This is a genomic window from Candidatus Tisiphia endosymbiont of Metellina segmentata, from assembly GCF_964030715.1.
In the GTDB taxonomy this organism is placed as follows: Bacteria; Pseudomonadota; Alphaproteobacteria; order Rickettsiales; family Rickettsiaceae; genus Tisiphia.
The window spans coordinates 344,380-1,267,125 of record NZ_OZ034919.1 but is presented as its reverse complement, the minus strand read 5'-3'; the positions used below and the strand labels follow the sequence as shown (position 1 = coordinate 1,267,125).

Here is a 922,746-nt window from a genome sequence, read left to right as displayed (position 1 = left end):
CTAAACACATAACTTTAATAGCTGTAAAGATAATATTATCAGAAGTTCTTTGCAGTTTATGCATCTTTTTGGATATAAGTCCACCTAAAGCTAAGGGAATACATATAAAGAATGTTATCATACCAAAAGATGAAGTTGAAATATTTAGTCCTGAGATAAAATAAAAAGGTGCTTCAGTAAAATAACCAAATAGCATACCATTCACTGCTCCAATTAAAAATGCTAAACCGAGCAATCTTGGATCTCTGATCATTTTAGCAAAACATTCTTTGTAAAGTGGAATAACCAAACGTTCAGTTCTAAGATTTAGGTTAGTTTCTGGAAGTCTAACTGATATTAACACTATGATAAATATTGCAATCACTATCAGAACAAGAAATACCGCCGACCAATGATAAAATTTTATAACAAAACCACCTATAACTCAATGATAGGTAAGCCACTAGTTTGACTAGTGAGACCATCAAGGCTTGGCCTTTAGATTTAGTATAAAATAAAAAGTTATCATATATAACTTCTTTGGCTTGACGGTCAAAGGAGAAAATATATGACAACATACGAAAGTTTAAATCATTCTAAATGGGATTGCAAATATCATATTGTGTTTATTCCAAAGTGTCGTAAAAAAGAATTGTACGGGAAGGTTAGAAAATATCTTGGGAACGTATTCCATGAGTTAGCTTTTCAACGTGGGAGAAAGATCATAGAGGGGCATATGGTACAAGATCATGTGCATATGCTCATCAAGATTCCTCCTAAATATTCTGTAGCTGAAGTAATAGGCTATATCAAGGGGAAAAGTGCTATAGCCGTTGCTAGGCAGTTTGGTGGACGAAAACGTAATTTTAATGGAGAAAAGTTGTGGGCTAGAGGTTATGCGGTCTCAACTGTAGGATTTGAAGAGAATCAGATCAAACACTACATTAAGAATCAAGAGCAACTTGATAGTTTAGGCTCTGACGAATCAGGAGAATTTTAATTAACAATGGCAGCCCTTTGGGCTGCTCATAACCGTCAAGCCCCTCGCTTTGCGAGGGCGTTCTGACTGGTCCTATATCAGGAGAAAACGCCGTGGCAATAGCTATCGTTGAGAACATTTTACCACGCTCTGCTGGTTTTACTACATCTCTTGCTATAGCAATGCCTAATACTGAGCCAACACTAGCTCCAAAAGCTTGTATAAATCTTGCAGCAAATAACATATTAATATTATCTGCTAGATAACAAATGAAGCATGATAAAGCATAAATCAAAAATCCTGTAAGTACGCAAGGCTTACGCCCATAACAATCAGATAAATTACCCCATATTAAAACACCAATAGCAAAACCGAACAAATAAATAGTAAGTGTGTATTCAGCTAAATTAGCACTAATTGCTAAATCCTTGGCTAAATCAGGAAGTGAGGGAGTATAAATAGTCTCGCTTAATACCGGTATGGTAACCATTAATATAATAATATATAGTGGTGCGACTATGATATTCTCAATTTTATCTAGTTTCATTAATAACTTCCATTGGTTGCAGATATTGTCCTTTATATACTCTAGCATGCTCACCATTCATTTCCAAATCCAATTTTCCAAATCATTTAAGTATACCCTGTCTATTCCAGTGATCTGACTTTTTTAAAAAATTCCTTCATTAAATTCTCAGAAATTTCTGCTGAAAAACCACTATATATTTCAGGATGGTAAAAACAAGATTTACTGTTAAAGAAACGCCCACCATTCTCAACTCCTCCCTGTTTTGGGTCGTTTGCTGCATAAAATAATCTACCTATCCTAGCAAAAGATATTGCAGCAGCACACATTGTACATGGTTCTAAAGTAACATACATATCACAGTCTGATAGATTCTTACTAGATAGAATTTGACAAGATTGATTTATCGCGACAATTTCAGCATGGAGTAGCGGATTCTTTGTTTGTTCAACAATATTATGAGCCTTTGAAATAACTTTGTTACTTATTCTATTAACTATAATAGCACCTACCGGAATTTCATTTTCATTAAAAGCAAATTGTGCTTGTTTTAAAGCCTCCTCCATGAAGAAATTGTTAAATTTGGTTGATGTTTTCACGGTAATTCACTTTTTCCTCATAACCATATGGATCTAGGTGAATAATTATTTCTGCACCTGGAAACTCTAATAACAATGCAATATAAATTTTATCACTAATATAATGAGAACTATACAATGACATATCTCCGTCCATTTCTATGTGACATTGTATAAACGGCTTACTTGCAGCATATCTAGTCTTCATTTCGTGTATACCTTTTACTTCTTTAAATCTAGTAATTATTGAGAGAATTTTTTTTCTATCTTCTTCAGGCATTTCTTCATCAATAAGATTTTTAAAAGCTTTTCTGAATAAAGCATAAGAGGCATATATTATATATATTGCAATACCAATGCCAAATAATGAATCTATGAACCAAAAACGAGTACTTAATTTTATAGAAACAATTACACCAACATTTGTTAGTAAATCTGTAAAATAATGTAATTTATCTACTTTGATTATTTCAGAACTAGTTTTTTTTATCACATAAGTTTGATAAGCCACCAAAATAACAGTTAGGATAATGCACAAATATAGTATATTAATGCCAGATTCTATATTGCTTGGAACTGATCCATCAACAAGAGACCTTAAAGAAGAAAAACCCATAAATAAACCCGAAACAACAAAGAATACTGCTTGTGAAAAAATTGCTAAATCTTGGATTTTTTCATGACCAAATCTATGGTGATAATCAGGTGGCTGCAGTGCAAAACGAATAGTAATCAAATTAAAAAGAGAGGATGAAATATCAAGCATAGTATCAATTAAAGACGCTAGAATAGACTGAGAATCAGTTACCAGCCACGCATAAGATTTAATAAATAAAATGAATACAGCTATACTAAAAGACAAATAAGATGAGGACTTGATTAAAATTTGATGTTCTGAATTAGTCATATAAAATTTTCGATTTTATAGTATAAAATGTATTAGTGTTAGTATATATTAGTGTATAGTATATACTAACCCTAGGGTGTGTCAACGTAACTCTTAAACATATGGTTTTTATGAATTTAACATGCAAAATTATAGCAATTATTTTAGCAGCAACAATGTTGCATGGCTGTACCGGTATGAATAAACAAGGTGGTGGAACGCTAATTGGCGGTGTAGCTGGTGGACTTTTAGGATCACAATTTGGTAAAGGGACCGGTCGTCTTGCCGCAACTGGTATAGGGGCTTTAGCTGGAGCATTTATCGGTGGTCAAATTGGTCAGACTATGGATGAACATGACAGGAAATTGCTAGAGCTAAGTTCGCAGAAAGCATTAGAGGCTGCTCCTAGTGGTCAGAGTGTAGAGTGGCGTAACCCAGATAGTGGTAATTACGGGTATGTAACACCAAGCAAAGCTTTCAAAGACGATAGTGGTCAGTATTGCCGTGAGTATACTCAGGTAGCTGTTGTGGGTGGTAAGCAAGAAAAAGTTTATGGGAAAGCTTGTCGTAGACCAGACGGTCAATGGGAAATTGTGCGTTAAGTTTTATCAAAACTTATCATCGGTTGACCTTTATATCCCGTTTAGAATATAACATCAGGTTAGCACTAGCCTGATGTTTCTATTGTAAGCCCTACCAACTTTTAAATTACCCTTAAGTAAATGGGATAACGTAACAAAATTAGAGAGTGAGAATGAAGCAATATAGTGATTTTTCGAAGATTATTCATCGTGAAGGCTACATATTTATCGTAAGCTTTGCAGTTGTGACTTTTTTACTTTCTACTGTTCATAATAGTTTTGGATATGTAGGATTAGTTATAACGATTTGGTGTATATATTTTTTTAGGAATCCGGATCGATTTACCCCTATTAGTGACGATCTAGTGGTCAGTCCAGCAGACGGAACAGTGCAAAAAATAACTGAGGCAGTTCCTCCTCTAGAACTTGGTCTTGGTAATCAGGAAATGATTAGAGTTAGTATTTTTTTGAATATTTTTAATGTTCATGTAAATCGTATTCCAGCTAATGGAAAGATTTTATCCCTACATTATAATCCAGGAAAATTTTTCAATGCCTCTCTTGATAAGGCAAGTATATATAACGAACGTCAGTCTGTTTTAATGGAAACAAATAGTGGTCATAAAATTGCTTTTGTTCAAATAGCAGGATTAATAGCAAGAAGAATATTATGTGATTTAGAAGAAGATACTGAGGTTAGAGTTGGTGATAGGTATGGTATCATCCGATTTGGTAGTAGAGCTGACGTCTATTTGCCACTTAAAACTACACTTTGTGTTACTGAGGGTCAGACTTCAGTTGGTGGAGAAACTATTATTGCTGATTTTAGGATCAAGAAAACATCTGAACTTAAGTTTGAAAAAAGGTAATATTCTTACTGCTTTAATATAAGTATATAGGTATAAATTGCTTAAAATACACAAAGTTAAAATAACAAAACCAATTCCGTTTATAAAATTGCTTCCTAATTTTATCACTTTATTGGGTCTTGTGGTTGGTGTTAGTGCTATTAAATTTGGATTAGATGGTAGATGGGAAAAGGCTGTATATTGTACTTTAGTTGCAGCTATAATAGATGGAATTGATGGTAGGATAGCAAGAATGCTAAATGCTACTAGTCCTTTTGGTGCTGAACTAGATTCCTTATGTGATTTTGCTAATTTTGGAGTAGTCCCAGCTTATCTTGTATATTTATGGTCTTTTCAACAATATGAATATCAAGTATTTTCATGGGGTTCTATATTATTGTTTATGGTATGCATGGTCTTAAGGCTTGCAAGGTTTAATACTACTATTTTTCAGGAGATACATAATAAGAAAATAAAATATTTTTTTACTGGCGTGCCTGCACCTTGTGGAGCTTTACTTGCTCTAATGCCAATGATTTTGGATTTTGAAGTAAGTAGCGTTTTAGGTATCAATATCCGTAAACATACTATTATGATAGATTTATATATTGTTGTAATTGCTTTTTTACTTGCCAGCAGCCTACCAACATTTTCAACAAAAAATATTAATATAAAACACGAATATTTATCATTAGCGATGATGGTATTTGCTGTTATCATTATAAGTCTTATTATATATCCATGGTATTTGTTACCATCCATTGCCTTTATATATATGTTATCTATACCAGTGTGCTATTTTATTAGTAGGAAATTCTATTAGATTTGTTGCATAATAACTAGGGACAAGTAAGTTAGTCAAGGAGAAGGACTTATTTTTTACAGTCTATGAGTATAACTTTTAATCATTTTTTTGCCAACTCTTCAGGTTAATTGAGTATATACAGTTATACAGAGAATGAATTACCACACCCACACTTATTTTTTGCAAGGGGGTTTCTAATTTCAAAATAGGAACTACCTAATTCTTCGATAAAATCTATTATACAATCAACCATAAGCTGCTGAGATATTTCATCGATAACTACTTTAATATTATCTTTTTCTATAATACAGTCATCTTTTGTTATGTCATTGCTTGAAACTAGAGCGTAATTATAAACAAATCCAGAACAGCCTCCACCATCAACAACTACTCTAAGAACCAAACTTGGATTACTTTCTAATTTTATTAGCTCATCTACTCTTTTAAAAGCATTATCAGTAACTTTTATTGACATGTTCTTATATTATAAAGACCATTAGAATAATCCTAAAAACCTAATTTTGCAAGAGTTTCATTTAAAAACCTTGAAAAGCTTGCTAGGTAATTCTATACTGGCTTTGTTATAAGGAAAAATGCACTCTTGAAGCGGTTGACGCGAGTGCATTTTAACTTTTTTCATCATTCGATGTAACTTGTTACATCGAATTCAGATTAAATAGGAGTTAATATATGCTTGCTTCATATGCAGTAGATCCAGCCAAGAGTAGGGGGAGATTGTTTAATGAATATCCTACATCTTATAGAAATGAATTTGAACGAGATCGGGATCGTATAATTCATTCAAAGGCTTTCAGACGTTTACAATATAAAACCCAGGTTTTTATTAATCATGAAGGGGATCATTATCGAAATCGCCTTACTCATTCGATTGAAGTTTCTACGGTTGCACGTTCTATTGCTAAAACCCTTAATTTATCAAGTGATTTAGCTGAAACTGTAGCTCTTGCTCATGATCTTGGGCATACTCCTTTTGGTCATGCAGGGGAGATCGCACTAAATAAATGTATGGAAGATTATGGTGGATTTTCCCATAATGCTCATTCATTAAAGATTCTTACTAAAGTAGAGAAAAGATATGCGGCTTATAATGGATTAAATTTGACATGGGAAGTGCTAGAAGGAATTGTTAAACATAATGGTCCTTTAATAAATAACATACCTAAATATATAGTAGAGTATGATTTACAACATGCTCTTGACTTATCTCACTATTCCTCAGCTGAAGCTCAAATTGCTTCATTAGCTGATGATATTAGTTATATTTCTCATGATTTGGAAGATAGTGTTGGTGCTAAGATTATTGATTTTAATCATCTAGCAGAAATTAAATTTATTGATCAATATGCTTTTGAAATTAAGTCCAAGTTTAAGGATATAACAACTTCTCGTCTTATTTATGAAATCGTACGTAAATTGATGAGTGATTTAATTACCGATCTATTGCTACAAACAAATGATAACTTACAAAAACAGAGAATAACTACAACAGCTGATATACGACATCTTGATTATCAGATTGTTGATTTTACTGACGAGACAAAAGAACATATAACGGCAATTAGACAATTCTTGTATAATAAAGTATATAAACATAATAAACTGACTTCTATAACTTTAAAGTGTCAAAATATTATACAAGGGTTATTTAGGGTATATATGGATAATATTGATTTATTACCATTTAGTTGGAAGGAATTAATTATACCAGGGGATGTAAAATCCAAAGCTGATATAGTAGCAGATTATATAGCTGGCATGACTGACCGCTTCGCTATTCAAGAATATCAAGATCTTTATTCCTTCAATTTTAATAATATTTGATTTATGAATATATTTAATAAATTACGTGAAGATATCATTAGTGCAGCTAGACAAATATGCGATAATGAAGATGTGTTAAAATTGGCGGCTATAGAAATTCCTAAAGATAATCTCAATGGTGATCTTTCAAGTAATATAGCTATGATTATCGCTGCAAAACAAAATATTAAACCTAAGGAACTAGCTATTAGATTTAAAGAACTATTAACGCCTCTTCCATATATCGCGTCTATAGAAGTTGCTGGTCCAGGATTTATTAACTTTACTATCAAAGCTGATATGTGGCATAACTCTATCAATGATATATTGCTGGATAAGGAGGATTTTTTTAAGATTAATTTTGGTAATAATCAAAAGGTTAATATTGAATATGTATCTGCAAATCCAACTGGTCCTATGCATATTGGTCATGCTAGAGGTGCTGTTTATGGTGATGCTTTAGCCAAAGTGTTAGATAGTACTGGCTATATTGTTACCAAAGAATATTACCTTAATGATGCCGGCTCTCAAGTGGATGACTTAGCTAGTTCAGTTATTTTACGTTATAAACAAGCATTAACAAAAGAAGAGATCGTAATACCAGAAGGGCTTTATCCTGGAGAATATTTGGTAGATATTGGACAAAAGTTGGTGGAAAAATTTGGTGATAAATTATTAACAATGACCGATAGGCAACGTCATGAACTCGTTAAGGATTTTGCAGTAGAAGAAATGTTAGCTATAATTAAGCAGGATTTAAAGGAGCTAGATATTGAACACGAGGTATTCTTCTCGGAAAAGTCACTGCATGATAGTGGTAAGATTGATGAAGTTGTACAAATGCTTACTAAAATAGGACTAATATATGAGGGGCAGTTGTCCCCTCCTAAAGGTAAAATAGATGAATCTTGGGATTCAAGAACTCAGAAATTGTTTAAATCTACGGCTTTTGGTGATAATCAAGATAGACCAATAGAAAAATCTGACGGTAGTTGGTCATATTTTGCCTCTGATTTAGCTTATGCTAAGGATAAAATAGATCGTGGTTTTGATCATCTAGTTTATATTCTAGGTGCAGATCATTGTGGCTACGTAAAAAGAATTGAGGCAATAGTTAAAGCTTTTGGTGGAGAAAAAGTTAAAGTTGATGTTAAGATTTGCCAGTTAGTAAATTTTGTTGAAAACGGTATCGCTATAAAAATGTCAAAACGTAGCGGTAATTTTACTAGTGTACGAGATGTAACAAATGAGGTAGGTAAAGATATAATAAGATTTATAATGCTAACCCGTAAGAATGATATTGCTCTTGACTTCGACCTAGTAAAAGTAAAAGAACAATCAAAAGACAATCCTGTATTTTACGTACAATATGCTCATGTTAGGACAATATCTATACTGGAAAAATCTAAAGAATCCATGCCAAAAGCATATGGTAAATTCTTAGAGAATGAGTATGACTTGTCGTTACTTTCCAGCGAAGAGGAAATAGAAATAATTAAACTTCTTGCTTCATGGTCAAAAGTTTTAGAAATTTCGGCAAAATATTTTGAACCCCACAGAGTAGCTTTTTATCTGATTAATTTAGCTTCAAAATTCCATGCTTTATGGAATTTTGGCAAGGAAAATAATGATTATCGGTTTCTAATTGAAGATAATATAGAGTTAACCACTGCTCGTCTTGCTTTAGCAAAGTCTATTCAAAAGATTATAAAAGTTGGTTTTGATGTTATAGGGGTAACACCTATGAATAAAATGTAATAAAGTATTGTAATTTATAAGTTGATGACTAACCGCACTTTACTCTTACTAATTATTCTCTCAATAATTAGTGGTATTACATATTTAGTTTATACTAATTATAGCCGAAATAGTGGTCAAGTAGTAATAATTTACCCTGATCCATTACCTACAAAAATTAAACCACAAGATAGTGGTGGGATAGTAATACCAAATGCGAATAATATAATTTATGAGAGTTTACAACAAAAAAAGACCAACAAACCTATAATATTACAACCTGAACCGGAAAAGCCATTAAATATTGCTAAACAAAAACTAGCAGAAAGTGATGAAGAACTTGACTCGATAGACACGATTTTATTTAGTATAGTAGAAACTGATCAAGCTAAGTATGAAAAACACAAACTAAGTAAAGATGAAGAAGGAACAGAAACAATTTTACCTAATATAGTAAGAAATGACTTGGTGCAAAAAGAGAATTTAATAGAGCAAAAATTTGTTCCAATAGTTCAACCATCTAATAATAAAGCTGGTTTAAATGTCATAAAAGTTACTGAATCACATCGCAAAATTGATGAAACACAGTTAAATAAGTCGAATCAAGGTGGTTATAAAATTCAACTAGCCTCAGTAAAATCTGAATCAGAAGCTAATCAAGAAGGAGAAAGAATCAAAAAAAAATATGCAAAAATTCTTAATAATACGGTAGTAAATATTAAGAAGATACAATCTAGTACAGGAAGTTTTTTCTATTTAGTATTAGTAGGTAACTACCAAAGTATAAGCCAAGCTAAAGCGATCTGTAAGAAACTATCTGACAATCAGCAAGGTTGTATAATTACTAACCGTTGATGTATTAAAGAAAATTGTAGAAATATAAGTAGTTCAGTGCTATAATTGTAAGATAAGTTAGTGTTCTATTTATTAATTTTTAGGGTAATGAATGTTTAGTAAATATATAGTTAATATTTTTCTTTTTATTATAATGCTAATTTTATCTAGCTGCTCTGTCTACAAAGCTGCTTCTAATGAAGGTATTTCAGTATCAGATATAACTAAATGCCAAACGAAAGGTTGTTTTCTATCTCATGGTATGGAAATTGTTGATCGTCATCAAGAAGAAAATGGAAAATATATGGAAACATATAGGGCTATGGCAAGAAAATCTGGTTTGAATTATTTAAGAGCTGCTGGGCATGGAGTACTTGATGTTATGACTCTTGGAGTATGGGAAGTGGCAGGTACTCCAGTTGAAGGGGCTATATCTAATAACCGAGGTTATATTACAGCTAGGGTTACTTATCCGTATAAAGAAGCAGATAAGTTTGAAAAGATCGAAATTTATGACGCTAATGGTAAGAAGGTTAAGTAAAGTTGGAGTCTAAGTAATCAAGCTGATCAATATCATATCAAAAAAAATATTATATTTATGAACATTAAAATTAAAAAATTAGAACATTCTGTAGATCTTTTGCCCAGTTATGCTACTGAGCATAGTGCTGGTATGGATCTAGTAGCAGCAAATATTGAACCAATCACTATAAAACCACAAGAAGTAAAGTTAGTACCCACGGGAATTTGTATAGCATTACCTAGTCATTTAGAAGCTCAAATCAGACCAAGATCAGGTTTGGCACTAAAACATGGTGTTACCGTGCTGAATTCACCTGGTACAATTGATGCTGATTATCGTGGTGAGATAAAGGTAATTTTAATTAATCATCATCCTAAAGAAGATTTTGTAATTGAGCGTGGCATGAAAATTGCTCAAATGGTTATTGCTAGATATGAGCAGATATTATGGGATGAGGTTAATTCGTTAGATGAAACCTCTAGAGGTTCTGGTGGATTTGGTTCGACTGGGAAATTCTAAATTAACCTGAATTCGATATAAGAATTAATAATTCTTATATCGAATTCAGATTAAATAGATAATTTTTTACTTTAATTCTAAGAATTTGGCAAATCAAGGCAATATCCTATAGCACGGATCGTTTTTATAAATACCTCAGATTCTTTATTTTTTAGAGATGTTCTTATTCTATTTATATGTACATCAATAGTACGTAGATCAATAGCTGTATCTCTGCCCCACACTTTGTCTACAATATCTTGACGGGAAAATATTACTTTAGGTGCTTTGATAAAAAGTTGTAAAATCTTAAATTCTGTTGGTCCTAAACGAATTATCCTGCCGTTATTAGTTACTTTATAGGTAGTAAGATCCATACTTACTTCCTTATATTTTATAACTTTATCTTGTAGAATTAAATTAGATCGTCGGAGTAATGATCTTATTGAAATCATTAGCTGATCTGAAGTGAATGGTTTAGTAAGAGAAACAACAAAGTTATTATCTTCCAAAGTATAATTAGACGGTGATTCTCCGGAATGTAGCAAAAAAATTATTGGTACTTTCTCTAAACCATTAATTTCTCTTAGTTTAGTTGCTATTTCTGTAGCAACTTTATCTTGTACCATCGAATCAACAATAATTATGTCAGGGTGATTTGCAATAGAGGAAGCTATAGCTTTTTCTATTGTGTTAGCCTTAACAAGATTAAACCATGCTCTCTCTATGACATTAGATAAAGAAACGTTAATGCTTTTAGTTGATTCTATAATAAGAACTCTAGGTGGTAATTTATCAAACATTTTAAATACTAATTAAATGAAGACTTTAGGCATGACTAAATTCTTCTCTGTATACCCAAATGATTGAGGGATTGGAGCATAAAACAAGGTATAAGCATGCTAGACATACATGTAAGTAATGTGAAGTACGCAAATCCTCAAAGTTTTTGCTGAGTCAATTTTTTAAAGTAAAAAGAGCATAGTTCAGTTATGCAAGAGTCTAATGTTACATATATTGTGAATTTATTGTAATGATATTAATTTGACTTTTTAAAGTGCAATATTATCGAATTAATTAATAAATTTCTACTAAATTTATTAATATAAGTCTACTAATTTAATTATTTATTTACAATCCGTGTAAAACGGTTATATTTTTGCAATCAAAAGGTATTAGTGATTTATTAATTATGCTCTATAATAAAGATAACACTTGAATTAAATGTTTTTTATTGTTATAAATGGCTTTATTTTATAGCTGGAGATTCTTATATATGGCTTTTTACGAATCAGTTTTTATCATACGCCAAGATATTTCGTCTGCTGATGTAGATAAAATTACCGATGACTTTACTAAAATTGTTAAAGATAGTAACGGTGAAGTTATTAAAACTGAATATTGGGGTTTAAGAAGTTTAGCCTATAAGATTGGTAATAATAAAAAAGGACATTATGTTTTTATGGGGCTTAAAACTGATTTTTCGGTAATAAATGAACTGGAAAGGAAAATGAAGCTAAGTGAAAATATTATTAGGTTTGTTAATATCAATGTTGATTCAATAAGTGCTGAACCTTCGCCGATTCTAAGAAGTAAAGGTTCAGATCATGAAGAAACAGTTGATGTAACAATTAATAAAGACTAAATAGTAATAAAATTGGAAAAGATTAAAATGTTTGAGAATGATGCTGTTGACTCTCAGTCAATGACTAGAATGGTTGATAGAAGTAATAAAAGAGTGTTTTTTAGAAAACGTAAGGGATGTCCTCTTTCTATTTCAAATGCTCCAGTAATTGATTACAAGAACCCTGATTTGTTAATAAAATTTGTATCAGAAGGTGGTAGAATGTTGCCTAGTAGGATTACCAATGTATGTGCCAAAAAGCAAAGAAAACTGAAGAATGCTATAAAAATTGCTAGAATCCTAGCGTTGTTGCCTTTTGTATTTCAAATTTGAGCAGAGGAATAAGATGGAAGTTATTTTGATTAAACCTGTAAGAAAACTTGGAAAGATTGCAGAGATTCTTAAGGTAAAAAAGGGGTTTGCTCGTAATTATCTTATCCCCAAAAAATTAGCAATTAGGGCAACAGAACCTAATAAACAGTTCATAGAAGCCCAAAAACATGATCTTGAAATGAAAGAGCTAAAAATAAGATCTGAGGCAGAAGCTATTAATAATGTTATAAGTGGTAAGGAATTAATATTTATTAAGCAGTCTGCTGATGATGGTCGGTTGTTTGGTTCAGTGAATAATAAAGAAATTGCTGAAAGTTTGTCTAAGGCTTCTTTGCACTTAATATCACATTTAAGTATAATTCTTGAGAACCCGATAAAATCAACAGGTGTATTCGTGGTAGAGGTTAGGTTGCACGCTGAGCTTAGTACAAATATAACGGTAATTGTTGCAAGGTCAGAATCTGAAGCACAAGATTACTCAAGGAACAATAAGCAAGATACTATTGACCTCCTTGAAAGTTCTGATCAACAAGAAACCTCTACTCCTAACGATGTGGAGCAGTTATAACATTTATCCATAGTTAAAGACGTCGATTAGCGAGGAGTCACTTTAGTGGCGACGAAACAACCCATAAAAATGATTATATTGGATTGTTTCGTTGACCTACAGTCTTTTCTCGCAAAAAGCATAAGATCTCATTGGGGAATTGAATCTATGCATTGGGTACTCGATGTGGTATTTAATGAAGATGCGAGCAGCATACGTCAAGGCAATGCTCCTGCAAATATGGTCAGTATCCGAGGGTTTGTATTGAATATTTTAAATAGAATAAAGACAAAAAGAAGAGACCAAACCAAAAATGATGCTTACTATGGGTTGGTCATCAAATAACTTCAAGCGTTTTATTAATGCCTTAATAAAATTTAACTAATTGTTCATCAGGTCGCCGTGGTTATGAAGCCAGATAAAATTAAAAACACCCTCATTATACATTATTATATTAATTATTGCAATACCTATATTAAGTGAAACCATTTATACTCCCTCACTTCCTAGCTTAGCCAAGGATTTGGCAATTAGTGCTAACTTATCTGAATACACACTTACTATTTATTTGTTTGGTTTTGCTGTTGGCGTGTTAATATGGGGTAACTTATCTGATTATTACGGACGTAAGCCTTGTCTACTTGCGGGATTTTTAGTTTACGCCTTATCATGCTGCATTTGTTATTTAGCAGATAATATAAATATGTTACTGGCTGCAAGATTTATGCAAGCTTTTGGTGCTAGTGTTGGTTCAGTATTAGGGACAGCCATAGCTAGAGAGGCAATACCACCAAAAGATCGTGGTAGGGTATTCTCAACTATAACTATTGCTATGGCCTTTGCTCCTGCTATAGGTCCAGTTATAGGTAGTTTTGTAATAAAATTTTATCATTGGTCAGCCGTATTTCTTGTACTAATCGTAATAGCAATATTCATTATGGTGTTAATATCAGCTAAACTTCCAGAAACTAACCAAAATCTAATGGTTAAACGCTCAGCTATTGGATTATATAAAGAATGTTTTAATAAAATGATCAGAGATCTAAGATTTCTCGGTTTTGTATTTTTAGTTGGAGCAGTAAATGGCATGTCATTTGGCTATTTTGCTGAAGCACCTTTCTATTTTATCTCAGGACTAAATATTACCACTTCATCATTTGGTATGATAGCATTATTTCCGTGTATTCCCTTAATTTTAGGTGGGCTTATATCTAAAAAGATGCACCAAATGCAAAGAACCTATGACTATATTATTTTTGCAGGCATTAAGCTTATGTGCTTAGGAGCTATGTTATTCTTTTTATCTAGTTATTTTAGTCTAATTAATAAAGATGATGTAACAGTATCGGTATTACAAACTTTATTATGGATGAGTATGGTTAATATTGGTGGTACGATGGTAACTCCTAACTGTTTAGGTCAGGCTTTGGAAAATTATGGTCAATTTGCTGGCACTGCTGCCTCACTCTCTGGTTTTATGTATTATGTAATTGCTGCAGGTTTTACAGTGTTAATAGGATATATGCATGACGGAACATTGGTACAATTACCATTATTCATGCTGATCATTTCAATTAGCATGATATTAGTGTTTTATATGGCTATTAATAAGCAGCAAATGGTGAAGAATAATTAATAGATTACCCCCAGTTCGATATAAGAACCTAGTATAATTTTCATCAAAACTAAGGATTATTTCTCCCATTTTTCTTAAAGCTTTGTTATAATCATTCTAGTTACAAACCTTTTTTATAGATGGTATACTGCTCGTAGGATCATTTGAGTATACCGCTAGACTTATATCTTAAGAATGTGTTATAAGTAATTAAAGAGGGTGACTTGAATAGACCTTGACTAAAATAGTCGCTAAGAGAATAAGTACCCTCTTTTTGGTAGTTTACCTTGAACAAATTGCAGAAGGCTGCTCTTTTTAAGACCACCTTCTGCAATTTGTTCAAGGTAAACTACCAAAAAGAGGGTACTTATTCTCTTAGCGACTATTTTAGTCAAGGTCTATTCAAGTCACCCTCTTTAATTACTTATAACACATTCTTAAGATATAAGGTCTATTCTATTCAGTTTTTAGGTTCATAACAACCTATTTTGACTATCCACGTTAGTAATACCTCCTCACGAAAGCAGGAACGTCCATATATGACATCCTAGGCTATTAAACCGATGTCTTACATCAAACTGAGGTTATATACCTACTTAAACTTGTACATTTGGTTAATTTATGAAGTCATATACTTTTAAAGAGCATTTTTTAGAGCTAAAGGCTAGGTTCTTACGAGTATTTGCTGCATTCATTATTGGTTTTATTATTTGTTATTGTTTCAGTAACGATATATATAACATTTTATTAGAGCCACTTGCAGAATTAGATCATGCTGATATAAGGAAAGTAATCTATACTGGTCTTACTGAAGCATTCTTTACTTATATAAAACTTGCAGCTTTTGTTTCTTTTGTCATGATTATGCCAATTATCGCTATAGAATGTTTTTTATTTATAAGACCTGGGTTATATTCAGGTGAGAAGAAATATGCAGCTTTTATTCTTTTTATGTCGCCTGTTTTGTTTTGGTGTGGGAGCATTTTTGTATTTTATTTTGTTATGCCGCGTGCATGGCAATTTTTTTTAAGCTTTGAAGATAATAATGCTATTATTCCACTAATTCTAGAAGCTAGAATTAGTGAATATTTAAACTTAGTAATTCAGTTAATTATTGCGTTTGGTATGGCTTTCCAATTACCAATTATTATGTTAATATTAAATTTATTAAAAATATTAACAGCAAAAGACTTAGTGGACAAAAGAAGATCGTCTATAGTAATTATTTTTATTATTGCTGGTATTTTAACTCCACCGGATGTACTTAGCCAATTTGCCCTTGCAATACCAATGCTTTTATTATATGAAACTTCAATTATTATGTGTAAATTTGTAGAAAATCGAGGAAGTTAAATGTTAGATATAAAGTGGATTAGGGAGAATAAGCAGGAATTTGATGATCTACTTATCAAAAGGGGAATTCCCCCAATGTCCGATAAAATTACTAAATTAGATGAAAGCAAACGCCAGCTAACTAATCTTATTCAGCAATTTCAGCATGCAAGAAGAAAGAAATCTAGGGATCTAGGCAACATGCCTAACAAATTTAGTAAGGAATTTGAAGAAATAAAGCGTGATGTGGATCACATAAATGAGAAACTGGAAGAACTGAATTTAAAATTAAATAGTAATCACCAGTTAAACGATATGTTGGAGGTATTGCCAAACCTTCCTGATCCCGACGTACCATATGGCACTGATGGCAGTATGAATAAACTGCTTAAAACAGTAGGAGACATTACAACAAAACTATCTCTTCCATTACCTAAGCAGCATTTTGAACTTGGTGAAAGTTTAGGAATGATGGATTTTGTACGTACTGCTAAAATGTCTGGTAGTAGGTTTGTGACTCTAAAGGGAGATTTAGCAAAGCTAGAACGTGCATTGATTAATTTTATGATTGATACACATACTCAAGAATTTGATTTTACTGAACTATCTCCTCCATCTTTGGTGCGACCAGCTGCTATGTATAATAGTGGTCAATTGCCAAAATTTGCAGAAGAGTCGTTTGAAACGGTGAATAATTACAGGTTAATTCCAACAGGTGAAGTACCTCTTGTTAATATGGTGGCCGATACCATAATAGCTAGGGAAGAATTGCCTATACGTTATGTTGCTTACACACCCTGTTACAGATCAGAATCTGGAAGTAGTGGTAGAGATACTAGAGGTATGATACGTATGCACCAGTTTGGTAAAGTTGAGTTGGTTACAATAACTACTGCAGAAGAATCTCAGCGTGAACATGAATATATAACTAATGCAGCTGAAACCATTCTAAAAAAACTTGATCTACCATATAGAGTTATGTTGCTTTGTACTGGAGATATGGGATTTACTGCCAAAAAGACCTATGATTTGGAAGTATGGTTGCCTGGTCAAAATCTATACCGTGAGATTTCAAGTTGTTCTAATTGTGGAGATTTTCAGGCTAGAAGGATGAAAGCTAGATATAAAGAATTTGGTAGCAACGAAACCACTCTTGCCCATACTTTGAATGGTTCTGGTTTACCAATTGGTAGGACAATAATCGCAATTCTAGAAAATTACCAAAATGCAGATGGTTCAATAACAGTTCCAGATGTTTTGGTGAGTTACATGGGTGGGTTGGAGCGAATTCATACCACTAAAGAGTATAAATAACATGTATTTGATAGGTATCATTGGTGTTCAAAATAGCTAGCAACTCAAGAAAAGTTGATAAGGATTTATATAATAATTCTGCAGAGGATTTCATTCCAATTGCTTGTCATTATAATGAGAATACTTTGTTAACTAAGAATGGCGAACTACTCCAAACTATCCAAATAAATGGTATCAATGCAGAAAATATTAGCACTAAGTTATTCAATTTACGAGAAGTAGTGCGTAATGCGATTAAGAAAAATGTTCATAATAAAAATTTTGCATTTTGGATACATACTGTACGACGTAAGACAAACTTAGATGACCCAACTCCTTACAATAAATTGTTACCAGCTAATATTCACAATTTATGGCAACAAAAAAATTACTGGGATGATAAATTTGTTAATACCTTATATATCTCAATAATTTATGATTCTGCTAAAATTAAAGTTAAAGATATCAACTCTTTAATAACTTCTTTGTCTTTCGATAAACTTGTCAATTACCAAAATAACTATTTAGATAGTGTTTTTAAAATGCTAAATAGTACTGTTGACAAAATACTTTTGGATTTACAAGATTTTGGTGCAGTAAAGTTAGGAATAAGATTTGAAGGGGAAGAATCTTACTCTGATTTGATGTTTTTATATCGTAGAATAATTCATCTCAACGAAGAATATTGCTTAGTACCGATTGCAAATCTATCTAATGCTTTAGCCTCTAATCAATATGCAGTTGGTAACGATAAGATTGAAGTAATAAGTAGGCATGATAAAAAGTTTGCATCCATTATTTCAATAAAGGAATATCAAGAAGTATCATCAGCTGCACTTGATGGATTCCTACAATTACCTGTGGAATTAATAGCAACAGAAATATTTTACTTCGTTGATAAAAAAGAAGTATCTAAAACATTTGAACAACAGGCATATATTTTACAAGTTAGTAAGGATACTAAACTTGCTGAAATTACAGGAATAGATAAGATAATGAACCTTGATGCTTCAATCCCGAACCAATTTTGTAAACAACAAATTTCTATTGCTATTATAGGGTCAGATTTGGAGAAATTGGATCAATCAATTGCCCAAGCATCTAAGGAACTTGCTAAAATTGGTATTGTCCATGTGCGGGAAGATATAAACTTAGAGCAAACATTTTGGGCACAGCTCCCAGGGAACTTTTCCTATGTTAGGAGGCTCGCTCCCACAATTATAGAAAATACCGCCGCTTTGGCCTCATTACATAATTTCCCGACCGGAAACCAAAATAACATATGGGGTAAAGCGGTGACTTTGCTTAGAACAGAAAAAGGAACTCCTTACTTTATGAATTTTCATGCTAAAAGTAATAATAGAGGAAATACTTGTATTTTTGGCACAGCTAATACTGGTAAGACTGTACTAACAAATTTTTTAATTTCTGAAGCAACTAAATACAAGCCAACAATATTATATCTTTCCAATAATAATAATTCAAAGATTTTTGTTGAATCAATTGAAGGGCAGTGGTTTGAAAAGGAGAAGAACCTAATAAATCCATTTCTACTAGATGATACTCTAGAGTCAAGGCATTTCGTTATCGAATTTCTTAAGATAATTTGCAATCATTCTTTTTACCCTCTAACCAAAGCAGAATTAGCTTTTCTAGAAAACTTCGCTGATAAAATTTGGACTTTAGATAATAAAGATCGTAATTTTTCCTCCATTTTAAAAACAATGGACTTTTCTATAGAAGATGGAGACTTAATTAAACTAAGGTTGACTGATTATACAAAAGGAGGATTATATGATGGTATATTTGATAGTGATAAATTCCCTTTATCTGAAGGCGGCATAATCGGATTTAATTTGTATCCTTTTTCTGGGAAGTCTTTTACTGAACGTTTTTATCCAACAGATAGAAAACTTCTAGAAGATTTTTCAATGAATTTGACTAAGCATAATAGTTTATGTGCAGGATTAATATATGCTTTTAATTATCACTTAACTATTATAGGGAAGAGTCCAAAAATATTAGCAATAGATAATCTAGATTCCTTGTATAGACCGGAAAATTTTGATAACATATCACAAATGATTTCTGATAGATTGCTGAGTAATAATGGAATAATGGTTAGTAATTTTAATTTTAGTTATCTACAGTCAACAAAAACAAAGGTGCTACAGAATTGGTTGGATTTAATAGACACTAAAATAATTTTACCATCAGAAATAAAATCACAGTATTTAGAACAAATTTTAGGGTTAAATGAATCAGAAATAAATAAATTATCGAAATTTACAATTGCTTCTAGAATGTTCTTAATAAATCAAAATAATCAATCTATTGCTTTAGAGTTAAGTATAGGAAGTTTAATTGGCATTATCAAGATTCTATCCTGTAGAACCGAGGAATTAAAAATATATCAAGAAATATTACAACAATATCCAGGACATCCTGATAATTGGATTAATCCTTTGTATATAGCATTAAATCATATTTAGTTGTGAGAGGAGTTTGGTGCTAAAAAAATATTATCTAGCATTTTTTTTGTTGATTTACTCTAGCAAGAGTTATTCTTCATTTTGGGATGGAGTTGCACAATGTCTAAGTGATCCTTGCAATTGCGGGTATAGTGAGATAAATGAAACATGGAATGGAAGTATAAAACGAACAATAAAGCCAAATCCTATATGCCCACCATGGAATAGGCGGGATGGACGTGATACAGATAATTGCTTGGTTCAATTTAACCCTCCTGAGATATTTATTGGATTTTATCTTCAGCACTGTGCGGAACGTACACCAGAAAGCTCTTATTTTTCACCAAAGATTCGTATAAGAACTCAAAGTTGTAATGCAGTTGCATGCTGGAATCAATCCACTACTTTGAATTGGGATGGTGAATGCATAATATGGCCTGGGGCTTATGCCCTACCCTTACTCAGAATTTGTGCTAGGGTTGCTGTTCCTGCAGTTGCACCAACAGCCTTGAATAGTAAAGGAACGCCAGCAGACCCTGGTTATACACCTGGAAAACATTTGAATGATGTTGGCTTTACAGAAGATGATAAACCGATTATTGGAAGTGATGGAAAACCGATCGTTGGAGATGATGGAAAACCGTTTAATAGACCAAAGCTATGTGCATATAGTGATCCTGGCTTGGTAAACCTCGTCTCAGCTACCGGAGTTCACTTAGATCCGATGGACTGGAATCCAATAAGACAACCTCTTCATAAAACAGATGAGTTACACCCTTTTGCAAAAATTCTAAAGTTTTTAATAGACATTAAGTCTAGTATGAGTATATCAGTACTATTAGGTAAGTTATTAGACATGATTGCTTCTGACAATACACCAGGTCTTGATGTTATAAAAGAAATAGTTAAATGGATAGGATATATTTTTGAACAACAATGGATGTATGAGGTGGCAAAACAAATAGTAGAAGCACTTGGTGCACTAAATCGTTCTGTTGATGACTACCAATTTGGTTGCGTTGAATTACCATTAGGTCCTTTTCCACCACCATATTGCCCTAAATTAAAACAGTTCATTATTACTCCTACGACAAAGCTTGTATGCAGTAAAAAGAAAGGTAATTTATTTGTTCAATCTTCAAATGCACCATGTGTGGTGTCTAAATTAAGAAATAATTTTATTCATAATGTCGTACGTGTTAGTTTAGACAATCTTGTCCCTCTTTGTAGAAATAAAGAAAATCCACAAGAAACCGATAAATGTGTAGTAATAGATAATCTTGGTCCATTTTCTTCAGCCAAAGGAATTCATATTGCTACCATTCAACGCGATGCAATAAAAAAATGTTCAGCTAATGATAAAGAACGTTGTGTTAACACAAAAATTCCCTTTGAATGTACTATTGAGGATGGTTGCAAAGATGGCTTTAGGATAGTTTACGCACAAAAAGTAGGTGATCATTCTGCACCAAGTAGTTACTATGTTGATGATTTACCTGATTGTAATAGCGAAGAAGCAAATGGTAAGATTACTTGTCAAGAAATATGGGGCATAAATATTGGTGAGTTTATTGATGTTAGTCTTGCATTTCCTCCTATACAAGGTCAAGATCCTACAAGTTTACTACCGCTCAAAAAAACCTTTAAGCTCAGAGATAATGTCAGTGACAGGACTTTTGTTGCTTCAATTACTAGGAATACTATATTGGATACTACCTTAAATCCTAATCTTCGTCGTGATCCAAAATCTATTTGTGTAGCGGAAGGAGATAACTTGGTTGGTTGTGAAGACAGAGTAACAGATGGTTACCAAATCCTAACCTATCCATGTGGAGGACTTCCTGGAGTTACTTGCCATAATAATAGCTATTATAACCCTCAATTTATTGCGTCAATAGTGTCAGACGATAAAGGGAATACTGTTGATTCAACTAGTACTGTTATTACACCATTGTCGGTTACTCAGTCAATAGCAGGCGAGACAGAAGCAATAATAAATTTAGCAGGATTTAATTTTACTTCCTTCATGGCATATATTTCTAATACCCCCCCCACTATATATACTGCTATGCCATTTTCTGGCAAAAAATCTATGAATCCTTTAACGATATATGGTAATTATAAAGACGACAAGATCCCCTATGATGCTAAGACAGGAATTCCTACTACAGATTCTGTATATTTAAAGGGTCTTGAATATATAAATGGTAAATATATTCAAGGTGCAACGCATGGTTGTTTACAATTAAAAGATATAGACAAATGTATTCCTGGAGTAAATAATACTAACTGTGTACTAGCAAGACTACTTGAATCAGATACAGTTGATTGCTCAAAATTTAAGACAAAAAGTATGCAATACCTAGGTCTGCAAATCTGTCAGGATACTCATACTGGTTGTAACTCTGCGGAGACTATAGACGATCTTAAGACAAAGGGTATTACGATTTATAAATGTGATAACTCTATGTATTGTTATAAAAATAATCGTAAGCCAAATGTTGAAGTATGTAAAGTGTCTGTAGATAGTAATAATAGAATCGATCCTTCCCTGTCACTAGGTCCTACAATAAACATTGATGGGCAGCATTATACTGCTAAGTTTAATGAGCAAGGTATTCTTGTCGATAAGGATGGTATTTCTCTTGACAAAACTGCTGCAATCCGAGATAAAACCCCACAAGAATTAGGTTTTTGTACTTCAGTTCTTGCCCCTAAATGTCAAGCAATTACCACCCCAACTAATGACAGTGGTAATGCAACATGGTCTAGCACAGAAACAGATGATCCTGACACAAAAATAGGTGATTTGGCACTAGGTACTTGTAAGCCTGGTTGGGTATTAATTGATCCGAATAAACCGCTACAACGTTATTGTCTATCAAATATCGATACTAAAACAGTGACCTTTGAAGCCTTACCGGACGGTGTTGGATGTAAAGAGAATACTGGTCTTAATTTCCAATATACAAGTGATAAAAAAGATTTCCCTGTTAACAATAACTACGATACTTTAACTAAGGTTGGAACCTTTATACTTGGTGGACCATACCGTTCTGCAGCACATACTTACGATACATTTTATTGCGTAAATTATGAGTTTGATATACCAAATACTAACATGCTAAACTCTTTCACCATAGGTGGTACTGGCTCATATTATGATGATTACATAATGATTAAAGTCAGAACGCCCTCGCAAAGCGAGGGGCTTGACGGTTATGAGCAGCCCAAAGGGCTGCCATTGTTAATTAAAATTCTCCTGATTCGTCAGAGCCTAAACTATCAAGTTGCTCTTGATTCTTAATGTAGTGTTTGATCTGATTCTCTTCAAATCCTACAGTTGAGACCGCATAACCTCTAGCCCACAACTTTTCTCCATTAAAATTACGTTTTCGTCCACCAAACTGCCTAGCAACGGCTATAGCACTTTTCCCCTTGATATAGCCTATTACTTCAGCTACAGAATATTTAGGAGGAATCTTGATGAGCATATGCACATGATCTTGTACCATATGCCCCTCTATGATCTTTCTCCCACGTTGAAAAGCTAACTCATGGAATACGTTCCCAAGATATTTTCTAACCTTCCCGTACAATTCTTTTTTACGACACTTTGGAATAAACACAATATGATATTTGCAATCCCATTTAGAATGATTTAAACTTTCGTATGTTGTCATATATTTTCTCCTTTGACCGTCAAGCCAAAGAAGTTATATATGATAACTTTTTATTTTATACTAAATCTAAAGGCCAAGCCTTGATGGTCTCACTAGTCAAACTAGTGGCTTACCTATCATTGAGTTAATAATCAGCTTATTCATACTGGTCCTGATAACTTTAACTCTATGGAATGTAGAAATTACAATGCTGACCGTACTCACTGTGATGTTTACATTTCTAGAAATGGCAAATTTGTAAAAGCATCCGACATAGGTAGAGCTAATAACCTAGCACAACTTAATCTTATGCCACATTTACAAAATGGTAAAAATAATATTAATACTTGTGTGGGAATAGTTGGTGGAGGAACTTTAAATGTTACTATTAAATATCAACTGAAATAACCTGAGTTTGATAAAGACATCAGGCTATCACCATTACTATTAGTCAACAGACCTCTTTCGAAACTCTACTTCTGCTGGTGATTTGGACAATGATGCGGTACTCGAATCCGTAACGGAATTAGAGTACGCTGCGGTTCGAGGTGAAGCGTCTCCTTCAAATCCCTCAGCATAAGCGAGTTTCGAAAGAGCAATTATCTTTTATCTAAATTTTATAAAAATAGATAAATATTATTTAATAACAAAAACACGTTTTTGTTGAATAAGTTTATGGCACACTTCAAGTAACTTACGCATACAAGCAACTATCGCAACTTTCTTAGGTTTAAAATTATTAACAAGCCTATCATATAAAATTTTTAAATATTGGAAACCATTCTTACCAGCTAATACTGCCATGTATAAAGCATCTCTAGGTATTTTCCTGCCTCCTCGAATAAATCTTCGTCCTTGCTTATTACCACTATCACGAGCATATGGAGCTATACCAACAATTGATGACAATTCATTGCTACTATAATTTTTATCCCCTAATTCAGGTACAAAACTAATTAGTTTTGTAGCTAAACATTTACCAATACCAGGTACAGTCTCTAATATTTTTACCTTCTCTTTTAACTCTTCTGACTCATCTATTGTTTTGTTTAACTCAATGATAGGTAAGCCACTAGTTTGACTAGTGAGACCATCAAGGCTTGGCCTTTAGATTTAGTATAAAATAAAAAGTTATCATATATAACTTCTTTGGCTTGACGGTCAAAGGAGAAAATATATGACAACATACGAAAATTTAAATCATTCTAAATGGGATTGCAAATATCATATTGTGTTTATTTCAAAGTGTCGTAAAAAAGAATTGTACGGGAAGGTTAGAAAATATCTTGGGAACGTATTCCATGAGTTAGCTTTTCAACGTGGGAGAAAGATCATAGAGGGGCATATGGTACAAGATCATGTGCATATGCTCATCAAGATTCCTCCTAAATATTCTGTAGCTGAAGTAATAGGCTATATCAAGGGGAAAAGTGCTATAGCCGTTGCTAGGCAGTTTGGTGGACGAAAACGTAATTTTAATGGAGAAAAGTTGTGGGCTAGAGGTTATGCGGTCTCAACTGTAGGATTTGAAGAGAATCAGATCAAACACTACATTAAGAATCAAGAGCAACTTGATAGTTTAGGCTCTGACGAATCAGGAGAATTTTAATTAACAATGGCAGCCCTTTGGGCTGCTCATAACCGTCAAGCCCCTCGCTTTGCGAGGGCGTTCTGACTTTTTATCAAGCTCAGCTATTTCATTCTGTAAAAATTTAATGAGCTTTTCTATACTCTCTTTATCAATACCATCAATGCTATGATGTAGTCTTTTCTTTTCATTGCTAAGCATTAATACTAAATCTTCTCGTCTTTGTTGACATCTCTTCAAAGTCTCTGTGATTCAACTTGATATATATAATTCGCTGAAAGCTGCATCTTATCCGCATAATATGCTAATTTAAATGCATCCTTCCTATCAGTTTTACACAAATTCACCGATTTACTAAAAGAATTAAAACTATATGTATTGACCTTATGTATTTGTTGGTTATTATTATCCAGCTTTTGACAAATCTCAGCTTCGTATCCTCCAGTAGGTTCACATATTATTAGCTTAATCTCTTGCTCTTTTGCTAATTTAATCATCTCTTCATGACCAGCTGCATCATTGGCAAAACGATGATATTTAGGTTTATCGCTTGTATTATATACACATATATCAAGCCAGTTTTTACTTACGTCTAGACCTATTATTTTATTCATGATATAATCTCCTTCTTCTTATTGTGCAAGGCTGCTCTTTTTAAGACCACCTTCTGCAATTTGTTCAAGGTAAACTACCAAAAAGAGGGTACTTATTCTCTTAGCGACTATTTTAGTCAAGGTCTATTCAAGTCACCCTCTTTAATTACTTATAACACATTCTTAAGATATAAGGTCTAATTTAGGAGGATTGGTTTAGTTGCAACGCAACTAGCTGTGAATAATTTAATTTGTGCTAGACATGTTGCTACAGCAGTTTCAGTTCGGAGGATATTTGACCCTAGACTTATTGATAAAGTATTAGGTCTTAATGAAAGCATTTGGAGTTCATTTTGTGAAAAACCACCTTCTGGACCAACAACAACTGAAAGATTTGCCGAAATATCTGATGAGTATATAGGCATGATTTTTAATAAAGTATTATTTTCATCTTCATTTTCATTGGCATATATTATAGAATTATCTAAAGTTTGTTCTAGGAAAAGACTAAGTGATACTACTGGCATAAGAATGCAGGGTATTAAACGCTCGGACTGCTCTGTAGATTCGATAATACATTTCATCAATCTTTGAGTATTAACAGTGCGAAATTGAGATCTTTCAGCGATTAGTGGAATAATTTTTGTTACCCCAAGCTGTACAGCCATATCTATGGCATCCAACATTCTATCACTTTTAATAATAGATATTCCTAAAGTAATACCAATTGCAATAATTAACGCAGTGGTGTAAAATGGGTTTTTAACTGATAAAGGTACTCAAATGGCTAGGTTAATATTACCGCAAGGTTTTCATGGTCATGATTTTATAAAAATGATGAAACATGAGCCGCATGGTCGAAATCGTATACGTTTATTGGCGATGTATTACCTTCAATTAGGCAAATCTTTTAAAGCCATATCTGAAATAGTGAAGTCACACTGGAAAACTGTGCAATCATGGCTCAGAAGATTTAGGAATCATGGTTTTGAAGGATTATTTGAATCACAAAGAAGCGGTGCCCCTAGGAAGATTAACACTATACAAGAGTCTACTCTTTTTGATAAAATCAATACGCTCAGTGAAAGTAAAACTGGTGGGTATATAACTGGAAAGGAGCTACATATCATGTTACTTGAGGAATATGGTGCTAAATGTACTTTAAAAACAGTCTACAATACTATGCACCGCCTTGGTTTTAGCTGGATTACTTCTCGTTCAATGCATCCAAAGTCAAATCAAGAGACTCAAAATACATATAAAAAAACTTCCCAGACATGCTAACAGAATTATTACCAAAAAATATCGATAGATGTAAAGTTGATATATGGTCTCAGGATGAAACTCGAGTTGGGCAACAAGGTAGCTTAACTCGTATATGGGCTAAGCGTGGCACTAGACCCCGTAAAGTTCGGCAACAGCAATTCATTTCAACATATATTTATGGAGCTGCTTGCCATGATACAGGAGAAGCTTTTGCATTAATTTTACCATATGCAAATACACAGGCAATGAATAAATTCTTAGAAGACCTTTCTCGCAGTATTCAAGGCAACCGACATATAGCTTTACTAACGGATAATGCAGGTTGGCACACAGCCAAAAAACTAACTGTGCCAAGCAATATCACTTTGATACCGCTTCCGCCCTATGCACCGGAACTTAATGCAATGGAACAAGTTTGGGAATGGATCAAAAATCATTTCTTGTCTAACCAATGTTATGGTGTATATGAAGATATCGTCACTATGGCTTGTTACGCTTGGAATCAATTTGCTCATAATGTAGATTTAGTAAAATCAATTATGTATAGAGACTGGATAAATACACCGTGTTAATTATTGCAATTGGTATAAGTTCAGGTTCAACTGTTGCTTTTCTTAAAATATTAGTAAGTCCAACATGTAAATTGTTTTTTGTAATACCAGTAATTTGTGCTATAAACTCACCATCTGTGCCGTTAAAAATTCTAAAATGATCGCCAACCTTTAGTCTTAATACTGTTTTAAGGTAGTGACTATGATCTTCTGCAAGATTTAACGAATAATTTTCAATTAGTTTGATATTGGTATATATTCTGTGAAGACGAGCATTTTTCATAATTTTAACTCCAACGATCAATTACTATGTTAACAAAAATTTTAGTTAACATAGTGGAGTAAAAAAGTTGCTATAATAAGAAATGATTGTATTACTTTACTAATGATTTACAATACACTTTGATAAAATCTCATATGCCTGTTTTGGCGTTAGACTTAATATTTTTGGTGATTTTTTTAAACATTGCATAAACATATTAGGGTTCTTTTTATAAAGTTCAACAAACTGATTATTGTTACGATCCATTGAGTTAAACATTTGCGGCGTTTTAGTGTAGAGCTTAAAAAGAATACATCCATCATTATAGTTCATAACTGCTAATAATTGTGCCATAGCCCCAGATGTTTGGAAATGTTGCCAATCTATAGGAGTGTTCCACTTTCCTCCCCAAACACTAAAACCATTCTTAGCAAAAAGATCGATTATTACTTCACTCATTCCGGGTCTAATATTGGTTCGATTGAGATAACTTGATCCTGCCGCAGGCTTCACAGCAACTGCCCCTGTCTGATTTATATCACTTGGAATAGAAAGGTAAGGATTTTGAATTGGATTAATGTCAATTGCAAGACCATATGAATGTATAGAAGGTAAGCCCCCTCCTGTAATTTCACGACAATTGAAACTGGAGCTATTATTATCTGCCATACTTTTGTCATCATCACCATCATAATTTTCAACAGTACGTGCTTTAGCGATAGGGTATTTTAAGGCATATATTCTTTTCAAAATGACGACAACATGCTCAGAAGCAGCATCAAAAACAACTAGTTCTCCATCATGATGTATTACAGAATTAAAATCATAATAAGGGAATTTAATAAGTCTCAATCGATTTAGATTAACTGGACATCCATCATGCCATACTTTCTTCTTAATCATTTCTTGTTTCGATACTTCAGATAACGGCTCTACTGTAAAATCAGCAGCTCCTACTTGTGATATATTTATAAAAAAAATATATAATAATATTATTATTAGCTTATACATAATAATAGCACCCAAAATATAGTAATATATTCTAAAAACCTCAATTCTGGATAAGAATTAGTTAATTCTTATCCAGAATTGGCTTTAATATAAGGAAAAATGCATTCTTAAAGCGGTTTTGCGAATGCATTTTAATTTATTAGCAAATGAAATATTTAACAATCAGGCGTCAAACCGCTTTAAGCCTGATTGTTTACATTCTCATTCCAATTTCGGATTAATTGCATTAATCCGAAATTGAGGTTAAAAAGTATCCTAAACCAGTAAAAGAGTCAATCATTTATTATTAGAGGGAGTTGGTAAACTAAATGTCATATAATTTCACCTTATGCGGAATATAGAAGAGATTGAAAAAACTGCAATATAGAATATACTAAATACAAAAATTGATTACAATGATACAACACTAGCATTACTCCGTCATTGCAAGGAGCCACTTTAGTGGCAACGAAGCAATCCAGAAAATTGACTAAAAATGGATTACTTCGTTGGTTCATATCACGTCTCCTCGCAATAACGCCAGTTTACTATGGTTAAATGCTAATAGGGCTAGCTATACAAATTAGTACATTTATGGATAACAAAAAAGACACTACCATAAAAGATGAAAAAGAAAAGCCAAAGGAAATAGGTGGTTTTAAAGGTCAAGAACCCACTACCCACGGAGATTGGCAGCATAAAGGTAGAGTAACTGATTTTTAAAGAATTTATGCCAAGTTTTCATCAAGCCAAAATCCTACCATATAATGTACAAGAATTATTTCACTTAGTTCTTGACGTAAAGTCATATCCCGAATTCTTACCATGGTGTAGGGCGGCTAGAATCATCTCAGAGAGTGAGAATCAAATTATAGCTGAATTAGTAATTCAGTTAAAAGGTTTTTCAGACAATTATCAATCAAGAATTATATACTCAAATGATTTGAATAAGCAAAGATATTCCATTGAAGTAGAGGCAATCTCCGGACCATTTAAATATTTAAAAAATTTATGGCAATTTTCTCAAGAAGATACTGGTAGTAAAATAGAGTTCTTTATTGATTTTAAGATGAAATTTGCAATAGTTGACAAGTTAGTTAATATATTTTTTACTGATGCTACTGAAAAAATGGTTGATGCATTTGAAAAAAGGGCAGATACTATGTTAACTAAAATAAACTTAGCAAACTACTCTTGAAATAGGGATCAAAATAGCCTAAAAGGCTATTAGATACTATAGATTTCTGCCTTCGTGGGAATGACATCATGCGAATTCGGGATAAGAATTAACTAATTCTTATCCCGAATTGGGATACATCGAGAGTGTATTTAGGGTTTACATAGAAAATTTATAAAACCAAGAGTTTAATTTATGTCCTCTTTGCAATATAAACGAGTCCTATTAAAAGTTTCTGGCGAAGCCTTAATGGGCAACAAACAATTTGGTCATGAGTACTCTATAATCTTAGGAATTGCTGAAGATATAAAGGAAGCAATTGATCTTGGAATAGAAGTATGTGTGGTCGTTGGCGGTGGCAATATTTATCGTGGCACTGATGTCTTATTTGGCATGGAAAGAGCTGCTGGTGATTATATTGGCATGCTTGGCACAGTAATAAACGCACTTACTCTACAAAATATTATGGAAAGTTTGGGTGTTCATACTAGAGTCCTTTCTGCAATCCCTATGATGAGCGTTTGTGAGCCTTATATACGTCGTAAAGCAAAAAAACATATAGAAAAAGGTAGAGTAGTAATTTTTGCCGGCGGTACTGGTAATCCATTTTGCACTACTGATAGTGCAGCTGTTTTAAGAGCAATTGAAATGAGCTGTGATTTATTACTAAAAGGTACTAAGGTTAATGGTGTATATAATGCAGATCCGACAAAGAACCTTAATGCAGTGAAATATTCTACTATAAGTTATACTAATCTTTTAAAAGATAATTTACAAGTTATGGATATTGCTGCTATTGCTGTGGCTAGAGAAAACAACTTGCCAATTAAGGTATTTTCTATTAAAGAGAAAGGTAATTTTGCAAAAGTACTGCAAGGAAAAGGTGAATATACAAAAATTCAAGAAGGTGAATAAAGTATGGTTAAAGCAACTATACGTAAAGAATTACAATCAAAAATGGATAGTTCGATAAGAGTATTAGATCACGAACTCAAGGGACTCAGAACTAGTCGAGCTTCAGTTAACTTAATTGACCCTGTATTGGTTGAAGCATATGGCGATAAAGTACCATTGTCGCAAGTAGCAAGTCTCTCAACTCCAGATGCACGAACTATTACTGTACAAGTGTGGGATAAATCTATAGTAAAATTTGTAGAAAAAGCTATTATAGATACAAATTTGGGTCTAAACCCATCATCAGATGGACAGCTAATAAGAATCACAATACCGTTACTTACTGAAGAACGCCGCAAAGAACTTGTTAAATTTGCTCACAAATATGGAGAAAATACTAAAATTGCCTTGCGTAATATAAGAAGGGATGGTAATGAAGATTTAAAAAAGTTAGAAAAAAACAGTATCATAACTGAAGATGAACAACATAACCTATCAGAAGAAATCCAAAAATTAACTGATGAGTATAGTAATAAAGTGGACTTGCATGTTAAACAAAAAGAACAAGAAATACTGACTATTTAAGTCTAAAAATAGGTGTCATTCCTCAAAGAGATGCCACCTAAATGACTTAGGTATATTTTTTCATAAATAGCCATAAACTATTAGTGCAAACATATTTCATGCTATAATGACTATAATATTTAAGGTATATAATGATTACAAATGAAGAAGTACAAAAAATAGTAAAACTTGCTAGGTTTAATTTTACCCAAAAAGAGATAAGCAGTTTTGCCCATCAATTAACTGAGATGATGAATATGATCAACATTTTAAACGATGTAGACTGTAGTAACGTTGAACCACTTACTTCTGTTTGTGATATGCACCAAAGAATGCGAAAAGACCAAGTATTGTATGGTGACATTTCTGATGAATTATTTGCTAATGTGCCTAATGATAAGGCAGAACTTGCCAAAGAAGTAAAATGTTTTGTTGTCCCAAAAGTAGTAGAGTAAAATATGTCGGAAATTATAAAATTAACCATCACACAAGCCCTTAAAGCCTTAAAGAATAAAGAATTTTCGTGTGTTGAGCTGACTAAAGCACATATTAAAGAAATGGACAAACATAAAGAGTTAAATGCTTATATTACTGAAACTACAGATATTGCTTTAGAGCAATCTAAAATTGCTGATCAAAATTATCATAATGGAATAGCAAGATCCTTAGAAGGAATTCCTATTGCTGTAAAAGATCTTTTTTGTACAAAAGGAGTACTAACTACTGCCGCCTCAAAAATACTCAGCAACTTTGTACCAACATATGAATCTACTGTAAGTAAAAATGTTCAAGATCACGGTACAATAATGCTTGGTAAGGCTAATATGGATGAATTTGCCATGGGATCGGCTAATATTACTAGCTATTTTGGTAACGTTATTAGTCCTTGGAAAGCGATAGATGCACCTACAACTCCGGTAGTCCCTGGTGGATCTTCTGGAGGCTCGTCAGCTGCTGTCAGTAGCTTTTTAGCTATGGCAGCTCTTGGAAGTGATACAGGAGGTTCTGTTCGCCAACCTGCCAGTTATACTGGGATTGTCGGATTCAAACCAACATATGGTCGTTGTTCTAGATATGGTATGATTGCTTTTGCCAGTTCGCTTGACCAAGCTGGAGTACTTACAAGAACTGTTGAAGATACTGCTTTAATGCTACAAGCCATGATTGGTTTTGATGAAAAGGATTCTACTTCTATAAACTCTGAAATACTAGAGCTAAGATCGGCATGTAATAGTAGTGCAAAAAACATGAAAATAGGTGTACCATTTGATATTATGAAACAAGATGGTATACAACCGGATATTATTAAGATGTGGCAGCATACTATTGATATTCTAAAAAACGATGGGGCAGAAATTATTGATATTTCATTACCCTATTCTAAATATGCTCTAGCTGCATATTACGTTATAGCACCTGCTGAAACCTCATCTAATTTATCTAGATATGATGGTATAAGATATGGAATCAGGGTAGGAAATGAGGGAATATCCATTGAGGAAATGTATGAAAAAACAAGAACTGCTGGCTTTGGTGCTGAAGTTAAAAGACGTATTATGATTGGTACTTATTTACTTTCATCTGCTTTTATGGATGCTTATTACTTAAAAGCCCAAAAAATAAGACGCTTGATTTCAGATGATTTCAAGAAAGCTTTTGCACAAGTTGAAGCAATAATTTTACCATCTGCACCATCCGAAGCTTTTAACTTAGGTGAGAAACAAGATAATCCTGTGACAATGTATTTAAACGATTTATTTACTATTCCAGCTAGTCTTGCCGGTCTTCCTTGTTGCTCTGTACCTGCTGCATTATCTTCTAGAGGTTTGCCTCTTGGCATGCAAGTAATAGGAAAAGCCCTTGATGAATATAATACTCTAAAGGTAGCAGCAGCAATTGAGCGTGGTTCAAGAGATATTAGTTTTGTATATTCTAATAAACGCTAAAGTTATCGGAGTTAATTTGATTATTAGAGCTTAAAATGTCCGGGTTACCGATCTTATCAATAAGTATTTTTTTGCCTTTAGTAAGTGCATTATATATTCTGCTATTTATCAACCAAAGTAGGTCAGTAAATAAGCAAGCCCAAAATAAACAAGTTTATGCGATGTATGTCGCAGTTTTAAGCTCTATCCTAACCCTAATATCTACTATTTATTTATTAGTTCAATTTGATAATACATCAAAACTTTATCAATTTGTAGAATGCTATAGTTGGATTCAATCTATAGGTCTTGAATTCCACATTGGAGTTGACGGAATTTCAATATTCTTTGTTGTTCTGACAAGCTTTTTAACCCTTATCTGTATTATAGCTAGCTTATTTACCGTCAAAAAATATATCAAAGAATTCTTATTTTGTTTTTTATTAATTGAGTCTTTTTGCATTGGGGCTTTCTGCTCAATGAATTTACTATTATTTTACTTATTTTTTGAAGTAATATTGATCCCTATGTATATAATTATAGGAATTTGGGGAGGCGAAAATAAAGTTTATGCTGCCGTAAAATTCTTCCTCTATACTTTTTTGGGGTCGGTATTTTTCTTATTATCACTCATATATATTTATAGCCAAGTTCATAGTTTTAATATGCTTGATCTAAATGAATTAGTCCCTTCATTAACATTACCGGTGCAGAGGGTTTTATGGTGGGCAATCTTTATAGCCTTCGCAGTGAAAGTTCCTATGCTGCCGTTCCATACGTGGCTTCCTGATGCACACGTACAAGCACCAACTGCTGGATCTGTCATTTTGGCTGGTATATTGTTAAAACTTGGAGCATATGGGTTTTTACGTGTATCATTACCAATGTTTCCAAATATATCAAAAGAATTTGCATTTTATGTATTAGTGCTGAGTATTTTTGCTGTAATATATGGTTCACTAGTAGCACTGGCTCAAAGAGACATGAAAAAGATGATAGCTTATTCATCGATAGCTCATATGGGCTATGTGACTGGAGGGATTTTTAGCTTAACAGAAGCTGGGATTAAGGGAGCCGTATATCAAATGATTAGTCATGGTACTGTGGCATCTGCTTTGTTTTTGATAATTGGTACTTTGTACGATAGATTGCATACTAAGGAGATAGACAAATATGGTGGAGTGGCAAATAAAATGCCAATACTTGCCACCTTTTTCATGATTGCCATGCTTGGCTCTATAGGTTTACCAGGCACTAGCGGTTTTATAGGAGAATTTTTAAGTTTGGTAGGTATTTATCAAGCTAATGTAGTAGCAGCTATTATAAGTAGTGTTGGCATTATTCTTGGAGCTGTTTATATGCTAAAACTTTATAAGGAAGTAATGCTAGGACAAATTACTAATAATCAGGTTATAAGTTTTAAAGATTTATATCTTTATGAGATACTTGCAATTATGCCGCTTTGTGTAGCAATAATTTATTTAGGTTTGTTACCAAATACAATTATGAACATACTGGATTTATCAACTCATAAAATCTTATCACAAATACCTTGTGTTGTAAAATAATTACTTAAATTAACTTAATTATTATTATTTTAATGATTTAACGATTTTTTTAGATATTTATAAATTAATTTTATATTATTACTTGTAAGACTCAAACAACTATGCTAGGGTTTATTAAAAGCTTTCTTAACTATAGAATTAATAGGTTATACAAATGTTAAAAGACAATTTAAATTCAGAAATTATTACTAACGAATTAAATGTTGAAACAGAAAAGATTGAAGAAACAGAAGAAGAAAGAGAAAACCGCTTAGATCGTGAAGAATCGGCTAGAAAATTAAAGGCAATTATATTTGTCGTTATCCCACTTTTGGTTGGGTTTCTAACGTTTACTTATTTCTTTCTTAATTCAATAGAGGAAAAAAGTAAGCTTTTGAAACAAGAACAGTCAAATCAACAGACTGATCAAAATACTCCAACAAAAACCAAGTAAACCCTAAGTTCAAATGCTTTGCTAAGTATAGGAGTATTATATCCTAGTTCAACATTCCATGTGGTGTAGGGGTGCCTCATAGTACCCTACATTTTTCTATAATCGTCATAGCAAGGCTCTTTAGATGCCGTGGCGATCTAGGTAAACAGCTAAGCTGTTTTTTTAGAGTAACGCTTCGCGTATCCTAGATTGCCGCGTTGCCGCTTTTTCGCGACTCCTCGCTAATAGACGATCAGTAGCCATTTTAATAGTGGTTATATAAAAAATGTAGGGTACTATGGGGCTGCCTTTGCAATCAAGGTTTTATTACGTGTATACTCGAATGATTTGGAGAAGTGTAACTTGTTACATCGAATTCAGGTGATTTGAAAATGCGGGGCGAGTGAGCTGAACGTATATTTAGTCACACTACTGGACAAAAAAGTTAGCTTGGTTACACAAAGTGTAACATATAAAATATGCAATATCATAAAATATTAAATTACTTTTAACTGTTTCTTAATTATATGAAGTGCGAAACTCCTGATATACTACATTCTCACTTTATGCAAGCAGTTATTTGAAAATTTTTGTAAACATTCATAATGGCATCGTCAAGTTAAGCTAAAAAATAATTTGGATTGCATAATAAATAGTATATATTTATAGAATGGTTTCATAATAATCACGTAATCTATTACTTATATTTATGTACATCAATAAACCTCCAAAGAGACATCAGTTTTCCAGTTAGTATTATCAGTCATGCAGTATGGTTATATCATAGGTTCAATAACAGTTATCGTGATATTCAGGAACATATGGTCTATCATGGGATTATACTAAGTCATGAAACAGTGAGGTTTTAGTGTTATAAGTTTGTACCTAATTTCCAATATGTAATAAGAAAAAGAGGTTTATGCAACAAACAAATAAGTTAATCTTTAATTACAAAAAAACATCTCATATACCATGCATATTTAATAATCAGTCATTTATTGTAATTCGGTCATTTAAAAGGAGTAATGAGGACTATTTTGTAATAGTTAATATTAATACTCTAGAAGTTAAGATAGTCGCTCAGAACTTATGTGCTTACCGTAAGAGTGATCAAGATGGCAGATATTTCTCATTAAAGGAACTTGAATCTTCTGTATATTATAGATCATTGTATTATTTTAATAATATAAAAGATAGTAGAGAGAATCAAGGGATCAAGAATATTCCAGGAGTCAAAGGATGTTTTTTATCCATAGATATGTGTCCATCAATAAAAATGTTAGAACATAATTTATTTGATGCAATTTTAAAAACTGCTAAAAGAAGTCAAGAAATAAACCTATTAATAGCTGTAAGTGGTTTATGGATAGCAACTCATCTAGAAGACTTTATGTGGTTACAAACTCTTCCAACCCACAATATAAAAATTACGTGGGTTAATCATAGTTTTAGTCATATTTTCTACCCTGATAAAGATTTTACAGACAATTTTTTATTACTACCAAATACTGATATAGAAAATGAAATATTACAAACCGAACACTTACTAATTGAAAGGGGCGAATTACCATCTCCATTTTTTAGATTTCCTGGGTTAGTAGCCAGTCAAGAAATATTAGATATATTAACTTCTTACGGGCTAATACAATTAGGTGCAAGTGCGTGGATACATAAGATTCCTGAACATGAGACAGTTAAAGATGGTGATATAGTATTAATCCATGGAAATGGTAATGAAGATAGAGTATCCCTAGATAAATTGATTAAATTAGTTCAATCAGATCAGTTTTTATGGAAAAATTTACAAAAAGAACTAAGTTTGAGTAATACACTGCTATGATTTCAAGAGATAAAGTAGCTTACTAGAATACTCCCGTTTGATATATTTGAAAAAACTACTACTAGTCTTGAATGGCTCCCCGGGCCGGACTCGAACCAGCGACCGAACGGTTAACAGCCGTTTGCTCTACCACTGAGCTACCGAGGAACATTTGCCTTTATATAGACTAGGTTTCTTATAACAAATCTTTTGACTATGGTCTAGTATTTTCTTGTTTTATCTATAAAAAATCAATAGAGCTTATATCTTAAGAATGTGTTATAAGTAATTAAAGAGGGTGACTTGAATAGACCTTGACTAAAATAGTCGCTAAGAGAATAAGTACCCTCTTTTTGGTAGTTTACCTTGAACAAATTGCAGAAGGTGGTCTTAAAAAGAGCAGCCTTGCACAATAAGAAGAAGGAGATTATATCATGAATAAAATAATAGGTCTAGACGTAAGTAAAAACTGGCTTGATATATGTGTATATAATACAAGAGATAAACCTAAATATCATCGTTTTGCCAATGATGCAGCTGGTCATGAAGAGATGATTAAATTAGCAAAAGAGCAAGAGATTAAGCTAATAATATGTGAACCTACTGGAGGATACGAAGCTGAGATTTGTCAAAAGCTGGATAATAATAACCAACAAATACATAAGGTCAATACATATAGTTTTAATTCTTTTAGTAAATCGGTGAATTTGTGTAAAACTGATAGGAAGGATGCATTTAAATTAGCATATTATGCGGATAAGATGCAGCTTTCAGCGAATTATATATATCAAGTTGAATCAGAGACTTTGAAGAGATGTCAACAAAGACGAGAAGATTTAGTATTAATGCTTAGCAATGAAAAGAAAAGACTACATCATAGCATTGATGGTATTGATAAAGAGAGTATAGAAAAGCTCATTAAATTTTTACAGAATGAAATAGCTGAGCTTGATAAAAAGTTAAACAAAACAATAGATGAGTCAGAAGAGTTAAAAGAGAAGGTAAAAATATTAGAGACTGTACCTGGTATTGGTAAATGTTTAGCTACAAAACTAATTAGTTTTGTACCTGAATTAGGGGGTCTGTCAGATTTTTTGTGTAAGTATGATTTCTCCATTTGCCCAATTTTGTAAATTAGTATCACAAAGGATTGCAAATTGATTTAAAGCCATCGCCCAATTCTTAATAGGCATTGTCCATTTTTTAGAGGCATTTGTCAACGCCAAAAAGATTATTTTCTGAATTGATTTGTCATCTGGAAACACTCCTTTATTTTTAATAATTTTACGAATTTGACGGTTAGTGGATTCAATAGCATTAGTAGTGTAAATCGCTTTTCTAATGTCTTCCGGAAAGCTAAAAAATGGAGCTATGCCAGACCAATTTCGTTGCCATATGTCAAAAATAACTGGATATTTTTCATCCCATTTTTTGGCAAAATTTTGTAATTCTCTTAATCCCTCTGCTTCATTTATTGCAGAATAAACTGCCTTTAAATCAGCTGTTACCGATTTTAAATCTTTATATGATACCAATTGCAATAATTAACGCAGTGGTGTAAAATGGGTTTTTACCTGATAAAGGTACTCAAATGGCTAGGTTAATATTACCGCAAGGTTTTCATGGTCATGATTTTATAAAAATGATGAAACATGAGCCGCATGGTCGAAATCGTATACGTTTATTGGCGATGTATTACCTTCAATTAGGCAAATCTTTTAAAGCCATATCTGAAATAGTGAAGTCACACTGGAAAACTGTGCAATCATGGCTCAGAAGATTTAGGAATCATGGTTTTGAAGGATTATTTGAATCACAAAGAAGCGGTGCCCCTAGGAAGATTAACACTATACAAGAGTCTGCTCTTTTTGATAAAATCAATACGCTCAGTGAAAGTAAAACTGGTGGGTATATAACTGGAAAGGAGCTACATATCATGTTACTTGAGGAATATGGTGCTAAATGTACTTTAAAAACAGTCTACAATACTATGCACCGCCTTGGTTTTAGCTGGATTACTTCTCGTTCAATGCATCCAAAGTCAAATCAAGAGACTCAAAATACATATAAAAAAACTTCCCAGACATGCTAACAGAATTATTACCAAAAAATATCGATAGATGTAAAGTTGATATATGGTCTCAGGATGAAACTCGAGTTGGGCAACAAGGTAGCTTAACTCGTATATGGGCTAAGCGTGGCACTAGACCCCGTAAAGTTCGGCAACAGCAATTCATTTCAACATATATTTATGGAGCTGCTTGCCATGATACAGGAGAAGCTTTTGCATTAATTTTACCATATGCAAATACACAGGCAATGAATAAATTCTTAGAAGACCTTTCTCGCAGTATTCAAGGCAACCGACATATAGCTTTACTAACGGATAATGCAGGTTGGCACACAGCCAAAAAACTAACTGTGCCAAGCAATATCACTTTGATACCGCTTCCGCCCTATGCACCGGAACTTAATGCAATGGAACAAGTTTGGGCATGGATCAAAAATCATTTCTTGTCTAACCAATGTTATGGTGTATATGAAGATATCGTCACTATGGCTTGTTACGCTTGGAATCAATTTGCTCATAATGTAGATTTAGTAAAATCAATTATGTATAGAGACTGGATAAATACACCGTGTTAATTATTGCAATTGGTATAACCTATATGAGATTCCATTTCTTTTTCTAAAATCTTATTTACTATCTGCTTTTTAATTTCCTGAAATATTCCTTCTTTGCCAAATATCTCAGATGGATCACTTTGTGATAGTATTTCTGATACTACTTTTTCTATAGTCGGATTTGATACTTTACTCTTATTCTTCATATTAGCCTCATGTAAGTTGTTTTAATTAATTTTATTCTTAACTATTTTTATAACTTACACAAACTTTCTGACACCCTCTAAAATTCTCCTGATTCGTCAGAGCCTAAACTATCAAGTTGCTCTTGATTCTTAATGTAGTGTTTGATCTGATTCTCTTCAAATCCTACAGTTGAGACCGCATAACCTCTAGCCCACAACTTTTCTCCATTAAAATTACGTTTTCGTCCACCAAACTGCCTAGCAACGGCTATAGCACTTTTCCCCTTGATATAGCCTATTACTTCAGCTACAGAATATTTAGGAGGAATCTTGATGAGCATATGCACATGATCTTGTACCATATGCCCCTCTATGATCTTTCTCCCACGTTGAAAAGCTAACTCATGGAATACGTTCCCAAGATATTTTCTAACCTTCCCGTACAATTCTTTTTTACGACACTTTGGAATAAACACAATATGATATTTGCAATCCCATTTAGAATGATTTAAACTTTCGTATGTTGTCATATATTTTCTCCTTTGACCGTCAAGCCAAAGAAGTTATATATGATAACTTTTTATTTTATACTAAATCTAAAGGCCAAGCCTTGATGGTCTCACTAGTCAAACTAGTGGCTTACCTATCATTGAGTTAAAGCTTATGAAGCAAAAGAGCAGGAATTTGCAGCACAAATAGTAGCTTTGACGGAAGATCAGAAACAATTTGTGGAAGATAAGAAGCAGTTAGATGCAAGAATTGCAGCTTTGACTGAGGTTCAGCAAGTAAAAGAGCAGGAGTATGAAGCAAAATTAGCAGAACTGAATAAAGAAAAAGAGCAGGCGGCTAAAGAGCAGAAAGTTCTAGAGGAAAAAATTGTAGCTTCTACTAAAGAAATTACTGATTTGAATGAAATTTTGGCTAAAGAAAAACAGGTGGCATTAGAAGAGAATGCTAAGTTGGCTGAAGCATTTGCAGCTCAGCAAGATGTGTTAGCAAAGAATCAACAGGAACTGCTAGGTTTGAATCAAGAAAGAGAGAAGATAGCTAAAGAGCTAGCAAATTTGACTAAAGCTCAAGCAAAGAAAGAACAGGAGTATGAAGCAAAAATAACAGCTTTAACTGAAGAAAAACAGCTAAAGGATGAAGAATTCAGAAAGGTAGAGGGTGACTATGAAGAAGCTCAGCAAAAATTAGTAGAAGAACAAAATAAATTTAAGGAAGAAAATAAGAATCTACAAGAAAAGATGATAGTCTTAGAGGAAGGTAAGAAGCGGTTGGATGAAAGCTTAGCAAATGCTGAAAAAAATGCACGAGAGTTGCAGGCAGCTCAAAACCAATCAGTGGTAGAGTTAAAGTCACTACAGGATAAATTTGCTGAAACTCTTGAAGCTCATGCAGCAAGAGAGCAAGAATTAAAAATAGCAAATGAGAAAGTTGCTAAAAAGCTAGAAGATTTAACTGCAGCTCATGAGGCAAAAGAGCAAGAACATAAAACACAAATTGAGGATTTGACTAAAATAAACGAACATGCATTAGAATTAGCTCAGAAAGAATTAATAGAAAAGGAGACCAAGCTTAAGGAGGAAAGTGAGAAGTTTGCTCAAGAAAAGAATCAGTTGGAAGAAAAGTTAGCAGTTGCTGAAAAAAATGCAGAAGCTTTGACTAAAGTAAACGATGAAGCATTAGCAGAGAAGGCTAAGTTAGCTGCAGCGGTTGAAGATTATAAAAAACAAATTGATGATTTGAATGTAGAAAAAGATGAGATGGTTAAAGCTCATAAAGTAAAAGAGCAAGAAGTTGCAGATTTAGCTGCAACTTTGGCTAAAGAAAAACAGGCAAAAGAGAAGGCTGATAAAGAGCTAGCAGCTTTGACTAAAACTCAGCAAGAAAAAGATCAGCAAATTGCAGCTTTGACTAAAGTACAACAGAACAAAGATGACGAATTAAAAGTGTTACAGGTCAAGTTAGCTGAGGATCTTAGAACTCATAAAGCAAAAGAGCAAGAAGAGGCAAATTTGGTTAAAGAAAAAGAGCAATTGGTTAAAGCCTATGAAGAAAAGATTGAAGCTGTGACTAAAGCTCAGGAAGAAAAAATTATAACTTTGATGAAACAAAAAGATGAAGTGGCTAAAGCTAAGGAGAAGTTGGAGAATAGTTTAAAAGTTGCTAATAATGAAAAAGATGCTATTCAAGTTAAATTTGCTAAAGCAGAAGAATCAGAAAGGATGGCACAGGCTGAGATAGCAAAGAATCAACAGGCATTAGAATTAGCTCAGAAAGAATTAGTAGAAAAGGAGAAGAAATTTGAGGAAGAAAGTAAGAAATTACAAGAAAAGATGGTAGCCTTAGAGGAAGGTAAGAAGCATTTAGAAAAGAACTTAGTAGATGCTAGAAATAATGCAGAAGCTTTTACTAAAGAGAAAGAGGAAAAAGATCAGCAAATTGCAGCTTTGACTACAGCTCAGGCAGAACAAGCTGCTCTAGCTAAAGCAAAAGAGGAGGAGTTAAATAAGTTGCAGGAAGCTCAAAACAAATCAGTGGTAGAGTTAAAGTCACTACAGGATAAATTTGCTGAAACTCTTGAAGCTCAGAAAATAAAAGAGCAAAAAGTTGAAGATTTAACTGCAGCTCATGAGGCAAAAGAGCAAGAACATAAAACACAAATTGAGGATTTGACTAAAGTAAACGAACATGCATTAGAATTAGCTAAGAAAGAATTTGAAGAAAATAAAAAGCAGTTGGATGAAAGAATTGTAGCTTTGACTGAGGTTCAGAAAGCAAGAGATGAAGATAAGTTACAGTTGGAGAAACAACTTACAGCCTTGAATCAAGAAAAAGATGAGGCATTAAAAGCACTACAGGCTAAACAGAATAAGTTGGATGAAGCGGTAAAGATCATGAAACAAAAGAGCAGGAATTTGCAGCACAAATGGCAGATTTGCTTAAAGAGAAACAGGCAAAAGATGACGCATTAAAAGTAGCACAGGATAAGTTAGATGAAACAGTTAAAGCTCATAAAGCAAAAGAGGAAGAAATAGCAAATTTGGTTAAAGAAAAAGAGCAATTGGTTAAAGTCCATGAAGAAAAGATTGAAGTTGTGACTAAAGAGATTGCAGATTTGAATCAAACTCTAGCAGAAAAAGATAAGAAAATAACAGATTTGAATGCAAAACAAGATGAGACGCTTAAAGCTCTAACAGATATGACTAAAGTAAACGATGAAGCATTAGCAGAGCAGGCTAAGTTAGCTGCAGTGGTTGAAGCTTATGAAAAACAAATTACGGTTTTGAATGCAGGAAAAGATGCTGTAGCTAAAGAGTTGGAAGCCCAACAGCAGAAAGTTATAGATTTGAATCAAACTCTAGCAGACGAAGAGCAGGAAATAGTAAATTTAACTCAAGCAAATGAGGAGATAGTTAAAGATCTAGAAGAAAAAAAGCAGGAACTAGTAGATCTGGTTGAAAATTATGAAGAGGCAATTGCAACAAATAATGAGATATTTGAAAAGCTAGAATTAATAGAACACGAAATGCAAGATTTAGCTGCAGAGAGTGAACTTTATAAACAGCAAATTGAAGAAAAAGAAGGGATACTTAAAGGTTTAGAAGAAAAAGAACGGGAGTTAGAAGTTGCACTGGAAAAGTTGAAGGACGATAAAGGGGACTTGACAAGTACAGATAGTGTTAAGAAATCTAAGACAATTACGCAACAACAGGAGCAAGTAAGAATGATGAAGACACAGATTACTCAAGAATTAACAAAAGCTAAAAGAGAGCTTGCAGCAGCTACTCTTTTTGCAGATAATAAGAGATTAGAGGCTCGTGGTCTACGAAGCAGTGCTAATAGAGCATTTGCAGCAGCTCAGGCTTACTTAGATGGTAGGAAGACAGAGGTTCGTGGTCTACGAAGAAGTGCTGATAAAGCACTTGTAGCAGCTCAAACTTATGCTAATGATAAGAGATTAGAGGTTCGTGGTCTACGAAGCGGTGCTAATAGAGCAGTTACAGTAGCTCAAAATCACGCAGATAATAAGAGATTATACCAATTGCAATAATTAACACGGTGTATTTATCCAGTCTCTATACATAATTGATTTTACTAAATCTACATTATGAGCAAATTGATTCCAAGCGTAACAAGCCATAGTGACGATATCTTCATATACACCATAACATTGGTTAGACAAGAAATGATTTTTGATCCATGCCCAAACTTGTTCCATTGCATTAAGTTCCGGTGCATAGGGCGGAAGCGGTATCAAAGTGATATTGCTTGGCACAGTTAGTTTTTTGGCTGTGTGCCAACCTGCATTATCCGTTAGTAAAGCTATATGTCGGTTGCCTTGAATACTGCGAGAAAGGTCTTCTAAGAATTTATTCATTGCCTGTGTATTTGCATATGGTAAAATTAATGCAAAAGCTTCTCCTGTATCATGGCAAGCAGCTCCATAAATATATGTTGAAATGAATTGCTGTTGCCGAACTTTACGGGGTCTAGTGCCACGCTTAGCCCATATACGAGTTAAGCTACCTTGTTGCCCAACTCGAGTTTCATCCTGAGACCATATATCAACTTTACATCTATCGATATTTTTTGGTAATAATTCTGTTAGCATGTCTGGGAAGTTTTTTTATATGTATTTTGAGTCTCTTGATTTGACTTTGGATGCATTGAACGAGAAGTAATCCAGCTAAAACCAAGGCGGTGCATAGTATTGTAGACTGTTTTTAAAGTACATTTAGCACCATATTCCTCAAGTAACATGATATGTAGCTCCTTTCCAGTTATATACCCACCAGTTTTACTTTCACTGAGCGTATTGATTTTATCAAAAAGAGCAGACTCTTGTATAGTGTTAATCTTCCTAGGGGCACCGCTTCTTTGTGATTCAAATAATCCTTCAAAACCATGATTCCTAAATCTTCTGAGCCATGATTGCACAGTTTTCCAGTGTGACTTCACTATTTCAGATATGGCTTTAAAAGATTTGCCTAATTGAAGGTAATACATCGCCAATAAACGTATACGATTTCGACCATGCGGCTCATGTTTCATCATTTTTATAAAATCATGACCATGAAAACCTTGCGGTAATATTAACCTAGCCATTTGAGTACCTTTATCAGTTAAAAACCCATTTTACACCACTGCGTTAATTATTGCAATTGGTATTACTTTATCATCAAATCCTTCAAATCTCCGTACTCCTTTTGGAATTAGTTGAGGTTCAAATTCTCCTTCCCGATCCCTTGGTACTTCTACTACCAATTTACGACCCTCAGGATCTATTAGAGTCTTTTCATAATTGCCATTACGTCTATTATCTGACTCCTTGATATTCTTAGAATGCTTCTCATAACCTATATGAGATTCCATTTCTTTTTCTAAAATCTTATTTACTATCTGCTTTTTAATTTCCTGAAATATTCCTTCTTTGCCAAATATCTCAGATGGATCACTTTGTGATAGTATTTCTGATACTACTTTTTCTATAGTCGGATTTGATACTTTACTCTTATTCTTCAGAATACTGCGAGAAAGGTCTTCTAAGAATTTATTCATTGCCTGTGTATTTGCATATGGTAAAATTAATGCAAAAGCTTCTCCTGTATCATGGCAAGCAGCTCCATAAATATATGTTGAAATGAATTGCTGTTGCCGAACTTTACGGGGTCTAGTGCCACGCTTAGCCCATATACGAGTTAAGCTACCTTGTTGCCCAACTCGAGTTTCATCCTGAGACCATATATCAACTTTACATCTATCGATATTTTTTGGTAATAATTCTGTTAGCATGTCTGGGAAGTTTTTTTATATGTATTTTGAGTCTCTTGATTTGACTTTGGATGCATTGAACGAGAAGTAATCCAGCTAAAACCAAGGCGGTGCATAGTATTGTAGACTGTTTTTAAAGTACATTTAGCACCATATTCCTCAAGTAACATGATATGTAGCTCCTTTCCAGTTATATACCCACCAGTTTTACTTTCACTGAGCGTATTGATTTTATCAAAAAGAGTAGACTCTTGTATAGTGTTAATCTTCCTAGGGGCACCGCTTCTTTGTGATTCAAATAATCCTTCAAAACCATGATTCCTAAATCTTCTGAGCCATGATTGCACAGTTTTCCAGTGTGACTTCACTATTTCAGATATGGCTTTAAAAGATTTGCCTAATTGAAGGTAATACATCGCCAATAAACGTATACGATTTCGACCATGCGGCTCATGTTTCATCATTTTTATAAAATCATGACCATGAAAACCTTGCGGTAATATTAACCTAGCCATTTGAGTACCTTTATCAGTTAAAAACCCATTTTACACCACTGCGTTAATTATTGCAATTGGTATAACTTCTTTGGCTTGACGGTCAAAGGAGAAAATATATGACAACATACGAAAGTTTAAATCATTCTAAATGGGATTGCAAATATCATATTGTGTTTATTCCAAAGTGTCGTAAAAAAGAATTGTACGGGAAGGTTAGAAAATATCTTGGGAACGTATTCCATGAGTTAGCTTTTCAACGTGGGAGAAAGATCATAGAGGGGCATATGGTACAAGATCATGTGCATATGCTCATCAAGATTCCTCCTAAATATTCTGTAGCTGAAGTAATAGGCTATATCAAGGGGAAAAGTGCTATAGCCGTTGCTAGGCAGTTTGGTGGACGAAAACGTAATTTTAATGGAGAAAAGTTGTGGGCTAGAGGTTATGCGGTCTCAACTGTAGGATTTGAAGAGAATCAGATCAAACACTACATTAAGAATCAAGAGCAACTTGATAGTTTAGGCTCTGACGAATCAGGAGAATTTTAATTAACAATGGCAGCCCTTTGGGCTGCTCATAACCGTCAAGCCCCTCGCTTTGCGAGGGCGTTCTGACTTAAGTCATAAAGACACTATTTTTAACTGGTTAAAAGAACCCCATGTTCAAGAATTTTGGGATAATAGCCAAGAACATAAAGATGATATTTTAAATTTCATCAACGGTCGTATAAAACCTTCAAGTTACGCAGATGGTCTATACACATATTGGATTGGGTGTATCTATAACGAACCTTATTGCTTGGTCATGACACTACAAGAAAAGCAGGAATATTCTATACCACTACTCAAAAAAGCTTATCTTTCAAAGCATGGTCACACCTATAGCATGGATTATACCATTGGTAATATAGCCTATTTTGGCAAAGGATTAGGGGCAAAGACTTTAGAAGTATTTATTGATTTTATTAGAAGTAGTTATGATAGCCAAGTTGATACTTTTTTTATCGATCCAGATGTCACAAATCCAAGGGCTAGACATGTTTATGAAAAGGCAGGATTTAAATATATCGATGATTTTATTATGGAAGGAGATGGTGTATTTGCTGGACGCAAAACACATTTTTTAGTAAAGCGATTGTAATCAATGGTACAAATTAATACCAAAATAAAGAATACAGTAAAGTTTCAGGAAAATATTTTAATCCGGCTTGCTGAAACTACTGACATCTCATCATTTGTCGCTCTGTCATATAAAAAGCGTCGTGCTTATGAAAAAGTTCAGCCACAGTTTTGGAAATATGCCGGTCCTGAAGCTGAGAAATCTCAAAAGCAATGGTTCGAAGAGTTATTGAGGTTAGACGATCACATTATGCTAGCTGCAGTTTACAAAGAAAAAATATTAGGTTTCATCATCGGTAGATTAATGTCAGCACCAAAAGTCTATAACCCGGGTGGACTAACGCTTATGATCGATGATTTTTGTGTGGAAAGTAAACACGATTGGAATTCTATTGGTCAGAAATTGATTAAGGAAATCAAGAAACTCGCAAAAACTAAAAATGCTACTCAGTTTCTTGTCGTTTGTGGTGCATATGACGAACCCAAACGTAATTTCCTTAAAAGTATGGGCTTAACTGTAGCTTCTGAATGGTATGTGGGAAGAATTATGTGATTACAGGAATGAATCATGTTACTTTAGCTGTAGTTTGATCAGTCTTGTGAGTTTTTTCGTAATACTCTGCTGCTTTAAATAATTATTTTTTTAATATCATGGATTCACGTATTAAATGGTAATACTTGCGTTCGCCCGCCTCTTGTTTGTTGTTTCCATTCTTCAAATCATTATGGGTATACTCCCCAAATCTAACTTAAAACAATGGAAATCAGTTGTGTTTATTGTGAATTTTATTATAATGAACTATTTAAAGCCTTTATTTTAACTCAAGGTTATCTTAAGGCACGAATATTACTGACTTTAAATTAACCTATACTGCTCGTAAATGAAGAGTTGGTAGACGATAGTATAACTTCAAGAAGAGCTAGGAGTGTCAAAGTCGAGCAGCGGAGCGTACATTAGTACGTGAGCAGCGGAGATCTTTGGTCGCGGGAACGCCAATTCTTGAAGTTCTACCTGAGTATACTCCAATTCGGGATAAGAATTAACTAATTCTTATCCCAAATTCGTGTGACTACGTGGGAATGACATCCTAGGTCATTAAACCGATGTCTTACATCGATATTTGAGGTTAAATTAGTAGATTTAAGGATGGTTATGTATAGAATTAACTTTATTATTATAATCTTATCTTTCATGCTTACAGGTTGTCTGCCAGCTGTTTTTACTGCAGCAACTACCTCTACTCTTGCAGTTGCAAAAGATCAATCAATTGCGGAGACAATTGATGACGTAAAAATAGCTACAAAAATCAAAGCTTCTTTTATAAAAAATAATTTCAGGGAATTATATACTAAGATTAAGGTTGAGGTAAATCAGGGTAGGGTACTACTGACTGGAATCATAGACAAAAAAGAAGATGCATTAAAAGCTGTAGAAATTGTGTGGGGTGAAAAAGGAGTTTGTGAAGTTATTAATGAACTAATAATAGATAAAAAAAGTGATCATTTTGACTTAGTGCAATATACTAAAGATGCTATGATTACTAGTCAGATCAAGGCTAGAACTTTTGTTAACCGAGATATAAAATGGGTAAATTATACCATTGTTACAGTGAATGATATAGTATATATATTTGGTATAGCAAGGTCTGAGGAAGAATTAGAAAAAGTTACTTCTATTGCTTCCCAGATTAATGGTGTGGCAAGGGTTGTCTGTCATGTTAAAATAAAAGAAACTGAAGAAAATGATAATAAATAATCTCAATTCGATATGACTTGTCATATCAAATTCAGGTTAAATATGATATAAATGAAAGTGAAACTTAGATATATTCTTTTGTTGCTAGTTTATTGTATAGGGCTTAGCTCTTGTTCTACTAAGCCTAGTCTATATCGTAAATTATCGCAGGAAGATCCTAAAAATGTTCATTATAAGGGGCATTATAAGATAGGTAAAAAATATACTATCAAAGGTAAGACTTATAAACCTAAGGAAGATATTAATTGCAACCAAGTAGGTATAGCATCTTGGTATGGTTCTAAGCATAAATTTCATGGAAAAAAAACAGCAAATGGTGATACATATAATAAACATATGCTAAGTGCAGCCCATCCTAGTTTGCCATTACCTAGTTTGGTTAAAGTGACTAACTTAAGTAATAATAAATCTCTTATTCTTATGGTTAATGATCGCGGTCCTTTTAAAAAGAACCGTATTATAGATGTTTCGGAAAAATCTGCTGAAATTTTAGGATTTAAAAAACAAGGTACAGCAAAGGTTAGAGTACAATATATGCATAAGGAGACTAAAGAATTTTTGAATAATATTGCTTTAAAGCCTAAGGAAAATTGTATTGCAAAAAAGAAAGTAGCCAATCCTAAATGTAGCGTTAATTGTCATATTAAATTAGTAAATCTAAAACATAAATTGGCAGTTAACCCTTGATGATTTTTGTATTATAGTGTATTCCCAAATTGGAAAACCAATTCTTCAAGCTTTTATAGGAGTATACATGATTGTTTTTGGGAAATATAAATTAAATAGTCCTCAGTATCTTGAGTCTTATAGGAAGATGTTGTTGCTTAGAAGATTCGAAGAAAAATGTGGGCAGTTTTATGGTATGGGTCTAATAGGTGGGTTTTGTCACTTATATATTGGACAAGAAGCGATAATTACTGGTGTGGATTTAGTAAAACAGCTTGGTGATAGTACTATTACCAGTTACAGGGATCATGCTCATATTATTTCAGCAGGGACTGAAGCAAAATACGTATTAGCAGAACTGATGGGTAAAGAGACTGGTTGCTCGAAAGGTAAGGGTGGTTCAATGCATCTGTTTGACGTAGAAAACAAATTTTACGGTGGACATGGTATTGTAGGCGCTCAAGTACCTATAGGTACAGGTCTAGCTTTTGCTGAGAAATATCGAAATACTAATAATATATGTTTTACTTTCTTGGGAGATGGGGCAGTTAATCAAGGTCAAGTATATGAAGCTTTTAATTTAGCGGCGTTATGGCACTTACCTGTAGTTTATATTATTGAAAATAATCAATATTCAATGGGTACTTCAGTAGCTCGTTCTACCTTTATGACTGACCTTTACAAGAAAGGGGAGTCATGTGGTATTACGGGATTTAGACTAAATGGTATGTCGTTAGAGTCAGTTTATGATTATGTTCGGCAGGCTGCGGAGTTTGTTAGAAATGATGGTGGACCAATAATATTAGAAATGGATGCTTATCGTTACAGAGGACATTCAATGTCTGATCCAGGTAAATACCGTAGTAAGGAAGAAGTGGAAAACTATAAGGAACAAGACCCATTATCACAAGTGAAAAATATAATTTTGGCTAATAAATATGCTAGCGAAGAGCAGTTAAAAGAAATTGAGAAAGAGGTTAAAGAGGTCATTGCAGAAGCAGTTGAGTTCTCAGAAAGATCGGCATTACCGGATGAAGAAGAGCTATATACGAATATTTACGTTGAATGAGTAGAAACATGTTACAAACGACAGTACGGGAAGCCTTACGTGCAGCAATGCAAGAAGAAATGTTAAGAGATGATAGTATCTTTATTATGGGAGAAGAAGTTGCTCAGTACCAAGGAGCGTATAAGATAACCCAAGGGTTATTAGAGCAGTTTGGTTCAAAAAGGGTAATTGATACGCCAATAACAGAACATGGTTTTACTGGTGTGGCTATTGGAGCGGCATTTGCGGGGCTTCGTCCCATTGTTGAATTCATGACATTTAATTTTGCTATGCAAGCAATGGATCAAATAGTTAACTCTGCAGCTAAAACTCATTATATGTCTGGTGGAACTATTAAATGTCCAATAGTATTTCGTGGACCAAATGGGGCAGCAAGTCGAGTTGCTGCCCAACATAGTCACAATTATACAGCTTGTTATAGTCATATTCCGGGGCTTAAGGTAGTAGCTCCCTATAGTGCAGAAGATCACAAAGGGCTTCTAATGACTGCTATTCGTGACGATAACCCGGTTGTTTTTCTAGAAAATGAAATTCTCTATGGCCATAGTTTTGAAGTCCCAGAAATAATAGAACCAATTCCATTTGGTCAGGCTAAGAAACTTATTGAAGGTGATGATGTCACAATAGTAACATTTTCTTTGCAAGTTAAGTTGGCTTTAGATGCAGCAAATAGCTTGTATGATAGTGGTATTAACTGTGAGGTAATCGACCTAAGAACTATCAAGCCCTTAGATATAGAAACTATATTAGAGTCGGTTAAAAAAACTAATCGGTTGGTTGTTATAGAGGAAGGCTGGTTTTTTGCAGGTGTTGGTGCAACTATAGCTAGTATGGTAATGAACCAAGCATTTGATTATCTAGATGCTCCTATAGAGATTATCTCGGGTAAGGATGTTCCTCTACCATATGCTATTAATCTAGAGAAATTAGCACTGCCAACTATAGAAGATGTTATTAGTGCTGTGAAGAAAGTATGTTATACTAGCTAGACTTCAAGAATTAAGGTCGTCAGTTTAACCACTACCGATATCGTTCCCGCGTGGATCACTAGTATGTTATTCCCTCGTAGGCGGAAATCCATAATATCTAATAGCCTTTGCAGGCTATTTTTTGGATTCCCGCTTTTAGCTAGGAATGGCATCTTTCTGCCATTTAATAGTTTGGTGATGTATTTAGTAATATACTAATAATTTGGTCGATAAGATCAGAGTTAGCATTAATGTAGTCTTCAGTTAACTTTAATAACGCAAGCAGATTGGCTTTAGAAGCATTATCCATAGCACTTGTCTTTTTATCAAGTTCAAATTGTAGGCGGCAGGAATTACCATAAATTTCCCCTAATTCAGCATTATACAAACCTTGAGCTTGCATCATTCCGCTAATTAAATTAGCTTTTAGTACCCAACCAATAACCCCTGATTTACATAAATCTTTTGACTCTATGCCTAGTTTTGTCAATCCTGTACCAAGTGATATGAGTACGATATCTTTTTGAGTTAGTGTATCATCTAGTTCATAAGCTAAATTAGCAGCTGTCAACTCAGGATTACTGGCAAACATACCCCCATCTACTTGATAACTGCTGTTATTATACGCATTAGTTAGAAGCTTTGGTGCAAAGAATATAGGGGCAGCACTGCTAGCTGCTGCAATATTACTTATCAAAAAATCATTATTAGGGTCTTTAAGTGCCTGCTTTCTAGTCCACACCTGTGGTAAATTAGTATCCAAATTATAGGAAGTAACAGCCGTAGGGTTTATTAGTTGGCTCATCCTAGTATTACCAAAAAGCCCTATTAATATCTTGTCATATTGACTCCGATCGTATTTTGGTCCCCAAAGACCAAAACCAGTATATATTTTTCTAAACATGGAAGCGTAAAAAATATCTTTAGACTTTTGCATATATAGATCTAAAATGTCAGAAGCTTTATATTTGGGCTGTCCTGATTCATTAGGTGTCGTGAGAGCTAACACCACAAGTCCGCCTGTAAGAAGTACCTACCATAAGGTCGAATAACTCACTGGCAGGTTTACCACTTCGATTTTCAAACTCTGCAACAATACGTGCTGGTATAATACCCTTAACCCCACCGCCATCTATTGATAGTATTCTAACAGCTTTCTTCTTATTTTTAAGAATAGATATATTTTTTGTTACTAAAGGACATAAGTTGGCAGAAATTAAAGGAGAGTCTTTTTTGCTATATTGCATCTGTTTTTTAGGAGTACAAGCAGTAAATACTACTAATATAAGTAAAAATATCATGACATTTTTCATAATAACCTAAGAACATTTAATTTATAAAAAGTTAAGACTTAATTTTATAGACACTATAAAATACATATTTTGTCATCAAGATAATTCAGGTTACCCCAGCATTCAGGATAAGAATTAACTAACTCTTATCCCAAATTCGCGTAGGTTATATTATTCTATATTTTTATTGCCCTGACCATCAAGGCCTTTAGTTCCATCCAGCTTTGCATTAACTAAAGATATTTTACTAACAAAGGCTTTAATGAAATTAACATTTGTTAAATCAGTATCATTAAAATTTGTATTGTAAAGTTTGGCAGATTCTAATTTGCTACCGATAAGCGATGATTTACTAAAATCTGTGTTATTTAGATTTGCCATAGTTAAGTCAGTATTTTGTAATATACAACTCTGAAGCTTAGAATTAGATAAATCTACCCTTTTAAGAACAGAACCTGAAAAAATAGTTTGATTAAATACAAGATCTAGTAAATTTAAATCTTGTAAATTCATATTTGATAAGTCTTTTACCTGCTCTAAATCTTTTACAGAATATATAATATTTGTTGACTTAAGCTTATCAAAGTCTTGACTATTTAATACAATATTTCTATTAAAATCTGAATTAACAAAATTACTATCTTTATATCTCACATTATTTAGTTGAGAATTTATAATTGATGAATTATCAAAGGTTACTTCTGACAACTCTGAATTTATGATAGCCATTTGATAAAAATTACTATCAACAAATTTGGTACTATTTAAAACAGTATTCTGCATAAGCACTTTAGTAAAATTCACCTTATTAAATTGAGTACTAGAGAAATTAGAGTTTATTAACTCACTATTAGTCAAATCAGAATTAATAATAGTTGCTTGTTTGACATAGCTATTATTCAGTAATATACCAGTAAGATTACTATTCTCAATATCGCTATTAACAATGTTAATTTTATTTAACTTAAGCAAAATGCTACTGCAATTCTTTATTGATAGATCCTTTATGCTAGTGTTATTAAAGTGAGTATTATCCATAATACTCTTTTGAATTTGCACTTGCTGCAATTGTGCATTATTAAAATTGGTATTTTCAAAATTACAACTTTCAATAATTGCGTTGGTAAAATTTACAGACTGGAAAGAAGAAAAAGAGAATAACGAGTTAGTAAGTTTTATATTTTTTAATTGAGCCTGATTAATAATACCATGAGTAAAATCTGAATTATTAATAATCGCTCCAGTAAAATCCACCCCTGTTAGATCTACAGATTCACAATAACAATTAGTGATACTAGCGTAATTAGCTAATATTTGCCGCAAATCTGTACCATAAAAAATAGAGTTTGATATAACTGCATTTTTGAAACTACTTTTTCCTAAATTGCTTTTCTGAAAATTAGATTTACTTATAATACTACCATCAAATACAACTTTAATAAGATTGGCATTTTCAAAATTAACATTTTCTAAATTAGCTTTGATAAAATCAGTGTCCTCAAAATTTGATTGAATAAAATTACTTTTTTCTAAATTGGCATTTTCAAATATAGATGCTTGAAAATCTGAGCCATAAGCTGATATATTTTTTAATCTAGTATTAGAGAGATCACTTTCTTGAATTACAGATTTTGTTAGAACTGCATTCTCAAAATTTGCTCCCGAGAAATCCACACGTGATATTTCACAGAAACTTAAATCAACACTAGAAAGGTCTTCATCTGTCAGTTTAACACCTAATAATTTTAATCCCCTTAAATTTGAACCAAATTTACTTTTAATATTTACTCGTACCTTATTTTTATTCTGCTCTATTATATAATTCCTAATAACAAGACTTTGACTATTAGATAATAAACCATCTGCATCTCTCGGAGAATCCGAACATCCGGTAAGGAATAAAAGTAAAGCTAGAATAAAGAATTTTAGTTTAAAATACTCGCCAACAAAAGAGATGTTACTCTTGCTTCCTTTAACGTCATTTCCGCCGTAGCTCGAATGACACCGAGGCTGCTTAAAGATATTACAGAACATTCTTTCTGTTTACACCTGTTATATAATGATATAAAGAAGAAAATATTAATATCTTCACTAAACCAGTTGGTATAAATACTATAAACCCACTATAAATAGCTTGTTTAATTCCTATAATTGTTGTCAACCAGCTAACTCCCAAAAAGTAAATTATAACGTGACCAATAAGACAGCTAAAAAACCCTGCTAAAAATCTCTTAGTAAATTTTTCAGACAACCTACTATTAATTATACCCATAACAGGAGCTGCCAATAACATTCCTATAAGATAACCACCTGTTGTACCAAGAAGAAAATATAAACCACTGGATAATTTTGTAAACATTGGCAGCCCTACTATTCCGGCTGTAAGATAAGTTAAAATCGTAGCAAAACTAAGTCGAGGGCTATAAGTAAAAGCAATAATACTAACCACCACAGTTTGCATAGATACTGGTACTGGCTGGGTAGGAATAATAATCTGAGCTCCAGCAAAGAGAGCTATTACCCCCATCATCACTTTAATAACAACTACAGCATGCTTATTAGCTATAAAATTTGCTAGAGTTTTCTTATTCGTAACTGTCATAAATTTCCTCTTCGTTAAATTTATTATTAGGAATATGTAAATTGAGCAATTTCAATTTACGATGTAAAGCCGAACGTTCCATACCTACAAAGGATGAGGTCTTAGAAATATTATTATTAAACCTATACATTTGAGCGGCTAAATATTGCCTTTCAAAAATCTCTCTTGCCTCTCGAAGTGGCATGGTCATCATATCAACATTATCTTCCTGCTTTGCAGAACTAGCACTATTAACTAGAATTTCTGGTGGTATCATAGATGGTTTTATTACTTCATTATTATTTGAAGATAGTGGATTCATAATTAAAGTCCATTCTATCACATTGCGTAATTGCCTTATATTACTTGGCCAATTATAAACTTGCAGAGCTGCAATAGTTTCATCAGAAAATTCACGTGCTTTTAAACCAGAAAACTTAGCAAGTTGTTTAACAAAATATTTGACTAATACAGACATGTCATCTTTTCTATCATATAAAGATGGTACTTTTAAGGAAATAACATTTAGGCGATGATATAAATCTTCCAATAGTTCACCTTTACTTATTTCTTCTTGTATAACCTTAGAAGTTGCAGCAATAATCCTTATATCTAATTTTATTGCTTTGCTTCCCCCCTTATGAAACATTTGATCTTGCACAAATTTAAGCAATTTTACTTGTACCGAAACTGGCAAACCACTAATTTCATCTATGTATAAAGTACCATTATTTACTATTTCTAATATCGAAGGACGTATAACGCCTTGGTTCTCTATTCCTTCAAATAATTCTTGATGGACTCGGTCAGGATTCATGCATACTGGACTAAAGATTACGAAAGGAGCATTAGCCCTTTTTGATTTTTTATGAATTAACCGAGCAGCTAGTTCTTTACCACTACCAATTTTACCTTGAATCAATACTCTACTAGTAGCTAAAGCAGCTTTTTCAATATCAGACTTAAGCTTAGCTGTAATGTGAGAGTTACCTATAAGCTCAGTTTTATCAATAACCTTTGATTTCAGATCAAGATTTTCACGCTTTAACTTAGCTGCTTCACAGGCTCTTTTTAATAAAATCACTAACTTATCATGACTAAATGGCTTTTCTAGATAGTCATATGCACCCATTTTGATAGCATTTACTGCAGTTTCAATAGTACCATGTCCACTAATAACTATCACGGGCATTAGTGGATAGCGTTTTTTTACTATTTCCAAAATCCCAAGTCCATCAAGTTCACTACCCTGGAGCCAAATATCTAGAATAATTGCCGAGGGGGTTCTTTCCTGGAGTATTTTAAAAGTTTGAATACTATTAGCAGCGGTCTTGGTAGTAAACCCTTCCTCTTTTAAAATATCTGAGACTAAATCTCTAATATCTGCTTCATCATCAACAACAAGAACATCTATAGACATTGATTTTTCCTAAAACTAATTATTGAAATTATACGTTAATAGCTTACATAAAAGAAATCAACTAATTTTTATAACATTTTTACCACATAATCAAAATTATACATATTAAGCCCACACCAAGGCATGCGAATTCGTGATAAGATATACTATTTAAGAACTTGTTTTATAAGAGGAACAGTAATAGCTCGTTTATGAACTAATGCAAAATGCGTTATTATCCCTAATAATTTTATCATTTGATCAAATTGCCTCGGTAAATTAATTAATAAATATTCAATTACACAGTCAGATACTTTAAGCGATTGATCAGAAAAATACTTAAAGATTAACTTGGTCATTAATTCATCATCAGGCTGGTTTATTTCTAATCTTACAACAGCATTAATTCTTGAGGATAAATCCTGTAACACAAAATTACTAGCTAAACTTCCTGTAGTCATCAACAAATATTTACGACACTCACTTATTAAATTAAAACAATGGAGAACTTTTCTTTCATCCCAAAATTCTATATCTTCCATAATAAAAGCATTATACTGCATTATATCTTCTGCACTAAGTATATCTAAATCTTTTTTTATAAAAAATGCATTCGACAAATTTTGCCATATTTTACTAAGATAGGTCTTACCAGAGGATGGTGGCCCGTAAATCAAAACTGTAAACTCATACGGTTTACTTCCCCAAGATACAGACCAGTTTTTGATTGAATTGTATGCAACTTGATTAGAAAGTGAATTAATAAAATTATCTAGAGCATATAGATTATTACTAAATAATGGTAATATATATTGCTGGGAGTTTGGCATAATTAATGTTTAAGTCTTATAAAACTTACTGGATTTATAAAAGTCGATAGCGGCTAAAAACAAAACTTTTATTATACTAGCAATTGGCACAGCAAAAAATATACCAATAAAGCCAAATAGGTTACCCAGTGCTAGAACCGCAAATATTATCCAAAGAGGATGTAATCCTATCTTATCACCTATGATTTTCGGTGATAAAATATACCCCTCAACTATTAGACCAATCAAATAGATAATTATTATATAAAATAATTTATTGACCATACCAAAAGTAAAATAACTAACAATCATGGTAAGAGAAAAGGATATAAAAACTCCAACGAATGGTATAATTATTGAGAAACCAGATAATATCCCTAATAATACACCTAGATCTACGCCAAGAATCGATAAAGAGATTCCATAGTAAACTGATAATAACAAACAAACATTTAGTTGCCCTCTTATATAAGCAGATAAGGAACAATTAATTGCTGATAATATTTCTTGAATTTTCTTTTTACCTTTTAAAGGTAGCAAGAGGTCTATATTCTTTGCCATTGTTAGCCAATCCCGTAAAAAATAAAACAATATAAGCGGTATTAATAAAATTAACATAAATAAATTGATTGTTATCTTTGTCACATGCCAAATATTATTAGCAAGACCTGTGATAAGCAAAAATATGCCATTAACAAAATTACTAATAGAATCTTTTATCTTATCGGCAATATTTGGATCTATTGAATAAACTTTTGCCGTAATAACCGGTATTAATTCAGTTTGTAAGTAATCTTTATAAGCAGGAATTTTACTAATAAGTAGAGTTGTTTGTTGATATATGATAGGCAACACTACCACAACTACTATAGCAAAAATACTAAAAAACAGCAAAGAAATTACTGAAACTATTATAGTTCTAGATAGTTTATATCGTAATGAGAGATTATCAATTATAGGATGTAATATATATGATATTACTCCAGATATAAGAAATGGCATCAATATATCAGAGATCAAAGTCAAAGTTACTATAACAGTTCCAATAACAATAACCCAAAAAATAACTTTATCCAAGATTATGCCTTTTCTTTATTCATGTTTTTTTCGATACTTGCACTATAGCAGGTCTAACTAACCTATCTTTTATCTTGTAGCCTGATTGCATAATACCTATAATACTATCTTGATCATATTCATCTGATACTACTTGTGAAATTGCGTGATGTATATTGTAATCAAACTTTTCCCCTAATAATGGCTCTATTGATTCTAAACCGTGCTTTTTTAGTATGCTAGTCAATTCACTTTTAGTCATTTCTACCCCGGTAATAATACTAGCTAGATCACCTTCCGTATTTTGTGGCTTATGCTCCAAAGCTCTAGCAAGATTGTCGTTAACACTGAGTAAATCTTTAGCAAAAGAAAAAATGGCATAATTTTTTGCCTCGTCAATTGATTTTTCTAAACGTTTCCTAGTATTATCAGATTCGGCTATTGTCCTTAGCAATTTATCCTGTAAAACTTCAATTTGATTTTTCAAACTAGCAATCTCTTGCAAACTATCTTGTAATGTTAGAGAATCGGAAGGTTGGTTTTCTACTGCATTTAGCAGTTGAGCGTCAGTGTCAATTTCCTGATTATTACTATTATTATCTTGTTGTTTTTCCATATTTACAGCCTTTTTTCTTGCAAAAATCTATTTTCTTAACATATAGTGTAAATCTTTGTATTTTCAAGTCAATTTTAATTAAGTAATAATCCATGAGAGCTTTTAATAGAAAGAATAATCAATTACGCAATATTTCAATTGAACCTTCAGTTCTGCTTAACGCTGATGGTTCGTGTCTTGTTAAGTTCGGCAATACCCATGTAATATGTAGTGCAACATATGAAACAAATGTTCCGCCATTCCTACGAGGGCAAAATCAAGGTTGGATAACTGCTGAGTATGGTATGTTACCTCGCTCAACCCACCAACGTATGAAGCGTGAATCAACGCAAGGAAAACAGTCTGGTAGGACACAAGAGATTCAAAGACTAATTGGCAGATCGATGCGTACGGCAATTGATCTAAAAGCCTTGGGAGAAAAGCAAATTATCATTGATTGTGATGTAATTAATGCCGATGGTGGAACTAGAACAGCGGCAATTACTGGTAGCTATATTGCACTTCATTTAGCGATTAGATCATTAATTGCTAGAAAAATACTTAAAACTAATCCTTTAATTAGCCAAGTAGCCGCTATTTCATGCGGTATATATAAAGGACAGCCCATAGTTGATCTTGATTATTTAGAGGATAGCAACGCGGAAGTAGATGCCAATTTTGTTTTCTCAGGCAATGGAAATATAATAGAAATTCAAAGCACAGCAGAAAAAACCTCCTTTTCCGAAGAGCAATTTTATGATATGCTAAAATTGGCGAGGTTTGCTTCCTCTGATCTATTCAAGCTACAAAACCAAATATTATTAAATAGCACAATTTAATATTTTTACATGGAATATTTATGACTATAAAAGAATTTTTTACTAGATATTCGGAATTAAATGTTGAAGATTTAAAAAATCTTTTAGTTGATCGTGTTAAGGGTCTTAACATAAATCCAGCAGACAGTAAAGAAAAACTTATACATAATATAATCAAAACACCTGAAAAATCTATAGATCCAAAGGGTAGCCTTGAAAAAGCTGGTGTAATAATAGATATAATGGAAAAAGTTGTATTGCAGCATGCGGGTGATTTTCTAAAAGGAGCTCATGTAATGGTTGAGGACAATGGAGATATGTATGATACCTTAAAAGATTTAGGATTAGTTAAAGAACGAATCTCTTCACATCATAGAGGTAATAAAGCTGAGCCAGATGCATCAGTGCAAGCTGGAGAAATATTTAGGGAATTTTTAGTTGGAAAAACGAAAGACGGGAAAACATGGTTTCAGCTAGAAGCTCATTCTATAGGAGGGCTTAGCAATTTTATAAAACATATGATAGATTATGTGACTTATGTATTAACCGGCAAGAATGTTGGGCAATATGGCCTTTCAGAACACGTGGACAGCAAACCTATTACACTTAAGACTAAAGAAGTTAAGGAAAAAACACAAAAGAAAACTCCTACTACAACTGCCAAATTTGTACAAAGAATAGGAGATGAAAAGAGAAAAACACAACTTATTGAACGTTAATATCATCGCTCGTAGTTAATATACTCGGTGAACTTCAAGAATTGGCGTTGTCGTGTCTAAAGATCTCCGCTGCTCACGTACTAATGTACGCTCCGCTGCTCGACTTTGCTACTGCCTAGCTCTTCTTGAAGTTATACTATCGCCTACCAACTCTTCATTTACGAGCAGTATACTTACTACATATTAACTATTGGCTGTGCAAATTTCCCTGTAAATATACATTTTAGCCTTGCTTAGCTTTAAATCTTTTGATTTTCTTGTTTATTACAAGGATTTTACCTTTTCTTTTTACAACCTGACAATCTTTATCTCTTTTCTTTAAAGATTTTAACGAACTTACAACTTTCATATAAAACTATCCTTGGTATTACTTACAAAAACCTAGAAAGTGATAAATCAACCTTCAAACTTTCACTAGCTTAAGTTTAAAAAAGTAATAATAATATTTTTTATCAATTCAGTCAACCTAAAAACTTCTTTAGAGTAATTTAAAAGTCGGGATGTACTGCGATGTAGAGAAATCTAGCTTGTATAAAAAAATTATTACGGTATTCTAACTCAATGATAGGTAAGCCACTAGTTTGACTAGTGAGACCATCAAGGCTTGGCCTTTAGATTTAGTATAAAATAAAAAGTTATCATATATAACTTCTTTGGCTTGACGGTCAAAGGAGAAAATATATGACAACATACGAAAGTTTAAATCATTCTAAATGGGATTGCAAATATCATATTGTGTTTATTCCAAAGTGTCGTAAAAAAGAATTGTACGGGAAGGTTAGAAAATATCTTGGGAACGTATTCCATGAGTTAGCTTTTCAACGTGGGAGAAAGATCATAGAGGGGCATATGGTACAAGATCATGTGCATATGCTCATCAAGATTCCTCCTAAATATTCTGTAGCTGAAGTAATAGGCTATATCAAGGGGAAAAGTGCTATAGCCGTTGCTAGGCAGTTTGGTGGACGAAAACGTAATTTTAATGGAGAAAAGTTGTGGGCTAGAGGTTATGCGGTCTCAACTGTAGGATTTGAAGAGAATCAGATCAAACACTACATTAAGAATCAAGAGCAACTTGATAGTTTAGGCTCTGACGAATCAGGAGAATTTTAATTAACAATGGCAGCCCTTTGGGCTGCTCATAACCGTCAAGCCCCTCGCTTTGCGAGGGCGTTCTGACTTTTTTCCAATATTAATTTTATGTTAACTCCTTTAAAATTATTCGTTATTTGGTTATTTGGACTAACTAGCGGGTTTACCTTAATGATTACAGGTAATACTTTAAACTACTGGTTGGCCAAGGAAAATATTGACTTACAATCTATTGGTATGTTTGCTTTTATCATAATGCCCTATTCTATTAACTTTTTATGGGCTCCTATTTTTGACACTATACATTTAGGTCAATTAAGAAAACTGCTTGGTCATAGATTATCTTGGATTTGTCTAATCCAGATTTTGTTGGCATTTACTATTTTTCTTTTAAGTACCATGAATCCTCACCACAGTCTAATATTGTTTGCACTAGTAGGCTTGATAATATCATTTTTAAGTTCAGCTAAAGATAGTATCCTAGGGGCTTTCAGAACCGAAATTATTGCAAAAGAATCTCAAGGAGCAGCTTCTGGAATTTATATTTTTGGCTACCGCATTGGTATGCTAATTTCAAGTTCTGGAGCTATCTATCTGTCAAGCTATTTAGGATGGAATAATATATATAAAATTTTTGCCATTTCTGTACTTGTTTGTTCTGCTATTTTGGTTACAAGTATCTTGCGGTTAGAACACGACTTAGCCTCAAAAACTTATCTAGATCATAAAATAAATATTTCAAACTTTGTACAAAATATCTTAAAACCTGTAGGGTCTTTTTCCTTAGTCTTTTTAATAGCAGTTTTCCTTATTTTATATAGATTACCAGATGATTTTATTACTATGATGATGAATCCCTTCTTAATACATCTTGGTTATAACGAATTTGAAATAGCCAGTGCAGGAAAATTTTTTGGTATAATATCTACAATAATTGGCGGACTAATAGCCAGCTTAGTGATGAAAAAAAAGAATATCTTAGATAGTTTGCTGATATTTGGCGTAATTCATGCAATCGCACATACCTTACTTATTGTGCATGAGATTTATGGCAAAAATCTACCATTATTCTTTATTACCACAGTCTGTGAAGGTATAACTTGCGGGATGGCTATGACAGCTTACATTGCTTTTATAGCTTCAATATGCACAGGCAAATTTCGTGCCACTCAGTATTCATTTTTTTCTTCTATGATGGGATTTTCAAGATCGATTTTTCCAGCTCTTTCAGGATATATTGTTGTACAATTTGGATGGAAAAGCTTTTTTACATTTATTATTATAATCACAATTCCTTCTCTACTTCTGCTACTAAAAATCAGCTCACTATTAAAAGCAAAAATGAAATATTAAATGTAACCATTAGTTCTATTACGTTGTTGCTGTCGGGATAATGTGTTTTGTGCTTTTGATACTGCTGTGTTTGTTTCAGGTGGAGTGTTGTTCACATGATGTTTTAAGCTACTCTGAATCTGCGTTAATTCACCTATAGAGTCGCTTGCCTCAAGGGGAATAATAGCTTGTGACATATTGATATTACATTCTTTATTTTTTGCTACTTCTTGTACCATTGCTTCATATTGCCCTTTGGTTACAGGGATAGTGTAGATATTATTCCCTCTTTGTATATATCCTATAGCATCTTTATCATCCCCAGCAAACTTTAGTGATAATGGGTTGGTTATTTCTACTAGTTTTCCTTGCTCGTTATAGTGAGCAGTAAAATAAAGTGCCTTCGAGCTTGCAATATTTTCACCTTTCTCGTTTTGTACCGGGAATGAAAGATGGACAGCTGTACTAGATGGCTTGATTGTTAATGGTAGATTAATATTTCGATAATTACTAATCTCTCTCTCTGTTACGCCATCTTCTAACATTACTTTCTTAGAGGTCTTTATATTAGTTTCTATTAATTTAAATAATTCTTCATCTTTGACTTTAATAGCCCTTGATCTAGTAGAGCTTGTGTTTGTTACTGTTTCTTGTTCGTTCCAAGTTAAAGGTTTAAAATGATTAGCCTGAAGGACTTTAGCATAACTTTGTACTTCATCATTCATGGCTTGTGCTATATTTGCTTTTACACTGGGGGCAGCCCAAGCCTTTTGTATTAATCCGTTGTTATTTTCTACAAACTCTTTAAATTCCTGAGAATTAGTAGCAAGACTTGCAATTGCAACTCCTTTATCCGTCTTAATATTTGCTTCAGCAAGGACGTGTTGTAATAGTGCTTGTTGTTTGGCAATAATTTCTTGTCTACAGGCTAATGTTATAGAATCCACTTTGGAGGTTGAGGATTGAACATTAGTAGTTGTTGTTTCGTGAGTCAGCATAACGTCTAGTGCTTTTCTAGATATTTGCATAGATGGTTCGAGATCGCTTGTTTTTTTGGTCAGTAGCTGTTTTTCTTCTTGTAATATTTTTGCTATTTCTTTAATTAATAATACTTCTCGAGCTTTATAGCCTAAAATATACTCTATTTTATTTTCTTTTCTTAATTTTAATTTTTTGGTTTGGTTGATTATATTGTTAAAATAATCGGGATGTTCTTGGACTAATTCTCGTAATTTTGGTGTGTTAATTTTTCCTTTTGTTACTAAAAGACCCAATTTAATTTGCAACCCATACTCTTTTAATGATTGTTGCCTCTTTTGCATAGTTTCCTTAAAGGCATCTTTAATATCGGCAATTTTTATGTGTTCTGGGGCTATATCCTTAAATTTCTGACACATTGCCATTTTCGCCCAATTTGCTAGTGCTTTATCACTATAATATTTTGATAATTCTGCAAAACTGTCATCGATAGTCTTATTTAAATCGACTTGTGCAGTATCAAGTAAACCTTTTACAAATGAATCATTATGACTTAATTTACTTGGGAATTCCCTAAAATGGTTAGTTGGGCCTAGTAATGGTAGATGTCTAGACCAAGAATATGGATGGATGTTATCCTCTAATTGGTCAAGACTTCCAGCAAAATCTATACGAACTAGTTTGGGAAGAATGGTAGAATCTTCGGGGTCTCTTATAACTCCTATGTTACCTGTATGAATATCAAAGTCACCTATTAATAAGCTAGTTGGAGCTATTTTATCAAAAGAACTATAATGAAGTTCTTCAAAAGCTTTGCTTAAAGTATTAGATAATAATTCTCTTGTTCCCATGAAAATCGGTCTTCCCCCATCTTTTCGAAGCCAACCACTTGGTTTAGTTTTTGTAGACATGTGTTTATCCATATCTACATACATATCACCACTATAATTCTTAAAAAATTCAGACCGTACATATACCTCAGAGCCATCACTTTGAAGTCCTCCTTTCTGATGTACTTTTTCGGTAAGATGATCAGGTACAGTGAGAGAAACTTTAGCTCCATGATTTGGATTTGTTGCTTGAAAAATTTGCGAACCCAAAAACTCTGATATATTTTTTCGAGAATCCCCTTCGCTTTTAATCATGGATAGAAGGTCATCAGAACTTTTGTATATTCCTCCTAATTCTCCACCATCATTAGCTCCAAGTGATTTCTTTGCCAAATAATTCCAACCGATAAATTTTGATATCAATGGTGTTGTCATATTATCCTCTTGGACTTTTTTGCTTCAGTTCGATATCGAACTAATGGTTATATTGATTATACACTCAAATAATTTCAAGAAAATTTAAGAAATCTCGTAATTCTTGTCGAGCAGCTACGTGAGATATACTAAGTGTTTTTCCATGATTAGCTGTTGTTAAGTCGAGTAATGTTAATCCTTGTAAAAATAATTCCCGAAAAATTACTCTTTCACTAAAGCCTGGGGCAATTTTAAAGCTAATTCTTTTTGCTAATTGTTCAAGAGAAGTAGCAACATTCCTTTTGTTTACTGCATCCAAGTTGCTTAATCTATTACGCATTACAATCCAATTAATTGTTTCGCCATTACGGTTAGCCTTCTGCATTTTTTGTTCCCAAACCATTTGGCTATAGATTGACGGAGTAATAATTGACAAATTGTTAGCATTAACTTTACCTAGTACATCAAAATCAAGGAAACTGTCATTAATTGGCGTAATTATAGTATCAGCATAAGAGTGAGCTAATCTTGATAAAAAAGAGTAGCTTCCTGGTGTATCGATTACTACATAATCTGCTTTTTTTGCCTGTTCAAATATTTGTTCAAACCTAGTTTTTTCGTCCTCTTCTTTAAGGTTAATGACTTGTTCTTGGCTTTCAGTTAAATGAACATGCTGAGGAACAGCAACCGTTTTATCCGGATTTTTTAGATTATAATCAGCCCTATTCTTTAAATAATTTGTTAAAGAACCCTGACGTGAATCAGTATCAATACTAGCTACCGTATGACCATTATACAATAAGCCAGTAATTAGATGCATGGAGCAGGTAGTTTTACCCGCTCCACCTTTTTCATTACCAACTACAAATATGCGATTTGCTTGATTATTTTTCATAGTGATCTTGGATAAATTGGTTAAGAAGCCTTACACCATAACCTACTGCTCCTTTGGGACCAAGAGGATTACCTGTTTTATTATAGGCAACACCAGCAATATCAAGATGAGCCCAAACCATACCTTCCTTAATAAAATTTCCTATAAATTGAGCTGCCGTACAACTACCAGCCGCTCCAGGGACATTACCAATATTGGCAAGATCAGCAATGTCAGACTTTATCATCTCATCAAAATCTTTATGCAGAGGCATACGCCATAATTTTTCATTAACTTTATTACCAACCTCTATTAGCTTATTAGCTAATTCATCATTATTAGCGAAGCATCCAGCATAAGTTTTGCCAAGAGCAACAACGATAGCTCCAGTAAGGGTAGCAAGATCGATGACACATTGAGGTTTAAATTTTTCTTGAGTATACCAAATTGCATCAGCCAGGACTAACCTACCTTCTGCATCAGTGTTATCCACCACCACTGTTTTTTTGGACATAGTGGTTACCACATCTCCTGGTCGTTGAGCATTACCTGATGGCATATTTTCCACAAGACCAACTACCCCAACCACGTTAACTTGGGCGTTACGACTAGCCAAAGCCATGATAGCTCCAACTACTGCGGCTGAGCCAGCCATATCATATTTCATATCTCCCATATTGGCTGCTGGTTTAAGAGAAATCCCGCCACTATCAAAAGTAACTCCTTTACCAACGAAAGCTACAGGCGGGGTATCATCATCCAAACCATTATATTGCATTACTACAAGTTTAGATTCATTTTGCGAACCTTGTCCAACACCAAGTAAAGCCCCCATGCCAAGATTTTTCATTTCTCTTTCACCGATAACGGTAATTTCAACTCCTAATGGTTCAAGATTCTCTAATATCTTTTCCGAGTAAGATGAAGGAGTTTTGATATTGGCTGGTTCATTAATTATATCTCTAGCAAAGAATACTGCCTCAGCCAATGATTTTTTATCATTAAATAATTCTTCTGCTTTAGACTTGTCATCTATAGAAATCTCCAGAGAATCTACAACAAATTTTTCTCCTTCACTTTGGGTAGTTCTGTATTTATCAAATCTATATGAAGCAAGCAAACAGCCGCTAGCTATAAGCATCGCTACAACAGCTGGCTCATATTGTCCAATATTATGAGAGATTTTTATACCAATAGTTCTAATTTTACAGCAAGTACTACTGAATAAAATTCTTCCCCCGATCTCCTCAATACAAGAGGTCTTTAGTTTTGTTTCATCACCAATGCCAACTATGATTAAATATTTTATTTCCCCATCCTTAGCAACAGAGTTAACAATTTTAATTTGTCCAAATTTCCCAGCAAATACTAATTTATTCTGAATAGTTTTAGAAATTAAACCATGATGTTGTTGGTCAAGTAGCAATAACTCATTGTCTAATTTTAGTTGTTCGTTAATAAAAACTACAGTTGCTTGATTATTTGATAATTCTTTACTTATAAAGTTAATGTTATTGAGCATAAATTCCTATTTTTGAGAGGCTAATTTTATATATTCTTTTTGTAAGCGTAATAATCTGAATAATGGAAGTATATAAAAAACCCACGGATTAATAAAGTAATTCTTTAAGTCTTTTAAATATTATATTCCAAAATTATTCCCCACTAAGTAGAAAAGTGATTAATTTCAATTATTTTTTTGTGTTAGAGTACATAGAATAAATATTACCAAGTGTGCAAGTTTAGGTAGGTATAATAGTCCTCGATGTTTTAAGGGTGATGGTACTGAGCTTACTATCAATTTATTACATCGATACTTGAGGTTAATTAGTTTCTTTTAAATTAGATTTAATTTTGTCTGAATATAATTTTACCTATAAACCTTAACCTAAAAATTTCTTTCTTGCTTTTCTACTTGGAAATAGTATTTTCAGGAAAATAGTGTTATCATCTTCTTTTATATAAGGTATAGCATATATTTCAGTTAGTATCCTTACATATAGAATTTGCTGATCAGGATATTGTTCTTGATTATGATGTTTAGTTATATCTAATAGATTCCCATCTGCTATAGATTGAATTATTTCTTCAAAACCTATTCCTCTTTCAAGCAACAATTTTGAATTCTTTTCATAATTATATCTAAATTTAATCAACTTAAACTACCTAACAACTACAATTTTGTGTCTTCTTTATGAATTAACATATTAATATATGTTTGATACCAATTGCAATAATTAACACGGTGTATTTATCCAGTCTCTATACATAATTGATTTTACTAAATCTACATTATGAGCAAATTGATTCCAAGCGTAACAAGCCATAGTGACGATATCTTCATATACACCATAACATTGGTTAGACAAGAAATGATTTTTGATCCATGCCCAAACTTGTTCCATTGCATTAAGTTCCGGTGCATAGGGCGGAAGCGGTATCAAAGTGATATTGCTTGGCACAGTTAGTTTTTTGGCTGTGTGCCAACCTGCATTATCCGTTAGTAAAGCTATATGTCGGTTGCCTTGAATACTGCGAGAAAGGTCTTCTAAGAATTTATTCATTGCCTGTGTATTTGCATATGGTAAAATTAATGCAAAAGCTTCTCCTGTATCATGGCAAGCAGCTCCATAAATATATGTTGAAATGAATTGCTGTTGCCGAACTTTACGGGGTCTAGTGCCACGCTTAGCCCATATACGAGTTAAGCTACCTTGTTGCCCAACTCGAGTTTCATCCTGAGACCATATATCAACTTTACATCTATCGATATTTTTTGGTAATAATTCTGTTAGCATGTCTGGGAAGTTTTTTTATATGTATTTTGAGTCTCTTGATTTGACTTTGGATGCATTGAACGAGAAGTAATCCAGCTAAAACCAAGGCGGTGCATAGTATTGTAGACTGTTTTTAAAGTACATTTAGCACCATATTCCTCAAGTAACATGATATGTAGCTCCTTTCCAGTTATATACCCACCAGTTTTACTTTCACTGAGCGTATTGATTTTATCAAAAAGAGCAGACTCTTGTATAGTGTTAATCTTCCTAGGGGCACCGCTTCTTTGTGATTCAAATAATCCTTCAAAACCATGATTCCTAAATCTTCTGAGCCATGATTGCACAGTTTTCCAGTGTGACTTCACTATTTCAGATATGGCTTTAAAAGATTTGCCTAATTGAAGGTAATACATCGCCAATAAACGTATACGATTTCGACCATGCGGCTCATGTTTCATCATTTTTATAAAATCATGACCATGAAAACCTTGCGGTAATATTAACCTAGCCATTTGAGTACCTTTATCAGTTAAAAACCCATTTTACACCACTGCGTTAATTATTGCAATTGGTATAACTCGTATATGGGCTAAGCGTGGCACTAGACCCCGTAAAGTTCGGCAACAGCAATTCATTTCAACATATATTTATGGAGCTGCTTGCCATGATACAGGAGAAGCTTTTGCATTAATTTTACCATATGCAAATACACAGGCAATGAATAAATTCTTAGAAGACCTTTCTCGCAGTATTCAAGGCAACCGACATATAGCTTTACTAACGGATAATGCAGGTTGGTACACAGCCAAAAAACTAACTGTGCCAAGCAATATCACTTTGATACCGCTTCCGCCCTATGCACCGGAACTTAATGCAATGGAACAAGTTTGGGAATGGATCAAAAATCATTTCTTGTCTAACCAATGTTATGGTGTATATGAAGATATCGTCACTATGGCTTGTTACGCTTGGAATCAATTTGCTCATAATGTAGATTTAGTAAAATCAATTATGTATAGAGACTGGATAAATACACCGTGTTAATTATTGCAATTGGTATGATATGCTAACCCAAGTTTTGAAGCCTTAATTTTTATAGCTTCAATATCCTGCTCAGCTACTCTTATAGTAATAGGATGCTTTCTCTTTAGGTGTGTTTTAGCTGCATTTTGAAATAGTTTAATATCATTTTGATTTTTAATACTAGGTTGTTCTTCAAAATTAATCTCTATATCCTGCTCATATTTATCTAATTTGTAGCTCATAGTTTCATATATTTTATTTAATATAATAATAAATAGTACATACTATGTCAATACATTATACGCGAATTCGATAAGCGAACAATAGTGTACTGCTCGTAAATGAAGAGTTGATAGACGATAGTATAACTTCAAGAAGAGCTAGGCAGTAGCAAAGTCGAGCGGCGTAGCGTACATGAGTAACTAGGCAGCTTCGATCTTTGGTCGCGGCGGGAAAGCCAATTCTTGAAGTTCTACCTGAGTATGCATAGTGAAGTAGGCTAGGCAATTTTTTTATACTCAAAGTATATTTTTCTTACCGAGTGAATCCATACAATACAAACAATGGTAAATACCACCATTAAAAATGGTGATATAGAGCTAAAAGTGGCTGTTGGTATTAATGTGAAAATAATTGACTGTATTAACCCGCTCGAAGATTTACCAACCTTCGAGCTAATGACGTCTACAGCTGCCTTACCTTTTGTCTTTAGCTCTTGGTCAAGAGGAATATATAACATTTCTCTTGAGGTATCCCAAATTGAATATTTACTACCTTTCACTAGAATGTTTTGTAAAGCACCAATTGACACCGCAAGAGCTAAGGGTGTCATGAGAATGCTACTATCAAATATCGATAATACTTGGTGGTCAAATACGATTAAGATAAAAAACAATATACCAGTAATCATCATGACAATTGGCGGAATTACTGCAGCAACAAACCAGCCATGGCTACGCATTATATTATTGCCTATTATAGTCATTACCATAATAGCAACTCCAGTCCAAAGAATGTAAAGACTATTGAATTCTGCATAACTATTAACAGTGGGGTATAATTCCTTAATTTTTGCTTTCCATACTGCTTCTACCAAATTCATTGATAAACCAAAGGCAGCAGAGCAAATTAGCATTAACCATAAATATTTTGATCTTGTTATATATTTAAAACTTTCAATTAAACCCATGCCTTCTTTAGTAGATCTACCACTTTTAGCATTTGCATAAAATGTTGGATTTGTAAAAACATTTTTGGTAATAAATTTTACAAGTAAACATGATATAACAGCAGAAACTACCACGAGACTTGTTGATATTTTTATAAGTGTAGTTTTGTTGTCCGATACGGTTAAAAAATATTTAGCAATACTGTTCTCAGATGATAAGTTCATCATCAAAAAGCCCACAAATATTAAAGAAGAATTGCCAAATAATGAAAAAAGCGTGTAAAACCTTTTTGCTTCTTCTGTTGTAGTAAGTTCATTAGCAAACTGCCAAAAAAGTAAAACATAAAAGATATTTGGCCAAAGTTCAGATAATGTATAGAAAACCATATAACTCCAATTACCAATTAAAGCTATATACCATTTAAGATGAGGATAAGTTCCCATAATTTGTTCTAGTGAATTTGGACTAATATGGAAAATATTGACATTTGGATAAATAATGAAAGCAAAAAGAATGAAGAATCCAACAAAAAAAGTGATTAAATAGCAAAAAATCTTTTCAAAACTAAAATGATTAAGCATCTTAGCATAGATTATAACGAATAAAGCTGCTGCAGGTGTTACACAATAAACTTTAGTAAAACTTACTACTTCAGCACTAATCTCTGAAATTAAAATACTATCTTTTAAAATTCTTAATATGTTTTGATTGAATAGGACACAGAACATCAGACCGCACATAGGTATGAATTTTCCAAGCTCATGATTATGGATAGGCCAAAATATAGTTCTGAATTTGCTTTTAAATAAGTTTGACTGTATACTAGTCATAATAAGGATTCCCTAAGACAAAAAAAAAACTTGAAGACATGTTCAAGAGTTTCTCTATAATGGCTTAAGGCTATTATGAAAACCAAAGAAAGTTAGGAACTTATATATTATTAGCCTCCCTATGTCAAGATATTTAAATTGATCCCTAGTAATTAGTAGTGTATAAAAATATGTTGGACAATGACAAATATCAAGAATATTTTGATCAATATAGTGATTATTCATCAAAATATTTATTGGGTAATAAGTATTGTTCCTTGGGTAAAAAAATAACTAAAACAAAATATTATCAAATTTTATATTATAAAACACTGGCATCGCAAGATTGCATTATTAGTAAAAAAAGAATATTCTTAGTTATTCCTTCGATCTTTAACTCCCCGGAAATTCTCTTCTTAGCTAAATCAAAAAGCTTTGTTGATAACTTAAGACATTGTGGTGAGGTGTTTCTAGTTGATTGGTTTGAAGTTGATGAAGCTGATTATTTGTTAGAAGACTACGTAAAGAGGGTAGTTGAAATTATTAGCAAAATTATTAGCAATTTAAGACAAAAAAAGTATCAAATAGACTTAGTGGGACACTGCATCGGTGGTATTATAGGAATGGCAGCCACTATAATAGTACCAAACATGATAAGAACATTAACATTACTTTCAACACCTTGGGATTTCTCCCATTTTGCTACAGCAAGGAATATATACCAATATCTTGGTCTAGATTATTATGTACGAAATTTGCCAATGATTCCTAAACTACATATTCAGATTCTTTTTTTCCTATTAATGCCAAATTATTTCAGTACAAAACTTGATAAATTTTTTACCATAACTGTACCAAAAATAAGAGATTTATCTTTTAGAGTAGAAAATTGGTTGATGTCTGGAACTGCTTTGTCTAGAAATACATATATACAAATTATGGATGATGTAGTAGGCAATAATATGCTTGCAAAACTTCAATGGAAAGTCAACAATATCACCATTGATCCGACATTAATAAATAAACCAGTATATCAAATAATTGCAAGTAATGACAAAATAGTACCAAAATCATCTATGTTATCCTTACACAAATTATTTAGAGAATCTATGATCTTCGAAGTACCAAGTGGTCATATTAGCTATTTGATTAATAACAATTTAGATATCTTATTTAAGGAGTATACTCGGTGAACTTCAAGAATTGGCTTCGTCGTGTCTAAAGATATTCGCTGCTCCGTTACTCATGTACGCTACGCCGCTCGACTTTGCTACTGCCTAGCTCTTCTTGAAGTTATATACTCTTCTGCTCTGAAGAGTTGTTTTTTGAAAATATCATGGATTCGCATGCGTGACTATACTATATGTACGCTCCGCTTGCTCACCATTCATTTTCAAATCCAATTCTTCAAATCATTTGAGTATACTATCGTCTACCAACTTATTAAAATCATAGAATGTGGAGTATACTCGATGAGTAAAAAGGCAGTTTATATAACTCATGCAAAAAGAACAGCAGTAGGATCTCTGCTAGGAAGCTTAGGATCAATTCCAGCAACTAAACTTGCAGCTATCATTATAGAATCAATTTTAAAAGATAGTAAACTAGATCCAGCTATTATTAATGAAGTAATAATGGGACAGGTAATCACTGGTGGCGTAGGACAAAATCCTGCTAGGCAAGCTCTAATCCAAGCTGGATTACCTAAAGAAGTTACAGGCTTCACAGTTAATAAAGTATGTGGTTCTGGGTTAAAAACGGTATGTTTAGCAGCAAGTAGCATTATTGCAGGTGATAATGATATTGTGATAGCTGGTGGGCAAGAAAATATGTCTTTGGGTTTACATGGATCGTATATTCGTGCTGGTCATAAGTTAGGTAGCACACAAATGGTAGATTTGATGCAGTATGACGGTTTGACCGATGTATTTTCTAATAATTTAATGGGAATTACCGCCGAAAATATATCTAAAAGATTTAATATTACTAGAGAAATGCAAGATGAGTTTGCACTAAAATCACACCAAAAAGCACGTGAAGCACAAGCAGAAGGTCGTTTTAAAGACGAGATCTTACCAGTAGAAGTTAAGATGCAAAAAGCTACATTAATATTTGATCAAGATGAGGGAATTAGAGCTGATATTAAATTAGAAGTTCTAGCTAAACTACGTCCAGCTTTTGACAAAGAAGGTACTGTAACAGCTGGTAATGCTTCTTCTATTAATGATGGAGCAGCTTGTTTAATGGTAGTATCTGAAGAAGCATTAAAGAGATATAATCTAAAACCTCTTGTTAGAATTGTATCATATGCTGAAGTAGGGGTAGAACCAAATATTATGGGAACAGGTCCAGTACCAGCATCGAAGAAGGCTTTGGACAAAGCTGGTTGGAAAGTAGAAGATTTGGATATAATAGAAGCTAATGAAGCTTTTGCCGCTCAAGCTATTTATGTAAATCAACAGATGAATTGGGATATTAATAAAGTCAATATGAACGGAGGGGCTATTGCTCTTGGTCATCCAATAGGAGCAAGTGGGGCAAGAATCTTGGTAACATTAATTCATCAAATGCAAAAAATTAACGCGAAAAAAGGGCTAGCAACACTTTGTATAGGTGGGGGGATGGGGATAGCTATGTGTATTGAAAAGGTAAATTAATAATGCAAAAATTTTCATTTGACTTAAAGTTTCAACATAAAAAAGCAAGAGCTGGTGTTATTACTACTAGGCACGGTCAGATACGTACCCCAGCTTTTATGCCAGTCGGTACTAAAGGTACGGTAAAAGCCATGTTACCCGAAGCCGTAGAGTCTACCGGAGCTGATATAGTACTTGGTAATACTTATCACTTAATGCTGCAGCCAACTGCTGAAAGAATTGCTAAGCTTGGGGGCTTGCGTAAATTTATGAACTGGTCAAAGCCTGTACTTACTGACTCAGGTGGTTTTCAGGTCATGTCCCTATCGAAATTACGTAAAATTACCGAAGAAGGTGTAATTTTTAACTCTCATATTGATGGTAGTAAGCATATGTTAACTCCCGAACGTGCAACTGAGATACAATATCTTCTTGATAGCACTATTACTATGGCGTTTGATGAATGTACCCCATATCCTGCAACATTTGAGCAAGCAAAATCATCTATGGAGTTGACATCTAGATGGGGAGAGAGGTCAAGAAAAGCCTTTGTTCAAAGAGAAGGTTATGGTCAATTTGGTATTGTACAGGGGAGTATATATCAGGAGTTACGTGTTCAGTCAGCACAAAATTTGGTAGAATTAGATTTTGAAGGGTATGCTATCGGAGGTCTAGCAGTAGGTGAGGGGCAAGAACTAATGTTCAATGTGTTAGACTATGCTCCGGATTTGTTACCTAAATATAAGCCAAGATATCTTATGGGGGTTGGTAAACCAGATGATATTATTGGTGCGGTTGCAAGGGGAGTAGATATGTTTGATTGCGTTATTCCAACCCGCTCGGGTCGGAATGGTCAAGCTTTTACCAAATATGGTATAGTAAATATTCGCAATAGTAAATATAGTAGCGATCATGAACCGCTAGAATATGATTGTCCATGCCCAGCATGTAAAAATTATAATAAAGCTTACTTACATCATTTGGTAAAGGTAAAAGAGATTCTAGGGGCGGTACTTATGACGTGGCATAATTTGGTGTATTTCCAAGAATTAATGTCAAGAATAAGACAATATATTCAACAAGGGAAAGACTTTGATTTTATCAATTAGTTCTGAGTTGGTAGACGAAGATCAAAATCAACAAGTGCTAGAAGTGTCCAAGCCGAGGAGCACAGCGTACATTAGTACGTGAGTACCGCAGGTCTTGGACAACGACAACGCAATTGTTGATTTTCATCGAGTATATTGTTATAAGCTCCTAAATGTCTATTAGCGAGTAGCTATCTAGAACCTTAACGGGTTAGCTATAGTATTGGTGCTTTGCTTTTTTAACAATATTTCTACTGTTCTTTTTGCAACTTATAGTACCGCTTCTGATGAATCTGCATCTCCTGACCTATTACCCATTAATTTGATGTCTTCTACACTAGGTACTGAAAAAACAAATGTAGGGTATGGTTCTTCTGTTTTACTACAATACTCCTGGCAAATAGCAGTACCTTTTTTGTAAATATAAGTAGCAATACCACCTACAGTAATTACTGCAATCGTAGCTGAACCTGCAGCTGTCAATATATCTTTCAGCGACCATCCTTGACCTTCAGTAGTTTGTTCGTGTGGTGCTGCTGTAGGAACAGAACCCCTATTAAATGGAGCATTATGAGGTTCTAGGTTGGGTGTGTTTTCTTCCATTATAGTGGTAGAGTTCGCTGTAGGAGTGGAATTTTCTGCAGAGCTAGGAGATGGCTCAATGGTAGTAAGTGCTGCTAGTAATTCTTCTAGAGCAGCTTTCTGTTCAAGGGCTTGTGTAAAATCTGGATCTACCTCAAGAGCCTTGTTGCATTCTGTTAGAGCTTCTTGATATTTACCAGCAGAACTCAATCTATTGCACTCATTTAAATGTTGATAACGTGGTGAAAGTGGCAAATTACATGTGTGATAAACTGGATAACTCTGCTTGTGGGTCCAAGAAGAAGTCAGATGTGAGAATTCTATCTCTGCCATTTGTCCGTTATTAACACTTCTTACCTCTAGATTTTTTAATACACGCCCCCAACTAAAGCTGGTTCCTTCATCGCTTGAAACAAATAATTGACCTTTGTGGCAAGGTTCATCCATCATAACACTTTTTATGTAACTCGCTCCATTCTATATGCCCGTTAGCGGGATGTATTTCCACTCCAACTGCAAAACAGTTCTGATTTGACAAAGTAATGGATTGTACTTCTGATATATCCCCCACACCACGTTTACCTCTATGATGAACTACATCGGAGTTATCTGTAGGTTCTGCAGATGGGTGGTTATGGTTATATCCAGTAGGGAGTGCACCAACAGCCTTTAATACTTCACTAGCGGCTAGTGTTAAGACAACCACTTTGGGGATAGTTGCAAGAACATCAGCAGCAGTAGTAAGCCAACTACCTGTATTAGAAGAAGGGGAAGGAGCAGTGATGACTCCAAGCTCTATAGCTGCGTCTTTCATGTTTTCTGATAGTAAGTCTTCACCGTATTTCTTTATAGTTCCTCTCAGATGAAACTTTTTATTTGTATCATTTAATTGGTCAAAATTTTTCGTATCATCAAAATACTTTGGGGTAAGGTCACCGTTGTTGTCACGATAAGGATTTGTCTGTAAATTTTTTTGTTTAGAATATCTATGATTTTTTGACATAAAAAATTGTTTCCTATTTAATAATATTGATTAATATTCAGTTTAACAAGATAGTTAATATAAACTATTTAAATTGATAAAATAGCTTTTTTATATAGAAGTCAAGGTTTAGTTGCAAAGCTACCCTGGCTAGCTGATAAAAATAACATAGTGATATTTTATACCAATTGCAATAATTAACACGGTGTATTTATCCAGTCTCTATACATAATTGATTTTACTAAATCTACATTATGAGCAAATTGATTCCAAGCGTAACAAGCCATAGTGACGATATCTTCATATACACCATAACATTGGTTAGACAAGAAATGATTTTTGATCCATTCCCAAACTTGTTCCATTGCATTAAGTTCCGGTGCATAGGGCGGAAGCGGTATCAAAGTGATATTGCTTGGCACAGTTAGTTTTTTGGCTGTGTGCCAACCTGCATTATCCGTTAGTAAAGCTATATGTCGGTTGCCTTGAATACTGCGAGAAAGGTCTTCTAAGAATTTATTCATTGCCTGTGTATTTGCATATGGTAAAATTAATGCAAAAGCTTCTCCTGTATCATGGCAAGCAGCTCCATAAATATATGTTGAAATGAATTGCTGTTGCCGAACTTTACGGGGTCTAGTGCCACGCTTAGCCCATATACGAGTTAAGCTACCTTGTTGCCCAACTCGAGTTTCATCCTGAGACCATATATCAACTTTACATCTATCGATATTTTTTGGTAATAATTCTGTTAGCATGTCTGGGAAGTTTTTTTATATGTATTTTGAGTCTCTTGATTTGACTTTGGATGCATTGAACGAGAAGTAATCCAGCTAAAACCAAGGCGGTGCATAGTATTGTAGACTGTTTTTAAAGTACATTTAGCACCATATTCCTCAAGTAACATGATATGTAGCTCCTTTCCAGTTATATACCCACCAGTTTTACTTTCACTGAGCGTATTGATTTTATCAAAAAGAGCAGACTCTTGTATAGTGTTAATCTTCCTAGGGGCACCGCTTCTTTGTGATTCAAATAATCCTTCAAAACCATGATTCCTAAATCTTCTGAGCCATGATTGCACAGTTTTCCAGTGTGACTTCACTATTTCAGATATGGCTTTAAAAGATTTGCCTAATTGAAGGTAATACATCGCCAATAAACGTATACGATTTCGACCATGCGGCTCATGTTTCATCATTTTTATAAAATCATGACCATGAAAACCTTGCGGTAATATTAACCTAGCCATTTGAGTACCTTTATCAGTTAAAAACCCATTTTACACCACTGCGTTAATTATTGCAATTGGTATTATAGTTACCCTGACTAGCATTACTCCGCTATTAGCGAGGAGGCATTTTAGGTGGCAACGAATGAGTTATATAGAACCTTAATGGGTTATAAAACAATAATTTTTTAAAGCAGAAGGTATAATTGTATTTTTTAACTTAGTGGATAGAAATTTTATAGTATACTACATGGATTTGGTAGATAATAGTACTGTGATAACTCATTCGAGTATACATATTTGAAAGACTATAAATGATTACAGAATGTTAATATATAAACGTTATATAATAAGAAATATTGTACCATCCTTGGTGATAATTATTTTCTCGATCACTAGCCTTGTATGGATTACTCAGATATTAAAGTTTTTGTACTTAATTGATAAAGGAATAAAAGCTCAGGATTTCTTAAATTTAATTATTTTAGTTATTCCATCTTTGCTATTTATTTTGCTACCTTTTGCAACTATTATCACTATTATTTATACTTATAATGCTTTAAGTGAGAGGCGTCAGATAATTATTCTGCAAAATTTGGGATTAAGTAATATACAACTAGCTAGTCCAGCATTGATTGTAGCTTTGACAGTTACGTTATTTGCTTATTATATTTCGATTAGTTTATTGCCATTATCTTATGCAAAGCTTAAATCAGATCTTAATTTCATGAAAAATAATTATGCATCCACTCTACTAGATGAGAAGACATTTAATACAATTTCTAAAGATATCACAGTTTATTTTGATAAAAAATTGGCTGATGGTACTATGAAAGATTTAATCCTTTTTGATAATCGTAAACATGATAATCATGCAATTTTATTTTCTAGATTGGGGATATTTAAAATATATAATAACTCTTCGTTTTTCCAACTAAAAGATGGAGCGAGGCAGGAATATGACTATAATGGTAATTTAACTAATTTATCATTTGATGTTCTAACAGTAGAATTAGTCAGTAATGATGCTAAAAGATTGGTAAAGGAAGAGTATAGTCGAGAAATCAATGAATATTATATTCATGAATTATTAAAACCCAACAATAATCTATCAAAGCAGAGACAGATTAAATTAGTTGCTGAGGGACACCAAAGATTGATTTGGCCAATGTATAATTTTGTACTTGTTTTTCTAACATTGTCGGTTTTTTTAAGACAGCCTTATAATAAAAAATCTAGTCTGAGGCAGATTCTAATTACAGCACTTTCTGCAATAATTATCACATATTTACACTTTGTATTACAAAATCTTGCTTCTAAAGATTCAAATTTTATCTTTGCTTGTTATGCTAACATTATTATTGCTATTATTTTAAGCCTGTATTTATATTTTCGTAAAATTATATGAGTTTTCAAGATTTACCACAATTCCTAAAAATTTTAGAGCAAAATGGTCTCCTAAATCGTATATCTTATCCTGTATCATCTAACCTTGAAATAACAGAAATCAGTAGAAGAGTTTTAAAAAAAGATGGTCCTGCTCTTTTGTTTGAAAATGTTATTAGAGATGATGGGACTAAGTCTGATATGCCAGTTTTAACTAATTTATATGCCAGCACGCGGCGGATTGCCTTAGGACTTGGTTTAAAAAATACAGAAGAGTTGAGGAAATTTGGTGAATTGCTAGCTTTTCTTAAAGCACCAGAACTACCTTCTTCCTTTAAAGAAACCTTTGCTATGTGGCCACTCGCCAAAAGAATATTGGCTATGTCACCCAAGATTTTGTCAAAAGCTCCTTGTCAAGAAGTGATAATTAATGATCCTGATGTTAATATATTGCCGATACAAACCTGCTGGCCTCTTGATATTTCGCCACTACTTACTTGGTCAATAGTTGTTACAAAAGGACCTAGCTTAGAAAAAATAGATAATTTTAACCTTGGTATATACCGAATGCAAGTAGTAGAGCGTAACAAACTTATTATGCGCTGGCTTAAAATGCGAGGTGGAGCTCAGCAACATAAGCGTTGGCAATCAGCAAAGATTGATCCTTTCCCTGCTGCAGTGGTTATTGGGGCAAGTCCTGCCGTGACTATGGCTGCTGTTATGCCGCTACCCGATAATATGTCTGAGTATAATTTTGCTGGATTATTAAGAGGTAAGTCAATTGAACTGGTAAATTGCGTCAGTATAGATATGAAAGTGCCAGCTCATAGTGAAATTGTTATTGAAGGGCATGTAAGTTTTGATGAGTATCTACCAGAAGGACCATTTGGCGATCATACAGGTTACTATAATGACGTTGAATATTTTCCAGTGTTTAATGTTAAGACTATTACCATGAAAAGACAACCTATATATTTAAGTACTTATACTGGTAAAGCCCCAGATGAGCCATCTATACTTGGTGAAGCATTAAATGCAATGTTTATTCCGATAATTCAACAGCAATTTCCAGAGATCGTTGATTTTTGGTTACCACCTGAAGGTTGTTCTTACAGAGTTGCTGTGGTATCTATTCGTAAGGCTTATGCAGGTCATGCAAAAAGAATAATGATGGGGATTTGGTCATTTTTAAGACAATTCATGTATACAAAATTTATTATTGTGGTAGATGATGATATAGATATTCGTGACTGGAAGGAAGTGGTTTGGGCAATATCTACTAGGGTAGATCCTTCTAGGGATACTACTTTTATCGATAATTCACCAATAGATTATCTTGATTTTGCCTCACCTGTGTCTAGCCTTGGTAGTAAAATGGGAATAGATGCAACTAATAAAATAGTCCCAGAAACTAATAGAGTTTGGGGTAAGAAAATAGAAATGACTAGTGAAGTCGTTGAAAAGATTGACAAAATTTGGGATATGCTTGGTATATCCGCAAAAACTTGAAATAATTTTTTCTTAAAACACTTAGTGTTAGAAATTTATAGTATATATTATATATACTGCTTGTAAATGAAGAGTTGGTAGACGATAGTATAACTTCAAGAAGAGCTAGGCAGTAGCAAAGTTGAGCGGCGTAGCGTACATGAGTAACTAGGCAGCTTCGATCTTTGGTCGCGGGAACGCCAATTCTTGAAGTTCTACCTGAGTATACTCAAATGACTTGAAGAATTGGAATTGGATATAGTGGATAATATTTCTAGTGATGAAATAATCAAAAATATAAAAAAAGTTAGTGATAAATACCAAGAGATAATACTTTGTCTTATGCAGGGCAGGGGGAACATGATTCCTGCATCTCTTATTGATATGGATAAAAATAGAGTTATATTATCAAGCTTAAGTGAACAATTTATAAAAAATCCTGAAAAATTTTGGCAACTAAATATTCAGTATGTTGAGAAATTTCAGAATCTTGTCATAAATTCAGTAGAGAAATTTGTAGGGAAATCAACCACTCCTCTTTTTTCACCAAATAGTAAAGATAGAAGGTTTAAGGATTTAGCTTGGCAGGATAATGCGTATTTTGATTTTGTTAAGCAGTTCTATTTAATGTCTTCAGAATGGTTACAGGATAATATCGAACAATATGAACTAGCACCTGACCTTAAACAACATTTGGCATTTATGACGCATCAATTTATTAATGCCTTCTCTCCGTCAAATTTTGCTTTTGGTAACCCGATAGTTCTTAGTAAAATTTTGGAAACAGGTGGTCAGAATCTTGTTCAAGGCTTAGAGAACTTTCTTGCAGATATAAGAAATTCTAGTGATATATTAAATATAAAAACTACCGATAATAATGCTTTTTTACTTGGCAAAAATATAGCTACTACTAAAGGAAAAATTGTTTTTCAGAATCAATTAATACAGTTAATATGTTATGAACCTAAGCAAAAAACACGGGCGATACCATTACTTATAATACCACCCTGTATTAATAAATACTATATACTTGATCTATCTGAACATAATTCAATGGTAGCATTTCTTGTCGAACATAATTTTCAAGTATATATGGTCTCTTGGGTTAATCCCGATGAAACTCTAGCTGATAAAAGTTTTGAGGACTATGTAAAAGAAGGAGTTTTAGAAGCTTGTGAATATATAATGCGGTTTGGATATAACCATATTAATGCTATTGGTTATTGTATTGGTGGAACTTTTCTTGCAACTGCTGTTGCTTATCTGAAGGCAAATAATTTAAATTATATTAATAGTGTCAGCTTTATTACTACCCTTTTAGACTTTAAAAATCCTGGGGAGGTAAGTATTTTTGTCAATGAGTCATCGATTGCCATGATCGAACAAGAAATGAATTCTAAAGGATATTTTGATGGTCGTTATTTGTCGAATAGCTTTAGTTTGCTAAGAGCTAATGATTTAGTATGGTCGTTTTTTGTTAATAACTATCTGCTTGGTCAAACTCCAATGCCATTTGACTTATTATATTGGAATGCTGATCCAACGAATTTACCAACTAATATGTATAGCTACTACTTACGTAATATGTATCTAAATAATTTATTAAAAGAACCGAGTAACTTATCATTATTTGGTACGCCAATTGATTTGAGCAAGATTGACTGTAATTCTTTTTTCCTTGCTGCAAATGACGATCATATAGCTCCGTGGCGATCGGTGTATGAAGGATTAAAACTATTAAAAGGTAACAAAACCTTTTGTCTTACAAGTTCTGGACATGTTGCAGGGGTGGTTAATCCTCCTGCAATGTCTAAATATAATTATAAAACTAATAAAGACTTAACCTTGACTAGTGAATCATGGTTTATTAATGCTGACGAGCATCAAGGATCATGGTGGTCTTACTGGCTTACTTGGTTAGAAGATAATAGTGGTGAGTTAATAAAATCGATAGATTATGATAGGTTAAAATCCATCGAACTTGCCCCCGGCAAATATGCTCATAAAAGAATAGTTACCTAATCTCAGATATAAGTATACTGCTATGATTTCAAGAGTTTCGCGTAAATTGTGTGTAATACCAATTGTAATAATTAACACGGTGTATTTATCCAGTCTCTATACATAATTGATTTTACTAAATCTACATTATGAGCAAATTGATTCCAAGCGTAACAAGCCATAGTGACGATATCTTCATATACACCATAACATTGGTTAGACAAGAAATGATTTTTGATCCATGCCCAAACTTGTTCCATTGCATTAAGTTCCGGTGCATAGGGCGGAAGCGGTATCAAAGTGATATTGCTTGGCACAGTTAGTTTTTTGGCTGTGTGCCAACCTGCATTATCCGTTAGTAAAGCTATATGTCGGTTGCCTTGAATACTGCGAGAAAGGTCTTCTAAGAATTTATTCATTGCCTGTGTATTTGCATATGGTAAAATTAATGCAAAAGCTTCTCCTGTATCATGGCAAGCAGCTCCATAAATATATGTTGAAATGAATTGCTGTTGCCGAACTTTACGGGGTCTAGTGCCACGCTTAGCCCATATACGAGTTAAGCTACCTTGTTGCCCAACTCGAGTTTCATCCTGAGACCATATATCAACTTTACATCTATCGATATTTTTTGGTAATAATTCTGTTAGCATGTCTGGGAAGTTTTTTTATATGTATTTTGAGTCTCTTGATTTGACTTTGGATGCATTGAACGAGAAGTAATCCAGCTAAAACCAAGGCGGTGCATAGTATTGTAGACTGTTTTTAAAGTACATTTAGCACCATATTCCTCAAGTAACATGATATGTAGCTCCTTTCCAGTTATATACCCACCAGTTTTACTTTCACTGAGCGTATTGATTTTATCAAAAAGAGCAGACTCTTGTATAGTGTTAATCTTCCTAGGGGCACCGCTTCTTTGTGATTCAAATAATCCTTCAAAACCATGATTCCTAAATCTTCTGAGCCATGATTGCACAGTTTTCCAGTGTGACTTCACTATTTCAGATATGGCTTTAAAAGATTTGCCTAATTGAAGGTAATACATCGCCAATAAACGTATACGATTTCGACCATGCGGCTCATGTTTCATCATTTTTATAAAATCATGACCATGAAAACCTTGCGGTAATATTAACCTAGCCATTTGAGTACCTTTATCAGTTAAAAACCCATTTTACACCACTGCGTTAATTATTGCAATTGGTATAATACCTTTTTTATCCTCGCATAAGTTTTTCTATTATTGACTTTATAGGAGTATGGTTTAGAATTAAAAATGAAGTAACTGTAAAGTTACTTTGGGGTGTAGTAACCCTTAACTTAAGATGGTAGTCATCAGCCAAAAATGATGTTCCTCGATCTCATGGTCGGGGAGATGCTAGCTATGTTCAGGGCTTAAGGTTTATACCTTAAGCCTAAAGGCTATCGTAACTGTTCTTAAGCGGTTTTACTAACTCCCCGATCGCCAAAGTAATCTATCAAGATTCTTTGGTGGTTAAAACTTAATAACTCAATGATAGGTAAGCCACTAGTTTGACTAGTGAGACCATCAAGGCTTGGCCTTTAGATTTAGTATAAAATAAAAAGTTATCATATATAACTTCTTTGGCTTGACGGTCAAAGGAGAAAATATATGACAACATACGAAAGTTTAAATCATTCTAAATGGGATTGCAAATATCATATTGTGTTTATTTCAAAGTGTCGTAAAAAAGAATTGTACGGGAAGGTTAGAAAATATCTTGGGAACGTATTCCATGAGTTAGCTTTTCAACGTGGGAGCAAGATCATAGAGGGGCATATGGTACAAGATCATGTGCATATGCCATCAAGATTCCTCCTAAATATTCTGTAGCTGAAGTAATAGGCTATATCAAGGGGAAAAGTGCTATAGCCGTTGCTAGGCAGTTTGGTGGACGAAAACGTAATTTTAATGGAGAAAAGTTGTGGGCTAGAGGTTATGCGGTCTCAACTGTAGGATTTGAAGAGAATCAGATCAAACACTACATTAAGAATCAAGAGCAACTTGATAGTTTAGGCTCTGACGAATCAGGAGAATTTTAATTAACAATGGCAGCCCTTTGGGCTGCTCATAACCGTCAAGCCCCTCGCTTTGCGAGGGCGTTCTGACTTTAAGTTTAATCATAAAGGGGATACTGCTATGACATACACAACAACTTTACCTTCTGAAGCAATCATCTTTTTTGATCCGGTTTATGACCATCCTAAGGATATAAAACTTAGAGATGATGTTAGTGCTACTAGTGAACAAGATGGATTAATAATAGTTGAAATTATCGAATCTAAAGGACCTTATGACCACAGTACTTTTGGTAAGTTAATCCGCCGGGTAATGAGATGCAATAATAAGCCTGTCACCATCCTCATTAACGAAGATATACGGCATACAACAATTAACACTCTACTTTGGTCTGTACTTGGTACTTTGTCATCTGCCGGTCTAATTACCGTTACTACTTACGAAAGATCCTATAAAAAAGTACTCTTGAAAAAAGTAAATATAGAGGATGATTATTTTTTATACGTGGCTGCTACTTATTGTAAAAACCATTATAAATTTGCTAATGAACAATTAAATATTTAATACAGATGAGTAATATACTTCTCGTAAATGAAGAGTTGGTAGACGATAGTATAACTTCAAGAAGAGCTAGGCAGTAGCAAAGTCGAGCTGCTAGGCGTAATTAGTACGTGAGCAGCGGATATCTTTAGACATGACGACGCCAATTCTTGAAGTTCACCGAGTATACTATGGTTACTTAGAAACTCTTGCTAGCCTGATAGTTATTAGGTCTGAATTTAATTCAATATTAGTCATATATTCTGGCGTGAAATCGCTAGCAAATTCACTTAAGGTTTGCTCAAGAATGAATGTACTATGTTGCTCAACTATTTGCATAAAATCCGGTTTGCCTATGATTTCCAGGAAGATTCTATCATTCATGGCAAAATTGGCATCTTTTCTCGCTTGTTGAATAAAGCGTACTAAATCTCTTGCAATACCTTCTTCGTATAGTTCTTTTGTTATTTCTAAATCCAGTAATATTAGTCCATGATTATTAGCTAAAGATTTAGTTGCATGTCTTGTACCTTTAACATTTTTAGGTTCTAAAACTAGAGAGAACTCGTCTTTATTCAGCTTCTCTCCTGATATTATTAGATGCTCAGAGGTAAGCTGCCACTGATGTTTTTTAGAAGCTATTATGATATCTTTGACTTTATGAGGTAGACGCTTACCTAAATTAGGAAAGTTAATCGATAATTTATGATCGGCATAATTTTCTACATCATCTCTATAAATTACTTTTTTAACATTGATCTCATCTTTAATCAATTCTTCAAATTTTATTAATAATTCATTATTGTTGCTAATGATTGTTAAACTACTCAGTGGTTGTCGAGTCCGAATATTTTCACTACTTCTAATGAATAAAGCATTACTACAAATATCTAATATTTGATCCATAGTGCTGACCAAATCATAATCGATTTCTATCGTATCAAGTATAGGAAAATCTGCTAAATGAACACTGCCTCCTTGCTTTTCTAGCCCTGTGAGTCCCAAATAAATTTCCTCAGAAATTAATGGCAATAAACTGGATTGAGCAATAGACATTATTTCAAGACAAGTATACAAGGTATTATAAGCGTTTTTCTTATCTTGATCTTTTTCACTTTTCCAGAAACGATTCCTACTTCTTCTAATATACCAATTATTTAATACTTCAAAAAAATCGGCAATGCTACTATAAGCTATTTGACTGTCAAAATTATCTAATCCATGCTGAATTTTTTGTACTGATATTTTTAGTTTTGATAAAATATAACGATCTAGCACATTTTGAGAATTAAAGTCCAGCTCAGCTTTGATCTGATCGCTATTAGCATACAAAGTAAAGAAGTGGTAGGCATTCCAAATGGGTTTGATAAATAAACGTAGGCTCTCATAAACCATTTTTCCATCTTTATCGATCAATAATTCCTGACCTTTAACTATATTGGTAGAGAGCATGGTGACTCTTAGAGCGTCAGAACCATATTTATCAAATAATTCTAGTGGATCAGCATAATTATTAAGACGCTTTGATAATTTTTGTCCGGTGCTATCTAATATAACTCCATGACAAATACAATTTAAAAAAGGTGGTTGGTCAAATAAAGCAGTTGACAATACCATTAGAGTATAGAACCAACCGCGTGTTTGTGCTGAATATTCCACTATAAAGTCAGCAGGAAAATGTCCCTCAAACCACTCTTTATTTTCAAATGGGTAATGTGCTTGTCCATAAGGCATAGAGCCGCTTTCAAACCAACAATCAAAAACATCTTCTACTCTAACCATCATTGATTTACCGGTTGGATCGTCTGGATTGTTTCTAGTTAGCTGATCAATAAAAGGTCTATGTAAATCAACGATTGTCACTCCAAAATCTTTCTCTAGCTCCTCTATTGACCCATATACATCAATTCTTGGATAAGCCGGATCATCCGACTTCCACACTGGTAGAGGCGTCCCCCAAAATCTATTGCGACTAATTGACCAATCTCTAGCATTTTCTAACCATTTGCCAAATAGATTATCCCTGATATGCAAGGGTATCCAGTTAATTTGTTGGTTTAATTCAACCATCCTGTCTTTAAATTCGGTAACTTTTACATACCAAGAAGGAACTGCTTTGTATATAAGAGGGGTATCAGTACGCCAACAATGCGGATAATTATGAATATATTGCTCGGTTTTAAGCCAATTACCCTGGTTTTTTAGCTTAATAATAATTTGATCATTAGCATCAAATACTTGTAAACCAACAAAATCATAAATTTCTTTGGTGTATTTTCCAGCATTATCTACAGGACAAACGAGTTCTATTCCTTGAGATTGACAAAGAATCTGATCGTCTTCACCAAAGCCGGGAGCCATATGTACGATACCGGTGCCATCTCCTTCAACTACAAAATCTCCGGAGAGAACTTTGAAGCTACCAGGATGGTTGGAAAAATAATCGAATAATGGTCGGTAAGTAAGATTCAGGTTTAATAGGCACTTACCTTCAATTATATCATAATTTGTGTCAGCACTAAGCCCTAATTCTTTGGAATATTTTTCCAAAGCAAATTTAGCCAAAATATAACAAACCTGACCATTTGGCACTAAAGCATATTCAATATTTTCTCCAATGGCTAATGCTAAATTAGCCGGCAAAGTCCATGGAGTCGTAGTCCATGCCAGCATTCTGTACTCATTATAGGGTACAGAACTTGGCAATTTCTCATTAAGTACAAAACTTACCGTAACCGCCTTATCAGTTCTTTCTCTATATGAATTATCTAGCCTAGTCTCAAAATTAGATAAAGGTGTCTCACATGCCCAAGAATAAGGCATTACCCTCATCGATTCATAGAGAAGTCCTTTTTTGTATAACTCTTTAAAAGCCCACAAAACAGATTCCATAAAGGCTTTATCCATGGTTTTATAGGAATTATTGAAATCTACCCATCTTGCTTGCCTATTGACATATTCCTGCCACTGATCAGCATATTTCATGACCGATGTTTTACAATGCTCGTTAAATTTATCAATACCAAAATTGATGATGGCAGTTCTACCAGAAATACCCAACTCCTTTTCTGCTTGCATCTCGGCAGGTAGTCCATGACAATCCCAACCAAAGCGTCGCTCAACTCTTTTGCCTTTACTGGTTTGATAACGTGCATACACATCTTTGATAAAGCCAGTTAGCAAATGTCCATAATGTGGTAATCCATTAGCAAAGGGCGGGCCATCATAAAAGATGAATTCGTTATTTTGTCCATTAGACCTCTTTCGAAACTCTACTTCTGCTGGTGATTTGTACGTCGATGCGGTACTCGAATCCTCACGTACACTTGAGTACGCTGTGGTTCTGCGTTCCGCGTCTCCTTCAAATCCCTCAGCACAAGCGAGTTTCGAAGTAGGTCTACTTTCTAATGATGGTCTAGCATCTATAGTTTTTTGGAAAATATTGTGCTTCAGCCAATAAGCTAGAATCTTTTTTTCAATTGCTGGAAAATCAACATTAGATTGAATATCAGGGTAGTATTTTTTAGTCATGTTTGTAATATTGATTATAAAAATAGTCGAATAATTGGTATATCGACAGGATTTGGTAATTTAAAAATATTCTTACATTTAGAGGTCATAGTTATAATATTGGATAAGGATTTAGTAATATATTGATCAGTATCTACATTATTTTCCGACTCATCTTGAATATAATAAAGTATTGAAGTTATATAAACACTGAGTAACAGACCTCTCTTAGTATAATAATTATAATCTATAGACTTATCACCTGCATAACGCCAAATTAAGTCACATGTACGAAAAGCTATTTTTGTTGCGAATATGCTGTTTGATGGTGTGGTAAAATAACTGCGATTCTTCAAATGTATAAGTTTAGGTGTACAATCTTTTATTCTAATTCTTAAAGCTAAATCAATTTTATCCCTTATTTTAATCGGAGTTTCTTGTTGAGATAGCAAATCAAGCATGTTCTGGTCTTGCCAATTTTCAAAGAAATCAACTATTTCCCTTATGCCACCCGGAAAGATTATATGACAATATCCTTTAACAAACCCACATTCTTCCTCGGTATCTGCCAATAATTTATTATTCCACTGATTAAAAGCTAGTAGCTTTGGTAAAGTTTGTACAAATTGTACTTTTAAACTATGATATTTCTCTTCAATAGTCATAAATGCATCTTTTAATCTTGACATATAAGCTTAGTATATAGATGATGTTACTATCATTCAATAGTCTAATATGCTAAAATTCATGCTAAAAAGGGGGAATTAAAAGTGATACTAGTAAACGTTCATGCTGGAAATGGTGAGCAAGCAATTAAAAATTTGAAAAGAAAAATGCAGAGAGAGCTTGTGTTTCGTTCAATGAAAATGTCCCGTTTTTATGAGCCTCCTTCAGTAAAACGTGTTCGTAAAGATCAAGAAACAGAACGAAGAAAAAGAAAAGTTGCTCGTAAACAACTAATGGAAGGCTGATGGTTCTTATTTTTTAGCCCCCTGCCTACGCAGGGGTTGTACTAGTAATTTACGTGGTAATGACATCGTGTTGCCGTGGTTACATCGTTTCTTTCCTGCAAGCAAGTCCAATGTTAATAGACTTACTGCATAAGTCAATCTAGTTGGTGATTTTGTCGTCGAAACTCGCCTCCGCTCCTCACGTACGTCTGTGTACGCTGCGGTGCTCGGCTTCGTTTCTCCTAAAAATCCCTCAACTATCTTTGATTTATGCAGCAAGTCTAATATTTGAGATATTATGATTATTAGAACATATTTTTGCTATATTTTTTTTATAGTTTTAATAATATCATCTTTTATGATGCATACTCACGCAGCTGAAACAAAGAGTGCTAATTTGTATATTATAAGCGATAAAGCTTTTGTTGGGGATCGTAGTCAATTGCTAGGAGTAGCAAGAGAAAGCGAGAAATACTTTAAAAGCAAATCTGTTATGCTGAATGTTGAGGAATACGATAAATCTCAATTAGAAACCGTTAAGGATCAAATTAGCAGTAACAAAAATCTTGCCATTATAGTTTCAGTTGGTTATTACGGCATAGAATCAATAACTAAATTAAAGTCAGATTCTGAACTGGCAAAAAAGATTATCGCAGTACATCTTTCTCACCAATTATTAGATAATGGCACTTTATCACACAAGCAACTTGTCCAAGAAAAACGTGATAATTTTTTTGGTGCAGACATAATAGCATTGCCTAACCATGCATTAGATAAGCAGAATACTAAGCTTACTGGCGTGAATACTATACTTCTTACTACTAATGGGGTAGCCCATAATATGCAACTATCTGATATTGAATCAGAATATGCTGCATTTAAATCAATGTTCTCTTCCTTTGATAAATATTTAGCAGTGATTTTAGCAGGGGATGTACCGGAAAATGGTACATATCATTGCTACACAAATAAAGAAGCCGAGAAGTTAGGCGAATATGTTAGTAATCTTGCATTAAAAAATAATTATTTCGTATTAGTATCCAATGGACCACGTACAGGAAAATATGATTGTCAAAACAATAAAGAACTTAGTGTACATGAAAAAGATAGTATAATGGACACGGTGACATCAAGTTTCCAAAGGGTTTTACAAGAGAATCGAGTGCCCTTTAAATTATTTGACTTTAAGAAAGGACAACCAAGTATGTATAAGGCTATTCTTGGAGCTGTTTTATATAACAAGCATAGTTTGATTATAATACCAGGTGAGTCTACTTCTATGATCTCGGAAACCTTAGATATGTTACCTGCTAAAACTGTTGCGGTGTATTATAACTCCACAATGAACGAAACCCATAAAAGACATATAAAAAACGAGTTTAATGAAGGAAGAGTGTCAATTATTGATGAGAATATGCATCTTCATTTACCTAATATACCTAATAATATGCGAGCTAAGTATTATTCTGCTAGTGAGAATATAGCTAAGGGGATATATACTTTGTGGCATACTCGTACAGTTACTATCCCAAAGGTTATTAAATAGACCTGTCCCATACTTATCATCCTACTCTTACTATAGTGAAACCTATTGAATTAGGTGATATACTCGGTGAACTTCAAGAATTGGCGTCGTCGTGTCTAAAGATCTCCGCTGCTCACGTACTAATGTACGCTCCGCTGCTCGACTTTGACACTCCTAGCTCTTCTTGAAGTTGACCTTCGTCTACCAACTCTTCATTTACGAGCAGTATACAAACTTTGTGTCATACCTGCGAAAGCAGGTATCTAGATTTCCGCTGCGGCTAGGAATTATACCAATTGCAATAATTAACGCAGTGGTGTAAAATGGGTTTTTAACTGATAAAGGTACTCAAATGGCTAGGTTAATATTACCGCAAGGTTTTCATGGTCATGATTTTATAAAAATGATGAAACATGAGCCGCATGGTCGAAATCGTATACGTTTATTGGCGATGTATTACCTTCAATTAGGCAAATCTTTTAAAGCCATATCTGAAATAGTGAAGTCACACTGGAAAACTGTGCAATCATGGCTCAGAAGATTTAGGAATCATGGTTTTGAAGTGTTTATAAAAATAAAAACTAATTGAATATCTGAATTTCAATTACACCATATTCATCATCTCTACTCTTATGTTATGCTTTTCTAGAGTTTCAATTAATAACTCTGATACTTTAGGGCTAATATCACCATTTTCAATACTTTTACGGTCTATTATTATTTCACTAATAATCTTATTAGCTTCTAGAATTCTCACTAGTTCTATCACCCCATTGTTACTAATATTGTTATAGCTAAGATTCATTTGGGTTATACTCCTATTGATTTCTAAAACCTTGAGAAGTAGCATAAGCCCATCATCACCAATAAAACTCAGCTTAAGATTTATTCGCTGTATAGTATTGTTATTTTCTAGAAATTGAGCGAGTAACATTGCCCCATAGTCACCAATATTGTTGTACTTGAGGTCTATAGTGGTCAAATATTACACCATATTACCCTTGCATACGTTTAAGCTCTCTTAACTGTTGCTCTAATTCCTCTATCCTATTACATAGTGCTTCAGTATTATTGTTAGCTCTTTCTGTTTCTATTTGAAAAGTTACTTTATTTTCTTTTGAAGACATTAGGTTTTTCATGGCTTTCTCTCTAAATGTTCTAACTCAATGATAGGTAAGCCACTAGTTTGACTAGTGAGACCATCAAGGCTTGGCCTTTAGATTTAGTATAAAATAAAAAGTTATCATATATAACTTCTTTGGCTTGACGGTCAAAGGAGAAAATATATGACAACATACGAAAGTTTAAATCATTCTAAATGGGATTGCAAATATCATATTGTGTTTATTTCAAAGTGTCGTAAAAAAGAATTGTACGGGAAGGTTAGAAAATATCTTGGGAACGTATTCCATGAGTTAGCTTTTCAACGTGGGAGCAAGATCATAGAGGGGTATATGGTACAAGATCATGTGCATATGCTCATCAAGATTCCTCCTAAATATTCTGTAGCTGAAGTAATAGGCTATATCAAGGGGAAAAGTGCTATAGCCGTTGCTAGGCAGTTTGGTGGACGAAAACGTAATTTTAATGGAGAAAAGTTGTGGGCTAGAGGTTATGCGGTCTCAACTGTAGGATTTGAAGAGAATCAGATCAAACACTACATTAAGAATCAAGAGCAACTTGATAGTTTAGGCTCTGACGAATCAGGAGAATTTTAATTAACAATGGCAGCCCTTTGGGCTGCTCATAACCGTCAAGCCCCTCGCTTTGCGAGGGCGTTCTGACTTGATCACTCTCTATAATATCATATATTTTTGTTGATTTTAGATCCTTATGACCTAACGCTTCACCTATTAACTCTCTATCAGCTCCAGCTTTACGCATCAAACAACCGTGCGTTCTTCTTAAATCATGAATCCTTAACTCATCAATATTAGCCAATTGACAAATTTTCTTCCACGCTCTCTTAGGTGATGTTAAATGACCACAGCGACTCCTATCGCTAGGAAATACCCATATTGATCCAGTTTTATTCTCCTCTTTCCTTCTTGCCAACATTGTTATGGCATCTTCTACTAAATGAATTGGGAGTGCTTTGCGATTCTTAGTTTGAACAGCTGGTATATACCATATTCTATCTTCATAATTAATATTATTCCATTTTATAGACAAAACATTACTTTTCCTTGCCCCAGTAAGTAATGATAGTAAAAATACATCTGCCATTTGCCTATTTGTACTTGTCTTAATTGCATCAATAAATCTTGACATTTCCTCTTTGGTGTTAATATATCTTTCTCTCGCTTGTTCTTCATGTTCTTCAATACCAATAGCCGGATTCTTCCCTAATAGCCCCAAGGCAATAGCTTTATTGAATACCGCCCTTAACAACTCAAAAAACCTGTTAGCACTATATTTGGCCCTATTACTAATAACATTAAATATTTTCTGAATATCTTCCCTCGTTATAGCCGATATCTTTTTATCATACAAATCATCACCATCTCGATTCATTGTATCAATAGCATCTTCCCAATTCGTATTCTTACGCTTACAGTGTTCTTCAATATATTTATCAAAAAAAAACTGTTTAAAGGTTAGCTCAGTTGCCTTAGTTGGTTGATGATTTATTTCATTGTTTAAAATAGGTGACTTGTTAAAAGGGTGAATGCCTTTGTTGATCTGACCCTTGATTTCAACTGCTTTTTCTCTAGCTTCTACAAGAGAAATATCATTAGGTAACTTCTCGAATCTATCATTATGGAAGTCACCTAATCTAATAAATCTTGAAGTTTGAGTAAATGAAGAAATCTTATAAGTATTAGGGTTTTAATGACTAAAAAGGAGGTATTAAATGTTAGATATAATAAGAAAGTGGTCGGAGCAGAGAGATTTGAACTCCCGACCCTTTGGTCCCAAACCAAATGCGCTACCAGGCTGCGCCATGCTCCGAAAAATAAATGATGAAGATTAACAATAAAGTGTTAGTGGATTCATATTGCCTAATTATATAAACTATAATATAAGTCAAATCAATTTTTTTATTTTAAAATTTCATCATATTTATTAAATGTCTTCATTACATGCATCAATATTAACCATATTTCCAGAAATGTTCCCTGGATTTTTGCAATATTCCCTTGCAGGGCAAGCCTTAGAAAAGGGTATTTGGTCTTATAATGTGGTTAATATAAAAGATTTTGGATTAACTCGGCATAAAAATGTTGATGATGAGCCTTATGGTGGTGGTAACGGACTGATAATGCGTCCAGATGTGGTGGGTAGTTGTATAGAGCATGTTTTGTCTTCAAATCCTAATGCCAAAATATATTATCCCTCACCAAGAGGAAAGCTATTTACCCAAAATATTGCTCGTGAAATTATACAAGAAAAGCAAATAATAATTTTATGTGGTCGCTTTGAAGGGGTTGACGAACGTGTAATTGAAGAGTATAATATGACGGAAATTAGTATAGGGGATTATATTTTATCTGGTGGTGAGGTGGCAGCTCTTGCTATTCTTGATTGCTTGATTAGATTACTTCCGAATGTATTACTGAATCAAGACACATTGCAATCAGAATCTTTTGAGGAAAATGGAGAGTTCGCTGGATTGCTTGAATGTCCTTTATATACGAGACCGGCAAAGTGGAAAAATAGAGAAGTTCCAAGTATTTTGTTGTCTGGTAATCATCAGTTAATTAGAGATTGGAAAAGCAAGCAATCTTTAGAGATTACTAAAAAACGTAGACCGGATTTATTAAATATTTATAGGAGTTTAAGGTAATGAATATTATTGAAGAGTTTGAACAACAGCAAATTCTAAAACTAACGGAAAATAAAAAGATTCCTGACTTTAAAGCAGGGGATACTGTAAAGGTTACTGTAAAAATAATTGATAGAGCAGTTGAAAAAGATGGTAAGGAAAAATTACTAGAAAGATTTCAAATGTATGAAGGTGTAGTAATTGCTAGAAGAAATAGTGGTGTTGCATCTTCTTTTGTAGTTCGTAAGGTCAGTCATGGTGAAGGTGTAGAAAGACGATTTATGATTTTCTCACCAATTGTACATTCGATTGAAGTTGTTAAATATGGTGTAGTACGTCGTGCTAAACTATATTATTTAAGAAATCTAAGTGGTAAAGCAGCTAGAATTAAAGAAAAACTTCAAGTAAATCCTAATAAAGTAATTAAGAAAAAGGTGGTTGCTTAAGGGGAAGGACGGCTAAGGATGTAGAAGCTCTTTAGCTGCCTTCAAGCTCGCATCGGTAATAGATTTGCCTGAGATCATACGAGCAAGTTCAGCTTGCCTCTCTTGAAGATTTAGATTTTTTATAGTAATTTTAGTACTTTCATTCAATTGTAGCTTGTTAACGACAATATGCTGATCTGCCTTACCTGCCACTTGCGGTTGGTGAGTAATTGCGATAACTTGGGCAATAGAGCTAAGCTTTTTTAGTTTTTCTCCTACTTTATCGGCTACGATACCACCAATTCCCGTATCTATTTCATCAAAAATAATAGTTTCCTTAAGTAGTTTATCAAAAAGACAAATTTTTAGTGCTAACATAAATCTTGATAATTCACCACCAGAAGCAATTTTATCAATAGGAGCAAGTTGCATACCAGGGTTAGTTGAGGCAACGAAACGCACATTATCGATACCATTATCTGATACCCTACATAACATTACTTGAGAAGTATCCCTGTCTTCCAAAAAATGTTTATTGTCAGTTTGGTTTGCAATATTATCCTTAGGTACTATTTCTACTTTAAAAATTGCCTTTTCCATTTTAAGTTGTTCAAGCTCTTTTTGCATAGCTAACTCTAGGTTTTTGGCTACTTTAGAACGCTGATTCGATAAAGCTTCAGCTAGTTCAAAATATTTTTTATGACCAGCTAGCTTATTAATATCTAGGATTTTAACGTTATTAATTTTATCCTTCAGGGCATTTAATTGTTGGGTAGAATTGTCAACAAATTCAGGTATTTTATCGCAAGAAATATTATATTTTCGTGCTATGTCACGAATTTTAAACAGCCTTTCTTCCACTTCATCTAAGTTAAATTCATTTGTATCGAAGTTATTAATAATGTTTTGTAATTTTATACGTGCTTCTTCTAGACTATTATAACAATCATCTAAATTTAATGAAATAGAGGCAAATTCTTCATTTTCCTGTAAGTTACGGGCTATTAAACGTTGAACATTAGTAATGGACTTATTAATTTCAGGAGTTTCAAGATGTGATAATATATCTTGAGTTACTTGTATTTCTTTATCACGATTTTGTAAACTGCGTCTTATAGTGGTAAGTTTTTCTTCTTCTCCTACTTGATAGTCAAGAGTTTTTAATTCCTTGGTTACAAAATTTAAATAATCTATCTCTCGTTCTATAGTATCTTTATCTTTTGTGACTTTATTGATTTCTTTAGTAGTTGCTTGTAAAATATTGAAATGCTCGGATAATTCAGCTCTTAAACCTAGAAGGTTTCCATAATCGTCTAGAATATTAATATGGGAGGAGGGGGTAAGAAGGGTAGTAGGGCTATTTTGTCCATGAAGTTCAAATAAATAATCTGCTACTTGTTGTAAGGTATTTACTGTCACCGCTTGATCATTTATAAGAAATTTTTTGCGGTTACCAGATTTTTGGATACGTTTTATCAGTAATTCTTGGTCACACTCAATATTAAATTGTTCCAAAAGCTTTTTAAAATCATTATTGAGAGTAAATGTTGTAGCAACCGTACAATAATCGCATCCATGTTTTATTACATTATCAGAGAATTTGTTACCTAAAGAGAACAAAATTGCATCTAGCAAAATAGACTTACCAGCTCCAGTTTCACCGGTAATCACACATAGTCCTTTTTCAAACTCTATGTCCAATTCATCTATCAGAATAAAATTCTTCACCGAAAGACTTTGTAACATTCTGCCTCTTGTATACTGCTCGTAAATGAAGAGTTGGTAGACGAAGGTCAACTTCAAGAAGAGCTAGGAGTGTCAAAATCGAGCAGCGGAGCGTACATTAGTACGTGAGCAGCTTCGATCTTTAGACACGACGACGCCAATTCTTGAAGTTCACCGAGTATATAACTCTACTTTTGTTGCTAATTTGGGCATCTAGGTCACTCGATACCGTCTAACGCTAATTCGGGATAAGAATTAACTAATTCTTATCCCGAATTCGCGTGTCTAATAAATTTAATCCTCTAAATTAGGAAGGTTAATTCCATAACCATTTTTACACTAATTTTGTACTTCTTTAAATTTTTTTGAAAAGTCTGCATTACGGACTTGAGTCCAAGAGTGACGTAAAATTTACCAGCAAAAGTAGAATTGTAAAAAAATTCTATTATTGCGATGGTGTTTTATTTGATCCCTTTGGAAAGTTGTTAATAAATGGTTGACAATATTTATACCAGTTACTATCCGGATAGTTGTGACCAAGTACTGCAGCATATTTCTTTGCTTCAATGTTAAGCCCCAACATTAAATAACTTTCTACTAAACGATAAAGTGCTTCTGGTATATGTGATGTAGTTTGGTAATTATCCACAATAAGCTGAAATCTATTGATAGCAGCTATCGGGTTATTTTTACTGAGATAATAACGACCTACATCCATTTCCTTACCGGCTAAATGATCATTTACTAAATCAATTTTTAAAGATGCATCAATTGAATATTTTGTTTTAGGGAAAAGTTTTATAACATCTTCAAAACTTTCTTTAGCTAAAAAGGTTCTTGATTGATCAAGCTGTACATTTGAGATTTGCATATAATACGATAATGCCTTTAGGTAATACGCATATGCAATATCTTCATGCATTGGATGAAGCTTAATAAAAGTATCAAGTACATCTACCGCTTCCTCATACTGACATGCTAAAAATAAAGAATAGGCTTGCATTAACTCAGCTTGAGGAGTCATTTTATTACCAGGATCTTGATAAAAAATTCTAGAAAATTCCTCGGCAGCTTTCAAATATTTTTGTTTTTCCAGTAAAACAATGCCATTATTGTATAATTCAGGAGCTGGAACAATTAAATCTTCATCTATCTTCTTAGTTTTACAGCTAGATAAAGCTAAGCAGGTAGTGATGGTATAAAATAATAATTTTGTTAATTTCATATAGAGCTTACAAGTTTTTTTAAATTTAATCTCTTAATTATATAGGATTTTACTATATTATATCGAACTCATGTTACAATATTAAAAATGTGTAGAAAACTTTAGATGGAAAAGTTGCTTTTCATCATAAGGTTTCTTTTTAATTGGCCAAGCCCAATCCATTCTGATAGGGGCAAAGCGAGTAACCCATATAAAACCCACCCCAACAGAAGCACGAAGTGACTTATCATTATAAAAACTATCAGATTTATAAATACTTTTAGAATTTAATCCTACACCCCAAAGACTACCAGCATCCATAAAAACAGCTCCAGTTAAATTAAAATCTTCTGGTAAACCAGTTGGAAAGTTGAGTTCTGTTGAAAATGTATAATATTTTTCTCCGCCAAGACCTTCATTTGTTGTTTTTTCTCTAGGACCTATTCCACTAGCAGCAAATCCTCTAAGGCTATAATCACCCAAATTAAACCGATCAGAAATTCTTACAGTTTTACCTCCTACACCCATAATATCACCGACACTACTTGAAAGTTTTAAAGTGAATTTATTATTGATAAAAGATTTAAAATATTTACCGTCTAGTTCATGTTTTAAATATTTATTATTACCCCCAACACCAGCAAATTCCTGAGTGCCGCTAATAACATAACCATTTTTAGGAATAATACTACTATCAAGCTGAGCATAAGTGATAGTATGTCCGATGGCTGATGTGATGAATTTTCCCATCTGTTCAGTTAAGAATATAGAACTTGAATTACCTGGAGAGCTTAATACATCTCTCTTAAGAGTATAGTCAATTTCATGTCTTAAGTCTTCCGCAATATCATAACCAAGAGAAGGTTTGAGTCCTATAGATTTTAACGTATAATTTTGATCTCCTTGTGAAAGAAATGAAGTCCCACGACCGCTATAATTATTGAAAACATTAAAACCTAGCGATACATCTTTATCAAGAAAATGAGGTTCGGTTATACCACCATAGTAACTAATACTCTTTTTTCCTACTTGTACTCCAGCATTTAACACTTTTCCAGTACCAATTAAATTACGTTCCAAAAATGATATACGTCCAAATGGTCCTCCCGCTGTGTTATAGCCAGCATCAAAACTAATTGAAGATGTTGATTTTTCCTCAACGTCAATATTAATATCATATTTGTCTTTTCGTGTTGTTGGTGTAACGCTAATAAGTACTTTTTCAAAATAATCCAAATTACGTAGATTCTGATGACCTTTTTCTATATAAGAACGGTTAAATATATCTCCTTCAGAAATTTTAAATTCTCGTCTAATAACTTTATCTTCAGTTTTTAGATTATTTGTAATATTAATTTGATTAATAAATACTTTTTCTGCCTTATCTATAACAAATTTAATATCAGCAGTATTATCAGGATTTTTACTACTTATATCAGGGTAAACATTAATTCCTGGATAACCTTTACTTGCAAAATGTGAAGAGATTTTATTTGCTATTTTATTTAAACTATTAATATTAAATGTATCACCCGACTTAACATTAATATATTTTTTAATTTCATTTATATCAATATTAGGTAATTTATTGTCAATAGTAATGTTGCCAAAATTATATTTTGCCCCTTCTTCAATAGAGTAAGTGATAGTAAAATATTCTTTGGTTGGATTGAGTTCTGCTGTAACAGAAATAACACGAAAATCGGCAAATCCTACTGACTGATAGAATTCCTTTAACAATTCTTTATCATACTCTAGGCGGTCTGGATCGTAGGTATCATTTGTTTCTAAAAAGTTAAACCATTTTGACTGTTTTGTTAGGATAACAGATTGTAGTTCTGTACTACGGTAATTATTATTTCCACTGAAATAGATTTTTTTAACAGTTGTTTTAGGTCCTTCTGCAATATCAAAAGTAACTTTTACTCTGTCGTTCTCAAGTCTCTCAATTTTTGGCGTTACGGTTGTAGAAAAACGACCTGAACGTTTGTATATCTCTTTAATTTTTTCCACATCTAATTGGATTTTAGCTGGACTCATTGATTCACCAGACATGGTAAGCAATTCTTTTGATAATGAGGATGTTTTGATTTTAGAATTACCTGTAAACACTACTTTAGTAATAAACGGAGTTTCTGATACAGTAACTATCAAATTACCACCATTGCCTAGTGTAATACTTATATTGTCAAACAAAGACGTTGAGTAAAGGTTTTTGATTGCTTCATCTCCTTTGGATGTATTATATTCTTCTCCTACTTGAAGCTTTAAGTAATTTTCAATAGTCGATTTTTCGATTATTTTATTACCTTGAATAGTTATTTTTTTAATATACTCAGCCGATAAAGCTGATGTATTATATAAAACAGTTGTTGCCAAAATAGCTAGTTTAATAGTTGATTTGACGTTTGTTTTCACAAGAACCTTCTTTTGTTTGGTTTTATAAGTCATACTGAAATTTAAAATACTAAGTTTTTTATATCATTTGACAAGGAAATTACAATAAGAAAAATAATTATCCCCATACCTAGTCTTAGTATAACATTTTTTATAGCTGCACTAAGTGTTTTTCCAAAAATTGTTTGATATATTATGAACATTAAATGTCCACCATCTAGAACTGGAATCGGTAGCAAATTAAGTAGACCTAGATTAATTGATATCATGGCAACAAATAGGGCAAAATTTGCTACCCCTTGTTCTAAAGATTTTCCTGATTCCTTGGCAATGGTAATTGGTCCACCAATTTCATTTAACGATCTTGTTCCCATTAGCATTTGTCCGAAGTGTCTTAAAATTAAACCTGAGATATAAACAACATCTACAGAACCTTGATATATACTTTGGAAAATATTCATTTTAATGTAAATAGGTTCATTCTTAGCAATAACTCCTATATAAGGTCTTTTTATCTCAGGTTGATTATCCAGTTTTTGACTAATCTCTTTTGGAGTTATAACAATATCAATAATCTCATCATGCCTTTCAACTAAAAGATTGATGGGTTTAGTTCCGCTCATGAATATATTTCTCTGTAAATCGACAAAACTATCAATTTTATTAGTGCCAATCATAATAACTTTATCATTTTCTCTAAGCCCAGCTAATTCAGCAGGTGAATTGACCGCTACTTCACCAATTATAGGAGGTATTTCTACTTGACCATGAGAAAAATAAATAGTTGTGAATATGAGAATGGCTAACAAGTAATTAGCTATAGGTCCAGCAGCTATAATTAAGAATTGAACCCAAAGAGGCTTGCTAAGAAAAGTGAGTGGTCTATTATCCTGAGTATTTTTAAGTGTTGCAGGGTCAAATCCATAAATTTTAACGTAACCACCGAAGGGTAGGGTGCAAATTTTCCATTTTACGCCATCTTTGTCTATTTTAGAGAAGAGTTCCTTACCAAAACCTATCGAGAATTCCTCAACCTTTACTCCAAATATTTTAGCTATGTAATAATGACCAAACTCATGAATAAAGACTAATAAGCTGATTGTTAGAATAAATCCGAATATTGATAACATACAACTCATTATTTTTTAAAGAGGTTTACTAAGTTATGCTTTTTTGCTATAGCTAATAGATTAAATACCAATACATCAAAATTTTTATGACCACCAAAATTAGTACCAAAACAATAGCACGTATTGCTGCAGTACAAGCAATTTATCAGTATAAACCGGAGAGTCCTGATCAAAACATAGATCGGATCATGCAACAAATTGTTCAATTCTATCAAGATGAACGAGTAGCTAATGATTTAAACAAACCAATAAAAGTGAAGTTAAGTATAAGTTATTTTGAATTGTTAGTAAAGTCTGTAGTTCTAAATTTATCTCAAATTGATAAGATGATATCAAGGCATTTGACATCGGAATGGCAAATTACTAGCTTACCTGTTCTGCTTCTTGCTCTTTTGCGTGTGGCAATTTGTGAATTACAATTTTTTCCAAATGTTCCAAGTAAAGTGGTAATTAATGAATTCACCGATATTACAAGTGATATGTTGAATGAAAACGAAGTTGGCTTTGTTAATTCTGTATTGGATAGAATTGCTAAAAAAACTAGCGAGAACATGTGTCATGACATCTAATATATTAGGATTTAGAGGTAAATTTGTTGCCGTTAAAACTGCAAAAAAGCGTAAAAATTCGTCAAAACAGTGGCTTGCGCGGCAATTAAATGATCCATATGTTTCTAAAGCAAAGCTTGATGGTTATAGATCTAGGTCAGCTTATAAGTTGCTGGAAATCCATGAAAAATTTAATCTGTTAAAACCAGGGATGAAATTAGTCGATTTAGGTGCTGCACCAGGTGGATGGAGTCAAGTGGCTAGCAGAATTATTAAATCTGATGAGTCACGTGGTAATAATAGCGTGATAATTGCAGTTGATTTACTTGGCATCGAACCAATTATTGGTGTGCATTGTTTGCAAAAAGACTTTTATGCTGAAGATACAAAAGAGATTATTATAAAGATGCTCGATGGTAGTGCTGATGTGGTAATGAGTGATATGGCTGCGAATACGACGGGTCATGCAACAACTGACCATATTCGGACTCTTGACTTATGTGAGCATGCGATTGACTTTGCCTTAAAAATTTTAAGACCGGGTGGGCATTTTATTGCTAAAATTTTTCGAGGTGGTACGGAGAATAATGTGCTAAACAGAGTTAAACTTAATTTTCATAAGGTCAAGCATTTTAAACCGTCTTCTAGTCGTAAAGAGTCAGTAGAGGTTTATTTAATTGCTTTAAATAAGAAATCTGAAGACAGTTAAGGAAAAACTTGATTATCGAGTAAAATGGATAAAATTTCATGACCATAAGTTTTTCATTTTATTAAAAAAACTAGCATCATCCTCATCTTTGTCGCTTGTAAATTCTTTATCCAGCAATTCTAGTAATTCTTTTTGTTTTTTATTAAGATTCTTTGGTATCTCAATATGTATGTGAGCAAACATATCACCTCTAATGCTTGATCTAACCTTAGACATACCTTTACCTTTTAACCTAAGTTGTTCGCCATTTTGTGTGCCAGCGGGTATTTGTAATTTTACCTTACCGCCTTCTATATCGGGAACTTCTACTTCTCCACCTAAAACAGCTTTAATAAAACTAATAGGTAGTCTACAATGCAAATTAATTCCATCAACTTTATAGAGGTCATGCGGTTTAATAGTAACAAAAATATACAAATCCCCGTTATTTCCTCCTCGCACTCCGGCATCTCCTTCACCAGTAAGCCTTATTCTAGTACCTTCTTCAATACCAGCTGGAATATTTACTAATAAATTTCTATGTTGTGAGTAACGTCCCTGACCATGACATTTTTTGCATGGATTTTTAATTATTTGTCCTGCACCTTGGCATTTTGCACAAGTTTGTTCTAATGTAAAGAAGCCTTGTTGTCTTCTAGTAACCCCTTGTCCTGCACAAGCGTCACATTTGGTCATTCCGGCATTACTTTCTGACCCGTTGCCGTTACATGTTTGGCATTTTACTTCACTGGTAAAACTAATATTTTTGTCGATACCACGAAATGCTTCTTGCAAAGTAACTGTGATATCATATTTTAGATCTGAACCTCTAATATTAGTTGATGGTCGTTGTCTTCTTGTCCCGCTGCCCATAAAATCATTAAAAAACTCACCAAATATATCATTTATATCAGGTCCACTATTGTTATGTCTTCCAGCTGATGATGCTGCACCTGAATTCTGAAAGGCATCATGTCCAAAACGATCATAGGCAGCTCTTTTTTGTTCATCTTTTAGGATATCATAAGCACTGCTTATTTCCTTGAACTTTTTTTCTGCTTGTTTATCCTGTGTATTACGGTCAGGATGATATTGCATCGCCAATTTATGATAAGCTTTTTTTAGCTCTTCCTGGGTAGCAGTTTTACTAACCCCAAGTATTTGGTAATAATCTTTTGTCGACATAATTAAGTATATCTTATTTTAAATTTTACTTTTAGCTAACTCGAATAGCGTTACTCGTCATTGCGAGGAGTCGCGAAAAAGCGGCTACGCGGCAATCCAGGGTACACGAAGCTTTACTCTAAAAAAACAGCTTCGCTGTTTACCTGGATCGCCACGGCATCTAAAGAGCCTTGCTATGACGATTATAGAAAAATGTAGGGTACTATGGTTGCCACTACACTCATGTGGTCTTGCAATGACGGAAGTATTTTCATCCATCGTCATTGCGAGGAGTCACTTTAGCGGCGACGAAGCAATCTACATTCATTAGTAATTACTTATTGCTTACATCCTCGTAATTAGCATCAACTACTTTATCGTCATTACTTGCTTCAGATTCCGCATTATTATCGTCGCCTGACGGAGATTTATACATAGCTTCTCCTATTTTCATACTACTAGCCATAAGAGCATCAGTTTTTGCTTTAATTTGCTCAAGATTATCAGACTCTAAAGCTGCTTTTAACTCTGTTATGCTATTTTCTACTTCTTGTTTATCACTAGCTGATATTTTACTATCGTGTTCTTTTAGAGTTTTTTCAGTTGAATAAATTAAGCTATCAGCACTATTTCTAGCCTCAATTAATTCACGACGCTTTTTATCATCCTCAGCGTTTTTTTCTGCATCTTTTACCATTTGTTCAATTTCTGTATCACTAAGACCTCCAGAAGCTTGAATAGTTACTTTTTGTTCCTTACCACTAGCTTTATCCTTGGCAGAAACATGAACTATACCATTAACGTCTATATCAAAAGTTACTTCAATTTGCGGTAATCCTCGTGGTGCAGGCGGAATGCCATCAAGATTAAATTGGCCAAGTATCTTATTATCAGATGCCATTTCCCGTTCACCTTGGAATACCCTAATCGTTACAGCATGCTGGTTATCATCAGCAGTAGAGAATACCTGACTCTTTTTAGTCGGTATAGTAGTATTACGATCAATCAGCCTAGTAAATACCCCACCAAGAGTTTCAATACCTAAAGATAAAGGGGTGACATCTAGCAATAATATATCAGTAACTTCTTTATTTAACACTCCTCCCTGAATAGCAGCACCTAGAGCTACGACTTCATCAGGGTTAACTCCTCTATGTGGGTCACGACCAAAGAATTCCTTTACTTTCTCAATAACTTTTGGCATTCTAGTCATACCACCAACAAGTACTACTTCTTGAATATCCGAAGCTTTTAGCCCAGCATCTTTTAAAGCTTTCTTACATGGCTCTATTGTATCATCAATTAACGTTGCCACTAAGGATTCTAATTTTGCCCTAGTAAATTTTATATTTAAATGTTTAGGACCTGAACTATCAGCCGTAATATATGGCAAATTAACATCAGTTTGAGGTACAGATGATAATTCTTTTTTAGCTTTTTCAGCAGCTTCTTTCAGACGTTGCAAAGCTAAAGGATCTTTGCGTAAATCTATACCACTTTCTTTCTTAAATTCATCAATTAAATAATCTAGAATTCTAGAATCAAAATCTTCGCCACCAAGGAAAGTATTGCCGTTGGTAGATTTAACTTCAAATACACCGTTACCTATCTCTAAAATTGATACATCGAACGTACCACCACCAAGATCATAAACTGCAATTATTTTGCTCTCAGCTTTATCAAAACCATATGCTAAAGCGGCCGCTGTTGGTTCATTGATTATCCTTAATACTTCCAAACCAGCAATTTTACCAGCATCTTTGGTTGCTTGACGTTGTGCATCATTAAAATATGCCGGTACAGTAATGACTGCTTGTGTTACCTTCTCACCAAGATAATTCTCGGCTGTTTCTTTCATTTTCTGTAGAATATAAGCACTAATCTGACTAGGAGAATATTTTTCTCCTTTAACTTCAACCCAAGCATCGTTATTAGCAGCTTTTACTATCTTGTATGGTACAAGATCTTGGTCTTTTTTTACCATAGGATCAGAGAAACCTCTACCTATCAATCTTTTAATACCATATAAAGTATTTTGTGGATTGGTTACAGCTTGACGTTTTGCTGGATCGCCAATTAATTTTTCACCGTCATTACCAAATCCTACCATTGAAGGAGTAGTCCTAACTCCTTCAGCATTTGCTATAACTCTTGGTTCTTTTCCTTCCATTACCGCGACGCAAGAATTTGTTGTTCCTAAATCTATACCTATGATCTTTGCCATATACACTCCTAATCCCAATTTAATAAATCAACTTGATAAGTTTTGATATAGTGTCTTCTCGTCAATTTTACAAGAGGTAGCTGTGAAAAAAAGTTATATCATGTCCTTATCGCCGGAGCAGAACATTTGGACGAGTCACCTATTTCACTTTGTACATTTCTACGATTTTGAATACCCCTAATTCTCTCTTTATTAGAATTTTCTCTTACCTCGATTAATCCTTGTATAAGATATTTTAATCTAGAACTTTCAGTATAAAGGATCATATGTTTAAAAAACTTGGTATATTTACCTACTAGCTTATTACCACCATTCCAATACATATCCTCAATCATCGACATCTCGTTAGGTTTTAACTTATCCCAAGACTTGCCATAAATATTTTTTAGCTCTAGGCGATTAACAGCACTCTTACAATCATATATCATTCGAGATTGTTGTATTGTAATAGCTTTATCGCCATTATAAACTTTGTCAAATGATAAAGAACCTTGGAATATTGTCTGCCACACAATTTTTGCTCTTGGATTATCCATGTTATACCAATTGCAATAATTAACACGGTGTATTTATCCAGTCTCTATACATAATTGATTTTACTAAATCTACATTATGAGCAAATTGATTCCAAGCGTAACAAGCCATAGTGACGATATCTTCATATACACCATAACATTGGTTAGACAAGAAATGATTTTTGATCCATTCCCAAACTTGTTCCATTGCATTAAGTTCCGGTGCATAGGGCGGAAGCGGTATCAAAGTGATATTGCTTGGCACAGTTAGTTTTTTGGCTGTGTGCCAACCTGCATTATCCGTTAGTAAAGCTATATGTCGGTTGCCTTGAATACTGCGAGAAAGGTCTTCTAAGAATTTATTCATTGCCTGTGTATTTGCATATGGTAAAATTAATGCAAAAGCTTCTCCTGTATCATGGCAAGCAGCTCCATAAATATATGTTGAAATGAATTGCTGTTGCCGAACTTTACGGGGTCTAGTGCCACGCTTAGCCCATATACGAGTTAAGCTACCTTGTTGCCCAACTCGAGTTTCATCCTGAGACCATATATCAACTTTACATCTATCGATATTTTTTGGTAATAATTCTGTTAGCATGTCTGGGAAGTTTTTTTATATGTATTTTGAGTCTCTTGATTTGACTTTGGATGCATTGAACGAGAAGTAATCCAGCTAAAACCAAGGCGGTGCATAGTATTGTAGACTGTTTTTAAAGTACATTTAGCACCATATTCCTCAAGTAACATGATATGTAGCTCCTTTCCAGTTATATACCCACCAGTTTTACTTTCACTGAGCGTATTGATTTTATCAAAAAGAGTAGACTCTTGTATAGTGTTAATCTTCCTAGGGGCACCGCTTCTTTGTGATTCAAATAATCCTTCAAAACCATGATTCCTAAATCTTCTGAGCCATGATTGCACAGTTTTCCAGTGTGACTTCACTATTTCAGATATGGCTTTAAAAGATTTGCCTAATTGAAGGTAATACATCGCCAATAAACGTATACGATTTCGACCATGCGGCTCATGTTTCATCATTTTTATAAAATCATGACCATGAAAACCTTGCGGTAATATTAACCTAGCCATTTGAGTACCTTTATCAGTTAAAAACCCATTTTACACCACTGCGTTAATTATTGCAATTGGTATTAAAGCCTATCCCTATAGTGTTGTATCCCTTAATGTCTTTATATACTTGTAATATTTCATTTTCATTACCTTTAATAAAAATAAATACCATTTCTTGGTAAAATTGTAGATGTTTTGGGTCAGAAAGATTTAATCCATATAATTTATCCCGTAATTCAGCGGCAAATTTTATACTCACTACCATAAATTTAACTATTATTATCTTGAAAAGATTATTAATAGCATGTTTTTAGCTAGCACTAAGTGTTCTAGTAAAAAAAATCATTGACGAGACAATTATATTAAAACATAATCATCTCGATGGTCGTGCAGTTGCGTAAAAATCTATACTAGAATTTACGAGGAAAGTCCGGACTCTACAGAGATATGGTGCTGGTTAACGTCCAGCGGAAGAGTAATCTTTTAGGGAAAGTGCCGCAGAAAATATACCGCCAAAATTTGTTATCAAATTTTGGTAAGGGTGAAATGGTGTGGTAAGAGCATACCGGTAGGTTGGTAACAAGCTACGCATGGTAAACCCCACCAAGAGCAAGATCAAATAGGCATTACAGAACTTACCTGTTCCTAGGCATCTCTGACTAGAAGTAATGTGGGTGGATCGCTTGAGATAAATGGTAATATTTATCCTAGATAAATAACTGCAGTAGATAATAGAAATATTATTTATACAAAATCCGGCTTATAGACCATCATATTTGAAACCTCAGTTTTGGATTAAAATTTTTAATTTTAATCCAAAACTGGCTGGAATATCAGAATAAATTGTGAACATGAATTGCTGTACAGAGTTTTTGCGTAAATATTCCCCTGTCATTTTGTGTTTATTCTTAATGTCTTTACATTTTGCCTCTACCTATCCTGGGGGTATGTCGTTTGATAGTTTTGATCAATATGGGCAGAGTATCAATAAAAACTATTTTTCACATCACCCACCGTTAATGTCAATGGTATGGTCCTTGTTTCATTATATTTACCAAGGTCCGCAGACGATGCTCTTGCTTAATTTAGGACTGTTGTGGGGTGGAGTATTGCTGCTTTTCTATGCTGATTCACAGAATAAATACAGATGGCTTTACTTATTAATACCATTTCTACCTAATATATTATCCCAATCTGGAACAATTTGGAAAGATGTAGCTTTTGCCTTTGGTAGTTTCTTTGTAGTAGCTACTTGTATTTTTCATACTTACCGTCAAAACCCTGCCCCTCTTTGGGTGATTACAGGATTACTATTAATTGTTTTTTATGTTGTTGGTGTTAAATTTCAAGCACAATTTATAGCTCCAATTTTGATTTTGTTTGTATTGTCAATTTATCTTAAAACTAGCTTGTTAATAAGAATAATACTAACCTGCATAATTTCGCTATTAATAATATATGGTAATGCTAAACTTACTAAGCATTTTTCCACTGAAAGTCATGCAGAGCAATTACGTCAATTATTTGATATTGCTGGAGTAAGTGTTGCTATCAATAATGATGATTTAGTGCCAAAATATGTTAAAGAAGACCAAGATTTATATAGTTTTGAGAAGCTTAAAGTTCATTACACTCCTAGATGGGTTGATCCATTAATTTTTGGTGATACTAGGATTTATGCCTCTACAGCAGATCCTATAAAGTTACAAGAAATGGAATCTGCTTATAAACAAGCCATTACTCACTATCCACTAGATTTTCTTAAACATCGTACAATGAATTTTGTTATGTTAATGAAAAACTGGGGATTCCATCATTACGCCTTTATTGAACTTAACGAAGCTCAAAAACATGGTATGGATATTAAAAAGAATTACTTAAAAAATTGGACAATTAAATATTTAAAATTATATCCAAAGATTTTAACAATAAATCTTATTAGTTTTATATTAATATTTGTGTATTTAATATCTATTCTAACAAATAAACAATCTAATAGTCCCGAGAAAGTTATTTTGGCATATATCGTAGCAATATCTATTGTTTTTTCAATAGTACTATTTTTTGCTACCATGGCATGTGATTACCGTTATTATTATGTTATAAGAATTTTAACATTATTTAGCCTGCCGATTTATTTGAAATTCAGGCAATCTAAAAAAAGATGTTATGTATAGCTAACCATAGTAAAATGGCGTCATTGCGAGGAGGCATGAGCCGACTAAGCAATCCATAAAAGTGATTAAAAATGGATTGCTTCGTCGCTGCATCGCAGCTCCTCGCAATGACGTCTCGAGCTTTTAAACTTGTCCCTATCTATTTAATTCCTTTTTTTTCCTCAACTGGGGAATCTGTTCTTCGGGTTATAGCTACACTTGGAAAAAAATAGCTTTTCCAGCTAGTCTACGCTCATTCAGCAATAGATTTTTTTCTGAATATGTAATATACTTAAACTATTCTAATATTACTTTAATAAATGTAGGTTCTAACTGTGACTAATTTAGATCGTCAAAACTTAATATCTATTAGCATTGAAGATGAGATGAAAGGCTCTTACTTAGATTATGCTATGAGTGTAATCGTCAGTAGAGCCATTCCAGATGTACGTGATGGTCTGAAGCCAGTGCATCGCAGAATCCTTTATGCAATGTATGAAGCATCTAATTACTTTAACAAACCTTATCGTAAGTCAGCAAGAACTGTCGGTGATGTGATGGGTAAATACCATCCGCATGGCGACGCTGCAATTTATGACTCATTAGTGAGAATGGCACAGGATTTCTCTTTAAGATTACCGCTCGTTGATGGGCAGGGTAATTTTGGTTCAAGAGATGGTGATGCTGCCGCTGCTATGAGGTATACAGAGTCAAGACTTGCTAAAGTTGCTCATACATTGCTTGAAGATATTGATAAAGAAACCATTGATTTTATGCCAAATTATGATGGTTCTGAAAAAGAACCATTGGTACTACCATCAATGTTTCCCAATCTCTTGGTGAACGGAACTAATGGTATTGCTGTTGGCATGGCTACCAATATTCCACCTCATAATCTTGGAGAAATAATAGATGCTTGTTGCCTATATGTTGATAATAATGATGTAGAAATATTAGAACTTATGTCAGTAGTTAAAGGACCTGACTTTCCTACTGCTGGCATCGTACTTGGTACAAGCGGTATTAGGTCAGCTTATTTAACAGGTAGGGGTAGTATTCTAACTAGAGGACGCAGCGAAATTGAAGAGATTGCTAATAATAGACAGGCTATTATTATTACAGAAATACCATATATGGTTAATAAAGCTAAATTGGTTAAGAAAATTGCCGAACTGGTCAAGGAAAAACGTATTGAAGGTATCAGTGATCTTAGAGATGAATCAAATAAAGATGGTATTCGAGTAGTAATTGAAATAAAGAAAGATGTTGTAGCAGAAGTGGTGCTAAATCAAATATATTCCTATACTCAGCTGCAAACTAGTTTTGGTGTGATTATGTTAGCTCTAAGAGATGGGCTACCAGAAGTTATGAACTTAAAAGAAGTGATAGCTGCTTTTGTCAATTTTAGAGAAATAGTAATAACTCGCAGGACGATATATTTGTTAAATAAGGCTCGTGATAAGGCACATATTTTATTGGGACTAATGATTGCTGTTAGTAGTATTGATGAGGTTATTAGAATAATTAAATCTTCAAATGATCCAGCAAGTGCTAAAGAGCAACTAATGCAAAGAACTTGGGATGCGTCATCTATAATAGATCTAGTAAAACTTGTTGATGATAGAGCAATGATAGCAGATGATGGTAAATGTTATTTTACTGAAACACAAACAAAAGCAATTCTTGAAATGCGATTGCAACGTTTAACTGCTATGGAGAAAAATAAATTAGAAAATGATCTTGCAGAACTAGCTACGGAGATTAGGGGGTATACTGACATTCTAGCATCACGTGAGAAACTTCTAGATATCCTAAAAAATGAGTTAATTAGAATCAAAGATGAATTCGCTACTCCCCGCCTTACTAGCATTGAATTAGGTGACTTTGATCAAGATATTGAGGATCTTATCCAAAGAGAAGAAATGGTTGTGACCGTGACATTGGGCGGTTATATTAAACGTGTACCTCTTGCTACCTATAGAGCACAGAAACGAGGAGGAAAGGGGAGGGCAGGGCTGTCAATGAGGGACGAAGATATTACCACTCAAATATTTGTTGGCAGTACTCACACACCGATGTTGTTTTTCTCAAATACCGGGCAGGTATACAGCTTAAAATTATATAAACTGCCACTTGGTAATCCTCAGAGTAAAGGAAGACCAATAGTCAACATTTTACCTTTAAAAGAAGGAGAACGTATAAATAATATTATGCCATTGCCTGAAAATCAGGATGAGTGGGATAATTTGAATATTATTTTTGCTACAAGCAAAGGTAACATTAGAAGGAATGATTTATCAGACTTTAAACGTATTCAATCAAATGGTAAAATTGCTATTAGGCTTGATGATAATGACCATTTAATAGATGTTAAAGTTTGTAAGGATGAAGACCATGTTTTGCTGGCAACCAAAGCTGGTAAAGCTATAAGATTCCCAGCTAGTTCAGTTAGGGTATTTAAAAGCCGTACTTCTGATGGTGTAAGAGGTATGAGGATTGCTGCTAGTGACTACGTTATCTCTATGACAATATTAAAAGGCATAGCATGTACAATGGAGGAAAGGGAAGCCTATTTATCAATTCCTATAGAAAATAGGTTGTTAATCGCTGATGGCAAGGAATTCACTCCGGAAGAATTTGGTGTACAGTTAAATAAAGAACAGATTTTAGAAATGGCTATTTCAGAAGAATTTATTCTTACTGTTAGTGAAAATGGTTTTGGAAAAAGAAGTTCCGCATACGAATATAGGATTACTAACCGTGGTGGTAGCGGTATTGTTAATATGGATGTGTCTGATAAAACTGGATTAGTTGTTGGAGTAATGCCGGTTGATATGTCTGATGAGTTGATGTTAATTACTAATAATGGCAAACTAATTAGGTGTAAACTTGAATCTGTACGTATAACTGGTCGTAATACTAGTGGTGTAATATTATTCAAAACCGAACAAGGAGAAAAAGTAGTTTCTACTGCATTGATTGCTGATAGCCCTGAGGAAAAGGTGGATGTGGATATACTCGAATGATAATATACTCGGTGAACTTCAAGAATTGGCGTTGTCGTGTCTAAAGATCTCCGCTGCTCACGTACTAATGTACGCTCCGCTGCTCGACTTTGACACTCCTAGCTCTTCTTGAAGTTGACCTTCGTCTACCAACTCTTCATTTACGAGCAGTATATATAATCTGAGTTTGGTTTAATAGTTGAGCCTAAAACGATAATTTTAATTTAAGTGAACCTTGATGGCTTGAATATTTATTATTAGACGCTAAATAGTTATATACTGCCATGATTTCTGTTGCTCCACGTTTTATAGTTATAGTTCCGCCAATTTTGTAGTTGTATTTAGCAGGTTTTTCAAGTAGCAATATTTCCTCTCTGCTGCTAGATGGATATGACATGACCTGCATATAAGACTTCTGCTGCTTATTATGCAAAAACTTTTCGACTTCCATATGCAATCCAGGAATCACTTGGGTAGTATCACTAATCTTCATTGGCATAATTACTTCAAATCCTATAAGCCCCGAAGATCTTCGGCTGTTAGTAGCAGCTACCGATAGACTTTGTCTTTCAAAGCTTGCCCCATATCCAGCAATATCCTGCCCCCCATATTTGAGTCCAATATAGGGGATAATTAAAGCTTTCCCAACCTTTGATTTGTAAGCAACTATTAGCTTGCTACTATATGAGCTATTAGCAAATTTAGCTTTAGCTAGCTGGTTTTGTACTGGTAATTTTGCAGAAACATTACCCGAAGCAAGGGAAAGGAATCCTTGTAATATTAGTTTCTTATACCAATTGCAATAATTAACGCAGTGGTGTAAAATGGGTTTTTAACTGATAAAGGTACTCAAATGGCTAGGTTAATATTACCGCAAGGTTTTCATGGTCATGATTTTATAAAAATGATGAAACATGAGCCGCATGGTCGAAATCGTATACGTTTATTGGCGATGTATTACCTTCAATTAGGCAAATCTTTTAAAGCCATATCTGAAATAGTGAAGTCACACTGGAAAACTGTGCAATCATGGCTCAGAAGATTTAGGAATCATGGTTTTGAAGGATTATTTGAATCACAAAGAAGCGGTGCCCCTAGGAAGATTAACACTATACAAGAGTCTGCTCTTTTTGATAAAATCAATACGCTCAGTGAAAGTAAAACTGGTGGGTATATAACTGGAAAGGAGCTACATATCATGTTACTTGAGGAATATGGTGCTAAATGTACTTTAAAAACAGTCTACAATACTATGCACCGCCTTGGTTTTAGCTGGATTACTTCTCGTTCAATGCATCCAAAGTCAAATCAAGAGACTCAAAATACATATAAAAAAACTTCCCAGACATGCTAACAGAATTATTACCAAAAAATATCGATAGATGTAAAGTTGATATATGGTCTCAGGATGAAACTCGAGTTGGGCAACAAGGTAGCTTAACTCGTATATGGGCTAAGCGTGGCACTAGACCCCGTAAAGTTCGGCAACAGCAATTCATTTCAACATATATTTATGGAGCTGCTTGCCATGATACAGGAGAAGCTTTTGCATTAATTTTACCATATGCAAATACACAGGCAATGAATAAATTCTTAGAAGACCTTTCTCGCAGTATTCAAGGCAACCGACATATAGCTTTACTAACGGATAATGCAGGTTGGCACACAGCCAAAAAACTAACTGTGCCAAGCAATATCACTTTGATACCGCTTCCGCCCTATGCACCGGAACTTAATGCAATGGAACAAGTTTGGGCATGGATCAAAAATCATTTCTTGTCTAACCAATGTTATGGTGTATATGAAGATATCGTCACTATGGCTTGTTACGCTTGGAATCAATTTGCTCATAATGTAGATTTAGTAAAATCAATTATGTATAGAGACTGGATAAATACACCGTGTTAATTATTGCAATTGGTATAAGTTGTTTTAATTAATTTTATTCTTAACTATTTTTATAACTTACACAAACTTTCTGACACCCTCTAAAATTCTCCTGATTCGTCAGAGCCTAAACTATCAAGTTGCTCTTGATTCTTAATGTAGTGTTTGATCTGATTCTCTTCAAATCCTACAGTTGAGACCGCATAACCTCTAGCCCACAACTTTTCTCCATTAAAATTACGTTTTCGTCCACCAAACTGCCTAGCAACGGCTATAGCACTTTTCCCCTTGATATAGCCTATTACTTCAGCTACAGAATATTTAGGAGGAATCTTGATGAGCATATGCACATGATCTTGTACCATATGCCCCTCTATGATCTTTCTCCCACGTTGAAAAGCTAACTCATGGAATACGTTCCCAAGATATTTTCTAACCTTCCCGTACAATTCTTTTTTACGACACTTTGGAATAAACACAATATGATATTTGCAATCCCATTTAGAATGATTTAAACTTTCGTATGTTGTCATATATTTTCTCCTTTGACCGTCAAGCCAAAGAAGTTATATATGATAACTTTTTATTTTATACTAAATCTAAAGGCCAAGCCTTGATGGTCTCACTAGTCAAACTAGTGGCTTACCTATCATTGAGTTATTGCAACTTTTGATGATTTTTCAGGCATGTTACATGATTTTTTTAGAAATTTGGAGAGGTTGAAATGATCAATCTTGAGCAGAAAGACTTTTTGTTATTAAAATCTATCCTAAAGAAATATCCGTATACATTTCAAGCATACGGTTCTCGTGTTAAAGGTAGTCACAGGAAATTTTCTGATCTTGACCTCTGTGTTATGGAACTAATAAGTGATGAAGAATTACTTAACTTGCAAGAGGAATTAGAAGAATCTAATTTGCCAATTAAAGTAGATGTTAAAAGATGGCTTGTTGATATGAATGAGGATTTTAGGTCGTTGATAGAAAAAGATTTGATACATTTATAACCTCAGTTTTGGATTAAAATTTTTAATTTTAATCCAAAACTGGCTAGAATATCAGAAAAATGCATTCTTGAAGCGGCTGGTACGAATGCATTTTAATCTATTATCGCTAATAATCTTATTTTTATTGGTATAAAAATAAGATTATTAGCAAATAAAATATTTAACAATCAGGCGTCAAACCGCTTTAAGCCTGATTGTTTACATTCTCATTCCAATTTCGGATTAATGAAATTAATCCAAAATATATGTTTGTTTTGCTAACTCTTGTAGGCATTTTGTTACTTATCGTTGCATCACTTATACTAAAAGAGATTTGGATTTTACTTTACGTTTAGAGCCAAATATAGATGTATATAATCAATCGTTACTGCAATCTTTTAGTAAGAATTGTCGTGCTAATTTTGGTGATTTAAAATGCAAAATAGATAAAACAGTTTATAGTCAGATATATAATATTAAGGAAATGTTTGGTAGAACTATGGTTATCTCAAACCTTGATAAAGAAAATGGTTATTTCAATTACGGGGATGCTATTTTAACTGATGGTCAAGCTGATGTCCAGTTTTATAGTAAAATCCTTAGTCATTCTGAGAATTTAATTACACTGGATAAAACAATTCCCGATAGTATGAAGCATAGTAAAATTGTTTTACTTACTGTAGGTTGTGATAAAAAATTTACAACTTGTTGCAATAAGTTCAACAATGCAGTAAATTTCAGAGGAGAGCCATTGATTCCTGATGATAACTTTATCAAAGTGATTTAGGAAACCGAATATACTCAGGTAGAACTTCAAGAATTGCCGTTCCCGCGACCAATAGTTAATGGCAATTACTAGAACCTTTACCCATCCCTACTGTAGTGTTATAGCCACAATCTACATAATGTATTTCACCAGTAACTCCTTCTGCTAAGTTACTCAGTAAATATAATGCAGCCCCTGCAACATCACGCTGAGAAGTGTTTCTGCGTAACGGCGATGCAGCTTCATGGAGAGCTAACATAGTTTTGAAATCATTAATACCACTAGATGCTAGAGTTTTTATAGGCCCAGCTGATATGGCATTTACTCGGATGTTATTTGAGCCCATATCAGTTGCAAGATATTTTACACTAGATTCTAACGCAGCTTTAGCAGGTCCCATGACATTATAATTAGGAACTACTTTTTGTGAGCCATAATAAGTTAGGGTAAGGATACTACCACCGTCTTTCATCAAAGGTTCTGCACGTTTTGCCAAGGCAATTAGAGAATAACATGATATATTCATGGTATTAAGAAAGTTAGACAATGAGGTATCTATATATCTGCCTTTTAATTCATTCCTGTCAGAGAAACCTATAGAATGAACCAAAAAATCGAGTTTGCCCCACTTTTGCTCAATAATTTTAAACAAATTATCAAGTGATTCTTCATCTGTTACATCACATGGAACAACGAAATCACACTTAATTTCTTCAGCAAGTGGTATAACGCGTTTCTCAAGCACTTCTCCTTGATAGGTAAGGGCTAAGTTTGCACCATGTTCTTTGGCAATTTGAGCAATAGCCCAAGATATTGATAAATTATTAGCGACACCTGTAATTAATCCTTTCTTACCATCAAGCAAAGCAGTGACTTTAACTTGCATACATATTCCTTATTTTTATTAAAACCTTGCCCAAACAATAGCATGATGTATATTTTTGTAAACAATTTTTATCAAAGTAACATTAATGTTCTCATCCAAAATATTCACCCTGATTTCAGGTATGATTAGTGGTTTAGTTTTTGCTCTAATTTTCTTTATACCTGGATTATTTGCCTTGGCACTGCTATGTTATCAAGTACAAATTGCTAATAGCTGGAAAGAAGCCTCTATATTAGGCTTTATATTTGGTTTTGGGCATTTTTTAGTCAATATGTACTGGATTAGTATAGGAGTTACTGTATATATTGATGAATTTTGGTGGGCAGTACCACTGGCATTATTTGGCTTTCCAATTATTCTTGCTTGTTTTATTTCTGTAACCTGCGGTCTAGGGTTTTTAGCAAAGAATCATGGTTTGTATCAGTTTATCTTTTGCCTTTATTGGGTATTTTTTGAATGGGTAAGATCATGGATATTTACCGGGTTACCATGGAATTTGCTTGGATACGCTTTTTCATTTTCTGATACTCTTATCCAGCCTTCTAGTATCATAGGAATATATGGTTTAAGTTTTATTGTAGTATATATATCAACAAGTTTTTATCACCTATTTACTAAACAGTATAATCTACTAAAAATATCATTAGCAAATTCATTGCTAATAATGTCTTTGATAACTTCCTATGGTTTATTAAGGCTGCATAACAACCCTACCAGTTTCTCAAATGTAAAAGTTCGATTAGTTCAGCCAAGTATTCCACAAACTGCTAAATGGGATGTTGAAGAATTTTGGAAAAATTTAAATCTTCATATCACATTGTCTAAAGAGCCGGGCGACGTAGACCTAATTATATGGTCAGAAGCCGCTATGGTAGTACCGTATGATTATAAACCGATCAAAGTGAAACTATCAAAAATGTTGGAAAGGAAAAAAGCAATTTTAATTACTGGCGGTATAACAAATAATGGTAAAAAAGGGGATGATTTTGAGATTTACACGAGCTTATACGCTTTAACAAAAGAAGGGGATAAATTATTTGAATATCATAAGTCTCATTTAGTACCATTTGGTGAATATATGCCTCTTAAATGGATATTACCCTTGAAGAAATTAACCCCTGGGTTGTTAGATTATACTGAAGGGAGCAGACAACTCGTTAGTCTTGATAAACCTAATATAATCATAAAACCGCTTATTTGTTATGAGGCAATCTTTCCAAACCTTGTTCAAACGAGTAATAAACTTTCAGATGTGATTATTAATGTCACTAACGATACATGGTATGGAAATTCCTCTGGCCCATACCAACATTTACAGATTAGTCGTATGCGTAGTATAGAGAATGGTCTTCCTATGCTTAGAACGGCTAATAATGGTATATCTGCCGTAATAGATCCAGTAGGCAGAATTATTCAACAACGAGCTCTCAATGAAGTAGGTTATATAGATAGTTTATTACCAAATAAGCTAGAATATGAAACTTTATACTCCCAATTTGGGGATATAAGTGCTTTATTAGCAATAATATTTATCCTAATTAGCGATATTTTAATAAAAAATCTTATCAATATCAATAAAAAATTACTTGATTAAGCTAGAATATTATACTATCATTAGTTGCAATAGGTAGAGAAATATTAAATTATTATAACAATGAATAAATATAATGAATCAAAAGAAAGAATAAATATAATTGTAGGTATGCGTTTAAAAAAGCGTCGTATAATGCTCGGCATAAGCCAACAAGAATTGAGTGAAGCTATTAATCTTAGTGTAAAACAGATACAAAAATATGAAGATGCTACTACCCCAATAGCTGGCAGTATATTGTATTTTTTTGCAAAAATATTAAATGTATCTATTGAATATTTTCTCGATATGACTAAAACTACTGAGGTATCAGAGGATTACCTATTTGGTACGCAAGACAACAATAGTCTTGTAAATAATATTATTGCTGAAGATAAAGCAGAGTATTTAGTACCTTTAAAATACGACACAGAAAAAGAAGTATCTTATCTTGTTGAAGGATTTACCGAGATTCAAAATCCACAGATTAGGCAGAAAATAGTTGAGCTGATTAAGTCAATAGTAGCCTCTCAAGGTAATCAAGTCTAAACCGTAGTAATTACCTAGCTTTACAAGTTGTTCAACTTTTTAAGTTAGTCAAGTCAGGAGAATTGGATAGCAGGAATGATGGAGCAAAGACTATAGATAATAGGCGAGCGATAGAAGACGACGTCACCAAATTCTCATCAATTGACCATAAAAATAAAATTGTACAGCTAGGGTTATTTTTTTGCTTTACTAGCATCAATACCATAAAAAGCCTTTGCTCTAGTAACTATCAGATCAAACTGTTCTTCATTGGGAGTTTGTGGTGTAGCTCCTTCAATAAATGTTCCACCAATAACCCCTATATCATCAGCACTACTGCTAGGTAAATGTTTTGGATGCATGTAAAAATACCAATTTACTGTTTGCCCAGAGCTAGTTTTACCGTTACCCAAATTAACTGAAATTAAATATTTCACATTTTCAGGATCTTGGTTTTTTAACATAATTAAATGTCCTTGACCAGGAGTCATTGCATTATCATTATCGAGTTCTTTAGCACCAAGACCAGTACAATCTACTATATACTTAGTTTTAATTTCTGCAAAATTTTGAATTTTATTTTTAATAAAAGGTACTTTCTTATTTTTTAAATAAGTTGTTAAACTTATCATCATTTTTGGTACATTGATCAGAATTCCATCATCATAAGCTACCATAAGCCTTGTTGTCCCATTACCAAAATCAAGTGCTACATCTTTAGCTGGTTGCATCACCCCGGCAGTTACATAAGGTTCTAAATCTGATTCTTCCCTAGTTGGAAAGTAAGCTGGCATTATAACAGCTCCATCTATAAAATTACTCTGTTGTTTTTTAGCAATAGCAGAATAAACTTTATAAGCATTAACAGCTATTTTATTCATCATAGGTCTTGCATTTGGTGGATAATCCATGAAAGAAGGCTTAAGCAATCCACCAGCATTATTAGAAGGTAGTCCATCAAATTGGTCAGCAATAATAGTGATGTTATTATATCCCCTTTCAATTAGATCATAAGCACTCCATAACCCCATAACACCAGCTCCGATAATAGTAATGGGAGTATCGGGTTTTAAATCAGTAGCATATTCTGATTTTTGCAATAATTCATTGACATAAGCAATAGCTCCTGGTGCTAATGTCCAACCACTACAACTATGACCATAATTATGGGCAATAACTTTATCACCTAGCTTAGTAACAGTCATATTTGGTATACCATGCCTTGTAGGGCGATAACATATAATTTTTTGACCAAGATTATCAGGAGCTAGTTTTAGTGGGACAATTTTCCGTATTTCAGGTTGAGCTTGTTGTTGAGCGTACACCGTTGGTAACATAAATACTAGAACCATAGCAAAAGATTTAACAGAATTAACCAATAGAGTAGGAGGTAGTAACTCAATGATAGGTAAGCCACTAGTTTGACTAGTGAGACCATCAAGGCTTGGCCTTTAGATTTAGTATAAAATAAAAAGTTATCATATATAACTTCTTTGGCTTGACGGTCAAAGGAGAAAATATATGACAACATACGAAAGTTTAAATCATTCTAAATGGGATTGCAAATATCATATTGTGTTTATTCCAAAGTGTCGTAAAAAAGAATTGTACGGGAAGGTTAGAAAATATCTTGGGAACGTATTCCATGAGTTAGCTTTTCAACGTGGGAGAAAGATCATAGAGGGGCATATGGTACAAGATCATGTGCATATGCTCATCAAGATTCCTCCTAAATATTCTGTAGCTGAAGTAATAGGCTATATCAAGGGGAAAAGTGCTATAGCCGTTGCTAGGCAGTTTGGTGGACGAAAACGTAATTTTAATGGAGAAAAGTTGTGGGCTAGAGGTTATGCGGTCTCAACTGTAGGATTTGAAGAGAATCAGATCAAACACTACATTAAGAATCAAGAGCAACTTGATAGTTTAGGCTCTGACGAATCAGGAGAATTTTAATTAACAATGGCAGCCCTTTGGGCTGCTCATAACCGTCAAGCCCCTCGCTTTGCGAGGGCGTTCTGACTTTAATAAGGTGACAAACATATTTAACTCATTAATTAAAATTTTTATTAGCAATATATGACCATTTCCTTTCAAACAGTAGTTGAATATATAAGATGTGTTTTAGTAAATAAAGATATAAAATTTTTGGAAGTGGCACTTGCTACTGTTTCTAGGTTTGTTTCCTTTATTTCAGCTATTTTTTCTGCTACATATTTAACAAAAGCTGGCTCATTTTGCTTTCCACGCATTGGAACAGGGGTTAAGTAAGGAGAATCTGTTTCAATTAATAATCTATCTAGTGGAATATAACGTACTATATCCTGTAAACTAGCTGCATTTTTAAAGGTTATAATTCCAGCAATTGAGATATACATACCAAGGTCAAGCATTTTCTTTGCCAAATGCTTTGAAGCAGTAAAGCAATGAATAAGACCGGTAAATGGTGCATTTTGCATTTCACTGCTTAAAATATCAATGGTGTCTTCTTCTGCTTCTCTTGTATGTACTATAATTGGTAATCCGGTACTTTGAGATGCTTGTATATGCTGCTCAAAAGAGCCAATCTGTTTATTTTTGTCAGATGTTTGGTAATAATAATCAAGACCAGTTTCACCAATACCGATAATTTTGGGGTGATTAGAATAATCCACAATAGTTTCACACATAGTGATTTCTTTAACTTCATTAGGATGTATGCCACATGAGGCAAATATATTGCCGTATTTTACGGTTATTTCTAAAATAGCTGGTAATTCCTCAAGGGTAGTACAGATAGTCTGCATGTACTGAACACCATTATCCTTAGCCCGAGCTATTATTGTTGATAAATCTTCTTTCAACATGTTTAAATGGCAATGAGAGTCAATTAATATCATGAGCGTATCCAATTTTTTGAGACTATTATATTAGCAATTTTTTCTACTTCATTAAGTGGGACATAATTATACTGTTCAAGCTGAGTTACAGATTCGTCTAATATTCTCGCTATTCCTAATTCTACCAATTTTTGAAAAAATGATAGATGTTTAGGTAATTTAAAATTATTAGGACAAAATATGTAAAGAGGCTTGCCAGTGGAGGCTGCCTCACTACACATTGAAATCGAATCAGCAGTGGAAATTATGTAATCTGCCTGTGATAACATACCAAAATAAGGGTTAGCTTTAGTGTTTTCCTCTGTTGGATCGTAAATAATAGCAGAGGAAGATACATTGTTTTTAATAATTTCTTTTGCTGAATTGGGGGTGCGTCTACTAAAACTAATAAACAAGCTATATTCTTTGCTTTTTTGTATAAGATTAAATAATATTGTTGCAATTTGGCAAGCATTATCATTGGTAAAAGTATAATTTTTACTATTACCACCAATAATTACTGAGATAAATTTCCCAAGTTTTGGATGATTTTTACGTAATTCAATGCCACCATCCTGTATTTTTTCTTGAACATTGTTTAAAGCCCCAGTAATTCTCAATATACTCAAATCACTTGAGTACATATTTAGTTCTTCCTTACTAACTTTATCATGGTGTGGTAAAATAATTAGATCAAATTGTTTAAACGGCAGGTTAGGGTGCATAATTTGAACAATTTTTATTCTACCATTAGACTTATGTTTTAAATAACTTGCTAAAGAAGCAGTTCTTCTTCCGGCAGAAATTATTAAGTCTGGGAATCCTTGCCTGTCTGTAATAATTTCCCACGATTGTAATAGTTCCTTTTTTACATGGATAGGGCTGAATCGGAGTAAGAAATTTGGTAAATTACCCCAAAAATTATATTCAATAGGTTTTAATTCATAACCAAGCTTGATATTTTCTGCTAGAGCTATGGCTTGATTAGCGTTACCTACGCAGCTGTCAGCCAGTACCCAAATTTTAGGTTTAGTAGTATCTATCATATTCTTTTCTATTTAGGCTACTTTATTAATAACTAGTTCACTACCAGTTGATTTGATGTTTACCGTATCACCGCTCATGATACTACTCGAAAGAATCATTTTGGCAAAATGATTCTGTAGTTCTCGTTGAATAACTCTTTTTAATGGTCTAGCACCAAACATTGAGTCATAGCCCTTATCAGCAAGGTAATTTATAGCTGATTCATCAAATTGCAATATAATATTTTGTTGCAAAAGAATTTTTTTCAGATTATCCAATTGTATTTTAACAATATCATGGATGTTGGCATGAGTTAGTTTATGGAATAGAATAATCTCATCTAGCCTATTTAAGAATTCAGGTTTAAATACGGCTCGTACATATTCCATTACTTGTTCTTTGATTTTATGTTGGTCATCTTCTTCTCGTTGATTAATAAGTATTTCAGCTCCAAGGTTAGAAGTAAGAACAATAATGGTATTTTTAAAATCAACGACTATCCCTTGACTATCGGTTAGTCGTCCTTCATCTAAAATCTGCAGCATGATGTTAAAAATATCTGAATGAGCCTTCTCCACTTCATCAAATAAAATGATTTGATAAGGTCTCCTACGTACTGCTTCGGTTAAGATACCTCCCTGCTCATAACCAACATACCCTGGAGGAGCTCCAATCAAACGTGATATAGAGTGTTTTTCCATATATTCAGACATATCAATTCTGAGTATGGCATTACGATCATCAAATAAAAAAAGTGCCAAAGCCTTGGTTAGTTCGGTTTTACCAACACCAGTGGGACCTAAGAATAAAAATGACCCAAGTGGTCTGTTAATATCTTGCAAACCAGCACGAGAACGACGTACAGCATCACTGACTCCTTTTATAGCTTCATCTTGACCAATCACCGATTGACGCAGTTTATCTTCCATTGCTAGTAGCTTTTCACGCTCGCTTGATAGCATTGTATCAATCGGTATACCAGTAATTCTAGATATGATTATAGCTATATCGTTTTCTGATACGACTTCTTTTGATAGTTTGTTATCTCCACCTTCCATTGCTTGTTGTAGTTTCTTAGTTAAATCAGGAATAATACCATATTTCAGCTCACTAGCTCGGGCAAGATCGCTACTTCTTTCTGCTCTTTCAAGTTCTGCTTTAGCTTTTTCTAGCTCTTCTTTTAATTTTTGTTCAATATGTATTTTGGATTTTTCAGCTTGCCAGCTAGCACTCATATCATAAGAAAGAGATTCAAGTTTTTCTAATTCATCGGTTAAGAGGATAATTTTCTTTTTTGAATGTTCATCATTTTCTTTTTTTAGAGCTGCTAATTCAATCTTTATTTGAATAATACGGCGATCAAGTTCATCCAATTCTTCTGGTTTACTAGATAATTCTATTTTTAACCGACTACATGCTTCATCAATTAAGTCAATGGCTTTATCTGGTAAGTAACGATCAGTAATATATCTATTAGATAAAGTGCTGGCAGCAACTATAGCACTATCAGCAATTCTTACACCATGATGTAATTCATATTTGTCCTTAATGCCACGTAGAATTGAAATAGTATCTTCTACTGTTGGCTGGCTAACATAAACTGGTTGAAATCTTCTAGCAAGAGCTGCATCTTTTTCAATATATTTACGGTATTCGTCTAAAGTGGTAGCACCAATACAATGGAGTTCCCCTCTAGCAAGCATGGGTTTTAGTAAGTTTGATGCATCCATAGCTCCGTCTGTCTTACCAGTTCCTACTAAAAGATGTAGTTCATCAATAAATAAAATAATTTCTCCACTAGAGTTTTTAATCTCATTTAATACAGCTTTTAGTCGTTCTTCAAATTCTCCACGATATTTAGCTCCAGCAATTAAGGCTCCCATATCAAGTTCAATGATACGACAATTTGCTAAAGTTTCAGGAATATCTTGGCTAAATATTCTTTGGGTTAACCCTTCTATTATGGCTGTTTTACCAACTCCTGGCTCTCCTATCAGTACGGGGTTATTTTTCATTCTTCTCGACAAAACTTGCACTGTTCTTCTAATTTCCTCATCTCTGCCAATTATTGGATCAAGTTTACCAAGTTCTGCCAGCTCGGTTACATCTCTACCGTATTTTTTTAGGGCATCGTAACTACTTTCAGAAGATTCGCTATCTGCTTTTTTACCTTTTCTTAACTGTAAAATTGCTGCATTTATTTTCTTATTAGTTATTGAATTATCCGATAAAATTTTACCAGCAGAGGTTTTGTCATATGATAAGCCTTCAAAAATTCGCTCAATAGTCACAAAACTATCAGCATTATTCTTGGCAAGCTCTGATGCTTTATCAAGTAATTTTAGTGCTTCTGATGATAGGTAAAGCTGTCCTCCTCCCTCAATTTGTACTTTTGGGATTTTGTTTAATTCTATAGTTAAAGCTCTATTTAAATCATCTAAACTACTACCCAAAATATTAATGAGATTAGTAATAACACCACTATCATCGTTTAATAAGCTTGCCAATATATGTAATGGCAATATTTGCTGATGATCATTCTTTGCTGCTAAGCTTTGAGCATTAGAGATAATAGATTTTGCATGTGTAGTAAATTTATTCATGTCCATTTCAATAACCTTATAAATTGTAAATTAGGTCAAACCTGATTGTTAAAATGTACTCGTGTCAGCCGCTCCAAAAGTGCATTTATCGAATTAATGATTAGAATATATCATAATATTTGACCCCACTAAGTATTTTATATAATTAAGGTTAATAATAATACAAGGGGCTATAGATAACCTAAAAATATTTGAGTCATGAAAACGATTTTAACAGATTGACAAATATATTAAATTTAGATATCCTCTAGTCCTTAAATTCTAGTAGGCGAAGAAATATTAAGGACTAGGTTTTAAGGGCTGAAAAAGAGAAATTAGGTGTCAAAATTACGACATCCTTGCTCACGAAAGGGTGGCAGTTCGAATCTGTCATTGTCCACTAATAATATTAAATAAGTAGAATTATGACAAATTGTATTAAAAAATCATTGTTTGTTACAGCTGGTCTTGCTGTAATGGGTTTGGGACTATTTTTGGGTAATCCTAGTAGAGTTGATGCTGCGGTTAAAGAGGGGCAAAAATTTTCAGATTGGGTAGTTAACTCAATGATAGGTAAGCCACTAGTTTGACTAGTGAGACCATCAAGGCTTGGCCTTTAGATTTAGTATAAAATAAAAAGTTATCATATATAACTTCTTTGGCTTGACGGTCAAAGGAGAAAATATATGACAACATACGAAAGTTTAAATCATTCTAAATGGGATTGCAAATATCATATTGTGTTTATTCCAAAGTGTCGTAAAAAAGAATTGTACGGGAAGGTTAGAAAATATCTTGGGAACGTATTCCATGAGTTAGCTTTTCAACGTGGGAGAAAGATCATAGAGGGGCATATGGTACAAGATCATGTGCATATGCTCATCAAGATTCCTCCTAAATATTCTGTAGCTGAAGTAATAGGCTATATCAAGGGGAAAAGTGCTATAGCCGTTGCTAGGCAGTTTGGTGGACGAAAACGTAATTTTAATGGAGAAAAGTTGTGGGCTAGAGGTTATGCGGTCTCAACTGTAGGATTTGAAGAGAATCAGATCAAACACTACATTAAGAATCAAGAGCAACTTGATAGTTTAGGCTCTGACGAATCAGGAGAATTTTAATTAACAATGGCAGCCCTTTGGGCTGCTCATAACCGTCAAGCCCCTCGCTTTGCGAGGGCGTTCTGACTGCACCACAGATGCTGAAAAAAAACAGGTCTGTTTTTTAAGTCAAGCAATTAACTCTACTAATAAAGATGGTAAACAACAAGTGTTAGCTGTGTATCAAATAGGTTATTTGGGTAGTGGTAAAGCAAGAAGTTTAAAAATGATACAAGTAGTTCCTGCTGATGTTTCTGTTGCTCCAGGTACGTCAATTATTAGTTCCCAAAAATTAGTTGCTCCAGGTAAGTACGTTACTTGTACAAAAGATTCTTGTCAGGCTGTTGCTGAAATATCAGATAAAGATCTTAAAGATATTTTATCAAAAGATGCTAATCCTATCGTGGGGATAATGAATTCAGCTGGTCAACAAGTAAATCTTCCACTCTCTACGAAAGGTCTTGAAGAAGGCTTGAAAGCGTTGAAGTAAATTAAGTTATAGCTAAACCGAAAAAGTTTTAGCCTAAAAACCGTCTATTAGCGAGAAGACCGTAGGTCGACGAAGCAATCTATATGACAAGCTTCATGGATTGCCACGCTCACATACGTTCGCTCGCTAATAGACATATACGTCTATAAGTTTAAAATGCATTTGCAAAGCCGCTTTAAGAATGCATTTTTTCTTATATTAAAGCCAATTCGGGATAAAAATTAGTTACTTCTTATAGGTTAGCTCAATGACTATTTGTCCTAATAAATTATCTGAAACAGATAATGAAATATACCAAATTATTAATGCTGAAAAAAAGCGTCAGCATGATTTTATCGAATTGATTGCTTCTGAAAATTTTGTAAGCCCGGCAGTATTAGAAGCACAAGGGTCAGTTCTTACCAATAAATATGCTGAAGGATATTTTGGAAAACGCTATTATAATGGTTGTGAAGAGGTTGATAAAGCTGAGCTTTTAGCGATAGAACGAGTAAAAAAACTATTTAATTGTAACTATGCTAACGTTCAGCCTCATTCCGGCTCTCAGGCTAATCAGGCAGTATTTTTAGCCCTATTAAAACCACATGACACCATACTTGGTATGTCGCTAGATACAGGGGGGCATTTGACTCATGGTGCTCCGCCTAACTTGTCTGGCAAATGGTTTAACTCTGTGTTCTATTCGGTAAATAAAGAAACTTATTTAATTGATTATCAGCAAATAGAGCAATTAGCAATGCAGCATAAACCTAAATTGATTATAGCTGGCTATTCTGCTTATTCACGTCAATTAGATTTTAGCAAATTTAGGGAGATTGCTGATAGAGTAGGGGCATATTTACTAGCGGACATTGCCCATATTGCAGGACTTGTTGCTACAAACGAACATCCAAGTCCCTTACCTTATGCTCATGCTGTTACCTCTACTACTCATAAAACTCTGCGTGGTCCACGTGGTGGTATTATTCTTTCAAACGATGAGGAATTGGGTAAAAAGATAAATTCTGCTTTATTTCCTGGGCTGCAAGGTGGACCGTTAATGCATATTGTTGCAGCAAAAGCAGTAGGCTTTTTGGAAGCCTTAAAACCAAATTATCATCTTTATATAAAACAGGTTATGAGTAATGCAAAAGCTCTTGCTAACAGTTTGATGGCAAGAGGCTATGATATTTTAACTAATGGTACTGATAATCATATAGTATTAGTGGACCTACGAAAATATGGTATAACTGGTAAGATGGCCGCAGATTCACTTGAAAGAGCAGGGATAACCTGTAATAAAAATTCTATACCTTTTGATACAACTTCACCGTTCATCACTTCTGGTATTAGGCTTGGTACTCCTGCATGCACCACTAGAGGATTTAAAGAAAAGGAGTTTATAGAAGTTGGCGAGATGATTTGCAACGTATTAGATGGGTTGAAAGCTACGCAAGATAACAGTGATTGTGAGCAAGAAACTCGCAAGCAAGTTAAAAAGTTAGTAGATAATTTCCTGATTTATGTTTAAACTAGAAGTTAACAAGCTAATGGTTTTTCATATAAATACGAAAGATTTGTTGAATTTCTAAGTAATTTATCTAATACTAAACTAACTTATAAAACTTTAATTTTCTAGAATATGGTACAAGAAGCAATTAGAATATCTGAAATACAGGAAAAGAATCATAGCTTTAGTGAAATTGTGAATAAGTTGTCTTATCAAAAACAAAAACATAATATCTTGAAAAATAGTTTTGATTTAAATAATCAAGCAACTCTATTCCAGTATTTTTTCAATGAAGGTAAGGCGGATGTAGGAATAGAAATAGTACTATGTCATAATTTACAACAACAAATGTCAACAGGTGTCTCTTATGGAGAACAACTTGTTTACGATATTGAACGATTAAAAAGACATTTTCCTGCTGTTCCTGTCTATGTAATTTTGGTTGATATAGAGGAATAAATATATAATCACCAAAAAATCCGTATCTTTTAACAATCTGCCTGTAATTAAAACAGTTAAATCAGGAACTGAAAGTGTTATGCAATAATTTTTATAATCTTCTTGACAAGCTATAGAAAGTCGCTATTATCCGTTTACAACGGTTTTAAAAAGGTAAAAATTATGACTTTTAAAGAGTTACTAGAAAAAATAAAAAATAATAAGCTTAGTAGCGGTCTTCTTGACTTAAGGGAATATGATATAAAAGATTATATTGTTGCGATGAAGAAGTTAAAAAATTAGGTGAAGTCCTTAAGTATAATGATAAAGTTTGGAATGTTAATTTAGCAAATAAACAGCATAATATCACCAATGAGGCATTTGAAAGTTTTGCAGAAAATATTAAGCTTAACGGAAGACCTATTGAGGTTGAATGTAATAACAAAGCCTGGAATTACTTATTTATGTTTATTAAACTCATTAACAGTAAAAAGACCTCTAATTTAAATTTAGACCAAAAAGTAAAAGATGAATGGTTTACAAGCATGGTAGTAGCAGGTCATAGTTATGACAGTATAGTTGAATATTTACTTAAACATACCGATGAGACCTATTCGTTTTCAATTAATGGACCTATTCAAGGACAGACTATTACTAACTCAATGATAGGTAAGCCACTAGTTTGACTAGTGAGACCATCAAGGCTTGGCCTTTAGATTTAGTATAAAATAAAAAGTTATCATATATAACTTCTTTGGCTTGACGGTCAAAGGAGAAAATATATGACAACATACGAAAGTTTAAATCATTCTAAATGGGATTGCAAATATCATATTGTGTTTATTCCAAAGTGTCGTAAAAAAGAATTGTACGGGAAGGTTAGAAAATATCTTGGGAACGTATTCCATGAGTTAGCTTTTCAACGTGGGAGAAAGATCATAGAGGGGCATATGGTACAAGATCATGTGCATATGCTCATCAAGATTCCTCCTAAATATTCTGTAGCTGAAGTAATAGGCTATATCAAGGGGAAAAGTGCTATAGCCGTTGCTAGGCAGTTTGGTGGACGAAAACGTAATTTTAATGGAGAAAAGTTGTGGGCTAGAGGTTATGCGGTCTCAACTGTAGGATTTGAAGAGAATCAGATCAAACACTACATTAAGAATCAAGAGCAACTTGATAGTTTAGGCTCTGACGAATCAAGAGAATTTTAATTAACAATGGCAGCCCTTTGGGCTGCTCATAACCGTCAAGCCCCTCGCTTTGCGAGGGCGTTCTGACTTTTTTGGCTGTTCCAACTTTTAGATCAGCTAGGTCACCTATCACCTGTTTTAAAGTAACTTTGTTTCCCAAAGGTTTAGGAAACTCAAATTTTTTGTTCAAAGATTTGTGATAGCCAATTATAAAAACACGCTCTCGATCTTGTGCCACACCATAGTCACTTGCTTTTAACAATTTCCAACTAACCTCATAGTTTTCTTTTTTGAACATATCTATGATATTCATAAAGGATTTAATATTTCTTGAATGGATTATTCCATGAACATTTTCCGCAACAAAAAACTTTGGTTGTACATGTCTAATAATCCTTATATATTCATGAAATAATTGACCTCTTAAATCGTCAATTCCACGCTTAGCACCAGCTTCTGACCATGATTGACATGGCGGTCCACCAATGACACCAGTTGCACCAAATGGAATATCTTCATTTGGAATATCCAAAATAGAACGCCCATCAAACTTTGATTCAGGAAAGTAGTTTTGATAAGAAGGAGCAATTGTTTTGTCATATTCGTTTGCCCAAATTGTCTTGAACCCAGCTTTTGCAAAACCAATATCCATACCACCTGCACCGGCAAATAAGGAAACAAGCGTACTGTCTAACGCAGATTCTTTTTGTTTCGGTGTATTTAACAGTAGCATCTTTTATTAACATTTCCTTTCATCCTTATTCATACCACGATATTTACTATTTTCGAGGGTATTATGATAATTCTTTTGGGTTCTTTGCCACTTAGGTATTTTTGCACCTCGGGTAATTGCATTACCATATTCTGAATCTCAATATTGCTCGTTACATTAGCAAATTCGTGCGTAGCCCTCAGTTTACCATTAACTTGGATAGCCATAGTATAAGATTCTAGCTCCAACAATGATTCATCGAAAGAAGGCCAAGAAGTTTGATATAATCTTTCCTTATTGCCTAATTTTTGCCAAATTTCCTCTGTAATATGTGGAATAAATGGGTTAAGTAACTTAATCAAGATACTAAAACTCTCTTTAACGCCAGTAATATTGGCTTCCTTGCCCTTAGATATTTCATCTGACAAAGCATTAAATAGTTCCCGCATCCTTGCTATAGCTTTATTTAGCTTAAAATCTCTTATTTCTTCGGTAACATGCTTAATAGTGTGATGAGTAAGCTTTGTTAGTTTATCCAGTCTATTTCTAGGAGTCTCTGTTATTTTATTATTAATTAGTATCTCAGCCATATTTTCTAACTTACTGATAAAACGGCTGCACCCTTCAAGACCATTTGCCGACCATTCACAATCTTTCTCTGGCGGACTATCGGAGAGAACAAATAGCCTAATAGCATCTGCACCATGGTTTGCTAATATTGATTCTAAATCCACGACATTCTTTTTGGATTTACTCATTTTTTCTATTCGTCCTTGAAATACTTCTTCCCCTGTATTTTTATGAACCCACTTATTAGATTGTTTTGTTACCTCATTTGGATACAACCAATTATTATTGGCGTCTTTATAGGTAGCATGTAACACCATACCTTGAGTCAGCAAACTAGTAAAGGGTTCTCGAATATTAAGATAGCCTTGTTCGTTCATTACTTTAGTGAAAAACCTTGCATAAAGAAGATGCATTACTGCATGTTCAATTCCACCAATATACTGATCAACAGGTAACCAATAATCACAGGCTTGTTTGTCAGTCATATCTTTTGCATCTACATTACAATAGCGGATGAAATACCAAGAAGACTCAAAGAATGTATCTAACGTGTCAGTTTCACGAATAGCTGGTTTCTGACATTTTGGGCAATTAGTATGTTTCCAAGTAGAGTGTGAATCAAGAGGATTGCCATGGCCATCAAATGTAACATCGTTTGGCAGGGTTATCGGCAATTGTTCTTTAGGTACTGGTGTGATTCCACAAGTCAAACAATATATTATCGGAATAGGGCAGCCCCAAAATCTTTGCCTAGACACTCCCCAGTCTTTTAGTCGGTAGTTAATGGTACGTTTGCCTAAACCACGTTTTTCAAGTTCTTCTATAGATTTTTGTTTAGCATCTTGGATAGCAAGATTATTCAAAAAATCTGAGTTGATCATGATACCATCACCAGTGTAAGATTCCGAGTGTACGTCTATTGGAACATCTTTATTAATTACTACTTGCTTTATTGGTAATCCCATTTTCTTGGCTAATGCATGATCTCTTTCATCATGGGCTGGGCATCCAAAGATCGCTCCAGTACCATAATCCATTAGTACAAAATTTGTTATTATCACAGGAATAATAATTGTAGGATCAAATGGGTGAATAGCAAAAAGGTCAGTAAATACCCCTTCTTTTTCAGCTTTATCTACTACAACATTAGTGTCTAATTGCGAACATTTTTCAATGAAAGATATTATAGCATCATTTTTATCTACTAATTGCTCAATTATTGGGTGATTATAGGCTATCGCAACAAAGCTTGCTCCAAAGATAGTTTCTAGTCTAGTAGAAAATACTTCAATACTAGCTTGATGATCTTTAATTTTAAAACTAAAATTTACTCCTTCCGATTTGCCTATCCATTTTTCCTGCATAGATTTAACAGAATCAGGCCAAGAGTCCAGTTTTGCAATTTCATTTAACAGTTCTTCAGCGTAATTAGTGATTTTTAAAAACCATTGTTTTAAATATTTCTTCTCAACTAAAGCACCTGAACGCCATCCACGACCATCTACTACTTGTTCGTTAGCTAACACAGTGTTATCTACAGGATCCCAATTGACTAAAGATTCTTTTTGGTATGCTAAACCTCTCTCATAAAGTTCTAAAAAGAATTTTTGTTCATGCTTATAATAATCCGGATCACAAGTTGTTATTTCTCGTGACCAATCATATGAAAAGCCAATGGATTTTAGCTGATCCCGCATAGTTGTGATATTTGAGTAAGTCCAGTCCTTAGGGTTAGAGTTATTATTGATGGCAGCATTCTCTGCTGGCAAGCCGAAAGCATCCCAACCCATAGGGTGTAATACGTTATAGCCTTGTGATTTCATAAAACGAGCTATGCAATCTCCGATAGAATAGTTACGTAAATGCCCGACATGAATCTTTCCAGAAGGGTAGGGTAACATTTCAAGTACGTAATATTTAGGCTTGTCGCTATCGTTTGTTGCAGCAAAAGCTTTTTCCTCAAGCCAAATTCTTTGCCATTTCTTTTCAATATCTCTCATAATTTGTATCGTAAACTATCCTTATTGTAGCAAGTATATCATTCTTTTCTTTCAGCACTAATATATAATTCTCTAGATTTTCTTAAAATTTTATCTTCTATGCTATTAGCTAGGTCCGAAGTAGTATGATTGTCTAGCCAATTACCATTTTTAAGTGTTTGTTCAAATATTTTTACTTGGATGGCATCCGGACTAATAACGTTATCTTTAATAAAAATATTTATTTTAAATCGAAAATTTGTTTGTCCTTTTGGACTATACCATTCAGTAATAATGACTCCACCGACTGAATCGGTTGAAGCAAGAGGCACAAAACTTAAAGTTTCTATAGAAGCTTGCCATAAATATTTATTAACGTTACAGCCTACAGTTTTGGTAGATTCATTTTTGATTCTACTTGGTCTAAACACCAAGCCTTCTCCTCCAACTATTGACCCCATTTCATCCATCTTTCTTTCTTGCACAGTTTTGGGATAGTCTCCATTCCTTGCAATTGTGGCAGATGGAAAAAGAAATAAAGCTAACATTGTGCCAATAATAGTTTGTTTTAAGTGTGTTTTCATAAATAATTTTATTTTTTTACTATTTCAAGTAGTTTAGCTTTAGTGTACCATAAGAACCACGTGATGTAAAGGATAGCCCTGTTCTTTAAATTAACAAAATAAATATAATGTAACCTCAACTTCGGATTAATTTCATTAATCCGAAATTGGAATGAGAATGTAAACAATCAGGCTTAAAGCGCTTTGACGCCTGATTGTTAAATATTTCATTTGCTAATAATCTTATTTTTATACCAATAAAAATAAGATTATTAGCGATAATAGATTAAAATGTATTTATAGTAAGTGCTTCAAGAATGTATTTTTCTGATATTATAGCCAGTTTTGGATTAAAATTTTTAATTTTAATCCAAAACTGAGGTTAATATAGTTGTAAAAGAATAAAGGATACGATAATTTAAATCTCTATAAGAAAATGTAGAATATCCATCTTCTAATAGAAGTTACGTGAATTTGGGATAAGAATTAACTAATTCTTATCCCAAATGGGGTAAGTTATTAAACATAAATGGTAAAAAATGAAAAATTTATTATTTTTAATCTGTTTGTATTCCACTATTGCTATAGCCAGTGAATCTAAGTTTTACCCTAATAAGCTTAATTGTTGTAAGAGCAGTAAGAGTGCAATGAATGATTACGAACCGGAAGAATTCCAATTATCCAATAACTTACTTAGAAAGACAGGACAACAAGCAGTCTATCGTGGTACAAAAATTATAGTAAAGGGTAGATTATTAGACCAAGATTGCGTTCCAGTAGCAGATGCAAAAATATATTTATGGCAGGTTGGAAGTGACGGAAAATATCCATACATACCACTTCGTACTCGTATCAATAAAAAGATGCTAAACCTTGTAAGTAAATCAAGTTTTACCGGATCTGGCATTGCTACTACTAATAATAAAGGAGAATTTTATTTTATTACTATATATCCTAGTGGAATTTTGCGTGAAACGCCTAATGTAAACATTAGAGTCGACCACCTAGTTCTTGGACAGCTACAAACAAAGCTATATTTATCTAATTCAAGGGTTAATTTAGAAAATTGCGGAGAAGTTAGTCATGCTTTGTCCACTGCACTAGATGGCATTAAAACGTATGAATTTGACGTAGTAATGTCGGGGCGAACTTTCAAAAGATATTAATGTTTTGAGTTTTCACACCCTCCGCAACAATCTTCTGCAACTGGATTTTCTGAAGGGGGGTTTTCTAATGGTTTTTTTAATCCACAAGAAGTTAAGATTAAGCAGCTTAATAATATTAGAGGTAAAAAAATATTATTTTTCATGATGATCAATAAATTAATTGGAAGTATATTTGTTATTTATATGCATATTAGAAAATATAGTAAACGATTTTTTTTGATTGTAACATATTTGTTGATCAGCACTAATAGTTTTGCATTAGATCAAATCAAATTAGGTGTTAAAATGCTTGATTTATCTAGTGTTCCTGATACGGTGGTTTTCTTTGATGATAAAGGAGAAAAATATTCTCTTGATAATTTTGAAGGAAAAACGATATTATTGGTATTTTGGGCAACATGGTGTGCATCTTGTATTAAAGAAATGCCGGATTTAGATGTATTGCAAAAAGATTTTAGAAAGTTGCCATTTGCAATAATCCCTGTATCACAAGACTATCAAGGAATAGAAATTATCCAAAAATATTATAAAGATTATGATATAAGATATCTGCCAATTTACCATGATTTTAAGAATCAACTATTTAAAGCTTTTTCAATAGTTGGTCTACCAACTGCTATTCTAATTAATCCAGATGGAAAAATGTTAGTAAGTTTTGTTGGTACTATTAATTGGTATGATGAAGAAATTCGCAATATTATTTTGTCAAATATTCCTGGAAACCACCCAGAACCTAAAAATAGTTACCGGGAACAAACGCTTAATCAACCGGTTAATAAACAGTTAAAGGCTGAAGAGCAGGAAAACAAAGATGAAAAACCAAAAATACAACAGAATAATGAGGAAAATAATGCTTCTAAAAACAATAATAAGTGAGTAACTAATGTACATAGAACATAATAAAAGTTTAATTGCTGAGGCAAAATTTGATCAGGTAATTACTAAACGTCAAATAGGTAAGTTAGAGCAATTACTTTCATTACTGCCTAGAATAGGTTCTAAGGCATCAAAGCCGGTAATTGCTGTTCTTCGCCTTAGTGGGGTTATAGGTAAAGTAAGCTCAGTAAAATCAGGGCTTAGCATAGAATCGCTACATGAGTTAATTGACAAAGCTTTTGAGATCAAAAATCTTAAAGCTTTGTGTTTAACTATCAATTCTCCGGGTGGTTCACCTGTACAATCTGAACTGATTAGTAAACGTATAAGGTCATTAGCTGAGGAAAAGAAAATACCAATTTATAGTTTTGTAGAAGATGTAGCAGCATCTGGTGGATATTGGCTTGCTTGTATTGGTGACCAAATATATGCATCTAAGAGTTCAATTATTGGTAGTATAGGGGTGGTTTCGGCTGGTTTTGGTTTTCCTGTGGCTATCAATAAGCTTGGAGTAGAAAGGAGGGTTTATGCAGAAGGTAAAAATAAATCTATTCTCGATCCATTTCAACCAGTGCAAGAAGAAGATATTGAAATTATTAAGCATATACAAAAACAGATTCACGAGCATTTTATAGATCATGTTAAGGAGCGTCGTATTGGTAAGTTAACGCAAGAAGATGATATTTTATTTAATGGAGCATTTTGGTCTGGGGAAACTGCTGTTGATTTTGGTTTAATTGATGGTATAGATGATATGTATAGTTTCATAAAACAGAAATATGGTGATGTAACTATTAAATATATATCTGCTAAACAATCGTGGCTTAAGAAGAGGTTGGGTATGGTAAGGCAAGATTTCGTGCAAGAATTCTCTGATACATTGATTGAATCGGTAGAGAATAAGATTACTTATGATAGGTTTAATATGCGGTAATTTACGCGAATTCGGGATAACTAGGTTCTTATATCTTAAAACATGTTATAAGTAGTCATAACATGTTTTAAGATATAAGAACCTAAAGATTTGTTATTTATACTCTTCTGTTTCTAGATTCTTCCAAATTCTATTTTTAGAGATATAGAAGAAAATTATAAAAATTACTAAGAACATCGTCACTTTCAAACCCATGGATTTACGGTTTTCCATTTCAGGTTCAGCAGCCCATTGTAAAAATATCGTAACATCCATAGCCATTTGTTCGACTGATGAGTTTGTTCCGTCTATATACTTTACTTGTCCATCTGACAAAGGAGCTGGCATGGCAATCTGACTATGTGGAAAATATGGGTTGTAATTTAATCCTGGCATTAGTTTAAAATTTTCAGGAGGATCACTATAACCAGTAAGTATAGAATATAAATAATTTGCTCCATCAGGTCTTGCTTTGATAATCAACGATAAATCAGGTGGGTCTGCTCCATTGTTAGCAGCTCTTGCTGCTTGTTCATTAGGGTAGGGACGAACAAATGGATCGGAGGGTAGGGCAGGTCTTTCAAACATTTCTCCTGCATCATTTGGACCATCTTGTACAGTATAATTTTTGGCTATTTCTTTAATTTCTTCATCTGAAAATCCTAGCTCTTTAAGATTACGGTAATATAAATTATAAAGACCATGACAGCTACTGCATACTTCTTTATATACTTGGAAGCCACGCTGTGCAGCTTTCCTATCAACGCTAGCAAAAACTCCATCAAATGGCCAAGCAATCTTTTTTGTAGGTAGTGCATCGTTATTGGCAGTGACAATATTTGATATTAACAAAATTAACAAACACAGGAAAAATTTGATACTTATGTCGTTGCGAGTAGGCATAAGCCAACGAAGCAATCCATTCCTAATCATTCCTTTGGATTGCTTCATCGCTACTAAAGTAGCTCCTCGCAATGACGGAGTAATGTTAATTGGGTTAGCCATAATTTTCTGATCTTTCATATAGAATCCGGTAATGGCAGAGTTTTTTCATATTTACTAATTAGAGGTACTGCAATTAAAAAATGAAAAAAATAGTAAGTAGCAGCAAATCGACTTAAGGTAATATAAGGTTCTTCTGCTGGTTGTCCTCCAAGATATCCAAGTACCAAACAATCAAATATGAACAGCCAAAAAGCTATGCGGAACATTGGTCTATAATTGCTACTCCTAACTTTTGAGCTATCAAGCCAAGGTAAGACAAATAATAGCAAAATACTAGAAAACATCAATATTACCCCGCCTAGCTTTGATGGTACTGCCCGTAAAATGGCATAAAATGGCAGAAAATACCATTCTGGAACTATATGAGCCGGAGTAACTAAAGGGTTAGCTGGTATGTAATTGTCAGGATGCCCTAGATAATTTGGTTGGTAAAAGACAAAAAAGGCAAATATTAAAAAGTAAACACCGAATCCAACGAAGTCCTTTACCGTATAATACGGATGAAAAGGAATAGTATCTTTAGATGACTTAACATCGATCCCTTTAGGGTTATTTGATCCATGAATATGTAGTGCTACTAAATGGAGTAGTACTAGAGCCACTATGATAAACGGCAATAAATAATGTAAAGCAAAGAATCTGTTAAGTGTAGGGTTATCAACTGAAAATCCTCCCCAAAGCCAAGTAACTATCGATTTGCCAATAATAGGTATAGCTGAAAATAAATTGGTGATTACAGTTGCTCCCCAGTAGCTCATTTGTCCCCAAGGTAGTACATATCCCATGAATGCAGTAGCCATCATAGTAAGAAAAATTATTATGCCTATATGCCACAACAACTCTCTAGGTTTTTTGTATGACCCATAATATAACCCTCTACAGATGTGTAGATAAACTGCAGCAAAAAACATTGATGCTCCAACTGAATGTATATAACGTATTAACCAGCCATAATTGACATTACGCATAATTTTTTCAACACTCTCAAAGGCGTAATCGACATGAGGAGTGTAATGCATAGCTAAAATAATGCCAGTGATTATCTGAATTACTAAAGCGATACCAGCTATTGACCCTAAGTTCCATAGGTAACTTAAATTTTTGGGTGTTTGGTATTCGCCTAAATGTTTAAGGAACGAGAAAACAGGTAGTCTATAGTCTATCCATTCTATAACGGGGTTTGATTTTTTAGGATCATTAGTTTCATTCATAAATAACTATCCGATTTTAATTTTTGTATCGGAAATAAACTCATATGGTGGGACAGCCAAATTTAAAGGAGCTGGTCCTTTACGAACACGACCAGATGAGTCGTATTGAGAGCCGTGGCATGGACAAAACCAACCATCATAATCTCCTTGGTTTGCAAGTGGTACACAACCTAAATGTGTACAAATGCCAATAGTTACTAACCATTTATCATGTCCAGCTTTAACTCGTACTTGATCAAGTTCGGGATCTATTAACTCGGAAAGGTTTACATTTCTTGCTTCAGCAATTTTTTCGGGAGTCCTGTTAGTAATAAAAACCGGTTTACCTTGCCATTTAACAGTAAGAGTTTGACCTGGTTGTATGTGAGATAAATCCACTTCTATTGAAGATAGGGCAAGAACATCCGCTGAAGGGTTGAATGAATCAACAAGAGGGTAGGTAGCACATGCAGCTCCAACCACAACCATACTGCTGGCAGTTAAGGTTATAAAATCCCTACGAGTTGCCTTATCATAATCATTAGTATTTGACATAAACTGACTAGTATACCTCTTCTACTTCAATAGTTGTTTTCACAACTACTTGAAGTAGGGAATTATTTTATAATGAGTGCAACTATAGAAGCTAGGTTCTATAGTAGTGGCTTTCACTTTTTGCACAAACTTGATATTTATTATTATATTTAATATAATAGACTACTGGAAAAGTAACAAAAAATCAAGGGTAGCTTCAACAATTCAACAATTAACAGTGAAGTATACTCAGGTAGAACTTCAAGAATTGGCGTTGTCGTGTCTAAAGGTCTCCGCTGCTCACGTACTAATGTACGCCTAGCAGCTCGACTTTGCTACTGCCTAGCTCTTCTTGAAGTTATACTATCGTCTACCAACTCTTCATTTACGAGCAGTATATGACCCTAATTTTGCTTATAAGGAAAAATGCATTCTTAAAGCGGCTAACACGAATGCATTTTAAACCTTTCTAAAGCTAAAAACATGATTTTAGCCAAATATTAATTTGGTTTATTTACCATCACTATCTGTAGAATCGCTAGGAGAATCATAAGGATTACGATAAGGAAGCATTTCCGGTACAGTTCCGTCTTTAGGTAGTAACTTATTTAATCCCTCCTCTAAAACTTTTTCACCTGTTTCTTTTTCTCTAATCTCGTATTTTGGCGGGCCTCCTAAACATTTCCAAAAATTGGTTAAGCTCTCAAAGTTGGGACCTAATTTTGTAGTACAGTTTTGTGCAATTGATTTAGATGTATCAAGAATTTCAATTGTAGCATTGGTCATATATTTTATAAATCCAATTTGTTCAAGACCCTTGGCTACCCAAAATAATACTATCAAAGAGGCAACTGCTATCATAAAGTACCATTTAGCTATGATACTCCATAAAAACACCCCCATAGGGTTAGCTGCTATTAGTCTTCTTAAAGCTTGCCACATATATAACTACCAAAAAATGGTTAAAAAACTACGACTAAATTACATGAATAATAAAAAAATAACAATTTTTTTATTAGTGCAGGGGGCAGTATGGTGTATAATAAAAATTAAATGTTGTAAATATTCTTAATTAGATACGATGAGAGATAAAATATGGTTGGTAAAAGAAGCATATTGATACCAATCATAACAAAAATTAGGCTTATATTCTCAAGATTTTGTAAAACAAGACCGGTAAGTATTATGTTGGGTATTAATAGTGGCATGATTAATATTGCTAGCAGGTTAGTATTTGACCTAAAATAGCTTTGAATAGATCCAATTAAAACTAGTAGGCTACTGGACAATGTTAATAGCAAAGTTAGAGTGATAAAAAGATAGGTTACTGTTATTAGATCAAGATCAAAAATAATATAAATTATCGGGATATTTAATAAAGAGCTAGTAAGCGAACTAAAAAATATAGCAAATAATTTAGATGTAACAATTTCACTCTCACTGAAACTGGATAATAGTAGCTCTAAACTTCCATCCTCCACATCTTGCTTTAATATTAGACTAGAGAAGCCAATTAGGGCTATTGGTAAAAAAATTACTGAAAAAATAACCCCAAATTTCTTAATATCTGCTTGGTCATTGATTAAAGCCGTGCTGAAAATACAAAATAAAAAAAATATAAATAGATATTTGCTAAGATTATTAATACGATTTTGAATTAAATATTCCCATTTTATTAGCTGTACTAGTTTATGCATATTTCATTATGGAATATATTAAACACATAACCGATGCAACGCAAAGTCCAACGCCAATTTCAATGATAAAAATACCAATATGTTGAGCTAATAATTTATCATTTGCAAGAGAATAGTAGTTTAAGTAATTATCATCAAATAATATTGATATCATACCGGTCATGGCATAGATAAGTACCCCGATAGTAGCCATACCAACTAGTAAATTAGTAGAAAAATATTGTTTTAATTTAAACTGACCATGAACTAAATCAAAACCAATTATCATAGAAGCAAATATAGCCCCAGCTTGGAATCCACCTCCTGGTGATGCATCACCATTAATTTGAATATATAGACAATATAAAAATATATAAGGTAAGATAAAAAGAGTAGAATGTTTTATAATGATAAAATCTTTAAGCATGTTCATTACTTTTTTGTGAAAATAGCAATAATACCGATATTCCAGCAATTAAAATGACTGCCGTTTCTCCAAGAGTATCATAACCTCTGTAACTAGCTAGTAGTGCTGCTACAAAAGAGGGAATACCAATATCACTTTTAGTATTTTCAATATAATATTTGGTTAAGTGACTTTGCATAGGAGAATCTATAGATCCATATTCTAGTAAATCAAGTCCTGCAAAGCTAAATGTTACTATGAACATTAAACATATAATTGATGAACTTATTACTCGTGTTGGTTTAAGATCACATTTCTGTATGTCTTGCAATCTAGTGAGAAAGCTTAGGAAAACACAGCTAGACAAACAGCTACCTAGAGCTACTTCAGTCATTGCCACGTCTGGAGCGTCCATAAGAAGATAAGATAAACCAATAAGTAAGCTAAAACTAGAATTTATTACTACTGTTTCTAATAAAGAATTACAAAATATAATCTTAATTGATACGATGGCAAGCATTATAAGGATTACCATAAGCAACCAGCTAGCTAGTTGAAAATTTATTATTTCTGGTATCATAAATAAACAATCAATTATTTTAGGTTAGTTTTTCCTAATAAAGCAGCCTTGCCAATTGCATGAGTAGATACCGGGTTTAATATTAAAATCAATATAGAGGCAAAAACTAATTTAAAAGAGCTAGTAAAATCATTCTGTAAAAAGGCAAGACCAACAAGTGATAAAGGTACGCCGCAACATTCAATTACACTAGCAGCATGAATCTTTGTATAGAAATCAGGAAATCTAAAAAGTCCAATAATTCCAGAAAATATTGCTATAATTCCGAGTAAGATTAATCCATAACCAATAACAAAAAACATAAATATTCTATTCTCCTTGAGCAAGCGAATAACCCGCCTTCCCATCAAATTCAAATAGATTCTCAATTTTAATAAAATCTATTTTTGCCTGGCTTAGCGATTCAAGTAAATGGACTATAGAGGAATGTGTTATTTTTTCTCCATCCTTCTTTGCCATAAAACGGCAACACCAATGATCTGATAATAATTCAAACCTTTCATTCCTAGGCCATAATTTAAGACCCATGGAAGATACAGTTTTTAATTCTAAGTCACCTAAACTGACAGTTTGAATTTTTTCTGCTACCTCATGAGCAGTCAACGCTGCCATCTGAATGAATACATCACTACCTACCAATTCTTTAACTTCTTTACTATTAATCGAATATATCTGCTCAGTAGTCTGTTGTTGAGCAGCTGGAGATGAATATTCGGTTGCTTTGAGGGTAGAAGGTTTTGAGCCTAGTCTTCTCACTACTTCATCAGCAAATTCCTTAGTACCAACTTTTTTGCTAGATATTTCTTCATTATAAATGTCTCCAGTATGGATTCCGTCCTCAATGGTTTTTTTCCAGGCATTTTCTATTAGTGTAGCAATATCATGTTGCCCGATATGAATTAGCATGATAATTGCTGCGTTAAGTAAACCAGAAGGATTAGCTAGGTTGCGACCAGCAATATCCGGGGCAGAGCCATGTACAGCTTCAAATAAAGCATAATTTTGACCTATATTAGCAGAGCCAGCGAGTCCTAGCGAACCAGAAATTTCTGCAGATACGTCCGATATAATATCACCATACAGATTTGAAGTTACAACGACGTCAAATAATTCCGGCTGAGCTGCTAGTCTTGCAGTGCCGATGTCTATAAGGTAATAATCACTTTGAATTTGCTTATATTCATTAGCAATTTCCTCAAAAACTTTATGAAAAATCCCATCAGACATTTTCATAATATTATCTTTACTGAAACATGTAACCTTTTTACGATTGTTCTTTATCGCATACTCAAAAGCATATCTAATAATTCTTTCACTACCAACCCGGCTAATTAGTTTAAGAGATTCATAGACATTGTGAGTCTGACGATATTCGATGCCTGCATATAAATCTTCAACATTTTCCCGTACTATAACCACGTTTAGATTTGGATGCAGTGTTTTAACAAAAGGAGCATAAGAAATAGCAGGGCGAATATTGGCATAAAGAGATAGGGCTTTTCTAAGAGTTACATTTAAGCTTTTATACCCACCACCTAGAGGAGTGGTAATAGGAGCTTTTAGAAGCACCTTAGTTCTTGCTAATGATTGCCAAGTATCTTCTGCTATCCCTGAGGTATAGTGCTTTTGGTATAATTTTTTTCCTACTTCCACTACCTCTATACGTATTCTTGCTTCAGCTTCTTTTAAAATATACAGTACTGCTTGCATTATTTCTGGACCTATACCATCACCATAAGCTACTGTAATAGGAGTAAATTCTGTCATTGATAAACCTCTATAACAAATTATTCGTATTTAATTGTAACATGTTTTAATTTATTATTTAGTTCTGCTATCACTTCTTGCGTAATATTTAGACTATTTTTAGCAAATAAAATTTGAGTACTAGGTATAACTAGATCAAGATTATACTTTTCTGCTAAAGTACTTATAATCTTTGTTATTGCTTCTTGTACTTTCCCTATACCCTCAGCATGGGCTTGCTCAAGTCGTACTTTTCTATCTCGTATTTCTTTTTGTGCTATATTTATTTTCTTTTCAAAAAGACTAAATTCTTGTTCAAAAGCTGATTCACTTAAAGAATTACGTTTTCCCATTAATAGATTTTCTATTTCTTTTAGTTCTCCATCCTTCTTTGATAGATCTTGTCGAATTTTTTCGCTTATTTGGTCTACAGATTTTCTTATAGACTGGATTGCTACAGAATGTTCTAGAATAGAGTGTATATCTACAATAGCAATCTTTGTTGCAAATCTATTTTCAATATTTGTATTGGAAGCATGAATAGTTGAATAGCTGTTAATTATTAAACAAAATATTATTGTTAACCAACTATGACATCGTTTTGACCACATAACTATCATACTAATGTTAGTGTTTTTGATCCACATAGAATTTTCTCTTCTAAATTCTTCAATTTTTTGCAGTATATACCAAAAATTTCTTCCACTAATATGTTTTTACAAAAATAATATCTTTTTTAACTTTCAACAGTTATGAACAACGGTCGTTCTATTTTTCCAATACAGCAATTCAATACCCTTCCTATTTAATTTTCGTCAAGTACAGTAGTTGTGTCCTCAGCCAAATTCTCACGTAGCACTTCTATTTCTTCTATGGATAGTTCTATTATTCTACTTATAGCTTCTATAGAAAAATTTTCTTTTAGCATTTTTTTTGCCATTGCTATTTTTTCTTCAGCTCTACCTTCAGTTCTAGCTGCAACTATATAATCACGTTCTTTTAGCGATTCATTGACATAATTCTGATAGTGCTGACGTTCTTCTGGAGTCATTTTTAGAACACTCAGACGTTCTGCTACTTTCTTCATATAAGGCGACTTAAAATCATCTTTAACCTCAGAATGTTTGGCAAAATATAACCACTCATCCAACTCATCTTTTATAATACCATCAAAAAGCGGTACGGAAATAACAAAATATTCAGGAAATACATTGTGAACATCAAAAAACCTACAACCCATATCAGCAAGATGTAAGTCTACTGGATGGTCCCTGTCCATTTTTCTAAATATAGTCTGACCGTGATATAATGGAGAGCTTATATCGCTCAACACAAAATATATTAAGTTGATATGAAATATTTTTTTGATATCACTATAATCCTAATTTAATGCTTGACTCTTAAGACAGTATCAGAATCATCATTGGAGTATACCTAGTTTCCTACAAATTTTGTTCCACGTTATTCTAAAACCATCTACACGTAGCGATCTAATTAACTTCACTACTATATTAGGGTTACGTTTCTCAGATGGCCAGTCATTAAATTTTATTAATTTATCTAATGGCAAGCTAGATATATTTGCTGCAGAAAATAGTAACAACTGAACTTGCTTATCAAATTGACTTAAATATTCATCGTTCATAACAAATGATGCAATATTGATTAATCCTATTATTGTTTTTTTAGTATTTAAGCATGTAGTAGTACTGTAATTAATTCTAACCTTCGATAATGCAATGTCAATCGCTCCTATCTCATATTTGCTTGCTATAGAGATCCATAAGCATACATCTTCACCAATTCCTATATTTTCAGGGAATTTGTTTGACATAAAAAGGGAGGTTTTTCCCATCACACTAGACATTGTTATTGGACATTTAGTAATAATGTTTGGAAAGACTTGCTTGCTAAAAGTACCAGAGCTTATATATTTTATCAAATTTCCAGCCCAATCTATCCTATGGTAAGAAGTATGCGAGAATAACAAACTATTATCCTCCATAAACTTCAATTGAACCTCAAGTTTATTGTCATAAAACAAATCATCAGAATCAATGAACGCTATGTACTGCCCAGATGCATGTTTAATACCTAGATTACGTGCCGCTGCTGGTCCTGCATTTTCCTTACGAATATATTTAATTCTACTATCTTTATTGCACTCCTCAATCAACCTAGATACATCATCTTCAGAACCATCATCTACTATAATCAATTCAAAACACTGATGAGTTTGTGCAATAACACTCTTTATAGACTCAATTGCTAAATCAATTCTATTATAAATTGGCATAATTACACTAATCTTAATGTCAGCTAAAAGAGCATTAGCCATTGATTCAGCTAGCTTAGATGGTTGTTGGTAATATGCAAGAAAAATACTAGTACGATGCAGAAATAAATAAGGTGATCCTTCCATTATAGTCATTTCTTCTAAAGTTAATCTTCTGAGAAACCTAGACCATAATTCACTACATTCATTCATATGGCTAGTAATTTTATGGGTTCCTTGGTCTAGATGAGTACGACTTTTAATTAAAATATGATCATCAAAATGAATAGGTGCTATCCGTAAAAACTCAAACCAAAGTGCATAATCCTGGGTAGTTAATAATGTTTCATCAAAAGTACCAATTTCACAAAAATATTTTATAGGTATTAAAAGAGCACATCCATGAATTAATCCTCGCATAAGAGGGAATAATGGGATATTACATTTTTTTGCTGATAATATTTTATCTGGTCTTATAAAAGACAGTGACTTAGAGTTATGATCTATAACCTCATACCCTCCGTAAATAATCGTATTACGGTTGGGAAGAGTGTTAAGTATATTAATTTGATGTTCAATTTTATTTGGATTGTAAACATCATCATGACTAAGCCACGAAAAATACTCTCCTTTCATTTCCTTAATTGCCAAATTTAAGGCTGAAGCTACCCCACCGTTTGGTTTGGAAAAATAACGAATCTTGTTACCATAAGATAAAGCTATACGTTCCGTTTCACCATTATCATTTGATCCATCATTAACAACTAAAATTTCTAAATTTTTATAAGTCTGAGCAACTGCACTATCTATTGCTTCACGCATATAATTAGCACCGTTGTAAACGGGGATAACAAGTGAAACCTTTGGGTATATATTTATTATTTTATTCACTATTTTCTCTTTATATATTTTCTAAATTGACAATAAGACTTATAGATTAAATGCAGTGATCTATAATATACAAATCTTACAACTAAACGAAACCATGATATTCGTTGGCTATGAAATGTATCCGCAATCTTCAAAAACTTTTTTCCGGTATCCTGAAATTGTTGAATGCTAATCAATGCATAACCGTAATATCTATACATTTTTGCTATGCCGTGCTTGCGTAACTCAAGATCAAATTCATTATCTTCATGAAAAATCTTCTCAGAATAATATTTTAGAGCAGATTCAATTACTTGCGGATCTTGATTTAACAATTCATTGTCTTTATGAGTTCTTAGATGACAGCTATATATTGGTATAGCATCTATTTCATAGATTTTTGATATACGACGCCACATATCAGTATCTTCAAACCTATGCATTTTTTCATCAAAGTATCCAACATGATCAAATACCTCTTTCCTAACCATGACGGTTGGTAAAGTTATGGTTAATGGTACAAAAAATACAATCTCTTGGTACAGGTAACCAGAAGAACTAGCATTATATCTGTGTTTTAAGAAATTCCCAACTTCATCAATACAATTAGCCGACGTGTATATCATGCTTACGTTTGGATGTGAATCTAGATAATTAACTTGCAACTCTAATTTACTTGATATGTAAAGATCGTCTGAATCAAGAAACGTTATATACTTACCTCTCGAAAGAAGTATAGCGTAGTTTCTTGCACTAGCTCTCCCCTTGTTTTCTTGGTAATAATAGTATACTCTAGGATCTTTAAATATTTTTATAACTTCTTTTGTATTATCCGAAGAACCATCATCAACTACTATAACTTCAAAATTTGTAAAACTTTGCCCAAGAACACTACGAATAGCTTCACCTATGAATTGCTCACGATTATACGTAGGTATAATCACACTAACTATAGGGTTATACTCTTGTTTTTGCGGTATATTAACATTCATAATAATTCCTTGTATAAAATATTTGATAAATTATATAACCAAATAAACACCCTCAAAATTGTATCTAGTAATTTACCATAACATAGACAATCACTCCCACTAAAAGTGGACGTTTGTCATATAATATAAACCGCTAAAAGCGGATTAATAGGCTTGTTTGTGTTAAACGATGAAATACATCTTTTATCAGTCCTAATACTATTAGTTTGTAGTTACTCACATTGGAATATAGTTGCTAGTCGTGCATAATTGTGAAATAATACGCTACTTTGATTTGCAAATTGCAACCCATGGATGATATTCATCTCCTTAACCGCCCCTCCAAAAGCATAAGTCAACAACCCCCTAATGCAGGTAAAATAAGCAATTATTGCTGCTAAGAAATATAATTATGTTTCAGGTAAAAATTTTGTGAATATCTAGTACCCTTTTGTTAAAAAAATCTGAAATTATATAAATAAAAAGACCATATCCTAGCAAAATAGTCAGTCCATAGTTATCTTCTTATTTAGCTATATCAAATAAATTTTTAAGCTTCCTATAAATTCTTACATATATATTTTTAGAGATAACAGCTTCACGAGTCGTAAGTAGCTCATCACGAACTCTTAATTCAGCTTCACGAGTCGTAAGTAGCTCATCACGAACCTTTAGTTCAGATTCTCGGAAATTAAAATCTAGAAATTGAGAAGCAAATTCTCGTATTTTTACATTATATTCTCGTGCTTCCTTCAAATAATTATCTGTTTTTTCAAGAGTTATTATATCAAAGATCTCATTTACCGATTTCGTAGCTTTTTGTTCAATAAATAATATCGTTGTTCGTTGACATGACTGAATAGCACATTTCATATTACTCCTTTCAATCTCACGAGAAACTACTTGATCTATAAACTGAGGGAAAATAGTCCGAATAGCATTTAAATTACTTGTGCTATCTAATAGAACTTCTTGAGAATATATTTCGTTGAAATAGTTTGTAGATTTGACTAAAGTCTTTATGGCGTAGAACCCACCGTATGGAGGGTTAATTGGCTGACCTTTAAAATCAGCGATATGTAAATGCTTGCATGCAAGCACATGCCAATCTAAAAAATCTTCTGGATACCACCCGGATTTATGATCCTGCCACGTTCCACCATGTAAATTCCACCCATCTAAACTACTAGCATGAGTTTCCTGAGGCATAAAACCTAACGGAGTGAATAACACTACTTGCTTACGTGCAACACGCTCAGATTCACTAATGACCTCTAGACCAATTTCCTTAGTCATATGTTCAATGACATCAATTAAAAATATCGAATCAACAGCATTATCAGGCAGTGCTGATAGTGCCTGTTTCGCATCAAGCGAAATAATAATTGAATTTGTTCCATCTAGGTTTTTCTTAAGTATCTCAACATATTCAAGATGAGGCTCAACACAAATGAGAAAGTCAGGTATTACAAACTGTTGCGGACGAATACCACAACCAATATCCATCACAATAGAAACAGTTTCAATTAGCTCAGAAGCCCGTTTAAAAAATGTTTGGCTATCACACCACTCCAGCATTTGATTGGTTTTTTTCACTTAAACCACACAACTCTATTAATATAATCCACGTAGCTCAAAACGATACGGAGTATTTTTTGAGATACTAAGCCAGCATTATAATCTGAAACGATTGTTTGTAAATGACTATATTTACTATGTTGTTTGGTTACAATGCGTACAGCATCTAGAACCTTTTCTACTTTAAGACCACTCATTATTAAAACACCTTCATCCATACCCTCAGGTCTTTCGTGAGTATTACGAATGGTAATTGCTGGTAATTTAAGAAGAGAAGCTTCCTCAGTAATTGTACCACTATCAGATAAAATGCAAAAAGCCTCCATTTGCAATTTTATGTAATCTAGAAAACCGAATGGTTTTAAAAAGTGAATTTGTTTATCCAAACCTTTAATACCTAATTTTTCTAACAGCTGACGTGTACGAGGATGTGTTGATACAACCACGGGCATATCATATTCTTTAACCAACATCTGTAAAGTATTAAGTAAGTCCTGTAAATTGGCTGACACATCTACATTCTCTTCACGATGAATACTGACTAAAAAATATTGATGGGCTTGAAGTTTTAGTTTATCTAGCACATTTGATAGACGCACTTTAGGCATAAAATAACCCAACACTTCTTGCATATGCGAACCAGACTTGATAATTCGCTCTGGCGATACTCCTTCGGCAATAAGATAACGACGAGCATGTTCAGTCAGAACTATATTGATATCACTTAAATGGTCAACTACTTTACGATTTAGCTCTTCTGGTACTCTTTGATCAAAACAACGGTTGCCGGCTTCCATATGAAAAACTGGTATCTTTCGCCTTTTGGCTGCGATAACCGAAAGGCAGGAGTTTGTATCACCATAAAGCAACAATGCATTTGGTTGTTCTTTTCCTAAAACTTCATCAGTTTTCTCAATAATGCGTGCAATGGTTTGTGTTGCATTACCACTAACAGCAGCTTCTAAAAAATAATCTGGCTTACGAATGTTAAGATCATCAAAGAAAATCTGATTCAGTTCATAATCAAAATTTTGCCCTGTATGAACCAAAATATGGTTCGTATACTCATCAAACTCAGAAATTACTCTAGACATTTTAATAAGTTCTGGGCGAGTACCAATAATGGTCATTACTTTAAGCATTAAGTTGCTCTTTAATGAAGTCAAGTGTTAATAAAAGCTTTTTAACTTGTTCTATATTTAATCTTTCTGTATTGGCTGATGTATAGTCACTTAGAGTAGCAACGTTTAGATCTCCTTCTACAAAAAACTTTGAATAATTGAGATCACGATTATCGGCAGGAATCCTGTAATAATTTCCTAAATCTTCAGCTTTGACCATCTCCTCACAAGAAATCAAAGATTCATAGATCTTTTCTCCATGACGTACACCAATTAAACGAATTTCATTATTAGCATTAAATAATTCTTTTATAGCATGAGCTAATACTTCAATTGTTGAAGCCGGAGCTTTTTGGACAAAAATATCACCTTGTTGCCCATGTTCAAAGGCATATAACACTAAGTTTACAGAATCTTCAAGTGACATTAAGAAACGTGTCATATTTGGGTCGGTAATAGTTAGAGGTTTTCCCTCTTTAATTTGATTAACAAAAAGAGGTATTACCGAGCCACGGGAAGCCATTACATTACCATAACGAGTACAACACAGAACGGTATCTCCTTTAGAACTCATTCGAGCTTTAGCTATCAACAGTTTTTCCATCATTGCTTTTGATAACCCCATGGCATTGATAGGATATACCGCCTTATCAGTACTGAGTACCACAATCCGCTCAACACCATTGGCAATAGCTGCATTCATCATATTTTCAGCTCCCAGTACATTAGTCCGCACTGCTTCCATCGGATAAAATTCACATGATGGAACTTGCTTCAAGGCTGCAGCATGGAACACATAATTAACATTTTTCATAGCATAGTAAATACTATCATAATTTCTTACGTCCCCAATATAAAACTTAAGCTTTGGGTTATTGAAAGCAATCCTCATATCTTCTTGTTTTTTTTCATCCCGACTGAATATGCGAATTTCTTTAATATCACTTTCTAGTAATCGTTTCATCACTGTGTTACCAAATGACCCCGTACCTCCAGTAATCATTAAAATTTTATTAACAAACATTCTTACCTTTTATTGAAATTTATACATACGTTGAATTAACTCTGACCACTCAGGCGGTGTATATCCCGTTGCCTTATTAAAAAGCTCGGCATTAAGTGAGCGATCAATGACCAGTTCATTAGATGGAATTATTTCGATTGTTTTTTTATAAGTACTAGCCACAAGTTTTAGCAAATCATATTTATTGATCGGTTTTGCTGCGACATGATAAAGTCCACACATATCGGGTCGCGGTATAACGATGTCACGAACTATTCTTGCTAATTCAATAGTTGGAAGTCCAGAGAACACGGCTTGAACAAATCCTCTAACTTGTTTTTTTTGTGCAAGAAACCAGCCTATGAGACTCTTACCTCCTGATAACTCATGCCCGATAATTGAAGTACGAAGTGTTATAGTGTTAGGATAACTTACTTCCCCTAAAAACTTTGAGCGACCATAGAGATCATTAGCATCTGCAAAATCACTCTCTGTATAGTTACCCTTAGACCCAGAAAATACACAATCTGTACTAACATGTATAAAACGAGAGCCTATAGCTTGACATATTATACTAAGTCTATGAGGAAGCAAAGCATTAATTGATAGTGCTTGTAGGTAATCATTTGCATCCTCTAGTTGTTTAATTAGCCCAATACAATTTACTACCACATCAGGTCGAATTGTTGCAAATAATTTAATAAGAGAATCATGATTTTCTATATTTACTGGGGCAATGAGTTGTTTAGATGACTCTTCAGAAAAATAACGGCAAGCACCATTATTCCTAGCTGTCCCGTAAACGTTAAGGTTATGATCTTCAGCCATAAACCTAAACATGGCATTGCCAAGCATACCTGTTATACCAAGGATTAATATTTTCATAGATTATTCTTCAAGCTTTTATTTAGTTTTTGCTAGGATTCATTAGGTTGCGTTATTATATCACCAAACTCATTCTTTAAAATAGATAACTTTTCCAAATCTTGTCATATTGTCGCCATTCGGTAATTTTAGTTGTCACTATACAAGCCATTGGAACAGTTGGAGAATGGATGAAGCAACGGTTATTGAGTAGTTAGATTTGTAATATAATGGAGTGAAAGAATTAGACAAAAAAAGATAAATTTGTTTCCTATTTTGCATTTTTATTAAGCAGCAATTTGCATGTAGTTTTGCATATAATTAAGATAGACATGCATAGGTTTTTTATAACCAATATCAACTTTTATATTTTCTATTTTTTCAAGTTCTCTTTTTACATTATTTTTTTTATCCTTGGTATTAAAGTTTTCAGGTAGTTTAAATTCCACAATAGCAATAACTTCTTTTTGTTTGGTAATAATGCCATCAACTCTTTTGTTCAACACATCCCCATAATCTATACTTCTTATTATATCAGCTTTTTTTAAAGCACTAATAGTTGTTGCACCAATATCATAAAAATTCCAAGTCCCTATTTTTTGGGGATTCTTGATTAAATCTCGTTGCAGAAGTTCTTCGCTCATAACTAAATCATACAATTATTCAATAACAAATCAAAAGTAGTATTATTGTCCCTTTAGTTATATCCAAAACAAAACTCATCGACAATAGATATTTAAGATATTTTTTACTAACCTTATGAAATTGTGCAATAACGCGAATTCGGGTAAACTGTAATTTATACAACAAGATTAGAAAATATTGCATCCTTTTAAAAATAAAAAGCAATAAATGCTTTAAATAGTCAAAATTTTAGTTTATTATAACTTTATAATTAAAATATCATGGTTTCTTATGGAAGATGTTAATAACTATTGGGATAATTCAAGATACCAGTTTTGTACATATGCTGAGAGGTTGGTTAATGAATTAATTTTGCTAAATACAAAAGTAAAGCAACCAATAGACATGTATGAAGTCAAAAAAGGCATCTACTATGCTAAAAAATATCATGGTAGCCAAATGAGGCAGTCCGGCGAGCCGTATTATTCCCATCCGATTGAAGTGGCGTATATGCTTGCCCAGTACACAGCCCTAGAAATTCCACGATTGTTTAGAACCGACATGATTGTGACTGCGTTACTACACGACACCATTGAGGATACACAACTGACCGAAAAGATGATTGCTTACATCTTTGGCAGTCAAGTGGATAGTCAAGTAGAAGACCTGACTAGGGTCAAGCCTCATGGCAAGATTAGCTCGGCAGAAACACTAGATTTATTAATTCAGCAAAAAAAACATGATGTAGCACTGATTAAACTTTTTGATCGGATTCATAATTTAGAAACTCTAGGAGCTAAATCGCTGGAAAAAGCTAAAAAGATAGTAGAAGAAACTGTAATACATTTTTTAACTTTATCTATGCATTTAAAAATACCAACAGTAACAAAACGAATTATTACATTATGTTGTCAACATTTATCTATACCTCTACATGAGGATTTTGTGGATAATTCCCAACCTTTTTCTCCAACTTTTCAAAATGAAATAGTCCGAATGCAAAACCTATGCAAACTGGAAGCAATATAATAATTATCCCCCAATGATGCCAATATTCAGTTAAGTAAACAACTGAAAAAGAGGTAACTACATACATTAAGGCACGAGATATGGCAAAGGTAAGACTAGCACAGCTAAACCGTTTAAAGACAGGAAAATGTTTATAATAGATTGCCACTGCTATGCCAGGAGGTAAACATAACTCAACTAATAATTGCATTAAAAATACATCAAATGAGCTATTAATATTATTTAATAAATAAGGACAAAGTAAAACAAATACACCAAATATTAATAACAAGGTTTTTACAATTTTTAACGGATATATTCTATAACTTAAATATGTTAATACCAAAGTGCCTAAGAAACCAAATATTGAAACAATAAAATTTTGATGAATGACTTGTTCAGCACTATAGCCACAAGAAGTTTGTAAAATATTCCCGCAATAAATATAAGTAAAATAAAAACATACGGGTCCCATACATTCCATTAAGAACAACGCTAAAATTGTTGTTTTATTAGCTCTTTCCTGCCATATTGGATTATTTTCTAGTTTCTTGAGATCTATGCTACCAACATTTGAAGGCTGCTCAAAAGTTTTTTTTAGTTGATGCTTGGCGTCAGCAAATTCCGGCGTTTCTCTAAGACTCCTTCGAGCTGCTGTGCCGATCAGTGCTACGCCTGCTCCCATCCAAAAGGCTATACGCCAATTAAATCCATAGGAGGTCACTAACGATGCTATCCCTAAAGCAGCGACTGCTCCTAAAGTACTAAAAACCGCAACTGACGAAACAGCTGGATATTGGATTGGTGGATTTATAGATTCAGTTAAATAAAGCTGTGCTCCTACTACCTCTCCCATAGAAGATATTCCTTGGAGTATACGGCATATGGTGATTAACCAAGAGGCTGTAATGCCTATTTGGGCATAAGTAGGGAGATTAGCCATAGTAATACATGATAAAGCCATGATAAAAGTTGTTATGATAACAGTAGTCTTACGCCCTATATTATCACCTAACCATCCAAATATTACTGCACCAACAGGTCTAAAAACAAAAGTAGCACAAAAAGCTGTAGCTGAATAAAGAGCGGTAGTATGAGGGTCAGATTTTGGAAAAAACAACTCATTTAACAATACCGCCATATGGACATAAAGCATCAGATCAAAATATTCTAAAAAAGTCCCAATCGATAATAACCCAACAGCTGATTTTTGCTCTTTAGTTAGGCTTCTTTGTTCCTGCTGATATCCTATCATTGTATTCACCTTAATATATTTATTAATACTAATAGATAGTATGATTTGGTTGAACGATAGCAAGAAAAAATAATATAGAAAATTGAAATAATAAATCTTGGTTGTAACAATATCACAATTCTATAAACAAATTAGAAGGGGGAAAAGAGAGAGTGGTAAAAATATAGGCTTAAGATCAAAGAATGTTAAATATCAGAACTAATATAGTTATGTAAGTAAAATATTGGATATTGTTTATATTATAAAAAATAATTAATTTTCATTAAAAATAAGTTGACTATTATTTTAGAATTGATTCTAATTAAATTATGGTAATATAAATAAACTTATTAATACAAATGAAAAATAACATGGTCAGTGATTTTGATGATGGGGATAATGGAAAAAAAGAAGAGGTGACAGGTTCAGCTCAACTTGAGAATATTATTAATAATATCAAATCCCAAATGCATTCCACTAACCCAGCTGAACTAGAGAGGCTCAGTCGTGATATAGATAGTTTTTTAACTGGTAACATCCCGGAAAAGATACTAGAGAGCTTGAAAACAATACAAGCTATTGTGAACGAAAGGAAAGAACGTGCTGAACAGTATATGCTTTACGGCCAAGAGGAAAAAAGCAGAGAAGCAGCAGAAGAAGCTAAGTTACAAGAATCCATAGCACGTTTAGAAGAAGCAGCAAACGAAAAACGAGAAGAGGAATTAAAACAACATATTGCTGAATATACATCTAAACCATTCCAAAAAAGGTTTGATGAACTATTAAAGGAAGAGAATGATCTTTTAGAGAAAGCAGTAAATGATCCTAAATCTTTAACTACTCAAGAAAAAGCCAACTTAATGGGGCAATATGCAAGTGAAAAAGAAAAAGAAGAGGCTGAAAAGAAACAACAAGAATTAAGCCAGTGTTGGAAAAAGCATTATGCTATTAAACATAAAGCTAATGAATCTATCAAGTATAGGCAAGGTCAAATTAAAGTTAACGAAGCAGTAATTAACCATCCTAGTACTCCTGAACATGTAAGAAGTCAAGCACATCAAGATAATGTAGTACATAATCAAAAGATCGAAGAACTTAAAGAAGATTTAAAGGTTCTTACACCAAAGGAACAAGAAAGAGAAAAACATAGAGAGACAATTCTTGCATTAGTCAAGAGTAGTCCTGCATTGGCTATAAAAAAATTAAAAGACCATCATAATCGTCATATAGACGAATATGATCAAGCACGGCAACAATATCCCAATCATCAAGGATATCATGAATTGCATTCAATGATCATGGAGTTAGGTGGTCATGAAAAATTAGGCTTACCTAAACCGAACTATCCAGTACAGGAACAACTAGTTGCAACTTCTCAAAATATAAAAGATTCTGCGGTGGAGAATAAGGCTGAACCTATCGAGCATCCCGTTGAGCAACTAGTTGCAACTCCTCAAAATATAAAAGATTCTTCGGTGGAGAGTAAGCCTGAACCTATCGAGCATCCCGTTGAGCAACTAGTTGCAACTCCTCAAAATATAAAAGATTCTTCGGTGGAGAGTAAGCCTAAACCTATCGAGCATCCCGTTGAGCAACTAGTTGCAACTGCTCAAAATATAAAAGATTCTTCGGTGGAGAGTAAGCCTGAACCTATCGAACATCCCGTTGAACAACTAGCTGCAGCTCCTCAAAATACAAAAGATTCTTCGATGGAGAATAAGCCTGAACCTATCGAGCATCCTGTTGCTAGAAATCCTAAAGAATATGCCCAAGCTATCCAAGAAAGTTTAAAACAAAACCAAGTATCAAAAGTTAGCTCAGTGGTAAATGAAGATCACGCACAAGGCAAAGGGGAAACCCAAAGTGCTAGTGCTAAGTTTGCACAACGACGAAAAGCCATGATGGCAGGACATGGTGGTAGATAATCACATAAATTAAATCTAGGAGGTTATTATGAAAACTAAAAGAGTAAATTTACCTGATAATGCAAGGGAAAAGAAGACAATAGATAATTATTTGACAGGTATCTATAATAAAAATGGGCGGTTCACTGATTTGCAAGAATCATATGATGTAAGTAGAAAAACAGAAAACACTGAAGCATATAATACTAATGCTAATGTCAGAGACTGCATAACAATGAGTAATTTAGATGAAGCATGGGAGTTCTTTTTATATTTATCAATAGGGGTAAAAGAATCAGCTTTTTATTTGGCATCAAGTTTTTGGGAGGGATTTGGTACAACAAAAGATGAATTCTTAGGTTACTTATCTATGGCGATAGGTGTTAAACTAGGTGACAAAAAATCAATTGAATTGGTTGGGGATGAGCCTATTCCGAAGGATGCTAAGGATTTAGCAGATAAGTGTATAACACAGATTAACAAAAACGCAAGAGAAGTAGGAAGTAAAAAAATTACCTATGAAGAAGCTATAGGCTACGGTAAACTATTTGATAAAATATTAAAATCTCATTCTAAACCAACATTTGAAGAAAATATTTTACCTGGGTCAATAAAAGGTTATGCTGACTTTGTAGAAGTAGTAGAATACTCCTTCTTATATCCTACACTTGACACATTTGAGGGGGCATCTTCTTCCCAGCTTAATGCTTCGTACGAAACTTGCCCTGATACGTCTGACTCGGAAGCAGATATTGTACTAGCTGGAAGTACTAAGCTTCATGTCTGTTGTGAAATTATGTAGTATCAATTCCATACCCCTATGCCAATTGGTATAGGGGTTTTTTAACACAATTATATACAACTCTAGACAATATAACTTAAGGGTTTAAACACTAATATGAGCAAATTTGTACGAGCAGATGGCAGGGTTATCTATCCCCAAACCAGGCTAACTAGAGAACAAAAACAAGTTATAGGGTTACTTTCTATAGGTACTTTCTTAGAGTATTTTGATCTGATGCTTTATGTTCATATGGCTGTATTGTTGAATGAGCTGTTTTTTCCTAAAACTGATCCTGATACGGCAGCGTTTGTATCTGCTGCTGCTTTTTGTTCTACCTATCTATTTAGACCTCTTGGTGCTTTTATTTTTGGTTGGCTGGGCGATCATATAGGGCGAAAATCTACGGTTATCATCACCACCGTGTTAATGTCACTCTCTTGTATAATTATGGCTAGTATACCAACTTATGAGGAAATTGGGATTAGGGCTGTTTGGATAGTTACAGCATGTAGAATATTGCAGGGTATTAGCTCAATGGGAGAGAAAGTAGGAGCTAGTATTTATGTTACTGAGATAACCAAACCACCAATACAATATCCAGCTGTAACCTTAATTGGGTGTTTATCTGCTGCAGGAGGAACTTTTGCTTTAGCTATTGCGTCATTGGTTACTTCACAAGGTTTTAATTGGCGTATAGCATTTTGGATCGGTGCTGGTATAGCAATTATTGGTGTTCTTGCAAGAACAGCTCTTCGAGAAACCCCAGAATTTGCGGATGCCAAACGTCAAATAAAATATATTTTAGAAAAAAATAAATTAGATGGTTCTTTAAAAACTAATACTCTTGTACAAGAAAAGGTTAAGGTGTTGACTACTCTTGCTAATTTTTTTACACTATGTGGATGGCCAATATGTTTTTATTTTTCTTATATACATTGTGGTAATATTTTAAAAAATTCTTTTCACTATAGTGCTGAACAAGTTATTCATCAAAATTTTATTGTTTCCATAATCGGATTAATTTGCTACTTTATATTAGTGTATTTAAGTTACATAATATATCCATTAATAATTCTTAGAGTTAAATTAATAATATTCTCTATAGCAATATTAATATCTCCTTATTTATTAGATAATATCACAAGTCCTTTCGTGCTACTATTAATTCAATTGATACCTATAGTATTTGGGCCTTCTCAAACACCAGCGATGGCAATATTTTTTAAACATTTTCCAGTCTTTAAACGCTTTACCTACGCCAACGTAACCTATGCTATAGCACATACTTCTATGTATATTGTTACATCTTTTGGCACTGTGTATCTTGTAAAGACTTTTGGTAATTATGGGTTATTAGTTATAATGATACCATTAATTGTAGGGTACACTTTTGGTCTGCATCATTTTGAAAAATTGGAAAAAGAGGCTGGAAATTATCTATAGACAACAACGAATATAAATCCAAAGTTGAAGGGTATGTAACTGTCGAGTATTTAGAACATAATTCCATAAGTTGATATTTTATTTCTGACAATCCTAAATATGTAGAGAGAACTAAGAATTCTTGTATGGTTTCCTCAATAATCTTCCTAGCTTTTTCAGGTGATTTAACTCCTAGAGTTTGTAAGTTGTGAATTCGGTCAAATAATTTAATCAAAGCCACATCATATTTTTCTTGTTGAAGTAATATATCTAATGTTTCTGCCGAACTAATCTTTCCATAAGGTTTTACCCTAGTCAAAGATTCTACTTGACTAGCAACCTGCTCCCCAAAAATATAAGCAATCATCTTTTCGGTAAGTTCTGTATCCTCAATGGTGTCATGCAGTATGCTGGTAACAATAATGTCAGTGCGATAAAGGTAATCAGAAACCATATATGCTACCTCTAGTGGATGGGAGTAATAAGGCTCACCAGACTGCCTCATTTGGCTGCCATGATATTTCTTGGCGTAATAAATAGCCTTTATAACCTCATCAATATCTATTGGTCGGTTTACTTCCTCATTCATCTTACGTAATTTGTCCAGTAACCTAGTAGCATATTGACAAGGTGCATACTTTGAGTTGTCCCAATAATTGATTTCTTCTTCCATAAAAAAACATACTCTATATTTTAAATATATAAGTTAAACTAAAAATTAGAATATTACTAGGAATTTATTATATTTTTTGAAAAAGATGAATATTTTTGCATTCTGTTGTTGTATAAATAGACAGCTACTTATCTTTATATTCACATATCCTATAAATCGTTGTGTAAACTATAAGTGACTAGACAAATATTATCAGCTTTTTAGGATAAACAAAAAAAATGTAGAAAACATTTTGAAAAATAATAATATTATACTATTATGTTATAGTACTAGGTAACTAATGCGATTTTTAGATTATAGAAATGTCAAAATTAAGGTGCATGATACCTGATGATCATTTATTAGTGAGAATTCATGAAAGCAAAGAATTAGACTTGTCTTTTATCTATGAAATAACTAAAAAATGTTCGTGCATCAATTGAGTCTGTATTATTTTTTAAGATGCAAATAATATGTTACTTATATGGTATAAGATCAAATAGACGATTATGTCTTATATCGAGCTGAGGTTACCGCATCATTAGATATTGGTGCAACACCTACTAATGATGCTATTTGTTTGCGGTTCAATGTACCAAGTTCAGGTAACAAAGCTATAAGCTCATTAGATACTACTGTGCCTATACCACTAATAGTTTGTGAGTCTCTTTCTTAGCCTGCAAGAGTTTATCTTTTGCTATTAAGTCATCTATTTCTTTAGTAATAGATGCAATTTGCTCTTCTAGTACTTCGATTATTTTAACACAACTAGACTTGATTAAATCAGCTCTTGGAGATTGAAACCTATTTTTTTCTGCAATCAACATTTGCTTGAGGTCGTTCTTACCTCCGACTAATTCATACAAGTTTAAAGCTTGCTTAGATTAGACTTCTTACTTACAATAGCTTACTTGTTAGTAATATTAAACTAACACAAAAAATAGATAATATGCAAACCATTCTAGGTATAGGTAAACTTACAGCTGTTGCTATATTGGCAGAATCTCCAGATTTAGATATTTTAATAGTGCTAGGGAGTTTGCTGCTTATGCAGGACTTACACCTAAACATAGAGTATCTGGTACATCAGTTAAGGGGAAAAGTGCTATATCAAAGATTGGTTCAGCTAAACTACGTAAAGCACTATACTTTCCTGCTATAGTAGCTAAAAATTATAACCCTATATTTAAACAATTTACCCAAAAGCTATCTAGTAAGGGTAAACCTACTAAGGTTATTATTGTTGCTATTATGCGTAAATTATTACATATTGTCTTTGGAGTAATTAAAAATAATTCTATCTTTAATCCTATTTTAATCCTTGACTCTTAAGACAGTATCAGAACCCTAGTATACACTATGTGCATCAACTATTGATTGTGATTTTTAATTACCCTATTGAACTTATATAAAATAATTATAGAAATATAAACGATTCAATGCTATAAGTGACTCATAATATAATCATGTTATGATTTGGAGAGGTGGCCGAGAGGCTGAAGGCGACGGTTTGCTAAACCGTTATACGGGTTAACCGTATCGAGGGTTCGAATCCCTCTCTCTCCGCCATTCGGTACAAGTTGTCGTTTTTTCAAAAATATCGAACGGGAAACGTAGGGAGGTCTCAAGTTTTTTGCCCCTTAGTTTGAGGTTCTGAAATACGAAATTTATCATTTTGCGTTTTTGAGGCATTTCAGAACCTTTGAAGGTTTCATAGGCTTCAGAAGCTAGAGTCAGAACGCCCTCGCAAAGCGAGGGGCTTGACGGTTATGAGCAGCCCAAAGGGCTGCCATTGTTAATTAAAATTCTCCTGATTCGTCAGAGCCTAAACTATCAAGTTGCTCTTGATTCTTAATGTAGTGTTTGATCTGATTCTCTTCAAATCCTACAGTTGAGACCGCATAACCTCTAGCCCACAACTTTTCTCCATTAAAATTACGTTTTCGTCCACCAAACTGCCTAGCAACGGCTATAGCACTTTTCCCCTTGATATAGCCTATTACTTCAGCTACAGAATATTTAGGAGGAATCTTGATGAGCATATGCACATGATCTTGTACCATATGCCCCTCTATGATCTTTCTCCCACGTTGAAAAGCTAACTCATGGAATACGTTCCCAAGATATTTTCTAACCTTCCCGTACAATTCTTTTTTACGACACTTTGGAATAAACACAATATGATATTTGCAATCCCATTTAGAATGATTTAAACTTTCGTATGTTGTCATATATTTTCTCCTTTGACCGTCAAGCCAAAGAAGTTATATATGATAACTTTTTATTTTATACTAAATCTAAAGGCCAAGCCTTGATGGTCTCACTAGTCAAACTAGTGGCTTACCTATCATTGAGTTATTAGCATTGTAGCCGTATCAGTAAATTTATCGTCTGCTTCCTCATAAACTTTAAGTAAACGAGCAATTTCATATTGACGATCTTTTAATTGTTGTTTCTTTGCTTGGAATTCTTCTTTGCTTAGTTCGCTGCTTAATCTTAAATCAATTAATGAATTTAGTTTATTTTCATTTTCTGTATGTTCTTTCTTTAAAGCAGCCGTCGCTTGCCCATGCTCATCTTTTTTTAGCTCATTTGTATTTTTTAAATAGGCAAGGGTCTCTTTTAGCATTTCCGGGTCTCTCTCTTAACCTATTCTTTTAAAAACCTCTTCTATTTGCTTTAAAACCTCATCTTCCCTTATATATATTTTCTTGTCTAGGTTATGTGGATCCCAAGTAGCTAAATATGTCCATTCATCCACTTTACCGTTTGGATATGTTTTACTATGAATTTCAGATGTTACCATTTTGCCAGTTACTGCACAGGTGATTAATCCTCTAAAGAGGAAATCTTTCCCACCATATTTGAATGGCTTCTTCTTCCAACCTAAACGTACATCTTTACATGCCATAAAAATCTCTCTTGTTATAATAGGTTGATAACCATGTGACCACATCTCTCCTTTTACTCTCATCTCACCGTAATAAAATGGTTGTTGTATTAAACGATGTATAACTGTTTTATTTAGGTGACAATTCTTTTTACTTCTTAAGCCTAATTCTTTAGCCATGTTTACCATAGACCTAAGAGTATACATTCCTGTTGCATATTCTTCAAAGAGTTTTTTTATGATAGAACCTCTTACAGGATCGAGAATTACTATACTGTTTCCTCTTTCATCTCGGCTATTTAGGTAACCAAGAGGGGCTGGTCCTATCCACTCTCCTTTACGCAATTTATGATCTAGGCTTCTTTTAACGTTATCACTTAAACTATCAACGTAAGATTGTGCCATCAATACGTTCATTCCCCACATTAGCTTTGCATGAGACTGAGAATCTTTATCTATTATGTAACCTTCTGTTCTAAAATGTAATTCTATCTTACCAGCTTTTATTGGTTCTTCTAGTAATGAAATTTCTGAGATTCTTCTTTGTACTCGATCTACTTTATCAGCAACTATAGCAATTGTTTCTCTATGGCTTTTAGCAAATTTGATCATCTCTTTAAATTGTTTGCGATCACCTCTGCTTGAAGATTCGATAATTTCAAAAGTTTCGATAACTTCAAGATTTTTACGTTGGCAATATTCTACTAATACCAATTGCAATAATTAACACGGTGTATTTATCCAGTCTCTATACATAATTGATTTTACTAAATCTACATTATGAGCAAATTGATTCCAAGCGTAACAAGCCATAGTGACGATATCTTCATATACACCATAACATTGGTTAGACAAGAAATGATTTTTGATCCATGCCCAAACTTGTTCCATTGCATTAAGTTCCGGTGCATAGGGCGGAAGCGGTATCAAAGTGATATTGCTTGGCACAGTTAGTTTTTTGGCTGTGTGCCAACCTGCATTATCCGTTAGTAAAGCTATATGTCGGTTGCCTTGAATACTGCGAGAAAGGTCTTCTAAGAATTTATTCATTGCCTGTGTATTTGCATATGGTAAAATTAATGCAAAAGCTTCTCCTGTATCATGGCAAGCAGCTCCATAAATATATGTTGAAATGAATTGCTGTTGCCGAACTTTACGGGGTCTAGTGCCACGCTTAGCCCATATACGAGTTAAGCTACCTTGTTGCCCAACTCGAGTTTCATCCTGAGACCATATATCAACTTTACATCTATCGATATTTTTTGATAATAATTCTGTTAGCATGTCTGGGAAGTTTTTTTATATGTATTTTGAGTCTCTTGATTTGACTTTGGATGCATTGAACGAGAAGTAATCCAGCTAAAACCAAGGCGGTGCATAGTATTGTAGACTGTTTTTAAAGTACATTTAGCACCATATTCCTCAAGTAACATGATATGTAGCTCCTTTCCAGTTATATACCCACCAGTTTTACTTTCACTGAGCGTATTGATTTTATCAAAAAGAGTAGACTCTTGTATAGTGTTAATCTTCCTAGGGGCACCGCTTCTTTGTGATTCAAATAATCCTTCAAAACCATGATTCCTAAATCTTCTGAGCCATGATTGCACAGTTTTCCAGTGTGACTTCACTATTTCAGATATGGCTTTAAAAGATTTGCCTAATTGAAGGTAATACATCGCCAATAAACGTATACGATTTCGACCATGCGGCTCATGTTTCATCATTTTTATAAAATCATGACCATGAAAACCTTGCGGTAATATTAACCTAGCCATTTGAGTACCTTTATCAGTTAAAAACCCATTTTACACCACTGCGTTAATTATTGCAATTAGTATTACAACAGAATGGCAACCAAGAATGAAAAAAATTTGGTTTACAGAATTTGGCTTTCCTTCCATTGATAAAGCAACTAATCAACCTAATATATTCTTTGATCCTTTATGTAGTGATGGTGGAGTACCGAGATATTCTACTGGTGAAGTTGATTTTTCTATTCAGCGTAAAGCTATTCGAAGTTTTATTGAATATTGGCAAACACAAGAATATATCGAACAAATGTTTTTATGGACTTGGGATGCTAGGCCTTACCCAGCTTGGCCACATAGTAATATTTGGCGAGATGGTAACTTATGGGCAAAAGGGCATTGGGTTAATAATAAGTTTGGGGCTTGTAGTTTAGCGGCAATAATTCTCGAATTGTCTTATAAATGCGGTATTCCATTAAAGCACATCGATATATCAACTCTTGATGAAGCTGTAGAAGGGTTGGTATTAAATAAAGCTTTGTCTTGTATTGATGTTATTAACCTTTTGCGTATTATATATTTCTTTGATATCATAGCTTATCAGGAACAAATTAAGTTCACTAAACGTGGATATTCTACCCCTAGTCATATTAGTCCCAAAATATTGGTTAAACTATCAAGCAATAGCTACTTAGAACAAATAGAAATTTCTAAAACTAGCATTATTAGTAAACTAGCACTAAACTTTATCGATCGGTATGATGATTATAATAATAGCTTTTGCCAAATAAATAGTGAGAATTTTTCACATAGACCTATTCCTAACTTAAAACTACCTATTATACTATCTTATCTTGAAGCTGAAAGATTAGGGCAGTCAGAACGCCCTCGCAAAGCGAGGGGCTTGACGGTTATGAGCAGCCCAAAGGGCTGCCATTGTTAATTAAAATTCTCCTGATTCGTCAGAGCCTAAACTATCAAGTTGCTCTTGATTCTTAATGTAGTGTTTGATCTGATTCTCTTCAAATCCTACAGTTGAGACCGCATAACCTCTAGCCCACAACTTTTCTCCATTAAAATTACGTTTTCGTCCACCAAACTGCCTAGCAACGGCTATAGCACTTTTCCCCTTGATATAGCCTATTACTTCAGCTACAGAATATTTAGGAGGAATCTTGATGAGCATATGCACATGATCTTGTACCATATGCCCCTCTATGATCTTTCTCCCACGTTGAAAAGCTAACTCATGGAATACGTTCCCAAGATATTTTCTAACCTTCCCGTACAATTCTTTTTTACGACACTTTGGAATAAACACAATATGATATTTGCAATCCCATTTAGAATGATTTAAACTTTCGTATGTTGTCATATATTTTCTCCTTTGACCGTCAAGCCAAAGAAGTTATATATGATAACTTTTTATTTTATACTAAATCTAAAGACCAAGCCTTGATGGTCTCACTAGTCAAACTAGTGGCTTACCTATCATTGAGTTAATCCTAAAAAATGCCGCTACTGAAACTAAAATTTTAAGATTTATCATGCCAGCAAATTTTATCAAATATCAACCGGGGGATTTTATCGTATTATATTATCGAAATTATCAATATCAAATTAGGATTATCTCCATGAGATTATTTCGCCTAACAACTGAAATTCACGGAATTATTGATGAAGTTGAGAGTTATATATTCAAGTGAATAGCAGTATATATAAGCAGCAAGAATTTATTTGGAATCTATCCAAGATATATTCCCATCCCGACGATAATAAACTACATTCATGCGATTAGTATGACTATTTTGAAACATTAAAGCAGGAAGGTTCTCAAGATCCATTTTCATCACTGCTCCACTTACTGATAGAGTTAATATTTCTACAGATTTTTCTGCTATAATTACAGGATTATCATATGCTGCCACATTATCTTCGTCTTCATGTTCATATTGATTGGGTGTTATAGTATATTTAACTGCTTTAGATGTTACTTCGGATATTTTAACTCTATCATGACGATCCTTGAGCTTAGATTTATACTTTCTAAGCTGCTTTTCAAGCCTAGCAAGAGCAATATCAAACGCTGAATATATGTCATCTGAAGCAGCGTTACCTTTCAATATCATATGTCTGCCTGTACCATCATTCACGACAATATCACAAACTAGTTGGAATCCTTGTTTAGAAAAATGCACGTTTGCACTAATTATTACATCACAAAAATACTTTTCTGACACCTGCATAGTACGGTTTCTTACATAATCTTGCAAAGAATTCCCAATAGAAATATGTTGACCTGATACTGATATTTGCATTAAATCCTCTTTAATTTAGTTAAGTCAAATATTATATATACTGCTCGTAAATGAAGAGTTGGTAGACGAAGGTCAACTTCAAGAAGAGCTAGGAGTGTCAAAGTCGAGCAGCGGAGCGTACATTAGTACGTGAGCAGCGGAGATCTTTAGACACGACAACGCCAATTCTTGAAGTTCACCGAGTATATAATAGAAAAGAGCTAGCATATACCCAACTACCTATCTATACAACTAATGCATAATCATGTGAATTTCAAGCCATTATTTTGAAATTTTCATAATGGCTTGATAATTGTGGCTTGATAATTGCGTTAAATAGAATGTAAGCTTATATATACTTACTTTAAATTGCTTTTTTAAAATATTGTTCAGTTAAAAAGCGATTCTTTGACCGTAATTTTACCTAAATTGTAACATTTTATAGCTAACTTAAATAAGGTTATAATTTTGTTATAAATAATGTTTTTTTGTTTTTACTATCTACTGAGTTTTGTTGTGATGACTTTCTAAGCCTAGATTTATTCTTATGTAGCTTTATAATTGCTTTGGTTACTCTTACTACAAAAGATGGCTCAATCCCACCTTCTAGACAAGTTTCTTTAAAAGATTCACTACCACCAAAAATCCATAATTTTGCTTCTTGTTCTAGCTTTTTTGCTGTGCGGAATTTTGATATATTGGTTGCGTCAATAATTGCCTGAGTAATAATACCAATTGCAATAATTAACGCAGTGGTGTAAAATGGGTTTTTAACTGATAAAGGTACTCAAATGGCTAGGTTAATATTACCGCAAGGTTTTCATGGTCATGATTTTATAAAAATGATGAAACATGAGCCGCATGGTCGAAATCGTATACGTTTATTGGCGATGTATTACCTTCAATTAGGCAAATCTTTTAAAGCCATATCTGAAATAGTGAAGTCACACTGGAAAACTGTGCAATCATGGCTCAGAAGATTTAGGAATCATGGTTTTGAAGGATTATTTGAATCACAAAGAAGCGGTGCCCCTAGGAAGATTAACACTATACAAGAGTCTGCTCTTTTTGATAAAATCAATACGCTCAGTGAAAGTAAAACTGGTGGGTATATAACTGGAAAGGAGCTACATATCATGTTACTTGAGGAATATGGTGCTAAATGTACTTTAAAAACAGTCTACAATACTATGCACCGCCTTGGTTTTAGCTGGATTACTTCTCGTTCAATGCATCCAAAGTCAAATCAAGAGACTCAAAATACATATAAAAAAACTTCCCAGACATGCTAACAGAATTATTACCAAAAAATATCGATAGATGTAAAGTTGATATATGGTCTCAGGATGAAACTCGAGTTGGGCAACAAGGTAGCTTAACTCGTATATGGGCTAAGCGTGGCACTAGACCCCGTAAAGTTCGGCAACAGCAATTCATTTCAACATATATTTATGGAGCTGCTTGCCATGATACAGGAGAAGCTTTTGCATTAATTTTACCATATGCAAATACACAGGCAATGAATAAATTCTTAGAAGACCTTTCTCGCAGTATTCAAGGCAACCGACATATAGCTTTACTAACGGATAATGCAGGTTGGCACACAGCCAAAAAACTAACTGTGCCAAGCAATATCACTTTGATACCGCTTCCGCCCTATGCACCGGAACTTAATGCAATGGAACAAGTTTGGGCATGGATCAAAAATCATTTCTTGTCTAACCAATGTTATGGTGTATATGAAGATATCGTCACTATGGCTTGTTACACTTGGAATCAATTTGCTCATAATGTAGATTTAGTAAAATCAATTATGTATAGAGACTGGATAAATACACCGTGTTAATTATTGCAATTGGTATGAAATACTTGGCAAAATTTTAGAACATAATAAGCTTATAACCGCAATACGTCTTTGCGACAACGATATTGATCTTGAGGGACTAAGTATGCTTATCGAACTGTTAGAGAATAATCATAGTTTGATTAATATAGATATTGAATATAATAATATCGGGGTTCAAGGACTAATCATACTAGATGAATTTCTAGAAAATAATAAAACCATAAAGCAAATAAGTCTTAGAGGCAATGATATTGGTGATGAGGGAGTGGATATACTGGCAGGAGTTCTAACAAATAATGAAATTGTAAAGCAAGTGGATATTGGTAGCAATAATATTACTGATAAAGGAGCAATCATATTAGCAAGACTCCTAAAAAATAATAACACTATAAAGAAAATATCTCTTAATAATAATGATATTGGTGATGTTGGGATTGTCCAACTTGTTAAAGCTTTGGAAACTAATAGAACCATCAGCCAAATAGACCTTAACTATAACAATATTACTGACAATGGAGCAATCATATTAGCAAGACTCCTAAAAAATAATAACACTATAAAGAAAATATCTCTTAATAATAATGATATTGGTGATGTTGGGATTGTCCAACTTGTTAAAGCTTTGGAAACTAATAGAACCATCAGCCAAATAGACCTTAGCTATAACAATATTACTGACAATGGAGCAATAACACTGGTGGGACTTCTAGAGTCTAATAATAAAATTACAAGCAAGATAATAATAGATTTCACAGATTTTGACAATGAAAATATTAGTTACCAAGTAGAAGAGCTGTTAATTGAGACTCTAGAAAGCCACAACAAAAAACTGGGGGTATAATTTTAAAAATATTCATCTGTATCATATCTGATACAGAATATCAATAAGGGGATTGATGTAAATAGTGGTATTCGGTTAAGTTTTTAACTTATCTATTTTAAAGCAAACTCATAATAAATCAAAAAGACCCATATTTAGACTTAGAGCGTAATAATTCAAAAACTAGTTCCTTACCATAATGATACTAAAAAGCTGTGTAATAGCCTTAAAATAGCTAAATAGGGGTATCTATGATAAAGCACTTGATAAAGTTACTCCTGCTACGAGTTAAAACAATTATTTTTACAATAACCAAAAATTATTAATGCTGAAAAAGAAATGTTACACTTTGCTTTAATACTGAAGAGGATCGGGTAATTTAATGCAAACTCAACTTGACTTGTCCAGTATTTGATCTATCTCTGAATGCATAATACTTATTAATTTAAACTCTAGTTTATTATTACTATTATCAAAGGAAAAAATATGACAGACAAAGCAACAAAATCAATAATTTTAGTTCGTGTTTCAACAAGGGAGCAAGAAGAAGGGTATTCAATTGAAGCTCAAAAATATAGATTATACCAATTGCAATAATTAACACGGTGTATTTATCCAGTCTCTATACATAATTGATTTTACTAAATCTACATTATGAGCAAATTGATTCCAAGCGTAACAAGCCATAGTGACGATATCTTCATATACACCATAACATTGGTTAGACAAGAAATGATTTTTGATCCATGCCCAAACTTGTTCCATTGCATTAAGTTCCGGTGCATAGGGCGGAAGCGGTATCAAAGTGATATTGCTTGGCACAGTTAGTTTTTTGGCTGTGTGCCAACCTGCATTATCCGTTAGTAAAGCTATATGTCGGTTGCCTTGAATACTGCGAGAAAGGTCTTCTAAGAATTTATTCATTGCCTGTGTATTTGCATATGGTAAAATTAATGCAAAAGCTTCTCCTGTATCATGGCAAGCAGCTCCATAAATATATGTTGAAATGAATTGCTGTTGCCGAACTTTACGGGGTCTAGTGCCACGCTTAGCCCATATACGAGTTAAGCTACCTTGTTGCCCAACTCGAGTTTCATCCTGAGACCATATATCAACTTTACATCTATCGATATTTTTTGGTAATAATTCTGTTAGCATGTCTGGGAAGTTTTTTTATATGTATTTTGAGTCTCTTGATTTGACTTTGGATGCATTGAACGAGAAGTAATCCAGCTAAAACCAAGGCGGTGCATAGTATTGTAGACTGTTTTTAAAGTACATTTAGCACCATATTCCTCAAGTAACATGATATGTAGCTCCTTTCCAGTTATATACCCACCAGTTTTACTTTCACTGAGCGTATTGATTTTATCAAAAAGAGCAGACTCTTGTATAGTGTTAATCTTCCTAGGGGCACCGCTTCTTTGTGATTCAAATAATCCTTCAAAACCATGATTCCTAAATCTTCTGAGCCATGATTGCACAGTTTTCCAGTGTGACTTCACTATTTCAGATATGGCTTTAAAAGATTTGCCTAATTGAAGGTAATACATCGCCAATAAACGTATACGATTTCGACCATGCGGCTCATGTTTCATCATTTTTATAAAATCATGACCATGAAAACCTTGCGGTAATATTAACCTAGCCATTTGAGTACCTTTATCAGGTAAAAACCCATTTTACACCACTGCGTTAATTATTGCAATTGGTATAAAAGTTGTTTTTAACAACTTTTGAAGTTATAGTTATACTCAAATAATTTTATAATATTAATTTAGATAATTTAAACTATGGGTAAAAAAATGTCATTACCAGAATCAGAAGAAATTTTATCCGCAATAAAACAACTTAAAGAAAAGGTGAAAACTGAACAGGGTATGTTTGAAGAAGCTGATAAAGACCTTAAAGGTTTACAAAAAGATATTCAAGACAAGCAAAAAGCATTAGATACTCTAAGAGAGAATTTGCAGCAAGAAGATAATGATGCATCAGAATTGTTGGGAAAACTTTGGAAACAGCAGGAAAAAATAAAAGGACACCTAGCTGCTCAATCAGCAGACGCAATAATACAAGCAGTTCAAGAACAAAATGAATTTATAGACTCAGAGTTAGAACTGATCAAGCAGCAATATGAAAACATTGTATCAAATCTTGAGCTATGCCGAGAGTTTGAGCAGTTTTTACATGAAGATAGACAAGATACTTCTCATAGGAGCATTGAAAACAAAAAGGCATTTGCTAAATTCCTTGAAGGAAGTGAATTACTTAAAGAAGATGACAAAAAAGAGTTACTTGAGAAAAATTTGCATCTTATGACCGAGCTTAATGCCAGTATGCAGAATTTAGAAAAAAGAGATAAAAATTTAATCGAGCAAAAAAAGGAGTTACAAAAGAAAGGTTTAGCTGATAATTTGACAGTTGATGCTCAGCCAATACTACAAGAATTGTTTAAGGAACGGCAAGCGGAGATAGAAAAAGATATAAAAGCTATTTCAGAACAAGAGCCTATACTAGCAGAACAATATGAAAATATAATACTCCAGGAAAAAGAAATAAAGACAATCCAAGACGAAATAGATGCAAAGACTAAAATCATTGAACAAAGCAAGCAAAAAGAAGAGCAGTTGTTTGAAGAATTAAAGCAATTGGAACAAAAATCTTACCCCCCTCTATCCAGTGCAAAACAACAAGAAGGTTCAGTTAGCCAGTATTCTATATTACAAGAAAGAGCTAATGATGCTGAGGCGTCAGTGAAACGTCAAATTGAGATTAATGAACTGATAAAACAGCAAAAAGAACTGACTAGTGTTGAAAAAGCAAGAGCAGATAATTTAGACCAGCAATTAACACAGCTACAATTGTCTACAAAGCAAGAAATACAAGCACATCAAAAATTAATAGATGACCTCCAAGACGAGATTATAGGTCTGAAAGGAGAAAAAGAGCAGAAACAATTTAGTATGCCTACTAATGAGAAAAATTGGGCAGATGAACTACAGGAGCTAAGTGAATCAGATGGATCTTTGTCAGATCAGATAGATAAGTTAACCAGTGAAAATGATAATTTAAGAGCTAAGTTAGAAGAGACAGAGAAAAATGCAAAAGAACAGCTATTAGAACTTAGTGGAGCAAAAGATTTAGAGTATAGTAAAGCAAAAGAAGATTATGCAGCAGAATTGCAAGAGATAAATAAGGAATTATTAAAACTAAAATTAGAGCGGCAAGAAAGACAGGCAGAGTTACAGAAGACGAAAGCAGAATTAACCGGTACTAATGAGAAATTGCTTGAAGTTGAAAGATTGCATGGAAAAGAAAGTAAGCAGGCTAAAGAATTACAAGAACAGGTAGAGGAATTAACCGAGGCTCAGCATCAATTAACGACTGAGTTTAAAAAAACAAGAGAGGAGAAGGAAAGTCAGATAAAGGCTCTTACTGAAGCAAAAGAAGCCGCCAATTCGGAATTACAGGTAGCAAAAGAAAATTATGCAGCAATGCTTAAAGAACAATCAGAGGCAGCTTCAGCAGAATTGCAAACAATAAACGAGGAATTATCACAACTAAAATCAGAGCAGCAAGAAAGTCGGAGTGAGCTAGAAAAGAAGCAACAAGAATTAATAACCGTTCAAGAAAGCCTAAAGGCAGTTGAGCAAGAATATGGTGTAGAAAGTGAGCAGGCTAAAGAATTACAAGATCAGCTAGGTGGGTTAACCAATGAGAATAATAGTTTAAAAACTCAGTTAGAAAAAATAGAAAATGAAAGAAAACAGTTAGAAACACTTAGTGGAAAAAAAGATTTAGAGTATAATTATTTAGAGGCAGAATACGAAAAACAACAGGCAGAGCTAAAGAAAATTCAAGAAGACCTAACGTTGGAGAAACTTATTTCTGATGAGCAATATGACCAAAATAAAAACTTTAAAACTCAGCTAAATAAAGTAACCGACGAGAATGAGGGGTTAAAATCTCAGTTAGAAAAAATAAAAAAAGATATAAAAAATCAGCTAGAAACACTTAGTGCAGCAGAAGAATTAAAGTATAATGCTTTAGTAACAAAACAAAAAGGGGATATAGATGAACTTTGGGGGAGGTTGGAGGTCGCTCAGGAACATGCCCAAAGAATCCAAAAAGATGGACAGGCTAGGGTAACAGAGCTTAGAGATAAGGATGTTAGGATATCTGTTCTTGAAAGACAAAATGCCGCACTTCTAAGTCAATTGGAAAAGTTACAAATTAAGCCAGAAGCATACGAAGTTGGGATTCAAACGGATAAGATAGCTGGTAAGTCAATAGGTACGGAAACAGAGACTATTACTAAAGAGTTTAGAGCAGTTGATAGCCAAACAGATAATAGGCAAAAGTTGTATCAATCAGTAGGTACAGAGTATAGACCAGTGATGGATAGTGGCGTGTCTGTAGATAAAGTATTAGTTCAGGATAAGACTAAGGGTAATGTTTATGACGATGATAAAATATTGCAAGCTTTTAAGGAATTGTCAAGAGAGCAAGTTCAGCCAATTGTTAATAAATTTTCTTTGCAATCTACAAGCAGTTTTGCTCAATTTGCCCAAGAAAATGTTGGTAAATTATCCGAAGCATTTCGGGACTCAAATGTACTACGAGAGATAGAAAATATTGAACAAAGAGGCTATACAGATATTCATAAAAAATTTGCAGCTGAGTATAAAGATATTGCATGGCAAGAAAATATTATATCCCCAGAATCAGGTAAAAGCTTTAACTTGAAGCAAAACGGTAAGGATGTTGTGACAATAAATGAAACAACATTGAGTTATGATGTAAGTCATGATGACAAAAATGCTAAATATAAAACTAGAGAGGGAGAAGAAATTAAAAATGCTCGTATGGTAAATATACCGTTATCTATAGATATGCAGGGGGCGTGCCATATGTCTTTTGCAGTACAAGATACAAATGGACGTAATATTAGTAAAGAAGATGCTGTATATTTGACTGCTCACTATAAGAATGGCAAGTTGGTGCATCTGACCAAACCTACAGAAATATTTTCTTGTTCTGATGACAATAAGTCACCTTTATATTTGAAACGTAAGGGTAAAACTTATACTTTACCAGTAGATAAAAGTACTCTTGAGCAACTTGAGCAAGAAGTCCTTAAAAACAAAGGAGAATATGTAGGAATAGTTAAAAATGCCCAGGGTAATATTAGGGTAAATTCAGCTGCTGTTCACGGGTTGCAACCTGATCGTGTAACAGCTGACCCTCTTTTTAAGGATGCGTCTCAGCTATTACATGATGCTAATGCCACCCCTGCTCTAGATGGTTCTCTAGATATGAAAGGACTTGCTCATAAAAAACCTAACCGAAATGTAGGTGGTAGTAGAAATCCTTAACGAAAGTTGTAATTATGTAATAATTAGCAACTTGTATTAAAATTTCACTGATCCATTAACATAGAAAGAGTGGGTAGTAAAACTTTTCTTTAAACTATAATCGTAACCAGCACCTAATTCAAGTGCTGATACAGATTGCATGTTTATACAACCTCCTAAAGTGTACATAACATTCTTTGGAGATGGTCTTAGAGATTTTGTGATAGCTACTGTTTGAGTATGGTGTTCTATGCTAGTAAAATTAATGATGTCGGTTGAATTATTTAGTAGAACAGTCTGATCTAGTTTAAAGTGTACCTTAGGAATAATTGAAATATTTCTTACTAAAATGCGTTTACTGAAATCAATTCCAGTTTCAAATGATACTCTTTTTCCTTTCCTAGTTGGTACATTAATATTAAAATCTTTCCTATATTCTGTAAAATTTTTGATTAGAAAACGATCAAATATTATTCCTACCATTGGTTTGAACAAAAATTTATCTAAATCAACTTTATAGTGAGTTTCAAGCTTCGCACGTCCTACATAACCGTTAGTCTTGCTATTAATTGATATAGTATCTCTTTTCCCTAGGTTCTTATATCTTAAGAATGTGTTATAAGTAATTAAAGAGGGTGACTTGAATAGACCTTGACTAAAATAGTCGCTAAGAGAATAAGTACCCTCTTTTTGGTAGTTTACCTTGAACAAATTGCAGAAGGTGGTCTTAAAAAGAGCAGCCTTGCACAATAAGAAGAAGGAGATTATATCATGAATAAAATAATAGGTCTAGACGTAAGTAAAAACTGGCTTGATATATGTGTATATAATACAAGAGATAAACCTAAATATCATCGTTTTGCCAATGATGCAGCTGGTCATGAAGAGATGATTAAATTAGCAAAAGAGCAAGAGATTAAGCTAATAATATGTGAACCTACTGGAGGATACGAAGCTGAGATTTGTCAAAAGCTGGATAATAATAACCAACAAATACATAAGGTCAATACATATAGTTTTAATTCTTTTAGTAAATCGGTGAATTTGTGTAAAACTGATAGGAAGGATGCATTTAAATTAGCATATTATGCGGATAAGATGCAGCTTTCAGCGAATTATATATATCAAGTTGAATCAGAGACTTTGAAGAGATGTCAACAAAGACGAGAAGATTTAGTATTAATGCTTAGCAATGAAAAGAAAAGACTACATCATAGCATTGATGGTATTGATAAAGAGAGTATAGAAAAGCTCATTAAATTTTTACAGAATGAAATAGCTGAGCTTGATAAAAAGTTAAACAAAACAATAGATGAGTCAGAAGAGTTAAAAGAGAAGGTAAAAATATTAGAGACTGTACCTGGTATTGGTAAATGTTTAGCTACAAAACTAATTAGTTTTGTACCTGAATTAGGGGATAAAAATTATAGTAGCAATGAATTGTCATCAATTGTTGGTATAGCTCCATATGCTCGTGATAGTGGTAATAAGCAAGGACGAAGATTTATTCGAGGAGGCAGGAAAATACCTAGAGATGCTTTGAAATTTAGTATATGAATTTGCATTAGCATATGCGATTCCTATAATAAGTTCATCAAGAGGCTGTGCATCAAAACCTAGAACGAAGCCTTGCTGATTATTTTTAAAGGGTAAAGAATTTCCTTTTTGTTTGCTAGTAGAGTTCATAACTTGAATCCACCCTCCTTTTTTAATATAATAATCATTATCCCCTGCCGCTACCATATTTACCGTATTAGGTTTTAATAGATTATTTCGAGTACTTAAAGCGTTTGAAGTTAAATCCAAGTAATCAAATTCTATATATGTAGTATATTTTGCTATATTTTGTTCGATATCAAAATTAATAGGTGAGATATAAGATTCTTTTTCAGCTAATATTGTAGTTTCTGCAGAAATTTGGGGTTCAGCTGCAGTTGCAATAGGTTGAACATCAGCTACAAGCTGTTCATCTGCAGGATGTTCAGGCTCAGGAAGTTGCTCATTAGCTACAAGATGTTCATCCTTCTGAGGTTGATCATTAGCTACAAGACGTTTATCTGCATCATGTTCAGCCTCTTGGGCTTGATCATTAGTTACTATTGGTACATCCTCTTCTTTAAACAATTCTTCTAACCCAAGATTATCTTCATCAAATATATCATGTTCATCCTTCTGAGGTTGATCATTAGGTATAAGATGCTGCTCATTAGCTGCAAGAGGTTGAACTGCAGGAGGATTATTTTCTACATGGACTACATTTGCAGGAGGTTGAGGTACAGCCTCAAGAGGTTGAACTGTAGGAGGATGATTTTCTACGAGGACTACATCTACAGGAGGTTGAGGTGCAGCTGCAAGAGGTTGAACTGCAGGAGGATTATTTTCTACATGGACTACATTTGCAGGAGGTTGAGGTACAGCCTCAAGAGGTTGAACTGCAGGAGGATGATTTCCTACATGGGCTACATTTGCAGGAGGTTGAGGTGCAGCTGCAAGAGGTTGAACTGCAGGAGGATGATTTTCTACATGGGCTACATTTGCAGGAGGTTGAGGTGCATCTGCAAAAGGTTGAACTGCAGGAGGATGATTTTCTACATGGACTACATTTGCAGGAGGTTGAGGTGCAGCTGCAAGAGGTTGAACTGCAGGAGGATTATTTTCTACGTGGACTACATCTGCAGGAGGTTGAGGTACAGCCTCAAGAGGTTGAACTGCAGGAGAATTATTTTCTACATGGACTACATTTGCAGGAGGTTGAGGTGCAGCTACGAGAGGTTGATGATCAGCTACAAGATGTTCATCTGCATCATGTTCAGCCTCAAGAAGTTGCTCATAAGCTACTATTGGCACAGCCTCTTCTTTAAATAATTCTTCTAATCCAAGATTATCTTCATCGAATATATCATGTACAGCTATACTCCTTTTCTGCCTTTTAGTTTTATAAAGTTTCGGTGGATTATAATATTCATGTAGCTCTAAGTTGTTTTCGTTTACCCCTTGTTTATTGTCCACATTGTATACTACAACTTGTTCAACTACTGCGTGCATTGTTGAAGATTGTTCTTGAGTTATTGGTAGGGGAAATGTTACTACTGCTACTTCAGTACTATTTTGAGAGGATGCAACATCTTGATCAGATGCTTCATTTTGAGTTCTATCTATTTCTAGAGCTTGAGATTGTAATATAGGAAGAGTTGAAGAATATCTTCTATATAATCTTGGCGGTTTAGATTCTTCGTCATCTAGTTTACTATCTAAGGATTCATCACTAGAATCAAGATTTGAGGTATCTGATGATCTTCTTGAATAATATTGTGGATCGAATGGTGCTAATGAAGATGACCGTGAAAACCTTTTGGGAGTATCTATGAGTGGTTCATCTTCAGAGTCGCTCCACTCTCCCTCTTCAGATTCTGGTGTGCTGCTGTGATAAGAAAAAAATCCTTCGTCTAGTGATTGGGGTCGGGGGAGTTCGAGGCTAAACGTACGAGTAATAGTTTTATTATCTTGATAATGTTTAGGTTGTTCTGTTTCGATGCTATGTCTGCGAGTAATAATCTCCTTACGTTGATTATTACCGTCATTTTCTGTTGCAAATTCTTGAAATTCGTTGTGTAAACTTTTAGTATTTACTAGTGGTATAGCTTTATCGGTTAGCGTTTCATTATTAGGCTGAGTGGTATCTGATATTATACCAATTGCAATAATTAACGCAGTGGTGTAAAATGGGTTTTTAACTGATAAAGGTACTCAAATGGCTAGGTTAATATTACCGCAAGGTTTTCATGGTCATGATTTTATAAAAATGATGAAACATGAGCCGCATGGTCGAAATCGTATACGTTTATTGGCGATGTATTACCTTCAATTAGGCAAATCTTTTAAAGCCATATCTGAAATAGTGAAGTCACACTGGAAAACTGTACAATCATGGCTCAGAAGATTTAGGAATCATGGTTTTGAAGGATTATTTGAATCACAAAGAAGCGGTGCCCCTAGGAAGATTAACACTATACAAGAGTCTGCTCTTTTTGATAAAATCAATACGCTCAGTGAAAGTAAAACTGGTGGGTATATAACTGGAAAGGAGCTACATATCATGTTACTTGAGGAATATGGTGCTAAATGTACTTTAAAAACAGTCTACAATACTATGCACCGCCTTGGTTTTAGCTGGATTATACCAATTGCAATAATTAACGCAGTGGTGTAAAATGGGTTTTTAACTGATAAAGGTACTCAAATGGCTAGGTTAATATTACCGCAAGGTTTTCATGGTCATGATTTTATAAAAATGATGAAACATGAGCCGCATGGTCGAAATCGTATACGTTTATTGGCGATGTATTACCTTCAATTAGGCAAATCTTTTAAAGCCATATCTGAAATAGTGAAGTCACACTGGAAAACTGTGCAATCATGGCTCAGAAGATTTAGGAATCATGGTTTTGAAGGATTATTTGAATCACAAAGAAGCGGTGCCCCTAGGAAGATTAACACTATACAAGAGTCTGCTCTTTTTGATAAAATCAATACGCTCAGTGAAAGTAAAACTGGTGGGTATATAACTGGAAAGGAGCTACATATCATGTTACTTGAGGAATATGGTGCTAAATGTACTTTAAAAACAGTCTACAATACTATGCACCGCCTTGGTTTTAGCTGGATTACTTCTCGTTCAATGCATCCAAAGTCAAATCAAGAGACTCAAAATACATATAAAAAAACTTCCCAGACATGCTAACAGAATTATTACCAAAAAATATCGATAGATGTAAAGTTGATATATGGTCTCAGGATGAAACTCGAGTTGGGCAACAAGGTAGCTTAACTCGTATATGGGCTAAGCGTGGCACTAGACCTCGTAAAGTTCGGCAACAGCAATTTCATTTCAACATATATTTATGGAGCTGCTTGCCATGATACAGGAGAAGCTTTTGCATTAATTTTACCATATGCAAATACACAGGCAATGAATAAATTCTTAGAAGACCTTTCTCGCAGTATTCAAGGCAACCGACATATAGCTTTACTAACGGATAATGCAGGTTGGCACACAGCCAAAAAACTAACTGTGCCAAGCAATATCACTTTGATACCGCTTCCGCCCTATGCACCGGAACTTAATGCAATGGAACAAGTTTGGGAATGGATCAAAAATCATTTCTTGTCTAACCAATGTTATGGTGTATATGAAGATATCGTCACTATGGCTTGTTACGCTTGGAATCAATTTGCTCATAATGTAGATTTAGTAAAATCAATTATGTATAGAGACTGGATAAATACACCGTGTTAATTATTGCAATTGGTATTAGATATATATCTATTAAATCTATTAATAAGAAAATTATTTTGTAACTTGTTAAATAAAACCATTTTATTACCTATCAGTTAATTTATTTATTAAAGATTAATTAATGTTAATGCAATTGTCATAGAGAGGGAAAGTAAAAACTGTATTTATAATTTTATTTTTAGAGAACGATTTACTAATATGTGATAAAAATCACGATTACAGATTAAGTATATTGTTATAAAGCATGACTTTAAATATGAGAGAGTCGCCAAGAAAGAGGTAAAGTAAGGAAAGAATATTAAGTGAAAATGTGATTTATCGACTTCGAATTATTGATCTTTAATTTTAATTCATCAAGGTTGAATGTTATGTTGACAATCGCTCCCCCCTCGTACTTGTTTGCTAACTCTAGTGTTGCACAATGATCTTGTGCTATTTTTTTGATAATGGCTAGTCCTAAACCAGTTCCTTTAGATCTAGTTGTTATATAGGGTTCTGTAGCCCTATCAATTAAATTTGCTTGGAATCCTACTCCATTGTCATTTACTGTAATAGTGATCTGATGGTTAGACTTGGTTATAGAAACAGCAATAACACCTTGTTGAAATCTAGTAAGTCCTATAGATTCTTCGGCATTTTTTAATAAATTAACCATAATCTGATTAATTTGAGTTGTATCACAGATAAAATCTATGTGTTGATCAGTTGTGATGAATTTATATAATATTTTATCATTAATTAATTTTCGTGATTCAACCATATTCTTTATAAGAATTACTAGATCACAATCCATAAATATTGGGGCTGGTAGTCTTGCAAAATTAACAAATTCAGAGACAATTTTCTTAATATCGTCAGTATGACGTACAATCATCTGTATGTATTTGTTGAACTCTGTCTTATCTTCAACTTGATTACTAAATTTCCTAAGTAATCTTTCGGAGGCAAGATGAATAGGTGTCAAAGGATTCTTAATCTCGTGAGCTACTTTCCTTGCTACGTCAGACCAAGCAAGTGCACGCTGAGCTATAACTAGATCTCTTTGTTGATGGTCAATTTGTTTAATCATCCTATTAAAAGCTGAGGATAAAACGCTTATTTCATCTTTATTAACAAGGTCTTCTGGTACTTGAATAGTTAAGTCACCATTTTTAACCTTTTCAGTAGCAATCACTAATTTCCGAATAGGCTTTACTATCTTTGTAGCAAAAATCATTCCCCAGCTTATTGCAGCTAATAGCAGTAATAAAGCAATAAAAATAAATACTATAGAAAATTTGATCTGCATACTGGATATATGTTTTTTAAGACGATAATATTCTTCAGCTGCACCGTTAGTTTTATCAATATGATCAATAATTTTAGCATCAATCAATCTACCTACCAACAAATATATATCATTATGATCTTTAAGTTTTGTAAGCATTCGAATCTTTTTAGGATCAGATTTTATCTCAACAATTTCTCCTAGCTCAGCTCTTTTCATTAAATGAGCTGGAATAGTAGCAAATGAAATTGCGAAACTTAAGAATGTATTAGCAATAACAGTATTAGTAGGTCTATGAAAAACTATAGCTTCATCAAGAGAACGCATCTCAACTTCAGTATTTAATGCTTCATTAAATGAAAGGGGATTATGTATTAGATTATAATACATCTCAGTTAAATCATCAGCGACAGATAATGCTGTTTCTCGTAACTGCAGTTTATGTTCGTCTATATAAGATTCTGCGACTATTATCGACTGATCAAGCACAGCAGAAATCTTTTTATCGAACCAAGATTGAATGCCAAAATTAAAAAAATATGCTGAAAACACTGAAACAATAATAGTTGGGATTGTAGCAATCAAACTAAAGGCAATAATGATACGATTTTGTAATTTCGAAGACGTCTCCCTTTCACCTTTATCAATAAAATCTCGTAAAAATTTACGAGCTAATAAAATGCCTAAAAGTAAGAATACAGCAAGATCTACTAATATAAGCCCTATAACTCTACTTGGGTCTGGACCAAGAGATTTCGACTCAATTGAAATCACATAATAAGTCAAGCAAGCCAATATAATGGCTACAATTATTAGAACAAATATTAATTTACCGCTACTACAATATTTTTTAAGATATCGATAAAAGTAATTCAACATTTTTATTATTCAAAATCATTTGAGTATGCTAGTTACAATTAATTTTCAAGCTATTATTAGATCTAGTTTAAACCTAAGCAAATTCAAGTAACACCTGCCCACTAACCACCTGATCTTTCTCATTAACTAAGATTTTAGCAATTTTCCCATTACGCTCAGCAACAAGTATATTCTCCATTTTCATGGCAGTTAAAACCATAATCTCTTGACCAATAACTACCGTACTACCTTCTTGAATCTTAATTGCAATAATTTGTCCTGCAAGCGGGGCATGCAGCTCTGTTTGCTCTTCTTGGATATTTTTTGTAATCATCAACGCTTCTAGTTCAGACATCCGTGGAGAACGGACATAAGCTTTAACAGTAATACCTGAATGTGATAACATATAACCTGTTAAGATATTGCCAATTTTTACATTGGCTTTTCTACCATTTACAATACAGGAAAAGAGTCTACTACCTAAGTTCCAGTTACTACGGATATAAATTCTATCATTTTCTTGTCTTATATTATAACCATAATCTACTGATTTAATTAAAACTGGAAATAGTTTATCATCAATTGATACAACCCATCTAGTACCGATTTTATTAGTTTGATCGACTATTTGACCAGAAATTAACGAAGCACGTTTTTGCTCCGCAATATAAACAAAAATGGCTGTAGCTAGGAATATTTTAGTGATTTCAGAAGTTAAGCTTGCTCCAGAAAACCCATCTGGATATTCTTCTTCTATAAATGCAGTATTTATATCACCTGCTATAAAACGAGGATGTGATATTACTGCTTCTAAGAAACTAATATTATGAGAAATACCTTGTATTATGTAAGCACTTAAAGCAGAACGCATAACCTCAATAGCTTGTTCTCTAGTCTCTCCGTAAGTACAAAGTTTTGCAATCATTGAATCATAAAACATACTAACTTCTCCACCAAGTCCAAGACCTGTATCCACACGTATATTAGCATTTTTTGGTGGTTCTACATATTCAGTAATTCTACCGCTAGACGACAGAAATCCACGCATGGGGTTTTCTGCACAAATTCTAGATTCAAACGCATGCCCTTTTAATTTTATATCTTCTTGAGAAAATGATAATTTTTCACCAGCAGCAATTTTTATCATCTCTTCTACTATGTCAATACCAGTGATCAGTTCAGTTACTGGATGCTCAACTTGTAACCTAGTATTCATCTCAAGGAAATAAAAATTCTTATCTAAATCAACTATAAATTCAACTGTCCCGGCTGAGTAATAACCTACCTTGCTAGATAAAGCTATGGTCTCTTTATACATTTTTTGCCGTATTTCCTCGGTAATAAAGGAGCTTGGGGCTTCTTCAATCACTTTTTGATGATAACGTTGAATTGAACATTCTCGCTCACCAAGACAAACACTGTTACCATACTGATCAGCTAATAATTGTATTTCAATATGCCTAGGGGACTGAATCAATTTTTCAATGAATAATCTACCATCGCTAAAATTATTTACTGCCTCAAGCTTAGCTGATTCAAAGGCATTAGCCATTTCTTCAGAGTTTTTTACCACTCTCATTCCACGACCACCACCACCAGCTGTTGCCTTAACTATAACAGGGAAACCTATTTTTTCTGCAATTTCTATGGCCTGATTTATGTTGCTGATAGTACCAATATAGCCAGGGACAGTGCTGACTCCTGCTTCCATAGCGATTTTTTTTGCTTCAATTTTATCACCCATTTTCTTAATAGCAGAAGCATTGGGACCTATTAAGGCAACTCCTTCCCTTTTTAAGATATTTGCAAAATTTGAATTTTCTGATAAAAATCCATATCCTGGATGTACTGCTGAAGCACCACTTGCTCTAATAGCATTTACAATATTTTTAATTGACAAATAGCTCTCAGTGGCAGGAGAATTGCCGATATAATAAGCTTCATCAGCATATTGTACATGCATTGAATGTGTATCTGCTTCAGAATATACGGCAACTGATTTAATACTCATCTTCTTTAGGGTTTGCATTATTCTCAAAGCTATTTCACCACGATTGGCGATTAAAATTTTATCAAATAATGGTTTAGTCATAAAATCTCGTGCTTAAGTATACTAAAGTGGTAAGTTATCATGCTTCTTCCATGGTAATTGTATTTTTTTGTTTTGAAGAAAGTTTAGTGCTTTACATATACGCCATCTAGTATTTTGAGGCTTTATAATATCGTCTAAGTATCCTCTAGATGCTGCAGTGAAAGGAGAAGTAACAGTATCTTTATACTCTTGGATTTTTCGTTTTTTTGATTCTGTATCTTTGCATTCTTCTTTAAATATTATTTCAGCAGCTCCTTCAGCACCAAGTACTGCAATTTCTGAGTTGAACCACGCGTAATTTACATCACCACGAAGATGTTTTGAATTCATCACTATATAAGCTCCACCATAAGCTTTCCTAGTAATTATGGTAATTTTTGGTACAGTTGCTTCAGCGTACGCATATAACAATTTTGCTCCATGTTTAATAATTCCGTTATGCTCTTGATCAGTGCCAGGTAAAAAACCTGGTACATCAACTAAAGTTACTATTGGGATATTAAACGCATCACAAAAACGAACAAACCTTGCTGCCTTTCTTGATGCGTTAATATCCAAACAGCCAGCTAAATGTAATGGTTGATTCGCAACAAATCCTATAGGTCTTCCTTCCATATAACCAAAGCCGATTATAATGTTTCTAGCAAAATCTGGTTGCAGCTCAAAAAATTCTCCTTCATCAACAATACGCTCAATTAATTCTTTCATGTCATAAGCTTTGTTCGGAATGCTTGGGACTAAGGTGTTTAGGGACATATCAACCCGATCAGCTGGGTCTTCGGTACGACGATGTGGTAGGGGACTACGATTTGATAGAGGTAAAAAATTAAAAAACCTTCTAGTTTCTAGAAGTAGCTCTATATCATTTTTAAAAGCAAGGTCAGCAACACCACTCTTTGTAGTATGCATTTTTGCTCCGCCAAGTTGTTCTTGGCTTACTTCTTCACCTGTAACAGTTTTAACTACGTCTGGTCCTGTTACAAACATATAAGAAGTATTTTTAACCATGAATATGAAATCTGTTAAGGCAGGAGAATAAACAGCACCACCAGCACAAGGTCCCATAATTAAGGTGATTTGTGGAATAATACCGGAAGCAATTACATTACGTTGAAATAATTCTCCATAACCACTAAGAGAGTCAACCCCTTCCTGAATTCTTGCCCCCCCCGAATCATTTATGCCAATAACTGGTGCTCCTACTGCCAAAGCAGAATCGAGTATAGTACAAATTTTTTTAGCGTGATATTCCCCAAGAGATCCACCTAACACGGTAAAATCTTGGCTATACACAAAAACCAACCTACCATTTATGGTACCATGTCCAGTTATTATACCGTCCCCAAGAAATTTTTTGTCGTTCATGCCAAAATTACTGCATCTATGTTCAACAAACATTCCTGTTTCTTCAAAACTCTCAGGATCTAGCAATACTTCTATTCTTTCTCTTGCAGTAAGCTTACCTTTTTTATGTTGTAAGGCGATTCTCTCTCCTCCCCCACCTTGACGGGCATTATTACGTTTTTCATCAAGTGATTCAGGAGAGTTTACAATATGTTGATTCATTATGGCTATACTAGTTCATTATAAAATCATAACCTGTAGTATAATAATAAAATGTCGAAAAGATAGTAGAAATTTATTTGAATAGTTATAGAATTTAACTTACTACTGAATTTGTCAGTTCTTTACTTGACAGATGAAATGGTTTAGATATAGACATTGTTCAGGAATAATATTTACTAAATAACTAAATCCAAAGGAAAAAAATGAACTATGCCGAAATCTCTAAGAACACAATGTCATGTATATATAAATCTTATAAAAGTCTTAATGAATCTCCTCTTGATAAGGGACTAAGATCCTTAATTGAACTGAGGGTATCACAAATAAATAGCTGCTTTTATTGTTGCAATTTACATCTTACAGATTCTAGAAAGAATAATGTGCCTCAAAAGAAGTTAGATTTATTACCAATTTGGTCCTCTAGTAAAGAGGTATTTAGTGAAAAAGAAGTTATAGCTCTAAGATGGTGTGAATTAATAACGCGGGGTTTCTTCGAGGAAATTGACGCAATGAAAGATGAAATATTACAGTATTTTTCTGAGAGAGAAATTGTAGATATTACTATTTGTATTTCAATTATGAATGCCTTAAATAGAATAGCTATAAGCTTAAAAACACTTTAACTGTGGGTATATATCTATAGTTTTTGGGTGGTATAACATAAGTGATATGTATTTTATAGAATGCAGTGAAAAACTTAAAAAAGTTTATAGGAAGGGTTTTATAACAAAGGAAAAGCAGCAGAAATTGCAAAATAGTGGGAGTAAATTTAGTGAGAGTAAATTTCAAAAACTGTCTAGTGCTTTAAAACAGAATATAGCAAGAAGAAAAAATAGCCAAAAAGTTCATATTGAGGATAAAAACAAAAGTGAAAATAATTAAGATCGCACCTTCGTTACTGTCAGCAGATTTTGCTAATTTGCAAAAAGAAATCAGTTCTTTGGAAGAAGCTGGTGCTGATATGATCCATATAGACGTTATGGATGGACATTTTGTACCTAACTTAACATTTGGACCTCCTATAATAAAAGCTTTAAGACCTCACACTACATTATCATTTGACGTACATTTAATGATTAATAACCCAGAATATTCGATTAAAGACTATGCTAGTAGTGGAGCGGATATTATCACTATCCATCCTGAAACCACTATCCATCTTGACAGAACTTTAAGTACTATTCAAAATTTAGGGTTAAAAGCTGGGGTGGCATTACTTCCCTCTACAAGTCCAAATTCTATAGATTATATTATTGATAAAGTAGATCTAATTCTAGCAATGACCGTAAACCCCGGTTTTTCTAGCCAAAAGTTTATAGAGAATCAGCTAGAGAAAGTCAAAATTATTTCAGAAAAAATCAAAAATTTTGGTAAACCTATAATGCTTTCTGTAGATGGAGGAATAAATGATGTTACTGGTAAGAACTGTATAAAAGCTGGAGCTGATATTTTAGTATCAGGTAATTTTATTTTCCAATCAAAAGATTATCAAAAACAAATAGACTTACTAAGACATTAAATATTGATGGAGAGTATTGCCATGTTCCTTAAGCCATAATCTAGCCAACTTATAGTCAGGATAAAGTCTTGCTACTAAATTCCAAAAACGAGGACTGTGATTCATTTCAATTATATGACATATTTCATGGGTCACTAAGTATTTTAATATTTTTTTTGGAGCAAAAATAAGACGCCAATTAAAAGCAAGTACAGCCTTACTAGAGCAGCTTCCCCATTTGCCCTTATTATTCATAATTTTAATTTTAGTAAAGTTTATATTATGTTCTTTCGCTAGAAGAGTAGCCAGTTTTGTGGTTTCTAGTAACAACATATCTTTTAAAAACCTTACTAAAGTACTTTTGTGTTGTGAGGGTAAAGAATATATCTGAATAACATCATCCGTGATTTGTACTTTTTCATAATCTGCATCAATATTTAATAACGAATATACTTCGTCAAAGACTGTTATTGTGTTATAATCAAAGGGAGGCTTGTTTAAGAATTTTTGCAGTTTTTGCCTAACCCAAGATTCTTTTTCTAACAAAAATTTATATCCTGTATTAAAATTTTTATTAGGTAAAACTAATTCAGCTCCTGTGTGGTTTATTCTAATGCTAATTCGTTTAGCTTTAGTACTATATCTTACTGGAATGTTAATATCAGACCCTAGTTTATCTAAAGTAATCTGCTGATGTTTCATGTTTGAAATCTAATATTATTTTATAGCCAATGATAGTATCATATGATACTATCATTTTATGAGTAAAAACCCACCTTTTCAAGTAAGTAATAAAATACTTACATTACTACAAGATATTGCATATGAGCTTGGTATTCTATCCGGAGCTAAGCTTTCTTTGCCTGCAGTAAAACTTAGAAAAAGTAACCAAATAAAGACTATCCATTCTTCTTTAGCAATTGAAGGCAATAGTTTAAGTTTAGACCAAATAACCGATATAATTGATGGAAAACCGGTGCTAGGTCCTAAAAATGATATTATTGAAGTTAACAATGCCATTAAATTATACAATAATTTACATAAATTAAATCCATTATCAATAGATTGTTTATTAGAGGCACATAGATTATTGATGCAAGAGTTAATAGTTGATAATGGCTATTTTCGAGCTAGCGGAGTTGGCATATTTAAAGGCAATCAAATAGCTCATATAGCTCCTAAAGCTAATCGTGTTCCATTATTAATTGATAAATTATTTCAGTTCATAAAAGAAAACAAGGATATTCCGTGGCTAATTAAAGCTTGCGTATTTCATTATGAGCTAGAATTTATCCATCCTTTCTCAGATGGTAATGGACGAATGGGTAGGTTATGGCAACAATTATTATTAATGAAAGCAAATCCAATTTTTAAATATATTTCGGTAGAGGTACTAATAAAAAACGAACAAAGTGAGTACTATGACGTTTTAGCTGAGTGTGATAAAGTAGGGGAGTCTACCTTGTTCATTGAATTTATGGCAACACAGATACTAAAAGCTCTGCAACTATATGTTAATAATGTAGTATCGCAAGTCAAAACTCCTAAGTCTAGGTTAGAATTTGCTAAAATAAAATTACCAAATAGTTGGTTTTCAAGGACAGATTATATTCTGTTACATAAGGATATTTCTTCTGCGTCGGCCAGTCGTGATCTAATCTTTGGGGTTAAGGAAGGTATCCTAACTCATAAAGGTATAAAAAATCAAACTTGTTATAAATTTCAATAATAGACTCTTCCGTTAAATTAAGTTATAAAAGAAATCTAGAAAGAATGAGTGGATATATTAATGGAAAATTATGATCTAGCGATTATTGGTGGTGGACCAGGTGGTTACGTGGCTGCAATTAGGGCCGCACAACTAAATAAAAAAGTTGTGTTGATTGAGAAGGAGCATTTAGGGGGAGTTTGCTTAAATTGGGGTTGTATACCAACAAAAGCATTGCTTAAATCAGCTGAATTATTTCAAAAAATTAGACATGCTAAAGATTATGGTATTATAGTAGGTGAAGCAAGTTTTGACCTAAAAAAAATAGTACAGCGTTCTAGAGATATATCGACGCAGTTAACATCTGGTATTAAATCTCTGCTAAAAAAAAATAAGGTTACGATAATTGATGGCACGGCTAGCCTAGGAACAGGCAAGGTAGTAGAGATCAATAATAATGGTCAAAAAATTTTGATTAAAGCAAAGGACATAATAATTGCAACAGGTGCAAGGTCTAGAATCTTAGATGGATTTGAGCCGGATGGCAAGCAAGTTATTACCTCCAAAGAGGCTATGGTTCTTGATAAATTACCAAAATCTATGATTATCGTTGGATCAGGAGCGATTGGTATAGAATTTGCTTCATTTTATAATGCTTTAGGAACAAATGTCACTGTAATTGAAGTGCAAAATAGGATATTACAGGCTGAAGATGAAGAAATTTCTTTAATGGCACGAAAAACTTTTGAAAAAAAGGGTATAAAAATTCATACTAATAGCAAATTGTTAAATCATAGCCAAACACAAGATCATATCACGATTGAAGTTGAGATAGAAGGCAAGAATCACAAGATACAAGCTGAAACTTTGCTGATGGCAGTTGGTATAGTTGGCAATACGGAAAATCTTAATCTAGAAAAAACTAATATCAAAATAGATAGAGGTCATATTATTACCAATCAGTTTATGCAAACTGATGAACAGGGAATTTATGCAATAGGCGATGTCACATCAGCACCATGGCTTGCCCACAAAGCAAGTCATGAAGGTATTATTGCTGTAGAAACTATTGCGGGGCTTAAAGCTCATCCTATAGAGAAACGTAATATTCCAGGCTGTACTTATTCCTCACCTCAGATTGCTAGTGTAGGGCTTACTGAAGAACAAGCGAAAAAAGCTGGTTACCAAGTGAAAATTGGCAGATTCCCGTCTATCGCTAATGGTAAAGCCTTGGTTGATGGTTGTACTGAAGGGATGATTAAAACGATTTTTGATGTAAAGACTGGTGAATTGTTAGGAGCCCATTTGATAGGCGAAGAGGTTACTGAACTAATTCAAGGTTATGTGATTGCTAGAACTATGGAAGGTACAGAGCTTGATTTAATCAATACTATTTTCCCTCATCCAACTTTATCTGAAATGATGGGTGAGTCAGTATTGCAGGCTTATGGTAGGGCTATTCATATATAATTAAAAAAATTCTTTTTGTTACTTAGTGGTAAGCATAAATTATGTTATAAATTGTCCTAGAATTAATATGAGGAAAAAAAATGAGTAAAATGAACCGTGAAGATTATGGAGTTTATCCACCAAGGAGGAGAATAAACATTGTTATGCAGCATGGCGTGTCATTTGGTGCGGCACTTGCTATGGCTATTTCATTTAATATAAACCATTCTGTATTATGGGCAATCGTGCATGGCTTGTTTTCTTGGCTGTATGTGGTTTATTATTGTTTGATTTAGTTTTAGCATAATAAAAACGGATCATATATATACTGCTCGTAAATGAAGAGTTGGTAGACGAAGGTCAACTTCAAGAAGAGCTAGGAGTGTCAAAGTCGAGCAGCGGAGCGTACATTAGTACGTGAGCAGCGGAGATCTTTAGACACGACGACGCCAATTCTTGAAGTTCACCGAGTATACTCTTCTGCTTTGAAGAATTGGTTCTTGCAAATACTTATGGGAGATTCGTGTGCTTACGTACTTCATATACTGCTTGCGTTCGTTCACTCCTTGTTTATTGTCTCCATTCTCCAAATCATTTGAGTATATAAGACGCTAAGATTATAGAATTTTATGGATATAAAAACATAATGATTAACAATAAATTAGTACGTAACTATACTTCTGCTTTATTTGATAATGCATTGGCAAGTAGCTTGGAAGATAAAATATTACAGCAGATTACCATTATTAATCAATTTATCGAGGATAATCCGCAAATCAAGGCTGTTATATTTTCTCCGATAGTAAAGGATATTGACAAATGTAAAATAATTGAGTTAATTACAGAAACCTTTAATATCGAATCTATAGTTAAGCGGTTTTTGTTAATATTACTAAGGCATTCACGTATGCCTATTTTATCAAACATAATAGTATTATACCAACAACTACTTAATAACAGCAGAAATATTAAAATGGTAAAAGTAACTTCTTCTAAATCTTTGCAAACTAGAGAGAAAGAATGGTTAACAAAATATTTAGCAGATGAGTTTCAGCAGAAGGTTGTCATAAATTTCCACCGAAATCAGTCAATTATTGGTGGTATTGTGGTGCAATATGATAGCATAGTTAGGGACTATTCTATTGTTGGAATGTTAGAAAAAATAACGAAAACCTTGAAAGCTACAAAGGTAGGTTAAATAAATTTTATATGAGGAATAACTATGGGGTCTACCCAACAATTAAAGGCTGTCGAACTTGCTGAAATATTAAAAAAAGAAATTGCTAACATTGATCAGCTTAGCGATTTACGAGAAGTAGGGCAGGTTGTAACAGTTGGTGATGGTATAGCTAGGGTATATGGTATCGATAATGTGGAAGCTGGCGAGGTAGTTGAGTTTGCGTCAGGAGTAAAAGGTCTAGCTCTTAATCTTGAAACAGACTCTGTAAGTATTGTATTAATTGCTAGTGATCGAGAAGTCAAACAAGGTGATACGGTAAAAAGAACTGGAAAGATTTTACAAGTACCAGTTGGTAAGTCGTTGCTTGGTAGGGTCGTTGATGGTATGGCAAATCCTATTGATGGTAAAGGCGAGATTATAACTGATACATATAGGAATATAGAGGAAAAAGCTCCGGGGATAATTGTTAGAAAAAGTGTTACAGAGCCGGTGCAAACGGGCATTAAAGTAATTGATGCCCTAATTCCTATTGGTAGAGGTCAGAGGGAGTTAATTATTGGTGACAGGCAAATAGGTAAAACCGCTATTGTTATCGATACTATTATTAACCAAAAACAAGCTCATCTTGACGGTGATGAAAAAAATAAAATTTATTGTATTTATGTAGCTATTGGTCAAAAAAGATCGACTATTGCACAGGTAGTAAAAAGATTAGAAGACTCAGGAGCAATGGAATATACCACAGTTGTGGCAGCTACTGCCTCTGATCCTGTTGCGTTACAATATGTTGCTCCTTACACTGGTTGTAGTATTGGTGAGTATTTTCGTGATAATGGTATGCATGCACTAGTTATTTACGATGATTTAAGTAAACATGCTGTTGCTTATAGACAAATCTCACTACTACTTAGAAGACCGCCGGGACGTGAAGCTTATCCAGGAGATGTATTTTATCTACATTCTAGGTTACTTGAACGAGCAGCAAAAATGTCAGATGAATCTGGTGGTGGCTCTCTTACGGCTTTGCCAATTATTGAAACCCAAGCAGGTGATGTTTCCGCATATATTCCAACCAATATTATATCAATTACTGATGGACAGATTTTTTTAGAAAATGAGTTGTTCTATAAAGGTATCAGACCAGCGGTAAATATTGGTATATCCGTGAGTAGGGTAGGATCAGCAGCACAAGTAAAATCTATGAAGCAAGTGGCAGGAAGTGTGAAACTTGAGTTAGCACAATTTAGGGAATTAGCAGCTTTTTCTCAGTTTAGTTCAGACTTAGACGTTTCAACTAAACAACTTATTTCACATGGTACAAAGCTTAGCGAAATATTGAAGCAGGATCAATATAGCCCTTTCCCTGTTGAGGAACAAGTGGTTAGTCTTTATGCTGGGGTAAAGAATTATCTTGATAGTATTCCTGTTGAACGAATAAAAGAATTTGAGCGTAGAATGCTACAAGAAATAAAACTGAGTGAAAACGATATTTTAGTATCTATTAGAGAGCAAGGACGAGTTACTGAAGAAATGGAACAAAAGTTAAAAATTTTCTTAGAAAATTTTGTGCAAAACTTTAACGCTTGTTCAGTAAGTTAAATCGACTTCAGGTTAAGATTAATTAGGTAGCTATGTCAGGTTTAAAACAGTTAAGATCTCGTATTAAGAGCATTACAACAACGCAAAAAATTACTAAGGCTATGCAGATAGTTTCGGCTACTAAGTTTACAAAAGCCAAAAACCAAGTTAAGGACTCAGAGGATTATATTGGGATTCTGCAGGATATAATGTCTAGTGTGGCATCTAGCAATAATTTACAGGATATGCCTCTCGAACAGAAAAAATTTTTTTCGGAAGAATTATTATACCAAGGTGACGTGAATAGACCTCTTGCAGAAGTAGAATTATGCAATAGGTCTAATATAAATAAGTTACATTTACTAATAGTAGTCACTTCCGAACGAGGTTTGTGCGGAGCTTTTAATTTTTTACTGTCCAAGCAGGTAAAATCTGATATTGCAAATTTGGAAAATGCTGGTAAACAAGTAAGGCTTATTATTATTGGCAAAAAGGGTTATGATGCATTTAAGGGGCAATATTCCCATTATATTGATAATTATTATGAGTTTCCAAAAGCTCATAATAATAATTTGTCATTTCAGGTCAAAGAAAAACTGATGGAGATGGTAGAGGATTCTAGAATTAGCAATTGTCAAATATATTTTAACAATTGTAAAAATGCTATGATACAGATTCCAACTAAAAAGCAAATATTGCCAATTGAAAAACAGCTATGTTCAAATGAGAAATATTTGAGCTATGAATATGAAGGTGAAGGACTTATTTTGCATATGATTAATCTTTATGTATCGGCTCAAATTAATTATGCTCTACTACAAAATAGAGCTAGCGAAGAAGGAGCTAGAATGACAGCAATGGATAATGCAACAAAAAATGCTAAGGAGCTTATTAATAAGTTAACACTAAAACTTAATAGATCTAGACAAGATCTGATTACTAAGGATTTGATAGAGATTATTGCAGGGGCAGAAGCCGTATAAAAAATAAATTAAGGTAAAATATGACAAAAACTATTGGCAAGATTGTGCAGATTATTTCAGCTGTAGTTGATGTGCAGTTTAGTAGTGATGGTAAATTGCCAAAAATTCTCAATGCACTTGAGTGCAATAATAATGGAGAGAAAGTGATACTAGAAGTATCACAGCATATAGGAGACGATATTGCTAGATGTATATCTATGGGACCAACAGAAGGGTTAGTAAGAGGGCAAGAAGTAATAGATACAGGTGAGACTATTAAGATACCTGTCGGTATTGGCACACTCGGACGCATAATAAATGTGGTTGGTGTACCAATTGATGAAAGAGGTAAGATTGATTCAACTGACTTTGCTTCAATTTACAAACCAGCTCCAAGTTTTGTTGAACAATCAACTGAAAGAAACATTTTGGTTACAGGGATTAAGGTCATTGATCTTTTAGCTCCTTATTCAAAAGGAGGAAAAATTGGGTTATTTGGTGGTGCTGGGGTAGGAAAGACAGTGTTAATTATGGAACTTATTAATAATATAGCAAAAGCACATGGGGGATATACGGTTTTTGCAGGAGTTGGGGAACGGACTAGAGAAGGTAACGACCTTTATCACGAAATGATTGACTCTGGGGTAATTGATTTAAAAAATCCCAAAAAATCTAAAGTAGCTCTTGTTTATGGGCAAATGAACGAACCACCCGGGGCAAGAGCTAGAGTTGCTTTAAGTGGTCTTACTATAGCCGAAAGTTTCAGGGATTTAGATGGAGGACAGGATGTCTTGTTTTTTGTCGATAACATTTTTCGCTTTACTCAAGCTGGTTCTGAGGTATCAGCCCTTTTAGGAAGAATACCTTCAGCAGTTGGTTATCAACCAACACTGGCAACAGATATGGGAGAGTTGCAAGAGCGTATTACTTCAACAAAGCTTGGATCAATTACCTCTGTGCAGGCTATTTATGTGCCAGCAGATGACCTAACTGATCCTGCTCCTGCTGCCTCTTTTACCCATTTGGATGCGACTACCGTACTTAGTCGACAAATTGCTGAGCTTGGTATTTACCCGGCAGTAGATCCACTTGATAGTAGTTCACAATTACTAAATCCGGCAATTGTTGGAGAGAAACATTATTCGGTTGCTCGTGAGGTACAAAAAGTTTTGCAGACATATAAGTCTCTGCAAGATATAATTGCCATTCTAGGAATGGATGAGTTATCGGAAGCAGATAAATTAACCGTTACTAGGGCAAGGAAAATTCAACGCTTTTTATCTCAACCTTTCCATGTTGCCGAAGTGTTTACAGGTATAGCTGGAAAATTTGTCAGTTTAGCTGATACTATTGAAGGGTTTCATGGGTTGGTTTCTGGCAAATATGACTATTTACCAGAAGCTGCTTTTTATATGGTTGGTAGCATTGATGAAGCAGTAGAGAAAGGTGAAACACTTAAAGAAAAAGTGGCATAATGAATAAAACAATTAGAGTTAAAATTGTAACACCAGTGAATGTTGTGTTTGACATGGAAGCTCGGATGATAACAATGCCGGGAGAATTAGGAGAATTTGAGGTTTTACCAGGTCATGAGTTATTGATTGCAAATTTAAAAGATGGATTGACAAAAATTACAGTAGATAATTCTGTATTTAAGTACTTTATCTACTCAGGGTTAGCTGAGGTCACGTGGACAAATGTAAATATAGTAACAGAGTTTGCTGTTGATACTAGCAGTTTGCAACTATATGACATAATTAGAAAAATAGACTCTTTAAAAAAAGAAATAGACGAAGAAATTGATGATACAAAAATTGATATTATTAAATTGGATATTGCTAGATATGAATCTTTGCTAGCTCATATTTAAAGAATTAAACAATTCTTCAAAGCAGAAGAGTATATAACATCATAGTACACATTTTTCTATAATCGTCATAGCAAGGCTCTTTAGATGCCGTGGCGATTCAGGTAAACAGCGAAGCTGTTTTTTTAGAGTAACGCTTCGCGTATCCTAGATTGCCGCGTCGCCGCTTTTTCGCGACTCCTCGCTAATAGACGATCAGCAGCCATTTTAATAGTGGTTATATAAAAGATGTAGATACTATAGATATAACATCCTTCTAGGCTATTTTCTTAGATACCAGCCGGGGCCTTACGCCTGAGATGATATCAAAAGTGCATGGATGATACCCTAGGCTATTAAACCGATGTCTTACATCTATACTTGAGGTTAATGATGATAAAGTGTACTCGTAAAATTGAATTTGATGCAGGTCATAGAGTTGTTGGACATGAGAATAAGTGTCAATTTCTACATGGTCATCGTTATGTCCTTGAAGTTACAGTGGAATCAAATGTTACTGATAATCTTGGTATGGTTATAGATTTTGGTTACATGAAGTCAATAATACAAAAGTGGATAGATGATAATTTTGATCATAATATTATATTACACCAAAATGATAGAGAAATGGGGGATAGAATATGTGACTGGACTGGTCAAAAAATATATTATATGCAGGAAAATCCAACTGCAGAAAATATAGCGCTATACTTAAAATTGAATATTTTACCAAAATTATTTACTAATAGTTCTTTTATTATTACAAAAGTCAAATTATTTGAAACACCTAATTGCTTTGTTGAGGTATAAGTGGTACAAAGATGTTGTGTGATTTTAACTACGACCAATGACCAGCAGGTGGTAGATAAAATAACAACTAGCTTATTGGAAGAAAATCTAGCTGCTTGTATACAAGTAGATAATATAGTCAGCTATTTTAAATGGGAAGGCAAGATATCTTCTGTGCTAGAATATCGTATTGTGATAAAGGCTAAGTCTGATAACTACAATACAATAGAAAAGGTGATTACTGATATACATAATTATGATCTTCCGCAAATAATAAAGCTCGACATTCAAGATGGGCTGTCTAGCTATTTAAATTGGGTAACTCAAAGTATCTAATTTTAAGAGAGTGTTTATTAGAGCTAAGATTTACTCAAACTATATAGTCCACTGCTTCCTGAGTTTAAGTCAGCGATGTTATATTCTTCTGCTTTGAAGAATTGTTTTTTGAAAATATCATGGATTCGCATGCGTAATTATACTATATGTACACCTAGCATGCTCACCATTCATTTTCAAATCCAATTCTTCAAATCATTTGAGTATATCTAGAATTCCAAAGTTGGTGTCATCCTGAACACAAGTGGATATTATCTTGAATTTATTTCAGGATGACGTCGGATCAAAACACTCTTTAAATTAATTAAGTAGAACAATGAAATTATGGAAAAAAGTTACCTTGGGATTAATCCTAGGTATAATGTTTGGTATATATTTTCCTGAATATGTATCTTATATAAAACCGGTAGGAGATATTTTTTTGCGTTTGATCAAAATGATTATTGCTCCTTTAATATTTTTTAGTTTAGTAGCAGGCATAACTAGTATGAGTGACCCTACTTCTCTTGGCAGAGTAGGAATAAAGGCTGTTACTGCTTTTTTAGGAACTACTTTTTTTGCCGTAGTTTTTGGTCTTACAGTTGCTCTTGTATTAAAGCCAGGTCATGGTGTTCATATTAACTTTGATGTTGCCTCAAATATTTCACAAGAGAAATCCTTTAATATGATTGATTTTTTTGTGAATATTGTGCCTGATAATGTCGTAGGAGCTTTTGCCAATTCTAATGTTTTACAAATTGTATTCTTTGCAATATTTTCTGGACTTATACTAAATAAAATGGGAACTAGTGCTGCACCTGTTAAAGATTTATTTCATAGATTATCAAAAATGGTATTAAAAATGATCTCAATGATCATTCAACTTTCTCCATATGGTGCATTTGCTTTAACGGCTTGGGTAGTCGGTACGCAAGGTTTTGATGTAATGATTAGTTTATCAAAATTAGTTGCTGCCGTAGTGATTGCCATGATATGTCAATATGGTATTTTTGGTGCGTTAATTTATGTATTTTGTCGAATGTCACCATTACCTTTTTATAAAAAGAGTTTGGAATACCAAATACTTGCCTTTTCTACTTCTAGTAGTAAGGCAACACTTGCCACCACTATGCAAGTTTGTCGTGAACGTCTAGGCATCTCTGAATCTAGCACTTCTTTTGTATTACCACTTGGTGCATCGATAAATATGGATGGGTTTGCAATAAATTTATCTCTTACTACCATATTTTTTGCCCAAATGATGGGTGTAGATTTAGCATTACATGATTATTTAGTCATTATTATTACCTCAACTCTTGGATCTATAGGTGGTGCTGGTATTCCAGGAGCCTCTTTAATAATGCTACCTATGGTTCTGTCTTCAATCCATTTACCGATTGAAGGTGTTGCTATAATTGCTGGAATTGATAGGATATTAGATATGTTACGTACCACCATTAATATTACAGGTGATGCAACAATTACCTTGATTATCGATAATAGTGAAGGTACTCTAGATAAAGATACATATAATTCGGTGTAAAATATTAGCATTTTGGTATTAGTGGGCAATAAAAATATGATATAGTAGTATAGTTAACCTAGACTATACATTACTCCTAATAGGGTTAGCTATATGATAAAATGAGGATATATGAAAGTAGAAGATGTTGAATTAAAAATAGGTGATAAGTCTTTTAATTTACCAATAAAAAAAGCATCGATTGGTCAAGATGTTATTGATGTTAGCGGTATATATTCATTAACAGGCTATTTCACTTATGACCCTGGTTTTATGTCTACAGCAGCTTGTAAATCTGCAATGACGTACATAGATGGGGATCAAGGGATATTAAGACATCGGGGATATGATATTAAAACGTTAGCAGAAAAAAGTAATTTCTTAGAAGTCGCCTATTTACTGTTAAATGGTGAATTACCAACCACTAATCAGTATAAATCTTTTTCTCAGAAAATTACTAATCACTCGCTGGTTAATGAGCAGCTTAGAAGTTTATTTATGGCTTTCCGTCACTCAGCTCATCCTATGGCAATTATGTTGGCTGTGGTAGGATCTTTATCTGCATTTTATCCAAGTTTTTTAAATGTAGAAGAAAATGAACGCGAGTTAGCTGCTATTAGAATGATTGCAAAAATGCCAACTATTGCAGCAATGGCATATAAATATTCAATAGGCCAGCCTTTTATATATCCTGATAATAGTTTAGATTTTACTGAAAATTTTCTCCATATGATGTTTGCGACGCCTTGTGAAAAATATAAGGTAAACCAAGTAGTAAAGAACGCCTTAGATAAAATATTTATTCTCCATGCTGACCATGAGCAAAATGCTTCCACTTCAACAGTACGTTTAGCCGGATCATCCGGTGCTAACCCGTTTGCCTGTATCAGTACTGGCATAGCGTCTTTATGGGGACCAGCACATGGCGGAGCAAATGAGGCAGTAATTAATATGCTGAAAGAGATTGGGACAATAGACCGTATTCCACAATATATTGCAAGAGCAAAAGATAAAAATGATTCTTTCCGCTTAATGGGCTTTGGTCACCGAGTCTATAAAAATCATGATCCAAGAGCAGTTGTACTTAGAGAGACCTGCAAAGAAGTATTAGATGAATTAGGAGAAAATAATAACCCATTACTCCAAATCGCTACTGAGCTTGAAAAAATTGCTCTCAATGACCAATATTTTATAGATCGTAAGCTTTATCCAAACGTTGATTTTTATTCTGGTATTATTTATCAAGCTATGGGGATACCATCACAGATGTTTACAGTGCTTTTTGCTATAGCAAGAACTGTTGGTTGGATGGGACAATGGAAAGAGATGCATGAAGATCCTGAACAAAAAATTAGCAGACCTCGGCAATTATATACTGGGTATGTACAAAGAGAATTTATTCCTTTTGATAAAAGATAATTATAGTAAAATCCTATATAGTCGATCCGTCAAAAAGGCTGTAGACATAAGAGATAATACATGTTCGTGGTCAAAAATCACATCAAAATCCATAAGATTTTCACCTTATTTTGTTCAAAACCTTATGGATTTTCAAAATTTTTAAGTCTACTCACTAACAATGCTTGTTATTCCTAGCTAAAGTCGGGAATCTAAAATGGTTTCCAAAAAGCCCTGAGGTACTATAGGTTCCGCACCGAAGCAGGAATGACACCTCTTGCGTTTAAATATAGTAGATGTTGTGTTTTTAGACTTTTGAAGGATTGACTATTTAACTATTATATTCTGCCAATAGATTAATTGACTCCTCTACACCTGCAAGAGCAACATCGCCGTTACTGTTTTGTCTGTCATTAGTATTTAGATTTTCAGGAGTACTGACGAGATTTGAAGCATCATGACAAGCTAAACTATAGTTTAGCTCAAAACCATTCAAATTTCTTAAAGAATCATATAACATTGAAAACGAATTTGCCTGTGCACAAGCACATAACCACTCTCTTGTGTCAACATCTGAATCACTGATGGCTTGCCCTAGGGTTTTAAGGAATTTATTGCAGTCATCAGATGTTTTATGCTGTAATAGACTTAATACCAACTCAAATACTGCACATTCATGCAAATTTTCATTTACTTGCTTTAAATTATAGTCATCGAAAGACCGTAAGATAAGACCGTAACACCTAGAAAAACTACCTGCGTTTATTGCATCCAGCAAATCACCACTAACAGCTGAAAACAACTTCTTTGAATTATTTTTTTTACTGGTTTTAAAATTTTCTAAGTCTAGTATTGTTAACATGATATCTTTTAAAATAAAATTATGAAACTAATTGCACCATTAACATGATTGGTAACATAATTAGTAAAAAGCAATTTTGCAAGTATTATCTCCCTGGAATATATGCTCAGGTAGAACTTCAAGAATTGGCGTTCCCGCGACCAAAGATCGAAGCTGATCCGTTACTCATGTACGCTACGCCGCTCGACTTTGCTACTGCCTAGCTCTTCTTGAAGTTATACTATCGTCTACCAACTCTTCATTTACGAGCAGTATACCATAATCAAGAAGGTAAATATGACAGTTATTTCACTTCGCCTTTTCATCTCCAGGTAATACATAACTTGGTCCTTGCCAACTTGATGAAAAATCAAATTCTCTATATGGTTGGTCGAGTTTCACTGGCTCATATACTACTTTTGCAAGATTCTCATCATATTTAACCTGCACGTAACCCGTTAATGGGAAGTCTTTTCTGAGAGGATGACCGACAAAATCATAATCTGTTAGAATACGACGATTATCATGACTACCACCAAAAATTACTCCAAACATATCATATGCTTCGCGTTCATACCAGCAAGCAGCACTAAATATTTTGGTAACTGAGGGGATTATGTCATGTTCTCCAGCCTCAATTTTTACTAATATACGTTTATTTAATTTAAGACTCAGTAAATTATACACTATCTCAAACCGATTAGAGCGGTTTAGGAAATCAGCAGCAAACAAATCTGTCAACACAGTAAAACGTAAATCCTCAGATTCCTTAATTGCCGATAGAAATGGTAGCAAACTTTCTATACCAGCTTTATAGCTGGTAAAATGTATATTCAAATCATTTTCAGGCAAAGCAGTTATTTCAAGATTCTGATTTTTTATTAAGTCGTCAATGATATTTTCCATTGTCACCTTCTCTAAATCTAGTAGTTCTTCTAATTTTCTTTTGTAACTGCATTAAACCATAAATCAAAGCTTCAGCAGTTGGAGGGCAGCCTGGCACGTATACGTCTACTGGAACAATCTGATCACAGCCACGTACTACTGAGTATGAATAGTGATAATAACCACCACCATTGGCACAACTTCCCATTGACAGAACCCATTTAGGTTCAGTCATTTGGTCATAAACTTTTCTAAGAGCTGGAGCCATCTTATTTGTTAATGTCCCTGCAACTATCATTAAATCAGATTGACGTGGGCTGGGTCTAAATAACATGCCAAAACGATCCATATCATAGCGGCTAGCAGCAGCTTGCATCATTTCTACTGCACAACATGCAAGACCAAAACTCATGGGCCAAAGTGAATTAGATCTAGCCCAACCTATCAAATCATCGAGTTTAGTTATAAGGAATCCTCGATTTGAAATTTCTTCTTCAAGGAGCTTATCTTGATCATATAGATCTATCTTTGCTTGCATGTCATTACTCCCAGTCTAAAGCTCCTTTTTTCCATTCATATACAAAACCGATGGTAAGTACCAATAAGAAAAACATCATTGAGAAGAAACCAAATTTACCAATTTGTCCAAGCGTAATAGCCCATGGCACCAAAAAAGTTATTTCTAGATCAAAAATAATAAATAAAATAGCTACTAGATAAAAACGTACATCAAATTTGCTTCTAGCATCACCAAAAGGTTCAAATCCGCATTCATAACTATCCAACTTAGCCTTATTATATTTTTGAGGAGCTAAAAGCCTTGGCAATGTAACTATTACCAATGACAAAACTGATGCTATACCAAAAAACACAGCTATAGGCAAGTATTCCTGTAAAATATTAGATGTTTCCAACATTAGTAATTGTACTCCTGTGATTTTGAAAGAAGTAACTTAAACAAAATCATCGCTCCAAAAGAGCTGCAAACCCACCATATTTGCCAAATGTTAAATGAAATCATACCTATTATGTAATAATTTATAAAGCAAGCATAGGCAACTGACTTGTAATTTAACGTATCTATACTCTTCTGCTTTGAAGAATTGGTTTCGTAAAACTGCGGGGTATTCGCGTACTCACGTACTTCATGTACGCCTAGTCCGCTCACCCCTTGTCTTGCGTTCCAATTCTCCAAATCATTTGAGTATACACCTATTTTTTTGTTATTTTCAGTCGTTCGATTCATCTTACCACTTTTAGAAGACTGCACTAAGGATATATTACTAATTTTTTGAATATATTTGTAAATTAAAGATAAAAATAATATCAAACCTATTAAGCCCGTTTCCAATAAAATTTGCATTATATTATTATGTGGGTGTAGAGGAAGGGGAGACCACGTCCACTGATTATAGCTAATCATTTGTTTCTCATCAATTTTAAAATTTCTTGATGAAGCAAATCCATGACCTAAAATTGGTTTCTTGATAATTTGCTTGGCAACAAAGTGCCAAATAAATACACGGTGCTTAGCAGAGTCTGGTAGAAACTTGGCATAGTGATCTGAGGCATAATGTGGTTGTATTTTATATGCAATTATCGGCATCAATATTGAACCAGATATCATAGCAAGGGTAAATAATTTCAAAAAAACAGATTGCAGTGATTTGGTTACTAACAGCCTATTTGTTAAAAATACTAATCCAGCTACGGTAAATGCTAAAAAGCTTGCAAGGCTATCTGAGATATAGAGCAAATAAAAAATTATCAGGTAATATATTAGTGCTAATAAATATCTATGATATGATATAATTATAGCTATAGCTACCCATGAAAGAACTGATAATAAAGAACACCCACGATCAAGAGTGAATAAAAAGAATTGATTTGAAGATTTTGGCTGAAAAACAGTACGGAAAGCCCTTGTTATAATACCGTGAGATGCGTATTCTATAAAAAACAAAGCAATTGCTGCTATTATTCCTATAATAAAGTATATTTTTATTTTACTTATATTTATGGATAATTTGTCAATATTGCTATTTACGATAAATCCTATTAGAACAATTAAACAAACCTGTAGATAGTTAAGTAAAGAGGAGGGGTAATTAGGTGAATAAAAATTTGTTATAAGACACCAAAGACAAAATAGTAATTCCAGTTTCCAATTGGATAACAAAGTTTTTTTAATAGTGGCGTATTTAAAATGAATAAAGATTTTATCTCGCAAAGCAATTAATATAGTTAATAACAACAGAGGAACTGTTACTGCAGCAGAAAAACCAGAAATCAATCCAACTACTGGAAATAGCATTACTAAAATGTAAAACAGGGATTGGATCATTCTTAAATATCCTATAAACAATTTTTAGCAAAGATTTCATAAATAGGATGTTCAAAGGTGGAGACTGAGATACTTGACGAGATAATCCATCCTTGGAAAATTAACATAGCATCCTCATCAATTTTATGCTCTGTAATGGTTAATAGCATGTAATTATCCTCATTGTAAGGATCAAGATTTTTAATACATTTATGAAGTTTAATTTGAATATTACCAAAATATTGTGGTTCATTAGGCTTTAATACCAGCTCCTTTGATGTTGCTGTGATTTTATTTAAAGCAATAACCTTACCAATACTGTAAGTTTTTAATTCTGAATGTTCAACATTATTTTGTATATTAGGTAAGTTATTAGAATCAGCAACATGCTCAGTAAAATTATGATTTTTTAATTCATTACTTTCATCTGTAGTATCAAGGAATTCCATATTTTGGGTAGTATCTTCAGCTTGTCCATAAGAAGAAAGAATACATAAAAACCCCATTATACTAGCAAATATAAGGTGCTTCATCAATTTCTGCAACATGCGAAAATAACAATTCTTTAAGTTATAATTTGCCCCAATTCGGGATAAGAATTAACTAATTCTTATCTCGAATGGGCTTTAATATTATGGATTGCCACACTCATGTTCGCTCGCTAATAGACATATACGTCTATTAGCGAGGAGACCGTAGGTCGACGAAGCAATCTATAATTTCACCGAATTTGGACTGTGCTGAATTATACTAGCATGCAGCAAAATTGTATATATAAAATTTTATGATAGTGTAATTCATCGCTAGTAGTTTAAAATAAGTAAAACTTTAGTAATATTTTTATTGTAATTTATTTTTCTATACTCCATATTGGTAGGATCACTACATAAAGATCAAATGAAAACTAAAAATATTTAAATTTTTGGTTAGTTATTTGTTTTCTTATGAATCAATATCACTAGAGTAAGCCTTAATGCAAGCTATTATCCGCCTTATATTAACAAACCCAAAAATTAACTCTAAATTTAGAACTGGTTTTTCGTACTTTTCTATATTCATTTTTATGGGGTTTGCTACTTTTGTATCTTTATCGATCAATAAGTTTGTTAGTGATACTATGTCAATGACCATAGCAGAGCCAGAGATACTTGAGTCTTCAGAAGAACTGTCAAATGAAATTTCCCAAATTATAACAGTCAAAAAAGGTGATACATTAAAGGCAATACTTTTGCATCAACAAATTCCAAATAAAGAAATAACCCAAATTATAAAAATAGCAAAAGATAAAAATATTGAATCTTCTCTGAAGATAGGGCAGCAACTGGTTTTCGATTACGAAATAAAGATTATTGAACAAGATGATGAAGACCTTGCTGCTGAATCACGTACATTAAATAAACTGACTATAGCGTATGATAAAGTCAAATCTTTAGAAATTATTAGAGAAGGTGAAGATTTCCTTGCAAGAGACGTAACCAAAGTTTTCAATAAGCTATTAACTAAATCGTCGGTAGTTATTAATTCAAACTTTATGTCAGCTTTAAAATCGTTAGGGTTATCGAGTAATAGTATAATTGAAATGATCAACTCATATAGTTATCAAATTGATTTTCAACGTCAAATTAAGAGTGGTGACACTGTAACTGTTATAACCGAAAAATTTGTTACCGAGGATGGTAAATTTTCTCATCATGGTAAGGTTTTATATGTATCACTTAATTTATCTGGTAAGGAATATAATATTTTTCGATATTCTCCAAATAATGCACAAAATAATCATGATTTCTTTTCTGAGGATGGTAAAAGTGTCAAAAGAAGTTTGCTTAGAACACCTGTTAAATTAGTTAGAGTTTCTTCTCATTATGGTAATAGACATCATCCTACTTTAGGCTATACTAAAATGCACAAAGGTGTTGATTTTGCTGCTCCAACTGGTACGCCGATTTATGCTGCAGGTAATGGGGTGATAACTGAAATAGGATGGAAATCTGGCTACGGAAAATTTATACAGATTAAACATAGTCAAAATCTATCAACTGCTTATGCTCATGCTTCTAATTTTTCTAAAAATCTTAAGCTAGGAAGTATAGTTAAACAAGGTCAAGTTATTGCGTATGTTGGTAGTACTGGTAGAACTACTGGACCACATTTACATTATGAAGTTAAAATAGGTGGTAAGAACATAAACCCTATGCACGTTAAATCTACTCCAGGCATAGAACTTGCTGGCAAGCAATTAGCAAAATTTAAACAATTTAAAAGTAATGTAAGGTCTTTAAGTAATGAGCTTGATAATAAGTCAGAGATTGCTGAAAATTCAGCAACAAAATTTTTGAAATCTTAAGGAGTTAATATACTTCTCGTAAATGAAGAGTTGGTAGACGAAGGTCAACTTCAAGAAGAGCTAGGAGTGTCAAAGTCGAGCAGCGGAGCGTACATTAGTACGTGAGCAGCGGAGATCTTTAGACACGACGACGCCAATTCTTGAAGTTCACCGAGTATACTTCTCGTTTCTTATTATTTCATCAAGTGTGATAAAGAAAAAACCCTTGATGAGTTTAGAAAAAATACAATCTTACTAAATTATTTGAGTAATTTTTAGTCAAAATGCAGCTCAGTAATGCAAATAGTAAACATAAGTAACAAGGTAAGCCTAAAAATTATGTCATCGTTTCTTTCACAAAAACATAAGAAGATAGGTATAGTTGGTTTGGGTAAGACTGGTATAGCCGCTTGGGAAGTACTGAATAAAGTAGCTAAAGTAATTTGCTATGATCAAGCAAAGAGTAGTCGGGATGCTTTTACCAAAATCTATGGGAGTGATAGTCTTGTTAGCTTATCTGATCTGCAGTGGCAAAATCTTGATAAGATTCTACTGAGTCCAGGTATTCCTTTGTCTCATGACATTGTTACAATGGCTAATTCTTATAATATACCGATAACTTCAGATATAGATCTGTTATTTGAGGAAGTTAGGTTAAGAGAGGCTGAGGCAGCTAATTTCATTGGCATAACTGGTACTAATGGTAAGAGTACTACCACTGCTTTAACCGGTCATATTTTACAATCTTGTGGTTTTGATTATCAAGTTGGAGGAAATATAGGTTTTCCTGTTTTGGCTATGAGGTTAGATAGTAAAGGATATGTATTGGAGCTATCCTCATTCCAATTAGATTTATTAAACAGTTTTAAAGCCAAAATTGTGGTGCTTCTTAATATCACGCAAGATCATTTAGACCGACATAATAATATGCAAGGCTATATTGCTGCTAAAAAAAAGATCTTTGATCGAATAGATAAAGATTCATTTGCTATAATTAGTGTTGATAATGAAATTACCAAGAATATTTCTCTAGAATTACAAAAGGAAAATAGAACAAATGTAGTACCAATCTCTACTTATGAAATTCTTAATAAAGGAGTATCAATTTGTAATAATATTATTTATGACAATATTTTTGAACCTATTACTATTAATTTCCATAATAATAACTATCTACAAGGTATACATAATCAAGAAAATATTGCCGCTAGCTATGCAGCTTGTCGAATTATAGGGGCAAGACCAGAACAAATAATTGCCGCTATCGGGCTATTTAAGGGGTTACCACATAGAATGCAATATGTTGGTACAATATACTCAAATGATTTGGAGAATGGGGACAATAAACAAGGGGTGAGCGGACTAGGCGTACATGAAGTACGTGAGTACGCGAATACCCCGCAGTTTTGCGAAACCAATTCTTCAAAGCAGGAGAGTATACAAGGAATAAATTTTTATAACGATAGTAAGGCTACCAATGGTATTGCTGCTTCTAAATCCATCTCATCGCTTGATAATATATATTGGTTAGCTGGGGGGATAGCAAAAGAAGGAGGAATAACAAATTTAGAGCCATGGTTTAATAAAATTCATAAGGCTTATCTTTTTGGTCAAGATAAAGAGCTTTTTGCATCGTCACTTAAGGGCAAGGTAGATTTCCAAATTTGTCAAGATTTAACAGAGGCTTTTAATTCTGCCTTTAGAGATGCAATGGAGGATATAGGGGGTATAAAGAATATTCTGCTAGCCCCAGCTTGTGCTTCCTACGATCAATTTAAAAATTTTGAAGAACGCGGAGAATTATTTATTAAATTATATAATATTATTGCTACCCATGATCAAAGATAATCATAATAATGAATTGTCTAACAACTATATAAAATGGTGGTGGCGTAGTATTGACCAGCAAATGATTATTGCTTTAGTAATCCTATTTGTGTTTAGTATAATGTTGGTTACTACATCAGGATCAGCAGTAGCAAATAGAATTGGACTTAATGAGTATTATTTTGCATCTAGACAATTATTCTACCTTGCTAGTGCTTTGTTACTAATCATTTTTTTTTCTTTTTTCTCAAGAAAATGGTTAAAGAGATTCTCAATTCTAGGGTTTATTGGTAGTATATTATTATTAATTTTAGTTAGATTTTATGGTTATGAGGTTAAGGGGGCTACTCGTTGGATTAATATTCTAGGTCTCTCTGTACAACCTTCAGAATTTGTAAAACCATTTTTTGCAGTGGTGGCAGGCTGGATATTATCGCTGAAATTTGAAGATGAATTTCCAAGTTTTTCTATTTGCATAAGTCTTTATAGTATCGTTGCTTTATTATTAATTATCCAGCCAGATTTTGGTATGTTAGTGATGGTGACTGCTGTTTTTGGTATTCAACTTTTTATTGCTGGTATGCCGATATTTTGGATTATACTTGCTGCTTTTATGTTGGTATTTGGGGTTACAGCAGCTTACTTTTGGCTTCCTCATGTAACAAAAAGGATTAATAGTTTCTTGGATCCTGATAGTAGTAGTAATTACCAAGTTGGTAAGTCAATCAGGGCGTTTGAGCATGGAGGTTTATACGGTCGTGGTCCTGGTGAAGGGGCGGTAAAACAAGTATTGCCGGATTCGCATACTGATTTTATCTTTGCTGTTGCTGGTGAAGAATTTGGGGCAATTATTTGCTTAATCATTGTAGGGATATTTGCTTTTATAGTTATTCGTAGTTTACTTAAACTTATTAATGAAGAAGATAAATTTATTCAATTAGCAGCAAGTGGTATTATTTCCCAAATAGGGTTACAAGCAATTATTAATATTGGTGTAACCTTGAATTTATTGCCAACCAAAGGTATGACGTTACCCTTTATTAGTTATGGTGGTTCTTCAACTCTTGCTATAGCCATTGCTACGGGGATGCTGCTTGGTTTTACCAAACATAAAACCTCTCTTAGTAAGTATAAAATTCAAGATATTGACATATGAAGAATAGACTTCTTGCAGAATTCGCTTCTGCTGAGGAATTTAAAGAAGCCACGGAACGCAGAACCGCAGCGTACTCTAGTGTACGTGAGGATTCGAGTACCGGAGCGACGAATAAATTACCAGCAGAAGTAGAATTATGCAAGAAGTCTAATATAATTGTTGCTGGGGGTGGTACAGCTGGTCATTTGTTTCCCGCTATTGCTTTAGGTGAAGAATTAATGCAGCGTGGGTATGAGTTGCACCTTATCACCGATGTTAGATGCCAAAAATATTTAACTGAAGATTTAAAGCTTATACCACATATAATAAATTTTAGATTAGCACCTAAAGGGTTAATTAATAGGTTTAAGTTATTGATTTCTTTGTTATTTGTAACTTTTAAGATGTTATTACTATTAGTGAAGATTAAACCATATGCTATAATTGGGTTTGGTGGCTATCCGACTTTTCCTCCATTGCTCGCTGCAGTATTTTTACGTATTCCTATCATAGTTTATGAACAAAATTGCTTTATTGGTAAAGCTAATAGATTTTTCTTAAAATATGCTAGGAAAGTTGCTCTTACATATGATGAAACTAAAAATTATAATATTCTTGATAAGAATAAGAAATTGGTTATAGGAAATATAGTACGGGAAAATGTTAAAAACCTGAAAGTTAGGGAAAATTTTAATAATGATACTTTCCGAATATTTATTTTTGGAGGAAGCCAAGGAGCAAAGGTTTTTTCTACTTTAATACCTGAAGCTATTCAGATATTAGTGCAATCAAATCCTGATATTAAATTGCATATTACCCAACAAGCTTCCTTAGAAGATCATGATAATATTGCGAAAATTTATGCTCAGTTGAAAATTCCATATAAATTAGCAGATTTTTTTTATGATATGGAACAGCAATATGCGAGTCAAGAATTAGTAATATCAAGAGCTGGGGCATCGACTATTTCTGAGCTTTGTTATGTAGGATTGCCGGCGATTTTTATTCCACTACCTTCAGCTAGCGAAAACCATCAATTCTATAATGCCAAGGCTCTAGAAGATAGTGGGGCAGGGTGGTGTTTTGAACAAAGTACAATCACAGCAGAAAAATTAGCCGATAAAATCTTAGTGCTGGTAAAAAATCGTGATATACTAAAAAAAACATCTATTGAGTTATTAAAAAGGAAGAATGATGGTAGTAAGGTTTTAGCTGATGCAGTAGAAGAAATAATAAGCTGACTTTTTAATTCAGTTGAGGGAATTGCTTCTTGCAACTTTAATAATTCTGTGTCATTAATTATGGCTTATTAAAAAATTATCGGATTGCTTTATGTTAAGGAAAACTATTATTACAGTTTTGGGATTGTTCCTACTTTCAGGTTGTACTGATGGTTTTAGAGGATATTTTAAAAAATCTGCTAATAATAAAATTATAGATACAAAAGGTTTTGAAGGTGGTAAGCGACCGCCTCTTTATAATAAGAAGTATATATCAATGGCAAAAAGGAACGTCACGGAAGAAAATTTTGATGACGATGAGGAAGATTTACTTAGTGAAGCTGATACGGAAACAATTAATCCAACTTTAAGAAATCGTCAGATGTATCTTAAGATGGTAAAACAGGATGCAGATCGCAAAAGAAGGCAGAAGTTAAATCAAGATAAAGATTATCCTTCATTGAACTTAGCAAGTGATAGGGTAAAAAAGCGAAATAGTGATGAGGAAAACAGTAAGTTGCACAAAGAGCTAGAGCAAATTAAAGCTATGCTGCATGAAACTAAAAAAGATTTAGAAAAGTATAGTTGTCCTGCGGGGAAAAATGTTAAAACACAAAGTGCTGATATGTTACCAATAGAAACAGATAGTCATAAAACAATTAAAAAGCTAGAAACTAATAAAACTAAGAGTGTGCTCAATAAATCAGAAATGAAAAGAAAATTTCTTAGTGAAGATTATGATGATATAAAGGTAAATGATCCTAATGGGGAAGTTGGTAAAAACGACACTAATAATAGAGTGAATAGTACTATTGTTAATGAACAAGAGAAATTTCAGTTACCGCCTCGTGCAATATAAATACAGATTATACTCGGTGAACTTCAAGAATTGGCAACTCGGGTTAATTATAGTTTAATTCTAGCCATTGTTGAATTTTATCACATACTCTTTGGTGTAAGAGTTGGTTTCTAACAATGCCACCATCCCCTACCTCGTTCTTTGCCACTTCAAATTGGGGCTTAATTAGAGCAACTAAACTACAATTATCTTTTGCCAAGCTAAATGCAGTGGGTAATATGGTGGTAAGGCTAATGAAACTAGCATCGCAAACGATCAGGTCTGGTGGTAAACTAATTTGCTCAATTGTTAAATACCGGGCATTAGTTCTTTCAATTACTGAAATTCTAGGATTATTACGTAGCTTATGATGTAGTTCACCATATCCTACATCTACTGCAAAAATCTTTTCAGCATTCCTACGGAGCAACACCTCAGTAAATCCACCAGTACTAGAGCCTATATCTAGACAGACTAGCCCTTGTGGGTCAATATTGAAATGGTCTAGAGCAGCAATTAACTTTAACGCCCCTCGTGATACATAATCATGTATCGGGCGTTTTATAATAATATCACGAGTATCAGTTGATATGCCAGTACCTGGTTTAGTATTTTGCTGCTGATTAACATATACTTTGCCTTGTATTATTAAGCTTCGTGCTACGTTAATATCATCAACTAATTGGCATTCTACCAAATGCTGGTCAAGTCTTATTTTTTTCATAAATCTTCATAGCAACTTAAACCTGAGTTCGATGTAATAGGTTTGATGTCATCCCCGTACAGGCTTTACCCGTGTGGATACTAGTATACTCGGTGAACTGCAAGAATTGGCGTTCTCGCGACCAAATATCTCCGCTCCTCATGTACTAGTTGTCACACTACTGGACAAAAAGGTTAGGTTGGTTGTACAAAGTGTAACTTAAACAATTTTATGATTAAGGAATCAAAAAATTGCTTAGAACGACTATAAGCTTGTTTAATTGATCTTATACCTAACTGTAGTACAGAATAACTCCTACATCCTAGCGTTTTCTTCATTTTTATCGGTTGCTCTTGCTCTCCAATTGCTCCTATTTTTATTGCCATTGCATATGCTATAAATAAACATTTTATAAAATACTCTATTTACTAGCTCTTGCAACCACGCCATCTCTTTTGTCCAGTAGTGTGACTAGTTGTACGCTCCAGTACTTGACACTGGTACTCCGAGTAGCAATTTAGTCTTGGGAAACTGTTTAGATTATACCCCTACCACCTGTACAATTTCCGTTTAAAAAAATACCAAGAATAATAAAGTACAAAAGTTCCAACAACGCTAAATGTAGAAAATAAAAAACCTTGTTCATCAGAAAGACCATAAGATATATATGAAGATAAAGCTCCAGAATACGCACCAATAGCACACATAGTTAAATATATTACAAGTGCGGTTCTAAAATCTTGTGTCTCAAATTTATTGGATAATATTAATATGTTACAAATAAAAATAGCACATAAACATACGCCAATTGTAGAAAGGAGATAGATATTACCTATTAAAGTTACCCCATAATTCGGTAAAAGAATAAAGCTGACTAAAAGGATAATTATCAATATTAAGTTAGCAAGATATTTATTGATTATTTTTAATAATAGAATAACAGGTGATATCAAGAAAAATATGCTTATAAGTGTAGAATGTGTAATAGATTCTATCTTTGATACAGGAAGATGTTTTTCCAATGCAAATTCTTCATAATACCACAATATATCGAAAGTAATGTAAGATACCATAAAGCCTGTTAGTATCTGTAATTCTATATTTTCTATTAAGAATGAAAACCTAGAAACTAAAGTTGTATTTTTATTAACACTCTCTCTTTGTAAGCAAGTTATAATAATGAAACTATAAAGTAATACGCATAATAATAACCCGTTTATGCCTGATACGAAAAAGTCGGTTAGTGAATTAACTGCAAAATACCCAGCTATCCATAACAAAGAAAAAATGATAAGAGAGAAATATTTGTAATTATTGGTAGATTCTATAATTTTTATGATAGTTATGGTTATATAAGTGTAGTATGCAGAGGCCATTACAATAAAATTGATTCTAAGGAGTGTGTAGTCCTGCATCATAATTATGTTTAATATACCTATTATAAGTATAACTAAACTAATAATGGTAGTTTTGTTATCACTGATTTTGTTAATTAATGGGGTTAAGAATAAACCAGCTATTATATAACCTAACATTTCGATTGATTCGATATGGTTTAGTTCCTCTCCAGATAAGCCTTTACTTAGCAGAAAACTTGGCATTATAATTGCATTGATGTAAGTGATACATGCAAAAAGAAATACGCTAAGAAACAATAGCAAAACTGTTTTGAAATGATTATTTTGGGTCATAAATAATTGTTTGCTAAACTAGATTACATCGTATATAAATTTTGTTAGTTGAGAGGCGTTTCAGAGGTTTTTATATAACCAAAAGTACATTATATCACTCATTATGATTTGTCTAATTAATTTGTTATTTTGACCATTAATAAAATATTATATAACCAAGTAGGTATAATAGTTCTCGATGTCATCCCCGCTTCACTGTAGAAGCCAAACAGCCTGAATAACTGTTAGGTATCATGGATTTCCGCTTTTAGCTAGGAATGATCAATGGCATAGTAATGTTATATCGAATTTAGGTTAAGTAGAGTTTTTTAGTTATTTGTTAGGTTAATGTACTTGTTAAATGTTTTCTCATTAAAACTTAATATTAAGTTTTAAATTTGTTATAATATTCTCTAATATTGCTAAATTTACAGAGCTTAGAGATATATACTCAAATGATTTGAAGAATTGGATTCGAAAATGAATGGTGAGTATGCTAGACGTACATATTAGTATAGTTACGCATGCAAACCATGATATTTTCAAAAAACAATTCGTAGGAGCAGAAGAGTATACCTAGAAATTTACGAGTAAAAAATTAATGAGTAAAAAAATTATAGTTGATGCTAACTTCCCTAATGAAACAAGGGTGGTTTTACTGAATCATAGTAACAATATCGAGGATATTGAATATGAAACAGCCATAAAACAACAAATCAAAGGTAATATATATCTTGCAAAAGTTATAAGAGTTGAACCAGCGTTGCAGGCTGCCTTTATAGATTATGGTCCGGACAAAAGCGGATTCTTGCCTTTCAATGAAATTCATCCATATTATTATAATGTACCAGTATCTGATCTTAAATCTTTGACTTCTATAAATAAATTACAAGAAATTTCTCTTTTAGATATTACCCAAGATGATTTTGTAGAATCTGAAACAAAGAGGGATTATAATCCGATAATAGATAGTGAAGAAATTGATTTAAATGCCATAGAAAGATTAGTGGACGAAAAAATTCAGGTCCAATTTAATTTGGATGTCTTAGATAATGATATTGAAACAATAAGTGTAGACAAAAGTGATAGAGAGGAAGACAATAAACAAAAGCAATACAAAATTCAAGAAGTAATAAAAAAAGGACAAGTTATGCTTGTTCAAGTTACAAAAGAGGAAAGAGCTAATAAAGGTGCATCATTTACAACCTTTATATCTCTTGCGGGAAAGTATTGCGTTCTGATGGCTAATACTCCATTGCAGAATGGTGTATCACGGAAGATATCCAATGCTGATGAGCGAAAAAGGCTTAAGAATATAGTCAGTAAAATAACTGCAAATAATAACAGTAGTGGGTCAAGTATCATAATTCGTACAGCTGGTGCTGGCTGTACTACTTTAGACATAAAAAGAGATTATGATTATTTAGCAAGATTATGGAATAAAATTAGGGAGAATACTCTTAAATCTGTAGCTCCCTGTTTTATACATGAAGAAGATGGTCTAATTCAAAAAGTCATAAGAGATATGTGTGATCCTACTGTTAAAGAGTTGATAATACAAGGTAGTGGGGCTTATCAAAATGCTGTGAAATTCATGAAGGATATATTACCTATTGATTTGGTTAAGCTCAAAGAATACAAAAATAAGGTGCCAATTTTTACAAAATTTGCTGTTGAGGAACAACTAGCAAAACTATACCAACCAGTTTTTGCTTTACCTTCTGGTGGTTATATAGTGATAAATCCAACAGAAGCACTTATTTCAATTGATGTTAATTCAGGAAAAGCAACTTCTGAAAAAAATATTGAAGAAACGGCATTAAAGACTAACTTAGAAGCTGCTAGAGAAATTGCTAGGCAAATTAAATTAAGAGATTTATCAGGCTTAGTGGTTATTGATTTTATCGATATGTATGAGGCTAGAAATCGTAGGATTGTCGAGAGGTCTTTTAAGGAATTTCTAAGTAGAGATCGTGCAAGAATTCAAACTGCTCATATTAGTCAATTTGGTTTGCTTGAGATGTCTCGTCAAAGATTAAGCCCCTCATTTTTGGAATCAAATTCATCGATTTGTTCATATTGTAACGGTAAGGGTCTTGTTAGGGCAGATGAGTCAAATGCTATGTTGATTCTACGTACAGTAGAAAATGAAATTTTTAATGAAAATATTGATTTAGTAAATATTTTTGCTAATATTCATTCAGTTATCTATTTACTGAATAATAAACGTTCAGAAATATCTCTAATTGAAGACAAATATAATTTAAAGTTAAAATTCCACGTTGATCCTTCTGCCACTTCTGATAATTATTCAATTGAAAAAATAAAATTGCCGAAGAAATCTAGCCATACAGAAACTGGTAATAAGCCATTAATTCAGAATCAGTCCTCTAATTATCAAGAAGAAAAGAGTATTAAAGAGACTCCTGTTCCTAACAAGAAGAAGCAAAAATGGAAAATACCTAATAAATTAGAAACTAGTAGTGAATCAAATAAGGATATAGAAAAAATTGATAAAGAGGTAATTGATTCTATTAAAGAAACTAATAAGCCAGTAGTGGTAAATGAATCGGATAACGGAGATAATGACCTTGACACCAATAAGTCAAGCCGTAAATATATTGAGAAAAAATCAAATTATTCTCGCCCCTCTAGAGTACGTAACTATAATAAACGTAAGGTAAATAACAATGATAGTGGACAATCTCAGGAGGTAGCTAATAGTTAAAAATGGTAAATATAATATGGTACGTTTAAATTTATTATTAGCTCTTGCTTACTTATTTTTATTTACCTCTTGTAGTTTAAAACCTGTATATAGTAATAAATATAGCACGCAGGAATTAAGCCAATTAAGTAGCATTGAAATTGAACCAATAGCATCTATTGAAGGTGCAGAATTTTGTTACTATTTATCGAGTATTTTACCAAGGTCTACAACAGCCACAACAAAGTATTTATTAAAGGTAAAATTTACCAACAAACGTTTACCACTTATTCTTCAAAAGAATTCTGATGTGTTAAGAGAAGCAATCAGTCAAACTGTTCAATATAGGTTAGTTGATATTGTTACTAATAGAGAAGTGACAACAGGAACATTTAGTCATATAACCTCTTATAGTACAGCTGCTTTACCATATCATAGCTATATAGATGAAGAAGTAGCATTGAAAGACCTTACAAAACAAGGAGCAGATGATATCCTAGCAAGATTAATTTTATATTTTAAGAGAGTGCCTACGAACTGAATAATTTTTGAGGAATTTTTAGGAGAAATGTAGCTGAGTACCGCAACGTACTTAATGTACGTGAGGAATGGAAGCAAATTTTGACGACAAAATTACCAAAAAGAATCAGTTTGTTTTAACAAAATAGAATTAAAGATGAAGCTTTACCTATCACAAATCATTCAGCTACTTGATAAGGTAGAAAATGGACAAATTAAGGCTCTGTTGCTTTATGGCCCAGATAAAGGGTACATTGATAAAGTTTGTAAGACTTTAGTGAAGAAATTTGACTTACTAAAAACCTCTATAGAATATTCTGAAATTAAAAATCGATCTCTCGAGACTTTAGTTAATACCCAAAATTTCTTTATGCAAAAACAATTGATTATAGTAAGGTCAGTTGGTGAGTCTATAGATAAATCTTTAAAACTGGCTCTCAGTAAAGAGTCATTGCATTTCTTAGTTTTTATTGCTGATGAATTATCAACTGCTTCTAGTATACGTAAGTTTTTTGAAACTGAAACTTATCTAGCTTCTCTAGCTTGCTATCACGATGATGAACACAAAATTACTAAGATAATTTTACAAAAATGTAACAGTGTTGGTAAGGTTATAAGTGAAGATACTGTTAACTATTTAACAGATCGTTTAAAAGGTGACCATCAAACACTAATTAATGAAATCAATAAGTTAATATATTTTACATTTGATAAAGATCAAATCACCTTGGATGACGCACTAGCTGTAGTTAGTGATGATTTTACAGGGAATGGGGATAATTTATGCGTTTATTTTTCCTCAGGAAATCTTGATAATTTTTTACAAGAATTCACCAAACTAAAACAACAAAATATTAATGAAGTGCTAATTATCAGAGCATTAATCAGGTATTATCTAAATCTATACACTGTATTGAATAAATTAGCAATGGGTGTTAATATAGATATGGCTATAAAATCAGTATCTCCACCAATTTTCTATAAATATGTGCCAAATTTTAAGCAAGCTCTAAATAAGGTTAACTTAGAAAATTGCATTAAAACATTGAAACATTTAGAGCAAGCAGAAATTGATTACAAGCTAAATCCAGCTGGCTTTGATATATATCAACAAGTTTATGTTAAAACATACTGATTGGAGATAATTATGCATAAAGCAAATTTTTAAGGAATCTTCTAGTTAAATTGCCAACAAAATAAGTAAAATTATACAATATATTCTCAAAATATAACGATAAATCTATATGAAAACTACCTTACCTAGCTGTTCTATGATAATTCAAGAAAAGCTTGATGAGATTGTAAAAGAAATTTTAGCAGTTGGAAAAGATAAGATAGCGATGATTATTTTATTTGGTTCTTATGCTAGGGGAGATTGGGTACAAGATGAATATAAAAAAGGACACATTACTTATAGTTATCAAAGTGATCTCGATCTTATGTTGGTGATGAAGAAAGGCAAACATGCCGGTCTTGCAGGCTTATCCATAGAAGATAAAATAGAAAAAAGGTTGGAAAAAAAATCATTAAGAAGTCCTTTTGAGTTATGGGTAACTTTGGTGCTAGAATCAATTAAGACGGTAAATAGTCAGTTAGAGAAGGGGCATTATTTCTTTTCCGATATAAAAAAAGAAGGAATTCTTTTATATGATAGCGGTGAATTTCAGCTGGCAGAAGCTAAAAATTTACCATGGTAAGCACCAAACAAAATGCTTCGCATTATGTAATAACATAAACAAACTGTTATCGGTGAACTATCAACCACAAGGGGTGGTGTTTGCGGTTATCCTGTGTTAAAGTTTAAGTCAGCCGAGTTGGTTAAAGAGATATAACCGGTACTGTCACTGGTGCAATGCAAGTCCGTTGGAAAGCATGGTTTTGGAGCTGTTGTGGTAAAATCATTGATGGCATTATGTGTTCTATAATACATAAGTGACCTCGTTTAAGAGATTAATTTCACTAAACACTCCAACTTTAAATTAGCTCGGTCTAATTTAATGGAGTAGTAATTTTATGACAAATAATAAAGAGCAAAAATTGGCTGTAATTAATCCTGACGCAGCAGGTATCGATGTTGGTTCTAGAGAACATTACGTTTGCGTACCAGCTGACAGGGATGAAAAGAACATTAGAAAATTTGCAGCTTTTACAAGTGATCTAAAAGAAATGGCAACTTGGTTAAAACAGTGTGGTATTAAAACAATCGCTATGGAATCAACAGGAGTCTATTGGCTGTGACACGAGGTCGTCAATGAGAGCTGTCTTCACCGCAAGGGAGAAGACCACTTGTACCACCAAGTGAATCTAAGGGCTTGAATAAAGAGCAGCCCTGACAATGTAGCAAAGCATCAATGGTGCTAAATACAAATCGTGAGAGATGTATTTTCCTGATAGCCAAAATCGGGATAGCACTAGATAGCTGGTATGATGAACAGATGTAAACCCGTGTTAAAGTTCGTGACGCCTAACAGGTGTAATGGCTGAAACACCTGAGCCAAAATGGCAATGAAAGTAGGAATGATGACTCCAGTATTCTCATTCGTGGTCAATATTAAAGCTTTCCGGACGATAACGGGCATCTAACCCAGCATTGCTCTCATGGGGAAACGTGGAAACCTCATATCTCTCCTAGAAATTAGGACAGTCAATTGTAAAATTGACCTAAGGAGGTGTGAGTTTGGGAAGTTAGAAGAAGCGAAGGCTATTCTGTAATGGGGTGGATATTGGTTTAAACGTTACCAAGCACGAAAGTGAGCAAACGTCTAACTGGTTGTTAATTGTGAAGAATATTGTAGAACCAACAGTATGAGGAAAAGCAAATGACGGCGATGGCAACCCCATCAGCTGGTGCTACCTTAGCTTCGATGCCAAATTGGGAGATTATTAATTGGTCAACCATTAAGGTACAGGTACGTAGGCTGCAATTTAGAATCGCAAAGGCATTTCGGGAAGGGAAACATAACAAAGTTAAAGCTTTGCAATGGATTCTAACTCAATGATAGGTAAGCCACTAGTTTGACTAGTGAGACCATCAAGGCTTGGCCTTTAGATTTAGTATAAAATAAAAAGTTATCATATATAACTTCTTTGGCTTGACGGTCAAAGGAGAAAATATATGACAACATACGAAAGTTTAAATCATTCTAAATGGGATTGCAAATATCATATTGTGTTTATTCCAAAGTGTCGTAAAAAAGAATTGTACGGGAAGGTTAGAAAATATCTTGGGAACGTATTCCATGAGTTAGCTTTTCAACGTGGGAGAAAGATCATAGAGGGGCATATGGTACAAGATCATGTGCATATGCTCATCAAGATTCCTCCTAAATATTCTGTAGCTGAAGTAATAGGCTATATCAAGGGGAAAAGTGCTATAGCCGTTGCTAGGCAGTTTGGTGGACGAAAACGTAATTTTAATGGAGAAAAGTTGTGGGCTAGAGGTTATGCGGTCTCAACTGTAGGATTTGAAGAGAATCAGATCAAACACTACATTAAGAATCAAGAGCAACTTGATAGTTTAGGCTCTGACGAATCAGGAGAATTTTAATTAACAATGGCAGCCCTTTGGGCTGCTCATAACCGTCAAGCCCCTCGCTTTGCGAGGGCGTTCTGACTCACTCATTTTCTGCAAAATTACTTGCAGTTAAAAGAGTTATTCAAAATCAAGGTGGTAAGACACCTGGAGTGGATGGTGTTGTTTGGAATACACCAAGAAAGAAAATGCAAGCGGCATTATCGCTTAAACGGCGAGGCTATAAGGCCAAACCATTAAAGCGAGTTTATATTCCTAAGAAGCAAATAGGTAAATTTCGCTCACTCTCTATTCCTGTTATGAGGTGCAGAGGTCAGCAAGCATTACACTTACTGGCACTTGAACCTGTAGCAGAAATGTTAGTGGATAAAAATGCTTATGGTTTTAGACCTCTAAGATCAACAGCTGATGCAATCGGACAATGTTTTATTTTACTTGGTCGAAAAGATGCAGCACAATACATTTTAGAGGCGGATATAAAAGACTGTTTTAATTCCATTTCGAAATCATGGATACAGGACAATGTAACCATGGATAAAGAAATGCTAAGGAAATGGCTTGATGCTGGCTACATTGATAAGGGTAGATGGAATCCTACAGAAAAAGGGACTCCTCAGGGGTCATTATGTTCACCAACAATTTTGAATGTTACACTTAGTGGATTAGAGGCAACCGTTAAAAAGGCAGCATCTAGTCGTAAATATAAAGTTCATAGTTGCATTTACGCAGATGATTTTATTATCACAGGAGCAACTAAAGAAGTGTTGGAAGACAAGGTAAGACCGGCTGTAGAATCATTTTTAAGAGAAAGGGGATTGTCTCTTTCTCAAGAGAAAACACGAGTCACCCATATCAATGAAGGTTTTGATTTTCTAGGTATGAATATACGTAAGTATAAGAGCAAGCTTATCATTAAGCCTGCAAAGAGTAGTATTAAAAGATTTCTTGCTGACATACGAAGAATCATCAAAATTAACGCAACTACTAAAATGGAAGATTTAATTCGACAATTGAACCCAAAAGTTCGAGGTTGGGCAAATTACTACCGACATGTGTGTTCGAAGAGAATCTTTAATTATGTAGATAATGCAATCTTTTGGGCGTTATGGCGTTGGTGTAAAAGGCGACATCCTAAGAAAGGAGTCAGGTGGATTAAGGATAAATACTTTCATAAAGATAAACTGCGAAATTGGGTATTTTCTGCTAAAATACAAGACAAAGATGGAAATAAATCATATCTTAACTTAATAAAAGCAGCTGATACTCCTATAAGACGACATGTCAAAATAAGAGCTGAGGTAACACCTTACAATCCAATTTATAGAGAATACCTAAATGAACGATTGAAAGGTGCAATGGAGAATTAGTAAATCTCCAATGACCAAAAGTGGTAGTTATTGGTATGAAAGTTGATATTCATACCTTATGGAGAACAAAAGGTCGGGTCACGCAAGTAGTGGCTTTATAACAATCTGAGCCGTGTAAATGGAAACATTTACGCACGGTTCTTATGGGGCTGGATGGTGGTAACACCATCTGGCTACCAGGCATTCCTCTATTCCAAATTTTAGAGACCAGTGGCTTTGAAGTTATGTTAGTTAATGCAAGACATGTAAAAAATGTACCAGGACATAAGACAGATATTAAGGACTGTCAGTGGTTACAGCGATTACATAATTTTGGATTATTAAATGCTTCATTTCGTCCTGAAGACCAAATATGTGAACTAAGAGCTTTTACCAGACAAAGAGATAGATTAATAAAAAATGCTGCAACACATGTACGCCGTATGCAGAAAGCGCTTAATGAAATGAATATCCAATTACATCATGTGATTAGTGATATAACAGGTGTAACAGGAATGAACATAATAAAAGCAATTATAGCTGGTGAGAGGGATGCAAACAAATTAGCAACATTTAGAGATTCTCGTATAAAAAGTAACGAGAAAACTATAATCAAAGCACTGGAAGGAGATTATCGCAAAGAACATCTGATGGTGTTAAAGCAAGAACTAGAAGGTTACGAATTTTATCTAAAACAAGTTAGTGAGTGTGACTCCGTCATAGAGGAATGTTACAAAAAATTTGATAAACGTAGTGACGGTGATTTGCCAAATGGTAAAAGGCAACACAAGAGTAAAAATGCTCCCAAGTTTGATTTGCAACAATCATTATATAACACAGTGGGAGTAGACTGTAGCCAAATTCCAGGACTTAGCGAATTAAGCATACAAACAATAATATCGGAAGTGGGATTAGACATGAGTAAGTGGCAAACAGAGAAACATTTCGTATCCTGGCTTGGCTTTAGCCCTACTAATAAAATTACTGGTGGTAAAGTATTTGATACCAGAACAAAGAAGGTACAAAATAAAGCAAGTATGGCATTTAGGATGGCAACACTTAACCTAGGTAAAGGTAAATCAGCACTAGCAGGATTTTACAGAAGAATAAAAAGTAGAGCTAATGCTCCAAAAGCTATTACTGCTACAGCAAGAAAACTGGCATGTATGTTTTATCGCTTGTTAAAATATGGTCAAGACTATGTAGAACAGGGAATTGAAGCTTATGAAAAACAATACCAGGAAACGATGGTGATAAATCTTCAAAAGCAGGCTGCAAAATTGGGTTTTGAGGTGACCAGAATAGAGCCTTTACCACAAGTTTGTTAAGAGAAAGAAGACAAATAGCTAAAGAGGATTATGAATACTGGTTTGCAAGAGGCAAAGGTTTTTTTATTGATTGTAAATATCCATTAGAAAGAAAAGATTATGCTTTATCAGCTTTTTACCTTCATCAAACTACCGAAAGTTTTTATAATGCTATCCTGTTAGTTTTTTCCGGTTATAAACCGAAACTGCACGATATACGAAAATTAGGTAGCATAGCTGGAAATTACAATGAAGAACTATGGCAAATATTTCCTCATTCCAGCATTGAACAAAGGCAATGTTTTAGATTACTTGAACAGGCTTATATTGAAGCTCGCTATAACAAAGATTATAAAATAACTAAAGAACAGCTACTTTACCTTATTGATAGAGTTAAAAAATTAAAAACAGTGACGGAAAAAATTTGCTTGGAAAGGATTAATGGAAAAGAAGTACTGTGATTTGGCTTAATCTTACTATAATAAAAACAAAGTAATTAAGAACAGGAGAGTCTTTAAAGACTAAAGATCATTGAATTATCAGGTTAAGTGAAGAAAATGATAATTTTTATCGATTAAATGTTAAATATCGCTTAGTGGGTGCATTAATTGTGATATAAGTAGTAACTAGAAGTTATGAAGTAAACACTAAGACAGGGTAATTAAAAGCCTACTTGCGGCTTTGAATGAAAAATAATAGACTAGTGCTATTAAACAAAAAAACGTGGAAAAGTGATGTACCCAACAATAAGATTAAGAAGAAATAGAAAAACGCGGTGGCTAAGAGAATTAGTAGAGGAGAATAGGCTTGGCGTGGATGATTTAGTGCTAGCATTATTTGTGGTTGAGGGCGAGAACCAGCGTCAAGAGATCAAAACTATGCCTGGCATATATAGATTATCTATTGATCAAGTAGTATTGACGGCTAGGCAGGCTTATGAAAATGGCATAAATGCTATAATACTCTTCCCTTGTATAGATCCAAAATTAAAAAGCGATAATGCTGATGAAGCATATAATCTAGACAACTTAATGTGTAGAACTATACGAAGTATAAAAAATGCCAACATCGATATTGGTATAATATGTGATGTTGCCCTAGATCCTTACACTACCCATGCACATGATGGTATTCTACATAATGGGGATGTAGATAATGATAGAACGGTTAAAGCTTTGTGCAATCAAGCTTTAGTTTTAGCAAAAGCTGGGGTAGATATTGTAGCCCCATCTGATATGATGGATGGTAGGATTATGGGCATACGTCAAATACTAGATTCAGAAGGGTTTATTAACGTTAATATACTATCTTATGCGGTAAAATATGCTTCAAGTTTTTATGGTCCATTCAGAGATGCATTGAACAATAATAAGACAGCTTATCTAAATAAAGCGACCTACCAAATGGACGTACGTAATAGCAGAGAAGCTATGTTAGAGATAGAACATGATCTTGCCGAAGGTGCAGATATGATTATGATTAAACCTGGTATGATGTTTCTAGACATCATAGCACAAGCGGTCAATAACTTTAATACTACTATATTTGCTTATCAGGTAAGTGGTGAATATTCCATGTTAAGATTTGCGGCAGATGCCAATGCCTTAAATTGGCAAGCAAGCATAATAGAATCATTGGTATGTTTTAAGCGTGCTGGAGCAAAGGGCATTGTTAGCTATGCTGCATTAGAAGTAGCACAAATATTGAATAAGCAGTCTGTTATAAAAAAATAGTATCGCAAAGGTGAAGAATACAATGCAAGAAAAATGTCAGGCTAATATTATTATAAAAATTATTTTAGCAGTAGGTTTATTGATAACTATTACGTCATTGTATCTTTGGTTATCTTTTGATATACCGCAAAAACCCCTTGCTGGGAAGGGAGGAGAGGATAATATTGACGTGCAAATTGGTGGAAACTTTGAGCTAACTGATCAAGACGGCAAGACTTTTAATAGTGATAATTTGAAAGGAAAATTAAGTTTAATTTATTTTGGTTTTACTTATTGCCCTGATATTTGTCCTACTTCTTTGCAAAAATTAACAGAGGTCATTAATACTCTTGATAAATATAAAATTGATATTGAATTTGTTTTTATTACTGTAGATCCTCAGCGTGATACTCCAGCAGTGCTTAAAGAATATTTAAAGCATTTTAATCCTAAATTTATTGGTTTAACAGGTAATGAACAACAAATTAAAGAGGTTGCTGATAAGTTTAAAGTGTATTATGCTAAAGCAAATGATGGTGAAAATTATATGATTGATCATTCTTCTTTTAGTTATTTAATGGATCAACAAGGGAAATATATGAAGCATTTTTACTTAAATAGTTCTGCTCAAGAGATTATAGATTTTATTAGAGTGAAGCAGCAAAATCAAAAAAGATATTAAGATGTTTAATTATCTACTAGCCTCATACCTGGTTGCTCTTGCTGCTCTTGCATTATTGTTAATAACAAGTTGGTTAAATTATAATAAAATTAAAGTTAGATCAAGTAATGCAAAAAAAGGTAAAAAATAGATTAAAGTTTATATTATTTTACCTTTTATGCAGTGCTGGGGGAATATATATGATATTATACAATCTTGAAGATAGTATAGTATTTTTTTACCCTCCGTCAAAAATTAACGAGTCAAAACTTGGCAAAGAATTGAGAGTAGGGGGCTTAGTTAAAGTAGGCTCAATCAGAAAAATTACTGCTGATAAAGTGCATTTTGTCATTACAGATGACATTAAAGACCTAGAAATATCTTACCAAGGAGTTTTACCCGCCTTATTTCGTGAGAATCAAGGGATAGTAGCTGTAGGTAAGTTATCAGGTAATATATTCATAGCTCGTGAGTTATTAACTAAGCATGATGAAAATTATTCTCCAGCCTCACCTAACGTAGTTAAAAGACAAACTGGCTAAAAATATGCTATGAGACAATAATGATTATTCGAATCATCTTAATTTTAACATGTTTTTTTGTAGTTAAAGTACAAGCTTTACCTGTTACTCGTGATACAGGTAGCTTACCGGGGTGGTATAGTTCTAGACTTATCTAATCTTAATAATAGACTTCTTTCGAAACTCTACTTCTGCTGGTGATTTGGACAATGATGCGGTACTCGAATCCGTAACGGAATTAGAGTACGCTGCGGTTCGAGGTGAAGCGTCTCCTTCAAATCCCTCAGCACAAGCGAGTTTCGAAAGAGCAATTATCTTTTATCTAAATTTTATAAAAACTATTTAGAAGAGTTATAATCAAATTTAGGTTATTTGTTATGTAATGATGTGAAAATATGCTTTGCAAGAGTTTTGCTTATACCTTTTACCTTAGATAATTCCTCAATAGTAGCATCACATATTGCTTTATATGAGCCAAAATAATGTAACAAGGCTTTTTTTCGGATAAGACCAACTGAATTTATGTCATCTAGACTAGAAACTTTAATGGCTTTGGAACGACGTAGCCTATGATTTTTTATAGCAAAATTATGTGCTTCATCACGCAGAATCTGTAAATATTTCATAATTGGCAGGTTTTTATCGATTGTAAAAGACTCTTTACCGGGCATATGAAATTGTTCGCATCCGGCATTTCTGTCAGGTCCTTTTGACATACAAACAAATGGAATTGCAAGGTCGAATTCTGCCATTATTTTTTGTACTACTGATAGATGTCCTTTTCCTCCATCAATAATCATCAAACTAACTATACTCTTTAGAGGTTCTTTTTTTAATCTTGTAAATCTTCTTGTTAGGACTGTTCTTAGCATTTCATAATCATCACCTCTATTAGCATCACCTCCTTTGGCATCACCACTGGAGGCGGGTATATTAAAAATCCTATATTCTTTTTTATCGAAACCGAATTTAGTTGCAACGATCATACTACCTACGGCAAATGTTCCCATAATGTGACTATTATCATAAACTTCTATTCTATCTGGTAGTAGTGGTAGGTTGAATAATTGTTGTATTTGTTGAAAGATCATTTGATTTTTAGCAAATTGTTTTAAATGCTGATCAAGTGCTAGCTGGCCATTCAATTCAGCATTTTCTAATAATTTTACTTTATTACCACGGATAGGGTGTATTATAGCTAATTTATTATTAGCACTAAGTTGTTTAATAGCTTTAGTTACTAATTCTAGATCAATGATTGGATGATTTATAATTATCTCATCTGGAATCTGAGCAGTTTGATAAAATTGATTGATAAATTGTGTTAAAATTTCAGCTTTGTTGCTCTCTTCAGTGTGAATTGGGAAATAAGGTATATTCCCGTAAGATTGACCGAATCTATATACAAATAGTTGGATACAGTAATAATTATTTTTTTCAACAATAGCTATAACATCAGCATTTTTTATAGAACTACTGTATAAGGTTGATTTTAGTTGGATATAACTCAGTGCTTTTATTCGGTCTCGTATTTCGGCAGCAGCTTCAAAACGTAATTGTAGACTTAATTGTTCCATTTTGTCAGATAGAGTTTTTTGTAGTTCCTTAGTTTTACCAATTAAGAACTCTCTTACTTGGCTAACCAGCTCACTATAATCTTCTTTAGTAATTTTGCCAACGCACGGGGCAGAGCATCTACCAATTTGGTATTGTAAACAAGGACGCTTGCGGTTCTTAAAATAATTATCACTACAAGAACGTAGTTTAAAAATTTTTTGTAATTCTTTTAGGGTAGTATCTACTTGCTCTGAAGAAACAAACGGACCAAAGAATTCACCACTAGATAAATTTTTTCCTCTATATTTAATTAATTGTGGGTAATCAGTATCCAAACGTAATTTGACATAGGGAAAAGATTTGTCATCTTTAAGTAATATGTTAAATTTTGGCTGAAACTTTTTGATTAATTGTGCTTCAAGTAATAAAGCTTCAATTTCGGAGTTAGTAACATTATACTCTAAATGATGTGTTAGAGATACCATGCGTATTGTTTTATTGTCAAGATCAGTTTTAATATAGTTAGTAAGACGTTTTTTTAGATTCTTAGCTTTCCCCACATAGATAACTTGCTGATCAGCACCCAGCATTTTATAAACCCCAGGAAGATTAGGAGCATTCTCAAGATGAGATTTTATTAATTCACTACCTATAAGTTTAGATTTTTGTAACATAATTTACCAAACAACCTGAGTTTGACATAACATTAACTGTACGTACGACTGTATACTGCTCGTAAATGAAGAGTTGGTAGACGATAGTATAACTTCAAGAAGAGCTAGGCAGTAGCAAAGTCGAGCGGCGTAGCGTATATGAGTAACTAGGCAGCTTCGATCTTTGGTCGCGGGAACGCCAATTCTTGAAGTTCTACCTGAGTATACTCCTTATTTATCAAGGCTTATAGCTCAACTTTCAAATTACCTAGCTTTTTGGTAATTAATCCTATGCAGAAGACTAACAAACTGCACATAGTACCAACAAAGACAGCCTTTAGACGAAAATTATGAGTGAAAAAATATGTCCAAATGAGAAAAGATGTGACCCCGCTTAATCCACATAAAACCATCATTTTTTGTGTTATAGTAATGTTGAAAAGAGCAAATACTAGAGGGACTAATATTAGTGGTCCCCAAAATCCAGTAATAAACATTACTAAATCAATTACATTATTAAATTTTAAGGCAACAATTATTGCAAAGCTGCCGATTACGACATTAGTGATTCTAGCAATTAACAATAATTTCTTTTGATTTTGTATCCTAAAAATAGGATTTAATAAGTCCTTCACTAAAGCTATTGAGGTAACATTTAAATCAGAATCAGCAGTAGACATAACTGCTGCAAGTAAGCCAACTATCACAAAGCCTTGTAACCCTGAGGGCACTATTTGATCAATTAGGTGTGGTAATGCAAGATTAGAGGAGTAATTGGGATAAAGATTATAGGCAATCAAACCATTTAAGGTGATAAATATTAAGAATATAGCATATATAACTGATTTTATATATATAGCGGTACTAGTCTTTTTTGCATTATTATTAATTAGAGCCCTCTGAATAAAATTAGGATATAAATTCATTACACAAAAACCTAGCATGACAGTTATCGTATTAATAAATATCTCACTGGCAAAATTATTATTATAGATAAAATACACTTTTTCATTAGGTAGTTGTTGGATAAATTCACTGATGCCAACTTTATTGAGACCACATATGGCAATAACTGGAATAGCCATTATCATTGCAAAGAATTGTAATAAATTAGTAAACATAATCGATTGTAATCCACCAATAGTTGTGTAGATGATAACAATTCCATAACTTAATATTACTCCTTCTAAATAATTAATCTTTAAAATATATTGAAAAATATAACCACTAACGCTAATTTGGGCAGCAACAAAGCCTATAGATACCATAACAGATGCAGTGCCAGCAATAAAACGACCTGATATACTATAATATTTTACCATTATATCACCGACACTTTCTGCTCCATAATGTTTAGTTATTTGGGGTACAAGATAAATAGCTATGAGTATATCGATTGGTAGAGTAAGTATTAGTCCGTAGCTATACGATAAATCACCGGAAAAGGCTTTTTCAGCAATACCAAAAGTAGCACCTCCACCAACAGATGAAGCAAAAATAGTTGCAACCAACAATAGTTTACTATTGCTAGTCTTACCTTGAACGGTAGCATAATCTGTAAAACTTATAAGTCTAGATCTGTAGTATGTACCAACAATAAGTATTGATAGCAAATATACTAATACAATAATATTATCAAGGGTCATTCTAATTATTTTTATTGAAAGTGGCAGAGTATAATATAAAAAAACTTTTTCAATAACTGCAATTATCTTTATATATATCTTTTCTATGTTTTATAGCGACTATAAAAATCGTTTTGTCAAAGGATATCAGAAACAAGCAATGCTACAAGATCGTTTGTTACCTTCGAGTATTTGTAAATGAATTTTGGTTATAGGTCTAGGTAATATTTTTTCAATTAGTTCTGGCCATTCAATTAGACAAAGATTACCCTGAAGGGCTTCTTCTATACCTAGTTCATAAATTTCTTCTAAGTAGTTTAAACGATAAAGATCAAAATGATAAATCGTGAATTTTGATGTCGTATAAATTTGTAGCAAATTAAAAGTAGGACTAATAATATGAGTAGCAGAGCCACAAAAATACTTTATGATCTCTCGACATATAAATGTTTTTCCGCAGCCTAAACCACCGGAAAAAGTTATAATTTCACTAGATTCTAAATTTTTAGCAATAGTTTGTGCAAACGATATAGAATCTTGTTCATTGTTTAAAATAATAGACTCTTGTTGAAACTTCATTGGATCTACAAATTTGGGAGTGAATCAATAGAAGCTAGGAAACTGACTGTTTCTCCTCTTCCAAGCGATCAACCTTAGTTAAGAACCAATCTGTATTTTTAGAGATAAGGCTTCTAGAAAACGTCCATTCTTCTTGCATATATTTTATACTACTAGTTATTTTTTCACCTGTGAATAATACTTTTATGAAAATATTATTAGCGAATGTATAAGCTTCAGAAATTTTAGCATCTAGTACGCTGCCATTGACAAATTCTCCATAAGTTTCAGAAAAAATATGGAATTCTTGTATATATCTTTTATCCACCAATGTAAGTAAATCTTCAATATCATCATCATTAGAGGCTTCAATAATCAGTTCCAAGGCTGCTTTTGCACTATGTAGAAATTTTCTTGCTTTAAATGATGGAAGTTTAGCCAATACAGCTTCAAGACCAGCTATTATAGCAGTGGAATTCTCTTCAACTATTAACCCATCAAGCTCCATAGGGTTAATAGTAGGGGTTTTTACCACGCTATGAGGCAAATTATTCTTAAAAATATTACCAGCAGCAGTTTTTGCTGTATAAGTAACGTCTTTGATTCCTGTTTCACCGAAAAAGGAAGATTTGCGTTTAGCTGGATCGTCCTCTGATGTAGAGCCAAGAGTAGCAATTAGCCTATTTATAATAATAAAAGCAACTCCAGCAAAAATTAACAACTCTATTATTTGAGCAGACATTAATATAACTCTATTAGTTTGAATTCCTTATATATCCCTGAATTCGATGTAACAAGTTAACACTAGACTCAGTGTCATCTCTGTTAGGGGTGTGATGTTACCCTAGGCTATTAAACCAATGTCTTACATCGAACTTAAGATTATACATATTCTATTGTAAAATTTAAAGATTTGGAAGTTATTTATGCACCAAAATACTTAGTGCAAGTACAAAATATGTTATAAGTGACAATTATTATTTATTTTAGGTGAATATGATAACAAAATATTTAAAAAAAATCTTTAAAGCTAAGTCCTGTAAATCACATACATTTATTGATTTTACTGCTTTAGGGAATTCGGAATTTAGGGATGTAAAAGTTGGTATAGAGGCATATCGTAAAAATGTTATAGTTTATCGATGTGTGAATTTAATAGCACAGTCAGCAAGTCATGTACCTTGGATAGTTAGTAAAAATAATCGAGGAGCTTTGGAAAAAATACCAAATCATCCTGTTTATAATTTATTGAAAAAACCTAATCCAGAAAAAGCGGGGGCAGATTTCTTCGGTGAAGTGATAGCAAGTAAGCTGTTATATGGGAATGCCTATATTTTAGCTACGTTAATGAATAATCGCCCCCGGGAAATGTACTTACTGCCTAGCAATGCAACTGAGTTAGTGTTAGATAAGAACTATCCAGTAGCGTATAGATATATGAGTAGTAGTGGAGAGAAAATTTATCCTATCTCAGCAATTAATCGAATGAGTAAGGTATTACATTTAAAAAATTATCATCCTACTAATTCGTGTTATGGATTATCTTGCCTTGATGCTGCTTCTTTACCAATTGATTTACATTCACAAGCTACTAGCTGGAATAGTTCTTTACTAAGGAATGGAGCCCGTCCAAGCGGGGCGTTGATAGTCAAAGAGAGTAATGGTTATCTTAGTGACGAACAGTTTGATAGGCTACACGAGCAGCTTACGGAAAAATTTACCAGTAGTAATAATTCTGGTAAACCTCTTCTTTTGGAAGGAGGGCTTGATTGGCAGGAAATGAGCATTAATCCAAAAGATATGGATTTTATTGAGGCAAAAAATTCGGCAGCTAGGGAAATAGCTTTAGCTTTTGGCATTCCACCTCAATTGCTAGGTATTAATGGCGATAATACCTATAGTAATATGCAAGAAGCTAGATTAGCTCTGTGGGAAGAGACGTTAATTCCTTTACTTGATAAATTATCAGATGCTTTAAGTAACTGGTTGTCACATTGGTATCAAGAGGAAATTATTATTGATTTTGATCGTGATAGTATTTCAGCATTAACCGAGAAACGCGAGAATTTATGGGCTAAAATATCCAATGCTAGTTTTATGACTTTGAACGAGAAAAGGTCTCTTGTTGGGCTTAAGCCTATAGATGGTGGAGATAGATTATGACAAACGACACAATTACCATATTACATAGTTTCGTTGCTAAGATAGTTTCTCTACTTGAAAATGAACTAGACGAGCTAGAATCAAGAAAATCCAAGGGGGAGATAATAATTAAAAAGAATATTACTGAAACACTGAATAAATTAGTTAATTTAATTATCCAGCTAAATAAGCTCAGTAAAGATGAGTATTTAAATGAAAACACCATAATGAAAGAAGAGGATAAAGAGATTATAGCTGAATTTTTGAGTAAATATCAATGACTTATCCAAAGAAATTATTACATGCAATATTGAGACAAGATTTTAATAGTTTTATCAATAAAGTATTTAATACCATTAATCCTGGCACAGAATATCAAGCCAATTGGCATATTGAGCTAATTGCTGAATATTTGCAGGCCGTACAGAATGGGGATATTAAGAGGTTAATCATCAATATGCCGCCTAGGTCTCTAAAATCGGTGTGTATTGGGGTAGCATGGCCAGCTTGGATATTAGGACATGATCCGTCAAAAAGGATTATGTCTGCCAGCTATTCCCAAGTATTAAGTGTAAAACATTCTTTGGATTGTCGTTTGATACCAATTGCAATAATTAACGCAGTGGTGTAAAATGGGTTTTTAACTGATAAAGGTACTCAAATGGCTAGGTTAATATTACCGCAAGGTTTTCATGGTCATGATTTTATAAAAATGATGAAACATGAGCCGCATGGTCGAAATCGTATACGTTTATTGGCGATGTATTACCTTCAATTAGGCAAATCTTTTAAAGCCATATCTGAAATAGTGAAGTCACACTGGAAAACTGTGCAATCATGGCTCAGAAGATTTAGGAATCATGGTTTTGAAGGATTATTTGAATCACAAAGAAGCGGTGCCCCTAGGAAGATTAACACTATACAAGAGTCTGCTCTTTTTGATAAAATCAATACGCTCAGTGAAAGTAAAACTGGTGGGTATATAACTGGAAAGGAGCTACATATCATGTTACTTGAGGAATATGGTGCTAAATGTACTTTAAAAACAGTCTACAATACTATGCACCGCCTTGGTTTTAGCTGGATTACTTCTCGTTCAATGCATCCAAAGTCAAATCAAGAGACTCAAAATACATATAAAAAAACTTCCCAGACATGCTAACAGAATTATTACCAAAAAATATCGATAGATGTAAAGTTGATATATGGTCTCAGGATGAAACTCGAGTTGGGCAACAAGGTAGCTTAACTCGTATATGGGCTAAGCGTGGCACTAGACCCCGTAAAGTTCGGCAACAGCAATTCATTTCAACATATATTTATGGAGCTGCTTGCCATGATACAGGAGAAGCTTTTGCATTAATTTTACCATATGCAAATACACAGGCAATGAATAAATTCTTAGAAGACCTTTCTCGCAGTATTCAAGGCAACCGACATATAGCTTTACTAACGGATAATGCAGGTTGGCACACAGCCAAAAAACTAACTGTGCCAAGCAATATCACTTTGATACCGCTTCCGCCCTATGCACCGGAACTTAATGCAATGGAACAAGTTTGGGCATGGATCAAAAATCATTTCTTGTCTAACCAATGTTATGGTGTATATGAAGATATCGTCACTATGGCTTGTTACGCTTGGAATCAATTTGCTCATAATGTAGATTTAGTAAAATCAATTATGTATAGAGACTGGATAAATACACCGTGTTAATTATTACAATTGGTATTATATTTAGTCAAATATAATCTTTTTTATAAAATATTCATTATAATGCTTAGTGTACATTATAATTATTGTATACTATAAGAATTAGGTAGAAAAATAATTATTCTTATACCAAATTAATGTTATCTATCTTTAACAAAAAGGTTGGCTTATATGACAGTACAATATTTATTGGATCTTTATCGTAAATATGATAAAGAGATTTTAATGTTAATAACTATGATAGCTTCGATCATTCCATTGATTATTTTTATTAAAACAATAATCTTTTCAATGATCAAAAAATATATTGATCAATGGCATCATGATTATGAAATAATATTTAAAAAATATTCTATATACACCTATTTATTACATACATTACTAGCTTTATACATTATATTCTGGGGCAATATCTTACAGTCATTTCCTACTTTACCTTGGATAATTAGCATCAAGAATATTGCGATAATCCTCTATACAGGCGGTTTCGTTACAATGCTAATCTTATCTCTTATCGATACTTTTGCAGATATTTATCGAAATAGACTAACAATTTCTATCCAATCCTATTTAAGTTTATACACTCAAATATTGAAAATATTTATTATTTCTATTGCTACCATTATAATTATTTCCAGTATTCTAAATGTTTCCCTTAGTGCATTTTTTACTAGTTTAGCAGCAGCAGCAGCGTTGTTAACCTTTCTATTTAAGGATACTGTTGTGGCTTTGATATCAAGCTTACAGCTAATTTCGCAGGATATAATACGAATTGGCGATTTTGTTAGTATTAGCCAGTATAATGTTGAAGGTACTGTAGAGAAAATTACTATTACATCCGTTAAAATTAGGAATAGTGATCAAACTATTTCGACAATACCCACTTCTAGTCTTTTAACAACTAATGTAGTGAACTCGCGTGGTATAACTGACTCAATGGCAAAAAAAATTCAGGGACCAATCTGTATTGACATAAATACTATTGCATTGGTCTCAACTGTATCTTTTATACAAGAATTGAAAAAATCACCATATTTAACAAAAGAAGCAATGGATAAAGTGAGTTTGGAACAGCTAGGTGACTATGTAACAAATATCAAAATATTTAGACTGTATGTAAAAGAATATTTGAGAAATCACCCGATGATATGTCAACAAGATTTTACATTTCTAGTACGTCAGCTGCCTGCAACTCCTAATGGTTTACCAATAGAGTTATATGTCTTTACTCATGAAATAAGGAAGGGTATATATGAAGATATTCAATCAGATATTTTTGATCATTTGTTTGCAGTGCTACCTGAATTCAAATTAAAAATATTTCAAAATAGTAATTAACTCAATGATAGGTAAGCCACTAGTTTGACTAGTGAGACCATCAAGGCTTGGCCTTTAGATTTAGTATAAAATAAAAAGTTATCATATATAACTTCTTTGGCTTGACGGTCAAAGGAGAAAATATATGACAACATACGAAAGTTTAAATCATTCTAAATGGGATTGCAAATATCATATTGTGTTTATTTCAAAGTGTCGTAAAAAAGAATTGTACGGGAAGGTTAGAAAATATCTTGGGAACGTATTCCATGAGTTAGCTTTTCAACGTGGGAGAAAGATCATAGAGGGGCATATGGTACAAGATCATGTGCATATGCTCATCAAGATTCCTCCTAAATATTCTGTAGCTGAAGTAATAGGCTATATCAAGGGGAAAAGTGCTATAGCCGTTGCTAGGCAGTTTGGTGGACGAAAACGTAATTTTAATGGAGAAAAGTTGTGGGCTAGAGGTTATGCGGTCTCAACTGTAGGATTTGAAGAGAATCAGATCAAACACTACATTAAGAATCAAGAGCAACTTGATAGTTTAGGCTCTGACGAATCAGGAGAATTTTAATTAACAATGGCAGCCCTTTGGGCTGCTCATAACCGTCAAGCCCCTCGCTTTGCGAGGGCGTTCTGACTAAAATGATATAATAATGACTTCAGAAATCAAATCTAATTTAGTTTCTGCCTACCAAATTCTTGCAATTTTGGGCTTAGACGATCATACATATACTCATCTATCGGCAAGACCTAAAGGAGCTAATTTTTACTATATTTATCCTTTTGGCTTAAGGTTTGAGGAAGTAACTAGCAATAATTTACTGCAAGTTAGTTTGGATGGAACAGTTTTAGAGGGTAGCGAATATAGTTACAATGAAACCGGTTATGTCACTCACGGTAATATCTATAAAGCAAGAGAGGATATTTCATCTATCTTTCATTTGCATACTCCTGCAACTGTTGCTGTATCATCTATGCGAGTAGGATTAATGCCAATAAGTCAGTGGGCATTGCATTTTTATGAAAGACTATCTTATCATGAATATAACTCTCTTATACTTACGTCTAATCACAGTAATAAAATGCTTGATGATCTCGGGCAAAATTATGTTATGTTTCTACGTAATCACGGAATATTAGTATGTGGTAGGACAATACATGAAGCTATGTTTTATACTTATCATTTAGAGCAAGCATGTAAAACCCAATGTTTAGCATGTTCCACAAATCAGGAGTTAATCATACCATCTCAAGAAACTTGTAGAAAATCGGTGCAAGATTTATTATCATTTGAAGAAGATTTAGGTAAACGTGACTGGATTGCTTGGCTTAACTTACTTAAGACGGTTTGCGGTAAGCAATAGACTTCTTTCGATGATTTAATTGATCAAATTAAAATTGACAGTAAAGGTATAGTATACTCAAATGATTTGAGTATAGTGTTATTCTCTTTATAGAGAACCACTATAGGGTAGTGATTTTACGTAGTTTTCCATAAATTCCCAGTCTAGTGTTCCCTGTAGTGTTGTTGGTAATTTAATCCTTGCACTACTAACAATATTTTTTCCATATTTTCTACCAAAGGAATATCTGTATCTTTCCAAATCAAGCACAGTTACTAAAAACATGGCATTATACTTATTTAATTTCTGATTATAACCTAAGGTTAATGTTGTAGAACCAATAAAATCAAATGGTTGGTAATTTGTGTATCCAATCGAACCCTGTCCATCTCCTATAAATACTATGCTATTTCCTTTGGAGATTAGATTATCAACAGTTACAACTTTTTCCATAACACCGTTATTTGTTTTTTTAGCTCCTATGTAAAAAATATCCTCCCCGCTAGTTAAAAGTACTGAAGCATTGCTGCATTTAGCTTTTTCTAAAATTTCAAATATATCTGAAACGTAAAAATATTGCCAATTTATAGTTTCTAAACTAATATCTTGATTAGAGAATACACTATTTGTTGCAAGTTGCATATAGTTATTCAGAAATAAAAATCCAACATAATCTTTAATAGTTTTAATAAAATCATTTTCTGTTAGTCTGGTGTAATCTGTTTCCATATACGCTTCGGCACACCATTCTTGTTCCGCGGTAACATTATTTATTATACTTATACCAGCAACACTCTCTTTATTAATGTATTTTTCTAACCAAAAATCTTTTATATTCTTCCAGCGATCATTCTTGTCAATTCTACCGCTATTTTTTTGTTTTACAAATCCATCATTTTTAAAATAACCAAAAAAAGTTTTTTTATTTTTTAAATGTGTATAGTGTGCTTTAAGAACTAATATACAACTGTTAACGTTGATTGGATGGAATAAATCGTTTGGCATAGAAAAAACCGCCTCTAAACTATGCTTCTCTAGCAATCTTTTTTTAACTTCAATTACTTTACTAGCTTCAGAAACAACCGTGGACATTTGACAAATAGCAACACAAATGCCACCTTTAGTCAAACATTCTAAAGTATTCTCTATGAACTCTAATTGTTCATCAGCGTTTCCATCTTGGTAAGGTGGATTTAAAAAGCCTTTTGTTGGCTTTTGTTCTTTTATTATTTTTTTGTTCTTCTCATCAAAACAACTACCATATAAAATATGACTTTTACCATCTCCTCTCATCATCATATTAGAGCAAGCATGAGAAAACATATCAGCTCTTTTCTCAATGCCAATTAATTGGCTTGATTTTATCTTTTTATGTTTATCTGTATTATTTCCTGCTTTTTTAAGCATGTAATTCATTGCAGCTACTAAAAAACCAGCCGTTCCACAACAAGGATCAAAAACAATATCATCAGTGCTTAATTCTGCGATATCACAAAAGAAATCTGTAATATGGCAGGGGGTTAATACAAGACCAGTTTTTTTGTCACTTCCAGCATATCTTATAAATTGGGTATAAAATTTTCCTAAAATATCAAATTGACTTTCATCAATATGGGGTAAAATATCTTGATTGATAGATAAAATAAAATCCCTCAAAAGGGTGTTTTTCTCATCTTTCTTTGTCTTTTTATTGTAAATTATATCAGAACTAAAATCATTATTGTTTCTAAATTTCGAGTATTCTAAAATTATAATTTGTCTTTTCTCAGAATCTAAATCATTTTGCTTCAAAACACTTTCACAAGCAGATAATAGGGCTTCAGTTAGCTCTTTGTTGGATGTGTAATATTTGTAGCTATTCAAAAAGGGAGCATATTGCAATGCAATTAAAATTGCACTTATTAACGTACATCTTTCGACTTCTGGTATAGAATAATTATGCAAAAATGAATTATATTCTATTGCTTTCTTAATAAGCTCTTCTTCTGCAAATGGCTTAGATTGCTGTTTGATAATATTTTCAATCTCTATGGATTTTAGAAAAATATTGTCGAGCATACCCTTATAGGTATAATGTTGTTTTAACCACAAAAAAGTTGAGATTTTTTTCTCTATTTCATTTTGTCCACTAACTGCAATAGCGATTATATTAAAAGCATCTTTTAAATAACAAGCATATAATAAAACACCATCTACAGCATAATCTTTATATAGGTTTCTATTTTTACTTTCATGTTGTGATATACTTGCCTTGCATTCTATGACAATTAAATTATCCGGATTATTTTTAAAAGATATAATAAATTCAGGACGTCCTGCACCATTACCACTTTTTGAAGAATTTTTTAGTAATTTATCTATTTTGGGATTTATTGATGATTGCTCTTCTATTATAAGGTTATCATCATTATAATAACCTTTCTCTCGTAATAGATTCCTAACAATATTTTCAGTTATACGTTCATTTAACATAAAAGCCAATAAATTAGACTTCTTTCGAAACTCACTTATGTGCAAGGGTTTGAAGGAGACACTTCACCTTGAACCGTAGCATACTTGAATGTACCTGAGGAGTAGAGTGTCGGTATCATGTACAAATCACCAGCAGAAATAGAGTTTCGAAAGAAGTTATTGAACCACAATACCCTATAGATTCGTTATAGCTAACTCGAATAGATTCCTGATCTAGAACATATAACGGATTAACTATAAAACTCATCCTTCCCGCATGACAATATATCACAAAAATCAACTACACTAATAGATATATGCAAATTATTTGAAAAATTTTTTATAAAATCATCGACAAATCAATAATCAACTCTTCAAATTGCTGATTATTAGAATATTCTAGAGTTACCTTGTCCTTTATTTGGTTTTTGAACCAAGTAATTTGCCTTTTTGCGTATTGCCTAGTCTTAATTTGTGCTAGATTTATGGCATTTTGCAAAGTAATTTCATTATTTAAATAGCATAATATTTCCCGTAGACCAATGGTTTTTATTGCAGAAGAATATATATCAGGAAAATCTTTTTTAATTTGAGCTACTTCTTCAATTGCTCCTTCATTAAATAATTTTTCTAACCTAGTATTACATGTTTGATAAAGAAATTCCCTCTTTGGATGTAGAAAAATTACCTTAAAATCAAATGCTGGAAGAATAGATTTATTTTGTAAGCTTTGGAAAGCAAATATAGATTGCCCGGTTTCCATAAATACTTCATAGGCTCTTATAACCCTTTGAGTGTCGTGTTCATTTAACTTCTGAACAGCTAGGTTATCTAGCTCTTTTAGTTTATAAAAAAACTGAGTCGAACCAATCTTAGAGTGTAGCTCTCTAACATATTGTCTAATTTCAGGAGATATTGTTGGTATTTCATTATAACCAAAAAGTAATGAATTAATATATAACCCAGTACCACCAACAATTATTGGTAACTTGCCTCTACTACGAATGTCTGTAATTTTCTCAAGAGCATGATTTACATATTGTATTACTGAAAATTCTTGTTCTATAGATAAAAAATTATAAAGATGATAAGGAATCTCATTACGGTATATTTGTGATGGCGAGGCAGTAATAATGGGAATCTGCCTATATATCTGCATAGAATCACAATTAACTATCTCACCATTATACATTTTAGCTAAATAATGTGCCAAATAAGACTTGCCACTAGCGGTAGGTCCACATATAACTAACATCGAGTAAATAATTTCTTTTGTGTAAGTTAGTTTGATCTTTATATATATTACGTTGATCAACTCAAGCTTTTATCAAAGCATTATATTGCAAATCTGTATTCTATCTTTCATTTTCAGACGAAACTCTTACATATTCAACCAATATTCGTAAAACATAATATTTTTTATTCATACATTATACCAAAACGGCAAAGTTTGTCGTATAGTTTTTTTGCCCTTTTTGTATATTTTTTGTTCTCTAACTCAGATGTCTGATAAACACATGTTATATATACTGCTTGTAAATAAAGAGCTAGGCAGTAGCAAAGTCGAGCTGTTAGGTGTACATGAGTAACGGAGCAGCTTCGATCTTTGGTCGCAGGAACACCAATTCTTGAAGTTCACCGAGTATATATATTAATATTCAAAAAAATATTCTATTTCTCTAGCATTTGTTATAAAATTGTATACGAGACACTATCAAAGATAGAAGTTGACGAGAAGTTTTGTTTAATTGTTTACCACTTAGTAAGATTTCGCCATTCAGGTTCTAAAAGTAATATGTGAAGCACTAGAGCTTGGCAATATTACTTTTAGAAACTTAACTGCTTTAGTAGCTCTTGCTCCTTTTGCTAGAGAAAGCGGTAGTTATAAAGGTAGAAGAAGTATTTTTGCAGGTAGAGGTAATCTTCGAAGAGTTCTTTATATGGCTGCAGTAGCTGCCTTACGATGTAATAAGCGTTTACGTAATTTTTATGACCACTTAATTGCTAAACATAAACCAGCAAAAGTTGCTCTTGTTGCTGTTATGCGTAAATTACTAGCTTTTATGCACTCTATTGTCAAAAATAATTCTTCTTGCAATGAAAATTTATGTTAAGTTATTATTTTCTTATTGACTTCCATTACGGATGCTGAGGTTATAATAGCATAATACCTCGAAATATTAAAGCCAATTCGGGATAAGACTTCTATTATGGGAAACGTGCTTTTCTTTAAGTTCATAGTAATCTAGTTTTGCAGTATTTTCATTAACAGACTAAGTTCCTCACGAAATTCTGTATCAATTTCACATAATTCTTCTACTTTTTTGATAGCATGCATTATTGTAGTATGATCTTTCTTACCAAATTTCTTGCCGATATCAGTAAGGCTTTTTGGGGTTAATGTTTTACTTAAATACATAGCTACTTGCCTTGGTCTAGCTATTGAGCGAATACGTCTAGGAGAAGACATATCAGAAAATTTAATATTATAACGATCAGCTACTTTTCTTTGAATATCTTCAATCGTTATAATTCTTTCATTGGAACGTAGTAAGTCACGTAAAATATTTTGGGTATTTTCTAAAGTTATCTCCCTACCAACTAAAGTTGAATGAGCAATAACTTTATTAAGAGCCCCCTCTAATTCTCTGACATTTGACGTTATTTTTGATGCTAAGAATTCTACAACATTTTTAGGTATGTGAATATTCATCTGTTCAAGCTTAGATTCTAATATCCCCAATCTTAGTTCATAAGTAGTGCTGTGAACATCTGCAACCAAGCCCCAACCAAGTCTAGACTTAATCCGCTCTTCAATATTATCTAAATCTGACGGTGAACGGTCACATGATATAACCATTTGACGATTATTATCAATCAAAGCATTGAAAGTATGAAAAAACTCTTCTTGAGTGCTATCTTTACCAGATATAAATTGAATATCATCGATCATTAGCACGTCAACTGAACGAAATTCTTCTTTAAATGACATAACATCTTTATTACGAAGTGCTTTGATGAATTGATACATAAACTTTTCTGCCGACATGTAAATTACTTTGCGAGTCGGGTTATTATGTCTTATATACCAAGCAATAGCATGCATTAAGTGTGTCTTACCAAGACCAACACCCCCATACAAAAATAAGGGGTTAGATTCAGCTACGGCACTTTCTGATTCAGCAACTGCTCTAGAGGCTGCATATGCTAACTCATTTGGTCCACCAACTACAAAATTTTCAAAAGTAAATCGTAAGTCTAATGCTGAAAAAATGCCTTCGGAATTGAGATCCATTCCTTCTTTTATTGATGGAATTTTTGCTAAATATTCAGGTATATTTGGATTTTGTTCTAGTAATTCTTTAGTAACTATCTCAATTGATTTAATATCTTTGTCATAAGACTGCCAAGATTGCAATATATCACGTGCATATTTTGATTTTATCCAATCTCGGATAAAATTTGTTGGTGTAGAAAGTATAACAGTAGTAGTAGAAGCTTCTAGAAAGTTAATCTTACTGAACCAACTTTTATACAAAGACTCACCGTAATATTTATTAAGATCAGAACACACATGCTGCCAAATATCTCTATAATGAGCTACTTCCTTTTCTACAGTCAATTGATTTTGGTTAGTATTCACAGAACTTGCCATGGTAAATTATTTTGTTTCCAACCAGCTCCATTACCTCCTCCTTCAAAACCATCAACGATGTTGTAGCATTTTGTATAACCTAAACCACCAGCACACAAGGCCGCTTCATGAGATCGGGCACCTGAACGACAAAGGAATAATACATTATTTTTATTACTGACTTTCGACATAAACTGGTTGTTAAATTCACGATTTAATGACATATCAGGCAATAAACGCCAGCTAAGAAAAAGTACTTGATATTTATCAAGCTTTGGAATACCTATTTTTTGCCATTCTTCAGTAGTTCTAATATCAACAACAATGGTACACTCATCCATTTCTAGCAACTTATAAGCTTCTAAGGAAGATATATTTTTGATACTTATAGGCATCTGCATTTTTTTGAATATATTAAAATTTATTGAATAAGAACAAGATTTAGACTAATTGAGTATATACTACTTAATATACAGTTTACATTTTATATTTTATATTTGGTAATTGTCAAACTATCTGAATCATATTATGATATTTTTTTATAAGATTATCAATATGGACTATTTAAAAAAAGCATTCCTAGCTAAAAAATTACTATACCAAAGCAAAAATCGTGGTTGCAAAGAAACCGGGTTAATATTAGGTAAATTTGCTGAACAATTTCTTGCTAATATGGATATAGATAGTTTAACAGATTTTGCTTTAATACTTAATCAAAATGATATAGATATTTATGATTGGATTACCAATAAAACAACTCCTCCTGTTCACTTAAATTCAAAAGTGATGTTACAAATACTTAATTTTGATATTAACCGCCTATAAGCTTAATAAACAATGATACAACAACCTCTACCACTCAGTGCAAAAAGTTTTTTTGCTAATGAGTATTTCTTAAATAAACCAACTAAGAATATTTTACTTATTTTTGCCAGTGAAGATGATGCAATTAATAGCTATAAACAATTATTATTTTTTGCAAAAAGCATTAAGACTAGTAATATATTATATTTTCCTAGTTTTGATACTATACCATATGATCGCATTTCGCCCCAGTCTAACATTTTATCAGAAAGAGCTAATGCACTAAGTTATTTAGCAACTAATAATGAAAAAAAATTGTTAGTTACTAATGCGGTGAATTTACTGAGCAAATTACCACCTTCGGAATTCTTAGTTAAGTCTTTTCTGAAATTACATAATAAAATGAAGTTTTCAGCGGGCAAGCTCGCCGAATTCCTAGTACATAATGGTTTTACAAGGAGTAATAGTAGCATTGATAGTGGTGAATTTTCAGTAAGAGGAGAGATAGTAGATATAATTTTGCCAGGGTATAAGGGCTATCGTATTAATTTTAGTTGGGATCACATAGAGTCAATAAGAGAATTTGATATTGATAGTCAAATTTCTACTAATAGCTGCACGGAGTTAATAATTAATTCTGCCAGTGAGGTAATATTAAATCTAGAAACAATAAAGAATTTTAGAGATAATTATCTAAAAGCTTTTGGTGTTAATTACGTGAATAGCCCTTTATATGAATCAGTAATTGAAGGAAAAAAATTTCAAGGATATGAACATTTATCTCCTTTATTCTATAATTCTTTCAGTAGCTTAATTAATTATTTAGATGACCCTATTATTATTTATGATAATTTGTCGTTACAATCAATTATTGAGCAGGAGAATAATTATACAGATCTTTACAGGTCGCGGATTGAGTCTAACAAAATAAAATTAAACACATTCTATCCTGCATTGCCTCCTGAGCAGATTTACTTTACCAGTCAAGAAATACAAACTTTACTAGAACAGGATAAGAATATTTTAATTAGTCCTGAAGATTCATCTTATGCATATTCATTAGAAAAAATTATTGCAACTAGTTTTATTGAGGATAAGACAGTTTTTGATAAGCTATTTGAGATTATAGAGAACAATAATACTAAAATACCAATTATTTTTTGTCAGTCTAAAAGTAATTTGGAAAGACTGAAGAGCTTGATAAATAGCTACTCACGAGAATATATCGAGATAGACAATCTACAACAGGCAAAAATTGGTGTGATAAATCTTGCATATGTCCAACTTAGTCAAGGATTTTATAGTGATAAATATTTGTTTATTGCAGCTCACGATATTTTAGGAAAAAGTGCGATAAACGTTCGCCAGCAAGGTGCTAAACGTAAGCTTAAAAACATTCTAATGGAATTAGATAATTTAGGCGAAGGGGAGTTAGTTGTTCATAAGGATCATGGTATTGGTCAATTTCTTAATGTTGAAACACTAGATGTTAAAGGCAAAGCTCATGATTTCCTAAAAATTTTATATGAGAATAATGATAAATTATATATTCCTGTTGAGAATATAGAGCTAATTAAGAAATATGGTAGCAGTGAAGCACAGCTAGCCAAGTTAGGTAGCAGTAGCTGGCAAAGAAGTAAGGCTAAGCTCAAGAATCGTATTACAGAAATTGCCGAGCAATTATTAGCAATAGCCGCTAAGAGGAAATTAACTGTAACTAATCCAATAGAGTTTGATCATGAAGAATATGACAAATTCTGTCAGAGATTTAAATATACCGAAACTGAAGATCAATTAAATGCCATAAATGATATTAGAAAAGATTTTGACTCAGGTATTTTAATGGATAGATTAATTTGTGGTGATGTTGGTTTTGGAAAAACTGAAGTGGCAATAAGGGCAACTTTTATGGTAGCTAAATCAAACTGTGACGCAAACTGTGACGTCTCCCCTCAAGTAGCCATTGTCGTACCAACTACTATTCTAGGTAAGCAGCATTATTTAAGATTTCGTAAAAGATTTAAGGATTTAGGGCTGAATATAGTACAATTATCTAGCCTAGTTACCAATAGTGAGGCTAAAATTGTTAAAGAACAAATCAAAAAGGGTACAGCTAATATAATAATTGGTACACATGCCTTGCTGAGTAAGAATATAGAATTTAGTAACCTTAGATTATTAATAATTGATGAAGAACAACATTTTGGTGTTGCTCAAAAGGAACATTTAAAGAAACTAAGAACTACAATGCATGTTCTATCTCTTTCGGCAACACCAATTCCTCGTACAATGCAGATGTCTATGGTAGGGCTGAAAGACCTTAGTATCATTGCCACACCACCGATTGATAGGCTAGAAGTTCGGACAACAGTTATGCCGTTTGATCCGGTGATTATTAGAGATGCTTTACTTAGAGAACGTTTCCGTGGTGGTAGAAGTTTCTATGTAGTGCCTAGAATTAAGGACATCCCGGATATAGAGAGATACTTACAGGAGGTTGTACCTGAACTAAAGTACAAAGTTGCTCATGGTCAAATATTAGCTACCAAAGTAGATGAGATTATGAGCGAATTTTGTGATGGTAAGTTTGATATACTGGTTTCTACCACAATAATTGAGTCAGGTATAGATATTGCCGAAGCTAATACAATGATTATTCATAAATCTGATATGCTTGGTTTGAGTCAGTTATATCAGCTCAGAGGTAGGATAGGACGAAGTAAAGTCAGAGGTTATGCCTATTTAACCTTAGCTAATTATAAGAAAATGACCGCACATTCAATAAAACGGCTAGAAATAATGCAAAGTAGCTGTACTCTTGGTTCTGGTTTTACCATTGCCAGCCATGATATGGATTTACGTGGTTTTGGCAATTTAGTAGGAGAAGAGCAGTCTGGGCAGATTAAAGAAGTAGGAGTGGAGCTTTATCAGGAGATGTTAGATGAACAAATAGCAATTCTTAAGGATGAAGTTATTGAGCAGCCAAAAGCTTTTGTTCCAATAATTAATTTGGGATTACCTGTTTTCATTTCTGACAATTATATTGCAGATTCTGCTCTTAAACTAAGTTTGTACAGAAGAGTTGGAAATTTAATTGATGATGTAGATATTGAAAATTTTAAGGACGAAATGGTTGATCGTTTTGGTCCTATCCCATCAGAATTTAATAATCTACTTAATATAGTAAAAATAAAGCATAAATGCAGTAAGCTTAATATTGAAAATTTAGACTCTGGTGATCGAGGATTTGTTTTAAAATTTTATAAAGAATCAGATATAGCTGATAAGATTAGAAATTTTGTTATAAAGTATCCTCAGCAAACCAAAATAAAACCGGATACTAAGTTAGTATTTACCAAAACATTGGTAGGAAAAGATATTATAGAGGAAGCGAATAGTCTATTGGAGCAATTATTGGTTGCATAATATCATATAGGGCGAAAAGGAATTAAAATTAGGAAAGTGAGTAAAATTAAAAAGCAATATATATGTACAAATTGTGGTAATAGTACATCAAAATGGGCGGGACAATGTTTTGATTGTGGCTTATGGGGAGCGATTGAGGAAGAGGTAATTAGTCAAGTACAAGTTAGGTTAGGCAATAAACAACAAATACAAAAGCTTGATGGTGTTGTTGTGGAATCATTACGTACTCCTACGCCTATAAATGAATTAAATAGAGTGTTGGGTGGCGGGTTGGTTTCCTCTTCGGCAATTTTAATTGGTGGTGATCCTGGAATTGGTAAATCAACTTTATTATTACACTTAGTGGCAAGTTCTTTTTGTGATAAAATTAGAATGAATTGCTTATATATAACTGGTGAGGAATCCATTGACCAAATAAAGCTAAGAGCCTTAAGATTAGGTCTTAATAATGAAACAACATCTATCTTAGCTGCCACTAATATCGAAGATATTATCTCAACTATTGATGCTAATAAGAACAATATTGATTTGGTAGTAATCGATTCAATTCAGACAATGGTAACTCGCACACTATCATCACCACCTGGCACTATTTCGCAGATTCGGGCCTGTGCTAATGAATTAGTTAGCTATGCTAAGCAAAATAATATTATTATTTTACTTAGCTGTCATGTGACAAAAGATGGACAATTAGCCGGTCCTAAGTTACTCGAACATCTTGTTGATACCGTACTATATTTTGAAGGTGATCATAATAGTCATTTTCGTATTTTGCGTTCCATTAAAAATAGATTTGGTGGAATAGGAGAGATCGGTGTTTTTGAGATGACTGCAAGTGGTCTTATGGAAGTCTCTAGCCCTTCCGAGCTATTTCTGATGAAAAGGGATAAAAATGTTAGCGGAACAACAGTATTTGCTGGAATTGAAGGATCTAGACCGTTATTAATTGAGATTCAGGCATTAATTGCCCCTTCCAATATGCCAATGCCAAGACGTTCGGTTGTAGGATGGGATTTAAATAGATTATCAATGATAATAGCTGTACTTAATGTACGGTTTGGTCTTAACTTAACTTCTAAGGAAGTATATTTAACTGTTGCTGGTGGGCTTAAAATTTCAGAACCAGCTTCAGACTTAGCTGTTGCAGCTGCTTTAATTTCTGCAGCAAATAATAAAGCTGTGCTAGAACATAGTGTTTTTTTTGGAGAAATTGGTTTATCTGGTGAAATAAGAAAAGTCAATGCAGCAGAAATGAGAATAAAAGAAGCAACGAAATTAGGATTCAATAAATTAATTTGCTCCAAACTTGAAAAGTTAAGTAATAACCTAATTTGCCCAATTAGTAATATACAAGAATTGAAAGAGTGGATATAGTTAAAATTCACACTTATGAAATTCTAATAACCCTATTCGGGATAAGAATTATAATTCTTATCCCGAATTAGCTGTGATATAAAGAAAAATGTACTCTTGAAGCGGTTCTGTGAGTACATTTTAACTTTTTTACCGTTCAATAGATGATTTTAATAATTAAAATCATCTATTGAACGCAAATGATATTTTAACAATCAGGTGGGCAGCCGCTTCAAACCTGATTGTTTCTATATATACAGCCGAATTTGGGATAACTTGTTATCCCGAATTCGCGTTAATAGTATTATTAGAATCTTATTTGACTATTTTACCTTAGTTCGATGGGAGACATCGGTTTAATAGTTCCGATTATCTGTTTCTTGAAATGTCTTAATTGTTTTTTTAATTGTAGCACTTATGAAACACTTATTTTAAGATGAGTTTTATAAATTAAGGATTCCATCTTTGACAAAGTAGCGTAAAAGTGTTACGCTACTTTTAACCACAAAAAAACATAGAACCCCAATTTTGGATAAGAATTAGTTAATTCTTATCCAAAATTGGCTTTAATATAAGGAAAAATGCATTCTTAAAGCGGTTAACGCGAATACATTTTAAACCTTTCTAAAGCTAAAAACATGATTTTAAAAGATTAAAATCATGTTTTTAGCAAAATGGATTGCCACGCTCACATACGTTCGCTCGCTAATAGACATATACGTCTATAAAACGTCTATTAGCGAGGAGACCGTAGGTCGACGAAGCAATATATAATTTCACCGAATTTAGGATACTCAAATGATCCTACGAATTGGATTTGAAAATGAATGGTGAGAAGGCGTAGCATACATATAGTATAGTTACACATGCGAATCCATGATATTTTCAAAAAACAATTCTTCAAAACAGAAGAGTATATAAGAATTGACAAATTCTTATCCCAAATTCGCGTATAGAAAAATACCAAGTTTATTATATAGGAGCAATTTAATTACTAATACTTCAAAAATACTTATTATTGATAATCAGAAAGCATTAAATAAATTCTGTCGACAGTTATTGGATTGTAAGACTATAAGTGTTGATACTGAGTTCTTGCGTAAAAATACCTATTTTGCTCAGCTTAGCATAATTCAAATTATGGCCAGTAGTTATAAAGTGATAATTGACACTTTGAGCAATTTGGATCTTTCTCCTATTAACGAAATATTTCTGAACGATAAAATTCTTAAAATAGTTCACGCCCCTAGAGAGGATTTTGAGATATTTTATCGTTTATTTAAGAAACTGCCAAAAAATGTTTTTGACATACAAATTGCTGCTGGTATTTGCGATTTTGGTAAACATTTAAGTTATTCGGATATATGTAGCAAAATTTGCTTTGTTCACATTGATAAAACTTACCAACGGTCTGATTGGTTAAAGCGTCCAATTAATGCTAATATGTTAAATTATGCTATTAAAGATGTTGAATATTTAGAACCGGTTTACAAGGTATTACAACAAGTAATTCAAGATAATAACTTACAAAACCAATATGACGAGCAAATAAAATCTTTGCTTAATATTGAAAATTATATTATTAATGTACAAAAAGCTTGGCAAAAAGTTAGATTCAATAATCATTCAGAGTCTTTTATTCATAAAATGAAAATTATGGCAGCTTATCGGGAGGAACAAGCCAGTACAATAGATTTACCAAGGAGACATTTTATTTCTGATGAGGAATTAGTACAGATTTGTCAATATTTACCTACCAGTAATAAAGATTTTGAAAATCTTAAATTAAATAGTCGCTATCTTAGTAAACAAAAATATAGAACTCAATTAGCAGATCTGTGTCTTGCTATACAAGAATTAGGTGAATAAAGGTACTTTATTTATGTTAATTGTGGAATAAATTTGCTATTTTCTAAAAGGTTAAGTAAAACAGCATCTGATATCTTTTGGCTTTTAGAGCATGGCAATTTTTACTATAGTTTTTTTTAAAACCATTTCTGTATTACTGAGTGTAGTAATTGGTTTTTTAGCAGGAAGATATTCTAAAGTTGAGAGAGATAGTATAGCTTCTTTGTTATTCTATTTTATATCTCCTATTGTTTTTTTTGCTATTCCCGCCAGTACTACTTTGACTTTATCAGCATTAAGCGTTACTGTAGTTGTTTTTTTCATTGCCACTTCGTTATCAATATTTTCCTACTATTTTTTTGGGCGATATTGGCTTGATCATACACGAAACATTATAGCATTATCTGCAGGTACCGCTAATGGTGGTTATTTTATGCTGCCAATAGCCGCTACTCTCTTTGATGATTATGTTTTAAGCATCTATATGATGGCAGTTATAGGAATAAATATTTTCGAATCATCAGTAGGCTTTTATATTTGTGCTAGGAGCTTTGCTAATAGTAGTGAAAGTATCTTGAAGGTTGTAAAGTTACCAATTTTAAACGGTTTTTTACTTGGTTGTTTATTTAGTTTTGCTGGTTTTACTTTACCTGATTTCCTAGATGATTTTATATATAACATGCGGGGGGCATTTTCTATACTTGGTATGGTTATGGTTGGTTTAGCTCTTTCAGCTTTGCAAAAGTTTGAAATAGACATAAAGTTTACTTTAGCTACTTTCATGGCAAAATTTTTATTCTATCCACTAGGGGTTAACATATTTATTCTTTTGGATAAGTTTGTTTTAGGATGGTATGATGAGAATTATTACAATGCTTTAAGGCTTCTTTCAACTGCTCCTATGGCAGCAAACGTAATTGTCATAGCCAGTTTACAAAAATTCTATCCAGAAAAAGTTGCTACCACAGTATTTCTTTCCCTGCTTTTTGGTGTAGTATATATACCAGTTATGGTAACTATATTTTTAAGTGATTTGAATTAATTATTATAGCTAACCTGATTAACGCGAAATTATAGATTGCTTCGTCGCTAATAGCGTCTGTGAATTTGGTGTAATGCTAGTCAGGTTAGCTATAGCACTAATGATATAAAAAAATGATACAAAAATTTATCCAAGTTGGACCTTATATTAATTGGTTAGGCTCACAATATATTCCAGCTCATAAAATAGCTTATCTTGAGTTTGGTGACCCTAATAATGAAAATGTAATAATTTGTACCCATGGTTTAACTAGGAATGCTCATGATTTTGATAAAATCGCTATGGTATTAAGTGATAATTTTCGAGTAATTGCTATAGATTATCCAGGACGTGGGGATAGTGATGTTTTTAAAACGAAAAAGCATTATAATTATCAAGTATATGTAAAAGATACGGTGCTTTTTTTAAAAAAATTAGGTATTAACAACTGTATTTGGCTTGGTACTTCCATGGGTGGAATAATTGGTTATGTGCTAGCTAGTAAATATAAGGAACTTATCAAAGCAATGATTATAAATGATGTAGGACCTTTTATTCCAGCATCTCCTCTAGTTAAAATTGGTCAATATGCAGGTCAAACTCCCTCATTTGTTGATTTAGTTAGTGCCAAGCAACATTTAAAGCTAATATATAGCCAATTCGGTATTAGTAGTGAGGAAGATTGGGATCATCTTACCAAATATAGTTTTATAAAAATCCAAGAGGGAAAATATAAAATGAATTATGATCCTGCCATAGTACAAGGTATGAATGCTAATGCAAATAAGCCAAAAAATGTTGATATATGGACTATATGGAATAAGATTGTTTGTAAATTGTTGGTTATCCACGGGGCTAAATCAGAAATTTTGCAACAATCTACTATTGAGAAGATGAAAGAAACCAAAGATTTTGATTTGTTCGTTGTTGATTATGCTGGTCATGTACCTTCATTAATGACCGATGATCAGATTAGTTATATAAAATCTTGGGTAAATGCTTTGAAAATATAAAAATTTAGGTTGTTATGAATCGTTCTACTAAAGTACTTATTATAGGGTCAGGCCCTGCTGGACTAAGTGCAGCAATCTATACAGCTAGGGCAGCACTAAAACCAATATTATTGCATGGTATGCAGCCAGGTGGGCAGCTAACTATTACTACAGATGTTGAAAATTATCCAGGTTTTGCAGAGCCTATTCAAGGTCCATGGTTAATGGAACAAATGACGCAACAGGCAAAAAATGTTGGTGCAGAAATTATCTATGATTATGTAGAAAAGGTTGATTTTTCAAAAAAACCCTTAGTGGTAACCACCTCGTCTGGTATAATTAGGGCGGACAGCGTTATAATATGTACCGGTGCAGAAGCAAGGTGGCTGAATATTCCTTCCGAAGCACAATTCAAAGGATATGGTGTCTCAGCTTGTGCTACTTGTGATGGTTTTTTTTTCAAGAATCAGGATGTATTAGTTATTGGTGGGGGGAATAGTGCTGTTGAAGAGGCATTATATTTAACTAATCATGCACGTCAGGTGACTATTGTTCATCGTCGGGATAGTTTTAGAGCCGAGAAGATTTTACAAGAGAGATTATTTAGAAATCCCAAAATATCGGTCATTTGGAATCATAGACTGATTGAGGTCATTGGTACTGATAATCCTAAATCGGTTAATTCAGCCAAGCTTGAAAACACTCAAACAGGGGAGCTTAGTTCAATTAATTGTACTGGTATATTCGTAGCAATTGGTCATATGCCGAATACTGGTTTGTTCAAAGGGCAACTAGATATAGATAGTGATAATTATATTATTACTAAACCAAATTCAACGGAAACCAGTGTTAAAGGTGTTTTCGCTGCTGGAGATGTACAAGATAAAATTTTTAGACAAGCAGTTACCGCTGCTGGTACAGGATGTATGGCAGCTTTAGAAGTAGAAAAGTTTTTAAATCATTAAATTAAAATTATGTCTCGTAGTAAAAAAGTGAGTGATAAATTAAATAAGTCAAGAGGATCAAGTGAGTCAAGTATAATTTTGCCTGTTGCTCGAACTTTGCCAGCAAATGTTCAGGCCGAGCAAATGTTAATAGGAGCAATTTTAGTCAACCATGATTACTTAAATACTGTCTCAGAATTCCTAAGACCAGATCATTTTTTTGAGTCGATACATCAAAAGATTTATAATGCTATTGAAGTTATTACCGAAAAAGGCTTAATTGCTACTCCGGTAACGCTTAGAAGCATGTTAGAACGAGACGAATTATTTCAGCAATTAGGTGGCAGTGACTATCTAAATAAGCTGGCTACTCTGTCAATGATGGTAATTAATCCTCTTGATTATGGAAGAATAATCTATGATTTGGCAGTAAGGCGTAATTTAATTCAGATAGGGGAGGAGGTAGTTAATAATGCTTATGACTCCTCTTTAGAATATGATGCAAGTCAACAAATAGAGCATGCAGAGGGTAAACTCTATAACCTTGCTAGTGAAGGAGTTAATGACAAGAGTTTTGTTAAAATTGCTGTTTCTCTCTCGGAGTCCCTTGCCAATATTAACAGAGCAATGAAGAATTCTAATCATGTAATAGGTATTTCTACAGGATTAATTGATTTAGATAAGGAGTTATCAGGTTTTCATAACTCAGATTTAGTTGTCATTGCTGCACGCCCATCAATGGGGAAAACAGCTTTTGCCATAAATCTTGCGATAAATGCTTGTAATTCTATGAAGTTAAAAAATAAGGAACAAGAACAAGATAAGTCAGTAGGTTTTTTCTCTCTTGAAATGTCATCTGAGCAGCTTGCTACTCGTATTCTTTCCATGCATACTGAAATTAACTCGTCTTCGCTACGTACAGGTCATGTGACGGAAGAACATTATAATCGATTACGTAGAGAAGTTATAGATCTGTCAAGCCTACCATTTCTTATTGATGATACGCCAGCTTTATCTATTGCAGCTATTCGTACTAGGGCAAGAAAAATGAAGCGTAAACATAACCTTGGTATATTATTTATAGATTATCTGCAGTTAATTAGAGGGATAAATAAATATGATAATAGAGTAAATGAAATTTCAGAAATTACTCAAGGATTGAAAGCTATAGCCAAAGAATTAAATATTCCAGTAATTGCTTTATCACAATTATCTAGAGCTGTAGAACTTAGAGAAGATAAGAGACCAATGTTATCTGACTTGCGAGAATCTGGGTCTATTGAACAAGATGCGGATATAGTGATGTTTATTTATCGAGAAGAATATTATCTAACTCGTAAAGAGCCTTCTTCAGGTAATGAAGAACATGCAAAGTGGCAAAATAATATAAATCAAGTATATAATATTGCGGATATTATAATAGCAAAACATCGTAATGGTCGTGTTGGTAGCGTAAAACTTCACTATGATGGTCAGTATTCAAAATTTAGTAATTTACAGAAAACACTATAGACCCCCATTCAGGATAAGAATTAGTTAATTCTTATCCCGAATTCGCATTATAGGGATAATAATATGTTCAAGAAACCTTTAATATTTGGTATTGCTGGTACTAGTTTGACTGTGCAAGAAAAGGAATTATTATCAAAAAATTCAATATATGGCTTTATTCTCTTTAAAAGAAATATTGTGGATCGAGAACAGTTACTAAAGTTAGTACAAGATTTAAGAGGCTTATATGACTATAATATATTGATTTTTGTCGATCAGGAGGGAGGCAGGGTTGCAAGGTTGAAGCCACCTATCATAGATATAGAATATCCCCCTGCTGGTGATTTCGGTAGAATATATGATCAAGAAGGTGCAGAGAATGCATATTTAAAAGTTTTTGCAAATTATTCAAGCCTGATGAAGAGTTTAAAAGAATATAGAATAGACTCGCCATGTTGTCCAGTTGCTGATTTGCGTTACCCTTATACTGATAATGCTATTGGAGATCGTAGCTTTGGAGATTCTGTAGTAAAAGTAGTTGGCTTATGTGCAAAAACAATAGAGGCGATAGAAGAGCAGGAAGGCATTGCCATTATTAAGCATATACCAGGGCATGGTCGAGCTACGTGTGATAGTCATTATAAGTTGCCGCGTGTTACCAGTTCGCTTGCTGAATTAAATAATACAGATTTTGAAGTGTTTAGACAACTATCTAAAAATGCTAAGGCAGGATGGGCTATGACAGCTCACATTGTATTTGAGGCTTTAGATACTACCAATCTACCAGTAACTTTATCGCCCACTGCTATAAAATTCATTAGAAATGACATTGGTTTTAAAGGTATGTTAGTTTCAGATGATATTTGTATGCTTGCTCTGCATGGTGAAATTGGAGCTAAATACTCAATAGTTAAAAAACCTCTGACGATTTTTGAAAAGCAGGATTCTACGACTACGATAAGTAATCAAGATTTAGAAAAACTTATTGAATACGGAATTATTAAAGACAAATCCGACCAAACCGGACTAAAAAAATATTTAGTAGAAGAATTCCCAAAACTGAAGGCAGAATTTGTTACAAGTATAGTTGAAGTTGCTAGACAAACTATTGTAGCTGGTTGTGACTTAGTATTACATTGTAGTGGTGATATACAAGAAATGACTGCTGTTTGCAGGGCAGTTTAAAAGTCCCAACTAATGATAGAAAAGTTTGTTTTTTAAAATAGACTTCTTTCGAAACTCTACTTCTGCTGGTGATTTGGACAATGATGCGGTACTCGAATCCGTAACGGAATTAGAGTACGCTGCGGTTCGAGGTAAAGCGTCTCCTTCAAATCCCTCAGCACAAGCGAGTTTCGAAAGAGGTCTAATGCATAAATGTCATTGCGAGAAGCGGCGACGTGGCAATCTTGTGAAGGAGACCTTACTTCATGAAGATTGCCACAGCACCTAACGGTGCTTCGCAATGACGATTTTTTAACTTTCAAGAGTTGTTTTTACAACTCTTGAAAAGAGCAAATAGTAGGATACTTAGTAGGATACTTTATTTTATAACAGTTACAGCTCTACGGTTCTGTGCCCAAGCTGCTTCGTCACAACCCATAACAGCTGGTTTCTCTTTACCGTAAGAGATAGTATCAAGTCTGTTATTATCAATTCCTAGACCAATCAAGTATTTTCGTACAGCTTCTGCTCTTCTTTCACCAAGTGCTAAGTTATACTCTCTTGTGCCTCTTTCATCACAATGTCCTTCAATAGTAGCTTTAGTACAACAATGTTTTTTTAACCAAACGGCTTGTTTATTTAGCTGTTCTTTTGATTTACTTGAAATATCTGATTTATTGAAAGCAAAAAATATCCTATCACCAACATTTCTTTCGAAATCAGCAGCTAAAGAACTTTCCTCGACACTAGGAGTCACCTCCGCTTCTGTCGGTTTCTTTTTAGTACCACACCCAGAAAGCACAAATAGTGCTAAAAAAGCTATTGCAGTTTTTTGTATTAGCATAACAAACTCCTTAATTTAAATAAAGCTATTGATTATATTTGCTTAACAGAAAAAATTGTTAAACATCCTACCTGTGTATTATATATTATCATACTGTTACTTAAAAGCCTAAAATAGTTTTAGCATTAAACTCTTGGATAAATGTGGTAAAAATATCGTATATAGCCGACGTTTAATAATTCAGAACTTAGATAACAACTCCCTTATCATATCTTGTAACTTTCCTACTTTACTTACATCCGTGCCACCAGCCTGGGCTATATTCGCCTGACCACCACCGCCGCTACCGCCAAGGAATACAGACACTTCTTTAGCTAAGTTACCTGCATGTACCTTATTGCTAATTTCTTTACTAACCGCAATAGTAATAGATAATTTACCCTGCAAATCAGGCATACCTATATATACAATCACTAGATTATCTGACTTATCAACTATTCGCTGGGCAGATAAGCGTAATACTTTAGTATCCAAGTTTTGTACTAGTTTATAGAGAAAATTTATACCTGATACACGGATTGATTCTTTGGCAATTTGCTCAATATTCAAATCAAGCATAGAGACCTGAGTAGCTACTAGCTTATCTTCTAATTGTTTTTTACTGGCAATCAGGTTATTTACTTTATCAGTAATTTCATTCTTACCTATTTTTAAGGTTGAAGACAAGTCATCAATTATAGTATCGTTTTGTCTAATTAATTTTAAGGCAAATTCACCACAAACAGCTTCTATCCTTCGAACGCCAGCTGCAACGCTACTTTCGCTAATAATTTTAAATATTCCAATATCACCAGTTCTACTAACATGCGTGCCACCACATAACTCAAGCGAGTTGCCCATTGCCACCACTCTTACTTCAGAATCGTATTTCTCACCAAATAAAGCCATAGCACCTGCCTTAATAGCTTCATCTGTTGACATTAATGTTGTGGTAACCTTAAAATTATCAGTGATAATTTGATTTACCTTATCTTCTATCAATATAACTTCTTGTTTTGTTAGTGGTGTCATATGGCTAATATCAAAACGCAGACGATCATGTGCTACGAGCGATCCTTTTTGTGTTACATGTTTGCCCAGCACTTCATGTAATACTGTATGTAATATATGAGTTGCAGAATGATGAATTCTTAAATTTTTACGGTACTTGACATCAATAGCAAAATCAGCACTATCTCCTGTTTGGATAGCTCCTTCCTGTAAAACACATATATGAGCAATTATTGAACCAAGATATTTTAAAGTATCTATTACTCTAATTTTGCTGCCTGTTGATTTGATAAAGCCTATATCTCCCATCTGTCCACCAGATTCTCCATAAAAAGGAGTTTGATTACTAATTAGAATAAATTGCTCTTCGCTAGTTTCTATATTGTTGACTAACTTATTATCTTTAATTAGAGCTAATATCTTACCTTCTGCCTTATCCAAAGAGTAACCCAAAAATTCAGTACTACCAAATTCGCCTTTAATATCAAACCATATTTGGTCAATTTGTGACTCATTTGAACCTAACCAAGCTTTTCTTGCCCTTTCTTTTTGCTCTTGCATCTTATTATTAAAGCTATCAAGATCAACTGATATCTGTTTACCTTTTAATATGTCTTCAGTTAAATCGAGAGGAAAACCATATGTATCATATAATTTAAAGGCTATCTCTCCTGAAAGTTCTGAATTTTTACTAAGATGCTGTGTTTCATCATCAAGCAGTTTCAGACCTCGTTCAAGAGTTGCTTTAAATCTTAATTCTTCCTGTTCCAAGATACTACGGGTAAAAGGCTCAGCCCTCTTCAGTTCAGGATAAGTTGCACCCATAATATCTACTAATTTTGCTAGCAATCGGTGCATTAAAGGTTCACTGCTACCAAGTATATGGGCATGCCTCATACTTCGACGCATAATACGCCTAAGTACATATCCTCTGCCTTCATTTGACGGCATGACACCATCACTAATTAGAAAGGCACAAGCTCGTAAATGATCAGCAATAACCCGGTAAGAAAATTTTGCTTCCCCTTCTACTTTAACTTTTACTATACTTTCCGTATAAGCAATTATTTCCTTAAATAAATCTATGTCATAATTATCATATACATTTTGCAATACAGCACTAATACGTTCTAGTCCCATGCCGGTATCAACGGATTGTTTAGGTAAGGCAATCCTAGTATTGCTATCCAATTGTTCAAATTGCATAAAGACCATATTCCAAATCTCAATATAGCGATCGCCATCTTGATCTTTTGTACCAGGTAAGCCACCTGGTATCTTCTCTCCATGATCATAGAAAATTTCTGAACATGGTCCACAAGGTCCGGTATCTCCCATTGACCAAAAATTATCATTGGTTGCTATTTTAATAATTCGGTCATCACTTAAATTAGCAATCTTTTTCCAGTAGCTTGCTGCTTCTTCATCAGTATGATAAACAGTTACATATAATTTTTCTTTGGCGATAGCAAATTCCTTGGTTAAGAGATTCCACGCGTAATATATTGCTTGTTCTTTAAAATAATCACCAAAAGAAAAATTACCTAACATTTCAAAGAACGTATGATGTCGTGCAGTATAACCAACATTTTCAAGATCATTATGCTTACCACCAGCCCGTAGTGATTTCTGACTAGTAGTGGCTTTTTGATAGTTTCTAGTTTCCTGACCGGTAAAAACATTTTTAAATTGTACCATCCCGGAATTAACAAACATTAAACTAGGATCATTATGAGGAATTAGGGAACTAGCTGGAACGTGTATATGATTATTTGCAACAAAATAACTTATAAATTTACTTCTAATTTCTTCAGTGGTAAGTTTAGTCATTAGTAATGATCCTTAAAAATTAGACATACTGTAATTGCGTATTAAGCCTTTCTATGGCTTCCAATAAACTTTCTTCTGAGCCAGTTATAGATATTCTTATATGATTCTCTCCGGCTTTACCAAAGGCTGTCCCAGGGACAACCGCAACACGAGTTTTATCTAAAATAAAATTAGCAACAGATTCACTTACAGAATTATTCTGATAGCTATTAGGGATTTTTTTGTATAACGTACTAATGTTAGGAAATAAATACATACCTGAATTTGGAGCTTTATCAAGCTCAAAACCATCAATTTCTTGCAGTGAAGAGAAAAAGCGAGTTAGTTTTTTCTCTAACAGTGATACATTACTTTTGGTCGTATTTATTACCTCTTGATCATTCATTACCTCAACTAGTGCTGTTTGTATCAATGTGTTGACAGCCAAACAATTATAAGTATGAGCCTTTAGTGCTTGTGCAGTAAACTTCTCTGATGCAACTAGCCATCCTACTCTCCAACCAGTAATGCCTAATCTTTTTGAAAAGCTGTTTACAACAATTAAATTATGCATGTTATCACAAAATTTAATTATTGGTATATGAGGTTGTCCTGTAAAGATAAAATCATCAAAAACTTCATCTTGCATAAGATAAATATCTTTTTCTACTATAATTTGGTACAATTTTTTTAATGTTTCTAAAGTATAAACTGTACCCGTTGGATTACACGGAGTATTAATGATGATTAATTTGGTTTTAGGAGTTATGCACTTTAAAATATCGTCAACATCTAATTCAAATCTATTAAGATGTGAAGTAACACTTCTTACAGGTAAACGTCCTAATGAAATAACAATAGGTTCATAAAGCATATAACATGGATCAGGAATTATTACCTCATCTCCTATGTTAGTTGCAGTAAAGATTGTTAACCAAATAGCTTCAGCACAACCGTTAGTAACAAGTATTTGGTTATTTGGTTGCAGCTTAATGTTGTATTTTATCTTGTATCTTTCTGCAATTGTGGTACGTAAAGGGTAAAAACCTCTTGAATCTGCATATTTATTAAGGGTACTATCATTGCTTTCTATTGTAGCCTTTAAACTATTCAAAAGTTTTTCAGGAAGGTTGAAATTTGGATTGCCTACTGTCATATTGATATAACTCTCCTTGCCCCCAATTTTATCTGATATGTCTTTAGAAGGATGGGGGTGAATTATATTCAACAATTTATTCATACTAAACTCTCTTTATTAAATTCACCTCTTCAATTGGGAATTATACTGACTCTACATACTTGCAAATCAAGAGTTATTAAAACTTAGCAATCTCAAATTTGGGGTATAATTTAGGCTCTTAATATTGTAAAATTCTTGAAGAGAGCAGTATTATAGAGAATTTGGGGTGTGGTGTCTACTGCAATAACAACTTTTTTAGTATATAACCGCCATGGTAGTTTAAAAATTATGAAGAGAAAAAAAGATGTCATTACCGCGTAAGCGGGAATGACATTGATTCTATTCCATTACTGTAACTAACCTTTCCGTGCTAGCTATAGTTTAATGCGTATCAGGATGTTCTCCTACTGTGTTAATAACTTCATCAATATGATTATTTGTATGTGTAGTGTTGTCGAGTCCTTTCTTTAGAGTGAATTCATTTGCTGCTTCTTTGAGCTTTAACAATATGTCATGTTGTGGATTTGTTATATTACTTAGAGACTTCACTGTGTGTTGTGTTTCACTAGTTGATCTACTAAGAAGCTCATCGCCAGATGCATAATCAGAATCATTTTCTAGTGATGGAGCATCAAATTTAGACAATAAGTTATTCAATTCATTTACAACTGTAGGTATAGTTGTATACTTATTGTCTAAATTCAGTTCGTCTATTATACGATAAGATACGTCGCTCATATTAAGTATTTGTTTAATAGATACATTTGGATCATTAATGGCATGAATCAAATCTAGACATTTTTTTACTTGTTCTAATTCTTGTTTTTTTGCAGCTAATTTTGTGCATAATGCGTTTAGTTTGAGTTTTTGAGACTTTGGGTCTATATGTGGTATTTCTTTTTCATCTTTAGCATAACTCTTTGTTAACTTTGGGAATTGTGTAGTCAATATCTTTTCAGCGTCTATACTAGTTTTACCAATAAGTTTCTCTTGTATTGCACTAGGTAAACCTATTATTGTGTATATAGCTTTAATGTTTTTTGCTTGCACAGCTGTAAGTATCACCAAAGCATTCTCTACATCCTGTTTTGTAAACCAATAATTTTGTTGTTTAGCCATAATAATATAATCCTCAATTTGTTCAACATATTACTAATAATTGATTTTGTAATACTACAAAATATACTATTCTTACCTAATATAGCTGTATCTATATTTTGTATGCTCATTTTTCAATTATTAAGATCATTAGAATTTTATTAGGTTATCGTCCTTTATAATTCGTTATAATAACCTAACTCAAGGAGAGTATATTTATTATTTAAGAATGTTCAACAAAATATTACAAAAATAAAAATTTATTTTAAAATAATAGTAATTTAAGGTTTTGCACCTAATATCATTCACATAGCCATTATCCGTTTGAAACGGATAATATTATAATTATTCAATAGGATTTAGTATTTTTTTATAGATAAATCATAAAAAAATACTAAATCCGCTTAGTGGAAAGATAATTGCTGTTATAATAGTCTATGTTTAAATATTTAAGTCTAAGTATTAGTTACATGATTAACATATCCAAACTACCTAAACTACAAGTTTTACTAAAAAAACTACATAAATTGGTTGTATATTTTTTATATAAAAGAAATATTATTATTTTAATAGGCGATAAAGGTACATTTCTTTGTGCTTTAATACACGATAAAATTGTGGATACTTTATTTGTTCCTGCTGAAAACCAAGATAATTTAGACTCCTATAAAGAATTTTTTGGTAAATTCAAAAACTATTACGTTTTCTTCTTATTAAACGGTTCTGCATGTGAAGTACGCCATGATATAGTACCTGTACTACATTCAATAGTAAAAACCAATCCTGTAGAAAAGTTTATAGAGGAGTATTTTTCTATAGATGATATAGTTGCTTACAATGTCTATAACATAAATACCAAATATAGTGAGGTGTGGAATACCTTGCTGGTATCTACTCCTTATACCCCACCTTTAAGTAAGTTACTTGAGAATCTTTTGGCAAGTAAGAGGAAAAAGTTTGGTGGGATTTATTTTTTAGCTTTGGAATGGAAAACAATTATAGATAAAATTGTAAAAAATGTTGAAAATAATAAGTATAGTGAATATTTACAAATTTTTGTATGTATTTTAAGTACAAACGGTATTAAACTTGTTGTTAAACATCAAGGTAATATAATCTCAATTCAAACATTTGATTATCCAGCTGATAAGTCAGCCTTATATATTCAAGGTATAATTGAACAAGAAGTGGAAGATTGTTTGATATCTTGTAAAAGCTATATTGATAGTTTAACCCTTAAAGTTTGTATAATTCTTATAGTAGACCAAAGTCTAAAGTTGTTATTAGAACAATCCAGTTTTGGTGAACATCCAGTAATATGTAAGTCTAGCAGTGTATTAGGTGATAATAGCAAATTTTCAGATGCAATGGTTGTCAAGTTATTTAATGAACAAAAAAGCTTTCTAGCCTCTAACAAATATTTAGAATCCATAGCTAAACTCAATATTATCAGTTCTTTAATTTTCAAACCATTTATCACTATAATAATAGTATTGATATTTGCTGCATGTGCTATCAAAATTAAAACCGTAGCAAATTACAGAAAATTGGATCTTTTAAATTCACACTATTTTAGTGCTGAACAAGATTATTATAATGTTAAGCAAGCCTATCCATATATTCAAAATACCACTAATTTAGCTGATTTATACGTATTTGAAGCATTATTGCAAATCCCCGTACCAACGCCATTTGACTCGTTAGAAAAGTTTTTAACAAATTTACCACCTAATCTGCACCTAGAGGAGATTAAATGGCAAAGGTCGGATCTAGATAATACGTTATTATCATCTAATCAGTATATAAAAATCGAGATATTATTAAAATTTATCGTTAGTGATATGCTAGTTGAAGATGCTACTCAGCTCTTAAAACAAGAAATTGCAAATTTTAGTAAAATATTTAGCAATATGGATATTAATTTTATGATATTTACTGATCAAATATTAGAGTTACCTAATAGAGTAGTAATACCTGCTGAGGTTATTATTACTAAGAAAAAAGGATAAGAGATGCTTAAAAATTTTATTGTTCATCTAAAAAATGTTATATTCTTTAAGTTTATTATGTGTTGTCTGTGTATTTCTACTATTTTATGGTTGCTGCAAAGTATTAATAAAGATTATATGGAATCAATTGCCAAGAATCAAAATATAGAAGAATCTCTAGCTCAAGAAACGTTAAAGTTGTATTCTATAATAAATTCCAAACATAAAATACTAGAAACTTATGCAAGATATTCAAAACTATTATCTATTTCTGCTAGACAAAATTGTTTAGAACGAGCAAGGTTAATAACAACAATTGATAGTTTCTCAAAAAAATACAACTTAAATGAGCCTATTACTATATCAATTAAACAAGAATTCTTAAGTGGTATTAACCCAATGGTGGGAACAAAGCAGGATACTATAAGGATAAAGAATTATGATGTTTACATAAGATTTGCCACTAAAGATTTTGCAACTTTCTTGACAATTATAAGAGAAATCTATTCTTGTATGCCGGAGAATACTATTGTACTATCTATAGACATAAAGAAAGAAGATGTATTAGAACCTAAGGTTGTTTATAAACTATCAACAGAAAGAACACCTGATATGATATTTACAAAACTTAACATGCGTATAAGAGAAATAACGGCAAATAAGTAATTGTAATCTCAAGTAGTTATCGTATATTGTTTATAACAAAATTATTAATAAATCTTAGAGAAATATATGAATATTGTTGTAAAAAAGTTAGTAAGAGTTATCATTATTTTAAATATTATTTTTATTGCAGAAGTGACGATGGCTAGTAACTCCTCATCAAAAGAAACAAAAGATTATATCGCTACTAGTCAATATTACCATAATTTGATATCCAGTAACGATATGGCAGAGCTTAATATGTTTTTAAGTTTATTACCCAAAGGAGGGGAGCTTCATCATCATTTTAGTGGAGCTATATATGCAGAAAATTATTTAGATCTTATTAATAAGGCTGGTTTTTGTATAGATAAAAATAGCTATCACGTGCAAAAAAATAAACCAAATAAACTAAATAAAACATGCCTTAGTATTACTGCTCTCCAAGATAATTATGATCTATATACCGCTCTTTTAAGTCGCTGGTCATATGGTAGATTCTTTTACGATCATAACTGTACTCAAGAAGATGGATTAAAACATTTCTTTAATGTTTTTGGATATGTAGCTCCAATAGAAGCGGTAGATGTTAAAAGTAGTTTGACTTTGTTAAAGGCAAGAGCTAAATCAGAAAATATCCAATATATTGAAACTATATTATTCCCATCTCCAACTAGTGATAATCCTGCTCTTGATAAGATTAACCAACTAACAAGTAATACAGATGATACTACTACCAATAGCGTTTTAAGCCAGGCTGTTGATGTTTTAGATAAAGATAGCATTATACAAAATGAAATCGCTCAAAATTTACGTGAAATCGTATCTAACTCCAAAGATATTGATGATGATGATTTTAGTATGCGATTTCAACCATATGTAGTACGTTTCAACAACCCATCGCTGATATTTTCTGGATTATATTCAGCGTTTTTAATGGTCAAAAATAATAGCAAATTTGTTGGAGTTAACATTGTTGGTAATTAGGCTCATCCTATTGCTTTACGTGATTATAAGTTGCATATGAAAATGTTTCGTTTCTTAAAACAAAGATTTCCTAACGTAAAATTGTCGCTGCACGCGGGAGAGATTACTTTAGGTCAAGTTACTCCTGAAGAATTGAGTTATCATATTAATGATGCGGTTAATGTGGCAGAGGCAAACCGTATAGGACATGGTGTCGATATTATGTACGAATCTAACCCCTACCAATTAATAAATACATTATTAAACAAAAATATACTTGTAGAAATTAATTTGACTAGTAATGAAGCGTTAGGAGTACAAGGTGATGATCATCCAGTGAGACTTTATATGCGGTATGGAGTACCAATTGCAATTTCTACTGATGATCCAGGGGTGTCATGTAATAATTTAACAGATGAATATTTAAAATTTGTCACTCGCTATAAACCATCTTATGATAAGCTAAAAGAAATAGTGTCTAATAGTATTAAATATTCTTTCTTAACAGAAGATGAAAAAACTAAGCAAATTGACTTACTAAATAAAAAATTTATTTTTTTTGAGGATACGATAGCTTCATTTGTAAAAAAACACTCTCATGTTAAAAAATAAAGAGCCAAAGACTAATGAACATCTTTAGCAGTATAAACATTTCTATATGTAAAAAAAGAATAAGTGAAGAGTTATTTAATAATATAACAAAACATGCATGTTTAACACTTGCTAATATAATAGCTATTGATTACGAAATTAGACTTAAATCAACACCTGAGATTGATGTCCATATAAGTAATTGTATTGGTAAATTAAGAGTTTTTCTCGGTCAGAAAGTTATTACGGATGATAGTTTTTCAACAGTTTTAATGTTATTTTCAGTAGCAATCTCGCCTGATGCAGTAGAATATCAAGATGGAGATAATATTCTAAACAAATCAGAAGATATAATAATTGATACACTAATAAGTACAAATTTTGGTAAGGCAAATTCTGAAGAGAGAAAAGTAATAAAACAAGTGTTAAAAGATTTACTGGCAGCAAGGAATAGTTATGAATTAACAAATTTTATACAGCTTGAACCAGAAATATTTTGTACAACGGTAATGCATGCGGTAAAAAAATATCGAAACCCAAAGGAGGTCAGCACTAATGCTAGATTAGAAATTAATAGAATATTAAATGTTGCAGTAAAACATAATAAGAAAATTGAAATATTTAAACAAGCAACTAGTAAAATTATAACTGCTATTTCTGTTCTAGCAGTTGGGGCTATCAGTGTTGCAACAGCTGGTGCCACATTTGCTTTTATGGTAGTACCAGCTTCTATTCTAGCAATAGAATATGCTCCCAAAATCGGCGAAAAAATTGGCGGGGTAATTCTGAGTCAGGATAAATCCATGAGTGTGCAAGAAGAAAAAATTACCGCTCTAAAAACTAATTTATGGAAAAATAATAAGGAATTCTTGTCTCAACAGCGAGTAGTAGAGCATAATGTATCCATGCAAAAATTAGATAGTCAAATAAAGTCGGTAGTCAATCTAAAATCTAACAAATTAAATATAATAAAAGATCAGGTATCGGTTAACTTACCTAGTAAAAAGTCTTTACAAAATAACAAAAATAGTAAATCTTCAGGACAAATTAAACAAAGGTAACAATATGCTAGTAACTTGGATTCTCCTTATATTTGCAGGATTATTTGAGGTAGGTTTCTCTATATCGCTGAAGTTGTCAGAGGGTTTTACCAAAGTAAAACCCATTATAGCTTTTATTATTTTTTCTATATTGAGTTTTGTTTGTCTAAGTAAAACTCTAGATAAACTTCCTCTTGGTACTGCTTATCTTATATGGACTGGTATCGGAGCTGTAGGAACAGTAATAGTAGGGATGGTGTGTTTTAACGAGCCATACTCTGCCATGCGAGTTTTCTTTATTACGACTATGGTAATTTCTATGATAGGGCTTAAGTTGTCTTAAACTTATGATCAGGCTTATTTATCCTAAATTTTGGTACACCAAGAACATTATAGCATATTTATTATTACCACTAAGTTGGTTATATCTTTTTGCTAGTTATTTAAGAAAAATAATTGCACGTCCTATAATATTTCCTTGTAAAGTAATTTGTGTCGGTAATATAAGCATTGGAGGTACTGGTAAAACTCAAATAGTGATCTTCCTTGCGAAAATGTTGAAGGCTATTAATATTGATTTTATAATTATTACTAAAGGTTATGGCAGTAAACTGAAAACGGCGTTGTTAGTTGAACCACATCATACAGCACTAGATGTCGGAGATGAAGCAGTAATGCTATTAAAATATGGTAAAGTCATAGCTAGCAAAAAAATTCAATATATACTGCCTTTTATACAGAGAATTAAGCCAAAGGTGATTATAGTAGATGATGCAATGCAGAATCCTAATTTTTATAAGGATATTGTTATTCTGTCAGTTGATGCTGACAGGTTATTTGGCAACGAATTGTTAATTCCAGCCGGTCCTTTGCGTGAGTATCCTAAACAAGCTATTGAAAAAACGGATATAGTCATTCTTGTCGGTTCGAGTAATAGACTTCTTGCAGAATTCGCTGCTGTTGAGGAATTTATAGGAGACACGGAACGGAAAACCGCAGCGTACTCTAGTGTACGTGAGGATTTGAGTACCGGATCGACGTATAAATTACCAACAGAAGTAGAATTCTGCAAGAAGTCTAATGTTGCTCCTTTTCTCTTACATAAGGAGCTTCCCTTTTTTCAAGCCCAAATAGTTCCAACTATAGACATAGATAAAACAAAGAGATATTTTGCCTTTAGTGGTATAGGTAATCCTGAACGGTTTTTTTCTACATTAGAAAATTATGGATTGCAGTTAGTAGGTAATAAAATTTTTCCGGACCATCATCAATATCGTGAAGAAGATTTAGACTATTTAAAAGAACAATCAGAAAAATCTAATTCTCTTCTAATAACAACTAGAAAAGATTACGTAAAAATATGTGATACTGACTTGTCAGTAATATGTTGTGATGTACATTTATTACTAAATAATCAAAAATTATTAGCAGATTTAATATATGAAAAAATTCTTTAAAAATATTAAGTATTTGCTTGAGTATTTTTTCGTTTTAATAGTACTAAAGATATTAGGAACATTTGGTATCGACAAATCTGTACAAATTTGTCGGTATATAGCAAGGAAAATAGGTCCTCTATTGCCAGTCAATAAAATTGCAAAAGAAAATATTCAAAATATTTTTGGCAAGAATCAGACAAATGGTCTAAGCATGGAGACTCAAGTAACCATTGATCAAGTATGGGATAATTTTAGCAGTTTTATAGGAGAATTTCCATATGTTAATAATATGTCAGAGGAAGAATTATCTAGAAGGGTAGAAATAATCGGACTTGATAATATAATAGAATTTCAGAAATCACAGCAACCTTTCGTATTATTTACAGGACATTTTGCTAATTGGGATTTTGCACTTAAAATTATAAATAAATTTTATCCTAAATTTGCTATTATCTATCGTAAATTAAATAATCCTTATATTGATAAGCTGATTAATGATAGGCGTAAAACTAGTGATATAAAGCTAATTCCAAAAGGAGAAAAGGGTGCAAGAGATCTCATATCTGCAATCAAATCAGGATACGCAATTGGCATGCTTGTAGATCAAAAAATGAATAATGGCATTGAAGTACCATTTTTAGACCGACCGGCCATGACTGCTCACGCAATTGCTAAAATTGCCTTGCAATTCGGCTACCCGATTATACCATTACAAGTGGTTCGCACTAATAGTAATAACAGTTATTTTAAAGCTATTATCCATCCACCAATACAATTACAAAAAACTAATAATAGTAAAACAGATTGTTATAATATAATGTTTACCATTAACCAAATTTTAGGTAATTGGGTTAAAGAAAATCCAGGCCAATGGTTTTGGTTTCATAATAGATGGAAGAAGAATAACTATGCCCCAAATGACAAAATCTGCAAATAATAACATGTAGCCGAAAATGTAAATTTAATAAGTACTGGCTAAAAGTTTTTTTGCAAAAAAAGTATGGCTAAAAACCATATAGTAATCAAACATATCCAAAGCCCACCTCTAATGTCATATGTACGCTTGATTAGGATTTTTAGAGCATCTTCAGTTTTTTTAGCTTCTCTTATACACTCTGATCTCATGGCAACTATGTAACCTGATATAGTCATAATCTTGCTATATAGTTGTTTTAGATCTTTATCATTAAAATCATTTTGCATAAAACCCTCTTACTATGATTGTAGGCAAAATATTTCTATTCATTATTAGATAGGGTAGTTGAGGTTGCATTTTTAAAAAGAAAGTTGCTAAATAAGCAAGAATAAATTTGATTACTGAGCAAATATTGTATATATTCATAAGGCATTTCCTTTTATGATTGAGGTTTTGTGCTTAACTAACATTTAGTATTATTTCGTTTTTATTCAACTTACCTATATTTGTAGTAGTTGAATTTATGTACTGAATAGTTTTAGTTTTTAAAGTTTATCTTACTAAATAATTCCTTGGTTCATTTAGTAAGATAAACAACTTTACTGTGACAATTTTTTGTTGTCAAGAAAAAACCGTTTTTCACGGATCAATTTTATAAAAAAAATATTTACAATGGGCTGGATTGAAAATATAAAAGAATTCCTTCGGGATAAAATGGAAGAAAAACAACTGAAGGCGAGTGATCTTGCTGGACTTGCGGGCATTCCTACGACTACTATGAGAGGGATGTTGAGTAATCGACGTCCTGAAATAAAAAACATAATCAAACTTGCAAATTATTTTGACTGCTCTGTTGATGAAGTCCTAGTTAGAAAGAGATTTGGGCTTCAAGAAAAACAAGAATATATGCAACTATCTCCAGAAGCATTAAGTGCTAATTTGAAGAGTTTTATCACCGAAAAGATGAATAAAAACCAAATGACTCAATACGAATTAGGAGTAGAAGTTAGTGATAGTCCAGACAGCATTCGAGCTTTTTTAAGAGAAGATGATAATAAGCAAAAAATGCTAAGTACTGGATCAGTTATAGCTATTGCTGATTATTTTGACTGCTCTATTGATGAAATGCTAGGTAGAACTTTGCAGCTTGGAAGAGAGAAGCAGGTAGACAGATCTTTAGATAGCTTAAAAACATTGAGTCCTGAAGTTCTAAAAGCTGCTCAACTGATTGGGAAATCTATTGCAAGTGATATATCACCTAAAGCTCTGACTACAGATAATGTTGCTCCCAGCCATGTGAGTTCTTTAATTAAGAAATCGCCTAATAGGAGTAGAGGGTGATAAATCTCTTTCGATGATAATTTAATGCAAGAACGTATTAGCAATATTAGGGGTCTTTTCGCTAAGTATAAAATAGATGCCTATATAGTACCGTCTAATGATCAATATCTTAGCGAGTATGTTCATGAAAGTGCTAAACGACTGCAATATATGACTAACTTTAGTGGGTCAAATGGTATTGTGGTGATCTGCAAAAATAATGTTATATTTTTCACAGATGGTCGTTATCTAGAACAAAGTAAGTGTGAACTAGATCCAAAAATTTTTGATATTAAAGATTTACCCTATTTCCCTTGGGATGATTATTTAGGTAATGATGGTATATTAGGATATGATGCGAAACTCTTCACTAATGTTAAGTTAAAAATATTTTCTAAAATAAAGCCTCGTTTACATAAAGTATCTAATAATTTAGTAGATCAAATTTGGCGTAATAGACCAGCTGAGCCATCATCAAAAATATATATTTATGATGATAAGTTTGCTGGTCAATCGTATAGTGATAAAATTACCATGTGTCGTAATCTACTCACTAAATATTCTGCAGATACCATGATTGTTACTGCAGCAGATTCAATATGCTGGTTATTAAATCTCAGAGCAAGTGACATTCCATATTCACCATTGATGCTTGGTATAGTCCTAATCACTAAGAACCAACTATATTTATTTATTAATCCAAATAGGGTAGACCAAGATATTATACTTGCTCGTCCTCATGTAACTATATTACCTTCTGCACAATTTGCTGATATATTGAGTCAAGCTAATAAAGTCCTAATTGACGAAAACTTCACTTCCAATTATATCATAGATTTGCTAAGCACTAAGATAATAGAAAAAATAAATGATCCTTGTCAATTAGCTAAAGCCCGTAAAAACGATATTGAAATTAACCATGCAATTAATTCCCATATTAAGGATGCGGTAGCACTATGCGAATTCTTTGCATATTTATTCGAACTACCAAATTTGCAAGATCAAACTGAATATGATTTAGGAGTAATATTAACAGAGTTTAGATTTAAGCAAGATCAATATGTTATGGATAGCTTCCCGACTATATGTGGCTTTAAGGAAAATAGTGCTATAATTCATTACCGAGCAACAAGCACAGGGGCAAAGAAAATCTTAGGTAAAGGCATATTATTAATTGATTCTGGTGGGCAATATAAAGGTTGTACTACTGATGTAACTAGGACTTTTGCTATAGGTGGGTAATCCCCTAGCAAAGAACAAAAATTACGTTATACTCAAGTTCTTAAGGGGCATATTGCTTTGTCGATGATTAAGTTTCCAGTTAATCTTATTACTGGAGGTAATTTAGATGTGCTAGCTAGGCAGTTTTTATGGAGAGATGGACAAGATTACCCACATGGTACAGGTCATGGTGTTGGTAGCTTCTTAAGTGTTCATGAAGGACCATAAAATATTAGTTTACGCAGTAACATTATTCTAGAACCTAGTATGATTGTATCCAACGAGCCAGGTTATTATAAAACAAACGAATTTGGTATTAGAATAGAAAATCTGATGTATGTCAAAAATGCTTCACAGGATGAAAATTATCTAGAGTTTGATACTCTCACCCTTGTTCCTTATGCAAAAGATTTAATAGATCGCAGAATACTAAATGCAGATGAGATAAATTATATAAAACAATACTATCAAAAAATTAAACAACAAGTTTATCCTCTACTTTCAATTAGAGGACAGAAATGGTTAAGTAATCAATTACTTTTCTAGCTTGTTGATTTCTTCAATACTCAAACCGGTAATCTTGGCTATATACTCAGACGTCATATTTTCTTTAAGTAAAATTTTAGCTATAGCTATAGCTTTTTTCTTTTCGCCTCTAGCCTCGCCTCTAGCTTCACCTCTAGTTTCAGCAGCTTTTTCAGCTTGTTCGATTTTGAACTGCTCTACCGCTAGATTATCTAGTTGAGTTTTGGTTATATGATCATAGGTATTTAACTCTTCTTCCGTCCAAGAGGCTTGATCTATTGCTTGGAAAGCTCTTTTAATGATAATATCGTGACCAATTAAATGCTCCATTTCTACTAAAGTACTATGATGGGCATGTTTAAAGAAATACATCCATTTTTCTTCAATATTCTCTAACTGATCAATGGTTTTATGGAATTTTTTTAGTTCAGCAAAGATGAAGTAAAAATCCTTAAGATCATGCTCATAACTTTTGGAATCTAACAATCTATGGGTTGATTTCCAATCTTTCTTGTCAGGAAACATGATAAAATCAGCAATAGCCAAAAATATTACCCCTTTAAGCTTAGCATATACTGCTAATTTTTTATGATTTTCATCTTCTTTAAGTATTTGCTGTGAATAGGCTTTAGCCGCATAAAATTGAGCTCTTTTCTCAAATCCCTTATGTTCGCCAACCTGCATTTCAACAATTACTTGCGTGCCATTTTGGTCTTTACACAAAACATCTACTATAGATTGCCGATATGCTGCAATAGCAGGGTCTTGGATGGTTTTAAGAAAACTAACCTCAATAATTTGATCTTTTCCCTGATATCCCAAAATATCATTAAGGAAGTGAATTAATATATCTTTATTTTTCTCTGTACCAAAGATTTGCTTAAAGCAAAAATCATTTTTTGGATCAAGAAAACGGGAAATAGCCATAATAAATAACTTAAATATATATGATACTCATTGGTAGTATAGCAAAAAAATTCTCAAGCACTAAGTAATATACGATAATTTTTTTAAGCTATCGATAAATAATGCTTGTATACTCGGTGAACTTCAAGAATTGGCGTCGTCATGTCTAAAGATATCCGCTGCTCCGTTACTCATGTACGCTACGCTGCTCGACTTTGCTACTGTCTAGCTCTTCTTGAAGTTATACTATCGTCTACCAACTCTTCATTTACGAGCAGTATACCAAGAAGCTACTTAAAAGACATATTTTACAACTTATACATTAGCTAGTCAATTAAAAATTGTACCTAAGATTGAAATAATTATAACATTTTTTCAATTTTCAAAAAACTTGGTTAAGAAACTCATTAGGTTCTATGGAGGTTGTTATTTAATTTTGTAGATTTAGTTGACTTTTTATTATTGAATACACCATACTAAATCTCAATTGGTCCAGTAGTTAAACCATTAACAAACTGTTGCAAGTAAGGATTATCACTATTTTTTATTTCATCTTTTTTACCAAACCATAAAATCTTCCCTTTATAAATCATAGCAACCTCTTTAGCTATCATATAAGCACTATTCATATCATGAGTTATGGTGATGGTAGTAGCCTTTAGCTCTTCTTGAACTTTAATTATTAATTCATTGATGACATTAGCCATTATAGGGTCAAGACCGGTAGTTGGTTCATCAAGGAAAAGAATCAACGGATCGCCACAAATAGCCCTAGCTAAAGATACTCGCTTTTGCATACCTCCGGAAAGCTCAGATGGATAAAGACCCAGTATTTTTTTAGACAAACCTACAGAATTAAGTTTAGATGCAGCTAACTCTTCTTTATTTTTTGGAGATAATTTATACAGTTTTTCAGTAAAGAATGTAATATTATCTTGAATAGTTAAAGAATCAAAAAGAGCTCCCCCCTGAAATAGAAACCCCATGGTTTCCATCATTTTAAATCTATCTTTACTTGAAATATTTACAGTTTCCACTTCATCAATAACTATACTACCCTCATCAGGCTGAATTAAACCAACTATAGTCTTTATTAACACTGATTTACCAGTTCCTGATCCCCCAAGAATTACTATTGAACTATTCCGTTTTATATCTAAGTCTATACTATCAAGTACCTTATGATCGCCGAAAGATTTATATAATGAACGTATTTTTATTTTTGATTCATCCATAATCTATTCTCGAGTCTTATACTTTAAAAAACAACTCTGTTATCAAGTAATTACTGATTAGAATAAGAACTGAAGAATTTACTACCGCGGAAGTTGTACTCGTCCCAACTCCTTTTGCTCCTGTACCTGAATAATAACCACTATAACAACTTACTATTGAGATAATAAAACCAAACACTGCTGCTTTTACCAAACCAGAAATGATATCTATTGGTTCTAAAAACTTAAAGCTATTCGTTATATAATTAAAACTATTAAAATCAAGCTTATAAACACTTACCAAATAACCACCCATTACTCCTAATATATCACCTATTAATACTAAACATGGTAATGTAATAACTGCGGCTAGTACTCTTGGAAAAACTAAATATTTTATGGGATCAGTCGACAAAGTATAAAGTGCATCTATTTGTTCAGTCACCCTCATAGTAGCTATTTCAGCAGCAATTGATGCACCAACCCTACCAGCAACCATAAGACCAGCAAGAACTGGTCCAAGCTCTCTAGTTATTGAAAGGACTACCACCGTAGCTATTGAACTTTCAGCCGAGAAACGAGAAAAACCTGTATAACTTTGTAATGCCAGCACAGCACCGGAAAAAAAGGTAGTCATAGCTACAACTGGTAGGGAATAAAAACCTATAGACAATAACTGCTTTAACACTAAGTTGTAGTATAAAGGTTTTTTAAAAATACTAGTGACTCCCGCAATAGTAAATAGAGAAAAAGCCCCTATAGTCCTTGCAAAACCAATAGTATGTTTACCTAATAAATTAACGGTATCAAGAATCATTTTTGTATACTCTCTTATATCTGCTGCCTAGTAGAGTGAGAATTTCATAACCAATGGTATTTATTATATTCGCTATTTTATCTAAAGTACAATAATTCCCTATAATTTCAGCTTGTTGTCCTAGAAAAATTTTGTTTGGTGGTAGTTCAGTAACATCAACAGTAATTGAATCCATTGATACCCTGCCAACTACAGGAGCTGAATGGGAATCAATAACTACTACCCCACAATTACTAAAAGCCCGGGGATAGCCATCAGCATAACCAAGAGGCAAGGTAGCAATTAGTCTATTACTATTTGTTTTAAAGGTCATATTGTAACCAATGTAACTTTCCGGTGGTAATTCTTGCAATTGTATTATTGGAGCAGTCAGTCTTATCGGATTATGCATTGGATTTTTAAATGTATTACCCAAAGGATTAATACCATACAATGCAGCACCAGGGCGTATTAAGTCAAAATGATATTCTTTCCCTAGAAATATACTACTAGAGTTAGCTAGACTAGCTTTGACTTTTGGGAAATATTTTAAATAATGCTTAAACTTTTTTAATTGTTGTAAATTATAAGGATCATCAACTATTTCAGATGCAGATAAATGACTTATAATATACTGCAATTCAAGACCAACTAATAGATCAGGTTTGTCTATTATATGTTGCATTTCTGTGTCAATCATTCCTAAGCGATTCATACCAGTATCAACATGGATTGTACAAGGTAATACTTCTTTTTTAAGAGAGGCAAACTCTTGCCAAATTTCAACTTGTTTTAAACTATTAAGCACAGGAATTAAATTACTATTTCTAAATTCCTCAACGTCATTGCTAAATACACCATTAAACACAAAAATATTAGATTTTTGCCCCAATACTTTACGTAATGATATTCCTTCATCAACTGAGGTTACAAAAAAACTCTGACAATTCTCCATCTGTAAGGCTGGTGCGATAGCATCAGCACCAAGTCCATAGCTGTTAGCCTTTACCACGGAGGCAATCTCTGAAGTTTTACAAATTTTAGAAATAATACGATAATTAGCACGAATTTTTGCTAAGTCTATTTCAAGTGTACATCTATCAGTATGCATAAAGTCTTAAATTCTCATGATTTTGTAGATTTTTGTAATGCTGCTATAATAATTGGAGCAACTGATATTACATGGAACTTAGATGGTAAATCAGTAGTTTCTATTGTATCAGTTATATATACGTTCATTATATCAGAATTCTGAATATTTTCTTTGGACATGCTAGAAAGCACTGGGTGAGTTATAAAAGCATTGACAGATAAAGCTCCTACTTCCATTAATAGCTTAGCTCCCTTGCACAGGGTTTCGCCACTATCAACAATATCATCAATTAATACACAATGCTTGCCGGAAACGTTACCTATTATTTCTGACATTTGGCATTTATCAGTAGACCTCTTGACCTCTCTACTTTTATTAATAACAGCTATATTCATGTTAAAAAGCCTATTCACATCACGTACACGTACAAAACCACCAACATCTGGAGATACAATAATAGAATTATTATAAGTTTCAATAATCGGAGCAAATAAACTTATTGGATCAAGATTTTGTATTGGAATTTTAAAAAAACCCTCTAATTGCTGTGAATGCAAATCGACAGTTATTACATGATTAACACCAGCAACTTCCAACATACTCGCTACAAGGCGGCTCGATACTGGAGTAAAACTACAATATCTACGATCTTGGCGGCTGTAACCAAAATACGGTATAACCGCAGTTACTTGTGAAGCTCCTGCTCTTTTTACCGTATCAACTAATAATAAAAGTTCCATCAAGTGGTTATTGGCTGGTCTAGAAGTAGATTGTACTATAACAACATCACACTTATGCATATCTTCAAGGATTTGTACCCTTGTTTCAGTATCATCGAAAGCTGTAATATAAGTTTCCACATATTGACAATTTAGTTCCTCAGCTAAATATCTAGCTAATTTTTTATGACTAAGACCTGCAAGAATTTTCATGCTAATTATAATAATTGGTTTAAGTTTTTGTAGTATATAATAATTATAATTTGCACTAAGTGTTTTATGAAAAATATTTTTATTCAATAGCAGAAAAAATTATTAACTCTTCATTTACGAGTAGTATATCAATCTTCGTAGGTTTTATGACCTCTTTCCCAATTCATCTATTAACTTATCAAAACCACTATTACTGAGAATATTCATGAACTCTGACTGTTGAGAATTGATAAGACTAACACCTTCTGTAATAACATCTGAGACTTTTAAATTAGTTTTATCGCTTGTACCCTTTACTTGACGTACTAAGTAATTTACTTTAGCAGTTCCTATTAACATTTCTACCATAAACTCTCCTTCATCAAGAACACGTACTTGTTGGACTTTAGGTTCTTGACCTTGGTAATTCTTTACTAAATCAGCATAGGCCTTGCTTACATAATTACTGTAAATTTCTGTGAATTGTTTAATTTGTTCAGGAGTTAGAGTTCTTCTATAAACACCAAGGGTGAATTTAGCCATCCAATTCAGATCTAAGTTAGCTAAAATTAGCTTTTTAGTTTTAGCTATTTTGGCATCTTGATCTAAACTCTCATCATTACATACATCTAGCCCATCTCTTATTAGCTGATTAACATAATTATCAACCACCATTTTGTCATCAGTAGCAGAATAGGCTGACAAAGATAGACAACTTAAAATTAAGCAAACAATAATTTTTTTCATAAGTAACTACTCTTAATTAGGTTTAGGGCATTTAAATTGATTAGGATAGACAATTACCGATTCACGATTTTGATGCGTAGCTGATCTTACAGCTATGTAAGGGTCAGTAGAACTACATCCTATATAGTCAGTAAACGGTAATAATCCTAACCTAGTATCTATAACTTGTACACTAGAAACTATGATTTCAAAATCTCTATGTACCGCGTACATTATAGGATTTAAGTAACTATTTGTAAATATAGCATCTGTACTATCTCTTGCATTAGTACTACCAAAAAATGGTATGACTAAATATGGTCCAGGACCAACTCCATAGTGGGCAAAAGTACTACCCAAAGTTTGTTTGGTAACTCTCAATCCAATTTTATCTGCTACATCAAATAACCCACCTATACCAAACGTAGCATTGATTAAAAATCTCCATAAGCTTTTCATAGTTTGGTCATAATTCATCTGTAGGCCATAATTGACGGCAGTCAAAGGCACACTAATATTATCTAGAAAACTGCTCACTCTAGCCCTAGTATAATTATTACTAATTCGTTTATAGCCTATACTAATAGGGCGTAAGAATAGATAGTCTAAAACAGAATTAAAGGCAAAAAATTTACGATTTAGTTTCTCATAAGGGTCATAGACTTGAGTACATCCCTTACCTTCATTATAAACATACCTAAAATCTTCATCATCTTGAGTATTTTGAGTACTCGCTATTGCAGTTATAGTAGAAAAATTAACTAACAACAGTAATATAAATTGCTTCATGGCATCATTAATGGTTTTTCTTACAAATCACCATATAGTATTTATCATTTTTTTCTAGAGCTAATTCTTCACTATTTAATATGGTAAACTTAGTTTGACCTAAAGCTTTCTTAATATCTGCTATAGTAAAAATAAATTCTTTTCTCTTTAATGAAAGGTTTGTGACGTTATCTATTGGTAAACAAAATGCAAAATATCCTAATACATTAACTATAGAATAAATAGAATTAAAGTAATCTAATAGGTTTTTAGTAAACGCAAGAGAGTTAAAACTCAGTACTACATCATATTTATTAGAGTCGTGTTTAATAAAATCCGATATTGAAATTTCTAATAACTGTTCATAAATATTGCCATATACGGTAACAAGCTTATTCATAATTTCTGAATTTTCAACACCGGTAAAAGTAAAGCCATCAGGAAAACGCTTTGTCACTTCATAACCCACTAAGCCTATATTACTACCTAACTCCAAAATATGGTAATTATCAGGTAAGTCTGTTATGTTATTCATAGTTGTACTTACAAAACTGTAAGGTAGGTATAGTTTATTATTACTACGAAATTTATTGCCATAATATTCAGCGGTAAGATTTTTATATTGATGCCAAATTTGCGGTGGAATCTCTGACAAATTATTATAATTTTGTATAAAAGATGCTAACTTTATTTGATCAGCTTCAAAAGCTCTTTGTAGATGATACAAAGCTTTTTCATAGTTATTTTTTAAGAAATATGTCCAACCAAGCCAATAATTAGCTTGATGGTCGTTAGGAGAAAGAATTTTATCAACCAATTTAAGCCTTAGTATAGCGTCATTTAAGTTATTTTTATACAAATGTTCTATACCAAGATTAAAATTAGTTTCTTTTAAGTGTGTTACCTTATATTTTACATCGACAAAATAATTGATAGATGTAAAGATTTTCTCCCTATACCAAGATGGGAAATTCTTACTATAATTATAGTATAATTTTATTTTGTCTTTTATTGAGCCGTAACTGTTACGAATAATTTTGCTGCCGAACATAAATTGCTATAAATTTGATTTTTTAAACATATATTCATCATATGATAACATATATATCAAATGACACTAATACTTAATAGTAATAAATTATATAAAATAAATCATATTGTACTAAATTCTGCTTTCAAGAATTGTTTTTTTTAACAATTATAGTATAATACACCCCAATTTTGGATAAGAATTAACAAATTCTTATCCAAAATTCGCGTAATACGAAAATAATTATAAGGTTTTATAGAATCATGCCACTTATTGCTAAACGCTTAGATCTAATAAAACCATCTCCAACTTTAGCTTTAGTAAAAAAAACATTTGAACTAAAAAAGCTAGGTAGAGATATAATCTCTCTTGGGGCTGGTGAACCTGACTTTGACACACCCAATAATATCAAAGAGGCTGCAATTAAAGCACTGCGAGATGGTTTCACAAAATATACTAATGTTGATGGCATTTTGGAGCTAAAACAAGCAGTACAGACTAAATTCAAGTATGAAAATAATTTAGATTATGATCTAGATGAAATAATCGTGTCAAGCGGTGGTAAACAAGTAATCTATAATTTATTTATGGCTTCCCTTAACCAAGGGGACGAAGTAATTATTCCCAGTCCTTACTGGGTCTCATATCCAGATATGGTAATGTTAGCTGAAGGGATTCCAGTATTTGTTAATTGTGGCATTGACAACAATTTTAAACTTACCGTTGAAGCTCTAGAACAAGTAATTACCCAAAAAACTAAATGGTTAATTATTAATTCACCAAGTAATCCAACAGGGACTGCATACTCTTACCAAGAGTTAGCAGATATTGCTGAGTTACTACGCAAATATCCCAATGTAAATGTTATGTCAGATGATATTTACGAGCATATTATTTTTGATGATTTTAAATTTTATACTTTTACCCAAGTAGCACCGGATTTAAAAGATCGAATATTTACGATAAATGGTGTATCAAAAGCTTATTCTATGACAGGATGGCGTATAGGATATGGGGCTGGTCCTAAATCATTAATTAAGGCAATGACTATTATTCAGTCACAAAGTACTTCTAACCCCTGCTCTATAAGCCAAATGGCAGCTATTGAAGCTTTAACTGGCACTCAAGATTTTATTAGACCTAATGCAAAAAACTTTCAAAAAAAACGTGACCTAACCTTATCAATTCTAAGTGATACTAAGGGTATTAGTTGCGATAAACCAGCAGGAGCATTTTATCTATTTCCTAAATGTAATGAATTATTTGGTTTGAAAACGCCTACTAGTAAAATTATCAAAAATAGTAACGATTTTGGAGAATATCTGCTTGAAGAATGTAACGTTGCGGTTATTCCTGGTATTGCATTTGGTCTAGAAGGTTATTTTAGAATTTCATACGCAACTTCGATAGAAAATTTGGAGCAAGCATGCTCGCGTATAAAGAATGCTTGTAATCAATTAACGTGATAAAAAAAATCCTTAAAAAAAACAATTTTGTACTTAGTGTAGTTACTAAGATGCTGTATACTTATTTGAGAGTGGTTTATTTTACCTGTCGCTGGCAATTTGTTTTTTCAGATAATTACAATAAGCAAGAATTTTTGGCACAAAAAGGGGTGATTTTTGCCTTTTGGCATAACAGACTTGCTTTCGGTCCAGGAATATTTGCTGGTCATAAAGATATTTATGCACTTATTTCTCCTCATTCGGATGGTAAAATAATTGGTAATATTGTCAATAAGTTTGGCTTTGGGGTAATAAATGGTTCGACTAATAAAAATTCCGTAGCAGCTTTAAAAACAATTGTCAAAAAGTTACATAACGGTAGTAATATAGTGATCACACCAGATGGTCCACGTGGACCTATTTATAAAATAAATAGTAATATTAACAAAATTGCTCAAAAATATAATATAAAATTGATACCAGTTTCTTGTAGTGCTTCTAGATATTTTTTACTCAAAAGTTGGGATAAACTGATTATGCCTCTACCTTTTGGTAAAATAACAACTTTTATAGGCTTACCACTAGCTTTTGTAGGAAATGAAAACCAAGACAATATTAATTTAGCACAAGCATTAACAGGGTTGAAGTAAATCTATCTATGATCTATTTATACCATATCTTAAGTTTTCTACTTCTTCCAGTGTATTTTTTTTTATTAGTATTAAGAGTTATTGTTGGTAAAGAAGAGATAAAAAATATTGGTGAACGTTTTGCTATTGGGCATACACATACTAAACGAAATGAAACTTTAGTTTGGATACATACAGCCAGTGTAGGGGAATCTATTATAGCTTTTACCTTAGTTGAAAATATTAATAATCTTTGGTTAAAAAGAACTATGCCAAAAACCTCCTTAAAGTTTTTGGTTACTTCGGGAACTAGATCTTCTGGAAAAATATTACAACAAAAACTACCGCAAAATGCCATTCATCAATTCATTCCTATAGACAATATTATTTTTGTTAAAAAGTTTTTTAGAAATTGGCAACCAAACCTAGGAATTTTTGTTGAATCAGAGTTATGGCCATGTCTCATTAGTGAAGGGGCAAAACATTGTGAACTATTATTATTGAATGCACGTATTTCTGATAAATCATTTGAATCGTGGAAAAAAATAAGTTCATTTTTTAGGTTAGTTACCACTAACTTTAGTAAGATTATCGTGCAAAGTAACCGTGATTTCCAGAAATTTACGCAACTTGGTGTGACAAATATAGTTAATTTAGGTAACATTAAATTTGCCAACAAAAAATTACCTGTACATGAACAAGAGTTAACAATTTTAACACAACATATGAGTGGTAAAAGAGTTATTGTATTTGCTAGCACCCACCTAGACGATGAGGTAGTAGTACTTAATATTATAAAACCAATAAAACAACGACACCCAGATTGCTATTTTATTCTAATTCCACGCCATCCTGAGCGTAAGAATGATATAGGAAAAGCGTGTACTCAATTAAATTTAACTTATAGTATCAAGTCCGAACAAAATATACCTATTCTAACTGATGATCTTTACATCGTTGATAAATTTGGAGAACTAGGATTATTTTTTAGCATAGCGTATATCTCATTTGTTGGCGGTTCATTTAAACAAGGTGGACATAACGTACTTGAGCCAGCATATTTTGCCAATTATATTATATTTGGACCAGATATGAGTAATTCTGCTAATATTGCTAATGAAATGCTTACTAATAAAGCTGCTACTCAAATTCGAGATGAAAACGATTTGCTGAATAAAATTGAGTATCTTCTATCTGAGACTGGTACTCAGGAAGCTAAAGTTTATCAGGCTAATGCTTTGGAATTTGTCAATAAAAACCAACAAATTTTAGGTAATTATTTAAATATTATAGAAAAACACTTAGTGGGAAATTAGTGTTATGTTATACTCAGAACATGTGGTATTAGTTGATGAACAAGATAATATCCTTGGAATAGAGGATAAGTTAAAAGCTCATAATTCTAATACTCCATTGCATAGGGGTTTTTCTGTATTTCTTTTCAATAGTCAAAAAGAAATTGTTATACAAAAAAGAAGTTTACTCAAAAAAACTTGGGGTGGATTTTGGTCAAATAGTTTTTGTGGACATCCACAAATTAACGAAACTTATGAACAAGCAATTTATAGGCATGCAAAATTTGAATTAGGTTTAGTAAGCCTACAGAGAGTAGATATTATTGCTAATTATCGCTATAAATTTGCTATAAATAATATTGTAGAAAATGAAATATGCCCGATATATTTAGCTTTATCAGATGATATCATAAAAATAAATGAACAAGAAATAGCAGAAGTAAAATTACTTAAATGGCAAGGTTTTAAGTTATACATAGAGGAATACTCCGAAAATTTTTCCCCTTGGTGTAAGGAAGAGCTTAAAATATTAGAAAATAACGAAATATTCAAAAAATTTATGGATTCATCTTTATAACTATAGTATAAAACTGGACTATGGCTAACCCGACTAATATTTAGCCAAATTCACAAACGTCATTGCGAGTAGCTACTTTAGTAGCGACGAAGCAATCCATAAAAGTGATTAGCAATGGATTGCTTTGTCGGCTTCTGCCTCCTCGCAGTGACACCAGTTTACTATGGCTAAATGCTAAGCGGGTTAGCTATAATGAGTATACTCACCGCAAAAGAATATATAGGGTATTTAGGGGTCATAGCTCAGTTGGTAGAGCGTTTGAATGGCATTCAAAAGGTCGGGGGTTCGATTCCCCCTGTCTCCACCAAATACCTCCAACCTTTCAAAGGTTTTTATAATTTTTTATCTATAGAACAAGAATTTTCAGTAATACAATAGACCTCCTTCGAAACTCTACTTCTGCTGGTGATTTGGACAATGATGCGGTACTCGAATCCGTAACGGAATTAGAGTACGCTGCGGTTCGAGGTGAAGCGTCTCCTTCAAATCCCTCAGCACAAGCAAGTTTCGAAAGAGCAATTATCTTTTATCTAAATTTTATAAAAATAGATAAATATTATTTAATAACAAAAACACGTTTTTGTTGAATAAGTTTATGGCACACTTCAAGTAACTTACGCATACAAGCAACTATCGCAACTTTCTTAGGTTTAAAATTATTAACAAGCCTATCATATAAAATTTTTAAATATTGGAAACCATTCTTACCAGCTAATACTGCCATGTATAAAGCATCTCTAGGTATTTTCCTGCCTCCTCGAATAAATCTTCGTCCTTGCTTATTACCACTATCACGAGCATATGGAGCTATACCAACAATTGATGACAATTCATTGCTACTATAATTTTTATCCCCTAATTCAGGTACAAAACTAATTAGTTTTGTAGCTAAACATTTACCAATACCAGGTACAGTCTCTAATATTTTTACCTTCTCTTTTAACTCTTCTGACTCATCTATTGTTTTGTTTAACTTTTTATCAAGCTCAGCTATTTCATTCTGTAAAAATTTAATGAGCTTTTCTATACTCTCTTTATCAATACCATCAATGCTATGATGTAGTCTTTTCTTTTCATTGCTAAGCATTAATACTAAATCTTCTCGTCTTTGTTGACATCTCTTCAAAGTCTCTGATTCAACTTGATATATATAATTCGCTGAAAGCTGCATCTTATCCGCATAATATGCTAATTTAAATGCATCCTTCCTATCAGTTTTACACAAATTCACCGATTTACTAAAAGAATTAAAACTATATGTATTGACCTTATGTATTTGTTGGTTATTATTATCCAGCTTTTGACAAATCTCAGCTTCGTATCCTCCAGTAGGTTCACATATTATTAGCTTAATCTCTTGCTCTTTTGCTAATTTAATCATCTCTTCATGACCAGCTGCATCATTGGCAAAACGATGATATTTAGGTTTATCTCTTGTATTATATACACATATATCAAGCCAGTTTTTACTTACGTCTAGACCTATTATTTTATTCATGATATAATCTCCTTCTTCTTATTGTGCAAGGCTGCTCTTTTTAAGACCACCTTCTGCAATTTGTTCAAGGTAAACTACCAAAAAGAGGGTACTTATTCTCTTAGCGACTATTTTAGTCAAGGTCTATTCAAGTCACCCTCTTTAATTACTTATAACACATTCTTAAGATATAAGGTCTATTTTTATCGGTTGCTCTTGCTCTCCAATTGCTTCTGTCCTAATTCCCAAGTGGTTCTATCTATTGATAAAACCACTTTCCCTTGAGGAATATAATTTTTCATAAACTTATAATAATCATCAATATTGATATTGTCTTCTTGAAGAAATCTATATACCGCTTTTATTTTTGAATCTAATAATTTATCTCCTTCTATTTCTTGCCATATTTTTATATTTGCTTCCTCGACACAATATTAATGATTTTATTATGCCCTTGAACGTGTTTAGTCTTGTATCTTTCATTTCAAAATGGTTATATAGTAATTCGGCTAGTAACATAGAGTACCACAGATTTTTTTGTGTTCAATCTAAAATACTCTATTTACTAGCTCTTACAACCACGCCATCTCTTTTGTCCAGTAGTATGACTAAATGTACGCCTAGCACCTCGACCCTACGACTCCTGTTACTATCATGATTTTGATTCTATCGTCTATCAACTCTTCATTTACAAGCAGTATACCATTACTTACGTTGGCATTTTTGGTCTACTTTTTCTGTACTCGTCTGTGCTATAACTTTATTTACAAACAGATAGCAAGGTAAAAATAAGAGTGCTAACCCTAAGTTAAACGTTGCTATCTTTAAGAATCCTTTTTTATATATCTCTAAGGACTCTAGACAATCTACTTCCCCATTTATGGAAGGGATTGCCATGAACTTCGATATTAAAATTCCTGCTAAATTAGCAAATGCTGCAAATAACATTATTATACCCATTACCAAGCCTTTTAAGTGTTTAGGTGCAAGTAAAGTTGCTTGTTCTTGTATTAATGGTCCTATACATAGTTCTCCAAGCCCTATAAATGCTATACCACTTACTAAGTATAGTAATCCTATCTTTCCTTCTATATTTGCATTTAAACATCCTATATATAATATAAAAAAGCATATAGCCATGGTAGAAATACCAAAAGCAAATATAGGAGTGGCATATTTTTTATCAAATTTCATATATGCCCCTAATAGAGAACCAAATATTATAATTGAAAAAGGGTTTATTGCTTGAAAAGCAGCAGGTGGAATTGTTAAACCCAATATTTCATTTACAACATTTCTTTGAGTAAATAAGTTGACTAGTGAGCCAAGTTGCATTTCTAATGCAAAAAAACACATAAAAAATGTAATTAGTATTAATAATACTGTTAATCTTTTTCTTTGTAGTGGCGATGATTTTACTATTATGTAAATAAATATACCTAAAATTAGAATACCACACAAAGCAAGTATATTAGCAAAGAACTCACTTGATATAAGCATTCTAGCAACTACAAGAGCAAAAAGAAGGCTAGCTATCATTAATATAGTAAAAATATTTAACCCTAGTATTTTCTTATTCATCAGTTCTGGTCGTGGGGAAATACCATTATCTCCTAACAAATGTTGAAATTTGATAAAAATAGTAAGTCCTAAGATCATACCACCCCCAGCTATACCAAAACCATAGTGCCAACCATATAAATAAGCTATATAACTACATGATATGGATGCCATGAATGATCCTAGATTTACACCTACATAAAATAAAGTAAATCCTCTACTTCGTTCTGGGTCGTCTTCCTTGTAACATGAACCTAACAAATTAGTTATATTCCCTTTAAACATACCAGTACCTACAGCAATTAACGCCAGGCCTATATATATTAGCTCAGACTCCAATTCAACTAAAGTTAAGGACAGGTGACCAATAGTGATAATGATACCGCCAAGTAGTACCATATTACGAAATCCTGTTAATTTGTCAGCGAGGAAGCCGCCAAGCACAGGACCTGCATAACCAACCGCTGCAAATAATGAATAGATGGCATAAGCTTTTGCATCTTCATACCCTAGACGGGAAGTCAAGAAAAGCACTAAAAGAGACCTCATCCCATAACAACTAAACCGCTCCCACATTTCAACAAAGAATAGTATTATTAAAAATTTGGGAAACCTCGTTGAATTTGGTACATTTAAAATTGTACTCATAAAACACCTACAATATAATGTTAGAATTTGAATGTTATATGAAAGTAGGTCATTCTAAGGTCAAGCCAAAGAACTTACTAAAACTTAATAAGATTCTTTAGCACGCACGTCAAACGACAGCATTTTTCAATAACATTTTTTAAAAATTCACATAAATTAAGCGAGAAAACAAAAAATCGCGGTTAAATTATGTGTTGTTAAATTAAGAATTAAAGCTTTTTGGAAAAATAGAAATAAGGTGATTAGCACCAATACATGTGAAAATGATGAGGATATGCGGCAAAAGGAAAGAAGATAGAATTTTCGTTAGTATTTTTAACGATTATTGATAATCGAGGGTTTTTTAAATCATCTGATTCTTTTAACATAAAAATAACCTATAATAGATAGAAAATGTTATGCCATATATTTAATATGACATATTTAGTATAATATAGTAGGAAAAAGAGTCAAGTAATTTAAATATAAAGAATTTAAAATACGGTAGCATTTCACAAGCTTCTATAGTAGAATGAGCAAATTTACTCTGTATAAAAAGGTTATTAGTATGTTAAAAAATTATTCGTGTTTAAAGGGAATCGTATCACAGGATTTAGAAGATCATATAAAACACACAATGACTCATCATAATCTTATAGTACAAGCTAATGGATTAGACTATCAAGTAAATATAGACACTCAGTCCGATTCGATACCTAATGTTAAGGTGTACTATACCGATCAGTTTAGTAATGAGCTATTAACTAATTTAGATAAACTAGGAAATGAAGGATTATTTAGTTTGGATAAGTTACCTTACACTTCTAGGCTTGATTATCTTCGTAGTGAAATTTTAAAAGTAGCTGATTTAAAGAATATGCTACCAAAATCATGGCAAGAAATATCAGCTTTGTTAGACCAATATCTTATATGTGGTACAAAAGTGTGTATTTTAGGTGAATCGTATTATGATAGTGAAACAATACAAGAGATACCTTATGGCTTACATCTAAGACAAACATATAATCATCTACCTCCTAGAGGTATACATGATATACATATGAACCAAGGTACTTCTTTAATAATGCCGCAAAGTGCAAGTAATGGTATTTATCAAGATGGAGCTATATTTGTAGAAACGCCTAATAATACAAATAAAGCTTTCTTCTTTAAATTCACGGAGCAATCTTTGGTTACTGATGATGACGGTAACCCTCTTGATGAACAAGGTAAGTCAAAAGCTTGGGCAGATGAATAGGCTCTTAATACAGATAGGTAGGAACAGGAAAAGATTGTTATGAAAAATTATAGAATTGAAACTGATTCATTTGGAGAAATTAAAGTAGATAATCAATCTTACTGGGGTGCGGGAACTCAAAGGTCTCTTGAAAATTTTAAGATAGGTAATCAAAAAATGCCTATCCAATTGATTAAGGCATTGGCAATTTTAAAAAAATGTGCAGCAAAGGTCAATAAGGAATTAGGTGATCTTAAGCCTGAAATAGCAGAATCAATAGATCAAGCTACCACTAGAATATTAGATGGGGAATTTGATGATCAATTTCCTTTAGTAGTATGGCAGACCGGGTCTGGTACACAGACTAATATGAATATGAATGAAGTAATCGCCTCTATTGGTAATGAACAGCTAGTAGGTAAAAAGGGTGGTAAATCACCAATTCACCCTAATGATCATGTGAATATGGCACAATCATCCAATGACTCCTTCCCAACTGCTATGCATATAGCAACCGTACTTGCTAGTAAGCAACAATTGATTCCAGCCTTAACAAATCTGCATTCGGCGTTAAATACCAAATCTCAAGCTTGGAATAAAATAGTTAAGATAGGGCGTACTCATCTACAGGATGCCACGCCAATAACGCTTGGGCAAGAATTCTCTGGTTATGTAACACAAATAGCATATGCCATAGAACGAGTTGAAGAATCACTCAAAAGAGTATATTTTTTGGCACAAGGTGGAACTGCAGTAGGTACTGGTATTAATTGCCGTAAAGAATTTGCGATAAAATTTTCTGATAAAGTTGCCTCATATACTAACTATCCGTTCAAAAGTGCTGCTAATAAATTTGAAGCACTAGCTACTCATGACGCATTAGTAGAATTCTCTAGTACCCTAAATACTATAGCGGTAAGTTTAATGAAAATTGCCAATGACATTAGACTGTTAGGATCAGGGCCAAGATGTGGTTTTGGTGAATTACATCTACCAGAAAATGAACCTGGTTCGTCAATTATGCCAGGTAAGGTCAACCCAACACAAATTGAAGCATTAACTATGGTTTGTGTTCAGGTCATGGGAAATAATCTTGCAGTAACTGTAGCCGGATCAAACGGTTGTCTCGAGCTAAATACCTTTAAGCCTGTTATAATATATAATATTTTGCAGTCAATAGAGTTAATTTCTTCTAGCATCAATAGTTTTGTTACGCATTGTATTGAAGGTCTGAAGCCAAATATAGAACGTATTGATAAGCTGAGAGAGCAATCGTTGATGTTAGTAACAGCATTAAATCCACATATAGGTTATGATAATGCGGCAAAAGTTGCAAAAAAAGCCTATCAAGAAGGCATAACTTTAAGAGAAGCGGCTATAAAATTAAATTTTTTATCAGGTGAAGAGTTTGATAGCTTAGTGCTAGCAGAAAATATGGTATGATATAATGGGCAGATGAAGTCTTGCAAGAAGTCTATTGACATATATCACGATATATGTCAATGTTACGTACATTATATGTATAATAAGGGGAATTTATGGATAATGTTGACATTAGGCTACGTATTTCTTCAGAAATTAAGGATGAAGCAGAATTAGTATTTCATGAGATGGGTATGACATTGTCTGAAGCTATCAGGATATTTATAAAGCAATCCATCAATTCTAGAGGACTACCCTTTAGACCACATGTAAAAAAGCCAAACCTTGAAACTTTACAAGCATTTAAAGAAAGTGAAGAAGGTGATTACACTAAGTCTTCCTTGGCTGAATTTAAACAATCTTTAAATATTGACTAAAGTTGAAACAGATTATACAGGTTACAGTTTTTAAGCGTGACTTAAAGCGTATTGTTAAAAGAAATAAAGATTTAAAAAAACTATATATAGGTGGTAGAAATATTGGTACAAGGTATTCCTTTGCCAAGTAAATATCGTTCACACAAATTAATTGGAAATTATGGTTCGAAATATGAATGTCATATTGAACCTGACTGGCTTCTTATTTATGAAATAACTGATGACTTAGTTATATTACACCGCAGTGGTACTCATGTTGATTTATTCGAGTAATTTAAAACAACTCTTAACTATAAGGAAGGTTATTTTATGGTAGAAATTTTTGGATTCTTTACTATACTAACAACAATTTAACTTAACAGGTAGAGTATTATTATGGCTTTACATTTCAAAGCACTAGAGAATATAGTTCTTAAACCAGTTATTACAGTATTTGGTGTTGGGGGAGCTGGTGGTAATGCGGTAAATAATATGGTACTTGCAAAATTACAAGGAGCAAATTTTGTTGTTGCTAATACTGATGCACAATCACTGGAACATTCTTTATGTGATAATAAAATACAGTTAGGAGTTGCTATTACTAAGGGTCTTGGAGCTGGTGCATCTCCAGAGATTGGTGCTTTAGCCGCTGAAGAATCAGCTAACGAGATTAAGGGATACTTAGAGGGTAGCAATATGGTGTTTATCACTGCCGGGATGGGTGGAGGCACTGGTACAGGCGCTTCTCCGGTTGTTGCAAAGATAGCCAAGGAACTAGGAATTCTTACTGTCGGAGTGGTAACTAAGCCTTTTCATTTTGAAGGAAAGCATAGAATTAGAACTGCCGAGCAAGGTTTACTAGATTTACAGAAATTTGTTGATACTTTGATAGTAATACCGAATCAAAATTTATTTCGTATAGCAAATGAGAGTACTACATTTGCAGATGCCTTTAAAATGGCAGATGATGTATTACATGCTGGAGTTAGAGGGGTTACTGATTTGATGATTATGCCAGGGCTTATCAATCTAGATTTTGCCGACATTAGAACGGTGATGAGCGAAATGGGTAAAGCTATGATGGGTACAGGGGAATCCTCTGGCGAGGATAGGGCAGTTAAAGCTGCTGAAGCAGCTATCTCTAACCCATTATTAGATCATAACTCAATGCGTGGTGCTAGGGGGGTTTTAATTAACATTACTGGTGGTACGGATATGACATTATTTGAAGTTGATAGTGCTGCTAATAGAATTAGAGAAGAAGTAGGTGATAGCGATGCTAATATTATTTTCGGCTCTACGTTTAATCCAGAATTAAATGGTGTTATTAGAGTATCGGTAGTTGCTACTGGTATTGATGCTGATCACTCAATAAGTAGCAAATCCCAACCTATTGAATTAATAGCAAGTACTACTACGAGTTCTGAACAGATGGATAGTCAGTCCAATTCGATAGAAACAACAATATTAGAAGAAATTCCAGATTTTGCTCAATATACTGGTGAAAAGCCTAGTTTAGTGGATTCTGAAACACAACATTTAAATTTAAGTGTTCAAGCAACATCAATTGATATGCTAAATCAGCAAACTATAAGCAGTAATGATGCAAAATCATCTTTACTAAGTAGAATGTGGAATTCACTCAGATCTAATACTACTCAAACTCAGGAGCAAATAAAAAAGCCTACACCCCCTATTCTTCAGAAGGATAATGTAGAAGTTGATATCCATGATATTCCAACCTTTCTAAGGAAACCAAAATAATTGGTTAACATAATTTATTTTTTTAGGGTAGGCTTTTAAATTACCCTACAATTTTCAACAAATATATTTTACTAAAAATATTTATTGTCTATTATCATCAGATTATCCTATAAGTATAGTGTGCAAAATGACAAAACTAGATTTTAGACATATTTCATCTGTAATAGATGATTATGATGTTTTTTTATTTGATCTTTGGGGAGTGGTAGTAGAAGGTAACCAAATTTATCCCGGAGTAGTTGACAATATTAACAAGATACTTAAACAACAAAAGAAAGTTTTTTTTGTTACTAATGCCCCACGCAACACATTTTCCTTATTTACTAAAATTAACAGCTGGGGCATTAACGCAACGAAAGAAATGATTATTAGTTCTGGTGAAGTAGCAATTGATATGATACTAGAAAGTGATAAAAGATTTGGTATAAAAAATCCTATAGTTTATCATCTTGGTCAAGAAAGTAACGATCTTATGGACGGATTACAGACGCCTACCACCACAAACATAAATGAAGCTAATATTTTGCTGTTAACGCTTTATCGTGATGAAGGAAAAAATTTAAATTTGGATGAGTTTGACGATTTATTAAAAACTGTAGTTAAAAGAAACATGGTTAGCATATGTGCGAACCCAGACCTTGGAATTAGACAACAAGGAATACAGAGATATTGTGCTGGATACTTTGCTGCAAAAATAAAACAATTTGGTGGTGAAGTAATTTTTACCGGCAAACCCTATATAGAAATATATCATAAAGTATTAACCCAATTACCAAATATTGCATTGGAACGTATTCTTATGATAGGCGATACTTTCTATACTGATATTTTAGGAGCGAATAAAGTAGGAATTAATTCAGCTTTAGTATTAACAGGTAATGCTACAAAGTTTCATAACCAGTATCATACTATTGAAGAAAAAATGTACCATTTGGAAATTGCAGCAACTGAGCAGGGAGTAATGCCAAATTTTGTTATTCAATTGACTGCAGATTGACTCAGATACTTGAATACTTTGAAGAATTGCCTCTTGCAAATACTTGCGGGGTATTCGCCACAACTGTTGAAAGTTAAAAAAAACATCTATTAGCGAGGAGACCGTAGGTCGGACGTGTGAGTAGACCTAACCAATTGCTTGGTTAAGCTCCTCCTCAGAACCGGACATGCAGAGCTACCGCATTCCCCCCCGGCTTCCGAAAGGTAAGATAGGCTACAAGCCTATCTTGTTGGTTTTAGAACATTGAAATGGTCTTCCACTCGATTTGGAAAGTCAACCCTTTTGAGCATTTCACCTAATCTTTGCCAAATGACCCAACAGGACAATATACCGCCGCTGCGAAAGTACGCGAATCTTTACAACAAGGTAAATGGCAACTAACATCTGACAAAAAGAGTGTCTATTATACTTTCCCTACCAAAGATGGTCGGTATTTGCCGGTTGTGGCAAAGGATGGTAAAATATTAAAATTTGATTTGCTAGGTTTTGTTGACAAAAATTTTAACGTAACCATATTAAAGTTCCAACGAAATTTAGAAAAGCTAAGAAAGTGGCTGAAGCCTTATCAAATCTAGAAAATATACGCCTAAAATGTTTGATTTTACCAAATAAGCACTCAATTAAATATCGTTCCTTATAATTATGTTTATCATATTCACGTTGTACTTTACGGTTAGATTTTGGTGGTATAACAATCTCACATCCCTTATTTTCTAAACTTTCTACAAATGCACTACTATCGTATCCTTTATCGGCTATCACAGTCGTATTCTGAACATCTTGAGTAAGATTTCCCGCTTGAGTTATATCATTTCTTTGCCCAACAGTTAGTATAAACTTTAATGGATTACCAAGGGCATCAACAAGGGCATGAATTTTAGTACTAAAACCACCTCTACTTCTACCTAAAGCCGCTTCTTCTTGATTACCTTTGATATATCCAGATGAGCAAGCATGTGCCCTCACAATAGTTGCATCAATCATAATTGATTCCATATCTGCATCTACTTTAACATAATCCATTAAATCCTCCCATATATCTTTGTCAACCCATCTCTTAAATCTGCGATAAATACTGTACCAACAACCATAATCATCAGCTATAAGACGCCATTGGCAACCTGTTCTAGGTTCTGTTGACAAAAATTATAGTTAGGCAAGAGGAATAAAAAGTTGCCATAGTAAGAAGAAATGGTAGTTTCTAGTTATCAAAAAAAGGAACTACCAATATGAAGTATTACATAGAAGAACAAGCATGGGAAGTAATTTTATCATTTTTTAAGGAAAGAAATGGTATACACAACAAGAATGAAGAAAAAATGAGACATTTTATTGAAGCAATATGGTTTATTGTTAGAACAGGTTGCCAATGGCGTCTTATAGCTGATGATTATGGTTGTTGGTACAGTATTTATCGCAGATTTAAGAGATGGGTTGACAAAGGTATATGGGAGGATTTAATGGATTATGTTAAAGTAGATGCAGATATGGAATCAATTATGATTGATGCAACTATTGTGAGAGTACATGCTTGCTCATCTGGATATATCAAAGGTAATCAAGAAGAAGCGGCTTTAGGTAGAAGCAGAGGTGGTTTTAGTACTAAAATTCATGCCCTTGTTGATGGCCTTGGTAATCCATTAAAGTTTATACTAACTGCTGGGCAAAGAAATGATATAATACCAATTGCAATAATTAACGCAGTGGTGTAAAATGGGTTTTTAACTGATAAAGGTACTCAAATGGCTAGGTTAATATTACCGCAAGGTTTTCATGGTCATGATTTTATAAAAATGATGAAACATGAGCCGCATGGTCGAAATCGTATACGTTTATTGGCGATGTATTACCTTCAATTAGGCAAATCTTTTAAAGCCATATCTGAAATAGTGAAGTCACACTGGAAAACTGTGCAATCATGGCTCAGAAGATTTAGGAATCATGGTTTTGAAGGATTATTTGAATCACAAAGAAGCGGTGCCCCTAGGAAGATTAACACTATACAAGAGTCTGCTCTTTTTGATAAAATCAATACGCTCAGTGAAAGTAAAACTGGTGGGTATATAACTGGAAAGGAGCTACATATCATGTTACTTGAGGAATATGGTGCTAAATGTACTTTAAAAACAGTCTACAATACTATGCACCGCCTTGGTTTTAGCTGGATTACTTCTCGTTCAATGCATCCAAAGTCAAATCAAGAGACTCAAAATACATATAAAAAAACTTCCCAGACATGCTAACAGAATTATTACCAAAAAATATCGATAGATGTAAAGTTGATATATGGTCTCAGGATGAAACTCGAGTTGGGCAACAAGGTAGCTTAACTCGTATATGGGCTAAGCGTGGCACTAGACCCCGTAAAGTTCGGCAACAGCAATTCATTTCAACATATATTTATGGAGCTGCTTGCCATGATACAGGAGAAGCTTTTGCATTAATTTTACCATATGCAAATACACAGGCAATGAATAAATTCTTAGAAGACCTTTCTCGCAGTATTCAAGGCAACCGACATATAGCTTTACTAACGGATAATGCAGGTTGGCACACAGCCAAAAAACTAACTGTGCCAAGCAATATCACTTTGATACCGCTTCCGCCCTATGCACCGGAACTTAATGCAATGGAACAAGTTTGGGAATGGATCAAAAATCATTTCTTGTCTAACCAATGTTATGGTGTATATGAAGATATCGTCACTATGGCTTGTTACGCTTGGAATCAATTTGCTCATAATGTAGATTTAGTAAAATCAATTATGTATAGAGACTGGATAAATACACCGTGTTAATTATTACAATTGGTATAACTCAAGCGGGAAATCTTACTCAAGATGTTCAGAATATGACTGTGATAGCCGATAAAGGATACGATAGTAGTGCATTTGTAGAAAGTTTAGAAAATAAGGGGTGTAAGATTGTTATACCACCAAAATCTAACCGTAAAGTACAACGTGAATATGATAAACATACTTATAAGGAACGATATTTAATTGAGTGCTTATTTGGTAAAATCAAACATTTTAGGCGTATATTTTCTAGATTTGATAAGGCTTCAGCCACTTTCTTAGCTTTTCTAAATTTCGTTGGAACTTTAATATGGTTACGTTAAAATTTTTGTCAACAGCAATTATCTTTTATCTAAATTTTATAAAAATAGATAAATATTATTTAATAACAAAAACACGTTTTTGTTGAATAAGTTTATGGCACACTTCAAGTAACTTACGCATACAAGCAACTATCGCAACTTTCTTAGGTTTAAAATTATTAACAAGCCTATCATATAAAATTTTTAAATATTGGAAACCATTCTTACCAGCTAATACTGCCATGTATAAAGCATCTCTAGGTATTTTCCTGCCTCCTCGAATAAATCTTCGTCCTTGCTTATTACCACTATCACGAGCATATGGAGCTATACCAACAATTGATGACAATTCATTGCTACTATAATTTTTATCCCCTAATTCAGGTACAAAACTAATTAGTTTTGTAGCTAAACATTTACCAATACCAGGTACAGTCTCTAATATTTTTACCTTCTCTTTTAACTCTTCTGACTCATCTATTGTTTTGTTTAACTTTTTATCAAGCTCAGCTATTTCATTCTGTAAAAATTTAATGAGCTTTTCTATACTCTCTTTATCAATACCATCAATGCTATGATGTAGTCTTTTCTTTTCATTGCTAAGCATTAATACTAAATCTTCTCGTCTTTGTTGACATCTCTTCAAAGTCTCTGATTCAACTTGATATATATAATTCGCTGAAAGCTGCATCTTATCCGCATAATATGCTAATTTAAATGCATCCTTCCTATCAGTTTTACACAAATTCACCGATTTACTAAAAGAATTAAAACTATATGTATTGACCTTATGTATTTGTTGGTTATTATTATCCAGCTTTTGACAAATCTCAGCTTCGTATCCTCCAGTAGGTTCACATATTATTAGCTTAATCTCTTGCTCTTTTGCTAATTTAATCATCTCTTCATGACCAGCTGCATCATTGGCAAAACGATGATATTTAGGTTTATCTCTTGTATTATATACACATATATCAAGCCAGTTTTTACTTACGTCTAGACCTATTATTTTATTCATGATATAATCTCCTTCTTCTTATTGTGCAAGGCTGCTCTTTTTAAGACCACCTTCTGCAATTTGTTCAAGGTAAACTACCAAAAAGAGGGTACTTATTCTCTTAGCGACTATTTTAGTCAAGGTCTATTCAAGTCACCCTCTTTAATTACTTATAACACATTCTTAAGATATAAGAACCTAGGAGTTAAACCACAAATACCATCAGTTGACCGTATCCTTGGGGCTTATCGTGCTTGGAAATGTATGGCAAATCTTGGCAAAGTGGTACTTTCTTCAATCCCTGATATGATAAGTTTTGTCAGTGAGTTACAGAATAATGGCATACCACTACTTCAGTCTTATGCTAATTTATTACAAGTGGTGACTACAGGATTTAATGGTGAAGCAAGGAAAGAAGTTGGTGGGTTGCTTGGTATCGCTGTAGATTCATTGCTTAGTCATAACCATTCTCGTTTTGCAGGAGAATACCCAGTATCTGGTAGCATATTTAAACTTACCAATGCATTTTTTAAACTAAACTTTATGGAATGGTGGGATAATACTTGGAAATCTACAGTTGGTAATTTGTTATCGCATAATTTAGCATCACAAGTCAATAAGTCCTTTAATTCGCTATATCATAATTTACAAACTTTGCTTAATAGATATGGGATTAATGAAAGTAATTGGCATCTTTATCAACATTTAGTACAGCAAATAGACAATAAGCCATATTTAATACCTGATATGGCACTACTACCCGATCATTTACTAGAGCAACATTTACAACAACAAAGTGGTAAAAGTACAATTAGTAGTCTCGATATAACTAGATTCAAGCAAGATTTGACCAATAATTTACGAAGATATTTACTTGATCGGGTTGATACAGCTATTGCCACACTACATATGCTGTGATTAAACATAAACCTCAAGAATTGATAAAGCTACTGGCAAAACATAAAGTAAACCATTGTGAAGAATATTATTATAAAATCCGAAAACAATTTATTAATGGTCAATGATAATGATATAGAAATTGCTGGACATTTTATATATCTTAATAAAACCTGTTATAATGGTCTTTATAGAGTCAATAATAAAGGTAAATTTAATGTGCCTATGGGAACGTATAAAAATCCAGCAATAGTTGATGAAACAAATATAGTAGCTTGTAGTGAATTACTACAAAATGTTGATATAAAACATCAAGATTTCAGCGAAATTTCTCCAAATAAAGGTGATTTTGTTTATTTTGACCCTCCCTATTATCCTATAAATAATAAATCGTTTACTAAATATACAAAATCTGATTTTACAGAAACAGACCAAATTAAACTTTATCAAAAATGTAAAGAGTTAAACGATAAAGGTGTATATTTTATGCTTTCAAATTCCAATATTCCGTTTATAAGGCATATGTATAAAGATTTCTATATAGAGATTATCGAAGCACCTCGTACTATCAATTGTAAAGTTGATGGAAGGAAAAACGCAGAAGAAATTTTGATTAGGAATTATATTTAGCTAGTTACTAATCTATACTAATCGAGCTTTATAGTTTCAATTTAACAGATATTGATTACTTGCCAAATAGCTCCTCTTCTTCTGAAGCATTTCTTATTGTTTCTATTATTCCGGACTTTCCTCTTGAATATCTATTTTTAATAGCTCGTTAATTTTACTGATAGGTAAGCCAGTCATTGTAGCGATTTCCTTAACAGCCCTTCCTTTTCTCATTAACATTCTTATTAATTTAGCTTCTCCTCTAGCTTCTCCTATTTGTTCCCAGTGTTGTGCCAAACTACCCATAAGCCTTGTACCTGTTTCCTGATTTAACTTACTTGTTAATAGCTTTTCTAATTCTAGTTTATCCTCTTTATTTATTCTTGTCAACGTATAGTATAGTAGCAGCTCTATATAGTTATAACCAATATTTACCTTGACTAGTTCAGGTAACATATAGGCTATTTCTTGCCATCTTCTAAGTAGATCGCGTTCTCTTATATGTTTCGCAAAAAACTCAAATATCCCAGACCACACCCTTTGCTTTAACTGTTCATCAGGAATATCATTAACATTAACTATTTGATAATCATTTGTCCAAATTTCTTTAGCTAGTAGGTTATCTTCAAAAAGTTCCCACAAATTACGAGAGGCATTATAGTCCCCTGCACCATTAAAAAATATGAGGGGGTATATTAATGGCAAAGACTTTGCCTTAGGGTTTAAAGTTAAATATCTATCACAGATATTTAACTTATATCGTAGCAAACGGAATGCCATAAAATGATCAGCCGAACTTTGGTGTTCAACTAGGAGAAACAGATAACCATCCTTACCATCAAACTTAGCAGAAAATAACACGTCAGAGATAGAATCTCTTAGATTCTGCTCTACAAAACTGGTATTTTCAAATTTTAAACTAGGAAAATCTATCAGAGCTTTAATATGTTTAGGCAAATGAGCGTTTAAGAATTCATGTGCTACTAGTGGATTTTCCATTGCTTTGCGAAAGATTTGGTCATGCTTCGAACGTTTAGTAGTCATTTTACCTACCTAATTTTAGAGAGTTCCTTAATGTGTTTTGACATAAAAACTTTTAACAGGCAACAGTTTTTTCGTTTTGTTATATAGTTTTTGAGTAATAAATATTTGCTAAATTAAGTTGAAAAACAACTTAACTTATATTAGTGAAAATATGATGTAAAAATAGTACAAAACTTGATGTAAATTGTGATTTTTTATGATATAATAACTCCCCTACAATACAGATACTACAGGGGATTATATGGGAAAAATACGAAAAATTATTGTCGAATTTAACAGATCACAAGATATCGATAATCTTAGAAAAATCATGCAAAATGTTTACAGAAGTAATAGTGATCATTTACCGGATATCGCTAAATTTCACTTAGGCGATAAGATTTTTATACCAAATCAAGTAGAAAAAGCAGAGCTGCACATAGTAACTGCGAGCGGCACTAAAATTATAGAATTTCCTAAAGCATCACTAAGCTTTTATTTGGGTACTGGGCATCCTTTCACTAAAATATCCATGAATTCTAAGGATGAAGGTAATTATATCGTCCTGCCTTGGAATTTAGGCAACCGAGTTGGTAGAGATAATCTGAAGAATCTAATAAACAGAATTACTTATATTTGAATATAGGATGAATGATAAGCTACTTGCTCCATATTTAAAAAATACCACGATAGATAAAAGACTAACAGAGCTATATAGGCAACAGAAACAACTATAGTTGGAAATGCATGAGAGTTTGTAATAATAACAAATTGGTTAATATTTTTCTATCTTTTTTGCATTTTGCAGGAACTCTTATTTAGACTCAGTAGAAATCATTAAATAGATAGTGATTTGCTATAAGATGGAGAATTGAAATTTTTCATGAAATTTTAAAATCTAGATTTATGGTTGAACAATGTAGACTTGGAACAGGAGAAAGATTAACAAAATACTTGACAGTCATGAACATAATTGCTTGGAGAATTTTTTTATTACTTTATAATATGGGTTGCTAAATTATGCGGGTATTTAGCAAGAAAAAATGATCTAGAACCTGATCCTATTGTATTGTAGAGAGGATGACAATTCTTATTTGACCTAGTTCAAGGGTATCAATTAGCTAACTCTAATATTTGTGGGTAATAGTAAGCTAATTAGATGCCGTGACGATCTTTATGAGGTGGGAGAGTAATACTGCATAAAGATTGTCACAGCAGCGATTTTTTAGCCTCTTTGCTAATAGACGTTTGTTGCTAATTTTTAATTCCTATGCCTATGAGCTATGGTTAAGACCTTTTCAGTTTTAAGTGGTTAATAGTTTAGTTAATAACTAAAGGTAACTTTTATGAGTGAAGATAATAAATTAAAACAAGCACAAGATTTAGTTAAAAGCTATAGTTTCAGTTTTACGCATCCAACAGAAGTATCTAGGGAATTGCAAAAATTCGCTGATGCCAAGTCTCTTGCAGAGCAAGATAAGATTTTTGAAAAAATAACTAACTATGGATCTGTTTTCAAGGACAAAGACACCTTACGTACAGCACTAGACCAGCTATTTGACAAACAGCAGGAGATGGCAGTAAATAAGGTAACTACTGTAACAAAAGAGCAAACAGAAATTAATCGTAATAACCCAAATAACTCCTTAGAACAAGCAAGGCAATTAGTACAAGAATATTCTATATGTATGGAGGATGAGAATAAAAATCATTAGATGGTGCGTTAGAGATGTTTGCTAGTACTAGTTATGGTCCTAAAGAAATGTATGTTTTAACACTATATGTAAACTAGGAAATGTCCCTAGTGACGAATCACATTTACTACGTGCAAAATTAGACCAATTATTTAGCAAACAGCAGGATGTTACAGTAAATTTGGATACAACTCAACCTAAGGTTGCTATGCCCACAGCAGAACCCAAGTCTACAGCCTCGGTAGCTTTAAATCCACAATTACCAACTCCTACGTTGCAACATGGAGTGGCTAGTATAGCTAAAGATGTTAAGTCATTTATTAGCCCCCCCAATGCTGTAACTCAACGAGATCCTAATAATAAAACTGTTAAACCGGTAGTTGATGTTCTTCATGCGTTAAATGATAACAACGACTTGCCTGAAATAATGGGGGAAGAGAAGGCTAAAGAATTTCAAGCAATAACTAAATTAATGACAGAACATTGTCAAAAAGGTAATATACAAGGTGTCCAACAAGGATGTGTACGATTAAATAAATTATGTGCAGATCAACCAAACATACAAAATACTTCAACGGGTCGAAATCTTCTCAAAGTAATCTCTTCAGCTGCTTTAGTTATTGCAGCTGTTATTGCATGTAAATTTAACTCTGTTAGTGCCAGAGTACAAAAATTTAAAGAGAGTGTGCGAAATCTAGTTAAGTCTGACCATAAGTTCTCTGAAAGTTTATCAAAGACTCGGGGGCTTGATACTAATAACCATTCTGTTAATAGAATGCAGAACGTAGGTTCAGGTCGATGATAATATATATACTCAATTAACCTGAAGAGTTGGCAAAATGATTAAAAGTTATAGTCTGAAATTGGTCAGTTATAAGAGTAAGCAAATTACCTTTGTATTTATCAATATTAGCAAAAAATCTATCTATAGCTTCTGAGAATTGAGCAAAATTATGGTAAAATTTATTATTTGTTACAATTCTATGCATAAATTTCCATAATCGTTCAATCGGATTAAGATTAGGGCTATAGGGAGGTAAAAATACTAATTCTATTTTGCTATTTACTAGATACTCCTTTACTTTCTTTGACTTATAATACCCAGCATTATCACAAATCAAATATATCTTCTCTTTATTAGGATTTTCTGCTTCTAATTTTTGTAAAAAATTGATTATATAATCACCGCTTACTTTAGGATTATCTGTGCTAACTAATTGCAAATCAGATAAATTAATTGCTCCTATTAAATGCTTCCTTTTCCAGCCACTAAATGTTGGTAAAGTTTTATTTTGATTCTTTCTGATCCAACCATAACGGGCTTTTGTTTGATACTGAGGATGAACGCTATCCATAAAATATATAGCTTCTTCACTTAACAGCAATGCTTCTGCTATTTCTCCATAGCTCCAACCTTTATCATACAGCAAAACTGCCTTAATTCGGTCACATACTCTCCTATCTCGTTCATTACCATGACGTGACTTCAGTGCCGTTCTTTGTTCAGATGTTAAAATATTTCCCATTATCATATTCTAGCTTCTTTCTTCTCTTCCTTCAACTCTTCATTTACGAGCAGTATACTTGCTTTGTTATAAGGAAAAATGCACTCTTGAAGCGGCTAACGCGGGTGCATTTTAACTTTTTTCATCATTCAATATGTGATTTTAATAATTAAAATCACATATTGAATGGAGTATTATATTTTAACAATCAGGTGGGCAGCCACTTCAAACCTGATTGTTTCTATATATAATACTGAATTCGATGTAACTTGTTACATCGAATTCAGGTTACCTACGATCCACAACTGTCGAAAATTCGAAGAGGCAGCGGTTTTAGGCAGGGCAGTTTAAAAGTTGTATGTGGTCAACGTCTATTAGCGAGAAGACCGTAGGTCGACGAAGCAATCCAAAAAATAACCAAAAATGGATTGCTTCGTCGGCTTATGCCTCCTTGCAATGACGCTAGGCTGTTTTTCCTATAACTTTTAAATCGCCATGGGGATTATACGTAAGGTAAGTGATTAAGAAAGTTCAATTTATCAAATGTACTTCTTAATGTGGGAATGTAAGATCTAATATTATTATAAATTTTATCCGCTAGCTGCTCATCATAAGTGTGAGAGGTAATATTTCTATCTAGCAGCATTTTTAACCACTCTTGTTCATGATCAATCAGATGTCCTTTAAATGCTTCTCTTAAAACATCTTTAGGATATTGCACTTTTACTCCTTTGCTTTCAAGAATTACCCTTAATAATTTCCAAAATAGTTCTATTGTAAACTCAAATCTTTGAATGCTAACATCTATGTTACTTCGATCTTCTAGCACGGGCTTAAATACAATATCTTCTAAAGATATTAAAGCTCTACTTAGCTTTGAAAAACCTAACTCTATTTTAGTATATTTTTTAGGATCTTTCATACAATTTCACCCCTTCTCGTATTATAGATAATTTTAAGTCTGATGAATCCTCTAATTCGTCAAGCCTTATACAATCTATTTTTAAGAGTGTATCAGCATTATCAACAATTTCTTGTAATTTCAACCAATCCTTAGTAGTAGCATTATGACATACTATAGCTAAATCAATATCTGCTCTATCCTGATTATCGTTCCTTGCCCTAGAACCAAATAACCAAACTTCCTCAACCACAATCTGTGATATTAAATCATTATAAAATTTATAATCCTGAACTTTCATTTATTAATTCCATACTTCTTGTTTTTTTATTATCTAGATTAATGAAATTAATCCAAAATTGAGGTTTTTACCCCCACACAACTACCCAATGTTAAAAAATAAGGTACATGATCAGAGGGCATAAGCCAATTCCTAGCTTCTGATAAGGAGCTAACAGATAGCATCTTATCTTGTAAGTTAGAACTAGTCCAAATATGATCTAATCTACGTCCCCGATTAGATTTTTGCCAGTCTATATTTCTATAACTCCACCAAGTATAACATTTTTCATTATACGGTATGAAATAGCGGCTACTATCGATAAAACCTAAGGAAGCCTGTAATTCCAACAGAGTTGAACGCTCTATGTCTGTATGGCTGACAACATTACGCAATTGACGGCTAGACCATACATCATGCTCATGAGGGGCAATATTTAGGTCTCCCGTTATGATAATCTTACTATCTTTACTCCGATTATTGGTTAACCATTCTTGTATTAATTTTACGTATGCCAATTTATGTTTAAATTTTTCATTAACATTCACATCAGCTATATCACCACCAGCCGGTACATAAAAATTATGGATCTCAATACCTAAAACTTCTACTGCTACATGCCTTTTATCACTATTATATAATTCAAGAATGAATTTATTGGTAAAAGGAAATTTTGATAAAATTGCTACTCCATTATAAGACTTCTCTCCTGAACAATATATATGCTGGTAACCCATATCATTAATAGCTTGGTAAGGAAATAGTTCATTAATTGTTTTAATCTCCTGCAGAGATATAATATCAGGCTGATGTTCATCAATTAGCTTTTTGAGCAAACTAAGTCGCAAGCGTACCGAATTAATATTCCAGGTTACTATTTTCATTTATTAAATCTCTCCAATATTTCCACTACAACATGCTTTAGAATTCTAAGAATTTTTGCCTCTGGGCTAAGATTCTTAGCCGCCCATTTCTTGATCCATGGTTCTATCAGCTGCCATACGTTAATTTCTGGATCAAGGTGTTGTCCTACTCCTTCTACTACTACTATAGTTTTCTGTAATAATAGCAATTGTGGTTGTACCTCCATACCAAAATCTTCGGTGATTTTAAATAATTGTGCAAGTAACCTACCTATGGAAATATTTTTAACGGCATATCCTATAATCGGTTCGCTTACTGCTCTACACGCCTGAGCAAAAAGATCAAGATCAGTATTCTGAGGAATATAACCAGCCCTAAGATGGACAAGTGCTACTAACTTATAGTTCCTACTTAAAAAACCAAATAGGCTTTCAGCAATTGCCATTCTGTCTTTATCAGATAACCTACCCATAATACCAAAATCTAGTAATACTATGCTACCATCCGACCTAACTAAAATATTGCCGGGGTGTAAATCTGCATGAAAGAAACCATCTCTATATACTTGGTTAAAAAATATTGTAGCAAATCTTTGGGCTATTTTAGTTAGATCTAAGCCCTGCTCTATAAGCTTATCTCGAGCATAAATTGATATTCCATCTACCCATTCTGTGGTTATTATATATTCATGAGTCAGTTGCCAATAAACTTTAGGAATATATATATCAACATCATTTTGCAGATTATCAGATAGTTCTGAAGCTGCTGCTGCTTCTAAACGTAGGTCAAGCTCAAATTTCATAGTAGTATTAAATACATCTATTACCGCTACTGGTCGCAATCTTTTAAATTTTATAAATATTTTTGCTACTAGTTTAGCAAGAATATATAAAAGTTTAATATCTTTATTATATGTATGATGAATTCTCGGACGTAATATTTTTACTGCAACGAATTCACCAGACTTCAACTTAGCTCTGTGTACTTGAGAAATCGAAGCTGCTGCAATTGGTATATCCTCAAAGACGGAGAATAACTCATCGGTACTTTGACCAAAAGACTCATCAATAATCTTTCGTGCTATACTACTACTAAAAGGTGGCAACTTATCTTGAAGAGACTGCAAATAATGGGCAATCTTAACTCCTATAAGATCCGGTCTTGTGGAAAGAGTTTGACCAAATTTTATATAAACAGGACCTAATTTTTTAAAACAATCGGTTAACCTTATACCAAAATCATCTTTTGGTGTTTTAAATAAACCAATTGGATAAAATACTATGGTTATCATCCAGCCAAGAATTTTTAACCTAGATGGTAATCTTATTGTACCAGGATAAGTCAGTATTTGCTGCTTGCTTACTATTCTTAATATATATAAAAAATTCAATAATAAGCTAATCATATATACTCAAATGATTTGAAGTTTTAAGCTACTTGCCTAAGCAGTAAAACATCTGCTAAACTCCTTGGGATTAAGTACTTAAAAAAACGTCGTATTACAATTTACTGTGCTTTAGTATTTATAAACTTGACGGCAAATTGTAGCCCCCTATCATCAATAGAATGCATAAGATTTGGTATCTTGTAATTACTATGATCAATATTATATTTCTGTAAATATTCTATTATCTCGTCCATGCTACTTACATCAACCACATCGTCTAATTCGCCATGTATTACGCAAACTGGCGTAGTTTTATTGATACATTCTAATGGGGCGATTAATTTACCAGAAAAGCCTACCACACAAGCAAAAGGCTCTTTTTGTACCAAATTTAAATATAGTCCCATCATAGTGCCTTGTGAAAAACCAATTATGATAGTATCTTTATTAGTTAAATTTAGTTCTGCTTGTTTTTTTTGAATTATCTTTGTAACTAAACCACTATTTTTAGCAACTAATTCCCCTATTACATGAGGAGTACGATCATTTAGACTAAACCATTGTCTACCATACGGTGCATTATCAAATTCTTCAACTCCATGCGGCGAAATAAAATGACAATCTAGCAATTCCTTAGATATAAAGGGAACTAAGCTTATTAAGTCATGCCCATCTGAACCAAGCCCATGTAACAACACAACAAGCTTTTTACATTGGCCATTCAAACTTTTTACTTCTGGGTAAGATAATATTTCATTTTTAATCATTTTTTTTAAGCTCTTAAAAAGTTTCCATAGGGGTAACACCCCGTTAACCTAGGCAATGTACACAAAATTAGTAAGATGTATACAACTTTTAGTCAAACGTCATTGCGAGAAGCCACTTTAGTGGCGACACTGCAATCCAAATTACTTATTATATTTTTTGTGGATTGCTTCGTTGCCACCAAAGTGCCTCCTCACAATGACGTATTTTTTAATAATTCTAAAAAACTTGATTATCGAGTAGAACCGCTTCAAACCTGATTGTTTCTATATACAATACTGAATTCGATGTAACTTGTTACATCGAATTCAGGTTATAACATATAAATAAGCTAGCACTAATAGTTATTATCTTAAATATCTACTAATTCTTGATAGGACACTTCTAAAACCTCATAAGATTTTGAACCTTTAGGAGTGGTTACTTCTACTATATCTCCGACCCCTTTACCGATGAGAGCCTTAGCAATTGGCGATACTATGGATACCCTCTTTTTGGTTATATCTGCTTCATACTCTCCAACAATATGATATATAACTATTTCCTCTGTTTCATCATCGATCAACTTAACTAATGCCCCAAATTTTATGGTATCACCGGAGAGTTTTGAGGTATCAATAATTTTAGCTCTTGCTATTTTATCTTCAAGATCCACAATGCGACCTTCAATAAAACTTTGTTTTTCCCGTGCTGCATGGTATTCTGCATTCTCAGATAAATCTCCAAAATCTCTAGCTGTTGCTATAGCTTCAATTACTTTTGGTCGTTCTATGTGTTTAAGATGTTTAATTTCTTTTTCTAAACTATCAAACCCTTTATGTGTAATAGGAAAATCTGCCATAATAATATGTCTTGTCTAAGTTAAGTTTTCTAGTATATTTGTTGTGTCAAACTTTGTCAAATAGGCCTTTTAGGTTATTATGCAAACTAAACTCTTTAATTTTGAAATACAACGTAAAACTTTCCACTTATACAGCTTGATTATACCACTTTTTTATTTATTTTCATCTAAATTAGTTGTTACTACACTATTATTTCTACTTATAATATGTGTATTATATATAGATATTACAAGGCATTATAATTTATATGTTAAGAAATTTACAGATAAATTTCTTGGAAAGTTTATGAGACCTGAAGAACAGAGTGGTTTATTCAGACTAAGTGGTAGCAGTTTTATGGTAGTTGGATTTTTCTTAACTGCTCTTTTATTTTCAAAAGGTTTAGCGATTTCATCTTGGCTTATATTGATAATAGCTGATTGTCTTGCTGCACTAGTGGGTACAAAAATAGGTACACCTCTAAAAAATGGCAAGTCATTGGAAGGTTCTATTGCCTTTCTAATTTCTGCAATTTTTATTAGCATATTAGTGTATTTTTTCATCGGCTATCACACTAGTTTTACTGTTATCATAATTAGTTCTATAGTTGCTACTATTAGTGAATTCTACTCAAAAGAGTTATCAATAAACGATAATTTATTAATACCTCTTAGCTACTGCTTCTCTACAATCATATTCACCTTTATTTTAAGTTTATGAGAATTCCATTAGAATTTTATGAACTTCTTAGAACTCGGATTAATTTATCAGATGTTGTTAGACAAAAAGTAGTCTTAACTAAGAAATCTGGAAATTACTTGGGACTATGTCCTTTCCATGTTGAAAAATCTCCATCATTCACTGTAAATGATGCCAAGAAGTTTTATTATTGCTTTGGCTGTGCTGTTCACGGGGATGTTATAAAGTTTGTTTCTAACTTTAGCGGTTTATCTTATAAGGAAGCAGCCATTAAACTTGCTAATGATTATGGCATTGAATTGCCTAAATTAACAGTAGCACAACAAAAACTCTATGAAGAATCGGATGAACTATTTGATATCTTAGAGATGGCTGAAAGATTTTTTACATCACAATTGTCACAAGAAGTATGTAGCTACTTACATGACCGCGGTATTAGTAAAGAAGCAATTAAGGAATTCTCCATTGGTTTTGCTCCTCCAGCTAAAGCATTACAGAAATTTTTTGAAAAAAAATCAATATCTTTGACAAAACTTCAAAAAGCAGGCTTAGTGGGCAAGCGAGATGATGGTACAATATATGAGATATTTTATAATCGGATAATCTTTCCGATTAAAAATGTTTATAATAAAGTAGTTGGTTTTGGAGGGCGAGTGCTTGGTGATGGGTTACCTAAATATTTAAATTCTCCGGAAACCATATTATTTCAAAAAAATGAAACATTATATGGGGAGAATAATGCAATTAGTGTTGCCTATAAAAAAAATCATTCAATCTTAGTTGAAGGGTACTTGGATGTTATTGCCTTGCACCAAGCTGGTTTTAAAGAAGCAATGGCAAGTCTTGGTACTTCGGTTACAGAGAATCACCTGCAAAAATTATGGCGTGCTGGAGATGAAATAGTACTCTGTTTAGATGGTGATATAGCAGGAATAAAAGCCACCCATCGGGTAATTAATCTAGTACTACCTCTGATAAATGGCAATAAGAAAATTTCCTTTGTGATGTTACCTAGCGGAAGTGACCCTGATGATATTATAAATAAAGATGGAGCGGGAAGTTTCACACAAATTTTTGATAAAAGAATTAATCTATCTGAAATGATTTGGCGTTCCGAATATGAAGGTAAGACTTTTTCAACTCCAGAAGACAAAGCTATTTTGGAAAGAAATCTTGGAGATTATTGTAAACAAATAAAGGATAAACTACTTAGCAATAATTATTATCGATATTTTAAAGATCAAATATGGCAAAATTTAATTAAACGGCAAAATAAAGTAACTATAACAAGTTCAAATATTACATCTACCACTCCTAACTATTCAGAAATCGAAATATTAGAACAAGCTGTTTGTATAATATTGGTTAAATTTCCTGAAATGACCAAAAAGCAAGAAATAAAGGATTTCTTGTTAACGTTAAATTTCCAAAATAAAATGCTTGAAGCTTTTCGTGATTGGTATTTTGCAGAAATTATTAGCAACGATATATTAGATCAGGAAAATATTATTGCTTTGGCAGAAAAAACTGGATTTTATGACACTTTTTCAGTATTGTCAAAATCCAATAATCTATTTCTAGATTTGTCATTTAATCAGGACGATATCGATTCTGACTTACTTTGGCAATGGTTGCATAAAAAACATCACCTAGTACTATTAAAACAAGAATATAGCTCAATTATTCAAAATGGCTCAGACGAAGAGCTAAAAAAAGCTATATTATATCGAGAAGAAATTTTGAAAATCTCCAAAGAGATTTATAATCTAAACGAATCTTTTACTAATTGACCCAAGGTTTATAAATTATGACAGAAGCAAAAGAGAAAATAGATGTAAAAAGTACTGCAGTTGATAACCTAGTTAAAACAGCTAAAGAAAAAGGCACTGCAGTCACTTATTATGATCTAAATAAAGTCATTCCAATGACTAATAATATATCAGTAAAAGATCTAGAAAAGGTAATATCAAAGTTTTCTGAGGCTGGAGTTGATATTATAGAAGGTGATGATGACGAGATCAAACTTGATATTAATGTAGATGATGAATTTAAACTGTCTAATAATGTTGATCGTGAGCCTGAAGACGAAAGTGAAGAAGAAAACTTAGGTACAACCGATGATCCAGTAAGGTTATATTTACGAGATATGGGAGGAGTTGGGCTTTTTTCTCGTGAGACTGAAATAGAAGTAGCCCAAGATATTGAAGAAGGCAAAGAGATAATGGTTAAGTCACTTTGTGAAAATCCAATATCGATGAAATTCTTTATAAAATGGTATGAAGATTTAGTTAATGAAAAAATACTACTCCGAGATTTGATTGATCTAGAAGCTAATATGGTTAACGGGGATGATAGTAATTCTGAAGAGAATCAAAATAATTATATAGAATCAGATCATGAAGAAGCTAGTAATTTATCAATAGCTACTATTGAGTTACAGTTATTACCTAGTGTTGTCAAGCGTATGGAAAGAGTTTCTAGACTTTCTGAAGAGTTGTTAATTGAAGCAAAAAAACATTACACACGTTATCCTCAACCTAAGGGATTGCATGATAACAAAAAATATGCCAAGAATCTACAATTACTAATTATTGAAATTTCTAGTATCCATTTTCACTCTAAAAGGACAGAAGAAATTCTTAATAGAATATATAGCCTAAATAGAGAATTAATAACTAAAGAAGGGAACTTCCTTAAATTAGCTGAAAAATATGGCATAAGTCGTCAGAACTTCCTAAATGAATATATGGGAGCAGTAATTGATGAAAACTGGAAAAGGCAAATGCAAAAAAACAAGCAATCTAATTGGAAGAATTTCCTTGCTAAAGAATCTGATGCTATTGATCAAATGATTAGTGAATTAAAAACCATGGAAATGACTATTGGTTTGCCAATTATTGAATTTAAAAAGTTAGTGCATACAATACAAAAGGGTGAAAGACAAGTCCTTAGGGCAAAAAAAGCTATGATAGAGGCTAATTTGCGTTTAGTTATCTCAATTGCTAAAAAATATGCAAATCGTGGATTACAGTTTTTAGATTTAATTCAGGAAGGAAATATTGGGTTAATGAAGGCTGTTGATAAATTTGACTATCGTAGGGGATATAAATTTTCCACTTATGCTACTTGGTGGATTAGGCAAGCTATTACTAGAGCTATAGCTGATCAAGCTAGAACCATACGTATTCCCGTGCATATGATTGAAACGATCAATAAAATTATTCGTACCTCTAGGCAAATGCTTAACGAGCTAGGTTATGAACCGACTCCGGCAGAAATTGCTGCTCGCCTTTCTATGCCAGTTGATAAAGTACGAAAAGTAATGAAAATAGCTAAAGAACCAATTAGCTTAGAAAATCCAATAGGCGATGATGATGGTAGTTATCTTGGAGACTTTATTGAAGACAAAAATGCTATATTACCGCTTGACGCAGCAATTCAATCGAACTTACGAGAGGTCACAACTAGAGTTTTAGCAACTCTTACTCCTCGTGAAGAAAGAGTTCTAAGAATGAGATTTGGTATAGGAATGAGTACCGATCATACACTAGAAGAAGTTGGACAACAATTCAACGTTACTAGGGAACGTATTAGGCAAATAGAGTCCAAAGCACTACGCAAATTGAAGCATCCGACTAGATCTAAAAAACTTAGTAGTTTTCGGGGTGGTTCTAGAAAGCAAAACAATTCTTCAGAATCTGCTTTTGGAGGCTGATTTTCTATAGGTTTTATTTTATGTGAATGTTGCAAATCGAATAATATATTCTATGCAATTCTCTCGTACGTGTAGTTGTTGTTGGTTGTGAAAGAAATACCGGTTAAAAAAATATGTAGTTAAATTAAAAGCTTGTTTTTTATCATTATTAGTAATTTGGCTATTAGTGGAGGTTAAGAATTGTGGTAAGATTAGAAGCCTGTCTTGATATGGTAATCCCTCTGATAAGCATACAGCTCTTCCAGATTTTGGCGAGACGTAAGATAGATTTTCCCTAGTACCTGTTACTGCACATTTATGCAAATCAAGACCATAACCTGATTCTTGAAGTATGGCTAATTCAAATTTAATATATTCCTCAAAAATAAAATTATTTGCTAGACTACTTAAATATTTTACAAAAATTGGAAAAAATTTATTGTGATTTTCTCTTTCATGAAATGCCATCTTAATAAGGCTAATAATTGAATTAAAAGCGTAAAGCTTAATTTTATTAGTTATTAAAAGACCAGCGTAAGATTTTATTAATTCGCATTTAGCCATTCCTAGATGCTCGTGTAATCTAGCTTGCCAAAAAAAATCAACAATATTACCTTGTTGATTTACAGAACCAAATTTTTTAGATGTTTCTCGTATTACACCGGAATATAAGCCATGATTCTCAGTAAAAACTGTAATAATAGCCGTATTTTCTTTTAGTGGTTTTTTGGCAATTATTATACCTATATCTTTAAAATTCATATTTAAACTTGTTTCAATCTCATATATCTATATGAGAGCGGATCATTTTCCCAAAGCTCACGTACTTTCACAAAAAGGAAAAGGTGAATTTTACAATCAAAAGCTAGCTGCATCTCTATTCTTGCCTTAGATCCTATTTCTTTAATTTTACAACCATTGTTTCCTAAAATAATAGTCTTATAAGAATTCTTTGAAACCACTATGACCTGATGAATTTTAATAGACTTATCATTATTCTCCTGCCACATTTCAGTTTGAACAGTTAAATTATAAGGTAATTCTTGGTGAAGATTCAAGAATAATTGTTCCCTAGTTATCTCAGCAGCTAAAAATCGCATAGGCAAATTAGTAACATCATCCTCTTCATACAACCAAGGCGATTCTTTAGCTTGGCTTTGTATATAATTGAGTAATTTATTGATATTTTTACCGGATAAAACGGACGTCTTCAATATATAATTATCTATGAACTGAGATTTTAGAGTATTTTCTATTTCTTCTAGATATTCAGAAGGGCTATCAATCTTGTTTAACAAAAAGATTAAATTTATTTTAAGAGTTTGCAACTTTTTAAGTATTTGTAACGTAAATTGATCAATAGGTTTCGTACTATCTATTATTAATAAAACTAAATCTACGCCATGTAAACTTGACCATGCACACCGTACCATTGCTTTTTCCAGCTGTTTCTTTGGCTCGAATATACCTGGCGTATCTAATATTATCAGCTGCGTATCTTTTATGGTAACTATTCCAGTTATAATGGAGCGAGTCGTTTGAACTTTATTCGTTACTATGGAGATTTTTTGTCCAATAAGTTTGTTTAATAATGATGATTTACCAGCATTTGGTTTGCCGATTATACATAAAGATATTGTCTTCTGAGGCATACAATTCACCAGCTCAAAATAACCTGAATTTGATATATAGAGGGAACATCGAAACCATTAAATCAATGTCTTACGTCGAACTCAGATTAAAATAGTTCATTAATTTACGAGCAGCAACTTTTTCTGCTTCTTTAACTGAATGACCAGTACCAGTTTGTTGGTAGGCTTCCATTTTTACTAATACAGTGAAGATAGATGCATGTGGTGATCCTTCTCTTTTTATCACTTCATACACGGGTCTTTCAATTCCCTTTTTTTGTGCTAATTCCTGAAGAGTAGTTTTAGGGTCATAATCAGCTAAATCAGTAATAGATATAAACTCATACCACAAATTATATACTATTTTTTGGGTCGTATCAATGTTACTATCAAGATAAATGGCAGCAATTAATGCTTCCATAGTATTCTCAATATTATTAGGATTTTGCCTTCCCCCTAATACTTCCTCGCCATGGGTCATAATAATATAGTCTGACAAATTGATTTTTGCAGCTACTTTGCAAAGTGATTCTTTACAGACTAGATATGCTCTAATTTTTGCTAATTTCCCCTCATCATAAGTAGAGAAATTTTTAAATAAAATTTCAGTAATGATAAAATTAATTATTGCATCACCAAGTAATTCTAAACGTTCATAGTTTTTTTGAATTCCATGCTTTAGTACATGTTGCTTAAGAGAAGGATGACTTAACGCTTCAAGTAAAAGAGCTTTATTATTAAAATTATATCCTATATCTTGTTCAAGCTTTTCCGGAGCAGAAAGAGCTGATTCTTTACTTGTTATCATTTTGTATTTTATCTGTATAAAGGGACGTAAATATTCTGTTAAATCTAATAGATGCCAGCCAAGTACCAACACGGAGTATTTGATTAATTATCCCAATATCACTTTGCCATAATTCTTCTTTTGTAGAAAAAATAATAAATTGTCCTTTGGCAATAAAGTTTTTAAACGGTACAAATCCTAGATCTATCCTACTATCATTCGATTCATCTCTGTTATCTCCAAGAAAGAAATACTTACCTTCAGGTACATAAAAGATTTCCGTATTACCATATTTGTTTACTAATGAATGATTATTTTGTTTTAATTTATAAGAAAAATAACTTACACTATTAGGTAATATTTCCTTATATTTTATATAATTTTTCCCTTCTTCACTTGTATATGTACCAATTTCAGTGCGTTCTATGGCTTTATCATTTATATACACTACATCATTGATTAATTGTACTTTATCTCCAGGTAGCCCAATTAGTCTTTTTATAAATCGAATATCCATATTATTTGGTGGGCGAAAAACTATTATATCTCCTCTTTGTGGCTGTGACGCCCATATTCTCCCATTAAAAATATTGGGACTAAAAGGAAAAGAATAATTACTATATCCATAAGAATATTTTGTTGAAAAAATATAATCATTCTCTAGCACTGTTGCTTTCATTGAACCTGTTGGCACAAAAAAAAGTTCCATGACAAAAAATCTTATCATCAGTGCCAAAAATATTGTAAAGATAAAAGATGTATATTCTTTAATTTGTGTTTTTTTGTTGGTAACCGCAGTTGTTGTTTGCATAATTATTATTTAATAACGAACTAAATTCAGCCTACAATACCTTATTACTATGTTTAAATCCAGCAATTTTTGAATCGCCCCTAGTTCATGTATGGATCTACCCTATAATGCAAGAAAAAAAATAACGTCAATAGCAAAAAAGCAAATGCATCCATGTATCCGGGCTTATAGCAAAGTGAATTAATATTTTCAATAATACAGATAAAATTTACTCTACAACCCTGATGGAATTCGCTGGCTTACAAACTATACTTATCAACTCGTCGCCTTCAAAGAGCCATTGGATAAATCAGTTTTTTTGTAAGCTAAGGTTGTCTTATTTACCATCATTATCATTTTCTTTCGCATATTCTAGGTTGGAATCTCTTAATATTCTGTTTACCTCTACAATGTTATTTCATTACATCAGTTGGTTAGTTAACCTGAGTTCGATATAAGTGTAGAAGGATTATATAAAGATATAAGGGTTGCAGTGTAGTGGGAAGTGAATTAAAATTACTAATTTTAACTGACAATTAAAGAGGTAACTATGTTGGCTTCCCTAGAGGAAATATTCTGTTCAATTGATGATTTTTGTAAGTATTTTGATAAAAATAATCAAAATTATTTTTTAGCAAATTCAGTCAAGAAAAGAAATAAGCCCTGTAGCATGAGTTTAAGGCAAGAGCATAATAAAAAAGTATTAGGGGAATTGCACAGTTGCCAATATAATTAGATTTACGCTAATAATTTATACAAGGATCAATGACTATTTTTTTGACAATCATTATTGTTCTAATGATAGGATGTGCCGCACTGCTTTCAGCTACTGAAACGGCCATCACCGCGTCTTCTCCGGGGAAAATACAAAAGTTTAAGGCAAAAGCTATTAAACGTAACACTGTATTACAAGTTCTCAAGAATAAAGAAAAAGTAATTGGCACATTATTGATTGGTAATACTCTGCTTAATACTGTTTGCACTACCATTGCTACCAGTATATTTATCGATTGGCTAGGTGATAGTGGCACTGTCGTAGCTTCAGCAGTGATGGCTTTCGTGATAATTGTTTTCGGCGAGATAATACCTAAAGCTATTGCTGTAGCAAAAGCAGAACAGTTAGCATTATTCACTTCTCCAGCAATTATATTTTTCCTAAAGCTTTTGAAACCAATTAATTCTATTTTTGAAGTTATAGTTAAGCTGTTCTGTTTTATTTTCCGTATTAATCTACAACAAAATATCTCGGGGGCAGAAGAAGTCAGAGGAGTTATTGAACATTATCATCAAGAAGGTAATGTTTATAAATCTGACCGTGACATGTTAGGGGGTATATTAGATATTAGGAAAATGACAGTATCTGAAATTATGATACATAGAAGTAACATAGTAGCCATTAATGTAGATTTGCCTAAAGAGGAGATAGTGAGGCGAGCATTATTATCTAGCCCCCATACAAGAATACCATTATGGAAGGACACTCAGGACAACATAATTGGCGTACTTCACATGAGAGATCTACTCCGGGCTCTTTATGAAAAGAATAACGATGCAAAAAAAATTAATATCAAAGAATTAGTAAATCAGCCTTGGTTTATACCTGATAATGCTTTGGTAACTCATCAACTTCATGCTTTTAGAGAAAGAAAGAGCCATTTTGCCTGTGTTGTTGACGAATATGGTGATCTACAAGGTATTATTACTCTAGAAGATATTCTAGAAGAGATTGTTGGTCCTATTATCGATGAGCATGATTATCCTATTAACACAATTGTAAAAAAATCTGATGAGGAGTTTATTATTGATGGATCTGTAACCATAAGAGATGTAAATAGAGAATTAAATTGGAGTCTACCTGATGATGACGCAAATACCATAGCTGGCTTAATTATCCATAAACTTGAGCGTATTCCCAATCAAGGAGAATCTATCAAGATATTTAATTTAAGTATCACTATTAACAAAAAAATAGGTAACAGACTTGATAGCATAAAAGTCATTATTCTACCAAATAAAGAATCTGAAAGTGATAAGTAGTCTTGGCAATTATTTACAAATATCTGCAATTTTATTCAGCATACTAACAGTTGTTAGTTCTTTATATTTATATCGTTCTGCTACTTTTTTTTTCTACCTTAGTTTCCTGTCAACATTATTATCTTTCTTGCTATTAGTATATGGATTTATCATATCGGATTTTTCTATACAGAATGTTTTTTTTAATTCTAGTACATTAAAGCCTCTAGGATTTAAGATTGCTGCTAGTTGGGCGAGTCATGAGGGGTCTATCCTATTATGGCTATGTTTATTGCAAACTATAGCTGTTATTTATATTGCACTATTCAATAGCCGTCCAATTCAAGTCTATCACATAATTATACTAGCACTAATACAAATCTTGTTCGGTAGTTTCATTTATTTTACCTCTAACCCATTTGACAGCCTATCCTTCCGTCCCGCCCAGGGACTCGGCTTAAACCCCATGCTGCAAGATATTGCCCTAATAATACATCCCCCTATATTATATTTAGGCTATGTCTGTTACGTCGTACCTTTCACATCTGCTTGCGTAATCTCGCTTACGTCTAGTTTAGACTTTGTTAATCTCAGAGCAATTAAAATATTTACCAATTTAGGAATGCTATTTTCAACCTTAGGAATAGCACTAGGATCATGGTGGGCTTATAGAGAGCTTGGCTGGGGTGGTTTTTGGTTTTTTGATCCAGTAGAAAATATTTCCCTACTACCATGGCTGTCGGCTATCGTTCTACATCACTCAATCTTGGTAACGATAAAATCTAGACGAATGACAAACTGGAGCATAACCCTATCAATTATCACTTTTTTACTAGTAGTATTTAGTACGTTTTTGGTACGTTCAGGGCTAATCACCTCAATCCATTCTTTTGCCTCATCACCTGAGCGAGCAATCTACATGTTGGTAATATTTGCTATTATTGCTATATCAAGCTTAGTGTTACTGTTAGTAAAAGGACAAAATATCACTCAACCTGATTCTACAGGATTAGACAAGCATAAATTTAAGTACAAACTTATTATTTGGGGTAGTATATTTTTCTTAACAGCCCTAGTAATATTACTATGTGCCACCATTTACCCAGTAGTTTATTCTTTATTATACCAAGAATCTATTACCATTAGTGAAAGATTTTTTATCAATAATTTTATAATCTTCATTATTCCAACAGTTCTACTAGTTGGCATTGCTTATAATACTAGAAAAAAACAGCTACTAATTTTAGCTAGTTCTTTTGCAATAACTGTTATTAGCTCATACCAAATTCAGTATGGTTTTATTTCAGAATGTGCCGTGACATTTTCTCTTTTTCTAATAATACAAAATTGTTATTATATATTAGCAAAAAGCAATTTTTTTAGAACCAAACTAAAAGCTAATATTGCTATGATCTTAGGGCATTTAGGCTTTGGCTTACTTGTTTTAACTATTACTCTTAATTCATTATTACAAAGTGAAGTAGATTTTATAGGAAAAGTTGGAGACAAGGTAACAGCCGGTGGGTTTGAAGTTACCTTAAAAGATATGAGAGTATCCTCAGCCCAAAATTATTATCGGCAAATTGCTGAATTTTGGATTGAGGATCAACAAAATAATATCACCATCTTAAAGCCTGAGAATAGATTATATATAATAGAAAAACAACTATCCCAAGAAAGTAATATATATTCTTATTTAACTTATGATCTTTACGCGGTTCTAAGTAAAATTGATGATGATGTAATTCACGCAAAAATATATTACAAACCAATGATGAGTTTTATTTGGATATCTATTATGCTTATGGCTGGAGGATTCTTAATCGGATTATTGAAAAAATGACAGTTTTTTCTTAATAGACTTCTTGCAGAATTCGCTTTTGCTAAGAAATTTTTAGGAGAAACGAAGCCGAACACCGCAACGTACATGGACGTAAGAGAGGAGTACAGGCAAGTTTCGACGACAAAATTACCAGCAGAAGTAGAGTTTTGAAAAAGGTCTAATGACTAATATTACCAACACTCATTGATAGGCTGGCTGAAACGAATTTCTCTAAATCTCCGTCAAGTATCCCCTTAGTATCAGAAGTTTCATGGTTGGTACGTAAATCCTTAACCATCTGATAAGGTTGTAATACATAAGATCTTATCTGATGTCCCCAACCATTTTCAGTCTTGGATGCATTTTGTTCATTAATATCATCGGTACGTTTTTTTAACTCCGACTCATAAAGCCTTGCTTTAAGCATTTTCATAGCTTGTGCTTTATTTTTATGCTGCGATCTATCATTTTGGCACTGGGTTACGATATTAGTCGGTAAGTGGGTAATCCTTACTGCAGAATCGGTAGTGTTTACATGTTGCCCCCCAGCCCCGGAAGACCTATAAGTATCAATTCTAAGATCTTTTTCATCTATTGTAATGGAAATATCATCGTCAATTTCTGGATATACCCAACTGCTAGCAAAACTAGTCATCCTTTTACCTGCGGCATTAAAAGGTGATATCCTAACTAGCCTATGCACACCAGATTCTGTTCTAAACCAACCATATGCTTGGTAGCCATTAATTTTGATAGTACATGATTTTATTCCAGCTTCTTCGCCATTAATAAGATGAATAATTTCGCTTTTAAAACCCAGCCTTTCTGCGAAGCGTAAATACATACGCATCATAATTGATGCCCAGTCGTGGCTTTCTGTTCCTCCAGCTCCGGCGTTGATTTCTAGAAAGCAATTATTACTGTCAAATTCTCCAGAAAATAAACATTCAGTCTCAAATTTTCCGGCAATAATAGATAGTTTCCCTAAATCTTCTTGAACTTGCTGCAAAACTTGTTGATCATTTTCAGTAAATGCCAAATCCTCAAGTTCTAAACATTCCGTAAAATTAGACTGAAGTTGTTTAAACGAGTTAAGCTTGATATCTAGAAGTCTTTTTTCTTTTAGAATACTCGAGGCCTTCTCTTGATTATTCCACAGATCCGGATCTTCTGATATATTTTCTAGCTCTAGAAGCCTTTTACTTGCGTTATCGAAATCAAAGCGACCTCCTGAGCAGCTCTAAAGACTGTTCGATTTTTTTTACATAATGTTCAATTTCAGCACGCATTATTAATTTTCCTACTATAAAATGGAATTTTATTATATAAAGATAAAACTTCTTTCTAATTTTAACATTATACCAAATATACCATGAATAATCAAAACTTTATCAGAAATTTTTCAATCATTGCTCATATTGATCATGGTAAGTCTACTCTAGCAGATAGATTAATTGAATATTGTGGGGGGTTGGCAGCTCGGGAAATGAGTCATCAGGTACTTGACTCAATGGACATAGAAAAAGAACGTGGTATCACTATCAAAGCACAGACTGTTAGATTAACTTACAAAGCAAGAAATGGTAATACCTACTATCTAAACCTAATGGATACTCCTGGTCATGTGGATTTCTCTTATGAGGTGAGTAGATCGTTAGCTGCTTGTGAAGGTTCTTTGTTAGTAGTGGATAGTAGCCAAGGTGTTGAGGCACAAACTCTAGCAAATGTTTATCAAGCGATCGATAATAATCATGAAATTATTCCAGTCCTAAATAAAATTGATCTACCAGCTGCTGATCCTGATAAAGTTAAGCAACAGATAGAGGACGTAATTGGCATAGATGCAAGCGATGCATTATTGATTTCTGCAAAAAGTGGTATAGGAATAGAGGAGGTACTGGAAGCAATTGTTAATAGGCTGCCATGTCCAAAAACTAATCAAACAGATATTCTAAAGGCATTATTGGTTGATAGCTGGTACGATTCTTACCTAGGGGTAGTAATTTTAGTTAGAGTTATCGATGGAGTTTTACGCAAGAATATGCGTATTAAAATGATGGCTACCAATTCTACTTATAATGTTGACAATGTTGGATATTTTACTCCTAGAAAACATATATCAGATATTTTATACCCAGGAGAAATAGGCTTCTTTACTGCTTCAATAAAACAAGTTGCTGATTGTAAAGTTGGGGACACAATAACTGACGAGAAAAGACCTTGTCAGGAATCTCTGCCTGGTTTTAAGCCGCATTTACCGGTAGTGTTTTGTGGTTTATATCCTTCAGATGCTTCGCAATTTGAGCATTTAAAAGATTCTTTAGCTAAATTAAAACTTAACGATGCTAGCTTTGAATTTGAAGCAGAGAGTTCAACAGCCTTAGGTTTTGGCTTTCGCTGTGGGTTTTTAGGGTTACTACATCTTGAAATAGTACAAGAAAGATTGGAACGCGAATTTGACCTTGATATGATCACCACCGCTCCTAGTGTGATTTATAAGATTAATATGCGTGATGGAAATCAATTAGAAATACATAATCCAGCTGATTTGCCACCTGTGCAAAATATCGACTCAATGTTAGAGCCTTGGGTTAAGGCAACAATATTAGTACCAGATGAGTTTTTAGGTAATGTGTTATCTTTATGTACCGATAAAAGAGGGGTGCAGATTGAATTAACTTATGTAGCCGGTAGAGCTATGGTAATTTACCGATTACCGTTAAATGAGATAGTATTTGATTTTTATGATAAGTTAAAAAGTTATACAAAAGGCTATGCTAGCTTTGATTGGGAAATAGATGTTTATCAGGAAAGTGATTTAGTAAAATTATCTATTTTGGTTAATAGTGAGCCAGTTGATGCTTTATCTACTATAGTCCATCGTTCAAGATCAGAATATCGGGGGCGGGAGTTGTGTAAACGTCTTAGCGATTTAATTCCAAGGCAATTATTTCAAATTGCTATTCAAGCTGCTATTGGTAGTAGAATAATTGCTAGAGAAACTGTCAAAGCAATGCGTAAAGATGTCTTATCTAAATGCTACGGCGGTGATATAACTCGTAAGCGTAAATTACTGGAAAAACAAAAAGCTGGCAAAAAACGTATGCGTAATATTGGTAATGTTGAGATACCTCAATCTGCTTTTATAGCTGCTCTTAAAATAGGAGATGAGTGATATCACGCGACTTATCTTCGAGATGGATAGGATCAAAATTGTGCCATAAAACGAGGTTAGTATGCGGTGTATGGGATAGAAAATTAAATTTTCTTTACTGACTACATTTTATCATTTTGCAGATTTTGTCATTTGGGGCATTGTTAGATCAAATAAATTGAATAAATGTTGCTGAATAGACGTTAATTTTGATAATCTTGCTACTTTACAACCTTTGATAGTGTAATATAAAAAACATATTTTCCCAACTCTCTTAATGCTTCCTCAATGGTCACATTATATTTACCATCCTTAGTTACTCCACGACCCTGTTTCAACTTATTTTTCATGTAGTGCCATATTTTTAATGCCAACATACAGACAAATACATGTCCCTTTGTTCTATTAGACCTTATATCTTAAAAAAATCGGCCTTACTTCGAGTAATCCCGTCTTTATACTGCTAAAATTCGATTCTACTTCATGTAAATTATGGTAAGCTTTATCAACCAATTCTTTACTCATCAGTTTAATTTCAATCTGTGTTTCAATCGCATAACAACCATCAAGAGCAAATAACTCTTTTTTCTTATCTTGATCAATTTCAACCACTATTTGGCTGCCGTTTAATTTTAGGTTGATAAATTTATCTATCCGCCATTCTTCAGCAATTTTTTGAATATTATTTAAACCAGTTTTTGGCTTTGCTTTCTTATGCGTTGATACATATATATTACGTTCTTCCACCTTGCTAACTAGTTTTTTAACTCGGTTATTCCTATCAAACTCAACTTTTCGGGCTATAGAACCATTTTTTCTTAAAATATATCTTTTACCATTACTAGTTATTTCACATAGCTGTTCTTCAAAAAAACTATATTGCAAAACTCCGCTTTTCTCTAAGCTTTCAATCTCAACTTTACTTAAGGTTGTAATATAATTTGAGTTCGATATAAGTGTAGAAGGATTATATAAAGATATAAGGGTTGCAGTGTAGTGGGAAGTGAATTAAAGTTACTAAGAGTTCTAAAAGCTTATTTTCCAAAGGTAGTGAGTTATAATAGATTTGTTGAATTAATGGAAAGTAGCTTGATGCCCCTTACTATTTTTTTACATGGCATTACCGATAAAGAAACAGGAATATATTTTGCAGATTCAACAACACTAGATGTTTGTCATATAATCATATAAAAAGAGAAAAAAGGCACAAGGTCTTTAAGGGCATAGCAACAAAAGGCAAAAACTCAATGGGATATTTTTTGGCTTAAAACTTTACTTGATAATTAATAATGAAGGTGAGTTAATGGCTTGTAAAATGACATCTGCAAATGTTAATGATCGTTTTCCTGTAGCAAAGTTAATGAAAAATTGCAAGGTTGGCTATTTGTTGATAAGGGGTATTTAGGACGACCTATTATTAAGCAGCTTAAAAAGCAAGTCGTTGTTTCTGAAATAATTTATAAGGGCGGTTTTTAAAGCTGCTACATGCTTAGGATGTAGACAATTCCGGTTAATTATTCTTTGAATCATTATTTATCATATATAGCCCTCTATTAATTTGAAATATAAAGGAAATTATAACTATCTGTAGAAAGGATATCAACTATTAATTATATAAATCTAGAATAGATTAATAAATTCATAGAATTTACCCTAAACCGCTATACGCTTTTTAGTAGCTTTTCCGTAGTTTCTTGGTGTAACTAAGGGGGTAGCTTTGCCATCTATAACATCTTTTGAAATATGTACATGCATTTTTTTCAGATTGGTAACATTATACATGCTGTCAAGTAGCAGTGTCTCAATTATCGATCTAAGACCTCTAGCTCCGGTTTTTCGTGCCAGCGCTTTCTCGGCTATTCCTTCTAAAGCATCATTATCAATTGATAGTTCAACATCGTCTAACTCAAATAATTTATGATATTGCTTGATAACAGCATTTTTGGGTTGAGTTAAAATTGCCACCAAAGATGCTTTGTCTAGGTCATCTAAAGTTGCTACTACTGGAAGCCTACCGATGAATTCTGGAATTAACCCAAACTTTACTAGATCTTCAATTTCTAATGATTTGAGTATTTCGCTGTGGTTTTTTTCTTGTTTTGATTGGACATTTGCTGCAAAACCAATTGAACTTTGAGCAGTACGGGCATTAATGATATTATCTATCCCCATGAAAGCTCCACCGCATATGAACAAAATATTGGAAGTATCTACTTGAACAAAATCTTGCTGTGGGTGTTTTCTGCCACCTTGGGGGGGAACAGAAGCAATAGTTCCTTCCATGATTTTAAGTAATGCTTGTTGGACTCCTTCACCCGATACATCTCTTGTTATGGAAGGGTTTTCAGATTTTCTAGCGATTTTATCTACTTCATCTATATAAACAATGCCTCGTTGGGCTTTGGCTATATTAAAGTCTGCTGCTTGTAATAATCTTAGCAAGATATTTTCAACATCTTCACCAACATAGCCAGCTTCGGTTAAAGAAGTGGCGTCTGCCATAGTGAAAGGTACATCAAGAATCTTTGCTAAGGTTTGTGCCAAAAGGGTTTTACCAGAGCCAGTAGAACCAATAATTAGGATATTTGATTTATTTAATTCGACATCATTATTACCTGACTCGATATATTCTAATCGTTTATAGTGATTATATACCGCAACTGATAAAACTTTTTTTGCCTGATCTTGACCAATTACGTAATCATTAAGAGTAGAAAAAATTCTGTGTGGTGTTGGAATTAAAGAGGCAACTTGTTTAAGAGTTACTTTAGTCTCTTCTTTTATAATATCACGGCACAGTTCAATACATTCATTACAAATAAATACTGTTGGTCCAGCAATTAATTTTATTACTTCATATTGATTTTTACCACAAAAAGAACAGTTTAATTCTTTTTTTCCAACTTCCCCTGACATGATTCCGCTTTATTTAATTTATGAGTTTAATATAGCTTATATACATCTAATATAGATAAGTTATTTAGGTAAGTCTAATATATTTTCAAGACACGCGAATTTAGGATAAGAATTTGTCAATTCTTATATACTCAAATTCGGTGAAATTATAATTGCTTCGCTTACGCTCGCAATGACGCTGTGGTATAGGTATTTGTAAACTTTCAACAGTTGTGGGGTAACATCGAAGATGCAGAAAGTCTAATAAAGAATTTATCATTTCCTAATTAACAGTTGATATTATGTGTATAATATACTTCTAAAAATTAATAAAGGACAATTATATATGACGCGTTTCCTATACGAGATCAAGACTCTCGACCACTACACTACTTGCAAAGCTAATGACTTAGTCTTACAGTTTACTCCCCCTAATAATACTACTACCCCTAGGTTCTGTTGACAAAAATTTTAACGTAACCATATTAAAGTTCCAACGAAATTTAGAAAAGCTAAGAAAGTGGCTGGAGCCTTATCAAATCTAGAAAATATACGCCTAAAATGTTTGATTTTACCAAATAAGCACTCAATTAAATATCGTTCCTTATAATTATGTTTATCATATTCACGTTGTACTTTACGGTTAGATTTTGGTGGTATAACAATCTCACACCCCTTATTTTCTAAACTTTCTACAAATGCACTACTATCGTATCCTTTATCGGCTATCACAGTCGTATTCTGAACATCTTGAGTAAGATTTCCCGCTTGAGTTATATCATTTCTTTGCCCAGCAGTTAGTATAAACTTTAATGGATTACCAAGGGCATCAACAAGGGCATGAATTTTAGTACTAAAACCACCTCTACTTCTACCTAAAGCCGCTTCTTCTTGATTACCTTTGATATATCCAGATGAGCAAGCATGTGCCCTCACAATAGTTGCATCAATCATAATTGATTCCATATCTGCATCTACTTTAACATAATCCATTAAATCCTCCCATATACCTTTGTCAACCCATCTCTTAAATCTACGATAAATACTGTACCAACAACCATAATCATCAGCTATAAGACGCCATTGGCAACCTGTTCTAACAATAAACCATATTGCTTCAATAAAATGTCTCATTTTTTCTTCATTCTTGTTGTGTATACCATTTCTTTCCTTAAAAAATGATAAAATTACTTCCCATGCTTGTTCTTCTATGTAATACTTCATATTGGTAGTTCCTTTTTTTGATAACTAGAAACTACCATTTCTTCTTACTATGGCAACTTTTTATTCCTCTTGCCTAACTATAATTTTTGTCAACAGAACCTAGTAATGCCTTACAGTTTCCTAATGCTACTGATAATGCCTTACAGCCTTCCTTAACGTCTAATTTAAATGCTACCTTACGGTTCACTGACGAGCAGGATGATCGACCAATATTAGGAGACGACAGCGAAGGCTCTAAAGAATAAACCACAAACCTACCACTTCAAGCTAGGGTAATTTTAAAGTCAGCCTGTAAGGCTAATAGCGTAGTACATTTTTTGTATAATCGTCATCGCGAGACACCTTTAGGTGTCGTGGCGATCTTGTGAAGTAAGGGTTGCTACTTCAAAATATTGCCACGTCGCCGCTTTCAGCGGCTCCTCGCAATGACGTATTTTTTAATAATTCTAAAAAACTTGATTATCGAGTATTAGGCATTTTCTTTTCAAATATTCTCTTTTAGCCAAATTAGAAACTTTTTAAACCAACTAGTATCGTTATTATCATTAATATCAAAATTATTTTTTTGTATTTTTAAAGATTGATTTTTTACCATACCTATAGAAGTGGAGTATATATGGGGATTATAATCTTCAGCAAAACCTAGTAAGACCTCTGGTTTACCAATTCGTACTTGTTTTTCAAAAATTTTGCTTGCCAGTTCTTTTACTCCTCGAAGCATTGCCCCACCGCCGGTAATAACAATGCGATAAGCGATCATATTGCCTGCAACAACTTTGTCATATTCTGCTTGAACCATCAATAATATTTCTTCTACTCTTGGATTAATGACAGATGCAAGATATTTTGAAGTAATTGTTGGTCTACCGCTATCAGGAATCTCCATTTCAGAATCTTCTAAAATAATAACACTATCTTTATCAAAAGAAGATGGCATAGCATTACCATGAAGAATTTTAAGTTTTTCTGCAACATCAAGGCTTACTGAAAAGACTTTTGCTATGTCAGATGTAATATGAAAGCTACCTATATCTATGTAGCTTGTATATAGTAATTTACCTGAGACGAATACACCAAATGAGGTAGTTCTAGCACCCATATCAATTATAATAGAACCAAGAGCTTTTTCATCTTCTGAAAGACAAGCAATTCCCGAAGCGTAAATTGCTAATATAATATTATTTATTTCAACATGACATTTTGCAAAACAATTGGTAATATTCATCAGCATATTAGAATTTGCTGTAATAATATGTAATTCACACCCTAATTCTTTGCCAAACATCCCAACTGGGTCTTCAATAGCATTATTATCGTCAAGAATAAATTCTATAGGAAAATAATGAATAATTTCTCGGTCTTTAAGCTTGAACTCCAATAAGGCTTTTTTGATAAGTTTTTTGATATCTTGCTGTGAAATTGGCTGATTAGAAAGTTTTATTTTATTATTTATGTAATAAGACTTAGTGCCATAGCCTGTTAGTGATATAGTTATTTTTTTTATGTTTTTACCGCAATCTTTTTCTAATGCATAAATCGCCCCGACTATGCTATTTTCTGCCTCTTTTAAATCTAATATGACTCCTGATTTAATGCCTTTTGAGTAATACAGATTTTGGCTTATTATTTTTGCTTCCTCTCTTTTGTCAATATATGCCGCAATGCAAGCTATTTTACTACTACCAAGGTCAAGAGTAACAAAGTTAGACAATTTGGCTTTCATAACTTTTAATATTTTTCCATGTAAACTTTACTCGAATCTCGTAAATCTACAATTTTATAGTTCTGATTAAATAATATATTTTTCATATCCAATCCTGCAAGATAATCTAAAGCATGTTCAAACCTTAAGTCCGGCATTTTAACAGTAATACCTTGTTCTAGATTTAAATCCCAACGTCTTCCTCCATAACGTACAGAAGAGATAATTTTTTTAGCTAATTCAGGGTGTTTAGCTAAATCCTGAATTAATTTGCTAGTATAAATATTAGCATCTGATCCCACAACATGCAAAAGATTAGAGAAACTACCTATATTATTGGTAATTTTATATCCTTCTTGATCAATAAGAAAAACTTGCCCGTTAATCTGCCAAATAGCAATAGGCACTCTCTCAATTAATCTTATGTAAATAGTGTTAGGTAATCTTCTCTCGATAATTGCAACATTTTTAATCCAAGGATTGCGTTCCAAATTATTCTTTATTGCCTCCATATCTAGAGAAAGAATAGGTGTACCCTTATCAGCATTTAAAGTAGCCAATATATCTTCTGCCTTAGTATTATATTGTCCTTCTATTAAAACATTTTCAAGTTTAAATCCAATATCAGAAGTAAATTCGTAAGTATTTTGGATAATTTCTTGTCTTATAGGAGCAAAATAGCTAGTAAAGAAAAATGCAGACAGCAAAACCACTAGGGCAATTTTAATAAAAAATACCACTCTAATATACAACACTGCCAACTTTCGTCGCAGCGGTATATTGGCTTTTTTCTTCTTACTAGACGCTTTATTCCTCTTCATGTGTCAATACATGCTGTTTCTAAAATTCTTTCAACTAGTGTACGGAAATCCATCCCCTGTAAGGCAGCTATTTCTGGTATAATCGATAAGGAAGTCATACCAGGATGGGTGTTAACTTCTAGAGTAAAAAATTCATTCTTGCTTTCATCAAAAATAAACTCCGCTCTAACTACACCTCTACAATTCATGGTTTGATATATTTTTTCCGACTCTTCTAATAATTTATTATACATATTCTGTGGTAGTGGAGCTGGACATAAATGCTCAGCAAATCCATCTGTGTATTTAGTCTTATAATCATAAAAACGCTGTTTCAGGAGTTTTATTTCCAATACCCCTAAAGCTTTGCCGTTTAAAACGGCTACCTGCATTTCTCTCCCCTTAATATATTCTTCAATCATTACCTGATCACCATAAGGAAAATCATAATTAGCAAAGTTAAAATCATCTTCAACAAATATTACTTCAACGCCTATGCTTGATCCTTGGGTGAGAGGTTTTATCACATATGGTCTTGGCATAGGGTCGTTGCTAATATTGTCAGATTTATTAATGACAATACTCTTGGCTATCTTAATATTATTAACAACAAACCATGCTTTTGCATGTGTTTTACTAAATGCTAAAGAAGAAGCAAGAACACCACTATGAGTATAAGGAATTCGTAGGATATTGAGTAATCCAGGCAAACAACCATCTTCACCATAAGTGCCATGTAAACAATTATAAACTATATCAGGCTTTATCTGCAACAATACTGAAGCAATATCTACTCCCATATCTATGAAAGTAACTTTATACCCACTATCTACCAAAGCTTGGTTAACCCCCGAAGACGATACTAAAGAAACTTCTCGCTCAGCCGACATACCGCCACCTACTACTGCCACATGTTTTTTTCCTTTATCGCTTAATATTGTAACCTTAGAATTGGCAATAAAGCTTGTTTGATATTTATGCATATTTCCCTATTCGTTTAATCTCCCATTCTAAACTAATTCCACTATCTTCAAATACCTTTTTTTTAACAAGATCACCTAGATCTTCTAAATCACGAGCAGAGCTATTACCATGGTTTATCATAAAATTACAATGTAGTTGTGACATAGAAGCCCCGCCAATTCTGTATCCCCTCATACCAGCTTTGTCAATTAATTGCCATGCTTTATGATTCTCTGGATTAGCAAATGTACTGCCGCTCGTCCGTTCTTTAATCGGCTGGGTTGCTAGTCTATTTTTATTTATTTCATTCATTTTTTCTAAGATCATATGACTATCTCCTATAGCTGTCTTAAAGATCGCCTTGGTTATAATCAACTCTTGTGGTAAATTATTACCACGATATTTAAAACCTATCTCCTCATTAGGGATTAGGATAAAATTCCCTCTAGAATCTATTGCTTCAATTGCTATAATGATATCTTTAAACTCTGAACCATACGCCCCAGCGTTCATAACCACTCCACCACCTATAGTACCCGGTATACCGCTGAGAAACTCAAAGCCAGTAATTGAATGTACCTGACAAAATTTAGCAAGGTTAAAATTAAGGCAACTACTCCCTACCGATATTTGATTATTCGGCATTAATTCTATATTAGTAAAATTTTGACCAAGTTTTATTACAACTCCCTCTATACCACCATCTCTAATAATAATATTTGATCCAGCCCCTAAAACAGTTATTGGTCTCTGTTGTTGGTTTTGTGCTACAAAATCTGCTAAAGTCATTGAGTCTAATGGTTTAAAAAATATCTCCGCAGGTCCACCAACTTTAAACCAAGTTAGATGACTTAGATTGTAATTATTCCTATATTCACCAAGTAATTCCATAATTATAAAATATCTACTTAATAAATTTGTTAAAATAACGTCATATACTCAGGTAGAACTTCAAGAATTGGCGTTGTCGTGTCTAAAGATCTCCGCTGCTCACGTACTAATGTACGCCTAGCAGCTCGACTTTGCTACTGCCTAGCTCTTTTTGAAGTTATACTATCGTCTACCAACTCTTCATTTACGAGCAGTATATATGGACGAAGTCCATTGATGGGTTTGGACGGAGTCCATGCCATCATTGCGAGGAGCTACTTTAGTAGCGACAAAGCAATCCAAAAAATGACCAAAAATGGATTGCTTCACTGGCTTATGCCTTCTCGCAATGACGTTCTCGCGTAAATTGCTGATGCAAATCATTGGCCCAAGCAGAAATGCTCCCAGCACCCATCATTACTATTATATCATTTGGCATAGCTTCACTAATAATAATTTTAGCTATATCTTTGTGATCCTCGATAAAAGCTGCCATTGGATGAGATTTAGTATTTTTGATTTTATTTACTAAATCTCTTCCCGTTATACCATCTATTGGCTGTTCACCGGCAGCATATATATCTGTAATATACAACTGGTCAGCGTCAGAAAAACAAGTTACAAAATCATCAAATAAATATTTAACTCTTGAATATCTATGTGGTTGAAAGATTGCTATAACCTTACTATTTCGCTTATTAGCAATATTTCTTGCCGTAGCAAGTGTAGCTTTTACTTCCTCCGGATGGTGAGCATAGTCATCAATTATCGTAGCATTGTTATATTCTGCCACTTTAGTGAATCGGCGTTTTATCCCTTTAAAGCTATTAAATCCATTTTTAATAATTTTGATACCAAAATCAAGCTCCACAGCTATCGCGATAGCAGCAAGAGCATTAAGGATATTATGTCTTCCTGGGGTAGGTAAAGTGATTCTCTCGATAGTTGTTACGCCATTTACATTAGGTAAACTAATTCGCACATCAAAAGTTGACGATTCAATATCAGAATCTAAATTAAAGGCTTGTATGTTAGCATCATCCGAGTCTATTCCATAAGTTATGATTCTACGCTCAACTATGTCATTTACTAGTTTTCTAACAGCTTGATGATCAATACAAACAACTGCAAAACCATAAAATGGTAAATTAGTTATAAAACTTCTAAAAGCTTGAATTAAACTATCAAAATCATGGTAAAAATCTAGATGTTCAGGATCGATATTAGTTATTACCGCAACGGTTGCTGGTATGTGAATGAAAGTTGCGTCAGACTCATCGGCTTCGGCTATCAGATAATTCCCAGACCCAAGATAGGCATTAGTAGATTTACTATTAACAATACCACCATTAATTAAAGTTGGACAAAGCCCGGCAGCTTCAAATAAACAAGCAACTAGTGATGTTGTAGTAGTCTTTCCATGCGAACCAGAGATTGCTACAGAACATTTTAGCCTCATTAATTCAGCCAGCATCTCAGCACGCCTAATTATTGGTATCTTTCTATGTAAGGCTTCCTGAATTTCAGGATTATCTTTATTTATAGCTGATGATACCACTACATATGAAACATTAGTGACATTTTGTCCTTGATGACCTAGGAAAACCTTAATACCATTATTTTCTAGTCTTTTGGTATTATAATTTTCTGCTATATCAGACCCTTGCACTTTATATCCGAGATTATGTAGTATTTCGGCAATGCCACTCATACCGATTCCTCCGATACCTATAAAATGTATCGTATCAAGAGTTCCGTTTATTTTTTTTAGTTCTAATAAAAACATTTTAATAATAGTTATAGTTGTTTATCTCTTGCATAATCAGTTTTTAACCAAAGGTCAAGCTTTTAAGAAAAAATTTCGATTGATTTGAGTATATATTCCAAAATCTTGCAATTCATTGAGTATACTCACTAACAATAATCACAGGTCTCTGTGACCAAACCCATTAACTGATCTATTTCAGGTTTTATTTGCGATTCCCAAGTTTTAGCAAATGTGCAATCCATAGGATCAATAAGCAATACTTTTGTTCTTGCTGTAAATTCGTGATCTGCTACAATAATTTCATAAGTCGCTCTCATTTTATTAGAATAATGATTGTACTCATCTACAGTCATTTTTGACTCCCAGCTTTTACTATTACTACATTTAGCCATTATTTGTGATCTAATAAAAGAATTAACACAAATAAATATTATATCAGGAAATTGTACGGTCTTATGAGTAGTTTGCACCTGATCTGTATAATGTTTTTTTACCATCTCCCAACTAAATCCTTGATCTTGACAAACAGCCCCTTGGTATCCCACTACTTCTGGAAACCCTCCTTTACAAAATATGTACTGATTATTTTTTAAAGCAGTACTAATTAGGTTATCATAGATATTACAGCTTGCACTTATATATAATGCTCCACTTACTGTATTGTTAATTTTATCTTCTACTCTATCAAATTGAACAATTTTCTCTCCAAACTCAGTACTTTTGGGATCATCTACAATCGAGATAAGTTCTGGTGCAACCTTTCTTTCTTGTACAAGATACTCTACAGACATTTGTCTATATTCTTTTTTTCCAGCAAAACTCATACCACAAAACATTATATATTTATTCATAGTTATACTAATTGCAATAATTAACATGGTGTATTTATCCAGTCTCTATACATAATTGATTTTACTAAATCTACATTATGAGCAAATTGATTCCAAGCGTAACAAGCCATAGTGACGATATCTTCATATACACCATAACATTGGTTAGACAAGAAATGATTTTTGATCCATTCCCAAACTTGTTCCATTGCATTAAGTTCCGGTGCATAGGGCGGAAGCGGTATCAAAGTGATATTGCTTGGCACAGTTAGTTTTTTGGCTGTGTGCCAACCTGCATTATCCGTTAGTAAAGCTATATGTCGGTTGCCTTGAATACTGCGAGAAAGGTCTTCTAAGAATTTATTCATTGCCTGTGTATTTGCATATGGTAAAATTAATGCAAAAGCTTCTCCTGTATCATGGCAAGCAGCTCCATAAATATATGTTGAAATGAATTGCTGTTGCCGAACTTTACGGGGTCTAGTGCCACGCTTAGCCCATATACGAGTTAAGCTACCTTGTTGCCCAACTCGAGTTTCATCCTGAGACCATATATCAACTTTACATCTATCGATATTTTTTGGTAATAATTCTGTTAGCATGTCTGGGAAGTTTTTTTATATGTATTTTGAGTCTCTTGATTTGACTTTGGATGCATTGAACGAGAAGTAATCCAGCTAAAACCAAGGCGGTGCATAGTATTGTAGACTGTTTTTAAAGTACATTTAGCACCATATTCCTCAAGTAACATGATATGTAGCTCCTTTCCAGTTATATACCCACCAGTTTTACTTTCACTGAGCGTATTGATTTTATCAAAAAGAGCAGACTCTTGTATAGTGTTAATCTTCCTAGGGGCACCGCTTCTTTGTGATTCAAATAATCCTTCAAAACCATGATTCCTAAATCTTCTGAGCCATGATTGCACAGTTTTCCAGTGTGACTTCACTATTTCAGATATGGCTTTAAAAGATTTGCCTAATTGAAGGTAATACATCGCCAATAAACGTATACGATTTCGACCATGCGGCTCATGTTTCATCATTTTTATAAAATCATGACCATGAAAACCTTGCGGTAATATTAACCTAGCCATTTGAGTACCTTTATCAGTTAAAAACCCATTTTACACCACTGCGTTAATTATTGCAATTGGTATAATATCTATTTAAGTGGTAGTTAATAGACTTACTGCATAAGTCAATCTAGTTGGTGATTTTGTCGTCGAAACTCGCCTCCGCTCCTCACGTACGTCTGTGTACGCTGCGGTGCTCGGCTTCGTTTCTCCTAAAAATCCCTCAACTATCTTTGATTTATGCAGCAAGTCTAATGTTTCTTCTCCGATTGCTTGCAATCGATAAAGCTTGCGTATATAATGACCGTATGACCTTTCCAAATATCAATCCTGTTATTTTCTCTATTGGACCATTTAGCGTTTATTGGTACTCCATGGCTTACGTTTTTGGCGTAATATTTGGGTGGTTCTATGCTTATAGAATTATAAAAAGATTCGATGTTAGTGTTACCACGGAAGCCTTCGAAAATTTTATTACTTGGGTTGTTTTAGGCATTGTAATAGGTGCTAGATTAGGTCAGGTAGTACTATATGATCCGATTAAATATTTTTCTAATCCTATTAGCATTTTAAAGACCTATGAGGGTGGTATGTCCTTTCATGGCGGCATTATTGGTATAGCTGTATCTTGCTATTTTTTCTGCCACAAATATAAAATTAAATTCTTTTGCCTAGGTGATATATTAGCTACAGTTGGTCCTATCGGTTTATTTTTAGGTAGAATAGCTAATTTTATTAATGGCGAATTATATGGCAGAGTGACTACAATGCCTTGGGGAATGATCTTTCCAAATAGTGACTTACAAATAAGACATCCTAGCCAACTCTATGAGGCATTTTTTGAAGGAATTATATTATTTTTAATTCTAGCTTATGCTACTTTTAGATATAAAAGCATAAAAATCTATGGTTTGAATTCTGCTATATTTCTAATATTCTATTCGGTGTTTCGAATTATTATAGAAATGTTTCGTGAACCAGAAGATTGTTATACAAGTCTTATTTTTAATAATGTAACTGTAGGGCAAATTTTATCATTACCGATGCTAATAGTAGGAATCTATTTAATAATACGAATTAAATGCCAATCGACTCCAAAATAAGAAAACTTATTGAGCAGAATGGTAGTATTAAGCTTGATGAAATGATGCTTCAAGTAACGTCCGTATCCCCTTCTTCCTATTATCAAAAACAAAACAAATTAGGTTGTTTAGGAGATTTTACCACAGCTCCGGAAATCTCCCAACTTTTTGGTGAAATGATAGCTTTATGGGCTATTGACCAATGGTATAAAATGGATTGTCCTCAAAAAACTAATTTAGTTGAGCTAGGTCCTGGGCAGGGAGTATTAATGCGGGATTTGCTCAATGTTGCTAAATTAGTTCCAGAATTTTACCAATCTCTCTCAATAGAATTAATTGATATTAATCCCCATTTCATCAAGAAACAACAAACAAACCTAAAGATGGCGGGTTTACCTATCAAACACCATACAGCAGTACAATATATCTCTAAAATTCCTTCTATTATAATAGCTAACGAATTTTTTGACGCTATGCCAATCAAGCAATATATTAAAGCTAAAGAACTTTGGTATGAATCAACACTTATTATTGACCCAGCTGATGGTCAAATTAAATTTGATAAAATAGAAGTTAGTAAGGAATTGCAACGTTATCTGCTGCAAGAACACTCAAACGCACGTGATGGGGCAGTGATAGAAGAATCACCTAAATCATTAGAAATTATAAAATTTATCAGCCAGCATATCATGAAATTTGGTGGGGCAAGCTTGGTTATCGATTATGGTTATGATATAGATCCAATAAAAAGGACGCGTAACCAATATAATCCTACCTTACAAGCGATAAAAAATCATAAATATTATCCTCTGCTTGAAACTTTAGGGGAAGCAGATTTATCGGCTCATGTTGACTTTTATGCCTTAAAAACAGTAAGCATCAATATAGGATTAAATGTTTATGGTTCAATAACACAGCGTGACTTTTTGATTAATAATGGTATATTATTACGAAGTAAACTATTGCAAAATAAATTACCTATTATAGAAGCAAATATAATAGCAAAACAAGTTGATAGGCTAATCGCTCCCAACAAAATGGGACTATTGTTTAAAGTATTATGCCTTGTACAGGAGTAAGGTATAATTCCTATAATAACCTCAAGTATTGAAGAAAAAGTATAATTTTTATTATTTAATACCATTTTGCTATTAGTGCTAGCATATATTTAGGATATTATACTAAACACAGAATAAATATAAGAAACAGTTTTGTATGATAGATGATGCTAAAATAGAAAATATAGACTTTGGTAATGCATTATCAGAGCGTTACCTCTCTTATGCCTTATCAACAATTATGTCAAGATCCTTGCCAGACGTTCGTGATGGGTTAAAACCAGTGCATCGCAGATTATTGTATGGCATGCTCCAACTAAAGTTAGAACCGACCTCTGCCCATAAGAAATGTGCAAGAGTTGTCGGTGATGTAATGGGTAAATATCACCCACATAGTGACGTTGCACTGTATGATACATTAGTACGTCTTGCACAAAATTTTTCTCTTAGATATCCACTAATTGATGGACAAGGAAATTTTGGTTCTATTGATGGCGATAACGCTGCAGCTATGCGTTATACGGAATCAAGAATGACAGAAATTTGTACCTTATTAATGTCAGATATAGATCAAGATACTGTAGATTTTCGTGCTACCTATGATGATTCCGATACCGAACCAGTCATTATGCCTGCTATGTTTCCTAATTTATTGGCTAATGGTTCAGAAGGTATAGCAGTTGGAATGGCAACCAGTATACCACCACATAATTTACATGAATTATGTGATGCACTAATATATTTAATTGACCATCCTCAATCAAATGTTAACGATATTTTGCAATTTGTCAAAGGTCCTGACTTTCCAACCGGTGGAATAATTATTGATAGAATAGATTCAATCCGCCTAGCCTATAGCGTAGGGCGTGGTAGCTTTAGAGTAAGAGCAAGATGGGCAAAGGAAGACCTAAGTTATGGTTTATATCAGATAGTAATTACTGAAATACCTTATCAAGTACAAAAATCTAAACTTATCGAACAAATAGCTGTACTGTTAAAAGACAAAAAAATTCCTTTAATAAGCAATATTAGAGATGAATCTACAGAAGATATAAGATTAATTATTGAACCTAGGGATCGTAATTGTGATCCTAATGTAATTATGGAGTCATTATTCAAACTGACAGTTTTAGAAAATAGAATTCAACTTAATATGAATGTCATAGGTTCAAATAATATTCCTAAAGTAGCTAATATATTGGAAATATTGCAGGAGTTTTTATTACACCGACAAAATATTATTACTCGCAGATCTAAATTTCTTATTGGCAAAATTGAACATAGGTTGGAAGTTCTCAAAGGTCTAAGAATAGCTTACTTAAATTTGGATGAAATAATTAAAATTATTCGTGAAGAAGATGAACCTAAACAAGTAATGATAGCTAAGTTTGCTTTAACTGATGTGCAAGTTGAAGCAATTCTTAATACAAGATTGCGATCTTTAAGAAAATTGGAAGAACAAGAAATTATTAACGAGCATAATCTACTCGAAAAAGAACATGCGAATTTACAGAAAATTCTACAAGATCCGAGTGAATTAAAAAAGATAGTTAAGAAAGAAGTTAAAATGGTGCAAACAAAGTTTGGTTTTAGCACTAAATTGGGGTTACGCCGAACTAGTTTTGAAGAAGCTAATATTGTTGCTCAGATTGTTGATATTTCAGCTTTTATAACCAAAGAACCTATCACCATAATTTGTTCCAAAATGGGGTGGATTCGCTCTTTCAAAGGTCATAATAACGATTTATCAACTGTTAAATATAAGGAAGGAGACGCAGAAAATTTTATTCTAGAAGGCTATACTACTGACAAAATTCTTATATTAAGTGCAGCGGGGCGTTTTTTCACTATCCTAGCCGATAATATATTTAAAGGCAAAGGCAATGGAGAATCTATAAAATTGATGATAGATATAGGTAATGAAGAAATAATAAGCATGTTGGTCTATAAGACTACCCAAAAACTTTTATTGGCAAGTAGTATTGGCAAAGGCTTTATCATTGATTCAGATGAGGTAGTAGCACAAACTAAACTCGGTAAGCAAATTATGCAAATTCCTGCAAATCATTCCTGTATTGCTTGTGTGCCTGTAGAAGGTGATTGTATAGCTTGTATAGGTGAGAACCGGAAATTACTAGTATTTAAACTAGACGAAATACCAATAATGAAACGAGGACAAGGGGTAATTCTACAAAAGTTCAAAAATGCTAAACTTATGGATGTCAAGATATTTGATAGTAGTTTAGGACTAAGCTGGAAAGTAGGAGAAAAGATTAGGGTAGAGAAAGATCTTTTACCATTTCTTGGACGACGAGGTTCGGTTGGTAAAATCCCTCCTAGTGGATTCCCTAGAAATAATAAATTTTCTTAAGATGAAAATATATGAATAATTCCTCTAATTATATTAATAGACCTATTACAAAACTAGAGATGAATACTATTAAAAAAAGGTCTAATAATAGCTCAGTTATGGACTATATCCTACTCATGAAGCCAAGAGTTATGGCACTTGTTGTATTTACCAGCTTTTCTGGTCTATGGCTTGCTCCATACCCCATCCATCCATTTATAGCTTGCATCGCTATGCTTTGTATTACACTTGGAGCTGGTAGTAGTGCAGCTATTAACATGTGGTATGATAGGGATATTGATGCGATAATGAAACGTACACAAAATAGACCTCTAGTTATTGGGGTTATAGAACCACAGGACGCTTTAGCTTTTGGCGTGGTTGTGGGGTTCTTTTCAGTTTTTTTGATGGGACTTTGTGTTAATCTACTATCTGCTTTATTGTTACTAATAACCATATTGTATTATGTCTTCATTTATACCATGTGGCTAAAACGTTCAACAATGCAAAATATAGTTATTGGAGGGGTTGCAGGTGCATTGCCTCCTATGATTGGCTGGGCAACAGTAACTAATGAGATTTCACTTTTCTCCTTTTCTTTATTTATGATTATTCTAACCTGGACACCGCCACACTCGTGGGCATTAGCAATCTTTCGCTCAGAAGATTACAAAAATTGTGGTGTTCCGATGATGCCAGTGGTAAAGGGAGAATATTATACTAAAAAGCAAATTCTGACCTATAGTATCATTATGGTTATTACTACATTTACGCCCTTTTTTTTAGGAATAAGTAATCTTGTATATTTAGTAACTGCACTTATACTGGGGCTAATTTTTTTATACTATGCTGCCTCTCTGTTTAGTGATAAAGATCATAAACAAGCTAAAAAACTATTTGCCTATTCGATATTTTATCTTTTTAGTATTTTTTTAATATTGGACTTCTCTCGAAACTAACCGCTTGTGGATAGCAACAGAACAATTTAAAAGCCGGGCTGTTTTTAAAACAGCCCAATTTTAAAATTACCCTGAGCAACTATCCCTCCTACCTCAAAAGCTGTTAATGGCTTTGAAGTAGGAGGAATTAATTTATGGCACTTTATTCACTATTTATGAGAAGCCTTAATAATCGCTATCAGCACACATACCGGCGAGGTGGCAAGTAGATTCTTCAGTAGGGGGCCAAGGAAACAGTATAGGATTCATCTTGAGACTACTACTTTCATATGCTGCTTTCATATCCTGCAATAATACTTGATCGTTTTTTAGAACAGAATAAGCCTCTGAATATAACACATAGTCTTTATACCCACACTGGTGTAACTCCTGTATTTGCTTAGCTAACTGTTTTAATTGCACAGCTATAGCTTCTCTTTTAGCAACATTTGTATGTGGATAACAATTTAGAGCTTGTGCTTTCTGATATACTTTACCAGCTAAACAGACCTTAACTAAGCAATCCCTCTCTGTATTACTATATCCATCTTGAGCAACAGTCTTGGATGCTATAGTAGTCCTATGATTATCAATTTTATAATTATTACATTCATCTTGATAAATAACACGCGTAATAGCTTTACTATAAATTTGTTCAGCCTTTGGTTGATCTAAAGGTAAAAGAACTCCAGCTAAATTTAGCAAAACTATCTGATCATCGGTAGCTTGCCATATATTTGGATCCTTGTCAAGAGCCTTTTTACAAACTATTCTTGCTTTCTCCATTTCATTTGAAGACAAAAGAACGTCAGCAAGAAGCACCAAAATTTTAGAATCCTCTATAGTTGTATATACATCAGAATTCTCTTTAACAGCTTCACTCAAAAGACTTTTTGCCTTATCTTTAGTAGTGTTATAATTTGAATTTTGCCAATTAAGCGACGGAATCAAATGAGCTAACTTATTTAACTCTTTTAAAACCCCTTCGGCAAGAGGCTGAGCTATAGGAGCTGTAGGAGTCTTTTCAGCAACTTCCACAAATGGGATACTGGTATACGCTGGTGGTAGAGATGAAGTAGGAGAAAAGTCACTGGCTTCATCCACTTTAGTATCTTTTGTAGGTGAATCTTTAGGTTTAAGCGCCTCTAATTCAGCTTTGTGTTCAGTTCTAAGTTTCTCTAATTCAGCTTTTAATTCAGCTTCGTGTTTAGCTTTAAGTTCTTCTAACTGTTTAGTATGTACATCAAGAGTTACAACCGTCTTTAACTTAAGGGTAGATTTGTCATATTTCTCTTTATCTCTTTCAACTTCTTTTACAGCTTTCTTTACAGCTTTCTTTACAGGTGTCGTAGCAACTGTTGGATTTGGGTTGTACTTTGAAGCATAGGCAGCAGCTTTGGCAGCAACTTCTTGATCATTAACTTGGTTAAGGTGATTTTGCCATTTTTTAAGGATATCATGAATATCTTGACGTTGTGTAAGATTATTATTTGATTTGTCTTCAAAATACTTCAAAGCTTCCTTTGGATCTTTTATTGTACTAAAGTATAGATCAAATATTTGGAAATTATGGCTATTTTTATTCAAATACTCCATTTTTGTACGAGCTTGGTCATATTTTCCAGTCTTAATTAGTAACTGAACTTCTTCTTTGACCTCTTTTAATAAACTATTGTATTCTTCAGAAATGCTTGGTACTTTTGTTTGTACATCTTTATCAAGATTTGTATATATCTTTACCCATCTTTCTAGTCCTATTATATATTTATCTATATCAGGACCATAATTTTTATACGCATGTAATAAATGTTTATTATGTTCTTGAAACTTACCTGCTCGGAACGCACTAATAGCTTGATACTCGTATGTCTTAAATAATAATTGCTTTGTTTCTTCAGGTTTAAGGATACGATCTTTTTTGATCTCGTCATGTAAAATTTTATATTGAGCCTGAGCCGCAGTATAACTGGATTGTTCGAGAGCCGTACTGATCTTTTGTATATCACCATATTGTTGATTTAAAGCTCCAAGTGCCTCTTGGAAATATTTAAATTTGAGTGCTAAAACAGGTTCAGTACTAGTATCATTAACAGTACTCCTATCTAGACTAGCACTCTTATTTGGACTAGATTTCTTAATATTTCTAAACATAATATCCTCCTGGTATAGTTATTGTTTTATTATTTAATTATTAGCAGTTAGATTTTATATTATCTAAACCTGCTGTCCAACTTCAGTTGGACTACACATAGAGCTGTCATCCGAGTTACGGTGGGAATGACAGCGTTTGTACTACTGGTACTCCAGTATTACATTTTAGTATGTAGAAATAGGCTCTTGCATAACTTCATTCTTGTAAGGTAATCTTATTGTCAAAATTAAGTAAGGAATTATACATATCTTGTTCCACTTATACTCCTTACTTAATTTTTTTCCAAAACTTCCTCTTTCATAATTTAGCGATACAAGACGTCTTTCAGTAGATTAAGACAGGTTTATAGCCAGTAATCAAGTAATATCAAATAACATCACGAAAATTATATTAATAACTCTAATAAATAGTAACTTTTTTGTAACTTATGATATTTTTGCAAATACTTTAAGTTTTTCAGTATAGTTAACCTCAACTATTGATGTAAGACATCGGTTTAATAGCTCCGATGTCATCAACTGTTGAAAGTTAGAAGAGGAAGCGGTTTTAATATAAGGAAAAATGCATTCTTAAAGCGGCTAACGCGACTTATCTTCGAGATGGATAGGATCAAAATTGTGCCATAAAACGAGGTTAGTATGCGGTGTATGGAATAGAAATGGTATAGGTATTTGTAAACTTTCAACAGTTGTGCGTTAGATGCCGTGGCGATCTAGTGAGGTGAGGTGTAATACCAATTGCAATAATTAACGCAGTGGTGTAAAATGGGTTTTTAACTGATAAAGGTACTCAAATGGCTAGGTTAATATTACCGCAAGGTTTTCATGGTCATGATTTTATAAAAATGATGAAACATGAGCCGCATGGTCGAAATCGTATACGTTTATTGGCGATGTATTACCTTCAATTAGGCAAATCTTTTAAAGCCATATCTGAAATAGTGAAGTCACACTGGAAAACTGTGCAATCATGGCTCAGAAGATTTAGGAATCATGGTTTTGAAGGATTATTTGAATCACAAAGAAGCGGTGCCCCTAGGAAGATTAACACTATACAAGAGTCTGCTCTTTTTGATAAAATCAATACGCTCAGTGAAAGTAAAACTGGTGGGTATATAACTGGAAAGGAGCTACATATCATGTTACTTGAGGAATATGGTGCTAAATGTACTTTAAAAACAGTCTACAATACTATGCACCGCCTTGGTTTTAGCTGGATTACTTCTCGTTCAATGCATCCAAAGTCAAATCAAGAGACTCAAAATACATATAAAAAAACTTCCCAGACATGCTAACAGAATTATTACCAAAAAATATCGATAGATGTAAAGTTGATATATGGTCTCAGGATGAAACTCGAGTTGGGCAACAAGGTAGCTTAACTCGTATATGGGCTAAGCGTGGCACTAGACCCCGTAAAGTTCGGCAACAGCAATTCATTTCAACATATATTTATGGAGCTGCTTGCCATGATACAGGAGAAGCTTTTGCATTAATTTTACCATATGCAAATACACAGGCAATGAATAAATTCTTAGAAGACCTTTCTCGCAGTATTCAAGGCAACCGACATATAGCTTTACTAACGGATAATGCAGGTTGGCACACAGCCAAAAAACTAACTGTGCCAAGCAATATCACTTTGATACCGCTTCCGCCCTATGCACCGGAACTTAATGCAATGGAACAAGTTTGGGAATGGATCAAAAATCATTTCTTGTCTAACCAATGTTATGGTGTATATGAAGATATCGTCACTATGGCTTGTTACGCTTGGAATCAATTTGCTCATAATGTAGATTTAGTAAAATCAATTATGTATAGAGACTGGATAAATACACCGTGTTAATTATTGCAATTGGTATAATACTGCATAAAGATTGCCGCTTCACCGCTTTTTCGCGACTCCTCGCAATGACGATCAGCAGCCATTTTAATAGTGGTTATATAAAAAATGTACTATGATATCCTGCACCGAAGCAGGGATGACATTTTTTTAAAGCAGAAGAGTATATCCATCCTCTTAATTTTCTATAGCTAACAAATATCATATTATCAAGTCCTTTATTTGTAATTGAATAGTATTAGACTCTTTCCAACTGTTCATTTTTAATGAACCAATTACAGAAATATTATATGACTTAATATTAAGTAAAATATTTTCTATAGGACTAGATACAGCATTAAAAGCAATAGCAGGAAGTGCTTTAGAGCCAAAAGTTTCCTTAGAAGGAGCAAGCAAACATCTTATATGTTTACCACCGACTATGTCAGCTTTTAATACAAAAAGATTAGAGAATTTAAATATTGGTTCATGATTTCCTTGGCCAAATGGTTCGAGTTTACTTAGCTCATCCATTAGCGGTAAATTTACACTACTTGTAGTAAGTTCCGCATCATATTCCTCACAAATATGGTTATTCTGATTACTCATATCAATCTTAAAGGCGTGATTTAAGAATTCTTGTAACTCTTGTAATTTCTCTTCCAATACTGTAAATCCAGCTGCCATTGCATGTCCCCCGCCAGCTATGATTAAATCTTTAGCCTTGGCATTGATAATTTTACTACCAAAATCAACATTTTTGACAGAACGGCAAGAAGCCTTACCGATTGCATTATTTAAAGCTATAACTGCAACTGGTTTATTAAATTTTTCTTTTAATCTGCCAGCGACAATGCCGATAACACCAGGATGCCACCCTTTACCAACTATAAATAATGAACTATCATTTTCTTGGGTTAAAGCTATTTGAGTAGCTTCCTCTATCATTATCAGCTCTATTACTTTTCGCTCATTATTATGTTTCTCCAACTCCTGTGCAAGTAGATTTGCTTCTATTGCACATTCGGTAGATAAAAGACTAGCACCCAAGGATGATTTACCAACTCTTCCACCGGCATTGATCCTAGGCCCCAAGACAAATCCCAAATGATAACAGTTTGGTTTTTCATTTAAACCAGCAACATCACATAAAGTCTTCATACCTAAATTTTTTCTTTGACCAAGGATTTTTAATCCTTGAGCAACAAAAGCACGATTTAAGTGAATAAGCTTCATTACATCGCATACTGTTCCAAGTGCGACTAAGTCTAAATATTGCATTAAATTTGGTAGAGTATGGCATTTTGAATATACACTATTTTGTATCGAACACGAAGCTATATCGGTAAAGAAATTTTGTTTTTTTAACTCGGATAATAAGGCGGTAGCAAATAAAAATGATACTCCTACAGCTGCTAGGTACTTATATCTACTGGTCTCATCGATACGATTCGGGTTAACAACAGCAACAGCGTCAGGCAATATATCACTACTAATGTGATGATCGATAACTATTACATCAAGCTTTACTTGTGCTGCATATTTTAGAGCCTCATGTGCCATTGCTCCACAATCAACAGTAATAAGTAGCTCAGTAGCATTATCCTTAATTTTCTGCATAGCAGCTGGGGTTGGTCCATACCCTTCAGCAATTCGGTTTGGAACATAAATATCAGCTTCTTGCCCCAAATCTCTAAATATATTCTTAAGTAGTGATGAAGAAGTAGCTCCGTCAACGTCATAATCAGCAAATATACAGATTTTCTGTTTATTTATAATAGCTTCTATAGTCCTATCTACTGCTTTTTGCATATCAAGTAAATGAAAAGGATCTGGCAGTAAATTCTTGAGCTTAGGTGATAAAAAATCTATAGCTTGTGACAAGTTCTCTAAGCGAGGAAATAGAACCCGTGCTAGAAAATCACTGATTCCTACAGAACGACAAAGTTCTGAAACATCATCCTCGTTTACTGATCGCTGTTGCCAAATTTTTCCATTTACTGAACGTTTGGGTTCTAGTGGTACTATCATGTAAGGCAACCCTATTTTAAAAAATTAGTTTCTTTAATTTATAAACCAACTCTAAAGCTTGTCTAGGAGAGAGTTGATCGGGATCGATTTTATTAATTTCTTCTTCTAACTTATTAAATTTTATTTCTTTTTTACTCTCTATTGGTAAGTCAAATAAACTTAAATTGTTTGATTCAGTGTTTAATATATTTTTGCTTTTGTACGTTGCGGTTTTTTCTAATTTTGTTAAAATGTCATTCGCCCTAATTATAACAGATTTTGGTAGGCCCGCTAAGTAGGCTACATGAATTCCATAAGATTTATCAGCCATCCCTGCTATAATATTATGCAAAAATAATATTTCTTTCCCTAATTCCTCAATAGCCACCGTATAATTTTGCAAGGCTGGCAAAAAATTACTCATGCTGGTTAATTCATGATAATGCGTGGCAAATAAACATCGACATTTGAGATTATCATGAATATATTCCAACACCGCGAAAGCAATTGATACACCATCATAGGTGGAAGTTCCACGACCAACCTCATCTAATATGACTAAAGAATTTTTAGTAGATTGTGCTAAAATAGCTGATGTTTCAAGCATTTCCACCATAAAAGTTGATTGACCTGCTTGTAAATCATCCCCTGCACCTATCCTACTAAATATCTTGTCTACAATACCTATTTTGGCACTTTTAGCCGGCACAAAACTACCAATTTGAGCTAATATGGCTATTAGGGCATTTTGCCGTAAAAAAGTACTTTTACCTGACATATTAGGTCCAGTAATTAACCAAATTCTATTAGCTTCCGATAAAGTACAGTTATTGTGAATAAAGCTTTTTTTATCATTTGATAAACTTTGCTCAACGACTGGATGCCGCCCTTCAATAATCTCAAAACTCAAATCATTGCTTAATCTAGGCTTGACATAATTATATTCATCAGCAATATAAGCAAAATTACAAAATACATCAAGCTGACTCAAGGAATAGCTAAGTAATCGTAAGAATATAGCTTTATCAATAACTTGCTGGCATATTTTTTTATATAATTCTAGTTCAAGATTAATCGCTAAACTCCTAGCGTTGACCATATCGCTTTCTAACTTTTGTAATTCAATAGTAGTATAGCGACTAGCATTAGAAGTTGTTTGCCGGTGAATAAATTTTGATGCGTACATTTTATCACTATGTCTTAGGGTAACTTCAATAAATAACCCAAGTACATTATTATGAGATATTTTTAGGGTGTCGATGCCAGTATCAAGACGATATACATTCTTTAATTTTTCTACATGGGCTTTGCCATTGTTAATTAAGTCATATAATTCTTGTATTTTAGGATGATAATGATGATTTATTATCCCACCTTCATTGATAGTATTAGGTGCATCCTCTCTAATTGCTTGATCTATTAATGAATATAACTGTTCATCTCCAGATAGAGGTTTAATTAACTTCTCTATATAATCTAGCAAATTTAGCCCATAATGGGAAATAAACTCTCCTTTTATTTCCAGTGCAGCATTTAACGTATATTTAATATTTAGCAGATCTCGCCCGCAGCCACGATTCATGGTAATTCTAGCCAAACAACGTTCTAAATCCCCAGTTTTCTTGAGTAACTTTTTAATATTTCCTACTAGTTCAATATTTGAATAAAAAAATTCTGTGATATTTTGTCGATAATTTATTTCATCAATATCTATTAGTGGTGTAGATAAAAAGTGATATAATAAACGACTACCAGCCTTAGTAACTGTGTGATCAATAGTGGCCAGTAAACTACCCTTGGTTTTTCCTAATAAATTATTAGTAATTTCCAAATTCCGCCGAGTCGCCGAATCAATAATCATAAAATTATGGTAATTGACCAACCGAGGCAAAGGTAGCGAAGGTATATTTCGCTTTTGCGTTAGTGATAAATATTCTAAGATACTACCAATACTACTTATTTGACATTCAGATATTTCGCCTATGGCTTTTAGATCATTGATTTTATAAAAATCTAAAATGATTTTATGGCATTTTTTAGGAGCAAAAAAACTATCAACTTGATACGAGACACGGAAATGTAATTGCTGCTGAATACTATTAGCTAATTGTCCTCCTTGCAAATTTTCGCTAAGTAAAATCTCTTTAGGCTTAAGACGTGATAGTTCGTTGATAATCTCATTCTGCGGAATCTCTATAACTGAAATTTCTGAAGTAGAGATGTCAACGTAACAAATTGATGCTCCGTTTTTTAGTAAAACTAAACTTGCCAAATAATTAGGTTCACAAACATCAATTAAAGATTCCTCAGTAACAGTACCTGGAGTGATGATACGCGTTACATCCCTATTTACTACAGCTTTATAGCCACCGCGTTTCTTTGCCTCTTCCGGTGTTTCTAGTTGATCACAAATAGCAACTTTGTAATTTTCTTCAATTAATTTATTTAAATATGTCTCAAGAGCATGATGGGGTACTCCGCACATAGCAATCTCAGAGTCTCCATTAGACCCTCTTTTGGTAAGAGCAATACCTAAAACTTGGCTGGCAAGAACTGCATCATCAAAAAACATTTCATAAAAATCACCCATTCTAAACAATAGAAGACAATCAAGATTGGCAAATTTGATGTCTAAATATTGTTGCATCATCTTTGTTGATTGATCATAATTATATTTATGGCGAAATTCTTCTAAAGACATGGATAAAGTCATGGATATATTTTAGTTGTTTGAATTAGATTTGAGTATATACTCAGGTATACCCGATGAATTTCAAGAGTTGGCTAGGCGTAGTCAAACCGTTGTTCCTACGCGAAGTCCCATCGTGCCACAACGCCAACACTTGAAAGGCGAAGGGTATAGAACTTCAAGAATTAAGGTCATCGTACCCTAAATATCACAGCACAGCTAGCTCTTCTTGAAGTTATTATCGTCTACCCACTCTTGAAATTATATACTCTTCTGCTTTGAAGAATTGTTTTTTGAAAATATCATGGATTCGCATGCGTAATTATACTATATGTACACCTAGCATGCTCACCATTCATTTTCAAATCCAATTCTTCAAATCATTTGAGTATAGCAGTATATGTTTAGATTCAAAAGAGCTTTTGATTTTAATTGATTAGGTTTTTTTCTCACTATTTCAAATAAGTTATGCATAATATTTATCTACAAAAATTAAAATTATTAAATTATCGTAATTTTCAGAATTTAGATATTAGTGCTGGTAATAATCCTGTTATACTAATAGGGGGGAATGGTAGTGGAAAAACTAACATTTTAGAATCAATATCACTATTTTCACCTGGTAAAGGTTTGAGATCAGCTAAATTAGATGATATTTGTCAAAGGGGAGAAGATCATTGCTTAGCTTATGCATTATTACACAGTAAACTTGGCTTAGTTGAAATTTCAACTAATTTAAAGCGTGAATCTAATAGACGTTTTACGGAATTTAACGGTGTTAAAATACAAAATAATGAACTAAGTAAGTTCTCTGCTATGATTTGGCTTACACCCCAAATGGAAGGTATTTTTTCTTCCAGTATTAGCGATAGGCGTAAATTCTTTGACAGGATTGTTTATAACTTTAATCCATCGCATGCAGGAATAGTTAGTAAATACGAATATTATATGTATGAACGTAGCAAAATACTAGCACAAGACCAAGTGGATACAAATTGGCTAAGAGTGGTTGAAGAAAAAATGGCGGAATTATCAATTGAGATCGCTATTAATAGGCTAAAAATTTTAGAACATATGCAAAAAGCTATCTCAGATTTGGATAATGATTTTCCTAAAGCTATTTTATCAATTAATGGGGTTATAGAAGATATAATATTAAAAAATTCTGAAATAGATATTGATTTTATAAAAAATGAGTTAGTGGTGTCTCGTGTTCGTGATAAGATATCTAATAGAACTAATTTTGGAGTACATAAAAGTGATTTTGTAGTTATTCATAAAGAAAAAAATGCCTTAGTTAAACACTGTTCCACCGGTGAACAGAAGGCTATGCTCATTGCCATAATACTTGCCCAAGTTAATTATTCTATTAAAGAAAACATTGCTATGCCTATTTTACTGTTAGATGAGGTTTTTGTACATCTTGATAACAAAAGGAGACAGTACTTAATTGATTTCTTCCTAGAATTAGGATTACAGCTATGGGTGACTGCAACTGACTTAAATGGCATAGAATCTTTAACAAAAAAAGCCGAATTAATAAAATTATAGTATGAAATTTCTTTTATTTAATTTTAAGGCAATGCCTTAAAACTTGATCACGGCGTTCTAATATAGCATTAAGGTAAGAATTATTTAAAAAATCAGAACCTTTTGCTGCTATAAAAATCTTTCTAAGAATAGGTAAGTCTAATTTTTTTATAGCTTTTATAGTGTCGTCATAACATTGTGTTGGATAAGATATTATAAAACTCTTATCAAATGCATGATATTGACGCCATAGGCTATTTTGATAAATAACAAACCGCAAAGGTTTGTTATAAGACTGAAAATTTTTGTAAAAGGTAGGAGGTATTTGTTTTTTAAATCTTTGTTTTAGCTTTTCTTCATTAGGGAGATCAATAACCTCTGCTTTATCAAAAGGAAATGGTTTGTCATAATCATTGGTGTTTAATTTATCACTATACAGTACTCTAACAAAAGGAAGTTCACCAAATTTAACATGTTGGCGATTACGAATACCTGAATTATCTATTGCAATAAAATATGTTTTATTAATATCTTTAAATATTAATAAATTATGTGATCCAGAGTCCCACTGCCCAAAAATAAAGTAAAAAGTTCGTAGGTTCATTTGATCTTCTATGGAAACCTCTTGAAGAGCTTTTTCATACTCTTCAGGTACTAAAGGATCAATTTTAGTATCAATGTAGAGTTGCAATGATCCTGTCATTCCATTAATTTTACGCATTACTGTTGGAGGAATATGAGGGAAACCTAGAATTAGAGAAGCTTGATACGCTGCTACTTCAGCTTGTGCATCTCCTAAATCATCTGCAGGTAATTTTTTAAAGACAGCTTTTACCTGATCATCTAAAGTAACTAAAAAAACTTCTCCATTGAATTCCGCTTTTTTACCTTTCTCTGTGAGAAACTTTCTCATAGGTTCTATATGGTGTATTGTAGATGTTTTAAGTAATTTTGAGATATCAACTTTTTTCCATGTTTCTGGATGGTTAAATGGAGTGGCATATACAGAATGCATAGTTAATAAGGATGGTAGAATTATATAGAAGGAGACTAAGAATATTCTAAAAATTTGCATATCATTTTATTATTAGTTGATATTTTTTAATTCAAAATCTTTTTCTGCTTTGTAGAGCTTCCTTGGCTATATCGAAGTCGCTAAATGGTAGTTTTTTATTACCGATTATTTGATAATTTTCGTGACCTTTGCCGGCAATCAGCAAAATATCATCTTCTTGTAGATTATTTATTGTTTCAATAATTGCAATTTTTCTATTTTTTATTTCTATAAAACTATTAGTGATAGCTATAATACCTTGTATAATTTGCTGCCGTATTGATTTTGGGTCTTCATTCCTCGGATTATCGTCAGTGATAATAACCTCATCAGCAATTTTCGCCGCAATTTCCCCCATTAATGCTCTTTTACCACTATCTCTATTCCCGCCACAACCAAAAATTACTTTCAATAACCCCTTATTTGATTTTATTTTTTTTAGTTCTAGCAAGCTTTTTTCTAAGGCATCTGGAGTGTGAGCATAGTCAATAAAAATATTGCTATTAGCTACTCTCTCTAAACGCCCTTTAACTGCTTTAATTTGTGGTAATTTCGATATGACTTGTTCAAAAGGAAAGCCAGTCAAATGCACCATCATAACGGCAATCAGCAAGTTGGTTGCTTGAAAACTACCAACTATATCGGTAGTAAAATTATATTTCTGCCCGTTATAAGTACAAATTGTCCTGTCGATAATTTTTAGATCACCATTCATACCAACGGTTAAAAATTTTATATTACGTTCCTGTAAATAACTTTTGATATAATCTAATTGTTCTATTTCCGAGTTTAATACAGCAACTCCTGTCTGCGATAAATTATCTGTAAATAATTTTAGCTTGGCTAAAAGATAATTATCCATATTCTTATGATAGTCAAGATGATCTTGACTAAAACTAGTAAAGCAGGCAGCATCTACTTTTATACCAAGTAATCTTTGTTGTTCTAGACCATGGCTAGAAGCCTCAAAAGCTAGATATTTTGTGCCATTCTCAGCTAGCTTATGTAGAATATGCCTCAAAGTTACAGGATCAGGAGTAGTAAGAGCCGGGGATTTGTCTAAAATTTCTTGGATGCTTGTTAAATCCAAACCACCCGAACATTCTACGCCAATGGTTCCGATAGAACAGCTGGGTATTCCTAGTAATGTGTATAGTTGCCTACAATAGGATACTACCGAGGTTTTACCGTTAGTACCAGTAGCAGCTACCATATATTGTGGTAATAAAGGGTAGAGAATATTAGCAGCTTGGCTTAGTGCCACCCGTGCATCACTTACAAGCGTTATATGTACACCATTAGCGATAATGTTAGGGTTTTTTAAACTTTCAGCATCATCGGTAATAATGAATTTTACTCCTTTGTTTATTACATCATCAATAAACTTATTACCATCCGAACTTGCTCCTTTAATGGCGAAGAATATGTCACCAGCTTTAGCTAATCTAGAGTCAAAAAACAAACTTTGAGAGTTCAGCTGAGAGGTAATTTTTAAATAGTCAAATAATTTTTGCATAATTTCTACAATTTAAATGTAGCCTAATTAATTCTTAATCTATATAAGTGTGTTTATCAGGTGTAAGAGCCTTATATCTTAAGAATGTGTTATAAGTAATTAAAGAGGGTGACTTGAATAGACCTTGACTAAAATAGTCGCTAAGAGAATAAGTACCCTCTTTTTGGTAGTTTACCTTGAACAAATTGCAGAAGGTGGTCTTAAAAAGAGCAGCCTTGCACAATAAGAAGAAGGAGATTATATCATGAATAAAATAATAGGTCTAGACGTAAGTAAAAACTGGCTTGATATATGTGTATATAATACAAGAGATAAACCTAAATATCATCGTTTTGCCAATGATGCAGCTGGTCATGAAGAGATGATTAAATTAGCAAAAGAGCAAGAGATTAAGCTAATAATATGTGAACCTACTGGAGGATACGAAGCTGAGATTTGTCAAAAGCTGGATAATAATAACCAACAAATACATAAGGTCAATACATATAGTTTTAATTCTTTTAGTAAATCGGTGAATTTGTGTAAAACTGATAGGAAGGATGCATTTAAATTAGCATATTATGCGGATAAGATGCAGCTTTCAGCGAATTATATATATCAAGTTGAATCAGAGACTTTGAAGAGATGTCAACAAAGACGAGAAGATTTAGTATTAATGCTTAGCAATGAAAAGAAAAGACTACATCATAGCATTGATGGTATTGATAAAGAGAGTATAGAAAAGCTCATTAAATTTTTACAGAATGAAATAGCTGAGCTTGATAAAAAGTTAAACAAAACAATAGATGAGTCAGAAGAGTTAAAAGAGAAGGTAAAAATATTAGAGACTGTACCTGGTATTGGTAAATGTTTAGCTACAAAACTAATTAGTTTTGTACCTGAATTAGGGGATAAAAATTATAGTAGCAATGAATTGTCATCAATTGTTGGTATAGCTCCATATGCTCGTGATAGTGGTAATAAGCAAGGACGAAGATTTATTCGAGGAGGCAGGAAAATACCTAGAGATGCTTTATACATTGCAGTATTAGCTGGTAAGAATGGTTTCCAATATTTAAAAATTTTATATGATAGGCTTGTTAATAATTTTAAACCTAAGAAAGTTGCGATAGTTGCTTGTATGCGTAAGTTACTTGAAGTGTGCCATAAACTTATTCAACAAAAACGTGTTTTTGTTATTAAATAATATTTATCTATTTTTATAAAATTTAGATAAAAGATAATTGCTATGTAAAGAGTTATAGTGAAATCTATTGAATTAGCTAATACAAACTTTGTGCCATACCTGCGAAATCAGGTATTTATATTCCCACCTATACGGGAATGACAATTTACAATCGTTATGTTCTTTATCACCTAATCCTATGGGTTTAATACCAATTGCAATAATTAACGCAGTGGTGTAAAATGGGTTTTTAACTGATAAAGGTACTCAAATGGCTAGGTTAATATTACCGCAAGGTTTTCATGGTCATGATTTTATAAAAATGATGAAACATGAGCCGCATGGTCGAAATCGTATACGTTTATTGGCGATGTATTACCTTCAATTAGGCAAATCTTTTAAAGCCATATCTGAAATAGTGAAGTCACACTGGAAAACTGTGCAATCATGGCTCAGAAGATTTAGGAATCATGGTTTTGAAGGATTATTTGAATCACAAAGAAGCGGTGCCCCTAGGAAGATTAACACTATACAAGAGTCTGCTCTTTTTGATAAAATCAATACGCTCAGTGAAAGTAAAACTGGTGGGTATATAACTGGAAAGGAGCTACATATCATGTTACTTGAGGAATATGGTGCTAAATGTACTTTAAAAACAGTCTACAATACTATGCACCGCCTTGGTTTTAGCTGGATTACTTCTCGTTCAATGCATCCAAAGTCAAATCAAGAGACTCAAAATACATATAAAAAAACTTCCCAGACATGCTAACAGAATTATTATCAAAAAATATCGATAGATGTAAAGTTGATATATGGTCTCAGGATGAAACTCGAGTTGGGCAACAAGGTAGCTTAACTCGTATATGGGCTAAGCGTGGCACTAGACCCCGTAAAGTTCGGCAACAGCAATTCATTTCAACATATATTTATGGAGCTGCTTGCCATGATACAGGAGAAGCTTTTGCATTAATTTTACCATATGCAAATACACAGGCAATGAATAAATTCTTAGAAGACCTTTCTCGCAGTATTCAAGGCAACCGACATATAGCTTTACTAACGGATAATGCAGGTTGGCACACAGCCAAAAAACTAACTGTGCCAAGCAATATCACTTTGATACCGCTTCCGCCCTATGCACCGGAACTTAATGCAATGGAACAAGTTTGGGAATGGATCAAAAATCATTTCTTGTCTAACCAATGTTATGGTGTATATGAAGATATCGTCACTATGGCTTGTTACGCTTGGAATCAATTTGCTCATAATGTAGATTTAGTAAAATCAATTATGTATAGAGACTGGATAAATACACCGTGTTAATTATTGCAATTGGTATAACTATAGGATTAATAGATAATTTTTTGATAAGAATTTTAAGGATTCCTCATGAAAAAGAAAGATTTATCAATTTTAATAGGTAATAGTCTAGATCATTTTGATACGGCTATTTATAGTTTTCTTGCTCCAATTTTATCAATAATCTTTTTCCCCAAAGACGATCCTATAGTTGCTTTGATCTTAACTTATAGCGTACTAGCAACTTCAATAATTACTAGACCAATTGGGGCAATAATTTTTAGTATAATTGTAAGAAAACGAGGAGCAGCTTTGGCTCTATCCTATTCATTAATAGGCGTTGCTGTTACTACTATGTTAATAGGAGTTATACCAACTTATCAAATGATTGGCTGGTTCTCACCATTGATGCTGCTCATTATTCGAATGATGTTAGCAATTTTTGGTGAAGGAGAACATTGTATTGCCAAATTGTATATTGTAGAAAATAAGACGCAAACTCAAGGAGTGAAAGCATCCTATCTATACGAGTTATCAACAATGTTTGGACTTATTATTGCCTCTTTTGTTAGTACAATTCTGATTAGTTCTAATCATCATGAATATTGGCGTTTATGTTTCATATTAGGAGGGAGTACAGGGATTGTAGGGGTTTATCTTAGACGTTATTCCAATATATCTCAAAGAGCAATAGAACAAGAATCTTATATAGCTAACTTGACTAACATTATGTCAAATTCACAAACGTCATTGCAAGAAGCTACTTTAGTAGCAATGAAAAAATCCAGAAAAATGAGGAATGGATTGCTTCATGGGCTTACTATTGCTTGCAATGACTTTGTTAGCTATATATCAAATGTGATATTGAATAATAAGTGCAATATTCTGCGTGTGTCTATAGTTAGTGGCTTTTCCTATATGACATATGTGATACCTTTTGTCGTGATGAATAGTTTTATACCTCTTATTACCTCTATATCTTTGGAGATGATGATGACTTTTAATACAATCTTATTAATTATAGATGCAGCAATGATTCCAATAATAGGGTCTTTGGTTAAGAAATATCGTCCTGCAAATGTAATGATCATCAGTACTAACATTTTATTTGTTAGCATAGTACCATTGTGGTTATATATGTCTGACGCCTCTTTAGGGTATATTAATTTTGTTCGTTTATGGATTATTACATTAGGGGTAACTTTCTTATGCCCACTAAATTATTGGCTTAATAGTCTATTCCATGGTTCAGATAAATATATGCTGGTTAGTATTGGTGATGCTATAGGTACTTCAATATTTGGAAGATTTACTCCCTCAATATGTATAGCTCTTTGGCATTTTACTGGTTCTTCTATATCTATAGGAATTTACATTGCAATGATTACTTTAGCTACTATATGGGCAGTGAGGAGTATACCATGAAAAACATAATAGATATAGATGTATGACAAGACCGGCATTCCTAATTGCTTTTTTTACAACAATTGTGCGTTATTATGATTATGCTCTTTTTGGTCTCTCGGCAGCAGTTCTATCCAAGAATTTTTTACCTCTAGGATCAAATGATAGGCAGATATTATTATTTTTTGCTATATTCAGCATAGCTGTAATAGCTCGTCCCATAGGCTCGATCATTTTTGGTTTTATCAGTGATAAATATGGTAGAGTTGTATCAGTTAAAATCTCAGTATTTTTGGCTACTATCTCTACAATTCTTATAGGATTAACCCCTAATTTTGATAGAATTGGCATAGTGGCTACAATAATCTTAATATTTTGTCGTATGACATTTTTAATGAGCTTAGCAGGAGAAAGTGATGCTATAAAAATTTACGTTGTAGAAAAAGTAGGTAAGACTAGCAAAAATTGTGCTAGTGGTATCGTGTCATTTTGTAGTCAGGTTGGAGCATTGCTTGCTGCAACAATTTATCATTTTTCTACAGAATTTGACTCAGCAGCTTATTTATGGCGGGCAAATTTTATTATTGGTGGAATTTTTGGCTTATTTATAATATTTCTAAGGCACTATTTTCATGAAAGTGAGGAGTTCTTAAATTCTAAAAAGGATCATAAATCTCCAGATTATAACTTTTTTTATTTAACAAAGATTATCAAAGATTCATTTAAAAAATTTATTATAGCAATATTAATAAGTGGTTGCATAGGAGGTATTTACCATTTTCTAATTTATTTTTGGGGAGTATTTGCTGTAAAAAGTGCATTAATTATGGATAGCAATCAAGCTCAAATTATCAATATAGCTTTAATAAGCATTTACGCTATTATGTCAGTATTGTCTGGTTTTTTAGCTGATAGATTTTACCCTAAAAAACAAATTATCATCGCATTATCATTAAGTTTGTTAGTGATAATTATTGTACAATTTTTACTATATAAAGAAATCTCGGTAATTTACTTCCCAGTAATGCTTATCGGACTTGCCCCATTTTACGTAGTGCCATTACAAATTATTGTCCAATCTATGTTTATAACTAATATTAGGGCAAGAATGTGTAGTCTATCCCATTCACTTGGCGGTATGATACTTTCATCAACAACACCATTTTTTTGTATGTTATTATGGCAATATTTTAATGCAATATACTTAGTGCTAGGATTTTTTATGCTATTATTACTAATATTGTTCAGTACAGTAATTTTTCTGTATAGTACAAACGTTATAACAAACCACTAGATCTAAGGAGAGAATTTTGCAAAAAAAACATAACCTAATAAATTATGACTATAGTGCCTATAATACTTTAAGAAGGTTAATAGTTGATCATGTAAGACCTTATCTAAAACAGATCGGCATGGCAGTATTTTGTATGGTAATTACGGCTGTGTGTACGGCTTGTATCGTTGATTTAGTGCGACCAACTATTGATCAAATATTTTTAATCGGCAATCGTCAAATGTTATTATTTTTGCCGTTAATGGTAGTGATCACATTTACTATTAAAGGGATAGCTGAATATTATTCAAGTTATTTAGTTAAATTTATCGGTCAGAGAATTCTAACTGATTTACAAATTAAAATGTATGAACATCTATTATTTGCCGATACTCTCTTTATTCAATCTCAATCATCAGGGCGTTTAATATCACGCTTTACTAACGATATTGCCATGATGCGTGGTGCTGTGTCAAATTTACTAGTAGGATGTGCGAAATATTTTTTGACAGTAGTAGGCCTTATCATAGTGATGTTTAAGTTAGAACCTAGGTTATCTTGTATAGTATTTCTAGCATTTCCCCTAGCAATTTATCCAATACAGAAATTAGGGAGAAAAATTCGTAGAATATCAGGACAAGCTCAAGAGGAATTAGCTAATTATACTTCTAGGTTAGATGAAACTTTTCAGTCAATTAAAATTGTTAAGTCTTTCTTAGGAGAGAAAATTGAAAGCAATCGAGCTTTATTGTTCTCTAGTAATATTTTACATTTTTTAAAGAAAACTGCAAAATTGGATGCATTGGTCTCACCAATCATGGAAGTGTTAAGTGGTATTACAGTTGGAGGGCTTATTTGGTACGGTGGATTGTTAGTCATAAAAGGAGAAACTACACCAGGAGCATTTTTTGCTTTTATTACTGCCTTTCTTGCAGCTTATAGACCTTTTAAAAGCTTGGTTTCTTTAAATGTAAATTTACAAGAGGGTATTGCTGCAACAAAAAGAGTTTTTAACGTTCTAGATACTGAGCCTATTATTAAAGATAGTGTAAATGCTCAAAATGTTCAATTAGTTAATCCGCAAATAATTTTTCACAATGTCGAGCTAAAATTTAATGATAAAGTAGCTTTAAAGCTCGTTAATCTAAAAATAATGCCAGGGAAAACTACAGCTTTTGTTGGGCGTTCTGGTAGCGGCAAAACTTCATTATCTAATTTATTAGTAAGATTTTATAATCCAACTAGTGGACAAATTGTAATTGATGATTACGATATTAAAGACATAAAAATTGACTCTTTAAGACGGCAAATCTCTTTAGTAACGCAAGATACTACATTATTTGACACTAGTGTTGCAGAAAATATTGCTTATGGTAATCCAAATGCTACTCACAGTGAAATTATTACCGCGGCAAAATATGCTGATGCTGATGAATTTATTTCGCACCTTCCATTTGGCTATGATACGATGATTGGCAATCAAGGTACAACACTTTCAGGTGGGCAGCGTCAACGTTTAGCGATAGCCAGAGCATTTTTGAAGCCGGCAGCAATTTTAGTTTGGGATGAGGCAACAAGCTCTTTAGACCAAAATTCTGAGCGATTAATTCTAAATTCTTTAGTAAATATTCGTGAGAATAAAACCACCCTAATTATAACACATCGTTTATCGAGCATTAAGGATGTTGATCATATAGTTGTTATGAAATCTGGTATGATATTTGAACAAGGAACTCACTCACAACTTATGAACAATAAAGCGGAATATTATAAATTATATCATAAGGAATTAGAGGAGGGGGATAAGTGAACATAAAGGGAGTAACTGTCTATTTATACAACAACAAAATGCAAAAACATTCATCTTTTTTAAAAATAGATAAAAAATCCTTGGTAATAATTTATATTTTAGTTTAATCTATAAATTGAATATAAAAAATATTTATGGTTTTTATGGAAGAAGATATTAATTATTGGGACAACTCAAAGTATGCACCTTGTCAATATGCTACTAGGTTACTGGACAAATTACGTAAGATGAATGAGAAAATAAACCGGTCAATAGATATTGATGAGGTTAAAAAGGCTATTTATTACGCCAAGAAATATCATGGCAGCCAAATGAGGCAGTCAGGCGAGCCTTATTACTCTCATCCACTAGAGGTGGCGTATATGATCTCTGATTATCTTTACCGCACTGACATTCTTGTTACCAGCATATTGCATGACACCATTGAGGATACAAAACTTACCAAAAAGATGATTGCCTATATCTTTGGGGAGCAGGTTGCTAGTCAAGTAGAAGACTTAAGCAGGAACAAGTCTCACGGGAAGATTAGCTCGGCAGAAACATTAGATATATTACTTCAACAAGAAAAATATGATGTGGCATTGATTAAATTATTTGACCGAGTTCACAACTTACAAACTCTAGGAGTTAAATCACCTGAAAAAGCTAGGAAGATTATTGAAGAAACCGTAAAAAATTTTATAATCATTGCTATGCATTTAAAAATACCAACAATAACACAAGACTTAACTGCATTATGTTATAAAAATTTATCCATACAGCAGTTTGATCAACATAATCATCAAAATTCTATGGATAATTCGCCACTTTCTCCAACTTTTCAAAATGTAATAGCCCGTATGCGAACCCCACAATTGTAGGGATCATAATAACCCATAATCCCCAATAGCCAAAATGGTTAACAAGATAAGTGAAGCCAAAAGCAGTAATAACGGATACGAAAGCACGTGATATAGCGAATATAATGCTAGCACAGGTGAAACGTTTAAATACAGGAAAATGTTTATAAATAATTGGCATAGCAGGACCTAAACATTCGTTAAATAAAATGATAAAGAATTGAATTAAAAATAACTCAAACGGAGAATGAAGATTATTTAAAAAATATGGACAAAATATGATAAAAATAGAACATATTATGAGTATAATTTTCATGGTTAATAGTGGATATATTTTGTAACTTAAATAAGATAATATTGATACGACCAAGAGCTGTATTAGACATAGAATAAAATTATGATGAATAACCTCAGCAATTGTATAACCAAAGTTATTTTGTAAAATATTACTACAATATATATAAATAAAATCAAAACCTACAGGTAAAGCACATTGTAAGAAAAAAAGAGCTAATATTGTTTTTTTATTAACTTGGAAATGTTTTAACCATAGCTATTTCGTTATTGCTAGGAGGCGTGGTAAGCACGACTTTAAAAGTTAAAAAATGGGACAATCATCATCCCCAAAGAGGATTAAACTATAAATTGCTATTTTAGAAAATGCTCATTCACCCCTTGTTTTACGCTCTAATTCTTTACATCATTTGAGTGTAGATAATTTAAGCGGATGATGATCTAAAGCCTGTTTTAGATGCTTTGTTTGTATATGTGTATAAATTTGGGTAGTACTAATATCAGCATGTCCAAGTAGTTCTTGAATTACCCTAAGATCTGCACCGCCTTCTAACAAATGGCTTGCAAAACTGTGACGTAAAGTATGTGGGGAGATATTACTTGGGTCTAGCCCAGCCTTAATAGATGCTTGTTTTAACAGAATTGCGAAATTCTGCCTAGTCATATGACCATTAGTTGAAGAAGAGCAAAATAAATAAATTTGACTTTTAGGGTGTTTTTTGCTTATAAATTTACTACGAATAGTTAAATAATCAGACAAACTTATGGTAGCCTGTTCATTGATTATCACCATTCTTTCTTTATTACCTTTACCGATTATTGAAAATATTTTTCTAATATTTTGGGACATTTGATTTACTAAAATATCAGTTAACCTTATACTGACAAGCTCAGAAACACGTAACCCACTTGCATATAATAAATGAATCATTGCTTTTAGGCGTATGGAATCAGGGTTTTTGTCTTGATTGCAATAGAAAAGTAAATCTTTGATTTTATCAATTGATAATGTAGAAGGAAGTTTAGCTTGATATCTTGGTAAATCTACCATCAAAGCAGGATTATAATTGGTATGCTTTTCGCTAATTAAAAATTCATAATAGTTTTTTATAGTGGATATCTTCCGGTTGATTGATCTTGCCTGCAAGCCATTTCCCGCCAAATATTCTATCCAGTCTCTAATATTTTCAGCTTTAATATTCAGCTCTAACAATTTATTCTGTGATAAAAATTTCTGGAAATCTAACAGATCACCTTTGTAGCCAAGTACGGAATTATTAGCTACACCACGCTCCGCTATCATCATTTCTAGGAATTGTTCGATAAACTCTACCATATTACGTACAGTTTGTTTTAATGGAGGCCAGGGCCGGAATCGAACCGGCGCATTGAGGATTTGCAGTCCACGGCATTACCACTTTGCTACCTAGCCTAAAGAGCTGAGATACTAACCAATATTAGAGCAAAAGGCAACTTATTTTTCTTTTGTTTTAGGTAGGGTAATATTTTTTTATAACTTATACTTTGTTATCCTTCTAAAATATGCTATACTACCACAGAGTAAAATTAGTCTGTATTGTATACTAATTCTGTTTCGAAGAATTGTTATTTGAAAATATCAAGGACTCCCGTACCGTATGTACGTCTAGTGTGTTCTCTCCTCATTTTCAAATCTAATTTGGAGTCACATTCAAGTATATTTAGGGAGTGTTATCTTTAGTATTGTGATTTGCAAAATATCTATAGTTATGATTTAATTATTTGCAACTCACTGACACAAATTCAAATCAATTGACCATGGTCTAAGTTTTTATAATGGAAAGGAGTAAGCATGTCAACATCGTCTGAATTTAAAGTAGGAGAAAGAATTGTATATCCATCTCATGGAGTTGGAGAGATAGTAAATGTAGAACACCAAGTCATAGCTGGTACTGATATTAAGGTTTATGTAATATCATTCCCTCAAGACAAAATGACTTTGAAAGTACCGGTAAACAGAGCTGCTATTTCGGGTCTTAGAAAACTTGTTAGTAAAACTGATTTAGCTGTAATATATTCAACGCTTCAGGGTAAAGCTAAGCAAGGTAATAGGATGTGGAGTAGAAGAGCACAAGAATATGAGGGTAAAATAAATTCTGGTAATGTAGTATCTGTAGCAGAAGTGGTACGAGATCTCTATAAGAATGTTGATAGTGACCGATCTTATAGTGAAAGGACTATTTATGAATCAGCCTTAAATAGGCTAGCTGGGGAGCTTGCAATTCTTGAGAATATAAATCCTGACGAAGCAATTAATAAATTAATTGAAGTATTGAGAGATAAGCTCGCTGCGTAAATTGAAAATTCATTTTCCCGAGGTGATATACTGCTATGATTTCAAGAGTTGATAGACGATAGTATACTCAAATGATTTGAAGAATTGGATTTGAAAATGAATGGTGAGCATGCTAGGCGTACATACAGTATAGTTACGCATGCGAATCCATGATATTTTCAAAAAACAATTCTTCAAAGCAGAAGAGTATATAACTTCAGGAAGAGCTAGGCAGTAGCAAAGTCGAGCAGCGTAACGTACATGAGTAATGGGGCAGCTTCAATCTTTAGGTCACGGGAATCTTAATTCTTGAAGTTCTACCTAAGTAGAATAAATTTATTTAAATATTATCTCCAGTAATTCGTACTATATTTGCCCCGCAACTGGTTAGTTTTTTCTCCAATGTTTGGTATCCACGATCTAAGTGGTAGATTCGGTGTATTCTTGTTGTATCGTTGGCGGCAAGTCCAGCTAATACTAGGGATACTGATGCTCTGAGGTCGCTTGCCATTACTTCTGCTCCTGTCAAAAAAGGTATACCCCGTATTATAGCACTCTTTCCGTTAACTGTTATATTTGCACCCATTCTGCATAATTCAGGAACATGCATAAAGCGATTCTCAAAAATATTTTCTGTAATTATAGAAGAACCTTTGCAAAGAGTCATAAGGCTCATAAACTGAGCTTGTAAGTCTGTTGCAAAACCTGGATATGGGTTTGTATGGATGTCCACAGGATTTAATTTACCTACATAAGAGACTCTTAAACCATTATCAATAGGTAAAATTTCTATACCAGCTTCAATAAGCTTTAATACTATATTTTCAACGATATTATTGCTGATTCCATAAATGTTTAAATTGCCTTTAGTAATAGCAGCAGCAATCATGTAAGTACCGGCTTCAATACGATCCGGCATAATTGAATAATTGACATTTTTTAAATGAGATCTACCAATTATTCTTATTTCGTTTGTAGCAATTCCATCTATTTCTGCACCCATTTTGCTAAGACAATGGCACAGATCAATGATTTCTGGTTCTCTAGCACAGTTAAATAATATTGTTTCTCCTTCAGCCAAAGTAGCAGCCATTATGGCGTTAATTGTTGCTCCAACAGATATTTTATTAAAAACAAAATGTACAGCTTTTAATCTACCTTTAATTGTAGCATTAATATAACCATGATCGACGTCAATATTTGCCCCCATAGCTTGTAGAACTGCTACATGTAGATCCACTTGTCGAGCACCTATAGCACATCCTCCAGGTAAGGAAACCTTAGCTTTAGAAAATCTAGAGAGTAGAGGCCCTAGAACCCAAATAGAAGCACGCATTTTACGTACTATATCATATGGTGCAGTAAAATTATTAATATTGCTGCTGTCGATATCCATGCTCAATTGATCTTGATGATCAGTTACAGTAACAACGCTACCTAAATTCTCAAGTAATTTTTTCATTGTGAGAATATCAGTAAGCTTTGGAACATTGTTAATACTAAGCTTATCTGTAAGTAATGCTGCAGTCATAATTGGTAGGGCCGAATTTTTAGCACCACTAATGCTAATACTACCTTCAAGAGGGATACCGCCTTTAATTATCAAACTGTCCATGGAAAAATCCTATATATTACTTAACAAAAACTTGTAAATTAGTTTACCACTTTTCAAGTTTTTAGGTAAAAAGGTAAAAATTGAGTAGCAAAATTGAAGTAAAGGCTTCGATTTTGCTACAAAACAATAATAGATATCTTTGACAAACTCTACTTTTGTTGGTAACTTATTCGTGCTATCGGCACTCTGCTCCTCACATACATCATCGTCCGCTGCGGGTCAATATTCCGTGGCTTCTTTAAATTCCTCAGCATAAGTGAGTTTGCCAAAGTCTAATCAATATCAAGTTTTACCGTTTTTCTCTCCTTTATTGTCAAGAGCTGTTCCAAGTATGTCTCCTAGACTAGCAGCACTATCAGCAGAACCATATTCTTTGATAGCTTTTTCTCTCTTTTCTATTTCAAGTGCTTTTATTGACAAAGTAACTTTACGAGATGCCTTATCAATGGTAATGATTTTTGCATCAATTCTGTCATTAGGAACAAATCTTTCAGTTTTTTGATCAGCTTTTTCACTAGAAAGATCAGCTTTTTTGATGAAGCCCGGTATTTTGTCGTCTAAAATAACTTCTATCCCATCATCTTTAACTTCAGTAACTGAGCAAGTAACGACCATATTTTTTTTGTACATGCCAAATTCATCTTGCTGGGGGTCAAAGCTTAGTTGTTTAATACCTAAGCTTATACGTTCCTTTTCAATATCAATTGATAAGACTTTACACTCTATTTGATCATTTTTTTTATATGTTTTTAACAGCTCAGTACCATTGCCTTCCCAACTTATATCTGTTTCATGAATCATACCATCAATGTTGTCATCAAGTGCTACAAACATACCAAAGTCAGTGATATTTCGTATTGGTGCTTTAATTATACTACCTATTGCATGACTATGTGCAAACCCAATAATTGGGTTATCTTGACACTGTTTAATACTTAGAGATATTCTATGTTTATCGGTATCAACTTCTAGAATTGTGAATTGAACTTCTTGACCAATAGTAAGCATTTTCTTAGGATGTTGATTTGATTTTACCCAACTAATTTCACTTGAATGAACGAGTCCTTCAATACCATCTTTTAATTCAATAAATACCCCATAATCAGCAATATTTGTTACTTTGCCAGTCATTATTTTGCCAACGGGGAATTCTTCTTTTATACTTTGCCATGGATTATGATCAAGTTGCTTCATACCAAGTGAAATTCTCTTAGTTTCTTCATTAAATTTTATAACTATAACCCTAACCTTTTGATCTAGAGATAAAACTTCAGAAGGGTGATTTATTCTGCTCCATGAAATATCAGTAACGTGCAATAGACCGTCTACATTACCTGAATTACCTAAAGCAATAAACGCACCGTAATCAGTGATATTTTTTACTGTACCATCTAATATTATTCCTTCCTTAATTTTCGATAACATTTCGTCTCTAGCCTCAGATCTTGATTCCTCAAGTATAGCTCTTCTAGAAACTACGATATTACCAAGTTTCTTATCCATCTTTAAAATTTGGAATGGCTGCTTGATACCCATTAACGAAGCAATATCTTTTATTGGTCTAACATCTACCTGACTTCCAGGTAAGAAGGCAACAACCCCTGATACGTCAACAGTAAATCCACCTTTAACACGTCCGAATATTACACCATCAACAAACTGTTTATTGGCACATGCAATTTCTAAATGTCCCCATGATTCTTCTCTAATGGCCTTTTCACGACTTAATATAGTTCTACCGTTACGTCCTTCAATTTTCTCAATATATACATCAACTATCTCGCCAACTTCTGGTAAAGGTTGATTACTAACTAGAGCAAATTCTTCTATAGGAACTCTGCCTTCATTCTTTAATCCAACATCAACTATGATAATGCCTTTAGCAATCCCTACTACTTGACCTTTGACAACAGTACCTTCTTTTACGTGACTAGTACTTACGGCTTCAAGCATTTGTGCAAAATCTTCGTGAGATTGAATGCTAATTTCAGCAAGCTGAGAAACAAATTTTTTCTTAAATTTTTGCATATTATTCTCTAATACTAGTTGTGCCGTCTAGTATAAAAATTATAGTTAATTGACTTGAATTTACATAAGCAAGTTGTTCTTTGCCTTAAGTAATCAAATTCAACTAAATTAACTATGAATGGTTAATAAAATGTAGATAAAACAACCTATGGCACATAAAATATGTTGATGTTACCTAACTGAAATAAACTCCATGATCTTATCAATCACTTCTTTTGGTGATAGATAAGAAGTATCAATTTCTAAAGCTCCTTGTGGGGGAAGAGTTGGAGCAATATCACGCTCTATATCCCGTTTGTCTCTTATTTTTAGTTGTTCCAAAACTGTATCAAATATATATTCTCCTCCTTTTTCTTGCAACTCTTTATATCTTCTCTTTGCTCTAATAACAATATCTGCTCTGATAAAAATCTTTAAGTCAGCATTTGGGGACACTACTGTTCCAATATCTCTACCTTCCATTATAATTCTAGGAGTTGTTTTTATTAATTTTCCTAGATATTTTCCTAGGTTATTTCTTACTTCCGGTATAATAGCAATTTTTGATGCTACATTACCTACAATCTCACTATCAAGTTCTGAATTTTGTACATATTCCGTAGATTTGGATAATTCAATTATTCCATTTATGTCAGTAAGATCAATTTTTTGGTTTATACAAGAAATAGCAAGGCTTCTATATACAATACTTGATTGAAAGTAAGTAAGCTTAAGTTTTTGTGCTAACATTTGACCAATTGTACTCTTACCCGATGCTGCTGGACCATCCAGTGCCACTACAAAATTATTGCTAATATTAAAAGCTTGAGATTTTAAGGTCATTTACTTAATAATTTTATGCTGAATTCTAGCTGAATATTTAAAATAATGCAAATAAAACTTGAAATTGAAGCTATTATGGATTAGACATGTTACTATGAAAACTTAATATATATTTCAAATGATTTGAAGAATTGGGACAACAAACAAGGGGTAACCGGACTAGGCGTACATTTGCTACGTGAGTACGCGATAGACTCTGCAAGTACTTGGAAAAGCAATTCTTTAAAGCAGAAGAGTATACTTTGTTGTTTTAAGTATAAAATTAAATCAGAAAAGCAAGGGCGGTTAGCTCAGTTGGTTAGAGCATTACGTTGACATCGTAAAGGTCAGAGGTTCGAATCCTCTATCGCCCACCACCATATCTCCAAGCTTTTCATAATATACCAATTTTACCTACATACTCCTTATGCTCACTATATGCTCATCGCGTTTTTAAAAATGAGAGTATAATTACCTTGAGTGCCTCTTCTAAACTGATGTTTAAGTTGAGGTCTTATGCTCACTATATGCTCATCGCATGTTACTAATGATTGTGCAACGCATAATTTTGATGATCAAAATTCAATCATTTTCTATAATTTTGTTGGTAATTTTATCCCACCTGAATGGAATAATCTTTCATCTCATAACGGAAAAATATTAAGTAAAACTGCAAGGCAGCTTCTATCTCTAATAGTTTTTCGCTTACAAATCTATCATAATAATAGCATTGATGAACTTAAGGAAACCTATCATTTCTTTCAAGAAAACTTAAGTGTTTGTCAAGAACGTGTAAGACAATGCCTACTTGAGTTGCAAAAAAGTGGCTTTATTAAAGTTTATAACGCAACAGTAATCAAATATGGCATTAAGTGTCGTAATACTCCTTGTATTAAACTTGCTAAAAATTTCCAGCCTGCTTCTAATAAAATACCATCTAAAAATGAAAAAATTTTTGCTTCAACTCCAAAAAACTTTGGGGTCAACCCCAAAGAATTTTTGCCTCAACCCCAAAAAAGTTTGGAACACTCTATATATATAGATAATAATAAAGATATATCTAATAAATCTAGATATAACAAATCTGAAACTTTAAAAAATGAAATAAATCAAATTGATAATAACCAACAATTACCACAACAAAATCTTGAACAAAAACTATTAGATCAGCCACAAGTAGTTGATAATACTAGATCATCTACTGAAAATCCTATTACAACTGCTTTGCCACTCAGTACAACACTACAAAAAGTTGTTCAAAAAGTTTCACACAAACATCAGGCACCAGTAGCATCAAATTGCTCTAATAATTCAGTTATGCCAGTTATAAAACATAAAAATAGCTGGTTCAGAAGAAAAGGATTAGCTGATTTCTATCCTCTAACTCAAGAAGATGCTGATTTATTGCAGATTAAATCAAATCGAGAATTTAACTTAGACTTTATCAACAAGTTGCTATTAAAGCTAGCTGAGGAATATTCAAATCATCATTTTGGTCATAAGAAAGTGCTTTTGAACTATATGGCTAAAGCCTTAAGCCATGAACTACGAGAAACTACTAAAGTTAATTCTAGCAATTTCCAATTTAAATCTAGTGATGAGAATAAAGCTAAAGAGCAGTACTTACAGAAGATAGAATATAGTGCTAATAATAGCCAGCAAGCCCAATTAAAACGTAAAATTTCTGGTGCTTTTGATACTGATACAGCTTATCAGTTGTTAACTTCTTGTACATTTGGTAAAGTTTTAGGGGATCAATTTCAGTTCAAATTGTTAAAAGATATTGCCTTATCAGAACATATTAAAACTAAAATATTACAGCAAGTACAAATGGTGTATGGTAATAAAATAACAACGTTACAAATTATACCATACAAGCAATCTATATCAGCAACACAAGAAAATAATATTAAAGATGAAAATAATGCTTATTTGCTTGAACTAGCTAAGCAATTAAATCCTGATTCATTATGGTATAAAGCTAGAAAATTTTTAATTGAACGATACAATAAATATATTGATATCGCTACCTTTAGTACATTAATAGTGGTACAAGAAGATAACATCAATAAAAAAGTAATTCTCAAGTCTACTTCAGCTTTTTATGATTATTACATTAGAAATCGTCACATGCAAGACCTAAAAACTGCTTTTCAAGCTCAAAACTGTAGTTTTGAATTAATTGGCTGGAATGATAATTACAAGATTACTACTTAAAAATTAGTAATTTGTAACAATTACTTCATCAGAAGTTTTTCTTGTTTGGGGCATAGAATAGGTAACCTTGATAATATTAATATTAAAATCTTTGTACAAGCTTCTAATAAAAGGAGTATTACTATTAGAAATTATAAACTTAACATCTTTATTATCTAGTTCCTTAGCAAAATCTCTTAGTCTCATTTGTTCTTGTTCATCAAATGGCAATCTAGTATAAAATGTCTCACCAGATTTGTGATAAGGTGGATCGAAATAGACAAAGTCATTTTTCTGAGGCTCGATAAAAGAAAAATCTATAGCACAAATGGACGTGCCAGTTAAAAGGTTGCTACATTGTTTTAATCGAGAGGCAATATCAGATTTACTATAATTCCTGCCTGAAAAGCTTTGAGCTGGTTCTCCGTTGATATTAACCCGGTAAATACCTTTAAATGAATATCTATTAAGATAAATAAATCTTGCAGTAATTTTTGTTGGATCACTACTATCATTATTAGCTCTCACTTGATAATAATGCTCTTTAGAGTGTTTTGCTTTATGTGAGTCTAGTAATTTACTAACCGCATCAGGATTTTTCTTAACTGCATTATAGGATGTTACTAGCTCAAGGTTAATATCAGATAAATAGCATTGTTTAAATTTATCTCGTACATGAAAGAACAAAGCTCCACCACCAAGAAATGGTTCATAGTAGTTGTTTAGTTTTTCAGGAATAAATTTAACTAGTTGATCAACAATTTTTCTTTTACCACCCACCCATTGTAAGAATGGTTGGGGTTTACTTAAGTTTTGTACTGACATGATTTATTATTTATCTTTAATTTTTCTACTAAAGATTATATCAGAAAATAGGCTTAAATGCCAGCAAAACAGCATAGTCAAAGGGATTTTAGTGTTTATTATAGCATCATTTAGTGTTATTTTTATCTATGTATAATTGATAAAAAATAGGGCTAACAAATATTATATTTTAAGTCTGTCTCATTTATGCAGCTTTTTGTCATATTATAAAAAAATCTGGCAAAAAGGCTCTTAAATCCTCTGTACTTCCAAGAATTGTGGTGATATCTCTCTTGGTTAAGAGCTGTATGGTGCAACTCTAGTTCAGAGGTTAAGTTAAAAACTACAACATCTTATCACCTTAACCTCTGAGCTGTCTTTTTTTTAACTTCAACAGCAAGGAAATGTTATGATAAGTAATCACACAAATCAACAAAAAGATAACAATAAAGTTAAAAATATGGTGCAGCAAGCTTGGACATTGCAATTATCTCCCATATCTGTCACATTAATGCCATCTGACCAAGAATACAGTTTTATACCAATTGCAATAATTAACACGGTGTATTTATCCAGTCTCTATACATAATTGATTTTACTAAATCTACATTATGAGCAAATTGATTCCAAGCGTAACAAGCCATAGTGACGATATCTTCATATACACCATAACATTGGTTAGACAAGAAATGATTTTTGATCCATTCCCAAACTTGTTCCATTGCATTAAGTTCCGGTGCATAGGGCGGAAGCGGTATCAAAGTGATATTGCTTGGCACAGTTAGTTTTTTGGCTGTGTGCCAACCTGCATTATCCGTTAGTAAAGCTATATGTCGGTTGCCTTGAATACTGCGAGAAAGGTCTTCTAAGAATTTATTCATTGCCTGTGTATTTGCATATGGTAAAATTAATGCAAAAGCTTCTCCTGTATCATGGCAAGCAGCTCCATAAATATATGTTGAAATGAATTGCTGTTGCCGAACTTTACGGGGTCTAGTGCCACGCTTAGCCCATATACGAGTTAAGCTACCTTGTTGCCCAACTCGAGTTTCATCCTGAGACCATATATCAACTTTACATCTATCGATATTTTTTGGTAATAATTCTGTTAGCATGTCTGGGAAGTTTTTTTATATGTATTTTGAGTCTCTTGATTTGACTTTGGATGCATTGAACGAGAAGTAATCCAGCTAAAACCAAGGCGGTGCATAGTATTGTAGACTGTTTTTAAAGTACATTTAGCACCATATTCCTCAAGTAACATGATATGTAGCTCCTTTCCAGTTATATACCCACCAGTTTTACTTTCACTGAGCGTATTGATTTTATCAAAAAGAGCAGACTCTTGTATAGTGTTAATCTTCCTAGGGGCACCGCTTCTTTGTGATTCAAATAATCCTTCAAAACCATGATTCCTAAATCTTCTGAGCCATGATTGCACAGTTTTCCAGTGTGACTTCACTATTTCAGATATGGCTTTAAAAGATTTGCCTAATTGAAGGTAATACATCGCCAATAAACGTATACGATTTCGACCATGCGGCTCATGTTTCATCATTTTTATAAAATCATGACCATGAAAACCTTGCGGTAATATTAACCTAGCCATTTGAGTACCTTTATCAGTTAAAAACCCATTTTATACCACTGCGTTAATTATTGCAATTGGTATTATAGATAAGGATCAAGAATTAGCACTAGAATTACAAAAAGCAAAGCATTCACTAAAAGAATCTAATCTATTTAAGATAGATTTAATTAAAAACATTAGTAATAAATTAGATATATCATGTAATGCAATGCTCTCTGAGCTACTGACACTTTATGGAGTAGAAACAGATAGTAACAAGAAAGATACCTTATCTAATGTTGTTATCGATTGTGCTAAAGGACTAATTGATTATTCTCATAATCTAGTAAATTTTTTACAACAAGATACTAAATTAGTTCCCATAGATTTACAAGCTTTTGATCTAGAGCAATTAGTCAATGACACTATTAATAAAATTATAACAGAAGCTAAGGCTAAAGGTTTAGATCTTTTTTATAATTTGCAGTACAATATAGCAAAGATTATTATTGGTGATAGTTACTGGATATCGGTAATATTAGAACAATTAGTAGCTAATTCAGTTAAATTTACTGAAAAAGGCAAAGTTATTGTGACAGTAAATCTATTTCCTACTACTATAGCTGAAGATAATAAAGAGATGATGCTACAACTTATTATTCATGATACAGGTATTGGCATATCTGAAGAAATACAGCAATATATTAGAAGTAAGGATACTGAATTTAATTTTGCAACTGGATATAAACGATTAAATTTAGGACTGACCTTTGTTAAAAGGTTGATCGATGAAATGCATGGAGATATTCACGTTGAAAGTGAAGAGGGTAAGAGTACGACTGTTACATGTGATATACCAGTAACATTGCCTATATATCATCAATAATCACTAAGCAATTTAAGGTTTTGTAAATCAAATTACAAGACCTTAAATACTTCTTGTGAAAGAAGTTTAACATGAGGGAAATATTTTGACCTACTGATAAAATTTCTTGATTATTACCGTTAGTTAACTAAACTTGAATTATTAATTTACCACATGGCACAATATGTTTGTAAATCACTTTACTTGTAAGTATAAGGAGTCTTATAATTGTTATTATAGTAAAAGAATTATTACAAAAACTTTTGCTATTAAATAAATGTGCAATAAATAAGATAGATTTGAACCAAGTTACTAAGGCTATTTACTATGCCAAAAAATATCACAGTGGACAAAAGCGTAAAACTGGAGAATTATTTTACACTCATACTTTAGAAGTTGCCTATATGGTTGCTGACTATTCATTTAAAACTGATGTTATTGTTACTGCCATATTACATGATGTTATTGAGGACACAGAATGTACTCAAGAAATAATAGCAAAAGCATTTAATGATAAGATAGCATATTATGTTAAAGATTTAACCAGAATTAAGAAAGATTATAAGATTAGTGCCGTAGAAATGGTTAAGATATTATATATGCAAAAAAAAGAGGATTTATTATTAATTAAGCTATGTGATAGATTGCATAATATGCAGACAGTAAGGGCTAAGCCTCTTGACAAAATTTGGCAAACAACTTCAGAAACTTTACAGATATTTTTATCATTAGCTGCTTACTTAAAAATACCTAAGCTTGCTAGGGAATTAGAACAACACTGTCTCAATGTAATCTTCAATTACGAAATCCTGCAGAATATATCTGATAATAATCGATTAGTTGATACAAACTGTTGAACAAATTATAATGGAAAATATATACTTCTTTCGAAACTAGCTATTTGATACTGAAATCATATCTAAAAACTATTAGATTGAGCCTCAAAACAAATCTTTTTGGGTCATGTATTCAATTTGTTAATTAGTCCATCCGCCAAAACTCAAGAAAATATTATTTTAGGCACTAATTCCCAAAAACTGTACGATTTTAGAACAAATTACTACGATTTTGAGGGCTAATTTAAATTTTTTTGTCAAAAAACAGCCTATTTACGTTAATTCGGGATAAGGATTAGTAAAAATGCTTTAGCTATAACTAATACAAGATTTTGGATATGTATAAATTGCATTTCTGTGAATTCATACATTAATTGCTCTTCGTAGTGTATATATGTCTGCTATTTTTACTAATCCTTATCCCGAATTAACGTTATTTCTTAAAACGCACTAAATTTTCCCACTACTACTTTTTCTTATTTCCATAAGCTTTTGATACTAAAATCCTCATTTTCTTATGGATTTTGCTATTATTTTATGCCATAAAACCCTATTATCTATAGGGCTTGTAGAGTTTTGGCGGATGGACTAATTATTGTGTATACTAGTGATTTTTATAGAGATCACGTATGGTAATAGTAAGGTAACAGTAGAAGTAAAATGTCGATTTTGTAATCAACTGGATTATGTAAAAAAACATGGTAAGGGTAGTATGCAGCATCAGCGTTATCGTTGTCAGCAGTGTAACAAAACTTTTCAGCTTGATTATATTTATCATGCTTGTAGACCTGGCATCAAAGAACAAATAATTGATCTTGCTATGAATAATGCACTGAAAGTGTTGCTCATCTGTGAGGTTGATAAAATGTGGTCATTTGTCAGAGGCAAAAAACTACAAAGCTGGCTGTGGTATGCCTGGGAACCGGACCTCAAGTGTATCATAGTTCATGCCTTTGGTGATAGAAGTGATACTCTAAATATCTTACTGACTCATGTATGGAACTACCCAAAAATACTATATATTAATTTGTTTAGATGTGTTATTGTCGTAAGCGTCTGGTTCAATCTTAGCATTACCCATAAGTATTATGAAGTAAATTTGATGCTTAATTATTGGTCATTTTAATTCAAATAGTTGAGTAATGGTACTCATTACTGTAACAAATATAACACTTTAATTCAAGCTACTAGTTATATTATATGTTAATATAATAACTAAACGATATAAAATACAACCAAAACTACTTATAGGCAATGCTAAGGTCTAAGGGGTCAAATGAGAGGTGGCATTTCAGACATAATGTTGTACGTGATTAGCAGATATCTAGCTAAGTCCTATTTAAGTTAAAAATTAAGCAAAATATATGATATTTGAAGTAGAATCTAAACAAATTGAAGAACTTGATGAAAAACAAATTGTTGCTCTTATTAGGCACTTAATATATGCAGAACTCAAAAAAAATTCTCTTCCTCAAAATGCTGCACATATTCCAGCACAAATAACTATACCTGATGGTGGTGAGGATGCAAGTGTTTCATGGAATGATCATGTAGAAAGAACTGATTACTTTCCAAATCGACATACGATATTTCAGTGTAAAAATATCAAGCTCACACGTAGTATTGTTGAAAATGAAGTTGTTAAAAAGAAGCCTAAAGAATCTTCTATACAAGAACCAAACGATGCTATACTAAAAGCCATGGAGAAAAATGGTGCATATATTATTGCGACTACAGGTCCTTTAGTACAAAAGCAAATTGACAATTTTATTGATATAATCAAAAAAAAAATCAATTTGAACGATGCATCTAGCTTACAAATCGATATTTATGATTCTAATAAGCTTGCTGCATGGACAAATCAATATCCATCAGTTGCATTATGGATTAATCAGCTACGATCTAATATTTCCGAGGGTTTTCAATCATTTGAACAATGGAGTAATGCACCTGAGATTTACAAAATTGAGTTTCAGCAAAGTGAGGATAAGCGTTATTTAGTAAAAAATACTAAAAGTGAACAATCACAGAACAATAATTGTTCCACTGTTTCTAATATGTCTTTTGGTGAAATCACACAATTCATGTCTAAGTTTATTGGAGGAGAGAGTATAAGAATAACTGCTCCATCTGGATATGGTAAAACCCGCTTTGTACATCAGTTTGTTAAGAGTGAAGATTTTCAGCTTGTTAACGGTAGTACAGGACAGGTGATCTATTATTTATATAAAGATGTTGAAGATATGCTACCAACGGTACGTAAAATTGCTGATTCCGGATCTTATGTATTACTTATTGTTGATAGGTGTCCTGATGAAGTGCATTCAAAGTTGATAGAGATTGTTAAACGTCAAGACTCAAAAATTTTACTAATAACAATAGGAATAGAGATAAAAACATACCAGGAAAATCATATTATTCTTCAACCAGCTTCAGATGATCTCATTGAGAAAATTGCTAAGGCAGCGGTAGATAAAGAACATTCAAATTTAATTAGTATGAATAATAGATTAATTTTAAAGTTATCTATGGGTTTCCCTAACATGGCAATATTGTTGACCCAAGCGTTAAAAGCTGAAGATAAAGAGCTAATATCTGTAATCCCACTAATGAATCGTATTATTTGGGGGGAAAGTCAAGAAGATAAGTCTGCTTATAAAAGTCTACAACTTTTAAGTCTTTTTACTGATGTTGGAATGGAAAATGATGTAGTTGAAGAACTTAAGAGTATTACTAGTTATTATAGTGAGAATGTACGCAACATGTACTATGATTTACAGAGCTTTATTAGTAGAGGTGTTGTATATCGTCAAGGGAACTATTGTATGGTTCAACCTATCCCTATTGCCATAATTTTAGTAGAACAATGGCTTGAAAGGAATATGGATGGTTCATTAAAAGAACTTTATTATTCAGTTAACAATGATATGAAATTAAAGATGATGAAGCGTTTATGTTGGCTTTCAAACAATGATAAAGTGAAAGAATTTGCTTTAAATGTACTTAAGGAAGCACTTTGTGATGAAACGAAACTAAATAACAGTTTTAGTTTACTATTACTCAATCCATTGGTTCTCATTATTCCAAAGCCCACTATGCGAGGTTTAAATAATTTACTTAAGAACAAATCAATAGATGAGCTAAAGGAGCTTTCAAAGGAACAACTATATAACATAGTATATGCATTAGAAAGATTAGTTTTTTCTCGTAATACATTTCATGATGCTGCAAAATTACTCTTAAAACTTGGTGCAGTAACAAAATGTGATAATCTTGGTGCAGTTGCTGCTGCTGATATTTTCAAACGGTTATTTCAGTTATACTTGTCAGGTACAGAGGTTTCTTCACAAAATAGGCTATCAATATTGGATGAGGGGTTGCAAAGTCAAGATATACGTGTTCGTACACTCTGCATTAAAGCTTTGGGTAGTATGCTTACTGTTCGATCCTTTAGTAGACCTGAATTGGAATCTATGATTTTCAAAATAGAAGAGGATTGGACACCTAAAACAAGAAATGAACAACTTGATCATTATAAAGAAGCTTTATCTCGTCTTAAAAAAATAGCTTTAGAAGATAAGAATCCAGAGATTACTTTAGATATCATTGGAAATAAGCTAAGACAGTTATTTTTAATTGAACCTTTGTTTGATGAAATTAAAGAGATGATTGATCGAATTGTAGAGATGCATTGTTATTGGTATCGGCATTTACATGCATTAAATAGGTTTTTGCATTTTGACATAGATAAAGGAATAAACGAAGAGTATAAAGAAAAACTTCTAACATATTATAATGAATCCTTACCAAAGGATATAACAGGTCAAATTTGCTTCTATTGCAGCTGTGATCCAGTTTATACCTATGATCCTAATGTTTCTTATAGTACTGAAACATCTAGTAGTACAGATTATGTTCCAAATAAACTTAATGAATTGATTAAAACTCATCCTAAAAAAAGTGAATCTTTTTTTTCCGTGTTAAATAAATTATTAGTTGTGGTTCAGTATAATCAAGATAGTTTAAAGCACGGTGTTACTTTTATTGTACAACATATCGAAGATCCTGAAAATCTTTTTCAGGATATATTAAACAATAGAACATCTAGTACTAATATAGAAGTGGTTTCAGATCTATTATCAATCATTCTTGGCGGTATCTCACAGAAAGATAGAAACAAAGGTATAAAGTACCTAGAACTTATTCTAAATGATAAAAATCTACAAGATTCAGCACTTAAATTTATAGTACCTGTAGGGTTAGATGAAAATCTTATGAAAAAGGTATTAGTCCTTTTAAAAGAAGGTACTATAAAACCTAATCAAGTTATGTATGCTGTTAATAAAAATCATATTCAAAATCCTGATTTTATTATTTCACTAATCAAGATTTTGCATGATAAGAACACATGTGAAACATTGCAACTTTTACATTACTTTTTAGATAAAGATTTCACTATAGAAGATTCGTTGTTAGATGATTTCAAAGATATTATTCTTAATACCGCATTATATGATATGGATTCATATTTTTATACCAGTGGAGTTATGTAGTTCTGCTACTCTTTGAGAAGGGATACACAAATGATAAGTTTAATATTCAATTAATTAATTTTATCTTTGGGAATGCTACTATAATTCCTAGCATAGTAAAGCTAATCAAGCATTTAATCCTCATATCTCCTGAGCTAGTATTGGATAAATATTATGAGATATTCAAAATTTATATCAGTTATGATAATAATAACGATACATTACTTAATAGCATTCCACATGAAATTCTAATACCTTGGATGTTAATAGATAAAACTACTCGATTACCCTTTATTCTAAGTTGGATTCAGTTGTTTGAGGATAATAACAGAACACGTTGGGATCTAAATTTTATTAATTTCATCAAACAATATACAAACTCAAACTTAAACTTAAATGATTTAAACATTTTGCGAACAAGGTTATATACAATAGCCCCTATTATTGATCACTCTGAAATAGATAAATATGTTGAGAAGCAGTTATCTGATCTTCAAGAAATGTTAAGCAACCCCAACTGTGTTTAAGATAATAGGTGCATTAGTTAACCACTCTGCACTGCAAGTGAACTGTCAACTGTTTTCCGGACAGTTTGTTTAGGCACATTTTTGCATTTCCTCGTATTGTACAGGTTATAGATAGTCATTAGTTGAATGCATCCTTATACGATTATAAAATACTTCTATATATTCAAATATGGCATATTTTGCTTCCTCCCTAGGTTCTGTTGACAAAATTTTTTGTTAAGTTAGCAGAGGAGAATAAAGAAGTTGCAATAGTAAAAAGAAATGGTAGTTTCTAGTTATTGAAACCAAGGAACTACCAATATGAAGTATTACATAGAAGACCAAGCGTGGGAAGCAATTTTATCATTTTTTAAGAAAAAAAAAGCTATACACAACAAGAATTAGGAGAAAATCAGACTATTTCTTGCTAAGAATATATTGATAATAATAAAATTGCGTTATAATAGTAAATTGGACTTTGGACAAAATAATTTAGCCTATATTTAGCAATTTATAATTTATCTATTATATAAAATAATTTACCTAAAATTGTAAGAATATTAACTATAGATTAATAATAACCTTAAAAAGGTAACTCAGAATAATAGTTTTTTATAAAACTTTCTATTTTGTGAAAAAACAGAGGTTTTTGTCTAAAGTCCAATAGTAAAGAGAGAGGTTTTAAAAACAGTGATTAACATTAGATAATAAAACTATGCAAACAAAAACAGAAAAAAGGATATTAAGTTGTTTTGATGTAGCTAATTACTTTCTGGTCTTAGTAGATAGAGAAGCTGGAGATACCATAACTCAACTAAAGTTTCAGAAGTTAATTTATTTGGCTCAAGGGGTTAGTCTAGCCTTATTAGACAGACCCTTATTTAATGAAGAAATTGAAGCCTGGGAACATGGACCTGTAGCTAGGGACTTACGTAGAACATTTGATAATTTCAAAGATAGTGCTATCCCATCCCCTGGTGAAATTGATTTTGACTTATATGACAGGGAAGAAAAAACATTGATCCATAAAGTGTATGCTATTTATGGAGAGCATACCGCCTCTTACTTACGCCAGCTAACTCACGAACATTCAATTTGGCGTGATGCTATGACTACGGATAACAAGATTATTAGTAAACAAAAGATGAGTGAATTTTTTAAAAGATTAATTAACGCTGACTTTTTATTGATGTCAAAAGAAGATGAGTTAACAATTGAAACTGCAGAAGAGCAATGGTGGATGAATTATGATAGTGGAGTTCCAGCGGAAGACGTGACTAATGAAATCTTGCAATCAATAGAGGAACTTAAAGCAGGAAAAGGGATTAGGCATGAAAAAATTAACCATTATTTGGTCTAGTAACGCTTGGTCTTAGCTGCAATTTTGGAAACAACATAACCTTAAAATAACGAAACGAATTCAGGTATTAATTAACAATATTGAACAGATACCTTATTATGGTAAAGGGAAGCCTGAAGCATTAAAACATAAACTTAACGTTTCTTGGTCAAGAAGAATCGACCAAGAACACCGTTAAATGATAACAAACGGGACAAAGTATACTGTGCCACTCAAATATTAGATATTTTGGAAGAACCTATGAAAATCAGGACTGACGCTTACTTTATCGTGTAAAAATCAGGATTATCAAAAATATCCCTACCAATTTTAGTCCATTGGTCTTTGATATGTGGGGACTCTGTTAATTCATTTTTCAAAGAAACTAATGCTCCAAATAAACTATTGGTAGGTAAGTCATCTAGCTTTGCTTTAGCAATCAATCCGCCCAGCTCAATTAAGCGACGAGTACGCATTTTTCTTTCTATAATTTTAAGTTTAGCTTCTTCAGTAATAATTTTAGCTTTCTTTTGTTGTAATTTTAATCTTTGTTTTATGACATTTTCCATATAAGTATAATATTCTAAATTATTGCTTACATGTCATGAATGCACAATAAATTTAAGAAGTCCAATGAATTATAGAGTTCCAATAAAAATTTCATATTTTTTTGAACCAGATAATTGATACAACAGAAGACTAAAAGCAATAATAAATGGATAGGACAATTCAAGAATTTCCACTCCTACCGAACCAGCAAATTAATATAAACAGATATTGCCATTATTTTCAGTAGTAACTGAAAAGCTACGTAGAAGAGGTTAGTAACCTAACTTCAGATTAGGTTACTACGCAATATATAAACCAAAGGTTTATTGTTTTTTTTGTTGGTTCATTTGATCTAGATTCTAGTCAATGATTTAAAATTTACATGGTAATGTAATGCAAGATTGAGATAATGAACAGTAAAGAATTATGGCGATACAATTTGCAAGGATCGAGATAGTAAATAGAAGCTCAGGAGGAAATAGCTGTTGTAAAGCCGCTTATAATGCGAGGATGATTATTAAAGATCATCAGACTAATGTTACTTATAATTTTGCTAGAAAAGGAGATAACGTCTATCATACAGTTTTACTACCTAGCTATGTAGATCGAAGATTTAAAGACCCTGAAATATTGATGAATGAAGTAGAACGGGCAGAGAAAAGAAAGAATAGCCAGTTATTAAAGGATATTGTTATAGCCTTGCCTGATGATAAAGAACTAGAATTACAAGATAGAATAGCCATTACCCATGAAATAATAGAAGAGATGGCATGGATAAAAAATGGTTTAGGAGTGCAAGTAGATATACATAAGCCCCATAATGGAGAACAAAATTGGCATGCTCATCTGCTTGTTACTACTAGGAGATTTACAGAAGACGGCAAGAGTTTAGGAGCAAAAGCAGTAGATTTAAATCCCGAATTTAAAAAAGTTAAAGGGAAAGCATTTATTATTCCAGAATCACAGATGATTCATCAAAGAGCCAAAGAAGTAATGAACAGATATTTTGCTAAATTAGGTTTGGAAAATAGAGTGGATTCAATAAGCATGATGCCACAACAACATCTTGGTCCTGTAAGAATGAGAAACATCATTAATGAAATAGCAGAGCAAAATAAGCTACGCAAGCTAGCTCATCTAAAAATTATTAAAGATAGTGATGGGGTATTAAATCGTATTATAAGCCATCAAGCTATTTTTAGTAAACAAGATGTAGTAAGAGCGGTTAAAGAAATTCAAGGACAAGAGGAAAAGCAAAAATTAATTCAAGACGTATTAAATTCAGAAAGGTTAGTAAAAATATATAATGAAGATGGCAAAGATACTAAATATTACACTACTTATGATGTTCGAGAAGAAGAACTACGATTACTAAGAATAGCTAATAAAATTCATGATAATATCAATTATAACATAGTCGGTAATATAGCAAGTTTAAAAGAAGACATAGCAAAACTTTCTAACATTAGCGATTCTCAGAGAGAAGCGTTACAACACATTTTACTGCAATATAATGGGATAAGAATGCTGCGTGGTAGAGCTGGTACTGGTAAATCACAAATACTCGCTACTGCCTATAAACTTGTTACTCACCATGGACAAAACATTATAGGTCTTAGCCCTACTCATAAAGCTGTATCAGAGCTAAAAAGTAAGGGATATCAAGAATGTTATACCAATTGCAATAATTAACGCAGTGGTGTAAAATGGGTTTTTAACTGATAAAGGTACTCAAATGGCTAGGTTAATATTACCGCAAGGTTTTCATGGTCATGATTTTATAAAAATGATGAAACATGAGCCGCATGGTCGAAATCGTATACGTTTATTGGCGATGTATTACCTTCAATTAGGCAAATCTTTTAAAGCCATATCTGAAATAGTGAAGTCACACTGGAAAACTGTGCAATCATGGCTCAGAAGATTTAGGAATCATGGTTTTGAAGGATTATTTGAATCACAAAGAAGCGGTGCCCCTAGGAAGATTAACACTATACAAGAGTCTGCTCTTTTTGATAAAATCAATACGCTCAGTGAAAGTAAAACTGGTGGGTATATAACTGGAAAGGAGCTACATATCATGTTACTTGAGGAATATGGTGCTAAATGTACTTTAAAAACAGTCTACAATACTATGCACCGCCTTGGTTTTAGCTGGATTACTTCTCGTTCAATGCATCCAAAGTCAAATCAAGAGACTCAAAATACATATAAAAAAACTTCCCAGACATGCTAACAGAATTATTACCAAAAAATATCGATAGATGTAAAGTTGATATATGGTCTCAGGATGAAACTCGAGTTGGGCAACAAGGTAGCTTAACTCGTATATGGGCTAAGCGTGGCACTAGACCCCGTAAAGTTCGGCAACAGCAATTCATTTCAACATATATTTATGGAGCTGCTTGCCATGATACAGGAGAAGCTTTTGCATTAATTTTACCATATGCAAATACACAGGCAATGAATAAATTCTTAGAAGACCTTTCTCGCAGTATTCAAGGCAACCGACATATAGCTTTACTAACGGATAATGCAGGTTGGCACACAGCCAAAAAACTAACTGTGCCAAGCAATATCACTTTGATACCGCTTCCTCCCTATGCACCGGAACTTAATGCAATGGAACAAGTTTGGGCATGGATCAAAAATCATTTCTTGTCTAACCAATGTTATGGTGTATATGAAGATATCGTCACTATGGCTTGTTACGCTTGGAATCAATTTGCTCATAATGTAGATTTAGTAAAATCAATTATGTATAGAGACTGGATAAATACACCGTGTTAATTATTGCAATTAGTATTACACGGTAAAGGGATTTTTATTTAAATTGCATAATGGTAAAATTACTCTACCAAATAATAGCTTGTTTAGTAGTAGATGAAGCAGGAATGGTAAGTAATAGTGATTATTTAGAATTATTTAAGATAGCAAGAAGCTCTAATTGTAATTTAATATTAGCAGGAGATGAGAAGCAACTAACCTCAATCGAGCGAGGTGGCATGTTTGAAATATTTGCCAGTACATTTGGTTCATATGTACTAAGTGATATTAGAAGACAAAGCCAGGAGTGGGCAAGAGAAATGGCTTTATGTTTTGCTAAGTCAGATATTGCAGCTGGGATAGTGTTGTTAGAGAGGCATAATGGGTTAAAGATTGATCATACTTTGGAAGAATCAATGGAAAGATTAATTGATGATTGGAATAGTAGCAGATTTACTCTACAAGAACGTTTAATAATTACTGTAGGCAACCAAGAAGTAGATAGTATTAATCAAGGAATAAGAGAATTATTAAAAGCAAGTGGATTACTAACGGGTAAAGAATATCGTCGCTCTATTCTAGGCTCAAAATCAGATAAGCAATATGAAGATTATATGGTAGGAGATCGTATTTTATTTAAGGCTACTGACAAAGATTTACAAATAGAAAATGGTGAATTTGCTACTCTAGTTTCAGTAAGTAACAATAAGTTTGTTGCTAAAACAGATCAAGGTAGAGAAATAGCATTTAATCCAGAAGGGATAAGTTTTAAACACGGCTATGCTTCTACAGTCTATAAAGCTCAAGGAGCATCAATTAAAGATGTATATGTCTTACATAATCTAGCTGGTAATGTTCGGAACTCTTATGTTGAGATGACCAGGCATGTAGAACAAGTCAAGCTGTACTGTAATAGGCAGGCTACAAGAAATATGGCAAGTTTAATATCACAACTTGCTAGGATAGATAATAGGCTAGCAAGTATGCATTTTAAAACTTTAGAAGATTTAAATAAAATGAATGAAGATAAAAATCCTACTATCATCAATAAAGTAGGTGATTGGTTTAAATATGTAGCCAATGACATAGAGGATAGATTGCATAATAATAAGCAATATTATCAACAGACAGTAAAAGCAGAATCACTTGTTAAAGTAGTAGAAGTTTTGCAGCAGACTAGCATAAATCTTGCTCAAAATAATCAACTGCAAGAAGGGTTAAACAACTCTGGTAAAATGTTAACTAATAGCAATAAACAAGAACCAAAAATAAATACTAAGTTACAAGAAGATATTATGACAAATTATGCTTCTACTCAGGATAATATAAAAAATAAAAATATGACAAATAACATTAATTATGATTTTATTAACAAGCAAGAGAGTCTAAAGTTGAAGCAATTACTATCTTTCAAAGCTGAAGACATAGCACATAGTCTTCTTGGTAGACCAAATGAGCTTTTATCCAATAATTATATATTACGCTGGGAAAAAGATGGTAAAATAGCAATGAAGATTAAAGGAGGTAAGGCTGGAATATGGTATGATTTTAGTAAAGGTGAAGGTGGAGACTTATTTACCTTAGTACAAAGAGAAAGAAAATGTAACTTTGTTGAAACCAAGAAATATTTGCAAGAAATGGTTGGTATGCCAACTGTCAATAAACAAGATATGCTAGCGGATTTGGTAGCAGATAAGTCTTACAGGCAAGATAAAACCCAGAATCAACAGGAACAAGATAAAGAAGCAGCTAAGATAAAACGAGCGGAAGGATTACATGAAAAATCAAGCTCAATACTACATTCTACTAATAATAATGTAGCTAGACAATATTTAGGTAAGCACCGTGGAATTAAGGCAGTATTAGAAAAATTTCAATTAAGCGGGGATCTTAAAATTAACATGATGTGGGATAATGAAAGCAAACAATATTATCCAGCCTTAATTGCCTTCGCACGAGATCAAGAAGGTAGAATCACTGGTGGACAATCGATCTATTTAAACCAAGAAACAGGTGCTAAAGCTGATATTGCCGTTAATAAACGTTCATTTGGTAAAATTAGTGGTTGTTTTGTAGAAATTCAACAAGATAATCAACAAGGGAATAAGTCAAGGAGTAACATAACAATTATAGCAGAAGGAGTAGAAACAGCTTTAAGTTTGCAGGAAGCAGGTATTAAAGGTAAAATCATCTGTAGTTTAGGTATAAGTAATATTAAGAATTATCAACCTACAAAAGGAGAGAAGATAATCATTGCGGCAGATAATGATGGACAAAGTGCCGTATCAGTTAATAGTGTTATTAAAGCTAAAGAACAATTAACAGCTAAGGGTGCAGTAGTATCAGTAATAATGCCGCAAGATATGGGGGATTTTAATGATATGCTCAAAGCTCAAGGAGCAGAATCTATTAAAAAGTTTATAGAACCTGAAATAGCAAAATTAATATCAAATGAAACACTAAACGAAAAAACAACTAAATTTACTGAGTCATTAAAACCAGTTAATAATGCTGACAATAATAAATCACAAGTCAAATCTATAGAACTAGAACTTGGGAAATCAGCAAATCACGATATATTACAGAAGTTTCAATGGCAAATAAAATCATTGGAAAGATTTACTACTAAGGAGAACATAAATACAGCCTTGCAAATATATAAGGAAAAAGGCATAGAGTCTTTTATTCTCTATAGCAAGAATAGCTGTTCTAAAGCTATTGAGCAGAAAATAACAAAAGATTTGCAAATAATGAAAAATAAGTTTGCTCCTAATTATAATTTAGGTAGTGTTAGATTCTGTGATATAGTAATAAATGATTTTAGAGGTAAAAGCTACCCCGTACCAGAAGATTACTTAGTTGCCATAGGCAAAGATAAACAAGTGATGCAATATATTAATCCACAATCAGTAATAGGTAAGGAAATAAAAAATGAATTACAAAATGCAGCAGAGACGCAGAAAAACCAGGGAATAGTAGTTAAAGGTACTATATAGATTATATTAATAATAATTAACTAATTAAGAATATGTCAACTCAATTAAAACATGATGCATTATTTAAAAAGATAATGGTCAATCAAATAGCAGCCCAAGAATTTTTGGAACATTATTTACCAGAAGAGGTTAAGGAAATAGTTGATTTAAGCAAAATAACAATAGAGAAAGAATCATTTGTTGAGGATGACCTAAAAAGAGCTCTTAGTGATTTAGTCTATTCTGTTAAGACTAAAGATAATGAGCAAGCCTTTGTGTATGTGTTGATTGAGGCGGAGATAAGACCAAAATATTGGATGGCACTCAAATTATGGAAATATATGTTACTATTAGCTGAAAGGCATAAAAAAGGTAGAAATAAAATACCGTTGATAATACCAATGGTATTTTATCATGGTACTAGAAAGTTTAATGTGCCAAAGAACTTGTTTGAGTTATTTAGCGATCCTAAGCTTGCAAAGCAACTAATGTGTGAGGATTATAAGCTAATAGATTTGCAAGCAATGTCTGATGATGAGATAAAGCAGAAGCAACATTTTGGCATGTTAGAATATATGCTCAAATATGTACAGCAGCGAGATATATTGAAGGTGTGGGATGAACTTTTAACAAATTTTAAATCCTATATTAGTATAGATAAGTCAACAGGCTATATTTACATAAGATCGTTTTTATGGTATAGTGAGGCTAAGATAGAAGAAGGTAAGCAACAAGAGCTAGAGAGGCTAATATCGAGTCATTTAACTGCAACAGAAGAGGAGAATATTATGAGAACTATTGCTGAGAAATATATTGATGAGGGTATAGAAAAAGGGATAGTTCAAGGCATCCAGATCGGTGAAGCTAAAGGCATCCAGGTTGGTAAAGCTGAAGGTAAAGCTGAAGAGAGATTTGAAATAGCAAAGAAAATGTTAGCTCAAGGCTCTGATGTTGCTTTTATTTCTGCTGTAACTGGTCTTAGCAAATCTTTTCTTCAATCTCTTACTCAGAAAAAATAAACCCAAATTAGCTGTTTAGAGAGGGGTTATAGTGTAATTTCCCCTTTTTATGTACTTTTTTCTACATAAAGCCATTTACCCCCTCTAAAAACGCTTTAAAATGGCTTTTGACATTTCAGTGAGTTTGCAAATTCATTGTTAGTTTAGTAATAGGAATATTACCTGCAAGCCTAACATAGCAGCTAAGGTTTGGTAGATTCATAATTTCAGATGGCATTACTAATAATTTTCTTTTCTCTATATTATTCATATTTACTCCATCACGCATAGTGTTAGAGCCATAAGAAAGATTTTCTTGTGGCTCAATGATTTCCTGCTCACCAAGCATTAAAGCAGTTCTATGGGCTGTTTGTTGATCACTAACTCGAAAAATAAACTTACTACTAAATAAATCAAGCATCGAGCTACTGCCGGCAAAACCATATATTTCCTCTAGCTGGTAAATGTTCTGCATACCAGCAACAAAACATCCGCCATATTTACGTGCTTCAGCTAAAGCAATTGGCAAAGCGGATATTTTTTGTAAGGCTGGTAGCTCATCTAAAATAAACCACATATTGTTATTATCGATAGTACCCCTATCCATTAAAGCTTTAATAGCAATACTTATCCAAGCAGCAATTAATGGACGCAATGTTACTCTTTGATTAGGCGTGCTAGTTATAAATAACCAACCCGTCTCAAGTGTATCACTAAACCATCTTCTAATGCTAAAATTACCATTAGGCTTTAAATGTTGCAGAGCAGCAATGTTTTTACCAATAGTTGCTTGAATACCAGAAGATGTCTCAGGAGCACTGCTACTTATAATACCTGCTACTGCAGTGTTTTTAAAAATTCTTGCAAATTGTTTATTATCTGAATAAATAATGCTATCAATTAACTTTTTAATATCCCTACTATCTTGATATAATTTTAATCCTTCAGCTAAGACTAGCTCGGCATTCTTAGCAAAAAAATCATCTAACCTAGGATTATAGCTACTAAAACTACTTGCTATATTATCAAAATCAGAAACATCTTGACAATCATTCCAAGGTAGCCAATGCTCGCTACTTTCTGCAAATGGGTTAAGCAATTTATCACAACTAGAGTCAAAAAATCTATCAATAAAACTACCTGTCAGATCAATAATTATTGCTCTATCTTGTTGCCTTCTAATTTGTGGTAGTAATTCATTTAGCATATTAGTTTTACCGCTGCCGGTAGTACCAGTAATTAGAATATGTTGCCTCTCACTATTTTTTACCAACGGCAAACCAGCAAACTCAATTTTTGAGGCTTTGTTATTTTGATGCAGCATTTTAGCCAACATTTTAGCTTCTACAAAATCTGCTCCCCTAATTTTATCTTGACGAATTGTTTTTTTGCCTTGGTAGATAAAGAAGATTGTGGAAGTTATTATCCCAATAGTAAAGATAATTATTACTTCTAACCAAGCTGAATATAATAAAAATTGCCCTATTTTCTCAATCCTTGCTCCGTGAGGTGTAACATACCAGAACTTATCAATGAAGCTTTGAGCATTACGATAAACCCAAGCTTTTTGTTCTAAATAATAGAATTTGATACCTATTTGATTAACAGGATAAAAATATTGTCCTACTGCAAGTTTTAACTGAACATAACGCTCTATTATAAAATAATAAAAACTAATTAAGGATAATTTCTGATATATACGCCATATTAGCCAACTAATAGTTAGTACCAACCCAACCATAACAGCATTTATACTTCCTTGCCCAAACATTCTGAATTGATGAGCAAAGATTTGTGAGCCTCGAGTAAAGTTATTTTGATTATGATTTTGATAGCTCATTAAGTTTGTTATCAGTTTATAAATTATCTTTTAATATCTTTAATTTCTGTTCAAATTCATCAGCCATACGATTGTTACCAAATTTCCTTAAACCTGTAATTGTTTTTTCATATTCTTCTATAAGATTAGGTTTATACTTGAAAGCCAAATTAAAGTTCTTTTTAGCTTCTTTATGTTTTCCTAAACTTATTAAGGCAATACCTTTTTCTAAATAGCTTTCCACAAAATCAGCTTTATAATTAACAGCTAAATCATAGTTTTCTATTGCTTCTTGGTGTAATCCTAAATACATTAAAGATATCCCTTTGTTATAATAGGCTTCTGGATATTTAGGATTATATTTAAGAGCAATATCAAAATTTTCTATCGCCTCTTGGTATTTTCTCATATACATTAAAGATATTCCCTTATTATTATAAGCTTCTACACAATTAGGTTGGTGTTTGATCGCTATATCACAAATTTTTATTGCCTCTTGAAATTGTCCTAAATATAGCAAAGATACACCTTTATTGTTATAAGCATCTGTGTAATCTGGTTTATATTTAATAGCAAGATTATAGTTTTCTATTGCTTCTTGGTGTAACCCTAGATACATTAAGGATATCCCTTTGTTATAACAGGCTTCTGGATATTGGGGATTATATTTAAGAGCAATATCAAAATTTTCTATCGCTTCTTGATATTTTCCTAATATATTTAAAACATTTCCTTTATTATTATAGGCATCTGCAAAATTAACTTGATATTTAATAGCTAAATTATAAAGGATTATGGCTTCTTGATATCGTTCTAGTTTTCTATAAGACACTCCTTTGTTATTATATGTTTCTGCAAGATTTGGGTTATATTTAATAGCTAAATCATAATTTTTAATAGCTTCTTGATATTTGTCTAACTCGTTTAAAGCTAAACCTTTATTACAATACGCTTCTGCATAATCAGCTTTATGTTTAATAGCTAAATCAAAATTTTCTACAGCTTCTTGATATTTTTCTAATCTTAAAAATGACCTACCTATGTTAAAATATTCTTCTGCTAAAATATTTGGATCTTTAATTTTACTCTGCTGATCTAGCTCATATTGTTGCTGTTTTGTATTAATATCTTGATCTAATAATTTGTTTGTTTCTGCAATAACTTTATTGGAGAACATTAATGGTAAAATAGCTATGACAATTAACTTTTTGATACTTGGCATAAATTTATCCTCAATTATTTTCATCATCCTTTTTATATCCTGGTAGCTTTATATTTCTTTTCTTAATCGCTTCTTGACTTATTCCAAGATTATCTGCTACTTGCTGAGCAGTTCTGACAATAGTAGAGTCTGGAGTTTCATTAAATTCATCCTGAATCTGCTGAGTTCTATCTTTTATTGTATCTGGTAACTTATTAAGGTTTTGTATTTTTTTTCCTTCATATTCAGTTGCATTATTTATCAGCACTTGTTCTACACTCTGATCATACATATCATTTTTTCTATTATCAATACTACTAGTCGCTTGATCATTTAATTGTTGGGTATTTTTATCAAAAGCTGATCGTAGTTCCTGTTTAGATGGAATATTGCCACTATCAGCAGAGCTCAGACTTTGAGGAATAACATTGTTAATTTTAGCTGTATCTAAAGCTATTTGCTCTGCCTCATGTTGATGAGTATTTGCCCATTTAGCTGCTTGTTCTTTGCTGTTAACCCCAGGAATATTTTTACTAACTATGCTATCCAGTACTGGTGCATTTAGATTACGATCAATAGAAGCAGAGTTTTGTGATACATAGTTCATATTATAGCTAAGCTGTTCCATGGTTTGTTTGGTTCTGGCTATTTCTTGTCCAACAGATTGTTGCTCAGAGAAGTTATTATTTAAATTATTAGTCAGTGATTGTACATCACTATTAGATTGATTCAGCCTGCCTTCTTTACTAGCACTCTTAATTTTTGATAATGCTTCATTATATGATTGTTGCTGATTTATAGATTTGCCTTGATCTATTATTTTTGTCTTTTCTGATCCAACTTTCACTGCTACACCTATTCCAACATTTCCACCTATACTTCCCTCAGCATTAGTACTAGTTCCTTTTCTATTATGACTCGCAGTATGCTCTGTAGCAGATTCACTATCTGAATTCGTTTGCTGCAAGGCTAAATACTGACTATCAGTAATTCCTATAGATTTAGCTTCCTCATAACTTAATCTCTTACCTATCTCAGTTGCTAAAGATGTCCCTGTTGTAGTCAAATCACTGTACCTATCAGTTAATCCATCAAGATAGCTTTGTGAGCTGGTAAACTGACTTTGATAGCTATCTTGTAATAATTTAGAGGAGCGATAATTATTTACCAAAGAGTCTACTGCCTCAGTAAGTACTTGTCTACCACTATCAGTACTAGTTACTCTCATACCTCCATCATCAATAATACCTCCTGCCATTTGTAGAGTCGGGGCTAAACTCTGCTGGGCGATGGTGCGGTTGCCAATATTATAGTTATCCATGGAAATATTATTATCAGCAATGTTTGCTCCTATACCACTTGCCACTGATATTGGAGAAAATTGATTAGCAAGCGTGGTGGTAGCGTGGACACAGCCCTTTAATACTGCCCAAGATAACATTGGTACTGATGCAGCTAACATCTGAAAGGTAGCGTAACTATGCAGAATCATTTCAGAAAAACTTCCTTGCGATAAGATATTTAAACCGGTTAATCCACTAGAACCAGATTTACCAGCTAAACTAATCATCCCCAAGCAATGAATGATAGTAAAAAATACAGACCAGCTTGTTAACCATATTATTAAAATTATCCAAGTTTTTAATATGCTATAACCACCAGGCAGCATACTCATTGGAAATACTATAAAGATCATGCAGGTAACAAGTGCAAAAAATACAGACTGCAATATTGGCATAATACTTGCTGCCATTTCTCCTGCTACTAAATAGCTAAATGATTGTTGAAACAATCCACGAGTAGCATTCATACTAACTAGTTGCGGATATATTCTAGCTAATGAGAACTTTTCCCGCCAATCATCATAGGCTTCACGGTTAGCATTTAACAGCATTGCTTGTTTCATCCACTGATGAATATCTGTTTGTTCCTTCTTGAGATATTTCAGCGTATCGCCGGTCATAGCTTTTAATCTCTGATTTAACTGTTCTGGTCTGTCAGATTGCACCCCTATACTAGAGGCAAATTTAGTTAGTAACCCCTCATGTAACTCTTTGTTAATAGCTGCCTTGATTAATGGAGTTACTTGCCTACAAGTTTTAAAGCTAATAGCAGAATTACTTGGATCTTTGTAGTATATACCAAAATTATTTGGCATGTTTTGTTCTATAAAACCAATTATATCATTTGTTTTTTGTGCTGCTCCTTTTTTGCCTAAAATATTACCAATAACATAAGGTTTCATAAAACATTGTCTTAAAAATTCTTTACTATTAGTCAAAGTTATTGGATCCTCTATTTGGATGTCTTTGATTTTACCTACAGCTTTAGCACCAAACATAATGCCATTTTTTCTACTAGATAATCCATCATCGGCAGGCAAAAGGTGTTTTTCTAGCATCTCTGACAAAGTATAACTGATTTTCGATGCACTAGAGGCAAAAAAAGCAATACCAATTGGAATATTATCAATTTTAACAGGAGCACTCATCGATATTTCATCTTTAAGCCAAACAGTAGCTTTTGGTGTAAATAAAAACACAAAAATAAAAAACGATGGGAAAAACCACTCCATGGCAAAAATACCAATATTGCCCTTAAAAATAGCTCTAGTTGCAGCCCAAATACCACCGAGGCTTAAAGCAAACTTACCTACTGGGGTAAAATATTCGCTATTTGAAGCAAATACTCTACCTATGCCATTAAATATATGCCATAATATATCTCCTCCACCAAATGTATGTATTACGTAATCTACCATTTCCTTATATATAATTTTATGTTTTTTTCATTTTTACTTTTCAATTATTATAGGTTTAACTCCGTTCCTTAACCATTAGATGTTGTTCTATTAACCTGGCTCTTTTATCTATCTGATTGCTACTTGTCAGCATGTTACTCCATTTCTCTTGAGCAAAAATTTGTACTCTGTCTAATGATTTTAAATATTCTACTAAATGTTGATCTGTAACTTGCTTAGTTTTCAGCAAAGTTACTGCTTTACGTACTTCAGATATTATTTCTTTCAAATGCTGCAATAAACTATAACTAGCAATTAATTCTGATGAACTATCTAAAATAGTTACTCCTGAAATTGATTCTAAAGTAATATAATCATAAATTGGAAATGCTTCACCGATCGATGACAGGAACATGATATCTATATTATTAAACTCATTATTACTAGCAAGCTTACTTTTTAAATCATCTAATTTTGTTTTAGCTTTGCCTTGATATGATTGCTCTGGTAGAATACTAATATTCCGCTGTAATGTTGGATTCAAACAACTACTATTATCACAAGCATAAATTGAGGCAGATTCTCCACCTTTTAAGTGAGTTATCCAGCTTTTTTCATCTTTAGCCAGGGAGTCAAAGAAATAAACATTATTATCCTTGATGATAATAGTACCAGTCATTGACATTATGGCATTTCTCATATCTGGTGGAATACCTACTTTTTCTGCTGCTTTAATAAAGATGTTATAATTGTTTAACATTAATTCTGGATCTTTATTTTGTGCTTGTTGCAATGCTTGCTTTTGCTCTAAGTCATTACGGCATCTCTTACCAGCAGCAAAATAATCCATACCAGATTGTGCTTGCATATCCTTACAAACTGATTCTCGCATAGCTGAGTCTTTTGGTAAGCTTGAGGCAAATATAGCTTTAGTTAGCTCACAATCACCCTTAGCAAATTGATTCATCTCCATAGCAAGGTTACGTAAATCCTTAAGACCATTCTCTATTTGTGGAGCAAAAGTCTTTAATCCCAAAGAAAAAACATATGCTTTAGATTGAGAGCCAATATTTTTCATCAACTGTACTAATTCTTCACCGGAAATAATTGAAAAACTACCAAGATAGGCATCTATACCACTACAGCTCATGGTTAAAGATGGTGGAGTCATGCTAATTGGGTTAAACGATGTTTTACTGGTACGCATTGATAATCCTCCTGCCGCATAATAACCAGCTGCTTGGTCTTGGTAAGAACCAGGCTTAGTAACGTTCACGCTCATCCCTTGAAACACATCTCCAATATTCCACGCCAAAGCAGTTGGTACATGAATCAACAATATTGTGACTATTATACTAAAATATAAACTGCTACTTATACTTAAAGTGATATTTTTTATCATTATTTTCACTTTTTGCTAAATTTTGATAATGTAGATCAATAGTCACGATATTCTCAATAATCTTATCTTCCGAAATTATTTCTCTAGCTACCGGATATATTCTTTTACCGCTACTATCAACCAAATATAATATTGGCACAATATTCTCAGGATTTAAAGCTCGTAATAATCCAGTATCTTTGCTAGTTTTAATATTCTGAAAATCCGTACCATTGTTAGAAACCAACAATAGCTGAAAACCATATTTGCTAGCAAATCTCTGGACAATAGGAGCAAAAGCCTGACAATAAGGACAATTGTTACTCACCTGTAAAATCAAACCCCAATCTTTGGCTAAATTGATTAGTTTGTTATTATTTATCTGTTCAGTTGCCTCCTGATATAATTTCTTATGTAAACTATTACTTGGTTCGTTGTTATTGAGTAAACTAGGCTCAATTAAAGTTGCTAATTGCCACATAGCAGCAAATTTTTGTGACTTCTCCATTATTATTTTTTGCAATTTTTGAGCCTTGATGACATTCTCTAAAGTTGGATTATCAAGTGCCTTGCGTTGAGCATTGTTAAACTTTTGCTTTAAGCTCTCTATTCTTTGGTTGTAAGGTTGTTGTTTTTCTCTTATTTCCGATGATAATTTTGACCTACAATATGCTGGTGATTTGCTTATTGGCTGTTCATTATACCACAAAAACCCATGCGGTTCTTGCCATGGATTATTAGTAAAATTTTCTGTCTCTATTCTGCTCATATTGGTAGCTATTTCCTTGGTAGTGACAGCAAATGATTTTGTTTGCCAATGATTAATTAAAATTACAGCTGTTACTATGGTTATTACTCGACTTATTGTTACACACATTATTACTCATGACTTTAGTCCCTCAATATGATAAATTATGGTTATTATTCCTGCAATTAACTGGTGTTTGCTTTTGGATTACTGGCATTTGATTATTTATTTGTTTTGGAAAACTCTTGCCCATCTTATTTTTAGCATCAAACAATAAATCAGCAAATAATTCTTCTAAATCAAACTTTGAAAAATCTATTCTTTGTAGTTCATCTACAGTAAATCCGCGACAATTTGGATATTCGCTTGAGCCAAAACTAATTCCTAATTGATTTCTCCCTTGCTCTTGAAAAACCCGTGCCAGCTTGGAATTAAAACAACAATAGGTGGATTTTTTAGTTAAACATTTCTTAAATATTGGATCTCGCTGACTACAATAAGTGCCAACAAAATGGCATTGTCCTTTCCCTCTCTTTAAGGCAAGAGCTTTCTCTCCTGCTTTGCATCTAGCTAGTCCCAAATCCTTTCCCCAACCTTTCATTGAAGAACAACAATTAAGGAAATTAACAATATTCTTCCTACAACCATTTGATTCTCCCTTAAAGACATAAATTGGTGTACCTTGCATATCTTTCTTCATCTCATTCAACATGGCTAAATAACCAACATTTGATATATCATTATTTTGCTCAATTGTAGGTGTATGACAATCTCCACCCAAACAAAAAATAGTTGCACCTGCCAAGGAAGAGCTTAAGCTCTTCTTCTCACCAAAACATCTATAATTCCTGTGCCATAATAAGCAGATATTACCGTTTCTGTTTAAACAATTACTATTTTCCAACTGGCATCCTTGGGATTTCAAATGTTTACAACCATCTTGTGGCTCAGAATAACATTGATAGCTGATTTTCTCCTTCCAACATGGACGGCTTATAATATATTTATCAAAAAATGTCTTATTACCACTTTCCAGACAGACTCGATTTATTTCATGACATTCATTCGCTTCTGCTAATTTTTCTGCTTCTTCAGTGATAACTTGCCAATATTCGCCTTTTTCTTTAAATTCTTTTATTTTTTCTCGATACTTATAATTAACTGTCGTAGCAGTAGGTATGGTTATACGATAAACCAACAGATTTCTCTCCTTTTCACTATAGCCAACTTTTATCTCACCAATATTTTCGAGTAAAGTATGTTGCCGAGTTGCAATCATCGCTCTTAATTGTTGTTGTACATTACCATCTTCTTCCCTTATTCTCTGATATTGTGCTCTCCACCAATTATTTTTATCGTAGTAATATTCCTTGGTTTTTAGTTCAGTCCAAGTATCATCAATATCATCCTCACTTATTATCGGCATACTTCGATCTTGCCAATATCCCCATCCTTCAAATAATCCACATTCTACGACTAATTGTTTGATGATATCTATCTCAAACTCAACACCTTCCCTGCAACTCTTATTGATTTTAGTCTTAGTCACAGATTCACTAGAACTAAAATGGCTTCCCTCAGTATGTCTTAATGGATTTTCTTCAATCCTCTTGGCATTAACTAGCAAAGGATTTTGGTTATTTAAATCATATTCCTTTAAGGCATTTATTTTCTTGAGTTCATTTTGTTGGATAAATTTACCCTCTTCACTATTATTTAAAATATTTCCCCCTTTATTAGTTAAATCATTATCTCCCATATTAGTTAAGTGTGATACATTAGCATCTTTATCAAATATTACTTTATTACCAGCTTGATCAGGATTACCAAGCCTTAGACTGTTTCTATATTGCTCTGCCTGATTGTAACTATTTTGCATGCCATATGCTAAAGTAGAGGCTGGTTCATAAGTTAGTAATAACCAAGCAATCATAATAAAAACCACATAATTACAGCAATGTTGTATCAATTTTCTTGCTCCATCAGTTCTATAGCTTTCATTAAAGCTATATGACCAGTTAGTTTCTTAACTCGTCCTTGACCATTATCTACTATTATTACTGGTACAGAAGTAATTTGATATTGCTCAAACAAATTCGGATCAATATTAAAACTAATAGCTAATTCATCAGCTTTTGCCTTAGTTTGCAAAAATGAATTATTTTTAAGTCCACGCATTACTAATATTGCTGAGGCTTGTTCTGCTTCAATAAAATAGCTTTTTAATGCTGTATCTGGCATCGAAAATGAGACAAAAATATAGGTTTGTGCTTTCGCTAAAGCATTAGTGCTACTTAAAATTAGTAATATTAATAATAATTGTTTTTTTATTGTAAACATATTAATTCAATTAATAATTAAAAAAGGCAGCAGTTTCTTTTTCTCCAAATTAAATAACCAAAATCTTCTCCTTTAATTGGAAATTCTCTGCCTGCTTGCCACATTACTTCAGTCTCACCAATCTTTTTGCAATCATTAATTTCTGGAATCGGATAGGTCATTTGCAACCTATATTGGCTCTTTTTAATTATTGGCATTGGATATTTACCACATAATCCTTCATTGCCTACATAACCCCATAATAATAATTCTCTATGTAGCTTAGCTATAAATTTTGCTACTATTAATACTGAAGTGCCTACCCCGCCGTTATGATGCCCTGTAGTACCAGTAAACGGATAAATAGACCCTTGACAGCCAGCACACCAAAATAATGCATCACTTGCAAGATTACCGCTACTACAACTTATACCAATTGCAATAATTAACACGGTGTATTTATCCAGTCTCTATACATAATTGATTTTACTAAATCTACATTATGAGCAAATTGATTCCAAGCGTAACAAGCCATAGTGACGATATCTTCATATACACCATAACATTGGTTAGACAAGAAATGATTTTTGATCCATTCCCAAACTTGTTCCATTGCATTAAGTTCCGGTGCATAGGGCGGAAGCGGTATCAAAGTGATATTGCTTGGCACAGTTAGTTTTTTGGCTGTGTGCCAACCTGCATTATCCGTTAGTAAAGCTATATGTCGGTTGCCTTGAATACTGCGAGAAAGGTCTTCTAAGAATTTATTCATTGCCTGTGTATTTGCATATGGTAAAATTAATGCAAAAGCTTCTCCTGTATCATGGCAAGCAGCTCCATAAATATATGTTGAAATGAATTGCTGTTGCCGAACTTTACGGGGTCTAGTGCCACGCTTAGCCCATATACGAGTTAAGCTACCTTGTTGCCCAACTCGAGTTTCATCCTGAGACCATATATCAACTTTACATCTATCGATATTTTTTGATAATAATTCTGTTAGCATGTCTGGGAAGTTTTTTTATATGTATTTTGAGTCTCTTGATTTGACTTTGGATGCATTGAACGAGAAGTAATCCAGCTAAAACCAAGGCGGTGCATAGTATTGTAGACTGTTTTTAAAGTACATTTAGCACCATATTCCTCAAGTAACATGATATGTAGCTCCTTTCCAGTTATATACCCACCAGTTTTACTTTCACTGAGCGTATTGATTTTATCAAAAAGAGCAGACTCTTGTATAGTGTTAATCTTCCTAGGGGCACCGCTTCTTTGTGATTCAAATAATCCTTCAAAACCATGATTCCTAAATCTTCTGAGCCATGATTGCACAGTTTTCCAGTGTGACTTCACTATTTCAGATATGGCTTTAAAAGATTTGCCTAATTGAAGGTAATACATCGCCAATAAACGTATACGATTTCGACCATGCGGCTCATGTTTCATCATTTTTATAAAATCATGACCATGAAAACCTTGCGGTAATATTAACCTAGCCATTTGAGTACCTTTATCAGGTAAAAACCCATTTTACACCACTGCGTTAATTATTGCAATTGGTATTATACAATCAGCAATACAAGCTGATTGAGCTATAATATTACCAAATAATAAACTTTCAGGATTTAATATGGCAGATTTAGCATCATCTCCCCATAATGGATCAAACTCAGTTAAATATGCTACATCAACTGAACTCATCTCTAAACAAGCAAAATCCAGTAATATCTCAAGCCAATAAATAACTGGATACATGTACCAATGAACATGATAGAATGCTGCACCTTCTTTATCATCTTTTATCCCTCTTTGACTACTTGTTCCTAGTTGCATGCCACCAAGGCTCACCATACACATTGGTGATTTAGTCACATCTACTAATCTTACTGGCTCCCAAAAACCAATCGGAATACCAGGAACAGGCACTGAAATACCTGGTCTTGGACAAAAACACAATATATTCCTTGGTGAGTTTGTATCAGCCATAGGGCTACCAACTATTTTTACTCCTCCTATAGTAATTGGAAATAAACATTTCCAACATATATCAGTAATTGGATTAACAAACCTTCCTACACAACCAATTGATGCATATGTAGAATTAGATGCTATAATGATAATTATACACATAGTTATCCACAATGTTTCTTTTCTTAGTACCATTAGCTTGTACTTTACTTAAATTTGCTACATTCATCATTTTTATTATATTTTTGCCCCGGTACTAAATATATTACCTCACCATTATCTTTTACTATTGCTTGCACTTCACCTTGCAGCACATCATCGACTATTTTTGCTAAATGTTTTCTTGCTTCTTGTAATTGCCACTTTTTCATATAATTACCTTTAATTCTCTCTATAGCTTAACATTTATCCACATATACAATTATAAATATTTAATTAATCTTTATCTCTCTAATTTTAAGTAAACTACCTTCTTGCTCCACCATAGCTGGCATAGTTTTTATTTTAAAACGTGTGGTTAAAGTCCCACCTTGATCAAAGAATACATGCTGATCTAACTGTTGTGCTAACTGGCTAGGGCTTCCTTTAGTTAGTACCACCTTGCCTCTCTTGGATTTAGCCCAAGCAACTTGCTCCTTATCATCTCCATCAATTAATATTAATGCTTCTCCCCAACTTATTGTCTCTAAAGGATTAACTTTTGTTCCTGCTTTTATTATTATTTTACCAGCTTGATTTTTTATATCAGTCTTTTGTGTAAAGCTTGGATCATATAGCCTGCTTGTATTTTTGCTAGCTTTGCTTAAATTCTTAACTGGTACTGGTCTTATTATTTTCTGCTTTACTCTTTCTTGAAATTCTTCTTGCATTTTTTCTAATAAACCACTTTGCTCGGCAATTTTAAGTTTTGTAATAATTGTTTCTAATAATGATTGTTCAATGATTGGAAATATATGCCCCCTAACTCCATAGTCTTTAATTTTTACTTCTTGCTTAAGCTCTCCATAACTTGTACTTGTAAAACATATAATAAAAATTATTAAACAACGTCTACAAATAATTCCAGTACTAATAGTTATCATAATTATAAAATATCTATTTCATCCTACTGTACAATTTTTACTGTATACTCACTTAAACTACTCTTCTTTCATTAAGTATGTTATTAATTGCCTCACTTACACTCATTCCTTTACTCATTCTGTCTTCTATTGCTTGATAATCTCTAGCATTAGTTGAAGTTAGCAGCAGGGTAAATGGATCTATCATTAATCTACCAATCACTCCTGTAACATTAGGGCTATAAATGGCTGCTTCACTATAATAGGGGGGATTTGAATGAATAGATTGCAGTAAATTTATTTTCCAATCCTCATCAACAAAACCTGCAAGCTTAGGATTAGCACGCATTGCCTTAAAAGATTCAGGATTTTGTTTTAAAATGACTTTATGTGATGAATTCTCAAATGCTTTTTCAGCAGCTGAACCTTCTCCACGAAAATAATCGGTTAATTGTTGGGTAGCTAAGGTAATTGAACCATTATATTTCCTAGCTATTCTGCCTACTTCTTCAATAAATTCTCCTGAACGTTTGCCAGCTAGTAATTTCCATGCTTCATCAATCATAATTAAAAATGGGCGTTCTCTACCTCCTTTCACCATTGTTTGGTTAATATGAACAATCATTATCTGAACTATTACTACCAGTAATTCTGGACTACTACGTAAATGATCAGTTTCAATTACTACTATGTCGGAATTTAGTGACAGTTTAGCTTTGCCACTGAAAAACTTACCATATTGACCGTCTTTAGTGAATGGAAACAACATATTACCTAGTTCATGAGCATATGATTCTTCTCGTAGCAACAGCCAGTCAGCAATGTCACTGATTTCTGAGCTACTACCCTTTGCTTGCCACACCGCAATTAAGGCTTTTTGTAACATTGGTTGTTGCAAATCATTAGTTCCATATTGAGGTGCTGCCATGGTTGCTAAAACTGATGGAAAACTTGCTAGAAAATCTGCCCGTGCTTCAATGGATTTTTCACTTTCATCTTCTGGCACTTGTGAAAATGGATTGATAGAAATAGGAGTTTTTGTATCAAATTCTATGTAATTACCTGCTAGAATTAAACATGTTCTTTTAAATGATCTACCATAATCAAGAACAAATACTTTACCCCCAACTCCTAAAATTGATAACATTAACTCTTGCATAAATACTGATTTACCTGAACCTGGCACTCCTGCTATACATAGGTTAAAATTTTCATTTGGTGCACTGTTATTTAATCCTGTTGATGACACTAGAGCTGAGCCAAAAGGCGACCAATACATAATCTGACCTCGTCTGCCAGTCAGTAACATACCAGGAGAGGTTAAATCACCTTTCCATTCACCAACTATCGGTAATAACACTTTACTCTCTGATGAAATAGTTTTTTTACCTCGACCAAGAGAGCTTAAGGCTACCCCCAATCCTCCTATTCTTGAACCAAATATCTTGTTAAACCTATTAGTTACAGAGTATGGTATTTCCTCCACTAATTGCATCGGCATTGATGCTAGCACTACTGCTAAATGATCATATTTACAAGGAACAAAATACCAACCACTACGTCGAAGCTGAGAGCAAAACTGAGATGCCGATTGTTTAGCTTTTTCCTTTTTATCCCACATAATGACATTTAAATGAATATTTACTACTCGATCACCACTTTGTAAGTACGATACTGCACTGCCTAAATCTTCAGCTTCATATTGAATATCAGGAAAAAACTTATGCATACCAGCTGCAATATTTCTTTCTAATGCTTCTCTTTTAGTAATCGCAGCTGTTCTAGCTATCGTTTGCTTAGGTAAGATTTGTAAACCAAAATGAATTAAAAAATTTGATTTTATATATTCACCCCGTCTCATTTCATTACCTAAAAATAAGTCCATAGATGATAATCTCCACTCTGTTGGTCTTTTACTGGCTTCTAAGCTAATGAATATTTGATTATCATTGAGGCTTATATAATCTTGCTCTTCAAATAAAGAAAAATTGCTTGGTAAAATTTGCTCAGCTAATATCTCATACCAATTGCAATAATTAACGCAGTGGTGTAAAATGGGTTTTTAACTGATAAAGGTACTCAAATGGCTAGGTTAATATTACCGCAAGGTTTTCATGGTCATGATTTTATAAAAATGATGAAACATGAGCCGCATGGTCGAAATCGTATACGTTTATTGGCGATGTATTACCTTCAATTAGGCAAATCTTTTAAAGCCATATCTGAAATAGTGAAGTCACACTGGAAAACTGTGCAATCATGGCTCAGAAGATTTAGGAATCATGGTTTTGAAGGATTATTTGAATCACAAAGAAGCGGTGCCCCTAGGAAGATTAACACTATACAAGAGTCTGCTCTTTTTGATAAAATCAATACGCTCAGTGAAAGTAAAACTGGTGGGTATATAACTGGAAAGGAGCTACATATCATGTTACTTGAGGAATATGGTGCTAAATGTACTTTAAAAACAGTCTACAATACTATGCACCGCCTTGGTTTTAGCTGGATTACTTCTCGTTCAATGCATCCAAAGTCAAATCAAGAGACTCAAAATACATATAAAAAAACTTCCCAGACATGCTAACAGAATTATTACCAAAAAATATCGATAGATGTAAAGTTGATATATGGTCTCAGGATGAAACTCGAGTTGGGCAACAAGGTAGCTTAACTCGTATATGGGCTAAGCGTGGCACTAGACCCCGTAAAGTTCGGCAACAGCAATTCATTTCAACATATATTTATGGAGCTGCTTGCCATGATACAGGAGAAGCTTTTGCATTAATTTTACCATATGCAAACACACAGGCAATGAATAAATTCTTAGAAGACCTTTCTCGCAGTATTCAAGGCAACCGACATATAGCTTTACTAACGGATAATGCAGGTTGGCACACAGCCAAAAGACTAACTGTGCCAAGCAATATCACTTTGATACCGCTTCCGCCGTATGCACCGGAACTTAATGCAATGGAACAAGTTTGGGAATGGATCAAAAATCATTTCTTGTCTAACCAATGTTATGGTGTATATGAAGATATCGTCACTATGGCTTGTTACGCTTGGAATCAATTTGCTCATAATGTAGATTTAGTAAAATCAATTATGTATAGAGACTGGATAAATACACCGTGTTAATTATTACAATTGGTATCATAAGGATTCAATGCTGCTTGCTCTTCTGCAGATACACCAAATATTATCCGAATAGACTCTAGTAACATTTTTGCATCAACATTTTCAGTTATTAAACCAATTGACTTAAAAGTATCTTGTAAACATTCTTTTCTTTTTACCATTTCATTAATATCAATATTTAGACTTATGGTAGGGATAGTAACTGAGATTAATAACACTATGTCTTTTACAGTTCCTTCCTCTTTGGCTTTTTTCTGTAAAAACCCTGTTCTCTTTTTAGCTAGCTCAATAAAAATTTCCCCTTTTCTATGTAATTGCCAATTAGTTAAAAAATGCTCAATATGATCAGAACCTATCATTAATACTTGTAAACTACTACCTGCTGGAAGATTTTCATCATTCTTCAAAAACTCAGCAATTTCTCCTTGGGCTTGTACACTCGTACCAACCAGTGGCCAGCCCATTAATACAAACCCTACTGAACCACGATTGAAAAATAATTGACTATCCTCATCATACGATTCATAGACAAAATGTTTTGCTAATCTTTCTCTATCAAAATCCTTATGGATATTTGCTTGCATTATTATTCTCTATTGCCTTAATTATGGTTTTTTGTTACATCTAATCTGATCATTATTATTTGGTTCAAACATCCCTTGATCCCGCATCATATTTATTTCATAGAGAGATTTACACTTTAACCCTTCAGGCACAGGACAGTCAAAATCATTTCTATAGGGCATTAATTTACAACCACAAAAACCAATAGTTACTATTACTAATAGTATAATTCTAATTAACTGGTTAGTAATATTACCCATTAGAAACCATCTTGTTGCTGTGATGGTTGTTCTAACTGCTCTTGCCAGTTATCTGCATCATCATCTTCATTGTTAATAAAACGTTCTGTTAATTTAGCATTTGCTTTAGAAAAAGTTGTAATTTTATTAGAACTATTATTAGTATGATAATTTGTACTATTTTGAGAATAATCATTAGTAGTTGGTGGTAGTAATCTATTGACATTTTGACTTGAATCATTTTCTTGCAAGTCAAAGCCTTTTCTAAACACAACATCAACTACTCTACCAGATGCTACCACAATTACTGGACTCATTGATTCAGCACGTTTAATAGCAAAATCAGCTAACTTCTCTAAAGCATTACCAGTTCCTGCATAGATACCGCCTTTTAGTACATCTTTGGCTTTTAAAGCATTCTGCTGACCGGTAATTGGTGATATTGGAAAAACTCCATTTGTTGCCTGGTTCTGGAAAAATTGAGCTATACCACCAAGTACACCATTTAGTATTGCCATTCTTGCTACGTCAGATGATCTATCTACTACTACCCCTTTAATGCCAGGTCTGCCATCTTCTCCTATTATCCAGCCTTCTACTTTTTTCTCAATTATATCTCCTTTATTATTTAGTAAAGATACTGTCTCTAAACGACATTTAGCTCGTTCCGATGAAATATCTCCACTGCAAGAACCAATTAAAATTGCTTCTTTGATTTGCTTAGTTCTATATCCCTTAGAAAAAATAGCTGTATCGACTAACCTTAACATTATTGGTTCAGGTGCTGCAGCATTATTAGTACCAGTACCTACTACTACACCAGTTAGTAGCAAACTCCTAGCAAAACTGCCAGTGGTGATATAATCCTTAACATCTTTTGTTACTTGACATCCAGCTCTTTTAACATATCCAAACTGCCTTTTTGCTGGTAAATCTGATATTATTTGTTCATGTTGCTCTTTTGTTAAATCTTGTACTTGCTGATGATTATTAAAACTATTACCATCATACAATATACCCTCCTCATTAGGCTTACTTTCTAGTAATTCCAATTTTTGCTGAACATCATCAATTTTACTTGTAGTTTCCAAATATTTATTTTCTATTAAACTTTCTAAACGATTCTTCATATCTTTTACTTCGTTTAATACTTCTTCCGTCCATCTAGCTCTTGGATCTATTGCCTTCTCTATTCCAGATATCTCACTCCGTGATTTACGCTCTTTTTCAAGGCTTGCTAGATTCTCTACTTTACTTTCAGAAAAACAATAAAATATTAAGATGATTATTATTCCTATACAGGACAACGAAATTACAGGTTTTTTCCTTATGATATCTATAAATTCTGATAATCTTTTATTAAACTCAGATGGTAACTTACTACCAGTTATTTTATCTTCTGACTTTCCTGGCTTATCATTTAACTGTTCATTCTCTTTACTCATAGCTAATTCTATTTCAAGATTTTACTAACTTGCTTCATACCAACTTATTTTACTTAACTATAATAGTTAAGTAATCTTCATACCACTAGAGACCCAGTCTAAGTAAAAGCCAAGAATAATACCAATAGCAACAATAGCTCCAGCAAGTCTAAGATTCCCTCTTACTACTGCCCAAATAGATGATAATACCAATTGCAATAATTAACACGGTGTATTTATCCAGTCTCTATACATAATTGATTTTACTAAATCTACATTATGAGCAAATTGATTCCAAGCGTAACAAGCCATAGTGACGATATCTTCATATACACCATAACATTGGTTAGACAAGAAATGATTTTTGATCCATTCCCAAACTTGTTCCATTGCATTAAGTTCCGGTGCATAGGGCGGAAGCGGTATCAAAGTGATATTGCTTGGCACAGTTAGTTTTTTGGCTGTGTGCCAACCTGCATTATCCGTTAGTAAAGCTATATGTCGGTTGCCTTGAATACTGCGAGAAAGGTCTTCTAAGAATTTATTCATTGCCTGTGTATTTGCATATGGTAAAATTAATGCAAAAGCTTCTCCTGTATCATGGCAAGCAGCTCCATAAATATATGTTGAAATGAATTGCTGTTGCCGAACTTTACGGGGTCTAGTGCCACGCTTAGCCCATATACGAGTTAAGCTACCTTGTTGCCCAACTCGAGTTTCATCCTGAGACCATATATCAACTTTACATCTATCGATATTTTTTGATAATAATTCTGTTAGCATGTCTGGGAAGTTTTTTTATATGTATTTTGAGTCTCTTGATTTGACTTTGGATGCATTGAACGAGAAGTAATCCAGCTAAAACCAAGGCGGTGCATAGTATTGTAGACTGTTTTTAAAGTACATTTAGCACCATATTCCTCAAGTAACATGATATGTAGCTCCTTTCCAGTTATATACCCACCAGTTTTACTTTCACTGAGCGTATTGATTTTATCAAAAAGAGCAGACTCTTGTATAGTGTTAATCTTCCTAGGGGCACCGCTTCTTTGTGATTCAAATAATCCTTCAAAACCATGATTCCTAAATCTTCTGAGCCATGATTGCACAGTTTTCCAGTGTGACTTCACTATTTCAGATATGGCTTTAAAAGATTTGCCTAATTGAAGGTAATACATCGCCAATAAACGTATACGATTTCGACCATGCGGCTCATGTTTCATCATTTTTATAAAATCATGACCATGAAAACCTTGCGGTAATATTAACCTAGCCATTTGAGTACCTTTATCAGTTAAAAACCCATTTTACACCACTGCGTTAATTATTGCAATTGGTATTATAAGGATACAAGACACGTGCTTAATGATAATTTATCCGTAGGAGAGAAAATAATAGTACAAGATATACAAACTGTACCGTTAAAAGTGGTAAAAGATCAGGTAGACTTAGAGCATAAGTTTAATGATACGACTGATTCTACGATAATAAGAGTTGGAGAGAAAATAGGTGATAATACAGGTCTTGGAGATAAGGCTATTAAGGCTAAAAATATATATTTACCTAAATAATAAGTGCTACAAATTTTTTGAATTTTAATTTTTATTAAAGTGAAAGTGATGAACAAGATAATAACTGACATACTGAAATTTTTTGAAAAAGAAATAAACCTCCAAAAACTTATAGCTGATTTTTCTAATTATCGTAGGGAAAATGTTCAATATAATTTAAGTGCAAACAGGATGTCTAAACATATAAGAACCTCACAAAATACTTATAATCATCAGGATAATTTCATAAATTTTGGTGATAATAATACATCTTCTGTAGATCAGAGTATTTTTGATAATGGAGGATATTCTCCAGACTATTTTATTGATGTTAGATATAGCCACATGCCTCAAAATATTCATCATTCCAACAGTGTGATGAATTCTTGTGATAATAGCATACATTCTTCTAGTTCTTTTGGTAGCAACTCAATTTTTACCGATTACACAACAGATACGATCTATAGTCAGATGCCAAGTAATATTAGTAATATAAATAATAACAACTGAATGGGGATGAAGTAATTTTGCTAATGGATATACAAATTTTGTTAATTTTTCAGAAACTTGTTAAAAAATTGTATGATTTCGCTTAGTGCTACTTAAAAAATAAATATACTAAAAATATAGTAATAGGAAAAATAAATGAACCAAATAATAACGAATGACCATAATTTTTTGATAGAGGATATAAAACTTCTGATAACTCAAGCCAAGAACCGAGTAGCAAGAGTAGCAAACTCTGAGATGACTATGGTATATTGGCACATAGGTAAAAGAATTAAGGAAGAAATCTTAAAAGATCAAAGAGCAGAGTATGGTCACTCGATCGTACAAACACTAGCACAACATCTCTCAGCTGAGTATGGGAAAGGGTTTACTTACACTGGAATAACTAGGATGATTAAGTTTTATGATTCTTTTGAAAATCATCAAATTGTTGCGACAGTGTCGCAACAATTGAGCTGGAGTCATATAATAGGGTTATTGCCATTGAAAGAACAAAACCAAAGAGAATTTTACGCATATATGTGTATTCAAGATGGTTGGAGTGTACGGCAACTTCGCACTAACATCCATAGAATGATTTATGAAAGAAGCGAGTTATCCAAGAAATCTGAAAAACATAGTGGGCAAATCTTGTCATTATTAAAATCAAATAATGAATTAGTTCCAGAGTTAGTGTTAAAAGACCCATACATATTAGAATTTTTAAATTTGCCGGATGCCCCTTATGAAAGTGATCTAGAAAGTGCTATTTTGCAGCAAATTGAACAATTTATTTTAGAGCTTGGTACAGGGTTTTCATTTGTTGCACGTCAGAAACGAATGACCATAGATAATGAGCATTTTTACTTAGATTTACTTATGTATAACCGAAAACTCAAAAGGTTAGTGGCTATTGAACTCAAAACTGGCAAATTTAAGGCAGAATATAAAGGGCAAATGGAGCTTTATATAAATTGGCTTAAGAAGTATGAGACCTTCGAAGGAGAAAACCCACCAATTGGTATTATTCTTTGCACTGAAAAATCACATGCTCAAATTGAGCTTTTGGATGTATCAGCAAGTGGCATACATGTAGCAGAATATTGGACTGAATTGCCACCTATTAAGGTCTTTGAGAAAAAAATTCAGGAAATAGTCCTACAAGCAAAAAATCGATATGACCAAAAAGCAGTAGAAATAAAAAAGCATTAGTAAATATGAATATGAATGTTATTAATCAAGAGGAAATTTAAGTACATGCAGCAATTCGATGAAGGACATGCAGACTTGGAAATTGTGCAGCATTTTGCTGCACAATTTTCACAATAACCCTATGCAAATACAGAATCAGGGTAGTTTTACTCGTGGATCTCAACTCTATGCCCATAAATTCCGTATGTTTGGGCAAGGTACTAAGAATTCACTCATAGCTGGCTTAGTGTGTGCTATCGGTTGGTTGTTATGGCGTATGTATCAACATTTAAGCCTTGTCAGTGTGTATTATTTGGTGATTGAGCGTTATGTGCAACTAAAGTTAGCAATTGGCAGGCATTTTTATCCTCTATCTAAAATAGGCATTGAGTTTTATCATTTTGAAAAGAAAGATTTTGTCTATAGTTCGGCTAAGGAATACATTTATCATTTTTGGCATGTTATGCCGTATGGTTCTAGCATTACTAGTTTTTGGCATTGGTGTATTTACTCGGCTTTATTAGAGCTTTCTGCGGTATTTATCATAGGAGTATTGGTTACCACAATATTCTTTATTCAAAGAGGAAAACAGATAATTGGTGTTGCAAAAATAAGGGGTGGTGATTTAGTAGAGACAAAAGTTCTAGCTCGCATATTACGTAAGGTAAAGATGGCTTCCAACATAGTTATCTCAGGTCTACCTTTAGTCAAGGATAGTGAAACTCAGCACATATTACTAACTGGTACTACTGGCAGTGGTAAAACTAATACCAATTGCAATAATTAACGCAGTGGTGTAAAATGGGTTTTTAACTGATAAAGGTACTCAAATGGCTAGGTTAATATTACCGCAAGGTTTTCATGGTCATGATTTTATAAAAATGATGAAACATGAGCCGCATGGTCGAAATCGTATACGTTTATTGGCGATGTATTACCTTCAATTAGGCAAATCTTTTAAAGCCATATCTGAAATAGTGAAGTCACACTGGAAAACTGTGCAATCATGGCTCAGAAGATTTAGGAATCATGGTTTTGAAGGATTATTTGAATCACAAAGAAGCGGTGCCCCTAGGAAGATTAACACTATACAAGAGTCTGCTCTTTTTGATAAAATCAATACGCTCAGTGAAAGTAAAACTGGTGGGTATATAACTGGAAAGGAGCTACATATCATGTTACTTGAGGAATATGGTGCTAAATGTACTTTAAAAACAGTCTACAATACTATGCACCGCCTTGGTTTTAGCTGGATTACTTCTCGTTCAATGCATCCAAAGTCAAATCAAGAGACTCAAAATACATATAAAAAAACTTCCCAGACATGCTAACAGAATTATTACCAAAAAATATCGATAGATGTAAAGTTGATATATGGTCTCAGGATGAAACTCGAGTTGGGCAACAAGGTAGCTTAACTCGTATATGGGCTAAGCGTGGCACTAGACCCCGTAAAGTTCGGCAACAGCAATTCATTTCAACATATATTTATGGAGCTGCTTGCCATGATACAGGAGAAGCTTTTGCATTAATTTTACCATATGCAAATACACAGGCAATGAATAAATTCTTAGAAGACCTTTCTCGCAGTATTCAAGGCAACCGACATATAGCTTTACTAACGGATAATGCAGGTTGGCACACAGCCAAAAAACTAACTGTGCCAAGCAATATCACTTTGATACCGCTTCCGCCCTATGCACCGGAACTTAATGCAATGGAACAAGTTTGGGAATGGATCAAAAATCATTTCTTGTCTAACCAATGTTATGGTGTATATGAAGATATCGTCACTATGGCTTGTTACGCTTGGAATCAATTTGCTCATAATGTAGATTTAGTAAAATCAATTATGTATAGAGACTGGATAAATACACCGTGTTAATTATTGCAATTGGTATGATATAACTCAAGCGGGAAATCTTACTCAAGATGTTCAGAATACGACTGTGATAGCCGATAAAGGATACGATAGTAGTGCATTTGTAGAAAGTTTAGAAAATAAGGGGGGTGAGATTGTTATACCACCAAAATCTAACCGTAAAGTACAACGTGAATATGATAAACATACTTATAAGGAACGATATTTAATTGAGTGCTTATTTGGTAAAATCAAACATTTTAGGCGTATATTTTCTAGATTTGATAAGGCTTCAGCCACTTTCTTAGCTTTTCTAAAATTGGGTCTGTCAGATTTTTTGTGTAAGTATGATTTCTCCATTTGCCCAATTTTGTAAATTAGTATCACAAAGGATTGCAAATTGATTTAAAGCCATCGCCCAATTCTTAATAGGCATTGTCCATTTTTTAGAGGCATTTGTCAACGCCAAAAAGATTATTTTCTGAATTGATTTGTCATCTGGAAACACTCCTTTATTTTTAATAATTTTACGAATTTGACGGTTAGTGGATTCAATAGCATTAGTAGTGTAAATCGCTTTTCTAATGTCTTCCGGAAAGCTAAAAAATGGAGCTATGCCAGACCAATTTCGTTGCCATATGTCAAAAATAACTGGATATTTTTCATCCCATTTTTTGGCAAAATTTTGTAATTCTCTTAATCCCTCTGCTTCATTTATTGCAGAATAAACTGCCTTTAAATCAGCTGTTACCGATTTTAAATCTTTATATGATACGTATTTTACAGAGTTTCTTATCATATGAACAATACACAACTGCACTATCGTTTTTGGAAAAATGCTATTTATCGCCTCTGGAAAACCCTTAAGACCATCAACACATGCAACATATATTTGTTCAACTCCTCGATTCTTCAGTTCTGTTACTACCTGCATCCAAAATTTAGCACCTTCATTCTTGCCTATCCAAATTCCTAATAGCTCTTTCTTGCCCTCCATATTCACTCCAATAGCTAGATAAACTGCTTTATTTATTATTACATGATTATCTCTTGCCTTAACATGAATACAATCTAAGTACATTATAGGATATACACTATCAAGTGCTCTATTCTGCCATGCAGTAACTTCCTCTAAAATGCCATCAGTTACCTTTGATATTAACTCAATGATAGGTAAGCCACTAGTTTGACTAGTGAGACCATCAAGGCTTGGCCTTTAGATTTAGTATAAAATAAAAAGTTATCATATATAACTTCTTTGGCTTGACGGTCAAAGGAGAAAATATATGACAACATACGAAAGTTTAAATCATTCTAAATGGGATTGCAAATATCATATTGTGTTTATTCCAAAGTGTCGTAAAAAAGAATTGTACGGGAAGGTTAGAAAATATCTTGGGAACGTATTCCATGAGTTAGCTTTTCAACGTGGGAGAAAGATCATAGAGGGGCATATGGTACAAGATCATGTGCATATGCTCATCAAGATTCCTCCTAAATATTCTGTAGCTGAAGTAATAGGCTATATCAAGGGGAAAAGTGCTATAGCCGTTGCTAGGCAGTTTGGTGGACGAAAACGTAATTTTAATGGAGAAAAGTTGTGGGCTAGAGGTTATGCGGTCTCAACTGTAGGATTTGAAGAGAATCAGATCAAACACTACATTAAGAATCAAGAGCAACTTGATAGTTTAGGCTCTGACGAATCAGGAGAATTTTAATTAACAATGGCAGCCCTTTGGGCTGCTCATAACCGTCAAGCCCCTCGCTTTGCGAGGGCGTTCTGACTCAGATGATACTTTGGTGGCATATAGTTCTTCTAAGTGCCCTTGTATTTCTCGAATAGTCATTCCCCTAGCATATAAAGATATTACTTTATCATCAAATCCTTCAAATCTCCGTACTCCTTTTGGAATTAGTTGAGGTTCAAATTCTCCTTCCCGATCCCTTGGTACTTCTACTACCAATTTACGACCCTCAGGATCTATTAGAGTCTTTTCATAATTGCCATTACGTCTATTATCTGACTCCTTGGTATTCTTAGAATGCTTCTCATAACCTATATGAGATTCCATTTCTTTTTCTAAAATCTTATTTACTATCTGCTTTTTAATTTCCTGAAATATTCCTTCTTTGCCAAATATCTCAGATGGATCACTTTGTGATAGTATTTCTGATACTACTTTTTCTATAGTCGGATTTGATACTTTACTCTTATTCTTCATATTAGCCTCATGTAAGTTGTTTTAATTAATTTTATTCTTAACTATTTTTATAACTTACACAAACTTTCTGACACCCTCGAATTAGGGGATAAAAATTATAGTAGCAATGAATTGTCATCAATTGTTGGTATAGCTCCATATGCTCGTGATAGTGGTAATAAGCAAGGACGAAGATTTATTCGAGGAGGCAGGAAAATACCTAGAGATGCTTTATACATGGCAGTATTAGCTGGTAAGAATGGTTTCCAATATTTAAAAATTTTATATGATAGGCTTGTTAATAATTTTAAACCTAAGAAAGTTGCGATAGTTGCTTGTATGCGTAAGTTACTTGAAGTGTGCCATAAACTTATTCAACAAAAACGTGTTTTTGTTATTAAATAATATTTATCTATTTTTATAAAATTTAGATAAAAGATAATTGCTCTTACAGAATTCGTTTATGCTGAGGAATTTAAAGGCAACTTGAAACCTCGACCCGCAGAGTATGAGTATACTCAAATGTACGTGAGGAGCAGAATACCGGTAGCACGTACAAATTACCAATAGAAGTGGTATTATGCAAGAGAGGTCTATTTAAGAAACATTACTATGCTGGTGTACCTGAGCATTCATTATTAATCCAAAACCAATAAGCATTGATACCATCATTGTACCACCGTAAGATATAAAAGGTAAAGGCACACCTACCACTGGTAATAATCCCATTACCATAGCTATATTTATAAATACATGACTAAATAGGATTGATGTTATGCCTATTACCATCAGTTTACTAAATATAGCTCTACAATTCACAGCAATCATTAATGAAATTATTATAATTGCAGAATAAAGAATTAACAGAAACAAACTACCAACAAAACCAAATTCTTCAGCAAAAGTAGCAAAGATAAAATCGGTCTGATGCTCTGGTAAAAAATCTAGATGGCTTTGGCTACCTTTAGCTAGCCCCTTGCCCCACAACCCACCAGAACCAATAGCGATTTTTGATTGAATAATGTTATATCCAGCTCCAAGAGGATCTTTTTCAGGATCAAAAAAAACCATGATTCGTTTTCTTTGGTAATCATGCATCACTTGCCATATAACTGGTATGCAAGTAAGGACTATAATACCAATTATCACAAAATTTCTCACTCTAAAACCAGCAGCAAAAAAAATAATACTAGCAATAATGATATTAATCACTCCAGTACCTAGATCCGGTTCTTTTATTATCAGTATAACTGGTACTATCACACCTATTATAGGCAATAATATCCTGTAAAATCTAGCACAGTTCTCAATTTTTAGTTGATGAAAATACCTAGATAACATTAACACTAATGCTAGTTTTGTTGGTTCAGAAGGCTGCACACGGATAACTCCTAAATCTATCCAACGCTTTGCTCCCATAGAAATAGATCCAAAAAGCTCAACACTAACTAATAAGATAATAATAGCAATGTAAAATATATATGAAAACTTGAATATATATTTTATATCAATGGTTGCGATAATAATCACAACTGGTAAAAACAGGAGAAAATGCATCATCTGCTTATACGCCCAAGGGTGAATATTACTATCTGAAGCGGAATATAGTACAACAAAACCAATGCTACAAATCACACTAATAAGAATAATTAAAGTAATTGGTAGTTTTTTTAGTTTTTCAAAATAATTTCTTTGAATTGACATTCTAGGTAGATATCCATAAAAATTAGCTGTAAAATGACATTATTGATTACGATTAAAAAACATGAAATTATTATTACATAACACACTTACTCACAAGAAAGAAGTTTTCGTACCGCTAGATAGTAATTTAATAAAAATGTATGTTTGCGGTCCAACTGTCTACGATCATCCCCATATTGGTAACGCTAGGTCCGTAGTAGTATACGATATTTTATACCGCTCACTAAGCAAAATATTTGGTCAAAATCATATAAAATATGTGCGTAATATTACCGATGTTGATGATAAGATAATAAATAGAGCCAAAGAACTCAAAATAACGATTTCTGACTTAACAGTTAGAATCACCGAAGAATTTCATGCTAATATGCAATATCTAGGTTGCAAAACGCCAAATATCGAGCCAAAAGCCACCATGCATATTGATGACATGATTGTGATTATTCAAAAATTACTTGATCTAAATCATGCTTACATTGCAGATAACCATGTTTATTTTGATATTTCTACTGCCCCAAATTATACAAAATTATCAAATCGTAATCTTGATGAAATGCTAGAGGGAGTGCGTATTGAAAATAATCCATCAAAAAAGCAACCATATGATTTTGTATTATGGAAACCAGCCAGTAAAGATGAAGAAATATTGGCAAATTTTGATAGTCCTTGGGGAAGAGGTAGACCAGGCTGGCATATAGAATGTTCAGCGATGAGCTATAAATATCTCGGAGAAAATTTTGACATTCATGGTGGAGGGGCAGACTTAATTTTTCCTCATCATACTAATGAGATAGCACAAAGTACATGTGCTTTCCCGAACTCTCATTTTGCTAAATATTGGGTGCATAATGGATTTCTGACCTGCAATGGTGAGAAAATGAGTAAATCGCTCAATAATTTTATTACGGTAAAAGACTTAATAGACCAAAAAATCCCTGGTAGCGTAGTTAGATTACTGTTACTGAGTAGCCACTACCGTAAACCATTAGATTACAACAATAAAGCTCTAGAAGATGCTACAAAAACAATGAATTATTGGTATAGAGCGATAGAGAATTTGGACATTAACAAACTTAACGTGCAGAACATTCCAGAAGAATTTTTATCTCACTTATTCAATGATATGAATACACCTCTAGCCATTAGAATAATAAACGATTATGCTAAACTGCTCTTTACAAGTAACAAAGAAGATGATAAGTACTTATATGCCTCTTACTTACTTTCATGCAGCAATTTTATAGGTCTAATGACCCAACCAGCGAGTAAGTGGTTTTACTGTGAAATAAATGATGAACCAATTCTCCAACATATTGAGCAACGTAGGCAAGCCAAATTACAAAAAAATTGGTTATTAGCCGACCAAATTCGTCAAAATTTATCAAAAGATGGTATAATTCTAGAAGACAAACTAGATGGATCAACTAGTTGGAGAAAAGTTTAATTAAGAATATTACGTTCAACATAACCCTTGCAAATATGTTGATCAAATATATAATAAGCTTTGCTTATTAATATTAAAGCAAAATTCACACGTAAGAGCCTAGTTGTTAGTCCAATTTCTTTGGTATCAACTCTTGCGGAGGAGTACCTATAATATGTAGGTACATAACTAACATTTTAAGGAGATTTAATAATGTCTAAACTAAAAGCTGTTAATGTCAGAGATTTACTTGATGCTGGGGTGCATTTTGGTCATAAAACCTCACGTTGGAATCCAAAAATGGCATCTTACATTTATGGTGTAAGAGATGATATTCACGTAATTGACTTACAACAAACTGCTGCTCTAATGCAGGTAGCTTTGGGTGTAATTTATGAAACTGTCAAGAAAAACGGTAAAATATTATTTGTCAGTACTAAAGTTCAAGCCAGTGATATAGTAGCTGAGTATGCAGAGAAATGTGGGCAATATTACGTTAACCACAGATGGCTTGGTGGTATGTTAACTAATTGGGAGACAATTTCTGGCTCAATAAAAAAGCTAGATAATCTTGAGAAAATTTTGGGGAATGAAGAGGAATATTCCGGTTATACTAAGAAAGAAATACTGGAAATGACCCGTAAAAAGGATAAATTACTTAAATCCTTAGGGGGTATTAGACATATTGGGACAAGACCCAATTTGCTTGTGGTAATTGATACTAATAAGGAGCATTTAGCAATCCAAGAAGCAGTAAAGTTAGGTATTCCAATAATTGCTATTGTTGACACTAATTCCAATCCAGATAATATAGACCACCCTGTTCCCGGTAATGATGATGCAATAAGATCTATAAGACTCTATTGCACCTTGTTTGCTGATGCCGTACTTGCCGGTATAGAAGAGGCTCTAGCTGCATCTGGTGTTGATTTAGGAAGCATAGCTACTCATGAAGAAAAAGGTACAAATATAAAAGGTGTTACTAAGTTAAAATCAACCAAGAAATTTTCTAAAACTCTAGATCTAAATAATCAAGAAGCACTAGAGTCAGAGTTTGAGACAGCTTTAGAGCTTGCAGAAGTTGCTGCAACAACAAAATAACTAGTACTTATGGGAGTATTAACTTAATTAAGTAGCCTCGATGTTATTCCTGTTAGGGTTGATGCTATCCCTGATTCCCCTTCGATGTCATTCCTACTTCAGTGCGGAATCTAAAGAAACAGACAGGAATGGTGCTTTAGACATTTTATATCCCAGTCTAGGCTGGGATGACATTGAAGGTGTAGGGATGCTAGGTCGCAGGAACACCAATTCTTGAAGTTATACTTGAGTATACTACTCCTCAATCCAATAAAAATAACTATAAACCTTAAATAAGGAGAGTAAAATGATAAATGCTGGACTTGTAAAACAATTAAGAGAGAAAACTGCTGCAGGAATGATGGACTGCAAGAAGGCCTTGCTTGAAGCAAAGGGAGATTTTGAAGCAGCTATTGATTGGTTAAGAAAAAAAGGATTATCAGCTGCAGCAAAAAAAGCAGATAGAATTGCTGCTGAAGGACTAACAGCAATAAGCATTAAAGATAATGTTGGGGCTATTATAGAAGTAAATTCGGAAACAGATTTTGTTGCAAGAAACGATAAGTTTCAGCAATTGGTTAGGAATATTGCTGAACTAGCTTTGAAACAAGATAATTTACCATCACTAAAATTAGCGAAAACATCAACAGGTAGATCCGTTGAAGAAGAAATATTAGACAATATTGCTACAATTGGTGAAAATTTAAATCTACGTCGTATTGATGTTTTACGGGTATCAGAAGGTGTAGTTGCATCTTATGTACATAATACTGTTGCTGATGGTCTAGGTAAGATTTCTGTCATTGTTGGTTTACAATCAACTACTAAAGATAAAGCTAAGCTTCTAGAATTAGGACAGAAAATTGCTACCCATATAGCGGCAAGTAATCCTTATAGTCTTGATGCATCAAGTTTGGATCAAACATTAATTGAACGTGAAAGAAATATATTTTTTGAACAGTCAAAAGCTTCCGGTAAACCGGACAATATCATTGAAAAAATGGTTGAAGGTAGAATACGTAAGTTCCTAGCAGAAGTTGTTCTGCTTGAACAAAACTTTTTATTTGATGATAAATTAACAGTTTCTGAAGTTATGGATAACGCTGCAAAAGAATTAGGAACTTCGATTAAAATTACACAATTTATAAGATATGAACTAGGTGCAGGCATAAAGCAAGAAGATAAAAATTTTGCGGACGAAGTTGCAGCTGTCATGCAAAGTTAGGAAAAACTGATTATATTTGAGAAAATAATGATTTGGTCAGCAAAAGACTTAACTAGTGCGTTGAATATTGAAGTACATCCTGATATTCAGGGGAGGCAGATTCAGTTTAATTCCAATTCCGTTACAAACGGCGATCTGTTCATTGCTCTGCAAGGTAATAATGATGGACATAATTATGCCTTACATGCTCTGCAGCGAGGGGCAAATGCAGTAATTATTAGTAAGGAAATAAAAGGATTATCTGATAATAAAGTAATTATGGTCTCTGATACCTTAACTGCTCTACACCACATGGCTGAGTATAAACGTAAAAAATCTAAAGCAAGGTTTATTGGTGTTACCGGTAGTATTGGTAAAACGGGTACTAAGGAAGCAATCAAAACTATATTAAGTTATTTTGGACCTACTTTTGCTAGCAGAGGAAATTTTAACAACCACCTTGGCGTGCCTATAAATCTTGCTTCGATGCCTGATGATATAGAATATGCTGTTTTTGAAATGGGTATGAATCATTCAGGAGAAATAAGAGAGCTGACAAAAATGGTACGACCTAACATATCAGTAATCACCACAATAGCGGAAGCCCATCTTGAATTTTTTGAATCTATGCTTAGTTTGGTTGATACCAAATGTGAAATTTTTGAAGGAATGCCAAAAAATGGCATAGCTGTTGTAAATTCAGACCATCAATATTATGACAGAATTTTACAGAATCTTAAACAATTATCGATTAATAATATATATAGTTTTGGTAAATCTGAAGGCACAGATTCTAGATTAACATCATATGAGCATATTGGACAAGAAGTACGTCTACATTATTCTATCTGTAACACTAAAATAGATACTAAAATTCCTTTTGTACCGGAACATTATGCTAGAAATTATACTGCCGCTCTTCAGGTAGCAGCAATACTGAACTTAGATATTAATGCTACAGCAACACAATTAAGCAAAATATCATTAACTGAAGGACGTGGTAAATTAGTCAACGCTAAATATAATGATCAGAACTATCAAATCATCTGTGATTATTATAATGCTAATCCAGCATCAGTAAAAGCTGCTTTATTATATCTAAAACAGCTTAGTGGACAGAAAAAAGTTGCTATACTAGGTGATATGCTAGAATTGGGAGAAAATTCCATAAAATTCCATAAAGACTTAATACCAGCAATTATTGACTCCGGTACTAAGAGGGTTTTTTTAGTAGGTAATCTTACCAAACATATATACGACTCTTTGCCAAATGACATAGAAAAAATGCATTTTGATAATGTTGATTTGTTGATAGAAAACTTAAATGAATTACTTAAAGGCGATGAATTACTCTTACTAAAAGGATCTAACAGTATCCAACTTAGTAAAATTATACAATCTTTTGAATTGCTACAATGATATACAACCTTCTTGCCCCCTATATACATAAATTACATATAGCAAATTTATTCCACTATGTTACTTTTCGTATTGGACTTGCCATATTATTTAGTTTGACCCTTTCTTTTTTAATAGGACCTAGATTAATTAGATTTTTACAAAATTTACAAAAATATGGTCAACCAATTCGTGACGACGGACCAGAAACGCACAAAGCAAAAGTAGGAACACCAACTATGGGGGGGATAATGATTCTCTTCACCGTTTGTCTTTCCACTCTATTATTCTCTGACCTTACTAATAAATATATATGGATAGTGTTATTTGTCTTTGTTGCTTTTGGTGTACTTGGTTTTATGGATGATTATGCTAAAGTAACAAAAAACCACCATAAAGGCGTTAGCGGAAAGAAGAAATTATTATTTCAGTTCACTATTTGTCTAATTGCCTGTTTACTATTAAGAGACTCCAATAGTCAGGGAAACAATCTGCTCACTATTCCATTTTTTAAAAATTTATTGATTGATTTAGGTTTGTTTTATATACCATTTAGCATGTTTGTGATAGTTGGTGCATCAAATGCGGTAAATCTAACAGATGGTCTTGATGGTCTTGCCATAGTACCTATTGCTATTACTGCAGGTTCTTTTACCTTAATTATTTACCTGGTCGGTAATAGTTTCTATGCAAATTATCTACAAATTATGTATATACCAAATATTTCTGAATTAACTATCTTTTGTGCTTCAATTGTTGGTGCTAGCCTAGGATTCTTATGGTTTAATGCCCAGCCAGCAGAAATTTTTATGGGAGATACTGGAAGCCTAAGTCTAGGTGGCGTTCTTGGTGTTATTAGCGTTATAACCAAACATGAAATTGTACTAGCAATTATTGGCGGATTATTTGTTATTGAAACTTTATCAGTAATTATTCAAGTATATTATTTTAAAGCTACTAATGGTAAAAGAATTTTCAAAATGGCCCCGCTGCACCATCATTTTGAGAAACATGGCTGGCCGGAATCAAAAGTTGTGATACGTTTTTGGATTATAGCCATAATATTTGCTCTAATTGGTTTATCCTCGCTAAAACTGCGGTAAAAAAGCTATAGTCAATTCAGGAAGATTGGGTAGCAGGAGCGATCGAAGACGGCACTACCTACTTCTTATCAATTGACTATATATATTATACCATTTCCGAAAACTAATTATCACGTCGTCGTACTTCATGATCTCCGCTCCGGTGCTTGACACTCGTACTCCGAGTAGCAATTTAGTTTTGGGAAATGGTATTATTATTGCTGATTATGACATGCACAATTATTGATTGTAATTTTAAATTATTTTACAGTCTACGATTAAATTATTGTTGATTATTTAATTATTTGCTATATAGTTGATTTAAGACAAAAAAATAGCTTTATGAAAACTACCTTACCTAGCCGATCACTAGTTATTAAAGAAAAACTAGACAATATTGTCTAAGAAATTCTAGACGTAGGCAAATCAAAAATAGCGATGATTATTTTATTTGGTTCTTATGCTAGAGGCGATTGGGTACAAGACATATATCAGCAAGAGCATATTACCTACAGCTATCAAAGTGATTTTGATCTTTTGTTGATTTTAAAGAAAGGCAAATATGCAGGTCATCAAGCTAGAGAATTACAATATACGATAGAAAAAAGGCTCGATAAAAAATTCCCAATTACTATAGATACCATGATAAAAAGGCAGTCAGTTACCCTGATATTTGAGGCTATTAAGCGGGTAAATAGCCAATTGGAAAAAGGTCAGTATTTCTTTTGTGATATCAAGAAAGAAGGAGTTCTTTTATATGATAGTGGTGAATTTATATTATCTGAAGCCAAAAAATTACCATGGTCGGAACGAAGACCACTAGCTAAGGAAGAATATGAATATTGGTTTGGAAGAGGTAAAGGATTTCTTATTGGCGTAAATGCTTATCTTGAAAATAATGAAAATGCTTTATCAGCCTTTTCACTTCATCAAGCTACCGAGAGCTTTTATAATGCTGTTCTGCTAGTTTCTACTGGTTATAAACCAAAGTTACATGATATACTGGAACTTAACAAGCAGGCTAGAATTTATCATTATGACCTCTACAAGATATTTCCACTTGAGACCCTTGAACAAGAAGAGTGCTTTAAGTTACTCCTAAATGCTTATGTTGGTGCAAGATATGCTAAACACTATAAAATTAGTAAAGAACAATTACTTTATCTTATCAACCGGGTAGAAGAATTAAAGACAGTTACTGAAAGAATCTGTTTAGAAAGAATTAATAATACAGAAGTAACGTAATTGTATATACTCACATGATTTGGAAAATTGGAAATGATACTTACAAGACCAAGAATGATAACATTCCCCACGGGGAATGCTATCTAGGTTTTTTACTAATCAGGAATAGGAGTTTATGGATAAGAATTTAAAACAAACTAGTTTTTTATTTGGTAGTAATGCTGTTTTTATAGAAGAGCTATATCAGCTATATTTATCAGATCATAAAGCAGTTGATGAAAGCTGGCAAAACTATTTCCAAAATATTGAGAATAATAATAGTTACCAAGTTAATAAAACCATTGCTCATGTTATTACTTCACCTCAAGAAAAACCTCTGCCGTATGTTACGGAATTTTCTGCTGCAACTAACAAGCTCAGAGCAAAAGCAATGATTGCCAGCTACCGTAATTATGGACATTATTTAGTCAAGCTAGATCCCTTGAATCTTGAAGTTCTTAAGACTAAAAATGAGTTGAGACTTAATATAGAAGATTTTGGTTTTACCACAGATCAGTTGAATAATATTATAGAAATTGATGATGAATTTTTTGGAATAAAAGCATGTTCACTTAAGGAATTAGTTAATTTACTTGATCAAACTTATACTAAAGATATTGCCGTAGAACTTGCTCATGTGACCAATGAAGATGAGAAAATTTGGTTTTTTGAGCAGATAGAAAATAACCAGAGTCTATTAGAATTAGAACAAGACAAGAAGAATATATTACAAGACTTAGTAGAAATTGAAGGATTTGAACAATATCTACATACCAAATTTCCTGGAGCAAAACGCTTCTCAGTGGAAGGTGGAGAGGCAAGTGTAGTGGCTATAGATAAAGCTATAGATATGTCTATTATCCATGGAATAGAAGATGTAGTAATAGGTATGGCTCACCGAGGAAGACTTAGCACACTAGCTAAGGTAATGACTAAACCTTATAAAGCTATTTTATCTGGATTTATAACAGGTAGTATATTGCCAACCGATTTAGGTGTTTCAGGTGATGTGAAGTATCATATTGGCTATTCATCAGATCAGATAAGAGAGGGGGTTAAGGTACATCTTTCTATGGCAGATAATCCATCGCATTTAGAAGCGGTGAATCCGGTAGTAGCTGGTAAAGTACGAGCAAAACAGGATAGCATCCAAGATACTAATCGTAAGAAAGTAATGGGTATTTTGGTTCATGGTGATAGTGCTTTTTGTGGTCAGGGTGTAGTAGCTGAGAGTTTATTTATGTCGGATCTAAAGCCTTATAATGTTGGCGGGATTATTCACTTTGTCATTAATAATCAGCTTGGATTTACAGCGAATAGTTATGACACTAGACCAGGTAGATATTCTACTGAATTTGCTAAGATAATTAATAGTCCAATACTACATGTAAATGGTGATGATATTGAATCAGTGATCAAGGCTACCAATATTGCAGTGAATTATCGGTATAAATTTGCTAGAGACATAGTAGTTGAGATCATTTGTTATCGTAAATATGGTCATAATGAAGGTGATGAACCTATGTATACTCAAGCTGTTATGTATAATGTAATAAAAAATAAGCAATCCCCGGCAACTATTTTTGCAAATAACCTAATAGCAGGCGGAATAATTGACCAAAATTATTTTCCTGCATTGAAAGAACAATTTAAACTGAAATTAGATCAAGAATATGAACAAGCCAAAAATTATCAACCGCAAGCTCAGTTTTTAGAAGGTTTATGGTCTAGTTATACTAGATCAAATGCTCAAATGCTCTCTACTGGTGTTAACAAAAATACCTTAAAAGAACTTGGTATAAAGCTTTGTCAGATACCAAAAGATTTTCCTTTAAATCCCAAACTTGCAAAATTATTTGAATTAAGAGAAAATACCTTAAAGCAAGATAGACCTATTGATTGGGCAACTGCAGAACAGTTAGCCTTTGCTAGTTTATTAAATTCAGGCACTAGAATACGTTTTACTGGTCAAGATTGTGGGCGTGGCACTTTCTCTCACCGTCATTCAGTGTTACATAGTCAGGTGGATGATAGAACTTATACACCATTAAATAATTTATCGCAAAACCAAGAAAATTTTGAAATTGCTGACAGTAATTTATCTGAATATGCAGTTTTAGGTTTTGAGTATGGTTATTCATTAGTTAATCCAAAAGATTTAGTAATTTGGGAAGCTCAATTTGGCGATTTTTCTAACGGAGCTCAAATAATTTTCGACCAATTCATTTCCAGTAGTGAAAGCAAATGGCTTAGGATGAGCGGTATAGTAGTACTACTACCACATGGACTTGAAGGACAAGGTCCAGAGCATAGCTCTGCAAGACTCGAGAGGTTCTTGCAGCTTGCTGCTGAAAATAATATGCAAGTTACATATCCTACGACGCCATCTTCATTTTTTCATTTATTACGTCGTCAAATATACAGTAATATTCGTAAACCACTAATAGTAATGTCACCAAAATCTTTATTAAGACATAAAATGGTTGTATCACCTCTCTCCCAGCTTGATAAGAATACGAGCTTTATACCTGTACTAGACGAAATTAATGATGCTATAAATGCCAAGGAAGTGAAACGAATTATATTATGTAGTGGTAAAGTCTACTATGATTTATTAGAAAAAAGAGAAGAAAAGAATATTTTAGATATTGTGATTATTAGACTTGAACAGTTATATCCGTTTGAAACGGATTTTATCGTTAAAATATTAGGTAAATATAATAAAGCTAAAGAGTTTATTTGGTGTCAAGAAGAACCCAAAAATATGGGGGCATGGAATTTTGTTAAAGATCACTTAAATGATATCCTAAAAAATGCATCAATTAATAATCAATTTGTATATGTTGGTAGGAATGAGTCTGCTTCACCAGCAGTTGGCTCACCGATCATACATAATGAGCAACAGAAAAAATTGCTTGAAGAAGCCTTGATAATTAAGGGATAGAGTTAAGTTAGAAACGTTAGCATAATTATTTAGTTATACAAATCTAATGCACCTAAAGCCAAGATTAAACCAACGTAATTATTATTTTTAAACCTAGTAAGACAATTTTGTGGGTCTGAGATTTCTAGTGTTACTACCTGCCAAGTTAGCATTATATAAGCACAGAGAATAACTATATAGTTAGGTCGATGGGTTGCTATAATGTTAGCAAGTATGAATAGTAATATGAAGATGGTATAGTAAACATATAAATGTAATTTATAATTTCTCTTTTCTAAAAAAAGTGGCATTGACTTGATCTTAATCTTCTTATCGTCCTTTATATCCATAAAACCATAAATAGTGTCATAACCAATAATCCAAAAACAGCAGGCAATATACATTATAATAGCTTCTAGTGATATTTTATCAATTACCGCACTATTACCAATTAAAACTCCATTAAATGTTAGTCCTAGAAATACTTGCGGGAAGTTTGTCATTCTTTTCATTAGCGGATATAAAACAATCATGATAAAGCTAAGAAACCCTAGGCAAATCGCTGTTTTATTTAATGATAATAAAATTATCAAGGAACAGACTGATAATATAGTTAGCAAAATCATCGCTTCATTTACATTTAATGATCCATTAGCTAGTGGTCTATCCTTTGTTCTTAAAACATGCTTATCAAAATCTTTATCAAAAATATCGTTAAGAATGCAACCAGCTCCCCTAGTAATGATACTTCCGATAAAAAATAATGATAATAATTTTACTAAATTATAAATTGCAATATTGGTAAGAAGTAGCCCAAAGCATGTTGAGAAAAATAGTAACAGATAGCCAGTAGGATTGTACAGCCTCATTAAACTAAGACTTAGGAAAAATTTATTTGGCATCACTATTAATTATAATATATCTTGGTTAAAAAAATGAGCAATACCACAAAAATAATGATAATAGCTATTAGTGGAACATAAAAATCTGCTATATTCACAAATATAACCGAATTTGGCATAACTCGTTATAGCTAACCCGATTAGTATTAGACTTGCTGCATAAATCAAAGATAGTTGAGGGATTTTTAGGAGAAACGAAGCCGAGCACCGCAGCGTACACAGACGTACGTGAGGAGCGGAGGCGAGTTTCGACGACAAAATCACCAACTAGATTGACTTATGCAGTAAGTCTATTATACCAAACTCACAAACGTCTATTAGCGAGAAGCCACTTTAGTGGCAACGAAGCAATCAATGATGAGATATGGGTTGCTTCGTCGACCTTTGGTCTCCTCGTAATGACGGCGTAATACTAAGTTAGCTATATATCGAATTCAGGTTAGTTAGCAACACTCCCTATATAATTAGGATATTATTATGATAGCATTTCCAAAAGATTATAGCTTTAGTGAAAGCGAAAGAAAATGGCAAAAATTTTGGCAAGAACAAAAAATTTATCTTTGGGATAAAAATGAAACAAGACAAAATAGTTTTGTAGTAGATACTCCGCCACCAACAGTCTCAGGACAACTGCATATAGGACATGTTTATAGTTATACCCAGGCGGATTTTATTGTCCGTTTTAAACGGATGTTAGGTAAAAATATTTTTTATCCAATCGGTTTTGATGATAATGGTTTGCCTACCGAACGTTTAGTTGAAAAACAAAAGCAGCTAAAAGCAGCTAGTATGGCAAGAGAGCAATTTATTGAAATATGTAAAGAAGTCGTTATTTCTGAGGAAGAAAAGTTTCGTTCATTATTTAATCAAATGGCTTTATCGGTTGATTGGACCTTAGAGTATCAAACAATTAATCCGTTATCACGAAAAATATCACAAATGTCATTTTTAGACTTAGTCGATAAAGGAGAAATTTACCGCAATAATCAACCAATATTGTGGGATACAGTTGATCAAACGGCTTTGGCTCAGGCTGATATCGAAGATCAAGAAAAAACCTCAATGATGAATGACATAATTTTCCAGACCAATAAGGGTGAGAAGATTATTATTGCTACCACTAGACCAGAATTGTTAGCAGCGTGCGTTGCGGTATTTTATAACCCAAATGATGATAGATACAAACATTTGCAAGGGCAATTTGCCATAACACCGCTATTTGATGTTAAAGTACCTATTTTAGCAGATGATTTAGTGCAAATAGATAAAGGAACTGGGCTTGTTATGTGCTGTACTTTTGGTGACGTAACCGACATAACTTGGTGGAGAACGCATAATTTACCTATGAAGATTATTATAGATAAAAAAGGTACGATAGATTTCCCAGCCGAATTATCAAATTCATCTTCTTATAATCAGATAAATGGCCTAAAAATAAAAGATGCTAGAAGTAAAATTATTGAAATCTTAAAAGAGAAAAATTTATTAATTAAACAAGTAGAAATTACTCAAACAGTAAAATGTGCTGAACGTTCAGGGGCGCCACTAGAAATACTTACAACACCTCAATGGTTTGTTCGTACGATAAAACATAAAGACATTTTAATGCAACGAGCAAATGAGATTAATTGGTATCCCCAAAATATGAAAATTAGGCTTGAGAATTGGATAAATAGCCTATCATGGGATTGGTGTATAAGTCGTCAACGCTATTTTGGCGTGCCATTCCCTGTTTGGTATTCTAAAAGAATTGGTGAAGTAGGCAAAGCTATATTTCCAGATATAACCCAACTACCGGTAGACCCAACCCAAGATTTACCAATTGGCTATTCGCGAGAAGAGGTAGAGCCAGATTATGACGTTATGGATACTTGGGCTACTAGTGCCATCTCGCCGCAATTAAGTAGTCACGGTATATCTGAAAAGTTTAATATAGATGCTGAGCGTCACCATAAATTATTTCCAGCTGATTTACGTCCGCAAGCTCATGAAATTATTAGGACATGGGCTTTTTACACAATACTTAAAGCTCAATTGCATGAAAATACCCTGCCTTGGAAAAATATCATGATTAGTGGATGGTGTCTTGCATTCGATCGTAGCAAAATGTCAAAATCTAAAGGGAATATTATTGTACCACAAAAATTGCTAGAGCAATATGGTGCTGATGTAATGCGTTATTGGACTTCTAAATCTAGACTTGGGGCAGACACTGTTTACTCTGAAGACGTAATGAAAAATGGCAAGAGGCTTGTTAATAAATTATGGAACGCTGCTAAATTTGCTGCTATTCACTTCGATAAATTAGACTCACTAGATAAAAATGCTGAAATATCTGATATAGAAAGCAAGATTTGTCATAAGTTTGACCAGTGGTTAATAGTTAAACTAGTTGAGTTAGTAAGCAAAATTGAATCAGATATGCAAAGTTATGAGTATGCCAATGCTGTGGATTTGATAGAAAAGTTTTTTTGGTCAGTATTTTGTGATAATTACCTCGAGATAACTAAAACCCGAGCTTATAATATGGATGGTTCAGATAATAAAGGGCAGTATAGTGCCATAATAACCTTATATCATTCTATAAAAATCTTGCTTAAATTATTAGCTCCTTTCCTTCCACATATAACAGAAGAAATTTGGCAAATTTTGTATAGTACAAAATCTATACATACAAGGGGCAACTGGCCTCAAATCAAAAATTTATCTTTTCCGGTAGAACAAACTCAGCCTGATAGACTTGTTAGAATACTAGACTTGGTTAGAAAAGCTAAAGCAGAAAAGAATTTGTCAGTCAAAGCTGATATTAAGCTACTAGAAATTATAGGAGAAAAACTTTCTGATGAGTTAATAATAGATCTCAAAAACGTTACGTCTGCTCGTACCATAGAATTTGTTGAGCAATTTTCATCAACAAATCAAGTATTAAAGAATGGCGATGTTGTAATTAATGTAATATATACTCAAATGCTTTGAAAAATTAATAAATCAATGTCTAAGTTTTTAGAGTTTAACATAAATAAAATTAGTATAGTTAGCTTTTAGTGAGATTAAACAAAATGACTACCGTTATCTACCTAATAGGTAAACCAGGGACTGGCAAGTATACTATAGCAAAGGAAATAGCAAAAGCTGGCTACAGCATATGTGACAACCAGCATATCAATAATCCTATTTTCTCACTTCTAAATTATGATGGGTTGACTCCTATTCCAGAATTTGCTTGGGATACAATTAAACATATACGAGATGGTATTTTTAATTTTCTAAGCCAAGAAACTTATAATAACTATGTTCTTACTAATTGTCTCTATGAGATTGATGGTGATCATAAGATTTTTAATCAAGTACAACAGCTAGCATCGAGCCGTAAATCAACATTTATTCCTGTAAAATTATTGATTTCAGAAGAAGAAAATATTATGAGAATTCAACAACTAGATAGGCTGCTTCGTTACAAATCAATCGATATACAAGATGTTTATCCAAAATATCCTTTGATTCAAATTTCTCATCCTAATTTATTTGAGCTTGATGTTACACTCCTTCCTGCTAGTGAGGCTGCAAAGAAAATTTTGCAGCATGTTAGGTTATATACTCAAATGCTTTGAAAAATTGATAAATCAATTTACAAATTTGCTGTGTAATATTTTAGGGTTTCCTATGATACTATATAATTTATTTTTTACCTTTATTTATTATGATACAAAATTTTATTTGTTACAATATAAATTGTATGATAACCTAAATATTAGGAAACTTTAAAAGGTTACGGCGGCATAGTTTATGACTACAAATCAAACAGGACAAAATAAAGTTCTTTGCCTTTCAGGTGGTGGGGTAAAAGGAATAGCTGAGTTAGTTGTACTAGCGAAAATAGAAGAAATAACCCAGCAACCTATATCTAAATTATTTAATATTATTTCTGGCACTAGTGTTGGTGGGTTAATTGCAGCCTTATTGACAATTCCTAAAGAAGAAGGATCAACAGAACCTCGTTATTCAGCTAAAGAAGTTTTGGAATTATTTGAAAATACTGCTCCTGAAATCTTTCCTCAAAGCTGGTTTAACTGGGGAATAATAAAACACAAATATAGTCAAGAACCTTTGAAGAAAATGCTAGAAAAGCATTTAGGGGATAATAGATTAGATGATAGTCTATGCCGTCTTATTATACCAGTTGCTGATTTGAATGAAGGAAAGAATAGTATGAAGATCTTTGACAGTCATGATAAACATAGTCCACATGTTAGAATAAAGGATGTGCTTCTTGCAACTACAGCAGCCCCAACCTATTTTAAAGCTGTTATTAATGAAGAAGCTGTAAGAGATTATGATTATGCTGCGGGTAAGCCTTATGCTTTTGCCGATGGTGGTCTTGGTGCTAATCGTCCAGCTGCTACAGTGCTACAAGTGCTTAAAGAAGGGCTTAGTTATCATGAACAAGCAGACATTATGGAACGCACTATGATTTGTTCTATCAATTTTGGAAAAGGTGAGCAAACAAAAGCCCAAATACCATCACCTAATTTTGATGGAGCATTAGGGTGGTTAATTAATGGCTTAATTGATACACTTATGAAAAATGACGAAGAAGCTGATGTAAATGAGGTTAGGTTAGATCTAACAGGTAAAGGACAAAATACAGAGATATGGCTTCCTATTCCAAAAGAATGTAGCAAATTAGACAATTCTAGCCAAAATAATATAGCAAAGTTAAAAATAGTTGCTGAGCAATATTTGGAAAATAATTCCAAGTTAGTACAAGATCTGTGTGATAGGTTAAAAGCTGATTGGAAAGATAATCTTGAGCAATCTGAAATCTCAAATGCACTGGTAAGTTCTGAGGTTAATGATGAAGGGTATGAAAGTGATAGCAACTCAGACTATTCTGATATAGTGGTGGCTACTGCAGAACCTGAAGTCTTAAATGCAATGGTAAGTAGTGAATTAGAATCTAGCAATACTGTAGTGACTAATGAAAAAATAGATACTACTGTAATTAGTGAGAAATTTACAACAACACTTCAGTGGATTAAAGAGTTATATGCAAAGGATTCCAAATGTGCATTAGAATATTTAGAATATGTTAATAATGTATCTCCTGAAGAGTTAGATCTTACTACAATTGCATCACTACCTGAAGAAGTACAGAAAACCGTTCAATGGATTGTAGGGTTAGATACAGAGAGTCGTTCAGAGCTATTAGAAAATATTAAGTCATTAATAATTAGTACCTCTCATGATTATAAGTATAATATTTCTTGTGTTCAAGAAGTGACTAAACTTGAGGGACAGGATACACTATACGAGCATGCTGACGACTTAGTTGACTGTTATTAGAAAGTAAAAAATGCATTACTTTGCCAGTCGACCGACTTTTAAATTTCTCTGATTGCAGACTTTAAGCTTTTGTTGTATGTTACATAAAAAACTCTAAAGAATAATGGCAATATCTATTAAAGAACTTGAAGAAATTATACGTTATAGTTTTCCAAATGCCAAAATAAAAATTGTTGATTTAGCTGAAGATCAGGATCATTATTCCTTAGAAATACAAGATGATGCTTTTCTTGGAATTAGTCTAATTAATCAGCACAAGATGGTAAAAAAAGCTTTAGCAGAAATACTGAATAATAATAAATTACATGCTATCACCATAAAAACTACCAGTTCTCCATTAAATATAGTCAAATAATCATACACCTGCATTCCCAACATTAGGGTAGTTATTGTTCTATACTACTATCATAAGCAAAAGTTAGTGTTACAGTTGTACCTATACCTATTTTACTTTGTAGATCAAATTTACCTCTCATTAGTTCAACCAACTTTCGAGTGAGTGGTAAACCAAGACCAGTCCCTTGATATTTTCTGCCAACGGCACTATCAATTTGACCAAATGTTGAGAGTACTTTTGGAATATCTTTCTCATCAATTCCTATACCAGTATCTATAACTTGCACATAAACTAGTCCTTGAGATTCATTTTTTTCAGCATGAATTGTTATAGAACCTAATGCGTTGGTGAATTTTATAGAATTAGATAAAAGGTTAAAAAATACTTGTTTAAGCCTTTTGGGATCTGCTTTTATAATAATATGATCTTTTGGTAGTTTTTCAATTAATGCTACATTCGCTTGGTCAGCTCTTGGTTTCATTATCCTTATAGTAGAAGTAATTAATTTATTTAGGTCTAACTCTACAAAATCAACTAATAGCTTGTCAGCAGATGCTTTTGACAAGTCTAATATATCGGTTATTATACCTAGTAAATGCTTGCCTGCGTTATGAATATCTTTTACATAAACATCATGTTCCTTATTGTAAGGTGTAGACATCATAATTTCTGAAAAACCTATAATAGCATTTAGAGGGGTACGCAGCTCATGACTAACATTGGCAAAAAATTTAGTATGAGCAGAACTTTCATTTCTAACCTTAGTTACTGCTTCCTCTAATGCTTTATTAGCCTCAAATTGCCGGTCTATAATTTTTTGTGCATAATTTGTGTTGCTCATAACTATAACTAAAAATATTACCAAAATGATAACAAAAGTTAATAATACTTTTCTTTCAAGCTCTATAATACTTGCCCATAAACTAGTAATATTGGTATGTATCTCTAATACACCATCAACAGGATAGTTCAATGGATCACGGTTTATTATTGGGATATAACTTGTTATACAAGATGCTTTCTTTACCTCCCCTGATATATGTAACATGGCTCTAGGAATTAATAGATGAGTTGTTATCCCTTTAAAAGCTTTGTTAAAGGCTTGTTCTATACTCAATTCTTTTAAAAAATATCTATCAATTTTGGTAAGAATTTTTTGATACAGAGTATCTTCAGGAAAATTCATGTGACTTGTTACTTGAATTGGCGAACTAGTTATAATTTTATTACCTTGTAGATCATATAAAGAAATATAGGCATTAAGATTAACAAAAATATCAACTGAAGTAGTTGCAAACCTAATAAAATCTGTATCTTGTAATAAATTTATATAACCAAATTCATGTATCTTATCTACAGCAGTTCTATTCCTATCCCAAACATTTTTTGTATAAACATCAGCTATTTTAATATTTGTTTCTCCGACTTGCTTTAAAATCATTTCTTCAATAATGAAGTAACGATAGTAAATCATATTTACAATAATGTTTATAAATAAGCCAATGGATGACAGTCTAACAATATATTTATTTTGAATCATTAGGTTTGCACATATATTACTTACACATATAGACACAGGACAATATTAAAGTCATAACTAATAGCTGATATTTCCTTTGTAACCTTATCATTCCTAATCACACGAATTCTCATAGGCGTCAACTTAAGAATCTAGCATGTCATTGCGAGGAGACCATAAGGTCGACGAAGCAATCTATATGACAAGTTTCATGGATTGCCACGCTCACGTACGTTCGCTCGCTAATAGACGGTTTAAGCCTTACAACAACGCTTCGCTAATAGATGATTTTTTAACTTTCAACAGTTATGCCCAATTACCCTACCCATTGTATACTACTCGTAAATGAAGAGTTGGTAGACGATAGTATAACTTCAAGAAGAGCTAGCAGTAGTAAAGCCGAGCTGCTAGGCGTACATTAGTACGTGAGCAACTTCGATCTTTAGACACGACGACGCCAATTCTTGAAGTTCACCGAGTATACCCTTTATTTTTTCAATTCATTGCTACTTTTATTAGTCAAGATTAATCCCATAATTAAATCATAAGCTCTAGCAAATTGATAATCTTTTTTATAAAGATCAGATAATTGTTCTAGAGTATTTTTTGGTTTGGTATTTTTTGTAGTATCATCTGTTTTCTTAATAAGTTCTTTATTTTTATCTGTAGTATCTACTTTTTTATCATCATTTTTATTATTATCGTTTTTTAGATAATTCTTTAGAGAAGATTCAGAAAATCTCTTATCTATTGATTTTGTTTCGGGATACTTAACTTCTGCCATCTCAACCACTATGTCAGGTTCAATACCCTCTGCTTGAATTGAACGACCACTAGGAGTGTAATATTTAGCTGTTGTAAGCTTTATAGCAGCTCTAGGACTAATTGTAGCAAAGCTTTGCACGGACCCTTTACCAAAAGATTTTGTTCCAAGTATTACTGCTTTTTTATGATCTTGCAATGCACCAGCTACGATTTCTGCAGCTGAAGCAGAACCAACATTAATAAGAGCAACAATCGGGACAGATGGTGCTTTTTCTGCAAATTTATTGCTAGTCAATACCGAGTTACTATTTTTGCTTCTGCCTTTGGTAGTAACGATTACCCCAGAATCAATAAAATATTCGCTAACCGCAACAGCCTGATCTAACAAACCACCACCATTATTACGTAGGTCTAAGATAATACCTTTTAGACCATTCTTACTTTCATTTTTTAAAGTTTTTATAGATTTTTTTAATTCTGCAATAGTATGTTCATTAAAACTCCCTATCCTTACGTAAGCGATATTATTTCTTTCTAAATGGGCTTTTACTGGTGTAATTGTAACTATTTCTCTAGTAAGTTCAAGTTCCTTTGGCTTGCTTTCACCTTCCGTGATTACCAATAATTTTACCTTTGCCCCTGGTTCTCCACGCATCTCTCTGACCGCTTTATTAAATCCCAAATTTGATACCAACTCATCATTAACCCCCACAATATAGTCTCCAGCTTTTATACCTGCCTTATAAGCTGGTAAATCATCAATAGGGGAAATGACTTTGATAGCACCATTGTCATACTGCACTTCAACACCAATACCTCCAAATTCTCCTTTAGTGTGGTCAAGAAAATATTCTAGATCCTCATCAGTAATGTAGTTAGAATGAGGATCTAGCGAAGTTAACATGCCTTCTATAGCTGCATCAGTCATTTTTTGTTTTTCAGGATCTTGGACATAGTCTCTATTAACACGTTCAAAGATATCTTGGAATTGTTTTAAATAAGCTGAATTTGGTAATTCTTTCTTCTTTACTTCTTCAGCAAATGTTATATTAGAAAAAATGATAGAACTTGATAATAATATTGTAATTAAACGTAAGAACATAGTACTCCTGTAATTTATAAGTAGTTGGTAGATGACACAATTTTAAATATCTAGATTGTTTATAATAGTATCCATTTTAATTAAAGCCTGATCATAAATAAACTGGAAACGTTTTTCTGGTTTCTTGCCCATAAGATTGTCTACCATCTTAGCAATATTATCAAAATCATCTATAGTAACTTTTAAAAGTGACCTATTTTTTGGATTCATTGTTGTTTCTTTTAACTGAGCTGGCATCATTTCCCCCAGTCCCTTAAATCTACCAATGTCTATTTTAGCTTTACTATTTTTTAATAATCTAGCAGTTAAATCAGTCTTTTGTTGATCATTTATTGCATAGTAAGTTTTATTAGACTGTGTTAGTCGATAAAGTGGTGGTTTTGCAATATATAAATGACCCGATGATACTAGCTTTGGCATACGAAGGTAAAAAAACGTCATTAACAGTGAGGCGATGTGAGCTCCGTCAACATCAGCATCTGTCATAATTATTATTTTTTCATAACGTAAATTTTCTTCTCGGTAATTTTTAAGGCTACCGCATGCTAGTGCCACTTCTAGATCTTGAATTTCTTGATTATTAGTAATCTTTTCTAGAGTCGCATTGGCAACATTTAGGATTTTGCCCCGAAGAGGCAAAATAGCTTGTGTTTCTCGATCCCTTGCCTGCTTAGCTGATCCTCCAGCTGAATCTCCCTCAACCAAAAATAGCTCCGTCCCATTAGGAGACGTTCTTGTACAATCGGCTAATTTACCTGGTAGTCGCAATTTCTGTGTAGCAGTTTTACGTAAGGTATTTTTTTCATTACGCTTATTTATTCGGAATTCAGCAATATTGACTATATGCTCAACTAATTGGTTTGCGGCTACTTTATTACTGCTTAACCAATGATCGAAATGGTCCTTAATAATGTTTTCTACTATTTTATTAACCCCTAGTGAAACCAATTTTTCTTTTGTTTGTCCTTGAAATATTGGATCTTGGATAAATATAGAGAGAACAATAGAAGAAGTTTCAAGAATATCTTCAATAGTAAGTAGAGTTGTTTTTTTATTACCTATCATCTCGCCGTATATTTTTAAGCCGCGAAGTAATGCATTACGCAAACCTTGTTCATGAGTTCCACCAAGGGGGGTGGGAATAGTGTTACAATATGATTGTATGAAGGGTTGGTATTCATTTTTATTCCAAGCAATTGCCCATTCCACTTTTACGTGATCTTGATCCCAATCAATATTACCACAAAAAATCTCTCCACTAACTAAATCGTCATGATTTATTTTTGATATTAAATAATCCTTCAAACCATCTGGAAAATGGATCAGGGCTGTTGTCGGTACATCACTTTTAGTCTCAATCTCACATTGCCACTCTATCATTACTCCCCTGTACAAATAGGCTTTTGATTTAGCTAATTCGTATATTTTTTTAGGAGAAAAACACGATTTTTCACCAAAAATTTCTAGGTCAGGATGAAAGTGTATAGATGTTCCCTTTAATTTTTTTGCAACATCTTCGCTTTCTAAATCATTCAATTTATGCCCTTTAGAATAAGATTGCTTAAATAATTTACCCTGCTTGTACACTTTAACTTCTAAATAGTCAGATAAAGCATTAACAACAGAAATACCAACTCCGTGTAATCCACCTGCTGTTTGGTATACATTATTCGCAAATTTACCTCCCGAGTGGAGCTGAGTTAGAATCACCTCCAAAGCAGATTTTTCAGGAAATTTGGGGTGATTATCGACAGGAATTCCTCTACCATTATCAGAAATAGTGATACTGTTATTCACATGCATTTTTATGGTTATAATGTTAGCAAAACCAGCAACAGCTTCATCCATAGCATTATCCAGTACTTCCGAAACAAGATGATGCATAGCATTTTCGTCTGTTCCGCCAATATACATACCAGGACGCTTGCGTACAGGTTCAAGCCCTTCTAATACTTCAATATCTTTTGCAGTATATGAATTATTAATTTTAGGCTTTTTATCATTAAAACTAAATAGATCAGACATATTATGGTATTAACTTACAAGTTTTTGGGTAAAATTTGTGCAAAAGGTGAAAGCCACTACTATAGAGCCTTTTGCACTATTTTGAAAGATAGAGAAAAGCAAGCAAACATACAGCAACTGCCTGAAATATAACCCGTAGTGACATTAATTTTGAGCTAAATTTTTTATCAAATTTCCCACCAATAGCCATAGAGACAATCCCTATCACTAAGACTAATGTAGTCAAGCTTAAAGCAATTAACGTATATATCATTAAAATTCCTCGAAAGAGTTATTATAACCTATTCATAAATAATATAAAATCCGAAAATTAATTATCTTTCGTTCAAGAGATTTATTGCATCTATACAGGCAAATGTGGCAATTTTTGTTATCTCACTTGCTGACGCTCCCATTTGTACTATTTGTACCGGATATTCAAAACCATTAATTATTGGTCCTATAAAAACACCTCCAGCTAATTCTTGTAACAATTGTGTTGATATTGCAGCCGAATGTAGACCGGGCATAATTAATACATTAGCAGGACCTGATAGCCTACAAAACTTATATGAATTACGATTAGGGTTCAGAGCAACATTAGCTGACATTTCGCCATCATATTCAAAATCTAGACTCATACTATCTAAAATTCTAACAGCTTCCCGTACTCTATTTGCCTTTTCTCTCATTGGATTACCAAAAGTTGAGAAGGAAAGTAGTGCAACCTTTGGTGTCATTCCCATATTTTTTGCTATATTAGCAGTCTGCAAGGTTATTTCCACAAGATCTTGCTCATTTGGCAGTTCAGCCACACTATTATCAGCAATAATTATATTATGCTCCTTGGCAATCAGAATGGAATAACCTAAAATTCTGTTATTTTCTTTGGCTTCCATTACCTTCATAATATCCTCTAAGCTACTATAATAGCTCTTTGTTACACCAGTAACCATACAATCAGCATCGCCACAAGCTACCATGATAGCTGAGAATATATTTTTATCACTTTTAACTAGTCTAGCACAGTCACGGTATAAGTAACCTTTACGCTGTAACCGGCTATAAAGAGTATCTATATATTTATCAAGATTTTGGTTAATAGCAGCATTCATTATGGTAATACCATCTAAATCATAATTCATACCTATTCTATTTAAAACAGTAGATATTTTATCAGATCTACCAACTAGGATAGGATGAGCATACGAAGCATCCCGCATACTCATAGCAGCTATAATTACCTCTTCCTCCTCACCTTCAGCAAAAACTATTCTTTGAGGTGTTGATTGTTGAATTCTCTCAAATAATAGATTCATGTAATGAGAGGTAGGATTTAACCTACTTTCCAGCTCCTTTGCATAATTCTTAACATCAAATTCGGTAATTTTAGCAACCCCACTATCTATAGCAGCTTTAGCTACCGCTACCGGAACAGTGGTAATTAATCTTGGATCAAATGGTACAGGAATTATGTAATCTGGACCAAAAAACATTTTTTTACCAGGATATGCTTTATAAACTTCATTCGGAACAGCTTGTCTTGCTAATTCAGCTAAAGAAGTTGCTGCCGCTATTTTCATTTCCTGATTAATAGTAGTAGCTCTAACATCTAAAGCTCCACGGAAAATATATGGAAATCCCATAACATTATTAATCTGATTATTATAATCAGAGCGTCCAGTAGCAATGATTGCATCGCTTCTAACTAGCTGTATATCCTCCGGAGTAATCTCTGGGTCTGGATTAGCCATGGCAAAAATGATAGGATTTGCAGCCATGCTAGCTACCATTTCTTTAGATACTGTTCCTTTAACAGATAAACCAAGGAATACATCGGCTGACTTCATAGCATCACTCAGAGTTCTAAGATCGGTCTCGACTGCATATAATTCTTTCCATTTGTTCATGCCTTCTTGCCGACCTTGGTAAACTACCCCCATTTTATCACATAGTATAACATTTTTTTTGTCTACACTAAGAGCAATTAGTAATTCAATGCAAGCAATTGCCGCTGCCCCTGCACCACTTACGACAATTTTTAGACTATCAAATGAACGATTGGTAAGATAAGCTGCATTAATTAAACCTGCAGCAACAATAATAGCCGTGCCATGCTGATCATCATGAAAAACAGGTATCTGCATACAGCTTTTTAATTTTTCTTCAATTATAAAACATTCAGGAGATTTAATATCTTCTAAATTAATGCCTCCAAAACTATAATTAAGATATTTTACTGCATTAACAAACTCATCAGGGTCAGTCGTATCTATTTCAAGATCAATAGAATTGATATCCGCAAAGTTCTTGAATAAAACGGCTTTTCCTTCCATTACGGGTTTCGACGCAGCTGCACCTATACTACCAAGGCCAAGAACTGCCGTACCGTTAGTTATTACAGCAACTAAGTTACCTCTAGCAGTATATTTATAAATATCATCTATATTTTTCGCAATTTCAAGACACGGAGCTGCTACCCCTGGCGAATAAGCCAAAGCCAAGTCATGTGCAGTATCCAAAGGCTTAGTTGTCACAATAGCAATTTTGCCTGGCTTACCTTTTTGATGATATTCTAAGGCTTTGAGATAATTTATTTTATTCATTTCACCCATGATGTTATTCCTTCTTAATTACTTCAAGTGTTTATTAACCTCAGTTTTGGATTAAAATTTTTAATTTTAATCCAAAACTGGTTAAAATATCAGAAAAATGCATTCTTGAAACGGTTCTACGAATGCATTTTAATCTATTATCGCTAATAATCTTATTTTTATTGGTATAAAAATAAGATTATTAGCAAATGAAATATTTAACAATCAGGCGTCAAACCGCTTTAAGCCTGATTGTTTACATTCTCATTCCAATTTCGGATTAATTTCATTAATCCGAAATTGAGTTTATTAGTTATATCATCCACATAAGAACTGACAATGATACTATTGAAAAAAGTGTTGTGAACGTAATGATTGATGCCATAGATTCCGGATCACCACCAAGCTGGCGTGATAAAACATAAGCCGTGCTAGCACACGGCAGACAGCTATACAGGACACCAACTGATTTAGCAGTACCAGTTATTGACATTAGTGACAACACAATTATTGTGACAACAGGAAAAGCCACTAACTTAACAAAACTAGTAAGCAATACATTTTGTAAAATAGCACCACGCATAAAAAATTTGAGACTTGCCCCAACATTTAGCATGCCTATAGCTAAAGCAGAGTTGGACAGGCTAGATAAGGTTTTTTTTATACCAAGATGTAATTCTAAACCAGAATAATTAAAAAGAAATCCAATTATACTAGCTATAATCAAGGGATTTTGTACTATCAATTTAAGTATCAATATAAAGCTAGCTTTAGGCGACTTAGCTACTGAACTATCAGGGATATAACGTGCAAAAATCATTACTGATATGATATTAGTAAAAATGATCATATAGGATGAAATCACAGATACTATAGCAAGTCCCTCCTGACCCAAGAGAGGACTACTAACACCAAAAAATATATAACTATTAAAACGTATTGCACCTTGAAAAGTTGAAGTAAACTGAACCTTGTCAAAATTGGTTTTCTTCTGATAGATAATTAAAGCCAAAGAAATAATAGAGGTGGAGATGATTAATGCAAATACCAGTTTTATTATAGACAATGCATTTAAATCGGCTGCATATATATTATTAAAAAGCATAATAGGGAAAAGAAAAAAATATGATAATTTCTCTAATCCTCGCCAAAATTCTTCAGAAGTCAACCATTTCCTTTTGATAATACTACCAAACAAGGGAATCAACAAAACAGGTAATGTACTAGAGAAGATTTCGTTCATCAGTTTACAATTATCCCAATTAGCAATTGCTAGACAATTAGCAATTGGCTGTAAATATTATGTTATACCCCAATTCGGCATAAGAATTTGTCAATTCTTATGCCGAATTCGCGTGTTATGATTAAAATTTTACCTCGCATAATATCAGAATTTGATTGCAAATCAAGACGTATACTCAAATGACCCTTTGAGTATCAATCAAATTTCTTGATTATTTTGCTTAAATCTTATAGAACTCATAGGGAAGTCTAATGAAGATCCTAAGATGAGGGAGCTATTTTTATTGTATGTACCTAAATTAATTATATATAAAATACTTAGTGGAATCAAATATTCTGATATACTCGATGAAAATCAAGAATTGCGTTGTCGTCTTCAGGGTTCTTCGGTGCTCACGTACTAAATGTACGCTCCGCTCCTCGACCCTTCGACTCCTAGCACTTCATGATTTTGATCTTCGTCTATCAACTCTTCATTTACGAGTAGTATATATTCTAGTAAACTTAAATTATTTTTAGACCGTGATGAATCATAACATAGTTAACTTGGTAGCTGCCATTGTCTTGTCCCTTGGTATTATTTTTGGATGGCAATATTTTTACGATAAACCAAGATTACAAAAATTAGAACAGCAAAATAAAATATATAATAAGCAAGTTCAAGAGTTAAAGAAAAAGAATGTTCAAGTAGAAGCCTCTAAAGAAGCTGAATCCTTTGTTGCTACCAAGAGAATTCAGATAAACTCAGAATTACTTTCTGGATCAATTTCTTTAAAAGGTCTTCGATTTGATGATTTAATCTTGTTGAAATATAAGCAGGATTTATCACCAGATAGTAAACCTGTGGTGTTATTTGCTCATTCTCAGTCAGAAGAAGCTTATTTTGCTGAAATAGGTTGGTTTAATAAAGATAACAGTACTATCCTTCCTGATAGCGAAACTCTTTGGCAGGCTGATAATGATGAGTTAACTCCTGAAAAAGCTGTAAATTTATCATGGACTAACAAAGATGGGGTTAAATTCTTGGTTACTATCAGCATGGATAGTAATTACTTGTTCACCATAGATCAAACTACGGTAAATGATAGTAAGCAGCCAATATCAGTTCAGTATTATGGACTAATTAACCGTAAATATACTGGCAAAGAGAAAGTGGCTAATATCCTGCATCAAGGACCAATTGGTGCTATTGATGGTAGGCTTAAAGAACATTCCTTTGATGACTTAAAAGATAAAAAGACTGAAAAATTTCCGCAAGGCGTTGTTGATTGGATTGGTATAACAGATAAATATTGGCTAGCTTCCTTAATTCCGGATAAAATTAGTAAGTATAGTTCTAATTTCAATTGTGTAATAAAAAACGGTATTGAAAAATATCAGGTTGACTTCATTTCACCAACTCAAACTATAGAAGTAGGAAACAAATTTACTATATCACAAAGATTATTTGCCGGAGCAAAGAAAGTTGATTTATTAGATAAATACGAAAAGCAATATAATATTATGCTATTTGACAGGGCAATTGACTTTGGTTGGTTTTATATAATCACTAAGCCAGTTTTTAATGCTATGAACTTTTTCTATCACTATGTTGGTAACTTCGGTATTAGTATCTTGATTGTAACTGTTATCATAAAACTGCTAATGTTTACTCTAGCTAATAAATCATATCGTTCGATGAAAAAGACAAAAAATCTTCAGCCTGAAGTCGAGAGAATTAGGGCTTTATATGCTGATGATAAAATGAGGCTTAACCAAGAAGTTATGGCATTGTACAAAAGAGAAAAGGTTAATCCCATAGCTGGTTGTCTCCCCCTTATTGTACAAATCCCAGTATTTTTCTCAATTTATAAAGTGTTAAATGTAACTATTGAGATGCGTCAATCACCATTTTTTGGTTGGATAAAAGATTTATCTGCTCCAGATCCCACAACAATTTTCAACTTGTTTGGATTACTGCCATTTACGTGTCCAAGCTTCCTGATGATTGGTGTATGGCCCATTTTTATGGCTCTGACTATGTTTCTACAGCAAAGGATGAGTCCAGAGCCAGCTGATCCAGTTCAAGCTCAAGTAATGAAATTTATGCCGCTGGTTTTCTTAGTAATGTTTAGTAGTTTTCCAGCAGGATTGCTGATTTACTGGTCTTGGAATAACATTTTATCGATAATTCAACAATATTACATCAATAAGTTAGACAATAATGTCGGTTGATAAGGTTACAAAACTTTTCCGTCAAGAAGTAAAATTCATCGCTGGTGTGGCAAAAATAAATCAGTTTCCTAGCATATTTTTGCCAGAAATTGCATTTGTCGGCAAATCAAATGTTGGCAAGTCAAGTTTGATTAATAGTATATGTAATAATTCAAGTCTTGCTAGGGTGTCTAATACCCCTGGTCGTACTAGGCAAATAAATTTTTTCTCCCTTGCCGATAAACTTATTTTAGTTGATCTTCCTGGATATGGCTTTGCAGAAGTACCAATATACATAAGGCAGCAGTGGGAAATCTTAATAGCCTGTTATCTCAGAACGAGTTTAAACCTCAAATTAGTAAATTTATTGATTGATGCTAGAAGAGGAATAAAGCAAAATGACGTAGAGATTGCTAAATTATTACTTTCTTGTAATAAAAATTTTCAAATTGTTTTTACAAAGTCGGATAAGGTAACACATAGAGAAAACCTAACGACGTTAACACAGAATTTTCTTGCAACTTTAGGCTACTCCTGTAATGTAATTTATACAAGTAGCAGGAGTAAAGAAGGTGCAAAAGAATTGCAGTTTAATTTGGCAAAATGCATTAAATTATAAAGAAAAGGAGGGGAAAGGTTTTGCCCGTGTCAAAGATACTAGCCTAATTAAAGACATAATAAGACGTAGTAGTGAAGTTAGAGACCAAGTCATGGTATTTAAGCTACCGTCATTAATTATTGATGATGACAAATTGTTAACGAATTTTGCAGAGGTAATACAGTTACTTGACAGTTGTGGCATTAAAATCTTTATAGTTCATGATCATACTAATTTGGTAAATGATACGCTAAAATTGTTTGGCTGTGATGAAAAATTTATCAATAATATTAAGGTAGCCGATTATAAAAGCTCGCAGATTATGGAAATGGTTCTGTCTGGCTATATTAATAAGCGTATAGTTTCAAAGCTCTGTAGTTTAGGTTGTTATGCTATTGGTATTTCCTGCAAAGATGCTAATCTTATTCAAGCTAAAAAATCAAAATTATCACATAGGAGAGACAGTAATCAAGCTGTAATAGATATTGGGTTTGTCAGTGAACCAGTTATAATAAACCCTGAGATTTTAATAAATTTTGAAGATAGCAACATTATTCCTGTTATAACACCAGTAGCTAGTGATGAAAAAGGCAATACTCATCTACTGGATGTAAATCTGACGACCTCGATAATTGCTTCCTCATTAGATGCAGATCATTTAGTATTATTATGTGATGGGATAGAGTTTGCCGGAGAGAAGTACATACGAGTAAGGGATATTAATGTATTGAAAGAGATGTTGAATAATACTGTTGATCCTGAAAAAGTTAGCTTGCTTGAAGCAGCTTTAAGTGCTACTCAAAACAGTAGCAATTATGTACATTTTCTCAATTCGGCTTTCCCTGATTCGATATTGTTAAGTATGTTTATAAGTAAAGAATATGAGTGACCCCCAATTTGGGATAAGAATTAGTTAATTCTTATCCCGAATTCGCGTAGTGAGTTATAGATTTAATTTTTGGTAAAAAAGCAAAAGAGAGGTAATTTATGTCAGGCAGTTTAGTATCAGACCCGTTATTTGTCGGTTTAACAAGACCTGCAATGATATTTGGTGTGAGTATAAAATTTGCAGCACTTAATATGATTATATCTATGTCATTATTTATTCAAAGTAATAGTGTTATGAATTTGCTTGTTGCTTTTGTGATTCATATGATAGGGTATGTAATATGTTTTAAAGAACCAAGATTTATAGAATTGCTTTTAAATAAATCTTCTAAATGTAGTCAGTGTCCTAATAAATCATTCTATGGAGCGAATTCATACGGTATCTAGGTTTTATGAGCAAAGTATAAAATGACAAAATTATCTGTAACAAAAACAGCCAAAGAGTCGAGATCTAGGAAAGAAAAACCTACTTCTCATTTTATTCCTTATAAATGCCATTGGGATAGTAATACTATTTTAACTAAAAATAATGAATTATTACAAGTAGTAAAAGTAGGTGGTTTCTCCTTTGAAACAGCCGATGATGAAGATTTAGATATTAAAAAAAATATCAGGAATTCGTTACTTAAAAATATGTCATCAGGCAATATTGTGATGTATTTCCACACGATCAGGAGACGCAAACCAGTGATTTTTGATGGGCTTGAATATACCTCTGACCCTACCATAAAAGTACCTAATGATTTCACAACTTATTTATCAAATGAATGGCGTAAGAAACATGCAGGTTCTAGGTCGTTTTTTAATGAATTATATGTTAGTATTCTTTATAGACCAGATAAAGCTGGGGTTGCTATAATCGAATATTTCATTAAAAAGCTGATGCAAAAGTCTGATAAATCAGCTTGGGAAAATGACATGCGAGATATGCAGGATAGTTTGCGAGAAATGTCCTCAAGAGTAGTTAATACATTCCATAGTTATTCGGCGAGGTTACTTGGCGTACGCAAGTCAAATAGTGGCTATTGTTGTGATATTATGGAATTCTTGGGTACTTTGGTGAATTGTGGATCTTCAATGCAAATGGCCGTTCCAAGAAATTCAATAGACCAATATCTCCCCACTCATAGATTGTTTTTTGGTTCTAGATCTATAGAAGCACGTGGTCCAAAGGGTAGAAGATACGCCGGTATATTAAGTATTTTAGAGTATGGACCATCTACGTCAGCTGGAATTTTTGACGGATTTTTACAAATGCCTTTTGAGTTTGTAATGACCCAAAGTTTTGTTTTTGCTAATAGGACAGTGGCGATTAGCAAAATGCAACTACAACAAAATAGAATGATTCAAGCAGGGGATAAAGCTGTATCACAAATTGCTGAAATCTCTCGAGCACTTGATATGGCTACCAGTGGTGATATTGGTTTTGGAGAGCATCATTTTTCGCTTCTATGCTCTGATAGTAATTTAAAATCCCTTGAGGATACCCTATCTATGGCTTCTGTTGAACTCTCCAATTCTGGAATTCAACCTGTTAGAGAAAGAATTAATATGGAACCAAGTTATTGGGGGCAGCTTCCTGGAAATATGGATTATATAGTAAGGGGTTCGACTATAAATACTTTAAACATGGCTAGTTTTGCATCTATGCACAATTATCCATTAGGTAAGGTTTTTAATAATCACTGGGGAGAATATGTAACTGTACTCGATACTACCTCGGGAACACCTTTTTATTTCAGTTTTCATGTTAGAGATGTTGGGCATACTCTGATCATTGGTCCAACTGGTGCTGGTAAAACAGTATTAATGAATTTTTTATGTGCACAAGCACAAAAATTTAAACCTAGAATGTTTTTCTTTGATAAAGACCACGGTGCTGAAATATTTATTAGATCACTTAATGGGATTTATACCACAATTGATCCAGGAGGAGAATGTAACTTTAATCCTTTGCAACTTGATGATACTGGGGAGAATAGAACATTTATATTAGAATGGCTTAAAGTATTGGTGACTTCTAATGGAGAGTCGTTATCATCAGAAGATAATAAGATTTTATCACAAGCAGTAAGTGGTAATTTTAAGTTAGAGAAAAAAGATAGAAGATTAAAAAATGTTGTAGCATTTTTAGGCATAGATGGTCCTAATAGCTTAGCAGGCAGGATTGCTATGTGGGTTGGTAAAGGCTCTCATGCTAGAATATTTGATAATGAGGCAGATAATATTAATTTGCAGCAAGCTCGAGTATTTGGCTTTGATATGACCGAACTGTTAAAAGATCCAGTTAGTCTTGCTCCTGTACTACTATATATTTTCCATAGGATTAGTATTTCTTTAGATGGTCAAAGAACTATGATAGTTCTTGATGAGGCATGGGCTTTGATTGATAATCCAGTATTTGCTCCCAAAATTAAGGACTGGCTAAAGGTTTTGCGTAAGTTAAATACTTTTGTAATTTTTGCTACCCAAAGTGTTGAAGATGCAGCTAAAAGCAGGATTAGTGATACCTTGATCCAACAAACTGCAACACAAATATTCTTACCAAACCTTAAGGCAACTGATATTTATCGTAGTGCTTTTATGCTTAGTCAACGTGAATATATTTTGATAAAAACTACAGATCCAACATCGCGTTATTTCTTAATAAAACAGGGGGTAGATGCAGTTGTTGCAAAAATAAGTTTAGATGGTATGACTGATATTATCAATGTTCTTTCTGGTCGGGTTGAAACAGTGTTATTGTTAGATCGGATTAGAGAGAAATATGGTAATGATCCTGAGAAATGGTTACCGGTATTTTATGAGGAAGTAAAATCACTTTAGTTAATTTATGCATTATAATTTTATAAAAAATTTACTTAGTGGGACAAAAATATTTGCTAAAATAGTAGTGCTATGCAGTCTACTAAATTTTACTATTATCCATAATAGTTATGCAGAAGAACCAAAACAAAAAGATACTTTAGATACTATAATTGATATTCTTTCAGGTTTGACCTGTGAAACTCAAGGTATTGGTGATTTATTACGTACAGAATTTTCTCACACTTGTATACCAGCATCATTTTTTACCTTTGCTGTTGCTAATATAATTTCGCCAGGATTATATGCAAATACCATGCTACGTCTTAAAATAAATGACCATGAATTATTTGATGGAGATTACCCTGGAGGACAATGTGCAAGAAATAATAAAATTGATCCAAATGACCCTAAATTAACCTTTGCATTTTGTAATAATGTTAAGCTAGCAGCTGTTAGAGTGCAGGCAATAGCCATTTCTGCTCTTGTTATTGCTAAAGCCGTATTAACCGGTTCTGATCCGTGGGAAGAGATTATGGAAGCATGGAAGAGCAATAAAGCATCATTTCATACTATTTATAATGATCAAAAAGATGGTGACACCGATGTAATGTTGGATGTGCCTTTGCCAGTTGTTTTTAAAGTAGTAAGGCAAAAGGATACTATGTGTGTAGCTGCTCCTACTATATTAGCAGATTGGGTACCAGTTGGCTGTAAGTATATTAGAGAACCTTACCCTGAATCGATTTATGCGACTTTTATGAATCTTGATGGTGGAACTAAGAAAGGTCCTAATACCGCTACTGACCCAATGGCAATAGTTGATTGTGGTTTATCATCTTCTAGTTGTTACCAAAGGGCTTATAATAACTCTAAGACAGCTATAGTCATTTCTTCACCATTAATCGAATGTATTAAGGAAATGACAGCAAGATTACTGATCAGTAAAGATGTTTGTACATTCGATGATGTTAATAAAGTGATTAATTCCAGTAAAAGGGAGAGTAGTGTATTATTTCAATTCCAACGTAATATGCACAGGACTGTTACTGCTTTATTAACTATATATGTAATTTTCTTTGGTTTTAAAATCATACTTTCTAGTGAAATTCCACCCAAAAATGAAATAATTAATTTTATATTAAAAATGTTATTTGTGACCTATTTCTCTGTAGGTATAAACATTACCCCTGGTAGTGGTTCTGACTATAATCGACTAGATGGTATGGTGCAATGGGCTTTTCCTTTATTATTAGGAGGAATAGATACGCTTGGTGGTTGGGTTATGAATTCTTCTCCATCAGATTTGTGTAAATTTGATCCCAAAGATTACGTCGATAAAAATCTTTCTTATATGCCCTTGTGGGATGCATTAGATTGTCGAATAAGTCATTATTTGGGATTAGATATCCTCTCAACTTTACTGGTAGAAAATCAATATAAAAATCATGATTTCAAGAGTTTTGACTTTTTTAGTTTTTCAGCCCCACCTTATGTATATTTACTGATTCCTGCTATTATTTCAGGTAACATGACTCTAGTATCCTTGGCACTGTCCTATCCTTTATTAGTGATTTCTGTTGGAGCTTTTATGGTGAATGCTACAGTGATGTGCATGATATCTATAGTAATATTAGGTGTTTTAGCTCCTCTTTTTGTGCCAATGTTTTTATTTGAATATACTCGTGGTTACTTTGAATCATGGGTAAAGTTATTAATATCATTTTTGCTACAACCTATGGTAGTGGTAACCTTTCTGATTATGATGTTTTCAGTTTATGATTTCGGTTTTTATGGTCACTGTAAATATACAAGTAAAACTATACAAAATAGTATAGAAAGTGGGGGAGATGGAAAAAGGCATGTAAAAATATTTTTTGTTAATAATAATTGGAATGAATATGCGAAAGATGAAAGTAAAGGTATAGATGATGCCAAAAGCTGTAAAAATAGCCTAGGTTATATGCTTAATAATCCACTAGCAACAGTTTTTGATTTTGCCAAAGATAACCTAAATGAAATAGTGAAAGAAAAACCAGGTAGTGGTAGTACAAGCGATCATTTATCTAAATACCAATTTTTGCAGGGCATTATTATGGGACCCGGTATGTTCTTTGTATCACCCAAATTAGTTTTTGAGAAAATTAAGGATATCGCTCTAGCTTTAATTACTGCCTGCTTTACTTTGTATTTAATGTATCACTTTAGTAGCCAATTAGCAGAGTTTGCAGCTGATATGACTGAAGGTGTCCCTCTTAGTGGTGTTGCCATACATCCACAAGCAATATACAAAGCTGGTATGGCTGCTCTTGGAGCTGCTGGTAAAATGCAGGCGGCTGATAAAGCAGCTAGAGGTGCTGGAGGTGCTACTAAGGATATGGGTGGTGGAGGTGGATCAGCCGAAGATACTAAAGCTACTGGTGGTGAATCAGCAGAAGATAGCTTAGACACCAGTGGTTCATCTAGAGATACTGTATCAACAACAGGAGGAGGTGGTGGTAAGTCTCTAGGTGGTGGTGGACTTCCTATCTCTCCAACCCGTCATATAGCAGAATCTATTGCAGCTGGTGTATCTGAATCGAGTTCTTCAAATGCAGGAGGTTCTTCAAGGGAATCAAGGGCTAATTTGCAGACTATTGACGAACCTATTCTACCTCCAACTAATAAAATAGTAGAAATAGAGGATTTTGTTAATAGATCACCACAGATAGCTACAACAAATACACAAGAATTAGGAAGGACAGTAGAGAAATCAAGTCCTGCTAAGGAATTACTAAAAGAGCAAAAGACCCATGAGTTACTCTCTAAAACTTTGGGAGGACTTGAGGATTCTACGGTGCAAGCTGGAAAGGCTGGTGACATTAAACAAGAAATAAAAAATCGTGAGGAAAAAGTTAGGAAGGAAAGCTATCTTAAAACTAGACCAGCTAAGAAAACTACAACTGCTAGAACTAATGTAAAAAAAGATGGCTCTGATGAAAATTCATAAAGTCACCAACTGTACAAATTTAAGTAGGTATAATAGTTCTCGATGTTATGTGGGCAGAAATCTATACTATTTAACAGCCTTTCAGGCTATTTATTGGATTCTTGCCTACACGGGAATGACGATGTCAAGGGTGATATCATGCTTGTTAGGGGTGATGTCGTCGCTGCGTAAGCAGGTATCTAATAACAGCTTTAGTTATTTTACTTTTTTAGATTCCTGCCTTCGCAGGGATGACATTAAGGGAAACAGAAATGATACCTTAGGGCTGTTATACCTACTTAAAACTTGTACATTTGGTAAAGTCATAAAAGTTTTTATACAATGTTGTTTGGTACTTTTCTCAAGCAAAGTTTTTGCTGGTTTTGAAGATCCGTGTCCATCAGTTTCATTTGCAGTAGATAATTATTTAAGACAAAACACAGCTTACGGGCATCTTCTATATAGTATTGATATGACCGGTACTCCTAATGGGTGTGATGCAACTGACCCACAATTTAAATTCTGTTTAAAAAATAAAGATGGTAGTCCTATAGAGTGTAAAGTTATTACTCTTAATTTAAATGATTCTAAGCGTCTTAGTGAGTTAAGCACTGATAATAATCCCGATTTAGGTGGAAATACTTTATTAAAAGATATTATTTTAACAGTAAAAATTGTCGATAAAAGATTGTGCCTAGTTATGGCTACCTCAAAAGGACAACTTCCACTAGCTTGTAAAAATACTACCACACCAGCTCCGATAGCACCACCAAACGAACAATGCCGGAATATAGGTAAAACTTGTTATATGGGTACTACAAGGAGTCAGTCATTACTTAATTTTTCTGGCTTAGCTGTAGATTGTGTAAAGGAAACTCTAGATAAAGTTTTTTTTCGTTATAGTAGCTGTGATCCAAAAAATGATCAGATTAGTTTGACTGCCCTTAATCCTTTCTCAACCTTCCAAGAATCTTTGAAAATATCTATTAGGGCGGCGTTAATATTATATGTTATGTTTTTTGCTGTTAATATGATTTTAAGCAAAGAATATGGTAATTTAGATAAAATAGCATCTTTTGTTATGAAGCTAATAGTTGTCACTTATTTTGCTACAGGTCTTGGACCAGTATATTTTAAAGGTGGAAAGGAAACTACCGAAAATGGTATGCTTCAGTATGGTTTACCATTACTCACGGAGCTTACTCCACAATTTGCCCAAATAGTTTTTAATGCTGGTGGCTCTCGAGGATTATGTGAGTACGATACTAGTAAGTATAAAGATGGGTATAAGTTTTATGCACTTTGGGATGCTGTTGATTGCAGGATAGGTTATTATTTGGGTATGGGACTATATTATAACACAGAATCCGTTTTAAACGGCATTCCTAGTAGAAGTGTGCCGGGCAAAAATAAAAATAATCCTGTAAACTTTAAAAAACCTGGAAATGAAGCTCCGGATGCATTGAGGAAAGTGGGAGGATTCAGATTTCTTACTGTAATGTTTGGTCTATTATTATCTGGACAAATAATAATAGTAGCATCTGGAATAATATTTTCTGTAATATTTGTTTCAATAATTTTATATTTTATAACACACTACTTAGTATGTCTAGTTACCATATATGTCATGACCTATATTTCTCCTATATTTATTCCTATGGTTTTATTTACTAGAACCAAAGCATATTTTGATGCATGGCTAAAAATTTGTATATCTTGTGCAGTGCAACCCGCAGTGGTGGCTGGTTTTATTGCCTTGTTACTTACTATGTATGATTCGGCAATATACAAGAATTGTGAGTTTATGAGGCATGACTATACGTATAGCAGTGATGTTCAGTTTAGTACTTTTGAGCTTAGATTACCAAATGCTAATACTGATGATTGTAAAAATAGTGCTGGATATAAATTATTGCGATATTATTCAGGGGAAGGTTGGGAGAAGCATCTTTTAAGTCTTTTTCCAATTAAATCAATTGTTGTAGATGTCGTATCACTGTTAGTAGACTTACTTTATGTATTAATTTTTTCAATTATTTTTTATTATTTTTCAAAATCAATTAGTCAGTTTGCTGCCGAGCTTACTGGTGGTCCTATCATGGATTCTGTAACAGCTAGTCCTACTAAGATAGTTGATATGGTTAAGAAGGGGGCAGAATTTATTGCCGATGCTGCACAAAGCTCCGGTGGAAAACCACCGCAGAAAAATCCTTTAGAAAAACCAAGAAAAGGAGGAGAAGAAGCAAAAGATTCAGGTGGTGGTGATAGTGGTGGCAAAGCTGAAGGTATGGCAGGTTCTAGTGGTGGCGGTAGCGACGGTGGTATGGGTTCTGGAGGAGGTGGTGGTATGAGTGGTGGTGGTGGTTAACTTGGATATTATTGTATGAAAGGAAATTTATCAAAACTCATAATGGTATTAGGCATAGCGGCTTTAGTGGTTAGCGTTGTTATGGTATTACTTGGGATGATAGGGTCAGTAAAAATTACCAACGGTTGTCTCCTTAGATATGATGAAGACGCAAAAGGAGGTAGTACTGATCGTATTACTAATACAATCATGCTTAACGCAACAGCAAACTATACTGTTACTACCACAACAAAACCAGATGGTTCAATTGAAACTGAGTATGATCCTAAACATTATGGAGAATGGTTAAATACTAACCTAGCTGTTACAAATGAACAGGAGATTAAGTTTAAAATAGACGGTAATATAAGCCTTTGCAGGGCTTATGTACCAAAGAATAATATTCAACAGCTTTCAGATTTGGATGACAATGGTAACAAAGTTGCCATTCCTAGGGTTGAAGAAACTAATGTAGAACCGCTATCCTTAATTTTTGATGCTAAAACTGATGAATGGCGAAATATAGCTGAATTGTTTATTAACGATAAGGTCATAATATCAGTTTCACCGGATCACAAGAAATTGCCGGATTTGCCAAATAATATGGCTAGTGTAAAAAATATCTTTAAGCTTGTTAAGCAAGATGGTGAATTTAAAAATTTTATAGAGACAGCAGATTGTTCAGAAGGCAAAAGCACATATAGTCCATTATGTGGTAGATACTCGATATATTCCGGGCAGTATGTTAGTGGTTGTAAGTGGCCGGCAAATTGTAACAATCCGAATGATTGTGTTAATATTAATCCACATGAGGTGTGTTGGAGTAAGCCATATGACTGGGAATTGCCCTCGACTGTTTGTAACATAGATCCATTGCATGTAGGAAGTTACTGGAAAACAATATGTGATCAGGGACCTTTTTGGGCTAATGTGATGGGGGTAGCACCAGAGCCTTATAAGGAGGATGGTTTTTTTACGTCTCCTTGGAGTGACGATACTAATAAGCTATTTACTAATTTCTACCCTGAATGTTCTAACAATTCTAGTGCTTCATCTCGTAGATGTCCTGATGTTGATCATAGCATTAAAGATAAAGCTTACATAGAAGGAGAATACCAAAATAAAAGATATTTTTGGTACTCTGCCGATGGTCCAACAGGTCTGTTATATAGAATGGATAACAGTGAGACTCCAACTAATGCAAAATCTTTAGGGACAGGCTATGAATTTGCTAAAATAATTGCTGGAAACAAAGATTATGATCCAATAAATAATAGTAGAGCTGCTAATATTAAATATCAAATCATTTATAACGGGACTCTAGCTGGTAAGGCAAAGAGCTATTTACAATATCGTTTATGGTCAGAATATGACGACTATAGTAAAAATACAGGTGGTTATGTATTAAATATTAAACAGACCAAATGTCGGAGAAGTAATGGTAATAGTTTTAATGATGTTACGTATAATCGCGGTAGAGTGCAGTATTTAATAATGCCATATAGTGAAAATCCTAACAAAACTGGTACAATTTATAGCACTAGTAATATTAAAGTGGATTATGCAGACGGCAATGCAAAAATTACTGCGAATGCCAATGGATATCTATGGATGAGAATTTACAATAAACAAGAGGATTATAAAGAAAGTTATGGTAGATACCAAGTACAATTCTTTACCTCAGAAAAAGTTGGTAGTTTTACTTTAAATATTTTAACCCCTTTATTTGAGTTATTAAAAGGCAAAATCAAGAATGCAGCTGTGACGATTTTTAAGAATATGACTTGCTATGGTGGGGGAGTTACTACTTGCACTAACTTTTTTAACTATATAAAAGCCGTATTAATTCTTTACGTTATGTCATACGGAGCAATGTTTTTATTAGGTATGGTCAAAATCAACCAACAGGATTTGGTAATTAGGATAGTAAAAATCGCTATAGTTAGTGGGTTAATGAATGAAAGTACTTTTGAATTTTTCAATAATTATATATTTGATTTTGTAACTAATTTTTCAGATGGAATTATCTCCAATATGAGTGGTTATAGCATGTTTTCATCGACGAATAAGATAACAAATCCTTTCATGTTCCTAGATGCATTAATGAGTAAAATATTGTTCAGTAAAACTTTTGCTGGTCAAGTGCTTTCTTTAATCTCTATGGGTCTTAGTGGATTGATTTATTTTGTTATAGTATTTATTGCTACAATGATAGTAATCATCACCGCTCTTCGAGCCGTGGCAGTTTATATTATGGCATTTATGGCAATCGCTATATTAATTGGTGTAGCTCCATTGTTTCTTACGTTTATGCTATTTGATTTCACTAGATATTTATTTGATAATTGGGTGAGGTTTACTTTTAGATATATGATAGAGCCAGTAATTTTAATGGCAGGAATTATTATACTTACTCAGTTATTTACAATTTATTTGGATTTTGCAACTGGTTATAGTGTGTGTTGGAAATGTGCTTTACCTATAAAAGTTCCATTTCCTGCTATCCCAGGTCTTCCTGCGATTTTCTCTAATTTAGAGATTTTTTGTATCAATTGGTTTGTACCTTGGGGAATGGATTCTCGTTCTGGCATGATGGGTTTGAATATGCAACATTATATTGCATTAATTATGATTGCTTATGGAATGTATGGTTATGTTGAATTTTCTGGAAAAATGGTGGCAAAGTTGACTAGTACCGCTGGACCTTCTGCAACATCTATGGGACATGCGATGTCATCGGCAATGGAACAAGGAGCTTTAAAAAAGGTTGGTTTAGATCAGGCATCTAGAGATACAATTAAGAAAGAAGCTGCCGGTAGATTAAAAGATAGGAATAAAGCAATTGATAAAGGGAATAAAGCTAGGTCAAAAGGTGATACCAAGGATAGTGATGGTAATAATAAGGATCAGAATCCAAGAAGTGGTGTTGAGAGTGGTAGTGGTAATGAAAGTGATTCTAATGTGAATCCAAAGTAATAACTGAAAATGAAGTGAATAGGATGAGAAATTTCAGGTATCTAATGTTGTTGATAGATTTTCTATTTAAAGGGCAACTGTTTATTGCCTTAGTAGTTCTATTAGCCTGTAATCCTGTCAAAGCTGATGATAGTGAGAAAGATGCTAAATTTGATTGGATGAGTTCGAGTTTAAGTGGACTTGCAGCTCTATTTTCAGCATGTCTAGAAGTACCAAAATTCAATAGTTTTCAAGAAGGTAGCATTTCTTTAGACCTTACAAAACCAAATGAATGGAATTCTACTGGTAACTATGTCAAAAAAGATAAAGCCATTAAGTTTGACTGGAGTACTAGTGGAGCTGTAAGTAGTCCAAGAAAATACCGAGTGATGTACCGTATAGATCCAAGGTTCAATAGACCACAAATATTTATTAAAACTTTTAATCATTTAACTAAAAAGTATGAAGCTACTAATTTTCCTAAATTTAAGGCAACTGATCCAACTAAAGATTATATAAGTCTAGCATTTAGCAAAATGCAGAATTATGTAGACTATTTTAATTTTGTTGAAAATCGTCAGAAAATTCGGGTAGAAAAAGGTGATGTAATAAATATAACTCTTGCAGGAGCAGGAGATTTTTTTAGTGTAGCTACTGACGAAGATTTTTTAAAGTCAGAGCTTGACAATAACATGTTAGGAATTCCGTCACTTTATACAAATAGCAACCTTGATAATAAAATACTATATTCAACTGCAGAAAAATTGTGTTATTCTATTGACCCCTCAAGGGATAAAGTGTGTCAGGGTACTGGAGCAAGTACCAAATATAAGGCTTTAGATAAGTTAGTATTAGTTGGTAAACCGTTAACCCAAGGTTCTATACAACAGATTATTAAAATTTGTCCTGATTTTGCTAATGATAAAGATAACTCTCCAGTGTGCTTCTATGATCAAGGGAGAGGGATGAGGATACTAGTAAATAACCAGATTATAAAGAGAGAAGCGGAAAGTTTTGTATATTCTAAATTTCTAAAAAAGAGTTTCTTATATTATAAATCTGATATTGCTGGAGATTTAGATTTTTTAACTGATTGGCCAATCCAAGGCATGTTTACCTCCCTAGACAAACCTTTAATGAGTGATTGGATTGGAGCTTTTTCAGATATTAATGAACTTAGTTCTTATATTAGTAGCCCAGCTGTAGACTTAAGTAGTAGTTTTTTACATTTTGGACGCTACATTATGATGGTGGAAATAGGTAATGGTGATAAGAGTATTAGTGATGCACAACAAAAAGACATAGAAGTTGAATATGTAATAATGAAAGATGGTGGGACACCACTTGCATCGCTAGTGGGTACACAAATCAACCAAGATTTTGCAACTGATGCTGACAAAGATGGCTATTTATGGGTTAGAGTAAAGAATCCTAATAAAGAGGTAATGGGGTTAATTAAGGTAAATTATGCTAATTATACGGGGAGTACTTGGTTTTCAGATATTGTATATAACGGGGCAGTTAAACCTATTACCGATGAGTTTCATAAATTTACTATGAATTTTTATACTAAACTAACTAAAAATGTAACATTACACCGAATCATAAAAGCTGCATTGATTCTTTACGTAATAATATATGCTTTAACCTTTTTAGCGGGGGCTATTCAAATAACTGCCAAAGACTTATTAACAAGAATTATAAAAATAACTTTGATAGTAATACTAATAGGAGATGATAGTTGGAACTTTTTCAATAATTACTTATTTAATGCCTTTATTAAGGGTACTGACTATCTAATGACCAATGTAGTAGGGCTTACTAGTTCTACAGTTAACATTTTTGGTTTTATTGATCCAATATTTGATAAATATACCAATGGCAGATTTTGGGGGCTTTTATTTATACAATTACTCCAAATCCATAATGGTCTTACTTTTGTTGCTATCATAACTATTTATTCTCTGACGCTTTATTTTAGAGCTATTTTGGAAGTTATCATAGGTTACGTTATAGCATATATTAGTCTTGCGGTTATGATATCTTTAGCACCACTATTCATAATTTTGGTACTATTTGAGAAGACAAAAAGCATTTTCGATAACTGGTTATCTACTTTATTTAGTTACATGATGCAACCAACCATATTATTAATATTTTTTCTATTAATAGATCAGGTGATGTCTGAACAACTTTTAAAAATTGTGGTAAGAGCATGTTGGGATAGTACGTTCATCCCAATAGAGATAGGATTAGATTTAACGCATATGAACATGCCGATTAATTTTTCGTTTAAATTACCATTTTTACCTGGGATACCTTTCTTTGCACCGGATGTTACGGAAATTAATAATGCACAGGATTTATTAAATTCTACCGGGACATTCTTGGTAATATTTACCAGTAGCTTGTTATTCTATGCTTATTGCCTAATGTGTTATGGACTCGTCGATTATGTGACTATAGTAGTTGCTCAATTGACCAACGTAACACCTGCAAGACAAGAGGGTGATTTCCAAAGACCTGATAATTCTACAAAATCTATTATGCAGGATATGGAATCTGTGGCAAGACCAGTCAAGGATATAGCTTTTGCTCCAGCTAGAATATTTAAAGATAAGGTGATAGATCAAAATTATAAAGCTAGGAAAAGTGATCTTGACGGCAAGAAAGAATATACTGGCAAAATATTTGCCTCAAGAAATGATTTAGACACTGGTGGTGAAGCAGATGGTGGATCTAATAAAAAGGAATAATTACTATTTAAGCCTAGGTTTTTATAAATGAAGAATATTTTTGCTATTTTATTAATTTCTATGTTGTGCCTTTCAGGATGTACTGGCGATAGGTGCATTGATGCAGATGATTTTGGCTTTATAAAATTTGTAATTTCTTCAAGATATAAAAAAGAAGAGTTAAGCGGACAACAACAAGATAATCAAACAGCTCCTTGGATCAATACTGGATATAATGTAAATGGTCAACCACTTACTATATTGGTAAAAACTTGGGATTATTCTAAAGGAGATAAAAACAACTCTACAGAATTATCAGCTTGGAGTGCGTGGTATGGTCAAGAAAAGAATACCAATACTTTATCTGAATTTTGTAAGAGACTACAAATATGCCAATTTATAGATGGCAGGATGTGTACTAGTAGTAAGGATGCCAAAATTAGTAATGCACCGTGTTTATTTAAAAATGGTGTAGGGCTATACATGTTAATTGCTGAGCGTGATAAAAATCCTAATCTCTCTTTGGATACACAGCGTACACCCTATGGCATTACCGCCCACCTTGGTGAACCTCTTGTTGGTTATGAACTTTATGATCTTAATAAAAGAGGGGAATTAGTAAAAGCTGGAGGAATAAGTTATCAATATGAAGGTGAGGATAAAGTTAAATACGTTCAATGCCCATTATATTTTAAGATTTTAGATAAATTTTATGATGATAATAATGGTCAGTATCGTGTAGTTATTAAATCTGGGGTCACTGACACTAGACCTGACCCTATTGAATTTTTAACGAATTTAATAAAAGCTGAGTTATTTGGTGATGGTAAGAATCATGGGCTAGTTAGGTCAATTTACGAGGGTATTATTAAAACACCAGGGTATCGTGTATCTGTTTCGGCTCTATTAACTTTGTATATTATGTTTACAGGGTTTTCTTTCCTGATTGGCAATGTTAATCTCACACATACTGAATTAATAATTAGAATAGTAAAAGTTAGTATAGTATCTACGTTACTTAGTTCAACTAGTAGCTGGCAATTTTTTCATGATTACTTATTCGTGTTTTTTATGGAAGGGGTAGAGGAAATATTACGAATAATTAAAGAAACAGCGGCTACCGGACCTGGGTCTTGGAGTATTATAGGTTTAATGATAGCCCCGCAAACTATGGCAAAATTATTTTCATTACTATTTGTCGATCCGTTAGGATTTATATATATAATTTTATTCTTGATAGCCTTTTATTTTATCTTCATGATGGTATTTAAGGCTACTATTATATATCTTACGGCACTGATAACCGTTGGGATGATTATCATAATGGCTCCAATATTCATTTGCTTTATGTTATTTGGTATCACGCGTTCATTGTTTGAAAACTGGTTAAGACAGCTGATTTCCTATGCACTACAACCAATTATATTATTTACTGGTATTGCTTTTATTTCAATGATTATCAGAACAGAAATATATTCTTCACTTGGTTTTGGGGTATGTAAGTATGACTTCCCAAATTTAGGTCCGATAAATGACATATTTGGTAGTATGAATGAAGATCTAGACACTAGTCTTGGAGACTCAATATTTTATTGGTGGTTTCCATCTCCAATGAAAGCTGGCAAATTTTCTAAAACAAAGGCTAATATATTAGTGCCTGTTGATCATCGCATCGATGATGGCTCGCCTGATGGCAACCTATGTTTAGCTTATCAATGTACCGAAGAAAGATATGTTGAATTACCATTTTTAGATTTAGTCAAAGATGTAAGAAGAATTGATAATTTTTTCAGTGGTCACTTTGTTCAGCTGGATGGATTATTGTTAATTTTTGTATGTGTTTATTTACTAAGTAAATTTAATGATATAGCTGTTTCAAGTGCTAAATTCTTATCTAGCACCTCAGGTAATCTAACAAATTTACAAGCAATTGGACAAGCTGCTTTTGCCCCTATTCAACAGCAAATAGAGAGACCTGCAAATTATGCTTTCGGTGCTGTCAAGCAAAGGGTAGATCAAGTAACTGAGAAGGCAAGTATGTTTGTTGCCGATCAGTATGAAGATTGGATGATGGGGGGTGTAGCCCAAGAGGCACTTGACCCAAAAGCAGTAAAATCTAGTGTTTTAAGTGAAGTAAAAAGAACTTATGGTATAGATTATAAAGACGTTAATGTTAAAGCTGGAAGTGATTATCAAAGGGCTATTAGCGAGGTTATGGAAACTATTAAACCTGATGGACAAGTTAAAGAATTTACTGGCAGTAGTTATGCAGAACTTAAGGATCATTTAGCAGCTCTTAAATTTGGAGAAGGTAAAAAATATGATTCTCTTAGCGAAGAGCAAAAGAAAGAACTTAATGATTTAATGAAAACTAAAGATGGTAAAACTTTACGAGAATTAGCGAGTGATGCAAAGTTTACCCAAGATTTCCAGCAAGCTTATGTGGATACACATCAAGCAATGTCAGCAAGGGGAATAGGGTTATTTGGTAAAAATATAGCACCTCTCAAAAGTTGGCAAGAGATGAATAGGCGTGTTGATGAAAAGAGAGAGCTACGTGATAAGAAGCGTAAAAATATAGGAGAGAGAATATATGCTGGTTATGAAGGATTAAAACGAGAAGCACTTACTGCTATTGTTGGTAAAGATTTACGGGATGCTTTTGAGGGTAACTTAACTGGAGCAGAGTGGGAAGATTTTAATTATAATGATCCAAGACTTAGAACCCATAGTGAATCACTTAAGGATCAGCAAATATCTTTGGAACATCAAGAACTTCTAACTAAAATCAATAAAGAAACCATTGCTGTTCAGGAAGATATTTCATCTCCTGAATATCTAGCCAAGCTTGAATTACAGGGTAGAACAGCAGATATTGCATATTATGCAGAACTATCTAACAAAAAACTTGCCTTTGAGATATATGATGCTTTAGCTAAAGGTGAAGGTGATAAGGGGGAGAATCCCGTGTTGATGGGCGAGCGATTCATGCGAGAAAAAGCAACGGATACTCAAACTCGTAATATGATTGACAGTGCTTATAGAATTGAGCAGACACTAATAGATAACGATAAATATGCACGCAGACAAGAACATTATGAAATTATGCGTAAGAAAGCTGAAGCTAATGGGGATAATCAATCTTTAGAGTATAGTAAAGCAGTACTAAAGAAAATAGAGGAAAGAAAAGAACTTATTAAGAAAGAAGTTATATCTCACATTGATGGAATTAATCAATATCGCTTAAATGCTAAAATGCCTAAATATGAAAAAAATGATTAACTTTTTCAAAGCAAAATGAGTGCAAAATAATAGTCTCTTACCCCTTGCCAATCACTACTATGTCACCCCGCAGGGGTTAAATATATAAACACCTCCTCTTTCAGGAGATTTTTTTAGATCCCCGCCGTAGCTCCATCGTTTTGACGTTAGCACTACAATTGTAGCATTAAGTATAGCATATATTTTTTAGGTACTAATAGATTTTTGAAAATTTTTTATAAGAAATTCAATTTTTATATAGAACTTAAGATTATTTATTAGTTGAAAATTTATTAAAATATCTATTTATTAAATTTATAATAGTTGTATTTTAGTAAATTTAAACTATTAATTGTCATTTGGGTGAAAACAACAACCATATTTATACTCCTGTTTATAATTTCTGTAACAAACAAGATTTATGCATCAGCTTGGTTAATTGACTCAGGCAAGTACAAATATACGGTTACTGCTAGCAATATTGATAAAAATTCAAAAAATATTAAACAAGTAATACCAATTGCAATAATTAACGCAGTGGTGTAAAATGGGTTTTTAACTGATAAAGGTACTCAAATGGCTAGGTTAATATTACCGCAAGGTTTTCATGGTCATGATTTTATAAAAATGATGAAACATGAGCCGCATGGTCGAAATCGTATACGTTTATTGGCGATGTATTACCTTCAATTAGGCAAATCTTTTAAAGCCATATCTGAAATAGTGAAGTCACACTGGAAAACTGTGCAATCATGGCTCAGAAGATTTAGGAATCATGGTTTTGAAGGATTATTTGAATCACAAAGAAGCGGTGCCCCTAGGAAGATTAACACTATACAAGAGTCTGCTCTTTTTGATAAAATCAATACGCTCAGTGAAAGTAAAACTGGTGGGTATATAACTGGAAAGGAGCTACATATCATGTTACTTGAGGAATATGGTGCTAAATGTACTTTAAAAACAGTCTACAATACTATGCACCGCCTTGGTTTTAGCTGGATTACTTCTCGTTCAATGCATCCAAAGTCAAATCAAGAGACTCAAAATACATATAAAAAAACTTCCCAGACATGCTAACAGAATTATTACCAAAAAATATCGATAGATGTAAAGTTGATATATGGTCTCAGGATGAAACTCGAGTTGGGCAACAAGGTAGCTTAACTCGTATATGGGCTAAGCGTGGCACTAGACCCCGTAAAGTTCGGCAACAGCAATTCATTTCAACATATATTTATGGAGCTGCTTGCCATGATACAGGAGAAGCTTTTGCATTAATTTTACCATATGCAAATACACAGGCAATGAATAAATTCTTAGAAGACCTTTCTCGCAGTATTCAAGGCAACCGACATATAGCTTTACTAACGGATAATGCAGGTTGGCACACAGCCAAAAAACTAACTGTGCCAAGCAATATCACTTTGATACCGCTTCCGCCCTATGCACCGGAACTTAATGCAATGGAACAAGTTTGGGAATGGATCAAAAATCATTTCTTGTCTAACCAATGTTATGGTGTATATGAAGATATCGTCACTATGGCTTGTTACGCTTGGAATCAATTTGCTCATAATGTAGATTTAGTAAAATCAATTATGTATAGAGACTGGATAAATACACCGTGTTAATTATTGCAATTGGTATAACTCCTCTACTTCTGAAGGGTCTGCCCCTTGCTTAACTTTACGTAAAATTTCTTCGATTCGTTGGTAAATAACATCTTGTTTGATGGCTTCTGCTTGATAAGTAACCTTCTGTTGTTCAGGTAGATGGGCTATGTCAGCTTCTAAAGAAACTAGATGCTCTTGTAGATTTGGGGAGGCATGGCTAGTATCAAATTTCTCATCATCACCATGGTAAAAAGATTCAGCCTCTTGTGGATTCTTGAGATTTATATGTTTGCCTTCCTCTAGCTGTTTTCTTGCTATATATAACTCCTCAGGCGATAAATCATAGCCTTTAGTTTCCCATTGCTGACGTCGTAAATTATTGATAATTTGCTGATCTAATTGTTTTTCTGCTGTCAAATACTCCTGAAACACTGGGTTATTAATATGCTCCTGATATAATTGTTGTAATTTGCCTTTTTCCTCTAGTAAAATATCCAAGAACCATTTTGGTATTTGCTCAATCTTGCCATTAGTACCAAACTGATCATGCATATGTTGTTGTAATTCTGCTATTTTCCTCTGCTGGACAAAATATAAAGGAAATTGTGGCTCGGCTGCCGTAATTAATTGTAGCTTCTTTGCTTGTAACTCAGCTAATCTTGATAAAGAAATGTTTTCAGCGTTGGTATTGCTACTTGTTGGCACTTGACTATCAACTTGCTCAGTTTCTATTATCTTCTCCATTGTTTGAGGAGATGACTCTTTTAGCACAGTATCAATATTCTCTTTTAACTGACTATCAACTATCGGATGTAAGGTCTCAATTTCAGGACGTAACTTATTGGAATGTAAGTACAGTCTGTCCCGCAAATATTTAGCCGAATAACCAAGACCATGCAATGGTGCACCAAATAAACCACTTTCTATAATATTAATCAAACTATCTGACAAGTCATAAGGTCTTTGTTCAATATGTCGTTCATTATAAAGAAATGGCTCGATAGCTGTCTGACCTACAGCACCACCGACAAAACCCTTAGCTAATGTTGTTGGAAGTTTGCCATATTTTAAAGCAGCTGCCGCCCATCTTGCTTGCCCACCAATAGGAATGAAGCTAGCAGCAATGTTAATTATCGACAAATTACCAAATACTATCTCAGCTCCAAATTTGCCAATAGCTTCAACTAATCCACCTTTACCTGCAGCAATGATAATCTCATTAATTTCTCGCTGCTTTTTTCTCTCTAAAATATCTTCTACTAATTGATTGGTAAAATTAGGGTCATACTTTAAATCTGAGTCACCATATTTTTGCTCAAATTCTTCCTTGGTTAATTTGTTATTATTAGTTTTAAAATATTCAGCAATATCCCGTAATTCAGGATCAATAATATATTCTGGGTCAAAAGCTCGCCATAAAGTTGATAGGCTTGGACTATCCTTATAGGCTTGCCGGCTAACTGCCCGCCAAACATCCATTTTACTGCTGCCTAACAAATCAACGACACTATTAGTTCTAAACTCCGGTATTAAAATAGAATAGTAACGTAATTGATTATTTGAATAATTATTTAAGCTGTCATTATTTTCCATCCTACTAATCTACTCTAATATGAATATGAGTTAATGATATCTTGCAATTCTTTTTTCTGTTGCTCTAAAGCTTGAGGATTATTTAACTCTAATAAATCAAATTTTAATATTTTACCAACTCCTACCATAAGTGGCAGATACTGACCATCTTTAGTCGGAAAAGTATAATAGACACTCTTTTTGTCAGGTGTTAATTTCCATTTACCTTGTTGTAAACATTCTTGTACTATTGTAGTCGAATATTGTCCTATTGGTTCATTGATATTATCGATACTATTGCTACCACGACTATCCCTAAAACTAGTAATATAATCATAAGCTATAGTTCCTTTAATGAGACCATGTTGCAGCTCTGCTAGACTACTCTCTATATAATCAGCATTTAAATCTTGGATTATACCTTGTGCTACAACCTGACGGGGGATTTGCAGATTTTTACTATCTAGTCGCATATAGACCTCGCTAATTAATTCTTTGGTTGCTTTTTTTACTGCTTTGTCAATCGATAAATCTTCAGTACGTTGGTAGTATTTAGCTGAATATTTTATGGCTTGCCGTGTTTGGTTAATCTCTGTCTCATTTTGCATATTGCTTCTTGCTAAATCCTTACTCCATTGCTTGAATATAACATTTTTATCAATTTCTTTGTTAAATTCTGTAGTCTCATTACTGATAAATAAAGGCTGACTTTTTAATGATAGCTCGTTAACTAGTGTCATCATCTGTATGAAGGCTGACGCATTTTTACGGTTATATAGCCTACTCTCAGCATAGAATTGAGTCAGGCATTCTAGCTCCCCCTTACCCCTTAAGATTTCTTCCATTATCTCCAAACCATATTGCTGCCCGCCTCCTGTATCATCATCTCGCAAACTAATTATACTATCGGTGGCTTGTTGAATTTGGTTAACATCTTTACTCTGAATCTTTTTTAAATACTCAATACTCTCAGATTCCATTAAATATCTCTGATCGTAACTCGGAATGCCTTTTTGCTGTTGTAATTGTTTTCTAAGCAATAAACGTTGAGGAAATGTTAGGGCTTTAGGTATTATGTCGGCGTACAATTCCTCAATCAGCCTAACCGGGTCTGTTTGAACCAATTTATGCTGTCTGTTAAACTTCTCAGCTAAAATATTATATATTTGCTCTTTCTTGTCATAATCAACATCTCCGCCCTTTGGAGCAATTTGTTGTAATATTTCCTGATATTGGTTAAATGGTAAGTTCTTCATTTGTTCTGAAATAACAAAAGCCTGCTTATACAAAGCTTCTTGGGCTATGAATTGCTGCAGTCGTGGATCACCAGCATTAAAACTGGCTTGCAGTAGATTTTCAAACCCTTTAATACCTTCTCCAGTATTTAGGATACTATGCAAATGGGCATTGGTAAGAGAACTAAGTTGATGTTGTCTCAGTAATTGCTGATGATGTAATAGATTATTTGCTTGCCCCTCCAGCTTTATCCTCTGTTCAAGCGATAAATCTTCTTTCCATTCAGCAACTATATTGGGATTTAATATAGCATCTGGCGAATGCTTTAAAGTACCTAGTGCTGAGGCAAATGCTAAAGCTTGTTTGGCATTAATTAGCATTTGTTCTCGCTCTTGCGGCAGTAATGACAGAGAGTTAATAGCTATCACGATATCTTGTAAGTGACTAGTATAAAGCTGTGGGTTATCATAAGTAGCATTTTTTAACTTTTCAATAGCTTCAATTGCTAAATGGTTACGTTTACCATCAATCAGCTTGGCTTCTGTATGACTTATTTGCCCAGTTAAAGATATTCGGTAGTCATTAATCTTAGCTTGCAACATACGCCTGGTTAGTCTGTTCTTGGCTTGTTGCAGATAATTTACAGCCCGCTTATCATACTTGCCTAAAAAATACTCGATAAACGGTTTATTGTTTTCTGAAAAATCCGGATGAAATTCATCAAATTGTGTCAAACAGTTAAAACCACCAGTTTTGTTATCGCTAGCTACTTCAATATTGCTCTGTGATTGATGCAAGTGTATAGTGGTATCTTTAATAAAGTCTGCCCATAAATTTGGCACTTCTACGCTGGCATCTTTCTCCAGTTTACGTACCAAATACCCTTTAGCTTCTTCATTAATCTGCTGACTTATACCTGCTATAACTTGCCATTTCATCTTTTTTTATTACTTCCCTTTTACTTGTCTGTTATCCCTTCATTAATTCTTGATATCCTAGCAAGATCAGACACCCCGCTTAACACCGTACCAAGATTTTGCCAAGGCGAAGCTGACCTGTTCGAACTAATATTACGGTTAATTGCTTCCTTATTTAAATCAATCATTACCGTGTTTAAGTTTGATCTTGGTCTTTGGTGAAAATGTTCAGCTTCTACGCTTCTTGCCTTCATCTCGTCCATATAAGCCATATGTCGTAGTAATAAGCCAGCTGAATCAGTACCAGTTATACCAATACCAGTTTTCAGGATATTATAGCCCAGCTGCTGGCGATTATATAACTGTTCTTGCCTCAACATATCAACATGATAACTTGATATTGCTCCATATTCCGCAGTTCTTTCTATTAGTTGTTGACGGTCAAACCTGACATTCTCCTGTTGTTGTCTCAATAAATGCTGTTGTTCATATAAGGATTGCTTAGTTTTTTCTTTATTACTTCTTAGTTGGGAGTAAGTATTAAATAAAGATGCTCCTGTAGCAAATATACTCGCTCCACTCGAGAAAAAATTTAGAAAATCAAACATTGCTATTTTTTACCTTTTAAAGATTTTTAGCTATTTAATTTGTTGCAAGAATATGTTACATTATAACTAGTATTAGTTGTGTAATGTACTGAAAAATCTGCCTAACGGGTAGGCATTTTTAGCAGTCGATTCTTTCGAAGAATTAGGGCATTACCGATTGCTACTTGCAACATTGACTGAGGAACGTAGGTACAGTGTTATGACCCCTGTGGTTAGTGGGGGTCTCTCGCTCATTCATCAATTACCCTTATAATTTGGTAAAATCTTTGCCTTGGCATAGATTTTTAATATACTAACGGGATAAGGCTTATCGACCTTAAAAATAACATCAATATCAGTTTTAATTTCTCCGTGCATAATAAAATTTACCCAACCTGATTGATAAGGAGTGGCAAATAAGTCACATACTTCTTTAGTAGCTGTTGATGTTGTTAAATATTTCTTATCATTAACCAATCTAATCAACGCATCACTATCTAAATATCTACTATTAATATGTTGCCTATCTATTTGCCCATTATCAAGCCTTTCTTCAATATAACCACCTTTACTATTAAAGACCTTCAATCCAAGTTCCGCATCTTTTTTCGGAACATGCTCGTATTCATCCGGAAATATCAAAGGAAAAGTCTGTAATATCGAAGAATAAGGAAAACCTACCGACAAATGTCTTACCGGATGTTTTAGCTTAATCAGCTCATTATCAATAATCTTTAAATCATGTAATTCTTCATCACCAATAATAGATACAGCAATTTTCTGAAAAATTGGCAATATAGTGGCAATATTTATTTGCTGGAATGATGGCAAGCAGTTTCCAGCTATACTACTTAGTTCATAACCTCCAATATCAGGAAATAGTTTTTTAAAAACTGGAAAATATCTTTTTGATAAAAGTAAATATTTCTCTAATTTTATGCTCTTCTCATCCTCAAGAATATCTTTCAATAAAGCTGGATGAAAGCTTGGCATGATTAACTGACAATATTCAATAATGTTACGCTGAAAATAAGCTAGTCCTTCTTTGAGCTCTTGCATTTGCTCAAATATTCTATCAGCTAACGTTTCAGTGTAATCTTCTTCGCTGCGAATAGAAGATGAGGAATAGGATGAAGATAATGAGGCTCTACGCTCTCTACTTCCTTCCGTTGGTGGTAAGTTCAGTCTTTCAGCATTTCCCAGCCTGTATGCTACTTCATCTATCATCTCATCGAGAGTTTGATTAAAATTATCAGACAAAATATATTCTCTAACATCTTTACTTAATTGTTTATCAAGTATGATACTCCTTAAACAATCAACTATTTCTTCTCGTCTTTTGAAATTGCTTAGCTCATTAATCTTGTTGTCATTATGTATTTGTTGTAATTTATCAATTAATTGGTTAGTAATGGTTGATAATTTATCATTTATTTGTTGTTTGCTAGTATGTTGATCTAACTCTATTATTTGTCGGCTAATTAGTTGTTTAATCTCTTCACCAAATATATATTTAGTCAGTTTTGGATGAGCGATATTTAGCAGTTCCTGGTAAAAATCCACTACAGTTTTGGTAAAAAACTTTTTTATGTTAACTAGCAATTCTTTATTATTGTCACTATCCTGCTGAGCATAATATAATAACATTCTTTTATTGATGTGAATAGCCGCTAACCGCATCTCTTGTATTTCTCTACTTACTTCAAACTGTAGATTAATATTTTGCTTAGCATTTGCCATAATATCTTGCACCGTGCCAGCGATGAACCTTATTAGCTCAGTATTTAGTTTTTTTATTTGCAGACAAATAGTTGGACGAAAGGAAAAAGCACTATTAGGCAGATATTCCATTAAGCCACCATCTCTTAAAATAGCTGGTACATCAATTTCATTTAGTGCTTCTGTGGTTTCAATAATATCACCACCAAGTCGCTCACCATCATATAATAATTGCTCGATTACCACTAAACTTTCAGGATGACCGGAAAATAGATTATCTATTTCAGCATAAATACGTGAGAATATTCGATGATAGGCAAAAGATATCGCCAAAATATTCATAATCTTAGGTAAATAATTTTTATAATATTTTTGTAAAAAACTTTCTATCTCGGGTCTATGTTCATCATAATTAGCAATGTGCCTGTTTTTGTATTTAAAAGAATCACCAGCATTATCTAACTTAACTCTCAAGATATTTTCTGCTTGAGCCTGTACAATATGCTCTAGCTTGGTTATATCACCTCTAAACTCATAAGCACTATCATCCTTTAACGCTTGCATAATTGAACGGTAAGCAGCATTCTCTCCTGGCTGTAGGATATTTACATGACAATCAGCATAAACTGCTCTATCGGTAACAAAATGCTTGGCAGAAAAATAACGAGTTTGCAGCACTTCTAGATATTCTTTACTGCTTACACCAGTATCATCACTTCTCCGAACATGCAAATATAACATATCAGCACTTTCAGCATAGATCGGCGTAATGCCTAATACTTGACCATTACCACCCAGCCAATGTTGTGACCAGCCCATAATTTTTAAATCTTGCGAATAGATAAAAATTGCAAAAGAGCCATTTTTTAGCACCGCCACTATCATCGAAAATGGACTGTTACAGCCGACAATTTGTCTAATACCACCAGCAAATATATGCTCAGCATAGGCAGTTATATCTGATATTTGAAAGCCACCTTTTTCTTGTGAATAATACAAGCTATTGATTTTACATCCATTACCTTCAACAAAAAAGATGGTCTTACCGATCACTACTGGTTTCAGTGGTGATACCGGCAACTCAATCTCTTTATGGATTTTGACAAACTCCCCTTTAGCTCGATCTCCTTCTTTCACTAAATAAATACCATCACTAGTACCGAGTAACAATTCATCAGCAAAAGGTACCGACCATAGAACATTATCAAAAGTAGCAGAAGAAAAAGTTGCCGAAAAAGCAGTTAAAGGATTACGGGCTTCTAGTAAAGTCCTATATGCCATCCTAAAATCACTAAAATCTCCCTTATAGCTTGCCCAAATTGCATGAATATTCTTATTAACCCCAAAACACCATAATCGGTTTTCAAAAGTAACCACTGAAGTACAATATAATTTCTCCTGCTGGGCTTGGTAAATTGGGGATTGATTAACATATGATAAACTTGCTGCTCGCTGGTAAAGAGCTTTTAGCTCATCGTTAATTTTATCTACTTCTGCTCCATAAATTACCTCATTAAAAGGTTTCTGTATCTTAGTAGCTTGTCCAGTTTGTCCTGTAGTAAAATAATTAACTTGGCATTTTAGTGGTTCAATAATAAACATTCTATCTTTACCAGGAAAATTACTGGATAGCTCATAGCTACTACTTGAAGCTATCTCAGCTCTTTCACCATATTCTACCTGTCTTTTGCTTGCCTGTTCGCTAATATATTGGTAAAATTGCTCAACAATTTGCGGATCAACGGAGAATTTAAAGATCGGTCTCTTATCACCGAAGGAAATATAAGCAATCCCTTGGAACACTACATAAGAAAAATCCTTAGGACGAAAATGAAAATCTTGCCCATCATCCTTAATAATTTTATTGGTTAGCAATAACTCACCACCAACAAAAAATAAGCAATTAGTATGTAACTTATGCGATTCAAAAACTAGTAAGTAGGATAACTTCCTTGAGAACATCACTGCTGCCATTTTCTTTGGCACATTATCATTAAACAAATGGACAAATTGTGTCCCATGTCTACGCATAATGCCACCTGATGGTAACAGCATGAAGTTAATCAGCTTCTTAACACCATTCTGATACAATACCAGCTCAGTTCTCCCTTCAATGGTCGGAGTAAGCTCACCACCTGAGAAGTTGTTTTTTTGTGAGTAAACAAATTGTTCTTGTTGCATAACTTAACGTAATTTGATTATTCAAATATCATACTTCACCGGAATTAATCAGATTATAATCAACCGCATAAATCCTTCTTGTTTCTTCCAATTTGATCAAATATTGTTTCTTTAGTCCATCAGTAAACACACTATCGGAATACATAGCAAATGACACTTGTGAGGCTAATGATAAAGCTGCCAGTAATTTAAAGCTGGCAGGTACTTGTTGCCAAATAGTTGGATCATTCTCTAATAAATTATCAACAATGTTTTTGCTGTAATAAAACAGTGAGGTAAGTTTACCACCCTTGAAGTAAATCTTACCTGCCTCTGTATAAAATTGTAGGTTAGATGGCACTATTACAGCACATTTAATGCAATCATTAATATTCGGTATTTCGGTAAAGTTTTGTCTATTGCCTTCGATATTATCAACTCTCCGTAAGGCAAATGACCATTTAACCATTAGTACAGTATCTTCAATAGCAGGATTAACAAACTCCTCACTTAATTCCTCGGCTTTTGATATTCTGCCACCACCAATTCTACTAATACCACAATTTGACCCAAGTACTACTACTGCCTTTTTGATAATCTCATATTTCACAATAATTACACTATTGAATCAATTTTGTAGTTACCCATCTTCATTCTCACTCTCAACAATACCACCATCACCATCATCCTCAACAACATTATCACCAACACCAATATCAACACCACCAACACCGGCAGCAGCATCAACAGTAGCAGCTCTTCTCATGACCAGTACTTGCGTAGCTAAATTATTGTTGGCAATTACTGCTAAATCATTATCAGTAATATCCTCACTATTATCACTATTCCGGCATTGATTGCCAAACATCTGCCATGGCATTGTTATGCTATGTAAGCCTTTCCGGTGATTCTCATTAGCTATTGCTTTCCACAATTCACCATGATGGCTGGTGCGGTCATAGTCCTCTAAACATTTAATGACCACTACTGCTTGTTCATTATCACGGCTAGCTCCAAATGCTTCACTGTAATATAATACCTTGGCATAGTGGTATTGTACCAGCTCTTCAATACCCTTCTTGTTAGAACCACTAACCGTATTAAATCTTATGGCTCCTTCATTAAAGGCATAGCAATCTCTAACAGCATATCTAGATTGATTAGCATCCCCAGTATTATCAAATATACCACCCAGCATCTCGCTAGTAATAAAAGTAAATCCTAAGAAACTATTAACTTCACCACTTACTAAGGCTCTAACGTTATTATAGTCATAATTGGTAATTTGTGGATCACGTAGTAAGTCTGAAATTTGATTGCTTGAGCACAATAAGTATAATTTATCATACATACCAAAAGAGCGTTTTTTTAAGATATGATGAGCTTTTATTAGTTTGTCAACAGTCAGTCCTGCTCTCTTTTGCTGGATGCTCCCTCTATTGACGGCAACTGCAGCTTGAGCATTTAAGCCTAAATTAACATCAGTAACCCTAATTCCTACTGGTACCACATTATTAGCTACGTCAAAGTTAACAACATTGTTGCCTGTCCTTCCTGCTCGAACTGGACTTGCAAAAGCACTAATAATTATCCGGTCTTGTTGCCTACCCATTGCCCAACCTGCCATTTTAGGAAAATGTGAAGTAGGGTCAGTTAATAGGTTCAACTTATCATTCCTATCCATGGTAGCGTTCCAGTGATAGGCAGAAGCCGTCAAAAATCTTCTTGAAATAGTTGGAATCTTAAATTCTATTTGTTCTAATCTACCAGGGTCTCCACCATCAGTATAATGTCCATGTAAATGATCATCAGGATCAATTGCCCGTCGATTTCTACTCTCCACCTCATGGGTAGTCATTGACTCAAAGCTAATTACCTCAGTATCCTGCGTACCATTTGTAACGCATTTTCTTAATTTACAACCTTCTTGTTGAATAACTAAGCTGATATTTTTGGCAAATTGTTCTTTAAGACCATCTGTTATTTGTTCCATTTCTTTTCTCCTCAAATAATCTATCAATATTTAAAGTGTGATATCATTTATACTCGAATCAACAAAAACTTAAGCTGGTCGTTGTCCTCTATGCAGCCAACAACCTTTCGAGTATATATGTTATTAGTGGCTCTTTTATGATAGGTTATTGCGAAGTTGCAGCCTTAAATGAGTTGTCACCTACTTCATGACTTTAATGATTGCTTGGTTACGTTATTTTTTATTGTGTCTTATCATAAGCGATCTTGTATAATTGTTGCATACGTTTAACAGCTTGTTCATGTCCCGTATGCTCTTTACTCCTTAATTTTACCACAAACTCGGGGTCAGAATCAAGTTTATCTATCTCTGACAATGCCGCCTCTCGGCTGTTAATGCCAGGTAGCTCTTTGCCAATTACTAACGAGTCAGATTTTAAAGTTTCACCGACTCGTACTAATAAATCAACTAAAGCTGGTGCGTAATGTGAGTCTTCAATTAATCCAGCCAGCTCTTTAGTACCAAACTTAGATAAGGCTGCCTGCATCACTGTCATTTTACTGTCAAAACCTTCACCATAATTGCGTTTCAGCAAATCAATGTGAGAGTGACGTGTTTGCTCGATAGCATTTTGTTGCTGTTTTTGTAAATCCTGCGAAAAACCATACAGAGAATTAAGCAGCTTCTCACCTTGCCTTTTAGATAATCCGCTTTGGTAAAACATATCTTCATAACGAGTTAAATACTCCTCATCTTCCTTGGAGCGTTTATCAGTATATTTCTTATCTTCAGGCAATCCCAAACGGCAATAGAATTTATGCCACTCATCATCAGAGCTGTCATCTTTTGGCACAGCAACTCGCTGATTTAAGCTTTTTTCTGCTTCCAAATAGCTCTGAGCTAAAGATGAGACATCCTTGAATTTACCCAGTGACTCAGCTTTACGTATTTCCTCAGGCATGTTAGCTAGCCAATCACTACCAGAGGAAGTAGGGCTAGTTTCATAGTTATTGGCAATTAATTCTTTACTCATCTGCTTATTCTTCTTTCAACGTTTCCATTTCTTCTTTTAACTTCTCTATTTCTTCAAGGATTAGCCCGGTAAATTCAATGATTTCATCTATTGGCTTTTTTTTATCCAACATTTTTTTTGCCATGGCTATAGCTTTTTCTTCAATACCTTCAGCTTTGCCTTCAGCTTTGCCTCTAGCTTCAGCATCTTCAATTTGTTGCTGTTCTACCGCTAAATTATCAAAATAGGCTTTTGTTCTTTGCTCATAGGTGTTAAGCTCTGCTTCTGACCAGCTAGCTTGGTCTACAGCCTCAAAGGCTCTCCTAATAATTTCATCTTTACCTATTAAATTCTCTATTTCTGTTAAGGTTAATTTACTATCTCCTGCATGCTTGAAAAAATACATCCACTTCTCTTCAATACTCTTTAGCTCATCAATAGTTTTTTTAAATTTCTCAAGCTCTAAAAAAACAAAGTAAAAATCTTTTAAATCATGGGCATAGCTCTCTGTATCTAAAAGACGATGTTCTGATTTCCAATGTTTTTTATCGCTAAACATCACAAAATCCGCTATCGCTAAAAATATTACTCCTTTTAATTTGGCGTATACTGCCAGTTTCTTGTGTTTCTCATCTTCCTCAAGTCTTTGCTGAGAATATGCTTTAGCTGCATAATATTGGGCTCTCTTCTCAAATCCTGGATGCTTACTTACCTGCATCTCTACTATGAATTGATTACCGTGTTGATCTTTACATAACACATCAACTATGGACTTTCTGTAAATAGCAATATCAGGGTCTTGGATAGTTGGTAAAAATGTCACCTCAATTATTTGCTCATTTCCTTTACACTTGAGAACATCATTTAAAAAATGAACAAGTATATCTTTATTCTTTTCAGTACCAAAAATTTGGCGAAAACAAAAATCATTTTTAGGGTCAAGAAACTTTGATAAAAACATATAATATAACCTCTTAATTGTTACTAAATATCGCCATTATTTATCTGATTCATTAGTACCATCGATATTATCAATTCCATCATCTTCTGAAACTTGTGAGCATATGTATAGGAACAAAGCTCGATGCCCTTCAAGAAAGGCTGTGTAATTACTTTCTTGCCGAACGAAATTGCTACGATATATGCCACTCATTTGTGCTAAATCCTCTAATACTATTTTACCATCTTCTCCACTAAAAAGCTTGCAATAAATTGATTTTAACTGCTCTTTTGTTAATAAAGGTGATGAGGATGAGGAGTTAATTGATAGTTTCATTCTTTCTTACCCTTATATCTGTTGTTGTTGCTGTTGCATTTGCATCATCTTACGTTGTTGTCTGATTTGTAATACTTCTTGCTCGTTCTTCAGGATTGAGCTTGGGGCTCCTCGCAGCTCAAAAAATAGTTTAAAACATTCATCCCAGTTGATATTATCATAAATCTCAGGAAAAAAGTTACTGATTCCACTTCGTTGAAAAAAACCTAATACTTGCTCAACGCTGGATATTGCTGATGTTTTCTGTGCCCTGGATAGTGGTGAAACATATTCAATCTCTATCTTGGGTGGGCTATTTGCTCCCTCTAAAATCGGTACTCTGTTATATTTGATCAGCGTCTGATATATCGCCATGATTAACGGATTTAACAACTCACTCTCAATTCTTCCAACCATCGGTGACATTAAACGATATTGTTCTTCTGTCCTAATTTGCACCTCGGTGGCAGTCATTTCTTTGTTTTCCTTTTGCATCCTGAATATATCGATATAGAATGCCTTGTATATCGCATCGCGACATTGATTTTGTTCGATTTCAGTAGGAATAAGATTTTCCATACCGGTTATTGGTATTATTTTATCTGCCATACCATTACGGTAGAAATTAACACTGCCTGGCGTAGTATATAGTGGTAAGTAATACCCATCTTTTGGCACTAATAATGGTGGGTCTAGCTGTTTCTGGGCTACTTTTAGGGTAATTTGCCTTAAACTATTGAGCAATTTAATATCAGGCAGCACATGATGAGCCGGAGCATAGCCATATACTTCACCTTCTTCTTTTACCCATCGCGTCACAAAAAATGGGAAATAAGAATAGCCTGATTGATTGATAATTTTTTGTTCAGCTAGGTAGATATATTCTGAGCTATAATCAAGTATTAATGAGCTAGCTGTTGCCATTGGTTTTCTACCTTTATTCTTCTGATTTTGAGCTTGCGGGCTAACTATATGTAATATTTCTACTATTTCATCAGGATTTTTGGCTAATCTTTCCTTGAAAGGAGCAAAGTCTGACCATTTAGCTAACGCAGATTTTATCGGCATACTAAATAGTCGATACATTGTATTAACAAAACCAAACTTATCCTCTTCAAAATAACATTCTTGTAAATTAATGTTACGGAAGAATAGAGTTTGTTCTAATTCTGGGTCTTCTTCAACATAGAATATCGCGGTACCAAAGGCAGCGAGATTTAGAAAAAACTGATGAATCTGATTATAAAAATTAGAAGCCGGATTGTTGAATATATCCATTAAAGATTTTTCTAACATTTGGGCTAGCATGCTGCGTTCAGCTGTTGTTAAATATTCCTGCTGCTCTTTATTTTCAGCAGCTATAGTAAGGTTAAACCAATTTATTGCTGGATTTACCAGCAAGCTTTGTAAACCTGATGCTAATTGCTCTCTTGACCAAATAGAAGTTGAATCAAATATTACCTTATTACTCTCAGTTTGTGGGCAAACATATTTCTTTAGCTCATCCCATACTTGCTGCCATTTCTCCCGCTTGCTCTTGAGATTGTCAAAATATTCAATTTTTTTGTTTAAATCACTATCAGCCATAAGCTGTCACCATATTCCTTGTTACGTTTGAGTTTATAGTTGAGTTTGGGTTTAAATATGGCGTACCAAGTTTCTTTGACACTTTCTTGAGCTTCTTGATAAAGTCATTATCATACAACACCTGATAGTTATATTTCTTACCGCTAGCTGCCGTCATGCTAGGCAAACCAAGGGTTAACCCTTCAATATCCTTAAGCGATACTATCTTGCCAAGAGATTCAGATAATTGCGGTAAATCTTTTAATTGTGGTACTGACCGCATGTTAAAATGCTCCACTGCTTGTTTTAAACCACCAAGCTCAGCTATCGGCGTTTTTGCTAATCCTGATCGACCATATCTTGCCATTTGCTCTAAATTGCCCGACATACCATCATATTGATGGTTATTAGCAAGATCAACTTGTTCAATCCTCCCTCTAAGGTTATGCATAATATTTGATGTATTCATATAATGACCAATACCAACTAATGGAGATAAACATTTTAGTCCAAAACCTAACTGTCCAAGTATTGAAGTTCCTCCTGCTACAGTTGCTGCTCCTGCTCCTCCTAATGCTCCCAGTCCCATTCCAGCTCCAAAGGTTAAGGCACCAAGACCTGCCCCCTGTACCAAGCCTGTAATGTTGGCTGATTTCTGAAGTTTCTCAGCCCGCCACTTTACATCGTGAGCATAACTATCTAACTGACTTTGTGCAGATGAACCATAATCCCTTAATTTATTTTGTAAACCCTCAATATGCTTTTGGCGTTCAGTATAATCAGCAGTTATTTTATCTTCTATGCTTTGCTGTTGTTTATATTGTTCAATGATGCTGGTTAATTGATGTCTTGCCTGATCAAAATTACTAGTATCTTGCAATAGACGATCTTGACTTGCTTGATAGTTACCTAACTGATTCTCAAGATCAGCTTTTTCCATACTAAGATTTTTATGTTCCCTAGTAATGTCATTCATAGATTGACGAATTCTGCCTTCCATTTCTTGACGTTGCTTTTTTAACGATTCAACGTCTTGCTGATGTTTGGCAATTGTACTGCCTGCTTCTTCTTCAGTTAAGCCTCGTAAACTTTCTTTTTGCTTGGCTACTTGCTCATAGAGATTTTGAAAGACACCTGGTAATTGTTCCACCTCGCTCATTCTTGCTTCAAGGGCTGGAGCTTTCTGTTGCAATGCTGCAAAAGATTGTTTAAGTTGTTCAGATGAGGAAGCTAGCCTAGCTCTTTGTGCTTCTATGTTCTTTAAACCACTATCATATTGGCTAGTATAGTGATTTAATTGGTTCTGCATCTCATAGTTTCTAACGTTAGCTTGATATTTCTGCTCCTCTAGAGAACGTAAACCATGCACTGACTGTTGTAATTCATGAGATAGCTTATTGATAGTATTTTGTGCCTCACGAGCATAATTATTATAACGATTCTGCGATTCCTCATAGTTATGCGTATGCCTTTTTTTATCAGCACCAGTAAGATACTTGCCGCCAGGAACATACTTAGAAATACCTTTAGAAACCTCCCGGCTAAAAAAACCTCCAACTAAACCTGCAACTGCTAAGGCTGGTAACCAGAACATTATATTACCTCATCTATATTATAGCTATTTATATTTATCCCCCTTTCAGCCATTTCATCTCTCCAAAGCATTATAATCATTCATTACTTTACGATATTTTAGTATGTTATATTGTGATTGCTGTTGCTCATTACCAGTTTTAACATCCATCGCTAAATAACAAAAACTCTCAGTTATATCGGTAGCTCTCGAGGAGCTAGAATGCACGCCTCTTTTAGTGGCATCAAACTCATAGAGACCGTTAATGCCAAGTTGGCATTTCTTAGCATCTATTCGGCACGTGCCTAGCAGATTTCTGGCTTTAGTTATCATTTCTTCCCGTAAATATTTCCTACCAATAGCAAAAGGTGGGAAGCCTACTTTTTCTGCTATTTCATTGGCTTGTTGTAAGCGAGTATCCAAAGTTGGCATTTGTCTTTGGTTCATATCATGGGGCAATACATTACGTCCATATTGATACGGTCTAGTTCTTAAATGATTAAGATAAAACTCTAAATTTTTACCCCTATTCATATAAAAATCGATACTATCAATATAGTCTTTTTTCTCTTGAACAAACCAAATCACCGTATAATCAACAATACCTATATCCCAGTAAGTGTTAACCTGATAGCTTGCATCAAATGGCACATAGCCAATACGCCCCTGACTTTCAGCCAACCGTAATTGTTCAACAAAAGTACCACCTTGATCAGCTCTCTTGTAACGATAAGCAGCAAAGTCACAATAAAACTCTCTTTGAATCTCTTCATTAGTCATGTCGACCGAAGCCAACTTATTTTTATCGACTAATGGTTGTCCCTCATTATCCGTAGTATCTTCAATAGTTTTTATTTGGCAAAATACTTCCGGACTATCTTGGTATTTCCGGTATAATTCTTCACCATGTGTCAGTTTTGGATTATCGGAAGGAGTGTACAAATAAAGCAACCAGGCATTATTACGAATTACCATCGGCTCTATAACACAACTCATAGCTCGTGGATCATGGTAAGAATATTCCGAGATAACTGCTCCCTTAATACCACTACCCCTGATAGTAGCATAACGATCACTACCAACAAACTGAATCACTGAACCATTTTTAAATAATATCCGTTGCTTATATTGCTGACTACGAGCAATAATGCCTTTAGGGATAAATGACATATAGGGACGCCCCGATAATGTCATACCATCCCATACACTCATTTTAGCTTGATTATAGGTAGGATAGACATACCAGTAAATGCCAACTTCTCGAATAGCACTAGCAGTGATCCAGTTAATACCCATAATATCCTTACCAGCCCTCCTATGCCAAATGGCAATAGCTTTCTTACCACCCGAGTATAAATATCTCCACAAAGGTAGCTGAAATGGATAAGGACACCAGTCCACCGGAAATTTAATGCTGGTAGATATAGAGCTAGGAAGCTCTTTGTTGGCTTTACTAGTAGTTTCCATCACTGTGGTCTTAGTTTTCTTAATTAATTGAACCATCTGCCCCATAAGACTCTATTTCAAAGTTAGTTACATCAATCATTTTTGCCATTTCTCGGGTTTTTGCTATTTGTTCAGTTTCATCATTATTTTTCCTATGGTAACCAGCACCATTCTTTCTCGTTTGATATTTCTGGGAATTAGCTTTAAGATATTCCAACAACGATTTAGAGCAATATTTTTTCTTAGTAGCAATTGCCTGATTATCCTTGTTATAAGTCACTTCCTCATATCCGTTAATTGCCCTATCATATAACACTCCTTCTGCTTTATCTACCGCAATGGCTAAAGCTAAATTAACGCATTTAGCTAAATATTTATCGCTATTAATAATCCGGTGCAACTTAAGTGGTGAGATGCAACCAGCCTTTTTAGCTGCAATAACAATGTTACCATGCTCACAAAGATATAATAAAAAATTAGAGATATCCTCTATTGAACCAAACTTACTGATGGTACTAGATGATATCTTTGCTAAATATTTTTCAAACAAACCATAATTTTTAATCATATATGTCTCTTTAAAAATCACTTGTAATTACCTCTATTATACCTGACTTCCAGGCTTTTTACCACTTGAAAAATAAAAATTAAAAAAGTGAAATTTTTTAATAACAAATGATTAATTACCTTAAAAAAATTTTTTGTAAAACGCCCCCCCATACCCTATTTTATGCTGCATGTACCCCCGGATGATTTTGCGGGCAATTTTTGCGAAAAAATGTAAAAAAGTGCTCACTACATGACAATTTTTAGATATAGAGGATTAAATGGTTGAATTTTGCTGATAATTCATGATGATAAAGGAAAAAATACTTGGTTCACATATGAATAATCATTCCGCCCCTCTAGTCGAATTATTACAAAAACATATTTCACTTAATTTATCAAGAGCAAAATGTTTAGGATTATTTATCATTTCAATGCTTAACTGTAGGACAGTAAACATGGCGATACTATGTAATACCATGCCGTCTGAAATTCAATCAGCATCATGGTATAGAAGGATGCAAAGATTTATATCTGAAATCTCAATATCATGGAGAGTATTACCTGTAATGTTAGTTATGATGACTGGGCTTGAAAAGCAGCACAAATGGGTATTATGCTTGGATAGAACCAATTGGAAATTTGGTAAGCGACACATTAATATTTTATACTTAGGAGTTAGTTTTCACGGGATTGCTATCCCCCTTTTTGGCATTTTTTAAGTGATAAAAAATGTGGTAGCTCTGATTATATTGATCGTATCGATCTGATGGAGTGTTTTTTAGAAATATTTGATAAAACCAGAATTGAAGCGTTGACGGCTGATAGAGAATTTATAGGTAAGGAATGGCTTGCCTGGCTTGGAGATAATCACATAGCATACGTTTTACGTGTAAAAGAAAATGGTCAGTATATCAGTAATGCAAGAGGCCAAATGGTTAAAATACAGGAGTTATTTCGCCCTCTAGCCGTAGGATCCTATATGAGTTTATTTCAGCGTAGAATTGGTAAAAAAGGTGAGATTTGTAACGTAGTAGGGATTAGAAATAAGAAGGGTGAGCTTGCAGTTTTAATACATAATGATGAGATTAAAAATCCTGCTGAGATATATGCTCAAAGATGGGAAATTGAAACAATGTTCAAAGCTTTTAAATCAGCAGGCTTTAACTGTGAAGCAACTCATATTACTAATGATTTACGATTAGATACATTGATGCAAATAATGTCTATTGCTTTTTGCCTAGCTTATCAAACTGGAGAGATTATAGTGCTAGATAAACCAATAATTATCAAAAAACATGGTTATAGGCAAAATAGTATATTTCGTGTTGGATTAGATACATTGGTTACTATTTTGTATAATATCTCTACTCAATTAGCACGTTGGATACAGCTGTTGTCCTGGATATTTCAGTATCCAGAGATAGCAAAATGAAAAATTGTCATGTAGTAAGAAAAAAGTGACAAAAAATTACTAAAAATCTTATCAAAATAGCTATAGATTATGAATCTAAGGACGAGTTTCTGCTTATTAAGCAGAGGTTCAATCTTTGTAAGCCGCATTACTCTCATATTTTCTAAATCCTTATAATTTCATATGTGATTCATATGTACTTTTCAACCTTTAGTAACTGGTTGATTATTATTAACTTCTTTGTAATCTTTCTTTTTTCGCTTAATACAATTAATCTTTTCTTCTATTTGCTATATGTTATACCACCGCCATTCTATCAACATTGATAACCTCAAAAGTAAAATTCTGGCTGCTGCAAGCGTCTTCCAAAGCTCTCCTATAATTATTCTGAATCCAAGCACCAATAAAGGCAGTGGCTGGTTTGAGAATGATCTTCTTGCTAGTCATATCCTCTTCAATGGCTTCTAACTGGCTAAACCATGCTTTGTCGATGAACTCACCCTGTGACTTTAACAAATATTCCCTTATTTTATACCATACTGACTTTGGGTCTAGTTGACTTAGCCCTGAATAAACTGATGCTGATTTATTGCTACTGTCAGTGGTTTTGTTGCTAATAATATCCAATAGATCAACCTGCTTGCCGTATACCGCCTGCACTTGATTGAGCAATTGGCTTTTATCATTGTCTGACAAAGATATATCTGCTAAATCAATCTTGTATTCATCGTTAAACACTCCTACAAACCGACAACTAGTCAGCAATTTATAAGCAGTATCAGGCTCAAAGGCTGCAGCAATTTTGCGTTTTAACTGACTCCGTGGTGAAGTATCCTGATTTGCTTCTATCTTCAACAAATAAGCCTCTTTTGCCTTGGTAACATCGTCTATCTTGAAGTTAAAATTATCATTATTTACCAAATTTGATTGACGCATTTCACGAATCAAAGCTATTTTCATGTAATTCAGTACTGCTTGCTTACAAGGAAAGCGATTATCAGGATATTGTTCACTAAGTTTAATCAACAGCTTGTTGATATAACTCAAATTGAAGTCACGACCTGATCTCATTCTTAGCAAAGCCCCATCTTCTTTGGTCAATGGGTGAAACTCCTCTAGCTTCTTAGATGCATACCAGTTTTTAGCCTTTTTGGCAATATTGCTAATCCAACTTGCTGATTCTCTACTTGGCTGTTGCTCCCCATTATTCCCTGAATATCCACCACCTGTTGAATCTGAATCTGAGTCTGACTCATCATCGACTGAAGCTACATCACCAGAATTGCAGTCTGTTGAATTGTCGGGTAACGCTTCACTTACTGAGTTTACCGTTACCTTAGGCGGCAAATTAAAGCTTTGCTCCTCAGTTAATTTAAGCTCTGACAAACTTTGTTCACCTGTTCTTACCGTTACCTCAGACAGCAAATTAAAGCTTTGCTCCTTAGTTGACTCAGGTTCTGGCAAATTTTGTCCACAATTTTTTTTATTTTTTTCACATCTAGATAAAGATATAGATATATTATTATCTATTATATTGTGTGGGGGAAATTTTTTTTCATTCGGGTTAGATTTTTCTTCTGATTGAGTTAAAATTTTTCGATGGCTAGATTGACTATTTGTGTGATTAAAGTGATAAGAATTATCATTAGCTTTACGAAAATTTATAAATTTCTTAAGGAGTTTGATACATAAAATATTGCGGCATTTTAGGTTATATTTGATTGTAGTAATTAAAGTGAAATCAATGAACCCACTTGTTTGTAATTCTTTTAGACATTGTCTAACCCGTCTTTGACAAACTCCTAGTTCTTTTTCGAAGAAGTGATAGCCTTCTTGCAATTCTTCTGATAGTCTATCTTTTTGATAAATCTGTAAACGAGAAACTATCAATGATAAAAGTCGACGAGAAGTTGTACTTAATCGTTTATTACAATTATTGGTAAGATTTCGCCATTCAGGTGGGATAAAATTGCCAACAAAGTTATAAAAGATAATATCATGTTTTTCAATTAAAGGGTTAGAAAAAGTTAATGATTCTGTCATACTTTTCCCCCTTGTAATAGGGTTGAAAACAAATTTTTTTGTAGATCAAATTTCAGGATTTTTGTTTGAGAAAGCACATACAAAACACATATGAAATTTTTAGTAAGAGTTAAAAAACTCTGAAAGAGTAATAAGTAATAGATTGAACAAGGAAGGGGTAGTTGGTTAGAGCGTCTGCCTGTCACGCAGAAGGTCGCGGGTTCAAGTCCCGTCACTCCCGCCAGTTCTTATCAGGGTTTCAGGATTTTCTTACTTTACTAAAAATTTCATATGTAACTTCTCAGACAAATTTCCTGAAATTTGACCTACAAAAAAATCTATTTTTAACCCTGTTACAAGGGGAGGAAATATGACAGAATCGTTAACTTTTTCTCGCTCTGTAGTTGAAAATCAAGATATTATCTTTTATAACTTTGTTGGTAATTTCATCCCGCCTGAGTGGCGAAATCTTACCAATAATTGTGGTAAACAATTAAGTAAAACGTCTCGTCAACTTTTATCGTTGATAGTTTCTTGCATGAAAACTGGTAATTATAGAAATTCAGATGAATTACAAGAGGGCTATCATTTTTTTCAACAAGAGCTTGGAGTTTGTCAAAGACGGGTAAGGCAATGTCTAGTAGAATTAAAAGACAGTGGTTTTATTGATATTTATTCAACTACAATAGTTAAACATAATGTTAAATGTCCTAATATTTTATGTGTCAAACTAGTTAAAAAATTTATAAATCTTCGTAAAAATAATTGTGACCCTAATCAACAAAAAATTTCAGGTCAACCTGAAAAAAATTACCACCCAACTGGAAAAAATTTTCAAAAAAACGCATCTATATATATATCTATAATATCTAGATATGGAAAAAATCAAGAAAATTGTGGACAAGTCTGTGGACAAACTGTGTCAGAGTCTGAATCAACTGAGGAACAAAACATTAATTTTCCGTTTGAGGTAACGGCAAAAAGAGGTGAACAAAGTTTGTCAGAAGTTGAATCAACTACGGGGCAAAGCTTTAATTCATCGCCGGAGATAACGGTAAGTTCAGGTGAAAAAAGTTTACCAAAGCTTGAGTCAACTGAAGAAAAAAGTTTTAATTTACCTATGGAGATAACGGTAAGCTCAGCAAATGAAGCATCACCCTGCAATTCCTCTGATGCATCTCCAACTGATGACGAGTCAGATTACGATTCAGATTCTGATTCAACAGATGGCTATTCAGGAGGTAACGGGTCTGAGCAAGAAGCTAGTGGGAAATTGCCTAGGTGGCTCAGTGATATTACCAAACAGGCTAAAGTGTAAATTGTAATCAGGTTTTGATCCCCTATTGTAATAGGGTTAAAAATATATTTTTTTGTAGGTCAAATTTCAGGAAATTTGTCTGAGAAGTTACATATGAAATTTTTAGTAAAGTAAAAAATCCTGAAATCCTGATAAGAACTGGCGGAGAGGAGGGGATTTGAACCCCTGACACGTTACCGTGAACACGCTTTCCAGGCGAGCGCCTTAAACCACTCGGCCACCTCTCCATCTATGGGAATTCAGAATAACAAGTTACATCGAATTCAGTATTATATATAGAAACAATCAGGTTTGAAGTGGCTGCCCACCTGATTGTTAAAATATAATACTCCATTCAATATGTGATTTTAATAATTAAAATCACATATTGAATGATGAAAAAAGTTAAAATGCACCCGCAGAAGTGCTTCAAGAGTGCATTTTTCCTTATAACAAAGCAAGTATCGATATAAGAATTATTAATTCTTATATCGAACTAAGGTTACGTAAGCAATAGGTTTGGTATATTATTCGTCTTTAAAGTGTTAGCATTGTCTTACTATCGGGACTTTGCGTACTCACATACTAAATATACGATTAGTTAACTTGCCACTCGTACTCCTAGCCAATTCTTTAAAGCAGAAGTGTATCTACAGTTTGCTACTTCAGAAAATTATTAGCATAATACTCACAATATTCTTTAACTGGGCAAGCAGGGCAATTTGGTACTCGTGCTTTGCAAATATACCTACCAAGCAATATCAACCAGTGATGAGCATGTTGTAACCATTTTTTATCGATAACTTTAACTAATTCAAGTTCTACTTTTTTAGGAGTATTACTATTTGCCAGTCCTAATCTTTTAGAAACTCTAAATACATGCGTATCAACTGCGATAGTTGACTTACCAAAGAGGCAATTCAATACTACATTAGCAGTTTTTCTTCCGACACCTGGCAATTTAATTAAGTCATCAAAATTGTTAGGTACTTTGCTGTCATACTTATCTATCAAAATTCGACAAAGTGCAACAATATTTTTTGCTTTGGTTATAAATAAACCTATTGATCTTATATAGGTTCTTACCCCTTCTTCCCCGAGCTCTAATATTTTTTCTGGTGTATTATACTTCACAAACAATAATCTAGTTGCTTTATTAACTGAAACATCAGTTGCTTGTGCGGATAATATCACCGCTACTAATAGAGTAAAATTATTCACATATTCTAGTTCCGTTCGGGGAGTAGGATTATTTTGGCTTAAAATTTCAAAAATTTTATCAACTATTTGAGCTTGCATAATATAACATTTAAGAGTAAAAGAAGTTATAATTTTTATCAGGTTTAGGAATGTTAGAGAATAGAAATTTTGATTTTATAAAAAATGAAATTGCTAATCATGATATTGTATTATTTATGAAAGGCACTGCCAATTTTCCTCAATGTGGTTTTTCTGCTACCGTTGTTTCTATCTTAAAAAAACTTGGCGTAGAATTTCGTGATATTAATGTTTTAACCGATCCTAGCTTACGTGAAGATATCAAATCTTTCAGTGATTGGCCTACCATACCACAGCTTTATATAAAAGGGGAATTGATAGGTGGCTGCGATATAGTACGTGAGATGTATGAAAACGGTGACCTTGTTTCATTATTAAAAAATAAACATATAATATCTAAGTAACCTCAATTAGATATAAGAATATTTATCTTATATCTAATTGCCTTATAAATGAGTATACTCTTCTGCTTTGAGTATATATCTAGTTATGGAACTGCCTTATAGTTTCAAGCAGTTCTTCGTTTTTATAAGGTTTATGGATTAGGTATGTTGCTTGTTCTTGTAAGAGCTTTTGCATTTCCTGATGATTGCTAGACAAACCAGTTTGAAAAATTATAGGAATATGTGCAAGGTTCTCATCACTTCTTATTTGTTTATGTACTTCACAACCTGTCATATCAGGAAGAGAAATATCAAGAAATATTAACTCTATTGTATTAGCATGTGTTTTAGATAAATTAACTGCTTCTTGTCCGGAATAAGCACTGATAATTTTATATTTTTGTTCATAATGTAGCACTAAGTTTATTACGTCATGGCAAATTGGTTCATCATCAACAAAAAGTATAGTAAATACTTTTGCAATATTATCCTTTGTAAGCATTTTATGTCTCTTTTTTATCGTATACAGGAATCATAAATTCTAATTTTGTTCCTCTTTTACGGTTATTCTCGGCATAAATATAACCATTATGAGCCAGTACAATTTCTCGGCAAATAGATAAACCAACACCTGTACCAAGAAAATTATTATTAGTTCGTGAACTACGAGTAAATACTTCAAAAATAGTCTCAAGTTCTGAGTCTGGAATTCCTATACCTGTATCGATTAGGCTAAAGCACCAATAAGGAATATTTTCATGATTTTTTAAATCAATTACCGCTATAATTAATCCTTCCTTAGTATATTTGAGTGCATTATTAAATAAATTATTTAATAATTGGTTAATCCTAATTTTATCTCCATTAATCATTGCTTTTGTAATACTATGATCAATAAGAATAATATTAATTCGATCGTTAATTATGTTTAATTCTGTAAGTTGCTGTACGGTCTCTTTTATAGAAGATAATAGATCCATAGCAACAAAATTAAACTGCATCTTCCCGGTACTAAACTTAGATAGGTCTAGTAGGTCATTAATTAATTTTATAAGACGTTGATTATTTTTAGCTATTATACTGACATACTTTACGTGTTCTTGCTCATCCATTTTATCCCAATTTTCATATAAAAACTGAGCGATACTACTTCCCCCATGTATCGAAGTCCTAATTTCGTGAGTAACGTGATTCAAAATATTATCTTGCTCTGATATCTTTTGTTCTAATTCTAATATTTTAGTTTTTGAATTATTTCTTAAATTAAACCACGAAAACATCTTGTACCTGCAAATATAAAGAACTACAGGAATCAAAAATATGACTAAAATAGTCCAAAAAAGTTGGTACATATGCTTACTTTAGTTAAAATAATTATATGCAAGGTAAAATATAAAATAAACTAATGAAAATATCTAAAAATTTCAAATTAACATTTCATATAAATAATTCTAATTTAGTAATCTTTGATAATTTATTAACAAAATTTAATATAATATCTAACCAACAGTTTATATATTATATTAAATTTTTCAACACAATAAATAATTTTTAATAAATTAGTCAAAAGGCTGTCTTAAGGTTATTGCAGCTGATAAAGTTCCTTCATCTAAATAGTCTAGTTCTCCCCCTATTGGAATGCCGCTAGCTAATCTTGATATTTTGATAGTATAATCTTTGAAATATTCAGTAATGAAATAAGCTGTAGTTTGACCTTCTAAGGTAGAATTAGTTGCAATAATTATTTCATTAATGTTATTCTCTTGGCATCTAGCTAGTAATTCTGGTAGTCTTAGTGCTTTAGAATTATGGCTATTTGAAGTTGACAAATTATGTCCTAGTACATGATAATATCCATTAAAAATGCCACTACGTTCTATTGCCCACAATTCTGTCACTGTTTCAACAACTGCTATAATAGATTTGTTGCGATCATCAGATGAACATACTCTACAAATATGGTGAGAATCTATGTTGCCACAAATATCGCACTTGACAACATTATTATCTACGTAAGAAAGAGCTGAAATTAAACCTTTTAACCTAACGTCTTTTTCTTGTAAAAGATGCAGGACTATACGCCTTGCTGATCTTTGACCAAGACTAGGTAGTTTAGAAAAAATATATATCAACTGATCTATTTCATTTAGTTTATTCATTTTAGCATACCTTTACTACTTATAATAACCTCAAATATCGATGTAACAAGTTAATATTAGGCTCAGTATCATCCTCATTAGGGATGAGATATCATCTCTGCTAGCTACTATGTCATCAACTATGATTTTTAAGAAATTAAAAAAAGGTTTAAAATAAAAAAATCATAGTTGATGACATCATTTTTACTACTAATAATCTACTGATATACTCAAATGATTTGAAGAATTGGATTTGAAAATGAATGGTGAGCATGCTAGGCGTACATACAGTATAGTTACGCATGCGAATCCATGATATTTTCAAAAAACAATTCTTCAAAGCAGAAGAGTATACTACAACTTTTAAAATTAATACTATTGTGTTTTAACTTTTAATAACCACTGTTCCAGCAATTTTATCATGCAAAGCTTGGCGTTGTTTAGAAAAGAGTATAAACCAAATACCAACTAGCACTAATACATATCCACAAAATCTTTTAATTAATTGCCATTTACTAGGTTTTCCAAGAGTGATTGCGTCTACTATTTTCATATGCATAACCATTTTTCCTGGAGTAGCACCCAAATAAATCCAAAAACCAATAAAATATGTTGCAGCTAGGGCAAAATTAATTATAAACATTAAAATAAATAATGTAAGAACATTACTAGCAGTTACATTTTGAACTAACTCCGGTTTCGTGCTACCCATTATTAGTATGTCCGCTATACTAGCTTTAAAAAAAAATAAAGACAGTCTAGATAACATAAAGTGGGTGATCGGAGTTGTAAAAATTGATAACAAAAACGAATCTAGGCAAGAAGCAAAGAGCCTAGGAATTAGTTTAGGGTATATAATTTGTTTATTCATTTTTTTCTATATATATCACGGAAGTTCGATGTAACAAGCTACATCGAACTTCCGGTTATGTTATGGGAGTATTTGAATTGATTATAAGTCTCTTTCAAAAGAAGTCTAATGTAATATGAAATCCAAACTATTACCAAGCATAATATTTAACAACTCACTTGAACGAGGAACTACATCAAGATACGTAGCGATGTCGATATGTTGCTTAGGTGGCAATTTAATATTTTTTTGATTCATTATATAGGATTTTACTGTTACATATTTTTTATTGAGCAATCTAACCCGAATAAGTGGTATTGTCACATCATGGTCAGAAGTATTACTTATCCTGTAGGAAACTTTAATTTGTCCCATTTCTTTATTTTGTTCAACATGTATATTTCTTATAGTTAATATATTATTATTCTCTTTATACAGAGCTGGTATATTAAACTTCTCGTGAAATAACATTAATAATAAGAAGACAATTAAACTAAGCCACAATAATATAGATAAAATATGCGATTGCTCAGGAATTTTAGTTGGTAATAAAGCCGGTAAGTTAGTACCTTTAGTTAAATATATTTTATTATTTTCATTAGTGCTAGCGTTTTTTGTGGTATTATCTGATATAATGGGAGGTTCTTGCTGATCAAGCTCTGCCTTTTGATACCATATATGGTGGCATTTTGAACATTTGACCTTCCTACCAGTCATACCTATTTGTTCTTTTGAAACTATAAAGGTAGTGTTACAATTTGGGCAAGCAATACTCATTTACGTGATCTAATTTGTATACTCAAATTTGAGTATATAGGTTGACTTAAAAATAAAGTAAATTATGATTTTTTTAATAGTTTAGCAAGGACGTTATGCAAAAACATATCAATACTATAGAAGAATTGTGGCAAATACGCGATAAATTAACTAAGGATTCAGAAAAAACTAACTACGCCAAACAAATATTGAATAATATTATTGATGGTTTAAATCAAGGATTAATTAGGGTTTGTGAAAAAGAAGGGGCTGATTGGCGAGTTAATCTTTGGGTAAAAAAAGCAATTTTATTACATTTTATTGTAACTGATTCGCAAATCCATTCTGGTGATTGTATGAAATGGTATGATAAAATTGCTCCCAAATTTGCTACAAATCATAATGAAGAATTATTTAGAACCCATGGCTGTCGTATCGTTCCCGGAGCATTTATAAGAACGGGGGCATATTTAGCTAAAAACGTTATTGTTATGCCTTCTTTTATTAATATAGGTGCATATATAGGAGAAGGAACAATGATTGATACTTGGGTCACCGTAGGATCATGTGCACAAATAGGAAGGAATTGTCATATTTCTGGCGGGACAGGTATTGGTGGGGTACTAGAGCCAATACAAGATACCCCGGTAATAATAGAAGATAATTGTTTTATAGGTGCAAGATCAGAAATAGCAGAAGGGGTTTTAGTAGAAGAAGGAAGTGTAATTAGTATGGGAGTATTTATTGGTGCATCTACCAAGATAGTAGATAGGGAAAGTGGAAAAATAATTTATGGTAGAGTTCCGGCCTACTCAGTTGTAGTACCAGGCAGCTTACCTGCTGATTCAGGAAAACCAAGTTTATATTGTGCAGTAATCGTTAAACAGGTGGATAAAGGAACTAGAAGTAAAGTATCCATAAATGATCTATTACGATGAAAATTTCCTATAACTGACCGCAAATATATGTTCATTAATGACATTTCTGTGTTATTATATAGCTAACCTGAGCAATAGTAATGGTGATAACTTCTAGTCATCCCAGCGTATATACAATAAATATGAGTATAATCAACACAGTAAATCATTTAGCCATAATCATGGACGGTAATGCAAGGTGGGCTTTAGAAAAAGGCTTACCAAAATCTGAGGGACATAGAGCAGGTGCTAATAGAGTAAAGAAATTATTACCAGATTTTATAGAACTTAATATACCTTACGTGACACTTTATACTTTCTCATCAGAAAATTGGCGTAGGTCAAAGACTGAAGTGACATTTTTACTAAAATTATTACGTTATTATCTAAAAAATGAGACTACACTACTACACGAAAACGGAGTCAAAATAAAAGTTATCGGTAGATTGGATATGTTAGATAATATGTTACAAAAACAAATCCATGATGCTATAGAATTAACAAAACATAATAATAACATAACTCTTTGTATTGCTTTTAGTTACGGCGGGCGAGCAGAGATTGTTGACGCATGCCAGAAAATCATCAATTCTAGTAAAACACAAATTAGCGAGAATGAGTTTGGTAATTATCTATATGATCCAAGAATGCCTGATGTAGATTTGTTAATTCGTACTGGTGGTCTATGTAGAATCAGTAATTTTCTACTATGGCAAGCTGCCTATGCTGAACTATATTTTTTACCTAAATACTGGCCTGACTTTAACAAACAAGATATACTAGAAGCGTTAAACGATTATTCAAAAAGAAAAAGGAATTTTGGTGCTAGATAAGAGCAATTATCTTTTATCTAAATTTTATAAAAATAGATAAATATTATTTAATAACAAAAACACGTTTTTGTTGAATAAGTTTATGGCACACTTCAAGTAACTTACGCATACAAGCAACTATCGCAACTTTCTTAGGTTTAAAATTATTAACAAGCCTATCATATAAAATTTTTAAATATTGGAAACCATTCTTACCAGCTAATACTGCCATGTATAAAGCATCTCTAGGTATTTTCCTGCCTCCTCGAATAAATCTTCGTCCTTGCTTATTACCACTATCACGAGCATATGGAGCTATACCAACAATTGATGACAATTCATTGCTACTATAATTTTTATCCCCTAATTCAGGTACAAAACTAATTAGTTTTGTAGCTAAACATTTACCAATACCAGGTACAGTCTCTAATATTTTTACCTTCTCTTTTAACTCTTCTGACTCATCTATTGTTTTGTTTAACTTTTTATCAAGCTCAGCTATTTCATTCTGTAAAAATTTAATGAGCTTTTCTATACTCTCTTTATCAATACCATCAATGCTATGATGTAGTCTTTTCTTTTCATTGCTAAGCATTAATACTAAATCTTCTCGTCTTTGTTGACATCTCTTCAAAGTCTCTGATTCAACTTGATATATATAATTCGCTGAAAGCTGCATCTTATCCGCATAATATGCTAATTTAAATGCATCCTTCCTATCAGTTTTACACAAATTCACCGATTTACTAAAAGAATTAAAACTATATGTATTGACCTTATGTATTTGTTGGTTATTATTATCCAGCTTTTGACAAATCTCAGCTTCGTATCCTCCAGTAGGTTCACATATTATTAGCTTAATCTCTTGCTCTTTTGCTAATTTAATCATCTCTTCATGACCAGCTACATCATTGGCAAAACGATGATATTTAGGTTTATCTCTTGTATTATATACACATATATCAAGCCAGTTTTTACTTACGTCTAGACCTATTATTTTATTCATGATATAATCTCCTTCTTCTTATTGTGCAAGGCTGCTCTTTTTAAGACCACCTTCTGCAATTTGTTCAAGGTAAACTACCAAAAAGAGGGTACTTATTCTCTTAGCGACTATTTTAGTCAAGGTCTATTCAAGTCACCCTCTTTAATTACTTATAACACATTCTTAAGATATAAGGTCTTAGTTTGTAATTCTTTGGAACTATTAAGCAAAGAATTATGGGCATATTCAGCATATTTAATAGCATTATGATAATCTGCTGCTGCTAAGAACTCTACACACATTATATTATATAATAATATTGAGATAGTAGGTAACTTATGGAATATAACTTTATCTATGATATATTTTTGCAATTCAGCACTATCTTCATATTTATAGTACTGATATAATTTAACTAAAAATTCTAAGCTGCTATTGATATATTCTATTTTTTCAGAAGGGTTTGGTAATTGGTCAATGAAGCTTTTTATATCATTGATAGCACTTACAAAATAGTTTTCTTTATTTTCCTCTGATAAAATAGCTTTATAAAAATTTATTATTCCTTTATGAAATCCTAAATCTTCGTCTATCTCAGGTGATGGTGGTGCTTTTATATCAAGTTTTGCCTTTCCTGTTGCCACTAATTTATGAAGAGCAGAATAATTGTATCCTTTTTTATTCTTTATATGTTCCTGTGCTCCATGGAATTTTAATTGAGCTACCACTTTGGGTAGCTTTAATAAAGTTGCTAAGTGAAGAGGAGTATTGCCATCCGTCTCATCTTGACTATTTACTACTGCCTTCCATCTAATGAGTAGAGAAATAATATCTCCACTATTAGCCATTACTGCCTTATGTAATGGAGTTTGTCCGTTATTGTCTTTATTATTAGGATCAAGTCCTAATGTAAGGAGAAAAGTAACAATGTCTTTGGCTCCATACCGGGCAGCTATATCAAGTAAAGTCTCTTGAGTTTCTGGAATTTTTTGTTGTTTTAACTCAACTTGCAATTCCAATTCATTAACTATTAATTTTAATATACCTACATTTTTATCATCTATGACTAATGCAAGTAATTCCCCAAATAAGTCTACTTGTTTTATATCAAGACAAGACTTTAAGTTAGTTGACTTAAATAATAATTCAAGTGTCGTAACGTCCCGAGCTCTAACAGAGGCTATAAAAGCATGATGTAGAAAAGCTTTATTTGATTTGCAAAAATTTAATTCTGCTTCTGTTATTATAACTCTTCCCATAAAAACCCTTTATATTAATCACATAGATAATATAGCATAAAAATTAGTGCCACTAATAACAAAAGATATTTTTTTTAGAAAATTATTTGAGTATACTAACCCATAGCTACATTTTCTGTGTAATCGTCATATACTCGGTGAACTTCAAGAATTGGCGTTGTCGTGTCTAAAGATCGAAGCTGCTCCGTTACTCATGTACGCTACGCTGCTCGACTTTGCTACTGCCTAGCTCTTCTTGAATTTATACTATCGTCTACCAACTCTTCATTTACGAGCAGTATATATGGACGAAGTCCATGCCATCATTGCGAGATACTTTTAGTGTCGTGGCGATCTGGTGAAGTGAGGCGTAATACTGCATAAAGATTGCCACGTCGCTGCTGTCGCAGCTCCTCGCAATGACGGTTCAGGATGACTATTTTATTTAAATAACCCTTTCAACCCTTTCTCAATGGTAGATTTTACTTTGTTGACAGGAACATTATTAGAAGGTTCTACATGTTGATCGTTTTGTGTTCCTTCTCCTTCAGATTGTTTATTTTTTCTTCCTCCAATAATATTTTTTAATATATCTTCAGGCTTTGTACCTTTCTTAACGCCATCAACCACACTATTTACTAAATTTTTCGTGAGATATTCCTTTAATGCGTTAGTATCAAGTTTATGCTGTGGATTATTCAGATTGCCATAAAGGCGAACTTTCAATGGTGGTATCGAATTTATATTTACATTAATAACACTATCTATATCAAGTGTATATTTAGGCAGGTTAACATTTCCAGTAACTGTTATCTCTGACGAGGCAGCATCTAATTTACCGTTTGTTATGTTAATTATACCTTCTGTTATTTCACTATCTACTACTAGTTTTTGGAACTTTGTTTCACCACTTGCCAAAGAAGCATCTAGCATTTTTAAAATAGTTGCCAGATTTTTAATATTTCTAAGGCTATCTAATAGTTTTTGCAGATCAAATCCGCTAACTATACCGTCAGATGCTGTTAATGTTGCTTTACCGAATAAGTTACCTACATATTGAGATTGGCTTTGACCTTTTGTTTTGATATCTGTTATTAGATTAACCGTCCCTTGCGTAACTTTAATTTTATTGCCCTGTGAGACTATATTTTTTAACTTAGCATCTTTAAGACTAGCTTTAAAACTAACAGGTTGATTAACTTGCGAAGAAATTTGTCCAGTAGCGGTTAAACTTCCCCCAAATAAATTACCATTTAAAGATTTAATATCCAGCACACCACCTGCAAGTAACATAGTAGTTTTGACATTATCAAAGATCAGGCTTCCTTTAATGATCTTTTGTATAGTTAAAGTTAAGTCTCCATCAAGCTTATTTAAAAATGATAAATCTATAATGTCTTTAGACCAAGGCACAGAATTATTTACACTTTGCCCAGAACTAGTAGATAAGCTATTAGATGGCACATCAGTGAAATCATCTAAATTTAGGGAAGCTATCATTATATCTGATGAAATTTTTGGTTTAGCAGACGCTAAATTGATAGTTACTGCTCCACTGAAATTTATAGGCTTCTTTTTAAACTCAAGAGTAAATTTATTTATATTAGTTTTAAGAAATTTTTGTTGTTTAATAGTCTCACCCTTTAGCCACATATCTCCAAGACTAGTCGGTAGAGTCTTACCAAATAAACTAGCAATGGTGGGTATCTCACTAATTTTTACATTATAAGAAACCACTAGCTCTTTATCCCAATCCTTAACCCCAACATTGCCTGTTAAATTAGCTTTATCTGCAGTAAAATTAATGTCATTTAGAGATAAATTTTGATCTAAATAGGCAAAGCTTGTTGCTAGAGAAAATGTCTTATCTAATAATTTAACTCTTAAATCTACCTTATTATCTGCAAAATGGAAGTTAGCGTTACCCTTAGCTAATATCTTACCTGCAGTAAAATCAATGTCACTAATTTTTAATAATTTCTTATCACTATTAATATTAAAAGTTAGTTTATGATCTAAATTGTGTAAGATAGGTATATCGGGAAAAATACTTTGCAGATTCTTAGCAGTTCCTTCCAATTTTAACTGTCCAGCAAAAGTCATATTGTCGTAAGCAAAGTTACCTGAGAAATTAACCTTTTCTTGTAGGGCATTTAAATCTACGGTTAAAGCTATGACACCTTGCTTGTCTTGTATATTACCTTTGACATCATAATTCTTACCGGAAGAATAAAACTGACAAACTAAATCAGATGGACCGTGCAGCTCTTTGATTTCTAATCTATCAATATCTATTGTTGTTGGGATAGCATTATTACCCTTAGTCTTATCAGCAAAATCAACATAATTTAACTTAGCATCAACGATTTTAATTAAGTTGATATATAAAGAAAACGATGCCTTGCTATCATTCATTTCACCCGTTGAAGTTTTACTAACATTGCCTGGTATTTTGGCAAATTCCCAAGAAGCCACACCATTACGCATCCGTTCTAAATTAACTACTGGTTTGTTAATTTCAATCTTTGAAATATCTATCTTTCCTTTAAGTAAGGATAATATAGAAATAGAAGCCGTTACTTCCTTAACTTCCAATAAAGAAGGATAATGGGCATTAGGTAGAGAAGTAAGAGTTACATCCTTAATGGTAATAGTCGGAGTGGGTAGCAAAGAGATGGTGATATCTCCATTAATTTGCAGCTCTCTACCAGTTATTTCTTTGACTTTATCAGAAGCTAGTCTTTTATATGATTCTAAGGAAATAAATAGAGGTGTTATTAGCAGTATAACAATTATTAAAATGAGTAACGCTACTGAATATTTTAGAAATTTTTGCACTACAATTTCCTTTTAATTATGTAAAGAATTCATTATAGCAGATTATAACTTTTCCACTAATTAAAAAAAATATTAAAGATAGTACTTAGTGGAGATATTGTAACCTGCTATAATAAAGTGCATTTAAAGTGCATTTTTGCATAATCTAGAAGAAATATTTTTATGGACTCAAACTACCAACTAAAATCATATTTATACTGCTTGGCTTACAAATACCGCATATACCTAGCTAGCCTTACGCTTATGTCCATTGGTGCTTCACTATTTACTTTATTCGTTAACTATCAAATTAAAGAAATTATTGATACTATTGCCAAAGATCCAAAAATAGATGTTACTCTACTTCTTTGGTTGTTTGCATTATATAAAATGATGAATCACGGTACGTTTTTTATCGTTAGGCTCTTTGATATTAAATACAAGCCAGCGATGCTTGCAGAAATCGTTGAAGATACTTACAGCAAGACTATGAAACATTCTTTACATTGGTTTGATTCCCATTTATCAGGAGAAATTGCCAGTAAAATCACTGATTTTCAAGATGGTATTATAACCATAATTACTGTTCTCAATCGTTCTTTGGTACATCTTACAACTATGGTAAGTGGCATAATATTTTTGTTCATGATGAATTATAAAATAGCAGGGGTTGTAATTGCTTTTCTTGTTGTGTATGTACCAATATTGTCAGTTTTGCTCCAAAAACAAATGCAGCTGCAAGAAGAATATGTTAAGGCACGACAAGAAGCAGTAGGCATTATCAACGACTCTATTGCCAACATTTTTGGTATTAAAATTATTGGTAATAGCTGGACAGAGCTGAAATTAAAGCTCCTACCTGCCATTGATAAGTGGAAAGGTTGGGATCGAAAAACTCGGGTATATGATGCTTATTATGTAGATTTAACCGATAGCATATTAATTACTCTATTGGCAGCAGCCCAAATATTTGTGACAGCATATTTATACAAAACTGGACAAATCACTGCTGGTGATTTTGCCGTTAGTATAATAATTACTTTTAACATTGAATGGGCGATTGATCAGTTATTAGACAATATAATATTTTCCATCAATCCTAAAATCGCTGCCATCAAATCTTCATATAACTTTATTAATACTATCTCAGATGTTACCGATGCAGAAAATGCTAAGCTGCTTCCTCCTATCAAAGGTGACATTAAATACCAAGATGTCACCTTCAACTATGGTAGTGGTGGAGATAATATATTTGACAATCTTACATTGCATATCAAAGCTGGAGAAAGGATCGGAATAGTTGGTACATCAGGGGCTGGAAAAACTACCTTGATCAAATGTTTACTCCGATATTTCAATTTGCAAAGCGGAGCTATTTTAGTTGATGGATATGATATTTCACAGGTAACGGAAGAGTCGCTAAGAAGCAATATTTCAGTAATCCCGCAAGATATTACAATGTTTCATCGTTCTATTTTAGAAAATTTGCAGCTAGCTAAATATGATGCTACTTTACCAGAGATTGAAGAAGCATGTAAAAAAGCTAGAATACATGATGATATTCTACGAATGCCCAATGGTTACCATTCAATAGTTGGTGAACGAGGGGTAAAAGTAAGTGGCGGGCAACGGCAAAGGATTGCAATTGCTAGAGCTATTTTAAAAAATGCACCAATCCTTATTTTAGATGAAGCAACATCGGCACTTGATTCACCAACCGAGGCTCTAATTCAAAAATCTATTGATGAAGTTTTGGAGACCAGTAATGCTACAACTATAGTCGTTGCTCACCGTTTATCAACATTGCTGCATATGGATCGTATTTTAGTATTCAAGCGTGGCAAAATTGTGGAAGACGGTACTCATGCTATATTAATCGCTAAAGGAGGTCTATATAAAACTCTTTGGGATGCACAATATAGAGGATTTTTGCCAAATGATAAAAATAAGAAAGCATGAAAATATAGAGTAACAAATATATACTCAAATCATTTGGATATATTGTAAAACTTTTGTGTTTCAAGGGAACAAATACTATTTGGAATAATTTTATGCCAAATAGTATCTGCAGGTTTTGTGGTAGAAATACAAAATATACCTGAAATAAATGCACGATAACCGTAGGCATTATCAGGTAATATTGATATACTTTTTGGCATTAGAACCATCGTTTTTTTAAATCCTAATGCATTGTTTGTATTTGGAATTAATAAATTTGATTTTACAGGAATTTCTTTCAATAACACCCCAGAAGGAAAAGGAGTTCTTAGTAGTAATGTACCAACATGTGGTATTTGTCCTTTTATTTTTAAATCATAATTTTCATCAGAATCATTAACTAATTGTGTAATAATACCAATTGTAATAATTAACACGGTGTATTTATCCAGTCTCTATACATAATTGATTTTACTAAATCTACATTATGAGCAAATTGATTCCAAGCGTAACAAGCCATAGTGACGATATCTTCATATACACCATAACATTGGTTAGACAAGAAATGATTTTTGATCCATTCCCAAACTTGTTCCATTGCATTAAGTTCCGGTGCATACGGCGGAAGCGGTATCAAAGTGATATTGCTTGGCACAGTTAGTCTTTTGGCTGTGTGCCAACCTGCATTATCCGTTAGTAAAGCTATATGTCGGTTGCCTTGAATACTGCGAGAAAGGTCTTCTAAGAATTTATTCATTGCCTGTGTGTTTGCATATGGTAAAATTAATGCAAAAGCTTCTCCTGTATCATGGCAAGCAGCTCCATAAATATATGTTGAAATGAATTGCTGTTGCCGAACTTTACGGGGTCTAGTGCCACGCTTAGCCCATATACGAGTTAAGCTACCTTGTTGCCCAACTCGAGTTTCATCCTGAGACCATATATCAACTTTACATCTATCGATATTTTTTGGTAATAATTCTGTTAGCATGTCTGGGAAGTTTTTTTATATGTATTTTGAGTCTCTTGATTTGACTTTGGATGCATTGAACGAGAAGTAATCCAGCTAAAACCAAGGCGGTGCATAGTATTGTAGACTGTTTTTAAAGTACATTTAGCACCATATTCCTCAAGTAACATGATATGTAGCTCCTTTCCAGTTATATACCCACCAGTTTTACTTTCACTGAGCGTATTGATTTTATCAAAAAGAGCAGACTCTTGTATAGTGTTAATCTTCCTAGGGGCACCGCTTCTTTGTGATTCAAATAATCCTTCAAAACCATGATTCCTAAATCTTCTGAGCCATGATTGCACAGTTTTCCAGTGTGACTTCACTATTTCAGATATGGCTTTAAAAGATTTGCCTAATTGAAGGTAATACATCGCCAATAAACGTATACGATTTCGACCATGCGGCTCATGTTTCATCATTTTTATAAAATCATGACCATGAAAACCTTGCGGTAATATTAACCTAGCCATTTGAGTACCTTTATCAGTTAAAAACCCATTTTACACCACTGCGTTAATTATTGCAATTGGTATAAGATGTGTATAAGGAAAATCTTTTTCTTTACACTCTTTAAAGTCTTCAACATATATTGTACCAATAATATTTTTCTCTTCTTTCCCATGAGTAGCAATTACATTTGCAACCAACATATAGAGTCGTTCTACTAGTTTTTCTTCATCTGCTTCTCCTAACTGTATTAATTTTTTCCTAGCAATCTCCCTAGACCACATCAAGTCAGGAATGTCATCTATAGAGTCAGGAAAGCCTGTACTTTGCATGTCATACTTATATACAAAGAACCAAAAAGCCTCTGCAGCAAGTTGTTCTATCAACATAGTGTTAATAATCATATTATTTCTCTATATTTGTTTATCAGAACCTTTTTACTTATGTTATAGACTTAACATAGATAGTGCAAGAAGAAATCATATCAATAGTAGAAAAAACAAATACAGCTACGTATTTGACTCATAGTTAACAACTTAATTTGTCCTATAGTTCCTAATAGAATTCGCTCCTTCTAGGAAACAAATCACTCAATCCTGTTTCTTCAATTGTGAACTTGATAGCAGTGCTTCAAGTGTGAGTTCCTAAGAAACTTATTATTAATCAATTCTTAAAAACATAACAATTGTTATTGTATTCCTATTCATTATTTTTTATAGTCTACATATTTCAGCGGATCAACAGCTATCTTTCCCTCGCGAATAGCAAAATGTAGCTGAGGATATTTAGCATCTCCAGTACTCCCTACATGTCCTATTATCTTGCCTTGTGAAATTGTTGCTCCTTTTTGAATAAGTAGGTCTTGCAAATGAGCATAAGCAACATAAAGGTCGCTATTATCTAACTTTATTATTAATAAATTACCAAACTTTGTATCATTACCTGCAAACACTACTTGACCTGTTGCAATAGATTCTACAGCAGTTCCTTCGTCTGCAGCAATATTAATCCCCTTGCTTTTTCCCTTAGATGTTTGCTCACCAAATTTGATAGTAATTTTACCATCGATTGGTTTGATAAATTTGGGGGTATTAATTGGTACAGCATTTTCTGCTTCTCTTATAGCACTTTTTCTTATGGATATTTCTTGGTTTTTTTTATTTAATAGCTCAGTACTAACTTTTATCATGATAATTTGAGATTTGTTAAGATGATATGGTTCAGACATGTTATTTAGCTCAGCTAATTCTTCAACCTTCTGACCATAATCATTTGCTATTGATACTAATGTTTCTCCTTGTTGCACCTCGTGGTAGATTAGCTTACTATCATTTGGTTTCACTTTTGGAACTATTATTACATCGTCTCGATTTTCAGTTTCTATGGCATTACGATCTTTTAAGAAACCAGTTGGAGCGTCAAAATCTTTTTCTTTCTCATCAATTTCTCTACTTATTATTTCATCTTCATCGCTTTCTAATATGTTCTTATTCTCGGAATATGCTGTAGTTGGTGAATTGATGGTTGTAGACTTTTTGGTAAAATCCTTTCCATGATTATACTCAATAGGGGCTGGAGGTTGTGTGCTACATCCAGAAATCAAAAAGACTATAAAATAGACAAAAACTATATTACTCTTCATAACTTACCAAAAAATTTGCAATTTTATTATGCAATAAACTAACTTTAATATAGAATCAAGTCTAGTATTTTTTTATCAAAATTAAGTAATTATGAAAACTTACGATCTTATAATAGCCAGTGATCACTCTGGATTTCTACTCAAGAGCAAAATTATCAGTTATTTACACGATAAAAATATATCTATTCTTGATTGTGGTACTTACAATCAAGAAATAGTGGATTATCCAGATTATTCTAAAAAAGTTGTTGATGGGATTTTAGAAAATGTAGCTCCTTTGGGAATTTTAATTTGTGGAACTGGCATAGGTATGTCAATTGCCGCAAATCGTACGTCTGAAATAAGGGCAGCTTTATGTTTTGACTTATTTATGGCAGAAAGATCAAGGGCTCATAATGATGCTAATATAATAGTGTTAGGAGCTAAAATACCTAATGAGGAACTAGCTTGTAAAATGATCGATAAATTTTTAACGACTAAATTTGAAGGTGGAAGGCATAGTGCTAGATTAGCAAAAATAAACTAATACCAATTCCCGAAATTAATTTCTTCTAGTAATTTGTACGTGATACCGGTGCTCAAATCCTCACATACGTCTTTGTACGCTGCGGTTTTGTGCTCCGTGTCTCCTTCAGATTCCTCAGAATAAATTAATTTCGGGAATTGGTATAATTTGCTGTTGCTTTCATTATCAAACAGCCCACATTATTATTTTGTTCATCAGAGATGTCCAATGCCGTTCTACAATGATAATTAGTAGCCTTAATGTTTATACCACGCATAATTAACAATTTTGCTATATAGTAATTATTAGTTTCTGCAGCTTCATGTAAAAGAGTATAATTATCATTCCCCCTTCTTTGGATGATTGGATAATTATCCAAAAGAACCCTAAGAACAAATAAATTATTTTTTCTAACTGCCTCAAATGCTCTATCCGTTGCATCACTTACTATAGTAGTATGGAAATCACTATCATAATTATCAATAAAATTATCTATCATCTTTCTTTGCTGCTTTCTATTGTCACTATCATAAATTTTCTTAAACATTTGAATAAATGAATACATATCCATTTGCTCCAATCTTGCCTCTTCTGTAAGCTCTCCCAATACGACATCATCATTTGGTAAAAGTAACATTTGTGCTTCATCTTGTACAAATTCAGTTATTTTAGGAGATGTTTCTTTGATGGTGCTAGCTTTATCTTTTGTAATTGTAGATTGATTAGGTTGATGCTTATTTACTTCTTGCACTTCTTTGGTTACATTACTATCTTTCTCTAGGACAGTTTTACTAGAGTCATCTAGTTGCTTATCCTTTTTTACAAATACTGGTATAGGAGTTTGAGGCTTAGTCATTTTAGATTCAGTATTTTCCTTAGGTGATACTATCGGTACGATAGGAGCAGTTATTTGTGGTTCAGTAGGCTTTTTTTCTTGCGAAGAAGGCAATATATCTAGATTAGGAGCAACTACTTCTTTATTATCTGCATTACTTGGCTGCTGTAATATTACTGGATATTTCTCTTTATCAGGTATAGTTACAGAAGGTACGATAGGAGTAATAGCTTGTGGCTCAGACTTATTATTACTCGGAATATCTATTTGAGGTTCAGACTGGGCAGATGAATCAAGTGGCTTAGTAGGTACAGCATCTTTAAGCTCAGTTGCTGGAAGAGTAGGAGAATCTTTGTTGGTATTACTGTCATTCTTGCTAGGTGGATCTAAATCAATTTTTTGGTACGGATGTTTATCTAATTGATCCAATTCTTTTGTATTTTCTAAGGTTGGTAATTTATTATTCCCTAAATCAATGAAGGAATCTGTCTCACCTTCTTCATTATTAGTATCTTGCGGTGTGGATGCTGGTTTGCTTGATCCTGATACTTCATTATCAATTTTCTTAGAATGCATAAATTGCTGTATTTTTTCCAGCAAAGAATCTGCCTCTTCTTTCTGTTTATTCACTTTATCACTTTCTAATTGTGGCAGTGCTGGGGGAAGAGGTGGTGGAGCAGCATCAGCCTTATCCATAAACAAAAAGATAGTTATTAGGACTATAAAAAATTTGTTACCTAAGATAATCTCCTTACTCTCCATGTTAAAGTACATATTATAATTATTTTCACGTTAAATTTACCCAACTCTTAAAATCATAGCAGTATACAACTTATTTATCAAAGCTTATAGCTAGACTTTTAAATTACCCTGTTAACCTCAATTTTGGATTAAAATTTTTAATTTTAATCTAAAACTGAGGTTGTTAAAATAAGACTAACACAAATGATATCCTCCACTAAGTCATTTTTTATCATTTGGTATTAATTTTTGAATTTCTTTTTCTACCAATTGTTTTACTAATAAAGGCAAGTTTGTATTTAACCATTGACTCAATTGTGGTCGTAACATTTCAATAATTATATCCTCTAATGTTTTGACCGTAGGGTTCGAAGCATTTGCACTAATCTCCTGAGCTGTTTTAGAGAAATGCTGAAAAATCTTAGTAGTTTCTGCTGCAGATTTATCGGATACCAAGGATGTCTGCAATAGTTCCTCTTCTAGTTCACTATGCCTATTATTTTCTAACTTATTTGCCTCATCCTCTACTATATTTGTCAATTCTAGTATTTCATCATCGTTAGATTGGCTATTACTATAGTTAATTGAGGAGAAGTCGGTAGAGTCATCTTTATATGTAGGCGGTGTCGCTCCATCGCTCCTATTACCCAATCCTCCTGCATTGATTGTAGCACGACTATCAATCGCTCCTTTAATTGATTTCAATATCTCTTCAACTGACATGTCTTGGTTTTTTCTATGATCTTTACTCATTAAAAACCTATAATAAGTTTCTTTTTAAGTCCTTTAAACTCATCTTCAGGAGTAAAATATTTAACTTTCAAATTTAAGCTTTTTGCTGTCAATTCCCCAATTAAAGATTTCATTTGGTAAGCTGCTAAAATAGAGTCTCTGTGTGCATCAACTTTTGACACCCTAGCACTATGTAATTTTTCTTCAGCAGTTAAAACGTCTAAGATTGTTTTAGAACCAACAATTTCTTCCTGTATTGTGCCATCATAAGCTATTTGAGCAGCTTCTACACCTTGTGATGTGGCAATAATTTTAGACTTTGCTGCTTCAAATCCTTCCCAACTACCAATAGCACTTGCTCGAATTTGTTTTATTGTATCATCAAGTTGAATAGCTGCACTCCTAGTACTATTTTTAGCTTTCCTAATTCTTGAATATTCGCTACCTCCGTGAGAATAAATAGGTATATTAATTGATAATGTAGATGTAGTACTTCTATTGTTGGTATTATATGGACTTTCTGGAGTGTAATAGGTTTTACCAGATTGAACTTTAAAGCTTACCTTGGGTAAAAGTTCAGCTTTTGCTGCCAGTTCACTAGCTTTATGACTTTTAACACTATGTCTTGTACTATCTATGTTAGGATTAACATTTATCGCTCTTTGCATTAAATCCTCTAATGAAGTAGGTAAGTTATCAGGTATAGGAGGCATATCAATATCATTTGCTTCTATACCGAACATTCGAATGAAGCTTGCTTTTGTTGCTTGATAATTAGCATATGCGGTTAACTTCTCAGTTTCAGCTTTTGCAAAACCAGCCTTGGCACTAGCTAAATCTATTGATGTTGCCTCACCTAATTTTAGTTTTTCTTCAATGGTTTCTAATTGCTGTTTGTTAGCTTTTACACTAGTTTCAGAAATCTCATATTTTTCTTTTGTTTCATAACAATCGAGATAAGTTTTTATTAGGTTAAGAAGAATTTTTTGTTCTTCTGCATAATATTTAGCACGTGATGCCCTAAAAGCTGATTGGGCGGCTTTCAAATTTGCAACACTACTCCCACCACTGAATAGAGGCAGCTCTATTACTAAAGCTCCCTGTTGTGATTTCAGCTCTTTTTTATTAGAAGGAGCATATTGACTATTTGGTTTATTCGTATTAATAGCAGAATCAATATTATAAGACGCACTGGGCATAAAACCTGAAAAAGCTGCAGGGAACTGTTCAATTTCATTTAAAAAAGTCTGCCTATTGATTTGTAACTCACCATTATTATTATACGCACTAGTTAGAGCATCAGACAAGTTAATAGCATAAACTGAATAGTTTAATAAAATGATAACGGTGAAGTATATGAATTTATGCATAATTGGTTTTCTAAAAATATGTTTATGTTAAAAAATTTTGCTAGCTTATGCAAGAAGTTAAAGGTATTCTTGATCTAAAACTTGATTTGTTGTGATAAAGCTAGCACGTATAGCTCAAAATATTTAATCAGATCAAATCAAGTAGCCACAATTTGGGATAAGAATTAGTTAATTCTTATCCCAAATTCGCGTAAGTAGCTATAACATATCAAAAACTAACTGTCAGAGCAATATAACAGTTTTAAAGTGTAGTTTTTATTTGTATTATTTGAGTAATAATTTAAAAATTTTAATATAATTCAATTATCTATTATGCCTAATATATACTCTTTCCTTTCAAAAGTCGCTTTACCCACTATCTTATCAAATGCTTCTATTGCTAGTGCTATAGAACAGTTAAAGTTTGATTCTATGAAAACACTCAAAACGTTTCCTAGGAACTTAAGAGCTATTAAAAAAAGAGTTGACTATATATATAACATATTTCTAGATTCAGAAGATCAACAAAGGGAACAAGAAATAGCTGAATCATTCAGAGAAACAGTAGGTAATTCCTTAGATGAATTAGAAAAGTACATTGATGAACAGCAACAGGTAAAGGAAGAGATATTATTCTTTGAAGATGCTTTCATTGAGCTAATAATAAAAGTTCTTGAAAGTATTTTGGAGTTTCAAAATAAACTAGATAACTTGTATCCTGGAGCGTCAAAAGATATAGTTGATTATTTAGGTAATTTATTAGTTGGTATAATAGCTGTACAAATGCCTGTAGTTGGTTTAATACTCAAGGGAAGTGGCTTATTAGACTCAGTAAAATCTTTTCTCAGTATTGAGAATCTAACGAAGACAGTAGATAATTGGCAAGAAAAACTAGAAATAGTTAGAGAAAAACGAGCCGAAATAGAAAAAAGTGCAAACCTTAAAGAAAAATATTCCAAAGCTACGCAGATTGTTGAAATCGCAGAAATAGCAGGAGTATCACCTGTAGCTGTAGCAGAATTAGGGTTAGATATTGACTCTTTGAAGAAAGTTAATAAATTGGTTGTACAAGATCCAAAAGAAAAAAAATCTTTTAAAAAACTTATTGACTTATCTGAAGAAATTCCTCATACTAAAGATGGTATAATGGGAGGTGTTGAACTTCTACGTAAAGGTATGACTAAAATCCTTGGAAATATACCTAATCAAGGAAAAGATCTAAAAAAATTAATTGAAACCGAATTATCTCACATAAAAGAAAACCTCATTGCTGCATTAGATCCCAATAAAAGCATTCTTGAGAAGTTAGGATATTGCCAAAAAGCAGCCAAAAATATATTGATTATTGAATCAAAAATACAAGAAACAGTCAAATTAATACCTGACAGGGAAAAAATCACCACATCTTTTGCGAATTTAGTTAAGGATAAGACAAAGAATATTCTACCAGCATATTTTTTGAAAAACCTTACATCGTTAAGAACCCCGTTAAAATCGTTGCCTGAACTACTACGAGTAGGAAATGCTATGAAAGTAGTCCTTAAAAATAATAGTAGTAAAACCCAAGGTGTAGTACGAAAAAGGTAACATTTTTAACAAATTACACGCGAATTCGGGATAAGAATTAACTAATTCTTATCCCGAATTAGGGTAAACTACTTGAAAAGTATACACTTGCTGTAATTTTGGTGTATAGTTATTCTTTATCTTTCATTTTATGTATAAATATGTCAACTAATCAACAGCGATCAATAGCAGAAGTAGAATATGGAGCTGACTCCATCAAAGTTTTAAAAGGTCTTGAGGCAGTTAAGAAAAGACCTGGTATGTATATTGGTGATACTGACGATGGTTCAGGATTACATCATATGATTTACGAAGTCGTTGATAACGCCATAGATGAAGCTTTAGCTGGTCACTGTGACCTAATTAAAGTAATCCTAAATGCTAACGGATCTGTAACAGTACGTGATAATGGACGTGGGATACCTGTTGATATTCACGAAGAAGAAGGTATATCAGCAGCTGAAGTTATTATGACCCAATTACATGCTGGTGGTAAGTTTGATCAAAATTCTTATAAAATATCTGGTGGATTGCATGGTGTTGGTGTATCTGTGGTAAATGCTCTGTCAGAATGGTTAGAACTTAGAATTTGGCGAGATAATAAGGAATATTTTATAAAATTTAGAGATGGGGCGGCTGAAACGCCACTTGTACTAAAAGGAGAGTCCGTAGAAAAAAAGGGCACTGAGATTACTTTCCTTCCATCTATTACCACTTTTAGCTCAATTGAATTTAATTTTGCTACTGTAGAGCATAGACTTAGAGAACTAGCCTTTTTGAATTCCGGTGTTAGGATATTACTAAAGGATCATCGTTTTGCTGAACAACAAGAAGTAGAGTTTTGTTTTACTGGTGGTGTAGAAGCTTATGTCAAATATATAGATAAAGCTAAAACTTCATTACATAAATGTATATCACTTAATACCAATAACCAAGTAACAGGGATTACTTTCGAACTAGCTATGAATTGGAATGATTCATATCATGAAAATATTTTATGTTTTACCAATAATATAAGGCAGCGTGATGGTGGTACGCACCTTATTGCCTTTAAAGCCGCTCTTACTAGAGTTGTCACAACTTATATTGAGAATACTCAGCTTAACAAAAAAAATAAAGTAAATTTCACTGGTGATGATACGAGAGAAGGTCTCTCATGTATTTTATCAGTAAAAGTACCAGACCCTAAGTTTTCTTCACAAACTAAAGATAAATTAGTTAGTTCTGAAGTTCGGCCTATCGTAGAAAGTGCCGTATATACTAAGATTTTAGAATGGTTTGAAGAACATCCTAGTGACGCAAAAATAATTATTAATAAAATTATTGAAGCTGCAACTGCTAGAGAAGCAGCAAAAAGAGCAAGGGAATTAACTCGTCGGAAATCGGCTCTTGAAATTTCTAACTTACCTGGGAAACTTGCCGATTGTCAAGAGAAAGACCCTGCTCTTTCAGAGTTATTTATTGTGGAAGGAGACTCTGCCGGTGGTACAGCAAAGCAGGGTAGAGATAGGAAATTTCAAGCAATCTTGCCACTGCGAGGTAAAATCTTAAACGTTGAAAGAGCTAGATTTGATAAAATGTTAAATTCTGAGCAAGTAGGGACTCTAATAACAGCTCTTGGCACTGCTATTGGTAGTGAAGACTTTTCTTTGGATAAGTTAAGATATCATAAAATAATTATTATGACTGATGCTGATGTTGATGGTTCGCACATCAGAACCTTATTACTTACTTTCTTTTACCGGCATATGCGTCAATTAATTGATAAAGGATATCTATATATAGCTCAGCCGCCTTTATATAAAGTAAAAAAAGGTAATAACGAGCTTTACTTGAAAAATGAACAAGCTCTGCAAGAGTATTTAATCAAATCTACTATTAGTGATGCAACAATTATGTTGTATAATGGAGCAGAGATCATTGGTAATGATCTTGAGGGAGTAATAAAGGGGATTATCAGGTTTACTACGTTACTTGACCAAGTAAGCAAAAAATTTAATAGGCAAATTGCAGAATGTCTAGCTATAAAAGGTTTATTAGGTAATCAAATATTTGATGAAAATAAAACGAATGAAATAAATCAGGCTTTAAATATTTTAAATCTTGGTGATATCACACCTGATAAGACAGACTGGCAGTTTATAGTTAACGCAAATAATATAGAATTTTTCCGTTTTGTTCGTGGAGTAAAAGAAAGTAAAATTTTATCAAAAGAACAGCTTGAATCTTTTGAATTTATTCAGCTAGCTAAAGCATTTACCCCACTTGTAAATTTATTTATTGGACAAGCAAAGCTGTTGATCAAAAACCAAGAATATATTATTACACTGCCTAGTATGTTGCTAAATTATATATTAGAAAGCGGCAAGAAAGGTATAGCTATTCAACGTTTTAAAGGTCTTGGAGAGATGAATTCCGATCAGTTAGGAGAGACAACATTAGATCCACAAAAAAGAACTTTACTGCAAGTTAAAGTACATGAGCAAGATAGTGCCGAGATGATTTTTTCAACATTAATGGGAGATTTTGTTGAACCTAGAAGACAATTCATTCAAGCAAATGCTTTGAATGTAGTTAATTTAGATGTTTAAAACTCATAGGCACTACCGTTAACTAAGTTGTTATAGCAAAAAGTAGAAGTATATTGGGATACCATTCATCCAAATGGCGACTAAAAATAGATATCATCAAGATAGGTTGTGTAATGATGAAAAATTACTTGAACCAGATTAAATTGGGTATACTCTTCTGCTTTAAAGAATTGGCTTTTGCAAATACTTGCGGAGAATTCGCATACGAGCAACGGTTTACTACGCCTAGTCCTCTCACCCCTTGTTTTACGCTCCAATTCTCCAAATCATTTGAGTATATTAAGATTGTATTCATGGTGTTCATGGGCTTTTTCGCTTTTGAAGCAAATGCTCAAATTGTACAAGCATCTTCGGTTAACGAGATTAAAACATATGCTTCTCAATTTGATGGCGAAAACACTCTTATTTTATTTGACCTCGATTATGTGCTGTTTGTACCACGGGATAGCGTGTTGAGATATGCGGGCGAAAAAGACAATTATCGCTCAAAACACCTCAAAGCCATCTTTAAAGATTTCCAAGGAAAAGAGATTGTACTTAATGGGCGTAAAGTACCGATGGCTGAGTATTTAACTAGTCAGATTTTGTCTTCTATTAAGGTTGAATTGCTTTCTCTAGACATGCCAAATTTTGTTAACGAACTTGATGCTCAAAAAATGACTATTGTTGGGTTTACGGCCAACAGCAGTGGGAACTATGGTATCGTTCAGAATGAAGCACAACTTCATTTATCACGCTTAAAGTCTCTTGGATATCATTTTAAAGATAATGGTGATTTATTAAAGGAGGACTTTCCTAAATGTATCTCTCGTGTTATATTCACGAACAAAATAGATAAAGGGAAAGTGCTTTTAGGTTTCTTGGAGCAATTAAATAAAAATTACAAAAATATCATTTTTGTCGATGACCACTTGAAAAATCTAATTTCAGTGCAAAATGTACTTAAAGATAAATATCCTCAAATTAATTATCTAGGTATTCATTATACTGAACTCAAAGATAAAAATGAGGTATTAAATCAGGATATAGCAGATAAACAGTTTCAAGTATTATCCCAAGATCATATATGGCTGAGTGACGATGAGGCACAAGCTCGACTGAAGATGAGGTCCATCCGAAATTCTGATTAAAAGGGATCAAATTTCAATTCTAGTTAACCACCTCTCTCTTACTCAAGGCATTTTGTACAATATCTATGTTCTCTGATAGTGATTTTTTGTCCGAAAATTACACTATCACATCTTCCGATTTTTTGCTCCTACTTAGAAATGTTCACAAAGGCTAATTTTATAATTCACATTTAACCTAACTTTTCTTTACATTATTCAACTTTGGCTTTATTCCTCATTTGTAATAAAACTGAGGCTTGTTTATCACTTAACCAAATAGATTGAGTTTTAAGAAAATTTTGCTGCAAAGTAGAAATATTGTTTGTAAATTTTTGTTCTACAAATTTATCATAGCTATATTCTACTAGCACTATTTTACCAATCTGATTTTCTAGGTGTTTTTCAATAGAATCTAAATTTTGAGGTTTATCGTCTATCACCACTATCTTGCTATAGGCAGTATGTTGTTGATCAAGGTATGCTTTGAGAACTAATCCCTTTTCATATCCTCTTGCAAAAATAACTCCCTCAATGGCTTTTGGCTGGGGTCTTTTTTGTTTATCAATTTTTATTTGACCGTGATATCTTTTATCAAACAATAATCCTTTATCTTTAAGCATATCAACACGATCTTGTTCCTGATCAAAATATGGATTATTTGATCCCATTGATGTTAAGGCAATAACGTCGTAACCATTGAACTTTAGAAACCAAAAGTGTTTCATTAAGCTTGGTTCAATTAGCTTATATTCCATCTGAGCAGCTATAAGTGCATATATATTTTTTCTCTGAGCTAGACCTTGTGATTTTTCAATGTCATCAAGAAATTTATGACGTACTTCACGATTATTATGGCTTAAATAGCTGTCCTTAGGACAAAGAATAACTCCATCAATATCAAATACAATTAGCGTATCTTTACCTTTTATGGGGTCATTTTTAATTTGATCAACTAAATTATCAAAAGAATGTAGCTTTATTCTTTCAATACTTGCAAATGCTTCTATTACGATAAATTGCAAAATTAGAATTATTAAAGTTTTTCTCATAAAAATTCTCTATTCATATTTTTAATGATGATTATTATTAATATTCACACTTAAGTTGAGTTATTTTTGCTTATACTTTATAGTTATGCGTATAATACCAATTGCAATAATTAACACGGTGTATTTATCCAGTCTCTATACATAATTGATTTTACTAAATCTACATTATGAGCAAATTGATTCCAAGCGTAACTCAATGATAGGTAAGCCACTAGTTTGACTAGTGAGACCATCAAGGCTTGGCCTTTAGATTTAGTATAAAATAAAAAGTTATCATATATAACTTCTTTGGCTTGACGGTCAAAGGAGAAAATATATGACAACATACGAAAGTTTAAATCATTCTAAATGGGATTGCAAATATCATATTGTGTTTATTCCAAAGTGTCGTAAAAAAGAATTGTACGGGAAGGTTAGAAAATATCTTGGGAACGTATTCCATGAGTTAGCTTTTCAACGTGGGAGAAAGATCATAGAGGGGCATATGGTACAAGATCATGTGCATATGCTCATCAAGATTCCTCCTAAATATTCTGTAGCTGAAGTAATAGGCTATATCAAGGGGAAAAGTGCTATAGCCGTTGCTAGGCAGTTTGGTGGACGAAAACGTAATTTTAATGGAGAAAAGTTGTGGGCTAGAGGTTATGCGGTCTCATACCAATTGCAATAATTAACGCAGTGGTGTAAAATGGGTTTTTACCTGATAAAGGTACTCAAATGGCTAGGTTAATATTACCGCAAGGTTTTCATGGTCATGATTTTATAAAAATGATGAAACATGAGCCGCATGGTCGAAATCGTATACGTTTATTGGCGATGTATTACCTTCAATTAGGCAAATCTTTTAAAGCCATATCTGAAATAGTGAAGTCACACTGGAAAACTGTGCAATCATGGCTCAGAAGATTTAGGAATCATGGTTTTGAAGGATTATTTGAATCACAAAGAAGCGGTGCCCCTAGGAAGATTAACACTATACAAGAGTCTGCTCTTTTTGATAAAATCAATACGCTCAGTGAAAGTAAAACTGGTGGGTATATAACTGGAAAGGAGCTACATATCATGTTACTTGAGGAATATGGTGCTAAATGTACTTTAAAAACAGTCTACAATACTATGCACCGCCTTGGTTTTAGCTGGATTACTTCTCGTTCAATGCATCCAAAGTCAAATCAAGAGACTCAAAATACATATAATACCAATTGCAATAATTAACGCAGTGGTGTAAAATGGTTTTTTAACTGATAAAGGGTACTCAAATAGCTAGGTTAATATTACCGCAAGGTTTTGAAGGTCATGATTTTATAAAAATGATGAAACATGAGCCGCATGGTCGAAATCGTATACGTTTATTGGCGATGTATCACCTTCAATTAGGAAAATCTTTTAAAGCCATATCTGAAATAGTGAAGTCACACTGGAAAACTGTACAATCATGGCTCAGAAGATTTAGGAATCATGGTTTTGAAGGATTATTTGAATCACAAAGAAGCGGTGCCCCTAGGAAGATTAACACTATACAAGAGTCTGCTCTTTTTGATAAAATCAATACGCTCAGTGAAAGTAAAACTGGTGGGTATATAACTGGAAAGGAGCTACATATCATGTTACTTGAGGAATATGGTGCTAAATGTACTTTAAAAACAGTCTACAATACTATGCACCGCCTTGGTTTTAGCTGGATTACTTCTGGTTCAATGCATCCAAAGTCAAATCAAGAGACTCAAAATACATATAAAAAAACTTCCCAGACATGCTAACAGAATTATTACCAAAAAATATCGATAGATGTAAAGTTGATATATGGTCTCAGGATGAAACTCGAGTTGGGCAACAAGGTAGCTTAACTCGTATATGGGCTAAGCGTGGCACTAGACCCCGTAAAGTTCGGCAACAGCAATTCATTTCAACATATATTTATGGAGCTGCTTGCCATGATACAGGAGAAGCTTTTGCATTAATTTTACCATATGCAAACACACAGGCAATGAATAAATTCTTAGAAGACCTTTCTCGCAGTATTCAAGGCAACCGACATATAGCTTTACTAACGGATAATGCAGGTTGGCACACAGCCAAAAGACTAACTGTGCCAAGCAATATCACTTTGATACCGCTTCCGCCGTATGCACCGGAACTTAATGCAATGGAACAAGTTTGGGAATGGATCAAAAATCATTTCTTGTCTAACCAATGTTATGGTGTATATGAAGATATCGTCACTATGGCTTGTTACGCTTGGAATCAATTTGCTCATAATGTAGATTTAGTAATAGAGACTGGATAAATACACCATGTTAATTATTGCAATTGGTATAAAAAAACTTCCCAGACATGCTAACAGAATTATTACCAAAAAATATCGATAGATGTAAAGTTGATATATGGTCTCAGGATGAAACTCGAGTTGGGCAACAAGGTAGCTTAACTCGTATATGGGCTAAGCGTGGCACTAGACCCCGTAAAGTTCGGCAACAGCAATTCATTTCAACATATATTTATGGAGCTGCTTGCCATGATACAGGAGAAGCTTTTGCATTAATTTTACCATATGCAAATACACAGGCAATGAATAAATTCTTAGAAGACCTTTCTCGCAGTATTCAAGGCAACCGACATATAGCTTTACTAACGGATAATGCAGGTTGGCACACAGCCAAAAAACTAACTGTGCCAAGCAATATCACTTTGATACCGCTTCCGCCCTATGCACCGGAACTTAATGCAATGGAACAAGTTTGGGAATGGATCAAAAATCATTTCTTGTCTAACCAATGTTATGGTGTATATGAAGATATCGTCACTATGGCTTGTTACGCTTGGAATCAATTTGCTCATAATGTAGATTTAGTAAAATCAATTATGTATAGAGACTGGATAAATACACCGTGTTAATTATTGCAATTGGTATAATATATTCTTTAAAAAGTACATTATTTAATATGCAAGGAAAATATCATGAGGCTTTAGAATATGTAGATAAAATTATTGAGCTGTTTATAAAAAATGGATCGCATATTAATGACCCATACTTTACTGGGGTTTACATACCTAGAGCAAAGATATTGAATTCCCTTGGTAGATATCAAGAAGCTTATGCTCAAGCTCAACAGTTATATTATATACATAAGCCCATAAAGAATGAAGATAATGAAATATTTGCAAATATTTATACAGAAATGGCGAGAAGTATATTAGGTTTAAATAAAGTAGATCAAGCTTATGAATATATTAAAAAAGCTATTTCCATATTTTTAGCAAGTGAAAATAGCAATTCGAAGCAAACAAATTATTCTAATAATTTCAGCTTGGCATCTAGTTATATAGTACAAGGTGATATTCTATTTACCCAAAATAAGCTAAAGCAGGCTATAGAATCTTATAAAAAAGCATTTGTTATATACCATTATTTATATAGAGATAGAAGTAAAAATATTGCTCAAGTAAGTGATTTATATAATCATGCAGCAAAAGCAGCTTGTAAAATCAAAGATTTATATAATTATAAATTCTTTGGTAAACCGCAAGTTAAAGAATTTGGCATACATCACCCTAATACAGTTGATATGTTTGAATATTGCAAACAATATAACATGGATTTGTGGAGCAAGAACAATTAAACATTAAGGTTGCTGTTGACAGATCATCTTTAGGTTAAAGAATAGATTTTTAATTTTTAGTTGTAATTTTTAAATCACTATGATATTAATATTTGTAATTATTTTACTGGATTTTCCTCGTATGTTACTTTATAAATTTAATTTAATTTTATTAAGCTGATTCTAGAAATGAACGTTATAGACAAAGAAAGAGCATTGCTTGCTGCAGTTAGCCAAATTGAAAAAAGTTACGGCAAAGGTTCTGTCATGAAACTCGGTCAACGTCCTGCTGTAGATGTTGAGGCAATACCAACAGGATCGCTAGGGCTTGACTTGGCACTCGGTATAGGTGGGTTACCCAAGGGAAGAATTATTGAAATTTTTGGGCCGGAAAGTTCGGGAAAGACCACTTTAACTCTACATATGATTGCTGAAGCACAGAAGAAAGGTGGTACTTGTGCTTTTATTGATGCAGAACATGCTTTAGACCCAGCATATGCCAAAAAACTTGGCATAAATATTGACGAGCTTATTATTTCTCAACCAGATACTGGAGAGCAGGCACTTGAAATAACTGATACTCTAGTACGCTCTGGAGCTATTGATATGGTCGTTATAGATAGTGTCGCTGCTCTTGTGCCTAAAGCAGAGATTGAAGGGGAAATGGGTGACTCTCATATGGGGTTACAAGCTAGATTAATGAGCCAAGCACTTAGAAAACTCACTGCATCAATTTCAAGAACTAATTGTATAATTATTTTTATTAACCAAATTAGAATGAAAATAGGAGTCATGTTTGGTAGTCCAGAAACTACCACAGGTGGTAATGCTTTAAAATTTTATGCCTCAGTAAGGCTAGATATTAGAAGAATTTCAACAATCAAGGATAAAGAAGATATAGTAGGAAGCCAAACTAAGATTAAAGTTGTTAAAAACAAAGTCTCTCCACCGTTTAAAACGGCAGAATTTGATATAACGTATGGTAGTGGTATTTCTAGAGAAAGCGAGATAATTGATCTTGGTGTTAAATTTGAAATAATAGAAAAATCGGGGTCTTGGTTTTCATATAATGACACTCGTATAGGTCAAGGTAGAGAAAATGTTAAACATTACCTAAGAGAACACCCTGCTATCTGCTCTGAAATAGAACAACTAATTCGTCAAAAATCTTCTCATAATACTAGTGTTACTTTTGATAGCAAAACAATAACTATAGAAGAGGAAGAATAGAAATGATAGATTTAACTGCTAAAAAATCTCTAATTACAGGAGCATCTGGGACAATTGGTGGTAGCATTGCTAAGCTATTCCACTCTCTTGGTAGTCATGTGATAATTAGTGGTAGTAACCAAGAGAAACTACAAGAACTTGCAAATAACTTAAAAGATAATTATACGATAGTACCATGTAATCTAGCAAATATTGATGAATGTACTAACTTGGTGTCTAGTCTTGAGCAAATCGACATTTTAGTTTGTAATGCCGGAATCACTAAAGATATGCTGGCAATAAAAATGTCCAATGAAATGTTTGATCAAGTTATAGATATAAACTTAAAAGCTAGCTTTATTCTAAATCGTGAAGCGATAAAGAAAATGATGAAAACTCGTTATGGTAGAATAATTAACATATCATCTGTGGTTGCAGTTTCCGGCAATCCAGGACAGGCAAATTATTGTGCTTCCAAAGCTGGTTTGATCGGTATGACAAAGTCTCTAGCAATTGAGGTAGCAAGTAGGGGTATCACAATTAATGCAGTTTCTCCTGGTTTTGTTAAATCAAACATGACTGATAAATTAAACGAAGCTCAAAAAGAGGCTATAATGCAAAAAATTCCTCTTAGAACTTTCGGAGAAGCCGAAGATGTTGCAAACGTAGTAGCTTTCCTAGCAAGCGACAAAGCTTCCTACATCACCGGTCAAACTATCCATGTTAATGGTGGAATGTTGATGATATAATTGAAGAAGTGAAATTATTAAATGGAGCGACGCCTATTGTAATAGGCGAGCGAAGACGATGCTACCTACTTCTCATCAGTTGACCTATAGTAACCTCAACCTCAGTTCGATATAAGAATTAATAATTCTTATATCGATACTTGCTTTGTTATAAGGAAAAATGCACTCTTGAAGCGGCTGACGCAAGTACATTTTAACTTTTTTCATCATTCAATATGTGATTTTAATAATTAAAATCACATATTGAATGGAGTGTTATAGTAGTAAATTATTGTTCGTGCATGCACACCTCAAAGTTTTGCGATAGCTTTTCTTGAAAGCGGAAGAGTATACTCTTCTGCTTTCAAGGATATTCTCTTAGTAGGTAATTAAATTCTGCACCATATATAAAAATCATGTTAATAATATAAAAAAATATTAAAGTCACTATTATACTACCAAGTGAACCATATATTATACTTAATTGGTTATAATATATTATATAGGTAGATAATAAATATCCACTTATCACCCATAAAATTACCGTTAATAAAGCTCCAGGAACTACGTCTGTAAAATTTAATTTTGCATTAGGGATTATATAATATAGTGATGAGGAGGTAATAAATAATGAGCAGAAAATGATAACATATCGAAAAAGGGTTAAAGTGTGCTTATGTTCTTCTATCATTTGTAAAATTATTGGTAGTTTTGTTAATATTATTGGTACTATAATAAGAATAAGCATGGCAAAGGTAATGAATATACTGATTACTAAAAACTGTGCTATGCTAAGTAATCTTCGCCTTATGTAGGTGGGAGGAGATTTTATCTCATATACCCTATTTAAAATTGTTCTTAAACATTCAACAAAAGATGAAGCAGTCCAAATACTTCCCATTATTGCTAAGGTCATTAGGCTCTGAGGAGGAGTTTTCCCAAGTTCATTTATCCTAGTTTTTATTGAGTCAGTAGCCAGTTCTGGCATACTTTCAAGAAGAATAGTGATAAAATTCTTTCCAAGTTCTGATGCTCCAACAAAACTTGTTAGTGCTAACAAAAAAACTAAAAAAGGAAAGATCGTTAGGAGTACCATAAATGACATATACCCTGAATGTTCAACACCATCGTGTTCAATTGTTCTAAAGGCTGCCTGATATAGGCATTTTATAATTCTTTGCATCAAGTAACTTTCTTTTGTTTTATATAATCATTCAAGTATATATATAAAATTCAACATTATCACTTATTTATATTAAGTATATTTTTTAAACCTCAATAGAACCTAAATTATTCTAGCCAGTTTTGTATTAAAATTTTTAATTTTAATACAAAACTGAAGTTTTAACATTCTGCAATAATTCTTTAAAAATCATAGTTAATTCTATGATTTTAATTTTTTTAGTCTTATTCTATCTAGAATAGTAAAAAAAGGTTAAAAAAATACGATAAAAATGAAATTATAATTTACAAGGTTGCTAAGTATCTATAAGATCAGTATAATTATATAATAGTTAAAAAATATTAAGTACTACTTGTACATAAACAAAAAATATAATCAATATTTACTGATAGTAGACAGTTTACATGTGGGTATTCCTATGTGAATTGTTGGCTTTCTAGGTTATATAATATATGACAGTAATCTTTTTATTTGTTAATAATCTATTATATTCTTAAAATTTAATAGTTCATACATAAAGGAGTTAATTATGGTACGAAGAAATGACTACATACAAAAAGTTGATCAATTTATAGGTGGGAAAATCTATTCTTTAAGGCTTGCCAAAGGGTTGTCACGTCAACAACTTGCAGAGGTAATAGAGGTAACACATCAGCAGTTACAAAAATATGAGAAGGGTATTAATAGAATATCAATAGGTAGGTTGGTTCTTATTGCTAAAGCATTAGATAAAAATATCGATTATTTCTATCAAGGTTTAGAAGATGCTGACAATGTCGAGCCTGTGCTTACTCAACATCAGCGTATGTGTATAGAAGTATCAAGGAATTTTATGAAAATTCGTAACTCAGAACATCAGCAAGCAGTTAATGCATTGATACGTTCTTTGATTAAAGAAGATTAGGTAAAATGAAAAAATCATTGGTTCGTTATGAAACTAATAGTTGACAGAGATAAAAGAGTATAGTAATTGGATACGAGTAGTTAATAGGAATTAAGTAGCTATTTAAAAGAAAATAATTACATATTAATCAAAGATGTTTATGCCAATTATTATTTTAGTAGCACCTCAAATGGGTGAGAATATTGGTGCTACTGCTAGAGCAATGAAAAATTTTGATGTTTCAGAGTTGAGAATCGTTTCACCTAGAGATGGTTGGCCGAATGAACAGGCACGTAGTATGGCGGTATCAGCAGTAAATATCATAGATAATGCTAAGATTTATGATAGTTTGGAAGCAAGTATAGAGGATATTGATTATTTATATGCAACAAGTTCAGCAACACGTAATATCAATAAAAACTATGTTCTATCAGAGAATTTAAGTCAGGATTATCCTACAGGTCTTAAAGTCGCTATCATGTTTGGTCGTGAAAATTGTGGTTTGCGAAATAGAGAAATTACTTATGCCCATAAAATTATTAACATTAATACAGGAGGTTTTAGTTCTCTTAACATTGCACAGTCAGTAATTATTATATGTTATGAGCTATTTCGTAATAAACAGCTGAGAATAAATGTTAATAATGAACAGGACGTAGCATCAAAAGGAGAATTAGGATATTTCTTTGAACATTTGTTTACTGAATTAAACAAAAAGAATTTCTTTAAAGTGCCTGAGAAAAAATTACACATGACTCAAAATATTATGAATATTTTTACTCGTATAGATAAATTATCTAGTACAGAACTACAAACTTTAAGGGGGATAATTACAACCCTAAGTTCATAAAAATAACTAATCTAGTCAATGTTGTTAAAAACTCGTTGCTTTTATAAAAAAAATAGCTATAGTTCCACTTGTTGCCGCTTAATAGTGAAAGTGGTATAGTATATAGCTTTCCCTATAGCTTTAAGGGTTGATAGATAAATATCAAAAGGAAAAATTTGGAGTATTGAATGCCAACAAACAATCAGTTAGTACGTTTTGGAAGACAGTCGAAGATTCGTAGGACAAAATCCCCAGCTTTGGAATCTAATCCATTTTTGAAAGGTGTTTGTGTAATAGTGAAAACTGTTACTCCTAAGAAACCTAATTCTGCTCTTCGTAAAATGGCACGTGTTCGCTTAAGTAATGGGCAGTACGTGAATGCTTACATACCTGGTGAAGGGCATAATTTACAAGAACACTCTACGGTGTTGGTAAGAGGCGGAAGGGTTCCTGATCTTCCAGGTGTTAAGTACCATATAGTACGCGGTGCTTATGATACTCAGGGTGTAAAAAATCGTAAGCAAGGACGCTCACGTTATGGTACATCAGCGAAGCAAGCTGTAAAAAAATAATTTGAAATAGAGAGATAAGATGTCACGTCGTCATGCCGCAGAGAAAAGGGTTATCTTGCCTGATATGAAATATAATAGTCCTCTGCTTGCTAGGTTTATTAATAATATCATGAAGGAAGGGAAAAAAGCTCTAGCCGAAAAGATAGTATATTCTGCTTTTAGTAAAATAGAAAAAAAACATAGGGTAGATCCTTATGAAACTTTCAATAATGCTATGAATAATGTAAAGCCATATCTTGAGGTTACCTCAGTGCGTGTGGGAGGTGCAAATTATCAGGTCCCTTCCCCTGTTGATGAAAGAAGAGGGTATGCACTTGCGTCACGTTGGATTATCAATGCAGCAAATAAGCGTTCTGAAAAAATGATGATTGATAAGTTGGCGGAGGAATTATTTGAAGCATCAAATAATAGAGGGGTTGCTATTAAAAAAAGAGAGGACACTCATAAAATGGCTGAAGCTAACAAAGCTTTCGCTCATTTTAGTCCCAAAAAATCGCAACCAAGGTAATTAAATCATATGGCGATTACAGAATTTTCTCTTGCTAATACTCGTAATATAGGTATTTGTGCTCATATTGACGCTGGTAAAACTACTACAACCGAGCGTATTCTCTTTTATACAGGAAAATCACATAAAATTGGTGAAGTTCATGAAGGTGGTGCCACTATGGATTGGATGGCACAAGAGCAGGAACGTGGTATCACCATTACTTCTGCTGCTACTACCTGTTACTGGAAAAATATAAGGATTAACATTATTGATACTCCAGGTCACGTAGATTTTACTATAGAAGTAGAAAGGTCTTTACGTGTTTTAGATGGAGCGGTGGCGGTATTTGATGGTGTGGCCGGTGTTGAACCTCAGTCAGAAATAGTTTGGAGACAAGCTGATAAATATAAAGTACCTAGAATGTGCTTTGTCAATAAAATGGACAGAATGGGTGCTAATTTCTACAAATGTGTAGAAATGATTAAAGATCGTCTTGGTGCAAAACCTCTAGTAATTCAGTTGCCAGTTGGTATTGAAGAGAATTTCAAAGGAGTTATTGATTTAATCAAGATGCAGGCAATAATTTGGAAGGATGAATCTCTTGGAGCTGAATATTCGTACCAAGAAATCCCTGCTGATATGTTAGAAAAGGCTGAAGAATATCGTGCTTTGCTAATTGAAATGGTTGCTGAGGCTGATGATCATTTGATGGAGAAATATTTATCAGGTGAAGAATTTACTGAGGAAGAAATTCAAGTAGTAATAAGGAAAGGAACGATTGACCGAGTCTTTTTTCCTGTGTTATGTGGTAGTGCCTTTAAAAATAAAGGTGTGCAACCTTTGCTAGATGCGGTTGTTGACTACTTACCTTCACCAATCGATATTGGAATAGTCAAGGGAATAGATATTAATTTTGGAGAAGAAAAAGATTTTAAAATATCAGCATCTGAACCTTTCTCTGCTTTAGCTTTTAAGGTAATGACCGATCCATTTGTGGGATCTCTTACATTTATCAGGATTTACTCTGGTAAGATTAGTTCAGGTGCTACTGTCATTAATACGGTAAAAGACCAAAAAGAACGAGTAGGTAGGATGCTTCTTATGCATGCTAATGAAAGAGAAGATATTAAAGAAGCTTTTGCAGGAGATATTGTTGCTCTAGCTGGTCTTAAAAATACCACTACTGGTGATACTTTGTGTGATCCGGATAAGCAGGTTATTTTGGAGAGAATGGAATTTCCTGAACCGGTTATTGAATTAGCTGTAGAGCCAAAATCAACTGCTGATCAAGAAAAAATGGGAATGGCATTGTCTAGGTTAGCTGCTGAAGATCCATCTTTTAGAGTATCAACTGATCAGGAAAGCGGTCAAACTGTTATTAAAGGTATGGGTGAACTGCATCTAGAGATTATGGTTGATCGTATGAAACGTGAGTTTAAAGTTGAGGCTAACATTGGAGCACCACAAGTAGCTTATCGAGAAACAATTACCAAGCCTTGTGAAATTGATTATACTCATAAAAAGCAATCTGGTGGAGCTGGGCAATTTGCACGGGTTAAAATAATATTTGAACCTCAAGAAGTTGGAACAGGATTTGCTTTTGAAAGCAAAATTGTTGGAGGATCTATACCCAAAGAATTTATTCCTGGTGTTGAAAAGGGTCTAAATAATATAAAAGATACAGGTGTAGTTGCCGGCTATCCAATGATTGATTTTAAAGCAACCTTGATAGATGGAGCGTTTCACGATGTAGATTCAAGTGTACTTGCATTTGAGATTGCTGCAAAAGCTGCTTTTAGAGAAGGTATGCCAAAAGGTAATCCAAAATTACTTGAACCAATTATGAAAGTTGAAGTAATTACTCCTAATGAGTATATGGGGGATATTATTGGTGATCTAAACAGTCGTAGAGGGCAAATGCAAAGTATGGATCCAAGAGGTAATGCACAAGTTATAACTGCAAATGTGCCATTGGCCGAGATGTTTGGGTATGTTAGTACTTTGAGATCTTTGTCACAAGGTAGATCTCAATATAGTATGGTTTTTTCTCATTATGAGCAAGTACCATTACAGGTGACCGAAACTATTAAAGCTAAGAAATAAAAAAAATTATTAAGATAGCTATTAGTGTATTACATAATTATATGCTATAATGTTATTTTTTGTGAATAATAAGGAGATGAGGAAAAATGGACTTGGCAGGTGAGGAAGGATACTATATAGATGACCAGTGGTCATGAGATAAGCCGAAAAGCAGTTATCAATTAGTGTATCATGTATAATATGATATTATATATGACATCAAAAATGAGAAGTGACTTTTAAATTGCCTTGGCTAATGGCATCATTCGAATAAGTAAGAATTTTATTGAAATTAAAACACTTGACTTTTTGATAAAAATATGATAGGAGTGTAGCTCAATTGGTAGAGCGTCGGTCTCCAAAACCGAAGGTTGCGGGTTCGATTCCTGTCGCTCCTGCCAACTATAATGAGTTCGTATAATATGTTAAAGGAAAATAGAGTTTACAAATTTTACGAGCAAGTAAAGCAAGAAGTTTATAAAATTGTTTGGCTTGGTAAGAAAGAGTTGATAACTTCAACTCTTATAGTAGTGGTGGCTGTATTTATTTTTAGTATAATTTGTTTGGTGTTAGACTACGGTATACATAGCATAATGCAAGTTTTACTTAATATTGGGAAGTAAAGAATAGGTTTAGGGAAAAATTGTGGTGCAGTGGTACGTTATTCATACATTATCAGGCTCAGAAAAGCGTGTAAAGCAAATGATTCTCGATCAAATTGCTAAACAGGGTATGTCGGAGTTTTTTGAGGATATCGTTGTTCCGGTTATTGAAGTACCTGAAGTTAAACGTGGTAAAAACGTTAAGACAGAAAAGAAATTTATGCCTGGTTATATTCTGATTAAAATGAATATGACAGATGATTCTTGGCATTTGGTAAAAAGTGTAACTAAGGTTACAGGTTTTTTAGGTGGTAAAAGTACACCACAAGCCCTTAGCGAAAAAGAAATACAAAATATTTTTAGTAAACTGGAAGCTGAAACCAAAGATGCTAGGGTTTCGAAATTATATGAAATTGGTGAGGCAGTAATTGTTACTGACGGTCCGTTTGAGACTTTTACAGGGGTTATAGAAGAAATTGATTATGACAAAAATAGATTGCGTGTGTCTATATCTATTTTTGGTAAAGCAACTCCTATAGAACTAAATTTTACGCAGGTTAAGAAAAATAATTAGGGTTTGTTTAGGGTAGGGTGTGTACTCTCAAATGATCCTACGAATTGGATTTGAAAATGAATGGTGAGCAGGCGTAGCGTACATATAGTATAGTTACGCATGCGAATCCATGATATTTTCAAAAAACAATTCGTAGGAGCAGAAGAGTATGCAGTTTATTGTCTCTAGCATCCTAGCTAAAGGTGCATGAGTGTCAACTTAAGCAAACTCTATGTCATCCCAGCGTAAGCTGGTATCTAAAAAGAGCCTTCTAGGTTGTTTAGACTTTTTTAGACCTCTGCCTACGCGGGGTGACATTAGCACTAATAGGGATGATACTAAGCCTAGTATTAATTTGTTATCGAACTGAGGTTAAGCTGAATTCGATATAATATTACCGTGTGATGTAATCCTAACGTAAGCTGGGGTCTAATAGTCTTTTAGGCTGCTTTTTTAGATTCTTGCCTACGTGGGAATGCTTTGCTAGCGTGGATCAAAAACGGTAACGTTAGTATGGTACTTACAAGGTCAAAAACGATATCATTCCTAGCTAAAAGCGGGAATCCAAAAAATAGCCTGCAAAGGCTATTAGATATTATGGATTCCTTACCGAAGCGGGAATGACATACTAGTGATTCATGCGGGCAATGCTTTTAGCTAGGAACGAGAGTGTATTGACAAGGCTCACGTGAATAAAGCTATTAATTAAATAAGTAAGGATAAGATTATAATGGCAAAAAAAATAACCTCTTATATTAAGTTAACTGTGCCAGCAGGTAAGGCTAATCCATCCCCACCTATTGGTCCTGTACTTGGTCAGAAGAAACTTAATATTATGGAGTTTTGTAAGGCGTTTAACGCTGCGACGATAGCTATTGAACCAGGGACTCCTATCCCAGTCGTGATTACTGCTTATGAAGATAATAGTTTTACTTTTGTAACTAAGACTTCTCCAGCATCGTATTACTTAAAACAATTTGCTAAAATTCCTAAAGGTTCCAGTGCTACTAAAAAAGAAGCATTTGTTGGTAAGGTTACCATGTCAGATTGCATTGAAATTGCAAAAATTAAAATGGTAGATCTTAATACTGATAATTTAATAGCTGCCGCTAAAATTATTCGTGGTACTGCTGAATCTATGGGTCTTGAAGTGGTAGGAGATTAATGTATGTTAGTTGATAAAAAATTAGTTGGTGGCAAAAAGATTAGAGAAGCAAGAAAAAAAGTAGCTCTAGTTGGCAACCGCACTTTAGCAGAAGGAATAGAGCTACTCAAGTCTGTGTCTTATACTAAATTTGACTCTACTTTGGAAATGGTGATGAAATTAGGGGTAGATCCTAAGCACTCGGATCAAATGGTGCGTGGTGTTGTGGCACTACCCGCTGGTACCGGTAAAGTTAGTAGAGTTGCAGTGATTTGTAAGGATGAGCAGATAGAAGAAGCTAAAGCGGCTGGAGCAGATATTGCTGGTTCTACAGAAATTATCGATGATATTAAAGCAGGAAAAATTAATTTTGACGTTTGTATTGCAACACCAAATATGATGCCAGCAATAGGTGCAGTGGCAAGAATTTTGGGACCAAAGGGCTTAATGCCAAATCCAAAACTGGGGACTGTAACTACCGATATCGTAACGGCAATTAAAAATGCCAAAAGTGGTCAAGTAGAGTATAGGGTTGAAAAGGCAGGTATTATTCATGCTGGAATTGGTAAATTATCATTTTCCAAACAAGATTTGCTAGATAATGCATCAACTTTAATATCTGCTGTAGTTAAAGCAAAGCCTTCTGGTGCTAAAGGAAATTATTTAAAAGCAATATATCTATCTTCTACTATGAGTCCATCAGTAAAAATAGATTTAGCAAGTATATCGTAAAATACGACAAGGAGAGTTAAGGTGTTAAGATCAGAGAAACATGAATTTGTCGTAGAACTTGAAGAGGTGTATAAACGGTCAAATTCCGTGATAATTACTCATTATCATGGGCTTACTGTTAGTCAAGTAACTCTACTACGTAGGTCTCTTAAAGCAAAAAATGCGGGGTTCAAAGTAGTTAAAAATACTTTGTCAAAAATAGCAGCAAATAAGGTTGGTATTGGTGATATTGTACATTTGCTTGTTGGTCCGACAGCCTTTGCATATTCTGAAGACCCTGTTGAAGCTGCGAAAGTTGTTGTAGAATTTGCTAAAACTAATGAATGTTTGAAAATAGTTGGTGGTTTAGTAAATAATCAAGTATTAGATGCGAATTTTGTACAACAACTTGCAAAATTGCCTTCATTAAATGAGCTTAGAGGCAAAATTATTGGTATGGTACAAGCTCCTGCAACTAAAATTGCTGGTGTGGTGCAAGCTCCTGCAGCCAAGCTTGCTAGAGTTTTTCAAGCTTATGCAAATAAAGAATAATTTAATAAAAAAGTTTTAAAAGGAAGAAAATTATGACAGACCTAGTAAAAATCGTAGATCAATTGTCAACACTTACAGTAATTCAAGCAGCAGAGCTTGCAAAAATGCTAGAAGAAAAATGGGGTGTAACAGCTGCAGCTCCTGTAGCACAGGTGGCGGGTCCTGTAGCATCAGAAGCAGTAGCTGAAAAGACAGCGTTTGAAGTTGTTTTAGTCAGTAGTGGTGATAAAAAAATAGAAGTAATTAAGATAACTAGAGAACTTACTGGTCTTGGCTTAAAAGAGGCTAAAGAGTTAGTAGATGCTGCCCCAAAAACTATTAAATCCGGTGTAAATAAAGAAGATGCTGAAAGTTTTAAAGCAAAATTAGAAGCAGCTGGAGCAAAAATTGAATTAAAGTAATTGAGTATACCATCGGGCGGGAAAACCTAGAGTTTATTTTGGGGGTGTATTAAAAACTTGTTTGTGTAAGTTCATATTAATTAGGCTCTGTGAAGGTTGTTAGGATAACTTTCTAAGTTAATTATAGAGTATAGTGATTAAAGAATAGGGACAAAGGGGTAAAAGATTAAGCGTACATTTGTAAGTATGAGAATCCCCATTTATGGGTATTAACTTAAGCACAGGGTTGTTATTGTTGAGCAGTATTTTAACAAAAAAGATGTCATTCCCGTGTAGGCAGGAATGACATTAACCGTCACAGGGATGATATACTCGAATGATTTGGAGAATTGGATTTGAAAATGAGGGGTGAGTCAATGGAGCGTACATAAGGTACGTGAGTACACGAGTCCCTGATATTTTAAAAAACAATTTTTCAAAGCAGAAGAGTATACTTAGGCTGCTTAAGTTATACCCATGTAGTAGTTTTGTGATAGCCTTTCTTTATAAAGCAAAACAATAATAAATATATGTATACTCGAATGTGACTCCGAATTATTTTTTGAAAATATCAGGGACTCGTGTACTCACGTACCTTATGTACGCTCCATTGACTCGCCCCTCATTTTCAAATTCAATTTGGAGTCACATTCGAGTATACTGCAAGATTTAGAATATACATAGATTGGTAGAAACATTTTGGGACTAAATCTAGGTTTGTATTGTTAATAATGGAAATGAACTTGTTGTGTGATATTCTATTTGGTTTACGAGTTATGTTGCTAAATATGTTATCATACCCGTATAAACTATTACATTTTGTACAAAAACTTATAAAACTTTTAAGACAAAGTTCTTTTGCTTTAATAGGTCTTTGTATTTATTTATCCAAAATTCTGAATCAGATGAAGATAAGAAACAGATTTGTACATTTTAGTATATTTTTCTACTTTAAAGAATTGGTGTGGCAAAATTTCGGGTATTTGTGTATTTACGTACTAGATGTACGCCTAGTTCGCTTAGCCCTTGTTTATTGTCCCCATTCTTCAAATCATTTAAGTACACTCCTATTATATTTGAATAATTTAACGAATTGGTTTCGCAAAATTACAGAGTATTCGCATGTTTTTATTCCTAATGTACATATGCTACGCTCCCCTCTTGTTTTATGCTCTAATTCTTTAAATCATTCAAGTAATATTTTTAAATCGAGCTTTTTTAGATTTTTATCTTTATTTGGAGTTTATATAGAATACTAAAAAAGAAATTTAAGTTATACTCTTCTGCTTTGAAGAATTGTTTTCGCAAATACTTGCGGGGATTTCGCGTACGAACAACGGCTTACTACGTTGCGTTTGCTCACCCTTTGTTTGTTGTCCCCATTCTTCAGATCATTCGAGTATAACAATTTAGTTTATGTTAAGGTAAAGAAATTGGTAATTAAAGTTTAATTTTGAACTAAATAATCTGAATTTGATGTAACAAGTTAGTAGCAAATTTAATGTTATCTTTATTAGGGTTGATGTTATCCGAGCTATGATACACGGATAAGCAAACTCTATATTATCTCAGCGTAGGTAGTGGAATCTAAAAAAGTAGCCTTCTAGACCTTGCTACTTTCGTAGGGGGACATTGAAGGGAATGACATTGAGACTATTGTAATATGTGAGATTCCAAGTTTGAAGTAGATTTTTACTTGGTTTCAAAATAAAAAATTATTAAAAGCATTAATCGGGAGATTATATGACAACGCAATCCTTATCAATTGGCAAACGCGTAAGAAAAAATTTTGGTCACATAAATTTGGTAGCGTCTATACCAAATTTGATAGAGGTTCAGAAAAATTCTTATGAAAAAGGTTTTTTACAATTAGGAATTAAAGATTCTGAGCGAGAAAACAGAGGATTACAATCAGTATTAAGTTCAATTTTTCCGATTCACGACCCCTCTAATATTGCATATTTAGAATTTGCTAAATATGAATTTGATAATCCTAAATATGATGTTGAGGAATGTACTCAAAGAGGTCTTAGTTATGCTGCTCCTCTTAAAGTCACATTGCGATTAAGTATTTGGGATATTGATGAAGATACTGGAGCAAGAGAAATCAAAGGTATTAAAGAACAAGAAGTTTATATGGGGGATATTCCCCTAATGACAAAGAATGGTACTTTTATTATTAATGGTACAGAAAGAGTGGTGGTATCACAGATGCATAGGTCACCTGGCGTATTTTTCTATCATGATGATGGGAAAATTCATTCTTCAGGGAAGTTTCTATATTCTGCTAGAGTTATACCTTATAGAGGATCATGGCTAGATTTTGAATTTGATGCTAAAGATATTGTTTACTTTAGAATAGATAGGAAAAGAAAGCTTTATGCTACTACTCTTCTTAGAGCCATTGGAATGTCTACCAATGAAATTATAAAATTCTATTATGATACGGTAACATGTTTTACCAAAAATGCAAGCTGGGCAACAAAGTTTATACCTGAGTCTATAACTGCTCATAGGCTAGTTAATGACTTAGTGGATGCGGATACTGGCAATGTCATACTTGCATCTGGTCAGAAGATTACACCTCGTTTGGCTAAAAAATTTGCTAAAGATGGAGTGCAAAATATTTTGGTAGAACGTGAATATTTAGTAGGCAAATATTTAGCACAAGATCTTGTTAATCCGGATAATGGTGAGGTACTAGCCGAAATTGGTGAAATGATCACAATGGATATGCTGGACTCTATTATGACTCTTGAAATTCCGTCTGTCGATGTACTTGCTATAAATCCACAATCAAGTCCTTACATAAGGAACACCTTATTTGCTGATAAAAATCAAAATTATGAATCAGCATTGATAGACATATTTAGGGTATTAAGACCAGGAGAACCAGCTAATATTGAAGCTGCTAAAACATTATTCAACAACTTGTTCTTTGACCATGAAAGATATGATCTTTCAGAAGTTGGTCGTATTAAAATGAATGCAAGATTGGAACTTAATGTACCAGAATCTACAGCTATTTTAACTATTGAAGATATTAAAAATATTCTTAAAGTTTTAGTAGAGCTAAAAGATGGTAAAGGTTCGATAGATGATATTGATCACCTTGGTAACAGAAGAGTTAGGTCAGTTGGTGAACTAATTGAGAATCAGTTCAGAATTGGTCTTGTTCGTATAGAGAAATCAGTACTTGAAAGAATGTCGGTGGTTGATCTTGATGCCGTTATGCCTCATGATTTAGTAAATTCAAAAGTTTTGGTTTCTGTAGTAAAAGAATTTTTTAGTACTTCACAACTTTCTCAATTTATGGATCAAACTAATCCATTATCAGAAATAACTCATAAAAGAAGATTATCAGCTTTAGGACCTGGTGGACTTAGCAGGGAGAGAGCAGGGTTTGAAGTGAGGGACGTCCACCCTACTCATTATGGGAGGATTTGTCCAATTGAAACACCAGAAGGACAGAATATAGGTTTGATTAATTCCATGGCTACTTATGCTAGAGTTAATAAGCATGGCTTCATTGAGACACCTTATCGAAAAGTCATGGATGGTCATGTAACTGACGAAGTTGTTTACTTGTCAGCTATTGAAGAAGGAAAATATAAAATTGCTCAAGCTAATGCAGTTGTTGATCAAAAAGGTTTGTTACAAGAAGAATTAATTAACTGTCGAACTGAAGGTGGTAATTTTGTTATGGTTACCCCTCTAGAAGTGGATTACATTGACGTTACCCCGATGCAGGTTGTTTCCGTTGCTGCATCACTTATTCCATTTTTAGAAAATGACGATGCTAATAGAGCCTTGATGGGGTCAAACATGCAACGTCAGGCTGTACCGCTTATTAGAAGTGATGCTCCTTTAGTTGGTACTGGTATTGAAGGAATTGTTGCACAAGATTCTGGGGTTTCAGTTGTAGCCCTGCATGATGGAATAATAGAGCAAGTTGATTCAACTAGAATAGTTGTAAGGACTAAGGAGCAGAAAACAGATGGATCACCTAGTGTGGACATTTATAATTTATTAAAATTTCAAAGATCTAACCATAATACTTGTATTAATCAAAAGCCGTTGATTAACGTTGGTGATTATGTAAAAAAAGGGGAAGTAATTGCTGATGGACCAAGTACAGATAATGGTGAAATAGCTCTTGGTAGAAATGTGCTAGTAGCTTTTTTACCATGGAATGGTTATAATTTTGAAGATTCGATTTTAATATCAGAACGTATTGTAAAAGATGATATTTATACCTCAATTCATATTGAAGAATTTGAAATAATTGCTAGAGATACAAGACTTGGTCCCGAAGAAATTACTCGCGATATTCCAAATGTTAGTGATGAAAGTTTACGCCATCTTGACGAAGTCGGTATAGTATATGTTGGTGCAGAAATAAAACCAGGCGATATCTTGGTGGGTAAGGTTACCCCTAAAAGTGAGTCACCTATGACTCCAGAAGAGAAATTGCTCAGAGCTATTTTTGGAGAAAAAGCTTCAGATGTTCGGGATTCATCTTTACGTGTTCCTACTGGGATCACTGGTACAGTGGTAGAAGTACGAGTGTTTTCTCGTAGGGGAATAGAAAAGGATGAGCGTGCTATAGCTATTGAAAAGCAACAAATTGAAAAATTATCAAAAGATAGGGATGATGAACTTCGAATCATAGAGCATTTTGTTTTTATGCGTTTAGAGAAGATTTTAACAGGACAAATAATTGTTAGCGGTCCTAAATCCGTAAAATCCGGTCAATTGATTAGTGATCAAACCCTTAAGTCATTATCAAAAGGACAATTTTGGCAACTGATTGTTGAAGATGCTAATGTAATGAATGAAATTGAACAAATTAAATGTCATTATGATGAAAAGCAAGACAAGCTTAATAAGTGTTTTACTAGCAAAGTAGAGAAATTACAAAGTGGTGATGACTTACCACAAGGTGCTCTTAAAGTTGTAAAAGTATTCATTGCTACTAAACATAAGTTACAACCTGGAGATAAAATGGCCGGAAGACACGGGAATAAGGGTGTTATCTCTCGTATTATGCCAGAAGAAGATATGCCATTTTTAGAAGATGGTACAGTATTTGATATCGTTCTTAACCCACTTGGCTTACCTTCACGTATGAATATTGGGCAGATTTTAGAGACTCATCTTGGTTGGGCGGCAGTAAATCTTGGTAAAAAAATATCTTCTATGTTGGATCAAGTTCATAACAAAAAAATTGATGTAGAAGAGCTTAAATCTTTTATTTCCGAGGTATATGGGCATAACTCAACGACAAAAAATATAAAGAAAATGTCCAATCAAGAGATTATTGAGTTTTGTAATAATATCGATAAGGGGGTATATTTTTCAACCCCAGTTTTTGACGGTGCAAAGGTTGAGAATGTAAAAGAAATGCTAGTCCTTGCAGATCAAGACCCATCAGGTCAAATTAGGTTGATTGATGGTAGAACAGGAGAATATTTTGATCGTGCTGTTACAGTTGGCTATAAATATTTCCTAAAATTACATCATTTGGCCGATGATAAAATCCATGCTCGTTCTATCGGTCCTTATAGTTTGGTAACTCAGCAACCATTAGGTGGTAAGTCGCATTTTGGAGGTCAAAGATTTGGTGAGATGGAGTGTTGGGCACTACAAGCTTATGGTGCTGCTTATACGTTACAAGAAATGTTAACTGTAAAATCGGACGATGTGGTTGGTAGAATTAAAATTTATGAATCTATTGTCCGAGGTGATAACAATTTTGAATCGGGTATTCCTGAGTCGTTTAACGTGATGATCAAAGAATTCAGGTCCTTGTGCTTAAATGTAAAGCTTGAGGATACTACCACAGATTAAAGATATTTTTTGCAATTGCTACAGAAGGTCCAAGAGGCTTTTTACTAAACTATATCTGAAAAATTTTTTAAGGAAGAATCTTTATGACAACAGGGATGACAAATTTTTACGGACAATTAAGCAGTACTCAGCAATTTGATCAAATAAGAATTAATATTGCTAGTCCTGATCAAGTGCGTTCATGGTCTTTTGGTGAGGTAATGAAACCTGAGACAATAAATTACCGTACTTTCAAGCCAGAGAAAGAAGGATTATTTTGTGCTAGAATTTTTGGGCCCGTGAAGGACTATGAGTGTCTTTGTGGTAAATATAAACGTATGAAATATCGTGGTATCACTTGTGAGAAGTGTGGTGTTGAAGTTACTACATCTAGAGTTCGAAGAGAAAGAATGGGGCATATTGAGCTAGCAGCACCAGTTGCCCATATATGGTTCTTGAAATCTTTACCATCAAGGATTAGTACATTGCTAGATATGACTATGAAGGATCTAGAAAAAGTTCTATACTTTGAAAGTTATGTTGTTGTTGATCCTGGGTTATCTGCTCTGCAAAAGGGTGACCTTTTATCAGAAGACAGTTTGCAAAAGGCACAAGATGAGTACGGAGAAGATAGTTTTACTGCTTCTATTGGGGCTGAAGTGATTCAGCAGATGCTTACAGAACTTGATTTACCTGAATTAAAGAAGAGTTTGCAAGAAGATTTATTAAATACATCTTCAGAAGTTAAAAAGAAGAAGATTGTTAAAAGACTTAAGTTAGTTGAAGATTTTCTTGAATCTGAGAATAAGCCAGAATGGATGATTATGACTGTTCTGCCAGTTATCCCACCTGAAATTAGACCATTAGTTATGCTTGATGGAGGAAGGTTTGCAACTTCTGATCTTAACGAACTTTATAGAAGGGTTATTAATAGAAATAATAGATTAAAGAGACTACTTGAACTAAAAGCACCGGATATTATCATCAGAAATGAAAAAAGGATGTTACAAGAATCGGTCGATGCATTATTTGATAATGGTCGTCGAGGTAAAGTAGTGAAAAATACTAATAAACGTCCATTTAAGTCACTTAGTGATATGCTAAAAGGTAAACAAGGTCGTTTTCGTCAGAATTTGCTTGGTAAACGAGTGGATTATTCTGGTCGTTCTGTTATCGTTGTGGGACCAGAGCTTAAGTTACACCAATGTGGTTTACCAAAGACGATGGCGTTGGAATTATTCAAGCCATTTATTTATTCAAAGCTTGAATTATATGGAATTGCTACCACTATAAAAGCCGCTAAGAAAATGGTTGAAGCTGAGAAATCAGAAGTATGGGATATTTTAGAAGAAGTTATACGTGAACATCCAGTGTTGTTGAATAGAGCACCAACTTTGCATCGTTTAGGTATCCAAGCTTTTGAACCTTTACTGATAGAAGGGAAAGCTATCCAGCTACATCCTTTAGTCTGTGCTGCGTTCAATGCTGATTTTGATGGTGATCAGATGGCAGTGCATATCCCTCTTTCAATTGAAGCTCAGCTTGAGGCAAGAGTACTTATGATGTCAACAAACAACATATTGAGTCCGGCAAATGGTCGTCCGATTATCGTCCCTGATAAGGACATAGTACTAGGTCTTTATTATTTAACAATGGTTTTTGACAATGAACCTGGTGAAGGGATGAGTTTTGCTAGCATGTCGGAGATTGAACATGCTTTGTATAATAAGGTAATAACTATTCACTCAAAGATAAAATTTCGTCGCGATGTGCTTAATATTGAAGGGGAGGTTGTATCAACTATAGTGGATACTAGCTTTGGTAGGTTAATTATAGGAGAATTATTACCACGTAATCATAATGTTGGATTTAAGTTTGTAAATAAATCCATGACTAAAAAGGATATATCTGCGGTTATTGATTTGGTATATCGCCACTGTGGACAAAAGGCTACAGTGATCTTTGCTGATCAGCTAATGAAACTTGGATTTAAATATGCTTGTTCCTCAGGCATTTCTTTTGGTATGGACGACATGGTTGTACCAAAATCAAAAGATAGCCATATTAATTCAACATTGACTGAGGTAAAAGAATTTGAACAACAATATTCTGATGGTCTAATTACTTACGGTGAAAAATACAATAAAGTGATTGATGCTTGGTCTAAATGTACGGATAAAGTAGCAAATGACATGATGAAAGAAATTGCTATGACACCTGTTAATAATAAGCCTAATCATCAGAAAGTAAATTCGATATATATGATGGCTACTTCGGGAGCAAGGGGATCAGCAGCACAGATTAAGCAATTAGCTGGTATGCGTGGTTTAATGGCTAAACCATCAGGTGAGATTATTGAAACCCCGATTATTTCTAATTTCCGAGAAGGTCTTACTGTCCTTGAATATTTTAATTCTACACATGGTGCACGTAAAGGTCTTGCAGATACAGCGTTGAAAACAGCTAATTCTGGGTATTTAACCCGTAGATTAGTTGATGTTGCTCAAGATTGTATAATTACTGATGAAGATTGTCAAACTACAAAAGGCATAGAAGTCAGAAGTATTATCGATGGTGGTGAAGTTATTGTATCGCTCGCAGAGCAAATTTTAGGCAGAACAGTTGCGATTAACGTATATCACCCAGTTACTAATGCATTATTACTATCAGCCGGTGAATTAATTAATGAAGCAAAATTAGAAGAAATCGAATCTTCTGGTTTGGATGTGGTAATGGTAAGATCTGTTCTAACATGTGAGGTTATTGATGGAATATGTGTAAGATGTTATGGTAGAGATCTAGCCACTGGTTCTTTAGTATCAGTTGGAGAAGCAATAGGAGTGATTGCTGCCCAGTCAATTGGTGAGCCAGGTACTCAGCTGACCATGAGAACTTTCCATATTGGAGGAGCTGCAACGAAAGGTGTTGAAATATCTTCAATAGAAGCCTCTCATGATGCAAAAGTGAAGATTTTAGGTCGTAATGTGGTTGTTGATTCTGAGGGACGTAAGATCGTAATGGGTCGTTCATGTGAGTTATTATTATTGGATGCTAATAATAATGAGAAAGCAAGGCATAAAGTAGCGTATGGTTCAAGATTAATAGCCGATGATTCAGATAAGGTAAAAAAAGGACAAAAATTAGTAGAGAGGGATCCGTACACTATTCCGATTATTACCGAGAAATCTGGAAAGGTTGTATTCAAGGATATGGTAGAAGGAGTGTCAATTCGTGATATCACTGATGAAGCAACTGGTATTTCTAGCAAAGTTATAATTGAATCAAAACAATATTCACGCGGAGCAGAGTTACGTCCTCGTATTCAATTAGTTGATGAGAATGGAGAAACTATTATGCTATCCAATGGTTTGGAGGCTAGATATTACATGCCAGTGAATGCTATTTTAAATGTTGAAGATGGTGCTAAGGTGTCAGTAGGTGATATTTTATCACGTATTCCAAGGGAGTCAACCAAAACAAAAGATATTACTGGTGGTCTTCCACGAGTAGCTGAACTTGTTGAGGCTAGACGTCCAAAAGATCATGCTGTTATTGCAGAAGTAGATGGTAGAGTTGAATTTGGCAAAGACTATAAGTCAAAAAGGCGTATTGTTATTCAGCCAAGTGATAACACTACAGCAATTGAGTATATGGTACCAAAGGGCAAACATGTTGTTGTTAATGAAGGTGATTTTGTAAAAAAAGGCGATATGTTAATTGATGGCAATCCAGTTCTACAGGATATTTTAAAGGTAATGGGAGTGGAAGCTCTTACAAGCTACATGGTGGGAGAAATCCAAGCGGTTTACCGTTTACAGGGCGTAAAAATTGATGATAAGCACATTGAGGTAATAATTCGTCAAATGTTACAAAAAGTAGAAGTAACCCATTCTGGGGATACGACATTAATGGTTGATGAGAAGATAGATTATCGTGAATTTGCCGAAATTAATAAAAAAGCTATAGATAATGGTTTAAGACCGGCTGAAGCCCAACCAATCCTACAAGGTATTACTAAGGCATCGCTGCAAACTAGATCATTTATTTCTGCTGCTTCTTTCCAAGAAACAACAAGAGTTCTAACGGAGTCTGCTATAGCTGGGAAAATTGATAAATTGCGTGGGTTGAAAGAAAATGTCATAGTTGGTAGATTAGTGCCAGCAGGAACAGGCTTTTACATGAATAGGATGCGTAAACTTGCAGCTAAATTGGACCAGGAAGAGGTCGATTATCAGAAAACTTTAGGATAGATTCTCTTTAATAGGGAGTGTACTCTTCTGCTTGGAAGAATTGTTTTTTGAAAATATCAAGGATTCGCGTGTTCATGTACCTTATGTATACTGCTATGATTTCAAGGGTTGGGTAGACGAAGGTCAACTTCAAGAAGAGCTAGGAGTGTCAGTAGTCGAGCAGCGGAGCGTACATTAGTACGTGAGCAGCACATATCTTTGATAACGACGACGCCAATTCTTGAAGTTCACCGAGTATACGCCTAGCATGCCCACTTCTCATTTTCAAATCCAATTTTCCAAATCATTTGAGGATGTTGCTATGATTTACGCGAATTTGGGATAAGAATTGACAAATTCTTATCCCAAATTCGGTGAAATTATAGATTGCCTACGGTCTCCTCGCTAATAGACGTTTTATAGACGCATATGTCTATTAGCGAGCGAACGTACGTGAGCGTGGCAATCCATGAAGCTTGTCATATCGAAACAATCAGATTTGAGACGACTCTGCATCTGATTGTTAAATTAATATTTTGCTAAAAACATGATTTTAATCTTTTAAAATCATGTTTTTAGCTTTAGAAAGGTTTAAAATAGACCTCTTTCGAAACTCGCTTGTGCTGAGGGATTTGAAGGAGACGCTTCACCTCGAACCGCAGCGTACTCTAATTCCGTTACGGATTCGAGTGCCGCATCATTGTCCAAATCACCAGCAGAAGTAGAGTTTCGAAAGAAGTCTAATGCATTCGCGTTAGCCGCTTTAAGAATGCATTTTCCTTGAGTATATCTTATCTTTAAATCAGCAGAGCATTAGTCACGAATCTAGTTAGTGTAGGTTGCAAGAATGTTTCTAATTCTTTACTGACTTCATCAATATTATCTATTTTTTTACCGTCACGGCTTAATGTCATCTCACCAGAATTAACATGCTGCATGACAGATTCAATTATTTGCTTATTATCATGCTTACCGTCCATATATTGCAGAGCAAATTTTTCAAAAAGGTTAATAGCTACCACCTCATGTCTTTGGTTTGTTACCCACATATTGGGTGTATGAGCTACCTGATATGCGATCAGCTTTGATGCTTTAGGTTTATTAAGATCTACTTCTTTTCGAGTTACCTGTAACGTTATATTAATATATCCTTGCAATACTAATTTCATGGCATTAGCTAAGAACTCAGCCTTTATTTCATTCAATTTTGTTCCATGTAATTTTTTATTGCTACTCACGGCAATTTTATCAAAACTCATTGGGTTATTGATATTCTCAGAGAAAGTATAGAGTATTGCTTTCATATAAGGAGAAGATGTTGATAAACTACTATCCTTATTACCATTATAAAAAAACTTCTCTGTTTCAAGTGAATTAAGATCTATATCAACAAGAGGCTTTTCTGGTACTATATTAAATGTCATATTAAATTTATTAATATCCTCATTATTGATAGATCTATTTAATTTAACACTATTATGGCAAAGTAAGGTTGATCTAAATCGACGATTGGTAATGAAATCCATATATTGTTCGGTTCTAACAATATCATTTATCGCTTGTAATTTTTCCACCACTTTTGCCGGCATATTTCCTAAATACATGCTAGCTATACTACAATCAGACAGATATTGTAGATTATTTTTTTTAGCCTCATCCATAAATTCATGAAAATAATATTGTACATTATCTTCTTCTAGATGGTCATGACGCAAATAATGGTCATTTTGTTTGGCAAGCAAACTGGCTTCAGATTTTAACACTTGAGCATAAGGAGAGTCGGAAGTTTCCAAGCTATCCTTAACAAATTCAAGTAACAATCTAGATTGAGCAATTTTATCTTGAATATTATTAAATGTATTTGAGTGATAAAGCATCATATCTCTTATGGTACGAACCATATTCCAACCAGGTAGTGTATTATAACTAATATACGCGATTCCATTCTCTGATAAATTTTTACTACTTACTTCAAAAATCTTATCCTGAACAAATTTTGGTACCCAAGAGATTACTCCATGAGTAATTATGTAATCAAATTTACCAAATGATTCATCAATATCTGTAATAGAACAATGTCGGAATTCTATATTTTTAAGAGCTAATCCTTCTTTATGTTTATTAGCCTCATCTATTTGCACTTTAGATAGATCAACTCCAACAAAATGTGCTTTAGGATAATTAACAGCATGAGGTATTAAATTCCCGCCTGCAGCACATCCTAGCTCTAGAATTCGTGCAGTTTCAATTGCTGTTGGTTTCATCCCAAATAAAACAGCAAGTGTCCATAGGTGATATGGATTGGTTAAGGCGTACGGATAACTTTCGTAAGGCACTTCATCGTATGTATTATGAGGTGCTGAGGTGAGTTCTAAATTAGTGGTCATATATTCTCCATAACGTAAAACAAAACAAGGATAACACCGTATTTTGTTGTCAATTCTTTAAATTTTTACTAGTATAACCGCAAGTATCGATATAAGAATTATTAATTCTTATATCGATACTTGCTTTGTTATAAGGAAAAATGTACTCTTGAAGCGGTTCTACGAGTGCATTTTAACTTTTTTCATCATTCAATATGTGATTTTAATTATTAAAATCACATATTGAATGGAGTATTATATTTTAACAATCAGGTGGGCAGCCGCTTCAAACCTGATTGTTTCTATATATAACACTGAATTCGATGTAACTTGTTACATCGAATTCAGGTTAGTATACACTAAAAAATTCAATACACTAATAGTCTTCTTGCATTAAATTGGTAACTTATAAGTAAACCCTATACCAAATTCTCCAACCCCTATGGTCTTTTTAATAGGAGGGGCTGGTATAAATTGCTGGGTTTTCATATCCAGAGTAGCATAGTTAATCTTTATTGAATGAGCAGCTTGTAATTTTACTGCTGCATCAATGCTAAAATTGCTAGATAACTCCTTAGAAAATCCAAGACCCACTTGCCAAGCAAAACAATTACTACGAGTTGTTTTAATTCTAAAATACTCTACATTCATTAAATCCCAACGAGAAGAAGCCGAGTTAACTTTTACCCGTGCCACCCCAGCACCTAATATAACAAAAGGAGTTATTTCCTGCACTTTATCGAGATCATATACTAAATTAATCATATATATATTGGAAATTACCTTAGTGTTCCCTGGAGTTTGTGGTATAATTAGAGAGGGAGCTAGTTCTTTTTGTGGTAAAACATAATGTAGTCGGTATTTTGGTTGGTGTGTTACCGAAAGCTCAATTGCCATTTGCGGATAGAAGCTGTAACCAATCTTACCGCTATACATCTTAGACCTTTTTAAAGTAAAACCACTACCTGAACTATGACGGAACTTTTTCACTACTGGTTCTACTATACCAGCTTCAGTACCAATATAAAAAAATCTTTGATCAGCTGTAATCTCATCTGCCTGAGCATTCACAAAAACTAAGAAACATATATAAGTTGTAAATAATATTTTTTGTAATTTTATCATTAGTATTTTATACTTATTGAAAGCGTGGATTATATAATTATCTATAGGCAGGTCAATATAAAAAATTTTTTATTGTTGATTTTGGGAATTGGTATAAATATTTATCTTTTTCAAAAAAATATAATAAATTCCTAGTAATATTCTAATTTTTAGTTTAACTTGTATAGTGATTTAAAATATTATGGTTCTTATGGAAGAAGATATTAATTATTGGGACAACTCAAAGTATGCACCTTGTCAATATGCTACTAGGTTACTGGACAAATTACGTAAGATGAATGAGGAAGTAAATAGGCCAATAGATATTGATGAGGTTATAAAGGCTATTTATTACGCCAAGAAATATCATGGTAGCCAAATGCGGCAGTCAGGCGAGCCTTATTACTCTCATCCAATAGAGGTGGCTTATATGATCTCTGATTATCTTTTCCGCACTGACATTATTGTTACCAGCATATTACACGACACCATCGAAGACACTACACTTACCGAAAAAATGATTGCCTATATTTTTGGAGAGCAGGTTGCTAGTCAAGTAGAAGCTTTAAGTAGGAACAAACCCCACGGCAAGATTAGCTCAGCGGAAATTATGGAAATCTTATATAGACAAAAAAAATATGATGTGGCATTGATTAAATTATTTGATAGAAAGCATAATTTACAGACTATAGGAGTTAAATCGCCGGAGAAAATGAAGAAAATCATCAAGGAAACTATGGAAGAATTCATAATTATTGCTATGCATTTAAAAATACCAGCAATACTACAAAATTTAGTTGCATTATGTTATGAAAATTTATCTATACCACAGTTCGTCCAACATAATCTATATCAGACTTTTGTGGATAATTCCCAGCTTCTTTCTCCAATTTCTCAAAATGATATAAACCCACTATAAACCCTATGATTGTTGGCAATATTATTAGTAATAACCCCCAGTTTCCCAAATATTCTGTCAAATAAACAATCCCAAAAGAAGTAATAACATACATTAAGGCTCGTGATAAAGCAAATATGAAACTAACGGAAGTAAAGCGTTTAAAGACAGGAAAATGCCTATAAACAATTGATACTGCTGGAACAGGACCAATAATAAAAAACATAATAAATGATTGGATTAAAAGTAAATCAAAAGGAGTTTTAATATTATCCAATAAATATGGACAAAATAATACGAAAATAAACAATATGGAGGCTATTACTTTAAGAATTTTTAAAGGATAGATAATATAACTTAAATATGTTAGTAGGCATATACCCAACAATTGTATTATAGATACGATAAAATTTTGATGAATAACTTGCTCAGCACTATAACCAAAAGAAACTTTAAGGATACTAGCACAATGAACATAAGCAAAATAAAAGCAGAAGGGCCATGTACAATCCATTAAAAACAAAGCAAGTAATGTATTAGGGTTAACTCAATGATAGGTAAGCCACTAGTTTGACTAGTGAGACCATCAAGGCTTGGCCTTTAGATTTAGTATAAAATAAAAAGTTATCATATATAACTTCTTTGGCTTGACGGTCAAAGGAGAAAATATATGACAACATACGAAAGTTTAAATCATTCTAAATGGGATTGCAAATATCATATTGTGTTTATTCCAAAGTGTCGTAAAAAAGAATTGTACGGGAAGGTTAGAAAATATCTTGGGAACGTATTCCATGAGTTAGCTTTTCAACGTGGGAGAAAGATCATAGAGGGGCATATGGTACAAGATCATGTGCATATGCTCATCAAGATTCCTCCTAAATATTCTGTAGCTGAAGTAATACCAATTGCAATAATTAACACGGTGTATTTATCCAGTCTCTATACATAATTGATTTTACTAAATCTACATTATGAGCAAATTGATTCCAAGCGTAACAAGCCATAGTGACGATATCTTCATATACACCATAACATTGGTTAGACAAGAAATGATTTTTGATCCATGCCCAAACTTGTTCCATTGCATTAAGTTCCGGTGCATAGGGCGGAAGCGGTATCAAAGTGATATTGCTTGGCACAGTTAGTTTTTTGGCTGTGTGCCAACCTGCATTATCCGTTAGTAAAGCTATATGTCGGTTGCCTTGAATACTGCGAGAAAGGTCTTCTAAGAATTTATTCATTGCCTGTGTATTTGCATATGGTAAAATTAATGCAAAAGCTTCTCCTGTATCATGGCAAGCAGCTCCATAAATATATGTTGAAATGAATTGCTGTTGCCGAACTTTACGGGGTCTAGTGCCACGCTTAGCCCATATACGAGTTAAGCTACCTTGTTGCCCAACTCGAGTTTCATCCTGAGACCATATATCAACTTTACATCTATCGATATTTTTTGATAATAATTCTGTTAGCATGTCTGGGAAGTTTTTTTATATGTATTTTGAGTCTCTTGATTTGACTTTGGATGCATTGAACGAGAAGTAATCCAGCTAAAACCAAGGCGGTGCATAGTATTGTAGACTGTTTTTAAAGTACATTTAGCACCATATTCCTCAAGTAACATGATATGTAGCTCCTTTCCAGTTATATACCCACCAGTTTTACTTTCACTGAGCGTATTGATTTTATCAAAAAGAGCAGACTCTTGTATAGTGTTAATCTTCCTAGGGGCACCGCTTCTTTGTGATTCAAATAATCCTTCAAAACCATGATTCCTAAATCTTCTGAGCCATGATTGCACAGTTTTCCAGTGTGACTTCACTATTTCAGATATGGCTTTAAAAGATTTGCCTAATTGAAGGTAATACATCGCCAATAAACGTATACGATTTCGACCATGCGGCTCATGTTTCATCATTTTTATAAAATCATGACCATGAAAACCTTGCGGTAATATTAACCTAGCCATTTGAGTACCTTTATCAGTTAAAAACCCATTTTACACCACTGCGTTAATTATTGCAATTGGTATTATTAAGGAAAAGATTTATCCTGAAGTTGGTGGAAGAGAGAAATTAGAACAAAGTAAATTATCGCGTCAGTCATTTAAACAAGCTCGCAGAGAATCAGAATATAAACATTTACGCTCCCTTTATGTACATGGCTATCGCAAAGAGATATTTTTAATACTAGGCAACTTAAGATTAAGAGCAAATAGTAGTAATTTAATTCTAGAAGCTATTAACTTTATCATAAAACACCAAAATGATGATGCTTATAAGGCTGAGTATTATCCAACGGATTGCGGGGTTATTACTCAAGGGCTTATTTCATCATTAGATTTAAAGGTTATACAACACTCTAAAGGAAAAATTAATAGGCTGTATTATGAGATTGCGATATTAGGTTTACTAAAAAAAGAACTAAGGTGTAAAAATATTTGGACTGAGAGTGCGTTTAATACCAATTGCAATAATTAACGCAGTGGTGTAAAATGGGTTTTTAACTGATAAAGGTACTCAAATGGCTAGGTTAATATTACCGCAAGGTTTTCATGGTCATGATTTTATAAAAATGATGAAACATGAGCCGCATGGTCGAAATCGTATACGTTTATTGGCGATGTATTACCTTCAATTAGGCAAATCTTTTAAAGCCATATCTGAAATAGTGAAGTCACACTGGAAAACTGTGCAATCATGGCTCAGAAGATTTAGGAATCATGGTTTTGAAGGATTATTTGAATCACAAAGAAGCGGTGCCCCTAGGAAGATTAACACTATACAAGAGTCTACTCTTTTTGATAAAATCAATACGCTCAGTGAAAGTAAAACTGGTGGGTATATAACTGGAAAGGAGCTACATATCATGTTACTTGAGGAATATGGTGCTAAATGTACTTTAAAAACAGTCTACAATACTATGCACCGCCTTGGTTTTAGCTGGATTACTTCTCGTTCAATGCATCCAAAGTCAAATCAAGAGACTCAAAATACATATAAAAAAACTTCCCAGACATGCTAACAGAATTATTACCAAAAAATATCGATAGATGTAAAGTTGATATATGGTCTCAGGATGAAACTCGAGTTGGGCAACAAGGTAGCTTAACTCGTATATGGGCTAAGCGTGGCACTAGACCCCGTAAAGTTCGGCAACAGCAATTCATTTCAACATATATTTATGGAGCTGCTTGCCATGATACAGGAGAAGCTTTTGCATTAATTTTACCATATGCAAATACACAGGCAATGAATAAATTCTTAGAAGACCTTTCTCGCAGTATTCAAGGCAACCGACATATAGCTTTACTAACGGATAATGCAGGTTGGCACACAGCCAAAAAACTAACTGTGCCAAGCAATATCACTTTGATACCGCTTCCGTCCTATGCACCGGAACTTAATGCAATGGAACAAGTTTGGGAATGGATCAAAAATCATTTCTTGTCTAACCAATGTTATGGTGTATATGAAGATATCGTCACTATGGCTTGTTACGCTTGGAATCAATTTGCTCATAATGTAGATTTAGTAAAATCAATTATGTATAGAGACTGGATAAATACACCGTGTTAATTATTGCAATTGGTATAATAGGCTATATCAAGGGGAAAAGTGCTATAGCCGTTGCTAGGCAGTTTGGTGGACGAAAACGTAATTTTAATGGAGAAAAGTTGTGGGCTAGAGGTTATGCGGTCTCAACTGTAGGATTTGAAGAGAATCAGATCAAACACTACATTAAGAATCAAGAGCAACTTGATAGTTTAGGCTCTGACGAATCAGGAGAATTTTAATTAACAATGGCAGCCCTTTGGGCTGCTCATAACCGTCAAGCCCCTCGCTTTGCGAGGGCGTTCTGACTTTTTCTTTATAAATTGGATTATTTTGCACATTTGTTTTATCTATGTTTATCTTATCTGAAGTCATATCTAAAATTTTTTTTAAATGACGTTTAGCATCAACAAATTCTGGAGTCTCTCTAAGAGTTGTCCTAGCTATAGACCCAACTAAGGCAATGCCAGCCCCAATCCAAAAGGCAATACGCCAATTAAACCCATTTTCAGTAACCAAACAGCCAATAGCTAAAGCCGCCATCCCCCCTAAACTACAAGAAAGTGTAACTAATGAAACAGCTGGATATTGTATAGGAGGTTTTGTTATTTCAGTAATATAGAGTTCTGCTCCTATTGTTTCCCCTAGGGAAGACATGCTTTGAACAATACGACATATAGTAACGAACCAAGAAGCAGTAACACCTATTTGAGCATAAGTTGGTAAATTAGCCATGGTAATACAAGAAATAGCCATCATAGAAGTTGTGATGATAACAGTGGATTTACGTCCTATATTATCACCTAACCAACCAAAAATTAATGCACCGATGGGACGAAAAATATAGATAGAACAAAAGGCAGATGCTGTGATAAGGGAAGTAGTAAAAGGATCATATTTCGGAAAAAAAAGCTCATTAAGAAGTACAGCCATATGAACATAAAGCATCAGGTCAAAATATTCTAAGAACGTGCCAATTGAGAGTAATCCAATAGCTTCTTTCTGTTGTTTAGTTAGGGTGGTCTGAGTATATATAACCCTACCATCTGCTCGTACAAATTTGCTCATATATAATTATAATTTGTTTACATTAACTAATAATTCCATAATTTGTTCAAATTGCAATAGATATTCTTGTTGTTTATCAAGATCTTTTAATTTTAAATTATTGCTCATTTGTTCATTATCGCCAACAAAAATAGCATATTTAGCCTTTTGTAGATTAGCTCGTACCATTCTTTTAGCTATTTTGCCGTTAGTATCTAAGGTAACAGGAATATTTTTTTGACGCAATTGATTTGTTAAAATTAAGCAATATTCTAAATTATTGTCGCTAATGGGAAAGACAAATACTGGTCTTGGTTTAGATATGTGGTACTCTCTCATTAGGCTAAGGCGTTCAATTCCAGCAGCAAAGCCAATGGCTTTTACTTCAGGACCTCCCATAAGTTTGCTCAGCCCATCATAACGACCACCAGCAAGAACTGTCGACTGACTACCAAACTGACTACCAAGGTTGCTAGTAGTAAACTCAAAAGCTGTATGACAATAATAGTCAAGTCCCCTTACTAATCTTGGATTAATGATATATTTTACATTGAGTAAATCTAAGTATTTTAGCAAATCGTCAAAATATTTTGCAGCATCACTACTATAATAGCATGACATTAGCGGACTATTTGCAACTATTTTTTTATCATGCTCATCTTTCGAATCTAATATACGCATTGGATTCTTGATAAGCCGCTTTTGGCTATCTTCTGATAATTCTGACTTATAATCATTGAAATATTCTACCAACTTTTGTTGGTAGACAGCACGAGTTGTAGTACAACCCAGTGAGTTTATTTCTAAAGTTGTATTTTGATCTATTTCTAAAGCTTGAAGGATATCTAATGCAAGCTTAATCGTTTCGGCATCGGTGCTAGGTCCTTCTCCACCAATATACTCAAAATTTATTTGATGGAACTGTCTTTGTCTTCCAGCTTGTGGTCGGTCGTAACGAAACACTGGACCGTTTGAAAAAAATTTAATAGGTAATGTTTGTTGCAGATTATTAGATATAAAAGCCCTGATAATGCCAGCCGTAAACTCCGGTCTAAGAGAGATATGATTAGCACTTTTATCAAGAAAACTATATATTTCCTTACTTATTACATCAGAAGTCTCTCCAAGTGTACGATCAAAGACTTTAGTATATTCAATTATAGGTGTACTTATGGCTTGATAACCATAAAGCCCGCCTATATGTTTGGCTGTGTTTATTATGTAATCGTGAATTAGGTAATCCTCAGGTAGTAGGTCTTTCATACCACGTAAAGATTGTAATTTATCACTCATACAAATTAGACCTCTCGTTTTATGAAAAATGACCTAAAAATATATAGGACAAACATTGCCACAAACCAGTATATTAGCACTTTCCCGGCAGTCATTAAATTAAACTCACCATCAACTATTTGTATAACTAGTAAATATAGACAAGCTACTAAAACAAATGGTATAATGATAAATGCAGCAGGACATTTAAACGGTCTTGTTGCACCCGGCATTTTTATTCTAAATAACATAACTATTATAGCAACTGCCGTATAATCTATTAAAGCTCCCATAGATGATAGCTGAACAAGAATTGCAGTTGGACAAAATCCTCCTAATATAGCAGCAAGGGCAGAAAATAGTAAGATAGTAATATATGGACTATCATATTTAGGATGTAGTTTGGCAAAACTTTTAGGTAGTAACCCATCTCGGGCAATTACATAAAAGATACGAGACGTACCATAAATATTCATCATTAATACTGTGGTCATACCAGCGACAGCACCAGTAGCAACAATGGCAGAACCAATATTACTGTTATTTAGGCTCAGTGCATAAGCAAGTGGTTGATCATTATTAAGTTGATCAAAAGATGCTATGCCAGTAGCCAACCCAGCTATTATAACATATACTATTGTTGAAATTACCAGTGACCCAATAATTCCGATCATTAAATCACGGTTGGGGTTTTTACATTCTTCAGCTGTAGCGGCTATCGTACCAAAACCTGTCATAGCAATAAATAGGATAGACGCACCAACTAGCATATTATTAAAGCCGAAAGGTAAAAAATTCTGCCAATTTGTAGCATTAAAATGTGGTGTAGCATATATGATAAAAGCAAAGATAGCTGCCATTTTTATAAATACTAATATAGCATTGAGTCTTTTACTATCTTTTGTTCCTAAATATAAAATAAAAGAAATAAATACTACAATAAGAAAAGCTGGTAAATTTATCATGCCACCATTGGCGGGTACAGCAGTTAAAGTCTTAGGTAAATATATTCCGCCTGCTGACAATATTGCCTGAACATATCCAGACCAACCGGCTGCAACAGCACCAGCAGCAAAACCAAGTTCTAGTACAATGACGCTACCAATTAACCAAGCAAATATTTCCCCAAAAGCTACGTAAGCATAGGTATATACACTACCCGAAGTAGGTAACATTGTAGCAAGCTCTGTATATGCAAGGGCAACGAATATACATGTTATCCCGGCAATAGCATATGATAGCATGACGGCAGGACCAGAATATGTGGCAGCGACTATACCAGTCATTACAAATACACCTGTGCCTATTATAGCACCAAGCCCTAGTAGCACTAAGTCAAATGCTCCTAGGGTTTTGCTAAGACCACTAGTCTTACCTAGTTCTTTTATTGATTCAAAACTTTTCCTCGTTAAAAAACTCATTAATTCCTCCGATTTTAAATAGTAGAAAACCCTAGAAGGGTGTATTACTACAGTTGTAGTATCGTATCACTAGACTATCAGTAGTAAAAACGATGTCACCTCTGCGTAGGTAGGGGGTCTAAAATAACCTGCAAAGGCTATTAGATATTATAGATTCCCGCCTACGCGGGAATGGCATACTAGTGATCCACGTGGGCAAAGCCTCGCAGGGACAACATTGTGAGTAACTACAACTGTAGTGCTAAGATTACTTATTTTATAAAAATAGACTTTTTTGAAATTGGATCTATACAATCTCTCTAGTAATCCATCCTCCTCCAAGGACTCGATCATTATCATATATGACACAAGCTTGACCAGGAGTTACAGCTTTCTCTGCAGAGATTAATTTTACTTTAATTTCTGTATTACTCATTTTACTAATCTTGGCAAAGGTAGCAGGACGAGTAGAGCGAATCTTAACTTGCACATCAATTTCCTCTTGTGCAAGCATTTCTCTGCCTAGCCAATTAACATCCTTAATAGTAAATTCGGTAGAATCTAATACCGAATCTGGACCAACATATACAATTTTTGTATTAGGGTCAATTCTTACTACATAAAGTGGCTCATGAAAAGCTATTCCAAGCCCACGACGTTGACCTACAGTATAGTTTATTATACCATTATGTGTCCCAAGTTCAAAGCCGTCTACATGAATTATTTTACCTTTCTCATTAGCGTTGGTTCGTATCTTACTAATTACCTTCCTATAATCCCCATCTGGCACAAAACAAATATCTTGGCTATCAGGCTTATCTGCGACGCCTAAATTAAATCTAGTAGCAATATTTCTTGTTTGCTCTTTACTTAATTCTCCCAAGGGAAAAGATAGATAATTTAGTTGTTCTAAGGTAGTTGCAAACAAAAAATAGCTTTGATCCTTGGTTATATCAATACCAGTATGTAATTCTGCCCCATCGATACCTTCGATTTTTCGCACATAATGACCGGTAGCAAGACAGTCTGCCCCTAAATCTTTTGCTACTTTTAATAAGTCTTTAAATTTAACTGACTGATTACATTTTACGCAGGGCAGGGGGGTTTCGCCTCTAATATAACTATCAGCAAAGTCATCAATTACTGATTCTTTAAATTTAGACTCATAGTCTAAGATATAATGCGGAATGTTTAACTTATCTGCTACCATTCTTGCATCGTAAATGTCCTGCCCAGCACAACAGGCATTTCTTTTCTTGGTAGCTATACCGTGATCATATAATTGTAAAGTTATACCAATGACTTTATGGCCTTGTTCATGGAGCATAGCAGCTACTACTGAGCTATCAACCCCACCAGACATTGCAACTACTATCGTAGATGGATTGTTTATTCTATTATTCATTGTATTGCTAGCCTAGCTAACCTGAATTCAATGTAACAAGTTACATCGAATTCAGGGATACATATAGAAACAATCAGGTTTGAAGCGGTTCTTCACCTGATTGTTAAATATTAATTTGCTAAAAACATGATTTTGAAAGATTAAAATTATTAGCTTTAGAAAGGCTTAAAATGCATTCGTAAAACCGCTTTAAGAATGCATTTTTCCTTATAACAAGCCAATTCGGGATAAGAATTAACTAATTCTTATCCCGAATTTAGGTTAGCTAAACGAAACATTACATTATAATAACTTTACAGTTAAATGCAATAGGCTTTTTTGAAATTTTTGGATATTCTAGATTCATAGAATTATAGCTGAAATCTTTTAATAGAATACTCATTTAACGGTTGCCAAAATAAACGATTAAACAATACCACAAATAGAGCCATAATGCCCATACCTAAAACTATTTTATTAAAATCAGCCTTTATTGTCATTTCAGCTATATAACTTCCAATACCGCTTGCTGCTATTTTCTGATCACCAAAATTAATAATTTCTGCCACGATACTAGCATTCCATGCCCCCCCTGATGCAGTTATTGCTCCTGTTATAAAATATGGGGTAATTGCTGGTAACATTACTTTGAACCACCAATTCCAACCACTAACTCTGAAAATTTTTGTGGCATCTTTAAGATCATTGGGAATAGTTGATGCTCCTACTATAACATTAAATAATATATACCATTGAGCTCCCATAATCATCAAAGGACTAAGCCAAATATTAGGGTTTAAATCGTAACGAGTAATAATTATAAAGACAATTGGAAATAATAAGTTTGCTGGAAAAGCTGCAAAAAATTGTGCTAGTGGTTGTACAATAGCTGTTACTCTAGGATTTAGTCCAACATATATACCAATCGGTACCCATATAATTGCCGCAAGAATTATAAGTACTACCACACGTAACATAGTAATTGATGCTAAAACAAATACATTCAATAGCTCAGACCCACCAATATCGTAATGCAAGAAATGATATATGTAATAGGCTGAAAAACATGCTATGCCGCCCAGCATAGTATACCATAAATAATCGCTCCACGAAGGATTATTGGAAAAATTATTTGACGAACTTGAATTTATTTCGCTATAACGATTAAGTATGGGGAGATAAAGTATAAATTTTGCAATATAAGCAATAGGGGAGAATAATTTATGAATAATCAAACTTCTTTGAAATAAATTGAATGCCCAAGAGTGCGGCACATTGTTACCTGCGTTCATTTCATAACGAAATCTATCAGACCATGCCACTAGAGGTCTAAGTAGCAATTGATCATATAATATAATCACCAGTGACATTGACATAATTGCTGAGCTAATTGCATAAAGATTTTTCTGCGTAATTGCTAAAGCAATATATGATCCTATTCCAGGCAAGGTTATATGGGTATTGCCAACTGTGATAACCTCTGAAGCTACTACGAAAAACCACCCACTAGATATTGATACTACAATATTCCAAACTAATCCTGGCACTGCATATGGAACGCTGACCTGCCAAAATTGCCTCCATTTTGACATTCTAAAAATATATGCTGCATCATGCAATTCTTGAGGGATATTCTTAAGCGAATAATAAAAACTAAATGTCATGTTCCAAACTTGCGATGTAAAAATGGCAAATATTGCTGCACATTCAGCTCCCATAATACTTGACGGGAAAAGAGCTAAAAAAACTGTAACTGTAAAAGAAATATATCCAAGAATAGGAAGAGATTGAAGAATATCTAGTAACGGAATTAATATTTGTTCACATTTCTTGCTTTTAACAGCTAGGCTGGCATAAATAAAAGTAAAAATTAATGAGATAATTACCGCAATTAGCATCCTCAAAAGCGTTCTAAGAGAATACTGCAAAAGATTACTATACTCTAGAGTTACTGGTTGTTGCTCTAATACAGCTATTGGTGCTGCCATCTGCTTTAAACCCCAAGCAATAAAGATAAGGATGCTAGCGATTATCAAAAATGTTAACAAGTTGAAGATAAAATTGGACTGAGTTTTTTTTGAATATTTTATAAAATATCTCATTGAATTTAACCTTAACTTAAGTAGCTTCTACATAATTCCTACTTGCTATACACTGCCATGAATTGTATACTCGGTGAACTTCAAGAATTGGCGTTGTCGTGTCTAAAGATCTCCGCTGCTCACGTACTAATGTACGCTCCGCTGCTCGACTTTGACACTCCTAGCTCTTCTTGAAGTTGACCTTCGTCTACCAACTCTTCATTTACGAGCAGTATAGCCTTCAGAAAAAAACTTGATTATCGAATTAAACATTTTTGAGTTAACTATATCTAAATCAGAATTTGTTATCACTTTTTGCCATGGTACTATACAAGCCATCTTCTTTCTTAATTATATCATACTCTCTTTGAGCTATTGAATCGATGAAGTAGACATTACCTGATATACCAGTATACGGAGTTTTGCCATTAATAGCTGCTAAAAATCGTTCTTCGCTAAAGTTGCTACCTATATATTTTGATGTTATCCTTCCTAGATCATAAGCTACAGTATGCATGAAAGACAAATGATTAATACCTATATTCTTAGCCCTTTCTATTATATTACTATTAACAATATTCAATGAACCAGTGTAGATAATATCTACCGGTTCAGAACGATCAATATCAATTCTGTTATCACCTATTATAATTGCTTTTTTATCTAAATTATGCTTATGAATACTATCAAAAAGCAAATCTAAATTTTTACCATCATCTGACAGATAAATTACAGGTTTAGTTGCCGTATCCTCCATTTCATTTAAATTATCAACGCTATTTGAGACAGTTAAAACCGCCTTTTCTATTGATTCCGGTATATTAGCATAAAATTCACTCCGCACTAAGGTAGAATTTTTTTGAATTAGTATATTTTGGATAAGTTGGTTTATAGCTTGTGCATGACTGCCTGAAGGTAAAAGTGCAATGAAATTTTTATAATCATTATCGGCAAAGTAATTAATTATTTTTGTGAGCTGCTTTGACGGAGCATGACCAAATACAAAAAGTTTTTTGTCTGCCAATACAGGATTATTAGACATGGTAATGATAATAATATCATGTGCTTTAGCTTTATTGGCAATTATAGAAGTAAGATTTGAATATAATGGTCCGAGAATAATTTTTGTTTTACGTAGTAGTATTTTATCCATTGCAGCAAGTACCTGCTTTTCATTAGAACCATCATAAGAAGTAACATGAACATAAGTTTTTAAGCCATCTTCTAGACCCATTTTAATTAATTGGTTGTATTGCTTACCTAATGTAGAATGTTCTCCTGTTAGGGGCATTAAAATAGCCACTTCTAGAGTTTCCTGAGCAACTTCTTTTGACCTAGGAACAACAGTCTCCTTATTAGATTGGCAAGAAAATAAAGAGACAAGACATATGAATGATAAGGTAGCCTTTAAAAATTTTTGTGCATAAGTCAATCTAGTTGGTGATGTTGTCGTCGGAATTTGCCTGCGTTCCTCACGTACGTCTATGTACGCTGCGGTACTCGGCTTCGTTTCTTCTAAAAATCCCTCAACTATCTTTGACTTATGCAGGAGGGCTAATCTAGCTGGTGATTTTGTCGTTGGAACTTGCCCTAGTACCTTACGTACATTTGAGTACGCAGCTCGACTTGACTTCATTTCTCCTAAAAATCTTTCAACTATCTTTGACTTATGCAGGAAGTCTTTTATACTGCTCATAATGCTTACTTATAGGATTAAATTATGATCTTTAAACCAGGGCTATACATTGTCTCAACACCTATTGGTAACCTAGATGATATAACACTCCGGGCTTTAGAAACGTTAAAAAATTCTACAATTATACTGTGTGAGGATACTAGAATATCAAGAAAATTACTAGCAAAACATAATATAAAGACTAAGTTACAAGTATATAATGATCATAGTGATTATCAAGAAAGAGAATTTATCCGCACATTAATTGATAATGGAGCAATAGTTAGCCTAATATCCGATGCTGGAACACCGTTAATTGCTGATCCTGGTTATAAACTAGTAAGGGATTTAAGGAAACTGAATTATCACATAGATGTAGTGCCGGGCGTTTCGGCATTAACTACCTCTATAACCATTTCTGGATTACCATCAGATCGCTTTTTATTTGCTGGATTCTTACCAAAAACTACAGAAGGTAAAAAGAAGATTTTTACAGAATTATCTAATATAAAAGCAACTTTGATTTTTTTTGAAACTGCTAGCAGAATAGAACAATCGCTACATACAGCTTTTACTGTTTTTGGTAATAGGGAGGTATGTGTAGCACGAGAACTTACTAAATTTTATCAAGAAGTAAAGTCTGGGTTAATAGAAGATGTGCTAAATTTCTATAACTCGAATATTATCAAGGGCGAAATAGTACTGCTAATTTCTAGTGCTTCTGAACCTCATAAAGCTCTTCTTGCAGATGACTTAAAAAAATTTATAGATTTATACTTATCTAAAGGATGGAGTGCAAAAAGTGTCACAGATATAGCTAATGAAAATTTTGGAAGAAGCTACAGCAAAAAAGAAATATATTCTATAGTTAATAAAATCAAGAATTCAAGTGATTAATAACACTTAGATAGAACCACTTGGGAATTAGGACAGGAGATAAGAAATATATTAGTATTGTCGGTATCATATATAAAATTGCTATGCCATTAATATATAAAATAATTCCTTATAAAGGAGCATGTACGGCAGATGATCAAATTGCAGTAATATCGAAATTTATAGAGGAATTTGGTAAGGAAAAGATAGAGGGAATATTAGGAGATAGGGAATTTTATAAAATGTTTATTTACAGTATATGCAATGGCAATAAAAATAGGAGCAATTGGAGAGCAAGAGCAACCGATAAAAATGAAGAAAACGCTAGGATGTAGGAGTTATTCTGTACTACAGTTAGGTATAAGATCAATTAAACAAGCTTATAGTCGTTCTAAGCAATTTTTTGATTCCTTAATCATAAAATTGTTTAAGTTACACTTTGTGCAACCAACCTAACCTTTTTGTCCAGTAGTGTGACTACATATACGCTCCGCTTGCTCACCATTCATTTTCAAATCCAATTCTTCAAATCATTTGAGTATAGTACGTGAGCACCGCAGATATTAGATAATGACGACGCAATTCTTGATTTTCATCGAGTATATCGTCTACCAACTCTTCATTTACGAGCAGTATACACCTTCTCTACACGTCATATATGGGCTTCGTCCATATATGACGCTGTGGTATAGGTATTTGTAAACTTTCAACAGTTGTGCTTCGCATACACAGACGATTGTTATAGAGCAAAAGCAAATTTTGACAACAAAATTACCAAAAAAAATCAGTTCGTAACACTCCCATTTCTTGCAGTACATATAAGCACATTACCATCAACTTGCACTATGCGGAGTATATCTCCTTTATGTACTGATTTTATAGTATCTTTGCTGAGTTTAGCATTCATAATAGTTCCTGACCACAATACCTGTCCTGTTTCCCCTACTAGAAGTTCATTACTGTATACCACTACTTCCTTACCAACCATATCAGAATATTCGTACTTATCATATTTCTTGTAAACATAAAATTTTAGCGGATACCATAAGGTAATCAGCCACATAAAAGAAGCAAAGCCAAAAATTATATACTGGTATTTTAAAAGACCCGGGTAATTGTTTAATATTATTGCAGTAGATACTCCACCTAGACCCAAAAATAAAAAACCAACATTTGGAATGTTAGCAAATTCTATAATTATACAAATAACGCCAGCGATCAGCCACCACTCTACTATTGAAATTTCAGATAGGATCATAGGATACCTTCTATAGATAAATGATTTCACCGAATTTGGGATAAGAATTGACAAATTCTTATCCCGAATTCGCGTACATCAAACCTCAATTTTGGATTAAAATTTTTAATTTTAATCCAAAACTGGCTATAATATCAGAAGAATGCATTCTTGAAGTGCTTCTACGAATGCATTTTAATCTATTATCGCTAATAATCTTATTTTTATTGGTATAAAAATAAGATTATTAGCAAATGAAATATTTAACAATCAGGCGTCAAACCGCTTTAAGCCTGATTGTTTACTTTCTCATTCCAATTTCGGATTAATGAAATTAATCCGAAATTGAGGTATCAAGGGAGAATTTAGTCATGAACAAATGTCTTTAAAAACATTATAACATTAGCTATATCTTGAGGTTTATTTAAACCAGCAAAAGTCATCTTTGTACCAGGTATATATTGACTAGGTTTATGCAAAAAATGAAATAAACTTTCTTCATTCCAAATTCCCCCTTTGCTGGATAAAGCACTTGAATATTTATAATTCTCTGCTTTAGCTTTTTCTGCCCCAACGATATTCCATAGATGTGGTCCAACCTTATTAGCTTTATTCTTATCAAGAGAATGGCACATTAGGCATTTTTTTGCTATCTCCCTTCCTGCTTCAGCATTAGCAGTTTTCATCAATTCTTCTATATTCACTGGTGCTTCTACAGTAGCTTTAGAGTCAAGGTCACTATGAGAATCTTCTGTTACTTCTACACTATAACCTCGAGATTCAGGATGTAAAACAGGCTTATACAAAATATTTGTTATAAACCCTACCATCATTGCAATTAAACTGGCTAACAAAATAGAAGCGGCAATTTTATTTAACTCTATTCCAGACATATTTAGGTCGTCTCCGTAGAGAGAATATGTATTATCTTAGAACCATTTTTATATTGGAGCGGGTGAAGGGATTCGAACCCTCGACTTCGACCTTGGCAAGGTAGCGCTCTACCCCTGAGCTACACCCGCTTTTAAAAGGCTCACTTATATAAAAACAACTCATGAATATAAGGAAATACTGTAAAAAGATCAAGAAGAAATAACATCAAAAGAAATTTAATTTTAATCGTAGATACTTTTAATTAGGTATCCTATAGAAATGTAGAAAATCCTTGCTTAAAATAACTAAATCCACTAGTAATTATTACTTTTATCATGGAGCAAATATATGGGGCAAAAAAATAATCCTAATAACACTTTACTAGAAAAGCAAATAAATAATATTAATTATGATGATTTCCCTTATGAAAGTTTTCCTTTTATTTATACAAGACCGGAACATTTAAGAACTATTGGCCTATTATTTAACATGAAACCTCCTGCTATAGATACTGCTAGGATACTTGATATTGGTTGTGCTGAAGGTGGCAATATGATTGATTTTGCTGAAAGTTACCCAAAATCTTATTCTTTAGGAATTGATTTGTCAAAGGTCCAAATTGTTAATGGCATGGAAATAATTAAGAGTTTAGGTCTTAAAAATATTGAACTAAAACACTTATCTATACTAAATCTTGATGAGTCAGTTGGTAAGTTTGATTATATAATTTGCCATGGAGTAATCTCGTGGGTGTCTACTATAGTTAAGGACAAGATTTTTGAAATTTGCAATAAATTATTAAACCCTAACGGTATTGTCTTTATTAGTTATAATACTCTACCAGGCTGGAATATGCAAAAAACTATCAGAGATATGATGATGTTTCACAGTAGCACCTTTACTGACAACCATAGTAAAATACAACAAGCTAAATTATTATTAGATTTTGTTACTGATTCTTTAGAAGGTTCAGATAATTCTTATTCTAAATTCTTACAACACGAAACTAAACTTCTTAAAACTACAAATGATTCATATTTACTACATGAATATCTTGGAGAAGAAAATACAGCTTTTTATTTCAATGAATTTATAAGTACAGCTAGAAAACATAATTTAAATTACCTTGGGGATTCTACACTCTCTGCGATGTTTGTCGGTAATTTACCTGCCAAGGCTGCAGAGCAATTACAAGCGATAAATGATATTGTTAGAACCGAACAATATATGGATTTTATCACTAATCGTAAATTTAGGACTACTTTGTTATGCCACAATAATGTCACTATAAATAGGACAATTGAACCAAGTAAGTTAAGTGATTTTTATACTACTTTTAATATTATACCAGTCATGTCTGAAAACGAAGTGGATATGAATAATACAGTAGAAAGTTTGGGATTTCATTATAATAATTCAGAATCCCCTAATATTTCGACGTCCTCTCCTATAATAAAGGCAGTTTTCTATGTTTATGCTGATAATATTGGTAATCCTTTGACTTTGGATCAAATTTGTAAATTGGCTATGAAAAAATTAGAAAAATTACAGCTTAAAGATATTAGAGAAGAATTAGATTCTGTAATTATAAAACTAGTGTTACAAGGGTACGTACAAATATTTGCAACAAGACCTCAGTCAATATATGACATTTCGTCCAAACCAAAAGTAAGCGATTTAGCAAGATATCAAGCCCAAAAATTAGACTCAACTAATTTGTTTGTGACAAATCGAGTTAATGCTGTTGTTCCATTGCAATTACATGAAAAACATATTATTGAACTATTAGATGGACACAACTCTATACAACAGATTGAAGAAAAAATATTTGAAAAATTTGCTGCTGGAGTATTAGTGGCATCTAATGAAAATGGTAAGATAAGCGACGAAAACCTTTTAAAGCCATTTATTAGTCACTATGTAGATGTTTGCTTGCAAAAATGCAAAATGAATTATTTATTAATTGGGTAAAGTGATGTTAGTTGAAAAAATTAAGACCAAAGTTGGTCATGAAGAGATAAATGTGATTATCGAGATTCCAATGCAAGATAGTCCTATAAAATATGAGATGGATAAGGAATCAGGAGCAATATTTGTTGATAGGTTTATGCAAACCGCTATGTTTTACCCATGTAATTATGGGTTTATTCCGCACACCTTATCAGAGGATGGAGACCCGGTAGATGTATTGGTTGTATCACATTATCCTGTCATACCTAGCTCTGTGATTAGGTCACGCCCTATTGGTGTTTTAATGATGGAAGATGAATCTGGATTGGATGAAAAAATTATCGCTGTACCTAGCTCTAAGCTAGATATTACTTTTGATTCAATAAAAGATTTAGATGATCTTTGTCCGATGTTGAAACAACGTATAGTACATTTTTTTGAACATTATAAAAATCTAGAAAAAGGTAAGTGGGTGAAGGTAACTGGCTGGGAAAATGCTCAAAAAGCTAAGGAGTTGATTAATGAAGGTATATTAAGGGTATCTACTAAGATAGAAAATCAATAATTGGCATTTGCTTTATGACCGAAAACGATAAGGTGAAGAACAGTGCTTACATGATATCGAGGCAGCTTAAATGAAAGGCGAAGGATATACATTATTTCGTTCTGGAATTATAGTATCTGTCTTTACTTTAATCTCCCGTATATTTGGTTTGGCTCGCGAATTATTCATTGCTTCATTATTTGGTGCTGGTACTATTGCTGATAGTGTTAATGTTGCTTTTAAATTACCCAACCTATTTAGGCGTATTTTTGGGGAAGGGGCACTTTCAGTCGTTTTTGTACCTATTTTTAATACAAAACTCATAGAATCTCGAGAAGCAGCACGCCATTTCACTGGAATTATCTTTACTATTTTACTTATTACTTTAGTAAGTGTAGTAGTGTTAATGCAGGTTTTCATGCCATCATTAATGTTCATCATTGCTCCTGGTTTTCATGAAGATATAGACAAGTTTAATTTGACAGTTATTTTGTGTCGCATTACCATGCCATATTTAATTTTTATCTCGGTAAGTGCTTTACTAGGGGGAATTTTAAATTCAGTAAAAAGATTTGCAGCTTTTGCTTTTTCTCCGATCATTTTAAGTATTACTGTTATAATTACAACAGTAATATTACAAGAACATATATCTACTCCTATATCGATTAGTTTATCTTTGTTGATTGCTGGGTTATTACAAATTATCTTTATGTTTTTTTGTGTAATTAGGGTTGGTTTATCATTCCCACTAGTTTTTGACCCATGTAATAAAGATGTAAAAAAGTTTTTGTTTGGTATGGGTCCAGCGACTATTAGCTCTGGATTTCAGCAACTTAACTTATTTATCTCGCAATCAATAGCTAGCTTCATCGAAGGGACAATTTCAATATTATCCTATGCAGATAGAATATACCAATTTCCTTTATCTATAATAGGGGTAACTTTTGGTACGATATTATTACCAGAATTATCAAAAACATACCAAATGAATGATTTAGAAAAAGCGGCAAGGATTCAAAATAATGCTATTAAAGTTGGACTTTTATTATCTTTGCCAGCTGCGTTTGGTATTATCGCTTTATCAGAATCAATCATTCATGTAATATATGAGCGTGGAGCTTTTACTTATGCTGATACAATTAAAACTGCTGAAGCTATTTCCGGTTTTGCCCTTGGTTTACCAGCTTTTATACTTGCCAAAATTTTGATGCCTATATTTTATGCTAATAGTGATACGAAAACTCCTTTAAAAATAACATTATATTCTCTTACTGTGAATACTATATTAAATATCGTTCTGATGAAACCATTTGGTCATCTTGGTATCGCTCTTGGCTGCTCTATTACCGCTTGGTATAATGTTTGGTTGTTATATATATATACAAAGAAATATGGTCATTCTTTCATTGATTCAAAATTATACTCTTTTTGTGGCAAGATTTTATTCAGCTGCGTAATAATGGTACTAGTAATTTGGGTGATTAAGCACTATTGTTCTGAATATTATTATTCCGAATTATTATTAGTAAAAACTTTTATGCTTGCAGCCACAATTTTAGCTGGAGCGATAACGTTTTTTCTAATGGTTTATTATTTTAAACTTTATCCAAAATAATTTAACCTTAGTTCTATGTAAGACATAGGTTAAATTGCTTCGGTGTCATTCCTACGAAAGCGGGGGGCTTTGCAAACGTGGATCAAAAACACCAACTATACAAGAATTATGCTCAATCTACTAACTCGTTACATCGATATTTGAGGTTAATTTATTAATGATGAAAACTGAATCTAATTATCAAGATTTTTTGAAAACTATAGCCATAATAACCATGGTGATAGATCATTTAGGGTTATACTTTTTCCCTGAATATGAAATAATGCGGGTTATCGGTCGTATTAGTATGCCGATTTTCTGCTTTTTTGTTGGCTATAATTTTCATAAAAAACCAAAAATTAAAATCCTTGTAGTCGGGGTTCTACTACATATTTTTACTACCATATTATTTAAGAAGTTCACCACAACTAACATACTTATTCCTATTTTTCTAGGTCAATGCTATCTTTATTGTTTTCAAAATAGCCTAAATAATTTTTTCTATAAGGGTTATTGTCACGTTGTCTTCCTTGGGGCTCTTTGGTTCTGCACTTGGTTTTTGGTTGATTATGGTACCATAGGTTTAGCTATCATGTTACTTGGCTATATAGCTAAACATGATCTAGGTAATCTTAGGCTTGCCCTTGCAATATCTATGATTTTGACTGTACTGCATACCATTGCTGTTTTTCCCTTGTCGTATATCTATGTACTTATAGTAGTTATATTTGGAGTTTTGCAATATATATTTATGGTTGCAAGAAATTTTGAGCAAAAAATTACTATAAATTTACGGATTATAAGCCATAATGCTTTATATATCTATGCTATACATCTAGCAATTTTACAATTTTTATTTTTCAAATTCTACTTATAGAATTGATAAATCAGTGAATAAACTGTGCTAAAATATCTATGTTTCAAAGAAAAATATAGAATCTACACATAATTGTCTTATCCCTTGTTGACAATTATTAAGAAAAAGAGTAACATGCTTGCTTGAGTTTAATAATTAACTCTTTAATAGCATGAAAACCTTGTATCTGTCAATTTATTTGGTTTAATTTCTACGGAAGAGTTGTGAATTAAGTTCGAATAAGTAACTCTATACTAAAAGGTTTTTATGGCTACTAAAGTAGGTAAGGTTAAATGGTTTAATACAACCAAAGGTTTCGGTTTCATCCAGCCAGACGATGGGGGTAGTGACGTTTTTGTTCACATCTCGGCTGTAGAGCGTGCCGGTATCCGTAATCTTAATGAAGGTCAAAGTGTTGGCTTTGATCTAGAAGATAATAAGGGGAAAATTTCTGCTGTTAATCTACAAATAAAATAATATTTATTTAAAACTACAAGCAACTACTCAAAATTTATGAGTGGTTATTAAACTAGTGAATTTTGGGTAGTATCATCTTTTTATACACTTCATGGATTATTTTTTGTAATTCAGTGTTTCACTGTAAGTTAAAGTTATAATTTTGTTACATCATAATATAATAGTTTTTTACTACACAATTAATTGACAACTCACATTATAACGTAAGAACTTAATCATACACTTATTCTTTTAAAGTATAGAATATATGTTTACTCAAATGCTTTGACTAACCTGAATTCGATGTAAGACATTGGTTTAATAGCCTAGGGTGTCTCAATTTTGGATAAGAATTAACTAATTCTTATTAAAAAATCGTCTATTAGCGAAGTGCCGTTAGGCACTGTGGCAATCTTCATGAAGTATAAGGTCTCCTTCACAAGATTGCCACATCGCACCCCAATTCGGGATAAGAATTTGTCAATTCTTATCCCGAATTTGCGTGTCGCTGCTTGCAGCGGTTTCTCGCTAATAGACGGTTAAAATCCCGAATTGGGGTAAAGCATTTGAGCATTTTTAATTTAAGATAAATAATATTGGACTTATATAATGAAAAGTTTTAATTTACCAAATGAAGTGATTATATCACTTGAACGCATGAACATAACCTCTCCAACGGAAATTCAAAGAAAGGCCATACCGGTTGCTATGCAAGGTAATGATGTTCTAGCTTCTAGTCAAACTGGTTCGGGTAAGACCCTTGCCTATTTGCTACCAATAATCAATTCTTTTATACAGACTAAATCAATGTCTTTGGTACTTGTTCCAACTCGGGAATTAGCTACTCAAGTGCGTGATACTTTAACTAAGGTAACTACTCAAATAAAACTTCCTAGTGCGGTTTTGATAGGCGGTGAACCAATGCATAAACAATTTACACAACTAAAAGTAAATCCTAAAGTTATAATTGGCACACCAGGTCGTATCATAGATCATTTACTTCGTGGTACTTTAAAATTAAATACTATCCAACTGGTAGTACTTGATGAAATGGACAGAATGCTTGATATGGGTATGAAAGAACAATTAGAAGAGATAAATAAATATATACCTGAAAAACGCCAGGTTTTAATGTTTTCAGCTACTATGCCAAAACATATTATTGCATTATCGCAAAAATACGTGGTTAATCCTCATCGTATTACTGTTGGATCAACTACTAAGGCTGCATCTCAAATAAAACAAGAAACTTTGCGTGTTTCTGATAAAGAGAAATTTCCTGAGCTTATAAAGCAATTAAATGAACGTGATGGTTCTATAATTATTTTTGTAAAAACTAAGCGTGGTGCTGATCAGCTTGCAAAAATGTTGAAATTTGAAGATCACAAAGCTGAAGCTATACATGGTGATTTAACACAAGGTAGACGTGATCGTGTAATTTCATCATTTCGCTCTTCTCGTCATAGGATCATGGTGGCAACAGATGTTGCAGCTCGTGGCTTAGATATACCTCATACACAGCATGTTATCAATTATGACTTACCAATGGCTCCAGAAGATTATTTGCATAGAATAGGTAGAACTGGTAGAGCTGGTCTCTCAGGTTGTGCATTATCATTCATTTCGCCAGAAGATAATATCAGATGGAAAGCTATTGACCGCCTAATAAATCAAGGTGAAACTACTTCAAGAGCAGATATGAGGGAAAGTAAGAATCGCAGAAAACCATTTAATGGTCATAATGGCAAAAAAAGTTATTTTCCTCGTAATAATAATGATAGGAAACCTTATGCTGGTCCTGCTAGAAATAATAAAGCATTCTAATATACTCAGGTAGAACTTCAAGAATTAAGGTCGTCGTGTCTAAAGCACAACTATTGAAAGTTAAAAAACCGTCTATTAGCGAAGTACTGTTGTAAGGCTTAAACAATAGTACCCTACATTTTTCTATAATCGTCATAGCAAGGCTCTTTAGATGTCGTGGCGATCTAGGTAAACAGCGAAGCTGTTTTTTTAGAGTAACGCTTCGCGTATCCTGGATTGCCGTGTCACCGCTTCCAGCGACTCCTCACTAATAGACGATCAGCAGCTATTTTAATAGTAGACCTCCTTCGAAACTCTACTTCTGCTGGTGATTTGTACGTCGATGCGGTACTCGAATCCGTAACGGAATTAGAGTACGCTGCGGTTCGAGGTGAAGCGTCTCCTTCAAATCCCTCAGCATAAGCGAGTTTCGAAGGAGGTCTAGTGGTTATATAAAAAATGTAGGGTACTATGGTTAATAGCTCTCAATTATCGAAACCAATTTTTTAAATCATTTGAGTATATGAAGAGTTGGGTAGACGATAGTATAACTTCAAGAAGAGCTAGGCAGTAGCAAAGTCGAGCAGCGTAGCGTACATGAGTAACTAGGCAGCTTCGATCTTTGGTCGCGGGAACGCCAATTCTTGAAGTTCTACCTGAGTATATTCTTCTGCTTTGAAGAATTGTCTCCGTAAAACTGCGGGGAATTCGCGTACTCACGTAGCTCATCTACGCTCCGTTCGCTCACCCCTTGTTTTACGTTCCAATTCTTCAAATCATTTGAGTATATACTTATTTACCCAAAGTTTTCTGAGATTGGGAATATGCTTGTTGTTCAATGCTTGCAACCCTTGATATAGCCTGTTGTTTGATACCAAGATCTACTACATGCTCATATCTCATTCCATTATCTAGCAGGATATGACCAAGTTTATTTACTAACTCTACATCCTTTTTAGAGAATTTACTAATAATTAATTCTGTAATTTCATATAAAAACTTCCAAGATAGCTCGACTCTATCATTGAGTGAGAGGTTCTTTTTATTATTTTCTTTATTAAATGGTTCTGCATTATTAGGATCATCAACAAGCGTTCTAACCGATGTTTTCTTGCTCTTTTTATAAATAAAGAATGTGACAAACACTAGAAATAAACCTACTACAGCGATTATCAAATTAGTATTTTGCATAAAACCCTCCTTACTGATAATGCCCTGCTACTTGACTCTATACCACACGATCTTCTTCTTGTGCTAAAAATTCTTCAAGCTTTTCTTTCGTATAATTTTTTTCCTCTAAGATCACTTCATTGTCAAAAATATGTTGTACTGTTTTTTCTTCTAATAACGGACCTTTTAAGCGTTCAAGAGCATTAGGATTTTTTTTATAAAAATCAAATATTGCTGTTTCTTGACCTGGAAACTTCTTTGCTTGAGCCATAATAGCACTTATAAGATCTTTCTGCTCGATATGTAAATTCTTAATTTTCATATATTCGGATAACATTAAACCTATTCTAACACGACGTAAGACTATCTTATTATAATACTCACTAATTTCTGCTTCTGATTTATCCTTAAATATCGAATTTGAGTCACTATTGCCCTCCATTTGAGATTTCAGAATACTTATCTCTTGGTCTATTAAAGATTTAGGAACATTAAACATTAATAGCTTTTCTAATTGATCAAATAAGCTCATTTTCATTAAAGTGCGTATAGGCTTACTATATTCATTTTCTATGCTTTTAGAAATATTATCACGTAACTCTTCTAGTGTTTCACAATTAAATTTCTTAGCAAACTCATCATCAATAACTACCTCATCAGCAGAATGTACTGCCTTTACTTGTACAATAAACTTAGCCGGTTGACCTGCGACTTGCTCCATATTATAATCTTCAGGAAATTTAACGTTGACTTCTACCTCATCTCCAATCTTAGTTCCAATAAGCTGATCTTCAAACCCCTCAATAAAAGTTCCACTACCAATTACTAGCTTATAATCTGTAACCTTACCACCTTCAAAAATCTCATTGTTGACATAACCAATCGCATCAATAGTAACTTCCTGCCCTTTTTTTACTTTCCCTTTACTTTCTTTATTATAAATTTTTGATATAGATGCAAGCTTATCTATTTGCTTATTAACATCATCTTCTTTAATTACTAACTTTGGATGAGTAATTTTCATTTTTTTAAAATCTGGCAATTCAATATCAGGTAATAATTCAAATTTTAGAGTAAATTCTATATCCTCATTCTCTTCATTACGTAAATTTTCTAACTGTGGATCACCTACTGTTTTTAGTTTATGATCTTTAATAACATGCTGTACTGCATGATTAATTTCATGGTTTACCACATCAGACCTAACAGATTGCTTATATTTTTTATTAACAATGCTGATTGGCACTTTACCAACACGAAATCCATCAAGCTTAACTTTTTTTGCTAAACTAGCTAATTCTTTTTGTACTTCATTGGTAATTTTAGAAGAAGGAAGGACTACTTTAACTTCAAAATCTAGACCTTCATTTTTAAGTTCTGTGACTTGCATACTAAAAAACTCATTAGCAATATTAAAACCTTACGAAAACTTGAAGAGCTACTAAATTAAATCAAGCTCTTCAGTTTTTGTATTATTATTTTGTGGTGCGGATGGAGGGACTTGAACCCCCAAGCCTTGCGGCGCTAGAACCTAAATCTAGTACGTCTCCCAATTTCGTCACACCCGCATAGCTGTATACCTAACCTTAACATAGATTGTTTTAACAACTTAATTAAATAGGTTCAGCTAGGAATTTTATCAGAGAATTATAATACACATGATACAGACTTTGTAAATCGTTAATTTCTGTGTATTCATTAATTTTATGAGCTGTATTAGATTGTAAACCAAATTCCACAACAGGACAATAATTTTGGATAAACCTCGCATCAGAAGTACCACCACTAGTAGATAATTTTGTATATACTCCTGTTGTATTAGATACTACCCGAACAAAATCGGCAATTAACCCTACTGGTTCTTGGATAAAACAATTAGCTGAAGTTACACTACTTAATTCATATTTAAAGTTATATTTCGCACAATATTTATTAATTATCTGATCTATCAAATTTGTTATGCTCGATGATGAATGAAGATCATTAAAACGAATATTAAACTTTGTTGTAATTTTTGCAGGAATTACATTAGTAACATCATTACCTACATCAATAGACGTAACTTCTAGATTCGACTGTTGAAAAAATTCACTTCCTTCATCCAGTCGATAATTAACCAACTCATTGAGTATCTGAACTAAAGGAGTAATCGGATTACTGGCTTGTAATGGATATGCCACATGCCCCATTGTACCATATAGAACTAAGTTAAAGTTAATACTTCCTCGCCGACCAATTTTTATGGTATCGCCTATTTGATGCTCATTTGTTGGTTCACCTACAATAGCAAGATCGATCAAATTATTACCACCCTTATGCAAATATTTTAACATTTCCACAGTGCCATATTTGGCGTTTCCTTCCTCATCGCTAGTAATTAGAAAACTAATTGAACCATACGGAGTTGGATTTAACTTAATAAAATCTAAGCTAGCAGCTAGGAAACATGCTATCGCTCCCTTCATGTCAACAACTCCCCTACCATAAATTTTATCACCTACGGTAGTTGCTATAAAAGGGTCGTTAAGCCATAATGCCTTATCACCTGTTGGCACGACATCAACATGTCCAGCAAAACAAATATTAGGTCTTGCATTACCATAAACAGCATAAAGATTGGTTACTTTATAATTATCCTCTCCAAATATTTTGATTTCAGTCTTAAAACCATTTTCTTCTAATAAATCATTAATATATTCAATACAACCGCTACTCTCAGGAGTGACTGATTGAAAACTAATTAAGTCTTCAAGAAATTTTATCAAGATAACCTCCAATAGCCATAAACTTATAGTTCTTCCTAAAAATTCCTCTCTCATATCTAGCCAATGTTTTATTCTCTGACAACCAAAACAGACACACCCGAGTGCCGCACAATCTTGGAAGCATTAGGACCTAACATATAGTCTCTAAGCTGTGGTCTGACTGCTGAAATAATGATTAAGTCAGCTTTCACTTCATTGGCATATTGTATTATTTCATCATATACTGCCCCTCGACCAATATGCAATTCAACTTCGATCTCCTCCGGCACATATTGTCTAATTAATTCTGTTACTTGTACCCGATATTTTTCTTTTTGATCTTTTGCCCAACTTTTAGGCAAATAATCCTCAACCATTTTCATACCGAAATCTGAAATGATATAAAGAAAATGTAATTTGGCACTAAAGATAGTAGCAAAACTTAAAGCCTTTGGTAATATCACCTTAACTGATTGTTTATCCGACAAATCTATTGGTATTATTATATTTTTAAACACAATTAACACTACTCCGGTGCATTTATATTATTATCTATTTCTTACTACTGAATGTTTTGGCAAAACAAAATTATTAGTATCAGCAAAATGCTTAATATCTATATTATATAACATATAATTAGAATGTTTAAAATGTTTTACGTTTTTGTGAAACATCCCGATAAATTTATCCAATAGTTTAGCATCCATATTGCTATTAGTAACTAAAATTGCTGTTACTGCTACTGTATTCTGATCGAGAGTGATCCCAGGATATAATCTTTTATCCAGTAATGCCTTATGAAAAGCTTTATTAGTGGCAATTAATTGTGCAATTTTATTATCTTCAATAGGTACAAAATCAACTTTACAGCTATTAGCAGTAAATCCCATCAAGGCATTAGGATGACCTACCGTCATCATTATCACATCAATTTTACCGTTGCAAAATTCTTTTATTGACTCTTCATAATTAATTTCATCACCATCTATTGGTTCTTTAGTAAAATTATATAACTTCCTTATAGCATTATAGGTAATAGTATTACTAGAGAATGGCAAGCCATTTGATATTCTCTTACCCTCAATATCTGAAAAAGTCTTTATCTCATCCTGATTTTTTACAACAACAGTAAAAAACTCATCATATAGATTAAGTACCTGACGCATTTCTTGCATTTTTTCTGTATTAGAGTAATATCCAGTACCTTCAAAAGCCTCAAGTGCTACATTAGATTGCACTAAAGCTAAATCTATCTTACCTTCTTTTAACAAAGCTAAATTTTCAACACCTCCACTGGTAGGTATTACTTCACAATTCACACTTTTATCAGCTAAAGTAAAGGTTTTACACAAATCCAACCCAATAGAGTAATACCCCTTTAAAATAGAACCAGACCCAATTTTCACAGTTCTTTGCGAAGCAAAAACACAATTACTAGTAAAAAATAGGCAAAAAACTACCAATATAACTCTGAAATTACTCATAAATAACACTATACACTAAAAATAATTGACCACTAATACTTAAAGACTTAAAATTTAATAAATCATTTTCCCTATCCAAAGTACCTTTACTATTATTGATAATCAAGATAATTATTACAATTCATGTGTAAAAAAAATCCTTATTCCTTATAATATTCTTCTCCAATTTCAATTTCACTGCGGTTATTTAACTTACGCCAATTATTGGTGTCCCTAAGTGAGTAGATGCAGCCACAATATTCTTGCTTATAAAAATTTTCACGTTTAGCTATTTCGTACATTCTACTGCTACCTCCATTTTTACGCCAATTATAAGTCCAGTAAGTTATTCCATCGTAATGAGAAGCAGCCTTGATCCCTGATTCATTAATTTGATCCATATCTTTCCAACGGGAAAGACCAAGAGAACTGGTAATAACTTTAAAATCATTCTCATAGGCATAAAGAGCTGTCCGTTCAAAACGCATATCAAAACACATAGAACAGCGTTTACCTCTTTCTGGTTCATATTCCATACCTTTGCTTCTTGCAAACCAATTCTGCACGTCATAATCTGCGTCAATAAAGCTAATACCCATTTTTTCAGCAAAACGGATATTTTCATTTTTACGAATTTCATACTCTTTTTTAGGATGAATATTAGGGTTATAGAAAAAAATAGTTAAGTCAATGCTAGACATTAACATTTTTTCCATCAGCTCTCCTGAACATGGAGCACAACAGGAGTGTAGTAATACTTTACTTTCACCATTTGGTACTTCTAGAATTTCATTCATAATTATCTGCTAAATTTTTTCTGTAAGTTTCTTTATAAAATCTTAAAATAACATACAATATAGCTAACTCGATTAGTATTTATCCACAGTTGATCTAGGGCAATGTTGTCATCCCCGCGTAGGCGGTGATCTAAAATAGTGTTCAAAAAACCCTGAAATATTATAGATTCCCGCCTTTATGGGAATGACATCCTTTTCGTTGAAACAAATGGATAAATGTTAGTCGGGTTAGCTATATTATCACAAGGACAATTCAATAAATTAAGATATTGTATTGTAGAAAAAAGTATAATAAATTATTATTTTTTATTAACAATAATTTTGTTACTAAATATTGAATATTAGTTTAATTGAGAGATATATTATGTTGAATGAAACAGTCAATTTACCGGAAGGTTTTGTGTATTTGGATCAAATAGATCCTACTATAATTCAACAGATGATGTATTATGATACTAGAAATTTTGTAGGAAAGCAGATCGATGGCTATAAAGCTAATAGAGCTATACTAACTAAAGAAGCGGCTACTGCCTTAAAAAATCTTCAGCAAGATATAAAAAATGATAACTACTCTTTGGTAATTTATGATGCTTATAGACCTAATAAAGCTGTACAACATTTCGTTAGATGGGGAGAAGATGTTGCTGATCAAAAAATGAAAGACTCTTATTATCCATACATTAATAAGGCTGAAATTTTTCAATTAGGTTATGTTGCTAAACGATCACCTCATAGTCGTGGAAGTACTGTAGATTTAACTATTATCGAACTTGGAAAACAATTAAATCCAAACCCTAAAATGATAAAAAGACCTCTAAAAGATGGTCGTCTAATTCCTTATTTTGATGATAATACGGTTGACATGTATAGCTCTGTAGATCTTATGGATATAGTATCCTCCCATGATAGTAAACTAATTGATGAACTTTACTTACAAAATCGTAATTATCTACGTAAGAAAATGAAAAAACATAATTTTAAGGAATATTCGGTTGAGTGGTGGCATTATACCTTGCAAGACGAACCTTATAAAGATAAATATTTTGACTTTGATGTTAAATAGACTTTTTGCATTAAGTATAATAACTTAAAAAAAGTAATAATTATTTAAGGAGAAATTAAAATGAGTAAAGATAGAATTACGGGACGTAATAAAGAACTCTTACAAGATGCAGCTCAGAGATTAGGGATTTCTGAAGATGAAGTTCTCAGTAAAGTTCCAAACGGAATATTATTAATGGCTACATTCAACGACAAAGCCCTTGGAGGTTTTCTAAAGAGAATGCAACCAGATATGTCTCAAGCAGCAGTATTAGAGAAGCAAATAGCCGACGATAAAGTTGGTGGTGGAGTCCTAGATTTTCTTAATAAAACACAAGAAAACTCTTCTCAACAACAGGAGGAAATGTCTAGTGCTGTTAGCTATCAGAATTGGGATAAAATGAATCAAATGCACTTAAAACACGTAGCTACACTATCAGAAAAGTCTGAAAATGAAGTTTTAAAGGAAATTTCACGAGACCTAGGGGAAGCTTTATCTAACCCTGAAGAGCTTGAAAACTATCTAACAGCAGTGCTAGATAGCCACCTAACAATTAATGATTCTCGCACAAACGACAATCCCCCTATTGATGTAGCAGCTGGCTATAATGCCTCTAGCTGTGCTTTAACGGGTGAAAATCCAACCATTAACGAGGACTGCAATTAAGTAAAAATGTCCTAAATTTCACCGAATTCAGGATAGGAATTAGTTAATTCTTATCCCGAATAGAGGTAGGTTACATTAATGGGCTTGGTAAATTAGATAGATAATTCCCCTTCCAAAGCTCCTGATAAAGAGCAGGATCAATGTTTCCACCTGATATAAGTACTAAAACTCTCTTAGGTTTTGATTGTCTCTTTAACCAATCAACTACTCCAACCATATTTAAAGCACATGATGGTTCACAAGCAATTTTTAGTAAATGCGTTAACCAAGCGGTCCAGTAATATATAGAATATTCATCAGCAAGAAAGAAATCATCAAGTTTATTTAGATAATTAAATGTACGTGGTGAAACTGCTAAAGTACGTAAACCATCGGCTACAGTATTTGGTGAATCAGTAAATCTATATATTGAACCTTGTTTAATAGATAAAAAAGCATCATTCGCATTAACCGGCTCTGAACCTATAAGCAAGCTGGATGGAGACAGTAATTTTTTTGCTAAATATGATCCAGAAAGTAATCCACCTCCTCCACAAGAAGCAAAAATAGCATCTGGGCTAAACCCTAGCTGTTGCAAGGCTTCATAACACATAGTACCAGCCCCAGCTATACTCGAATCGCTATCAGAAGGATGCAAATAGTAGAAACCATTTTCTATATCACCTTTTGCCCTATCTTCTGCCACTTGCCTAGTATCGGTCAGTATAACCTCTGCTCCGTAATATCTTGCTGCTTGTTGCTTAATTGGAGAAGTATCTTTGGGCAAATAAATTCTTGCATTTAGATTAAGAATTTTTGCTACCCAAGCAAGACCAATTCCATGATTACCTGTACTATATGCAACAATTTTATCTAGTAAACGATTTCGTTCTTGTAACTCTAATAAATGGTTTAATACCCCTCTAACCTTGAATGCTCCAGTTTTTTGCAACGATTCTATTTTAAAGAAAATTTTATGCCCCAGCATTTCATTTAAAGTTTCAGACTGGACTATTGGAGTCAAATTAAGATATTGTTTTACCCTATTACTTGCTATTGATATTATATTTGGAGATTGAGGTGATAAATGCATATACAAAATAAATGTAGCTTGAAATCCCAGCACGGCAACATTATATAGTTAACAATCCCTTTAGTATATAAATTTTTCAAGGTTTTAGTATGACAAATAAAGAAAAATTACCCCTACTCGCATTAAAAGACATGGTGATATTTCCCGGCATGGTTGCTCCCATATTTGTCGGTAGGACAAAGTCTCTAAAAGCCTTACTGAATACTAAATCTACAGATACTAATAGATATATATTATTGGTGTTACAAAAACAACAAGATCAAGACACTCCAGATATTCAAGATCTTCATTCTACAGGAGTAATTGCTAAAATTATACAAACAGTAAGATTACAAAATAATGCAAAAATTCTTGTTGAAGCAATGCAGAAGGTTAAACTTCATAACATAACTAATAAAGAAATGTTTGAAGCTGAATATAGCATACTACAAGATGAAGAGGTAATTGATGTGGAAGCTTTAAAAGTTTCTACGTCAATTGTCATTGAGTTATTTATGAAATATACCAAGAATCATAAAAAAATTAATCCAGAAATAATAGAGACAATAGCTGATGAAATAACCAAAGATCCAACAAATTTTAGTTATATTACTAATGTGCTAGCCTCTTATCTGACTGCACCATTACTAATAAAACAAACCTTATTAGAAGAAACAAAACCTCAAACACGAATTAAAACTATAATAGATACATTGACATCTAGTATGGCTCAAATGGAAGCAGAACAAGCTTTACAACTACGAGTAAAAAAACAAATTGAAAAAACTCAGCGTGATTATTACTTGCACGAACAAATGAAAGCTATACAAAAAGAACTCGAGCAGGATAAATCTGACTTTTCTGATATAGAAAAAAAGATTAAGACCTTAAAACTTTCAAAAGAAGCAAAAGAAAAAGCCGAATCAGAACTGAAAAAGCTAAAGCTTATGAATCAAATGTCAGGTGAATCCTCAGTTGTTCGTAACTATCTTGATACAATATTAGCTATGCCATGGGGAAAATTTGATAATAGTAAAACTGATATAAATAAAACTAGAGAAATTTTGGATCGGGATCATTTTGGTCTTGAGAAAGTCAAGGATCGCATCATTGAATATTTAGCAGTATTACAACGCTCTAAAAAAATTAAAGGACCTATACTATGCTTAATTGGTCCTCCAGGAGTGGGGAAAACATCACTGGTCAAGTCAATTGCTGAAGCAATGGGTAGGAAATATACTAAATTTGCTCTTGGCGGCATTAGAGATGAATCGGAAATTAGAGGTCATAGAAAAACATATCTTGGTTCTATGCCAGGAAAAATCATAAACTTAATTAAAAAAGTTAAAACTAATAACCCTGTTATGTTATTAGATGAAATTGATAAAATGGGTTCTGATTTCCGAGGCGATCCAGCATCTGCTTTACTTGAAGTTTTGGATCCTGAACAAAACAGCCATTTCGTTGATCATTATTTAGAAGTAGAATATGATTTATCAGAAGTAATGTTTATTGCAACAGCCAATTCTTATAATTTGCCAAGAGCTTTACTAGATCGTATGGAGATCATTAATGTTTCTGGTTATGTTGAAGAAGAAAAATCACAAATTGCTAAAAACTATTTAATACCAAAGCAATTGAAACTACATCAAATGAAGAAAAATGAGCTAATTATTGATGATGGAGCAATCTTAGAGTTAATCAGATATTATACCAAAGAATCAGGGGTAAGATCGCTTGAAAGAGAAATTAGCTCTGTTACAAGAAAAGTATTGCAAAGGATTCTGAGTAACAAAGAAGTAAAAAGCATATCAATATCATCTGAAAATCTTGAAGAATATTTAGGTGCTAGAAAACATAATTTTGGTTTAGCTGAGAAAGAAGACCAAATAGGCAGTACTACGGGGCTTGCTTATACAGAAGTTGGCGGAGAACTATTAACCATTGAAGCATTGTCATTCCCTGGAAAGGGAGATATTAAAACTACAGGTAAGCTTGGGGATGTAATGAAAGAATCCGCTCAAGCAGCTTATAGTTGTTTCCGCTCTAGAGCTAATAATTTTGGACTGAAGTACGAAGATTACAAAGACCTTGATATCCATTTACATGTACCGGCTGGTGCAATTCCAAAAGATGGACCATCTGCTGGATGTGCAATATTTACCACTATTGTTTCACTTATGACCAAAATACCAGTCAAAAGAACTGTGGCAATGACTGGAGAAATTACCCTAAGGGGTACAGTGTTACCAATTGGAGGACTAAAAGAAAAATTATTGGCTGCTAGCCGAGGTGGTATACAAACAGTATTAATACCTGAAGAGAATATCAAGGACTTAAAAGATATTCCACCGAATATAAAGAATAGCTTGGAAATTTTATCAGTGTCAAATATAGATCAAGTACTAAAATTAGCTTTAGTGAATAATAATTTTACAGTTGCTAACTAAAAAATATTAACATTACGATAGAAACTTGAATATACTTAAAATTATTTAGCTATGTTGTAGGTTTGAATATGACTATTAAAAACACTGAAAATTCCTATGGTTTAGTTACAAAACTTCTACATTGGATAGTTGGAGTTATGATAGTGTCAATGATTATAGTTGGTTTTTCTATGCAAAACATAGAATATCCTGTTATAAAACAGCAAATTTACGCCTCTCACAAGGCTATAGGCGTGATGGTATTATTACTAGTATCCATAAGATTGCTATGGCGTTTAATTAATATCAGAGTAATCTTACCAAGTGATTTACCAAGATGGCAAAAAAATGTTGCTACCTTAAATATCAATATACTCTATCTTTTAATGTTTATAATGCCAATCAGTGGTGTATTAATGACCATTCTATCAGGTCGTAACATTGACATATATGGACTGTTTACTATCACTTCATTCATTCAGAATGCATCATTTGCCAAAATATTTTACAAAATGCATGAATTTTCAGCATTTATTCTCTGTGTTTTAATTGCTCTGCATACTTTAGCTGCCTTTTATCACCATTTTGTAAGAAAAGATGATGTATTGAAGAGAATGTGGTTCAATAACAGAAATAATTGAAAATGTAAAGAATTAGGCAACTTTTGGAATTGCTGCATATAACTATGTATAGTCCTCTATAATATAAAAGCATTGTGGATAAGTTTGTGAATAAAAAATGAATGATCATTTTGTAAAATCCATGTTCAACTTAATTTTACATCTTATTAACAAGCAAATATATTGCTATAATTGCTTAAAGTATAGATTAAATCTTATTAATATCTTAATTGTAAATAGAAAAAATATTAATGCCATTGACTAATTTTTACTTAGTGCATAACTTTTATCGTGTATAATCAAATTAATTAATCAATGATAAAATTCAGACTATAATAGAAAACCATCCATATCATAAATAGGCTATGCTCGATGAGAAGTAATATTTGTATAATCCTCCTACCAGTTGTTTTTATGTTATTATCAGCATTTTCGAATCTAGACTTTAACAAAAATAATAAGGAATTTATTAGTTTATTGAAAGATACAAAAATTACTGTTGTTGCTCCTGCCTCAGGGGTAAGCAGTGAATTATTATCTAATTTAAAAAATATTACTTCATTGAAACTAGATATTCCAAATAGTTGCTTTGGAGGAAAAAGCTTATTCCATTCTACCGACGATAAAACAAGGTTATCGTGTTTAGAAAACGCGTTACTGGATCAATCAAATGACGTAATATGGACACTTCGTGGGGGATATGGTTCAGCAAAATTGATTCCTGACTTACAACGCATGAAAAAACCTATAAAGGAAAAGTTTTTTATAGGGTTTAGTGATATGACTGCTTTACATATTTTCTTTTCTCAAGAATGGGGATGGAAGACAATTCATGGTAACGGAATCATTGAAATATTTAATCCAACAAGAGATCATCAGAATTTTATAAAAATAGCAAAAATAATTTCTGGTAAAGAAACTCTAGCTAAAATTAAAGGGTTATCAGCAATCAACCATGCTGCAAAATCTAGCAAAATTGTTACAGGTAATCTTACTGGTGGTAATCTAACCATTGTACAAACATCTATAGGTACATCATGGCAAATAAAAACAGCAGATAAGATTCTTTTTTTGGAAGATGTTGACATAAAACCATATCAGCTAGATCGCATTTTATATCATTTAAAACAAGCAAGGCTGCTAGATCATGTAAATGCTATAATATTTGGGACTTGTGGAGGTGATGGTAAGAGTATCATTACTGTTCTTACTGATTTTGCAGCAACCTTAAAAATTCCAGTATTTAAGACTAATAGGTTTGGTCACGAGCAAATTAATGATCCAATTATTTACAATATTAGTACAAAAATTATTCCTTCTAATGATAACCAGTTCGAATTAATAATGAAATGCTATTAAGAATAATTCTAAGTTAACCCAAGAAGGTTTTAGCCTATAGTCAATTGAAGAGAATTGAGTAGCAGGAGCGATGGAGCGACACCTATATGTAATAGGCGAAGGATCGAAGACGACGTTACCAAATTTTCCTCAATTCACTATAGCTAACATCAAAGTTTTTGCAGCCTGTATGCCAGAATTTTTGCAATCTTTTGAATTAGAAATGTCGCTATGAAAAACTATTTTACTCCCGTCAAAATCAGAAAGCATAAACTCTGTATGAATATCATTACCTATATATGTTGAATAAGCAGCTATAGGAGTTTTACAATTTGCATCTAAATATTCCAAAAATGCCCTTCCAGCTTGCATTAGCTCCCATGTTTCAAGATGGTTAATTTTATTACATATTTCTTGCATTTTATTATCATTTTTTCTTATCTCTACCGCTATAACTCCCTGACCTACAGATGGTAACATCTCTTTTGTCTCTATTAAGTGGCAATATTGTGTATTAAATAGTCCTAATCTTTTTAAACCACTATAAGCTAAAATGGTTGCATCAACATCACCTTGCATTAATTTTTTTATTCTTGAATCAACATTTCCTCTAAAAGTAACAATTTTTAAATCAGGTCTTTTTCTTTGTATTAGGATTTTTCTACGAACTGAAGATGTACCTACCTTACTAGCAAAAGGCAGTTCTTCTATTGATTTATAATCTAAGCAGACAAATACATCTCGTGCATCTTCTCTCTCAAGTACAGCACATATCATCAATTCTGACGGTAGTTTGCAAGGTACGTCTTTTAAGGAATGTACAGCTAAGTCAATTTCGCCATTTATAAGAGCATTTTCTATTTCTTTTAAAAATAAAGCTTTGCCACCTATATCATACAGATTTTTATCCTTAATCAAATCACCAGAGGTAATTATTGGAACTATTTCATAAATTATGTTTGGATAATGAATTTTAATTTGGTCTACTACTAAATTTGTCTGTATTAAAGCCAAAGGACTTCTTCTTGTACCTATTTTTATTACTTTCTTCATAGAACCTAGCTATTTTCTCAAATGCAGATCTTTTTATTACTGTTAATCTACAAAACTCATTATCTCCAAAATCTTGTAATTACATATATTCTATTGATAAAGATTATTTTTATCATCATGATCATTTATTTTAGGTTACATAAGAGGGCTAATATAGAAATTACTTCTATGTCCTATTTTTGCTATTCATAACATTGTTTAGTTATGCCTGTAATCTGTAAGTACTTCATCAATAACACGCCATGATTGTGTGAATTCTGCAGTATTTGTACCCGGGAGGTCTGCTGCGATAATTAAGACCTTCCATAATGTCCATGCACGACCGCGAGTCCAAGTGCCGGCGTCTAATGGAAGCATTGTCCGAAAGATTTCCCGACTTCTTCCTTGAAATAACGTCCAAGTAATCGCCAAATCACAGGCTGGGTCGCCGATCCCTAGCCCTCCAAAATCAATGACAGCACTCAACTTTCCTCCTTGTACTAGCAGGTTGCCGGTGCTGATGTCACCATGAATCCATATTGGCGAAGCTTGCCAAGTAGTAGTCAGAGCTTCTTCCCAAATTTTAGTAGCAGTGTTGATATCGATCTTGTTACTTAATGCAGAGATTGCTTGTCGTGTCTCAGTGTCGTAGATCGTTAGAGGTCCACCACGATAGAAGTTATGTAAGCCTGGTAGAGGCCCGTCCGTGGGATCAATGCTTTGCAGAGCGATAAGAAATTGTGCGAGATTGGTTGCGAAGTCACCTAGGTCGGCTATGTGTGCAGATGTAGCAGTTTCGCCCTCAATCCAGCGGTAAATGGACCATCGCCATGGGTAGCCCTCACCAGCTTCTCCCATTGCTACAGGCAGTGGAATTGGAAGTGGCAGCAAAGATGCCAATCTAGGCAACCACTTTTGCTCTTTTTCTACCTGTATTGCATACCTCTCGCTACTAGGCATGCGTACAAGCATGTGCTTACCCAAGCGAAATGTTCTGTTGTCCCAACCACTGAGTTCGACCGGCTGAACAGGCAAATCTCTAAATTGTGGAAACTGGGTGGCTACTAAGCAACTCACAAGTTGACTGTCTATCATTAAATTGCACTGCTTATTCATTACTTCCGTGACAATATTTATATTTCTTGCTAGAACCACAGGGACATAACTCATTTCTAGCCACTTTTCCCCAACTTGATGGGTCTGATTGTACTCTATCCTGTGGATTGACTTGAGTTTTGATGGTTTTAAGTTGAGTTTCAATACTAACACCAGCATTATATTTATGAAAAGCTGGGTCCTCCCTAGTTTCTCGCATTGTCTTTTGAAGTTTTTTATTTTCCAAAGACATTGACTCTTTTTTAATATGGCTAGTATCCATATGGAGATGACAAACTCTTTGGATAAATAATTCCTTCAAATTATCGAGCATTTGTTCAAATAAATTGAAAGCTTCTCTTTTATACTCGTTAAGAGGATCTTTTTGGGCATAAGCCCTTAGTGATATACCTTGTCGTAAATGATCTAAATTATGTAAGTGATCTTTCCATACTTGATCTAAAGTTGTCAGTAAAATATACTTAATTGCGTCATTCATCAAGTTAACGCTATATGCTTCCTCTTTTGCTTGGTACAAGTCATTTACCATTTGTACAACGTTAGATATCACCTGTACTTCGGTAACATCAGCTTTTGTTATAGATTCATGCTGTAGTTTTATAGCAAAAATACGCTGCAACTCTCCTGTTAGAGCATTTATATCCCAGTCTTCTCTATAAGAACTAGGTGGAATAAAAGTTAATACTACTTTTTCTACTAGTTCTTTTGTCATGTTAGTTAAAAAATCATGTGCATCTTTTGACTTAATGATGTCACTGCGCTGTTCATAAACTATCTTACGTTGATCATTCATAACATCATCAAAACGTAATAAATTTTTACGTATTTCGTAATTATGTCCTTCAACTTTCTGTTGAGCTTTTTCAAGTGAACGACTAATCATAGGGTGATGGATTGCTTCACCATCTTTTAAACCTAACGTTCTTAAAACTCCGGAGATACGGTCTGAGGCAAAAATACGCATCAGATCATCTTCTAAAGACAAGAAAAATTTTGTATTGCCTGGATCACCTTGTCTACCAGCTCTTCCTCGTAACTGGTTATCTATCCTACGACTCTCATGCCTTTCAGTACCTATAACAAATAATCCTCCAGCCTCTATTACACGCTGCTTCTCTTCAGCTATCTGCTCTTTTATTTTTACTATTTCTAATTCATATTGCTCTTTTGCTAGGTTCTTTAGAGATAGTTGTTCTATTAGCATTTCTGGGTTACCGCCAAGCATAATATCTGTACCACGACCTGCCATATTTGTGGCAATAGTCACAGCCTTAAATCGTCCAGCTTGAGCTATAATAAATGCTTCCTGCTGATGAAATTTTGCGTTTAAAACATTATGAGTTATTTTATTTTTGGTAAGTAAGTTAGAAATTTCTTCAGACTTCTCTATACTAACCGTTCCAACCAAAACAGGTTGACCACGATCATGACATTCTTTTATTAATTTTAGGATAGCTTCATATTTATCTTGTTTACTGCCATAAATCTCGTCATCATAATCAACTCTAGTAATTGGATTATGGGTAGGAACAGCAAGAACATCAAGATTGTATATGTCTTTTAGCTCTGCAGCTTCGGTCATTGCTGTACCAGTCATACCTGATAATTTGGGATAATTCCTAAAATAGTTTTGGAAAGTAATAGAAGCTAAGGTTTGATTCTCATTTTGAATTTGTACATGCTCTTTTGCCTCTAGTGACTGGTGTAACCCTTCAGAATACCGTCTACCTTCCATAACGCGTCCAGTAAATTCATCAATAATCATAACTTTTCCATCGCGTACTAAATAATCAACATCACGATTGAAGAGGATATGAGCCCTTAATGATTGATTGATATAATGAACTAAACTTAAATTTTCAAAATCGTAAAGGCTTGAATCTTTTTCAATAAGACTATTAGCTACAAGCATTGATTCTACATGAGTTATACCATTCTCAGTAAGATTAACTGTCCGTAATTTCTCATCTTTTTCGTAATCTTCATCTTTAAACTGACGAACTAATTTATCAATTGTGCTGTATAAATCCGAGCGATCGTCTACTGGACCTGATATAATTAGCGGAGTTCTTGCTTCATCAATTAAAATTGAGTCAACTTCATCAATAATAGCGAATTTAAAAGGGCGAAGTACCTTAGAATCTTCACTATATTTCATGTTATCTCTGAGGAAGTCAAATCCAAGCTCGTTATTAGTTGCATAAGTAATATCTGCTCTATAAGCGTTACGTCTATCATCATCACTGATATTAGAAACTATACAACCAACAGATAACCCTAGGAAATTATGAATTCTTCCCATCCACTCAGAATCACGTTTTACTAAATAATCATTTACCGTAACAACATGCACCCCTTCACCAGTAAGAGCATTCAAATATGCAGGTAATGTGGCAACTAAAGTTTTTCCTTCTCCTGTACGCATTTCAGTAATCATACCACGGTGCAATATCAATCCACCAATTAGCTGAACATCAAAATGTCTCATCCCATAGACTCTTTTTGAAGCTTCCCGTACAACAGCAAAAGCTTCATAAGTTAAGTCATCTAATGACTCACCATCTTTTAATCTTTGCCTAAATTGCTCTGTTTTATTTCTCAAATCATCATCAGAAAGTTTTTGTATTGAAGGCTCGAGCAAATTAATTTTTTCAATTTCTAAAGATAGTTTTTTTATACTTCTATCATTTGCTGTGCCGAATAATTTTTTAAGTAAAGAAAGCATTTATATCCTAGATTCAAATAGTAAATATCCTGTAAAATATGATATTTTATGATATTTATCAAACAAATTGTAAATAGCTGTTGACGTAGAAGGGTTATCCTTATAAAATCCAGCTATCATAAACAATATATAATAATGGATAACAAATGAAAAGAACAACTATAATTTTTTTAGCTGCTAGTTTACTTGCGAGTAGTGCTTTTGCTGATGAAGATAAAATTGTTGCTACCTACAAAGGTGGTGAAGTGAAAGAATCACAGGTTATGCAACAATTCCAATCTTCTTTAGATACCCAACCAAGTGCTAAAGGAAAAAAGTTTACTGATTTTGACGCGAATATACAGAAAATGTTAGTACAGGGCTATATCGATGCAAAATTGCTTGAGCAAGAAGCCAAGAATTCTAATATTGAATCTTCAAAAGAATTCCAATCTAAGTTGAATGTCGTAAAAAACCAATTGGTTCAGCAAGAATTGATGGAGCGTTATGTAAAATCTCATGTTGATGAGAAAATGATTAATACTGAATATGATAAATTAGTTGCTAGCCTAAAAGGAAAAGAGGAAGTAAAAGTAAGTCATATTTTGGTTGCAACTGAAAAAGACGCAATAAATGTACAAAATAGACTTAAAAAAGGGGAGAAATTTGCTAAGCTTGCTAAGGATTTCTCAAAAGATGAAGGGTCTAAAGCCAATGGTGGAGAAATAGGCTATATTACTTCTGGACAGCTAGTGCCTGAATTTGAAGATAAAGCATTATCAATGAAAGTAAATGAAATCTCTTCTCCAGTTAAAACCCAATTTGGTTGGCATATAATTACTGTACTTGATAAAAGACCTGCACAAATACCTTCTAAGGAGGAAGCTACTGCTAGTATAACCAATCAACTTAGTAGAGATGCTATATTAAAGTATGTTGCTGATCTTGAAAGTAAAGCTGATATCAAAATAATGTTACCGAAGTCACAAATAACAAATGAGACTAAAAAATAATCTAGTATGACCTAATAACCTGAATTTGATGTAACTTGTTACGTTGAATTCAGGCTACTACAGTTGTAGTTACTACACAGAGCTGTCATTCCCGCGAAGGCGGGAATCTAAAAAAATAAACCAAGATGGTTTGTTAGACTTTTTTAGACCCCGCACTGAAGCAGGGGTGACAGCACTTCTCTTATTATAGCAAAAATCTTCTTTGGTTAACTATAAAGATAGCTCCGGACACTAATGAACCCACGCAGGGAATCAATATCTGCCTTGGTAATATTATTTTATCTTCAACGTGTTCTTGACCCCTCGAATGCTTTGCTAATCGCTTTACCTAGAGCTTCTGCTGATTTGGTAAAGTTATTATAAGCTTTTCCACGCTCTTCTGGAGATTTACCAATAGATCCTATTAAAGCGACAGTAGATTTTAAAAAATCACCGAATTGAGTGATAACTTTTGGAGTTTTCATATCTTTCATAAAATTATCTTTGAGATTATGTAAGTCATCAACTATTTCAGCAAGATTTTGTGGACTTGGCTTAACCCCTATTTTTCCTTCTATCTTCCGCAAAGTTTTTGCAGTTTCTGGGCTTACTTGAGCAACTTTAGAGTTAACTTTTTTTAATCCATCTCGGAGTTTGTCTATTATCTCATCATCAGTTGGTACAGCATCAACAAATTGCTCTACCTTTTGTTCTACCTTATCTGCTAATTTTGCTGCTCCTTTTTTTAATTGTTCTACAAAACTTTTTGGCATTTTATCCTCCATTTATTGGTTATTATTAAAAATTTTCATGATGTTCTGTTATAATAATATAATTAAACTGCTTGAATAGTTATCTTTTTTAAACGTATATACTGCTCGTAAATGAAGAGTTGGTAGACGATAGTATAACTTCAAGAAGAGCTAGGAGTGTCAAAGTCGAGCAGCGGAGATCTTTAGACACGACGACGCCAATTCTTGAAGTTCACCGAGTATATCTAATAAATTAAAATTGCTTAACTAATACTAAATAATTGCTGTAAATTTTTCCATTCTAAGTAAGTTGTAGGATCGCTAGGACACATGCCAAAACCACATTCAAAATAAGTTGCAAACACATTAACAAGAGTGATAATTATCAAACTAATCTCAATTAATGTAGGTACAAAACTAGGATAAAATTGTAGTATACTAAATTTACTTAGAATAAGGCTAATTATAGGAATTATAGACATTAATAGGATTAAAGAAAAAGAAATTATTGCTGACCATGTATAAAAATGTAACCCAAGGAAAGTATTACCATATCCTAAATCATGGGGTAAAATATGCAGCAAAACCTGCCTAAGCCCTACCATCAACGTATAAATACTAGAGGTGAATATAATCATATCATATTTCCAAGAAGGATTATATATTATGCTAAGTAGTGCTCCAAGTCCGATAGCAATAAAACCGAATCTTTGTAATAAACATAAAGGGCAGGGTGGTTCATAATAAAAAAATTGGAAAATAAAGGCTACGACATTTGTTACTATACATAAAATAGCAATAGCAATATATATAATTGTAGGTTGGCTTGAAACTGGGTTCATAACAGATTAAAAAGAGATATTTAAGTGGTCAGTAGCATGTAAGTAAAAATAGATACTAGCTATTAAAAAATTAATATAAAATAATGGTATGATAAGATTATAGCTCTTTTGACTATCTCTGTGCCTATTAATTGTAAAAACATAAAACATTAAAATAAATATCAAGATCATAATTACCATTACTGTTGCCTGTTAAAGCTTAGTTTGCCTCTAGGCAAAGAAAATGTCAAGATATAATTGCGTATATGCTTAGTGCTAATATTATTTATGATATAATTAAAGTGATGGACTATCCTTTTTAAGGAAGTTGCCTTAAAAATAAAACAAAATAAAAACAAATTAGTTGCTTTAAAGAAGAATATTATCTAGCATCAAATATAGCTAGAATTTAAGAATAGGGTGGTAAAAATGAGTAAAGAGAAAAATCCTAGAGAGTATTTTGATTATTATACAGACTTGATGATTGAAATAGATGAAGCTGGAAAAAAAGTAGACAGTAATGTAAAAGATAGCCCCGTTGAAAATCAGGTCATTAATTCTCTATTTGACTATCTACTTGAAATTCCAAATAGAGTTTCGGGAAATCATTCGATTCCACAAAAAAACAAGGTTGCTGTAATAAATGATGTATTAGACGGCTTGGCTGAAACAATCAAGACTACTGCTGATGAAGGTAAAAAGATAGGGGAAAAGGCTAGAGATGACTTAACTGAACAAGATAAATTAACACTTAAGAAAGCTATAGTGTTTCAGGAACTAGCTGACAAATTGGCACAGTCCATGCAGCAAGAGAAAATGCCTGATGGTTGGCAAGGATATAAAGATAAGTTGCAGGCAATCATTGCTTTTACTAAAGGAGAAGAACCTGCTCAAGAAGAACTTGCTCAGGACGTTTTTGTGTTACAAGATCCTGCTGAGGAAAATCCTAGAGAATTAGCAGACCATTCTCTTGACGCTATCCGTACCCCTTCTTTTTCTGCTGCTGATCGAGATGTTGACCCTATAACCCAAGCAATTAGAAACCAAATCTTAACCAAGCAGAGGGAGCTAATAGTTGAAGCTCTAGTAAAGAATAATATAGTAGAACTAGAAGAAATTGAAGATATAACTAAATTTCGTGTGTACTGTGAAAATGAAGAAAACAAAGAGAAAATCAGTGAAGTTCTTAAAGGATCTGAGTTAAAAAGAGCTTTAGAACAAGTAGAAATTGCCGGCTACAAAAATGTTCATACCCAGTTTACAGATAGATTTAGTCCTATGGAATGGAAGGATGGAGTTGGAGAAAGTGGCAATGGTATTACTACTAAAACGCAGATAGTACGAGATGCAAGTGGTAACGAGATTGCTACATTAACAGAAGCAACACATCAAATAAATCCTCCTAAAACAGTGCAAAAAAGTGATGGTACTACAGTAGAAATTAAAAATTATAGGACGATAGATTTTCCGATAGAACTTAAGGATGGTGGTCCAATGCATTTATCGCTAGCGGTAAAGGATCAGCATGGCAGGAATATTGCTGCAAGTAAGGCTGTATATTTTACGGCTCACTATGATGATGATGGTAAGCTAATCGAGGTCAGCTCGCCACGTCCAGTTAAGTTTAATGGAATTGGTTCTGATGCAGTTGGGTATATAGAACATGGGGGACAAATCTATACCTTGCCAGTAACGCAAGAAAAATATAAAGCAATGATGCAAGAAGTAGCCAAAAACAAGGGACATGGCGTGGATATTTCACAATCTATCGATACACTATCTGTGGACAGTATTATAACTTCCCCTCAGAAGACTGAGGAGTTGGATAGAACAAAAGAAGCTGTGGTTTCCTCTCCTCATGAACTCAAAAGTGAAGAAGTGAAATTAGAGGTTAAAACTCCTGAAGTTGATCTCATGCAATTCCCAACAAACGATGGTATGGTACATACAGCTAGCAAACCAGCTATGCCAAAGCATTTAGAGGACACTTTGGAAAAGACGGTGAGTAGTCTTAGGCACTCTCTATTATTTCCAGTGCGGAAAATCAGTAAGGATATTACGAAACTAGCAGAATCTTTATATGCAAATTTACGTGGAAAAGATCTTGCAGGAAAAAAAGAACATATCAATGGAGAATTAGACAAATTATCAACTCCTCAAGAAAAGATAGAACTATTACAGGAATTGGTACGGGTTGAATCGGATAAAAGGATGGAAAAAGTTCAACAAATTGCTCTTGGAGGAGAAGAAGAAGCGAATGTAGGGCCGGTTAGAGTAATGACAGCACAGAGGAAAGAAAGTATAAATGGATCTCCTAAAATGGGATACCAACAGAAAGGAGAACATGTTAATGTTAAAGATGATGTAAATTTACAAAAATTCCTAAATGATAGAATTGTTGAAATTAAGCAAGAATCCAAAAAGCCAGTTACTACTTTTAAAACTCGGAAGGTAGGAGGTCATGGTGTTCCCTAATTTACTTTAATTTCAGTTTTATGTAAGCAGCAAACAAAATGCTATGCATTATGTAAAAATATAAACAAACTATTAGAACAGTTTGTTAGAAGATATCGGTTTGATAGTCTAGGGTAAAGTTTGTTCAATTTATTTGATTTAACTATGCCCCAAATGACAAAATCTGCAAAATGACAATATGTAGCCAGTAACTCAATGATAGGTAAGCCACTAGTTTGACTAGTGAGACCATCAAGGCTTGGCCTTTAGATTTAGTATAAAATAAAAAGTTATCATATATAACTTCTTTGGCTTGACGGTCAAAGGAGAAAATATATGACAACATACGAAAGTTTAAATCATTCTAAATGGGATTGCAAATATCATATTGTGTTTATTCCAAAGTGTCGTAAAAAAGAATTGTACGGGAAGGTTAGAAAATATCTTGGGAACGTATTCCATGAGTTAGCTTTTCAACGTGGGAGAAAGATCATAGAGGGGCATATGGTACAAGATCATGTGCATATGCTCATCAAGATTCCTCCTAAATATTCTGTAGCTGAAGTAATAGGCTATATCAAGGGGAAAAGTGCTATAGCCGTTGCTAGGCAGTTTGGTGGACGAAAACGTAATTTTAATGGAGAAAAGTTGTGGGCTAGAGGTTATGCGGTCTCAACTGTAGGATTTGAAGAGAATCAGATCAAACACTACACTAAGAATCAAGAGCAACTTGATAGTTTAGGCTCTGACGAATCAGGAGAATTTTAATTAACAATGGCAGCCCTTTGGGCTGCTCATAACCGTCAAGCCCCTCGCTTTGCGAGGGCGTTCTGACTAAAATAGACTTCTTTCGAAACTCGCTTATACTGAAAGATTTGAAGGAGACACTTCACCTTGAACCGCAGCGTACTTGAATGTACATGAGGATTCGAGTACCGGCTTGACGTACAATCACCAGTAGAAGTAAAGTTTCGAAAGAAGTCTAATGTAAATTTTCATCCCACACATCGCATAATAATACTACTTTGAAGCATAATTTTTGCTCATATTTATCTCGAAGGTGAGACGCGAATGGGGATTAATAGCCTTTCAGGTTATTTTTTTAGATCAACAAAAAAATCAACTTAATCTTTTTATAATTTCCTCTCTGCGAAGTAATGGTAATATTACTGACATTTCCGGTCCGGATGCCATTCCCGTTATAGCAAGTCTTAAAGGCAGAAATACCTCCTTGCCTTTTTTACCAGTAACGATCATAATCCTTTTAGTCCAAATGCTCCAGCTATCGAGGGTTATTGGTTCGTCTGGTAACAATATAGCTGCCTGTTTTAAAAAATCTTTATCTAATCCTTCAACTTTGGATGGTGAGTAACAAATATTCCACCAATCTTTTATTTCATATAATTTTTGCAAGTTAGCTCTCACTGCCAACCAAAACTGTTCAGTTACTTGCTCAGCCTTAATCTCTCTTAAGCGATCTTTTACTTCATCAAAACTAAGGCTAATTAGTAATTTATGATTCAGACGTTCTAATTCTTCCGGCAAATAAGTTGTTGGACTTTTAGAAAAATTATTAATGTCAAACTCTTTTATTAGCTGATCTAAATTCTTAAACGATACAATACTTGATGACGAACCAATTAAACTAAAAAAACTGTTAATTGCCATTGGTTCTAATCCAATTTCATCCCTTAGAGCAGCGATTTCAAATCCTCCTATTCTTTTAGATATTTTTTCATCTCGGCTAATAACTAGACTCAAATGAGCAAAATTTGGTATCTCTACCCCTAAAGTTTCAAACATTTGCATCTGAATTGCGGTATTAGTTACATGATCCTCGCCTCGAATAATATGGGTAATCGAATAATCAATATCATCAATAACTGAACAAAGCATATAAGTCATACTATTATCTTCTCTGATAACTATCGGATCACCAATATTCTTACCTTCATATTTAACTTCACCCTTAATCATATCTTGCCAAATAATGGGGGTATGCGATACCAAAAATCGATAATGTGGTTTTCTTCCTTGGCTAATGTAATCGTTTATTTGTTGTTGAGTTAAATTCAAAGCTGCACGATCATATATAGGAGGGAGTCCTCTAGATAATTGTAATTTACGCTTTAATTCAAGCTCTTCCTGAGTCTCAAAACAAGGATATAATTTATTTTTTTGTAATAATAATGTTTTTATCGCCTCATACCTATCAAGCCTATTAGATTGACAAAAAGTTTGATCCCAGTTAAGTCCTAGAAATTTCAAATCCTGTTCAATAGCATTTTTATATTGTTGCTTGCTACGTTCAAGATCGGTGTCATCAAACCTTAAAATGAATATGCCATTATGCTTTCTAGTATATAACCAATTTATAAGAGCTGTTCTACTATTACCTATATGCAGCATACCTGTTGGTGATGGTGCGAATCTTGTGATAACCCTTCCCATAATTTTATCTTAACCGCTTATTGTACTTTTTTCTTTTTTGTTGTTTTTTTTGCTGTAGCATTCTTTTTAGAAGTTTTTTTTGCAACTATTACCTGCTTGCCATTATCTTTCTCTTGTTTATTCTTTAACTTATTATTACTAGCTTCAATTATTTCTACAGCGATCTCTGTTGTTATGGTAAAAGGATCGTATCTTTTTGGTATTGAAATAAACCTATCAAGATATTTAAGATACGGGCCATATCTACCTATACCAAGTATAATCTCTTGTTGAGATTCAGGATGCAAACATAATTTAGCTGGTAACTCAAGCAACCTCATAGCTAAAGCAAGAGTGACATCATTTTGGGCAATAGAAGGTGGCAATGATGCACGCTTTGGCTTTTCACCCTTGGCAACTTGCTCACTAGTCTGTACATATAAACCATATGGGCCTTTCTTTAGAAAAACATCAAAACCATCCTTATTTACTCCTAATAGTTTGTTCTCTTCCATAGTAGTAGCAACATCATCACTATTTTTAGAGGTAATTTGTTTTTTGAAAGTACATTCTGGGTAATTACTACAAGCTAAGAATGCTCCAAACTTACCAAGCTTCAGATCTAATTGACCTGTAGAGCAGGATGGGCAAATTCTTGACTTGTTACTTTCTGACTTTTCTCCAAATAAGTGATAATCTAAGGCTTCTTCAACATAAATAATTATATCAGATATTTTCTTTCCACTAACTACTTCTACATTGTTATTAAACCCATCCCAGAATTTTTTTAGTAAAGACTTCCATTCTATTTTACCTTCTGCCACCTCATCTAAATCATTTTCAAGATCAGCTGTGAAATCATATTCCACATATTTCTTAAAAAAACCTGTTAAAAATGTTGTAACTAAACGCCCTAATTCCTCTGGAAAGAATCGTTTTTTCTCAACAACTACATATTTTCTATCTTGCAACACTGATATAATCGAAGCATAAGTAGACGGGCGACCAATACCAAGTTCCTCAAGCCTCTTTACTAAACTAGCTTCAGAATATCTTGGTGGCGGATCAGTGAAATGTTGTGCTGGATTCACTGAATCTGTAATTAATTTCTCTCCTTCTTTTAGCGGTGGTAGAAGCCTATTTTCTTCTTCTGTTTCATCATCTAGACCTTCTTGATAAATTTTATAAAAACCATCAAACGCAATAATTGAGCCATTTGCTCTGCATGTAAATTCTTTATCTTCTGTATCAAGCTGAGCTACTACCAAATCAATAATAACATTTTCCATTTGGCAAGCTACCGTCCTCTTCCAAATTAGGTCATAAAGCTTGTAAAAATCTTTATCTAGTTTATCCTTTAACTTTTCTGGTAGCAGGGTAATATCAGTTGGTCTAATCGCTTCGTGAGCTTCTTGGGCATTTTTAGCTTTAGATTTATAAACTCGCTGGCTAGCTGGCAGATATTTATCCCCAAAATTCTTATCTATCAACTGACGTATTTGCTCAACAGCTTCACTAGCAAGAGTTGTCCCGTCGGTTCTCATATAAGTGATCAAACCTATAGTTTCATTACCTATATCCATACCTTCGTAAAGTTTTTGGGCAATTTGCATAGTCTTCTTAGCAGTAAACCCTAATTTTCTTGCAGCTTCTTGCTGCAGCGAAGAGGTAATAAAAGGTGGTTGCGGTTGACGTTTTTGCTGTTTTTTTTCTATAGAGGCAACATGAAAATTCTTTAGTTTTATTTTCTCGACTAGATCATTGGCAGCTAGTGCATTAGTAATTGAGAATTTCTCTAATTTTTTACCATTAACATGAGTTAATCTTGCTAAAAACGGTTCATTATTACTATTAAGAATATTAAGACTAATATCCCAATATTCTTGCGATTTAAAACGTTCAATTTCGTCTTCTCGTTCGCAAATAAGTCTCAGTGCTACAGACTGGACTCTTCCGGCTGATCTACATCCTGGCAATTTACGCCATAATATCGGCGATAAAGTAAATCCTACCAAATAGTCTAAAGCCCTCCTTGCTTGCTGAGCATTAACCAAATCAATATCAATCTTTCTTGGGTTTTCAATTGCATGTAAAATAGCTTTTTTTGTAACTTCATCAAATGCTACTCTTTTAAAGAAATCACTAGATTTAACCAAGTTTCTTTCTTTTATTATTTCTGCAACATGCCAAGCAATTGATTCTCCTTCTCGGTCTCGATCTGTTGCTAGATAAACCATTTCAGCCTTGGCAGCATCTTTAGTTATTGCTTCAACATATTTTTCTGCTTTATCTGATATAATATATTTCATAGCAAAATCTTCATCTGGCAGAACTGAACCATTTTTAGATGGTAAATCTCTAATATGCCCAAACGAAGCAATAACTTTAAAACCATTATCTAGATATTTATTTATCGTTTTCGCCTTTGCTGGCGATTCTACTATTACTAATTTCATATTTATTTATAAATTAAAGATATCTTGTTGCCAGGATATCTAGTTATTTTTCCAGCCAGTTCTAGCTCCAGTATTATCATATATATAACCTGCAAAGGTAGCTGCGTTTGATGCAAACAATCAAAATCTATAGGAGTTGAAGATAAAAGCTCCTTAACTTTCATACGCATATCGTTGGTAATTGGGTTAGCATATTTTATATCTAACGCTTTAAACTGGTTATTCTCAGCTGAATCATTTGCCACATCCTTAGATTTGCTGACAACCTTAGAAAAATGTGGTAGATTAGTTACTATATCTTGGGTAGATTCCACCATATATGCTCCTTCCTTGATAAGTTTATTAGTACCCTGACATCTAGGATCTAACGGAAATCCCGGCACTGCGAATACTTCTCTATTCTGTTCTAAAGCAAACCTTGCTGTTATTAATGATCCAGATTTTAGGCTTGCCTCAATTACTACCGTTCCAAGAGATATACCAGAAATCAATCGATTACGTTGTGGGAAATGTTGTCCAAGAGGTTTTGAACCTATTGGTAATTCAGCAATTATTAACCCCTCTTGCTGAATTTGCTCGAATAATTTAACATTTTCTAGGGGATAGACATGATCAATTCCTCCAGCGATAACTCCTATTGTTTTAGAGATATTAACTTGATGCACTGCCGTATCAATACCTCTTGCAAGTCCAGAAACCATTATATAATCTGCGTCTGTCAATTCCTTAGCGATTCTAGCTGCAAAAGCACGACCATTTACTGAAGCATTTCTTGCTCCAACAATTGCTAAACATCTTTCGTGTGATAATAACCCGATATTGCCCTTATAACTTAGTATAGGCGGGCAATCAAAAATCTCTAACAATAACCTTGAATATTCTAAAGACTTATAGGTAATAATTTTGGCGTTATTCTTTTCCAAAAGCTCAAGTTCTTTACTTGCCTCACTTTGTGAAAATACCTTTACTGGTTTAGAGCGTCCACCTCGCAGTGAGAATTCTTGTATATTTTCAATTGCAGTACTACTACTACCAAATATCTTTATTAAACTCCAAAAAGTCCTTGGACCAACATTTTCACTCCTAATTAGTCTTAGAATATCAATTGTTTCTTTTGTATAAGATACTCGGTTAGTATCCAAAAATAGCTCCTTAAGCATCAAATCTCTTTCTTTGGCTTTAAGCTTACTTTGACATAAATTATCCCTTACGCGAATTCGAGATAAGAATTTGTCAATTCTTATTCCAAATTGGAGTCTCTTAGATGATATTTGCAGTATATAATAAAATTTTCCCCCACTAAGTAAAAAAACAATTAATTTCTAACTAGAGAAGTTTAAAAGCTGCAACTAGCGGTAGAAACCCGCGTAAACCTATGCGTGTCATATATGGTAATCTCGATGTCATCTCTAGCTACGGTATACGGTACATTGGTGTTCGTAGCTAGCAATGACATCTACTGATCCGGCAAACCTACTCTATATACTATAATTTTTCTGCATTGGAAGCTAAGTAATCTGCTACTCCTTTATGTGATGGGGTAATACCTTCATCACCTTTATGCCACCCAGCTGGACATACTTCACCATGCTTGGCATTATAGTCTAGGGCATCTATCAGTCTTATTACTTCATCAATATTTCTACCAATTGGCAAATCATTAACTGACAAATGGCGTACTATGAATTCTTCATCAATAACAAAAGTACCACGCAGTGATATTCCATCATCATGAAGTACATTATAACTATGTGAGGCATTTTTATTAAGATCTGCCACCATAGGAATTTGGATATTGCCAACACCACCTTTATTGTAAGGAGTATTCTTCCAAGCCAAATGAGAAAAATGCGAGTCAACGCTTATTGCTATTAACTTTGTATTTCTTTCAGTAAATTCTCCTAATCTATTATTAAAGGCTATAATTTCTGATGGACAAACAAAAGTAAAATCTAGGGGATAAAAAAACAATACAACTTTATGACCCTTAGCATAATTTTTAAGATTAAATTCAGATTCTATACTATTATCAGGCATAATAGCTTTAGCTGTAAAATCCGGTGCAGCTTTTCCAACGAATACTTGCATTTTAAATTCCTTCAGTTTCAAGTGATTAAAAATATTTCTTATGATAACCTTAAGTATCGATGTAGCAAATTAATACTAGGCTCAAGTAATTATCCTCATTAGGGGTGATGTCACCCTAGGCTATTAAACCGATGTCTTACATCGAACTCAAGTTATGATACACAAAATAATAATGTATTACAATACCAAATCTTAAATGAATTAGCAGAGTAATTTAAAAATTGCAATCAATAGTTGAGTGTATGCCATAATCGGAAATGGTACGAGAACTATAAGTCATGTAATAAATAATCACTCACCTTACGTATACTGCTCGTAAATGAAGAGTTGGTAGACGATAGTATAACTTCAAGAAGAGCTAGGAGTGTCAAAGTCGAGCGGCGTAGCGTACATTAGTACGTGAGCAGCTTCGATCTTTGGTCGCGGGAACGCCAATTCTTGAAGTTCACCGAGTATATAAGGTGAAATAATCAGCAATTTCTTTAAATTATTAAGCCTTTTACTTGTGATTTCCATAGTTTTTTGTACAATTTACTGTTTTTTAGTAATTCCTCATGTTGTCCATCTTCAACTATGCTACCTTCATTAAAAACCAAAATTCTATCCATATTCAACAAAGTTGATAATCTATGAGCTATAACTAATACAGTTTTATTTTGCATTAAGTAATATAGAGAATCTTGTATCAACTCCTCAGTCTCACTATCTAGACTACTTGTTGCTTCATCAAGAATTAATATTGGAGCATTCTTTAATATTGCCCGTGCTATTATTATTCTCTGCCTCTGACCACCTGACAAGTTATTACCCCTTTCACCACATAAGCTTTGGTATCCTTCTGTTAGGCTCTCAATAAATTCATGTATATGAGCTAGTTTTGCTGCCTCTATTATCTCTTCTAAGCTAGCATCTTTTTTTCCATATCTAATATTATCCATGACTGTCCTATGAAATAGGATTGGTTCTTGCGGTATTATACTAATATTTTCTCGTAAAGAATCTTGAGTTACATATCTAATATTTTGCCCATCAATTAGAATTTCTCCTTGGTCTATATCGTGCAACCGTGTAATAAGATTAATAAAAGTTGTTTTTCCTGAACCAGAAAACCCTACTAATCCGACCCTTTGTTGACTCAAAATTGTAACGGATTTATTCTCAAATAAATTATTATTATGGTAATATTTAAAACTAACATTTTTAAATATTATCTCACCTTTTGTAACCTTTAGAAGATGGGCATTCTCAATATCTTCTATAATATGAGGTTTCATTAATGATACACTTTGATTAAAAGAACCAAACTCTTCGAACATATCTCCTACTTCCTGCGTTAGATCCCAAATTTCACTACTAACCGTTATAGATAAAGTAAGTATCAACACGCAATCTCCTATAGTTATTTGCATTTGACTACGAAGTTGAGCTAGATAATAAACCATTATAAAAATCATTATAGAACAAGCTATGCCTAGTACAATACGTAGCTTAAACATAAAGAGTTGCATAATTTGTTCATTAACTACAGCATCATCTATCCTTACTTCTAGATTCTGACGTTCAAATTTATGAGAAGTAAACATCCGTATTGTGCCAATATTTGCAATTGCATCAACAATACTGCCGGCAACTATTGATTTGCTTCGTGCATAATTTACTGAATATTTGTTTATTGTACTTGAACAGATAACACTAGTCCCTACAAAAACACAAATATGTATAAGGAATATAGTAGCAAATATTTGATGTATCCAGTACATTGTTCCAAGAGCAAAAACAATTATAGCTAGTTTGTATAGAATTTTCTCTCCAAATAAAGACAAAACCATTTCAAAAGATCTAGCCCCTTCAGTAATACGATTGGTAATATGACCAGCAAGGTTTTCTTGAAAAAATCTATGATTATGGTACTGAGTGTAATTATACATTTCGTCTAATATCTGAGCTTTGATATATGGCATGGTTTTTAGATAAATATAATCATAAATTCGCCACATAGTATTTACACATACCCACCAAAATGCATATATTATTGCCCAAAACAACATGGAGGAAGGTAGGTCTTTAACTGTTTCATTAGAAAAAGACTCAATCAAATTTATAACTTTTTGTAGCAACACACTATCAATAGCTGGTATCATTCCCCGTATTATGCATAACACCCCTAAAATAGTTAGTTTAATTCTTCTTTTCTTTAAAAAATAGAAAAATAACCTTATTGCAGACTTTGAAAAATCAAAACCTTCTAACACAGCACACACCTCATTACAAAAAAAACTAATTAGACTAAATAACCTAAATTAATCTAACAACAAACTCTTGCCACCTTATTACTAAACTGTTATAAAAACGTACAGAATATCTGAAGTTGTTTAGAATGAAAGAAAAAAACGTACCTATTTTGAATACCCCAACTAAGAAAACTACAAACTCATTAGATACTGATAATAATCCCTTTTTTAATGTTAGGTATATTTGTCAATCAACGACTCTAATTACTGAATCTATACAAAAAGGCTTTGATGTTGCACAGTTACCTAATGGAGATATTACAGTTACAGAAATTAAAACAGTAAATGTTCACTATCATTGGGATTCTTTTAAACAAAAATTTGTTAAAGTAAGCCAAAGTTAGCATTATACACTATAAATATATTATTTTTTTGCAAAATATACTTAGTGTATGTATAATATGTTATATAATTAAGTGAATCGATTGTGTAATTAATTTATGGTAATAATATGCTACTTAAGAACATAGTAACCTTCATTGCTGTTACTTTATATTTTAGTCTATCAATATGTTTTGCAACTACCATGCCAAGTAATAACAATCCAGCAGCATCATTAGAAGCATCAGCTCCTACTGCATTAACTGCATCTGTTACAATACTAAATGCTTGGGCAAGACCTTCTGCTACTGTTAGCAAAAATAATAATTCTGCAATATATTTTGAGATTTTTAATGACTCTGACCTCGATTACAATTTGGTAAATGTTTCTTCAGATATAGCTAACAAGGTTGAATTACATAAAAGTTTTGTTGATGAAAAAGGGGTTAGTAAAATGGTAAAACTCGATAAGCTAGTCATCCCAGCTAAAAGTAGTGCTATTTTACAACCGGGTGGTATGCATATTATGCTCTTGGATCTAAGAACTATATTAAAAGTTGGTGATAATTTTGATTTATCCTTATATTTCGATAATGGTCTTCAGAAAGTTGTTCAAGTAGAAGTAAAAACAAAGTAGTTAGTCGTTCTTATAATGAATGGATATTTGCCTTATATGCCAGCTATCGTTAACTCTAGTATCGGTAGTCTAGATGTCATCCTACGCTGGCAAAGCTTTCCTTGTTTGTTGTTCCCATTCTTTAGATCATCCGAGTATACTCTTTTGCTCCTACGAATTGTTTTTTGAAAATATCATGGATTCGCATGCTCATCATTCATTTTCAAATCCAATTCTTCAAATCATTTGAGTATATACGTGAATCTCCTACAGTTTTGCGAAACTAATTATTTAAATTAACCTGAATTCGATGTAACAAGTTACATCGAATTCAGTATTATATATAGAAACAATCAGGTGTAGAACCGCTTCAAGAGTGCATTTTTCCTTATAACAAAGCAAGTATCGATATAAGAATTATTAATTCTTATATCGAACTAAGGTTAAAGTAGAAGAATATATAAATATTTTAATGAGGCTGCTCTGCTAATTAAAGCTGCTAATTAAAGTTTTAGTACTTTTAATTTTTAACTATATCATTTATATTCGGTAATTTAAACATAGTATGTGTAATTATATATGACCATTATGTCTGATAATTGGATAAGAAAAATGTGTATAGAACACGATATGATTGCACCTTTTACTGATACGCAGGTTAGATTGAATAATTCAGAGAGAATTATTTCTTATGGTTTATCTTCATACGGTTATGATGCAAGAGTCTCGAAGGAATTTAAAATATTTACTAATATTAATTCGGCAATAGTTGATCCAAAAAATTTTGATGAATATAGTTTAGTAGACAGAGAGGTTGATGTTTGTATTATTCCGCCAAACAGTTTTGCCTTAGCAAGAACAATTGAGTATTTTAAAATTCCAAGAGATGTGCTAGTTATCTGTGTTGGTAAATCAACCTATGCAAGATGTGGTATAATTGTTAACGTAACGCCGTTAGAACCGGAATGGGAAGGGCATGTAACATTAGAGTTTTCCAATACTACCCCACTGCCAGCAAGAATTTATGCTAATGAAGGAGCATGTCAATTTTTGTTTTTAAAAGGTGAACAAACTTGTAATATATCTTATGCCGATCGTTATGGGAAATATATGAAACAAAAAGGTGTTACCCTTCCAATAACTTAAAATTTAAAATGTAAAGGACTATATTATTATGAAAGATACTAACCAAAAAGAAATGCCTCATATCGCTGTTAATGCACAATACATAAAGGATTTATCTTTTGAAAATCCAGACGCTCCGAGATCTTTAGTATCTTTGGAACGTAATCCACAAATTGACTTATTCCTAGACCTCAATATTTCTAATTTACCTGAAGAGAATTTTTATGAGGTAGAATTAAGTATAGAAGCTAAAGCAATGAGTGAAAAGCATAGACTATTTATAGTGGACTTAAAATATGCAGGGGTTTTTAATTTAATTAATATAGAGGAAGATCAACACCAAATAATACTAGCAATTCATTGTCCAGCAATGATTTTCCCATTTGCTAGAAAAATTATTGCTGATGTCACTCAGGATGGTGGTTTCCAACCATTGATGATTGACCCGATTGATTTTGGTGCTTTATATCATAAAAAAATGCAAGAAAATGATAATTAACCATTCACCTTACGTATAGCATTTAAAAATTGTAGAAAAGTACAAGACGTCTATTAGCAAGACCATATGAGTGTCGTGGCAATCCACATTCATTAGACTATCGCTGTAACACCCCCTTATAAGTCAATATAAATAATGATTTATATTGACTTTAATATCTATTATATCATACTTTTTACTTACAATTGCTTCGTCGTCGCAAAGCAGCTCTTTGCTAATAGGTGCTAGGCTGTTTTTCCTATGACTTTTAAATTGCCATGGGGGTTATGTGTAAGGTAAGTTAACTATAAAATTATAGAAACAATCAGATTTGAGACAGTTCTGCATCTGATTGTTTCGATAATTTCACTGAATTTGGGATAAGAATTGACAAATTCTTATCCCAAATTCGCGTTACTTGGATATTATTTTGATAAAATTACTTGCTCTTATAGAAATAAAGTGAGAACATAGATGTGTAATAAAGAATAATAAATTAATAATTATAAAAAAGTTAATGGGAGAAATATCATGAGGGTACTGTTAGTAGAAGATAATAGTGATATAGCTAGTTCTATTGAATTAACGTTAGCTTCAGAAGGAATTATTTGTGAGGTGGTGGAGTTTGGTACAGAAGGAATAGAAATAGCTAAAATTTATAATTATGATTTAATTATTTTAGACCTGATGCTGCCAGATATTAGTGGGTTCGAAGTCCTACTGAGATTACGTTCTGCTAAAGTAAAAACACCTATACTGATTTTATCAGGTATTACTACAGTTGATCAAAAAATTAAAGGACTTACGTGTGGGGCAGATGATTATATCACAAAACCATTTAACCGCGAAGAGTTAATTGCTCGTATTTATGCAATTGTTCGTCGTTCTAAAGGACATTCTGAGTCAGTTGTTAGGTTTGACAAGGTAAGTATTCATCTTGATACTAGAATTGTAGAAGTTGATGGAACAAGGGTTCATTTAACGAATAAGGAATATGCTATTTTAGAATTATTAGTCTTACGTAGGGGAACAGTACTGAATAAGGAGATGTTCTTAGACCATCTTTATAGTAGTGTTGATGAGCCGGAAATTAAAATTATAGACGTATTTGTATGCAAATTACGTAAGAAATTAGCTGATGCTGCTGGTGGTACAAATTATATTGATACAGTATGGGGGCGTGGCTATATGTTGAAAGAATATGATGAACAAGAATCACTATTGCATCATTTTCAAGGAGAAGTTATTGAACCTTCTCTAGAATCAGAGGTAGAAGATAACAAAGAGTCGTGATATAAAATAAAGGATTATGATTTTGATTCTATCGTCTATCAACTCTTCATTTACGAGCAGTATAACAGAAGCTTAATTTAATATAGATAGAGAATTATGATACCTAGCAAGATAGAATTAACTGGTAAAGTCTATATTAAATATGTTGATCCTATACCAGTCCCAAATGTTGGGGATGTTAAGCTTTTATTAAATGATGATGCATTGAGTCTTAACAAAGGAGATTATGATAACTTAAAGTCAAGTGGTTATATTAAAGCAAAAATTTTTGATGGACTTGTTTGGCAAAATATTAATATAAGTGAGTTATGTCTTGAAAAAGAACATAAATTTACTAAAAAACAAAAATCTATTGACTCAGCCTTACTGTGCCGAAGTATAATTGAAAAACATCGGGGAGTCACGTTGCACCGAACTTATAGAGGACATTTTACTACTCAAGAATAGACTTTGTAAACAGAGGACTAATAAATGGAAACAGATGACAAAAAACCAAGGGACTCTAGAAAATTGGCAGACCAAATTAAAGATGCATTAGTAGGCATCACTGATAATGAACTTGGATCTGATGAGGCGATGGAAATTTTCAATGAGTTAAGTAAAAACGATGCTTTCGAACAGGAAATAGAACAAATATTGGCTTGTCTTAACGAGCAAACAATGGATCTAACAAAATTACAGACACAGATCATCCTATTAATAAAAAAATATTTAGGTAAACTTGAACACAAGAAATTAGGAAAATTAGGTGTTAAAATTGATGAGAACCTTGTTAGTAAAAATGTTGCTGAAGTAAGTAGTTACTTAATGCAACAACATTCACAATTGGTAAAAGAAGCTAACCGCGGTTTGATAAAATCAAAAGATAACCTACAAGGCATAAGTAATCAATCTAGATTGGAAGCAAAACGTTTAGTGAAAAATTTTGCTTTATACCAAGTTTATAAGTTCATGAACCCTAAAAGAATAGCTGGAGAAACAAAGGAAGAAAATTTTGCTTATAATATGATTAGAGGGGGGATAGATCTAGCAAAAAAATATGAGGGTGGATCGAAAAATGATCTTAAATCTTATTCTCCAGAATTTATCAAAAAATTAGATAAGGCTCATCAGAATTTTAAAGGTAGTGGCAGGACAATTTATTGATTAAGTTATTGATTAATGCGAGTTACCCATTATGGATTGTTTTATGCTCCAATTGAAGTAGGATTATTTGTATAACCCCAGTTGTCAATTAAATAGGAGTGATGAAGTAGAACCACTATGAAAGCAACATTATATATCTTAAGTTCATTTGGACTTGGAGCAATGAAAGCTAGTATAGTAAAATCTCTTAATAGTAGTATACCTATTTCTCTAGTTGTATTTTTACAATTCTTTCTTTGTGCTATCTTTTTTTTACCAAAAGTTATTAGGTCTCGTGGTCAATTAATAGTATCACAGCGATATTGTGCATTAATTACAAGGGGATTATTGGGGGCAGCATATTGGTATTGCATGTTTTCAGCAGTAAATTACTTGTCTCTTTTCAATGTTAGTACACTTACGAATCTGTCTCCAATTTGGGTACTGCTAATAACGGGTATTTTTACTAATAAATCTATCAAAAATGATCTATTATTTTTAGCAATAATTGGCTTTATTGGCTGTTTATTAATACTGAAGCCATCAGTAGAAATTATAACTTCAGGAATCATTTTTGGATTACTTAGCGGAATATTTATGGCATTAACTATTATATCATTACACAACTTACTAAAAACAGAGACCTCAGATAGAGTATTAGTGTATTATTTTTGGATTTCCTCTCTTATTATGTTACCATTTTTAGTGGATTTTAATATAACACAAGTTTCTTCAAAGGATTGGATATTGCTATTAGTCAACGCTCTGTTGATGCTTTTACATCAAATATTATTAAATAAGGGATTAGAAATTGGTTTAGCTACTGAAATGAGTATACTAGCTTATAGTAGCGTTGTATTTTCTTTAATTTTAAGTGTAGTTATATGGCAGGAAATACCAGATAATTTTTCGATTATTTGGGCAATAATAATAATCTTAAGTGGAGTATATATATCTAGGAGACAAAAATCGTAAGCAAAAAGTAGAGTAAGATGAATATATCTATTAGTTTATGCTTTTGCAGGGATAACATTGGTGAATTTTAGATATCCTCAAGACTACTAACGTCTAACAAGTAGTAAATGAAGCTTTACAAATTGGCAACATTTGTAGTATAAGAGCCTAGGATTAAATTATTTAAAGAATTATAAAAATGAATATTCATGAATACCAAGCAAAGATGATTTTGAGGCAATATGGTATACCTACTTCTACAGGAGTTGTAATATTGCAAAAAGAAGATATCGATAGGCTAATTGATGGTTTAGAAGCAGAAATATATGTGGTTAAAGCCCAAATCCACGCAGGTGGTAGGGGAAAAGCTGGGGGTGTAAAAGTTGTAAGAACTAAAGAAGAGGCAAAGAAAGCAGCACACGCAATGTTTGGCATTAACTTAGTAACTCATCAGACGTCAGCTATTGGGCAAAAGGTTCGCTATCTCTATGTTGAATCTGGGTGTGATATTTTAAAAGAATATTATTTTAGTGTCGTTTTTGATCGTAGTAATAGCAAGGTAACTTTTATAGCTTCTACTGAAGGTGGGGTAGATATAGAAGAAGTTGCTCATAATACTCCAGAGAAAATTATTAAAGTATCAGTTGATCCTGCAACAGGCATACAGTCATTTCATTGTCGTAGAATGGCATACAAGCTTGGTTTTAAGAATGAGCAGGCAAAACAAATGATGAAAATTGTTGAATCAACCTATCGAGCTTTTATAGCAACTGATGCTAACCAAATTGAAATTAATCCATTAATAACAAAAGCTGATGGTAGTTTATTGGCACTTGATGCCAAGATTAACTTTGATGATAATGGATTATTTAAACATCCTGATATTTTAAATATGCGGGATGATGATGAAGAAGATGCTCTTGAAATAAAAGCAGCTAGCCTTGGTCTTAGTTATGTTAAGATGGATGGTACTATTGGTTGTATGGTGAATGGGGCTGGGCTAGCTATGGCTACAATGGATATTATCAAGCTTTATGGTGCTGAACCGGCAAACTTTTTAGATGTTGGTGGTGGGGCTGATCGTGAGAAAGTAACGGAAGCACTAAAAATAATTTTATCAGATTCACATGTACAAGGGGTTTTAGTTAATATTTTTGGTGGTATAATGCGTTGTGATATAATAGCCGAAGGCATTATTGCTGCAGTGAAAGAGATTGGCATTACAGTTCCACTGGTTGTACGTTTAGCTGGAACCAATTTTGAATTAGGTAAAAATATTTTAGCAAATTCTGGTTTAAAAATAATTGCTGCAAATGATTTAGGTGATGCTGCTGTTAAGATCGTCGATGCAGTAAAATAATTCATATAAAAATACGGAAAATGCATATATGTCAATATTAGTTGATAAAAATACAAAAGTAATTTGCCAAGGTTTTACTGGCTCTCAAGGGACTTTTCATTCTGAGCAGGCAATCAGTTATGGTACTAAAATGGTAGGAGGGGTAACTCCTGGAAAAGGTGGAAATACTCATCTAGATCTACCTGTATATAATACAGTACATGAGGCAGTTGCAAAAACTAAGGCTACTGCCAGCGTTATTTATGTTCCACCACCTTTTGCTGCTGATTCAATTTTGGAAGCTATAGATGCAGGAATTAGTTTGGTAGTGTGTATTACAGAGGGAATACCGATACTTGATATGATAAAGGTCAAAAGGGCATTAATCGGATCAAAAACTAGATTAATTGGGCCAAATTGTCCTGGCATTATTACTCCTGATGAATGCAAAATCGGCATAATGCCTGGTTATATTCATAAGAGAGGCAGGGTAGGAATTATATCCCGGTCCGGTACTTTGACTTATGAAGCAGTAGCACAGACTACAGCTGTTGGTCTTGGTCAATCTACCTGTATTGGTATTGGTGGAGATCCAGTTAATGGCACCGATTTTGTTGATTGTATTGAAATGTTTTTACAAGATGATGAAACAGAATCGATTATTATGATTGGTGAAATAGGAGGGGATGCTGAGGAAAAGGCTGCTGAATTAATAAAAAGCTCAAAGATTAAAAAACCAATAGTTACTTTCATTGCTGGTGTTACTGCTCCTGAAGGTAAAAGAATGGGGCATGCTGGTGCAATTATTTCTAATGGACAGGGTTCAGCTGAAGATAAGTTGGAGGCATTGCAAAGTGCAGGTGTTACTATCACTAGATCGCCAGCTGATATTGGTAAAACTATGTTTGAACTATTAGAGAAGCTCTAAACCTTAGAGGTAATAACTGCAAAAGCTACAGAAATTGGGTAATCGTCTGAAATGGACAAGTGAATTTTGATTTGTCCAAATTTGTTTGGATTTTCAGGATGACAAATTTGGACAAAGGGCTTTCCTAAGGCATCATTTAGTATAGAGATGTCTTTAAATCGTAAACCCCGCCCAATTCCGATACCAAGGGCTTTGCTAACTGCCTCTTTCGCAGCAAACCTTTTTGCCAAAAAACAACCATATTGGTCTTTACTTAGAGAAGTTAGCTTTTGTATTTCCGTTTTAGAAAGAATTATGTTTACAAAACGCTGGTCATATAGGTTTAATATCCTTTCTATTCTTGGAATTTGTACTATATCTGTACCAACACCAATAATCATTTTTGTTCATCATCACTAGCATTATCATCAAATATTTGATCATCTAAATCAGAGTAGTCTTCAGTAACACAAAGATCTGAGCCGTTTGGTAAATAATCAAACTCTTCTACAGCAGTATCAAGGGAAGCATCAGTATTTTCTTCATCAATAGGATCGATTCTGCTTTTTGTTCGAAGACGTTTTAATAATTGTGCCTTTAGGGCTGGAATCGTTATATGGCCAGCAGCTATTTCACGTAATGCCAGTACAGTTGCCTTATCGCCTTTCACGTTATTAATAGTCATTTTACTACCAGAATTTATATCATTTGCTCTTTGAGCAGCTAAAGCTACAAGCTTAAATCTATCGTGAATCTTTCCAACACAATCTTCAATCGTTATCCTAGCCATAATACTCTCTTTTTAATTTTATAAGATATATATACAATAACGGATCAGTATAAAGTATAATTAGTAGATTTCAAGAATAGAATTTTCATTGCCTCTCTAGGGTAGTTTAAAAATCATAGATACAGGTGGAAAGATGTAAGGACACTACAAAGAATTGGGGAAAATATTATGTTTTTTTGAGCATTTCTTTATATAGATCTAAGGTTTTACTAAGCATTAAATCAAGGGAAAAATTATCGATGACTGCTTTTCTTGCTGCTTGTTGTATTTTGTTACCTTCATTGGTTTTGAGTATAGATAAGCAATGTTCGATTTTTTCTGCTAAATCAACAGCATCGTTTGGTTTGACATGAAATCCAGTTTTTTTATCTAATATTGTTTCAATAGCTCCACCTATATTTGTAGCAATTACTAGCTTTTCCATTGATTGTCCTTCAGTTATAGTGCGACCAAATGCTTCTGGCTCAATTGAAGTAGATATTACTATATCTGAAACACCGTAAAGGCTGAGCATATCAGCTTCATTACCAAAAATTTGAATTTTACTTTGTAGCTTCAATAAGTTTATAAGAGATTTTACTCGATTGGTAAAATTGGGATGTTTGGATAAATCTCCAACCATTAGACAGTAGAAATCTAGATGTTTTAATTTGCCAAGTGCTTCAACAAGGGTAAGATGCCCCTTCCAACTGGTCATTCTTGATGGTAACAATATTATAGGAGTATTGTTAGATATACCGTATTTCTTTTTATGTTTTAGTAACTTTTCTTCTGTAACATTTTTTGGATCAAAATAACTATAATCTACCCCTCGATATATTACAACAATTTGATCTTCTAGGATTTGATAATTAATTAATATATGGTGTTTTACAAAATTAGACACAGCTATGATCTTTTCGCCTTTGACCATGACGCTATTATAAAAATGTTTGAAAGGATTCGAGATGTTGTAAATTCCGTGGAATGTGGTTAAGAATTTAGTGCCTGTAGCCTTTGCCGCCATATAACAACTCCAAGCTGGAGCTCTCGATCTTGCATGTACTATATCTACGTTATATTCCTTAATTATTTCTGACAGAATTCTTGCGTTTTTCCATATTGTCAAAGGATTTTTAGTAGCACTATTCATAGAAATATGTGGCACTCCTGCTGCCACTAATTCTTCAACCAATGAACCACCAGATGAGACTACAATAACATTATAATCAACTTTTTTTAACATTTTAGCCACTTCAATTGTTCCTCGCTCTACTCCACCAGAGAATAAAGCTGGAACTACTTGCAAAATGGTGGGTTTATGATATCGTTTGGGTGAATCTGATGAAATCATTAATCTTTTACGTAATTAATTTAAATGCATAAAATATATAATACAGAAAAGAAAAGATTTATCACTTACAATCATCACAAAAGTAGCAAAAAAAATATGCCATCGGTAATTTTTTTGCATGGCTTGATGTCGGGTATGAATGGTAAAAAGGCTATATTTCTTGAGAATTACTGTAAAAAACGTGATTATAATTTTATCACATTTGATAATTTTGGTCATGGAGAATCATCAGGTAGATTTCTAGATGAAACGATTGGATCTTGGCTTACAGGGGTTGAACTAGTTTTAAATAAACTTGTAGTGCAACCAGCTATTATCATAGGCTCCAGCATGGGTGGTTGGTTAGCCATTCTTGCTGCTATAAAATTTCCTAGTAAAGTTTGTGGTCTTGTTTGTATTGCTCCTGCCCTAGATTTTACAGAAACTATTTGGCAAAACTTAACTGAAATGCAAAAAACACAAATGCAACAACAAAAATACCTTGAGATTAGTGGGCGTAATTGCAACGATAAATATCCAATAAGTTATCAATTAATACTCGAAGCTAGAAATCACTTGTTACTAAATTCAAATAGTATTAATCTTAAGGGAGCTATACATTTAATTCACGGGATGCTAGATGAGGACGTACCTTATACCATCTCAAATAACCTTGCAGAAAAAATTACTAGTGACATGGTAGTGATAAAATTGATAAAAGATGGAGTTCATACTCTTGTACGAGAATCAGATTTAGCTATAATAGCTAATTCTTTGGAAGAAATAATAAACTTATCATTAGAACGATGAATAAACATATATTTGCTAAAATAACTAAAGTTTCCGATTTTTTAAAGATATCGGAAGTAATAGATAAATTAGATCAAGATAGCTTGGTGCTTTTTGATGTAGATGACGTACTTATCATGGATCAAGATGAATATCGCTTAACTCATCCTTATAGGCGGCAGTGGCGTGCTGAAAGCAAAAACCGTCTTACGAGAGAAGAAAGGCATCTTTTATACAGTATTATTTTAAAAAATCGTACTATTCGCTTAGTGGACTATAATATAACTGATATACTAGGTAGATTATGGGAGATGCAAATCCCAACTGCTGCTCTGACCAAATTATACACAGGGAAATTTGGTGTTATTGAGGATTTTACCAATTGGCGTCTTACAGAGCTTAAAGGGATAAATATAGATTTTATGAAATCTACTCCGATAAAAGAGGAAATATTAGTTGATGAATTACATATTGGGGGTGGTATGCCAACGATGAAAGAAGGTGTGATTCTTACAGCCGATGTTGATAAAGGTGCAGTATTAGAGAATATTTTACATAGAAAAAACTACTATCCTAAAACAATAATATTTGTTGATGATATTTTAGAAAATATTGAGTCAGTGGCAAAAATATGTAGCAAATTACAGATTAATTTTTATGGTTTTGAATTTGACGGAGCTTCTTTGATCCCGGAAACAGAACTAGATGAAAAAAGTGAAAAAATTCGTTTTGAGATTTTAGAGAAGGAACATCGTTGGATAACAGATTTAAAACTATAATTATTTTTTTGTGTATATGCATTACTTCTTGCTATGCTATAGCTGAAAAACAAGAGAGTATTGGGGTAAAAGCTACTAAAGTACAAATGGCTGATTTATATAATGTTTTCAGTGTTATAGGACAATGTAAGAGTGGTATGAGCCGTGATTATTATGCAAATGTTTCTGGTAGACTTGATTTAGTATCTACTTCCCAAGGAGGTAAGATCCATCAAGGTGATGTTTTGCTTATTATTGACCAAGATTTAGCTATGTCAATTAAGTCACAAGCGGAAGTCTCTTTAAGAAAAGCTATGGCTTCTTATAACCGTGACAAGGAATTATTTGCCAAAAAATATATTAGTAGTGATGTGCTAGAAAAATCTAATAGCGAGTTAGAAGAAGCTAGGCTTGCTTTTGCTAAAGCAATGAATAGTTACAACGATATGGTTCTTATAGCTCCATTTGATGGATATATTGGTATAATAAAATCCAAAATAGGGGATAAGATAAAACAAGGAGATTATCTTTTTAGCATTATTGCTCAAAACTCTACTACTGATAATATTTTAATGGAGCTACCTGAGGGGCTTTATAATCAGGTGTCAGAATCCACTAATTTAGTGATAACCGATAATAAGGGTGGATTAATTAATGGAAAAATTGCTGAAATCTCACAATATGTTTCAGATAATGGTACTATAAGTGCTAAAGTTATCATTGATTCTAATAGTAATATTGTGCATGGAAGCTATGTAAATATAGATCTAATTCTTAACAAACATAGGAATTTAGCTGTGCCTAATCAATCGGTACAGAGTAATAATAAAGGTGAGTATTTTGTATATAAAGTCAATGACAATAAGGTACAACAACTTTATGTTAAACTTGGCACTAGTTTAAATGGTTTAACAGAGATTATCTCAAGTGAAATTAAGGAAGGAGATATGGTGGTATTAGAAGGGATTACTAAGATTTATGATGGTAGTGTCGTCAAATTGTTAGATTAACCTGAATTCATATAACAGGTTACATTGTTAAGCATCAACTGCGAACGATGTCACCGAACTAAGATTAAATTAACAGAGGATTAAAATGGAATATATATTATTAGTTTGTAGTATCGTGGCAATTCTTATTATTGTACAGATGGTTAAGGTTGTACCACAACAACAAGCATGGGTTGTAGAAAAGTTTGGAAAATTTGATAGGGTTCTGCAGCCAGGATTGAATATTTTGATTCCAGTGATTCAGAGAGTAGCCTATAAACACACCCTGAAGGAAGAAGCTATTGATGTTACTGCTCAAACAGCCATTTCAAATGATAATGTTACGTTATTAATAGATGGTGTTTTATATGTAAAAATTGTTGATCCAGTCGCTGCATCTTATGGTGTTAATAGTCCATATTATGCCATCACACAGCTTGCACAGACCACCATGCGTTCAGAAATAGGTAAATTACCATTAGATAGGACTTTTGAAGAACGGGAAACGTTAAACATCGCTATTGTGTCTGCTATTAACCAAGCTGCAATGAATTGGGGGATACAATGTATGCGTTATGAAATTAAAGATATTCAGCCACCACAAACAATACTTAAAGCGATGGAATTACAAGTTGCAGCAGAACGTCAGAAACGAGCTCAAATTTTGGATTCAGAAGGCAATAGACAAGCAAAAATAAACCATGCAGAAGGTGAGAAGGCTCAAGTTGTATTAAATTCTGAAGCTTCCTATACTGACCAAGTAAATAGAGCTAAAGGTGAAGCTGAGGCAATAGGATTAGTAGCAATGGCTACTGCTAAAAGTATTGAAGTTATTGCCGCATCTATTCAAAAGTCTGGGGGTAATGACGCAGTATCTTTAAAAATTGCTGAACAATATATAAATGCTTTTGGTGAGTTAGCCAAAGATAGCAATACAGTAATTCTTCCGGCAAATCTTTCTGAACCAGGAAGTTTTATAACTCAAGCTTTAAGCATTTTTGATCAGCTAAAATCAGTGAGCAATAAAAAATTGTCTAAGGAATCTTCTATGAAGAAACAAACTAGTGCTAGTGAGTAATTACTTATTTAACTTGAATTCGACATAAAAATAATTATTATTCTAAGCATTTTCGAATGTCAACCCTAACAGGGACTATATTGATAACAAGTTATATCGAACTCAGGTTACAATAATCAGGTTACAATAAATTTAGGAGAAAATTTAATGACGTACGTGCCTATAGTAGTTGAACAAACCCCTAGAGGGGAAAGAGCCTATGATATCTATTCTAGGTTGTTAAAAGAACGTATCGTTTTTGTTTGTGGTCAAATTGAAGATTATATGGCAAATGTAGTGGTTGCACAATTACTGTTCTTAGAGGCAGAAAATCCAGAAAAAGATATTTTCATGTATATTAATTCTCCTGGTGGTGTTGTAACTTCTGGTTTGGCAATTTACGATACTATGCAATATATTAAACCTAAGATTTCTACGCTTTGTATAGGACAGGCTTGTTCAATGGGTTCTATGTTACTCACTGCTGGAGAGAAAGGTATGCGTTATGCTCTGCCACATAGTCGTATAATGATCCATCAACCGTCAGGTGGTTACCAAGGGCAAGCTACAGATATAGAAATTCATGCTAAAGAAACCATGAAATTAAAAAGAATGCTCAATAACTTGTATGTCAAACATACAGGACAAGAACTAGATTCTATTGAAAAAAGTATGGAACGTGATAATTTCATGGATCCCGAAGTAGCTAAATCATTTGGACTAGTTGATGAAATTATCACCGATAGAGCAAAAATCTTAGTAAGAAAATAGTTTAAAAGGCTGTTAGATGTTATGGATTCCCGCTTACGCGGGGGAATGACATTGTACCGAGTCTTGACTCTATTCATCCATCGACGATGCTCCTATTAGTGGCAGTTCATTATTATGATTAGTACAATAAATCTCTTCGTAAGTAGTATTCCCTATATATTTTTTTACTTCTTTATGATTCATTTGTTCAGTAAATAACATTAATTTTTCGTTATTTTCGTTTATATAAGTTTTATGAGCAACTAATCTAACATCATTACTACAATCTTTTGCTTCATAAATACCATGTTTTTTTAAGTACTTAATGCCATTTTCAGCATTTTTTCTTGAAGTAAAACCTTTTCTTAGAATGTTCTCCCACTTACTAAGATCATCTAATTTTAAACTAGAATCAATAGCAGCGTATAAATTAGGAAATATATTAATTGCATCTAATAACTCAATGATAGGTAAGCCACTAGTTTGACTAGTGAGACCATCAAGGCTTGGCCTTTAGATTTAGTATAAAATAAAAAGTTATCATATATAACTTCTTTGGCTTGACGGTCAAAGGAGAAAATATATGACAACATACGAAAATTTAAATCATTCTAAATGGGATTGCAAATATCATATTGTGTTTATTTCAAAGTGTCGTAAAAAAGAATTGTACGGGAAGGTTAGAAAATATCTTGGGAACGTATTCCATGAGTTAGCTTTTCAACGTGGGAGCAAGATCATAGAGGGGCATATGGTACAAGATCATGTGCATATGCTCATCAAGATTCCACCTAAATATTCTGTAGCTGAAGTAATAGGCTATATCAAGGGGAAAAGTGCTATAGCCGTTGCTAGGCAGTTTGGTGGACGAAAACGTAATTTTAATGGAGAAAAGTTGTGGGCTAGAGGTTATGCGGTCTCAACTGTAGGATTTGAAGAGAATCAGATCAAACACTACATTAAGAATCAAGAGCAACTTGATAGTTTAGGCTCTGACGAATCAGGAGAATTTTATTAACAATGGCAGCCCTTTGGGCTGCTCATAACCGTCAAGCCCCTCGCTTTGCGAGGGCGTTCTGACTTTGGTAAAATCAAAAAATAATTCAATAAATAGTGTGCTCTTATCTATAGAATCTATAATTAATAGGAAAGACTCTTTTATACAGTGTATATCCTTAGGTATTACTGTGTCTTTTGATTTATAGTTGTGTAAGTTTAGTAATGCTTCGGCATAAGACGTCCATACATTTTTACTTTGACCTATATTTAAACTATTTTGGGTAGAGATTACTTTTACTATATCATCATTTGGCTTCTTAAATGTGATGCTTGGATTAGTTGGATGAATTTTGCTAATTATAATATTGCCATACTTTTCAATAAATGTGGCAAGTCGTTTGTTGGGTGTATACTGCCTCCCCTTATATTCTTGATAAGAACATAAATTAACAAGCAAAGCTTCTGTTGTTAGTTCTATATCAGTTCCCAACATTTTTTTCTTAATTAGTGCCATTAACACTTCAGGATGAGCATTAGAACAAATATTGTCTATAAAATCTTTATCACTTTGTCTTGTTGGAAGTGATTTAAGTGAATTAAGATTTACTTGAATTTCTCTTTGTGGTAAAAGCTGAAATTTTTTTTTGCTCATATAATTTGCATTTAATTAGTTAATTATTAATCCGTTATAAACGGATTAATAATTAATGCAATAACTTTTTTGCATTAGAAGTCTAATTTTGACAACTATATATAAAATCCTTAATTATCGGTACAATAAACTGTTTGAATTTGCTACCACTAAATAAGCCGTAATGCCCAACTCCCTTTTGTAAATGATATTTTTTCATTGTCATAGGAATACCGGAACACAAATCTAATGCAGCTTTAGTTTGTCCAACCGCAGCTATATCGTCATTCTCGCCTTCGATACCTAGTAAAGCACAATTTGTTATATTTTTTAAATGAACTTTACGATTTTTTGAGACAAATTCATCTTTGGCAAGAGCAAAATCTTTAAATACTTCTTGTATTGTTTGGAGATAGAATTCTGATGTTATATCCATAGTGGCTAAATATTCATCATAAAATTTTATGGTATGATTAGCTTTTTCAAGGTTGCCATCTAGCAAATTTTGTAGTAAATCCAAATGCGAATTAATATGCCGAGGAATATTTAAACTGATAAAACCCATAAGTTGTAAAAACCCTAGATAGACATTTCTTCCGTAACCAGGATAGTTAAAGGGGACGGATGTAATCATCATTTGGCAAAACCATTGCATGCTTTTATGGATTGCAAACAAGTCAACATCTGTAGGATTAAGCCTTGCATCAATAGGTCCACCTATCAGAATCATTGACCGCGGCACATTTACATCATTATTTGCAGACATTATACTAATGGCAGCTAGAAGGGGGACTGTTGGTTGGCATACTGCCATAGTGTGCAGATTTGGTCCTAGAAACGTCATAAACTCAATTAAGTAGTCTATAAAATCATCTAAGTTAAATTTACCAAGTTGATTAGGTATAGTGCTTGCATCAAGCCAATCTGTAATATATACATCTGCATAGGGGAGCATTTCAGTTACAGTGTCCCTAAGTAAGGTAGCATGGTGTCCTGACATTGGAGCAATTATTAATAACTTTGGCATTTCTTGCTTAATACCAATTTTGCTAAAATGCTTTAATTGACAAAATGTTTTAGTAGCAACTGTTTTTTCTTTAACAACATAAGACGTACCATCAATAATACATTCATTAATGTTAAATTCTGGCTTCTTGTATGTTCTAGTCATCCTTTCAGCAAGTGTCAAATATGCTAACATAACGTGAGTATAGCCGCTATCTTTTACAGGATTATTACTATTTTTAAACCACTGCTCTAAAATTTCTATGTTTGCTCGCATTGGAATAAGCATAGTTTTAAAGCCTTCTAGTGCATAATAAAGATTATTAGAACTGCCATTATGCATAATATTTGTCCTTTAGAAGTCTGTTTATGCTTTAATTTTATATAATTAAGTGTTAATAATATACTCAAATACTGCAATATTCAAATGATTTACCCCAATTTGGATAAGAATTGATAAATTCTTATCCCGAATTTGCGTATTTGAGTATTAGTGCTAATGAATTATTATGATAATATAAAGGTGATGCATAAAAAAATTGTGGCGATTATTGGTAGACCCAATGTAGGGAAGTCTACGCTCTTTAATCGTTTGGCTATCAGGAAAAAGGCTATCGTACATGATCTCCCGGGGGTAACACGTGATCGAAAATATGCTGATGCTCAAATTGGACCATTCGATTTTATGGTAATTGATACTCCTGGTTTAGAAGAAGCGGAAGGTGCGAAATTAGAATATAGAATGATGCAGCAGACTGTAGAAGCCATTCTAGAAGCAGACTTGCTATGCCTTATGGTGGATGGCAAAAATGGTGTATTACCGGAAGATAAGTTTTTTGCTAATTTTATCAGAAAATATGATAAAAAATCTGTGTTGATTGTCAATAAATGTGAAGGACGGTTTGATTTTGCTAAAGAATACTACAAGCTTGGTTTTGATAATGTAGTGCCAATTTCTGCAGAACATGGTGTTGGTATGGCAGATTTACACGATGCAATAACTGAAAAATTAGGAGATGAGGAACTAGAGGAAGAATTAATCGACCCAATAAAGGCTGACTATATACAAATAGTGGTGAGTGGTAGACCAAATGCAGGAAAATCTACTTTTATTAATAGTATTATTAATAATGAAAGATTGTTAACAGGACCTGAAGCCGGTATAACAAGGGAATCTATAGAAATTGATTGGCTATATAATGATAATAAATTTAAATTAATTGATACGGCTGGTCTAAGAAAAAAGGGAGCTATTAACAAGTCCTTAGAAAAATTATCAGCTTCTGATACTATTAATAGTATTAAGTTTGCTAATACTGTTATTCTGATGGTTGATGCACAAATGAATTTGAAGCAACAAGATCTAAATATTGCTAGTTATGTTATAGAGCAAGGCAGAAGCCTGCTTATAGTAGTTAATAAGTGGGATTTAATTGAAGGGAAAAATAGAGATAAATTTAAGGAAGAATTTTTTTATAAGATGGAAACCAATCTACCACAAGTTAAGGGAGTATCGATAATATTCATATCAGCCTTAAAAAAGCAGAATATTAATATGGTATTAGATGAGGCTATAAAAGTTTATACTTTATGGAATAAAAAAATTGCTACTAGTAAACTGAATAATTGGTTAGGTTTTGCACTCGAGCAACATCCGCTGCCCTTACAAAAAGGTGGTAGACGTGTTAGAATTAAATATATGACCCAAACAAAAACTCGCCCACCAACTTTTAAATTATTCTCTAATAATCCTGAGAAAATCACGGATAGTTATACTAGATACCTTGTAAACAACTTGCGGGAAGCTTTTAATTTACCCGGTGTGCCAATAAGATTTACTTATACTAAAACTGAGAATCCATATGTAAAGTCATAGGTCTAATGTAAGTAGAGTCAATTAAATTTTATTCAGAAGATAACCAATTATTTTGAAAAAGAGTTTATCATGAATAAGGGATAGTACTACTTCTATGGTAATTAATATTATAATGATCCATTCAAGTCTAGTTGAGTGTTTATAGTTTAAGTCATTTGACAAAATGTTATAGAGTTCATGGATCATGTTCAGTCGATGGTTAAGAATATTCTGACGAATTTGAATATCTTGAAACTCTGCAGTCATTAAGTATAAAGGTTCATAACTAGGACGACGCCAAAAAAATTCAGGAGTATCTAGTATATCGCTGTGTAAATTAATGGAATATCGTTCGTTAAATAATATGCCAATTTGTTGAGATATTTCCTTTTTTGAAAGTGATACACTGCCAGTGCTGGCTAGTTCTTGTTGAATTGGCGTTGTTTTTACAATTAAATTACTTACTGATTTTTCTAGTACACTAAGTTTAACTGACTGAGCTAAAGCATGCGATATAGATAATTTTATAAAAGTTGATTTATCTGCTAGAATGATTTGGTTTTTTTCTTCATCTATAAAGGTTTTACCTGTAGTTTTATCATAATCAAAATAAATAAAGTCAGACATTATCTCGTCAGTTTGATTAGCTTGCAGAGCTACTATATCGTCTAGAATCATTTTCTCTTGGCTTTCTTCAGCTCCCCATATAGTAACACAGCCAAATGGGAAAAAGAAAACATCTATAGGGTCTAAGTTTTTTACTTGTTCTTTTTGAATATATAGTACATCATCAAAGTGTTTAGGTTCAAGACCAATCTTATTGAGATTTATTACTAAGTCATTCATCTTATATTCAGAAGTCGTACAGTAGGAAGCACATCTCATATAATAAATAATTTATAGCAAACAACTATTGCATCAGTATAATACTGTATTATAAAACTTATTAAAGTCAATTAAAATATCATAGTTGGTAATTATGCATGAAATATTAACAAATAGAGCAATTATTGAAGTTGTGGGTGATGATGCGATGAATTTTTTGCATAATTTGACAACTAATGATATAAAAAATAATGATTATTGTTACAGTTATGCTCTAAATAATCAAGGAAGGTATTTATTTGATTTTTTTGTATTAAAACTATCAGCAACAAGACTTTTTATTGATATAAATGTTAATCAGTCTGATTTATTTAAAAATCACTTAGTGCAGTATAAATTACGTGCTAAAATTGAAGTGAACGACTTAACTAACATCTATCAGGTTATTTACTCAAAACAACAGCTGGAATTTAATGGATACAAAGACCCTCGTTATGATCAACTCGGTTTTCGTTCCATTGTTAGTAAAGATGTACCAATAACTACAGGAACAGCAGGACTATACCTGCAAGATAAATATAATTTTGCCATAGTTGATGGGTATGAGGATCTAATTTTCAACAGATCCATTCCTGTCGAATATGGCTGTGAGGAATTAAACGCTGTAAGTTACACTAAGGGTTGCTATATTGGACAGGAAGTTATTTCAAGAACAAAATACCAAGGAGTAGTAAGGAAAAAAATATTTAAATTATACTCTCCTTCCCCTTCGAATTGGCTTCGTAAAACTGTGGGGGATTCGCGTGCTCACGTACTAGATGTACGCTCCGCTCACTCACCCCTTGCTTTACGTTCCAATTCGAAGGGGAAGGAGAGTATATCTGCTACTACAGACAGTTTAGATATCTCAAAAGATGATGAAATTATGGCAAATAATACAAAAATTGGAGTAGTATGTTCAAGCTATAAGAATAGTGCAATAGCTTTAATTAGAGTGGACGACTATCATGTATCGCAAAATACAGCTATTACTGTAAAAAACTTACCTGTTTCTTTGGTTGTTCCACCTTGGAGGAGCTGTACATATGAGTAAGATTATATTTTTAAATGGATGTGGCTCTGCTGGTAAAACATCTATCGCAAGAGCAATACAGTATTTAAGTAAGGATTCTTGGCTTACTTTTGGCATAGATACTTTTATTAGTATGATACCAATTGCAATAATTAACACGGTGTATTTATCCAGTCTCTATACATAATTGATTTTACTAAATCTACATTATGAGCAAATTGATTCCAAGCGTAACAAGCCATAGTGACGATATCTTCATATACACCATAACATTGGTTAGACAAGAAATGATTTTTGATCCATTCCCAAACTTGTTCCATTGCATTAAGTTCCGGTGCATAGGGCGGAAGCGGTATCAAAGTGATATTGCTTGGCACAGTTAGTTTTTTGGCTGTGTGCCAACCTGCATTATCCGTTAGTAAAGCTATATGTCGGTTGCCTTGAATACTGCGAGAAAGGTCTTCTAAGAATTTATTCATTGCCTGTGTATTTGCATATGGTAAAATTAATGCAAAAGCTTCTCCTGTATCATGGCAAGCAGCTCCATAAATATATGTTGAAATGAATTGCTGTTGCCGAACTTTACGGGGTCTAGTGCCACGCTTAGCCCATATACGAGTTAAGCTACCTTGTTGCCCAACTCGAGTTTCATCCTGAGACCATATATCAACTTTACATCTATCGATATTTTTTGGTAATAATTCTGTTAGCATGTCTGGGAAGTTTTTTTATATGTATTTTGAGTCTCTTGATTTGACTTTGGATGCATTGAACGAGAAGTAATCCAGCTAAAACCAAGGCGGTGCATAGTATTGTAGACTGTTTTTAAAGTACATTTAGCACCATATTCCTCAAGTAACATGATATGTAGCTCCTTTCCAGTTATATACCCACCAGTTTTACTTTCACTGAGCGTATTGATTTTATCAAAAAGAGCAGACTCTTGTATAGTGTTAATCTTCCTAGGGGCACCGCTTCTTTGTGATTCAAATAATCCTTCAAAACCATGATTCCTAAATCTTCTGAGCCATGATTGCACAGTTTTCCAGTGTGACTTCACTATTTCAGATATGGCTTTAAAAGATTTGCCTAATTGAAGGTAATACATCGCCAATAAACGTATACGATTTCGACCATGCGGCTCATGTTTCATCATTTTTATAAAATCATGACCATGAAAACCTTGCGGTAATATTAACCTAGCCATTTGAGTACCTTTATCAGTTAAAAACCCATTTTATACCACTGCGTTAATTATTGCAATTGGTATGACACCATTACCATGCTCATCTGATGATAAACCGGATGTTAGATACTTTTCCTTCGTTCCGGGGATAAATGATCGTGGACCAACCATGCGTGTTGAAACTAATCCAAAAGGTGAACAGCTCTTTGGTATCATGCCAGATTTTGCCAATCTACTTGCAAGTCGTAACAATAACCTTATCATTGATGAAGTCTTATTTGAAGATGCTTGCCTCAAATCTTATATAAAAAGCTTGAATGGCTATATTGTCTATTTTGTTGGAGTTTTTTGTGATCTTTCAGTGATGCAGGAGCGAGAAATTTTACGCTGTGATCGTGCTATAGGTTTATCTAATGACCAAATAGATAGAGTCCACGTAAGGTAGCCTGCGAGAATATGATTTAACAGTTGATACTACGAGCAAGTCACCTTTTGAGATTGCCAAGCAAATTCTGATTTTTGTAGAGGAGAATCCTGCACCACAAGGTTTTATAACTATGCATGAGAGATTACAGTTATGACGCTTCCCTTAAAACCTTTTTATTTTTTACGTCATGGTGAAACAGATTGGAATCGACACCATATTTATACCAATTGTAATAATTAACACGGTGTATTTATCCAGTCTCTATACATAATTGATTTTACTAAATCTACATTATGAGCAAATTGATTCCAAGCGTAACAAGCCATAGTGACGATATCTTCATATACACCATAACAATGTACTTTAAAAACAGTCTACAATACTATGCACCGCCTTGGTTTTAGCTGGATTACTTCTCGTTCAATGCATCCAAAGTCAAATCAAGAGACTCAAAATACATATAAAAAAACTTCCCAGACATGCTAACAGAATTATTACCAAAAAATATCGATAGATGTAAAGTTGATATATGGTCTCAGGATGAAACTCGAGTTGGGCAACAAGGTAGCTTAACTCGTATATGGGCTAAGCGTGGCACTAGACCCCGTAAAGTTCGGCAACAGCAATTCATTTCAACATATATTTATGGAGCTGCTTGCCATGATACAGGAGAAGCTTTTGCATTAATTTTACCATATGCAAATACACAGGCAATGAATAAATTCTTAGAAGACCTTTCTCGCAGTATTCAAGGCAACCGACATATAGCTTTACTAACGGATAATGCAGGTTGGCACACAGCCAAAAAACTAACTGTGCCAAGCAATATCACTTTGATACCGCTTCCGCCCTATGCACCGGAACTTAATGCAATGGAACAAGTTTGGGCATGGATCAAAAATCATTTCTTGTCTAACCAATGTTATGGTGTATATGAAGATATCGTCACTATGGCTTGTTACGCTTGGAATCAATTTGCTCATAATGTAGATTTAGTAAAATCAATTATGTATAGAGACTGGATAAATACACCGTGTTAATTATTGCAATTGGTATAATATCAAAATTCGTTACTGTGCAATGGAGGACCTCTCTTGCATGTTGCCTCTCATGGAACAACTTGGGTATAAGGCATCAGAGGATAGAAAAATTGATCATTATTATGAAGTTATAGCCAAGAAAAAATAAGATAAACCTTGTTACAGGATATGTTATGAATATTCATTTTGAAAAAGCTAACTCAATGATAGGTAAGCCACTAGTTTGACTAGTGAGACCATCAAGGCTTGGCCTTTAGATTTAGTATAAAATAAAAAGTTATCATATATAATACCAATTGCAATAATTAACGCAGTGGTGTAAAATGGGTTTTTAACTGATAAAGGTACTCAAATGGCTAGGTTAATATTACCGCAAGGTTTTCATGGTCATGATTTTATAAAAATGATGAAACATGAGCCGCATGGTCGAAATCGTATACGTTTATTGGCGATGTATTACCTTCAATTAGGCAAATCTTTTAAAGCCATATCTGAAATAGTGAAGTCACACTGGAAAACTGTGCAATCATGGCTCAGAAGATTTAGGAATCATGGTTTTGAAGGATTATTTGAATCACAAAGAAGCGGTGCCCCTAGGAAGATTAACACTATACAAGAGTCTGCTCTTTTTGATAAAATCAATACGCTCAGTGAAAGTAAAACTGGTGGGTATATAACTGGAAAGGAGCTACATATCATGTTACTTGAGGAATATGGTGCTAAATGTACTTTAAAAACAGTCTACAATACTATGCACCGCCTTGGTTTTAGCTGGATTACTTCTCGTTCAATGCATCCAAAGTCAAATCAAGAGACTCAAAATACATATAAAAAAACTTCCCAGACATGCTAACAGAATTATTACCAAAAAATATCGATAGATGTAAAGTTGATATATGGTCTCAGGATGAAACTCGAGTTGGGCAACAAGGTAGCTTAACTCGTATATGGGCTAAGCGTGGCACTAGACCCCGTAAAGTTCGGCAACAGCAATTCATTTCAACATATATTTATGGAGCTGCTTGCCATGATACAGGAGAAGCTTTTGCATTAATTTTACCATATGCAAATACACAGGCAATGAATAAATTCTTAGAAGACCTTTCTCGCAGTATTCAAGGCAACCGACATATAGCTTTACTAACGGATAATGCAGGTTGGCACACAGCCAAAAAACTAACTGTGCCAAGCAATATCACTTTGATACCGCTTCCGCCCTATGCACCGGAACTTAATGCAATGGAACAAGTTTGGGAATGGATCAAAAATCATTTCTTGTCTAACCAATGTTATGGTGTATATGAAGATATCGTCACTATGGCTTGTTACGCTTGGAATCAATTTGCTCATAATGTAGATTTAGTAAAATCAATTATGTATAGAGACTGGATAAATACACCGTGTTAATTATTGCAATTGGTATAACTTCTTTGGCTTGACGGTCAAAGGAGAAAATATATGACAACATACGAAAGTTTAAATCATTCTAAATGGGATTGCAAATATCATATTGTGTTTATTCCAAAGTGTCGTAAAAAAGAATTGTACGGGAAGGTTAGAAAATATCTTGGGAACGTATTCCATGAGTTAGCTTTTCAACGTGGGAGAAAGATCATAGAGGGGCATATGGTACAAGATCATGTGCATATGCTCATCAAGATTCCTCCTAAATATTCTGTAGCTGAAGTAATAGGCTATATCAAGGGGAAAAGTGCTATAGCCGTTGCTAGGCAGTTTGGTGGACGAAAACGTAATTTTAATGGAGAAAAGTTGTGGGCTAGAGGTTATGCGGTCTCAACTGTAGGATTTGAAGAGAATCAGATCAAACACTACATTAAGAATCAAGAGCAACTTGATAGTTTAGGCTCTGACGAATCAGGAGAATTTTAATTAACAATGGCAGCCCTTTGGGCTGCTCATAACCGTCAAGCCCCTCGCTTTGCGAGGGCGTTCTGACTGTAACTAATAGTTATTAGTTTTATAATAATTATGTATTACTTTAGAACATAATTCTGCAAAATTTTGCTCAATTGTTGGTGTATTAAAATACATACTAAGGCTCATAAACCTACTAAGGGTTTCTATTATAATTTTTTTTGCTTTCTCCGGTGATTTAGTTTCTAGAGTTTGTATATTATGAGTTCGATCAAATAATTTAATCAATGCCACATCATATTTTTCTTGTTGAAGTAATATATCTAATGTTTCCGCCGAGCTAATCTTTCCGTGAGGCTTGTTCCTGCTTAAGTCTTCTACTTGACTAGCAACCTGCTTCCCAAAGATATAGGCAATCATCTTTTCGGTAAGTTCTGTATCTTCGATGGTATCATGTAGTATGCTGGTAACAATAATGTCAGTGCGGAAAAGATAATCAGAAATCATATATGCTACCTCTAGTGGATGGGAGTAATAAGGCTCGCCTGACTGCCGCATTTGGCTACCATGATATTTCTTGGCGTAATATATTGCTTTTTTAACTTCGTTAATATCTATTGGTCGATTTACTTCCTCATTCATCTTACGTAATTTGTCCAGTAACCTAGTAGCATATTGACAAGGTGCATACTTTGAGTTGTTCCAATAATTAATTTCTTCTTCTTCCATAAAAAACCCTAAATATTTTTATATTCAATTTATAGGTTAAACTAAAATATAAATTATTACTAAGGATTTTTTATCTATTTTTACAAAAGATGAATATTTTTGCATTTTGTTGTTGTATAAATAGACAGCTACTTCCTTTATATTCACATATCCTATAAATCGTTGTGTAAACTGTAAATGACTAGACAAAAAAGTACCAGTAAAATTTCTATTGTTATAGAACTCTTGCTAGAAAAAACTAGAGTAATATTTTAATAAGGTTGCCTTGGTGTAAATTGTTATATATTTATTATTTATTTCAGAGTATTAATAGTTTATTTTCTAATTTTACCTATACACCTGAGTTCGATATAGGAGATCAGTTTAATAGTCTCGGTGTTGCTACGGCGGGGACTAAAAATAGCCTGAAAGGCTATTAAGTATCATGGATTCCTGCTATAAGTCAGAACGCCCTCGCAAAGCGAGGGGCTTGACGGTTATGAGCAGCCCAAAGGGCTGCCATTGTTAATTAAAATTCTCCTGATTCGTCAGAGCCTAAACTATCAAGTTGCTCTTGATTCTTAATGTAGTGTTTGATCTGATTCTCTTCAAATCCTACAGTTGAGACCGCATAACCTCTAGCCCACAACTTTTCTCCATTAAAATTACGTTTTCGTCCACCAAACTGCCTAGCAACGGCTATAGCACTTTTCCCCTTGATATAGCCTATTACTTCAGCTACAGAATATTTAGGAGGAATCTTGATGAGCATATGCACATGATCTTGTACCATATGCCCCTCTATGATCTTTCTCCCACGTTGAAAAGCTAACTCATGGAATACGTTCCCAAGATATTTTCTAACCTTCCCGTACAATTCTTTTTTACGACACTTTGAAATAAACACAATATGATATTTGCAATCCCATTTAGAATGATTTAAACTTTCGTATGTTGTCATATATTTTCTCCTTTGACCGTCAAGCCAAAGAAGTTATATATGATAACTTTTTATTTTATACTAAATCTAAAGGCCAAGCCTTGATGGTCTCACTAGTCAAACTAGTGGCTTACCTATCATTGAGTTAGGAATGACATCACTTTTGCAGGGGGAATAATTATTCTTATATCGAACTCAGGTTCAGGTTATACTAAATCTAAAATGAGAATGTAATATATTGCCTGAATTAAAATTTGACGAAAAGCAGTTGCTTTTGCTCAGCAGAATTAAAGAGTTTGCTAAACAAATTGAAGATAAGTCGTTTTTTAGATTCTTTAATAGCAGTTTATTAGCAAAAAAAGCTATATATTTATATGGTAATGTAGGTAATGGTAAAACTGTATTAATGCAACATTTTTTCCAAATATTGCAAATTAAGAAATTAATGGTACATTACCAAAACTTTATGCAATCGGTACATAAAGATATTTATCAGTTGCAAGATAAATCACAATCTAAAAATAATATTATCAAAAGAATTGCTGCAAATTATGCAAAGCAGGCGGAAGTAATATGCATAGATGAGTTTGAAATTAAAGACATAACTGATGCTATGATAATAGGGCCGCTGCTCCTTGAACTCATAAGACATAAGGTGTTTATCTTCATTACTAGTAATATAGAGCCAAAAGATTTGTATAAAGATGGTTTACAAAGAAATTCTTTTTTGCCAATAATTAAAGAGATTTATCAAAAGTTTGAAGTTATGCATTTGGATAGTGATCATGATTATAGATTAGATAAAATTATACACACGACTAATAGACGTATAATATACCCAATTAATGAAGATAATAAGCTTGAGATACAGAATATTATTAGCAAGTTAAATAGTAATAACCGATTAGTTTCTAAGGATATCCTAGTTTTTGGGCGTAAAATATCTTTTAAAATGGCTAGTGAAAAAATATTAGTGATAGATTTTGAAGAGCTATTTGTAAGAGAATTAGGTTATGTTGATTATGTAAATATTTGCCAAAAATTTTCTATCATAATAGTAGAAAATATTCGTATAATAAGTTCTGATAACACAGACTTAGCTGTTAGGTTTATTAATTTTGTTGATAATGCTTATTTTTATAAGGTTGTATTATTCATGACATTACAAGATGAACCTATAAAAATATATCAGAATGGTTTTCGCAAAGGTGAATTTAACAGAACTATTTCAAGATTATATGAGATGAATAGTGATAGCTATGTCAATTAAAAAGGGTAAATTTATTACGTTTGAGGGTGGAGAAGGGTGCGGTAAATCCACCCAAAGTAATATGTTATACCAGTATTTACTATCACAAAATATTTCAGCAGATTTAACACGTGAAGTAGGGGGGACTATTTCTGCGGAGAAGATGCGTGACATTTTAGTTAATCAAGATTTGCTACCTATGTCAGAATTGCTGCAAATCATGGCAGCACGTTATGAACATGTTCATAAAAGGATTATTCCTAAACTAGATTGTGGGATATCAGTTATTTGTGATAGGTTTGTAGATTCTACTGCTTGTTATCAAGGGCAAGATATAGGGATTGATTTAGTTTATGATCTTCATAAGTCTTTAATATCTGATGTGATGCCTGATATTACATTTTTTATTGATATAGATCCAAATATTGCCTTACCAAGGGCATTAGTGCGAGGGAATAATAACAAATTTGAAAGCAAAAATATTGAATTTCATCAAAAAGTCTATGACGGATTTCAATATATATCAGCTAAATTTCCAAATAGAATAGTAAAAATAAATGCCTCAACTCTTAGTGTACAAGAAATTCATGATATAATAGTTGCGATGCTCGTTACAAAGGTTTGGTGAATAAGATGGAAGATAAAATAGAGAAGAAAATAGAGAAAATATGTGTTATTGGTTCTGGAGTAATGGGGCTAGCAATAGCTTCCTTGATAGCTAACTCCTCTCACCAAGTTGTTTTACTAGATGTAGTAAGCAACGACCCTAATGACAGGAATGCAATCCTTACAAAGGCTCTAGAAAATATAGAGAAACAACAACCAGCTCCTTTATCGCATCCAAGTAAATTAGAGTTTATTACCATTGGTAATTTAGAAGATGATCTAAAGCTGATTACAGAATGTGATTTGATCATTGAAGTTATTATTGAAAAAATTGCAATAAAACATCTTCTATATGAGAAGATTCTACCCTACCTAAAAGAAGATGCTATTTTAGCTTCTAATACTTCAACCTTACTTTTAAGGAAATTAAAAGAGCAAATGCCTGATTCTATAAAATCTACCATCAGGTCTAGATTTGTCATTAGTCATTTTTTTAATCCTCCAAGATATATGGAATTACTTGAACTTGTCGTGGATTCAGAGGTTAGCTCAGGGGTTATAGAGAGGATATCAGATTTTCTAACACGAGATTTAGGGAAAACTATTATTAAATGTCACGATACTCCAGGTTTTATAGCAAATCGAGTTGGTTGTTATCTACTTGAGCTGGTTGTTCGTAGTAGCATAGATGAAAATTTAAGCCCAGTAATTATCGATAAAATTTTTACTGATTTATTTAAATTACCAAGTACAGGAATCTTTGGCTTATATGATTTGATAGGTCACGACGTAATGAGATTAATTTCTACATCACTAGTTAATTCCCTACCGAATAATGATGATTATCACCAAGTTTACTTAGCATCTTCTATCCTTGATAAGATGATAGAGAATAACTTGATTGGTCGTAAAGCTTTAGGAGGTTTTTACCGTATATCAAAGATAAATGGCATAAAAACTAAAGAAGTCATAGATTTTACAACTTTAACTTATGCGGCATTTGAAGAGCCAAAGATTGAGTATAGTTCTATTGATCAGTTGTTAAATAGCAACTCTAGCTATGGTAAATTTTTTCATGAGATCCTAGTGAAGTTTTACTTATATATAACATCTTTAATTCCATCGGTTACTGATAATATTTACGATATAGATACAGCTATGAGGCTTGGTTATAGTTGGAAAATTGGTCCTTTTGAGTTGTTAATTAATCACATAGGAGAAGGATTTGAGTGGCTTAAAAAACAAGCAATGCTAATGAATTTAACATTACCGGAATATATCGCTAATAGTTCCTATGAAACTATTGCACTGAGTCAATTTCATTTGACTAGAGTCAGATTAGAAGAAAGTAAGATTTTATTGAAGAATGATTCGGCTCAACTAGTTCTGTATAAAAATAGGTTGGTTTTTACTATTAACACTAAAATGAATTGCCTCAATGAAAATGTTTTTAAACTTTTGTTAGAATCTGTTGATATTGCAGAAAATGAGAAGCAAACACTATATATTATGCCATTAACCAATAATTTTTCAGCTGGTGCTGACTTAAAATTCATTGCTTCCTGTATAAAAAATCAAGATTTTGCTAAATTAGAAGATTTCTTAAAACTTGGTCAAAAAACCATGATAAGGTTAAAATACTCGCATATTAATATTGTTAGCTGTGCTTTAGGTGCTGCGTTAGGTGGGGGCTGTGAAATATTGTTACATTCTGATTTTATTGTAGCTAATCAGGAATTAAATGCTGGTCTTGTTGAGGTATCGGTTGGCTTAGTTCCAAGTTGGGGAGGCATTAAGGAAATGTTTTATCGTGCAAGTAGCAATAAAAGTAAGTTGGTAAAAAATTTAAGAAATATCCTATTACCAAATAAATCAAGTTCTGCTGATTATTTTATAGCTGATTATGATATTACTAACGTGCAAGTAAATATGAATAAACATTTAATACTGCAAGAGGCTTTTGCCTTGGATTTGCCAAAAAAAATAAAGAAAGTAAGCAAGCAAGTTATTTTATCTAAAGTTACTTTAGCTGAAGAATTTGCAGAAACCAATTTTTCAAAGCAGAAGAGTATAGCTGAGTATGATAATTTTCAAGGATGGCTATTGTCAAAGTTTCAAGATATCATTTCCATGCAACAAATTGATGAGCAAAAATTATTGCAATTTGAACGAGAGATGTTTTTAGAACTTGCCAAAAACCCTAGAAAGATTTTTTGTTTTTAGAACAAAGTTTACTATACAATACTATATCTTCCAATGAATTCCAAAAATTATCTCTGCTAGAAGGTGCATAGTACCCTACATTTTTCTATAATCGTCATAGCAAGGCTCTTTAGATGCCGTGGCGATCCAGGTAAACAGCGAAGCTGTTTTTTTAGAGTAACGCTTCGCGTATCCTGTATTGTGCCGCGTCGCCGCTTGCAGCGGCTTCTCGCAATGATGCTCGGAAGACCCCTTAACAGTAGTGAAATAAAAATGTAGGGTACTATGGTGGCAAACTAGGTTCACAGAACCTAGCAAAATTCTCAATAAACTTAATATAATCACAAATTTTTTTATTAAAAACACTTTGCATATTATAATATCTATTGTATTATATAAAAATACACATCTCTAAAATTAAAGAGAATTCCTATGTACCCATAAAATTAGACCAAGAGAATGTTATATCCAAGAATAGTAGGATAAAATAACAATAGACTTCCTTCGAAACTCTACTTCTGCTGGTGATTTGGACAATGATGCGGCACTCGAATCCGTAACGGAATTAGAGTACGCTGCGGTTCGAGGTGAAGCGTCTCCTTCAAATCCCTCAGCACAAGCGAGTTTCGAAAGAGCAATTATCTTTTATCTAAATTTTATAAAAATAGATAAATATTATTTAATAACAAAAACACGTTTTTGTTGAATAAGTTTATGGCACACTTCAAGTAACTTACGCATACAAGCAACTATCGCAACTTTCTTAGGTTTAAAATTATTAACAAGCCTATCATATAAAATTTTTAAATATTGGAAACCATTCTTACCAGCTAATACTGCCATGTATAAAGCATCTCTAGGTATTTTCCTGCCTCCTCGAATAAATCTTCGTCCTTGCTTATTACCACTATCACGAGCATATGGAGCTATACCAACAATTGATGACAATTCATTGCTACTATAATTTTTATCCCCTAATTCAGGTACAAAACTAATTAGTTTTGTAGCTAAACATTTACCAATACACGTCAATTCGGGATAAGGTTATAATTTAGAGGGAAGTTGAGATTGCAATTTATAGAAGGTTTATTTTTCTTAAGAGAATAGGCAACTAGTGTAGAAAGTATATGAACAAAAGCATTTATAGGTGATCTGTGTCTAGTATGCTCAAGGTTCATTTTGTTCTTTAAATAATCAAAAACTGTTTCAATTAAATTACGTTTTCTTAGCATAATCTTCTCCTTTAAATCCATTAATTTATTTGGCATATTTTTCTTAATCCCATGTACCATTTTTAATCCTCTTTCATATAAACTGACAAATAAGTTTTGCTTAATATATCCTTTATCTGCATACATAACTCCAGTTAAACCATCTGTTAACTCAGGTACTGGAATCCTATCATCAACGTTTCCTTTAGTCATTTTTAATGCTATAAATTGTCCTTTTTCATTAATAATTAAGTGTAACTTGAACCCATAAAAATAACCCATCGATGATTTGCTATGTTTTGCTAGCCCCTTAAATATTTTATTACTATATCGCCTTTTATTATGGCAAGCCTTGATTGTCGTTGCATCAATAAAATAACTACCTGTTTCCTCGCCAAATAACAAATGCATAAGAATATTAAGTGGGACAAACAATCTAGGCATTAACTCGACAAAACGGTTATAGCTCAATGCTTTTGGGAAATCACCTTTGTGGATATATTCTATACAAGTCTTATAAAAATATTTAAAGTTTTTAGCATAAGAAGTATGATACATTACCATGATTGTCATAATCTCGCTTAAACTCATATCACAACGGCGATTCCTTTGTTTTTCTGTTGGTAATAATTTCTTTTTTTCGTATTCATAGTAAATTTTACAAAAATCGTCTATAAAACTATATAATTCTGTGATATCTTTTTTCATGCCTGTGTTTATTTCTTTTTCCACAAAAACATTTATCACAGGCATTAACTCCTTGCAACTCTTATATCTACACTATTCTTTCTTATCCCTTATCCCTTATCCCGAATCGACGTAATACCAGGTACAGTCTCTAATATTTTTACCTTCTCTTTTAACTCTTCTGACTCATCTATTGTTTTGTTTAACTTTTTATCAAGCTCAGCTATTTCATTCTGTAAAAATTTAATGAGCTTTTCTATACTCTCTTTATCAATACCATCAATGCTATGATGTAGTCTTTTCTTTTCATTGCTAAGCATTAATACTAAATCTTCTCGTCTTTGTTGACATCTCTTCAAAGTCTCTGATTCAACTTGATATATATAATTCGCTGAAAGCTGCATCTTATCCGCATAATATGCTAATTTAAATGCATCCTTCCTATCAGTTTTACACAAATTCACCGATTTACTAAAAGAATTAAAACTATATGTATTGACCTTATGTATTTGTTGGTTATTATTATCCAGCTTTTGACAAATCTCAGCTTCGTATCCTCCAGTAGGTTCACATATTATTAGCTTAATCTCTTGCTCTTTTGCTAATTTAATCATCTCTTCATGACCAGCTGCATCATTGGCAAAACGATGATATTTAGGTTTATCTCTTGTATTATATACACATATATCAAGCCAGTTTTTACTTACGTCTAGACCTATTATTTTATTCATGATATAATCTCCTTCTTCTTATTGTGCAAGGCTGCTCTTTTTAAGACCACCTTCTGCAATTTGTTCAAGGTAAACTACCAAAAAGAGGGTACTTATTCTCTTAGCGACTATTTTAGTCAAGGTCTATTCAAGTCACCCTCTTTAATTACTTATAACACATTCTTAAGATATAAGGTCTATTACTAAGTAATAAACAATCAAAAAAGTATACTTGAATATGCTCTTCTGCTTTGAAGAATTGGTTCTTGCAAATACTATCGGGTAATTCACGTACTGCTTACGTTCGTTCACCCCTTGTTTGTTGTCTCCATTCTCCAAAGTATTTGAGTATACCTGATGAATTTCAAGAGTTGGCTAGGCGTACGAGTGGCAAAGCGAACGGAGCGTAGTCAAACTATTGTTCCTACGCGAAGTCCCATCGTGCCACAACGCCAACACTTGAAAGGCGAAGGGTATATACCAATCGAGTATTCGAATGTATAGCTTATCTCGTGGAAGGCAATAAAAGGAGGAATGAAATGATTCAACTATTAGCAATTTCTTCAAGTATTTTAATCATTATTGAAATGCTATTGATAGTAATTTGTATTAAGTGGTTATATAGTATTAGGCTGGCATGTACCAATATTTGGCTTATGAGTCAGGATTTCTCAAATAGTTTCATTACAGCCAAAGAAGAAGTAATTTTGTTACATAAAGAATTAAAAGAGATAACCACTCTAACTACCAAGAAAGAACAGCATATTTTGCACATGACCATTCATTTAGATGAAGTAGAAATGGGCGTAAAAATGTTACTTGATGAGTTTAGGAGAATTAGCATACCCAAAGAGAATAGTGCATTACAGAAGATACTGGAAAAAACAGTCTTGCACAAATAAGATGAAGGCAATATTATATTAAAATGCAGATTACAGCAAATTATCTATATCAAACTGAATCAGAAACTTTGAAGAGATATCAACAAAGGTTAGAAGATTTAGTACTAATACTTAACAATGAAAAAGAGAGATTACATCATAGCATTGATGGTATAGATAAAGATAGTATAGAAAAACACATTAAATTTTTACAAGATGAAATAGATGAGTTTGATGCAAAATTGGGTGAAGTAATAGGTGGATTAGTAGAACTAGAAGATAAGGTAAAGATATTAGAGACTGTACCTTTATTGATAACTACCCCAATTCAGGATAAGAATTAGTTAATTCTTATCCCGAATTCGCATGTAACTAGTATACTCGAATGATTTGAAGAACGGGAACAACAACAGACACGGGGTGATTGAACGTAGTATACTTTTCTGCTCCTACGAATTGTTTTTTGAAAATATCAGGAACTCGCGTACTCATGTACTAAATGTACACCTAGTTCGCTTGCCTATTATACTCGATGAAAATCAAGAATTGTGTCGTCATTATCCAATATCTGCGGTGTGCACATACTATATGTCACACTGACTGAACAAAAAGGTTAGGTTGGTTGCACAAAGTGTAACTTAAACAATTTTATGATTAAGAAATCAAAAAATTGCTTAGAACGACTATAAGCTTGTTTAATTGATCTTATACCTAACTGTAGTACAGAATAACTCCTACATCCTAGCATTTTCTTCATTTTTATCGGTTGCTCTTGCTCTCCAATTGCTCCTATTTTTATTGCCATTGCATAATAGAGTATCACAGATTTTTTTGTATTCAATCTAAAATACTCCATTTACTAGCTCTTTCAATCATTCCATCTCTTTTGTCCAGTAGTGTGACTATATGTACGCTCCGCTCGCTCCTCGACTTGGTAATTCCCGCTACTATCATGATTTTGATTCTATCAACTCTTCATTTACAAGCAGTATATATAGGCTTCGCTCCATCGTTCCTGCTATCCAATTCTCCTGAATTGACTATAAATTAGGACTCTACCTTTTCTATAGTAATGGTTGAATCTGGCAGCTTAGTGATTTTTTCAATCTTTAAGCGAGCGGCTTGTAGTTTCTTTTCACAGTGATCTTTTAGTAAGACCCCTCTTTCAAAACTATTAATTGATGAATCTAAACTTTCCTCTCCCGTATCAATTTTTTTTACAATTTCTTTTAGTTCAGCTAAGGCAGCTTCAAAGCTCATATTTTCAATAGATTTTAAGTCTAGCATAATAATTTACCTCCTTCAAATTTACTTATGCTGTGAAGTATACTCGGTGAACTTCAAGAATTGGCGTTGTCGTGTCTAAAGATATCCGCTGCTCCGTTACTCATGTACGCTACGCTGCTCGACTTTGACACTCCTAGCTCTTCTTGAAGTTATACTATCCGTCTACCAACTCTTCATTTACGAGCAGTATATGTCCTCAGCCTTGCCTAATTGTGCAGCATAAGTACCCTTAAGTATTTTTATCGTATTTCCAAAATGAATGGCTGCTTCGTCTACTATTAAATTTTTAACCCATGTGTTAAAGGTTAGATACCACAACTGTTGAAAGTTAAAAAATCGTCTATTAGAGAAGCACCGTTAGGCACTGTGGCAATCTTCATGGTAGTCAAGACTCCTTTACAAGATTGCCACGTCGCCGCTTGCAACGATTCCTCGTAATGAAGGTTTAAGTCTTACAACAGCACTTCGCTAATAGACGATTTTTAACTTTCAACAGTTGTGGGTTGGATACCCAAAATTGCTATAATTTTTTATATACTCTAGAATAGAAAATCAAGAATTGCGTTGTCATTATCCAAGATTTTAGCGGTACTCACGTACTTCATATACTCTGCTCACCTCTTGTTTGTTGTCCCCATTCTCCAAATCATTTGAGTATATATATTAGTTCCTAATATACTTTCTATCTAGCTCGTTATATAGTCTATAAATTGCAATTTCTCGATCTTTAATCTTTTTACTAGCAATTTTTAGTAATCTTTCTGATGACTTTTCAGTTAATTGGATTGATGAATGTAGCTGTTCAGCAAGCTTCTTCAGTGATTCCTGAATTTCCATAAAAGATTTTTGTAATTGAGCTTTAATAGATACAGAAGAATTCTCAAGCTCATTAAGCTTTACATACACATGTTCTACCAGTTGATTAATTTTATCTTGCAGTAAATTTAATTGTTGTTTGCGTCCCTCTATTAGGTATTTACTAGTCTCATTTATCTTGGCTTGTATTCTGATTTTGGAAGTAACTTCTAAATTCCAAGCTAGTCCAAGTTTGCTCATTACGTATATTATCCATTTATGGACATCAAAATGATACCACTTAGCACCATTGCGATAATCTGATGGGAAGGCATGGTGGAAATTATGCCAGTTTTCACCTAATAAGAACAAAGCCATCCACCAAATATCTCCTGCAGTACCTTTATAATATTGTTTACTACCAACGAAATGACATAGAGAATTAACGCAAAAAGTTGCATGTTGTTGCAGTGCTCTACCAATACCAATAAACAAGAAACCAGCATAGGCAGAGATGATAGTACCACCTATTAAGTAACCTATTAATGCTGGAAATACAATATTCATAAACGCAGCAATTTGCCAATAATATTTTAATTGCCATCTTAGCAATTTGTTTCTACCAAGTTTAACCATAGTAATTCGGTCAATGGACTTATAGCTTCCATCAATGATCATCCACCCAATATGTGACCATAAAAATCCTAAAATTCTATTCTCAAACTTCAAGGGGCTATGCGGATCTTGAGCTTTATCAGTATAAGCATGGTGTTTGAAATGATTAGATGCCCAGGACAACACTGGTCCTTGTAACGTACCAGCTGACATCATAACAAGAATAAATTCCACCACCTTATTTGTTTTAAAGGCATGATGTGACCACAGCCTATGCAACCCAACACCAACAGCAATATTAGAACCATAATAGCCAGCTATAAACAAACTTATCTCAAATACACCTATTTTATGGCTAGCATAGTATTTTATACCCAAATATGAAAGTATAATTGGGTATATAATTAGCACAAAGAAAATGGACCAAACGATTCTTTTTAGCATATATCTAATCTTTAAATAAATTAAATGTCCTTAACTCCATAGTTACAATATAACATATTGCAACATATTGCAATATGGAACATATGCAATATTACATTTTACGTTTCCATAATTTGTTAAACATCCGTTGTCCGAAATAGAAACTAATAATACCGGCAAAAATAGCCTGATCGTCTATATTCCATAAAACATCAAGATATTCTACAAGGATCGCCGTACTCTGTATGGTTCTATATTGTACATATTTGATGTAGGCATACATAATAAAAAAACTATAGGCAAGGACAGGGCGAACTGACCCATTCAACGCGTCAACCCAATTAACGCCTGATTTATATGTTGAATATAAAGTATTATTTTCAGCAATGTCTTTTGAAGAATCAAGCTCTGTCAGTAGCTTTGTATGTCCTAGTTTATTGATTTCAATTTGTCGATCTAAAAGATTAAGTGCATGTTTTTTATCATTTTGATCCTTTAGAATTTTTAAAATCTCCGGAATAATTGAGCTAATAAAGCCCGTTATTGAAGCAAGTAGTGTAATCATAAAATGCTCATTAAGTTTTAGTATAATATAATTATAGTAAAGTTTTTCTCTGCACTAATACTCGTCATCCACTTTTTTTAAATATTTTTTTATTAATTCTTTGAATCACATATATACGTCAAATAAGTCACAATAGATAAAAATTTGTAATTTGTTTATCAACTGTTTAAAACCTTCTTGACTCTATAATTATAGTACAATATCCTAAAAATTCCATATAATCCCAAATTATCCCAATTATAACCAAAAATTAGTTATAACTTAATTATGGGATAATATTTAAGCAATTTTGCTGTCATCTCAGTGTAGGCTGGGATCTGATACCCCATGTGGTAATTATTGAAAGGTAAAGGGTAAATGAATATTTTTTTATCAAAATATATAAACAATCTTGATAAGAAAGGTCGGGTTTCGATACCTGCCAGCTATAGATTAGCTTTGTCTAGTCAGTCATTTAATGGGATTATTGCCTATCCGTCTTTTAGAAATAAGTGCATTGAAGGCTGTAGTTTGAAGAGGCTTGAGGAGCTAAGTCAAATAATCCAAACCTTAGATCCCTATTCTGAGGAGCGAGATGCTTTCGAAACGATCATTCTTGGTGAAGCTATCCAGCTTAGTTTTGATAGTGAGGGAAGGGTGATTCTACCTAAATCTTTAATAGATCACGCTGGTATATCAGATCAAGCTTGCTTTGTAGGGAAGGGATTGGTCTTTGAAATTTGGCAGCCACAAAATTTTGAAACGTATCTTTCTTCAGCTCGGCAAATTGCTCAAGATAACCGTTTAACTCTTAAGAATATCAATAAGGATATATGATACAAGAATCCGCATCATCTCATACAGCTGTTATGTTAAATGAAGTTAAGGAAGTCTTGTGTCCTAAAGATGGGGGGAATTATCTAGACTGTACTTTTGGTTTTGGTGGTTATAGTCGGATGATACTTGATTGTTGTAATTGTCAATTAGTGGCAATTGATCGTGATCCAAATGTTATAACCTACGCCAATCAATTGATAAATGATTATCCTGGTAAAGTGAGATTTATTCAGACAGGTTTTGCTGAAAGCTTTTCAAAATTAGGTCCGTTGAAATTTGATGGCATAGTTATGGATTTAGGGGTTTCTTCTATGCAACTTGATTCTGGAGATAGAGGGTTTTCTTTTACTCATGATGGACCACTTGATATGAGAATGAGTGGAGTAGGGGAGAGTGCTGCAGATTTTATAAATAAGGCTGATGAACAAGAAATAGCAGATGTGATTTATAAATATGGTGATGAATCTTATTCTCGAAGAATCGCTAAAAATATTATAGAACACAGGTTATTAGAGCCTATTACCAATACAGCAAGATTTGCTCATATTGTTCGTAGTAGTATAGGTTTTAGAAAAGGTAAAATTGATTCCGCTACTAAGACTTTTCAAGCAATTCGTATTCATATCAATGATGAATTGGGGCAATTAGAAAGGTTTCTAAGTAATAGCAAGAATATTTTAGCGCCAAATGGTCGCCTAGTAATTGTCTCATTTCATTCATTAGAAGATCGAATTGTTAAAAATTTTTTAAAAGCAAATTCTGCTAAATTAGTTGCTAGGTCTAAATATGCGGCAAAAATTCTAGCTGAAGAAAATTCTAAGGAATGGCTTAAAATTCTTACAAAAAAACCATTATGTCCATCGTCTAGGGAAGTTGCACTTAATCCAAGAGCAAGATCTGCAAAATTAAGGGCTGGACAAAAAATAGATGGTACTACATATGGTAGTTAGAATATTTAGTTGTATAACTGTATGTACTATAATTTTTTCTATTTATGGATTATTTAGAGTTAAAGATCAGGTTATTGCCTTGCATTATCAGCTTGGAGAGGTTTCAAAACAGTTGACTGGTGAGAGTGATAGAATTCACGTGTTAAAAGTCGAACAATCATACCTTACTTCTCCTGCTAGACTAAGAAAATTAGCATCACTTTATTTACAATTAGATACTGTTAAAGTTAAGCAAATGATTAGTGATCCTTTGCTACCTGAGAGTAAGAAATATGCAAAGTCTAACGAGGTAGGTGGTTCATATTTTAGTAAAACCAATGTTAAGTGGCGTTATAAAACAATTGCTAATAATAAATACATAAAAACCGTTTCAACTAGAAAATCAGAGTATATTCGATGAAAATCAACATTAGTATAGTACTTACATGGCAAAAAAGATGTTATCTTGTTTCGGTGCGGAATCTGAAAAAATACCTTGCAAGACTATTCAGTATTATATATCCGCTACTTTTGCAGAATGACATACTAGTAAGCAATTAGCAGCAGTATGTAGATGGATAATAATATATTTTTATTAGCATTTATAAAAAATATTCTAACTAAAATGAAAAGAAATTTTAGTAGTATTATTTTATGGGATGTAGGTGCTAACAATACCAAAATCAGATTATTAATAGTTAGCTGTTGTTTTGCTATATTTTTTTGTGGTTTATTATATCGCTTAATAATTGTTGCGACCAATGGCTATGTTAAGCTAGAATATCAAGTAAAAAATAGTGACTTTAGGAAAGAGATAGTAGATCGTAATGGTAACTTATTAGCAGTCAATTTACCTTCCTCCTCATTGTTTGCTAATCCACAGAAAGTAATTAATCCTTCGCAATGTTTAGAAAGATTATCCAATATCTTGCCTGAGATTGATAAAATGAAGTTACTTGCAGAGTTACAAAGTAACAAAAGTTTTGTATGGATCAAAAGGGATTTATTGCCAAAAGAGCAAGAAGCGATATCAAATTTGGGAATGCCAGGTTTTAGTTTTGAACAAGAACAAAAAAGAATCTATACTTTTTCCAATTTATTGTCACATATTATAGGATATGTGGGTAGGGATTTGGTTGGTCTTGCTGGGTTAGAAAAAACCTATGATAAGTTTCTAACTAATTCTGACTTTATACAGCCGGATCAACTTAAAAAACCTCTTGAACTATCTATAGACGTAAGATTACAAAATATTCTAAGTGAAGAAATAGATAGGACGTTAAAGGAGTTTAGTGCAATAGGAGCAGTAGGAATAATTGTCAACCCTAATAATGGTGAGATTTTAGCTATTGTTAGTAAGCCGGATTTTAACCCACATTATCCGAGTAGAGCAAAGCCAGAAGAGCTATTTAATATGGCAAGTCTTGGTATCTATGAGATGGGGTCTGTATTTAAAACTTTGACTATGGCCGTAGCTTTTGATACTGATGCTATAGCAATGAATGATGCTTATGATATTAGCTATATGAAGGTAGGGGGGTTTAATATCAAAGATTATCATCCAAGGCAAGGGTGGCACAGTGTTCCAGAAATTTTCTTGCATTCGTCGAATATTGGTGTTAGTCAAATTATGCTTGAAGTTGGAAAGAATGATTTTAAAAATTATTTAAAGAAATTAGGTTTACTAGATCAGCTTAAAATTGAGTTACCAGAGAGAGGTACTCCTTTGTTTCCATCTGACAAGAGGTGGAGTGATCTTACTACTGCTGTCATGGCCTATGGTTATGGCATTTCAATTAGCCCTTTACACTTTATGCAAGCAGTATTGCCAATAGTAAATGGAGGGATATTATATGATCTGACTTTAATCAAAAGGTGCGATGAGCGTCTTGTTGGCACGCGTGTTTTTAGTGAGAAAACCTCTAAACAAATGAGTGAGTTATTTCGTTTGGTGGTAAAAGAAGGGACAGGACGTAGAGCCGATGTTAAAGGATATCTTGTCGGTGGTAAAACTGGTACTGCTGAAAAATTAACTTCAGATGGGCATAGCAAGAAAAAATATCTTAAAAATAGCAGAATGTCATCATTTTTAGGTTTATTACCAGCCATTGATCCCCAATATATTATTTTTATAATGTTTGATGAACCAAAAGGAACAAAAGAATCCTTTGGCTTTGCTACTGCTGGCTGGACTGCAGCTCCTGCTGTTGGAAGAGTTCTTGAGCGAATGGTAGCACTATATGGAATAGAGCCAGTTGAAAAAGGAGAGGGGTTATAATATTTTTCCTACAATAGTGTCAATTATCTAAACCATATTCCAACTGATGATATTTTTTCTTTGCTAAATATCTTTTGTTAATATATACTTTATATATTAAATTATATTGAGGAATTATGAAAAATATTATCTTTTTAATTTTAACAATAATTCTATCATCTTGTGGTAGTACATCAAGTATACGTAACGCACAACCATCAGAGAGTCGGGTGGATATTAGTAATTATGATTACATAATTATTAATGATTTTAAGGATGGTACTAGCAAATCTTCTAATAATCCACATGTTATATCAGAAGGTAAGAGATTTGCCGATATGATAGCAAGTTCAATTAAATCTAAAAAATTATTCGACAAAGTTCAACGGAATGTTGACTCTACAGATAGGGCTATACTTATTGATGGGAAAATAACTAAGTATTCTGAGGGTAATGCTGTTATGCGTACACTAATTGGTGTTGGTAGCTCTCACTTTAACGCAAAAATTAATATAAAAGATAACGAGACAAAAAAATTGTTAGGTAGCATAGATGCTAATAAAATGAGTTGGGCACTAGGAGGGGTAATCGCTGGTTCTCAAGATGTTAAATCACATATGAATTCTGTTGCTTCTAACATCGCTTGTGAGTGTGAAATTGCTAAGAAAAAGAAGAAATAAGGCAAAAAAAATGGTAGTCTAGGATTAATCCTAGGCTACTTGACCTTCCATATTTCGTGTGTTTCCTTAGTCTTCTTCAAATTCAAAAGTTGTTTTAATAATTTGTGCAGTTAGTTGAGGATATATGTATTTAGCCAATTATCTCCTACCTTGGTTTCAACAATAAGTGGAATGGCTAATTTAGGTGAGTTCTCCATAGTGGTTTTGATTAGGTGAGTAGCTACTTCTATTTCATCAATAGGAGACTCAAAAAGTAATTCGTCATGGATTTGTAGAATTAGTTTGGTTCTTAATTTTAATTTCCGTATCTTACGGTCAAGATCAATCATTGCCACTTTTATGATGTCTGCACTAGTTCCTTGAATTGGAGCGTTGATTGCTGCCCTTTCGGCAAATTGCTGTAGGGAGTGTTTCTTATCATGGATTAAGGGAATAAAACATTTCCGTCCGAATAGGTTTAGGACATAACCATGTTCCTTGGCATAGTTTTTTATATATTCCATATATTTTTGAATTTCTGGATATTCTTCAAAATATTTTTTTATATATTCTGCTGCTTGTGAAGAGCTAATATTTAACTGTTTTGCCAGTCCAAAGCTACTGATACCATAAATAATACCAAAATTTATGGCTTTTGCTTTACGCCTATGTTCTAGTGTTAAATCTTTTTCAGTAATTTTAAATATATTACAAGCCGTTTTACTATGTATATCCTCACCATTAACAAAAGCTTGCTTTAAGGAGGGTATATCTGCCATGCTACTTAAGATTCGGAGTTCAATTTGTGAATAGTCAGCTGAAATTAATTTATGCCCATATTCTGCAATAAAAGCTGCTCTGATTTTGTTGCCTTCTTTCGAGCGAACTGGCACATTCTGTAAGTTCGGATCTTGAGAACTAAGCCTACCAGTGCTAGTTGAAGTTTGTAAAAATGTGGTATGTACCCTATTAGTTATTGGATTTACTTGCAGGGGTAAGCTATCTGTATAAGTATTTTTTAATTTAGTTAATTGACGCCATTTTAATAATAAATCGGCAATAGCAAAACCACTCTCGCTAATTTTTTCAAGTATTTCTGCACTAGTAGAATAAGACTTAGCTTTCGATGACAATTTACCAAAGGGTAGTTGCATTTTCTCAAACAAAATTTCTCCCAGTTGCTTTGGCGAGGCAATGTTAAACTTTGTGCCAGTAATGGTAAAAATTTCCTGCTCTAATTTAGTAATTTCATTACCAAATTCACTTGATAGCTGTTTAAGATACTGTGAATCGATTTTAATCCCAGCTTTCTCCATTTTATCTATTATATAGCATAAAGGTAAATCAATTTCTTTGTATAGTGCTAAGGCATGATTATCCTTTAACTCTAACAATAGTTTTTGATAATCAGTACTAAAGCCAGTAATTATTTCTGCCATGGCTTCTAAATTATCCTTTTTTACCGAATCAAACGGGTCTTTTTGAGGTTTGCCAGCAGATATCAGATATTGCATTAGTTCAAGATCCTCACACGATACTATTTCACTATCGACAAAGAATTTTAATAATGATTTTAGTTTATAAGTGATTTTCTTAATAGACTTATTTTTTAGCAATTTGAGAATATCAGGTATAAACCATTGATGCAGATAATTTTGGCAAGAATCATCAGAAAGTAAATCAGACATATCGCTAGGGGTTCTAGCTGTAAACTTAATGTTGTAGCACTTATCATCAATAGATAAAATTATGGAAGGATTTTGTCCTAGATGATCTGATAGATAAATACTGATGACCCCATGCTCTTCAGCTTTAATCATCACAGAATCAAGCTGTTGTTTAGAAGATATCTCCTGAACTATGATTTGCTTAATAGGCAAGGATTCATTGGTAATTTGTATTTGAAATAAATTTTCCACTCGTTTGTTTAGAGATTTAAAACCATACTCTGCTAGAAAATCAGAGATTTGCTTACTATCAGGTGGAGTATATTGCAATACACTAAAGTCTAAATCGATATCAACATTATAATCTAAACCAACTAGTTGCCAGGAAATTAATGCTAGATCCTTTGAGGAGTTAATGATTTCCCTTTGACGATCGTTACTGACTTGATCGAGAGAGTTTAAAAGTTCTGCTAACGAACCAAACTGTTTTATAAGTGTTGCAGCAGTTTTAGGACCAATGCTTGGAACACCTGGTATATTATCTGACTTATCCCCAATCAAAGCCATTACTTCCCTGAGCTTATTTGGTTCTACACCAAATTTTTCTATCACGTCATCTTCAGATATGTATTTTGCTTTTATAGGGTCATACATTTTAGTATGCGAATTAATTAATTGCATTAAATCTTTATCAGAAGATATAATAATAGTATTTTCTTGTAATGTAGTTGCTTTATTGGCTAGAGTGGCAATTATATCATCTGCTTCACAACCAGCTTTTTCAATTATTGGAAAATTTAGGCTACTTGCTGCTAGACGGATAAGTGGTAATTGATCATTTAAGTCCTTTGGTGTAGGAGGTCTATTTGCTTTATATTGCTCATAAATTTGGTGACGAAAATTCTTACCACCGGAATCAAGAATAATGACAGCATGCTTTGGCTTAAAATCGTTCAATAGCTTTAACAACATGGAGGTAAAACCATACAATGCTCCAACAGCTAAGCCACTCGGAGAAGTTAATGGTGGTTGAACATGGTATGCTCTGAAGACAAATCCATAACCATCAATTATTAATAAAGTATTTTTGTTAATTGTTTCGTTGGTCATTTTGTTATTAGGACAAATGGTTATGTTTATGTAGTATACAACAATTATAATTTGCACTAAGCTTTATTAGTAATATTTTATAAAAATTATTATTTAAGCTGAAACAGTCTTTTCCACAGGTCTATAGATTGATATTTGAGTTTTTGACTTTTTGGACAAACAGTAAAAGCCGATGATTCCGACAAGGCAACAAATTGGAACTATAGAAATTGCCATAATAAAATCAAAGCGACTATAAATAGGTACAGCTGATTCACTTAGTAGCCCATCCCAGTTGTAAGATATTAAATTACTCATAATTTTATGGAAGAAATGTCCGAATGACATATTAATGCAATTGACTATCGCAATAGCAAGTCCAGCAGATTTATCTGTAACAAGGTTACCTACAACAGTAAAAATTAGAACTTGATAACAACAAAAAACTCCTAATAAAAACATTAGAGTACTACTAATAAAGAAATTTAATGAAGGACAATATAATAGGATACTAAAAATTGCTATCGTTAGCAATCCAGTCATTATTATTATAAAGTTAGATGATTTTGATAAATTAGCAATAAGTGCAAGTATTGGACCACCAAAACACATGTCTATATAAACGAATGAGGTAACCAAGTTACTTTCCATATCATTCATTTGATAAACTTGTTTGAAGAATGGAATAGCCCATACGTCAGCAAAACCTTCTAATGTTCCTACCATTAGACCACCACAAACTCCAATAAATAAAATAGTAGGGTTTAATAATAGTTTCAATATTGAAGATTCAGGATCGCTAGTATTAGAATTACTTCTTATATCATCAGTTTTTACTAATAAAATCATTAGTCCAATGATAAATCCAACTAGAGCTAGACTATTAAAAGTTACGTCATAACCAAAATGTGTAAATAATAGCTTCATTGGAGTAATGCCAAATACTGCTCCAAGTAAGCCAAAGGTAAAGGAGAAGCCAAGCATTAAGGAATGATATTTAGTTGGGAAAGAGCTTCTAGTAATCTTAGCTACTGATAAAAAACCTACAGCAGAACCGGCTCCAATCATAAATCTACCAATGAGTAAGTAATTAAAATCAGTGCTAGCAACAAAAGTTAGAGTACCAAGAGAGGTAACTAAGATAGATAAGAATGTGACAATCCTAAAATTAAATTTATCTAGCATTATACCAATTGGTAATTGCATTCCTGCATAACCTAGATAATAATATCCAGCAAACGTGCCAAATGCTATGGTATTAATGGCAAATTTTTGTATAATTTCTTCTCTAAGAATTCCAGTTGAGAGTCTTAATATAAATTGAAAAGCAAAAAACAGGGTGGCAAGAGACCATAGCAAAAGTGGTTTTTTTAAGGATAAAGCTTTATTCACAGGAAAATTTAAATTATAATTATGTTGTATTTTAAGGTAGCAAATTATAGTATCGATAATATTTTGTCAAACCTATTATTTTTATAAACCAGTTTGAATTATGGGTCAGTTTGAGGCATATTCGTTATTATTTATTGATAGTTTAGTAGGTAATTTAGTTGTAAGTTTAGATAGTGAATTAATCGTTCACTCTATGAGGATATTTGGTGTTTATAATAATTTAATAATAGTTACTGTCGCTACCATTGCTTCATTATTTGCTACTAGTATAAATTATTTCTTTGGTTTGATATTATTGAAAATTTTTTATTATTCTAAAAATGAACAGGTTCATACTAACCACCAATCATTTTCCCAATTTTTTTTAAAATATAACATATTTATACTTTGGTTTACGATAATACCGTTATGGGGCAAATTTATTCCTTTAATTGCCGGTTTTACTAAAACAAGATTTTTAAGAGTTTTAGTTATTAGTGGTGCTGTCAAGTTATGTTATTATATTTGTATGATATAATTAGGGAATTTAATGAACCTTTATAGAGTCAATCCGTCTTCATCGTTTTTGGATATAGTAGCTGATTTTATTCTAGATAATTTTGCTAAAGAATCTATTAGCAATCTTAAAATTATATTACCTAGTGGTTTTGCTTGTTTAAATTTACAAAATATTTTGATTAAGAAGCAAAATATTGCGATTTTACCGAATATTATCCCTTTTTCCAATATTATGGCTGAAGGTGAGGAAATATTTGGTATTACATCAGAAAATCTAGAACCTATAACGCTAGAGCCTATAACGTTTTTGCAAGAGAGAATTATATTAGCAGAAATCATCCATAATTACCCTAAGCTACAATTCAGTATAACACAATCTTTACAGTTTTGTTCAACAATAGCAGAGTTATTTTATCAGCTAGCTTGTAATGATTTATCAATAGATTCTGTAAATGAAATAGAGAAAATGAATCCATCAAAACATTGGAATGTTATTTATGAATTTCTTAAATATACTCATCAGCAATGGAAAAAACAGATAGGATTGCTAGATCGTGTAAATTATCAAATAACTATGATGGAAGCAGAGATAGCACGGTTGAAAAGAGCTGATACCAATTTAATAGTAGCGGGTATCATGGGTCACAATCTTATATCATGGAATTTCTTAAAGAATGTTGCTAATTCACCATGTGGTTTTATAATTTTACCGCCTATTAGTAATAGACCTCTATTAGAATATGATAATCCAGAAGAAGATTATTTATATAGCCTAAAAAAATTACTGACAATTCTAAATAAAGATTTATCAGATTTTCAGCCTTTAGGTAATGAGCAGCAACATCATTCTATTTGGGATCAGATAATTTTTGAAGATAAAGATTTAACACTTGCTAAGCAGGAACATTTAAACATTGAAGGAAATAGGGATGACATTGGTCTAGTAAAATATTTTGAGCTTGAGGATATTTTTCAAGAAGCAGAACAAATAAGCCTGATCTGTAAACAGTATAGTGATAAGAAGATAGCTATTATTGTTAATAATCAAACAACCAAGGATTTTTACTGTAATTCTTTGACCAAATATTCCTTAGAATTTCAAGATTTACTAGGTGATAATTTAACAAAAACGTTAGTTAGTTCTCTAATAATTTCTGTTAGTGAAATATTATGTAATGATTTTGAGATAAAAAAGTTATTCTTACTATTAAAGAACCCTTTTATTAATTGTAAATTAGTAGCAAAATTAGAACTATTAATGAGCGGCAAGAACCGTTTCGTACGGCAACCTAGTCAGATGCTGTCTTTAGTAGAAAAAACCAATGATGATGCATTAATAAATTGGTGTAAGAAACTAATAGACTTACTTTATACAAATAGTGGTAGTAGTTTTGTTAAAATATTAAAATCCTCGATTAAGATTGCTGAAAAACTTTATCCAAATATTTGGTATGAACAGCCTGCTGCTGAGCTATCAACTTTTCTATCTAGCTTAATAAAAAATAATTGTAGTCTAACATTAAATAATAAAAAATGCTTTCCAGAGTTACTTAAATCTTTAATGTCTAGTTGTAACTATTTTGCACATAATAATTATTCTAAAAATATAATTATTGGTAAAGCTGAAGATTTAATGTTACTTAAATTTGACCTAGTAATTTTAGCCGACTTTAATCAAGGGAGCTTAGCTTCGTCATCAGCTGTGAATCAGTGGATTAATGAGCAGACGCTTAAAAAATTACATATTGCTACTGGATATGCCATACATCAATATTATTTCTATTTATTTTTGCATAATGCTCAAGTGATAATTACTAGAGCAAAAAGACAAGATAGTAAAGCTGGTTTGTTACCATCAAATTTATTATTAAAATTGCAATTTATTTTACAGAAAAGTTTGATTTCAGAAAATTATTTAACATATTTATCAGAAAATAACTTAGTGGATGTACCAAATAATGTTAATATGGTTGAGTCAATTATAACTAATCCTATTAATATTAGTTCCAATTTACAGGATGATTTAAAAATCGTAGGGGAAATAAACTCTAATCCTCATTGCGAGGAGGTCGTAGAATCGACAAAGCAATCCAAGGAAACTTATACTAATCTAGATTGCTTCTTTGCTGCTAAAACAGTTCCTCGCAATGACGTTAATTTACTTAGTTACGTTAGTAGTCCAATTTTTCCTGAGATAATCTCAGTTACTGATATAGAAATGTTAGTACGGAATCCTTATAGTTTCTATGCTAAGAAGATTCTGAATTTGAGAAGCAAGGATATGATAGGGCAGGAGCCTAAAATATCTGAATTTGGTAGTTTTGTTCATAAGGTCTTAGAACAATATTCTAAAAATTATGATAAGTTAGAAAATAACAAAGTTGGATTAATATTGGAAATTAGTAATAATATTTTACAGAATACTATTCTGCCAGCCTATACACAAAAAATTTGGCAAATAAAATTTATTCCTATTGCTGAGTCTTTTATTGAGTTTGATGAAAAACGCAGAAGTGATTTCCAATATGTTTATTCAGAATGTAGAGGAGAAATTTTGTTAAATATTGGAGGGCAAGAATTAACAATAATTGGAGTTGCTGATAGAATTGAGGTAGATAAGCTTGGGGCAGCTGTCATTATCGATTATAAGACTGGTAGCTTACCGAGTAAAAAAGATGTAGAAGCTGGATTATCTCCGCAGTTAATCATTGAAGCCTTAATGTTACAGGAAGGTGGTTTTGCTATGAAAGTTCATAGCGTTAAACAGGTTACTTATGTAAAAATTTCTAGCTCGAAGCCAATAATCCAAACTTTGGAAATAGACTTAACGAAAGAAGACTTAGATCGTCATAAACAGGGTATGATGCGAGTACTAGAATATTATGTAACGAATAAAAACTTTCCATATGATATTGATTTACTAAAGTATGACGACTATGCACATTTGGCAAGGAGAGATTTATGAAGAAAATAGCTCGGCGTCATTGCAAGAAGCTACTTTTAGTAGCGACTAAGCAATCTAATTAATGTGGATTGCCACTACGCTCACGTGGTCTTGCAATGACGGGTTTTAACTTTCGCAGTTATGGCATAACCTAGGCTATTAAACCGATGTCTTACATCAATATTTGAGGTTATAATACCAATTGCAATAATTAACACGGTGTATTTATCCAGTCTCTATACATAATTGATTTTACTAAATCTACATTATGAGCAAATTGATTCCAAGCGTAACAAGCCATAGTGACGATATCTTCATATACACCATAACATTGGTTAGACAAGAAATGATTTTTGATCCATGCCCAAACTTGTTCCATTGCATTAAGTTCCGGTGCATAGGGCGGAAGCGGTATCAAAGTGATATTGCTTGGCACAGTTAGTTTTTTGGCTGTGTGCCAACCTGCATTATCCGTTAGTAAAGCTATATGTCGGTTGCCTTGAATACTGCGAGAAAGGTCTTCTAAGAATTTATTCATTGCCTGTGTATTTGCATATGGTAAAATTAATGCAAAAGCTTCTCCTGTATCATGGCAAGCAGCTCCATAAATATATGTTGAAATGAATTGCTGTTGCCGAACTTTACGGGGTCTAGTGCCACGCTTAGCCCATATACGAGTTAAGCTACCTTGTTGCCCAACTCGAGTTTCATCCTGAGACCATATATCAACTTTACATCTATCGATATTTTTTGATAATAATTCTGTTAGCATGTCTGGGAAGTTTTTTTATATGTATTTTGAGTCTCTTGATTTGACTTTGGATGCATTGAACGAGAAGTAATCCAGCTAAAACCAAGGCGGTGCATAGTATTGTAGACTGTTTTTAAAGTACATTTAGCACCATATTCCTCAAGTAACATGATATGTAGCTCCTTTCCAGTTATATACCCACCAGTTTTACTTTCACTGAGCGTATTGATTTTATCAAAAAGAGTAGACTCTTGTATAGTGTTAATCTTCCTAGGGGCACCGCTTCTTTGTGATTCAAATAATCCTTCAAAACCATGATTCCTAAATCTTCTGAGCCATGATTGCACAGTTTTCCAGTGTGACTTCACTATTTCAGATATGGCTTTAAAAGATTTGCCTAATTGAAGGTAATACATCGCCAATAAACGTATACGATTTCGACCATGCGGCTCATGTTTCATCATTTTTATAAAATCATGACCATGAAAACCTTGCGGTAATATTAACCTAGCCATTTGAGTACCTTTATCAGTTAAAAACCCATTTTACACCACTGCGTTAATTATTGCAATTGGTATAATACACTAATTGTCTATTTGTTCTTGAATTTATTAGTTTAAAATGCTTATATAAAATCATTTTCAAAACCCACTATCCAAATCAGTGTATCATTATGTTAGAAGAAGATAGTTTTATTACTAATCTAGTAGATCAGGAATTTTCAGTTACTGAAATTTCTAGTAAGATCAAGGAGTTGCTAGAGAATAATTTTGGTTATATTAGAGTAAAGGGAGAAATTTCTGGTCTTAAGATAGCAACTTCTGGTCATGGTTACTTTAATCTTAAAGAAAATACAGCTATTCTAGCCTGTACTTGTTGGCGTCCTGTACTTGCAAAAATTAAGTTTGTACCAATTGATGGTATGGAAGTGGTAGCTAGAGGTAAGCTTTCTGGGTATGCAGGAAATTCACGATATCAGCTATCGGTAGAAGTCCTTGAACCTGCAGGTCTTGGTGCTATCATGCAAATTCTCAAGGAGCGGCAAGAGAGATTAGAAAAAGAAGGTATATTCAATAAACAAAAAAAGCCACTACCTTTTCTGCCTAATAAGATTGGGGTGGTTACATCAATGACTGGGGCTGTAATTAAGGACATTATACACCGTATTAATGATCGTTGTCCATCTCATATACTAATATGGCCAGTTACTGTTCAAGGTGAAAATGCTGCAAATGAAATTGCTAGTGCTATTTCAGGATTTAATGAATTAGATAAAGATATAAAACCTGATGTTATAATTGTTGCAAGGGGAGGGGGGTCTATAGAAGATCTGTGGGCTTTCAATGAAGAGGTAGTAGTACGGAGCGTATTTAATTCAGCTATTCCTATTATTTCTGCAGTTGGACATGAAGTGGATAATACTTTAATCGATTTGGTAGCTGACAGGCGAGCCCCCACACCAACTGCTGCAGCTGAATTTGCTGTACCTGTGCTTTCTAATTTACATTATACAATCAGTTCGTATTATGATGCATTATGCAGTCGTATTAATCAGCTAGTTAAATATGAACAGCAAGCAGTTAACTCTAATACTGACATTTTTAGGAGTATAACTACTTATATAGACTATAATCAACAACTTCTTGATGAACTCAGTTTTAGATTAACAGATTCTTTGCCTAACCTACTCAGATTTAAAGTGGCAAAACTTGACTCACTTAATATAGAAATATTAAATCCTCTAAAAATAGTTAATTATCAGTCGTTGGAATTAGTGCATCAATCTAATTATATGCTAAAATCTATTAGCACTAAGTTAAAAAATTATGAGCATCAATTAAATTTAAATAATTTGCTACTTACAAGTCTAGATTATAAAACTGTACTAAAACGTGGCTTTGCGGTAATTAAATCAGAAAATGGAGAATTTATAACATCAAAAGTTGTTGCAAGCAAAAAACAAGAATTTAATATTAAGTTCTTTGACGGTGATATTAATGTATGCTGCAAAAACTTGGAATAGACCTTAATTTAGGAGAACTAATGCAAAATGCAAGTACTTAAAAGTATCATCCCGATTATTATTATTGTGCAAAACTTTTTTACCTTTGCTAATCCTGAGGATAGTAGTAATCAACTATCTAATATTCAGGACAAATATTTTACTCAATGTACTGAAGAAATGTCTGATAAAGATAATCTGCTTGTTGATTGGTATCCACTAGAACCCTACCAATTTAGTCATATAGCTAAAAATGGTCACTATTGTGTTACTGGCTTAGATATTGAATTAATTAATAGTATTAGTAGCAAAATTAGCATTGGCGTACAATATGCTGATTCTGTGTGGGAGCGAGCAATATCAAATATAGGGCATGGTGACAGTGATATGGTGGCGGGAGCTACTTATACTGCTGAGAGAGCAGACTTTGCCAATTTTTCTCTTCCATATCGATTTGAAGAAATTTCCTTATTTACTTTACGTTCAGCAAAAAAACATTTGAGTTTTAGTAATATAAATGAATTTTTAGCTCAGATACGTTTACTAAATTTCCGTCTTGGTATAATTAAAAAAGCTGTTTATGGTGATGCAAGAACGACTGACTACCTAAATCAGGTGAGTAATAACGATATTATCATTAAATATGGAAGTAATCTAGAGTTATTTCATGGGTTGCTACGTAATGAAATTGATGGGTTTCTTGCTGACAGAATTTCAGGGGTAGCTCTTTCATTAAACTATATTAAAAAAGATCAAATAGAAGAAATCCCTACTGGTATTAAAACCCCTGTACATTTAATGTTCAGTAAGAAAACTGTAACTCCTAACATAGTTGCACGGTTTAACGATTCAATAAAAGAATTTGTCGATAGCGATGAATATAAAAAAATCGTTAAAAGCTATATATATCATATTTTATTGCCAAAATCTATTGATTCAGAATGGTGTTATATTATTGGAGTTATCGGGAGTATAGCATTCGCGATTTCTGCTATCACTATATCCTCTAAAACAAATGCCACGTTGTTTGGTACTTTTGTATTAGCAATGTTACCGTCTCTATTAGGATGTATTTTACTCGATATTATAATAGTACACCATGGTTATAATATAAATCTTGTTTTGACTCCATATTATACTTTTCGTGTTTTTATAACGGTACTTATTGGCTTCTTTACCGTTAAACTCCTAGCTTATTATAATAAGCAGTTATATGAGGATAGTTTTATCCAAAAAATATGGAGTAATACTCTTGTTATTTGTGATTCTTTAGGGCAGGCATCCTTTATGATAATTGGCGTTGTAACCGTAATTGTACAAAGAATTGAACCGTTAGAGTTTTGGGGACCATGTTTTGCGTGTTTGACTTCTAGTGCTGGTATAATATTGCGGAATTTAATTTGTAAGCATGACAAGAATATGGAGTATATACCTAGAGAAGTTAATTTTGAAATATTCATATTATGGGGTGGAATTTTTAGTATATTATTAGATGTTTATGCTTATAATCCTAATTATAATACAATAAAATATTCTATGATTACAGTAATTGCAGGTGCTTTTGTCAGTAGGTTTTTAGTTCACTACTATAATATTCCAAACTTAACTCAATGATAGGTAAGCCACTAGTTTGACTAGTGAGACCATCAAGGCTTGGCCTTTAGATTTAGTATAAAATAAAAAGTTATCATATATAACTTCTTTGGCTTGACGGTCAAAGGAGAAAATATATGACAACATACGAAAGTTTAAATCATTCTAAATGGGATTGCAAATATCATATTGTGTTTATTCCAAAGTGTCGTAAAAAAGAATTGTACGGGAAGGTTAGAAAATATCTTGGGAACGTATTCCATGAGTTAGCTTTTCAACGTGGGAGAAAGATCATAGAGGGGCATATGGTACAAGATCATGTGCATATGCTCATCAAGATTCCTCCTAAATATTCTGTAGCTGAAGTAATAGGCTATATCAAGGGGAAAAGTGCTATAGCCGTTGCTAGGCAGTTTGGTGGACGAAAACGTAATTTTAATGGAGAAAAGTTGTGGGCTAGAGGTTATGCGGTCTCAACTGTAGGATTTGAAGAGAATCAGATCAAACACTACATTAAGAATCAAGAGCAACTTGATAGTTTAGGCTCTGACGAATCAGGAGAATTTTAATTAACAATGGCAGCCCTTTGGGCTGCTCATAACCGTCAAGCCCCTCGCTTTGCGAGGGCGTTCTGACTTTTCGTTCGGATAATGGGAGTACAACTGTTGAAAGTTAAAAACCATCATTGCAAGGAGGCATGAGCCGACGAAGCAATCCACAAAAATATAATAAGTAATTTGGATTGCCGCGTCACCACTAAAGCGGCTTCTCGCAATGGCGTTTAACTATACATCTTACTAATTTTGTGTGCATCGCCTAGGGTAGTGGGGTCTAAAATAACCTGATTCGATGTAACTTGTTATATCAAATTCAGGTTAAGCTAAGATTAACATATGGCTAAAACCTTCTTAGGTTAACTATAAATAAAGGAGAATTTAGATATGAGTAAAACAAATGATAAGGTATCAATTTTTACTAAAGCCGTTAAGCAAGTTTTTAAATCGGCTAATCATACTTTGAGAAATTTACAAGAAAATATTTATAAAAAAGAAAAAGAAGTATTAGATATAAAGAACCTCAAAGATAAAGAAAAAATTGCCAAACAATCAGCAAAAATAGAAAAAAAGATAAAAAAAATAGAGGGATATAAAAAATTAGTTGAGCAAAGGCAAGCGAATTTATTAGCAGAAATTACTAAGTATAAAGAGTTAATTGAATTAGCAAGGCAAAAACCTCAAGAAAAAAAGACAAGAGAACAAGTGAAGTCATGGGAAGAAAAACTTAATGCATGCAACAAAGAGATAGAGGATTATAACAAGTTAGTTAACTCCCATGACAAACAGCAAGCAGTAAAGGAGACAAAACAGGAACAAAAGCAAGAAGAGCAACAGAAAAAGCAAGAAAAAAAGGAGATAAAGCAACAGCAAAAGCGAGAACTTTCCTATCAAGAAGAAAAAGAAAAATTTTTTAAAATATGTAGCGATATTTTAAAAGATCAAACTCGTTTAGAGAAAATATTATCTCCTTTAGCAGAGCCTAGAACAAAAGAAAAAGGTATTGGTAAAGGTCAGGCATTTAAAGCTGCCATAGAGGGTATACAATTCGCAGTAAGTCATGCTAAAACAACTGTTGGCGTTATAACTTCAGGAGGGTTTTATGCTAAGGAAATAGAGAAATTACAGAAAATATTAAATGGTGAAGAAAAATATGATCCATCTAACCTTCCTTTCTTTATAAAATTGTTACAAGATCCTGATACAAAAACATTTCTTACTCAAAATGTTGAAATAATTAATGGATTAGTGGAAAATCTTGCTCCAATTCTTACCAAGATTGCATTAAAAGAGTTGGGGAAAATAGATGAGATACAAAAAGATTTTAATTCTAAAAAAGATGATATACAGAAATTACCGGAACTAGACAAAGAATTACAAGAGCTAAAATCGTCTACAATAAGAAAAGAATCTAAAATTAAAGAGTTAGAAGAAAAAATTGATTCTTTAAAATCTCTACAAGCCAAGTATGATAGGGCTATTTTATTACAAGAATTAAAGAAAGCTGGTTTTGATGAAAAATATATAAACAGTCAATTATTACCTATTGTCAAAAATATCGTTGTTGAGATACTTAAAACCCCTGAAAATATTATAGAAATTGTGCAGCTAACTGCTGACAGAGCTTTATCTGACGACCCTCAAGTAAAAAAAGATTTACTTGGTACAATATTAGATAAAATAGATATTAGTGTACTTGATGCAACCTTAACAACATTAAAGGAAAAATTGCCAGATGTTTTAGCAAAAAATAAAACAGAGATTGCCAATATTGCTGTTCAAGTTCTGCCAAAATTACTTGAAACACTAAAGAGTAATGCTAAATCTTTGGCTCAAAGCAATACTCAAAATTTAGAAAAAGAGGATATTTATAAAGTAGTAGCATCACCTATTATTCCAATTCTAGCTAATGTAAACCCTGAATTTTATGGGAAGGTAATTCCTATAGCTATTGATGTGCTACAAAATACTATGAAAGCGGTAAGTCTAGAACAAATAAAGGAACTTTATCAAGATATACAAACAATAACTCAAGACACTAGCGATATTGAGTTAAAAGATCAAGCTACAGGAAGAGTAATTAAACAATTTATAGGACTACTTGAAAATGCAGATATCCAGCAAAATATAAAGGAGGATTTGCCAAATTTACTTAGAGAAAATACAGAAACTATCAAGGCTATAGTTAATAATATTAGTAATAATAATCCCCAAATTGCAAGATATGCTGTACCACAAGAATTGATAGATGCTACAGTACCATTAATGGTTGATATAGTATCAGCTGGTCTTAGTACAGTGCCAGAGCTAGTTGGAATTAATAGTAATTTAGCTAAGTACCAAAATGAAGCTAGTAATGAGGCTTCGCTAGGAATTTTGTCTAATATAATTGATGATGTAGGTAGGGTTGCTCAAAATATTACTCCTCTATTAACTAAGAGTATCCCTGCTTATTTACAACAAAATAAAGCTACTATTTTAGCAGTTACAAAGAATGTAACTGAGCAAAAAGAGATTAAAGCTAGCCTAGATCCCGCTGGAGTTAAACCTGAGCTGGTATTAAAGATGGCTGAGTTAGCTATTGATACTGTTCCACAAATATTACCAATAGCAACTGATTTGGTTAATGCTACTTTAAAAGATAAAGAGGGGGTAACAACTATTATTACTAAAATTCAAGACCTAGTAAATAGTCCTGAAGAAGAGAAAATTGCTCAAGCTGTTACAGTAGCAGATTCTATTTTAGATTTTATAAATAAACCAAAAAATGCAGATGTGAGGAAAATAATTGATAAAGATATTCCAAAGTTTCTTGGCGAGAATGCTGAGCGATTTGGTGCTGTAGTTGATGAATTTCTCAATACAACAGTTGTGGGTAGGAATTTAAAAGTAAAAGGTCAGGAAATTATTGAATTAGCTAGCAACAAGATACCAGATTTAACAAAGATAGCCGAACAATTTAAGACTGGTAATTATAACATGGGTATGTTCGGGATATTCAAATTATTATCTGACAGGAAATTACTAGGAATAGTATCAGAAACATTAGTTGAAGGGGCTAGATTCCTAATACAAAGAAGTTTTACCTCACTGAGAACACGTAGACAAAAATGGAGTGAATCTTTAGGCAAAGTTCATTTTAGTTTTTCTGATAAAGATTCTCAACAGAGTTCTCAGCAAATAGATGGACAGAAACTTGATTTAGGTGAGTTACTGCAACAACAAGCTGATGCCACTGATATTGGTACAATCTCAAAAACTGTAGAATATTCTCTAATAAGTAAAGATTTCAGAGGTTTTGTTTTTGACAAAGAAAATCCGATACCTACTAAAAATGTTATAGTTAATGGGTTTAATTTTGATAAGGCGATATTTAAAGAACGTTCTTTTCAAAATAGCGAAATTAGCAATTGTTCTTTTAAAGGAGCTATTTTTAAAGATAAAATTAGTTTCGAAGGGACAACTATTGATGCAAAATCTTTAAAAACTCTTTTGCCTGCAATTAATCAATATAATAAAAATCATGCAAATAATAAAATAACTTTAGATAATGTTAAAATTGTTGGCGATATAAGTGGGCTAACATTTAAAGATATTTCTATGAAAGGCACGGATTTGACTGAGGCACAATTTACTTCAGAAGACTCTAAGAGCAAGACAATTAGTAAAGCTACGTTTGATCAGGTTAGTTTTGACGAGAGGACGAAATTACCTGAACATAAAAAAGATGTTCAAAGTGAGGCTAGAAAAATAGGTCAAGAAGCAACTAGTTATGTGGCAAAGAGTACTAAAAGCAAGAATAGTGAAATGGTCATTAATGATATAAAGGATAGTGTATCTAAACATGTTGTGCCAAATAGGACATCTAACAGCGATATAAAACATTTGCCATCTCCCAAGTCTAAACAAACAGCAATTACTGGAAGCGTAATATAACCTCAAGTATCGATGTAAGACATTGGTTTAATAGCCTAGGGTGTCCCTGCGTAGGTAGCGGGATATAAAAAAACTTGATTATCGAGTATTAAATTATAAAACTACTTGACATGGTTTTTTTTATAGTTTAGGTTGCTTGGAAATGAGCATGGGTATTAAATGGATGCAGTAAATTCTTCTTGCAATATGTGGAATAGGGCTAGAAATAGTAAATTTAGACACGTTGTTTGGCCTATTAGATCTAACGAATTAGTAAAGTTTATACCTATGGCTTTACTAATGTTTTGTATTCTCCTTAACCAAAATCTAGTACGTAGTATCAAAGATAGCTTGGTAGTGACATTAATTAGTACGGAAGTTTTAAGCTTTATAAAACTTTGGGGTGAGATGCCTATGGGTGTCTTATTTGTCATTCTTTACTCCAAACTTTGTAATATTATGACAACTGAGCAAGTGTTTAGGATAGTAGTATCTTTTTTCTTGGGATTCTTCATATTATTTGGTTTTGTGTTGTTTCCATACCGGGAATATCTTCATCCAGATCCTGAAGTAATAGAATATTATGTTACCGTACTTCCACATTTAAAATGGTTTATCATCATTTGGGGAAAATGGAGTATTGTGTTATTTTATATAATGGGGGAGTTGTGGCCAGTAATTGTATTTACACTATTATACTGGCAACTTGCTAATAAGATTACCAGTATTGAAGAAGCTCCAAGATTTTATACGTTTTTTTCCTTATTTGGTCAAACTAACTTACTAATATCTGGCAGTATAATTATATATTTTGCCAAAGGTGAACATTTTTTGTTACCTCTATTTTCCCATCTTAACGACAAAACAGAAATTCTCCTTAAATCGTTTATGCTAATCATTATAATTTCTGGCCTAATTTGTTTAATCTTGCATAGATTTGTTGAATTGAAAATTATAGAAACTACTAAAAATATTAGATTCAAAAATAAAAGAACCGATATACTAAAATTGGGGTTAGTTGACAGCAGCAAAATAATTTTTACATCTAAATATTTAGGAATTATTTGTGTATTAATGATTTCATATTCCATGACAATCAACCTAATTGAAGGATTATGGATGTCTAAAACCAAGCAATTATACCCTAGTACCCAAGCATTTATATCTTACACTGGTGAGGTGTTTTTTTGGACAGGAGTACTTACTTTAATTTGTGCTTTTCTAGGTAGTAGTTTAGTTAGGGTTTGTGGTTGGTTTTGGGGAGCAGTGATCACCCCTATCGTAACACTGTTATCAGGTATGATGTTTTTTACCTTTGTTGTACTAGAAAAACCTTTATTGGCAATTATGACTGGTCTTAGTTATTTTTCTCCATTAATGATAATTGTTTTTGTAGGTGGTTTGTGGCATGTTTTAGGGAAAAGCGTAAAATATTCATTGTTTGATTCTACTAAAGAAATGGTATATATACCTCTTGATAATGAAATGAAAACTAAGGGAAAGGCAGCAGTAGATGTACTTGGATACAAAGTAGGAAAATCTTCTGGAGCAATTATTCAATTCGTCTCTTTCAGTATTTTCCCAAATGCTGTACATAACGATCTAGCTGGTTTTCTGATGGTTGTTTTTTTTGTTGTTTGTGTAGTTTGGATTTTGGGTGTAAAAGTCTTAAATCGATATTACAAAAACTTACTAAACCTGAATTCGATGTAACAAGTTACATCGAATTCAGTGATATATATAGAAACAATCAGGTTTGAAGCGGCTGCCCACCTGATTGTTAAATATTAATTTGCTAATAATTTTATTTTTATACTTATAAAAATAAAATTATTAGCGGTAATAGATTAAAATGCATTCGTAGAACCGCTTCAAGAATGCATTTTTCATTATAAGAAGCCAATTCGATATAAGAATTAATAATTCTTATATCGAATTAAGGTTACTAAGGTCTAACAATTATAATCCTTAAAATTGATTATTTGTGCTGTCTTAATATCTATATTAGAGTGGGAGGTGCCCACAATAACTCCACCATTATTTGCTTTCAAAATAATCAAGTTATATAGTAATTCTTTGTTTTCTTGATCTAGGTTTGCTTCTACTTCATCTAATAGCCATAAATTTGACTGGCAAGCAATGAGTTTTGCTAAGGCAACTTTCTTTTGGTTACCAGCAGACAGCTTGTAACATTTCTCATGCAAAATATTATGTAACTTGAAATAGTATATCGAAGATTCTAAAGCTTCAAGGGAATCATAAATTGTAGACCAAAATTTTAGATGCTCTAATACAGTTATTTGGGATTTTAATCCAAGATTATGTCCAATATAATTACAATAAGGTTTCTTTAAATATTTACAGTTCAATGATCTATACAAAACATTGCCACTTGTTGGATTTTGTATATTAGCTACAATTCTAAGTAGTGAAGTCTTCCCGCAACCATTTGCTCCCTGTAAATAAACTATAGATGATGGTAAAAAAGTCATACTAATATTAGTGAAGATAGTTTTTTCGTCTATAATAAAAGTGAGTTGTTCAAATGACAGCATTTATACGATTCTAAGAAATTTTTTATATAATTTACTTCAAATATTTATTTTTTCAAGTTAAGTTAAATGAAAGGCTTAGTGGTAGGTATTTTTAAGTGTATACTCAAAGTATGCCAATTCGGGATAAGAATTAGTTAATTCTTATCCCGAATTGCCTTTAATATAAGGAAAAATGTATTCTTAAAGCGGTTTTGCAAATGCATTTTAAACCTTTCTAAAACTAAAAACATGATTTTAATTTTTTAAAATCATGTTTTTAGCAAAATATTAATTTAACAATCAGATGCAGAGCCGTCTCAAATCTGATTGTTTCGATAATTTCACCGAATTTGGTATAAGAATTGACAAATTCTTATACCAAATTCGCGTAAACCCTAATGATTAAAAAAATTGGAGGAACGGGAATGAATCCTGATTATCTTAAAGAAATATCTGTAGGAGATAATCTTTATAAAATTTTTGATATAAATAAAGCGGCAAGTGATATTAATCTTGAGTTAAAGCGTCTACCTTATAGCTTAAGGATATTATTTGAAAATGTCCTTCGTCTAACTGGTAATAAAAAAAACTTGTTACTATTTAAAGAATGGCTTAAGGCTAGAAAATCTGACGCTGAGATACCGTTTATGCCGGCTAGGGTACTAATGCAGGATTTTACCGGAGTTCCTGCTATTGTTGATTTGGCTGCTATGCGTGATGCTATAAAAAAACTAGGGGGTAATCCATTAAAGATTAATCCTCTGATCCCGGTTGACCTTGTCATAGATCATTCTGTACAAGTTGATTATTATGGAACAAGTGATGCGTTTGCTAAGAATGTCAAAATGGAAGTAGCACGGAATCTAGAGCGTTATGAATTTTTGAAATGGGGGCAAGAAGCATTTGATAATTTTAGAGTAGTACCTCCAGGAACAGGAATCTGTCATCAAGTTAATTTGGAATATTTAGCCAATGTTGTGTGGAGCAAACAACAAAATGGTGTAACTTTCGCTTATCCGGATACATTAGTTGGCACAGATAGTCATACTACGATGATTAATGGTTTAGCAGTTCTTGGTTGGGGAGTTGGGGGAATTGAGGCTGAGGCGGCAATGCTCGGTCAACCTTTATCAATGATTTTACCAGAGGTAATTGGCTTTAAGTTAACTGGCTCTTTAAAGGGAATGATTACTGCTACAGATTTGGTGCTAACAGTTACTCAAATGCTAAGAAAGAAAAATGTAGTCGGCAAATTTGTTGAATTTTATGGAGATGGGCTTTCCTGCCTTACATTGGCAGATAGGGCGACTATATCAAATATGGCTCCTGAGTATGGTGCTACTTGTGGGTTCTTCCCAATTGATAATGAGACTATAAAATACCTTAATTTTACAGCTAGAGATCAAAATAGAATAAAGCTAGTAGAGCAATATGCTAAGCTACAGTCATTATGGTTTGATCCAATAATTACTCCGGAATATACTGATATATTAGAACTGGATTTATCTACTTTAGAACCTTCCTTAGCTGGACCAAGACGTCCGCAAGATAGGGTTAACCTAAAAAATGCTGCTAGTAATTTTAAAACTGAACTACCTTCTCTAACTAGAGGTGATGTTGATATTGATAAAAAGTACCCTGTTGATGAACAATATAGTATAGGGCATGGTGATGTCGTAATAGCTGCAATCACAAGCTGTACAAATACTTCGAATCCTACTGTGATGATTGGAGCAGGCTTGCTTGCTAAGAAAGCAGTAGAACTTGGGTTGATGAAAAAACCATGGGTTAAAACTTCGTTAGCCCCTGGTTCAAAAGTAGTAACGGAATATCTGAAAAAAAGTGGACTTGACCAGTACCTAAATCATTTAGGTTTTAATCTTGTCGGCTATGGTTGTACTACTTGTATAGGCAATTCCGGTCCGCTTATGCAGGAAATAGAAGAGACTATTGCCGGGAACAATCTTGTTGTTGCTTCGGTATTATCTGGTAACAGAAATTTTGAGGGCAGGGTACACCCTTTAACAATAGCTAGTTATTTGGCTTCTCCTCCCTTAGTCGTTGCTTATGCCCTAGCAGGTACTATGAACATTGATCTTGAAACTGACGTGATAGGTAAAGGTCATAATGGTAAGGATATATATCTTAAGGATATTTGGCCAACCCACCAAGAAATAAAAGAGTTAATAGATCAATCTATTAACTCTAAAATGTTCAAAGACAAATATAGTGAAGTATTTTTAGGTGATAAAGAGTGGCAAGATATTAAAGTAACTAAAACTGATACTTATAATTGGAGTAAAGATAGTACTTATATCAACAATCCTCCTTATTTTGAAGGTATTGAACATATATCTAGTAACTTGCACAATATAGAATCTGCTAGAATATTAGCTATTTTTGGCAATTCTATTACGACTGATCATATATCTCCAGCCGGCAATATTAGTAAAACAAGTCCTGCTGCTAAGTATTTAACTGAGCATGGCATTCTACCTATCGATTTCAATTCTTATGGATCACGGCGTGGCAATCATGAAGTAATGATGCGAGGTACTTTTACCAATAATAGGATAAAAAATGCCATGTGTCCCGGAATTGAAGGAGGGGTAACTATAAACCAACTAGGTAATCAAGAGAGTATCTATGATGCTGCAATGGATTATAAAGCTCATTCTGTGCCTTTAGTAATTTTTGCAGGTAAAGAATATGGCTCTGGTTCATCAAGAGACTGGGCAGCAAAAGGTACTAGTTTACTTGGAGTAAAAGCAGTAATTGCTGAAAGTTTTGAAAGAATTCATAGATCAAATTTAGTGGGTATGGGTGTTTTACCGCTTGCTCTTGCTTCTTCTACTGTAAATGACTTAAAACTTGATGGTTCTGAGTATGTCACCATTACCGGCTTGAGTAATGAAATAACGCCTTATGAGCAACTTAATTGTATCATAAAGAGAAAAAGTGGTATAGTTGAGACTATCAAAGTAATATTACAAGTTTTTACAGATAATGAGATAGACTATATAAAACATGGTAGTATAATGCATCTAGTAGTTAAAAATTTAAGAGATGAACATGGATAAGGAGATTAAGAAATATATAAATGCAGGGAAAACAAACCTTATAGTAATTTATATATTATTTCTGTGCGGAGTAGTTGCACCGTTATTACCTATTATTGGAGCAGTTTTTGCATATATTAATAAGGATATTAAAGATGGACTTTTAGCTAGCCATTACACTTTTATATTACGTACTTTTTGTATAGGATTTATTGGTATTATAATATCTATGATAACTACTATAATACTAATTGGTCCGGTGTTATACGCATGCTTGTTTGTTTGGTTTATATTAAGAATCGCTATAGGTCTCAAATATTTGTTGAATGATACAGGACATCCAAACTATATGACTTACTGGATAAAATAATGTTGCTTGAAACCGTACTTGGAAAGCAAACTAAATATGCAGATTTGTATGACAATAGTTTACTACACCCAATCAGTCGTAAATTTGCTAGAGATAGCTTACAGATAGTAGGTTCTTTGCCGTTTAATGGATTTGACATTTGGAATTGTTATGAAGTTTCTTGGCTAAGCCCAAGTGGTAAACCTGAAGTAAAAATATTGGAGTTCATGGTAAGTTGTGAGTCGCCTAATATTGTAGAATCAAAATCACTAAAGCTTTATTTAAATTCTTTTAATAATACTAAGTTTGATAATAGAGACCAAGTAAAAGAATTAATTGCAAAGGACTTAAGTTTGGTATTTCAAGCACCTGTAACTGTTTCTATAAAAGATTTAGAATCATATGAGGGAATAAAGCTGCAGTCCTTTTCAGGCATAAATTTGGATAAACTGGAGGTGACAATTACTAGTTTTGAGACTAGTCAAAATTTGCCAAAATTGTCTGAAGACAATACGCAAGTAGTAGATGAGGTGCTATATTCTAATTTGCTAAAATCGAATTGTTTAGTTACTAACCAGCCAGATTGGGCATCAGTACAAATTAGTTATAGAGGCAAGAAAATTGATCATAGTTCTTTGTTAAAATATTTAGTATCATTCCGTAATCATAATGAATTTCATGAACAATGCGTTGAGCGTATTTTTTGTGATATTAATAAGTTTTGTACTCCCGATCAATTAACTGTTTATGCGAGATATACAAGACGTGGTGGCATAGATATTAACCCTATACGCTCCAATTGCAACCTAGAGGTTACAAAACTTAATAATATAAGACATATTCGTCAATAATAATGCTTAGTGGTAGTATCAATTTAGAGTATATTTATATTAAAATGGAGAAAATATGGGCAAAAATAAGTTAAACTCAAATAAAAAACTACCCCCGGATATTCAATTAAAGGACAATTCAGATAGTTCTGAAATGAAATCTGAAACAATAGACAATTTGGTTATTCAATTATCGAGATTATCAAAAGAGTATACTGATATAGTAAATTCTGCAATTTCTAAAAATTTAGCAGTTGTTAATAGTCGTATTAGAGTAACCGAAGATATATTTAATCAACTCTTATCATCGATGAGTAAAGGGATGCAGGAGAATGTTGTACTTACTAAAGATTTGTTAAAATGTAAGGGATTACCAGATTTAGCTTTGTTACAGCGGAAAATGTTTGAAATATATTGTACTAATATGATGAATTCTTCCATTGAGGTTGCTCGTAATATACGAAAATTTGAATAGGTAGTAAGTTTGGAACAATTCCAAAATTGAGGTTATTTAAGAGTGTTAGATGTTTGAGCAATTACTTGATTTTTCTTCTATATATTTTATTATGCAAGGGATGGTAGTAACACTGAAATACAGTATAGTTTCAGTGTTATTAGGGTTGATTATTGGTACCTTACTAGCAATTTGTAAGGTAAGTAAAAGTTGTGCGTTAAGACTGTTTGCTAATTTCTATACATCTGTTTTTCGTGGTACTCCGTTACTTATACAACTTAGCATAATTTATTTTGGTTTACCTAGTGTAATTGGCATTAAGCTTGGTGTCTTCGTTGCTGGTAGCATAGCTTTCTCATTAAACTCCGGGGCATATGTTTCGGAAATAATTAGAGCTGGAATTAATAGTGTTGATAAAGGACAGATTGAGGCAGCTAAAGCATTAGCTATACCCGAGAGATTAATGATGAAAGATATTATCTTGCCCCAAGCCATAAGAAATATCTTACCTTCACTGGTTAATGAGCTTATTAATTTAATCAAAGAATCATCGATTATATCAATGATCGGTGAAATGGATTTAATGCGTAGAGCTCAATTAGTATCGCTTGAAAGTTATACTTATTTTACCCCTATGTTAATAGCAGGACTTTGTTACTATGTTATGGTAATAATTATCAGTAAATTAGCTAAAATTATTGAAAAAAGACTAGTAATTGGAGTGGAGTAACCCCAATTCGGGATAAGAATTGACAAATTCTTATCCCAAATTTGCATAAGTAGGATTTATTTATAATATGTATTTAAGTGAAATATGTATAAAACGTCCAGTATTTGCAACAGTATTGAGTCTAGTGGTTGTTATTTTAGGGGCGGTATTTCTTACTAAACTGCAAATTAGGGGTATTCCCGATATTTCTTCTCCTGTAATAACAGTATATGCAAATTACCCTGGGGCAGATGCTCTTTATATGGAGAAAGAGATAACAACTCGTATTGAGAAAGCACTAAAAACTGTCAAGAACCTTGATACTATCACTTCACAAAGCTCTACAGGTAGCAGCCATATTACTTTAATATTTCTATCATCGGCTGATACAGAAACAGCCTTAAACGATGTTAGGTCTAAAATTTCTAATATAAGTTCCATATTCCCCCAAGGTATGAGCATGCCTTATGTTGCTAAGATGGATGCAGATAATTTTCCTAGTTTGTATTTAAGTATCAGTAGTGATGTATATGATGATTTACAATTAACCCAAATTGTTCAAGATAGCGTAAAAACCATTTTAGAAAAACTTGAAACAATAGGTCAGGTTGAGATATATGGTGCTAAAGAGTACTCTATGCGTATAGAACCAGACCCGGTAAAATTATATCAGCATAAAATGTCAGTGTTAGAAATTGAGAGTGCTATAAAAAAACAAAATATCTATTATCCAGCAGGAACTATTAAAACAGCTGCACGTGATTTTACTGTAAGATTAGATGGCTCTTTAAGTAAACCGGAAGAGTTTGAAAAAATTATACTAAAAGTGAAAGATGCTAATATATTAAAGTTACGAGATATTGCTAAAATATATTTAGCCCCTCCAGATACTGAGGTAATTTTTAGATATAACGGAAAAAACTCGATAGCACTTGGTCTTATAAAACAATCGAAGGCAAACATACTTGATTTATCCAAAGAGGTTAGATATTCACTAGATAAAATAAAAAAAAATCTACCTAAAGGTATAACAATTGATATAGCCCATGATTCATCAATTCCAGTTAGGGCTTCAATCAGATCAGTATTCTTCACTATCATGGAAGCATTAGTTTTGGTTATGGTAGTAATATATCTGTTCTTGGCATCAGTAAAAATCACCCTCATACCATTTGTAACTGTTCCGATATCATTAATTGGTACATTTATTGTTATGTATTATTTAGGATTTTCTATCAATATATTTACCCTTTTAGCAATGATATTAGCTATTGGCTTGGTAGTAGATGATGCAATAGTAATGTTAGAAAACATTTTTAGGTACAATGAGATGGGGCATTCTCCTATAGAAGCTGCCTTTCTTGCATCTAAGGAAATTGGTTTTGCCATTGTAGCGATGACTATAACACTTGTTTCAGTATTCTTACCAATAGGTTTGATAGATGGATTTATTGGTAAGTTATTCATTGAATTTGCTTGGACCTTAGCATTCTGCGTTTTATTTTCCGGTTTTGTGGCGATTACTTTAACGCCAATGATGGCAAGTCGCATGATTGGTAAAAATGATCGACCTCCTTTAGGGTTTTTAGTTAAATTTGATCAGTTCATTAAATTAGTACAAAGCAAGTATTTGTACTATTTAAATCTTGCTCTTGATCATAAAAAGAAATTCTCACTTATTATTGCACTATCTTTAGTTGTACTAGTTGTTAGTTTGATCTTTGTCAAAAAAGTTTTTATTCCCCAGGAAGATGATGGGTTTTTACAAGTTTTCTTCACTGGTCTTCAAGGTTCTAGTATTAAACAATCAGAGAAAACAGTAGTGGAAGCTGAAAAAATACTTAGTTCTCATAAAGATATAGCCGGTTATTTGACAATAATTGGCTCTGGAGGTAGTAACAGTGCTTTTGCTTTCGTACCTCTTAAAGATTGGAAAGAAAGATCAAAGTCACAAGAAGCTATAAAAAATATGCTTAATAAGCAATTTCAACAAATAGCAGGAATGTCGATTTTTGTTCAAAATCCACCTTCATTGGTTAGTGGTGATGCTGGAAATGCTGTCGAATTTACTTTACAGACCTCACTTGAATATGACGAGCTAGATCAAATATCACAGAAATTTGTTAATAGAATGAAGAAATATCCAGTTTTTATCAATGTAGGTAGTGATTTAAATTCTTCTATGCCGACAATTGACGTAATTGTTAACCGAGATAAAGCTTATCTGCTTGGTGTAAGTTTAGAAAATATAGGGATAACATTGCAATATTTGCTGGCAGGAAGAAAAATTGGTGATTTCAGAATGGGCAATAATCTGTATGATATAACTATGCAATATAACCTAAAATACCGTAATAGTACCGATCATTTTAGTAAGATACTGATACCAACCAATAAACCAACTAATAATTTGCTGCCATTAAGTGTAGTTGCTAATATGGTTGAGAAAGTGTCTATTGAGTCTTATAACCACTATAATAATTCTAGATCGGTAACGATTTCGTCAGGTTTAGCTCCAAACCAAAAAATTACCGATGCCATAAATTCGATAAATACTATAGCTGATGAATTATTGGATAGTAGCACAACTATATTAGAATATATTGGAGAGATTAAAAGAATGACAGAATCACAAAGTAATCTTATTGTTACTTTCTTATTTGCTTTGTTGTTTATTTATTTAGTGCTTTCAGCTCAATTTGAAAGTTTTACTGATCCTATATTAATACTTATTGCTGTACCATTCTCAATTACTGGAGGGGTATTAATGCTCTTAATATGTGGTAATACGCTTAATATGTATAGTAATATTGGCTTGATCACTTTAATTGGTTTGATAACAAAAAATTCTATTATGATAGTAGAATTTGCTAATAACTTAAGAGACCAAGGACTAAGTGTTAGAGAAGCTGTAACTAGAGCCTCTAGCTTAAGACTTAGACCTATTCTAATGACTACTCTAGCAACTATTTTTGGGGCAATGTCATTAGTGATTAGTTCTGGAGCAGGAGCAGCCGCTCAAAATTCTATTGGTTTGGTAATAGTTGGTGGAATGAGTATAGGAACTCTTTTCACTATATTTGTTATTCCAGTTTTATATCAAAGTTTTAAAAGGGAATATATTCAAATAAATGAATTGAAGAATTAGATAATTTTTTACAAAAAATCTATTAGTGGGGGAATAATTTTGATTATACTAGGAATTGACCCATCTTTAGCTGGTATGGGATGGGGGGTAATCGATACCGATCCTCTGAAATATTTAGATAGTGGGGTCATAAAGACTAAATCAAGCGAAGCAATGCATAAAAGGCTAGCTTTCATTAGCTCGTCCTTGCAAAAGATAATAGTACAATATAAACCTGCTATTGTTGCTATGGAGGAGACATTTGTTAATATGAATAGTGTTTCATCTTTAAAATTGGGATATGCTAGAGGAGCAGTCATGTCACTTATAGGAGGATATGATATTGCTTTTCAAGAATTTAAACCTAATGTTATCAAAAAATCTGTAGTGGGTTATGGTCATGCTGAAAAAAATCAGGTTCTGCAAATGATTAAACTTTTACTACCAGGAGCAATTGCAATCAGTAACTTTGATGAAGCAGATGCCCTTGCAGTGGCTTATGTTTGTTGGGCTTATACCTCAAAACCTCCTATAATTGAATTATAGCAATTCTTTACCTTTTGCTTTTTTCACTTTTTCTTCTTCTTTTTGCTTACCTTTAAATTTTGTCAGAAACTCATCTGTTATGTATATAAGACTCATACTAAAGCTAAGTAATGGAGAATCTAATATAATAGTACAACTACCATCGGCAAATCTAATCTCCTTATTACCTAAATTAGGGTTTTGGCTATGGGTGAGTTTGTATTTTTCTGCAAGTAACTCATAAAACTCTGTAAATTTATCGTTATTTATCGTTAAGATGATTGCTTGGATAATATTATCATCATTACATATTACTAATAATTCAGTCAGTCCCTCTAATTTGACATCTCTAACATTAATATAATAATTATATCCATCCCAATGATTCCTCTCTTTTTTAGTAATCTGATATACTCGCTCTACATCTGCTATACTTGCTTTATTTAATTCAAAACCCAATGGAGCTGGATTAGCACTAGTATTTAAACTAAAAATTGAAATAAATAATATGTAGAATAGTCTAGTGATCATAAAAGTTCCCTTTTTATATATTAAATAAGAAAGCTATAATATATAAACTATTATGATTTTCAACTAATTATTTCATTTAAGCAAAAATAATATACTATCCTCCTAACTACAGGATAAGAAACTAACTTGATGTAAAATAGATACAATTTTATTGAAATTAGATTATAAAATAATATATTCAAAAGTTCTAAAGAAGTCTCAGTTGCAGTCAATTTAGTGTTTGCTATAATCTAGCCAACGAGATATAACAAATCTTGCTGGTATGTTAGTATATATTCTTCTGCTTTGAAGAATTGTTTTTTTAATATCAAGGACGAACGTAACAACGTATCTTATGTACGCCCCGCTTGTTCTTCATTTTCAAATCCAATTCTCTAAATCATTTGAGTATACTAAATACATTAATGTCTGAAATGTTAACAATTTATTTGGAGAGTTGAGCATATGAATAAAGGAGAATTAGTAGCATTAATGGCTGAAGCAGGTCATTCAAAAAGTGATGCAGAAAAGGCCCTTACTTGGGTTGTAGACAGTGTACTTAAAGCACTTAGTCGTGGTGAGGACGTTAACCTAGTGGGGTTTGGTTCTTTCCATATACAAAGTAGAGCTGCACGTGAAGGTCGTAATCCAAAAACTGGTGAGAAAATGCATATTGCTGCCTATAAACAACCAGTCTTTAGAGCCGGTAAGAAAATGAAGGAAGCTTGTAATAATTCGTAAGTTCGTATTTTACTTAGAACCTGCTTCTGTAAAATGTTATAGTTTTTACCAAGGGTGCAAGTTTAAGTAACCTGAGTTTAATACAACAAAGCTAGTGTCATCCCTGCCTATGTAGGGATTGCCATCGCTTTTGCCATACAAGTATCATTACTTACGTTGGCATTTCTGGGTCACAACTGTCGAAAGTTCGAAAGTAGAGCGGGTTTTAGGCAGGGCAGTTTAAAAGTTGTATATGGTCAAGGTCATTGCGAGAAGACCGTAAGTCGACGAAGCGATCCATAAAAGTAACCAAAAATGGATTGCTTCGTCGGCTTATACCTCCTCGCAATGACCTTGACCATATACAACTTTTAAACTGCCCTGCCTAAAACCCGCTCTACTTTCGAACTTTCGACAGCTGTGGTTTCTGACCCATGTTGGCAAAGCCTAGAAACCTATTTTTTATTATACCATTAGCAGAATGATCAAAGAATATCTTGAATGTAGATTCAAACAGGCTAGGCTTTATAATAGTTGGTTGATTGATGTTGATGATACCGCAAAAGCTTTAGAAGATTTGCTTATATTTATAGAAAGCAGTTTGATTGTAGATAAAATTCAATTAACAAATCATCCAGATTATCGTTTAGTAGCTAGGGATAATTCTGTGACGAGCAGTGTCAAAGACATATCTATTGACCAAATTAGAGATTTACAGCAATTTTTTTATAGAACATCATCAATATCTAAATATAGAGTAGCTGTTATTTATCAAGCAGATCTAATGAATCTCAATGCAGCAAGTTCCTGTCTTAAACTTTTAGAAGATACGCCAAAGGATAGTTTTATTTTCTTGATTACCTCAAGGGCTGCCGGAATAATAAGTACTATAAGATCTAGATGTGCTAAAATTAACATAAAATCACAAAATCGCTTAGTGGGAAGCGATATATATGTTAAATTTACGACGTACATTGCCAACTATGCAAATCCTAAAGTGAAGTTAGATCTTATCGAAGAATTTACCAGTAAAAACAAGGAATTATGGGGAGATTTTGCTTGTAGCATGCTATATCTAGTTAATAGAATTACTAAAAAATCTCTCAATATCAATATTGAATTCAATGAATTAGAGAATAAAATATTTAATCAATTGCGTTCTAATTCCCCTGATTATTTGATAACAAAATTTGCAAATATCAAACGAATAATAAATAACACCATAGATTATGACCTAGATCTAAGGGCTAATACCATAGCATTAATAGAAGAGTTATGGTAATTTTGTCGTCAAAATTTGTTTCCGTTCTTATTCAATGTCATTCCCGTGAAGGTTTTGCCCGCGTGGATCACTAGTATGTCATTCCTGCTTCGGTGAGGAATCTAAAAAAATAGCCTATAGTAAGCTACTTTCGCAGGGGGTGATGACATCCTTAATAGTTAATACTACTACATATACCAACTCTTGATTGCGACTTTGAAACTGCCCTGAGAAGCAGAAGATATATTTTTATCTTGCATTGTTTGAATAAGTATGTTATAATCCGTCGCAATCGTAATATCCGTTTGATACGGAGGTAAGTTTTTTTAATTTTATAGAAAAATATAAGAACATGTCCCAAGATATTTTAACAGTAAATACAGTTACACTTGTTCAGGAAGCTTTTCCTTTAACAAAGGAAGTAGATAACACAGAATCTTCAAGCGAATTAGGTGTATCTAAAACGCCACAACAAGTGGATGATATTATTAGTAAGCTGAGGGAAAATAGTCTGCATGTTTTTGAGAAATATTTACGTAAAGAGTTTTTTAGCACAGTAGCTGGCAATCAAGGTGAAGTTGATATAACAAAGGATATTTTTCAGATAATGTGTCACTCATTATTATATAATGAGCAGAAAGGTGCACTAAGTCTATTTATGACGATAAAAGATATAAAGAAAAGACTTGATGAAATAGAGACAACATCAGAGGGTGCAAAAAAAATTAATAAGTTTAAAGAGGAAATTGAGCAATATAGAGCAGATGTAATTAAAAAATTATCAACTAATGAAGGAATCGCAGATATTGTTACTGGACGTTTACAAGATGATCTTGTTAGTATGATAGTTTTAAGAGACTCGAATGAAGAGGCTAGATTTAGTACAAAAGATATTGCTTCGGAAGTTACGAAATATATAACAATCCCTGATAAAGTGCAAACTTATATGTTAAAAAATGGTTATGGTGTGTCTCCATCTTTTAAGACAGTCATTAATAGAACCGGACTTAAGCATTTTGCAGTAGAAATAAATCAAGGCAAAAAGGGGGGAGAGTGGGGTTATTTTGATCAGGAGAAGTTCACTTCAAAGAATATTCATAAATTTGCTGATTCTGTGAATAGTATTGTTACCTCTATGGAAATAATATTATTATCAATTCAGAAGTTAAAAATAACCAAAACAACACAAAGTAAAAAACTGATAGCTAAATTATTGCCAGTATTAGCTGATTTTAATGATACATATTTAGAGAACAATAAAGATAAAATTGTAGTACAACTTACTGCAAATCTTACTAGGAAGTATAGTAAATGGGTCGATACTTCTACTAAAAAGTTAGAAAAGATATCTAAAGGAATAACTGAATCATATAATAAGGAAAAAGGGATTTATATTAAAGAAGAAAATACGGATTCTATAGATATTAATGATGAGTCAAGTGATATATCAATAACTTTCCTTGAAGCAATGGAGTCTCAAGATGAAGACCATATTACAGATATTGATGAGCCAATAAATCAACTAGATTATGATATAGAACAGCAACCTGTGCCTACTGAGATATTTCATGTAGTAGAAAATTATGAAGAAACGATAGAAGAAGAAAAGATAGAGTCTATTACTGATGTTGAGGAGCTAAAAAATATAACAATAACTTATCCTGAAACAAGAGAGTTTCAAATGGACATAGCTACTGATCAATTAAGTTGTGATGTAGAAGCGGTAGAACAACATGATGTAGAACAGCAATCTAGCCCTATGCAAGAATCCCTAACTGAGTTTCAAGATTGTAATGATCAACAAGAAAAAACTAGCTCTATTAATATAGCAAGCGATAATCTTGATAATACAGAGGTAACAGTTTTAAATGAACAACATACTGTTGATAGTAATCAATCTGATATATCACCAAATGATAGAGGTTGTGATGTAGCTACAGAAGCATCTTATATAAATAGTACGGAAGCTACTACAGTGATTGATAGCACTAAATCTGAGATTGAGTCTTTAGAAGCTAATAATAGACCTCTTTCGAAACTCGCTTATGCTGAGGGATTTGAAGGAGACGCTTCACCTCGAACCGCAGCGTACTCGAATGTACATGAGGATTCGAGTACCGCATCAACGTACAAATCACCAGCAGAAGTAGAGTTTCGAAAGAGGTCTAATACAGAATTAGTAGAAAGCCCCATGGTTATAAGTCACATTTCTAGTTGGAATATATGGGCTATGTGGACTGCAGTTAAATCATATATTAGTAGTACATTACATGAAATTAGTGATACCGTACTAACTTCTATAAAGCAGTGGGATCATCATCACTATGGAAGTTATGACTTAGGTCATCCTTATAAAAGTCATGGTCTAGGAGAAGAGGCAAGCCTAATAGGGGAGAATCCAGCCTTATTAGAAAGTGTTAAATATTTCAGCAATCTTGTAATTTAAAGACTATATAGCTAACTGTAGTTACTACACAGAGCTGTCATTCTAAGCAATGGCGGGAATCTAAAAAAATAGCCTAAAAGACTATTAAACATTTTGAAACCCTAGCTATACTAAATGGTTGACACGGGAATCCTGCACATAAAATATCGTGAGGGGGTACATTTTGTTCGTGTACTTGTGTTATATCACAATCAATTTTATGATCACAGCTAAAATTAGCTCTATATGTTTTTAATGCCGATGTATCAATCTCGCTAGTGTAAACGCAGTTACCACCAACAGACTCAAATGATCTTCTTACACCACCAATCCCAGCAAATAAATCAATAAAAGTAAAGTTATTATACATAAACCTCATTATAATGCAATTAACCACAATATTACAAATATATTCAATAGATATCTTTCGAAATTCTACTTCTGCTGGTAATTTATTTGTGCTACCGGTACTCTGCTTTTCACGTGCATCATAGTCCGCTGCGGGCTGAGGTTTCGTGGTTTCTTTAAATTCCTCAGCATAAGCAAGTTTGCTAAAGATATCTATTATTCATAGATATATCAAGCGTATTTTTTGAAACATCTATTCCCATAAATATCTTGCTTTTTTTAGTCATTTGCTTTACCTATAATTAGTGGTTGTTTTGCAAAGTTTTGATACATGATTATAAATTCGATCTCTAAAGGATTCTGCTACCGTTTGTATCATACTTTGTAATTCAAGGGAGGAGGTCATCAAGATACCTTCGGTCTTTAAGGACCTATCTAATTTAAACTGTGTCACTCTTTCCTGACCATATTAACTCCATAAAGAGCTAATATTCAAGATACAATCCAAAAAATAACCTGCAAAGGTCGTTAGATAATATGGATTCCTCTACCTAAGCGGGAATGACATTGAGTTAGATTACCTGCGTATGACATAAAACGATGTAGACCAACTACTTTTGTTATAAACAAAAAATAAGAGTAATTTCTATGCTAATTAGAAAAATTAAATTTAAAACATATAAACTCCTCTCTTACATAATATTGCTACTACCTTTAATAGCAAATGGTAAGATTATTGATGTTAATAGTTTAGACCAAATAAATAAGGACTACGAAGAATTATGCAATAATTATTCCCCTAAAGATATCTTAGTGGTTTTGGGTAGAGAAAAAGTTATATTCAAATCATTTCTCCCTCCAATTATCCAATTAAATAAAAATGAATTATCTAAGCTACATGAAATATTCAAAGCAGTTAGACCCTCAAAGGATGCTTATTTTGATACAATACTGCTTACAGAGTATAAAAATGAGTTATTAGATGTCAATTTGCCTAATTTTATAAAGAATATAATGGATAAAGGTAGCCCCGTAATTGTGAGTGATCATGGTTTAACTGGTAACTTTAACAATATAAAGAAGCTAGAAATATGGGAGGTTGAGTATTTAAAGAAATTTAATATTGATTTGTCCAACAGTTTCCCACAACATAATTATCTTATTTTTAATAATATGAAGCCTTTTGATAATACTTATCCGACATTTTATCAGGGTATATTAAGTAGTAATAATAATGCTTCATTTCAGTTGATATTAAATTTTTTAATAGAAGTGAAGTTTATGCCAAAAGTTTTAATAATGGTTGATGGAAATTCCAGTGAGTTGACTGCAATGGAAAGTCAACTAAGAAATTATGACGATAATGTGATGTTTATTGGCTATAATTATAAATTATCTGACCAAAAAGAATCAATATTCAATTCTCGTGATTTAAAAAAATCACTTAATGAATTGGTTAATAAGGTAAATGCAGTAAAGAGAAGCAATGGCAAAATCACAGTTAAGAATCAAGAGAGTGTAAATCCGTATGATAATAAAAAATAACTTTTTATTAAAATTATTGTTAATTTTTATCATGTTACCATATACAGCTTATGCAATAATTATTCCCACTTATTCTATAGATTCTGTTACGGTAAAAAATTTACTTGAAAAAATTGATGCATCTAGCTTAGTGCTAATCAATATTGATGATACAATAGTTACGCCTAAGTCTAAGATGTTTCGTTATGCTAATCCTTATAGAGGGTTTGTTGAAGAGCTGGCAAGTTTGGCAAAATATCATCCTAATGTGGATGAGATAATTGCTAAGTTGCTATTGCAAAGACAAGTTATGTTAGTAGAAGCTAGTTGGCCAAAATTTATCGATAAATTGAAAAGTTCAGGGGCTTTGGTTTTTGGGTTTACTAAAATTAACCCAGCATGTAGACTGATTAAAAATTATGAGGAATGGCAATATGAGCAGCTAAGTAGACTCAGTATTAAATTTACTGATAAAATTAATAATAAAGAAATATTAAAATTTGATGAAACTGATAAAAGGTCACCAATTTTTCATAAAGGTATAATATTTACCGACTATCTAAATAAAGCTCAGGCACTACGTGAGTTTATGAGTATCACAAATATTTTACCTAATAACATTATAATCTTTGAGAATAGAAAAAGTGAATTAGATAACATAGATAATTTTCTAAGAACAATTGATCTAGATTGTTATGGGGTAGAATATTTAGCCGTTACAGAATTACAAGGCACTCCACAGGAGGATATAGTAAAATTTCAACAGGAAATATTATTAAAAACAGGAAAGTGGTTAGAAGATGATGAGGCTAAACAATTTATAACAAATAGCAAATGATGAATAATAAATGATGCTTAATTTAATTAAGTCTTTAAAAAGTTTAATTACTGAAGCTGGTGGGATTGCTTTAATTAGAAGAGATTTAGGGTTAATAGTTTCTTATAAAGATGATAATTCTCCCGTGACAAATGCTGATAAGGAAATTAGTAGCTTTATATATAATGGTTTAAAGAACCTAGCACCTAATATTCCTGTAGTTTGTGAAGAAAGAGATATAATTGCTCTGAATGACAATCAATTTTGGTTGATTGATCCGATTGATGGTACAAAAAGTTATATAAAAGGTGAGGATACGTATACAGTAAATATTGCATTGATAAAAAATGGTATGCCTATTATTGGTTTTATCTATCAACCATCTGTGCAGAAATTATATTATACAGATGCTAATAATGCTTTAAGAATTGAACAAAATGGCGTAAAAACAAGCTTTGATGCCCTACCTAAAACTCATTATAGGGCTGTTGTTAGCTCACGTTCGTCAAATTCAGATATCAAGAAGTTCCTAAAGAAACATCTAATTACTGAAATAGTTACTATACCAAGTTCAATTAAATTATGTTTAGTAGCAGAAGGGAAAGCGGATATTTATCCCAAGTTTGGTCCAACTATGGAATGGGATATTGCAGCGGGACATGCATTAATTAAAGCTAGTGGTGGAAATATTGTGGATATAGATGGAAATGAATTAGTTTATCAAAAGAAGAACTTCCAAAATCCTCATTTCTATGCTTATAGTCGATATTTCCCTATCTTTACTTCGTTTTGATATTGATTTATAACCTCAAGTATTGATGTAATAAATTAATAGTAGGCTCAAGTAATCATCGCCATTAGGGGTGATGTCACCCCTACGTAGGCAGGGGGCTAAAATAACTCAACACAAGCTATCTTGGTCATTTTTCTAGATTCCTGCCCTACGCAGGAATGACATAACGCTTGCAAGGACGACACCGTAGGCTATTAAACCGATGTCTTACATCAAACTGATTTGTTTTAGGTTAAAAATTTTTACAGAAACCTAAAGCACTCTGGCGTAAATATAATAATCCCTATGTACTCCTTGAACAATTTCATATTTCTTAAGCAAACCCTCTTTGACAAAATTACATCGTTCTAAAACATTAATTGAACGTATATTGTCATTTATTACAGTAGCTTGGGTTCGAACAATACCAGCATATTCTATAAATCTTAAAATAGCTTTGATTGATTTTAGCATAATTCCTTTACCCCAAAATGCAGGATCAAGATCGTAGCTTATTTCTGCTTTGAGGTGCATTGTAGAAACAGTATTAAACCCAGCCGTACCTATAAGTTTATTATTATCTTTAAGGGAAATACCCCAGTAAAACCCTCTTTGGTGATGAAATAAGCTAGACCAATATTTTAGTTCATCAGTAGCTTGTGGAATAGTTGATGGAATGTTGTTATCTGTCAAGAAAGGACTCATCTCTAATTTATTCATATAACCAAAATAGTCTTCTGAATCATCACTAGTTAATTCTCTCAGTACTATGTTGTCTAGGTCTAACATAGGAAATTGATGATATATAAAACTATTAAGCATGTGTAGAAGCGATTTTATAATTAATTGGGTCAATTTTATTATTTTCTTCAAAGGCCTTAAGTCTAAGTAAGCAGGCATGACATGTTCCACAAGATAACCCATTATCTAATGGATCATAACAAGAAATTGTTTTAGAGTAATCTACTCCTAATTCTAGACCAGTTTTGATAATTTGCCCTTTTGTCATATTTATTAAGGGAGCATGAATGGTAATTCGTGTACCCAATACTCCTACCGCAGTTGCAAGATTAGCAAGCTTCTCAAAAGCGTCTAGGTACTCTGGACGGCAATCTGGGTAATTAGCATAATCAGTTGCGTGTACCCCCATAAAAATATCAAAGGCTCCTATTATTTCACTAAATCCCAAAGCATAACTTAAAAATATAGTATTACGTGCTGGTACATAAGTGATTGGTATATTATCCCCTAAATCACTATGATCTTTATATTTTGGTACTTCTATGGCATCATCAGTAAGAGCTGATCCGCCAAAGCTACGTAAATCAATATTTACAATTTTATGTTGTTTGATATTATAGTTCTTAACTAACTCTTTAACTTTCTCAAGTTCAATATTATTATGTTGAGAATAGTTAAAACTTATGGCATGAATTTCGTAATTCATTTTTTCTATCATTGCTAGTACTGTAGCTGAATCTGCACCGCCACTAACTAAAACTACTGCCTTCTGCATAAAAATCTTCCATGAGTAAGCTTAATTCTTATATCGAATTGGCTTTGTTATTTTACGTCCCAATTTTCTTGTTATACCCACAGGTAAGATTAATTTTTAGCACATCCTGCCACACCTTATCCCAGCCTTTGGTATGAGTAATATTAGGGAAAATCTTTTGCTGTGTACAATCTGAAGAACTAGCTTTTATATAGCCCTGCATAATTTTACTCGGTACTATTGCATCCTTACTTCCCGAAAGATGTAATTGCGGAATATTGCTAATTTTTATTGCATAATCTATGGGATTTAGTGACTCCTTTAACGCATATATCCCATGATGTTTACTGAAATTCTCAATATCAAGATTACCAGCTATAGTTATTATATCTTTAATATGCTTATTTCTTGCTGCCACCAAGATAGCAACTCCACCACCACCAGAAAAACCAACCAAACTAGCTGGATTACCATTATTTATACTATTTATTACTATATTTGTTGATTCTATCACCTCTTCAGCCATTCTTTTGTCTGTCCAATAGGCTTGATTACAGTTGGGATTAAGCTCCACTGGTGTATATTGGCATGGACGAGCTATATAAACTATATTAGGTCTAGTATCAAGGGTAGCAAGCTTAAATAACATAACCTTGGAAGGGGTTGGATTGTCTGCAATGGCATAGCGTCCTATACTAATACTTCCATCACCTTCAATATAAAACACATAAGGACTATCTTTATCCGAGATACGTTGGTAAGTTGTGATAACAAAATCCCCAGCCTTAACAAGTTTCTTCTCAAACTTGTTCATTGAGGCTACCTTATCTGCCTCCTCAACCCTTTTCTCTATAGACGAAATACAAGAAGAAAGCAGAAGAGATACAAAAAGTAGAGCAATTCTAGGCTTAGTGACTATGTTAACAAGATTAGCCACAGATAAACCTAACCCACAAAAAAACATTTATGCAGATTGATGTAACATCACAAAATATCAACATTTTCCTTATATCCTTTACTCAGGGTAATTTAAAAGTCACAATTAATAGTTGTTATAAATGCAACCTCAACCACCATCGATGTCATTCTTAGCAACGGCGGGAATGACATCGAGCACATATTAAGCACTTCTTCCTTTCTCTATTAGACCTGCAGCCCTACTTTTAAATTACCCTGCTTACTATCCCTGTAAATTTTCTACTACTCCAACAAGATCAACAGGAAGAAGAGCGTTATTATTTTCCCCTACTGGTACAATAAGAGCAGGGGCATTATTATCTCCCTCTACTACTTCAACATGATCAACAGGAAGAAGATTTCCCCATACTGGAACAACAGGAGGATTTCCCCATACTACTCCATTAAGATTAAGGGGAGCCTCATTATTGTCATTTACACCTCTTGTCCAGTATAGACCAAGTTTAAATACACAATTAGGCAATAAATTGCCTAATTCCCATACTTGTAGCTTAGAACAACCATAAAAGCCTGCATCAAATACAGTAAGGGTATCTCTATGTGCTATAACTACTCCTTTTATTCCTTCATAACTTATGTCATTGTAAGCAGGAAAAATAAGAATCTCGATTTTTTTAAACCCTTTAGCTATTTTATCTGCTCCTTTATCAGTTATGGAATTGCATGACGCATACAAAGCTAAAAGATCAGGAAGATGTTTAGCTATTGCACCTACTCCTTCATCAGTTATATGATTGTTTACCACATTAAGAGTTACAATATTACAGAGGTTTTCAGCTATTTTTGTTATTTTTTTATCATCAATGTCACAGCCACCTAGATTGAGAGTAGTAATCTTAGAAATCTCAGAAAACTTAAAAATCTTAAAAATTTTAAAAAGCTTATAAATCTTAGAAAGATTAGATATTTCCTCCACCATTCCAGGGCTGCTTAAGGTATTGTTTTCAAAATTAACAGCAATAATTTTACTCTTCTTTATTGCATCCATTAGTGACTGAAAATTATTTATGTCCATCTTACCAATACCACAGTTAGCTGCATTAAGTTCCATAATATCTGGGGTAGTTTCTATAAATTTAGCTAACTGTCCTATATCAAATATCTTGTCAAAACATCCGATCTCCCCTTTCCCACCGGAGAGTTTGTTACCCTCTTGATTTAATTTTAGCACTCCATCTTTTAAATATGGAGAAAAATCTGTTATCTTTTTTTTAATGGCATAACCGTTTCTGTTAATGGCATAATCATTACCTCTATTCAAATTGTTACTACACTAAAAATGATACTATTCAATTATATCACTCATCTTACGCATGGCATTTAAAACCCATAGAGAAAGCAGCTTGGAGTCATTGCGAGGAGCTACTTTAGTGGCGAAGAAGCAATCCAATGAACTTAGATTGCCACAACCGCTACGTGGTTTCGCAATGACGTTGTGCGTAAGGTGGTCAGTTAAAAAGGTATTTCATCATCTAGATCACTATGGTCAAAATTAGTAACCATATTTTTGGGTGCAACAGAATCTAGTGCTTGAGTACCACCCCCTTTAGAATCCAACAATATAAATTGTGAGTTAAAATTCTGTAGCACTATTTCTGTTGTATATTTTTCATGCCCAAGGTTATCCACCCATTTTCTAGTTTGTAAATTACCTTCCAAGTAAACTTTAGTTCCTTTTTTGGCATAATTTTTTACAACAGATACCAACCCCTCATTAAATATTACTACTCTATGCCATTCAGTTTTTTCCTTCTTTTCTCCAGTAGCACGATCTTTCCATGTCTCAGAAGTAGCAACACTAAAGCTTGCTATCTCTTTACCATCAGCCGTGTGCCTGATTTCTGGATCACGTCCTAAATTACCTATTAATATTGCTTTATTTAAACTACCAGCCACAAATCATTACCTAACTTATTTAAAACTTTATTATTGCAATAGTAATTCAAAACAACTTATAATGCTACAAGTTTTTTGACAGTTCCTTAAAAATTTATAACAAAATCATTATGCAAGAATATATTAAAGTTCGTGGTGCTAAGGAGCATAATTTAAAAAATGTAAATGTTGATATTCCTAGAAATAAGTTTGTTGTCATTACAGGCCTTAGTGGTTCTGGTAAATCTTCACTAGCTTTTGATACTATTTATGCTGAAGGACAACGCAGATATGTTGAAAGTCTATCTTCCTATGCTAGGCAGTTCTTGCATCTTCAGGATAAGCCTGATGTTGAGTCAGTTTCCGGGTTGTCGCCGGCAATAGCTATTGATCAAAAAACTACATCTAAAAATCCACGCTCTACAGTTGGTACTATAACTGAGATTTATGATTATTTGAGATTACTATATGCACGGGTAGGAGTGCCATATTCTCCAGCAACTGGTTTACCAATAAAGAATCAGACTATATCGGAGATGATAGATGCTATTCGTGACCTTCCTAAGGGAAGTAAATTATACATTTTAGCACCCATTATAAGAGGGCAGAAAGGTGAATTCAGACGTGAAATGCTTGATCTTAAAAAACAGGGTTTTGGGCGATTATTTATTAACAATGAAATTTATGAGATTGATAATCTGCCAAAATTTGATAAGAATAAAAAACATAATATTGAAGTAATTGTTGATAGGATTTCTCTAGAAGATGATTTAGGTAACAGGCTTGCAGATAGTTTAGAAATAGCTCTTAAACTAGCAGATGGTATAGTATATATTGAAATTGTTGACTTGCCAAATGGATTAGAAACCAACCTTACTAAAGGTTCAAAAATCATTTTCTCAGAAAAATATTCTTGTCCAGTTTCTGGTTTTCAAATTACTGAAATAGAACCAAGAATTTTTTCCTTTAATAGCCCATTTGGTGCTTGTCCTAAATGTGAAGGTATCGGCACAGAATTGTGTCTTGATAAAGAATTAATTGTTCCAGATAAAAGAATTAGTATTAAAGATGGAGCTATAGCACCTTGGGGGAAAATATCCTCAAAGTTTTTTTTAGAAACATTAAAAGCTTTAGCAAGTCATTACGAGTTTTCATTAGACACTCCTTTTGTAGAACTACCAAATATTGTACAGCAAGTATTATTCCATGGATCAGGTGACGATGTTATAAAATTTCAATATCATGATGGTTCTAAATCTCAGGTGGTACAGCAACCTTTTGCTGGAATAATACCTAGTTTACAAGAAAAGGAGCGTAAGGCTGATTCTTCCTTAGTAAAAGAAGAATTATTAAAATACAAAGCAGAGTACAAATGCACATCTTGTGAAGGTTATAGACTAAAAATGGAATCTCTTTGTATTAAAATCGCTGATATGCATATTGGACAAGTATCTACCATGAGTATTTTACAACTACAGAAATGGTTTAATCAATTAGACAAACAGCTCAATAAAAGACAAATGACTATTGCTGAACGTATATTAAAGGAAATCAAGGAAAGATTACAATTTCTTATGAATGTTGGTCTTGATTATCTTGCCTTGTCTAGAGAATCAGGAACTCTGTCTGGTGGAGAAAGTCAGCGTATTCGCTTGGCATCACAAATTGGTTCAGGTCTTAGTGGTGTGTTGTATGTACTTGATGAACCCTCAATTGGTTTGCATCAACGTGATAATGCTAGATTAATAGAGACTCTAAAGAATCTTCGAGACCTTGGTAATACAGTGCTTGTTGTTGAGCATGATGAAGAAACAATGTACGAATCGGATCACATCATAGATGTCGGACCAGGTGCTGGTATTCACGGCGGACATATAATAGCACAAGGAACAATTGAGGAAATTAAACAATGTCCCAATAGTATAACGGGTAGCTATTTAAGCGGTAAACAATCTATTGAAGTACCAACAAATACTAGAGTATCACCTGCGGGTAAGGTAATAGCATTAACTGGGGCTATTTCTAATAATTTACAGGATGTTAACATTACAATTCCTCTGAGCAGTTTTACAGCAATAACAGGGGTATCAGGTAGCGGTAAATCAAGTTTAATAATTCACACTTTATATAAAGCAGCTTTAAAATTTTTAGAACCCTCTTCAAAAAACTCTCCAGGAGAATATAAGTCAATTAAAGGTCTTGAATATATTGATAAGGTTATTGATATAAACCAATCACCAATAGGTCGCACACCAAGATCAAATCCAGCAACTTATACTGGTGCGTTTACCTATATTAGAGACTGGTTTGCTGAACTACCAACTGCAAAAGCACGGGGTTATAAAGTTGGTAGGTTTTCATTCAATGTTAAAGGTGGAAGATGTGAATTATGCCAAGGTGATGGTCTGATTAAAATAGAAATGCATTTTTTACCTGATATTTATGTAAAATGTGATGTTTGTAATGGAGACAGGTATAATAGAGAAACCCTTGAAGTTAAATATAAGGATAAATCTATAGCTGATGTTCTTAGGATGACAGTTGAGGATGCAATGAGTTTCTTTGCTAAAGTACCCCTAATTTACGAAAAACTTGTTACTTTAAATGAGGTAGGACTTGGTTATATAAAAATTGGACAATCTGCTACCACTTTGTCTGGAGGCGAAGCACAAAGAATAAAGTTAGCTAAAGAGTTATCAAAACGCTCAACCGGTAAAACTTTATATATACTTGATGAACCAACAACAGGGTTGCACATAGATGATATTAATAAATTGCTTAAAGTGCTGCATAAGTTAGTTGATATGGGTAATACTGTTATAGTTATTGAGCATAACCTAGATGTTATCAAAACAGCAGATTATATTATAGATGTTGGTCCTGAAGGTGGAGATAAAGGTGGTAGTATAGTAGCTACTGGGACTCCGAAGGATATCGCTGCTTGTAGTGAGAGCTATACTGGACAATATTTAAAGCATTATCTGTAGGATAAGCAGAGTACATTACTGCACTCCACTCTCCGAGGAACCCAGCGTACGACTTTAACCGTACTGGGCTCGAGCATTTATAAGGCCTTGATAGACCCGGCTACAATTCATAACAGAGGGTAAAGCTCTTTTATATTCTTCGCGTTTTCGAAAATATTCAAAATAGCTAGGATCATAAGGCTGAGCATCCGCAAGTATCTTAGTATGACGTCTAATTTTGGTATCACCGGCTAATTTCAAGTTTAGGTAAGAAGTAGTAATATTTTTCTTATCATTATTCTTAATTTTAGCGTGAAAATGCCACCTTCTTGAGGAATCCATACGTTGGAAGTATTTTTGATAAATCCAATGGAATCCTTTATTGTAGTGTCTTTTTCGTGTCCATCTATAGAGCATCTTATAAATTCGATTATCAATATAAGAAAAGATGTTTGAAGCAGCTGAGTGTTTATAGTAGTTACTCCAACCAATCATCTTTGGGTTTAACAGTCGGATCAAGTCCTCTGTTGTTGAGCCAAAGTTAGTTCTGATTGTAGCTTTGATATCAGCGAGAAAAGACTTTACAGAAGCCTTTGTAGGCTTCGTAAGAAATTTTAACTTCTTACCGTATTTACGAATATGAAAACCAAGAAAATCAAATCCTTGACTTATATTAGTAATACGAGACTTTTCGAGTGATAATTGTAGCCCACGTTCAGCCAAGAAGTTTTTCACTAGTGGTATGACTTCATTTTCCAATATTTCCTTTGACTCGCCAGTAATAACAAAATCATCAGCGTAGATAATCGCATGGATTTTTCCACGATTCCTTTTGAAATGTTTGGCAAGTCTCTCTTCTAACCCCGATAGGGCTATCAGTGCAAGGCTTGGTGAAATTATCCCACCTTGAGGCACTCCTTGAATTGTTGCTACTAAACTAGCCTTTTCTATGTAACCAGCTCGTAAAAATTTCTTAAGGATGACTTTGTCCATAAGAACATTATTTTCTAGCCAGTTAAAACTCACTTGATCAAAGAAGGATTTAATATCACCCTCAAATATCCACGAGGCTGAGTTTTTCCTGCACAAGCAATTACAGCATTGTTCAATTGCATCCGCCACAGATCGCTTTGGTCTAAAACCATAACTGTTTTTATCAGCTATAGTTTCTGCAACTGGTTCTAAACTCAGTAAATGGAGAGCCTGCATGGCTCGATCATTCATAATAGGAATAGAAAGAGGCCTTTGACCGTTCTTCTTAGAGATATAAATTCTTCGAAGTGGTTGAGTTTTATATCCTAATCGTTTTATTGACAAGATTGCTTGCATCATTTGTCGTTTAGTACGCCAAATGATGCCGTCAGTACCAGGGCATTTACTCCCCTTGTTTTGTGTCACCCGTTTTACCGCAAGACACTTACTATAAAACGAGTGAGTGAGTAGCCTTTGCAAAGCACGAACTTTGCCAAAACGTTTCTCTCTCATAGCCTTTGCAATACGCATTTGTAGCCGTTTCACTTGAGAATCAGCTTTGTTCCATAGTATGGAATCCCACTTTGTTTCTTTAGCTGTAGGTGCACCAGTCAATGATGTGTTCACTGCTGTCATTTGCATTCCTCCATTAAAACAGTTCTATAAATTATCTTGCAATTAAACACCAGTTGGACGTTAGCTCACTTTCGTGTCAGATTATGTTTCAATCTGTATCTAGAACATTACAACCTAGCATTCGCTTTTTCCAACCTCCTATTCCTGCATAACTATAGTATACTTCACAGTATACCTTCCTGCATTTAATCTCAGGAGCTATACAGGGTTTCCACGTTTCGCTCAAAGAGTAATACTGACTTAGCTGCTTACTATAGACCGGAAAGCATACATAATCGCGAAGGAGCAAAGTCCTATCCTCCTTACTTACTTTCATCAATGGTTTCAGTCACTTACCATTGTCTAACGTTACGATCTCTACATAAGTTCAAATATCTTCAGCATATCAGTTACCTAGTGCTTATCCGGCTTATGTGACTACCAGAAAGACGATCTTCTCACGATTTTCATCCCGTACTTATTACGTACTTTGCTGCATTGTCCTACCCGCTCTTTATTCAGGGCAGTAGGTTCATCTAGCGATATAGATGGTTATCTCCTATTTACAGGGATAACAACTCTTTTAAGCGACTTCGTGTCGCACGGACCAGTGTTAAGGTAGCTACGATGAGCCGCCACTTTCATTAGCTAAGATTATTAGCGATAATAGATTAAAATGCATTCGTGCCAGCCGCTTCAAGAATGCATTTTTTTGATATTCTAGCCAGTTTTAACGCATTCGTAAAATGCACTAAAATCGAAGAATGGTGGGCCCGGCAGGACTTGAACCTGCGACAACACCGTTATGAGCGGTGGGTTCTAACCAACTGAACTACAGGCCCTTTTATAATGGTCGTTAAGGTTTATATAATTATTAGCTTTCTAAGTCTAGTAAAAATTTTATAACACTTGAAAAAGTTTTAATTAATTTAGGACTTTTTGGTCCAATTTTTCTGATTATTTATTTTGTTTGCATAGCTATAACAATATATTGCTTTAAAAAACATGATCCCCAGCACCCAACTTGATATTATTAATTCCATTATTTTATATTTTGGGGCTAGTTCTAGATTTACAGCTCTCATATATCCAAAAAAATATTTTTTTGAAAAAATGATAAGTATCAATATAAGAGGTTGCCATGAACCTGGAATAATTATTTAATTATTATTAACCTGTATAAGAGGTTTGTCACAAAATCGCCAATTAATAATAATTGAGATAATTAGCAATATACAAAATAATATTAAGTCTTGTACATTATTAGAAAATCCTTTTATATAAAGTAACAAGAAAATAACAGGAGCAATAAATAATCTTGATGGCAATATAACTGTTTGCTTAGTTGCTCTAATCCCTCTAAAAATTAAGTAACCAAATAATAAGTATACCCAAAATGGTGTAGCCTTTAAAAAATATAAGATTTGCATTGTATATAACCTAAACTTCTGAAAGTTTTCTTGCTTCATCAGCCGATATCAAAGCTTCAATAAAGTCATCTAATTGCCCGTTTTTTACAATATCTTCTATTTTATAAAGAGTTAAGTTAATTCTATGGTCAGAAACTCGACCTTGTGGAAAGTTATAGGTGCGAATTCTTTCTGACCTATCACCAGAACCAACTTGACCTTTACGCACTTCGGCTCTTTCCATATCTTTTTTATATCGCTCTGCTTCATAAACTCTAGAACGAAGAATTTTCATAGCCTTAGCTTTATTTTTATGCTGTGATTTTTCATCTTGTAAGGCAACAACAATACCAGTTGGTAAATGGGTAATCCTTACGGCTGATTCGGTGGTATTGACATGTTGTCCGCCAGCACCCGATGCCCGATATGTATCAATTCGTAAATCTTTGTCATCGATCTTAATGTCTACATCTTCTGCTTCAGGTAAGACAGCAACGGTAGCCGCAGAAGTATGTATCCTCCCACTTGACTCAGTCTCAGGAACTCTTTGCACTCGGTGTACACCTGACTCGAATTTAAGTTTGGAAAACACATCTCGTCCTTGAATTAGTGCTGACGCTTCTTTATATCCACCAATACCAGTATCTGAGATTGATAATATTTCAAAACGCCAGCTTTTTAATTCGGCGTATCTGTGATACATATTAAATAAAGTTGCAGCAAATAACGCTGCTTCTTCTCCACCGCTACCAGCTCTTACCTCAATAATAGCATTTTTTGTATCAGCTTCATCTTTTGGCAACAAAGAGAGTTTTACTGCCCTTTCTAATTTAGGCATCAGTATCTCTAAACGATGCACCTCATCATATATCATCGTCTGTGTATCATTGTCCAAATTTGCTTCTTGAGCCATCTCTTTGATGTCATGCAATTCAGATACAGATTTATTATATTCATTAATTGTTTGAACAATAGGCTCTAGCTCGGCATATTCCTTCGATGCTTTTATAAACTCATCTCCGACTATACCAGTGGCCAACTTTTTCGATAATTCTTCATGTTTATTCAAGATTTTTGCTAGATTATCGGAAAAACTCATAATTTATTCTATGATTTAAGTTTTAAGTTATGGTGAGGGTAGGGTGTCAATCAAACGTTATATGAGCATTAACGCAGGACTCTCCATAAATTTTTTAAATGAAGCTAAAAATTTAGCTCCAACAGCACCGTCAACGACTCTATGATCAGAAGAAAGAGTAACATCCATGATAGTAGCGACTTTTATCTGATTATTTTCAACTATTGCACGTTTTGAGCTTGCTCCTATTGCTAAGATACAGCTTTGTGGCGGATTTATTATAGCACTGAAGTTCTTAACACCGTACATACCTAAGTTAGAGACAGAAAAACTTCCACCCTGAAATTCTTCAGGAGTTAGTTTATTATCTCGAGCCTTTTTTATAAGAGTTTGTAATTCTTGCGATAATGTAATTATATCTTTTTGATCGGCATTTCTGACTATAGGCGTTATAAGACCATTATCAATTGCCACAGCAACCGATACATCAACATTATTATAATACCGAATAGCAGACTCATCCCAGCTAACATTTGCTTCCGGTACAGCTTTTAAAGCTTTTGCCACTGCTAAAATAACAAAATCATTAACTGTAATTTTAATTTTCCTCTCTTCTACAAGTGATTTATTTATATCTTCTCTAATGTCCAATAACTTATCCATGTTACATTCTATTGAAAGATAGAAATGCGGTATGGTTTGTTTAGATTCAAGCAAACGTTTAGCAATAATTTTACGAATATTATTATTGGGGACACACTTGTACTCTTCTTTATTTCTGTTCACCGCCCTAATCTTACCACTATTTGTGGGTAGCACTAAGTATGATAACACATCTTTTTTTATTATTCTGCCATGAGGTCCACTACCTTGAATATTTGACAGATCGATATTATCAATAGCAGCTAGTCTTTTAGCCAAAGGCGAAGCATATATCCTGCCTAAAGCTTTCACATTCATTGTTTGCGGTTGCTGATCGTGCTTAACCGGCTTAGTTTCTTCTATAGATATTACTGCTCCTGTAGATGGTTTAGCAGAATTATCACTACTTGCTATAAAACTATCCAATAAGTTTGCATCTTCACCATCTTCAAGTAATACAGCGATAAGCGAACCCACCGGCACATTGTCTGTACCTTGCGGCACAATTATTTTAGCAAAAATTCCCTCTTCTACAGCTTCCACTTCCATAGTAGCTTTATCTGTTTCTATTTCTGCTATAACATCTCCTGGAACAACTTTATCCCCTTCTTTTTTAAGCCATTTTGCAATATTTCCTTCAGTCATAGTTGGAGATAAAGCAGGCATTAGAATTTTAATTGGCATAAATAATTCTAATTAGTTGGTATTTTACTTGGATCAGGGCTGACTAACATAATTATCTGTTTACCTTCCATTTTAGGAGCGGAATCAATCTTAGCTAAGCCCTCTAGTTCTAACGATATGCGGTCAAATAACTTCATACCAATATCGTTATGGATAATCTCTCTGCCTTTAAACCATAGAGAAATTTTTACTTTGTCACCTTCCTTCAAAAAATCTTTGATCTTGCGAAGTTTCACATTAAAATCACCTTGACTAATGTTTGGCTTAAACTTCATTTCTTTAAGGACAATAACCCTTTGTTTTTTCCTACTGTCTTGGACACGCTTTTTACTCTCATATTTAAATTTACCAAAATCCAAAATCTTACAAACAGGTGGTTCGGCATTTGGTGAAATTTCTACCAAATCTAAACCAGCTTTTTCAGCTTGTTCTAGAGCATTCTTGATGCTAACGATGCCAAGCATCTCACCATTCTCATCGACTAAACGAACTTGACTAGCCCTAATTTCCCTATTAGCCTTCGGAAAATTACTATTCTTAATTCCAGAAATGATATTTTCTCCATAAAAATTGTTATTAGTTATTGTTGTGTTTTTGTGTACTTTTTACACGTACGACACAGTTGCTTCCATTATACCCCTGGGATAAGAATTGACAAATTCTTATCCCAAATTCGCGTATTTATGTTAAATAGCGAATATTCTGATCTTTTACAAGCTTTACTAGATTTTGTAGAGAAATAATTTCCTGCTGATCTGATCCTAGTTGTCTTATAGTCACAGTATTATTTAGCATTTCTTGTTTACCAACAACGGCTATTATAGGTACTTTATTATTAGAAAAATAGCGTATTTTATAATTAATCTTTTCAGGCGAAATATCGACATCTGACCGTATTCCTTCACTAATCAACAATTTGTGTACTTCCAATGCATAGTCATTTAAGTCACTTGTAATGGTGGCAATAGCTACTTGTACAGGGGCTAACCATAAAGGAAAGCGTCCAGCATATTCTTCAATTAATATGCCTATAAACCGTTCAAAAGAACCAATTACAACTCTATGCAACATTACTGGTCTCTTTTTCTCACCGCTTACAGTAATATAATGAGCGTCAAGACGTTCCGGTAAAACAAAATCAACTTGCAGAGTGCCGCACTGCCATTCTCTACCTATTGAATCTTTAAGACAAAAGTCTAGTTTTGGTCCATAAAACGCACCATCACCGGGATTTAATATATAAGAATAACCGGCTTCTTTTACGGCATTTTTTAGAGCATTTTCTGCTTTATCCCAAACTTCATCGCTGCCAGCTCGTATTTTAGGACGATCTGAGAATTTAATTTTAATATCAGAAAAACCAAAATCCTTATAAACCTCGGTTAAGAGGCTAAAAAACTTTACTGTCTCACTGTTAATTTGTTCCTCAGTACAAAAAATATGTGCATCATCTTGTCGAAAAGCCTTTACTCTCATCAGACCATGCAATGCACCAGATGCTTCATTTCTATGACATAAACCAAATTCAGACATACGTAATGGTAAGTCTCGATAACTTTTGATACCCTGCTTAAAAATCTGCACATGACATGGGCAATTCATTGGTTTCATGGCTAATGTTTTATCATCAGCAAGATTTAGAGCAAACATGTCCTCCCTAAATTTTTCCCAGTGACCAGAAGCTTCCCACAGGCTTTTATCAACAAGCACAGGAGTTTTCACCTCGATATATCCAGTTTTTCTGATTTTATTTCTGATATATTGCTCGATAATGCGATATATACTCCAGCCCTTATCATGCCAAAATACCATACCTTGAGCTTCTTCCTGAAAGTGAAATAATCCCAGCTCTCGACCTAATTTTCTATGATCACGCTTTTCTGCCTCTTCAAGCATGTAAAGATAACTGTCTAACTGCTCTTTTGTTGCCCAAGCTGTCCCATAGATTCTTTGTAACATAGGATTTTTACTATCACCACGCCAATACGCTCCAGCCACTTTCATTAATTTAAAATGTTTGATGAAGCCAGTTGACGGGCTATGTGGACCACGGCAGAGATCAACAAAGCTACCTTGACGGTATAAGGTAATATCCTCACTTGCTGGAATCTCTGAAATTATCTCGGCTTTATAATGCTCACCTATTGACTTAAAGAATTCTATGGCTTGATCGCGATTCCATACTTCTCTAGTGATTTTCTTATTTTTTTTAATGATTTCATGCATTTTTGCTTCTATCATCACTAAATCTTCCGGGGCAAACGGTTTATCTTTAGCGAAATCATAAAAAAAGCCATTTTCGATAGCAGGACCTATGGTCACTTGGACATTTGGAAATAATTCTTTAACTGCTTCTGCCGTTATATGAGCAGCATCATGGCGTAATATTTCCAAACACTCTGAATCTTTGCTGGTAAGAATTCTTAAATTACAATCAGATTCTATAGGTAAACTTAAGTCCTTTAGCTCGTTATTTACTTCAACAACCAAAGCATTCTTTGCTAGAGAAGTAGAAATTTGACTAGCTATCTCCAATCCCGTAATATTTTTTTCAAATTGTTTTTGCGTTCTATCTGGAAAAGTAATAGTAATCATTTTATTTTATCTAATATTGTATCTAATTTTTAGTACCTTGCATATTAGCTTGTTAATAGTTTATATTCAACTTAATTTTTAGGTTGTGAAGGTTTCTATATTAATGATCGATTTCGTCTTGCCTATTTGCCTATTTTTTTGTTTAAAGAATTGATAGTTTTTTTGTGGTCGTATTTCGGCAACTTTGGTGTAAGAGCAATAGAAAACCAACAGAAAAGTAACAGAAAAGTTTTTGTGCAGAGTCACAGAATGTTCTAAATCCCTGATAAGTATCTGATAAGAGTGGTGAAATTTGAATCCGCGATACTCTTCCTGCGAAAGCAGGGGTGATATCACCCCTAATGGTGGTGATTACTTGAGCCTACTATTAATTTATTACATAGATACTTGAGGTTATTATAAATTAATATAGAGCCGTTTCAAACGGATTTAGCACAAAGTTATACAGCATTTAAATCTAAAAATCTAAAGTCAAACGTTAAAAACAACTATCAATCAGCAACAAGTTGAAGCTGATGGGCTGAACACATCAATCTATTCTGCAGTCTAGTTCTCTGAATACTCCTGTTTCTTTCCATAAGCTCTTATTTCCTATAACATAGATAACTTATTTAGCACGTGTAACTGCTACATTTAAGATATTAGGAGATTTACCTGCCCATATCCGAGTTTTATTTTGGTTTGGTGCTTGAGCCCCTAATACTAGAATTACTGCTTCAGCTTCTCGTCCTTGTACAGTGTGTATTGTTCCAATTCGTTCATTAAGCCAAAGATTCGTATCCGTAGTTATCCAAGAATCTAAAACATGATGATCTTTTATAATTTTGCGTAAATTACCTGCAACAAGTTTAAAAGGGCTTATAATATATAGGTTTGGGAATATTGAGGCACTCTTTAATTTATATAATAGTTCAACTACCTTTTTTCCTTCTTCTAGACACCATGTATCTAGTGCTTGACCTTGAACATCAAACCACATAGAAGGACCAAGACAGTTACGTATTGGAGAATTGTTGGGACTCTTTGCTTGTACCATTGAATTTCCGTAGGCAATTGCATTGGAAATACTAAACATAGGATCTGCACAACGCCTATGAACCAATAAAGGTACACCGACTAAACGACTTCCGTCTTTGGTATTAAATTCCGAAAAATATGAAGTTACAGTATCTGATAGGGTTTGAACTGATGCTTTTGGTGCATTAAAACGATTTGGGTCTATCAAAAATTGTTCACAGATACTTTTTGTTAAATTGTTAGGCAACATAACCACTGGTTCTATCTGTAAAGGATCACCTGTAACTATAGCACGTTTTGTTCTCATTATAGCTCCTACAGCGGCTTGCGGTAAAGCCTGCCCAGCTTCGTCAATAAGAAGCCATCCAAGAGAATTTGTAGGGAGATCCTTTAACATTCTTCCTACAGATGCAAAAGTTGTTGATACACTAGGTACTACAAGGAAAAAAGATGACCATAAATCTGGCAAAAGTTCCACGGTTTTTTTATCTATTTCACTAGAAGAGCCACCAAAATTTCTCATCAGAACTCCAAGATTGTGACGTAAAGGTTTTGCTGCTGCATCTATAAAAGCTTTATGCAGCTTTATAGCAGAAATAATACCAATTGCAATAATTAACGCAGTGGTGTAAAATGGGTTTTTACCTGATAAAGGTACTCAAATGGCTAGGTTAATATTACCGCAAGGTTTTCATGGTCATGATTTTATAAAAATGATGAAACATGAGCCGCATGGTCGAAATCGTATACGTTTATTGGCGATGTATTACCTTCAATTAGGCAAATCTTTTAAAGCCATATCTGAAATAGTGAAGTCACACTGGAAAACTGTGCAATCATGGCTCAGAAGATTTAGGAATCATGGTTTTGAAGGATTATTTGAATCACAAAGAAGCGGTGCCCCTAGGAAGATTAACACTATACAAGAGTCTGCTCTTTTTGATAAAATCAATACGCTCAGTGAAAGTAAAACTGGTGGGTATATAACTGGAAAGGAGCTACATATCATGTTATACCAATTGCAATAATTAACACGGTGTATTTATCCAGTCTCTATACATAATTGATTTTACTAAATCTACATTATGAGCAAATTGATTCCAAGCGTAACAAGCCATAGTGACGATATCTTCATATACACCATAACATTGGTTAGACAAGAAATGATTTTTGATCCATTCCCAAACTTGTTCCATTGCATTAAGTTCCGGTGCATAGGGCGGAAGCGGTATCAAAGTGATATTGCTTGGCACAGTTAGTTTTTTGGCTGTGTGCCAACCTGCATTATCCGTTAGTAAAGCTATATGTCGGTTGCCTTGAATACTGCGAGAAAGGTCTTCTAAGAATTTATTCATTGCCTGTGTATTTGCATATGGTAAAATTAATGCAAAAGCTTCTCCTGTATCATGGCAAGCAGCTCCATAAATATATGTTGAAATGAATTGCTGTTGCCGAACTTTACGGGGTCTAGTGCCACGCTTAGCCCATATACGAGTTAAGCTACCTTGTTGCCCAACTCGAGTTTCATCCTGAGACCATATATCAACTTTACATCTATCGATATTTTTTGGTAATAATTCTGTTAGCATGTCTGGGAAGTTTTTTTATATGTATTTTGAGTCTCTTGATTTGACTTTGGATGCATTGAACGAGAAGTAATCCAGCTAAAACCAAGGCGGTGCATAGTATTGTAGACTGTTTTTAAAGTACATTTAGCACCATATTCCTCAAGTAACATGATATGTAGCTCCTTTCCAGTTATATACCCACCAGTTTTACTTTCACTGAGCGTATTGATTTTATCAAAAAGAGCAGACTCTTGTATAGTGTTAATCTTCCTAGGGGCACCGCTTCTTTGTGATTCAAATAATCCTTCAAAACCATGATTCCTAAATCTTCTGAGCCATGATTGCACAGTTTTCCAGTGTGACTTCACTATTTCAGATATGGCTTTAAAAGATTTGCCTAATTGAAGGTAATACATCGCCAATAAACGTATACGATTTCGACCATGCGGCTCATGTTTCATCATTTTTATAAAATCATGACCATGAAAACCTTGCGGTAATATTAACCTAGCCATTTGAGTACCTTTATCAGTTAAAAACCCATTTTACACCACTGCGTTAATTATTGCAATTGGTATAACTGGAAAGGAGCTACATATCATGTTACTTGAGGAATATGGTGCTAAATGTACTTTAAAAACAGTCTACAATACTATGCACCGCCTTGGTTTTAGCTGGATTACTTCTCGTTCAATGCATCCAAAGTCAAATCAAGAGACTCAAAATACATATAAAAAAACTTCCCAGACATGCTAACAGAATTATTATCAAAAAATATCGATAGATGTAAAGTTGATATATGGTCTCAGGATGAAACTCGAGTTGGGCAACAAGGTAGCTTAACTCGTATATGGGCTAAGCGTGGCACTAGACCCCGTAAAGTTCGGCAACAGCAATTCATTTCAACATATATTTATGGAGCTGCTTGCCATGATACAGGAGAAGCTTTTGCATTAATTTTACCATATGCAAATACACAGGCAATGAATAAATTCTTAGAAGACCTTTCTCGCAGTATTCAAGGCAACCGACATATAGCTTTACTAACGGATAATGCAGGTTGGCACACAGCCAAAAAACTAACTGTGCCAAGCAATATCACTTTGATACCGCTTCCGCCCTATGCACCGGAACTTAATGCAATGGAACAAGTTTGGGAATGGATCAAAAATCATTTCTTGTCTAACCAATGTTATGGTGTATATGAAGATATCGTCACTATGGCTTGTTACGCTTGGAATCAATTTGCTCATAATGTAGATTTAGTAAAATCAATTATGTATAGAGACTGGATAAATACACCGTGTTAATTATTGCAATTGGTCTAAGGTCAATGCCTAGTAGATAAGCAAATGCTACCAAACTTTGACCATGGGTATCAGTTGAATGATTTTCTACTTTTGCATTGGTGGCGTGATGAATAATTCCAGCAAGCATTGCGGCAATCTCTGAAGCACCACATCTAATTATTTGTGATGAAATACACAATGCTTTCTTATCGACATGCCAATAAGCCATAATACCATAACCTTGATAGCGTATATGGTATTCAGTCTTTAAATTCTCACTCCAAGCAGCAAACTTAGTAGAATCAGAAGCAAAGCTATTAATTAGCTCCCCCCATATTTTTTTGTCTCTAATGGTAATAGTAGCGTTAACTAACTTTCTTATAATATACTTGAGAGATTCTGGGGTAACAAAACGCTTTCTAACATATCGTAAATCAGACTCTGAGATATTTGGAATACCAGAACAAACCTTGTTAAATTCAGTATTGGTTGCTATAGCAAATAAAGAAAGTAATAGTCTTTGTTGTAATAACTTATCATCTAATATTCTCTTACCCTGAATCTCTATAAGCTCTGAGGTTAAACCAACTCTTAAGTCTGCCTCTTTTAAGATGTCAAGTAAGCTAGTATTAGGCCATAGACAGGCTATCTCATCTTTTAATAATTCTATGTTAATAGGAGTAGGCTGTGCAACATATGGAGTTAGATAAATATGTGGTTTTTTAGCCTTTATACCTATTCTAACTTCTGAATCATGAACAATACTGGAGTTAAACTCTTTTAAAGATTTTAGCATATTATGCTTAAGGGCTAATACTTCCTTATGTGGATTATCAGAAATATTTAACATCTTACAGTGTAAGCTTTTAACTTTTTGAGAATAGACTGGCAAGTCTTTCTCAGGATCACAATACTTAAACGCACTCTCAGTCCAAATATTTTTACACCTTAGTTCTTTTTTTAGTAAACCTAATATCGCAATCTCATAATACAGCCTATTAATTTTTCCTTTAGAGTGTTGTATAACCTTTAAATCTAATGATGAAATAAGCCCTTGAGTAATAACCCCGCAATCCGTTGGATAATACTCAGCCTTATAAGCATCATCATTTTGGTGTTTTATGATAAAGTTAATAGCTTCTAGAATTAAATTACTACTATTTGCTCTTAATCTTAAGTTGCCTAGTATTAAAAATATCTCTTTGCGATAGCCATGTACATAAAGGGAGCGTAAATGTTTATATTCTGATTCTCTGCGAGCTTGTTTAAATGACTGACGCGATAATTTACTTTGTTCTAATTTCTCTCTTCCACCAACTTCAGGATAAATCTTTTCCTTAATAATACCATCTGGATAGGCTAAGGAAATATCCACTAAATTATCCAGTAAGTCGTCTTTATTCTCTCTTGTATAGTGTTCCCAGAGCTCTTCTTTAATTTTAACTTTACCGAATTGCTCTAACTTCTTTAATTTCTTGATTAATATCTCAATAAAATTATCAATAATTTTGCCCCCTTTATATTTACAAAAGCAGGCTAGTAAACCATAAAATTTATTTGAATCACTATCCTGAATCTCAACTAATCGGGAAGGGGTAAAGGTAGACACTCTGTCGTGATATTTCTTCAATAATATCCCAAGGAAATTATTGAAGAAATATTTATAAAGTACTCCTGTTTTTTCAAGATAGCTTAACTTTTCTTGTTCTGCGGTAATAGTTGTAGTTGATACCTTACCCACTGGCATTCTAATAAAGTTTAATATAGTTTGATCATTATCATACATTCCTAAAATCTTATTTAGTTCTTGCTGACTATTTAATGGCAAATGTTGTTTGCATTCAGTAAAAAATTGCCTCTCATACTGGGTATAAATACTACTGATATACCTACTTATCTCATTAGCAGCAGAAGGCTCAATTTTAGATTTTTTTAGGAATTTGTATACCTCGTCATTAATTTGGCTTACCTGTAAGCCTTGAGTTAATAGATTGGTTTATTGATAACAAATCAGCTTGATCAAGCTTTTTAAAGCCATAATATTCTCTAATCTCAGTATTATGGATTTGGGCTATTCTTGATTGCCAATCATAATCCTTAGCTTTATTAGACTTTATAGATAGTTGTGAAGCAACATAATCTATTGCAACGAAAGGTATATCTGCAATTCTATCCGGCAAGTAACCTTGCAAATCAAAATATCTCATTTTAAGGGCATATACTAATTTGTTATCCTTCTTTTCTAAACAACGAATTTCTCCTGAGGATAATGACCAACTATCTATTAATTCAATTTTAGTCCAATATTGTTTCATAGATCAAGTTTTAAAAGCCCCTAACATCAGTTTGTGTTAAGCATACCGGCATAAATCTTAGTAAAAAAGTTCTCAGAAATACTAGAGTGGCTACTTTTTATCAAATAAAACCTAGATAATACTTAGCAATCAATTGACAAACTAGGCTAAAATGCATAGTGTGTCAATCACCAAAATAAAAACGTTACTTTTTGCTGTGAAAAATATTAAATTTAGAGCTAGCTTTTTGCTAAATAAAATAAGAATATCAATTTATGTAACGTTGAAGATTATTAGGGTTACAGAGAAATAAGGCTTTAAATTAGAGAAGGGCTATACAAAAAAATACCCTCTTCTGAAAAGCCTATCGGTATTATGGATATAAGGTATACTTTTCGCTTTTCGCACGTTCTGTTACGGTGGGCCTTATAATCAGTTTTAGTTTTTAATCCTAATTTAGAATAATCACCAAGATTCAAGCCTTGATTAGATGTTAATTCAGAATGTAAAGATTTAGCTAATGCACTTTGTAAATCATATGGCAAATTACAAGATTTGTCCTGCTCAATAATTGGTACATTAACATTAGATAAAGCATCATCTGTACGTGGAATCTCTAAAGACAGTATATCACCAATATCTTCTGCATCAGCATCATGCTTTGTTAACGACGGTAAGTTCCATCTTTTTTGAATAGTTTTTAAAATGCTAGTATGATCAAATGGTATATTTCCTTTAGCTCGACATACTGTACCAGGTTGAATTCTAGGAGAAATGGCAATAGTTGGTACTCGTACCCCGAATCTATTAAAACCAAAGCTATACTCTGCTTTATCTCCTACATATTGATCTGGAGGAGTAGCATTATCTGGTGGAGATACATGATCATAACACCCGCCATGTTCATCATATGTGATGATTAATAAAGTATCATTCCAAATTGGGCTATTACGTAGCGTATAATAAACATCATACATTAATTTTTCTCCTCGAGAGACATCCAAAGTACCAGGATGTTGACTATTAGACGCTGTTCCAAATCCTAAGTCTGGTTCTAACCACACGTAAGATGCTAAGGTTCCATTATTCACAGCTTGCTGAAAATCTTCAAAAACTCCAAAATGGTTTGGTGATGCATTTATGGTATCAGGATACATTACTCTAGCAAACGGGTAATTAGAATCATACCCATATATACTCCAACTAATGTTGTGCTTTGACAATAATCCAAAAATACTAGGAGCGTGCAATAGGGCATGTGTATTCTCTAGACAACCGTTACTAGTAGCTGCACAAGCAAAATTTCTATTAGGGAAGGTCTGAGATGGAACAGAAGAAAACCAACGATCAAAAACTACATATTGTCTTGCAAGACTAGACATTACTGGTAGTGCTTCAGGAGCAAACATGCCCATAATATTTCCTTCAACTGTTCCAGGTATAGATGGATAACCATCCAATGAATATTCTAACATCGCAACAGCAAAATCTTTAACAAACCCACCATTGTTAGCAATAACAGGACTATCAGCAGTAGGATGAGGAGGAAATTCTGTGTTAAACAATTGCATATTGGTATGAAAGTATCCTTCTCCTGGATCAGCCCCAGGCATAGTATACCATTGATGACGATCAGGTGTAATTTTAAATACATTTACCTTATTACCTTTTGTATCATAGTTAAACTCATTACCAGTTAATCCTTCAAATGCTTGACCACTAGGAGATTTATTTCCTTGATCAGTATAGAGAAAACCTAACATATGATCAAAAGAACGATTTTCCATCATTAAAATGATAATGTGTTTTATTTCATTTAAAAAATTATTGCTCATAATAACTGTTGACAAAAATTATAGTCAGAACGCCCTCGCAAAGCGAGGGGCTTGACGGTTATGAGCAGCCCAAAGGGCTGCCATTGTTAATTAAAATTCTCCTGATTCGTCAGAGCCTAAACTATCAAGTTGCTCTTGATTCTTAATGTAGTGTTTGATCTGATTCTCTTCAAATCCTACAGTTGAGACCGCATAACCTCTAGCCCACAACTTTTCTCCATTAAAATTACGTTTTCGTCCACCAAACTGCCTAGCAACGGCTATAGCACTTTTCCCCTTGATATAGCCTATTACTTCAGCTACAGAATATTTAGGAGGAATCTTGATGAGCATATGCACATGATCTTGTACCATATGCCCCTCTATGATCTTTCTCCCACGTTGAAAAGCTAACTCATGGAATACGTTCCCAAGATATTTTCTAACCTTCCCGTACAATTCTTTTTTACGACACTTTGAAATAAACACAATATGATATTTGCAATCCCATTTAGAATGATTTAAACTTTCGTATGTTGTCATATATTTTCTCCTTTGACCGTCAAGCCAAAGAAGTTATATATGATAACTTTTTATTTTATACTAAATCTAAAGGCCAAGCCTTGATGGTCTCACTAGTCAAACTAGTGGCTTACCTATCATTGAGTTATGAAAATAAAAATAATTACGACCTTATTTGGTTTTTTGATTGCAACCTTGATCTTAACGAACAATTTGTTAAGTTAGCTAAGCAGCTAAATAGTACTAGGTTCTTATATCTTAAGAATGTGTTATAAGTAATTAAAGAGGGTGACTTGAATAGACCTTGACTAAAATAGTCGCTAAGAGAATAAGTACCCTCTTTTTGGTAGTTTACCTTGAACAAATTGCAGAAGGTGGTCTTAAAAAGAGCAGCCTTGCACAATAAGAAGAAGGAGATTATATCATGAATAAAATAATAGGTCTAGACGTAAGTAAAAACTGGCTTGATATATGTGTATATAATACAAGAGATAAACCTAAATATCATCGTTTTGCCAATGATGCAGCTGGTCATGAAGAGATGATTAAATTAGCAAAAGAGCAAGAGATTAAGCTAATAATATGTGAACCTACTGGAGGATACGAAGCTGAGATTTGTCAAAAGCTGGATAATAATAACCAACAAATACATAAGGTCAATACATATAGTTTTAATTCTTTTAGTAAATCGGTGAATTTGTGTAAAACTGATAGGAAGGATGCATTTAAATTAGCATATTATGCGGATAAGATGCAGCTTTCAGCGAATTATATATATCAAGTTGAATCAGAGACTTTGAAGAGATGTCAACAAAGACGAGAAGATTTAGTATTAATGCTTAGCAATGAAAAGAAAAGACTACATCATAGCATTGATGGTATTGATAAAGAGAGTATAGAAAAGCTCATTAAATTTTTACAGAATGAAATAGCTGAGCTTGATAAAAAGTTAAACAAAACAATAGATGAGTCAGAAGAGTTAAAAGAGAAGGTAAAAATATTAGAGACTGTACCTGGTATTGGTAAATGTTTAGCTACAAAACTAATTAGTTTTGTACCTGAATTAGGGGATAAAAATTATAGTAGCAATGAATTGTCATCAATTGTTGGTATAGCTCCATATGCTCGTGATAGTGGTAATAAGCAAGGACGAAGATTTATTCGAGGAGGCAGGAAAATACCTAGAGATGCTTTATACATTGCAGTATTAGCTGGTAAGAATGGTTTCCAATATTTAAAAATTTTATATGATAGGCTTGTTAATAATTTTAAACCTAAGAAAGTTGCGATAGTTGCTTGTATGCGTAAGTTACTTGAAGTGTGCCATAAACTTATTCAACAAAAACGTGTTTTTGTTATTAAATAATATTTATCTATTTTTATAAAATTTAGATAAAAGATAATTGCTATCGAAGCCAATAGCCATTTACCAGACATATATGAAAAACTGGGACAGCTATTTTTTAACAAGGGGGAATATGCTAAGGCAATTGACTGTTATAAAGTAGTTAATGACGAATTTAGTATAGAAGAGTGCTTTAAATCATGGTTAAAACAAGAGAAAAGAAATCCTGATCTAAAACTAAAGCAAGCTGAGTATTTTGAGTCTGTAGGTTTATTTGAGCAAGCCAAAACATGTTATCACCATGCATTCAGCCTCAGTCATGATGAAAATTTTAAGGCTACGGCTTTAGAGAAAATTGGGAATATTATGGCTAATACTGCTCCTCAGAGTCAGAATTTTATCACCAGAGCAAAGGAACATGATTTTTACAATTATGAGCTGGTAACTGAAGAATTTACCAACAATTTACTTAACGACTTAAAATGTGATTTATACTGCTAAAAGATTGCAAAGCAGTTTGCTGCACGTATACGTTTTACCAAGTCCGTTGGGATTTTTAATTAATATCTGTTAAAACCCTAGTTTAAAAAAAGACCTTAATTAGTTATCCAATATTTTTTTAAATGAACACAATTATGATAATTAGGCGATGTTGTCACGAGATGTAATTCTATATTGAATCAAACTTATCTATACTATATCATATTTTTATCGAAATAGCATATTACCACATTTTATTAAAACTTAATCGATAAAATAATTTATTAAAATTTAACTGAAAATTTTAATACCAAAAACATAAATATAATTGAATACTATGATAGTTGAACTTTCAGACACTAATACACATCTCAAGGGGACTGACACTGTTAAGGAGAGTAATAAGCCGCCTAGACTGAGAGTAGGTACTGATGACTTTAAAACATTATTATTAAATAGTGACGTCTTTGTTGACAAAAGTCTAATGATCAAAGAATTCCTAGAAGATAGTGGAGATGTTATATTAATCACTAGACCAAGACGATGGGGTAAAAGCCTTAACATGGACATGCTCCGCAAGTTCTTTGAAATTGAAGTAGATGAAAAAGGCAAGCCTTTACCTGAAGAGGATAGAGTAAATCACAAATTATTTATCGGTGGTGAAATTGATTTAGGACTAGCTAGTGGTAAAAAAAGACTACTTAAACCACTTCAGATAACACAGTATTCAGACATTATCTCTGACTACCAAGGCCAATTTCCAGTAATATACATAAATTTTAAGGATGTTAAAGGTAGTAGTTACCAAGAAATTGAGAGTGGGATAAGGATAAATATTACAAATGCTTATGACCATCATAAATATCTAGAAAGTAGTGATAAACTTAGTGTAGAAGAAAAAAAGAATTTTCAATATTATTTAACAGGTACAGATAAGCTAGAATTAGCACAGTTAAAAATTAGTTTATCTTTCTTAAGTAAACTACTGTTTAAGCACTTTAATCAAAAAGCCTATATATTGATTGACGAATATGATACGCCTATTAATAGTTCATACATTGAATTTGGGGATAAACCAAAAGAGTTTGAGGATGTACTAAAGATATTTCGCGGGATATTTGGTAGTAGTTTAAAGAGTAACCCTTATGTGGAAAAAGGCGTAATTACTGGAATATTACGGATAGCTAAGGCTAATTTGTTTTCAGATTTGAATAATGTTACTGAATATACATTACTTGATGATGATTTTTCTAAGTTCTATGGTTTCACTCAAGCAGAGGTAGATGATTTGCTTACAAAAGTACCGCTCGACACTAATACTGAACAAATTAAGGATTGGTATAATGGTTATACATTTGGTGGAGAGGTAATTTACAATCCGTGGTCACTAATGCAATGTTTAGCACACAAAGGTAAGCTTGATCATTATTGGCTAGATAGTGGAGGAACGGGGCTAGTTGATAAGGCATTATTGTCAGATGAGATGCAGGAAGATTTACAGAACTTAGCTGCTGGAAAAAGTATTATCTCACCTATTACTAAACAAATTAGTTTTGCTGACATCAATAAGCCAATAGGACTATTTAGTTTGTTATTATTTAGTGGATATTTAAACCCTACAGTTCAAAATTCAGAAGAAAATATATATGAATTGTCAGCACCAAATCGGGAAGTAAGGCACATATATAAGGCACGGATGCTCCAATGGGTTGCTAGCCAGTTAAAAATTGATAGCTCTAGATATTATTCGTTTATTAGTTTATTGCCAACAGGTAAAGTAGAGGAATTTAAAGAGCGTTTACAAGAATTGTTACTAAATTCTACTAGTTTTCATCAAACAGGAGAGAAAAAGGCAGAATTATTTTATAGCGGCTTTATGCTTGGTTTAATTAATATGTTAGCACCTAGTTACATAATAGCAAGTGAACAGGAGTCAGGAAGTGGCAGAGCTGATGTGATCATGATCCCAAAAGCTGGTAAAGGAGATAAAGCAATTATTATTGAGTATAAGATAGCTAAAAATACAGAAGATTTAGTCTCAGTAGCTAAAATAGGATTGAACCAGATTATAGATAAACAATATGATGTAAAAATAAGGCAGTATCAATATGTTAAGCAAATACTCAAAATTTCTATAGCTTTTTGCGGTAAGAATATGGAGTTACAATACCAAGTTACAGAGCTTTAGTAATAGACTGTAAGCGTTTGAATAACTAATAATTTTACGTCTATCGTGGTTCTGAAATTGTCCACTACGCTCCGCCAATCTCTATCAGGGTTTCAGGATTTTCTTACTTTACTAAAAATTTCATATGTAATTCATATGTAACTTCTCAGACAAATTTCCTGAAATTTGACCTACAAAAAAATCTATTCGTAGAAAATACCAGTGTAATATAGATCAGCTCTTTAAAGACTTTTTCCCATAAGCCTTTTATATAGGATTAGCTATATTGCCATTGCTATTACCGCTATAAGCTGTAAGTTTTTGGGTAATAGTAATCACCAATAAAAAAACTGAATCTTTGAGTGCAGGCAAACTAGGTTTACCTAGTTTGCCCAAGTGCGGGTAGAGGGATTCTAAAAGCAAATGCTAAAACCTAACTTGTAACTACATAGTTTATTTTATTGGCAAGCTTTATATAGGCAGCAGAATGCTCCTTAAGTGGGTTGTTTAGGTAGGGTAGGGGGGGGAAGAAAAGAGAGGTAAAAAAAAGAAAATGGTTTATCTAAAAAATAGTTATAGGTAGAAAATATTAATTGATTGTAAAATAAACGAACTGTATAAATTTAAGAAAAAGTATCTATAATTTTATTGAACTGGTAGTAAGTTGAAAATATTATTAATTACTTTATTAAAAGTAAGCTTTTTGTAATAATAACTCAAACGTGAAAATTGGTACTCCTAATTAACAAGTTGTTTCTGAATTTTACAAAGATTATTTTTATGCATTTATTACTATTTTAATTATGGAAATTTTAGTGGGAGCTGAGATAGATTTATTTGTTCCATGTAAGCTTTTTGCTTGGTTGGAGAGGTAATTTTTCTATATTTGTTGCTACTGGGATTAATTTGTTTGGTACTGGGAATATTATTCATTCCTAAAAGTCAAGTAAACTATAATGTTAAAATATCACTAAGAGAATATAATGTAATTTTTAAATCAAAGAAGACTATCTATTATTTAATAATCGCAATTTTTATTTTGCAGAGTTATTGGGTTTTTATTGCTATTTCTCCTATATACTATATGCGAGACCTAGGAGTACCTATTCAACAATTTGGTTTTTATCAAGGAGTTATGGCGGCAGTATGTTGCATTGGCAATTTTTCTAGTAGTTATTTTTTGAAAAGATTTGGACAAAAAAATGTTTATTTTTTGGTGTTTTAATGCTTAGTGCATTTATTATTTCTGCTATAATTTTAGTGACGTACAAGATTAATGATCCATTAATAATAACTATAGTGATCCAATTAATTGCTATTGGAATAATATTCCCTTGTAATATTTTATGGTCTTTAATGTTAGAAACTATACCAAATGCTAAGGGTAGGATTACTGCTGTAGCAATGTCAGGAAGATTTATTGTTACTGCAATATGTGTACAATTGATTAGTTATTTTTATCATGGCACTTTTCTACCATTAGCAATTGTCATGGGCATTACTATAATTATTACGTTAATTACTTGTTATAAATTATTACAAGAATATAAAATACTTAATTAGCCTGAATTGATGAAAAAACGACATAATAATTTATGACAAAAAATAATTTTATTCTGAGAGTAGCGATTCGATATTTTCAAGATAAGAAAAATAAACATGTTATAAGAGGGTACTTAATTTTGTCTAGACTCTTTCACCTATCAAGTTACCCTCTTATAACTACTTATAACATGTTTTTAAGATGTAAGAACCTTAATGCTTAATTGTTCTTGCTCCACAAATCCATGTTATATTGTTTGCAATATTCAAACATATCAACTGTATTAGGGTGGTGTATGCCAAACTCCTTGCTTTATCTACTTTACCTAAGCCTAGCTCACTTTTTGCCATTTGTGTATAAATACGGCTAAACACATAGCTCCCTTTTTGTATAGATTTTTGAATGTCATATAATTGTCTAATTTGATCATAAGCTTCTTGATACCTACCAAGACAATTTAGTATTATACCAATTGCAATAATTAACGCAGTGGTGTAAAATGGGTTTTTACCTGATAAAGGTACTCAAATGGCTAGGTTAATATTACCGCAAGGTTTTCATGGTCATGATTTTATAAAAATGATGAAACATGAGCCGCATGGTCGAAATCGTATACGTTTATTGGCGATGTATTACCTTCAATTAGGCAAATCTTTTAAAGCCATATCTGAAATAGTGAAGTCACACTGGAAAACTGTGCAATCATGGCTCAGAAGATTTAGGAATCATGGTTTTGAAGGATTATTTGAATCACAAAGAAGCGGTGCCCCTAGGAAGATTAACACTATACAAGAGTCTGCTCTTTTTGATAAAATCAATACGCTCAGTGAAAGTAAAACTGGTGGGTATATAACTGGAAAGGAGCTACATATCATGTTACTTGAGGAATATGGTGCTAAATGTACTTTAAAAACAGTCTACAATACTATGCACCGCCTTGGTTTTAGCTGGATTACTTCTCGTTCAATGCATCCAAAGTCAAATCAAGAGACTCAAAATACATATAAAAAAACTTCCCAGACATGCTAACAGAATTATTATCAAAAAATATCGATAGATGTAAAGTTGATATATGGTCTCAGGATGAAACTCGAGTTGGGCAACAAGGTAGCTTAACTCGTATATGGGCTAAGCGTGGCACTAGACCTCGTAAAGTTCGGCAACAGCAATTCATTTCAACATATATTTATGGAGCTGCTTGCCATGATACAGGAGAAGCTTTTGCATTAATTTTACCATATGCAAATACACAGGCAATGAATAAATTCTTAGAAGACCTTTCTCGCAGTATTCAAGGCAACCGACATATAGCTTTACTAACGGATAATGCAGGTTGGCACACAGCCAAAAAACTAACTGTGCCAAGCAATATCACTTTGATACCGCTTCCGCCCTATGCACCGGAACTTAATGCAATGGAACAAGTTTGGGAATGGATCAAAAATCATTTCTTGTCTAACCAATGTTATGGTGTATATGAAGATATCGTCACTATGGCTTGTTACGCTTGGAATCAATTTGCTCATAATGTAGATTTAGTAAAATCAATTATGTATAGAGACTGGATAAATACACCGTGTTAATTATTACAATTGGTATTACTGCTTTACTTAAATAACTACTAGTAAAATATGCACTATTAGGAGATGTGCCATTTTTTATGCCAAGTTTAATAATTTTATTATAATAATCTAAAGCTTCATCGTATTTGCCGTGCAAAAAAGATAAATAGCCTTTTAAATTATACATAACCGATATATTCGATTCATTCACTCCTAGTTGATCCATTTGCTTTATATATTGTCCAGTAATTTCAGTATTGCCTAAAGATGCATGAGATCCTGCTATATTTGAAATAAGACTAAGTTTTGTAAAACTGTTGTCATCATTAATTTGATCTAAAACTTTTAATGCTCTAGTACTATATGAAATAGTTTCTTCATAATTTGTCAGTAAAGCATTATATACTGATATGATATGCAAGTACCTAGCATAACGCTCTTTTTGGTATTCAGACATTTTATGTAGCTTAAATTCTTTCTTTTGATCTTTATGCTCAAACCAATCGACCATTTGTTTTGCTTTATAGAAATTATGAGAATTTACATATATAGAAGATAATTTAGTTCTCAAATCAAGCATTGAATATAAATCTATATGGTATTTTCTAGAATTATTTAAAAGAATAGTTAAATTCTCGACTATAGTATTTGCCGTCATCCAAGAATATTGGAAATGTATATTGTTTGATTTGGGAAGTTTAATAATAATATTTTCTAAATATATTTTATTACGTTTATCACCATTTAACTCCATTATTTTATTACTAATTATATCATGCATCTCAAAAACAGGGTTATCTTCGTTAGAGTCAATATTGCTAATTAACATGAATTTGGATAATTGATATATATCATCATTGAGAGTATCAGGATTATCAGTGATAGCAGTAAGTAATTGTTTTGAGAAACTTTGATTGTTCAGTAAGGCTATTTTGTTAAGTAACTGGACTGTACTAGGTTTTAGTTCCTTAATGACCATGTTAATATTGGTTGTTATTTTGTCAGTTGATTGGTAAATTTTCTTTTTATACTCCTCTTTATCTAATCCTTTGATTTTATTAAGTAATTGGACTCCTTGCACAATAAGTATTGGATACCCTTCAAAAGATTTGATTAAAAATTCCATGGTATAGTCATCTTTATTATCCAATAAATTACTAGCTAAAGCTATAATAGTCCTCTTATCAAATAAAGTCATCTCTATCGCATAAGGTAAAAGTTCTATATCTTGAGAGCAGAATATCACATTTCCATTATGTTCCCAATCAACAAAATCTTGCACTTTTGCATTTTCATTCACTTTTAGATTATCAAATATTAACAACCAATTATTAATAGAAGTTAAATATGATAATACCTCCTTCTTAGCTGAATCAGCATTCTCGGATATATGAGTCTGCCTAGGTTCTTATATCTTAAGAATGTGTTATAAGTAATTAAAGAGGGTGACTTGAATAGACCTTGACTAAAATAGTCGCTAAGAGAATAAGTACCCTCTTTTTGGTAGTTTACCTTGAACAAATTGCAGAAGGTGGTCTTAAAAAGAGCAGCCTTGCACAATAAGAAGAAGGAGATTATATCATGAATAAAATAATAGGTCTAGACGTAAGTAAAAACTGGCTTGATATATGTGTATATAATACAAGAGATAAACCTAAATATCATCGTTTTGCCAATGATGCAGCTGGTCATGAAGAGATGATTAAATTAGCAAAAGAGCAAGAGATTAAGCTAATAATATGTGAACCTACTGGAGGATACGAAGCTGAGATTTGTCAAAAGCTGGATAATAATAACCAACAAATACATAAGGTCAATACATATAGTTTTAATTCTTTTAGTAAATCGGTGAATTTGTGTAAAACTGATAGGAAGGATGCATTTAAATTAGCATATTATGCGGATAAGATGCAGCTTTCAGCGAATTATATATATCAAGTTGAATCAGAGACTTTGAAGAGATGTCAACAAAGACGAGAAGATTTAGTATTAATGCTTAGCAATGAAAAGAAAAGACTACATCATAGCATTGATGGTATTGATAAAGAGAGTATAGAAAAGCTCATTAAATTTTTACAGAATGAAATAGCTGAGCTTGATAAAAAGTTAAACAAAACAATAGATGAGTCAGAAGAGTTAAAAGAGAAGGTAAAAATATTAGAGACTGTACCTGGTATTGGTAAATGTTTAGCTACAAAACTAATTAGTTTTGTACCTGAATTAGGGGATAAAAATTATAGTAGCAATGAATTGTCATCAATTGTTGGTATAGCTCCATATGCTCGTGATAGTGGTAATAAGCAAGGACGAAGATTTATTCGAGGAGGCAGGAAAATACCTAGAGATGCTTTATACATGGCAGTATTAGCTGGTAAGAATGGTTTCCAATATTTAAAAATTTTATATGATAGGCTTGTTAATAATTTTAAACCTAAGAAAGTTGCGATAGTTGCTTGTATGCGTAAGTTACTTGAAGTGTGCCATAAACTTATTCAACAAAAACGTGTTTTTGTTATTAAATAATATTTATCTATTTTTATAAAATTTAGATAAAAGATAATTGCTCTTTCGAAACTCGCTTATGCTGAGGGATTTGAAGGAGACGCTTCACCTCGAACCGCAGCGTACTCTAATTCCGTTACGGATTCGAGTACCGCATCATTGTCCAAATCACCAGCAGAAGTAGAGTTTCGAAAGAAGTCTATTCTTAGTAGGTATAATTGCCTATATACTTATTCAATAAATAACTCAATGATAGGTAAGCCACTAGTTTGACTAGTGAGACCATCAAGGCTTGGCCTTTAGATTTAGTATAAAATAAAAAGTTATCATATATAACTTCTTTGGCTTGACGGTCAAAGGAGAAAATATATGACAACATACGAAAGTTTAAATCATTCTAAATGGGATTGCAAATATCATATTGTGTTTATTCCAAAGTGTCGTAAAAAAGAATTGTACGGGAAGGTTAGAAAATATCTTGGGAACGTATTCCATGAGTTAGCTTTTCAACGTGGGAGAAAGATCATAGAGGGGCATATGGTACAAGATCATGTGCATATGCTCATCAAGATTCCTCCTAAATATTCTGTAGCTGAAGTAATAGGCTATATCAAGGGGAAAAGTGCTATAGCCGTTGCTAGGCAGTTTGGTGGACGAAAACGTAATTTTAATGGAGAAAAGTTGTGGGCTAGAGGTTATGCGGTCTCAACTGTAGGATTTGAAGAGAATCAGATCAAACACTACATTAAGAATCAAGAGCAACTTGATAGTTTAGGCTCTGACGAATCAGGAGAATTTTAATTAACAATGGCAGCCCTTTGGGCTGCTCATAACCGTCAAGCCCCTCGCTTTGCGAGGGCGTTCTGACTTTCTATCAATTGACAAGCTTATTTTTATTTGTTAGCATCAAAGACTCCATAACATTATTTTAAAAACAAATTCACGACAACTTAACTAGAATATCAAATATGCAATTTCAAGATACTAACGATTTACATAAAATAGCCGATATTATTAGTACTAAGCTAAGTGAACATGATATAGCAGCAACAACATATTATAGATTAAAAGACCCTTGTTCTGCCTTAAATAAGATAATACTAAAGACTAACGAATTAACGGATCTAGTTGCTTTTAGATTTATAGTTGATAAGCTAGAATATTGTTATAAAGTGTTAGATATTATCTGTGGCATCTATTCTGTTAAAACAACAGAGAAAAAGAATTATATTGATTATCCTAAAGATAATGGTTATCGTTCCTTGCATATTGTTACGAGTGTCGGCAACCCTAGACGTGATGTGGAAATGCAGGTACGAACCAATGAGATGCATGATATAGCAGAATTTGGTACAGCAAATCACAATGAATATAAAAAGATACAGGCAGCAAAGATAAGAGAGTTACTGCCTAGTGGCATGTTGAATGTGGCTGCTATTAATACTGGGCTAAATAAAGCGTACGACATCTTTACCAATTTTAATTGGACTATACAAGAACTTATTGATTATGAGCAAACAATTATAAACCTTTATCGTATTTATCAAGACAACTTGCGTAAAGTATGAAGTGCATAGTGTTATTGAGTAGCTAAAATATGTGGTTAACGCGAATTTGGGATAAGAGTTTGTCAATTCTTATCCCAAATTGGGGTATATAGCTAAAATATTTTCGGGTTAGCTATAGTTTCAAACCATGTTTGGCTAGTAAAGATGAAAGCTCTAGTTTTAGACTATTTAGTTTTTCCAAACTATCTGATTCATATTTAGCAATAATTTTAGCTTCAGTATTTGAAGCTCTTAGTAACCACCATGCATACCATTGAGATTCATTGGGCATATTATGTGAGTCAACCCTTATACCATCAATATCGTTGAAAGTGATATTTCTGCTGTTTAAATCCTCTTTTATTTGCTGAATAATATCAAATTTAAGGTTATCTGGTACAGAAATCTTAATTTCAGGGGTACTATAACATTTAGGTAACTCATCTATCATATCGTCCAAAGTTTTTTTTGACCTTGATAGTAAATCAACAAACCGTAGGGCAGCATAAATTGCATCATCATATCCATAATATTTATCAGCAAAAAATATATGACCACTAGTTTCACCGCCAAGTAACGCCTTAGTTTTTTGCATCTTATCTTTGATAAAGGAATGACCTGTTTTCCACATTATCACATTTCCACCATAGGACTTAATTTGATTAAATATGCTGCTACTTGATTTGATATCCATTATAATAGTTGCATTTGGATTTTGCTCAATTACATCTTTTGCCAATATAGCAAGAATTTGGTCACCTAAAATTATTCGTCCTTTCTTACTTACAATGCCTATACGATCTCCATCCCCATCGAATGCAATACCAATATCGCAATCCTGAGTCTTAACTATCTCTATTAGTTGTTCTAGATTCTTGGGAATAGTTGGATCTGGGTGGTGATTAGGAAAATTGCCATCAATTTGCGAATTTATAACGACATTTTTGTTAGGTAATCTTAATGCTAATAAGTCAATAATATTTCCAGCCGCACCATTGGCAGGATCCCATGCGACTTTTATTTGAGGATATATAGTTATTCCTTGCAAAATCCTATCTAGATATTTATCGGTAACATTTAAATTGCGTATATTACTTAGTGCTAGAAATTTTTTTGGTATAATAAGATTGGTGGACCAATCTTGACTTAGAATATTATTCAGTAAATCTTGTATTTGTTGGTCGAAAAAAGACTTTCCTTGTGATAACAACTTAAAGCCATTATCATCTTTGTGGTTATGGGATCCTGTTATCATTATGCTAGCTTGTGGCTTAAATATTTTATCAGCAAAATATAACATAGGGGAGGGGGTGACTCCTATGGAAATAACCTTTCCACCAGCTGAGATAATGCCATTAACCAACGCATGGTAAAGGGCAGGGGAGCTTAACCTACCATCACGTCCTATAAATATTTCATTTCCTTGCTTTGATATATGCATTTTGGTAAAACAAAAGCCAATTTTATAAGCAATAGTTGGATTAATATCTATTAGACTGCTGCCACGAATGTCGTACAGTCTGAAAATTGTTCTATTTATTTCCATTGTCATTATAATTGAGTATACTTATAATTGAGTATACTTACAAAACTTGAAATCATAGCAGTATATATTATAAATGAAAATTTTAGCATTTGATACGGCAAATAATAGTGCATCTGTTGCAATCTCTGAAGATCAGGTTATTCTAGCCTATATTGAGGAATTAAGCTCTTCTATGCAAGCTGAAACTATCGTGCCAATGATTGAAGAAGCACTGAAAATAGCAAAGCTTTCTTATCATGACCTAGATTATTTAGCCGTTACAAACGGTCCGGGTAGTTTTACAGGCATTAGAATAGGCTTATCAGTGGCAAAAGGCATTTTGCTAAGTACAGATATAATAGGCACTACTATATCTAATTTTGAGTTTTCCTGGTGGAGAGCCAGCAGGCAAGTAAAAAATTATGATAAAATTTTTATTTTTCTTAATGCATATAGAGGGCAATTATATAGCCAAGTTTTTGATCAAGATGAACAAGCTTCTATTCCGTCACTGATAAATTATGACCAAGCTGTGGAATTATTAAATACAGAAAATGCTGCTATTAATGTCTGTGCAGGTAGTGGGGTAGAGATGATATACGACAAGATTAGGGATATAAAAAATTTAACAATCTTACCTCGTTTTACTAGAGTTAAGGCAGTGCATATATGTAAATATATGACCGATAAAATAAGGAAGCACAATTTCTCTAACTCCATAGAGCCGTTATATATTAGACCAGCTGATGCGAAGATTAGACTTCTTACATAATTTTACTGCTGCAAGAAGTCTATTAAAAATTTTCCTAACCTCTTCCTTTACCTTCTGTTTTTTCATTATGTGGAGGTGGTGACGTTGGTGCTTTAGATGACATATGTGATTTTGCTTTTTGCCCGACAAATTTTGCTTCATTCTTCAATTGTTCAACCAATGGTAGTTTGCTCTTGTCATCAGAATATCCATGCCATTTGTCTTTTAAATATTCACAAATTCTTTTAATAAAATTCTTCCTTGGCATTGTCGTATTCGATGATGCAGCTTGATCATTTACTAATTGCTTAGTAAATTTCTTTACTGTATATTTATTTGAATTATCGATAAACTTATTTAACTGTTCCGCAACTTCTTTAGCAATGTCATTAATAGATTGTGAGCTTAATTTTCCTGTTTTTTTATCTTTTTGAGTTGCGATTGCTTGATCAATTTGCTCTATCAATACCTCAGCTAAAGCCTCTGTAGCACCATTTGCTTTTTTAAATGTGCTTATTGTTTCCGGCTTCACTCTTTCATCTGATATGATTTCCGAAACTCTTTTTTTCATATCTGTTTTATATTGCTCTTCATTAAGAGGAGCAGTTAATAATTCTTTCGATAAAGCCTTATTACTATCAATAATTGCTTGAGGGGATTTTTGCTCACAATTTGTTTTGATTGTTTGTATATCGCTAATAAATCGATCAGCAATCTTACCAGTACCAGCCACATCAATTACTACCTGCGTTTTTGGTTCAAGATCTCCTACTGCTCCCAACGAAGCGGTAATATTTACAGCCATATAATCTTGGCTATTAAATTCCGTACCCATCATCTTCCTAAGGTCACTATTTGGCAAGAAAGCACCCATACTACAATCAAACATGAAATTCTGTCCGCCAATATATGATACGTTACGATCTTTATCTATAGTGATCTTGGACATACTACCATCTCTTAGCCATTCATTCATAGGATCGCATCCATAGTTATTAAATGCTTTAAATCTTAGTGGAGTCAATCCACCTATACCGCCAGCTATACCCCCTTGGTGATTTGCATATAAAATATATTTTGTTTGTTCTTGTGATAAATGATAATCTTTTGTTAATATATCATGCATATCTTGATAAGTTACCTCATAGCCCTGATCTTTACCTAACTTACACTGATTTATTAAGTTTACTAGTTTACCATCTTGGGTTTCAAGATAAAAGACACCACGCTCTATATCCTTGCTAACCTGCTTTTCACGAGATTGAGGATTTTTTTGACAAGCTTTATCATATTTAGGATCAAAGGACTCTGCTACATATTGTAAGTCTTTATCTATATTTTGTGCAGCATCATCAGATGTAAAACTATATGATTCCATAATATAATATCTCCTTAGTTAACTTGCATTCAATAAACTAGATTAATAAACTAGTTTTCAATGAGCTTTTTCCACATTGACTATGATAATGGGTGATTTATTTATCTCATGTTTCAATGTTTTACGAATAGCTGACCTTACAGCATTCTCAATCTGTTCATTGAGAATGCTACCTTTTGATTTTCTCTGAATTTCTATCGTTTCAGTAATATCATCTTTAATCATATTAATTAGCTGTGCATCATCGTCAGAGTCAAGAAGACCCGGCATAGATAAAATAGGTCTGCAACTAAGGCTACCATTTTTATTTATTACCAAACTTGCCACTACTATACCAGAATCACGCATACGTCTACGAGTTCTAAAAATCGATGAGTCTGCTGGTAAAAGATAATTGCCGTCAACAGCCAAATAACCCGTTGTTACCTTGGATAAAATACGAGGATTATGAGGATCAAGTAATACTAAGCTACCATTTTCGACTTCAACAGCATGTTTTATACCATTTTTACGAGCTAATTTCGCGTGTTCATGTATATGTACCGGCTCACCATGCACTGGTACACAAATCTGAGGTCTAATTAGAGAGTACATGTGTTTGAGTTCGTCAATTGATGGATGCCCAGAAACATGTACAAAGTGATCTCGTTCAGTTACCACTTCAATTCCTGACCTCACAAAAATATTAAACATACGGAAAATTTTCTTTTCATTGCCAGGAATAATTTTTGAAGAAAATATAATTGTATCTTTAGGAGCTAACTTTATACTATGGTGACTATTATTTGCCATTTTTGCAGTAGCTGCTAGAGGCTCACCTTGGCAACCAGTAGCAATAACTAAAAGTTCTTGCCTTTTAAATCTTGCTATATCTCGTTCATCGATCAAAGGGGCAATATCTTTCATATAACCACTTTCCTGTGCTGCAAGCAAAATTCTATGCAAACTTCTTCCCGATAGGACAACTTTTCTTTTTGCCATCTGACCTGCGTGAATTAGAGTCTCAAGACGAGCCAAATTTGAGGCAAAAGTTGTTACCACAACCATCTGAGAGCAACCTGCTATAATATCTACTAAACTTTTACGCACTTCTCCTTCTGAACCAGAAGTTCCTTCATTAAATACATTAGTTGAGTCACAGACTAAAGCTAGAACCCCTTCATCACCATAAGATTTTAGTAGAGCTTCATCAGCTTTCTTACCAAGTACCGGATCATTATCAAATTTCCAGTCTCCTGTATGGAGAATATTGCCAGCTTCTGTACGTATCATAATTGCCTGCATTTCTGGAGCTGAGTGGGTTAGCGGTATCATCTCTAGTTGGAATGGATCAAGATTTATTTTTGCCGAAGGCTTTACTTCATGAATTTTTATAGTTTTAGCAAAATCATATTCTGCTAATCTAAGTTTTAGAAAATTTGCTGTAAAGGTAGTGGCATATATTGGACATTCTAGGCTACTCCACAAATATTGGATTGCTCCCAAATGGTCTTCATGTGCGTGAGTTAGAACTAAAGCTACTATATCTTTTTTATAGCGTTCAATAAAGCTAATATCAGCAATTATCATGTCAACACCTGGTAAATAATCATCGGCAAAACCGCTACCGCAGTCAACCATCAACCATTTTCCTTGATAATGATATAGATTGACATTTATGCCTATCTCATTTGCACCACCAAGTGGTAAAAATAGTAAATCATTTTTATGGTTTTTAATGTTGAATGACATATTAACTTCTATATGATGTAGGATTTAAGTATACTTTTATAACTTATTTTTGGCTTTTAGTCTATGATTAATACTAATTTAGTTTATACTAGTATATTCACCTTTGGTATAGTTTTATTATTAACTATACTACTTCCTAATTTGGATATAGATTTCTCAAAATTATTCTACGACAGCAATAATGGATTTATCTATCGTAACAATAATATTGTACAATTATTATTTGAAGTTATTCCAATATTAACTACTATACTGACTATAGTAATATTATTATACCTACTTTACTTAATTGTTAAGTACAAAACTTTTAATAGGCTTATTATTTCAGGGGGTTTTTATATAATTTTATCTACAGCAATAGGTCCTGGACTACTAGTAAATTATATATTTAAAGAAAATTTTGGTAGGGCTCGTCCGCTGCAGATTAAAGAGTTTAATGGTACAAAAAATTTTACTAGAGCCTTCTCAATCTCTAATGAATGTTTACATAATTGCTCATTTTCATCAGGTCATGCAGCTATGGCGTATAGCTTAACTAGTTTTGCTTATGTTGCTCCTTTGATATTTTTCTCAAGAATTTATAGTATCACATTGATTTTTGGTACATTAGTTGGACTAAGTCGTATATTAATGGGAGGACATTTTTTAAGTGATGTACTGGCTTCATGTGTTGTTACACTAATAATTAATCATCTATTATATTTATGTTGGCAAAAACTAAAATTAATTTAAATAAAATTGCGATTGTTTATAATAGTTCGACAAAATCATTAGGACTAGTTAGACAGCTTGAACTAGTTTATAAGTTTTGTAAGGTAGAAGAAGCAGAAATAATTGTTGTAGTTGGAGGGGACGGAGAATTACTACATGCGATACACCGTTATATGCATCTTGATGTTTCTTTTTATGGAATTAATTCTGGTAACATTGGGTTTTTAATGAATCCAGTTATTGTTGAAAAGTTAATGGATAATTTACAAGAATCTATAATTTCTCATTTATACCCTTTAAAAATGCAAGCCGAAAGCATAGACAATAAAACCTATACTGCCCTAGCTATTAATGAAGTATCAATATTTCGTAAAACCAACCAAGCTGCTAAATTCAAGATCGAAATTGATCAAGTTGAGCGTATGAGTGAATTAGTAGCCGATGGGGCAATGGTTGCAACCCCAGCTGGCAGTAGTGCATACAACTTATCTGCTGGAGGTCCTATTTTGCCACTTGAGTCAAACGTATTATGCCTCACACCAATTTGTCCTTTCCGTCCAAGACGCTGGCATGGTGCGTTACTACCATTTTCTACTACTATAAAGTTTGAAATCTTAGAAAGTAATAAAAGACCAGTAAATGCAGCTGCAGATTTTCAAGAATTTGATAATATTAAGTCAGTATTAATTAAATCTGTAAAAAACAAGAAGATAAAGTTACTATTTGATAAAAAAAATAGCCTTGAAAATCGAATTATTAAAGAGCAATTTAATGAATAATTCACCTTACATATAACATAAAAGTTATAGGAAGAATAGCCTAGAGCTATTAGCGAGGAGTTACTTTGGTGACATCCCCCCCTAATGGCGATGATTACTTGAGCCTACTATATAATTTATTACATTGAACTGAGGTTAAAAAAATAATTTTTATCAAAACTAAAGATTATTTCTCCCATTTTTCTTAAAGCTTTGTTATAATCACTCTAGGTGCTGTGAACCTAGTATCATAGTATCTTACATTTTTCTATAATCGTCATAGCAAGGCTCTTTAGATGCCGTGGCGATCTAGGTAAACAGCGAAGCTGTTTTTTAGAGTAACGCTTCGCGTATCCTAGATTGCCGCGTTGCTGCTTTTTCGTGACTCCTCGCTAATAGACGCTCGGAAGGACTCTTAACAGTAGTGACATAAAAAATGTAGGATTGCTATGACCTAGTATACTTAAACTTGCATACTTGCTAATCTTATAATTTAATATGAGAATAAATGAATAAAGAATTTGTAAGACATTTCCTAATAGGCTTTTTTAGTGTATTTAAAATATCTCAAACGACAGTAAGAAAAAAGCCAGAGACAGATTTACTTGAATACTTTATTAGAGTAGAAAAAGATATTAATTCAACATTTCAAGAAATAAGAAAAGAATATGAAAGATAGTAAAAGTTTTTTTGCTAATAACAATAGGTTGAATAAAGGATATTTAAAAGTTAGTAATCCTAAGGAGTCGGATAATAGCTTCTATAGTAAGAAGTTTGCACATATTTTGCCACCTGTAGATTTAATCGCAGAATATGAAAATATTTATCCAGGAACATTGACAAAGCTAATTGCCATGGCAGAAAAAGAGCAAGTACATAGACATCAGATGGATATTAAAAGTATTGAGGTTTATGAAAGCGTAACAAAAAAAGGTAGAATAAGTAGCATTATATTCATGATAATGGTCTGTATTACTACTGTAGTTTTGGCTGTATTGGGACATTTTATAATTGCCAGTATTTTCACGGTTTCAGTATTGTTAGGCATAGGAACTGGAGTATTCTTGTCTTCTGCTAAATTTACTAAGCGGAAAGACTATACTAGAAGATGAAATTATATAAGAATCTTATAATAATTGAGTAAAGATTATGAGTAAATTACAAAAAGAAATGCAAGAAAGGCAGCAAAGTCCTTTAAAATATGTGGTTTATAGTGGTGGTGGAGCTAAGGGGGGTGGATATTCTGGTGTTTTAGAGGGTTTGAATGAATCTGAAGTAATTGATGAGGTAGAAGGAGTTGCAGGATCATCGGCAGGGGCAATAGCTGCTGCAGTGACAGCATTTGGTATACCACCTAAAGAATATGAAGCTATTTCAAAAAATACAAACTTCAAAGATTTACTTGGGACTCAAGGATTTTCAATTGGTCCGGTGCCGCTTAGCAAAGATGGCACTCCATTATACGAGCTTGTAGATAAGACTATAAGAAAAGTTGCTTATAATTTTTTAAAGGGCAAAAATTTTGTGGAACTTGCTACAGCGAGACATGAAAGGATTTCAGAAGAACTGAGAGAGTTAGACAAAAAAAGGCAAGATCTTTTAAATACGATTGAAACATTAAAACAACAAGATGACAATAATAGTCAGCAGATTGCTGATATAAATGAAAATATTCAAGGTTTAGATTTTCAGGAACAAAATTTTAAAAAACAATCCAAGAAAATTCAAGCTATAATAGAATCTAACGGCAAAGAATTCATTGAATTAACAGACAAATGTCAAAAGGGTGGTGAACTCCTTTTTAAGGATTTAGCTCTTTTAAGACTTCTTGATCCAGTGCAATTTAAAGACTTATTAATTACTGCAGTAAGGCGAGATGATAGTACTTTGCAAATTTTTAGTGCTGAAAATACTCCTGATGTTCCAATTGCTAGAGCTTGCCATGCTTCCGCTTCTCTTCCTTTAGTTTTTCAACCTGTAAAAATTGATGGTGTCGAGTATGTCGATGGGGGGTATAGAGACAATACTCCTATGGACTATTTCCCTGAAAATAACAGTAAAGTCGATGTTACGGAAGAGTTGGATGGTTTTGAGAATGTTACCCTAGCAAAAAAGCGAGGTAGGGTTTTAGCTCTTGCCTTCGGTAGTGGTATGGATGATTCAGCAAATATTGCTATATATAGTGCTAAGAATTTTGAAGGTCCAAATGCCCTAGTGAAATTTTTAATTGATGTAGTATATAAAATGCTAGCTAAAGTTGGTGGAAATCTTATATACACAAAAACTAATGAAAAGACTTTTGATAATTTACGTGAGAATGCATTAAATGCGGTTGCATTAAATACTCAAGATATATCTACTCTCAGCTTTGATGATGCTGAAAAATATGCACCTTACTTACATCTTAAAGCTCTTTTTCAGACTTTGAGGTATTTAAATAATTTTGAACTTGGTAAAAAGGTAGATAAAGCGTTTGAACAACAAGAATTTCTCCTAAGTGTTTATGAAGTTTATGATAATGAAAATTTGAATAAAACTTTTTTTAATAAGCTATTAGGTTATATAGTTCCCTCAGAGGAAATTAAGAAAGAGAACTCTTGGCAAGATCGTGATGTTATGCGAAATCATCAAGAAAAAGCTGACAAGTTGTTATCTTTTTGTACGAAAGAACGCTGGGAGGGGAAAGATAACAAGGATGTATTAGGAGAGTATGTACTAGTTGCAGCAACTGCACGCAATAATGAACTTAGAAATGATACCAAGTCTATAGAATCACTGATTAAGACCTTAAATAATCCAACAACACCGAATAAAATTAAAAATGATTTTGTAGAATTATTAGCTATTGATAAAAAACAAGATCAGAGATTTGATACAAGTAAAAGTCCAGCAAAGAATATTACTGAATTTAAGTTTACAAAAGGAGATTTTGATAATTTTCTAGGTAAAAATAAAAGAAAGGCATTTCAAATTAGTAGTGGAGGAAAGGGAGTAGGGCAGCAGGTTAGAGTGAGATGATACCAAATCCAAAAATTAGTTTATATAAAAATTAACCATCTTCTCGGATATTAATTGGCAATCATATTTTTCTAAAATATCTTGTCGAATTTTTTTACCTAAGTGTTTTCTAAGTATAGGCATAGTGATTAATAGCTCCATAGCTCTTGCTAAATCTTCTGTATTTTGCGGTTTAACTAATAATCCGTTTATTTGGTCTTGTATTAATTCTCTACCACCTGGGGCATCAGTAGTAATAATGGCTCTACCATATGCTCCAGCCTCTAAAAGACTACGACTTAGCCCTTCACGGTAGGAAGGTAATACTGCAATATGTGCTTTTTTCCATATTTCTTCTATATTTTTCTGATAACCAAGATATTTGATATATCCTAGATTTTGATAGTCTTCTAATATTGATTGTGCTATTGATTGCTTATTATCTTTATCAGGTTCACCAACTAACCAAAACTCAGCATTTATACCTTTTTGTTTTAATATTTTTGCAGCATATATAAATTCATATATACCTTTATCAATAATCATTCTAGCTACCAATGCCACCACTATTTTACTACCTAGTGGTTCTAGAAGAAAAGGAAACTTTTCAGTTTCTATACCAACGCTGCATTGTTTAACAATTAAATTTTTGGGTGCTATAGCTAATTTTACCAGTAAAGCTAAATCATCATCGTTTTGTACAACAAATAACATACTTTTATAATATCCTATTATGGATATTATTCTAACGATAATGCTTCTAACTAATATTAGCAAAAGATTACTACTTATAAAAATTAAACCCATACCAACAAAAGTGTTAATAACTCGTGGTAAGCTCTTCTTTTTTGAGCATATATTGCACAAGAAAGCACTTATGCTTCCATAAAAAATTGGTTTTATAGTAAAATTATGCAATATATTTGGTTTCTCTTTATTTAATATGCTAATTAACTTGATTAATAATAGTAAATCAGTAAAAGGGTTGATACTTCCACGCTTTATTGAAATTGGGATTACTTGTAAACCATGCTGTTCTATCTTATCTTTGAACTCACTAATATTTGTTAACACTTTAACTTCATAGCCTTGCATTTTGGCAGTTAAAGCAATTGGTAGAAGATGGGCATAAAAGTGCCAATCTGTGTTTGTAAAAATGATAATTTTTTTCATTTGCTTTTCTTAATAATAATTCTATAAATATACCTATAGAGCAAATACCCACTTAATTATATCATAAAAATTAATTGCACTAATAGCATATGTCAAATTATTTAGTTACTGGAGGGGCTGGTTTCATCGGCTCACATCTTGTTGACTTACTAGTAAAAGAAGGCAATCAGGTTGTAATATTAGATGATCTTTCAACAGGCGATCTCAAGAATTCGTTAAAAAAAAATGTTAAATTTGTTCAAGGGAATATCTTAGATCAAAATATTTTAGAAAAACTATTTAGAAATATTGATGGTTGCTTCCATCTTGCAGCGATAGCAAATGTACAGGAATCAATTGATAATTGGTATCACAATCATCAAGTGAATTTAACAGGAACTATTAATATATTTCTTCAGGCAAGTAAACAGAATATACCCGTTGTATATGCATCATCTGCTGCCGTTTATGGCACAGTAAGTGACTTTCCTTTACAAGAGAATGGTAAGGTAAACCCGTTTTCTCCTTATGCAGTGGATAAATTAGCCTGTGAGCTGCAAGCTAAGGTTTTTGGTGAGATTAAATCTCTTAAAACCTGTGGTTTACGCCTTTTTAATGTTTATGGTAAAGGGCAACTTAGAGGTTCTGATTACTCTGGGGTAATATCAATATTTAAACAGAAAGTAGAAGAGGGTAAGGAGCTGGTTGTTTTTGGTGATGGTAATCAAAGTCGTGATTTTATACATGTTTCAGATGTTACCAATATGTGTGTTAGAGCCTTGTCTATTGCGAGTACCTCAGCCCCTATACTAAATGTTTGTACGGGACGTACCTACTCTATAAATGAACTTATTCAACTAATTAATAAGATTGCTATTGTCAAAGGAATAAAATATCTACCAACTCAGACCGGGAGTATAAATATTTCTGTTGGCAGCACAGAATTGGCTCAGCAACTTTTAAATTATATGCCAGTATATGAGTTAGAAGCTGGATTATTAGAGCTATTTAGTGTAAATTTATGAATTCAAAAGAAACCCTGATTTTAGTATCTGATATTAGGGGATGGGCTTTTGATAACGTCGCTCAATATGTTCAATCTTTGCTAAGCAACCAATATGATTGTCATATTATTTACAGCTGTGATTACAAAACATATAAGGATTTTTTAATCAAATTAAACCAATATACTTCTATTAAATTAATACATTTTTTCTATCGTGGCTATCTGACAGAATTACTAAGAAGCATAGCAGATAATTCTAGTAATAGTAAGGCTACAGGAGAAATATTAGTAAATACTACCATTACCACTAGCATACCTGATCATCTATTTATTGAAAGTGAAAGTGAAATATTAAAAAATTTACCAACTTTCCAATTTATTGATAACTACTACACTACTTCTAAAAGATTATATGATATTTATGCAAATATCATAGATTATCCAAAGCCTTGGCAAGTAATTTATGATAATGTACTAATTCATGATGCGGAATCAAGTCATGATGAAGATCATGCAAGTTTAGTTGTAACATGGATTGGTAATAGTTCTTGGGGAAGTTGGTATAGTAGTACTCCTGATTATAAAGGTCTAAAAACAGTAATTATACCGGCACTAGAACAGATTGATAAAGATGGAATTCATATCAAAAGATGTATAGTGGATAAAAATGAGCGAATACGTTCTAAACAAGAAATTTGGGAGATTTTAAAAAAAACAGACATTTTGCTAATAGCATCTGTGCAAGAAGGAACGCCGCTAACCATTATTGAAGCTATGGCATTTGGTTGTGCAATTATTACTACGGATGTAGGTATTGCTAGGGAGGTGTTACCTGAGGTGCAACATGAATTTATAATTAACCGGAATCATACAGGATTTATAAATGCAATAAAAAAATTAAATGTTGAAAGGGAACTATTAGCAAAGATTAAACAACAAAACTGTCTTTCTTATCAAGAAATCTTTGCAAATAAAACTCAAATGCAAAACTTATGGTATTCATTTATAGAAGATTCAGTAAATAATCATACTAAAAAACAGATATTACAAACAAAACAACAAATTTTAAGAAATATAGAGCTTGTTAATAATAAAGATTCTTCCTCTGTAACGTATAGACTACTCTCAAGACTCCTTTCCTTACCTTTTCTTAAGAAAATAGCACGATTTCTTCTAAAATATTCTTGGGTTAAGTTGCCTGTTAGACGAATAATTACTATGTTCTATTCTTTTTTTTCAAAAAATGACTATGATAATTTTAAAAATTTTATAATCAAATATCAAGGACAAAAACAAGATCGATGTCATTCCAGCAACGGCGGAAATCTAGACCCGCTGCCTCTAGGGCAAAAAGATATGGATGATATTTATGTAATTTATCCTAGCATTTTTCCTGGAGTTGCTAATTCTACTAAAGGATTATTTAATAAAACCATTCCTTTTCCTATGGGAAAACTCAACGTTTTGATAAGTTATATTAACTCGTATTTACCTGACAAAATTATTACTCAAATAGCAAAATTACTTATAAAAACAGGTATTAAAAACTTAATTATATCTGGAGGGCTTGATGTTCATATTCAATTAGTAGAGAAGCTACATGAAGTGAAAGGGGATAATTGTTTAAATATCTACTATTTATGGCATGGTTCTCCTGCCCAATGGGTAGGTATTGGTCATTGCCAAACTTTTTATAGATGGTTGAATTTATATAAGCAGCATAAAATTAAATCCATTATCACTCTGAAAAATGGTCTAGAACAATTTCTTATAGCCAATGGTGTACAATCTTATCTATTACAAAACTTCATACCATTGCTACTAGAAAAAAAGATAATTTCCCGAGAAACTGGTAAATTTACAATTGGTATATGGAGTACATCAAACATATGGATCAAAAATCTCTACCCTCAATTTGCGGCGATAAGTATGTTCAAAGATCGAGTTTGTTGTTATACTAATTTCTCTTTTGATAACAATAAATATGCTTCTTGGATGATGGAAGATGTAGAACTTAAAGTCTTTCCTGAGAATTTACCACATAAAGAATTAATAAAATTGATGGCAAATACTAATTTAACTTTATACATTACTAATTCGGAATGTTCCCCTATGATAGTTTTAGAAAGCCTAGGTTTAGGAGTACCTTGTTTAGTCGGTCCTACAGCGGATGTTTATGATGATGAATTTTTACGTGATATGTTAACGGTTAACCGTGTTGACTGTCCGTTAACTATATTTAATGCCATAGAAAAGGTTCAACAAAATATTGATATAATCTGTTCTAAGCTACCTGACTTCATTAAAAAATATAATGAAAAAGCTCTTGTTTTAAAAAACTCTTTGCTGACAGTTATAAAAGATAATCATAATACTACAGTGTAGATTTATCAGGGTAATTTAATAATGAAGCTAGTAGTACTATTGATTTTATGCTATATTAGCTTTAATATTAATAACTCTTCTGCTCCTACGAATTGTTTTTTGAAAATATCATAGCCTAGCATGCTCACCATTCATTTTCAAATCCAATTCGTAGGATCATTTGAGTATAACTGAGTACTACTAATAACATAAATAATTATTATGAGTAACGATAAACCGTTAATTTCCTTTGACTATGCTATTAAGTACCTTCTGAAAGATAAAGGCGATTATGCTATAGTAGAAGGTTTTATCTCAGCTCTTCTTAAGACCAAGGGTTATAAGGACGTTAAAATAGTAGCCTTACTTGAGACCGAGAGTAACAAAGAAGATAGTAAAAGCAAAAGAAGTCTAGCTGATGTAATTGTAGAAGACGAAGATCACCATAAATACATTATTGAAATCGAGCGTAATGTTAAGGATTCTTTTATTCATAAGGCCTGCTTTAACACCTCAAGACTCATCGTTGATAACCTTGCTCAAAGAGAAGATTATACCCAAATAATAAAGATATTTCATATATCCCTACTCTATTTTCCTATAGGAAATGGTAATGGAGCTATTTACCATGGTAAAACTATTATTCATGAGATAGAAACTAATGAAAGATTAAATGTGCATATTAAGAACATGGAGACTTCTGAGGTTTTTGATGCTACTAACATCCTACCAGAATATTTTTATATATCAGTACCTTTATTTAATGATCGTTTAGAGAAAGAGATTGATGACTGGCTACATGTCATGAAATATGATGAAGTCCCACCAAACTATCATTCGCCTTATATGAGGCAAATAGCAGACAAGCTGAGCATTCTCAAAATGACCAAAGAAGAGAGGGCAAACTACTCCTATTACCAAAAAAAGCTTTATAACGATAGAGATGAATTGCAAGCTGCTGAAGCTAGAGGAGAAGCTAGAGAAAAAATTGTTATAGCTAAAAATTTACTTAAAGCTGGATTATCAATTGATATCATTGCTGAGTCTACTGGTTTGAGTAGAGAGGAAATCCAAAAATTAACTCAATGATAGGTAAGCCACTAGTTTGACTAGTGAGACCATCAAGGCTTGGCCTTTAGATTTAGTATAAAATAAAAAGTTATCATATATAACTTCTTTGGCTTGACGGTCAAAGGAGAAAATATATGACAACATACGAAAGTTTAAATCATTCTAAATGGGATTGCAAATATCATATTGTGTTTATTCCAAAGTGTCGTAAAAAAGAATTGTACGGGAAGGTTAGAAAATATCTTGGGAACGTATTCCATGAGTTAGCTTTTCAACGTGGGAGAAAGATCATAGAGGGGCATATGGTACAAGATCATGTGCATATGCTCATCAAGATTCCTCCTAAATATTCTGTAGCTGAAGTAATAGGCTATATCAAGGGGAAAAGTGCTATAGCCGTTGCTAGGCAGTTTGGTGGACGAAAACGTAATTTTAATGGAGAAAAGTTGTGGGCTAGAGGTTATGCGGTCTCAACTGTAGGATTTGAAGAGAATCAGATCAAACACTACATTAAGAATCAAGAGCAACTTGATAGTTTAGGCTCTGACGAATCAGGAGAATTTTAATTAACAATGGCAGCCCTTTGGGCTGCTCATAACCGTCAAGCCCCTCGCTTTGCGAGGGCGTTCTGACTATTGTAGCTAATGAACCCACAACTGTTGAAAGTTAAAAAACCGTCTATTAGCGAAGTGCTATTGTAAGGTTTAAACGTCTATTAGCAGTTGTATGGATAACACCGAAGCTGCTTAAGTTAACAAAACGCACACTTGGTAAACTATCTGACTATAACTCCACTAATCTACAATTGTAGTACTAGATCATGACACAACAAAGTTTCCTAAACTCATTAAATCCTCAACAACTGCTAGCAGTGTCCCATGTACATGGTCCTATTCTTGTGCTTGCTGGAGCAGGGACTGGTAAAACTAAAGTGTTAACGACTAGAATAGCCAACATAATCCAGCAAGGGTTAACTCTACCTCAAAATATTCTAGCAGTTACTTTTACTAATAAAGCTGCTAGAGAAATGCAAGATCGAATCAACAAAATGATTGATTGTTATGGGCTAAATATAGGTACATTTCATTCTATAGCAGCAAGAATTTTGCGTCAGCAAGCAGAACATTTGAATTTTAGCTTGAATAGTAGGTTTACTATTATTAGCCCTGATGATCAACTTAAATTGGTTAAAGATATAGTTAAGCAGAAAAATATAGATACCAAAAAATATGTTCCCAAACTTTTACATATTATTATTTCGTGTTGGAAAGATCAGGGATTATTGCCGTATAAACTTTCTGAATCTGATATTAAGCTACCAATTCATAAAGTGGCTCAATTTGTCTATGACGAATATCAGCAAAATTTACTAGCATCTAATGTAGTAGATTTCGGGGATTTACTACTTTACAATAATGAATTGTTTATAAAAAACCCTATAATATTAAAGTATTATCAGGAACAATATAAATATATTCTGATTGATGAGTATCAAGACACTAACGCTGTTCAGTATCTTTGGGCGAGGATGCTGGCAAGTAGCTCAAAAAATATCTGCTGTGTTGGTGATGATGATCAATCTATATATAGTTGGCGGGGTGCAGAAGTCGGTAATATATTACGTTTTGAAAAGGATTTTCCAAATGCTACAATAATAAAATTAGAACAAAATTATAGATCTAGTTCAAAAATTTTATTAGCTGCATCAAGTGTAATTAACAATAATAAGAATCGTCACGGTAAAACATTATGGACTGATAAAAATGATGGAGACAAAATTAAAATTATATCTTGTTGGAATGATAAAGAAGAAGCAAGATTCGTTGTATCTGAAATTAGCAAGTTAGTTACAGAGGGAAAGTATAATGCAGGATTAGTTGCGATATTAGTTAGAGCAGGTTTCCAAACTAGAGCATTTGAAGAAGTGTTTATTAGTAATGCATTACCATACAAAATTATAGGTGGTCTTAAGTTTTATGAACGAATGGAGATACGTGACTTACTTGCCTATATACGTATCACTTTAAATCATAGTGACAATCTTGCTCTTGAACGCATAATAAATGTTCCAAGGAGAGCAATTGGTAATACCACATTAAAACAAATAAAAGATTATGCGGTTGAACATAATATACCTATTATTGCTGCCATTCGTCAGATGTTACAAGCAGAAATTTTTAAAAATAAAGTCAAAGATAGTCTAAACAAATTTATTAGTAATATCGATAATTGGAGTTTACGATATAGAAATGACCCAGCTATTAATGTCACTAAGTCTTTACTAGAAGAATCAGGTTATCTTGAGATGCTACAAGAAGAAAAAACAGATGAAGCAACTGGCAGAATTGAAAATATTAACGAAATGCTTAGAGCAATCGCGGAATTCGATAATATTCAAGATTTTATAGAACATTCTAGTTTGGTAATGGAAAATGAGGAATTAGAATCAAATTTTGGTGGTTCTGTTAGCATTATGACACTCCATGCTGCTAAAGGTCTTGAATTTGATCTAGTTTTTCTACCAGGTTGGGAAGAGGGGGTGTTTCCACATCAGCGATCACTAAAAGAGGGGGAGAAAGGTTTAGAAGAAGAGAGGAGAATCGCCTATGTTGGTATTACTAGAGCTAAGAAAGACCTGTATATTACTTATGCAGAAAGTCGTTTTATGTTTTATGAAATAATAAGATCCTCTCCTTCTAGGTTTCTTGGAGAAATACCAGGTAATGTTTGTATTAGAACTTCTTCAACCAAACAACTTAATTATTTAGGTACAAAACACAAAGTTTCTTTTTAATCTTTATAAAATTATTTCATAAATGGTATTAGTGTAGTCAGAACGCCCTCGCAAAGCGAGGGGCTTGACGGTTATGAGCAGCCCAAAGGGCTGCCATTGTTAATTAAAATTCTCCTGATTCGTCAGAGCCTAAACTATCAAGTTGCTCTTGATTCTTAATGTAGTGTTTGATCTGATTCTCTTCAAATCCTACAGTTGAGACCGCATAACCTCTAGCCCACAACTTTTCTCCATTAAAATTACGTTTTCGTCCACCAAACTGCCTAGCAACGGCTATAGCACTTTTCCCCTTGATATAGCCTATTACTTCAGCTACAGAATATTTAGGAGGAATCTTGATGAGCATATGCACATGATCTTGTACCATATACCCCTCTATGATCTTGCTCCCACGTTGAAAAGCTAACTCATGGAATACGTTCCCAAGATATTTTCTAACCTTCCCGTACAATTCTTTTTTACGACACTTTGAAATAAACACAATATGATATTTGCAATCCCATTTAGAATGATTTAAACTTTCGTATGTTGTCATATATTTTCTCCTTTGATCGTCAAGCCAAAGAAGTTATATATGATAACTTTTTATTTTATACTAAATCTAAAGGCCAAGCCTTGATGGTCTCACTAGTCAAACTAGTGGCTTACCTATCATTGAGTTAATTTTTATGATATGCTGTCCTTTAGGTAAAAGATAATTACTATTGCTTAATGGAGATATTTTTATATAATTCTTTCATTTTAAGAGATATAGAATGCATAAATATAGGACGCATAATTGTAATGAATTGCGATTAAAGGATGCTGGGCAAAGGGTAAAATTATCCGGCTGGGTACATAGAAGAAGGGATCACGGTAATTTAGTCTTTATTGATCTTAGGGATCATTTTGGTATAAGCCAGTTGGTATTTACTGATCAAAATCCAAGTTTAATGGATGATGCTAGTCGGTTAAGGTATGAATCAGTTATAACTGTTGTAGGTAAAGTGATAGCAAGGAGTGATGAAACAATAAACGACTCGTTAATGACTGGTAAAATTGAAATATTGGCAAGTGAGTTTATAGTTGAGTCTAGTGCTGAAAATTTACCATTGTTAGTCAATTCTGATCAACCTGCCCCTGAAGACACTAGACTAAAATATCGCTTCTTAGATCTTAGGCGTGAAAAATTACATAATAACATTATATTAAGATCGCAAGTTATTGCTCACGTGCGGCATCTGATGACACAAAAAGGGTTTACGGAGTTTCAAACACCGATTCTAACAGCTAGTTCACCAGAAGGAGCTAGGGACTTCTTAGTTCCAAGCAGATTGCATCCTGGTAAATTTTATGCATTACCGCAAGCTCCTCAGCAATTTAAACAATTACTGATGGTATCAGGATTTGATCGCTATTTTCAGATAGCCCCTTGTTTTAGAGATGAAGATGCTAGGGCTGATAGGTCACCAGGTGAGTTTTATCAGTTGGATGTAGAGATGTCTTTTGTTACGCAGGAAGAGGTATTTAATACCATTGAGCCGGTAATGTATGAGATATTCAGCAAATTTTCTGATAAAGAAGTATCAAATACACCTTTTGTACAAATTCCATATGAACAAGCAATGTTAAAATATGGTTCTGATAAGCCAGATCTTAGAAACCCACTGATCATTGCAGATGTTACAGAATTATTTAGAAATTCTAACTTTGCTATTTTTAAAGAAAATATAAAAAATGGCTCTGTTGTTAGAGCTGTGCCAGCTCCTAAAGCTTCTGCTTTACCTAGAAGCTTCTTTGACAAAATGGCAGAATTTGCAACTTCCGAGGGAGCAAGCGGGCTTGGTTATATCCAGTTTCTAGAAAATGGACAAGCTAAAGGACCTATTGTTAAATTTCTAACAGATGAGCAATTATTGAATTTAAAGTCTTTAGCGAATCTACAAAATGGTGATGCTGTCTTCTTCTCTAGTGATAAAGCTGATAAAGCATCTAAACTTGCTGGCAAGCTACGAACTAAATTAGGGGAAGAATTAGACCTACTTAAAAAAGATTGTTTTGAGTTTTGTTGGATAACAGATTTCCCATTTTATGAATTAAATGAGCAAACCAAGAAAATAGATTTTAGCCATAATCCGTTTTCTATGCCACAAGGTGGCATGGGAGTGCTAGAATCAGCCAAAACAGTAGATGATTTACTAGCCATCAAAGCATATCAATATGATATTGTTTGTAATGGTATTGAGTTATCTAGTGGAGCAATTAGAAATCATAAACCGGAAATAATGTATAAAGCTTTTGAGATTGCCGGATACTCCCCGGAAGTTGTTGATAAAAAGTTTGGTGGTATGATCAGGGCTTTTAAATTTGGAGCCCCTCCACATGGCGGGATAGCCCCTGGAATAGATAGGATGGTTATGTTATTAACTGATTCAACTAATGTTAGAGAGGTAATAGCTTTCCCACTAAATCAGCAAGCGGAAGATTTATTGATGAATGCTCCTGATTATATTGATGAAAAAGCTTTAAAAGAGCTTAATATTAACTTAGCACCTTCAGTTAGAAATAAATTGTTAACTGAAGGCTCTTAAACAGAGTACTAAAGAGCAGTATATAGTGAAAAAAAAAACAAGAAATAAAATTATCGGAGCATTTCTAGGTACAATAGTTGAATATTATGATTATGGTTTGTATGGTTTCTCTGCTGGTATTATGGCAGTAAAATTATTTCCAAATACTGATTATCTAACTAATCTAATAAATGTTTTTGCTATTTATGCGATAGCATATTTATCAAAACCTATGGGATCACTGATTTTTGGCCGTATCGGAGACTTGTATGGGCGTAAAACTGCATTAAGTATAACCATCATAGGTATTGGAATACCTACGATGGTTATAGGCTTCCTGCCAGAATACTCATCTATTGGTGTGTGGGGTGCAATAATTTTGGCTTTGTGTCGCTTTATGCAAGGTTTTTTTATAGGTGGAGAATATGATGGAGCGGCTATTTATGTTATCGAACATTTAGGGGAGAAATACCGATATACAGCTTCAGCAATAACTCGTTGTACTGGGGTTGTAGGTTTATTACTAGGGAATGGGGCAACCAATTTTTTTAATGCCCATATTTTTCCAGATTGGAGTTGGCGTATTCCTTTTTTCTTTAGTTTACCTTTAGCTTTAATCGTTTTATATTTTCGCCGAACATTTGATGAAACACCGGAATTTAAAAAGAATCAAGACAGTAAAACGAAGACGCAAAGCTTAGCTATTTTAATTAATAAGCAGTGGCGAGTTATTTTGATGGCAGTGTTTCTTGCTGGTGGATTTGGTGCGACTTATCAAATATCCGTTATGTTTATGAAACAATATTTGCCTATGATCCTACCGCAAACTAGTTTCATTATTAGTACATTTTCAGTTTTAATAACCATATGTTTTGCCATTCCTATGCCTATTGCTGGCTTGTTAGCAGATCGGCTTAGTCAAATGTTAGTATTTAAGTTTAGCTTATTTGGTACTATTGTATCTAGTCTATTATTTATTATATCCGTTAACTATCAGATGGTTAATTTAGCTTTGGGTTCTTGTTTAATGCTAGCATGTTTTGTTGCTCCTTTCAATGCTCTTTCGCATGGTATAATGACAAAAGCTTTTGCTGTCAATGATCGTTATCGTGCAGTAAGTCTTGGTCATAATATTGGGTCAATGTTGATGTCTGGCAGCGCTAATTCTGTTTGTTTAATATTAATGAGATACCTAAATTTTCAATTATTGCCAATCATATATCTTATGTTCTTTGCAATATTAGCATATTTTATGGCAAAATGTTTTGAGAAAGATTATAAAAACAAAATTAAGTTGCAAATTGATATCAATTTATAAAATTATACTACTATAGTTGTAGTACTAGCGTCAAAACAATATCATCCCACAACTGTTGAAAGTTAGTAAATACAGCTTCTTTATACGTCTATTAGCGAGGAAAGGCGATGGAATCGCCAACGCGGCAATTTTGTTGTGAAGTAGGGACAAGTATTACTTCAAAAGATTGCTACGACACCGCTTTTCGCGACTCCTCGCTAATAGACGTATCTTTTAATAATTCTAAAAAACTTGATTATCGAGTCTTACATCGACACTTAAGATTAAACTAGTTTCTGTTGAATCAAATTTATAGAGTCCTTAATACCAAAAAGCTTAATAAAAGACCCAAGCCTTGGTCCTTCAGTTTGCCCAAGTAATATTTGATATAATTCTTTAAAATAATCCCGTAAATTACTATAGCCATGATTATTACCTATATCATAAATCCTCTCTTGAATTTGTTCGGAAGTAATATCTACTGGTAAAGCAGATAACATAGTGCTGATTTCTTGTAAGATAATTCTCTGCTGAGCATCAGGGGTTAAATAACGCTTATTCGCTTTAATAAAGTCATTATAATAATCAATGGCAAAATTTGTTAAATGATCAAGATACGGAGCATTTTGCTTCGTCGCCTCTGGAGCATATTTACTGATAAATCCCCAAAGTACCGATTTATCTTCAGGATTGCAAACCGATGCAAGGTTTAGCAATAAGCTAAAACTAATGCCAAAAGTTTCGATATTAGGCACATTCCCGTGATGAATATGATGTACTGGATTGGCAAAACGCTTTACTTGATCTAGTTCTAAATGATATTTTTTATTGAAGGTAATATATTCATCAACATTTTTAGGTATCACATCAAAATGTAAACGTTTGGCTCTTGTTGGATTTTGGTACATAAATAACGACATACTTTCCATCGGTGCATATTGCAGCCATTGATCAACAGTAATGCCATTTCCTGTAGATTTAGAGATTTTCTCTCCGCTTTCATTAAGAAATAATTCATAAAAAAATTGTACTGGTGGAATCCCCTCTAAAATTCGACAAATCTCAGAATATAACCTAGCATTAGGCATATGCTCCTTACCATACATTTCATAATCCACTTGCAGGGCAGCCCACCGCATACCCAAATCAGGTTTCCATTGCAGCTTACAATGTCCCTTTGTCACAGGAACTTCCACAAACTTCCCTTCATTGTCTTTATAGGTAATAGTAGCGGCTAAGCGATCGATCTTTGCAATAGGTACTTGTAGTACCATACCGGTTTTTGGACAAATTGGCATAAAAGGTGAATAAGTTGCCTGTCGTTCTTCTCGAAAAGTTGGTAACATTAGAGCCATTATTTCATCATATTTGTCTATGACTTTAAGCATCATCTGATCAAATAAACCGGATTTATAACATTCTGTACTACTAAAAAATTCATATTTGAAGCCAAATCTATCTAAAAATGAGCGAAGCTTAGCGTTCATATAATGTCCATAACTTTCACATTCGCCAAAAGGATCGGGAATAGATGTTAAAGGCTTGCCAATATGTGATGCCACCATATCAAGGTTTGGGATATTATTTGGGACTTTACGCAAACCATCCATATCATCAGAAAAACAGATAATCTTAGTTGGGATATTGGATAGTTGTTTAAATGCTTCTTGCACCATTATAGATCTAGCAACTTCTGCAAATGTACCTATATGTGGTATCCCTGACGGTCCATAACCAGTTTCAAATAATACATAACCTTTAGCTGGAATTTTGCTACCCAGTTGATCTAATATTTTTTTTGCTTCTAAAAAAGGCCAAGCATTTGATTTAACAGCATCTTCTAAAATTTCTAATTCTGACATCTATAATATCCATTTCCATATAGTTTGATTTCGCATATTGAATATACTCGGTGAACTTCAAGAATTGGCGTCGTCGTGTCTAAAGATCTCCGCTGCTCACGTACTAATGTACGCTCCGCTGCTCGACTTTGACACTCCTAGCTCTTCTTGAAGTTGACCTTCGTCTACCAACTCTTCATTTACGAGCAGTATATAATACCAATTGCAATAATTAACACGGTGTATTTATCCAGTCTCTATACATAATTGATTTTACTAAATCTACATTATGAGCAAATTGATTCCAAGCGTAACAAGCCATAGTGACGATATCTTCATATACACCATAACATTGGTTAGACAAGAAATGATTTTTGATCCATTCCCAAACTTGTTCCATTGCATTAAGTTCCGGTGCATAGGGCGGAAGCGGTATCAAAGTGATATTGCTTGGCACAGTTAGTTTTTTGGCTGTGTGCCAACCTGCATTATCCGTTAGTAAAGCTATATGTCGGTTGCCTTGAATACTGCGAGAAAGGTCTTCTAAGAATTTATTCATTGCCTGTGTATTTGCATATGGTAAAATTAATGCAAAAGCTTCTCCTGTATCATGGCAAGCAGCTCCATAAATATATGTTGAAATGAATTGCTGTTGCCGAACTTTACGGGGTCTAGTGCCACGCTTAGCCCATATACGAGTTAAGCTACCTTGTTGCCCAACTCGAGTTTCATCCTGAGACCATATATCAACTTTACATCTATCGATATTTTTTGGTAATAATTCTGTTAGCATGTCTGGGAAGTTTTTTTATATGTATTTTGAGTCTCTTGATTTGACTTTGGATGCATTGAACGAGAAGTAATCCAGCTAAAACCAAGGCGGTGCATAGTATTGTAGACTGTTTTTAAAGTACATTTAGCACCATATTCCTCAAGTAACATGATATGTAGCTCCTTTCCAGTTATATACCCACCAGTTTTACTTTCACTGAGCGTATTGATTTTATCAAAAAGAGCAGACTCTTGTATAGTGTTAATCTTCCTAGGGGCACCGCTTCTTTGTGATTCAAATAATCCTTCAAAACCATGATTCCTAAATCTTCTGAGCCATGATTGCACAGTTTTCCAGTGTGACTTCACTATTTCAGATATGGCTTTAAAAGATTTGCCTAATTGAAGGTAATACATCGCCAATAAACGTATACGATTTCGACCATGCGGCTCATGTTTCATCATTTTTATAAAATCATGACCATGAAAACCTTGCGGTAATATTAACCTAGCCATTTGAGTACCTTTATCAGTTAAAAACCCATTTTACACCACTGCGTTAATTATTGCAATTGGTATTATATACGTGGTTTCTGTAAATTTATAAATTTATCTCTTGAGTTTTTTCTAATATTCTTAGACAATAGCGCTTAAAAATTAGTATTTACTTATGACTATTCTTTCTATTGTCCATTTTATTCGCAAAGATAGCTTTAGAGTTTTACATATAGCCCTAATTTGTACATGCATCTTTGCCTTATCTTTGGCTTATTTTGTAGAATATATATTACATTTTTCACCTTGCCCTTTGTGTATTTATCAAAGATTCCCATATTTATTTATAATCAAGATTTCAGTTGTAGCGATTCTTATTAAGAAAATCAGCAAATATACTTTATTTTTTATCGTTCTAAATTTATTAGGTGCTTGTATATTAGCAGGCTATCATAGTGGAGTGGAAAGAGGGATATTTGAACCAAGTAGTCTTTGTTCAACTTTAATCCATATTCCAAAGCACTTATCCATTCAAGATATTAAAGAAATATTTTATAGCCAACCTATTGCGACTTGCACAAAACCGGCAGTTAAATTATTTGATATATCTATGACAGAATGGAATTTACTACTAAACCTATCTTTATTATTTGCCGTACTCTTTATTTGGTTTTATCCTAATCCCAAATCCGAAAATTAATACTAATATAAAGGAAATTTGACTAGCACTAAGTATAAATCTTGAAAAATATAATAATTATGCAAATATTTTACATACTTGGATCAAAAAGAAAATTAAATTCTTTCCAGCTATTGTAACGCTGAGGGTCTAGATTATTAATAGGACTTGCTTGCCATACTGCTCTCATTGCACTGTCAGATAGAGCGTCACAAGCTATTTTTGTTATATTTGGGCATATTGTTTCTTTGACTTTTACTTCTTTGACACTGCCATCTTGATTTAAAGCTATATACAAAGTTACCCGTAGCTGCTCAAGGTTTTGTATCCCAATAGGTTTGCTCCATACTCTCTCTATTTGTTGTTTAATTAGAGATATTTCACTGATGGAAAGAGGCAATGTGTCATCGTAAGGACCTTTTGATTCTTGGGTTTCTTTATTTTCTTTGGACCTAGCTTGTTTATTTGATTTTGCACTCGACCCTTCAGATGATTGTTCTAAATTTTTAAGCAAAGAATCTAAGTCACTTTTATTAGGAATTTTCTTTTTTTTCTCGAGTGGCTTCTTTGTTTCTACAGGTTTTTTTTCTTCTGCAGGCTTCTTCTTTTCTATAGGCTTTTTTTCTTCTATAGGCTTCTTCTCTTCTATAGGTTTTTTATCTATAACCTTCTTTTCCTCGATAGGAAGCTTGTCTTCAATAGGTTTCTTTTCTTCTATAGGCTTTGTATCTACAGGTTTCTTTTCTTCTAGAAGTTTCTCTAGAGGCTTCTCTAAGGGTCTCTTCTCTTCTGTATCATCAGGTTTGCTTTGTTCTACTTTTTTTGTATCTTGATTTTCTATAGCTTTTTCAGGTTGTTTGGTTTTATTGGGTACATTAGATTGATTACTAATTGGTAACATTTCAAAAACTATTACTTGTTCTTCAGGAGATTTTTTAAACAATGATGGAAGACCAAATAAGAAGAAATATATTATTAGTAAATGAAGTACTACGGAGCAAATAAAAGAAATAGAAAAAATATTATTATTTTTCATTATATTTAATATTTGAAACTAGTGCTACCTTAGAAAAGCCTGCTGCATGGATTTCAGATACAACGCTAACTACCTCGCCATATGGCACATTTTTGTCGCCTCTTACAAAAATTCTAATATCTTTCTTTTCTTTTGTAATATTAGTTAGCTTAGTAGCTAAATTTTGTCTCTCTATTTTAGATTCCAATAAATATAATTCTCCTTTGTTGTTAATACTAATCACTAACGGTTCATCTTGTCCTGACAGTGGGCTAGAAGTTGTTTCTGGTAAATCAACATTAATACCGGACACTAGCATTGGAGAGGTTATCATAAAGATGATCAATAGCACTAACATAACATCAACTAGTGGTGTAACGTTGATCTCGCTGACTAAATTACGTCTATATCTTTGGTTATTTGAATTTGGTAATTGTATAGCCATTACATTTTCCCTTCATCTATGGCTCTTGATAGTATAGAACTAAGCTCATTAATGAAATCATCAATTTTATTATTAATCTTAATTATTTGTGAAGAAAGGTAGTTATAAAAAATCACTGCTGGAATTGCTGCAAATAGACCTATTGCTGTTGCAAGTAGAGCTTCTGCAATGCCAGGAGCTACGATAGCAAGTGAGGTATTTTTTGATGCTGCAATAGATTGAAAACTATGCATAATCCCCCAAACAGTACCAAATAACCCTATAAATGGTGTACTAGAAGCAACAGTTGCCAAAAAACCTAAATTTTGCTCTAATCTTTCAAGTTCACGATTCCTTATCAAGTACATAGATTGTATTATTCGCTCTTTATGGCTAATTTTAAGTGCATCAGTGAGGTTGTTAGGATTTTGGCGTTTACATTCGTTCATAGCTGCTACAAAAACTGCAGCAAGAGGATTATTCATTGTTCTTTTAATAGTTTCATGTAACTGATCTAAAACTGCTCCAGACCAAAAAGTAGCTTCGAAAGTTGCAATTTTTTTTCTTATTTGAACTAAATGAACTATCTTATCTATAATTATTGTCCATGCCCAAATTGAAGCGATTACCAAAATTATCATAACAGATTTTCCTATAATATCAGTGGATGATATCATAGAGAAAATTGATGAACCACTTTGTGCTGTAATTTCTACAACGTCATTAATATTGTTATGTGTACTCATTTGATGTAACTAACCTTCATTGCCTAAATATTGTTTCTGTATATATACTCAGCTAGACCTTCAAGAATTAAGGTTTCCGCGACCTAAAGATCGAAGTTGCTCCGTTACTCATGTACACACAGCTAGCTCTTCTTGAAGTTATACCATTTCCGAAAACTAATCATCACGTCGTCGTACTTCATGATCTCCGCTCCTCACGTACTAGTATGTACGCTCCGGTGCTCGACACTCGTACTCCGAGTAGCAATTTAGTTTTGGGAAATGGTATTATAGATGGTACCTCTGGCCGGACTTGAACCAGCACGCCTTTTGAGCTGTAGATTTTGAGTCTACCGTGTCTACCATTCCACCACAGAGGCATTAAATCCCTAAAAATTAGTTCATATTTTTTTAACTTTTGTAGACAAAATAGCAATATCTTTGTATCATGTAAATAACTAAATTGCCTTGGACTAAATTCCGTTACGAATTCGAGAACGGAAATAACGATCTATAAGACCATTAGATAGAAATGTTCACACAACCTAAATTATCCTTGTCGTATTTGTTATCTTATCTTGACAAAGTGATAAGAAGCATAGTTAATTATAGTTAGTTTTAATTAATTAAGGTTTCTTATGAAAAATATATTCAAACCAAAATCAGTTTCTGTTAATTACAAGAACATAGACCTTACAAATCCTAAAGAAAAAGCAAAATTAATAACACAGCTAAGAAAAAAGAATGTCGAGGCTCTTGATTTATCTAATAGTAAGGTTCAATTGGACAAAGAGATATTAGAGGCTATTATAGAAAATCCAATTTCCGAGCTTAATTTATCTAGTAACAATTTGGGAGATGGCGGAGCTGAGCTAGTTGCAGGCATTATTCAGAATAGTAAGCTTAAGATTCTAAAGTTAAGTAATAACCAAATTGGAAGTGAGGGCATGGGAGCTTTGTCATCCGCTTTTGATCATAATGAAACTGTTACTGATCTTGATCTATCGAATAATAATCTAGGAGATAAAGGAGCTGAAAAAGTTGCAACACTTCTTGCTAATAATTCTACTATTACTGATATAAATTTAGATAATAACGAAATTAGAACAGATGACATGGTATATTTACCACAATCTCTTTTGAATCGAAACTCTACTAAAATTTCTTTAGCTTCTGCTGATATTCCAGAAAAAGTTATTGCAGATTTTGCAAAAATGTTGCAACATAGTAACAACGTACACTCAATTAACTTCGTGGATAAAGAGCAAAATAATGAGAAAGCAGTGCATGCTCAAAAATTATTTGATACTATAATTAAAATTAGAGATTCCAATGGTCTTGATAAAGAAAGTCAGAAAGAATTTAATAAACTAGTTTGGGAATGTATTGTCCCACATCCCAAGTGGAAAGATCTTTTTAAGAACTTAGTGACAGACTCTAAGAAACCTTACTTATTTGACCCGAGTACTCTTGATACAGACGGAAAGCCAATGCTATCCAAAGTCAGAACGCCCTCGCAAAGCGAGGGGCTTGACGGTTATGAGCAGCCCAAAGGGCTGCCATTGTTAATTAAAATTCTCCTGATTCGTCAGAGCCTAAACTATCAAGTTGCTCTTGATTCTTAATGTAGTGTTTGATCTGATTCTCTTCAAATCCTACAGTTGAGACCGCATAACCTCTAGCCCACAACTTTTCTCCATTAAAATTACGTTTTCGTCCACCAAACTGCCTAGCAACGGCTATAGCACTTTTCCCCTTGATATAGCCTATTACTTCAGCTACAGAATATTTAGGAGGAATCTTGATGAGCATATGCACATGATCTTGTACCATATGCCCCTCTATGATCTTTCTCCCACGTTGAAAAGCTAACTCATGGAATACGTTCCCAAGATATTTTCTAACCTTCCCGTACAATTCTTTTTTACGACACTTTGAAATAAACACAATATGATATTTGCAATCCCATTTAGAATGATTTAAACTTTCGTATGTTGTCATATATTTTCTCCTTTGACCGTCAAGCCAAAGAAGTTATATATGATAACTTTTTATTTTATACTAAATCTAAAGGCCAAGCCTTGATGGTCTCACTAGTCAAACTAGTGGCTTACCTATCATTGAGTTATTAATGCTGATATATTCAGCCTTGTTGCCAAGCATGAATCAGCAAATAAATCAAAAGTAGTGCAACAAGGCGAGCTACCTCCACCAGATGAGAAATGGTTCGACAGAACAGTAAGAGTAGACGACGCTCTGCCATTAGAGAATGCTGCTGCTCAGAATGTAACAGAATCACTTTTGACATCAGTAGCAGGTAATGAAGACCTGAAAGGAGCGTATGCACAGCTTAATGATATTCCAGATTCGCCTAGTCTAGAGCAGAGAATGCAGGCAAGAAATCTACGAGATTATCTCGCAGACACACTTACTCCTAGTTTAAAAGAAGAGGCAGAAATGCGTACAATAATTGGAGATCATCCTGACCCACTAACGATGACAATTCTTCATGGTCAAGATGTATCAACAACAGATAGATTATCGTCCGTTGCTCCTAAAAAAGCTATACTAGAACATAAAGATAACCCAAAAATGCAAACAGAGGCAAAAAAGCTGGGAGAAACTATGTCTCCATATATGGCTTCCACATCTCAAAGTAATGCTACACCCAATGCACCCAATACAGGCAAAAAACATGGGCAATCTAGTGGTTTTACAAGATAACTTAATAAAAACTCAGGATCGATATCTACATTTTTAATTTTATAAATCTTACATTTGACATAAATATTGTATGCCCAAAAAAACTAAAAACATAAAAGATGATATAGACAAGGGTTATCTAGCTGACTTAGAAGATAATGAAGATAAATTACCTAAAAATAGAAGTACTAATAATAATGCTGAAAGTACTAAAATTTATAATATTTCTATTTGGGACGAAATGAATGCGGCGGATGGCAAGATACATGAGTTGAAACTTGCTGGTAATGATGATAATTCTGATAGTGTTAGTGAATAATAAATATTAATCTAGGAAACTAAATTATAAAATTTCCTCTCTAATCTTTTCTTTGCTTTTATAAACGTTTCATGATAATTTAAATAAATATTTCACGATTTTCTTCTTGAAAAGAAAAGGTATGAAGCTTATACTATTATAGTATAAATAATAACATGATTCATGGGGTTTCTTATGATTGATTACACAAAGACTTTTACTGCTACTCAGAAAACATATGATGTCGGACTGAGAGAATATATGCTTAAGGTCTATAATTATATGGCTTTAGCTCTTGTGCTAACTGGAGTAATGGCTTTTGCTACTATATCATTTGAGCCATTAACTAGGCTTTTATTTCAAGTTGAAGCAAATGGACAGTTCATGGGCTATACCGGTTTGGGAACATTGGTAATGATTTCTCCTGTGGGAATTGCTTTGTACTTTTTTATGGGATTTGGCAGGATGAGTCTAGATACTACTAAAGTATTGTTTTGGGTTTATGCTGCTTTAACTGGTATGTCTTTAGCATCCCTCGGGCTTATCTATACAGGAGAGTCAATTGCTCGAACTTTCTTTATTTGTGCATCTGTTTTTGGTGCAATGAGCCTTTATGGGTATAGTACCAATAGGGATTTGACATCAATGGGGTCATTTCTTATCATGGGGTTATTTGGTCTTATCATTGTGTCACTAGTCAACATATTTTTACAAAGCTCAGCTATATATTTTGCAACGTCTCTCATTGGGGTTGGTATATTTATGGGTATTATTGCATGGGATACTCAAAAAATTAAGTCTATGTATTTTATGTCTGGAGGTGGAGAGTTAGGACAAAAAATGTCCATAATGGCCGCTTTTAATTTGTATTTAGACTTTATTAATTTGTTCTTACATCTTCTAAGATTCTTTGGTAATAGAAGAAACTAGTATTACAGTTGTAGTTATACAGAGCTGTTATCTCCGTGAAAGCACAACAGTTGTGAGTTAAAAAATTGTCTATTAGCGAAGTGCTGTTGTTAAATCGTCATTGCGAGGAGTCGCTGCAAGCGGCGACGTGGCAATCCAAAAGTTGCAGTGGCAAAAAATAAAACAGCAAGCTGTTTATTTGGATCGCCACACCACTTTGTGGCTCGCGATGACAATTATTTGTTTCTATAATAGACCTCTTTCGAAACTCGCTTATGCTGAAGGGATTTGAAGGAGACGCTTTACCTCGAACCACAGCGTACTCTAATTCCGTTACGGATTCGAGTACCGCATCGACGTGCAAATCACCAACTAGAAGTAGAGTTTCGAAAGAGCAATTATCTTTTATCTAAATTTTATAAAAATAGATAAATATTATTTAATAACAAAAACACGTTTTTGTTGAATAAGTTTATGGCACACTTCAAGTAACTTACGCATACAAGCAACTATCGCAACTTTCTTAGGTTTAAAATTATTAACAAGCCTATCATATAAAATTTTTAAATATTGGAAACCATTCTTACCAGCTAATACTGCCATGTATAAAGCATCTCTAGGTATTTTCCTGCCTCCTCGAATAAATCTTCATCCTTGCTTATTACCACTATCACGAGCATATGGAGCTATACCAACAATTGATGACAATTCATTGCTACTATAATTTTTATCCCCTAATTCAGGTACAAAACTAATTAGTTTTGTAGCTAAACATTTACCAATACCAGGTACAGTCTCTAATATTTTTACCTTCTCTTTTAACTCTTCTGACTCATCTATTGTTTTGTTTAACTTTTTATCAAGCTCAGCTATTTCATTCTGTAAAAATTTAATGAGCTTTTCTATACTCTCTTTATCAATACCATCAATGCTATGATGTAGTCTTTTCTTTTCATTGCTAAGCATTAATACTAAATCTTCTCGTCTTTGTTGACATCTCTTCAAAGTCTCTGATTCAACTTGATATATATAATTCGCTGAAAGCTGCATCTTATCCGCATAATATGCTAATTTAAATGCATCCTTCCTATCAGTTTTACACAAATTCACCGATTTACTAAAAGAATTAAAACTATATGTATTGACCTTATGTATTTGTTGGTTATTATTATCCAGCTTTTGACAAATCTCAGCTTCGTATCCTCCAGTAGGTTCACATATTATTAGCTTAATCTCTTGCTCTTTTGCTAATTTAATCATCTCTTCATGACCAGCTGCATCATTGGCAAAACGATGATATTTAGGTTTATCTCTTGTATTATATACACATATATCAAGCCAGTTTTTACTTACGTCTAGACCTATTATTTTATTCATGATATAATCTCCTTCTTCTTATTGTGCAAGGCTGCTCTTTTTAAGACCACCTTCTGCAATTTGTTCAAGGTAAACTACCAAAAAGAGGGTACTTATTCTCTTAGCGACTATTTTAGTCAAGGTCTATTCAAGTCACCCTCTTTAATTACTTATAACACATTCTTAAGATATAAGGTCTAATTTAGTATTTTCTGTCATTAGTTGAGACCTTTAAACTGCCCTAGGGTGACATTGAAGGTACGGTAATGTTACATTATATTGAGTTCAGGCTATTCTAGTAAAACTAGTTTTTATCGTATAATTTTTGTTAGGACCTAAAACTTTATAACTCAGTTCAAAAGAATTCTTATTTAAAAATGTGTAATTAGCTTGATAAATATCCAAGTTGCATTGATGTGTACCTTTAGCCTGAACTTTATCCTGAAAAGGAATATTAGAGATAAAATGTAATTGGTAAAATAAACCATTGTTATTTTCATTAACAAAATATTTAACAATTTTGTTTTGCTCTAGAGAGTATAGATACTCCTTAAAAGCTTTTACCCTATTGGTATTACCATAATATTCAACATCAAGCTCCTCTCTGTATAATATACGTGAATGAGGTGAGCTATGTCCTTTATCTTCTATAAAGTAAGCGATTCCTTTAGCTGTACCATAATTGCCTAAAATTCTCGTAATAGCATATGTTCCAACCAGGTTATGAAATATATACTCTTCTACTTTGAAGAATTGTTTCTTTGTAAATACTTGCGGAGATTTCGCGTACTCACTACTTCATGTATAGCTAGTCTGCTCACCCCTTGTTTATTGTCCCCATTCATAGGATCATTTAAATTTATTAAATCATTTGAGTACATTTCAACCTAGCAATAGCATTTTCTTTACCAATTATGGCGATAATTTCAAAAATACTTGGGGAAGCAGTCATGCCTGTTATTAGAGATCTAATGGATTGCATGAGATCTGCAAGTTTAATATTATTATTCTTGGCTATTTCTTTAAATTTTATTTGAATTGAGTCTTTATCAAAATTTTGTAAATTCTTTAATTCCTCAATAACTTGCTCTAGCAAATTTTTATTACAATTCTTGATTATCTCTTTGGCTTCCTCAGAGTAGATAATAGGAACGTTAATCAAGTAAATCTTGGCTAGTTTAGCTAATTCGACTAAATTTGTACTTCTTATCTTCAAGTTTGGCATTGCTTGCTTAATATATTCCGTTTCTTCCGTGGTAATTTTATAAGTTTTTTGCAAATTCTCACAAATCATTTTTGTTAATAGCTTAGCATCAAGCTGACGTAGATAATGAGCATTTAAATTATCCATTTTGGCAAAATCAAGACGGGAAGGTGATTTGCCAAGACCTTCAATGTTAAACCATTCTATAGCTTGTTGTCTTGAAATAATCTCATTATCTTTGTGACTCCATCCTAACCTTAGTAAATAATTACACAAGCTTTCGGGTAAATATCCCATATCTTGGTATGCTTTTATTCCAAGAGCTCCATGTCTTTTAGATAATTTTGCCCCGTCATCACCATGTATTAATGGTATATGTATCATATGTGGCACATCCCAACCAAAGGCTTGATAAAGTAGGATTTGACGAGCAGCGTTAGTTAAATGGTCATCCCCCCTGATAATATGGGTAATCTGCATATCGTGGTCGTCCACTACTACTGCCAACATATAGGTGCTACTTCCATCGCTACGTAACAGCACCATATCATCTAGGTGGGAGTTTTCAATGGTAACATCCCCTTGTAAAGCATCATGGATAGTTGTATAGCCAGTTCTTGGAGCTTTCAGTCTAATCACTGCTTTTGTGGATTGGTAACCTTTCGGAAAGTTAGAAGGGTCAGCATCTCGCCAAGGACTTTGAAATAAAAAATGTTGTTTATTAGCTATAGCATTATCTCGCTGCCGATCTATTTCTTCTTGAGGTGTAAAACAATAATAAGCTTTTCCTTCATCTAGTAATTTCAGAGCTGCTTTTTTGTATAAATCATTTCTTTTTGACTGAAAAATCACTTCACCGTCCCAGTCTAAACCAAGCCATTTCAAACCAGAAAATATAGCATTTACTGCATCTTCGGTTGATCTTGTTTTATCAGTATCCTCAATTCGCAGTAGAAATTTACCATTATGGTGTTTGGCAAATAAATAATTAAACAATGCTGTCCTTGCCCCGCCAATATGCAAGAAGCCAGTAGGGGAGGGGGCGAATCTAGTAATTATAGTCATAGTATTTTCTTTAAAGTTAATCTAGAGGGAGTTCTGCAAGAGGTCTAGTTAAATAAGCAAAATAATTTACCTCTATATCATCACTCAACTGCCAACTTCTATTGACAATATTATAAGTTAAGCCCTTAAGCTCTTTAAGCTCTATGTTATTTTTACTAAACATAGAATAAATTTCAGATGGTTTAAGAAATTTACTATGGTCATGGGTTTTTTTTGGTATCCAATTAAGCAGGTATTCTGCCATCAAAATAGCTAACATATAAGCTTTTACAGTACGGTTAATTGTTGAAATTATAATCATGCCATTTGGTTTTACTAGATTGGCAAGGTTTTTTACAAAATCACTAGGATTGTCTATATGTTCCATAACTTCTAAACATAGTACCACATCATACTGTTTGCTATTTGAGTATACTAATTCCTCAGCAGTCGATTTAAGATATTGTATATTCAAATTTTCTTCTTCAGCATGCTTCATCGCAATATCTATATTACTTTGTAGTGCATCTATGCCAGTAATTGTGCCATTTAGTTTACAGAGAGCAGAGGTAATTAATCCCCCGCCACATCCTACGTCTAAAATATCTAATTTTGAAGGTAGTACTACATCATCATCTATATTAAAATGATCTTTTATCTTATCTATTATGTAACCAAGACGAATAGGATTTATTTGATGAAGAATTTTAAACTCTCCATCTTCCTGCCACCATCCGCTAGAAATTTTACTAAACTTTTCTAGTTCTATTTGATTAATAGAAGATTTTGTAGACATATTCCTTTTACTTGGTTATAAAATTATTTAAATCTACTTATAATATATCACAGAAATCATGAAGCACTAAGTGCTATTCTCAAATTATCTAGCAAAAATCGTATAAAATGACTATAATAATATTGACTATAATTCTAATCAGTCTAATTTTTGCTCCTCTTGGTTGTATAAGCTTATGGAAAAAATATATTTATTTTGGTGATGGTCTTTCGCACGCAAGTTTACTTGCTGGAAGTATTAGTATCCTTGTCCATTTGCCTGTTGTTTATTCAGGACTAGTTGTTGCCGTTATATTTGCTATCTTGGTGTTTACATTAAAACATAGGTCAGGTGGTAGTAGCGTGGTAATGTTAATATCAAGTTTTATGTTATCTTTAGCCTTAGTAGTAGGTTATATGTACCCACTACAGATTAAGATCACTAACCTATTATTTGGCGATATTTTATCTGCCTCTTTAAATGATATATTAACCTTATCAATTATACTTATATTCGTTATTTCTTTCGTTTGGTATTTCTATAGCCAGATTATTCTAATTGTCATTAATAGAGATATTGCACAAATTAAGGGGGTAAAAGTAAGAACGATTGAATTGGCATTTTTGTTACTGTTATCTTTATCAGTATTCTTGACTATTAAGATTGTTGGGGCATTACTCGTTACTAGTATTTTGCTGATTCCAGCCATGACTGCTAGGATGATTTCTAGTAATCCAGTACAAATGATTATCAATTCAGTTATCGTAGCTTTAATTGTAGACTTCCTTGGCTTAGTAGTGTCATTATATCTTGACATACCAATTACCCCAATAATTACGGTAATAAACACCATAGTTTATTGTTTATTCTATATAATTTCACGGGCAAATAAAACAGGATTTTTTAGATTATAGTCAATTGATAAGAGTTTGGTGACGTCGTCTTCGATCGCTTGCCTATTATCTAGAGGCTTCGTTCCATCGTTCCTGCTATCCAATTCTCCTGAATTGATTATATCTCTCATTTTTGGCAAATAGAACAATAGAAACTAGTTCTGCCGGATTGTTTTATTTTCCTTATTATTCCCTCGCAGTTTAGACATTTTTGATTTTCTCGTGCATAGACCTGTAATTCTTGTTGGAAGTAACCAGGTTTACTATCACCGCTAACAAAATCTTTGAGAGTAGTACCTCCTGCTGATATTGCCTTTGTTAAAACATTTTTAATGGCTAATACCAAATTACTTACTTCCTTGTTTGACAAACTACTACCCAGTCTGCTTGGGTGTATTTTAGCAATAAAAAGGCTTTCAGAAGCATATATATTACCAACACCGACAATAATCCGATTATCCATTAATAAATTTTTTATCGGAACAGAGCGATTCAATAATTTTGTTTTTAGATACTCATCAGACATATCATTTGACAAAGGTTCTACACCTAAATTTAGTAAAAATTTTTCTTGGGCGAAGTTTGTTGGCATACTATAAATCATCCCGAAACGTCGTGGATCATTAAAAACTAATTTCTCGCAAGTTGTCAAAGATATAACTACGTGATCATGCCTTTGTAGCCTATAATCACTAGGTTGTAGGGTCAGCCTACCAGTCATGCCAAGATGTACAATAATGGAATAATAATTATCCAAATCTATTAGCAAATATTTTGCTCTACGTCTTAAAGCTACAATTCTTGCTGACTCTACATTTGACTCTAACTGATCGCTTAGTTTATAGCGTATATCATCTCGTCTCTTATCGAGTTTATTGATGCTAGCCCCTACTATTCGCTGTTCTAGACAACGTTTTAATGTTTCAACCTCAGGAAGTTCTGGCATTTTTACATTTTAACACTATTAATAATTCATTATATATCATAATATAACATATAAACAACTTAGCACTAAGTAGTAATATGAAAAATAATGATAACCAATCTGAGCAAGTAAATTTTGGCTTCTCAAAAGTGAGCTTTGATCAGAAAAGAGATTTAGTTAAAGATATCTTTTCTAGTGTTGCTAATAAATATGATGTAATGAATGACTTAATGAGTTTGGGAGTACATCGTTTGTGGAAAGATGAATTTGTTAGGCAAATTCCCAATTTAAAATCAAATATATTGGATGTGGCAAGTGGCACAGGTGACATAGCTTTTAGAATAATAAAGCGAGCATCGGGAAAAAATATATTAGTGCAGTTGACAATGTGTGATATAAATCATGATATGCTGGAGGTAGCACGTCACAAAGCTATTGATAGTAATATATTACAGGGATTAGAGTATGTCGTCGCTGATGCAGAAAGCTTACCTTTTGCTGATAATAGTTTCGATTATTATACTATAGCATTTGGTATTAGGAATGTGGCAAAAATTGACAATGCCCTAAAAGAAGCATATCGAGTACTAAAACCTGGGGGTAAATTTTTATGTTTAGAATTTTCCAAAATGGAATACGATTGTCTGAAGCAATTATACCAGTTTTATTCGTTTAATATTATTCCTAAGATTGGTAAAATTATAGCAAACAACGAATCAGCTTATCAATATTTGGTGGAAAGTATTAATGTATTCCCAGAGCAGGAGAGTTTTGCAATTATGCTAAAAGATGTCGGCTTTACTGATGTTAGTTATAAGAATCTTACTTTAGGTGTTGCTGCTATTCATAGTGCTTATAAATAATGGAGATGTTGCTAAAATATCAACGGAGATCAGAGAGTTATTGACCATCATCCATATATACTCGGTGAACTTCAAGAATTGGCGTTGTCGTGTCTAAAGATCTCCGCTGCTCACGTACTAATGTACGCTCCGCTGCTCGACTTTGACACTCCTAGCTCTTCTTGAAGTTGACCTTCGTCTACCAACTCTTCATTTACGAGCAGTATATCCCATGCTAGTGAATTATTGGATATTGTTTTTATAGATAAAAAAATATTAGAAATTAATAATAATTACAATTTAAGAATGCTTGACTAATAATTTAGTATTAGTTTTAATAATAAAATAGTTAACCAAACCCTAATACCAATTGCAATAATTAACACGGTGTATTTATCCAGTCTCTATACATAATTGATTTTACTAAATCTACATTATGAGCAAATTGATTCCAAGCGTAACAAGCCATAGTGACGATATCTTCATATACACCATAACATTGGTTAGACAAGAAATGATTTTTGATCCATGCCCAAACTTGTTCCATTGCATTAAGTTCCGGTGCATAGGGCGGAAGCGGTATCAAAGTGATATTGCTTGGCACAGTTAGTTTTTTGGCTGTGTGCCAACCTGCATTATCCGTTAGTAAAGCTATATGTCGGTTGCCTTGAATACTGCGAGAAAGGTCTTCTAAGAATTTATTCATTGCCTGTGTATTTGCATATGGTAAAATTAATGCAAAAGCTTCTCCTGTATTATGGCAAGCAGCTCCATAAATATATGTTGAAATGAATTGCTGTTGCCGAACTTTACGGGGTCTAGTGCCACGCTTAGCCCATATACGAGTTAAGCTACCTTGTTGCCCAACTCGAGTTTCATCCTGAGACCATATATCAACTTTACATCTATCGATATTTTTTGATAATAATTCTGTTAGCATGTCTGGGAAGTTTTTTTATATGTATTTTGAGTCTCTTGATTTGACTTTGGATGCATTGAACGAGAAGTAATCCAGCTAAAACCAAGGCGGTGCATAGTATTGTAGACTGTTTTTAAAGTACATTTAGCACCATATTCCTCAAGTAACATGATATGTAGCTCCTTTCCAGTTATATACCCACCAGTTTTACTTTCACTGAGCGTATTGATTTTATCAAAAAGAGCAGACTCTTGTATAGTGTTAATCTTCCTAGGGGCACCGCTTCTTTGTGATTCAAATAATCCTTCAAAACCATGATTCCTAAATCTTCTGAGCCATGATTGCACAGTTTTCCAGTGTGACTTCACTATTTCAGATATGGCTTTAAAAGATTTGCCTAATTGAAGGTAATACATCGCCAATAAACGTATACGATTTCGACCATGCGGCTCATGTTTCATCATTTTTATAAAATCATGACCATGAAAACCTTGCGGTAATATTAACCTAGCCATTTGAGTACCTTTATCAGTTAAAAACCCATTTTACACCACTGCGTTAATTATTGCAATTGGTATTAGAGCCAAGTGTCACATTTTTTTAGCATTAATAATTTTTAGTTATTGTAAAAATAATTGTTTTAACTCGTAGCAGGAGTAACTTTATCAAGTGGTTTATCATAGATACCCCTATTTATCTATTTTAAGGCTATTATACCAATTGCAATAATTAACGCAGTGGTGTAAAATGGGTTTTTACCTGATAAAGGTACTCAAATGGCTAGGTTAATATTACCGCAAGGTTTTCATGGTCATGATTTTATAAAAATGATGAAACATGAGCCGCATGGTCGAAATCGTATACGTTTATTGGCGATGTATTACCTTCAATTAGGCAAATCTTTTAAAGCCATATCTGAAATAGTGAAGTCACACTGGAAAACTGTGCAATCATGGCTCAGAAGATTTAGGAATCATGGTTTTGAAGGATTATTTGAATCACAAAGAAGCGGTGCCCCTAGGAAGATTAACACTATACAAGAGTCTGCTCTTTTTGATAAAATCAATACGCTCAGTGAAAGTAAAACTGGTGGGTATATAACTGGAAAGGAGCTACATATCATGTTACTTGAGGAATATGGTGCTAAATGTACTTTAAAAACAGTCTACAATACTATGCACCGCCTTGGTTTTAGCTGGATTACTTCTCGTTCAATGCATCCAAAGTCAAATCAAGAGACTCAAAATACATATAAAAAAACTTCCCAGACATGCTAACAGAATTATTATCAAAAAATATCGATAGATGTAAAGTTGATATATGGTCTCAGGATGAAACTCGAGTTGGGCAACAAGGTAGCTTAACTCGTATATGGGCTAAGCGTGGCACTAGACCCCGTAAAGTTCGGCAACAGCAATTCATTTCAACATATATTTATGGAGCTGCTTGCCATGATACAGGAGAAGCTTTTGCATTAATTTTACCATATGCAAATACACAGGCAATGAATAAATTCTTAGAAGACCTTTCTCGCAGTATTCAAGGCAACCGACATATAGCTTTACTAACGGATAATGCAGGTTGGCACACAGCCAAAAAACTAACTGTGCCAAGCAATATCACTTTGATACCGCTTCCGCCCTATGCACCGGAACTTAATGCAATGGAACAAGTTTGGGCATGGATCAAAAATCATTTCTTGTCTAACCAATGTTATGGTGTATATGAAGATATCGTCACTATGGCTTGTTACGCTTGGAATCAATTTGCTCATAATGTAGATTTAGTAAAATCAATTATGTATAGAGACTGGATAAATACACCGTGTTAATTATTACAATTGGTATTACACGGCTTTTTAGTATCATTATGGTAGGGGGGGGATCTACCTGGTTCTTGAATTATTAGGATGGCATCCTGATAACCCTAATAAAAGGATATACGTGAAAGAAGAAATAATACTACAAGAAGTTGAGAAAGTACTAGCAACACTCTATTTAGAGCCTGAATTGTTAGCTGAAGTAATTGGTTATATTAAAGCTTCAGCAAAAATAGAGCAAGGTTTTTATAAAATGCGTATAGGAGAGCTACATACTGAGCATACTAAGATTAAAACTCGTATGGATAGGTTAACTGATTTATTTTTAGACGGTGATATTAGCAAGGAAGATCATGAAGAAAAACGTCAGCAATTAATACAAAAACGTGAAGATATCGTGAGAGAAATAGAAAACCATAATTATGCTGTTGATAAATTTTCAGAACTCTTGATTAACCTAGTAGAACTGGCTTCCAGAGCGTTAGAAACCTTTAAAGGTTCGACTACGGAAGGAAAACATAAATTGATGAATTTAGTATTTTCGAACCTAAAATTACAAGACGGAAAGCTAGACTTTATGCTACGTCCACCGTTTGATGCATTCGTAAAATGCACTAAAATCGGAGAATGGCTGGGGCGGATGGATTCGAACCACCGAATGACGATACCAAAAACCGTTGCCTTACCACTTGGCTACGCCCCATCATTAAATACTAGTGTATAAGTGTACACTTAATATATACAGAGCTTATAACAACAAACATTTCTTGAGTCAAATATTCTTTTTAATTTGACTATTCTTAATACGATTTTTATTGGTATTGTAGACACAAAATTAGCTTTTTGAACAGGCTAAAAGAATAATTTTTATAAAAAATTATAACATCTTTTCTAATATGTGTTAGAATCCGATATAGGTAAGCAATTATTTAAAACTAATGGATAAGCTGTTAAATTCTGTTCAAGAATATATTAAGTCTGGTGAATATTTTGTTGATGCGAAAAGATGGTATAATTTTGAATATATATATCCACTTGTACACAGAACATTTTTGTTGATATTTAGTGTAGTTCTTTTTGTATTATTTCTAAGTGTGGTGATTAATTTTGAGACTTTATTACCAGTAAAGCGTCAGGTGAGATACGCAATTAGTGCTAAATCCCTTAAAAGTGCAACAATAACTAACGCTAATCATATTAAGCATAATGCAATTAATTCTATTGCAGATATTATGATTAGAAATTACGTTATACATAGAGAATCATATGACTATGACTTACTTCGTCCTCAGTATATATTTATGCAAAATAATTCTACGCGTATAATATTTAGACAATTTGCCAATTTTATGAATATTGACAATCCATTGTCTCCAGTTATGCGTTACCAAAAGTCCTTAAAGCGTTCTGTTAATATATCATCAGTGGTTTATCATAAAAATAATAAGGCTGAAGTTACATTTACATCTTTGGCAAAAAACGCTTCTAATGATATTTTAGAAAATATGGTGTGGCAAGCTACAATAAATTTTGAAATAGATGCAATTAATATACATCTACCGCCTAACTCAAGATTTAATTTTGCTGTCACTGGTTACAAACTTAAGTTAATAGAAGATAAAAGTAAAAAAATAAGATGAAGCAACTAATAATATTTTTTGTAGCAGTATTTTTTGTAAATACTGCGTTAGCCGTTAGGGAATCTAGACCAATGCCGATTGATAGTAGAATCAGGGTAATGGTTTATAGTCCTGATGATGTATTTAAGTTTACTGGATATTATGGTTATCAGGCTAGTATAGAGCTAGCAAAAGATGAAGAAATAGTTAGTATTTCCATGGGAGATACCACTTCTTGGCAAATAGTACCAGCGGGCCATAGGATATTCATTAAACCGATGGAACAAGATGCTACAACTAATATGACGCTTATTACTAATAAGCGAACTTACTTTTTTGAACTATATGCTACAGAAGCCTTAGATATGAGAGATCCAGATATGGTTTTTAATTTAAGGTTTATTTATCCTGATGATGAAAATTCTGGAGATCACTTACAAAATTACGTTACATCTTCAGCTAACCTTGATTTATCGCATCCTGAAAAATATAATTTTAATTATTCCATAAGTGGTAATGAATCGATTGCACCAATTAAAATTTTTGATGATGGAGTGTATACTTACCTACAATTCAGAGATAAAAATGCTGAGTTACCAGCTATTTTTGCAGTTGATGAAGCTCTTAGAGAGTCGATGGTAAATTATAGACTCTCACAAGATAACGCTAATATGGTGATTATTGAACAAGTATTTCACAAGCTGTCAATACGTCATGGTAAAAAAATAGTATGTGTGTTTAATGAAGCATTTAAGCCGTATTAATTAAGTTAAGTAGCAATGTTTTTAGAAACTATATATATCTCAAAAATTTTATATTTTTTTACACTACTAGTGTTAGTTAGTGGTTTGTTTATAATGCTAACCAGTGATAATTATGTTCGTAAAATTATTGGGCTTAGTGTAATGCAAAGTTCGGTGCTAATTTTTTACCTTATGCTTGGTAAGGTAAGTGGAGGTATTGTACCAATTGAACGTACAACACTACATAGCTATTCAAGTCCACTCCCTCAGGTGTTAATGCTCACGGCTATTGTTGTTGGATTTGCTACTTTATCATTGGGTCTTAGCTTGATTTACCGTATTTCTAAGCAATTTAATACTATATCAGAAAGTGAGATTAATTTTAGTGAAACGACTAATGATCGAAGTGAATGACATTAATTAAACATTTTCCTGCTTTGCAAGTATTGCTGCCATTTTTTGGAGCGTTATTCTCAATACTCACTTTTCGCTATAGGCTTGCCACTCGAATTATAGCAGTTATTTCGATTGCACTAAGTTTATTTTTAAGTATTTGTGGTTTATCAGCAATTAATAAAGGTGCTGTGTCATATGATTTTGGTGATTGGCATGCCCCTATAGGTATTGAATATAAACTAGATTATCTGAACCAACCTATAATCATCTATGTTAATTGCGTATTATTATTTTTTCTAATTTTTTGTAACAAATTGCTTACAACTACCGTACTTAAATTTATTGATAACAAAAGGCAATCGTTATTTTACGCAGTTCTATTATTTGCCCATAGCGGCTATCTTGGTATATTAAGTACTAATGACCTCTTTAATCTTTATGTATTCATTGAAATATCTTCATTAAGTACCTATGCACTAATGGCACAGGGTAATAACCCCAAGGCCGTCATCGGTGCTTTTGATTATCTGATGCTCGGTACGGTTGGGGCAACTTTGATATTAATAGGCATTGGATTTTTATTAAGCAGCACAGGCAGCCTTAATATGTTAGACGTTTCAATGCTTCTTAAGACGCATTATGACTCCAAAATAGTGATGTTAGGCATTAGTTTTTTTCTGATTGGCTCTATACTAAAAACAGCTTTTTTTCCTATGCATTTTTGGATGATCAGAGCCTATAGTTCAGCTGCTCCGGTTATTCTGACATATCTTGCTAGTATATCCAGTATAATTGGTATTTATATAATCTTGAGGTTCATTCATTTTACTATTGATTACAATGTGATCATTAAGTATCTATCAAATTTTATCAGCTTAATCGCTTTGATAACTATTACTTTATGTACATATTTTGCTTACAGAAGTCAAAAAGTTAGAAATATTGTTATATATTCTTCGGCGGTGCAAATTGGTTATATGTTTTTGCTTTTAGTTATTCCTAGAGGTGAATCACTGTTATTTCCCTTTTTGTTTGCTGATAGCATTAACAAGATTGCTTTATTTCTGATCATTGCTTATTCTGATATTTCGAAACCGTTTAATATGTTATGGCGGGTCTTGGTAGTTTTTAGCCTAATTTGCAGTTGTGGTTTGCCAATAAGTAGTATGTTTTTCATTAAGCTTAGTATTTTTGAGTTGTTGGTTGTGGAAGATATGTGGCTAGAGTTTGTTATTATTGTCATAAGTTCTGCTATGTCATTACTTTATCATTATAAAATTGCCAAAAAACTATGTTGGGATCACTATGATTATACACAATTAAAATCGAACACTAAGTATTGTGGACTAATTTTTATTAGTATAATGCAATTTTTTCTACCAATATTCTTAAACCAATTACAAATATTAGGGGGACAGTAATGTACCCTTCTATTACCCCTAGTTTTTTGATTTTATCAACTTTACTGCTAGCTATGCTAAATTTAGTTACTCCCTTTATTAGTAATAGTGATAATAATACGCGTAACTCCTTATTAATTACCATTAGTAGCTTCTTTTTTGTCAATATTTTAATTATTGATTGGTTATTTCTGAAAGGTGTAAAAGTAAATCTGTCAATAAACATATATGGTAATTTTTCTATAGGGCTGCATTTAGAAGCCCTCAGCCTCATTTTTTTAACTTTGCTAAGCTTTTTATGGATTTGTGCGTTAATTTACACCACCAAATATTTGGCAATCAATAATATTGATAATTCCAGTCGTTTTCTATTTTTCATTAATCTAAGTGTGTTATCTGGTGGGATGGTAGCATTATCTTCAAATCTTTTTACTATGTTTATTTTTTATGAAATATTAACATTATCAACTGCTCCATTAATTGGTCATAGTGGTGGAGATAAAGTTATGGCCGGGGTCTATAAATATTTAAAAATATTGATGATCTCGGGGATATTACTATTCTTGCCAGCCCTAATAATTATTTATGCTAAAGCAGGGCATGGTGATTTTACATCACAAGGTTTTATCGAACATTATTTTTCCAGGAGTCAAATAATAATTTTATTATTAATGTTTATTTTTGGCATATCGAAGGCAGCCTTATACCCTTTGCATCAATGGTTACCAGCAGCAATGGTAGCACATTACCCAGTAAGTGCCTTACTACATGCGGTGGTAGTGGTTAAAACTGGGCTTTTTTGTATCTATAAGATTCTGATATATATTTTTGGTCTTAAATATTTACAATCTATTTTTACTGAATTTAATTGGATTCTTTTCTTTCCTATTATCACCATATTTTATAGTTCCTTTAAAGCCTTAACTAGTGATAATATTAAGAAGATTCTAGCCTATTCTACGATTAACCAGTTAGGGATAGCTTTATTGAGTAGCTTCATGTTTACTTCAAAATCTATAGGAGCAGCTATCCTACATTTATCCTCACATTCATTCACTAAAATCTGTTTGTTTTATGGGATGGGAAGTATTTATAGCTTAAAGAAAACTAACCAAGTCTCTGACCTGATCAATGCTGGTAGAGAAATGCCAAAAACTAGCCTTATGGTACTTATTGCCAGTTTATCCTTAATAGGCATTCCTCCTTTTGGTGGTTTTATTAGTAAATTTTATATTATGTTAGCTGCTGCCGAACAAAATCAAATATTAGTTATGGGGGTACTAGCTTTAAGTACGCTGTTCTCTGCACTGTATTTAGCAAAGCTGATAATATTTATTTATAAGCCTATTGATAATAATTCAAAAATATTTTCTATAGAAAATAAATTACCTAATTCTATGCTATTGAGTTTAGTTATATGCTCGTGCATGGTGGTATTATTTTATTTTATACAGATTTTTATTAAGAAATTTTTTGTATTTATAACTTGAATTCGTGGTGATAGAATTGATGTCATTCCCGCATGCGAGAATCTAAAGAAATAGACAGGAAGGGTGTTTTAGACATTCTATATCTAGCACCAAAACAGGGGTGCTAAAATAACTTAACACAAATATAAAGGAATCAGATGAACATAACTTATATTTTATTAATTATTACAGTAATTATTGCATTGTTTCATAGAGATAAAAAGTTTTTATACATAAGCATCATTATAACAAATATTGTAGGATTATCTCAGGGCGTAATAAATATCGTTGGACTAACTTTGTTGTGTTGCTTTAGTATAATGACATACTTATATTTCCACCTTAATAATGTCAATAAAGTTTTAAAAATTCTATTCTTTATAGGAGTATTCTCTTTCATAGCTGGATTTGCTTTTCATTTAATACCAGGCTTCTTTAATATATTAGTTTTAAATAAAGTCCAGCTTTCTGAGTTGTCACGTCCATTTTCTATGTTTTTAAATTTTGACAAGACTATGTCTGCACTAATACTCTATTCTATAAGTAATTTTTATATTTTAGAGAAAACTATAGATGTAAAATCTTTAAAACAAACAGCTTGTTTTCTTTTACTTTGTATTGCAGGAGTTTTAATCCCTGCTTTTATTAGTGGATATGTAAAATTCGATCCGAAGATACCAAATGTGTTATTGATTTGGGCAATTAATAACTTATTCTTTGTATGTATGGCAGAGGAAGTAATTTTTCGTGGATTCTTACAGAATACCTTAAAAACTTTATTAGAACCACTTGCAGGATTTAATATTTTAGGGATAGGAGGTAAAAATGCTCATATTATTATTGCATCTTTTATATTTGGTTTAGCTCATTTTCAAGGGGGTAGCATTTATATAATATTAGCCACGATTTGTGCTTTATGTTACGGATATACTTACGATAAAACAAATAGGATCATATGTGCAATGATGGTGCATTTTGGATTAAATTTATTCCACTTAATGTTATTTAGCTATCCTGCTGCAAATATATAAGTCAGGTTAACCTATCTCTTCATCAAATTGAGGCTAAATAATGAGAAATGCATTTTATAAAATATTTTATATTATTGCAATAATCTATCCTATAGTTGCTGGCATATTATTAATTAACAACAAAGATGAGATGGTAGTTAATCTATACAATAATAGTTTTGTTATTAATTTTAGTAGTGAAAATAAGTTAATAGCACTTGCTTTTATTGTTGTAACGCTGGCTACTAACTTATATGCCATAAGTAAAAACAGAAAATTTGAGGTACTTATAGGTAGCCTATATTCAGCTAGTTCTTTGGTCTGTTTATTTGCTGGGGATTTTGTTTCGATGTTTGCTTCTCTAGAAATGATGATGATATTTGCTGCTTTGTTGATTTTTTATGGCAATTACAAAAATAGTGTTAGAGCAGCAAGACAATATTTGCTTACCCATCTTATAAGTGGGAGTCTTATTTTAATAGGGATTAGTTATATAATTACTCACACCTCTAGTTCACAAATTATTTCTCTTACCTCATTGACAGAAAATCAAGAGGCTGGTTTTATATTTTATGCTCTAATACTTTGTGGTTGTTTGATTAATGTAGCTAGCATACCTTTTTCTGGATGGATTGTTAATTGCTATCCATTTGCTTCAAGCTCAGGGATGATATATTTAACTAGCTTTACTAGTAAAATATCGATAATTATACTCCTTAAACTATTTAGTGGCTTAGAAATACTTAAATTCTTTGGATTATTAATGATTATATATGGCGGGGTTTATGCTTGCCTAGAAGATAACATCAAAAGATTAGTAGGTTATCTTACTGTTTCTCAGCTTGGATTCATGCTAATTGCTATTGGCACAAAATCTCAACAAGCAAATTTAGGAATCATAGTTTTTCTTTTTGTCCATATACTGTATAAAGCTTTATTTTGTTTATACGTTGCTATATTAATAGACAAAGAAAATATAGAAAATTGTTCTGAAATAAAAGGAATTTACTCGCCCAAAAGTCATTTGTTGTTTGTTAGTTTAATAGTTAGTGTATTGTTCATTATAGCCTTGCCTCCTTTTGCTAGTTTTGTTACCAAAATTGTTGTAACCAATGCTTTGGAGCAAGATATTAATTATTATGCTATTTCCCTACTCAAGATTGTCACATGCATTGCTTTATTTTCTGCGGTTAAATACAAATCTTTGATTAGTGGTTTTTACCTTAAGTTAAATATTCTAACTAAAGTTAGTTTATTTGTCATGCTGTCGTTTTTATTAGCAACTAGCTTTTGTTTAGAAGAAGGTTTGAAACTAGTATGGTCATCTTATCCTATTGAAATAATTGATACAAATTGGTTGGATTTAGTAAAACAAATGGTAATAATAGTAATAGGTATAATATTCGCCTTAGTTCTTAGTAAAACGATTTCTAGGCGTTCAACTGCCAACATAAATTTAGACTTATTTCAGTTTATTGAAAATAATATTCATCGTATTTATTCTAAATATCACTTAGTGGGGCAGGGGTTTCATGATAGACTAGGGGCGGAGTACCCTGTTTTTAACAGAATAGAAAAAAATACTTTACGTAAGATGAAATCTTGGCATAATCAGTCAACAGCTCTATTAGTAGTAATGATATCATTAATTACTTTTATAATAATCAGCACTAGATGAGGAAAAATGCAGCCACCCATAGCTAATAAGATCGATTATAGCTTTACATTGCACGGTCAGAAAATTACAGATGAATATCACTGGCTTAGAGATATCAAATGGCCTAATGTTGACGATAAAGAAATCATAGAATATTTACAGACAGAAAATAAATATTCCGAGCAATTTTTTCAGCCGTTACAAGAAGAAAAAGATAAAATCTTTGAAGAATTAAAAGGCAGGATTAAGCTTGCTGATCAGTCAACTTATGTAAAAAAAGATAATAATTATTATTATACTAGAACTGAAGAAAATACCGAATATCCGATATATTGCCGAAAGATAGGGTCAGTAGATGCTTTGGAAGAAATTATATTAAATATCAATGTTCTTGCCAAAGATAATAAATTTACTGATGTAGGGCAAGTAGCCGTTTCTCCTGATCATACGTTACTAGCTTATAGTGTTGATTTTACCGGTGATGAGAAATATACAATTAAAGTCTATAATTTAAAGACCAAACAATATCTACCAGATGAAATACATAACGTTAGTCGCAATATAATTTGGCATGAAGGTTTGAAAGGATTCTTTTATATGCCGATTAATGAGAATTCTCGTTGTGATAAATTAATGTTCCACTCTTTAGGTGATGTAATTTCCAATGATAAGTTAGTACATCATATAACAAATCCATTATATCAGTTGAATGCAGGCAAATCATCTAGTCGACAATATATTTTTGTTAATAGCTCTGGTCATAATGAAAATGAAATATATGCTATAGAAATGCGTGATCATAGCTTCCAGCCTAAACTTATTAGAGCTGCAAAGGATGGGATTTTTTATAATGTTAAGCATAATGGTGATAATTTTTATATTAATACCAACGAGGGGGCAAAGAACTTTCGTATAGTATTAGTAAATGTACATAATTTTCAAAATGATTTATGGAAAAATGATTATATACCGGAAGACTCGGGTAAATATTTGTCAAGCTTTGCCATCACTAGAAATTATTTGATAGTTAATTATCGTGATCAAGGATTACCAGTTATTAAAATAAAACATCTTAAAGAACAGGATGAGAAAATTATCCACTTCCCGGATGCTGCTTTTACTGCCTCAGCCATGTCTACTAATTTTGATGAAGATGATATCCGAGTAAATTATTCTTCACTTGCTAGACCAAACACCACTTATAGTTATGATTTTGATAGTGACCAATTGTCAATATTGAAAGTGCAAGAAATACCAAGTGGTTTCAACCCTGAAGAATATAGGGTAGAAAGGATATTTGCTGATAATGATGGGGTTAAAGTACCAGTTACCTTATTATATAAAAAATCGTTATTTAACAAGGATGGAAAGAATCCTTTATATTTATATGGTTATGGTTCATATGGTGTTAGCATACCAGTATCTTTTCGGAATACAGCTATTTCTCTTGTAGATCGTGGATTTGTCTACGCTCTTGCCCATATTAGAGGGGGAGATGATCTCGGGCATGATTGGTATGAGGCTGCCAAGTTCCTCAATAAAAAAAGAACTTTCGATGACTTTATTGCGGTTAGTAAAGAGCTAATTAAAGAAAAATATACTAGCCAAGGTAATATAGTAATCTGTGGCGGAAGTGCAGGGGGGATGTTAATTGGTGCGGTCATTAATAAACAGCCAGAATTATTTAAAGCAGCACTTGCCCATGTACCTTTTGTTGATGTATTAAATACTATGCTCGATGAACAATTGCCGTTAACCCCCGGTGAGTTTAAAGAGTGGGGGAATCCTAAAGAATTAGAATATTTTAACTATATCAAGTCTTATTCTCCGTATGATAATATAAAATCCCAAAATTACCCAAGTCTATTTATCACTGCTGGAATCTCTGACCCTAGAGTTGGCTATTGGGAAGCGGCTAAATGGGTAGCAAAGATTCGAGCAACAAAACTCGACGATAATATATTATTGCTAAAAACTAATATGGATTCAGGGCATAAAGGTTCTTCTGGTCGTTTCGATTATCTAAAAGAAGCAGCTGATGATATAATATTTATATTTAGGGTTTTTGGTATAATCAATTGACTATATTAAGATTATTATTAACCAGCTATTGACTCGTATTTTTATAAATGGTAACATGAGATTTATGATTTACATAATAAATAGATCACTTAATTTAGAGGATTTACAATGACTAATAGTACTGCCCAATTTGTAGATTTTATGAAATCTTTTATGAATCCAGAAGTTTACATAAATTCCGTAAAAAACTTACCTGTTATGGATTTTTCTGCTATGTCAGATACTATCAAGAAAAGTACTAAAATACTTACTACAACAAATCAGATTGTTACTGAATCACTGCAGTCTATGATCCAAAAAAATTCAGAGGATTTTCAAAACAATGCTATAAATATGATGAATTCTACAAAAGATGCAATAACTTCTGGAGATTTAAACCAAATAGCCGAATGTCAGCAAAAATACCTTAAGTCGACTTGCGAAACTTCAATCAATAACATTAAAGAGTTTGTCAGTATGGCATCTGATACTTCAATGAAAATGTTTGATGCCATAAATAGTATGACAGGAGAGATGACTAAGACTTGTGATAACATAAAAAACAAAGCTTAAGAATTATTAATGGGTATATTTTATAACTTAAATACGCATAAATTAAAGAGCTAACTAAAGATAGCATTACAATACAACTAACGAGAACCTTAGATTATAGAAATGTTAAAAAATAATTTAGATACTGACAGAAATACCGATAATAAATTTGTTGAAACAGAAGAAGAAAGAGAAAAACGACTGGATCGTGAAGAATCAGCTAGGAAACTAAAGGCAATTCTCTTTGTATTTATACCGCTTTTAGTTGATTTCCTAACCTTCACTTATTTCTTTCTTAATTCAATAGAAGAAAAAAGTAAACTACTAAAAGAACAAACAAGTCAAAATATATCAACACCAAATAGCTCAGCAAAATAGGTAGATTTGGCTAAAGAAATTAGTTTATTGGTTGAAAGGACAACATAAGGCTGTTTTAAGAAGTGATACAGGTTGCACTTATCATCTTATACTCAGCTAGAACTGCAAGAATTAAGGTCTCGCGACCTAAATATTTCAGCTGCTCCGTTACTCATGTACGCCACGCCACTCGACTTTGCTAATGCTACCTCTTTTTGAAGTTATACTATCGTCTATCAACTCTTGAAATCATAGTAGTATATAGAAGCATAGTACCCTACATTTATATAACCACTATTAAAATGGCTGCTGATCGTCTATTAGCGAGGAGTCGCGAAAAAGCGGCGACGCGGCAATCTAGGATACGCGAAGCGTTACTCTAAAAAAACAGCTTCGCTGTTTACTTGGATCACCACGGCATCTAAAGAGCCTTGCTATGACGATTATAGAAAAATGTAGGGTACTATGATACAGAAGTACGACTAATGGTTAATTCAAAAGCTACCCCCTATTCTTCTATAGTTTAGTGCTTCAGCAATGTGTATCCTGTAGACGTTGGAAGAAGCGTCTAGATCCGCTATAGTTCTTGCAACCCGTAAGATACGGTTATAAGCACGCATGGATATACGAAATTTTGTCGCGGCTTCATTAAGTAAATCCTTACCGTCATCTACTGGCAATGCATGTTCGATAAGCAACTGTCCGTCCAAACGGTTATTTGTTTTGATATTATATCCTTCATATCTAGTTTGTTGAATATTACGAGCCATTTCGACCCTATATGCTATCTGCCCCGACTCTTCTTCTGTATCATCTTCTATTAAATCATAGTTATATGAGTCGATAGATCCTACCTCTATATGTAGATCAAATCGATCCATGATAGGACCAGAAATTCGCATCTGATAATCGCTCCCACATTTTGGGGCTTTAGAACATGCTTTGTGAGGATCACTTAAATAACCACATTTACAAGGATTCATTGCTGCTATTAACTGAAAGTCAGAACGCCCTCGCAAAGCGAGGGGCTTGACGGTTATGAGCAGCCCAAAGGGCTGCCATTGTTAATTAAAATTCTCCTGATTCGTCAGAGCCTAAACTATCAAGTTGCTCTTGATTCTTAATGTAGTGTTTGATCTGATTCTCTTCAAATCCTACAGTTGAGACCGCATAACCTCTAGCCCACAACTTTTCTCCATTAAAATTACGTTTTCGTCCACCAAACTGCCTAGCAACGGCTATAGCACTTTTCCCCTTGATATAGCCTATTACTTCAGCTACAGAATATTTAGGAGGAATCTTGATGAGCATATGCACATGATCTTGTACCATATGCCCCTCTATGATCTTTCTCCCACGTTGAAAAGCTAACTCATGGAATACGTTCCCAAGATATTTTCTAACCTTCCCGTACAATTCTTTTTTACGACACTTTGGAATAAACACAATATGATATTTGCAATCCCATTTAGAATGATTTAAACTTTCGTATGTTGTCATATATTTTCTCCTTTGACCGTCAAGCCAAAGAAGTTATATATGATAACTTTTTATTTTATACTAAATCTAAAGGCCAAGCCTTGATGGTCTCACTAGTCAAACTAGTGGCTTACCTATCATTGAGTTAGCAGGATATTTTATATGCGAATTTGCTCTAGCAATTAGTATTTCTCCGGTTTCAATTGGCTGCCTTAAAGATTCGATAACGTTAGGTGGAAATTCTGGTAATTCATCTAAAAACAACACTCCGTTATGTGCTAACGAGATCTCTCCAGGTTTTACTCTTTTACCAACCCCACCGCCGACCATCGCTGCTATCGAGCATGAGTGGTGGGGGGTACGAAAAGGTCTAGCTCTTGATAGTTTCCCGTTTGCTAGCTTGCCTGCAACGCTTGCTATAGTACTGCACTCCAATATTTCTTCGGGTCGCATTTTGGGTAATATACCAGGTATACATTGTGCCAACATAGATTTGCCAGTACCAGGTGGACCAAGCATTAATAGATTGTGACCACCAGAGGCTGCTATTTCTAAAGCTCGCTTAGCGGCTTTTTGTCCTTTGATATCTTTAAAATTAGGGTAATTTATTATAGTAGTGTCAATTTCTAATTCAGGTGATGATAATATTTGTGAGCCATTTAAAATGGTTAACTAACTCTATTAAATTTCCTGCTACCAAAATATTATTATTGCCAGACCATGCAGCTTCCTGACCATTAGATTTTGAACAAATTAGCCCTTTATTTCTAGCCAAAGCACCAATAGCAGCAGGCAAAGCCCCGCTGACAGGTAGAATAGAACCATCTAGAGATAATTCGCCTATTACTAGATATTCTTGTATTTCCTCAGCTGGTAAAATTTTCATGCTGCTAAGTATAGCACAAGCAATAGCAAGGTCAAAATGACTACCTTCTTTAACCAAATCAGCTGGAGCTAAATTTATCAATATTTTTTGAGCAGGCAAGGCAAGACCTATTGAAGAAAGTGCTGCTCTAACTCGTTCTTTAGACTCGCCAATAGTTTTATCAGCAAGTCCTACTATAGTAAAATTAGGTATCCCTGGTGATATCTGTACTTGCACATCAACATCGATAATATCTATACCGCTAAAAGTTAAACTACCAAGGTGAACTATCATTTTTATAAAATAAATTTTACTAGATCAAGATTCTTGATAATTTTTGATAATTGCTGGTCGACAAAATGTTCGTCAATAACTATCTCTTTTTCTTTCGTATCACTTGCATTGAAGCTTATCTCCTCCAATAAATTTTCTAGAATAGTATGTAATCTTCTTGCTCCAATATCTTCAACTTCTAAGTTAACATTTGCTGCATAAGTAGCAATTTTATCTATTGCATTATCAGTAAATTTTAATTTTACCCCTTCGGTTGCAATTAAGGCTGAATATTGTTTTATTAAACTTGATTCTGGTTCAATTAAAATTTTTATCATATCGTCCTTAGTAAGTGAGCTTAACTCTACTCTAATAGGTAGCCTTCCTTGCAATTCAGGTAACAAATCAGATGGTTTTGATAAATGAAAAGCACCTGATGCTATAAATAATATATGTGCAGTTTCTATAGGTCCATGTTTTGTATTAACAGTTGTACCCTCAATAATAGGTAATAAATCTCTTTGCACTCCTTCTCTACTAATTTCTGAACTTTTCCCCTCAGCTCTTGAGGTGATTTTATCTATTTCATCCAAAAATACTATACCATCATTTTGTACTAGCGCTAAGGCATCTTGAATAATTTTTTCTTGATCGATCAATTTTTCTGACTCTTCGGCAGAAATAATTAAACGAGCATCTTTAACCAGCATTTTCTTAGTTTTTGTTTTGTTAGTACCAATAGCTTTGCCGATCATATCAGAAATATTTAATACGCCCATGGCAGCTCCTGGCATACCAGGAATCTCAAAATTACTACTACCAAATAAGCCACCTGAATCTGTTATACTTATTTCAATTTCAGTATTGTCAAGTTCACCTTTTTCAAGCTTGCGACAAAATTTTTCTCTAGTTTCAGTTGATGCTGATTTGCCAACTAAAGCATCCAAAATCCTCTCTACAGTTTTTAAATGTGCATTAGCAATCACTGCTTTTTTAGCATTAGCTTTTTGTGTGTTAACAGCTATTTCCACTAAGTCTCGTATTATTGACTCAACATCTCGTCCAACATATCCTACTTCAGTGAATTTTGTTGCTTCTACTTTAAGAAATGGTGAGCCGCTAAGCTTAGCAAGTCGCCTAGCGATTTCAGTCTTACCTACGCCAGTTGGTCCTATCATTAAAATATTTTTTGGCACTATTTCTTGACGAAGTGGTTCGTCTACATTTCTACGTCTACAGCGATTCCGCAACGCTATCGCAACAGCTTTTTTAGCTTTATATTGCCCAACAATGAATCTATCAAGTTCAGCTACGATTTTAGCGGGAGTTAATCCCATAGATTTAGCGGGAGTTAATCCCACTGATTTTTTCTTAATATTAGTACTCATATAACTTTTTCTAAAATAATATTATGATTGGAGAAAACACAGATGTCGGCTGCAATATGCATTGATTTTAAAGCAATCTCTTCGGCAGTTAAGTTATTATCAAAAGACATTAAACCTTTGGCACTTGCCAGTGCATATACTCCACCAGAACCAATGGCAGCAGCATCACCATCAGGTTCAACTACATCACCATTACCAGTTAAAATTAATATATTTTTTTGATCTGCAACAATCATCATTGCTTCAAGCTTACGCAAATATTTATCACTACGCCATTCTTTTGCCAGTTCTACTGCACTTCTCAGTAATTGGTATGAATATTTTTCTAACTTTAATTCTAGTTTTTCGAATAAAGTTAGAGCATCTGCCGTAGATCCAGCAAAGCCAGCAACAATACTATTATTGTACATGGTTCTTAGTTTTTTTGCTGTGGATTTTAAAATTGTATTACCAAGGGAAACCTGACCATCAGCGGCAATTACAACCTCTCCGCCTTTTCTTAAGCACAGTATAGTAGTTCCGTGTAATGTGACAGGACCGGGCGAGTTATCTGACATAAAGAATCTTTTAAATATTGATGTTTGGCTATTTGTTTATTATTATGCTATTTAAGTAATCATTTAATATCGTAATTACAAGACTTTCCTATGAATATTTATTCAATATATGTTAATCCTCAAAAAAAAGATAATGATTTTATTCTTATCAAGCAAGGTTTTTCATTATTTGCTGCGTTTTTAAGCGTGTTTTGGGCATTCTATCATAGAATGTGGTTACCACTAATAACTACTTTGATATTAAGTATTTTTATATCAAGTTTAGGTTGTACTAATTTTATTTCTGTAAGTCAACTCGCCATTATGTTGATATTTGGTTTTTTCAGCGATGATATGAGAGAATATGATTTGCAAAAAAAGAAATACCAACTTACAGACATAATATTAGCAAAATCTGAGATAGAAGCTGAATTAAAATTTTTAGAACGCTTAGTGGATGAAAAAAATGTGTTATAGTAATCTCAAATATTGACATTTGGGAGTAGATAATAAAAATGAGAGTATAATATGTATGACAAGAATAATGTTTTTGTAAAAATTATTGGTAAAGATATTCCAGCAGAGATAATATATGAAGATGATAATCTAATAGCATTTAATGATATAAATCCTGTAGCTCCAGTACATATAATAATTATACCAAAAAAAGAGTATATTGACTATAGTGATTTTATCCTTAAAGCTTCTAGCGATGAAATTAAAGATTATTTCACCAAACTAGCCTATATTACATCGCTAGTTGGTTTAGATCAAGATGGCTATCGTTTGATTACTAATAAAGGGGTAAAGTCTGGACAGAGTGTGTTCCATTTTCATTTCCATATTATAGGGGGAAAAACTATTTCTAAGCTGATATAGTCAATTGATAAAAAGATAAATGTAGATGACAAAACAATATAATATTGCGGTAATTGGTGCGTCGGGTAATGTTGGGCGAGAAACTTTAGAAATTTTGTTTGAGAGAAATTTTCCAATTAATAATATCCACGCTATAGCTTCGAGTGAGTCTAATGGTAAAGAGGTTAGCTTTGGAGATGGCACTATAAAAATATCTGACATAGACAGTGTAGATTTTAGTAAAATCGATATTGCTTTTTTCTCAGCTGGTTCAGAAATATCAAAGAAATATGTACCCAAGGTTGCAGAACAAGGTTGCATAGTTATCGATAAATCGTCATTTTTCAGACTTAATTCTGATGTTCCTTTGATAGTTCCAGAAGCCAATCTAGCGAGCCTTAAAGATTATACTATTAAAAATATTATAGCTAATCCGAATTGTTGTACTGCTCCTATAGCTACTGTATTAAAGCCTTTGGATAATGCAGTAAAGATTAAGAGAATGGTGATATCGACTTATCAATCGACTTCAGGAGCAGGAAAGAGAGGAATGGATGAGCTTTATGAGCAAACCAAGGCAAAATATGTCTTTAAGGACATCGAGCCTAAAGTTTTCCCGCAACAAATAGCTTTTAATTTATTCCCACATATAGGTGATTTTAATAAAGACGGTTCTACTAGTGAAGAATCGAAGATTTCCTTGGAATTAGAAAAAATTATAGGATCACATGCTAAATTTAGTGTAACTTGCGTAAGAGTGCCAGTGTTTGTTGGTCATTCTATTTCAGTGAATGTTGAGTTTAGTGGAGAGATAGATACTAAAGAAATAGAAGAAATACTAAAAGAATCAGACTCTATTGTAGTTAATTCTCATTTGGATAAAACACAATATGTTTCTCCCATAGATGTTGTTGGTAAAGATCTTGTTTATGTTTCGCGAATTAGAAATGATCATAGTCAAAAAAATACCATTAATTTATGGATTACAGTAGATAATTTACGTAAAGGAGCAGCTTTAAACGCTGTACAAATTGCTGAGGAGTTGATAAAAGGATATTTGTCGAAAAAGTAATTAGGTTATATTTCAGGGTAATTTAAAAGTCACAACTAATGATAGAAAAGTTTGTTTTTTAAATGCATAAATGTCATTGCAATGAGCCGCAAAGCGGCGACATGGCAATCCAAAAGTTGCAATGGCAAAAAATAAAACAGCAAGCTGTTTATTTGGATCGCCACGCCACTTTGTGGCTCGCGATGACAACTATTCGTTTCTATAATTTAGTATTTTTTATCATTAGTTGTGATTTTTAAATTACCCTGTTATACTTCTAAGCTCTAAGTATAATAAAGAGGTTGCCATATTATTTATTTTGCGTATAGTGTAGAGTCAAATAAAAAATATTACAAATAGTATAATTTTTACCAATTAGCAGTAAAAAATATAATAGAGCCAGGAAGCCATCAGGTTCGGATAACTACTATTATCAGGACAGGCTAATTTAATTTGTGTTAGATGATATAGATTATTAATTCAGAAAAATATAATATAACAATGGTAATATGAGAAATAATAGTGCATTAGTATCTCAAGTAATAAATCCCCTAACTACTGCTCTTGAGAAATGCAAAATTGCGTTTGGGATAGTTTTTAGTTTTGCGTTTGTTATTAACTTGTTAATGTTGATAACACCTCTTTATTCCTTGCAAGTTCTTGATCGGGTTATAGGAAGTGGTAACTTATTTACATTAATGTGGTTGTCTATTATTATTGGTACGATCTATTTTATTTATGGGTTATTGCAAATTGCTAGATCATTCACCCTAATTAAAGTTGGTGAATGGTTGGATAAAACAATTGCTCCTGTAATTTTTGGTCACTCTATTTCAGCCTCTGCAACTCGTACTAATATGGGTGCTAGTCAGTTACTTCGTGATTTCCAAACAGTAAAAACCTTTCTAACTAGCACTGGTATTAATACTTTATTTGATGCTCCTTGGAGTGTTGTCTATATAATAGTAATTTTCTTAATTCATCCATATATTGGAATCCTTACATTAGCTGGGGCTATTATTATTGTATCTACGGCTTTCTTTAATGCAGCTGCAACTAATAAAACTCTCGGTGAAGCTACTGAATTTTCTATAAAGGGTATGACGCAAGCTGACATCGCCAATAGAAATTCAGAAGTTGTAGAAGCTATGGGCATGATGAAAAATGTTACGACAAATTGGCATCAGTTTAATATTGCTTCTTTGGAGAAGCAATCAATTGCTAGCTACCGTAATGGTGCTATTTCTAATTTTTCAAGATTTATCCGTAATGTTATGCAGATGCTGGTAACTGGTATTGGGGCTTATGTTGTTGTTAGTACTTCAGGAAGAGAGATGACTACTGGTGGTATGATTATGAGTTCCATTATAGTTGGTAGAGCTTTAGCCCCTTTTGATAACGCTATTGAGTTATGGAAAAGTATGAGCGGAGCTATAAAATCTTATAAAAATATCAATCAACTATTTGCTTCGTATAAATCAAGAGAAGAAGCAATGCCAATTCCAAATGTTGAAGGACATTTAACTGTGGAGAATATTTATTATTCGATACCAATTCCTCCACATATACCACAACCGCCAGTACCAAGATATATTTTAAAAGGAGTGTCCTTTGCGGTGCAGCCTGGTGAGATATTAGCAATTATAGGACCTTCTGCAGCAGGTAAGTCAACTTTAGCAAAAGTTTTAGTTGGGGTATGGAAAGCATCGTCAGGGACTGTTAGGCTTGATAGTGGAGAAATTTATCGTTGGAACAGGGAAGACTTTGGTAAACATGTAGGATATTTGCCGCAAGGAATAGAGTTATTTAGTGGTAGTATAAAGCAAAATATAGCTAGGATGGCTGAAAATGCTGAGCCAGAAAAAGTAATTGAGGCAGCTAAAATTGCTGGGGCTCATGAAATGATCTTAAGATTACCAGATGGCTATGATTCAGATATTGGAATAGCAGGCTCTAATCTTTCTGGCGGACAAAAGCAACGAGTTGGTCTTGCTAGAGCATTTTATGGTAATCCTAAATTACTTATTTTAGATGAACCTAATGCAAATCTTGACGAAGCAGGTGAAATAGCCCTATCACATTGCTTAAAGCAAGTAAAATCTAAGGGTATTGCTGTAGTTGTTATCTCTCATAGACCTTCTGTATTATCGGTGGTAGATAAGATTTTGGTATTACAAGAGGGGGCGGTAGCTCTTTATGGCACTCAAGAAGAAATGCAAAATCGAGTTAAACTGTTGCAAAATGGTGTAATCCACATTAATGAATAAGTTTTAAATATGGAAGAAAAGTCAAATAACAATAAGCCGGCATTTACAGCGGAGCAACTTAAACAACTTTTGTCGCTACAAAATGATTTAACACACACAAAAAAAACAAAGGTAGCTATTGTATCACAAAAGGTAATAGTAAAGATTTCTAATGCCATTAAAAATACATTATATTATCTTGATCGTTTCGTCAATTTTGTTACTAAAAATAATGATGTTGATCGCAATGATGTAGTGCAAATTGCTAGATCCCCAATTCTTTTTGGGGTATATGTAATAATCTTTTTTGTATTAGTTGGAGGGGTATGGGGCAGTTTTGCTCCTCTTGATAGTGCTGCTACAGCATTGGGTGTTGTTATAACGAGTGGTAATAAGAAGACAATTAATCACCAAGAAGGTGGAATTATAGCTAATATTTTTGTTAAACAAGGTGATCAGGTTAAAAAAGATGATAAATTAATAGAGCTAGAAGATACAAGAATTAAGTCAGCATATGAAAGTAATTTAAGCCAATATAGACATGCTTTAGCAACGGAAAGTCGTTTAATTGCCGAGAGAGATAATCAAGCTCAGATTGAATTTCCAGAATTATTAACCAAAGATATCAATTTACCTGAAGTAGCAAGGATTATACATACCCAAGAAAATTTATTTCAGTCTAAAAAAGAAGTATATAAAAGTGAAAAAAATGCCTTACATCAAAGGATCGAGCAATTAAATAAAAAAATTGAAGGTACGCAGGCTAAAAAAGTTGCAAATGTAAAAACTCTAGAGGTTGTTAAGGATCGTTTAAAGGCAATGGGTACATTGCATGGAAAAGGTTTTGCCAATAAAGCCGCTTTATTAGACTTAGAAGCTAAGGAAGCACTGTACAAAAGTGAGATAGCTATGGCAGAAGCTGAGATTGCATCTATTAAGCATTCGATTACAGAGTGTGAGATTAGCATTATTAACTTACAGAATAAATATACAGAGAAAACTCTGACTGAACTAAAAGAGGCACAAGAGCTAGTAGCTCGTTTTAAAGAAGCATTTAATGCACATCAGGACTCTTTAAATCGAGTGGTTATTAAATCACCAGTTGATGGTATTATAAATGTATTGAACTATCATACAATAGGACAGGTGATTTCACCAAGTTATCCAATTCTAGAGATTTCTCCAACTGATGATAATTTGATAATAGAAGCAAAAGTTCCAAGCAAGAATATAGATTCAGTGCATGAAGGCTTGGTAGCAAAAATTCGCTTCAGTGCTTTTAAATCTAGAACAACGCCGTTATTTACTGGCAAAGTTGTTAAAATATCTCCTGATATTGTACAAGACAGAAATACTCCAAGCCAAGATCCTACCACTTATTATATCGCTAGAATTGAGATTGATATGGATGAGTTTAATAAGATTGCAAAAGCTAAAAAGTTAGAGTTACATCCTGGTATGCAAGCGGAAGTTCAAATTGTTACTGGCACAAGGACTCTCCTGAAATATTTACTTGATCCTATTACTGATACGATGTTTAGAGCATTTAAAGAGAAATAATACAGTTACCCCGAAAAGGTTTTAGCCAAAAACGATGTCATCCTAGTACTATAACTATAGTACTAACGTCAAAACGCTGTCATTCTAAGCAATTGCGGGAATCTAAAAAAATAACATAGAAGGTATGTTATCATAATACCCTACTTTTTTTATATAACCACCATTAAAATGGCTGCTGATCGTCTATTAGCCAGGAGTCGCGAAAAAGCGGCGACGCAACAATCCAAGATCAGGATACGCGAAGCGTTACTCTAAAAAAACAGCTTCGCTGTTTACCTAGATCGCCACGGCATCTAAAGAGCCTTGCTATGACGATTATAGAAAAATGTAGGGTACTTATGGTTAACTTGTTACATCGATAGTTGAGATTAAGTAAGTGTATTAATTTTCGGATTTGATAGTAGAGTTTTCTAACGTTTTATCAATTACCCTAGAAAGGATTTCTAAACTATATCCATTTGTTAGTATGCCATTAACAAAAAATGCGGGTGTACCAACAAAACCTTGTGAACTAGCAGCAAGGTTAGTATTAGCAAGTAATGTTTCGACAATTTTATTATCATTAAGACATTTAGCATAAGTTTCTGCGGATACTCCACCAATTTGAGCTATATTTGTTAGTAATTCACGATATCTATTGCTACTACCCCATTTATCTTGTTGTGCTAGTATTACACTTTGGAATTTAAGAAAACTATCTAGATCATTTGGACAACGTGCCAAAATTGCTGCATCTAAATCTTGCTTATTACCGATAAATTCACGAATTATATAAGCAATTTTATTGGTATCAATATATTTCTTTTTAAGCTCAGGTAGAATTTTTTCATGATAATAAGCACAATGTGGGCAAGTTGGAGAAAAATACTCAACTACCACTACAGTTGCCTTAACATTACCAAGAACTATATCATTTTGGCTAACATTGAAAGTTGGTTTATAAGGCATCTGTTTCAAGCTAACATCATTTATATCAGTAGAGTTAGTAGCAGAATCCTCTACCGTATCTAGAGGTTCTTCCGTATTAGTTGAAGCCGTACTGTCTTGAGGATTTACTATTGTATTCCATTTATCATTGGCAAGGTTGTCATTATTTTCTTCTTGTGGAGCTTTTTCCTGCGTCACTTCAACCTTATTATCAGGTTGTTCGTTTTTATTATTAGATTTATCACTTTCTTCCGAACATGATATTAACAATAATGAAATTATAATGATAAGGATATTATGCATAAGTTTTGATATAGTTTTAAGTTAAATTAAATACTTTACTCTTCAGGATTTTATATTCCTTATGAGAACTCCTTATAAAAATAAGGTTTTACTGATATTTAAGCAATAAAAATTTTTACTTATTCGTAACAAAATAATTAATTTATATACTATAAATATTTTTTCTAATAAATACAAAAATACTATTAGTTAAAATAAAAATACTGTTATAATGATTTGAATCCCTTCGTAACTTTCGTGATAATTAAGTCTTATTTGCAAATAAGGTAACACAACCCAAGAAGAAGTGAAAAATATATTGGGATACCATGATGATACTGATATAATGCTTGATGGAAGCATGAAATGGGTATACATCCGTATAATTTATGTTCTGATTAGTTAATTGATTCTCCTCCCTAGATACTGAATAACACGATAAGAAAATTAATTATGAAAGATTTTAATACTAAGGTTATTAGTAAGTATGAAGAAAGATTAAAAAGCTGTTTTGTCTCTTTAAGCTCTGAATGCATCGTGTCTTGTAAATATCCTAGTACTTTAAAAAGGTCTTTACGTACTTTTAATATTATAAAGATTCTACAACAGAATAGTGACTTGCTTGATTATCTTAGTCTAGATAGTCAAAAGAACTTGCTCTCTGTTCTTGAGCATTACGGACCTCTCTCTATTGAAACGTTAAAGCAACAAAAATATCAAATGGAAGAGGTAACAAATTTTGTTACCTCTCTTAATCAATTGGTTGATTGCTTAAAAAGTTCTTCCACTTTACATCATGAAGAAAATAATAAGGCACTAAAACCTGTAATGGATTTAGCTAGAAACTTTGTACAACATTGTTGTATATTAATAACTGAAGATGTTATAAATCAAGATGTTATAAATAATCTACAGGCAACTGCAATTGTTTTGAATTTAGATAATTTATCGCTTGAGCAACAAAATCTACTTTTAGATCAATTGTTGCTCATTAAAGAATTATGGCAGATTGATTCTACTATTGACATAAAGAAAGAATCTGTTCCATTGTTATTTCATGCCAATATATTATTAACACTGAAAGAAGAAAACACTGTAGATTACACATACATTTTAAAAAAAATTACTAATTTTTTAATAGATGATCACAATGTATTGATGGAGTTAACCAATGCTAAGTTAATTTGCTTATATAATAGGCTAAAAGATTTATCTATTAAATCTCAGACCATAAACCATATTTTGCTAAGAATACATGATGAATCAAAATTTAGGAAGAGTTTCAGTAAACTTAATAATTCAGGATATGAGCTTTCAGTATTATTTGAAAATTATAATGCAATAATACATCAGATAGAAAATGCAGAGTTCGCTATAATAGAAAGGTTTTTACTCCGGCAAAATGTCTTTATGCATGAAATTTTAATTAATATTACAAAGCATATAGATGCTATCAGGATGCTCAATATAACAGAAGATTCTGATCTGAATTATATACTAGCTCAGATTAGAAAAAGGTTAACTCAAAATATCCAAAGTGGTCATACTATTTCTTTAATGATTTCTTCTATTGAATCTAAATTTTCTGCAAAACTTGAAGTTAAAATTATTAAACGATATGCTTCTTTAGATAGTTTTACTAAAAATGCTTTAAAAACTAGGTATCAGTTGTTATTTAAAAATATTACTTCATTATTAAAAAAAGAGCTAAATTATGCAGAGTTTGTACAACAGGTAATAACATGTAAAATCGCAGCTGATTATAAGATAAATAGCAATGTTACTTCAGTTAAAACGTTAAGACTAATTGAACAAGAAAGGTTAGAAGTAAAAAAACAATTATGTGAAATAAATTTTGTAGAAATTTTTAGTGACAAATATTTAAATAAAACATCTAGTTTAAGTTTTAAAAAACATGTCAGGAAAACTAATATAACAACTCCTGCAGGTTATGTTATGGTAATTATTAGAATATTACTAACAAATTTTAGTGTTGAACAGCTTCAACTTTTATCACAATTTTTAATGAATGGTAATCTAACTACAATTCGAACAATCGTTCAACAAGAGTTGGTTGTGCAAGTTAAAAAACGCACCACTATAAGTAAAGTAATATATTATGTATTTACTAGAAAGAAAAATGAACTTACCATGCTCAATAATATAAAGAGAATTCTAAATGAATATACTAACCTCAATTAGATATAAGAACCCTTTTTTAGGGGGGCATTTCTCCTTATATTAAAGCCAATTCAGAAGAATTTGATGCTAGGATGGAGCGAAGCCTATAGATAATAGGCAAGCGACGAGTGACGACGTTACCAAATTCTCATCAATTGATTATATCAAAAATTTTTGTAAGCTTTGCTAACATACGTACGTCAGAACCATCTTCTAAAGCCCAAACCCAAGAAAGTACAGATTGGACAAAACACCAATCGCTAATTCGCTCCGTATCTAAATCCAAAAGAGTTGCAAACTTAATGATGCGATTTGCAATAATACTTTCAACATCTTCTAAAGCAAGGAGTTCAGGGAGAGGATTACGAATAAATGCTGCTACCTCATATGCTTTTTCACCGATAACTCCTTTGGGATCAATAACCACCCAATTATCACCACTTTGCAGAATATTATCATGATGTAAATCACCATGAAGTAAAACTAACATTGACGATGTGCCTAGTAATTTATCTCGCAATTGTCTAGCTTTTTCTAAGTAGTAATTTGGCACATCCCATTCTTTATCTAATACTGCCAACCAATCTGTGACATAAGGAAAACCTTCTGATGGCAAAGGTGCATAGTGTAATCTTTTCATTACATTACATGCTATTTTAATAGCCTCGTAATCTTTTACAGGAAAATAGGATTTTAATGATATATTAGAAATAGCCTGTTCAACTAGCAGTAAGCCGGTGCTTTCAGCTAAAACCTTCACACCTCCAAATTTAGAAAAAACTTTTAAAGCTGTTGATTCTCTCTTAAGATCATCAATGTCTAGCCCTAACTTTAAGATAATTGGCTGATAACCTTGGAAGCCTGCTAGGACATAATGGTAACTCAAGTTCTTAACTGGATTTAAGCTAGATAAACCGTACTCCTTAGCCAATTTATGGACAATTTTTGGCAAATCATCTAACCAAACCTTACCTTGAACACCATAGATATTAGTAATGTTAGTTTCAAATGTTTTCATGATGACCTCAGAAAGATGCATTCTTGAAGCGGCTGGCACAAATGCATTTTAATCTATTATCGCTAATAATCTTATTTTTATTGGTATAAAAATAAGATTATTAGCAAATGAAATATTTAACAATTATGCGTCAAACCGCTTTAAGCCTGATTGTTTACATTCTCATTCCAATTTCGGATTAATCAAATTAATCCGAAATTGATGTTGATGATAAATTTGTATTTTTTTATGCTAGATCAAATTAACTATTTGCTATAATATTATAGGTAATTCTAACTTAAAACTTATAAAATTGATATTATGGGAATGAGCTTCAGCCACTTATTAGTGATCTTATTAATCATCTTAGTGTTGTTTGGAGCTGGTAAGTTGCCTCAAGTGATGTCAGATCTTGCAAAAGGTCTTAAAGCTTTCAAGGAAGGAATGAAAGACATTGATAAGAAAAAAGATGAATAACCTGTTTTGCTAGGTGATGTGAAGATTTCTATCTAATGGTCTTATCGAACGTTATTTTTGTTCTCGAATCCGTAACACCCCAATACGGGATAAGAATTAGTTAATTCTTATCCCGTATTGGCTTTAATACGACAATTTGAAATCTAGAGAATCCCAGTTCGAGCATTCGCACCGAAGGATCTCACTTGCCTAAGATGACGCCGCTGACTTAAACCAAGCACTAGTGTACCGAAGCGGGAATGACATTACCTTGAAAGCAAGGGATAATGATATTCATTCAATAATTATCGCTGCTCGCTCAAATTTATTTTCTAAGTTGCTTTTAAGGTTTTTATATTGAGGAGTTTTTAACTCTTTATTGGTAATCAAACTTTTTCTTATGGAGATTATATCTGTAAATTCAGTATCTTTATTTTGATATTTACATGATCTATTGACATATATCCACGGAGTATCAACTTCAAAGTTTAATTTTTTACAATCTTTAATTGTAATATTTTTTATAATTACATGTCTTGTGTTAGTGTTAGGTATACCTATAAAAAGGTCTGATACTTGGTCAAAAGCTGTATTTGTAATATCCTCCATTCCATATAATCTTAACCTTAAACCAAACCCCTTATTGGTTTTAAAAATTCGGTTTTTTTGCTGATATGCGTACTTAATTGTAAGATCCTTAACAATACGAGAAGTAAGATCAGGTAATTCTAACAATTTCTTGTCTTCTTTATCAAGATATACTCCTGTTAACATGTGGAAAGTAAAATCCCTTAGCTGTTCATTTGATTGATATAACCCAGCACCTGTTATATTTACTGCTACTTCTCCTTTCAAATCAAGCTGACCATGCACATCTACAATATTATCTCTTATTACCAACTCATTGTGTATTATAGCTTGTGAATTTTGATGATCTATTTCAGGAATTTTGGTATAACCTGCTTGTTGAAGATCTAATACCAAGGCTAACTTACCCGCAACATCCGAAAAAATTCCTTGTGCCATACTGACAAAGTTTGTTGGGTCAATCCAATATATTTTTCCATTTTTATTAGCTACTTTAAGCATCACATGATTAAAATTTCCTATAGTAGGTAGTGCTTTTGGATTAAAAAAATTAGTAATACCTCGCATTACTAAAATGGGTTGAACCTTAAACCCAAGCTTTTGCAAGATAGCAGCAGTACTTGCAGAAAAATCTTTGCAATCACCAATTTGAGAAGTAGCAATCTTTTCTAAATCTCTAGGAAAATACCGACCTGATACTGTTCGCCAATCACCCATATATTGGATTTTTTCAGCTAATGAAGAAGTAACAAAATTAATTTTTTCTTCATCAGTATTTTTATTTAGAGCAGATTCTGCTATACTCATGAGAGTTGTAGGAAGTGGTTGATTGATTACCTTAGAATAGTCAGGAGCTAGTTGCTTGGCAAAATCTTGCCATTTAGTTAAGCTTGATAAAGATACCCAAGTTTTTTGCTTAACATTTAATATCCCCTCACTTGATTCATTAGTCAATTGATTATAAACAGGTTTCTCTAGGATAATCTCTGCCGAATGAAAGTCACTTTCAGCATCAGTAATAACTTTTAATACACCTTTTGGGTCGTTTACTTTGATATTTAGGGGCAATTTAGAATTGATCTTAGTACTACTTGCTTGCAAGTAACCTTCCTTACCATAGAATATGGTAGCACCATAAAAATTATCTATAGCAACTTTTGTTTCAACATACTTATATTTTAAGTATATTTCTGCACCAAGTTCCACTTTAGGAAATGAGATAATTATCTGATTTAGTTGATCAAAACCTTGTCCAAAACTAGCTAGCGGTTTATCCTCAATCATATCTTTAGAAACTACATATTCTTGCCCATTATAAATAGTCTTGGCTTCTAATATAGAGATTTGGGAACTATAGTTATTATAAGTTAATCTATATTGAGAGAAATCACTACGTCCTGATTCTTTTAGTATTTTTGCGTGCATTTCCGTTATTTCTTCAGAAGTGCCATCTTGATTAATACTAATATCGTTGTTATTGAATTTAATTTCAACAGGAGCATCTTCGTACTTACTCCATCTAGCTTGAGCGGAATGGTTTATTAAAAATACCAATAATATTAAACGAATACAAAATTTTAAATAAGTCATTATAAATAATCCTAAAAATAAAAACCACTTAGTTATACTCAAATGATTTGAAGAATTGCATTTGAAAATGAATGGTGAGCATGCTAGGTGTACATATAGTATAATTACGCATGCGAATCCATGATATTTTCAAAAAACAATTCTTTAAAGCAGAAGAATATACCAACATTATAAGATTTTATACACTAAAAAATAGAGACCACTAAGTAAAAATGATCTTTTTTCTTGGAGGAATATAAACAATTTTTTCTTGGTCATTTATATTATTGTCATAATTCATTTTTTCCATGACACCAATAAAATAATTACCATGTGGCATTAGTTTTACTATTGCCCAACCGTCCATAATAAATTGAGTAATTTTATCTAAATCAGATTTGTTTTCAGCGAAAGATATAATTTTTTGATGGGGTTTTACCCTTGTCATAATCTTATTTTTTATTAATTTTAATTTCTTATATTTATTATTACTAAATCTTTTGATTTTGAAAATGAATGGTGAGAAGGCGTAGCGTACATATAGTATAGTTACGCATGCGAATCCATGATATTTTCAAAAAACAATTCGTAGGAGCAGAAGAGTATATGTATTTTTGAAATACACTAACATTATCCCAAAAGTTAACTGATTTGATTGACCTTTCTTTTTCTTACATAAAATTAGAACCTCTAATGATAAATTATATAGTCAAATACACTGAATTAGGTGGTAAAAACATAGCAGTAGTTTTTACCATCAACTGTTACAATCAACTGATTTTATCAATTATCTTTCCACCTAATTCAATGTATTTAACTATAATTGCATTTTTATCTGTTCCTAGAATTCACAGTTCGGCATCACGGTGTCAGTATCTTTTAACACCAATTTATCCTAGATAACTAATTATTGCAACATTTTCTTTTATTTTAAATACATAATAATTGACAAATTCTTATCCCGAATTCGCGTATAATATGTATACATTGCTTTTCAGTACTTCAAGTGGCGGCAAAACAACTCCTTCTTAATACTAGCACAATTTCTGCATTAGATATCTTTCGAAATTCGCTTATGTGCAAGGATTTAAAGAAGCCACGAAACCTCGACCCACAGTGGACGATGATGTACGTGAGGAGCAGAGTACCGGTAGCACGAATAAATTACCAGCAGAAGGAGAGTTTGCTAAAGATATCTATTATATTTTCCACATTATATTACTTAGTGCTTTATAATTTCTGTGCTATACTAACTTTATAATTGATAACTACTAATAGCAGCATATATATGGAAAAAATAACTCCTCGCGTGGATTTAGCTTTCAAAAAGATATTTGGTGTTGAAGAGAATAAGGACTTGCTGATATCCTTGATTAATTCAATTGTATCTAAGGAAGATCAGGTGGCAGAGGTAACGCTGCTTAATCCATATAATCCTAAAAACTTTAAGAATGATAAACTCTCAATATTAGACGTTAAAGCCAAATCTGTTGATGGCAAAAGGTTCAATATTGAAATTCAAATTAGCGACGAAGCTGATTATGATAAGCGAGCTTTATATTATTGGGCTAAATTATATACCGAGCAATTAAAGGTAGCTCAGGACTATTCTACCCTAAGCAAAGCCATTGGTATTCATATTCTAAACTTTACTTCTATTCCGAATGTAACTAAATATCACAATGTTTTCCATATAGTCGAAAAAGATAGTGGCTTGTTATATTTCAAGGACCTCGAATTACATACTATTGAGCTTAATAAGTTTACTGATAATTCTTATGAGGAATTACCTGATATACTGAAAAAAGTAAAAAACTCTCTAGATATGTGGACAGCTTTTCTAACAAGACATGACCTACTTAACAAAGATAATTTACCTAAAGAATTAGACAATGTTGCCTTAAAAAAAGCTCTAACAGTGTTAGATGTTATGAACTTTACTGACGAAGAAAGAGAAGCCTATGAAGACCATCTTAAATGGTTGCGTATCGAAGCTAATACTCTAAAGAAACAACTGGAAAAAGGTATAGCAAAAGGTAGAGAGGAAGGTATAGCGAAAGGTAGATATGAAGAAAGAATATCTATGGCAAAAGAAATGCTATTAAACAATGAGCCGATGCAAAAAATTATTAAATACACTAAGTTAAGTAAATCTCAAATAGAGAATCTAAAATAATGACTTACGATCCTCAAATTTATGATTTACTAACATATTCCATTATTGTTATATAATGGTTAGCTATAGCAGAAGAGGAAATTATGATTAAGAGTATTTGGGCAAAGGTTAAATATGTAGTATATTTGCTTATATATATAGTGATTACTTGGATTACTGCGAAAATTATACTTATATCAACATTTCCTGATGATGGTCAATGCCATTGCACTGAAACTCCAACGTTACTGCATTATATTTTAGCTTCGATAGTAACTATATTACCAGTAATAGCACATATATGTACAAAAAATCGTAAACCAAAAGTAAAATCTGATACTAAATAAATTATGATTGGTAAATTAAAAGGTAAAATAGATGCATGTTTTAATGATTATGTCATTATTGATGTTAGTGGTGTTGGATATTTAGTGTATTGTTCTAGTAAAACTTTAAATAAGTTAGTGGTTAATGAGTTTTGTCAATTATTTATTGAAACACATGTAAGAGAAGATCATATTAATCTTTACGGATTTTTATCTCTCGAAGAGAAGGCTTTTTTTAATTTATTACAATCGGTAAACGGTATTGGTACAAGAATGGCTTTAGCTATTTTATCAAATTTATCACCCGAGCAAATCCAATCAGCGATAGCAAGAAGGGATAAAGAAGCTTTTAAAGCCATTTCTGGTGTTGGGCTAAAACTAGCTGAACGAATTATCATAGAGTTAAAGGATAAAGCCTTAACTAATTTTACTAACAACCTTACCATGGATAACAATGATACTGACTTAGCTAAGATATCATCTGATGCCACATTAGTGTTAACCTCGCTTGGTATTGGTAAAACTGAAGCACAAAATTTAGTACAGGGAATTATTGCAGAAAATTCTAATCTCTCTATTAATGAACTAATTAAACTTGCATTAAAAGCACGTGGATCCAATGTCTAAAAATATTTTGTCAGCTGATATACTTCCGAGCGATCAAGAATTTTCTCTACGACCTAGCTATTTAAGAGAATTTGTCGGACAACAACAAATTAAGGAGAATCTATCCATTTTTATCCAAGCAGCTAAAAATAGGTCTGAACATTTAGATCATACATTATTTTACGGTCCTCCTGGACTTGGTAAAACCACTCTTGCACAAATTATTTCTAAGGAAATGGGAGTAAATTTTAAATCTACCTCAGGACCTGCTATATCAAAAGCAGCTGACCTAGCTGCTATACTTACTAATTTGCAAGATAATGATGTGTTATTTATTGATGAAATTCACCGTCTTAGTACAAATATTGAAGAAGTATTGTACCAAGCAATGGAAGATTTTGCTTTAGACATAGTTATTGGTGAAGGGCCTTCAGCAAGGTCAGTAAAAATCAATCTACCCAATTTCACTTTAGTTGGAGCAACTACTAGGCTCGGTTTACTCAGCAACCCTTTGAGAGATAGATTTGGTATACCATTGCGTTTGCATTTTTATAACGTGGCTGAATTAAAACTTGTTTTGAGTAGAGCTAGTAAATTGTTAGCAATTAATTTAACCGATGAGGCATTAGAAGAGATAGCGGGGCGTAGTAGAGGAACTCCAAGAATTGCCCTTAGGCTAGTTAGACGAGTGAGAGATTTTGCTTCTGTCGATGATAAGCTAGAAATTGATAAAAATATTGCCAATATCTCCCTAAATCGATTAGAAGTTGACAAAATAGGTTTAGATAGTAATGATTATAGATACTTAAAATTTATAGCTGATAATTATGCTGGTGGTCCGGTTGGTATAGAGACAATTGCAGCAGCTCTATCAGAACAACGTGATGCTGTTGAAGAGACTATAGAACCATATTTAATACAAATAGGGTTATTACAACGTACCCCAAGAGGCAGGGTTATTACTAAAAATGCTTTTGATCATCTTGGAATATCGTAATTTACAGTTACAAAGAGGTAGTTTATGAAAATAATCAACATAAAACAACTAGCAATCTTGCTTGCTTTAATGTTACTCCCATTCAGCAAGGTGGTTGCTAATGGTCAAGAATATTTTGAAAAAGCGAATACTTTAGCAATGGATGGTAAATTGCAGGAAGCAATTGACTACTATGATTTAGCAATCAAACATAAACCTGATTATGCTGAGGCTTACTATAATAAAGGTGTTGCTTTAAATAAGTTAGACAAATTGCAGGAATCAATTGACTCCCTTGATTTAGCAATTAAGTATAAGCCTAATTTTGCTGAGGCTTACTATAACAAAGGGTGGGCTTTAGAGGAGTTAGGTAAATACCAAGAGGCAATTAACTCCTATGATTTAGCAATCAAATATAAACCTGTTTATGCTAATGCTTACTATAATAAAGGTGTTGCTTTGAATGGGTTAGGCAAATACCAGATTGACTCCTATAATTTAGCAATCAAATATAAACTGTTTATGCTAATGCTTACTATAATAAAGGTGTTGCTTTGAATGGGTTAGGCAAACATCAAGAGGCAATTGACTCCTATGATTTAGCAATCAAATATAAGCCTGATTTTTCTGCTGCTTACAACAATAAAAATTTTGCTTTGAATGAGTTAGGTAAATACCAGGAGGCAATTATAGCTTCTGATTTAGCAATCAAATATAAACCTGAGTTTGCTGAAGCTTACTATAACAAAGGTATAACTTTGTATAATTTAGGCAAATCAGAGGAAGCAATTATAGTTTTTGATTTGGCAATCAAATATAAGCCTGATTTTTCTGCTGCTTACAACAACAAAGGTGTTGCTTTGAATGAATTGGGGAAATTGCAAGAGGCAATTAACTCCTATGATTTGGCAATCAAATATAAACCTAATTTTGCTGATACTTACAACAATAAAGGTATAGTTTTAGCCAGATTAAGTAAATGGCAGGAAGCAATTGACTCCTTTGACTTAGCAATCAAACATAAGCCTGATTATGTTAAAGCTTACTATAACAAAGGTATTGTTTTGAAAGAGTTTAGGTAAATACTCGCAATCAGAAGAAGCATTTAGCAAGGCAGAGCGACTTAGAACAAAACATTAAAAATTATAGAATGTATAGCTAACCCGAGTAACATTACTCCGTCATTGCGAGGAGCTACTTTAGTGGTGACGAAGCAATCCAAAAAAGTGATTAGAAATGGATTGCTTCGTCGGCTCACGCCTCCTCGCAATGACACTAGGATTTATGTACTCCTCGCTAATAGCCGGAGTAATGCTAATCGGAGTTAGCTATATATTTTAAAAACAAACTAAGAAATACTTAAGAAAGAAATATTATATGCAAAAAGCTTTAAGTCTTATAATTGCTGCAGCAATTATTTACTCTATTGTCCAAATGAAGATGCTCTCTCCTCCCGAGGACAAAGACCCTAAAGTTCAGACAACTAATGATGCTGAAAATAATAAAAATACTACCGCTGCTCCTGAACAAGCAAATATACCATTAACTGGTAATTTTCTTGAAAAAACTGTTTCAAAGGTTTTGATAAATGCTCTTAAGACAGAAGAAGGTCGACTATTTTTTGAGCATTTACTACAACCAACAAACAAACCTATTACTGATGGTAAATATACTATAGAGGTTAATAGAGACTTAATACAACCAATGTTTAAGATTAATAGCTTTGGTAACGGGACTGTTGGACCAGCTACTTGTGGTCACGTAGTCACATTACGTTATCAATTATTGGATATTAACAATAATTTACTTAGCGAAAATACCAAAACCTTTACACTTGGTTCTAGAGCGATCATGCTAGGTCTTGATGCTGTAGTAGTAGGTATGATGGTTGGACAAACAAGACAAGCGGTGCTTCCTGCAAAATATGCATATTATAACCAGCAATATAAAGAAGAAGATAGAGAGCATGATGCACCTTATAGAGTTAATATTGTCTTAAATTCAATATTACCTAATAATTTTGTTGATAGTAATGAAGTAAAGATATTTGATGATGAAATAGCTTATAGAATACCATTATTATGCGGAGATAAAGTAGGGGTTGACGTAAAGATTACTAAATTATCGAATGGTCAGGTAATTTATGATTCAGTACAGAAAGGTAAGAAATTAGATATAAAAATTGGTGATATTAATTATCCATTAATCGTTTCATATGCTCTACATGGTAAAGTGCCAGTTGGCACTAGAACAGTAATTGCCAAAGGTAAGTCATTTAAGGCACTTGGTTCTAATATCAACAAAATGCTTAATCAAGATAAGATTCCTATGGATGAATATTTGATGCTGGAATTAACAAATTTTCAAACAGAATAATAGAGAAAAGAATGCACGACAATAATTACAAGACAAAAAGAGCTACAGTACCAGCTCTAGAAGAATTATTATTTGAACCTATAAAAATACTAGATCATGGTTTTATCAGAATTATTGATTATATGGGTGATGATAGTAGCATCGTCCAAGCAGCACGAGTATCATATGGTAAAGGTACAAAACAACTAAGCCAAGATAAAGGTTTAATCAATTACCTAATGCGTCACCACCATACAACACCATTTGAAATGTGTGATATCAAATTTCATATTAAACTGCCTATTTTCGTTGCAAGACAATGGATACGTCACAGAACTGCTAGTGTTAATGAATATTCAGCTAGATATTCTATATTAGGAAATGAATTTTATTTACCAGAAAAACAGAATCTTGCTGCTCAATCCACAATAAATAAACAAGGAAGAAGTGATGAAGAAATTCCAAAAGAAATTGCAGATAAAGTCTTAGTGCTACTAGAAAAAGATGCTAAACTATGTTATCAGCATTATACTGAAATGATGAACCAGGATGAACATGGCAATATTATCGATGAAAATACCATAGGTATTACTAGGGAACTTGCGAGAATGAATTTAACCTTAAACTATTATACAGAATGGTATTGGAAGATTAATTTGCATAATCTATTACATTTTCTACTGTTACGTGGGGATTCTCATGCCCAGTATGAAATCAGAGTATATGCAGAGAAGATGCTAGAAATAGTAAAAGCTTGGGTACCTTTTACTTATGATGCTTTTAAGGAATATAGGATAGAAGGTAGTAATATTTCTAAAAAAGGACTGGCTGTTATAAAAAAACTACTCAATAATGAAGAAATTACTCAAGAATCTAGTGGCATAAATAAAAGAGAATGGGATGAATTAATGCAACTTATAAAATAGGTATTATAAAATGATTACAATTGATAGAACAACCTACCGAGCCCCATCTTTTAATGAGAGAGTTAGATTTTTGGTGCTGCATTACACTAACGAAAACTTAGAAGGATCCCTAAGAGACCTACTAGGTCCAAAAGTTAGTGTACACTATCTAGTTTCTGACTCTAATCCGAATCATATATTCCAATTAGTGGAAGAGTCTAGACGAGCTTGGGATGTTGGTGTTAGTGGTTGGCAGGGGAGTCAGAATCTCAATGATACTTCTATAGGTATTGAAATAGTAAATCTTGGCGATACTAAAGATTCTCAAGGAAAGATTCATTGGTATCCTTATCCCGAAGACCAAATTACAGCGGTAATGGAACTTTGTCAGAATATTATAGCTCGCTATGATATTGACCCCACTTGTGTGATCGGTCATTCTGATGCTGCTCCGGGAAGGAAACAAGACCCAGGTCCTCTATTTCCATGGAAACAATTATATGATAATAATATCGGAGCTTGGTATGATCAAGATACTGTTAATGCTCTAATACCCAAGGTAGACCTGTCTAATATAAAGTTAATCCAAGAACAATTTAGCAGATATGGTTATGTGTTGCAGCCAACAGGAATAATTGATCAACAGACAACAGATGTTATAGTATCGTTCCAAATGCATTTCCGCCCAAAGAATTTTTCTGGAAAATTAGATGTCGAGACCGTGGCAATTTTAGAAGCATTATTACAAAAATATCTTATGTAAAAAAGCTGTTCCTGCGAAACCTTTGCCCGTGTGGAGCAAAAAACCAACGTAAGTAATGGTACTTACATAACCAAAAACGTTGTCATTCAGCTAAAAGCTGGAATGACAACGAGGGCTTATTAAAGGTTAAAATTTAAGCTTTGCACCAATAAGAGCAACTGTACCTTTGGTTTTTTTCTTAGGTGCTTCAATAAGGTAAACTGGCTTACCCTTAGCTTGGAAATAAGAGATTTCAGCATAAGGCAACAAGCCTGGTGTTATCTTATATTCAGTACCTAAGCTTACTGTATCCACCGTATTTTTATACTTTAGTGATTTAAAATAAGAAAGACTTGTTTTTATAGGACCTTGCCCATAAGCAATTGTGCCATTATAATATTTCGTATCACGACCAACTTTATGGTAAGTTTTTGAAGTCAAACTTTTACCTAAACTACCATAAGAACCAGCACAAGAAATATTACCATAAGTTAAGACTGCACCTAAATTGTAAGCATTTAGATCTGATAGCTTGTTGCTAGATAGCATCTTTCCATCAGGATCTAATACTATAAGTTTGCGAGCTGGCTTAGCATGTTCTCCTGTAACACCAACTTCTACTGCCATATCATCTAAAATCTCATACTTATAGGATATCCCTGCAGAAATCGCATCTTTGACATTGTAATTATAAATTACTGTATCACCTTTACCACCATCTATACCTGGTAGTTCTACTTCAGTTATACCAGTCTTTAATGTACTGCGACCTGTTTTACTATCTAAATTTTTTATATTACGATGACCACCAGTATTTGCTGAATCAGGAATATAAGAAATACCAAACTGAAAACCTTGCATCTCTGGTGTATAATAAGATACTTTTCTAGCTGGCTCTGTTCCTTTATTTATGTCATCGAAGCCATTGGTAAATGAGTCTATGACAGAGGGTGGGACTACCTCAAATTGTGGCTTCATACCTTTATATTGCATACCGCTATCGTCTAGTGAGACATACTTACTCCAACCAAAACCACAACTAGCTGCTGCAACTTTAGCACCACTAACACCCATCTTATTTGCAGCATCATAAGGAGAGCCTAGCTCTACTTTACCATAATCTGTCTCTAAGAATATGAAAGAGCCATTGACACTTGCAGAACCCTTTGGTTTAGTTGTTGGTAGTAAAACCATTTTAACTCCAGCTATTACATCATTAAATTCTTGCTTAGCAGTGGCAGAGAAAGCTGCTTCACTATAAAATCCAAGCTTTTTCTTATTATCAGTAATATATTTACTTTGTTCTGACAACAATTTGCCTTGAGTACTATAACCAGCTTGGAAACCAAAAAATACTTCTAATTTTATTTCAGTATCTGAAACAGCTTCAGCTGAAGGAGTAGAACTGCTAAAGGCTGTGCTAGACAAACAAGAGACACAAAGCAACATTATTAATTTTTTCATAGTAATACCAAAACTCTTTATTCATTATTATGTAGTCGAGTTCATTAAACATAATACATTTCTATTTAAGTATTTATAGCAGAAGATAAACCATAATGTAACAAATTTTCGTAAATAACTATGATTAGTCAGACAAGTTTTATTATTTTAATGGTAAAATTACAACTAAATATAACATTTTTTTAATTGTTGCTAATATCATAAAAATATTGTATTCTAGCTTTGCGGGTTGAAATTTTTGTAAATAAAGTTGAAAAAACAAAGGTGGGGTTAACCCCACCTTTTTTATTAAAATCTTTAAATATTTATGTTGTAATGCAAACTATAGAGCAACAAATTATTGATACGGTGCAAGATAACCTGAAAGATATTGGTTTCGACTTAGTAAAAGTAACTTTAAAGGGTTCAACCCATAAAGTACTTGAAATACTAATAGATAGGTTGGATGGTAAAAAGGTTACTATAATAGATTGTCGGAATAGCAGTAGAATTATCTCAGCCCTTTTAGATGTTGAAGATATAATTAGTGATAAATATTTTTTAGAAGTTTCTTCAGCAGGTATTGAACGCCCATTAATAAAATTTGAAGATTATACTAGATTCCTTGGTAGAGAGGCTACCATAAAATTAAAAGAATTATTAAATGGTCAAACTCGATATCAGGGAAAGATAGTTAAAGCTGAAGATAATAAAATTCATCTGAATAACCATGGTGAAGACATAGTGTTTTCATTTGATATGATAAAAAAAGCCTCTTTGGTATTAACAGATGAAATGTTTAGGAATTTAATGAATAAAAAATAGACTTCTTGGATAATTTGCTTCTGCTAGGGAATTTGTAGGAGGATCAAAACCTCGACCCACAGCGTACTCAAATTCCGTTACAGATTCAAGTCTAGTATACTCAAATGATCCTACGAATTAGATTTGAAAATGAATGGTGAGCATGCTAGGTCATAGTACCATACATTTTTCTATAATCGTCATAGCAAGGCATCTTTAGATGTTGTGGCGATCCAGGTAAACAGCGAAGCTGTTTTTTTAGAGTAACGCTTCGTGTATCCTAGATTGCCGCGTCGCTGCTTTTTCGCGACTCCTCGCTAATAGACGATCAGCAGCCATTTTAATAGTGGTTATATAGAAAATGTAGGGTACTATGATGCTAGGTGTACATATAGTACATGAGCATGCGAATCCATGATATTTTTAGAAAATAATTCGTAGGAGCAGAAGGAGTATACCGACGCACAAATTATCAGTAGCAAGTAGATGCAAGAAGTTTAATATTAAAAGGCAGTGAATTTATGATTAATATTGGTAACATAGAAATTCTGCAGATCATAGATTCTGTAGCTAGAGAAAAGAATCTTCCTAAGGAAGCACTACTTTCGGCAATGGAACAGGCTGTACAGATTGCAGGACGCAGAAAATATGGAAATGAACATAATATAAAAGCTGAGATTGATAGGAAAAATGGTAATATTAATCTTTTTAGAATCCTTGATGTAGTGGATGATGTGGAGAATTATTTTACTCAAATTTCTTTAAAGGATGCTGTTGAAAAGAAAGTCGATGCTAAAATTGGTGATGAGATTTATGAATTCTTACCGCCTATTGATCTTGGACGTGTTGCAGCTCAGGCAGCTAAGCAAATAATAATACAACGCGTTGGTGAAGTGGAAAGAGAAAAACAATATGAAGATTTTAAAGATAAGAAAGGTGAGATTTTAAACGGCACTGTTAAGAGAGTAGAGTTTAATAATATCATAGTTGACCTTGGTGGTCGTGCTGAAGCAATGATTAAAAAGGAGCAGCTCATTAGAGGAGAAAGCTTTAAGGTTAATGATCGTATTAAAGCTTATGTCCAAGACGTAAGATTATCGTCTAAAGGACCACAAATTTTTCTATCTAGAACTGATGACCAAATGCTAATAAAATTATTTGAATTAGAGATTCCAGAGATTTATGATAATATAATTGAATTGCGAGCTATAGCTCGTGATCCTGGATCAAAGGCAAAAGTTGCAGTCTTTGCTTCTGACTCTAGTGTTGATCCTATAGGTTCATGTGTAGGAATTAGAGGTAATAGGATTAAGGCTATTACTAATGAGCTTAATGGCGAAAAAATAGATGTAATATTATGGAGCAAGAATATTGCTCAATTTATTATGAATGCACTTGCTCCTGCAGAAATTGCAAAAATTGTTATTGATGAAGATAAGAATATAGTTGATGTAGTTGTGTCTCAAGATAATTTGAGTCTTGCAATTGGTAGAAGAGGTCAAAATGTTCGTTTAGCCTCTAAACTTACTGGCTGGAATATTAATGTAATGACGGAAGATCAAGAATCCAAACGGAGAAATGATGAGTTTTGCTCTGCTACTGAGTTATTTATGGAGACCTTAGATGTTGAAGAAGTGATAGCACAACTGTTATCTGCACAAAGTTTTACCTCTCTAGAACAGTTAGCTTCCAGTAAAATTGAAACTTTAATGAATATTGAAGGCTTTGAAGAAGAATTAGCAATTGAGATAAGAGAACGAGCAATAAATTATGTAAATGCTAAAAATGAAAAAATTATTATTAAACTCGAAGCTTTAGGTGTTGAACAAGAATTAATTGATGTATTGGATTTACAACCAGAATTCATATTAAAATTAGCTGAGTATGGTGTAAAGACTATAGAAGATTTGGGAGAGTTGACAGTTAATGAATTTAAATCATTAGCTCCTAATTCTAACATGGTAGATGATGATATAGAATTACTGATTCGTACAGCTCGTACTCGTGAAGATGAATAAATTTAAGCAACCTCAGTATCAATCCTGACAGGGAATGCTACCTAAACTACTTAAGTTGACACCCATGTGCGTAGACGGAGTTCTAAAATGTTTAATTAGTTGTCAGTCAAAGCAAGAAAATTTTAAAAAATTTAGCATTAAGTATTAGTGCTAAGAATTTTATTGATATACTGAAGAACTACTAGCAAAATTAGCCATTTCTAATAACAGAAACTTGGTAATTTAATTTTGGGTAAAGAAAAAATTAACAATTCCCTTAAAAAAAATGGTATTATAGTGTAAGCATGAGATGCAAGTCAAGTGCAAGAGAAAATCTAATAGACCTCTTGCATAATTCTACTTCTACTGGTAATTTGTGTGTGATACCGGTACTCTGCTCCTCACGTACTTTAGAGTACGTTGCGGGTCGAGGTTTCGTGTCTCCTACAAATTCCCTAGCAGGGGTGAATTCTACAAAAGGTCTAACGGTAAATTAGAAATTTGTAAATTATTCGATATACTCAAATGATTTGAAGAATGGAGACAATAAACAAGGGGTGAGTGTACCTTACTATTCCCCACAAATATTTGCAGAAGCCAATTCTTTAAAGCAGAAGAGTATATCTGTTAATCATTAATCACATAGCAAAATTATTTAAAAAACTTTATCACAAATATAATTGCTATTTAAAGGTTTAATATTTATGACGAATAACCAAGAACCTAAACCAAAAAAACTAACACTTGGTGGTCCTAAACTATCGCTTAGTAAGCCAGCCCAACCCACCAATGTTACTAGAGGTTTTGTTAGTTCTGCAAAAACAATTGTAGAAGTTAGGAAGAGTAGCACTCCAGCTAATACTTTGTCTTTTAACAAACTTTGGTCTAGTGGTTCTACTTCTCAAGGCGGCGAATCTACTGCTGGAGAAGAATTTAACAGACGCTTAACTATTTTAAAAAAAGCAGCAGAAGATGCAAAATCTCAGAGTACTGATAGTAAGATTAGCACTCTGAGTAAACTTGCAACTATCAATCAACCTGTGAAAAAAGACGATATTGAAGAAAATGTTCAGGATGAGTTACAAGATATCGAAAATGATTCTGAAATACCACCTACTACATTAGCACCTACATCTTCACAGGATAACAACCCATCCAAGTCTTTTGTTAGATCAACACTGATTGGTTCTCAGAGCCATTTTGGTGTTGCACTTGAAGATATTTCTTCAATAGACAAGGCTGGTGATAATAAAGCAGTAGTGCCAAAGGTTAAAATTGAAGAACCTAAAAAATTAAAAAAGGTAGATATCTTCAATATGCTTGATGCAGATGGAAGCGATAATACTGGTAGAACTAGAAGCCTTGCATCAATAAAAAGAGCTAGAGAAAAAGAAAAACGTAAAGCCGAGCAACAAACACCAGATAAAGTATATAGGGAAGTTATTATTCCGGAAGCTATTTCTGTAGGAGATCTAGCCAATAAAATGTCTGAGCGAGCCACAGATGTTATAAAAGAATTGATGAAGCTCGGTATCATGGCTACGACCGTCCAAACAATTGATGCAGATACAGCAGAGCTTGTTGCTACGACCTTAGGGCATACAGTAAAAAGGGTTCAAGAGTCCGATGTTGAAAATATATTGATTAGTGAAGCTGATAAAGAAGAAGATTTAAAGCATAGGGCTCCTATTGTAACGATTATGGGACATGTCGACCACGGTAAAACTTCGTTACTTGATGCTTTAAAGTCAACTGATTTGGCAAGTCAGGAAACAGGTGGGATCACCCAGCATATTGGTGCTTATCGAGTAACCTTGGCTGATGGTAGGGCTATTACTTTCATTGATACTCCAGGACATGAAGCGTTTTCAGATATGAGAACTAGAGGGGCAAAGGTAACAGATATAGTGGTTATAATAGTTGCTGCAGATGATGGAATAAAGCCGCAAACGATTGAAGCAATTAATCACGCTAAAGCAGCAAATGTTCCTATAATCGTTGCAATAAATAAGATAGATAAACCGGATATTAATCTTGACCGAATTAAAAATGACCTATTAATTTATGATTTAGTTAGTGAAGAGTTGGGAGGTGATACTATAGTTGTACCAATTTCAGCTTTAAAGAAAACTAATTTAGATAAGTTAGAAGAGGCTATATTATTGGTTGCAGAAATGCAGGATCTTAAGGCTAACTTTAGCGGACTCACTGCTGGGGTAGTTATAGAGGCAAGAGTTGATAAAGGTAAAGGAGCGGTTGCTACTATATTGGTACAACGCGGTATTCTAAGAAATGGAGATATAGTAGTTGCTGGAACGAAATATGGTAGAATTAAGAGGATGAATAATGATAAAGGATTAGATATTACCGAGGCAGAACCAACTTTACCAGTAGAGATTTATGGTTTAAATGAAGTTCCGCGAGCAGGAGATCAGTTTAATGTAGTGCAGAATGAAAAGCAGGCTAGAGATATTGTAGAGTATCGTGAACGCCTTGCAAAAGAAAAGAAAATTTCTGTTACCCAAAGATCAACTCTAGAAGAATTATTCCTAAAAGCCTCCGGTAATAGTGGTATGGTAAAAGAATTACCGATAATTGTTAAAGGCGATGTACAAGGTTCAGTTGAAGCAATTATCACTAGTCTATTAAAGTTGCCAAATGATGAAGTTCGTTTAAGAATTTTACATCACGCAGTAGGTGGAATATTGGAGTCAGATGTTACTTTAGCTAAAGCATCCAACGCTATTATTGTTGGTTTTAACGTTAGAACTAATAATAATGCTTTGGCTATGGCAGAAAGAGAGAAAGTGGATATTAGATATTATTCCATTATCTATAATTTGTTAGATGATATTAAATCAATAATGAGTGGTATGCTTTCACCAATTATTCGTGAGCAATATATCGGTACAGTAGAGATTAGACAGGTATTCATTGTCTCAAAAGTTGGTAAAGTTGCAGGTAGTCATGTTACCAAGGGTACTATTAAAAGAGGTGCTGGAGTTCGCTTGTTACGAGATAATATTGTTATTCACGAAGGAAAACTTAAGACTCTAAAACGTTTTAAAGATGATGTCAAAGAAGTTCACGAGAATTTTGAATGTGGTATCGCTTTTGAAAATTATGATGATATAAAAGAAGGTGATATAGTAGAAGTCTTTGAAATTATTGAAGAAAAAAAACAGTTATTGTAAATGCAAAAACTTTCTGATAAAGACAAGTCACAAAATAGGTCACAAAGGCAAAAAAAAGTGGCAATATTAATAAATGAAGCATTAGTGGAAGTACTAAGGCGTGGTAAGATGTTAGATGAACGTCTGATTAATTGTCCAGTAACTATTACTAAAGTCTTAGTTACCTCTGATTTAAAAATAGCAGATTGTTACTTTTTACCATTTAATACTACTTTTAATGAGATACAACTTACTGAGTCTTTAAATAATTCAAAATATGCTATAAGAAACTTTATAACTGCTAAAATTAATTTAAAATACTCACCGGAAATTCGTTTTCATTATGATCACGGATTTGATAATGCTTACAAAGTTGAGGAATTATTGAAGCAAGTTGAAACTAATCGAGTGAACTAGGATTATAATGAATCAAAACCTTACCCATCGCAAAGCCACAATTGCTGACTTAAGAACAATTGTTAACCTTCTTTTAGAGGATGAACTTGGACAAACAAGAGAACAGTTTTCAGCAGAATTGGATCAAGCTTATATTGATGCGTTCTACAAGATAGATAGTGATCCACATCAATATTTGATGATAGTTGAAATGAATAAAGAAATAGTTGGCACTTGCCACCTGACTATCATGCCATCGCTAACTTTCATAGGTTCAACTAGGATGCAAATTGAAGCTGTTCGTATCTCAGAAAAGTATAGAGGAAAACATTTCGGTGAATGGATGATGAGTATTGCAATGAAATATGGCAAATCAAAAGGTGTCTCCATTGTTCAGCTCACAACTAATAAAAAACGTCCAAGAGCCAAACAGTTCTATGAAAGACTTGGTTTTGAAGCAACACATGAAGGAATGAAATTATATAACTCTAATGAATAATAGTGTTATTATTTTAAATATTCACTTAAAAATCTCATGATTCCATAATTTTTTAAAAAATTCTTCTATTGGTAATATATTTATTTCTCGATTATCTAGGAATATTTTCCTTAAATTATCTTCTAAACAAACTACATATCCTTGATCCACTTGATGCTCTTCCATAAAAGATTTTATACTTTTTAGTTCAGTCTTATGGACATTCGAAGATATTTTTACTTCAATTGGTAATGACTTACCAGTAATAGTGCTAATTATAAAATCCACTTCTACACCTGTTTTAGTACGCCAATAATTTATACGATGATCTAAATCATTCAGGTTTATATATGCTTGTAACTCAGTAAATACGTAATGTTCTAAAGCCCTGCCTGCTTCTGATCCTTTGGTATTATTAAAATAGGCCTCTTTCGAAACTCGCTTGTGCTGAGGGATTTGAAGGAGACGCTTCACCTCGAACCGCAGCGTACTCTAATTCCGTTACGGATTCGAGTACCGCATCATTGTCCAAATCACCAGCAGAAGTAGAGTTTCGAAAGAAGTCTATTCTTATAACTCAATGATAGGTAAGCCACTAGTTTGACTAGTGAGACCATCAAGGCTTGACCTTTAGATTTAGTATAAAATAAAAAGTTATCATATATAACTTCTTTGGCTTGACGGTCAAAGGAGAAAATATATGACAACATACGAAAGTTTAAATCATTCTAAATGGGATTGCAAATATCATATTGTGTTTATTCCAAAGTGTCGTAAAAAAGAATTGTACGGGAAGGTTAGAAAATATCTTGGGAACGTATTCCATGAGTTAGCTTTTCAACGTGGGAGAAAGATCATAGAGGGGCATATGGTACAAGATCATGTGCATATGCTCATCAAGATTCCTCCTAAATATTCTGTAGCTGAAGTAATAGGCTATATCAAGGGGAAAAGTGCTATAGCCGTTGCTAGGCAGTTTGGTGGACGAAAACGTAATTTTAATGGAGAAAAGTTGTGGGCTAGAGGTTATGCGGTCTCAACTGTAGGATTTGAAGAGAATCAGATCAAACACTACATTAAGAATCAAGAGCAACTTGATAGTTTAGGCTCTGACGAATCAGGAGAATTTTAATTAACAATGGCAGCCCTTTGGGCTGCTCATAACCGTCAAGCCCCTCGCTTTGCGAGGGCGTTCTGACAAAAGATTTTTGTATGAGAGCCACGCAACTCTAGATTAAATAACTCATCTTGATACTAAGCATCTTTATATTTTTTCGCTATCCTAGCAAAAAATATTTTGTAAAATTTGTTTTAGAATTGGTTTTTTAACCAATTTTATATAACACGATGGTTAACAAAGACAATTTATTGTTGCAAAATAATAAATTGTCTTTGACATCCTAACGAGTAGGAGGTTCATAATCAAGATCTTTGGCTAACAATTCCCATAAAGTTTCCATTGATGAAAAATAAAATCTATGGATCATAGTCAGCAATTCCAAATATGGCATAGAAGGAAGGTAAGTACTAAAGGATCATGATAAATTAGGAATAATAATCAAATTAGAGTATTGTTGTACTATACTCAACCTACTAACAAATAGTACAATAAATAAAAATATTAGGCTTTATTGTACGAATATTGTAAAATTAGATTTTTTAGATAAAATTGTACTAGCAGCACTATGAAGATTGGATATACTTGTGTTAAGTTTAATATTCTAGTAGTTTGGCTAGCTTTATGTTATAATAACTAAAGGAACTGTAACAACTCTTAATAATTACTATTTATGGCTATTACTAAATTTCTAGATCCTAAAAATGATATTGCCTTTCGCCGTATATTTGGTTCGGAGAAGAATAAAGACATTCTAATTCATTTTATTAATGATGTACTAGAGCTTAAAGGCAGTGATAGAATTAAAGAAGTAACATTTTTGCCTACTATCCAAATACCGGAGATAGCTGCTAGAAAGCAGAGCGTAGTTGATGTTTTATGTAAAGATGAAAATGGAGTGCAGCTAATTATTGAGATGCAGGTATCTCCACAAGAAGGCTTTGAAAAAAGAGCTCAGTATTATGCGGCTAAAGCCTATTCACGGCAGTTAAATAAAGGTAAGGAAGAAGGAGCTAGATATATAGATTTAAAATCGGTAATATTTATTGCTATCAGTGATAATATTATTTTTAAAGATAAAGTGTTCTATAAGTCTGATCATATTATTTTGGATAAAGATAGCTATGCCCATGATTTAAAGGATTTTTCCTTTACTTTTATAGAGCTACCAAAGTTTAAAATCACAGATATAAATTTATTGACCAACATAATTGAGAAATGGTGTTTCTTCTTTAAGCATGCGGATAAAACTAGTGAAGCCGACCTACGTAAGATCATAGGTTCTGATCAAGTGATAGAAAGGGCTTATGAAGAATTAAATCAATTTAATTGGACGGAAGAAGAATTGCTGACTTATGAGCAAGAGACTAAACGTATTATGGATAATAAGGTATCCGAGGATTACCTGATAAAAACTGCTAAAGCTGAAGGTAAAGCTGAATTGGTAAAGATACTGTTACAGAATGGCAATTCTGTGGAGTCAATTGCTAAGATGACAGGTATGTCTATTAAGGAAATCAAGGAATTATTGAATATACAGATACAATAAGAAAGAGCCAGCAATTCCAAATAGGCGGAGTGTTAGGGAACGTGCGATGAAGTGCCACTTTCATTTTAGACAGGAAATCTCTTGATAACATTGTCATATTCTTTCTGGGCCCTATAGATAATTTAGAATATATCTCTAAAGATTGACGAGGGTCTGTCAGATTTTTTGTGTAAGTATGATTTCTCCATTTGCCCAATTTTGTAAATTAGTATCACAAAGGATTGCAAATTGATTTAAAGCCATCGCCCAATTCTTAATAGGCATTGTCCATTTTTTAGAGGCATTTGTCAACGCCAAAAAGATTATTTTCTGAATTGATTTGTCATCTGGAAACACTCCTTTATTTTTAATAATTTTACGAATTTGACGGTTAGTGGATTCAATAGCATTAGTAGTGTAAATCGCTTTTCTAATGTCTTCCGGAAAGCTAAAAAATGGAGCTATGCCAGACCAATTTCGTTGCCATATGTCAAAAATAACTGGATATTTTTCATCCCATTTTTTGGCAAAATTTTGTAATTCTCTTAATCCCTCTGCTTCATTTATTGCAGAATAAACTGCCTTTAAATCAGCTGTTACCGATTTTAAATCTTTATATGATACGTATTTTACAGAGTTTCTTATCATATGAACAATACACAACTGCACTATCGTTTTTGGAAAAATGCTATTTATCGCCTCTGGAAAACCCTTAAGACCATCAACACATGCAACATATATTTGTTCAACTCCTCGATTCTTCAGTTCTGTTACTACCTGCATCCAAAATTTAGCACCTTCATTCTTGCCTATCCAAATTCCTAATAGCTCTTTCTTGCCCTCCATATTCACTCCAATAGCTAGATAAACTGCTTTATTTATTATTACATGATTATCTCTTGCCTTAACATGAATACAATCTAAGTACATTATAGGATATACACTATCAAGTGCTCTATTCTGCCATGCAGTAACTTCCTCTAAAATGCCATCAGTTACCTTTGATATTAACTCAGATGATACTTTGGTGGCATATAGTTCTTCTAAGTGCCCTTGTATTTCTCGAATAGTCATTCCCCTAGCATATAAAGATATTACTTTATCATCAAATCCTTCAAATCTCCGTACTCCTTTTGGAATTAGTTGAGGTTCAAATTCTCCTTCCCGATCCCTTGGTACTTCTACTACCAATTTACGACCCTCAGGATCTATTAGAGTCTTTTCATAATTGCCATTACGTCTATTATCTGACTCCTTGGTATTCTTAGAATGCTTCTCATAACCTATATGAGATTCCATTTCTTTTTCTAAAATCTTATTTACTATCTGCTTTTTAATTTCCTGAAATATTCCTTCTTTGCCAAATATCTCAGATGGATCACTTTGTGATAGTATTTCTGATACTACTTTTTCTATAGTCGGATTTGATACTTTACTCTTATTCTTCATATTAGCCTCATGTAAGTTGTTTTAATTAATTTTATTCTTAACTATTTTTATAACTTACACAAACTTTCTGACACCCTCTGCCTTATTAAAAAATATGATAAAACATGTAGGAACTCGCTTCTCTATAACCTAAAAATTAATAAGGTTAGTTCTTAATTTAAGAGGGATAACAGCTTAACCGAATGCCATTGTCTACGTCAGAACGCCTATTCTATATCCTAGTACTTACCATCCTTCTATGCCATATTTGGAATCGCTGGACTCTATTTGCCTTTAGCCAAATCTTTACGTATCTCTTCTATTGCTTTAAGAGATAGTTTTGTTAATTTAGTTATAGTTTCTATAGGATAGTCTTCTTTCAGCATTTCTTGTACTGTTTCTACTTTACCTATTTGGATACCTCTAGTTTCACCTATTTGGATGCCTCTAGTTTCACCTATTTGGATGCCTCTAGTTTCACCTACTTGTTCCCAATGTTGTGCTAAACTTCCCATAAGTTGCTTCCCTGTTTCTTGATTTAACTTACTTGTTAATAATTGTTCTAGCTTAATTTTATCCGATTGCTCTATTTTTGTCAAAGTGTAACAGAGAATCATTTCAATATAGTTATAGCCGATAGTCACTTTGGTCAATTCAGGTAACATATCGGCTATTTCCTGCCATTTCTTTAATAGATTACGTTTTTTTATATGTTTCATAAAAAATTCGAGAATACCTGACCACGCTCTTTTTTTCAGTTCCTCATCGGCAATATCATGCACATTTACTAATTGATAATCATTTGCCCATATATCCCTAACGAATTTGCTGTCATCAAATAACCCCCACAAATTACGAGATACTTTATATTTTCCTGTACCGTTAAAAAATATTAACGGATAAACTAACGGTAAAGTTTTGGTTTTAGGATGCTCAGTCAAATATCTGTCACAAATATTCAGCATATATTTGAAGAGACGAAAAGCCATGAAATGATCCGGACTGCTTTGGTGCTCAACTAAGAGGTACAGATAACCATCTTGCTTACCAAATTTAGTATAAAACAACACATCTGAGATAGTATTTCTCAAATTTGGTTCAACAAAAGTTGTATTGTCCATTTTTAGGCTAGGAAAATCTACTAAATCCTTAATATGTTTAGGTAAATGGGTATCAAAAAATTCATGTGATACTAGTGGATTTTCCATAGCTTTACGAAAGATTTGATCATGTTTTAAGCGATTAGCCACTTTCCTTACCTAATTTTAAGACGTATCTTTTTAACATTTTTGTCATATTGTTTATACTTACTTATTAAGCTATAGTTTAGTCAACCTTTGGCTGTTCTTCCTTCAATATTTTGTACACAGCAGCACGACTGATACTCATTTTTTTAGCTAAAGCCGTGCCGCAAATACCTTGATCATGATATTGTAATAATTGCTTTCTATCAACCCTGCGTTTAGCTCCAAATTTTACGCCCTTAATTTTTGCTTCAATCCTTCCTTCGTTGGTACGCTCTAAAATCCTCAGACGTTCTGCTTGTGCTACTGCTGATAAAATGGTTACTACCATTTTTCCAGTAGCTCCTTCGGTGCTAATACCATCATCTAAGAAACGTACTCCTACTTTGATTTTATCAAAGTAATTAATCAGGCTGATCATATCTGCAGTATCCCTACCTAATCTATCCAGTTTAGTAATTAACACTGAATCACCTTCCTCAACTTTAACCATTAATGATTTTAGTCCTTCTCTATCAAGATTACTACCTGTTGTTTTATCAGAAAATATTCTTGACTCGATAACCCCGGCTTTTTTAAGAGCTTGTTTTTGTATTTCTAATGATTGCTCGGAAGTTGATACTCTAGCATAACCAAATAATCTCATTGAGTAATCTCATTTTATCTGTTCAAATACGTCCATTAAATCAATTTGTTTACTACCTTGTCTACTATATGTCAATTATCGATTAAATAGATGATAAATTAAACCTATTTATTACTGTCTTCTAACTTAGAAGTTAGTACACATCAAATAGATATCAAAAAGTAACTTGCATCACTAGACCTAAATCCTGTAAATACACTACTTCTAGTAAACAACTCTATACTACAAAGAAGGACCTTCGAACTCCTTTGATATTACTCTTTGCTGGGCAGCAAATTTATCTCGACCTTGCTGTATATGTTCTCGAGGAAAAAACTCATTATTCTCATGCACCTTTAATGCATAATCTAGTAACTTTAACTGACATGTAAATGATCTCCCGTCTATTATCATCTCTTTGCCTGAGTGAATATCATTTAAATGTTGCTTTAGCCTATCAATTACATGATTATGATATTGATGCGTTAAACTTTGTAACGCACTAGCACTATGTGTAGAATGCTTAATTGTATTAGTTATCTGTCTAGGCTGCATTGCAGTTCTATCAATATACGATCCTAATTTATGCAACTGTTCAAATACATTGTTTTTTTCATTACGATAAGCATGCTTTATAGTCTTTAACAGACTACTACCATTATAATCATACTCCTTATAATCATGCTCATACTCCTTACAATTAACGTGTAAACTAGCTAGATATTTCTGCTCATTTTCTAAGGCTTTGAACGCTTGCTCCGGTGTGTTGGCTCTTTGCTTAGCTTTTACTAATTCTCCAAGCTGAGCAAAAGTATAATATTTATCTCTCACACTTGTCAGGATTTGCTCCATCTCCTCATAACTTTTTCCTACTAACGATACTGCTAGCTCTTGTCTTTCAAGCTTTGCTCCATACCTATTAGCTTCACTCACCAAATCCTGATGTTCATCAACAAAATTATCTGCAAATTCTATTGATTTGCGTGTACTATCAAGCTCGCTACTACCCTTTACATTACTACTCCTATAAGCATCTATTATTTTCTCTTCATTAATCTTAAATTGCTGAATGTACCTAATATTAGACTGCTCTTGCTTACTTAATTTCTCTCCTTCATTGCTACTACCAAAATATTGCTCCAACGTAACAGCTTCATGCTTGCTTAATGCTCTACTAAACGCTTTTTGAATTTCTTGCTCTCCTAACCCTTTGTCCTTTAATATATCGTTAAAGTCCCCTACTTTACTTGGTCTCACTATTTCAACAAATGCTCCTTTACTTAGTAATTCGTTCTTGGCTACTTCGATTGTCTTATTCGTTACTGCATCTATACCATCATTATCAGCTGCTATAATTATTTTCTCACCTGATACTGCATGATAATTCTTGATATTATACCAATTGCAATAATTAACACGGTGTATTTATCCACTAACATTTCTGCTACAGGTTCAAGTGCCAGTAAGTGTAATGCTTGCTGACCTCTGCACCTCATAACAGGAATAGAGAGTGAGCGAAATTTACCTATTTGCTTCTTAGGAATATAAACTCGCTTTAATGGTTTGGCCTTATAGCCTCGCCGTTTAAGCGATAATGCCGCTTGCATTTTCTTTCTTGGTGTATTCCAAACAACACCATCCACTCCAGGTGTCTTACCACCTTGATTTTGAATAACTCTTTTAACTGCAAGTAATTTTGCAGAAAATGAGTGAGTTAGAATCCATTGCAAAGCTTTAACTTTGTTATGTTTCCCTTCCCGAAATGCCTTTGCGATTCTAAATTGCAGCCTACGTACCTGTACCTTAATGGTTGACCAATTAATAATCTCCCAATTTGGCATCGAAGCTAAGGTAGCACCAGCTGATGGGGTTGCCATCGCCGTCATTTGCTTTTCCTCATACTGTTGGTTCTACAATATTCTTCACAATTAACAACCAGTTAGACGTTTGCTCACTTTCGTGCTTGGTAACGTTTAAACCAATATCCACCCCATTACAGAATAGCCTTCGCTTCTTCTAACTTCCCAAACTCACACCTCCTTAGGTCAATTTTACAATTGACTGTCCTAATTTCTAGGAGAGATATGAGGTTTCCACGTTTCCCCATGAGAGCAATGCTGGGTTAGATGCCCGTTATCGTCCGGAAAGCTTTAATATTGACCACGAATGAGAATACTGGAGTCATCATTCCTACTTTCATTGCCATTTTGGCTCAGGTGTTTCAGCCATTACACCTGTTAGGCGTCACGAACTTTAACACGGGTTTACATCTGTTCATCATACCAGCTATCTAGTGCTATCCCGATTTTGGCTATCAGGAAAATACATCTCTCACGATTTGTATTTAGCACCATTGATGCTTTGCTACATTGTCAGGACTGCTCTTTATTCAAGCCCTTAGATTCACTTGGTGGTACTAATATATGGACAAAGGCATTTATTGGTGTTCTATGTCTAGTATGTTCAAGGTTCATTTTATTTTTTAGAACCATCAAAATTAAAATATCGTTCAAAGATGCATATAGTAAGGATATCTTAAAAATAAAACCGTAAAAATGGGTGTTCTTCCACTAGACCCGTATCACGTTCACCATTTGGTTTCGGCTGATGTTTCGCTGTCTACGCTTTACTACTGTCGTTACCTTCAGCAGCACAAGACTCGCTATATGGTGGAGCTAGCTACTCCTTCCATAACAGGACTTTCACCCGTAAGATTAATGCACCTTATCTTGACGCACACACAAAGTATATTATAGACTCGCTTAAATCAAAATAGGGAGGTGCTTTCCTCGTTCCTTAACTGAAGACCTAATAAATAACTATTATTATAGTACTCTTGACTATTATTGTGATCAATATAATATCCATTATATACGGTATTGTGTTGTAGTACACCATTACTATTATGTGGTAATTGTTCTATACTTATCTCTTGGTTACAATCCTCTTCAACATCAATAAAATATCTATTTTTTGTTTCATCTAACTCTTCAATCAATGCTTCTAATTTCTCATTAATAATTTCATATTCTTTATTTGTGATAATTTTTTTCTCTATATAATTCTTAATATTTTCTCTTATTTCACATAAGTCATAATTGGTGTCGTTTATAAATTTTAAGTCTTCTTGGTTTAAGTTTTCTAAATTCTGTAAATCATTTAATAAGATTTTAACTTTTTTTATAGATTTAGTCCATAAGTCAATAGTCTCTTTATCAGTTTCTATATGTCTTTCTATATATTCTTGCTTAGGCTTTAGATAATCCAATGCCTTTTTAACTAAATGGACGCCAACTCTAAATAGCATTATTTGTACATCCAAATTATCAAAGAGCTTAGAGTGAAATACAGGAGTATAAATCATATTAGTATGTTTACCTTCACAATGTACAGAATCACGTCCAAAAAACTCAACAGGACGACAATTTTTATAGATATCTTCCTGTATAGAATAATCTTTAGCCTGTATCAAATTAGTTTCTTGATTAACATTACTAAAGACCTTAGCTTGACCACTAGGTGATATACAAGTTATAGCATCTGTAACATATGCTTGATTGTTACTATCCCAACTATAAGGTACGCAATCTAGTTTCTGATCCTTAGCACTAGGTGGTATAGAATTTTTATACTTGCCACTAGGAATATCATAATCATATTGTGACGTTATATCATTAGATTTCTTTATTTGAGTATCAGATGGATGATTATTAGATTGTTTTATTAGTTTATTAAAATCATTAAAGGATTTACTCTTGTCAAGAGTAGCAGAATCTATTTCCGGTAATAATTTAAAACTTAAATTAGATAATTTATTCCAACCCCAATTCCACAATCCATTATTAAATATAGAACCTTGTTCTCCACCTAAAAAACCTTCTGTTGATTCACTACTATTAATATAAGGTTCTTTTACTTGATCGAATATAAAATAGTATTTATTTTTAAACCAGTTAAGCAACTCATTTACTGGTGATGATATACTATTTGCTCCACTTGTTATAAACTCATCATCTACATCAACATCACGACGATTACGTTGAAATACCTCTTCATTTGGTGTATTTCTTAAAGCATTTTGAACTTTGTTAATATTTTCTATAATTTTATTAGAATCAAACTCTCTACTTATATTGTTATATATTTCAAATGCTTCTTCATAATTATATCCCCTTAATGCTAACTTATACCAAGCATCTAATGCAAGCTGATTATGAACCATATTTGGTGGTGGTAATACTAAGTTACTCAACTCAAAATGATATAAATAAATCGCAATTTTACCTATAAATGTTTTTAATTGTACCAAAGAGCTTTCTGTAAACTTACAATTCTTCACAAAATTTATTTGTTCTTCTGGTGAGGAAAAACCTAAGGCTGCATAAGACTTTACTATACTATTTAGGTTATTCACTATTGTTACACATTTTAGAGTATATAATTCATCACCACTCAATGCATCTCTTAGATAAATACTTCGAGCAGTATTTATCTCTTCAGATAATCTTATCTTATTTAGCAATAGCTCTAATGGATCATTACCTTTGATCATATTTGTATCTTCATTCCATTTGTGAATTTTTATTGGTTCTAATCCCAAATCAAACTCCACCGTAGAAATTGTATAATTCTGATCAATAAACCAATTCTTTATAACAACATTGTTACCACTGAAATGATGCTCTTCCCTGCCACTAATTATTAAATCATTACCATACCTACTAACTGTTATTTTGTGTGGAACAATATCTTTAAATATAAGAACTCCTAACCTTTCTTGATCTGATGATACAGGAATTAACATTCCATTTTCTAATTCCTGATGATTATGTGTTATCTTAAAGGACTTACTAAAATCTAGTTTATATTCTTTAAAAATCTTATTATATAATTCTTTTATTTTTTCTTTATAATCCTTAGGGTTATTAGCCTTTTGTATCAAATTAATAGCAGGTTGATCATCATTATCTCTAATCGAGGAAAGAAACGATCTAAATAAGAGGTCATAACCAGCATCCTTAAATTCTATTTTCAAATCTTCTATATAGATATCAGAGGAAAAATATTCAAAAATATAATAATTTAGTGCGTTATTTTTTAATAATTTTATTTTTCCTTTACTTGTATACTGGTATATTTGCAACCTAACTGGATCATTAAAAAATTGCTCTATAGTAATTATTGGATTATCTGTATTTTTATTAAACAACATAAGATTATCATTATCTCTATAATACTCTATATTATTTAAATCACAATCAAGGACAACTTTACTACCTATTGATATTTCAAACATATTGCTGATATCACAACTATAAAAAGGTACTAATGTTAAATCCTTATTAGTAGTGAAGAATGGTATAAATACTTTCCCCTCTTGATCAACTAATAATAAATGTTTATACCAATGTGCTGCAAAATAGTTTCTTATAATTATATTATCTATTTTAACTAGATGGCCATTTGTTTTTTTAATTAATATATTTAAATTATTACCTTGGGATACTAATGAAACATTATCTATTGATTGCACCATCAAAACATCAAGTTCTTTATGTCGTGAGCCATTATCAATGATTACTGTACCCATGTCCATATCATTGGAAACAATATATATATCGCTTCCTTCTCCACCTAGAGCAAATTGAGTGTGCTTATCAAGCGTAATAACGTCTTTACCATCAGAACCAAAATGGTAATACTTCTCCTTATATTTTACACTACCAAATAGTTCATAGTTTATTTTTTTATCTGAAATCTTTCTATAATACCTTTTAACTACGCTAATATCATTAGTATCACTAGCATGTACGTCTTTTTCTATATATAACTCAAATTTGCTAACAATAGTTGTATCTTGTTCTATCTCAAGTAGAATATTACTACTATACTTATCTATTAAACTAAAATTAGGAATTTTACTACCCTTATCTAAATAGTTTTTTATGTCCAATCTATAAAAAATATTTTCTCCTAGCTTAATGCGTAAAGATATAGTATTACTTGCTTCAGAATAAGTTATATCTTCACAATCCTTTAACAACGCAGTGTCTAGAAAGGTAATAGTTCCTTTGCCAATTATATTAATTTCTGAGCTTGAATTTTGTTTCTCATATCCTGCTGTTTTTATATAAAAAATATAAGTACTATTATTACCCTCTACTTTTGTATATGGCCAAATTATTGCCTTCTTACAATTCTTAATAATATCTTGTCTCTGATTGTTAAACCCCCCACCACTATCTACAAAAATATTAGTAGAATTAGATTCAGTACCTCGTGATTCACACTTAATAACATCTTGTTTATGCTTTCTAGCATGATATTGAATTTGTATCGAATCATCAATGTCATGCAGAAGTTTTATCTGTTCACCATTAATAAAGATATTAATCTTGAGGGTATAAATGTTGCTCCAATTTTCTTCAATATTAAATGTAACAATTCTGTCTGATAATTGCCCTGTATTAAATATATTAATAGAACCATGTCTAAGTATGCCAATAGTACCAAGAAATTTATTATGAAGAAAAATAAACTCATTCCTATGACTAAAAGTATTTATCTCAATATTATGGGAATTGAGTAAAAAAATACCTGATAGACCATCAGCACCTATTATTATTCTTCCCGAGTTTATTAATTGACTATTAAAAACTATAGATTTAGTACCTTGATTTTGCCTTAAATCACGTTCAATAACAAAACTATTATCACATTTATATATCGCATTCGAATCTGACCTTATAGTACCACCTTTTTCATACACTGCATTAGTCGCCTTTGGTAAGCAAGTCATTGTAGCACCATTAATATGATCAGGTAAAACACGTGATAATCCATAATTATTATCATTACTGCTCCACCTCATATCAATTTTAGCACTACTTGATTCCAAATAAGGTTTAGTATATGCAGGACTACACTCATCTACATAAACCTGTCCTCCTCCACCTTGTGCTGCTTCTATATATTTTAGTACTGTTCTACATTGTTTAGGGAAATGTTGCAGTCTTATCTTGCCTAATCCACCAGCATAAGCTACTACATTATCAGGCATAGAAGTTAAATCTTGCCATGCTGTTTTAACTATATTATTTACAGCTTCTGTTCTTGCTGCTAAATGTTGTACGTCCTCTGGGGGAGATTGTAAGGCAAACTGATGCCAGAATATCCGAAAATTTTCATCATCTGTTGTATCATATTTTTCCTCATATTCCACAATAGCACTAGCACCGCTATAAATCCCATAAGATATCATAAATGCTAAAGCTACTCCTATGGTTACAGGTCCACCAGCACTAGCGGCTGTAAGAACAATACCAGTGATAAATGACACTCCAGAAAAAGTTATGGACGCTATATTATCTCTTATTTCTCTATCACTACATTTATTATCAGTACCAGCTCTATCAGTACATTCCTTAAGTGCCTGTGCTGACAAACCTATATCAACAATATCAAATATACCAGTTACCCCTCCTGCTATACCTTTTAGAAATTTTACTCCATATTTTGCTCCTAATATCTTTAGAGCAAATTTTGTATTATAACCTAAGATTCTTGGTACTGTTTGACTAAAACTTTTTGATACTTTTATGCCAAATTTAGATCCTTGCTTTACTATAGTAGATTCAATTGGTTGTGATAAAAAAGAATAACTTAAGTCCAAAGTACTAAGTATACAATCTCTCTCAGCACCTTCTGTTTGACATGACGCAATATTCCCATGTATTCCTCTAATTAACTGAATCTTGCTTGCGGCATTTATTATTGTACTTTTTAAATTTGCACCTCTTCCCGGAAATCCATTTTTTAGCAAATCGTGAGTAATATCTTGAATACGTTCATTTTGGTCATAACTATTATAGTTACCATCTTGTATAATCTGATCTAATAGATGATTATAATTACCTATGATATTATCACTATTTTCAATTTGTCTGATTTTTACTAATTCTAACAATTGACTGTTTTTTACTTGATCATTACTATCTTTTAAATATTCTAAGAACTTTTTACTATCGATTTGTAGTTCATCTATATCTCTAGTTCTCTTCACACTAAATTTATCTATATCCTCTCCACTAAACTTACATAAAAAACTAGCTTCTCTTTTCTTCCTATCGCTATCAGAGAAACAAGCTGTAAATTTTAATTTCTTCCTGTGATGGCTAACATCCGAATGAATATCATCTGGGTTAAGTCTCTTTTGTTCTGATTGTACTCCTGATAGACCTGGCTGTGGATTATCTAAAGCTTGCTTAACAGGACTATCTTCTTCTGTACTATGATCCACTTTACCTACAAAACCTTTTCCTACTAATATATCTTTTGCTGCAGTTGCCTTTTGATTAAAAATTAATGAAACCCCCTTAGCTTCCTTTGCATCAGTAATAGTTTTAAGATATGCTATATATTTTTCTAATTGTTGCTGTTTAGCTGGAACATTTCTCTCATCACCAAGTCCTAATTCTAAGGCAAGTTCTGACTCACTTGCTAATACTAATACTAAATCTGCTCTGCCATGACCTACACTTAATTCTGGAACCACTAGTATACTTTCTTCATGATATTTTTTATGCAAAAATATACCATGTAATACAGATTTAAAATTTGCTTCAGTAGTTTTGTATGCTGACTCATCTCTTTTTAGAGTAATAAAATCTTTTAACTTAAACAATTCCTCCCTAAGTCCGTTTAATGCTTCCTGCTCTTTTGCTATATCTCTATCATCATCATGTGGCGGGCTTGATATATTATCTAAATCTAAATGTTGTAATGATGGTATTAGATGATCTATATCAATATTTGAGTTAATATTATATCTTGTGATAAATTGTGATATATATGATTTTTGTCTTTGTAGAGCATTTGGTGATAAATCATTTACTGTAATATCTAAACAGTAAAAATCCGTACTTTTTACACTTTCAAATACCTTTCCCTTAGGGTTAATTGTTATATCAATCCTTTTACCAGCAATGATATTTAACTCTCCTTGAATGTGTAGAATTGCATCTCTTGTTTCCTCTTCTATGGTAACCTTTTTATTTACTGTATTCTCTTTTATTACTCGCTTAGATGGATCCTTGAGAAAGGCCCTATCATATGTAAGTGGATTTAAATTTTCTCGTTCAATAATAGTTAATATTACTGCATTCTGATTTTCATTCTTGAATACAAATATACTAATATGCTGGTTGTCAGAAATATTAATAACAAATATATTTTTCTCTACATTACTTGATAATAACTCTCCTAATATTACTCTATCTAATGATTCATCGCTACGTGTTGAATCATATATGTATTTTAGTGCTTGCTTGATATTATCTTTCGTTAATGTTACTTGTCTTGCATTGATTAGCATTGATATAAAATCTTGCTTCGGGACATTCTTTATATCCATTTGTTTCGTTACTTGTAATTTTGTTGCTATATTACCAAAATCAGTACTTACTATTATATAAGATCCATCATTTCTTCCTAGTACAGCTGCATAACTCTTCAATGTTGCTTGATCCATTCCATATGTAACAGACATAATATTACTCGCGTCTCCTTTAACCTCAGTAATTATTTTAACAGCATTTGAGATATTATTACCATGTGCATCTTTACGTAATAAAAAATATAAATCTAGAAACCCCCTGCCGGCACTCTGTTCAACATAAGTATCTATTGCATATTTATTTTTATAGTTTAATGCTAGCACTCCATATATAAAACCATGATAAGCTAATTCCGAATTTAGAAGTACTCCCTGTGCATTAGTATTGTATAATTCTATTAACTGATTAAAAAATTTTTCTACATTTTGTTTAAACATTATTTTATCATGATCATTAATAGGTGCTGGAACAGCAATTAAATCTAATGTGTTATCTAATTTTGTACCTTGTGGTAATGGTTTAGCTTTAACAAAGTTAGAACTTGCTTTTTTACCCCTTTTAATATTATGAGTTTCTAGATGAATATGACTAGTTTTAATATTTAAAAGCAGTGCTTGCGATTGTGTGTTTAAATTTATGCTAGTCTTTGTCTCCCTTGACCAAAATAGTGTTGTTATTTTTTGGATATCACCCTTTGAATATTTTATATTTTCATAAGTGTTATCATCTTCTCCTATAGATATAGATCGTAGTATTACTTTATCTTGTTCATTATCTTGAACTTTAAACGCTAATTTTAAAATTTTAGTTTTAGTTTTAGGTTTAGATTTAGATTTAAAAGCATCACCAATGCTAAAGGCAATATCTTCAACTGTAACATGAGTACTATCTGCGTTTAATTGAGTATTTTGAATAGCTATGACACTAGAGAAAAAATGAATCCAAAAGTTTACTTTACCAGCATTTCTCTCACGAGGAGTCCTATCTAATACTCTTTGAAATTGTTCTTTAAACTTTTTAGTATTATATAAAAAATTATATAATAATTCGTGATTCATTTCTTACTCATTCTCGTTAATTATTTATAATATTACACTTGTATCTTCAGTAATAATCCCTGTAGGACTTACTGTTAAATGATCATTGCCATTAATAATATTATTGTCTTGGTTTTCCACAGCTGATAGTAAAGGATATAAAATAGTATTTATATCCTTGTTTATAGCTTTACCTTGATTATCTTTCTGTTCTTGGACATAATTATCTAATACAGGTAAAATGTCTTTAAGCCACCAAGAATTTATAAATTTTTCTTTAAATCTTATAATGGTCTCTATAGATGGATTAAACCATCTAATAACTTCTGTTTCATAGAATGTTCGTGGATCATCTCCTTCAGACAAATACACCATACCATCGTCAGTCATTAACTGGTTTTTAAAGTTATCTATTTGTATCTGTGATGAATTGCAGCACCAACTAACAAACTCGTCAGCCAATTTAAACATATTTTCACATAATAATTCCATACATACACCTACTGTATCTTCCGTAGGATGTAATATACATGTCTTAAACTTATTTATTTCTTCATCAGTAGAACACCAATAATAAACAAACTTTTTTAATGATTGTAATTGATCATCTTGTTTTATTAGATTAACTATTAACTCTACTATCTTATATATTTGATCATCTTGATAACAAGATTGTTTCAACTGAACAATTTGTTTTAGATCATTTATAAAACACCAATTTAAAATTTGTTCTAACAATTCATATTTATCTTCTTCTATTAATTTGGAAATTATTTCGTCAAAATATAGTTGAGGTATTTCTATTTTTAACTCAATAACTCCTTCTACATTACCTGAAGCACACCATTTAAAAAAATATTCTAGTTCCGTAAAATCTGCTTTATTATTTGTTACAATAGATTCTAAGATATCATCACAAATCTTACTATAAGCTAATTTTAACTTAAACTCCCTTATATCATCATCTGATTTCAAAGCCCATTGCAGGAATTGCTCTACTTTATTCCATTCTTTATTTTGTATAAAACGTACAGCTATATCTTGTCCTTTTTCTTTTATAACTATCTGTTTAAAGCACTCTACATCTTCTCTAGAAAAAAGAGTACTTCCAATAAACATCTCTAATAAATCCCATTGATTACTTGTTATGAAGAAATGACATATACCAATCCCATAATTTGAAAATATTATTTTTTTCTTTTGTATATCATTAGAGTCAAATAATATTGACTGAATTATATCTATGTTTTCCTTGCAAAATAAACTGAAGAATATACTACTACAACTGTAGCCATTCTCATGTTCAAAAACATATTCCTTTAAATGTTTAGGAGCACATTGCCATAACTCCTTAAATGTAGCTTTATATTGATTATATTTTTCAATATCCTCATGATTTTTTTCCATTTTATTCACAATATTTTGTAATACACGAAGATAATCACATCCAGACATTATATCCCATATATGATGTATCGTAGGTAAAAAATACTGTCCCCATAACCAATCATCTAAAAAGCATAATAAGATTTTACTAGCATCATAAGTTTTAAATACTTCTTTTTCTTGCTCTTTACTCATTTGTGATAGCAAAAAACATTTAATATCAGTATTAGAAGTTTTTTTTATTGCTGGAACTATTTGTCTTGATTTTTCTTCATTACTCAGTTTATCCCAGATATATTTTATTGCTATTTGATTTGTACGATTATCTATTAACACCGTAAATAGACATTCATTTGTACTGTAATTAGTACTATATTTTCTATTGTAAGAATAAACTGCCTTATCTAATTCAGTAAAATCTCCTGTTATATGGGCGGTCCAAAAATATACCATTGCTTGTCTCTCAATAGAATTGAGCACTAATGTAGTACCGATAACTTTCGATGCAATAATTGCTATATTATCTTCAAAACAATATGCACAAGCCATATTATATTTGTAACCATCAGATAATTTCTCCTCTTTAGCTAATAAAGTTTTTGCTGTTTCTTTATAATCTATTACCCCTCTTGGTGTCCAAACTAAATCATCTATATAATTTATTGCTATGGGTTTTAGATTTTGATACCCATAATAGCCATTATTAAAAATATATTTATCTTGATACATAATCCAACCAAATATTTCATGCCCTATAGGGTGTATAATATTTGATAAAATTTTTCTTATACCACTAGGTACAGCTAATGGTGATAACTTACCTAATACTTTATCTTCAATCTTCAGAAATAATTCATACATATCTGTATAAAAATTATCTTCATATTCGTTGAATAATTTTACTATTTGATATTTAATATCTGCTTGATTCCATAATGTAATTATTATATTGCTTATTGATATATGTTGTAATGACGGCATTAAGTAATACTTAATAACATCTTCTTCTAAGTTAATGTCTGTATTATTTTTTTGTTTTTTTGAGGTATTAGCTATATTTGCAACATCAAATTTTCTTTTGGTCATTTTATATTCACCCTTTTGGTTAAAACCCCAGCTTTAGCTAAGAAAGACTTCAGTCCCATAGTACCCCACACTTATTGTTGAAGGAAAACGCCACTAAAGCTTGACTTTTACTAAGCTGTATAATATTATAAACCATAATAATTTATAATCAATTAAGCAGCAATTCCAAATATGAGCTGGAAGCCTTGAAGTATCTGGTATCTTGAATATTACTCTAACAGTCAAAACTTAACTGACAATCAGGTGCAAAATTTATAGTGTTTGTAAGATCAAATCTTGACTTCTACGGATTTAAAGATTCAATTTGCTCACTGGAGAGTCCAGTAGACTGAGAGATTATATCAGTAGATATTCCGGCTTTCTTAAGGTTTTTTGCTACTGATATTTTTTCTTCAGCCTTACCTATTTGGATACCTTTAGTTTCACCTATTTGGATACCTCTAAACTCACCTTCTTCTATATATTTCTGTGCGATAGTTCTCATGATATTACCTGTCTCTTCTTCTGATAAATATTTGGCTAGTACTTGTTCTAGTTCTACCTGCCTTTCCTCAGGAAGCTTTGCATCAGTGTACCATAAAAACGATTTTATGTAAATATACCCTTTGTCCTTATCTACTACAATCTCTAACTTAAATGTTTCTAAAAACTTCTTCCATAATGCAACCATATCACGCTGATGAATGTGCTTCATCACATATTCCATCATCCCTAAATGTTTCTTCTGTACTATCTCATCATCCGACATGCTCTGTAAATCTACTAACTGATAATCTGAGGTCATTAATTCTTTAGCTTGTACGGGATCAACAAACAAATCCCATAAATTCATCGGAGCATTATACACTTCTCTGCCATTATACATTATCATGCTGTAGATTAATGGTAGCTTATCTTTATTCTTCTTATGTCGTTCACACAGTAGTAGGGCATATCTCCATAAACGCAGTGCCATCCAATAATCAACTGTTGATTGATGATCCAATAGGATGTAGACGAAAGCAGTGTCATCATTGTTAGTTTTGATAGAATACACTATATCACTAAATTTCTCTTGTAGAGTTTCCTCGATATAGCTTTCCTTTTCTATAGTTATCTTTGATAAATCTACTTTTTCTTTAAAATTACTTGGTAAATAATACTCTAAGAATTCTTTGGCAGCTATTTCATTGCTCATGATCCGCTTAAACAGCTTGTCATGCTTAAGTTTTTTTGTCATTTTGCTACTTTTACTTGTTAATCTATCATTTAGCCAACATTTGTTCTCTCCAGCAATTCCAAATATGAGCTATAGTGCTGTAACAAAAGATTTTCGTATGAGAGTCACACAACTCTAGATTAAATAACTCATCTTAATACTCAGCATCTTTATATTTTTTCGCTATCCTAGCAAAAAATATTTTATAAAATTTGTTTTAGAATTAGTTTTTTAACCAATTTTATATAACACGATGGTTAACAAAAAAATTTATTGTTGCAAAATAATAAATTGTCTTTGACATCCTAACGAGGAGGAGGTTCATAATCAAGATCTTTGGCTAACAATTCCCATAAAGTTTCCATTGATGAAAAATAAAATCTATGGATCATAGTCCTTATTTCTCTTAACAAACTTGTGGTAAAGGCTCTATTCTGGTCACCTCAAAATTTATAAAATCATGACCATGAAAACCTTGCGGTAATATTAACCTAGCCATTTGAGTACCTTTATCAGTTAAAAACCCATTTTACACCACTGCGTTAATTATTGCAATTGGTATAAGATACTGAAAGAAGAGCGAATAAATGTTGGCTAAATGATAGATTAACAAATAAGTAGTAAAATGACAAAAAAACTTAAGCATGACAAGCTGTTTAAGCGAATCATGAGCAATGAAATAGCTGCAAAGAATTTTTAGAGTATTATTTACCAAGTGCTTTTAAGGAGAAGATAGATTTATCAAAGATAACTATAGAAAAGGAAAGTTATATTGAAGAAACGTTGCAAGAGAAATTTAGTGATATAGTGTACTCTGTCAAAACTAAAAGTGACGATAGTGCGTTCATTTACATTTTGTTAGACCATCAATCAACAGTGGATTATTGGATGGCACTGCGTTTATGGAGATATGCCCTACTACTATGTGAGAGGCATAAGAAGAATAAAGATAAGCTACCATTAATCTACAGCATGATAATGTATAATGGCAGGGAAGTGTATAATGCTCCAATGAATTTATGGGATTTGTTTGTTGATCCCGTACAAGCTAAAGAATTAATGGTGTCAGATTATCAGTTAGTAGATTTACAGAGCATGTCGGATGATGAGATAGTACAGAAGAAACATTTAGGGATGATGGAATATGTGATGAAGCACATTCATCAGGGTGACATGGTTGCATTATGGGAGAAGTTTTTAGAAACATTTAAGTTAGAGATTTTAGTAGATAAGAAACAAGGGTATATTTACATAAAATCGTTTTTATGGTACACTGATGCAAAGCTTTCAGAGGAGAGGCAAGTAGAATTAGAGCGAGTACTAGCCAAATATTTATCAGAAGAAGAGACAGGTAATATTATGAGAACTATCGCACAGAAATATATTGAAGAAGGTGAAACTAGGGGCATCCAAATAGGTAAAGCTGAAGGTAAAGCTGAACAAAATATTGAAGTAGCAAAAAATATGTTCTCAAATAATTACTCTATCCCTGAAATTTCTCGTATTACCGGTTTATCTATTCAGGAGATCAACAATCTGCTTAAATCCTAGTTCTGTAGTCAAAGGGGTAAGCCCTTTGACCTTGAGTTATTTTCAGAAATCTTTTACTATGGTGCGTATGGTAAAATTAAGGGTGTTTGTGCTTAAATTTTATCTGCTTCCCTCAAACATTTGTCTTAAATCACTACTTGTGTTACAAAGTAGTCAGAACGCCCTCGCAAAGCGAGGGGCTTGACGGTTATGAGCAGCCCAAAGGGCTGCCATTGTTAATTAAAATTCTCCTGATTCGTCAGAGCCTAAACTATCAAGTTGCTCTTGATTCTTAATGTAGTGTTTGATCTGATTCTCTTCAAATCCTACAGTTGAGACCGCATAACCTCTAGCCCACAACTTTTCTCCATTAAAATTACGTTTTCGTCCACCAAACTGCCTAGCAACGGCTATAGCACTTTTCCCCTTGATATAGGCCCGGTGTTACGGAACGTGTAACCAGGGGCCACTTTGGTCAAATAGGAAATTTTCCAATTATATGTTCATATTCTTTTTGTGCATCTCCAATAGATAATTTCGAATATATCTCTAAAGATTGACGACTCTCATGTCCTGAATATGGCTGAATTAAAGCATCTTCAATACCTTGCTTCTTAAGCCAAGTAAATAGAAAATGTCTCAGCGTATGGGGCGAAATAGATTGCTCAATTCCAGCCTCTTTAGTATATTGTGCCAAGATTCTTCTAATGCCACGATCCGTATAACTTTTTTTCCATGATGACTCAAACAAATATTCACCACTTTTTTTCTTGGTATTTTCTACATGTAGCATTAATGTTTCCTTAAAACTATTGGGAAACGGAACTATCCTATCTTTTTTACCTTTACCTTGAGTAATTTTTATCTGACAACGATCAGAATCAACTTCACTAAGTTTGATTTTTACTAACTCACTTACTCTCACGCCAGTATATAATAAAGTTTTGATAATAATAACATGTACCATATTTCGTAATTGTAAGACTACCTCATAATATTTTCTTATCTCTTCTTCGGTAGGAACGTATGGTAATTTTTTATCTTTCTTAGTTACTTCAATACTTAATTCTTTTCTTAAATGGCGAAATAACTCTCGCATATAATCATAATCTGGTCTCTCTTTTTTTAGAGATTTAGCGAATTCCTTAGCTTTCTGCCGAACCGGTGTGCGGACTAAATGTGTCATGCGGCTAAACCTGTTATCGTATTCTCAATTTTTAACCGTGTATTTAAATTTAATGGAAATAAGCCATAAGGGTTAATATGACTATGGATCAATGGTGTCAAAGCCCTCATATCTTCTAGTGTCAACCTGCTTTTCCAAATAGGTGAAGCTAGAGCTTCTTGGATAATTAAAGTATTAATATATACCATACATACTTGCAATAAGTGTAGACAAACCACTGCTAGTTCTTGATCTTCACGATTATTAGTCGAAATTTCTCCCAACTTACCATAAAAAATAAAACCCATTATGCCATTTAATCTTTCCACAACATTTAGAGCATGATGAATCTCTATACGTAGCTCTTCAGATGATATATAGCGACACAAAAAGATCGTTTTTACTGCTTTACCTATTTCTGTAAGGGCTTTATATACAGGGTGTTCATAATTATCCTTACTAAAATGTTTAATAATTACATCCGGATCTACTGTTCCAATCTTTAATGCAACGGTGTGTTTTACCGCTTCATTGTAACCATCTTCTATAACTTGCCAATTAATTGAAGATTGTAAGATTGATGTTAAGTTACCATAGTTGTTTTTATCATTGGCTCTTGAATAATATAATTTTTGTCTATTAATATTTTTAAGCCTTGGTAGTAAATCAAAATTTAGCAGATAACTAAAACCAAATCCTATAGTACTTTGTCCATGAGTATCCACATAACTTTGCTGCATATCCATAGTTGTTGAATGTTTAAGCACTCCTTTGAGCATGCTACCTACTTCTGAAGAAAGACAAGTTTTTAACTGTGAATAAACGCAAGTAGCATCTTTATCAACATGCCAGTAAACCATTACTCCACGTTCATGATACCGTACATGCCATTCTGTCATTAAATTTTGATCCCAACAACTTAGTTGAGTTGAATCAGAAGCACAACCAGTAGTAGCCCGACCCCAAATCTTAGGATCTTTAATGGCAAAAATTGCATTAACTACACAGGTAATACTGCTTCTAACATTAGCCTCATTAATAAACCGCCGCTTAATGTATCGTAAATCTGAATAATTACTATCATCATTTGCTGCACTTATTCGCTTTAAATCCAGTATTACTGCCAATAGCATATAAACACAATAATAGCCTCTTAAGTAATTGTTCCTGTCCTATTACTTCTCTGCTTGCAACGCTCCCAAACTGTTTAGTAAAGCCAATCCGTAAATCTACTTCTTTTAATATATCTATTAAACTTATCGTTGACCATTGTCGGTTTATAAAACGCTGTAGAGCTTTAAGATTGCTAAGTTCTTTTTGACTATAGGGCGTAATTTTTATGCGACCACTTTTCTTATCTTTATTACTTATTATTTTGACTTTGGGATTTGCACTAATATTGGCATTTAGTTCTTGTAGATGTTTGTCTAAACTATCTCGTAATTTGCTAGTAAATTCTTTACCATCTAATGGCACACCTAATGCCTTATAGTAATATTCCTTCCGTTCATCAAAATCTTGTGGTAAATCCTCACAAGGATCACGGTAACGATAAGCTCCTTCAATCCAAATCAATTTACAGCTGAGTTGCCTTCTTAACTCCTCTAAAACAGCAACTTCATAAGCCATGCGATTAATCTTACTATTGGCTAATTTATCTTGTTCTTGATTTTTAGGATTTTCCTTGTTTCCTTCTAAAGTTGGCTTTTGTTCAGTTCCCACAACTTGAGACTCTAGCAGTTGTTCTACTACTATTACACGCCAAGCATCTGTTATTACATCTTTAATAGGGACAATTTTAGAATCCAAATAATATTTGCCAGTAATATAGCGATTTTGTTTAATAAAGCTGATAGCATCAAGCAATAATTTACTACTCGGCTTATTAGTTTGAAAAGTAAATACTTCTAATAAATCCAATAGCATAGGTCGGTTCGCATAAGCATATAACGACTTAATTTTACTCTGCACTTTGTTCTCATACCATTTATTGCCCCTATTCTGTAACTCCTCAGCCAAATTTTCTAAAGTTTCCTTACTAACCTTAGGGTAAATAGCATCTGCAATAACCTTAGTAGGATTTTTAACAGCCGTATCAGCTAATAGGTATAAAATATCAAACTTGCCATTAACACATTTAACTTCCGCAACAATATTTTTATTAATAAAATTTTCTGCTGAGTTTCTCATCTTGTGAACTAGACGCATTAACAAATCGGCTGTATTGTCAGTTAATATTTACAATCTATGATGACAAAATATTGCCATAGTAGGATATAGAATATCTGCTTTATGTTTCTTGATGCCGCTGGGCAACTCAGCTAGAATTCGGTTATAATATTTTATCGTTAATTTCCTCGAAACATTAACTAGTAGATTGGTTGGTAAATTCACTAATCTTAGTCGCTTTAATTTAGCAATTTCGCCCTTAACGTTTTTAAGCCTAACCCCAGCTGAACCCTTTTTTAAATGTACCAATTTAACTTTGGCAAAATCCTCTATTATCTCCTCTTTTTCATCAAGATTGCTATCTTTAGTCGATTGATCCACTGTTTCTGTAATATCCAGTTCCTTGGTATCTTCTAATAAACTATCAATCGATTCAGTTGTTTTAATAGATAACTTCCTAGAAATACCAGTAAAAAATTGTTTTTCAAAATTATAATAAGCCTTATTGATATAACGCTCTAATTGATCTGCTGTACATGGTTCTATCTTATTTCTAGCTAAAAATTCATAGGCATGTACCTGGCTTTGTATCAATGTCGGTGCTTCAGGTAATACATTATCTATTAACCAAGCGATTAATATTTGACTATCCGATAATGTCATTTGTCTGTATCCTAGTAAAGTGCGGATTTCATGGTGAAATCTTTTGACAGTCCTATTATTACTACTCCAATCATAATTGCTTAAGTTACTATCATGACAATTTAATTGCATGGTCAAACTATCAATTAAAGCTTGATCAATTAAATCTGCATTAGTGGGGTAACGATTTTCAATTTGGAAAAACTTTAACATTACTGCAAAAGCTAATTTATTGATTACATTATTCTTACTTTGAGCTTTATTAAATTCTTCAGTATCTAAAGTAAAATTCATCTTTACCTACTTGGTTTTGCTGAGATATCTAACTTCCTATAAGTACAGATGTCGGCATTTAATTCCACTATATCTTATCTCAATAATTTTACAACCCTATAGATACGTTACTTCTGAAATATTATTTAATAGATTCTTGGATACTATTCTATCATATTATTCTATTCGGCACTTCGCAAAACGCTGTTTTTTCTTCAAGCACTCCCAAAGTGGCCCCTCGTTACACGTTGCGTAACACCGGGCCTAAAGCTTGGCACTGCTGAACCAGAAGTATTACTCAAAAGATTCATTAGCGACAACATCCAAAGCCCAGTATATAAAGCCATTCTGGAGTTAGGAAGAGCAGTAAGGACTATTTATGTATGCAGGTACTTATCATCAAAAGAATTACGTATTGAAGTCGAAGAAGCTTTAAATGTAATAGAAAACTGGAACTCTGGTAATAACTTTGTCTTTTTTGGTAAAAGAGGGGTTATCTCATCAAACGATGAAATAGATCAAGAACTTTCAGTCTTATGTTTACATTTACTCCAATCATCGTTGGTATATATCAATACATTAATGCAGCAACAAGTTTTAAAAACTGATGAATGGCAACATCGCTTAATACTGGAAGATAATACCAATTGCAATAATTAACGCAGTGGTGTAAAATGGGTTTTTAACTGATAAAGGTACTCAAATGGCTAGGTTAATATTACCGCAAGGTTTTCATGGTCATGATTTTATAAAAATGATGAAACATGAGCCGCATGGTCGAAATCGTATACGTTTATTGGCGATGTATTACCTTCAATTAGGCAAATCTTTTAAAGCCATATCTGAAATAGTGAAGTCACACTGGAAAACTGTGCAATCATGGCTCAGAAGATTTAGGAATCATGGTTTTGAAGGATTATTTGAATCACAAAGAAGCGGTGCCCCTAGGAAGATTAACACTATACAAGAGTCTGCTCTTTTTGATAAAATCAATACGCTCAGTGAAAGTAAAACTGGTGGGTATATAACTGGAAAGGAGCTACATATCATGTTACTTGAGGAATATGGTGCTAAATGTACTTTAAAAACAGTCTACAATACTATGCACCGCCTTGGTTTTAGCTGGATTACTTCTCGTTCAATGCATCCAAAGTCAAATCAAGAGACTCAAAATACATATAAAAAAACTTCCCAGACATGCTAACAGAATTATTATCAAAAAATATCGATAGATGTAAAGTTGATATATGGTCTCAGGATGAAACTCGAGTTGGGCAACAAGGTAGCTTAACTCGTATATGGGCTAAGCGTGGCACTAGACCCCGTAAAGTTCGGCAACAGCAATTCATTTCAACATATATTTATGGAGCTGCTTGCCATGATACAGGAGAAGCTTTTGCATTAATTTTACCATATGCAAATACACAGGCAATGAATAAATTCTTAGAAGACCTTTCTCGCAGTATTCAAGGCAACCGACATATAGCTTTACTAACGGATAATGCAGGTTGGCACACAGCCAAAAAACTAACTGTGCCAAGCAATATCACTTTGATACCGCTTCCGCCCTATGCACCGGAACTTAATGCAATGGAACAAGTTTGGGAATGGATCAAAAATCATTTCTTGTCTAACCAATGTTATGGTGTATATGAAGATATCGTCACTATGGCTTGTTACGCTTGGAATCAATTTGCTCATAATGTAGATTTAGTAAAATCAATTATGTATAGAGACTGGATAAATACACCGTGTTAATTATTGCAATTGGTATTATCTCATCAAACGATGAAATAGATCAAGAACTTTCAGTCTTATGTTTACATTTACTCCAATCATCGTTGGTATATATCAATACATTAATGCAGCAACAAGTTTTAAAAACTGATGAATGGCAATATCGCTTAATACTGGAAGATAAGAGGGCTTTAACCCCATTATTTTATAAGCATATCAATCAATACGGTCTTTATAAGCTCGATATGAACGAACGCATTAAGATAGAGGGGCTGTATGCTTGAGAGTACAACCACTGTACCGCAAAAGGCAAAACAAGTTGCTAAATTGCTTAGAAGTGAAAGACCTGATTATTTTTACTTGAAGGAATTGTTTAGACAGCTTAGGAAAATATTGAATGTTAAAGTACAAAATAAATCTAAGAAATTGCCATATGTACCTTCAGATGAAGAGATAAAAAAATATTACGATGTAGTGTGGGATACCCAAAATATAAAGCACATGATAATAATAAAAACAATGCTATATACTGGAGTTAGAGTAGGTGAGTTGGTAAAAATTAAAGCAGATGATGTCGAGCTTAATAAGTGTCAGATACGCATTAATGATGGCAAAGGTAAAAAAGACAGGATAGTACCTTTTCCAACAGGTTTTAGAGAAGTGTTAGCTCTTTATATTAAAAGTATAAAGAACAAGAAGAAAGTAGAATACTTATTTGAGTCAAATTGGAATAAACCTTATTCTGAGCGTGGTATTCGGAAGATTCTAATGACTTATACTCAACAAGCCAATATGAATCATACTATAACTCCTCATAAATTAAGACATTTTCTATTTACCTGGATGAAAAAGCAAGGTATTGATGATGCTTTGATACAACCTTATTCTGGTCATGAATCTAGGCAATCTTTAGAGATATATTCTAAGCTATCGATAACTGATGCTCAAAAGACGTACAATAAGGTTATAAATGACTTTCCAATATGATAGTAGAAAACATAAAATAAAAAAGGATACTTTTAGCTATAAAAAGAGAGGGGAATTTTTAAAAGGTGACTAAGTTTAAATATTAGTTGTAAAACCAATGGATATAAGGGGTTGTAGGTAATTGACAATTTTAATTAAGATACAAAATGTGTAAAAAGTAGCTACCGTCAATAGTGCATTACGATTAGAGATACAGGTGTTGGATTTCGCTTTTCGCACGTTCTGTTACGGTGGGCCTATAAGGAGTATATACAAAAATGTCTTAAATTATTAGTAGAACAACAGAAGTAATAAAAAATTGGATAATCAAATTGAGGAAATTAGCACCAAACAAAATGCTACGCATTATGTAATAACATAAACACACTTTGGTGGTAAGCTTCAACCTTAGGGTATAGCATTTGCGATTATTCTGTGTTAAAGTTGCAGTTAGCCGAGTTAAAGAGCTTATATCCTTCACTTGCGTTACAACCCACTACATCCCTCCTCTCAGCTTCACATAATTCGTTACCTCCCTATGTGTGAAATTTGGTTCTACACTGTTGGCTAAACTTTGCGTAGATTGGATTCCCACCAACTGTAATTTACCCGCTTTGCCTAGCACCATCATCTTCTAACTCTTTAATCTGATCGAATTTCATTACTACTCCAAATCAGATATTTATAACAGCATTCTACATCATTGTCTAGTTTCGAAAGAAGTCTAATGAATCATCCACCTAACCCTCATATCCTAAAACTAAACACTTAGTTAAGTCTATCCATTAAAAATTATAAACAAAATTGCTGCTATTAAAATGCAATATAAATATATCTGTATTCAATTCATATTATAACTGACAAAATTCTTAAATTAACGCAAGTTGCCAATTAATTGCTAGCACAAAGCTGAATTTCATCAAACCTTTGAAGCTAACTTATAGCATTAAAATGTTCAAAATTAGCTATATTTTGAAATATAGCTAATTATAATAAACATTTTAACTACGACTCCTACTTGTAAACCGCTTTAAATAAGGGCTTACCTGTATAATTAATTGGCAACTCGTATTAAATTAGATATATTTCTAAAAATCACCTACTTTCATTTCCTGAATATGGATGTATTAAAGAGCCCTCTATTTCCTGTTGTTTTAACCATGTGAATAAAAAATATCTTAATTTATGCGGAGATATAGTAGAATTTTTGCTATAAAATTATAGTATATCTATTAGTGGTTCTATTAAAATATAGTATACTATAAGGAAATTAATAAAATAGCTTAAATTATGAACAAAAAAGCAATTATTCCGGAAGTTTCTGTTAAAAGCACTAAAGAACAAATTTTAGCTGCTTATAATGATGCACTTGCTAAGTTGAACGAAAAACAGCTAAACTCACCTCAGGACCAAAAGAAACAACAAGAAAAGCAAGAGTTAGTAAGCAAAGCTAGTGATAATTCATCTGATAATATATTAAGTGAATTAAGTAGCTTAAAATCTAAGACTATTAAACAAATTGATCATTTATCAGAACAATTGTTGAGTGAATTTGAAAAATTGGCTAATTTGAGAGAGGCAATTATTTTAGAACAAAAACACTTGCAAGAATTATACCAAATTAATGAAAATGCCAATAGTTTGTCAGCTTTATTGCAAGCACAAGTAGAGCAAAAGGAATATTTTGAACAGGAGATGAAACAAAAGAAACAAGATTTTGAACAGGAGATGAATAGTCAGAAATCGCATTGGCAGCAGCAACGTACTCTACTTGAGCAAGATTATAAGGAACAAAAGGAATTGCTAAGTAAAACTAGAAAACGTGAGGAGGAAGAATATAATTATGCTTTGGAGTTAAAACGTCGTAAGGATTCAGACGAATATAATAATAAACGTACCCTCATGGAAAAGGAATTGTTAGAAGCACAAGATAATCTGCTGAAACGAGAAACTGACTTAACCGCTAAAGAGCAGGAATATGCGTCATTAAAAATGCAAGTAGATGAAATGGCAGACAAAATAAAAGAAGCGGTCTATGCTGCTGAAGAATTGTTACGTAACCAATTATTGCAACAATATGATTTTGAAAAGCAATTAAAGCAGCAAGAATATGAAGGAGTATTAAAATTAAAAGATCAAAGTATTCTCTATCTTGAAGACAAAATAAAAAAGCAGGAAATTACTATCCAGGAGCTAACTGCCAAAGCAGATAATGCAACGCAGCAAGTACAGTCTATAGCCTACCGTGCTTTAGATACTTCAGGTCAACGCTTCGTAACTCTGACAACTACTAAGAATGAGGAAAAAGGTTTATAATATGGTGTTACCACATCTGTTGGAACGAGTAGCATAAGGTTAAGACAAATGAGATTTTGAACGATATGCCGTCACTAACACCCAGGTTATATCTAGCATTTACAATTATTAAAGAATAATTACGGAATAATTATGCAGAAGCTCAGTGTATGAAAAAATTTTTAACATTATTCATATTACTAATTATTTATAGTAATACTTTTGCTCAAGAACAAGTATCTAATTTAATCACCCCAGTTAGTTATTTTGTCAATCATGAACAACAACTTAAGATTATTAAGGACAATTTAAGTAAATATAAACAAACAAGTTTAGTAGGTACTAGCGGAATAGGCAAGACTCAGCTATCCAGGATGTATGCTTATGAAAATAAAAATAATTATGATCTTATTTGGTTTTTTGATTGTAACCTTGATTTGAACGAACAATTTGTTAAGTTAGCCAAACAACTCAATACTATCAAACAAACTAATATATCTGAAGAAGTTGCTTTAGCAAAAAAAGAAGTAATATCATATTTAACTTCTACTAATAAGTGGTTATTGGTGTTTGATAATTTAAAAGTTAATGAAAATAAAAAAGTACAGGATTTAATTGATTGGGAACATAATGGTCATGTTGCGTTTTGTTCGCAAGATAATGAAAAGTTACCTAATATTATAGCAATGACCCTACTTGATAGGTCTACTATTGTAGCTTTAGCTAATAACTTATTAGACAACAAGGATACTAATAATATCGAATTTTTAACGCAATCTTTTAGTGGTTACCCAATATTGATAGTGCAAGGAACTCAATTGCTTAATAAAATTAAAGGTTTAGATAAAGAGGAATATAAAAAGAAAATTTATCAATCGACTGATAAAATAGCAACAAATATTAATATGGTTATTCAAGAGTTAAAACCTAGTGCGGTGCAGTTGCTTAAAGTAGCTTTACTAAATAACCAAGCTTTCTCAAAACAGCTTCTTAGCACCATTACTGATCATAAAGATACTTTAGATGATGATATATATCAATTATCTAAATTTATGTTAATTAGTAATATTAATCCTAACGAGGATAACCCTATTTTTGAAATGCATGATGTTGTTAGTAATAAAATAATGGAGAACAATGGCAATAAAAACAATAAAATATTAGAAAATATTATTTCTAAACTCCCTAAACCCAAAGGCATACAGTCGGGACAATTGTGGAGGACGTCAAAGACTATACCTGACAACCTAGAGGTTATTCTACGGAATTCTGAAGAATATAATATTGACATATATGTAATGCTTGATTTAAGAGCCGAGTTGTTTGCTATATATGTAAGGGATCATAATCTATATAAAGCAAAACAAATGATGGATTGGTTTGAACACAAAGATAAGGACGGAGCATTCAAACTGTGGAAGATGTCTGAATATCAAAAATATTGTTATGCTAGATATTTGGGGTTAATAGGAGAGCATAGTATGTTGTCATTAGCAAATTTTGAAATAGCCATTTCTTATCCTACTAAAGCATTAAAGATTTTAGATAGTCTTAATGGTGATTATGCTTTTTTAAAATTTAATCTTAACTCACACATCGCTGTATCTCAAATATCTTTGGGCAATGTACAAACTGCCAAAGAAATCCTTAAGAAAATGGAAGAATTATTTAAACAAGGGCTACAAGAAACTGATATATTTAGAATCTATTATTTAAAGGCACGTTTATTTTTTTATCCAAGGCAAATATAATGATGCTTTAGGTTACATAGATAAATATGTTAAGGTATTTATAAAAAGTGGATTAAATATTAATCATCTACACCTTGCTGCACCTTATGTATCTAGGGCAGAGATACTAAGCTATCTTGGCAGATATCAAGAAGCTTATGCTCAAGCTAAGCAATTATATGACATGCATAAACCTATAAAAAGTGAAGATCATAGGACATTTGGTTATATCTACAGGACAATGGCAAGAAGTGAATTAGGGTTAGGTAAGATAGATGAAGCCTTGGATCATATTAACAAAGCTATTGCAATATTTTTAACAGATGAACATGGAAATCCTAAGAATACAGAATATTCTCAAGATCTAAATTTAGCGGGAGGCTATGCACTACAAGGAGATATTTTGTTTGCTCAAGATAATATTAAAGAAGCAATAGAATCTTATAAAAGATCTTATGCCATATATCATTGTTTATATAAAGATAACAGTAAAAATATTGTTCAAGTAAGTGATTTGTATAATCATGCAGCAAAAGCAGCTTGTAAAAGCAAAGATTTATATAATTATAAATTTTTTGGCAAGCCACAAATTAATGAGTTTGGCATACACCACCCTAATACAGTTGATATGTTTGAATATTGCAAACAATATGACATGGATTTGTGGAGCAAAAATCATTAAGGATATCTAAGCTGTGTGATTTATATAGGACTAAGGATTAGATTTTAAATAACTTACTAAAGATGGGTTGCTATTTTTAGCCTTACCACAATTACGATTATAAATTTGGAAGAATTGTGACAAACCACAAATTAGTTATATATCAAAGGTAAAAATAAGGTTACTTTTATAATAATAAATTAAATTATTGACACGCTAAGTAACTTATTCTAGCATAATCTTAGAAAACTTGAAGAGTATAATGAAGGCTTTTAAGATATGATGCCATCAATGTTAACAAAATGATAGCAAGAAGAAATGACTATTTACATAAGATCGATCAACTTATTGGAGAAAAGATTTATTCTCTAAATGGTTTGTGTGATATTAGTAGTAGGCCCAAAAACTTTCCTTTTCAAAAAAGAAGTGAAGTTGATGAAAATCTTATACTAGACCTTATATCTTAAGAATGTGTTATAAGTAATTAAAGAGGGTGACTTGAATAGACCTTGACTAAAATAGTCGCTAAGAGAATAAGTACCCTCTTTTTGGTAGTTTACCTTGAACAAATTGCAGAAGGTGGTCTTAAAAAGAGCAGCCTTGCACAATAAGAAGAAGGAGATTATATCATGAATAAAATAATAGGTCTAGACGTAAGTAAAAACTGGCTTGATATATGTGTATATAATACAAGAGATAAACCTAAATATCATCGTTTTGCCAATGATGCAGCTGGTCATGAAGAGATGATTAAATTAGCAAAAGAGCAAGAAATTAAGCTAATAATATGTGAACCTACTGGAGGATACGAAGCTGAGATTTGTCAAAAGCTGGATAATAATAACCAACAAATACATAAGGTCAATACATATAGTTTTAATTCTTTTAGTAAATCGGTGAATTTGTGTAAAACTGATAGGAAGGATGCATTTAAATTAGCATATTATGCGGATAAGATGCAGCTTTCAGCGAATTATATATATCAAGTTGAATCAGAGACTTTGAAGAGATGTCAACAAAGACGAGAAGATTTAGTATTAATGCTTAGCAATGAAAAGAAAAGACTACATCATAGCATTGATGGTATTGATAAAGAGAGTATAGAAAAGCTCATTAAATTTTTACAGAATGAAATAGCTGAGCTTGATAAAAAGTTAAACAAAACAATAGATGAGTCAGAAGAGTTAAAAGAGAAGGTAAAAATATTAGAGACTGTACCTGGTATTGGTAAATGTTTAGCTACAAAACTAATTAGTTTTGTACCTGAATTAGGGGATAAAAATTATAGTAGCAATGAATTGTCATCAATTGTTGGTATAGCTCCATATGCTTGTGATAGTGGTAATAAGCAAGGACGAAGATTTATTCGAGGAGGCAGGAAAATACCTAGAGATGCTTTATACATGGCAGTATTAGCTGGTAAGAATGGTTTCCAATATTTAAAAATTTTATATGATAGGCTTGTTAATAATTTTAAACCTAAGAAAGTTGCGATAGTTGCTTGTATGCGTAAGTTACTTGAAGTGTGCCATAAACTTATTCAACAAAAACGTGTTTTTGTTATTAAATAATATTTATCTATTTTTATAAAATTTAGATAAAAGATAATTGCTCTTTCGAAACTCGCTTGTGCTGAGGGATTTGAAGGAGACGCTTCACCTCGAACCGCAGCGTACTCTGATTCCGTTACGGATTCGAGTACCGCATCATTGTCCAAATCACCAGCAGAAGTAGAGTTTCGAAAGAGGTCTACTTAAGTTAAGGAAAGAAAGGAATCTAGGATCACGACGCATTCATAGTGAATTAAAGCGTTTATATGGTATCTCATTTTCTACAGCTACTATACATAAAGTGCTTAAAAAACATAATGTAGCTCCGTTGAATTTAAAACGTCATTATCGTAAACAAATTAAACGTTATAGTTCTAAGATTCCAGGAGAAAGGGTGCTGCAAATGGACGTTTGTAAAATCGCTAATAATTTATACCAATATAAAGATCACAAAGAACAGATTTAGACGAATTTTATAGTAGCACTGATCCTAAGGATCAAGAGCTTCAGAGTAAGCTTATGATTTGGGAAGAGTATTATAATAAGCATCGCTCGCATAGTTCTCTGCATGGTAGAACTCCATGGGAGAAATATAAAGAACTCGGACATACTATTCCTTCTATAGAAGAAGTACATAAAAGTTATGATTCTTCAAAAGAAACTTTTGCTATACAGAATTACAAGTATGACCAAGAATTTAAATCTGCTATTAAACAAAAAAATATATTAAGTACTAAAAGATAAGTCGTAATTTTATCTGACAATTAGCTTGTAACAAGGTCTATAAATCACACATATATGAACATTTTTATTACTAATATTTGTCCAATATTATCAGCACAGGCACTTGATAATAAACGAGTCCTAAAAATGATAGTTGAGTCTGCTCAATTACTTAGTACTGCTATTTTCTGCAATAGTCAAATTGTATATCCTGATATTTATAAACCTACCCATTTGAAACACCCTTGTACTATTTGGGCATCTTCAAATAGAAATAACTGGTTTTGGCTTTCTGAACATCTTATAGCTCTTTGTCATGAATATACACATCGTTATCATAAGAAACATAAAACTCAACAATTAATCAGCAACTTACTTAAATATTCTTCGCATTTAATCGACGATAATAATATGACACCATTCGTCAATTGCACTAAATCAGACTATTTACAAATTGATTTTTCTAATCACTCTAATATTTTTAAAGCATATCAGCAATACTTAACTGTAAAATGGAATAACGATATAATAAAACCAAAATGGACAAATCGTTCTATTCCAAAGTGGTATACTCAGAAATAAATTATTAACTGATGTTACGCAGCTAACCATGCCTTTACACTGCCTAATTTTATAAAAATACTTAGTTGTTGTAAATCTTGTGTCTGTTTATTGCTTTCTCTTATTCCATGTCTTGTTTTTCAAGCACTATTACTAATTATAACTTTATGATGTTTCAACTTCTTTAGTAATCAAAGATCGTATCAATGCATTAACAGCTTGCTGTTGCTCTGAACTGCGAATTTTCATAAAATTCCTTGAAACCTCTATGTACATATGCTGATTTTCAAAAAATACTGGCTGTACAGTATCAGCATCTTCTAAATCTTTATAAAAATACTCTATATTTTTATCTAGTGCTTTAGCAATAAGAACTAGTCTACCTATTGATATTCTATTAATGCCTCTTTCGTATTTTTATAACTGCTGCCCCGTTACTTCTAGTATATCCGCTAGTTGTTGTCGTGACACCCTTTTAGCAAGTCTTAGAGAATAAATTTTTTCTCCAATAAGTTGATCGATCTTATGTAAATAGTCATTTCTTCTTGCTATCATTTTGTTAACATTGATGGCATCATATCTTAAAAGCCTTCATTATACTCTTCAAGTTTTCTAAGATTATGCTACGATAAGTTACTTAGCGTGTCAATAATTTAATTTATTATTATAAAAAGTAACCTTATTTTTTTCTTTGATATATAACTAATTTGTTGTTTGTCATAATTCCTCCAAATTTTAGGCTTGTCAATATATATATTTATACTTTTTTTCAAATTAACGATGATTCCTTTCGCTTGTTACCTAGTAATATCGATTATTTTTGCTCCTTGGGTCTGTGTCGTAGTATTGTGGTACATAACCTAATTCATCTACTACAATCAGATGGAATCTCTTAACTCAATGATAGGTAAGCCACTAGTTTGACTAGTGAGACCATCAAGGCTTGGCCTTTAGATTTAGTATAAAATAAAAAGTTATCATATATAACTTCTTTGGCTTGACGGTCAAAGGAGAAAATATATGACAACATACGAAAGTTTAAATCATTCTAAATGGGATTGCAAATATCATATTGTGTTTATTCCAAAGTGTCGTAAAAAAGAATTGTACGGGAAGGTTAGAAAATATCTTGGGAACGTATTCCATGAGTTAGCTTTTCAACGTGGGAGAAAGATCATAGAGGGGCATATGGTACAAGATCATGTGCATATGCTCATCAAGATTCCTCCTAAATATTCTGTAGCTGAAGTAATAGGCTATATCAAGGGGAAAAGTGCTATAGCCGTTGCTAGGCAGTTTGGTGGACGAAAACGTAATTTTAATGGAGAAAAGTTGTGGGCTAGAGGTTATGCGGTCTCAACTGTAGGATTTGAAGAGAATCAGATCAAACACTACATTAAGAATCAAGAGCAACTTGATAGTTTAGGCTCTGACGAATCAGGAGAATTTTAATTAACAATGGCAGCCCTTTGGGCTGCTCATAACCGTCAAGCCCCTCGCTTTGCGAGGGCGTTCTGACTATTATGTGGATAAACCGAATATTCAAAAATTGTTATTCGAACATGGATACATTCCACGCAAATTACGTAATGATCTACAAGCTATTGTTAATGATACTCAATCTGTACATAACAGTACATTAGTAAGAGCAACAAACTCCTACATCAAGGATTTGTTAGAACAATTGAAAGCTTCTGATGAACAATTAGATCAAGCTGCAAAGCAAACTATAACAAGAATAGCAGACTTGTCAAATATTACAAGCAAACCAGAATATACCCCCTTTCTATTGCCCAATTTACCTGAAGATAGGAAAAAGGATATTTTTGATAAAATACCAGAAGAAGATAAACTAAATTATCTACAAGATAACAAGAAAGCTATGCAAGCAATAATAGCAAAAGCGGTCGATGTCTTAAAGAATCTTTATGTAAAAACTGATGTTGATGGTAAATATGACGGAACTTATGCTAATTATTGTTATGATTACCATGGGAATAATCTACAGTTACCTAGAGTGATAGGAGCTGTTAAGCTATTAATTGATAGTAATTATCCTAATGAGCAAGAAATACAAGAATTATGTGTTAGCTTTCTATCTACATATTTCACTATAGAGACAGATAAGTCAAAAGTTTTAAGTATTCTAACTAAAATTAAACAAATACTTAATAAAGATGAACTAACAATAGAAGAGCTTAAAAGTCAAGAGGCATGCCATAATTTACTTACTAACTGTAATGCTACTCAGCAGCAAATAAAAGACTTGTTTCAAGATTTAAACCACTGTTCTGTAGAAGAGGTATGGAAGGTAAATAAAATGTCGGAGTTGGCTATGCAATTATATATAGCTGCGACAACGTATGGTCCTAATAAGTCTGCTTGTAATCAAGGAACCTTCACTCAAGTAATCCATACTTTACCAAAGGTTAGCTCTCTATTTATAAATAACTTTACATCACGGGAATCTAAGACAAAAGAGGAGATTACTGACAATAATATTGAAGACTTTATTCAACACATTGTTGATAAGTTAATAGTAAAATGTGAAAAAAAAGGTCTATCCAAGGAACTTTTAGAATTTATAGCGTGTGAGATGGATGTGGATTTTAGCAAAACCACACATGCACAACAAAAAGTATTTGCTGAAATTAATAAGTTATTTTTGGAGAATATTAGGGGCTATTTACCTGAATATCCTGACCGTAGCCCTTTAGCGACAGAATACCAAATTATGATTAATGCACTACGACAAACCAAAAATATGCAAGATTTTGCTAGTCAGCATAGTACCGAGCAATTAACTGAACAAGACAAACAATTTATTGTGGATATGAAACATCAACAAGAAGAACAAGCAACAAAATTGCAAAAACAGCAAGTTAAGGCAGTAGTTGAGGATATGTTAGATGCTTTGGAACTGTCAGAGACATGCTCTAAATATTTTGATGATCCCATTGCAGCATACCAAAGCTTACTCGGAGAGTCTAGTAGTATAGAAGGTTTTGACTTTGAATAGGCATGTAATTCTTAATAATCGATCTCAAAATCATTGCGAGGAACTACTTTATAACCTCAATTTCGGATTAATGAAATTAATCCAAAACTGAGGTTTATAGTAGTGACTAAGCAATCCATTTCTAATCACTTTTAAGGATTGCTTAGTTGCTTTCGCCTACTTGCAATGATACCTTTTTTACATCTCCTTAATTTTTGCCATAATCTTTTCTAGGATATTTGAAGGAGTAAGACCAAAATATGAGTATACATCTTCAGAACAACTAGATAGACCAAATTGGTCGACTCCAAAAAACAGTCCGTTTTCTCCAATGATTCGATGCCAGCCAAAGCTACTTGCAGCTTCTATAGCCACTTTCAATTTGGCATTGGATAGGATATTTTGGGTATAGCTACGAGGCTGTTTAAAAAATAACTCAAAACATAATATTGAAATAACATTTACACTAAATCCATTTTTGCTTAGTATATCTTTTACCTCTAAGGCAATTGATAATTCAGAACCTGTAGCAAAGATAGCAACATCTACTTTTTCTTGACTATTTCCTGACAATATATAACCACCTTTAGAGTATAAATTTTGTGAACTAATGTGGCTAACTATTTGATTTTCCTCATTTTGAATCTTAGTAATTTGAGGAACAGCTTGTCTTGTTAAAGCAAGAATAGAAGGACCTTGTTTATTAGATAGTGCAATTCGCCAAGACTCGGCTGTTTCTATATAGTCTGCAGGGCGTAATACCATCATATTTGGTAAGCTTCGAAAGGACGCTAGATGCTCAACTGGTTGGTGAGTAGGGCCGTCTTCTCCTACACCGATTGAATCATGAGTCATTATATAGATTACTTGTTGCTGCATAATAGCAGAAAGTCGCATACTTGGCTTCATATAATCAGAAAAGGCTAGAAAAGTAGCACCTACAGGCAAAAATCCTGATAATGACAGTCCGTTCATGATAGAACCCATAGCATTCTCACGAACACCATAATGGATGTAGTTGCCGCTAAAATCATCTTTACTGATTACTTTACTATGATTATTTTTGATATTATTGGATAATGATAAATCAGCTGACCCAAAAATAATTTTATCAGATAGTTTGCTTAATTCTTCTACAATTCTACCGGATGAACTACGGGTTGCTTCATCTTTTACCGGGATAGGGATATTGTCAAGAAAAGAACAATCGATATTAGGTCTAGCAAAATACACTTTTTGTTCTTGACTTATATCAACAAAGTTTTCCTGCCAATTATTATAACTCACTTGATTTCTTAGCCAAGCGATGCCCCATATATCTTTTAATTCTTTTGGTAGGTCAAATTCTTCATCCTTAAAACCTAAATTTTCTTTTAGCAATTTAACTTCATCTTTGCCAAGGGGCGAACCATGGGCTGCATTTGAATTTACCTTGTTAATAGAACCTTTGGCAATTAAAGTACGACAGGCAATGAAGTAGGGTTTATCAGAATTTTTTGCCCTAGTTAAGCTGGCATTAATTTGCTCAAAATCATGCCCATCTATAGATTCGGTAATCCAACCCATGGCAGTAAATTTAAGCAAATGGTCTTCAGATACGGTAAGGTTGGTAGAGCCATCGATGGAAATTTTATTATCATCAAATAAAACTATTAGGTTATTAAGGCATAAATGTCCAGCTAAAGAAGCAGCCTCGTAGCTTATACCTTCCATTAGGCATCCATCTCCAATTATACAGTAAATTTTATGATCACTAAGATTTTTGCCCAATTTTTGTTGATATTTTTTTTGACCAATAGCCATACCCACTGAAGTGGCAAATCCCTGACCTAAAGGACCTGTAGTAGCCTCAATAGCTTCATATGCTCCATATTCTGGATGTCCAGGAGTTTTTGAATGTAATTTGCGAAATTGTTTTAAATCTTCTAAGTGAAAATTTTTATAATTTGTTAAATAATAAAAACTATAAAGTAACATAGATCCATGCCCAGCTGATAGAACTAGGCGATCACGGTCAAACCAAGTTGGATCATTAGGATTGAATTTAAGAAAATCAAACACTAAAACTGTCATCACATCTGCCATGCCAAGTACCATACCTGGATGGCCTGACTTGGCATGCTCTATGCTATCACTTGCTAAAACTCTAATACAGTTACTTAGTTTACAATATTCTTCTGAATATTTTGGTATTTTATTAAACTTCATTATGATAAATATCGCTTTTATGTTAAAAGATATATACTTTTCTAGTTTTAAGAATTGGAATATATTGATAAAAATTTTTTATGAATCTACATCAAAATAGATATTATGACAACAAAACTATTATCCGTTTTCTCGTGGTTTACTACTTTATTTCATCAATTACGGTTATCAATCAGTTCAATAAATTTTTACCAAGATGTTTATAGATCATATACAGGGTATGGAATTAAATACATATTTACTGTATCTTTTATATCATCATTGATTTTCTGTCTTTTTATATTTAATTATTTGTTGGCTTTGACGGATTATTTTACTGAAAACCGCTCTACAAAAAGCACCACAACTATTGAATATATATTAAAACAGTTACCGGAAATCTATTATGATGGTAGTAAAATTTTAGTTGATCAAGATGAAGCTATATATTTACTCGATGAAAATGGTAATAAAATTGCTGTTATAGACTCAAAGAATCAACTACCTTATAGCGAGAAAATTAAAGTTCCTATCCTCTTTAGTAGCAATAATATAACCCTTACTACGATTGAAATAACTGATAAAAAAAAGAGTGCATTTAGTATTGGATATTCTAAATTATTTACTTCTGATCAAAAAATTCTAACTGAAGAAGTCATTAAAAAGCATTTTTCTAGGATTCTTACACAAGCACCGAAGGTATTTATTTACATTTTAATGCCGATAATGATAGTCTTTCGTTTTGTAACAATTTTATTCGAAAAAAGCTTTATTATTATATTAGTATATCTGTTAACTAATTATTTTGGTCCTAAATCCTCTTGGCAAACATGCACTAGGATAGTATTATTTTCAAGTGGAGTGCCCATTTTATTACAACCTATTATCGTTATATTTTTACCAGCATTGAGTGGCATGGTATTTTTTATACAGATGTTTGCCTATTTTTTACTCTTTTTGGGGATGTTACAAATACGAAGTAAATAGGGAAGGGGGGTGATATATAGCTCCTTGCAATAGACTTACTGCATAAGTCAATCTAGTTGGTGATTTTGTCGTCGAAACTCGCCTCCGCTCCTCACGTACGTCTGTGTACGCTGCGGTGCTCGGCTTCGTTTCTCCTAAAAATCCCTCAACTATCTTTGATTTATGCAGCAAGTCTAATGACTAAAAAGAATTTTTAACTTGCATAATGTAGGTTTATTGTATATACTTGTTTATACAGTAACAATATTAATGATATTATGCAAACTCAAATCCAAAAATGGGGAAATAGCTTGGGAATTAGAATTCCTAAACATCTAGCTGATAAGTTACATTTTCAACAAGGTACATTTGTTAATTTAGAAACAGCTGATAACTATTTGATTATCAGTACAGAAACATCAGAATTAGATATATTATTGGATAATATTACAGATTCTAACTGTCATCATGAAATATTAAATGATGACATTGCTGTAGGTAATGAATCGTGGTAACATTCATACCTGAAAGAGGTGATGTAGTTTGGCTTAATTTTGAACCTCAAAAAGGCAAAGAGATTCAAAAAACACTACCAGCGGTAGTTCTTACTCCTTATAAATATAACCTTAAGAGTGGTCTTGCTCTATTTGTACCTATCACTAGTCAAGTTAAGGGCTATCCTTTTGAAGTGATAATAAACTTTGAACAAATAAAGGGAGCAGTATTATGCGATCAAGTACGTTCTATGGATTGGAAAACCTGCACAGCAACTAAAATTCTTACATTAGACAAAATACTCATAAATGTTATATTATCAAAATTAAAACTATTATTGTAGTTATACATTGCTATGAAACAAATATATAAATTTTACTCTCAAAAAGTAAAAGTTGCTTTGAGAATATTGCTTAAAACTATCCTATATGGGATTATAGCCATTAGGCTAATTTATAAACTTCTCTTAGGATCAGTTTCCGGCATTATTCAAGTTTGTTCCATTATTTTAATTTTTAAAATAATTTGACTTAAAAATTAAAATAATTTATTCTATATATAGATAATTAATCTGCCTACAGGCATATCTATTCCCTAGGCTTTGGGACATAGTATTTTTAACGACGAACATTTTTAAGATAAGTCTTTTATTTATGGAATTGATTTATGAAAAATACCCAATATAATTTTAATTCACCAAGCTTTACATTTAATCCATCTCAATCTTTAAGATATGATGTTAAGGGTGTTTTCCCTACTCAGCACATTACCAAAATCCCTGAATTTAATTCTTCTATATTTAATCCACCTCAACATACTATTAAAGCTGATTTTAAAGATACTTCCCATACTCAATATAGTTTTAATGTACAAGGAGTTCCCAAAACCCCTGCATTCAATCCTTCTACTATATTAAATCTACTCTTTTATAGGTAACCGCGATGACCATTCTTCTGTTCCTACAGATTTAATGGGACACAGTATGAATCAAAGTATTCTTGACTATGGACATCATTAAAATCATGAAAAAATTGTTATTTAGACTCTGTTTATTTGGGATTTACCAAATCTTCATTTTTTGCCTAATAAACGTTGTTGTTTATCAATATAGTGGAGTCAAACTTTCTTGGCAGGAGAGTAGCTTTATAATATTGTTTAATATATTATTTATAAGTTGTTTGGTTAGTTTTTATTTTTGTAATCATTATAATAATTCTAAGGAGGATAAATTCTCTAGTGGTTTAGATTTTCTTACGTATATTATACTATTTCTAACTTTTGTGTTAGCTCTACCATTGATATCAGCAACTCAAGATGTTTATCATCAAAACCCTTTAAAAAATTGGCAGGAATATTTAAAAGATAATTTAAAGCATTTTGTTGTTTTTTCGGGATGTGTATTTTTTTATGGTATTAAATTTGTTAGATTTAGTAATAATGCTAGTAGATGTCACTCATATTTAAATTTTATTATAGCTACCATAATATTTATAATTTCTTGTATAGTTGTCGGAATTATGTAAGCCTTAATATTTATCCATGAATTTACACGGTTAGAAAAAGCGATTAGTACGGCAGGAATATGTTCAAGGCGTGATGCAGAACTGCTTATTAAAAATAAGCAAGTAAAAGTAAATGGCGTTATTATTGATTCACCAGCAACCAATGTTGATGAAACTAGTGTTATTGAGGTGTCGGGAAAACTAATAAATCAACAACAGATCCCGCGTTTATGGGTATATTACAAACCTGTTGGACTCATTACTTCGCATAAAGATACAAGTGGTAGAGAAACGGTATTTGCTAGTCTTGCAAAGCTGAATCTGCCTAGAGTAATCTCAATAGGGCGACTGGATATCAATAGTGAAGGGCTATTATTACTAACCAATAATGGTGATTTAGCAAGAAAGTTTGAGCTACCATCAAGTAAAATAGAACGTGTATATAAAGTCAGAGCATATGGTAACCCAAATCTTTTGCTAAAAAATTATAAAAATATAGAAATTGATCAAATACGTTATGATCCTAAATCAATTAAATTAATAAAATCAGGCAGGACAAATTGTTGGTTTGAAGTAGTTTTGACTGAAGGTAAAAATCGTGAAATTAGAAAGATATTTGAACATTTTGGCTTGACTGTTAACCGGTTAATTAGAATTAGCTATGGAGATTTTTTATTAGGTAATTTGCAACCAAATCAGTATAAAGAACAGCCATTCGAAAAATTTAAGAAATTTTTATGATTAGAATTATAGCAGGCAAACATAAAAATCGGATCATACCTACCTTAAAAAACTCTAACTATCGTCCTTCCACAGGGAAAATCCGAGAGGCGATTTTTAGTATACTAACTTCAGGAGAATTCATTGATTGTAGGTTATTTAACAATGAATCTAAAGTTCTCGATTTATTTGCCGGCACTGGTAGTCTAGCTTTTGAGAGCTGTTCTAGAGGTGCTGGAGCAGTTACATTAGTTGATATAAATGCTAATTATTTACAGGCAGCAAAAGAGTTTGCTAGTAAAATAGGTAAGCTGGATAAAATGACTTTCTTAAATATCAATGCTATAGCTTTGCCAAAATGTAAAAACAGCTTTGATCTAATTTTTATTGATCCACCATACGGTCATAATCTTGTATCGAAGGCAGTTAATGCTTTAAAAAAAGGTCAATGGTTAAAAGATGGTAGCATTATTGTAGTCGAACTTGCTAAAAATGAAGATTTTAGCGATGATTCTTTACAGCTAATTAAAGAAAAAATATACGGTGATAGTAAATTGCTTATCTTAAAATACATAAATGTTCTATAATATAGATTATGGAAAATAAACCTTTTGTAAATTTTATTTTATGCCTAAAGAGTTTAACAGGAGCAGTTAATACAGCTGTAGACAATTATCAAGCTACTTGTACGAATTCTTCTACTGTAGAGACAACGGGTGGTGAATTACATTACTATGATTGGCATGATGATATGCAGAAGAACTATAGTGGCTATTGAATTGATTAGCATATTATTCAAAGGTTTAAAATATAGCAATAATATTTATGGTTTGTATAAGTGAGCTTATTTTGCTTCACTATGGTGCTAAAGCTTACTCTCTGTATATTACTAACTATTTGTTCGTTTATATTATTGATTTTGGCTAATGAATATTATCTTAAAAATAAGAGTGGCAAAATCTATATTATTTTAGATTTCCTGATTATAAGCACTTTTGCATTATGTAGCTGGTTAGGAATAACAATTATATTTATTATCGTAGATATTTACGATAACAAACCTTTAAGCAGTTGGTCTGAATATTGCTATATGAATAGAAAAGCGGCATATTTTGTATTTTTACCATGGATAGTTCTTAATGCTTTTAAAGCCTTAAGAATTCTTTGTAAGAAAGATAAGAATTGATAATTCTTATCTTTCTTCTAGCTTTTTATAAAGAAGCATCGCATCACCATAACTAAAAAACCGCATTCTCGTATCTATAGCATATTTGTAGATATCAGTTATTTCCTTATAACCAGCAAAAGCACAAACTAACATGAATAATGTAGACTTTGGCAAATGGAAATTGGTAATTAGCATATCAACAATTTGAAATTTAAATCCTGGTCTGATAAAAATGTCTGTTTCAAATTCACCACTTGTTATTTGCCCATTAAGAGAATTGGCAATGGCGTTACCTTCTAATGCTCGTAAGCTGGTAGTTCCGACGGCTATTATTCGTCTATTTTCTTTTTTCGCCTTATTAATCATATTTGCGGTTTTTTTATCTATATGATAATATTCTGAATGCATTTGATGTTGATCAATATCTTCAGTTTTAACTGGTAGGAACGTCCCTGCTCCAACATGCAAAGTAATAAAAGCAGTTTCAATATTTCTTGCTTTAATTAATGCCAATAATTCATCAGAAAAATGTAGCCCTGCAGTTGGAGCTGCTACTGCCCCAGGTTTTTTACTATAGACTGTTTGATATCTATTATTATCCTCTAGTAAATTTTCGTGCCTCTTTATATAAGGAGGTAGAGGGATTTCACCGTATTTTTCTAAAAATTCAAAAACTGAAATATTATCTAGAACAAACGTGACTTCAACCTGTCCCATCCCAAGTTTTCTACTTATAATAATCTTATTACCAGCAAAATCAAACTGATCTTCAATATCAAGTCTTTTGGACGGCTTGGCAAAACCATGCCAATAATTATCACTTATTGTCTTGTTTAGGTATAATTCGATTTTTTTGCCAGCTTTATTTAGTAGCAATTTGGCTTTAATAACTTTAGTATCATTAAATACCATTAAATCACCAGGGCATAGATAGTCAATTATATCATAAAACTTGGTCTGCACTAAGTCTTTGTTTGGTGCTACTGCCAACAAATTAGAGTCCTCTCGTTTTTTTTCTGGTTTCTGAGCGATTAACTCAGTCGGTAAGGTAAAATCAAAATCAGATAATTTCATTGTACCTCTCATATAAATTTGGGGGCGATTATGTTTTAATATAATCTGCTCGTCAATGATTATTTCACAAATCCCTTGTGTTACTGTAATATTAGCTATACAATTATAGGTTTCTTTTCTACTATCTACACCATATTATTATATTTTAACCTATTAAAATAGGTTCTATACTCGGTGAACTTCAAGAATTGGCGTTGTCGTGTCTAAAGATCTCCGCTGCTCACGTACTAATGTACGCTCCGCTGCTCGACTTTGACACTCCTAGCTCTTCTTGAAGTTATACTATCGTCTACCAACTCTTCATTTACGAGCAGTATATGTGCTTATCTAAGGTTAAAATACTTATAGCAAAGGTGCTATTTGTAATATCTGCATTAGGGACTGTAATTATTATACCAATTACGGTATATGGAACTGGTGATTCCTCTAGGCATAAGGCTGTAGAACTTTTTAATACTCCATTGGTTATTAATGAAAAACGAGCATTGGAACAGTTTAAAAAACATTTGGGTGTTAACCAACCCAATTCTTACCTAACTAATGCGGCTAAATTTTTTCGTAAAAAAACACAAGGGCAAAATGAATTCGAACTAGAAGAGCTGAATGTTGAATTTATTCCCTCTGAATTTTATGATGATATAGCCCCTGATGAACCTTATGTGGATATAGAAAAAATAAAAAAAAAATCAAAAGAATACAACCGATGGACAACAACCAATAGTGCCAGTAACTAATGTACCACAACAAGCAGGATTAGAAGGAGTTGGATCAGGATATAATCCTGCCCCACTTTTATTTCCTAATAATGGACTATCGCCAGCAAGGGGAGATGCAGCTGCTGGAGTACCGCCAGCAAGGGAAGATGCAGCTGTTGGAGTACTGCTAGCAAGGGGAGATGCAGCTGCTGGAGTAGCACCAGCAAGGGGAGATGCAGCTGCTGGAGTACCGCCAGCAAGGGGAGATGCAGCTGTTGGAGTGCCGCTAGCAAGGGGAGATGGAGCTGCTGGAGTAGCACCAGCAGGGGGAGGAGCCGCAGCACCGCCAGTAGGAGGAGAAGCAGCACCACCAGTAGGAGAAAGAGCAGCACCGGCAGCAGAAGCTATAGTGCCACAAGAAAAAGTTGAACAGATAGCAAGGGAAACAGTGGCATTTGCGATTGCCTTAGCACTGAATGAAATAATTATCTTGTCTCATGAATTCGCAAACTCATCTATTGATTTAAGATTAAGAGATTTAAGGCATCTAAACAATCTTCCTCCTCCCGCTGCTGATGATGAAGATGATATTGTTCCTAAAAATGTGTGGGTTAGTGGTACGATAGGTATAACCAAATATAATGGGAAATGCTTGTTAAGTAGCTATACTGGCAGAACTAGTGCTGCAACTATTGGAGGCGATTTAGAGTTACCTAATGGCAGCATTATTGGAGGAGCTTATAATTATGTTCTCTCTAATTTTGAATACAAGAATAGTACTGAGAAATTTACTGCCCACACCCACGTAATAAGTTATTGATATCTTAGGCATCATTGCAAGACCACGTGAGTGTAGTGGTAATCCATTGCTAATCCACCCTTTCCTAGATTGCTTCGTCACCACTGAAGTGACTCCTCGCAATGACGTAGAGGCTATCTAAAACCTTAACGGGTTAGCTATAGTTCTTAATTATCTCCATAATGACTCCACATACGTAGTATCTTTATCCTCTTATCTACCATATCTACTTCATAAAATAATCTATGTTGCAAATTAATCCTTCTTGAATAAGCCCCCAAATACATACCTCTTAACTTTTTAAAGGGCGGCGGATTTTGAAATGGATCATTACCTACAATTTCTAATAACTTGTATATTTGCTTCTGCAAAGGTGATTTTTTAATCTTTTTAAAATCTTTACAAGCATCGCTAGTAAAATACAAACTATACATCTAGCTAATCCACCAGTTTTGTCTTACAATCTTTAAAATCAGTAGCAAGACCTTTAATTATGGATTGGCTTAATTCTTTATTTGTTGCTACAAATAATGTCTCTTGAATATCTTCCCAGTCCTGCTCTGAAATTAAAACTGCTGCATTTCTTTTACCTTTTATTATTGTTGGCTCATGATTCTCTGCTACCAAATCTATCAATTTATATAAGTTCTTTCTAGCTTCACTAGCTATTAAATATGTCATAATTACTCCTTTTAAAATGTTAATTAATAGACTTACTGCATAAGTCAATCTAGTTGGTGATTTTGTCGTCGAAACTCGCCTCCGCTCCTCACGTACGTCTGTGTACGCTGCGGTACTCGGCTTCGTTTCTCCTAAAAATCCCTCAACTATCTTTGATTTATGCAGCAAGTCTAATAGTACTATATATGGTACTGTTAATCAATATCTTTCATCCCTTTTACTACAGACTTCTTGCCAATTTTGCTTCCCTTTAATAAAGCTTTATAATCTATCGTAAGCTTAGTAGTTATAAGGTCAGAACTACGCTGAAAATTTATATTACATGCTTTCATACTAGCAACAATATAATCTTGAAGAATACATGCATTAGCTGTTAATTTATTAGTAATTTTTTCAGCAAGTAAAGTCAATAGGCCTTGGTTTTTATCCCTAGCAAAAGCACTTATCTCAAATTCCACCTCGTAAATATTTTGATCTAATCTTGATATATTTTCAACTTTCAAAATATTTATTAGTAAGCACGGATATTTTGCATCTTGGACTACCGATATGTAAATTCGATCAACGCTAAGTCTAATATCTTGGTCATTAGATAATAATTTATATATTGTCATGTGAAAATCATGAATAAAATTAACAGACATATATCTCTAGCCCTACGATATTCAAGAATTTACTTTGTTCTGCCACGTTAATAATCCGTTTAATCTCAAATTGCCTATCTCTAAATGATATACGCATCTTGGTGGTAATTTCTTTGATAAATCTTATTTTAAACAGATAAAACCCTTCCGTCATAATATGACCAAAATTCACATGTTCTATCGATGTAAATCGATTATCACAAATAGGTTTTATTTCAGCATAAACAGATAATTTCTCTTGCCATTTTTCTTGCTCTATTTCACTTGTAGAAAAGTTTTCTAAAATTTTTACCTGATGCTGCAAACTACGTGCTACTGATTTTTTCATTTTTAACTATATTTTTAATTGTCTATATGCTAAATATAAATTTTTAACTTCCGTTGACAAAGAAGTAGCATTTTGCCTTTCCCTATCATACATTTCTGCTATATGCATTAATATGCCATGCCTTATTGAAGCTGGAATATTAATTTTATCATATCCAATAATATATTCAACTATTAATTGATAGTTTTCTAACTTTTTATTCAAACATAATAACGATCGATCATGATCTAGATAATATTGATCAGATCGCAGTTCAATCGATTCACTACTATTTGTTAGAGCAATCTTCACTATCTCTTTTATCGGTTGATATTTTAGCTGAAAATTTTGTTGATTTTTAATGTTACAAATAAACTCTACCCGCCTTGTTATTATCGTAAGTTTAGTAAAATTCTCAGCAGCCATAATTGCCGCACCTATTAAGCCACTAATTAACTCATCATCATAATTTCCTTCTATCCTCATATAGTTTTTAACTTCTACTAAAGTCCAAATAGTCTGAGGAATTAATTCAATAACTTTAAATATATTTTCTTTATGCATATACATTCTCATTCTAATTTCGGATTAATGAAATTAATCCGAAATTGAGATTAGGTTAACTAAATATCGCCAATTTAATAGCACTCTGATTTATACCAATTGCAATAATTAACACGGTGTATTTATCCAGTCTCTATACATAATTGATTTTACTAAATCTACATTATGAGCAAATTGATTCCAAGCGTAACAAGCCATAGTGACGATATCTTCATATACACCATAACATTGGTTAGACAAGAAATGATTTTTGATCCATTCCCAAACTTGTTCCATTGCATTAAGTTCCGGTGCATAGGGCGGAAGCGGTATCAAAGTGATATTGCTTGGCACAGTTAGTTTTTTGGCTGTGTGCCAACCTGCATTATCCGTTAGTAAAGCTATATGTCGGTTGCCTTGAATACTGCGAGAAAGGTCTTCTAAGAATTTATTCATTGCCTGTGTATTTGCATATGGTAAAATTAATGCAAAAGCTTCTCCTGTATCATGGCAAGCAGCTCCATAAATATATGTTGAAATGAATTGCTGTTGCCGAACTTTACGGGGTCTAGTGCCACGCTTAGCCCATATACGAGTTAAGCTACCTTGTTGCCCAACTCGAGTTTCATCCTGAGACCATATATCAACTTTACATCTATCGATATTTTTTGGTAATAATTCTGTTAGCATGTCTGGGAAGTTTTTTTATATGTATTTTGAGTCTCTTGATTTGACTTTGGATGCATTGAACGAGAAGTAATCCAGCTAAAACCAAGGCGGTGCATAGTATTGTAGACTGTTTTTAAAGTACATTTAGCACCATATTCCTCAAGTAACATGATATGTAGCTCCTTTCCAGTTATATACCCACCAGTTTTACTTTCACTGAGCGTATTGATTTTATCAAAAAGAGCAGACTCTTGTATAGTGTTAATCTTCCTAGGGGCACCGCTTCTTTGTGATTCAAATAATCCTTCAAAACCATGATTCCTAAATCTTCTGAGCCATGATTGCACAGTTTTCCAGTGTGACTTCACTATTTCAGATATGGCTTTAAAAGATTTGCCTAATTGAAGGTAATACATCGCCAATAAACGTATACGATTTCGACCATGCGGCTCATGTTTCATCATTTTTATAAAATCATGACCATGAAAACCTTGCGGTAATATTAACCTAGCCATTTGAGTACCTTTATCAGTTAAAAACCCATTTTACACCACTGCGTTAATTATTGCAATTGGTATTAAATCTGCGATAAATACTGTACCAACAACCATAATCATCAGGTAGAAGACGCCATTGGCAACCTGTTCTAACAATAAACCATATTGCTTCAATAAAATGTCTCATTTTTTCTTCATTCTTGTTGTGTATACCATTTCTTTCCTTAAAAAATGATAAAATTACTTCCCATGCTTGTTCTTCTATGTAATACTTCATATTGGTAGTTCCTTTTTTTGATAACTAGAAACTACCATTTCTTCTTACTATGGCAACTTTTTATTCCTCTTGCCTAACTATAATTTTTGTCAACAGAACCTAGTTAATTTGCACCTACCAGCTAGCTTAGTAGATCAAGGGGAAGTAGTTAAGCTAGATGAGACTTACGTAAATTATCATCTCAATAAATTACGGCGTGATATAATTAAGGGTGATATTGCTTATGATATCACTAGCTCATTTGGTCAAGGTTACAGCGACCCACAAATACAACAAGCTTTTGTTAGAAGAATCAAGGAAGTATTAAGTGATGGGCAATTTAGGATAACAGAAGATAAGAAGGCAGTATATTTTGTCTATTTTGACGAACAAGGCACTCATCCTTTGTTTTCTTCGCCTAGCACTATATTTACCGTGCCTTTAATACAATTAAACGATCCTATTTCTACGATGGATAGATTGTTTAACCCATGGTTTGAAACAAGCACCAAATAAAATGCTATGCATTATGTAAAAATGGCATAGATATACTTTTGTATAGAATCATAATATATGATATTATGTATTGTATAATCATTAAATGAGGGTAAAAATGCCAAAAGTAATTACGGTGACAGAGATGGTACGTTCATTTTCAGATATTGTTGGTCAAGTACAATATAGAGGAGAAACTTTTAATATTAAGAAAGGGAGGAATATAGTAGCAAGAATTATGCCAGTTAAAGCAAGTAATACAATAGCGATAAAAGACTTAAATGAATTTTTTCGTAATGGTCCTCATCTTGATAAAGATGATATAGATGAATTTGAGAAGGATATTAATGCAGTTAAATCATTGAAGTTACAGGATTGGGGAAATAAATGGGATTAATAATTGATAGTTCGGTAATTATAGCAGTAGAAAAAGGAAAAATAGATTTTGCTAAATTGGTTCAATATGAGCAATCTTATATTAGTCCTATTACTGTTACAGAATTGTTAACAGGAGTTAGTAGATCAAATACTGAGGAACGTCGAATGAAAAGATCAGTATTTGTCGAGCATATAATAAACTCAATTAGCGTGTTGCCTTTTGGAGTTGAAGAAGCAAGGATATATAATCATATCCTATATAATTTATTTATAGAAAATATTACAATAGGTATTCATGATATGTTAATTGCTGCATCAGCTATAGTTCATGGATATCCAATATTAACTTTGAATGGACGAGATTTTAATAGAATAAAAGGATTAGAAGTAGTGACACTTGATACCAAACGATCAAGTTCATAATGGAAGAAACAAGCAAATTTACTCTTGTTTCCTAGAAGGGGGTTAGATGGGCAGTAAGGCACTATTTATTAAATCGAGGGGAGATAGTTTTGGTCTTGATAATCTTGGTGCAGCAAGCTTGGATGTATGGAATGCTGCATTAAACCTTGGTTTTACTGATTCTAGCATATATTTAAGGGACAAGCTAAAATATATGCTATCACCTGAGATGCAGGATATAGCCGAATATGTTGATACGCCTACTATCTCTGAAGAAGAATTTAAGCAAAAATATGCAGATACCGGCTTGCAATATGAACCATATATGACAACTGATATGGTGGAGTATTTGGTTAGCAAAAAGCAACAAAGAGAGATTGACCAATATATAATGGCTAGAGGTAAAGGCGGCTTCCAAGAAGAAGTAGGAAAATTTGCTGCTGAGTTGTTAGGTAGTAATCTTAACCCAGTTAATATTGCAGCCAGCTTTGTGCCTATTGGCGGTCAAGCCAAGTGGGCAGCAGCTAGCTTAAAATATGGAGCGTTAAAAACCGGTTTGTTTAAAGGTTTTGTTGGTGGAGTAGCTGGGCAAACAGCAATAGAGCCTTTTATGCACCGTGAGCGTAGCTTAGAGCAAGTTGATTATGGTTTAAGTGATAGTGTTCATAATATTCTAGCTAGTGGGGCATTTGGAGCTGGACTGCATGCAGTCTCGTATAGCCTTGGTTATGGTTTTAAAAAACTAAAAGAGCATTATTATTCACCATCAGGGCTATTGTCTCAAGATGTTGCCACTAATAATCCAGCAATTAATCAACAATTTAAAAATCTTGTAAATAAATTACAGGATAAAACTCATCCAACAACTAATAACCACCATAGTTCATTATCATTCGATATCAAGGAAGCTCAAGCCATTAAAGATAGTATTTGGCAAGAAGGTATCGCTAAATTTCCAGAATTTTTTGAGCAAGAACAGCATATAGCAAAGTTTGAGGAAATGCTACACCAACTATTTGCCACTGGTGGTGATGAAACAAAAATACCTAATATATTTTTACAACAGTTAAATGAACAAAAAAATAAGTCAGAACGCCCTCGCAAAGCGAGGGGCTTGACGGTTATGAGCAGCCCAAAGGGCTGCCATTGTTAATTAAAATTCTCCTGATTCGTCAGAGCCTAAACTATCAAGTTGCTCTTGATTCTTAATGTAGTGTTTGATCTGATTCTCTTCAAATCCTACAGTTGAGACCGCATAACCTCTAGCCCACAACTTTTCTCCATTAAAATTACGTTTTCGTCCACCAAACTGCCTAGCAACGGCTATAGCACTTTTCCCCTTGATATAGCCTATTATACCAATTGCAATAATTAACGCAGTGGTGTAAAATGGGTTTTTAACTGATAAAGGTACTCAAATGGCTAGGTTAATATTACCGCAAGGTTTTCATGGTCATGATTTTATAAAAATGATGAAACATGAGCCGCATGGTCGAAATCGTATACGTTTATTGGCGATGTATTATACCAATTGCAATAATTAACACGGTGTATTTAGGAGGAATCTTGATGAGCATATGCACATGATCTTGTACCATATGCCCCTCTATGATCTTTCTCCCACGTTGAAAAGCTAACTCATGGAATACGTTCCCAAGATATTTTCTAACCTTCCCGTACAATTCTTTTTTACGACACTTTGGAATAAACACAATATGATATTTGCAATCCCATTTAGAATGATTTAAACTTTCGTATGTTGTCATATATTTTCTCCTTTGACCGTCAAGCCAAAGAAGTTATATATGATAACTTTTTATTTTATACTAAATCTAAAGGCCAAGCCTTGATGGTCTCACTAGTCAAACTAGTGGCTTACCTATCATTGAGTTATTATTTTCTTATTGACTTCCATTACGGATGCTCGTGTATTTTCAAATCCAATTCGTAGGATCATTCGAGTATATATATTGATATTAGTAGAATAATTTGTTATATACACTATTTGGATTAACCAAAATTATTTAGGCTACAGGAATAATTTTATTAAAAACTTATTATTAATTGCGGTCGTGGCGAAATTGGTAGACGCACAGCCTTGAGGGGGTTGTTCTTAACAGAGTGGAAGTTCAAGTCTTCTCGACCGCACCAATTCCATATGTTTCAACTTAGTTGTCTTATAAAACCTAACATGTTAGAATACAAGTGACTCATCCTTCTTGGCTATTGAGGGTACTTTTAGAAAATTCAGTATATATACTCAAATCATTTGAGTATACTCGGTGAACTTCAAGAATTAAGGTCGTCGTATCTAAAAATCGAAGCTGCTCCGTTACTCATGTATGCTCTGCTGCTCGACTTTGCTACTGCCTAGCTCTTCTTGAAGTTGACCTTCGTACTAACTCTTGAAATCATAGCAGTATACTCAAACGAGGAGTTATGCAAAATCAATCAAAAAATATGTTGTCGGTTCATCAAAACCAATTTGACGAAACATTTGAGCACATTAATAATCTTCTGAATAATGATGAATTTGGCAAAGCAATAGAGATTATGAGTAATCTTCACTATGCAGATCTTGCAGATGTTTTAGATAATATAAATCAGAAAACTTATAAAACAATTCTTCCTTTGTTACAGGATACACTAAAGCCTGAAACTTTAGTACAGCTTAGCGTGAACAGTAAACCACTTATAATGCAAATTTTAGGTGTACAGAAAAGTGTACAGCTAATTAATCAACTTGCTATAGAAGATGCTGTTGAAGTTATCGAGGATCTTGATGATCTAACAAAAGAAATGATCTTAAATAATCTCAAAGCAGAAAAAAGACAGCAAATTATAGAAGGCTGTACTTACCCAGAAGATACTGTTGGTAGGGTAATCGAAAGAAACTTTGTGTCATTTCAAGAAGATTGGACAGTAGCCACGGCTATAGATTTTATTAGACACAAACATATAACACAAGATTTTCATGCTGCTATTGTACTCGACAGTAAATACCGACCTATAGGTAGTATACTTCTAAGCACTTTACTGAAGCATAAAGGGGATAAGTTAGTAAAAGATCTTATGAATCCTGAATTTAAAATTACCGATGTATTCACTAATTTAAGTGAGTTAAGTTTTATTTTTAAACAATATGCTCTAACAATTGTACCAGTGGTGAATAAAAGCGGCAAGTTAATAGGTACCGTTTCAATAGATAGTATGCTTTACATCATTGAACAACAAACCGAAAAAGATATAATGTCACTCGGTGGCGTTCATACTCAAGATACATTTTACAATCTATTTTATACTGTGAGACACAGATTCCCTTGGTTATTTGTCAATTTAATTACTGCTTGTATGACATCGATAATTATTAACCAGTTTAGTATTACAATCTCAAAACTTATAACACTAGCAGCTATTATGCCTATTGTTGCTTCTATGGGAGGGAATGCCGGCACACAAGCCATGACAGTGACAGTTAGAGCACTTGCCAACAAAGATATTCACCATAATAATGTGCTGAGAGTGATTCTTAAAGAAATAGCTGTATGCGGATTTAACGGCTCTATATTGGCCTTAGTTGGGGCACTATTAAGCTTAGCAATGCTTTCTGATCCAAATCTTAGCTTGATTTTCTCCATAGCCGTTATCCTAACGTTTCTCATAGCTGGTCTTTTTGGCTCAGTAATACCAATTACTCTACATTATTTAAATATTGATCCCGCCACTGGCTCAGGTGTATTCTTAACCACCATAACTGATTCATTTGCATTTTTTACCTTTCTTACTTTAGCTTATACCTTTTTGGTGTAAACTTGCCTTGAGATTATCGAGTTTAAAGTGCTACAAGAAGTATTGAAGTATTAGTTACTCACACCTTACGCATAACCCCTATGGCAATTTAAAAATTGCAGAAAAGTACAAGACATCATTACGAGACCACGTAGTGGTCGTGGCAATCCACATTTATTGGATTGCCGCGTCGCCGCTTTGCGGCTCTTCGCAATGACATTTATGCATTTTAAAAAACAAACTTTTCTATCATTAGCTGTGACTTTTAAACTGCCCTGCTTGAATGCTTATATGATGATGCTTGACAGCCAGTAACAACAAATAGAGATATGTGTTAATAATATCAAAAAGAAACGTAAAGTGAAAATATTTTATAATATAGATAACTTTAATAGCTAATAATTATTGATTTACAACATCTATATCTATATCTTTACCTGATAGACAAGCTATCATTAGCTGAATTAAATTAACTCACTTAAAGGAAAAATTTATGCACAAAGGTGAATTCATTGATTATATAGCAAACCAACAAAATTGTACTAAAGTTGAAGCTGAAAAAATTATAAATACATTTACCAATGCAGTTACTTCTATTCTTGCTGAAGGTAAAGACGTAATACTGATTGGCTTTGGTAAGTTTTACTCTAGTAAAGTAGCAGCTAGAGCTGGCAAAAATCCTAGAACTGGTCAGCCTCTTAAAATTGAAGCTTACGTTCAACCTAAGTTCTCTGCTGGTGAAAAACTAAAATCTGCCTGCAATGGACGTAAAGACTCAAAACCAAAAACTGCAAAGTAAGTAATATACTCAAATGATTTGAAGAATTGGATTTGAAAATGAATGGTGAGCATGCAAACCCATGATATTTTTAAAAAACAATTCTTTAAATTATTTGATTATACTCTATTTTGAGCTAACCATGATCAAAATGAAACATCGCTTTAATTTGTTACTCACACTTATTAGATTTTATCAATTCTTTATTTCCCCCCTACTTGGTGATAATTGTCGTTTTAATCCATCATGTTCAGAATATGCTAGATCAGCAATAATAATGCATGGTAATATTAAAGGATTATGGTTATTTATTAAGAGAATAATTAGGTGTAATCCTTTCTGTCAAGGTGGATATGATCCTGTGCCTAATACTACCCAACCTGAAAATTAATTGGAAGAGTATACTCGAATGCTTTGAAGAATTGTTTTGTGAAAATATCAGGAACTCGCGTACTCATATACTAAATGTACACCTAGTTCGCTTGCCCCTCATTTTCAACTCCAATTTGTAGGATCATTCGAGTATATAGAGCTACTCATAAAAACAAAATCTTCACGAAGCCTAATTTTTCAAATCATTTTTGCTCAGTCTTTAATCAAATGTAGTAATTTTTCTTTTGCTTCTGCTTTAGCACGTAGGCTTGCATAAGTGTCTTGCTTACTGTCATCTGTAATATGGTTCACAAATACAATAGTCCTATTATCTCTTTGAATCCAACCAACAAACCATCCTTGCTGGAGGTCTAACTTCTTAGTTCTATTTTTATTAAGTTGAGAACCGTTGCCTGTTTTCCCATAAAGTTTCCAACCGCTTGGTAGTTCCTCCACAAAGAGTATATTTTTTGTCATTTCATGAGATTTAAGACTTATTGGTAATTTGTTATCAATAAGATTCTGTAAGAACACGACTTGCTCTTCAGGTGAAATTTCCAACGAACTGGATAGCCATGAATTCGTTAATCCATTGTTTTTACCTTTATCGCCTGAAACATTTTGATTCCCATAGTTAAATTTTATAACATAGTCTTTGAATTTACTCATCCCAAGCTTTTGCGTCAAAACTTGAGAATACCAAACACAACTATTTTGCATCCATGTTGTTGGATTGTGGGGCTGTTTCCACCTGTCAAGCCAATCTACATAACCTTCTTTAAATGGTAACTCAGGATGAGTTTCATCAACTAACAATCCTTCTTCATATCCCATCAAACTAATGGCAATTTTGAACGTTGAGCAAGGTGCATAGCGTGATGCACAATCACCTTCTTGTTTGATAATTTTATCATTTTCTTTAGCCAAAAAGCATTTGGTATCTGCCAGTGAGGATGTGTTAAACAATAACCCAATGCTTAAATATAAAATAAGTTTTTTCATTATACCTTCTAAAAATTTAAGTTTGTTTCTTCTTTTATTAAACCAATAAGCCTTATCGGAGCTTCTGTTGCCCCTCTTACCTTAATTGGCAGAGCTAAGATACAGCTTCCTGTTATAGGTAGATTTGCCAAATTAGCAACATTTTCAACAATATATTTGCGGCCATTGCTCAAAAACAATTTATGGACGGGAAATCCATCTGCTGGCGTCTAGTGACAGTCAATACCAAGTCCGCACACACCTCGTTTTGTCAGTATCTCCGCTGCTTCAATTGATATAGAAGGAAAAATGTGATTATTGCTATACTTTCCCGGATCACCCCAAAACTTTTCCCATCCTGTTTTGATCATCACAAAACTTCCCTCATTGATCATTCCGTATTGTTCTTCAAAATGTTCAATGTCCGTTAGTCTTAGACTATAACGCTCATGACAAGAGCTTGATACATCAATAACAACACAAGGAGCAACCAGCTGCGATAATGGTATTTGATCAATGGTAGTACTCCTGGAATACAGTGTGCTGGTGCATCCATATGTGTACCAATCCCTGCACACGAAATTCTTCATTCTGTCGGCAGTCAGAATAATCCAATTTAACATCAATATTAAACCCACAACCTCCACTCCACGAAGGAGTCTGCTCATCAAGAGTGTGTGTGAGATCAATAATTTTGTATGGAAAAATCATGGCTATCCCTCCTTCAAACTTACCAAAAAGAATCAGTTCGCAATATTCCTATTATAAAGAAAGTAATATAAACAACTATACATAAAACTATATATAAAGTGTAATTAAATACGTAACCTGTCTGCGATCTACTCACCAAAAAACCAAAGTAATTTACCGTTTTAGCAAAGCTATTTGGACCAAATCTATCTATCACTCTTTGATCCATCAAATTGCATAACTTACTTAAGTTAGTTACTAATCTTACTATCACAAAGTCATAAACCTCATCAAAATAATATTTATGTACCAACAGCTTTTCTATAAATCCTATTTTTATTTTTTCTTTGATTCTTCTATAAAAATAAAGCCCCAAAACAATACCTATTAGTCCCGAAACCATTGGTAATAATTTTATATAAAGAGGAGGATGAATTGCTAGTATTTGGTAAATATGAATGTTAAATATACTATCAAGGAAATAACCATTTGGTTTGTCAAAAAACAATATATAATAACCTATCATTCCTGCAAGAAAACTACCTGCCACTAAAAGACTAAGTGGTCCATTCATGATATGGGGTGATTCATGGACATGATTGATGTCAATAGTTAGTCTAGTTTTTCCATGAAATACTAATAAGATAATTTTCATAGAATAAATGGCAGTCAGGACTGCAGCAAGAATTCCAAGAATAAACACGATAGTACCGATACCACCGCTACTATATGCTAGCTCTAAAATAGCATCTTTTGAATAAAATCCTGCTAAAGGATAAATACCTATGAGTGCCAGTGATCCAATTAAAAAATTACAATAAGTAATTGGCATCTTATCTTTCAAACCACCAATCTTAAAAATATTTTGCTCATGACAAGCGTGAATTACACTACCAGCTGATAAAAATAATAAAGCTTTAAAAAATGCATGGGTGACTAAATGAAAAATACCAGCATTATAAGCTGACACACCACAAGCAAGAAACATATAACCAAGTTGGCTACAAGTAGAATAGGCAATAATTTTTTTTATATCATCTTGAACTATGGCAATAGTTGCGGCAAATATACATGTAATACCACCAATAATGGCAATAAAGTGCAATACCCCTATACTATATTCAAATAAATAAGAACATCTAGCTACTAAAAAGACCCCAGCTGTTACCATGGTTGCAGCATGAATAAGTGCCGAGACAGGAGTTGGTCCTTCCATAGCATCTGGTAGCCATATATGCAAGCCAATTTGAGCCGACTTGCCCATGCATCCCAAGAATAATAGTAAACATACCACGTCAATTACTGTTGCTTTAAAACCCAATATACTCAATTGCATCTTAGATAATGACTCTGCTTTATCAAATACACTAGCAAAATCAACTACACCAAAATAAACAATAATGGTAATAATCCCAAGTATAAAAGCAAAATCTCCTACCCTATTTACTATAAAGGCTTTAATTGCTGCTTTATTCGCTGATTCTTTCTGATACCAAAAACCAATTAACAAATACGAACATAGGCCAACACCTTCCCAACCAAAAAATAATTGGACAAAATTATCTGCTGATACCAAAGCTAGCATAAAGAAAGTGAATAATGATAGAAATGCTAGAAATTTAGGTAATCCATCATCATCCGCCATATAGCCAAGAGAATAAATATGTACTACAGCTGAAATCCAAGTAACCACTATAAACATAATAGCGGTTAGCTGATCGACATAAATCGCCCAACTTACTTTCATGTTACCAATTTCTAGCCATTTTGCTAAAATTATATGAATAATGGCTTTGTTTATACCCACATTGTAAAATATAAACATAGATAATAATGCCGATAAACTTATTGCAATAGTGGCAATAAAAGCTGCTTGCTTCTTGCTAAAACACTGACAAAACAAACCATTGATAATACCAGAGATTAAAGGTAACATTACTGTAAGTGTTGCTGCCGAAGCTATCATATCAATTAGCCCTTCATCTGATTTATATCACCCACTTCTATTGAGCCTTTATTTCTAAAATAAACTAGTAATATTGCAAGTCCTATTGTGGTTTCAGCAGCTGCTATTGTTAAAATTATTATACTAAAAATTTGCCCAGACATCTCATGTGTATAAGTAGAGAATGCCACAAAATTGATGTTTACAGCCAGCAGCATCAATTCAATTGACATAAGAATTGTTATGACATTCTTACGATGCATAAACAAACCAACCATCCCTATACTAAAAATGAGGGCCGATAAAGTTAAATAATGTTCCAAAGTAATAGTACTAATCATATTTGAGTCCTTCTATTCCCTTATTTAAATGTGGTTTGACCATTAATATGGAGTTATCTTTATTTTTAGCATACTGCTTAGCAATATCCTGTCTTTTAACTTCGCTGCGATGTCGAATAGTTAAGGTAATACAAGATATCATTGCCACAAATAGAATAATACCCGAAACTTGAAAAGGTAAGATATAATCGGTATATAGTATTTCCCCAATAGCATGAGTATTAGTTACACCTGATGTTATCTCAAATTGGTTATTATCTAAAATTATATTTTTAGTACCTAACCAAATTATCAGGACAAGATCAGCAAACATAATAAGTGCAACAGAAATACTTATAAATAAGTTTCTTTTAAATTGCACAATAACATCGGTAAAACGAATATTCAGCATCATGATAACAAACAAAAATAATACTGCTACTGCCCCAACATATATAACAATCAATATCATTGCTAAAAATTCTGCCCCTAGCAAAACCATTAGCCCCGAACCGTTACAGAAAGTAAAGATCAACCATAAGACAGAATAAACAGGGTTTTTACTGATGACTACCAAACAACTACTTATAACCATTAACCCCGCAAATAAATAAAAAAATATCTCCATAATTATCTATATTTATAATCATCATGTAGCTTAATTGCTAGTTCTTGTTCCCACATATCACCATTTTTCAGCAATTTTTCTTTGTCATAAAGCAATTCTTCATGGGTAATAGTAGCAAATTCAAAATTAGGACCTTCCACTATCGCATCAACTGGACATGCTTCTTGGCATAGACCACAATAAATGCATTTAGTCATATCAATATCATATCTAGTGGTACGCCTACTACCATCTTCTCTTTCTTCTGCTTCAATAATAATAGCTTGAGCCGGACAAATTGCTTCACAAAGCTTACAAGCAATACAACGCTCCTCACCATTGGCGTAACGCCTTAATGCATGCTCACCTTTAAATCTTGGGCTTATCCTTCCCTTCTCATAGGGATAATTTATAGTTACTTTAGGTTTGAAGAAATACTTCAAAGTTAGACTAAGCCCTGAGATTATTTCAAATAAAAAAAAAGACTTCAGGTAACTAATTATTTTCATTTTATTATACACCAAAAATTTGTAGCACTAAGCATGTTTACAATTTATTTTTTCTTCCTAGAGAAGGTTTTAGGTATACTATATACACTCTTCTGCTCCTACGAATTGTTTTTTGAAAATATCATGGATTTGCATGCTCACCATTCATTTTCAAATCCAATTCTTCAAAGCATTTGAGTGTACTTAAAAAGTTCTATCTTTTAATAAATCAGCTATTGCCTGATAAGATTTCAGAGCTTTTTCTGGATCACTGGCAATCATTTCTGCTCCAAGTTTCTCATTATTATTCATATTCCATAAACGACAATTATCCGGGCTAATTTCATCAGCCAACATTACCATAAATTCCTCACCATTAAACACTCTGCCAAATTCTAGTTTGCATTCAACAAGCCTTATACCAATACCTGTAAATAATCCACTTAAAAAATCGTATGTTCTTATGGCTTTATGTTTTACTTCATCAATTTCTTGTTTACTTAACCAACCAAAATTTAGTATTTGGTGTTCATTAATTATAGGATGCTTTAACTCACTACTTCTAACTCTAAAATCGATAATTGGATGATCAAATACGTATCCTTCTTCCATAGAGAATTCTTTTACAAACCTACCGCAAGCTACTGTAGAAACTAATATTTGAACGGGGAAAATATCTACAGATTGTATTAATTGCTCACGCATGTTAATTTTTTCAATTAGGTGGTTATCTATTCCTACCATATCAAGTCTGCTCATTATGAAGGACGAAATATTATTATTCAGCACCCCTTTACCCGAAATATCAAAAATCTCTCCGTTTTCTAAAGTAATTTTGTCAGTAAACGCCATAATAAAAGCAAAATCTTCTTGTGACTGATAAAGAGCTTTACTTGAGCCTTGATATAATTTTTGTTTCATTTGAAAAAGATTCTATAGTAGCGGCTTTCACCTTTTGTACAAATTTAATATTTATTATATCAGAAGAATAGATTAAATAAATATTTAATACTAATCCAGCTAGCAGAGATTGCTATAAAAGCTATAATAAGTCCAACTATAGAGGTAATAAATCCAAGAACTATAGTTAATCCATCTCGGTTTAAAAGACCTAATGCCATTATTGTAATGCCCAGTGCAGGTACAGCGTTAGTTAGAGGTAAAGGTATTGATATAGCAATAGAGCAAATCAGCGATATTAAACCAATAAATTGTTCACAATATATAGAGGCTGCGAAACTAAATCTTGGTCGTATATATTTTTCTACAAATTTAATCTTTGGTACAATCTTGTCACTTATATTAATAAGTATATAATTGCTAATTTGATAGTTATTAATTTTGGATGGTAAAGAAACTTGTCTAAAGCCAAGCAACATCTGCATAGATAGAATCATCAAAGGAATACCTACTATAGTAGTAAAACCTGGAGGATACGGCAGCGGAATTGCAACTGGTATTGCAAAAAAAAGTATCGTTAATAGAAGACCGTTTTCATGAAAATCAACTAATAACTCACTAATTCTAGTCTTTTCTTTTTTTTCTTTTTGTCCTAATTTATAAAAAACACTAGATACTGTAGTTCTATCTAGTTGTTTATCTTTTGATGCAATGTTAAACATTTTTACTTAATTTTCTTGTAAATTATACTATATTTTAGATTATTAGAAAATAATTAATAATCAAAGAAATTAATTCCATCAATAATTTTCTTACGTTAGGTTATCTCAAAACTATGATTTTATAGTAATTGAGAAATGCACTACGGAATGTAGCACAATTGTAATGGATTTAGCAAAGAATATTTACTTTATTATCATTAGTTAACTTCAGTTTTGGATTAAAATTAAAAATTTTAATCCAAAACTGGCTAAAATATTCAGAAAAATGCATTCTTGAAGCGGCTGACGAGAGTGCATTTTAACTTTTTTTATCATTCAAGTTGACCATTTTACAAAAAGAGTAAGACCTATGAATAATAATTTACTTGAATTAATATCAATTACACAAAGTTTTACAAAAGATGATCATAGTACGCAAAAGATACTAGATAATGTTACTCTAAAACTAAAACCTAATGAGATAGTTGCGATACTGGGAAAATCTGGATCTGGGAAATCAACATTACTAAGAATTATCGCAGGTTTTACAAAACCAGTTAAAGGTAAAGTAATACTAAATAAAAAACCTGCTTTTCGTGATCGTTGTGATATTAGTATGATTTTCCAAACATTTGCACTTTTTCCATGGTTGACTGTTTTTGAGAATGTTGAGCTAGGTTTAAAAAGTTTCAATATTTCTGAGTATGAACGTCGCAAACGTGCATTAGAGGCCATAGATATGATAGGACTTGATGGTTTTGAGTCAGCATATCCAAAAGAATTATCAGGTGGCATGAAGCAACGAGTAGGTTTTGCTAGAGCATTAGTTCTCAGACCAGAAATTTTACTTATGGATGAAGCTTTTTCCGCTCTTGATGTTCTAACTGCTAATACCTTAAAGAATGATTTTCTTGATCTGTGGAGTAGTGGAAAAACTCAAATGCAGTCGGTGGTATTGGTAACTCATTCGATTGAAGAAGCAGTAACTATGGCTGACAAAGTGTTAATACTTTCATCTAATCCTGGGCGTATTGTATCAGAATTAGCAATTACCCTCCCTCGTTTACGTGATGTTCAAAGTATGGAATTTCGTACTATGGTAGATAAAATTTATGCTCTCATGGTATCAGCCTATGAAAAACCACCTTTGCCTGTTAGTAATAAACAGAAAGCTATTGTTGGCAACATCAATCAAAAAATTCATTTGTCGGTAAATGAACTGATCGGTAGCATTGAGGCACTTTCTGCATCGCCATACAAAGGTTCTGCAAATTTATCAGAATTATCTAAGATTTTTCATATTAACAATATGGGGGAAATTTTACATATTGTTGGAGCTTTGCAAATATTAAATTTTGCTAATGTTACTTCTGAGAGTATAAAATTAAATAAACATGGCAAGCTTTTTTTCACAAGTAGTTTAGAAGATAGAAAAAAAATGCTTGCTCAGCATTTACTTGACAATATTCCTCTTGCATCCTACATCTGTGAAATTTTACATCAACGTTTAGATCATAAAGCACCTCTTTCGCGTTTTAAGACACAGCTTGAGGATACATTATCTAGTGAAGATGCCACTATAACTTTAAAGTCTATAATAGGTTTAGGAAGATATGCAGAAATCTTCTCCTATGATGATAATAAAAAGGTTTTTAGCTTAGATAATCCAACAGCTTGAAAGTCGAATTTTATATATCGTATAAGGTGATGTTATTGTATTACAATAGATATCTTCGGCAAACTCTACTTCTGTCGGTAATTTCATAGTACCCTACATTTTTTATGTAACCACTATTAAGAAGGGCTCTGACCGTCATTGCGAGGAGGCGATGAAATCGCCGACGTGGCAATCTAGGATACGCGAAGCGTTACTCTAAAAAAACAGCTTCGCTGTTTACCTAGATCGCCCCGGCATCTAAAGATGCCTCGCGATGACGATTATAGAAAAATGTAAGGTACTATGCGGTAATTTGTACGTGATACCAGCTACTGTTGTTCCTCACGTACATCATCGTTCACTGCGGGTCGAGATTCCGTGGCTTCTTTAAATTCCTCAGCATAAGCGAGTTTGCCAAAAAGATATAATATTTATGGTGCCGATAGAGGGAATTGAACCCCCGACCTACGCGTTACGAATGCGTCGCTCTGCCAGCTGAGCTATACCGGCAATAGGTTAGCCCTAGGTTCTTATAATACCATTTCCGAAAACTAATCATCATATCGTCGTACTTCATGATCTCCGCTCCTCACATACTAGTTGTACGCGAAGGTAGCCGACACTCGTACTCCGAGTAGCAATTTAGTTTTGGGAAATGGTATTATAACCTGAATTCGATGTAACAAGTTACATCGAATTCAGTATTATATATAGAAACAATCAGGTTTGAAGCGGCTGCCCACCTGATTGTTAAAATATAATACTCCATTCAATATGTGATTTTAATTATTAAAATCACATATTGAATGATGAAAAAAGTTAAAATGTACTCGCGTCAGCCGCTTCAAGAGTGCATTTTTCCTTATAATAAAGCCAGTTCGATATAAGAATTATTAATTCTTATATCGAGGTTATAATATGTTTTTAAGATATAAGAACCTAGTCAATTTAACATTCTTGACCACTCAGGATCAGAAGCATCTTGAGGTGTGAGAATCTCTCTTTCATTATAACCAGTCAAATCAATGGAATATATACGATTTTTACCTGCTGTTTTGTTTCTAGGAGGCCAGCCTTTAGCAAACATAATTATCCTACCATTGGGTGACCAGCATGGACTTTCAACTAGATATCCACTAGTTATAATTCTTTCAGTATTCTCACCATAGGCAAAGGCTTTCATGACCCCAATTGTAAAACCTTCACCTTGAGATATTTTTGTAAACGCTATGTAATCTCCTCTAGGCGACCAACTTGGTGCAGCATAAACTCCTCCACCAAAACTTATACGTTCAATATTTGAACCATCAGAATTCATAATATATAATTGTCTTGTTCCACTTCGATCAGAATTAAAAACTATTTTACTGCCATCAGGTGAATAGCTAGGAGAGGTATTAATACCAATACCATGGGTCAACTGCTTAGTCGCCATATTATTCAGATCAATTTCAAAAATATGCGTAGCTCCCTTTCTTGCTATCGACATTATAGCTTTGTTTCCTTGGGGTGAGAATCTTGGAGCAAAGGACATACCAGGAAAATTACCAACCAATCTTTCCTTACCTGTTTTAAGATCACGAACATAAACATGTGGTTTCTGCTTGTGAACATAGGATAAATACATGATTTTATCTGCTTGTGGTGAAAATCTTGGAGTAAGAACCAAATTTTTACCATCTGACAGATATTTATGATTAGCACCATCATGATCCATCATAGCTATTTTCTTTACTCGTTTTAGATAAGGTCCACTCTCTGACACATATACTATTTTTGTATCAAAATAACCTAAATCTCCAGTAATTTTCTCATAAATTTTATCAGCTATTTTATGTGCTACTCTACGCCATAAATGTGTTGGTATTTCAAAAACCTCACCTATAAGATCTTTTTCTAAGCTTGCATCCCATAATATAAAACTAACCTTTAGCTTACCAGAAGAGAGCTTTACAACTTCACCATTAATCAGAAGATTAGCATTAATATGTCGCCAAGCAGCAAAAAGAGGCTTATGTTTTATCCCCACAATTTGTTCTATAAAAGAAGCAGTAGAAATTGGGTGGAACATGCCGGAAATCTTTAGATCATTAGATATTACACTAATTATATCAGCACCAATTACACTATTCGCACTATCATCTGCATCAAATTTATTAATGGCTATCGGTATTGGATCAACATGTCCTCGCTCTATAACTATAGTTTCTATGGCATAACTATTGAAGTTAGCAACTAACAACAGTATAACACAAAAATACCTGACCACTAATACCACCTAGATCTTTTTTTAACAATATTTAACATCAATTTGTATTTAGGTCCTGTCGCCAAAAACAACCTAAATACAAATTGATATTAATATATAATAAAAGTTTGGTGGGCGATGAGAGATTTGAACTCCCGACCTTTACGATGTCAATGTAAAAGTCGATTTCACCCTGCTTTTTTGCTTTTTTCTTATACACTAATTTATAGCTTACAACCCTAATGTTCATAGTACTTTTTCAATACCAATTAAATTCTATACTAACTTTAGTAGAGTTGCAATAATTTGTCAATCTTTAAAAAATATTAGAAATTTTAAAATAGGATATGGATATAATGAGCATATAGCGAGTCAAATTTTATGATCAATTTTTACCTTGCAATTTACTTGGACCATTTGAATTTATGAATCAATAATTACAATTATTAGTTGTTTGTATTGTAAAAGTAATAATAAGTTCATTGTAATTATATTTGATATAGAATTTGCTATTACAATTAAAACATACTACAGTTTTAAATATATATTTTAGTTAAGCTATGGTAGGTAATATTATGCCAGTTAAATCATTACTTTTTACTAAAGAGATGCTTCAAGAAATAAAAGCTCCAGAAGTAAAGCGAGACATATATAAAGATACCAAAGAAAAAGGATTATTGCTAATCGTCTCATACGGTGGTAGTAAAATATTTTATTTAGGAGTGGTACTTAGCAAAAAATATCATAGAATCAAAATAGGAGTATTTCCTTATCTATCTATTATTGATGCAAGACTCAAAGCATCTGAATTAAAAGGGAAGATTGCCCAAGGATATAATCCTATAGAAGAAAAAGCTAGATTATCTAAGGAGCCTACCTTTAAAGAGTTTTATGATAGATACCTTGATGAATACAGTAAAATTAATAATAAAAGATGGAAAGATTATGCTGCTTCTGTAGATAGATATGCAAAACATTTATATAATAGAAAAATATCAACCATTCAAAAAGCAGATATTCAAGAATTATTTAATAAATTGACGAAAACTGGTAAATATGGAGCTAACAGGTTTCTTGAAATATTAAGACCTGTATTTAATAAAGCAATAGAATGGGAATTGATTAAGGTAAATCCAGCTATTGGGATAACAAAGCATCAGGAACAATCTAGAGACCGTTATTTAACTAGAGAAGAAATACCACAGTTTTTTGCGGCAATAGCAAAAGAGAAAAATGAAGTAATGAAGGATTTTTTCTTAATAGCTTTATATACATCAGTTCGTAAAGATAATTTGCTTACTATGAAATGGGAACAAGTAAGTTTTACTGACAAACAATTATATCTACCAGAAACTAAAAATGGCAAACCTCATTCCTTACCTTTATTAGATCAAGCATTAGAAATATTAAAAGTACGAAAAGAGAACTCTACTAGCAGTTGGGTATTTCCAAGTGAGACTAGCAGTAGTGGTCACTTACAAGAGCCAAAGAAAGCGTGGAGTAGGATTTGTCAAAAAGCTGGTATAGAAAATTTAAGGATTCATGATTTAAGAAGAACAGTTCCAAGTTGGATGGCAATGACCGGAGCAAATCAGTATGTAATTGGGCAACTACTTAATCATATGGATCCAAGGTCAACTGCAGTTTATACTAGACTTGCTCATGACACTGCTCGAGAATATATGCAAAGGGCAATTGATGCAATGATTCCGAAAGTACAACAATGATGGGAGTTTCAGATTTTATGTTTGAGAATAAAATAATGGTATGAACCTACCCTATATACAGAATGAGAAGCGTATGCTAATCTTCTACGATAGGAAAGCCATTTAACTCTTAAGTTACCCTGCAGTACTTTGTAGCGATATTTAGTGAGCCAAACAATATGAAAGCGATGCTAAAATACAGTGTGGCTAGTCTTGTTATAATCTGTCATATATGATATTCAAGTTATAGTGAATTGAAATATTAGAACAAGGACTGAAGTCTTTCCCAGCTAAAGCTGGGGAGTTTTAACCAAAAAGGTGACTATAAACTAAATATAGTAAATGCACTATTTAAATTTTTAAAGCAACCTATATTACAAAAAGGATAAAATATTCACAACAAAGATTACTAATCAATAATAATATAATCTTAATTAAAATTTATTTTATTAGTGAAAGGTAGTGTAAATGTTATATTACCATTTTGCCCTATGAGGAAATTATAATAGTGTGTTGCCACATCTACTGCATCACAACTACAATTCGATTGAATTGCCAGTTTCAAGCACTCCATTTTTAATTCTATATCACTTCTCAACATAATATTACTAATCATCATTAGATATTATTAATATTAACAAATCTAACTAGATTAATCAATAATTAATAGCTCAATAAACAGAGCATGTCTCCTGATTATCGCAGTTTTATATTAGCTGCAGAATTTCTTCCATTAGTATAAATGATTCATTGGCAAAATGACAATAAAACTATTAATGTCTCAGTTGTTAGAGAACTTTAGTAAAATAGTTTGCTCTTTATCTTGTAGCCTAATTCATTAGGTTAGTTACAACTACAAAGAGAATTACCAAAATATAAAGCTTGTTAGTATTGTAAATAATCTTATGCAAAATTTGAATCAAAATCAAAGATTATATTGGTCATTATCAAAGCCATTAAAATACATGGGCTTAAGTTTAGATGAGTGGGCAGTAATGTTATTAGGTGTAGTACCTGGTATAGTATTACTTAATAGTGGTAATGCTAAACTAGGATTAGTAGGTATGATAGTTGGTATTGCTTTATGTTATGCATTTAAGAAATTTAAAAAAGTTTCAGAATATTTTTTGCTAAAAAGCTTTCTAGTAGCCAAGAAGTGGTTGCCTGCTCCTGCCTGTTACCCTCTATTACTTGGTAAAATAGTAGGGAAATAATGGAGCAGTTATTCAAACAATCATCAATTCAGCAACTAGTTAAATATAACAAACATTTATTATTAGTAACTGTGTTATTGGCAATTACTAGTTTACTGGCAACAATTAAGCTAATAAGCAAAGAAGAGAAGTGGGTATTAATTCCGGCAATAGAGCCAGATCGTCGAATGATAGTATCATCAAAAAATTATCATGAAACTTACTTGCAGGAATGGGCAATATTTGTGATGAAAGGCTTATTTACCACTTCACCAGAAGAGGTAGAAAGACAGATAGCTGATATGAAGGTAGTCTCTAGTAGTACAGAGCAGTTAGATAAATTTTTTCAAGAACATTTACAATTTGTTAAAGGCTCTAATGTGTCTTCTGTTTTTTTTCCAAAAAAAGTGAAAATAACTGATGATGGAGTATTAATTCAAGGGACATTTCGTTATTGGTTTGGTGATAACAAGCATATTGCAGCTGATAAGAGTTATCTTTTAACTTACAAGCGAGGTACTAATTACTTGTTATTGCTTACTGGTATTAAGGAAGAAACTAATCAAAGAGAAATATGACTGTCAACAAGCAAAATACTATAGTAGTTAAGTCAAGGATTAAGCAATATCTGGTATTTTCTGTAATGCTATTATTGTCAAATTTTTGTTTTAATAATGCTTATGCTGTAGGTTACATGTTACATAATGATTCTTTGTTAGAGTTACAGATAGCTAAAGACGCTCCAACTAGAATTAATATTGAAGGAGAGAAAATCAATAATATTTTCATTCATCCTCAAGAAGCAGCGGAAATAGTAGTTGATGATTGTGGGTGTCTGTTTATTTTACCTCAACAAGGTAAGGATAAGGTTTATTTAACTCTAATAGGGGAAAATGGTACAATACAGGATTTATTATTACGTTTTACTAATAAAAATCCAGCTCCTATAAGATTGATTAAATTTAATTTAGAGCAAGATATAGTTAAAACAATGTCAATTAATGAAAAACAAGAGAATAACAATGATTATAAAGGAAAATATAAAAGTAACAAATAATAAGCAATCTGTTAATAAGCAGCATATTGGTTTAATTAGCTCAATGTTTATAGCATTATCAATTATCTTTTGTGTAAATATTTTATTAGCTGAAATATCATTTGCTAATACTTTAGAAGGTGAACTAGATAGAATTGGCGGGCTTTCTACCGGTAAACTTAAGACAATAGGAATATCTGGTGCAACTATCTTATCATCTATTTGGGCAGTAGTAAGAGGGAATCTTAGACTTGCTGGAGCTATTGTCGCTATTGGTATTATTCTTGGTTTTTACTTAGACTGGGTCTCTAGTGGTATGAAGATTAATTAACTATAATATTTAAGTAAAATAAGTTGGTATGAAGCAAGTTAGTAAAATCTTGAAATAGAATTAGCTATGAGTAAAGAGAATGAACAGTTAAATGATAAGCCAGGAAAGTCAGAAGATACAATAGCTGATAGTAAGTTACCATCTGAGTTTAATAAAAGATTATCAGAATTTATAGATATCATAAGGAAAAAACCTGTAATTTCCTTGTCTTGTATAGGAATAATAATCATCTTAATATTTTATTGTTTTTCTGAAAGTAAAGTAGAGAATCTAGCAAGCCTTGAAGAAGAGCGTAAATCACGGAGTGAGATATCTGGAATAGAGAAGGCAATAGATCCAAGAGCTAGATGGACGGAAGAAGTATTAACTGAAGTAAAAGATATGAAGAATCGTTTAGAAAGTTTAATAGAAAATAAATATTTGGAAACTACAAGTAAAATTGATAATGTTCAGCAAAAATTGGAATTACTAGAAAGTAAGCCTAATGAGGAGGGTATATTGTATGATGGTAATAGTATTAATAATCATCAGCAAATACAAGATTTAACAAAAGAGCAACATGAACAAATAATATCAGATTTACCAGTAAAAAGGCAGTTTGGATATGTTAAAAGAGCTGGATGTCAAGTAAAAAAAGATGTTAAGGATTATATCACCACTGGCAGTTTTGCTAGGAGTTTGCTACTAACTGGTGTAGTAGTAGGTACTGGTACTAATAATGCTGCAGCACCTGAACCAATAATGTTAAGGTTAGTCGATACAGCTATTTTTTCTAAGGGATATAGAACTAAGCAAATCAAAGAAGCAATTTTAATTGGTTCTTGCAGTGGAGATATTTCATCGGAACGAGCTAAATGTCGTTTAGAGACAGTATCTTTACTAAATAATAAAGGAGATATAATTGAGAAAAAAGTGGAAGGCTGGATAATAGGAGAAGATGGTAGACCTGGCATTAAAGGTGTAGTAGTAGATAGATCATCTGACGTAGCAAGAATGGCAATACTAAATGGTGTACTTGGTGGTATAGCTCAATTTTTCCAGAACCAGGCAACAAATGGAGTTTTTCCAATATCACCAATTACCGGTCAGCAGAATGCTTTAAAAGCCAAAGATGTACTAAAAGGCGGTATCTATGCAGGAACTGGTAATGCTTTAGAGAAGTTAGCTGATTTTGCTATTAAACGTGCTGAATCAATGAGTCCAGTAATTGTGGTAGCATCTGGTAGAGTAGTTGATGTTGTGTTTAGAAAAGGCTTTGACTTGCAAGAAAATGATTCAAGTCAAAATGTCAATAGATTACTACCACCAACTACTAATGATTATTCTCAAAATAGTACAAATTATCATACTAATAATAGTTCTAATAAAATTACAACTTTTTCTAAAGCAAATGCTAAATTAACAGAACATTTTATTAACAATGAAGATGATGATGCAGATAACTGGCAAGAGCAGTTAGAACAACCATCACAGCAACAAGATGGTTTCTAATGGGTAATATTACTAACCAGTTAATTAGAATTATACTATTAGTAATAGTCACTATTGGTTTTTGTGGTTGTAAATTAATGCCCTATAGAAATGATTTTGACTGTCCTGTGCCTGAAGGGTTAAAGTGTAAATCTCTCTATGAAATCAATATGATGCGGGATCAAGGGATGTTTGAACCAAATAATAATGATCAGATTAGATGTAACAAAAAACCATAATTAAGGCGATAGAGAATAATAATGCAAGCAAATATCCATAAGGATTTTGATAGGGAAAGATTAGCAAAACATTTTGTCTATGAATCGTATGATGAGGATAGTCAATTATTTTTCAATCGTGGTTCAGTAGGGTTTGTATTAATGGGCTGGCCACTCGTTGGTACGAGTGTACAAGCCCAAGGAGAAATTGCTGAGTTTTTGAAGAATGATGAAAATCTTCCAGTAGGTAGTAGTTTACAAGTATTAATGATAGGTTCTGATCATATTGAGCATTTTTTAACTAATTGGCAATTACATAGAAAAGGGGAAATTTTTATTGAGCTAGCTAAAAAGAGAACAGGGTTTTTACAGAAAAAAGCCAAAGAGGAAGGAACTGTAAAAGACATAGTGTTATTAATCTCAGTTACTATCCCTACCCTAAGTCTAAATATTGATATTAATGAAATGGTAAAAAGAAAAGAATGTTTACAAGATACTTTTAAGTCAATTGGTTTAATAACTGAAAATGTTGATGCAAAAATGTTACTAGAGTCTATTCGGATAATATTTGGTGTATCTGCAGAAGAGCAAGCAGCATTAAATCCTTATGAGATATTAGCTGAGCAAATTTTACCAAGCAATTTTTCTTTATTTGAAGAGCAAGATTATATAAGCCTCAATGATAATCAAATATTCATTAGCTTAGAAGCCAGTAAAAGACCAAGAGAGTGGAGATTATCATCTATGGACTTATTTTTAGGTAATGAAATGAGACGGGGTGAATATATAAAATCAAATTTTTTAATTCATTTTGGTTTACAAATCTTACCTAAGCAAACGATAGCTAGAACAGCTGCGATTACTAAAAGAGAAGCATTAGAAAGAAATATTGCAGCTGGTATGCATAAGTTTTTTCCTGATATTCAATATGAAGCTGAAGATTTAGGCAGTGCAGTATCGTACTTACAAAGTGGTGATCGAGTAGTAAATATTCATTTAAATGTCATTATGTGGGATAAAAAGGAAAAAGCTAAACAATCGGCATCTCAGTTTTGCTCTCAGCTTCGACGTAGTGGTTGGTATTTTGTTCCTTGTAAATATGATCATTTAGCAGTAGTGCTAGCATCAATGCCGATGCAATTAGTGGAGGAAATACCATACTCTGTATCTAATAGGTTTAACAAGATATTTGGTTCAAGAATAGGAGGATTGGGGGTAGCCTTAAGCTCTCTTGGTCGAGGTAAAAAAACTATTTCATCAGAGAGTAAAGTGTTATTACCGATAGTTGGTGAATGGAAAGGTGATTTAACCTCTCCTGGTATGTTACTGACTGGCAGACGAGGTCAGATTATGTATTGGTCGCCTTTTGGCTCAGCTCTAGTGTCATCAACAGGATTAAATAACAGTGCACCAAATGAAAATTTTAACCTATGTATAGCAGGAGTGCCAGGTTCAGGTAAATCAGTATTTATGCAAGAGTTAATGTTATCAATTTTAGGAGTTGGGGGTAAAGTATTTGTCCTTGATTATGGTAGATCATTTAAAAGAACATGCTTAATTCTAGCAGGTAATTACATAGAATTTGATACAAAAACCCCTATTTCTATCAATCCATTTTCACAAGTGCCAGAAGATGAAAGTGAAAAATCCATTGAAGCACGGGCAGATTTTCTAGCAAGTTTTCCATCAGTTTTAGCAACCATGGCAGCACCTCAATATGGAACTAATGATTTGCAACAACCAATGTTACAAAAAGCTTTAATTGCGGTTTGGCAAGCAAAGGGTAGTAGCTCAGAAATCAGTGATATTGCTGACTGGCTGTTGCTACGAGAAGAATCATATGCTCATGAACTAGGTAATATGTTGTTTCCATTCACTAAAGATGGTCAATATGGTAAGTTTTTCAGTGGTAAGGCTAAACTGTCACTGAATTCCGACATAGTAGTAATTGAAACTGATCATTTACGTAGTAGTCCAGAATTACTGGTAGTAATAGTTCAGATAATGATTGTTCATATTAACCAAACAATGGTGAAAGGAGGTAGAGAACGCCCATTTTTGATTATGATTGATGAAGCATGGAAATTACTAGCTGGCAAACGTTCAGGAGAATTTATTGAAGAAGTAGGCAGAATAGCTAGGAAATATAATGGTTCAATTACCTTAGCTACCCAACAACTAACCGATTATTTTCGAGGAGAAGGCTCTGCTGCTGAAAAAGCATTTGAGAATTCATCACATAAAGTTATTTTAAAACAAAATCCTGAATCTTTTAAAGCAATGCGTGCTAATCCTAAGCTTGCAGGTTTTGTTGATGAGGATTGGAAAATAAATTTACTGCAATCTATTCATTCAAATCCCCCCTATTATAGTGAAGCAGCCATTTATAGCCCTAATGTTACAGGAGTGATTGGTAGATTAATGATAGATCCATTTACCCTGCTGCTAACTTCAACTAATGCTAGAGATTATCAAGCAATAGAAGACAGAATGAGTAAAGGAATGAGTGTAAGTGAGGCAATTAATAACATACTTAATGAAAGAAGAGTAGTTTAAGTGAGTATACAGTAAAAATTGTACAGTAGAATGAAATAGATATTTTATAATTATGATAACTATTAGTACTGGAATTATTTGTAGACGTTGTTTAATAATTTTTATTATATGTTTTACAAGTACAAGTTATGGAGAGCTTAAGCAAGAAGTAAAAATTAAAGACTATGGAGTTAGGGGGCATATATTTCCAATCATTGAACAATCATTACTAGAAACAATTATTACAAAACTTAAAATTGCCGAGCAAAGTGGTTTATTAGAAAAAATGCAAGAAGAATTTCAAGAAAGAGTAAAGCAGAAAATAATAAGACCGGTACCAGTTAAGAATTTAAGCAAAGCTAGCAAAAATACAAGTAGGCTATATGATCCAAGCTTTACACAAAGTACTGATATAAAAGATCAAGCTGGTAAAATAATAATAAAAGCAGGAACAAAAGTTAATCCTTTAGAAATAATAAGTTGGGGAGAACCATTAATATTAATTGATGGAGATGATAAGGAGCAAGTTGCTTGGGCTAAATCCAAGAGAGGCAAGGTGGTACTGACTAAAGGAAGCCCTAGCCAGTTAGCACAACAGTTAGATCAGCATGTATTCTTTGATCAAGGTGGGACTTTAACCACACGTTTTAAAATAAAAACTATGCCAGCTATAGTGGAGCAAGAAGGTAGTTTACTTAAAATTAGTGAGATAAAGATGAATTAAATATTTATAATTGTATATGTGGATAAATGTTAAGCTATAGAGAGAATTAAAGGTAATTATATGAAAAAGTGGCAATTACAAGAAGCAAGAAAACATTTAGCAAAAATAGTCGATGATGTGCTGCAAGGTAAAGTGCAAGCAATAGTAAAAGATAATGGTGAGGTAATATATTTATTGGACTTTGGACAAAAACCCCTGCTTTTTCACAAAATAGAAAGTTTTATAAAAAACTAGTATTTTGAATTAATTTTCTAAGATTATTATTAATCTATAGTTAATATTTTTACAATTTTAGGTAAATTATTTTATATAATAGATAAATTATAAGTTGCTAAATATAGGCTAAATTATTTTGTCCAAAGTTCAAATATTTAGTACCGGGGCAAAAATATAATAAAAATGATGAATGTAGCAAATTTAAGTAAAGTACAAGCTAATGGTGCTAAGAAAAGAAACATTGTGGATAACTATGTGTATAATAATCATTATAGCATCTAATTTTACATATGCATCAATTGGTTGTGTAGGAAGGTTTGTTAATCCAATCACTGATATATGTTGGAAATGTTTATTTCCAATTACTATAGGAGGAGTAAAAATAGTTGGTAGTCCTATGGCTGATACAAACTCACCAAGGAATATATTGTGTTTTTGTCCAAGACCAGGGATTTCAGTACCTGTTCCTGGTATTCCGATTGGTTTTTGGGAGCCAGTAAGATTAGTAGATGTGACTAAATCACCAATGTGTATGGTGAGCCTTGGTGGCATGCAACTAGGAACAAGTAGTCAAAGAGGGATAAAAGATGATAAAGAAGGTGCAGCATTCTATCATGTTCATTGGTACATGTATCCAGTTATTTATTGGCTTGAGATATTACTGGATTTTGCTTGTTTAGAGATGAGTTCAGTTGATGTAGCATATTTAACTGAGTTTGATCCATTATGGGGAGATGATGCTAAATCTGCCATATTAAATCCTGAAAGTTTATTATTTGGTAATATTATAGCTCAATCAGCTTGTATTGCTGATTGTATAAGTTGTAGTAGCGGTAATCTTGCAAGTGATGCATTATTTTGGTGTGCTGGCTGTCAAGGGTCTATTTATCCGTTTACTGGTACTACAGGGCATCATAACGGCGGGGTAGGCACTTCAGTATTAATAGTAGCAAAATTTATAGCTAAGCTACATAGAGAATTATTATTATGGGGTTATGTAGGCAATGAAGGATTATGTGGTAAATATCCAATGCCAATAATTAAAAAGAGCCAATATAGGTTGCAAATGACTTATCCGATTCCAGAAATTAATGATTGTAAAAAGATTGGTGAAACTGAAGTAATGTGGCAAGCAGGCAGAGAATTTCCAATTAAAGGAGAAGATTTTGGTTATTTAATTTGGAGAAAAAGAAATTGCTGCCTTTTTTAATTATTAATTGAATTAATATGTTTACAATAAAAAAACAATTATTATTAATATTACTAATTTTAAGTAGCACTAATGCTTTAGCGAAAGCACAAACCTATATTTTTCTCTCATTTTCGATGCCAGATACAGCATTAAAAAGCTATTTTATTGAAGCAAAGCAAGCCTCAGCAATATTAGTAATGCGTGGACTTAAAAATAATTCATTTTTGCAAACTAAGACAAAAGCTGATGAATTAGCTATTAGTTTTAATATTGATCCGAATTTGTTTGAGCAATATCAAATTACTTCTGTACCAGTAATAATAGTAGATAATGGTCAAGGACGAGTTAAGAAACTAACTGGTCATATAGCTTTAATGAAAGCTATAGAACTGATGGAGCAAGAAAATTGATACAACATTGCTGTAATTATGTGGTTTTTATTATGATTGCTTGGTTATTACTAACTTATGAACCAGCCTCTACTTTAGCATATGGCATGCAAAATAGTTACAATCAGGCAGAGCAATATAGAAACAGTCTAAGGCTTGGTAATCCTGATCAAGCTGGTAATAAAGTAATATTTGATAAAGATGCTAATGTATCACACTTAACTAATATGGGAGATAATGATTTAACTAATAAAGGGGGAAATATTTTAAATAATAGTGAAGAGGGTAAATTTATCCAACAAAATGAACTCAAGAAAATAAATGCCTTAAAGGAATATGATTTAAATAACCAAAATCCTTTGCTAGTTAATGCCAAGAGGATTGAAGAAAATCCATTAAGACATACTGAGGGAAGCCATTTTAGTTCTAGTGAATCTGTGACTAAGACTAAAATCAATAAGAGTTGCAGGGAAGGTGTTGAGTTTGAGATAGATATCATCAAACAATTAGTCGTAGAATGTGGATTATTTGAAGGATGGGGAGATTGGCAAGATCGAAGTATGCCGATAAGTGAGGATGATATTGATGATACTTGGACTGAACTAAAAACCAAGGAATATTACTACGATAAAAATAATTGGTGGAGAGCACAATATCAGAGAATAAGGGAAGAAGATGGTAATGTACAACAACAATTAAGAGCGATGATTGCAACTCGGCAACATACTTTACTCGAAAATATTGGTGAGATAAAAGTTGGCTATAGTGAAAAGGAGAGAAATCTGTTGTTTTATCGTATAACCATACCTACTGCTACGACAGTTAATTATAAGTATCGAGAAAAAATAAAAGAATTTAAAGAAAAAGGCGAATATTGGCAAGTTATCACTGAAGAAGCAGAAAAATTAGCAGAAGCGAATGAATGTCATGAAATAAATCGAGTCTGTCTGGAAAGTGGTAATAAGACATTTTTTGATAAATATATTATAAGCCGTCCATGTTGGAAGGAGAAAATCAGCTATCAATGTTACTCTGAACCACAAGATGGTTGTAAACATTTGAAATCCCAAGGATGCCAGTTGGAAAATAGTAATTGTTTAAACAGAAATGGTAATATCTGCTTATTATGGCAAAGGAATTATAGATGTTTTGGTGAGAAGAAGAGCTTAAGCTCTTCCTTGGCAGGTGCAACTATTTTTTGTTTAGGTGGAGATTGTCATACACCGACAATTGAGCAAAATAGTGATATATCAAATGTTGGTTATTTAGCCATGTTGAATGAGATGAAAAAAGATATGCAAGGTACCCCAATTTATGTCTTTAAGGGAGAATCAAATAGTTGTAGGAAGAATATTGTTAATTTCCTTAATTGTTGTTCTTCAATGAAAGGTTGGGGAAAGGATTTGGGACTAGCTAGATGCAAAGCAGGAGAGAAAGCTCTTGCCTTAAAGAGAGGGAAAGGACAATGCCATTTTGTTGGCACTTATTGTAGTCAGCGAGATCCAATATTTAAGAAATGTTTAACTAAAAAATCCACCTATTGTTGTTTTAATTCCAAGCTGGCAAGGGTTTTTCAAGAGCAAGGGAGAAATCAATTAGGAATTAGTTTTGGCTCAAGCGAATATCCAAATTGTCGCGGATTTACTGTAGATGAACTACAAAGAATAGATTTTTCAAAGTTTGATTTAGAAGAATTATTTGCTGATTTATTGTTTGATGCTAAAAATAAGATGGGCAAGAGTTTTCCAAAACAAATAAATAATCAAATGCCAGTAATCCAAAAGCAAACACCGCTTAATGGTAGGAATAATAACCATAATTTATCATATTGAGGGACTAAAGTCATGAGTAATAATGTGTGTAACAATAAGTCGAGTAATAACCATAGTAACAGCTTTAATTTTAATTAATCATTGGCAAACAGAATCATTTGCTGTTACTACCAAGGAAATAGCTACCGATATGAGCAGAATAGAGACAGAAAATTTTACTAATAATCCATGGCAAGAACCGCATGGGTTTTTGTGGTATAATGAACAGCCAATAAGCAAATCACCAGCATATTGTAGGTCAAAATTATCATCGGAAATAAGAGAAAAACAACAACCTTATAACCAAAGAATAGAGAGCTTAAAGCAAAAGTTTAACAATGCTCAACGCAAGGCACTTGATAATCCAACTTTAGAGAATGTCATCAAGGCTCAAAAATTGCAAAAAATAATAATGGAGAAGTCACAAAAATTTGCTGCTATGTGGCAATTAGCAACTTTAATTGAGCCTAGTTTACTCAATAACAACGAACCAAGTAATAGTTTACATAAGAAATTATATCAGGAGGCAACTGAACAGATAAATAATAACAAACTAATCAATTTAGCCAAAGATTGGGGTTTGATTTTACAGGTGAGTAACAATTGTCCTTATTGTCAGGCTTTTGCTCCTATTGTCCAGAGATTTGCTAGCAAATATGGTTTTCAGCTATTGTTGGTTTCTAACAATGGTACGGATTTTCAGAATATTAAAACTAGCAAAGATACTGGATTATTACGAGCTTTAAATCCTGAGAATATTGTGCCAATATTATATTTGGTTGATAGTAGCGGTAAAAGAATATATCCGGTAGCTAGAGAAATAATTTCGGAAGATAAGATTATTGAGAATATCGTGACTATTGATCTACATTATCAAAATTTAGCAAAAAGTGAAAATAATGATAAAAAATATCACTTTAAGTATAAGTAGCAGTTTATATTTTAGTATAATAGTCACAATATTGTTGATTCATGTACCAACTGCTTTGGCGTGGAATATTGGAGATGTGTTTCAAGGGATGAGCGTGAACGTTACTAAGCCTGGTTCTTACCAAGACCAAGCAGCTGGTTATTATGCGGCAGGAGGATTATCAATGCGTACCAGTAAAACATCGTTTAACCCAATTAGCATGACTCCACCATCTTTAACCATGAGCTGTAGTGGTATAGATGCCTATCTTGGTAGTTTTTCAATTATTTCCGGTGAAGAATTAGTACAGTTGATGAAAAATATTGGCTCTCAATCTAAAGCATATGTTTTTTCTTTGGGATTAAAGACTTTTGCTCCACAAATAGAGAATGGTCTTAAGGATTTACGTAACCTTGCTATGGAGATGAATCAATTTGCTAAGGGTGATTGTGAGCTAACTAAAGCTATATTTGCCTCAAGCTTACCAAAAGACTCAGCTATGCGAGAATCAGTTTGTAAGGATATGCAAGCACAATCTGGTATGGATTATTTTGCTGCTGGTAAGAGATGCCGTAATGACTTAGAGCAAAAGCAAGCATTGCAACAAGCACAAAATAAAGATCCAGAATTAATGTTAAACAATTATAACATCTTTATTAAAGCAGCAGAAAAAGTAGGTATTCCACCAGATATGAGAAATGCCATAATGTCAATGACTGGTACTATTATCATCAAGGATAATAATGTTTATTTCTTTGACTCCCTGGCTAAAGATGAAAAAAGCTGGATAACTCACTTAAAAGGTGGAGAATCTGCCTCAATTTATGCTTGTGATAATAGTAGTTGTTTGAATCCAACATTACAGCGGAATATTAGTATTCTACCAGAGCAATCATATCAAGGCAAAGCTAAAACAAAATTAGATGATTTAAAAAGTAAGCTTGCTAGTAATAATGAGTTTAATAATATAGATATCATGTTCCTGTCATCGATCGGTGAAGCATTTCCAATTTATGATTATATTACTTTAGAATCAATTTCAGGAGTAACTATTTTAGATAGTTCATCAGAATTAATTGCTAGTTATAGTTTATTGCAGCATTTGAAAGAAATAATATCTGAAGTACGTAAAGCAGTAACTTTGCTGAAAACTAAGCAAGTTACAGATCAACATTTAGTAGAATATTTAAAATCATTAGACAGAGTACAAATTTTTGCTCAAGAGAAATGGAGTAACATGCTGACAAGTAGCAATCAGATAGATAAAAGAGCCAGGTTAATAGAACAACATCTAATGGTTAAGGAAAGAAGCTAGAATTTTAAAATTAAATTTTACTGAAATTATTATACAGTAGAGAAAATGGTAGATTACGTAATACATACATTTGGTGGAGGAGATATATTATGGCATATATTTAATGGCATAGGTAGAGTATTTGCCTCAAATAGCGAATATTTTACCCCAGTAGGTAAGTTTGCTTTAAGCCTGGGTGGTATTTGGGCAGCAACTAGAGCTATTTTTAAAGGGAATATTGGTATTTTTGCCATGGAGTGGTTTTTCCCATCGTTTTTTATTTTTGTGTTACTATTTACACCAAAAGCTACTGTTTGGCTTAAAGATGAAATATCGATGAGTGCTCCTGTTAAAATTGATAATATTCCAATTGGTATTGCTTTTTTTGCCTCTAGTGCATCGAAAATCAGTTATACTTTGTCAGAGATGCTAGAAAAACACCTTTTGCCTGCCGATGATGGATTATCTAGTAGAAAAAATGGCATTATGTTTGGTGCTAAAGCTGTAGGTAAAATCAAAGACATCCAAATAGAGGATCCAATAACTTTGACTAATAGTAAAGAATTTTTAAGACAATGTTTTATGAAACCTTATGTTATCGGCAATATTTTAGGTAAAAAAGGAGCAGCACAAAAAACAAATGATATAATTGGTTTTATAGAACAAAATATGCCTAATAATTTTGGTATTTATTATAAAGATCCAAGTAATTCTGCTATTAGTTTTAAAACTTGTAGGCAAGTAACTCCATTAATCAAGGCAGCTATTAACAAAGAGTTACATGAGGGGTTACTAACTAAATTTGCCTCTAGCATAGGGGTGCAATCTGACAGACCAGAACAATTAAACCAGAGATTAAAAGCTATGACTGGCGATACGCTGAAATATCTCAAGAAGGAACAAACAGATATTCATCAGTGGATGAAACAAGCAATGCTGTTAAATGCTAACCGTGAAGCCTATGATGATTGGCGAGAAAAGTTCTCATTAGCTAGAATATATCCGCAACTAGTTAGTATGAATGCTACTCGTGGATTGTTTCAACAATCATTTAGCTATTTAGTAGCAGGAGAAATGGCAGCAAGTATTATGCCAATATTGCAGTCTGTATTTTTTGCACTTGTTACCTGCATGATCTTTATAGTATTTCCAATGAGTATGCTACCTGGTGGTTATAGCATATTAAAAACTTGGATAATTTTAATAATATGGGTAACAAGCTGGTCAGTATTTTTTACTATCATTCATTGTTTGGGAATGATTAGTTTAGCTGGTAAATCTGGTTCTAGTGGATTAACCGGTTTAAATATCTTATCCCAAGGAAGTTTTTCTGAAATGATTCTGCATAGTTACGCTACCTTTCAAATGTTAGCTGCATCAGTACCAATGTTATCTTGGGCAGTATTAAAGGGCTGTGTCCACGCTACCACCACGCTTGCTAACCAATTTTCTCCAATATCAGTGGCAAGTGGTATAGGAGCAAACATTGCTGATAATAATATTTCCATGGATAACTATAATATTGGCAACCGCACCATCGCCCAGCAGAGTTTAGCCCCAACTCTACAAATGGCAGGAGGTATTATTGATGATGGAGGTATGAGAGTAACTAGTACTGATAGTGGCAGACAGATACTTACTGAGGCAGTAGACTCTTTGGTAAATAATTATCGCTCCTCTAAATTATTACAAGATAGCTATCAAAGTCAGTTTACCAACTCACAAAGCTATCTTGATGGATTAACTGATAGGTACAGTGATTTGACTACAACAGGGACATCTTTAGCAACTGAGATAGGTAAGAGATTAAGTTATGAGGAAGCTAAATCTATAGGAATTACTGATAGTCAGTATTTAGCCTTGCAGCAAACGAATTCAGATAGTGAATCTGCTACAGAGCATACTGCGAGTAGTTATAGAAAATTAGATGGAACTCATGTAAATATAGGGTTTAAGACACCTGTAGCAGAATTGGGATTTGGAATTGCATCAGATAATCAAGAAGTAAAAGAGCAAGGAAAATCCGTAAATCAGCAACAATCATATAATGAGGCACTTTCAAAGATCAGAAGTGCTACTAAAGAAGGCAGGCTTAATCAATCTAATAGTGATGTACAATCACTAAGTAATAATCTTAATAGTAACTTCTCTGAGCAACAATCTGTTGGACAAGAAATAGCCAGAACCAAACAAACCATGGAACAGCTTATCTATAATATGAATTATGTATCACAAAACTCTGCTTCAATTGACCGTAATTTAAATGAACCAGTACTAGATAGTATAATGAGCAAGAATATTCCTGGGGTTACCAGCAAAGAGCAAGCAGCAAAATGGGCAAATACTCATCAACATGAGGCAGAGCAAATAGCTTTAGATACAGCTAAAATTAACAATGTTATTCCTCAAAGTTTGAGCTCTGCTGGTAGTGGCAATATTCCATCTAAACAGGAACTACGATCAACTTTTGATGAAAATGTAAAGAAATTAAATGATCAAGCTACTATTGGTAATATTAATAATAGAAAAAATGATATGTATGATCAGAGTGTAGAACAAGTGCTGATAAATAATGCAACTGAATATGAAGGAGAAAAAATACAAAACCTTAATCAGTTACCAGATAAAATAAAAGATAGAACTCAGCAGGTTCAGGATGAATTTAATAAGGTTCCAGACTCCACAATTATCAGAACTACTCAGCAAGTAGCAGATAATCTTGGAATAAGTCAAGAAGCGATTAAGAAAAGAAATATAAAGTTACCAGGATATAAAAAGGAACACGAAAATAATTAAAAGTAAATTTATGCCAAATATAAAAAAATTACTATTCAAAATTGTTTTATCATTACTATTTTCTAGTACTGCTATTGCAGAAACAAATAAGTTGTTAGATCAAAATACTAACACAAAACAACAAAATGAGATGGATCAGCAAAGTAAAATTAAAGAGCCAAATATTTTAGCAGAAGAATATTTTAAGATAGGCAGGTCTTTTTTTAAATTAGGTCAATATCAAGAAGCTATCAAAAATTATGATTTAGCTATTAAGTATAAACCAGATTACGCTGAAAGCTATAACAGTAAAGGAATGGCTTTCAATGATTTAGGCAACTATCAAGAAGCCATTAAAAATTTTGATATTGCTCTTAAATATGATTCTAACTTTGCAGAAGTCTATAATAATAAGGGAGTATCTTATAAAAAACTAGAAAAATATCAGGAAGCTATAATATTATATGATATGGCTATCAAATATAAACCAAATTTTGCAGTAGCATATAATAATAAGGGTAATGTTTTAAATATATTAGGAAAATATCACGAATCTATAGAATATTTTGATATTGCTCTTCAATACAATCCCAATTATCCAGAAGCATATTATAACAAAGGGATATCTTTAATGAATTTAGGATTATACCAAGAGGCAATAAAAAATATTGATCTTGCCATTAAATATAAGCCTGATTACGTGGAAGCCTATAATAATAAAGGTCTATCTTTAATACATTTAGGACAGTTTCAAGAATGTATAAGAGCTTGTAATTTAGCGATTAAATATAAACCTAATTATGTAAAAGCATATTATAATAAAGCATATGCATTGAATATATTATGGAAATATCAGGAAGCCATAGAAAATTGTGATTTGGCAATCAAATATGATTCTAATTATGTAGCAGCTTATTTAGAAAAAGGCATAGCCCTTGAAAAGTTAGGTAAACATCAAGAAGCCATTAAAAATTATGATTTAGCTATTAACTATAAAGCTGATTTTGCTGAAAGCTATTTAGAAAAAGGTATTGCCTTAATAAGTTTAAGAAAACATCAACAAGCTAAAGAAAACTTTACTTTAGCTCTTAAATATAAACCTAATCTTATAGAAGAATATGAAAAAATAATTACAGGTTTAAGGCAATTAGGTAACAATCGTATGACTGATGAATTTGAACAGAAATTAAAAATATTAAAAGATAATTTATAAACTGATAACAAACTTAATGAGCTATCAAAATCACAATCATACCAATTGCAATAATTAACGCAGTGGTGTAAAATGGGTTTTTAACTGATAAAGGTACTCAAATGGCTAGGTTAATATTACCGCAAGGTTTTCATGGTCATGATTTTATAAAAATGATGAAACATGAGCCGCATGGTCGAAATCGTATACGTTTATTGGCGATGTATTACCTTCAATTAGGCAAATCTTTTAAAGCCATATCTGAAATAGTGAAGTCACACTGGAAAACTGTACAATCATGGCTCAGAAGATTTAGGAATCATGGTTTTGAAGGATTATTTGAATCACAAAGAAGCGGTGCCCCTAGGAAGATTAACACTATACAAGAGTCTGCTCTTTTTGATAAAATCAATACGCTCAGTGAAAGTAAAACTGGTGGGTATATAACTGGAAAGGAGCTACATATCATGTTACTTGAGGAATATGGTGCTAAATGTACTTTAAAAACAGTCTACAATACTATGCACCGCCTTGGTTTTAGCTGGATTATACCAATTGCAATAATTAACGCAGTGGTGTAAAATGGGTTTTTAACTGATAAAGGTACTCAAATGGCTAGGTTAATATTACCGCAAGGTTTTCATGGTCATGATTTTATAAAAATGATGAAACATGAGCCGCATGGTCGAAATCGTATACGTTTATTGGCGATGTATTACCTTCAATTAGGCAAATCTTTTAAAGCCATATCTGAAATAGTGAAGTCACACTGGAAAACTGTGCAATCATGGCTCAGAAGATTTAGGAATCATGGTTTTGAAGGATTATTTGAATCACAAAGAAGCGGTGCCCCTAGGAAGATTAACACTATACAAGAGTCTGCTCTTTTTGATAAAATCAATACGCTCAGTGAAAGTAAAACTGGTGGGTATATAACTGGAAAGGAGCTACATATCATGTTACTTGAGGAATATGGTGCTAAATGTACTTTAAAAACAGTCTACAATACTATGCACCGCCTTGGTTTTAGCTGGATTACTTCTCGTTCAATGCATCCAAAGTCAAATCAAGAGACTCAAAATACATATAAAAAAACTTCCCAGACATGCTAACAGAATTATTACCAAAAAATATCGATAGATGTAAAGTTGATATATGGTCTCAGGATGAAACTCGAGTTGGGCAACAAGGTAGCTTAACTCGTATATGGGCTAAGCGTGGCACTAGACCCCGTAAAGTTCGGCAACAGCAATTCATTTCAACATATATTTATGGAGCTGCTTGCCATGATACAGGAGAAGCTTTTGCATTAATTTTACCATATGCAAATACACAGGCAATGAATAAATTCTTAGAAGACCTTTCTCGCAGTATTCAAGGCAACCGACATATAGCTTTACTAACGGATAATGCAGGTTGGCACACAGCCAAAAAACTAACTGTGCCAAGCAATATCACTTTGATACCGCTTCCGCCCTATGCACCGGAACTTAATGCAATGGAACAAGTTTGGGCATGGATCAAAAATCATTTCTTGTCTAACCAATGTTATGGTGTATATGAAGATATCGTCACTATGGCTTGTTACGCTTGGAATCAATTTGCTCATAATGTAGATTTAGTAAAATCAATTATGTATAGAGACTGGATAAATACACCGTGTTAATTATTGCAATTGGTATAACACTATGCGTGATGGAGTAAATATGAATAATATAGAGAAAAGAAAGTTATTAGTAATGCCATCTGAAATTATGAATCTACCAGACCTTACTTGTTATGTTAGGCTTGCTGGTAATATTCCTATTACTAAACTAACAATGAATTTGCAAACTCACTAAAATGTCAAAAGTCATTTTAAAGCGTTTTTAGAGGGGATAAATAGCTTTATGTAGAAAAGTATATAAAAAAGGGAAATTACACTATAACCCCTCTCTAAACAGCTAATTTGGGTTTATGAGTCTGTCCTATAGTTTGTGTAAGTTGCAAAGAAAGCAGTAAGAGATTACTGTAAAAAAAGTAACTTAAGCAAGCAAGGAGGAATTATGGCTAAAAAATTAGATACAGATAAAGATACATTAAACATCAGTAATCAGCTAGTAGAAGAATTATTATCAAAAGCAGATCCATCGGAGTTATTTGGTCGAGATGGTTTATTTCAACAGCTAAAGAAGCAAATAGTTGAGAAAATATTAGCAAGTGAGTTGGATCATGAATTAGGATATTCAAAACATAGCAAGATGCTAAAAGTAGATAATAATCGTCGTAATGGTAGCTATGAGAAGACAGTAATTGATGGGGATGGTCGTAAGCTGACATTAGAAGTACCAAGAGATCGGGAAGGAGAGTATAATCCTCAATTAATACCAAAAGGGCTGAGGAGATTTAATGGATTTGATGAGAAAGTGATATCCCTTTATGGTCGCGGTATGACAGTCAGCGAGATCCGAGGGCATTTAGAAGAAATATATCAAACTGATGTATCTGGTGACTTGATATCCACCATAACAGATGGGGTGATAGAAGAAGTAACTAGGTGGCAAAATCGTTGTTTAGATAGGGTGTATTCAATATTATACTTGGACTGTATCTATGTAAAATCTAGAGACAATCACATAGTAATAAATAAAGCAGTATATTTAGCACTTGCTGTAAATATAGAAGGGAAAAAGGAGTTACTTGGCATTTGGATAGGCAAAAATGAAGGTGCTAAATTTTGGATGCAAGTAGTTACTGAGTTAAAGAATCGAGGAATTGAACAAATTTATGTTGCTTGTGTGGATGGTTTAAAGGGCTTTCCAGAAGCTATAAGCAGCGTATTCCCGAGTACTATAGTACAATTATGTATTGTACATATGGTTCGCAATTCAGTAAAGTATGTGTCATATAAAGATTTAAAAGAGGTCACATCAGATCTAAAACAAATTTATACAGCTAATAATGACGAAATGGCACGTTTAAAACTTCAGCAATTTGGTGTAAAATGGGATAAAAAATATCCGGTAATTTCTGATATTTGGCAACGTAATTGGTCTGGGATAATACCGTTTTTTGCCTTTCCTGAAGAGATCAGAAAGGTAATTTATACTACTAACACTATAGAATCTGTAAATCGTCAAATTAGAAAGTCGGTCCGCCAAAAATATTTAAAGCCCCCATAATCTATGATTGAATAAAATTTTTACAAAAAAAATTCTAATATTTGCACTAAAATTAAAAATTGTTTTCAATTTTATTGAAAAATTTCTGTTTTAGTAAAATTTTTACATGAGCTTATTGTTAACGATTTTTTTTTAATCGTTTAGCAAGTTTTTTAATGATAATTTTTTTATGTAGAGTTAGGCATGATTTGTAAATGATTGGCAATACATCGTAAATTCAAACCTATAGCAGAGATTATTGGATTGATCACATCTCCTATCACACCCTTCAAGAAGTTTCTGCCCATCCTGCCATATTGTTTCAAATGCCCTATTATTGGTTCTATAGCACTGCGTCTCCTGATCATACACTTGTCTTCTTTCAATAACTTTTTCCGAGTTTTTGGGGTATATACCTTACTCTTCTCTTTAACATTGCTGCCAGTATAACCAAGATCAACAAACGATTTTTTTATCTTTATTCCAGTTACATTTTCTACCGCTTCAAAACTCTGCTGCAATGTATGACCATCATAAGGATTATTATGAAACGATTTTGCTGACAGTACAAAATTTCTAAGACCACTGACTACTACCGCAACTTTATTGCCAAACTCATATGGCTTGTTTCGTTTTCCCTTCACTATACACTCTACCTCAGGGGCATGAAAACTATACAATATTTTATTCTGTTCTTTGTATTGCTTTTTCTCTTCTCTTTTTAAAACAGATTGGCTATGTATTTGTTTTACTTTTTTCAATACTTCTTGATCTCTGATAGATAAGTTTAATTTCTGATTTTTTATCTCACGCTCACATATTCTAACCAAACGACCAAGTAACGTTTTTAAATGCTTCATTATTTTCCAACGCTTCTTGGCTTTGCTATGCTCTTTATACTTCCAGAGCTTTATTATATCTCGCTTATAGGTTCTAGCGTAGGTTTCGTTTAAACTTATACCCAAACTTTGGCAAAGCTTCACAATACTAAGCCTAGCTTTATCCATTAAATAAACATCATGTGGGTGCTTGATATTCTTAATTTGTACCGTTGTATCAGCAATTATCAATTCCAAATCTTTTTTTTTAATTGTGTTAGTTCTTATTCCAACTCTTATCAACTCTGCTAATATCTCGTTATATCCAGATTCACCTAATAAATTACGAAATCTTCTTATGCTAGTTTCAGACATCGCTATATCTGTTTCTATATATTCCCACCCACAGAAATATTGCTAATATATGTTTTCTTTTAGTTCTTCCTCTGCTAATGAATCTGAAAAATTATACATTGCTTGTAGCATCGTTACACCAAGCATCACTCTATGACATTTTCTATTTCTACCAAATCTCTTAATAGAAACATTTTTTGATAACCATTCTTCTAGACCAGACCAATTTATTAATTCTCTTAATTTATATAGCTTATTATTTGAGTTTAATTCTTCTTTTAATTTATAACCAAAAAGTTTTCCTTGTTTTTGTGATTTGATAATATTTTCTATTGGCATATTGACTGAAATCCATAAGGTTTATTAGCATATTTTAACATTTTCTTATGGATTTCTTTATTATTTTCTGCCATTAAAACCTATTATCTATAAGACTTATAGAGTTTTGCCGGACAGACTATATATCCTCAAAATATGACAAAAATTTTACTTTATTACTACTTTGCCAATATCCTCTCATTGCTGCCTAACTTGTTCTAAGAATCAATTTATATTTTAATGCAAAGTGGTTTATACAAATTTTTAATTGAAACATCTAAACCTTGCAAAACGCAATGATTGAAACAAATATATGATTTGATTGAGATATAACCTTCTTTGTATACAACTTTGCAGCATTTTGCTTGATTGATGGCTCTATAGCTATTCTACAAATGCAGAACTAGAACCTGCCACATCTACTAAGGTAGTCTCTCCTAGCGAATTTATATGCAACAAGTTATCTATTTCTTCAAATCTATCTTTAAATTCCTGGTTCTCACGTAAATCATTGAATGAAGTAAGTATAATATTACTAATAACTTCCTGGCATTCTTTATTACCTACAACAAACTTCTGAGCATCTTTTATGGCATCAGTCAATACCTTAAATTCTAATTCCTTCAACTGAGGAGTACGTTGATTAAACTCATCGAACACTCCAAGTAATTTCTTAAATTCTTCTATTTTACCTCTTCCGAGAAATCCACCTAAGACATCTCTTTCAGCTACAAAAAAAGCTTCTTTTCTTTCTTGAGTAATTACAGGCTTTTTATCATAGAATCGCGTTTGAACCCAATTGGCAATCCTATCTAACCTATTATTCCTAACTGACTCAGCTAAAAATTCTGTAAGGTGCTCTCTTGCTGATTCATATTCTAACATTTTTTTTCTATGCATAATTCAACTCCTCTATGTATTTTTTTAACTAAAATCAACATTTACGCCATATAACTCAGCCGCTTCAACTTCTCCGCTAGTAAGAAACGAATGATGAGCTTCATCACCACTATAAAACATTCCTATTTTATCGGTTTCTTGATTAAGAGTATTCATAAAATCTTGTTGTTCATCATTTTCTATACCATAATCCTTGATGGCTAATCCAGAAAAAGCTTTTAATATCTCCAAAGGATAGTTATCACTTACATAATTTTCATCACCAGCATTTTTAAAACCTTCTTGAAATGACTTAAAAGGCAATATCGATAGATAAGCATGATCTATAATTTTCTTAGCTAATAAAGAGGGATTTAAATCTTCTTCCCTGAACACTACCTTATCATTATAACCTATAGCACTATTTATCTGATCCTTTCTATACTCTGCTCCATCTTTAACATGATAAGCTGCTTTTCTACTTCCTTCTGCAGAAGGAAGCACATTAATTAGTCTTATAGATTGAACTTTTTTATCCGACTCATTTGCTGGAACTAACACCTTTTCTTCTAAAGGCTTAAAATCGAATGCATCGTATAAGTGTTTTGCTATATGATACCTTACATAATCTAAATCCCCTGACTGTTGTTCTACATATTGCATCATAACTTGAAGGGAAACGTTTCCATTATAACGATCCTCTAATTCCTTTTCTAATTCTCTGATTTTTATTTTAGTGTTATACTTTTCATTATATTCCATAATTTTTGGTTGTATCTCCACATCATCATCTCTATCATTGACTAAAGATATAATCTTATTTATTGCCTTCAACGCATCTATCACTTTTTTAATTCTATTTCCTTCATTTTGTACAATTCTTACCTTTGGATCTTGTTTTTTCTCAGTCTGTAATTTACCTCCTTTTGCTAATTCTGCTGCCTCATCATGAGTTAATATCTCAAATTCATGCCCTCTAGGTTCTTTAGCTTTCGCCGCTGAAGAATAATAACGAATTTCATTGATCAAAGTATTTCCTTCTTCAGGAAACGCAGTGTAAAGCATTTGACTAAACAGAGTCAACATTAATCTTCCAATAGCTTCATAGGCAATACCTATTGTGTTTTGATCTTGGATTGCTTGCTGCAGTGAATCTATAGAGTAATCAATAAACTTACCCATACTTCTTGTATAATTTGCCTTAAATTGTTCTACCTGTTCCTCATCAAAAAGATTATCTTCTTTTATTTTTTCAATGATTTTTTTGTCATTTATTAAATATTTATATGCTCCTCCTCTTACATTCTTTATCCTAACATGATAGAAATCTTCATCTTCAGCAAGTTGCAATGCTGCTTTAAGGTCATCATACTCTTGACGATTAAGACATAGTCCAAGTTGATCAGATACAAATATCTTCATAGGATTTACTAAACGAGTTAATACTCTTCCTGTTAAAACATCTTCATCTTGCACCTTTGACTTTATGAAAAGTTCTACAAGAGAGTACGGAGTAACATGACGCATCTGTTTTTTAGAGCTGCCTGAGACCGGAGGACGACCTAATATGACGATTTTATTACCTTCATCTTCATCAATAACCACATCTATCAGCACTTTATCACTCATGTTTACTCCCGTTACGGCGTTTAAAAAACCATGAATTCTTGATTTTTTTACTTGAAAAAATCCAAGATCATTTGACTCTTCCATTAAAATACCCTCCTCCTCTTATTATCAATTACCCTCTTGGTTAAGATTATGTCTATAAAATGGACAAGTCAACAATTTTGTTTAGAACATGTCACATAATAAACTTACAAAACTATATGCTATAGAAGGTTCTAAATAGGGTAAAGATGGAGAACGGAACTGTTGTTGCATATAATCATCTAAAAGCCCAAACTAGAAATGTACAACTAATGTGATTACATTGGATACGCTGTTTTCTGCATTGGCAACGTTCTATACAGTAATTGCTTAATTTCTCTATGCATGCTCTCAATTACCTACCGAAAACCAAACTCATCTTGTACAGCTTTAGAAGATTTTTGAGTTTTGTTATTGCTAACAACATAATCAACTCTGTTGGTAGCCTAAACATTGGTGCTAAGCACCACGCAACAAAATATAAGAAACTGGCTCTGTACCACACTTCAACGTAGTATCATTTTTAACAGTAACCATTAAGCAGCATCTGTATTATTTGCGATACTTCTATAAAATGAAATAACCAAGCTAATATTAAGCTATAATCGTCAATTTCACTGGTGCATTGATCACAGCCGTTTGGTAGCATGGTTTTGGAGTTTTGGTAATATCATTGATGGCATCATACATAACTTAAGTGTATGAGAGACCTCGTTTAGGAGAGTAATTCTATTACCCCTCCAACTTAAAATTAGCTTGGCTTAACAGCATTTAACAAGAAGGAGGTTATAATGGTAAAGGAAAATAATGATAAACAGAAATTGGAAATAATGAATCCTGATGCAGCAGTCATTGATATCAGCTCTAGAGAACATTATGTTTGTTTACCAGTTGGAAGAGATAAAGTAAGTTGTTAAAAAATTTGCTGCTTTTACTATTGATTTAAAAGAAATGGTACATTGGTTGAAAGAATAGATCTTATATCTTAAGAATGTGTTATAAGTAATTAAAGAGGGTGACTTGAATAGACCTTGACTAAAATAGTCGCTAAGAGAATAAGTACCCTCTTTTTGGTAGTTTACCTTGAACAAATTGCAGAAGGTGGTCTTAAAAAGAGCAGCCTTGCACAATAAGAAGAAGGAGATTATATCATGAATAAAATAATAGGTCTAGACGTAAGTAAAAACTGGCTTGATATATGTGTATATAATACAAGAGATAAACCTAAATATCATCGTTTTGCCAATGATGCAGCTGGTCATGAAGAGATGATTAAATTAGCAAAAGAGCAAGAGATTAAGCTAATAATATGTGAACCTACTGGAGGATACGAAGCTGAGATTTGTCAAAAGCTGGATAATAATAACCAACAAATACATAAGGTCAATACATATAGTTTTAATTCTTTTAGTAAATCGGTGAATTTGTGTAAAACTGATAGGAAGGATGCATTTAAATTAGCATATTATGCGGATAAGATGCAGCTTTCAGCGAATTATATATATCAAGTTGAATCAGAGACTTTGAAGAGATGTCAACAAAGACGAGAAGATTTAGTATTAATGCTTAGCAATGAAAAGAAAAGACTACATCATAGCATTGATGGTATTGATAAAGAGAGTATAGAAAAGCTCATTAAATTTTTACAGAATGAAATAGCTGAGCTTGATAAAAAGTTAAACAAAACAATAGATGAGTCAGAAGAGTTAAAAGAGAAGGTAAAAATATTAGAGACTGTACCTGGTATTGGTAAATGTTTAGCTACAAAACTAATTAGTTTTGTACCTGAATTAGGGGATAAAAATTATAGTAGCAATGAATTGTCATCAATTGTTGGTATAGCTCCATATGCTCGTGATAGTGGTAATAAGCAAGGACGAAGATTTATTCGAGGAGGCAGGAAAATACCTAGAGATGCTTTATACATGGCAGTATTAGCTGGTAAGAATGGTTTCCAATATTTAAAAATTTTATATGATAGGCTTGTTAATAATTTTAAACCTAAGAAAGTTGCGATAGTTGCTTGTATGCGTAAGTTACTTGAAGTGTGCCATAAACTTATTCAACAAAAACGTGTTTTTGTTATTAAATAATATTTATCTATTTTTATAAAATTTAGATAAAAGATAATTGCTCTTTCGAAATTCTCTATTGTATATCCGTTAGGATATTATAAAAATTTCCCATTATGAAAAGATGGCTTTTGACCAAGGTTTTTAGTCATATTTGAGATAACACAGCGTAAGTTTTGATATGTAAAACGGTTTACAAATAAAGTTAAGACTTTTAGATGATTATATGCAACGACAGCTCCGTTCTCCATCTTTACACTATTTAGAACCTTCCATAGCGTAAGTTTTGTAGATATAGATATTTTTAATAATTATTTATTGCAACGGTGGTTGATAGTCAATTATTGATTTATAACCTCTTATTAGCTATATCGTTAATCATGTCTTCAATAATATCTTCAACTAGTGGTAATTTAACTGGTACTTGTACAGTAAAAGTTGTACTCTTACCTTGATAGCTGTTAACATTAATTTTACTATTTAGTTCAAAGATAAACTGTTTGACTAAATTTAAGCCTAAACCTAAGCTTAAATCCACTTCCTCAGCACTATCTTTACTAGTAGAAGAGTCAAGACTGTTTAATTGCTTATAAAGATATTGTTGTTGGTCTTTGGACATACCTATACCGGTATCATGAACGATGAATTGCAAAATATCTTCCTTAGCACGGGTATTTTTAATATTATTTTCATTATAGATATTTTCCTAATTCGAAGGTTGGAGCAGCAAAAAAATTGGTGGTAATAATAATACTACCTTTCTCGGTAAAATTAATGGCGTTACTAACTAATTGATCTAATATTGCCTCAAGTCGGTAACTATCGGCAATGACCACATCCGCAAGATCATGCTGAAAATTAGCAACGAGCTTTATGCCTTTATAATTAGCAGCTGGTATTAGTTTAGTAATAACTCTATTTACTAACTTCTTAGGATCAATTTTTTGTAAGATGTGAGGTGCTAATGCTGTGGTAGCTGTCAAGCTTGAATGTGACTTAGCAAAGTCTAATATATCACCGGAGTAATTGATAAGCTCCTTGGCACAATTGGTAATGTTGGCTATAGATTGCTTCTTGCTAGGATCATTCTCTACTTCATATAGTACCAAAGCACCTGACCAAATGCTGATACAGGGAGTTTTTATACTAAGTGATACATTTTTTATAAAGTCTTGGTGATTAAATTAGCTAATTTGAGTTTTTTCTTAACTTGTTCTAGCTCAAGAGAAATATCATTATCGATATTATTTGTTTCATTGCTAGTTTTAGTTGTGTCTTCATTGGTAGTGTTATTATTTTCTGCCATTAAAACCTATTATCTATAAGACTTATAGAGTTTTGCCGGACAGACTAGCTTTAAATCAATTTGAAATACTTTGTGGAGATTTTAAATATGATTTATTGGAAAATAAAAAATGAACTTACACAAATTAAATGATTGACTCGGGTTTATTTTTTCTGAGTAAGAGAATGAATAAAAGATTTGCTAAGACCAGTTACAGCAGAAATAAAAGCAACATCAGAGCCTTGAGCTAACATTTTCTTTGCTATTTCAACTCTCTCTTCAGCTTTACCTTCAGCTTTACCTTCAGCTTTACCTTCAGCTTTACCAACCTGGATGCCTTGGACTATACCTTTTTCTATACCCTCATCAATATATTTCTCAGCAATAGTTCTCATAATATTCCCCTCTTCTGTTGCAGTTAAATGACTCGCTATTAGCCTCTCTAGCTCTTGTTGCTTACCTTCTTCTATCTTAGCCTCACTATACCATAAAAACGATCTTATGTAAATATAGCCTGTTGACTTATCTATACTAATATAGGATTTAAAATTTGTTAAAAGTTCATCCCACACCTTCAATATATCTCGCTTCTGTATATTTTTCATCATAAATTGTAACATACCGAAATGTTGCTTCTGCTTTATCTCATCATCAGACATTGATTGTAAATCTATTAGCTTATAATCCTCACACATCAATTGCTTTGCAAGTTTGGGATCACTAAACAACTCAAACAAGTTCTTTGGCACATTAAATCTTCTAGTACCATGATAAAACACCATTGGTACTATCAACGGTATTTTATTCCTACCTTTTTTATGTCTTTCAGCTAATAGCAACATATATTTCCATAATTTGAGTGCCATCCAATATTTTGGTCTTATCTCCGCCTCAATCAACACATACACAAAGGCTTGCTCATTATCTTTAGTCTTAACAGAATAGACTAAATCACTAAGAGCTCTTTTTAGGTCATCCTCAACAAATGATTCTTTCTCTATTGTTATTTTGGTTAAATCAACTATTTCCTTAACCTCTTCTGGTAAATAATGCTCCAAAAATTCTTGAGCTGCTATTTGATTGACCATTATCTTTTTAAATAATGCATCATGTTTTAGTTGAGTTGACATATTCTTGATTAGTTAATTATTATTATTTTTAATATAACCTATATAGTAGCTTTAACTATTATTCCCTGGTTTTTCTGAGTCTCTGCTGCATTTTGTAATTCATTTTTTATTTCCTTACCTATTACTGATTGTGGATTAATATATTGCATCACTTGTTTATCTTTGCCTATGGCAACTAAGTAATCTTCTGGTACGGCGTAGCTTTTACCTCTAAAATCATTTATTACTATATCGCAGAATCTAACATTACCTAAATTATAATTAGGAGCAAACTTATTTTTCATTATTTGCAAATCTTTTGTTATTTTCTGCTCAATAGCTTTAGAACAACTATTCTTGCTATAGAGAATAAAAGACTCTATGCCTTTTTCCTTATATATTTGCAAGGCTGTATTTATGTTCTCCTTAGTAGTAAATCTTTCCAATGATTTTATTTGCCATTGAAACTTCTGTAATATATCGCGATTTGCTGATTTTCCAAGTTCTAGTTCTATAGATTTGATTTGTGATTTATTATTGTCAGCATTATTAACTGGTTTTAATGACTCAGTAAATTTAGTTGTTTTTTCGTTTAGTGTTTCATTTGATATTAATTTTGCTATTTCAGGTTCTATAAACTTTTTAATAGATTCTGCTCCTTGAGCTTTGAGCATATCATTAAAATCCCCCATATCTTGCGGCATTATTACTGATACTACTGCACCCTTAGCTGTTAATTGTTCTTTAGCTTTAATGACACTACTAACTGATACGGCACTTTGTCCATCATTATCTGCCGCAATGATTATCTTCTCTCCTTTTGTAGGTTGATAATTCTTAATATTACTTATACCTAAACTACAGATGATTTTACCTTTAATACCTGCTTCCTGCAAACTTAAAGCTGTTTCTACTCCTTCTGCTATAATTGTTATGTTACTCCTTGACTTATTCCCTTGTTGATTATCTTGTTGAATTTCTACAAAACAACCACTAATTTTACCAAATGAACGTTTATTAACGGCAATATCAGCTTTAGCACCTGTTTCTTGGTTTAAATAGATCGATTGTCCACCAGTGATTCTACCTTCTTGATCTCGTGCGAAGGCAATTAAGGCTGGATAATATTGTTTGCTGCCATTATCCCACATCATGTTAGTTTTAAGGTCTTGGCTTAATTGGAATTTTTCTAATACTGTTTCAATTCCACGGTGCTTACCTAAATATTGTCTAGCTACATTATTATTGGTAGAATATAGTACAGAACTTGATTTTTCATATAATCCTTCCGCTTGTTTTATCTTAGCTATCTCTCTGTTTTGTTCTTGTTGATTCTGGATTTTAGCTTGCCTGTAAGACTTATCTACTACCAAATCTACTAATAGGTCTTGTTTATAGACAGTTGGCATACCAACCATTTCTTGTAAATATTTCTGAGCTTGAATAAAGTTACATTTTCTTTCTCTCTGTACTAAGGTAAATAAGTCTCCACCTTCACCTTTACTAAAATCGTACCATATTCCAGCCTTACCTCCTTTAATCTTCATTGCTATTTTACCATCTTTTTCCCAGCGTAATATATAATTATTGGATAAAAGCTCATTTGGTCTGCCAAGAAGACTATGTGCTATGTCTTCAGCTTTGAAAGATAGTAATTGCTTTAACTTTAGACTCTCTTGCTTGTTGATAAAATCATAATTAATGTTATGTGTCATATTTTTATTTTTTATATTATCCTGAGTAGAAGCATAATTTATTATACTATCTTCTTGTAACTTAGTGTTTATTTTTGGTTCTTGTTTATTGCTATTAGTTAACATTTTACCAGAGTTGTTTAACCCTTCTTGTAGTTGATTATTTTGAGCAAGATTCGTGCTAGTCTGCTGCAACACTTCTACTACTTTAACAAGTGACTCTGCTGTTACTGTTTGTTGATAATATTGCTTATTATACAATCTATCCTCTATGTCATTGGCTACATATTTAAACCAATTACCTAGTTTATTGATGATAGTAGGATTCTTATCTTCATGCATTTTGTTTAAATCTTCTAAAGTTTTAAAATGCATACTTGCTAGTCTATTATCTATTCTAGCAAGTTGTGATATTAAACTTGCCGTATTTCTTGTAGCTTGCCTATTACAGTACAGCTTTACTTGTTCTATATGCCTGGTCATTTCAACATAAGAGTTCCGAACATTACCAGCTAGATTATGTAAAACATATACATCTTTAATTGATGCTCCTTGAGCTTTAAAGACTGTAGAAGCATAGCCATGTTTAAAACTTATCTGCTCTGGATTAAATACTATTTCTCTACCTTGATCTGTTTTAGCGACAAACTTATTGTTACTTACTGAAACTAAAGTAGCAAATTCACCATTTTCTATTTGTAACTCTTTGTCAGTAGCCTTAAATAAAATACGATCTCCTACCATATAATCTTCATATTGCTTATCTGATTTTGAGCCTAGAATAGAACGACGATATTCTTTACCCGTTAGTAATCCACTTGCTTTTAATAATTCTCTTATTCCTTGATTAATACTATCTACTTCTTGGTTGCCTACAGTAATTATTAAACGTTCTTGTAGAGTAAATCTGCTACTATTCCAATCATCAATTAATCTTGCCATTGATTCTTCCAAAGTATGATCAATCTTTAACCCATTATGCCTCTCTAACAACACTATCCCAGCTGCAATATCTGATCTAGCAAAGCATAAAGCCATTTCTCTTGCCCACTTCTGACTTTGTCTTCTAATATCACTTAGTACATATGAACCAAATGTACTGGCAAATATTTCAAACATGCCACCTCGCTCGATTGAGGTTAGTTGCTTCTCATCTCCTGCTAATATTAAATTACAATTAGAGCTTCTTGCTATCTTAAATAATTCTAAATAATCACTATTACTTACCATTCCTGCTTCATCTACTACTAACAAGCTATTATTTGGTAGAGTAATTTTACCATTATACAATTTAAATAAAAATCCCTTTACCGTGTAACATTCTTGATATCCCTTACTTTTTAGCTCTGATACAGCTTTATGAGTAGGGCTAAGACCTATAATATTTTGTCCATGGTGAGTAATAAGTTTATAGGCAGTAGCGAGTATTTGTGATTTACCAGTACCAGCTCTACCACGCAGCATTCTTATCCCATTATATTGCAGTAAAATGTGTTGTAACGCTTCTCTCTGAGACTCGCTAATGTTAGAAAGTTTTGCTATGTCTTCTTTTAAACTTGTTATATTACCGACTATGTTATAATTGATATTATCATGAATTTTATTAGCTATTCTTAGTAATCGTAGTTCTTCTTCTCGAACATCATAAGTAGTGTAATATTTAGTATCTTTGCCATCTTCATTATATAGTTTTACTAACCTTTCTGAATTTAATACGTCTTGAATTAATTTTTGCTTTTCCTCTTGTCCTTGAATTTCTTTAACCGCTCTTACTACATCTTGTTTACTAAAAATAGCTTGATGGCTTATAATACGATTTAATACCCCATCACTATCTTTAATAATTTTTAGATGAGCTAGCTTGCTTAGCTCATTTTGCTCTGCTATTTCATTAATGATGTTTCTCATTCTTACAGGACCAAGATGTTGTTGTGGCATCATGCTTATTGAATCCACTCTATTTTCCAAACCTAATTTAGCAAAATATCTGTTCATTACTTCTTTGGCTCTTTGATGAATCATCTGTGATTCTGGAATAATAAATGCTTTCCCTTTAACTTTTTTAAATTCAGGATTTAAATCTACTGCCTTAGCTCCTAAACTCTTGCCGTCTTCTGTAAATCTCCTAGTAGTAACAAGCAGATGAGCATGCCAATTTCGTTCTCCATTATGGGGCTTATGTATATCTACTTGCACTCCTAAACCATTTTTTACCCATGCCATCTCTTCTATTATTTCATGGGTAATGGCTATTTTATCTTGTAAATCTAGCTCCTTATCGTCAGGCAAGGCTATAACAACATCTTTTAATAACTGGCTATTTTTTCTTTTCTCTGCCTGCTCTACCGCATTCATCAATATTTCAGGGTCTTTAAATCTTCCATCTACATAGCTAGGTAGTAAAACTGTATGATAGACGTTATCTCCTTTTCTGGCAAAATTATAAGTAACATTAGTCTGTTGATCTTTAACAATCGCCCTCGCATTATAAGCAGCTTTACAACAGCTATTTCCTCCTAAGCTTCTACTTACTATCTCGATCCTTGCAAATTGTATCGCCATAATTCTTTACTGTTCATTATCTCAATCTTGCATTACATTACCATGCTAATTTTAAATCATCGAGTAGAATCTAGATCAAATGAACCAGCAAAAAAAACAATAAACCTTTAGGTTTGTATATTGCGTATTAACCTAATATAAAGTTAGGTTAATAACCTCTTCTCTGTAGCTTTCCAGCTGCTACTTAAAATAATAGCAATATCTTCGTTTATATTAATTTGCTGGTTCGGTAGGAGTGGGGATTCTTGAATTGTCCTATCCATTTATTATTGCTTGTAGTCTTCTGTTGTATCAATTATCTGGTTCAGAAAAAAATATGAATAATTTTTATTGAAACTCTATAATTCATTGGACTTCTTAAATTTATTGTGCATTCATGACATGTAAGCAATAATTTTTAGAATATTATACTTATATGGAAAATGTCATAAAACAAAGATTAAAATTACAACAAAAGAAAGCTAAAATTATTACTGAAGAAGCTAAAATTAAAATTATAGAAAGAAAAATGCGTACTCGTCGCTTAATTGAACTGGGCGGATTGATTGCTAAAGCAAAGCTTGATGACTTACCTACCAATAGTTTATTTGGAGCATTAGTCTCTTTGAAAAATGAATTAACAGAGTTCCCACATATCAAAGACCAATGGACTAAAATTGGCCGAAATATTTTTGATCAAGAATTAAAAGATAAGCCTCTCTTATCTTAAAAGTTAACCATTCTGCAAGTGCAGAGCTTAATATTACGGCATGAATGCCTAATGTCATAGGTATCCCACACTTATTGTTGAAGTTGGAAAGCATGCATAATGTGTTTTCGTAGTAATGAAAACAACATAGCAGGGGTATCACTTAACGAGTTATAAAAATAATCTTTTATCCAATCAAATCCATAATTGGATTTTGGACAAAATACCCTATTTTTTTACAAAATAGTAAGTTTTATAAAAAACTAGTATTTTTAGCTAACTTTTTAAAAAGTTTATCAATCTATAGTTAATATTTTTGCAATCTCAAGTAAATTACTTTATATCTCATATAGATTATAAGTTGCTAAATATAGGCTAAATTATTTTGTCCAAAGTCCAATAAATTTGGGAATTGGTATAATATTAAGCTCTGCACTTACAGTGCAGAGTGGTTAACTATTTTAAGTTTGTAAGGCATCTCTCTAGCCATCTTATATAATTCTCTATACGAAGTTTTGTGAAGGATATATCTTCTTGTTTTTCTATTTCTTTTAATTGCTGAATAATCTTTGGCAACCAAGACTTTCCTTCGTTTAAAATAAAGGTATTAATTTGATTATTGTGCCACTGATATCTGTTTATTAATGCCTCCACTATCTTCTTTTGGTCAGCATTTTTACACTGGAAAAATTTTTCCACAAACTCTTTTGCCTCTATATATTTTAATATAGGGCTATTATAATATATACCATCTCTTTTAATTTTTACGCAAAATGCGTCTAGATTATTTTGTAGTAGCTCTAATAACTCTTTAGCTTGCTCTTGATGTTTGGATTGCAGAACATTCTTTCTAATTTCTTTGCATTCCTTAATGAACTCTTTAAACTTCTTATTATCTTTACTATAAAAACCTAATCCAAGCGTATGCTCATGTTCAGTATAGTTGTAGTATATATTATTGTCTATCTCCTGTAATCTATCAGAACTTAGGTTTTCATAAATCTTTTTAAGATTTTTCTTTGCATAACCAATATATTCGTCGATATTAATATTGATCACCTTTTCTTCCTGAAAATACATAAGTAAGCTAATTATATGTTTAACTTCACCTTCCTCACCAACAGATATCTCTTTAAGATCATTTTGTACCTCATTAACTAGATTGCAAAACTCTTCTTTCTCTTCAAATTTAAAATGTAGCAGCTGATACCAAGCAGGCTCCTCCTTTTGATATCGAAAATAATTTTTTTCTAATGATTTTAGAATATCATCCTGCTTAATTTTATACTTAAAAATAATATCATCCCATATTGTGCTGTCTAATATGTAGTGTTCAATTCCATATTGTCTTATTTTAGCTTCAAATGCTTCTTTTACCTTGTAGTCTGTATTATTATCAAATGTCATACTCTTCCTATGAGACAAAGCACCTATTTTAGCTTCAAATGATAAGGTTAAGAATATTTTTACGATCTGTTTAAAAAGAGTATCCTCTGTATCTTTTTCAAACAACTTGTCCGTATAAAATCTTTCAAAATACTGAATGATTTGCTCTAAACATCTCAAATTTTTATCACCAAATCCTTTAAAAATCTCGCTAATTTCATTTTTGCTATATAGTAATTTGTTCTTTAGTGTGTTGTTTTCCACTTGCTTCAATATTGTGTCTATTGCACTATTCACATCTGCTTCTACTTCCAAAGTAATATCTATTACTTTTTCTTTTATTTTGCTCCACTGAGTTGACTGTGTATTTTGCTTCTCATTTCCCTGATGTTTGTTACTAATTTCCTCTGTATTAGCAATAATGATAGTTTTAATATTTTTTTGCTCAACAAAGTAATTAATGTACCCCCATAATTCTTCTATTGGAATTAAAGATCTCTCTAAATCATCAAAAACTAAAACAAATGAGGTCTTTGGGAATAATAGAGAGTATACTTTATATACCACTACGTTTGTAGCTACATGTTCTGCCAAAAATGCAAATATAGTATCCCAACATAGCAATACTAATCTGAATCCGAATCCGAATGCTAATATTAATACAAATACAAAATCATAATTCAGGGGTTTTTCTATATACCATTGTAGTGGTGATAGCAATAACGCTGCTATTACTAATGAGAACAAAAATTTGACCTTTCGGATTATGCATAAGCTAGACTTGACATCTGAATCTAATAGATCGTTTAACATTGCCCTACTGAGATCAGATGTTTTTGATATGCCATTTACACTTGTATAAGCTATGTATGACTTGCCTTTGTTCTCTTCAGTATTTTTTCTGTTCTTTCTTCTGTATTCTTGGATCAAATACGTTTTACCTATTCCCCACTTTCCATTGATGAGAAGAGCATAATTATTACCTGCACTCCGGTTATTATTACAATATTCATTTAAGCATGTTTCTATATGCTCATTTGGCTTAGGATTAGGTGAAGTCATGTGTATCCTGCATTTATTTAGAAAATTCAAAAAATTATATCTAATAAAATTCTTTTGTCAATTATAGGTAGCATGGAAATAAGTAATGTTTTTGGTATCCCTAAATATTTATTTGACTCTATCTTAGATTACTGCCATCAGTAAATTGTATATGGACTTAGAAATTGGACTTTGGACAAAAACCCCTGTTTTTTCACAAATAGAAAATTTTATAAAAAACTAGTATTTTAAATTAAATTTCTAAGATTATTATTAATCTATAGTTAATATTTTTACAATTTTAGGTAAATTATTTTACATAAAAGATAAATTATAAGTTGCTAAATATAGGCTAAATTATTTTGTTCAAAGTCCAATAGACTAGCGGCAGTAAGATATAAACATTTCCTACCACGTAAACACCATTTCCTAGCTAAAGCTATTGATCTGGACTTTGGACAAAATATTATCTACAAAAATAGGAAATTTAGTTTTAATAATTTACTTTGCTGTAACCTTGAGTTTGTTCAAATTGTATTCTTTGGGGGTGTGAGATTTTAGTATGTTTTTTCAAACCCTCAAAGAATGCAATTTGTATATTAATTGTGTGTTCAATGTTATTGTAATAGTCACTTATGTCAATAAGATTTATTATAAAAGCTTTGATTACAAGGGATTGATACAGTTTATTGAGTGTTGTTACTAGATATTTAGGTATTTATTAGTCGATAAATAATCACTTTTAATCTTACTGTTGAGTAGGATATTAGTGAATATTTTTGATGATTTTGTCCAAAGTCCAAGTTAAAAGGTTATCTAAAAAATGAAGTCAATTCAAGAAAAATAATACATAATGTTATTAACACTAGAATTATCTTATGCATGTAATATCTCCATAGGTTTCTAAAATATATTTTTATACTTCCTTTCTGTTAATATTGTCTATAGTGATCCCATTTGTCTAGAAAAGATTTGTTTTGAGGCTCAATCTAATAGTTTTTAGATATGATTTCAGTATCAAATAGCTAGTTTCAAAAAAAGTGTATATTTTCCATTATAATTTGTTCAACAGTTTGTATCAACTAATCGATTATTATCAGATATATTCTGCAGGATTTCGTAATTGAAGATTACATTGAGACAGTGTTGTTCTAATTCCCTAGCAAGCTTAGGTATTTTTAAGTAAGCAGCTAATGATAAAAATATCTGTAAAGTTTCTGAAGTTGTTTGCCAAATTTTGTCAAGAGGCTTAGCCCTTACTGTCTGCATATTATGCAATCTATCACATAGCTTAATTAATAATAAATCCTCTTTTTTTTGCATATATAATATCTTAACCATTTCTACGGCACTAATCTTATAATCTTTCTTAATTCTGGTTAAATCTTGAACATAATATGCTATCTTATCATTAAATGCTTTTGCTATTATTTCTTGAGTACATTCTGTGTCCTCAATAACATCATGGAATATGGCAGTAACAATAACATCAGTTTTAAATGAATAGTCAGCAACCATATAGGCAACTTCTAAAGTATGAGTGTAAAATAATTCTCCAGTTTTACGCTTTTGTCCACTGTGATATTTTTTGGCATAGTAAATAGCCTTAGTAACTTGGTTCAAATCTATCTTATTTATTGCACATTTATTTAATAGCAAAAGTTTTTGTAATAATCTTTTACTATAATAACAATTATAAGACTCCTTATACTTACAAGTAAAGTGATTTTCAAACATATTGTGCCATGTGGTAAATTAATAATTCAAGTTTAGTTAACTAACGGTAATAATCAAGAAATTTTATCAGTAGGTCAAAATATTTCCCTCATGTTAAACTTCTTTCACAAGAAGTATTTAAGGTCTTGTAATTTGATTTACAAAACCTTAAATTGCTTAGTGATTATTGATGATATATAGGCAATGTTACTGGTATATCACATGTAACAGTCGTACTCTTACCCTCTTCACTTTCAACGTGAATATCTCCATGCATTTCATCGATCAACCTTTTAACAAAGGTCAGTCCTAAATTTAATCGTTTATATCCAGTTGCAAAATTAAATTCAGTATCCTTACTTCTAATATATTGCTGTATTTCTTCAGATATGCCAATACCTGTATCATGAATAATAAGTTGTAGCATCATCTCTTTATTATCTTCAGCTATAGTAGTAGGAAATAGATTTACTGTCACAATAACTTTGCCTTTTTCAGTAAATTTAACTGAATTAGCTACTAATTGTTCTAATATTACCGATATCCAGTAACTATCACCAATAATAATCTTTGCTATATTGTACTGCAAATTATAAAAAAGATCTAAACCTTTAGCCTTAGCTTCTGTTATAATTTTATTAATAGTGTCATTGACTAATTGCTCTAGATCAAAAGCTTGTAAATCTATGGGAACTAATTTAGTATCTTGTTGTAAAAAATTTACTAGATTATGAGAATAATCAAGTAGTCCTTTAGCATAATCGATAACAATATTAGATAAGGTATCTTTCTTGTTACTATCTGTTTCTACTCCATAAAGTGTCAGTAGCTCAGAGAGCATTGCATTACATGATATATCTAATTTATTACTAATATTTTTAATTAAATCTATCTTAAATAGATTAGATTCTTTTAGTGAATGCTTTGCTTTTTGTAATTCTAGTGCTAATTCTTGATCCTTATCTATAAAACTGTATTCTTGGTCAGATGGCATTAATGTGACAGATATGGGAGATAATTGCAATGTCCAAGCTTGCTGCACCATATTTTTAACTTTATTGTTATCTTTTTGTTGATTTGTGTGATTACTTATCATAACATTTCCTTGCTGTTGAAGTTAAAAAAAAGACAGCTCAGAGGTTAAGGTGATAAGATGTTGTAGTTTTTAACTTAACCTCTGAACTAGAGTTGCACCATACAGCTCTTAACCAAGAGAGATATCACCACAATTCTTGGAAGTACAGAGGATTTAAGAGCCTTTTTGCCAGATTTTTTTATAATATGACAAAAAGCTGCATAAATGAGACAGACTTAAAATATAATATTTGTTAGCCCTATTTTTTATCAATTATACATAGATAAAAATAACACTAAATGATGCTATAATAAACACTAAAATCCCTTTGACTATGCTGTTTTGCTGGCATTTAAGCCTATTTTCTGATATAATCTTTAGTAGAAAAATTAAAGATAAATAATAAATCATGTCAGTACAAAACTTAAGTAAACCCCAACCATTCTTACAATGGGTGGGTGGTAAAAGAAAAATTGTTGATAAATTAATTAACTATATTCCTTCAGGAGTAAATAATTATTATGAGCCCTTCCTTGGAGGTGGGGCTTTGTTCTTTCAAGTAAAATATATGTTTAATAAATGCTATCTATCTGATATTAATCTTGACTTAGTAACGTCTTATAATGCGGTTAAAAAGAATCCAAAAGAAATAAGTAAGTTACTTGATTTACATCAAGCAAACCATTGCAAAGAATATTATTATCAAGTCAGAAGTGATAATAATAGTAACAATCCTAATGAAATTACTGCAAGATTTATCTATCTTAATAGATATTCCTTTAAAGGAATATATCGTATCAATATCAATGGTGATCCAGTTCAAAGCTTCTCTGGTAGAAACTACCATAAATCTGATATTACTAGTAGATTGCAACAATGTAGTAGTTTATTATCTAGTACATCTATTTGTGCTATAGATTTTTCTTTTATTGAGCCTCAGAAAAATGACTTTGTCTATTTCGATCCACCTTATCACAAATCTGGTGAGAAATTTTATACTAGATTGCCATTTGATGAACAAGAACAAATGAGACTAAGAGATTTTGCTAAGGAACTAGATAATAAAGATGTTAAGTTTATAATTTCTAATAGTGATACTCCTTTTATTAGAAGCTTGTACAAAGATTTTAATATTAATATTATCAAGGTTACCTATTCTATGCCCCAAACAAGAAAAACTTCTGATGAAGTAATTGTTACAAATTACTAATTTTTAAGTAGTAATCTTGTAATTATCATTCCAGCCAATTAATTCAAAACTACAGTTTTGAGCTTGAAAAGCAGTTTTTAGGTCTTGCATGTGACGATTTCTAATGTAATAATCATAAAAAGCTGAAGTAGACTTGAGAATTACTTTTTTATTGATGTTATCTTCTTGTACCACTATTAATGTACTAAAGGTAGCGATATCAATATATTTATTGTATCGTTCAATTAAAAATTTTCTAGCTTTATACCATAATGAATCAGGATTTAATTGCTTAGCTAGTTCAAGCAAATAAGCATTATTTTCATCTTTAATATTATTTTCTTGTGTTGCTGATATAGATTGCTTGTATGGTATAATTTGTAACGTTGTTATTTTATTACCATACACCATTTGTACTTGCTGTAATATTTTAGTTTTAATATGTTCTGATAAGGCAATATCTTTTAACAATTTGAACTGAAATTGATCCCCTAAAACTTTACCAAATGTACAAGAAGTTAACAACTGATAAGCTGTATCAGTATCAAAAGCACCAGAAATTTTACGTTTTAATTGGGCTTGCTGGCTATTATTAGTACTATATTCTATCTTCTGTAAGTACTGCTCTTTAGCTTTATTCTCATCACTAGATTTAAATTGGAAATTGCTAGAATTAACTTTAGTAGTTTCTCGTAGTTCATGGCTTAAGGCTTTAGCCATATAGTTCAAAAGCACTTTCTTATGACCAAAATGATGATTTGAATATTCCTCAGCTAGCTTTAATAGCAACTTGTTGATAAAGTCTAAGTTAAATTCTCGATTTGATTTAAGCTGCAATAAATCAGCATCTTCTTGAGTTAGAGGATAGAAATCAGCTAATCCTTTTCTTCTGAACCAGCTATTTTTATGTTTTATAACTGGCATAACTGAATTATTAGAGCAATTTGATGCTACTGGTGCCTGATGTTTGTGTGAAACTTTTTGAACAACTTTTTGTAGTGTTGTACTGAGTGGCAAAGCAGTTGTAATAGGATTTTCAGTAGATGCTTTAGTATTATCAACTACTTGTAGTTCATCTGATAATTTTTGTTCAAGATTTTGTTGTGGTAATTGTTGGTTATTATCAATTTGATTTATTTCATTTTTTAAAATTTCAGATTTGTTATATCTAGATTTATTAGATATATCTTTATTATTATCTATATATATAGAGTGGTCCAAACTTTTTTGGGGTTGAGGCAAAAATTCTTTGGGGTTGACCCCAAAGTTTTTTGGAGTTGAAGCAAAAATTTTTTCATTTTTAGATGGTATTTTATTAGAAGCAGGCTGGAAATTTTTAGCAAGTTTAATACAAGGAGTATTACGACACTTAATGCCATATTTGATTACTGTTGCGTTATAAACTTTAATAAAGCCACTTTTTTGCAACTCAAGTAGGCATTGTCTTACACGTTCTTGACAAACACTTAAGTTTTCTTGAAAGAAATGATAGGTTTCCTTAAGTTCATCAATGCTATTATTATGATAGATTTGTAAGCGAAAAACTATTAGAGATAGAAGCTGCCTTGCAGTTTTACTTAATATTTTTCCGTTATGAGATGAGAGATTATTCCATTCAGGTGGGATAAAATTACCAACAAAATTATAGAAAATGATTGAATTTTGATCATCAAAATTATGCGTTGCACAATCATTAGTAAAATGCGATGAGCATATAGTGAGCATAAGACCTCAACTTAAACATCAGTTTAGAAGAGGTATTGAAGACAATTATAGTACTATTTTTAAAAACGCGATGAGCATATAGTGAGCATACGGAGTATGTAGGTAAAATTGGTATATTATGAAAAGCTTGGAGATATGGTGGTGGGCGATAGAGGATTCGAACCTCTGACCTTTACGATGTCAATGTAAAAGTCGATTTCACCCTGCTTTTTTGCTTTTTTCTTATACACTAATTTATAGCCCATAACCCTAATGTTCATAGTACTTTTCTTGGGTGCCAAAAATTATAGCTTAACTGTAGTAGAGTTATAATAATTTGTCAATCTTAAAAAAATATTAGAAATTTTAAAATAGGATATGGATATAATGAGCATATAGTGAGTCAAATTTTATGATCAATTTTTACCTTGCCATTTACTTAGACCATTTGAATTTATGAATCAATAATTACAATTATTAGTTGTTTGTATTGTAAAAGTAATAATAAGTTCATTGTAATTATATTTGATATAGAATTTGCTATTACAATTAAAACATACTACAGTTTTAAATATATATTTCAGTTAAGCTATAATAGGTAATATTATGCCAGTTAGATCATTACTGTTTACTAAAGAGATACTTCAAGCAATAAAAGCTCCAGAAGCAAAGCGAGATATATATAAAGATACCAAAGAAAAAGGATTATTGCTAATCATCTCATACGGTGGTAGTAAAATATTTTATTTAGGAGTGGTACTTAGTAAAAAGTATCATAGAATCAAAATAGGAGTATTTCCTTATCTATCTATTATTGATGCAAGACTCAAAGCATCTGAGTTAAAAGGGAAAATTGCCCAAGGATATAATCCTATAGAAGAAAAAGCTAGATTATCTAAAGAGCCTAACTTTAAAGAGTTTTATGCTAGATACCTTGATGAATACAGTAAAATTAATAATAAAAGATGGAAAGATTATGCTGCTTCTGTAGATAGATATGCAAAACATTTATATAATAGAAAAATATCAACCATTCAAAAAGCAGATATTCAAGAATTATTTAATAAATTGACGAAAACTGGTAAATATGGAGCTAACAGGTTTCTTGAAATATTAAAACCTGTATTTAATAAAGCAATAGAATGGGAATTGATTAAGGTAAATCCAGCTATTGGGATAACAAAGCATCAGGAACAATCTAGAGACCGTTATTTAACTAGAGAAGAAATACCACAGTTTTTTGCAGCAATAGCAAAAGAGAAAAATGAAGTAATGAAAGATTTTTTCTTAATAGCTTTATATACATCAGTTCGTAAAGATAATTTGCTTACTATGAAATGGGAACAAGTAAGTTTTACTGACAAACAATTATATCTTCCAGAAACTAAAAATGGCAAGCCTCATTCTTTACCTTTATTAGATCAAGCATTAGAAATATTAAAAGCACGAAAAGAGCAATCTACTAGCAGTTGGGTATTTCCAAGTGAGACCAGCAGTAGTGGTCATTTACAAGAACCAAAGAAAGCGTGGAGTAGGATTTGTCAAAAAGCTGGTATAGAAAATTTAAGGATTCATGATTTAAGAAGAACAGTTCCAAGTTGGATGGCAATGACCGGAGCAAATCAGTATGTAATTGGGCAACTACTTAATCATATGGATCCAAGATCAACTGCAGTTTATGCTAGACTTGCCAATGATACTGCTCGCAAATACATGCAAAGGGCGATTGATGCGATGATCCCGAAAGTACAACAATGATGGGAGTTTCGGATTTTATGTTTGAGAATAAAGTAAAATTAGCTAAAAAATCTTGAAATATCCGTAATATAGTTATTTCACTAATTATAGGTGTTAAAGTATTCGTGCTAAAAATGCTGCTAAAGAAAAGCTAAAAGAATTAATTAAACAAGAATTAAATTAACTTGCATTTATGGATAAAGTTTCGATAGTTTGGTTGCGGCGTAATTTACGGCTGCATGATAATAAATCATTCGCAGCCGCAATTCGTAATTCCGGAAAAATCCTACCCATTTTTATTTTTGATACTACAATCTTAGAAAGGTTTAAAAATCCTCATGATAGAAGGCTTTCCTTTTTAGTAAATGCTCTTTGTCTAATTAATGATGAATTAAAAAAGCTAAAAGGAAAGCTTTTAGTATTTTACGGTGATCCTGTAGAAATTATACCAAAAATCGCAAGTAGTTTAAAAATTGAAGATATCTACGCTGACGAAGATTATGAACCAAGCAATATAAAACGTGATAAGAAAATAGAGAAGTTATTAAGTGATAACTGCACGCTCCATTTATATTGTGATCACTTATTAATAAGACCTGATAAAGTTTTAACTAAAGAAAGTAAGCCTTATAAAGTATATACTCCTTATATGCATGTTTTTCGCAAGTTTATAGCAGATAATGGAAGCTTAGCACATAATAAATTATTAACGCAGTATAGTTATAACTTAGGGGATAAATTATATACGCTGCAAGATATAGAACTAACAATTATCGATCTAAATAAAGGTGAAAGCGAAGTTTTAAAACAGATCGGTTATGTTTATAAAGAAGATGAGCTTTGGCAGCCTAACAATGCTCAAAATATATTAAATAAATTTATTACAAATAGAATAAATAATTATAAAACTAATCGAGATTTTTTATATCTTAACGGCACAAGTACTATCTCGCCTTATCTGAGATTTGGGCTTATATCTATAAGAGAATGTTACCGTCAAGCCTTTAATGCTATTTCAAATCCTGGCAGTATAACATGGATTAATGAATTAATTTGGCGAGAGTTTTATGCAACTATTTTATATTATTTTCCAGGTACAGTTAATGAAGAGTTCCTTGAAAAATATAGGAATAAAATAGCTTGGAATAATAACAAAGAATATTTGGATAAATTTATTAATGCCGAAACCGGTTACCCTATAATAGATGCTGCAGTTAAGCAATTGCTTTGCGACGGCTGGATGCATAATAGGGCAAGAATGATTGTTGCTAGTTTCTTTAGCAAGAATTTGCTTTTAGATTGGCGAAAAGGTGAAGAGTTTTTTGCTCAATATCTGATGGATTACGAATTATCTTCAAATGTCGGTGGATGGCAGTGGGTAAGCTCATGCGGTACTGATGCACAGCCTTATTTCCGTATATTTAACCCTTATACTCAAGGAAAAAGTTTTGACCCGGACGCTGAATATATCAAGAAATATCTACCTACCTTAAAGAATGCCCCACCGCACACCATCCACAATATAAATTTCCATACAATGTATGATAACTACCCAAAACCAATAGTTGATTATGGGTTATCAAGAGCAAAAGCTATTGAAGTATTCAAAGCAATAAAAGTTTAATAGTATATTAAGCTTCTTTCAACACTAAGATTTAAGATCAAAATATGAGCTAAAAACAGTACATGACAAAGAAATTAACATAATGCTGTGAACTTACCCTATTACAGAATGAGAAGCGTATGCTACTAGGATAGGAAAAGCCATTAATGAAATTATAACTATCACTGAAAAAAAGAATTAATAAACTAGATATAGTAAATGTACTATTTAAATTTTTAAAGCAACCTATATTACAAAAAGGATAAAATATTAACAAAAAAGATTACTAATCAATAATAATATAATCTTAATTAAAATTAATTTTATTAGTGAAAGGTAGTGTAAATGTTATATTACCATTTTGCCCTATGAGGAAATTATAATAGTGTGTTGCCACATCTACTGCATCACAACTGCAATTGGATTGAATTGCCAGTTTCAAACACTCCATTTTTAATTCTATATCACTTGTAAACATAATATTACTAATCATTATTAGATATTATTATACATTAACAAATCTAACTAGATTAATCAATAATTAATAGCTCAATAAACAGAGTATGTCTACCGATTATCGCAGTTTTATATTAGCTGCAGAATTTCTTATATTAGTCTAAATGATTCATTGGCAAAATGACAATAAAACTATTAATGTCTCAGTTGTTAGAGAACTTTAGTAAAATAGTTTGCTCTTTATCTTGTAGCCTAATTCATTAGGTTAGTTACAACTACAAAGAGAATTACCAAAATATAAAGCTTGTTAGTATTGTAAATAATCTTATGCAAAATTTGAATCAAAATCAAAGATTATATTGGTCATTATCAAAGCCATTAAAATACATGGGCTTAAGTTTAGATGAGTGGGCAGTAATGTTATTAGGTGTAGTGCCTGGTATAGTATTACTTAATAGTGGTAATGCTAAACTAGGATTAGTAGGTATGATAGTTGGTATTGCTTTATGTTATGCATTTAAGAAATTTAAAAAAGTTTCAGAATATTTTTTGCTAAAAAGCTTTCTAGTAGCCAAGAAGTGGTTACCTGCTCCTGCCTGTTACCCTCTATTACTTGGTAAAATAGTAGGGAAATAATGGAGCAGTTATTCAAACAATCATCAATTCAGCAACTAGTTAAATATAACAAACATTTATTATTAGTAACTGTGTTATTGGCAATTACTAGTTTACTTGCAACAATTAAGCTAATAAGCAAAGAAGAGAAGTGGGTGTTAATTCCGGCAATAGAGCCAGATCGTCGAATGATAGTATCATCAAAAAATTATCATGAAACTTACTTGCAGGAATGGGCAATATTTGTGATGAAAGGCTTATTTACCACTTCACCAGAAGAGGTAGAAAGACAGATAGCTGATATGAAGGTAGTCTCTAGTAGTACAGAGCAGTTAGAAAAATTTTTTCAAGAACATTTACAATTTGTTAAAGGCTCTAATGTATCTTCTGTTTTTTTTCCAAAAAAAGTGAAAATAACTGATGATGGAGTATTAATTCAAGGGACATTTCGTTATTGGTTTGGTGATAACAAGCATATTGCAGCTGATAAGAGTTATCTTTTAACTTACAAGCGAGGTACTAATTACTTGTTATTGCTTACTGGTATTAAGGAAGAAACTAATCAAAGAGAAATATGACTGTCAACAAGCAAAATACTATAGTAGTCAAGTCAAGGATTAAGCAATATCTGGTATTTTCTGTAATGCTATTATTGTCAAATTTTTGGTTTAATAATGCTTATGCTGTAGGTTACATGTTACATAATGATTCTTTGTTAGAGTTACAGATAGCTAAAGACGCTCCAACTAGAATTAATATTGAAGGAGAGAAAATCAATAATATTTTCATTCATCCTCAAGAAGCAGCGGAAATAGTAGTTGATGATTGTGGGTGTCTGTTTATTTTACCTCAACAAGGTAAGGATAAGGTTTATTTAACTCTAATAGGGGAAAATGGTACAATACAGGATTTATTATTACGTTTTACTAATAAAAATCCATCTCCTATAAGATTGATTAAATTTAATTTAGAGCAAGATATAGTTAAAACAATGTCAATTAATGAAAAACAAGAGAATAACAATGATTATAAAGGAAAATATAAAAGTAACAAATAATAAGCAATCTGTTAATAAGCAGCATATTGGTTTAATTAGCTCAATGTTTATAGCATTATCAATTATCTTTTGTGTAAATATTTTATTAGCTGAAATATCATTTGCTAATACTTTAGAAGGTGAACTAGATAGAATTGGCGGGCTTTCTACCGGTAAACTTAAGACAATAGGAATATCTGGTGCAACTATCTTATACCAATTGCAATAATTAACGCAGTGGTGTAAAATGGGTTTTTACCTGATAAAGGTACTCAAATGGCTAGGTTAATATTACCGCAAGGTTTTCATGGTCATGATTTTATAAAAATGATGAAACATGAGCCGCATGGTCGAAATCGTATACGTTTATTGGCGATGTATTACCTTCAATTAGGCAAATCTTTTAAAGCCATATCTGAAATAGTGAAGTCACACTGGAAAACTGTGCAATCATGGCTCAGAAGATTTAGGAATCATGGTTTTGAAGGATTATTTGAATCACAAAGAAGCGGTGCCCCTAGGAAGATTAACACTATACAAGAGTCTACTCTTTTTGATAAAATCAATACGCTCAGTGAAAGTAAAACTGGTGGGTATATAACTGGAAAGGAGCTACATATCATGTTACTTGAGGAATATGGTGCTAAATGTACTTTAAAAACAGTCTACAATACTATGCACCGCCTTGGTTTTAGCTGGATTACTTCTCGTTCAATGCATCCAAAGTCAAATCAAGAGACTCAAAATACATATAAAAAAACTTCCCAGACATGCTAACAGAATTATTACCAAAAAATATCGATAGATGTAAAGTTGATATATGGTCTCAGGATGAAACTCGAGTTGGGCAACAAGGTAGCTTAACTCGTATATGGGCTAAGCGTGGCACTAGACCCCGTAAAGTTCGGCAACAGCAATTCATTTCAACATATATTTATGGAGCTGCTTGCCATGATACAGGAGAAGCTTTTGCATTAATTTTACCATATGCAAATACACAGGCAATGAATAAATTCTTAGAAGACCTTTCTCGCAGTATTCAAGGCAACCGACATATAGCTTTACTAACGGATAATGCAGGTTGGCACACAGCCAAAAAACTAACTGTGCCAAGCAATATCACTTTGATACCGCTTCCGCCCTATGCACCGGAACTTAATGCAATGGAACAAGTTTGGGAATGGATCAAAAATCATTTCTTGTCTAACCAATGTTATGGTGTATATGAAGATATCGTCACTATGGCTTGTTACGCTTGGAATCAATTTGCTCATAATGTAGATTTAGTAAAATCAATTATGTATAGAGACTGGATAAATACACCGTGTTAATTATTGCAATTGGTATAACATGATATGTAGCTCCTTTCCAGTTATATACCCACCAGTTTTACTTTCACTGAGCGTATTGATTTTATCAAAAAGAGCAGACTCTTGTATAGTGTTAATCTTCCTAGGGGCACCGCTTCTTTGTGATTCAAATAATCCTTCAAAACCATGATTCCTAAATCTTCTGAGCCATGATTGCACAGTTTTCCAGTGTGACTTCACTATTTCAGATATGGCTTTAAAAGATTTGCCTAATTGAAGGTAATACATCGCCAATAAACGTATACGATTTCGACCATGCGGCTCATGTTTCATCATTTTTATAAAATCATGACCATGAAAACCTTGCGGTAATATTAACCTAGCCATTTGAGTACCTTTATCAGTTAAAAACCCATTTTACACCACTGCGTTAATTATTGCAATTGGTATAATTACTTATTGTACAAACTATCAGAGTTAGCTAGCTAATTCTAGAATCTTGTTCAGTTTAATCATTAATTGGTTAGAGGAGAAACAAAGTATTGTTATAAAAAATATTTGATTCTTGATGACTTAGTGGAAATCTAA

Annotated in this window: 857 protein-coding genes, 16 tRNA genes, 1 other RNA gene and 29 pseudogenes (1 of these 903 only partly in view); 500 read left to right on the top strand and 403 right to left on the bottom strand. The window is 33.0% G+C overall.

The window, feature by feature from the left end:
* Positions 1–364: the 5' portion of a hypothetical protein gene (locus AAHM80_RS06525; RefSeq protein ID WP_410521487.1), read on the bottom strand. 353 nt of this gene lie to the left of the window's left edge; 364 of the gene's 717 nt are visible here — the first part of the coding sequence; its start codon is at positions 362–364; the stop codon falls past the left edge of the window.
* A 183-nt stretch (positions 365–547) separates the two neighbouring features.
* Between AAHM80_RS06525 and tnpA (AAHM80_RS06520) the strand changes: the two genes are divergently transcribed.
* The gene (gene tnpA / locus AAHM80_RS06520) at positions 548–979 is read left to right on the top strand and encodes an IS200/IS605 family transposase (protein ID WP_342259383.1); all 432 of its coding nucleotides are present in this window, start codon (positions 548–550) and stop codon (positions 977–979) included.
* On the opposite strand, the gene AAHM80_RS06515 is transcribed toward tnpA (AAHM80_RS06520), so the two are convergent.
* From AAHM80_RS06515 to AAHM80_RS06505, 3 genes are all read right to left on the bottom strand, one after another.
* On the bottom strand, positions 924–1,505 hold the full coding sequence (locus AAHM80_RS06515) for an MFS transporter (protein WP_342259654.1): 582 nt from the start codon (positions 1,503–1,505) through the stop codon (positions 924–926). The two genes, tnpA (AAHM80_RS06520) and AAHM80_RS06515, sit on opposite strands and share 56 nt — an antisense overlap.
* Positions 1,506–1,606: 101 nt before the next feature.
* Positions 1,607–2,050 (bottom strand): nucleoside deaminase, encoded by a 444-nt coding sequence (locus AAHM80_RS06510; RefSeq protein WP_341756040.1) that lies wholly within the window; start codon positions 2,048–2,050, stop codon positions 1,607–1,609.
* A 10-nt stretch (positions 2,051–2,060) separates the two neighbouring features.
* Positions 2,061–2,969 carry a cation diffusion facilitator family transporter gene (locus tag AAHM80_RS06505; RefSeq protein WP_342259653.1) on the bottom strand — a complete coding sequence of 303 codons (909 nt, stop codon included), beginning with the start codon at positions 2,967–2,969 and terminating at the stop codon, positions 2,061–2,063.
* A 110-nt stretch (positions 2,970–3,079) separates the two neighbouring features.
* Here AAHM80_RS06505 and AAHM80_RS06500 point away from each other — a divergent pair, with 110 nt between their 5' ends.
* The 3 genes from AAHM80_RS06500 (at position 3,080) to AAHM80_RS06490 (ending at position 5,200) form a co-directional block, all read left to right on the top strand.
* Positions 3,080–3,550, top strand: coding sequence for an RT0821/Lpp0805 family surface protein (locus AAHM80_RS06500; protein ID WP_342259652.1), 471 nt, complete (start codon positions 3,080–3,082; stop codon positions 3,548–3,550).
* A 152-nt stretch (positions 3,551–3,702) separates the two neighbouring features.
* A complete protein-coding gene (locus AAHM80_RS06495) occupies positions 3,703–4,398 on the top strand; it encodes a phosphatidylserine decarboxylase (RefSeq protein ID WP_342259651.1) in 696 nt (231 codons plus the stop codon).
* Positions 4,399–4,435: 37 nt separating this feature from the next.
* Entirely contained in the window at positions 4,436–5,200 is a 765-nt protein-coding gene (locus tag AAHM80_RS06490) for a phosphatidylcholine/phosphatidylserine synthase (RefSeq protein ID WP_342259650.1), read from the top strand.
* A gap of 124 nt (positions 5,201–5,324) precedes the next feature.
* Here AAHM80_RS06490 and AAHM80_RS06485 read toward each other — a convergent pair whose 3' ends face one another.
* Entirely contained in the window at positions 5,325–5,657 is a 333-nt protein-coding gene (locus AAHM80_RS06485; protein WP_341751578.1) for a HesB/IscA family protein, read from the bottom strand.
* 215 nt (positions 5,658–5,872) lie between these two features.
* Here AAHM80_RS06485 and AAHM80_RS06480 point away from each other — a divergent pair, with 215 nt between their 5' ends.
* The 5 genes from AAHM80_RS06480 to dut all read left to right on the top strand — a co-directional run bounded on the left by AAHM80_RS06480 (position 5,873) and on the right by dut (position 10,616).
* On the top strand, positions 5,873–7,024 hold the full coding sequence (locus AAHM80_RS06480; RefSeq protein ID WP_342259649.1) for a deoxyguanosinetriphosphate triphosphohydrolase: 1,152 nt from the start codon (positions 5,873–5,875) through the stop codon (positions 7,022–7,024).
* Positions 7,025–7,027: 3 nt separating this feature from the next.
* Entirely contained in the window at positions 7,028–8,761 is a 1,734-nt protein-coding gene (argS, locus tag AAHM80_RS06475; RefSeq protein WP_342259648.1) for an arginine--tRNA ligase, read from the top strand.
* Positions 8,762–8,785: 24 nt separating this feature from the next.
* A complete protein-coding gene (locus tag AAHM80_RS06470) occupies positions 8,786–9,595 on the top strand; it encodes an SPOR domain-containing protein (RefSeq protein ID WP_342259647.1) in 810 nt (269 codons plus the stop codon).
* Positions 9,596–9,686: 91 nt separating this feature from the next.
* Entirely contained in the window at positions 9,687–10,115 is a 429-nt protein-coding gene (locus AAHM80_RS06465; RefSeq protein ID WP_341748146.1) for a hypothetical protein, read from the top strand.
* Between the two features lie 57 nt (positions 10,116–10,172).
* Positions 10,173–10,616, top strand: coding sequence for a dUTP diphosphatase (gene dut, locus AAHM80_RS06460; RefSeq protein WP_341748147.1), 444 nt, complete (start codon positions 10,173–10,175; stop codon positions 10,614–10,616).
* Between the two features lie 77 nt (positions 10,617–10,693).
* On the opposite strand, the gene AAHM80_RS06455 is transcribed toward dut, so the two are convergent.
* Complete coding sequence (locus AAHM80_RS06455) at positions 10,694–11,398, bottom strand: winged helix-turn-helix domain-containing protein (RefSeq protein ID WP_341751583.1); 705 nt, start codon at positions 11,396–11,398, stop codon at positions 10,694–10,696.
* Positions 11,399–11,871: 473 nt separating this feature from the next.
* Here AAHM80_RS06455 and rpsF point away from each other — a divergent pair, with 473 nt between their 5' ends.
* The 9 genes and pseudogenes from rpsF (at position 11,872) to AAHM80_RS06410 (ending at position 23,117) form a co-directional block, all read left to right on the top strand.
* Positions 11,872–12,240 (top strand): 30S ribosomal protein S6, encoded by a 369-nt coding sequence (gene rpsF, locus AAHM80_RS06450; RefSeq protein ID WP_341751584.1) that lies wholly within the window; start codon positions 11,872–11,874, stop codon positions 12,238–12,240.
* A 27-nt stretch (positions 12,241–12,267) separates the two neighbouring features.
* Entirely contained in the window at positions 12,268–12,552 is a 285-nt protein-coding gene (gene rpsR, locus AAHM80_RS06445; protein WP_342260455.1) for a 30S ribosomal protein S18, read from the top strand.
* Positions 12,553–12,565: 13 nt separating this feature from the next.
* Positions 12,566–13,120, top strand: a complete 555-nt coding sequence (gene rplI / locus AAHM80_RS06440) for a 50S ribosomal protein L9 (RefSeq protein WP_341755466.1) — start codon at positions 12,566–12,568, stop codon at positions 13,118–13,120.
* A 111-nt stretch (positions 13,121–13,231) separates the two neighbouring features.
* Positions 13,232–13,346: pseudogene (locus AAHM80_RS06435) on the top strand (ISAs1 family transposase); the annotation flags it as partial.
* 171 nt (positions 13,347–13,517) lie between these two features.
* Positions 13,518–14,735, top strand: coding sequence for a multidrug effflux MFS transporter (locus AAHM80_RS06430; protein ID WP_342260454.1), 1,218 nt, complete (start codon positions 13,518–13,520; stop codon positions 14,733–14,735).
* Positions 14,736–15,335: 600 nt separating this feature from the next.
* A pseudogene (gene tatC / locus AAHM80_RS06425) lies at positions 15,336–16,090 on the top strand (twin-arginine translocase subunit TatC).
* Positions 16,068–17,360: a serine--tRNA ligase gene (gene serS, locus AAHM80_RS06420; protein ID WP_342259646.1), complete on the top strand. Its 1,293-nt coding sequence runs from the start codon at positions 16,068–16,070 to the stop codon at positions 17,358–17,360. The pseudogene tatC and the gene serS overlap by 23 nt, the downstream one beginning before the upstream one ends.
* A 32-nt stretch (positions 17,361–17,392) precedes the next feature.
* A complete protein-coding gene (locus AAHM80_RS06415; protein WP_342260453.1) occupies positions 17,393–19,831 on the top strand; it encodes a VirB4 family type IV secretion/conjugal transfer ATPase in 2,439 nt (812 codons plus the stop codon).
* Positions 19,832–19,847: 16 nt separating this feature from the next.
* Positions 19,848–23,117: a hypothetical protein gene (locus AAHM80_RS06410; protein WP_342259645.1), complete on the top strand. Its 3,270-nt coding sequence runs from the start codon at positions 19,848–19,850 to the stop codon at positions 23,115–23,117.
* Here AAHM80_RS06410 and tnpA (AAHM80_RS06405) read toward each other — a convergent pair.
* A complete protein-coding gene (gene tnpA / locus AAHM80_RS06405; protein WP_342259383.1) occupies positions 23,062–23,493 on the bottom strand; it encodes an IS200/IS605 family transposase in 432 nt (143 codons plus the stop codon). The genes AAHM80_RS06410 and tnpA (AAHM80_RS06405) overlap by 56 nt on opposite strands.
* Before the next feature lie 168 nt (positions 23,494–23,661).
* Here tnpA (AAHM80_RS06405) and AAHM80_RS06400 point away from each other — a divergent pair, with 168 nt between their 5' ends.
* Positions 23,662–23,880, top strand: coding sequence for a hypothetical protein (locus AAHM80_RS06400; protein WP_342259644.1), 219 nt, complete (start codon positions 23,662–23,664; stop codon positions 23,878–23,880).
* Positions 23,881–24,108: 228 nt separating this feature from the next.
* Here AAHM80_RS06400 and AAHM80_RS06390 read toward each other — a convergent pair whose 3' ends face one another.
* Positions 24,109–24,429 carry a transposase gene (locus tag AAHM80_RS06390; RefSeq protein WP_410521527.1) on the bottom strand — a complete coding sequence of 107 codons (321 nt, stop codon included), beginning with the start codon at positions 24,427–24,429 and terminating at the stop codon, positions 24,109–24,111.
* Positions 24,430–24,649: 220 nt separating this feature from the next.
* Between AAHM80_RS06390 and tnpA (AAHM80_RS06385) the strand changes: the two genes are divergently transcribed.
* Entirely contained in the window at positions 24,650–25,081 is a 432-nt protein-coding gene (tnpA, locus tag AAHM80_RS06385; RefSeq protein ID WP_342259643.1) for an IS200/IS605 family transposase, read from the top strand.
* Here tnpA (AAHM80_RS06385) and AAHM80_RS06380 read toward each other — a convergent pair whose 3' ends face one another.
* From AAHM80_RS06380 to AAHM80_RS06370, 3 genes are all read right to left on the bottom strand, one after another.
* Positions 25,082–25,300, bottom strand: coding sequence for a hypothetical protein (locus AAHM80_RS06380; protein WP_342259642.1), 219 nt, complete (start codon positions 25,298–25,300; stop codon positions 25,082–25,084).
* Positions 25,297–25,674, bottom strand: a complete 378-nt coding sequence (locus AAHM80_RS06375) for an IS110 family transposase (protein WP_342259641.1) — start codon at positions 25,672–25,674, stop codon at positions 25,297–25,299. The genes AAHM80_RS06380 and AAHM80_RS06375 overlap by 4 nt, the downstream gene beginning before the upstream one ends.
* Positions 25,675–25,850: 176 nt before the next feature.
* Positions 25,851–26,339 carry an RsmE family RNA methyltransferase gene (locus tag AAHM80_RS06370; protein WP_410521486.1) on the bottom strand — a complete coding sequence of 163 codons (489 nt, stop codon included), beginning with the start codon at positions 26,337–26,339 and terminating at the stop codon, positions 25,851–25,853.
* A 97-nt stretch (positions 26,340–26,436) separates the two neighbouring features.
* Here AAHM80_RS06370 and AAHM80_RS06365 point away from each other — a divergent pair, with 97 nt between their 5' ends.
* Positions 26,437–26,937, top strand: coding sequence for a helix-turn-helix domain-containing protein (locus tag AAHM80_RS06365; protein WP_342259545.1), 501 nt, complete (start codon positions 26,437–26,439; stop codon positions 26,935–26,937).
* Positions 26,931–27,491 (top strand): IS630 family transposase, encoded by a 561-nt coding sequence (locus AAHM80_RS06360; protein ID WP_342259384.1) that lies wholly within the window; start codon positions 26,931–26,933, stop codon positions 27,489–27,491. Before AAHM80_RS06365 ends, AAHM80_RS06360 begins: the two co-directional genes overlap by 7 nt.
* Here the strand turns inward: AAHM80_RS06360 and AAHM80_RS06355 are convergent.
* Entirely contained in the window at positions 27,457–27,753 is a 297-nt protein-coding gene (locus tag AAHM80_RS06355) for an RNA methyltransferase PUA domain-containing protein (RefSeq protein WP_342259640.1), read from the bottom strand. The two genes, AAHM80_RS06360 and AAHM80_RS06355, sit on opposite strands and share 35 nt — an antisense overlap.
* Before the next feature lie 99 nt (positions 27,754–27,852).
* Positions 27,853–28,743 carry a M15 family metallopeptidase gene (locus AAHM80_RS06350; protein WP_342259639.1) on the bottom strand — a complete coding sequence of 297 codons (891 nt, stop codon included), beginning with the start codon at positions 28,741–28,743 and terminating at the stop codon, positions 27,853–27,855.
* A 573-nt stretch (positions 28,744–29,316) separates the two neighbouring features.
* On the opposite strand from AAHM80_RS06350, the gene AAHM80_RS06345 reads away from it, so the two are divergent.
* From AAHM80_RS06345 to AAHM80_RS06300, 9 genes are all read left to right on the top strand, one after another.
* A complete protein-coding gene (locus AAHM80_RS06345; RefSeq protein ID WP_410520814.1) occupies positions 29,317–29,445 on the top strand; it encodes a DUF1674 domain-containing protein in 129 nt (42 codons plus the stop codon).
* 7 nt (positions 29,446–29,452) lie between these two features.
* The gene (locus tag AAHM80_RS06340; protein WP_341751545.1) at positions 29,453–29,920 is read left to right on the top strand and encodes a type II toxin-antitoxin system RatA family toxin; all 468 of its coding nucleotides are present in this window, start codon (positions 29,453–29,455) and stop codon (positions 29,918–29,920) included.
* A 174-nt stretch (positions 29,921–30,094) separates the two neighbouring features.
* Positions 30,095–30,814, top strand: coding sequence for a UMP kinase (gene pyrH / locus AAHM80_RS06335; RefSeq protein WP_341751544.1), 720 nt, complete (start codon positions 30,095–30,097; stop codon positions 30,812–30,814).
* Positions 30,815–30,817: 3 nt separating this feature from the next.
* Positions 30,818–31,378, top strand: a complete 561-nt coding sequence (gene frr, locus AAHM80_RS06330; RefSeq protein ID WP_342259638.1) for a ribosome recycling factor — start codon at positions 30,818–30,820, stop codon at positions 31,376–31,378.
* Positions 31,379–31,509: 131 nt separating this feature from the next.
* Positions 31,510–31,812, top strand: a complete 303-nt coding sequence (gatC, locus tag AAHM80_RS06325; protein ID WP_342259637.1) for an Asp-tRNA(Asn)/Glu-tRNA(Gln) amidotransferase subunit GatC — start codon at positions 31,510–31,512, stop codon at positions 31,810–31,812.
* Positions 31,813–31,815: 3 nt separating this feature from the next.
* On the top strand, positions 31,816–33,303 hold the full coding sequence (gene gatA, locus AAHM80_RS06320) for an Asp-tRNA(Asn)/Glu-tRNA(Gln) amidotransferase subunit GatA (protein WP_342259636.1): 1,488 nt from the start codon (positions 31,816–31,818) through the stop codon (positions 33,301–33,303).
* A 35-nt stretch (positions 33,304–33,338) separates the two neighbouring features.
* Positions 33,339–34,850 (top strand): NADH-quinone oxidoreductase subunit M, encoded by a 1,512-nt coding sequence (locus tag AAHM80_RS06315; protein ID WP_342259635.1) that lies wholly within the window; start codon positions 33,339–33,341, stop codon positions 34,848–34,850.
* 154 nt (positions 34,851–35,004) lie between these two features.
* Entirely contained in the window at positions 35,005–35,283 is a 279-nt protein-coding gene (locus AAHM80_RS06310; protein ID WP_342259634.1) for a hypothetical protein, read from the top strand.
* Positions 35,284–36,181: 898 nt separating this feature from the next.
* On the top strand, positions 36,182–37,102 hold the full coding sequence (locus AAHM80_RS06300; protein ID WP_342259633.1) for a hypothetical protein: 921 nt from the start codon (positions 36,182–36,184) through the stop codon (positions 37,100–37,102).
* Between the two features lie 72 nt (positions 37,103–37,174).
* On the opposite strand, the gene AAHM80_RS06295 is transcribed toward AAHM80_RS06300, so the two are convergent.
* Positions 37,175–37,249 (bottom strand) — tRNA-Asn (locus tag AAHM80_RS06295).
* 266 nt (positions 37,250–37,515) lie between these two features.
* Here AAHM80_RS06295 and AAHM80_RS06290 point away from each other — a divergent pair.
* On the top strand, positions 37,516–38,214 hold the full coding sequence (locus AAHM80_RS06290) for an IS110 family transposase (RefSeq protein ID WP_342259632.1): 699 nt from the start codon (positions 37,516–37,518) through the stop codon (positions 38,212–38,214).
* Here AAHM80_RS06290 and AAHM80_RS06285 read toward each other — a convergent pair.
* Entirely contained in the window at positions 38,167–38,616 is a 450-nt protein-coding gene (locus AAHM80_RS06285) for a transposase (RefSeq protein WP_342259631.1), read from the bottom strand. The genes AAHM80_RS06290 and AAHM80_RS06285 overlap by 48 nt on opposite strands.
* Positions 38,617–38,672: 56 nt before the next feature.
* On the opposite strand from AAHM80_RS06285, the gene AAHM80_RS06280 reads away from it, so the two are divergent.
* Both AAHM80_RS06280 and AAHM80_RS06275 read left to right on the top strand, forming a co-directional pair.
* Entirely contained in the window at positions 38,673–39,173 is a 501-nt protein-coding gene (locus AAHM80_RS06280) for a helix-turn-helix domain-containing protein (protein ID WP_342259385.1), read from the top strand.
* On the top strand, positions 39,167–39,727 hold the full coding sequence (locus tag AAHM80_RS06275) for an IS630 family transposase (protein ID WP_342259405.1): 561 nt from the start codon (positions 39,167–39,169) through the stop codon (positions 39,725–39,727). Before AAHM80_RS06280 ends, AAHM80_RS06275 begins: the two co-directional genes overlap by 7 nt.
* On the opposite strand, the gene AAHM80_RS06270 is transcribed toward AAHM80_RS06275, so the two are convergent.
* Both AAHM80_RS06270 and tnpA (AAHM80_RS06265) read right to left on the bottom strand, forming a co-directional pair.
* A complete protein-coding gene (locus AAHM80_RS06270) occupies positions 39,724–39,912 on the bottom strand; it encodes a hypothetical protein (protein ID WP_342259630.1) in 189 nt (62 codons plus the stop codon). The two genes, AAHM80_RS06275 and AAHM80_RS06270, sit on opposite strands and share 4 nt — an antisense overlap.
* Positions 39,913–39,989: 77 nt before the next feature.
* Positions 39,990–40,421: an IS200/IS605 family transposase gene (tnpA, locus tag AAHM80_RS06265; RefSeq protein WP_342259383.1), complete on the bottom strand. Its 432-nt coding sequence runs from the start codon at positions 40,419–40,421 to the stop codon at positions 39,990–39,992.
* Positions 40,422–40,619: 198 nt separating this feature from the next.
* On the opposite strand from tnpA (AAHM80_RS06265), the gene AAHM80_RS06260 reads away from it, so the two are divergent.
* Both AAHM80_RS06260 and AAHM80_RS06255 read left to right on the top strand, forming a co-directional pair.
* On the top strand, positions 40,620–42,869 hold the full coding sequence (locus AAHM80_RS06260) for a hypothetical protein (protein WP_342259629.1): 2,250 nt from the start codon (positions 40,620–40,622) through the stop codon (positions 42,867–42,869).
* Positions 42,824–43,948, top strand: a complete 1,125-nt coding sequence (locus tag AAHM80_RS06255) for a hypothetical protein (protein WP_342259628.1) — start codon at positions 42,824–42,826, stop codon at positions 43,946–43,948. Before AAHM80_RS06260 ends, AAHM80_RS06255 begins: the two co-directional genes overlap by 46 nt.
* Here AAHM80_RS06255 and AAHM80_RS06250 read toward each other — a convergent pair whose 3' ends face one another.
* The 4 genes from AAHM80_RS06250 to AAHM80_RS06235 are packed head-to-tail and all read right to left on the bottom strand — an operon-like array spanning position 43,949 to position 46,184.
* On the bottom strand, positions 43,949–44,509 hold the full coding sequence (locus AAHM80_RS06250; RefSeq protein WP_342259405.1) for an IS630 family transposase: 561 nt from the start codon (positions 44,507–44,509) through the stop codon (positions 43,949–43,951). It abuts the gene before it with no gap.
* Entirely contained in the window at positions 44,503–45,003 is a 501-nt protein-coding gene (locus AAHM80_RS06245) for a helix-turn-helix domain-containing protein (RefSeq protein WP_342259385.1), read from the bottom strand. Before AAHM80_RS06245 ends, AAHM80_RS06250 begins: the two co-directional genes overlap by 7 nt.
* A 30-nt stretch (positions 45,004–45,033) precedes the next feature.
* Positions 45,034–45,690: a transposase gene (locus tag AAHM80_RS06240; protein WP_342259627.1), complete on the bottom strand. Its 657-nt coding sequence runs from the start codon at positions 45,688–45,690 to the stop codon at positions 45,034–45,036.
* On the bottom strand, positions 45,684–46,184 hold the full coding sequence (locus AAHM80_RS06235; protein ID WP_342259545.1) for a helix-turn-helix domain-containing protein: 501 nt from the start codon (positions 46,182–46,184) through the stop codon (positions 45,684–45,686). The genes AAHM80_RS06240 and AAHM80_RS06235 overlap by 7 nt, the downstream gene beginning before the upstream one ends.
* A 98-nt stretch (positions 46,185–46,282) precedes the next feature.
* Between AAHM80_RS06235 and tnpA (AAHM80_RS06230) the strand changes: the two genes are divergently transcribed.
* The 7 genes and pseudogenes from tnpA (AAHM80_RS06230) to AAHM80_RS06200 all read left to right on the top strand — a co-directional run bounded on the left by tnpA (AAHM80_RS06230) (position 46,283) and on the right by AAHM80_RS06200 (position 51,764).
* Complete coding sequence (gene tnpA, locus AAHM80_RS06230; protein ID WP_342259383.1) at positions 46,283–46,714, top strand: IS200/IS605 family transposase; 432 nt, start codon at positions 46,283–46,285, stop codon at positions 46,712–46,714.
* 49 nt (positions 46,715–46,763) lie between these two features.
* On the top strand, positions 46,764–47,306 hold the full coding sequence (locus tag AAHM80_RS06225) for a GNAT family N-acetyltransferase (protein WP_342259626.1): 543 nt from the start codon (positions 46,764–46,766) through the stop codon (positions 47,304–47,306).
* 3 nt (positions 47,307–47,309) lie between these two features.
* Positions 47,310–47,837, top strand: a complete 528-nt coding sequence (locus AAHM80_RS06220) for a GNAT family N-acetyltransferase (RefSeq protein WP_341755914.1) — start codon at positions 47,310–47,312, stop codon at positions 47,835–47,837.
* Positions 47,838–48,437: 600 nt separating this feature from the next.
* On the top strand, positions 48,438–49,040 hold the full coding sequence (locus AAHM80_RS06215; protein WP_341748215.1) for a BON domain-containing protein: 603 nt from the start codon (positions 48,438–48,440) through the stop codon (positions 49,038–49,040).
* Positions 49,041–49,112: 72 nt separating this feature from the next.
* Positions 49,113–49,727, top strand: a pseudogene (locus AAHM80_RS06210) (septal ring lytic transglycosylase RlpA family protein); the annotation flags it as partial.
* 67 nt (positions 49,728–49,794) lie between these two features.
* The gene (pdhA, locus tag AAHM80_RS06205) at positions 49,795–50,775 is read left to right on the top strand and encodes a pyruvate dehydrogenase (acetyl-transferring) E1 component subunit alpha (protein WP_341755911.1); all 981 of its coding nucleotides are present in this window, start codon (positions 49,795–49,797) and stop codon (positions 50,773–50,775) included.
* A gap of 8 nt (positions 50,776–50,783) precedes the next feature.
* Entirely contained in the window at positions 50,784–51,764 is a 981-nt protein-coding gene (locus AAHM80_RS06200; RefSeq protein ID WP_341748217.1) for a pyruvate dehydrogenase complex E1 component subunit beta, read from the top strand.
* Between the two features lie 163 nt (positions 51,765–51,927).
* On the opposite strand, the gene AAHM80_RS06195 is transcribed toward AAHM80_RS06200, so the two are convergent.
* The 8 genes from AAHM80_RS06195 to grpE all read right to left on the bottom strand — a co-directional run bounded on the left by AAHM80_RS06195 (position 51,928) and on the right by grpE (position 59,496).
* Positions 51,928–52,752 (bottom strand): patatin-like phospholipase family protein, encoded by an 825-nt coding sequence (locus AAHM80_RS06195; RefSeq protein WP_342259625.1) that lies wholly within the window; start codon positions 52,750–52,752, stop codon positions 51,928–51,930.
* A complete protein-coding gene (locus AAHM80_RS06190; protein ID WP_342259624.1) occupies positions 52,730–53,056 on the bottom strand; it encodes a hypothetical protein in 327 nt (108 codons plus the stop codon). Before AAHM80_RS06190 ends, AAHM80_RS06195 begins: the two co-directional genes overlap by 23 nt.
* Positions 53,057–53,206: 150 nt before the next feature.
* Positions 53,207–55,069, bottom strand: a complete 1,863-nt coding sequence (locus tag AAHM80_RS06185; RefSeq protein WP_342259623.1) for a pentapeptide repeat-containing protein — start codon at positions 55,067–55,069, stop codon at positions 53,207–53,209.
* Complete coding sequence (locus AAHM80_RS06180; protein ID WP_342259622.1) at positions 55,059–55,637, bottom strand: biotin transporter BioY; 579 nt, start codon at positions 55,635–55,637, stop codon at positions 55,059–55,061. Before AAHM80_RS06180 ends, AAHM80_RS06185 begins: the two co-directional genes overlap by 11 nt.
* Positions 55,621–57,036, bottom strand: a complete 1,416-nt coding sequence (locus AAHM80_RS06175) for a sigma-54-dependent transcriptional regulator (protein WP_341748227.1) — start codon at positions 57,034–57,036, stop codon at positions 55,621–55,623. Before AAHM80_RS06175 ends, AAHM80_RS06180 begins: the two co-directional genes overlap by 17 nt.
* 146 nt (positions 57,037–57,182) lie before the next feature.
* Complete coding sequence (locus tag AAHM80_RS06170; RefSeq protein WP_342259621.1) at positions 57,183–57,845, bottom strand: HdaA/DnaA family protein; 663 nt, start codon at positions 57,843–57,845, stop codon at positions 57,183–57,185.
* Between the two features lie 9 nt (positions 57,846–57,854).
* The gene (locus AAHM80_RS06165) at positions 57,855–58,901 is read right to left on the bottom strand and encodes an AI-2E family transporter (protein ID WP_410521485.1); all 1,047 of its coding nucleotides are present in this window, start codon (positions 58,899–58,901) and stop codon (positions 57,855–57,857) included.
* 19 nt (positions 58,902–58,920) lie between these two features.
* Complete coding sequence (gene grpE / locus AAHM80_RS06160) at positions 58,921–59,496, bottom strand: nucleotide exchange factor GrpE (protein WP_342259620.1); 576 nt, start codon at positions 59,494–59,496, stop codon at positions 58,921–58,923.
* A 92-nt stretch (positions 59,497–59,588) separates the two neighbouring features.
* On the opposite strand from grpE, the gene rph reads away from it, so the two are divergent.
* Both rph and AAHM80_RS06150 read left to right on the top strand, forming a co-directional pair.
* Positions 59,589–60,314 (top strand): ribonuclease PH, encoded by a 726-nt coding sequence (gene rph, locus AAHM80_RS06155; RefSeq protein WP_342259619.1) that lies wholly within the window; start codon positions 59,589–59,591, stop codon positions 60,312–60,314.
* A gap of 20 nt (positions 60,315–60,334) precedes the next feature.
* Positions 60,335–61,012, top strand: a complete 678-nt coding sequence (locus AAHM80_RS06150; RefSeq protein WP_342259618.1) for a hypothetical protein — start codon at positions 60,335–60,337, stop codon at positions 61,010–61,012.
* Positions 61,013–61,235: 223 nt separating this feature from the next.
* Here the strand turns inward: AAHM80_RS06150 and ykgO are convergent, their stop codons facing one another.
* Entirely contained in the window at positions 61,236–61,361 is a 126-nt protein-coding gene (gene ykgO, locus AAHM80_RS06145; protein WP_094648811.1) for a type B 50S ribosomal protein L36, read from the bottom strand.
* Positions 61,362–61,693: 332 nt separating this feature from the next.
* On the opposite strand from ykgO, the gene tnpA (AAHM80_RS06140) reads away from it, so the two are divergent.
* Positions 61,694–62,125 (top strand): IS200/IS605 family transposase, encoded by a 432-nt coding sequence (gene tnpA / locus AAHM80_RS06140; RefSeq protein WP_342259383.1) that lies wholly within the window; start codon positions 61,694–61,696, stop codon positions 62,123–62,125.
* An 87-nt stretch (positions 62,126–62,212) separates the two neighbouring features.
* Positions 62,213–63,457 (top strand): AmpG family muropeptide MFS transporter, encoded by a 1,245-nt coding sequence (locus tag AAHM80_RS06135; RefSeq protein WP_342259617.1) that lies wholly within the window; start codon positions 62,213–62,215, stop codon positions 63,455–63,457.
* On the opposite strand, the gene AAHM80_RS06130 is transcribed toward AAHM80_RS06135, so the two are convergent.
* The 6 genes from AAHM80_RS06130 to AAHM80_RS06105 form a co-directional block, all read right to left on the bottom strand.
* The gene (locus AAHM80_RS06130) at positions 63,454–65,679 is read right to left on the bottom strand and encodes a Sca4 family protein (protein ID WP_342259616.1); all 2,226 of its coding nucleotides are present in this window, start codon (positions 65,677–65,679) and stop codon (positions 63,454–63,456) included. The two genes, AAHM80_RS06135 and AAHM80_RS06130, sit on opposite strands and share 4 nt — an antisense overlap.
* Before the next feature lie 64 nt (positions 65,680–65,743).
* Positions 65,744–66,553 carry a division plane positioning ATPase MipZ gene (locus AAHM80_RS06125; protein WP_342259615.1) on the bottom strand — a complete coding sequence of 270 codons (810 nt, stop codon included), beginning with the start codon at positions 66,551–66,553 and terminating at the stop codon, positions 65,744–65,746.
* Positions 66,543–68,054 (bottom strand): leucyl aminopeptidase, encoded by a 1,512-nt coding sequence (locus tag AAHM80_RS06120; RefSeq protein WP_342259614.1) that lies wholly within the window; start codon positions 68,052–68,054, stop codon positions 66,543–66,545. Before AAHM80_RS06120 ends, AAHM80_RS06125 begins: the two co-directional genes overlap by 11 nt.
* Positions 68,055–68,415: 361 nt before the next feature.
* Complete coding sequence (locus AAHM80_RS06115; RefSeq protein ID WP_342259613.1) at positions 68,416–68,688, bottom strand: hypothetical protein; 273 nt, start codon at positions 68,686–68,688, stop codon at positions 68,416–68,418.
* A gap of 81 nt (positions 68,689–68,769) precedes the next feature.
* On the bottom strand, positions 68,770–69,330 hold the full coding sequence (locus AAHM80_RS06110; RefSeq protein ID WP_342259405.1) for an IS630 family transposase: 561 nt from the start codon (positions 69,328–69,330) through the stop codon (positions 68,770–68,772).
* The gene (locus tag AAHM80_RS06105; RefSeq protein ID WP_342259385.1) at positions 69,324–69,824 is read right to left on the bottom strand and encodes a helix-turn-helix domain-containing protein; all 501 of its coding nucleotides are present in this window, start codon (positions 69,822–69,824) and stop codon (positions 69,324–69,326) included. Before AAHM80_RS06105 ends, AAHM80_RS06110 begins: the two co-directional genes overlap by 7 nt.
* Positions 69,825–69,870: 46 nt before the next feature.
* Between AAHM80_RS06105 and AAHM80_RS06100 the strand changes: the two genes are divergently transcribed.
* Positions 69,871–70,356, top strand: a complete 486-nt coding sequence (locus AAHM80_RS06100; protein ID WP_342260395.1) for an IS630 family transposase — start codon at positions 69,871–69,873, stop codon at positions 70,354–70,356.
* Here AAHM80_RS06100 and AAHM80_RS06095 read toward each other — a convergent pair.
* Both AAHM80_RS06095 and AAHM80_RS06090 read right to left on the bottom strand, forming a co-directional pair.
* A complete protein-coding gene (locus AAHM80_RS06095) occupies positions 70,353–70,577 on the bottom strand; it encodes a hypothetical protein (protein ID WP_342259612.1) in 225 nt (74 codons plus the stop codon). The two genes, AAHM80_RS06100 and AAHM80_RS06095, sit on opposite strands and share 4 nt — an antisense overlap.
* A 257-nt stretch (positions 70,578–70,834) precedes the next feature.
* On the bottom strand, positions 70,835–72,334 hold the full coding sequence (locus AAHM80_RS06090) for an Npt1/Npt2 family nucleotide transporter (protein WP_410521244.1): 1,500 nt from the start codon (positions 72,332–72,334) through the stop codon (positions 70,835–70,837).
* Positions 72,335–72,504: 170 nt separating this feature from the next.
* Between AAHM80_RS06090 and AAHM80_RS06085 the strand changes: the two genes are divergently transcribed.
* The 3 genes from AAHM80_RS06085 to tgt all read left to right on the top strand — a co-directional run bounded on the left by AAHM80_RS06085 (position 72,505) and on the right by tgt (position 76,058).
* A complete protein-coding gene (locus tag AAHM80_RS06085; protein WP_342259611.1) occupies positions 72,505–73,506 on the top strand; it encodes an alpha/beta fold hydrolase in 1,002 nt (333 codons plus the stop codon).
* 279 nt (positions 73,507–73,785) lie between these two features.
* The gene (locus AAHM80_RS06080; RefSeq protein WP_342259610.1) at positions 73,786–74,970 is read left to right on the top strand and encodes an acetyl-CoA C-acetyltransferase; all 1,185 of its coding nucleotides are present in this window, start codon (positions 73,786–73,788) and stop codon (positions 74,968–74,970) included.
* Between the two features lie 2 nt (positions 74,971–74,972).
* A complete protein-coding gene (gene tgt, locus AAHM80_RS06075) occupies positions 74,973–76,058 on the top strand; it encodes a tRNA guanosine(34) transglycosylase Tgt (RefSeq protein WP_342259609.1) in 1,086 nt (361 codons plus the stop codon).
* 249 nt (positions 76,059–76,307) lie between these two features.
* Here the strand turns inward: tgt and AAHM80_RS06070 are convergent, their stop codons facing one another.
* From AAHM80_RS06070 to AAHM80_RS06055, 4 genes are all read right to left on the bottom strand, one after another.
* Complete coding sequence (locus AAHM80_RS06070; RefSeq protein WP_342259608.1) at positions 76,308–77,069, bottom strand: tetratricopeptide repeat protein; 762 nt, start codon at positions 77,067–77,069, stop codon at positions 76,308–76,310.
* Positions 77,059–77,622, bottom strand: a complete 564-nt coding sequence (locus AAHM80_RS06065) for a hypothetical protein (RefSeq protein WP_342259607.1) — start codon at positions 77,620–77,622, stop codon at positions 77,059–77,061. Before AAHM80_RS06065 ends, AAHM80_RS06070 begins: the two co-directional genes overlap by 11 nt.
* Positions 77,623–77,798: 176 nt before the next feature.
* Entirely contained in the window at positions 77,799–78,359 is a 561-nt protein-coding gene (locus AAHM80_RS06060) for an IS630 family transposase (protein WP_342259384.1), read from the bottom strand.
* On the bottom strand, positions 78,353–78,853 hold the full coding sequence (locus AAHM80_RS06055) for a helix-turn-helix domain-containing protein (protein WP_342259385.1): 501 nt from the start codon (positions 78,851–78,853) through the stop codon (positions 78,353–78,355). Before AAHM80_RS06055 ends, AAHM80_RS06060 begins: the two co-directional genes overlap by 7 nt.
* A gap of 304 nt (positions 78,854–79,157) precedes the next feature.
* Here AAHM80_RS06055 and AAHM80_RS06050 point away from each other — a divergent pair, with 304 nt between their 5' ends.
* The 3 genes from AAHM80_RS06050 (at position 79,158) to AAHM80_RS06040 (ending at position 83,728) form a co-directional block, all read left to right on the top strand.
* Positions 79,158–80,240, top strand: coding sequence for an LptF/LptG family permease (locus AAHM80_RS06050; protein WP_342259606.1), 1,083 nt, complete (start codon positions 79,158–79,160; stop codon positions 80,238–80,240).
* Entirely contained in the window at positions 80,237–81,727 is a 1,491-nt protein-coding gene (locus AAHM80_RS06045) for a UbiD family decarboxylase (RefSeq protein WP_342259605.1), read from the top strand. Before AAHM80_RS06050 ends, AAHM80_RS06045 begins: the two co-directional genes overlap by 4 nt.
* Positions 81,728–81,967: 240 nt before the next feature.
* On the top strand, positions 81,968–83,728 hold the full coding sequence (locus AAHM80_RS06040) for a class I poly(R)-hydroxyalkanoic acid synthase (protein ID WP_342259604.1): 1,761 nt from the start codon (positions 81,968–81,970) through the stop codon (positions 83,726–83,728).
* Between the two features lie 71 nt (positions 83,729–83,799).
* Here AAHM80_RS06040 and AAHM80_RS06035 read toward each other — a convergent pair whose 3' ends face one another.
* Together AAHM80_RS06035 and AAHM80_RS06030 are read right to left on the bottom strand one after the other, a co-directional pair.
* The gene (locus tag AAHM80_RS06035) at positions 83,800–84,360 is read right to left on the bottom strand and encodes an IS630 family transposase (RefSeq protein ID WP_342259405.1); all 561 of its coding nucleotides are present in this window, start codon (positions 84,358–84,360) and stop codon (positions 83,800–83,802) included.
* On the bottom strand, positions 84,354–84,854 hold the full coding sequence (locus AAHM80_RS06030) for a helix-turn-helix domain-containing protein (protein WP_342259385.1): 501 nt from the start codon (positions 84,852–84,854) through the stop codon (positions 84,354–84,356). The genes AAHM80_RS06035 and AAHM80_RS06030 overlap by 7 nt, the downstream gene beginning before the upstream one ends.
* Positions 84,855–85,343: 489 nt before the next feature.
* Here AAHM80_RS06030 and tnpA (AAHM80_RS06025) point away from each other — a divergent pair.
* Together tnpA (AAHM80_RS06025) and AAHM80_RS06020 are read left to right on the top strand one after the other, a co-directional pair.
* Positions 85,344–85,774 (top strand): annotated as a pseudogene (gene tnpA / locus AAHM80_RS06025) (IS200/IS605 family transposase).
* Positions 85,775–85,871: 97 nt separating this feature from the next.
* On the top strand, positions 85,872–86,315 hold the full coding sequence (locus tag AAHM80_RS06020; RefSeq protein WP_342259603.1) for a hypothetical protein: 444 nt from the start codon (positions 85,872–85,874) through the stop codon (positions 86,313–86,315).
* A 171-nt stretch (positions 86,316–86,486) separates the two neighbouring features.
* On the opposite strand, the gene ileS is transcribed toward AAHM80_RS06020, so the two are convergent.
* Both ileS and AAHM80_RS06010 read right to left on the bottom strand, forming a co-directional pair.
* Positions 86,487–89,822: an isoleucine--tRNA ligase gene (ileS, locus tag AAHM80_RS06015; protein ID WP_342259602.1), complete on the bottom strand. Its 3,336-nt coding sequence runs from the start codon at positions 89,820–89,822 to the stop codon at positions 86,487–86,489.
* Between the two features lie 14 nt (positions 89,823–89,836).
* Entirely contained in the window at positions 89,837–90,466 is a 630-nt protein-coding gene (locus AAHM80_RS06010; RefSeq protein WP_342260448.1) for a COQ9 family protein, read from the bottom strand.
* A 105-nt stretch (positions 90,467–90,571) separates the two neighbouring features.
* Here AAHM80_RS06010 and rpsU point away from each other — a divergent pair, with 105 nt between their 5' ends.
* The 3 genes from rpsU to AAHM80_RS05995 all read left to right on the top strand — a co-directional run bounded on the left by rpsU (position 90,572) and on the right by AAHM80_RS05995 (position 92,865).
* Positions 90,572–90,772 carry a 30S ribosomal protein S21 gene (rpsU, locus tag AAHM80_RS06005; RefSeq protein ID WP_341748434.1) on the top strand — a complete coding sequence of 67 codons (201 nt, stop codon included), beginning with the start codon at positions 90,572–90,574 and terminating at the stop codon, positions 90,770–90,772.
* 337 nt (positions 90,773–91,109) lie between these two features.
* Positions 91,110–92,297 carry a hypothetical protein gene (locus AAHM80_RS06000; protein ID WP_342259601.1) on the top strand — a complete coding sequence of 396 codons (1,188 nt, stop codon included), beginning with the start codon at positions 91,110–91,112 and terminating at the stop codon, positions 92,295–92,297.
* Between the two features lie 331 nt (positions 92,298–92,628).
* A complete protein-coding gene (locus AAHM80_RS05995; protein ID WP_342259600.1) occupies positions 92,629–92,865 on the top strand; it encodes a helix-turn-helix domain-containing protein in 237 nt (78 codons plus the stop codon).
* A 15-nt stretch (positions 92,866–92,880) separates the two neighbouring features.
* On the opposite strand, the gene AAHM80_RS05990 is transcribed toward AAHM80_RS05995, so the two are convergent.
* Together AAHM80_RS05990 and AAHM80_RS05985 are read right to left on the bottom strand one after the other, a co-directional pair.
* On the bottom strand, positions 92,881–93,258 hold the full coding sequence (locus tag AAHM80_RS05990; protein ID WP_342259599.1) for a hypothetical protein: 378 nt from the start codon (positions 93,256–93,258) through the stop codon (positions 92,881–92,883).
* Positions 93,259–93,271: 13 nt separating this feature from the next.
* Positions 93,272–93,415 (bottom strand): hypothetical protein, encoded by a 144-nt coding sequence (locus tag AAHM80_RS05985; protein WP_342259598.1) that lies wholly within the window; start codon positions 93,413–93,415, stop codon positions 93,272–93,274.
* A gap of 147 nt (positions 93,416–93,562) precedes the next feature.
* Between AAHM80_RS05985 and tnpA (AAHM80_RS05980) the strand changes: the two genes are divergently transcribed.
* Positions 93,563–93,994, top strand: a complete 432-nt coding sequence (gene tnpA / locus AAHM80_RS05980) for an IS200/IS605 family transposase (protein ID WP_342259597.1) — start codon at positions 93,563–93,565, stop codon at positions 93,992–93,994.
* Here tnpA (AAHM80_RS05980) and AAHM80_RS05975 read toward each other — a convergent pair.
* Both AAHM80_RS05975 and AAHM80_RS05970 read right to left on the bottom strand, forming a co-directional pair.
* Positions 93,939–94,790, bottom strand: coding sequence for a site-specific integrase (locus AAHM80_RS05975; RefSeq protein WP_342259596.1), 852 nt, complete (start codon positions 94,788–94,790; stop codon positions 93,939–93,941). The genes tnpA (AAHM80_RS05980) and AAHM80_RS05975 overlap by 56 nt on opposite strands.
* 361 nt (positions 94,791–95,151) lie before the next feature.
* Positions 95,152–95,228: transfer RNA gene (locus AAHM80_RS05970), tRNA-Pro, on the bottom strand.
* Positions 95,229–95,346: 118 nt separating this feature from the next.
* Between AAHM80_RS05970 and trmD the strand changes: the two genes are divergently transcribed.
* The gene (gene trmD, locus AAHM80_RS05965) at positions 95,347–96,063 is read left to right on the top strand and encodes a tRNA (guanosine(37)-N1)-methyltransferase TrmD (RefSeq protein ID WP_342259595.1); all 717 of its coding nucleotides are present in this window, start codon (positions 95,347–95,349) and stop codon (positions 96,061–96,063) included.
* Positions 96,063–96,488 (top strand): 50S ribosomal protein L19, encoded by a 426-nt coding sequence (gene rplS, locus AAHM80_RS05960; RefSeq protein WP_342259594.1) that lies wholly within the window; start codon positions 96,063–96,065, stop codon positions 96,486–96,488. Before trmD ends, rplS begins: the two co-directional genes overlap by 1 nt.
* A 12-nt stretch (positions 96,489–96,500) precedes the next feature.
* Here rplS and recN read toward each other — a convergent pair whose 3' ends face one another.
* The 4 genes from recN to rseP all read right to left on the bottom strand — a co-directional run bounded on the left by recN (position 96,501) and on the right by rseP (position 102,923).
* Complete coding sequence (recN, locus tag AAHM80_RS05955; protein ID WP_342259593.1) at positions 96,501–98,213, bottom strand: DNA repair protein RecN; 1,713 nt, start codon at positions 98,211–98,213, stop codon at positions 96,501–96,503.
* A 424-nt stretch (positions 98,214–98,637) separates the two neighbouring features.
* The gene (locus AAHM80_RS05950; RefSeq protein ID WP_342259592.1) at positions 98,638–99,417 is read right to left on the bottom strand and encodes an outer membrane protein assembly factor BamD; all 780 of its coding nucleotides are present in this window, start codon (positions 99,415–99,417) and stop codon (positions 98,638–98,640) included.
* Positions 99,418–99,498: 81 nt separating this feature from the next.
* Positions 99,499–101,814, bottom strand: coding sequence for an outer membrane protein assembly factor BamA (gene bamA, locus AAHM80_RS05945; RefSeq protein ID WP_410521484.1), 2,316 nt, complete (start codon positions 101,812–101,814; stop codon positions 99,499–99,501).
* A gap of 41 nt (positions 101,815–101,855) precedes the next feature.
* Positions 101,856–102,923, bottom strand: a complete 1,068-nt coding sequence (gene rseP, locus AAHM80_RS05940; protein ID WP_342259591.1) for an RIP metalloprotease RseP — start codon at positions 102,921–102,923, stop codon at positions 101,856–101,858.
* 86 nt (positions 102,924–103,009) lie between these two features.
* On the opposite strand from rseP, the gene nusB reads away from it, so the two are divergent.
* Positions 103,010–103,492 carry a transcription antitermination factor NusB gene (gene nusB / locus AAHM80_RS05935; protein WP_342259590.1) on the top strand — a complete coding sequence of 161 codons (483 nt, stop codon included), beginning with the start codon at positions 103,010–103,012 and terminating at the stop codon, positions 103,490–103,492.
* Positions 103,482–104,180 carry an RlmE family RNA methyltransferase gene (locus tag AAHM80_RS05930; protein WP_342259589.1) on the top strand — a complete coding sequence of 233 codons (699 nt, stop codon included), beginning with the start codon at positions 103,482–103,484 and terminating at the stop codon, positions 104,178–104,180. The genes nusB and AAHM80_RS05930 overlap by 11 nt, the downstream gene beginning before the upstream one ends.
* 36 nt (positions 104,181–104,216) lie before the next feature.
* Here the strand turns inward: AAHM80_RS05930 and dnaJ are convergent, their stop codons facing one another.
* The 6 genes from dnaJ to AAHM80_RS05900 all read right to left on the bottom strand — a co-directional run bounded on the left by dnaJ (position 104,217) and on the right by AAHM80_RS05900 (position 109,404).
* Positions 104,217–105,344, bottom strand: coding sequence for a molecular chaperone DnaJ (gene dnaJ, locus AAHM80_RS05925; protein ID WP_342259588.1), 1,128 nt, complete (start codon positions 105,342–105,344; stop codon positions 104,217–104,219).
* A 313-nt stretch (positions 105,345–105,657) separates the two neighbouring features.
* Positions 105,658–107,547: a molecular chaperone DnaK gene (gene dnaK, locus AAHM80_RS05920; protein ID WP_342259587.1), complete on the bottom strand. Its 1,890-nt coding sequence runs from the start codon at positions 107,545–107,547 to the stop codon at positions 105,658–105,660.
* A gap of 98 nt (positions 107,548–107,645) precedes the next feature.
* Positions 107,646–108,083: a hypothetical protein gene (locus AAHM80_RS05915; RefSeq protein ID WP_342259586.1), complete on the bottom strand. Its 438-nt coding sequence runs from the start codon at positions 108,081–108,083 to the stop codon at positions 107,646–107,648.
* A gap of 19 nt (positions 108,084–108,102) precedes the next feature.
* Positions 108,103–108,663, bottom strand: coding sequence for an IS630 family transposase (locus tag AAHM80_RS05910; protein WP_342259384.1), 561 nt, complete (start codon positions 108,661–108,663; stop codon positions 108,103–108,105).
* Entirely contained in the window at positions 108,657–109,157 is a 501-nt protein-coding gene (locus AAHM80_RS05905) for a helix-turn-helix domain-containing protein (RefSeq protein ID WP_342259545.1), read from the bottom strand. The genes AAHM80_RS05910 and AAHM80_RS05905 overlap by 7 nt, the downstream gene beginning before the upstream one ends.
* Before the next feature lie 43 nt (positions 109,158–109,200).
* Complete coding sequence (locus AAHM80_RS05900) at positions 109,201–109,404, bottom strand: hypothetical protein (RefSeq protein WP_342259585.1); 204 nt, start codon at positions 109,402–109,404, stop codon at positions 109,201–109,203.
* A gap of 112 nt (positions 109,405–109,516) precedes the next feature.
* Between AAHM80_RS05900 and rnpB the strand changes: the two genes are divergently transcribed.
* The 3 genes from rnpB (at position 109,517) to gyrA (ending at position 114,321) form a co-directional block, all read left to right on the top strand.
* An RNA gene (gene rnpB, locus AAHM80_RS05895) (RNase P RNA component class A) lies at positions 109,517–109,918 on the top strand.
* A gap of 291 nt (positions 109,919–110,209) precedes the next feature.
* Positions 110,210–111,316, top strand: a complete 1,107-nt coding sequence (locus tag AAHM80_RS05890) for a hypothetical protein (RefSeq protein WP_342259584.1) — start codon at positions 110,210–110,212, stop codon at positions 111,314–111,316.
* Between the two features lie 314 nt (positions 111,317–111,630).
* Positions 111,631–114,321 carry a DNA topoisomerase (ATP-hydrolyzing) subunit A gene (gene gyrA / locus AAHM80_RS05885; RefSeq protein WP_342259583.1) on the top strand — a complete coding sequence of 897 codons (2,691 nt, stop codon included), beginning with the start codon at positions 111,631–111,633 and terminating at the stop codon, positions 114,319–114,321.
* Positions 114,322–114,505: 184 nt separating this feature from the next.
* Here the strand turns inward: gyrA and AAHM80_RS05880 are convergent, their stop codons facing one another.
* Positions 114,506–115,081: an autotransporter domain-containing protein gene (locus AAHM80_RS05880; protein WP_342260446.1), complete on the bottom strand. Its 576-nt coding sequence runs from the start codon at positions 115,079–115,081 to the stop codon at positions 114,506–114,508.
* A 72-nt stretch (positions 115,082–115,153) separates the two neighbouring features.
* Here AAHM80_RS05880 and AAHM80_RS05875 point away from each other — a divergent pair, with 72 nt between their 5' ends.
* Complete coding sequence (locus AAHM80_RS05875; RefSeq protein ID WP_342259385.1) at positions 115,154–115,654, top strand: helix-turn-helix domain-containing protein; 501 nt, start codon at positions 115,154–115,156, stop codon at positions 115,652–115,654.
* Complete coding sequence (locus tag AAHM80_RS05870) at positions 115,648–116,208, top strand: IS630 family transposase (RefSeq protein WP_342259405.1); 561 nt, start codon at positions 115,648–115,650, stop codon at positions 116,206–116,208. The genes AAHM80_RS05875 and AAHM80_RS05870 overlap by 7 nt, the downstream gene beginning before the upstream one ends.
* Before the next feature lie 80 nt (positions 116,209–116,288).
* On the opposite strand, the gene tnpA (AAHM80_RS05865) is transcribed toward AAHM80_RS05870, so the two are convergent.
* Positions 116,289–116,720, bottom strand: coding sequence for an IS200/IS605 family transposase (gene tnpA, locus AAHM80_RS05865; protein WP_342259383.1), 432 nt, complete (start codon positions 116,718–116,720; stop codon positions 116,289–116,291).
* Between the two features lie 191 nt (positions 116,721–116,911).
* Here tnpA (AAHM80_RS05865) and AAHM80_RS05860 point away from each other — a divergent pair, with 191 nt between their 5' ends.
* Both AAHM80_RS05860 and AAHM80_RS05855 read left to right on the top strand, forming a co-directional pair.
* The gene (locus AAHM80_RS05860; RefSeq protein WP_342259582.1) at positions 116,912–117,193 is read left to right on the top strand and encodes a nucleotidyltransferase domain-containing protein; all 282 of its coding nucleotides are present in this window, start codon (positions 116,912–116,914) and stop codon (positions 117,191–117,193) included.
* A gap of 313 nt (positions 117,194–117,506) precedes the next feature.
* Positions 117,507–117,959 carry a DUF2163 domain-containing protein gene (locus tag AAHM80_RS05855; RefSeq protein ID WP_342259581.1) on the top strand — a complete coding sequence of 151 codons (453 nt, stop codon included), beginning with the start codon at positions 117,507–117,509 and terminating at the stop codon, positions 117,957–117,959.
* A 55-nt stretch (positions 117,960–118,014) separates the two neighbouring features.
* Here the strand turns inward: AAHM80_RS05855 and AAHM80_RS05850 are convergent, their stop codons facing one another.
* On the bottom strand, positions 118,015–118,824 hold the full coding sequence (locus tag AAHM80_RS05850) for an enoyl-ACP reductase (protein WP_341747572.1): 810 nt from the start codon (positions 118,822–118,824) through the stop codon (positions 118,015–118,017).
* A gap of 85 nt (positions 118,825–118,909) precedes the next feature.
* Between AAHM80_RS05850 and lnt the strand changes: the two genes are divergently transcribed.
* Positions 118,910–120,418, top strand: coding sequence for an apolipoprotein N-acyltransferase (lnt, locus tag AAHM80_RS05845; RefSeq protein ID WP_342259580.1), 1,509 nt, complete (start codon positions 118,910–118,912; stop codon positions 120,416–120,418).
* 60 nt (positions 120,419–120,478) lie between these two features.
* On the top strand, positions 120,479–120,943 hold the full coding sequence (locus tag AAHM80_RS05840) for a helix-turn-helix transcriptional regulator (protein ID WP_342259579.1): 465 nt from the start codon (positions 120,479–120,481) through the stop codon (positions 120,941–120,943).
* A gap of 173 nt (positions 120,944–121,116) precedes the next feature.
* Here the strand turns inward: AAHM80_RS05840 and AAHM80_RS05835 are convergent, their stop codons facing one another.
* Positions 121,117–122,301, bottom strand: coding sequence for an FAD-dependent oxidoreductase (locus AAHM80_RS05835; protein WP_342259578.1), 1,185 nt, complete (start codon positions 122,299–122,301; stop codon positions 121,117–121,119).
* Between the two features lie 142 nt (positions 122,302–122,443).
* Between AAHM80_RS05835 and tnpA (AAHM80_RS05830) the strand changes: the two genes are divergently transcribed.
* Positions 122,444–122,875: an IS200/IS605 family transposase gene (gene tnpA / locus AAHM80_RS05830; RefSeq protein WP_342259383.1), complete on the top strand. Its 432-nt coding sequence runs from the start codon at positions 122,444–122,446 to the stop codon at positions 122,873–122,875.
* 137 nt (positions 122,876–123,012) lie between these two features.
* Here tnpA (AAHM80_RS05830) and AAHM80_RS05825 read toward each other — a convergent pair whose 3' ends face one another.
* From AAHM80_RS05825 to clpB, 3 genes are read right to left on the bottom strand one after another with little or no spacing between them, the layout of a single operon-like run.
* Positions 123,013–123,795 carry a TatD family hydrolase gene (locus AAHM80_RS05825; RefSeq protein ID WP_342260445.1) on the bottom strand — a complete coding sequence of 261 codons (783 nt, stop codon included), beginning with the start codon at positions 123,793–123,795 and terminating at the stop codon, positions 123,013–123,015.
* The gene (locus tag AAHM80_RS05820) at positions 123,795–124,823 is read right to left on the bottom strand and encodes a mitochondrial fission ELM1 family protein (protein WP_342259577.1); all 1,029 of its coding nucleotides are present in this window, start codon (positions 124,821–124,823) and stop codon (positions 123,795–123,797) included. The genes AAHM80_RS05825 and AAHM80_RS05820 overlap by 1 nt, the downstream gene beginning before the upstream one ends.
* Before the next feature lie 12 nt (positions 124,824–124,835).
* Positions 124,836–127,412 carry an ATP-dependent chaperone ClpB gene (clpB, locus tag AAHM80_RS05815; protein WP_342259576.1) on the bottom strand — a complete coding sequence of 859 codons (2,577 nt, stop codon included), beginning with the start codon at positions 127,410–127,412 and terminating at the stop codon, positions 124,836–124,838.
* A gap of 398 nt (positions 127,413–127,810) precedes the next feature.
* Between clpB and AAHM80_RS05810 the strand changes: the two genes are divergently transcribed.
* From AAHM80_RS05810 to tnpA (AAHM80_RS05780), 7 genes are all read left to right on the top strand, one after another.
* Entirely contained in the window at positions 127,811–127,975 is a 165-nt protein-coding gene (locus AAHM80_RS05810; RefSeq protein WP_342259575.1) for a hypothetical protein, read from the top strand.
* A 96-nt stretch (positions 127,976–128,071) separates the two neighbouring features.
* A complete protein-coding gene (gene tnpA / locus AAHM80_RS05805; RefSeq protein ID WP_342259383.1) occupies positions 128,072–128,503 on the top strand; it encodes an IS200/IS605 family transposase in 432 nt (143 codons plus the stop codon).
* A 49-nt stretch (positions 128,504–128,552) separates the two neighbouring features.
* The gene (locus tag AAHM80_RS05800; RefSeq protein WP_342259574.1) at positions 128,553–128,972 is read left to right on the top strand and encodes an invasion associated locus B family protein; all 420 of its coding nucleotides are present in this window, start codon (positions 128,553–128,555) and stop codon (positions 128,970–128,972) included.
* Between the two features lie 247 nt (positions 128,973–129,219).
* Positions 129,220–130,482, top strand: coding sequence for a serine hydroxymethyltransferase (gene glyA / locus AAHM80_RS05795; protein ID WP_342259573.1), 1,263 nt, complete (start codon positions 129,220–129,222; stop codon positions 130,480–130,482).
* A gap of 111 nt (positions 130,483–130,593) precedes the next feature.
* Entirely contained in the window at positions 130,594–130,920 is a 327-nt protein-coding gene (locus AAHM80_RS05790; RefSeq protein WP_342259572.1) for a BglII/BstYI family type II restriction endonuclease, read from the top strand.
* 443 nt (positions 130,921–131,363) lie between these two features.
* Entirely contained in the window at positions 131,364–131,585 is a 222-nt protein-coding gene (locus tag AAHM80_RS05785) for a hypothetical protein (protein WP_342259571.1), read from the top strand.
* A 96-nt stretch (positions 131,586–131,681) separates the two neighbouring features.
* Entirely contained in the window at positions 131,682–132,113 is a 432-nt protein-coding gene (gene tnpA, locus AAHM80_RS05780) for an IS200/IS605 family transposase (protein ID WP_342259570.1), read from the top strand.
* On the opposite strand, the gene AAHM80_RS05775 is transcribed toward tnpA (AAHM80_RS05780), so the two are convergent.
* Genes AAHM80_RS05775 through AAHM80_RS05765 form a run of 3 tightly spaced genes read right to left on the bottom strand, consistent with a single transcriptional unit; the run spans position 132,058 to position 135,937 of the window.
* Complete coding sequence (locus AAHM80_RS05775; protein ID WP_342259569.1) at positions 132,058–132,825, bottom strand: DNA (cytosine-5-)-methyltransferase; 768 nt, start codon at positions 132,823–132,825, stop codon at positions 132,058–132,060. The two genes, tnpA (AAHM80_RS05780) and AAHM80_RS05775, sit on opposite strands and share 56 nt — an antisense overlap.
* Before the next feature lie 29 nt (positions 132,826–132,854).
* Entirely contained in the window at positions 132,855–135,374 is a 2,520-nt protein-coding gene (leuS, locus tag AAHM80_RS05770; protein ID WP_342259568.1) for a leucine--tRNA ligase, read from the bottom strand.
* 38 nt (positions 135,375–135,412) lie between these two features.
* Positions 135,413–135,937, bottom strand: a complete 525-nt coding sequence (locus tag AAHM80_RS05765; RefSeq protein WP_410521483.1) for a DUF3576 domain-containing protein — start codon at positions 135,935–135,937, stop codon at positions 135,413–135,415.
* A 518-nt stretch (positions 135,938–136,455) separates the two neighbouring features.
* Between AAHM80_RS05765 and AAHM80_RS05760 the strand changes: the two genes are divergently transcribed.
* The 3 genes from AAHM80_RS05760 (at position 136,456) to AAHM80_RS05750 (ending at position 138,892) form a co-directional block, all read left to right on the top strand.
* A complete protein-coding gene (locus AAHM80_RS05760; protein ID WP_342259567.1) occupies positions 136,456–137,082 on the top strand; it encodes a dioxygenase in 627 nt (208 codons plus the stop codon).
* 183 nt (positions 137,083–137,265) lie between these two features.
* Positions 137,266–137,958: a TlpA disulfide reductase family protein gene (locus AAHM80_RS05755; RefSeq protein ID WP_342260443.1), complete on the top strand. Its 693-nt coding sequence runs from the start codon at positions 137,266–137,268 to the stop codon at positions 137,956–137,958.
* A gap of 7 nt (positions 137,959–137,965) precedes the next feature.
* The gene (locus AAHM80_RS05750; RefSeq protein WP_342259566.1) at positions 137,966–138,892 is read left to right on the top strand and encodes a S49 family peptidase; all 927 of its coding nucleotides are present in this window, start codon (positions 137,966–137,968) and stop codon (positions 138,890–138,892) included.
* A 93-nt stretch (positions 138,893–138,985) separates the two neighbouring features.
* Here the strand turns inward: AAHM80_RS05750 and AAHM80_RS05745 are convergent, their stop codons facing one another.
* From AAHM80_RS05745 to AAHM80_RS05665, 17 genes and pseudogenes are all read right to left on the bottom strand, one after another.
* Entirely contained in the window at positions 138,986–139,756 is a 771-nt protein-coding gene (locus tag AAHM80_RS05745) for a cytochrome c1 (RefSeq protein WP_410521526.1), read from the bottom strand.
* A gap of 134 nt (positions 139,757–139,890) precedes the next feature.
* Positions 139,891–141,087, bottom strand: coding sequence for a cytochrome b/b6 (locus tag AAHM80_RS05740; protein ID WP_342259565.1), 1,197 nt, complete (start codon positions 141,085–141,087; stop codon positions 139,891–139,893).
* A gap of 6 nt (positions 141,088–141,093) precedes the next feature.
* Complete coding sequence (gene petA / locus AAHM80_RS05735) at positions 141,094–141,621, bottom strand: ubiquinol-cytochrome c reductase iron-sulfur subunit (protein ID WP_341752008.1); 528 nt, start codon at positions 141,619–141,621, stop codon at positions 141,094–141,096.
* A gap of 489 nt (positions 141,622–142,110) precedes the next feature.
* Positions 142,111–142,542, bottom strand: coding sequence for a DUF2670 domain-containing protein (locus tag AAHM80_RS05730; RefSeq protein WP_342259564.1), 432 nt, complete (start codon positions 142,540–142,542; stop codon positions 142,111–142,113).
* A 107-nt stretch (positions 142,543–142,649) separates the two neighbouring features.
* On the bottom strand, positions 142,650–143,297 hold the full coding sequence (locus AAHM80_RS05725; RefSeq protein WP_342259563.1) for a heme exporter protein CcmB: 648 nt from the start codon (positions 143,295–143,297) through the stop codon (positions 142,650–142,652).
* A pseudogene (locus AAHM80_RS05720) lies at positions 143,290–144,262 on the bottom strand (DUF4040 domain-containing protein). The gene AAHM80_RS05725 and the pseudogene AAHM80_RS05720 overlap by 8 nt, the downstream one beginning before the upstream one ends.
* A gap of 14 nt (positions 144,263–144,276) precedes the next feature.
* Positions 144,277–144,564: a Na+/H+ antiporter subunit G gene (locus AAHM80_RS05715; protein WP_341747739.1), complete on the bottom strand. Its 288-nt coding sequence runs from the start codon at positions 144,562–144,564 to the stop codon at positions 144,277–144,279.
* A 7-nt stretch (positions 144,565–144,571) separates the two neighbouring features.
* Positions 144,572–146,029 (bottom strand): NADP-dependent isocitrate dehydrogenase, encoded by a 1,458-nt coding sequence (locus tag AAHM80_RS05710; protein ID WP_342259562.1) that lies wholly within the window; start codon positions 146,027–146,029, stop codon positions 144,572–144,574.
* Between the two features lie 20 nt (positions 146,030–146,049).
* Positions 146,050–146,655 carry an OmpH family outer membrane protein gene (locus tag AAHM80_RS05705; protein ID WP_341747737.1) on the bottom strand — a complete coding sequence of 202 codons (606 nt, stop codon included), beginning with the start codon at positions 146,653–146,655 and terminating at the stop codon, positions 146,050–146,052.
* A gap of 158 nt (positions 146,656–146,813) precedes the next feature.
* Entirely contained in the window at positions 146,814–147,350 is a 537-nt protein-coding gene (locus tag AAHM80_RS05700) for a hypothetical protein (protein ID WP_342260441.1), read from the bottom strand.
* 78 nt (positions 147,351–147,428) lie between these two features.
* On the bottom strand, positions 147,429–149,174 hold the full coding sequence (locus tag AAHM80_RS05695; RefSeq protein WP_342259561.1) for a glycosyltransferase family 2 protein: 1,746 nt from the start codon (positions 149,172–149,174) through the stop codon (positions 147,429–147,431).
* Positions 149,174–150,145: a glycosyltransferase family 2 protein gene (locus tag AAHM80_RS05690; protein WP_342259560.1), complete on the bottom strand. Its 972-nt coding sequence runs from the start codon at positions 150,143–150,145 to the stop codon at positions 149,174–149,176. The genes AAHM80_RS05695 and AAHM80_RS05690 overlap by 1 nt, the downstream gene beginning before the upstream one ends.
* A gap of 504 nt (positions 150,146–150,649) precedes the next feature.
* A complete protein-coding gene (locus tag AAHM80_RS05685) occupies positions 150,650–151,720 on the bottom strand; it encodes a hypothetical protein (RefSeq protein WP_342259559.1) in 1,071 nt (356 codons plus the stop codon).
* Positions 151,717–152,844: a non-hydrolyzing UDP-N-acetylglucosamine 2-epimerase gene (gene wecB, locus AAHM80_RS05680; RefSeq protein ID WP_342259558.1), complete on the bottom strand. Its 1,128-nt coding sequence runs from the start codon at positions 152,842–152,844 to the stop codon at positions 151,717–151,719. The genes AAHM80_RS05685 and wecB overlap by 4 nt, the downstream gene beginning before the upstream one ends.
* The gene (locus AAHM80_RS05675; RefSeq protein WP_342259557.1) at positions 152,837–153,847 is read right to left on the bottom strand and encodes a polysaccharide biosynthesis protein; all 1,011 of its coding nucleotides are present in this window, start codon (positions 153,845–153,847) and stop codon (positions 152,837–152,839) included. Before AAHM80_RS05675 ends, wecB begins: the two co-directional genes overlap by 8 nt.
* A 9-nt stretch (positions 153,848–153,856) precedes the next feature.
* Positions 153,857–154,711: an SDR family oxidoreductase gene (locus AAHM80_RS05670; RefSeq protein ID WP_342259556.1), complete on the bottom strand. Its 855-nt coding sequence runs from the start codon at positions 154,709–154,711 to the stop codon at positions 153,857–153,859.
* 266 nt (positions 154,712–154,977) lie between these two features.
* On the bottom strand, positions 154,978–155,334 hold the full coding sequence (locus AAHM80_RS05665) for a hypothetical protein (protein WP_342259555.1): 357 nt from the start codon (positions 155,332–155,334) through the stop codon (positions 154,978–154,980).
* 271 nt (positions 155,335–155,605) lie between these two features.
* Here AAHM80_RS05665 and AAHM80_RS05660 point away from each other — a divergent pair, with 271 nt between their 5' ends.
* Positions 155,606–156,343: an HD domain-containing protein gene (locus tag AAHM80_RS05660; protein WP_342259554.1), complete on the top strand. Its 738-nt coding sequence runs from the start codon at positions 155,606–155,608 to the stop codon at positions 156,341–156,343.
* On the opposite strand, the gene AAHM80_RS05655 is transcribed toward AAHM80_RS05660, so the two are convergent.
* Positions 156,237–157,577, bottom strand: coding sequence for an MFS transporter (locus tag AAHM80_RS05655; RefSeq protein WP_342259553.1), 1,341 nt, complete (start codon positions 157,575–157,577; stop codon positions 156,237–156,239). The genes AAHM80_RS05660 and AAHM80_RS05655 overlap by 107 nt on opposite strands.
* A gap of 338 nt (positions 157,578–157,915) precedes the next feature.
* Here AAHM80_RS05655 and AAHM80_RS05650 point away from each other — a divergent pair, with 338 nt between their 5' ends.
* The 3 genes from AAHM80_RS05650 to AAHM80_RS05640 all read left to right on the top strand — a co-directional run bounded on the left by AAHM80_RS05650 (position 157,916) and on the right by AAHM80_RS05640 (position 161,687).
* On the top strand, positions 157,916–159,481 hold the full coding sequence (locus AAHM80_RS05650) for a hypothetical protein (RefSeq protein WP_342259552.1): 1,566 nt from the start codon (positions 157,916–157,918) through the stop codon (positions 159,479–159,481).
* A gap of 28 nt (positions 159,482–159,509) precedes the next feature.
* A complete protein-coding gene (locus AAHM80_RS05645) occupies positions 159,510–160,262 on the top strand; it encodes a hypothetical protein (RefSeq protein ID WP_342259551.1) in 753 nt (250 codons plus the stop codon).
* Positions 160,263–160,358: 96 nt separating this feature from the next.
* Positions 160,359–161,687, top strand: coding sequence for an MFS transporter (locus AAHM80_RS05640; protein WP_342259550.1), 1,329 nt, complete (start codon positions 160,359–160,361; stop codon positions 161,685–161,687).
* Here the strand turns inward: AAHM80_RS05640 and AAHM80_RS05635 are convergent.
* The 3 genes from AAHM80_RS05635 to AAHM80_RS08585 all read right to left on the bottom strand — a co-directional run bounded on the left by AAHM80_RS05635 (position 161,602) and on the right by AAHM80_RS08585 (position 163,145).
* Positions 161,602–162,339 (bottom strand): HD domain-containing protein, encoded by a 738-nt coding sequence (locus AAHM80_RS05635; protein WP_342259549.1) that lies wholly within the window; start codon positions 162,337–162,339, stop codon positions 161,602–161,604. The genes AAHM80_RS05640 and AAHM80_RS05635 overlap by 86 nt on opposite strands.
* Positions 162,340–162,825: 486 nt before the next feature.
* Positions 162,826–162,930: a hypothetical protein gene (locus AAHM80_RS08590; protein WP_410521482.1), complete on the bottom strand. Its 105-nt coding sequence runs from the start codon at positions 162,928–162,930 to the stop codon at positions 162,826–162,828.
* Between the two features lie 29 nt (positions 162,931–162,959).
* On the bottom strand, positions 162,960–163,145 hold the full coding sequence (locus tag AAHM80_RS08585; protein WP_410521481.1) for a hypothetical protein: 186 nt from the start codon (positions 163,143–163,145) through the stop codon (positions 162,960–162,962).
* 166 nt (positions 163,146–163,311) lie between these two features.
* Here AAHM80_RS08585 and AAHM80_RS08580 point away from each other — a divergent pair, with 166 nt between their 5' ends.
* Together AAHM80_RS08580 and AAHM80_RS05625 are read left to right on the top strand one after the other, a co-directional pair.
* On the top strand, positions 163,312–163,650 hold the full coding sequence (locus tag AAHM80_RS08580) for a transposase (RefSeq protein ID WP_410521525.1): 339 nt from the start codon (positions 163,312–163,314) through the stop codon (positions 163,648–163,650).
* Positions 163,651–163,796: 146 nt separating this feature from the next.
* Positions 163,797–163,887: transfer RNA gene (locus AAHM80_RS05625), tRNA-Ser, on the top strand.
* Positions 163,888–164,117: 230 nt separating this feature from the next.
* On the opposite strand, the gene tnpA (AAHM80_RS05620) is transcribed toward AAHM80_RS05625, so the two are convergent.
* The 5 genes from tnpA (AAHM80_RS05620) to AAHM80_RS05600 all read right to left on the bottom strand — a co-directional run bounded on the left by tnpA (AAHM80_RS05620) (position 164,118) and on the right by AAHM80_RS05600 (position 166,986).
* Positions 164,118–164,549 carry an IS200/IS605 family transposase gene (tnpA, locus tag AAHM80_RS05620; RefSeq protein ID WP_342259383.1) on the bottom strand — a complete coding sequence of 144 codons (432 nt, stop codon included), beginning with the start codon at positions 164,547–164,549 and terminating at the stop codon, positions 164,118–164,120.
* A gap of 116 nt (positions 164,550–164,665) precedes the next feature.
* Positions 164,666–164,947: a hypothetical protein gene (locus tag AAHM80_RS05615; protein ID WP_342259548.1), complete on the bottom strand. Its 282-nt coding sequence runs from the start codon at positions 164,945–164,947 to the stop codon at positions 164,666–164,668.
* 15 nt (positions 164,948–164,962) lie between these two features.
* Positions 164,963–165,928 carry a recombinase family protein gene (locus AAHM80_RS05610; RefSeq protein WP_342259547.1) on the bottom strand — a complete coding sequence of 322 codons (966 nt, stop codon included), beginning with the start codon at positions 165,926–165,928 and terminating at the stop codon, positions 164,963–164,965.
* 3 nt (positions 165,929–165,931) lie between these two features.
* Complete coding sequence (locus tag AAHM80_RS05605; RefSeq protein ID WP_342259546.1) at positions 165,932–166,492, bottom strand: IS630 family transposase; 561 nt, start codon at positions 166,490–166,492, stop codon at positions 165,932–165,934.
* Entirely contained in the window at positions 166,486–166,986 is a 501-nt protein-coding gene (locus tag AAHM80_RS05600) for a helix-turn-helix domain-containing protein (RefSeq protein ID WP_342259545.1), read from the bottom strand. The genes AAHM80_RS05605 and AAHM80_RS05600 overlap by 7 nt, the downstream gene beginning before the upstream one ends.
* A gap of 85 nt (positions 166,987–167,071) precedes the next feature.
* On the opposite strand from AAHM80_RS05600, the gene AAHM80_RS05595 reads away from it, so the two are divergent.
* The gene (locus AAHM80_RS05595; protein WP_410521480.1) at positions 167,072–167,902 is read left to right on the top strand and encodes a glycoside hydrolase TIM-barrel-like domain-containing protein; all 831 of its coding nucleotides are present in this window, start codon (positions 167,072–167,074) and stop codon (positions 167,900–167,902) included.
* Here the strand turns inward: AAHM80_RS05595 and tnpA (AAHM80_RS05590) are convergent, their stop codons facing one another.
* Both tnpA (AAHM80_RS05590) and hpf read right to left on the bottom strand, forming a co-directional pair.
* Positions 167,903–168,334, bottom strand: a complete 432-nt coding sequence (tnpA, locus tag AAHM80_RS05590; RefSeq protein WP_342259383.1) for an IS200/IS605 family transposase — start codon at positions 168,332–168,334, stop codon at positions 167,903–167,905.
* Between the two features lie 358 nt (positions 168,335–168,692).
* Positions 168,693–169,277, bottom strand: a complete 585-nt coding sequence (hpf, locus tag AAHM80_RS05585) for a ribosome hibernation-promoting factor, HPF/YfiA family (protein WP_341747248.1) — start codon at positions 169,275–169,277, stop codon at positions 168,693–168,695.
* Positions 169,278–169,744: 467 nt separating this feature from the next.
* Here hpf and AAHM80_RS05580 point away from each other — a divergent pair, with 467 nt between their 5' ends.
* From AAHM80_RS05580 to AAHM80_RS05565, 4 genes are all read left to right on the top strand, one after another.
* Positions 169,745–169,978 carry a hypothetical protein gene (locus tag AAHM80_RS05580; protein WP_342259544.1) on the top strand — a complete coding sequence of 78 codons (234 nt, stop codon included), beginning with the start codon at positions 169,745–169,747 and terminating at the stop codon, positions 169,976–169,978.
* A gap of 69 nt (positions 169,979–170,047) precedes the next feature.
* The gene (locus AAHM80_RS05575; RefSeq protein WP_342259385.1) at positions 170,048–170,548 is read left to right on the top strand and encodes a helix-turn-helix domain-containing protein; all 501 of its coding nucleotides are present in this window, start codon (positions 170,048–170,050) and stop codon (positions 170,546–170,548) included.
* Positions 170,542–171,102 (top strand): IS630 family transposase, encoded by a 561-nt coding sequence (locus tag AAHM80_RS05570; RefSeq protein WP_342259543.1) that lies wholly within the window; start codon positions 170,542–170,544, stop codon positions 171,100–171,102. Before AAHM80_RS05575 ends, AAHM80_RS05570 begins: the two co-directional genes overlap by 7 nt.
* Positions 171,103–171,205: 103 nt before the next feature.
* Positions 171,206–171,943: a hypothetical protein gene (locus tag AAHM80_RS05565; protein ID WP_342259542.1), complete on the top strand. Its 738-nt coding sequence runs from the start codon at positions 171,206–171,208 to the stop codon at positions 171,941–171,943.
* A gap of 576 nt (positions 171,944–172,519) precedes the next feature.
* Here the strand turns inward: AAHM80_RS05565 and AAHM80_RS05560 are convergent.
* Together AAHM80_RS05560 and AAHM80_RS05555 are read right to left on the bottom strand one after the other, a co-directional pair.
* On the bottom strand, positions 172,520–173,080 hold the full coding sequence (locus tag AAHM80_RS05560) for an IS630 family transposase (protein ID WP_342259405.1): 561 nt from the start codon (positions 173,078–173,080) through the stop codon (positions 172,520–172,522).
* A complete protein-coding gene (locus AAHM80_RS05555) occupies positions 173,074–173,574 on the bottom strand; it encodes a helix-turn-helix domain-containing protein (protein WP_342259385.1) in 501 nt (166 codons plus the stop codon). The genes AAHM80_RS05560 and AAHM80_RS05555 overlap by 7 nt, the downstream gene beginning before the upstream one ends.
* A gap of 153 nt (positions 173,575–173,727) precedes the next feature.
* Between AAHM80_RS05555 and AAHM80_RS05550 the strand changes: the two genes are divergently transcribed.
* Positions 173,728–177,297, top strand: coding sequence for a Sca4 family protein (locus AAHM80_RS05550; protein ID WP_342259541.1), 3,570 nt, complete (start codon positions 173,728–173,730; stop codon positions 177,295–177,297).
* 36 nt (positions 177,298–177,333) lie between these two features.
* On the opposite strand, the gene AAHM80_RS05545 is transcribed toward AAHM80_RS05550, so the two are convergent.
* Complete coding sequence (locus AAHM80_RS05545; RefSeq protein WP_342259540.1) at positions 177,334–177,987, bottom strand: autotransporter domain-containing protein; 654 nt, start codon at positions 177,985–177,987, stop codon at positions 177,334–177,336.
* A gap of 60 nt (positions 177,988–178,047) precedes the next feature.
* On the opposite strand from AAHM80_RS05545, the gene AAHM80_RS05540 reads away from it, so the two are divergent.
* Entirely contained in the window at positions 178,048–178,833 is a 786-nt protein-coding gene (locus AAHM80_RS05540) for an IS110 family transposase (RefSeq protein ID WP_342259539.1), read from the top strand.
* On the opposite strand, the gene AAHM80_RS05535 is transcribed toward AAHM80_RS05540, so the two are convergent.
* Entirely contained in the window at positions 178,723–180,285 is a 1,563-nt protein-coding gene (locus tag AAHM80_RS05535; protein ID WP_342259538.1) for an autotransporter outer membrane beta-barrel domain-containing protein, read from the bottom strand. The two genes, AAHM80_RS05540 and AAHM80_RS05535, sit on opposite strands and share 111 nt — an antisense overlap.
* Positions 180,286–181,027: 742 nt before the next feature.
* Here AAHM80_RS05535 and AAHM80_RS05530 point away from each other — a divergent pair.
* Genes AAHM80_RS05530 through AAHM80_RS05515 form a run of 4 tightly spaced genes read left to right on the top strand, consistent with a single transcriptional unit; the run spans position 181,028 to position 182,572 of the window.
* The gene (locus AAHM80_RS05530; protein WP_342259537.1) at positions 181,028–181,486 is read left to right on the top strand and encodes a helix-turn-helix domain-containing protein; all 459 of its coding nucleotides are present in this window, start codon (positions 181,028–181,030) and stop codon (positions 181,484–181,486) included.
* Positions 181,487–181,516: 30 nt separating this feature from the next.
* A complete protein-coding gene (locus tag AAHM80_RS05525; RefSeq protein ID WP_342259385.1) occupies positions 181,517–182,017 on the top strand; it encodes a helix-turn-helix domain-containing protein in 501 nt (166 codons plus the stop codon).
* Positions 182,011–182,196 carry a hypothetical protein gene (locus tag AAHM80_RS05520; protein WP_342259536.1) on the top strand — a complete coding sequence of 62 codons (186 nt, stop codon included), beginning with the start codon at positions 182,011–182,013 and terminating at the stop codon, positions 182,194–182,196. The genes AAHM80_RS05525 and AAHM80_RS05520 overlap by 7 nt, the downstream gene beginning before the upstream one ends.
* A complete protein-coding gene (locus tag AAHM80_RS05515) occupies positions 182,123–182,572 on the top strand; it encodes a transposase (RefSeq protein ID WP_342259535.1) in 450 nt (149 codons plus the stop codon). Before AAHM80_RS05520 ends, AAHM80_RS05515 begins: the two co-directional genes overlap by 74 nt.
* A 298-nt stretch (positions 182,573–182,870) precedes the next feature.
* Here the strand turns inward: AAHM80_RS05515 and AAHM80_RS05510 are convergent, their stop codons facing one another.
* The 3 genes from AAHM80_RS05510 to AAHM80_RS05500 form a co-directional block, all read right to left on the bottom strand.
* On the bottom strand, positions 182,871–184,718 hold the full coding sequence (locus AAHM80_RS05510; protein WP_342259534.1) for a PAS domain-containing sensor histidine kinase: 1,848 nt from the start codon (positions 184,716–184,718) through the stop codon (positions 182,871–182,873).
* A gap of 73 nt (positions 184,719–184,791) precedes the next feature.
* Positions 184,792–186,789, bottom strand: a complete 1,998-nt coding sequence (locus AAHM80_RS05505; protein ID WP_342259533.1) for an acetyl/propionyl/methylcrotonyl-CoA carboxylase subunit alpha — start codon at positions 186,787–186,789, stop codon at positions 184,792–184,794.
* Positions 186,790–186,810: 21 nt separating this feature from the next.
* Positions 186,811–188,355: an acyl-CoA carboxylase subunit beta gene (locus tag AAHM80_RS05500; protein ID WP_342259532.1), complete on the bottom strand. Its 1,545-nt coding sequence runs from the start codon at positions 188,353–188,355 to the stop codon at positions 186,811–186,813.
* A gap of 203 nt (positions 188,356–188,558) precedes the next feature.
* Between AAHM80_RS05500 and AAHM80_RS05495 the strand changes: the two genes are divergently transcribed.
* The 3 genes from AAHM80_RS05495 to rpe are packed head-to-tail and all read left to right on the top strand — an operon-like array spanning position 188,559 to position 189,874.
* Positions 188,559–188,978: a carboxymuconolactone decarboxylase family protein gene (locus AAHM80_RS05495; RefSeq protein WP_342259531.1), complete on the top strand. Its 420-nt coding sequence runs from the start codon at positions 188,559–188,561 to the stop codon at positions 188,976–188,978.
* A gap of 46 nt (positions 188,979–189,024) precedes the next feature.
* Complete coding sequence (locus AAHM80_RS05490; RefSeq protein ID WP_342259530.1) at positions 189,025–189,237, top strand: hypothetical protein; 213 nt, start codon at positions 189,025–189,027, stop codon at positions 189,235–189,237.
* On the top strand, positions 189,224–189,874 hold the full coding sequence (rpe, locus tag AAHM80_RS05485; RefSeq protein WP_342259529.1) for a ribulose-phosphate 3-epimerase: 651 nt from the start codon (positions 189,224–189,226) through the stop codon (positions 189,872–189,874). The genes AAHM80_RS05490 and rpe overlap by 14 nt, the downstream gene beginning before the upstream one ends.
* On the opposite strand, the gene AAHM80_RS05480 is transcribed toward rpe, so the two are convergent.
* On the bottom strand, positions 189,863–190,555 hold the full coding sequence (locus AAHM80_RS05480) for a SprT family zinc-dependent metalloprotease (protein WP_342259528.1): 693 nt from the start codon (positions 190,553–190,555) through the stop codon (positions 189,863–189,865). The two genes, rpe and AAHM80_RS05480, sit on opposite strands and share 12 nt — an antisense overlap.
* A 58-nt stretch (positions 190,556–190,613) precedes the next feature.
* Here AAHM80_RS05480 and AAHM80_RS05475 point away from each other — a divergent pair, with 58 nt between their 5' ends.
* The 12 genes from AAHM80_RS05475 (at position 190,614) to AAHM80_RS05420 (ending at position 202,621) form a co-directional block, all read left to right on the top strand.
* Positions 190,614–191,582, top strand: a complete 969-nt coding sequence (locus tag AAHM80_RS05475; RefSeq protein ID WP_342259527.1) for a Fic family protein — start codon at positions 190,614–190,616, stop codon at positions 191,580–191,582.
* 60 nt (positions 191,583–191,642) lie between these two features.
* Positions 191,643–193,031 (top strand): dihydrolipoyl dehydrogenase, encoded by a 1,389-nt coding sequence (gene lpdA, locus AAHM80_RS05470; protein ID WP_342259526.1) that lies wholly within the window; start codon positions 191,643–191,645, stop codon positions 193,029–193,031.
* A gap of 80 nt (positions 193,032–193,111) precedes the next feature.
* Positions 193,112–193,306, top strand: a complete 195-nt coding sequence (locus AAHM80_RS05465; protein WP_341751782.1) for a hypothetical protein — start codon at positions 193,112–193,114, stop codon at positions 193,304–193,306.
* A 350-nt stretch (positions 193,307–193,656) separates the two neighbouring features.
* A complete protein-coding gene (atpH, locus tag AAHM80_RS05460; RefSeq protein ID WP_341755870.1) occupies positions 193,657–194,208 on the top strand; it encodes an ATP synthase F1 subunit delta in 552 nt (183 codons plus the stop codon).
* A gap of 24 nt (positions 194,209–194,232) precedes the next feature.
* Positions 194,233–195,789, top strand: a complete 1,557-nt coding sequence (atpA, locus tag AAHM80_RS05455; RefSeq protein ID WP_342259525.1) for a F0F1 ATP synthase subunit alpha — start codon at positions 194,233–194,235, stop codon at positions 195,787–195,789.
* Between the two features lie 32 nt (positions 195,790–195,821).
* A complete protein-coding gene (gene atpG, locus AAHM80_RS05450) occupies positions 195,822–196,751 on the top strand; it encodes an ATP synthase F1 subunit gamma (RefSeq protein WP_342259524.1) in 930 nt (309 codons plus the stop codon).
* Between the two features lie 20 nt (positions 196,752–196,771).
* Entirely contained in the window at positions 196,772–198,205 is a 1,434-nt protein-coding gene (gene atpD / locus AAHM80_RS05445; protein ID WP_342259523.1) for a F0F1 ATP synthase subunit beta, read from the top strand.
* Complete coding sequence (gene atpC / locus AAHM80_RS05440) at positions 198,205–198,600, top strand: ATP synthase F1 subunit epsilon (protein WP_342259522.1); 396 nt, start codon at positions 198,205–198,207, stop codon at positions 198,598–198,600. Before atpD ends, atpC begins: the two co-directional genes overlap by 1 nt.
* A 369-nt stretch (positions 198,601–198,969) precedes the next feature.
* Positions 198,970–199,386, top strand: coding sequence for a 6-pyruvoyl tetrahydropterin synthase family protein (locus tag AAHM80_RS05435; RefSeq protein WP_341747813.1), 417 nt, complete (start codon positions 198,970–198,972; stop codon positions 199,384–199,386).
* A gap of 18 nt (positions 199,387–199,404) precedes the next feature.
* Positions 199,405–199,701, top strand: a complete 297-nt coding sequence (gene cutA, locus AAHM80_RS05430; protein WP_341755864.1) for a divalent-cation tolerance protein CutA — start codon at positions 199,405–199,407, stop codon at positions 199,699–199,701.
* Between the two features lie 316 nt (positions 199,702–200,017).
* Positions 200,018–201,223 (top strand): dicarboxylate/amino acid:cation symporter, encoded by a 1,206-nt coding sequence (locus AAHM80_RS05425; protein ID WP_342259521.1) that lies wholly within the window; start codon positions 200,018–200,020, stop codon positions 201,221–201,223.
* Positions 201,224–201,334: 111 nt separating this feature from the next.
* Complete coding sequence (locus AAHM80_RS05420) at positions 201,335–202,621, top strand: citrate synthase (RefSeq protein ID WP_342259520.1); 1,287 nt, start codon at positions 201,335–201,337, stop codon at positions 202,619–202,621.
* A gap of 310 nt (positions 202,622–202,931) precedes the next feature.
* Here the strand turns inward: AAHM80_RS05420 and AAHM80_RS05415 are convergent, their stop codons facing one another.
* The 6 genes from AAHM80_RS05415 to AAHM80_RS05390 all read right to left on the bottom strand — a co-directional run bounded on the left by AAHM80_RS05415 (position 202,932) and on the right by AAHM80_RS05390 (position 207,182).
* Positions 202,932–203,462, bottom strand: a complete 531-nt coding sequence (locus AAHM80_RS05415) for a hypothetical protein (RefSeq protein ID WP_342259519.1) — start codon at positions 203,460–203,462, stop codon at positions 202,932–202,934.
* Positions 203,463–203,750: 288 nt separating this feature from the next.
* The gene (locus AAHM80_RS05410; RefSeq protein ID WP_410521479.1) at positions 203,751–204,353 is read right to left on the bottom strand and encodes an NADH-quinone oxidoreductase subunit C; all 603 of its coding nucleotides are present in this window, start codon (positions 204,351–204,353) and stop codon (positions 203,751–203,753) included.
* A complete protein-coding gene (locus tag AAHM80_RS05405) occupies positions 204,331–204,864 on the bottom strand; it encodes an NADH-quinone oxidoreductase subunit B family protein (RefSeq protein ID WP_341747808.1) in 534 nt (177 codons plus the stop codon). Before AAHM80_RS05405 ends, AAHM80_RS05410 begins: the two co-directional genes overlap by 23 nt.
* Before the next feature lie 4 nt (positions 204,865–204,868).
* The gene (locus AAHM80_RS05400) at positions 204,869–205,243 is read right to left on the bottom strand and encodes an NADH-quinone oxidoreductase subunit A (RefSeq protein WP_341747807.1); all 375 of its coding nucleotides are present in this window, start codon (positions 205,241–205,243) and stop codon (positions 204,869–204,871) included.
* Positions 205,243–206,640 (bottom strand): O-antigen ligase family protein, encoded by a 1,398-nt coding sequence (locus AAHM80_RS05395; RefSeq protein ID WP_342259518.1) that lies wholly within the window; start codon positions 206,638–206,640, stop codon positions 205,243–205,245. Before AAHM80_RS05395 ends, AAHM80_RS05400 begins: the two co-directional genes overlap by 1 nt.
* 41 nt (positions 206,641–206,681) lie before the next feature.
* Entirely contained in the window at positions 206,682–207,182 is a 501-nt protein-coding gene (locus tag AAHM80_RS05390; protein WP_342259517.1) for a DUF2155 domain-containing protein, read from the bottom strand.
* A 440-nt stretch (positions 207,183–207,622) separates the two neighbouring features.
* Between AAHM80_RS05390 and AAHM80_RS05385 the strand changes: the two genes are divergently transcribed.
* From AAHM80_RS05385 to AAHM80_RS05365, 5 genes are all read left to right on the top strand, one after another.
* Positions 207,623–208,993: a M23 family metallopeptidase gene (locus AAHM80_RS05385; protein WP_342259516.1), complete on the top strand. Its 1,371-nt coding sequence runs from the start codon at positions 207,623–207,625 to the stop codon at positions 208,991–208,993.
* 276 nt (positions 208,994–209,269) lie between these two features.
* Positions 209,270–210,820, top strand: coding sequence for a UDP-N-acetylmuramoyl-L-alanine--D-glutamate ligase (gene murD, locus AAHM80_RS05380; RefSeq protein ID WP_342259515.1), 1,551 nt, complete (start codon positions 209,270–209,272; stop codon positions 210,818–210,820).
* The gene (gene ftsW / locus AAHM80_RS05375; RefSeq protein WP_342259514.1) at positions 210,807–211,955 is read left to right on the top strand and encodes a putative lipid II flippase FtsW; all 1,149 of its coding nucleotides are present in this window, start codon (positions 210,807–210,809) and stop codon (positions 211,953–211,955) included. Before murD ends, ftsW begins: the two co-directional genes overlap by 14 nt.
* Entirely contained in the window at positions 211,952–213,175 is a 1,224-nt protein-coding gene (gene murG / locus AAHM80_RS05370) for an undecaprenyldiphospho-muramoylpentapeptide beta-N-acetylglucosaminyltransferase (protein WP_342259513.1), read from the top strand. The genes ftsW and murG overlap by 4 nt, the downstream gene beginning before the upstream one ends.
* A 91-nt stretch (positions 213,176–213,266) precedes the next feature.
* On the top strand, positions 213,267–214,013 hold the full coding sequence (locus AAHM80_RS05365; protein WP_342259512.1) for a hypothetical protein: 747 nt from the start codon (positions 213,267–213,269) through the stop codon (positions 214,011–214,013).
* A 46-nt stretch (positions 214,014–214,059) separates the two neighbouring features.
* Here AAHM80_RS05365 and AAHM80_RS05360 read toward each other — a convergent pair.
* Both AAHM80_RS05360 and AAHM80_RS05355 read right to left on the bottom strand, forming a co-directional pair.
* A pseudogene (locus AAHM80_RS05360) lies at positions 214,060–214,716 on the bottom strand (TlyA family RNA methyltransferase); the annotation flags it as partial.
* Positions 214,717–215,243: 527 nt separating this feature from the next.
* Positions 215,244–216,386, bottom strand: coding sequence for an MFS transporter (locus tag AAHM80_RS05355; RefSeq protein WP_342259511.1), 1,143 nt, complete (start codon positions 216,384–216,386; stop codon positions 215,244–215,246).
* 580 nt (positions 216,387–216,966) lie between these two features.
* On the opposite strand from AAHM80_RS05355, the gene AAHM80_RS05350 reads away from it, so the two are divergent.
* The 13 genes from AAHM80_RS05350 to ccmE all read left to right on the top strand — a co-directional run bounded on the left by AAHM80_RS05350 (position 216,967) and on the right by ccmE (position 228,691).
* The gene (locus tag AAHM80_RS05350) at positions 216,967–219,093 is read left to right on the top strand and encodes an Rne/Rng family ribonuclease (protein ID WP_342259510.1); all 2,127 of its coding nucleotides are present in this window, start codon (positions 216,967–216,969) and stop codon (positions 219,091–219,093) included.
* 16 nt (positions 219,094–219,109) lie between these two features.
* Positions 219,110–219,613, top strand: a complete 504-nt coding sequence (locus AAHM80_RS05345; RefSeq protein ID WP_342259509.1) for a hypothetical protein — start codon at positions 219,110–219,112, stop codon at positions 219,611–219,613.
* Between the two features lie 135 nt (positions 219,614–219,748).
* Positions 219,749–220,726, top strand: a complete 978-nt coding sequence (gene holA / locus AAHM80_RS05340) for a DNA polymerase III subunit delta (RefSeq protein WP_342259508.1) — start codon at positions 219,749–219,751, stop codon at positions 220,724–220,726.
* Positions 220,727–220,862: 136 nt separating this feature from the next.
* The gene (locus AAHM80_RS05335; protein WP_342259507.1) at positions 220,863–221,288 is read left to right on the top strand and encodes a nucleotidyltransferase domain-containing protein; all 426 of its coding nucleotides are present in this window, start codon (positions 220,863–220,865) and stop codon (positions 221,286–221,288) included.
* 316 nt (positions 221,289–221,604) lie between these two features.
* Positions 221,605–221,829, top strand: a complete 225-nt coding sequence (locus AAHM80_RS05330; protein ID WP_342259506.1) for an IS110 family transposase — start codon at positions 221,605–221,607, stop codon at positions 221,827–221,829.
* Between the two features lie 581 nt (positions 221,830–222,410).
* Positions 222,411–222,590 carry a reverse transcriptase N-terminal domain-containing protein gene (locus AAHM80_RS05325; RefSeq protein WP_342259505.1) on the top strand — a complete coding sequence of 60 codons (180 nt, stop codon included), beginning with the start codon at positions 222,411–222,413 and terminating at the stop codon, positions 222,588–222,590.
* Between the two features lie 116 nt (positions 222,591–222,706).
* Positions 222,707–223,138 (top strand): IS200/IS605 family transposase, encoded by a 432-nt coding sequence (gene tnpA / locus AAHM80_RS05320; protein ID WP_342259383.1) that lies wholly within the window; start codon positions 222,707–222,709, stop codon positions 223,136–223,138.
* 62 nt (positions 223,139–223,200) lie between these two features.
* Positions 223,201–224,490: a group II intron reverse transcriptase/maturase gene (gene ltrA, locus AAHM80_RS05315; RefSeq protein WP_342260439.1), complete on the top strand. Its 1,290-nt coding sequence runs from the start codon at positions 223,201–223,203 to the stop codon at positions 224,488–224,490.
* A gap of 143 nt (positions 224,491–224,633) precedes the next feature.
* Complete coding sequence (locus tag AAHM80_RS05310; RefSeq protein ID WP_342259504.1) at positions 224,634–225,797, top strand: IS110 family transposase; 1,164 nt, start codon at positions 224,634–224,636, stop codon at positions 225,795–225,797.
* Complete coding sequence (locus AAHM80_RS05305) at positions 225,791–226,237, top strand: HEPN domain-containing protein (protein ID WP_342259503.1); 447 nt, start codon at positions 225,791–225,793, stop codon at positions 226,235–226,237. Before AAHM80_RS05310 ends, AAHM80_RS05305 begins: the two co-directional genes overlap by 7 nt.
* Positions 226,238–226,510: 273 nt before the next feature.
* Entirely contained in the window at positions 226,511–227,509 is a 999-nt protein-coding gene (gene hemB, locus AAHM80_RS05300; protein WP_342259502.1) for a porphobilinogen synthase, read from the top strand.
* 22 nt (positions 227,510–227,531) lie between these two features.
* Positions 227,532–228,170 (top strand): SCO family protein, encoded by a 639-nt coding sequence (locus tag AAHM80_RS05295; protein WP_342259501.1) that lies wholly within the window; start codon positions 227,532–227,534, stop codon positions 228,168–228,170.
* A 107-nt stretch (positions 228,171–228,277) separates the two neighbouring features.
* The gene (gene ccmE, locus AAHM80_RS05290) at positions 228,278–228,691 is read left to right on the top strand and encodes a cytochrome c maturation protein CcmE (RefSeq protein ID WP_341747791.1); all 414 of its coding nucleotides are present in this window, start codon (positions 228,278–228,280) and stop codon (positions 228,689–228,691) included.
* Between the two features lie 347 nt (positions 228,692–229,038).
* On the opposite strand, the gene uvrC is transcribed toward ccmE, so the two are convergent.
* The 4 genes from uvrC to AAHM80_RS05265 all read right to left on the bottom strand — a co-directional run bounded on the left by uvrC (position 229,039) and on the right by AAHM80_RS05265 (position 233,805).
* On the bottom strand, positions 229,039–230,901 hold the full coding sequence (gene uvrC / locus AAHM80_RS05280; RefSeq protein WP_342259500.1) for an excinuclease ABC subunit UvrC: 1,863 nt from the start codon (positions 230,899–230,901) through the stop codon (positions 229,039–229,041).
* Between the two features lie 224 nt (positions 230,902–231,125).
* Positions 231,126–232,535: a sodium:solute symporter family protein gene (locus tag AAHM80_RS05275; protein WP_342260437.1), complete on the bottom strand. Its 1,410-nt coding sequence runs from the start codon at positions 232,533–232,535 to the stop codon at positions 231,126–231,128.
* A 117-nt stretch (positions 232,536–232,652) separates the two neighbouring features.
* Positions 232,653–233,084, bottom strand: coding sequence for a tRNA (adenosine(37)-N6)-threonylcarbamoyltransferase complex ATPase subunit type 1 TsaE (tsaE, locus tag AAHM80_RS05270; RefSeq protein WP_342259499.1), 432 nt, complete (start codon positions 233,082–233,084; stop codon positions 232,653–232,655).
* A 34-nt stretch (positions 233,085–233,118) separates the two neighbouring features.
* Positions 233,119–233,805 carry a hypothetical protein gene (locus AAHM80_RS05265; protein ID WP_342259498.1) on the bottom strand — a complete coding sequence of 229 codons (687 nt, stop codon included), beginning with the start codon at positions 233,803–233,805 and terminating at the stop codon, positions 233,119–233,121.
* A 254-nt stretch (positions 233,806–234,059) separates the two neighbouring features.
* Here AAHM80_RS05265 and AAHM80_RS05260 point away from each other — a divergent pair, with 254 nt between their 5' ends.
* The 8 genes from AAHM80_RS05260 to AAHM80_RS05225 all read left to right on the top strand — a co-directional run bounded on the left by AAHM80_RS05260 (position 234,060) and on the right by AAHM80_RS05225 (position 239,605).
* The gene (locus AAHM80_RS05260) at positions 234,060–235,226 is read left to right on the top strand and encodes a phage portal protein (protein ID WP_342259497.1); all 1,167 of its coding nucleotides are present in this window, start codon (positions 234,060–234,062) and stop codon (positions 235,224–235,226) included.
* Positions 235,223–235,486 carry a hypothetical protein gene (locus AAHM80_RS05255; protein ID WP_341756790.1) on the top strand — a complete coding sequence of 88 codons (264 nt, stop codon included), beginning with the start codon at positions 235,223–235,225 and terminating at the stop codon, positions 235,484–235,486. Before AAHM80_RS05260 ends, AAHM80_RS05255 begins: the two co-directional genes overlap by 4 nt.
* Positions 235,483–235,836 carry a hypothetical protein gene (locus AAHM80_RS05250; protein WP_342259496.1) on the top strand — a complete coding sequence of 118 codons (354 nt, stop codon included), beginning with the start codon at positions 235,483–235,485 and terminating at the stop codon, positions 235,834–235,836. The genes AAHM80_RS05255 and AAHM80_RS05250 overlap by 4 nt, the downstream gene beginning before the upstream one ends.
* 30 nt (positions 235,837–235,866) lie before the next feature.
* Entirely contained in the window at positions 235,867–236,367 is a 501-nt protein-coding gene (locus AAHM80_RS05245; protein ID WP_342259385.1) for a helix-turn-helix domain-containing protein, read from the top strand.
* The gene (locus AAHM80_RS05240) at positions 236,361–236,921 is read left to right on the top strand and encodes an IS630 family transposase (protein ID WP_342259405.1); all 561 of its coding nucleotides are present in this window, start codon (positions 236,361–236,363) and stop codon (positions 236,919–236,921) included. The genes AAHM80_RS05245 and AAHM80_RS05240 overlap by 7 nt, the downstream gene beginning before the upstream one ends.
* A gap of 168 nt (positions 236,922–237,089) precedes the next feature.
* Positions 237,090–238,256 (top strand): mechanosensitive ion channel family protein, encoded by a 1,167-nt coding sequence (locus AAHM80_RS05235; RefSeq protein ID WP_342259495.1) that lies wholly within the window; start codon positions 237,090–237,092, stop codon positions 238,254–238,256.
* 124 nt (positions 238,257–238,380) lie between these two features.
* Positions 238,381–238,812, top strand: coding sequence for an IS200/IS605 family transposase (gene tnpA, locus AAHM80_RS05230; protein ID WP_342259494.1), 432 nt, complete (start codon positions 238,381–238,383; stop codon positions 238,810–238,812).
* Between the two features lie 82 nt (positions 238,813–238,894).
* Positions 238,895–239,605 (top strand): class II aldolase/adducin family protein, encoded by a 711-nt coding sequence (locus AAHM80_RS05225; RefSeq protein ID WP_342259493.1) that lies wholly within the window; start codon positions 238,895–238,897, stop codon positions 239,603–239,605.
* Between the two features lie 87 nt (positions 239,606–239,692).
* Here the strand turns inward: AAHM80_RS05225 and AAHM80_RS05220 are convergent, their stop codons facing one another.
* Together AAHM80_RS05220 and miaA are read right to left on the bottom strand one after the other, a co-directional pair.
* Positions 239,693–242,056 carry an N-6 DNA methylase gene (locus tag AAHM80_RS05220; RefSeq protein WP_342259492.1) on the bottom strand — a complete coding sequence of 788 codons (2,364 nt, stop codon included), beginning with the start codon at positions 242,054–242,056 and terminating at the stop codon, positions 239,693–239,695.
* 319 nt (positions 242,057–242,375) lie between these two features.
* Positions 242,376–243,290, bottom strand: a complete 915-nt coding sequence (gene miaA, locus AAHM80_RS05215; RefSeq protein ID WP_342260436.1) for a tRNA (adenosine(37)-N6)-dimethylallyltransferase MiaA — start codon at positions 243,288–243,290, stop codon at positions 242,376–242,378.
* Between the two features lie 520 nt (positions 243,291–243,810).
* On the opposite strand from miaA, the gene AAHM80_RS05210 reads away from it, so the two are divergent.
* Complete coding sequence (locus AAHM80_RS05210; RefSeq protein WP_342260435.1) at positions 243,811–244,149, top strand: transposase; 339 nt, start codon at positions 243,811–243,813, stop codon at positions 244,147–244,149.
* Positions 244,150–244,280: 131 nt separating this feature from the next.
* On the opposite strand, the gene dnaA is transcribed toward AAHM80_RS05210, so the two are convergent.
* Positions 244,281–245,690 carry a chromosomal replication initiator protein DnaA gene (dnaA, locus tag AAHM80_RS05205; RefSeq protein ID WP_410521478.1) on the bottom strand — a complete coding sequence of 470 codons (1,410 nt, stop codon included), beginning with the start codon at positions 245,688–245,690 and terminating at the stop codon, positions 244,281–244,283.
* Positions 245,675–246,070: a rhodanese-like domain-containing protein gene (locus AAHM80_RS05200; protein ID WP_410521477.1), complete on the bottom strand. Its 396-nt coding sequence runs from the start codon at positions 246,068–246,070 to the stop codon at positions 245,675–245,677. The genes dnaA and AAHM80_RS05200 overlap by 16 nt, the downstream gene beginning before the upstream one ends.
* A gap of 154 nt (positions 246,071–246,224) precedes the next feature.
* On the opposite strand from AAHM80_RS05200, the gene AAHM80_RS05195 reads away from it, so the two are divergent.
* From AAHM80_RS05195 to AAHM80_RS05155, 9 genes are all read left to right on the top strand, one after another.
* Complete coding sequence (locus AAHM80_RS05195) at positions 246,225–246,494, top strand: succinate dehydrogenase assembly factor 2 (protein ID WP_342259491.1); 270 nt, start codon at positions 246,225–246,227, stop codon at positions 246,492–246,494.
* A gap of 12 nt (positions 246,495–246,506) precedes the next feature.
* Complete coding sequence (gene mfd, locus AAHM80_RS05190; RefSeq protein WP_342259490.1) at positions 246,507–249,899, top strand: transcription-repair coupling factor; 3,393 nt, start codon at positions 246,507–246,509, stop codon at positions 249,897–249,899.
* Between the two features lie 36 nt (positions 249,900–249,935).
* The gene (gene radA / locus AAHM80_RS05185) at positions 249,936–251,273 is read left to right on the top strand and encodes a DNA repair protein RadA (protein WP_342259489.1); all 1,338 of its coding nucleotides are present in this window, start codon (positions 249,936–249,938) and stop codon (positions 251,271–251,273) included.
* Between the two features lie 987 nt (positions 251,274–252,260).
* Entirely contained in the window at positions 252,261–253,121 is an 861-nt protein-coding gene (locus AAHM80_RS05180; RefSeq protein WP_342260432.1) for a ribonuclease D, read from the top strand.
* A gap of 91 nt (positions 253,122–253,212) precedes the next feature.
* On the top strand, positions 253,213–254,142 hold the full coding sequence (locus AAHM80_RS05175; RefSeq protein ID WP_341747269.1) for an AEC family transporter: 930 nt from the start codon (positions 253,213–253,215) through the stop codon (positions 254,140–254,142).
* Positions 254,143–254,255: 113 nt separating this feature from the next.
* Positions 254,256–255,134: an alpha/beta hydrolase gene (locus AAHM80_RS05170; RefSeq protein WP_342259488.1), complete on the top strand. Its 879-nt coding sequence runs from the start codon at positions 254,256–254,258 to the stop codon at positions 255,132–255,134.
* A gap of 14 nt (positions 255,135–255,148) precedes the next feature.
* Positions 255,149–256,078, top strand: a complete 930-nt coding sequence (gene trxB, locus AAHM80_RS05165; protein WP_341747270.1) for a thioredoxin-disulfide reductase — start codon at positions 255,149–255,151, stop codon at positions 256,076–256,078.
* Between the two features lie 9 nt (positions 256,079–256,087).
* Positions 256,088–257,569: a replicative DNA helicase gene (locus AAHM80_RS05160; protein WP_342259487.1), complete on the top strand. Its 1,482-nt coding sequence runs from the start codon at positions 256,088–256,090 to the stop codon at positions 257,567–257,569.
* Positions 257,570–257,632: 63 nt separating this feature from the next.
* Positions 257,633–258,733, top strand: coding sequence for a glycoside hydrolase family 3 N-terminal domain-containing protein (locus AAHM80_RS05155; protein ID WP_342259486.1), 1,101 nt, complete (start codon positions 257,633–257,635; stop codon positions 258,731–258,733).
* Between the two features lie 358 nt (positions 258,734–259,091).
* Here the strand turns inward: AAHM80_RS05155 and pal are convergent, their stop codons facing one another.
* From pal to AAHM80_RS05130, 4 genes are all read right to left on the bottom strand, one after another.
* Positions 259,092–259,556, bottom strand: a complete 465-nt coding sequence (gene pal / locus AAHM80_RS05145) for a peptidoglycan-associated lipoprotein Pal (protein ID WP_342259485.1) — start codon at positions 259,554–259,556, stop codon at positions 259,092–259,094.
* A gap of 180 nt (positions 259,557–259,736) precedes the next feature.
* The gene (gene alaS, locus AAHM80_RS05140; RefSeq protein WP_342259484.1) at positions 259,737–262,376 is read right to left on the bottom strand and encodes an alanine--tRNA ligase; all 2,640 of its coding nucleotides are present in this window, start codon (positions 262,374–262,376) and stop codon (positions 259,737–259,739) included.
* A gap of 19 nt (positions 262,377–262,395) precedes the next feature.
* The gene (locus tag AAHM80_RS05135) at positions 262,396–263,595 is read right to left on the bottom strand and encodes a pyridoxal phosphate-dependent aminotransferase (protein WP_342259483.1); all 1,200 of its coding nucleotides are present in this window, start codon (positions 263,593–263,595) and stop codon (positions 262,396–262,398) included.
* A gap of 321 nt (positions 263,596–263,916) precedes the next feature.
* Positions 263,917–264,654, bottom strand: coding sequence for a hypothetical protein (locus AAHM80_RS05130; protein ID WP_342259482.1), 738 nt, complete (start codon positions 264,652–264,654; stop codon positions 263,917–263,919).
* Between the two features lie 416 nt (positions 264,655–265,070).
* Between AAHM80_RS05130 and AAHM80_RS05125 the strand changes: the two genes are divergently transcribed.
* From AAHM80_RS05125 to AAHM80_RS05090, 8 genes are all read left to right on the top strand, one after another.
* Positions 265,071–266,642 (top strand): hypothetical protein, encoded by a 1,572-nt coding sequence (locus AAHM80_RS05125; protein ID WP_342259481.1) that lies wholly within the window; start codon positions 265,071–265,073, stop codon positions 266,640–266,642.
* Positions 266,643–266,645: 3 nt separating this feature from the next.
* Entirely contained in the window at positions 266,646–267,287 is a 642-nt protein-coding gene (locus AAHM80_RS05120; protein ID WP_341755088.1) for a hypothetical protein, read from the top strand.
* Between the two features lie 66 nt (positions 267,288–267,353).
* Positions 267,354–268,250 (top strand): hypothetical protein, encoded by an 897-nt coding sequence (locus tag AAHM80_RS05115; protein WP_342259480.1) that lies wholly within the window; start codon positions 267,354–267,356, stop codon positions 268,248–268,250.
* Between the two features lie 42 nt (positions 268,251–268,292).
* Positions 268,293–268,841, top strand: coding sequence for a hypothetical protein (locus AAHM80_RS05110; protein ID WP_342259479.1), 549 nt, complete (start codon positions 268,293–268,295; stop codon positions 268,839–268,841).
* A 14-nt stretch (positions 268,842–268,855) separates the two neighbouring features.
* On the top strand, positions 268,856–269,881 hold the full coding sequence (locus AAHM80_RS05105) for an RP853 family protein (protein WP_342259478.1): 1,026 nt from the start codon (positions 268,856–268,858) through the stop codon (positions 269,879–269,881).
* A 4-nt stretch (positions 269,882–269,885) separates the two neighbouring features.
* Positions 269,886–270,203 carry a multidrug efflux SMR transporter gene (locus AAHM80_RS05100; protein WP_341755091.1) on the top strand — a complete coding sequence of 106 codons (318 nt, stop codon included), beginning with the start codon at positions 269,886–269,888 and terminating at the stop codon, positions 270,201–270,203.
* 4 nt (positions 270,204–270,207) lie between these two features.
* Complete coding sequence (lpxK, locus tag AAHM80_RS05095; protein WP_342259477.1) at positions 270,208–271,317, top strand: tetraacyldisaccharide 4'-kinase; 1,110 nt, start codon at positions 270,208–270,210, stop codon at positions 271,315–271,317.
* On the top strand, positions 271,301–272,236 hold the full coding sequence (locus tag AAHM80_RS05090; protein ID WP_342259476.1) for a lipid A biosynthesis lauroyl acyltransferase: 936 nt from the start codon (positions 271,301–271,303) through the stop codon (positions 272,234–272,236). Before lpxK ends, AAHM80_RS05090 begins: the two co-directional genes overlap by 17 nt.
* Positions 272,237–272,274: 38 nt before the next feature.
* On the opposite strand, the gene AAHM80_RS05085 is transcribed toward AAHM80_RS05090, so the two are convergent.
* Complete coding sequence (locus tag AAHM80_RS05085; RefSeq protein ID WP_341747284.1) at positions 272,275–272,502, bottom strand: hypothetical protein; 228 nt, start codon at positions 272,500–272,502, stop codon at positions 272,275–272,277.
* 385 nt (positions 272,503–272,887) lie between these two features.
* Between AAHM80_RS05085 and AAHM80_RS05080 the strand changes: the two genes are divergently transcribed.
* Positions 272,888–273,556 (top strand): helix-turn-helix transcriptional regulator, encoded by a 669-nt coding sequence (locus AAHM80_RS05080; RefSeq protein ID WP_342259475.1) that lies wholly within the window; start codon positions 272,888–272,890, stop codon positions 273,554–273,556.
* 24 nt (positions 273,557–273,580) lie between these two features.
* Positions 273,581–275,302 (top strand): annotated as a pseudogene (locus tag AAHM80_RS05075) (M24 family metallopeptidase).
* Here AAHM80_RS05075 and AAHM80_RS05070 read toward each other — a convergent pair.
* The 8 genes from AAHM80_RS05070 to AAHM80_RS05035 all read right to left on the bottom strand — a co-directional run bounded on the left by AAHM80_RS05070 (position 275,291) and on the right by AAHM80_RS05035 (position 282,746).
* A complete protein-coding gene (locus AAHM80_RS05070; protein ID WP_342259474.1) occupies positions 275,291–276,208 on the bottom strand; it encodes an Rpn family recombination-promoting nuclease/putative transposase in 918 nt (305 codons plus the stop codon). The pseudogene AAHM80_RS05075 and the gene AAHM80_RS05070 sit on opposite strands and share 12 nt — an antisense overlap.
* A 455-nt stretch (positions 276,209–276,663) precedes the next feature.
* Entirely contained in the window at positions 276,664–277,422 is a 759-nt protein-coding gene (locus AAHM80_RS05065; protein ID WP_342259473.1) for an ABC transporter ATP-binding protein, read from the bottom strand.
* Positions 277,423–277,438: 16 nt separating this feature from the next.
* Complete coding sequence (locus AAHM80_RS05060) at positions 277,439–278,218, bottom strand: ABC transporter permease (protein WP_342259472.1); 780 nt, start codon at positions 278,216–278,218, stop codon at positions 277,439–277,441.
* The gene (locus AAHM80_RS05055; protein WP_341752140.1) at positions 278,208–279,308 is read right to left on the bottom strand and encodes an alanine racemase; all 1,101 of its coding nucleotides are present in this window, start codon (positions 279,306–279,308) and stop codon (positions 278,208–278,210) included. The genes AAHM80_RS05060 and AAHM80_RS05055 overlap by 11 nt, the downstream gene beginning before the upstream one ends.
* A 14-nt stretch (positions 279,309–279,322) precedes the next feature.
* The gene (locus AAHM80_RS05050; RefSeq protein ID WP_342259471.1) at positions 279,323–280,222 is read right to left on the bottom strand and encodes a ribose-phosphate diphosphokinase; all 900 of its coding nucleotides are present in this window, start codon (positions 280,220–280,222) and stop codon (positions 279,323–279,325) included.
* A gap of 144 nt (positions 280,223–280,366) precedes the next feature.
* Positions 280,367–280,948, bottom strand: a complete 582-nt coding sequence (locus AAHM80_RS05045) for a phospholipid-binding protein MlaC (RefSeq protein ID WP_342259470.1) — start codon at positions 280,946–280,948, stop codon at positions 280,367–280,369.
* Positions 280,949–280,960: 12 nt separating this feature from the next.
* Positions 280,961–281,716: a VacJ family lipoprotein gene (locus AAHM80_RS05040; RefSeq protein WP_342259469.1), complete on the bottom strand. Its 756-nt coding sequence runs from the start codon at positions 281,714–281,716 to the stop codon at positions 280,961–280,963.
* Between the two features lie 7 nt (positions 281,717–281,723).
* On the bottom strand, positions 281,724–282,746 hold the full coding sequence (locus AAHM80_RS05035) for an SAM-dependent methyltransferase (RefSeq protein WP_342259468.1): 1,023 nt from the start codon (positions 282,744–282,746) through the stop codon (positions 281,724–281,726).
* A gap of 242 nt (positions 282,747–282,988) precedes the next feature.
* Between AAHM80_RS05035 and AAHM80_RS05030 the strand changes: the two genes are divergently transcribed.
* From AAHM80_RS05030 to AAHM80_RS05010, 5 genes are all read left to right on the top strand, one after another.
* Positions 282,989–284,191 (top strand): pyridoxal phosphate-dependent aminotransferase, encoded by a 1,203-nt coding sequence (locus tag AAHM80_RS05030; protein ID WP_342259467.1) that lies wholly within the window; start codon positions 282,989–282,991, stop codon positions 284,189–284,191.
* A 50-nt stretch (positions 284,192–284,241) separates the two neighbouring features.
* Complete coding sequence (locus AAHM80_RS05025) at positions 284,242–284,820, top strand: lysophospholipid acyltransferase family protein (RefSeq protein ID WP_342260430.1); 579 nt, start codon at positions 284,242–284,244, stop codon at positions 284,818–284,820.
* An 8-nt stretch (positions 284,821–284,828) separates the two neighbouring features.
* Positions 284,829–286,115, top strand: a complete 1,287-nt coding sequence (gene waaA / locus AAHM80_RS05020) for a lipid IV(A) 3-deoxy-D-manno-octulosonic acid transferase (protein WP_342259466.1) — start codon at positions 284,829–284,831, stop codon at positions 286,113–286,115.
* A 4-nt stretch (positions 286,116–286,119) separates the two neighbouring features.
* Positions 286,120–286,671, top strand: coding sequence for an isopentenyl-diphosphate Delta-isomerase (gene idi, locus AAHM80_RS05015; protein ID WP_342259465.1), 552 nt, complete (start codon positions 286,120–286,122; stop codon positions 286,669–286,671).
* 231 nt (positions 286,672–286,902) lie between these two features.
* Positions 286,903–286,978 (top strand) — tRNA-Ala (locus AAHM80_RS05010).
* A 249-nt stretch (positions 286,979–287,227) separates the two neighbouring features.
* On the opposite strand, the gene AAHM80_RS05000 is transcribed toward AAHM80_RS05010, so the two are convergent.
* Positions 287,228–288,169, bottom strand: coding sequence for an IS110 family transposase (locus AAHM80_RS05000; RefSeq protein ID WP_342259457.1), 942 nt, complete (start codon positions 288,167–288,169; stop codon positions 287,228–287,230).
* Positions 288,170–288,853: 684 nt separating this feature from the next.
* Positions 288,854–290,356 carry an oligopeptide:H+ symporter gene (locus AAHM80_RS04995; protein WP_342259464.1) on the bottom strand — a complete coding sequence of 501 codons (1,503 nt, stop codon included), beginning with the start codon at positions 290,354–290,356 and terminating at the stop codon, positions 288,854–288,856.
* A gap of 547 nt (positions 290,357–290,903) precedes the next feature.
* On the opposite strand from AAHM80_RS04995, the gene AAHM80_RS04990 reads away from it, so the two are divergent.
* The 6 genes and pseudogenes from AAHM80_RS04990 (at position 290,904) to AAHM80_RS04965 (ending at position 296,111) form a co-directional block, all read left to right on the top strand.
* The gene (locus tag AAHM80_RS04990; protein ID WP_342259463.1) at positions 290,904–291,593 is read left to right on the top strand and encodes a DUF2278 family protein; all 690 of its coding nucleotides are present in this window, start codon (positions 290,904–290,906) and stop codon (positions 291,591–291,593) included.
* Between the two features lie 39 nt (positions 291,594–291,632).
* The gene (gene fumC, locus AAHM80_RS04985) at positions 291,633–293,015 is read left to right on the top strand and encodes a class II fumarate hydratase (RefSeq protein WP_342259462.1); all 1,383 of its coding nucleotides are present in this window, start codon (positions 291,633–291,635) and stop codon (positions 293,013–293,015) included.
* Between the two features lie 95 nt (positions 293,016–293,110).
* The gene (locus tag AAHM80_RS04980; protein WP_341747302.1) at positions 293,111–293,371 is read left to right on the top strand and encodes a type II toxin-antitoxin system RelB/DinJ family antitoxin; all 261 of its coding nucleotides are present in this window, start codon (positions 293,111–293,113) and stop codon (positions 293,369–293,371) included.
* 90 nt (positions 293,372–293,461) lie between these two features.
* A complete protein-coding gene (locus AAHM80_RS04975) occupies positions 293,462–293,644 on the top strand; it encodes a type II toxin-antitoxin system YafQ family toxin (protein ID WP_341752153.1) in 183 nt (60 codons plus the stop codon).
* Between the two features lie 102 nt (positions 293,645–293,746).
* Positions 293,747–294,719 (top strand): annotated as a pseudogene (ftsZ, locus tag AAHM80_RS04970) (cell division protein FtsZ); the annotation flags it as partial.
* 522 nt (positions 294,720–295,241) lie between these two features.
* Positions 295,242–296,111, top strand: coding sequence for a TIGR01459 family HAD-type hydrolase (locus tag AAHM80_RS04965; RefSeq protein WP_342259461.1), 870 nt, complete (start codon positions 295,242–295,244; stop codon positions 296,109–296,111).
* 501 nt (positions 296,112–296,612) lie between these two features.
* Here the strand turns inward: AAHM80_RS04965 and AAHM80_RS04960 are convergent.
* The gene (locus AAHM80_RS04960) at positions 296,613–297,254 is read right to left on the bottom strand and encodes an IS5 family transposase (RefSeq protein WP_342259460.1); all 642 of its coding nucleotides are present in this window, start codon (positions 297,252–297,254) and stop codon (positions 296,613–296,615) included.
* An 86-nt stretch (positions 297,255–297,340) separates the two neighbouring features.
* On the opposite strand from AAHM80_RS04960, the gene AAHM80_RS04955 reads away from it, so the two are divergent.
* From AAHM80_RS04955 to AAHM80_RS04940, 4 genes are read left to right on the top strand one after another with little or no spacing between them, the layout of a single operon-like run.
* Positions 297,341–297,823 (top strand): IS5 family transposase, encoded by a 483-nt coding sequence (locus AAHM80_RS04955; protein WP_342259459.1) that lies wholly within the window; start codon positions 297,341–297,343, stop codon positions 297,821–297,823.
* Positions 297,824–297,853: 30 nt separating this feature from the next.
* Entirely contained in the window at positions 297,854–298,354 is a 501-nt protein-coding gene (locus AAHM80_RS04950; RefSeq protein WP_342259385.1) for a helix-turn-helix domain-containing protein, read from the top strand.
* Positions 298,348–298,908, top strand: a complete 561-nt coding sequence (locus AAHM80_RS04945; RefSeq protein ID WP_342259384.1) for an IS630 family transposase — start codon at positions 298,348–298,350, stop codon at positions 298,906–298,908. Before AAHM80_RS04950 ends, AAHM80_RS04945 begins: the two co-directional genes overlap by 7 nt.
* Positions 298,902–299,228, top strand: a complete 327-nt coding sequence (locus tag AAHM80_RS04940) for a transposase (RefSeq protein ID WP_342259458.1) — start codon at positions 298,902–298,904, stop codon at positions 299,226–299,228. The genes AAHM80_RS04945 and AAHM80_RS04940 overlap by 7 nt, the downstream gene beginning before the upstream one ends.
* A 55-nt stretch (positions 299,229–299,283) precedes the next feature.
* Here the strand turns inward: AAHM80_RS04940 and AAHM80_RS04935 are convergent, their stop codons facing one another.
* Positions 299,284–300,225, bottom strand: coding sequence for an IS110 family transposase (locus AAHM80_RS04935; RefSeq protein WP_342259457.1), 942 nt, complete (start codon positions 300,223–300,225; stop codon positions 299,284–299,286).
* A 60-nt stretch (positions 300,226–300,285) separates the two neighbouring features.
* Between AAHM80_RS04935 and AAHM80_RS04930 the strand changes: the two genes are divergently transcribed.
* Entirely contained in the window at positions 300,286–301,122 is an 837-nt protein-coding gene (locus AAHM80_RS04930) for a hypothetical protein (protein ID WP_342259456.1), read from the top strand.
* A gap of 96 nt (positions 301,123–301,218) precedes the next feature.
* Positions 301,219–301,731 carry a Dam family site-specific DNA-(adenine-N6)-methyltransferase gene (locus tag AAHM80_RS04925; RefSeq protein ID WP_342259455.1) on the top strand — a complete coding sequence of 171 codons (513 nt, stop codon included), beginning with the start codon at positions 301,219–301,221 and terminating at the stop codon, positions 301,729–301,731.
* Positions 301,732–301,836: 105 nt separating this feature from the next.
* Here the strand turns inward: AAHM80_RS04925 and AAHM80_RS04920 are convergent, their stop codons facing one another.
* Positions 301,837–302,754, bottom strand: coding sequence for an Rpn family recombination-promoting nuclease/putative transposase (locus tag AAHM80_RS04920; RefSeq protein WP_342259454.1), 918 nt, complete (start codon positions 302,752–302,754; stop codon positions 301,837–301,839).
* Positions 302,755–302,995: 241 nt separating this feature from the next.
* Between AAHM80_RS04920 and AAHM80_RS04915 the strand changes: the two genes are divergently transcribed.
* From AAHM80_RS04915 to AAHM80_RS04900, 4 genes and pseudogenes are all read left to right on the top strand, one after another.
* A complete protein-coding gene (locus AAHM80_RS04915; protein ID WP_342259453.1) occupies positions 302,996–303,373 on the top strand; it encodes a hypothetical protein in 378 nt (125 codons plus the stop codon).
* 212 nt (positions 303,374–303,585) lie between these two features.
* Positions 303,586–303,817: pseudogene (locus AAHM80_RS04910) on the top strand (IS4 family transposase); the annotation flags it as partial.
* Positions 303,818–304,079: 262 nt separating this feature from the next.
* A complete protein-coding gene (locus AAHM80_RS04905) occupies positions 304,080–304,448 on the top strand; it encodes a hypothetical protein (RefSeq protein WP_342259452.1) in 369 nt (122 codons plus the stop codon).
* Between the two features lie 187 nt (positions 304,449–304,635).
* Positions 304,636–305,229 carry a hypothetical protein gene (locus AAHM80_RS04900; RefSeq protein WP_342259451.1) on the top strand — a complete coding sequence of 198 codons (594 nt, stop codon included), beginning with the start codon at positions 304,636–304,638 and terminating at the stop codon, positions 305,227–305,229.
* Positions 305,230–305,245: 16 nt separating this feature from the next.
* Here the strand turns inward: AAHM80_RS04900 and AAHM80_RS04895 are convergent, their stop codons facing one another.
* The 7 genes from AAHM80_RS04895 to greA all read right to left on the bottom strand — a co-directional run bounded on the left by AAHM80_RS04895 (position 305,246) and on the right by greA (position 310,973).
* Positions 305,246–305,953, bottom strand: coding sequence for an IS630 family transposase (locus AAHM80_RS04895; protein WP_342259450.1), 708 nt, complete (start codon positions 305,951–305,953; stop codon positions 305,246–305,248).
* Between the two features lie 481 nt (positions 305,954–306,434).
* Positions 306,435–306,854, bottom strand: a complete 420-nt coding sequence (locus AAHM80_RS04890) for an HI0074 family nucleotidyltransferase substrate-binding subunit (protein WP_342259449.1) — start codon at positions 306,852–306,854, stop codon at positions 306,435–306,437.
* Entirely contained in the window at positions 306,841–307,134 is a 294-nt protein-coding gene (locus AAHM80_RS04885) for a nucleotidyltransferase domain-containing protein (RefSeq protein ID WP_341747307.1), read from the bottom strand. The genes AAHM80_RS04890 and AAHM80_RS04885 overlap by 14 nt, the downstream gene beginning before the upstream one ends.
* A gap of 47 nt (positions 307,135–307,181) precedes the next feature.
* Positions 307,182–307,997: an exodeoxyribonuclease III gene (xth, locus tag AAHM80_RS04880; protein WP_342259448.1), complete on the bottom strand. Its 816-nt coding sequence runs from the start codon at positions 307,995–307,997 to the stop codon at positions 307,182–307,184.
* Positions 307,994–309,382 (bottom strand): 2-polyprenylphenol 6-hydroxylase, encoded by a 1,389-nt coding sequence (ubiB, locus tag AAHM80_RS04875; protein ID WP_342259447.1) that lies wholly within the window; start codon positions 309,380–309,382, stop codon positions 307,994–307,996. The genes xth and ubiB overlap by 4 nt, the downstream gene beginning before the upstream one ends.
* Positions 309,383–309,483: 101 nt before the next feature.
* A complete protein-coding gene (locus AAHM80_RS04870; protein WP_341752166.1) occupies positions 309,484–310,131 on the bottom strand; it encodes a dienelactone hydrolase family protein in 648 nt (215 codons plus the stop codon).
* A 350-nt stretch (positions 310,132–310,481) separates the two neighbouring features.
* Positions 310,482–310,973 carry a transcription elongation factor GreA gene (gene greA, locus AAHM80_RS04865; RefSeq protein ID WP_341752303.1) on the bottom strand — a complete coding sequence of 164 codons (492 nt, stop codon included), beginning with the start codon at positions 310,971–310,973 and terminating at the stop codon, positions 310,482–310,484.
* A gap of 76 nt (positions 310,974–311,049) precedes the next feature.
* Here greA and AAHM80_RS04860 point away from each other — a divergent pair, with 76 nt between their 5' ends.
* Genes AAHM80_RS04860 through rpoD form a run of 3 tightly spaced genes read left to right on the top strand, consistent with a single transcriptional unit; the run spans position 311,050 to position 315,364 of the window.
* Positions 311,050–311,670 carry a diacylglycerol/polyprenol kinase family protein gene (locus AAHM80_RS04860; RefSeq protein WP_341752167.1) on the top strand — a complete coding sequence of 207 codons (621 nt, stop codon included), beginning with the start codon at positions 311,050–311,052 and terminating at the stop codon, positions 311,668–311,670.
* Entirely contained in the window at positions 311,667–313,439 is a 1,773-nt protein-coding gene (gene dnaG / locus AAHM80_RS04855) for a DNA primase (RefSeq protein ID WP_342259446.1), read from the top strand. Before AAHM80_RS04860 ends, dnaG begins: the two co-directional genes overlap by 4 nt.
* A gap of 17 nt (positions 313,440–313,456) precedes the next feature.
* A complete protein-coding gene (gene rpoD, locus AAHM80_RS04850) occupies positions 313,457–315,364 on the top strand; it encodes an RNA polymerase sigma factor RpoD (RefSeq protein WP_342259445.1) in 1,908 nt (635 codons plus the stop codon).
* An 18-nt stretch (positions 315,365–315,382) separates the two neighbouring features.
* Here rpoD and recO read toward each other — a convergent pair whose 3' ends face one another.
* From recO to lepB, 4 genes are all read right to left on the bottom strand, one after another.
* On the bottom strand, positions 315,383–316,105 hold the full coding sequence (recO, locus tag AAHM80_RS04845; protein ID WP_341747350.1) for a DNA repair protein RecO: 723 nt from the start codon (positions 316,103–316,105) through the stop codon (positions 315,383–315,385).
* A 2-nt stretch (positions 316,106–316,107) separates the two neighbouring features.
* Complete coding sequence (era, locus tag AAHM80_RS04840) at positions 316,108–316,995, bottom strand: GTPase Era (protein ID WP_342259444.1); 888 nt, start codon at positions 316,993–316,995, stop codon at positions 316,108–316,110.
* A 70-nt stretch (positions 316,996–317,065) separates the two neighbouring features.
* Positions 317,066–317,782, bottom strand: a complete 717-nt coding sequence (rnc, locus tag AAHM80_RS04835) for a ribonuclease III (RefSeq protein WP_342259443.1) — start codon at positions 317,780–317,782, stop codon at positions 317,066–317,068.
* On the bottom strand, positions 317,769–318,572 hold the full coding sequence (gene lepB, locus AAHM80_RS04830; RefSeq protein WP_341747353.1) for a signal peptidase I: 804 nt from the start codon (positions 318,570–318,572) through the stop codon (positions 317,769–317,771). The genes rnc and lepB overlap by 14 nt, the downstream gene beginning before the upstream one ends.
* Positions 318,573–319,316: 744 nt before the next feature.
* Here lepB and AAHM80_RS04825 point away from each other — a divergent pair.
* Both AAHM80_RS04825 and AAHM80_RS04820 read left to right on the top strand, forming a co-directional pair.
* A complete protein-coding gene (locus AAHM80_RS04825; RefSeq protein ID WP_341755124.1) occupies positions 319,317–320,588 on the top strand; it encodes an HlyC/CorC family transporter in 1,272 nt (423 codons plus the stop codon).
* Positions 320,581–322,410, top strand: coding sequence for a heme lyase CcmF/NrfE family subunit (locus tag AAHM80_RS04820; RefSeq protein ID WP_410521524.1), 1,830 nt, complete (start codon positions 320,581–320,583; stop codon positions 322,408–322,410). Before AAHM80_RS04825 ends, AAHM80_RS04820 begins: the two co-directional genes overlap by 8 nt.
* Before the next feature lie 157 nt (positions 322,411–322,567).
* Here AAHM80_RS04820 and prfB read toward each other — a convergent pair.
* Positions 322,568–323,678 (bottom strand): peptide chain release factor 2 gene (gene prfB, locus AAHM80_RS04815; protein WP_342259442.1). Its coding sequence is split into 2 segments (ribosomal slippage): positions 322,568–323,608 and positions 323,610–323,678, totalling 1,110 coding nucleotides; the frame shifts between segments, so codons are not numbered across the junction.
* Positions 323,679–323,761: 83 nt separating this feature from the next.
* Here prfB and lepA point away from each other — a divergent pair.
* Entirely contained in the window at positions 323,762–325,564 is a 1,803-nt protein-coding gene (lepA, locus tag AAHM80_RS04810; RefSeq protein ID WP_341747361.1) for a translation elongation factor 4, read from the top strand.
* A gap of 200 nt (positions 325,565–325,764) precedes the next feature.
* Here the strand turns inward: lepA and AAHM80_RS04805 are convergent, their stop codons facing one another.
* Both AAHM80_RS04805 and AAHM80_RS04800 read right to left on the bottom strand, forming a co-directional pair.
* Positions 325,765–325,920 carry a hypothetical protein gene (locus AAHM80_RS04805; RefSeq protein ID WP_342259441.1) on the bottom strand — a complete coding sequence of 52 codons (156 nt, stop codon included), beginning with the start codon at positions 325,918–325,920 and terminating at the stop codon, positions 325,765–325,767.
* 28 nt (positions 325,921–325,948) lie between these two features.
* Positions 325,949–326,428: a hypothetical protein gene (locus tag AAHM80_RS04800; RefSeq protein WP_342259440.1), complete on the bottom strand. Its 480-nt coding sequence runs from the start codon at positions 326,426–326,428 to the stop codon at positions 325,949–325,951.
* 111 nt (positions 326,429–326,539) lie between these two features.
* On the opposite strand from AAHM80_RS04800, the gene AAHM80_RS04795 reads away from it, so the two are divergent.
* Both AAHM80_RS04795 and AAHM80_RS04790 read left to right on the top strand, forming a co-directional pair.
* A complete protein-coding gene (locus AAHM80_RS04795) occupies positions 326,540–326,734 on the top strand; it encodes a hypothetical protein (RefSeq protein WP_342259439.1) in 195 nt (64 codons plus the stop codon).
* Positions 326,716–326,948: pseudogene (locus AAHM80_RS04790) on the top strand (transposase). The gene AAHM80_RS04795 and the pseudogene AAHM80_RS04790 overlap by 19 nt, the downstream one beginning before the upstream one ends.
* A 248-nt stretch (positions 326,949–327,196) precedes the next feature.
* On the opposite strand, the gene clpX reads toward AAHM80_RS04790, so the two are convergent.
* Both clpX and AAHM80_RS04780 read right to left on the bottom strand, forming a co-directional pair.
* On the bottom strand, positions 327,197–328,459 hold the full coding sequence (gene clpX / locus AAHM80_RS04785; RefSeq protein ID WP_342259438.1) for an ATP-dependent Clp protease ATP-binding subunit ClpX: 1,263 nt from the start codon (positions 328,457–328,459) through the stop codon (positions 327,197–327,199).
* A 450-nt stretch (positions 328,460–328,909) separates the two neighbouring features.
* A complete protein-coding gene (locus AAHM80_RS04780) occupies positions 328,910–329,662 on the bottom strand; it encodes an IS5 family transposase (RefSeq protein WP_342259437.1) in 753 nt (250 codons plus the stop codon).
* An 86-nt stretch (positions 329,663–329,748) separates the two neighbouring features.
* On the opposite strand from AAHM80_RS04780, the gene AAHM80_RS04775 reads away from it, so the two are divergent.
* Positions 329,749–329,907: a hypothetical protein gene (locus tag AAHM80_RS04775; protein WP_342259436.1), complete on the top strand. Its 159-nt coding sequence runs from the start codon at positions 329,749–329,751 to the stop codon at positions 329,905–329,907.
* A 239-nt stretch (positions 329,908–330,146) separates the two neighbouring features.
* On the opposite strand, the gene ftsA is transcribed toward AAHM80_RS04775, so the two are convergent.
* The 8 genes from ftsA to AAHM80_RS04735 form a co-directional block, all read right to left on the bottom strand.
* Positions 330,147–331,385, bottom strand: coding sequence for a cell division protein FtsA (gene ftsA, locus AAHM80_RS04770; protein ID WP_342259435.1), 1,239 nt, complete (start codon positions 331,383–331,385; stop codon positions 330,147–330,149).
* Positions 331,386–331,390: 5 nt separating this feature from the next.
* Complete coding sequence (locus AAHM80_RS04765; protein WP_342259434.1) at positions 331,391–332,185, bottom strand: cell division protein FtsQ/DivIB; 795 nt, start codon at positions 332,183–332,185, stop codon at positions 331,391–331,393.
* Positions 332,182–333,147, bottom strand: a complete 966-nt coding sequence (locus tag AAHM80_RS04760; protein ID WP_342259433.1) for a D-alanine--D-alanine ligase — start codon at positions 333,145–333,147, stop codon at positions 332,182–332,184. Before AAHM80_RS04760 ends, AAHM80_RS04765 begins: the two co-directional genes overlap by 4 nt.
* Complete coding sequence (gene murB / locus AAHM80_RS04755) at positions 333,140–334,018, bottom strand: UDP-N-acetylmuramate dehydrogenase (RefSeq protein ID WP_342259432.1); 879 nt, start codon at positions 334,016–334,018, stop codon at positions 333,140–333,142. Before murB ends, AAHM80_RS04760 begins: the two co-directional genes overlap by 8 nt.
* A 313-nt stretch (positions 334,019–334,331) precedes the next feature.
* Positions 334,332–335,783, bottom strand: a complete 1,452-nt coding sequence (gene murC / locus AAHM80_RS04750) for a UDP-N-acetylmuramate--L-alanine ligase (RefSeq protein ID WP_342259431.1) — start codon at positions 335,781–335,783, stop codon at positions 334,332–334,334.
* A gap of 128 nt (positions 335,784–335,911) precedes the next feature.
* A complete protein-coding gene (locus tag AAHM80_RS04745) occupies positions 335,912–336,643 on the bottom strand; it encodes a hypothetical protein (protein WP_342259430.1) in 732 nt (243 codons plus the stop codon).
* A complete protein-coding gene (locus AAHM80_RS04740; RefSeq protein WP_342259384.1) occupies positions 336,637–337,197 on the bottom strand; it encodes an IS630 family transposase in 561 nt (186 codons plus the stop codon). The genes AAHM80_RS04745 and AAHM80_RS04740 overlap by 7 nt, the downstream gene beginning before the upstream one ends.
* Entirely contained in the window at positions 337,191–337,691 is a 501-nt protein-coding gene (locus AAHM80_RS04735; protein WP_342259385.1) for a helix-turn-helix domain-containing protein, read from the bottom strand. The genes AAHM80_RS04740 and AAHM80_RS04735 overlap by 7 nt, the downstream gene beginning before the upstream one ends.
* A 287-nt stretch (positions 337,692–337,978) precedes the next feature.
* Between AAHM80_RS04735 and lgt the strand changes: the two genes are divergently transcribed.
* The 4 genes from lgt to cyoE all read left to right on the top strand — a co-directional run bounded on the left by lgt (position 337,979) and on the right by cyoE (position 343,119).
* Positions 337,979–338,773, top strand: a complete 795-nt coding sequence (gene lgt, locus AAHM80_RS04730; protein ID WP_342259429.1) for a prolipoprotein diacylglyceryl transferase — start codon at positions 337,979–337,981, stop codon at positions 338,771–338,773.
* The gene (locus AAHM80_RS04725) at positions 338,752–339,831 is read left to right on the top strand and encodes a class I SAM-dependent methyltransferase (protein WP_342259428.1); all 1,080 of its coding nucleotides are present in this window, start codon (positions 338,752–338,754) and stop codon (positions 339,829–339,831) included. Before lgt ends, AAHM80_RS04725 begins: the two co-directional genes overlap by 22 nt.
* A 139-nt stretch (positions 339,832–339,970) precedes the next feature.
* Positions 339,971–342,181 carry a DNA topoisomerase IV subunit A gene (parC, locus tag AAHM80_RS04720; protein ID WP_342260426.1) on the top strand — a complete coding sequence of 737 codons (2,211 nt, stop codon included), beginning with the start codon at positions 339,971–339,973 and terminating at the stop codon, positions 342,179–342,181.
* Positions 342,182–342,240: 59 nt separating this feature from the next.
* The gene (cyoE, locus tag AAHM80_RS04715) at positions 342,241–343,119 is read left to right on the top strand and encodes a heme o synthase (protein ID WP_342260425.1); all 879 of its coding nucleotides are present in this window, start codon (positions 342,241–342,243) and stop codon (positions 343,117–343,119) included.
* A 165-nt stretch (positions 343,120–343,284) separates the two neighbouring features.
* Here the strand turns inward: cyoE and AAHM80_RS04710 are convergent, their stop codons facing one another.
* The gene (locus AAHM80_RS04710; protein ID WP_342259427.1) at positions 343,285–345,249 is read right to left on the bottom strand and encodes a hypothetical protein; all 1,965 of its coding nucleotides are present in this window, start codon (positions 345,247–345,249) and stop codon (positions 343,285–343,287) included.
* 794 nt (positions 345,250–346,043) lie between these two features.
* Here AAHM80_RS04710 and AAHM80_RS04705 point away from each other — a divergent pair.
* Together AAHM80_RS04705 and AAHM80_RS04700 are read left to right on the top strand one after the other, a co-directional pair.
* Positions 346,044–346,544 carry a helix-turn-helix domain-containing protein gene (locus tag AAHM80_RS04705; RefSeq protein ID WP_342259385.1) on the top strand — a complete coding sequence of 167 codons (501 nt, stop codon included), beginning with the start codon at positions 346,044–346,046 and terminating at the stop codon, positions 346,542–346,544.
* Positions 346,538–347,098: an IS630 family transposase gene (locus tag AAHM80_RS04700; protein WP_342259384.1), complete on the top strand. Its 561-nt coding sequence runs from the start codon at positions 346,538–346,540 to the stop codon at positions 347,096–347,098. Before AAHM80_RS04705 ends, AAHM80_RS04700 begins: the two co-directional genes overlap by 7 nt.
* Before the next feature lie 198 nt (positions 347,099–347,296).
* On the opposite strand, the gene recJ is transcribed toward AAHM80_RS04700, so the two are convergent.
* On the bottom strand, positions 347,297–349,105 hold the full coding sequence (gene recJ, locus AAHM80_RS04695; protein WP_342259426.1) for a single-stranded-DNA-specific exonuclease RecJ: 1,809 nt from the start codon (positions 349,103–349,105) through the stop codon (positions 347,297–347,299).
* Between the two features lie 16 nt (positions 349,106–349,121).
* Positions 349,122–351,797 (bottom strand): DNA mismatch repair protein MutS, encoded by a 2,676-nt coding sequence (gene mutS / locus AAHM80_RS04690; RefSeq protein WP_342259425.1) that lies wholly within the window; start codon positions 351,795–351,797, stop codon positions 349,122–349,124.
* Between the two features lie 444 nt (positions 351,798–352,241).
* Between mutS and recF the strand changes: the two genes are divergently transcribed.
* Positions 352,242–353,324, top strand: a complete 1,083-nt coding sequence (gene recF / locus AAHM80_RS04685; RefSeq protein ID WP_342259424.1) for a DNA replication/repair protein RecF — start codon at positions 352,242–352,244, stop codon at positions 353,322–353,324.
* 13 nt (positions 353,325–353,337) lie between these two features.
* Here recF and AAHM80_RS04680 read toward each other — a convergent pair whose 3' ends face one another.
* Positions 353,338–354,378, bottom strand: a complete 1,041-nt coding sequence (locus AAHM80_RS04680; RefSeq protein WP_342259423.1) for a hypothetical protein — start codon at positions 354,376–354,378, stop codon at positions 353,338–353,340.
* A gap of 31 nt (positions 354,379–354,409) precedes the next feature.
* Entirely contained in the window at positions 354,410–355,873 is a 1,464-nt protein-coding gene (locus AAHM80_RS04675; RefSeq protein ID WP_342259422.1) for a UDP-N-acetylmuramoyl-L-alanyl-D-glutamate--2,6-diaminopimelate ligase, read from the bottom strand.
* Between the two features lie 244 nt (positions 355,874–356,117).
* On the opposite strand from AAHM80_RS04675, the gene AAHM80_RS04670 reads away from it, so the two are divergent.
* From AAHM80_RS04670 to AAHM80_RS04640, 7 genes are all read left to right on the top strand, one after another.
* On the top strand, positions 356,118–357,059 hold the full coding sequence (locus AAHM80_RS04670; protein ID WP_342259421.1) for an IS110 family transposase: 942 nt from the start codon (positions 356,118–356,120) through the stop codon (positions 357,057–357,059).
* A 250-nt stretch (positions 357,060–357,309) separates the two neighbouring features.
* The gene (locus AAHM80_RS04665; RefSeq protein WP_342259385.1) at positions 357,310–357,810 is read left to right on the top strand and encodes a helix-turn-helix domain-containing protein; all 501 of its coding nucleotides are present in this window, start codon (positions 357,310–357,312) and stop codon (positions 357,808–357,810) included.
* Entirely contained in the window at positions 357,804–358,364 is a 561-nt protein-coding gene (locus tag AAHM80_RS04660) for an IS630 family transposase (protein ID WP_342259390.1), read from the top strand. The genes AAHM80_RS04665 and AAHM80_RS04660 overlap by 7 nt, the downstream gene beginning before the upstream one ends.
* Before the next feature lie 66 nt (positions 358,365–358,430).
* Complete coding sequence (locus AAHM80_RS04655; RefSeq protein ID WP_342259420.1) at positions 358,431–359,765, top strand: MFS transporter; 1,335 nt, start codon at positions 358,431–358,433, stop codon at positions 359,763–359,765.
* A 22-nt stretch (positions 359,766–359,787) separates the two neighbouring features.
* Positions 359,788–361,038: an MFS transporter gene (locus AAHM80_RS04650; protein ID WP_342259419.1), complete on the top strand. Its 1,251-nt coding sequence runs from the start codon at positions 359,788–359,790 to the stop codon at positions 361,036–361,038.
* A 16-nt stretch (positions 361,039–361,054) separates the two neighbouring features.
* Positions 361,055–362,827, top strand: coding sequence for an ABC transporter ATP-binding protein (locus tag AAHM80_RS04645; protein WP_342259418.1), 1,773 nt, complete (start codon positions 361,055–361,057; stop codon positions 362,825–362,827).
* A gap of 134 nt (positions 362,828–362,961) precedes the next feature.
* Positions 362,962–363,687, top strand: coding sequence for an HD domain-containing protein (locus AAHM80_RS04640; protein ID WP_410521226.1), 726 nt, complete (start codon positions 362,962–362,964; stop codon positions 363,685–363,687).
* Between the two features lie 679 nt (positions 363,688–364,366).
* On the opposite strand, the gene AAHM80_RS04635 is transcribed toward AAHM80_RS04640, so the two are convergent.
* Both AAHM80_RS04635 and AAHM80_RS04630 read right to left on the bottom strand, forming a co-directional pair.
* Positions 364,367–365,296: a site-specific tyrosine recombinase XerD gene (locus AAHM80_RS04635; RefSeq protein WP_342259417.1), complete on the bottom strand. Its 930-nt coding sequence runs from the start codon at positions 365,294–365,296 to the stop codon at positions 364,367–364,369.
* Positions 365,297–365,317: 21 nt separating this feature from the next.
* Positions 365,318–365,392, bottom strand: a tRNA-Cys gene (locus AAHM80_RS04630).
* Positions 365,393–365,791: 399 nt separating this feature from the next.
* On the opposite strand from AAHM80_RS04630, the gene AAHM80_RS04625 reads away from it, so the two are divergent.
* Positions 365,792–366,295 (top strand): CarD family transcriptional regulator, encoded by a 504-nt coding sequence (locus tag AAHM80_RS04625; protein WP_342259416.1) that lies wholly within the window; start codon positions 365,792–365,794, stop codon positions 366,293–366,295.
* Between the two features lie 319 nt (positions 366,296–366,614).
* Here AAHM80_RS04625 and murA read toward each other — a convergent pair whose 3' ends face one another.
* The 3 genes from murA to cmk form a co-directional block, all read right to left on the bottom strand.
* Positions 366,615–367,889: a UDP-N-acetylglucosamine 1-carboxyvinyltransferase gene (gene murA / locus AAHM80_RS04620; RefSeq protein WP_342259415.1), complete on the bottom strand. Its 1,275-nt coding sequence runs from the start codon at positions 367,887–367,889 to the stop codon at positions 366,615–366,617.
* Positions 367,890–368,171: 282 nt separating this feature from the next.
* Complete coding sequence (locus AAHM80_RS04615) at positions 368,172–369,917, bottom strand: 30S ribosomal protein S1 (RefSeq protein WP_341755057.1); 1,746 nt, start codon at positions 369,915–369,917, stop codon at positions 368,172–368,174.
* Positions 369,918–370,088: 171 nt separating this feature from the next.
* Complete coding sequence (gene cmk / locus AAHM80_RS04610; protein WP_342259414.1) at positions 370,089–370,739, bottom strand: (d)CMP kinase; 651 nt, start codon at positions 370,737–370,739, stop codon at positions 370,089–370,091.
* A gap of 279 nt (positions 370,740–371,018) precedes the next feature.
* On the opposite strand from cmk, the gene AAHM80_RS04605 reads away from it, so the two are divergent.
* Positions 371,019–371,095 (top strand) — tRNA-Val (locus tag AAHM80_RS04605).
* 139 nt (positions 371,096–371,234) lie between these two features.
* The gene (locus AAHM80_RS04600; protein ID WP_342259413.1) at positions 371,235–372,935 is read left to right on the top strand and encodes a hypothetical protein; all 1,701 of its coding nucleotides are present in this window, start codon (positions 371,235–371,237) and stop codon (positions 372,933–372,935) included.
* Positions 372,936–372,938: 3 nt separating this feature from the next.
* Here AAHM80_RS04600 and AAHM80_RS04595 read toward each other — a convergent pair whose 3' ends face one another.
* Positions 372,939–373,739, bottom strand: a complete 801-nt coding sequence (locus AAHM80_RS04595) for a Dam family site-specific DNA-(adenine-N6)-methyltransferase (RefSeq protein WP_342259412.1) — start codon at positions 373,737–373,739, stop codon at positions 372,939–372,941.
* Positions 373,740–374,127: 388 nt separating this feature from the next.
* Here AAHM80_RS04595 and AAHM80_RS04590 point away from each other — a divergent pair, with 388 nt between their 5' ends.
* The gene (locus AAHM80_RS04590) at positions 374,128–374,307 is read left to right on the top strand and encodes a hypothetical protein (protein ID WP_342259411.1); all 180 of its coding nucleotides are present in this window, start codon (positions 374,128–374,130) and stop codon (positions 374,305–374,307) included.
* Here AAHM80_RS04590 and AAHM80_RS04585 read toward each other — a convergent pair.
* Together AAHM80_RS04585 and AAHM80_RS04580 are read right to left on the bottom strand one after the other, a co-directional pair.
* A complete protein-coding gene (locus tag AAHM80_RS04585) occupies positions 374,273–374,833 on the bottom strand; it encodes an IS630 family transposase (RefSeq protein ID WP_342259384.1) in 561 nt (186 codons plus the stop codon). The genes AAHM80_RS04590 and AAHM80_RS04585 overlap by 35 nt on opposite strands.
* Entirely contained in the window at positions 374,827–375,327 is a 501-nt protein-coding gene (locus AAHM80_RS04580; RefSeq protein ID WP_342259385.1) for a helix-turn-helix domain-containing protein, read from the bottom strand. The genes AAHM80_RS04585 and AAHM80_RS04580 overlap by 7 nt, the downstream gene beginning before the upstream one ends.
* A 190-nt stretch (positions 375,328–375,517) precedes the next feature.
* Between AAHM80_RS04580 and AAHM80_RS04575 the strand changes: the two genes are divergently transcribed.
* The 4 genes and pseudogenes from AAHM80_RS04575 (at position 375,518) to AAHM80_RS04560 (ending at position 381,542) form a co-directional block, all read left to right on the top strand.
* Positions 375,518–376,174 carry a sensor histidine kinase gene (locus AAHM80_RS04575; RefSeq protein ID WP_342259410.1) on the top strand — a complete coding sequence of 219 codons (657 nt, stop codon included), beginning with the start codon at positions 375,518–375,520 and terminating at the stop codon, positions 376,172–376,174.
* Between the two features lie 242 nt (positions 376,175–376,416).
* Positions 376,417–377,010 carry an HD domain-containing protein gene (locus AAHM80_RS04570; RefSeq protein ID WP_342259409.1) on the top strand — a complete coding sequence of 198 codons (594 nt, stop codon included), beginning with the start codon at positions 376,417–376,419 and terminating at the stop codon, positions 377,008–377,010.
* 601 nt (positions 377,011–377,611) lie between these two features.
* A pseudogene (locus AAHM80_RS04565) lies at positions 377,612–377,956 on the top strand (IS1 family transposase); the annotation flags it as partial.
* A 397-nt stretch (positions 377,957–378,353) separates the two neighbouring features.
* The gene (locus AAHM80_RS04560; RefSeq protein ID WP_342259408.1) at positions 378,354–381,542 is read left to right on the top strand and encodes a hypothetical protein; all 3,189 of its coding nucleotides are present in this window, start codon (positions 378,354–378,356) and stop codon (positions 381,540–381,542) included.
* Positions 381,543–382,153: 611 nt separating this feature from the next.
* Here the strand turns inward: AAHM80_RS04560 and AAHM80_RS04555 are convergent.
* Positions 382,154–382,240: pseudogene (locus AAHM80_RS04555) on the bottom strand (hypothetical protein); the annotation flags it as partial.
* 502 nt (positions 382,241–382,742) lie between these two features.
* Between AAHM80_RS04555 and AAHM80_RS04550 the strand changes: the two are divergent.
* Together AAHM80_RS04550 and AAHM80_RS04545 are read left to right on the top strand one after the other, a co-directional pair.
* Positions 382,743–383,387, top strand: a complete 645-nt coding sequence (locus tag AAHM80_RS04550) for a Panacea domain-containing protein (RefSeq protein WP_342259407.1) — start codon at positions 382,743–382,745, stop codon at positions 383,385–383,387.
* A 16-nt stretch (positions 383,388–383,403) separates the two neighbouring features.
* The gene (locus AAHM80_RS04545; RefSeq protein WP_342260424.1) at positions 383,404–383,565 is read left to right on the top strand and encodes a Txe/YoeB family addiction module toxin; all 162 of its coding nucleotides are present in this window, start codon (positions 383,404–383,406) and stop codon (positions 383,563–383,565) included.
* Positions 383,566–383,647: 82 nt separating this feature from the next.
* Here the strand turns inward: AAHM80_RS04545 and AAHM80_RS04540 are convergent, their stop codons facing one another.
* Positions 383,648–383,935: a conjugal transfer protein TraD gene (locus tag AAHM80_RS04540; protein ID WP_342259406.1), complete on the bottom strand. Its 288-nt coding sequence runs from the start codon at positions 383,933–383,935 to the stop codon at positions 383,648–383,650.
* Positions 383,936–384,341: 406 nt separating this feature from the next.
* Here AAHM80_RS04540 and AAHM80_RS04535 point away from each other — a divergent pair.
* From AAHM80_RS04535 to AAHM80_RS04515, 5 genes and pseudogenes are all read left to right on the top strand, one after another.
* A pseudogene (locus AAHM80_RS04535) lies at positions 384,342–385,592 on the top strand (MobA/MobL family protein); the annotation flags it as partial.
* Between the two features lie 58 nt (positions 385,593–385,650).
* On the top strand, positions 385,651–386,151 hold the full coding sequence (locus AAHM80_RS04530; protein WP_342259385.1) for a helix-turn-helix domain-containing protein: 501 nt from the start codon (positions 385,651–385,653) through the stop codon (positions 386,149–386,151).
* On the top strand, positions 386,145–386,705 hold the full coding sequence (locus AAHM80_RS04525; RefSeq protein WP_342259405.1) for an IS630 family transposase: 561 nt from the start codon (positions 386,145–386,147) through the stop codon (positions 386,703–386,705). Before AAHM80_RS04530 ends, AAHM80_RS04525 begins: the two co-directional genes overlap by 7 nt.
* 16 nt (positions 386,706–386,721) lie before the next feature.
* A pseudogene (locus tag AAHM80_RS04520) lies at positions 386,722–389,677 on the top strand (AAA family ATPase); the annotation flags it as partial.
* Between the two features lie 32 nt (positions 389,678–389,709).
* A complete protein-coding gene (locus AAHM80_RS04515; RefSeq protein WP_342259404.1) occupies positions 389,710–390,675 on the top strand; it encodes an Rpn family recombination-promoting nuclease/putative transposase in 966 nt (321 codons plus the stop codon).
* Between the two features lie 115 nt (positions 390,676–390,790).
* On the opposite strand, the gene AAHM80_RS04510 is transcribed toward AAHM80_RS04515, so the two are convergent.
* The 14 genes and pseudogenes from AAHM80_RS04510 to AAHM80_RS04445 all read right to left on the bottom strand — a co-directional run bounded on the left by AAHM80_RS04510 (position 390,791) and on the right by AAHM80_RS04445 (position 405,776).
* Positions 390,791–392,494: a type IV secretion system DNA-binding domain-containing protein gene (locus AAHM80_RS04510; RefSeq protein ID WP_342259403.1), complete on the bottom strand. Its 1,704-nt coding sequence runs from the start codon at positions 392,492–392,494 to the stop codon at positions 390,791–390,793.
* 16 nt (positions 392,495–392,510) lie between these two features.
* Positions 392,511–393,719, bottom strand: coding sequence for a tetratricopeptide repeat protein (locus AAHM80_RS04505; protein WP_342259402.1), 1,209 nt, complete (start codon positions 393,717–393,719; stop codon positions 392,511–392,513).
* The gene (locus AAHM80_RS04500) at positions 393,706–396,435 is read right to left on the bottom strand and encodes a conjugal transfer protein TraG N-terminal domain-containing protein (RefSeq protein WP_342259401.1); all 2,730 of its coding nucleotides are present in this window, start codon (positions 396,433–396,435) and stop codon (positions 393,706–393,708) included. Before AAHM80_RS04500 ends, AAHM80_RS04505 begins: the two co-directional genes overlap by 14 nt.
* Positions 396,436–396,490: 55 nt before the next feature.
* Positions 396,491–397,816 (bottom strand): conjugal transfer protein TraH, encoded by a 1,326-nt coding sequence (locus AAHM80_RS04495; protein ID WP_342259400.1) that lies wholly within the window; start codon positions 397,814–397,816, stop codon positions 396,491–396,493.
* Positions 397,785–398,672 (bottom strand): conjugal transfer protein TraF, encoded by an 888-nt coding sequence (locus AAHM80_RS04490; protein WP_342259399.1) that lies wholly within the window; start codon positions 398,670–398,672, stop codon positions 397,785–397,787. The genes AAHM80_RS04495 and AAHM80_RS04490 overlap by 32 nt, the downstream gene beginning before the upstream one ends.
* Positions 398,673–398,694: 22 nt before the next feature.
* Positions 398,695–400,512, bottom strand: a complete 1,818-nt coding sequence (traN, locus tag AAHM80_RS04485; RefSeq protein WP_342259398.1) for a conjugal transfer protein TraN — start codon at positions 400,510–400,512, stop codon at positions 398,695–398,697.
* The gene (gene trbC, locus AAHM80_RS04480) at positions 400,509–400,883 is read right to left on the bottom strand and encodes a type-F conjugative transfer system pilin assembly protein TrbC (RefSeq protein ID WP_342259397.1); all 375 of its coding nucleotides are present in this window, start codon (positions 400,881–400,883) and stop codon (positions 400,509–400,511) included. Before trbC (AAHM80_RS04480) ends, traN (AAHM80_RS04485) begins: the two co-directional genes overlap by 4 nt.
* A 17-nt stretch (positions 400,884–400,900) precedes the next feature.
* A pseudogene (locus tag AAHM80_RS04475) lies at positions 400,901–401,305 on the bottom strand (TraU family protein); the annotation flags it as partial.
* A 2-nt stretch (positions 401,306–401,307) separates the two neighbouring features.
* A complete protein-coding gene (locus AAHM80_RS04470) occupies positions 401,308–401,868 on the bottom strand; it encodes an IS630 family transposase (protein ID WP_342259390.1) in 561 nt (186 codons plus the stop codon).
* Positions 401,862–402,362, bottom strand: coding sequence for a helix-turn-helix domain-containing protein (locus AAHM80_RS04465; protein WP_342259385.1), 501 nt, complete (start codon positions 402,360–402,362; stop codon positions 401,862–401,864). The genes AAHM80_RS04470 and AAHM80_RS04465 overlap by 7 nt, the downstream gene beginning before the upstream one ends.
* A 63-nt stretch (positions 402,363–402,425) precedes the next feature.
* Positions 402,426–402,992, bottom strand: a pseudogene (locus AAHM80_RS04460) (TraU family protein); the annotation flags it as partial.
* A 44-nt stretch (positions 402,993–403,036) separates the two neighbouring features.
* Entirely contained in the window at positions 403,037–403,201 is a 165-nt protein-coding gene (locus AAHM80_RS04455; RefSeq protein WP_342259396.1) for a type II toxin-antitoxin system Phd/YefM family antitoxin, read from the bottom strand.
* Between the two features lie 60 nt (positions 403,202–403,261).
* Positions 403,262–403,912 (bottom strand): type-F conjugative transfer system protein TraW, encoded by a 651-nt coding sequence (traW, locus tag AAHM80_RS04450; RefSeq protein ID WP_342259395.1) that lies wholly within the window; start codon positions 403,910–403,912, stop codon positions 403,262–403,264.
* Positions 403,913–403,964: 52 nt separating this feature from the next.
* Positions 403,965–405,776 (bottom strand): ATP-binding protein, encoded by a 1,812-nt coding sequence (locus AAHM80_RS04445; protein ID WP_342259394.1) that lies wholly within the window; start codon positions 405,774–405,776, stop codon positions 403,965–403,967.
* A 198-nt stretch (positions 405,777–405,974) separates the two neighbouring features.
* Here AAHM80_RS04445 and AAHM80_RS04440 point away from each other — a divergent pair, with 198 nt between their 5' ends.
* Together AAHM80_RS04440 and AAHM80_RS04435 are read left to right on the top strand one after the other, a co-directional pair.
* Positions 405,975–406,475 carry a helix-turn-helix domain-containing protein gene (locus tag AAHM80_RS04440; RefSeq protein ID WP_342259385.1) on the top strand — a complete coding sequence of 167 codons (501 nt, stop codon included), beginning with the start codon at positions 405,975–405,977 and terminating at the stop codon, positions 406,473–406,475.
* On the top strand, positions 406,469–407,029 hold the full coding sequence (locus AAHM80_RS04435) for an IS630 family transposase (RefSeq protein WP_342259393.1): 561 nt from the start codon (positions 406,469–406,471) through the stop codon (positions 407,027–407,029). The genes AAHM80_RS04440 and AAHM80_RS04435 overlap by 7 nt, the downstream gene beginning before the upstream one ends.
* A 14-nt stretch (positions 407,030–407,043) precedes the next feature.
* Here the strand turns inward: AAHM80_RS04435 and AAHM80_RS04430 are convergent.
* From AAHM80_RS04430 to AAHM80_RS04405, 6 genes and pseudogenes are all read right to left on the bottom strand, one after another.
* Positions 407,044–407,613, bottom strand: a pseudogene (locus AAHM80_RS04430) (TraC family protein); the annotation flags it as partial.
* A gap of 21 nt (positions 407,614–407,634) precedes the next feature.
* The gene (locus AAHM80_RS04425) at positions 407,635–407,853 is read right to left on the bottom strand and encodes a conjugal transfer protein TraV (protein ID WP_342259392.1); all 219 of its coding nucleotides are present in this window, start codon (positions 407,851–407,853) and stop codon (positions 407,635–407,637) included.
* The gene (locus AAHM80_RS04420) at positions 407,853–409,277 is read right to left on the bottom strand and encodes a TraB/VirB10 family protein (protein WP_342259391.1); all 1,425 of its coding nucleotides are present in this window, start codon (positions 409,275–409,277) and stop codon (positions 407,853–407,855) included. The genes AAHM80_RS04425 and AAHM80_RS04420 overlap by 1 nt, the downstream gene beginning before the upstream one ends.
* Before the next feature lie 66 nt (positions 409,278–409,343).
* Positions 409,344–409,475, bottom strand: coding sequence for a hypothetical protein (locus AAHM80_RS04415; protein ID WP_342260486.1), 132 nt, complete (start codon positions 409,473–409,475; stop codon positions 409,344–409,346).
* A 3-nt stretch (positions 409,476–409,478) separates the two neighbouring features.
* On the bottom strand, positions 409,479–410,039 hold the full coding sequence (locus AAHM80_RS04410) for an IS630 family transposase (RefSeq protein WP_342259390.1): 561 nt from the start codon (positions 410,037–410,039) through the stop codon (positions 409,479–409,481).
* A complete protein-coding gene (locus AAHM80_RS04405) occupies positions 410,033–410,533 on the bottom strand; it encodes a helix-turn-helix domain-containing protein (protein WP_342259385.1) in 501 nt (166 codons plus the stop codon). Before AAHM80_RS04405 ends, AAHM80_RS04410 begins: the two co-directional genes overlap by 7 nt.
* A gap of 81 nt (positions 410,534–410,614) precedes the next feature.
* Between AAHM80_RS04405 and AAHM80_RS04400 the strand changes: the two genes are divergently transcribed.
* The 7 genes from AAHM80_RS04400 (at position 410,615) to AAHM80_RS04370 (ending at position 414,723) form a co-directional block, all read left to right on the top strand.
* Positions 410,615–410,827 carry a hypothetical protein gene (locus AAHM80_RS04400; protein ID WP_342259389.1) on the top strand — a complete coding sequence of 71 codons (213 nt, stop codon included), beginning with the start codon at positions 410,615–410,617 and terminating at the stop codon, positions 410,825–410,827.
* Positions 410,828–410,875: 48 nt separating this feature from the next.
* Entirely contained in the window at positions 410,876–411,316 is a 441-nt protein-coding gene (locus tag AAHM80_RS04395; RefSeq protein WP_342259388.1) for a hypothetical protein, read from the top strand.
* A gap of 135 nt (positions 411,317–411,451) precedes the next feature.
* Positions 411,452–412,507 carry a YhcG family protein gene (locus AAHM80_RS04390; protein ID WP_342259387.1) on the top strand — a complete coding sequence of 352 codons (1,056 nt, stop codon included), beginning with the start codon at positions 411,452–411,454 and terminating at the stop codon, positions 412,505–412,507.
* A gap of 121 nt (positions 412,508–412,628) precedes the next feature.
* Positions 412,629–413,273 carry a type IV secretion system DNA-binding domain-containing protein gene (locus AAHM80_RS04385; protein WP_342259386.1) on the top strand — a complete coding sequence of 215 codons (645 nt, stop codon included), beginning with the start codon at positions 412,629–412,631 and terminating at the stop codon, positions 413,271–413,273.
* A gap of 43 nt (positions 413,274–413,316) precedes the next feature.
* Positions 413,317–413,817, top strand: a complete 501-nt coding sequence (locus tag AAHM80_RS04380; protein WP_342259385.1) for a helix-turn-helix domain-containing protein — start codon at positions 413,317–413,319, stop codon at positions 413,815–413,817.
* Positions 413,811–414,371: an IS630 family transposase gene (locus tag AAHM80_RS04375; protein WP_342259384.1), complete on the top strand. Its 561-nt coding sequence runs from the start codon at positions 413,811–413,813 to the stop codon at positions 414,369–414,371. The genes AAHM80_RS04380 and AAHM80_RS04375 overlap by 7 nt, the downstream gene beginning before the upstream one ends.
* Positions 414,358–414,723, top strand: a complete 366-nt coding sequence (locus tag AAHM80_RS04370) for a transposase (RefSeq protein ID WP_342260423.1) — start codon at positions 414,358–414,360, stop codon at positions 414,721–414,723. Before AAHM80_RS04375 ends, AAHM80_RS04370 begins: the two co-directional genes overlap by 14 nt.
* Here the strand turns inward: AAHM80_RS04370 and AAHM80_RS04365 are convergent.
* Positions 414,676–415,509: pseudogene (locus tag AAHM80_RS04365) on the bottom strand (IS256 family transposase); the annotation flags it as partial. The gene AAHM80_RS04370 and the pseudogene AAHM80_RS04365 sit on opposite strands and share 48 nt — an antisense overlap.
* A 124-nt stretch (positions 415,510–415,633) precedes the next feature.
* On the opposite strand from AAHM80_RS04365, the gene tnpA (AAHM80_RS04360) reads away from it, so the two are divergent.
* Positions 415,634–416,065, top strand: coding sequence for an IS200/IS605 family transposase (gene tnpA, locus AAHM80_RS04360; protein ID WP_342259383.1), 432 nt, complete (start codon positions 415,634–415,636; stop codon positions 416,063–416,065).
* Here tnpA (AAHM80_RS04360) and AAHM80_RS04355 read toward each other — a convergent pair whose 3' ends face one another.
* Positions 416,066–416,569, bottom strand: coding sequence for a transposase (locus AAHM80_RS04355; RefSeq protein WP_342259382.1), 504 nt, complete (start codon positions 416,567–416,569; stop codon positions 416,066–416,068).
* 111 nt (positions 416,570–416,680) lie between these two features.
* Between AAHM80_RS04355 and AAHM80_RS04350 the strand changes: the two genes are divergently transcribed.
* On the top strand, positions 416,681–416,953 hold the full coding sequence (locus AAHM80_RS04350) for a transposase (protein ID WP_342259381.1): 273 nt from the start codon (positions 416,681–416,683) through the stop codon (positions 416,951–416,953).
* 192 nt (positions 416,954–417,145) lie between these two features.
* Here AAHM80_RS04350 and rodA read toward each other — a convergent pair whose 3' ends face one another.
* Positions 417,146–418,246, bottom strand: a complete 1,101-nt coding sequence (rodA, locus tag AAHM80_RS04345) for a rod shape-determining protein RodA (protein ID WP_342260422.1) — start codon at positions 418,244–418,246, stop codon at positions 417,146–417,148.
* A gap of 67 nt (positions 418,247–418,313) precedes the next feature.
* Between rodA and cysS the strand changes: the two genes are divergently transcribed.
* The 7 genes from cysS (at position 418,314) to AAHM80_RS04310 (ending at position 428,607) form a co-directional block, all read left to right on the top strand.
* A complete protein-coding gene (gene cysS / locus AAHM80_RS04340) occupies positions 418,314–419,696 on the top strand; it encodes a cysteine--tRNA ligase (protein WP_342259380.1) in 1,383 nt (460 codons plus the stop codon).
* 192 nt (positions 419,697–419,888) lie between these two features.
* Positions 419,889–420,776, top strand: a complete 888-nt coding sequence (gene rpsB / locus AAHM80_RS04335; RefSeq protein WP_342259379.1) for a 30S ribosomal protein S2 — start codon at positions 419,889–419,891, stop codon at positions 420,774–420,776.
* A 286-nt stretch (positions 420,777–421,062) separates the two neighbouring features.
* The gene (gene tsf / locus AAHM80_RS04330) at positions 421,063–421,980 is read left to right on the top strand and encodes a translation elongation factor Ts (RefSeq protein ID WP_342259378.1); all 918 of its coding nucleotides are present in this window, start codon (positions 421,063–421,065) and stop codon (positions 421,978–421,980) included.
* Positions 421,981–422,007: 27 nt separating this feature from the next.
* Positions 422,008–423,378, top strand: a complete 1,371-nt coding sequence (locus AAHM80_RS04325) for a UDP-N-acetylmuramoyl-tripeptide--D-alanyl-D-alanine ligase (RefSeq protein WP_342259377.1) — start codon at positions 422,008–422,010, stop codon at positions 423,376–423,378.
* Positions 423,375–424,460 (top strand): phospho-N-acetylmuramoyl-pentapeptide-transferase, encoded by a 1,086-nt coding sequence (mraY, locus tag AAHM80_RS04320; protein ID WP_342259376.1) that lies wholly within the window; start codon positions 423,375–423,377, stop codon positions 424,458–424,460. The genes AAHM80_RS04325 and mraY overlap by 4 nt, the downstream gene beginning before the upstream one ends.
* Positions 424,461–424,877: 417 nt before the next feature.
* Positions 424,878–425,684, top strand: coding sequence for a HEPN domain-containing protein (locus AAHM80_RS04315; protein ID WP_342259375.1), 807 nt, complete (start codon positions 424,878–424,880; stop codon positions 425,682–425,684).
* Positions 425,685–425,799: 115 nt separating this feature from the next.
* Positions 425,800–428,607 carry a 2-oxoglutarate dehydrogenase E1 component gene (locus tag AAHM80_RS04310; RefSeq protein ID WP_342259374.1) on the top strand — a complete coding sequence of 936 codons (2,808 nt, stop codon included), beginning with the start codon at positions 425,800–425,802 and terminating at the stop codon, positions 428,605–428,607.
* A gap of 29 nt (positions 428,608–428,636) precedes the next feature.
* Here AAHM80_RS04310 and ubiA read toward each other — a convergent pair whose 3' ends face one another.
* Complete coding sequence (gene ubiA, locus AAHM80_RS04305; protein WP_342260421.1) at positions 428,637–429,494, bottom strand: 4-hydroxybenzoate octaprenyltransferase; 858 nt, start codon at positions 429,492–429,494, stop codon at positions 428,637–428,639.
* A 471-nt stretch (positions 429,495–429,965) separates the two neighbouring features.
* Here ubiA and AAHM80_RS04300 point away from each other — a divergent pair, with 471 nt between their 5' ends.
* The 4 genes from AAHM80_RS04300 (at position 429,966) to AAHM80_RS04285 (ending at position 435,186) form a co-directional block, all read left to right on the top strand.
* The gene (locus AAHM80_RS04300) at positions 429,966–432,464 is read left to right on the top strand and encodes a valine--tRNA ligase (protein WP_342259373.1); all 2,499 of its coding nucleotides are present in this window, start codon (positions 429,966–429,968) and stop codon (positions 432,462–432,464) included.
* A gap of 83 nt (positions 432,465–432,547) precedes the next feature.
* The gene (locus tag AAHM80_RS04295) at positions 432,548–433,099 is read left to right on the top strand and encodes a hypothetical protein (RefSeq protein WP_342259372.1); all 552 of its coding nucleotides are present in this window, start codon (positions 432,548–432,550) and stop codon (positions 433,097–433,099) included.
* 175 nt (positions 433,100–433,274) lie between these two features.
* Positions 433,275–434,831 (top strand): patatin-like phospholipase family protein, encoded by a 1,557-nt coding sequence (locus tag AAHM80_RS04290; RefSeq protein ID WP_342259371.1) that lies wholly within the window; start codon positions 433,275–433,277, stop codon positions 434,829–434,831.
* 103 nt (positions 434,832–434,934) lie between these two features.
* Entirely contained in the window at positions 434,935–435,186 is a 252-nt protein-coding gene (locus tag AAHM80_RS04285) for a BolA/IbaG family iron-sulfur metabolism protein (protein WP_342259370.1), read from the top strand.
* Between the two features lie 31 nt (positions 435,187–435,217).
* Here the strand turns inward: AAHM80_RS04285 and AAHM80_RS04280 are convergent, their stop codons facing one another.
* The 6 genes from AAHM80_RS04280 to AAHM80_RS04255 form a co-directional block, all read right to left on the bottom strand.
* On the bottom strand, positions 435,218–436,708 hold the full coding sequence (locus AAHM80_RS04280) for a HAMP domain-containing sensor histidine kinase (RefSeq protein ID WP_342259369.1): 1,491 nt from the start codon (positions 436,706–436,708) through the stop codon (positions 435,218–435,220).
* Between the two features lie 466 nt (positions 436,709–437,174).
* A complete protein-coding gene (locus tag AAHM80_RS04275; protein WP_342259368.1) occupies positions 437,175–438,554 on the bottom strand; it encodes a S41 family peptidase in 1,380 nt (459 codons plus the stop codon).
* Between the two features lie 42 nt (positions 438,555–438,596).
* Positions 438,597–440,579: a DNA topoisomerase IV subunit B gene (parE, locus tag AAHM80_RS04270; protein ID WP_342260386.1), complete on the bottom strand. Its 1,983-nt coding sequence runs from the start codon at positions 440,577–440,579 to the stop codon at positions 438,597–438,599.
* 76 nt (positions 440,580–440,655) lie between these two features.
* Positions 440,656–440,832 (bottom strand): twin transmembrane helix small protein, encoded by a 177-nt coding sequence (locus AAHM80_RS04265; RefSeq protein WP_341747906.1) that lies wholly within the window; start codon positions 440,830–440,832, stop codon positions 440,656–440,658.
* A 61-nt stretch (positions 440,833–440,893) separates the two neighbouring features.
* Positions 440,894–443,173: an NADP-dependent malic enzyme gene (locus AAHM80_RS04260; RefSeq protein WP_342260385.1), complete on the bottom strand. Its 2,280-nt coding sequence runs from the start codon at positions 443,171–443,173 to the stop codon at positions 440,894–440,896.
* A gap of 292 nt (positions 443,174–443,465) precedes the next feature.
* The gene (locus AAHM80_RS04255; RefSeq protein ID WP_342260384.1) at positions 443,466–444,395 is read right to left on the bottom strand and encodes an AEC family transporter; all 930 of its coding nucleotides are present in this window, start codon (positions 444,393–444,395) and stop codon (positions 443,466–443,468) included.
* Positions 444,396–444,919: 524 nt separating this feature from the next.
* Here AAHM80_RS04255 and yidC point away from each other — a divergent pair.
* The 12 genes from yidC (at position 444,920) to AAHM80_RS04195 (ending at position 466,775) form a co-directional block, all read left to right on the top strand.
* Positions 444,920–446,608 carry a membrane protein insertase YidC gene (gene yidC / locus AAHM80_RS04250; RefSeq protein ID WP_342260383.1) on the top strand — a complete coding sequence of 563 codons (1,689 nt, stop codon included), beginning with the start codon at positions 444,920–444,922 and terminating at the stop codon, positions 446,606–446,608.
* Complete coding sequence (gene yihA, locus AAHM80_RS04245) at positions 446,598–447,206, top strand: ribosome biogenesis GTP-binding protein YihA/YsxC (RefSeq protein ID WP_342260382.1); 609 nt, start codon at positions 446,598–446,600, stop codon at positions 447,204–447,206. Before yidC ends, yihA begins: the two co-directional genes overlap by 11 nt.
* Positions 447,160–448,074, top strand: coding sequence for an acetylglutamate kinase (locus tag AAHM80_RS04240; protein ID WP_341751515.1), 915 nt, complete (start codon positions 447,160–447,162; stop codon positions 448,072–448,074). Before yihA ends, AAHM80_RS04240 begins: the two co-directional genes overlap by 47 nt.
* 98 nt (positions 448,075–448,172) lie before the next feature.
* A complete protein-coding gene (locus tag AAHM80_RS04235) occupies positions 448,173–448,460 on the top strand; it encodes a VirB3 family type IV secretion system protein (protein ID WP_341747912.1) in 288 nt (95 codons plus the stop codon).
* A gap of 21 nt (positions 448,461–448,481) precedes the next feature.
* Positions 448,482–450,899: a VirB4 family type IV secretion/conjugal transfer ATPase gene (locus AAHM80_RS04230; RefSeq protein ID WP_342260381.1), complete on the top strand. Its 2,418-nt coding sequence runs from the start codon at positions 448,482–448,484 to the stop codon at positions 450,897–450,899.
* Positions 450,900–450,906: 7 nt separating this feature from the next.
* The gene (locus AAHM80_RS04225; protein WP_342260380.1) at positions 450,907–453,867 is read left to right on the top strand and encodes a type IV secretion system protein; all 2,961 of its coding nucleotides are present in this window, start codon (positions 450,907–450,909) and stop codon (positions 453,865–453,867) included.
* Between the two features lie 154 nt (positions 453,868–454,021).
* Positions 454,022–456,214, top strand: a complete 2,193-nt coding sequence (locus AAHM80_RS04220; protein WP_342260379.1) for a type IV secretion system protein — start codon at positions 454,022–454,024, stop codon at positions 456,212–456,214.
* Between the two features lie 15 nt (positions 456,215–456,229).
* Positions 456,230–459,169, top strand: coding sequence for a type IV secretion system protein (locus AAHM80_RS04215; protein ID WP_342260378.1), 2,940 nt, complete (start codon positions 456,230–456,232; stop codon positions 459,167–459,169).
* A 23-nt stretch (positions 459,170–459,192) separates the two neighbouring features.
* Entirely contained in the window at positions 459,193–461,904 is a 2,712-nt protein-coding gene (locus tag AAHM80_RS04210; protein ID WP_342260377.1) for a type IV secretion system protein, read from the top strand.
* A gap of 27 nt (positions 461,905–461,931) precedes the next feature.
* On the top strand, positions 461,932–465,165 hold the full coding sequence (locus tag AAHM80_RS04205; protein ID WP_342260376.1) for a type IV secretion system protein: 3,234 nt from the start codon (positions 461,932–461,934) through the stop codon (positions 465,163–465,165).
* Between the two features lie 555 nt (positions 465,166–465,720).
* Positions 465,721–466,221 (top strand): helix-turn-helix domain-containing protein, encoded by a 501-nt coding sequence (locus AAHM80_RS04200; RefSeq protein WP_342259385.1) that lies wholly within the window; start codon positions 465,721–465,723, stop codon positions 466,219–466,221.
* On the top strand, positions 466,215–466,775 hold the full coding sequence (locus AAHM80_RS04195) for an IS630 family transposase (protein WP_342259384.1): 561 nt from the start codon (positions 466,215–466,217) through the stop codon (positions 466,773–466,775). The genes AAHM80_RS04200 and AAHM80_RS04195 overlap by 7 nt, the downstream gene beginning before the upstream one ends.
* Here the strand turns inward: AAHM80_RS04195 and AAHM80_RS04190 are convergent, their stop codons facing one another.
* The 13 genes from AAHM80_RS04190 to AAHM80_RS04130 form a co-directional block, all read right to left on the bottom strand.
* The gene (locus tag AAHM80_RS04190; RefSeq protein WP_342260375.1) at positions 466,776–468,350 is read right to left on the bottom strand and encodes a hypothetical protein; all 1,575 of its coding nucleotides are present in this window, start codon (positions 468,348–468,350) and stop codon (positions 466,776–466,778) included. It abuts the gene before it with no gap.
* Between the two features lie 14 nt (positions 468,351–468,364).
* Positions 468,365–470,503, bottom strand: coding sequence for a hypothetical protein (locus tag AAHM80_RS04185; protein ID WP_342260374.1), 2,139 nt, complete (start codon positions 470,501–470,503; stop codon positions 468,365–468,367).
* Between the two features lie 20 nt (positions 470,504–470,523).
* Positions 470,524–471,090, bottom strand: a complete 567-nt coding sequence (locus AAHM80_RS04180; protein WP_342260373.1) for a hypothetical protein — start codon at positions 471,088–471,090, stop codon at positions 470,524–470,526.
* Between the two features lie 237 nt (positions 471,091–471,327).
* Positions 471,328–474,969: a hypothetical protein gene (locus tag AAHM80_RS04175; RefSeq protein ID WP_342260372.1), complete on the bottom strand. Its 3,642-nt coding sequence runs from the start codon at positions 474,967–474,969 to the stop codon at positions 471,328–471,330.
* A 28-nt stretch (positions 474,970–474,997) separates the two neighbouring features.
* On the bottom strand, positions 474,998–475,558 hold the full coding sequence (locus tag AAHM80_RS04170; RefSeq protein WP_342260371.1) for a hypothetical protein: 561 nt from the start codon (positions 475,556–475,558) through the stop codon (positions 474,998–475,000).
* Between the two features lie 30 nt (positions 475,559–475,588).
* Entirely contained in the window at positions 475,589–476,941 is a 1,353-nt protein-coding gene (locus AAHM80_RS04165; RefSeq protein WP_342260370.1) for a phage capsid protein, read from the bottom strand.
* Between the two features lie 220 nt (positions 476,942–477,161).
* Positions 477,162–477,953: a hypothetical protein gene (locus tag AAHM80_RS04160; protein ID WP_342260369.1), complete on the bottom strand. Its 792-nt coding sequence runs from the start codon at positions 477,951–477,953 to the stop codon at positions 477,162–477,164.
* Between the two features lie 4 nt (positions 477,954–477,957).
* A complete protein-coding gene (locus tag AAHM80_RS04155; protein ID WP_342260368.1) occupies positions 477,958–478,893 on the bottom strand; it encodes an Rpn family recombination-promoting nuclease/putative transposase in 936 nt (311 codons plus the stop codon).
* Between the two features lie 36 nt (positions 478,894–478,929).
* Complete coding sequence (locus AAHM80_RS04150) at positions 478,930–479,208, bottom strand: hypothetical protein (protein ID WP_342260367.1); 279 nt, start codon at positions 479,206–479,208, stop codon at positions 478,930–478,932.
* 12 nt (positions 479,209–479,220) lie between these two features.
* A complete protein-coding gene (locus AAHM80_RS04145; protein WP_342260366.1) occupies positions 479,221–480,774 on the bottom strand; it encodes a portal protein in 1,554 nt (517 codons plus the stop codon).
* Complete coding sequence (locus tag AAHM80_RS04140) at positions 480,767–482,347, bottom strand: hypothetical protein (protein WP_250310989.1); 1,581 nt, start codon at positions 482,345–482,347, stop codon at positions 480,767–480,769. Before AAHM80_RS04140 ends, AAHM80_RS04145 begins: the two co-directional genes overlap by 8 nt.
* 54 nt (positions 482,348–482,401) lie before the next feature.
* Entirely contained in the window at positions 482,402–483,793 is a 1,392-nt protein-coding gene (locus AAHM80_RS04135) for a hypothetical protein (protein ID WP_342260365.1), read from the bottom strand.
* 19 nt (positions 483,794–483,812) lie between these two features.
* On the bottom strand, positions 483,813–484,340 hold the full coding sequence (locus AAHM80_RS04130) for a hypothetical protein (protein WP_342260364.1): 528 nt from the start codon (positions 484,338–484,340) through the stop codon (positions 483,813–483,815).
* Positions 484,341–484,623: 283 nt separating this feature from the next.
* Between AAHM80_RS04130 and AAHM80_RS04125 the strand changes: the two genes are divergently transcribed.
* Together AAHM80_RS04125 and AAHM80_RS04120 are read left to right on the top strand one after the other, a co-directional pair.
* On the top strand, positions 484,624–485,040 hold the full coding sequence (locus AAHM80_RS04125; protein WP_342260363.1) for a transposase: 417 nt from the start codon (positions 484,624–484,626) through the stop codon (positions 485,038–485,040).
* 47 nt (positions 485,041–485,087) lie between these two features.
* Entirely contained in the window at positions 485,088–485,753 is a 666-nt protein-coding gene (locus AAHM80_RS04120; protein ID WP_342260362.1) for a transposase, read from the top strand.
* A 276-nt stretch (positions 485,754–486,029) separates the two neighbouring features.
* Here the strand turns inward: AAHM80_RS04120 and AAHM80_RS04115 are convergent, their stop codons facing one another.
* Positions 486,030–487,775, bottom strand: coding sequence for a DnaA N-terminal domain-containing protein (locus AAHM80_RS04115; RefSeq protein WP_342260361.1), 1,746 nt, complete (start codon positions 487,773–487,775; stop codon positions 486,030–486,032).
* 349 nt (positions 487,776–488,124) lie between these two features.
* Here AAHM80_RS04115 and AAHM80_RS04110 point away from each other — a divergent pair, with 349 nt between their 5' ends.
* The gene (locus AAHM80_RS04110) at positions 488,125–489,072 is read left to right on the top strand and encodes a hypothetical protein (RefSeq protein WP_342260360.1); all 948 of its coding nucleotides are present in this window, start codon (positions 488,125–488,127) and stop codon (positions 489,070–489,072) included.
* 139 nt (positions 489,073–489,211) lie between these two features.
* On the opposite strand, the gene AAHM80_RS04105 is transcribed toward AAHM80_RS04110, so the two are convergent.
* A tRNA-Ser gene (locus AAHM80_RS04105) sits at positions 489,212–489,299 on the bottom strand.
* 412 nt (positions 489,300–489,711) lie between these two features.
* Positions 489,712–490,350, bottom strand: a complete 639-nt coding sequence (gene nth / locus AAHM80_RS04100) for an endonuclease III (RefSeq protein WP_341751347.1) — start codon at positions 490,348–490,350, stop codon at positions 489,712–489,714.
* Positions 490,351–490,400: 50 nt separating this feature from the next.
* Here nth and grxD point away from each other — a divergent pair, with 50 nt between their 5' ends.
* A complete protein-coding gene (gene grxD / locus AAHM80_RS04095; protein ID WP_342260359.1) occupies positions 490,401–490,733 on the top strand; it encodes a Grx4 family monothiol glutaredoxin in 333 nt (110 codons plus the stop codon).
* Between the two features lie 79 nt (positions 490,734–490,812).
* On the opposite strand, the gene AAHM80_RS04090 is transcribed toward grxD, so the two are convergent.
* From AAHM80_RS04090 to AAHM80_RS04070, 5 genes are all read right to left on the bottom strand, one after another.
* Entirely contained in the window at positions 490,813–491,214 is a 402-nt protein-coding gene (locus tag AAHM80_RS04090) for a response regulator (protein WP_341751345.1), read from the bottom strand.
* A 1-nt stretch (position 491,215) separates the two neighbouring features.
* Entirely contained in the window at positions 491,216–491,992 is a 777-nt protein-coding gene (locus AAHM80_RS04085; RefSeq protein WP_341755278.1) for a HAMP domain-containing sensor histidine kinase, read from the bottom strand.
* Between the two features lie 279 nt (positions 491,993–492,271).
* A complete protein-coding gene (recR, locus tag AAHM80_RS04080; RefSeq protein WP_342260358.1) occupies positions 492,272–492,871 on the bottom strand; it encodes a recombination mediator RecR in 600 nt (199 codons plus the stop codon).
* Between the two features lie 364 nt (positions 492,872–493,235).
* Positions 493,236–493,721 (bottom strand): RDD family protein, encoded by a 486-nt coding sequence (locus tag AAHM80_RS04075; protein ID WP_341751342.1) that lies wholly within the window; start codon positions 493,719–493,721, stop codon positions 493,236–493,238.
* Between the two features lie 105 nt (positions 493,722–493,826).
* A complete protein-coding gene (locus AAHM80_RS04070; RefSeq protein ID WP_341755277.1) occupies positions 493,827–494,477 on the bottom strand; it encodes an MJ0042-type zinc finger domain-containing protein in 651 nt (216 codons plus the stop codon).
* Positions 494,478–494,572: 95 nt separating this feature from the next.
* On the opposite strand from AAHM80_RS04070, the gene dapD reads away from it, so the two are divergent.
* Positions 494,573–495,394 (top strand): 2,3,4,5-tetrahydropyridine-2,6-dicarboxylate N-succinyltransferase, encoded by an 822-nt coding sequence (gene dapD / locus AAHM80_RS04065; protein ID WP_342260357.1) that lies wholly within the window; start codon positions 494,573–494,575, stop codon positions 495,392–495,394.
* A gap of 122 nt (positions 495,395–495,516) precedes the next feature.
* Positions 495,517–496,206 carry a polyprenyl diphosphate synthase gene (gene uppS, locus AAHM80_RS04060; protein ID WP_341755275.1) on the top strand — a complete coding sequence of 230 codons (690 nt, stop codon included), beginning with the start codon at positions 495,517–495,519 and terminating at the stop codon, positions 496,204–496,206.
* A 43-nt stretch (positions 496,207–496,249) separates the two neighbouring features.
* Here the strand turns inward: uppS and AAHM80_RS04055 are convergent, their stop codons facing one another.
* The 3 genes from AAHM80_RS04055 to AAHM80_RS04045 all read right to left on the bottom strand — a co-directional run bounded on the left by AAHM80_RS04055 (position 496,250) and on the right by AAHM80_RS04045 (position 501,246).
* Positions 496,250–497,191, bottom strand: coding sequence for an IS110 family transposase (locus AAHM80_RS04055; RefSeq protein WP_342259943.1), 942 nt, complete (start codon positions 497,189–497,191; stop codon positions 496,250–496,252).
* Between the two features lie 149 nt (positions 497,192–497,340).
* Entirely contained in the window at positions 497,341–498,429 is a 1,089-nt protein-coding gene (locus AAHM80_RS04050) for an ankyrin repeat domain-containing protein (RefSeq protein WP_342260356.1), read from the bottom strand.
* Positions 498,430–498,849: 420 nt separating this feature from the next.
* A complete protein-coding gene (locus tag AAHM80_RS04045; RefSeq protein ID WP_342260355.1) occupies positions 498,850–501,246 on the bottom strand; it encodes an AsmA family protein in 2,397 nt (798 codons plus the stop codon).
* 243 nt (positions 501,247–501,489) lie between these two features.
* On the opposite strand from AAHM80_RS04045, the gene AAHM80_RS04040 reads away from it, so the two are divergent.
* Positions 501,490–503,184 carry an ABC transporter ATP-binding protein gene (locus AAHM80_RS04040; RefSeq protein ID WP_342260354.1) on the top strand — a complete coding sequence of 565 codons (1,695 nt, stop codon included), beginning with the start codon at positions 501,490–501,492 and terminating at the stop codon, positions 503,182–503,184.
* Positions 503,185–503,213: 29 nt separating this feature from the next.
* On the opposite strand, the gene AAHM80_RS04035 is transcribed toward AAHM80_RS04040, so the two are convergent.
* From AAHM80_RS04035 to AAHM80_RS04015, 5 genes are all read right to left on the bottom strand, one after another.
* The gene (locus AAHM80_RS04035; RefSeq protein WP_342260353.1) at positions 503,214–503,600 is read right to left on the bottom strand and encodes a hypothetical protein; all 387 of its coding nucleotides are present in this window, start codon (positions 503,598–503,600) and stop codon (positions 503,214–503,216) included.
* The gene (locus AAHM80_RS04030; RefSeq protein ID WP_342259393.1) at positions 503,594–504,154 is read right to left on the bottom strand and encodes an IS630 family transposase; all 561 of its coding nucleotides are present in this window, start codon (positions 504,152–504,154) and stop codon (positions 503,594–503,596) included. Before AAHM80_RS04030 ends, AAHM80_RS04035 begins: the two co-directional genes overlap by 7 nt.
* Positions 504,148–504,648 carry a helix-turn-helix domain-containing protein gene (locus tag AAHM80_RS04025; RefSeq protein ID WP_342259385.1) on the bottom strand — a complete coding sequence of 167 codons (501 nt, stop codon included), beginning with the start codon at positions 504,646–504,648 and terminating at the stop codon, positions 504,148–504,150. The genes AAHM80_RS04030 and AAHM80_RS04025 overlap by 7 nt, the downstream gene beginning before the upstream one ends.
* A gap of 30 nt (positions 504,649–504,678) precedes the next feature.
* A complete protein-coding gene (locus AAHM80_RS04020) occupies positions 504,679–505,029 on the bottom strand; it encodes a hypothetical protein (RefSeq protein ID WP_342260352.1) in 351 nt (116 codons plus the stop codon).
* 302 nt (positions 505,030–505,331) lie between these two features.
* Positions 505,332–506,267 (bottom strand): LysM peptidoglycan-binding domain-containing M23 family metallopeptidase, encoded by a 936-nt coding sequence (locus AAHM80_RS04015; protein WP_342260351.1) that lies wholly within the window; start codon positions 506,265–506,267, stop codon positions 505,332–505,334.
* A 91-nt stretch (positions 506,268–506,358) separates the two neighbouring features.
* On the opposite strand from AAHM80_RS04015, the gene rpiB reads away from it, so the two are divergent.
* Positions 506,359–506,793 carry a ribose 5-phosphate isomerase B gene (gene rpiB, locus AAHM80_RS04010; protein ID WP_341747329.1) on the top strand — a complete coding sequence of 145 codons (435 nt, stop codon included), beginning with the start codon at positions 506,359–506,361 and terminating at the stop codon, positions 506,791–506,793.
* A gap of 124 nt (positions 506,794–506,917) precedes the next feature.
* On the opposite strand, the gene AAHM80_RS04000 is transcribed toward rpiB, so the two are convergent.
* The 3 genes from AAHM80_RS04000 to AAHM80_RS03990 form a co-directional block, all read right to left on the bottom strand.
* Entirely contained in the window at positions 506,918–508,381 is a 1,464-nt protein-coding gene (locus AAHM80_RS04000; protein WP_342260350.1) for an ankyrin repeat domain-containing protein, read from the bottom strand.
* Positions 508,382–508,570: 189 nt separating this feature from the next.
* The gene (locus AAHM80_RS03995) at positions 508,571–509,101 is read right to left on the bottom strand and encodes a DUF2497 domain-containing protein (RefSeq protein ID WP_342260349.1); all 531 of its coding nucleotides are present in this window, start codon (positions 509,099–509,101) and stop codon (positions 508,571–508,573) included.
* Complete coding sequence (locus AAHM80_RS03990) at positions 509,101–510,450, bottom strand: TolC family protein (RefSeq protein ID WP_342260348.1); 1,350 nt, start codon at positions 510,448–510,450, stop codon at positions 509,101–509,103. Before AAHM80_RS03990 ends, AAHM80_RS03995 begins: the two co-directional genes overlap by 1 nt.
* 312 nt (positions 510,451–510,762) lie before the next feature.
* On the opposite strand from AAHM80_RS03990, the gene AAHM80_RS03985 reads away from it, so the two are divergent.
* The 3 genes from AAHM80_RS03985 to AAHM80_RS03975 all read left to right on the top strand — a co-directional run bounded on the left by AAHM80_RS03985 (position 510,763) and on the right by AAHM80_RS03975 (position 515,716).
* Positions 510,763–512,016, top strand: a complete 1,254-nt coding sequence (locus tag AAHM80_RS03985; RefSeq protein WP_342260347.1) for a hypothetical protein — start codon at positions 510,763–510,765, stop codon at positions 512,014–512,016.
* Between the two features lie 140 nt (positions 512,017–512,156).
* Positions 512,157–514,586, top strand: a complete 2,430-nt coding sequence (gyrB, locus tag AAHM80_RS03980; RefSeq protein WP_342260346.1) for a DNA topoisomerase (ATP-hydrolyzing) subunit B — start codon at positions 512,157–512,159, stop codon at positions 514,584–514,586.
* Between the two features lie 113 nt (positions 514,587–514,699).
* Complete coding sequence (locus AAHM80_RS03975) at positions 514,700–515,716, top strand: DUF2608 domain-containing protein (protein ID WP_342260345.1); 1,017 nt, start codon at positions 514,700–514,702, stop codon at positions 515,714–515,716.
* Between the two features lie 191 nt (positions 515,717–515,907).
* Here the strand turns inward: AAHM80_RS03975 and AAHM80_RS03970 are convergent, their stop codons facing one another.
* Both AAHM80_RS03970 and AAHM80_RS03965 read right to left on the bottom strand, forming a co-directional pair.
* Positions 515,908–516,744: a DUF2608 domain-containing protein gene (locus AAHM80_RS03970; protein WP_342260344.1), complete on the bottom strand. Its 837-nt coding sequence runs from the start codon at positions 516,742–516,744 to the stop codon at positions 515,908–515,910.
* Between the two features lie 110 nt (positions 516,745–516,854).
* Complete coding sequence (locus AAHM80_RS03965) at positions 516,855–517,067, bottom strand: hypothetical protein (RefSeq protein WP_342260343.1); 213 nt, start codon at positions 517,065–517,067, stop codon at positions 516,855–516,857.
* On the opposite strand from AAHM80_RS03965, the pseudogene tnpA (AAHM80_RS03960) reads away from it, so the two are divergent.
* The 8 genes and pseudogenes from tnpA (AAHM80_RS03960) to fabG form a co-directional block, all read left to right on the top strand.
* A pseudogene (tnpA, locus tag AAHM80_RS03960) lies at positions 517,061–517,399 on the top strand (IS200/IS605 family transposase); the annotation flags it as partial. The gene AAHM80_RS03965 and the pseudogene tnpA (AAHM80_RS03960) overlap by 7 nt on opposite strands.
* A 62-nt stretch (positions 517,400–517,461) precedes the next feature.
* Positions 517,462–517,959, top strand: coding sequence for a helix-turn-helix domain-containing protein (locus AAHM80_RS03955; protein WP_342259730.1), 498 nt, complete (start codon positions 517,462–517,464; stop codon positions 517,957–517,959).
* A 95-nt stretch (positions 517,960–518,054) separates the two neighbouring features.
* Positions 518,055–518,504, top strand: a complete 450-nt coding sequence (locus tag AAHM80_RS03950; RefSeq protein ID WP_342260342.1) for a helix-turn-helix domain-containing protein — start codon at positions 518,055–518,057, stop codon at positions 518,502–518,504.
* On the top strand, positions 518,498–519,031 hold the full coding sequence (locus tag AAHM80_RS03945; protein ID WP_342260341.1) for an IS630 family transposase: 534 nt from the start codon (positions 518,498–518,500) through the stop codon (positions 519,029–519,031). The genes AAHM80_RS03950 and AAHM80_RS03945 overlap by 7 nt, the downstream gene beginning before the upstream one ends.
* A gap of 47 nt (positions 519,032–519,078) precedes the next feature.
* Positions 519,079–519,639, top strand: coding sequence for an IS630 family transposase (locus tag AAHM80_RS03940; RefSeq protein WP_342259384.1), 561 nt, complete (start codon positions 519,079–519,081; stop codon positions 519,637–519,639).
* Complete coding sequence (locus AAHM80_RS03935; protein ID WP_342260340.1) at positions 519,633–520,364, top strand: tetratricopeptide repeat protein; 732 nt, start codon at positions 519,633–519,635, stop codon at positions 520,362–520,364. Before AAHM80_RS03940 ends, AAHM80_RS03935 begins: the two co-directional genes overlap by 7 nt.
* 168 nt (positions 520,365–520,532) lie before the next feature.
* Positions 520,533–521,573: a recombinase RecA gene (recA, locus tag AAHM80_RS03930; protein ID WP_341754970.1), complete on the top strand. Its 1,041-nt coding sequence runs from the start codon at positions 520,533–520,535 to the stop codon at positions 521,571–521,573.
* A gap of 2 nt (positions 521,574–521,575) precedes the next feature.
* Positions 521,576–522,301, top strand: a complete 726-nt coding sequence (gene fabG / locus AAHM80_RS03925; protein WP_342260339.1) for a 3-oxoacyl-ACP reductase FabG — start codon at positions 521,576–521,578, stop codon at positions 522,299–522,301.
* Between the two features lie 343 nt (positions 522,302–522,644).
* Here the strand turns inward: fabG and AAHM80_RS03920 are convergent, their stop codons facing one another.
* Positions 522,645–523,463 carry a YihY/virulence factor BrkB family protein gene (locus tag AAHM80_RS03920; protein WP_341747244.1) on the bottom strand — a complete coding sequence of 273 codons (819 nt, stop codon included), beginning with the start codon at positions 523,461–523,463 and terminating at the stop codon, positions 522,645–522,647.
* A gap of 529 nt (positions 523,464–523,992) precedes the next feature.
* On the opposite strand from AAHM80_RS03920, the gene AAHM80_RS03915 reads away from it, so the two are divergent.
* From AAHM80_RS03915 to rpoC, 14 genes are all read left to right on the top strand, one after another.
* Positions 523,993–524,367 carry a helix-turn-helix domain-containing protein gene (locus AAHM80_RS03915; RefSeq protein ID WP_341747243.1) on the top strand — a complete coding sequence of 125 codons (375 nt, stop codon included), beginning with the start codon at positions 523,993–523,995 and terminating at the stop codon, positions 524,365–524,367.
* Between the two features lie 139 nt (positions 524,368–524,506).
* A complete protein-coding gene (locus AAHM80_RS03910) occupies positions 524,507–525,196 on the top strand; it encodes an RNA methyltransferase (RefSeq protein WP_341751669.1) in 690 nt (229 codons plus the stop codon).
* Positions 525,197–525,363: 167 nt separating this feature from the next.
* A complete protein-coding gene (rpsL, locus tag AAHM80_RS03905) occupies positions 525,364–525,747 on the top strand; it encodes a 30S ribosomal protein S12 (RefSeq protein ID WP_341747241.1) in 384 nt (127 codons plus the stop codon).
* 19 nt (positions 525,748–525,766) lie between these two features.
* The gene (rpsG, locus tag AAHM80_RS03900; RefSeq protein ID WP_341747240.1) at positions 525,767–526,255 is read left to right on the top strand and encodes a 30S ribosomal protein S7; all 489 of its coding nucleotides are present in this window, start codon (positions 525,767–525,769) and stop codon (positions 526,253–526,255) included.
* Positions 526,256–526,264: 9 nt separating this feature from the next.
* Complete coding sequence (gene fusA / locus AAHM80_RS03895; protein ID WP_410521514.1) at positions 526,265–528,340, top strand: elongation factor G; 2,076 nt, start codon at positions 526,265–526,267, stop codon at positions 528,338–528,340.
* A 304-nt stretch (positions 528,341–528,644) separates the two neighbouring features.
* Positions 528,645–528,720: transfer RNA gene (locus AAHM80_RS03890), tRNA-Trp, on the top strand.
* Between the two features lie 21 nt (positions 528,721–528,741).
* Positions 528,742–528,942: a preprotein translocase subunit SecE gene (gene secE / locus AAHM80_RS03885; RefSeq protein ID WP_341748453.1), complete on the top strand. Its 201-nt coding sequence runs from the start codon at positions 528,742–528,744 to the stop codon at positions 528,940–528,942.
* 19 nt (positions 528,943–528,961) lie between these two features.
* Positions 528,962–529,495, top strand: a complete 534-nt coding sequence (gene nusG, locus AAHM80_RS03880) for a transcription termination/antitermination protein NusG (RefSeq protein WP_341748452.1) — start codon at positions 528,962–528,964, stop codon at positions 529,493–529,495.
* 709 nt (positions 529,496–530,204) lie between these two features.
* Positions 530,205–530,639 (top strand): 50S ribosomal protein L11, encoded by a 435-nt coding sequence (gene rplK / locus AAHM80_RS03875; protein WP_342260338.1) that lies wholly within the window; start codon positions 530,205–530,207, stop codon positions 530,637–530,639.
* Between the two features lie 3 nt (positions 530,640–530,642).
* Positions 530,643–531,350, top strand: a complete 708-nt coding sequence (gene rplA / locus AAHM80_RS03870) for a 50S ribosomal protein L1 (protein ID WP_341751672.1) — start codon at positions 530,643–530,645, stop codon at positions 531,348–531,350.
* 21 nt (positions 531,351–531,371) lie between these two features.
* Complete coding sequence (gene rplJ / locus AAHM80_RS03865; RefSeq protein ID WP_342260337.1) at positions 531,372–531,881, top strand: 50S ribosomal protein L10; 510 nt, start codon at positions 531,372–531,374, stop codon at positions 531,879–531,881.
* Between the two features lie 32 nt (positions 531,882–531,913).
* Positions 531,914–532,282 carry a 50S ribosomal protein L7/L12 gene (rplL, locus tag AAHM80_RS03860; RefSeq protein ID WP_342260336.1) on the top strand — a complete coding sequence of 123 codons (369 nt, stop codon included), beginning with the start codon at positions 531,914–531,916 and terminating at the stop codon, positions 532,280–532,282.
* Between the two features lie 1,722 nt (positions 532,283–534,004).
* Complete coding sequence (gene rpoB / locus AAHM80_RS03855) at positions 534,005–538,111, top strand: DNA-directed RNA polymerase subunit beta (protein ID WP_342260335.1); 4,107 nt, start codon at positions 534,005–534,007, stop codon at positions 538,109–538,111.
* 83 nt (positions 538,112–538,194) lie between these two features.
* Positions 538,195–542,340: a DNA-directed RNA polymerase subunit beta' gene (gene rpoC, locus AAHM80_RS03850; protein WP_375331903.1), complete on the top strand. Its 4,146-nt coding sequence runs from the start codon at positions 538,195–538,197 to the stop codon at positions 542,338–542,340.
* Positions 542,341–543,116: 776 nt separating this feature from the next.
* Here the strand turns inward: rpoC and AAHM80_RS03840 are convergent.
* Positions 543,117–544,673: pseudogene (locus AAHM80_RS03840) on the bottom strand (methyltransferase regulatory domain-containing protein); the annotation flags it as partial.
* 405 nt (positions 544,674–545,078) lie between these two features.
* Positions 545,079–545,810, bottom strand: coding sequence for an outer membrane beta-barrel protein (locus AAHM80_RS03835; protein WP_342260334.1), 732 nt, complete (start codon positions 545,808–545,810; stop codon positions 545,079–545,081).
* Between the two features lie 190 nt (positions 545,811–546,000).
* Here AAHM80_RS03835 and AAHM80_RS03830 point away from each other — a divergent pair, with 190 nt between their 5' ends.
* Together AAHM80_RS03830 and tnpA (AAHM80_RS03825) are read left to right on the top strand one after the other, a co-directional pair.
* Complete coding sequence (locus AAHM80_RS03830; RefSeq protein WP_342260333.1) at positions 546,001–546,708, top strand: HD domain-containing protein; 708 nt, start codon at positions 546,001–546,003, stop codon at positions 546,706–546,708.
* Between the two features lie 649 nt (positions 546,709–547,357).
* A pseudogene (tnpA, locus tag AAHM80_RS03825) lies at positions 547,358–547,591 on the top strand (IS200/IS605 family transposase); the annotation flags it as partial.
* A 13-nt stretch (positions 547,592–547,604) separates the two neighbouring features.
* Here the strand turns inward: tnpA (AAHM80_RS03825) and AAHM80_RS03820 are convergent.
* Positions 547,605–548,165, bottom strand: coding sequence for an IS630 family transposase (locus tag AAHM80_RS03820; RefSeq protein WP_342259546.1), 561 nt, complete (start codon positions 548,163–548,165; stop codon positions 547,605–547,607).
* On the bottom strand, positions 548,159–548,659 hold the full coding sequence (locus tag AAHM80_RS03815; protein WP_342259385.1) for a helix-turn-helix domain-containing protein: 501 nt from the start codon (positions 548,657–548,659) through the stop codon (positions 548,159–548,161). Before AAHM80_RS03815 ends, AAHM80_RS03820 begins: the two co-directional genes overlap by 7 nt.
* Before the next feature lie 554 nt (positions 548,660–549,213).
* Here AAHM80_RS03815 and AAHM80_RS03810 point away from each other — a divergent pair.
* The 3 genes and pseudogenes from AAHM80_RS03810 to AAHM80_RS03800 all read left to right on the top strand — a co-directional run.
* Entirely contained in the window at positions 549,214–549,714 is a 501-nt protein-coding gene (locus tag AAHM80_RS03810) for a helix-turn-helix domain-containing protein (protein WP_342259545.1), read from the top strand.
* Entirely contained in the window at positions 549,708–550,268 is a 561-nt protein-coding gene (locus AAHM80_RS03805) for an IS630 family transposase (protein ID WP_342260331.1), read from the top strand. The genes AAHM80_RS03810 and AAHM80_RS03805 overlap by 7 nt, the downstream gene beginning before the upstream one ends.
* A 14-nt stretch (positions 550,269–550,282) precedes the next feature.
* Positions 550,283–550,486, top strand: a pseudogene (locus AAHM80_RS03800) (transposase); the annotation flags it as partial.
* On the opposite strand, the gene AAHM80_RS03795 reads toward AAHM80_RS03800, so the two are convergent.
* The 6 genes from AAHM80_RS03795 to AAHM80_RS03770 all read right to left on the bottom strand — a co-directional run bounded on the left by AAHM80_RS03795 (position 550,431) and on the right by AAHM80_RS03770 (position 559,124).
* A complete protein-coding gene (locus AAHM80_RS03795) occupies positions 550,431–551,312 on the bottom strand; it encodes an MFS transporter (protein WP_342260330.1) in 882 nt (293 codons plus the stop codon). The pseudogene AAHM80_RS03800 and the gene AAHM80_RS03795 overlap by 56 nt on opposite strands.
* Before the next feature lie 6 nt (positions 551,313–551,318).
* Positions 551,319–552,584 carry a histidine--tRNA ligase gene (gene hisS / locus AAHM80_RS03790; RefSeq protein ID WP_342260329.1) on the bottom strand — a complete coding sequence of 422 codons (1,266 nt, stop codon included), beginning with the start codon at positions 552,582–552,584 and terminating at the stop codon, positions 551,319–551,321.
* A gap of 5 nt (positions 552,585–552,589) precedes the next feature.
* Positions 552,590–553,984 (bottom strand): amino acid permease, encoded by a 1,395-nt coding sequence (locus tag AAHM80_RS03785; protein WP_342260328.1) that lies wholly within the window; start codon positions 553,982–553,984, stop codon positions 552,590–552,592.
* A 286-nt stretch (positions 553,985–554,270) separates the two neighbouring features.
* On the bottom strand, positions 554,271–555,368 hold the full coding sequence (mnmA, locus tag AAHM80_RS03780) for a tRNA 2-thiouridine(34) synthase MnmA (protein WP_342260327.1): 1,098 nt from the start codon (positions 555,366–555,368) through the stop codon (positions 554,271–554,273).
* Between the two features lie 350 nt (positions 555,369–555,718).
* A complete protein-coding gene (locus AAHM80_RS03775; RefSeq protein WP_342260326.1) occupies positions 555,719–557,449 on the bottom strand; it encodes an ABC transporter permease in 1,731 nt (576 codons plus the stop codon).
* A gap of 274 nt (positions 557,450–557,723) precedes the next feature.
* Positions 557,724–559,124, bottom strand: a complete 1,401-nt coding sequence (locus AAHM80_RS03770; protein ID WP_342260325.1) for a penicillin-binding protein activator — start codon at positions 559,122–559,124, stop codon at positions 557,724–557,726.
* A 24-nt stretch (positions 559,125–559,148) separates the two neighbouring features.
* Between AAHM80_RS03770 and rsmI the strand changes: the two genes are divergently transcribed.
* Together rsmI and AAHM80_RS03760 are read left to right on the top strand one after the other, a co-directional pair.
* The gene (gene rsmI, locus AAHM80_RS03765; RefSeq protein ID WP_341748393.1) at positions 559,149–560,000 is read left to right on the top strand and encodes a 16S rRNA (cytidine(1402)-2'-O)-methyltransferase; all 852 of its coding nucleotides are present in this window, start codon (positions 559,149–559,151) and stop codon (positions 559,998–560,000) included.
* An 83-nt stretch (positions 560,001–560,083) separates the two neighbouring features.
* Complete coding sequence (locus AAHM80_RS03760) at positions 560,084–560,314, top strand: hypothetical protein (RefSeq protein ID WP_342260324.1); 231 nt, start codon at positions 560,084–560,086, stop codon at positions 560,312–560,314.
* 449 nt (positions 560,315–560,763) lie between these two features.
* Here AAHM80_RS03760 and AAHM80_RS03755 read toward each other — a convergent pair whose 3' ends face one another.
* From AAHM80_RS03755 to AAHM80_RS03745, 3 genes are all read right to left on the bottom strand, one after another.
* A complete protein-coding gene (locus AAHM80_RS03755) occupies positions 560,764–561,237 on the bottom strand; it encodes an NfeD family protein (RefSeq protein ID WP_341751684.1) in 474 nt (157 codons plus the stop codon).
* A 344-nt stretch (positions 561,238–561,581) separates the two neighbouring features.
* Positions 561,582–562,109, bottom strand: a complete 528-nt coding sequence (locus AAHM80_RS03750) for a c-type cytochrome (RefSeq protein WP_342260323.1) — start codon at positions 562,107–562,109, stop codon at positions 561,582–561,584.
* A gap of 54 nt (positions 562,110–562,163) precedes the next feature.
* Positions 562,164–562,238, bottom strand: a tRNA-Gly gene (locus tag AAHM80_RS03745).
* Between the two features lie 199 nt (positions 562,239–562,437).
* Here AAHM80_RS03745 and AAHM80_RS03740 point away from each other — a divergent pair.
* From AAHM80_RS03740 to AAHM80_RS03715, 6 genes are all read left to right on the top strand, one after another.
* A complete protein-coding gene (locus AAHM80_RS03740) occupies positions 562,438–564,060 on the top strand; it encodes a class I SAM-dependent methyltransferase (RefSeq protein WP_342260322.1) in 1,623 nt (540 codons plus the stop codon).
* Between the two features lie 4 nt (positions 564,061–564,064).
* Positions 564,065–564,604 carry an inorganic diphosphatase gene (gene ppa / locus AAHM80_RS03735; RefSeq protein ID WP_341748398.1) on the top strand — a complete coding sequence of 180 codons (540 nt, stop codon included), beginning with the start codon at positions 564,065–564,067 and terminating at the stop codon, positions 564,602–564,604.
* Positions 564,605–564,674: 70 nt separating this feature from the next.
* A complete protein-coding gene (gene murJ / locus AAHM80_RS03730; RefSeq protein ID WP_342260321.1) occupies positions 564,675–566,198 on the top strand; it encodes a murein biosynthesis integral membrane protein MurJ in 1,524 nt (507 codons plus the stop codon).
* A gap of 157 nt (positions 566,199–566,355) precedes the next feature.
* The gene (locus AAHM80_RS03725; protein ID WP_342260320.1) at positions 566,356–567,054 is read left to right on the top strand and encodes a TraX family protein; all 699 of its coding nucleotides are present in this window, start codon (positions 566,356–566,358) and stop codon (positions 567,052–567,054) included.
* 246 nt (positions 567,055–567,300) lie between these two features.
* Positions 567,301–567,510 carry a cold-shock protein gene (locus AAHM80_RS03720; RefSeq protein ID WP_341751689.1) on the top strand — a complete coding sequence of 70 codons (210 nt, stop codon included), beginning with the start codon at positions 567,301–567,303 and terminating at the stop codon, positions 567,508–567,510.
* A 588-nt stretch (positions 567,511–568,098) separates the two neighbouring features.
* Positions 568,099–569,313, top strand: coding sequence for a DEAD/DEAH box helicase (locus AAHM80_RS03715; RefSeq protein WP_341755960.1), 1,215 nt, complete (start codon positions 568,099–568,101; stop codon positions 569,311–569,313).
* Positions 569,314–570,084: 771 nt separating this feature from the next.
* On the opposite strand, the gene AAHM80_RS03705 is transcribed toward AAHM80_RS03715, so the two are convergent.
* The 7 genes from AAHM80_RS03705 to AAHM80_RS03675 all read right to left on the bottom strand — a co-directional run bounded on the left by AAHM80_RS03705 (position 570,085) and on the right by AAHM80_RS03675 (position 575,466).
* A complete protein-coding gene (locus AAHM80_RS03705) occupies positions 570,085–570,483 on the bottom strand; it encodes a DUF2660 domain-containing protein (RefSeq protein ID WP_341747206.1) in 399 nt (132 codons plus the stop codon).
* Positions 570,484–570,520: 37 nt separating this feature from the next.
* Positions 570,521–571,852, bottom strand: a complete 1,332-nt coding sequence (gene tig, locus AAHM80_RS03700) for a trigger factor (protein ID WP_342260319.1) — start codon at positions 571,850–571,852, stop codon at positions 570,521–570,523.
* Between the two features lie 93 nt (positions 571,853–571,945).
* Positions 571,946–572,030: transfer RNA gene (locus tag AAHM80_RS03695), tRNA-Leu, on the bottom strand.
* A 45-nt stretch (positions 572,031–572,075) separates the two neighbouring features.
* Positions 572,076–573,230, bottom strand: a complete 1,155-nt coding sequence (gene dapE / locus AAHM80_RS03690) for a succinyl-diaminopimelate desuccinylase (RefSeq protein WP_342260416.1) — start codon at positions 573,228–573,230, stop codon at positions 572,076–572,078.
* 65 nt (positions 573,231–573,295) lie between these two features.
* Positions 573,296–573,724 (bottom strand): universal stress protein, encoded by a 429-nt coding sequence (locus AAHM80_RS03685; RefSeq protein ID WP_341747208.1) that lies wholly within the window; start codon positions 573,722–573,724, stop codon positions 573,296–573,298.
* 30 nt (positions 573,725–573,754) lie between these two features.
* A complete protein-coding gene (locus AAHM80_RS03680) occupies positions 573,755–574,690 on the bottom strand; it encodes a TAXI family TRAP transporter solute-binding subunit (RefSeq protein ID WP_342260318.1) in 936 nt (311 codons plus the stop codon).
* A gap of 140 nt (positions 574,691–574,830) precedes the next feature.
* On the bottom strand, positions 574,831–575,466 hold the full coding sequence (locus AAHM80_RS03675; RefSeq protein ID WP_342260317.1) for an epoxyqueuosine reductase QueH: 636 nt from the start codon (positions 575,464–575,466) through the stop codon (positions 574,831–574,833).
* A 364-nt stretch (positions 575,467–575,830) separates the two neighbouring features.
* Between AAHM80_RS03675 and AAHM80_RS03670 the strand changes: the two genes are divergently transcribed.
* Entirely contained in the window at positions 575,831–576,529 is a 699-nt protein-coding gene (locus AAHM80_RS03670) for a M15 family metallopeptidase (RefSeq protein WP_342260316.1), read from the top strand.
* Positions 576,530–576,589: 60 nt separating this feature from the next.
* Positions 576,590–577,174: a hypothetical protein gene (locus tag AAHM80_RS03665; protein ID WP_342260315.1), complete on the top strand. Its 585-nt coding sequence runs from the start codon at positions 576,590–576,592 to the stop codon at positions 577,172–577,174.
* 70 nt (positions 577,175–577,244) lie between these two features.
* On the opposite strand, the gene AAHM80_RS03660 is transcribed toward AAHM80_RS03665, so the two are convergent.
* Positions 577,245–578,246, bottom strand: coding sequence for a serine/threonine dehydratase (locus tag AAHM80_RS03660; RefSeq protein ID WP_342260314.1), 1,002 nt, complete (start codon positions 578,244–578,246; stop codon positions 577,245–577,247).
* Positions 578,247–578,335: 89 nt separating this feature from the next.
* Here AAHM80_RS03660 and lon point away from each other — a divergent pair, with 89 nt between their 5' ends.
* The 3 genes from lon to AAHM80_RS03645 all read left to right on the top strand — a co-directional run bounded on the left by lon (position 578,336) and on the right by AAHM80_RS03645 (position 582,633).
* Positions 578,336–580,675 carry an endopeptidase La gene (gene lon, locus AAHM80_RS03655; protein WP_341751697.1) on the top strand — a complete coding sequence of 780 codons (2,340 nt, stop codon included), beginning with the start codon at positions 578,336–578,338 and terminating at the stop codon, positions 580,673–580,675.
* 68 nt (positions 580,676–580,743) lie between these two features.
* Positions 580,744–581,295, top strand: a complete 552-nt coding sequence (locus tag AAHM80_RS03650) for a cytochrome b (protein WP_342260313.1) — start codon at positions 580,744–580,746, stop codon at positions 581,293–581,295.
* Positions 581,296–581,664: 369 nt separating this feature from the next.
* Positions 581,665–582,633 carry an LD-carboxypeptidase gene (locus tag AAHM80_RS03645; RefSeq protein WP_410521523.1) on the top strand — a complete coding sequence of 323 codons (969 nt, stop codon included), beginning with the start codon at positions 581,665–581,667 and terminating at the stop codon, positions 582,631–582,633.
* 129 nt (positions 582,634–582,762) lie between these two features.
* Here AAHM80_RS03645 and hemC read toward each other — a convergent pair whose 3' ends face one another.
* The 3 genes from hemC to secA form a co-directional block, all read right to left on the bottom strand.
* On the bottom strand, positions 582,763–583,665 hold the full coding sequence (gene hemC / locus AAHM80_RS03640; RefSeq protein WP_342260311.1) for a hydroxymethylbilane synthase: 903 nt from the start codon (positions 583,663–583,665) through the stop codon (positions 582,763–582,765).
* Between the two features lie 198 nt (positions 583,666–583,863).
* Positions 583,864–584,739, bottom strand: coding sequence for an aminoglycoside phosphotransferase family protein (locus tag AAHM80_RS03635; protein WP_342260310.1), 876 nt, complete (start codon positions 584,737–584,739; stop codon positions 583,864–583,866).
* Between the two features lie 13 nt (positions 584,740–584,752).
* On the bottom strand, positions 584,753–587,485 hold the full coding sequence (gene secA / locus AAHM80_RS03630; protein WP_342260309.1) for a preprotein translocase subunit SecA: 2,733 nt from the start codon (positions 587,483–587,485) through the stop codon (positions 584,753–584,755).
* 146 nt (positions 587,486–587,631) lie between these two features.
* On the opposite strand from secA, the gene AAHM80_RS03625 reads away from it, so the two are divergent.
* Positions 587,632–588,477, top strand: a complete 846-nt coding sequence (locus tag AAHM80_RS03625; protein ID WP_342260308.1) for a peptidylprolyl isomerase — start codon at positions 587,632–587,634, stop codon at positions 588,475–588,477.
* 284 nt (positions 588,478–588,761) lie between these two features.
* On the opposite strand, the gene AAHM80_RS03620 is transcribed toward AAHM80_RS03625, so the two are convergent.
* The gene (locus AAHM80_RS03620) at positions 588,762–589,229 is read right to left on the bottom strand and encodes a hypothetical protein (protein WP_342260307.1); all 468 of its coding nucleotides are present in this window, start codon (positions 589,227–589,229) and stop codon (positions 588,762–588,764) included.
* A 242-nt stretch (positions 589,230–589,471) separates the two neighbouring features.
* Positions 589,472–590,050 (bottom strand): disulfide bond formation protein B, encoded by a 579-nt coding sequence (locus tag AAHM80_RS03615; RefSeq protein WP_342260306.1) that lies wholly within the window; start codon positions 590,048–590,050, stop codon positions 589,472–589,474.
* A gap of 408 nt (positions 590,051–590,458) precedes the next feature.
* Between AAHM80_RS03615 and AAHM80_RS03610 the strand changes: the two genes are divergently transcribed.
* On the top strand, positions 590,459–592,504 hold the full coding sequence (locus AAHM80_RS03610) for a Sca4 family protein (RefSeq protein ID WP_342260305.1): 2,046 nt from the start codon (positions 590,459–590,461) through the stop codon (positions 592,502–592,504).
* Between the two features lie 315 nt (positions 592,505–592,819).
* Positions 592,820–593,251 carry an IS200/IS605 family transposase gene (tnpA, locus tag AAHM80_RS03605; RefSeq protein WP_342260304.1) on the top strand — a complete coding sequence of 144 codons (432 nt, stop codon included), beginning with the start codon at positions 592,820–592,822 and terminating at the stop codon, positions 593,249–593,251.
* Between the two features lie 351 nt (positions 593,252–593,602).
* Here tnpA (AAHM80_RS03605) and gltX (AAHM80_RS03600) read toward each other — a convergent pair whose 3' ends face one another.
* From gltX (AAHM80_RS03600) to AAHM80_RS03580, 5 genes are all read right to left on the bottom strand, one after another.
* Positions 593,603–594,934, bottom strand: a complete 1,332-nt coding sequence (gltX, locus tag AAHM80_RS03600) for a glutamate--tRNA ligase (protein WP_342260303.1) — start codon at positions 594,932–594,934, stop codon at positions 593,603–593,605.
* A gap of 17 nt (positions 594,935–594,951) precedes the next feature.
* Entirely contained in the window at positions 594,952–597,369 is a 2,418-nt protein-coding gene (gene topA, locus AAHM80_RS03595; protein ID WP_342260302.1) for a type I DNA topoisomerase, read from the bottom strand.
* A 2-nt stretch (positions 597,370–597,371) separates the two neighbouring features.
* A complete protein-coding gene (dprA, locus tag AAHM80_RS03590) occupies positions 597,372–598,529 on the bottom strand; it encodes a DNA-processing protein DprA (RefSeq protein WP_342260301.1) in 1,158 nt (385 codons plus the stop codon).
* 325 nt (positions 598,530–598,854) lie between these two features.
* Positions 598,855–599,457 carry a peroxiredoxin gene (locus AAHM80_RS03585; protein ID WP_341747226.1) on the bottom strand — a complete coding sequence of 201 codons (603 nt, stop codon included), beginning with the start codon at positions 599,455–599,457 and terminating at the stop codon, positions 598,855–598,857.
* A gap of 482 nt (positions 599,458–599,939) precedes the next feature.
* Complete coding sequence (locus AAHM80_RS03580; RefSeq protein ID WP_342260300.1) at positions 599,940–601,709, bottom strand: ABC transporter ATP-binding protein; 1,770 nt, start codon at positions 601,707–601,709, stop codon at positions 599,940–599,942.
* Between the two features lie 125 nt (positions 601,710–601,834).
* On the opposite strand from AAHM80_RS03580, the gene AAHM80_RS03575 reads away from it, so the two are divergent.
* The 10 genes from AAHM80_RS03575 (at position 601,835) to sucD (ending at position 609,927) form a co-directional block, all read left to right on the top strand.
* Positions 601,835–602,092, top strand: coding sequence for a DUF2671 domain-containing protein (locus AAHM80_RS03575; RefSeq protein WP_342260299.1), 258 nt, complete (start codon positions 601,835–601,837; stop codon positions 602,090–602,092).
* A 107-nt stretch (positions 602,093–602,199) separates the two neighbouring features.
* Complete coding sequence (locus tag AAHM80_RS03570; protein WP_341755937.1) at positions 602,200–602,706, top strand: copper chaperone PCu(A)C; 507 nt, start codon at positions 602,200–602,202, stop codon at positions 602,704–602,706.
* 558 nt (positions 602,707–603,264) lie between these two features.
* Entirely contained in the window at positions 603,265–603,831 is a 567-nt protein-coding gene (gene dcd, locus AAHM80_RS03565) for a dCTP deaminase (RefSeq protein WP_341751713.1), read from the top strand.
* Between the two features lie 28 nt (positions 603,832–603,859).
* Positions 603,860–604,309, top strand: coding sequence for a protein-export chaperone SecB (gene secB, locus AAHM80_RS03560; RefSeq protein WP_341747230.1), 450 nt, complete (start codon positions 603,860–603,862; stop codon positions 604,307–604,309).
* A 510-nt stretch (positions 604,310–604,819) separates the two neighbouring features.
* Positions 604,820–605,581, top strand: a complete 762-nt coding sequence (gene ctrA, locus AAHM80_RS03555; protein ID WP_342260298.1) for a response regulator transcription factor CtrA — start codon at positions 604,820–604,822, stop codon at positions 605,579–605,581.
* A 96-nt stretch (positions 605,582–605,677) separates the two neighbouring features.
* Complete coding sequence (locus AAHM80_RS03550) at positions 605,678–606,028, top strand: hypothetical protein (protein WP_341755934.1); 351 nt, start codon at positions 605,678–605,680, stop codon at positions 606,026–606,028.
* 24 nt (positions 606,029–606,052) lie between these two features.
* On the top strand, positions 606,053–606,727 hold the full coding sequence (locus AAHM80_RS03545; protein WP_342260297.1) for a DUF5394 family protein: 675 nt from the start codon (positions 606,053–606,055) through the stop codon (positions 606,725–606,727).
* A 117-nt stretch (positions 606,728–606,844) separates the two neighbouring features.
* Positions 606,845–607,681 carry a DMT family transporter gene (locus tag AAHM80_RS03540; protein ID WP_342260296.1) on the top strand — a complete coding sequence of 279 codons (837 nt, stop codon included), beginning with the start codon at positions 606,845–606,847 and terminating at the stop codon, positions 607,679–607,681.
* A gap of 178 nt (positions 607,682–607,859) precedes the next feature.
* Positions 607,860–609,020, top strand: coding sequence for an ADP-forming succinate--CoA ligase subunit beta (gene sucC / locus AAHM80_RS03535; RefSeq protein WP_342260295.1), 1,161 nt, complete (start codon positions 607,860–607,862; stop codon positions 609,018–609,020).
* Between the two features lie 28 nt (positions 609,021–609,048).
* Positions 609,049–609,927, top strand: a complete 879-nt coding sequence (sucD, locus tag AAHM80_RS03530) for a succinate--CoA ligase subunit alpha (protein ID WP_341751720.1) — start codon at positions 609,049–609,051, stop codon at positions 609,925–609,927.
* Here the strand turns inward: sucD and acpS are convergent.
* The 3 genes from acpS to AAHM80_RS03515 all read right to left on the bottom strand — a co-directional run bounded on the left by acpS (position 609,924) and on the right by AAHM80_RS03515 (position 612,029).
* Complete coding sequence (gene acpS / locus AAHM80_RS03525) at positions 609,924–610,307, bottom strand: holo-ACP synthase (protein WP_341751721.1); 384 nt, start codon at positions 610,305–610,307, stop codon at positions 609,924–609,926. The two genes, sucD and acpS, sit on opposite strands and share 4 nt — an antisense overlap.
* Positions 610,304–610,696 (bottom strand): DNA-directed RNA polymerase subunit omega, encoded by a 393-nt coding sequence (rpoZ, locus tag AAHM80_RS03520; protein WP_341751722.1) that lies wholly within the window; start codon positions 610,694–610,696, stop codon positions 610,304–610,306. Before rpoZ ends, acpS begins: the two co-directional genes overlap by 4 nt.
* Positions 610,697–610,862: 166 nt before the next feature.
* A complete protein-coding gene (locus AAHM80_RS03515; RefSeq protein ID WP_341748029.1) occupies positions 610,863–612,029 on the bottom strand; it encodes a glycosyltransferase family 4 protein in 1,167 nt (388 codons plus the stop codon).
* Between the two features lie 24 nt (positions 612,030–612,053).
* Here AAHM80_RS03515 and AAHM80_RS03510 point away from each other — a divergent pair, with 24 nt between their 5' ends.
* The 6 genes from AAHM80_RS03510 (at position 612,054) to tnpA (AAHM80_RS03485) (ending at position 617,369) form a co-directional block, all read left to right on the top strand.
* On the top strand, positions 612,054–612,818 hold the full coding sequence (locus AAHM80_RS03510; protein WP_342260294.1) for an alpha/beta hydrolase: 765 nt from the start codon (positions 612,054–612,056) through the stop codon (positions 612,816–612,818).
* The gene (locus AAHM80_RS03505) at positions 612,815–613,576 is read left to right on the top strand and encodes a DUF2608 domain-containing protein (RefSeq protein ID WP_342260293.1); all 762 of its coding nucleotides are present in this window, start codon (positions 612,815–612,817) and stop codon (positions 613,574–613,576) included. Before AAHM80_RS03510 ends, AAHM80_RS03505 begins: the two co-directional genes overlap by 4 nt.
* Positions 613,552–614,565 (top strand): efflux RND transporter periplasmic adaptor subunit, encoded by a 1,014-nt coding sequence (locus AAHM80_RS03500; RefSeq protein WP_342260292.1) that lies wholly within the window; start codon positions 613,552–613,554, stop codon positions 614,563–614,565. Before AAHM80_RS03505 ends, AAHM80_RS03500 begins: the two co-directional genes overlap by 25 nt.
* An 85-nt stretch (positions 614,566–614,650) precedes the next feature.
* Positions 614,651–615,622, top strand: a complete 972-nt coding sequence (locus AAHM80_RS03495) for an SPFH domain-containing protein (protein ID WP_341748025.1) — start codon at positions 614,651–614,653, stop codon at positions 615,620–615,622.
* Between the two features lie 147 nt (positions 615,623–615,769).
* Complete coding sequence (gene clpP / locus AAHM80_RS03490) at positions 615,770–616,372, top strand: ATP-dependent Clp endopeptidase proteolytic subunit ClpP (RefSeq protein WP_341748024.1); 603 nt, start codon at positions 615,770–615,772, stop codon at positions 616,370–616,372.
* A gap of 562 nt (positions 616,373–616,934) precedes the next feature.
* The gene (gene tnpA / locus AAHM80_RS03485; protein WP_342260291.1) at positions 616,935–617,369 is read left to right on the top strand and encodes an IS200/IS605 family transposase; all 435 of its coding nucleotides are present in this window, start codon (positions 616,935–616,937) and stop codon (positions 617,367–617,369) included.
* Here tnpA (AAHM80_RS03485) and AAHM80_RS03480 read toward each other — a convergent pair.
* Complete coding sequence (locus tag AAHM80_RS03480; protein WP_342260290.1) at positions 617,352–618,002, bottom strand: hypothetical protein; 651 nt, start codon at positions 618,000–618,002, stop codon at positions 617,352–617,354. The two genes, tnpA (AAHM80_RS03485) and AAHM80_RS03480, sit on opposite strands and share 18 nt — an antisense overlap.
* An 82-nt stretch (positions 618,003–618,084) precedes the next feature.
* On the bottom strand, positions 618,085–619,329 hold the full coding sequence (gene phaZ / locus AAHM80_RS03475) for a polyhydroxyalkanoate depolymerase (protein WP_342260289.1): 1,245 nt from the start codon (positions 619,327–619,329) through the stop codon (positions 618,085–618,087).
* A gap of 183 nt (positions 619,330–619,512) precedes the next feature.
* On the opposite strand from phaZ, the gene der reads away from it, so the two are divergent.
* A complete protein-coding gene (gene der / locus AAHM80_RS03470; protein WP_342260288.1) occupies positions 619,513–620,862 on the top strand; it encodes a ribosome biogenesis GTPase Der in 1,350 nt (449 codons plus the stop codon).
* 21 nt (positions 620,863–620,883) lie between these two features.
* On the opposite strand, the gene AAHM80_RS03465 is transcribed toward der, so the two are convergent.
* A complete protein-coding gene (locus AAHM80_RS03465; RefSeq protein WP_342260287.1) occupies positions 620,884–621,687 on the bottom strand; it encodes an RMD1 family protein in 804 nt (267 codons plus the stop codon).
* 133 nt (positions 621,688–621,820) lie between these two features.
* Here AAHM80_RS03465 and AAHM80_RS03460 point away from each other — a divergent pair, with 133 nt between their 5' ends.
* Both AAHM80_RS03460 and AAHM80_RS08575 read left to right on the top strand, forming a co-directional pair.
* Positions 621,821–622,759 carry a folate-binding protein gene (locus AAHM80_RS03460; RefSeq protein ID WP_342260286.1) on the top strand — a complete coding sequence of 313 codons (939 nt, stop codon included), beginning with the start codon at positions 621,821–621,823 and terminating at the stop codon, positions 622,757–622,759.
* Positions 622,752–622,925, top strand: a complete 174-nt coding sequence (locus AAHM80_RS08575; RefSeq protein WP_410521513.1) for a phosphotransferase-like protein — start codon at positions 622,752–622,754, stop codon at positions 622,923–622,925. Before AAHM80_RS03460 ends, AAHM80_RS08575 begins: the two co-directional genes overlap by 8 nt.
* On the opposite strand, the gene AAHM80_RS03455 is transcribed toward AAHM80_RS08575, so the two are convergent.
* Together AAHM80_RS03455 and AAHM80_RS03450 are read right to left on the bottom strand one after the other, a co-directional pair.
* Positions 622,891–623,451: an IS630 family transposase gene (locus tag AAHM80_RS03455; RefSeq protein WP_342259384.1), complete on the bottom strand. Its 561-nt coding sequence runs from the start codon at positions 623,449–623,451 to the stop codon at positions 622,891–622,893. The two genes, AAHM80_RS08575 and AAHM80_RS03455, sit on opposite strands and share 35 nt — an antisense overlap.
* The gene (locus AAHM80_RS03450) at positions 623,445–623,945 is read right to left on the bottom strand and encodes a helix-turn-helix domain-containing protein (RefSeq protein ID WP_342259385.1); all 501 of its coding nucleotides are present in this window, start codon (positions 623,943–623,945) and stop codon (positions 623,445–623,447) included. Before AAHM80_RS03450 ends, AAHM80_RS03455 begins: the two co-directional genes overlap by 7 nt.
* A 61-nt stretch (positions 623,946–624,006) precedes the next feature.
* On the opposite strand from AAHM80_RS03450, the gene AAHM80_RS03445 reads away from it, so the two are divergent.
* The 6 genes and pseudogenes from AAHM80_RS03445 (at position 624,007) to tnpA (AAHM80_RS03420) (ending at position 627,281) form a co-directional block, all read left to right on the top strand.
* Positions 624,007–624,369, top strand: a complete 363-nt coding sequence (locus AAHM80_RS03445) for a phosphotransferase-like protein (protein WP_342260285.1) — start codon at positions 624,007–624,009, stop codon at positions 624,367–624,369.
* A gap of 351 nt (positions 624,370–624,720) precedes the next feature.
* Positions 624,721–624,837: pseudogene (locus AAHM80_RS03440) on the top strand (winged helix-turn-helix domain-containing protein); the annotation flags it as partial.
* On the top strand, positions 624,831–625,391 hold the full coding sequence (locus tag AAHM80_RS03435; RefSeq protein WP_342259405.1) for an IS630 family transposase: 561 nt from the start codon (positions 624,831–624,833) through the stop codon (positions 625,389–625,391). The pseudogene AAHM80_RS03440 and the gene AAHM80_RS03435, both read left to right, overlap by 7 nt.
* A gap of 352 nt (positions 625,392–625,743) precedes the next feature.
* Positions 625,744–626,244, top strand: coding sequence for a helix-turn-helix domain-containing protein (locus AAHM80_RS03430; RefSeq protein ID WP_342259385.1), 501 nt, complete (start codon positions 625,744–625,746; stop codon positions 626,242–626,244).
* Complete coding sequence (locus AAHM80_RS03425; RefSeq protein ID WP_342259384.1) at positions 626,238–626,798, top strand: IS630 family transposase; 561 nt, start codon at positions 626,238–626,240, stop codon at positions 626,796–626,798. The genes AAHM80_RS03430 and AAHM80_RS03425 overlap by 7 nt, the downstream gene beginning before the upstream one ends.
* A gap of 51 nt (positions 626,799–626,849) precedes the next feature.
* On the top strand, positions 626,850–627,281 hold the full coding sequence (tnpA, locus tag AAHM80_RS03420) for an IS200/IS605 family transposase (RefSeq protein ID WP_342259383.1): 432 nt from the start codon (positions 626,850–626,852) through the stop codon (positions 627,279–627,281).
* Between the two features lie 72 nt (positions 627,282–627,353).
* On the opposite strand, the gene AAHM80_RS03415 is transcribed toward tnpA (AAHM80_RS03420), so the two are convergent.
* Together AAHM80_RS03415 and tnpA (AAHM80_RS03410) are read right to left on the bottom strand one after the other, a co-directional pair.
* Complete coding sequence (locus AAHM80_RS03415; RefSeq protein ID WP_342260284.1) at positions 627,354–627,995, bottom strand: HD domain-containing protein; 642 nt, start codon at positions 627,993–627,995, stop codon at positions 627,354–627,356.
* A gap of 508 nt (positions 627,996–628,503) precedes the next feature.
* Positions 628,504–628,935 carry an IS200/IS605 family transposase gene (tnpA, locus tag AAHM80_RS03410; RefSeq protein WP_342259494.1) on the bottom strand — a complete coding sequence of 144 codons (432 nt, stop codon included), beginning with the start codon at positions 628,933–628,935 and terminating at the stop codon, positions 628,504–628,506.
* Positions 628,936–629,152: 217 nt separating this feature from the next.
* On the opposite strand from tnpA (AAHM80_RS03410), the gene zapE reads away from it, so the two are divergent.
* From zapE to AAHM80_RS03395, 3 genes are read left to right on the top strand one after another with little or no spacing between them, the layout of a single operon-like run.
* Complete coding sequence (zapE, locus tag AAHM80_RS03405; RefSeq protein WP_342260283.1) at positions 629,153–630,184, top strand: cell division protein ZapE; 1,032 nt, start codon at positions 629,153–629,155, stop codon at positions 630,182–630,184.
* Complete coding sequence (gene tmk, locus AAHM80_RS03400) at positions 630,174–630,791, top strand: dTMP kinase (protein ID WP_341747428.1); 618 nt, start codon at positions 630,174–630,176, stop codon at positions 630,789–630,791. Before zapE ends, tmk begins: the two co-directional genes overlap by 11 nt.
* A 17-nt stretch (positions 630,792–630,808) precedes the next feature.
* Positions 630,809–632,992, top strand: coding sequence for a 3-hydroxyacyl-CoA dehydrogenase/enoyl-CoA hydratase family protein (locus tag AAHM80_RS03395; RefSeq protein WP_342260415.1), 2,184 nt, complete (start codon positions 630,809–630,811; stop codon positions 632,990–632,992).
* Positions 632,993–633,646: 654 nt separating this feature from the next.
* Here AAHM80_RS03395 and AAHM80_RS03385 read toward each other — a convergent pair.
* The 3 genes from AAHM80_RS03385 to AAHM80_RS03375 all read right to left on the bottom strand — a co-directional run bounded on the left by AAHM80_RS03385 (position 633,647) and on the right by AAHM80_RS03375 (position 635,600).
* A complete protein-coding gene (locus tag AAHM80_RS03385; RefSeq protein WP_342260282.1) occupies positions 633,647–634,003 on the bottom strand; it encodes a transposase in 357 nt (118 codons plus the stop codon).
* Positions 634,000–634,890, bottom strand: coding sequence for an IS982 family transposase (locus tag AAHM80_RS03380; protein ID WP_342260413.1), 891 nt, complete (start codon positions 634,888–634,890; stop codon positions 634,000–634,002). Before AAHM80_RS03380 ends, AAHM80_RS03385 begins: the two co-directional genes overlap by 4 nt.
* An 89-nt stretch (positions 634,891–634,979) precedes the next feature.
* Positions 634,980–635,600, bottom strand: a complete 621-nt coding sequence (locus tag AAHM80_RS03375; protein WP_342260281.1) for an IS110 family transposase — start codon at positions 635,598–635,600, stop codon at positions 634,980–634,982.
* A gap of 518 nt (positions 635,601–636,118) precedes the next feature.
* On the opposite strand from AAHM80_RS03375, the gene AAHM80_RS03370 reads away from it, so the two are divergent.
* Complete coding sequence (locus AAHM80_RS03370; RefSeq protein ID WP_341755042.1) at positions 636,119–636,481, top strand: hypothetical protein; 363 nt, start codon at positions 636,119–636,121, stop codon at positions 636,479–636,481.
* Positions 636,482–636,504: 23 nt separating this feature from the next.
* Positions 636,505–636,804: a hypothetical protein gene (locus tag AAHM80_RS03365; protein ID WP_341762345.1), complete on the top strand. Its 300-nt coding sequence runs from the start codon at positions 636,505–636,507 to the stop codon at positions 636,802–636,804.
* A gap of 703 nt (positions 636,805–637,507) precedes the next feature.
* On the opposite strand, the gene AAHM80_RS03360 is transcribed toward AAHM80_RS03365, so the two are convergent.
* The 3 genes from AAHM80_RS03360 to AAHM80_RS03350 form a co-directional block, all read right to left on the bottom strand.
* Positions 637,508–637,747 (bottom strand): exodeoxyribonuclease VII small subunit, encoded by a 240-nt coding sequence (locus AAHM80_RS03360; RefSeq protein ID WP_342260280.1) that lies wholly within the window; start codon positions 637,745–637,747, stop codon positions 637,508–637,510.
* A 663-nt stretch (positions 637,748–638,410) separates the two neighbouring features.
* On the bottom strand, positions 638,411–639,601 hold the full coding sequence (locus AAHM80_RS03355; protein WP_342260279.1) for a fatty acid desaturase: 1,191 nt from the start codon (positions 639,599–639,601) through the stop codon (positions 638,411–638,413).
* A gap of 91 nt (positions 639,602–639,692) precedes the next feature.
* Positions 639,693–640,145, bottom strand: a complete 453-nt coding sequence (locus AAHM80_RS03350) for a hypothetical protein (protein ID WP_342260278.1) — start codon at positions 640,143–640,145, stop codon at positions 639,693–639,695.
* A gap of 357 nt (positions 640,146–640,502) precedes the next feature.
* Between AAHM80_RS03350 and AAHM80_RS03345 the strand changes: the two genes are divergently transcribed.
* The 5 genes from AAHM80_RS03345 to AAHM80_RS03325 all read left to right on the top strand — a co-directional run bounded on the left by AAHM80_RS03345 (position 640,503) and on the right by AAHM80_RS03325 (position 644,827).
* Positions 640,503–640,961: a cell division/cell wall cluster transcriptional repressor MraZ gene (locus AAHM80_RS03345; protein WP_342260277.1), complete on the top strand. Its 459-nt coding sequence runs from the start codon at positions 640,503–640,505 to the stop codon at positions 640,959–640,961.
* Positions 640,958–641,911, top strand: a complete 954-nt coding sequence (gene rsmH, locus AAHM80_RS03340) for a 16S rRNA (cytosine(1402)-N(4))-methyltransferase RsmH (RefSeq protein ID WP_342260276.1) — start codon at positions 640,958–640,960, stop codon at positions 641,909–641,911. Before AAHM80_RS03345 ends, rsmH begins: the two co-directional genes overlap by 4 nt.
* The gene (locus AAHM80_RS03335; protein ID WP_342260275.1) at positions 641,901–642,311 is read left to right on the top strand and encodes a hypothetical protein; all 411 of its coding nucleotides are present in this window, start codon (positions 641,901–641,903) and stop codon (positions 642,309–642,311) included. The genes rsmH and AAHM80_RS03335 overlap by 11 nt, the downstream gene beginning before the upstream one ends.
* A gap of 183 nt (positions 642,312–642,494) precedes the next feature.
* Positions 642,495–644,168, top strand: a complete 1,674-nt coding sequence (locus AAHM80_RS03330; protein ID WP_375332380.1) for a peptidoglycan D,D-transpeptidase FtsI family protein — start codon at positions 642,495–642,497, stop codon at positions 644,166–644,168.
* A gap of 116 nt (positions 644,169–644,284) precedes the next feature.
* Positions 644,285–644,827 carry a DUF4410 domain-containing protein gene (locus tag AAHM80_RS03325; RefSeq protein WP_342260274.1) on the top strand — a complete coding sequence of 181 codons (543 nt, stop codon included), beginning with the start codon at positions 644,285–644,287 and terminating at the stop codon, positions 644,825–644,827.
* 110 nt (positions 644,828–644,937) lie between these two features.
* Here the strand turns inward: AAHM80_RS03325 and polA are convergent, their stop codons facing one another.
* Both polA and AAHM80_RS03315 read right to left on the bottom strand, forming a co-directional pair.
* Positions 644,938–647,583 (bottom strand): DNA polymerase I, encoded by a 2,646-nt coding sequence (gene polA / locus AAHM80_RS03320; protein ID WP_342260273.1) that lies wholly within the window; start codon positions 647,581–647,583, stop codon positions 644,938–644,940.
* A gap of 93 nt (positions 647,584–647,676) precedes the next feature.
* Entirely contained in the window at positions 647,677–648,954 is a 1,278-nt protein-coding gene (locus tag AAHM80_RS03315) for an MFS transporter (RefSeq protein ID WP_342260272.1), read from the bottom strand.
* 100 nt (positions 648,955–649,054) lie between these two features.
* Here AAHM80_RS03315 and AAHM80_RS03310 point away from each other — a divergent pair, with 100 nt between their 5' ends.
* Both AAHM80_RS03310 and AAHM80_RS03305 read left to right on the top strand, forming a co-directional pair.
* Positions 649,055–649,471: a DedA family protein gene (locus AAHM80_RS03310; RefSeq protein WP_342260271.1), complete on the top strand. Its 417-nt coding sequence runs from the start codon at positions 649,055–649,057 to the stop codon at positions 649,469–649,471.
* A gap of 12 nt (positions 649,472–649,483) precedes the next feature.
* On the top strand, positions 649,484–652,417 hold the full coding sequence (locus AAHM80_RS03305; RefSeq protein ID WP_342260270.1) for a PD-(D/E)XK nuclease family protein: 2,934 nt from the start codon (positions 649,484–649,486) through the stop codon (positions 652,415–652,417).
* Between the two features lie 190 nt (positions 652,418–652,607).
* Here the strand turns inward: AAHM80_RS03305 and AAHM80_RS03300 are convergent, their stop codons facing one another.
* A complete protein-coding gene (locus AAHM80_RS03300) occupies positions 652,608–653,168 on the bottom strand; it encodes an IS630 family transposase (RefSeq protein WP_342259546.1) in 561 nt (186 codons plus the stop codon).
* On the bottom strand, positions 653,162–653,662 hold the full coding sequence (locus AAHM80_RS03295) for a helix-turn-helix domain-containing protein (protein WP_342259545.1): 501 nt from the start codon (positions 653,660–653,662) through the stop codon (positions 653,162–653,164). Before AAHM80_RS03295 ends, AAHM80_RS03300 begins: the two co-directional genes overlap by 7 nt.
* Before the next feature lie 158 nt (positions 653,663–653,820).
* Between AAHM80_RS03295 and xseA the strand changes: the two genes are divergently transcribed.
* The 5 genes from xseA to AAHM80_RS03270 all read left to right on the top strand — a co-directional run bounded on the left by xseA (position 653,821) and on the right by AAHM80_RS03270 (position 662,924).
* The gene (gene xseA / locus AAHM80_RS03290) at positions 653,821–655,170 is read left to right on the top strand and encodes an exodeoxyribonuclease VII large subunit (RefSeq protein ID WP_342260269.1); all 1,350 of its coding nucleotides are present in this window, start codon (positions 653,821–653,823) and stop codon (positions 655,168–655,170) included.
* Between the two features lie 27 nt (positions 655,171–655,197).
* Entirely contained in the window at positions 655,198–656,763 is a 1,566-nt protein-coding gene (locus AAHM80_RS03285) for a transporter substrate-binding domain-containing protein (protein ID WP_342260268.1), read from the top strand.
* A gap of 116 nt (positions 656,764–656,879) precedes the next feature.
* Positions 656,880–657,311, top strand: a complete 432-nt coding sequence (gene tnpA / locus AAHM80_RS03280; protein WP_342259383.1) for an IS200/IS605 family transposase — start codon at positions 656,880–656,882, stop codon at positions 657,309–657,311.
* 372 nt (positions 657,312–657,683) lie between these two features.
* The gene (locus AAHM80_RS03275; RefSeq protein WP_342260267.1) at positions 657,684–661,232 is read left to right on the top strand and encodes a hypothetical protein; all 3,549 of its coding nucleotides are present in this window, start codon (positions 657,684–657,686) and stop codon (positions 661,230–661,232) included.
* A gap of 159 nt (positions 661,233–661,391) precedes the next feature.
* Complete coding sequence (locus tag AAHM80_RS03270; protein ID WP_342260266.1) at positions 661,392–662,924, top strand: NTP/NDP exchange transporter; 1,533 nt, start codon at positions 661,392–661,394, stop codon at positions 662,922–662,924.
* A gap of 239 nt (positions 662,925–663,163) precedes the next feature.
* On the opposite strand, the gene ccmA is transcribed toward AAHM80_RS03270, so the two are convergent.
* Positions 663,164–663,766, bottom strand: a complete 603-nt coding sequence (ccmA, locus tag AAHM80_RS03265) for a heme ABC exporter ATP-binding protein CcmA (RefSeq protein ID WP_342260265.1) — start codon at positions 663,764–663,766, stop codon at positions 663,164–663,166.
* A gap of 404 nt (positions 663,767–664,170) precedes the next feature.
* On the opposite strand from ccmA, the gene acnA reads away from it, so the two are divergent.
* The 7 genes from acnA (at position 664,171) to ruvC (ending at position 672,819) form a co-directional block, all read left to right on the top strand.
* On the top strand, positions 664,171–666,825 hold the full coding sequence (gene acnA / locus AAHM80_RS03260) for an aconitate hydratase AcnA (protein WP_342260412.1): 2,655 nt from the start codon (positions 664,171–664,173) through the stop codon (positions 666,823–666,825).
* Positions 666,818–667,174, top strand: a complete 357-nt coding sequence (locus tag AAHM80_RS03255; RefSeq protein WP_341748473.1) for a hypothetical protein — start codon at positions 666,818–666,820, stop codon at positions 667,172–667,174. The genes acnA and AAHM80_RS03255 overlap by 8 nt, the downstream gene beginning before the upstream one ends.
* Entirely contained in the window at positions 667,174–668,004 is an 831-nt protein-coding gene (gene queF, locus AAHM80_RS03250) for an NADPH-dependent 7-cyano-7-deazaguanine reductase QueF (protein ID WP_342260264.1), read from the top strand. Before AAHM80_RS03255 ends, queF begins: the two co-directional genes overlap by 1 nt.
* Positions 668,005–668,059: 55 nt before the next feature.
* Complete coding sequence (locus AAHM80_RS03245; RefSeq protein ID WP_342260263.1) at positions 668,060–668,458, top strand: hypothetical protein; 399 nt, start codon at positions 668,060–668,062, stop codon at positions 668,456–668,458.
* A gap of 49 nt (positions 668,459–668,507) precedes the next feature.
* Positions 668,508–669,167 (top strand): amino acid ABC transporter permease, encoded by a 660-nt coding sequence (locus tag AAHM80_RS03240; RefSeq protein ID WP_342260262.1) that lies wholly within the window; start codon positions 668,508–668,510, stop codon positions 669,165–669,167.
* A 67-nt stretch (positions 669,168–669,234) separates the two neighbouring features.
* Positions 669,235–672,294 carry an efflux RND transporter permease subunit gene (locus tag AAHM80_RS03235; protein ID WP_342260261.1) on the top strand — a complete coding sequence of 1,020 codons (3,060 nt, stop codon included), beginning with the start codon at positions 669,235–669,237 and terminating at the stop codon, positions 672,292–672,294.
* Positions 672,295–672,333: 39 nt separating this feature from the next.
* Positions 672,334–672,819 carry a crossover junction endodeoxyribonuclease RuvC gene (ruvC, locus tag AAHM80_RS03230; protein ID WP_341755016.1) on the top strand — a complete coding sequence of 162 codons (486 nt, stop codon included), beginning with the start codon at positions 672,334–672,336 and terminating at the stop codon, positions 672,817–672,819.
* Here ruvC and AAHM80_RS03225 read toward each other — a convergent pair.
* On the bottom strand, positions 672,814–673,329 hold the full coding sequence (locus AAHM80_RS03225) for a hypothetical protein (RefSeq protein ID WP_342260260.1): 516 nt from the start codon (positions 673,327–673,329) through the stop codon (positions 672,814–672,816). The genes ruvC and AAHM80_RS03225 overlap by 6 nt on opposite strands.
* Positions 673,330–673,773: 444 nt before the next feature.
* Here AAHM80_RS03225 and AAHM80_RS03220 point away from each other — a divergent pair, with 444 nt between their 5' ends.
* The 3 genes from AAHM80_RS03220 to AAHM80_RS03210 all read left to right on the top strand — a co-directional run bounded on the left by AAHM80_RS03220 (position 673,774) and on the right by AAHM80_RS03210 (position 677,735).
* Positions 673,774–674,049 (top strand): HU family DNA-binding protein, encoded by a 276-nt coding sequence (locus AAHM80_RS03220; RefSeq protein WP_341752038.1) that lies wholly within the window; start codon positions 673,774–673,776, stop codon positions 674,047–674,049.
* A 460-nt stretch (positions 674,050–674,509) separates the two neighbouring features.
* Positions 674,510–675,310: a DNA polymerase III subunit delta' gene (locus AAHM80_RS03215; RefSeq protein WP_342260259.1), complete on the top strand. Its 801-nt coding sequence runs from the start codon at positions 674,510–674,512 to the stop codon at positions 675,308–675,310.
* Between the two features lie 331 nt (positions 675,311–675,641).
* The gene (locus AAHM80_RS03210; protein WP_342260258.1) at positions 675,642–677,735 is read left to right on the top strand and encodes a palindromic element RPE1 domain-containing protein; all 2,094 of its coding nucleotides are present in this window, start codon (positions 675,642–675,644) and stop codon (positions 677,733–677,735) included.
* Positions 677,736–677,808: 73 nt separating this feature from the next.
* Here the strand turns inward: AAHM80_RS03210 and dcm are convergent, their stop codons facing one another.
* Complete coding sequence (dcm, locus tag AAHM80_RS03205; protein ID WP_342260257.1) at positions 677,809–678,084, bottom strand: DNA (cytosine-5-)-methyltransferase; 276 nt, start codon at positions 678,082–678,084, stop codon at positions 677,809–677,811.
* Between the two features lie 626 nt (positions 678,085–678,710).
* Here dcm and AAHM80_RS03195 point away from each other — a divergent pair.
* The 3 genes from AAHM80_RS03195 to cysQ are packed head-to-tail and all read left to right on the top strand — an operon-like array spanning position 678,711 to position 681,196.
* On the top strand, positions 678,711–679,607 hold the full coding sequence (locus tag AAHM80_RS03195; RefSeq protein WP_342260256.1) for a DUF2608 domain-containing protein: 897 nt from the start codon (positions 678,711–678,713) through the stop codon (positions 679,605–679,607).
* Positions 679,591–680,424 carry a DUF2608 domain-containing protein gene (locus AAHM80_RS03190; protein ID WP_342260255.1) on the top strand — a complete coding sequence of 278 codons (834 nt, stop codon included), beginning with the start codon at positions 679,591–679,593 and terminating at the stop codon, positions 680,422–680,424. The genes AAHM80_RS03195 and AAHM80_RS03190 overlap by 17 nt, the downstream gene beginning before the upstream one ends.
* A 10-nt stretch (positions 680,425–680,434) precedes the next feature.
* The gene (gene cysQ / locus AAHM80_RS03185) at positions 680,435–681,196 is read left to right on the top strand and encodes a 3'(2'),5'-bisphosphate nucleotidase CysQ (protein WP_342260254.1); all 762 of its coding nucleotides are present in this window, start codon (positions 680,435–680,437) and stop codon (positions 681,194–681,196) included.
* Between the two features lie 252 nt (positions 681,197–681,448).
* Here cysQ and AAHM80_RS03180 read toward each other — a convergent pair whose 3' ends face one another.
* The 5 genes from AAHM80_RS03180 to ssb form a co-directional block, all read right to left on the bottom strand.
* On the bottom strand, positions 681,449–681,997 hold the full coding sequence (locus tag AAHM80_RS03180) for a GNAT family protein (protein ID WP_342260253.1): 549 nt from the start codon (positions 681,995–681,997) through the stop codon (positions 681,449–681,451).
* Positions 681,990–682,691, bottom strand: coding sequence for a 7-cyano-7-deazaguanine synthase QueC (gene queC / locus AAHM80_RS03175; RefSeq protein WP_342260252.1), 702 nt, complete (start codon positions 682,689–682,691; stop codon positions 681,990–681,992). Before queC ends, AAHM80_RS03180 begins: the two co-directional genes overlap by 8 nt.
* Positions 682,692–682,743: 52 nt before the next feature.
* Positions 682,744–683,607 carry an alpha/beta hydrolase gene (locus AAHM80_RS03170; RefSeq protein WP_342260251.1) on the bottom strand — a complete coding sequence of 288 codons (864 nt, stop codon included), beginning with the start codon at positions 683,605–683,607 and terminating at the stop codon, positions 682,744–682,746.
* Between the two features lie 243 nt (positions 683,608–683,850).
* Positions 683,851–684,909: a hypothetical protein gene (locus tag AAHM80_RS03165; protein WP_342260250.1), complete on the bottom strand. Its 1,059-nt coding sequence runs from the start codon at positions 684,907–684,909 to the stop codon at positions 683,851–683,853.
* 191 nt (positions 684,910–685,100) lie between these two features.
* Positions 685,101–685,544, bottom strand: a complete 444-nt coding sequence (gene ssb, locus AAHM80_RS03160) for a single-stranded DNA-binding protein (protein WP_342260249.1) — start codon at positions 685,542–685,544, stop codon at positions 685,101–685,103.
* Positions 685,545–685,651: 107 nt separating this feature from the next.
* Between ssb and uvrA the strand changes: the two genes are divergently transcribed.
* Positions 685,652–688,510: an excinuclease ABC subunit UvrA gene (uvrA, locus tag AAHM80_RS03155; protein WP_342260411.1), complete on the top strand. Its 2,859-nt coding sequence runs from the start codon at positions 685,652–685,654 to the stop codon at positions 688,508–688,510.
* A gap of 54 nt (positions 688,511–688,564) precedes the next feature.
* On the opposite strand, the gene ltrA (AAHM80_RS03150) is transcribed toward uvrA, so the two are convergent.
* From ltrA (AAHM80_RS03150) to AAHM80_RS03115, 8 genes are all read right to left on the bottom strand, one after another.
* The gene (ltrA, locus tag AAHM80_RS03150; protein WP_342259765.1) at positions 688,565–690,097 is read right to left on the bottom strand and encodes a group II intron reverse transcriptase/maturase; all 1,533 of its coding nucleotides are present in this window, start codon (positions 690,095–690,097) and stop codon (positions 688,565–688,567) included.
* A gap of 744 nt (positions 690,098–690,841) precedes the next feature.
* Positions 690,842–690,918, bottom strand: a tRNA-Ile gene (locus AAHM80_RS03145).
* Positions 690,919–691,236: 318 nt separating this feature from the next.
* Positions 691,237–691,506: a hypothetical protein gene (locus tag AAHM80_RS03140; protein WP_341752020.1), complete on the bottom strand. Its 270-nt coding sequence runs from the start codon at positions 691,504–691,506 to the stop codon at positions 691,237–691,239.
* 10 nt (positions 691,507–691,516) lie between these two features.
* Positions 691,517–692,584: a peptide chain release factor 1 gene (gene prfA / locus AAHM80_RS03135; protein ID WP_341755580.1), complete on the bottom strand. Its 1,068-nt coding sequence runs from the start codon at positions 692,582–692,584 to the stop codon at positions 691,517–691,519.
* Between the two features lie 57 nt (positions 692,585–692,641).
* Positions 692,642–693,889, bottom strand: coding sequence for a pyruvate dehydrogenase complex dihydrolipoamide acetyltransferase (locus AAHM80_RS03130; protein WP_342260248.1), 1,248 nt, complete (start codon positions 693,887–693,889; stop codon positions 692,642–692,644).
* A gap of 8 nt (positions 693,890–693,897) precedes the next feature.
* A complete protein-coding gene (gene infC, locus AAHM80_RS03125; RefSeq protein WP_341755578.1) occupies positions 693,898–694,353 on the bottom strand; it encodes a translation initiation factor IF-3 in 456 nt (151 codons plus the stop codon).
* Positions 694,354–694,570: 217 nt separating this feature from the next.
* Positions 694,571–696,484, bottom strand: coding sequence for a threonine--tRNA ligase (thrS, locus tag AAHM80_RS03120; RefSeq protein WP_342260247.1), 1,914 nt, complete (start codon positions 696,482–696,484; stop codon positions 694,571–694,573).
* Between the two features lie 607 nt (positions 696,485–697,091).
* The gene (locus AAHM80_RS03115; RefSeq protein WP_342260246.1) at positions 697,092–698,024 is read right to left on the bottom strand and encodes a DEAD/DEAH box helicase; all 933 of its coding nucleotides are present in this window, start codon (positions 698,022–698,024) and stop codon (positions 697,092–697,094) included.
* Between the two features lie 139 nt (positions 698,025–698,163).
* On the opposite strand from AAHM80_RS03115, the gene AAHM80_RS03110 reads away from it, so the two are divergent.
* On the top strand, positions 698,164–698,529 hold the full coding sequence (locus AAHM80_RS03110; RefSeq protein WP_342260116.1) for a helix-turn-helix domain-containing protein: 366 nt from the start codon (positions 698,164–698,166) through the stop codon (positions 698,527–698,529).
* Here the strand turns inward: AAHM80_RS03110 and AAHM80_RS03105 are convergent, their stop codons facing one another.
* Both AAHM80_RS03105 and AAHM80_RS03100 read right to left on the bottom strand, forming a co-directional pair.
* Complete coding sequence (locus tag AAHM80_RS03105) at positions 698,530–699,090, bottom strand: IS630 family transposase (protein WP_342259384.1); 561 nt, start codon at positions 699,088–699,090, stop codon at positions 698,530–698,532. It abuts the gene before it with no gap.
* A complete protein-coding gene (locus tag AAHM80_RS03100; protein WP_342259385.1) occupies positions 699,084–699,584 on the bottom strand; it encodes a helix-turn-helix domain-containing protein in 501 nt (166 codons plus the stop codon). Before AAHM80_RS03100 ends, AAHM80_RS03105 begins: the two co-directional genes overlap by 7 nt.
* A gap of 46 nt (positions 699,585–699,630) precedes the next feature.
* Between AAHM80_RS03100 and AAHM80_RS03095 the strand changes: the two genes are divergently transcribed.
* A complete protein-coding gene (locus tag AAHM80_RS03095; RefSeq protein WP_342260409.1) occupies positions 699,631–699,825 on the top strand; it encodes a winged helix-turn-helix domain-containing protein in 195 nt (64 codons plus the stop codon).
* The gene (locus tag AAHM80_RS03090; protein WP_342259390.1) at positions 699,819–700,379 is read left to right on the top strand and encodes an IS630 family transposase; all 561 of its coding nucleotides are present in this window, start codon (positions 699,819–699,821) and stop codon (positions 700,377–700,379) included. The genes AAHM80_RS03095 and AAHM80_RS03090 overlap by 7 nt, the downstream gene beginning before the upstream one ends.
* Here AAHM80_RS03090 and AAHM80_RS03085 read toward each other — a convergent pair.
* The 4 genes from AAHM80_RS03085 to tnpA (AAHM80_RS03070) form a co-directional block, all read right to left on the bottom strand.
* Entirely contained in the window at positions 700,345–702,186 is a 1,842-nt protein-coding gene (locus AAHM80_RS03085; protein ID WP_342260245.1) for a Tn3 family transposase, read from the bottom strand. The genes AAHM80_RS03090 and AAHM80_RS03085 overlap by 35 nt on opposite strands.
* Before the next feature lie 127 nt (positions 702,187–702,313).
* Positions 702,314–702,673, bottom strand: coding sequence for a DUF4158 domain-containing protein (locus AAHM80_RS03080; protein WP_342260244.1), 360 nt, complete (start codon positions 702,671–702,673; stop codon positions 702,314–702,316).
* 296 nt (positions 702,674–702,969) lie between these two features.
* Positions 702,970–704,487 (bottom strand): alkaline phosphatase family protein, encoded by a 1,518-nt coding sequence (locus tag AAHM80_RS03075; RefSeq protein WP_342260243.1) that lies wholly within the window; start codon positions 704,485–704,487, stop codon positions 702,970–702,972.
* Between the two features lie 90 nt (positions 704,488–704,577).
* Entirely contained in the window at positions 704,578–705,009 is a 432-nt protein-coding gene (tnpA, locus tag AAHM80_RS03070) for an IS200/IS605 family transposase (RefSeq protein WP_342259494.1), read from the bottom strand.
* A gap of 403 nt (positions 705,010–705,412) precedes the next feature.
* Between tnpA (AAHM80_RS03070) and AAHM80_RS03065 the strand changes: the two genes are divergently transcribed.
* The 6 genes from AAHM80_RS03065 to AAHM80_RS03045 all read left to right on the top strand — a co-directional run bounded on the left by AAHM80_RS03065 (position 705,413) and on the right by AAHM80_RS03045 (position 712,106).
* The gene (locus tag AAHM80_RS03065; RefSeq protein ID WP_342259421.1) at positions 705,413–706,354 is read left to right on the top strand and encodes an IS110 family transposase; all 942 of its coding nucleotides are present in this window, start codon (positions 705,413–705,415) and stop codon (positions 706,352–706,354) included.
* 796 nt (positions 706,355–707,150) lie between these two features.
* Positions 707,151–709,001 (top strand): AAA family ATPase, encoded by a 1,851-nt coding sequence (locus AAHM80_RS03060; protein WP_342260242.1) that lies wholly within the window; start codon positions 707,151–707,153, stop codon positions 708,999–709,001.
* An 838-nt stretch (positions 709,002–709,839) separates the two neighbouring features.
* Positions 709,840–710,205 (top strand): MFS transporter, encoded by a 366-nt coding sequence (locus AAHM80_RS08570; protein ID WP_410521512.1) that lies wholly within the window; start codon positions 709,840–709,842, stop codon positions 710,203–710,205.
* Positions 710,205–710,543, top strand: a complete 339-nt coding sequence (locus tag AAHM80_RS03055) for a hypothetical protein (protein WP_342260241.1) — start codon at positions 710,205–710,207, stop codon at positions 710,541–710,543. Before AAHM80_RS08570 ends, AAHM80_RS03055 begins: the two co-directional genes overlap by 1 nt.
* Before the next feature lie 508 nt (positions 710,544–711,051).
* Positions 711,052–711,552, top strand: coding sequence for a helix-turn-helix domain-containing protein (locus AAHM80_RS03050; RefSeq protein ID WP_342259385.1), 501 nt, complete (start codon positions 711,052–711,054; stop codon positions 711,550–711,552).
* On the top strand, positions 711,546–712,106 hold the full coding sequence (locus AAHM80_RS03045; RefSeq protein ID WP_342259390.1) for an IS630 family transposase: 561 nt from the start codon (positions 711,546–711,548) through the stop codon (positions 712,104–712,106). The genes AAHM80_RS03050 and AAHM80_RS03045 overlap by 7 nt, the downstream gene beginning before the upstream one ends.
* Here AAHM80_RS03045 and AAHM80_RS03040 read toward each other — a convergent pair.
* A complete protein-coding gene (locus tag AAHM80_RS03040) occupies positions 712,072–713,385 on the bottom strand; it encodes a tetratricopeptide repeat protein (protein ID WP_342260240.1) in 1,314 nt (437 codons plus the stop codon). The two genes, AAHM80_RS03045 and AAHM80_RS03040, sit on opposite strands and share 35 nt — an antisense overlap.
* 281 nt (positions 713,386–713,666) lie before the next feature.
* On the opposite strand from AAHM80_RS03040, the gene AAHM80_RS03035 reads away from it, so the two are divergent.
* From AAHM80_RS03035 to AAHM80_RS03020, 3 genes are all read left to right on the top strand, one after another.
* Positions 713,667–714,608, top strand: a complete 942-nt coding sequence (locus tag AAHM80_RS03035; protein WP_342259457.1) for an IS110 family transposase — start codon at positions 713,667–713,669, stop codon at positions 714,606–714,608.
* A gap of 348 nt (positions 714,609–714,956) precedes the next feature.
* Positions 714,957–715,388 (top strand): IS200/IS605 family transposase, encoded by a 432-nt coding sequence (tnpA, locus tag AAHM80_RS03025; RefSeq protein ID WP_342259383.1) that lies wholly within the window; start codon positions 714,957–714,959, stop codon positions 715,386–715,388.
* Positions 715,389–715,555: 167 nt separating this feature from the next.
* A complete protein-coding gene (locus tag AAHM80_RS03020; RefSeq protein ID WP_342260239.1) occupies positions 715,556–716,155 on the top strand; it encodes a RelA/SpoT domain-containing protein in 600 nt (199 codons plus the stop codon).
* Between the two features lie 112 nt (positions 716,156–716,267).
* Here AAHM80_RS03020 and AAHM80_RS03015 read toward each other — a convergent pair whose 3' ends face one another.
* Positions 716,268–717,680 carry a phosphomannomutase/phosphoglucomutase gene (locus tag AAHM80_RS03015; protein ID WP_342260407.1) on the bottom strand — a complete coding sequence of 471 codons (1,413 nt, stop codon included), beginning with the start codon at positions 717,678–717,680 and terminating at the stop codon, positions 716,268–716,270.
* 73 nt (positions 717,681–717,753) lie between these two features.
* Here AAHM80_RS03015 and tsaB point away from each other — a divergent pair, with 73 nt between their 5' ends.
* Positions 717,754–718,431, top strand: coding sequence for a tRNA (adenosine(37)-N6)-threonylcarbamoyltransferase complex dimerization subunit type 1 TsaB (gene tsaB / locus AAHM80_RS03010; protein ID WP_342260238.1), 678 nt, complete (start codon positions 717,754–717,756; stop codon positions 718,429–718,431).
* Between the two features lie 34 nt (positions 718,432–718,465).
* On the opposite strand, the gene AAHM80_RS03005 is transcribed toward tsaB, so the two are convergent.
* On the bottom strand, positions 718,466–719,788 hold the full coding sequence (locus AAHM80_RS03005) for a hypothetical protein (protein ID WP_342260237.1): 1,323 nt from the start codon (positions 719,786–719,788) through the stop codon (positions 718,466–718,468).
* A gap of 57 nt (positions 719,789–719,845) precedes the next feature.
* The gene (locus tag AAHM80_RS03000) at positions 719,846–721,519 is read right to left on the bottom strand and encodes a ribonuclease J (RefSeq protein ID WP_342260236.1); all 1,674 of its coding nucleotides are present in this window, start codon (positions 721,517–721,519) and stop codon (positions 719,846–719,848) included.
* 63 nt (positions 721,520–721,582) lie between these two features.
* Between AAHM80_RS03000 and AAHM80_RS02995 the strand changes: the two genes are divergently transcribed.
* From AAHM80_RS02995 to AAHM80_RS02975, 5 genes and pseudogenes are all read left to right on the top strand, one after another.
* Entirely contained in the window at positions 721,583–722,251 is a 669-nt protein-coding gene (locus AAHM80_RS02995; protein WP_342260235.1) for a phosphatase PAP2 family protein, read from the top strand.
* A complete protein-coding gene (locus AAHM80_RS02990; protein ID WP_341748486.1) occupies positions 722,242–723,009 on the top strand; it encodes an NAD kinase in 768 nt (255 codons plus the stop codon). Before AAHM80_RS02995 ends, AAHM80_RS02990 begins: the two co-directional genes overlap by 10 nt.
* A gap of 487 nt (positions 723,010–723,496) precedes the next feature.
* On the top strand, positions 723,497–723,667 hold the full coding sequence (locus AAHM80_RS02985; RefSeq protein ID WP_341747583.1) for a hypothetical protein: 171 nt from the start codon (positions 723,497–723,499) through the stop codon (positions 723,665–723,667).
* Positions 723,657–723,950: pseudogene (locus tag AAHM80_RS02980) on the top strand (DUF2335 domain-containing protein); the annotation flags it as partial. The gene AAHM80_RS02985 and the pseudogene AAHM80_RS02980, both read left to right, overlap by 11 nt.
* 187 nt (positions 723,951–724,137) lie before the next feature.
* A complete protein-coding gene (locus tag AAHM80_RS02975) occupies positions 724,138–726,006 on the top strand; it encodes a patatin-like phospholipase family protein (protein WP_342260234.1) in 1,869 nt (622 codons plus the stop codon).
* Between the two features lie 15 nt (positions 726,007–726,021).
* On the opposite strand, the gene AAHM80_RS02970 is transcribed toward AAHM80_RS02975, so the two are convergent.
* Positions 726,022–727,158, bottom strand: coding sequence for a glycosyltransferase family 4 protein (locus AAHM80_RS02970; protein WP_342260233.1), 1,137 nt, complete (start codon positions 727,156–727,158; stop codon positions 726,022–726,024).
* A gap of 89 nt (positions 727,159–727,247) precedes the next feature.
* Between AAHM80_RS02970 and AAHM80_RS02965 the strand changes: the two genes are divergently transcribed.
* The 5 genes from AAHM80_RS02965 to AAHM80_RS02945 all read left to right on the top strand — a co-directional run bounded on the left by AAHM80_RS02965 (position 727,248) and on the right by AAHM80_RS02945 (position 734,372).
* The gene (locus AAHM80_RS02965; protein ID WP_342260232.1) at positions 727,248–728,162 is read left to right on the top strand and encodes an NAD-dependent epimerase/dehydratase family protein; all 915 of its coding nucleotides are present in this window, start codon (positions 727,248–727,250) and stop codon (positions 728,160–728,162) included.
* Entirely contained in the window at positions 728,159–730,528 is a 2,370-nt protein-coding gene (locus AAHM80_RS02960) for a glycosyltransferase (protein WP_342260231.1), read from the top strand. The genes AAHM80_RS02965 and AAHM80_RS02960 overlap by 4 nt, the downstream gene beginning before the upstream one ends.
* A 201-nt stretch (positions 730,529–730,729) precedes the next feature.
* Positions 730,730–731,596, top strand: a complete 867-nt coding sequence (locus AAHM80_RS02955) for an Rpn family recombination-promoting nuclease/putative transposase (protein WP_342260230.1) — start codon at positions 730,730–730,732, stop codon at positions 731,594–731,596.
* Between the two features lie 116 nt (positions 731,597–731,712).
* On the top strand, positions 731,713–732,144 hold the full coding sequence (tnpA, locus tag AAHM80_RS02950) for an IS200/IS605 family transposase (protein WP_342259383.1): 432 nt from the start codon (positions 731,713–731,715) through the stop codon (positions 732,142–732,144).
* Between the two features lie 254 nt (positions 732,145–732,398).
* Positions 732,399–734,372 carry a UvrD-helicase domain-containing protein gene (locus AAHM80_RS02945; protein WP_342260229.1) on the top strand — a complete coding sequence of 658 codons (1,974 nt, stop codon included), beginning with the start codon at positions 732,399–732,401 and terminating at the stop codon, positions 734,370–734,372.
* 103 nt (positions 734,373–734,475) lie between these two features.
* Here AAHM80_RS02945 and tnpA (AAHM80_RS02940) read toward each other — a convergent pair whose 3' ends face one another.
* Complete coding sequence (gene tnpA, locus AAHM80_RS02940) at positions 734,476–734,907, bottom strand: IS200/IS605 family transposase (RefSeq protein ID WP_342259597.1); 432 nt, start codon at positions 734,905–734,907, stop codon at positions 734,476–734,478.
* A gap of 220 nt (positions 734,908–735,127) precedes the next feature.
* Between tnpA (AAHM80_RS02940) and aspS the strand changes: the two genes are divergently transcribed.
* Together aspS and AAHM80_RS02930 are read left to right on the top strand one after the other, a co-directional pair.
* Positions 735,128–736,942: an aspartate--tRNA ligase gene (gene aspS / locus AAHM80_RS02935; protein WP_342260228.1), complete on the top strand. Its 1,815-nt coding sequence runs from the start codon at positions 735,128–735,130 to the stop codon at positions 736,940–736,942.
* A 22-nt stretch (positions 736,943–736,964) separates the two neighbouring features.
* On the top strand, positions 736,965–738,239 hold the full coding sequence (locus tag AAHM80_RS02930; protein WP_342260406.1) for an MFS transporter: 1,275 nt from the start codon (positions 736,965–736,967) through the stop codon (positions 738,237–738,239).
* A 263-nt stretch (positions 738,240–738,502) separates the two neighbouring features.
* Here AAHM80_RS02930 and AAHM80_RS02925 read toward each other — a convergent pair whose 3' ends face one another.
* The 3 genes from AAHM80_RS02925 to AAHM80_RS02915 all read right to left on the bottom strand — a co-directional run bounded on the left by AAHM80_RS02925 (position 738,503) and on the right by AAHM80_RS02915 (position 741,346).
* Positions 738,503–740,080, bottom strand: a complete 1,578-nt coding sequence (locus AAHM80_RS02925; RefSeq protein ID WP_342260227.1) for a lysine--tRNA ligase — start codon at positions 740,078–740,080, stop codon at positions 738,503–738,505.
* Between the two features lie 211 nt (positions 740,081–740,291).
* Positions 740,292–740,852: an IS630 family transposase gene (locus AAHM80_RS02920; RefSeq protein ID WP_342259384.1), complete on the bottom strand. Its 561-nt coding sequence runs from the start codon at positions 740,850–740,852 to the stop codon at positions 740,292–740,294.
* Positions 740,846–741,346, bottom strand: a complete 501-nt coding sequence (locus AAHM80_RS02915; protein WP_342259385.1) for a helix-turn-helix domain-containing protein — start codon at positions 741,344–741,346, stop codon at positions 740,846–740,848. Before AAHM80_RS02915 ends, AAHM80_RS02920 begins: the two co-directional genes overlap by 7 nt.
* Positions 741,347–741,500: 154 nt before the next feature.
* Here AAHM80_RS02915 and AAHM80_RS02910 point away from each other — a divergent pair, with 154 nt between their 5' ends.
* Positions 741,501–742,025, top strand: coding sequence for a disulfide bond formation protein B (locus tag AAHM80_RS02910; protein WP_342260226.1), 525 nt, complete (start codon positions 741,501–741,503; stop codon positions 742,023–742,025).
* Between the two features lie 70 nt (positions 742,026–742,095).
* Here AAHM80_RS02910 and AAHM80_RS02905 read toward each other — a convergent pair whose 3' ends face one another.
* The 4 genes from AAHM80_RS02905 to AAHM80_RS02890 all read right to left on the bottom strand — a co-directional run bounded on the left by AAHM80_RS02905 (position 742,096) and on the right by AAHM80_RS02890 (position 744,548).
* Positions 742,096–743,040, bottom strand: a complete 945-nt coding sequence (locus AAHM80_RS02905; protein ID WP_342260225.1) for a cell envelope integrity protein TolA — start codon at positions 743,038–743,040, stop codon at positions 742,096–742,098.
* Positions 743,030–743,464, bottom strand: coding sequence for a protein TolR (tolR, locus tag AAHM80_RS02900; RefSeq protein ID WP_341747488.1), 435 nt, complete (start codon positions 743,462–743,464; stop codon positions 743,030–743,032). The genes AAHM80_RS02905 and tolR overlap by 11 nt, the downstream gene beginning before the upstream one ends.
* Positions 743,464–744,189: a protein TolQ gene (tolQ, locus tag AAHM80_RS02895; protein ID WP_342260224.1), complete on the bottom strand. Its 726-nt coding sequence runs from the start codon at positions 744,187–744,189 to the stop codon at positions 743,464–743,466. Before tolQ ends, tolR begins: the two co-directional genes overlap by 1 nt.
* 274 nt (positions 744,190–744,463) lie before the next feature.
* A tRNA-Leu gene (locus AAHM80_RS02890) sits at positions 744,464–744,548 on the bottom strand.
* A 258-nt stretch (positions 744,549–744,806) separates the two neighbouring features.
* Here AAHM80_RS02890 and AAHM80_RS02885 point away from each other — a divergent pair.
* On the top strand, positions 744,807–745,793 hold the full coding sequence (locus tag AAHM80_RS02885) for a hypothetical protein (RefSeq protein ID WP_342260223.1): 987 nt from the start codon (positions 744,807–744,809) through the stop codon (positions 745,791–745,793).
* Here AAHM80_RS02885 and tnpA (AAHM80_RS02880) read toward each other — a convergent pair.
* Positions 745,738–746,169, bottom strand: a complete 432-nt coding sequence (gene tnpA / locus AAHM80_RS02880) for an IS200/IS605 family transposase (RefSeq protein WP_342259494.1) — start codon at positions 746,167–746,169, stop codon at positions 745,738–745,740. The genes AAHM80_RS02885 and tnpA (AAHM80_RS02880) overlap by 56 nt on opposite strands.
* A gap of 186 nt (positions 746,170–746,355) precedes the next feature.
* Here tnpA (AAHM80_RS02880) and AAHM80_RS02875 point away from each other — a divergent pair, with 186 nt between their 5' ends.
* From AAHM80_RS02875 to AAHM80_RS02865, 3 genes are all read left to right on the top strand, one after another.
* Entirely contained in the window at positions 746,356–746,892 is a 537-nt protein-coding gene (locus AAHM80_RS02875) for a hypothetical protein (RefSeq protein ID WP_342260222.1), read from the top strand.
* A 70-nt stretch (positions 746,893–746,962) separates the two neighbouring features.
* On the top strand, positions 746,963–747,190 hold the full coding sequence (locus tag AAHM80_RS02870; RefSeq protein ID WP_341747492.1) for a hypothetical protein: 228 nt from the start codon (positions 746,963–746,965) through the stop codon (positions 747,188–747,190).
* A gap of 174 nt (positions 747,191–747,364) precedes the next feature.
* Complete coding sequence (locus AAHM80_RS02865; protein WP_341751895.1) at positions 747,365–748,099, top strand: Bax inhibitor-1/YccA family protein; 735 nt, start codon at positions 747,365–747,367, stop codon at positions 748,097–748,099.
* Positions 748,100–748,513: 414 nt separating this feature from the next.
* On the opposite strand, the gene AAHM80_RS02860 is transcribed toward AAHM80_RS02865, so the two are convergent.
* The 5 genes from AAHM80_RS02860 to ubiG all read right to left on the bottom strand — a co-directional run bounded on the left by AAHM80_RS02860 (position 748,514) and on the right by ubiG (position 752,478).
* Positions 748,514–748,681: a hypothetical protein gene (locus tag AAHM80_RS02860; RefSeq protein ID WP_342260221.1), complete on the bottom strand. Its 168-nt coding sequence runs from the start codon at positions 748,679–748,681 to the stop codon at positions 748,514–748,516.
* A gap of 45 nt (positions 748,682–748,726) precedes the next feature.
* Positions 748,727–749,455, bottom strand: a complete 729-nt coding sequence (locus tag AAHM80_RS02855; RefSeq protein WP_342260220.1) for an IS110 family transposase — start codon at positions 749,453–749,455, stop codon at positions 748,727–748,729.
* 264 nt (positions 749,456–749,719) lie between these two features.
* Positions 749,720–750,097 carry a DUF6314 family protein gene (locus tag AAHM80_RS02850; RefSeq protein ID WP_410521522.1) on the bottom strand — a complete coding sequence of 126 codons (378 nt, stop codon included), beginning with the start codon at positions 750,095–750,097 and terminating at the stop codon, positions 749,720–749,722.
* A gap of 199 nt (positions 750,098–750,296) precedes the next feature.
* Positions 750,297–751,703, bottom strand: a complete 1,407-nt coding sequence (gene gltX / locus AAHM80_RS02845) for a glutamate--tRNA ligase (protein ID WP_342260219.1) — start codon at positions 751,701–751,703, stop codon at positions 750,297–750,299.
* 16 nt (positions 751,704–751,719) lie between these two features.
* Positions 751,720–752,478 carry a bifunctional 2-polyprenyl-6-hydroxyphenol methylase/3-demethylubiquinol 3-O-methyltransferase UbiG gene (gene ubiG, locus AAHM80_RS02840; RefSeq protein WP_341747496.1) on the bottom strand — a complete coding sequence of 253 codons (759 nt, stop codon included), beginning with the start codon at positions 752,476–752,478 and terminating at the stop codon, positions 751,720–751,722.
* Between the two features lie 107 nt (positions 752,479–752,585).
* Here ubiG and AAHM80_RS02835 point away from each other — a divergent pair, with 107 nt between their 5' ends.
* A complete protein-coding gene (locus AAHM80_RS02835; protein WP_341747497.1) occupies positions 752,586–753,371 on the top strand; it encodes a metal ABC transporter permease in 786 nt (261 codons plus the stop codon).
* A gap of 106 nt (positions 753,372–753,477) precedes the next feature.
* Here AAHM80_RS02835 and mutM read toward each other — a convergent pair whose 3' ends face one another.
* Positions 753,478–754,296, bottom strand: a complete 819-nt coding sequence (mutM, locus tag AAHM80_RS02830; RefSeq protein ID WP_342260218.1) for a bifunctional DNA-formamidopyrimidine glycosylase/DNA-(apurinic or apyrimidinic site) lyase — start codon at positions 754,294–754,296, stop codon at positions 753,478–753,480.
* Between the two features lie 77 nt (positions 754,297–754,373).
* On the opposite strand from mutM, the gene ubiE reads away from it, so the two are divergent.
* A complete protein-coding gene (gene ubiE, locus AAHM80_RS02825; protein WP_342260217.1) occupies positions 754,374–755,138 on the top strand; it encodes a bifunctional demethylmenaquinone methyltransferase/2-methoxy-6-polyprenyl-1,4-benzoquinol methylase UbiE in 765 nt (254 codons plus the stop codon).
* A 358-nt stretch (positions 755,139–755,496) separates the two neighbouring features.
* On the opposite strand, the gene AAHM80_RS02820 is transcribed toward ubiE, so the two are convergent.
* Positions 755,497–756,057, bottom strand: a complete 561-nt coding sequence (locus AAHM80_RS02820; protein WP_342260216.1) for an IS630 family transposase — start codon at positions 756,055–756,057, stop codon at positions 755,497–755,499.
* Positions 756,051–756,551: a helix-turn-helix domain-containing protein gene (locus AAHM80_RS02815; protein WP_342259385.1), complete on the bottom strand. Its 501-nt coding sequence runs from the start codon at positions 756,549–756,551 to the stop codon at positions 756,051–756,053. Before AAHM80_RS02815 ends, AAHM80_RS02820 begins: the two co-directional genes overlap by 7 nt.
* 261 nt (positions 756,552–756,812) lie before the next feature.
* Between AAHM80_RS02815 and AAHM80_RS02810 the strand changes: the two genes are divergently transcribed.
* Together AAHM80_RS02810 and AAHM80_RS02805 are read left to right on the top strand one after the other, a co-directional pair.
* On the top strand, positions 756,813–757,313 hold the full coding sequence (locus AAHM80_RS02810) for a helix-turn-helix domain-containing protein (RefSeq protein ID WP_342259385.1): 501 nt from the start codon (positions 756,813–756,815) through the stop codon (positions 757,311–757,313).
* Entirely contained in the window at positions 757,307–757,867 is a 561-nt protein-coding gene (locus AAHM80_RS02805) for an IS630 family transposase (protein ID WP_342259546.1), read from the top strand. The genes AAHM80_RS02810 and AAHM80_RS02805 overlap by 7 nt, the downstream gene beginning before the upstream one ends.
* Before the next feature lie 616 nt (positions 757,868–758,483).
* On the opposite strand, the gene AAHM80_RS02800 is transcribed toward AAHM80_RS02805, so the two are convergent.
* A tRNA-Gln gene (locus AAHM80_RS02800) sits at positions 758,484–758,558 on the bottom strand.
* Between the two features lie 235 nt (positions 758,559–758,793).
* On the opposite strand from AAHM80_RS02800, the gene AAHM80_RS02795 reads away from it, so the two are divergent.
* From AAHM80_RS02795 to AAHM80_RS02750, 10 genes are all read left to right on the top strand, one after another.
* Positions 758,794–759,495 (top strand): VirB8/TrbF family protein, encoded by a 702-nt coding sequence (locus AAHM80_RS02795; RefSeq protein WP_341747699.1) that lies wholly within the window; start codon positions 758,794–758,796, stop codon positions 759,493–759,495.
* On the top strand, positions 759,492–760,238 hold the full coding sequence (gene virB9, locus AAHM80_RS02790; RefSeq protein WP_341751979.1) for a P-type conjugative transfer protein VirB9: 747 nt from the start codon (positions 759,492–759,494) through the stop codon (positions 760,236–760,238). Before AAHM80_RS02795 ends, virB9 begins: the two co-directional genes overlap by 4 nt.
* A gap of 36 nt (positions 760,239–760,274) precedes the next feature.
* Positions 760,275–760,631: a Na+/H+ antiporter subunit C gene (locus tag AAHM80_RS02785; RefSeq protein ID WP_341752284.1), complete on the top strand. Its 357-nt coding sequence runs from the start codon at positions 760,275–760,277 to the stop codon at positions 760,629–760,631.
* Positions 760,628–762,034, top strand: a complete 1,407-nt coding sequence (locus tag AAHM80_RS02780; RefSeq protein WP_342260215.1) for a proton-conducting transporter membrane subunit — start codon at positions 760,628–760,630, stop codon at positions 762,032–762,034. The genes AAHM80_RS02785 and AAHM80_RS02780 overlap by 4 nt, the downstream gene beginning before the upstream one ends.
* Entirely contained in the window at positions 762,034–763,503 is a 1,470-nt protein-coding gene (locus AAHM80_RS02775; RefSeq protein ID WP_342260214.1) for a proton-conducting transporter membrane subunit, read from the top strand. Before AAHM80_RS02780 ends, AAHM80_RS02775 begins: the two co-directional genes overlap by 1 nt.
* Positions 763,504–763,640: 137 nt before the next feature.
* The gene (locus tag AAHM80_RS02770; RefSeq protein ID WP_341755636.1) at positions 763,641–764,513 is read left to right on the top strand and encodes a type II CAAX endopeptidase family protein; all 873 of its coding nucleotides are present in this window, start codon (positions 763,641–763,643) and stop codon (positions 764,511–764,513) included.
* Between the two features lie 40 nt (positions 764,514–764,553).
* Entirely contained in the window at positions 764,554–766,170 is a 1,617-nt protein-coding gene (locus AAHM80_RS02765) for a proton-conducting transporter membrane subunit (protein WP_342260213.1), read from the top strand.
* 6 nt (positions 766,171–766,176) lie between these two features.
* Entirely contained in the window at positions 766,177–768,231 is a 2,055-nt protein-coding gene (locus tag AAHM80_RS02760) for a S9 family peptidase (RefSeq protein WP_342260212.1), read from the top strand.
* Between the two features lie 108 nt (positions 768,232–768,339).
* Positions 768,340–768,783: a phasin family protein gene (locus AAHM80_RS02755; protein WP_342260211.1), complete on the top strand. Its 444-nt coding sequence runs from the start codon at positions 768,340–768,342 to the stop codon at positions 768,781–768,783.
* Between the two features lie 102 nt (positions 768,784–768,885).
* Positions 768,886–769,140: a hypothetical protein gene (locus AAHM80_RS02750; RefSeq protein ID WP_342260210.1), complete on the top strand. Its 255-nt coding sequence runs from the start codon at positions 768,886–768,888 to the stop codon at positions 769,138–769,140.
* Positions 769,141–769,613: 473 nt separating this feature from the next.
* On the opposite strand, the gene AAHM80_RS02745 is transcribed toward AAHM80_RS02750, so the two are convergent.
* The 6 genes and pseudogenes from AAHM80_RS02745 to hslV all read right to left on the bottom strand — a co-directional run bounded on the left by AAHM80_RS02745 (position 769,614) and on the right by hslV (position 773,681).
* On the bottom strand, positions 769,614–770,138 hold the full coding sequence (locus tag AAHM80_RS02745; protein ID WP_342260209.1) for an ATP-binding protein: 525 nt from the start codon (positions 770,136–770,138) through the stop codon (positions 769,614–769,616).
* 49 nt (positions 770,139–770,187) lie between these two features.
* The gene (tnpA, locus tag AAHM80_RS02740; RefSeq protein WP_342259383.1) at positions 770,188–770,619 is read right to left on the bottom strand and encodes an IS200/IS605 family transposase; all 432 of its coding nucleotides are present in this window, start codon (positions 770,617–770,619) and stop codon (positions 770,188–770,190) included.
* 96 nt (positions 770,620–770,715) lie between these two features.
* A pseudogene (locus tag AAHM80_RS02735) lies at positions 770,716–771,132 on the bottom strand (ATP-binding protein); the annotation flags it as partial.
* Between the two features lie 97 nt (positions 771,133–771,229).
* Positions 771,230–771,757, bottom strand: a complete 528-nt coding sequence (locus tag AAHM80_RS02730) for a magnesium chelatase domain-containing protein (protein ID WP_342260208.1) — start codon at positions 771,755–771,757, stop codon at positions 771,230–771,232.
* Positions 771,758–771,759: 2 nt separating this feature from the next.
* Positions 771,760–773,124 carry an ATP-dependent protease ATPase subunit HslU gene (gene hslU / locus AAHM80_RS02725; protein ID WP_342260207.1) on the bottom strand — a complete coding sequence of 455 codons (1,365 nt, stop codon included), beginning with the start codon at positions 773,122–773,124 and terminating at the stop codon, positions 771,760–771,762.
* Positions 773,121–773,681: an ATP-dependent protease subunit HslV gene (gene hslV / locus AAHM80_RS02720; RefSeq protein ID WP_342260206.1), complete on the bottom strand. Its 561-nt coding sequence runs from the start codon at positions 773,679–773,681 to the stop codon at positions 773,121–773,123. The genes hslU and hslV overlap by 4 nt, the downstream gene beginning before the upstream one ends.
* 90 nt (positions 773,682–773,771) lie before the next feature.
* Here hslV and AAHM80_RS02715 point away from each other — a divergent pair, with 90 nt between their 5' ends.
* From AAHM80_RS02715 to AAHM80_RS02695, 5 genes are all read left to right on the top strand, one after another.
* The gene (locus AAHM80_RS02715) at positions 773,772–774,137 is read left to right on the top strand and encodes a DUF2628 domain-containing protein (protein ID WP_341747711.1); all 366 of its coding nucleotides are present in this window, start codon (positions 773,772–773,774) and stop codon (positions 774,135–774,137) included.
* Between the two features lie 51 nt (positions 774,138–774,188).
* Positions 774,189–774,539: an HIT domain-containing protein gene (locus tag AAHM80_RS02710; RefSeq protein WP_342260205.1), complete on the top strand. Its 351-nt coding sequence runs from the start codon at positions 774,189–774,191 to the stop codon at positions 774,537–774,539.
* A 25-nt stretch (positions 774,540–774,564) separates the two neighbouring features.
* Complete coding sequence (gene asd, locus AAHM80_RS02705) at positions 774,565–775,590, top strand: aspartate-semialdehyde dehydrogenase (protein WP_342260204.1); 1,026 nt, start codon at positions 774,565–774,567, stop codon at positions 775,588–775,590.
* A 488-nt stretch (positions 775,591–776,078) separates the two neighbouring features.
* Complete coding sequence (locus tag AAHM80_RS02700; RefSeq protein WP_342260203.1) at positions 776,079–777,836, top strand: type I secretion system permease/ATPase; 1,758 nt, start codon at positions 776,079–776,081, stop codon at positions 777,834–777,836.
* Between the two features lie 9 nt (positions 777,837–777,845).
* Entirely contained in the window at positions 777,846–779,375 is a 1,530-nt protein-coding gene (locus tag AAHM80_RS02695; RefSeq protein WP_342260202.1) for an HlyD family type I secretion periplasmic adaptor subunit, read from the top strand.
* 381 nt (positions 779,376–779,756) lie between these two features.
* On the opposite strand, the gene AAHM80_RS02690 is transcribed toward AAHM80_RS02695, so the two are convergent.
* Positions 779,757–780,605: a DsbA family protein gene (locus AAHM80_RS02690; RefSeq protein WP_342260201.1), complete on the bottom strand. Its 849-nt coding sequence runs from the start codon at positions 780,603–780,605 to the stop codon at positions 779,757–779,759.
* A 432-nt stretch (positions 780,606–781,037) separates the two neighbouring features.
* Between AAHM80_RS02690 and AAHM80_RS02685 the strand changes: the two genes are divergently transcribed.
* Positions 781,038–782,786, top strand: coding sequence for a hypothetical protein (locus tag AAHM80_RS02685; protein ID WP_342260200.1), 1,749 nt, complete (start codon positions 781,038–781,040; stop codon positions 782,784–782,786).
* Positions 782,787–782,916: 130 nt separating this feature from the next.
* Here the strand turns inward: AAHM80_RS02685 and AAHM80_RS02680 are convergent, their stop codons facing one another.
* Positions 782,917–783,783: an aminoglycoside phosphotransferase family protein gene (locus AAHM80_RS02680; protein ID WP_342260199.1), complete on the bottom strand. Its 867-nt coding sequence runs from the start codon at positions 783,781–783,783 to the stop codon at positions 782,917–782,919.
* Positions 783,784–784,083: 300 nt separating this feature from the next.
* Between AAHM80_RS02680 and AAHM80_RS02675 the strand changes: the two genes are divergently transcribed.
* Positions 784,084–784,239: a Sec-independent protein translocase subunit TatA gene (locus AAHM80_RS02675; protein WP_341747719.1), complete on the top strand. Its 156-nt coding sequence runs from the start codon at positions 784,084–784,086 to the stop codon at positions 784,237–784,239.
* A gap of 273 nt (positions 784,240–784,512) precedes the next feature.
* On the opposite strand, the gene AAHM80_RS02670 is transcribed toward AAHM80_RS02675, so the two are convergent.
* Positions 784,513–786,396 carry a DUF3857 domain-containing protein gene (locus AAHM80_RS02670; RefSeq protein WP_342260198.1) on the bottom strand — a complete coding sequence of 628 codons (1,884 nt, stop codon included), beginning with the start codon at positions 786,394–786,396 and terminating at the stop codon, positions 784,513–784,515.
* 202 nt (positions 786,397–786,598) lie between these two features.
* Positions 786,599–786,823, bottom strand: coding sequence for a DUF2674 domain-containing protein (locus tag AAHM80_RS02665; protein ID WP_341751960.1), 225 nt, complete (start codon positions 786,821–786,823; stop codon positions 786,599–786,601).
* Positions 786,824–787,663: 840 nt separating this feature from the next.
* Between AAHM80_RS02665 and AAHM80_RS02660 the strand changes: the two genes are divergently transcribed.
* The 9 genes from AAHM80_RS02660 to AAHM80_RS02620 all read left to right on the top strand — a co-directional run bounded on the left by AAHM80_RS02660 (position 787,664) and on the right by AAHM80_RS02620 (position 794,461).
* Positions 787,664–788,551, top strand: coding sequence for an Rpn family recombination-promoting nuclease/putative transposase (locus AAHM80_RS02660; protein WP_342260197.1), 888 nt, complete (start codon positions 787,664–787,666; stop codon positions 788,549–788,551).
* A gap of 83 nt (positions 788,552–788,634) precedes the next feature.
* A complete protein-coding gene (locus tag AAHM80_RS02655; protein WP_342260196.1) occupies positions 788,635–788,877 on the top strand; it encodes a Holliday junction ATP-dependent DNA helicase RuvA in 243 nt (80 codons plus the stop codon).
* Between the two features lie 3 nt (positions 788,878–788,880).
* Positions 788,881–789,483, top strand: a complete 603-nt coding sequence (ruvA, locus tag AAHM80_RS02650) for a Holliday junction branch migration protein RuvA (RefSeq protein ID WP_341751956.1) — start codon at positions 788,881–788,883, stop codon at positions 789,481–789,483.
* The gene (ruvB, locus tag AAHM80_RS02645; RefSeq protein ID WP_341751955.1) at positions 789,476–790,459 is read left to right on the top strand and encodes a Holliday junction branch migration DNA helicase RuvB; all 984 of its coding nucleotides are present in this window, start codon (positions 789,476–789,478) and stop codon (positions 790,457–790,459) included. The genes ruvA and ruvB overlap by 8 nt, the downstream gene beginning before the upstream one ends.
* A gap of 57 nt (positions 790,460–790,516) precedes the next feature.
* Positions 790,517–790,996, top strand: coding sequence for a tetratricopeptide repeat protein (locus AAHM80_RS02640; RefSeq protein WP_342260195.1), 480 nt, complete (start codon positions 790,517–790,519; stop codon positions 790,994–790,996).
* A complete protein-coding gene (locus tag AAHM80_RS02635; protein ID WP_342260194.1) occupies positions 790,993–791,520 on the top strand; it encodes a tetratricopeptide repeat protein in 528 nt (175 codons plus the stop codon). The genes AAHM80_RS02640 and AAHM80_RS02635 overlap by 4 nt, the downstream gene beginning before the upstream one ends.
* Positions 791,521–791,815: 295 nt before the next feature.
* Entirely contained in the window at positions 791,816–792,814 is a 999-nt protein-coding gene (locus AAHM80_RS02630) for an FKBP-type peptidyl-prolyl cis-trans isomerase (RefSeq protein WP_341751954.1), read from the top strand.
* 11 nt (positions 792,815–792,825) lie between these two features.
* The gene (gene thyX, locus AAHM80_RS02625; RefSeq protein WP_341751953.1) at positions 792,826–793,719 is read left to right on the top strand and encodes an FAD-dependent thymidylate synthase; all 894 of its coding nucleotides are present in this window, start codon (positions 792,826–792,828) and stop codon (positions 793,717–793,719) included.
* Positions 793,720–793,729: 10 nt separating this feature from the next.
* Positions 793,730–794,461 (top strand): N-acetylmuramoyl-L-alanine amidase, encoded by a 732-nt coding sequence (locus AAHM80_RS02620; protein WP_342260193.1) that lies wholly within the window; start codon positions 793,730–793,732, stop codon positions 794,459–794,461.
* A 126-nt stretch (positions 794,462–794,587) separates the two neighbouring features.
* On the opposite strand, the gene AAHM80_RS02615 is transcribed toward AAHM80_RS02620, so the two are convergent.
* Positions 794,588–795,904: a porin gene (locus AAHM80_RS02615; RefSeq protein WP_342260192.1), complete on the bottom strand. Its 1,317-nt coding sequence runs from the start codon at positions 795,902–795,904 to the stop codon at positions 794,588–794,590.
* 315 nt (positions 795,905–796,219) lie between these two features.
* Between AAHM80_RS02615 and rimP the strand changes: the two genes are divergently transcribed.
* The 5 genes from rimP (at position 796,220) to AAHM80_RS02585 (ending at position 802,752) form a co-directional block, all read left to right on the top strand.
* Positions 796,220–796,708: a ribosome maturation factor RimP gene (gene rimP, locus AAHM80_RS02610; protein WP_341752283.1), complete on the top strand. Its 489-nt coding sequence runs from the start codon at positions 796,220–796,222 to the stop codon at positions 796,706–796,708.
* A gap of 500 nt (positions 796,709–797,208) precedes the next feature.
* Positions 797,209–798,705, top strand: a complete 1,497-nt coding sequence (gene nusA / locus AAHM80_RS02605) for a transcription termination factor NusA (protein ID WP_342260191.1) — start codon at positions 797,209–797,211, stop codon at positions 798,703–798,705.
* Between the two features lie 683 nt (positions 798,706–799,388).
* Positions 799,389–801,878 carry a translation initiation factor IF-2 gene (gene infB, locus AAHM80_RS02595; RefSeq protein ID WP_342260190.1) on the top strand — a complete coding sequence of 830 codons (2,490 nt, stop codon included), beginning with the start codon at positions 799,389–799,391 and terminating at the stop codon, positions 801,876–801,878.
* A complete protein-coding gene (rbfA, locus tag AAHM80_RS02590) occupies positions 801,879–802,274 on the top strand; it encodes a 30S ribosome-binding factor RbfA (protein WP_341755660.1) in 396 nt (131 codons plus the stop codon).
* Between the two features lie 7 nt (positions 802,275–802,281).
* Entirely contained in the window at positions 802,282–802,752 is a 471-nt protein-coding gene (locus AAHM80_RS02585) for a GNAT family N-acetyltransferase (RefSeq protein ID WP_341747733.1), read from the top strand.
* A 21-nt stretch (positions 802,753–802,773) separates the two neighbouring features.
* Here AAHM80_RS02585 and AAHM80_RS02580 read toward each other — a convergent pair whose 3' ends face one another.
* Entirely contained in the window at positions 802,774–803,205 is a 432-nt protein-coding gene (locus AAHM80_RS02580; protein WP_342260189.1) for a DUF4143 domain-containing protein, read from the bottom strand.
* A gap of 226 nt (positions 803,206–803,431) precedes the next feature.
* Here AAHM80_RS02580 and tnpA (AAHM80_RS02570) point away from each other — a divergent pair, with 226 nt between their 5' ends.
* On the top strand, positions 803,432–803,863 hold the full coding sequence (gene tnpA, locus AAHM80_RS02570; protein WP_342259383.1) for an IS200/IS605 family transposase: 432 nt from the start codon (positions 803,432–803,434) through the stop codon (positions 803,861–803,863).
* Between the two features lie 658 nt (positions 803,864–804,521).
* Positions 804,522–805,397, top strand: a complete 876-nt coding sequence (locus AAHM80_RS02565) for an Rpn family recombination-promoting nuclease/putative transposase (protein WP_342260188.1) — start codon at positions 804,522–804,524, stop codon at positions 805,395–805,397.
* A gap of 156 nt (positions 805,398–805,553) precedes the next feature.
* Here the strand turns inward: AAHM80_RS02565 and AAHM80_RS02560 are convergent, their stop codons facing one another.
* The 8 genes from AAHM80_RS02560 to AAHM80_RS02525 all read right to left on the bottom strand — a co-directional run bounded on the left by AAHM80_RS02560 (position 805,554) and on the right by AAHM80_RS02525 (position 822,796).
* Entirely contained in the window at positions 805,554–806,825 is a 1,272-nt protein-coding gene (locus AAHM80_RS02560) for an IS256 family transposase (RefSeq protein ID WP_342259917.1), read from the bottom strand.
* A 263-nt stretch (positions 806,826–807,088) separates the two neighbouring features.
* Complete coding sequence (locus AAHM80_RS02555; RefSeq protein ID WP_410521521.1) at positions 807,089–808,012, bottom strand: Rpn family recombination-promoting nuclease/putative transposase; 924 nt, start codon at positions 808,010–808,012, stop codon at positions 807,089–807,091.
* Between the two features lie 118 nt (positions 808,013–808,130).
* Positions 808,131–808,694, bottom strand: coding sequence for a recombinase family protein (locus AAHM80_RS02550; RefSeq protein ID WP_342260186.1), 564 nt, complete (start codon positions 808,692–808,694; stop codon positions 808,131–808,133).
* Positions 808,695–808,916: 222 nt separating this feature from the next.
* A complete protein-coding gene (locus AAHM80_RS02545; protein WP_342260185.1) occupies positions 808,917–809,930 on the bottom strand; it encodes a hypothetical protein in 1,014 nt (337 codons plus the stop codon).
* 98 nt (positions 809,931–810,028) lie between these two features.
* The gene (locus AAHM80_RS02540) at positions 810,029–810,559 is read right to left on the bottom strand and encodes a reverse transcriptase N-terminal domain-containing protein (RefSeq protein ID WP_342260184.1); all 531 of its coding nucleotides are present in this window, start codon (positions 810,557–810,559) and stop codon (positions 810,029–810,031) included.
* 881 nt (positions 810,560–811,440) lie between these two features.
* On the bottom strand, positions 811,441–819,126 hold the full coding sequence (locus AAHM80_RS02535; protein ID WP_342260183.1) for a hypothetical protein: 7,686 nt from the start codon (positions 819,124–819,126) through the stop codon (positions 811,441–811,443).
* Between the two features lie 24 nt (positions 819,127–819,150).
* Positions 819,151–821,577, bottom strand: coding sequence for a hypothetical protein (locus AAHM80_RS02530; RefSeq protein ID WP_342260182.1), 2,427 nt, complete (start codon positions 821,575–821,577; stop codon positions 819,151–819,153).
* A 283-nt stretch (positions 821,578–821,860) separates the two neighbouring features.
* Positions 821,861–822,796: an Rpn family recombination-promoting nuclease/putative transposase gene (locus tag AAHM80_RS02525; RefSeq protein ID WP_342260181.1), complete on the bottom strand. Its 936-nt coding sequence runs from the start codon at positions 822,794–822,796 to the stop codon at positions 821,861–821,863.
* A gap of 711 nt (positions 822,797–823,507) precedes the next feature.
* Between AAHM80_RS02525 and AAHM80_RS02520 the strand changes: the two genes are divergently transcribed.
* Complete coding sequence (locus AAHM80_RS02520; protein ID WP_342260404.1) at positions 823,508–824,326, top strand: Rpn family recombination-promoting nuclease/putative transposase; 819 nt, start codon at positions 823,508–823,510, stop codon at positions 824,324–824,326.
* A 219-nt stretch (positions 824,327–824,545) separates the two neighbouring features.
* Here the strand turns inward: AAHM80_RS02520 and AAHM80_RS02515 are convergent.
* The 5 genes and pseudogenes from AAHM80_RS02515 to AAHM80_RS02495 form a co-directional block, all read right to left on the bottom strand.
* Positions 824,546–824,740: pseudogene (locus AAHM80_RS02515) on the bottom strand (transposase); the annotation flags it as partial.
* 40 nt (positions 824,741–824,780) lie between these two features.
* Entirely contained in the window at positions 824,781–825,491 is a 711-nt protein-coding gene (locus AAHM80_RS02510; RefSeq protein ID WP_342260180.1) for a tyrosine-type recombinase/integrase, read from the bottom strand.
* Complete coding sequence (locus AAHM80_RS02505) at positions 825,488–826,603, bottom strand: transposase (RefSeq protein WP_342260179.1); 1,116 nt, start codon at positions 826,601–826,603, stop codon at positions 825,488–825,490. The genes AAHM80_RS02510 and AAHM80_RS02505 overlap by 4 nt, the downstream gene beginning before the upstream one ends.
* Positions 826,554–827,660 carry a Tn3 family transposase gene (locus AAHM80_RS02500; protein WP_342260178.1) on the bottom strand — a complete coding sequence of 369 codons (1,107 nt, stop codon included), beginning with the start codon at positions 827,658–827,660 and terminating at the stop codon, positions 826,554–826,556. Before AAHM80_RS02500 ends, AAHM80_RS02505 begins: the two co-directional genes overlap by 50 nt.
* 48 nt (positions 827,661–827,708) lie before the next feature.
* Complete coding sequence (locus tag AAHM80_RS02495; RefSeq protein ID WP_342260177.1) at positions 827,709–828,575, bottom strand: DUF4158 domain-containing protein; 867 nt, start codon at positions 828,573–828,575, stop codon at positions 827,709–827,711.
* 132 nt (positions 828,576–828,707) lie between these two features.
* On the opposite strand from AAHM80_RS02495, the gene AAHM80_RS02490 reads away from it, so the two are divergent.
* The 11 genes and pseudogenes from AAHM80_RS02490 (at position 828,708) to AAHM80_RS02440 (ending at position 838,798) form a co-directional block, all read left to right on the top strand.
* Positions 828,708–829,214, top strand: a complete 507-nt coding sequence (locus AAHM80_RS02490) for a Tn3 family transposase (RefSeq protein WP_342260403.1) — start codon at positions 828,708–828,710, stop codon at positions 829,212–829,214.
* Between the two features lie 43 nt (positions 829,215–829,257).
* Complete coding sequence (locus AAHM80_RS02485; RefSeq protein ID WP_342259385.1) at positions 829,258–829,758, top strand: helix-turn-helix domain-containing protein; 501 nt, start codon at positions 829,258–829,260, stop codon at positions 829,756–829,758.
* Entirely contained in the window at positions 829,752–830,312 is a 561-nt protein-coding gene (locus tag AAHM80_RS02480; protein ID WP_342259390.1) for an IS630 family transposase, read from the top strand. The genes AAHM80_RS02485 and AAHM80_RS02480 overlap by 7 nt, the downstream gene beginning before the upstream one ends.
* Entirely contained in the window at positions 830,306–830,575 is a 270-nt protein-coding gene (locus AAHM80_RS02475) for a Tn3 family transposase (RefSeq protein ID WP_342260176.1), read from the top strand. The genes AAHM80_RS02480 and AAHM80_RS02475 overlap by 7 nt, the downstream gene beginning before the upstream one ends.
* Positions 830,568–831,278 (top strand): site-specific integrase, encoded by a 711-nt coding sequence (locus AAHM80_RS02470; RefSeq protein ID WP_342260175.1) that lies wholly within the window; start codon positions 830,568–830,570, stop codon positions 831,276–831,278. Before AAHM80_RS02475 ends, AAHM80_RS02470 begins: the two co-directional genes overlap by 8 nt.
* Before the next feature lie 1,269 nt (positions 831,279–832,547).
* Positions 832,548–833,573 (top strand): hypothetical protein, encoded by a 1,026-nt coding sequence (locus tag AAHM80_RS02465; protein ID WP_342260174.1) that lies wholly within the window; start codon positions 832,548–832,550, stop codon positions 833,571–833,573.
* 149 nt (positions 833,574–833,722) lie between these two features.
* Positions 833,723–835,303: a hypothetical protein gene (locus tag AAHM80_RS02460; protein WP_342260173.1), complete on the top strand. Its 1,581-nt coding sequence runs from the start codon at positions 833,723–833,725 to the stop codon at positions 835,301–835,303.
* Positions 835,287–835,964, top strand: coding sequence for a tetratricopeptide repeat protein (locus AAHM80_RS02455; protein ID WP_342260402.1), 678 nt, complete (start codon positions 835,287–835,289; stop codon positions 835,962–835,964). Before AAHM80_RS02460 ends, AAHM80_RS02455 begins: the two co-directional genes overlap by 17 nt.
* Positions 835,965–836,572: 608 nt before the next feature.
* On the top strand, positions 836,573–837,514 hold the full coding sequence (locus tag AAHM80_RS02450; protein ID WP_342260172.1) for an IS110 family transposase: 942 nt from the start codon (positions 836,573–836,575) through the stop codon (positions 837,512–837,514).
* A 483-nt stretch (positions 837,515–837,997) separates the two neighbouring features.
* Positions 837,998–838,237, top strand: a pseudogene (locus AAHM80_RS02445) (IS481 family transposase); the annotation flags it as partial.
* A gap of 54 nt (positions 838,238–838,291) precedes the next feature.
* Positions 838,292–838,798 carry a pyrimidine dimer DNA glycosylase/endonuclease V gene (locus AAHM80_RS02440; protein WP_341755673.1) on the top strand — a complete coding sequence of 169 codons (507 nt, stop codon included), beginning with the start codon at positions 838,292–838,294 and terminating at the stop codon, positions 838,796–838,798.
* Positions 838,799–838,942: 144 nt separating this feature from the next.
* Here AAHM80_RS02440 and AAHM80_RS02435 read toward each other — a convergent pair.
* Positions 838,943–839,329 (bottom strand): annotated as a pseudogene (locus AAHM80_RS02435) (helix-turn-helix domain-containing protein).
* Between the two features lie 468 nt (positions 839,330–839,797).
* Here AAHM80_RS02435 and tnpA (AAHM80_RS02430) point away from each other — a divergent pair.
* Entirely contained in the window at positions 839,798–840,229 is a 432-nt protein-coding gene (tnpA, locus tag AAHM80_RS02430) for an IS200/IS605 family transposase (RefSeq protein WP_342259383.1), read from the top strand.
* Positions 840,230–840,278: 49 nt separating this feature from the next.
* A complete protein-coding gene (locus AAHM80_RS02425) occupies positions 840,279–841,796 on the top strand; it encodes a hypothetical protein (RefSeq protein WP_342260171.1) in 1,518 nt (505 codons plus the stop codon).
* Positions 841,797–841,973: 177 nt separating this feature from the next.
* Here AAHM80_RS02425 and tkt read toward each other — a convergent pair whose 3' ends face one another.
* On the bottom strand, positions 841,974–843,983 hold the full coding sequence (tkt, locus tag AAHM80_RS02420) for a transketolase (protein ID WP_342260170.1): 2,010 nt from the start codon (positions 843,981–843,983) through the stop codon (positions 841,974–841,976).
* 105 nt (positions 843,984–844,088) lie between these two features.
* Between tkt and AAHM80_RS02415 the strand changes: the two genes are divergently transcribed.
* The 8 genes from AAHM80_RS02415 (at position 844,089) to AAHM80_RS02380 (ending at position 848,423) form a co-directional block, all read left to right on the top strand.
* Entirely contained in the window at positions 844,089–844,949 is an 861-nt protein-coding gene (locus AAHM80_RS02415) for a DUF1189 family protein (RefSeq protein WP_342260169.1), read from the top strand.
* Positions 844,950–845,206: 257 nt separating this feature from the next.
* A complete protein-coding gene (locus AAHM80_RS02410) occupies positions 845,207–845,443 on the top strand; it encodes an AbrB/MazE/SpoVT family DNA-binding domain-containing protein (protein WP_341747556.1) in 237 nt (78 codons plus the stop codon).
* Entirely contained in the window at positions 845,437–845,766 is a 330-nt protein-coding gene (locus AAHM80_RS02405) for a type II toxin-antitoxin system PemK/MazF family toxin (RefSeq protein ID WP_342260168.1), read from the top strand. The genes AAHM80_RS02410 and AAHM80_RS02405 overlap by 7 nt, the downstream gene beginning before the upstream one ends.
* Positions 845,767–846,089: 323 nt before the next feature.
* The gene (locus tag AAHM80_RS02400; RefSeq protein WP_342260167.1) at positions 846,090–846,359 is read left to right on the top strand and encodes a hypothetical protein; all 270 of its coding nucleotides are present in this window, start codon (positions 846,090–846,092) and stop codon (positions 846,357–846,359) included.
* Positions 846,360–846,574: 215 nt separating this feature from the next.
* Complete coding sequence (locus AAHM80_RS02395) at positions 846,575–846,946, top strand: hypothetical protein (protein ID WP_342260166.1); 372 nt, start codon at positions 846,575–846,577, stop codon at positions 846,944–846,946.
* Positions 846,947–846,958: 12 nt separating this feature from the next.
* A complete protein-coding gene (locus tag AAHM80_RS02390; RefSeq protein ID WP_342260401.1) occupies positions 846,959–847,666 on the top strand; it encodes a pseudouridine synthase in 708 nt (235 codons plus the stop codon).
* Positions 847,663–848,232, top strand: coding sequence for a 16S rRNA (guanine(966)-N(2))-methyltransferase RsmD (gene rsmD / locus AAHM80_RS02385; protein WP_342260165.1), 570 nt, complete (start codon positions 847,663–847,665; stop codon positions 848,230–848,232). The genes AAHM80_RS02390 and rsmD overlap by 4 nt, the downstream gene beginning before the upstream one ends.
* 8 nt (positions 848,233–848,240) lie before the next feature.
* A complete protein-coding gene (locus AAHM80_RS02380) occupies positions 848,241–848,423 on the top strand; it encodes a hypothetical protein (RefSeq protein WP_342260164.1) in 183 nt (60 codons plus the stop codon).
* A 414-nt stretch (positions 848,424–848,837) separates the two neighbouring features.
* Here the strand turns inward: AAHM80_RS02380 and queA are convergent, their stop codons facing one another.
* Complete coding sequence (gene queA / locus AAHM80_RS02375; RefSeq protein WP_342260163.1) at positions 848,838–849,887, bottom strand: tRNA preQ1(34) S-adenosylmethionine ribosyltransferase-isomerase QueA; 1,050 nt, start codon at positions 849,885–849,887, stop codon at positions 848,838–848,840.
* 317 nt (positions 849,888–850,204) lie between these two features.
* Between queA and AAHM80_RS02370 the strand changes: the two genes are divergently transcribed.
* Together AAHM80_RS02370 and AAHM80_RS02365 are read left to right on the top strand one after the other, a co-directional pair.
* On the top strand, positions 850,205–850,621 hold the full coding sequence (locus AAHM80_RS02370) for a hypothetical protein (RefSeq protein ID WP_342260162.1): 417 nt from the start codon (positions 850,205–850,207) through the stop codon (positions 850,619–850,621).
* The gene (locus AAHM80_RS02365; protein WP_342260161.1) at positions 850,608–851,402 is read left to right on the top strand and encodes a hypothetical protein; all 795 of its coding nucleotides are present in this window, start codon (positions 850,608–850,610) and stop codon (positions 851,400–851,402) included. The genes AAHM80_RS02370 and AAHM80_RS02365 overlap by 14 nt, the downstream gene beginning before the upstream one ends.
* 146 nt (positions 851,403–851,548) lie before the next feature.
* On the opposite strand, the gene AAHM80_RS02360 is transcribed toward AAHM80_RS02365, so the two are convergent.
* The 8 genes from AAHM80_RS02360 to AAHM80_RS02325 all read right to left on the bottom strand — a co-directional run bounded on the left by AAHM80_RS02360 (position 851,549) and on the right by AAHM80_RS02325 (position 854,999).
* Positions 851,549–851,815 (bottom strand): Txe/YoeB family addiction module toxin, encoded by a 267-nt coding sequence (locus AAHM80_RS02360; protein WP_342260160.1) that lies wholly within the window; start codon positions 851,813–851,815, stop codon positions 851,549–851,551.
* Positions 851,816–851,819: 4 nt separating this feature from the next.
* Positions 851,820–852,062, bottom strand: coding sequence for a type II toxin-antitoxin system Phd/YefM family antitoxin (locus AAHM80_RS02355; protein WP_341751823.1), 243 nt, complete (start codon positions 852,060–852,062; stop codon positions 851,820–851,822).
* A 194-nt stretch (positions 852,063–852,256) separates the two neighbouring features.
* The gene (locus AAHM80_RS02350; RefSeq protein WP_342260159.1) at positions 852,257–852,676 is read right to left on the bottom strand and encodes a hypothetical protein; all 420 of its coding nucleotides are present in this window, start codon (positions 852,674–852,676) and stop codon (positions 852,257–852,259) included.
* Between the two features lie 19 nt (positions 852,677–852,695).
* Positions 852,696–853,034 (bottom strand): phage head closure protein, encoded by a 339-nt coding sequence (locus AAHM80_RS02345; protein ID WP_341751821.1) that lies wholly within the window; start codon positions 853,032–853,034, stop codon positions 852,696–852,698.
* A gap of 6 nt (positions 853,035–853,040) precedes the next feature.
* Positions 853,041–853,577 carry a head-tail connector protein gene (locus AAHM80_RS02340; RefSeq protein ID WP_342260158.1) on the bottom strand — a complete coding sequence of 179 codons (537 nt, stop codon included), beginning with the start codon at positions 853,575–853,577 and terminating at the stop codon, positions 853,041–853,043.
* Positions 853,578–853,685: 108 nt separating this feature from the next.
* Positions 853,686–854,246 (bottom strand): IS630 family transposase, encoded by a 561-nt coding sequence (locus tag AAHM80_RS02335; RefSeq protein ID WP_342259384.1) that lies wholly within the window; start codon positions 854,244–854,246, stop codon positions 853,686–853,688.
* On the bottom strand, positions 854,240–854,740 hold the full coding sequence (locus AAHM80_RS02330; RefSeq protein WP_342259385.1) for a helix-turn-helix domain-containing protein: 501 nt from the start codon (positions 854,738–854,740) through the stop codon (positions 854,240–854,242). The genes AAHM80_RS02335 and AAHM80_RS02330 overlap by 7 nt, the downstream gene beginning before the upstream one ends.
* Before the next feature lie 43 nt (positions 854,741–854,783).
* Positions 854,784–854,999 (bottom strand): transposase, encoded by a 216-nt coding sequence (locus AAHM80_RS02325; RefSeq protein ID WP_342260157.1) that lies wholly within the window; start codon positions 854,997–854,999, stop codon positions 854,784–854,786.
* A gap of 108 nt (positions 855,000–855,107) precedes the next feature.
* Between AAHM80_RS02325 and AAHM80_RS02320 the strand changes: the two genes are divergently transcribed.
* The 4 genes from AAHM80_RS02320 to AAHM80_RS02305 all read left to right on the top strand — a co-directional run bounded on the left by AAHM80_RS02320 (position 855,108) and on the right by AAHM80_RS02305 (position 857,406).
* Complete coding sequence (locus AAHM80_RS02320) at positions 855,108–855,494, top strand: hypothetical protein (protein WP_342260156.1); 387 nt, start codon at positions 855,108–855,110, stop codon at positions 855,492–855,494.
* Between the two features lie 97 nt (positions 855,495–855,591).
* Positions 855,592–855,870 carry an antitoxin gene (locus AAHM80_RS02315; protein ID WP_341755777.1) on the top strand — a complete coding sequence of 93 codons (279 nt, stop codon included), beginning with the start codon at positions 855,592–855,594 and terminating at the stop codon, positions 855,868–855,870.
* Positions 855,861–856,274: a PIN domain-containing protein gene (locus AAHM80_RS02310; protein WP_342260155.1), complete on the top strand. Its 414-nt coding sequence runs from the start codon at positions 855,861–855,863 to the stop codon at positions 856,272–856,274. Before AAHM80_RS02315 ends, AAHM80_RS02310 begins: the two co-directional genes overlap by 10 nt.
* Before the next feature lie 46 nt (positions 856,275–856,320).
* Positions 856,321–857,406: a hypothetical protein gene (locus AAHM80_RS02305; protein WP_342260154.1), complete on the top strand. Its 1,086-nt coding sequence runs from the start codon at positions 856,321–856,323 to the stop codon at positions 857,404–857,406.
* On the opposite strand, the gene AAHM80_RS02300 is transcribed toward AAHM80_RS02305, so the two are convergent.
* Complete coding sequence (locus tag AAHM80_RS02300) at positions 857,407–857,580, bottom strand: transposase (RefSeq protein ID WP_410521520.1); 174 nt, start codon at positions 857,578–857,580, stop codon at positions 857,407–857,409. It abuts the gene before it with no gap.
* 91 nt (positions 857,581–857,671) lie between these two features.
* Here AAHM80_RS02300 and AAHM80_RS02295 point away from each other — a divergent pair, with 91 nt between their 5' ends.
* Positions 857,672–857,797 carry a hypothetical protein gene (locus AAHM80_RS02295; protein WP_342260153.1) on the top strand — a complete coding sequence of 42 codons (126 nt, stop codon included), beginning with the start codon at positions 857,672–857,674 and terminating at the stop codon, positions 857,795–857,797.
* Here AAHM80_RS02295 and tnpA (AAHM80_RS02290) read toward each other — a convergent pair.
* Positions 857,798–858,019: pseudogene (tnpA, locus tag AAHM80_RS02290) on the bottom strand (IS200/IS605 family transposase); the annotation flags it as partial. It abuts the gene before it with no gap.
* Between the two features lie 300 nt (positions 858,020–858,319).
* Between tnpA (AAHM80_RS02290) and AAHM80_RS02285 the strand changes: the two are divergent.
* The 4 genes from AAHM80_RS02285 to yidD all read left to right on the top strand — a co-directional run bounded on the left by AAHM80_RS02285 (position 858,320) and on the right by yidD (position 861,211).
* Positions 858,320–858,404 (top strand) — tRNA-Leu (locus AAHM80_RS02285).
* A gap of 288 nt (positions 858,405–858,692) precedes the next feature.
* Positions 858,693–860,063, top strand: a complete 1,371-nt coding sequence (gene mgtE / locus AAHM80_RS02280; RefSeq protein ID WP_341755048.1) for a magnesium transporter — start codon at positions 858,693–858,695, stop codon at positions 860,061–860,063.
* Positions 860,064–860,535: 472 nt separating this feature from the next.
* Positions 860,536–860,841, top strand: a complete 306-nt coding sequence (locus AAHM80_RS02275) for an HU family DNA-binding protein (RefSeq protein WP_341752074.1) — start codon at positions 860,536–860,538, stop codon at positions 860,839–860,841.
* A 130-nt stretch (positions 860,842–860,971) separates the two neighbouring features.
* The gene (gene yidD, locus AAHM80_RS02270; RefSeq protein ID WP_342260400.1) at positions 860,972–861,211 is read left to right on the top strand and encodes a membrane protein insertion efficiency factor YidD; all 240 of its coding nucleotides are present in this window, start codon (positions 860,972–860,974) and stop codon (positions 861,209–861,211) included.
* A gap of 194 nt (positions 861,212–861,405) precedes the next feature.
* Here yidD and blaOXA read toward each other — a convergent pair whose 3' ends face one another.
* The 8 genes from blaOXA to AAHM80_RS02235 all read right to left on the bottom strand — a co-directional run bounded on the left by blaOXA (position 861,406) and on the right by AAHM80_RS02235 (position 867,845).
* Positions 861,406–862,194: a class D beta-lactamase gene (gene blaOXA / locus AAHM80_RS02265; RefSeq protein ID WP_342260152.1), complete on the bottom strand. Its 789-nt coding sequence runs from the start codon at positions 862,192–862,194 to the stop codon at positions 861,406–861,408.
* A 209-nt stretch (positions 862,195–862,403) separates the two neighbouring features.
* Complete coding sequence (locus AAHM80_RS08565; protein WP_410521519.1) at positions 862,404–862,763, bottom strand: cyclase family protein; 360 nt, start codon at positions 862,761–862,763, stop codon at positions 862,404–862,406.
* A gap of 140 nt (positions 862,764–862,903) precedes the next feature.
* Positions 862,904–864,829 carry an NADH-quinone oxidoreductase subunit L gene (gene nuoL, locus AAHM80_RS02260; RefSeq protein WP_342260151.1) on the bottom strand — a complete coding sequence of 642 codons (1,926 nt, stop codon included), beginning with the start codon at positions 864,827–864,829 and terminating at the stop codon, positions 862,904–862,906.
* Positions 864,830–864,834: 5 nt separating this feature from the next.
* Positions 864,835–865,149, bottom strand: coding sequence for an NADH-quinone oxidoreductase subunit NuoK (nuoK, locus tag AAHM80_RS02255; RefSeq protein ID WP_341747416.1), 315 nt, complete (start codon positions 865,147–865,149; stop codon positions 864,835–864,837).
* Positions 865,142–865,756, bottom strand: coding sequence for an NADH-quinone oxidoreductase subunit J (locus AAHM80_RS02250; protein WP_342260150.1), 615 nt, complete (start codon positions 865,754–865,756; stop codon positions 865,142–865,144). The genes nuoK and AAHM80_RS02250 overlap by 8 nt, the downstream gene beginning before the upstream one ends.
* 2 nt (positions 865,757–865,758) lie before the next feature.
* Positions 865,759–866,238, bottom strand: coding sequence for an NADH-quinone oxidoreductase subunit NuoI (nuoI, locus tag AAHM80_RS02245; protein WP_341754835.1), 480 nt, complete (start codon positions 866,236–866,238; stop codon positions 865,759–865,761).
* Between the two features lie 189 nt (positions 866,239–866,427).
* Positions 866,428–867,144, bottom strand: a complete 717-nt coding sequence (locus AAHM80_RS02240; RefSeq protein ID WP_341747414.1) for a phosphoribosylaminoimidazolesuccinocarboxamide synthase — start codon at positions 867,142–867,144, stop codon at positions 866,428–866,430.
* Positions 867,145–867,203: 59 nt separating this feature from the next.
* Entirely contained in the window at positions 867,204–867,845 is a 642-nt protein-coding gene (locus AAHM80_RS02235) for an exopolysaccharide biosynthesis protein (RefSeq protein ID WP_342260149.1), read from the bottom strand.
* 349 nt (positions 867,846–868,194) lie between these two features.
* Here AAHM80_RS02235 and AAHM80_RS02230 point away from each other — a divergent pair, with 349 nt between their 5' ends.
* On the top strand, positions 868,195–869,502 hold the full coding sequence (locus tag AAHM80_RS02230) for a nitrate/sulfonate/bicarbonate ABC transporter ATP-binding protein (protein WP_342260148.1): 1,308 nt from the start codon (positions 868,195–868,197) through the stop codon (positions 869,500–869,502).
* A gap of 413 nt (positions 869,503–869,915) precedes the next feature.
* On the opposite strand, the gene AAHM80_RS02225 is transcribed toward AAHM80_RS02230, so the two are convergent.
* Together AAHM80_RS02225 and tolB are read right to left on the bottom strand one after the other, a co-directional pair.
* Positions 869,916–869,991: transfer RNA gene (locus AAHM80_RS02225), tRNA-Thr, on the bottom strand.
* Positions 869,992–870,424: 433 nt separating this feature from the next.
* A complete protein-coding gene (gene tolB / locus AAHM80_RS02220; protein WP_410521511.1) occupies positions 870,425–871,750 on the bottom strand; it encodes a Tol-Pal system beta propeller repeat protein TolB in 1,326 nt (441 codons plus the stop codon).
* A gap of 539 nt (positions 871,751–872,289) precedes the next feature.
* Here tolB and AAHM80_RS02215 point away from each other — a divergent pair.
* From AAHM80_RS02215 to AAHM80_RS02110, 22 genes are all read left to right on the top strand, one after another.
* Complete coding sequence (locus tag AAHM80_RS02215) at positions 872,290–873,456, top strand: tyrosine-type recombinase/integrase (RefSeq protein ID WP_342260147.1); 1,167 nt, start codon at positions 872,290–872,292, stop codon at positions 873,454–873,456.
* 884 nt (positions 873,457–874,340) lie between these two features.
* Positions 874,341–874,649 carry a hypothetical protein gene (locus AAHM80_RS02210; protein ID WP_342260119.1) on the top strand — a complete coding sequence of 103 codons (309 nt, stop codon included), beginning with the start codon at positions 874,341–874,343 and terminating at the stop codon, positions 874,647–874,649.
* The gene (locus AAHM80_RS02205) at positions 874,649–875,206 is read left to right on the top strand and encodes a TraE/TraK family type IV conjugative transfer system protein (protein WP_342260146.1); all 558 of its coding nucleotides are present in this window, start codon (positions 874,649–874,651) and stop codon (positions 875,204–875,206) included. Before AAHM80_RS02210 ends, AAHM80_RS02205 begins: the two co-directional genes overlap by 1 nt.
* On the top strand, positions 875,203–875,685 hold the full coding sequence (locus tag AAHM80_RS02200; protein ID WP_342260145.1) for a hypothetical protein: 483 nt from the start codon (positions 875,203–875,205) through the stop codon (positions 875,683–875,685). Before AAHM80_RS02205 ends, AAHM80_RS02200 begins: the two co-directional genes overlap by 4 nt.
* Positions 875,651–875,995 carry a hypothetical protein gene (locus tag AAHM80_RS02195; protein ID WP_342260144.1) on the top strand — a complete coding sequence of 115 codons (345 nt, stop codon included), beginning with the start codon at positions 875,651–875,653 and terminating at the stop codon, positions 875,993–875,995. The genes AAHM80_RS02200 and AAHM80_RS02195 overlap by 35 nt, the downstream gene beginning before the upstream one ends.
* 66 nt (positions 875,996–876,061) lie before the next feature.
* Positions 876,062–877,486 carry a TraB/VirB10 family protein gene (locus AAHM80_RS02190; RefSeq protein ID WP_342260143.1) on the top strand — a complete coding sequence of 475 codons (1,425 nt, stop codon included), beginning with the start codon at positions 876,062–876,064 and terminating at the stop codon, positions 877,484–877,486.
* Positions 877,486–877,704, top strand: coding sequence for a conjugal transfer protein TraV (locus AAHM80_RS02185; RefSeq protein ID WP_342259392.1), 219 nt, complete (start codon positions 877,486–877,488; stop codon positions 877,702–877,704). The genes AAHM80_RS02190 and AAHM80_RS02185 overlap by 1 nt, the downstream gene beginning before the upstream one ends.
* Positions 877,705–877,725: 21 nt before the next feature.
* On the top strand, positions 877,726–880,239 hold the full coding sequence (locus AAHM80_RS02180) for a TraC family protein (protein ID WP_342260142.1): 2,514 nt from the start codon (positions 877,726–877,728) through the stop codon (positions 880,237–880,239).
* Between the two features lie 52 nt (positions 880,240–880,291).
* Entirely contained in the window at positions 880,292–880,942 is a 651-nt protein-coding gene (traW, locus tag AAHM80_RS02175) for a type-F conjugative transfer system protein TraW (RefSeq protein WP_342260141.1), read from the top strand.
* 60 nt (positions 880,943–881,002) lie between these two features.
* A complete protein-coding gene (locus AAHM80_RS02170; RefSeq protein WP_342260140.1) occupies positions 881,003–881,176 on the top strand; it encodes a type II toxin-antitoxin system prevent-host-death family antitoxin in 174 nt (57 codons plus the stop codon).
* A gap of 235 nt (positions 881,177–881,411) precedes the next feature.
* Entirely contained in the window at positions 881,412–882,368 is a 957-nt protein-coding gene (gene traU / locus AAHM80_RS02165) for a conjugal transfer pilus assembly protein TraU (protein WP_410521510.1), read from the top strand.
* A 17-nt stretch (positions 882,369–882,385) separates the two neighbouring features.
* Positions 882,386–882,760: a type-F conjugative transfer system pilin assembly protein TrbC gene (gene trbC, locus AAHM80_RS02160; protein WP_342260139.1), complete on the top strand. Its 375-nt coding sequence runs from the start codon at positions 882,386–882,388 to the stop codon at positions 882,758–882,760.
* Positions 882,757–884,571: a conjugal transfer protein TraN gene (gene traN, locus AAHM80_RS02155; protein ID WP_342260138.1), complete on the top strand. Its 1,815-nt coding sequence runs from the start codon at positions 882,757–882,759 to the stop codon at positions 884,569–884,571. The genes trbC (AAHM80_RS02160) and traN (AAHM80_RS02155) overlap by 4 nt, the downstream gene beginning before the upstream one ends.
* A 22-nt stretch (positions 884,572–884,593) precedes the next feature.
* Positions 884,594–885,481, top strand: coding sequence for a conjugal transfer protein TraF (locus AAHM80_RS02150; RefSeq protein WP_342260137.1), 888 nt, complete (start codon positions 884,594–884,596; stop codon positions 885,479–885,481).
* Positions 885,450–886,775 carry a conjugal transfer protein TraH gene (locus AAHM80_RS02145; RefSeq protein WP_342259400.1) on the top strand — a complete coding sequence of 442 codons (1,326 nt, stop codon included), beginning with the start codon at positions 885,450–885,452 and terminating at the stop codon, positions 886,773–886,775. Before AAHM80_RS02150 ends, AAHM80_RS02145 begins: the two co-directional genes overlap by 32 nt.
* Before the next feature lie 45 nt (positions 886,776–886,820).
* Positions 886,821–889,550 carry a conjugal transfer protein TraG N-terminal domain-containing protein gene (locus AAHM80_RS02140; protein ID WP_342260136.1) on the top strand — a complete coding sequence of 910 codons (2,730 nt, stop codon included), beginning with the start codon at positions 886,821–886,823 and terminating at the stop codon, positions 889,548–889,550.
* Positions 889,551–889,560: 10 nt separating this feature from the next.
* Positions 889,561–890,742, top strand: a complete 1,182-nt coding sequence (locus AAHM80_RS02135; protein ID WP_342260135.1) for a tetratricopeptide repeat protein — start codon at positions 889,561–889,563, stop codon at positions 890,740–890,742.
* Positions 890,743–890,843: 101 nt separating this feature from the next.
* Positions 890,844–891,302 carry a helix-turn-helix domain-containing protein gene (locus tag AAHM80_RS02130; RefSeq protein WP_342259537.1) on the top strand — a complete coding sequence of 153 codons (459 nt, stop codon included), beginning with the start codon at positions 890,844–890,846 and terminating at the stop codon, positions 891,300–891,302.
* A 30-nt stretch (positions 891,303–891,332) separates the two neighbouring features.
* Positions 891,333–891,833, top strand: coding sequence for a helix-turn-helix domain-containing protein (locus AAHM80_RS02125; protein ID WP_342259385.1), 501 nt, complete (start codon positions 891,333–891,335; stop codon positions 891,831–891,833).
* On the top strand, positions 891,827–892,387 hold the full coding sequence (locus tag AAHM80_RS02120) for an IS630 family transposase (RefSeq protein WP_342259405.1): 561 nt from the start codon (positions 891,827–891,829) through the stop codon (positions 892,385–892,387). The genes AAHM80_RS02125 and AAHM80_RS02120 overlap by 7 nt, the downstream gene beginning before the upstream one ends.
* Positions 892,388–892,427: 40 nt before the next feature.
* Complete coding sequence (locus AAHM80_RS02115; protein WP_342260134.1) at positions 892,428–892,562, top strand: type IV secretion system DNA-binding domain-containing protein; 135 nt, start codon at positions 892,428–892,430, stop codon at positions 892,560–892,562.
* Positions 892,563–892,766: 204 nt separating this feature from the next.
* The gene (locus AAHM80_RS02110) at positions 892,767–893,882 is read left to right on the top strand and encodes an IS256 family transposase (RefSeq protein WP_342260133.1); all 1,116 of its coding nucleotides are present in this window, start codon (positions 892,767–892,769) and stop codon (positions 893,880–893,882) included.
* A 167-nt stretch (positions 893,883–894,049) separates the two neighbouring features.
* Here AAHM80_RS02110 and AAHM80_RS02105 read toward each other — a convergent pair whose 3' ends face one another.
* The 4 genes from AAHM80_RS02105 to AAHM80_RS02090 form a co-directional block, all read right to left on the bottom strand.
* A complete protein-coding gene (locus tag AAHM80_RS02105) occupies positions 894,050–895,054 on the bottom strand; it encodes an IS5 family transposase (protein ID WP_410521509.1) in 1,005 nt (334 codons plus the stop codon).
* A gap of 42 nt (positions 895,055–895,096) precedes the next feature.
* On the bottom strand, positions 895,097–895,372 hold the full coding sequence (locus AAHM80_RS02100; RefSeq protein WP_250311510.1) for a transposase: 276 nt from the start codon (positions 895,370–895,372) through the stop codon (positions 895,097–895,099).
* Positions 895,373–895,735: 363 nt separating this feature from the next.
* Entirely contained in the window at positions 895,736–896,251 is a 516-nt protein-coding gene (locus tag AAHM80_RS02095; RefSeq protein ID WP_250311280.1) for a hypothetical protein, read from the bottom strand.
* 24 nt (positions 896,252–896,275) lie between these two features.
* Entirely contained in the window at positions 896,276–897,943 is a 1,668-nt protein-coding gene (locus AAHM80_RS02090; RefSeq protein ID WP_342260132.1) for a hypothetical protein, read from the bottom strand.
* A 728-nt stretch (positions 897,944–898,671) separates the two neighbouring features.
* Here AAHM80_RS02090 and AAHM80_RS02085 point away from each other — a divergent pair.
* Both AAHM80_RS02085 and AAHM80_RS02080 read left to right on the top strand, forming a co-directional pair.
* Positions 898,672–898,797, top strand: a complete 126-nt coding sequence (locus tag AAHM80_RS02085) for a hypothetical protein (protein ID WP_342260131.1) — start codon at positions 898,672–898,674, stop codon at positions 898,795–898,797.
* 234 nt (positions 898,798–899,031) lie between these two features.
* A complete protein-coding gene (locus tag AAHM80_RS02080; RefSeq protein ID WP_342259457.1) occupies positions 899,032–899,973 on the top strand; it encodes an IS110 family transposase in 942 nt (313 codons plus the stop codon).
* 328 nt (positions 899,974–900,301) lie between these two features.
* On the opposite strand, the gene AAHM80_RS02075 is transcribed toward AAHM80_RS02080, so the two are convergent.
* The 5 genes from AAHM80_RS02075 to AAHM80_RS02055 form a co-directional block, all read right to left on the bottom strand.
* A complete protein-coding gene (locus AAHM80_RS02075) occupies positions 900,302–900,571 on the bottom strand; it encodes a hypothetical protein (RefSeq protein WP_410521508.1) in 270 nt (89 codons plus the stop codon).
* Positions 900,572–900,644: 73 nt separating this feature from the next.
* Positions 900,645–901,061: a hypothetical protein gene (locus tag AAHM80_RS02070; RefSeq protein WP_342260129.1), complete on the bottom strand. Its 417-nt coding sequence runs from the start codon at positions 901,059–901,061 to the stop codon at positions 900,645–900,647.
* Positions 901,062–901,114: 53 nt separating this feature from the next.
* Positions 901,115–901,258, bottom strand: coding sequence for a hypothetical protein (locus tag AAHM80_RS02065; RefSeq protein ID WP_342260128.1), 144 nt, complete (start codon positions 901,256–901,258; stop codon positions 901,115–901,117).
* 143 nt (positions 901,259–901,401) lie between these two features.
* On the bottom strand, positions 901,402–902,367 hold the full coding sequence (locus AAHM80_RS02060) for an Rpn family recombination-promoting nuclease/putative transposase (protein ID WP_342260127.1): 966 nt from the start codon (positions 902,365–902,367) through the stop codon (positions 901,402–901,404).
* Positions 902,368–902,405: 38 nt separating this feature from the next.
* Complete coding sequence (locus AAHM80_RS02055; protein WP_342260126.1) at positions 902,406–906,602, bottom strand: AAA family ATPase; 4,197 nt, start codon at positions 906,600–906,602, stop codon at positions 902,406–902,408.
* 415 nt (positions 906,603–907,017) lie between these two features.
* Here AAHM80_RS02055 and AAHM80_RS02050 point away from each other — a divergent pair, with 415 nt between their 5' ends.
* The gene (locus AAHM80_RS02050) at positions 907,018–907,311 is read left to right on the top strand and encodes a conjugal transfer protein TraD (RefSeq protein WP_250310713.1); all 294 of its coding nucleotides are present in this window, start codon (positions 907,018–907,020) and stop codon (positions 907,309–907,311) included.
* A gap of 435 nt (positions 907,312–907,746) precedes the next feature.
* On the opposite strand, the gene AAHM80_RS02045 is transcribed toward AAHM80_RS02050, so the two are convergent.
* The 3 genes from AAHM80_RS02045 to AAHM80_RS02035 form a co-directional block, all read right to left on the bottom strand.
* Positions 907,747–909,738: a P-loop NTPase fold protein gene (locus tag AAHM80_RS02045; protein WP_342260125.1), complete on the bottom strand. Its 1,992-nt coding sequence runs from the start codon at positions 909,736–909,738 to the stop codon at positions 907,747–907,749.
* A 1,044-nt stretch (positions 909,739–910,782) separates the two neighbouring features.
* The gene (locus AAHM80_RS02040; protein ID WP_342260124.1) at positions 910,783–911,454 is read right to left on the bottom strand and encodes an HD domain-containing protein; all 672 of its coding nucleotides are present in this window, start codon (positions 911,452–911,454) and stop codon (positions 910,783–910,785) included.
* 163 nt (positions 911,455–911,617) lie between these two features.
* Positions 911,618–912,529 (bottom strand): sensor histidine kinase, encoded by a 912-nt coding sequence (locus AAHM80_RS02035; protein WP_342260123.1) that lies wholly within the window; start codon positions 912,527–912,529, stop codon positions 911,618–911,620.
* A 388-nt stretch (positions 912,530–912,917) separates the two neighbouring features.
* Between AAHM80_RS02035 and AAHM80_RS02030 the strand changes: the two genes are divergently transcribed.
* Positions 912,918–913,718: a Dam family site-specific DNA-(adenine-N6)-methyltransferase gene (locus AAHM80_RS02030; protein ID WP_342260122.1), complete on the top strand. Its 801-nt coding sequence runs from the start codon at positions 912,918–912,920 to the stop codon at positions 913,716–913,718.
* 3 nt (positions 913,719–913,721) lie between these two features.
* Here the strand turns inward: AAHM80_RS02030 and AAHM80_RS02025 are convergent, their stop codons facing one another.
* Positions 913,722–915,422, bottom strand: coding sequence for a hypothetical protein (locus AAHM80_RS02025; protein WP_342260121.1), 1,701 nt, complete (start codon positions 915,420–915,422; stop codon positions 913,722–913,724).
* 139 nt (positions 915,423–915,561) lie between these two features.
* Positions 915,562–915,665 (bottom strand) — tRNA-Val (locus tag AAHM80_RS02020).
* Positions 915,666–915,992: 327 nt separating this feature from the next.
* On the opposite strand from AAHM80_RS02020, the gene AAHM80_RS02015 reads away from it, so the two are divergent.
* The 8 genes from AAHM80_RS02015 (at position 915,993) to AAHM80_RS01980 (ending at position 922,179) form a co-directional block, all read left to right on the top strand.
* Positions 915,993–917,159, top strand: a complete 1,167-nt coding sequence (locus AAHM80_RS02015; RefSeq protein WP_342260397.1) for a tyrosine-type recombinase/integrase — start codon at positions 915,993–915,995, stop codon at positions 917,157–917,159.
* Positions 917,160–917,331: 172 nt separating this feature from the next.
* Positions 917,332–918,762, top strand: a complete 1,431-nt coding sequence (locus tag AAHM80_RS02010; protein WP_342260120.1) for a deoxyribodipyrimidine photo-lyase — start codon at positions 917,332–917,334, stop codon at positions 918,760–918,762.
* A 762-nt stretch (positions 918,763–919,524) separates the two neighbouring features.
* Positions 919,525–919,833, top strand: coding sequence for a hypothetical protein (locus AAHM80_RS02005; protein WP_342260119.1), 309 nt, complete (start codon positions 919,525–919,527; stop codon positions 919,831–919,833).
* On the top strand, positions 919,833–920,390 hold the full coding sequence (locus AAHM80_RS02000; RefSeq protein WP_342260118.1) for a TraE/TraK family type IV conjugative transfer system protein: 558 nt from the start codon (positions 919,833–919,835) through the stop codon (positions 920,388–920,390). The genes AAHM80_RS02005 and AAHM80_RS02000 overlap by 1 nt, the downstream gene beginning before the upstream one ends.
* The gene (locus tag AAHM80_RS01995; protein WP_342260117.1) at positions 920,387–920,869 is read left to right on the top strand and encodes a hypothetical protein; all 483 of its coding nucleotides are present in this window, start codon (positions 920,387–920,389) and stop codon (positions 920,867–920,869) included. The genes AAHM80_RS02000 and AAHM80_RS01995 overlap by 4 nt, the downstream gene beginning before the upstream one ends.
* On the top strand, positions 920,835–921,077 hold the full coding sequence (locus tag AAHM80_RS01990; protein WP_410521538.1) for a hypothetical protein: 243 nt from the start codon (positions 920,835–920,837) through the stop codon (positions 921,075–921,077). The genes AAHM80_RS01995 and AAHM80_RS01990 overlap by 35 nt, the downstream gene beginning before the upstream one ends.
* Positions 921,078–921,124: 47 nt before the next feature.
* A complete protein-coding gene (locus AAHM80_RS01985) occupies positions 921,125–921,625 on the top strand; it encodes a helix-turn-helix domain-containing protein (RefSeq protein WP_342259545.1) in 501 nt (166 codons plus the stop codon).
* A complete protein-coding gene (locus AAHM80_RS01980) occupies positions 921,619–922,179 on the top strand; it encodes an IS630 family transposase (RefSeq protein WP_342259384.1) in 561 nt (186 codons plus the stop codon). The genes AAHM80_RS01985 and AAHM80_RS01980 overlap by 7 nt, the downstream gene beginning before the upstream one ends.
* Here AAHM80_RS01980 and AAHM80_RS01975 read toward each other — a convergent pair whose 3' ends face one another.
* Positions 922,180–922,545 carry a helix-turn-helix domain-containing protein gene (locus tag AAHM80_RS01975; protein ID WP_342260116.1) on the bottom strand — a complete coding sequence of 122 codons (366 nt, stop codon included), beginning with the start codon at positions 922,543–922,545 and terminating at the stop codon, positions 922,180–922,182. It abuts the gene before it with no gap.
* Positions 922,546–922,746: the final 201 nt, after the last annotated feature.

Excerpts from the sequence above, each read along its gene's own strand:
- tnpA (WP_342259383.1), top strand. The coding sequence starts at position 548 with ATGACAACATACGAAAGTTTAAATCATTCTAAATGGGATTGCAAATAT.
- AAHM80_RS06515 (WP_342259654.1), bottom strand. The coding sequence starts at position 1,505 with ATGAAACTAGATAAAATTGAGAATATCATAGTCGCACCACTATATATT.
- AAHM80_RS06510 (WP_341756040.1), bottom strand. The coding sequence starts at position 2,050 with ATGGAGGAGGCTTTAAAACAAGCACAATTTGCTTTTAATGAAAATGAA.
- AAHM80_RS06505 (WP_342259653.1), bottom strand. The coding sequence starts at position 2,969 with ATGACTAATTCAGAACATCAAATTTTAATCAAGTCCTCATCTTATTTG.
- AAHM80_RS06500 (WP_342259652.1), top strand. The coding sequence starts at position 3,080 with ATGAATTTAACATGCAAAATTATAGCAATTATTTTAGCAGCAACAATG.
- AAHM80_RS06495 (WP_342259651.1), top strand. The coding sequence starts at position 3,703 with ATGAAGCAATATAGTGATTTTTCGAAGATTATTCATCGTGAAGGCTAC.
- AAHM80_RS06485 (WP_341751578.1), bottom strand. The coding sequence starts at position 5,657 with ATGTCAATAAAAGTTACTGATAATGCTTTTAAAAGAGTAGATGAGCTA.
- AAHM80_RS06480 (WP_342259649.1), top strand. The coding sequence starts at position 5,873 with ATGCTTGCTTCATATGCAGTAGATCCAGCCAAGAGTAGGGGGAGATTG.
- argS (WP_342259648.1), top strand. The coding sequence starts at position 7,028 with ATGAATATATTTAATAAATTACGTGAAGATATCATTAGTGCAGCTAGA.
- AAHM80_RS06470 (WP_342259647.1), top strand. The coding sequence starts at position 8,786 with ATGACTAACCGCACTTTACTCTTACTAATTATTCTCTCAATAATTAGT.
- AAHM80_RS06465 (WP_341748146.1), top strand. The coding sequence starts at position 9,687 with ATGTTTAGTAAATATATAGTTAATATTTTTCTTTTTATTATAATGCTA.
- dut (WP_341748147.1), top strand. The coding sequence starts at position 10,173 with ATGAACATTAAAATTAAAAAATTAGAACATTCTGTAGATCTTTTGCCC.
- AAHM80_RS06455 (WP_341751583.1), bottom strand. The coding sequence starts at position 11,398 with ATGTTTGATAAATTACCACCTAGAGTTCTTATTATAGAATCAACTAAA.
- rpsF (WP_341751584.1), top strand. The coding sequence starts at position 11,872 with ATGGCTTTTTACGAATCAGTTTTTATCATACGCCAAGATATTTCGTCT.
- rpsR (WP_342260455.1), top strand. The coding sequence starts at position 12,268 with ATGTTTGAGAATGATGCTGTTGACTCTCAGTCAATGACTAGAATGGTT.
- rplI (WP_341755466.1), top strand. The coding sequence starts at position 12,566 with ATGGAAGTTATTTTGATTAAACCTGTAAGAAAACTTGGAAAGATTGCA.
- serS (WP_342259646.1), top strand. The coding sequence starts at position 16,068 with ATGTTAGATATAAAGTGGATTAGGGAGAATAAGCAGGAATTTGATGAT.
- tnpA (WP_342259383.1), bottom strand. The coding sequence starts at position 23,493 with ATGACAACATACGAAAGTTTAAATCATTCTAAATGGGATTGCAAATAT.
- AAHM80_RS06400 (WP_342259644.1), top strand. The coding sequence starts at position 23,662 with ATGGAATGTAGAAATTACAATGCTGACCGTACTCACTGTGATGTTTAC.
- tnpA (WP_342259643.1), top strand. The coding sequence starts at position 24,650 with ATGACAACATACGAAAATTTAAATCATTCTAAATGGGATTGCAAATAT.
- AAHM80_RS06375 (WP_342259641.1), bottom strand. The coding sequence starts at position 25,674 with ATGAATAAAATAATAGGTCTAGACGTAAGTAAAAACTGGCTTGATATA.
- AAHM80_RS06370 (WP_410521486.1), bottom strand. The coding sequence starts at position 26,339 with ATGTTGGATGCCATAGATATGGCTGTACAGCTTGGGGTAACAAAAATT.
- AAHM80_RS06365 (WP_342259545.1), top strand. The coding sequence starts at position 26,437 with ATGGCTAGGTTAATATTACCGCAAGGTTTTCATGGTCATGATTTTATA.
- AAHM80_RS06360 (WP_342259384.1), top strand. The coding sequence starts at position 26,931 with ATGCTAACAGAATTATTACCAAAAAATATCGATAGATGTAAAGTTGAT.
- AAHM80_RS06355 (WP_342259640.1), bottom strand. The coding sequence starts at position 27,753 with ATGAAAAATGCTCGTCTTCACAGAATATATACCAATATCAAACTAATT.
- AAHM80_RS06350 (WP_342259639.1), bottom strand. The coding sequence starts at position 28,743 with ATGTATAAGCTAATAATAATATTATTATATATTTTTTTTATAAATATA.
- AAHM80_RS06345 (WP_410520814.1), top strand. The coding sequence starts at position 29,317 with ATGGATAACAAAAAAGACACTACCATAAAAGATGAAAAAGAAAAGCCA.
- AAHM80_RS06340 (WP_341751545.1), top strand. The coding sequence starts at position 29,453 with ATGCCAAGTTTTCATCAAGCCAAAATCCTACCATATAATGTACAAGAA.
- pyrH (WP_341751544.1), top strand. The coding sequence starts at position 30,095 with ATGTCCTCTTTGCAATATAAACGAGTCCTATTAAAAGTTTCTGGCGAA.
- frr (WP_342259638.1), top strand. The coding sequence starts at position 30,818 with ATGGTTAAAGCAACTATACGTAAAGAATTACAATCAAAAATGGATAGT.
- gatC (WP_342259637.1), top strand. The coding sequence starts at position 31,510 with ATGATTACAAATGAAGAAGTACAAAAAATAGTAAAACTTGCTAGGTTT.
- gatA (WP_342259636.1), top strand. The coding sequence starts at position 31,816 with ATGTCGGAAATTATAAAATTAACCATCACACAAGCCCTTAAAGCCTTA.
- AAHM80_RS06315 (WP_342259635.1), top strand. The coding sequence starts at position 33,339 with ATGTCCGGGTTACCGATCTTATCAATAAGTATTTTTTTGCCTTTAGTA.
- AAHM80_RS06310 (WP_342259634.1), top strand. The coding sequence starts at position 35,005 with ATGTTAAAAGACAATTTAAATTCAGAAATTATTACTAACGAATTAAAT.
- AAHM80_RS06300 (WP_342259633.1), top strand. The coding sequence starts at position 36,182 with ATGCAACAAACAAATAAGTTAATCTTTAATTACAAAAAAACATCTCAT.
- AAHM80_RS06290 (WP_342259632.1), top strand. The coding sequence starts at position 37,516 with ATGAATAAAATAATAGGTCTAGACGTAAGTAAAAACTGGCTTGATATA.
- AAHM80_RS06280 (WP_342259385.1), top strand. The coding sequence starts at position 38,673 with ATGGCTAGGTTAATATTACCGCAAGGTTTTCATGGTCATGATTTTATA.
- AAHM80_RS06275 (WP_342259405.1), top strand. The coding sequence starts at position 39,167 with ATGCTAACAGAATTATTACCAAAAAATATCGATAGATGTAAAGTTGAT.
- AAHM80_RS06270 (WP_342259630.1), bottom strand. The coding sequence starts at position 39,912 with ATGAAGAATAAGAGTAAAGTATCAAATCCGACTATAGAAAAAGTAGTA.
- tnpA (WP_342259383.1), bottom strand. The coding sequence starts at position 40,421 with ATGACAACATACGAAAGTTTAAATCATTCTAAATGGGATTGCAAATAT.
- AAHM80_RS06255 (WP_342259628.1), top strand. The coding sequence starts at position 42,824 with ATGGCAGATTTGCTTAAAGAGAAACAGGCAAAAGATGACGCATTAAAA.
- AAHM80_RS06250 (WP_342259405.1), bottom strand. The coding sequence starts at position 44,509 with ATGCTAACAGAATTATTACCAAAAAATATCGATAGATGTAAAGTTGAT.
- AAHM80_RS06245 (WP_342259385.1), bottom strand. The coding sequence starts at position 45,003 with ATGGCTAGGTTAATATTACCGCAAGGTTTTCATGGTCATGATTTTATA.
- AAHM80_RS06240 (WP_342259627.1), bottom strand. The coding sequence starts at position 45,690 with ATGCTAACAGAATTATTACCAAAAAATATCGATAGATGTAAAGTTGAT.
- AAHM80_RS06235 (WP_342259545.1), bottom strand. The coding sequence starts at position 46,184 with ATGGCTAGGTTAATATTACCGCAAGGTTTTCATGGTCATGATTTTATA.
- tnpA (WP_342259383.1), top strand. The coding sequence starts at position 46,283 with ATGACAACATACGAAAGTTTAAATCATTCTAAATGGGATTGCAAATAT.
- AAHM80_RS06220 (WP_341755914.1), top strand. The coding sequence starts at position 47,310 with ATGGTACAAATTAATACCAAAATAAAGAATACAGTAAAGTTTCAGGAA.
- AAHM80_RS06215 (WP_341748215.1), top strand. The coding sequence starts at position 48,438 with ATGTATAGAATTAACTTTATTATTATAATCTTATCTTTCATGCTTACA.
- pdhA (WP_341755911.1), top strand. The coding sequence starts at position 49,795 with ATGATTGTTTTTGGGAAATATAAATTAAATAGTCCTCAGTATCTTGAG.
- AAHM80_RS06200 (WP_341748217.1), top strand. The coding sequence starts at position 50,784 with ATGTTACAAACGACAGTACGGGAAGCCTTACGTGCAGCAATGCAAGAA.
- AAHM80_RS06190 (WP_342259624.1), bottom strand. The coding sequence starts at position 53,056 with ATGAAAAATGTCATGATATTTTTACTTATATTAGTAGTATTTACTGCT.
- AAHM80_RS06185 (WP_342259623.1), bottom strand. The coding sequence starts at position 55,069 with ATGTTCTGTAATATCTTTAAGCAGCCTCGGTGTCATTCGAGCTACGGC.
- AAHM80_RS06180 (WP_342259622.1), bottom strand. The coding sequence starts at position 55,637 with ATGACAGTTACGAATAAGAAAACTCTAGCAAATTTTATAGCTAATAAG.
- AAHM80_RS06175 (WP_341748227.1), bottom strand. The coding sequence starts at position 57,036 with ATGTCTATAGATGTTCTTGTTGTTGATGATGAAGCAGATATTAGAGAT.
- AAHM80_RS06170 (WP_342259621.1), bottom strand. The coding sequence starts at position 57,845 with ATGCCAAACTCCCAGCAATATATATTACCATTATTTAGTAATAATCTA.
- grpE (WP_342259620.1), bottom strand. The coding sequence starts at position 59,496 with ATGGAAAAACAACAAGATAATAATAGTAATAATCAGGAAATTGACACT.
- rph (WP_342259619.1), top strand. The coding sequence starts at position 59,589 with ATGAGAGCTTTTAATAGAAAGAATAATCAATTACGCAATATTTCAATT.
- AAHM80_RS06150 (WP_342259618.1), top strand. The coding sequence starts at position 60,335 with ATGACTATAAAAGAATTTTTTACTAGATATTCGGAATTAAATGTTGAA.
- ykgO (WP_094648811.1), bottom strand. The coding sequence starts at position 61,361 with ATGAAAGTTGTAAGTTCGTTAAAATCTTTAAAGAAAAGAGATAAAGAT.
- tnpA (WP_342259383.1), top strand. The coding sequence starts at position 61,694 with ATGACAACATACGAAAGTTTAAATCATTCTAAATGGGATTGCAAATAT.
- AAHM80_RS06135 (WP_342259617.1), top strand. The coding sequence starts at position 62,213 with ATGTTAACTCCTTTAAAATTATTCGTTATTTGGTTATTTGGACTAACT.
- AAHM80_RS06130 (WP_342259616.1), bottom strand. The coding sequence starts at position 65,679 with ATGACAACACCATTGATATCAAAATTTATCGGTTGGAATTATTTGGCA.
- AAHM80_RS06125 (WP_342259615.1), bottom strand. The coding sequence starts at position 66,553 with ATGAAAAATAATCAAGCAAATCGCATATTTGTAGTTGGTAATGAAAAA.
- AAHM80_RS06120 (WP_342259614.1), bottom strand. The coding sequence starts at position 68,054 with ATGCTCAATAACATTAACTTTATAAGTAAAGAATTATCAAATAATCAA.
- AAHM80_RS06110 (WP_342259405.1), bottom strand. The coding sequence starts at position 69,330 with ATGCTAACAGAATTATTACCAAAAAATATCGATAGATGTAAAGTTGAT.
- AAHM80_RS06105 (WP_342259385.1), bottom strand. The coding sequence starts at position 69,824 with ATGGCTAGGTTAATATTACCGCAAGGTTTTCATGGTCATGATTTTATA.
- AAHM80_RS06095 (WP_342259612.1), bottom strand. The coding sequence starts at position 70,577 with ATGAGCTACAAATTAGATAAATATGAGCAGGATATAGAGATTAATTTT.
- AAHM80_RS06090 (WP_410521244.1), bottom strand. The coding sequence starts at position 72,334 with ATGACTAGTATACAGTCAAACTTATTTAAAAGCAAATTCAGAACTATA.
- AAHM80_RS06085 (WP_342259611.1), top strand. The coding sequence starts at position 72,505 with ATGTTGGACAATGACAAATATCAAGAATATTTTGATCAATATAGTGAT.
- AAHM80_RS06080 (WP_342259610.1), top strand. The coding sequence starts at position 73,786 with ATGAGTAAAAAGGCAGTTTATATAACTCATGCAAAAAGAACAGCAGTA.
- tgt (WP_342259609.1), top strand. The coding sequence starts at position 74,973 with ATGCAAAAATTTTCATTTGACTTAAAGTTTCAACATAAAAAAGCAAGA.
- AAHM80_RS06070 (WP_342259608.1), bottom strand. The coding sequence starts at position 77,069 with ATGATGGATGAACCTTGCCACAAAGGTCAATTATTTGTTTCAAGCGAT.
- AAHM80_RS06065 (WP_342259607.1), bottom strand. The coding sequence starts at position 77,622 with ATGTCAAAAAATCATAGATATTCTAAACAAAAAAATTTACAGACAAAT.
- AAHM80_RS06060 (WP_342259384.1), bottom strand. The coding sequence starts at position 78,359 with ATGCTAACAGAATTATTACCAAAAAATATCGATAGATGTAAAGTTGAT.
- AAHM80_RS06055 (WP_342259385.1), bottom strand. The coding sequence starts at position 78,853 with ATGGCTAGGTTAATATTACCGCAAGGTTTTCATGGTCATGATTTTATA.
- AAHM80_RS06050 (WP_342259606.1), top strand. The coding sequence starts at position 79,158 with ATGTTAATATATAAACGTTATATAATAAGAAATATTGTACCATCCTTG.
- AAHM80_RS06045 (WP_342259605.1), top strand. The coding sequence starts at position 80,237 with ATGAGTTTTCAAGATTTACCACAATTCCTAAAAATTTTAGAGCAAAAT.
- AAHM80_RS06035 (WP_342259405.1), bottom strand. The coding sequence starts at position 84,360 with ATGCTAACAGAATTATTACCAAAAAATATCGATAGATGTAAAGTTGAT.
- AAHM80_RS06030 (WP_342259385.1), bottom strand. The coding sequence starts at position 84,854 with ATGGCTAGGTTAATATTACCGCAAGGTTTTCATGGTCATGATTTTATA.
- AAHM80_RS06020 (WP_342259603.1), top strand. The coding sequence starts at position 85,872 with ATGACATACACAACAACTTTACCTTCTGAAGCAATCATCTTTTTTGAT.
- ileS (WP_342259602.1), bottom strand. The coding sequence starts at position 89,822 with ATGACTAAAAAATACTACCCTGATATTCAATCTAATGTTGATTTTCCA.
- AAHM80_RS06010 (WP_342260448.1), bottom strand. The coding sequence starts at position 90,466 with ATGACTATTGAAGAGAAATATCATAGTTTAAAAGTACAATTTGTACAA.
- AAHM80_RS06000 (WP_342259601.1), top strand. The coding sequence starts at position 91,110 with ATGATGCATACTCACGCAGCTGAAACAAAGAGTGCTAATTTGTATATT.
- AAHM80_RS05995 (WP_342259600.1), top strand. The coding sequence starts at position 92,629 with ATGGCTAGGTTAATATTACCGCAAGGTTTTCATGGTCATGATTTTATA.
- AAHM80_RS05985 (WP_342259598.1), bottom strand. The coding sequence starts at position 93,415 with ATGAAAAACCTAATGTCTTCAAAAGAAAATAAAGTAACTTTTCAAATA.
- tnpA (WP_342259597.1), top strand. The coding sequence starts at position 93,563 with ATGACAACATACGAAAGTTTAAATCATTCTAAATGGGATTGCAAATAT.
- AAHM80_RS05975 (WP_342259596.1), bottom strand. The coding sequence starts at position 94,790 with ATGAATCGAGATGGTGATGATTTGTATGATAAAAAGATATCGGCTATA.
- trmD (WP_342259595.1), top strand. The coding sequence starts at position 95,347 with ATGTCTTCATTACATGCATCAATATTAACCATATTTCCAGAAATGTTC.
- rplS (WP_342259594.1), top strand. The coding sequence starts at position 96,063 with ATGAATATTATTGAAGAGTTTGAACAACAGCAAATTCTAAAACTAACG.
- recN (WP_342259593.1), bottom strand. The coding sequence starts at position 98,213 with ATGTTACAAAGTCTTTCGGTGAAGAATTTTATTCTGATAGATGAATTG.
- AAHM80_RS05950 (WP_342259592.1), bottom strand. The coding sequence starts at position 99,417 with ATGAAATTAACAAAATTATTATTTTATACCATCACTACCTGCTTAGCT.
- rseP (WP_342259591.1), bottom strand. The coding sequence starts at position 102,923 with ATGTTATCAATATTCGGATTTATTCTAACAATCAGCTTATTAGTCTTT.
- nusB (WP_342259590.1), top strand. The coding sequence starts at position 103,010 with ATGACCACCAAAATTAGTACCAAAACAATAGCACGTATTGCTGCAGTA.
- AAHM80_RS05930 (WP_342259589.1), top strand. The coding sequence starts at position 103,482 with ATGACATCTAATATATTAGGATTTAGAGGTAAATTTGTTGCCGTTAAA.
- dnaJ (WP_342259588.1), bottom strand. The coding sequence starts at position 105,344 with ATGTCGACAAAAGATTATTACCAAATACTTGGGGTTAGTAAAACTGCT.
- dnaK (WP_342259587.1), bottom strand. The coding sequence starts at position 107,547 with ATGGCAAAGATCATAGGTATAGATTTAGGAACAACAAATTCTTGCGTC.
- AAHM80_RS05915 (WP_342259586.1), bottom strand. The coding sequence starts at position 108,083 with ATGGATAATCCAAGAGCAAAAATTGTGTGGCAGACAATATTCCAAGGT.
- AAHM80_RS05910 (WP_342259384.1), bottom strand. The coding sequence starts at position 108,663 with ATGCTAACAGAATTATTACCAAAAAATATCGATAGATGTAAAGTTGAT.
- AAHM80_RS05905 (WP_342259545.1), bottom strand. The coding sequence starts at position 109,157 with ATGGCTAGGTTAATATTACCGCAAGGTTTTCATGGTCATGATTTTATA.
- AAHM80_RS05900 (WP_342259585.1), bottom strand. The coding sequence starts at position 109,404 with ATGGTAGTGAGTATAAAATTTGCCGCTGAATTACGGGATAAATTATAT.
- AAHM80_RS05890 (WP_342259584.1), top strand. The coding sequence starts at position 110,210 with ATGCTCTTGCTTAATTTAGGACTGTTGTGGGGTGGAGTATTGCTGCTT.
- AAHM80_RS05875 (WP_342259385.1), top strand. The coding sequence starts at position 115,154 with ATGGCTAGGTTAATATTACCGCAAGGTTTTCATGGTCATGATTTTATA.
- AAHM80_RS05870 (WP_342259405.1), top strand. The coding sequence starts at position 115,648 with ATGCTAACAGAATTATTACCAAAAAATATCGATAGATGTAAAGTTGAT.
- tnpA (WP_342259383.1), bottom strand. The coding sequence starts at position 116,720 with ATGACAACATACGAAAGTTTAAATCATTCTAAATGGGATTGCAAATAT.
- AAHM80_RS05860 (WP_342259582.1), top strand. The coding sequence starts at position 116,912 with ATGATCAATCTTGAGCAGAAAGACTTTTTGTTATTAAAATCTATCCTA.
- AAHM80_RS05850 (WP_341747572.1), bottom strand. The coding sequence starts at position 118,824 with ATGCAAGTTAAAGTCACTGCTTTGCTTGATGGTAAGAAAGGATTAATT.
- lnt (WP_342259580.1), top strand. The coding sequence starts at position 118,910 with ATGTTCTCATCCAAAATATTCACCCTGATTTCAGGTATGATTAGTGGT.
- AAHM80_RS05840 (WP_342259579.1), top strand. The coding sequence starts at position 120,479 with ATGAATAAATATAATGAATCAAAAGAAAGAATAAATATAATTGTAGGT.
- tnpA (WP_342259383.1), top strand. The coding sequence starts at position 122,444 with ATGACAACATACGAAAGTTTAAATCATTCTAAATGGGATTGCAAATAT.
- AAHM80_RS05820 (WP_342259577.1), bottom strand. The coding sequence starts at position 124,823 with ATGATAGATACTACTAAACCTAAAATTTGGGTACTGGCTGACAGCTGC.
- clpB (WP_342259576.1), bottom strand. The coding sequence starts at position 127,412 with ATGGACATGAATAAATTTACTACACATGCAAAATCTATTATCTCTAAT.
- AAHM80_RS05810 (WP_342259575.1), top strand. The coding sequence starts at position 127,811 with ATGACAAATTGTATTAAAAAATCATTGTTTGTTACAGCTGGTCTTGCT.
- tnpA (WP_342259383.1), top strand. The coding sequence starts at position 128,072 with ATGACAACATACGAAAGTTTAAATCATTCTAAATGGGATTGCAAATAT.
- glyA (WP_342259573.1), top strand. The coding sequence starts at position 129,220 with ATGACTATTTGTCCTAATAAATTATCTGAAACAGATAATGAAATATAC.
- AAHM80_RS05790 (WP_342259572.1), top strand. The coding sequence starts at position 130,594 with ATGGTACAAGAAGCAATTAGAATATCTGAAATACAGGAAAAGAATCAT.
- AAHM80_RS05785 (WP_342259571.1), top strand. The coding sequence starts at position 131,364 with ATGTTTATTAAACTCATTAACAGTAAAAAGACCTCTAATTTAAATTTA.
- tnpA (WP_342259570.1), top strand. The coding sequence starts at position 131,682 with ATGACAACATACGAAAGTTTAAATCATTCTAAATGGGATTGCAAATAT.
- AAHM80_RS05775 (WP_342259569.1), bottom strand. The coding sequence starts at position 132,825 with ATGCTACTGTTAAATACACCGAAACAAAAAGAATCTGCGTTAGACAGT.
- leuS (WP_342259568.1), bottom strand. The coding sequence starts at position 135,374 with ATGAGAGATATTGAAAAGAAATGGCAAAGAATTTGGCTTGAGGAAAAA.
- AAHM80_RS05765 (WP_410521483.1), bottom strand. The coding sequence starts at position 135,937 with ATGAAAACACACTTAAAACAAACTATTATTGGCACAATGTTAGCTTTA.
- AAHM80_RS05760 (WP_342259567.1), top strand. The coding sequence starts at position 136,456 with ATGAAAAATTTATTATTTTTAATCTGTTTGTATTCCACTATTGCTATA.
- AAHM80_RS05755 (WP_342260443.1), top strand. The coding sequence starts at position 137,266 with ATGCATATTAGAAAATATAGTAAACGATTTTTTTTGATTGTAACATAT.
- AAHM80_RS05750 (WP_342259566.1), top strand. The coding sequence starts at position 137,966 with ATGTACATAGAACATAATAAAAGTTTAATTGCTGAGGCAAAATTTGAT.
- AAHM80_RS05740 (WP_342259565.1), bottom strand. The coding sequence starts at position 141,087 with ATGAATGAAACTAATGATCCTAAAAAATCAAACCCCGTTATAGAATGG.
- petA (WP_341752008.1), bottom strand. The coding sequence starts at position 141,621 with ATGTCAAATACTAATGATTATGATAAGGCAACTCGTAGGGATTTTATA.
- AAHM80_RS05730 (WP_342259564.1), bottom strand. The coding sequence starts at position 142,542 with ATGTGGCAAGCTTTAAGAAGACTAATAGCAGCTAACCCTATGGGGGTG.
- AAHM80_RS05725 (WP_342259563.1), bottom strand. The coding sequence starts at position 143,297 with ATGCATAAACTAGTACAGCTAATAAAATGGGAATATTTAATTCAAAAT.
- AAHM80_RS05715 (WP_341747739.1), bottom strand. The coding sequence starts at position 144,564 with ATGTTTTTTGTTATTGGTTATGGATTAATCTTACTCGGAATTATAGCA.
- AAHM80_RS05710 (WP_342259562.1), bottom strand. The coding sequence starts at position 146,029 with ATGACAGAATTTACTCCTATTACAGTAGCTTATGGTGATGGTATAGGT.
- AAHM80_RS05705 (WP_341747737.1), bottom strand. The coding sequence starts at position 146,655 with ATGTGGATCAAAAACACTAACATTAGTATGATAGTTATGTGGTCAAAA.
- AAHM80_RS05690 (WP_342259560.1), bottom strand. The coding sequence starts at position 150,145 with ATGAATGTTAATATACCGCAAAAACAAGAGTATAACCCTATAGTTAGT.
- wecB (WP_342259558.1), bottom strand. The coding sequence starts at position 152,844 with ATGCTTAAAGTAATGACCATTATTGGTACTCGCCCAGAACTTATTAAA.
- AAHM80_RS05675 (WP_342259557.1), bottom strand. The coding sequence starts at position 153,847 with ATGTTTGTTAATAAAATTTTAATGATTACTGGAGGTACGGGGTCATTT.
- AAHM80_RS05670 (WP_342259556.1), bottom strand. The coding sequence starts at position 154,711 with ATGAAAATATTAATCCTTGGTATAACAGGTATGCTTGGCAATGCCATG.
- AAHM80_RS05665 (WP_342259555.1), bottom strand. The coding sequence starts at position 155,334 with ATGAGCGAAGAACTTCTGCAACGAGATTTAATCAAGAATCCCCAAAAA.
- AAHM80_RS05660 (WP_342259554.1), top strand. The coding sequence starts at position 155,606 with ATGGAAGATGTTAATAACTATTGGGATAATTCAAGATACCAGTTTTGT.
- AAHM80_RS05655 (WP_342259553.1), bottom strand. The coding sequence starts at position 157,577 with ATGATAGGATATCAGCAGGAACAAAGAAGCCTAACTAAAGAGCAAAAA.
- AAHM80_RS05650 (WP_342259552.1), top strand. The coding sequence starts at position 157,916 with ATGAAAAATAACATGGTCAGTGATTTTGATGATGGGGATAATGGAAAA.
- AAHM80_RS05645 (WP_342259551.1), top strand. The coding sequence starts at position 159,510 with ATGAAAACTAAAAGAGTAAATTTACCTGATAATGCAAGGGAAAAGAAG.
- AAHM80_RS05640 (WP_342259550.1), top strand. The coding sequence starts at position 160,359 with ATGAGCAAATTTGTACGAGCAGATGGCAGGGTTATCTATCCCCAAACC.
- AAHM80_RS05635 (WP_342259549.1), bottom strand. The coding sequence starts at position 162,339 with ATGGAAGAAGAAATCAATTATTGGGACAACTCAAAGTATGCACCTTGT.
- AAHM80_RS08585 (WP_410521481.1), bottom strand. The coding sequence starts at position 163,145 with ATGTTGATTGCAGAAAAAAATAGGTTTCAATCTCCAAGAGCTGATTTA.
- tnpA (WP_342259383.1), bottom strand. The coding sequence starts at position 164,549 with ATGACAACATACGAAAGTTTAAATCATTCTAAATGGGATTGCAAATAT.
- AAHM80_RS05615 (WP_342259548.1), bottom strand. The coding sequence starts at position 164,947 with ATGCTAAAAGAGACCCTTGCCTATTTAAAAAATACAAATGAGCTAAAA.
- AAHM80_RS05605 (WP_342259546.1), bottom strand. The coding sequence starts at position 166,492 with ATGCTAACAGAATTATTATCAAAAAATATCGATAGATGTAAAGTTGAT.
- AAHM80_RS05600 (WP_342259545.1), bottom strand. The coding sequence starts at position 166,986 with ATGGCTAGGTTAATATTACCGCAAGGTTTTCATGGTCATGATTTTATA.
- AAHM80_RS05595 (WP_410521480.1), top strand. The coding sequence starts at position 167,072 with ATGAAAAAAATTTGGTTTACAGAATTTGGCTTTCCTTCCATTGATAAA.
- tnpA (WP_342259383.1), bottom strand. The coding sequence starts at position 168,334 with ATGACAACATACGAAAGTTTAAATCATTCTAAATGGGATTGCAAATAT.
- hpf (WP_341747248.1), bottom strand. The coding sequence starts at position 169,277 with ATGCAAATATCAGTATCAGGTCAACATATTTCTATTGGGAATTCTTTG.
- AAHM80_RS05575 (WP_342259385.1), top strand. The coding sequence starts at position 170,048 with ATGGCTAGGTTAATATTACCGCAAGGTTTTCATGGTCATGATTTTATA.
- AAHM80_RS05570 (WP_342259543.1), top strand. The coding sequence starts at position 170,542 with ATGCTAACAGAATTATTACCAAAAAATATCGATAGATGTAAAGTTGAT.
- AAHM80_RS05565 (WP_342259542.1), top strand. The coding sequence starts at position 171,206 with ATGCTTATCGAACTGTTAGAGAATAATCATAGTTTGATTAATATAGAT.
- AAHM80_RS05560 (WP_342259405.1), bottom strand. The coding sequence starts at position 173,080 with ATGCTAACAGAATTATTACCAAAAAATATCGATAGATGTAAAGTTGAT.
- AAHM80_RS05555 (WP_342259385.1), bottom strand. The coding sequence starts at position 173,574 with ATGGCTAGGTTAATATTACCGCAAGGTTTTCATGGTCATGATTTTATA.
- AAHM80_RS05550 (WP_342259541.1), top strand. The coding sequence starts at position 173,728 with ATGTCATTACCAGAATCAGAAGAAATTTTATCCGCAATAAAACAACTT.
- AAHM80_RS05540 (WP_342259539.1), top strand. The coding sequence starts at position 178,048 with ATGAATAAAATAATAGGTCTAGACGTAAGTAAAAACTGGCTTGATATA.
- AAHM80_RS05530 (WP_342259537.1), top strand. The coding sequence starts at position 181,028 with ATGGCTAGGTTAATATTACCGCAAGGTTTTCATGGTCATGATTTTATA.
- AAHM80_RS05525 (WP_342259385.1), top strand. The coding sequence starts at position 181,517 with ATGGCTAGGTTAATATTACCGCAAGGTTTTCATGGTCATGATTTTATA.
- AAHM80_RS05520 (WP_342259536.1), top strand. The coding sequence starts at position 182,011 with ATGCTAACAGAATTATTACCAAAAAATATCGATAGATGTAAAGTTGAT.
- AAHM80_RS05510 (WP_342259534.1), bottom strand. The coding sequence starts at position 184,718 with ATGTTGAATTACTTTTATCGATATCTTAAAAAATATTGTAGTAGCGGT.
- AAHM80_RS05505 (WP_342259533.1), bottom strand. The coding sequence starts at position 186,789 with ATGACTAAACCATTATTTGATAAAATTTTAATCGCCAATCGTGGTGAA.
- AAHM80_RS05500 (WP_342259532.1), bottom strand. The coding sequence starts at position 188,355 with ATGAATCAACATATTGTAAACTCTCCTGAATCACTTGATGAAAAACGT.
- AAHM80_RS05495 (WP_342259531.1), top strand. The coding sequence starts at position 188,559 with ATGAACTATGCCGAAATCTCTAAGAACACAATGTCATGTATATATAAA.
- AAHM80_RS05490 (WP_342259530.1), top strand. The coding sequence starts at position 189,025 with ATGTATTTTATAGAATGCAGTGAAAAACTTAAAAAAGTTTATAGGAAG.
- AAHM80_RS05480 (WP_342259528.1), bottom strand. The coding sequence starts at position 190,555 with ATGAAACATCAGCAGATTACTTTAGATAAACTAGGGTCTGATATTAAC.
- AAHM80_RS05475 (WP_342259527.1), top strand. The coding sequence starts at position 190,614 with ATGAGTAAAAACCCACCTTTTCAAGTAAGTAATAAAATACTTACATTA.
- lpdA (WP_342259526.1), top strand. The coding sequence starts at position 191,643 with ATGGAAAATTATGATCTAGCGATTATTGGTGGTGGACCAGGTGGTTAC.
- AAHM80_RS05465 (WP_341751782.1), top strand. The coding sequence starts at position 193,112 with ATGAGTAAAATGAACCGTGAAGATTATGGAGTTTATCCACCAAGGAGG.
- atpH (WP_341755870.1), top strand. The coding sequence starts at position 193,657 with ATGATTAACAATAAATTAGTACGTAACTATACTTCTGCTTTATTTGAT.
- atpA (WP_342259525.1), top strand. The coding sequence starts at position 194,233 with ATGGGGTCTACCCAACAATTAAAGGCTGTCGAACTTGCTGAAATATTA.
- atpG (WP_342259524.1), top strand. The coding sequence starts at position 195,822 with ATGTCAGGTTTAAAACAGTTAAGATCTCGTATTAAGAGCATTACAACA.
- atpD (WP_342259523.1), top strand. The coding sequence starts at position 196,772 with ATGACAAAAACTATTGGCAAGATTGTGCAGATTATTTCAGCTGTAGTT.
- atpC (WP_342259522.1), top strand. The coding sequence starts at position 198,205 with ATGAATAAAACAATTAGAGTTAAAATTGTAACACCAGTGAATGTTGTG.
- AAHM80_RS05435 (WP_341747813.1), top strand. The coding sequence starts at position 198,970 with ATGATAAAGTGTACTCGTAAAATTGAATTTGATGCAGGTCATAGAGTT.
- AAHM80_RS05425 (WP_342259521.1), top strand. The coding sequence starts at position 200,018 with ATGAAATTATGGAAAAAAGTTACCTTGGGATTAATCCTAGGTATAATG.
- AAHM80_RS05420 (WP_342259520.1), top strand. The coding sequence starts at position 201,335 with ATGAAAGTAGAAGATGTTGAATTAAAAATAGGTGATAAGTCTTTTAAT.
- AAHM80_RS05415 (WP_342259519.1), bottom strand. The coding sequence starts at position 203,462 with ATGTTAACAATACTAGACTTAGAAAATTTTAAAACCAGTAAAAAAAAT.
- AAHM80_RS05405 (WP_341747808.1), bottom strand. The coding sequence starts at position 204,864 with ATGCAAGCAAAGATAGATCTATATGATCAAGATAAGCTCCTTGAAGAA.
- AAHM80_RS05400 (WP_341747807.1), bottom strand. The coding sequence starts at position 205,243 with ATGTTGGAAACATCTAATATTTTACAGGAATACTTGCCTATAGCTGTG.
- AAHM80_RS05395 (WP_342259518.1), bottom strand. The coding sequence starts at position 206,640 with ATGCTATTTCCAGTAGTTGGATTGATTTCTGGTTTTTCTGCTGCAGTA.
- AAHM80_RS05390 (WP_342259517.1), bottom strand. The coding sequence starts at position 207,182 with ATGAAGCACCTTATATTTGCTAGTATAATGGGGTTTTTATGTATTCTT.
- AAHM80_RS05385 (WP_342259516.1), top strand. The coding sequence starts at position 207,623 with ATGCAAGCTATTATCCGCCTTATATTAACAAACCCAAAAATTAACTCT.
- murD (WP_342259515.1), top strand. The coding sequence starts at position 209,270 with ATGCAAATAGTAAACATAAGTAACAAGGTAAGCCTAAAAATTATGTCA.
- ftsW (WP_342259514.1), top strand. The coding sequence starts at position 210,807 with ATGATCAAAGATAATCATAATAATGAATTGTCTAACAACTATATAAAA.
- murG (WP_342259513.1), top strand. The coding sequence starts at position 211,952 with ATGAAGAATAGACTTCTTGCAGAATTCGCTTCTGCTGAGGAATTTAAA.
- AAHM80_RS05365 (WP_342259512.1), top strand. The coding sequence starts at position 213,267 with ATGTTAAGGAAAACTATTATTACAGTTTTGGGATTGTTCCTACTTTCA.
- AAHM80_RS05355 (WP_342259511.1), bottom strand. The coding sequence starts at position 216,386 with ATGACCCAAAATAATCATTTCAAAACAGTTTTGCTATTGTTTCTTAGC.
- AAHM80_RS05350 (WP_342259510.1), top strand. The coding sequence starts at position 216,967 with ATGAGTAAAAAAATTATAGTTGATGCTAACTTCCCTAATGAAACAAGG.
- AAHM80_RS05345 (WP_342259509.1), top strand. The coding sequence starts at position 219,110 with ATGGTACGTTTAAATTTATTATTAGCTCTTGCTTACTTATTTTTATTT.
- holA (WP_342259508.1), top strand. The coding sequence starts at position 219,749 with ATGAAGCTTTACCTATCACAAATCATTCAGCTACTTGATAAGGTAGAA.
- AAHM80_RS05335 (WP_342259507.1), top strand. The coding sequence starts at position 220,863 with ATGATAATTCAAGAAAAGCTTGATGAGATTGTAAAAGAAATTTTAGCA.
- AAHM80_RS05330 (WP_342259506.1), top strand. The coding sequence starts at position 221,605 with ATGACAAATAATAAAGAGCAAAAATTGGCTGTAATTAATCCTGACGCA.
- AAHM80_RS05325 (WP_342259505.1), top strand. The coding sequence starts at position 222,411 with ATGACGGCGATGGCAACCCCATCAGCTGGTGCTACCTTAGCTTCGATG.
- tnpA (WP_342259383.1), top strand. The coding sequence starts at position 222,707 with ATGACAACATACGAAAGTTTAAATCATTCTAAATGGGATTGCAAATAT.
- AAHM80_RS05310 (WP_342259504.1), top strand. The coding sequence starts at position 224,634 with ATGGGGCTGGATGGTGGTAACACCATCTGGCTACCAGGCATTCCTCTA.
- hemB (WP_342259502.1), top strand. The coding sequence starts at position 226,511 with ATGTACCCAACAATAAGATTAAGAAGAAATAGAAAAACGCGGTGGCTA.
- AAHM80_RS05295 (WP_342259501.1), top strand. The coding sequence starts at position 227,532 with ATGCAAGAAAAATGTCAGGCTAATATTATTATAAAAATTATTTTAGCA.
- ccmE (WP_341747791.1), top strand. The coding sequence starts at position 228,278 with ATGCAAAAAAAGGTAAAAAATAGATTAAAGTTTATATTATTTTACCTT.
- uvrC (WP_342259500.1), bottom strand. The coding sequence starts at position 230,901 with ATGTTACAAAAATCTAAACTTATAGGTAGTGAATTAATAAAATCTCAT.
- tsaE (WP_342259499.1), bottom strand. The coding sequence starts at position 233,084 with ATGAAGTTTCAACAAGAGTCTATTATTTTAAACAATGAACAAGATTCT.
- AAHM80_RS05265 (WP_342259498.1), bottom strand. The coding sequence starts at position 233,805 with ATGTCTGCTCAAATAATAGAGTTGTTAATTTTTGCTGGAGTTGCTTTT.
- AAHM80_RS05260 (WP_342259497.1), top strand. The coding sequence starts at position 234,060 with ATGATAACAAAATATTTAAAAAAAATCTTTAAAGCTAAGTCCTGTAAA.
- AAHM80_RS05255 (WP_341756790.1), top strand. The coding sequence starts at position 235,223 with ATGACAAACGACACAATTACCATATTACATAGTTTCGTTGCTAAGATA.
- AAHM80_RS05250 (WP_342259496.1), top strand. The coding sequence starts at position 235,483 with ATGACTTATCCAAAGAAATTATTACATGCAATATTGAGACAAGATTTT.
- AAHM80_RS05245 (WP_342259385.1), top strand. The coding sequence starts at position 235,867 with ATGGCTAGGTTAATATTACCGCAAGGTTTTCATGGTCATGATTTTATA.
- AAHM80_RS05240 (WP_342259405.1), top strand. The coding sequence starts at position 236,361 with ATGCTAACAGAATTATTACCAAAAAATATCGATAGATGTAAAGTTGAT.
- AAHM80_RS05235 (WP_342259495.1), top strand. The coding sequence starts at position 237,090 with ATGACAGTACAATATTTATTGGATCTTTATCGTAAATATGATAAAGAG.
- tnpA (WP_342259494.1), top strand. The coding sequence starts at position 238,381 with ATGACAACATACGAAAGTTTAAATCATTCTAAATGGGATTGCAAATAT.
- AAHM80_RS05225 (WP_342259493.1), top strand. The coding sequence starts at position 238,895 with ATGACTTCAGAAATCAAATCTAATTTAGTTTCTGCCTACCAAATTCTT.
- AAHM80_RS05220 (WP_342259492.1), bottom strand. The coding sequence starts at position 242,056 with ATGTTAAATGAACGTATAACTGAAAATATTGTTAGGAATCTATTACGA.
- miaA (WP_342260436.1), bottom strand. The coding sequence starts at position 243,290 with ATGTTAGTTATATGTGGACCTACCGCTAGTGGCAAGTCTTATTTGGCA.
- dnaA (WP_410521478.1), bottom strand. The coding sequence starts at position 245,690 with ATGGCAAGTTCTGTGAATACTAACCAAAATCAATTGACTGTAGAAAAG.
- AAHM80_RS05200 (WP_410521477.1), bottom strand. The coding sequence starts at position 246,070 with ATGCAGATGCCTATAAGTATCAAAAATATATCTTCCTTAGAAGCTTAT.
- AAHM80_RS05195 (WP_342259491.1), top strand. The coding sequence starts at position 246,225 with ATGGACTATTTAAAAAAAGCATTCCTAGCTAAAAAATTACTATACCAA.
- mfd (WP_342259490.1), top strand. The coding sequence starts at position 246,507 with ATGATACAACAACCTCTACCACTCAGTGCAAAAAGTTTTTTTGCTAAT.
- AAHM80_RS05175 (WP_341747269.1), top strand. The coding sequence starts at position 253,213 with ATGGCAATTTTTACTATAGTTTTTTTTAAAACCATTTCTGTATTACTG.
- AAHM80_RS05170 (WP_342259488.1), top strand. The coding sequence starts at position 254,256 with ATGATACAAAAATTTATCCAAGTTGGACCTTATATTAATTGGTTAGGC.
- trxB (WP_341747270.1), top strand. The coding sequence starts at position 255,149 with ATGAATCGTTCTACTAAAGTACTTATTATAGGGTCAGGCCCTGCTGGA.
- AAHM80_RS05160 (WP_342259487.1), top strand. The coding sequence starts at position 256,088 with ATGTCTCGTAGTAAAAAAGTGAGTGATAAATTAAATAAGTCAAGAGGA.
- AAHM80_RS05155 (WP_342259486.1), top strand. The coding sequence starts at position 257,633 with ATGTTCAAGAAACCTTTAATATTTGGTATTGCTGGTACTAGTTTGACT.
- pal (WP_342259485.1), bottom strand. The coding sequence starts at position 259,556 with ATGCTAATACAAAAAACTGCAATAGCTTTTTTAGCACTATTTGTGCTT.
- alaS (WP_342259484.1), bottom strand. The coding sequence starts at position 262,376 with ATGACTAAACTTACCACTGAAGAAATTAGAAGTAAATTTATAAGTTAT.
- AAHM80_RS05135 (WP_342259483.1), bottom strand. The coding sequence starts at position 263,595 with ATGAATAAATTGTTGAATATAATTCACCCCCATCCTTCTAAAGACATA.
- AAHM80_RS05130 (WP_342259482.1), bottom strand. The coding sequence starts at position 264,654 with ATGGCTAAACAACAAAATTATTGGTTTACAAAACAGGATGTAGAGAAT.
- AAHM80_RS05125 (WP_342259481.1), top strand. The coding sequence starts at position 265,071 with ATGTTTAAATATTTAAGTCTAAGTATTAGTTACATGATTAACATATCC.
- AAHM80_RS05120 (WP_341755088.1), top strand. The coding sequence starts at position 266,646 with ATGCTTAAAAATTTTATTGTTCATCTAAAAAATGTTATATTCTTTAAG.
- AAHM80_RS05115 (WP_342259480.1), top strand. The coding sequence starts at position 267,354 with ATGAATATTGTTGTAAAAAAGTTAGTAAGAGTTATCATTATTTTAAAT.
- AAHM80_RS05110 (WP_342259479.1), top strand. The coding sequence starts at position 268,293 with ATGTTTCGTTTCTTAAAACAAAGATTTCCTAACGTAAAATTGTCGCTG.
- AAHM80_RS05105 (WP_342259478.1), top strand. The coding sequence starts at position 268,856 with ATGAACATCTTTAGCAGTATAAACATTTCTATATGTAAAAAAAGAATA.
- AAHM80_RS05100 (WP_341755091.1), top strand. The coding sequence starts at position 269,886 with ATGCTAGTAACTTGGATTCTCCTTATATTTGCAGGATTATTTGAGGTA.
- lpxK (WP_342259477.1), top strand. The coding sequence starts at position 270,208 with ATGATCAGGCTTATTTATCCTAAATTTTGGTACACCAAGAACATTATA.
- AAHM80_RS05090 (WP_342259476.1), top strand. The coding sequence starts at position 271,301 with ATGAAAAAATTCTTTAAAAATATTAAGTATTTGCTTGAGTATTTTTTC.
- AAHM80_RS05085 (WP_341747284.1), bottom strand. The coding sequence starts at position 272,502 with ATGCAAAATGATTTTAATGATAAAGATCTAAAACAACTATATAGCAAG.
- AAHM80_RS05080 (WP_342259475.1), top strand. The coding sequence starts at position 272,888 with ATGGGCTGGATTGAAAATATAAAAGAATTCCTTCGGGATAAAATGGAA.
- AAHM80_RS05070 (WP_342259474.1), bottom strand. The coding sequence starts at position 276,208 with ATGGCTATTTCCCGTTTTCTTGATCCAAAAAATGATTTTTGCTTTAAG.
- AAHM80_RS05065 (WP_342259473.1), bottom strand. The coding sequence starts at position 277,422 with ATGGATGAATCAAAAATAAAAATACGTTCATTATATAAATCTTTCGGC.
- AAHM80_RS05060 (WP_342259472.1), bottom strand. The coding sequence starts at position 278,218 with ATGATTCTTGATACCGTTAATTTATTAGGTAAACATACTATTGGTTTT.
- AAHM80_RS05055 (WP_341752140.1), bottom strand. The coding sequence starts at position 279,308 with ATGCATACTGATAGATGTACACTTGAAATAGACTTAGCAAAAATTCGT.
- AAHM80_RS05050 (WP_342259471.1), bottom strand. The coding sequence starts at position 280,222 with ATGAAAATTCTTGCAGGTCTTAGTCATAAAAAATTAGCTAGATATTTA.
- AAHM80_RS05045 (WP_342259470.1), bottom strand. The coding sequence starts at position 280,948 with ATGAAAAAAATTATTGTTTGCTTAATTTTAAGTTGTCTATCTTTGTCA.
- AAHM80_RS05040 (WP_342259469.1), bottom strand. The coding sequence starts at position 281,716 with ATGAAGCAATTTATATTACTGTTGTTAGTTAATTTTTCTACTATAACT.
- AAHM80_RS05035 (WP_342259468.1), bottom strand. The coding sequence starts at position 282,746 with ATGTTCGGCAGCAAAATTATTCGTAACAGTTACGGCTCAATAAAAGAC.
- AAHM80_RS05030 (WP_342259467.1), top strand. The coding sequence starts at position 282,989 with ATGCCACTTATTGCTAAACGCTTAGATCTAATAAAACCATCTCCAACT.
- AAHM80_RS05025 (WP_342260430.1), top strand. The coding sequence starts at position 284,242 with ATGCTGTATACTTATTTGAGAGTGGTTTATTTTACCTGTCGCTGGCAA.
- waaA (WP_342259466.1), top strand. The coding sequence starts at position 284,829 with ATGATCTATTTATACCATATCTTAAGTTTTCTACTTCTTCCAGTGTAT.
- idi (WP_342259465.1), top strand. The coding sequence starts at position 286,120 with ATGTTATACTCAGAACATGTGGTATTAGTTGATGAACAAGATAATATC.
- AAHM80_RS05000 (WP_342259457.1), bottom strand. The coding sequence starts at position 288,169 with ATGAATAAAATAATAGGTCTAGACGTAAGTAAAAACTGGCTTGATATA.
- AAHM80_RS04995 (WP_342259464.1), bottom strand. The coding sequence starts at position 290,356 with ATGAGTACAATTTTAAATGTACCAAATTCAACGAGGTTTCCCAAATTT.
- AAHM80_RS04990 (WP_342259463.1), top strand. The coding sequence starts at position 290,904 with ATGTTAAAAAATTATTCGTGTTTAAAGGGAATCGTATCACAGGATTTA.
- fumC (WP_342259462.1), top strand. The coding sequence starts at position 291,633 with ATGAAAAATTATAGAATTGAAACTGATTCATTTGGAGAAATTAAAGTA.
- AAHM80_RS04980 (WP_341747302.1), top strand. The coding sequence starts at position 293,111 with ATGGATAATGTTGACATTAGGCTACGTATTTCTTCAGAAATTAAGGAT.
- AAHM80_RS04965 (WP_342259461.1), top strand. The coding sequence starts at position 295,242 with ATGACAAAACTAGATTTTAGACATATTTCATCTGTAATAGATGATTAT.
- AAHM80_RS04955 (WP_342259459.1), top strand. The coding sequence starts at position 297,341 with ATGAAGTATTACATAGAAGAACAAGCATGGGAAGTAATTTTATCATTT.
- AAHM80_RS04950 (WP_342259385.1), top strand. The coding sequence starts at position 297,854 with ATGGCTAGGTTAATATTACCGCAAGGTTTTCATGGTCATGATTTTATA.
- AAHM80_RS04945 (WP_342259384.1), top strand. The coding sequence starts at position 298,348 with ATGCTAACAGAATTATTACCAAAAAATATCGATAGATGTAAAGTTGAT.
- AAHM80_RS04935 (WP_342259457.1), bottom strand. The coding sequence starts at position 300,225 with ATGAATAAAATAATAGGTCTAGACGTAAGTAAAAACTGGCTTGATATA.
- AAHM80_RS04925 (WP_342259455.1), top strand. The coding sequence starts at position 301,219 with ATGGTCAATGATAATGATATAGAAATTGCTGGACATTTTATATATCTT.
- AAHM80_RS04920 (WP_342259454.1), bottom strand. The coding sequence starts at position 302,754 with ATGACTACTAAACGTTCGAAGCATGACCAAATCTTTCGCAAAGCAATG.
- AAHM80_RS04915 (WP_342259453.1), top strand. The coding sequence starts at position 302,996 with ATGGGAAAAATACGAAAAATTATTGTCGAATTTAACAGATCACAAGAT.
- AAHM80_RS04905 (WP_342259452.1), top strand. The coding sequence starts at position 304,080 with ATGAGTGAAGATAATAAATTAAAACAAGCACAAGATTTAGTTAAAAGC.
- AAHM80_RS04900 (WP_342259451.1), top strand. The coding sequence starts at position 304,636 with ATGCCCACAGCAGAACCCAAGTCTACAGCCTCGGTAGCTTTAAATCCA.
- AAHM80_RS04895 (WP_342259450.1), bottom strand. The coding sequence starts at position 305,953 with ATGGGAAATATTTTAACATCTGAACAAAGAACGGCACTGAAGTCACGT.
- AAHM80_RS04890 (WP_342259449.1), bottom strand. The coding sequence starts at position 306,854 with ATGAAAGATCCTAAAAAATATACTAAAATAGAGTTAGGTTTTTCAAAG.
- AAHM80_RS04885 (WP_341747307.1), bottom strand. The coding sequence starts at position 307,134 with ATGAAAGTTCAGGATTATAAATTTTATAATGATTTAATATCACAGATT.
- xth (WP_342259448.1), bottom strand. The coding sequence starts at position 307,997 with ATGAAAATAGTAACCTGGAATATTAATTCGGTACGCTTGCGACTTAGT.
- ubiB (WP_342259447.1), bottom strand. The coding sequence starts at position 309,382 with ATGATTAGCTTATTATTGAATTTTTTATATATATTAAGAATAGTAAGC.
- AAHM80_RS04870 (WP_341752166.1), bottom strand. The coding sequence starts at position 310,131 with ATGATTAAAAATGAAATATTATCTTACCCAGAAGTAAAAAGTTTGAAT.
- AAHM80_RS04860 (WP_341752167.1), top strand. The coding sequence starts at position 311,050 with ATGCAAACTAAACTCTTTAATTTTGAAATACAACGTAAAACTTTCCAC.
- dnaG (WP_342259446.1), top strand. The coding sequence starts at position 311,667 with ATGAGAATTCCATTAGAATTTTATGAACTTCTTAGAACTCGGATTAAT.
- rpoD (WP_342259445.1), top strand. The coding sequence starts at position 313,457 with ATGACAGAAGCAAAAGAGAAAATAGATGTAAAAAGTACTGCAGTTGAT.
- recO (WP_341747350.1), bottom strand. The coding sequence starts at position 316,105 with ATGAATTTTAAAGATATAGGTATAATAATTGCCAAAAAACCACTAAAA.
- era (WP_342259444.1), bottom strand. The coding sequence starts at position 316,995 with ATGCCTCAGAAGACAATATCTTTATGTATAATCGGCAAACCAAATGCT.
- rnc (WP_342259443.1), bottom strand. The coding sequence starts at position 317,782 with ATGATAACAAGTAAAGAATCAGCTCTTTCTGCTCCGGAAAAGCTTGAA.
- lepB (WP_341747353.1), bottom strand. The coding sequence starts at position 318,572 with ATGCAAACAACAACTGCGGTTACCAACAAAAAAACACAAATTAAAGAA.
- AAHM80_RS04825 (WP_341755124.1), top strand. The coding sequence starts at position 319,317 with ATGACTATTTTTTTGACAATCATTATTGTTCTAATGATAGGATGTGCC.
- lepA (WP_341747361.1), top strand. The coding sequence starts at position 323,762 with ATGAATAATCAAAACTTTATCAGAAATTTTTCAATCATTGCTCATATT.
- AAHM80_RS04805 (WP_342259441.1), bottom strand. The coding sequence starts at position 325,920 with ATGTTGGCATTAAAAATATGGCACTACATGAAAAATAAGTTGAAACAG.
- clpX (WP_342259438.1), bottom strand. The coding sequence starts at position 328,459 with ATGTCAGGGGAAGTTGGAAAAAAAGAATTAAACTGTTCTTTTTGTGGT.
- AAHM80_RS04780 (WP_342259437.1), bottom strand. The coding sequence starts at position 329,662 with ATGAAGTATTACATAGAAGAACAAGCATGGGAAGTAATTTTATCATTT.
- ftsA (WP_342259435.1), bottom strand. The coding sequence starts at position 331,385 with ATGAAAGCCAAATTGTCTAACTTTGTTACTCTTGACCTTGGTAGTAGT.
- AAHM80_RS04765 (WP_342259434.1), bottom strand. The coding sequence starts at position 332,185 with ATGAAGAGGAATAAAGCGTCTAGTAAGAAGAAAAAAGCCAATATACCG.
- AAHM80_RS04760 (WP_342259433.1), bottom strand. The coding sequence starts at position 333,147 with ATGCATAAATATCAAACAAGCTTTATTGCCAATTCTAAGGTTACAATA.
- murB (WP_342259432.1), bottom strand. The coding sequence starts at position 334,018 with ATGGAATTACTTGGTGAATATAGGAATAATTACAATCTAAGTCATCTA.
- murC (WP_342259431.1), bottom strand. The coding sequence starts at position 335,783 with ATGTTTTTATTAGAACTAAAAAAAATAAACGGAACTCTTGATACGATA.
- AAHM80_RS04745 (WP_342259430.1), bottom strand. The coding sequence starts at position 336,643 with ATGTTAATTATTGCAATTAGTATAACTATGAATAAATATATAATGTTT.
- AAHM80_RS04740 (WP_342259384.1), bottom strand. The coding sequence starts at position 337,197 with ATGCTAACAGAATTATTACCAAAAAATATCGATAGATGTAAAGTTGAT.
- AAHM80_RS04735 (WP_342259385.1), bottom strand. The coding sequence starts at position 337,691 with ATGGCTAGGTTAATATTACCGCAAGGTTTTCATGGTCATGATTTTATA.
- lgt (WP_342259429.1), top strand. The coding sequence starts at position 337,979 with ATGACCTTTCCAAATATCAATCCTGTTATTTTCTCTATTGGACCATTT.
- AAHM80_RS04725 (WP_342259428.1), top strand. The coding sequence starts at position 338,752 with ATGCCAATCGACTCCAAAATAAGAAAACTTATTGAGCAGAATGGTAGT.
- cyoE (WP_342260425.1), top strand. The coding sequence starts at position 342,241 with ATGAATACTATTAAAAAAAGGTCTAATAATAGCTCAGTTATGGACTAT.
- AAHM80_RS04710 (WP_342259427.1), bottom strand. The coding sequence starts at position 345,249 with ATGTTTAGAAATATTAAGAAATCTAGTCCAAATAAGAGTGCTAGTCTA.
- AAHM80_RS04705 (WP_342259385.1), top strand. The coding sequence starts at position 346,044 with ATGGCTAGGTTAATATTACCGCAAGGTTTTCATGGTCATGATTTTATA.
- AAHM80_RS04700 (WP_342259384.1), top strand. The coding sequence starts at position 346,538 with ATGCTAACAGAATTATTACCAAAAAATATCGATAGATGTAAAGTTGAT.
- recJ (WP_342259426.1), bottom strand. The coding sequence starts at position 349,105 with ATGATAGTACCACTAGAACCCAAACGTTCAGTAAATGGAAAAATTTGG.
- mutS (WP_342259425.1), bottom strand. The coding sequence starts at position 351,797 with ATGACTTTATCCATGTCTTTAGAAGAATTTCGCCATAAATATAATTAT.
- recF (WP_342259424.1), top strand. The coding sequence starts at position 352,242 with ATGCATAATATTTATCTACAAAAATTAAAATTATTAAATTATCGTAAT.
- AAHM80_RS04680 (WP_342259423.1), bottom strand. The coding sequence starts at position 354,378 with ATGCAAATTTTTAGAATATTCTTAGTCTCCTTCTATATAATTCTACCA.
- AAHM80_RS04675 (WP_342259422.1), bottom strand. The coding sequence starts at position 355,873 with ATGCAAAAATTATTTGACTATTTAAAAATTACCTCTCAGCTGAACTCT.
- AAHM80_RS04670 (WP_342259421.1), top strand. The coding sequence starts at position 356,118 with ATGAATAAAATAATAGGTCTAGACGTAAGTAAAAACTGGCTTGATATA.
- AAHM80_RS04665 (WP_342259385.1), top strand. The coding sequence starts at position 357,310 with ATGGCTAGGTTAATATTACCGCAAGGTTTTCATGGTCATGATTTTATA.
- AAHM80_RS04660 (WP_342259390.1), top strand. The coding sequence starts at position 357,804 with ATGCTAACAGAATTATTATCAAAAAATATCGATAGATGTAAAGTTGAT.
- AAHM80_RS04655 (WP_342259420.1), top strand. The coding sequence starts at position 358,431 with ATGAAAAAGAAAGATTTATCAATTTTAATAGGTAATAGTCTAGATCAT.
- AAHM80_RS04650 (WP_342259419.1), top strand. The coding sequence starts at position 359,788 with ATGACAAGACCGGCATTCCTAATTGCTTTTTTTACAACAATTGTGCGT.
- AAHM80_RS04640 (WP_410521226.1), top strand. The coding sequence starts at position 362,962 with ATGGTTTTTATGGAAGAAGATATTAATTATTGGGACAACTCAAAGTAT.
- AAHM80_RS04635 (WP_342259417.1), bottom strand. The coding sequence starts at position 365,296 with ATGGTAGAGTTTATCGAACAATTCCTAGAAATGATGATAGCGGAGCGT.
- AAHM80_RS04625 (WP_342259416.1), top strand. The coding sequence starts at position 365,792 with ATGTCAACATCGTCTGAATTTAAAGTAGGAGAAAGAATTGTATATCCA.
- murA (WP_342259415.1), bottom strand. The coding sequence starts at position 367,889 with ATGGACAGTTTGATAATTAAAGGCGGTATCCCTCTTGAAGGTAGTATT.
- AAHM80_RS04615 (WP_341755057.1), bottom strand. The coding sequence starts at position 369,917 with ATGCAAAAATTTAAGAAAAAATTTGTTTCTCAGCTTGCTGAAATTAGC.
- cmk (WP_342259414.1), bottom strand. The coding sequence starts at position 370,739 with ATGACCTTAAAATCTCAAGCTTTTAATATTAGCAATAATTTTGTAGTG.
- AAHM80_RS04600 (WP_342259413.1), top strand. The coding sequence starts at position 371,235 with ATGCTCACTATATGCTCATCGCATGTTACTAATGATTGTGCAACGCAT.
- AAHM80_RS04595 (WP_342259412.1), bottom strand. The coding sequence starts at position 373,739 with ATGTCAGTACAAAACTTAAGTAAACCCCAACCATTCTTACAATGGGTG.
- AAHM80_RS04590 (WP_342259411.1), top strand. The coding sequence starts at position 374,128 with ATGATAAGTAATCACACAAATCAACAAAAAGATAACAATAAAGTTAAA.
- AAHM80_RS04585 (WP_342259384.1), bottom strand. The coding sequence starts at position 374,833 with ATGCTAACAGAATTATTACCAAAAAATATCGATAGATGTAAAGTTGAT.
- AAHM80_RS04580 (WP_342259385.1), bottom strand. The coding sequence starts at position 375,327 with ATGGCTAGGTTAATATTACCGCAAGGTTTTCATGGTCATGATTTTATA.
- AAHM80_RS04575 (WP_342259410.1), top strand. The coding sequence starts at position 375,518 with ATGCTCTCTGAGCTACTGACACTTTATGGAGTAGAAACAGATAGTAAC.
- AAHM80_RS04560 (WP_342259408.1), top strand. The coding sequence starts at position 378,354 with ATGATATTTGAAGTAGAATCTAAACAAATTGAAGAACTTGATGAAAAA.
- AAHM80_RS04550 (WP_342259407.1), top strand. The coding sequence starts at position 382,743 with ATGCAAACAAAAACAGAAAAAAGGATATTAAGTTGTTTTGATGTAGCT.
- AAHM80_RS04540 (WP_342259406.1), bottom strand. The coding sequence starts at position 383,935 with ATGGAAAATGTCATAAAACAAAGATTAAAATTACAACAAAAGAAAGCT.
- AAHM80_RS04530 (WP_342259385.1), top strand. The coding sequence starts at position 385,651 with ATGGCTAGGTTAATATTACCGCAAGGTTTTCATGGTCATGATTTTATA.
- AAHM80_RS04525 (WP_342259405.1), top strand. The coding sequence starts at position 386,145 with ATGCTAACAGAATTATTACCAAAAAATATCGATAGATGTAAAGTTGAT.
- AAHM80_RS04515 (WP_342259404.1), top strand. The coding sequence starts at position 389,710 with ATGTCAACTCAATTAAAACATGATGCATTATTTAAAAAGATAATGGTC.
- AAHM80_RS04510 (WP_342259403.1), bottom strand. The coding sequence starts at position 392,494 with ATGAGCTATCAAAATCATAATCAAAATAACTTTACTCGAGGCTCACAA.
- AAHM80_RS04505 (WP_342259402.1), bottom strand. The coding sequence starts at position 393,719 with ATGAAAATAATTGAGGATAAATTTATGCCAAGTATCAAAAAGTTAATT.
- AAHM80_RS04500 (WP_342259401.1), bottom strand. The coding sequence starts at position 396,435 with ATGGTAGATTACGTAATACATACATTTGGTGGAGGAGATATATTATGG.
- AAHM80_RS04495 (WP_342259400.1), bottom strand. The coding sequence starts at position 397,816 with ATGATAAAAAATATCACTTTAAGTATAAGTAGCAGTTTATATTTTAGT.
- AAHM80_RS04490 (WP_342259399.1), bottom strand. The coding sequence starts at position 398,672 with ATGTGTGTAACAATAAGTCGAGTAATAACCATAGTAACAGCTGTAATT.
- trbC (WP_342259397.1), bottom strand. The coding sequence starts at position 400,883 with ATGTTTACAATAAAAAAACAATTATTATTAATATTACTAATTTTAAGT.
- AAHM80_RS04470 (WP_342259390.1), bottom strand. The coding sequence starts at position 401,868 with ATGCTAACAGAATTATTATCAAAAAATATCGATAGATGTAAAGTTGAT.
- AAHM80_RS04465 (WP_342259385.1), bottom strand. The coding sequence starts at position 402,362 with ATGGCTAGGTTAATATTACCGCAAGGTTTTCATGGTCATGATTTTATA.
- AAHM80_RS04455 (WP_342259396.1), bottom strand. The coding sequence starts at position 403,201 with ATGAAAAAGTGGCAATTACAAGAAGCAAGAAAACATTTAGCAAAAATA.
- traW (WP_342259395.1), bottom strand. The coding sequence starts at position 403,912 with ATGATAACTATTAGTACTGGAATTATTTGTAGACGTTGTTTAATAATT.
- AAHM80_RS04445 (WP_342259394.1), bottom strand. The coding sequence starts at position 405,776 with ATGGACTTATTTTTAGGTAATGAAATGAGACGGGGTGAATATATAAAA.
- AAHM80_RS04440 (WP_342259385.1), top strand. The coding sequence starts at position 405,975 with ATGGCTAGGTTAATATTACCGCAAGGTTTTCATGGTCATGATTTTATA.
- AAHM80_RS04435 (WP_342259393.1), top strand. The coding sequence starts at position 406,469 with ATGCTAACAGAATTATTACCAAAAAATATCGATAGATGTAAAGTTGAT.
- AAHM80_RS04425 (WP_342259392.1), bottom strand. The coding sequence starts at position 407,853 with ATGGGTAATATTACTAACCAGTTAATTAGAATTATACTATTAGTAATA.
- AAHM80_RS04420 (WP_342259391.1), bottom strand. The coding sequence starts at position 409,277 with ATGAGTAAAGAGAATGAACAGTTAAATGATAAGCCAGGAAAGTCAGAA.
- AAHM80_RS04410 (WP_342259390.1), bottom strand. The coding sequence starts at position 410,039 with ATGCTAACAGAATTATTATCAAAAAATATCGATAGATGTAAAGTTGAT.
- AAHM80_RS04405 (WP_342259385.1), bottom strand. The coding sequence starts at position 410,533 with ATGGCTAGGTTAATATTACCGCAAGGTTTTCATGGTCATGATTTTATA.
- AAHM80_RS04395 (WP_342259388.1), top strand. The coding sequence starts at position 410,876 with ATGAACAAGATAATAACTGACATACTGAAATTTTTTGAAAAAGAAATA.
- AAHM80_RS04390 (WP_342259387.1), top strand. The coding sequence starts at position 411,452 with ATGAACCAAATAATAACGAATGACCATAATTTTTTGATAGAGGATATA.
- AAHM80_RS04385 (WP_342259386.1), top strand. The coding sequence starts at position 412,629 with ATGCAAATACAGAATCAGGGTAGTTTTACTCGTGGATCTCAACTCTAT.
- AAHM80_RS04380 (WP_342259385.1), top strand. The coding sequence starts at position 413,317 with ATGGCTAGGTTAATATTACCGCAAGGTTTTCATGGTCATGATTTTATA.
- AAHM80_RS04375 (WP_342259384.1), top strand. The coding sequence starts at position 413,811 with ATGCTAACAGAATTATTACCAAAAAATATCGATAGATGTAAAGTTGAT.
- tnpA (WP_342259383.1), top strand. The coding sequence starts at position 415,634 with ATGACAACATACGAAAGTTTAAATCATTCTAAATGGGATTGCAAATAT.
- AAHM80_RS04355 (WP_342259382.1), bottom strand. The coding sequence starts at position 416,569 with ATGAAGAATAAGAGTAAAGTATCAAATCCGACTATAGAAAAAGTAGTA.
- cysS (WP_342259380.1), top strand. The coding sequence starts at position 418,314 with ATGAAATTATTATTACATAACACACTTACTCACAAGAAAGAAGTTTTC.
- rpsB (WP_342259379.1), top strand. The coding sequence starts at position 419,889 with ATGTCTAAACTAAAAGCTGTTAATGTCAGAGATTTACTTGATGCTGGG.
- tsf (WP_342259378.1), top strand. The coding sequence starts at position 421,063 with ATGATAAATGCTGGACTTGTAAAACAATTAAGAGAGAAAACTGCTGCA.
- AAHM80_RS04325 (WP_342259377.1), top strand. The coding sequence starts at position 422,008 with ATGATTTGGTCAGCAAAAGACTTAACTAGTGCGTTGAATATTGAAGTA.
- mraY (WP_342259376.1), top strand. The coding sequence starts at position 423,375 with ATGATATACAACCTTCTTGCCCCCTATATACATAAATTACATATAGCA.
- AAHM80_RS04315 (WP_342259375.1), top strand. The coding sequence starts at position 424,878 with ATGATTATTTTATTTGGTTCTTATGCTAGAGGCGATTGGGTACAAGAC.
- AAHM80_RS04310 (WP_342259374.1), top strand. The coding sequence starts at position 425,800 with ATGGATAAGAATTTAAAACAAACTAGTTTTTTATTTGGTAGTAATGCT.
- AAHM80_RS04300 (WP_342259373.1), top strand. The coding sequence starts at position 429,966 with ATGATAGCATTTCCAAAAGATTATAGCTTTAGTGAAAGCGAAAGAAAA.
- AAHM80_RS04295 (WP_342259372.1), top strand. The coding sequence starts at position 432,548 with ATGACTACCGTTATCTACCTAATAGGTAAACCAGGGACTGGCAAGTAT.
- AAHM80_RS04290 (WP_342259371.1), top strand. The coding sequence starts at position 433,275 with ATGACTACAAATCAAACAGGACAAAATAAAGTTCTTTGCCTTTCAGGT.
- AAHM80_RS04285 (WP_342259370.1), top strand. The coding sequence starts at position 434,935 with ATGGCAATATCTATTAAAGAACTTGAAGAAATTATACGTTATAGTTTT.
- AAHM80_RS04280 (WP_342259369.1), bottom strand. The coding sequence starts at position 436,708 with ATGATTCAAAATAAATATATTGTTAGACTGTCATCCATTGGCTTATTT.
- AAHM80_RS04275 (WP_342259368.1), bottom strand. The coding sequence starts at position 438,554 with ATGTTCTTACGTTTAATTACAATATTATTATCAAGTTCTATCATTTTT.
- parE (WP_342260386.1), bottom strand. The coding sequence starts at position 440,579 with ATGTCTGATCTATTTAGTTTTAATGATAAAAAGCCTAAAATTAATAAT.
- AAHM80_RS04265 (WP_341747906.1), bottom strand. The coding sequence starts at position 440,832 with ATGATATATACGTTAATTGCTTTAAGCTTGACTACATTAGTCTTAGTG.
- AAHM80_RS04260 (WP_342260385.1), bottom strand. The coding sequence starts at position 443,173 with ATGGGTGAAATGAATAAAATAAATTATCTCAAAGCCTTAGAATATCAT.
- AAHM80_RS04255 (WP_342260384.1), bottom strand. The coding sequence starts at position 444,395 with ATGAACGAAATCTTCTCTAGTACATTACCTGTTTTGTTGATTCCCTTG.
- yidC (WP_342260383.1), top strand. The coding sequence starts at position 444,920 with ATGAATCATAACATAGTTAACTTGGTAGCTGCCATTGTCTTGTCCCTT.
- yihA (WP_342260382.1), top strand. The coding sequence starts at position 446,598 with ATGTCGGTTGATAAGGTTACAAAACTTTTCCGTCAAGAAGTAAAATTC.
- AAHM80_RS04235 (WP_341747912.1), top strand. The coding sequence starts at position 448,173 with ATGTCAGGCAGTTTAGTATCAGACCCGTTATTTGTCGGTTTAACAAGA.
- AAHM80_RS04230 (WP_342260381.1), top strand. The coding sequence starts at position 448,482 with ATGACAAAATTATCTGTAACAAAAACAGCCAAAGAGTCGAGATCTAGG.
- AAHM80_RS04225 (WP_342260380.1), top strand. The coding sequence starts at position 450,907 with ATGCATTATAATTTTATAAAAAATTTACTTAGTGGGACAAAAATATTT.
- AAHM80_RS04220 (WP_342260379.1), top strand. The coding sequence starts at position 454,022 with ATGTCGTCGCTGCGTAAGCAGGTATCTAATAACAGCTTTAGTTATTTT.
- AAHM80_RS04215 (WP_342260378.1), top strand. The coding sequence starts at position 456,230 with ATGAAAGGAAATTTATCAAAACTCATAATGGTATTAGGCATAGCGGCT.
- AAHM80_RS04210 (WP_342260377.1), top strand. The coding sequence starts at position 459,193 with ATGAGAAATTTCAGGTATCTAATGTTGTTGATAGATTTTCTATTTAAA.
- AAHM80_RS04205 (WP_342260376.1), top strand. The coding sequence starts at position 461,932 with ATGAAGAATATTTTTGCTATTTTATTAATTTCTATGTTGTGCCTTTCA.
- AAHM80_RS04200 (WP_342259385.1), top strand. The coding sequence starts at position 465,721 with ATGGCTAGGTTAATATTACCGCAAGGTTTTCATGGTCATGATTTTATA.
- AAHM80_RS04195 (WP_342259384.1), top strand. The coding sequence starts at position 466,215 with ATGCTAACAGAATTATTACCAAAAAATATCGATAGATGTAAAGTTGAT.
- AAHM80_RS04190 (WP_342260375.1), bottom strand. The coding sequence starts at position 468,350 with ATGGAAAATAATGACAGCTTAAATAATTATTCAAATAATCAATTACGT.
- AAHM80_RS04185 (WP_342260374.1), bottom strand. The coding sequence starts at position 470,503 with ATGAAATGGCAAGTTATAGCAGGTATAAGTCAGCAGATTAATGAAGAA.
- AAHM80_RS04180 (WP_342260373.1), bottom strand. The coding sequence starts at position 471,090 with ATGTTTGATTTTCTAAATTTTTTCTCGAGTGGAGCGAGTATATTTGCT.
- AAHM80_RS04175 (WP_342260372.1), bottom strand. The coding sequence starts at position 474,969 with ATGCAACAAGAACAATTTGTTTACTCACAAAAAAACAACTTCTCAGGT.
- AAHM80_RS04165 (WP_342260370.1), bottom strand. The coding sequence starts at position 476,941 with ATGGAACAAATAACAGATGGTCTTAAAGAACAATTTGCCAAAAATATC.
- AAHM80_RS04160 (WP_342260369.1), bottom strand. The coding sequence starts at position 477,953 with ATGAGTAAAGAATTAATTGCCAATAACTATGAAACTAGCCCTACTTCC.
- AAHM80_RS04155 (WP_342260368.1), bottom strand. The coding sequence starts at position 478,893 with ATGTTTTTATCAAAGTTTCTTGACCCTAAAAATGATTTTTGTTTTCGC.
- AAHM80_RS04150 (WP_342260367.1), bottom strand. The coding sequence starts at position 479,208 with ATGAAACTATCAATTAACTCCTCATCCTCATCACCTTTATTAACAAAA.
- AAHM80_RS04145 (WP_342260366.1), bottom strand. The coding sequence starts at position 480,774 with ATGGCTGATAGTGATTTAAACAAAAAAATTGAATATTTTGACAATCTC.
- AAHM80_RS04140 (WP_250310989.1), bottom strand. The coding sequence starts at position 482,347 with ATGTTCTGGTTACCAGCCTTAGCAGTTGCAGGTTTAGTTGGAGGTTTT.
- AAHM80_RS04135 (WP_342260365.1), bottom strand. The coding sequence starts at position 483,793 with ATGGAAACTACTAGTAAAGCCAACAAAGAGCTTCCTAGCTCTATATCT.
- AAHM80_RS04130 (WP_342260364.1), bottom strand. The coding sequence starts at position 484,340 with ATGATTAAAAATTATGGTTTGTTTGAAAAATATTTAGCAAAGATATCA.
- AAHM80_RS04125 (WP_342260363.1), top strand. The coding sequence starts at position 484,624 with ATGATGATAAAGGAAAAAATACTTGGTTCACATATGAATAATCATTCC.
- AAHM80_RS04120 (WP_342260362.1), top strand. The coding sequence starts at position 485,088 with ATGGAGTGTTTTTTAGAAATATTTGATAAAACCAGAATTGAAGCGTTG.
- AAHM80_RS04115 (WP_342260361.1), bottom strand. The coding sequence starts at position 487,775 with ATGACAGAATCATTAACTTTTTCTAACCCTTTAATTGAAAAACATGAT.
- AAHM80_RS04110 (WP_342260360.1), top strand. The coding sequence starts at position 488,125 with ATGACAGAATCGTTAACTTTTTCTCGCTCTGTAGTTGAAAATCAAGAT.
- nth (WP_341751347.1), bottom strand. The coding sequence starts at position 490,350 with ATGCAAGCTCAAATAGTTGATAAAATTTTTGAAATTTTAAGCCAAAAT.
- grxD (WP_342260359.1), top strand. The coding sequence starts at position 490,401 with ATGTTAGAGAATAGAAATTTTGATTTTATAAAAAATGAAATTGCTAAT.
- AAHM80_RS04090 (WP_341751345.1), bottom strand. The coding sequence starts at position 491,214 with ATGCTTACAAAGGATAATATTGCAAAAGTATTTACTATACTTTTTGTT.
- AAHM80_RS04085 (WP_341755278.1), bottom strand. The coding sequence starts at position 491,992 with ATGTTTTCGTGGTTTAATTTAAGAAATAATTCAAAAACTAAAATATTA.
- recR (WP_342260358.1), bottom strand. The coding sequence starts at position 492,871 with ATGAATAAACTAAATGAAATAGATCAGTTGATATATATTTTTTCTAAA.
- AAHM80_RS04075 (WP_341751342.1), bottom strand. The coding sequence starts at position 493,721 with ATGAATAAACAAATTATATACCCTAAACTAATTCCTAGGCTCTTTGCT.
- AAHM80_RS04070 (WP_341755277.1), bottom strand. The coding sequence starts at position 494,477 with ATGAGTATTGCTTGCCCAAATTGTAACACTACCTTTATAGTTTCAAAA.
- dapD (WP_342260357.1), top strand. The coding sequence starts at position 494,573 with ATGCAAAAACATATCAATACTATAGAAGAATTGTGGCAAATACGCGAT.
- uppS (WP_341755275.1), top strand. The coding sequence starts at position 495,517 with ATGAGTATAATCAACACAGTAAATCATTTAGCCATAATCATGGACGGT.
- AAHM80_RS04055 (WP_342259943.1), bottom strand. The coding sequence starts at position 497,191 with ATGAATAAAATAATAGGTCTAGACGTAAGTAAAAACTGGCTTGATATA.
- AAHM80_RS04050 (WP_342260356.1), bottom strand. The coding sequence starts at position 498,429 with ATGGGAAGAGTTATAATAACAGAAGCAGAATTAAATTTTTGCAAATCA.
- AAHM80_RS04040 (WP_342260354.1), top strand. The coding sequence starts at position 501,490 with ATGTCCATTGGTGCTTCACTATTTACTTTATTCGTTAACTATCAAATT.
- AAHM80_RS04030 (WP_342259393.1), bottom strand. The coding sequence starts at position 504,154 with ATGCTAACAGAATTATTACCAAAAAATATCGATAGATGTAAAGTTGAT.
- AAHM80_RS04025 (WP_342259385.1), bottom strand. The coding sequence starts at position 504,648 with ATGGCTAGGTTAATATTACCGCAAGGTTTTCATGGTCATGATTTTATA.
- AAHM80_RS04020 (WP_342260352.1), bottom strand. The coding sequence starts at position 505,029 with ATGATTATTAACACTATGTTGATAGAACAACTTGCTGCAGAGGCTTTT.
- AAHM80_RS04015 (WP_342260351.1), bottom strand. The coding sequence starts at position 506,267 with ATGAAGAGTAATATAGTTTTTGTCTATTTTATAGTCTTTTTGATTTCT.
- rpiB (WP_341747329.1), top strand. The coding sequence starts at position 506,359 with ATGAAAACTTACGATCTTATAATAGCCAGTGATCACTCTGGATTTCTA.
- AAHM80_RS04000 (WP_342260350.1), bottom strand. The coding sequence starts at position 508,381 with ATGTACTTTAACATGGAGAGTAAGGAGATTATCTTAGGTAACAAATTT.
- AAHM80_RS03995 (WP_342260349.1), bottom strand. The coding sequence starts at position 509,101 with ATGAGTAAAGATCATAGAAAAAACCAAGACATGTCAGTTGAAGAGATA.
- AAHM80_RS03990 (WP_342260348.1), bottom strand. The coding sequence starts at position 510,450 with ATGCATAAATTCATATACTTCACCGTTATCATTTTATTAAACTATTCA.
- AAHM80_RS03985 (WP_342260347.1), top strand. The coding sequence starts at position 510,763 with ATGCCTAATATATACTCTTTCCTTTCAAAAGTCGCTTTACCCACTATC.
- gyrB (WP_342260346.1), top strand. The coding sequence starts at position 512,157 with ATGTCAACTAATCAACAGCGATCAATAGCAGAAGTAGAATATGGAGCT.
- AAHM80_RS03975 (WP_342260345.1), top strand. The coding sequence starts at position 514,700 with ATGATGAAAAATTACTTGAACCAGATTAAATTGGGTATACTCTTCTGC.
- AAHM80_RS03970 (WP_342260344.1), bottom strand. The coding sequence starts at position 516,744 with ATGAGAAAAACTTTAATAATTCTAATTTTGCAATTTATCGTAATAGAA.
- AAHM80_RS03955 (WP_342259730.1), top strand. The coding sequence starts at position 517,462 with ATGGCTAGGTTAATATTACCGCAAGGTTTTCATGGTCATGATTTTATA.
- AAHM80_RS03950 (WP_342260342.1), top strand. The coding sequence starts at position 518,055 with ATGATGAAACATGAGCCGCATGGTCGAAATCGTATACGTTTATTGGCG.
- AAHM80_RS03945 (WP_342260341.1), top strand. The coding sequence starts at position 518,498 with ATGCTAACAGAATTATTACCAAAAAATATCGATAGATGTAAAGTTGAT.
- AAHM80_RS03940 (WP_342259384.1), top strand. The coding sequence starts at position 519,079 with ATGCTAACAGAATTATTACCAAAAAATATCGATAGATGTAAAGTTGAT.
- recA (WP_341754970.1), top strand. The coding sequence starts at position 520,533 with ATGAACGTTATAGACAAAGAAAGAGCATTGCTTGCTGCAGTTAGCCAA.
- fabG (WP_342260339.1), top strand. The coding sequence starts at position 521,576 with ATGATAGATTTAACTGCTAAAAAATCTCTAATTACAGGAGCATCTGGG.
- AAHM80_RS03920 (WP_341747244.1), bottom strand. The coding sequence starts at position 523,463 with ATGCAAAGAATTATAAAATGCCTATATCAGGCAGCCTTTAGAACAATT.
- AAHM80_RS03915 (WP_341747243.1), top strand. The coding sequence starts at position 523,993 with ATGGTACGAAGAAATGACTACATACAAAAAGTTGATCAATTTATAGGT.
- AAHM80_RS03910 (WP_341751669.1), top strand. The coding sequence starts at position 524,507 with ATGCCAATTATTATTTTAGTAGCACCTCAAATGGGTGAGAATATTGGT.
- rpsL (WP_341747241.1), top strand. The coding sequence starts at position 525,364 with ATGCCAACAAACAATCAGTTAGTACGTTTTGGAAGACAGTCGAAGATT.
- rpsG (WP_341747240.1), top strand. The coding sequence starts at position 525,767 with ATGTCACGTCGTCATGCCGCAGAGAAAAGGGTTATCTTGCCTGATATG.
- fusA (WP_410521514.1), top strand. The coding sequence starts at position 526,265 with ATGGCGATTACAGAATTTTCTCTTGCTAATACTCGTAATATAGGTATT.
- secE (WP_341748453.1), top strand. The coding sequence starts at position 528,742 with ATGTTAAAGGAAAATAGAGTTTACAAATTTTACGAGCAAGTAAAGCAA.
- rplK (WP_342260338.1), top strand. The coding sequence starts at position 530,205 with ATGGCAAAAAAAATAACCTCTTATATTAAGTTAACTGTGCCAGCAGGT.
- rplA (WP_341751672.1), top strand. The coding sequence starts at position 530,643 with ATGTTAGTTGATAAAAAATTAGTTGGTGGCAAAAAGATTAGAGAAGCA.
- rplL (WP_342260336.1), top strand. The coding sequence starts at position 531,914 with ATGACAGACCTAGTAAAAATCGTAGATCAATTGTCAACACTTACAGTA.
- rpoB (WP_342260335.1), top strand. The coding sequence starts at position 534,005 with ATGACAACGCAATCCTTATCAATTGGCAAACGCGTAAGAAAAAATTTT.
- rpoC (WP_375331903.1), top strand. The coding sequence starts at position 538,195 with ATGACAACAGGGATGACAAATTTTTACGGACAATTAAGCAGTACTCAG.
- AAHM80_RS03835 (WP_342260334.1), bottom strand. The coding sequence starts at position 545,810 with ATGATAAAATTACAAAAAATATTATTTACAACTTATATATGTTTCTTA.
- AAHM80_RS03830 (WP_342260333.1), top strand. The coding sequence starts at position 546,001 with ATGGAAGAAGATATTAATTATTGGGACAACTCAAAGTATGCACCTTGT.
- AAHM80_RS03820 (WP_342259546.1), bottom strand. The coding sequence starts at position 548,165 with ATGCTAACAGAATTATTATCAAAAAATATCGATAGATGTAAAGTTGAT.
- AAHM80_RS03815 (WP_342259385.1), bottom strand. The coding sequence starts at position 548,659 with ATGGCTAGGTTAATATTACCGCAAGGTTTTCATGGTCATGATTTTATA.
- AAHM80_RS03810 (WP_342259545.1), top strand. The coding sequence starts at position 549,214 with ATGGCTAGGTTAATATTACCGCAAGGTTTTCATGGTCATGATTTTATA.
- AAHM80_RS03805 (WP_342260331.1), top strand. The coding sequence starts at position 549,708 with ATGCTAACAGAATTATTACCAAAAAATATCGATAGATGTAAAGTTGAT.
- AAHM80_RS03795 (WP_342260330.1), bottom strand. The coding sequence starts at position 551,312 with ATGAGCAAATTTGTACGAGCAGATGGTAGGGTTATATATACTCAGACC.
- hisS (WP_342260329.1), bottom strand. The coding sequence starts at position 552,584 with ATGAGTGATAAATTACAATCTTTACGTGGTATGAAAGACCTACTACCT.
- AAHM80_RS03785 (WP_342260328.1), bottom strand. The coding sequence starts at position 553,984 with ATGAGTTTTTTAACGAGGAAAAGTTTTGAATCAATAAAAGAACTAGGT.
- mnmA (WP_342260327.1), bottom strand. The coding sequence starts at position 555,368 with ATGAATAATAGAATAAACAATCCATCTACGATAGTAGTTGCAATGTCT.
- AAHM80_RS03775 (WP_342260326.1), bottom strand. The coding sequence starts at position 557,449 with ATGAGATATTTTATAAAATATTCAAAAAAAACTCAGTCCAATTTTATC.
- AAHM80_RS03770 (WP_342260325.1), bottom strand. The coding sequence starts at position 559,124 with ATGAGCAGTATAAAAGACTTCCTGCATAAGTCAAAGATAGTTGAAAGA.
- rsmI (WP_341748393.1), top strand. The coding sequence starts at position 559,149 with ATGATCTTTAAACCAGGGCTATACATTGTCTCAACACCTATTGGTAAC.
- AAHM80_RS03760 (WP_342260324.1), top strand. The coding sequence starts at position 560,084 with ATGCCATTAATATATAAAATAATTCCTTATAAAGGAGCATGTACGGCA.
- AAHM80_RS03755 (WP_341751684.1), bottom strand. The coding sequence starts at position 561,237 with ATGATCCTATCTGAAATTTCAATAGTAGAGTGGTGGCTGATCGCTGGC.
- AAHM80_RS03750 (WP_342260323.1), bottom strand. The coding sequence starts at position 562,109 with ATGTCTGGAATAGAGTTAAATAAAATTGCCGCTTCTATTTTGTTAGCC.
- AAHM80_RS03740 (WP_342260322.1), top strand. The coding sequence starts at position 562,438 with ATGGGGCAAAAAAATAATCCTAATAACACTTTACTAGAAAAGCAAATA.
- ppa (WP_341748398.1), top strand. The coding sequence starts at position 564,065 with ATGTTAGTTGAAAAAATTAAGACCAAAGTTGGTCATGAAGAGATAAAT.
- murJ (WP_342260321.1), top strand. The coding sequence starts at position 564,675 with ATGAAAGGCGAAGGATATACATTATTTCGTTCTGGAATTATAGTATCT.
- AAHM80_RS03725 (WP_342260320.1), top strand. The coding sequence starts at position 566,356 with ATGATGAAAACTGAATCTAATTATCAAGATTTTTTGAAAACTATAGCC.
- AAHM80_RS03720 (WP_341751689.1), top strand. The coding sequence starts at position 567,301 with ATGGCTACTAAAGTAGGTAAGGTTAAATGGTTTAATACAACCAAAGGT.
- AAHM80_RS03715 (WP_341755960.1), top strand. The coding sequence starts at position 568,099 with ATGAAAAGTTTTAATTTACCAAATGAAGTGATTATATCACTTGAACGC.
- AAHM80_RS03705 (WP_341747206.1), bottom strand. The coding sequence starts at position 570,483 with ATGCAAAATACTAATTTGATAATCGCTGTAGTAGGTTTATTTCTAGTG.
- tig (WP_342260319.1), bottom strand. The coding sequence starts at position 571,852 with ATGCAAGTCACAGAACTTAAAAATGAAGGTCTAGATTTTGAAGTTAAA.
- AAHM80_RS03680 (WP_342260318.1), bottom strand. The coding sequence starts at position 574,690 with ATGAGTAATTTCAGAGTTATATTGGTAGTTTTTTGCCTATTTTTTACT.
- AAHM80_RS03675 (WP_342260317.1), bottom strand. The coding sequence starts at position 575,466 with ATGAATGAAATTCTAGAAGTACCAAATGGTGAAAGTAAAGTATTACTA.
- AAHM80_RS03670 (WP_342260316.1), top strand. The coding sequence starts at position 575,831 with ATGTTGAATGAAACAGTCAATTTACCGGAAGGTTTTGTGTATTTGGAT.
- AAHM80_RS03665 (WP_342260315.1), top strand. The coding sequence starts at position 576,590 with ATGAGTAAAGATAGAATTACGGGACGTAATAAAGAACTCTTACAAGAT.
- AAHM80_RS03660 (WP_342260314.1), bottom strand. The coding sequence starts at position 578,246 with ATGCATTTATCACCTCAATCTCCAAATATAATATCAATAGCAAGTAAT.
- lon (WP_341751697.1), top strand. The coding sequence starts at position 578,336 with ATGACAAATAAAGAAAAATTACCCCTACTCGCATTAAAAGACATGGTG.
- AAHM80_RS03650 (WP_342260313.1), top strand. The coding sequence starts at position 580,744 with ATGACTATTAAAAACACTGAAAATTCCTATGGTTTAGTTACAAAACTT.
- hemC (WP_342260311.1), bottom strand. The coding sequence starts at position 583,665 with ATGAAGAAAGTAATAAAAATAGGTACAAGAAGAAGTCCTTTGGCTTTA.
- AAHM80_RS03635 (WP_342260310.1), bottom strand. The coding sequence starts at position 584,739 with ATGATAGACAGTCAACTTGTGAGTTGCTTAGTAGCCACCCAGTTTCCA.
- secA (WP_342260309.1), bottom strand. The coding sequence starts at position 587,485 with ATGCTTTCTTTACTTAAAAAATTATTCGGCACAGCAAATGATAGAAGT.
- AAHM80_RS03625 (WP_342260308.1), top strand. The coding sequence starts at position 587,632 with ATGAAAAGAACAACTATAATTTTTTTAGCTGCTAGTTTACTTGCGAGT.
- AAHM80_RS03620 (WP_342260307.1), bottom strand. The coding sequence starts at position 589,229 with ATGCCAAAAAGTTTTGTAGAACAATTAAAAAAAGGAGCAGCAAAATTA.
- AAHM80_RS03615 (WP_342260306.1), bottom strand. The coding sequence starts at position 590,050 with ATGAACCCAGTTTCAAGCCAACCTACAATTATATATATTGCTATTGCT.
- AAHM80_RS03610 (WP_342260305.1), top strand. The coding sequence starts at position 590,459 with ATGAGTAAAGAGAAAAATCCTAGAGAGTATTTTGATTATTATACAGAC.
- tnpA (WP_342260304.1), top strand. The coding sequence starts at position 592,820 with ATGACAACATACGAAAGTTTAAATCATTCTAAATGGGATTGCAAATAT.
- gltX (WP_342260303.1), bottom strand. The coding sequence starts at position 594,934 with ATGGGAAGGGTTATCACAAGATTCGCACCATCACCAACAGGTATGCTG.
- topA (WP_342260302.1), bottom strand. The coding sequence starts at position 597,369 with ATGAAATTAGTAATAGTAGAATCGCCAGCAAAGGCGAAAACGATAAAT.
- dprA (WP_342260301.1), bottom strand. The coding sequence starts at position 598,529 with ATGCTTAAGGAGCTATTTTTGGATACTAACCGAGTATCTTATACAAAA.
- AAHM80_RS03585 (WP_341747226.1), bottom strand. The coding sequence starts at position 599,457 with ATGCAAGTATTCGTTGGAAAAGCTGCACCGGATTTTACAGCTAAAGCT.
- AAHM80_RS03575 (WP_342260299.1), top strand. The coding sequence starts at position 601,835 with ATGAAAGAAAAAAACGTACCTATTTTGAATACCCCAACTAAGAAAACT.
- AAHM80_RS03570 (WP_341755937.1), top strand. The coding sequence starts at position 602,200 with ATGCTACTTAAGAACATAGTAACCTTCATTGCTGTTACTTTATATTTT.
- dcd (WP_341751713.1), top strand. The coding sequence starts at position 603,265 with ATGACCATTATGTCTGATAATTGGATAAGAAAAATGTGTATAGAACAC.
- secB (WP_341747230.1), top strand. The coding sequence starts at position 603,860 with ATGAAAGATACTAACCAAAAAGAAATGCCTCATATCGCTGTTAATGCA.
- ctrA (WP_342260298.1), top strand. The coding sequence starts at position 604,820 with ATGAGGGTACTGTTAGTAGAAGATAATAGTGATATAGCTAGTTCTATT.
- AAHM80_RS03550 (WP_341755934.1), top strand. The coding sequence starts at position 605,678 with ATGATACCTAGCAAGATAGAATTAACTGGTAAAGTCTATATTAAATAT.
- AAHM80_RS03545 (WP_342260297.1), top strand. The coding sequence starts at position 606,053 with ATGGAAACAGATGACAAAAAACCAAGGGACTCTAGAAAATTGGCAGAC.
- AAHM80_RS03540 (WP_342260296.1), top strand. The coding sequence starts at position 606,845 with ATGAAAGCAACATTATATATCTTAAGTTCATTTGGACTTGGAGCAATG.
- sucC (WP_342260295.1), top strand. The coding sequence starts at position 607,860 with ATGAATATTCATGAATACCAAGCAAAGATGATTTTGAGGCAATATGGT.
- sucD (WP_341751720.1), top strand. The coding sequence starts at position 609,049 with ATGTCAATATTAGTTGATAAAAATACAAAAGTAATTTGCCAAGGTTTT.
- acpS (WP_341751721.1), bottom strand. The coding sequence starts at position 610,307 with ATGATTATTGGTGTTGGTACAGATATAGTACAAATTCCAAGAATAGAA.
- rpoZ (WP_341751722.1), bottom strand. The coding sequence starts at position 610,696 with ATGGCTAGGATAACGATTGAAGATTGTGTTGGAAAGATTCACGATAGA.
- AAHM80_RS03515 (WP_341748029.1), bottom strand. The coding sequence starts at position 612,029 with ATGATTTCATCAGATTCACCCAAACGATATCATAAACCCACCATTTTG.
- AAHM80_RS03510 (WP_342260294.1), top strand. The coding sequence starts at position 612,054 with ATGCATAAAATATATAATACAGAAAAGAAAAGATTTATCACTTACAAT.
- AAHM80_RS03505 (WP_342260293.1), top strand. The coding sequence starts at position 612,815 with ATGAATAAACATATATTTGCTAAAATAACTAAAGTTTCCGATTTTTTA.
- AAHM80_RS03495 (WP_341748025.1), top strand. The coding sequence starts at position 614,651 with ATGGAATATATATTATTAGTTTGTAGTATCGTGGCAATTCTTATTATT.
- clpP (WP_341748024.1), top strand. The coding sequence starts at position 615,770 with ATGACGTACGTGCCTATAGTAGTTGAACAAACCCCTAGAGGGGAAAGA.
- tnpA (WP_342260291.1), top strand. The coding sequence starts at position 616,935 with ATGACAACATACGAAAATTTAAATCATTCTAAATGGGATTGCAAATAT.
- AAHM80_RS03480 (WP_342260290.1), bottom strand. The coding sequence starts at position 618,002 with ATGAGCAAAAAAAAATTTCAGCTTTTACCACAAAGAGAAATTCAAGTA.
- phaZ (WP_342260289.1), bottom strand. The coding sequence starts at position 619,329 with ATGCATAATGGCAGTTCTAATAATCTTTATTATGCACTAGAAGGCTTT.
- der (WP_342260288.1), top strand. The coding sequence starts at position 619,513 with ATGCATAAAAAAATTGTGGCGATTATTGGTAGACCCAATGTAGGGAAG.
- AAHM80_RS03465 (WP_342260287.1), bottom strand. The coding sequence starts at position 621,687 with ATGAATGACTTAGTAATAAATCTCAATAAGATTGGTCTTGAACCTAAA.
- AAHM80_RS03460 (WP_342260286.1), top strand. The coding sequence starts at position 621,821 with ATGCATGAAATATTAACAAATAGAGCAATTATTGAAGTTGTGGGTGAT.
- AAHM80_RS08575 (WP_410521513.1), top strand. The coding sequence starts at position 622,752 with ATGAGTAAGATTATATTTTTAAATGGATGTGGCTCTGCTGGTAAAACA.
- AAHM80_RS03455 (WP_342259384.1), bottom strand. The coding sequence starts at position 623,451 with ATGCTAACAGAATTATTACCAAAAAATATCGATAGATGTAAAGTTGAT.
- AAHM80_RS03450 (WP_342259385.1), bottom strand. The coding sequence starts at position 623,945 with ATGGCTAGGTTAATATTACCGCAAGGTTTTCATGGTCATGATTTTATA.
- AAHM80_RS03445 (WP_342260285.1), top strand. The coding sequence starts at position 624,007 with ATGACACCATTACCATGCTCATCTGATGATAAACCGGATGTTAGATAC.
- AAHM80_RS03435 (WP_342259405.1), top strand. The coding sequence starts at position 624,831 with ATGCTAACAGAATTATTACCAAAAAATATCGATAGATGTAAAGTTGAT.
- AAHM80_RS03430 (WP_342259385.1), top strand. The coding sequence starts at position 625,744 with ATGGCTAGGTTAATATTACCGCAAGGTTTTCATGGTCATGATTTTATA.
- AAHM80_RS03425 (WP_342259384.1), top strand. The coding sequence starts at position 626,238 with ATGCTAACAGAATTATTACCAAAAAATATCGATAGATGTAAAGTTGAT.
- tnpA (WP_342259383.1), top strand. The coding sequence starts at position 626,850 with ATGACAACATACGAAAGTTTAAATCATTCTAAATGGGATTGCAAATAT.
- AAHM80_RS03415 (WP_342260284.1), bottom strand. The coding sequence starts at position 627,995 with ATGGAAGAAGAAGAAATTAATTATTGGAACAACTCAAAGTATGCACCT.
- tnpA (WP_342259494.1), bottom strand. The coding sequence starts at position 628,935 with ATGACAACATACGAAAGTTTAAATCATTCTAAATGGGATTGCAAATAT.
- tmk (WP_341747428.1), top strand. The coding sequence starts at position 630,174 with ATGTCAATTAAAAAGGGTAAATTTATTACGTTTGAGGGTGGAGAAGGG.
- AAHM80_RS03380 (WP_342260413.1), bottom strand. The coding sequence starts at position 634,890 with ATGAAAAAAGATATCACAGAATTATATAGTTTTATAGACGATTTTTGT.
- AAHM80_RS03375 (WP_342260281.1), bottom strand. The coding sequence starts at position 635,600 with ATGAATAAAATAATAGGTCTAGACGTAAGTAAAAACTGGCTTGATATA.
- AAHM80_RS03370 (WP_341755042.1), top strand. The coding sequence starts at position 636,119 with ATGATTCAACTATTAGCAATTTCTTCAAGTATTTTAATCATTATTGAA.
- AAHM80_RS03365 (WP_341762345.1), top strand. The coding sequence starts at position 636,505 with ATGCAGATTACAGCAAATTATCTATATCAAACTGAATCAGAAACTTTG.
- AAHM80_RS03360 (WP_342260280.1), bottom strand. The coding sequence starts at position 637,747 with ATGCTAGACTTAAAATCTATTGAAAATATGAGCTTTGAAGCTGCCTTA.
- AAHM80_RS03355 (WP_342260279.1), bottom strand. The coding sequence starts at position 639,601 with ATGCTAAAAAGAATCGTTTGGTCCATTTTCTTTGTGCTAATTATATAC.
- AAHM80_RS03350 (WP_342260278.1), bottom strand. The coding sequence starts at position 640,145 with ATGATTACACTACTTGCTTCAATAACGGGCTTTATTAGCTCAATTATT.
- AAHM80_RS03345 (WP_342260277.1), top strand. The coding sequence starts at position 640,503 with ATGAATATTTTTTTATCAAAATATATAAACAATCTTGATAAGAAAGGT.
- rsmH (WP_342260276.1), top strand. The coding sequence starts at position 640,958 with ATGATACAAGAATCCGCATCATCTCATACAGCTGTTATGTTAAATGAA.
- AAHM80_RS03335 (WP_342260275.1), top strand. The coding sequence starts at position 641,901 with ATGGTAGTTAGAATATTTAGTTGTATAACTGTATGTACTATAATTTTT.
- AAHM80_RS03325 (WP_342260274.1), top strand. The coding sequence starts at position 644,285 with ATGAAAAATATTATCTTTTTAATTTTAACAATAATTCTATCATCTTGT.
- polA (WP_342260273.1), bottom strand. The coding sequence starts at position 647,583 with ATGACCAACGAAACAATTAACAAAAATACTTTATTAATAATTGATGGT.
- AAHM80_RS03310 (WP_342260271.1), top strand. The coding sequence starts at position 649,055 with ATGGGTCAGTTTGAGGCATATTCGTTATTATTTATTGATAGTTTAGTA.
- AAHM80_RS03305 (WP_342260270.1), top strand. The coding sequence starts at position 649,484 with ATGAACCTTTATAGAGTCAATCCGTCTTCATCGTTTTTGGATATAGTA.
- AAHM80_RS03300 (WP_342259546.1), bottom strand. The coding sequence starts at position 653,168 with ATGCTAACAGAATTATTATCAAAAAATATCGATAGATGTAAAGTTGAT.
- AAHM80_RS03295 (WP_342259545.1), bottom strand. The coding sequence starts at position 653,662 with ATGGCTAGGTTAATATTACCGCAAGGTTTTCATGGTCATGATTTTATA.
- xseA (WP_342260269.1), top strand. The coding sequence starts at position 653,821 with ATGTTAGAAGAAGATAGTTTTATTACTAATCTAGTAGATCAGGAATTT.
- AAHM80_RS03285 (WP_342260268.1), top strand. The coding sequence starts at position 655,198 with ATGCAAGTACTTAAAAGTATCATCCCGATTATTATTATTGTGCAAAAC.
- tnpA (WP_342259383.1), top strand. The coding sequence starts at position 656,880 with ATGACAACATACGAAAGTTTAAATCATTCTAAATGGGATTGCAAATAT.
- AAHM80_RS03275 (WP_342260267.1), top strand. The coding sequence starts at position 657,684 with ATGAGTAAAACAAATGATAAGGTATCAATTTTTACTAAAGCCGTTAAG.
- AAHM80_RS03270 (WP_342260266.1), top strand. The coding sequence starts at position 661,392 with ATGGATGCAGTAAATTCTTCTTGCAATATGTGGAATAGGGCTAGAAAT.
- ccmA (WP_342260265.1), bottom strand. The coding sequence starts at position 663,766 with ATGCTGTCATTTGAACAACTCACTTTTATTATAGACGAAAAAACTATC.
- acnA (WP_342260412.1), top strand. The coding sequence starts at position 664,171 with ATGAATCCTGATTATCTTAAAGAAATATCTGTAGGAGATAATCTTTAT.
- AAHM80_RS03255 (WP_341748473.1), top strand. The coding sequence starts at position 666,818 with ATGGATAAGGAGATTAAGAAATATATAAATGCAGGGAAAACAAACCTT.
- queF (WP_342260264.1), top strand. The coding sequence starts at position 667,174 with ATGTTGCTTGAAACCGTACTTGGAAAGCAAACTAAATATGCAGATTTG.
- AAHM80_RS03245 (WP_342260263.1), top strand. The coding sequence starts at position 668,060 with ATGGGCAAAAATAAGTTAAACTCAAATAAAAAACTACCCCCGGATATT.
- AAHM80_RS03240 (WP_342260262.1), top strand. The coding sequence starts at position 668,508 with ATGTTTGAGCAATTACTTGATTTTTCTTCTATATATTTTATTATGCAA.
- AAHM80_RS03235 (WP_342260261.1), top strand. The coding sequence starts at position 669,235 with ATGTATTTAAGTGAAATATGTATAAAACGTCCAGTATTTGCAACAGTA.
- AAHM80_RS03225 (WP_342260260.1), bottom strand. The coding sequence starts at position 673,329 with ATGATCACTAGACTATTCTACATATTATTTATTTCAATTTTTAGTTTA.
- AAHM80_RS03220 (WP_341752038.1), top strand. The coding sequence starts at position 673,774 with ATGAATAAAGGAGAATTAGTAGCATTAATGGCTGAAGCAGGTCATTCA.
- AAHM80_RS03215 (WP_342260259.1), top strand. The coding sequence starts at position 674,510 with ATGATCAAAGAATATCTTGAATGTAGATTCAAACAGGCTAGGCTTTAT.
- AAHM80_RS03210 (WP_342260258.1), top strand. The coding sequence starts at position 675,642 with ATGTCCCAAGATATTTTAACAGTAAATACAGTTACACTTGTTCAGGAA.
- dcm (WP_342260257.1), bottom strand. The coding sequence starts at position 678,084 with ATGTATAATAACTTTACTTTTATTGATTTATTTGCTGGGATTGGTGGT.
- AAHM80_RS03195 (WP_342260256.1), top strand. The coding sequence starts at position 678,711 with ATGCTAATTAGAAAAATTAAATTTAAAACATATAAACTCCTCTCTTAC.
- AAHM80_RS03190 (WP_342260255.1), top strand. The coding sequence starts at position 679,591 with ATGATAATAAAAAATAACTTTTTATTAAAATTATTGTTAATTTTTATC.
- cysQ (WP_342260254.1), top strand. The coding sequence starts at position 680,435 with ATGATGCTTAATTTAATTAAGTCTTTAAAAAGTTTAATTACTGAAGCT.
- AAHM80_RS03180 (WP_342260253.1), bottom strand. The coding sequence starts at position 681,997 with ATGCTTAATAGTTTTATATATCATCAATTTCCTATGTTAGACCTAGAC.
- queC (WP_342260252.1), bottom strand. The coding sequence starts at position 682,691 with ATGCAGAAGGCAGTAGTTTTAGTTAGTGGCGGTGCAGATTCAGCTACA.
- ltrA (WP_342259765.1), bottom strand. The coding sequence starts at position 690,097 with ATGACAGCAGTGAACACATCATTGACTGGTGCACCTACAGCTAAAGAA.
- AAHM80_RS03140 (WP_341752020.1), bottom strand. The coding sequence starts at position 691,506 with ATGCAAATCTTATATTTTTTAAAGGCTACACCATTTTGGGTATACTTA.
- prfA (WP_341755580.1), bottom strand. The coding sequence starts at position 692,584 with ATGAGTTTTTCCGATAATCTAGCAAAAATCTTGAATAAACATGAAGAA.
- AAHM80_RS03130 (WP_342260248.1), bottom strand. The coding sequence starts at position 693,889 with ATGCCAATTAAAATTCTAATGCCTGCTTTATCTCCAACTATGACTGAA.
- infC (WP_341755578.1), bottom strand. The coding sequence starts at position 694,353 with ATGCTTGGCATCGTTAGCATCAAGAATGCTCTAGAACAAGCTGAAAAA.
- thrS (WP_342260247.1), bottom strand. The coding sequence starts at position 696,484 with ATGATTACTATTACTTTTCCAGATAGAACGCAAAAACAATTTGAAAAA.
- AAHM80_RS03115 (WP_342260246.1), bottom strand. The coding sequence starts at position 698,024 with ATGAGAAATTTTGGTGGCTCTTCTAGTGAAATAGATAAAAAAACCGTG.
- AAHM80_RS03110 (WP_342260116.1), top strand. The coding sequence starts at position 698,164 with ATGGCTAGGTTAATATTACCGCAAGGTTTTCATGGTCATGATTTTATA.
- AAHM80_RS03105 (WP_342259384.1), bottom strand. The coding sequence starts at position 699,090 with ATGCTAACAGAATTATTACCAAAAAATATCGATAGATGTAAAGTTGAT.
- AAHM80_RS03100 (WP_342259385.1), bottom strand. The coding sequence starts at position 699,584 with ATGGCTAGGTTAATATTACCGCAAGGTTTTCATGGTCATGATTTTATA.
- AAHM80_RS03090 (WP_342259390.1), top strand. The coding sequence starts at position 699,819 with ATGCTAACAGAATTATTATCAAAAAATATCGATAGATGTAAAGTTGAT.
- AAHM80_RS03080 (WP_342260244.1), bottom strand. The coding sequence starts at position 702,673 with ATGAAACAATATTGGACTAAAATTGAATTAATAGATAGTTGGTCATTA.
- AAHM80_RS03075 (WP_342260243.1), bottom strand. The coding sequence starts at position 704,487 with ATGAGCAATAATTTTTTAAATGAAATAAAACACATTATCATTTTAATG.
- tnpA (WP_342259494.1), bottom strand. The coding sequence starts at position 705,009 with ATGACAACATACGAAAGTTTAAATCATTCTAAATGGGATTGCAAATAT.
- AAHM80_RS03065 (WP_342259421.1), top strand. The coding sequence starts at position 705,413 with ATGAATAAAATAATAGGTCTAGACGTAAGTAAAAACTGGCTTGATATA.
- AAHM80_RS03060 (WP_342260242.1), top strand. The coding sequence starts at position 707,151 with ATGATAGTTGAACTTTCAGACACTAATACACATCTCAAGGGGACTGAC.
- AAHM80_RS03055 (WP_342260241.1), top strand. The coding sequence starts at position 710,205 with ATGCTTAGTGCATTTATTATTTCTGCTATAATTTTAGTGACGTACAAG.
- AAHM80_RS03050 (WP_342259385.1), top strand. The coding sequence starts at position 711,052 with ATGGCTAGGTTAATATTACCGCAAGGTTTTCATGGTCATGATTTTATA.
- AAHM80_RS03045 (WP_342259390.1), top strand. The coding sequence starts at position 711,546 with ATGCTAACAGAATTATTATCAAAAAATATCGATAGATGTAAAGTTGAT.
- AAHM80_RS03035 (WP_342259457.1), top strand. The coding sequence starts at position 713,667 with ATGAATAAAATAATAGGTCTAGACGTAAGTAAAAACTGGCTTGATATA.
- tnpA (WP_342259383.1), top strand. The coding sequence starts at position 714,957 with ATGACAACATACGAAAGTTTAAATCATTCTAAATGGGATTGCAAATAT.
- AAHM80_RS03020 (WP_342260239.1), top strand. The coding sequence starts at position 715,556 with ATGCAATTTCAAGATACTAACGATTTACATAAAATAGCCGATATTATT.
- AAHM80_RS03015 (WP_342260407.1), bottom strand. The coding sequence starts at position 717,680 with ATGGAAATAAATAGAACAATTTTCAGACTGTACGACATTCGTGGCAGC.
- tsaB (WP_342260238.1), top strand. The coding sequence starts at position 717,754 with ATGAAAATTTTAGCATTTGATACGGCAAATAATAGTGCATCTGTTGCA.
- AAHM80_RS03005 (WP_342260237.1), bottom strand. The coding sequence starts at position 719,788 with ATGGAATCATATAGTTTTACATCTGATGATGCTGCACAAAATATAGAT.
- AAHM80_RS03000 (WP_342260236.1), bottom strand. The coding sequence starts at position 721,519 with ATGTCATTCAACATTAAAAACCATAAAAATGATTTACTATTTTTACCA.
- AAHM80_RS02995 (WP_342260235.1), top strand. The coding sequence starts at position 721,583 with ATGATTAATACTAATTTAGTTTATACTAGTATATTCACCTTTGGTATA.
- AAHM80_RS02985 (WP_341747583.1), top strand. The coding sequence starts at position 723,497 with ATGAATAAAGAATTTGTAAGACATTTCCTAATAGGCTTTTTTAGTGTA.
- AAHM80_RS02975 (WP_342260234.1), top strand. The coding sequence starts at position 724,138 with ATGAGTAAATTACAAAAAGAAATGCAAGAAAGGCAGCAAAGTCCTTTA.
- AAHM80_RS02970 (WP_342260233.1), bottom strand. The coding sequence starts at position 727,158 with ATGAAAAAAATTATCATTTTTACAAACACAGATTGGCACTTTTATGCC.
- AAHM80_RS02965 (WP_342260232.1), top strand. The coding sequence starts at position 727,248 with ATGTCAAATTATTTAGTTACTGGAGGGGCTGGTTTCATCGGCTCACAT.
- AAHM80_RS02960 (WP_342260231.1), top strand. The coding sequence starts at position 728,159 with ATGAATTCAAAAGAAACCCTGATTTTAGTATCTGATATTAGGGGATGG.
- AAHM80_RS02955 (WP_342260230.1), top strand. The coding sequence starts at position 730,730 with ATGAGTAACGATAAACCGTTAATTTCCTTTGACTATGCTATTAAGTAC.
- tnpA (WP_342259383.1), top strand. The coding sequence starts at position 731,713 with ATGACAACATACGAAAGTTTAAATCATTCTAAATGGGATTGCAAATAT.
- AAHM80_RS02945 (WP_342260229.1), top strand. The coding sequence starts at position 732,399 with ATGACACAACAAAGTTTCCTAAACTCATTAAATCCTCAACAACTGCTA.
- tnpA (WP_342259597.1), bottom strand. The coding sequence starts at position 734,907 with ATGACAACATACGAAAGTTTAAATCATTCTAAATGGGATTGCAAATAT.
- aspS (WP_342260228.1), top strand. The coding sequence starts at position 735,128 with ATGCATAAATATAGGACGCATAATTGTAATGAATTGCGATTAAAGGAT.
- AAHM80_RS02925 (WP_342260227.1), bottom strand. The coding sequence starts at position 740,080 with ATGTCAGAATTAGAAATTTTAGAAGATGCTGTTAAATCAAATGCTTGG.
- AAHM80_RS02920 (WP_342259384.1), bottom strand. The coding sequence starts at position 740,852 with ATGCTAACAGAATTATTACCAAAAAATATCGATAGATGTAAAGTTGAT.
- AAHM80_RS02915 (WP_342259385.1), bottom strand. The coding sequence starts at position 741,346 with ATGGCTAGGTTAATATTACCGCAAGGTTTTCATGGTCATGATTTTATA.
- AAHM80_RS02910 (WP_342260226.1), top strand. The coding sequence starts at position 741,501 with ATGACTATTCTTTCTATTGTCCATTTTATTCGCAAAGATAGCTTTAGA.
- AAHM80_RS02905 (WP_342260225.1), bottom strand. The coding sequence starts at position 743,040 with ATGAAAAATAATAATATTTTTTCTATTTCTTTTATTTGCTCCGTAGTA.
- tolR (WP_341747488.1), bottom strand. The coding sequence starts at position 743,464 with ATGGCTATACAATTACCAAATTCAAATAACCAAAGATATAGACGTAAT.
- tolQ (WP_342260224.1), bottom strand. The coding sequence starts at position 744,189 with ATGAGTACACATAACAATATTAATGACGTTGTAGAAATTACAGCACAA.
- AAHM80_RS02885 (WP_342260223.1), top strand. The coding sequence starts at position 744,807 with ATGAAAAATATATTCAAACCAAAATCAGTTTCTGTTAATTACAAGAAC.
- tnpA (WP_342259494.1), bottom strand. The coding sequence starts at position 746,169 with ATGACAACATACGAAAGTTTAAATCATTCTAAATGGGATTGCAAATAT.
- AAHM80_RS02870 (WP_341747492.1), top strand. The coding sequence starts at position 746,963 with ATGCCCAAAAAAACTAAAAACATAAAAGATGATATAGACAAGGGTTAT.
- AAHM80_RS02865 (WP_341751895.1), top strand. The coding sequence starts at position 747,365 with ATGATTGATTACACAAAGACTTTTACTGCTACTCAGAAAACATATGAT.
- AAHM80_RS02860 (WP_342260221.1), bottom strand. The coding sequence starts at position 748,681 with ATGGCAGTATTAGCTGGTAAGAATGGTTTCCAATATTTAAAAATTTTA.
- AAHM80_RS02855 (WP_342260220.1), bottom strand. The coding sequence starts at position 749,455 with ATGAATAAAATAATAGGTCTAGACGTAAGTAAAAACTGGCTTGATATA.
- gltX (WP_342260219.1), bottom strand. The coding sequence starts at position 751,703 with ATGACTATAATTACTAGATTCGCCCCCTCCCCTACTGGCTTCTTGCAT.
- ubiG (WP_341747496.1), bottom strand. The coding sequence starts at position 752,478 with ATGTCTACAAAATCTTCTATTAATCAAATAGAACTAGAAAAGTTTAGT.
- AAHM80_RS02835 (WP_341747497.1), top strand. The coding sequence starts at position 752,586 with ATGACTATAATAATATTGACTATAATTCTAATCAGTCTAATTTTTGCT.
- mutM (WP_342260218.1), bottom strand. The coding sequence starts at position 754,296 with ATGCCAGAACTTCCTGAGGTTGAAACATTAAAACGTTGTCTAGAACAG.
- ubiE (WP_342260217.1), top strand. The coding sequence starts at position 754,374 with ATGAAAAATAATGATAACCAATCTGAGCAAGTAAATTTTGGCTTCTCA.
- AAHM80_RS02820 (WP_342260216.1), bottom strand. The coding sequence starts at position 756,057 with ATGCTAACAGAATTATTATCAAAAAATATCGATAGATGTAAAGTTGAT.
- AAHM80_RS02815 (WP_342259385.1), bottom strand. The coding sequence starts at position 756,551 with ATGGCTAGGTTAATATTACCGCAAGGTTTTCATGGTCATGATTTTATA.
- AAHM80_RS02810 (WP_342259385.1), top strand. The coding sequence starts at position 756,813 with ATGGCTAGGTTAATATTACCGCAAGGTTTTCATGGTCATGATTTTATA.
- AAHM80_RS02805 (WP_342259546.1), top strand. The coding sequence starts at position 757,307 with ATGCTAACAGAATTATTATCAAAAAATATCGATAGATGTAAAGTTGAT.
- AAHM80_RS02795 (WP_341747699.1), top strand. The coding sequence starts at position 758,794 with ATGGATAAGCTGTTAAATTCTGTTCAAGAATATATTAAGTCTGGTGAA.
- virB9 (WP_341751979.1), top strand. The coding sequence starts at position 759,492 with ATGAAGCAACTAATAATATTTTTTGTAGCAGTATTTTTTGTAAATACT.
- AAHM80_RS02780 (WP_342260215.1), top strand. The coding sequence starts at position 760,628 with ATGACATTAATTAAACATTTTCCTGCTTTGCAAGTATTGCTGCCATTT.
- AAHM80_RS02775 (WP_342260214.1), top strand. The coding sequence starts at position 762,034 with ATGTACCCTTCTATTACCCCTAGTTTTTTGATTTTATCAACTTTACTG.
- AAHM80_RS02770 (WP_341755636.1), top strand. The coding sequence starts at position 763,641 with ATGAACATAACTTATATTTTATTAATTATTACAGTAATTATTGCATTG.
- AAHM80_RS02765 (WP_342260213.1), top strand. The coding sequence starts at position 764,554 with ATGAGAAATGCATTTTATAAAATATTTTATATTATTGCAATAATCTAT.
- AAHM80_RS02760 (WP_342260212.1), top strand. The coding sequence starts at position 766,177 with ATGCAGCCACCCATAGCTAATAAGATCGATTATAGCTTTACATTGCAC.
- AAHM80_RS02755 (WP_342260211.1), top strand. The coding sequence starts at position 768,340 with ATGACTAATAGTACTGCCCAATTTGTAGATTTTATGAAATCTTTTATG.
- AAHM80_RS02750 (WP_342260210.1), top strand. The coding sequence starts at position 768,886 with ATGTTAAAAAATAATTTAGATACTGACAGAAATACCGATAATAAATTT.
- tnpA (WP_342259383.1), bottom strand. The coding sequence starts at position 770,619 with ATGACAACATACGAAAGTTTAAATCATTCTAAATGGGATTGCAAATAT.
- AAHM80_RS02730 (WP_342260208.1), bottom strand. The coding sequence starts at position 771,757 with ATGATAGTTCACCTTGGTAGTTTAACTTTTAGCGGTATAGATATTATC.
- hslU (WP_342260207.1), bottom strand. The coding sequence starts at position 773,124 with ATGAGTACTAATATTAAGAAAAAATCAGTGGGATTAACTCCCGCTAAA.
- hslV (WP_342260206.1), bottom strand. The coding sequence starts at position 773,681 with ATGTCAGATAACTCGCCCGGTCCTGTCACATTACACGGAACTACTATA.
- AAHM80_RS02715 (WP_341747711.1), top strand. The coding sequence starts at position 773,772 with ATGAATATTTATTCAATATATGTTAATCCTCAAAAAAAAGATAATGAT.
- AAHM80_RS02710 (WP_342260205.1), top strand. The coding sequence starts at position 774,189 with ATGTATGACAAGAATAATGTTTTTGTAAAAATTATTGGTAAAGATATT.
- asd (WP_342260204.1), top strand. The coding sequence starts at position 774,565 with ATGACAAAACAATATAATATTGCGGTAATTGGTGCGTCGGGTAATGTT.
- AAHM80_RS02700 (WP_342260203.1), top strand. The coding sequence starts at position 776,079 with ATGAGAAATAATAGTGCATTAGTATCTCAAGTAATAAATCCCCTAACT.
- AAHM80_RS02695 (WP_342260202.1), top strand. The coding sequence starts at position 777,846 with ATGGAAGAAAAGTCAAATAACAATAAGCCGGCATTTACAGCGGAGCAA.
- AAHM80_RS02690 (WP_342260201.1), bottom strand. The coding sequence starts at position 780,605 with ATGCATAATATCCTTATCATTATAATTTCATTATTGTTAATATCATGT.
- AAHM80_RS02685 (WP_342260200.1), top strand. The coding sequence starts at position 781,038 with ATGAAAGATTTTAATACTAAGGTTATTAGTAAGTATGAAGAAAGATTA.
- AAHM80_RS02680 (WP_342260199.1), bottom strand. The coding sequence starts at position 783,783 with ATGAAAACATTTGAAACTAACATTACTAATATCTATGGTGTTCAAGGT.
- AAHM80_RS02675 (WP_341747719.1), top strand. The coding sequence starts at position 784,084 with ATGGGAATGAGCTTCAGCCACTTATTAGTGATCTTATTAATCATCTTA.
- AAHM80_RS02670 (WP_342260198.1), bottom strand. The coding sequence starts at position 786,396 with ATGACTTATTTAAAATTTTGTATTCGTTTAATATTATTGGTATTTTTA.
- AAHM80_RS02665 (WP_341751960.1), bottom strand. The coding sequence starts at position 786,823 with ATGACAAGGGTAAAACCCCATCAAAAAATTATATCTTTCGCTGAAAAC.
- AAHM80_RS02660 (WP_342260197.1), top strand. The coding sequence starts at position 787,664 with ATGGAAAAAATAACTCCTCGCGTGGATTTAGCTTTCAAAAAGATATTT.
- AAHM80_RS02655 (WP_342260196.1), top strand. The coding sequence starts at position 788,635 with ATGATTAAGAGTATTTGGGCAAAGGTTAAATATGTAGTATATTTGCTT.
- ruvA (WP_341751956.1), top strand. The coding sequence starts at position 788,881 with ATGATTGGTAAATTAAAAGGTAAAATAGATGCATGTTTTAATGATTAT.
- ruvB (WP_341751955.1), top strand. The coding sequence starts at position 789,476 with ATGTCTAAAAATATTTTGTCAGCTGATATACTTCCGAGCGATCAAGAA.
- AAHM80_RS02630 (WP_341751954.1), top strand. The coding sequence starts at position 791,816 with ATGCAAAAAGCTTTAAGTCTTATAATTGCTGCAGCAATTATTTACTCT.
- thyX (WP_341751953.1), top strand. The coding sequence starts at position 792,826 with ATGCACGACAATAATTACAAGACAAAAAGAGCTACAGTACCAGCTCTA.
- AAHM80_RS02620 (WP_342260193.1), top strand. The coding sequence starts at position 793,730 with ATGATTACAATTGATAGAACAACCTACCGAGCCCCATCTTTTAATGAG.
- AAHM80_RS02615 (WP_342260192.1), bottom strand. The coding sequence starts at position 795,904 with ATGAAAAAATTAATAATGTTGCTTTGTGTCTCTTGTTTGTCTAGCACA.
- rimP (WP_341752283.1), top strand. The coding sequence starts at position 796,220 with ATGCAAACTATAGAGCAACAAATTATTGATACGGTGCAAGATAACCTG.
- nusA (WP_342260191.1), top strand. The coding sequence starts at position 797,209 with ATGATTAATATTGGTAACATAGAAATTCTGCAGATCATAGATTCTGTA.
- infB (WP_342260190.1), top strand. The coding sequence starts at position 799,389 with ATGACGAATAACCAAGAACCTAAACCAAAAAAACTAACACTTGGTGGT.
- rbfA (WP_341755660.1), top strand. The coding sequence starts at position 801,879 with ATGCAAAAACTTTCTGATAAAGACAAGTCACAAAATAGGTCACAAAGG.
- AAHM80_RS02585 (WP_341747733.1), top strand. The coding sequence starts at position 802,282 with ATGAATCAAAACCTTACCCATCGCAAAGCCACAATTGCTGACTTAAGA.
- tnpA (WP_342259383.1), top strand. The coding sequence starts at position 803,432 with ATGACAACATACGAAAGTTTAAATCATTCTAAATGGGATTGCAAATAT.
- AAHM80_RS02565 (WP_342260188.1), top strand. The coding sequence starts at position 804,522 with ATGGCTATTACTAAATTTCTAGATCCTAAAAATGATATTGCCTTTCGC.
- AAHM80_RS02560 (WP_342259917.1), bottom strand. The coding sequence starts at position 806,825 with ATGAAGAATAAGAGTAAAGTATCAAATCCGACTATAGAAAAAGTAGTA.
- AAHM80_RS02555 (WP_410521521.1), bottom strand. The coding sequence starts at position 808,012 with ATGGAAAATCCACTAGTATCACATGAATTTTTTGATACCCATTTACCT.
- AAHM80_RS02550 (WP_342260186.1), bottom strand. The coding sequence starts at position 808,694 with ATGAGATTATTTGGTTATGCTAGAGTATCAACTTCCGAGCAATCATTA.
- AAHM80_RS02540 (WP_342260184.1), bottom strand. The coding sequence starts at position 810,559 with ATGACGGCGATGGCAACCCCATCAGCTGGTGCTACCTTAGCTTCGATG.
- AAHM80_RS02535 (WP_342260183.1), bottom strand. The coding sequence starts at position 819,126 with ATGAATCACGAATTATTATATAATTTTTTATATAATACTAAAAAGTTT.
- AAHM80_RS02530 (WP_342260182.1), bottom strand. The coding sequence starts at position 821,577 with ATGACCAAAAGAAAATTTGATGTTGCAAATATAGCTAATACCTCAAAA.
- AAHM80_RS02525 (WP_342260181.1), bottom strand. The coding sequence starts at position 822,796 with ATGACAAAAAAACTTAAGCATGACAAGCTGTTTAAGCGGATCATGAGC.
- AAHM80_RS02510 (WP_342260180.1), bottom strand. The coding sequence starts at position 825,491 with ATGACACATTTAGTCCGCACACCGGTTCGGCAGAAAGCTAAGGAATTC.
- AAHM80_RS02505 (WP_342260179.1), bottom strand. The coding sequence starts at position 826,603 with ATGCTATTGGCAGTAATACTGGATTTAAAGCGAATAAGTGCAGCAAAT.
- AAHM80_RS02500 (WP_342260178.1), bottom strand. The coding sequence starts at position 827,660 with ATGAGAAACTCAGCAGAAAATTTTATTAATAAAAATATTGTTGCGGAA.
- AAHM80_RS02495 (WP_342260177.1), bottom strand. The coding sequence starts at position 828,575 with ATGAATTTTACTTTAGATACTGAAGAATTTAATAAAGCTCAAAGTAAG.
- AAHM80_RS02485 (WP_342259385.1), top strand. The coding sequence starts at position 829,258 with ATGGCTAGGTTAATATTACCGCAAGGTTTTCATGGTCATGATTTTATA.
- AAHM80_RS02480 (WP_342259390.1), top strand. The coding sequence starts at position 829,752 with ATGCTAACAGAATTATTATCAAAAAATATCGATAGATGTAAAGTTGAT.
- AAHM80_RS02470 (WP_342260175.1), top strand. The coding sequence starts at position 830,568 with ATGCTTGAGAGTACAACCACTGTACCGCAAAAGGCAAAACAAGTTGCT.
- AAHM80_RS02465 (WP_342260174.1), top strand. The coding sequence starts at position 832,548 with ATGAACAAAAAAGCAATTATTCCGGAAGTTTCTGTTAAAAGCACTAAA.
- AAHM80_RS02460 (WP_342260173.1), top strand. The coding sequence starts at position 833,723 with ATGAAAAAATTTTTAACATTATTCATATTACTAATTATTTATAGTAAT.
- AAHM80_RS02450 (WP_342260172.1), top strand. The coding sequence starts at position 836,573 with ATGAATAAAATAATAGGTCTAGACGTAAGTAAAAACTGGCTTGATATA.
- AAHM80_RS02440 (WP_341755673.1), top strand. The coding sequence starts at position 838,292 with ATGAACATTTTTATTACTAATATTTGTCCAATATTATCAGCACAGGCA.
- tnpA (WP_342259383.1), top strand. The coding sequence starts at position 839,798 with ATGACAACATACGAAAGTTTAAATCATTCTAAATGGGATTGCAAATAT.
- tkt (WP_342260170.1), bottom strand. The coding sequence starts at position 843,983 with ATGAAGTTTAATAAAATACCAAAATATTCAGAAGAATATTGTAAACTA.
- AAHM80_RS02415 (WP_342260169.1), top strand. The coding sequence starts at position 844,089 with ATGACAACAAAACTATTATCCGTTTTCTCGTGGTTTACTACTTTATTT.
- AAHM80_RS02410 (WP_341747556.1), top strand. The coding sequence starts at position 845,207 with ATGCAAACTCAAATCCAAAAATGGGGAAATAGCTTGGGAATTAGAATT.
- AAHM80_RS02400 (WP_342260167.1), top strand. The coding sequence starts at position 846,090 with ATGAAAAATACCCAATATAATTTTAATTCACCAAGCTTTACATTTAAT.
- rsmD (WP_342260165.1), top strand. The coding sequence starts at position 847,663 with ATGATTAGAATTATAGCAGGCAAACATAAAAATCGGATCATACCTACC.
- AAHM80_RS02380 (WP_342260164.1), top strand. The coding sequence starts at position 848,241 with ATGGAAAATAAACCTTTTGTAAATTTTATTTTATGCCTAAAGAGTTTA.
- queA (WP_342260163.1), bottom strand. The coding sequence starts at position 849,887 with ATGAAATTATCTGATTTTGATTTTACCTTACCGACTGAGTTAATCGCT.
- AAHM80_RS02370 (WP_342260162.1), top strand. The coding sequence starts at position 850,205 with ATGTGCTTATCTAAGGTTAAAATACTTATAGCAAAGGTGCTATTTGTA.
- AAHM80_RS02360 (WP_342260160.1), bottom strand. The coding sequence starts at position 851,815 with ATGTATAGTTTGTATTTTACTAGCGATGCTTGTAAAGATTTTAAAAAG.
- AAHM80_RS02355 (WP_341751823.1), bottom strand. The coding sequence starts at position 852,062 with ATGACATATTTAATAGCTAGTGAAGCTAGAAAGAACTTATATAAATTG.
- AAHM80_RS02350 (WP_342260159.1), bottom strand. The coding sequence starts at position 852,676 with ATGACAATATATAAATTATTATCTAATGACCAAGATATTAGACTTAGC.
- AAHM80_RS02345 (WP_341751821.1), bottom strand. The coding sequence starts at position 853,034 with ATGAAAAAATCAGTAGCACGTAGTTTGCAGCATCAGGTAAAAATTTTA.
- AAHM80_RS02340 (WP_342260158.1), bottom strand. The coding sequence starts at position 853,577 with ATGCATAAAGAAAATATATTTAAAGTTATTGAATTAATTCCTCAGACT.
- AAHM80_RS02335 (WP_342259384.1), bottom strand. The coding sequence starts at position 854,246 with ATGCTAACAGAATTATTACCAAAAAATATCGATAGATGTAAAGTTGAT.
- AAHM80_RS02330 (WP_342259385.1), bottom strand. The coding sequence starts at position 854,740 with ATGGCTAGGTTAATATTACCGCAAGGTTTTCATGGTCATGATTTTATA.
- AAHM80_RS02325 (WP_342260157.1), bottom strand. The coding sequence starts at position 854,999 with ATGAAGTATTACATAGAAGAACAAGCATGGGAAGTAATTTTATCATTT.
- AAHM80_RS02315 (WP_341755777.1), top strand. The coding sequence starts at position 855,592 with ATGCCAAAAGTAATTACGGTGACAGAGATGGTACGTTCATTTTCAGAT.
- AAHM80_RS02310 (WP_342260155.1), top strand. The coding sequence starts at position 855,861 with ATGGGATTAATAATTGATAGTTCGGTAATTATAGCAGTAGAAAAAGGA.
- AAHM80_RS02305 (WP_342260154.1), top strand. The coding sequence starts at position 856,321 with ATGGGCAGTAAGGCACTATTTATTAAATCGAGGGGAGATAGTTTTGGT.
- AAHM80_RS02295 (WP_342260153.1), top strand. The coding sequence starts at position 857,672 with ATGGCTAGGTTAATATTACCGCAAGGTTTTCATGGTCATGATTTTATA.
- mgtE (WP_341755048.1), top strand. The coding sequence starts at position 858,693 with ATGCAAAATCAATCAAAAAATATGTTGTCGGTTCATCAAAACCAATTT.
- AAHM80_RS02275 (WP_341752074.1), top strand. The coding sequence starts at position 860,536 with ATGCACAAAGGTGAATTCATTGATTATATAGCAAACCAACAAAATTGT.
- yidD (WP_342260400.1), top strand. The coding sequence starts at position 860,972 with ATGAAACATCGCTTTAATTTGTTACTCACACTTATTAGATTTTATCAA.
- blaOXA (WP_342260152.1), bottom strand. The coding sequence starts at position 862,194 with ATGAAAAAACTTATTTTATATTTAAGCATTGGGTTATTGTTTAACACA.
- AAHM80_RS08565 (WP_410521519.1), bottom strand. The coding sequence starts at position 862,763 with ATGAAGAATTTCGTGTGCAGGGATTGGTACACATATGGATGCACCAGC.
- nuoL (WP_342260151.1), bottom strand. The coding sequence starts at position 864,829 with ATGATAGCTTCGGCAGCAACACTTACAGTAATGTTACCTTTAATCTCT.
- nuoK (WP_341747416.1), bottom strand. The coding sequence starts at position 865,149 with ATGATTAGTACTATTACTTTGGAACATTATTTAACTTTATCGGCCCTC.
- AAHM80_RS02250 (WP_342260150.1), bottom strand. The coding sequence starts at position 865,756 with ATGGAGATATTTTTTTATTTATTTGCGGGGTTAATGGTTATAAGTAGT.
- AAHM80_RS02240 (WP_341747414.1), bottom strand. The coding sequence starts at position 867,144 with ATGAAACAAAAATTATATCAAGGCTCAAGTAAAGCTCTTTATCAGTCA.
- AAHM80_RS02235 (WP_342260149.1), bottom strand. The coding sequence starts at position 867,845 with ATGTTTAACATTGCATCAAAAGATAAACAACTAGATAGAACTACAGTA.
- AAHM80_RS02230 (WP_342260148.1), top strand. The coding sequence starts at position 868,195 with ATGAATAATAATTTACTTGAATTAATATCAATTACACAAAGTTTTACA.
- AAHM80_RS02215 (WP_342260147.1), top strand. The coding sequence starts at position 872,290 with ATGGTAGGTAATATTATGCCAGTTAAATCATTACTTTTTACTAAAGAG.
- AAHM80_RS02210 (WP_342260119.1), top strand. The coding sequence starts at position 874,341 with ATGCAAAATTTGAATCAAAATCAAAGATTATATTGGTCATTATCAAAG.
- AAHM80_RS02205 (WP_342260146.1), top strand. The coding sequence starts at position 874,649 with ATGGAGCAGTTATTCAAACAATCATCAATTCAGCAACTAGTTAAATAT.
- AAHM80_RS02200 (WP_342260145.1), top strand. The coding sequence starts at position 875,203 with ATGACTGTCAACAAGCAAAATACTATAGTAGTTAAGTCAAGGATTAAG.
- AAHM80_RS02195 (WP_342260144.1), top strand. The coding sequence starts at position 875,651 with ATGATTATAAAGGAAAATATAAAAGTAACAAATAATAAGCAATCTGTT.
- AAHM80_RS02190 (WP_342260143.1), top strand. The coding sequence starts at position 876,062 with ATGAGTAAAGAGAATGAACAGTTAAATGATAAGCCAGGAAAGTCAGAA.
- AAHM80_RS02185 (WP_342259392.1), top strand. The coding sequence starts at position 877,486 with ATGGGTAATATTACTAACCAGTTAATTAGAATTATACTATTAGTAATA.
- AAHM80_RS02180 (WP_342260142.1), top strand. The coding sequence starts at position 877,726 with ATGCAAGCAAATATCCATAAGGATTTTGATAGGGAAAGATTAGCAAAA.
- traW (WP_342260141.1), top strand. The coding sequence starts at position 880,292 with ATGATAACTATTAGTACTGGAATTATTTGTAGACGTTGTTTAATAATT.
- AAHM80_RS02170 (WP_342260140.1), top strand. The coding sequence starts at position 881,003 with ATGAAAAAGTGGCAATTACAAGAAGCAAGAAAACATTTAGCAAAAATA.
- traU (WP_410521510.1), top strand. The coding sequence starts at position 881,412 with ATGTGTATAATAATCATTATAGCATCTAATTTTACATATGCATCAATT.
- trbC (WP_342260139.1), top strand. The coding sequence starts at position 882,386 with ATGTTTACAATAAAAAAACAATTATTATTAATATTACTAATTTTAAGT.
- AAHM80_RS02150 (WP_342260137.1), top strand. The coding sequence starts at position 884,594 with ATGTGTGTAACAATAAGTCGAGTAATAACCATAGTAACAGCTTTAATT.
- AAHM80_RS02145 (WP_342259400.1), top strand. The coding sequence starts at position 885,450 with ATGATAAAAAATATCACTTTAAGTATAAGTAGCAGTTTATATTTTAGT.
- AAHM80_RS02140 (WP_342260136.1), top strand. The coding sequence starts at position 886,821 with ATGGTAGATTACGTAATACATACATTTGGTGGAGGAGATATATTATGG.
- AAHM80_RS02135 (WP_342260135.1), top strand. The coding sequence starts at position 889,561 with ATGCCAAATATAAAAAAATTACTATTCAAAATTGTTTTATCATTACTA.
- AAHM80_RS02130 (WP_342259537.1), top strand. The coding sequence starts at position 890,844 with ATGGCTAGGTTAATATTACCGCAAGGTTTTCATGGTCATGATTTTATA.
- AAHM80_RS02125 (WP_342259385.1), top strand. The coding sequence starts at position 891,333 with ATGGCTAGGTTAATATTACCGCAAGGTTTTCATGGTCATGATTTTATA.
- AAHM80_RS02120 (WP_342259405.1), top strand. The coding sequence starts at position 891,827 with ATGCTAACAGAATTATTACCAAAAAATATCGATAGATGTAAAGTTGAT.
- AAHM80_RS02115 (WP_342260134.1), top strand. The coding sequence starts at position 892,428 with ATGAATAATATAGAGAAAAGAAAGTTATTAGTAATGCCATCTGAAATT.
- AAHM80_RS02110 (WP_342260133.1), top strand. The coding sequence starts at position 892,767 with ATGGCTAAAAAATTAGATACAGATAAAGATACATTAAACATCAGTAAT.
- AAHM80_RS02105 (WP_410521509.1), bottom strand. The coding sequence starts at position 895,054 with ATGTCTGAAACTAGCATAAGAAGATTTCGTAATTTATTAGGTGAATCT.
- AAHM80_RS02100 (WP_250311510.1), bottom strand. The coding sequence starts at position 895,372 with ATGCCAATAGAAAATATTATCAAATCACAAAAACAAGGAAAACTTTTT.
- AAHM80_RS02095 (WP_250311280.1), bottom strand. The coding sequence starts at position 896,251 with ATGCATAGAAAAAAAATGTTAGAATATGAATCAGCAAGAGAGCACCTT.
- AAHM80_RS02090 (WP_342260132.1), bottom strand. The coding sequence starts at position 897,943 with ATGGAAGAGTCAAATGATCTTGGATTTTTTCAAGTAAAAAAATCAAGA.
- AAHM80_RS02085 (WP_342260131.1), top strand. The coding sequence starts at position 898,672 with ATGGTAAAGGAAAATAATGATAAACAGAAATTGGAAATAATGAATCCT.
- AAHM80_RS02080 (WP_342259457.1), top strand. The coding sequence starts at position 899,032 with ATGAATAAAATAATAGGTCTAGACGTAAGTAAAAACTGGCTTGATATA.
- AAHM80_RS02075 (WP_410521508.1), bottom strand. The coding sequence starts at position 900,571 with ATGTCCAAAGACCAACAACAATATCTTTATAAGCAATTAAACAGTCTT.
- AAHM80_RS02065 (WP_342260128.1), bottom strand. The coding sequence starts at position 901,258 with ATGGCAGAAAATAATAACACTACCAATGAAGACACAACTAAAACTAGC.
- AAHM80_RS02060 (WP_342260127.1), bottom strand. The coding sequence starts at position 902,367 with ATGTCAACTCAACTAAAACATGATGCATTATTTAAAAAGATAATGGTC.
- AAHM80_RS02055 (WP_342260126.1), bottom strand. The coding sequence starts at position 906,602 with ATGGCGATACAATTTGCAAGGATCGAGATAGTAAGTAGAAGCTTAGGA.
- AAHM80_RS02050 (WP_250310713.1), top strand. The coding sequence starts at position 907,018 with ATGGAAAATGTCATAAAACAAAGATTAAAATTACAACAAAAGAAAGCT.
- AAHM80_RS02045 (WP_342260125.1), bottom strand. The coding sequence starts at position 909,738 with ATGACTTCACCTAATCCTAAGCCAAATGAGCATATAGAAACATGCTTA.
- AAHM80_RS02040 (WP_342260124.1), bottom strand. The coding sequence starts at position 911,454 with ATGTTTGAAAATCACTTTACTTGTAAGTATAAGGAGTCTTATAATTGT.
- AAHM80_RS02035 (WP_342260123.1), bottom strand. The coding sequence starts at position 912,529 with ATGATAAGTAATCACACAAATCAACAAAAAGATAACAATAAAGTTAAA.
- AAHM80_RS02030 (WP_342260122.1), top strand. The coding sequence starts at position 912,918 with ATGTCAGTACAAAACTTAAGTAAACCCCAACCATTCTTACAATGGGTG.
- AAHM80_RS02025 (WP_342260121.1), bottom strand. The coding sequence starts at position 915,422 with ATGCTCACTATATGCTCATCGCATTTTACTAATGATTGTGCAACGCAT.
- AAHM80_RS02010 (WP_342260120.1), top strand. The coding sequence starts at position 917,332 with ATGGATAAAGTTTCGATAGTTTGGTTGCGGCGTAATTTACGGCTGCAT.
- AAHM80_RS02005 (WP_342260119.1), top strand. The coding sequence starts at position 919,525 with ATGCAAAATTTGAATCAAAATCAAAGATTATATTGGTCATTATCAAAG.
- AAHM80_RS02000 (WP_342260118.1), top strand. The coding sequence starts at position 919,833 with ATGGAGCAGTTATTCAAACAATCATCAATTCAGCAACTAGTTAAATAT.
- AAHM80_RS01995 (WP_342260117.1), top strand. The coding sequence starts at position 920,387 with ATGACTGTCAACAAGCAAAATACTATAGTAGTCAAGTCAAGGATTAAG.
- AAHM80_RS01990 (WP_410521538.1), top strand. The coding sequence starts at position 920,835 with ATGATTATAAAGGAAAATATAAAAGTAACAAATAATAAGCAATCTGTT.
- AAHM80_RS01985 (WP_342259545.1), top strand. The coding sequence starts at position 921,125 with ATGGCTAGGTTAATATTACCGCAAGGTTTTCATGGTCATGATTTTATA.
- AAHM80_RS01980 (WP_342259384.1), top strand. The coding sequence starts at position 921,619 with ATGCTAACAGAATTATTACCAAAAAATATCGATAGATGTAAAGTTGAT.
- AAHM80_RS01975 (WP_342260116.1), bottom strand. The coding sequence starts at position 922,545 with ATGGCTAGGTTAATATTACCGCAAGGTTTTCATGGTCATGATTTTATA.